The following is a 914811-nucleotide window of genomic DNA, read 5'->3' on the forward strand; positions in this document are numbered from 1 at the left end:
GATGCCGGCGACTTCGGCTACGAACTGCAGATGGCGCAGATGAACAAGAAGCTCTCCGGCGTGGACACCTTCTTCATCGCCACCAACCCGTCCTTCAGCTACCTGTCCAGCTCCCTGGTCAAGGAGGTCGCCGCATACGGCGGCGACGTCAGTGACATGCTGCCCCCCTCGGTGCACAAGCGCCTCCTGAACCGCCTGGCCGAGCGCAACAGCTGACCGACCGGTCCGTACGGCCTGAAGAGCAGGAGAGGCGGCTCAGAACACCAGGCCGCGCAGGGCCAGGAAGCGCATGCCACCGACCGCGGCGGTGATCGCCAGGATCGCGGCGGCCTGGGCGGTGTCCCCGAGTCCGGGCGCCCACAGGCCGAGCGCGGCCAGCCCCGCGGTGGTGATGCCGAGCCCGACCAGCGCGAGCCCGCCGCCTTCCCACTGTGCGGTGAACCAGCCGACCCGTTCCGCGGCGTGGAAGGTGAGCTGGCGGTGCAGCTCGTTGGCGATGACGGTGCTCACGACGGAGCCGACGACATTGGCGATCAGCGGCCCGACGCCGTGCATGGCGAAGAACAGCAGGACATAGGCGATATTGCTGGAGCCGCCGACCAGCGCGAAACGGATCAGCTGCGCGAAGGCGCGATCGCCGCGCAGATACCGGGTGAGCTGTCCGATCCTGGCCGCGCCGACTGCCTTCGGCAGTACCGGGTATGGGCTCACCCACGGCACAAAGAAGCTGGTGGCGCTCACTCCCGCCGGTCGCGGTAGTTCCAGAACAGTCATCGTCTTTCCGATCGAACGAGGCCTTGTTGGTCGACCTTCCAAAAGAATCTAACACGAAGCGGAGAGGGAGTCTCCACTTGATTTCTGTGGCGTGCAAGACACCCGCACGACACACCGGAAAGTGACTCGGCACGAGCGGTGACGAGGGGCACACTGGGCTTCGGCGGAGAGTTTCGCCGTGAGTCCGCAGGAGGGTAGTGAGCATGTATCGCGTATTCGAAGCGCTCGACGAACTGGTCGCCATTGTCGAAGAGGCCCGCGGCATCCCGCCGACCCGCAGCTGCATCGTGCCGCGTGGCGACGTGCTCGAACTACTCGACGACGTGAGAGACGCGCTGCCCGGCGAACTCGACGACGCGCAAGACGTGCTCGACCACCGGGACAAGATCGTCTCCGACGCCAGGAACGCCGCCGAGACCGCAGTGACAGGCGCGAACGAACAGGCCGAGCGCACCATCGGCTCGGCGCGCGAGGAAGCCGATCGCATCCTGGCCGATGCCAAGGCGCACGCCGACCGGATGGTCGCCGAGGCGAGCGCGCACGCCGATCACCTGGTCGCCCGCGCGCAGGAGGAGGCCGATCGCGTGGTGGCCGACGGCAACGCCGAATACGAGGCGGTGACCGGCCGGGCGCGGGTGGAGTCGGAGCGGATGATCGAGGCGGGCAAGGCGGCCTACGACCGCTCCGTCGCCGACGGCCTCGCCGAGCAGGAGCGGCTGGTCACCCAGACCGAAGTGGTGCGCGCCGCGCATGCCGAATCGGCCAGGGTGATCGATGCCGCGCACGCCGAATCGGATCGGCTGCGCGAGGAATGCGATCACTATGTCGACTCCAGGCTCGCCGATTTCGAGGAGACGCTGGCCAGCACGCTGCGCACGGTCGGGCGGGGGCGTCATCAGCTCCGCAGCGGAGCGGGCGCACCCGACTACGCCTCCGAATTCCGCAGGTAGCGGCGTCGAAGGCGGTCGGCCGGGTTTGGGTGCGCACCGCATGATCGCTTATTGTTGAGTGGTTGCCCATATCCCCTCGATCGTGAGTGAGTTCGTGATGTCCGCCGGTTCCGGTTCCACGTCGCGTCCCCAGTCGGCCAAGCGCCGGTCGCCGGACGCGGGTTTCGTGCTGGACGTCCGCAGCCTCGGCCGCAGGCCGGGGACGATGCGCGAGCTGCGCCGCACCGTGACCACCGAGGAGCGGATCGGCCTGGATCTGATCGCCGTTCCCGTGGGCGCGCAGGTGGAGCTCGACCTGCAATTGCAGGCGGTGTCGGAGGGCGTGCTGGTCACCGGAACGGTGTCCGCGCCGATCGAGGGGGAGTGCTCGCGCTGCCTGGAGCCGTTCACCGGTGAGGTCGCGCTGCGGGTGACCGAGCTGTTCGCCTACCCGGACAGCACGACCGAGCAGACCACCGAGGACGACGAGGTCTACCGCCTGGTCGACGACCTCATCGACCTGGAGCCCGTGGTGATCGACGCGGTCGGCCTCGAGCTGCCGCTGCAGCCGCTGTGCACGCCGGATTGCGCGGGACTGTGCCCGGAATGCGGCATACGGATGGCGATTGCGGAATCCGGCCACCGGCATGAGATACTTGACCCTCGCTGGGCCGGACTGGCTGAATTCGCCTCCGGATCGCCCGGCGCAGGCAGCCCCGACGAGGGTGCGGCCGACCGAGACCACTGAGCAAGACCGATCAGCCGAACCGGCAGAGCAATTAGGACAGAGGAGAAGTAGTCGTGGCCGTTCCCAAGCGCCGGATGTCCCGTTCCAACACCAGGTCGCGGCGCAGCCAGTGGAAGGCTGTCGCGCCGGCCCTGATCACCTGCCCGAACCGCGCCTGCGGCGAGAAGACCCTGCCGCACATCGCCTGCCCCTCCTGCGGCACCTACAAGGGCCGCCAGGTCACCGCCGCGGTCTGACCGTTCGACCTGTCGTAGCGACGTGACCGACGAACCCGACTCGTCCGGTGAACACGCGAGCCTGCTCGCAGCCTTGGGCGTCGACCTGCACCCGGATCTGCTGCGTCTCGCGCTGACCCATCGGTCGTATGCGTACGAGAACGGTGGCCTGCCGACGAACGAGCGTCTCGAGTTCCTCGGCGATTCCGTGCTCGGGCTGAGCATTACCGAGCGGCTGTATCACGAGCATCCCTCGAAGAGCGAGGGCGAGCTGGCCAAGCTGCGCGCGAGCGTGGTGAACATGCGCGCCCTCGCGGAGGTAGCCCGCGGGCTCGGCGAGGGCGGCCTCGGTGTGCACCTGCTGCTCGGCAAAGGTGAGGAACTCACCGGCGGCCGGGACAAGGAGAGCATCCTCGCCGACGGCATGGAGTCCTTGCTCGGCGCCGTGCATCTACAGCACGGCATCGAGGTGGCGCGCTCGGTGGTGCTGCGGCTGTTCGCCGAGCTGCTCGAGCGCGGCCCGCGGATGGGCGCCGGCCTGGACTGGAAGACCAGCCTGCAGGAACTCACCGCCGAGCGTGGTCTCGGCGTGCCCAGTTACGAGATCACCTCGACCGGGCCGGACCACGACAAGGAATTCACCGCCACCACGGTGGTCGGCGGCCGGGCCTACGGGCAGGGCGTCGGCCGGTCCAAGAAGGAAGCCGAGCAGAAGGCCGCGGGGGCCGCCTACGAGGCGCTGACCGCCGAAACCTGACGTGCCCGAACTACCCGAGGTCGAGGTCGTGCGCCGCGGGCTCGCCGAGCACGTGGTGGGCCGGGTCGTCGAATCGGTGGCGATCACCCATCCCCGTTCGGTGCGCCGCCATCTCGAAGGCGCCGCCGATCTCGCCGCGCGGTTGACCGGTCTGACGGTCGAGTCGGCCCAGCGGCGCGGCAAATTCCTCTGGCTGACCTTCGACGACCCGGAAGCCGCCCTGGTCGTGCATCTGGGCATGAGCGGTCAGATGCTGGTCCAGTCCGCCGACGCGCCGGTGGAGAAGCACGCGCACATCCGCGCCACCTTCGGCGACGGCACTCAGCTGCGGTTCGTCGACCAGCGCACCTTCGGCGGCTGGGCGCTCGCGCCGCTGGTCGAGGTGGACGGCACCCTGGTGCCGGAGCCGGTCGCGCACATCGCTCGCGACCCGCTGGATCCGCGTTTCGACGTCGAATCCGTGGTCGCGGTGATCCGGGGCAAGCAGAGCGAGATCAAGCGTGTCCTGCTCGACCAGGGCGTGGTCTCGGGGATCGGCAACATCTACGCCGACGAGGCTTTGTGGCGCGCGCGGATCCACGGTGGCCGGCTCGCGTCCGGGCTGTCCAGACCGGCCGTGCGCGGGTTGCTCGCCGAGGTGAGCGCCGTGATGGGCGAAGCGCTCGCCGCGGGCGGCACGTCCTTCGACGCACTGTATGTGAACGTCAACGGCCAGTCGGGTTACTTCGAACGGGCCCTCGCCGTATACGGTCGGGAGCACGAGCCGTGTCGCCGGTGTGGTGCGCCGATCATCCGGGAGCGGTTCATGAACCGCTCGTCCTACTCCTGCCCGCGCTGCCAGCCGAAGCCTCGCCGTCGCTAGCGCGCGCGAGCTACCGTTTCCTCAGGGCGGTTCGGAATGTCACCCGACCGTGAGGAAGGAAGCATGCGCAAGCTCACCTATTACGTCGCGTCGACCATCGATGGATTCATCGCCACCGAAGAGGGCTCGGTCGATTTCTTCCCCGTCGGCGGCGATCACGGTCCGTCGATCAATGCGCAGTACCCCGAGACGCTGCCCGCCAAGGTGCGCGAGGCGCTCGGCGTGGAGGAGCGCAATCGGTACTTCGACACGGTGCTGATGGGACGCAAGACCCACGACTTCGGCGTCCGCACCGGCACCTCGAGCCCCTACGCGCACCTGCGTCAGTTCGTGGTCTCGACCACGCTGCCCGAAAGCCCCGATCCGGCCGTGGAGCTGATCGCCGAGAACCCGATCGAGAAGGTGAAGGAACTCAAGCGGGAGAACGGTCTGGGCATCTGGCTGTGCGGCGGTGGTGAGCTGGCGCAGGTGCTGCTGCCGGAGATCGACCAGATCTTCCTCAAGCTCTACCCGCTCGTGCTCGGCAGCGGCCGCGCGCTGTTCGGCACCGGGTCGCGGCTGCCGGAGCCCGCCAAGTTCCGGGTGATCACCAGCACGGTGTTCGAAGACGGCGTGGCCTTCGTGAAGTACAGCCGGGTGCGATAGCGCGGTGCCGGACCAGGAGCCGACCGGGATGCCGGACCGCGCCACCCAGCCCGGTCCGGAGGCGGCGCTGCGCGAGATCGGCTTCTGGCTGGAGCGCTCCCGAGCCGAAACCCACCGGGTCAAGGCGTACCGGCGTGCGGCCGACGTCGTCGCGGGTTTGCCCGCCGACGAGCGCGAGGCGCGACGGAAGGCAGGCACCTGGACCGAACTCGCGGGGATCGGGCCCAAGACCGCGGCGATCATCGAGCAGGCTTCCGCGGGCGAGGTGCCGCGGTATCTGACCGAGTTGCGCGCTGCCGCGCAGCCGATCGGGGCGCCGGGCAAGCCGTTGCGGGAGCGGCTGCGCGGTGATCTGCACACCCACTCGAACTGGTCCGACGGCGGCAGCCCGATCGAGGAGATGATGCGGGTCGCGGCCGCGCTGGGGCACGAATACTGTGCCCTCACCGACCATTCGCCGCGCCTGACCGTGGCCAACGGCCTGTCCGCCGACCGGTTGCGCAAGCAGCTGGACGTGGTGGCCGAACTCAACGACCGGATGGCGCCGTTCCGGGTGCTCACCGGTATCGAGGTGGACATCCTCGACGACGGCTCCCTCGACCAGCAGGCGGATCTGCTCGCCCGGCTGGACATCGTCGTGGCCAGCGTGCATTCGCATCTGCGCGACGACAGCGCGACCATGACCAAGCGCATGGTGCGCGCGGTCGCCGATCCCCACGTCGACGTGCTCGGCCACTGCACCGGCCGCCTGGTCGCTGGCGGACGCGGCACCAGGCCGGAGTCGGCATTCGACGCCGAGGTGGTGTTCGAGGCGTGTCGCGTCTACGGCACCGCCGTGGAGATCAACAGCAGACCCGAAAGACTGGATCCCCCTTCCCGATTGCTGCGTCTGGCCGCCGAGATGGGGTGTCACTTCTCGATCGACACCGACGCGCACGCACCGGGACAGCTCGACTGGCAGGGGTACGGGTGTGAGCGCGCCGTCGCGAACGGTGTTGCGGCGCAACGGGTGATCAACACCTGGCCGCTGGCGGATCTGCTGGCCTGGACTCGCGCGGGAGCATGACCGACGGGTTAACTGTTGCCGAATAGTTCGGCTTCCCCTGTGTCGGAATGTGATTGCCGCCGAGAATGGGGTCCACACGGATTGCTGGGGGTGGGATCAACTGGTGGGCGATTTTCCGCTCGAAATCGTTCTGGCGCTCATCGGTATCGCCGTACCCATCTGCGCGTTCCTGTGGGAATTCGTCTTCGCCGGCCGCAGGCGGCTCGGCTACCGGGTACAGATGGACACGCCGGTCACCGGCGAGATCGAGTCGGTGTTTCCCGGGGTGCTTCCGCAACTGCGCCCCTCGCTCGACGGCGCGAGCCCTGACCTGAAGGACATCTCGGTCGTTCTGGTGCGCATCGAGAACAGTGGCGTCACCACGATCGACACCCATGACTACAAGGCTCCGGACGCCGCGCGAGTCGGTCTGCACCTGCGCTTCCCGCAGCGCCGCGTGATCGGCATGGCGGTGAACGAACTCAGCGATCCCGACCTGGCCGACAATCTCGACGCGAACTCCGGCATCGCGGTGCCCGAGGACACCGGGCACGTCGGCGTGATCGATCTGCCCAAGGTGCCGCTCGGCCCGGGTGATCACTACAAGATCCTGGCCATCCTGCAGCGTTCCGAGGGCGACGGCGAGTATCCACAGCCGGTGCTGCGCGGCGGCATCAAGGGCGGCCGGATCATCGAGACCCGCAGCAACACGGGTATTTCCGGGATGATGGCCGCGCTCACCGTATTCCTGGTGCTGGTGATCATCGTCCAGCTGGTGGTCTCCGCGCTCGAGCCGTCGCCGACGCCGCTGGAGTGCGCCTCGGGAAAGCTGACCGTGGTCGGGTCGTCGGCGTTCGGGCCGGTCGTCCGGGAAGCCGCCGAGCAGTATCGGAAACGCTGCACCGGCGCGAATTTCGCCTTCGCCTTCGAGGGAACCGAGCGCGGATTGGACCGGCTCGCCGAGGAGGGGGAAGGCAAGTCGGGGTTGCTCGCCATCACCGACGGCACGAAGGGCAACGGTTATCCGGCACTGGTGCACCGGCCGCTCGCGTTGTCGCTGTTCACCATGATGGTGCATCCCGGCGTCGGTATCGGCGGGCTCACCGTCGCCCAGATCCAGCAGCTGTACCGGGGCGGGATCGGCAACTGGCGCGAGGTGGGCGGCCCGGACCTGCCGGTCGTGCTGGTCAACCGCATACCGGGCTCGGGTACGCGCAACACCTTCGAGCGCAGGCTGCTCGACGGTACACAGCCGGATCGCCCGCACGTGAGCTGCACGGCGTTGAAGGGCACGGTCATCACCGCGACCGCGCACTGTGAGGTTCAGGTGACCGCGGACATGCGCAAGGCGGTCGCCGAGATTCCCGGCGCCATCGGCTATTCGGAGTTATCCGAGGCCATCGACGCCGGTCTGCCGACCATCGCGCTCGACGGCGTCGGCGCGAGCCGCGATGCCGCCGTGCAGCGCACCTACCCCTTCTGGGGAGTCGAGTACGCCTACAGCAACGGCGAATTGCCCGGTGACTCGCTCGCGGCGAGCTTCCTGCACTTCCTGACCGATCAGACCGGGAAAGAGGTGCTGCGCGCGCACGGCAACGCGCCGTGCGCCGACCTGCCCGACCCGGGGCGCTGCCTGCCCGAGCGGTGACCTGCCGGGACCGTCGGCACAGCGGGTCCGCGTCGCGGGGAACGCCGGGATGTCGGTGGTCTCGGCGAGGATGGACGCATGACGGAACTGTCGCTGCGCGAACTGAATCGGACGCTGCTGGTCCGCCAGAAACTGGTGGAACGAGTGGAGCTGACCCCGCTCGACCTCGTCCGGCATCTGGTCGCGGTGCAGGGCCAGGAGCCGAACTGGCCCTATGTGGGGCTGTGGTCGCGCCTGGCGGGGTTCCGGCACGACGACCTGGCGGCGCTGCTGCGTGATCGCAGCCTGGTGCGTTCCACCATGATCCGCCGGACCGTGCACCTGGCCGACGCCGCCGATTTCCGCTGGCTGCGGCCGACGGTGCAGCCGGTGGTCGCCGCCGCGCTGAAAGCGCCGTACTACCGCGACGAGATCGACGGTGTCGACCTGGACGAACTCGCGGCGGCGGGACGCGAACTGCTGGCCGGACAGCAGCTGCGCCGCCGCGAACTGGGCGAACTACTCGCCCCGCGCTTCCCGGACCGGCATACGCGCCGACTCGCCGAAACCGTCGAGTTGCTGGTCCCGTTGGCGCACGGCGCGGAGACCGGCGCGTGGGGGCGGTGGCGCAACCGGTACGTCACGGTCGGGTTGGCCGAGGAATGGACGGGCGTGCCCATGGCGGAGGCGGCCCAGCCCGAGACGCTGGTCCTGCGTTACCTGGCCGCGTTCGGTCCTGCGACGGTGGCCGACATGCAGGCGTGGGCGGGCATCACCCGGCTGGCCGAGGTCGTCGACGACCTGCGCACCCGGCTGCGGGTGTTCACCGACGACCAGCGCCGCGTGCTGTTCGACCTGCCGGACGCGCCGCTGGCCGAGCCGGATCTGCCCGTGCCCGTACGTTTTCTGCCCGCCTTCGACAACGCGCTGCTGGGTCACAAGGACCGCCGCAGGATCATCAGCGAGGAAGACCGCAAGCGCACCGCGTGGGAGGCCTCCGCGGGCGTGCCCATGTACCTGGTCGACGGCTTCGTGCACGGCCGCTGGTCGCTCGACGGCGTCACGCTGCGCATCGTGCCCTGGCACCCGCTGTCCGCGTCCGACGAGGCGGCGGTGCGCGCCGAGGCGGAGGCTCTGCTGTCGTTCATCGTGGCGGGCGGGAATGCCATGGCGGCCGACCACGATCCACGGGTCGTCATCGAGGGGTGAGGGGCCGCGTCCCGGCCCGGCGGACAAGGCGGGGCCTCCGGCTTACCCATCGGTAGCTGAACGAACGCTGGGCGGCGCGATTTTTCCCGAACTGTTTGGTTTGAACGATGCCGCCTGAGGTACCTCCCACTCGGCCCCCCTGATCATGCCGAAAGCGTGACCAGGCCAACCAAGCCCCATGGACGGCGGTGCAGCTAGGTCTTCACCCCCGCCGCGGCGGCCACTTAGTTCAGTTCGGCGCCCGGTACTCCGAGTGCTGGGTGAATGCGAGTGCTACTTGGTTGTCCCTGGAAGGAGGGTCATGAGCGCGCTTTCCGTGCCTATTTCCGCGCAGGCATCGTCCGATCTGGAAATGCCGTCGTCCGACTACTTGTCGACAGATCATGCCAGCGGCCCGTTTCGCATCGCGATGGTCGTGCCGCCGTACTTCGACGTCCCGCCCAAGGCGTACGGTGGTGTCGAGGCCGTGGTGGCCGATCTGGTCGACGCATTGGTGGCCCGCGGCCACGACGTCACCTTGTTGGGCGCGGGGGAGCCAGGGACCAAGGCCAAGTTCGTGCCGGTGTGGGACCGGGCGCTGCCCGAGCGCCTCGGAGAGCCGTTCCCCGAGGTCGTGCACGCGTTGCGGGTGCGCCGCGCCATCGAGAAGCTCGTGGCGACATCGGGTATCGACCTGGTGCACGACCACACCTTCGCGGGCCCGCTCAACGCGTCCGTCTTCCAGAGCATGGGCCTGCCGACGGTGCTGACCGTGCACGGGCCGGTGGAGGACGACATCTACCGCTACTACCAGGATCTGGGCGACGAGGTGGCGCTCGTGGCGATCAGCGACCGTCAGCGCGAACTCGCGCCGGGCCTCAATTGGTCCGGACGCGTGCACAATGCGCTGCACGTCGACGACTGGCCGTTCCGGGTCGAGAAGGACGACTACGCGCTGTTCCTCGGCCGGTTCAACGAGTGCAAGGCGCCGCACTTGGCGCTGGAGGCCGCGCACGCCGCGGGTATCCCGCTGGTGCTCGCCGGTAAGTGCAGCGAACGTCCTGAACAGGCATACTTCGAGGAGAAGGTGCGGCCGCTGTTGACGGACAACGATCACCTGTTCGGTCTCGCCGACGCGGCGGCCAAGCGTAAGCTGCTTGCGAATGCGCGTTGCCTGTTGTTCCCGATCCGCTGGGAGGAACCGTTCGGCATGGTGATGATCGAATCCATGGTCTGTGGCACGCCGGTGGTCGCGCTGCGCGGCGGGGCGGTGTCCGAGGTGATCGTCGACGGCGTGACCGGCCGCATCTGTTCCGATCCCGCCGAATTGCCCGCGGCCATCGAAGAGGTCAGGGCGATGGACCCGTACGCCTGCCGCTCCCACGTGCAGGCCAAGTTCGGCTCCGACACGCTCGGCTTCGGGTACGAGCAGGTCTATCGTCGGCTGTTGCGCTCCAAGAAGCGGTTCGGCGCCGCGCCGCTGGACACCGCGGCGCCCGCCGTGGCGCCGGTCGACAGCACGCCCGGCTCCGCGCCGGTCAGGATCGCGGCGAGCGGATTGGCGTGACCGGTTCCGCACCGTTGACCCCCGCCCCCCTGAATTCCGGTGAGCCCACCGGGTTCGGGGGGTGCGGCTCGGTCACCCTGGTCGAAGGCGGCACGTTCTGCCTGTCCAATCGGCTCGGCGATGTCGAGACGGGCAAGCCGCACGGCTTGTTCTTCCGGGACGCGCGTGTGCTGTCGCGCTGGGAGTTGCTGGTGAACGGCAAACCCGCCGAGCCGCTGTCGGTACTGAGTCCGGAGGCGTTCGCCGCCAGGTTCGTGTTGCGCAGGCCCCCGCAGGCGGGCCTGGCCGACAGCACGCTGCTGGTGGTGCGCGAACGGATCGTCGCCGACGGCATGCACGAGTTGATCACGCTGGAGAACATGGGCCGTGAGCCCACGGCGGTGCTGCTGGAGCTGCACGTGGACGCCGACTTCGTCGACCTGTTCGCGGTGAAGGAAGGCCGCGCCGGACACGCCCGGGCCGACGTGACGGTCGCCGACGGCGAACTGGTGTTGCACGACCACGCCGACCGCAGCCGGGGGATCTCGATCTCGGCGACCGTGGAGCCGGAGGTTATGCCAGGTTCGCTGGTGTGGCGGGTGATCGTGCCGGTCGGCGAATGCTGGCAGACCGAGATCATCGCCCAGCCGACGGTGGGCAACCAGCGATTCCAGGCGATCTCTCCCGGTGAGCACTACGGGATCAGTGCGCCCGGCCGCAAGATCGAGGCGTGGCGCGACACCGCCACCGACATCGCCGCGTCCGACCCGGCGCTCACCCGAGTACTGCGCCGCACCGAAAGTGACCTGGGCGCTTTGCAGATGCACGACGAATCCGGCGACGCCCGGCCGTTCGTCGCCGCGGGCGCGCCGTGGTTCATGACCCTGTTCGGCCGCGACAGCCTGCTCACCGCGTGGATGGCGCTGCCGCTGGAGGTCGACCTGGCGCTGGGCACGCTGCAGCAGCTGGCGGAACTGCAAGGGCAGGACGTGAATCCGCTCACCGAGGAGGAACCGGGCCGCATCATGCACGAGATGCGCCGCGGCCCGGCGGGCGGGCAGGTGTTCGGCGGCAATATCTACTACGGAACCGCCGACGCCACACCGCTGTTCGTGATGCTGCTGGCCGAATGCCATCGCTGGGGCGCGGACGCCGAGGCGATCCGGCACCTGCTGCCCGCCGCCGATGCCGCGCTGCACTGGATCACCGACTACGGCGACCGGGACGGCGACGGATTCGTCGAGTACCGTCGCGCCACCGACCGCGGCCTGACCAATCAGGGCTGGAAGGACAGCTTCGACGGAATCAACGACGCCACCGGCCATATCGCCGAGGCCCCGATCGCGCTGTGCGAGGTGCAGGGCTACGTGCACGCCGCGATGCTGGCCAGGGCCGAGCTGGCCGACGCCTTCGACGACCCGCGGCTGGCCGGACAGCTGCGCGAACGCGCCGCGGAGCTGCGGGTCAAGTTCGCCGAGCAGTTCTGGCTGCCCGACCGCGGCTGGTACGCCGTGGCGCTGGACGGCGGCAAACGCCAGGTCGACTCACTGACCAGCAATGTCGCGCACTGCCTCTGGTCGGGCATCGCCACGGACGAGCACGCCGCCGAACTCGTGTCGCGCATGGCGAGCCCGGAGATGGACTCCGGGTTCGGGTTGCGCACCCTGGCCTCGAACATGGGCGCCTACAACCCCATGAGCTATCACTGCGGCTCGGTCTGGCCGCACGACACGGCCATCGCGGTGGCGGGGCTGCTGCGCTACCGGCACATTCCCGGTGCGGTCGAGCTGGCGACACAGCTGGCCACCGGTCTGCTGGACGCGGCGGCGATGTTCGACGGGCGTCTGCCGGAGTTGTTCTGCGGCTTTCCCCGATCGCGCTTCGCCTCTCCCGTGCCGTATCCGACGTCCTGCTCGCCGCAGGCGTGGGCGAGCGCGGCGCCGCTGTTGCTGGTGCGCGCGTTCTTCGGACTCGACCCCGACGCGCCGACCCGGACGCTCACCGTCCGGCCGCAGCTGCCCGCGCGGTGGGGTAGGGTCTCGCTGCGCGCTCTTCGGCTCGGTGCGACCACCGTCGACCTGGAGGCCGAGGGCGCGCAGATCACCGCGGCGCGCCTGCCCGACGACTGGCGATTGGTGACCCGGTGACGCACACCGGTTGCCGAGGGCGCTAGCGGGTATGCCTCCGGCGTAGGGATCTTGGCAAGCCTTCTCGCACTGATACGTAGCACGGAAGGTGGTGCACGATGCAGACATCGCTGGATATGCAGGACCTGTGGCGGACACAGTATCGGGACTGTGCCGCGGAACCCTCGACGGATCTCGACCTGGATCGCGCCCTGTTCATCCGCAGCGTGCACGCCGGTCACGGCCCGGAATGCTGCCAGTACCTGGCGGCGGCGGCTTATTGCCTCGACCATCAAGACGCGCACTGACCGAGAGGTTCTCAGCCCGCGCGGCGACTGATCGGGCGGGGAGTACGAGCATCCCGCCCGATCACGGCCGTGAACCGGCGCGCGGGCTACAGAATCGCGAAGGCGACGACCAGCCCGAGCGCGAAATGCGCGGCCGCCACCACGAGCACCTCGGTGGTGTAGGTTTCGGCGTGCAGCGCGGCGCCGATATCGATGCCGATCGCCCGCTCGATGACGCGCACCGAGATGACCTGAGCGACAATGCCGACCAGGCCGAACACCAGGGCGGCGATCAGGCCCTCGGAGAGCTTGCCGCCGCTGCCCACGGCCAGGATGGCGAGTACCACGATGAACGCCATGCTGATCATGCCCGCGGCGGTGACGATGATGGCGTTCGGTTTGCCCGCCACCACCAGCTTGCGCAGCTTGCCCGGGGTGGTCAGGTCGATGGCGTAGAAGCCGACGAGCATGAGCACCAAGCCGACGAGGGCGTAGAGGACGATCGCCCCCACCCCCTCGCCCAGCGAGTTCCAGTACCCCGATTCCAGGGCGACTGCGGTCATCTTGATCCTTCCGAAGTGGGTTGGCCTGCGCCGAGAGGGATTCGTGCTTGTCAGTGACGATGCTCAGTCGGGGAGGATGCGGTGCGGGACGAAGGCGGAGCCGTCGTCGGTGATCAGCCCCGCGGTCTCGCGGATACCGAGCCCCGCCGCGGCGTCGCCGACGATCCACGCGCCCAGTACCGGGCGCATATCGTCGAATTCCGGCAGCGGGTCGAGCAACTGGTACACATAGCCTTCCTCGCCGTAGACACCGCCGGTCGCGGTCTCCAGGCCGGCGCCGACGATGGTCATGTTGGCGCCTTCGCGTCCCAGCTTCGGTTTGCGGATGTATTCGGTGAGTTCGTTGGGCTGGTCGAGGTAGGCGGGCAACAGATTCGGGTGGCCAGGGTACATCTCCCACAGCACCGCCAGGATCGCCTTGTTGCTCAGCAAGGTCTTCCACAGAGGTTCGATCCACATGGTCTCCGGCAGGCTGTCCACCACTCGCTTCCCGAAATCGTCATCGAGCACCCACTCCCACGGGTAGAGCTTGAAGACGGCTTCGATCGGAGCCTCCGCCAGGTCGACGAACCGCTCCAGCTCCGAGTCGAATCCGATCTCCTCGATCGGCAGCGCGATCGTGTCGAAACCGGCCTCGGCCGCGGTCTCCTGCATATAGGCGGTGGTGACGTTGTCCTCGCCGGTGGCGTCCGCGCCGGACCAGGTGAAGTGCAGTTGCGAGCCGGGCAGCACATCGCGCAGCTCGCCCCACCGCTCGACGAGCTTCTCGTGCAACGAGTTCCACTGGTCGCCGCCGGGGTAGCGGTCGGTCAGCCAGTGCCACTGCACGATCGCCGCTTCCAGCAGGGAGGTCGGCGTGTCCGCGTTGTACTCCAGCAGTTTCGCCGGACGCCGCGCGTCGTAGCGCAGGTCGAAGCGCCCGTACACGTGCGGGTCGGAGCGCCGCCAGGATTCGGCGATCGGGCCCCAGCACCACTCGGGCAGGCCGAAATCGGCGAACCGCTCGGTGAGCACGATGTGCTCCACCGCGTTCAGGCACATCGAGTGCAGCAGTTCGACGTCGGCCTCCAGCGCGAGGATCTCCGGCATGTCGAACTCGTAGTGCACCGACTCGTCCCAGTACGGCCGGGGTTGACCGCTCGCGTCCCGCCCCGGGGAACCGTAGACCAAGCCTTGGCTTTCGATGGTCCGCTGCCAGCCCGGCCGTGGCGTATCCCGTACGCGCCGCATCTACGACCCTCCGCCGGTGCTCTTGCTGCCCAGACCGCCGCGCTGGATGGTGGTGCCGCTCTTGGTCTTGATCTCGGCGTTCTTCGGCTTGATCGTGGTGCCGCCGGTCGGCGGTTTGCCGACGGTGCCGGTGCCGCCGTAGTAGTAGCGGTACTGCGGTCCGCCGCCGAGGATGATCAAACCCGGATTGACTCCGCCGTCGTTGACGAATCCGGGACGGCCGTCGCCGCAGTAGGCATCGTCGACCACGATCTCCTGACCGTTCTCCACTTTCACGCACTGAGCCGTGACCCGGTCCGGCGCGGTCAGGGCGCGATAGGCCAGATAGCCGCCGCCGACCAGAGCGGCGACGCCGACAATGGCGGCACCGCCGATCATGACGCGCTTGCGGGTGCGCTTCTTGGCCTCCTCGGCCGCCGCGGCGGCGCGCTGCGCTTCTTCGGTGCGCCTGCGCGCCTTGTCTCGTGCCCGTGCTTCGGCCACCGTCTGCGGGCGGGGTTGGGTCACGCCGGGTTGCTGCCGCTGGATGCTGCCGGGGCGCGGCGCGGACGCGGCGGGAGGTTCCCCGGCGCCCGGAGCGCTCGCGGTATCGGGCGCCGCGGAAGTGGGCGTCGACCAGTCGATCTCGGGCTGCTCGGTGGGGCCACTCGGTGCGGGCGTCGACCGGTCCGTTCCAGCGGAGACGGGCGTCGACCAGTCCTGTTCGTCGCCCGACCCGGGCGTGGCCGGGGTGGACGCCTGCTCGCCATCGGCCGGGGATCGCGGGCCGGACGGCCGCTCGGGCTCGTCCCGGCGCTCGTCGTCACCCGGATTACGTGTGCTCACCGCTGTGCCCCCTCGTCACCCGAACCACCACTACCGCTCCTCGAAACCGGTCAAATCACCCCGCGCGGGCTCCCAGCTTTCCACAACCAACCTCACCTGACCAGGTGTATCCCCGGAACGCAAGCGTGCGAGCAACCGCTCGCACGCCGCTGGCGGCCCCTCCGCGATCACGTGCACCCGGCCGTCCCTGGCGTTGGTCGCGTGCCCGACCAGTCCGAGTTCCAACGCCCGCGACCGGGTCCACCAGCGAAAACCCACGCCCTGGACCAGGCCGTGCACCCAGGCGCTCAACCGAACGGCCTCGGCCATCAGGCCTCGATGTCGAACGACAGCGTCACTTTCGATCCCGCCTTCAGCGTCCGTCCCACCGTGCAGACCTTGTCGATCGCACGCTGCACGGTGACCAGCAACCGTTCCCTGGCCGCGTCGTCGAGATCGCTGAGGTCGAGTTCGAACACCTCGTCCAGGTGCGGATAGACCTCGTTCTCCCGGTCGGCGTCGCCGGAGACGCGGATGGTCGCGTCGAAGTTGTCACCGAGTTTGCGCGACAGCGGGAAGTCCGCGCTCAGGCCCGAGCACGCGGCGAGCGCGATCTTCAGCAGCTCGCCGGGGGTGAACACACCGGGGACGCCCTGCGAACCGATCAGTACCTCGGCGCCGCGAGAGCTGCGGCCGGTGTAGGCCCTGGTCCCGGTGCGCTCGACCCACAGCGTGGTGGGTTCGGACGCGATCGGCGCAGCGCCGGCGGTGGTAACGGTCTGTTCAGCCATGAGTTCGATCCTGCCATTGTCGTCGCAATCAGCTCGCGCGGCTGGCAACACCGCGCCCCGCCGCGCCATTCCGCGCGCCGGGCGGTCGTGGCCGGAATTACTACTCCTGGAACCGGTAACCCATGCCCGCTTCGGTGAGCAGATGCTTGGGCCGGGACGGATCGTCTTCCAGCTTGCGGCGCAATTGCGCCAGGTAGACCCGCAGGTAGTGGGTCTCGGTGGCGTAGGAGGGGCCCCACACTTCGCGCAGCAGCTCGCGCCGCCCGACCAGCTTGCCGCGATTGCGCACCAGCATCTCGAGCATGCCCCACTCGGTGGGGGTCAGGTGCACGGTCACGCCGCCTTTGGTGACCTTCTTGGCGGCCAGGTCGACGGTGAACGATTCGGTCGTCACCACGGGCGCGGAGGCGTCGGGATCGGTGGCGCCGCGGCGTACCGCGGCGCGCAGCCGCGCCAGCAGCTCGTCCATGCCGAACGGCTTGGTGACGTAGTCGTCGGCGCCCGCGTCCAGCGCTTCGACCTTGTCGGCGGAATCGGTCCGCGCCGACAGCACGATCACCGGAGCCGAGGTCCAGCCGCGCAGTCCGCCGAGCACCTCGATGCCGTCCATGTCGGGCAGGCCGAGGTCGAGGATCACCACGTCCGGGTGCCGGTCGGCGGCCGCGCGCAGGCCCGCGCCACCGGTCGCGGCGGTGATCACCTCGTAGCCGCGGACCGACAGATTGATCCGCAGGGCGCGCACGATCTGCGGTTCGTCATCGACCACGAGCACCTTCGTCGCCACCGCCTCGGGCGTCTTCGCCACCGCCGCCTCCTGTGTCGTCACGGGCACCTCACTCACCTGCACTCGTTGTCTCGCGGGCCATGGCGCCGCCCGTGCCGTTGGCGTTCGGCGGCTCGCCGCCGGGCAGGTCGACCAGCATGGTCAATCCTCCGCCTGGCGTCGGCTCGGCGTGCACCGTGCCGCCCATCGCCTCGACGAACCCGCGCACCACCGACAGACCCAGCCCCACGCCGGTGGTGTTGTCCCGGTCACCGAGACGCTGGAACGGTTCGAACAGCTGCTCCTCCGTGCCGTGCGGCACGCCGGGCCCGGAGTCCACGACGGCGATCGAGACCCGCTCGCCGGTGCGTTCGGCCGTGACCCGGACCGTGCCCGCGCGTGGCGCGTGCCGCAGCGCGTTGTCGACCAGGTTGGACAGCACCCGTTCCAGCAGGCCGCTGTCCGCGCGCACCGAGACGTCGCCGACTTCCACCCGGACCCGGTCCATCGCCGCGCGCCGCAGCCCGCGCGCGCCCATACCGACGCTCACCAGCGCGCGGTGCACCGCCTCGTCCAGGTAGACCCGCCGCAACCGCGGCGTGACCACGCCGACCGCGAGTCGCGAGGAGTCGAGCAGGTTGCCGACCAGGGCGGTGAGCTGATCCACCGATTCCTCGATCGTCTCCAGCAGTTCGGTGGTGTCCTCCGGGGAGAACTCGATGTCGTCGCTGCGCAGGCTGGAAACCGCCGCCTTTGCTCCGGCCAGCGGGGTGCGCAAGTCGTGGCTGACCGCCGAGAGCAACGCCCGCCGCAGGCGATCCGCTTCCAGCAGAGCCGCGGCGGCGCTGGCCTCCTCGGCCAGGCGCGCCTGCCGCAGCAGCGCGACGGCCTGGTTGGTGACCGCGTTGAGCACCGGACGGTCGGCCGCCGCGAGCGGGCGGCCTGCGAGCAGCAGCCAGTGACCGGCGTCGCCCGCCTCGACCACGGTATCCGCGTCGGAAGGCCGCCGCGGCGGGTCGATCCCCACCTCGGCGAGCACCTGCTCACCCGACAGCAGGGCGACCGCGCGCTGCGCGAAGACCTCCCTGATCTGCTCCAGCAGCCGGGGGAGGTCCGCGCCGTGCAGAATCGCGCCGGAGAACATGGTCAGCAACTCGGCCTGCCGGGAGGCCTTGCGCGCCTGGCCGGTTCGCTTCGCGGCCAGATCGACCAGCGCCGCCACCGCGACGGCGACGATGAGCAGCACCACCACGGTGATGAAGCTGTTCGGCTCGGCGATGGTCAGGCTGTAGCGCGGCGGCGCGAAGAACCAGTTCAGCAGCAGGCCCGACAGCAGCGCCGAGAACGACGCGGGCACGACGCCGCCGAGCAGCGCGACCGCGACCACGCCGACCACGAACACGGCGCTGATGCCGCCGAGATCCAGGACCTCGTCGAGGTAGACGGCACTCAACGCGCAGACCAGCGCCGGTACGAGAACGGCTGCCAGCCAAGCGGCCACGGGGCGGCGCGGGTGCAGGGCCGAGTAGTGCAGCCCGCGGTGGGCCTGCTCGTGCGTCACCATGTGCACGTCGATCTTGCCGGACAGCTGCACCACCGTGGACCCGATGCCCTCGTCGAAAATGCGCGCCCAGCGCGAGCGCCGCGACGTGCCGAGCACGAGCTGGGTGGCGTTGGCCTCGCGGGCGAACTCGAGCAACGCGGTGGGGACGTCCTCGCCGGTGACGGTGTGCAGCGAGGCGTCCAGGCTGGCCGCCAGCTCACGCAGCCGCGCCATCCGCTCGGTGGAGACCCCGGCAAGGCCGTCGCCGCGCACCACGTGCACCACCACCAGGTCGGCGCTGGATTTGGTGGCGATCCGGCTGGCTCGGCGCACGATCGTCTCCGATTCCGGGCCGCCGGTCACCGCCACGACGACGCGTTCGCGCGCCTCCCACAGCTCGGTGATCTGATGGTCGGCCCGGTACTTGGCCAGCGCGGCGTCGACCTGGTCGGCCAGCCACAGCAGCGCCAACTCGCGCAGCGCGGTGAGGTTTCCCGCCCGGAAGTAGTTGCGCAGCGCGGCGTCGATCCGCTCGGCGGCATACACGTTGCCGTGGGACAGCCTGCGCCGCAGCGCTTCCGGCGTGATATCGACCAGCTCCACCTGATCGGCTTCGCGCACCACCGCGTCGGGCACCGTCTCGCGCTGCTGGATGCCGGTGATCTGCTCCACGACATCGTTGAGGCTCTCCAGATGCTGCACGTTGACCGTGGAGATCACGTCGATGCCCGCCTCGAGCAGGTCCGTCACGTCCTGCCAGCGCTTCTCGTGCTTGCTCCCCGGTGCGTTGGTGTGCGCCAGCTCGTCGACGAGCACCACCGCTGGAGCGCGCCGCAGCACCGCCTCGACGTCGAGTTCCGGGAAGGTGCTGCCGCGATACTCGATCAGTTTCGGTGGAATGCGCTCGATGCCGTCGAGCAATTGCGCGGTCTTCTTCCTGCCATGTGTTTCGACCACCGCCGCGACCACATCGCGGCCCCGCTCCAGCCGCCGGTGCGCCTCGCCGAGCATGGCGTAGGTCTTGCCGACTCCAGGAGCGGCGCCGAGGTAGATCCGCAGCTGACCGCGTTTCACGTGTCCATCATCGCGCGCCGCGCGTCCTCGGCCGTACCGCCCTCGGTCGTTCCGGCGCGCTGTGCCGGGTATCCGGACCGCGCCACTCGCACGTCACCGCCGCGCATGGTTCGCCTCGATCACTACGGCCTGGCGGGCGTGGGCCTGCTCGCGGGCTCCGAGCGCGCGGATGATCAGCGCGCAGCAGACGAACAAGACGACTACGGCTACTGCCGACATGACGATCCTCTCTTCCCGCCCGGCGGGTGACGCACCGGCCGCCCCGGCGTTCCCGGCCTGGCCGGCTCTCCACTTCTACCTTCGTCGCACCCGCGGACCTCGATTTTTACGGTGTGTTGACGGTTCACCCGGATACCTTGACGCGTTACTTGCGGACCCTGCCGGGGTGTCAACGAACCGCAAATGCCGTGGATCGGGGCGTCAAGAAGTCGTCAGGAAGCGACCGGAAAGGCCGGATGGGCGCTTCACTCGCTCTGTCGCGCCGAAGCATGGCGCGCGGATGGAGGTTGTCGAGTGATGTCGGTCGTGGTGTTCACCGCGCTCACCGTGGCGGCGTTCGCGCTGCTCGGGCTGGTCCAGCGCGGGGTGGAGAAGTTGTGACCGCGAATCTGATCGGTTTGGTTCTGGCCGTCGGCGTGGCCGTCTACCTGATCGCGGCGCTGCTGTTCCCCGAGAGGTTCTGAGTGAGCACGACAACCGCCGGGATGGCTTTCGTGGTGGCCTTGATCCTGGCGCTCGCGCTGGTGCACGTGCCGCTGGGCGACTACATGTACCGGGTGTACGAGGGACGCCGGCATTCTCGCGCCGAACGCCTCGTCTACCGCGCGATAGGGGCGCAACCCGACGTCGAGCAGCCGTGGCCGGTGTACGCACGCAGCGTCCTGGCCTTCTCCGCGGTCGGCATTCTCTTCCTGTTCTTCTTCCAACTCCTGCAAGACAGATTGCCGCTGCACCTGAACGATCCCGGCACCGAGATGACGCCCGCGCTGGCCTGGAACACCGCGGTCAGCTTCGTGACCAACACGAACTGGCAGAACTACTCCGGTGAGTCCACCCAGGGGCACCTGGTGCAGATGGCCGGGCTGGCGGTGCAGAACTTCGTCTCGGCGGCCGTCGGCATGGCGGTGGCGGTGGCGCTGGTGCGCGGGTTCGCCCGCAGGCACACCGGCGACCTCGGCAACTTCTGGGTGGACCTGGTGCGCGGCACGCTGCGCATCCTGCTACCGATCGCGTTCGTGTTCGCGCTGGTGCTGGTGGCGGGCGGTGTGATCCAGAATTTCCGACTGCACGATCAGGTGGCGCAGACCCTGAACGGCACCCAGCAGGCGATTACGGGCGGCCCGGTCGCCAGCCAAGAGGTGATCAAGGAGCTCGGCACCAACGGCGGTGGCTTCTACAACGCCAACTCCGCGCACCCCTTCGAAAATCCGAACGCGTGGACCAATTGGGTGGAGATCTTCCTGCTGTTGGTGATCAGTTTCTCGCTGCCCCGCACCTTCGGCCGGATGGTGGGCAGCCGCAAGCAGGGCTATGCGATCGTCGCGGTGATGGGGACGATCGCACTGATCAGCGTCACGCTGACCAACCTGTTCCAGCTGCAGCACCACGGCACCGTGCCGACCGCGATAGGCGCCTCGATGGAAGGAGTGGAACAGCGCTTCGGTGTCTCGAATTCGGCCACTTTCGCCGCCTCGACCACACTGACCTCCACCGGTGCGGTCGACTCGTTCCACGACTCCTACACCAGCCTCGGCGGCCTGATGGCGATGTTCGACATGCAGCTGGGCGAGGTCGCGCCGGGCGGCACCGGGTCGGGTCTGTACGGCATGCTGATCCTTGCGGTGATCACGGTGTTCGTCGCGGGCCTCATGGTCGGGCGCACACCGGAGTACCTGGGCAAGAAGATCACGCCGCGTGAGATCAAGCTCGCCGCGTCGTACTTCCTGATCAGCCCGCTGATCGTGCTGGTGGGCACGGCCGTGGCCATGGCGCTGCCCGGTCAGCGCGCGAGCATGCTGAACTCCGGCCCGCACGGTCTGTCGGAGGTGCTCTACGCCTTCACCTCGGCGGCCAACAACAACGGCTCGGCGTTCGCGGGCCTGACCGGCAACACCGAGTGGTACAACACCGCGCTGGGTCTGGCGATGCTTTTCGGCCGCTTCCTGCCGATCATCTTCGTGCTCGCCCTGGCCGGTTCGCTGGCGCGGCAAGGCACCACGCCCGAGTCGATCGGCACGCTGCCGACGCACCGGCCGCAGTTCGTCGGCATGGTCGTCGGCGTGACGGTGATCCTGGTCGCGCTCACCTTCCTGCCCGCGCTCGCGCTCGGGCCGCTCGCCGAAGGAATCCACTGATATGCCCAGTCCCGTCATTGATGAGAACGTCGCCGCGCGGCCCGTGCTCGCGCGGCCGCGGCGGGGCACGAGCGTCCCGAGTGGAGTGCTCGACCCGAAGCTGCTGCTGACCGCGCTGCCGGACGCGGTGCGCAAGCTCGATCCACGCACCCTGTGGCGCAACCCGGTGATGCTGATCGTCGAACTGGGCGCGGTGTGGTCGACCATTCTCGCGCTGGTGGACCCGACCTTTTTCGCCTGGGCGATCGTCGTGTGGCTCTGGCTCACCGTGATCTTCGCGAACCTGGCCGAGGCCGTCGCCGAAGGCCGGGGCAAAGCGCAAGCGGATACGCTGCGCAAAGCCAAGACCGACACCATCGCGCGGCGGCTGGTCGATTGGTCGCCGGGCGCGCGGGTGGTCGAGGAATCGGTTGCCGCGCCCCAGCTGCGGCGCGGCGATCACGTCGTGGTCGAAGCCGGGGAGGTGATCCCCGGTGACGGCGACGTGGTGGAAGGCATCGCCTCGGTGGACGAGTCGGCGATCACGGGTGAATCCGCCCCGGTGATCCGGGAATCCGGCGGAGACCGATCGGCGGTGACCGGCGGCACCACCGTGCTGTCGGACCGGATCGTCGTGCGGGTGACCCAGGAACCGGGCCAGAGTTTCATCGACAAGATGATCGCGCTGGTGGAAGGCGCGAGCAGGCAGAAGACGCCGAACGAGATCGCGCTGAACATCCTGCTCGCCGCGCTGACGATCATCTTCGTCTTCGCGGTCGTCACCCTGCAGCCGATGGCGATCTTCAGCAAGGCGAACAACCCGGGGGTGCCGGACACCTCGGCGCTGGACGGGCACGGCGTGACCGGCATCGTGCTGGTGTCGTTGCTGGTGTGCCTGATTCCCACGACCATCGGCGCGCTGCTGTCGGCCATCGGCATCGCGGGCATGGACCGGCTGGTGCAGCGCAACGTGCTCGCCATGTCCGGGCGCGCCGTCGAGGCCGCCGGGGACGTGAACACCCTGCTGCTGGACAAGACCGGCACCATCACCCTCGGCAATCGTCAGGCCGCGGACTTCGTCCCGGTACCGGGCGTGAGCGGAGACGAATTGGCCGACGCCGCACAGCTTTCCAGCTTGGCGGATGAGACTCCCGAGGGTCGCTCCATCGTGGTCTACGCCAAACAGGCGTACGGGCTGCGGGAGCGGACGCCGGGCGAACTGATCCACGCACACTGGGTCGAGTTCACCGCGCAGACCCGGATGTCGGGCGTCGACATCGATGGCCGCCTGCTGCGCAAGGGGGCGGCGAGCGCGGTCACCGAATGGGTGCGAGCCCACGGCGGTTCGGTGCCAGGTGAACTCGGCGCGACCGTGGACGGGATCGCCGCGGCGGGCGGCACTCCGCTGGTCGTCGGCCGGGTGGCGGACGGATCGGCGGACGTGCTCGGCGTGATCCACCTCAAAGACGTGGTCAAGCAGGGCATGCGGGAGCGGTTCGACGCGATGCGCCGGATGGGCATCCGGACGGTGATGATCACCGGCGACAACCCGTTGACCGCCAAGGCCATCGCCGACGAAGCCGGGGTCGACGACTTCCTGGCGGAGGCGACCCCGGAGGACAAGCTGGCCCTGATCAAGCGGGAGCAGGAGGGCGGACGCCTGGTCGCGATGACCGGTGACGGCACCAACGACGCACCCGCGCTGGCGCAGGCCGATGTGGGCGTCGCCATGAACACCGGTACCTCGGCCGCCAAAGAGGCGGGCAACATGGTCGATCTGGACTCGGATCCGACCAAGCTGATCGAGATCGTGGAGATCGGCAAACAGTTGCTCATCACCCGAGGCGCGCTGACCACGTTCTCCATCGCCAACGACATCGCCAAGTACTTCGCGATCATCCCGGCGCTGTTCGTGACGCTGTTCCCCGGTCTGGACCTGCTCAACGTCATGCGCCTGGCCAGTCCGCAGTCGGCGATCCTGTCGGCGGTGATCTTCAACGCCCTCGTCATCGTGGCGCTCATCCCGCTCGCGCTGCGCGGCGTGCGCTACCGGCCGTCGAACGCGTCGAAGTTGTTGAGCCGCAACCTGACCGTCTATGGGCTGGGCGGCATCATCGCGCCGTTCCTCGGTATCAAACTCATCGACCTCGTGGTCCAATTCCTCCCCGGGATGTCCTGACATGCGCTTTTCAACCTGGATCCGGCAGCATCTCGCCGCATTGCGCGCGTTGCTCGTGCTCACGGCGATCACCGGGATCGTCTATCCTCTCGCGGTTTTCGCGGTCGCCCAGTTGCCGGGGCTGCGCGAGAAGGCGGACGGATCACTGGTCGACGCCAACGGAACGACCGTGGGCTCCAGCCTCATCGGGCAATCGTTCGCCGACGCCGACGGCGCGGCCCTGGTGTGGTACTTCCAGAGCCGCCCGTCGGCCGCGGGCGACGGCTACGACCCGATGTCCACCGCGGCGAGCAATCTCGGACCGGAGGACATCGTGGACACCGCGGCACGCCCGAGCCTGCTCACCACCGTGTGCGCGCGGAGCAAGGAGATCGGCGACCGTGAGGGGGTCGACGGCACCCGTCCGTACTGCACGAAAGATGGTGTGGGCGCCGTGCTCTCGGTAATCGGTCCGCGCGAGGCCGACGGCGATGTCGCACATCCGGTGCAGGTCGTCAGCGTCAACGAGACGTGCCCCGCGCAGCCGTTCCTCGGCACCTATCGCGGGGTGCGGGTCGAATGCGCCGAGGCCGGGCAGGACTACTCCGTGGGCCGCGCCGTGCCGATTCGCGGTGACGCTCCCGCCGACCCGGTGGTGCCCGCGGATGCCGTCACCGCGAGCGGCAGTGGGCTCGATCCGCATATCTCTCCGGAGTACGCGGCCATCCAGGTGTCGCGCGTCGCGAAGGCGCGCGGCGTGACCGAGGAGCAGATGCGCGCCTTGGTCGACGAGCACACCCGCGGTCGAACCCTGGGATTCCTCGGCGAGCCGCGGGTCGATGTCCTGGGCTTGAACCTGGATCTGGACCGGCGCTACCCGTACCGCGGCTAGCCTTCGCGCGAACGACCGCGGGCGATCGAATCCGATCGCCCGCGGTGCTCAGTGGCCTCGAGCGATCCACTCGGCGAGGTGCGGTTTCTCCGCGCCGATGGTGGTGGAGTCACCGTGGCCGGTGTGCACGGTGGTTTCCTCGGGCAGCGTCAGCAGGCGCTCGCGGATCGACTCGATGATCGTGCCGAAATCGGAGAACGAGCGGCCCGTTGCGCCGGGTCCGCCCGCGAACAACGTGTCCCCCGTGAACACCGCCGTGGCCGCGGGCAGATGCAGTGCGACCGACCCGGGGGAGTGGCCGGGCGTGTGTAGGACACTGATTTCGGTGTCCGCCAATGGGATTCGCTCGCCTCCCGCGAGTGGTCGGTAGGCGGCTTCCGGGTGGGTCATGCGCCACAGCGGCTCGTCGGCGGGATGCAGGAGGACCGGCGCGTCGAGGCGCTCGGCGAGTTCGGGCGCGACCGTCACGTGATCGTTGTGTCCGTGGGTGCACACGATCGCGCGCACGGCGCGACCGGCGACCGCGGCGACGATCGGGTCGGCGTCGTGGGCGGCGTCGATCACGACCACCTCGTCGTCGTCGCCGACCAGCCAGATGTTGTTGTCCACGGCCCAGGTACCGCCGTCGAGGGCGAAGGTGCCGGAGGTGACGACGCGGTCGATGCGGATGGTCACCAGATCACCACCGAGCGCAGCACGTCGCCGGTGTGCATCTTGGCGAAGGCCTGCTCCACCTGGTTGAGCCCGATGCGTTCGGTGACGAACCGGTCCAGCGGCAGCCGTCCCTGGCGGAAGAGGTCGATCAGGGTCGGGAAGTCGCGTTCCGGCAGGCAGTCGCCGTACCAGGACGATTTCAGCGCGCCGCCGCGCGAGAACAGATCGAGCAGCGGCATGTCGATGGTCATCTCCGGAGTCGGCACGCCGACGAGAACCACCGTGCCCGCCAGATCGCGGCCGTAGAACGCCTGCTTCCACGTCTCCGGGCGCCCGACCGCGTCGATGACGACGTCGGCGCCCCAGCCGCCGGTGTATTCCTGGATCTTCTCGACCACGTCCTCGGTGGTCGCGTCGATCGTGTGCGTGGCGCCGAAGTCGGTGGCCCAGCGCAGTTTCCGGGCGTCTCGGTCCACGGCGATGACGGTCGCGGCCCCGGCCAGCCGTGCCCCGGCGATCGCCGCGTCGCCGACGCCGCCGCAGCCGATCACCGCGACGGTGTCGCCGGTGGAGACGTTGCCGGTGTGCATCGCCGCGCCGATGCCCGCCATCACGCCGCAGCCGAGCAGGCCGGCCACCGCGGGGTCGGCTTCCGGATCGACCTTGGTGCACTGGCCCTCGTGCACCAAGGTCTTGTCGACGAACGCCCCGATGCCCAGCGCGGGTGTCAGTTCGGTCCCGTCGGTGAGCGTCATCTTCTGGCTCGCGTTGCGACTGTCGAAGCAGTACCAGGGACGGCCCCGCTTGCACGCCCGGCACTCGCCGCAGACCGCGCGCCAGTTGAGGATCACGTAGTCGCCCTCCGCCACGTGGGTGACCGCGGCGCCCACGGTCTCCACCACGCCCGCTGCCTCGTGGCCGAGCAGGAACGGGAATTCGTCGTTGATCCCGCCCTCGCGATAGTGCAGGTCGGTGTGGCAGACCCCGCAGGCCTGCACCCGGACCACTACGTCGTGCGGTCCCGGATCGGGGATCACCACGTCGACGATCTCGACCGGTGCGCCCTTGCTGCGGGCCACGACCCCGCGGACGGTTTCCGACACCTCTGCCTCCTCGGCGCGTTCACTGATGCCGCGGCGTCGGCCGCACGGCCGATCCGCAATTCTGAACAGCTGTCCATACAGCTGTTCCTGACAATGTGAACATTACCGCCGCGGCGCGGCGAGTCGCGACTTTCGACCGCGAGTCGTTCCGGAGGTTGACATTCCACTTTGGAGGGTTATGCTGGGGTCATATTCCACTATGGAGGGTGGAACCGTCGATAGGACCAGGCATGGACATCTCCACCGGCACCCGCGCCTCGAACGCCGAACGCGACGCCGTGGTGCGCCTGCTCGGCAGGCACATGGCAGACGGGCGCATCGATCTGCCCGAGTACGACGAGCGCGTCGCCCAGGTGTACGCCACCACCGACCGCGACGACCTGCGCTCGGTGCTGTCCGATCTGCCCGAGCTCGACAAAGAGTCGGCCGCCCCCGCGTCCGCCCGCCCGCGCATGCCGATCTGGCAGCGCATCGAGGGCAGCACCTGGCTCGCCGTGAGCGTGCTGGTGCTCGTGATCTGGGCCGCGATCTCGCTCGGCGTCGGCGCCTTCACCTACTTCTGGCCGATGTGGGTGATCGGCCCGTGGGGCGCCGTCCTCGCGTTCCGTATGGTGGCCGGCTTCGAGAACGGCCGATTCACCCACCGCGCGAGCTGAGCCTCGTTCACCGGCGCTGTCACCCGGATTGCCGGGTGACAGCGCCTCTTTTGGTGCCCTACCACCCACGCCGGGAGGTGTGCTCCTGGGCGGACGGAGTATCGCGTCGTGGCCGTTCGTCCCCGCGATGGCGGCGGCCGGGTGGAGGTTGATCGTGGGTTCGTTCCGCGCCTCGGTCCGGCGGCGCCGGTCGGTCGCGGTACGGGGCATCGGGCCGCTCTCGTCGGCCGGTCCCGGGCTCGAAGTCCGGGGACGGCTGGGAGTTCCGCCCGGACTGCCGACTCGCTCGCGGCCGACGGGTGTCGTCGTACCCCTCCGGACCTCCGGCGTCGTGGCGCGTGTCGCGCTGGTCGTCGGCGATGTCCCGGTGCCTGCGTCTCGGCAGATCCGGACGGCCGGGTGTCGGGCGGGCGAACGGGGAGGAATCCTCCGTGCCGGAGCGGGGATACCGATCGCTGGGCGCGGGCTCGTTGTGCCGTCGGCGTGAAGGCGTCGGCGAACCGTAGTCGTCGGACGAACGGCTCCGTTGTCCGGTAGATCGGGACGTGTCGCCGCGCGTCCGTCGCCCGGGATCGGTGCGCCGGGACGACAGCTGCGGGTCGGCGGCTCCGCGCTCGGCGGAGCGGGTCTCGCGGCGGGCGGGCAGGGGCTCTGGGGATCGTGCGCCAGCCGCGGGTCGTTCCCGCCGGGCACGCTCGTCGCCAGTGGACGTCCGCGCGGTCCGGGTGCCGGGTGCGTCGTGAGAAGGCTTCCGCCGGGAGCCGCCTGCGCGGGGCGGTCCCGGCTGGAGCACCGGAAGTTCGCGGGTGACCTGTGTGGCGCTGACGCCCTTCTCCCGGTAGGTGGCCGGGATGTCGTGGGCGCGCAGCCACGCGCCCGGGTCGTGGCGCGCACCGGCGTCCAGCCACGGAATGGTGTCCTCGAGCAGATCGAGCAGGTCGCCGGGCCCGTCGCCGAGTGCGTTGCGGATGGCGGGGAAGGTCTCCGGCTGGAATGTCCACTTCCATTCCGACCGAGGATGTGGACCGCCGTGCGCGCGGCCGTGCACGACGAGGTCGCCGGAGCGGGCGATCTTGGCACGCACCGTTCGCGTGCTGGACTCGATGACGAGCTCGCCGGTCTCGGTATGGGTGATCTGCTCGACCTCGTCGTCGCCCTCGTCCGGATCGATGTCCTCGCCGGGCTCGACCCGGCGCATCCATTTCGTCATCGCGCTCAACGCGGGCAGCTGCGGTCGTTCACCCGTCACGCCGGGGCGGGTGATCCGCAATGTCCGCGCAATCCCCGCGACGAGGTCGGCGCGGCCCGAGAGCTCGGGGGATTCGGGCTGGTCGTCGTCTTCGAGGTGCGTCGTGGGCGCCGGTCGCGTGGCGGGTCGGGTGTGCCCGGCTCGGGCGTGTCCGGGGTAGGCCGCGTGAGCGGACCGCCGGGATCGATCGGGAAAATTCCCAGGACTGGGGGTTTCGTCCGGCTCGGCATCGTCCCATGACGGGTCGGCGTCCTCCTCCCGCGCCCGCAGCTTGATCTCGAACCACCCCGCGGCCAGAGCCGCCGCACCGAGAGCGGCCGCGATCGCCACCTCCACCCGGACATCGCCGAGCAGCGTGCTCTTGCTGCGCTCACAGGCGTGCAGGAACACCAGGCTGCCGAGTACCAGTCCCGTGATGCGGGCAAGGCGGAACCGCGTGCTTGTCCCTGGTGAGGGGGCAGACATCGTGGTGCGCTCCCGAACGTTCCGCTGGCGAATCAGAGGGATCGTATGTGCCGGGAGGGCCCGGCGTCAGTGCCAGTTCGAGACCGCCTCGATCGGCGGCGGCAGAAGGGAGTGCGGTCAGCCGGGTACGCGGGTTCGGCCGCGTGACGACGCGGCGATCCGCCGTGCTCGCTCCGATCCGCCGCCCTGGTGCGGCACACGGCGAGATCGGCGATGCGGGCAAACTTCGGGCACATCGAAATGCGCGCGAACCGGGGACGAGTAGATAACCTACGGATACCGCCGAACCGCTACCCGGCCGCGTGCATCGTCGGGCCCGGTCGGGTCCCCGCACGCGACGGATACCATGACTGGTCGCCGGACGCGCTGGCTCGACCACGCGGAACGCCGACCGGGCAGAACACGGAAAGGTCGTCGAACTTGCACCTGAAGAGTCTGACGCTGAAGGGCTTCAAGTCCTTCGCGTCCTCGACGACGCTGCGGCTGGAGCCCGGCATCACGTGTGTGGTCGGTCCGAACGGATCGGGCAAATCGAACGTCGTCGACGCGCTCACCTGGGTGATGGGCGAGCAGGGTGCGAAGGCGCTGCGGGGCGGCAAGATGCAGGACGTGATCTTCGCGGGCACGGCGGGCCGTGCCCCGCTCGGCCGCGCCGAGGTCACGCTGACCATCGACAACTCCGACGGCGCGCTGCCGATCGACTACGCCGAGGTGTCCATCACCCGGCGCATGTTCCGCGACGGCGCGGGCGAATACGAGATCAACGGCAGCTCCTGCCGCCTGATGGACGTGCAGGAATTGCTCAGCGACTCCGGCATCGGCCGCGAGATGCACGTCATCGTGGGGCAGGGGCAGCTGTCGGCCATTCTGGAGTCGCGCCCGGAGGACCGCCGCGCGTTCATCGAAGAGGCCGCCGGTGTGCTCAAGCACCGCAAGCGCAAGGAGAAGGCGGTCCGCAAGCTGGAGGCCATGCAGGCCAATCTGGCCCGCCTGACCGACCTCACCACCGAACTGCGCCGCCAGCTCAAACCGCTGGGCAGGCAGGCCGAGGTGGCCCGCAGGGCACAGACCGTACAGGCCGACCTGCGCGACGCCCGGCTGCGCTTGGCCGCCGACGACCTGGTCACACGCCGCGAGGAGCTGGCCAGTCAGCAGAGCAAGGAGGCATACGCGCGCGAGCAGCAGATCACCGTGCACTCCGAGCTGGACGCCGCCAACGCGGCGCTGGCACAGCAGGAATTCCAGCTGTCCAGGCTGACCCCGAGCGCCGAGGCCGCCGCGCAGATCTGGTTCCAGCTCTCCGCGCTGGCCGAGCGAGTGAACGCGACCATCCGCATCGCGGGTGACCGGGCGCGGCACCTGGACACCGCCGCCCCGGTCGGCACCGGCCGTGACCCCGAGCAGTTGGAGGCGGAGGCCGACCGGGTGGAGGCCGAGGAGGCCGAGCTGCGCGAGGCGGTCGAGATGGCCGCCGAGACGCTGGAAGCTGCCAGGGACCAGCTGGCCGAACGCGAGCACGCCGCCAAGGCCGCCGAGCAGGCGCACCTGGCCGCGGTGCGGGCGATCGCGGACCGGCGGGAAGGAGTGGCGCGGCTGTCCGGCAAGGTGGACACCCTGCGGGCCAAGGCGCAATCGGTGGACGCGGAGATCGCGCGCCTGTCCGTCGCCATCGCCGACGCCCGCCACCGCGGCGAGGCCGCGCAGGTCGAATTCGACACGGTGCAGGGCGAACTCGCGGAACTCGACGCGGGCGAGGCAGGACTGGACACCCAGCACGAACACGCGGTGCAGGCCCTCGAACTGGCCGATCAGCGCGTCACCGAACTGCGTGAGCAGGACCGCGACGCGAGCAAGCGGGTCGCGTCGCTGAGTGCGCGGATCGAGGCGCTCGGGATGAACCTGGCCCGCCGGGACGGTGTCGCCTGGTTGGTGGAGCACCGCGAACAGGGGTTGCTCGGTCCGCTGTCCGGCCTGCTGCGCGTGCACGGCGGCTATGAGGCGGCGGTCGCGGCCGCGCTCGGTCCGCTGGCCGATGCCGTCGCCGCCGACACCGGCGAGTCCGCGCACGCCGCGATCCAGGCGCTCAAGGACGCTGACGGTGGCCGCGCCGCCGTGGTGTTCGGCACCGCGAGCGCCGAGCGGCCGCAGCAGGGCGCGTTGCCCGGCGGGGCCCGCTGGCTGGTCGACGTGGTGGAGTGCCCCGACACGGTGCGCGGCGCGATCGCCGCGCTGACCGTGGGCATCGCCGTGGCCGACGATCTGCCCGCCGCCCGTGCGCTGGTCGCGGCGCGGCCCGACCTGCGCGTGGTCACCCGCGACGGCGACCTCGCCGGAAACGGCTGGCTGCTGGGCGGTTCCGATCGCGCGCCCAGCCAGCTGGAGATCCAAGCCGACATCGACGCCGCCGAGGCGGAGCTGGTCGCGGCGCAGCGGCGCGCCGAGGAACTCGAGGCCGCGCTGTCCGGCGCGCTGGAAGAGCAGGCCGATCGCAAGGACGCCGTCGACCAGGCGCTGCTCGCCCTGCACGAATCCGATCAGGCACTGGTGGCGATCTACGAGCGGCTCGCCAGGCTCGGCCAGACCGCACGCACCGCGCACGCGGAGAGCGAGCGGCTGCTGGGCCAGCGCGACGACGCCGAGGCGAGCCGGGAAGAGGCGCTCGCCTCGCTCGCCGAACTGGAGGATCGCCTGCGGCACGCGGAACTCGAACAGTCCGAGGACGACGCCGACGGCGCGGGGGCGGCGGGCACCGAGTCCGCGGGCCGCGCGCGGGAGGAGGCGGCGGCCGCGCTGGCCGAGGCGCGGGCGATGGAGGTCGAGGCCCGGCTCGCCGTACGCACGGCCGAGGAACGGGCTGAATCGGTGCGCGGCAAGGCGGACTCGCTGCGCCGTGCCGCGCGCGCCGAGCGGGAGACCCGGGCTCGCGCCGAGCGCGCCCAGGCCGCGCGCAAGAAGGCGGCGGAGGTGGCCGCCGCGGTCGCCGAATCCGGCGCGAAGGTCGCCGCCGAGCTGGAGCAGGTCGTCGCTGAGGCGGGCGGCCGCCGGGACGAGCTGGTGCGCAGGCGCTCGGAATGCGCCGCACAGGTCGAGCAGGTGAAGGAGCGGGTGCGCGCGCTCACCGCGCAGCTGTCCCAGCTCACCGACGCGGTGCACCGCGACGAGGTCGCCAAGGCGCAGGCGGCGCTGCGCATCGAACAGCTGGAGGCGAATATCGCCGAGCAGTTCGGCATCGCGCTGGACGACCTGATCGCCGAGTACGGCCCGGACGTGCCGCTGCCGCCCTCGGCGCTGGAGATGCAGGAGTACGAGCAGGCCAAGGAGCGAGGCGAACAGGTCAGCGAACCCGCCCCGATGCCCTACGACCGGCAGACCCAGGAGCGGCGGGCCAAGCGCGCGGAGAAGGACCTCGCCACCCTGGGCAAGGTGAATCCCCTCGCGCTGGAGGAGTTCGCGGCGCTGGAGGAACGCTACAACTTCCTGGCCACCCAGCTCGAGGACGTCAAGAGCGCGCGCAAGGACCTCCTGGAGGTGGTCGCCGAAGTCGACGCCCGCATCCTGCAGGTGTTCACCGAGGCTTACGCCGATGTCGAGCGCGAGTTCGTCGAGGTGTTCGCGAAACTGTTCCCCGGCGGCGAGGGCAGGTTGCTGCTCACCGACCCCTCGGACATGCTCACCACCGGCATCGAAGTGGAGGCCCGCCCCCCGGGCAAGAAGGTCAAGCGATTGTCGCTGCTGTCCGGCGGGGAGAAGTCGCTGACCGCGGTGGCGTTGCTGGTGGCCATCTTCCGTGCCCGCCCGTCACCGTTCTACGTGATGGACGAGGTCGAAGCGGCATTGGACGACACCAACCTGCGCCGCCTGATCGGCCTGTTCGAACAACTGCGGGAGAAGAGCCAGCTGATCGTCATCACGCACCAGAAGCCGACGATGGAGATCGCCGACGCGCTCTACGGCGTCAGCATGCGCGGCGACGGCATCACCCAGGTGATCTCCCAGCGGCTGCGCGGGGAGAACCTGGCCCCGGTCGGCGCGGCGGGCTGAGCGTCACCCGCGTCGAGCACGATCGGATCTTCTGCGCGGGCGTACCACCGTGTCGGCGGTACGCCCGGCCGCGGAATACCCCTGCGAGCAGCGCGAAGGTGTTGTCCGGTGCGCGCTGCCCGCTGTGTGCGACGGCGGCCGGTCACGCACGGATCAGCCGTGCGAGCAGGCCGCTCGAAGGTGAATTACCGGGTAGCAGTCGCTTTTTCGTTGTCCAGCAGCGCTTTGATCCGGGCCGCACCGGTTTCGGCGAGCCAAGTGTCGAACGTCCGCAGTCCGGGATGGATTTCGCGGATCTCCTCGACGTCCGCGCGCCAGCCGCCGGTATGGCGCATCAGGCGCCAGGTGTTGCCGATCTCCGGGCCGAGCGCGTCCGCGTCGGCTTCGCCGACCTCGTGATAGCGGACCGGGTGGCCGGTCGCCGCGCTGATCGCCGCGGCGGCCGCGGGCGGGACCAGCACGTCGCCCGCGAGTTCGAGGACGCGTCCGTGGAATCGCTCCGGGTCGGCGAAGATCGCAGCGGCGATATCGCCGATATCCGCGAGAGCGATGACCTTCATCGGCCCTTCGGCCGGGAACAGATGCCGGTGTACACCGTCGATGATGCCGTCGACCGGTGACGTGCGCAGCAGGTAGTTCTCCATGAAGCGCACCGGGCGCAGCAGGGTGTAGCGGGCGCCGCTGGCGATGACGGCGTCTTCGATGCGCTGCTTGCCCGTCGCGCCCCACGAGGCGTTGTCGCCCATCGAGGCGATGCCGGTGAACACGATCTGCCGCACGCCGGCCTCGCGCGCCGCGTCCACGACCGCTTGTCCGCGCGCGGCTTCCAAGTCGACATCCCAGCCCTGCGGGCTGTACGCGGCGGGCGGGACCAGGAACAGCCCGGTGACACCGGCCAGCGCCGCGGGCAAGGTCTCCGGGGCGTCGAAGTCGGCGACGACGAGTTCCGCACCCGCCGCGGCCAAGTCCTGTGCGGCGGGCGCCTGCGCGTCGCGAACCATCGCGCGCACCGCCCTGCCGTCCGCCAACAGGCTGCGGGCGGTCACGCCGCCCTGCTGTCCGGTGGCTCCGGTGACCAGGATGAGGTTGTGCTGAGGGGACATGCTCCGCCTTCTCTTGCTCGTTAGAATCGGGCCGGATAACCCGGATTCGGACGATACGGGTGGCTCGACCCGATTGACCAGGTCGCTCAGCGGAAGGCCGTAACGAAATGACCACATCGATCGCCCCGGCCGGGCTGTCGCGAGCCGATGCCCGGCGTAATCGCGCCCTCGTGCTGGCCGCCGCGCAACGCGCCTTCGCCGAGCAGGGCGCCTCGGTGTCGCTCGCCGAGGTCGCCCGCAGGGCGGGGGTCGGCGCGGGCACCGTCTATCGCCACTTCCCGACAAAGGCCGATCTGCTGGAAGCTGTGCTGCAGCAGCGGATCGACCGATTGGCGAAACTCGCCGCCGACCATCTCGGCGCAGCCGATCCCGGTGCCGCGTTCTTCGACTTCTGTACTGCGGTGATCGCCACGACACCGGGTAACAAGGCGATGTGCGACATGGTCCAGTCCGATGACGGCTGGCCGCGCGCGCTGTTGCGGAGCGCGGGCGTGCGTTTCCACCGCGCGCTGGAAGCCCTGCTGGTCGCGGCTCAGCGCGAGGGCGCGGTCCGCGCCGACATCGAGCTCGACGACGTGCTGGCGATCTTCACCGGATGCGTTGCGATTCAACAGCTCCGGAAATCCCAGGGGAGTGTGGACCGCAGCGCGGCGATCGTGCTGGACGCGCTGCGCGCGCGGGCGGGTGATCCGGGAGTGACGAAACAGGCTGCCGACGCCGAAAGTCGTAACGAATCGGCCGATCGTAACGAAACCTCGGACGACCGCTGCCCCGTCTGTCGCGCGGCGGTGCGCCGCTCGGAGACGGGACGCCGAGCCAAGTATTGCTCGGCGGCATGCCGCCAGAAGGCCCATCGTCGGCGGGTCGCGGCGGCTTCCTAATGGAACGGCGCATTTGCGCCATGTGGTTCTCTACTGCGCCACAGCCGATCGGACACTACGCGGCCTGATGGTGCGAGCCGGTGGTCCGGACGGCGCGCGCCGCGAGCCGGAGAGCGGGTCACAGGTTGCTCAGAGCAGGTCGCTGACATCGTCCGGCACGTCCACGGCGTACTTGCGCAGGATGTCCATCGAGATCACTTCCAGGGCGTTCTCGTGCGTGGCCGCGAGCACCACCGGCGCGGCGACGCCGTCCTCGTGCGCGTGCAGCCAGCGCACCGCCACCACGCACCAGCGATCGCCCGGCTGCAGGCCGGGGAAGTTGTTCTCCGGGCGCGGCGTGCTCAGATCGTTGCCGATGGACGCTTGATGCTCCAGGAACTCTGCCGTGACGACGGTGCACACAGTGTGGCTGCCCAGATCCTCCGGCCCCGTACTGCAGCAGCCGTCCCGGTAGAAGCCGGTGAGAGGATCGGTGCCGCACTCTTCCAGCGGCCCCCCAAGCACGTTTCGATCGGTCACGTCGCCGATCCTATTGTCCCTTCGCGAGAAGTTCCGCAGGACAAGAAATCTGGAGGGCTGTGTCGGTGCCCGCCCGGGCGCGTCCCTGGCGCCGCACGCGCGGTGTTCGCCGAGCTCCGGCCGTCGGCGCGGCTTGGCGACTCGCGCACCGGGTGCGGCTCGGGGCCCATCCCGTGACGGTCGGTCTGCAAGGATGGTTCGCGTGAGTCCCGAAGTCTGGATCCTGATCGCCGCGGTCGCCGCGCTGCTGCTCGTCGTGCTCGTCGCCGGTTTCGTCCGGTACAAGCGCGGCCGCGTGTCGCTGACTCCGCCTACGCAGGAGAAGGAGGTGACCGACCGTTCCGGCGGCTATACCGCCTCCGGCGGATTCAACTTCAGCCGGGGCGGCACGGCGACCGAACCGCGACCGGTCGAGCGCACCGACACCGAAGGACAGCCGCACGTCGGCGACGACGCCGCGATCCCGCGCGACGCGCCCAAGCGCGGCATCACCAACGTTCCGTTGCCGGAGGCGGACGTCGCCGAGGCGCCCCCCGCTTCCGGTGCCGCCGAGCCCACCACCGAGCCCACCGAACCCGAGACGGACTCCTCGACGGCCGAGGCAGCACCGCCCACCGCCGGCGAGACGGCGTCGCCGGAGAGCCGGGTCGCCGAGACAGCGCCGGTCACCGCCGAGGAGACCGACGTCACGGACGTGACCGCCGAGCCGGTCACCGCCGAGCCGGTCACCGCCGAGACCGGCGCCGGTGTGACCACCACCGAGGTCGTCGCTCCCGACACGCCCGCGGGCGTCGAGGCGCCCGCCGCGCTGGAGGAGATCGAGCCCACCGAGGGCCGCCTGGTCCGCCTGCGCGGACGGCTGTCGCGCTCGCAGAACGCGGTCGGCAAGAGCCTGCTCGGCCTGCTCGGCGGCGGTGACCTGGACGACGACTCGTGGGAAGAGGTGGAGGACACCCTCGTCCTCGCCGACCTCGGCACCGCGAGCACCACGGCCGTCGTCGCCCGGTTGCGCGCCGAAATGGCCGCGCGCAGCGTGCGCACCACCGACCAGGCTCGCGCCGTGCTGCGTGACGTGCTGATCGAGCAGTTGCGCCCGGAGCTGGACCGCTCGGTGCGCGCGCTGCCGCATCCGGATCACCCGTCGATCCTGCTGGTGGTCGGCGTGAACGGCACCGGGAAGACCACCACCACCGGCAAGCTCGCCCGGGTACTCGTCGCCGACGGACGCCGTGTGCTGCTGGGCGCGGCCGACACCTTCCGTGCCGCGGCCGCCGACCAGTTGCAGACCTGGGGCGAGCGGGTCGGCGCGGACACCGTCCGCGGCCGCGAGGGCGCCGACCCCGCCGCGGTCGCGTTCGACGCGGTGGCGGCGGGCGTCGAGCGCGGCGTCGACGTGGTGCTCATCGACACGGCCGGTCGCCTGCACACGAAGACGGGCCTGATGGACGAACTGGGCAAGGTCAAGCGCGTCGTGGAGAAGAAGGCGGCCGTCGACGAGGTCCTGCTGGTGCTGGACGCGACCGTCGGGCAGAACGGGCTGACCCAGGCCAGGGTGTTCGCCGAAGTGGTAGACATCACCGGCGTCGTGCTCACCAAGCTGGACGGGACGGCGAAGGGCGGCATCGTCTTCCAGGTCCAGCACGAACTGGGTGTGCCGGTGAAGCTGGTCGGGCTCGGGGAAGGCGCCGACGATCTGGCCCCGTTCGAGCCCGCCGCGTTCGTGGACGCGCTGCTGGGCTGAAGTCATGATCACTCGGCGGCGCTGTCGAAAGCGGTTGCCGCCCGTGGTGTTCGGGTACGTGGCGGGCGGGCCCGCGGTCGATGATCGCGGGCCCGCCGCGGTGCGAGGGGGATCACACCCCAGATGTTTGCCGACTCCGGCTCCTCGGTAACGAATGTCCGGTTTCCGGAATGTCGTGCTCACCGGGCCGGGAAACCTCCGGTGCACGTGACGAAACGTGGTGGCAACACAGCTGCGCCATCCGTTCACGTAGGTGAAACACGACAGCTCTACGGATGAAACACCGAGTGAGGACCCTTCTGTTCAGGTCCATTTGCCGGAATCGGCGGGGCCCGAGATGAGGAGGACATTAAGGTGGCTTTTCCACTTACCGGTGCACCGGATACCGGTGACACCGCATGGCTGCTGGTGAGTTCGGCGCTGGTGTTGCTGATGACGCCGGGCCTGGCTTTTTTCTACGGCGGCATGGTCCGGTCGAAGAACGTGCTCAACATGATCATGATGAGCGTCAGCGCCATGGGTCTGGTCGGCGTTTTGTGGTCGCTGTACGGATACTCGACGGCCTTCGGCGACAACAAATTCGGCGTGATCGGTGACCCGACGCAGTTCTTCGGCTTGAAGGGCCTGATCGGTGGCAACTCCGTCGCCGAGGTCAAGGACGCGGCAGGCGTCGTCACCACCGAAGCGGTGAACATCCCGCTCGCGGGCACGATTCCGGCGACCGTCTTCGTCGCCTTCCAGCTGATGTTCGCCATCATCACGGTTGCCCTCATCTCGGGCGCGGTCGCCGACCGCATGAAGTTCAGCGCGTGGCTGCTGTTCGCGGGCATCTGGGCCACGGTGGTCTACTTCCCGGTCGCGCACTGGGTGTTCGACTTCGACGTCAAGGACGCCGACGGCAACGTCGTGCACGAGGGTGGCTGGATCGCCAACAAGCTGCTCGCGGTCGACTTCGCCGGCGGCACGGCGGTGCACATCAACGCCGGTGCGGCCGGTCTGGCCCTGGTGCTGGTGCTGGGCAAGCGCAAGGGCTGGCCGACGACCCCGTTCCGTCCGCACAACCTGCCGTTCGTCATGCTCGGCGCCGGTCTGCTGTGGTTCGGCTGGTTCGGCTTCAACGCCGGTTCCGCGGTGACCTCCGGTGGCCTCGCGGGTTCGACCTTCATCGTCACCGCCATCGCGACCTGCGCCGCCATGCTGGCCTGGCTGCTGGTGGAGAAGATCCGTGACGGCAAGCCCACCTCGCTGGGCGCGGCCTCGGGCATCGTGGCCGGGCTGGTCGCCATCACCCCGTCGTGTTCCTCGGTGAACGTGCTCGGCGCGCTCGCCATCGGCGCCGTCGCGGGCGCGCTGTGCGCCCTCGCGGTCGGCCTGAAGTTCAAGTTCGGTTTCGACGACTCGCTCGACGTGGTCGGCGTGCACCTGGTCGGTGGCATCGTCGGCACTTTGATGGTCGGTTTCGTCGCGGCGCCCGAGGCGGGTGCGGCCAAGACCGGTCTGTTCTACGGCGGTGGATTCGATCAGCTGTGGCGGCAAGCGGTGGGTGCCGGTGTGGTACTTGTCTTCTCCTTCATCGCGACGCTGATCATTGCCTATATCGTGAAGTTCACCATTGGGCTGCGCGTGAGTGAGGAAGCCGAGTCGGTGGGCTTGGACGAGTCCGAGCACGCGGAAACCGCCTACGACTTCGCCGCTCTGGGTAGCACGGCACGTTCGGCCGTCAAGGAGGCATGACGAACATGAAACTGATCACCGCAATCGTCAAACCGTTCACGCTCGAGGATGTCAAGTCCGGTCTCGAGCAGGCGGGTGTGTTGGGCATGACCGTCAGCGAAGTCCAAGGGTACGGCAGGCAGAAGGGGCACACCGAGGTGTACCGCGGCGCCGAGTACTCGGTCGATTTCGTGCCGAAGGTCCGCGTCGAGGTCGTCGTGGACGACGCGTCCGTCGACAAGGTGGTGGAGGTGATCGTGGAGGCCTCCCGCACCGGCAAGATCGGCGACGGCAAGGTCTGGGTCACCCCGGTGGAGGCGATCATCCGGGTGCGAACCGGCGAACGCGGCACCGACGCGCTGTAGCGGAAATCGAGTCGAGCGGCGGCCCCGCTCCTACCGGAGCTCCCGGTTGGGGCGGGGCCGCGCGCATGAATGGGCGGTGGGTTGTGGCTAGTCAGTACGACGGTGACCCGAAGGGCACCGAAGAAGGCAACGGCAAGGTGTCCAACGGGGCGGCCGACCTGGTCCGGGCACGCACCCAACTGCTCGACGGAGGCCTGCCGCGCAATCCCCGGCTGGACGCCAGGTCGCTGCGCCAGGCCCTGGTGGACCTCTACGAACTCTGGCTGACGAGCAAGGGCGCCGAACTCGGCATCGCCCCCGACAGCGGTTTGGCCGTGGTGGCCGTCGGCGGTCTCGGCCGCGGCGAGATGCTGCCGTTCTCCGATCTGGACCTGGTGCTGCTGCACGACGACGTCGACCCGGCCCGGGTGGCCGAGGTCGCCGACCAGCTCTGGTATCCGCTGTGGGACGCGCACATCAAACTCGACCACAGTGTGCGGACCGTGCCGCAGGCGTTGCGGGTGGCCGCCGACGATCTCATCGCCGCGCTCGGCATGCTCGAGGCCAGGCACATCGTCGGCGACCAGGATCTGAGCAATCTGCTGATCGGCGGCGTGCGCCGGGAGTGGCGCACCGGCATCCGCTCCCGCTTCGACGAGCTCATCGCCCAGGCCCAGGCCAGGTGGGAGCGCAACGGCGAGATCGCGCACCGCGCCGAGCCGGATCTGAAGAACGGGCGCGGCGGCCTGCGCGACATCCAGCTGCTGGACGCGCTGGCCATCGCCCAGCTGACCGACGCCATGCCCGGACTCGGGCCGGACGTGCCGGGCGGCGGATTGAAGCAGGCCCACCGGCGCCTGCTGGACGTGCGCACCGAACTGCATCGCGTCGCGGGCCGGTCCCGCGACCAGTTGCGGGCGCAGGACGCCGACGAGATCGGCGCGGCGCTGCGCATCGGCGACCGGTTCGATCTGGCTCGCACCCTGAGCGATTCGGCGCGCACGGTCAGCTACTCCGTGGACGTCGGGCTGCGCACCGCGGCCAACGCGCTCCCGCGGCGGGGACTGGCCCGCCTGCGCCGCATGCCGGTGCGCAGGCCGCTGGACGAAGGGGTGGTCGAACATGCCGGCGAAGTGGTGCTGGCCAGGGACGCCCGTCCTCAGCGTGACCCCGGGCTGATCCTGCGCGTGGCGGCGGCGTCGGCGCAGACCGGCCTGCCGATGTCGGCCACCACGCTGAACCGGCTCTCCGAGGACGCGCCGGAGCTACGCGAGCCGTGGCCCAAGGACGCCCTCAACGACTTGCTGATCCTGCTGGGCGCGGGCCGCGGCACCATCGACGCGATCGAGGCGCTGGACCGCACGGGCCTGTGGGGCAGGCTGCTGCCGGAGTGGGGCGCCGTGCGCGACCTGCCGCCGCGCGACGTCCTGCACATCTGGACCGTCGATCGCCATCTCATGGAGACGGTCGCCTACGCCTCCGCGCTCAGCACCCGGGTGGCCCGCCCCGACCTGCTCGCCCTCGGCGCGCTGCTGCACGACATCGGCAAGGGCCGCGCGGGCGATCACAGCGTCGTCGGCGCCGAACTCGCCACCCACATCGGCCGCCGGCTCGGTCTGTGGCCCTCGGACGTGCGGACCCTCAGCGCGATCGTCCGCCATCACCTGCTGCTGCCGGAAACCGCCACCCGGCGCGACCTGTCCGATCCGGAGACGGTGCGCTACGTCGTCACCGCGCTCGACGCCGATCCGCAGCTGCTGGAACTGCTGCACACGCTGGCCGAGGCGGATTCGCTGGCCACCGGCCCCGGCGTGTGGGGCGACTGGAAGGCCTCGCTGATCGGGGAGCTGGTCCGGCGGTGCCGGATGGTGATGGCGGGTGACCAGCTGCCGACGCCGGAGCCGATCGCGCCGGAACTGGTCGAGAAGGCCAGGGCGGGCGGGGTGCACGTGGACCTGAAGCCGGGTGAGAGCAAACACACGTACACGGTGACCGTCATCGCGCCGGACAACCCGGGACTGCTCTCCGACGCAGCCGGTGTGCTCGCGCTGCATTCACTGCGGGTGCTGTCGGCCGCGCTCGGCGTCGAAGGCGCCGCCGCGGTGGACACCTTCGTCGTCGCGCCCAAGTTCGGCGACCCGCCGGACCCGGGTCTGTTGCGGCAGGAACTGATCCGCGCCACGGCAGGCGATCTGGACGTGTCCGCGGCGCTGGCCAAACGCGAGCGCGAGGCGAGCACCATCGGCCGGAGCCGGTACGCGCAGGCCGCGCCCAGGGTGCTCTGGTCGGACACCTCGGTGCCGGGACAGGTGATCCTGGAGTTGCGCGCCGAGGACCGGATCGGGATGCTCAGCCGCTTGGCCGCCGAATTGGCCGGCTGTGGAGCCGACGTGCGATGGGCGAAGGTGGTCACGATGGGGTCCGCGGTGGTCGACAGTTTCTGCCTGGAGCTGGGTACCGAGGACGGTCCCGCTCGCCGGGAAGCGATCGAGAAGGCGGTCCTCGCGGTGGTTCCCAGGACTGCGCCCAAAGCCCCTGATGAGGGCGGGACAGGGTCGGAAAATGCCAACTAGCTGCGGATTTCTCCGGTGACCAATCTGTTGCGAGATATTTGCTGCAACTGAACGCCGCCCCCGTGGCCTGCCCCTACGATCTAGAGCGTCCGGCTATCGCGAGCACGAGGGGAGCAGGTCGGTGGCGATTGAAGTCGTTTCGGCATCCACGATGACGAGTGACGAGACCAGTCACATGGCGCGCTGCGTCGGCGGCGACCGGTGGGTGGTCTCCTGGCTTCCGGGTCGCACCTTGACCGGGCGACAGGCGGTGACCGCGATGACGATCGCGTCCATCGTCGCCACCTCGCCCATCCCGAGCACGGCGGAGTGGGCGATGCTCGACGACCTGGCCCTCGTGCTGGGCCTGACCGCCAACGAGGCGGTCTTCATGGTGGCCGCGGAGAACCGCGACTACCGCAAAACGGTCAAACCGCGCCGTCGCGTACTCGACTAGCGAGCACCGCTCGCACCCGAAGGACGCACCGCCTGCGCGAACATGCGGGTGATCCCATTACCCTGGGAGAGAATGTGACGTCCCCCGAGATCAGGAGCGCGATCGGTGTTCGAATCCCTGTCCGACCGGCTTACCGGTGCCCTCAAGGATCTGCGCGGCAAGGGGCGTCTGTCACCGGCCGACATCGACGCCACCTGTCGGGAGATCCGCCTCGCCCTGCTCGAGGCCGACGTCGCGCTGCCCGTGGTCCGCGGTTTCATCGGGCGGATCAAGGAGCGCGCCAAGGGTGCGGAGGTCTCCGCGGCGCTGAACCCGGCCCAGCAGGTCGTGAAGATCGTCAACGAGGAGCTCGTCGGCATCCTCGGCGGCGAGACCAGGCGGCTGAACCTGGCCAAGAACCCGCCGACGGTGGTCATGCTGGCCGGTCTGCAGGGTTCCGGTAAGACCACGCTGGCGGGCAAGCTCGCCAAACTGCTCAAGACGCAGGGCCATCAGCCGCTGCTGGTGGCCTGCGACTTGCAGCGCCCTGGCGCCGTTACCCAGCTGCAAGTGGTCGGCGAGCGCGCGGGCGTGCCCGTCTACGCGCCGCACCCGGGCACCTCGGTCGGTGGCGGTGACAACCCGCTGGGCATCTCGGCCGCCGATCCGGTGAACGTGGCGCGCGGCGGTGTCGAGGAAGCGCGGCAGAAGCAGTACGACGTCGTCATCGTGGACACCGCGGGCCGCCTCGGCATCGACGAGGAGCTCATGCGGCAGGCCGCGGGCATCCGCGACGCCGTGCAGCCGGACGAGACCCTGTTCGTGCTGGACGCGATGATCGGCCAAGACGCGGTGAACACCGCCGAGGCGTTCCGCGACGGCGTCGGCTTCACCGGCGTGGCGCTCACCAAGCTGGACGGCGACGCCCGCGGTGGCGCGGCGCTGAGTGTCCGCGAGGTCACCGGCGTCCCGATCCTGTACGCCTCGACCGGTGAGAAGCTCGAGGACTTCGACGTCTTCCACCCCGACCGCATGGCCAGCCGCATTCTCGGCATGGGTGACGTGCTCACTCTGATCGAGCAGGCCGAGCAGGTCTACGACGCCAAGCAGGCCGAGGAGGCCGCCCGCAAGATCGGCAGCGGCGAACTCACCCTCGAGGACTTCCTCGACCAGATGCTGGCCATTCGCAAGATGGGCCCGATCGGCAACCTGCTCGGCATGCTGCCGGGCGCGGGCCAGATGAAGGACGTGCTCGCGCAGGTCGACGACAAGCAACTCGACCGCGTACAGGCGATCATTCGCGGCATGACTCCGGCCGAGCGGGAGAATCCCAAGATCATCAACGCGTCCCGCCGCCTGCGCATCTCCAACGGCTCCGGCGTCCAGGTCTCCGAGGTCAACCAGCTCGTCGACCGGTTCTTCGAGGCCAAGAAGATGATGGCGATGATGGGCCGCCAGATGGGCCTGCCCGGCTCGCGCCGCGGCAACGCGAAGAAAGGTAAGAAGGGCAAGAAGGGCCGCGGCCCGACGCCGCCGAAGGTGCGCGGCGGCTTCCCGGGGATGGGCGGCATGCCGGGGATGCCCGCCGGGATGCCCGACCTGTCGAACATGCCGGCCGGTCTCGACCAGCTGCCCCCCGGTCTGGACGGTTTCGACCTGTCCAAACTGAAGTTCCCGAAGAAGTAGACGCTCCGAGCGCCGCGCACACCATGCGTGCGCGGCGCTCGTCGTTTCCGGAGGTGCCCTGCTCCGCTCGTCGCGGTCCATAGTGCGCACGGACGACCGTTTCCGGACCGGGCCAGTAGGTTGGAGGCGACCGACGACGTCCAGGAGGTTGCTGCGGTGCATCTGCGAGGTGTGGTTCTTCCCGAAGACGAGATGCGCGATCTCTGGGTGCGGGATGGCCAGGTTTCCTTCGAGCCCGTGCCCGGAGCCGAAACGCTGTGCGAGGCGGGGTGGATCGTGCCGGGACTGGTGGACGCGCACTGCCACGTCGGCATCCGGTACGGGGGCGGTCACGAGGACCGTGCGGGCGCCATCGCGCAAGCCGAGACCGAGCGCGCCGCGGGGGCGCTGCTGCTGCGCGACGCCGGCTCGCCGATCGACACCCGCTTCATCGACGATCACGACGAACTTCCCCGCATCATCCGCGCCGGTCGCCACATCGCCCGGCCGAAGCGCTACATCCGCGAGCTGGGCATCGAGCTCGACGACGAACGCGACCTGCCGGAGATCGTGGCCGAGCAGGCCCGCCGCGGCGACGGCTGGGTCAAGATCGTCGGCGACTGGATCGATCGTTCCGTCGGCGACCTGCGGCCGCTGTGGAGCGACACGATCCTGAAGGAGGCCATCGACGCCGCGCACGCCAACGGCGCGCGGGTCACCGCCCACGTCTTCGGCGAGGACGCGCTACCCGGCCTGATCAACGCCGGGATCGACTGCCTGGAGCACGGCACCGGCCTCACCGACGAGACCATCGAGATGATGGTCGAGCACGGCACCGCCTTGGTGCCCACCCTGGTCAACATCGACACTTTCCCCGGTATCGCCGACAGCGCGGGCAAATTCCCGGTCTACGCCGCGCACATGCGTGATCTGCACCGGCGGGTGCGCGGCACGGTCGCCGCCGCGCACGAGGCGGGTGTGCCGATCTTCGCGGGCACCGACGCGGGCGGCTCCATCCGCCACGGGCGCATCGCCGACGAGATCGCCGCACTCGGCGCCGCGGGCCTGTCCCGGCACGACGCGCTCGGCGCGGCCTCCTGGAACGCTCGCGACTGGCTCGGGCGGCCCGGCATCGAACCCGGCGCGCCCGCTGATTTCGTTGTCTACCAGCAGGACCCGCGTACCCATCCGGAAACGCTCAGCACGCCGTACGCCGTGGTCCTGCGCGGCCGCGTCTACGGCGGGCGCGGTCCGGTGACCGGCCATCGATGACTCGTCATCGCGGCTGACGCGCGCGTTTCCGATCGCGGCGTAAGGTCGGATTCCGTGACAATTCGCCTCGGATATCAGATGCCCAACTTCAGCTACGGCAAGTCGGTGCGCGAGCTGTTCCCCACGGTGGTCGCGCAGGCCAGAGAGGCCGAAGCGGCCGGTTTCGACACGGCCTTCGTCATGGACCACTTCTATCAGCTGCCCGGCATCGGCACGCCGGACGAGCCGATGCTCGAGGCGTACACCGCGCTCGGCGGCCTGGCCGCCTCGACGGAGCGAATCCAGTTGTCCGCCTTGGTGACCGGTAACACCTACCGTAACCCGGCCCTGCTCGCCAAGACCGTCACGACGCTCGACGTGGTCAGCGGCGGCCGCGCGGTGCTCGGGATCGGCGCGGGCTGGTTCGAGCTCGAGCATCAGTCCTACGGCTTCGAGTTCGGCACCTTCACCGACCGGTTCGAGCGCCTGGAGGAGGCGCTGCAGATCGTGCGGCCGATGCTGCGCGGCGAGCGCCCCACCTTCCACGGCAAGCGGTACCAGGTGCAGAACGCCATGAACGAGCCGCGTCTGCGCGACGACCTGCCGATCCTGCTCGGCGGCAGCGGCGAGAAGAAGACCTTCGGCCTGGCCGCGCGCTTCGCCGACCACCTCAACATCATCTGCAACGCGTCCGAACTGCCGCGCAAGATCGATGCGCTGCGCGAACGCTGCGCCGAAGTCGGCCGCGATCCGCAGACGTTGGAGACCAGCTACCTGTGCTTCGTGATGATGGACGAGGACGGCGACCTGGTGCGCAAGCAGCAGCGGGATTATCTCGGCCGCATGGGGATCGACCTGTCGGCGCTGTCGGAGTCCGAGCGCGCGCAGAGCCCGGCCGACCGCCAATTCGTCGGCACGCCGGACGATGTTGCCGAACAGCTGCGGACCCGCGTTCTCGACCAGGGCGTCGACGGGCTCGTCATCAACATGGTCTTCAACGGGCACGAGCCGGGCGCGGTCGAGCTCGCCGGGCGCACCCTTGCTCCGCTGGTGGGCTGACGAGCGCGAACCGGGCGCGAATGCCATTGCCGCTGGATACAATCGGTCGATGATTGCCCCTCCGTGGCGAGCGTCGTACGGTGTCGACGCGCCGTCGGTGCTGCTGTTGCTCGGAGTTCTCGCGGTCGGCTACCTTGCCGCGGCCCTGGTGGTGGCACTGTTCCAGCAGTTGCGTCCGAGTCTGCTGCTCCTGCTGATCGGAGTCGTGCTGGCCGCGCAGTTCGGGGTGTTCCTGCACGCCACCCGCCGCGGCAAGTTCCGGGTCTGGGCGGGCCTGCTCGACGACCTCGAACTGCGCGGTGACGAACGACTACTCGACATGGGGTGCGGCCGCGGCGCGGTGCTGCTGGCCGCCGCGCGCCGGTTGCCCGCCGGGCGGGCGGTGGGCCTGGACGTGTGGTGCTCGGCCGACCACTGCGGCAACACCCCGGCCACCGCCGAGCAGAACGCGCTCGCCGAGAACGTGGCCGACCGGATCGAACTGCGCACCGGCGACATGACCCGCATGCCGTTTCCGGACGGCGCGTTCGACGTGGTCGTCTCCAGCTTGGCGATTCACAACATCAGATCCGCCGAGGGCCGTGCGGCGGCGGTCCACGAGGCATGCCGGGTGCTGCGTCCGGGCGGCAAACTGGTCATCGTCGACATCGGAAAGACCCGCGAATACCGCGCCGTCCTGGCCGCGAACGGCGCGACCGCGCTCACCTTCCGTCCCGTGGGGTGGCGGATGTGGTGGGGCGGGCCCTGGGTGCCCACCCACGCACTCACCGCGGTCGCCTCGGGATAGTCCCCGTCCCGGCGAATCGCCACAGCACGCGGTCGCGACGGGGGCGGGGCGGGTGGACGCCGTTTCGTGCACACGAGGACGCGATTTCTGGCGTGATCATCTCGTCTGGCACAATGGACCACCGTCCTTCCGGACAAGTGTCAGCCCGTCTCCGGTTCCGTACCGCGCGGCGGTCACACACTCGAAAGCGCAAAACCGGGCTCGCAGACCATGCGTGTCGCCGAATTGCGTCGTGACCAACCAACGAAAGGCAGATCAGCAGTGGCTGTTCGCATCAAGCTCACCCGCCTGGGCAAGATCCGCAACCCGCAGTACCGCGTCGTCGTCGCGGACGCGCGCACCCGCCGGGACGGCCGGGCCATCGAGTCCATCGGCAAGTACCACCCGAAGGAAGAGCCCTCGCTCATCGAGATCGACTCCGAGCGCGTGCAGTACTGGCTGGGTGTCGGCGCGCAGCCGACCGAGCCCGTCCTCCAGCTGCTGAAGATCACCGGCGACTGGCAGAAGTTCAAGGGCATCGAGGGCGCCGAAGGCACCCTGAAGGTCAAGCCGGCCAAGCCGTCGAAGCTGGATGTGTTCAACGCCGCGCTGGCCGCCGCCGACAACGAGCCGGTCGCCGAGGCGGTCACCCCCAAGAAGAAGTCCAAGAAGGACGCCGAAGAGGGCGCCGAGGCTGCTGAGGCCACCGAGTAATGAGCGGGCGTTACCCGTCCACCCCCAACCCGTCGCGAGCCGTCCACAGACCGGCCCCGACGACGGGTGAGTCGCGTCTCGAGGTGATGGAGCAGTGAGTGCCGTCGTCGCCGATGCCGTCGAGCACTTGGTGCGCGGCATCGTCGCCAATCCGGAGGACGTGCGCGTCGAGCTGATCACCGGCCGCCGCGGACGCACCGTCGAGGTGCACGTGCATCCCGATGACCTGGGCAAGGTGATCGGCCGCGGTGGACGGACCGCGACCGCGCTGCGCACCCTCGTCGCCGGTATCGGCGGCCGGGGGATCCGGGTCGACGTGGTCGACACCGACCAGTAGATGGAACTCGTCGTCGGGCGGGTCGCCAAGTCGCACGGCGTGCGTGGCGAACTCGTCGTCGAGATACGCACCGACGAGCCCGAGGCGCGTTTCGCGCCGGGCGTCACGTTGCGGGGCCGGCTGCCGCGAGCGGCGGAGGTCCGCGAGTTCACCGTGGAGTCGGCCCGGGAGCACTCGGGCCGGCTTCTGGTGTTCCTGACCGGGGTGGCCGACCGCGCCACCGCCGACGCGCTGCGCGGCATGCTGTTCCTGGTCGACAGTGCCGACCTCCCGCCGTCCGAGGACCCGGACGAGTTCTACGACCACGAGCTGGAGGGCCTGGAGGTCCGGCTCACCGACGGCACCGTGGTCGGAGCTGTGCGTGAGGTGCTGCATTCCGCGGCCGGTGAGCTGCTCGAGGTGCGCGCCGCCGACGACGGGCGGGAGATCCTGATCCCCTTCGTCACCGCCATCGTGCCCACGGTGTCGCTCGCCGAGGGCGTCATCGTGATCGATCCGCCCGAAGGTCTGCTCGACCCGGAATGAGGCGGTCGCTCACCCGATCGCGTGGCGCTCGCCCGGCCGACGAGGCGCGGCCCGGCGGCGACAGGAGACTGGCATGAAACTCGACGTCGTCACGATCTTCCCGGAGTACCTGGAGCCGCTGCGCACGGCGCTGCTCGGTAAGGCGATCGACAAGGGACTGATCTCGCTCACCGTGCACGACCTGCGCCGTTGGACGCACGACGTGCACAAATCCGTCGATGACGCCCCCTACGGCGGCGGGCCGGGCATGGTCATGAAGCCGACCGTCTGGGGTGACGCGCTCGACGAGGTCTGTCCCGACGACGCGCTGCTCGTGGTCCCGACCCCGGCGGGCGTGCCGTTCACCCAGGACACCGCGCACCGCTGGGCCGCCGAGGAGCATCTGGTCTTCGCCTGCGGCCGCTACGAGGGCATCGACCAGCGCGTCTTCGACGACGCCGCCCGCCGCGTGCGGGTGGAGGAGGTCAGCATCGGCGACTACGTGCTGATCGGCGGCGAGGCGGCCGTGCTGGTGATGACCGAGGCCGTGGTCCGGCTGCTGCCCGGCGTCCTCGGCAACCAGCAGTCCCATCAAGAGGATTCGTTCTCCGACGGATTGCTCGAAGGCCCCAGCTACACCCGCCCGGTCTCTTGGCGCGGCCTCGACGTCCCGCCGATCCTGCTTTCCGGCGACCACGCGAAGGTGGCCGCCTGGCGGCGCGAGCAATCCCTCGCCCGCACCCGCGAACGCCGCCCGGACCTGCTCCTGGATCGCAACGAGGGGACCGGGGCGCAGCAGTAGACGTCGTCGAACTTGCTCGCCTATCTGGCGTCCTGACGGGACATCAGAGACCGGATCGCGGTATCGGACACTGTCGAGCCGGGGACGCATCGGGTGCGCCGTGACGTGACCACCACGTCTCAGGGCAGCAAGCCGTGGCGGCGGGCCGCTACCACCGCCTCGTGCCGAGAGCGGGCGTCGAGTTTGACCATCGCGTTGCGCAGGTAGCTCTTCACAGTCTCCGGGCGGAGCGAGAGGCGTTGTGCCGCTTCCTGGTTGGTGCAACCCAAGGCGATCTGGGCGAGCACGTCGAGTTCGCGGCGGGACAGGCGGGGGCTGTCGGGGTGCGGTTCGCCTGCCATCACCCGGGTGAGTCGTTCGCACACCGCGTGCAGGCGGCCGCGCAACCGATCGTCCTCGGCCGAGCGCGCCATGCCGCGGAGTTCGGCGTGGATATCGCGCAGTTCCTCGGTGATGGCCGGGGCGGCCTCGGCCGACGGTGCGGCCAGCTCGAGCATGCGCACGCGACGGTCGACCTCGTCGCGAATGGCGATCTCGGTGGACAGGCGGCGCCCGGCCTGGACGACGAGATCCGCGGTGCGGTCGCCCAGCGGGCTGACGCCCCTGGTCGCGGCGTACAGCACCGCGCGTGAGCGCTGGTCCACCACGACGGGGACGGCGAGTACGGAGCGGATGCCCTCGCCGGAGACAGGCCCGTCGTAGTCGTGGGTGATCGAGGAGGCGCGGCGATAGTCGGAGACCGCGGCGGGCCGCCCGGATTCCATCACCCGGCCCCCCAGCCCCGAAGTCCGCACGACGGCCAGGCCGCGCAGGCCGTTGGTCAGCGTGCCGACGAATTCCGACAGCAGCAGCGCGTCGCCGTGGACTTCGCCACCGAAGGCCACCGGCACACCCGCGGCGCCGGCTACCCACCGGATCTCGGCACGCAGGGCGTCGCTGTCGCGCGGGCGCAGCAGAGCGGTGTGGGTCACGAGACTCACCCCTTTTCGGGGGTAGTGGCGGGGGCGATGTGACCCACATCCTATTGCACACCCGGGTTGCGCTGGATCACACGACGAGGAGAACCGAAGATGGGCACCGATCCGAATCAGCGGGTGCGCGAACTGCTGGACTGTTACGACCGCGGTGACGCCTCGGCCGCCGACCTGCTGTGCGATCGGCATCCGGCCGACGGGGTCGCCTTCACGATCGTCGAGGCCGACCTGTCCTCGACCGACCTCACGTACGGCGAACTGCGCGAACGCTCGGCTCGCTGCGCCGCGGCACTCGCCGAACTCGGCGTCGAACCCGGCGACCGGGTCGCGACGCTGATGGCGAAGTCGGCGGACCTGGTGGTCGCTCTGCTCGGCATCTGGCGCCGCGGCGCGGTGCACGTTCCGCTGTTCACCGCGTTCGCGCCGCCCGCCATCGCGCTGCGGTTGAATGCGAGCCGGGCTTCGGTCGTCATCGCCGACGCCGACCAAGCGGCGAAGCTGGCGCCCGGGCCGGATCTGCCCGCGGACCCACCCTGGCGCTTGATCGTCGCCGGCGCCGAGGTCCCCCAGGGGGCGCTGGGGATGGCCGCACTGCTCGACAGCCATTCGGCCACCCACCCGCACGCTCGCCCCGTCGCGGTGGGCGGCGACGGACCGCTCGTCCAACTGTTCACCAGCGGCACCACGGGCACGCCCAAGGGCGTCCCGATTCCACTGCGCGCGCTCGCGTCGTTCCACGCGTACCAGGAATTCGCGCTGGACGTCCGGCCCGACGACGTCTTCTGGAACGCCGCCGATCCGGGCTGGGCCTACGGCCTCTACTACGCCATCCTCGCCCCGCTGGCCACCGGCATGCGCAGCATCCTGCTGCACGCGGGTTTCTCCGCCCCGCTGACCTGGAAGGTGCTGGAGACCTTCGGCGTCACCAATTTCGCCGCCGCCCCGACGGTCTATCGCGCGCTGCGCGCCGACAGTGCCACGCCGCCCGTGCATTCCCGGTTACGCCGCGCCTCCTCGGCGGGGGAGCCGCTGACACCCGAGGTCGTCGCCTGGTCCGTCGAGTACCTGGGCGTCGCGGTGCGCGACCACTACGGCCAGACCGAGCACGGCATGGTCATCTGCAATGCCTGGCACGAAGACCTCGACTCGGAGACCCCCGCGGGATCGATGGGCCGCTCGCTGCCGGGCTGGACTTGCGCCGTGCTCGCCGACGACGCCGACGACGTCGCTCCCACCGGCGAATTGGGCCGGGTCGCGATCGACACCGAACGCAGCCCGCTGCTGTGGTTCCGCGGCTATCTCGACGCCCCGGACCGCACCGCTGCGCGTTACACCGCCGACGGCCGCTGGTACCTCACCGGTGACGCGGGCTCGCGGGACGCGGACGGCTTCTTCCGCTTCTCCTCCCGCGACGACGACGTGATCATCATGGCGGGCTACCGCATCGGCCCGTTCGAGGTGGAGAGCGTGCTGGTGCTGCACGAGCGGGTCGCGGAGGCGGCCGTGGTGGGCATGCCGGACGAACTGCGCGGCGAAGTGCTGGAGGCGTTCGTCGTGCTGCGCGAAGGCGCCTCGGGCGGCCCCGATCTGGAGGCCGAGCTGCAGAACTTGGTGAAGAAGAAGTTCGCCGCACACGCCTACCCGCGCAAGGTCCACTTCGTGCCGAGCCTGCCGAAGACGCCCAGCGGCAAGGTCCAGCGGTTCGTGCTGCGCCACGGCGGTGCCCGATGACGCCGCCCGTGCCCAGCTACGCCTCCGGCGTGTCCGAACTCCCGCTGCTCGGCGACACCATCGGCGTCGATCTCGACCGGGCGGTGGCGGCGTTCCCGGAGCGAGAAGCATTGGTCGACCGCCCGACCGGACGTCGCTGGACATATCGGGAACTCGGCGCCGCGGTCGACGCCCTGGCCTGCGGCCTCGCCGGACAGGGCATCGGCAAGGGAGACCGGGTCGGCATCTGGGCGCCGAACTGCGCGGAATGGTTCCACGTGCAATACGCCACGGCGAAGATCGGCGCGATCCTGGTCACCGTCAACCCGGCCTACCGCACCAGCGAACTGGAGTACGTGCTGCGCCAGGCGGGCGTGCGGATGCTCATCGCGGCCGAGCGGTTCAAGTCCTCGGACTACGTCGCGATGATCGAGCAGGTCCGCCCGAAATGCCCGGAATTGGCGCAGGTGCTGGTGCTGGGGACACCAGAGTGGGACGAGCTGTCGCGCACCGAGATCGACGCCGACCGGCTGAACGCGCTCGGCGCGCGTCTGTCGGCCGACGACCCGATCAACATCCAGTACACCTCCGGCACAACGGGCTTCCCGAAGGGCGCCACGCTCAGCCACCACAACATCCTGAACAACGGCTATTTCGTCGGCGAGCTGTGCGGATACACCGAACAGGACCGGATCTGCGTTCCGACGCCCTTCTATCATTGTTTCGGAATGGTCATGGGCAACCTCGCGAGTACGAGCCACGCCGCGGCCATCGTGATCCCGTCGCCGTCGTTCGACCCGAAAGCGGCCTTGGCGGCGGTCGAGGCGGAGCGCTGCACCTCCCTCTACGGCGTACCGACGATGTTCATCGACATGCTCGCCGAACTGGATTCGGCCCCCGTGCAGCTGTCCACGCTGCGCACCGGGATCATGGCGGGCTCGCCCTGCCCGGTGGAGGTGATGAAGCGGGTGATCGATCGGATGGGCATGCGCGAGGTGTGCATCTGCTACGGCATGACCGAGACGTCACCGGTCAGCACCCAGACCCGTCGCGACGACGGCGTCGACCGGCGCACCGCCACCGTCGGCCGGGTCGGGCCGCACCTGGAGGTCAAGATCGTCGACCCCGCAACGGGTCTCACGGTGCCGCGCGGCGAAGCGGGCGAACTGTGCACCCGCGGTTACTCGGTGATGCTCGGCTACTGGGACGATCCGGACAAGACCGCCGAGGTCATCGACGCCGCCCGCTGGATGCACACCGGCGATATCGGCGTGATGGACGACGAGGGGTACCTGGCCATCACCGGCCGGATCAAGGACATGGTCATCCGCGGCGGGGAGAACATCTACCCGCGCGAGATCGAGGAATTCCTCTACACCCACCCCGACATCCTGGACGCGCAGGTGATCGGGGTGCCCGATCCGAAATACGGCGAGGAGCTGATGGCCTGGGTCCGAATGCGCCCGGGGACAACGCCGTTGGACGCCACGGCGGTGCGCGAGTTCGCCACCGGCAAGCTGGCGCACTTCAAGATCCCCCGCTACGTGCACGTGGTCGAGGAGTTCCCGATGACGGTCACCGGCAAGATCCGCAAGGCCGAAATGCGGGAAATCGCCCGAGCGATCCTTGCGCCATCACAGGAAATCACCCTGGATTCGACCAGCGACTACTGATTTACGGAGAACATGGGTAACTCACCGGGTACGCCCAGAAGTCCGCCCCCTGCGCTACCGCCGGCCCGCAGCAGAACGGCCGGGCACCTGCGACCGGCAAAGACGCGGAGAGGCGGGGGAGCGGTAGTGTCTCGGGCGTGACGACAGCGCCCGAGACTGCCAGTGCAGAGTCAACACCCGCCGTGCCACGCTCCGACGCCGCGGGCCCAGCCAGCGTGAACCGTCGCATCGCCGAGGAACTCGCGGTGCGTGAGACACAGGTGCGCGCCGCCGTCGAGCTCCTCGACGGTGGCTCGACGGTGCCGTTCATCGCCCGGTACCGCAAGGAGGTCACCGGTGGGCTGGACGACGCGCAGCTGCGCCTGCTCGACGAGCGTCTGCACTACCTGCGCGAACTCGACGAGCGCCGCGCCGCGATCCTCGAATCGATTCGCGGCCAGGGCAAACTCGACGACGCCCTGCACCGGCAGATCCTGCTCGCCGAGACCAAGGCCCGGCTCGAGGACATCTACCTGCCGTTCAAGCCGAAGCGGCGCACGAAGGCGCAGATCGCGCGCGAGGCCGGGCACGAGCCGGTGGCCGACGCCCTGATCCAGGACCCGAGTACCGATCCCGCGCAGTACACGGCCGAGCAGCTCGACGGCGCGCGCGCCATTCTGGTCGAACGATTCGCCGAGGATGCCGACCTGGTCGGCGAACTGCGCGAGCTGATGTGGAACCGCGGACAGGTCACCTCGACCGTGCGCGCGGGCAAGGAGGAGGCGGGCGCGAAGTTCGCCGACTACTTCGACTTCAGCGAGCCGTTCGACAAGTTGCCCTCCCACCGTATTCTCGCGCTGCTGCGCGGGGAGAAGGAAGAGGTGCTCACGCTGCACCTCGAACCGCACACCGAGGAGCCGCAGCCGGGCGAGCGCACCATCTACGAGGGCCGCATCGCCGCCCGCTTCGGCATCGCCGACCGGGGCAGGCCCGCCGACTCCTGGCTGCTGGACACCGTGCGCTGGGCCTGGCGGACCAAGCTGCAGGTCAGCCTCGGCATCGACACCAGGATGCGGTTGCGGCAGGCGGCGGAGAAGGACGCGGTCGACGTCTTCGCCGCGAACCTGCGCGACCTGCTGCTCGCCGCGCCCGCGGGCACCCGCACGACGATGGGCCTGGACCCCGGCTACCGCACCGGTGTAAAAGTCGCGGTGGTCGACGCCACCGGCAAGGTGGTCGCCACCGAGGTGATCTACCCGCACAAACCGCAGGGCCAGACCGAGAAGTCGCTGGCCGTGCTCGGCGCGCTGGTCGCCAGGTTCGGCGTCGAACTCATCGCCATCGGCAACGGCACCGCCTCGCGCGAGACCGATGCCCTTGCCGCCGAGCTGATCTCCCGCATTCCGGAGAACAAGCCGACCAAGATCGTGGTGTCCGAGGCGGGCGCCTCGGTGTACTCCGCGTCGGCCTACGCCTCGCAGGAGCTGCCCGACCTGGACGTGTCGCTGCGCGGCGCGGTGTCGATCGCGCGGCGGCTGCAGGACCCGCTGGCCGAGCTGGTGAAGATCGACCCGAAATCCATCGGTGTCGGCCAGTACCAGCACGATGTGTCCGAATCGCTGTTGGCCCGCTCGCTGGGCGCGGTGGTCGAGGATGCGGTGAACGCGGTGGGCGTCGACGTGAACACGGCCTCGGTGCCGCTGCTGTCCCGGGTGTCCGGCATCGCGGGCTCGGTGGCGGAGAGCATTGTGGCGCATCGGGATCAGAACGGCCCGTTCCGCAGCAGGACCGCGTTGCTCGACGTCCCGCGCCTGGGCCCGAAGGCGTTCGAGCAGTGCGCGGGCTTCCTGCGCATCCGCGGCGGCGACGATCCGCTGGACACCTCCGCGGTGCACCCCGAGGCGTATCCGGTGGTGCGGCGCATCCTGGAAACGACCGGTCGTCCCGTCGCGGAGGTCATCGGCAACACCACGGTGCTGCGCTCGCTGCGCGCCGGGGATTTCACCGACGAGCGCTTCGGTGTCCCCACCGTCACCGACATCATCGCCGAGCTGGAGAAGCCGGGCCGTGACCCGCGCCCGGAGTTCAAGACCGCCGAGTTCGCCGCGGGCGTGGAGAAGGTCGCCGACCTGAAACCGGGCATGGTGCTCGAGGGCGTGGTGACGAACGTGGCGGCGTTCGGCGCGTTCGTCGACGTGGGTGTGCACCAGGACGGCTTGGTGCACGTCTCGGCCATGTCGCACAACTTCGTCAAGGACCCGCGCGAAGTGGTGAAGTCCGGCGACGTGGTCAAGGTGAAGGTGCTCGAGGTGGACGTGGCCCGCCAGCGCATCGGCCTGACCCTGCGCCTGGACGACGAGCCCGGCGCGCCCGCCAAGGGCGGCGACAACCGGCAGCGCGGCCAGGGCGGCCAGGGCGGCCGATCCGGCGGGGGCGAGCAGCGGCAGCGGCAGAATGGTCAGAACAAGCAGCAAGGCCAAGGCCGCAACCAAGCACAGAACCGCGGCGGCAATCAGCGCCGCAACGCGCCCGCACCGAGCGGCGCGATGGCGGACGCGTTGCGCAGGGCGGGCTTCGGCCAGTAGCGCGGCGCACGGGAGGGAGTAGCGGCCATGCGACGGTGGCTCCACGAGGACGTGATCGCCCAAGGGCGGCTGCCGTTGCTGTGCTTCCTCCTCGGGTTCATCGTCGGGTTCCTGTTCATCCGTGTGAGCGTGCGGATGATCCGCGCGCGGGTGCGCTGGTGGCCGGGCAACCTGCGGGCCGGTGACACGCACGTCCATCACATGGTGTTCGGGGTGATCCTGGTGCTCGCTTCGGGCATCGGCATGGTCACCCAGTACCAGAGCGCCGATACGACCACCGCCGGTATCCTCGCGGCCGTCTTCGGCGTGGGCGCCGCGCTGGTCCTCGACGAATTCGCGCTGATCTTCTATCTGCGGGACGTGTACTGGGAGGAGCAGGGCCGCACGTCGGTGGACGCGGTGTTCGTCGCGCTCGCGGTCACCGGGTTGCTGCTGCTGGGCTTCCACCCGCTGTGGCTGCTGGACATCAACGACTTCCGGCACGATCCGAGCATCGAGGCCCGCCTCTTCGTCGTCGTGTTCTCCGTGGTCAACCTGGGGCTGGCCGCGATCGTCATCGCCAAGGGCAAGATCTGGACGGGTCTGTTCGGCATGTTCTTCCTGCCGCTGCTGTTCGTGGGTGCGCTGCGACTGAGCCGTCCGGGCGCGCCCTGGGCGCGCTGGCGTTACGGCGACCGCAGGCGTCTGATGTACCGGTCCATCGTCCGGGAACGGCGCTATCGTCGCCCGGTCATCCGCGCGAAGATCTTCGTGCAGGACCTGGTCGCGGGAAAACCGGACGTCGAGCACGTCCGCACGGCGGCGGAGGCGGAACTCACCCGCAAGGTCGTGCCCGCACCGCCCGCGCCGCATCGGCACCATTCGCTGTGGCATTCCGACCACGGTCCGCTGAATACGCCCAGCCCACCGCCCGCCCAGGACGCCATCTCCGGCGAGCAGAACCACCACTGACCCTGCTCTGCGGACCTGCCGTACCCGGGCCGATTTCTTCCGCGGTGCGCCGATCTGGCACAATGCACAGGTTGCCCTGGGTGATTGTCGACCCGGCGCACCCCATTGATCGGAGCATGAACCGGCCGAGCACGCCCAGTGCCGCCAGGGTCCTCTGTTCGCGCGAAACCATAAGGATGGAAATGAACACCCTTGACTTCGTCGACGAGAAGTCGCTGCGCAGCGACGTCCCCGACTTCCGGCCGGGCGACACGCTGAACGTGCACGTGAAGGTCATCGAAGGCTCGAAGGAGCGCATCCAGGTCTTCAAGGGCGTCGTGATCCGCCGCCAGGGTGGTGGCATCCGCGAGACCTTCACGGTCCGCAAGGTGTCGTTCGGTGTCGGCGTAGAGCGCACCTTCCCGGTGCACAGCCCGAACATCGACCACATCGATGTCGTGACCCGCGGTGACGTCCGCCGCGCCAAGCTGTACTACCTGCGTGATCTGCGCGGCAAGGCCGCTAAGATCAAGGAAAAGCGCTGAGTTAGCTTTTCGGCACACAGATTTTCCCCAGCCCGGCATCGGACCTCGGTTTCGCTGCCGGGCTAATCTGTTCGGCGTGGCAGACGAAAGTGGGTCGGTGTCGGTGTCCGAATCGGGCGACGAGAATACGCGGGCTGGTCGCGCACAGCGGCGGGCGAAGAAGAAGCAGCGGCCGTTCTGGCAGGAATTGCCGATCCTCATCGTGATCGCCGCGGTGATCGCCGCACTGATGGTCACCTTCGTCGGTCGGCCGTACGTGATTCCGTCGGAGTCGATGGAAACCACCCTGCACGGCTGCGCCGGATGCACCGGCGACCGCATCTACGTGCAGAAACTGAGCTATTACTGGAGCGATCCACAGCCGGGCGACGTGGTCGTGTTCGTCGGCCCGCCCTCGTGGAACACCCACTACAAGTCGATCCGCTCGGACAATTCCGCCGTCCGTGGCGTGCAGAACTTCTTCTCCTTCTTCGGCCTGGTGCCGCCGGACGAGAACGACCTGGTGAAGCGCGTGATCGCGGTCGGCGGTCAGACCGTGGAGTGCTGCGACCCGCAGGGCCGGGTGATCGTGGACGGCAAGCCGCTGGACGAGCCCTACGCTCGCTACCTCGCCCCGTACGTGCCGGGTCAGCCCTACAACGCGACCGGCGGACGTGAGTTCAAGCCCGTCAAGGTGCCCGAGGGGCATCTGTGGGTCATGGGCGACAACCGCAACCAGTCCGCCGACTCCCGCGCGCACATCACCGACGAACTGCAGGGCACCGTGCCGGTGGACAACGTCCGGGGCAAGGCGGTGTTCAAGATCTGGCCGCCCAGCCGGATCGGCCCGGTGCACTCGGAGAATCCCCAGTCGAACTGATCGCTCGGGGCGCAGGATAATTGGACGGTGGGGCAAGGTCGAGTGCCGGTGGGTAACGGATGGCCGCCGCGCGTGGTGATGCGCAGGGCGGGAGGTCTGCGCACGCTCGAGGCGGCGTTGATCCGCAGTGGCCTCGGGCCGGTCGCCGGAGTCGATGAGGCGGGCCGGGGGCCGTGCGCGGGACCGCTGGTCGTGGCGGCGTGCCTGCTCGCCCCGAAGGCCTACGACAAGCTGGCCGGTCTCGACGACTCCAAGAAACTCACCGAGGCCACCCGCGAAGAGCTGTACCCGGTGATCATCCGGCTGGCGCTGGCCTATCAGGTCGTCGTCATCCCGGCCTGGGAGATCGACTCGATCGGCATCCACGTCGCCAATATCGAGGGAATGCGCCGCGCCGTCGCCGGGCTCGGCCAGGAGCCCGGCTACGTGCTGACCGACGGGTTCCGGGTCCCCGGCATTCCCGTGCCGTCGTTGCCCGTGATCGGCGGTGACGGGGCGGCGGCCTGCATCGCGGCGGCGAGCATCCTGGCCAAGGTCACCAGGGACCGCATCATGGTCGAGCTGGACCGGCGGTTCCCCGGCTATGGCTTCGCCGCCCACAAGGGTTACAACACGCCCGAGCACACCGCCGCGCTGCACCGCCTCGGACCGAGCAGTGAGCACCGCCGCTCCTGGCGTAATGTGCGCGAGGCCGCCGGGCTGCGGCCGGTCGCGGCGGCCGCCGACGCCGCGGACGAGGTGCTGGCCGAGGGCCTCGGCGAGGCGTTGTCCGAGCAGTTTCCGAACGAGCGTACGGCTGGCCGAGTGGCTACCGACGCAGCGCATGCGCGATGATGTCATCACACGACGCGATGCGGCGAGAAGGAGGACGTCCCACCCGATGAGTGCCGAGGACCTCGAGAAGTACGAAACCGAGATGGAGCTCTCGCTGTATCGCGAGTACAAGGACATCGTCGGCCAGTTTTCGTACGTGGTGGAGACCGAGCGCCGCTTCTACCTGGCCAATTCGGTGGAGCTGCGGCCGCAGAACGCGGATGGCGAGGTGTACTTCGAGGTGCGGATGAGCGACGCGTGGGTGTGGGACATGTATCGCCCGGCCCGCTTCGTCAAGCACGTCCGGGTGATCACCTTCAAGGACGTCAACATCGAAGAGCTGGAGAAGCCCGACCTGCGGCTGCCGGAGTGAGCCGCAGAGTTCTGCACAGCGGCTCGGGTATCCACAAGTTTTCTGTTCTCCCAGGTCGGCGGCGCTGACCTGAGTCGCGCCCGGCGCACGCTGGCCGGGTGACTGACAGACAGGCGCTCGGCGCGCACGGGGAGGAATTGGCGGCGGAATATCTGCGCGCCGCGGGGATGGAGATCGTCGCCAGGAACTGGCGTTGCCGATACGGCGAACTCGACCTGATCGCACGCGACGGGGACGTGACCGCGTTCGTAGAGGTCAAGACGCGTTCCGGCCTCGGTTTCGGCACGCCGGCCGAGTCGGTCACCTTCGCCAAGCGGCAGCGGATCCGGCGGCTGGCCCTGTTGTGGCTGGCCGAACAGGACGGACCGTGGCGGCGCATCCGGTTCGATGTGGTGTCCGTGCTGGCGGTGCGTGGTCGTGCACCGGTCATCGATCATCTCGAGGCGGTGTTCTGAATGGCCCTCGGACGGGCGCATTCCGTCGCGGTGACCGGCGTCGACGGTCTGCTCGTCGAGATCGAGGCCGATATCGGGCAGGGCCTGCCCTCCGTCCACCTGGTCGGGCTACCCGACACCGCGTTGCAGGAGTCGCGCGACCGGATCCGTTCGGCGGTGGCGAACTCGGGGGAGAAGTGGCCCGACGGCCGGGTGGTCCTCGCACTGTCCCCCGCGACCTTGCCGAAGCTGGGCAGCGTCTACGACTTGGCGCTGGCCGTCGCGGTACTGGACGCGTCCGGTTCGGTCCCCTCCGAGCGGCTGGCGAAGACGGTGCTGCTCGGGGAGCTCGCGCTGGACGGGCGGGTGCGGCGGGTGCGGGGCGTCCTGCCCGCCGTGCTCGCGGCGCGCAAGGCCGGCTGGTCGACCGTCGTGGTACCGGCGGTGACCTTGGCCGAGGCCGGACTGGTCGAGGGTATCGAGGTCTTCGGGGCCCGCAGCTTGCGCGGCGTCGTGGCCTGGCTGCGCGGGGAAGGCTCGCTCGACGAGCCGGACGGCGATCTGCCGGATGCCGTGCGGCAGGGCGGCGATCTCAGCGAGGTGGTCGGGCAGGACGAAGCGCGCTGGGCATTGGAGGTGGCCGCGGCGGGCGGCCACCATCTGCTGCTCACCGGCCCGCCCGGTATCGGGAAAACCATGCTGGCCCAACGACTTCCGGGACTGCTGCCCCCACTCACCGAGACCGAGGCGCTGGAGGTGACCGCGATCCACTCGATGGCGGGCACGCTCGCCGGTGACCACCCGCTGATCACGGCGCCGCCCTTCGTCGCCCCTCATCATTCGACCTCGGTGACCGCGATGATCGGCGGTGGCTCGGGGACCGCCCTGCCCGGGGCGGTCAGCCGGGCGCACCGAGGGGTGCTGTTCCTCGACGAATGTGCCGAACTCGGCACGAAGGTGCTGGAGGCGATGCGAACGCCATTGGAAGAAGGGGAAGTACGCATCGCGCGGCGTGACGGTGTGGCGCGCTACCCGGCCCGCTTCCAGCTCGTGCTGGCCGCCAATCCGTGCCCGTGCGCCCCGGCCCGCGATGTCGACTGCATCTGCGCACCGCTGGCTCGCCGCCGCTACCTCGGCAAGCTGTCCGGGCCACTGATCGACCGGATCGACATCTGGGTGCGGATGCACGGGCAGTCCGGCGCGGCGTTCAGCACCGATGCCGCTGAGAGCAGTGAGGTGGTCCGGGGGCGGGTCGCCGTCGCGCGGCGCGCTGCCGCCGAGCGCTGGCGCGAGTACGGGTGGCTCACCAACGCCGAAGTCCCCGGTCACATCTTGCGCCAGCGGTTCCGGCTGCCACGCGAATCGATCGCTCCCGTCGAGACCGCGTTGCGTCTCGGCCGCATGTCCGCGCGCGGCGCCGACCGCGCCATCCGGGTCGCCTGGACCATCTGCGACCTACGCGGCGGCGAATTGCCGTCGGCGCAGGACGTTCTGGCCGCGTTGAACTTCCGTCAAAGGGGTGCGCAATGAGTGCGACGGTCCCGGCCGAGGAGGAGACGGCCACCGTGTCCGCGGCCGCGAGCGTGCCCGGGGCGGACGTATCGGCGGTGATGGATGTGCCTGCGGCCGCGAGCATTCCTCCGGCGCTGGATGTGCCGTTGGTGGCGAGCGTGTCCGAGGCGGACGTGTTTGCGGTGGTGGATGTGTCCGCGGCTGGGGCCATGCCTGCGGCGGTAGACGTGCCTATGGCCCCGACTTTGCCTGTGGTGGACGTGTCCGCGATGGGGGACGAGCCGGTGGCCGCGAGCATTCCTCCGGCGCTGGATGCGCCGGTGGTGGCGAACGTCCCCGCGGCGGTCGACGCGCTCGCGTCCGGTTCCGGGTCGCCGTCCGGCGAAGCCGATGCCCGGCGGCTCGCATGGGTGTACCTCTCGCGGGTGGTGCAGGGGCCGTGCGCGCCACTGTCGGCGCTCATCGAGTCGGTCGGGGTGGTCGAGGCGGCGCGTGCCGTGCGGGAGTGCGCGCTGCCCGAACCGCTCCGGGGGCCGACGGCACAGCGGCGCGAGGTCGACGTCGCGGCGCGGGACTTGGAGGCCATCGAGCGGATCGGAGGGCGCGTGGTGACGCCGGACGACCCGGAATGGCCCGCTTGGCGCATGCTCGGTTTCGCGCAGCTCGAGCCGGGCCGGGATCGCGACGGCGCCGTTCCGCTCGTGCTGTGGGTGCGCGGCCCACGCTCGCTGCTGGAGTCCAGCGAACGCGCTGTGGCGGTGGTGGGTGCGCGGTGCAGCACCGGATACGGAAACCGGGTCACGGGGGAGATCGCGGGCGATCTCGCCGCCCAGGGGTGGACCATTGTGTCCGGTGCCGCGTTCGGGATCGACGGCATGGCGCATCGGGCGGCGTTGGCGGTGGAGGGACCGACGATCGCCGTGCTGGCCTGTGGGATCGACCGGCCGTACCCGGCGCAGCACGATCGACTGCTGGCCGACATCGCCGAATCCGGCCTGGTGGTCAGCGAATACCCACCCGGTGTCACCGCGCAGAAGCACCAGTTCCTCGCCCGGAACCGCTTGATCGCCGCCCTGGCCGACGGCGTGCTCGTCATCGAGGCAGGATTGCGCAGCGGCGCACGCAACACCGTCAAATGGGCCCGCCGCCTCGGCCGTCCCGCACTGGCCGTGCCCGGCCCGGTGACCTCGGCCGCGTCGGTAGGGTGCCACCGCATGATCCGCGACGGCGAAGCCCTTTTGGTGACCCGTGCCGAGGAAGTCGTCGACGAGGCGGGGCCGCTGCGTTTGTCGATTCCCGAAGCGGCGGCAGGCGGTGATCCGCAGGACCGGCTGACCGGCGACGAGGCGCTGGTCTTCGCCGCGCTACCGAAAGTGGGTTCGCGCCTACCTCTCGAGGTGTCCCGGCAGTGTGGATTGTCCCTTCCGGTGGTACGTGCGACATTGGCCGCTCTCGAATTGGCGGGGCTGGTGGCCAGTGACGAAAGTGGTTGGCACCGAACGGCCCGCCGCCCGTGAGCGCGGCCGGCGCGGGGGCTTGCCATCCGGGGCGCGGGTCGCGACGGTGGAGGGATGGAGGAACTGCCCGAAGATCTGGAAGCGCTGCTGATGGAGTACGGCAGGCATCTGCGGCTCGGGCGCAACCGCTCGGAGCACACGGTGCGGGCGTATCTGGGGGACGCTCGGTCGCTGCTGGAGCATCTGTACACACGGTCGGCGGATTCGGCCATTCGCGAGCTGGACCTGCTGCTACTGCGGTCGTGGCTGGCGCAGCAGGCGGCGGCGGGTGCGGCACGAACAACCGTGGCCCGACGGGCGTCCTCGGCGCGCACGTTCACCGCCTGGCTCACCCGGACGGGCCGGTTGCCCGCCGATCCGGGGCTGCGGTTGGGCTCGCCGAAAGCGCATCGCGTGCTTCCCGCCGTACTCGGGCGGCAACAGGCGCTGGATGCCATGGACGCGGCACAATCCGGTGCCGCCCAGCGCGATCCGATGGCACTGCGGGATCGGGCGATCGTGGAATTGCTGTATGCCACCGGCATCCGGGTCAGTGAGTTGTGCGGGCTCGACATCGAGGACGTGGACCGCGAGCGGCGTGTGGTGCGCGTGCTCGGCAAAGGCAACAAGGAGCGATCGGCGCCGTTCGGCACGCCCGCCGACGAGGCGGTCGGCAATTGGCTGCGCTACGGCCGCCCCGCCCTCGCCACCGTCGACTCCGGCCGAGCGCTGCTGCTCGGCCGCCGCGGCAGGCGGCTCGACCAGCGCCAGGCCAGAACCGTGGTGCACGAGGTCGTCTCGGCCATCCCGGGCGCACCCGACATGGGTCCGCACGGTTTGCGGCACACCGCCGCGACGCACCTCCTCGAGGGTGGAGCGGATCTGCGTGTGGTCCAGGAGCTCCTCGGCCACGCCAGCATGGCCACCACCCAGCTCTACACCCACGTCTCCATCGACCGCCTCAAGAAGGTGCACGACCAGGCCCACCCCCGCGCCTGACGGTCTTACCCGGCACAGCGTTCGATCGGCCGCACCGGACAACGGCCACGCGGATCGGCTCACGGACTCACGTAGTACCGCACCTGCGCCTCTCGTCCGTCCGCGGTACGCCAGCCGCCGGGCCGGTCGGCGACGTGACGCCAACCGCGCCGCTCGTACATCGCCACCGCCGCCGCGCTGTCGGAGGTCACCGTGAGCACCGCGCGCTGTCCCCGGTCCGTGGCCAGGCGCGCGGCCGCTGTCAGCAGTTGCGAACCCACCCCCGCCCGGCGCGCGGCCGGGAGGACATACAACCGGATCACCGAGACGAGAGCCTCCGTGCCGGCCGATTCGCGCACGACCTCCGGCGTCCCGCTGCTCGCGCCGAGCCCGACGTGACCGACCACGGCACCGTCGCATTCGGCGACGACCGCCGCGAGGAGCTTGGGCGGCGAGAGCCACCCGGCCGGGTCCGTCGGCCAGACTTCCGGATATCGGTCGATCTCGTGGACGTGCCGCAGGGCTGTGGCGCAGGCGTCGAGGTCGCGCTCGGTTCGCGGTCGGATGAGGACGCTCATCCGACCATCCTGAACCATCCATCGCCACCGGGCGCCTATTCCGACTGAACGGTCTGTTTAGTGCCGATGTCGTGCACTCGGGGTTCGGGAAACGCCCGGTCGCATCGCGAAGTAGGCGAATACCCATGTGGCCGGCGCTCAGAAAGCGCACGCTGAGAGAAGCGAATCGGTGCCCGCAGTTCACGACGTACTTCGAGTGGGAAAGACGAACGATGCCTACGTCCGGCGGACAGGCCCTGAATCGCGGACTGTACTCATCAGCGGGACAGTCCGCGTGGTGGCAATCGGCCGCAGCCGCGGTGTCCCGGCCCGCCGGAGCGGACATGGCGCGCGAGATTTCGCTCGACGGCGGCCCGGCCAGCCTGACTATCGGGCGGTCCCCCACGGCCGATATCCCCGTCACTTCCGACCCGACCGTCTCCCGGCTGCACGCCGTTATCGAGCGTGTGGGCCGATGCTGGGTCATCGTCGACGACGGACTGTCCAAAAATGGGACATTCGTCAATGGCGAACGCGTCGGTGGACGGCGGAAACTCGACTCCGGCGACACGATTCGCGTCGGTCGGTCGGTATTCGTCTTCCGGGCGGCCGAATCCGTCGACGAGGACATGACGCTCGCCCATGCGCCACTGCCCACGCGCAATTCACTGACCCCGGCCCAGTATCTGGTTCTCGAGGCGCTGTGCCGACCATGCGACGCGCACAACGCGTATTCGTATCCCGCGACCAACAGTCGGATAGCGCGCGATCTGTGCCTGAGTATCTCGACGGTCAAGACGCACATGCGTGCGCTCTTCCGGATATTCCAGGTGGAAGCCTTACCGCCGAATCAAAAACGGCTGTTCCTGGTCGAACGGGCTATCGAATTCGGCATTGTCACCGACTCGGATCGGTAAGGCTTCGGCTGGATCCGGCGGAGTTCGCCCCAGATCCCGCTAAATCGGCTGGAAACCCGCTCCGGCGCCACCGCGCGCGTTCACGTCGGCGACGATCGCGGTGATGTCCGTGCCGAGTTGGGGTCCGAGACACGGCACCGCCAAGTAGCCGTTGACCATGCCGACCAGCGTGGTTCCGACGACGAGCGGTGCTCCCGAATCACCTTCGACCACACACGTCTGCGTCCAGGTCAGGTTGCCGCTGGTGAACACGTCACCATAGGCCACCCCGCAGGTCCGGCCCGTTGTCCTGCCTTCCTTGCACACGGTGTCCGGGGGGCGGGCGGGCCCGCCCAAGCCGGTGATGGTCGTGCCGCCCACCTGGTTGACCGGCGCGACCATCCCCGGATCGAACACGATCACGGAATAGTCCATGGTGCTGTCGGCATAGTCGACAGTGCCGACCGCGCCGGCGCCACGATTGTTTTCGGCGGCGACGGTGGCGCTCGCGTCACCGCAGTGCCCCGCGGTGAACCCGACGAGCCGACCGCTGGAGTCGCGCCCGATCGTCGTGAGAGTACAGATGTTCTGACCGCCGACGACGATGCCGGAGCCCCCACCCAGAACGGTGGAAGGCTCGGCGTGCGCGGTCCCGGGTGCCCCGAACAGCGCCGTGGCCGCGGCGAGTGCCGCGGCAGCGCCCACGAGTTTCCTGAACTTGGTCATCCGGTAATTCAACCGCACTTATCGGCGCGTCACGATTGATTTCCACAGTTTCCCCGGCTGGGCGCCGGATGAGCCGGGATCAGAATTCCGTCTTTTGTCTTCGATCCCCGGTTGCGGATCGCAGACAGGACGAGGCGCCTCGGGTTCACACCTCCCGAGGCGCACTCGTCTTCGAGGCGCTGCCTACGAATGCGGTCAAGCGGCGCAGACGAACACGGCGACCGCGTTGACGACCGGCGGAAGCAGCAACAAAGGAGCGCAGAAAATGCCCAGCGGCCATAACAGGCCCAATGTCGCGGGCTCGACCTGAACCGGTACCGGTTGATCCGCTACGTGCACAGGTCCGGGGGATACGTCCGGTGCTGCCGAAGCAAAACCTGAACCCAGGGCGATGACCGGTGCGATCGCTACCGCCGCCGCCGTTACGCGCATTTTGTTCGTGATCATGATGTCTCCGTCGATTGATTGCTTCACGAGCCCTCTTTTGTTGAAGGCCCACAGTGTGAACACACCATCAACTCTTCTCGGAGCGCGCGCGGGAGACCATCAGCCCCAGGGTCGGAATAGTTCATACCTCGAGCCACTCGCCCGCTCGGAGCGGGCCGCCGGCACGATCAGCCGTTCGCGACCGGGACGGTTTCCGGCTGCTCGACGACCGGTCCCGGCCGCCGTGCGCGCAGCAGGACCGCGCCGAGCAGGGCGGCGGCGATGCTGAATCCCGCGCTGATCCACGCGCCGGTGGACATGGCGGTGGTGAAGGCGTCCTTGGCCGGCTCGAGGTAGCCGAGCTGGAAGGCGGCTCCGATGGACTCGCGGGCCGCGTCGGGGGCGTCGGCGGGCATGTTCGAAGTGAAGACCCCGGCCAGCACACTGCCGAGGACGGCGATGCTGATCGCCATGCCGACCTGCTGCAGCGTGTCGTTCATCGCGGAGCCGACACCGGCGTGCTGCAGCGGGATGGCGCTCATGATGGCCGCGTACGCGGCCGGACCCGCCAAACCGCCGCCCACCCCCATCACGAGCATGCTGACCAGAATCCACAGGTACCCGCTCCCGACGGCGAGGATGCCGAAGGCCACACCCATGACGAGCAAGCCGGACACGATGAGCGTCTTGTTGCTCAGGGTCTTGCCGAGCGTCGCGCCGAGCCCGTTGCAGACCGCCGCGGCCACGGCGTACGGCAACAGCGCCAGCCCCGCCTTCATCGGCCCGTAGCCGAGCACGAACTGCAGGTACTGCGTCAGCATCAGCATGACCGCGCCCATGCCGAAGACCATCAACAGCAGCGTGAAGCAGGTGCCGGTGAAATCGCGACTGCGGAACACCGCCAACGGCAGCATCGGATGGGCCGATCGGCTCTCCCACACGACGAACGCGGCCGCCGCGACGACGGCAAGCACGATCACGCCGACGTTCCATTCCCGCTCGATGATCACGTAGACCGTCGCGCTCAGCGCCACCACGGACAAGACGACCCCGACCAGATCGACCGGCCGTTGCTCGCCGGTGGTCTCGGGCATCAGCACGACCGCCGCCACGATCGCGAGCGCGGCCACGGGGATGTTGAGCAGGAACACCGACCCCCACCAGTAGTGCTGGAGCAGAAAGCCGCCCAGCGTCGGCCCGGCGACGATGCCGACCATGGAGACCGTCGACCACGCAGCCATCGCCGTGCGCCGTTCGTCCTCGGCGAAGGTGGTCATCAGGATCGACAGGGTCGAGGGCATCAGCAGCGAACCGCCGACGCCCATCGCCGCGCGCGCGGCCACGACCTGCCACGGCTCGGTCGCCAGCACCGCGGCCAGCGACGCCACGCCGAACACCGCCAGTCCGGTGATCAGCGCTCGCCGCCTGCCGAAGCGGTCGGACAGGCTTCCCGCCGTGAGCAGGAGCCCGGCGAAGACCAGCACGTAGGCGTCCAGAATCCACTGCACGTCCGACGGGGTGGCGCCGAGCTCCCGGATCAGCGACGGAATCGCGAGATTGAGCACGGTGCTGTCGAGCATCAGCACGAGCAAGGACAGACAGAGGACCCCCAGAACCCACCAGCGGCGAGGGTCTCGTACAACGTTCGATTCCACCCGCACAGCGTACGAGAAAATCGAACAGTGTGCGAGTGAATATAAGATCGTGTTATGACCAAGCAGTTCGCCTCGGTATGGACCAAGCAGTCGCGCCAGCCCAAGTCCGCCGGGCTGCATCGTGAGCAGATCATCGCCGCGGCCGTGGAACTGCTCGACGCCGAGGGGCTGGAGGCGCTGAGCATGCGCAAACTCGGCGCGAAGCTCGGTGCGGGCGCGACCAGCCTGTACTGGCACGTCTCCAACAAGGAGGAACTGCTGGAATTGGTGCTCGATGAGTTCTGGGGCCTGGTGCGCACTCCGGAGCCCGAGCAGGCCTCCTGGCGCGAACTGCTGACCACCTTCGCCTACAGTCTCCGCGCGAGCATCCGGGAGCACCCGTGGATGGCGACCCTCGTGGGGCGGTTGCCCAGCATCGGCCCGAACTCGCTGCGCCTGAGCGATCGGCTGCGCCGCGCGTTCGTCCAGGCGGGTTTTCAGGGCGTGGACATCTACCTGGCCAGCGGAACGGTGATGTGTTTCGTCCTCGGCCAGGTGCTGCCCGAGATCGCCTGGGACACGGCGTACAAGGGTGCCGAGATCGACACCGACGGCGTCCTGCGCGTGATGACCGAACTGGCCGGTGACTACCCCGAAATGCTCGCGGATTATCAGGCGATCGTTCCGACGGACCAGGAGGTCGGGCGCGCGATGGCCTTCGACTTCGGTCTGCTGTGCGTCCTCGACGGCTTGGCGGCCCGCCTCCGGGCCGCACGGCGATCCGAGGAGTCCTCCGGGAGTCGTGTTCCGGAGGGGTGAGGCGGGAAAAGTGAAACAGGTTCTCTATAGTAGAGGATGGGTCGAGAACGTATTGCGCCGATAAACTGATACGTGTTCTATGGACGTGGCCGGTGGGGTCGCTCCGCACGGCAACGCGGCGCGCGGGCGCCGATGCGCAGAAAGGCGTCGACGTGAGCACGCACACCGTTCTCGGCCGCGAGGTCCGCATGCCGGTCCGTATCCGGCTCGCGCACGCGTTCATGGCCACCTATCTGGTGCCCGCCGCGGCGGCGCAACGCCTCATCGATTACTCCGGCCTGCGGGTTCTCCGGCTGCCCGGCGGGCGGGCGATGTGCACACTGGTCTTCGTCGACTACGTCGACGGCGATCTGGGCCCCTACAACGAGTTCGGCGTCTCGTTCATGGTGCGCCACCACACCGCGGGCGTGGCCTCGGGATTCGGCGACCTGAAGGCGCTGCGGACCGGGCAGGCCGGCGTACTGATCCACCGGCTGCCCGTCGATGGCGATTTCACCCTGGCCGCCGGGCGTGGTATCTGGGGATTTCCCAAGGAACTCGCCGAATTCGTCGTCGATCACGGTGGCCGGACGCGCAGCGGTGCGCTGCACCAGAACGGGCGGCTCATCGCGGACCTCACGCTGCGGCCCGGATTCGCGACTCCGAACGGGCGCGCCACCGCGTCCTCGTTCGACGCCTACTCGCACATCGATGGCGTCACGCGCTGCACGCGCTGGGAGATGCAGCCGTCCGGCATGCGAGCGCGTCTCGGCGGGGCGGAGTTGAAGCTGGGGGATCACGAGATCGCCGCGGAACTCCGGTCGCTCGGTTTGCCGCGCCGGGCGCTGATGTCCTCGTCCGTCTCGCGGCTGTCCATGACTTTCGAGGACGCCATCGCCATCTGACCTCTCGCTCACCCGCGCATAACCACCCGGTCACGGGCGCGCGGGGCGCGTGGACGGCCCGGGTGACGGCGATTAATCTGACGTAGCGGATCGTTTGCCAATGCCAGCAGCGATGGAGTGGTGCCCGTGATCGTCGCCGACCGGATCTGTCCCGCCGCTGAGCGCTGCGAGCTGGTCCGATCGCGTAATGCAGGGTCGCGAACACGAGTCGGGCATCGTGCAGTCCGCAGCACCCGAACCCGGTTGCTGAGCGCTACAGGCGGCGTCTGGCTTCCAGTCGGCTATCCGAGCGACGTGACGGTGAGTGTCGCCCGCGCGAAGTGCCCGGTGCGCCTGCGAATACAGATCGGGTTCCCGCCGTCGGCGATGAGCCGCCGCGAGTTTCCTCGGTCCCCACTAGCGTGGTGTGTCGTGACCACCGTGCAGTCCGGCGGGAACCCGTGCGACGGAGCGTCGCCTCGGGTCAGGAGCCGCCACCCTCGGGCGCGGGTCGCTCGGCACTCGACGATCCGAGCCGAGGCGGCGTGACGCTGCCGAATCCCGAAGCCGAATCCGAAGACGGCGAAGAGGAACTCGACTATCGGTTCACGCTCGCGAACGAGCGCACCTTCCTCGCCTGGATGCGGACCGCGCTGGGACTGCTGGCGGGCGGCGTCGCGGTGCACACACTGGTCCAGTCGTTCCGGCTCGCGGGACTGCGGCGCGCGATCGCGCTCAGCTGCCTGGTCCTGGCGTCGGTCGTCGCCGTCGGCGCGTACGCGCACTGGCGGCGGGTCGGCGTGGCCATGCGGCGCGGCGACCCGCTGCCGGACACGGTGCTGGTGCCGGTCCTGTCGGCGGGCATCGCGATCGTCTCGGTGCTGGCGGCGGTGGCGGTGCTGCTGCGGTGAGCGCGCCCCATCTGTCCGCCGAACGCACCGCGCTGGCGTGGCGGCGCACCGCCGTGGCGGCGATGGTCGTCGGCACACTGTTCCTGCATCAGGCGCTCGGAAGCGGGTGGCGAGCGGCCGCGGCCGCGCCGATCGGCGCCGCGATCGCGATGGCGGCGCTGGCCGGGGCCTGCTATCTGCGCAACCGCGGTTTGCGCCGCGGCCACTACGCCCATGGTGGCCGCATCGTCGCCGCGACGGCCGCGGCGGTGTGCGTGGTCGCGCTGGCCGCCGCGGCCGCCGGCTCCCTCGAACCGCTGCCCTGAACCGGGCAGCGGCCCAGCAAGGTTGGTCGAGACGACAGGAGGACGACAATGAGCACAGCGAGCGAGCCGAGCGGCTTCATCGTCGCGGAACACCGGCGTGCGGCCGCCGCACTGCCATTCGCCGACACCACCGATCTGACCGACGCCGAGCGCGGATTCGTCGCCGCGCCGGTGCCGGGCGTGGTCACCTCCGAAGACGGAACCGTCGTGTGGGACAACGACTCCTATTCGTTCCTGCGGGAACCCTGCCCGGTCTCGGTCCATCCGAGCCTCTGGCGGCAGTCCGGCCTCGCGGTGCGACAGGGGTTGTTCGAGGTCAGCGAGGGCATCTATCAGATCCGCGGTTTCGACCTCTCCAATATGACGCTGGTCGAAGGCTCAACCGGCGTCCTCGTGATCGATCCGCTGATCTCGGCCGAGACGGCGGCGGCCGGTCTCGCGCTCTACCGCGCCCACCGCGGCGACCGTCCGGTGACCGGGCTGATCTACACGCACTCGCACATCGATCACTTCGGCGGGGCGTGCGGAGTCACCACCGCCGAGGCGGTCGCCGAGGGGCGCTGTCCGGTGCTGGCGCCGGCCGGATTCCTGGAACACGCGGTGGCCGAGAACATCTACGCGGGCACGGCGATGGCACGCCGCGCGGGGTACATGTACGGCGCGGTGCTGCCGCGCGGTCCGCTCGGGGCGGTGGGAGCCGGACTGGGGCAGACCACCTCGGTCGGCACGGTCACACTGATTCCCCCGACCGTCGACATCACCGCGACCGGCCAGGAGGAGACGATCGACGGGATACGGATGGTCTTCCAGCTCACGCCCGGTACCGAAGCGCCCGCGGAGATGAACTTCTACTTCCCGGATCGCCGCGCGCTGTGCATGGCGGAGAACGCCACCCATACCCTGCACAATGTGCTCACGTTGCGTGGCGCCCTGGTGCGCGACGCCCACGTCTGGGCGAAGTACCTCACCGAGGCGATCAATATGTTCGCCCGCGAATCCGACGTCGTCTTCGCGTCCCATCACTGGCCGACCTGGGGCACCGCCCGCCTGGTGGAATACCTCTCGCTGCAACGGGACCTGTACGGATACCTGCACGACCAGACCGTGCGCCTGCTGAACCAGGGATACGTGGGCGCGGAGATCGCCGAACTGGTGACGCTCCCACCCGCCATCGAGGAGGCCTGGCATGCGCGCGGATACTACGGTTCGGTCAATCACAACGTGAAGGCCATCTACCAGCGCTATATGGGCTGGTTCGACGGAAACCCGGCGCACCTGTGGGAACACCCGCCGGTCGAATCCGCGCGACGGCACGTGGAATTCATGGGTGGGGCCGACGAAGTGCTGCGCAAAGCGCAGGTCTCCTACAACGCCGGGGACTACCGCTGGGTGGCGCAGGTGCTCAACTACGTCGTCTTCGCCGACCCGGACAACGATGCCGCGAAAGCCTTGCAGGCCAGCACATTCGAGCAACTCGGTTACGGCGCGGAGAACGCGACCTGGCGCAACTTCTTTCTCAGCGGAGCCTACGAGCTGCGCTACGGATCGTTCGGCACGCCGACCAAGAGCGAATCGCCGAGCATGGTCGCCGCACTGGGCATCGATCAGATCTTCGACGCCCTGGCGTTGCGCGTGGACGGTCCCAAGGCGTGGAACCACCGGCTCGTGACCGACTGGATCCTCACCGACCTGGAGCGCACCCACCGGCTCGAACTGCGCAACGGCCGCCTCACCCACTTCGATGTCGCCCCCGGCATGCGCCTACCACAACCCGACGCCACGTTCACCCTGGCCAAGTCCACGCTGATCCGGGTCTTGCTGGCCGGTGACGACTTCGGCGTCGCGGCGGCCGCCGGCGATATCGTCATCGAGGGAGACGTCACCAAGCTCGCTGAACTGGTCGACATCTTCGACGCCCCGGACCCCGATTTCGCGATCGTCACCCCGTAGACCTTGCCGCTGGTGGTCGCGGCGGGCTGATCACGCCGCGATGCTGCGTGGCGCTATTTCGCGAGTGCGCGCCGCGTGCCGTCGGCGTTCAGGCAGATGTCGGCAAGGCCGCGATGTATCTGCCCGCCACGAAGCGCTGGATCAGCCGCACCACGGGGCCGCCCAGCCGGGTGTACCAGGTGGCGGGGCGGGAGAACGCGACGATCAGCCCGTACACCGTGTCGTCGGCGGGGTCGTACTCGACGGCGAACAGTTCCTCCCCGGACGCCGGATGTCCCGGCAAGGTTCCGTACGCGAAACCCCGTCGGTCGGGTTCGTCGAGGACGTACACCACGCGGCACGGTGCGGTGATTCCGAATGGACCGGCACCGAGCCGCACCGTGATGGTGGTGCCGGGTTCGGCCGTCGGAGTGTCGGCGGCTCGGAAGATCCCGGTGCCCTTCTGCACCCGGTAGGCCGAGATCTCCGCACCCGCGTGCTCGAACAGCGCGCGACCCCGCCCGATCGGACGCCGTAGCCGAAACCCGTGATACCCCTCCGGTAGCACGCCTCGTGTCGCGCCGATTTCGGAATACGTGAACGACCGCCCATCCTCCATGCCCCGATCTTCGCCCCGCCCCGCACGCTCCCGCCACCACGCGCTGCCGACACGCCGGGCCCGATCATCGCGGTCTGGACCAAGACCTGAACCGAGGCGCGGACAGCTACGGCGCTTCTCCTGGCCGGCTCAGGGGCGCACCGGTTTGAGGCGCAGGGGAGTGAGCTGAAGGAGCCCGAGCGGGTCGAGGTACTCGCGGATGCGTCGGCCTCCGCCCTCGGCGCGGGCTCCCCAGTGCAGGCATGTCGTCGCGCATCCGGGATGTCCGGCCTCCAGTGTGCCGATGCGGGTACCACGCCCGACCCGCCTGCCCACGGGCACGTCGGCTCGAACGGGTTCGTAGGTGGTGCGCACCCCGCCGGGGTGATCGATGGACACGACCGGCTTGTCGGCCACGGTTCCGGCGAACACGACGATCCCCTCGCCCGCGGCCAGTACAGCTTGCCCCGGCACCCCGGCCAGATCGACCCCCCGATGTCCCGGCAGCCAGTTCTGCGCGGGTTTGTCGAAGTGCCGGACCACCGCGGGGCGCGGTTGCAGCGGCCAGCCGAACCGCGCATCGGGTGCGGCGGTCGCCGTCGGCCCCATCGCGACGACCGCCGCCATGCCGAGACCCAGCATCGAAAAGAGACGCCGCCGCGTCCGCATGGGATGCGAACCGGTCGTTCGTGCGGAGCCGGGGAGTCCGACTACGAGCCGCACAGGGGCACGGGCGGTGTACACAGGTCGCCACCGGAGGGGGGACCCGTTTCATCTCGGTGATCACCGGCGTCGAGTCCGGATTGCCGCAGCGGCGCTCGCCGGAGCAGTTGGGAAAGCGACGGCAGGCATGCGGACCCTGTGCACGCCCCGGGCGCAGGTTTCGCGGCGGGCGTCTCGGCCCCGACCGGCGGTGCGGTGACGACCCCGAGCACGAACAACAGCGGAACCAGGAAGGTCATCGTCGTAGAGATCGGTTTCATGCCTCCACCCTCCTGCGTTTCCGGCGACGCCGACGGCTCGATTCACCGAATGTGGATAACCTCCTCGCCTGTGAAAAGTCGCCGTTCCGCCTGGTCAAAGGTCGCCGATCGAACCGATTTAGGTCTGCGTGCCCCGAGGCCGTAAACTGAGCGAGCGGTCTGTGCCTGCATGGACCGACTTCGCGCGCCACCCGTGCTTGTTCATAGCGGCGCTGTTCGCATCGGGCTCGAGATAACCGGGTTCGCGGCAGCGTGTTCGGAACAGGGAATCGTCGGCTGGTCCCCACCTTCGTGGTCGGGTCCGACGATTCGGCGGCGCCAGGGCAGCGGATCGCCGATTCGCTGCGTCAACCGGCAACGAAAGAGAGATACGGGAGCTATGGCTGTCGTAACCATGAAGCAGCTGCTCGACAGCGGCGCGCACTTCGGACACCAGACCCGGCGCTGGAACCCGAAGATGAAGCGGTTCATCTTCACCGACCGCAACGGCATCTACATCATCGACCTGCAGCAGACGCTGACCTACATCGACAAGGCCTACGAGTTCGTCAAGGAGACCGTCGCCCACGGTGGCACCGTTCTCTTCGTCGGCACCAAGAAGCAGGCCCAGGAGTCGATCGCGGCCGAGGCGACGCGCGTCGGGATGCCGTACGTCAACCAGCGCTGGCTGGGTGGCATGCTCACCAACTTCTCCACCGTGCACAAGCGCCTGCAGCGCCTCAAGGAGCTCGAGGCCATGGAGCAGACCGGTGGCTTCGAGGGTCGCACCAAGAAGGAAATCCTCATGCTGACGCGTGAGATGAACAAGCTGGAGCGCACCCTCGGCGGTATCCGCGACATGCAGAAGGTGCCCTCGGCCATCTGGGTCGTCGACACCAACAAGGAGCACATCGCCGTCGGCGAGGCGCGCAAGCTGAACATCCCGGTCATCGCGATCCTGGACACCAACTGCGACCCCGACCTGGTCGACTACCCGATCCCGGGCAATGACGACGCGATCCGCTCCGCCGCCCTGCTGACCAAGGTCGTCGCCTCCGCGGTGGCCGAGGGTGTGCAGGCGCGCGCCGGCGCGTCCGCGGGCGACGAGAAGCCGGAGGCGGGTGCGGGCGAGCCGCTGGCCGAGTGGGAGCAGGAGTTGCTCGCGCAGGCCGCTCCCGGCGCCGAGGCCGCCGAGACCTCGGCCGAGGCCTGAGACTCGTAACCTCGCGGCGTGAGCGACGGTCCCGGAGGCGGTAGCCTGCGTAACCACGTAGGGGCCCGCGAACGCCGCAGATCGGACACTGTTTCGGCGGCGATCACGAGCGAGTGCCATCGTGATCGCCGCTGCCAACACCCATACTTCTCCGAAGGAGGCTCGCCGAGAATGGCGAACTACACCGCTGCCGATGTGAAGCGGCTCCGGGAGCTGACCGGCTCCGGCATGATGGACTGCAAGAACGCGCTGGCCGAGACCGACGGTGACTTCGACAAGGCCGTCGAACTGCTGCGCATCAAGGGCGCGAAGGACGTCGGCAAGCGTGCCGAGCGGACCACCGCCGAAGGCCTCGTCGCCGCCAAGGACGGCGTCATGGTCGAGATCAACTCCGAGACCGACTTCGTCGCGAAGAACGCGGAGTTCCAGCAGCTCGCCGAGCAGGTCGTCGCCGCGGCGGCGACCGCCAAGCCCGGCGATCTGGAGACGCTGAAGGCGTTGGACCTGGGCGGCCAGACCGTCGACCAGGCCGTGCAGGCGCTCGCCGCGAAGATCGGCGAGAAGCTCGAGCTGCGTCGCGTCATCTCGCTGAACGGCCCGGTCGCCACCTACCTGCACAAGCGTGCCTCGGACCTGCCGCCCGCCGTCGGCGTGCTGGTCGAGTACACCGGTGAGGGCGACGCGGCGGCCGAGGCCGCCCGCGCCGCCGCCATGCAGGTCGCCGCGCTCAAGGCGAAGTACGTGACCCGCGACGAGGTTCCGGCCGACATCGTGGAGAACGAGCGCCGCATCGCCGAGCAGACCGCTCGCGAGGAGGGCAAGCCCGAGGCCGCGCTGCCGAAGATCACCGAGGGCCGCGTCAACGGCTTCTTCAAGGACGTCGTGCTGCTGGAGCAGTCGTCGGTCACCGATTCGAAGAAGACCGTCAAGGCACTGCTGGACGAGGCCGGTGTCACCGTCACCCGCTTCGCCCGCTTCGAGGTCGGCGCCAACTGAGTCGTCGCACTCCCCAGCGTGCAGGCCCCCCGCCGACCGAACGAACGCCGGTTGACGGGGGGCCTTCTGCTGCCGCTCGAACCGAATAAGGCAGGATAGATGCCGCTCTGCCTTGCTCTACGTCACGGGCGCCTGCCGTGCGCACCGAATCGCCGGAAGAACGACAATCCCTCGCCTAAGGAGACTGGAGACCCATGACGGACCCGGGGACCGATCGCCCAGGATATCGCCGGGTACTGCTGAAACTCGGCGGCGAAATGTTCGGCGGAGGCAAGGTCGGTCTCGATCCGGATGTCGTGCAGACGGTCGCCGAGCAGATCGCCGAGGTGGTCGCCACCGGCGTCCAGGTGGCCGTGGTGATCGGCGGCGGGAACTTCTTCCGCGGCGCCGAACTCGAGGAACGCGGCATGGAGCGCGCCCGCAGCGACTACATGGGCATGCTCGGCACGGTGATGAACAGCCTTGCGCTGCAAGACTTCCTGCAGCAGCAGGGCGTGGACACCCGGGTGCAGACCGCGATCACGATGGGCCAGGTGGCCGAGCCCTACCTCCCGCTGCGCGCCAAACGGCACCTGGAGAAGGGCCGCGTGGTCATCTTCGGAGCGGGCATGGGCATGCCCTACTTCTCCACCGACACCACCGCCGCGCAGCGCGCGCTGGAGATCGGCGCGGACGTGGTGTTGATGGCCAAGGCGGTCGACGGGGTGTTCACCGCCGATCCGCGCGTCGACGAGACCGCCACCATGTACTCCGAGATCACGCACAAAGAGGTCATCGAGCGCGACCTCAAGGTCGCCGACGCGACCGCCTTCAGCTTGTGCATGGACAACCAGATGCCGATTCTGGTGTTCAATTTGTTGACCAAGGGCAATATCGCCCGCGCGGTCGCCGGTGAGAAGATCGGCACACTGGTTCGGTCCTGATACCCGCAGACCGCGGATCATGACATGACGACGCTGTGGAGGAAACGGTCGTGATTGAAGAAGCGCTCTTCGACGCCGAGGAGAAGATGGAGAAGGCCGTCTCGGTAGCGAAGGACGATCTCGGAACCATTCGCACCGGTCGGGCGAATCCGGGTATGTTCTCCCGGGTCGTCGTGGACTACTACGGCTCGCCTACCCCGATCACGCAGATGTCCAGCATCACGGTGCCGGAGCCGCGCATGGTCGTGATCAAGCCTTACGAGGCGGGCCAGCTCGGGGCGATCGAAACCGCGATCCGCAACTCGGATCTCGGTGTGAACCCCACCAACAACGGTGACATCATCCGGATCTCGGTGCCCCAGCTGACCGAGGAGCGCCGCCGGGAACTCGCCAAGCAGGCGCGGGGCAAGGGCGAGGACGCCAAGGTGGCCATCCGCAATGTCCGTCGCAAGGCGATGGACGAACTGTCGCGTATCCAGAAGGATGGCGAGGCGGGGGAGGACGAGGTCGGGCGCGCCGAGAAGGAGCTCGACAAGACCACTGCCAGGTACGTCGGCCAGGTCGACGAACTGGTCAAGCACAAGGAAGCCGAACTGCTCGAGGTCTGACGCGGATCGGTCGGCAGGCGGGGCGGGCCCGGAGGAGGCCCAGCCCATCGCGAGTGCCGCCGGAGATTCAGCGGAGGGCCCGCCCGGGCGGGGGACGAACGGAACGACGAGTTGAGCGACGGGACAATCGTGGCCGAGAACGCCGCCGCGACCGGTGCGGCAGAGGAGCCGCCGGTGAACGGGACAGCCGATGCGAGGCAGGAGCGCGCGCACGATGCTGGTGCGTCCGGTCATGAACCGTTGAGCAGCCCCGCGCCGTCCGGACCCGATGCCGCGGCCGCTCACAGCGCTCCCGCGTCGAGCGGTTCGCGTGCGGGCCGCAATCTGCCCGCCGCGCTGACCGTCGGCTTCGGACTCGGCCTTTCGCTGATCGCGATCCTGCTGTTCGTGCCGAAAGTGTTCATCGGCGTCGCGGCGGCCGGTGTCGGTGTGGCCACCTGGGAGGTCGCCAAACGGCTGCGCGAAGCCGACGTGCTCGTCCCGCGCGTCCCGCTGATCGCGGGCGGTCAGGCGGTGTTCTGGCTCGGCTGGCCCTACGGCGCCAGCGGCGTCGCGGGCGCGTTCGCCGCCACCACGCTGATCTGCATGGTGTGGCGGCTGTTCGATCACGGCTTGCAGACCGCCCCGCGAAACTTCTTGCGCGACACCGCCATCACGGTGTTCACGCTGGCCTGGATCCCGCTGCTCGCTTCGTTCGCCACGCTGCTGCTGCTCGAGCCGGACGGCAACCTGCGGGTGCTCACCTTCATGATCCTGGTGGTCTGCTCCGACGTCGGCGGTTACGTGGCGGGCGTGCTGTTCGGCAAGCACCCGATGGTGCCCTCGATCAGCCCGAAGAAGTCGTGGGAGGGTTTCTGCGGCTCGCTGGTGTTCAGCGTGATCGGCGGTCTGCTCACGGTGACGCTGCTGCTGGAGGCCAACTCGATGATCGGCGTCGTGCTCGGCGTCGGCCTGGTGCTGGTGGCCACCTGCGGGGATCTGATCGAATCGCAGATCAAGCGGGAACTCGGGATCAAGGACATGGGTACGCTGCTGCCGGGCCACGGCGGCATCATGGACCGCCTCGACTCCATGCTTCCCTCGGCGTTCGTCTCCTGGCTGGTGCTCTCCACGCTGATCTGACTCGTACGCGTCAGACCTTCTTGGCGGCGCGGCGCAATTGCAGGATGCGGACGCCGCCCACCGAGGCCATGACGAGTGCGCCGCCGATCACCGACAGCAGCACGGTGACGCCGAGCGGCAGCGAGAAGTTCCAGAAGAAGAAGTCCACCTGGGTCTGTTCCAGGTTCTGCAGGATGAAGACCAGCAGCAGGACCAGGATGAGGACGCCGGTGACGAGCCCGCTCCAGGCGTAACCGGTGCGCGAAGACAGCGATTTGTTGGTCACAACGGCCGGAGGAGCACTCGGCCTCGGGGCCTGCTTGCGGTGTGACAGGTCCGGATCCGGTTCCGGCGGATGTTCGGCATGCGTGGACATACCTCGATCATGGCCGACCGCTATCACCGCCGCAGGCATTTGCCCTCCACGAACCGGGCATGTCGGGCCGCCCGCACGTGGTCGGGTGCGGGGGCGGTTGCCGCGAATGGGAGAATGGAGCAACTATGACCGTCTCCCTGCCCCTGGTTTTCGACGCTCCGCGTCGCGGCATGCCGCCGCGCCATCTCGCCGACCTCGATGCCGAGGGCAGGCGGACGGCCGTCGAGGAACTGGGTTTGCCGAAGTTCCGTGCCGATCAGATCGCCCGCCAGTACTACGCGCGTCTGCAGGCCGATCCCGCGCAGATGACGGATCTGCCCGCCGCCGTGCGGGAGAAGATCGGCGACGCGCTCTTCCCACCGCTGCTGAGCGTCGTCAAGCACGTGGCGTGTGACGCCGGGGAGACCCGCAAGACGCTGTGGCGAGCGGGCGACGGCACGCTGCTGGAAAGCGTTCTCATGCGCTACCCGGACCGCGCGACGCTGTGCATCTCCAGTCAGGCCGGTTGCGGCATGGCGTGCCCGTTCTGCGCGACCGGTCAGGGCGGGCTGAACCGCAACCTGTCCACCGCCGAGATCGTCGACCAGGTACGCGCCGCGGCCGCCGCGCTGCGGGACGGGGAAGTGGCCGGCGGGCCGGGCAGGCTGTCCAACATCGTCTTCATGGGTATGGGCGAGCCGCTGGCCAACTACAAGCGGGTGGTCGCCGCGGTCCGCCGGATCACCTCGCCCGCGCCGGACGGTCTCGGTATCTCCCAGCGCAATGTCGTCGTCTCCACCGTCGGATTGGCGCCGGCCATCCGCAAGCTGGCCGATGAGGGATTGTCGGTCACGCTCGCCGTCTCGCTGCACACGCCCGACGACGAACTGCGCGACACCTTGGTCCCGGTCAACAATCGCTGGCCGGTCGCGGAAGTGCTCGACGCGGCGCGCTACTACGCCGACAAGACCGGCCGCCGCGTCTCGGTGGAGTACGCGCTCATCCGTGACATCAACGACCACCCCTGGCGCGCCGACCTGCTCGGCGAGAAGCTGCACAAGGCGCTCGGCTCGCGCGTACACGTCAACGTCATCCCGCTGAACCCCACCCCCGGCTCCAAATGGGACGCCAGCCCCAAACCGGTCGAGCAGGAGTTCGTCCGCCGCGTCAACGCCCAGGGCGTGCCCTGCACGGTCCGCGACACCCGCGGTCAGGAGATCGCGGCCGCCTGCGGGCAACTGGCCGCGGAGAGCTGAGAAACGCTATCCGCGGTTCTTCGCCGGGCGGTTGGTGGCCGCGCGGCGTTCGGCTTCTTTCGCCTTGACGCGGGCGTTTTCCGCGCGCACCGCGGCGAGGTTCTCGCGTTCCCGGACGAGCCATTCCGGCGGGTCGGCCAGCAGCGTGCTGATCTCGTCGGCGGTCAGGGCGTCGGAGACCTCGGCGCGGGCCAAACCGGTGTTGGAGACACCGAGCTTGCGGGCCACCACATCGCGGGGGAACGGGCCGGTGCGGCGCAGTTCGGTGAGCCATTCGGGGGGATCGTTGCGCAGCGCGTCGAGCTGGGCGCGGGTGATCGGCGCGTTGCGGAACTCCTCGGGCGCGGCCGGAAGGTAGATGCCGAGCTTGTTCGCCGCGGTGAGCGGCTTCATCATCTGCGGTTTCTTGTCCGAGCTCACCGATACAGCGTACTGGGCGGCGCGGCGGGTCCTGACCACGCGGTGGCCTACGCTTCCACGAATGAGCCGGTTGGAGTCGATCGATGTCGTGCGCCTGCGCTGGTTCGTCGCGGTCGCGCAGGAGTTGCACTTCGCGCGCGCGGCGAAGTCGCTGCACATCTCACGGCAGAAGCTGAGCCACACCGTCATCGACTTGGAAAACGAGCTGGGTACCAAGCTTTTCCTACCCGGGGCACAACCTACCCAGCTCACCGACGACGGGCGTGTGTTGCTGGAGCAGGCGCGAGAGATCATCTCGCGGTCCGAATCGGCGGCCGGGCAGGAGCAGCCGGATGGTTCGGCCGGGTTGCGCGTGGGTTTCGTGCCGGGCGTGACCGTGTCCAAGTGGACCCGGATCTGGGGTGAGCGGTTTCCGGAAACCTCGCTCGAGGTGATCGCGCTGACGCAGGCGGACCAGGAAGCGGCGTTGCGTGAGGGACGTGTCGACATGTGCTTCGTGCGGCTGCCGATCGACCGCGAGGGCGTGAGCGCCATTCCGCTCTACCGGGAGGTGCCGGTCGTGGTGGTGCAGAAGGAACACCCTCTGTCGGTATTCGACGAGGTGCGCATGGGCGACCTGACCGACGAGCGCCTCCAGGACACCTCGGACGTCGACGCGATCGCCGCCGCGCTGGAACTCGTCGCGGCGGCCGGTGGCGCGGCGATCGTGCCACACTCGCTCGCTCGCCTGCACCACCGTCGCGACCTGGTCTACCGCCCGATGCTCGACGTCCCCGACACAGAGGTAGCGCTGGCCTGGCGCACCGGCCACACCACCGACCTGGTCGAGGATTTCATCGGCGTGGTGCGCGGGCGTTCCGAGCGCAGCTCACGCGCACCGGCCCGCGGCGCCGACGAGAACCAGCCGCGAAAGAAATCTCCGGCCAAAAAGACGAGTGGTCGTCCGGCTCCGGCCAAGAAGAAGCCCGCCCGGCGCCGCGGGCGCTAGCCGGTCCGGTGGCGGCGCGAACCGCGGCCGATCCGCGCCGCCCGTTCGTCAGCCCTGGCAGACCCGGTTCAGTTCGTCGGTCGCCGGGTCCATGCTCGCGACCTTCTCATCGGTGAGGGCGTGCGCGTAGGCGGCGATGGCGTCCTTCTCGGCGCCTTCGGCCTCGATGGCCGAGAGCTTCGCGGCCAGGGACTGCTGCACGGTGGGATCCAGATTGCCGCCGGACTCGTCGATGGCGGCGTTGATCGCGGCGATAGCCGCGCCGCACGCCGGTGACTGGGCGTGCGCCGGCGCCGCGGGCAGCAACAGCAGCGAGCCGAACGCGCTCGCGACGAGCAGGGCAGCCGAACAGGTCTTGATCATTGCGTCCTAAGGTTTTGTGCGAACAGAAACCGAGGTCCGCGACCCTGGTGGGACGCGGACCCCGGACGCACACGGTACCGGGCGACTGCTGCCGGTACAGGACGATTTGCGACTAGCGCGGCTTGCGCTGCAGCACCGAGTCGCGGATGAGGATGCCTGCGATCAGGGCGGCGAAGCCGACCAAGAAGATGTCCTCGACCTTGCCGCTGTGGTTGCCGATCAGCATGGCCAGCAAGATCAGCGCGACGATCCAGCCCGCGATCCGGAAGGTGCGACGCGACTCGCCGCTCCAACCCCAGGCGGCGGAGGGAACTTCGGCGGGGTCCACGCGAGTGACGACGCGCTCGGTGTCGGCGTGTTCGAGTTCCGTGGCGGCCACGATCGCTCCTTAGCTGTTACTTGTACCGCGATTCCGGTACGCACTCGATGAGCTACTGCCGCATATCGTGACATACGACGGTGTGTCGTTGTAAGTCGGCCCGCGCCCGTCGGACGCGTTCGGCCGGGTAGGACACAATGAAGTCGTGTCCGACATCGTGAGAGTCCTGCTGCTGGGCAGCACCGGATCCATTGGCACCCAAGCGCTCGAGGTGATCGCCGCCAATCCCGACCGCTTCGAGGTGGTCGGACTCGCCGCGCGCGGCGGCAATACCGAGCTGCTCGCCGCCCAGATGGCCGCCACGGGCACGCGCAATGTCGCCGTCGCCGATCCGGCCGCGGCCCAGCGGCTGGACCTGCCGCTGGGCGGCCCGGGGGCGGTGACCGAGCTGGTGCGCCGCACCGAGGCGGACGTCGTGCTCAACGCGCTGGTCGGCTCGCTGGGACTGGAGCCGACCCTGGCCACCCTCCAGTCGGGCACCCGGCTCGCCTTGGCCAACAAGGAATCGTTGGTCGCGGGCGGTTCCCTGGTCACTCGTGCCGCCGCTCCGGGGCAGATCGTCCCGGTCGACTCGGAGCATTCCGCGCTGGCGCAGTGCCTGCGCGGCGGTCGCGCCGAGGAGGTCGACCGGCTGGTGCTGACCGCCTCCGGTGGCCCGTTCCGCGGCTGGACCACCGAGATGCTCGATTCGGTCGAGCCCGCCGAGGCCAAGGCGCACCCCACCTGGTCGATGGGCCTGATGAACACGCTGAACTCGGCCTCGCTGGTGAACAAGGGGCTCGAGCTGATCGAGACGCACCTGCTGTTCGGCATTCCCTACGACCGCATCGACGTCACCGTGCATCCGCAATCGATCGTGCATTCGATGGTCACCTTCACCGACGGCTCCACGCTCGCTCAGGCCAGCCCGCCGGACATGAAGCTGCCCATCGCGCTGGCCCTCGGCTGGCCGGACCGGGTGCCCGGCGCCGCCGCCGCTTGCGATTTCGGCACCGCGTCCACCTGGACGTTCGAGCCGGTCGACAACGACGTCTTCCCGGCCGTCGAGCTCGCGCGCGCGGCCGGTCAGGCGGGTGGCAGCGTCACCGCGGTCTACAACGCCGCCAACGAGGTCGCGGTGCAGGCCTTCCTCGACGGCGCCATCCGCTTCCCGGAGATCGTTCGTACGGTGGCCGCCGCCGTCGAGGCGGCCGAGCGGTGGCGCGCCGAGCCGGATTCGCTCGACGAGGTCCTCGCCGCGGACCGCTGGGCGCGCGAGTTCGCCGTCGCTCGGGTACGCGGCTGAAGCCGTTCGGCGACGGATCGGACGCGCGATGCGACGGCGTCCTGGCACACTGAACACACAGGACAGATCACTGTCCGGTTAGGGTGATCAGAGTGCTCGCGGCCAGGAGCGGACGCGTGCGTGCGGGATAGACGAGCTGCGCAAACGCAGGAGGGTCGTAGAGCAAATGGTGTTCGCGTTGGGATTCGTGCTGTTCGCGCTGGGCATCACGGTGTCGATCGCGCTGCACGAATGTGGGCACATGTGGACCGCCCAGGCCACCGGCATGAAGGTGCGACGGTATTTCATCGGATTCGGACCGAAGATCTTCTCGTTCCGCCGCGGTGAGACCGAATACGGCCTCAAGGCTCTTCCGCTCGGCGGCTTCTGCGACATCGCGGGTATGACGGCGCTGGACGAATTGCGCCCGGAAGAACTCGATCGCGCCATGTACCGGCAAGCCACCTGGAAGCGGTTGCTCGTGATGTCCGGCGGCATCGCGATGAACTTCGTGCTCGGCTTCCTCCTGATCGTGCTGCTCGCCGTCGGGTGGGGCCTGCCGAACCTGAAAGAGCCGCCCGCCACCGCGCTGGGCGTCATGAGCTGCGTCGCCCAGCAGAATCCGGACGGTTCCACCCTGCCGTGCACGGGCACGGGCCCGGCGCAGCGCGCCGGATTACAGCGCGGTGACATCGTCAAGCAGGTGAACGGCGTCGAGGTGGACACTTGGCGGGAGTTCCAGGCCGAAACACAGAAGCAGACCGGCCCTTTCACCTACGTCGTCGAGCGGGACGGCCGCACCCTCAGCATCCCCGTCACACCGGAGCGGGTCGTCCGCTACCCCGAGGGCGGTGGCGCGGGTCGCGAGGTCGGCGCCATCGGTGTAGCGCAGGAGCGTTACGACCCCGTGCAGTACGACTTGCTGGGGGCCGTTCCCGCCGCGGCCACCTTCACCGGGGACATATTCGTGCGTACGGTCGACTCCCTGGCCCAGATGCCCGCGAAGGTGTCGTCGCTGTGGGACGCGGTCACCGGCGGTGAGCGCGACCCGGAGACCCCCGTCAGTGTGTACGGCGCCAGCAAGATCGGTGGCGAGACCGCCGAACGCGGCCTGTGGAACATTTTCATCCTCGTGCTGGCCAGCCTGAACTTCTTCCTCGGCGTCTTCAATCTGCTGCCGTTGCTGCCGTTGGACGGGGGCCATATCGCGGTGGTCGTCTACGAGAAGATCCGTAACACCATCCGCGGCTGGAAGGGGCTCGCTCCCGCGGCGCCGGTGAACTACTTGAAATTGCTGCCCGCGACCTATGTCGTCGTGGTGATCGGCGGCGCCTACATGCTGCTCACCCTGGCCGCCGACATCATCAACCCGATCAAACTGTTCTGACCCGGGCCGCTGACCGGGCGGTGTGACCGGCGACGTAGTCTGTCGCGGTCACACCGGGGAAGCCTTGTCGTTGCTGTCACAGGGTGGGCGTCGTGCGCCAAGGCTAGACTCGGCACCGAACCGGCAGGACACGATGAAAGTAGGCAGCCGAAGGTGACCAGCACAATCGGATTGGGGATGCCGGCCGCTCCCGCGGCAGTGCTCGCTCCACGGCGTAAGACCCGCCAGCTGATGGTGGGCAATGTCGGGGTGGGCAGCGCTCACCCGATCTCGGTGCAGTCCATGACCACGACCAAGACGCACGACGTGAACGCCACCTTGCAGCAGATCGCGGAGTTGACCGCGTCGGGGTGCGACATCGTGCGGGTGGCCTGCCCGCGTCAAGAGGACGCGGACGCGCTGGCCACGATCGCGCGGAAATCCCAGATTCCGGTGATCGCCGACATCCACTTCCAGCCCCGCTACATCTTCGCCGCGATCGACGCCGGGTGCGCCGCGGTGCGCGTCAACCCGGGCAACATCAAGGAGTTCGACGGCCGGGTCAAGGAGGTCGCCAAGGCCGCGGGCGCCGCGGGCATCCCGATCCGCATCGGCGTGAACGCCGGTTCGCTGGACAAGCGGATGATGGAGAAGTACGGCAAGGCCACGCCGGAGGCGCTGGTGGAGTCGGCGCTGTGGGAGGCGAGCCTGTTCGAGGAACACGGCTTCGGCGACATCAAGATCTCGGTCAAGCACAACGACCCGGTGATCATGGTGGAGGCCTACCGGCAGCTGGCTGCGCAGTGCGACTACCCGCTGCACCTCGGCGTCACCGAGGCGGGCCCGGCGTTCCAGGGCACGATCAAGTCGGCGGTCGCGTTCGGCGCGCTGCTGTCGGAAGGCATCGGCGACACGATCCGCGTTTCGCTGTCCGCGCCGCCCGCCGAGGAGGTCAAGGTCGGCGGGCAGATCCTGCAATCGCTGAACCTGCGCCCGCGCAAACTGGAGATCGTGTCCTGCCCCTCCTGCGGGCGTGCGCAGGTGGATGTGTACACCCTGGCCAATGAGGTGACCGCCGGTCTGGAGGGCATGGCGGTTCCGCTGCGGGTGGCCGTCATGGGCTGCGTGGTGAACGGGCCCGGCGAGGCACGCGAAGCCGACCTGGGAGTGGCCTCCGGCAACGGCAAGGGCCAGATCTTCGTCAAGGGCGAGGTCATCAAGACCGTCCCGGAGGCGAAGATCGTCGAGACGCTCATCGAAGAGGCGATGCGCATCGCCGAGGAGATGGGTGAGGACGCCGCCGCAGGCGAGCCGGTCGTCACCGTCGGCTGAGCCGCCGCCTACCAGGGCTTTGCGCGGAGACGTACCACATCGCGCCGGTTCGTGGCAGGCTGTGATCGTGCGGAGTCTGCTGGAGCCGGCGCGACGGGCCAAATACGCCCCTGCGCGGCAGCTCGCTAATCGGGACCTTGCCCAAGTGCTGCGTGTGCTGGATGCCGATCCGGTGGCCTCGTGCATGGTCGCGGCCCGGTTGCAGGAGTTCGGCCTGGACGCCCGGTGCGGGCAGGGCGAGCTCTGGTCAAGGGGCGGCCCCGCCGAGTCACTGTGTTTCTCCGGTGCGAATCTCGTTCCGTTGCTCGGCGACCGGGACGCACTGCGCGCGTTCGCCGACCGCGCGATCCGGTGGCCGCGGATCTGTTCCTCGGTGGTGGGCCGGAGGGAACTGGCGTTGCCGCTGTGGGAGATGCTGGCCGGTCATTGGGGTCCCGAGCGTGAGCTGCGCGGGGAACAGCCGCTACTGGCGCTGGCTCAGCCGCCGCTGGCCACACCCGATCAGGAGGTCCGCCGGGTGCGCCGCGACGAACTCGACCGCTACCTCTCGGCCGCGATCGCCATGTTCATCGAGGAGGTCGGCGTCGACCCGCGCGCGGGCGACGGCGGCCGCGGTTATCGCCGCCGGATCCAGAGCTTGATCGAATCCGGCCGTGCCTGGGCCCGTTTCGAGGACGGGGAAGTGGTGTTCAAGGCCGAGGTCGGCTCGCTGTCGCGGCGCACGGGCCAGATTCAAGGGGTCTGGGTGCATCCGGACCATCGGGGCAAGGGCCGCGGCACCGCGGGCACCTCGGCCGTCGCGAACGCCGTGGTCGCCTCCGGCCGTACCGCGAGCCTGTATGTGAACGACTACAACGCGATCGCCCGCCGTGCCTACAGCCGGGTCGGATTCCGGCAGATCGCGACCTTCGCCACCGTCCTGGTCGATTGAGCGCGCATCCGGGCACGTCGAATCCCGGAGTGCCGCAGGCATTTGCCGGTCTGTGACTACTACCATCGGTGCCGATGTCGACTCGCACGCTTCTCTCGCTCGCCGCCGTGGCCCTCACGGTGGCCGCGGCTGGTTGTGCGAGCGAGCCGCAGGGCCCCGTCCCCGCCGCGGACGCGTTCGTCAAAGCGTTCGCCGAGCACCGGGTGAGCGCGGCCGCGGAGTTCACCAATCTGCCGGAGAAAGCGGCCGGCGCATTGCGTTCCGCCTGGGACCAGCTCCAAGCCGAGCAGCTCACCGCCCGCACCGGCGCGGCGCGCGTGACCGGCGACACCGCGACCGTCGACTACACCTACGAGTGGCGGCTGCCGAAGAACCGGATCTGGAAGTACTCGGGCCAATTGCAGATGGGCCGCAGCACGGGTCGCTGGATGGTCCGCTGGACCTCCACCAATATCCATCCCAAACTCGGCGACACCCAGACCATGACGTTGCGGTCCAATCCGCCCCCGAGATCGCGGGTCAACGAGCAGTCCGGCAGCGACGTGATGGTGCCCGGCAAAGTGTCCCGGGTCGCGTTCGCCGTAGCGGACGCCGCCGAGCCCGCGACGGTGGCCACCGCGCTGGCCGCCGCGCTGCATCGTTTCGACCAGTCGCTGACGCCGCAGTCGATTCTCGACGCGGCGAAGGCGGCGCGGGGCACCTACACGGTCGCCCTGCTCAACGAAGTCGAATCCGGCCAGGTGATCACCGATCTGATCGGGTTGCCCGGCGTCACGTTGACCCAGCAGTGGGATCTGGTGTCCACCGATCGGGAATTCGCGCCCGATCTGCTCACCCAGGTGCGCAAGACGGTGATCGCGGAGGTGGACGGCAAGGCGGGGTGGAGCGTGGTCACCGTGAACGCCAACGGCGCCGACACCGACGTGCTGATGGAGGTGCCTTCGCAGCCCGCGCCATCGTTTTCGCTGAGCGTCGACCGCAACGTGCAGATCGCCGCCCAGCGCGCGGTGCGGCCGCGCGCCGAGCAGACCATGATGGTGGTGCTGCGGCCGTCCACCGGCGCGATTCTGGCGGTGGCGCAGAACAAAGCCGCCGACCGGGACGGGCCCATCGCGACGATCGGCCAGTATCCGCCCGGCTCGGTGTTCAAGACGGTGACCGCCGCCGCGGCCATGTCGAACGGTCTCGCGACACCCGACACGGTGTTGCCGTGCCCGAGCCGGATCGTCATCGGCGAGCGAACGATCCCCAATTACAACCTGTTCACGGTCGGCAACGTGCCGATGTCCACGGCCTACGAGCGGTCCTGCAACACCTCGTTCGCCAAACTCGCCAGTGCGCTGCCCGGGCGGGCGCTGCACGAGGCCGCCGCGAAGCTCGGTGTCGGGCCGGCCTATTCGGTGGTGGGGCTGCCCACGACCTCCGGCTCGGTGCCGCCCACCGACGACCTGATCCAGCGCACCGAGGACGGCATCGGTCAGGGCAAGGTGGTGGTCAGCGCGTTCGGTATGGCGCTCATGGCGGCAACCATCGCGAACGGCTCGGCGCCCGTGCCCTACCTCATCGCGGGACGGCCCACCCAGATCGACGGCGACCGTCCAGCTCTCGCGCCCGACGTCGTCGCAGGACTGCGCGTGATGATGCGGCAGGTGGTCGTCGGCGGCACGGCGGAGCGCATCGCCGATCAGGGCGAGGTGTACGGCAAGACCGGCGAGGCGGAAGTCGACGGCGGGTCGCACTCCTGGTTCGTCGGCTTCCGCGGCGACATGGCGTTCGCCACGCTGCTGGTCAAAGGCGGCAGTTCCGACAATGCCGTCGCGGTGACGCGGGATATGCTGGCGGCGTTGCCCGCCGGTTACTGACGCGCCTTCGCTCCCACACGGGGACGACCCAGAAAAGGAACTCGGAGTGCCGCGGCACGGGAAACAGCGCCGCCCGGATCATTGTCGACCGGTAGTTCAACGTGTCCTCCTTCGTCGTGCTCGGCCGCGTCACGAACCCGCCGCGGAGTCCGAGCCGATGCGTCCGCGTCGGCCCGGACAGTGGTGTCCCAACTGTCCGGGCCGACGGGTGTGTGCCTTTCCTCTCCTCTCGAGGGTTACGCGATCAGCAGATGCTCCAAACTCGTCGTCCGGTCGGAGTACTCGTCGACGCCGATGACCGCGACGAACTCGCGATCACCGACACGGTGCTGGAGGGAAAGCCACGAATCGGCGAGATGCCAGCCCGCTCCGGCCGTCCCGCGTGGCCGCAGGCCGCCGCAGAAGAACCAGTATCGATCGGGATGCTGATCCGGGCACGGTCGCACTCGCGCGATGACGCCGATATTGCGGTCGTCGCCCGAGTCGTACCGGCTGCCGTCGGCCAGCTCCAGGTACACCGGTGTGTAGTCGTCCTCGGCGCCGCTGTCGCGGATGGTGAACAGCGGGCGCTCGACGGTTCGCGGGTACAACCGGGTGCAATCGTTGCCGCTCAGCCCGAAGCTGATGAACGGGCGGTCGTAGTGAGCGACCATGTAACGGTCGCTGCGGACCTCGGCCCGAATGCTGGTGTGGCGTTGGAGCATGGAGAACATGTACAGCAGCCCGCGAAAATCGTTCTCCGCCACCACGGAGGGAACATCGACGGGACGATCCGGGAAGGCACCCTCTTGCTTCCCGAATATTCGCCGCCGGGAGATCCCCGCCGCCCGCAGTGCGTCCACGGACGACCTGGTCAACTCGAATGACGGGTACACCAGAGTCGTTCCCCGGGTGGTGGTCTCCACCCCGAGAAACGCCTCGAGCCGGACGTCGGTGCCGGACGGACCCGGCCCGAGCGATCCCGTGCCGTCCGGTGTCGAGTTGGCCATCTGGAACAATCCTTCAACAGTCCAGCCGGGGAACATCTTCTCGAGCACCCGGCGGTGATAGTCGCGTGGAAGTCCGATCATGCGGCCGGACAACCACTGGTAGTACTGCGCCTTCGCCGGCCCATGCCCTGGGGGAATGGGCGGGTCCAGCTGCGCCGCGCACCGGTCGTACGCGACAAGGAAATCGGGATGACTTTTGAGATGCCGCTCCGCTAGCAGCATCTTCAGTACGGTCGCCAACGAAAACCCCCTTACCCCTGCAGCCTCCGTCGACGGTGACGAAGACTCTGTTGTATCGGCTCAACCGCAACGAAACTGGGCCGCCGGCAAAAGCCTGCCGACGGCCCAGCCGCATCAGCCGTCAGATGTAGATGAATGGGAGACCATTACTGGTTCCTCCGGAGGTGGTTGCGGTGATTTGCACTGTTCCCGTTCCGGCGGGTGTGACGGCGGTGATCTGTGTTGCGGAGTCGACGGTGAACGAGGTCGCCGGTGTGCCGCCGAAGTCGACGGCGGTGGTGCCTGTCAGGTCGGTCCCGGTGAGGACCACTGTCGTTCCGCCGGCTGCCGGTCCTACATTCGGAAGTACAACCGTCAGTGTGGGTACTGCGATGTACGTGTAGGCGAGGCCGTTGCTGGTTCCGCCGGAGGTGGTGGCGGTGACTTGCACCGTACCGGTCCCGGCGGGCGCTACGGCGGTGATCTGAGTGGGTGAGTTGATCGTGAACGACGTCGCCGGTGTGGCACCGAAGTTCACCGCGGTCGTACCGGTCAGGTCCGTCCCGGTGAGGATGACGATCGTTCCGCCCGCTTCCAGGCCTACGTTCGGAAGCAAGGTGGTCAGGCTGGGCGCCGCGAGATAGGTGTAGGCGACGCCGTTGCTGGTTCCGCCGGAGGTGGTGGCGGTGACCTGCACGGTTCCGGTGCCGGCGGGTGCCACGGCGGTGATCTGCGTGGCGGAGTCGACGGTGAACGAGGCCGCCGGTGTGGCGCCGAAGTTCACCGCTGTCGTTCCGGTCAGGTCCGTTCCGGTGAGCACGACCGTCGTGCCTCCTGCGGCCGGTCCCACGCTCGGAACCGCCACGGCCAGGGTGGGAACCGCGATGTAGGTGTAGCCGACGCCGTTGCTGGTTCCGCCCGCGGTCGTGGCGGTGACCTGCACGGTCCCGGTCCCCGCCGGGGCGACGGCGGTGATCTGGGTGGCGGAGTCGACGGTGAACGAGGTCGCCGGTGTGCCACCGAAGTCGACCGCCGTGACGCCGGTCAGTCCGGTGCCGGTGAGGACAACCGTTGTTCCGCCCGATACCGTGCCCACGTTCGGAACCGCTGTGGCGAGGGTGGGAACCGCGACGTAGGTGTAGAGGAGGCCGTTGCTGGTTCCGCCCGGGCTGGTGGCGGTGATCTGCACGATTCCGGTTCCCGCCGGGGCGACGGCCGTGATCTGGGTGGCGGAGTCGACGGTGAACGAGGTCGCCGGTGTGGCGCCGAAGTTGACCGCTGTCGTACCGCTCAGGTTTGTTCCGGTGAGGACGACTGTCGTGCCACCGGAGACCGAACCGAGATTCGGAACCGCCGTCGTGAGGGTGGGAAGCGCGACGTAGGTGTAGGCCACGCCGTTACTGGTTCCACCCGCGGTGGTCGCCGTCACTTGCACGGTCCCGGTCCCCGCCGGGGCGACGGCCGTGATCTGCGTGTCGGAACCGACGATGAACGAGGTCGCCGGTGTGGCACCGAAGTTCACCGCGGAGGTAGTGGACAGGCCGGTCCCGGTGAGGACGACGATCGTCCCTCCCGCTACCGGGCCCACATTCGGAACGTCCGTGATGAGCGTGGGTACCGGAATGTAGGTGTAGGCGAGGCCGTTACTGGTTCCGCCCGCCGTGGTCGCCGTGACCAGCACTGTTCCCGTTCCGGCGGGGGCGACGGCGGTGATCTGGGTGGCGGAGTCGACGGTGAACGAGGTCGCCGGTGTGGCACCGAAGTTCACCGCTGTGGCGCCGGTCAGTCCCGTGCCGGTGAGGACGACGGTCGTCCCGCCCGATTCCGTCCCCACGTTCGGCACCACCACGGCCAGGGTGGGAACCGCGATGTAGGTGTAGGCGACGCCGTTGCTGGTTCCACCCGGGGTGGTGACGGTGAGCTGCACGGTCCCGGTCCCTGCGGGAACGATGGCCGTGATCTGGGTGGCGGAGTCGACGGTGAACGAGGTCGCCGGTGTGGCGCCGAAGTTCACCGCGGTCGCTCCGGTCAGCCCGGTTCCGGTGACGATCACCGTTGTGCCGCCGGTTGCCGGGCCCACATTCGGCACCACCGCGGTCACGGCGGGCACCGGAATGTAGGTGTAGGCGACGCCGCTGCTGGTTCCGCCCGGGGTGGTGACGGTGACCTGCACGGTCCCGGTCCCCGCTGGGGCGACGGCGGTGATCTGGGTGGCGGAGTTGACGGTGAACGAGGTTGCCGGTGTGGCGCCGAAGTTCACCGCGGTCGCTCCGGTCAGCCCGGTTCCGGTGACGACGACCGTCGTCCCGCCCGCTTCCACGCCGGCGTTCGGCACCACCGCGGTGACGGTGGGCACCGCGACGTAGGTGTAGGCGACGCCGTTGCTGGTTCCGCCCGCGGTGGTGACGGTGACCTGCACGGTCCCGGTCCCCGCCGGGGCGACGGCGGTGATCTGGGTGGCGGAGTCGACGGTGAACGAGGTCGCCGGTGTACCACCGAAGTTCACCGCGGTAGCCCCGGTGAGTCCGGTTCCGGTGATGACGACCGTTGTCCCGCCGGTGACCGGTCCCACGCTCGGCACCACCGTACTGATGGCGGGCACCGCGATGTAGGTGTAGGCGACGCCGTTGCTGGTTCCGCCCGCGGTGGTGACGGTGACCTGCACGGTCCCGGTCCCCGCTGGGGCGACGGCGGTGATCTGGGTGGCGGAGTCGACGGTGAACGAGGCTGCCGGTGTGGCACCGAAGTTCACCGCGGTAGCCCCGGTGAGTCCGGTTCCGGTGATGACGACCGTTGTCCCGCCGGTGACCGGACCGGCGTTCGGCGCCACCGTGGTGATGGCGGGCACCGGGATATAGGTGTACGGGAGGCCGTTGCTGGTTCCGCCCGAGGTGGTGACGGTGACCTGCACGGTCCCGGTCCCGGCGGGCGCGACCGCCGTGATCTGGGTAGCCGAGTCGACCGTGAACGAGCTCGCCGGTGTGGCGCCGAAGTTGACGGCTGTCGCTCCCGTCAGATTCGTTCCGGTGATGACGACTGTCGTCCCGCCGGTGACCGGACCGGCGTTCGGCACCAACGTGGTCAAGGCCGGCACCGCCACATAGGTGAAGGCGACGCCGTTACTGGTTCCGCCCGGAGTGGTGACGGTGACTTGCACGGTCCCCGTCCCGGCAGGAGTGACGGCGGTGATCTGGGTGTCGGAGTTGACGATGAACGAGGTCGCCGGTGTGGCGCCGAAGTTCACCGCGGTGGCCGTCGACAGGCCCGTTCCGGTGATGACGACCGTCGTGCCGCCGGTCGTCGGACCGGTATTGGGCGCGATGGCGGTCAGTGCGGGGACACCGGCATAGGTGTAGGTGACGCCGTTGCTGGTCCCACCCGAGCCGGTGACCGTGACTTGCACGCTGCCCGTTCCGGGAGGCGCGACGGCGGTGATCTGCGTGGGGGAGTTGACCGTGAAAATGGTTGCGGTGTTGCCGAACCGGACGGTGAGCGGGCCGGTGAACCCGGTACCGGTGATCGTGACGGTATTACCACCCGAGGCCGGACCGGCGGTCGGCGAAATGGCCGTGATGGTGGGTACGACTACGTAGATGAACGGCACCGCACCGCTGGTCCCACCCGGGCCGGTGACCGTGACCGGCACGATCCCTGTTCCGGCAGGCGTGACAGCCGTGATCTGGGTGTCGGAGTTGACGGTGAACGAAGTCGCCGGAGTGCTGCCGAAATTGACCGCGGTGGCGCCTGTGAAACCCGACCCGGTGAGGGTGACCGTCGTCCCGCCCCCGGTGGAGCCCTGGTTGGGGTTGATGCTGTTGAACGCGGGCACCGGAACATAGGTGTAGGGCAGGCCGTTGCTGGTTCCCGTCGAGTCGGTGACGGTGACCTGCACCGTACCGACCGAACCGGCCGGGGAGATGGCCGTGATCTGGGTGGGAGAGTCGAGCGTGAAAGTGGTCGCGGTACTGCCGAACCGCACCGTCGTGAAATTGCCGAATCCGGTACCGGTGATCGTGACGCTGGTTCCCCCCGTGGTCGGTCCTGAGGTGGGGGAGAGGGAAGTGATGGTAGGCATGACTGCCTCCTTGTCGCCGTGGTGATGATTTCTCTGCACCGGGGGGCGCCCGCCGCTCTTCAGCAGCCCGGCTATCTCCATTAACTCCCTTGAATCGGTGCCTGGCAACGTGTCTCGCGATCCGTTTTGGTCCGTTTTCGATTTGGTACCGGTGTGGCGGGTTGCGGCACGAACGTCCTGGCAGGCATTGCGGCAGCGGTGTTTTCGGCGGCGGCGCGCCGTCGCCTTCGAGGACCCGCAGAGCGGGAAGTCCGCCGAGAACTGTGGTGCCGGCGAACGATTGGCGACCAACCGGAACGTCCGTCAGCGTCCCGTCATCGAGCGGTCTACTCGCGTCACAGGAACAGTTCGGGTGGGTCGTCGAATTCGATGCCCGCCTGCCGTGCCCGGGACACCATCTTCCGATCCCATTCCCGATGCACCCGCAGCGCCATACGGAACTCGCCCATCTGCTCGGACATCTGTTGTGTCTGTGAAATGGCGAGGTCACTCAGCACTTTCGCGGCGTCGGCCTTCGTCTTCGTCATGCTGGCGTCGACGTCGCCGCGTTTGAACCACGCCGTCACCGCCGCCGAGAGAACCGACGAGCTGGCGATGAGCACGAGCGCCGCGAAGATCGGCGACTGCTGGATCACGTTCATGACGCCTCCCGAGCCTTCACCGCGTGCAGCGTCCGGACGTCCTGCAGCACCTGTCGGCGCTTCCACAGGAACGCGACACCCAACGCGATGGGGAGCGGACCTCCGAGAACAGTGGCCGGACCGAGGGTTCGGTGCTGGATCTGCAACAGCAGCAGCTGCGCACCGAAGGCCACCAGCGACCAGCCGAGCGCCCCCAAACCGACCTGCTCGACCAGATAACCCCAGACGCGTCGGGCGAACACCCCGATCAGCGTCGCGGCACAGCCGATCAGCATGAGGGCGAGCCACAACGTGCGGAATCCCGATGGCATGGCCGCGGTCGCCGAACCCGTCGGCGGGCCGTAGACCCACTGCAACAGCATCGAGACGCCGAAGACGGCGCACAGCACCACTTCGAAGGGGTCGTGGCGTGTCCTCCCCTTCGGGGCTTTCATGCCGGTTCACCACTGTCGGGTGGCGCGGGGCTCACCCGGTGGCGCGCCGACTCGATCGCAGGCAGGCCGAGCGCCGCCGCGAGCACGGCCAGCACGAATCCGGAGAGGTCGGAGGAGAGGACGCCCTTGGTGACGCCGTACCCGATCAGCGCTACGAGCAGCGGGTACAGCAAGGCGCGGACGGGCTCACTGCGCAGGATGGTGATTACTTTGTTCATCGGTTTTCCCTTTCTCAGTTGTGCGGATCGTGCAGGGGTTCGTCGATGCCGTCGGCGGTCACCGTGGCCAAGGTCTGGCGCGGTGTCCAATAGACGAGACCGTTCTCGAAGTTCTGGTAGGTGCCGGTGTCCCACGGGATCTCGTCGGAGATCGGCCAGCCGAGGCGGCCGTTCTCGGAGCCGCTGCGGTTCCAGCGGTCGCGGATGGCACCGCGCATCCAGTAGGCCTTCGTGCCGTCCCGGCGGTACAGTGCGCCGCCTTGGAAGCCCTGTACCTCGCCCCACTCCAGGCCGCCGGGTCCGGTGAGCACGGTGCAGTCGGTGACGGGATATCCGAGCGGGCCCGCTTCCCAGCCCAACTCGCCGAACTTCGACCACAACGTGTGGGGGATCGGGTGTGCGCCGGTCGTGGGATGCCAGTAGATACAGCCGTGCGCGAATCGGGCGTATCGACCCACTTTGTCCGGCGTCACGGATTCGCCGTCGGTGATGCGCTCGCCGAGCCAGGGATTCACGGCGTAGGTATCGTCGATCGCACTCGGCGGCGATGCGGTAGCTGCGCCGGAGGCGTATTCCTGGACGTAGCCCATGAACCGGGTCCACGGGAAGTTGAAGCCGACGTCGGTGTGGGTGCCGATGCCGAGGCATTCGGTTACGTAATTGTGGTCGCTCAGGCCCTCGCGCTGCTGGTAGGGCGGCGCGATGACATCGGCGGCGAAGCCGTACTTCTTCGCGTCCTGTACGGCCAGCCACGCGGCGATCCGGATGTCTCCGTCGACCTGCGCCCAGTCGTCCGGTCCCCATCCGGCGCGGCTTCCGGCGAAGCACAAATTGATCGTGTACGGATTCGCGTCCAGCACCGACCAACTCGCGAGGTCGGTGTCGACGACATCGCACACGATGCCATCGCGCACGGTGTAGTGGTAACTGACTGTGTGACCCGGATCGTTGAGATAGGCGGCCAGGCTCTCGGCCGTGCCGTCCCCCTCCTGGGTGTGCAGCAGGAAGTTGGTGATCCGCGCGCCGTGGCGCGAGGACCCCGAGGCGCCGGTGTGATCGAGTTCTGTGTATTCCGGTGGCATCATTTCGTGCCTCCCGATGAATCGGATCGGGTGCGGCGACCATCGGTCGCCGCGAATGGGTCGAACTGGGAAGGCGGGAAGCCGGACTGCGCTCGGTAGGAAGTCGGCCCCGCGAGTGGGAGCGCGTCGTGACGTCGGATTCGGTGACGAACCGCGGAATCTAATTGAACCCGTATGCGAAGGAAGAGGGTTCGTGGTGTCGCGCCTCCGCGCGTACCGGAGCGGTGTCGTCGGCCGGAGCGGCGGTCACGGTGACGCGGGGACCCCACCAATCGTGTCCCGAGGACGGGGAGAGGTAAGTAGGCATGTCGCTGCCTCTCTGTTTGCTGGTTCCGCGATACCGGGGGTTCCCGAAGTTGGTGGTAGCCCGGTTAACTCCGTTATCCTCCAAGATCAGCGCCTCGGCAACGCGTCAGGCGATCCGTTTTTGTCCGTTTTCCAGATTGTTGCCACGAATTGACCAGCGACGGGCGCTCCGGCGCGATGGCATCGTCCGGCCTTGGTGCAGCACAGTTCTGGGGGGCGTCGCCGACCGGAGCCCCTCGCGGTGACTTCGGCCGTCGACGCTGAGGAACGGAACCCGCTCGTGCACAGTGCCCGTCGCTGCACTGCGAGTCCGTCGGCTGGGCAGCGGCTTACGAGAGCGCATCCGCGCTTCCGGGGACGCGCGAACGACTGGGCCGCCGCCGGGATTCCGGCGACGGCCCGCGAGCTGCCTCGATCAGACGTAGGTGTAGGTGAGGCCGTTACTGGTACCGCCCGAACCTGTGACGGTGACCTGCACGGCTCCGGAACCGCCCGGCGCGACGGCCGTGATCTGCGTCGCGGAGTCGATGGTGAAGGTCGTCGTGGTGCTGCCGAAGCTCACGGTCAGCGGACCGGTGAACCCGGTGCCGGTGATGGTGACGCTGTTCCCTCCTGAGGTGGGGCCCGAGGCCGGGGCAATCGCCGAGAGGGTCGGGACCACGACATAGGTGAACGGGATGCCGTTGCTGGTGCCACCCGGACCGGTGACGGTGACCGACACGATTCCCGTGCCCGCCGGGGCGACGGCCGTGATCTGCGTATCCGAGTCGACGGTGAACGAAGTCGCCGGTGTCGTACCGAAAGTGACCGCGGTGGCTCCGGTCAGTCCCGTCCCGGTGAGGGTCACCGACGTCCCGCCGGAGGTGGGCCCTTGGTCGGGGGCGATGGAACCCAAGGCCGGAACGGCGAGATAGGTGTAGGTGACTTCGTTGCTGGTCCCATCCGAGTTGGTGACCGTCACCTGCACCGCACCGGCCGACCCCGCGGGAGCGATCGCGGTGATCTGCGTCGGGGAGTTGATGGTGAATGTCGTTGCGGTGCCACCGAAGCTCACGGTCGCGGGACCGGTGAACCCGGTCCCGGTGATCGTGACGCTGGTACCTCCCGTAGTGGGGCCCGAGGTCGGGGTAATGGAAGTGATTGTGGGCACGGCGATGCCTCCTGGTTCTGTGGAGAATTCTTCCTCTGCACCGGGAGGCGCCCCGACTCACTCTGTGGCCCGGCACTTTCCATTAGGTTCCCGTCAGCGATACTGCGGCAATGAATCCCGACTCCGGTTTTGTCCGTTTTGGGATCCGTGTGCGTAGGAAATTCTTCGGTGTGATCCTCGTGGCGGTGGTGGTGATGCGGTGGGTACCTCCATGGCCTCCGATCTCACCTACTCGGAAGCGGTACAGGTGAACTGGCGCGCGTCGGCGAATCGCAGGCATTGGCGCAGCGGTGCCGGATCGTGTTGGAGGGTGCCGAGGGAGGGGTGCCGATCGGACAAGTACTCCACGTGCCAAGCGGGAGCGGTCAGCCCTTCATCGTTCGGATCATGTTCACCAGTGCTTGCGCGCCTTCTCGTATCAGTTGGTCATCTCGCGTCGTTTGGTCTTCGGTTGCTCTGAAGTGGAGTTCGCCCTCCCAGCCATCGATCGTGGCGGTGAGGTCGACGTCGAGCAGCGTGCTGGCGTGATCGCCTCCCTTGGGCAGTGGCTCAGTAGCCACCTTGACGGTCACGCCGTCCGCGGTTACGACCTTGGTCGGGTAGTTCTTCGTCGTCGACGGAGATTCGGGCAGGGTGTTACCACTGGCGACGACGCGAAACAGCGATACATATCCGGGGGAAGACGGCCATGCGGACCCGTCAGCCTTCTCATAGAAGCAACCATTGCCGGTGTCAATCTTATCGGTCAGCGCTTTTCCGCCGGCGCCGGCGCTAACCTTCAGATTATCGGCACCAGCTCGGGTGACGAAAAACTGTTTCGTAGAGTCGCACAATTCCTGGATGGAGTGATCGCTCGTCGGTATCTGATATCTATCGGGATGAGTGGGCGAAAAAAGATCGCAGGCTGAAAGCAGCACCGTCACCGCCGAAATTGCCAGAAGATTTCGTGGGTTCATGTCGCCTGCCATTCGGGGCTGGGCGAGTTGATGTTGAAGTCGTCGGAAGCGCTACGCGGCCAACGATTGTTATGAAAGCCTTTCTGATGGTCTGTCGACTCCTTTATCTTGCTGATGCTTTGCCTTTGCAAAAAGAGGGCATCTATGAGATTTCGCATATGTTCGACGGCGCTGCTGATTACTTTCCCAAGGATATCAATCGCATCGGAGACTCCCATCGGAGCGAGGACGAAGGTGCCGATCTTGGCAAGAGCCTTCCCGAGCTCTATGAGCAGGTTCGCGATATCCGTGACGATCTTGGAATAGAAGTCCCAAGCGATGTCCGATATCTTGGCAATTGCTTCGGCCATCTTGTCGCAGGTCGATTTCGCGGAATCCATCGCGGTGTCCTGAAGTGTCCGCGACGCTGTGTACTTGAGGGCCGCCGCTCCCGCCCAGTAACCGGTGATATTCCCGTTGTTCACCTCGTTGTTCTGCGCGGCGCCGATCTTGCCCTTCAGCGTCGTCCATGCCTCACTCGTCTGCAGGAAGGCGATGGGCGCCTTCAAACTATCGACCGCACCCTGCAGTTTGTCCAAGAGTTCTTGGATCTTCTTCTTGATCGCTTCCTTGTGGTCCTGCATGTAGCCGGTGAAGTCATCTTCGGTCATCGCGCCGTAGAGGGCACCGGCCACCGCACCGGCCACTCCGAAGAAGGTCGCTGCCTCGGCCTCGGCAGCGGCGATCGCCGCCTTCCGGAACGCGTCATCCACCTTGGTGGGCTGGTCCCTGATCTCCGCGATCTGGTCCGAGAACCTATCGAGTACGGAGTTGATCTCGTCCAGAGATTTCGTGGCGCCCATGGCTAGTCGGCCTCCAGCTCGATCAGGACGGTCGCGAAGTTCTGATCCTGCTCCTGATAGACCTTGGCGACATGGTCCAGAGCCTTGGCGATGGCATCGGTTTCGTCTCTTCCCTCGACCAATCTGTCGTACATATACCGTGCAGCGGCCATCTGAGCGTCCCAAGTTTCTTGGAAAAGCCCCCAGGCCACGTCCTGGTGACTGAAATGGATGCCCTGCGCCTCGGTCGCGGCGACGGTGAGGGCGTCCGACGCGTGATCCCAGGCTCGGGCAGCCTTGACCAACTGGTTCAGATCCGTAGAGAAATTGACCATTACGAGTTCCTCATCAGGTAGCGCTTGTATTCCGCGGGTTCGTGTTCGAGCTCATCGTCGGTGCGGTCGGCCCAAGACCCGTCTTCGTGGAACCGTGGGCGCTGTTGCCGGATCTGATTCGCGCAGTCGAGGATGTCGTGCGCGATGTAGGACGGGCTGGCCGTGGCCGCCCACCGCGGATCGATCTCGATGCCGCCGATGCGGGAGATGCTCGCGACCATCGTGATCGAGGGGGCTCCGAAATCGGTCACCGGCCCTCGCCCGACGAATTCCTCACTCAGCCGTAATGAGCGTTCGACCATCTCGAATTCGGCGAGCGACCGGGTGTCGAGGAGCGTGATCAGTTCCGTGCGGCGAGACGGGGATACGGTCAATTCGGTCCATCTGCCCGATGCGATGACCGGCGCGTCATGCTGCCACAGCGCCACGTAGTAGCCGGTCATCGCCGCCGCGGAGAGGTCCGGGGGATCCAGGCGGTCGTGGATATTCCGGTTCACCTCGACATCTACCGGAAGGCGACCGTCGTCGAGATTCATGGTGAGCAGTCCCACTCCGATCAAACGAGTGAACTCGCTCATTGGATTCCTTCGTCTTTCGATAACGACCCGCTGTGCGGGAATGCCGTCTTCGGCACTGCGGCTCTCTTCCTCGGTCACTTCTGTCGGATTGCGGTAGTCGCCTACCTACTGAGTTGGACGTCGCGTGACCGGGTTCGGTTCCGCTGGGCTCGTTACCAACTTTCCGGGCGGGCGGCTGCCAAGCGTTGGAGGGCTTGGTCGATCCAGGTTGTGAAGTGGGTTGTCAGGTCGGTGGGGGTGGTGGGGCGGACGGTTATGTGGTCGGCGCGGTGTTCGGTGTAGCGGCCGTCGTCGGAGATGTCGTGCCACTGGAGGACTTTGGTGGGCTTTGTGCGGGTGTGCAGGGGAGCGGTGAGGAGGACGGCGGTGGCGCCGCCGTCGACGGGGCGGCCGAGGAGGCGTTGGTACTGCTCGCGGGGGGTGTTGCGGGCGTTGTCCTGGAGGTAGGTGTCGCGGCGTGGGCTCAGGTCGTGCGGGTGGAACATCGCGGGTTTCTCGGTTCCGGGTGCGCAGGGCGGGATCGCGTTCACGAGGCGTGCCGGGAGTTGGTCGGCGGGGAACATGCGCACGCGGATCGGACCGTGCTCGTGTCGGTTGCCTGCTTGGCTGAGGAGGACAGCGCGGTAAGTGTCGCGGGCGCCGAGGATCCGGTACTCGCGGACGTCGTGGGGGCCGGTGCTGTTCTTGTGCTTGCACGTGCCGCCGAGAATTTCGATGCGAAGGTCGGAGGCGCCCAAGGTGTGGAAGGCCGCGTTGATCTCGTCGAGCTCGTCCGCGGAATAGCGCTGCCACACGGCGGCGCGGTGTTTGTCGAAATCGTCGCGGAAGGCGAAACGACTCGTGTAGCGCAATGGGCCGGGGATGCGATCGTGTGCGTCGCCGTACCAGAGCGCTGCGAAGTCGTCCGGTTCCCAAGTCCATTCAGCCATGTGAGGTCCAATCCGGCCGCGTCGGGGCGGCCACTGTCCACCCGCCCGCACCGGTAGCGATGCGGGCGGGCGCCGAGTCGGGAAGTAGGCCGCCCGATCAGGTGGGCGTGCCGCCGATGACGCCGCCGGGCACCGTCCTCGGCGCCTCACCGAGCAATTCGTCGGTGTTCTCCTGGGTGATCAGGTAGTCCGGCGTCTTGTGCTCGGATTCGTCGTCCTTGCCGCCGCCGCGAGCGCCGGGCGCCATCATGCCCGGCATACCGCTGGTACCTCGCGCGGCGGTGGTCGCCGCGGTGGCAGCCGAAGGACTGATCGCCGGTGTGCCAGGTGTGCCCGCGATGCTGCGCCCAGGTTGCGGCTGGTTCGATGTGCTCGGAGAGCCAGGACTGCCCGGTGTGCCCGGGCTGTGCGGAGTCGGGGTGCCGGCCGGGGTGGTCTTGGTCGGGTCCGTGGTAGAGGCGGGGTTCGTCGACGTGGGGTCCGCACCGGCGGGTGTGGTGGAGGGATCGGTCGTCGTGTCGGAGGATTGCTGGTCCTGGGTCGACTCGTCGGTGGACTGTGGCTCCTCGGTAGCCGTCTCCTCGGGCGTGCCTTCGCTGTTCGTGTCGTCGGAGGTGCCCGTATCCGTGGCGGTCGGACCGGTGCCCGTGTCGTTCGCGCTGGGTCCGCCGCTGTCGCCGCTCTGGTATCCGCCCGGTGGGGGCGCTGGAATGTCCACCGATGCGGTCGGGCCGACCGGCGTGGGCAGCACCGGAATCTTGCCGTCCATCTCGCTGAACGGCTGTACGTAGTATTCCTTCATCGCGACCCGCGCGGCCTGTTCGGCTTCGGACCGGTCGTCCGACAGGATCCAGCGCGATGGGTGGAAGACGCGCTCGTCCCAGGAGTAGTCGACGGTGTCCGGGAGAGCCTTCTTCGTATTGGCAATCGCGGTCGCGGCATCGCGGACGCGGTAGTACAGCTCCTCCAGGGAGGTCGTCAGATTCTGCGCATCGCTGGTGTATTTGGCGATGGAATTCTTGGATTGTTCTGCGGCGGGGCCTGACCAGGCTTGGGCTATGGAGGTTTGGATGGAGCGCGCGAAAGTTTCAACGCCTCGCTCCCACTCGTTGCGAGCTTGCCAGTATGTGTCGGCTTGGGTGAACGCGGCGCTGGGATCGAGCGGCTTGAACGTGTCGTTGATCTGCGAGTGTTCCCAGCTGTCGGTGTGTTCGCCACCGTTCGGGATGCGCTTGTTCTCGTAGCCGCTCATTCGTTCGTTCCGATCGGAAGCCTGGGCGGTGCGAATTGGACCCCGGCGGGAGGACGCTCGGGTAGGGTAGTGTTCAGTCTGTTGAAATCTGCGGCGAAGTTGCTGTCTGCCTGCATAATTCGATCTCGGACGATCCGATGCACTTCTTGGATGTCCTCGATGATGCGATAGTGGTCTTCCATGATCTGATAGACGCTGTTGAGGTCTTTGGCTCCGCGAGCCTTCTCTCTGAATCGATCTACCAAGGTCGATGCCGAGACCATGTCACCGTTGCCTTCGCCTAATCCCCAGCGAGTCTGGCCGGACACGAAGTCCATGGACCTCTGGATCTTTTGAATGGCGTCTTTGAAATATTCGCAATCGCGGTCAATGTAGATGAAGTCCTCTGCGGACATCTTGATTCCTAGCTGCCCCTCCTGTGCCGCGTTCAGGATGTTCCTCATCGGCCGAGGCGGCTGCTCGCTGTCGTCACCCATGTGCTACTCCCTCCCAGTGGGTTCGATCGCTTCAGCGGGTTTCAAGCATTTGCAGGCATTGTTGGCACTACCTTCTCCGCTAAGGTCCGTGCCAGGGCGCATGTATCCAGGCTCCCGGTCTTCTTACGCGACGGCGGATTGCTGAGGAATATTTCTAGGCTTCCGCCCTTCATCTCCACATTGACTGTGCACACCCCTTCGGGGTGCTCTTCGACCTGTCGTGTAGAGATCGCGCGGCGACCGTTGACCATGTACTCACGGGTATCGGCGAACTTCTTGTCCCGCACCATGTCCACGGTGATGTTTGTCGTGGTGATCACTGGCGCGTAGCCGTCCGTCTGGATCCAGGCGCAACCACGCCACTTGACACCACCCGATGCGTTGGAATCCTGTTTGTCTTTGCTGCGCAGGTTCTCTGAATCCAGCACACTCGGGGGGATGTCGGTGCACGGGTCATAGCCGGTGGGCACGTCAGGGGCGATGCTCGGACTGGTGGAGGCAGCTCCGGTCGGCGCGGGATCCTCGGCCGAGGATTCGCAGCCTGTCAGAACGAGTGCGGCACCGATGGCGAGGACAGCTAGCCGCCGCGAATTCCGCCCTGATGTCATTGGCTCCCCTTGCGCACCGGTTCGTTGTCCGTGGCTAGTCGAGGCCGGACCGACTTCTCCGCCCCCCGCAGCGAATGTCGACGCTACCGGTGGGTTTCCTCCTGTGCAAGCGGCCCGACGAGCAGGCGGAGTCGCCCAGAGTTGTGCGTCAGGTGAGTGCCCCGGACCGCCACCGAAAGGGGTCCGGGACACCGGCGGACCTTGTCAGGCCTGCGCCGTGGGGAGATCACCTCTGGCTATCCAGTTTGTGAACGAATCCCACTCGGTCGGTGTGAACACAAGCGCTGGTCCGGCGGGGTTCTTCGAGTCGCGTACACCCACTGGGCCTTCGCCCAGGAAGGCGACCTCAACGCAGTCTTTCTCAGCGCTGCTGTAGCTGCTCTTGAACCAGGTGACGTCGGATAGGGTGGTGTTCACTCGGCGTACTCCTTCGCGATCCTGTAGATGAGAGCTCGGCTTCGCTCCTGGTTTAGTGCCGATCGCTGGATATCGGCGTACGTCTGGCGATATCGCCGGATCTCCTCAGGCTTCTCAAGATACAGGTCACCGGTGAGTTCCTGAATGTAAACGACCGGCGGCTCCGTGAGGTGGGCGGTGGGGTGCTTCGGGAAGTCGAGCATCACAAACGAGCCAGCGCCCAGCCCCGAGTAAGCGTCCGCTGCGAGCGGGACCACTCGGATCGAAACGTGCGATCGTTCACCGACTCTCATCAGGTGCCTGAGTTGTTGTTCCATGACTGACGGTCCGCCGATCGCCCGGCGCAGTGCGGACTCATCGATGACAGCCTCCACGAGTACGGGGTCGGAGTCGTCCAGGCGGGCCTTACGCTGCCTGAACATCTCGATCCTCCGTTCGACTTCCTGTCCGGGTATTGCGGGAAGGTCGACCCAGATCAGCGCGCGTCGGTACTCGTCGGTTTGCAGGAGTCCGGGCAGGAGCGTTGTTTGGTAGGAGACGAGACGCTTCGCCACCGCCTCCAGTTCCACGAAGAGGCTGAACTCCTCGGCGATGGTGTCCCCGTAGGCATGCCACCATCCGCTCCGCTTGGTCTCCTCGACCAGATTGAGCAGGACGGCGGTCCGTTCCTCCGACGCCCCGTACACCTTGCACAACCGCTCGATGAACAGCGGATTCAGCCGGACCGGCTGTCCGGTCTCGATCCGCCACAGGGTCTGTTTGCCCACATTGATCGCGTCGCGGGCGTACTCCGCGCTGACGCCTGACTTGATCCGCAGCTCGCGCAGCTGCCGCCCCAGCATGCGGCGGGGGAGGGTGGAACCGGTTGGACTCACGACGAATTCCCTTTCGTAGCCAAACTAGTGGTCGGGTAGCTAACTGGAACCTTTTGGCGGGGGGCCTTGGAACCTGGGCGGTTTCCGCCCGATTCCACCACTGAGATCGTTCCCGCCCAGCAATACCCGGTGCTCTACTGAACGCGACCGGTCCTAATCGAAGAAGTGCTGAAACCTTAACCGCGCCAACGGTTCCAGGTCCAGCGACCGGCATTCTCCGCTTACCGAACTATGTGAATCGAGGCTGGCGAATGAACAATGCGGCATTCGCGGACACCCCCGCGTCCCGCTGCGCGTTTTACCGCCGTACCTGTGGACTGCCCGCCGGGATACATCCGGAACTCGGCCGGATCGTCGTGAAGGCGGGCGTGGTCGGCGGCATCACGATGCCCGACAGGCTGGGGCAATGCGTGCGCGACGACCTGCTGTTCCGTGGACTGCCGATCGGTCCGGTGGTCGCGCATATTCGTTCCCGACGATGGACATTCTTGTGCCGGCCCGATCTACCCGACGATGTGCGGCTGTTCGCGGCGTTGTTCCGGATCGACGTTTCGATCGTGCCGTTCGGCGGCGAGATCGCGCTGCCTTCACCTGCCGACGCGCCCGCCGGCTTCCGCCGGTGGGTGGTGGCGCCGCGGGACACGTTCCGCCCGTCGGGCATGGTGATCGTGAATTGCGTGCTGGCCCGCGCGGATGCGAAAGGCGCGCCGTGAACGGGAGTCTGCCGACGCGAAGCGAGCTGCTGCAAGCCTGCCGGGAGGACGCTTCGCCGTCGGATCATCCGGTGCTGTTGCGGGCGCGCGCCCTGGCCGAACTGCATGTTCGTCGGCTTCGCGTGGGGCAGGCAGGTGTGTGCGACACAGACGGGCGCCGTGCCCGGCTGATTCGCGACGTCGACCGCTGGGTGGGCCCTCGGCTGCCCGCGGCGCGCGGCGGAGCCTATCTGCACACCGAATCGCTCGGATCGGTAGTCGATCGTCTGGCTCGGCTCAGTGCGTGCGCGTACGCGGCTATGGCCGACGACCAGGAATGGGACCTGTGGTTCGCGTGGGAGCGGCTGGCCGAGGTGGCCGTGGCCTACGAGGATCTGGTCACCGAACTGAGGAGTGGCCGTCGGCGGTTGCCGAGCGCTTTCTAGCGAGGCCGGTTCAGTCCCGCCGCAAGGTGGCCGCGAGGTGATGCTGTAAGGGTTCGCCGACCGCCGCCATCCGGAGCGTGTAGTCGATGGTGTCGCCGGACAGGCGCAGCGAACGGCCGAGGGCGGTCACGAGTTTCGCTGTGGTGCTGCGCCCGATGCCGGTGGAGTCCAATTCCATGCGCAGCGTGCCGTCCTCGACGGCGAGCGAGCCCTCGCAGATTTCGGTGATTCCGGTGGGATGGGCGAGGATCAATTCGACGCGGTCGGGACGTGGGCAACGCAGATAGCCGGTTTCGGCATGCAGCGGCCGGCCGTCGTCGGTGGCGCGAGTCTTCTGCCGGTAGGTGAGGAACGGGCGGCCGAGATGGCCGAACCGGATTTCCTCGACATAGCCGAACGGCTGAATGGTCGGGTATTCACCCTGCCCGTTGCCACGCCAAGTGCCGAGCAGTGGAGCGAGCGGGGCGATATCGGGATGCAGGGCAATAGCAGGCTGGGGTTCGACCACGGCGCACAGCCTAAACCCGGCCTTCGCCCGCCGTTCGCGTACTCCGGAAATTGGCTCACGCTAAGGTTAGCTTCGCCTTATCACCAATGTGGTGTGGTCGGAAAGGAAACGAGAAGTTGAACGGACGCTGGAATGAGTCGAGCCGTGGCGGTACGTCGCGGACCCGAGGTGGTCTGCTGCGCGCGTCTGCGCTCGGGGTCGCGCTGCTGCTGGCGGCGGGCTGCTCGGACTCGAAGTCGGACGAGGTGCCCGCGCTCGACGGCAACAAATACGTCCAGACCAACCTTGCGGCCAACAACGCGGAATACAAGGCGCAGTTCATTTTTCCCGACCTGGTGAATGCCTGGGGGCTCGCCGACCGCCCCAAGGGCGCGGGCGGGCACTTCTGGGTCGGGGCGGGCGGCAAGTCGTTCCAGTTCGTCGGCGACGTGACGAAGTCCGCGGACGAGAAGGTGCAGAAGCTCTTCCAGGACCAGCTGAAAATCGTCACGATTCCCGGCGCCGACGCCGACACCTCGGACAAGAGCGTGGGCAAGACCACCGGCGTGGTGTTCAACCCGGCGCCGATCACCTCCGATCTGTTCGTCGTCCACGACCAGCCGGTGGAAGCGGAAGGCGGACCCCTGAACGGCTCGGCGCGGTTCATCTTCGCCACCGACTCCGGCAAGATCTCCGCCTGGACCGAGCAGGGCTTGGAGGGCCGGATCGTGCGCCACGACGGCCCCGCCAACCTGGTCTTCGACGGCGAGCCGCAGGGGATGCAGTTCTTCGGGATCGCGCTGGCGCCGTCCGGTGACAAGCTGCTGGCCGCCGACTTCGGCGCAGACCCGCAGGTTCGGACGTTCGACCGGAACTGGCAGCCGATCCCGACCACCGGCTTCGCCAACCCGTTCGCCACCGGCGACGCGATCGACCCGGCCGCGCCGGACAAGGGCAAGAAGACAGTGCCCGGCGATCCCGCGCCGTTCAACGTCTCGACCATCGGCGACCGGGTGTTCGTCGCCTATGCCACCACGCGGCCGGACGAGAAGGACAAGACCGCGTTCGACGCCGGTGAAGAGGATTCGCTGGACAAGGACAAAGAGCAGGAGGCGGGCGGCAAGCCGGACAAGGGCAAAATCGCCGAGTTCGACGCCAACGGCAAGCTGGTGCGCATCATCGATGACGGCAAGCGCCTGAACGCGCCATGGGCGGTGACGATCGCGCCGGACGGTTTCGGTCCGCTCAGCGGCAAACTGCTGGTCGGCAACTTCGGCGGCGCCGGGCACGTGCTGGCCTACGACGACACCACCGGCAAGTTCGCCGACTACCTGCGCGATGCCAACGGCAAGCCGGTCGCCATCGAGGGACTGTGGGCGCTGATGTTCGGCAACGGCGAGAGCCTCGGCGACGCCGACTCGCTGTACTTCACCGCGGGACCCGACGACGAGAAGGACGGTCTGTTCGGCAAGCTCCGCTTGAAGTAGAACCCTTCGCGAGCGGCCCGCACCGGACCGGTGCGGGCCGCTCGCGCGTTATCGGCCACCGGTCGGCGCCGAGGCCCTTGTTTCGGTGCGCCGTTCGCGGATCGCCGACTCTACTTCGGTCAAAGCCGTCCGGATCATCGCTCCGTAGCCGTCGTCGGCGAGCGTGTGCGAACGCGCGCGGGCGGCTTCGATTTCGCGCTGGGCGGCGCTGAACGAGCTGAGCCTGCGATAGTCGTCGGCGAGGTTGAGGTGCAACGACGGGTAGAACGCGGCCACCCGCAGCGAACCGTCATAGCTTCGAGCGCGATCGTCCGAAAGACTGTCGGCTGCGTCGAGCGCCCGGATGTCCCAGGTCAGCGCTTCCGCCGGGTCCTCGTGCAGGTCGGCCAGATAGTGGGCGAGCGTGCAGCGGTGCAACGGATCCCCCTGCGGCCCGAGCGAGGCCCAGACGGCGAGCAGAGCATCTCGCGCGTCATCCGGGCGGCCCTCGCGTCCGAGCGCGACAGCGCTGGTGATGGTGTCCATGGTGTGGTCGGGGGATGGGTTCATCGGGGCTCCTTCATGGGTGCGTGGACGGAAAGGTTCGTGTGATTCCGCCCGGCTGACTCGAGTGCGGGGCCTCGGAGAAGTCGGGGCGGGTAGGGGCAATCGGCTCGTGAGCGGTCGGATCGGAGCCGCCAGCGAGAATGGGTGTGCGCAGTTGTGCGGGCCTCGACTGCGCGGAGTCGCCAGCGTCCGGCGACTATTTCGAGGCGGCGTGGTCGATACCTCGTCTGGGCATGGCCAGAGTGGTGAGGTCGCCGTCGGTGGCGGAGCGCAGGACCACCGGCTGGTCGGCGGCGCTGATGTCGAGCATGAGCTCCGGGCCCAGCGCGGTGTGGACGGCGGGCAGCAGTGTCGTGGGCTCGAACGAGAGTGTGATGGCGGAGCCGATGACCGTCGCGGGCAGACGGTGCTCTCCGCCGTGCGCGGTTATCGAGATCCCGGACGGTTGGATCGCGAAGAGAAAAGGCGCGTCGGTCTTTTCGAGCATGTTCAGCATCAGCTCCCGAGCGACGATCGCCCTGGTGCGTACCGGTGCCAGCCCGGAGAGCAGGGCGCGGTGATCCGGGAAGGATTCATCGATGACAGTCGCCCGGTGTTCGACGCCGTCGCCGGTCAGAATCAATCCGTCGTCGGCCGGTGTGGCCACGACCTCGTCCATGCCGCGCAACCGCTCGATGATCGACTCGAGTCCGTTCGGATCGAGCACTACGGACCAATCGCCGCCGTGCTGCCGGTTCGCCACCACGGTGCGGGTGGACAGACGATAGCGGTCGGTCGCGGTGAGGGTCACCGCGTTCGCGCCCGCCTCCAGCAGAACCCCCGCCAGTACCGGTATCTCGCGGGTGCGGGCCGCGGCCGCGCGGACCTGCTCGAGCGCCTCGGCCATCACCGCGGCATCGACCGCCACGTGCGTTCCGAGCGACCGTTTGACCACCGCGGCGACGCGCGCGGCCTCATGCGCCCGCCGGGTCAATTCCGCCACGTGACGATCGAGCAGGCGCCGCGCCCGTTCTCCGTCACCGGCGAGAACCTCCGCGATCGCCTCCAGCGGGAGATCGATCGCACGCAGTTGCCGGATGAGCGTCGCCCGCTCCCGCTGCGCCTCGGTGTAGTAGCGGTATCCGGTGAGTGGGTCGACCCGAGCCGGAACGAGCAGGCCGCAGTCGTCATAGAACCGCAGCGCGCTCGCCGTCAGTCCGCTGGCCCGCGCCAGCACACCGATCGTGATAAACCCTGTCGACTCCGAACTCGTCACCCGGGCATCATGGAGCCTCAACCAACTCGAAGGTCAATCCCTCGCCCGGGCGCCGTCAGTCGGTGCCGGATTCGGTGGGGGTCACGCGCCAGCGGCGCGACCAGTCCCAGACCGGCCCGAGTGCCGTGCTGAGTTCGCTGCCCGCGGTGGTCAGTTCATAGGACTTGTCGGGGTTCTTCGCGATCAAGCCCGCGGATTGCAAGTGTTGCAAGCGCACCGACAGCATGCTCGAGGAGCAGTTGCCCATGCGCCTGCGCAATTCGAGGAAGCCGAGACGGTCGGGTTCCAGCTCCCACAGGATGCGCAGGATCCAGCGTTGGCCGAGCAGATCCATCGTGGCCAGCAGTGGCACGTTCGACGGGTTGTCCTGGCCGCGCGGCGGCCTCGGTGAGTTTGCACTTCTCATTTAGAACCAGCATAGTGATTCTGAATCAGAAGCACTGGCCCGGGTCGCCGGGCGGGACCGAGAGGGTGACGGTGGACGACACGATCGGACGGCGCATCGTGCTGATCACGGGCGCCTCCCGCGGTATCGGCGCGGAGACCGCGCGGGTGCTCGCCGCGCGGGGTGACCACGTGGTGATCAACTACCGGGAGAAGGCCAAGCGAGCCGAGACGCTGGCGGAGTCGATCCGCCAGGCGGGCGGTAGCGCGTCCACCGCGGGTGCCGACATCGCCGCCGTGGACTCGGCCGGCGCCCTGATCGCGCAGATCGTCGCGGAGTTCGGCCGATTGGATGTGCTGGTGCTCAACGCGTCCGGCGGGCTGGAGCGCAACGCCCGGCCCGATTACGCGATGGCGCTCAATCGTGACGCGCAGGAGCGGCTCGTCCGGCTCGCCCTGCCGCACATGCCGTCGGGTTCGCGGATCGTCTTCGTGACCAGCCATCAGGCGCACTTCCACGGCCGCAAGCCGGTCCCCGCCGACTACGAACCCATCGCCGCGAGCAAGCGCGCGGGCGAGGACGCCCTGCGCGCCATGATCCCGGAACTCGCCGGCCGGGGGATCGCCCTGCACGTCGTCTCCGGCGACATGATCGACGGCACGATCATCGTCCAGCTGCTGGAGCGCCGAAACCCCGACGCCGTGGCCGCGCGCCGCGATCAGGGCACCCTGCCCACCGTCACCGAATTCGCCACCGCCGTCGCCCTGGCTACCACCGCCCCCGCGACTCCGGGCCACACCACATACATCGGCGGTCAGGATTACCTCGCCGCGCACGAGACGATTTCCTGAGTGCCGGCCAGGGACTGTGCACCTACCGGCAGCGGTATTCGTGCGCGGACCGAGGTCGGACGGCAACAGGTGCCGCTGTCCGCGCCCAGCTCGCCTCTGTGGCTGCTACGGACCGCCGTTCGACCGGTACGCGCTTCGAATTTCGCACTTCGATAGACCCGTTCGGGTAGTGCGGGCCGGTAATTGGGTGGTGGGTTACGGGTTGAACCTTGGAGCATGGGCCGATGGTGAATTACCTGGGCACTGCGTCGAGGATCAGGTGGGCCGAGGTGCCGCGGCCGGTGCGGGTGGGAATAGAGCGGATGCTCGGGGATGTCGTGTGCGCTGCTGCGGATCAGGGCGGCGGGTTCAGTCACGGCGTGGCGGTGCGGGTGCGAACGGTCGGTGGTGACGCTGCCTTCGTGAAGGCGATCGAGGCCGGAGACGGACTCGCGCCGGTGTATCGGCAGGAGGCGCGGATCGCGTCGCGCCTGCCCGAGACGGTGCCCGCCCCGCGAATCCGGTTCTCGGGCGAGATCGCGGGGTGGTTCGTCGCCGGGTTCGACGATGTCGAGGGGGCGTTTCCGCGTCTGGACGAGCCGGGGGAGTTGCGCGACACCCTCGAGCTGGTGACTCGCTTGGCGACGGAGCTGACACCGAGCCCGCCGGCGGACGTGCCGACGGCGACGGAAGCCTATGGACCGGAGCTGGTCGGCTGGCGCACGTTCGCGAGCGAGGGGCCTCCGGCGGACCTGGACGGTTGGCCCGCTCGGCATTTGACGGAATTGGCCGAGCTGGAAGCGACGTGGATGGCTGCTGCGGCCGGGAATACTCTGCTGCACACAGACCTTCGTCCGGACAATATGTTGCGGCGAGCGGACGGTACGGTGCTGGCGGTCGACTGGGCGTGGGCATGCCGGGGCGCGGCGTGGATGGATCTCGTCGCCCTCGCCCCGTCGATCGCGGCCGCCGGTGTCGACCCGGATCCGATCATCGCCACCCATCCGGTGACCCGCGACGTCGACCCGGCGGCGGTCGACGCTGTCGTGTGTGCGCTCGCCGGCTATTGGGCGGTTGCCTGCCGAAAGCCGGGGCCGCCCCGTTCGCCGCGATTGCGGAGACATCAATCGGCGTTTGCTCGAGTCGCCATCGGATGGCTGGCGTGTCGCCTCGGTTGGCAATAGTCGCAGGAAAGTTGGCTCTATCTTCGAATAATGCAAGGTCACTGGATGTTTGCCGTAGGCGTCGCGCCGGCTCGCGCACCGGAAATCCGATCGATGGGCGTGTCGCGTGGGCGGAAGTGATCGAATTCGACACGGGGGACTGCGTGCTCGGTCACGCTTGGATCATGTGGATGTTCGGGCAGTGCCGGGACACCGGCGAGGCAAGGCATCGAGGACGTGATCGAGACGCGTCCACCCTGGTAGGAATGGGGGCTCGGAAAGTGGCTCAGGCGTCGGAGGCCCGGGTGATTCCCGGCAAAGAACTTCTGCTGGCTGCCTTCCGGGGCTTGCCGCACATGGATCATCCGATGCTGGAGGCGGCCGGAGAATTGGCTCAGCTGCATCTGAGTCGCGAGCGCACCCCGGCGAGCCGATGCGACAAACTCGACCGGCGCCGGGCGCAACTCGTGCGCGGCATCGACCGCTGGGTCACCCTGGCCATGCCGATACCGCCGCCCGCCGCGCCCGAGCACACCGAGACCGTGGGTCGCATGGTGGACCGATTAGCCATGCTGGCCGCCCAGGCGCATGCGGCGCTGGCGCACGCGCCGGAATCGGTCTCCTACGACGCCTGGGTCCGGATCGATGAATTGGCCGACGGCTACCAGGATCTCATCGACGACTTGCGAGCCGGCGCGCGACGACTACCCGAGGGGCGCTACGACCGCTGGTAGCTATCTGCCTCGCCCGAACAGCCGGAACGACCGCTGGCGGCGGCGCGGCAAGGTCGCGTACACCATGGTCATATCGGCGAAGACCTCGGCTTCCCGCTCGCGATCGGCGCCGAATTCGGTACGGCCCAGCACATGTTCGATCGAATGCGGCGAGATCGAGGGCAGGATGACGGCCAGCGAGGGCGGCAGCGGTTCGCCGCGTTCGTGATCTTTGTGGTGACCCAGCAGCATGTGCCCGATCTCGTGCAGGATGACGTGATCGGCGTTGCGGCCGGTGGCCGCGGCGTCGTACACGATGATGTCGTCGTGCTTGCGTGCCACCCACAGGCCGCCTCCGCCGCAGCCTGTTTCGGCCAGCATCGCCTTGGGCACGGGGTGCAGGCTGATCGAGCGTCCGCGATGGGCGGCCACCGCGGCTAGATAGGCGGTCAGATTCCACGGGTTCGGGAGGGGCACGGTCCGGGTGGCATCCCCGAAACGGGCTTCCATGCTGGTCATCGGCGCCCACCTTACCTACCGGGCAGCGACTAGTCATCCGCAGAAATCCGACATACCGGCGGACACGCCCCGCCGGTGGGTCAGTCGGCGCCCGGCTTGTTGTCCAACGGCTGGGCCCGCATGGAGCGAATGGCCAGGTAGTTCACGCCCCACAGCGCGACTCCGATGGCCAGCAGCACGCCCGCGATGGCGTACTGCGCCGGATTGCGGTCGGTGAACGGCGTGACGAGAAAGCCGCAGGTGAGCGCGCCGAGGACGGGCAGCGGCGTCGGTGTCTTGAAGTGCTTGTGCGCCACCGGGTCTCGGCGCAGCACCAGCACGGCGACGTTGACCACGGTGAACACCGCGAGCAGCAGCAGCGCCGTGGTGCCGCCGAGTTCGGGCACTTCACCGACGAACAGGATGAGCCCCAGCGCCAGCAGCGTGGTGAAAACGATGGCGTTGTATGGCGTCCGGCGCCGCTCGTGCACGCGGCCGAACGGCCGGGGCAGTACTCCTTGCCGGGCCATGCCGTAGATCAGGCGGCTGGCCATCAGCATGTTGATCAGCGCCGAATTGGCGACGGCGAACATGGTGATGTACGCGAAGACGTGGGTCGGGAAGTTCGGCGCGCCCGCCTCGACCACCTTCAGCAACGGCGTATCGCCTTGGCCGAGTTGGTCGGTGGGCACGAGCGCCACCGCGCTGATGGACACGAGCACGTAGATGAGCCCGGTGATGAGCAGCCCGGCCAGCAGTACCTTCGGGAAGATCCGGCTCGGCTCCTTGCACTCCTCGGCCATGTTCACCGAGTCCTCGAAGCCCACCATCGCGTAGAACGCGAGGGTGGTGGCCACGATGACGCCGCCGACCGCGTTGCGCTCGCCGGTCTCGAATTCGACGATGCGGGAGAAGTCGCCGTCACCCACGCCCAGCGCCCAGCAGCCGATGGCGATGACGATCAGCAGACCGGTCAGCTCCACGCAGGTGAGCACCACGTTGAGCTTCACGCCCTCGCTCACGCCGCGCAGGTTGACCGCCGCCACCACCGCCATGAACACCAGCGCGATCGCCGTAACCGCGGTTCCGGTGCCCAGGTCCAGGTCGAAGGCCTCGGCGAAGTTGGCCGCGAACGCCCGCGAGGCCGTGGACGCGGAGGTGATGCCAGAGCTCATCACCGCGAACGCGACCATGAAGGTGAGGAAATGGATGCCGAACGCCTTGTGCGTGTAGAGGGCGGCGCCCGCGGCGTGCGGGTACTTGGTGACCAGTTCGAGGTAGCTGAAGCCGGTGACGAGCGCGACCAGGAACGCCACGAGGAACGGCACCCACACCGCCCCGCCGACCTCGTTGGCCACCTTTCCGGTGAGCGCGTAGATCCCGGTGCCGAGGATGTCGCCGACGATGAACAGCAGGAGCAGTCCCGGCCCCATCACCCGTTTCAGCTCGGGCCCGGATTCGGATGTCGGATTCGCAGTGACTTCGGACATGCGTCCTCCCCTCGGCAGTAAGGGCGAGGGTACCCACTCCGCGGCGGAATAGTCGTTCACCGGGCCGATTCCCGCTGGCGTTTTGCGCCTGCCGCTACTGCTCCATCCCGTCCATCCGGCGCGCGGCCTCCACGATCATGGCCGCGGAATCACGCGGGCTCAGCGCCATGGCGCGCAGCTGGTCGAAGATCACGCCGAAACGCCGGATCTCGGTGTGGCCCTCGATCAGCTCGTCACCCGCCATGCCCTCCACGTAGACCAGCTCGGGGTCGGCGGGATCGGGAAAGTCCAGCAAGGTGAAGGAGCCCGCCATGCCGGGATGCGCGCCCGCGTCGAACGGCAGGATCTGCAAGATCACGTTCTTACGCTTGATTTCCTGCAGCAGCCGGTCGAGCTGGCCCCGCATCACCGCGGGGCCGCCGACGATGCGACGGATCGCGGCTTCGTCCATGACCACCCACAGCTCGAGCGGCTCCTCTTTGGTGAGGTTGACCGCGCGATCCATCCTGGCCTTGGCCCTGCTCTCCATGACCGACGCCTCCAGCTTCGGCATCGAGGTGTCGATCACGGCGGTCGCGTACTCGTAGGTCTGCAATAGGCCTGGGATGAAGGAGGTTTGGTAGTGCCGGGCCGACAGCGCCTCGGACTCGAAGTTGATGTAGGCGGCGTACACCTCCGACACGCTGCCCTCGTAGGCGCGCGACATGCCGGGCTTCAGTGCGTCCGACAGCAGTTCCAGGGCGTCTTCGCGCTGTTCGTCGCCGATGCGGTACAGGTCGAGCATCGCCATGAGGGTGCGGCGCTGCGGACGGGCCTGGGCGGTCTCGATCCGATACAGCGTGGTCACGTTGATCCCGGTCTTCGCGCTGACCTCTTCTTTGCTGAGCTGGGCGTTCTCGCGCATCTCGTGCAGCATTGCCGCCAGCCGCCGCAACCGGACGGTCAGGACGGTGCGCTTGCCTGCCATCAGTACAACCCCTTCGGTCTGCGCACTAGCTGGAACGCGTTATGACGTTCGCCCTCGAATGCGGCCTATGTGCAGCGGATCTGTGCCGAGTGTGGGCACAGCAACAGAGACTACCTCCCGTGATCCACGTTATGGTCGGTGTTTTCGTGGGCGTTTACGCCCAGCGCGCAATCTTGCGGGGCAAACCGGACCGGCGACTCGGTTGCCTCGGCCTGCGAAGACCCGCGGACCCGCTCGGGGACGTATCGCGGACGGCGGGAATGCCGCGGGCGAAGCGCCACCGCTGGGTGCCCGCGGGGCCGTGCCCCACCCGGGCGAAGCGCGGGTGGTCGGCAGTAGTGCCGGGCTCGGCCGACGCGAGCCATTGCGGGATGATTGCTCAAAGATGTCTACGGTTGCTGCATCGTGATTTTTCCTACGTAAACAGCGCCTTAATGTGAATGCGGAGAGTTTGCCACAATTCGATTTCATTCCGTGTTCCGCGCCGTCGCCCTCGAATGCCGATGGATAATGACCGCGTGACGAGGATGGATCACCTCGCGCTGAGAAGCGCCTCCGCGATCGAGAGTGTCCTCGCGGGCACGCCGCAGAGCGTGGGTGGCTTCCGCTTCTGGTTCGAGGATCAGCGATGGGAATGGTCGGACGAAGTGGCCGCGATATACGGCTACCCGGCGGGGAGTGCGCGCCCCAGTACGGAGTTGCTGCTGGCGCACAAGCACCCCGACGACCGTGAACTGGTCGACCGGTCCATCGTCGCCGCCGTGCGAACCGGTGAGCCGTACTGCGGCCGTCACCGCGTCATCGACACCGCCGGGCGAACCCATCACGTCATCGTCGTGGCCGATCGCATGCTCGACGACCGTGAGTCGGTGGTCGGCGCCTGCGGCTATGTCATCGACGTGTCCGAGACTCTCGCGGAGAACCGGCAGGAGATCCTCGACGGCACGCTGCCCGAACTCGTCGAATCACGGGCGGTGATCGAGCAGGCCAAGGGCGTGCTCATGCTCGTCTACGGGATCAACGCCGAACAGGCGTTCCGCGTATTGCAGTGGCGCTCCCAGGAAACCAACATCAAGCTGCGGACGCTGGCCCGGCAACTGGTCGGCGAGATTCCCGCGATGGGCGGCGGTCCGGCCGCGCAACGGGCCCAATTCGACCATCTGCTGTTGACCATGCACGACGTCCTGGCGTCGAAGTGAGCGCGCTCTCGGCCGCAGCTCGCATGCCGTGACGATCCCCCGATAGCTCAACTGCGGGACGGTCGGCGACAGCGCGTGCGTCACGTGTCCCAGACGGGTCGCTTACCTCGATGCGCCACCGCGATTGCGCGCTGTGGCGCCCCGCTTCGGGGCGAGCTGGCCGTTTGCCGTGCTCCAGCGTCGGATCCCCCGCGCGCCAAAGCTATCGGGCGTTCGCAAGTTGCGTGATCTTCGCCCTTCGACCGATCCCACACCCGATAAGTCGGAGACAATTCATTAGAAGTCACCATAGTGGGAGGGAGTCGTTGTGGTCAGCGAGTACACATCGGCACTCGAGCAAGAAATCGTCACCATGCGGGGGCAGCATGAGATGTTGCTGAAGGCCGGGCGGCAGTGGTCGTTGCGCGCGATGTTCGGCACGCCAGACTGGGACATCGTCGATTACTGCCGCGACTTCCGGCCCAACCGGTTCGGGGAGCAAGCCTGTGCGGAGGTCGAGCGCTTCTGCCGCGAGCACGGCATCTGGCTCGAACCCGCGGGCCCGCACTACAACAGCATGACGCCCTATCTGCATCCCGGCGCCGTGAGCGCGGAGCGGATGACGATCATCGGGCTGTACAACGCGATCCTGTTCTGGCTCAACGACACCGTCGGCCGGGAGAAGTTCGGCCACCTCGGCGACGACGAGCAGCACCGAGCGCGCGTCGCGACCGACCGGCTGTGCGTGCTCCTGCGTACCCGCTCGGCGCCGGCGGACCCGACCCCGCTGGAGACCGCGACGTCGGCCTTTCTCACGATGCTGTCCGCCCTCGCGGATCCGGCGTGGCTCGACCGGTTCATCGAGTCCACCATCGAGCACCTGCGGCCAGCGATCCAGGACCAGAACGCCAGGGCGCGCGGCGGGTTGCTCAGCGTCGCGGAGTACATCGACCTGCGAGCCCAGGTGTCGGGCATGTATCCGGCGATCGCGCTGTGCGAATTCGGCCGGGACGATTACCTGCCCTGGGACCGGATCGGCCACACCGAGCTGGCCTGCGACCTGCGGCGGCTGCGGGTGCTGACCGTGGAGATCGGGGCGCTGATGAACGACGTGTTCTCCTTCGAGAAGGAATGCATCGTCGATCTCGCGGATTTCAATTTGATTCCGGCGGTCCTGCTGAACCACCCCGGATGGTCGCTGGAGGACGCCGTGCGGGGCTCCACCGAGATCGTGCGCGCGCGGCTCGCCGAATTCCGCGAGCTGGGCGCGGTGGCGGTCGAACGCTGCGAGCGCCTGGGCGCGGAAGACGCCGATCTGGCGGCGACCGTCTCGACGCACATCGCCGATCTGATCGCATGCGTGCAGGCGACTTGGGTGTGGCAAGTGGAGACGCTGCGGTACAAAGGTGCGTCGATATTCCGGGAGAACGGGCTGAAGTAGGCACGCACCCTCGCCACGTCTGGGAATGCTTCCAGGCGGCAGTACTCGACGGTCTCGAACTTGTGTGGATACGATGCGTCGGGGGCTATCTCCGGCCTGAATGGTGAGGGGGTTGCGGTGGAACAGATCGAACTCGCCTCGATGGCGAACTTGTGGTGGCGCGCGTTGCAGGCCGTCGCCGAGGGGTCGGTGTCCGTACCGGACCCCGAGCTGGTGCTGCGCGGCCTGGTCGAGGAGTTGGTCTGCGCCCTGGAAGCCGAACCGTTCGACGCGGGGGCCGGTCTGCGCGTCGGCGCGGCGCTGGCCTCCGCCGGGTTGGTCGGCACCGCCGTGCCGAGCGCGTCCGCGCAGGTCCTGTACGGATTGGCCGGGCAGGGAGCGGTCGCGGATCGCGGTCGGCGACTCGCGGCGCTGCTCGCGGCGGTCGGTCAGGGCCACGAAGCGCAATCCCGCTCGCACGAAGAGACCGCGAGCGACGCGGCCCGGGCCGCCGACGACCGGTTCCGGGTGGTCTTCGACAACGCGGCGATCGCGATCGCCATCGGTGACACCGACGGGACGCTGCTGGACGTCAACCGGGGCTTGGCCGAGATGATCGGCGTCCCGGTCGACACCTTGCGCGGGGTGTCGGTCTACGACTTCGCGCACCCCAACGACCGTGAGGGCATTCGCACGCTGGTGTACGACAAGCTGGTCCCGTCCGGGGAAGGCACGGTCAAGCTGGAGCAGCGGATCCGCCGCGCCGACGACAGCTACGGGTGGGCCTCGTTCGCCATCACCTTCGTCAAGGGTGTCGACGGGCAGAGCGACTATCTGCTGGCGGTCGGCGAAGACGTCACCGAGCAGCACCGGATGCGGGAGGAACTGCACCGGCAGGCCCGGCACGACCCGCTCACCGGACTGCCGAACCGGCGGCATCTCATCGAGCGGATCGACGCGATGATCGCGGACGCCCGCAACGGAGACCGCGCGGGGTTGTGTTTCGTCGATATCGACCGCTTCAAACACGTCAACGACCGCTACGGCCACGGGACCGGCGATCAGATCCTGACCGCGGTCGCCGAGCGTCTGCAGGACAGTGTGCGCGGATCGGGGTGCCTGGTCGCCCGCATCGGCGGCGACGAGTTCGTCGCGCTGATCCCGCCGCCTGCCAGCGACCACCGGGTGGCCACGGTGGCGAACAGCCTGCTCGAGGCGCTGGTCGACCCGATCACGGCCGGTGACCGGCGACTACGCATGTCGATCAGCATCGGCGCGGTCGTCACCGCGGTCGCGGGCGCGGACGCCGAATCGCTGCTCGATGCCGCCGACACCGGCCTCTACCGGGCGAAGGCCGACGGCAAGGGCCGGTGGGTGCTGCACATCCTCGACACCGACACCTCCCGCGGTCCGCAACCGGTGGTGTGAGTCGCGGGACCGCTTCAGCGGGCCAGCAACCGGTGCAGGAAGGCGGGCGGGACCATCGGCCATTCTTCGTGCCAGCGGCCTTCGTGCAGGTCGTAATTCACGCTGTGCAGCAGCGACATGATCCACGGGCCCTCGTCCAGCAGCGGCCGGATCAGACCGGCGTCGGCGTACCTGGCCACGATCGGGACCAACTCGTCCTTCGCCGCCTCGGTCTTTCCGGCCGCCGCAAGGCAGGTGGCGAGCAGCAGGGACGCTTGCGCCGCGGCCCGGGGGCGCCGGCCGGCATCGATGGAATCCCGCAACTGCTGGGCGCGTGCCACTGCGGCGGTGACCCGCTTGGCGGCTCCGGACCGCAGCAGCATCCGGATCGCGGAATCCTCCCGCAGTTCCGCCGCCATCACGGCGATACCGCCTTCTCCGGCGGGCGGTTCGGTGACGTAGGTGGCGGTCAGGCCGAGCCGGACCTGCTCGTTGGCGATCCGGGTGGCCAGCCGCGGCAACTTCAAGGCCCTGGCCACCTCGGCGCCTTCGTCCAGCCGTCGTGCGGCGGACCCCAGATCGCCGCGCAGGGCTTTGATCCGTGCGCCGGTGGCGTAGTTGGCCATCAGGAAGTCGACGGGCCCGCCCTCGATGCCGAGCCGTCCGGCTTCGTCCAGCAGGCGCTCGGCCGCCGCCACCTGGTCCCGTTTGTAGAGCAGCTCGCCGAGCAAGGCGCCGGCCAGGCGAGCGGCGTAGGACTGCGGACCCGACGAGGTGGTGGCCAGCTCGAACGCCGTGCGGAAGCTGCGTTCGGCCGCCGCGATATCGAGCTCTTCCCGTGCCGCGATACCCACCAGGCTGTGGCTGTACATCAGGATGAACGTGCTGCGGGTCTGCTGGTAGAAGGGGGTGGCCCAGTCGTGCCATTCCCGCGCCCGCTCGTAGTCGAACCGGCTGATCGCGGAGAAGGCGGCGAGGTTCGCGGCCGCGCACAGCGCCCACGGCCCCAGCGTGTCGGCTCGGCCCAGGCATTTGGCGACTACCGCGTCCACGCCCTCCGGATGGTCGGCGAACGCGCGTTCCACGCACTCGATGAGGTCGGCTTCGAGCGCGAGATCGGGGTCGGCGTCCGGAGCCTTGTCCAGCGACGCCCGCACCAGCCGTAGGGCGGCGTGCAGTTCGGTGGGCTGGCGCAGCAGCGCGTTCGTCCAGGCGACCCCGACCTGCAGCCGAGGGCGGGCGGCGGCGGCCGTGGGCGGAAGTTTGGCGACCAACCCGAGAAACGTCGCCAGCTGGGCGTCCTGCACCAGATCGCGGGAATTTCCCTCCACGATGTCGACGGCCTTTTCGCCGTCGTCAGCGGCCAGCGCGTGATCGATCGCCTCGCTGAGCATCTTGTGGTCGGCGAACCAGTCGGCTGCCGCGCGATGCAACTCGGGCACTTGCTCGGGCCGGTCGCGTTCGAGTCGCTTGCGCAGGAACTCCGCGAACAGATGGTGGTAGCGGAACCAGTCGCCGTCCTCGTCGACGCGGCGCAGGAACAGATTGCGGCGCTCCAGATTCTCCAGGACCGACTGCCCGTGCGGCCGTCCGGTCAACGCCGTGACCAGGCTGCCGGAGACCCGTTCGGGGAGGGAGGTCTCGAGCATGATGTCGAGCAGCTCGGGCTCGACGGTGTCGAGCACGTTCTCGGCCAGGTACTCGGCGATGGCGTGATGATGCCCGGACAGGTGGGCGATCAGCGAAGCCGGGTCGGGGTGCTCACGCAGCGACAGCGACGCGAGTTGCAATGCCGCCGCCCAGCCCTCGGTGTAATCGCGCAGCTCGGCGCTCTCGGCGTCGGCCAGGGTGAGACCGGTCTGCTCGGCCAGGAACGCCCGTGCCTCCTCGGCGTCGAAACGCAGTGCGGCGGCATCGATTTCGACGAGCTCGTGGCGCACGCGCATGGTGGCGAGCGGCAAACCCTCCAGCGATCGGCTGGTCAGGATGATCTGCAGATGGTGCGGGCCCTGCTCGATCAGGTAGTGCAGGGCGTCGACGGCGGCGCGGTCGGTGATCCGATCCCAGTCATCGATCACCAAGGCGAACCGTTCGTCGCGTTCGTGGATGGTGTTGATCAGCGTGGTGAGCACGTAGCGTGCGGCGGCGTCGTCACCCTCTTCGAGGATCGACGCCAGGTCGGGCGCCAGCGTGGGGACCACACGGTGGAACGCCTCGATCAGGTGCGTCAGCAGCCAGACCACGTTGTTGTCGTCGCGGTCGGCGTTCAACCAGGCCACCGCCACCTTGTCGGTCTCGGCGAGGCGCTTGGCCCACTGGGCCGCCAGCGTGCTCTTGCCGAACCCGGCCGGGGCGTGGATGACCACGAGCCGCGGCCGTGGCTCGGTTTGCAGCGCGTCGATCAGGCGGTCGCGCCGGACCAGCGGACGAGTCGACATGGAGGGGCGGAACTTGGTCTCGGGCGTCGGCGGCGTTCTGGGGTGGGGAGTGGGAAAACGCGCGGTGGCGGTCAAGGGCCGCGTGCTGAGATCTTCCGGCGCGGGGTGATCGGCGGTGGGCAGCGTCATGTGCTCGATCGGCATGTCGTTGCCGCGCTGGATGGCGCGCAGCATCTCACCGAAGGCGGCGGCCGAGGGCGGGCGGTCGGCGGGATCGTGCGCCATGCTGGCCTCGATGGCGGCGGCCACGTCGTCGGGAATGCCGTCGAGCCGCAGATCGGGGAGCGGGTCGGCCGCGATGCGCAGGAATTGCGCCACGACCTGCTCGCCGGAGCGACGCTCGTACGCCGCATGCCCGGTGATCATGGCGAACAGCGTGGCGCCGAGCCCGTAGACGTCCGAGGCCACCGACGGAGTGCCCGAGCGCAGCACCTCCGGCGCGGTGAACGCGGGGGAGCCGGTCACCACCCCCGTGGTGGTCTCGAAACCGCCTTCGACCCGGGCGATCCCGAAGTCGGTCAGTTGCGGTTCGCCGTAGTCGGTCAGCAGCACATTGCCCGGTTTGATGTCGCGATGCAGAATCCCGGCGCGGTGCGCGGTCTCCAGGGCGCCGGCCAGCTTGACGGTGATCCCGATCGCCTCGGGCAGCGGCAGGAAACCCTCGCGGCGGATCCGGTTCTCCAGCGAACCCTGCGAGTGAAACGGCATCACCAGGTAGGGGCGCCCACTGCGGGTGGTCCCCACCTGCAGGATCGGCACGATGTTCGGGTGCCCGGACAGGGCGCCCATCGCCTGCTGCTCGCGCAGGAACCGTTCGACGTTCTCCGGCTCGAGGTCGGGCCGGGCGGTGAGCACCTTGACCGCGACGCTGCGATTGAGCGCCCGCTGCCGACAGCGGTAGACCACGCCGAACCCGCCCTTGCCGATCACTTCGGGGTCGTCGAGACCCGCGCCCTCCAGTTCCTGCTCGATACCTGGAGGCCGATCGTGCTGTGTGGCGAACGGGTCCGAACCGGCCATGGTCCTGCTCTGCGTCGGTTGTCGGTAGTGCTGCGGTAGATACCCAGTTTATGCCCGGCGAACCTTCCGCTAGGTTATTACGGTTGATATAGATGGGGTGGTGAGGCGCGTGATAACTCGCCATTCGGGTTCCCATTCCGGGTGCCGACTGGGGTCGGCAACATTCATCGTGCACGATGAAAGTCGCTGTCGCTCAGCGGGAATCGCTGCGGGGACCGCTTCCCGCGCCCGGCAGCCGCGGGGTGCCGAGTGGCTATAACGTATGTCATAAAATCCCGGGATGACCATCGATGTCCGGGCGCGACATCCGACTCGGCGGTTCCTCGCCCACGACATGTTCGCGTCGCTGCGGCGGTGGACCGGTGCCGCGATTCCTGCCGACGAGATCCCGCTATCGGTCATCCTGGACGCGACGGACGCCGCGGGTCGAGGACCGCGCGCTCATCTCCGCGTGGCACGCGCCGGACGGCGTCCTCATCTCCCACGACGAGGTGGCGGCGTGGGCGGCCGCAGGCGCCGCAGCGCCTGCTTCCCATCGCGTCGGTGGACTCGCGCAAGCCGATGCCCGCCTCTTCCCCGGTGACGCACTGGACGCCCTCGGTCTGGACGAGCAGTCCCGCAAGCTGTATCTGGACGGCAACGCCCGCCGGGTTTTCGGACTGACCGGCTGGCCGCTCGGGGCGAATGCGCTCGCACGGCGGCGTGTCGCCGGTGTGTTGGGCGTCCTCCCACGGCTCGGGCCATAGGATGCCTCGGCGCACCGGAGTCGCTCGGGCCCGCATGGGATCCGTGGTCGGCGTCTTCCGGTCGGTGCGCTTCGTGAGGAGGTCGAATGCTCTGGGTGGTACAGGTGCTCGCCGTCGCGGCCGCTCTGCTCCATGTCGGCATCTTCGTCATGGAGTCCGTGCGGTTCGCCGACCCCGCGGTGCACAAGGGAGTCTTCCGAGTTTCCGAAGCCGAGCTGGCCGCGGCCCGGCCGTGGGCGTTCAATCAAGGCTTCTACAACCTGTTTCTCGCGGTGGCGACACTGGTCGGCGTGGCGATCCTGCGGTCGGTGCCGGAGGCGGGATGGGCGCTGGTGCTGTCTGGGTGCGGGTCGATGCTGGCCGCGGCTGTGGTTTTGGTGGCGCACGACCGCCGGTTCGTCAGAGGTGCGGTGGTGCAGGGCACGCTGCCCGCGCTCACGCTGCTCGCGTCCGCGACCCAGCTCTGACCGACGCCGGGTGGTTGCCTACGACCGGCAACCGAAGGTCCGTAACGGTGGGCGAATTCGTACGGGGAGTGCGGATGCGCGGTCGCGAAGATGTCCGGAAGTACGAACGCGCGGAGGTGATCGGCCTCGTTTCGGGGCCGCCGATCGGAGCGGACACCGCTCGCCGCCAGCGCCGAAAAGGGTTGCGGCCGGTCTGCTCTGGGCCTCCGCGTGCTGTCAGGAGTCCTTTACCGCAGAAATGCAGACGCAATCTTGCGTTCTTGCATCTGTACGTGCATGATCCAGCTAGCCTAGTTGTGACAACCGATCCGATGACCGGGATAACGGAATCGAGAGCCAATTATGTTGGTACAAAGCGCGTTGGTGTCGGGCGAACTCGGAGTACGGCGATGAGCGCGCCGACGGTCGGTGCCTTACCGACCGCGCCGCAATTGCTGTGTGCTTTCCAAGGACGTCGTTTCCAAGATCGGGAACTGCTGCGGTCCGCACACGCACTAGCCGAACTGCACCAGCGTCGTGCGCAAGTGCTGGACGCCGCACTGATCGCTGAAATCGACTGTCGCAGACGTGAACTCGTCGACGACATCAACGACTGGGTCACGCAGGAGATTCCCCAGCATCGCAATGGGGCCTCGCTGCACACCGAAACCCTCGGCGCCGTAGTGGATCGAATGGCGCGCAGCTGGGTGGACGCGAATCAGGTCATTCACACCGAGGGTGCGCGCAGCGACAATACCCATAAACATTGGTATCAACTGGCCGAACTGGTCGACGGGTACACTGATCTGGTAACCGACGTGGCCGGTGGCCGCCGCCGTTTGCCCGAACAATGAACTCGTCGCGACGGTGGTCTCGTCCGCGGTAGTGACACTGCCCCGCAGCGTCACACGTCCGAATGGCGACGTCCCGGCGCGGAGTCATCCGACCAGTGGCTTCAGCCGGGCGATCCCGTCGCCGGCACAGTGACGGCGGGCGCAACGGGGCGCCCCGCCCGGCGTGCCGCGTGGTCGACTGGCGCGGCACGCCCGTAACCGATCCCGCTGGCCGGCAATCACTCCGCGACTAATTCTCGGTTGCGCGTGCGCGCCGCCCGGCGATCGCGCCGCCGTCGGCGATAACGACGGATCCGGCTCGCGCAGAAGTACACCAGCGCCACGCCGAGGACGAGCAGGACGGCCGCGATCACCGCCGCGGCCACCGGGTGGAACACGGCGAGCGTGACCACGCCCGCGACGGTCACGTCCTCGGCGGTGCTGACCACGATGTTGCTCGCGGGCTCGGGAGAGGTGTTGACGGCCATCCGCGTTCCCGCCTTCACCAGATGGCTCACCAGCGCGGCCGTACCGCCCACCGCGCCCGCGGCGAGTTCGGAGAGCGATCCGTCCTGTCCGGCCAGCAGCGCCGCGACCACGGCGCCCGCGATCGGCCGCACCACGGTGTGCACCGCGTCCCAGAACGAGTCGAGATAGGGGATCTTGTCCGCCACGGCCTCGATCAGGAACAGCACCGCCGCCGCGACCAGGACATCGGTGCGCTGCAACGCTTCCGGCACCGAATCGGTGAATCCGAACCGGCCGAAGAGCCCGAGCAGCAGAACCACCGCGTAGGCGTTCACGCCGCTGGCCCAGCCTGCGGTGAAGATGAGAGGTAGTGCGGACACGCGCCCATGGTAGGGCGACCGGAGGCGCGGCGTCGGCGACCGTCTTCGCGGTGACTCGGTCAGCGACCGGGTCGCGTGAGTCCCCCGCTCGTTGGTCAGCACCTGCTGAACCGGATGGGCGATGGTCGTCCGGCCCGAGCCGCTCCTGCACGGCTCGTTCCGCACCCCGGCTCCACCTCGGGCAGGCGCAGCAAATGGCGGCCCACTTCGGACGCGGCGCTGGGTGGATGAGGAGGGGGCTCGCCCCGACGGTGGGGTAGGCCGCGCAGAGCGTGATCTTGTGCGGGGAGCGGGCAAGCGGCCATTCGTCGCCGTGCCCCTCGGTGACCCCGGACCAGGCCCGCATCCCGCAGGCTGCCGGGCATCCGCCGACGAGGACCAGTTGCTCGCCAGGCTGTGCGCGAGCTCCGCGGCGCCCGGTGCGGGGCCATCGCAGGAGGAGGGAACGGCGTCGGCGCGGTGGGCCGATTACGCTGTTCGCTATGTCTGTCCGCACCCGCAAGCCGCTCGTCCCGGGCACACTGTCGCCCACCCGTGAAGTTCCGCGCGCCATCGAGCGCCCGGAATACGCGTGGAAGAAGACCGCCAACGAGGGACGCGAGCCCTGGGTGCAGACCGCGGAGACGATCGAGAAGATGCGGATCGCGGGCAAGATCGCCGCGCAGGCGCTGGAAGAGGCGGGCAAGGCGGTCGCGCCCGGCGTCACCACCGACGAGCTGGATCGCATCGCGCACGAGTACATGTGCGACCACGGCGCCTACCCGTCGACGCTGGGCTACAAGGGCTTTCCGAAATCGTGCTGCACCTCGCTGAACGAGGTGATCTGCCACGGCATCCCGGACTCCACCGTGATCGAGGACGGTGACATCGTCAACATCGACGTCACCGCCTACATCAACGGCGTGCACGGCGACACCAACAAGACCTTCCTCGCCGGTGACGTGGACGAGGAGGTGCGCCTGCTGGTCGAGCGGACCGAGGAGGCCACCATGCGGGCGATCAAGGCGGTACGGCCGGGCCGGGCGCTGAATGTGATCGGCCGGGTCATCGAGTCCTACGCCAATCGTTTCGGCTACGGCGTGGTCCGCGACTTCACCGGCCACGGTGTCGGTCCGACCTTCCACAGCGGCCTGGTCGTGCTGCACTACGACCAGCCCGCCGTGGAGACCATCATCGAGCCGGGCATGACGTTCACCATCGAGCCGATGATCAACCTCGGCGGGATCGACTACGAGATCTGGGACGACGGCTGGACGGTGGTCACCAAGGACCGCAAGTGGACCGCGCAGTTCGAGCACACCCTGGTGGTCACCGAATCGGGGACCGAGATCCTGACCCTCCCGTGACCGGCGGCCTGACCGGACGCGATCCGGTCGGCCGGACGTCCCGGGCGGCCGCGCACCGGACGAGCCCGCGATGAAGGGCGCGCTGCTGGTCGCGGGCACCACCTCGGACGCGGGCAAGAGCGTCGTCGTGGCCGGGATCTGCCGGATGCTGGCTCGGCGCGGTGTGCGCGTCGCGCCGTTCAAGGCGCAGAACATGTCCAACAACTCCGTGGTCACGCTGGACGGCGGGGAGATCGGCCGGGCGCAGGCGCTGCAGGCCCAGGCGTGCGGGCTGGAGCCGAGCGTGCGGTTCAATCCCGTGCTGCTCAAGCCGGGCAGTGACCGGCGTTCCCAGCTGGTGGTGCGGGGCAAGGCGGTCGGCACCGTCGGCGCGGAGGACTACATCCGGCATCGCCAGGAGTTGCGGGGCGTGGTGGCCGCCGAACTCGCGGCGCTGCGGGACGAATTCGACGTGGTGGTCTGCGAGGGCGCCGGATCGCCCGCCGAGATCAACCTGCGCGCGACGGACCTGGCGAACATGGGTCTCGCGCGTGCCGCGGGCCTGCCGGTGCTGCTGGTCGGGGACATCGACCGCGGCGGCGTGCTCGCCCACCTGTTCGGCACGGTCGCCATCCTGGAACCCGAAGACCAGCGATTGATCTCGGGGTTCGTCGTCAACAAATTCCGCGGCGCGGTCGAGTTGCTGCGGCCCGGGCTGGAGCGCCTGGCCGAGCTCACCGGCCGTCCCACCCTCGGCGTGCTCCCGTACGCCGAGGACCTCTGGATCGACGCGGAGGACTCGCTGGGCACCCTCGCCGACGCGCCGGTCGGCCGTCCCCGCCCGCCGGTGGGGGCCGAATGGCTGACCGTCGCCGCGATCCGGCTGCCGCGCATCTCCAACTCCACCGACGTCGAGGCGCTCGCCTGTGAGCCCGGCGTCGCGGTGCGCTGGGTGAACGAGCCCTCCCGCCTGGCGGGCGCCGACTTGGTGGTTCTGCCGGGCAGCAAGGCGACGGTGTCGGATCTGCGATGGTTGCGCGGTAGCGGCATCGCCGACGCGCTGCGGGCACGCGCCGCCGTGGGCGGACCGATTCTGGGCGTCTGCGGCGGGTACCAGATGCTCGGCACCCGCATCGTCGACCCGGTCGAATCCGGGGCGGGCGCGGTCGACGGACTCGGGCTGCTGGACCTGACCGTCGAGTTCGCCGAGTCCAAAGTGCTGCGCCGCAGCGCAGGGCACGCGGCGGGCGTCGCGGTGCGCGGCTACGAGATCCACCACGGACGCGTCACGCACAACGGTGACCCGGCATGGCTCACCGTCGAGGGCGAGCCGGAAGGCAGTGTCCGCGGCGCGGTGTGGGGCACCCACCTGCACGGGCTGCTGGAATCCGACGAGTTGCGCCGCGATTGGCTCCGCGCGGTCGCCGCGGCCGCGGGCCGGTCGGGTTTCGTTGTCGCCGAGAATGTTTCGGTAACGCAGGTGCGTGCCGCCCAGCTCGATCTGCTGGCCGATCTGATCGAAGCCCACCTCGATCTGGCCGCGCTGGAGCGCCTGCTCGCCGAGGGTGCGCCCGCCGGATTGCCCATCCTGGCCACCGAGGCGATCGGCGCGAGCGGCCGTATCGGTTGACGCGGGCCACCCAGCGCCTTACCTTGCAGTAAGGAATTCGGCCCCGGGTAAGGCGCGGGCGGAACGAGCATGGTCGGGTGTGAGGAAGATGGCGGCGGAGAAGAGACCCAGCGGTCGAGGGGGGAACGTGGTGTCGGCGGCGGTCACCAGTAAGGGACAGATCACGATCCCGATCGACGTGCGCGTGGCGATGGGTTTACGCACGGGCGTGCGGGTCGCCTTCGTGCCCACTCCGAACGGCACCTATGAACTGGTGCCCGAAACGCGCACGATCAAATCGCTGAAGGGCATCGTGGGCTGGTCCGGCTCGCCGATCGGCCTGGCGGAGATGAACGAGGCGATCACGGGCAACGTCGTGGAAGGCAAGCCGCGATGATCGGCCTGGACGCGAATGTGCTGATCCGCTACCTGACCCAGGACGATCCGGAGCAATCCGCCCGGGCCAACCAGGTGATCGACGGGCTCAGCGAGAGCAAACCCGGCTACATCACGATGATCGTGCTCGCGGAGATCCACTGGGTGCTGCGGCGCGGCTACAAGCAGGACCCCGAGGCGGTCACCGATGTGCTGCTCGGACTGCTCGATTCCAGCGAGATCGTCGTCGAACGCGCCGACACCGTGCGCCAGGCGCTGCGCCGGGCCGCCGACGGCGCCGACTTCGCCGACGCGCTGATCCAGCAGCTCGGCCAGGAGGCCGGGTGTGACCTCACCGTCACCTTCGATCACAACGCAGGTGAGCAGGCCGGGATGCGCCTGCTCGCCTGAATCCGCCACCCCGACCCGCCGCCGCGGTGCCCTGATCCGTGTAGCGTGATTCGGCATGGAATCTCGGCAGATCACGGTCGGTGACCGGGCGTGGACCGTGCGGATCGACGGACCGGAATCCCGGCACAGCGTGCTCCTGCTGCCCGACGCCGGTGACGCGGCGGACGTCTTCGATCAGGTGTGCGCCCGTCTGCACAACTCGGATCTGCGCACCTTCGCGGTGGAATCGATCGAGGGTCTCGACCCGGCCGGTGTGACCGCGATCCTGGACGCGCTCGGGCTGCCGTGGGTGAACGTGGCCGGGCGCGGGACGGGCGCGGTGCTGGCCTGGCAGGCGTGCGCACGCGTATTCGGCCGTTTCCAGAGCCTGGTCGTGGCCGATCACGGCCACCCGGCCACGCCCGGCGCCGACGGCACGGTGGCGGACGCGACCACCGGCCCGGTCGAGGTGCCGACCACGCTGCTGGTCACCAAGAATCTGCCGCGCTCGGTGGCCGACACCTCGGGGCGGTTCGTCTACGGCGAGTTCCGGGTGGTCGAGGTCGACGTGACCAACGTGGCCACCGAAGCCGACCACGAGCTGGCCACCGAGATCGTGCTACGCACCAGCCTCTGGTGACTTCGCGCCCGCCGCTGACTGATAGCCCGCGAGCCAGTCGAGCCAGCTGTCGAGCTCGCGGAACGCCTGCGCCAGCGGTTCGGGGCCGGAGAGGAACACGTCGTGCTTGGCGCCGTCGATCGGCACCATGTTGGTGCGATCGCCCAGGCAGCCCGACCAGCGCTGGATCTGCTTGACGTCGAGCACCGCGTCGGCCACGTCCACGGCGGGGCCGTACTCCTTGGCGAACTTGGTCATCCGGGAACGCAGGATCAACGAGGGCACGCCGATGTCGAGGCCCTGGTGCAGCCGCGCGTGGCCGTTGCGGATGGCGCGCAGCCAGCCGAGCCGCACCGGGAAGCCCTGCAACGGCTTCCAGTCCAAGTTGTAATTCCACTCGCCGGACACCGAGTGGTGCAGGCTGTCGCCGTAGGTCCTGATCTTGCCGCCGCCGGGCAGCTGGACCATCTTCCGGAACCGCCCGACCGCCTTGATGATCGGCGTGCCGACGGTCCGGTAGTACGCGGGGCCCTGCAGGTCGAACCACGGGCTGTTGAGCACCACGCCGGTGATGCCCGCGGCGGCCGTCCCCCGGGCACGGTTGAGCCGATCCAGCCACAGCGACACGACCAGGCCGCCGGTGGAGTGCGCGTTGAGCACGACGGGAGCGTCGCCGGTCTCGGCCCGGATGATCCGCAGGGACTCCGCGAGCTCCCGGTCGTAGAAAGCGAGATCCGTCACATAGTGCGGTGTGTGCCCGTCGCGCAGCGACCGGCCGCATTTGCGCAGGTCGAGTGCGTAGAACTGGAACCCGCGCGCGGCGAAGTGCTCGGCGAGGTGCTCCTGGAAGAAGTAGTCGGTGAATCCGTGCACGTAGAGCACCGCGCCCGCGGTCTGCTCGACGGCGCCGGTGGGCGTGTAGCGCACCAGTGTGGCGACCACCTCGCCTTCGCCGTCGGGATCGGGGCCGAGGGGCAGCGTGCGCTGCTGATAGTGGGGGCCGAGGACGTCGGGGCGCCAGCCTCCGCCATCCGGAGAAGTGCTGACCGGCTCGGCAAGCGACTGTTCGTTCGTCACGCGACCAATCTATTGGACGGCGTCAAGTGCCGACAGACCACGGCCGTCGCCCGGCCGCCGAAGTGATGACCATCTCTGTCGCATTCCGCACATTCCGCAGGTTCGCTGCCGGGGCGCGGCGTGGTGAGGTGCACAATTGGGCTTAGGTGAACGGCGGGTAACCTGACTCCCGCCATGCCGTTCGGTGCCGGCGGACGCCGGGACCGAGCCACAACCACACCGTGCCCAGGCAGGTCCACCCGCCCGGTGGGCCCGCGCAGAAGGACAAGGAAGTCGATCTACCCGTGCCCAACGCTGCCATGACTGAAAAGACCGATGTAGTACTCATCGGTGCCGGCATCATGAGTGCCACTCTCGGCGCGCTGCTGCGGCAGCTGCAGCCGAACTGGTCGATCTCCCTGTTCGAGCGGCTGGACGCCGCCGCCGCGGAGAGCAGCGATCCGTGGAACAACGCGGGCACCGGGCACTCCGCGCTCTGCGAGCTGAACTACAGCCCGCAGAACGCCGACGGCTCGGTGGACATCACCAAGGCCGTCGACATCAACGAGCGCTTCCAGGTCTCGCGCCAGTTCTGGTCCTACGGCGTGGAGAACGGCATCCTGCGCGATCCGTCCGCCTTCATCAACCCGATTCCGCACGTCAGCTTCGTGCACGGCGCCGACAACGTGGAGTACCTGCGCAAGCGGTACGAAGCGCTGGCGCCGCACCCGCTGTTCGAGGGCATGGAGTACATCGACAGCCCCGACGAGTTCACCCGGCGGTTGCCGCTGATGGCGCGCGGGCGGGACTTCTCCGATCCGATCGCATTGAACTGGACCGACGGCGGCACCGACATCGACTTCGGCTCCCTCACCCAGGAGCTGCTCGCCTACCTCGGCGCCTCCGGCGTCGACCTGGCCTTCGGCAACGAGGTGCGCGACCTGTCCAAGCAGTCCGACGGGTCCTGGCTGGTCACGGTGCGCAACGTCCGCACCAGGGAAACCCGCAGGCTGATCAGCAGATTCGTGTTCGTCGGCGCGGGCGGCGGCGCGCTGCCGCTGCTGCAGAAGGCGAACATCAAGGAGGCCAAGGGATTCGGCGGCTTCCCGGTCAGCGGTCAGTTCTTCCGCTGCGTCAACCCGGCGCTCATCCATCAGCACGAGGCCAAGGTGTACGGCAAGGCCGCGGTCGGCGCTCCGCCGATGTCGGTGCCGCACTTGGACACCCGCGTGATCAAGGGCAAGCCGGGCCTGCTGTTCGGCCCGTACGCGGGCTGGACGCCGAAGTTCCTCAAGGACGGCAAGAACACCGACCTGTTCAAGTCGGTGCGCCCGAACAACATCTTCTCGCTGCTCGGTGTCGGCGTCACCGAGCTCGGTCTGACCAAGTACCTGGTCAGTGAGCTGCTGAAGTCCGAATCGGGCAAGGTGATCACGCTGTCGGAGTTCATCCCGCGCGCCGAGGGCAGGGACTGGGAGCTGATCACCGCGGGCCAGCGCGTGCAGGTGATCCGCCGCAAGGGCGTGGGCGGCGTGCTCGAGTTCGGCACCGCCGTGATCGCCGCGCAGGACGGCTCGATCGCCGGTCTGCTCGGCGCCTCCCCGGGCGCGTCCACCTGCGTCACCGCCATGCTGGACGTCCTGCAGCGCTGCTTCCCGCAGGAGTACGCCGAGTGGACGCCGAAGCTGAAGGAAATGGTGCCCTCGCTGGGCGTGAAGCTCTCCGAGGACCCGGCGCTGTTCCACGAAGTGTGGGATTGGACCTCCAAAGCGCTGAACCTCGTCGACGGCGGCGACAACACGCCGAGGCACGCGGGGGTCGCGGCGAACGCCTAGGTTGTGATAGCAAGGCTCGATGATGTCAACGGTTGCTCTCAAACGCTCATGGGCGCAGGATCTCGATACCGCGACGCTCTACCAGCTGTTGAAACTTCGCGTCGAAGTATTCGTCGTCGAACAGAAGTGCGCGTATCCCGAATTGGACGGGAAGGACCTGCTTCCCGAGACCCGGCACTTCTGGCTCGATGACGAGGGCGAGGTCATCGCCACGCTGCGCCTGTGCGAGGAGCACCACGACGGGGTGAAAAGTTTCCGCATCGGCAGGCTCTGTACCGCGGTGCCCGCCCGCGGGCACGGATACACCACGCGGCTGCTGCAGGCGGCGCTGGCCGAGGTCGGTTCGGCGACGGTGCGGCTGAGTGCGCAGAGCTACCTGATCGACCTGTACAGCAAGCACGGCTTCAAGGTCGACGGCGCGGAATTCGAGGAAGACGGCATCGCCCATGTGCCGATGCGCAGGGGCGGGGAGTAACCGTCCCGCCATTCGCACCCGCTCCGGGCGTCTCCGGGGCGGGTGCGGCATTTTCGGGGCCCGCCCGCATCGGTTGTGAATCGAAGGGCACTGTCGGGTAGATGTGGGCGCGCGCTTAGAGTTGGGGCGTGTCCGTGTCCCATGCCGAAACAGTGCCGACATCCGACCCGAGCAGTCGAACGCGTCCGGGCTCGGACGGTGACGCGGGATTCCCGTTCTCGGCGGTGGTCGGGCAGGAACGGCTGCAACTGGCGCTGATCCTCTGCGCGGTGCATCCCGGCATCGGCGGGGTCTTGGTGCGCGGCGAGAAGGGCACCGCCAAGTCGACCGTGGTGCGCGCGCTGGCCCAGCTGCTGCCGCCCGTGGTGGACGAGACCGGTGCGCGCCCGGCCCGCTTGGTAGAGCTGCCGGTGGGCGCGACCGAGGACCGCGTGGTCGGTTCGCTGGACTTGGAGCGCGTACTGCGGGACGGGGAGCAGGCGTTCCGCCCCGGCTTGCTGGCCGCCGCCCATCACGGCGTGCTCTACGTCGACGAAGTCAACCTGCTGCACGACCATCTGGTGGACGTGCTCCTGGACGCCGCGGCGATGGGCCGGGTGCACATCGAACGGGACGGCGTCTCGCACTCGCATCCAGCGCGCTTCGTGCTGGTCGGCACCATGAATCCGGAGGAAGGCGAGCTGCGTCCGCAGCTGCTGGACCGGTTCGGACTGACCGTGGACGTGGCGGCCTCCCGGGACGTGGACGTCCGTATGGCCGTGGTGCGCCGCAGGCTGGACTACGAGGCCGACCCGGCCGGTTTCGCAGCCCGGTACGCCCAGGCCGATCACGAGGTGGCCGAGCGGATCCTCGCCGCCCGCGACCGGGTGGCGCAGGTGGCCCTCGACGACGCGGAGCTGCGCCGGATCGCCGCGCTGTGCGCCGCGTTCGACGTCGACGGGATGCGCGCCGATCTGGTCGTCGCGCGCACCGCGACCGCGCACGCCGCCTGGCGCGGCGCCGGCGTGGTGACCGAGGACGACGTGCGGGTGGCCGCCGAACTGGCGCTGCCGCACCGGCGCAGGCGCGATCCGTTCGACGAACCCGGCATCAGCGAGCAGCAACTCGACGACGCCATGCGCGACGCAGCGGCGGAGGTGCGGCGCGAGGAGGAAACGACCGAGCCCAGCGGTGCGCCCGAGCCGGACGACGCACCCCGGGATGCCGGGGAGTCCGGCGGCGCTTCCGGCGACGACCCGGACGGTGGCCCCGAAGACCCCACGCCGCCCGACGGGCCGGGTAGCGGGAACTCGCGTGAAGGACGCAGTGGCGCACCGGTTTCCGCCGGTGCGCGGACACCGCGCTGGGAAGTGCCCGGCGTCGGCGAAGGCGCACCGGGGCGGCGTTCCCGCGCGGAATCGCGGCACGGGCGGGTGGTGCGTCCGAGCACCGACACCTCCTCGGGCCTGCATCTGCTCGGTACCGTGTTCGCGGCCGCGCCGCATCAGCGTTCCCGCGGCCGCGGCGACGGACCGCTGCGCCTGGCCGCCGACGACCTGCGCGGCGCGTATCGGGAAGGGCGGGAAGGGAACCTGGTCGTCTTCGTGGTCGACGCCTCCGGTTCCATGGCCGCGCGCGACCGGTTGTCCGCCGTCACCGGCGCGGTGGTCACCCTGCTGCGGGACGCCTATCAGCGTCGCGACAAGGTCGCCGTCGTCAGCGTGCGCGGCGCGGAGGCAGAACTCGTGCTGCCGCCCACTTCGTCGGTCGACATCGCCGTGCGCCGGTTGTCCGGGATGCGCACGGGCGGGAAGACGCCGTTGGCCGCGGGCCTGCTGAAGGCACGCGAGGTGGTGCTGCGCGAGCGGGTGCGCGATCCGCGCCGCAGGGCGATGCTGGTGCTGCTCACCGACGGTCGCGCCACCGGCGGCGTCGATCCGGTTCCGCGCGCCCGCATCGCCGCGGGCTTGCTCGCCAGAGACGCGGTCACCTCGATCGTGGTCGACTGCGAACGCGGCATGATCCGTCTCGGCCTCGCCGCGGACCTGGCCCGCGACCTGCGCGGCGGCTATCTGCGCCTGGCCGAGCTGACCGGCGATTCGGTCGCGGACGTCGTGCGCGCGAGTTCCGGGGGTACGAGCGGTATGTCGTTGCGGGCGGTTCGAGCGGCGTGAGCGCGACTTTCGAACGGAAGTGCCCGATGGAGGGCCCCGGCCGCTGGCGATGGCGGCGCTGGGGAGGCTCGGTGAGTCGGCGGCGTCCGTCCTACGGGATGCTCGGTCGTCGCCGGACGGGCGGGTTGCCCGAGGTCGAGGCGGTTTCTCGTGGCTCCAGGTCCGGCCGCGGTGCACAGGTTCGGAGTGATCCGAGGACGAGCAAGGAGATTCGATGCCCAAGGGTGTTCCGGAGACCGTTCCCGACGACGGGTTGACCACGCGGCAGCGGCGCAATCAGCCGGTGCTGGCGGTGCACACCGGACCGGGCAAGGGTAAGTCGACTGCCGCGTTCGGGATGGCTCTGCGGGCCTGGAACCAAGGCTTCGACGTCGCGGTGTTCCAATTCGTGAAGAGCGCCAAGTGGAAGGTGGGCGAGGAAGCCGCCTTCCGCGCCCTGGGTGCGGTGCACGAGCAGACCGGCGCGGGCGGGGCGGTCGAATGGCACAAGATGGGCGAGGGCTGGTCCTGGACCCGCAAACAGGGCACCGAGCAGGACCACGCCGCCGCCGCGCTGGCGGGCTGGCAGGAGATCGCGCGCCGCCTGAAGTCCGAACAGCACCGCTTCTACGTCCTCGACGAATTCACCTACCCCCTGAAATGGGGCTGGGTGGACGTCGCCGAAGTAGTCGACACCCTCCGAGCCCGCCCCGGCAACCAGCACGTCGTCATCACCGGCCGCGACGCACCCCAACCCCTCATCGAAGCCGCCGACCTCGTGACGGAGATGACCAAACTCAAACACCCCATGGACGCCGGCCGCAAAGGCCAGCGAGGCATCGAATGGTGACCGTCGCGAGTGGCACATGGCTGCGGCGAATAGCGAGAGGCCCGCACCGTGGTGTGCCACGCGCGGCACGGGGGCGGGGATGAGGGCGGTTGTGGTCGCGGCGCCCGCGTCGGGGAGTGGGAAGACGACCGTGGCTACGGGGTTGGTGGGGGCGTTGCGGAGGGTGGGGCATCGGGTGGCGCCGTTCAAGGTGGGGCCCGATTACATCGATCCGGGGTATCACGGGCTGGCGGCGGGGCGGCCGGGACGGAATCTGGATCCTGTGCTGGTGGGTGCGGAGCGTGTCGTGCCGCTGTATCGGCACGGGGCGCGGGGATGCGACCTCTCGGTGGTCGAGGGTGTGATGGGCCTGTTCGACGGCCGGATCGATGACCAGCACTCCGGGCCGGTGGCGGAGGGGTCGACGGCGCAGGTCGCGGCCCTGCTGGGTGCGCCGGTGGTGCTGGTGGTCGACGCGCGGGGGCACAGCCAGAGTCTGGCGGCGCTGCTGCACGGATTCGCCACCTTCGACAGCGGCGTCCGGCTGGGCGGTGTGATCTTGAACCGGGTCGGCAGCGAGCGCCACGACCAGGTATTGCGTGCCGCCTGCGATCGCGTCGGGCTGCCGGTGCTCGGGTCGCTGCCGCGCCTGGCCGAACTGGAGGTCCCGTCCCGGCATCTCGGCCTGATCCCCGCGGTGGAGCACGGCACGGCCGCGACGGCGGCGGTGACGGCGATGACTGATCTCGTCGCCGCGCACGTCGACCTGCACGCCATCGCGGCACTCGCTCGCTCGTCGGTCACCGGGCCCGCCTGGGATCCCGACGCCGCCGTGCGCGGTGTGGAAGGCGCAGGCGAGGAATCCAGGGTGGCGCCGCTCGGTGGGGCCGACTCGGGGGTGTCGACTGTGACGCCGCTCGGTGGGGCCGACTCGGGGGTGTCGACTGTGACGCCGCCCGGTGGGGCCGACTCGGGGGTGTCGACTGTGACGCCGCTCGGTGGGGCCGACTCGGGGGTGTCGACTGTGACGCCGCCCGGTGGGGCCGACTCGGGGGTGTCGACTGTGACGCCGCTCGGTGGGGCCGACTTGGGGGTGTCGACCGTGACGCCGCCCGGTGGGGCTGGCTTGGGGGTGCCCGCCGCGACGCTTCTCGGCGATGGCCGGGACTCGTGCGGCCCCGGTGTGGCGCTCGTCGAAGCCGGTGGTGACTCGCGGCCTGCCTACGAGCGTGTCGTCTCCTGCCGCACCGGCGGGGAGGGCCGGGTTGTCGCCGTCGCCGGTGGTCCGGCGTTCACCTTCGGCTACGCCGAGCACCGTGAGCTGCTGGTGGCCGCAGGCGCAGAGGTGGTGGTGTTCGATCCGCTCCATGACGAATTGCCCGACGGAACAGCGGGTTTGGTGCTGCCGGGTGGCTTCCCCGAGGAACATGCGGCGGAGCTGGCCGCCAATTCCGGTCTGTTGCGGGCGGTGGCCGAGGCCGTCCGGCACGGCATGCCGGTGCACGCCGAATGCGCCGGGCTGCTGTATCTCACTCGCTCGCTGGACGGGCACCCCATGGCCGGGGTGGTGGACGCCGACGCCGCGTTCGGGCCGCGCCTGACCCTCGGCTACCGCGATGCCGTCGCACTGGCCGACTCGCCCCTGTGGCGGGCGGGCGAACGGGTCCGAGGGCACGAATTCCACCGCACGGTCCTGGTGTCGGCGCCGCCGCGGAACCCGGCGTGGGGCTGGCTCGGCAGCGCGGGAGAGCGTGTGCGGGAGGGGGCGCTGACCGGCAACGTGCACGCGTCGTACCTGCACACCCACCCGGCGGGAAATCCCGAGGCGGTGCGGCGGTTCGTCACCGCCGCAGAGCGATTCGCGGGTTCCCGTGCTGTCGGCTGACGTGGTTGTAGGCATGGGACTGCGATCGCGGATATCGGCGGACGTGATTCGTGCCGCGCTGCGCGGGGCGGTATTCGGGGGTTCCCGTGCCGTCGGCTGACGTGGTTGTAGGTATCGGCCTGCGACCGGGCACATCGGCCGACGTGATCCGTGCCGCGCTGCGCAAGGCCGTGGGTGACCACCGGATCGCGTGCCTGGCCACCCTCGAGCAGCGCTGCGCCGACCCCGGACTGCGCGCTGTCGCGGCGGACCTGCAAGTTCCGCTGCGGTCCTACTCCGCGGCCGAACTGGCGGTCGTCGCAGTCCCGAATCCGGGGAGCCGGGCACGCTCGGCCGTCGGGACGCCGAGTGTCGCGGAGGCCGCGGCACTGCTCGCCGCCGGGGGCGGGCCGCTGATGCTGCCGAAGCGCGTCGTGCACGGCGTGGTGGTCGCGGCAGCGCGGTACGAGCGGTAGACGCGTCGATCGAATGCGAGCGGCCACTGAGTGCTGCCGGGTCGTCGCGGCTTGTCCGTGGTGACTACTCAGGAGCGGATTCACTCGCTCAGGCGTCGGCACCGGCGGGCTGCCGCACTGTGCCTCGACGACGGCTCAGGGGGCGACCGAGCCCCAGTCGGCGAAGCCGGTGGGGTCGTGGCGGCCGATGCTGGCGTGTTCGAACAGGCCCCAGCCCTCGGCGTCGCCGCAGCGGGCGTGGGCGACATGGTCGGTCACCCCGTAGGGGGTGCGGGCGAGGATCGCCGGGTCGGTGAGGTCGTAGCGGCTGGAGGAGGACCAGTCGCGGCCCTTCCACTGGCCGTGCTGCCAGTCCGGATCGCCGCCGTAGCCGCAGCCGACGTGCAGCGGGACGCCGGTGCGGGGCGTGATCTCGATCTCCAGCGGCTTGCCGTCGGGCGTGGTGAGCTCCAGTCGCGCCCCGACGGGATGCCTCGTGCCGGAACGGTAGTCGATCGAGATGCGTGGCCAGCCGAGTTGCTCGGTGCGGCCGTCCGGCCAGACTCGGGTCGCGTCGTTGAGGGTGCGCCTGCCGTCCGGCTCCTCCTGCACGATGACCACGACCGCGAATTCCTCGAACCGCAGCGGTACGTACAGCCACCAGAAACCGCCCGACGGTTCGGCGGCCGCGCGCCCGGGCGGCTCGGTTTCGCCGACCGGGCGGATGCCCCACGAGCGGTCCCTGGTTCCGGTCCACACCGCCGGGTCGATCGCGATGTCGTCGCCGTCCACGTGCAGCGCTCCGGCCCACGAGCCCACCTGCGCGAACCGGGACGCCTCGATGATCGGCCGGTTGCCCGCGAGAATCAGGTGCGGCTGTTCCTGCACGGCGGGGAAGGCGCCGGTCCAGGTGAGATCGAAGCCGAGATCGTCGTGTTCGCAGACCACCCGGATGCGTCGCAGCGGCTCCAGCACCTCGATGCGGTAACCGCCGACGCGCTGGTCGAGGCTCCGGTCGCCGAGCGCGTCGGAGAAGCGCACCGCTCGCACCGTGTCGCCGCGGCGTACCGCCGCGTAGGCGTCGGTCACCCCGAGGTTGGGGTACACGCCGAAACCGGTGATCAGCAGGGTGCCGCCGTCGCGGTCGTGGGCGTTGAAGTAGCTGCGGTCGTAGAAGTTCCGATCGCTGGAGGCCACCCGGGCCAGCGACAGCGGGGTCTGGTGGATCGGGTACTCGTCCAAAGGCACAGGCATGGTCAGTCCCATTCGTAGGTTCCGTCGAGCAGCGCTTCCAGGCTTGCCCGGTGCATCACGTAGTCGTCGCGATCCGGAGTGTCGGTGTCCTCGCCGAAGTGGATCATCCTGCGCTTGACCCGCGCCATCACGATCGCGTGCCGCAATGCGGCGTAGACGATGTAGAAATCGAGATCGCGCACCGAATGACCGGTCAGCGCTTCGTATTTCGCCACCACGTCGTCGCGGCGCAGGAAGTCGGGCAGCCCCGGCTGGCCGAAACGGGTGGCCAGATCCTGGAAGAACCGGTGGATGAAGATCATCCAGCCCAGGTCGAGCTCGCGCGGGCCCAGGGCCGCCATTTCCCAGTCCAGCACCGCCACGGGGTCGAACTCACGGTAGATGACGTTGCCGGGGCGCGCGTCGCCCCAGCTGAGCACGTCCGGGCCGAGGTCGGCGGGCCAGTGCTCGTCGAGCCAGGCGAAACTCCGCTCGATGAGCGGGATCTCGAAGCCGTCGTCGGCGAGCGCCCATCGGTACCAGGAGCGCTGCGCGGCGACGTGCCTGCGCAGCGACTCGCCCGGCCCGCTCAGCATCGGGAAGAGCGCCGCAGGATCGGGGATGCCGTGGATCTTCGCGATCACCTCGACGGTGTTGTGCGTGAGCCGGAGACGGTCGGCGGGGCTCGCGTCGAACAGCCAGCCGACGAACACGTACGGGGGGTTGTCCGTCGGCACCCGTCCGTCGATCCGGCGCATCACGAAGAACGGTGTGCCGAGCGGCTTCGGGTCGGTCTCCAGCCAGCACAGACCGGGCAGCGGCACGTCGGTGGCCGCGGCGACGCCCGCCATCACCTGGTACTGGGTGGCCAGGTCGTAGGTCTCGAACACCGGGAACGACCCGGCCTCGGGCGCCATCCGCGCGACGAAGGACCCGCGCTCCACGCGCCCTCCGGCGCTCCATTCGGCGTCGAACAGGATCGATGTGCTGGACATGCCGCCGGACTGCGGCCGCGACAACTCCGAGACCCGCGGCAGCTCGTCGGCGGAGACCTTCGTGCCGAGCCAGCGCGCCAGGTCCCCGGTGAGCACGTCGAGGTCGCGTTCGCTCACGGTCAGCTGCTGTCGCTGTGCCGGGTCCGGGTCGTCGGTCATATCTGTCCTCCTGACACGTGCCGCCCGGCTGCATCGCCCCGATGCCCCGGGATACGCGACTGTAACGCGTTCTAATTGTCGGCGGGCCGGAACCGGAAGACGAAGGCCGGGCCGGTATCGGCACCCCGGTGGGGCAGGCACGTAGGCCGAAAGATGTACGCGGAAATCGGGGGTTTTCCCGGAGGTCATCCCATGACCTGGTCGGATACGGTCGGCTCGCGGAAAGGTCGGGCGAGGGGAGCGGTGTGAGTACGGTCGGAACGGATGTCGTGCGGCGGAGCGGCGGCGAGGCGCCGATCGATGCCGAGCGGCGGCCCTGGAGCTCGCCGGCCCGGATCGCGTTCCGGTTCGTCTTCGTCTATCTCGGGCTGTTCTGCGTCTTGATGGCGCAAATCCTGTTCGTGTTCACGGGCATCGTGAGCAAGTGGCTGCCGGACGGCGCGGTCATCTGGCAGATGCGCGCGACGAGCCCGCTGGTCGGCTGGGTCGGCGAACACGTCTTCGGGGTCGACGCCGTGCTGCACGAGGATTCGGGCAGCGGGGACCAGACCGCCGTCTGGGTGCTGATCTTCTGCGAACTCGTCGCGGCCGCGGTGATCACGGTCGTCTGGTCGATGCTCGATCGCCGCCGCCCGGACTACCGGACGCTCCACAACTGGTTCGTGCTGTTCCTCCGGCTCTGCCTGGGCGGCCAGATGCTGTTCTACGGTCTCGCCAAAGCCATTCCGTCGCAGATGCCCGCGCCGTCGCTGACCACGCTGCTGCAGCCGTACGGGACGATGAGCCCCGCGTCGGTGCTCTGGAACCAGGTCGGCGCGGCGCCCGCGTACGAGATCCTGCTCGGTACGGCCGAGGTGCTCGGCGGTCTGCTGCTGTTCGTGCCGCGCACCGCGACGATCGGCGCGCTGCTCAGCCTGGTGAGCATGGCGCAGGTCTTCGTGCTGAACATGACCTACGACGTGCCGGTGAAGATCCTCTCGTTCCATTTGCTGCTGCTGTCGCTGGTCGTGCTCGCGCCGCAGGCCCGGCGGCTGGCGAATGTGCTCGTGCTGGAACGCCCAGCCGAGCCGGCTACGCAGCCCGTGCTGTTCGGTTCCCGCCGCGCGAACCGGATCGTGGCGGCGGTGCAGGTCGCGCTGGGACTGTGGGTGCTCATCGGCGGTGTGTACATCGGCTGGCAAAGCTGGCGCGAAGCAGGTGGCGGCGCACCGGAACCCGCGCTGTACGGCATCTGGACCGTCGGTGAGTTCACCAGGGACGGGCATCCGGCGCCACCGCTGATCACCGACGAGAAGCGCTGGCGGCGAATGATCTTCGACCGGCCCGGCGCCACGCTGCAGCAGATGGACGGCTCGTTCGTTCCCGTCGTGGCCGTGGTCGACGAGGCCGCGCACACCATGACGTTGTCGGCCACGCCGCGGTCGCCGGAAGCGCCGCCCGCCCGTTCGGGCGCCTTCACCTTCACCCAGCCGACCCCGGGCACACTGGTGCTGACGGGTGAGCTGGACGGAACGCCGGTCACGGTGTCGCTCGACCGCATGGACCTGAACTCCTTCACATTGCGCAGCCGGGGCTTCCACTTCGTTCAGGAATACCCGTACTTCCGCTGACCCGAGATCGGCGACCCGAGAACGGGGGCGATCCAGCCGAAACCTGATACGGGCACGGCACTTTTCGATACCTTCGGTCTGCATCGACTCGGACTGGAGGGACCGCCGTGACCGAAGCGATCCTCGATCGGACGGACACCGACACGAAGGCGGAGGATTCCGATACCCGCCTCTGGCGGGGCGGCACCCGGGTGGCGTTCCGTTTCGGTTTCCTGTACTTCGGGCTGTTCTGCCTGGTGTACCCGGCGATCGTCCCGGAATTCCTCGGACTGACGCGCGAATGGCTGCCGGAATGGGTGAACTCCGGTGTCGCCCGAGCGCTGCGCCCGGTGGTCGAGTGGACCGGAACCGAGGTGTTCGGCGCGTCCGTGGCGGCGAACACGGCGTCGATCAGCGGAGACCAGGCGTATTTCTGGGTGCTGGTGTTCGTCGTCGTGGTGGTCGCGCTGCTCGGCACGCTGATGTGGAGCGTGCTGGATCGCAACCGCCCGGACTATCGCGCCGTGCTGCCGTGGTTCCTGCTGTTCGTGCGCTTGTGCCTGGCGGGGCAGTTGGTGGCGTACGGCATGGCCAAGGCCATCCCGACCCAGATGCCGCCGACACCGCTGAGCCGATTGCTCGAGCCGTACGGGAATTTCAGTCCGATGGCGGTGCTCTGGAACCAGATCGGGGTGTCGACGCAGTACGAGATCCTGCTCGGCTGCGCGGAACTGCTCGGCGGCGTGCTGCTGTTCGTACCCCGCACCGCGTTGGTGGGCGCGATGCTGAGCCTGGTGTGCACCACGCAGGTGTTCGTGCTGGACATGACCTACGACGTGCCAGCGAAGATCCTGTCGTTCCACCTGATGCTGCTGTGCCTGGTGCTGCTCACGCCGGAGGCCGGGCGTCTGGTGAACGTGCTGCTGCTGAACCGGCCGGCCGCACCGTCGACCACACCGCCGCTGCTGCGTACCCCCCGAGCCAACCGGATCGCGGCCGCGGTGCAGATCACACTCGGGGTGTGGCTGCTGTTGTCGAACGCGTACACCGGCTGGGATCGGTGGAACGAACAAGGGGCGGGAAGGCCGGAACCTCCGCTGTACGGCATCTGGTCGGTCACCGAATTCAGCGCGCACGGCGCCCCGATTCCGCCGCTGACCACCGACGAACTGCGCTGGCAGCGCCTGGTCTTCGACCGCGACGGGGCCACGGTGCAGCGTATGGACGGCCAGTTGATCCCGGTGCTGGCCATGGTCGATGCCGACGCGCGCACCCTGGTCATGATCGCGCCGCCGAGAGCCCTCGGCGCGCAACCGGAACGCTTGGGCAGTTTCGGCTTCGACCGCCCCGCACCCGAGCGGCTGACCTTGACGGGTGAACTCGCCGGGCAGCAGGTCTCGATAGCGTTGACATCGGTGGCGCTCGACGACTTCCCGTTGCGCAGCCGCGGATTCCACTGGGTACAGGAATATCCGTACTTCCGCTGAGCACGCTGGGCCGCCCTGTCACGCCTCGAGATCGTCGGCGATCCCGATGTCCTCCTGCCACAACGCGGGATGCTCGGCGATGAATCGGCTCATCAGGTCGATGCAGCGCCGGTCTTCCAGAACGGTGACGGCGACGCCGTGCCCCGCTAGCCACTCGTGCCCGCCCGAGAACGTCTGCGACTCACCGACCACCACCGAGCCGATGCCGAACTGGCGGATCAGACCGCTGCAATACCAGCACGGGGAGAGGGTGGTGACCATGATGGTCCGGCGGTAGTCCCGCCGCCGTCCCGCCGCGCGGAAGGCGTCGGTCTCGGCGTGCATGCTGGGATCGCCGGACTGCACCCGGCGGTTGCGGCCGCGCCCGAGCAGCGTGCCCGCCGTGTCGAACAGGGCGGCGCCGATCGGGATACCGCCCTCGGCGAGCCCGCGCAGCGCCTGGTCGTAGGCCACGTCGAGCAGTCGTGCCGGTGTCACCCGTGTCATCGGTCCGCCTTTCCGAGCAGGACGCGTCGCTTCGCAACCTACCGTCCGGACGCGGTGAACCGCTTGTTACCGCTGGTCACAGTAGGTGGGCGGTGGGTGGGCTCCGGCCAGGGGGACATTCGGCATGCCCGGTCGATTGCCGGTGCCGGACGGTCACGCCGTAGGCTCGAAACTTGTGCCGAACACGTCAGACGCAACGCAAGACCAGCCCACCGGCGACCCGAACTACCTGGTCGGGCTCGATCTGCACGGCCGGCGCGTCGTCGTGGTCGGCGGCGGGACGGTGGCGCAGCGCAGATTGGGCCTGCTGATCGCTTCCGGCGCGGACGTCCACGTGGTGAGTCGTGCGGTCACGCCCGCCGTCGAGGGGATGGCGACCTCGGGGCAGATCACCGTCACGCTGCGCGACTACGCCGACGGCGACCTCGACGGCGCCTGGTACGCGATCGCGTGCACCGACGAGCCCGAGACCAACGCGGCAGTCGTCGCCGAAGCGACGCGGCGGCGGATCTTCTGCGTGCGGGCCGACACGGCACGGCTGGGCACCGCGGTCACTCCGGCCACCGCGCGCTACGACGGGCTGACCCTCGGTGTGCTGGCGAGCGGCCAGCACCGGCGGTCGGCGGCCGTGCGCAACGCGTTGCTGGAAGCTCTGCAATCGGGTGTCGTGAGCGACGACTCGACGCCGATCGCGCCCGGGGTGGCCCTCGTGGGCGGCGGTCCCGGCGATCCGGACCTGATCACCGTGCGCGGGCGGCGGCTGCTGGCCAGGGCGGACCTGGTGGTGGCCGACCGGCTCGCGCCGCCGGAACTGCTCGCCGAACTCGGGCCGGAGGTCGAGGTGGTCGACGCCGCGAAGATCCCGTACGGGCGGGCGATGGCACAGGAAGCGATCAACAACGCGCTGGTCGAGGGCGCGAAGGCGGGCAAGTTCGTGGTGCGGCTCAAGGGCGGCGACCCCTATGTGTTCGGGCGCGGGTACGAGGAGGTGGAGGCGTGCGTCGCCGCGGGTGTTCCGGTCACGGTGGTGCCCGGTGTCACCAGTCCCATCTCGGTGCCCGCCGCCGCGGGCATCCCGGTGACGCACCGCGGCGTCACCCACGAGTTCGTCGTGGTGAGCGGGCACGTCGCGCCGGATCACCCGGACTCGCTGGTGGACTGGCCCGCGCTGGCCCGCCTGCGCGGCACCCTGGTTCTGATGATGGCGGTGGAGCGGATCGAACAGTTCGCCGCCGCCCTGCTGGACGGCGGGCGCCCCGCGGGCACGCCCGCCACGGTCATCCAGGAGGGCACCCTGCGCACCCAGCGCGTGCTGCGCGCCGATCTCGGCACGGTGGCCGCCCGGGTGCGCGCCGAAGGCATTCGCCCACCCGCGATCGTGGTGATCGGCCCGACCGCCGGATTCTCGGCCGACAACGTCGTCCCGCACGCCGACTCCGCCACGGGATAGCGCGGCCACCGGGTGACGCCGGACGATCCGAGCCTCGCCGAGTCGCCGCCGGATCGGTGGGCGGGCAAGGCCGGGGACAGCATCAATTACAGTGACTCACTGTGCTTCGGAACCCCGCTGCGACGATGCAGTATCCAGTGACGCAGCGGGCCTTCGGGCTCGCCATCCTAGTCCTGAGCGGATTGCAGCTCATGGTCGTGCTCGACGGCACGGTGGTGATCTTCGCGCTGCCCCGGCTGCAGGAGGAGATGGGGCTGTCCAGCGCGGGTAGCGCGTGGACGGTGACGTCGTACGGGCTCACCTTCGCGGGTCTGATGCTGCTCGGCGGCCGCCTCGGCGACGCGTTCGGCCGCAAGCGCATGCTGGTGGTCGGCGTAGCGGTGTTCACCCTGGCCTCGCTGTTGTGCGGGCTCGCGCAGAACCAGGCGATGCTGCTCGCGGCGCGGGCCTTGCAGGGCGCGGGCGCGGCGGTCGCGGCGCCCACCGCGTTCGCCCTCGTGGCGACCACTTTCGCGCCGGGCAAGGCGCGCAACCAGGCGATCGCGATCGTCGGCTCGATGGTCGGCATCGGCTCGGTCGGCGGGCTCGTGGTCGGCGGTGCGCTGACCCAGCTGTCGTGGCGGTGGATCTTCCTGATCAACGTCCCGATCGGCGCGCTGATCATCCTCGGCGCGGCCTACAAACTCGCCGACACCGAACACCACCGCTCGGCGCTGGACATCCCCGGCGCGGTGCTCGGCACCATCGCCTGCGCGGCGATCGTCTTCGGGGCCACCGAGGGGCCGGAGATGGGATGGGGGCACCCGGCGATCATCGGTTCCCTGATCGCGGGCGTGGTGCTACTGATCGTCTTCATCGCGCTGGAACGACGGGTGGACGACCCGCTGCTGCCCTGGTCGCTGTTCGACAGCCGCGACCGCATCGCCACCTTCCTGCTGATCTTCCTGGCCGGTGGCGTGCTCGGCGCGATGACCTTCTTCGTCGCCCAATTCATGCAGAACGTCATCGGATACGGTCCGCTCAAGGCGGGTGTCGCGGCGATTCCGTTCACCGTCGGCATCGGCGTCGGCGGCGCGGTGGCCTCCAAGGCGGCGCTGTACATCGCGCCGCGCTGGCTGCTCGCCGGCGCGGCCGCGGTGCTCGGCGTCGGGCTGCTGTTCGGTTCGACGCTCGACGGCGAGGTGATGTACTTCGCGACGCTGCTGCCCCTGCTGGTGGTGATCGGCTTCGGCGTCGGCGTCGCCATGGTGCTCTCGCCGCTGTGCGTGCTGGTCGGTGTGCCGCCGGCCAATATCGGCCCGCTGGCCGCGGTCGGCCAGATGTTCATGAACCTGGCCACTCCGGTGGCCATCGGCCTGCTCACCCCGATCGCCGCTTCCCGCACCCTGTCACTCGGCGGCCGCACGGAGAAGGTGGCCGGGATGACACCCGCGGAGATCGCCGCGCTGGGCGACGGTTACACCCTCGTCCTGTTCGTCTGCGCCCTCATCGCGTTCGCGGCCGGACTGGTCGCCCTGACCTTGCGCTTCACCCCGCAGCAACTCGCCATGGCCCAGCACGCCCAGGATGAAGCCCAGCAGACATAGTTGAGCGGTCGACCGGGCCGCAGCTGCGTCTCGACCCTCTCACCACTGTGGTGGAGCGGGCGGTGCCGGCGGATGTGTTCGAGCCGCAGCCCGCACTGCACGCGTGCAGGGCCTGTTGCAGTCTCGCTGCTGTCCGGACGTCACCGCTGTATGAGTGCGGCCGGTTCGCGCTCCCTCGGTCATCGGCAAGACCCGCCCGAACCCCGGGTCATCAGGTGTCCGGCCGTCATGCCCAGCGCACCGCGACCACGTCGTTCGAGCGCAGCGAGACCGAGCATGCGGCGAACACCCAGCGCCGCAGGCGCTGGATATCAGAAACGCCCCGCTACTCGTCGGGGCGTCACCCGCACGATTACTCGTGGTCCGTCGTTGACGGAGGCCGGGTTGAAATCCGCGTACTTCTGTCCGGTGTACTTCGCCGACAGTTCGTCGGGCAGGGTCTTCTCCGGATCGGGGGTGATCGTCGCGCTGCCCCGGATCTCCGCGTAGACGTACGGGTTGTCCGGCGGGTTGATCAGCACGGTGATCCGCGGGTCGCGGGCGAGGTTCTTGCCCTGCTGGCGATCGGTCGTGGTGGAGAAGAGCAGGTCGTCGCCGTCACGCTTGAGCCAGATCACGGTCAGGTGCGGTTGCCCGTTCGGCCCGATCGTGGCGGCGGTGGCGAAGACCTTCTCTTCGTCGAGGTATTTCTTCAGGTCGTCGGAAAGCTCTGCGGTACTGGTCACGCTCTGAGCGAACAACCGGCCGCGGCGCGGCATTCCCGTAGGGCGGCCGCCGCGGCAGTCGTAAAGCGTTGCGGTTCAGAGGGGATGCCGGTCGGGCGAGGTCAACGCTCTCAACCCGGGTCACCGGCCGGTGCCTACTTGTTCTGTGGGAAGCCGAGGTTCAGCCCGCCGTGGCTGGGGTCGAGCCAGCTCGTGGTGACCGCCTTGGTGCGGGTGAAGAACCGCACGCCGTCGGCCCCGTGCGCGTGCGCGTCGCCGAACAGCGAGTTCTTCCAGCCGCCGAAGCTGTAGTAGGACATGGGGACCGGGATCGGGACATTGATGCCGACCATTCCCACTTCGACCTCGTTGTGGAAGCGGCGGGCGGCGCCGCCGTCGTTGGTGAAGAGGGCGGTGCCGTTGCCGTAGGGATTGGCGTTGATCAGCGCCAGCGCGTCGTCGTAGCCGTCGACGCGGACGACCGACAGCACGGGCCCGAAGATCTCGTCGGTGTAGACGCTCATATCGGTGCCCACATGGTCGAGGATTGTCGGTCCGAGCCAGAATCCGTCCGCCGGGCCGTCGGCTCGCGCGCCTCGTCCGTCGAGAACCACGGTGGCCCCTGCGGATTCACCCGCCGCGATGTAATCCGCGACCCGATCGCGGTGCGCGCGGGTGACCAGCGGGCCCATGTCGGCGCCGCGCGCGCCGTCGCCGATCCTGATGGTCCTGGCCCGCTCGGCGATCTTGCCGACCAGATCGTCGGCCGTCGCGCCCACCGCGACCACCACGCTGATCGCCATGCACCGCTCGCCCGCCGAACCGAACCCGGCGTTCACCGCGGCGTCGGCGGCCAGGTCCAGGTCCGCGTCCGGCAGCACCACCATGTGGTTCTTCGCGCCGCCGAGCGCCTGCACCCGTTTGCCCGCGGCGGTGCCACGCTGGTAGACGTACCGGGCGACGGGAGTCGAGCCGACGAACGAGACGGCCTTGACGGCCGGGTTGTCCAGCAGTTCGTCGACCGCGACCTTGTCGCCCTGCACCACCGTGAAGACGCCCGCGGGCAGCTCGGCTTCGGCCCACAGCCGCGCCAGCCACAGCGACGGCGACGGGTCCTTCTCGCTCGGTTTGAGCACCACGGTGTTGCCCGCGGCGATGGCGAGCGGGAAGAACCACATCGGCACCATCGCGGGAAAGTTGAACGGCGAGATGACCGCGACCGGTCCGAGCGGCTGGCGGACGGCGAAGACGTCGACCTTGGTGGAGGCGTTCTCGGTGTAGCCGCCCTGGAGCAGATGCGGTATGCCGCAGGCGAACTCGACCACTTCCAGACCACGGCTCACCTCGCCGGTCGCGTCGGCGACGACCTTGCCGTGCTCGGCGGTGATCAAGCGCGCCAGCTCGTCCTTCCGCTCGTTGAGCAGTTCGCGGAAGCGGAACAGGATCTGGGTGCGCCGGGCCAGGGAGGTGTCCCGCCAGGCGGGGAAGGCCGCGGCGGCGGAATCGATCGCCGCGCGGGTGTCGGCGACGTTCGCCAGCGTGACCCGTCCGGTCACCGTCCCGCTCGCCGGATCGGTCACCGGCGCGGTCGTCTCGCTGGTGCCCGCGAAAGCCTTGCCGTCGAGCCAGTGCGCGATGGTCTGCATGTCTCCTCGATTCGCTCGGTGAGCATCGGCGGTGCCGCGGGCTCTCGCCGGACCTCCGATCCCACGGAACGAGAGGCGAGAAGCGGCTCGACTACTACTGTCCAGCTCATAGCCTTCCCCGTGTGCCGACGGTCTGTACACCATTTCCGCGGCGGTCCTACGATTCGCCGGTGCGTCCCCTGTCGCCGATGTGCCGGTGATGCGCGCCGGTGATGCGCGCCGTGGATCGCGCCATTGTCGTGCGCAGGCGGTTGCGTGAGACTGTGCGCATGACGGTGGAGGAACGTGTGCTGGCGCGCTGGATCGAGCTGGCGGGGGAGCACTCCGGTGCGGTGGGTTCGGATCTGGTCGAGCGCTACGGCGAGCCACATCGGCGCTACCACACGGTCGAGCATCTGGCGGCCGTGCTGGCGGTCGTCGACGACCTGGCCGACGACGCCGACGACATCGCCGCGGTGCGCTATGCGGCCTTCTTCCACGACGCGATCTACGCGGTCGATCGCGCCGACAACGAGGAGCGCAGCGCCGAACTGGCGGAGTCGACGCTGCCTGCCTTGGGCGCGTCGCCGGAGCTGACCGGCGAAGTCGGCAGGCTGGTTCGCCTCACCGCGACCCACCACACCGCCGCCGATGACCGCAACGGCAACGTGCTCTGCGACGCCGACCTGGCGATACTCGCCGCCGACGCGTCCGGCTACGCCGCCTATACGCGGGCCGTGCGCGCGGAGTACCGGCACGTTCCGGACGACCTGTTCCGGGCGGGCCGCGCCGCGGTATTGCGAAAGCTGGCCGATCAGCCGTACCTGTTCCGGACATCCGCCGCCCGCCGCCGGTACGAGTCGGCGGCGCGGGCCAATCTCGCGGCCGAGCTGGTCGCGCTCGCCATGGAGCGGCCCGACGCGCTCAGGTGATGATCAGCAGCTCGGTGGGTGCGGCGATCTCGGCTCGCAACCCCGCTTTGGCCGCCACCCGCGCGACCCCTCGGACGTCGGCCGGTTCGGCCCTGCTGAGCACGAGGGCACGCGCGAGCAGGCCCTTGTGGTGCTTGTTGAAATGACTCACCACCGTGCGCGAGCCGTCCGGATGCTCGGTGAGCACGTTCGCGGTGATCGCGCCGGGCACCCGCCCCAGCTGCTGATAGGTGCCCGAGCGCAGGTCCACGACGAGTTCGCCCGCGGCCTCGGTGTGCAGCGCCGCGGCCAGCTCGTCGCGCCAGAGGGCCGAAAGGGTCGGGAGGCCGGGCAGTTTGGAGCCGCCGGAGAGCCGGTAGGCGGGGATGGGGTCAGCCGCGCGGACCGCGCCGAACAGGGCGGAGCCGATGCCGAGCCGGGCGTACGCCTTGGCTCGCTGGGCCTTGCTGAACGAGCGCGCGTCGAGCGCGTCGTAGAGAACGCCGGTGTAGCGCTCCAGCGCGGGACGAGTCGGCGAAACGCGCAGCGCGGCGTTGCGCGCGATCTCGCCGTCGGCCCCCTTGCCGAGGCCGAGCACGGTTCGCGAACGTTCCGGGTCGGCCGCCAATCGCACCACTTCATCGATCAGCCGCGCCCGCACCGCCGTGAGCTGCGGCATCGCCAGCGAGTCCAGCGCGAGCGGCGTCCCCGCGCCGCCATCGGACTTGGTTTCGGAAGGAGGCAGCAGCACCAGCACGAACGAATACGGTAATGCGCTGGGACCGGCGACCGGCCAGCGACTACCCTGTGCTTCCGTGATCACCCGCCTCTCCCGCCTGTTCCTGCGAACTCTCCGCGACGATCCCGCCGACGCCGAGGTGCCGAGCCACAAACTGTTGGTCCGTGCCGGCTACGTGCGCCGCGTCGCCCCGGGTGTCTACTCGTGGCTGCCGCTGGGCCTGCGCGTGCTGCGCAAGGTCGAGGACGTGGTGCGCGAGGAGATGGACGCGATCGGCGCCCAGGAGATCTCGCTACCGGCGCTGCTGCCGCGGGATCCGTACGAGACCACCAACCGGTGGACCGAGTACGGCGACGGCCTGTTCCGGCTGCGCGACCGCAAGGGTGCGGACTACCTGCTCGGCCCCACGCACGAGGAACTCTTCGCGCTCACCGTGAAGGGCGAGTACAGCTCCTACAAGGACCTGCCGGTCACGCTGTACCAGATCCAGACGAAGTACCGCGACGAGGAGCGTCCGCGCGCGGGCATCCTGCGCGGGCGCGAGTTCGTGATGAAGGACTCCTACTCCTTCGATCTGGACGAGGACGGCCTGAAGGCCAGCTACGACGCGCACCGTGAGGCCTATCAGCGCATCTTCGACCGGTTGCGGGTCAAGTACGTCATTGTGGCCGCCACCTCGGGCGCGATGGGCGGCAGCGCGTCGGAGGAGTTCCTGGCCGACAGCCCCGTCGGCGAGGACACCTACGTGCGCTGCCCGGAATCCGGTTACGCGGCCAATGTGGAGGCAGTGGTCACGCCCGCTCCCGAACCGCTGCCGATCGAAGGACAGCCGGCGGCCGAGGTGCACGACACCCCGGACACGCCGACCATCGCGACGCTGGTCGACTGGGCCAACAGCGCCGGTATCGCCGAGCGCTACGGTCGTCCGGTCACCGCGGCCGACACGTTGAAGAACGTCATGGTCAAGCTGCGGCACCCCGACGGGAAGACCGAGATCGTCGGCATCGGCGTCCCCGGCGACCGCGAGGTCGACGACAAGCGCCTCGGCGCCTCGGTCGAACCGGCCGAGGTGGAGCTGCTCACCGAGGCGGACTTCGCCGAGAATCCGTTCCTGGTCAAGGGCTACATCGGCCCGAAGGCGCTGCAGGCCAACGGTGTTCGGTACCTGGCCGATCCCCGCGTCGGCACCGGCACCAGCTGGATCACCGGCGCCGACGCACCGGGCAAGCACGTCGTCGGTCTGGTGGCGGGCCGCGACTTCACCCCGGACGGCACCATCGAGGCCGCCGAGGTCCGCGACGGCGATCCCTCGCCCGACGGCCGGGGCACGCTGGTGGCGGCCCGCGGTATCGAGATCGGCCACATCTTCCAGCTCGGCAACAAGTACACCGACGCGTTCGAGGTGGACGTGCTCGGCGAGAACGGCAAGCCGGTGCGGCTGACCATGGGGTCCTACGGCATCGGCGTCTCGCGCATGGTCGCGGTGATCGCCGAGCAGCAGCACGACGACAAGGGGCTGCGCTGGCCCGCGGCGGTCGCGCCCTACGACGTGCACGTCGTGGTCGCGAACAAGGACGAAGCGGCCCGTGCCGGCGCGGAGGACGTGGTGGCCGGCCTGCACACCCAAGGCTTGGACGTGCTCTTCGACGACCGGACCGCCTCGCCGGGCGTGAAGTTCAAGGACGCCGAGCTGCTCGGCATGCCGCTGGTGCTGGTGATCGGCCGCGGCTGGGCCGAGGGCAAGGTCGAACTGCGCGACCGCTTCACCGGCGAGGCCGAGGAACTTCCCGCCGCCTCTGCGGTGGACGCGGTGGTAGCCCGAGTCCGCGGCTGACCCGGTACTCGAACGGCCCCCGGCGGAATCCGCCGGGGGCCGCTCGCTGTCCGGACCAGGGCCATCGCCGCGCTGCCCGCTGACTGCTCCGACCGGGGGAACCAGGGGCCCGCCACCCTACGTGACCGTAACCTGTATTTGCTGGTCACAGATCCGTAGACCGCGCCGACGCTGCTATTACCCGCTGGTAAGTTAACCGGCATGACAAACACCGACGCGCGGCTGTTCAATCCCGCCACCTATGACCCGCAGCAGTTCGACGCCGAAACGCGGCGCCTGTTGCGCGCCACCATCGAGTGGTTCGAGGGCCGGGGTAAGCAGCGTCTGCTCGCCGACGACGCGAACGCGGTGTGGACTGCGGACTTCCTCGACTTCGTGAAGAAGGAGAAGCTGTTCGCCACCTTCCTGACCCCGGCGGCCTACGCCGACGGTGACCCGAACCGGCGTTGGGACGCCGCGCGCAACGCGGCGCTGTCGGAGATCTTCGGCTTCTACGGCCTGGCGTACTGGTACGCCGAGCAAGTAACCATCCTCGGCCTCGGACCGATCTGGCAGAGCGACAACGAGGCGGCCAAGAAGCGCGCGGCCGCCGATCTGGCCGACGGCGAGGTGATGGCGTTCGGTCTGTCCGAGCAGACCCACGGCGCCGATATCTACAACACCGACTTGGTCCTCACGCCTACCGAACCCGGCAGCGCGGACGCCGAAGCCGGCATCCTCTTCCGCGCGAACGGCGAGAAGTACTACATCGGCAACGGCAACGTGGCCAGCATGGTGTCGGTGTTCTCCCGGCGCTCCGACCTGGAGGGCGCGGACGCCTACGTCTGGTTCGCCGCCGACTCCCGGCACGAGAACTACCGACTGCTCGGCAACGTCGTGCATCAGCAGATGTACGTCAGCACCTTCCGCCTGGAGAACTACCCGGTGCGCGCGGAGGACATCCTGCACACCGGCCCCGAGGCGTTCTCCGCCGCGCTGAATACCGTGAACGTGGGCAAGTTCAACCTCTGCCACGGCGGGATCGGCATGGTCGAGCACTCCTTCTACGAGGCGATCACGCACGCGAACAACCGCATCCTCTACGGCAACCCGGTCACCGACTTCCCGCACGTGCGGGGGAACTTCGTCGACGCCTACGCGCGCATCGTCGCGATGAAGCTGTTCAGCGATCGCGCGGTCGACTACTTCCGCAGCGCGAGCCTGGAGGACCGCCGGTACCTGCTGTTCAACCCGATGACGAAGTCCAAGGTGACCTCCGAGGGCGAAACGGTCATGACGCTGCTGCTGGATGTGCTGGCCGCCAAGGGATTCGAGAAGAACACCTACTTCGCCGAGGTGCAGCGCCTGATCAACACGCTGCCCCGGCTGGAGGGCACGGTGCACGTGAACGTCGGGCAGATCCTGAAGTTCATGCCCAACTACCTGTTCGCCCCGCAGGACTACCCGGAGATCGGAACCCGGCAGGACGCCGCCGACGACGCGTTCTTCTGGCGTCAGGGCCCGGCCCGGGGTGCGGGCAAGGTGCGCTTCGCCGACTGGACGCCGGTCTACGACAAGCACGCCGACATTCCGAACGTGGGCCGGTTCTACGAGCAGGCGCAGGCGCTGCGCACGCTGCTGACCACAGCGGCGCCGGACGCGGACCAGCAGAAGGATCTGGACTTCATGCTGACCATCGGCCACCTGTTCTCCCTGGTGGTCTACGGCCAGCTGATCCTGGAGCAGGCCGCGATCACGGGCCTGGACCGTGACCTGATCGACCAGATCTTCGACTTCCAGATCCGCGATTTCAACGCCTACGCGACGGCGCTGTACGGCAAGTCGTCAGCTACTCCGGACCAGCAGGGCTGGGCCGCGTCCGCACTGCGGCCTCCGGTCGCCGATCGCCCGCGCTTCGACCGGGTGTGGGCAGAGGTGGCGTCCTACGACGGCGCGTACGAGATGCGCCCGTAGGAATCGTGCGCCGAGCGGCGGCCCGGGGCGATCCGTCGGCCGCCGCTGGCATCGATCGCTCGCCGCTGGCATCGATCGCGCGGTGCTCGCATAGATAGCGGTGCTCGCATTGGTCCCCGGTGCGGCGTCTTCGGCGGGCTGCCGACGGCCGCACTCGCCGCACCGGCGCACGGGCCGGTGCGGCGCAACGGATCGCTCGACGCCTCGGTGCCCGTCGCCGGGTCAGGCTTTGCCGGGAAACGCGACGGTGGGCGGATCGGCGCCGAGAATCGACTGCCAGGTGGCCAGCCGGACGGCGGCTTCGGTGAGCGCGTCGACCCCGCTGCGCCGGATGGCCATGGACGCGCCGCGCTCGACCACCGACCGCCAGGCGACGGCCGTATCGGACTCGACCGTGACGGCCAGCCGCGCGGCGGCGATCGGATCGGTGACCGGAAACGGCACCGTGTAGGCCGCGTCGGGCGGCGGCACCGTCGCACCGCCCAAGGTGAGGGCGTCCACGGTGGCGTCCCGCCGGGCCCGGTGCGCGGCGGTGTGCTCGGCGACCAGCCTGGTGCGCTCCGGCGAGGCGTAGGCGGCGATCACCCCGTAGGCGTACACCGCGCCGTACTCGGCGTTCAGCGCGTCCACCAGCGCTTCGCGTTCGGCCTCTGTCATGCCAGCAACACCCCAGCGTGCACCGCGCAGGCGGCGCTGATCGAAGCGAGCAGGCCGGCCCGGTGGCCGGACAGGGCGCGAGCCAGATCGGCGGCCGATTTCCGGGACTCGGTGAGCTGCGCCCGCAGCGCGTCGACGGTGGGCGGCGCGGTGAGCGGTGCGGCGCTGCCCGAAGCCACGGCCGACGGGCCGGAACCGTTGGCGCGGGTGCGGTGCACCGGCTTGGTGCCGTCGGCGTAGACGCCGATCACCCGGTCGATCTCGGTTCGCAACGCGTCCGCGTGGGCGGTGCGCTCGGCCGCGATCGCGGTCAACGCGGCGTGCCGCTCGGGTGCGGCGGCGACGGCCGCGGTCGCGGCGGCGGCGTCGGCGCGGGCCACAACCTCCTGCGCGGCAAGGGGATCCGGCTCGTGGACCACGTCGTCGCCGGTGCAGCCCGCCAGGGCCCCGAGGGCGAGGACGCCGACCGTTCCGCCGCCCGCGAGACGTAGCGCGCTGCGACGATCCAGCGCGGCGAGGCGGGGTTGGTGCCGGTCGGAAGGCATGCCGGAAGTGCGCCCGGCACGCGGCGGGGCGGGAAGGCGGATGGGCACGGCACCATCGTGCCAGATTCGCGGGGCGTCACCGGACGAGCGTCGGCCGTGGCGCGCAAAGTCCTCGACCACTGGTCCTTTACACTCTCGTGGCGCGTTACGCTAGACCTTCGGTAGAGAATTCTCCCGCCGCGTCACAACTGAACCAGGAGCCGCCCCACATGCCGATGCCGACCGAGGAAAGGGTGAGCCAGCTCGTAGCTGGCCTCGTGGAACGCCGAGGATTCGACCTCGAGGGCGTCGAGATCTCGACGGCGGGCAAGCGCGTGGACGCGCAGGCTCGGGTGCAGGTGACCGTGGATCGCGACACCTCCGATCTGGACGCGCTCGCGAACCTCAGCACCGAATTGTCGGCGCTGCTGGACGAGGCGGGGGAGTTCGGCGAGACGCCCTACCTGCTGGAAGTCACGACCCCGGGCATCGATCGACCGCTGACCGCCGACCGGCACTGGCGACGGGCGCGGGGGCGCAAGGTGCGCGTCACACTGCGCGAGGGCGCGCAGCCGCCGGAGGGATCGGCCCGCTTCGAGGCCAGGGTCGGCGCGCTCTCCGGTGATGCGGTGGCGCTGGTGCTCGGCGGCAAACGCGACCCGCACCGGGTGACGATCCCGCTCGCCGACATCGCCACAGCCGTCGTCCAGATCGAGTTCTCCCCGCCCGGCGCGCGGGAGCTGGAACTCGCGGGCGGAGTCGTTCCGGGGCGGCCCGCCCCGGGCCAGGAAGATGCGGTGGCGGTCGACGACGCCGCGGAGCTCCGAGGAACACCGAATGCACTCTCCGAATCCGTGACTGCGTCCGATTCGCTGACCGAAGGGACCGTGGAATGAACATCGAAATCGAAGCCCTGCGCGCGATCGTCGCCGACAAGGGGATCTCGATCGAGACCGTGATCTCCGCGATCGAGTCGGCGCTGCTGACCGCGTACCGCCACACCGAGGGCCACCAGCCCAACGCGCGCATCGACATCAACCAGAAGACCGGTGTGGTCCGGGTGATGGCGCGCGAAGTGGACGCCGACGGCAATCTGATCTCCGAATGGGACGACACCCCGGAGGGGTTCGGCCGGATCGCGGCGACCACCGCCAGGCAGGTGGTGCTGCAGCGGCTGCGCGACGCCGAGAACGAGAAGTCCTTCGGCGAGTTCTCCACCCATGAGGGCGACATCGTGGGCGGCGTGGTGCAACGCGACGCGCGCGCCAACGCCCGCGGCACGGTCGTGGTGCGCATCGGCAGTGAGCTGCACGGCGCGGAGGGGCTGATCCCGCCCGCCGAGCAGGTGCCGGGCGAGACCTACGAGCACGGTGACCGGATCAAGTGCTACGTCGTCGGCGTCTCCCGCGGTTCGCGCGGTCCGCAGATCACGCTGTCGCGCACCCACCCGAACCTGGTGCGGCGCTTGTTCGCGCTGGAGGTGCCGGAGATCGCCGACGGCTCGGTGGAGATCGTGGCCGTGGCGCGGGAGGCGGGCCACCGATCCAAGATCGCCGTCCGCACCACCGTGCCCGGCGTGAACGCCAAGGGCGCCTGTATCGGGCCCATGGGGCAGCGCGTGCGCAACGTGATGAGCGAGCTGGCCGGCGAGAAGATCGACATCATCGATCACGCCGACGATCCGGCGACCTTCGTCGGCAATGCGCTCTCGCCGTCGAAAGTGGTATCGGTCACTATCGTCGACGCCGAGGCCCGGGCGGCCCGCGTCGTGGTCCCGGATTTCCAGCTTTCGCTGGCGATCGGCAAGGAGGGCCAGAATGCCCGCCTGGCCGCGCGGCTGACCGGCTGGCGCATCGATATCCGCAGCGACGCCGCCCCCGACATGGGCGGATCCGTGCGAACGGAGGCGCATCGGAGTTGACCGGAGCCCGCCCGCGGAGTGCTCGGGATGACATGTTCGTAACTTCCGCGGGGGAGGGGTTCGGCGTTCCGAGCGTGGCAGCGGTAGAGTGGTCCAAGGTTCAGTCCGAGCCTTCGGTTCCAACGCCCGACCGCACCACCGAGCAGCCCCCGGCGCCCCAGCGCCGAGCAGCTCCGGTACGGACGTGTATCGGATGCCGGAAGCGAGTACTGGCCGTCGATCTGTTGCGGATCGTGGCTCGGGATCGTGAGACCGGAGACGGCTCCCACGTCCTCGAGATCGTTCCCGATCCGCGGCGCAGACTTCCTGGACGGGGTGCCTGGATGCACCCCCTTTCGGCTTGTCTGCGCGCGGCGGAGCGGCGCCGAGCGATCGGCAGAGCACTACGAGTGTCCGGACATCTGGATATCTCAGCCCTGGAGCATTACCTCGAGAACAGGCACGAGCACTCATGAGCACACCGTGAAGTACCAACGATGAACGTCCATCGGAGATAACCCGAGGTCGTGCGGGCCGCCGTCGCCAGAACGGTGGGGCTGCTCGACCTCTCAGTGAGGAGAGCAGTGGCAGGCAAGGCCCGCGTGCACGAGTTGGCCAAAGAACTCGGTGTCACGAGCAAGGAACTACTCGCAACGCTCAAGGAGCAGGGCGAGTTCGTGAAGTCGGCGTCCTCGACGGTGGAAGCACCCGTCGCGCGTCGGCTGCGTGAGTCGTTCGCGGCGAAATCTGCCCCGTCGAACGGCAACAAGCCGGGCGCACGCCCCGGACCGTCCGGCCGTCCGGCCGCCAAGCCCGCGGGCGGTGGCCCGCGTCCAGGTCCCCGTCCGCCGGCGCCCACCCCGGCGCCTGCCGTGCAGGAGACCGCCGTTCCCGCCGCGCGCACCGGCGAATCCCCGGCCGTGAAGCCGGGTCCCGCCGCGCGTCCGGCACCGTCCCCGTCGCCCAAGCCCCCCGCCCGGGAATCGATCACCCCGCAGGCCGCGTCGGCTTCGGGTGCGACGGCGAGTTCCGCGCCCGCTCCGGCGGGTCCGCGTCCGACGCCGGGTGGCCCGCGTCCCGGCCAGCAGCAGCGGCCCGGTGCGCCCGGCCCCGGTGGTCAGCGCCAGGGCGGCGCCGCTTCCGGCCCGCGCCCGGGGCCGAAGACCCCGCGCGTCGGTAACAACCCCTATTCGTCGGCTCCCGAGCGTCCCGCGCCGCGTCCGGCCCCCGGTCAGGGTGGTCCGCGTCCCGGTCCGGCTCAGGGCGGTCCCCGTCCGGGTCCGGCTCAGGGTGGTCCGCGGCCCGGTCCGGCTCAGGGCGGTCCGCGCCCGTCGGCCGGCCCCGGTGGTCCGCGTCCCGGTGGCCCGCGGCCGAGCCCCGGCTCGATGCCGCCTCGTCCGAACCCCGGTGCTATGCCGTCGCGTGCGGCGCGTCCGGGCGGCGCCGGAGGCCCCGGCGCAGGTCGTCCGGGTCGTCCCGGCGGCGGCGCCGGTGCAGGTCGTCCCGGCGGCGGCGGTGGCGGTGGCTACCGCGGCGGCGGCGGTGGCGCCCCCGGTGCGGGTACCGGTGCGCCCGGTGCCGGTGGCGGCGGTGCGGCCGGTGGCTTCCGTGGTCGTCCCGGCGGCGGTGGCGGCGGTCGTCCGGGTGGTCCCGGTGGCCGCGGTGGCGCGGCAGGCGCGTTCGGCCGTCCCGGTGGCGCGCCCCGTCGCGGCCGCAAGTCGAAGCGGCAGAAGCGGCAAGAGTACGACTCGATGCAGGCGCCCGCCGTCGGTGGCGTCCGGCTGCCGCGCGGCAACGGCGAGATCATCCGGCTCGCCCGCGGCGCGTCGCTGTCGGACTTCGCGGAGAAGATCGACGCGAACCCGGCCGCCCTGGTACAGGCCCTGTTCAACCTCGGCGAGATGGTCACCGCGACCCAGTCGGTGAACGACGAGACCCTCGAGCTGCTCGGCAGCGAGATGAACTACGTCGTCCACGTGGTCAGCCCCGAGGACGAGGACCGCGAGCTGCTGGAATCGTTCGACCTCACCTACGGCGAGGACGAAGGCGGCGAGGAAGACCTCGAACAGCGTCCGCCGGTGGTGACCGTCATGGGTCACGTCGACCACGGTAAGACCCGACTGCTGGACACCATCCGCAAGGCGAACGTCCGCGAGGGCGAGGCGGGCGGCATCACCCAGCACATCGGCGCCTACCAGGTGCTCACCCACCTGGGCGAGGAAGACCGGCTCATCACCTTCATCGACACCCCGGGTCACGAGGCGTTCACCGCTATGCGTGCCCGCGGTGCGAAGGCCACCGACATCGCGATCCTGGTGGTCGCCGCCGACGACGGCGTCATGCCGCAGACGGTGGAGGCGATCAACCACGCGCAGGCGGCCGACGTGCCGATCGTGGTGGCGGTCAACAAGATCGACAAGGAGGGCGCGAACCCGCAGAAGGTTCGTCAGCAGCTCACCGAGTACGGTCTGGTCGCCGAGGAATACGGTGGCGAAACGATGTTCGTGGACATCTCCGCCAGGCAGAACATCAACATCGACGCTCTGCTCGAGGCCGTCCTGCTGACCGCAGACGCGGCGCTGGACCTGCGGGCCAACCCGGACATGGACGCCCAGGGCGTGGCCATCGAGGCCCACCTCGACCGCGGTCGAGGCCCGGTGGCGACCGTGCTCATCCAGCGCGGCACGCTGCGGGTCGGCGACTCGATCGTGGCGGGAGACGCCTACGGCCGGGTGCGCCGGATGGTCGACGAGCACGGCGAGGACGTCGAGGCGGCGCTGCCGTCGCGGCCGGTCCAGGTCGTCGGCTTCACGTCGGTGCCGGGCGCGGGTGACAACCTGCTCGTGGTGGACGAGGACCGGATCGCCCGGCAGATCGCGGATCGGCGCAATGCGCGCAAGCGCAACGCGCTGGCCGCACGCAGCCGCAAGCGGATCAGCCTGGAAGATCTGGATGCCGCGCTGAAGGAAACCAGCGAGCTGAACCTGATCCTCAAGGGCGACAACTCGGGTACGGTCGAGGCCCTCGAAGAGGCGCTGCTGGGGATCCAGGTGGGCGACGAGGTGCGTCTGCGGGTGATCGACCGCGGTGTCGGTGGCGTCACCGAGACCAACGTCAACCTGGCGTCGGCGTCGAACGCGATCATCATCGGGTTCAACGTCCGCGCCGAGGGCAAGGCGACCGAGCTGGCCAACCGCGAGGGTGTCGACATCCGGTACTACTCGGTGATCTACCAGGCCATCGACGAGATCGAGAAGGCCCTCAAGGGCATGCTCAAGCCGATCTACGAAGAGGTCGAGCTGGGCCGGGCCGAGATCAGGGCGATCTTCCGTTCCTCGAAGATCGGCAATATCGCCGGTTGCATGGTCACGTCGGGTTCGGTCAAGCGCAACGCCAAGGCACGCCTGCTCCGGGACAACGTGGTGATCGCCGAGACGATGACGATCTCGTCGCTGCGCCGGGAGAAGGACGACGCCACCGAGGTCCGCGAGGGCTACGAGTGCGGTATGACGGTCACCTACTCCGATATCAAGGAGGGCGACATCATCGAGGCCTACGAGCTGCGCGAGAAGCCGCGCGACTGACCGACCGATACGAACCCGGACGCCGCGCGAAATGCGCGGCGTCCGGCTCGGTCGTCCCGACACTGGAGGGTGTGTGTACCTGGGTGCACTGGAGTTCGACCTGCTGCTCGGCGACGTGCACTCGCTGAAACAGAAGCGCTCGGTGATCCGGCCGATTCTGGCCGAATTGCAGCGATTCGGTGTGAGTGCGGCCGAAGGTGGGGAACACGATCTATACCGTCGCTCGCTCCTGGGCGTGGCCATGGTCAGCGCGGGCATGGATCACCTGACCGAGGTGCTGGACCGCTGTGAACGGCACGTCGCGTCCCGTCCGGAGTTACAGTTGCTGGCGGTGCGCCGCCGAATCTTCGGCCCCGAAGACTGACGCGGCCCAGCGACGGCGCGGAGGACGGAGCTCGGGTGGGCCACACCGGTCCACGCTCCGCCCGCCATCGACAGAGTTAGTAGTGAGGAGGAAACGGCCATGGTGGACCAAGCCAGGGCACGCCGACTCGCCAAGCGGATTTCCTCGATCGTCGCGACCGCGATCGAATACGAGGTCAAGGATCCGCGGCTGCGTTTCGTGACTGTCACCGACGCCAAGGTCACCGGCGATCTCCGGGAGGCGACGGTGTACTACACCGTGATGGGCGAAACCATCGACGCCGAACCGGATTACGAAGGCGCGGCGGCCGGCCTGGAGAAGGCCAAGGGTGTGCTGCGCTCCAAGGTGGGCGCTGGAACCGGGGTGAAGTTCACCCCGACGCTGGCATTCGTGCTGGACCGGGTGCCCGACGCGGCCCGGCAGATGGAGGAACTGCTGGCCAGGGCGCGGGCACTGGACGACGAGGTCGCCAAGGTGGCCGCGACGGCCAGGCACGCGGGCGAAGCCGACCCCTACAAGGCCGAACGCGACGCCGACGAGTGACATGCGGTAGTCGATGACGACGATGCGGGAAACGGCCGACTTGGACATGGCCGTTGCGGCGCTGGAGGCCGCGCGCTCGGTGACCGTCGTCTGCCATGTGCAGCCCGATGCGGACACGGTGGGAAGCGGTCTCGCGCTGGCGCTGGTTCTGCACCGGCGCGGGATCCCGGTGCAGGTGTCGTTCGCCGAACCGGCGGAGTTGCCCGCGTCGATGCGGTCGCTGCCCGGCGTGCGGTATCTGGTGGCGCCCGCCGCGGTGCGCGCCGAGGTCGACCTGCTCGTCGCGGTCGACTGCGGCAGTGCGGGCCGGCTGGGCGCGCTCGCGGACCGATTGTCCGGCGCGGCAACGACAATGGTGATCGATCACCATCGGTCCAACACGCGTTTCGGCGCGATCAACGTGATCGATCCCGCCGCGGAGTCCACCACGAGCCTGGTCGCCCGGCTGCTCGACGTGTGGGGCGTGCCGATCGACGCGGAGGTGGCGCATTGCCTCTACGCCGGTCTGGTCACCGACACGGGCTCGTTCCGGTGGGTGCGGCCGGGTACGCACGAACTGGCGGAACGCTTGCTGGCCACCGGGATCGACGGCGCGGAGATCGCCCGCACGCTGATGGACACCCACCCGTTCGGGTGGCTGCCCATGCTGGCGCGGGTGCTCGGGACGGCGCAGCTCGTCCCGGACGTGCGCGGCGGTGTGGGCCTGGTGTACGCGTTCGTGCGTCGCGACGACATCGATGACGTGCGGTCGGAGGAAGTCGAGAGCGTGATCGATATCGTGCGCACGACCGCCGAAGCGGGAGTCGCCGCGGTATTCAAGCAATCCCGTCTCGTACCCGACCGGTGGACGGTGTCACTCCGCTCGCGCGACAGCGGATCGTGCATCGGCGACGGGGTGGACGTCGCGGAGGTGGCGACAGCGTTGGGCGGTGGCGGCCACCGCTTCGCCGCCGGATACACCGGGTACGGCACGCCAGACGATCTGGTCGGTGCGCTGCTGGCCGCCCTCGGGTGACCGTGGTCTTCGACGAAAAATCGCTGGCCCGTGTCATTTTCGGGTCACTCCGCGAGATCCGCTCGGGTCCGGGGGTGTTCGCCGATCGACCGACCCTCGTGGCATCCGCAGGCTGGTGTACGGCTGCGGCGCACGCCTCGGCAGTCGTCGGCCGCGTCCCGGGGCGACTCGCGCCCGACCCCTGTGGCGGGAGCGTGCCTGCGTGCCATCTCGCACACGTAGCCGAGCCGAGACGCTTGCGCGGTCACCCAGAGGTTGGTCATCGGTGTCGCCCTGCCGATCCGCAACCGTCGGCTGCGACGCCCGCCGCACGCCGCCGCGTGGACATCGCCCGCTCACCGGAGCCGCACGCTGCCGTGGTTGTCGGTGAGCCGTGCGAAGGTGAGCGAACGATGGTGGTCCCGGAGGTGTGCGAGCGGGGGAGGTGTACGTGAACGGGCAGGGTTCCAGTGGCGCGGAAATCGGTGACCAGGTCCTACCCGCGGCCGGGCCGGAGCCGGGGCGCGCCGCCGCGGCCGGGCCGATGCGCATTCTCGGGCTCGCGTTGCCCACTCTCGGCGTGCTGGTCGCCGAGCCGATCTACCTGCTGTTCGACCTTGCCGTCGTCGGCAGGCTCGGCGCGCTCGCGCTGGCCGGTCTCGCCGTCGGCGGGTTGATCCTGGCGCAGACCAGTTCGCAGCTCACCTTCCTGTCCTATGGCACCACCGCACGCTCGGCGCGTCGCCACGGCGCGGGCGACCACCGGGGAGCCGTCGCAGAAGGCGTGCAGGCCACCTGGATCGCGACCGCCGTCGGCACCGCGATCCTGCTGCTGGTCCAGGCGTTCGCCGTGCCGGTGACCAACGCCATCGCCGGCGGCGGCGACATCGCGGTGGAAGCGCTGGCCTGGGTGCGGATCGCGCTGTTCGGCGTGCCGCTGATCCTGATCTCCATGGCGGGCAACGGCTGGATGCGGGGCGTGCAGGAGACGCGCAGGCCGCTGGTCTACGTGGTTGCCGGGCTCGGGGTGTCGGGCGTCCTGTGCCCGGTACTGGTGCACGGACTGCTCGGTGCGCCGCATCTGGGCCTGCCGGGCTCCGCCGTGGCGAACGTCGCGGGTCAGGTCGTCACCGCGATCCTGTTCCTGAACGCACTGGTCCGCGAACGCGTTCCGCTCGCCGCTCGGTGGCCGGTCATGCGGGCCCAGCTCGTGCTCGGGCGCGATCTCATCGCCCGCAGCTTTGCCTTCCAGGCTTGCTTCGTCTCGGCGGCGGCGGTCGCCGCGCGTTTCGGGGCCGCGTCCGTGGCGGCTCACCAGCTGGTGCTGCAACTGTGGAACTTCCTGGCACTGGCGCTGGACGCCCTGGCCATCGCCGCGCAGACCCTCACCGGCGCCGCTCTGGGCGCGGGCGACGCCACCGGCGCCCGCGCGATCGCGCGGCGGGTGACCCGCTGGTCGGAGATCTTCAGCCTCGGCCTCGCCGCCTGCTTCGCGGCCGGGGCGATGGCGATTCCGGCGCTGTTCACCGACGACCCGGCGGTGCTCGAGCGCACCCACGTGGTGTGGTGGTTCTTCGTCGCGCTCATCCCGGTGGCGGGCGTCGTCTTCGCCCTGGACGGCGTTCTGCTCGGCGCGGGCGACGCGGCGTATCTGCGCACCACCACCCTCGGCGCGGCGTTGCTCGGCTTCCTGCCCGCCATCTGGTTGTCGCTGGCCTTCGACTGGGGCGTCGCCGGAATCTGGTCCGGCCTCGCCGCGTTCATGATGTTGCGGCTGCTCGCCGTCGCGTGGCGGGCGCTGTCGGGCCGGTGGGCCCAGGTCGGCGCCGAGATACCGAGGTGACCGACACCCGGCTCGGCCGGTGCGTGCGAATCCGGACGGATGTGCCAAGGTAGGTGTGGTGATACCCAAGTTGATGGCGGTGAGCGACATTCACGTCGGGCACCAGGGGAATCGGCCGGTCGTCGAGCAGATCCGGGCGGACTCGCCGGAGGACTGGCTCATCGTGGCCGGCGACGTGGGGGAGAAGACCGAGGACATCCGGTGGGCGCTGGAACTGCTGCGCAGCCGGTTCGCCACGGTGATCTGGGTGCCGGGCAACCACGAGCTGTGGACCACGGCGAAGGATCCGGTGCAGATGCCGGGGGTGGCGCGCTACGACTACTTGGTGTCGATGTGCCGTGACCTGGACGTGCTCACCCCGGAGGACCCCTATCCGGTCTGGCAGGGCGCGGGCGCCGAGGAGTACGGCGGATCGGTCACGTTGGCGCCGATGTTCCTGCTGTACGACTACTCGTTCCTGCCGGAAGGCGCGACCACCAAGGCCGAGGGTCTCGCGATCGCCCGGGAGCGCAATGTGGTGGCGACCGACGAGTTCCTGCTCTCGCCGGAGCCGTACCTGACCAGGGACGCCTGGTGCCATGCCCGGGTGCAGGTGACCAAGCGCAAGCTCGACGCGCTCGCCCCCGGCACCCCCGTCGTCCTGATCAATCACTTTCCGCTGGTCCGGCAGCCGACCGACGTGCTGTTCTACCCGGAGTTCGCGCTGTGGTGCGGCACCGAGCTGACCGCGGACTGGCACACCCGCTACAACGTGGTGTGCTCGGTGTACGGGCACCTGCACATTCCGCGCACCTCGCACTACGACGGCGTCCGGTTCGAGGAGGTCTCGCTCGGCTACCCGCGCGAATGGCAGCGCCGCGGCCTGCCCGAGCGGCTGTTGCGCCAGATCCTGCCGACCCCGGAGTACCCGCCGGGCACGTTGAACAAGTGGGGCGGCCACTTCCAGGTGACCCCGGAGATGGAAGCCGCCGCGGCCGAGATGCGGAGCAAGGCGCAGCAGCGGCGCGGGCTGGGGTAGGCCCCGCCCGCTCGCCTCGTGGGCGCGAAGCAACCGCGCCCTCGATGGGCTCGGCTCATGCCGTGCGATGCGCCGGCTCCCGGCCGGCTCGGGCAACGCTGCACGTGCCTGGCGCTGCGCGTCCGCCCGGTGGGGCTCGACTACGCTCATCGGTGATGATCGAGAACATTCTGCCCGCGGGTGTGGCCTCGGCCGAGTTGCTGGCATACCCGGAGGACCTGCGGCCGCATCCGGCGGAGGAGCATCTCATCGCCAAGTCGGTGGAGAAGCGGCGCCGTGACTTCATCGGCGCGCGGCACTGTGCCCGGCTGGCGCTGACGCAGCTCGGCGAGCAGCCGGTCGCGATCGGCAAAGGGGAGCGCGGCGCTCCGGTGTGGCCGCGCGGGATCGTCGGCAGCATGACCCACTGCGACGGATATCGCGCGGCCGCGCTCGGCCACAAGCTGCGCTTCCGCTCCATCGGCATCGACGCCGAGCCGCACGCCACCCTGCCGGACGGCGTCCTGGATTCGGTCAGTCTGCCGGAGGAGCGGGAGTGGCTGAAGACCGCCGACTCCGACCTGCACCTGGACCGGTTGCTGTTCTGCGCCAAGGAGACCACCTACAAGGCGTGGTTTCCGCTGACCGTGCGCTGGCTGGGCTTCGAGGAGGCGCGCATCACGTTCGAGATCGAGGACAGCTCCGCTGATTCCGGGCGCGGCAGCTTCCACACCGAATTGCTGGTGCCGGGGCAGACCACCGACGGCGGGCCGCCGCTGCACTCGTTCGACGGTCGTTGGCTGATCACCGACGGCTACATCCTGACCGCGATCGCGCACGTCTGATGGACGCACTCGGCGGGCTGCTCGTCGTCGACAAGGACGGTGGCTGGACCAGCCACGACGTCGTCGCGCGATGCCGGAAACTGCTGCGCACCAAGAAGATCGGTCACGCGGGCACCCTGGACCCGATGGCCACCGGTGTGCTGGTGCTGGGCGTGGAACGCGCGACCAAACTGCTCGGCCTGCTCACCCTGACGACCAAGGCGTACACCGCGACCATCCGGCTCGGGCAGGCCACCAGCACCGACGACGCCGAGGGCGAGGTGCTGGTCACGACCCCGGCCGGGCACCTCGACGACGCGGACATCGCCACGCGCACAGCCGAACTGACCGGAGACATCGACCAGGTGCCCGCCACCGTGAGCGCGATCAAGGTGAACGGCGAGCGCGCCTATGCCCGCCACCGCGCGGGCGAAGAAGTGCAGTTGGCCGCCCGCCCGGTGACGGTGTCGCGCTTCGACGTGCTCGCCCGCCGCGACAACGGCGATTTCGTCGACTTGGACGTGGTGGTCGAGTGCTCCTCGGGCACCTACGTGCGGGCGCTGGCCCGAGACCTGGGTGCCGCGCTCGGCGTCGGCGGCCACCTGACCGCCTTGCGCCGCACCAGGGTCGGTCCCTTCACCCTCGAGCACGCGCGCACCCTGGACGAGCTGGCCGCCGCCGCGGAATCGGGCGCGCCACCCCTGAGCCTCGATATGGACCAGGCCGTGCGCACCGCCTTCCCGCACCGCGACATCGACGCCGAGCAGGCCGATGACCTGCGCAACGGACGCTGGCTCGACCCGGTGGGGATACCGGACGTCTACGCCGCCATCGACCCGGAGGGCCGCGCGATCGCGCTGTTGCGGGAAAGCGGCAAGCGAGCGGCATCGGTGATGGTCGTGCGCCCGGCGAATCTGTAGGGACTGTCGCCCTTGCAGGGCGCTGTACCGAGCGTTCCCTGGGTTCGGCCTGAGCATCTCACGCTCCCAACGGAATCCGTACAGTGTGGGGTGGTCGTCCGCGCGGTTCGCCGACGGCTGTGGTCGGTAGTGGCGGCGAAGGTAGCGGGCATGAGTGATGGACCGGTGGACACGTTCGGATTGTGGGACCGCGACGGGGACGGGCTCGTTTCGGTGGAGGACATCACGGCGGGCATCCGGGCGCTCGGTCTGGAGGTCGACGACGCGGCGGTGGAACGGCTCGTCGCGGCCGCCGACACCAACGGCGACTTCCTGGTCTCCCGGGCCGAATTCGACGCGGCGCTGGTCGGCGGGCGCCTCGAGGTGACCGACGCCGACGCCGCGTTCAAGGTTTTCGACGTCAACGGCGACGGCCGCATCTCGGTCGAGGAACTCGAATCGCTCATCCGACACTGCGGTGCGGGCCGGATCGATGAACCGGCCGACGCCTTGCTGGCCGCCGCCGATAGTGACGGCGACGGCTATCTCTCGCTGCCGGAATTCCGCGCGCTGCTGGAATTCCTCTCCCGGTAGCGTCGCGGCCGTTCGGTCAGGAGACGAGTTGGCGGCGGAGTCGTTCCACGGCGTCGTCCATGTGCTCGATGAGCAGGGCGCGGGCGCGCGCGGGCTCGGCGGTGGCGATCGCTTCGCGCAGGTCGACGTGTTCGTCGGCCTGCTCGCGCAGGTCCGGGTAGGTGGTCTGCAAGGCGCCCAAGCACATACGCGTCTCGATCAGCAGGGTGCGTGCCGCGCGGACCAGGCGCGGGCTGGCCGCGCTCTCCACCAGCGCCTCATGAAAGGCTTGGTCGGCGTCCGAGACACCCACCGCGTCACCGCGTGCGGCGCAGGCGACCATCTCGTCGACGCTGGGGCCGAGGGCCTCGTAAGCGATCGGGCGGCGACCGTCCAGGATCAGCTCCAGCGCGCCGCCCTCCAGCGCCGTCCTGGCCCGGTAGATGTCGACGACGTCGTCGAGGCTCAGTTCGATGACGAAGATGCCGCGGTGACGGATGCTGTGCAGCAGGCCTTCGGACACCAAGCGCTGCATCGCCTCACGAACCGGCCCGCGCGAGACCGCGAACCGCGCGGCGAGATCGGCTTCGCCCAGCTGCGACCCCGGCGCGAGACTGCCGCGCATGATCGCTTCGCGGAGCCGATCGGCGATCATCTCCGCGGTCGACTGCCGGTTCACCGGCTCGAAATCAACGACGGACATCGGTCTGCCTTTCCGCGAACAAGGTGCCGAGTCCGGGAACGACCGGCTCGGCGTCGGCCAGCCGCAAGCCCGCCCAGATCGTCACCTGATTGGCCGTCAGCACCGGTTTGCCCAGCGTAGCTTCCAGGTCCGGCAGCACCGCCAGGGTGTGCATCGCGGTGTCGGGGATGAGCAGCGCCTGCGCGGCGGGGTGGTCGTTGTCCGCGGCCAGCCGCAGCACCTGGCTCGCGGTGAGGGTGCCGACCTCCGCGGCGGTGTCGATGCCCGCGCTGGACATGGAGACGACCTCGATACCCGCGTCGGCGAGGAAGTCCACGAACAGCCGGGCGACCTCGTCGGGGTAGCTGGCGGCGACGGCGACGGTGCGCAGCCCCAGCGCGTGCACGGCATCGGCGAACGCGAGACTGGTGCTGGTCGCGGGCACGCCGGCGACCTCGGCCAGCGCGCGCACCTGGTCGCGGGCGCCCATGGGGCCGTAGACGAAACTGCCGGAGGTGCAAGCCCAGACGATCGCGTCGGGGCGGTGCCCGGCCAGCAGCGAGGCGCCGAGGCGCAATTTCTCCGGACTGCCCAGCTCGAGCAATTCGGGGACGGCGTGCAGATCGGTGCCGTAGATGTGGGCTACCGGAAGGTGCGCGCCGAGCGCCGCCGCCGCGAGCGGGTAGTCGTCCTCCGCCGCGTGGTCGGGGTAGATGAAGCCGACGGTGGGTGCGTGCATGCGATGTTCTTCCTTCAGAAAACGTTGAGTAGCCACTTGCCCGGGCCCATCATCGGCAGCTTCATCCGGCCGAGGCAGGCCCACATGGTGAGCTGGTTGGCGGTGAGCACCGGTTTGCCGAGTGCGTTCTCCAGCGGCTCGATCACGTCGTAGGTCGGCAGGTTGGTACAGCTGACGAAGACGGCCTGGGCTTCGGGATCGTCGGCGGCCAGGATGCGTTCGGCGATCGTGCGATAGCTGACCTTCCAGATGCCGCCGCCGAGCCCGAGGTGGTCGGAGCGCACCACCGAGCATCCGGCTTCGGCGAGGAACTCGTGCAGCCGGTGGGTGAGGATCTCGTCGTACGGGGTGAGTACCGAGACCCGCGTGAGGTTCAGGTGGCGGATCGCTTCCAGCAGCGCGCCGGAGGTGGTGACCGCGTCCTGCGCCCCGGCCTGGCAGATGGTGTCCCGCAGCGACTTCTCGTAGCTGAGACCTTTGATGAAGCTGCCCGACGTGCACAGGTAGGCCACCACTTCCGGCTCCACGTGCAGCACGTTGCGGGTGGCCGCGGTGAGGTGCGCGGCGTCCGAGACCAGCTCGGCCATCTCCAGCGACACCGGGACCGGCTCGTAGGGTGTGCGCGCCAGGTGCAGGCTCACCTCCAGCGGCGCCCAGCGCCACAGCTCGCGTTCGAGGGCGAGATCGAACGGTGCGATGATCCCGATACCTCGTTGGGCCACGGGCCCCTCGAGGTCGGGAAAGCTCAGATCCACTACGGCCCCTCTCGCGCTCAGCCGGGTCGACCTCCGAACACGATCGGATTGTTGACAATCATACGATGTCCTCTTAGTGTGTCAATGTGGAACAGGGCCCGATCGTCGCCGTCCTGCACAGCGATAGTGTGCCCGACGCCGAGCGCATGGACCGGATAGCAGACCGCGCCACCATTCGGTACACCGAGGAATCCGGTTTGGCCGACGCCCTGCACGGGGCGGAAATCTTGTTCGTCTACGACTTTCGTACCCGGGCGCTCCCCGGCGCGTGGCACGCCGCCGACCGTTTGCGGTGGGTGCACATGGGGTCGACGGGTGTCGACCCCGCGATGTTTCCCGAACTGCGGGCGAGTGACGTGGTTGTGACCAACACCCGGGGCGTCTTCGACGCCGCGATCGCCGAATACGTGCTCGGGCAGATTCTTGGTTTCGCCAAGGACCTGTCCGGCTCGCTGCTGCTGCAGCAGCGGCACGAGTGGCGGCACCGGGAATCCGAACGGGTCGCGGGGGCGACGGCGCTGATCGTCGGCACCGGCTCGATCGGCCGCCACATCGCCCGATTACTGCGCGCGGTCGGGATGAGCGTGCGCGCGGTGGGCAGGCGGGAGCGCGCGTCGGATCCGGATTTCGGCGAGGTGGCCACCGATCTGCACGCTGAACTGGCCGGTGCCGACTACGTCGTCGCGATCGCTCCGCTCACCGAGCGGACCAGGAACATGTTCGATGCCGCGGCCTTCGCCGCGATGAAGCCGCACGCGAGGTTTGTCAACGTCGGTCGCGGGGAACTCGTTGTGACCGACGATCTCGTTGCCGCGCTGCGCACCGGATCGATCGCCGCGGCGGCGCTCGATGTGGTGGACCCCGAGCCGCTCCCCGCCGATCACCCTCTGTGGGAACTGCCCAATGTCCGGATCACTCCGCACAACTCCGGTGACTTCATCGGATGGCGCACCGAGATCGTCAATGCGTTCACCGAGAATTTCGACAACTGGATCGCCGGACGTCCGCTGGACAACGTGGTCGACAAAAGGCTGGGTTACGTGCCCGGCTGAAGGAGCCCATCCATGAGCTACCCCGACAGCAACCATCCCACCGACCCGACCGCCATGACCGCGGTCGAGCTGGTCTCGGCCTACGCGGCGGGCACCTTGTCGCCCGTCGAGGCGACCGAGGCGATCCTGCGCGCGATCGCCGACCGCGACGGCGCGCTCAACGCCTTCTGTCTCGTCGACCCCGATCGCGCCCTGGTGCAGGCGAAGGATTCCGAGGCGCGCTGGCAATCCGGCCACGCCCGCGGCCTGCTCGACGGTGTGCCGATCTCGATCAAGGACGTCTTCCTGACCGAAGGCTGGCCCACCCGGCGTGGCTCCACCTCGATCGATCCGGCCGGGCCGTGGCCGGTGGACAGTCCCGTGGCGGCCCGGCTGCGCGAGGACGGCATGGTGTTCCTCGGCAAGACCACCACCCCGGAGATCGCGTGGAAGGCGGTCACCGACAGCCGGCTGGCCGGTGTCACCCGCAACCCGGCCGACCCGTCCACCACCGCGGGCGGATCGTCCGGCGGCAGCGCGGCGGCCGTGGCCGGTGGCATGGGCCCGGTGTCGGTGGGCACCGATGGCGGTGGCAGCGTGCGCATCCCGGCCGCTTTCTGCGGCATCGTGGGGTTCAAGCCCACCTATGGCCGGATTCCGCTGTTCCCGGCCAGTCCGTTCGGCCCGCTGGCGCACGCGGGGCCGATGACGCGCACCGTCGAGGACGCGGCGCTGCTGATGGACATCCTGTCGCTGCCGGATCCGCGCGATCCGACCTCGCTGGCGCCCACGCTCACCGTGTTCCGTGCCGAAATGCAGCGCGACGTCCGTGGATTGCGGGTGGCCTACTCGCCGACGCTGGGCTACGCCGCGGTCGACCCCGAAGTCGCCGCGATCGTGGAGGCGGCGGTGGCTCGCCTCGCCGAGGCCGAACTCCGGGTCGGTGTCGCGGATCCGGGCTTCGGCGATCCGCGCGAAGCGTTCGAACTGCTCTGGGCGGCCGGCGCGGCCACCATGCTGTCCGGCTTCCCGGAGGGCACGCGCGACCGGGTGGACCCCGGTCTGCGCACGGTATGGGAGCGCGGTGAAACCGTCACAGCGGTCGACTATCTCGCCGCGCGCAACGTGGCCGCGCAGATCGGCATCACCATGGGCGCCTTCCACACCGACTACGACGTGCTGATCACCCCGACGGTGCCGATTCCCGCGTTCGAGGCCGGCCACGACGTGCCACCGGGCAGCGGCCTGCGCAGCTGGCCGGAGTGGACCCCCTTCACCTACCCGTTCAATCTCACCCAGCAGCCCGCGATCAGCATCCCGGCCGGTACGACCCGGGCGGGCCTGCCGGTCGGACTGCAGATCGTCGGCCCGCGCCACTCGGACGAGCTGGTGCTGGCGGTGGCGCGCTACGCCGAATTCGTGCTGGCCTCCTGAACGCCGATGGCCCCGCGGGTTACCGCGGGGCCATCGTTCGCCGGGCGTCAGGCGCGGGCGAAGGCGAGTGTCTCACCCTGCACGCCGTGCAGCCACAGTGTGTTACACGCCGCGGCCATCTCGGCGAGTCCTTCTTCGATCGTGGCGAAAACATTGCCCGGCACCCAGCCGAGGTCGCCGTTGATCAGCAAATTGTTGCGGCCGTAGAACAGCGCCAGATCGGTGGCGCCGCGCTCGTGCTCGGCCGCGGAGCCGGGCTCGTAGCCGTAAGCCGGATTGCCGATCTCCCACGGCTCGAAATCGAACAGGCAGACGTCGCCGGGGATCGGGGTGACCGTCGGATTCTCCCGATGCGGGGCCGCGCCGATCCGGGGGAGCAGGGTGTAGACCTCGTTGCGGGCGTACTTGGCGTGGAAGGCGTCGCCTTCTTGGGGCAGGGCGTTCCACACCGCCGCGCAGGTGCGCGGAGCCTCCTCGTCCAGCAGACGGGCGCGGCAGGTCACGGCGGCTTTGGTGAGCGTGATGGTGATGTAGCGGGCCATGCGGTCCTGCTTCCTGATCGGTGCGCCGGGCGGGCCCGGCGGGTGGACGGACGGTGTTCGCGGGCGCTACAGCTCGGCGAGCACCTCGGACCAGATCGCCAGAGCATCCTCGATCTGAGTATCGGTCACGATCAGCGGTGGAATCATCCGGACCACGTTCATGTGCGCGCCGCAGGTCAGCAGCAGCAGTCCCTTGTCCACCGCGGCGCGCTGGGCGGCCGCGGCGGTGGCCGGATCGGGTTCGCCGGTGGCCGTGGTGAACTCGGCACCCGCGAGCAGACCGAGGCCGCGAACGTCACCGATCGCCTTGATGGCACTGTCGCGCAGACCGCGCAGCAGCTGTGCGCCGCGGGCGGCCGCGTTGTCCACCAGCCCTTCGGATTCGATGACGTCGAGCGTGGCGATGGCCGCCGCGCACGCCACCGCGTTGCCGCCGTAGGTGCCGCCTTGGGAGCCGGGCCACGCCCGCGACATCAGCTCGCGCGAGGCGGCGATGCCCGACAGCGGGAACCCGCTGGCCAGGCCCTTCGCGATGGTGATCACGTCGGGCCGCACGCCGAAGTGCTGATGGCCGAAGAACTTTCCGGTGCGCCCGAAGCCGGTCTGGATCTCGTCGAAGACCAGCAGGATGCCGTGCCGGTCCGCGCGTTCGCGCAGCCCGCGGAAGAACTCGGTGTTGCCCGGGACGTAGCCGCCCTCACCGAGTACCGGCTCCACGATGAACGCGGCGGTCTCGGCGGGCGAGGTGAGCGTGGCGAACAGGTAGTCGAGTTCGCGCAGCGCGAAGGCGGTGGCTTCCGATTCGCTCCATCCGTACCGGTACGCGGCGGGGAACGGTGCGACGTGCACCCCCGACATCAGCGGGCTGAACCCGGCGGAGAACCGGGTGCCGGAGGTCGTCATGGTGGCGGCGGCCACGGTGCGGCCGTGGAAGCCGCCGTGGAAGACGACGACGTTCGGCCGCCCGGTGGCCTGGCGGACCAGCCGAAGCGCGGCCTCGATCGCCTCGCTGCCGGAGTTGGCGAAGAACAGCGCGTCCAGCCCCTCGGGCAGCACCGCGCCGAGCCGTTCGGTCAGCTCCAGCAGCGGCCGGTGCAGCACGGTCGTGTATTGGCCGTGGATCAGCGTCGCGACCTGCGCCTGCGCCGCCGCCACCACGTGCGGGTGGCAGTGACCGGTGCTGGTGACGCCGATACCGGCGGTGAAGTCCAGATACCGGCGGCCGTCGGTGCCGTAGAGATAGCACCCCGCGCCGTGGTCGACGGTCACCGGAGTGGCCTGTTTCAGGATGGGCGAGAGCTCGGTCATGGTGGTTCGCCTCCCGGAGCGCGGGTGGATGCGGGGCTGTCTATTGTCGGATTGTTGACAATATGCATAACATGGCGGCACGGGTCGCAGCAATGGCCGAACGCTGCGCGGTGACGAAAGGAGCCACCGACCATGCTCACCGAAAGCGCCCTCAGCGCAGCCGAGCGCGCGGCGATCGATACGGTGCCGCGCGGGCTGTTCATCGAGGGGCAGTGGCGTGCGACCGCGCGGACGCTGCCGGTTCTCGATCCGGCGACCGGTGCACCGCTGTGCGCGGTCGCCGACGCGGACCCGGCCGACGGGCTCGCCGCGCTGGACGCGGCCTGCGCGGCGCAACCGAGCTGGGCGGCCACGCCGCCACGGGAACGCAGTGATCTGCTGATGCGCGTGCATCGCGTGCTGCTGGCCGAGACCGACCGGCTCGGGCTGATCGCGACGCTCGAGATGGGCAAGCCGCTGGCCGAGGCGCGCGGCGAGATCGCCTACGCCGCGGAGTTCTTCCGCTGGTTCGCCGAGGAAGCCGTGCGCCTGGACGGCGGATACATGCCCGCGCCGACCGGTGGCTCCCGCTTTCTGGTGGCCCGGCAGCCGGTCGGCCCGAGCTTGCTCATCACGCCCTGGAACTTCCCCGTGGCCATGGGGGCGCGCAAGATCGCGCCCGCGCTCGCCGCCGGCTGCACCTGCGTGGTGAAACCCGCCGAGCAGACGCCCCTTTCGATGCTGGCGCTGGCCGAGGTGATGGCGGGCGCCGGGCTGCCCGCCGGGGTGGTCAACGTCATCACGACGGCAGACCCCGCCGCGGTGATGACGCCGTTGATCCTGGACGCCCGTTCCCGCAAGCTGTCGTTCACGGGCTCGACGGCGGTCGGCAAGCAGTTGCTCGCGCAATGCGCGCAGACGGTGATGCGCACCTCGATGGAACTCGGCGGCAACGCGCCGCTGCTGGTCTTCGACGACGCCGACCTGGACGAGGCGATCGAGGGCGCGTTGGCGGCGAAGATGCGCAATATCGGTCAGGCGTGCACCGCCGCCAACCGCATCCTCGTGCAGCGCGGCGTCGCCGCGGAGTTCGCCCGCAGGCTCGCCGACCGGATGGCGGCCCTGCCGATGGGCCGGGGCACCGAACCGGACGTCGTGGTCGGGCCGCTGATCGACGGCGAGGCCGTCGCCAAGGTCCAGCGCCTGGTCGATGACGCTCGCGCCCGCGGCGCCACGGTGCTCACCGGCGGGACCGCGCAGGCCGGGCCCGGCACGTTCTATCCCGCGACCGTCCTGGCCGACGTCCCTGATGACGCCGAGCTGTGCCACACCGAGATCTTCGGACCGGTCGCCGCGATCGGCGTCTTCGACACCGAGGACGAAGCGGTGAGCCGGGCCAACGACACCCCCTACGGGCTGGTGAGCTACGTGTTCACCGAGAACCTCCGGCGCGGACTGCGGGTGTGCGAGGCGCTGGAGACCGGCATGGTGGGACTCAACCAGGGCGTGGTGTCGAACCCGGCCGCACCGTTCGGCGGTGTCAAGGAGTCGGGGCTCGGACGCGAGGGCGGGCTCACCGGGATCGACGAGTTCCTGGAGACCAAGTACATCGGAGTGCGACTGTGAAGGAGTGCCAGTGAGGGAGTACCGCATCGCCACCATCCCGGGTGACGGGATCGGAGTCGACGTCACCGCGGCGGCGGTGCGCGTGCTCGACGCCGTGCTGCCGGGCGTTGAATGGACCGAATTCGACTGGTCCTGCGAGAACTACCTGCGCACGGGAGCGATGATGCCGCCCGACGGCGCGGAACGCCTCGCGGACTTCGACGCGATCCTGCTCGGCGCCGTCGGGTTTCCCGGTGTGCCCGATCATGTCTCGCTGTGGGGGCTGCTGATCCCGCTGCGCCGGGCCTTCGGTCAGTACGTCAACCTGCGCCCGGTGCGCCTGCTCCCCGGCACGGAGTCGGCGCTGCGCGACCGGACCGCCGACGACTTGGACATCCTGATCGTGCGGGAGAACTCCGAGGGCGAGTACTCCAGGATCGGCGGCATCCACAACGAGGGCCGCCCCGACGAATTCGTGCTCCAGGAGTCGGTGTTCACCCGCACGGGGTGCGAGCGGATCATCCGCTACGGGTTCGAGCGGGCCGCCGAACGGTCCGGGCGGTTGTGCTCGGCGACCAAATCCAACGGGATCATCCACTCGATGCCGTACTGGGACAGTGTCTTCGAACACGTCGCGGCCGACTACCCGCAGGTGACGACGCGGCAGATGCACGTCGACGCGCTCGCCGCCGAACTCGTGCTGCACCCGGACCGGCTCGACGTGATCGTGGGTTCGAATCTGTTCGGCGACATCCTCTCCGATCTCGCCGCCGCCGTCACCGGCGGGCTCGGTCTGGCGCCGTCGGGCAATATCAATCCCGAGCGCACCGGCCCCTCGATGTTCGAGGCCGTGCACGGCAGCGCCCCCGATATCGCTGGTCAGGGCATCGCGAACCCGGTCGCGCAGATCCTGGCGGGTGCGATGATGCTCGACCATCTCGGCGAGTCCGCCGCGGCCGCCGCGATAGACCGAGCCGTCCGCGACGTGCTCGCCGCGGGTGAGGTCCGCACGCCGGATCTCGGCGGCACGGGCACCACCGATGAACTCGGCGACGCCATCGCCGCCCGGGCGGCCGAGTTGGCCCGCCCCGCCGCGGCGGAACTCGGCTGACCGATGAATTCGGCGACGCCATCGCCGCCCGCGTGGCCGAGTCGGCCGCTCCGCCGCGGAACTCGGCTGACCGATCGCCGAGATCCCGGTTGATGCTCCAGCGCCGTTTCCTCGGCCGCGACGCTGAGGGTGGCGCAGGTGCGGGCCGAGGTCAGGCCGACCTCGGCGCGGTCGACGGGTGTCGGACCGAGTGAACTCGGGCCGGTCGACTCGGGCCGAGGAGGCACCGGCATATCCGGTGGTTCTAAGCATTCCGATTCGGCTGCCCGGTCCGCTCGAACCGCCGAGCGGACCCGCGGCTCAGGCGGTGAGCCAGATGGCCTCGGCGGCGGGGCGGCCGAGGTCGGTGGCGGACTCGGTGGCGCCGATGCGGATGGCGATGGTGCCCGCGAAGTCGCGGCGTTCGACCACGGTGATGACGGTGTCCAAGGCGATGCCGACGGAGTCGAAATAGCGCAGCATGTCGGGATCGGCGTCCGAGATGCGGGCGACCCGGCCGTGCTCACCGGCGTGGAAATCGCTGAGCTGACGCGCGGGCGGGGTGGGCACCGCGCCGTCCACCGAGGGAATCGGGTCGCCGTGCGGGTCGCGATCGGGGTAGCCGAGTTTCGCGTCGATGCGCGCCATCAGCAACTCCGAGACCGCGTGCTCGAGCACCTCCGCCTCGTCGTGCACCTCGTCCCAGCCGTAACCGAGCTCGTTCACCAGGAACGTCTCGATGAGCCGGTGCCTGCGCACCATCGCGATGGCGGCGCGGCGGCCCTCGGGCGTGAGGGTGATCGCCCCGTAGCGAGCGTGCTCGACCAATCCCTGGTCGGCGAGCTTGCGCACCGCTTCGGAGACGGTAGAGGCCGACACGCCGATCCGCTCGGCGAGCAGTTTGGTGGTCACTTTCTCCTGCGACCACTCCTGCGCGGTCCAGATGACCTTCAGGTAGTCCTGGGCGACCGACGAGAGCACAGGCGCGATCGTCGCGGTACCGCCGTGCGGATCGCCCGGAACCGGGGCGTCGGCCAACTCACGTCGAGTGGCGATATCTCGTTTACCGGGCACACACCCGAGCTTAGGCACTGGCGTGCCGATACACACATCCTGCGACTCGCCGTTGGGGCATCGCAAACGAATCGCGATTCGGCGTTGATCCGCGAGCGGGCGGACCGGCGTCCGCTCCGGACGCGGAGCCGTTCGGGCCGTGACCTCGACGTCGTCAGGCGGTGGCGGAGCGGTTCAGCGCAGCGCGATGTGCGGCCGCGCCGTCGAACCGTCTACCGCTCAAGCGTGCTGTGGCCGGGGCGCGGACCGGTGCACCGGACAGCTCGTAGAAGGTCGCCGTAGCGGATCCGGTGAACCGGTCGCCGGTCACTTCCAGGTCGAAGGCGACGATCCCTTTGCGCACGACGGCGGGATCCGTTCGATCGACGGTGAACTCCAGGAACGCGCCGGTGACCCGGCCGCCGTCGGATCGCCAGCTGCCCATGCCGTTGCTGTCACTGGTGGCGCGGTTTCCGTGGTCCGGATTCGATTGCAGCATCGTGCCGCCCGGGTGGAACTGCATCACGTGGTAGCCGAACGGAGCGCCGTCGGCGATGACCTCCCAGGTGCCCAGTACGGGATGCCGCTCGCTCATGCCGCGCCCGCGCAGACCGACGCCAGCAGCGCGACGCCGCGGTCGATGTCCTCGCGCGGCACGTTCGCGAAGCTCAGCCGCATCGTGTTGCGGTGGTCGGCGACGTCCTCGGCGTAGCAGACGCTTCCCGGCAGGAAGGCGACGCCGCGGCGCAGCGCCTCCTCCAGCAGCGCGTCGGCGTCGAAACCGGGCGGGCCCTCGACCCACAGGAACATCCCGCCGTCGGGCACGACCCAGCGGAACCCGGTCGGGAGATGCCGTTGCACGGCGGCGGCCAAGATGTCCAGTTTGGCCGAGTACGCGTCCACGACGTGGGCCAGGTGCTCGGCTCCGGCCGAGCTGCCCAGGAACTCGGCGGCAATCGCCTGGCAGTAGGTCGAGGTCTGCATATCAATGCCTTGCTTCAAGGCGAGCACGGTTTTCAACAGATCCGCGGGCATGACGGTGATACCGACACGGATCGCCGGGGCGAGAGTTTTGGACAGGGAGGTGATGTAAATCGAGTTGTCCGGCGCGAAAGACGCCAGCGCGGGCGGTGGCACGCCGCGGTAGCGCAGGTCGGTGTAGACGTCGTCCTCGACAACCAGCGTGCGGTGGCGGAGGACGATCTCGGCAATTCGTTCGCGCCGCTCGGCGGGCATCGTCCGCCCGGTCGGATTCTGGAACGTCGGAAGCAGGTACACGAATGCGACGTCATATCGGACCAGTGCCTGCTCCAGTGCGTCGGGCAGCATGCCGAAATCGTCGGACGGCACCGCGACGACGGTCGCCGCGTGGCTGCGGAATTCTTTGACCGCGGGGCCGTAGGTCGGCGTTTCCACCAGAACCACGTCCTGTGGGTCGAGCAGCGCCAAACACACGTTGTGCAATGCGCCGGATCCACCCGTCGAGATGTGCAGGTTATCGAGCGAACACCGGATATCGCGATTGCGCAACAGATTCCGGGCCTCGCCCAGGAGCGGGGAGAATCCCTGGGTCATCCCGTACTGGAGCACGGCGCTGCCGTATCTGCCGATGACGGCCTGCGAGAGCGTCGCGACGAGTTCGGTGGGCAACAGGGCCGGATCGGGCGCTCCGACGGCGAACGAGACGACGTCGCGGCGGCCTGCCAGCGCCGCGAAGATGTCGTCGATCGGCCCGCTGGTCACTCCGGCCGCGCCGCGACTGCGCTTGGAAAGGGCCATCTCAGGAACCGACCGGCTGTTGGCCGCGCAGGCGGGCAACGATTTCGGCCACGTCGGCGTCGTATTCCGGAGTCAGCACCACGTCCTCGTTGAACAGGGGGTCGGTCCGCATTTCCACCGCGATCAAGTCCTCCGCCTCGTCCAGGTTCACCGCCACGTGCACGACGCCGTCGGGGATGTAGATGAACTCGCCGGGGCCGTGGAAATACGGAGTCAGTCGCGGGCCGACGAGCGTGACCGCCCGGCCGCGCAGGCAGACGACGACGATCTCGCTGTGCGCGTGATAATGCGCTTTCGACATGGCGCCAGGGGGCATGGTGACCATCCCGGCCGAAATGCCGGTCGCACCACAGGTTTCGGTGGTGACGCAGGGGGTGAGGCGTTGTCGTTGTCGTCCGAAAGTCTCCGCCGCGTCGGACGGTTTGATCACACGAACCTGCTTGACTGCACTTTTCATGGGTACTCCGGACACTTTTCTCGCCGATCGAACTGGACGGTAGACCATTCCCGCTGCTGGCGAGAGACGAGCTTGTGGGAGCGTGGAAAACCGGGGGTGTCTCGGCACTTTCACCAATCCGTCCGGCACGTTTCCGGTGCGCGAAGTTTCCGTCGGCGATGTCGTGAACCCCGACGCCCGCGCACGGAAGCGCACCGTCACGCGGGGGCTCGGCCACTCGGCGGTTAACTCTCGGCAGAGAAAATGCGGCAGCGCCCTGATCCCGCGTCGCTCGGTCGAATCGGCCCGGCGGGCGGACGCGGCGGGCGTTCGCTCCGGACGGGTCACGGGTCGCCCGTCCGGGCGGACGACGCCGTCGCGCCGATCCGGTCCCGGTCGAGGCCTCCCCGCGCGCGGAAGTGTTGTGTGAGATCAGCACGCCCGAATACTGTTCGCCACCTGATTTGCGTAGGCTGCGCACTGTGCAGAGATGGCGAAGTCTCGACGAGGTGCCCGCGGACTGGGGGCGCTGTGTCCTCACGATCGGTGTGTTCGACGGTGTGCACCGCGGCCACGCGCAGTTGATCAGCCGGGCCGTGAAGTCCGCCGCCGCGCGCGGCGTGCCCGCGGTGCTGATGACCTTCGACCCGCACCCGATGGAAGTGGTCCGCCCCGGCTCGCACCCCGCGCAGCTGACCACGCTGACCCGCCGTGCCGAACTGGCCGAGGAACTGGGCGTCGACGTGTTCTGCGTCATGCCCTTCACTCAGGAATTCATGAAGCTGACCCCGGCGCGGTACGTCCACGACCTGCTGGTGGAGCGGTTGCACGTGGTCGAAGTGGTGGTCGGCGACAACTTCACCTTCGGCAAGAAGGCCGCGGGCACGGTCGAGACCATGCGCGAACTCGGCAAGCGATTCGGATTCGAGGTCGACGGCGTGACACTGCTCGCCGAACACGCCGTGACCTTCTCCTCCACCTACATCCGCTCGTGCGTCGACGCGGGCGACATGGCCGCCGCGGCCGAGGCGCTGGGGCGGCCGCACCGGGTCGAAGGCGTCGTCGTGCACGGTGACGGCCGCGGCAAGCAGCTCGGTTTCCCGACCGCGAACGTGGCTCCGCCGATGCACGCCGCGATCCCGGCCGACGGCGTGTACGCGGGATGGTTCACCGTGCTCGGCCCCGGCCCCACCATCGGTACCGTCACCCCGGGTGAGCGGGCCATGGCCGCCATCTCGGTGGGCACCAACCCGACCTTCTCCGGCCGCGCCCGCACGGTCGAGGCGTACGTGCTCGACGGCGAGGCCGATCTGTACGGTCAGCACGTCGCGGTCGACTTCGTCGAGCACATCCGGGGGCAGCGCAAGTTCGAGTCCGTGGACGAGCTGATCGAGTGCATGGGCCGCGACGTGGAGACCGCGCGCAAGATTCTCATCGCCGTCGACGCCGGGTGAGCGTCAGGACTTCATGAAGTCGAGCAGGTCCTGGTTGAGCTGGTCGGCGTGCGTGATGTACAGCCCGTGCCCAGCGGTCGGGTACTCCTTGTAGACGCAGTCGGGAATGAGTTTCGCGGTGCGCCTGCTGCTGGCGTCGATCGGAATGGACTGATCCGGCACCCCGTGCACGACCAGCGCGGGAATCGGCAGATTCCGCAGTGTTTCGCGGTGGTCGGACGGGAAGGTCGACTCCCAGACCGCGATGGTGGACCACGGTGACGCGGACAGGCAGCGGCGGATCTCGTGCTCGATCAGCGCGGGGGACACGTCGTTGCCGAGGTGGGTGGCGAAATATCCCTGGGCGCGATCGGCGAACCACTTGGGCCGGTCGGTGCGCCACTGCGCGATCGACGCCAGGCTCAGCTCGTCCGGAAGCCCCTCGGGGTTGTCCTCGGTCTGCCGCAGGAACGGCAGAGTGGTGGCCAGCAGTGCGATACGCCCCACCCGCTCGGTGCCGTGCCCGGCCAGGTAACGGGCGACCTCCGCGCCGCCCGCCGAGTGAGCGACCAGGGTCAGCTCGCGCAGGTCCAGCCGTTCGATCAGCTCGGCAACGTCGTCGGCGCGAGTGTCCAGGTCGTATCCGGTGGACGGCCGGTCGGAACGGCCGTGTCCGCGCCGATCCAGCAGCACGCAGCGGTAGCCCCGCTCGACGAAGAACGGGACCTGGTACTCCCACATCTCCGCATCCAGCGCCCACCCGGCCAGGAACAGGATCGGCGCTCCGGTTCCGTAGTCTTCGTAGGCCAGGCGAGTGCCGTCGGTCGTCTCCAGGTAAGGCATTCGTTCTCTCCTCGTATTCGGCGGTACGAGAGAAAGATTCGCAGCCGACGTGTGGCGAGTCGATTACCCGGAAGGTAATGCGGGCGCTTCCGTGCGCCGCACGCCCGGTGCCGCAGGCCGTGCCGATCGACCTGCGATTTCGGCAGGAAGAGCCCGGTCCGGTAGGGTGGTCCCTCGGGTTTGCTGCGGTCCGCGGTGGCGCCCGCACCCGGGTAACCGGACATTCGAGCGCGGAACTGAGAAACAGGAGTGGATGCCCCATGGCGTTGACCACCGAGCAGAAGTCGGCGATTCTCGCCGAGTACGGCCTGCACGAGAAGGACACCGGCTCGCCGGAGGCGCAGATCGCGCTGCTGTCCAAGCGGATCGCCGACATCACCGAGCACCTGAAGAAGCACAAGCACGACCACCACACCCGCCACGGTCTGATGGCGCTGATCGGTCGTCGCAAGCGGCTGTCGAAGTACCTGCAGGACAACGACATCAACCGCTACCGTTCGCTGATCGAGCGGCTCGGGCTCAGGCGGTAGTTTTTCCAGCGCCTCCGGCGCTGGGTGTTCGCGGCCCCTTTATGGCTCGCGTCCGAGCGACCGCCGTTTGCGACTTCGTCGCGGACGCGGCGGCCGCTCGGACGCGAGCCGGGCCGCGAACGGACAATGCTCGGTCTCGCTTCGCTCGAAAGACGGGGTGGGGCCGATTCGGTTCCGATTCGGGGGTAGCTTGCGCGCCCGTCATCGGCCGCTGACCTGCGGCGGTCGCGTGGGCGATAGCTCGAGCGCTCGAGTCCGAGTTCCGAAGGCTGCCGGTGAGCCGACGAGGCGTACCGGCCATGGCCACCCGGAGTGCGGTCACGCTGATCGCCGGGTGGGGAAGTGCACGCAGATCAGCAGTAATTTTCACGCATCGTTGTCCCTGGCTTCCGTGCAGGCGGGGGTCTCGGCCGACTCGGCGGGGGTCGGTGTCCGGGGCGCCGGTGACTCGATGCGGGGTGGGGAAGTGGTAACCGGCTGCTCAACACGGGGGTGTCCGAGGCGGTCGCTGGTTCAGCCGATGGGGAGACGTACAATCGCCTCGTTGGCTATTTGTGTATAGGGGTGGATCGCCCCCCTGCGCACGACAACATTGCACAGCCGTATGCACCCGCCCGCGTGGCGTCGGTCTTCGGTAGTGGCCTATCGGCAGCGAGTTGGCGCCGTCGGGCTTCGATCGATGACCGCCTCCGCGTCGCCGTCTCCAAGGGGATTCGGCCGGGTGTGCGCGTCGCAGCCAGGAGGGTTGCCGCGCGTCCGTACCCGGTGCGGCTGACGACAGCCGGATCGCGCCCGACGAGCGCTCGAGCCGGCGAAGACGAGAGGTTGAGAGAGAAGAATGACCGAAACAACTGAACGCAAGAGCTCGGCCGTCGAGGTCGAACCGGGCGTATTCGAATCCGTCGCGCTGATCGACAACGGCAGCTACGGCACCCGCACCGTCCGGTTCGAGACCGGACGCCTCGCCCGGCAGGCCGCCGGTTCGGTCGTCGCCTACCTGGACGACGAGAACATGCTGCTGTCGGCCACCACCGCGGGCAAGCAGCCCAAGGACCAGTTCGACTTCTTCCCGCTGACGGTCGATGTCGAGGAGCGGATGTACGCCGCGGGCCGCATCCCCGGATCGTTCTTCCGCCGTGAGGGCCGTCCCTCCACCGACGCGATCCTGACCTGCCGCCTGATCGACCGGCCGCTGCGTCCGTCGTTCGTCGACGGCCTGCGCAACGAGATCCAGGTCGTGGTCACCGTGCTGAGCCTGGACCCGAACGACCTCTACGACGTGGTGGCGATCAACGCCGCGTCCGCGTCCACCCAGATCGCGGGCCTGCCGTTCTCCGGCCCGGTCGGCGGCGTGCGGGTCGCGCTGATCCCGGACGGGGCTGCGTCGCAATGGGTGGCCTTCCCGACCGTCGAGCAGCTCGAGGGCGCCGTGTTCGACATGGTGGTCGCGGGCCGCGTGGTCGAGTCCGGTGACGTCGCCATCATGATGGTCGAGGCCGAGGCCACCGACAAGGTGATCGAGCTGATCGAGGGTGGCGCGCAGGCGCCGACCGAGACCGTTGTCGCCGAGGGCCTCGAGGCCGCCAAGCCGTTCATCGCCCGCCTGTGCCGCGCGCAGCAGGATCTCGCCGAGCTGGCGTCGAAGCCGACCGAAGAGTTCCCGCTGTTCCCGCCGTACGGCCAGGACGTGTACGAAGCCGTCGAAGGCACCGCCAAGCGCGAGCTGAGCGAGGCGCTGGGCATCGCGGGCAAGCAGGAGCGCGAGGAGAAGATCGACGAGATCAAGCTCGCCGTGCTCGACCGGCTCGGCGACGACTTCGCCGGACGCGAGAAGGAACTGGGCGCCGCGTTCCGCTCGGTCACCAAGAAGCTGGTGCGCCAGCGCATCCTGTCCGACGGCTTCCGTATCGACGGCCGCGGGCTCGCCGATATCCGTGCGCTGTCGGCCGAGGTCGCGGTCGTACCGCGCGCCCACGGCTCGGCGCTGTTCGAGCGGGGCGAGACCCAGATCATGGGCGTCACCACCCTGGACATGGTGAAGATGGCCCAGCAGGTCGACTCGCTCGGCCCGGAGACCAGCAAGCGCTACATGCACCACTACAACTTCCCGCCGTTCTCCACCGGTGAGACGGGGCGAGTCGGTTCGCCCAAGCGCCGCGAGATCGGTCACGGCGCGCTGGCCGAGCGGGCGCTGATCCCGGTGCTGCCCAGCCAGGAGGAGTTCCCATACGCCATCCGGCAGGTCTCGGAGGCGCTGAGCTCCAATGGCTCCACCTCGATGGGCTCGGTGTGTGCCTCCACCCTGTCGCTGCTGAACGCCGGTGTGCCGCTGAAGGCGCCGGTCGCCGGTATCGCGATGGGCCTGGTGTCGGACACCATCACCAACGACAAGGGCGAGGACGAGGTCCGCTACGTCGCGCTGACCGACATCCTCGGCGCCGAGGACGCCTTCGGCGACATGGACTTCAAGGTCGCGGGTACCCGCGAGTTCGTCACCGCGCTGCAGCTGGACACCAAGCTGGACGGCATCCCCTCGCAGGTGCTGGCCGGTGCGCTGAGCCAGGCCCACGACGCGCGCACCACGATCCTGGACGTGATGGCCGAGGCCATCGCCACCCCGGACGAGATGAGCCCGTACGCGCCGCGCGTCACCGCGATCAAGATCCCGGTCGACAAGATCGGTGAGGTGATCGGCCCCAAGGGCAAGGTGATCAACCAGATCACCGAGGACACCGGCGCCAACATCTCCATCGAGGACGACGGCACCGTGTTCGTCGGTGCGACCGACGGCCCGTCCGCGCAGGCCGCGATCGACGCGATCAACGCCATCGCCAACCCGCAGCTGCCGAAGGTCGGCGAGCGCTTCCTGGGCACGGTCGTCAAGACCACCGCCTTCGGCGCGTTCGTCTCCCTGCTGCCGGGTCGCGACGGCTTGGTGCACATCTCCAAGCTGGGTAACGGCAAGCGCGTGGCCAAGGTCGAGGACGTCGTGAACGTCGGCGACAAGCTGCGGGTGGAGATCGCCGACATCGACAACCGCGGCAAGATCTCGCTCGTGCCGGTCGAGGACAACGCCGAGGAGTCCGGCGACGACTCGGCCGATGCGGGCTCGGCCGGGACCGAGTAGTACTTGTCCCTGTGACGAAGAAGAAGACGACAACCCCTTCGCTCAACACCGGGCGAGGGGGTTCGTCACTCGAGCTGCGGGCGGATACGGACAGCGGAGTGCGCCGCACCGTCCTGCCCGGCGGGTTGCGCGTGGTCACCGAGCATCTGCCCGGCGTCCGCTCGGCGTCCGTCGGCGTCTGGGTGGGGGTCGGTTCGCGCGACGAGGGCCCGACCGTCGCGGGCGCCGCGCATTTCCTGGAGCACCTGCTGTTCAAGGCGACGCCGACGCGCTCGGCCCTGGACATCGCCGAGGCGATGGACGCGGTCGGCGGCGAGCTCAACGCGTTCACCGCGAAGGAGCAGACCTGCTACTACGCGCACGTCCTGGACGAGGATCTGCCCCTGGCCGTCGACATGGTCTCCGACGTGGTGCTCAACGGGCTGTGCCGGTCGTCGGACGTGGACGTGGAGCGGCAGGTGGTGCTCGAGGAGATCGCCATGCGCGACGACGACCCCGAGGACCTGGTCGGTGACTCGTTCCTGGCCGCGCTGTTCGGTGACCACCCGATCGGGCGGCCGGTGATCGGCTCCATCGAATCCATCGAGGGAATGCGGGCCGCGCAGCTGCGGTCGTTCCACCTGCGCCGCTACCGGCCGGACCGGATGGTGGTCGCCGTCGCGGGCAACGTGGAGCACGAGCACACCGTGGAATTGGTGCATCGTGCCTTCGAGAACCGGCTCGATCCGGCGGCGGCGCCCGCGCGGCGGCGTGAGGGCCGGTTCCGGCCGAACGGTGCGCCGCAGCTGCAGTGGAGTCATCGCGACAGCGAGCAGGCGCACCTGGCTTTCGGCGTGCGCGCCTTCGGGCGGCACGAGGGGGAGCGGCGCTGGCCGTTGTCGGTGCTGAACACGGTGGTCGGCGGTGGGCTGAGTTCGCGGCTGTTCCAGCGCATCCGGGAAGAGCGCGGGCTGGCGTACTCGGTGTATTCCAGCGTCGACACCTTCGCCGACACTGGGGCGTTCTCGGTCTACATCGGCTGCCAGCCGGAGAACCTGGGCGAGGTGGCGACCTTGGCGCGCGGCGTGCTGGAGGAAGTGGCCGCCGACGGCATCACCGACGCGGAGTGCGCGCGAGCCAAGGGCTCGTTGCGCGGCGGGCTGGTGCTCGGCTTGGAGGACTCCGCCTCGCGCATGAACCGTCTGGGGCGCAGCGAACTCAGCTACGGCAATCATCGCAGCGTGTCGGAGACCCTGGCCCGCATCGACGCCGTCACCACCGACGAGGTGTCCGCCATCGCGCGCACGCTGCTGGCTCGGCCCTTCGCCGCGTCGGTCGCCGGACCCTACAAGCGCACCCGTGACCTGCCCGCCGCGGTACGGCGGCTGGTGCCGAGCTGATCCTCGCCGCGTGACCCGCCCGCGGCTTGGCGGGGAATCCGTCCGCGCGATATCGTTTCGGCCGCCCGGCCGTCGGTCCCGCCGGAGGGCGCTGAACTCGATTGTCCGGGTGTCGGATCCGGCGATCTCTGCCAAGGAGTCGAGATGAACCGAACGAATCGTGCCCTTCGCGTGCTGGGCGCGGTTTCGATGCCGATGCTCGTGCTGTCCGGGTGCGGCGGAACGGACGCGGAGGCGGGCAAGGCGGGGGAGCCGACCGCGGCCGCGCTGCGCGAGGAAGCCACGAAGATGACCGGCGCGCTGGCCGCCCACGACTACGCGGCCGCCTACCAGTTCCGTTCCGCGCGTTGCAGGCTCACGCTGAACCAGGACGACTACGTGGCGTCGATGGCGCAGCTCTACGACGGCAGGGACCTGAAGTCCAAGCCGTCGAAGGTCACCGTCACCACGTCGGGATCGACGGGGACGGTCACGGTCGAGAACTTCGACGCCCGTGCGGCCCAGGACGACCGAAAACCGGCGACCTGGACATTCATCGACGGGCAGTGGCGCTTCGACAACTGCTGAGCGCGCACCCCCGCTGCCGCGTCATTCCCGCCGCGCGCGGTTGGCGGCCGCGATGATCGTCGGCACCAGCCCGGGCAGGGCGGATTCGAGGTCGTCGATGCGCAGGCGCTGGCAGGTGTGCCCGTCGATGACCAGGCGCTCGATGACGCCTGCGTCGCGCAGGATCTTGAAATGGTGGGTGGCGGTCGATTTGTTGATCACTTCGTAGAGCGCGCCGCAGCGGACCGCCGTTCCCGCGTTGCCGAGCCGCCGCACCATCTCCAATCGCACCGGGTCCTGCAGCGCGTTGAGCACCGTGGGCAGCGCGGCCACGGGGGGCGCCTGCTGCTCCGCGCCACGGACATCGGTCATGATCTGGATCACTCCCAGGTTTGATGATCGTCGTACCGGATGTAGGGTCGACTCTAGTTCGATCATCATCAAACTTACCCGATCGGAGTTCCGATGGCAGCGACGATGGCGGTGGCCGTCGAGGAGCAGACCGCGCAGCGCTGGGCTTACGCCCTGGTGCTCGCGGCCACGGGCGTGGCGCTCGGGGTTTCCGGCGTGCCCGCCCCGCTCTACGGCATCTACGAGAAGCAGTGGCATCTCTCGCCGCTCACCACCACCATCGTGTTCGCCGTCTACGCGGTGGCCGCCCTGGGCGCGGTGCTGGTGTCCGGGCGGATTTCCGATGTGGTGGGCCGGAAGCCGGTGCTGCTCGGCGCCTTCGCCACGATGGTCGCCGGGTTGGGGGTATTCGTGCTCGCCGACAGTGTGCCCATGCTGCTGCTGGCGCGAGCGCTGCACGGGATCGCGGTCGGCTCGACCGTGGTCGCCGGGGCTGCCGCGCTGCTGGACCTGCGCCCGCACCGCGGCGCGCGGTCCGGGCAGCTCAGCGGCGTCGCGTTCAATGTGGGGATGGCCGTGGCCATCCTGGGCTCGGCGCTGCTGGCGCAGTACGCGCCGCATCCGCTGCGCACCCCCTACGTCGTGATCACCGTCGTCTGCCTGGCGATCGGTATCGGCGTGCTCGCGCTGCGCGAACCGCACTCCGCCCGGGTGGCCGGACGTATCCGGATCGCGAAACCCGCGGTGCCACAGGAAATCCGCGCCGACTTCTGGTTCTCGGCCATCGGCGTGATGGCGGCCTGGTCGGTGCTCGGCGTGCTGCTGTCGCTGTACCCGTCGCTGGCCGCGCAGCAGACCGGCATCCACAATCTGGTCTTCGGCGGCGCCGTCGTCGCCTCGACGGCGCTGTCGGGCGCCACCGCGCAACTGTTCGCGACCGGCGTACCCGCCCGGTGGGCCGCGATCCTCGGCGACATCGGCATGGCACTGTCGCTGCTGCTGACCGTGCCCGCACTGGCAACGCACCACTGGATCGCGGTGCTCGCAGCGGGTGTTGCCCTCGGGGCGACCTTCGGACTCGGTTTCGGCGGTTCGCTGCGGCACCTGTCGGAGGTTGTGCCGCAGCACAAGCGCGGCGAGACGATGTCCGCGTACTACCTGCTGGCCTACTCGGCGATGGCTCTGCCCACCATCCTGGCCGGCTGGGCCGCCACCACCTGGGGCCTGAGCACCGTGTTCCCCTGGTTCGTCGGCGTCGTCGCCCTTGCCTGCCTGGTCGCGGCCGGACTCGGCCTTCGCCGCAACCGGGCGGCATGAGCCGCGATTGGCTTTTTGCCGCGCGCGTCCGCTAATGTTCTGTGTCGCATCGCGGACGCCGCGATGCGAGTGCGGATGTAGCGCAGCTGGTAGCGCATCACCTTGCCAAGGTGAGGGTCGCGGGTTCGAATCCCGTCATCCGCTCCACGAAACTCCCCGGCCTTCTCTGCCGGAATCACCCTGAACGCGCCCGTCCATGCCGCGCGATGCCTACCAGTTCGGCAGCGCCGTGGTGAGCGCCGAACGCTCGGCGCGAGCGCCGGAGAGAATCCTCGTCCCATGGTCGGCGCCGCATGTCGATCGCAGATTACCCCGGTCAGGCACTTGCCTCATACTCTCTAGAGTGATATAAGAAATCTGTCTGGGTTGACATAGGTTATCTTGATTCAGTGGGCCAGAACGGTGTGAATCGGAGGTGACCACAACCGACTTGTGCCCCAGGGAGTAGCCGCGCTGTGACCTTCCGCGGAAGTGGCCCGCACGTGGCCGGATCCCGGCGGGCACCGCAGATCAATCGGAGATGCGAGGAATGAGAAAGGCAGGTGATGCTCGGACCGATCCAACCGTCACGTCACTCTCTTCCGACGCGGGCCCGGTACCGACGTCCGGGCCCGCGGCTCCCGTATCCGCGACGGCCCGAACCAGAAGGACCACCGTGAACAACTCGATGATTCCCGCCGGTAGCACCGCCGATCACCTCGAACAGCGCTCACCTGCCGACCGCCGCGAGCACACCGGAATCGGCGCCACGGCACTCACGCCGCTCGCCGAACGCATCCGGGAAGCGTTCGACCACGCCGACCGAGCCGACCGGTTCGAACAAGCCATCCTCACCCCGTTACCGGACGACGAGTACCCGCTCGCCTACTGACCCGAACTCGGCCCCACGCTCCCATGACGCCCACAACGCATTCCCCGGTCTGATCGCGGAGCCTTCGCGCGCACCGCGACACTCTCTTCCCCGCCAGGGGTCCGAATGGATCCAGATCGGATCCGTCGCGGATCAGACCATTACCGTCCACTCCTCGCTGCTGCGCGCGTCCCGGCCGCAAATCTGCGGCAGCGGCATGGCGGCACGGCACCGTCGCTTTCACCACTACCATCACCGACCGCGGCCCCGAAGCGGCGACCGTTCGCCCCTGCGCAGCGCGTCCCTACCCGCCCCGCCGGCAGTCCGCCGAGCGGCGGGCGGAGTTCCGGAGGTCCGGTCGCCGTCCGCTGTGATCGGCGGCCCGGCACCCCCGCGTTTTCGCGATCGATGTTTCGGCGCGGGCGGCCAGGGCATGTCCGCAGGTGGCGGGCTGTCGCGGTACGGCCCGATCGGCTACTGCGCTACTCGATCCAGTCGTCCGCGACGAAACGGAGCCGGCAGTGAAGATCGCCATGGTGTCCGACCATGCCAGCCCGCTGGCCCAGCTCGGTGGGGTCGACGCCGACGGCCGGAACGTGCGCGTGTCCGACCTGTCGGCGGCGATGGCGCGGCGTGGGCACGACGTGACGGTCTACTGCTGGGCCGGTAACCGGCCCGACCTGGTGTACGCCCACTTCTGGATGTCGACGCCCGGCGGTGGCTGTCGCGCCGCCCCAGGTCTCGCGCAGGACGGGGTCGGCGAGCAACGAGCGGACCGCCGCGGCCACCGCCTCCGGCGTGGCGGGCGCGACCGTGCCGCCGGTGATGCCGAAAGGAGCGACGTGAGCCGACGACCGGCAGCGGAACTCGGCGCTGTGCCGACCGTTGGAGAGCCGGTGGTCTGCCCGTCCACCGAAAGCTCTCGTCCGTGACCGACGCCCGCGCCCGGCGCGCGACGGGACGGCGGTTGAACGTGCTCGTCTGGCACGTGCACGGCTCCTGGACGACCTCGTTCGTCCAAGGCGGTCATCGCTATCTGATTCCGTTCGATGCCCGGCTGGGTGCGTGGGCCCGCGGGCGGTGCGGGCGCCCTTGGCCGGACACGGCCGTCGAGGTGGCGCCGGAAGCGCTCGCCGGCGAACCGATCGACGTGGTGGTGGCGCAGCGCCCGCGCGAATTGGATCTGATCGGGGAATGGTCGCGGCGCAGACCCGGCGTCGACCTGCCGGTGCTGTACGTCGAGCACAACACCCCCGACCAGCACGCGGCGCTGACCAGGCATCCGCTCGCGGACCGGCCCGACCTGACTCTGGTCCACGTGACGCACTTCAATCGGCTGATGTGGGACAGCGGCCGTACTCCGGTGACCGTGATTCCGTGCGGCGTGCCGGACCCCGGCTACTCCTACACCGGCGAACTCCCGCGCGCCGCGACGGTCGTCGACGAACCGGTGCTTCGCTGGCGTGTCAACGGCACCGATCTGCTCGTTCCGCTGTCGCGAGCCGCCCCGATCGACGTCTACGGCATCGGCACCGAGAACGTGCACGAAGCGTTGCGCTGCTCGCCCCGGCGGGTGCACGGTGCGGGCGAGCACACCCAGGATCGCCTGCACCGGCAACTGGCGCGGCGGCGCGTCTTCGTGCACACGCCGCGCTGGACTTCGCTCGGACTGCCGGTCCTCGAGGCGATGCATCTGGGCATGCCCGTCGTCGCCGTCGCGGCCGCCGAGGCGCACGCGTCGATCCCGCCCGAAGCCGGCGTGGTCTCGGCCGACCCTGATGTACTCACCCGGACTGTCCGGCACTTTCTGGGCGATCGGATGGCCGCCGAGGTAGCGGGAAAAGCCGCTCGGCAGTGGGCACTGACGCATTTCGGCCTCCACGACTTCGTGCGGCGATGGGACGACCTGCTGGTCGATGCCGTCGCGACGGGTCCGGGCGGGCCCGGATGAGCGGGCGGGTCTCGATCGCACGCCGGGAGGGGCAGTGATGGCAGCGGGCGATCCGCTCGTCGTGATCGGCGACGCGCTGCTCGACATAGACGTCGACGGCCGCGCCGACCGGTGCAGCCCGGAAGCGGCGGCCCCGGTCGTCGACGTCGGGAACCGGACGTTCCGGCCGGGTGGCGCCGCCTTGGCGGCCCGGCTCGCCGCGGCCGACCACCGGGAAGTGGTGCTGATCGCGGGTTTCGCCGCGGACGAGGCGGCCGCGCGACTGCGTTCGCTGCTGGATCGGCACGTGCGGGTCATCGCCCTGCCCCTGCGCGGTTCGACCGTCTGCAAGCAACGGGTGCGAGCGGTCGGGCCGTGGGCGAGCCCGAACGGGCACACCAAGGCCAGGCAGCTCGCGCGGCCCGTCCTGATCACCAGAATGGATTCCGGCACCGGACGAGTCGGCGCGGACCCGCTGCCCGAGGCGGCGCATGCCGTGCTCGCGGCGGCGCACGCCGTACTGGTCTCGGACTACGGCCGCGGTATCGCGGCCCACCCGCAGATCCGTACGCTGCTGCGCGCCCACGCCGCCCACGTCCCGGTCGTCTGGGACCCCCATCCGCGCGGGCCCGTCCCGATTCCCGGCGCGGCTCTGGTCACCCCCAATCGCGCGGAAGCGCTCGATCGGCTGTCCGGCCGGCTCGACGAGGGACCGGATCTGTGGAAGCTCGCCAAAGGGTGGGCGGTAGACGCGATCGCGGTGACCCTCGGATCGGAGGGCGCCCTGGTCTGCCTGCGTGCGTCCGGGAAACGCCTGCGCATCCCGCTCCCCGCCGCGGCGAAAGCAGCCTATGGCTGTGACACCTGCGGTGCGGGAGACAGTTTCGCCGCCGCCGCGGCAGCTCATCTCGGCGCGGGCCGCACACCGGAGAGCGCGGTGCGCCGTGCGGTGATCGCGGCGGCCGAGTTCGTCGGCTCCGGCGCCGCCGCCGCGTTCTCGGAATCCGAATCGGCCCTCGTATCCCGAGCGCCCATCACTTGGGACAGCCGATGGATGTGATCTCCGCGCTCGTGGCCTGCTGATCGGCGTGCCCGCGCTGCGTGCCGCAAACCCGGCAGAGCGGCGGGCGGTGGCCGCGCAAGCGTGGGCGCGACGCCGCCTGCGCGAGCGTCGAACAGTAGGGCAACTGACGGTCTTCTTGTCATCCGTCGCAGCGACATCACCTGTGGGGCAAGCGATCACGCGCGCGCCGGAAACATGAGTCGGCAATGCCGTTCGGCGCCGTCGCAGGGTCCGGCCTGCTCGATCCGAACGCGGATGACATACTGGGTCGGCAAATAACCGGCTGCCGACACGATGCGTGCGTGCGCCGGCCGTTGAGTCAACAGCGGATATTTCGGCCGAACGGGTCCACGGCCGTGCGCTTCCTCGCGAGGGATGGCGCCGGTTCGCGGGCGCACGCGGCCACCAGCCCCTTGTGTTTCGGAGAGGCATCGCATTCATGACTCAGCACACGCAGCCGTGCGCGTCACCCATGACCGCCACCGGCTCGTCGCCTACCGAGCAGCCCGCCGTCGGCAGTTTCCGGTTCTGGTTCGCCACGCGTCGCTGGGAGTGGTCCGCGGAGGTGTACCGCATGCACGGCTACCGGCCGGGCGAGATCGAACCGACGACCCAACTGCTGCTCGCGCACAAACATCCCGACGACCGCACGCACGTCGCCGAGACCATCACGCGCGCCATCGACCACGGCGAGCCTTTCTCCAGTCGGCATCGGTTCATCGACCTGTCCGGCCAGGAACATACCGTGCTCGTCGTCGCCGACCGCATCCTGGACGACACCGGCACCGCCGTCGGTACTTCCGGCTTCTACGTCGATCTCTCCGGCACCCTGGAGGAGGCCCACCGGGCCATGCTCGCCGCGACCCTGCCCGGTCTCTACGAGAACCGCGCGGTGATCGAGCAGGCGAAGGGGGTGCTCATGAACATCTACCAGATCAGCGCCGATCAAGCGTTCCAGGTGCTGCGCTGGCGCTCCCAGGAGACCAACACCAAGCTGCGCGCGCTGGCCCAGCAGTTGATCACCGAACTGCCCTTCGTGCCGCCGCCACCGCCGGACGTGGTCGCCTCGTTCGACCATATCCTGCTCACGGTCCATCTCCGGATACCCCGCGATTGACCACGAGGCGATTTCGTTTTTCGGACCGACGCCCCCCGGATGACTTCGCCTGCCGCGCTGACACCGGCCCGGAGCCCTGAGAGCCTGGGAGTTGCGCGGTCTCGTGCCCGAAACCCTGCCGCCGGAGGTGCGCATGTCAGGTCAGTACGGCGTGGAGACCATCCGGACCGACGACGGCCTTGTTCTGATCACGTATGGTGAATTGGACGCGGCGAACGCCGACGACTGGTTCACGGCGATGGCCGAGGCTGTCGAGAACCACTGTGGCACAACGTCGATCTCTTCGGTCATCGTCGACCTCTGCCGGGGTGAGTTTCCTGTCCTGCGCCGGCGTGCGCGCGGTGTTGCGCCTGGCGGAACGCGGTGCGCGAGGGGACGTCGCCGTCCACATCACCGTGCCGGACGACGGTCCGGTGCCGCGCATCGTGGACGTGCTGGCAGTGCGGCAGAACCTGCCGGTCGTCGTGTGCCGCGTGCCCGGGCCGCACGTCGCCGAGCCGCCCCGCGAGTGCCGCTCACCCGGGGCCGTGCGGCCGAACGACGCGCTCGGGCGGACCAAAGGTGGTCCGGGAAGCAATGCGCGGTCCCCGCGCACGCGGATCATCGACCGCACTGCTCCGGTGGCGGGCCGCAGCCGCGGCGACCTGGAGCCGAGATGAGCCGCGTCGCGAACGAACGTCCACGCCGTCGGCCGTCCACTATACGAACAAACCTGCCCGCCATCGCTTGACATCGTCGTCGGGCGGTACTCGGCGATCGTCGCATCGTTCACCATGTCGTGAGCGTGCCGACCGCAGGTGAAGGCGAATCGAGGAAGCTCATGGCACTGGCGACCACGAAGCACAGGACCGCCGTTCCGCGCCGGGCGCGCCGCGGAACCGACAGCTACGACGGCATCGAACCGTGGCTCGAGCAATTGTGCGGGATGACCGACGACGACCCCGAACGCCCACGGTTGCGGGAAGAGATCGTGCACCGGTGCTTGCCGCTGGCCGAGCACATCGCCCGCCGTTTCGTCGGTCGGGGCGAGAACTATGACGACCTGTACCAGATCGCCTCGGTGGGTTTGGTCCTCGCGGTCGATCGCTTCGACCCGGCTCGTGGGCCGTCGTTCCTGTCGTTCGCGGTCCCGACGATCATGGGCGAGGTGCGCCGCCACTTCCGCGACCACAGCTGGGCCGTGCGGGTGCCGCGCCGGATCAAGGAGATCCAGTTGACCATCGGTCCCGCCGTGGAGAGGCTCTGCCAGCGCCTGGAGCGGATGCCCACCGCCCTGGAGATCGCCGTGGAACTGAACATCGACCTGCTGGAGGTCACGCAGGCGCTGCTGGCGGGCAACGCCTACTCCACCAACTCGATCGACGCCGTCGTCGAGGACGAGGAAACCGGCGGCACGTCGGTCCGGGTCGCCGAGACCTTCGGCGAGGAGGACCCCTCCTACGAACTGACCGAGGAGGCGCTGGCGGTCGCGCCCTTGCTCGCCGAACTGCCCCAGCGGGAGCGGCGGGTGCTGCGCATGCGCTTCTTCGAAGGGCGCACGCAAGCGCAGATCGCCGAGGTGCTCGGGGTCTCCCAGATGCACGTCTCCCGGGTCCTCGCACGGACCATCGCCGACCTTCGGGAGCGCGCCATGCGGGACTGATCGCGGCACCGGACGTCCGGCGGTGTGCCTGGCCGATCGCAGTCCCGGCGCGCCGTACCGGCTCAGTCGTTGAGCGTGGTCAACGGGGTTCGGCCGTACGCCTCGCGGTAGGCGGTCGCGAATCGTCCGGGGTGGCCGAAGCCCCAAGCCGCCGCGATCGAGGTGACCGTGTGACCGTCCTCGGGCGAGCAGTCGCGCAGTTGTTCGTGCGCACCGCGCAGGCGCAGCCGCCGCAGATACGCCATGGGCGTGGTGCCGAGGTGGCGCCGGAACGCCAATTGCAGCGCACGAACGGTGACGTATGCGGCTGCGGCGATGTCGGTGACGGCGATGTCGTCGCGGACGTGGGACTCGAGATACGCCAGCGCGCGCCGCACCGTGTCGGGATGGGCGTCGTTGCGGTCGCTCGCCGTCGGATCGGTGTGGGCTGTGCTGGGCAGGGCGTGCAGCACGCTGGCGGCCAGGTACTGCGCGGCGGTGGAGGTGATCAGGGGTTGCTCGCGTGCGGTGCGATCGGCGGCAAGGTCGCGCATGTGCTCCAGTACCCGGGACAGGTGGCCGGCGGCTGCGGGGGAGACCGGCCGGTGCCCCGTCAGCCGGACCGATTCGAGGTCGTGATCGGGGCTTGTGGCCGCCACTCGGGTGAGCAGAGCCGGGTCGAACATCGTGATGCTGTAGCGGGCGTGGTGGATCACCCCGGAATACGGCAGGTCCGGCGGAGTGAGCAGTCCGACCTCCCCGGGATGGAAGTAGTCGGTGCCGACGTCGCGGTAGTGCTCTTCGATCGTGCCCGACTTCACTCGGCACAGGCATATCTTGCCCAACGGCTGCGCGTCATAGCTCATGTCGAAGTCCAGATCGAGATCGTCGAGGCTGACGGGACCGAGGACGTCCCGGGTGACGCTGGTGCGGACCGGTGTCCCGGTGCTGTTGCCGATCCGCATGGTGGTGTAGTTGCGATTGAGGAATTCTTCGGTGTCATTCAAGCTGTCGCTGCGAAAGGCGAACGATTCCATCGGCGCGGCACTTCTGCTCTTTCGGATACGGCATCCCGCCCAGCATGTCGTAGGTGGTGGCCGAGCGGCTGTGCTCAGCGTTCGGACTGGTCACAACCGTTCGGTGTGCAGGCAGGTGTCAGCACGGTTGGTACCAAACGAGGCAGCGGCGACCGAAATCCCCGACACATCGTGATCATGAGTACCCGGTTGCCTCGGGTTCAATCTCAGGACTCTGTTTCCGCACCGCGGTATCGATCGAGACGAGCAGGTTTTCCGGGTTCGCGACCGGCCGCCGGTGTTTCGTCCTCGCTCGAGCGGCCACCCTGATCAGGAGGGGCGGATCGCCGCCTCTCCCATCGAAGCCGTCCGAGAACGTGACGAGGAGGTCTCATGGCATTGCAGGACACGATCGCGCAACTGCGGCAGGACATCACCACCGCCGAGGACGCGGGCGACGAGACGACCGCCGAGCGTCTGCGCGGCGAACTCGCCGAAGCGATCCGCGCAGCCGACCAGAGCGCCGAAGCCGATCGCCGGTGACGAATCGGCGGCGCGAAGGTCGGCGATCCTAGATGGCGCCGACCTTCGCGCCCGTCCAACCGCGCTCGCCCGGGTTCGCGAGCCCGACGGCTTCGGCGAGTTCGCGGCGGTGGTCGTTCGTGCGCCCGGCTCCGCGCTGTTACCAGGATCGTTTGACGCTCTCGGTCATTCGTCGGGGTCGTCGCGCGGAGGCAGATAAGGTTCGGCATCTTCGGGGTGGCCGTGGGCGATGCTGCGTGCTCGCGCGAGTTCGGCATCCACCTCCGCGCCCAGCAGCACCGCGATATTCGAGATCCACAGCCACACGAGGAAGACGACGACGCCACCGAGGGAGCCGTACACCCGGTTGTAGGAGCCGAAGTGGCCCACGTAGAACGCGAAGCCCCAGGAAGCTGCCGCCCAGAGCAGGACGGCCAGCGCGCTACCCGGCGTCAACCAGCGGAACCCCGGCTGCCGCACGTTCGGCGCCGCCCAGTACAGCAGGGCGAAGACCAGGCTGATCAGCGCCATCATCACCGGCCACTTGACGATCCCCCAGACCGTGATCGCGACCTCCCCGAGCCCGAGCCACCGGCCGACGTGGTCGGCCAGCGAACCGCTGATCACCACGCCGACCGTGCAGACGCCCAGCAGGGTGACCACCGCGGCGGTCAGTGCCACCCGCACGGGCACGGTCTTCCAGGGCGGCCGCCCTTCCTCGATGTCGTAGATCGCGTTGCTCGCGCGCATGAACGCGCCGATGTAGGCCGACGCGGTCCACAAGGCCGAGGCCAACCCGAGCAGCGCCAGCGGGCCGGCCGGGGCTTGCGCTTCGTGTATGTCGTTCACCGCGTCGACGAGCAGGTCCGTTCCGCTGCCCGGCCCGATCGCGCGGATGGTGTCGACCAACGCGCCGGTATCGTCGCGCCCCAGCATGCCCAACCCGGCGGTGAGCACGATCAGCCCCGGAAACAGCGACAGCACACTGTAGTACGTCAGGGACGCGGCCCAGTCGCTGAGATTGTCCTGTTGGAATTCGCGGACCGATCGCTTCACCACGCCCCACCACGACCGGCCCGGCAGATCCGCCGGCCCGCGCAGCCGCCGTCGCGCCGCGAATTTCTGCTGTGCATTCTGCGCCACATCCACACCTCCCGCTCGCGCCGGATACCCGGCGTACCGGCCTCGAAACCGCCGTTACGTCAGGGGTGTTCGGTGATACGCCGAGGTGTCATGGCCAGTGAGCGCGGTCCGCGGAGCCGACGACCATATCCGCGATCCGGGCACCGGCCTGCGCCAGGCTGAACGAGCGGCCCAGTTGCATGCTGTTGATTTCCACGCCGAGCGTCTTGCTCACCAGCGCCCCGAACTCGACGGCCATCAGCGAGTCCATGCCGAGTTCGGGCAGCGGCGCCGCCGGATTGATGGCGTCGGCCGCCACGCCCAGCACGTCCGCGAGTTGCTCGGCGAGCAGACAGCCGACGACGGTGGCGCGCTGGGCCGGGGCGAGGGCGGTCACGTCCGCGCGCAGCCGGGCGAGGGCCGAATCGTCCTCGGCGGCGGCCGCGATCAGCTCGGCCACCCTGGGGGTGCGGGCCAGCTGGGGTGCGGCCAGCGCCACCCTGCCCCACTCGACGGAAACGATCGCCGCCTGACGCACCCCGAGCCGCAGAGCTTCGCCGAGGTATTCGGTGCCCTCGTCCATGTCGATCGCGTCGAATCCGGCGATGCGCAGGTAACGCCGCACGGTCTCGTCGGCGTCGACCATGCCGCCGCCCGACATCGCGCCCCAGCCGACGCACAGCACCCGCTGGCCGCGGCGGGCCAGCTGGTCGGCGAAGGATTGCAACGCCAGGTTGGCCGCGGTGTAGGAGTACTGGCCGATGCCGCCCATGATCGTGCCGCCGGAGGAGAACAGCACGATCATTTCCGGTCGCACCCCGGCGGCGGCCAGCGCGGCGGCCACCGCACGCGCCCCGTCCAGCTTCGGCCGGAACACCGCGGCGAGACCGGCGCGGTCCATGGCGGCGATGCGCTGATCGTCCAGCACGCCCGCGGCGTGGAAGACTCCGCGCAGCGGGGACCGCGCCGTGTGCACCCGCTCGATCACCGCGCGGACCGCGGCGGCATCGGTGATGTCGGTCCGCTCGACCAGCGCCTCGACCCCTTCGGTGCGCCACTGCTCCAGGTGGGCGCGGGCGGCCGCGGTGGTGGCGCCATGGCGGCCGACCAGCACCAGGTGCCGGGCGCCGCGCCGCACCAGCCAACGCGCGGTGGCCAGCCCGAAGGCGCCGAGGCCGCCGGTGATCAGATAGCGGCCGTCCGGATCGATGGATACCTCCGGAGGGCTTGGCCGCACCGGAGGCGCCGAGCCGGTCAGGTCGAGCGCGACGCGGCCGATTCGAGTGGAGCGCAGCACTTCCTCGAACGCGGTGGCCACCTCGTGCTCGCCGAACGAGTGATACGGCAGCGGGCGGTAGATGCCGTCGGCGAGCTTGTCGTCGACCGCCTGGACGCGGGCGAGTACCTCGGCGGGGCGCAGCTTCATCATCCGGTCCAGGTCGAAGGAGAAGTAGGCGACGTTCTTGTCGAAGTTGCGCAGGTCCAGCACGCCGCCGGTGTAGATGTCGGCCTTGCCGATCTCCACGATGCGGCCGAACTCCGCTACCGCGGCGAAGTTCTGGTGGACGATCTCGCCGGGGGCGGTACTGATGACGATGTCCGCGCCCCGGCCGTGGGTGCGGCGCAGCACGTCGTCGACGAAGTTCAGCGACCGCGAGTGCAGCACTTCGTCGGCGCCCTGGGCTCGCACGTAAGCGCGCCGCTCGTCGTCGCTCGCGGTGCCGATCACCCTGGCGCCGTGCAGTTTCGCCAGCTGGACGGCCGCCGCGCCGACGCCGCCCGCCGCGCCGTGCACCAGCACCGTGTCCCCGGAGCGCACCCGCGCCAGATCCAGCAGCGCGTACTCGGCGGTGACCATGGAGACGGTGGAGGTGCACACTTCCGGCCGCATGCCGTCCGCTGCCGGGCCGACGACCTCGGCGCGCGCCACGTGGTAGCGCTCGATCATGCCCGGCGAGGCCAGGCCGACGCGGTCACCGACGCGCAGCCGGGTGACATCGGGGCCGACCCGGACCACGGTGCCCGCGCCCGCCATGCCCGGCGCGGTGCCGAAATGCGTCCCGGCCAGCTCGTCCGCACCGAGGACGCCGAGCACTTTGAGCGGATCCTTGAAACCCAGACCGACGGCGGCCATCCGCACCTCGACCTCGCCGGGGCCCGGCGCGCGCCGTCCGGCGCGCCGCCAGCCGAGCTGGGACAGCGCCCGAGAGCGCGGGATGTCCAGCGTGAAGTTGGCCTCGGCGTCGAGCAACGGCGCGGGCCGGTCGAGTGCCGCGAGCCGATCCGGCAGCGCGCGCACCACGGTCGTCGACCAGCGCAAGCCGTCGCGGAGGAAGACCTCGTCGGTGCCGTCGGCCGAAAACGCCCCTGGCACAGCCAGTTCGGCGCGCAGGTCGGTCTCGGTGGTCTCCGGTTCGACATCGACCAGCCGCCAGCGCAGCCGCGGCTGCTCGTTCAGCAGGACGCGGCGGGCGCCGGCCAGCGCGGCGTGATCCGGGTCGGGCAGCGCCGTGTCCTCGGGATGCACGAAGGCCCGTTCGGTGACCAGGGTGACGTGGACGGAGCCGTCGCCGGTCGGTGGGCACGGCTGCGGGTGCGTCGCGTCGGCGAAGCGCTCGACGATCAGCGCCAGCCTGCTCAGCAGCCACAGCTCGCGCACCGGATCGGCGCTGGCACCCGCGAGCACGCACACGTGGATGCGCTCGACCCCCTCCGCCGTGTGCGCTGTGTGCAATCGCTCCCGCAGTACGTTCTCGAATTCGGCGCCGAGCCAACCGATGTCGATCACCTCCGCACGGGTGGAACTCCGCGTGATCTGCTCCACCCTGGTTCGCCGCGCGCCCTCCAGCGGCACCACCACGGTGTGGGCGGGGGCGGCCGGAGACAGAGCGGAGTGATCGATCGGATCGCGCGGCGTCCAGCGCTCCTCGTAGTACAGCTGTTCCAATCGGCGCAGCGGCCCGGTGCCGAACGGCACGGCCTGGAACTTCGCGCCGACTATCTGCAACACCACCTCGTGCGCGGCGTCGAGCACGGTGACGTCGGCGCGCAGCGGTGCGGTCAGCCGCGCGACCACGACCACGCGCCGCGGCAAAGGAGCGAACATGCGCACCGCGGCCGCGCCGACCGGAATCATTGCGCCGGCCTGCCGCGGCCAGCTCGAGTCGCCGAGCGAGACGACCTGCCAGGCGGCGTCCAGCACGCACGGATGCGCCAGATGGCCGGTGCCGCCGGCGATGGCCGCGTCCACGGACGCCACGACGGTGTCGCCGTCCACCCACGCCGCGCGGACCAGCCGGAAGGAAGGACCGTGCGCGACGCCGGTGGCGGTGAGACCGGCGTACAGCGTGGCGGGCTCGACCGATGTCATCGCCGCGGTGTCGGGCACGACGATCCGGGGCGCGTCGATCGCGCCTTCGACCAGCCGGCCGGTGGCATGCGTGGTCCACGTGTCGCCGGTCGCGCCGCGGGAGCGGATGGTGAACCGCCGTGTCGATTCCTCGACCCGCAGTCGCACGACCGGGACCTCACCTCGCTCGATCACCAGCGGCGCGACGAAGCGGACCTGCTCGACGGCGGCCACGCAGCCAGTATCCGGCGCGCCGAACTCTACGGCCGCGGCGCTCAGCGCCGCGTCCAGATAGGCCGTGCCGGGCAGGATCCGGGCGCCGTCGACTACGTGGTCATCGATCCAGGGCAGTAGCTCCGCGGCGATCTGGACCGTCCAGTGCCGCTCCTGGTCCGGGCTCGGGTCGCCGAGCATGGTGTATCCGCTGGGCGTGCCGTGCAGTCGATTGCCGAACTCCGGTAGGTCGGCGCGCAGACGCTCGCGCTGCCAGGGGTATCTCGGCAGCGGCAGATGGGGTGCGCGGGTTTCGCCGATCACCGCGCCGACGTCGAGCGCGCCCGCGGCGTACATGTCTGCGATCACCTGGCGCATGCTGTGGTCGTCGGGCTGCTTGCGGTCGAGTGTCGCCACGGTGGTGCCCTGTTTCCCGCTGTGCAGCAGCACCTCGCGGATGTTCCCGCCGAGCACCGGGTGCGGACCGATCTCCAGGAACACGCGTCCACCCGCGGTGATCGCCGCGCGGATCGCGTCGGCGAAGCGCACGGGTGCGCGGACGTTGGAACACCAGTAGCCCGCGTCCCAGTCCGCGCCGGTCACCGCCGCGCCGGTGACGGTCGAGAAAAGGGGAATCGTCGGCTTGCGCGGCGTGAGGGTGGCCAGGGTGGCGCGCAACTCGTCCAGCATCGGATCCATCAGCGCGCTGTGGTACGGCGCCTCCACCTGGAGCCGCTTCGCGAAAACGCCGCGTTCGCCGAGCAGGTCGGCGATCTCGGCCAGCCGGTGCGCGGCGCCGGAAAGGGCTACGGAAGCGGGGCCGTTGTAGGCCGCGATGTCCACACCGTTGCCGATCAGCCGCACGGCCTGGTCGGCGGACAGGCCGACCGCGAGCACGCCGCCGGTGCCGGCGGTGGTCGCCTGCAAACGAGCGCGGTGGTAGACCACCGCCACCGCGTCGTCGAGCGACAGCACACCGGTGACATACGCCGCCGACACTTCGCCGACGCTGTGGCCGACCGCGGCAGCGGGCCGGATGCCCTGTGCCACAAGGATTTCGAACAGCGCCACCTGGAGCAGGAAATTGGCGGACTGCGCGAGCTCGGTCGCGGTGACCCGGGATTGCTCCCGCGGCCGGGCCAGCTCGGCGCGAATCGACCACCCGGCCAGCGCGGTGAACGCGATGTCGACGCGCTCGGCCGCCGCGGCGCACACGGGGTCGGCGGCCAGCAGGTCGCGACCCATGCCCCACCATTGAGGGCCCATGCCGGTGAACACGAAAACCGGTCCCGCGCCGGGGTCTCCGGTCACGCGTACCGGCGCCCTGCCCTCGCCCGCGGCGAGACCGCGGAGGTCGGCGGCCAGCTCGGCGGCGTCGGTGAACGGCAGTCCCACCCGGAATGGGTGGTGCTTGCGCCTGGTCCACGCCGCCGCGGCGAGATGATCGAGGTCGACACCGCGATCCAGGAGCGCGGCGAGATCACGCGCCACCGCACGGACGGCCTGCTCGCTGTGTGCGGACAAGGCGAGCACGCCACGATGCGCGGGCAATGGTGCCGCCGCGGCCGGGCCGGGCCGGTGTTCCCGCAGGATGGCATGCGCGTTGCTGCCGCCGTAGCCGAATCCGTTGACCGCCACCGTCATCCGGCCGACATGCGATGCGGGGGCCGCGGCATCGAGCTGAATCGTCAGCCGCAACCTGTCCAAGTCGATGTCAGGGTTGAGCTCGTCGTCGAGCCAGCCCTGCGGAGGCAGCGTGCGGTGCGAGATCGCCAGCGCGGATTTGATGACGCTCGCGATACCCGCGGCGGCTTCGGTGTGCCCGAGGGTCGCCTTCACCGATCCCACCGGCAGGGGCGTCGAACGGCCTTCGACCGCACCGTAGGCGCGACCGATCGCGCGCAGTTCGAGCGGGTCGCCGACCGGTGTCCCGGTGCCGTGCGCCTCCACGTAGGTCACTTCGTGTGGCGCGATGCCCGCTCGCGCGCACACCGATTTCGCCAGCGCCTCCTGCGCGTCCGCGTTCGGAACCGTGATCGCGGTGGTGCGTCCGTCCTGATTGGCGCCGGTCGCCGCGAGCACCGCGTAGACCCGGTCGCCGTCGCGTTCGGCGTCGGCGAGCGGTTTCAGCATCACCATGCCCGCGCCCTCGCCGCGACCGTAGCCGTCCGCGCTCGCCCCGAAGGCCTTGCTGCGCCCGTCCTCGGCGAGGAAGCCGCCCTTGCACATCGAGACGAACGTGCCCGGTTGCAGCATCAGATTGACACCCCCGGCCAGCGCGGTCCCGCAGTCGCCGTTGGTCAGCGCCTGGCAGGCCAGATGCAGGGCGACCAACGAGGACGAGCAGGCGGTGTCCACAGTCAGGCTGGGACCGTCGAGGTCGAGTGCGTAGGAGATCCGGTTGGACAGCATCGTGTACGACGCCCCCGCGGCGGAGTGCATATCGATGTGCGGCAGCGCGGCGCCGGTGAACCCGACCGCGAGCTGGTCGAGGGTGAACGCGCCGACGTACACGCCCACGGAGGTCTCGGCGGTGCGGCCCGCCATGCCCGCGTCGTCGAGCGCCTCCCAGGCCACCTCCAGGAGGAGTCGCTGCTGGGGATCCATGGCCGCCGCCTCGCGCGGCGAGATACCGAAGAAATCGGGGTCGAACGCCCACGGGTCGGTGGTGAGAAATGCCGCTCGCTTGGTGTACATGCGACCCGGCGCGCGGTGGTCCGGATCGTAGTAGCGGCGGTTGTCCCAGCGGTCGGCCGGAATCTCGGTGACCGCGTCGCGCTTCCCGATGACGAAGTCCCAGAACGACTCCGGTGAGTCGATGCCACCCGCGTAGCGGCAGCCGATACCGACGATCGCGATGTCCGACACGGATCGTGCTCCTTCACACAGGTCGAATGGCCGGTTGCCCCCGAGCTCCGGATGCGGTCGGCCTCCGGCCGTGCGCAGGGTGTGCGGCGGCCGCGGGTCATCGGCGGCGAATGCCATCCGATCCCGAGACAAGCGAGGGCCCCTCCTGTTTACTCGCGGAACGGACGACAACATAATCGAACGTTGCGGGTGCCACCGACCTTGGCGACGTGCTGCACTCGCCTCGCCTGAGCAGCAAATCGTCATTTACAAACAGCAACGTACACCAATCGAATCCGACGTGCACCCGGTGACTTTCGGCCGATTCGTGGTCCCGCCACACCCGCCGCGGGTGTGCGTGAATTCGGGTCGCGACACCGAGAAAATCCGTTGTTCCGGCCCCGAGGGGACCGTAACGTCGCTCAGGTTTGCCCCCGATCGACGAAGGAGATCCGATCATGGAACCCGTCACCGAGCGCGACATCAGGTCGTCGTTCGTCAACTGTTCGAAAGGAGACGCCAAGCGGCTGCCCGTGCCGCGGGACCTGGCCGAGCGGCCCTGGGACGACCTGGACTTCCTGGGCTGGAGCGATCCGTCCTTGCCAGGGCGTGGCTACCTGATCGTTCCGCAGGAAGACCGCTTGGTCGGCGTCGCGCTGCGCTATCCCACCGGCGGCGCCGGCCGTGCGCAGATGTGCACGATCTGCCTGACCACCCACACCGGCGGCGGGGTCTCGCTGATGACCGCGCACAAAGCCGGCGAATCCGGGCGCCGGGGTAACTCGGTCGGCACCTACATGTGCACCGATCTCGCCTGCTCGCTGTACGCGCGCAACAAGAAGCGGCCCGCGCTCGGAAGCCGGTACCGAGAAGACCTCACGCCCGAGGAGAAGATCGAGCGGGTGCGCGAGAACATGACCACGTTCCTCGCGAAGCTCTACGCCTGATCACTCGCCCGACCATCAGGCAGCCGCCGCGCTGCCCGCCCGAACGGAGGTAGATGCCATGTGCCGATACTCGAGGACCGCACGGTCGAGTCACCCCGAGCCACCCGACTGCGCTCGGGGTGGCCGCAGTTCCTCGCCGGTCGAGTCGGCCCGGATGGGCCGGACCGTCCCGTCCGGCGAGGAACCACGGGGTTTCGGACGCGCTAGCCCGCCGCGTCCGGGCGCGGGAGTTCCCACACCTCCCGCAGACTCGGCGCGCCAGGAACCAGATCGGGCAGATCGGGTATCGCTTCCGCGTCGGCGGTGAGCGGGGCGATGATCGCCGTGTGCTGTTCGCGAGCCCGCCGCGCCGCCTCCCGGCCGGCTTCGGTGACCGAACGGCCCAGCTGTTCCGGTGTGCTGCGCAGGGCGTCCGGGGTGAACCGCACGTCGACGATGACGCCCGCGGCGTCCACCGTCACTTCCACCAGCTTGTCCGCCGACTCCGCCGTGCACCGCAACGCCGACAGCTTCTCGTGCACGTCCTTCAGGTGGGTGCGCTGCTCGGCGAGCGCATCCAGGATGTGGTCCACCTGGTTGCGCATTCCGCTGTTGGTCGCGCGCAGCCCATCGCGTTCCCACCGATCCACCGGCTCCCACCTCCTCGGGTCCGCGTCGTCCCGGACCGTCGATCGCACGTTCGGCGCGCAGCAGGCGTGCCCACCGCCGCGTCCGAGCATTCAGGCAGGAATTGTCCGGGACGTGGGCACCGCGCGCAGGTCCCCCGTGCTGGGAATGCTCAGGCCGGTGCCGCGTCGGTTTCGTGCACCGTCAGCCAGCGGACTCCCTCCATGTCGTCGGTGGTCAGCACGGCCGTCACGCGGCGTCGAGTGACGTTTCCGGCCGCTCGGTGCGTCTCCAGGAAGCGCACGACCGCGACGCCGCCGGACCGCAGCAGTTCCTCGACGTCCGAGACCTCGATGGACAACCCGGGCACGGCGTTACGCGCGCCGCGCAGCCTCGTGATCAGCGCACTGCGTCCCAGCACTTCGCCGCCGGTCGTCACCATGCTGAACCGCTCGTGCTGCGCCGCCGCGAATCGCTCGAACACCTCGGCCTGCGCCTGCGAGCCCAGCCATGTCGCGAGGTCGGCGTGCAACCGCTCGACCGCGTCGACCAGATCGCCACCCATTCGCGGCATCCTACGCCCGCGGCCTTCGTCATCGCCGGGGCCGGAAGCTCCTGCTCTCGAACGGCAGCCGGATCACCAGCCGCCGTACGGAACGGTGATCAACTCCAGGAAGTGACCGCTGGGGTCGAGGAAGTACACGCCGCGACCGCCGTCGTTGTGGTTGATCTCGCCGGGCCGCTGCTGCTGCGGATCGGCCCAGTGGTCGAGGCGCTCGCGCTGGATCTTGGCGTAGGCGGCGTCGAATTCGGCCTCGGAGACCAAGAACGCGTAGTGCTGGGGCTGGATCTCGGTGACCTGCGGCGGGACGTTCGCGAAGTCGAAGGTGCCGCCACCGGGCAGCGAGAGCGGAATGAACGGTCCCCATCCCGTTCCGACTTCCAGTCCCAGGATGTCCGCCCAGAATGCGGCGGATACTCGGTGGTCGTGGCAACCGACAATGGTGTGATCGAATCGTACGGACAGTGGAATTTCTCCTCTGGTGCGTGACGATCCCGACCCCGGGCTCGGTACAAGGCGGCCAACGGGAGCACCGTCACGGTCGGCCAACTTAACACCGGTCCGCGGCCCGCGCCAGTCCCGGAATGGATGTGCCCGAACCGGTGCGGACGGTAGCGTCGGCGGAATGAAGATTCGTGGAGCAGTCCTGGAGCGGATCGCGGCGCCGGCGCCGTTCGCCGAATCGGCGCCGATCACCGTATGCGATCTGGAGCTGCACGCGCCGGGGCCGGGCGAACTGCTGGTCCGGATCGAGGCGGCGGGGCTGTGCCACTCGGACCTGTCCGTGGTGGACGGCAACCGGGTGCGCCCGGTGCCCATGCTGCTGGGCCACGAAGCCGCGGGGCGGGTGGAGGCGGTCGGTCCCGGTGACGGCGACATCGCGGTCGGGCAGCGCGTGGTCATGACCTTCCTGCCCCGCTGCGGCGAATGCGCCGGTTGCGCGACCAACGGTCGCACACCGTGTGTGCCCGGCAGCGTCGCCAACAATGCGGGCGAATTGCTCAACGGCGGGCGGCGATTGTCCCGTGCGGGAGGCGAAGTGCACCATCATCTGGGCGTTTCCGCTTTCGCCACGCACGCGGTGGTGGATCGCAGGTCGGTAGTCCCCGTCGATGACGACGTGCCCCCGGAGGTCGCGGCCGTCCTCGGCTGCGCGGTGCTGACCGGCGGTGGCGCCCTGCTGAATTCGGCGCGACCGGGCACGGGGGACCGGATCATGGTCGTCGGTCTCGGCGGCGTCGGTATGGCGGCGGTGCTGGTCGCGGTGTCGCTCGCCTCGGAGGGACACGAGGTGATCGCGGTCGACACCGTGTCGGAAAAGCTCTCCCTCGCACGGGAATTGGGTGTTCACGCCGCATACACCCCGGCCGAGGTCGTCGAGCTGGGCGTGCAGGCGGAGGTGGTGGTCGAGGCAGCGGGCAACGTCCGTGCCTTCGAGACCGCCGTCGCCGCGACCGCGCCCGGTGGCACGACGGTGACCGTCGGATTGCCCGCTCCCGATGCCCGCGCCGCTATCTCGCCCTTGGCCTTGGTCGCCCAAGGGCGTTCCATCGTCGGCAGCTACCTCGGCTCGGCCGTGCCGTCCCGGGACATTCCCGAGTACGTCCGCATGTGGCGGGCGGGACGCCTGCCGGTGGAACGGCTCGTCTCGGCGCACATCGGTCTCGACGAAATCAACCGCGCCATGGACGAACTCGCCGCGGGCCACGCCTTGCGCCAGGTCATCGTCTTCGACTGATCCGGCCCGGCCGGTGGTAGCCGAGGGTTGCCGCGCCACCGGTGAGTCCCGGGATTGCGGACCGACTCACTCGGCGGGCCGGTCCATCTTCTCGACGAATCGTTCGAGCAGGCGAGCGAAGTCGGCGCGCTCGGCGGGAGTCCAGTCCGCCATCGCGGCGGCCATGGCGGTGCGCCTGCCTGCCGCGGCCTCGGCCACGGCTCGGCGCCCGGCGGCGGTCAGGCGCAGGACCGAACGCCGTCCGTCGCGCTGATCGGCGACGCGCTCCAGCAGGCCGGAGGAGACCGCCTGAGCCACCAGGCGACTCGCCCTCGGCTGATCGACGCCGAGTGCGGGAGCGAGTGCGCCGACCGTGTCCGCTGCGCCGTCGGCGACGGCGTCGAGCACACGGAACACCGCCACGGGAACCGCGCCGTCGCTCAGCGCACCGCGCGTCTGCCTGCGCCGGATCCGGACCATCGCCGCTTCCACGGCGACGGTGACGGCATCGTGCTCCTCCATCCGCTCACTCTGTCACAGCCGACATTTATATGTCATAGTACATGTACTTGTTTGGATGCATATATAGGAGTGGTGATGGCCATCCAACGCGGTATCGGGTACTGGCTCGTGGAACTCGACCGACTGATCAACCAGCGCTTCGACGAAGACCTCGCCGCGGGCGGGTTCAGCCGCCGGCGCTGGCAGGCCGTGCACTCGCTCGCGGAGGGCCCACAGCGCGCCGACGACGTCCGCGACGCGCTCGACACTTTCTGGACCGACGACTCCGAATGGCCCACCGAAGTGGCCGAACTCGTCGCCGCCGGGTTGGTCGCCGAGGAGGAAGGCGTGCTGTCGCTGACCGAGACGGGCCGCGTCGCCCACGACGAGGCCTTCGTCCGGATCGCCCGGCGCAGGCGGCAGATGGCGGAGGGAATCACCGGCGATCAGTTCGCCGAGACCATGCGGTTGCTGCAACGGATGGCCGCGAATCTCGCGGGCGCATCGAGTGCGGAGGTCGGCGCTGCACAGCCGGTGCGATAAGCGGCTGCCTCGCCCGCGCGGGCGGCGGAGGGAGTGGGGACGGCCGGGCCCATTAGGCTGATCCCCGACCGAAGCGGAACGAGGAGGTGCGGTGACCATTCGGGTCGGAGTGCTCGGAGCGCGTGGCAAGGTTGGACAGGCGATCTGCGCGGCGGTGACGGCCGCGGCGGACCTGGAACTGGTCGCCGCCGTCGACAAGGACGATTCGCTGGATTCGTTCACCGCCGCGAATACGCAGGTGGTCGTCGACTTCACCCACCCGGACGTGGTGATGGGGAATCTGAATTTCCTGGTGGAGCACGGCATTCACGCGGTGGTCGGCACCACGGGGTTCGACGAGTCCCGCTTGGCCGAGGTGCGCGGCTGGCTGGCCGGACGCCCGGAGGTCGGCGTGCTGATCGCGCCGAACTTCGCCATCGGCGCGGTGCTGTCCATGCGCTTCGCCGAGCAGGCCGCCCGGTTCTTCGAATCGGTGGAGGTCATCGAGCTGCACCACCCCAACAAGGCGGACGCGCCCTCCGGGACCGCCTACCGCACCGCGGGCCTGATCGCCGCGGCCAGGGACAAGGCGGGACTGCACCGCAGTCCCGACGCGACCACCACCGAACTCGAGGGCGCGCGCGGCGCCGACGTGGACGGGGTACGGGTGCATTCGGTGCGCCTGGCCGGTCTGGTCGCCCACCAGGAGGTGCTGTTCGGCACCCAGGGCGAGACCCTCACCATCCGGCACGACTCGATCGACCGCTCGTCGTTCGCCCCCGGCGTGCTGCTCGGCGTGCGGGAGATCGCGAACCGCCCCGGCCTCACCGTCGGACTCGACCCGTTCCTCGACCTGTGAGCGCGCGCCGGCTGTCGCACCCGGCGGCGCCGACCCGCGGCGGTGCACGATCGTGAGCGGCTCCGAGCCGTCCGATCGGAAGGGCGGCGGGGACGTCGTCAAGGTGGTCGCGCCGATCGCGGCGCTCGTCCTGGTTCTCGGCTTCTATTTCCTGGTTCTCGGCCGGATCGCGGTCAGCCTGATCGTTTCCGGCGACGTGGCGGCGATCGTCATCGGTGTGGGCGTGCTGATCCTGCCACTGCTGGGCGTGTGGATCGTCGTGGCCACCGTGCGCGCGGCCCTGGCGCATCAGCACCTGGCGCGGCGCATCCACGACGAGGGCCTCGAGCTCGACACCTCCGCGTTGCCGCGCCTCCCGTCCGGCCGCATCGAACGCGCGGCCGCCGACGAGCTGTTCGCGACGGTCAAGGCGGAGTGGGAGGCCGACCCGGACAATTGGCGCGTCTCCTACCGGCTCGCGCGCGCCTACGACTACGCGGGTGACCGCACCAGAGCCCGCGAGACCATGCGCCGCGCGGTCGCGCTGGAACGGCACGAGCGCGACACCCTCTGACGGCGCGGGGCCGATACCATCGCAGGGTGGCCCGGTTGCTGATCATCCATCACACGCCGTCCCCGCACATGCAGGCGATGTTCGAGGCCGTCGTCTCCGGGGCCACCGACCCCGACATCGAAGGTGTGGAGGTCGTCCGCCGCGCCGCGCTGGCCGTCACTGCTCCCGACGTGCTGGCCGCGGACGGATACCTGCTGGGCAGCCCGGCGAACCTGGGATACATGAGCGGTGCGCTCAAGCACGCGTTCGACACCTTCTACTACCCGTGCCTCGATTCCACGCGCGGTCGTCCGTACGGCTTGTACCTGCACGGCAACGAAGGCACCGAGGGCGCCGAACGCGGGGTGGCGGGCGTGACCACCGGACTGGGCTGGGAACAGGCCGCCGCCGTGGTGGTGGTCTCCGGCCCGCCCGCCAAGGAGGACCTGCAACGGTGCTGGGAGCTGGGCGCCACGCTGGCCGCGGGGCTGATGGCCTGAGGCCCCCCGAATTCTGGTGTCTGACCATCGCGCACCATCACCCGGCATACTGTCTGCGATTGTTGTCGCGGTGGGGATGTGTTCGAGTAGCTCGGGATGGGAGAGCCAGGTGACGTGGGCCGAAGGGGGCGAGAGCACGCCGCGCCGGATCGGATTGGTCGAGGACCATGAATCCGTCGCGATAGGTCTCGCCGCGATGCTTGCGCCGGAGACCGATCTCGATCTGGTGCTGACCGCGGGCACCGTGCCGGAACTGCTCGCCGCCGCCGACGGCGCGCCGAAGCTGGATCTGGTGGTGCTGGACCTGCGGCTGGCCGACGGTTCCTCGCCCGAGGACAACGTGCGGGCCCTGCGCGGCCGCGGCATCGAGGTGCTGGTCTTCACCGGTGCCGACAACGCCTTCCTGGTGCGCTCCGCCGCGCGCGCGGGCGTGCTGGGCGTGGTGCGCAAATCCGAGGACGTGCCGACCGTCGTCGCCGCCGTGCGCCGCGCGGCAGGCGGGCAGCAGGTGGTCACCACCGACTGGGCGGCCGCCATCGACGGCGACCCACAACTGTCCAGCGTGGGCCTGAGTCCGCGCCAGGAGGAAGTGCTCATGCTGTACGCCTCTGGCGAGAAGGCCTCCCGGGTCGCGCGGTTGACCGGCCTGTCGGAGCAGACGGTCAACGACTACCTCGGCCGGATCCGGCAGAAGTACGCCGATGCCGGTCGTCCGGCGCCGACCAAGACCGACCTGTACAAGCGGGCGGTGGAGGACGGCTGGCTGCCGGTTCCCGAGCGGCATCCCCGCGGATGATCGCGTCCAGCATGCTGGACGCTCCGTCGCACTCCCACTCCGTCCCGCGCGAGCGGCCCCATGTGAGCCGTTGGCGCCGCGGAGTCGTCGCGCTGTCCAAGGAAAAGGCCTCCGAAGGCGCCGCCGACCGCATCTTGCGCAGGCTCGCACTGGCCATCGGCATCGCCGGGGTGATCGCCGCGATTGTCGAGCTGCCCGAGATCGCCGATCAGAGCCGCTTCGTGCCCGTCCGGTGGACGGTCATCGAGGTGGTGCTGGCGTTCGGGCTGTTCCCGGTGCTCGCGGTCGTCTCGGTCGGCATGAGCCGGCGCGTGATCCAGCGGGTGGCCGGGGCGGCGGCGGTGAGTTTCCTCGGGGCGATGGCGGTGGTCCCGTTCGCGTACGCCGTGCCGGATTCCGAAGGCGCGGCCTCGGTCTGGCTGTACCGGGTGCTGGCATTGGGCGTCCTCGCGGCCGTGCTCGCGTGGCGTCCGCCGCTCGCCGTCGCGTACCTGGTGGTGGGCGCGGCGTTCAGCGCGCTGGCGAATCTGGTCGTGCTGCGCGACACCACAGCGCTCGCGCTGCTCGGTGACTTCGCCAGGGCGGCCGGGCTGAGCGCGCTGTTCCTGTGGTGCGTGATCTATGCCAGGGCCGCGGCCGCCCGCGTGGATCGTGAGTCGGCGATCGAGAGCAATCGGGCGGCGGCGGTCGCGGGTGCGGCGGCCCGGGAGCGAGAACGCGCGCGTTTCGCCGCGTTGATCCACGACGCGGTGCTGTCCACGCTGCTGGACGCCTCGCGGGCCGGGACCGAATCGCCGGTGCTGCGCCGCCAGGCCGAACGGACTCTGGAACAACTCGACGAGTGCCGGGTCGGGGAACCCGAACCCGACCGGCTGGACGCGCAGTCGGCGATCGGATTCCTCCGCTCGGCCGTGCACGAGGTGAACCCCGGCATCCGCTTCACCACCCGCCGCTGGGCCGGATTCGACGATCTGCAGTTGCCGGTGGACGCCGCGGGCACCATCGCGGCCGCGCTGGCCGAGGCCGTGCGCAACAGCCTGCGGCACGCCACCGTCGCCGGGCGCGAAGTGCGCCGCACCGTCACTGTGACAATCAGCGCGGGTGGTATTCGAGTCGTCTTCCGGGACGACGGAGCGGGTTTCGACCTGAGTGAGGTGCCCGTCGATCGGCTCGGCATCTCGGTGAGCATCCTGGGCCGCATGCGTCAGCTGGCGGGCGGCGCCGGGTTCGTGGAATCCGAGCCGGGGGAAGGGACGACCGTGACGCTGGTGTGGGGCGGACATGGCTGAGCGGGAGACCGAATTCGGACTGCGCGATCTGCTGGGGCTGCGCGACCGGGCGGCCTGGCTGTTCCTGGTCATCCTCGAAGCCACCATCGTGCTGTACATGATCCGGAACTTCTCGGAATCACCGGTGGCCGCCGCGGTCGCCGCGCTCGTCGTCCTGGCGCTGGCCGGCGTCGTGGTGCTGGTGGCGCCGAACGATCCGCTGCCCTGGCCCGCGACCGTGTTCGTCGCCGCCTCCGGGCCGCTCGCCACGACCCTGACCTCGTTCGACGTCGAGCACGGCTGGTCGAAGCAGGTGTGGACGGCGTTCGCCGCGTCGTATGTGCTCGCCGTTCTGGTGCTGCGCGGACGGCTCGCCGCGGCGTGGCTCGGTGTCGCGGGGATCGGTGTGGTGATCGCCGTGGTCGGCGTGGTCGCGGGCCTGCGGGTGGGGGTCGTCGTCGGTTCGATCGTCCCGGTGGCCACGGTCGCCGGAGTCTCCCTGTTCGCGGCGATCATGCGCCCGACCCAGCGGTCGCTGCGGCTGCTGCGCGAGGAAGCGGCCATGCGTGCCGCCGCCGAGGCCACGATGGCCGCGGAGAACGGGGAACGCACCCGTCAGCTGGCTCGGTTGGACGCGGTGGCGCGCCCGATCCTGGAACGCATCGCCGACGGCGAGGAACTCACCGCCGCCGAACGGGAACAGTGCAGACTGCTGGAAGCCGAACTGCGCGACGGTCTGCGGGCCCCACAGCTGGCCACCGAGCAGCTCAACAGCGCCGCCCGCGGAGCCCGCTCCCGCGGCGTGGAGGTGATCCTGCTCGACGACGGCGGTTTCACCGGCGTCCCGCATCGGGTACGCCAGCAGGTGATCGCCGCCGCCACCCGGGAACTGGACGCCGCGAACGAAGGCTCGGTCACCGTTCGCATCCTCCCGACCGGCCGCCGCATCCTGGCCACCGTCCTGGCCACCGCCGAGGACCGGGACCGCCGCACCGAGATCGACGCCACCGGCACGGTCACCGTCTCGACCTGAGGTCTGCGACGCGGCTCCGCCACGACGGAACGCCCCGATACTCGCGTGCGAACCGCAGTCCTGTCGGTGGCTCGTGGCATGGTTGCCCGCATGCGGAAGATGGGTGCGGCGGCGGCGCGGCGAACGGCGTTGGCGGCGCAAGGTTTCGGGGCGCGCAGGCCCGGTCGGGTCACGCGGCGGACGGTGCTCGGAGTAGTGGACCGAACTCAGTTGCTGCAGCTGGATTCGGTGTCGGCGGTAGTGCGGGCGCATTACGCTCCCGTGTTCAGCCGGATCGGCCCCTACGATCGCACGCTGTTGGATCAGGCGGCGTGGAGCAATGGCTCGCGGCGGCCGAGGGCGCTCGTCGAATACTGGGCGCACGAGGCCGCGCTCATCCCCGTCGAGGATTGGCCGCTGCTGCGCTGGCGCATGCGGCAGTACGAGCACGGGCGCTGGTCGGGCATGCGCAAGGTGGTCGAGCGCAATCCCACCCTGGGCAAGGACATTCTGGACGTGATCACCGCTGTCGGGGCGGCCACGGCGGGCGAGGTGGAGCGCCACCTCGAGCTGGACAAGCCGCGGCCGAAGGGCTCCTGGTGGAATCTCAGCGACACGAAGATGATCTGCGAGCAGCTTTTCGCGGCGGGCGCGCTGTCCGTGGCCACCCGCGTCGGGTTCACCAGGCACTACGACCTGACCGAACGGGTGCTGCCACCGGACGTGCTGGCGCGCGAGGTCTCCGAACAGGACGCCGTCCGGGAACTGGTGCTTCGCGCGGCCACCGCGCACGGCATCGGCACCGAAGCGGACCTGCGCGACTACTACCGCCTGCACCGCGCTCAAACCGAACCCGCCATCGCCGATCTGGTGGACGCGGGCGAGTTGATTCCGGTGGAGGTGGCGGGCTGGGGTAAACCGGCCTACTTGCGGGCGGGCGCACCCACACCGCGCCGTGTCGAAGGCGCCGCGCTGTTGTGCCCGTTCGACCCGCTCATCTTCTTCCGGGCCCGCACCGAGCGGATTTTCGACTTCCACTACCGCATCGAGATCTATACCCCCGAACACAAACGGGTGCACGGCTATTACGTCTTCCCGTTCCTGCTCGACGGTGAGCTCGTCGGCCGCGTCGACCTGCGCGCGGAGCGTGCGAACGGCCGGTTGTCGGTGCCTGCGGCGTTCGCCGAACCCGGGTACGACACCCCGGCCACCGCCCACGCTCTCGGTGGCGCGCTGCGCGAGCTGGCCGATTGGCTCGAGCTGGACGAGGTCGCGGTGGGCGATCGCGGCAATCTCGCCGCGTTGCTGTAGCGCGACTGGGTCAGCTGTCGCGTTTGGGCCCGTACCCGCGCATCTGGTCGCGCAAGGCCCCGTGGACGGCGCTCGACAGCCACGAGTTCAGGGACTGACCGCTCTGTGCGGCAGCCTCTTCCGCGCGCGCCTTCATCTGCTCGACCAGTCGTAACGTGACCCTGCTGATGTCTCCGGTCATCTCCTCGAAGGTGGGTGGCTCGTCGCCGGCCGTGCTCTTGCGCACATCGATGGCGGCGTCCGTGCCGTCCACCGACACGTGCACCGTTCGGTCGCCGAGCGCGGCGCTGACCTCGGCGGCGAGGTCGGACAGCGCGGCGAGCAGCATCAGGCGGGCCGGGCCCTCGGTCGCCGCGGCCAGTGACGCCGCCGTGGCCTGGGTCTTCTCGTCGCCGAGCGCCGCGGCGGCGATCAGGTCCTCGCGCAACCGGCTGGTGTACTTGTTCAGATCCATGATGTCAGTGTGGCGTCATTGTTGATGTCGATCAAGCGGCGATTTGACATCATCGCAGCGTCGCCGATATGGATTCGCGTCTTTGTTGCGGCCTGATCGCCGACGACGGTGTCGAGGGCGTGTCCCAGACCGGGTAGCCTTTCTGACCATGAAGAACGGTGAATCGACGCCAACGGAGCTGCGTGCCTCCGGCACGGTAGGTGTCGCGATGGTGACCCCCTTCAGCGCCGACGGCAAGCTCGACGTCGATGCCGGGGTCGCGCTCGCGGCCCGCCTGATCGACCGCGGCGTCGACCTGCTCGCGATCTCGGGTACCACCGGTGAATCGCCGACCACCACCGAATCGGAGAAAGCCGACCTGCTGCGCGCCGTCGTCGACGCCGTGGGCGAGCGCGCGACCGTGATCGCGGGCGCGGGTACCTACGACACCGCGCATTCGATCGAACTCGCGCGCAACGCGCAGCGGGCGGGTGCACACGGTTTGCTCGTGGTGACGCCGTACTACTCCCGGCCCTCCCAGGAGGGACTGCTCGCCCACTTCACCGCCGTCGCCGACGCCACCGACCTGCCGGTCACCCTCTACGACATCCCGGGACGGTCGGTGGTGCCGATCGCCAGTGACACCATCCGCAAGCTCGCCGAGCACCCGCGCATCGTCGCGGTCAAGGACGCCAAGGGCGACCTGAACATGGGCGCCGAACTCATCGCGAGCACCGGCCTCACCTTCTACTCCGGCGACGACGCGCTCAACCTGCCGTGGCTGTCGGTCGGCGCGGCCGGGTTCATCAGCGTCATCGGACATCTCGCGCCCGAACGGCTGCGCGCGCTGCTGGAGGCGTATACGGCGGGCGAGGTGGTGCGCGCCCGCGAGATCAACACCACCCTGCTGCCGCTGCACGCCGCGATGGCCAGGCTGGGCGGTGTCGCGATGAGCAAGGGCGGACTGCGGCTGCTCGGCATCGAAGTCGGTGAGCCGCGACTTCCCCAGCTGATGCCGAGCGGCGAGCAACTCGAGTTGCTCGCCGCGGACCTGCGAGCGGTCGGAGTGCTTTCGTGAGCGAGCCCCTATCCCGTCGCCGCCGCAGTTCCTCCCGCCCCGCGGGAGCGCCCGCGCCTTCCGCACCGGCGGAGCAGGTGACGCCGGCCGAGTCCGCGGAGACCATCGCGCTGCCCGAGCCCGCGGTGGACGAGACCACAGTGAACGCCGAGTCCGTCGTGCGGGCCGCGGATCCCGCGCCTGCCCAGGCACGCCGGGAGCCGAGGACGCAGAACGCGGCGTCGCGGCGAGCGGGCCGCGGACGTGCGCAGTCCGGGGCCCGGCGGGCCGAGGAGCCGCCGCCGCAGGCTGATCCGATCGCCGCGCACGACCGCCTCGGCACCCCGCCGGCCCTGCCCCAGAACGGCCTGCGCGTGTTCGCCCTCGGCGGCATCGGCGAAATCGGCCGCAACATGACCATTTTCGAGTACGGCGGCAAACTGCTGATCGTGGACTGCGGCGTGCTGTTCCCGGAGGACCAGCAGCCCGGTGTGGATCTGATCCTGCCGGACTTCCGTCCCATCGAGGACCGGATGGACGACGTGGTCGCCGTCGTGCTCACCCACGGCCACGAGGACCACATCGGCGCGGTGCCGTTCCTGCTGCGGCTGCGGCCCGACATCCCGGTCGTCGGCTCGAAGTTCACTCTCGCGCTGGTCGCCGCGAAATGCCGGGAACACCGCCTGCATCCGAAACTGGTCGAGGTGACCGAGGGGCAGCACACCACGCACGGCCCGTTCGGCTGTGAGTACTTCGCGGTCAATCACTCGATTCCCGACGCGCTCGCCGTCGCCATCCGCACTCCGGCCGGCGTCGCCCTGCACACCGGCGACATCAAGCTCGACCAGCTGCCGCTGGACGGGCGGCTCACCGACCTGGCCGGATTCTCCCGGCTCGGTGACGAGGGCGTCGACCTGTTCCTGGTGGACTCCACCAACGCCGAGGTCCCCGGCTTCGTCACGCCGGAGCGCGAGATCGGCGGCGTACTGGACTCGGTTATCGGCAAGGCGCGCGGCCGGGTGATCGTCGCGTCCTTCGCCAGTCACGTGCACCGCATCCAGCAGGTTGTCGACGTGGCCCAGAAGTACGGGCGACGGGTGTGCTTCGTCGGCCGCTCGATGGTCCGCAACATGCAGATCGCCCAGGACCTGGGCTATCTCACCGTGCCGGAGGGCGTGGTCGTCGACCTCGATGTCGCCGCGACCCTGCCCGGCCACCGCCTCGTGCTGATCTCCACGGGTTCGCAGGGCGAGCCGCTGTCGGCGCTGTCGCGGATGGCGCGCGGCGACCACCGGCAGATCAACATCCGCCCCGACGACCTGGTGGTGCTGGCGTCCTCACTCATCCCCGGCAACGAGAACTCGGTGTTCGCGGTGGTCAACGGCCTGGCTCGGCTCGGGGCCACGGTGATCACCCAGCAGAACGCGAAGGTGCACGTCTCCGGGCATGCCTCGGCGGGTGAACTGCTGTACCTGTACAACGCGGTGCGCCCGACCAATGCGATGCCGGTGCACGGCGAGTGGCGGCACCTGCGTGCGAACGCCGCGCTGGCGGTGGCCACCGGCGTGCCGCAGGAGCGGGTGGTGCTCGCCGAGGACGGCGTGGTGGTCGACCTGGTCGACGGCATCGCCTCGGTCGTCGGCCGGGTGCCGGTGGGCCACGTGTACGTCGACGGGCTGTCGGTCGGCGATGTCGGGGAGTCGACGCTGTCGGACCGGCTGGTGCTCGGCGAGGGGGGTTTCATCTCGATCACCGTCGCCATCGACGAGACCACCGGCAAGGCGGTGAGCACTCCGGAACTCAGCGGACGCGGCTTCTCCGACGATCCGGCCGCGCTGCTCGGCGCGGCGGAACTGGTGGAGGCCGAACTGCTGCGGCTGGCGGGCGAGGGTGTCACCGACACCCACCGGATCGCGCAGGGTGTGCGCCGTGTCGTCGGCCGCTGGGTGGCCGAGACCTATCGTCGTCGCCCGATGATCGTGCCGACCGTCATCGGCGTCTGACCTTTCGGACCACGAAAAAGCGCCGGACAGCTCAGCTGTCCGGCGCTTTTCACGCAAGTGGCGGGCTTACTCCTGGCAGGCCGCGGACTCGATCTTCGCACTCTTGACGATGTTGCAGGCGAAGGTGTGGTCGACCTTCCACTGGCCGCCCTCGGAGACGAACTGGATGAACGCGTCGTCCACCGGGGTGCTGTCGATGGTGACCTTGGCGTCGGCCTTGAGCTTGCCGTCCTTCGGGTCGCCGACGTTGGTGACCTCGACGGTGACCTTCTGCTTCTTGGCGGCGTCGACGAGGTTGGCGACCAGGTAGGGATCCTGCTCGGCGGCCTGGATCCAGCTGATCTTCTCCGCGTTCGGCACGTTCGGATCGAACGCCTTCTGCAGCCGCTCGTTCAGCTGCTGCACGGAGGGCTTGGCCAGGGCGGGCGAGGACGGGGTGGTCGGCGCGGAGCCGGTCTCCTTGTCGCCCTTGTCCGAGCCGCCCTCCAGCTCACCCGCCGCGTGGCTGGGATTTGCGCTGGTGCTCGGGGACGAGGAGTCCTCGCCCGAGGCGCAGGCGGTCAGCGAGCAGGCCGCCGCGGTGAGGACGACGGCCACGGCGGTCCGGAAAATACGATGCTTCACGATGTTTCCTTCGTCTCGAATTCCGGGCATCAGCCGTGGTTGGACGTGCAGTTCCAGTGCACGATGTAGGCATCGGAATCGTTGTGCCGCAGGGCTTGGCTCTGCGCGCTGCGCCGCGACGACGCATACCCCCAGCTCCAGCTGCCGCTGCCGCTGGAGTACGCCACTGCGCCGCAACCGTTGCGGAACCAGACCACCGATTGGCAGTCGGCGGCGCCGCAGGAGCTCACGGCGCGCTGCTGCGCGGCGGACGAGTTCGGGTAGTCGTAGGAGTACCCGATCAAACCGGTGGAGGTGGACAGCGCGATCGCGCCGTAGTTGTTGGTGTAGGCGTGCGCGGTGGGCGCGCTGACGGCCAGCGCGGAACCCACTGCCGCGAGCGCGGCAACACCGGTAGCAAACTTCTTCACGGAGGATTTGCCCCTTCTTGTCATGAGGTCCACGACCCGATGGACCGAGTGACAAAGTACAGAGCCGACTCTCATTACGCTAGCCGGAGATTTCCCGGCAGGGGGAGTCACGAACTCCGTGGTAAGGACGCGCGGCGGAACGCGCGGCGAGCATCGCCTCCAGTGTGGCCCACGGTGGCTCCTCCCGCAACCCGCACACCTGCGTCCCGGTGCTCGCACGGTGGGTGAAACTCCGTGAACGACAACACCATTGCGCTCGGCGCCGGACGAGGTCGTGCCGCGGCGGGGCGGCAGCCGATCGGCGCCACCGCGGAAGCCTGGCGAGGGACGACGGTATGCGCCGCGGCTGTCCGCCCCACCGGGCCTGCGCCGCGCGGCGGTGTGGCCGGGTGGTCGGTATGTTCGGGGTGTGACTATGGCACAGCGGGAACGCAGGGGGCTCGTCGAGGCGATGGCGGCCGCGGGCCCGGACGCGCGGACGCTCTGCGGCGCGTGGACGGTGCGGGACCTCGCCGCGCACTTGGTGGTCCGCGAACGACGCCCCGACGCCGCGCCCGGCATCATGTTGCGGCCACTGGCCGGGTATCTCGACCGGGTGCAGGCGAAGGCGGCGCGCAAGCCGTTCCCCGAGCTGCTGGACCAGGTGCGTACCGGTCCACCGTGGTGGTCGCCGTTGCGGCCGGTGGACGCGGTGGTCAATCTGTCGGAGATGTTCGTCCACCACGAGGACGTGCGCCGTGCGGAGCCCGGGTGGCAACCGCGCGAACTGGCCGCGGCCGACGAGGATCAGCTGTGGTCGACGCTGCGCAAGATGGCCAAGCTGGCCTACCGCAAGGCGCCGGTCACGGTCGAACTGGCGACGCCCGACGGCAGGAAAGTCGTGGTGCGGTCGGATGGCGACGATGTCGTCACATTGACCGGGAAGCCCTCCGAACTGCTGCTGCACGCCTTCGGCCGGAACGAAGTCCGGCTGGAGACCACCGGATCGCCCGAGTCGGTGCGGGCCGTGCTGGAGACAGACCGCTCGGTCTGATATATGCGCCGTACCGGCGGCGCGACGTTCCCCGCGTTCTCCGCTCCGGACGTCGACCGGATCCCGGCCCAGGCTTCCGGCGCTGAACGGAGCGTCACGCTGTCCGCACCTCGATCGCGGCCTGCCCGGACACCCGCAACCGCCCGCCGAAGCTGGGCCGTTGCATGGCGGGGGAAGGTCGCGACCGGCGCGAAAGCGCGCGGAGGCGCGGCAGTACCAGTGTTGCGGATGGTCCGGATGGGGCGATTGCGGCTAGCCTGGGGCCATGGCAGGTAAGTCCCGCAGCACCACGACGAGTCGGGCGCGGGCGGGATCGGCCCGGGGGAGGACCACCACGGCGCGGTCTCGCGCGGCCACGCCCCGCACCGCGACCCCGCGAGCGACCCCGGCGCCCCGCCGCCGCGGTTCCTCGGCGCGCCGTCCGGTGCGCCGCATCTCGAACACTTCGAACACCGCGCCGCTCGCGGTGATCACGCGCGGTATCAGCAGCGGCTGGAACATGCTGGCCCGCGGTCTCGGCGCGACCACGCGGACGCTGAGCCGGGCCGGGGAGATCGAAAACGGACATCGGCGCGACGGTGCCGCGCTGGCCCTGATCGCGCTGAGTGCCGTGATCGCGGCGGCGGTGTGGTTGTCGGCCGGTGGGCCGGTGGGTCACTGGGTCGAGGACGTCATCCGCGCGATCTCCGGATCGGCCTCCGCCGGACTACCGTTCGTCGCCGCCGGTATCGCTGTCGTCCTGATGCGCACCGAACCGCGCCCCGAGATCCGGCCGCGGCTGGTGCTCGGCGGCCTGCTGATCGGCTTGCCGATCCTCGGGCTGTGGCACATCGCCGCGGGCGCCCCCACCGACGCGCACGGGCGCTCCCGCGCAGCGGGTTTCGTCGGCTTCGTGACCGGCGGCCCGCTGACCAACGGCCTCACCGCCTGGCTGTCGGTCCCGATCCTGTTGCTGGCCATCGTCTTCGGCGCGCTGCTGGTGACCGGCACCACGGTCCGCGAGGTGCCCGACAAGCTGCGTCGATACCTCGGCACGGCGACCGGTGGCGACGAATACGGTGAATTCGACGGCGAGTACCGGGACTTCGATCCGGCCGACTACGACGCCGACGGCTTCCCGGTGCGCCGTACCGGCGCCAAGCGGCGCGGTCGTACGCCCGCGGAGAACTACCCGCCCGACGAGTTCGGTGACCCGGACGCGGTCACCGAGGCGATCGGCGAGCCCCCGCTGCGCGACGCCAAGCCGATCGCGGTCGAGGAGCCCGCGTCGAAACCGAAGCCGAAGAGGCAGCGTCCCGCCCCGGCGGTGCAGGACCAGACGCCACCACCGCCCCAGCAGTTGGAGTTCGTCACCGACCGCGAAGTCGAAGGCGACTACACCCTGCCGCCGTTGTCGCTGCTGACCGACGGGGATCCGCCCAAGAAGCGCAGCGCCGCCAACGAATCGATGATCGAGGCGATCACCGAGGTGCTGGTGCAGTTCAAGATCGACGCCGCGGTCACCGGTTTCGTCCGCGGCCCGACGGTCACGCGCTACGAGGTCGAACTCGGGCCCGGCGTGAAGGTCGAGAAGATCACCGCCCTGGCCCGCAACATCGCCTATGCCGTCGCGACGGAGAACGTCCGGCTGCTCGCGCCGATCCCCGGCAAGTCCGCGGTCGGCATCGAGGTGCCCAATGCCGACCGCGAGCTGGTCCGGCTGGCCGACGTGCTCAAGGCGCCCTCCACCCGCACCGACCACCATCCGCTGGTGATCGGTCTCGGCAAGAACATCGAAGGCGAGTTCGTCTCGGCGAATCTGGCCAAGATGCCGCACCTGCTGGTCGCGGGCTCCACCGGCTCGGGTAAGTCGAGCTTCGTCAACTCGATGCTGGTGTCGCTGTTGCAGCGGGCGACGCCGGACGAGGTCCGGATGATCCTGATCGACCCGAAGATGGTGGAACTGACGCCCTACGAGGGCATTCCGCATCTGATCACGCCCATCATCACCCAGCCGAAGAAGGCGGCGGCCGCGCTGGCCTGGCTGGTCGAGGAGATGGAGCAGCGCTATCAGGACATGCAGGCCAACAAGGTGCGCCATATCGACGATTTCAACAAGAAGGTGAAGTCGGGAGCGATCACCGCGCCGCTGGGCAGCGAACGCGTCTACCGGCCCTACCCGTACATCCTGGCCATCGTCGACGAGCTGGCCGATCTGATGATGACCGCTCCCCGGGACGTGGAAGACGCCATCGTCCGTATCACCCAGAAGGCCCGTGCCGCGGGCATCCACCTCGTACTCGCCACGCAGCGGCCCTCGGTGGACGTCGTGACCGGTCTGATCAAGACCAACGTGCCTTCCCGGCTGGCCTTCGCCACTTCGTCGCTGACCGACTCCCGCGTCATCCTCGACCAGCCCGGCGCGGAAAAACTGATCGGCATGGGCGACGGATTGTTCCTGCCGATGGGCGCGGGCAAGCCGACCCGCCTGCAGGGCGCGTTCATCAGCGACGAGGAGATCCATGCCGTCGTCGACTTCGCCAAGAACCAAGCCGAGCCGGATTACCAAGAGGGTGTCACCGCCGCGAAGGCCGGGGAGAAGAAGGACGTCGATCCCGATATCGGCGACGATCTCGACGTCTTCCTGCAGGCCGTGGAACTCGTGGTCACCTCGCAGTTCGGGTCCACCTCCATGCTGCAGCGCAAGCTGCGCGTCGGCTTCGCCAAGGCGGGGCGGCTGATGGACCTCATGGAGACCCGCGGCGTGGTCGGCCCGAGCGAGGGCTCCAAGGCGCGCGACGTACTCGTCAAACCCGATGAGCTGGACGGGTTGTTGTGGTCGATCCGCGGTGGCGGGCAGGACGGCGACTCGGAGTCGCAGGAGTGATCCGGCTGGTTCCCTCGGCGAGATTCGAACTCGCATCTCCCGGAATCTAGGTCCGGCGCCTCTACCGATTGGGCTACGAGGGATCGGTCGGCGTGCCCGACCACGAAAAGGGGTCACCCCCGGCGATTCGCCGCGGAGTGACCCCTTCGGTACGGGCCTGCGATAGACACGTTCAGGGGCGGCTCCGCGCGCTCATCCGCCCAGAGACGGACAACGCCGATAGCACGCGCGACTGCCGGACACCGCTCGGCAACCACTGCTGCCGCACTGTCTCGGTCATCGTCTCGCCTTCGGTGTGGGTCTGATCTTCGCCGCTCAGAAAGTAGCACCGGATGCCGGTGTTGTGAACCGCTTTCGCTTCGCCGACGACCCTACCCGGTTCAGTTCTTCCGAGCCTGAAGGGTATAGCTCAACGGCAGCCTTTCCGGGTGTCGTGTCAGCCGCCATTCGCCGTCCTGGCCCGCTGTCATCAGGCCGGGCAACGCGTTCCACGGGACACTGCGGTGTTCGACCAGGCCGGTCAGCGTCAGGCCCGCCGCCAGCAGCGCGGTCACGACCTCGCCGAGACCGTGGTTCCATTCGTGTGTTGTGATCTGGCTGAACCGGGCGTCGGTCTCGACGTAGGTGGTGCCGTCCTGGCAGACCATCGGTTCGGGCGTCTCGAAGTACGGATAGCCCACGACCAGCCGATCGTCGTAGTTGTCGTCCATCGACCACAGGGCGGGATGGCCTTCGCGCAGGAACAGCCGTCCGCCCGGTCGCAGCAGCCCGGCCACGACCGCTGCCCAGTCGGCGACGCTCGGCAGCCAGCACAGTGCGCCGATGCCGGTGAACACCAGGTCGAATCGCGCGCCGCCGAGGGCCTCGACGGCGTCGTATACGTCCGCCTCGACGAAATCGATGGGCGTGCCGGTCCGTTCGGCCAGCGAGCGCGCCTGCGCGAGCGAGGCGGGGGAGAAGTCGAGCCCGGTCATCGTCGCACCGAGCCGCGCCAAGGACAGCGTGTCGGTGCCGATATGGCACTGCAGGTGCGCGCCGCGCAGTCCGGCGACATCGTCGAGCAGGGGGAGATCGAAGCGTACGACATCGCTGAGGAAGTCGGGATCCGCCAGGAAGCGTTCCACCGCGTACTCGGTGGCGGCGGCGTGCGCGGGGGCGCGTTCGTCCCAGTTGGCGCGGTTCAGAATGCGGTAATCGTCGGCCACGGTCGATGACTGTGGCACGAACGGCCGGGTGAACGCATGTGGAATTATGGGCGGCAACCAACCCGCTACTGAAGAGCAATGGATAATTCGGGCATTATGGACATCATGAGCTTCGCTTCCGATCGGCACACCGCATGCACGTAACCGCACTCGAATGGGTGATCACCATCGTGGTGATCCTCGGCCTGTTCGTCTTCGACTTCTACGCCCACGTCCGCACGCCGCACGAGCCGACGTTCCGGGAATCCGGGTTCTGGTCCGCGATCTACATCGGGCTCGCGCTGCTGTTCGGCGGCGTGGTCGCCTGGCAGTGGGGCTCGACCTACGCGGGCGAGTACTACGCGGGCTTCGTCACCGAGAAGGCGCTCTCGGTGGACAACCTGTTCGTCTTCCTGATCATCATGTCCACCTTCGCGGTGCCCCGGATCTACCAGCAGAAGGTGCTGTTGATCGGCATCGTGCTCGCCTTGGTGATGCGCGGCGTGTTCATCGCCGTCGGCGCGGCCGCGATCAGCGCGTTCAGCTGGGTGTTCTACCTGTTCGGGTTCTTCCTCGTCTACACCGCGGTCAAGCTCATGCGCGAGAGCGGTCACGAGGTGGAGGTCGAGGAGAAACGCGACAGCCGCATCGTCGCACTGGCCAAGCGGGTGCTGCCGACCACCGACGAATACGACGGCGACAAGCTGGTGACCAGGATCGACGGGCGCCGCGCGGTCACGCCGCTGTTGCTGGCCCTGCTGGCGATCGGGTTCGCCGACCTGCTCTTCGCGCTGGACTCCATCCCGGCCATCTACGGCCTGACCGAGCAGCCCTACCTCGTCTTCACCGCGAACGCGTTCGCGCTCATGGGCCTGCGACAGCTGTTCTTCCTGATCGGCGGCCTGCTCGACCGGCTGGTCTACCTGTCCTACGGATTGGCGGCCATTCTCGCGTTCATCGGCGTGAAGCTGGTGCTGCACGCCCTGCACGAGAACACGCTGCCGTTCGTCAACGGCGGCGAGCATGTCACCGTCCCGGAGATCTCCACGCCGGTCTCGCTCGGCGTCATCCTGATCATCCTGGTCGTCGCCACGGTCGCGAGCCTGCTGCGCACCCGCGCCGAGGCGAAACGCTAGCCGCTCAGGACGCGAGGGCGCCGAAGATCGGAGCCCACTCCACGGCGCGGACGTCGTCGATCAGGTTCTCCCGGGCGAACGGGTCCCGCGCGAGCAGGTCCTTCAACTGCCCGGCGTCCGCCGAGCGGAAGATCAGCAGCGCCCCGGACCCGTCCGGGTACGGGCCGCTGCTGAGCAGGGCGCCGGATTCGAGCAGCCCGGCCAGCCAGGCCCGGTGCTCGGGACGATGGACGTCCCGGCCCGCGGTGGTGGCCTCGGAGTAGACGTAGTGGACGGCGAAGATCGGCACGGTATCGCTTCCTGTGGGGGACGGACTCAGAGCGTCAGCAGCATTCGAGTATTGCCGAGAGTGTTCGGCTTCACATAGCTCAGATCGAGGAACTCGGCCACACCGGTGTCGTAGGAGCGGCACATCTCGGCGTACACCTCGGCGGTCACCGGCGTGCCCTCGATCTCCACGAAGCCGTGCCTGCCGAAGAATTCCACCTCGAAGGTGAGCACGAACAGCCGCCGCAACTCGAGCTCCCGGGCCACCGTGACCAGCCGCTGCACGATGAGCTTGCCCACACCGGTGCCCTTGACGCCGGGGTCCACCGCGACCGTGCGCACCTCGCCGAGGTCGGCCCACAGCACGTGCAGCGCACCGCAGCCGACGACGCGGCCGTCGAGTTCGGCCACCCAGAACTCCTGCACCGCCTCGTAGAGGGTGACCAGGTTCTTCTCCAGCAGGATCCGGCCCGCGTAGACGTCGATCAGGCGCTTGATCTCGGGCACGTCGGAGGTTCGCGCGCGTCGGACGACCGGGAGGCAGCTCTGCGCGGCCGAAGCCGCGCCCGGATGAGCGTCGCTTGTCGAACCACCTAGTGGTCCCCGAGAGGTCATGGGGTGCACAGTAGTCGGCCCGGCTACCGATACTCTGAACGTGTGCCGCAGATCCTCTCGTTCACAACACCGCATCGCGCCGGGTCGCGCGACGGCGTGACGAGGCGGCAGTGACCGAGCGCGCGGCCGGTGAGGCGAGGGCATGAGCGTGCAACCCGACGAGACGGACCGCCCCTGGGGTCCGCCCGACCCGACCAGGCCCGGATTCGCGACCGCCCAGGCCGAGACCGGCGCGCCGCTGCTGAACATCGCGAACGTGCTCACCATGCTGCGCATCGCGATCGTGCCGCTGTTCGTCGCGGCGCTGTTCGCCGCGGACGGTCACCAGACGGGCTGGCGGATCGCCGCCGCCGCATTGTTCGGCCTCGCCGCGATCACCGACCGGTTCGACGGGCAACTGGCTCGCAAATACGGTCTCGTGACCGATTTCGGCAAGCTGGCCGATCCCATCGCGGACAAAGCGCTGATCGGGTCCGCCCTGATCGGTTTGTCCGCGCTCGGCGATCTGGCCTGGTGGATCACGCTGGTGATCTGCGGCAGGGAGATCGGCGTGACGCTGTTGCGGCTGGTGGTGGTGCGGCGCGGCGTGATTCCCGCCGGACGCGGCGGCAAGCTCAAGACACTGGTCCAATCGCTGGCGATCGCCATGCTGCTGTTGCCGCTGACCGGCTGGGTCGCCGAGGCCGGGATGGCGCTGATGTACCTGGCGGTGGCGCTGACCGTCGTCACCGGGCTGGACTACGTCGGCCAGGCAGCCCGGGTGTGGTTCGCGGGCGGACCGGGGCGGACGCGCGGCGTATGAGCGATCCGTTGATCGCGGGCGTGCCCGCCGGCGATCTGGTCCGCGCGCTGGTGACAGTGCGGCAAACCGTGGCGACCGCCGAATCGCTGACCGCGGGCCTGCTCGCCGCGACCATCGCCGGGGTGCCCGGCGCCAGCGCCGTGCTGCGCGGCGGTCTGGTGGTGTACGCCACCGACCTCAAGCACAGCCTCGCCGGCGTCGACGCGGAGGTGCTCGCGACCGAGGGCCCGGTGGCGGCGAGCACCGCCGAACAGCTGGCCGTCGGCGCGCGTACGCGCTGCGGCGCTGACTGGGGCGTGGGGTTGACCGGGGTCGCGGGGCCCGATTCACAGGACGGGCACCCGGTCGGCACGGTCTTCCTCGGACTGGCCGGGCCGGGCCATACCGAGGTGATGCGGTTGAAACTCTCCGGCGACCGGTGGACGATCAGAATCGGTGCGACGCACACGGCGGTGTCGGAATTGCTGCGGTGTGTGCGGGAGACGGGCACGGATGCGGCCGAGCGCGTCGGGCGAGGCGGCTGAGGTCGCCCGGGCGGGAACCACCGCCCCGGCTTCCGCGTTGTGCCAAAGAGAACGGCATGCGTGGGGTCGCGAATCGCGTCGGCCCGGCGACCGGGAGCGAAGGAGAACGAGATGACGCTGCTGCGAGAGGCGATCGGGGACAGTCTGCGGCGTGCGCGTCTCGCCCAGAATCGAACCCTGCGCGAAGTGTCGACGTCCGCACGGGTCAGCCTGGGCTACCTCTCCGAGGTCGAGCGCGGTCGCAAAGAGGCCTCCAGCGAATTGCTGGCCGCCATTTGCGAGGCGCTGGACGTGCCGCTGTCGCGAGTGCTGTGGGATGTGAGCACGATCATGGCGGGTGCCGACGGGCCGACCGCGGGCGCTCCCGCGGACGAGGCCGCGACCGCGTCCGCTCCGGCCGCGGCCGAATCGGAGCAGACCGCGGCCGAGCCTGCCGCGCAGGCCGAACCCGCCGCGGCTGCGGCGACGATGTCGGCGGCCGACGCGGCCACCCGGCCGCTGCCCTTGGCGGAGGACACCCGCATCGTCATCCCCGCACCGCGATCGGACATGTTGGTCCTGGTGAAGGGCGCGTGACGCGCGGCGAGACGTGGTCACGGTGGCAACGCTGCGGACCGGCGCGGAAAGCGGATAGATTCTCCCTAGGCGCCGGTTGGGTCGGGTTTGCCCGGCCCTGGTGCCACATGGTGGAGGATAGGCACATATCGAGTGCGTGACGGTCGCGCACTGGAGTCGCGCCGGAGCGCGGCATGTCAGATGGAGGCGGGATCAATCGATGGCTAATCCGTTCGTCAAGGCCTGGAAATACCTGATGGCCCTCTTCGACGCGAAGATCGAGGAGCACGCGGATCCGAAGGTCCAGATTCAGCAGGCTATCGAGGAAGCCCAGCGGCAGCATCAGGCCCTTTCGCAGCAGGCCGCGTCGGTCATCGGCAACCAGCGTCAGCTGGAGATGAAGCTGAACCGGCAGCTGGACGAGGTCGAGAAGCTCAACGCCAACGCACGCCAGGCCGTCACGCTGGCCGATCAGGCCACCGCCGCGGGCGACACCGAGAAGGCGATCCAGTACACCAACGCCGCCGAGGCGTTCGCCGCGCAGCTGGTCACCGCCGAGCAGTCCGTCGAGGACCTGAAGGTCCTGCACGACCAGTCGCTGCAGGCGGCTGCCCAGGCCAAGAAGGCCGTGGAGCAGAACGCGATGCTGTTGCAGCAGAAGGTCGCCGAGCGGACCAAGCTGCTCAGCCAGCTGGAGCAGGCCAAGATGCAGGAGCAGGTCTCCGCTTCGCTGCAGCAGATGGATTCGACGCTGTCGGCGCCGGGTAGCACGCCGAGCCTGGACGCGGTGCGGGAGAAGATCGAGCGCCGCTACGCCAACGCGCTCGGCGCCGCCGAGCTCGCGCAGAACACGGTGCAGGGCCGGATGCTCGAGGTGCAGCAGGCCAGCATCCAGATGGCCGGGCACAGCAAACTGGAGCAGATCCGCGCGTCCATGCGCGGGGACCAGCTGCCCGCCGGTGGCACCCAGCCCGCCATCAACCCGGCTCAGACGGAAGCGGCGCAGCCGCAGATGAACAAGGGGCAGGCGGCGCAGCAGTAGCCTCGGCCGCACGTTCGGACGGGCATGTGTCGGTGGGGACTGGTTCACTGGAAGACAAGGCGTGCAGACCCGACCGGCCGGCCGTCGGCCGAGTCGGGCCTCGGCCTGTCCGATGTGTGCAACCGGCGGGAGAGAAGGTATGAGCGGCAGTGCATTTCGCGAGCGGCAGCTCGACACGCGGCGACTGCGTGGGTCAGCGATGATCCGGGCCCAGGCCGCGCTGGCACCGCAGCCGGGCAGCCTGCCGGACAGCATTCGCGAAGTCGGGGAGAACGCGCTTGTCGCCGTGCGGCGCTGGGCCGATCCGCGCGAGCGGGAGCTGCGTCGCCGGCGCAGGGCCCGGCGCCGCAGCTATCAGCTGGGTACCGTGTCCGGTCTCACCACGGCGGGAACCCTTGGCCTCGTTGTTCTTTCGGCGCCGGTGTGGGCGGTGGTCGTGGTCGGCGGTGGCGCGGTCGCGCTGGTGACCGGTGCGGCGCTGAGCACCCGCCGCTACCTGCGGCTGCGTGGCGCGCCGCTGCCGCAGGCGGCGTTCATCCCGCGTAAGCAGCCGCCGCTGTGGTCCAACGCACGGCCGCCGATCGCCCGCCTGGTGCGCGCGGAGAAGGCATTGCACGGGATGGGCGCGCAGATCGCGCGCTCGCACCGGCTGCCTCCGGACGAGCTGGCCGACCTGCTCGAAACGGCCGCCTCGGGCGCCGCGGCGCTGCACGCGCTGGCCTCCGACATCATGGCGATGGAACAGGGCCTCGGCGCGATGGGGAGCGCGAGTTCGCCCGCGGCCGTGGCACTCACCGAGAACCTGCGACTGACGCTGGACAGGCTCGACGCGGGTGTGGCGGAGTACGAGCAGGTCGTGGCCGCGGCGGGCCGGATCCTGGCGGTTCCGGAGAACACAGTGCTGCGGCACAACTTCGACACCATCGTGGCGGATCTGCGGCACGCTTCCGACCGGCTGGACGGATGGGCACAGGCTCTCACCGAGGTGGCCGACAAGTCGGTGACCGCGTCGCCACGGCCACCGATCTGACCGGATGCGGTTCAGCTCGCCCGATCCCGGCGGCGCAGTTCTTCGGCTTTGACGCGAAACGCCGCGCCCACCAGTTCGCGGCTCTCCGCCATGAGGTCGAGCACCTCCCAGGACGCTTTGCGGGCGGCGGAGCCGACGATCCCCGCGATCGCTGAGCCGTGTCGTCGTGCCGCGGCCGCGAGTTCCTGGGCCAGCTCGTTCGTGTTTTCCATCAGGTTCCGGCCGTCACCTGAGATTCAGTGCATGAGTGTGTGCTGATTGGGGTGTCTGCATCGGTCGATCATCCCTTCCCGGTTGTCGCTCAACGCCACTGTGCGTTCGAGATCAGAGTACATCCGTACACTGAAAGGGTGCGCGATCCGGTCGCGACCGCGCCGGTGAACGCCTGAGCGCCTACGCCGGGCCCGCCGCCGGTCGCCAGGACCCCGCGTCCGATCGGTAGGCTGGCGGCGATGCGGTTTCTCTCGACTCAGCGGCGCGACGGTGGGGTGGCCGGAATAACGAGCAGCCTGGATCGCTGGCTGGTCGGCCGCAGTGCGCGCGTGCGGGCGACCTCGGCCGACCGGGTGCTGAAGGCGTTGAGTACCGCGGCCGACAAGAACCGCTTGTGGATCGCGCTCGGAGCGGTCCTGTTCGTCGCCGGAGACCGTTCGACCCGGCGCGGCGCGGCGCGCGCCCTGCTCGCGCTCGGCATCGCGAGCGGCGTGGCGAACGGCGTGGCCAAACCGCTGTTTCCGCGCCGCCGCCCGCCGGACGAGTCCGTTCCGTTCGTGCGCAGGCTGGTCGCCCCGCCGGTCTCGTCGTCGTTCCCCTCCGGGCACTCGGCCTCGGCGGCCGCGTTCGCGGCGGGCCTCGCGTTGGAGTCCCCCGCAGCGGCCGCCGCGGTGGCCCCGGTCGCCGCCGCGGTCGGGTATTCGCGCGTGCACATCGGCGTGCACTGGCCATCCGACGTGGTCGCGGGCGCACTGTTCGGGGGTGCGGTCGCGCTGCTCACCCGGCGATGGTGGGCGGTGCGCGACGACGAACCCGCCGCTCTGGGCCCGGTCGGCCACATCGACCCGCTGCCGGGTGGCGCCGGACTGCTGCTGATCGGCAATCCGCACGCGGGGTCGGGCAGCGGCGACGGCGCGCTCGCCGCCGTGGGTGACCGGCTGCCCGCCGCCGAGGTGCTCGAGCTCACCGGCGGCGACGATGTCGAAGCCCGGGTCGATGAACTGCTGCGGCGCGATGACATCGTCGCCCTCGGCGTCGTGGGTGGCGACGGAACCGTGTCCACCGTCGCGGAGTACGCGGTACGGCACCGGCTGTCCCTGGCGGTGTTCGCGGGCGGCACGCTGAACCACTTCGCCAGGGACGCCGGGGTGGAGGACTCCGCGGTGACCTTCGCCGCGCTGGAGTCGGGCGAAGTCGTCCGCGTCGACGTGGCCGAGGTGTCGTTCGACGGCGCCGAGCGGCGAATCTTCGTCAACACCGCCAGCCTCGGCGGTTATCCCGATTTCGTGCGCGTCCGCGAACGCTGGGAACGCCGGATCGGCAAATGGCCCGCCGCGGGCCTCGCCATGGTGCGCGTGCTGCTGCGCGCCAAGCCGCTGCACGTCACCATCGATGACGCCCGCATCGCGCTGTGGATGCTGTTCGTCGGCAACGGCGCCTACCGGCCCGCCGACCAGATCCCCATGTCGCGTCCTGAACTGCACGGCGGCACACTCGACGTGCGGTACCTGCGCGCCGACGTCCCCTTCTCGCGCCTGCGGTTGGTGTTCGCGACATTCACCGGCACGCTGGAGTATTCACCGACCTACCGGCACCGCCGAGTTTCCCGGGTGGACGTAGGCGTGGCCGAGGCGCCGGTCTCGCTGGCCACCGACGGCGAAGTCGACCATCGCGGCAAGAACTTCCGGTTCACCAGTAAGCCCTCCGCTCTCACGCTGCTCAAGGGCGGCCCCGGGACGCCGGATCGGCACAGTGAGCGGCCCGACAGAACCGATTGATGTAGCTATTCAATAGCTGAATGGCTTCAACTCTCGCTTAGAGTCGTCGAATCGTGCGGTAATCAGCGTTTGATCTGCGATGGTCCGGGTAGTTGCCACAATGTAGCTGATTTCTCCCGGTCGCGCTTGCGGCCCGGGAACATGCACTACTGGGCAGGAGCAGGTCATGCTCGATGTTTCCTACCGTCTATCGCTGCTCGACCAGGACACGCAGCGGCTGGATGTCAGCCGGTACCTGACGTGTGAATCCGCCGAGGACCCGGTGCGGCCGGCGCGGAGAACGCAGCGCCTCGCCGCCGGTCCCGGCACCACCGATCGACCCACAAGCGATTGAACCCCTTTCTCAACCCGCGCGGTGGACAGCCGCGTTTGTCGGACTGCGCATCGCACGGACGAACTGCGGAGGAACCCATGACTGAAATGCTGGAAACGCTCATAGGCAGCTCGGTGTACGGCCCCGAAGGCGAGAAGATCGGCAAGGTCAAACGGGTCTACGTCGACAACAACTCCGGGTCGCCGACCTGGATCGCGGTGTCCACCGGCCTGTTCAGCGCCGACGCCTTGGTCCCGCTGGCCGGAGCCGAGCATCGCGCCGAGTCGGCCACGTTGCAGGTGCGGGTCGGGAAGGAAGCGGTGAAGGCCTCGCCGCAGCTGGACCACAACGGGCAGATCAGCCCTCAGGCCGAGCAGGAACTGTTCGACCACTACCAGATCGATCCGGATCAGGCCGCCTGGGATGTCTACGGCAGGCAGCCGGTTCCACAGCCGCGGCGAGCCCGCCCCGAGATGACCCGCCCGCCGGAGGAAAGGTCCAGGGAGCAGGCCGACGTCGCCACGGCACGCATGCGGACCTATCTGGACAGCGCGGAAGAGACGCTGCGGATGCCGACCGGCGGCGACGGGACGAGCGTGGGGCGTGAGCCGATGATCGACCCCTACGCCGTCGACACGGCCGATCTCGGTATGCAGGAACCGGATGGCATTCCGCACGCCGACCCTCTGACCGAACAGGCAGGAGACCGCGACCCCGAGCGTCGCAGAGGCTGATCGGGGCGAGTGGACCCGGCGTGCGGAATGCGCGACCGGGCTCGTCGGCAGCGATGGTGTGCGAGTCCGCTGACGCGCACACCATCGCTGTTCGCGATTCGGTCGGCTGCCTCGTGCCGGTCAGGTGGGCAGTGCGACCGGGGAGAGCAACCGCCATGCGCGCGTGTCGAAGCCGGTGAGCTCGCGGATGCGCCCCAGCCGGTAGCGCAAGGTGCTGCGATGGATGTGCAGCGCGGCGGCCGAATCGTCGTAGTTGCCACCGCATTCGAGGTATCGGCTCGAGGTGTGCATCAGATCGGCACGGTGGTCGCGATCGTAGTCGAGCAGAGTGTCGAGCCATTGCCGCATGAACTGCTCGACTGTCGTCGCCGTGCACGAGTACCACGTTGTGCTCGCCGTGCAGGTCGTAACCCGTGGCCTCGGCGCAATCCCGTTCGCGCAGCGCGACGTTCGCCAGCGCGGCGCCCGCGAGCTGAGCGAGCGCGGTGAGCAGGAACATCTCCGCCTGCGGCGGTGGTCGGCCCCGACGACGATCGCGCCCACGGTCTGGAAATGGTCACGCAGGGGCAGCGCACAGCCCGATACTCGCTATCGACCACTCGATAGCAGCCCAGTGCGTGGCAGCCTCCGATGGATGCCATCGACTCCGCGGCGATCCGGAGAATGTCCGATTCGCCGCAGGCCGCGAAGAGCAGCACCGATGTCGAGACCAGAGCGTGCAGCGATGCCGCAGGCACGTCCGCCGGCGAGGCGTGGACATCCGAACTCACCGTGTGCTGGCTCATGCTCCGGTCCGTGGCCATCGAGTGCGTGCGCCGATATCGCGGACTCGGGCACCGAACGCCTGTCGTCGCCGCGTAGCCGGACATCCTGGCGTGCAGTAACCCCGATCGGCACCCCACCGGTGGCGGCCGAATGTCGGGGCAAACCCTGATCTTCACCCCGAAATACCGTTTCACCTGCTGATTCGGGCTCCTCAGACTGTCATGCTCGAAGCGGAAACGAACGTCTGGAGGCACCGAAATGTTGTGGAAGATCATCGGCATCGTCGCCGTCGTCTGGATCGCGCTGGCGGTCATCGGCGCGTTGCTCGAGGGCCTGTTCCCGATCCTGGTGATCAGCGCCATCGTGTTCGGTCTGTACCTGCTGTACAAGGCGGTGTCGGGCTCGGACAACTCGACGGTGAGCAAGCTGTAGCGGACGCGGCGGTGCGACGCCCAGCCGGGGCGGCGCACCGCCGTCGCGTACCGGCGGTGTTTGAATGACTCTTCGTGGAGCGAGTTCCCGAAGATTGGCAGCGCGGCCTGGTGATCGTCGCGCATCCCGACGACATCGAATACGGCGCCGCCGCGGCGGTCGCCCGGTGGACGCGGCAGGGCAAAGACATTCGTTACGTGCTGGTGACCAGCGGGGAGGCCGGTATCGCCGGATTGCGGCCCGCGCTCGCAGGCCCGCTGCGCGAGGCCGAGGAGATCGCGGCGGCCGAGGCGGTGGGCGTGCGGGAGGTGGAGTTCCTGGGTTATCCGGACGGCCGTGTCGAGGAGAGCCTCGGCCTGCGCCGTGACCTGGCCGCCGCCATTCGCAGGCACCGGCCGGAGATGGTGGTGCTGTTCAACTTCGGCGACGTCTGGGCGCCCGGCTACGTCAACAGCGCCGACCACCGTGCGGTCGGCCGGGCCGCGCTGGATGCGGTCTCCGATGCGGGCAACGAGTGGATCTTCCCGGAGATCGCCGAATGGGAACCGTGGTCGGCGCGGTGGGCGGCGGTCGTGGGACCGGCCGCCACCCACGCCGTCGACGTCACCGACACCGTGCAGCAGGCCGCCGCGTCGCTGGCCGCGCACCGGCGCTACCTCGAAGCGCTGAGCCCCGAGCCCGTCGCCGATCAGGTGCGCGCCGTGGTCGAGCAGGCGACCGCTCCCAAGGAGGGGTTTCCCGCCGAGCGCGCGGTCGGGTTCGAGTTGTTCTTCTTCGCCGGCTGAACCCTCGACTCGCGTCGGCACGGATGCGGGTGCCGCCCGCCCTCGAGGGAGTGTGGCAGGCTAGGCGAATGCGAATAGCCGTCGTCGCAGGGCCCGATCCCGGGCACGCGTTTCCCGCTATCGCGTTGTGCTTGCGGTTCCTGGCAGCCGGTGACGAGCCGGTCCTGTTCACCGGACCGCGCTGGTTCGACGCCGCGCTCGCCGCCGGCATCGGCGTGCGCAGGCTCAAAGGCCTGGCACCGCGGCCGGTCGATGACGACGCCGACGCGGGGCAGCGCATCCACGAGCGGGCCGCGCACATCTCCACCGAGATCCTGCCCGAGCTGAGCGCCATGCTGCCGGAACTGGTGATCTCCGACGTGCTGACCGCGGGCGGCGGGATGGCCGCCGAGCGGCTCGGCGTCCCGTGGGTGGAACTGTCGCCGCATCCGCTGTATCTGCCGTCGAAGGGGTTGCCGCCCATCGGAAGCGGACTCGCACCCGGCACCGGCGTGCGCGGGCGATTACGCGACGGTGTGCTGCGCGGAATGACCGCACGGGCCCTCCGGAACGGCCACAGGCAGCGGGAGCGGGCCCGCGAGAGTGTCGGTCTCCCGGCCGTCGACCCCGGTCCCGCCGCACGGTTGATCGCCACGCTGCCCGCGCTCGAGGTGCCGCGACCGGACTGGCCGGAATCCGCCCATGTGATCGGTCCGCTGCTGTGGGAACCGACCGACGCGATCCTGGATCTTCCGCCCGGTGACGGGCCGCTGGTCATGGTGGCCCCGTCGACCGCGCACACCGGCGTGGCGGGCATGACGGAGACCGTCCTGGAGGCGCTGGAGGGAACCGGTGTCCGCGTGGCGATTTCGATGCTGGACACTCCGCCCGCCGACCTTCCTCCGTGGGCGAGGGCGGGGCTCGGGCGGCAAGACCAACTGCTGACCCGCGCTGCCGTCGTCGTGGGCGGTGGCGGCCACGGCCTGCTCGCCAAGTCGCTGTCCGCGGGCGTCCCGATCGTGACCGTCCCCGGTGGCGGCGACCAGTGGGAGCTGGCCAATCGCGCTGCCAGACAGGGCAGTTCGATCGTCGTCCGGCCGCTGACACCCGAGGCCCTGCGCGCCGCCGTCCAGGAGATCCTCAGCGATCCCGGCTACACCGAGGCCGCCGGGCGAGCCGCCGCCGCGACCGAGTTCGCTGATCCCGTCGCCCTGTGCCACCAGATCCGCCACGCCGTGCATCCCTGACCGGGAGCGCGGGCCGGGTGTGGCACTGACGAGGGGACGCGCGGGATGGGAGTAAGTTCGGGACGGTGCGGTTGACCGAGTTTCAGGAACTGTTGCACACCGAGTTCGGTGTGGCCCGGGGCGACGCCCTGCTGGCCGACCACGTGATCCCCGGGCTGGGCGGGCGGACCGGAGCCGACGCCATCGAAGCCGGGATGGATCCCCGCGATGTCTGGCGCGCACTGTGTGCCGAGTTCGACGTCCCCAGGGCGCGCTGGTGAACGCCCCCGGGCAGGTGGATCGGGACGAGCCGCTGTACCGGTTCGACGAGCGGCAGCGAATGATTCCGCACGACCCGCAGCGCCTGGCCGCCCGCGTGGCGCAGGCCCGCCCCGACGATTTCGCCGGCTACCGGCAGACCGGCATCGAACTGATGCTGCTCGGTCGCTACGACGAGGCGCTGGATCACCTCGATCGCGCGCTCGAGCTGGTGGACACCGAGCGGCGCAGGATCAGCGTGTGGATCAACCTGGGCGACGTCTACCGTTATCGCGGCGACGCGGGCACCGCCGAAACGCTCTACCGCCGCGCGGTGGAACACGCGCGCGCGGCCGATCCGGAGGTGCTCTCCTTCGCCGTGCAGCACCTGGGCAAGGCGCTCGCCGAGCGAAATCAGCTGACCGAGGCGCACGCGCTGCTGACCGAGGCGATGCGGCTACGCGTCACGGACGGCGATCCCGAGGAGATCGAGGCCACCCGCGCCGCCCTGGACACGTTGGGCGAGCTGCCGATCCCGTTGCCGCCCACTGTCGCCGCGCTGCTCGGCGAGTCGCCCAGCTGGTCGGACGAGCACGAGGGCATGAGCGGCGGCGTGGTGTTCGTCGACGGGGCCTACTGGCTCAAACGCGGACCGAAGGCAGTCGCCGAGTACGAGCGGCTGACCTGGCTGCGCGGCAGAGGGATCGCGCTGCCGCAGGTCGCGGCCTTCGAAGACGACGTGCTGGTGCTCGCGGACGCGGGCGCCCCCAGTCTGGCCGCGCGAGCCGGTTCCGAGCGCGCGTATCCCGACTCCATCGGCGCCGTCATGGGCGCGGTGTTGCGGCGGCTGCACAGCATTCCGGTCCGCGAGTGCCCCTTCGACGGACGTCTCGACGTCGTGCTGGCACAGGCGCGTCGCCACGTGGTGGAAGGCCTCGTGGACGCGGACGACTTCGATGACGACAACGCCGGATCCACCCCGGCGGAGCTCTTCGCCCGGCTGCTGGCGCAGCGCCCGGACCAGGAGGATCTGGTGGTGGCGCACGGCGATTTCACTCCGCCGAACGTGCTGGAGAACGAGATCCTCCTCGATGTCGGCGCGCTCGGCGTGGCCGACCGCTATCGCGATCTGGCGCTGGCCGTGCGTGACCTGCGCGAGGACTTCGGAGAAGCGGAGGTGACGGCCTTCTACGCGGCCTACGGGCTGACCGAGCCGGACGAAAGCCGCTTGGCGTACTACCGGCTGCTCGACGAATTGTTCTGAGCCTCAAGCCTTTCGCGCGTAATGCCGCGCCGCTTTGGTGCGGTTGCCGCAGGTGGCCATGGAGTGCCAGCGGCGGGTTCCGTTCTTCGAGGTGTCGTAGAAGAACAGCACGCATTCCGGGTGCGCGCACTGCCGGATCCGATCGGGCGCGGTGCGCAACAGATCCAGCAGGTTGTCGGCGGCCAGCCAGGCGGGCAGCCACGGCCGCTGCGGCACCTCCACCAGGTCGGTGGGTCCGGACGCGGTGAGCGCGCGCCGGATGCGGCCGCGTTCCAGCACGTCGTCGAGTCCCGCGTGGGATGCGTGCACGACCACGTCGTAGATGGCCGTCCGAGCCGCCAGGACCGCGTTCAAGGTCGCCTCGTCGGCGCTCGCGCGATCGGCGAGGCCCGCCGACGTCAACCAGGTGCGCAGACCGGCGACATCGGTGAGCAGATCGCGGGGTCCGTGCTCGATCCATCGCGTGTTCAGCAGATCGAGCGCCAGCGGTTCACCGAGGTGGGGGCGTGGATCGGGCATGCCCGAGGGTATCGAGTGTGGGTCGTCGTCCACGGCGGCCACCTCCGCTCTAACTAGTCAAATCGATTTCAGTGGTTGACAGCGCCGGTCGCTGCTCAGTATGTTCTAACTATTCAAACCGTAATAGACGGTTAAACATTCCGAGGAGGAACACCATGACCGCCGTTGCCGCACCTCAGCTCGCCACCGGGCACATCGGCCTGAACGTCTCCGATCTGGATCGTTCCGTGGAGTTCTATCGCCGGGCACTCGGTTTCGAGCAGCTCGCCGCGAGCACCGACGCCCAGCGCCGCTGGGCGTTCCTCGGTGCCGACGGCAAGCTGGTCGTCACACTGTGGGAGCAGAGCGACGGCGCGTTCTCCACCGAGACGCCCGGCCTGCACCACCTCTCGTTCCAGGTCGACAGCATCGACCAGGTGCGCGCCGTGGAGCGGGTGTTGCGTGAGCTCTCGGTCGCCTTCGCCCACGACGGAGTGGTGGCGCACGGCGAGGGCGTCGCTTCCGGCGGGATCTTCTTCACCGATCCCGATGGCATTCGGCTCGAGGTCTACGCGCCCAGCGGCGCCGAAGCCGCTCCCGCGCCCAGCGGCGCGGCCCCGACCTGCGGTTTCTTCTGATCGGTCGGTCGCACAGTGAAGGGAGAATCGTGATGGGGCCGTTTCACGACGGGGAGGTCGCCGTCCAGCGCCGCATGGGCCAGGCGGAGATCGCCGAGCGGGTCGGCCGCATGATCCGTCCCGATATCCCGTCGGTGGCCGCCGGCTTCCTGGCCGAACAGCGCATGGTGGTGCTCGCCGCCGCCGACGCGGCGGGCAGGCTGTGGGCGAGTGAACTGGTCGGGCGGCCGGGATTCGTGCGGGCGATCGATGATCGGACGATCGCGGTCGATGCCCGTCCAGCGGCCGCCGATCCGCTGCACGAAACGCTGACCCACCGCTCCCGCATCGGCATGATCGCCCTCCAACCGCAGCGGCGCAGGCGGATGCGGGTCAACGGGAGATCGGCGCCGGAGGGCACCGGCCTGCGCATCGTCACCGATCAGGTGTACTCGAACTGCCCCAAGTACATCTCCCGGCGGGACGTCGAGAGCTACATACCCGACGCCTCCTCGGCGGCCGTTCGCCGCGGCGTCGAACTCGACGCGGATCAGCAAGCCGCCATCACGGCCGCCGACACGTTCTTCGTCGCGACCGCGGACAGGGACGGCAACGCCGACGCCTCGCACCGCGGCGGGAATCCCGGGTTCCTGCACGTGGTTTCGCCCACGCGGCTGCGCTGGCCGGACTACCGGGGCAATTCGATGTTCATGACGCTCGGCAACATCGAGGTCAACCCGCGCTGCGGAATCCTGATCCCCGATTGGGCCACCGGAGCGACCTTGCAACTCACCGGCACCGCCGAATTGGTCTGGGAACCGGAGACCTTCGCCGCGGGTGCGCAATGCTCTCTCGATTTCACCGTGGAGGAGGTCGTCGAGCGGCCCGGAGGAGCACTGCGGTGGGGGCCCGCCGAGCTTTCACCCGTCAATCCCTGACCCTCTGAACCCTCTGAGAAAGGAGCCGTCCCATGCGGCCTCCGTTACCCCCGTTCGACGCGGAATCCGCCCAGGTCAAAGTGCGGGCCGCCGAGAACGCCTGGAACACCCGCGATCCGCAGCGGGTCGCGGCCGCCTACACCGAGGATTCGGTGTGGCGCAATCGTGACGAGTTCTTCACCGGCCGCGACGCCATCGTCGAGTTCCTCACCAGGAAGTGGTCCATCGAGAACGGTTACGCGCTGCGCAAGGATCTGTGGGCCTTCGACGGCAACCGCATCGCCGTGCGCTTCCAGTACGAATGGCACGACGAGTCCGGCCGGTGGTTCCGCAGCTACGGCAACGAGCAGTGGGAGTTCGCGCCGGACGGACTGATGTCCCGGCGGGAGGCCAGCATCAACGATGTCCGGATCGAGGAATCCCAGCGGCGCATCTTCGGGCCGCGCGATCCGGGCGACGAATCGGTGCTGCCCCAGCGGTAGGGCGCGAACGGCCCGGTGACCGCGAGCGCGCAACGGCGGCGCCCCAGCCGGGCGCCGCCGTCTCGTCGTGCCGGATCACGGTCAGGCGGCGACGGCGTGCCGCTCGGCTTCCGACATTCCGGCGTCGGCGCGCTGCCGGTGGAACAGCCCGAACGCGACCAGTCCGAAAACGACGCCGACCGCGGCCGCGACGGCGAACGCCGATCATCTGCCGCGACACCGCGGACCTCTACCGGTACGTGACCGAGCGGCTCGGCGCGCTGGACGGGATCACCGGCCTCGAGGTGACGCCGTCGCTGCGCGTGCTCAAACAGGCGCAGACGCTGCTGGATGCCGACCGGATCGCGCTGGTGCGCTGATCGCGCGGCGGTTGCCGGGGACCACGGATGCGGTGCGCGTTCCGCCGGGCGCGTCACTTGACTCGAACACCTGTTCGTCTACTCTGGTCGCCAGAACTTGTCGGTGCCGGGCTCTACTGTAGGCGCCAACCACAGAACGAGACTCACCCGTCGAAAAGGGGATCAGGACATGGCACCACAGGCGTACGACCGGGACAAGGCGCTCGAGCTCGCGCTGGCCCAGGTGGAGAAGAGCTTCGGCAAGGGCGCCGTCATGCGCCTGGGCGAGGAGGCGCGCCAGCCCATCTCGGTGATCCCCACCGGCTCGATCGCGCTCGATGTGGCGTTGGGCATCGGCGGCCTGCCGCGCGGCCGCGTCGTCGAGATCTACGGCCCGGAATCCTCGGGTAAGACCACCGTCGCGCTGCACGCGGTGGCCAACGCGCAGGCCGCGGGCGGCGTAGCGGCGTTCATCGACGCCGAGCACGCGCTCGACCCGGACTACGCCCGCAAGCTGGGCGTCGACACCGACGCCCTGCTCGTCTCCCAGCCCGACACCGGTGAGCAGGCGCTGGAGATCGCCGACATGCTGGTGCGCTCCGGCGCCATCGACATCATCGTCATCGACTCGGTGGCCGCGCTGGTGCCGCGCGCCGAGATCGAGGGCGAGATGGGCGACAGCCACGTCGGTCTGCAGGCCCGCCTGATGAGCCAGGCGCTGCGCAAGATGACCAGCGCGCTGAACAACTCCGGCACCACCGCGATCTTCATCAACCAGCTGCGCGAGAAGATCGGCGTGATGTTCGGCTCGCCGGAGACCACCACCGGCGGTAAGGCGTTGAAGTTCTACGCGTCGGTGCGCCTGGACGTGCGCCGCATCGAGACGCTCAAGGACGGCAGCGACGCGGTGGGCAACCGCACCCGCGTGAAGGTCGTGAAGAACAAAGTCTCCCCGCCGTTCAAGCAGGCCGAGTTCGACATCCTCTACGGACACGGCATCTCCAAGGAGGGCTCGCTCATCGACATGGGCGTCGAGCACGGCTTCATCCGCAAGTCCGGCTCCTGGTACACCTACGAGGGCGATCAGCTCGGCCAGGGCAAGGAGAACGCCCGCAAGTTCCTGCTGGAGAACATCGACGTCCGCGACGAGATCGAGAAGAAGATCAAGGAGAAGCTCGGCATCGGCGCCGACGTGACGGCCGATGCGGCCGCGGAGGTGCCCGCCGATTTCTGAGCCGAGGAACGGCCGGCGCTCGCCCGGGACAGGTCCGGCCGCTCCCGGGCGGCCGGAGTCCGACGCGGTGCGGGATATGCGGCGTCGGCTGGAAGAACTTTTGTCCGCCTCCGGTTCGCCGGCTGCCATCCGGCCCCGCAGGCAGGAATCCGAGCTCGTCCGGAAAACCGAAGGTGATTCGGTTGCGCCGGACACCATGGGAACTCGGCCGGACGCGTCCGATCCGCAGCGGGCGCGTCCGGCTGGGTCCCGTCGCGGCCGTCGCGACGCGCGGGGGCACAGCGGCTCGTCCTCGACCGACTCCGATCGGCCCGAAGGCCGGTCGGCGGGTCCGGTGGCGGCCGGATCCGAGGGCGGGACGGTCGAGCAGGCGAAAGAGGCATGTCTGCGCTTGCTCGCCGTCCGCGCCCGCAGTCGTGCCGAGCTGGCCCAGCGTCTCGCGGCCAAAGGGTACTCGGCCGAGGTGAGCGAACGGGCGCTCGCCCGCCTCACCGACGTGGGGCTCATCGATGATGTCGCCTTCGCCGAGCAATGGGTGCACTCCCGCCACGCTTTCTCCGGCAAAGGCAAACAGGCGCTCGCGCAGGAGCTGCGACGCAAGGGCGTCGCGCCGTCGGATGCCGCGTCGGCCCTCGACGCGATCACCGCTGACGACGAGGAGGCGCGGGCCGGCGAACTGGTCCGCCGCAAACTACGCTCCCTACCGCGAGACCTGGACCGGGAGAAGGCGATTCGCCGCCTCGTCGGCATGCTCGCCCGCCGGGGCTACGGCCAGGCCACGGCCTATCGCGTGGTCAAAGCCGAATTGGCCGATCAGGGGGTCGAGGGCGCCCTCGACGAGCCCGTCGACTGAACTCTGTGGCCCTAGGTGGCTCCAACAACGGTGCGCCTACAGCACCTGCTCGAGACGCTGTCGGCGGCACTCGAACAGATCGAACGTGCGGGTTGCCGCCGATCGGGTCCGGTCGCGCGAAGCCGCATCCCGCTCACAACTGCGTCACACGCCGGTCGGATATGCGGGATACGGATGCCCGGTGCGGCTACCTGCTCCGGGTGCGGCCGGAACGGCCGCCTTGGTCAGCGGAATCGCGGGCGGCAGCGGCGTTTCCGGTCGATTTCCTGGTTATCGCTGCTCGGACAGCCGATCGGCGCCCGGCCCACAGCGGTCGAGGTCTGTACCCTTCGTACCGCCGCTGCGGAAGTGCAACGCTGCGCGGGTTTCGGGTGCGGCATTGTCGGTCTACACCTCTCCTGTGTCGGAGAGCGGACCCGAGGTCGTGGTTATGGTCATTTCCTGCTCCTGTGTCGAGGACTTCTCAGGTGTCGTGCAGCCGCTCGGGCACCGGCAGGGGGACGGTCGGCTCGGCCTCGTGCAACCGGTAGGCGAGCCGGACCTCGTCCACCTGGTACGTGCGGCCAAGCGACCGCGCGGCAGGTCGTACACGTCCGGTTCCCCGTCGGCGAAAGGCGCTGTGATAGAGCCGGACTCGTAGACGAGGTGGTCGGGGCACGGCTGATCATCGATCATCGACTCCCGCAGGCACGAAGCACTGACGACCGCCCCACCGGTCGGCTACCGGGGATCGGCATACGCCTACGAGATTGGCGGGACACCACCGAGGGCACGAGTGTTGTGCTCAGCTCGAGCACAACACGTGCTGATGGTCACGGCTTCGTACCGATGGCGACACCGGGCGCCGCGTCGGTGATGACCGAGTCCGCGGCGACGACGGTGCCGGCGCCCTTGCCGCGCTTGCGCGCCCGCAGCCGCCGCTCCAGCCTGGTCGCCACCAGCGTCAACGCGCTGTTGAGGGCGATCATGACGATCGCGATGACGATCAGCGCCGGGATCGTGTTCTGTTCGGCCGCGCCGAGTTGCTGTCCCGAGCGCACGATCTCGACGTAGGTGATCTGATAGCCCAGGGCCGAGTCCTTCAGCGCGACGACCATCTGCGAGATCAACGCGGGCAGCATCGCTGTGATCGCCTGCGGCAAGAGGATCAATCGCATCAACTGGTTCTTGCGCATGCCGAGTGCGACAGCCGCCTCGGTCTGCCCTTTCGGCAGCGAGCGGATCCCCGCACGGACGATTTCCGCGATCACCGAGCCGTTGTAGATGGTCAGTGCGGTGACGACCGCGGCGAGCGCGAGATCGTCGGACTTGAACAGGTCGTAGTCCGAGTACACCGCGAACAGGAAGATCATCAGGATCAGCACCGGGATGGCGCGCGCCACCTCGACGATCGCCCCCGCGACCCAGCGCACGATGCGATGGTCGGACAGCCGCAGGATTCCGAAGATCATGCCGAGTATCAGCGCGAACACGATGGACAGCAGCGCGGCGACGATCGTTCCGCGCAGACCGGGCAGCAGATAGGTCGACCAGACCTCCGCGTCCAGGAACGGCTGCCACTTCTCCGCGGTGAACTGGCCCTTCTCCGCGAAGCCGCGGTAGAGCGCCCAGCCTCCCGCGGCTACCACGAGCAGGACCAGGACCGAGTAGATATTGTTGCGCAGCTTCGCCTTCGGGCCCGGCGCGTCGAACAGGACCGAAGCGCCCGCGCTCATACCTGCGCCTCGTTGACGCTCATCGAGCCACCTCGTACTTCTTGGCCAGCCAGCCGAAGAACAGGCCGGTGGGCAGGGTCAGGATCACGAAGCCGAGCGCGAAGATGGCGCCGATCGCCAGGACCGCGGCTTCGGTCTCGGTCATCTCCGCCATCAGGGTCGCCGCTTCGGCGACGCCGATGGCCGAGGCGATGGTGGAGTTCTTGGTCAGCGCGATCAGCACGCTGCCCAGCGGGGCGATGACCGAGCGGAAGGCCTGCGGCAGCACGATCAGCCGCAGGTTCTGCAGGAAGCCGAAGCCGAGCGAGCGCCCCGCCTCGGACTGGCCCATCGGGACGGTGTTGATGCCCGCGCGCAGCGACTCGCAGACGAAGGCGGCGGTGTAGATGCTCAGGCCGATCACCGCGAAGCGAAAGTTGTTCTGTGCCAGAGAGTCCGGCCCCTCACCTGCGAGGCGCCAGCCCATCGTGGTGTAGAGACCGAGCGACATGAACACGATGATCAGCGTGAGCGGAGTGTTGCGGAAGATGGTGACGTAGGCGGTGCCGACCCAACGGGCGACCGGCACCGGAGACACGCGCAGCCCGGCGACGACGGTGCCCAGGATCAGCGCGCCGACCGCGGACAGCACGGACAGTTGGATGGTCACCCAGAAAGCTTCGAGGATTTGGCTGTCGTACCTCGAGATCAGGTCGAACACGGCGGGCGCGTCCCTCCGATCGGTCTCGATGGTCAGGGGAAGTGCGGGGGTGGCCCGGTCCGGGTCGGGACCGGGCCACCGTCCGGGGTGCGGGAGGTCAGTACCGGTTGACGGTCGGCGGCTGCGGGGCCTGGTAGCCGGAGGCGCCGACGGTCGAATCGAACGCCTTCTTCCAGGAGCCGTCGGCGATCATCGCCTCGATGGCGTCGTTGATCTTGTCCCGCAACTCCTTGTCGCCCTTCTTCGACCCGATGCCGTAGTTCTCCGTGGTGAACGGCTTGCCGACCACCTTGAACGCGCCGCTGCTCTGCGCGGCGTAACCGGCCAGGATGATGTCGTCGGTGGTCACCGCGTCCCAGGATCCGGCGCGCAGGCCCTCGAGGCAGAGCGAGTAGGTGTCGTTGGTCTGCAACTGGGTGTCGGGGAAGTTCTTCTCGATGTTCTGGGCCGGAGTGGAGCCCTTCACCGAGCAGACCTTCTTGCCCTTCAGATTGTCCGGGCCGTTGATGTCGGTGTTGTCGGCGCGTACCAGCAGCGACTGTCCTGCGACGTAGTACGGCCCGGCGAAGTCGATCTTCTCCTTGCGCTTGTCGTTGATCGAGTAGGTGGCGACGATGTAGTCGACCTGCCCGTTCTCGATCAGCGTTTCACGCTGCGGCGAAGGCGCCTCCTTGAAGGTGATCTGGTCCGGCTGCACACCCAGCTTCCCGGCGACGTACTTGGCCACCTCGACATCGAATCCGCTGTAGGACCCGTCCTTGTTCCGCAGGCCCAGACCAGGCTGGTCGAACTTGATGCCGACCGTGAGCTTGCCGTCCTTGGCGTGGTCCAAGGCGGATTTGTCGTCGCCGCCGCCACACGCGGTGGCGGTCGCGGCGGCGAGTGTCAGGGCGATCGCCCCGACACCGATGCGCAGAGCACGATTGATCCTCATCGAGTTCCTTCTCCCTATCCGTGGGTGTGCTGGCCGCTGTGTCCGGCAGGTCAGTGGCTCAAAATCTTGCCCAGGAAGTCCTTGGCGCGTTCGGACTTCGGGGCGGTGAAGAAGGCGTCCGGCGCCGCGTCCTCCACCACCTGGCCGTCGGCCATGAACAGCACACGGTTCCCGGCGCGGCGCGCGAAGCCCATCTCGTGGGTGACGACCAGCATCGTCATACCCTCTTTGGCCAGCGACACCATCACCTCGAGCACTTCGTTGACCATCTCCGGATCCAGCGCGGAGGTCGGCTCGTCGAACAGCATCACCTTCGGGCTCATCGCCAGCGCGCGGGCGATGGCGACGCGCTGCTGCTGTCCGCCTGACAGCTGCGCCGGGTACTTGTCGGCCTGATCGGCGATGCCGACCCGGTCGAGCAGTTGCATCGCGCGGGTCCGGGCGTCGTTCTTCTTGACCTTGCGTACCTTGACCGGCGCGAGCATGACGTTCTCCAGGATCGTCTTGTGCGCGAACAGGTTGAACGACTGGAACACCATGCCGACGTCGGCGCGCAGTGCGGCCAGTGCCCGCCCCTCGGCGGGCAGCGGGACACCGTCGATGGCGATGTCGCCGGAGTCGATCGGCTCCAGGCGGTTGATGGTGCGGCACAGCGTCGACTTACCGGAGCCCGAGGGGCCCAGAACGATCACGACCTGCCCCTGGGGGACCTCCAGGGTGATGTCCTTGAGTACGTGCAGGTCGCCGAAGTGCTTGTCCACATTGCGCATCGAGATCATCGGCGGCGCGCTGGTGGCGGCGCTGACGTCCCCGGCAGAGGCGTCCCCGGTGGTGCCGGGAGCGGCGGCGTCGTCGGTCATGGACATGACCTTAGGCAAAAATCGGAAATTTGCCCGACTTTCCGCGACACACCGTCTCGCCGCGCCGATTCGACATGTGCGCGTAACCTCGCGGTCCCTCCGCGTCGGCCGTGAGACCGCCCGGAGCCTGCGCCGATGCCCGCGAAAGCCGCCGGAGGCCGCCCCGTACCCTGGATGGGTGGATTCGATCGGACAGGCAGTGTTGGCTCCCGCGCCCGCCGAGGGCACAGCACGCAGTTACGAGGTCCGCACCTTCGGTTGCCAGATGAACGTGCACGATTCCGAACGCTTGTCGGGCTTGCTGGAGGACGCGGGCTACGTGAAGGCCGCGCCGGGCGCGACGGCCGACCTCGTCGTCTTCAACACCTGTGCGGTGCGCGAGAACGCCGACAACAAGCTCTACGGCACGCTCGGTCACCTGGCGCCGATCAAGGCGGGCCATCCGGGCATGCAGATCGCCGTCGGCGGCTGCCTGGCGCAGAAGGACCGCGACGTCGTGGTGCGCAAGGCGCCGTGGGTGGACGTGGTCTTCGGCACACACAACATCGGTTCGCTGCCGGTGCTGCTGGAGCGGGCGCGGCACAACCGGGAAGCCCAGGTGGAGATCCTGGAGTCGCTGGAGGCGTTCCCGTCCGCTCTGCCCGCCAAGCGCGAATCGGCGTACGCGGGCTGGGTTTCCATCTCGGTCGGCTGCAACAACACCTGCACCTTCTGCATCGTGCCCGCCCTGCGCGGCAAGGAGGTCGACCGCCGCCCCGGTGACGTGCTCGCCGAGGTGCAGGCGCTGGTGGACCAAGGCGTGCTCGAAGTGACGCTGCTCGGTCAGAACGTGAACTCCTACGGCGCGTCGTTCGCCGACCCGAGCGAGCCGCGCGACCGCGGCGCGTTCGCCAAGCTACTGCGTGCGTGCGGGCACATCGACGGCTTGGAGCGGGTCCGTTTCACCTCTCCGCATCCGGCGGAGTTCACCGACGACGTGATCGAGGCCATGGCCGAGACCCCGAACATCTGCCCGCAGCTGCACATGCCGCTGCAGTCGGGTTCGGACCGGGTGCTCAAGGCGATGCGGCGCTCGTATCGTCAGGCCCGCTATCTCGGCATCATCGACAAGGTGCGTGCGGCGATGCCGCACGCGGCGATCACCACCGACATCATCGTGGGCTTCCCGGGCGAGACCGAGGAGGACTTCCAGGAGACGCTGGAGGTGGTCCGCCGGGCGCGCTTCACCAGCGCCTACACCTTCCAGTACTCCAAGCGGCCCGGTACGCCCGCCGCCGACATGCCCGGCCAGTTGCCCAAGGCCGTCGTCCAGGAGCGCTACGACCGGCTCATCGCGCTGCAGGAGGAGATCTCCCTGGCCGCCAATCAGGAGCTGGTCGGCACCGAGGTGGAGCTGCTGGTTGCCGACGGCGCGGGCAAGAAGAACGCCGCGACCGCGCGGATGAGCGGCCGCGCCCGCGACGGCAGGCTGGTGCACTTCCGCCTGGGCGGCACGGCCGAGCCGATCCGCCCCGGCGATCTGGTCACCGTCGACATCACCGGTGCGGCGCCGCACCACCTGATCGCCGACGCCACGATCAAGACCCACCGCCGTACCGGCGCCGGTGACGCCCACGAACGCGGCGTCACGCCGAAGACCGCGCCGATCGGCGTGGGTCTCGGACTGCCCCGCATCGGCGTGCCGGCCCCCGAACCGGCGGGCGCGGCCTGCTCGACCGGCTGCGGCGCATGACCACCGGACCGGACGACGACGGCGACGCGGCCCGCGTCGACGGGTCTGTCCCCGCGTCCGGCGACGACGAGCGCGGTGCGTCCGCGGCGACCCCGCGGAACGAGCCCGCGCGCCCCGGCGGAGACCAACGAAACGAGGATTCAGTGAGCTCGGTCGAGAGCACCAACGATTTCGAACAGTTCCGCGACGACCTCGACGCCGTCGAGCGCAGAATCGCCGGCGAGATCGATCCCGGCATCCGCGCCATGGTCGTGGCGGGCGCGGTGTTCCTGCTGCTGGTGTCGCTGGTGCTGCCGCACGCGGGCGCGGCGCGCGGCTTCGACGTGCTGCTGAACACCGACGTGGCCCGCGTGGAGCACATCGGGCTGCCCTCGCGGGTCTTCGTCTGGTTCCTGGTGATCTTCGGCATCGGATTCTCGACGCTGGCCCTGATGACCCGTCGCTGGGTACTCGCCTGGATCGCCGTCGCAGGCAGCGCCGTGGCCGGCGTGTTCGGGGTGCTCTCGATCTGGCACCGCCAGACTCCCGGGGTGGGCAACTACATCGGCGCGGGCCCCGGCATCGGCCTGATCCTCGGCGCCATCGTGACCATCGTGCTCACCTTCCACTGGATCCGCGTGGTGTGGAGCCGTACCGCGCTGCACCTGGCCGCCGAGGAGCAGCGCCGCAACGCCGCCGCGGCCGCGGAGGAACGCGATCGCCGTCGTCTCACCGGCGAATCCTGACCCGATCTTCCGAGACGACCGCGGCCCCTCCCGATCGGGAGGGGCCGCGGTCGTCGCTCCGGTCGGAATAGCAGGTCTCAGCGGTTGCTGACGGCGCCTTCGGCCGCCTCGGCCCATTCCCGCCACTGCTTGGCCTGCTCCAGCGCCTTCTCCGCGTCGCGGGCGTTGCCCGCGGCCTGCGCCTTCGCGGCCTGCTCCTCGAACTGCGCGACGCGTTCGCGGAACTGGGCGGCGCGTGCCATGGCCTCCGGGTCGGTGCGCCGCCATTGCGCGTCGACGGCGTCGCGGACGCGCTTCTCGATCGCACGCAGCTTGCCTTCCAGCTCCTGCATGCGCTCGCGTGGCACCTTGCCGACGGCGTCCCACTTGTCCTGGAGCTCGCGCAGGCCGCTGCGGGCCGCTTCCAGGTCGGCGGACGGATCGATGTAGGCGTAGGCGCGCAGCAGCTCTTCCTTGTCGGCCGCGTTCTGCTCGAACTCGGCGTCGCGCTCGGAGACGGCGGCGTTGCGGGCGGCGAAGAAGACGTCCTGCGCGCTCTTGAAGCGCCGCCACAGCGCCTCGTCGGCCTCGCGCGGCGCGCGACCGGCGGCCTTCCACTCGGCGAGCAGGTCGCGGAAGATGCCCGCGGTGGCCACCCACTCGGTGGAGCCGGACAGCTCCTCGGCCTGCACGCACAGCTCTTCCTTGCGCGTCTTCGCGGCGGCGCGTTCACGATCCAGCTCGGCGAAGTGCGCGCCGCGGCGGCGGTTGAACGCCTCGCGCGCCTTGGAGTAGCGCTTCCACAGGGCGTCATCGACTTTGCGGTCCACGCCGCGAATGGACTTCCACTCGTCGAGGATCTCGCGCAACCGATCACCCGCGGCCTTCCACTGGGTGGATTCGGCGGCGATCTTCTCCGCCTCCGCGGCGAGCGCCTCTTTGCGTTCGGTGTGCTCGTGGCGGGCGCGTTCCTTCTCTTCCTTGGCGTGCGCTGCCGCCTCTTCGGAGTGCTCGGCGATGGCCTGCAGGCGTCGGGCCAGGCCCTCGATGTCGCCGATGACGGCGGCGGACGGCAGCGACTCGGCGAGCGCGACGGCGGCGGCTTTGGTCTTGCGCGCGTCCGCGCCCGCGGCCAACCGCGCCTCCAGCAGGGCGACCTCGGTGGCCAGGTCATCGAACCGGCGGCCGAAGTGGGCCAGGCCCTCGGCGGCGTCGCCGGCCTGCCAGGACCCGACCTGACGTTCGCCTTCGGCGGTCTTCACCCACGCGGTGCCGTCCTCGTCGACCCGGCCCCAGCGGCTCGGATCGGAGACGGCGGGAACGACGACGGGATGGGGATGCTGCTGGGCCGGGCCCGGCGCGGGTTTGACCGCGTGCGGCTTGGGCGGTTGAATCGAGCTGCCCGGTTTCGGAACACCGGAAGAACGCGGCATCTTGCCGGGTCCGGCTTTCGCGGTTCCGTTGCTGTCGGTCATGTTTCCTCGTCCCTGCCGCGCGTCACGGCTGCCTATGTACGCCCTAGCTCATCCCATTCAACCCGGTCCGAGCCCTCGAGACCATCGATCTACGCCTTCCCGCGGAGGAATCCCGGGGATTCCAACCCCTGATGACCTGGGTTGCAGCTCCTCGAACACTATCAATCCCGGCGGTGTTTCCGGCAGAGACACTCGAAGCCGGGCGGTACCGGCGGTCTCGGCAACGACTACGGTTACGACGTGTTCTCCGTCGCCGCCCTCGTTCCGTCGCCGCCCGTCCTGATCCCAGAGTTGTGCGGCGGCGTGGCGGATGCGGCGGGAGCAGCGGAAACCGATCCGCGCGCGGTGCTGCGGGCCGCCGTGCTCGAGGCCGTGCGGGCTTTCGCGGCCGGGACCGACCGGTGGACCGTGATCGGGGTCGGTCCCGGCGACCGCACGCTGGGTCCGCAGACCGTGGGCACGTTCCGGGGCTTCGGGGCGGACGTACGGGTCGGTTTGTCCGCCGCGGCGGTCGCCGCGGCGGAGCGAGCCGACGCCGACCTACCGCTGGCCGTGCTGATCGGCGGCTGGCTACGCGGGCAGGTAGCGCCGGACGCGGTTGCCGAGGCGCGCATCGTGCCCGCCGACGCGACGCCGGAGCACTGCCTCGAGATCGGGGCGAAACTGCGTGCCGAATTGGACGGCGACGTCGCGCCGCACGGTGTGCTGGTCGTCGCCGACGGCGCGGCCACACTGTCCGTCAAGGCGCCCGGCTACCTCGACGAACGTGCACGGCCGGCGCAGGACCGGCTGGACCAAGCCCTGACCACGGGTGACCGCGCCGCCCTACGTGCCCTGGACCCGGGGCTGTGCGCCGAACTCGCGGTCGCGGGCCGCCCGGCCTATCAGGTGCTGGCCGGACTGTTCCGCGCCGACCCGCTGGTGGACACGCGCTATTGCGACGCCCCGTTCGGCGTCGGCTACCACGTGAGCCTCTGGCGGCCCACCGGAGACGACGCGCCGTGACGGATTCGGGCATCACTCCGATCGCGGTCGTCGGTCCCACCGCCACCGGCAAATCCGATCTCGCGCTGGACCTGGCCGAACGGCTCGGCGGCGAGATCGTGAACATCGACGCCATGCAGCTCTACCGCGGCATGGACATCGGCACCGCGAAGCTGCCCGTCGCCCAGCGCCGTGGCATTCCACACCACCAGCTCGACGTGCTCGAGGTGACCGACACCGCGTCGGTGGCCGCCTATCAGGCGGCGGCGAGCGCGGATGTCCTCGCGATCATGGGCCGCGGCCGGGTACCGGTCATCGTGGGCGGCTCGATGATGTACGTCCAGGCGCTGCTGGACGAGTGGGAGTTCCCGGCCACCGATCCGGCCGTCCGGGCGCGCTGGGAAGCGGTGCTCGCCGAGGGCGGTGTCGCCGCCGTGCACGCGGCACTGCGCGAGGCCGACCCGGTGGCCGCCGCCACCATCCTGCCCACCGACGGGCGGCGCATGGTGCGAGCGCTCGAGGTCGTGGAACTGACCGGACGGCCGTTCGCCGCGTCGGCGCCGACCATCGGGCGGCCGCGCTGGGGCACAGTGATCATCGGCGTCGACCGGGACACCGCCGCACTGGACGCGCGCATCGAGCGGCGCACCGCCGCGATGTTCGAGGGCGGACTGGTCGAGGAGGTGCGGGGCCTGATCGAGCGCGGCCTGCGGGCGGGCGTCACGGCGCGGCGCGCCATCGGGTACGCACAAGTCCTGGCCTATCTGGACAACGAATACGACCTGAACCACGCTCAGGAACGCACTGTGATCGGCACCCGGCGCTACGTGCGCAGGCAGCGCTCCTGGTTCCGGCGCGACTCTCGGGTGCGGTGGGTGGACGGCGCCGCCCCCGATCCGGTCGCGACCGCGCTGGCCCTGCTCGACGAGAAAGAGAAAGAACGGACTACGCAGTGACCCGACGTGTCAGCACACGCAACGCCTCCGTCCAGGTGTGGCAGGCCTACCTCAACAATCGCACCAAGCGCCATCGTGACGGCCGTTTCCTGGTGCAAGGGGTCCGTCCGATCACGCAGGCCGTGGCCAACAACTGGCCGCTGGAGACGCTGCTGTACCGCCTCGGCGGCCCGGAACTGTCGAGCTGGGCACGTGAGGTGCTGGACACCAGCGGTGTGCCGCAGGTCGGTCTGGTGCCGGAGTTGATGGCCGAACTCGGCGAGAAATCCGCAGGGATACCGGAATTGGTGGCGGTCGCGGAGTCACGCCAAGCCGAGCTGGAGACCTTCGAGCCCGGTGAGCCGGGGGAGGACGCCCCGGTGGTCGTGGTGTTCGACCGGCCCAACTCGCCGGGCAACCTGGGCACGCTGATCCGCTCGGCCGACGCGTTCGGTGCCAGCGGTGTCATCGTCACCGGGCACGGCGCCGACCACTACGACCCGCAGGCCGTGCGCGCCTCGACCGGTTCGCTGTTCGCCGTGCCGGTGATCCGCGCCGCCGGGCCCGCGCAGGTGCTGGAGTTCCGCAACCGGCAGGTGCGCCGCGGCATTCCGACCCGCATCGTGGGGACCGACGAGCACGGCAGGCACGCCGCCTACGACTACGACTTCACCGAAGCGACCGTCCTCGTCGTCGGCAACGAGACCAGCGGGATGAGCACCGCCTGGCAGGCGGCCTGCGACGACTTGGTGCACATCCCGATGGGCGGCACGGCCAGCTCGCTGGGCGCGCCCTCGGCGGCCGCGGTGGCGCTCTACGAAATTTCCCGGCAGCGCCGGACGTTTGCCAAGTGACGACGAGACAGGGAGACATCGCACGTGCCGGACATCGAGTTCACCAAGGGCCACGGCACCCAGAACGATTTCGTGGTGCTGCCGGATCCGCAGGCCGGCTTGGCGCTGACCGCGGCGCAGGTCTCCGCGCTGTGTGATCGCAGGCGCGGGCTCGGTGCGGACGGCGTGCTGCGGGTCGCGCGGGCGGGCGCGCTGCGTGCGGCCGGCGTGCTCGCGGAGATCCCGGAGGGTGTCGGCGCCGAGGACTGGTTCATGGACTACCGCAACGCCGACGGCTCGATCGCGGAGATGTGCGGCAACGGCGTCCGCGTGTTCGCCCACTACCTGCACGCGGCGGGGCTGGAGACCCGCGACAGCTTCGTCGTCGGCAGCCGCGCCGGTGCCCGCCCGGTCACGGTGCATGCCGGGAACGCGGTCACCGGGGACGTCACCGTCGGCATGGGCCGGGTGCGCGAGCTCGGGGAGTCCACCGCGACCATCGCGGGCTGGGCGCTGTCCGGGATCGGGATCGATGTCGGCAATCCGCATCTGGCTTGCGTCGATCCCGGGATGTCCGTGGACGCGCTCGGCAAGCTCGACCTGACCGTGCCACCCGGCTTCGATCCGGACCTGTTCCCGCACGGGGTCAACGTCGAGATCGTCACCGCGCTGGACGCCGAGGGGACCGTCGACATGCGCGTCTACGAGCGCGGCGTGGGCGAAACCCGTTCTTGCGGAACGGGAACCGTCGCCGCGGCGGCCGCGGCGCTGGCCGCCGACGGCTTCCGCATCGCCGAGGACACCGGCCGGGTGACGGTCCGGGTGCCGGGTGGCGAACTGACCGTGGGGCTCGAGCGCGGCTCGGCGTGGCTGCGCGGTCCGTCGGTCCTGGTGGCCACCGGCCGCCTCGCAGGAGCCTGGTGGGAGGCTCCGTGAGCCGTACCGCCCTCGAATAACCGGGTGCTACTGCGGTGATGTCGTGGCAGCATGGATGATGTATGAGTAAAGCAAAGACGTATGAATTCACTCCGGCGGACGACGGCGACCGCGCCGACGAGCCGGTCGATGACGCCGTGTCCGGCGACGAGGTGACCGGCGACGTCGTCGCCGAACATGCCGCCCGGATGAAGCGATCGGGCTGGTCGCCCGATCCCACCGTGGGTGAGCTGCAGTTGGAGGACCGCAGCTCGCTGCGCCGCGTGGCGGGCCTGTCCACCGAGCTCACCGATATCACCGAGGTCGAGTACCGGCAGCTGCGCCTCGAGCGCGTCGTGCTGGTCGGTGTCTGGACCGCGGGGACCGCCGCGCAGGCCGAGGCGAGTATGGCCGAGCTGGCCGCGCTCGCCGAGACCGCGGGCTCCGAGGTGCTGGAGGCGCTGATCCAGCGCCGCGATCGGCCCGATCCGGCCACCTACATCGGCTCCGGCAAGGCCGACGAGTTGCGCACCGTGGTGCTGGAAACCGGCGCCGACACCGTCATCTGTGACGGTGAACTGACCCCCGCGCAGCTGACCGCCCTGGAGAAGGTGGTCAAGGTCAAGGTGATCGACCGGACCGCGCTGATCCTGGACATCTTCGCCCAGCACGCCACGTCCCGGGAGGGCAAGGCGCAGGTCTCGCTGGCCCAGATGGAATACATGCTGCCGCGGCTGCGTGGCTGGGGTGAGTCGATGTCCCGCCAGGCCGGTGGCCGCGCGGGCAGCAACGGCGGCGTGGGTCTGCGTGGTCCCGGTGAGACCAAGATCGAAACCGATCGTCGTCGCATCCGCGAGCGCATGGCCAAGCTGCGCCGGGAGATCCGGGAGATGAAGACCGCGCGCGACACCATGCGGGCGCGCCGAAACTCCAGCGGCATTCCGTCGGTCGCGATCGTCGGCTACACCAACGCGGGCAAGTCGAGCCTGATGAACACCCTCACCGGCTCCGGCCTGCTGGTGCAGGACGCGCTGTTCGCCACGCTCGACCCGACCACCCGCCGGGCCGACCTGGACGACGGGCGCGAGGTCGTCTTCACCGACACCGTCGGCTTCGTGCGGCACCTGCCGACCCAGCTGGTCGAGGCGTTCCGCTCCACCTTGGAAGAGGTCACCGGCGCCGACCTGCTGCTGCACGTGGTGGACGGCTCCGACGCGCTGCCGGTCGAGCAGATCAAGGCCGTCCGCGAGGTGGTCACCGACGTGATCAAGGAATCCGGCACGCCGGCCCCGCCCGAACTGCTGGTGGTGAACAAGACCGACGCGATGGGCCCGACGGAGCTGACCAACCTGCGCGCGCTGCTGCCGGACGCCTCGTTCGTCTCCGCGCACAACGGCGAGGGCATCGAAGCACTGCGCCGGCGGCTCGCCGAACTGCTCGGCGGTTTGGACGTGGAGATCAGCGTGCTGCTGCCGTACACGCGCGGCGACCTGCTCGCACGCATCCACGCGGACGGACGCATCCTGAGTTCGCACCACGAGGAGGGCGGAACGCGGGTCCACGCCCGCGTCCCGCACGCCCTCGCGGCCGCGCTGTCGGAGTACGCGCACGCGGGCACGGCGTCCGCCGAGGAGACCGGCGAGTAAGGCAGTCGGCCGGCGCTTCGGCCGGTGCCGGGATCGGTCGTCAGTCGTTGCGGGGTTTGCCGAACTCTTCGATCAGCACGGGGTACTGCTCCCCGCCGTGGCCGGCGGCGATCGAGCGATCGGCCATCGCCTTGAACAGCTTCGGCAGTTCGGCGTTGACCCCCACCGCCTCGCTCTCCTCGATCAGATGCGTCATCGCCCGTGCGTCGGTCTCCAGGGCCGACACCTCGGCCGGGAAGGAGCCGCGGTCGATCTGCTCGGCGTACCCGGGCAGCCATTCGGCCACACCGGCGGCCATCTGCCGGGCGAACGGCGCGTACGTCGCTGCGTCGACACCGGCCGTCCTGAGCAGGGCAGTGCCTTGAAGCCAGGCGTTCAGGACGCTCCACATCATGGTGAGGCCGGCCACGTCGTACAGGGACGCCAGGCCATGGTCGGAACCCAGATAGGTGACGGTGCCCAGGGCGTCGAGGGTCGGCTTGTGCGCCTCGAAGTCCGCCCGCGGCCCGCTGTGCAGGATCACCGCCTCGGCGGTCCCGATCGCGGGCGGGACGGCCATGATGGCACCGTCCAGGTAACGGGCGCCGCGCTGCCCGGCCCAGCGGGCGGCTTCCCGCGCCTGGGCCGAGTGGCCCGAGGTCAGGTTGATCAACGTCTTGCCGCCCAGGTCGATGTCGCTCGCGCCGAGCAGCTCGTGCATGGCCTGGTAGTCGGTGACGCAGATGATCGTCAGGGTTCCTGCTTCGAGTGCTTCGCCGACCGCCGGCGCCAGCCGCGCGCCCTCGGCCACCAACTGATCGGCCTTGGCGGTCGTACGGTTCCACACGGTGGTGGGATGCCCGGCTCGGAGAAACGCGCCGGCCAGTGCCCGGCCCATCAGTCCGAGTCCGATGACTGTCACGGAGGTAGTGGTTCTGTCGTTCATGGCAACATCGTCAACGTTGATACCGGTGTGAAGGTCAAGCGAGGTTTCGATGCGGATCGGGGAACTGGGTCGTCGGACGGGCGTCAATGCCCATCAGTTGCGCTACTACGAAGCCCAAGGATTGCTGGAGGCCGACCGCGGCGCGAACGGTTACCGCGAGTACGACGAGGGGGCGGTGCTGCGGGTGCAGCAGATCCGGCACCTGCTCGGTGCCGGTCTCTCCTCGGAGGACATCGCGTACCTGCTGCCCTGCGCGGTCGGGGAGGCCCCGGAGCTGCTCGGGTGTCCCGAGTTGCTGGCCGCGATGCGGTCGCGGCTGCGGCGCCTGGACGAGCAGATGGACAGGCTCGCCCGATCCCGGGACGCTCTCGCCGACTACATCGAGGCAGCCGAGCGAACGGGCAGGAAGAGCTATCCACCCTTCGGTGACGCCGACCTGGAGCCGGTCCCCGCCTGAACAGCCGGGCGCGACCTACGGCCCCGGGCATGTGTGCTCGCCGTCCTACAGGACGAGAACGGCGGCAAGGCCCCTTGAAGAGGCAGCGCGAATCGGGCTGGCGGGGCGCGTCGCTACCCGGTGCGGTGTGGGCGTGCTCACAGCGCATCCGCGTGCCACGGACGGTGTCGCTGCCCGAGCAGGGCGGTGACGTGCTGGTTCGCGGCAGGCTTGCCGAGGCGCCGAGCGATCCGGTCGAACGACCGGACCGGGCGTGTCGCGGTGTGCCGGGCACATCCGGTGCGACGCAGTCGATTTCGTTGCGCTATCGTCATCGAATCGACACCAGGAGGGTTCATGTCGGACGCCCGCTCCGATTCCCGCACTCGGCGCTCCGGCGCCGCGAACAGCGCCGATCCGGTGCTCACCGACGGTGCGCCGCTGTCGGTTTCGCTGACCGACACCGATCTGCGGCTGATCGACACCCTGCTCGCGCCGCTGCGCGCGTGGACCAGCCCGCGCTTCTACGGCTTGGAGAACATCCCGGCCGACGGCCCGGTGCTGCTGGTCGGTAACCACAACCTGCTGGGCGGCATCGACGCGCCGATGCTGCTGCCCGAGGTGCTGCGCCGCCGTGGCCGCCTGATCCGCGGTCTCGCCGAGAACGTGCTCATCAACGTTCCCGGCGTGCGTCACCTGCTGCACCACTACGGTGCGGTGCGCGGGACCAGGTCCAATTGCCTGGCGCTGCTGCGGCGCGGCGAGGCCGTGATGGTGTTCCCCGGCGGCGGCCGGGAGGCGGTCCGCCGCAAGAACGAGAAGTACCTGCTGAAGTGGGAAGGCCGCAGCGGCTTCGCGCGCATGGCCATCGAGGCGGGCGCGCCCATCGTCCCGGTCGCGATGATCGGCGTGGACGACGCGTACGACATCGTGGTGGACGGCGACCATCCGATCCTGCGACCGCTGCGCTGGACCGTGCAAGCGCTCGGGCTCAGCTCCGACCTCACCCCGCCGCTCATCCGCGGCGTCGGCCCCACCGTCATCCCGCGTCCGGAACGCTTCTATTTCTCCGCGGGCGCGCCCATCGACCCGGCGCCGTGGCGCAATGCCGATGACATGCACGCCGCCGCGACGGAGTTCCGCGATGTGGTGCGCAAGGCGCTCGAAGAGGAAATGAACTTCCTCTTCGCCGAACGGGCGCGCGACGAAGGGCGCACCTTGGTCGGCCGCGTGCGCGGCTGGCTGAAGCGCTGACTGTTCCGGCGCTTTCCGGCCGCCGGGAGGGCCGGGTCCTGGCCGACGCTCGTGGCTTCGACGATCAGCGATCCGATCCAGCGTCGTAGACGGAAGAGATCGGGCCGATGCGGCCCGCCGCGGCTGACCACGTTCGCGGCAGCGGTGACGACAGCCGGGTCGGCGGTGCGGGAATGGCATACCGTGATGCCATCACCGTCGTCGTGGAAGCGGCGATGGTTCGCATCCGGCGCGGCAGACGCGCGGTGCGCCGAGCGACAGCCCGGTCGCTGAGGCCGTGTTCCGCGCGCTCGATGGCGTGGTCGGCGCAGCCGGCGCACTCGGCGTCGATCAGCCGAGGGGCGAGTCGCCTGCTTACCGGCCGGATGCCATCGCCGCCGAATCGATGGACCCTGCCTCGGTGCTCGGTGCTCGGTGCTCGGTGCTCGGTGCTCGGTGCTCGGTGCTCGGTGCTCGGTGCTCGGTGCTCGGTGCTCGGTGGGCGGCCTGGTTCCCGCCCGCGATTCGGCGGGCTCCCGGCTCGGTGATCGCGTGCCGACCCTGGCCGGCCGGGAGTCTCGCCCGTTTGCCGGGAATCTCGCCCGCTGATCTCGACCCGATACGCCGCTCCTGGTGAGACCATGATTATGGCCCCAGAAGTGAACAGGGATTCTCCTTCCGGGTACGGTATGGGCAACGACTGGTCGGTGTGGATCGGCCGGTGTGGTCACTAGGAGGTTGGCGTGGAACGCACACTGTTCGAACCCGAACACGAACTGTTCCGGGAGTCGTTCCGCAAGTTTCTCGATCAGCACGTCGCGCCGAACCACGCGAAGTGGGAGGACCAGGGCATCGTCGACCGTGAGGTCTGGCTGGAGGCGGGCAAGCAGGGCTTCCTCGGCATGGCCATGCCGGAGCAGTACGGCGGCGGCGGGGTGCAGGATTTCCGCTACAACGCCATCGTCTCGGAGGAGTCGGTGCGCGGCCAGTACTCCGGCCTCGGCTTCACGCTGCACAACGATGTGATCGCGCCTTATCTGCTCGAGCTGGCCAACGAGGAGCAGAAACAGCGCTGGTTGCCCGGCTTCTGTTCCGGCGAGATCATCACCGCGATCGCCATGACCGAACCGGGCACCGGTTCGGATCTGCAGGGCATCAAGACGCGCGCGGTGCGCGACGGGGACGATTGGATCCTCAACGGCGCCAAGACCTTCATCACCAACGGCATCAACTCCGACATCGTGATCGTGGTGGCGCAGACCGACCCGGAGAAGGGCGCTATGGGCTTCAGCCTGTTCGTGGTCGAGCGCGGCATGCCCGGCTTCGAACGGGGCCGCAACCTGGACAAGATCGGTCTCAAAGCCCAGGACACCGCGGAGCTGAGCTTCAACGACGTGCGCGTGCCCGGCAAGAACCTGCTCGGCACGGAGGGGATGGGCTTCATCCATCTCATGCACAATCTGCCGCAGGAACGGCTCTCGATCGCGGTCATGGCCGCGGCGGCGATGGAGTCCTGCTTGGACATGACCATCCAGTACGTGCGCGATCGCAAGGCGTTCGGCAAGCCGATCGGCGCACTGCAGAACACCCGCTTCGTGCTCGCCGAACTGGCCACCAAGACCACCGCGGTGCGCCTGATGGTGGACAAGTTCATCGAGCTGCTCAACGAGGGCAAGCTCAGCGCCGAGGAAGCCGCCATGGCCAAGTGGTGGAGCACCGAGGAACAGCTCGACCTGATCAACCGCTGCCTGCAGCTGCACGGCGGATACGGGTACATGAAGGAGTATCCGATCGCCAAGGCCTACATGGACGCGCGCATCCAGACCATCTACGGCGGCACCACGGAGATCATGAAGGAGATCGTCGGGCGCAGCCTGAAACTCTCCTGACCGCAGGCGCTTTCCGCTCGGGCCGACAGCCGGTCGTGCCGCGTCGTCGGCCTGGGTGGTGAGCATCGCGTGTTGCCGAGTGCCGCGGTGGAGATTCGGCTGCCCGGTGCCGAGTCGCCGCGAGCACGTCCACGGGACCGGTCTCAGCGGCACCACTGCGCAGTGCGGCCGGTCGCCGGATAGGGCCGACATGCGGCAGCACTTGCGGTAACTTGCGACAGTATCGCCTCCTGAGGTGCGGGAGGACTCGACGGCCGTCGAGTGCCCGGAGCAGAGGAGACGGGGTGCCGAGCTTCGCCAACCAGTTCGTGCGTGGTTATCTGAGAGCGACGCGCGCCAATCGCGTGTTCGTCGACGCCGACGCCGCACGTGCACGCGTCCTCGAGGTGAGCGTTCGGCCCCGGAATTACGCTCCGCCGCGCCGACTGCGTGCGGATGTGGCGATCGCGGTGGATCGCCGCGGCGGCTGGCCGGTCTATACCCTCACTCCGCGCGGGCGCCGAGCCCAGGGAAACGTGGTGTACGCCCACGGCGGCGGTTGGGTGCACGAGATCGCGCCGCAGCACTGGGCACTGTGCGCGGCCATCGCCGCGGAAGCCGGTGCGGCCGTGACGGTGCCGATATACCCGCTGGTTCCGTTCGGGACGGCCGGGCAGGCGGTCCAGGGATTCGTGGACCTGGTGCTCGCCGACCGGGATACGTATGGAAACATCTGCCTGGCAGGGGATTCGGCGGGTGGGCAGATCGCGCTGTCGGCCGCGGTGGTCCTGCGCGACGACCATAGCGTGCGTCTGCCCGGTACCGTGCTGATTGCGCCCGCCCTGGACCTCTCGCTGAGCAATCCCGAGATAGCGGTCGTGCAGCCACGCGATCCGTGGCTGGGCGTGGCCGGGACCCGGGTGTTCATCGAGCACTGGCGAGGAGACCTCGAGATCGCCGATCCACGGGTCAGTCCGCTCACCGCGGACCTGCGCGGGCTGGGGCCGCTGACGATCTTCTGCGGCACCGACGACATCGTGCATCCGGATACCCGCCTGCTGGTCGACGCGGCGCGCGGCGCCGGAGTCGCGGTCGATTACCACGAGGGCGCCGGCCTGCCGCACGTCTATCCACTCACGCCCACTCCCGAAGGGCGGGCCGCGCGCCGGGTCGTCATCGACAGGCTGCGCAGTGCCCTCGCCGATCGAACGAGCGCTGAAACCGGTGAATAGCGGCTGCGGTCAGCCGTTCGGAACTCGACTTCGCCGGAACGGTCACCGGACTCCGGTTCACGCACCGGCCACGGGCAGGGATACCACGAAGCAGGCGCCGCCGGGCGCGCCATCGGTGACGCGGATGGTGCCCCCGTGCCGTTCGACGACGTCACGGACGATTGCCAAGCCGAGACCCGCACCGCCCTCGTCGCGGGTGCGCGCGTCGTCCAGTCGGACGAATCGCTGGAAGATGCGGTCGCGATCGGTGTGCGGCACCCCCGGGCCGTCGTCGGCGACCGACAGCACCACCCGCCCGTCGGCGCCGCGCTCCACGGCGACGCGCACGGTGCTCGCGGCATGCCGCTGCGCGTTGTCGACGAGGTTGCCCAGGACGCGGGCGAGTTGGGTCCGGCTTCCGGTGACCGCCGCGGTCTGCTCCGGAACCGCGACCTGCACGGCGACCCGGTCGCCGACGCGGTGCTCCAGTTCCTCGTGCACCAGGGCGGCCAGGTCCACGCGATCCGGCCGCGGTTGCTCGCCCGCGTCGAGCCGGGCCAGGAGCAACAGGTCGGCCGCGAGATGCTCCAGCCGGATGGTGTCGACGATCAGCCCGTCCAGTTCCAGCAGTTTCGGGTGCGCCTGGGCGACTTCGAGTTGCGTGCGCAGACTCGCGATGGGGCTGCGCAATTCGTGTGCGGCGTCGGCGACGAACCGGCGCTGGCGTTCCGCGGATTCCTCCAGCGCGGCGAGCGTGGCGTTCGTGGTGCTCGCCAGCCGGGCGATCTCGTCGCGTGAGCCCGGTTCGGGGACGCGCCGGGACAGATCGCCGTCCATGATCTCGGCGAGCTGCCTGCGGATCGCCTCCACCGGGCGCAGCGCGCGCCGGGTGACCAGCCAGGTCACCGCGGCCACCACGGCGAGCAGCGGCGTCAGGCCGATCAGCATCGCCTGCCGTGCGTCGGCCACCGCGCTGTCGGCGGTCTCCAGGGAGGAGCCCGCATAGACGGTGGCGGGCTGTCCGCCGGCGACGGTTACCGCGAGCGCGGCCACCCGGTAAGGGTGTGGTCCGTCTTCCTGCTCCACCGTCAGCCGTATGTCGCGGAATTCGACTTCGGCCGTCGCGGGCGTCGCGGCCGACGAAGGGGAGTTCTCGTCGTCCGCCTCGTCTTCGTCGTCTTCTTCCTCGTCGTCTTCGTCCTCTTCGTCATCGCGAGCTTTCGAGTGCGGCCCGAAGTCGGCCATCGGTGGTTTCCCCGCGAGGTCGTCGGCGGCTGCCAGGACCCGGCGGTCGGCCGAAACGATCTGCACCGGTTGGCTTTCGGCATCGGGAAACGTCAAACGCCCGAGTTCGGCGCCTGCCGCGAGTTGGGTCGCCACGTCGCGCGCTGTGGTCTCCGCCTGTAGTTCGGCGCTCTCCACCAGGTTGTGGCGCAGCACCGCCAGCACCGCCAGCCCGGCGGCCGTGAGCGCCACCGCGACCACCACGGTCGCCGCCACCGTGGTGCGCGCGCGTACCGAACGCCACCAGGCCTTCCGCTCGCGCTCAGCCACGGTCGGCTGCCAGCCGGTAGCCCGCGCCGCGGACGGTGGTGATCGATCGACGCCCGAACGGCGCGTCGATCTTGCGCCGCAACGTGCTGATGTAGACCTCGACGATGTTCGGATCACCGTCGTAGGCGAAGTCCCAGACATGGTGCAGGATATCGGCTTTGGACACCACTTCACCGGCACGGACGGCCAGGTGCTCGAGGACGGCGAACTCCTTGGCGGTCAACGTGACCTCCTGCGCGCCGCGGCGGCAGGTGCGGGTGCCCGGGTCCACGACCAGGTCGCCGACGCGCAGAACCCGTGCGCCGCCGCGGGTTCTGCGGCGTAGCAGGGCGCGAATGCGGGCCAGCAGCACCAAGTAGGAGAACGGCTTGCTGAGGTAGTCGTCGGCTCCGGTGTCCAGGCCCTCGGCCTCGTCGTATTCGCCGTCTTTCGCGGTCAGCATGAGCACGGGCGTTTCGTGGCCCGCGGCGCGCAGCGCGGCGCAGACCCGGTAGCCGTTCATCCCGGGCAGCATGATGTCGAGGATGATCAAGTCGTAGTCGGTGGTGGTCGCCAGATGCAGGCCCTCGGCGCCGTCGTGCACCACATCCACGGCAAATCCCTCGGCGGACAACCCTTTTGCCAGCGTGAGAGCCAGACGTTTCTCGTCCTCCACGATCAGCAGACGCATCCACCAAGAGTGGCAGAAGGATCCTGAAACCGTCTTCAGGTGGCTTCAGCTCGCCTTCAGCCGGTGTCCGCCACAGTGGACGCATTCGAGATCAGCACTCCCGCAGGAGGTTTCCCCATGAACACCGTCTTCCGCCGCGCCTACGCCGGTCTCCGCTGGCTCCTCGTCGGCACGGCCGTCGCGGCCGCGGTCGTCGGTTCGAGTGTTGTCCTGGCTGCCGTGGCCACCGGAGGCCCGGAGGATCACACCGTCGCCTTCCGCTCGCTCGCCGGGGACTGGTCGCTGGTGGCCGACACCGGGATCAGCAGGCAGCAGGCCATCGACAAGGCGGTGGCGTCCGTGCCCGGCGGGCGGGTCTTGTCCACCGAGTTCGATATCGATCATGGCACCCCGGTGTGGGAGGTCGAGCTGGGCACGCCAGAGGGGGCCGAGTACGACGTGACGATCGACGCGAACAGCGGCGAGGTACGCACCGTCGCCGACCACGACTGAGCGGTGCGCGCAGCCGCGGCCACGCACGTGTGACAAGTGGGCGAGCGGGTAAGCCACGAGATGTTTGCTGTCGGCCGGGCCGGGATCCGGAGGGAGATCTCGGTCGCGGGTTCGCCCGCACCGAGGCTCCGCCAGTCCCCTGGGAGTAACGGCCCGCTGTCGTGTTCACGGAGCACCGGAGATTTCCCCCGCGGCTGGTTTGCCCGGGAGTAGCCTCAAAGTTGTCCGCTCGACGGAATCGAGGTCGCGATGCACGAGATGGCCATCACGCAGAGTGTCGTCGACGCGGTCTGCGAGCACGCGGAGGGCCGGCGGGTGCACGCGGTCACCGTCGAGGTCGGCGCGCTGTGCGCGGTCGTGCCCGACGCCATGCGATTCTGTTTCGAAGTCGCGACCGAGACCACCGTCGCCGAAGGCGCGGAACTGATCCTGGTGGAGATTCCGGGCGTCGCGGCGTGCCGGACCTGCGGCGCCGAATTCCGGCTGCCGGACCCGATCCTGCTGTGTCCCTGCGGCAGCGCCGACGTCGAGATCCGCTCCGGGCGCGAGCTGCGTATCCGATCCATGGAGGTGAGTGAGGCATGTGCGCAACCTGCGGCTGCGGCGACGACGCCGCCGCGCTGATTCGCATCCCGCACGACCACCAGCACGCCGACGGGCACGACCACGCCCATCCGGCCGAGCATCAGCACGAGCACCACCACCCGCACGAGCACGCGCACGGCCCGGATGCCGACCACGTCCACCCGCCCGCCACCGAGACGGTCAGTCTGGAACTGAAGGTCCTGGCCAAGAACGACGATCTGGCGCAGCGCAACCGAGCCTGGCTGGCCGAGCGCGACATCCTCGCGCTGAACATGACCAGCTCGCCGGGGGCGGGCAAGACCACGCTGCTGGAACGCACCATCCGCGAATCCGGCCGCACCCCGATCGCGGTGATCGAGGGTGACCAGGCCACCTTGCTGGACGCCGAGCGGATCAAGGCCACCGGGTGCCGCGTCGTGCAGGTCAACACCGGCGCGGGATGTCATCTGGACGCCGAGATGACCTACCGCGCGCTGGAGGCGCTCGATCCAGCGCCGGGCACCCTGCTGTTCGTCGAGAACGTCGGAAACCTGGTCTGCCCGGCCCTGTTCGACCTGGGGGAGCGGCAGAAGGTGGTGGTCGTCTCGGTGACCGAGGGAACCGACAAACCGCTGAAGTATCCGCACATGTTCCAGGCGGCGGGACTGGTGCTGGTGAACAAGATCGATCTGCTGCCCTATGTCGATTTCGACATGGACCGATGCCGGGAATACATCCATTCGATACATCCCGGCGTCGAGGTCCTACCGCTGTCCGTCAGCAGCGGTGCAGGCCTGTCTACCTGGTACGACTGGCTGGCCGAGCAGCGTCGCGCGGCCGGTCCGGCGGCTCTTGAGGATGCTGCCGGGCGCGCTTAAAGTGAAGTGATCAGGATCACATTCACGGGGTGACCCCTTCTTCGAGAAAGGTGAGATCCGGCCCCCGGTGGTCCGCTGCGGAAGGTGGCGACATATGCCCACTCAGGAAGCAGTACGAGCCGAAGAGACGCTGATCCACGTTCTCTGGATCAACGCGGGACTCAGTTGTGACGGTGACTCGGTCGCCTTGACGGCGGCCACTCAGCCGAGCATCGAAGAAATCGCCCTCGGTTCCCTCCCTGGTCTGCCGAAGATCGCCGTGCACTGGCCGCTCATCGACTTCGAGTGCGGCCCGAACGGCGGCGCCGACGATTTCCTGGAGTGGTTCTTCAAGGCCGACCGCGGGGAGCTCGAACCGTTCGTGCTCGTGGTCGAGGGCTCGATCCCGAACGAACAACTCAAGGAAGAGGGCTACTGGTGCGGTTTCGGCAACAACCCCGCCACCGGTCAGCCCATGACGACCAGCGAATGGCTGGACCGGCTCGCGCCCAAGGCCACCGCCATCGTGGCGGCGGGCACCTGCGCGACCTACGGCGGCATCCATGCCATGGCGGGCAACCCGACCGGTGCGATGGGCGTACCGGACTATCTCGGTTGGACTTGGAAGAGCAAAGCGGGCATCCCGATCGTCTGCGTGCCCGGCTGCCCGATCCAGCCCGACAACCTGTCGGAGACGCTGACCTATCTGCTCTACATGGCCACCGGGCAGGCGCCGATGATCCCGCTCGACGAAGCGTTGCGGCCCAAGTGGCTGTTCGGCGCGACCGTGCACGAGGGTTGCGACCGTGCGGGCTACTACGAGCAGGGTGAGTTCGCCACCGAGTACGGCTCGCCGAAGTGCATTGTCAAACTCGGCTGCTGGGGTCCGGTCGTCAAATGCAACGTGCCCAAGCGTGGCTGGATCAACGGCTTGGGCGGCTGCCCGAACGTCGGCGGCATCTGCATCGGCTGCACCATGCCGGGATTCCCGGACAAGTTCATGCCGTTCATGGACGAACCGCCCGGCGGGAAGTTCTCGTCCACCGCATCGGGGCTCTACGGATCGGTGATCCGCAGTCTCCGTCACATCACCGGACGCACGGTCGACAAGGAGCCGCACTGGCGGCACCGGGGCCAGAAGCTGGAGACCGGCGCGACCCGCACCTGGTAGGAGGATCTCTGATGACACAGATCATCCCGGAGCCGTCGCACCGAACGATCGAGCCCGACCGTCTCGTCGAGATGGCGTGGGACCCGATCACTCGCATCGTCGGCAGCCTCGGCATCTACACCAAGATCGACTTCGAGAATCGCGAAGTGGTCGAGTGCCACAGCACCTCGTCCATCTTCCGCGGCTACTCGATCTTCATGAAGGGCAAGGATCCGCGCGACGCGCACTTCATCACCAGCCGCATCTGCGGCATCTGCGGCGACAACCACGCCACCTGTTCCTGCTACTGCCAGAACATGGCCTACGGCGTGCGGCCGCCGCACCTGGGCGAGTGGGTGGTCAACCTTGGCGAGGCCGCGGAGTACATGTTCGACCACAACATCTTCCAGGAGAACCTGGTCGGCGTGGACTACTGCGAGAAGATGGTCGCCGAGACCAACCCTGGCGTGCTGTCCAGGGCGGAGAACACCGAGGCGCCGCACGCCGGCGAGCACGGGTATCGCACCGTGGCCGACATCATGCGGGCGCTCAACCCGTTCACCGGTGAGTTCTACCGGGAGGCGCTGCAGGTCAGCCGGGTCACCCGGGAGATGTTCTGCCTGATGGAAGGCAGGCACGTCCACCCGTCCACGCTGTATCCCGGCGGCCCCGGCACGGTCGCGACGATCCAGTTGATGACCGACTACATGTCCCGGCTGATGCGCTACGTGGAGTTCATGAAGAAGGTCGTGCCGATGCACGACGACCTGTTCGACTTCTTCTACGAGGCGTTGCCGGGCTACGAGAAAGTCGGCCTGCGGCGCACGCTGCTCGGCTGCTGGGGCTCCTTCCAGGACCCCGAAGTCTGCAACTTCGAGTACAAGGACATGGAGGACTGGGGTCGCAAGATGTTCGTCACCCCGGGTGTCGTGGTCGACGGCAAGCTGCTGACCACCTCCCTGGTCGACATCAACCTGGGCCTGCGCATCCTGCTGGGCAGCTCGTACTACGAGGACTGGACCGATCAGGAGATGTTCGTCCAGACCGATCCGCTGGGCAACCCGGTGGACCGGCGCCACCCCTGGAACCAGCACACCAACCCGCGGCCGCAGAAGCGCGACCTGGACGAGAAGTACAGCTGGGTGATGTCGCCGCGCTGGTTCGACGGCACCGACCACCTCGCCCTGGACACCGGCGGCGGCCCGCTGGCCCGGCTGTGGACCACGGCACTGGCCAACCTGATCGACATCGGGTACGTGAAGGCCACCGGGAACAGCGTGCAGATCAACCTGCCCAAGACCGCCCTCAAAGGCCCGGTCACGCTGGAGTGGAAGATCCCGGCGCACGGCAGCAACACCCTAGAGCGCAACCGCGCGCGCACCTATTTTCAGGCGTACGCGGCGGCGTGCGCGCTGCACTTCGCGGAGAAGGCGATGGCGGAGATCCGGGCCGGCCACACCAAGACCTGGGAGAAATTCGAGGTCCCCGAAGAAGGCATCGGCTGCGGCTTCACCGAGGCGGTGCGCGGCGTGCTGTCGCATCACATGGTGATCCGGGACGGCAAGATCGCGAACTACCACCCGTATCCGCCGACGCCGTGGAACGCCAGCCCGCGCGACAGCTTCGGCACGCCGGGACCCTACGAGGACGCGGTGCAGGGCCAGCCGATCTTCGAGGAGAACGACCGCGAGCACTTCAAGGGCATCGACATCATGCGCACCGTGCGCAGTTTCGATCCGTGCCTGCCCTGTGGCGTGCACATGTACCTCGGCAAGGGAAAGACGCTGGAGAAACTGCACTCACCGACGCAGACGCTCACACCCGAGTGAGTCCGCGTCGGGCGAAACGACCGGAGGTGACGGTGGAGGATCGCCCGCACGACCAGGACGACGCAACGCTCGGTGAATCCCGGTGGCGCGAAGCCGGCGATCGCATCGAGACCTTGCTCGAGGCGAGTTCGGCGGGCGGTGCGCTCGCCCGCGAGCGCACCGAGCAACTGGTGCGCGAACTCGTCGAGCTCTACGGCGCGGGACTGACCCGTGTGGTCGGGCTGCTCGACGCCGAGGCGGTCGAGCAGCTGGCCCGTGACGATCTGGTCGCGAGTCTGCTGCTCGTGCACGGCTTGCACCCGCACGACGTGGACGCCCGGGTGCGGAACGCGCTGGACAGCGTGCGCCCGTACCTGGGCTCGCACGGCGGCGACGTGCACCTGGTCGACATCGTCGACGGCGTGGTCCGCTTGGAGCTGGCGGGCAGTTGCAAGAGCTGCCCGTCGTCGTCGGTGACGCTCGAGCTGGCCGTGGAGGACGCCGTGCGGGCCGCGGCGCCGGAGATCGAGTCCATCGAAGTCGTCGCCGCGCAGACGGAGTCGGCGGGGGTGATCTCCGCCGACTCGCTGTTCTCGCGCGTGCACGCGGAGGACCGCCGCCCCGGTAATTGGGTGGCGGTCCCCGAGCTGGCCGAGTTGAGCGCGGGTGAGGTCGGCGGGTTCGACGTCGCCGGGCTGACCGTGCTGGCCTGCCGGGTCGGTGAAGAGCTGTACGCCTACCGGGACCACTGCCCGGGATGCGACCGCTCCCTCGCGGGTGCGGTGCTGGAGCGCCGCGTGGGATTCCCGGTCGGTGACGCGGTACTGCGGTGCCCGACCTGCCGGGCGCACTACGACGTCGTGCACGCGGGCGCCCGGGTCGACGGCGAAGGGCACCTCGAGCCGCTTCCGGTGCTCGTGCGTTCCGGCGAACTGTCGGTGGCGGTGCCGGTGGGGGTGCACGGGTGAGCACGCCGTTCCGCGCGTTGCAACGGATCGCCGCCGATCGCGGGCCGCAGGCCCGCCCCGGCGAACGGTGTGAGATGTGCGCGGAGCCGATCGCCGACGAGCACCAGCACGTCGTGAACGTCGAAGGCAGGCAGCTGATGTGCGTGTGCCGCGGCTGCTATCTGCTGTTCGTCGACCAGAACGCCCAGCTGCGCTATCGAGCGGTGCCGGATCGGTATCTCGCGTTCCCCGATTTCACGATCAGCCAAGCGGAATGGGACGCCCTGGAGATCCCGGTGAGCCTGGCGTTCTTCTTCCGCAACTCCGCGTTGAACCGGACCGTGGCGTTCTATCCCGGGCCGGCGGGCGCGACGGAATCGGAACTGCCGCTGGAGCAGTGGAACGCGATCCTGCGGCGGCATCCGGAGCTGGACGTCCTCGCCCCCGACGTGGAGGCACTGCTGATCCGGGTGCCCGATCGCCGGACCGAGCGCGCGGGTTGCCTGCTGCTGCCGATCGACGCCTGTTACGAGTTCGTCGGCCGGATGCGGCTGCTGTGGCGCGGGTTCGACGGCGGTCAGGACGTGCGGCGATATCTCGAGCAGTTCTTCGCCGAGACGTCGGCGCGCGCGACCTCCGGTGGTGCGGCATGAGTCCGGTGTACTCGACGACGTTCGCGGTGCTCGAGATGAAACCCGAGCCGTACGCGGTCGCGCCGATCCTGTCCGCACGCGTCGGCATCGCCGCGCTCGCGGAGGAACCCGTGCACGCCATCGCCCTGCGCGCGCAGGTACGCATCGAGCCGTTCCGCCGGGGCTACTCCGACGAGGAGGGCGCGGGGCTGGCCGACCTGTTCGGCCCGCGCGAGCGGTGGCACGAGACCCAGCGTTCGTTCCTCTGGATGCATTGCGCCACCATGGTTCCGGGTTTCACCGGTGGCGCCGAAGTGGACCTGCCGATGCCGTGCACCTACGACTTCGAGGTGACCGGATCGAAGTACCTGCACGCGTTGCGCGAGGGCGTGGTTCCGCTGCTGTTCCTGTTCAGCGGGACGGTCTTCATCCGAGGCAGTTCGGGATTCGCCGTTCAGCAGATTCCGTGGGACCGCGAGGACAAGTTCGACATGCCGGTCTCGGTCTGGCAGGACCTGGTAGCCGCGCACTTCCCCAATTCCGGGTGGGTGCGCCTGCACAGCGACACTCTGCGGGCGCTCGCCGCCTACAAATCCGGCCACGGCCTGCTCGGCTTCGACGACGCGGTGACCCGGCTGCTGACCAGCTCCGAGGAGGCGTCGTGACCTCCGCCGAATCCCGCGCCCGCGCTCGTGCCGTAGCCGACGCGGTGCTCTACGAGGGCTACTTGCTCTACCCCTACCGAGCCGACGCACGGAAAAACCAGTCGCGATGGCAGTTCGGTGTGCTGGGGCCGGAGGGGGCCGCCGCGGCAGGACTCGGCGAGGAATCGATACTCTCCGCGCAGTGCCTGCTCGATCCGGGCGAGAACCCCCAGCTCACCCTGACCGTCCGGTTCCTCCAGTTGCAGCGCCGCCAAGTGGTGAACGCCGACGGTACGCCCGTCGCGGAACTGACCGATGGCGAGCGGTCGTGGCTGTCCTGGGACGAGGCGGTCGAACGGGAGGTCGTCGTCGGCCCGGTCACGCCCGGGCGTCACGTCCGGCCGCTGGACATCCCCGGCGGCGCGGACACCGAGGAGATCGCCACCGCGTCCGCCCCCGCCGACGGCGGCGCCTTCGTGCGGACCCGGCTCCCGCTGGCGGGCGAACTCGAACTCGCGTCCGACCGGGACGACGGCTTCCTACGGCTGACCGTCGTCCTGCGCAACGTGGGCAGGCCCGCGGCCGACGCGCGCGACGCCATCGCCCGCTCGCTGATCGGCGCGCACGTCATCGCGGAGGTCACCGGCGGTGAGTTCGTCTCGCTGCTGGAGCCGCCGCCCGGCGCGGTGGCCGCGGCCGCCCGCTGCGACCGGTACCGGTGCTTCCCGGTGCTCGCCGGTCCGCCCGGCGACTACAGCATGCTGCTGATCTCGCCGATCATCCTCTACGACCACCCGGAGATCGCCGAGCAGAGCGAAGGCGCGCTGTTCGACTCCACCGAGATCGACGAGATCCTCACGCTGCGGGTGCTGACGATGACCGACGCGGAGAAGGCGCAGGCGCGGGCCACCGATCCGCGCGCGGCGGAGATCATCGACCGCTGCGAGGCCATGACGCCCGACGCGATGCGGCAGTTGCACGGTGTCCTGCGCGACCCGCACGCCGATCGCCCCCGGGTGATTCCGGAGATCCCCGAGGGCATCGATTGGTGGGACCCGCTCGCCGACACCGCCGTCCGCCCGGACGCCGACGCGGTGCCGGTCGCGGGCGTACTGGTGCGCAAGGGCAGCCATGTCCTGCTGCATCCGGCGCGGCGGGCCGACGCCCAGGATCTGTTCTTCGACGGCCGCCGCGCCCGGGTCGTCTCGGTCCACGCCGACGTGGACGGGCATGCGCACGTCGGGGTCGTGCTCGACGACGACCCGGCGGCCGAACTGCACGAATGGTACGGCCGCTACCTGTATTTCGCACCCGACGAACTGGAGCCGCTCGACGGCCCCGAGAAGTGAAAGGAAGTCCGCTATGGAAACCGTAGGAGTGGTCTCGACGACTGTCGTCGCCGTGCTGGTGGCGGCGGGGCTGTATCTCGGGGTGCGGTCGATACCGGATCTCCGGCGATACCTGAAGATCCGGCACATGTAGCGGCCGACCGGAAAGGAACATCATGGCTGAGCATCGTGAAGAGCCGCAGTCGGCGCGGGGCGCGCCGGGTTCGCGCGACACCGGCGCCGGCGTAGCGGCCGGAGGACCGGCGGAACGCAAGCCCGGGGATATCGGTCACGAGGAAATGACCTCGGCGCACTCCGAAGACGCCAAGAAGGAGACCGACTTCACGTCGCAGGCCCCGCCCGGCACCGAATCGGCGGCGCCGCCCTACGGCGAGCGCAAGCAGACCGCCAACCCTCCCGGCGAGACGGCGACCGGAAAGGTCGACGACGCGCGGGTGGGCGGCGCGACGACGCCCACCGAGAAAGAGGGCTGAGCCCACGGCCGCGGTGCTGATCGCCGGGATCGGCAACATCTTCCTCGGCGACGACGGATTCGGACCCGAGGTGGTGTGGCGGTTGCCACGCCACCCCGGTCCCGGCGTGCGCGTCGAGGACTACGGCATCCGCGGCATGCACCTCGCCTACGACCTGCTCGACTCCTGGGACGCCTTGGTGCTGGTCGACGCGGTGCCCGGCCGCGGCGCGCCCGGCCGGGTCGAGGTGTTCCGCGCCGAGGTGGAGGACACCGGCGCCGCGCGACTCGACGCGCACGCGATGAGCCCGGACGCCGTCTTCGCCGGGGTGCGCGCACTGGGTGGCGTGCTGCCGCCCACCGTGGTGATCGGCTGTCAGGTCGCCTGCGTGGACGAAGGCATCGGCCTGTCCGAGCCGGTCGCCGCGGCAGTGGACGAGGCGGTCGCCGCTGTCGGCGGTGTGCTCGCCGACTTACTGCACGCCGCCGCCGCACCGGCTGCCGCGCCGCTTCCACCGACCACAGCGCGACAGGAGGACTGACCGATGTGTCTCGGCATCCCCGGACGGGTGGTGGAGATCCCCGACGGCTACCACGAGCAGATCGCGCTGGTCGACGTGTCCGGCGAGCAGCGGAAGGTGAACATCGGCCTGCTCGACGAGGATCCGGCGCGACCGGGGGACTGGGTGATCATCCACATGGGCTTCGCGGTGGAGAAGACCGATGAGGCGGGCGCCGCGGCGGCGCTGGACGGACTGCGGCTGCTGCAACGCGGAGACCTGCCGTGACCACCGAGCGGCTGCGGCGGCGGCTCCTGGTGCGCGGCGTGGTCCAAGGAGTCGGGTTCCGCCCGTTCGTCTACACCACCGCCGCGGAACTGGCCCTGTCCGGCTGCGTGAGCAACGACAGCAGCGGAGTCGTCATCGAAATAGAGGGCGCGCCAACGGGTCTGGACGAGTTCGCCGAGCGGCTGCGCCTGCGGCCGCCTCCGCTGGCGGTGGTCGAATCGGTCGAGCAGGCCGACATCCCGGTGCGGGGCGGCACCGGATTCCACATCGCGGACACTACGCGCGACGGCGGCGGCCGCACACTGGCCTCACCCGACGTCGCGATCTGTGCGGACTGCGAACGCGAGTTGCGCGATCCCGGCGATCGCCGCTATCGCCATCCGTTCGTGAACTGCACCAACTGCGGTCCGCGTTTCACCATCATCGCGAGCCTGCCCTACGACCGCGAGCGAACGTCGATGGCCGACTTCGCGATGTGCGACCGGTGCGCCAGGGAGTACGCCGATCCCGCCGACCGGCGCTTCCACGCCCAGCCGATCGCCTGCCCCGACTGCGGTCCCACGCTCGCGTATACCGGTCCGGACGCCGGTACGCCGCTGACGGCCGCGCGGCGACTGCTGCGCTCGGGCGGGATCCTGGCGGTCAAAGGCATCGGCGGATACCACCTCGCGTGTGACGCCACCAACGAGTCGGCCGTCGCGGAGCTGCGCAGGCGCAAACGCCGCGGCGACAAGCCGTTCGCCGTGATGGTCCCGGATCTCGCCGCGGCGCAGGCGATCGTCGCCGTCGACGCCGCCGCCGCGACGCTGCTGACCGGCCCGGCTCGGCCGATAGTGCTGCTCGCCCGCCGGGTCGCGCCGGGAGAGGCCCGGTCGGCCGTCGGCTCAGGCGGCGTCACCGCTGGACCGGGCGCAGGTGCGGCTTCACCGAACGCCTTGCCAGAAGGCGACACTGCCGAATCGCATCCGGTTCCGGCCCCATCGGTGGCGCCCGGCAACCCGGATCTGGGCGTGCTGATCGCCTACACCCCGCTGCACCTGCTGCTGTTCGGCCTGCCCGGCGATCCGCCCGGCCCGCAGGTACTGGTGATGACCTCGGGCAATCTCGGTGGCGAGCCGATCTGCTATCAGGACGACGACGCCCGGACCCGCCTGGCGGGGCTCGCCGACGGCTGGCTGTCGCACAACCGGCGCATCCTGGTGCCCTGCGACGACTCGGTGGTGCGCTCGCTCGACGGCCGCGAACTGCCCGTGCGGCGCTCGCGCGGTTACGCGCCGCTGCCGCTGCTGCTGCCGGTTCCGCTGCCACCGACCCTCGCCGTCGGCGCCGACCTCAAGAACACTTGCGCGATGGCCGAGGGCCGCTACGCCTGGCTGAGCCAGCACATCGGCGACATGGACGACCTGGCGACGCTGCACTCCTTCGACGCCGCCCAGCGGCACCTCGGAGAACTCACCGGCGTACGCCCGGAGCAGCTGGTCGCCGACGCACACCCCGGCTACCGCTCCACCGCATGGGCGCGCCGGAACGCGGGCCGACGCGCCGTGTACACCGTCCAGCACCACCACGCGCACATCGCCTCTGTCATGGGCGAGCACGGGCTCGGCGCCACCGAACAGGTGGTCGGGATCGCCTTCGACGGCACCGGGTTCGGGCCGGACGGCGCGGTGTGGGGCGGCGAGGTCCTGCTGGCGGGCTACAAGGGCTACCGGCGTCTGGCGCACCTGAAGTACGTGCCGCTTGCGGGCGGCGATCTCGCGGTGCGCAGGCCCTATCGCATGGCGCTGGCGCATCTGCAAGCGGCCGGGCTCGGCTGGGACGAGGACATTCCCGCGGTCGCCGCGTGCCCGCCCGCCGAGCGATCGGTGCTGGCCCACCAGTTCCGGACCGGACTGGGCTGCGCACCCACGTCGAGCATGGGCCGGCTGTTCGACGCGGTGTCGTCGCTGTGCGGCGTCCGCCACGTGGTCGATTACGAAGCGCAGGCGGCGATCGAATTGGAGGGACTTTCCCGCGCCGGCGCGGAAGGCGCCACCGCCTACCGGTTCCCACTGGCGGACGGCGATCCGGCCGTGATCGATCCCGCGCCGGTACTGGCGGCCGTGGTGGCCGACGTTCGCGCCGGCGCGCCCGCATCGGTGGTGGGCGCCCGGTTCCACGCGGCGCTCGCCCGGTTGGTGCTCGACCTCGCGGTCCGCTACGCCGCCCCGGCGACGGTCGTCGCGCTGTCCGGCGGGGTCTTCCAGAACGCCCTGCTGCTCGCGCGATCGTGTGCGCTGCTGCGCGACAACGGGTTCACCGTGATCACCCACCGCCGACTGCCGCCCAACGACGGCGGCCTCGCGTTCGGGCAACTCCTCGCGTGCAGCGAGGGATGAGCGAAGGAGAGCAACGATGTGTCTTGCGGTACCAGGCAAAGTGCTCAGCCTGCACGAGCGGGACGGCACGCTGATGTCGGTCGTCGACTTCGGCGGCGTGCACAAGGACGTGTGCCTGCAGTACATCCCGGACGCGGCGGTCGGTGACTACGTCGTGGTCCACGTCGGCTTCGCGATCCAGCGGCTGGACGAGGACTCCGCGCTGCGGACCCTGGCCGAGTTCGAGCACCTCGGCGTACTGAACGAGGAATTCGGCGACGGCTTCGAGATCGCCGCCAAGCAGGCGGGTGTCGACAACCCCGCCGCGCAGCCAGCACGTGAGCAACCGGAGGCGACGTCATGAAGTACCTGGACGAATTCAGCAACCCCGAGCTGGCCCAGCGCCTGCTCGATCGGATCCGCGCCACGACCAGCCGCCGCTGGTCGATCATGGAAGTCTGCGGCGGCCAAACCCATTCGATCATCCGCCACGGCATCGACCAGCTGCTGCCCGACCAGATCGAGATGATCCACGGCCCCGGCTGCCCGGTCTGCGTCACCCCGCTCGAGGTGATCGACAAGGCGCTGGAGATCGCCGCGCAGCCGGGCGTGATCTTCTGCTCCTTCGGCGACATGCTGCGCGTGCCCGGCAGCTCGAAGGACCTGTTCCGGGTCAAGAGCGAGGGCGGTGACGTGCGGGTCGTCTACTCTCCGCTGGACGCGCTCGAGTTGGCCAGGGCGAATCCCGATCGGGAAGTCGTGTTCTTCGGCATCGGTTTCGAGACCACCGCTCCGGCCAACGCCATGACGGTGTATCAGGCTCAGCGGCTCGGCATCCGGAACTTCTCGCTGCTGGTGTCGCACGTGCTGGTCCCGCCCGCGATCGCCGCGATCATGGAGTCGCCGACCTGCCGCGTGCAAGGTTTCCTCGCGGCCGGACATGTCTGCACCGTCATGGGCACCGAGGAGTATCCGCCGCTGGCCGAGCAGTACCGGGTGCCGATGGTGGTCACCGGGTTCGAGCCGCTGGACATTCTGGAGGGCATCCGCCGCACCGTGCTGCAACTGGAGTCGGGCAGGCACGAGCTGGAGAACGCGTACCCGCGCGCGGTGTCCGCGGCGGGCAATCCCGCGGCGAAAGCCATGCTGCAAGACGTCTTCGAGGTCACCGACCGGGCCTGGCGCGGCATCGGCGTGATCCCGCGCAGCGGCTGGCGGCTGTCGGATCGCTATCGCGAGTTCGACGCCGAACACCGTTTCGCCGTGGGCGACATGCACACCGCCGAGTCGACGATCTGCCGCTCCGGCGAGGTGCTGCAGGGGTTGATCAAACCGAACGAGTGCGCCGCCTTCGGCAAGCAGTGCACGCCGCGTAACCCGCTCGGCGCCACCATGGTGTCGTCCGAGGGCGCGTGCGCCGCCTATTACCTGTACCGGCGCCTCGACCTGCCCGCGGAGGTGGCTCATGCGTGAGGAAGGCGCCGCCCCCGCGACGATCGACGTGGAGGGCTGGGTCTGCCCGATGCCGCTGCGGGATTCGCCGAACATCGTGATGGGTCACGGCGGCGGCGGCGCGATGTCCGGCGAGCTGATCGAGCATTTGTTCCTGCCCGCGTTCGGCTCGGCCGCCACCGCGGATCTGACCGACTCCGCGGTCGTCACGCTCGACGGTGCGCGCTTGGCGTTCTCCACCGATTCGTTCGTGGTCAAGCCGATCGTGTTCCCCGGAGGCACGATCGGCGAACTCGCGGTCAACGGCACGGTGAACGACCTGGCCATGTCCGGTGCGCGCCCGATGGTGCTGTCCACCGCGTTCATTCTGGAGGAGGGCACCGCGCTGGCCGACATCGCGCGGATCGCGCAGGCGGTCGGCACCGCCGCTCTGGCGGCGGAGGTCCGGCTGGTCACCGGCGACACGAAGGTCGTCGACGCCGGGCACGGCGACGGGATCTATATCAACACGGCAGGAATCGGTGTGGTCGGCCCCGGCGTGGACATCCGGCCGCAGCGCGCCAGGCCGGGCGACGTCGTGCTGGTCAGCGGCGACATCGGCGTGCACGGTGTCGCGGTGCTCAGCTGCCGCGAGGGCCTGGAGTTCGGCACCACCGTGCTCAGCGACACCGCGCCGCTGCACGGTCTGGTCGCGGCGATGCTCGCGACCGGCGCCGACGTGCACGTGCTGCGCGATCCCACCCGCGGCGGCGTCGCGGCCTCGCTCAACGAGATCGCCCGCGCCGCGGATGTCGGGGTGGCGCTGGACGAGCGGCAGCTCCCGGTGCCCGACGGGGTGCGCGACGCGTGCGGACTGCTCGGCCTGGACCCGATGTACGTGGCCAACGAGGGAAAGTTGCTGGCGTTCGTCCCGCCCGAGGACGCCGACCGTGTGCTCGCGGCGATGCGGGAACACCCGCTGGGCGCGCAGGCCGCTGCGATCGGCCGGTGCGTCGCCGAGCATCCCGGGATGGTGGTGGCTCGCACGGCGCTCGGCGGCACGCGCGTGGTGGACCTGCCCGCGGGCGAGCAGCTGCCGCGAATCTGCTGACGGCGGACCCGAACCGGTCCGGAGCGAGAAGGCGAGGTGGGCGTCATCGTTCGGATCGCCGATACTCCCGCGGCGCCGCGCGGCCCGCTGGCCCGGTTGGACGGGCGGCAGCGGCGCGGCGTGGCGGGAATGGCGTCGGTCGTCGTCGCGCTGCACGTCCTGGGCTGGTCGGCGCTGCTGTTGCTGGTGGTCCCCGGCGGGTATGTGGTGGACGGCGCCGTGTTCGGTGTCGGTCTCGGCGTCACGGCCTACACCCTCGGGATGCGGCACGCGTTCGACGCCGATCACATCGCCGCGATCGACAACACCACCCGCAAGCTGGTCGCGGACGGACGCAAGCCGCTGTCGGTCGGGTTCTGGTTCTCCCTCGGGCACTCCACCATCGTCTTCGCCCTCGTCGCGCTGCTGGCGTTCGGTGTCAAGGCGCTCGCGGGGAGCCTGCGCGACGAGAACTCCGGGCTGCAACGGTGGACCGGCCTGTTCGGAACCGGAATCTCGGGGACCTTCCTGCTCGCCATCGGCTTGTTGAACCTGGCCTCGTTGATCGGGATCTGGCGGGTTTTCCGCGGGATGCGCCGCGGCACCTACGACGAAGCGGCGCTGCGGCAGAAGTTGAACGACCGCGGCGCCTTGCAGCGGGTGATCGGACCGCTGACCCGGGCTGTGCGCGCACCGTGGCAGATGTATCCGGTCGGGCTGCTGTTCGGCCTCGGCTTCGACACCGTCACCGAGGTGAGCCTGCTGGTGATCGCGGGCGGCGCGGCAGCGACCGATCTGCCGTGGTACGCGATTCTGGTGCTGCCCGTGCTGTTCTCGGCCGGGATGACCCTGTTCGACGCGCTGGACGGCGCGTTCATGAACTACGCGTACGGGTGGGCGTTCGCCGGGCCGCTGCGCACCGTCTACTACAACATCGTCGTCACGGCTCTATCGGTCGCCGTGGCCCTGCTGATCGGCGCACAGGAGATGATCTCGCTGCTGGCCGACGAACTCGGCATCGCCGATGGTCCCCTGGCCTGGGTCGGCGGACTCGACCTCGGGGCGATGGGCTTCCTCATCGTCGGGCTGTTCGTGCTCACCTGGGCGGTGGCCGTCGCGGTGTGGCGATTCGGCAGGCTCGAGCAGCGGTGGACTCCTGGGCGCGCCGGCGAGAGGCCCTGCTGATGGCGGGCAGCGGAGCGGAGATGTTCGCCCGGTACGCCTACGCCCCCAATCGGCTCGGCTACTGCGGGCCGCCCGACGCGGCCGCCCTGGCAGACGGCTCGGACGAGCAGGTGCGGGCGGTGGCGCGCCGGTTCACCGGGGCATGGCCCTACCTGCAGGTGATGGCACGGATGACCGGCATCGCCGACCCGCTGGACCACCGGCTCGTCGAGTCCTACTGGCTGGGCGGTGGAATCGGCGCGGACCTGGACCCCCGTGCGTTCACCGCGGAGCTGCTCGGCCTGCTCGGCCCGGTCGCGGGCGGATATTGGACGCACCTGACCCCGCAGCTGGCCGAGGAGGCCGCGGCCAACCACTGCTTCCACGTCTTCGGCGTGTACCCGTGGTCCCGGTTGCTCCGGCACGGCAACAGCCATCCCCTGCACGTGCTCGACAGCTGCCGGATCACCTGGGCAACGGTCCTCGACCGCACCGGCGGCGAGGTCGTGCTGCGCTGTCGCGGGCTCGGCTGGGACGGCGAGCGTCTCGCGCTGTCCACGGAGACGGTGCGGTCGGTGCCGATCCGGGTGGACGGGTATGCGGCGGTGCCGGACGTGGCGGCGGGTGAGCAGGTGGCGGTGCATTGGGGGCGGCTGTGCGGGCGGCTGGACGACGCTCAGGCGAACGCTCTGGAGGCGGGGACGGTACGTCAGCTGGAGGTCACCAATCGGCGACTGGCCGCACATCGGGGTGCGGCGACCAACTGACGGCACACGAATCCGAGCTTCGGAAATTGTCTCGAACCAGACGGTTCGGCGAAATTCCGAATGCTCGTCGGTGTGTTTCGGTAACGAGTGTGCGGAGTATGATGTATATGGCTGTCGAGCCCGACCTCGAGGAGCGACGCGAGATTCGCCGATGGTTGCCAGGGCGAAAAATTCATCGCACCCAAAAATTGTTCTCGGTGATTCTCACGGCGTGTCTCAGCGTTCCCTCGATTTCGTGTCCGATGAGCCGGTTTGTGTTGCAGATCCCGCTCGAAGGGAGGTGAACTACCGTGATGGACCAGATGATGGGGATGGCACGTGAATGGTGGAATCGCATGTTCCCTGGCATGCCGATGCCGATGTTGCCCATGATGTAGTAGCTGCCCACAGCCAGGGAAAACGAATTGATGATCCGGCGGTGAGGCGAGTCGGCAACACGCTCCGACCATTCCTGGCCGAAATTCGCCTCGCGGCATCGATATCCGCCCCCGATGTGCGTGTGATGTTCGGCGCGGTGGGTACGCATTTGTCGTAATCGACCGTAATTTTTCACCATCCGCTCGCACGGGAGTGGCCCGCTATCGGGTCCCTGGCTCGGTGTGTTATCGCGGGATCGAGCGGCTCGGCAGGCCGGGACGAAATGCGGCTCGGTCGTGGTCGGCGGATGGAGTAATCGACCTCGGCGGAGGTAGGCGATGAGCGGAGATCCGCAGCAGGGAAAGCGGCCGGTGAGTGCCGTGCTGGCCGGTCCGTACGGGCATCCGTTCCATCCGATACTGGTGACCGTCCCGATCGGCGCGTGGGTCGCCAGTCTCGTGTTCGACCTCGCGTCCCGATTCGCCGACGATCCGGAATTCCTGGTCAAGGGATCGGTGTGGCTGATCGCGATCGGCGTCCTCGGTGCATCGGCCGCGGCGACGATCGGATTCCTCGATCTGCTCGCGATCCCGACCGGCACCCCTGCCTTCCGCACCGGCTTGCTACACATGACCCTCAACCTGCTGGTGACTCTCGCCTATGCTGTCGGCTTCGTGTGGCGGCAAGGCGCCGATACCCGGGTCGCGGTCGCGGCCGGACCGCTAGCGCTGTCGGTGGTAGCCCTGGGGACGTTGGGGGTCTCGGGGTATCTCGGCGGCAAACTCGCCTATCGCTATGGCGTGCGCGTCGCCGACGAAGCCACCCAGGCCGGCGGCTTCACGCACTGAATCCCTTCTCATCCGTCAGGAGGCACACATGGGCATCGCCGCGTTGATTTTCTGGTTGCTCACCGCGGGCGGCGGTTTCTTCCTGCTCGGCACGTGGATCGCCCGGGGCGGTGCGCGGCAACCGAACTCGACTCAACTGCCCGCGCCGGTCGTCTTCGGTCACTTCGCGCTCGCCGTGACCGGATTGATCGTCTGGATCGTGTACCTCTTCGTCGACACCGAATCGCTGGCGTGGGTCGCGTTCGTACTGCTGATCCCGGTCGCGCTGCTCGGATTCGCGATGCTGTTGCGCTGGATCCCCACCTACCGCGCCCGGTCCGCCGGTACAGCCGGTCCTGCTGGCACCGCCGGTACTGCTGGTACGGGCGGACCGCCGGAAGGGCACTTTCCTGTCGCCGTCGTCGCTGGCCACGGCGTACTGGCCGTGGTGACCGTCGTGCTGGTGCTCTTGACCGCACTCGGCGTCGGCGGCAGCTGATCACCCGCACCGTGACGAGCGATGGCCGCGCGGACTGCCGCGCGGCCATCGAACCATGGTCTCGCCGGAGCGTCAGATCTTGCGGATGACCGTGACGACCTTGCCCAGGATCTGCGCGTCGTTGCCGGGGATCGGCTCGAAGACCGGGTTGTGCGGCATCAGCCAGACGTCCTTGCCGGTGCGCTTGAACGTCTTCACCGTGGCCTCGCCATCGATCATCGCCGCCACGATGTCGCCGTTGTCGGCGACGTTCTGCTGCCGCACCACCACCCAGTCGCCGTCACAGATCGCCGCGTCGATCATGGACTGGCCGACGACCTTCAGCAGGAACAGCGAACCGTCGCCGACCAGTTCGCGCGGCAGCGGGAAGACGTCCTCCACGGCCTGTTCGGCCAGAATCGGGCCACCGGCGGCGATCCGGCCGAGCACCGGGACGAACGTGGGGACGGGCCGGTCGACCTCGACGGTCACCTCGCCGTCGTCCACCGCGGCCACCGGCAGGCTGGTCACCGACCGCACCACCTCGTCCAAGCCTCGGACGTCCACGGCGCGCGGCCGATTCGGGTCCCGGCGCAGATAGCCTTTGCGCTCCAGAGCGCGGAGTTGATGGGCGACCGACGAGGTGGACGTGAGGCCCACGGCGTCGCCGATCTCCCGGATGCTCGGCGGGTAGCCGCGCTCGCTCACCGAGGTGCGGATCACCTCCAGCACTCTGCGCTGACGCACGGTGAGATCCGCCCCGCTACCCGCCGCGTCGGCGCCGCTGTCGGTCTCGTCGCCCGTGTCGTCCGTGTGCCTCACCGCAACCGCCCTTTCCTGCTGTGCCAGGCGGATCCGTGCCCGGCTTGTGCCTGCATGACCTGTCCTGTCTTCGGTTCTTCGAATCTAGTCCGGTCGCGTCGCTCGATCAAACATCTGTTCGACGCATGTCGGGCGTTTCTGCTGACTTTGTCACCGGGGCGTGGTAGAAATCGAACACCAGTTCTTCGAACACATGAGCGAATGGGAACTGCACATGTGTTCGAACACGGCGTCCGGTTCGAATGGCGACGGAGCACCCACACGGAGGTTTGTCCGATGCGCACTACGCTCAGCGATAGCACCCCATCCATCGGCGCGACGGCTGCGGAACTCGATCGCGGCGTCGCCGGTCTCGACCAGGCATCGGACGATCTCGGATACGAGACCGCCCAGCTGCTGTTGCGCGGCGGTGCGCGCGCACGGGCGCTGACGCCCGCGCACCGGTCCGCGATCGATCGGCGGCCGTTCGGCGCTCGCCCCAGTGGCGGCATGGTCGACTATGGCCGTGGCGCAAGGGCTTTCACACACCGGCGCGCCCTTGGCGAACACCCGATGCGCCGGGTCGAGCAGGCTCAGATCGGTTTCGCGGCGATCGCCGTCACCGCGTTGCTCACCGCCCTCGTGGTGGTGGGTCTGATCTCCCTGGCGCATGTGCGGGCGGGTGAGTGGGGCGGTGGGCCCGGCGGGTCGGTACCGGCGATGGTGCAGGACTCCGGTGCCCCTGGGGGCGGCGATCCGCGCTGACCGACAAGGAAATCGGCCACGACGGGCGGCCGAAAATGTTGATCGACAAACTAGAACGTGTTGCTACCGTGCTGAAAACGTGATCCGGGCAACACCGCCCGAACGATGTCGGGACCTTTCAGCACATGACACTCCTCACCGCAGGCCGCTCGGTTCGCGTCTTCACCCGCGCCGCCGCCCTCTCCTTCTGCCTGGTTTTCGGCATCGGCGCCTCGGCCACCGCCCACGCGGAACCGGCCTACGCCGCGTATCTCGATCTGCCCTCCGTCAACGGTGACGGTGCGGGGGCGGGCGGGCTCAATCCCCTGCTGCCGCTGGACGAAGCGGACCTCGCGGAGGCTTTGCGACAGGCGCGGGCCGACTCGGTGGCGCCGCGCCGGTACGCGACCTTGCTCCACCAGTACTGGCTGGTGATCGCCACCCGCCACGCCGACATCGACGTGGCGGCTTGGGATCCCGGGCGCGGGCCCCGTGCGAACGAACGCACCTTCAATCAGGTGTACGTCAACTATCTGCGGCTGGCCACCCAGCATCCGGAGTTCTACTGGGCCGGGCTGGCCGGGATCGCGGGCGGATCGTTCGCTTCCGGATTCTTCGACATGAGCGAGGTGGGTGTCGCCTTGGACGTACCGGGCATCCATCAGCTCGGCACCGCGGTCGCCGACCTCCTGCGCGCAACTCCGCCGGAATTGGTGGGTGCCCTGCCGGAGGACATCCGTCTGCTCGCCACCGAGGGTTCCCGCCTCACTGCCGCGGACGTCGCCTGGTACCAGACGCGCCTGATGATCATGCAGAAGCACATCTTCACCGATCTGGTACCGATGCACGAGGCCTACGTCGCGCTCGGTATGCGTGGAATCGAGGAGATGTACGAGGCGGGCGTGCTCGACGACGACATCCGCACCGCCTGGCGGTCGATCGCCGCGGGCACCCGGGACGGCTACGTCGACGCGCTGATCCGGATGACCGACCGGGAGCAGAACCACGTGGTCGCCGACCAGTGGGACGAGACATCAGCGGGCCGTGCGCCGATCGGCCGCGTGCTCACCTACGTCAGCACCGTCGCGGGCAAACCCGCTGTCCCCGGCGTCCGCGCGCCCGGTGTGTTCGCGCCGGTCGTGGTCAGTGCCGACGTAGGAGGCCGCAGCCTCGCGCTGCGCGTCCCACTACCCGGCTTCAACTGGGCCGATCGCGAGACGCGCTGGGCTTACATCACCGGTGACCTGGTACCCCGCCACATCGATCTGGAGACCGACCCCGTGCTGGCCGCCGCCGTCCTCGGCGAGGCGTTCTGGAGCAAGCTGGCCCGTGGCCGCCTCGCCGCCCGTCTGCCGGACATCCTCGCGGACCTGACCGCGCACTGGCAGATCGCCGGATGAGCAAGCCGGTCCGGTTGCCGGGGTGAGTGCGACGATCCGGGGACCCGGACGGGTATCCTCGAAGTGTTATGCAGGCATTCCGCGTGTCGCGCGAGGAATGTCTGGTGCCGGGGTATAGACCTCTGTACACGGGCTCGCCGGACCGATCGCCGCCATCGGCGCCCGGTCCGGACGCGAGCACGCGCATCGACGAAGGATTGCTCGGATGCATTGCCCGTTCTGCCGACACCCCGACTCCCGGGTGGTGGACTCGCGTGAGGCCGACGAAGGCGCGGCCATCCGCCGCCGCCGCGCGTGCCCGCAGTGTGGGCGGCGGTTCACCACGGTGGAGACCGCCATCCTGTCGGTGGTCAAGCGCAGCGGCGTCACCGAGCCGTTCAGTCGCGAGAAGGTCATCCGCGGCGTGCGCCGGGCCTGCCAAGGCCGGGAAGTCGACGACGACGCGCTGAACCTGCTCGCGCAGCAGGTGGAGGACGCGGTGCGCGCCAAGGGTTCTCCCGAGGTGCCCAGTCACGAGGTGGGGCTGGCCATCCTGGGCCCGCTGCGCGACCTGGACGAGGTGGCCTACCTGCGGTTCGCCTCGGTCTACCGGTCGTTCACCTCGGCCGAGGATTTCGAACGCGAGATCAGGGACATGCGCCGGGCGCGCGCCGAAGCGCTGTCGGCCGCGGACTGACTCAGCGCCGGACCGCGGCGATCGCCTTCTCGATTCGCTTGGCGGACACCGGGAACGGTGTGCCGAGCTTCTGCGCGAACAGGCTGACGCGCAATTCCTCGATCATCCACCAGATCTCGGTGACCGCGGGCGCGTGTCTGCGGTTCGCCGGTAGCGACTCCACGAAGCGGTCGTAAGCGGCGAGCACCCGATCGAGTTCGGCCATGCCCTGCCGATCGCGCACGGCCGAGCCGGGCAGCGCCTCCAGTCGCGCCACCGCCGCCTGGAGATAGCGGGGCAGTTCGCGCAGCCTGGCCGCGCCCGTTTCGGACACGAAGCCACGGAACACCAGGTTGTCGAGCTGATGGCGGACGTCATCGGCGATGTCGCGCTCGCTGGTTCGCGCGAGCGCGGCGGAAACCTGATGGGCGCCGGCGAGTACCGGCACGACCAGGCGTACGTAACGCGCGACGGCGGAGGCGAAGTCCGGACGGATCCGGGCGACGAGTGCGTCGAATGCCGCCGGATCACGCACCGGACCGCCCGCGGCGGCGAGCAACTCGTCGGCGGCGGCCGCACGGCAGTCGTCGAGCAGCGCCTCCAGCGAGCCGTACGGATTCTGGCTCAGGGCAAGGCGATCCGAGGGCGACAGGCCCGCGGTGGCGGAACGGGCCGACGCGGGCAGTGCGCGCAACAGCAGCGCTCTGGTGCCGAGGCGCATCGCGGCGGCCTGCTCCGCGGCGGAGCTGAGTACCCGGACCGCCACGCCGTCGCCCTCGGCGACGAGTGCGGGGTATCCGGTGACGGTCTGCCCGGCCACCTCGCGCCGCACCGTCGGCGCGATGGCGCCGAGCGATTCGGAGGTCCACACCGTGGCCGGCGGGCGTTCCGCCCCGGCGGCGGCCCGGGCGACCGCGGCGGAAACCTGCTCGGCGAGCTGAGTTTTCAGTGCGGCGAGGCTCTTCCCCCGTGCGAGCGTGGCGCCGTCCGCGCCGACGGCTGCGAAGGTCATGCGCAGGTGATCGGGCAGCGCGGAGAGGTCGAAGTCGGTGGGTGCGATCGACACCGAACCCAGCCGGGACAGCTCGCGTGCCAGTCCGGCGCGCAGCGGCTCCGCACGCGGGGTCAGCGCCGCCAGTGCCGCGGCCGCGAAGTCGGGCGCGGGAACGACGCTGCGGCGCAACGCCTTCGGCAAGGTCTTGATCAGCGCGGCGGCCAGCTCGTCGCGCATGCCGGGCACCAGCCAGTCGAAGCCGACGGCGCGCACGTGGGCGAGCTGTTCCACCGGAATGCGCACGGTGACGCCGTCCTCCTCGGTGCCGGGCTCGAACTGGTAGGAGAGCGGGAAACTGAGCTCGCCCTGGCGCCACGAGTCGGGGAAGGCCGCCGGGTCCAGCGCGGCCGCGCCTTCGTTGACCACGGTGGAGGTGGAGAAGTCCAGCAGCTCGGGCTCTTCGCGCCGCGCGGAACGCCACCAGCTGTCGAAGTGCCGCACCGAGACGATGTCGGCGGGCAGGCGCTTGTCGTAGAACTCGAACAGCACCTCGTCATCGACCAGGATGTCCCGGCGGCGGGCGCGGTGCTCCAGATCGGCGACGTCCTCGAGCAGGGCGCGATTGCGGTGGAAGAACTCGTGCCGGGTCTGCCACTCGCCCTGGACCAGGGCATGCCTGATGAACAACTCGCGCGACAATTCGGCATCGATCCGGCCGTAGTCCACGGCTCTTCCGGTGACCAGCGGGATCCCGTACAGGGTGACCCGTTCGTAGGCGCGCGCCGCACCTCGCTTGGCCGACCAGTGCGGTTCGGAGTAGGTGCGTTTGACGAGGTCACCGGCGAGTCGTTCGGCCCATTCGGGCTCGATCTTCGCGGCCATCCGGCCCCACAGCCGGGAGGTCTCGACCAGTTCGGCGGCCATCACCCACCGCGGCGGCTTCTTCGCCAGCGACGATCCGGGGAAGATCATGAACTTGGCGTTGCGGGCGCCGAGGAATTCGCGGGACTCCGCCTCCCTGACCCCGATGTGCGACAGCATGCCCGCCAGCAGCGCCTGGTGGATGGCGGTGGAATCCCAGGGCATCCCGTCGTCGTCCAGGGCTGCCGCCGCGGTGGCGGACCGGTCACGGTCGGCGCCGGATCGCCCGTCACCTCGGCGGCGCACCGGGCTGTTTCGGCGTGATCTGTCGCCGGACTTGCGATCCGGCGTTGCGTCGGCTGCGGCCGATCGCGCGCTGTCGGCCGGCTCGTCCACTCGGGTCGACCATCCGAGGCCTTTGGTGATCGTGCGCAGTTGCCCGTGCAGGTCCTGCCACTCCCGGATCCGCAGGTAGTGCAGGAACTCCTCCCGGCACAGCCGCCGGAATTGGTTGGACGACAACGACTTGCGCTGACCGCCGAGGTATGCCCATAGTCGCAGGTAGGCCAGGAAGTCGGAGCCATCGACCGTGAAGCGCGCATGTTTGGTGTCGGCTGCCTGCTGCTGCTCGGCGGGCCGCTCCCGGACGTCCTGGATCGACAGCGCCGCGACGATGACCAGCACGTCCGCCAGGCAGCCGTTGCGGTTGGCCTCCACCAGCATCCGCGCCATCCGGGGATCGACCGGCAGCTGGGCCATCTCCCGGCCGATCGGCGTCAGCGAGAGCGCGGCGTCGTGGTCGCCGCCGGTCCGGGCGGCGGAACCGCCGTCGCGCCGCGCGAGGGCGCCCAGCTCTTCGAGCAGGGCGACGCCGTCGCGGATGGCGCGGCGATCCGGCGCCTCCACGAACGGGAAGTTCTCGATGTCACCGAGCCCGAGCGCGGTCATCTGCAGGATGACCGCGGCGAGGTTGGTGCGCAGGATCTCGGGTTCGGTGAAGGTGGGCCGGGACTCGAAATCGTCCTCGGAGTACAGCCGGATGCAGATGCCGTCGGCGACGCGACCGCACCGGCCGGATCGCTGCCGCGCCGATGCCTGCGACACCGGTTCGATCGGCAACCGCTGCACCTTGGTTCGCATCGAATAGCGCGAGATCCGCGCTGTGCCCGGGTCGACGACGTACCGGATGCCGGGCACCGTGAGCGAGGTCTCCGCGACGTTCGTCGCCAGCACCACCCGGCGCCCGGTGTGCGGGGCGAAGACGCGGTGCTGCTCGGCGGTGGACAGCCGGGCATACAGCGGAAGGATCTCGGTGCGCGGCAGCTTCAGATCGCGCAGGGCCTCGGCGGTGTCGCGGATCTCGCGTTCGCCGGACAGGAACACCAGCACGTCGCCGTCGCCCGCGTCGAACAGCTCGGTCACGGCGTCACCGATCGCGTCCACCGGATCACGGTCGACGACGCGAGTGTCCTCGTCGTCCTCGTCTTCGGCGGCGCCCGGCAGCTCCAGCGGCCGGTAGCGGATCTCCACCGGGTACGAGCGGCCGGAGACTTCGACGATCGGTGCGGGGTTGCCCGCCTCGTCCGCGAAGTGCCGGGCGAACAGCTCGGGATCGATGGTCGCCGAGGTGATGATCACCTTGAGGTCGGGCCTGCGGGGGAGCAGCTGCTTCAGGTAGCCGAGCAGGAAGTCGATGTTGAGGCTGCGTTCGTGCGCCTCGTCGATGATGATCGTGTCGTAGCGGCGCAGCAGCCGGTCGCGCTGGATCTCGGCGAGCAGGATGCCGTCGGTCATCAGCTTGACCAGCGTGTGCTCGGAGGCCTGGTCGGTGAACCGCACCGTGTAGCCGACGACGTCGCCGAGTTCGGTGCCCAGCTCTTCGGCGATGCGCTCGGCCACGGTGCGCGCGGCCAGCCTGCGCGGCTGGGTGTGCCCGATGGTGCCGCGGATACCGCGGCCGATTTCCAGACAGATCTTCGGAATCTGGGTGGTCTTCCCCGAGCCGGTCTCGCCGGCGACGATCACCACCTGATGCTCGGCGATGGCCGCGGCGATGTCCGCGCGGCGGGCGGTGACCGGTAGCTGCTCCGGGTAGCGGATCTCCGGCACGGCGCCGCGCCGCGCCTCCACCCGCACCTCGGCCGCCGCGATCTCGGCTTCCACGCCGCTCAGGTCGCCGCCGCGCGCTTTCTCGAGCTTGCGCCGCAACCGGTGTTCGTCGCGAAGGGAGAGATTCGCCAGACGGGTGCGAAGTTCACGGGAGTCGGTGGCGGCTGTCCTGGTCATTGCATCGACCAGCCTAGCGAAAGCCGCCAGCGGATTTTTCGCGCCGGGCGCCAGGGCCGGTAGCGGGGTGGAAGCTGACCGTGCTGCGCTGCGGGAGCGGCGCGGATCGGTATCCGGTAAAGGTGGAGGTATGAATGCGCTATGGCACGGCTTCGCCGACATGGGCGCCGTCGAGCGCGACGGCGCGTTCGTGGTCGCTCGCGGCGACGGCGCCTACGTTTTCGACCGGGCGGGCAATCGCTACTTGGACGCCACCGCGGGTCTGTGGTTCGCCAATGTGGGCCACGGCCGCGGGGAGATCGCCGACGCGGTGGCCGCCCAGTTGCGCAGGATCGCGCACTACTCCAATTTCGGCGACATCACCGAACCCGCCACCCAGGAGCTCGCCGAGCGGCTCGCCGGCCTCGCTCCGGTGCCGGGCAGCAAGATCTTCTTCACCTCGGGTGGCTCCGACTCCGTCGACACCGCGGCCAAGCTCGCCCGCCGCTACTGGCACGAACTCGGCCGGCCGGGCAAAACGATCGTGGTGGGGCGGCGGATGGCCTATCACGGCATGCACGTGGCGGGCACGGCGTTGGCGGGCATACCCGGGAACCGCGAGGGTTACGGAGAGCTGATGCCCGCGGCGCGGACCGTCGAGTGGGACGACGCGAAGGCCCTGCTCGCTCTGATCGAGGAGGTCGGCGCCGAGCGGATCGCGGCGTTCTTCTGCGAACCCGTGATCGGCGCGGGCGGTGTGTATCCACCGCCGGAGGGCTACCTCGCCGAGGTGCGGCGCATCTGCCGCGACCACGACATCCTGTTCGTCGCCGACGAGGTCGTGACCGGCTTCGGCCGGATCGGCGGCGCCTGGTTCGCGTCGTCCCGTTTCGCGCTCGAACCCGACCTGATGACCACCGCGAAGGGACTGACCTCCGGCTACCTCCCGATGGGCGCGGTCTTCGCCGCACCGCACGTGGCGGAGCCGTTCTTCGCGGGCGGGGTGTGGTGGCGGCACGGCTACACCTATGGCGGCCACGCGGGCGCCGCGGCCGCCGCACTGGCGAACCTGGACATCGTCGAGCGGGAAGGCCTGCTCGATGCGGCCCTGCGCCTGGAGTCCAGCCTGCACGATCAGCTGTCGGTGCTCGCCACGCATCCCAGGGTCGCCGAGGTGCGCAGCGGGCTCGGTGCCGTCGCCGCGGTCCAGCTGGCCGATCCCGCCGAAGGGCCCGCACTGGTCAAGGCGCTGCGCGCGCACGGCATCTCCGGTCGCGCCGCGGGCCAAGGCGCCATGCAGGTCTCCCCGGCGTTCGTCATGACCGACGAACAGGTCGCCGAACTCGTCGACGGATTCACCCGCGCACTGAACGATGTGCGCTGAGCAGTGCCGAGGCGAGGCGAATCGCATCCGAAGAGCAAAGCTGCACTCGCACTGGCGAAGTCACGAGTCCGGCTCGGCCCGATCCGATCAGGATGCCGCGATGATTCGGTGGCCGGGACGAACAGCCAGGTGACCGAGGCGCCCGTCGCTCGCCAACGCTCGACGAGCGCTGGGCGATCGCTGTAGCCGGTTCGATCGACGATGTAGCGCAAGAGAAAAGGGCACCCTGACCGCTCCGGGATGCGAGCATGGAAGGGCGACGACGTGGTCGGCGTGCCGAGAGGTGGTGGGGTGTGGCGCAGTTCGTACAGGACTACGCGGTAGTGCGGTGGATGGTGGTGGCCGCGTTCGTGATCGCGGCGGGGATCGTGCTGACGCGGGTGACGGCGCCGGTGGCGTCGCCGGCCGATTCGGTCCCGGAAACGTCCGGGCCACCGGAGGTTTCGGGCGAGCATGCCGAATCCGATGCGGCGCACCTGGTGATGTGCCTGGTCATGCTCGGCATGCTGGTGTTTCCCTCAGCAGCGAGCCCGCACGCGCTGCGCGGCGTGCTCACGGCGATGGCCGTGGTCTTCGCCGGACTGCTGATGATCCGCGCGGCGGAGTACGCCACGCAGGGGCGGCCACTGCCGATCGACCGGCTGGTCCCGCTCGGCTACCACATCGCGGCCGTCGCGGCGATGCTCTACGCGATGTCCGGTCATACGGCCTCCGGGCACGGGGGAGGTCCGGCTCCCGGCCCCGCGCTCGGTCTCGCCGCCCTGTTCGTCCTCGACGCACTCCTGGTCGTCTTCGCCGCCCGTACCGGCTGGGCACATGCGCAGCTGCCGCGTCCGCTGCGGCTGCTGGCGCGTTCCGGGGGATGCGTCGCCGCACTCACCGGTCCCGTGAAACCGTGGGCGGCGGTGCCGCACGTGGTGATGGATGCCGGTACCGCCTACATGCTGGTGGCCGTGATCGCTCGCTGACCGGGGACCAATCCGGTTCCCGCTGCATACCGAACCCCTGTTCATGCAGGCACGGGATTCGGCCATGAGCAACGAACACGGTTCTGCTTCATCCCATCGATCCGGCGACCCGGCACGGGTGCGGGAGGAACCCGGCGACTCCGCGCTCGCGTGCCCGCCCGCCCGCTACGACCGCTCGCAGGCCACCCTTGCCAGCCGCGAACTCGCGGCGTTGCTCGCCGCCGCGGGAGCGGGCGATCGCGGCGCGTTCACCGAGTTCTATCAGCTGACCAGTTCGCGGGTGTTCGGGTTGACGGTGCGGATCCTGCGCAGTCACGCCGCCGCGGAGGAGGTGACCCAGGAGGTCTACCTCCAGGTGTGGTCGATGGCCGATCGCTACGATGCCACGCTGGCCAGTCCGGTCGGCTGGATCATGATGCTCGCGCACCGGCGGGCGGTGGACCGGGTGCGCTCGGAGAGTTCGGCCACCAGCCGAGATCTGGTCTACGCGCACGAGCATCTGGGGCGAGACCACGACGTGGTCGCCGAATCGGTCGCCCAGCGCATCGAAGAGCAACAGGTGGCGGGCTGCTTGGAGGCCCTGACCCCCACCCAGCGCGAAGCGATCGCGCTGGCGTATTACAGCGGGCGGACCTACCGAGAGGTCGCCGACCATCTGTCGGTTCCGCTGCCCACGATCAAGACTCGCATCCGGGACGGGCTGAAACGATTGGAGAAGTGTTTGTCCGGGGAGCGCACCGATGGTTGACACCTCGCCGCGGTCGGACGCGGATCTCATCGACCTCGCCTACCCGTGCGCGCTGAACGCGGTCGCCGACATCGAACGCAGGCATATCGATGCCCGTCTGGCGGCCGCGGACCCCGACGTGCGGCGGGCCTTCTCGGACGCCGTCTGGCAGGCGCGTGACGTCATGGGGCGACTGGCCGTGCTCGATGAGCTCGCGCCGCCGCCGGAACTGGAACGCCGCATTCTGGCGGCGCTGCCGGACTTGCGCGAGCGACGATCGGTCACGCGGATCTCGTCGTGGCGACGGCCGCTGCGCTGGGCGGTGCCGATCGCGGCAGCCGCGTGCCTGGTGGTCGGCGGAAGCCTGGTGGCCGCCCAGTTCACCGGCTCGTCGTCGGACCCGGTCGCCGCCAGCGAGGTACCTGGGCAGCCTGGGGTACGGACGGTCAACGGGGCGTTCGACAGCGGCGGTCTGCTGGTCGTCGACGCTTCCCCCGAACTCGGCCGCGCGATCGTCGTGTTCGACGGGGTGGCGCCACCACCGGCGGGGCGGGTCTATCAGGTGTGGCTGGTCGGCTCCGAAGGGCAGCCCCGCTCGGTCGGGGTGCTGAGCGACGTGCCCTCGGCCGAGCGGCCGTTCGTGACCGGATTCCGGTCGGGTGAGGTGCTGGCGGTGAGCGTCGAACCGGACGGCGGCTCGGCGGCGCCCAGCGGCGATCCGGTCGTCGGTGTGACGCTGCCGTGAGCCCGGCCTAGACCTCCACCGGCTGATCGGCGACGACGCGGCCGCCGAGGCGCACCCAGCCGTCGGAGTCCCACTGGGTGAACAATTGCGAGCCCTTGCCCTGGGTGATGACCAGGCCTTTGCGCAGCAACGCCGTCAAGGCCACGGCAGCGGCTCCGGTCGCCTCGTCCTCCGAAATGCCCATGGTCGGCGCGAACATCCGCGAACGCAGGGCGGCGCGATGCTCGTCGGTCCAGGCCCACAGGTAGTGCGGGCCGCCGGGGAACTCGTCCGGGTGCACGGTGGCCAGCTCCTCGGCGTCCTCGAGCTGATGAAAGATGAACGTGGGCGCCCACTCGCCGCGCGCGGTGATCCAGGTCAATCCCTCGGTGAGTTCCACCGTCACCGGGCCCGCTGGGACATCCAGCACCCGCACCGGGACGCCCTGGGCCGCGAACCACCAGGCGGTGCCCACGGACGGGTGCCCGGCGAAGGGGAGTTCCACCGTGGGGGTGTAGATCCGCACCGCGACGGTGCCGTCCACCGGTTCCTCGACCACTACGGTCTCGCTGTAACCGGCTTTCGCCGCCAGCGCCTGCCGATCCACCGCGGCCACGTCGGCCGCCCGCGCGATACCGAGCTCGTTGCCGAACCGGCCCGCCGCGTCGGTGAACACTCGCACCACATCAACCTGTGTGCTCATGCTCCCCGAGCCTACCCGGGTACGCCGGCGCCGAGCTGTCGTCCGGACCACATGGGAACGCGAAAGAGGCCCCTGTCGCAGGACAGGGGCCTCTTCGCGGAGAAATCAGATCGCGGCGGTGCTGAGGGCCTCGGTCGACTGCACCGCTTGGCCGACACCGGCCACGATGGCGGCGGCGCGCAGCGATTCGAAGATCACTTCGCGGGACACGCCCGCCTCGCGCAGCGTGTGCTCGTGCGCCTCGAGGCAGTGCGCGCAGCCGTTGATCGAGGACACCGCGAACGACCAGAGTTCGAAATCGGCCTTGTCGACCCCCGGCGTGCCGATGATCTGCATGCGCAGCCCGGCCCGCAGGTCGTCGTAGCGGCCGTCGAGGAACGCCTTGCCCCGGTAGAACACGTTGTTCATGCCCATGATCGAGGCGGCGCCGAGCGCGGCGTTGTACGCCTCCGCCGACAGCACGTCGGCGGCCGCCTCGGCGATCTCGCGCAGCGTGGTGGTCGACCGGGTCGCGGCCGCCGACGCCAGCAGGGTGCCCCACAGTTGCTGCTCGTTCAGCACTGTGCTGCGCGCGATGGATGACAGATTGAGCTTGAGGTCCTTGGCGTACTCGGGGAGGGAGTTCTTCAGGTTCTCAATGCTCATGCGGCGATTCCTCTGCTCGATGCGGTCCCATGCGAGGACCGGGTCGTTTCTCGGTGGGGGTGACGCACCCGGAAACCCGGGTGCGACGGCGGTTTTCAGACGCTGGCGGCCAGAAGCTCGCCGGCGTCGATGGTGGGGTCGCCCTTCTTCCAGTTGCAGGCGCACAGCTCGTCGGACTGCAGCGCGTCCAGTACGCGCAGCACCTCGTCGACGTTGCGGCCCACCGAACCCGCGGTGACCGAGACGAACTGGATCTCGTTGTTCGGGTCGACGATGAACGTGGCGCGGTCGGCGACACCGTCGGCGTTCAGCACGCCGGTGGCCGCGGCCAGTTCGCGCTTGAGGTCCGAGAGCATGGGGAAGGGGAGGGTCTTGAGGTCCTCGTGCTGTGCGCGCCACTGGAAGTGCACGAACTCGTTGTCCACCGACGCGCCGAGCACCTGCGCGTCCCGGTCCTCGAACTCGTCGTTCAGCTTGCCGAACGCGGCGATCTCCGTCGGGCACACGAAGGTGAAGTCCTTGGGCCAGAAGAAGATGATCCGCCACTTGCCCGCGTGGTCGTCGCTGGTGATCCGGGTGAAGTAGTCGTCAGGCTGCTGAGCGTCGACCTTCGACAGATCACCGCCGATGACCGCGGTGAGGTTGTATGCCGGGAATTGGTCGCCGATGGTCAGCAGGGCCATGCTCGTCTCCTCGTCAAGTTGGTTTGCTACCTGTGTTCTGCGGTATTGCGGGCCCGTCGCGGTCGCGCGAAACCACCGCCTCGGACCGGGCACTCACACCGCGGGTGAAAAGCTCACCGGCGATCTTGCCCAAGGGTGCGTAAAAGGTAAAGGTGATCAGTCGCACTACACTGATAGGCGTGACTGATCAGACTTATCAGCCCACCCTGTCACAGCTGCGTGCGTTCGTGGCGATCGCGGAATACCGCCATTTCGGCACCGCGGCCGCCCGCCTCGGTGTGAGTCAGCCCACGCTATCGCAGGCGCTCGCGGCTCTGGAACACGGGCTCGGGCTGCAGCTGATCGAGCGGAGCACCCGGCGGGTGCTGGTGACCGCGGCGGGGATGCGCTTGCTGCCCAAGGCTATGGCGACGCTGGAAGCCGCCGACCGCTTCGTCGCGTCGGCCACCGGCGACGGACTCGGCGGCACATTGCGGATGGGCATCATCCCGACGGTTGCCCCCTATGTGCTGCCCGGGTTGCTGCCCGAACTGCGCAAGCGGCTGCCCGAGTTGCGCCCGCAGATCATCGAGGACCAGACCGCCCGATTGCTGGACGGGCTGCGCACCGGCGTGCTCGACGTCGCGCTGCTCGCGGTGCCCACCGAGATGCCCGGCCTGGTCGAGATCCCGCTCTACGCGGAGGAATTCGTGCTGGTCACGCCACGCGGTCACGAGCTGGCCGGGCGCACCGACCTCGTGGCGTCGGTGCTGGACGCCCAGCCGCTGCTGTTGCTGGACGAGGGGCACTGCCTGCGCGACCAGACGCTCGAGGCGTGCCGCTCGGCCGATGTGCACCCGGCCGCCGTCGGCGACACCAGAGCCGCCTCCCTCTCGACGGTGGTGCAGTGCGTGGCGGGCGGGCTCGGCGTCACGCTGATCCCGCAGATGGCAGTCGCTTCGGAAACCGCCCGGGGCACATTGGATGTCGCGCACTTCTCGGCCCCCGCTCCCGGACGCACCATCGGCTTGGTCTTCCGTACCTCCAGCGCACGCGCCGACGATTACGAATACCTCGCCGCCATCGTTCGTGCTCAGCGCCCGATGTAGCTGCGCCGGGCGGGGCGGGCACAGTAAGGGCAGGGTGAGAGGAGTGGGGAAGTGGAATCCGCGGCGCTGGGATCAGGGCGGCTGGGCCGCCTGTTCGGCTTGGACCATGCGCTGTTCGTCTACGGCACGCTGCAGTTTCCCGAGGTGCTGCAGACGCTGCTCGGGCGCGTCCCGCCGCTCGAACCGGCCGAGCTGACCGGTTGGCGTGCCGCCGCGCTGCCGCGGCGGATCTACCCGGGACTGGTCGCCGCGCCGCACGGGCTGGCCCGTGGCGCCGTGCTGAGCGGTCTCACCGCGCCGGAGTGGGCGGTTCTCGACGCGTTCGAGGACGACGAATACGACCTGCGCCGGGTGCGGGTCGAGGCAGGCGGCGTTCCGGTGTGGACCTACGTCTGGACGGTGACGGCGGATCCGGCGGACTGGCAACGGGATCGGTTCGCCGCCGAGCACCTCGCGCGTTTCGCCGCTCGCTCCGCGCGGTGGCGCCGGGATCCCGCGACCTTCTCGGATTCCGCCGGGCCTGGATGGGCGGGTCCGGAGATGTGAGGCGGAGCGGCTCGCGCGCTTCGAGTTGCCATTCCAAGACGACCGGTCGTATATTCGGCGTATGGCGCGACCCCGACGCAGTGAAGACACCCGGCGGCTGCTGGTCGAAGCGGGCGCCTCGGGGTTCCTGACCAACGGCTACCACGGCACCGGGATCAAACAGATTCTGGACCAGGTCGGTGTGCCGAAGGGCTCGTTCTACAACTACTTCGACAGCAAGGAGAGTTTCGGGCGCGCGATCATCGAGTATCACTCCCGGTGCGTGCAGCGGAATCTGACCGAAGCGTTCGGCGCCGCCGCGGACCCGGTGAGCGGCCTGCGGGCGTTCTTCGCGCGACTGATGGACGATTTCGTCGCGGCCGACTTCACCGGCGGCTGCCTGATCGCGAACCTGGGCGGCGAACTCGAAGGCAGTGAACTGCTGCGGGAATCGCTGTCGGCGGCATGGGGCGCGTGGCGCGATCGCGTGGCCGATCAGCTCGCGCACGGACAGCGCCTCGGCATGATCCGCTCCGACATCGAGGCGGAGGAACTGGCCGATCTGCTGCTCGAATCCTGGGAGGGCGCGGTGATCCGAATGAAGATCGATCGCACCCTCGCGCCGCTGCGCAAGTGCCTGGATCGCCTGCTCGGCGACTATTTCCTGCCCTGAGTCGAGGGCATCACCTGTCCGGCGTCTTCGTGTGGCAATCAGAAGACGACCGGTCGTATCAAGGAAGGAAAGATATGACGAAGACGGTCATCGTGACCGGTTCCTCCAGTGGGATCGGACGCGATATCGCGAGGGCGTTCGTGGAGCGCGGCGACAACGTCGTGCTCAATGGGCGGGACGCGGAGAAGCTGACGCGGGTGGCCGGCGAACTCGGCGCGCCGGAACGGGTGGCCGCGGTGGCGGGCGATATCGGCGCCGCCGCTACCGGGACGACCCTGGTGGATCTCGCCGTCGAGCGGTTCGGCGGCGTGGACGTGCTGGTCAACAACGCGGGCATCTTCGCAGCCAAACCGTTCGTCGAGGTCACCGAGCAGGACCTCGACGGCTACCTGAACGGAAACCTGAAAGGCACCTACTTCACCACCCAGGCCGTGGTGCGGCGATTGCTGACGCAGGGGCGGGGCGGCAGCATCGTGAACATCGGCACGGTGCTGATCGACCACGCTCTCGCGGGGCTGCCCGCCTCGGCGCCCCTGGTCAGCAAGGGCGGGGTGCACGCGCTGACGATCAGCCTCGCCGCCGAACTCGCCGCCGACGGTATCCGGGTCAACGCGGTGGCCCCCGGCATCATCCGCACCCCGCTGTTCGGCGACGGCGACGAAGAGTCCTCCGGCAGGCTCGCCCTGCTGAACCGGGTAGGGGAGGTCGACGAGACCACGGCCGCCGTGCTGTATCTCGCCGACGCCGCCTTCACGACCGGACATATCTTGCCCGTCGACGGCGGGTTCATCTCGGGAAGGGCAGCCTGAAATGCCATACGTGAACATCAAAGTCACCGACGAAGGCGTCACCCGCGAGCAGAAGGCGCGGCTGATCGCGGGCGTCACGGATCTGCTGTACGACGTGCTCGGCAAGGCGCCCGCCAGCACGTACGTCGTGATCGACGAGGTCGCCCTGTCGAATTGGGGCGTCGGCGGAGTCGACGTCGAGCGGTGGCGCGAGCAGCAGCGCTCCTGAATCGCGAGATACTTTCGCGGACAAGGCGGTTCGGGCGTCGGCGCGTCTCCGTCGGGGCGTCCGCCCGAACTCGTCACGAAAAAGTCACGCGAAAGCGGTTACGTTTCCACGCGCAGCCGAGATCCTGGTAGGACGGAACAGCTCGACGGAGGGGAGCTGCGGTGCCAACACTGCTCGAAATATCCACCCACTTATTCCTGCAGATCGTGGTCATTCTCGTGACCTATCGTCTGCTCTGGCCGCTGTTCCGGCGGCTCGGCCAGGTACAGGTGGTGGTCATCATGATCGCCGGCTTCCTGCTCGGGCCGTCGGTGTTCGGCTGGGCGTGGCCGCAGGCCCAGGAATGGTTGTTCCCCACGAAGCTGATGGTGGGCGGGACGAGCATCGTTCACCCGAACCTCACCGCCATCTACGTGGTGGGCCAGCTCGGCCTGGTGTTGTACATGTTCCTGGTCGGCAGCTCGTTCCAGCTCGACATCTTCGGCAAGCACGTGCGCCAGGCGGGGGCCACCTCGATGACCGGCGTAGCGGTGCCCATGGTGCTGGGCGGCGTGGTCGGCTGGTGGCTGGTCGGTCAGGGGAAGTTCTTCACCGGCGGAGTGGTGAACTGGCAAGGTGCGCTCTTCCTGGCCGCGGCGGTCGCGGTCACCGCATTCCCGATCCTGGCCTGGATCGTCTACGACTCCGGGCTCATGAACACCCGCCTCGGCACGATGGCGATGGCCGTCGCCGCCGTGGACGACCTGTGCGCGTGGGTGCTGCTCGCGGTGGTCGTCGCCACGGCGAAGGACAGCCCGGGCGGTGTCTACCTCGCGGTGGGCGGCGGAGCGGCCTACCTGCTGTTCATGTTCTTCGTCGCGCGCCGCTGGCTGGCTCGGCTGCAGATCCGGACGCCGCGCCGCGGTGACTCCGAAACCGCGGGCGGATTGCCGGTCGGGCACCTCACCGTGGTCCTGCTGGTGGTGCTGCTGGCCGCCGCCGTCACCGACTTCGTCGGAATCCACTCCGTGCTCGGCGCGTTCGTCGCGGGCATCGTGATGCCGCGCGGCGAGCTGCTGGACCGGATCCGTGCGCGTTTCGAGCCGCTGGTCGGATATCTGTTGCTGCCGGTCTTCTTCATCTACACCGGTCTGAACACCAAGCTGAGCCTGATCTTCGATCCGACGGTGCTGCTGGTGACCGCGGTGGTGCTCGTGGTGTCGTTCGTGGGCAAGTTCGGCGCCGTCGGACTGGTCGCCCGCACACAGGGCATGGGCTGGCGCGAGGCGGGCGCGATGGGGGCGCTGGCCAACGCGCGGGGACTGATGGAGCTGGTCCTGCTGAACGTCGGGCTCTCGGCAGGATTGATCACCCCGGAGCTGTACACCGTGCTGGCCATCATGACGACGGTCACCACCTTCGTCGCGACCCCGCTGCAGCGGATGTTCGAGCGCAGCGCCTGGAAGAACGGCATGGTGTTCGGGCCCGGCGGCGAGGAGCCGAAAGGAAGGACAGCGCCGGAACAGCCACAGCAGTCGTCCGGTGCGGCGCTGACCGGGTGACGAACGCCGAATGCGCCGGTCCCGTTGGGACCGGCGCATTCGGCGCGTCGTCTAGACCCGCAGGGCGTGCGGTTCGATCGCGCCGCGCACCAGCGCTCGCGCGTCGATGGTTTCGGGCTTGTAGGGCAGTCGCGACAGGCGATCGGTCATGGCCTCGACCGGGTCGTCGATCGAGTCCACCAGACCGAACAGGAACGACCACTCGTGCTCGTCGCTGCCGTAGTGCACCACGGTGCCGAACTGATCGTGGAAACGGTCCCAGGACCGCTTCAGCGTCTCGTTGCGCCACATCGTCGCGCAGCCGGCCTGCGCGCTCAGCACGCCGCCGGGCGCGAGCAGCGCGCGACATCGGGACAGGAACTCCGCCTCGTAGAGCCGGTTGTGCTGCGCGTCCTCGACGCGCTCGTCCGGCAGGTCGATCACGATGACGTCGTAGCGGGTGCCGGACTTCGCGGCCGTGGCCAGGAAGTCCCAGCCGTCGGCGTAGTGCACCGTGATCGGCCCCTCGCCCGCGACCGCGGCGGCCAGCTCGTCGCTGGTGTAGCCGTAGGGCAGGTGCCGGGCGCACAGCTCGACCTCGAGCTGGTCGATGTCGACGTGATCGACGTGGGTGGCGCCCGCGGCGACCGACATCTGACTGGCCACGCCCTCGCCGGAGCCGATGATCAGCACCTTGTCCAGCTTCTCGGCCAGCGCGAAGGCGGGAACCATCATCGCCTCGTGGTAGGTCAGCTGGGAGAACTCGGTGGACTGGCGGTCGTCGTCGGAGAACAGGCTGATGCCCTGCTCGGTTCGCGCGATGACCATGTGCTGGAACGGGGTGTGCGTGTCGACGATCACCTCGTGCAGGTCCCAGATGCGGGTCAGGCCCGCGCCCACCGGTTCCTCGATCCGCTGGCTACCGTGTCCCCTGCGGATGACCTGCATGCGAACATCCTTGGGCGACAACGCGTCCCGCAGCAGCTCGACCGCTGTCGACGCGCCGGCGCCGATGCTGCCGCAGGTGAAGACGTCGACGAAGATGTCGCCGGACTCCGGATAGGTGTGAATCGAGGCGTGGGACTCCGACAACAGCGCGAGGACGGTCACCCCCTGCGGTTCGAACTTCTTGTGTACGACATCGCAGATGGTGACGCCCGCCGCGATCAGAGACTCACGCAACGCCGATTCGAGTCGTTCGAGATCGTCGCAAAGGGCTGCGTCGACACCACCGAACTCGGCCAGCACATGCCAACCGGTGAATTCCGCCGTCATGGGCAAACTCACTCTCGCTCAGCGCCCGAGACATGAACGGTCAAGGGCGGAAAACCATTGAAGGACACCGACGAATAGCTCGCGGTATAGGCACCGGTGTCGAGGATTCGAACGCGATCACCGGCTCGCAACGTGGTCGGTAGGAGGACTCGCGTGCGTTGATACAGTACATCGTCGCCGTCGCAGGTCGGACCGGCCACCACCGCCTCGTCGACGGGGTCGCCGTCCCGGTCGGTGACGAACCGGTAGGCGATGTACTCGTTCTCGGTCTCGGCCATTCCGTTGTAGCGGCCGATGTCGAGATACACCCAGCGCCGGCCGTCCGGCGCGATGCGGACGCCGACGACCTCGGCGTGGATCGTGCCCGCCGAACCGACCAGTGCCCGGCCCGGTTCGACGACCAATCCGGTGTTCCCGGAAAGGAATTCGGCTGCCGCGTGCTTGACCACCGCGGCGATCTCGCCCAGTGTGGGCGCCGGGTCGGCATAGGAGATCGGCAGCCCGCCGCCGATGTTCACCGAGCTGACCGGAATATCCTTGTCCGCCAAGGCTTCCACGATGCGGCCCGCCTGTTCGATGCCGATCCGCCATGAGGTGGGGTCCAGTTGCTGGGAGCCGACGTGGAAGTACGGTCCGGCGACGACGAGCCCGAGATCCCTGGCCCGGACCAGTAACCGGAACGCCTCGCCCGGGGCGCAGCCGAACTTCGTGCCGAACGGGGTGCGCGACTCCGGCGCCGAGGCGAGGAACCGGCACTCCACCTCGGAGCCGGGTGCGTGCTCGGCGATGCGCAGCAGGTCGTCCTCGGTGTCGAAGGCGAACCGGCGCACCCCCAGGGCGTGGGCCCGGGCGATATGGGCGGCCTTCTTGATCGGGTTGCCGTAGCACAACCGGTCCGGCGCCACGCCCAGCCCGAGGCACAGATCGATCTCGCCGATGCTGGCGACGTCGAATTCCGCGCCCTCCTCGTCGAGCAGGCGCACGATCTCCGGCACCGGGCTCGCCTTCACGGCGAAACGGATCCTCGTCGCGGCGCCGCTGCCGGCGGACAGCGCGGCGTCGAGCGCGCGGTAATTCCGGCGGACACGCTCGGGATGGATGACAAGGTACGGCGATTCGGGCATAGTTGATCTTTCGCTTGGGCAGCGGGGGAGAGAGTATCAGCGGCCCGTACCCAGAAACGAATCCGTCCAAACCTGGGTTCGCCACGAGGTCGCGCGACCCTGTGCTTCCTGCGCGGCGGAGCTGCTGACCTGCGTTGATGCGGGACCGTCAGGCGGTGCGGGCTCAGCCAGCGGACACCGTGACGTCGTCGAAGACGACCTCGCCCGCGGCGTCGGACTCGGCGAGATCGACCACCCCGACGATCGACCAGCCGTGGTCGCCTGCCGGGTCGTCCAGCACCTGCCGCACCTGCCAGAATCCGGGTCTTCGTTCCACCTGGAACAGCTGCGGACCCCTGGCGTCGGGGCCCGTGCCGATCCGCTCGTACTCCGCGTAATAGTCCGCCAGCGCCGCCGCCCAGTCGGGGCCGGGGCCGAGCGCGGCGAGATCGTCCCAGCGCCGCAGCGCGGCCAGCTCGACCCGGCGGAACATCGCGTTGCGGACCATCACCCGGAAGGCGCGCTCGTTGGCGGAGATCGGGCGTACCGTCTCCGCGCCGAAGGCGACCTGGTCGGCGTCGGTCTCCGCGCCCGGGTTGGTCAGTTGCTCCCACTCGTCGAGCAGGCTCGAATCCACTTGGCGGACAAGCTCGCCGAGCCATTCGGTGATGTCGTCGAGGTCCTCGGTGCGCGCCGACTCGGGCACCGTGCGCCGAAGCGCGCGGTAGGCGTCGGCGAGGTAGCGCAGCACCACACCCTCGGACCGGGCCAGCTCGTAGAAGGAGATCAGCTCCGCGAAGGTCATGGCGCGCTCGATCATGTCGCGCACCACGGACTTGGGCGCGGGCGCGAACTCCGACACCCACGGGTGCCCGGCGCGATAGGTCTCGTAGGCCGGTTCGATCAGTTCGGCCAGCGGCTTGGGCCAGGTCACCTCTTCGAGCAGCTCCATCCGCTCGTCGTAGTCGATGCCGTCGGCCTTCATCTCCGCGATCGCCGCGCCGCGCGCCTTGTGCTGCTGGGCCATCAGCAGCTGGCGTGGGTCCTCCAACGTGGATTCGATGAGCGACACCACGTCGAGGGTATAACTCGGGGACGTTTTGTCCAGCAGGTCCAGCGCGGCCAGCGCGAACGGCGACAGCGGCTGGTCGAGGGCGAAGTCGCGCTGCAGGTCGACGGTCAGGCGGGCACGTCGGCCCTGCTCGTCCGGTTCCGGCAGCTGCTGCACCACCCCGGCGTCGCGCAGCGCGCGATAGAGCCGGATGGCGCGCAGGATGTGCCTGCGCTGGGCCGGGCGCGGCTCGTGGTTGTCCTCGAGCAGGTGACGCATGGCGGTGAAGCAGTTGCCCGGCCGGGCGATCACGTTCAGCAGCATGGCGTTGGTGACCGTGAAGCGCGACACCATCGGCTCCGGCTGCGCGGTGACCAAGCGGTCGAAGGTCTCCTCACTCCAGGAGACGAAGCCTTCCGGCGGTTTGCGCCGCTGCACCTTGCGCTGCTTCTTGGGATCGTCGCCCGCCTTGGCCAGCAAACGGGTGTTCTCCACCTCGTGTTCGGGTGCCTGTACGACGACGGTGCCCATGGTGTCGTAACCCGCCCGCCCGGCTCGGCCCGCGATCTGGTGGAACTCCCTGGCCTTGAGCCTGCGGGTGCGCACGCCGTCGAACTTGGTCAGGCCGGTGAGCAGCACCGTGCGGATGGGCACGTTGATGCCGACACCGAGGGTGTCGGTGCCGCACACCACCTTCAGCAGGCCGTCCTGGGCCAGGCGCTCCACCAGGCGCCGGTACTTCGGCAGCATGCCCGCGTGGTGCACCCCGATGCCGTGCCGGATCAGCCGGGACAGCGTCTTGCCGAATCCGGCGGCGAACCGGAACCCGCCGAGTGCCTCGGCGATCGCGTCCTTCTCCGTGCGCGTGGCGAAGTTCACGCTGGTCAGCGCCTGCGCGCGCTCGAGGGCGGCGGCCTGGGTGAAGTGCACGACGTAGACCGGAGCCTGGTGGGTGGTGACGAGTTCTTCGAGGGTCTCGGTGATCGGGGTGCGGGCGTAGGAGAAGGTCAGCGGCACCGGGCGCTCGGTGCCCGCGACAACCGCGGTGGAGCGGCCGGTCCGGCGCTTCAGGTCACGTGCGAAGAAGTCGACCTCGCCGAGCGTGGCCGACATGAGCAGGAACTGCGCGCGGGACAGTTCCAGCAACGGGACCTGCCATGCCCAGCCGCGATCGGGGTCGGCGTAGAAGTGGAACTCGTCCATCACGACCTGGCCCACGTCGGCGTCCGCGCCCTCGCGCAGTGCCAGATTGGCCAGGATCTCCGCGGTCGCGCAGATGATCGGCGCGTCCGGGTTCACCGCGGCGTCGCCGGTGACCATACCGACGCGCTCGGCCCCGAACACCTCGCACAGAGCGAAGAACTTCTCACTCACCAGCGCCTTGATCGGGGCGGTGTAGTAGGTGCGCAGCCCCTGGCTGAGGGCGAACAGATGAGCGCCGACGGCGACCAGCGACTTTCCGGAACCGGTCGGCGTGGCGAGGATGACGTTGGAACCGGATGCCAGCTCGAGCAGCGCCTCGTCCTGCGCCGGGTAGAGCGGGGTGCCCTGCTCGGCGGCCCACATCCCGAACGACTCGTACAGCGCGTCGGCGTCGGTTCCCGGGATGTCGAGCAGTTCGGTCAGATCCACTCCGACCACCCTACGGCCTCAGGCGCAGGGGCGATCGGGGACCCGACCGCCGCCGAATCAGTCCTGCTCGCCCTCGTCGTCGCCGTTGTAGCGGCCCTGCTCGGCGAGGAATCGCTCGAACTCGGCGCCCAGCTCGTCACCACTGGGCAGCTCGCCGTCGCCGACCAGCAGGCTCGACTGCCGCTCCTGCGCGGTGACGAAACTGTCGTACTGCCGCTCCAGGGCATGCACCACGGTCTCCACCTCGGCGTTGCCCGCGATGTGCTCGTTGACCTGCTCGCGCACTCGTGCTGCGGCCTCGCCGAGCGCGGCCAGCGGGAACTCCAAGCCCGCGTTGTCGGCGACGTTCTCCAGCAGCGTTTGCGCGGCTTCCGGATAGGCGGTCTGCGCCAGGTAGTGCGGGACGTGCACCGAGAAGCCGACCGACTCGTGACCGTGCTGCGCCATGCGGAATTCCAGCAGCGACGACGCGCTGCCCGGCACCTGCAGCTCACCCGGCCACCGCTGATGGTCGGAGATCAGGTCGCGGTCGGAGGAATGCGCCGTCACGCCGAGCGGGCGGGTGTGCGGAATCGCCATCGGAATGGCGCTCAACCCGATGCTGCGGCGCACGCCGAGCTGTTCGGCGAGCAAGCGGACCGCGGTGGTGAACTTCTCCCAGCGTAGGTCGGGCTCCAGACCCGCGAGCAGCAGGAACGGGGTCCCCGCGGTGTCGCGCAACGCCCAGAGATTGAGCTCCGGTTCGGCGTAATCGGAGAAGTGATCGGTCTTGAACGTCATGAGCGGACGCCGCGATCGGTAGTCCAGCAGCTCGTCCACGTCGAACGAGGCGACAAGTTCGCTTTCGAGGCTCTCGCGCAGGTGCGTGGTCGCCAGGCGCACCGCGTGCCCGGCGTCGGTGAAACCTTCCAGTCCGTGTACCAGGACCGGGCCCGCGCCGTCGGCGGACGACAGCTGCGGAGCTGGGAACTCCAATTCGTACATTCGCGACTCGTAGTCCATCGCGTACTCCTTCCTGCGCGGTTCCTGCGGCCCGGACGCGCACCGCACGCGCCAGTGTGGTTGGCTGCCCGGTCGTTCGCCACCCCTGGTGGTGGCGTGCGACGAGCAGTCGTCCGAACCGGGGACCACCGTCCATTGTCCCCCATGTCGATGACGGTCATCGCGCACGGCCGGACACCGACCCATACTCCGAGCCAACAGTATCGGCGGCCTGTGCATTCCCGGCTCGGCGGCGTGGCATCGCGGGCTGGGCACGGGGAGTTTGGCACAGTAGGTGTGTGACCGTGGCGGATTCGACGCGTAGGCGGCTGGGCTGTGTGGTGCCCGTCGCCTGCGCGGTGCTGCTCGCCGGATGCGGGTCGACGGTGCCGGGGCGCCCGGCCACGCCGGCGCCGACCACGGTGACCCGGCACGTGAGCGCCGAACTACCGACGCTGCTGCCGGATCCGGCCCAGTTCCCCCCGCCCTACGCGGCGGTGACGCTGCCCCAGGAGGCCGTGGCCCAGGCGGCGGGCGATCTGGACGGGATGGGCCGCGGCGCCAACGTACAGCCGAGCCGGTGTGTGCCGCCGCACCAGGACTTCGGACCCGATCGCACGGCGATGGCGGTTGGCACGGACGATGCCACGCGCGCCACCCTGACCGTCGAATTGACCCGCACCGGCGAGCCGTTGACGTCGCTGCGCGCGAGGACGCAGCAGTGCGGGTCGGTGCGGGTGAGCCGGGCGGGCGCCACCACGACCGTGACGACCGAACTGGATTCGCCACCGCCGATCGACGCCGACGATGCCCTCTCGTTGCGCAGGATCGTGCGGCCCGAGTCCGGGGGCGCCGGATTGACCCAGTCCATGCGCACCCACGTCGGGCAGATCGGCGACGTGCGAATCACGGTGACGTACATGTCGTTCGCCGCGGGCGAACCGGATAGCGCGGCACTGGATGCGCTGTTCGCGACCGCCGTTCGCAAAGTGCGGGAGAGATAAGTGCGGGGGAGACGGCAGAGCCCGGCGGCACCGTAGCAGGGGCGACCGACACAGAGCGCCGAGCGAGAGACTTGCGGGGCGAGTCGTGCACAGCGCGAGACGAATTCCCCAGGCCGGACGAATCGCCAGGTCGGTGTCGGAGGGCGGAAACCGCCGAGCCGCATGGTCGAGGCATGACCACTTCCGCGACTCCGTTTTCCACCCCTGAACCGGTCGACGACGGGTATGCAGGCAAGAACGACGCATCCCGGCTGTGCCACCGCGGTCAGCGCGTATCCGGCCGCGCTACCGAGGCCGCGGGGCGAGTCCAGCCCGGCGTCGCTGCGCGAAGACCGGCTCCGTACTCGATCAAGGGCGAGCCGAGCACGGGAAATGCGCAAGGACCTGCTCGGCATGCCCGGTGCCGCGACGATCCTCCGCCGTTCCGGGGCGCGCCGGATCACGCGGTGCGCGTGGACGATCCGGGAGAGCTGATCGCCGCCGTGCCCGCGATGCTGGGCTTCACTCCGGAACGATCGGTGATCGTGCTCGTGCTGCGGCCCGGGACTGCCGACGGGGCGATCGTCGACGCGGTGGTGCGGTTCGATCTGGATTCGCCCGGCGGGAGGCGCGTGCGAGGCGCGACACTGGCCGCCGCGGTCGCGCGGATCTGCGCCCATGACGAGGCGGCCGAGGTGCTGGCGGTCGTCGTCGACGACCGCGCCGTGGAACCGGAAGCGGGCGCCGACAGGCACGGCTGCGCGGGCGGGCGGTTCGACGTGCTGGTCGGTTCGCTCGGCAAGCGGTTGGCCGCCGGGGACATCGCGCTCGGCGGGGTATGGGCGGTCCGTGCGATCACCGCTGGACAGCGCTGGTGGGCGTTGGCGGGACCGGAGCGACGCGGGGTGCTCCGGGATCCGGCCGCTTCACTGGTGGCGCTGACCCACGTGCTCGACGGCAGGCAGATCCGGGGTTCGCGTTCCGAGCTCACCGCCGTGGTCGCGATGGATCCCCTCGCTCGGGCCGAGGTGGCCGCGCACATGGAGGACGCGCTCGGCCAAGCCCGTGAGCGCGCCGCGCGGGCCGCGCGACGCGGTGATCCGATCGGATACAGCAGGCAAGCGCTCGACTACGTGCTGTGGCAGATCGCCAACACCGCGTCGGGCGCCGCGCCGATGGCGCCCGAGTTCGCGAAAATCGTTGTCGCTCTTCGTGATAGATCCGTGCGGGACACGATGTTCGCGCTGGCGGTCGGCGATCACGCCGATGCGGCCGAGGCGGTGTGGGGCGCGCTGACCCGCGCCGCGTCCGGTACCGATCGCGCCGAAGCCGCCGCCCTGCTCGGCTACAGCGCCTACGTCCGCGGCGACGGACCACTGGCGGGCATCGCGCTGGAGGCCGCGTTGGAGGCGGATCCGGGACATCCGATGGCGATGCTGCTAGACACCTCGCTGCGCCTGGGCATGCGTCCGGAACAGTTGCGTCGCCTCGCGCACAGCGGCTACCGCACCGCCGCGGGCCTCGGTGTCGACCTCGATTGGCCTGCGTCGTGAAACCGGAACGTCGGGCCGGTGACCGCCCCGGCGGTGCGCGGCCCGATGAACCTGTACTCGGCTCCGGCGATTCCGGGGCGCGCACTGCCTCGTCCGGCTACACCATCCGGCGGCGGTCGCCACGTCGGTGGGCTGGTGCGGGCGGGTCGGCCCGAGCCGGCGAGTGGCCGACCCGGGCACCGCGGGGCCGGTTATTTCGCGCTGTGCGCGCGCGGCCCGAGCGACTGGAGGAAATTCCAAGCGTCGGTGACGATTTCGTCGAGGTCGTTGTGCTCGGGACGCCAGCCCAGCTCGGCGATCGCGCGCGCACTGGACGCGATCAGGGTGGCCGGGTCGCCGGGGCGGCGCGGCGCGTCCTGCGCGGCGATCGGCAATCCGGTGACTCGCTCGCAGGCCGAGATCACTTCGCGCACGGAGAAGCCGGTGCCGCTGCCGAGGTTGTAGATCCGGTGGGTGCCGGCTTCCGCGGTCGCCAGGGCCAGCAGATGGGCCTGCGCGAGGTCGCGGATGTGGATGTAGTCACGGACCGCGGTGCCGTCGTGCGTGGGCCAATCGGTGCCGAAGACCGAGATCGCCTTGCGATGCCCGGCCGCGACCTGCAGCACCAGCGGAATGAGATGCGTTTCCACCACTCGGTTTTCGCCGAGACCACCGTAGGCGCCCGCGACGTTGAAGTACCGCAGACTGGTCGCCGCGAGCCCGTGGGCCACCGCGTACGAAGTGATGGCGTGGTCGATGGCCAGTTTCGACGCGCCGTAGGGATTGGTCGGACGGGTCGGGGCGTCCTCGGTGATCGGCACCTGCTCCGGCTCCCCGTACACCGCCGCGGTGGAGGAGAACACCAGTCGCGGCGTTCCCGTGCGCCGCAGGGCCTCCAGCAGTTCGAACGTCTTCACGACGTTGCCGTGCCAGTACTTCTCCGGCTGCTGCACCGACTCGCCCACCAGCGACTGCGCCGCGAAATGCAGGACCCCGTCGAAGGTTTCGGTGGCCAGCAGCTCGGGCGCGGCGACCGCGATGTCTCCCTCGACGAACCGGGCGGCGGAAGGGACGCCGTCGGCATTGCCGGTGGACAGATCATCGAGCACGACCACCTCGTGGCCGGCTTCCAGCAGAACCTGTGCGCACACGCCACCGACGTAGCCCGCGCCACCTGTGACCAGAAGTTTCACGTATCAAGCCAGCTTCACTTGGACGGCGTGCGCCATCTCGTCGGGCAATTCGAATCCGTCGTGGCCGGGCACGGTGATGACGACCGAACCCGCCTTCGTCTCCACGGTGACGCGGGCGTCGGGCACCACGCCCGCCTCCCGCAGGCGGCCGATCACCTCCGGATCGGTCTGGATGTGCTCGGCGAGCCTGCGCACCACGACAGCGTGCAGCTGGCCGTGTGGCAGATCCGACAGGCGCAGCAACTTTTCGTCGGCGGAGGCGGGCGGAATGATGCCCAGCTCGTCCAGGCCGGGAATGGGGTTGCCGTAGGGGGAGGTGGTGGGGTGGTTGAGCACTTCGACCAGACGGCGCTCGACGTCCTCGCTCATCACGTGCTCCCAGCGACAGGCCTCCGCGTGCACGTTCTGCCAGTCGAGACCGATGATGTCGACGAGCAGCCGTTCGGCCAGCCGGTGCTTGCGCATGACCGCGACGGCCATGCTGCGCCCCTTCTCGGTCAGCTCCAGATGACGGTCTCCGGCGACCAGCAGCAAACCGTCGCGTTCCATCCGCGCGACGGTCTGGCTGACGGTGGGGCCGCTCTGTTCGAGGCGCTCGGCGATCCGGGCGCGCAGGGGCACCACGCCCTCCTCCTCGAGGTCGTAGATGGTACGGAGATACATCTCCGTGGTGTCGACCAGATCCTTCACCTGTTACCCCTTCGTCGGCACGAATTCTACCCACGCGCGACGGCGCCCCCGTGTGCCGGATCGCGTCGCTCCACGTTGCGCACGACGTCTCCGGCGGCACGGCGGCAACCCGATCGGCGCACGGCAGGCGGCCGTGAGCGTCTTTCTTGTATTTGTACTGCATAGGAACGTTTCGCGGGGTTGCTTACTTCCCGCTAGCGTTGCGATCATGGCCACTGCACCGCGCGGCGAACCTCGGGCGCCGATCTCGCCCGGGACGAGCCGGTCCGGAACCGTCGTCTGGACCGAGCGGTTCCTGGATTACACATGGACTCCGGAGCATCCGATGAAGCCGGCGCGCCTGAAGTTCACCATGGCGCTGGCGGAAAGTCTCGGACTGCTCGAGGGTGTCGAGCTGCTCGAACCCGCCGCCGCGGGACGTCCGGACCTGCTGCGTATCCACACCCCCGACTACCTCGACGCGGTCGAACGCGCCGTGCCGCCGGTCGGTTCGCCCGCCGCACCGCCCTACGGCCTCGGTTCCCCGGACAATCCGGTGTTTCCACGGATGCACCAGGCCGCGTCCACGATCGTCGGCGGCACCCTGGCCGCGGCCAGGGAGATCGCGGAGGGGCGCACCAAGCGAGCGGTGAGCATCGGCGGTGGCATGCATCACGCGATGGCGGATTCGGCGTCCGGCTTCTGTGTGTACAACGACCCGGCGGTGGCCATCTCCTGGCTGCTGGATCACGGTTTCGACCGGATCGCCTACATCGACGTGGACGTGCACCACGGCGACGGCGTGCAGCGTGCTTTCTACGGCGATCCCCGGGTGCTGACCATTTCGCTGCATCAGCATCCGGCCACGCTGTGGCCGAACACGGGGTGGCCGGAGGAGACCGGCGCGGGCGCGGCGGAGGGCACGTCGATCAACCTGCCGCTGCTGCCCGGTACCCGGGATGCGCAATGGCTGCGCGGTTTCCACGCCGTGGTGCCGGGCGCGGTGGCGGCGTTCGGTCCGCAGATCGTGGTCAGCCAGTGCGGGGTGGACACGCATCGCGAAGACCCCTTGGCCGATTTGGAACTCACCGTGGACGGGCAGCGAGCCGCGTTCCGTGCCATGCGGGAGCTCGCCGACCGATATGCCGAAGGACGCTGGCTCGCCGTCGGCGGCGGCGGATACGGCCTGATCCGGGTGGTGCCGCGGGCCTGGACGCATCTGCTGGCCACCGCGCTGGATCGCACCGTCGACCCCGCGACGCCGATTCCGCAGGACTGGATCGAGACGATCCGCGCGGCGGCGCCGCAGGCGGACCCGCCGCACACCATGGGCGACGGCGGTGACGTGGCCTACCGTCCATGGGACGGCCCCGGCGGCACGGGTGAGACCGGTGACGCGCGGGTCGATCGTGCGCAACGTGCCGTAGACATGGCCGTGCTGGCCACTCGCCGAGCGACTTTCGGGTTGCTAGGTCTCGACCCGGAGGACCCTCGTGACTGACTTCCCCGACACCCCGGACGCTCCCGCCGCGCCGCCACCGCCACCGCAGCACTGGTTCGCCGATGTGCTGGCCTCCGACGGCGGCGTCGTACGATTGCGCCCGATCACCCCCGCCGACGCCGAGCCGCTGCAGGAGTTCCACGGCGCACTGTCCGATCGCACCAGGTACCTGCGGTATTTCGGGCCCTACCCGCGGATCTCGCCCAAAGACCTGTACCGCACCACGCACATGGACTATCACGACCGGGTCGGGCTGGTACTGGAACTGGGGGAGGCGATCGTCGCGGTGGGCCGCTACGAACTGCTGGAGCGGGACGGGCCGCGGGCGGCGGAGGTCGCGTTCGTGGTGGCCGACGGGCATCAGGGCCGCGGGCTCGGCTCGATCCTGCTGGAGCACCTGGCCGGCGCCGCCGCCGAGAACAAGATCGAGACCTTCGTCGCCGAGGTGCTCGCGGAGAACACCGTGATGGTGACGGTCTTCCGCGACGCGGGCTATCAGGTCGAGCGCAGCAGGGACGGGTCGGTCCTGCATCTCGAGTTCGCCATCGATCCCACCGAAGCGCTGCTGTCGGTGCGTGATTCGCGCGAGCGCGCCTCGGAGGCGCGCAGCGTGGGCAATCTGCTGGCCCCGCGGTCGGTCGCGGTGATCGGCGCCACCCCCGCGACGGGGCGCGTCGGCGGAGCGCTGCTGGCGAATCTGCTGTCGGGCCTGTTCCAAGGGCCGGTGTTCCCGGTGAACCCGAACCGCAAGTCGGTGCGCGGGGTCCGGGCATACGCGACGGTCCGGGAAATCCCCGACGAGGTCGACCTCGCCGTGGTCGCGGTGCCGCCCGCGGCGATCGGGTCGGTGCTCGACGACTGCATGGCCAAGGGCGTCAAAGGGCTCGTGGTGTTGACCGCGGGTTTCGGCGAGACCGGGGAGGGGGGTCTGGCAGCCGAACGTGAACTCGTGGCCGCCGCTCGTGGCCACGGCATGCGCGTGGTCGGACCGAGCGCACTCGGGATCGCGAACACCGACCCGGCGGTCGCCATGAACGCGACCTTGGCTCCTCTGCTGCCCGGTCGCGGGCGGATGGGATTCTTCTGCCAGTCCGGGCCCTTGGGCGCGGCGATCCTGGGCGAGGCGGCGGCGCGCAACCTCGGCTTGTCCACGTTCGTGTCCGCGGGTAATCGCGCCGACGTCTCCGGCAACGACCTGCTGCAGTACTGGGACAGCGACCCGGACACCGATGTGGTGCTGCTGTATCTGGAGAGCTTCGGCAATCCGCGCAAGTTCTCCCGGATCGCGCGCCGGGTGGCCCGGACCAAACCGATCGTCGCGGTGAGCAGCGGACGCTCCGCCGCCCAGCCCGCGGGGGACATGGACCGGTCGATCGTGCGGGATCTGTTCGCTCAGGCGGGCATCGTCCAGGTCGACTCGATTTCCGAACTCTTCGACTGCGCCGCTCTGCTGGGCTACCAGCCGTTGCCCCGGGGCCAGCGGCTGGCCGTGGTCGGCAACAGCACGGCGCTCAACTGGCTGGCCCTCGACGCGGCGCGCGGCGAGGGCCTCACGGTGGGCGAGCCGGTCAACCTCGGCCCGCAGGCGACGCCGGGTGCGTATCTGGACGCCCTGGTCGCGGCCCTGCGGTCGGACGAGACGGATGCGGTGATCGTCGTTTTCGCGCCGCCGGTGCCGCTGCCGACCGCAGGCTTCGCCGACGCGATCAGGGCGGCGGCGGCCGCCGTGCCGGAGTCGGGGAAGCCGATCCTCACCACCTTCGTCGCCGAGCAAGGGATCCCGAACCTGCTCGCGGTGCGCGGTCCGGGCGCCGCGGCGGTGCACGGGTCGATTCCGTCGTATCCCGATCCCGAACGCGCCGCACGGGCGTTGGCCCGGGTCCGGCGATACGCCGAATGGCGCACCAGGCCCGTGTCGCCGGTGGTGCGCCCGCAGGGCATCGACACCGACCGCGCGCGCCAATTGGTGGCGGACTGGATGGCCGGGTCGGGCGGCCGCCGGCTCACCGATCTCGAGACCGTGGAACTGCTTGCCTGCTACGGCATTTCGGTCGTGGAATTCCGCGAGGTGCGCAGTGCGGAGGAGGCGGTCGCGGCCGCGGAGGAACTCGGCTATCCGGTGGCGGCCAAGGCGACCGGCGAATTGTGGCGGCGCAGGCCGGATCTCACCGGTGTGCGGCTCGATCTGTGGCGGCCGGAAGCGGTGCGGCAGGGATACGCGGACCTGGCGGAGCTGTGTGGTGACCCTGTGTTGCACATCCAGAAGATGGCCACCAAGGGCGTCGGTTGCATCCTGCGCGTGCAGGACGACCCCTCGTTCGGCTCGGTGATCGAGTTCGGCCTGTCCGGGCTGATCATCGAGTTGCTCGGCGATCGTGCCTATCGGGCACTGCCGTTGACCGCCGACGAGGCCACGGCGCTGATCGACGCGCCGCGCGCCGCGCCTCTGCTGTCCGGTACCCCGGCGAGTCCGCGCGTGGACAAGGCGGCTCTCGCCGAACTCGCCCAGCGCATTTCGGCCCTGTTCGACGACCTGCCGGAGATGCGGGAACTGGCCTTCGATCCGGTGCTGGCCTCGCCGACATCGGCGGAAATCCTCTACGCGCGCGGCCGTATCGGCCCGGAGCCGAGCCGTTTCGATACCGGCCCGCGCCGGCTGGGTTGAGCACCACCGGGCTTGCCGGGCGCGTTGTCGGCCAGCGCCATGGCGCGGCTGCGACGTCGGCTCGCACACGTCACGCGCGGGGTGTCCGATAACGGACGATCGCTTCTGCCGCGATGTGGGGATGCCAGGTTCATCCGAAAGAAAGGCCCGCTCGCCATGAAGATCCGAAGTGTTGCTCTGCTGTCGCTGCTCGCCGCGGCACTCACCGCGTGTTCGGTCAGCGTCGGCACTCCGAAGGTCCAGGAGGCCGATTTGGAGAAATCGGTCAAGGACTCGCTCACCGAAAAAGTCGGCCAGGAACCCGATTCGATCGATTGCCCCGGCGATCTCACCGGCAAAGAGGGGACCACCATGCGCTGCACGCTGACCGCGGGCGCCGACACGCTGGGCGTGACGCTGACGGTGACGTCGGTGGAAGGCGACACCGTCAAATACGACATCGAGGTGGAACAGGGCTGAACCCGTTCGAAGAAGGGGGTACGACACCGCCGACCGGCTCGCGCGTCACCCGGAGGGGACGGGTACGCGCGGTCACCGGTCGGCGCGGGAAGGTGACCCCGGCGGGAGGGTCACCGAGCCGAACGCCGGAGCTGTCTCGGAGCAGCCGGCGGCCGGGGGATGATCAGCTGGCGTAGGCGCGGAGCCGGTCGGCCCGCTCGCCTTTGCGCAGCTTCGACATGACTTCACGCTCGATCTGACGCACCCGCTCGCGGGAGAGACCGAAGAGCTTGCCGATCTGGTCCAAGGTGCGCGGCTGGCCGTCGTCCAGGCCGAACCGCAGGCGGATGACCTGCTGTTCGCGCTCGTCCAGGGTGGCGAGCACGCTGCGCACGTCGTGGTGCAGCAGACCGGCGATGACCGCGGACTCGGCCGACGTGGCCTCGGAATCCTCGATGAAATCGCCCAGCGGGGCCTCTTCGTCGTTGCCGACCGGCATGTCCAGGCTCACCGGGTCACGGCTGTGGTCGAGCAGATCGGAGATCTTGTCGACCGGGATGCCGGATTCGGTGGCCAGTTCCTGGTCGGTGGCCTCCCGGCCCAGCTGCTGGTGCAGTTCGCGCTTGATCCTGGCGAGCTTGTTCACCTGCTCCACGAGGTGGACGGGCAGGCGGATGGTGCGGCTCTGGTCGGCCATGCCGCGGGTGATGGCCTGCCGGATCCACCAGGTGGCGTACGTGGAGAACTTGAAGCCCTTGGCGTAGTCGAACTTCTCCATGGCCCGGATCAAGCCGAGATTGCCCTCCTGGATGAGGTCGAGCAGCGGCATGCCGCGACCGGTGTAACGCTTGGCGAGCGAGACAACAAGGCGCAGGTTGGCTTCCAGCAGATGCGACCGGGCGGCCTGACCGTCACGCACGATGATCGCGAGATCACGCTTGCGGGTGGCCGACAGTCGCTTGCCGGTTTCCAGCAGGTGCTGCGCGTAGAGGCCCGCCTCGATGCGCTTGGCCAGCTCGACCTCGTCGGCAGCGGTGAGCAGCGCGGTGCGGCCGATTCCGTTCAGGTACACACGTACCAGGTCGGCGGCGGGGCTCTGAGCGTCGAGGTCCGAATCGCTGGTGCGCACACGAGTGGTGGCGGGGCTTGTCATGACTTGCCTCCTGTCGGTGGTGTCTCACTCCGATCAACGGACCCGACAGGAAGAAAGTTCCCCGTTACGGCCGGCATAAACCGCTCTGAACAGCGGTTTTCGCCCCTCTCGTCTGAGAAGTTCCTGAGAAGCACCGCAGTCGGGGACAATCCCCGGCCGGGACCTGCGCCGACCGGCGCACGGCTGCCGTGCGGTCACACGGGCCGGATGAGCCCGTGCCGTACCAACCCGGTGACCACGGACAACGCGTCGGCCGCGAACTGGGCACTCACCTCCTCGGATCCGTGCGCGAGCGCCAGCAGCTCGATCAGCTCGTACAACGGCAGGCCGTCGGCGTGCATTCCCGCCAGCAGCGAGACTGTGGCCTCATCCACTTCGTGCTGCCAGCGCGGTCCGTCGCCACGATGCAGCCGTGCCACTTCGGGAGCCCAGCCGTCGGGGCCGGGGAGATACACCCGTTCCAGCGCGGTCGCGGGGTCCACGACGAAACGTGAAGACCAGGCGAGACTTTCGTCACCGGCGACGGCACGCAGCCAAGCCGAACGCTCGAAATACCGGACGGCCTCGTCGCCGAGCGGATCGTCGAAGCCGTGGGTGAGATCCTCCGCGAGCAGTTCGGTCGGTCCGTCGATGGCGCGCAGATACACGAAACCGAACCCGATTCCCTCGACGCGCGCCGCCTCGAAGGCGTCCAGCCAGCGCTGCGCGCGGGCCTGGGCGGAGGGGTCACGCGGGTCGGCGCCCGCGTCACGCAACCAGGTGCCCACGTAGAGCGCGGGGTCGGCGACGTCGCGCTGGACCACCCAGGCGTCCACACCGTAGGACGGCAGCCAGGACGAGACGCGCCCGCGCCAGTCCTCGTCCTCGGCATGTACCCAGGCGGCGAGCATCGCGGCGGTGCCACCGGGTGCCAGCAGATCCGCGGCCTGCGCGATGACCAATTCGCTTGCGCCGTCGAGCGCGAGGCCGGAATCGCGGTAGGTGTGCTCGACCCGCGCCGGGCCCACCACGAACGGCGGATTGGCCACCACCTGGTCGAAGCGCCTGCCCCGGACCGGCTCGAACCAGGAGCCCTCCACCAGTTCGATGTCCAGGTCGTTGAGCGCCGCGGTCGCCTCGGCCAGCCACAACGCGCGGGGGTTGACATCTGTGCCGGTGACGCGCTGCGCATAGGAGCCGGCGTGCACCGCCTGTACGCCGCAGCCGGTGCCGAGATCGAGCACCGTGCCGACCGGGCGGGTGGGGGTGGCGCGCAGCAGCGAGAGGGAGGCGTGGCCCACGCCCAGGACGTGGTCTTCGGTCAGGGTGCGCCGCCGCATCGAATCATCGAGGTCGGACAGGATCCATCGGGTGCCCGCGCCCGAGTCGAGCGGACGCAGGTCCAGTGCCGCCCGCACCTGGTCACCGTCGCGGTCCAGCAGGCCCGCGGCGACCGCGCGGTCGATCGCCACGGGCGCGAGCGCGGCGGCCACCTCCCGCTGCGGCAGGGCGTCGCCGAGCAGCAGCAGGCGGATGAGCGTGCCCAGCTCGCCCGCCTCGCGCGCCGCTCGGCGCACGGGGACCGGCTCCGACCGGCTCAGCGCCGCGTGCGCGTCACCGAGTGCCTCGAGCAGGGTGTCGGCGTCGTAACCCACCCTGGTGAGCGCGGTCCGCAGGTCCGGGCACAACGCGGTCAGCAGCGATCCGGTGGTGGTCGAGTGGTTCGTAGGCACACCGGTACTCTGCCACCGCGGCTCCCGCGCCCAGATCAGGTGCCCGCTGTGTCACCGGACCCAGCGGCGCGACCGAACCACACGGACCCACTACGCGCTCATGTGCGGCCGCGAAGTGGCTGGAGTTCGGCGGAGAAGCGGCAGCTGCTGAGCAGGCCGATCGCCAGGGAGCTGGACGGCGGTCTGAGCGTGGTGCCGGGCGACCGGCTCGCCGCCGAGCGGGCCCTACCAGGGCGAGTGCGGGGCTGAGGCTCGCAGGGCCGTGGGGCCAGACGTACGGCGCCGCACGAAGGTCAGACCCCGTTCGGATCGCGAGCGGTGACGCAGTACAGCGCGTCGCTCGGATCGCTGAGGACGATCCAGTGCTCGTGCCGCTGCACCACGGTCGCGCCGAGCGACTCGTGCCAGGCGGCGGTGGCTTCGATGTCGCCGGCGGCCAGATCGACGTGCGCGCTGGTCGGGCGGTTCTCGCCGAGGCGCTGCAGCAGCAACTGCGTGGGGAGCTGGCGCTGCGCGGAGCGCAGCAGGGCGAATTCCGGCCGCCTGCCGGGCCGGTACGTCCAGCCGGTCAGCGAGGTCCAGAAACGGGTCTCCACCTCGTGGTCGTCGGGGCCGATGTCGAGGCACACCTGGTCCAGGCGCGACAACGTGCCGTCCGGCGCCCGGACGGCGGGTGCGGGCGTGCTCGTGGCGCGGCCGCTGGGGGTCAGGCAGAACGTCTGACCGCCGGGGGACCGCAGCACGGCGTAGTCCGGGTGGTTGGCGACCAATTCGGCGCCCAGATCGAGGGCGCTGCGAACGGCGGAGGGGATGTCGTCGACGTCCAAGTCGAGGTGCACACCGCCGAGACCGGTGACGGCCTGCATCTTCACACTCGCCGCGGCGAACAGCGCCGGGTCCGGCAGCAAGGTGAGGAATTCGTCGTTCGCGCCGCGCCGAGCGGAGAGCTGGGTGCCGGTGACCGTGGACCAGAATTTCGCGCAATCGTCGAAGCGTTGGGTCGGGCGGTCCAGGAAGACCCAGATCCACCGAATCATGTTCACTCCTGTCTTGTGGCCCGCAACGGTGATCATGGTGCCGCAGGCTCCCTGCGACCCTAGGGACGCGTGCCCGCCTTGTCGAGAAAATACCGGGGCGACCGCGAATGGCACGAATTTGATGGTATGTGGCATTCCAGCCACTCGTTGCGTGGGCATAGTTCCGGCACGCTCAGCCGGTGACCGAACTTCAGACGCCGACCCCGGTTCCGCTCCACTCCACGCCGCGGCGGCGCTTGCACCCGGCGTGGCTCGTCGCGGGTGTCGGCTTCGTCGCGCTGCTCGGCGCGGCCGCCTTCCGATCCGTGCCCGGCGTGCTGATGGACCCGCTACAGCAGGAGTTCGGGTGGTCGCACGGCACCATCGGAACGGCCGTATCGCTGAATCTGCTGCTCTACGGGCTGATCTCGCCGTTCGCCGCCGCACTGATGGATCGCTTCGGCATCCGCCGGGTGGTGGCCTGCGCACTGCTGCTGGTCGCCGGGGGCAGCGGACTGACGGTGTTCATGTCCCAGCCGTGGCACCTGGTGCTGACCTGGGGCCTGCTGGTCGGGATCGGCGTCGGGTCGATGTCGATGCCGTTCGTCGCCACGATCACCGGCCGCTGGTTCGTCCGGCAGCGCGGTCTGGTGACCGGCGTGCTCACCGCGGCGGGCGCGACCGGACAGCTGATCTTCCTACCGCTGGTATCGGCGCTGGCGAACGCACACGGCTGGCGGATGCCGTCGCTGATCGTCGCGGGCGCGGCGCTGGCTGTGGCGCCGCTGGTGCTGCTGTTCATCCGGGACTACCCGAGCGACCTCGGGGTGCGGGCCTATGGCGCGGCGCCGGACAGCGCGGTTGGGATGCGGGTGCCGGCCGCGGGTGGGGCATCGCGCGCGCTGACCGTGCTCGGCGCGATCGCGCGCCGACCCGGATTCTGGTTGCTCGCCGGTGGGTTCGCGGTCTGCGGCGCGTCGACCAACGGGCTGATCGGAACCCATTTCGTCAGCGCGGCGCACGATCACGGCATGCCGCCGACCGCCGCGGCGAGCCTGCTGGCCGTCGTCGGCGTCTTCGACGTGGCGGGCACCATCGCGTCGGGCTGGCTGACCGACCGGATCGACCCGCGCTACCTGCTGATCGGCTACTACACGCTGCGCGGACTGTCGCTGCTGATCCTTCCCGCGCTGCTCGGTCCGGACACGAAACCGAGCCTGTGGGTGTTCATCGTCTTCTACGGCCTGGACTGGGTGGCCACGGTGCCGCCGACGGTCGCGCTGTGCCGCGAACTGTTCGGCGCCGACGGCCCCGTCGCCTTCGGCTGGGTGTTCGCCTCCCACCAGATCGGCTCGGCGGTGGCGGCCACCGGCGCGGGCGTCATCCGTGATGTCCAAGGCAGCTACGACCTCGCCTGGTATGTGGCGGGCGGGTTGTGCGCCGCCGCTGCCGTGATGTCGGCCGTCATCCGCCGCGCACCGGCCTTCGTCGGGCCCGGTTCGCACTGAACGCACGCGGGAGTGCTCGTGGCAGGGCGATGGCCGCCGGACGGAGGCTCAGCCGTCGATGGCGTTGTGCGATCGGGACTCGATGGCCGTGCGCGGACGGTCCCAGCGGCTGGGCTCGTCCTTGCGGCGGGGCGGGCGGTCGTTGGCGATCAGCACCGCGATCCAGGGCAGCGGGACGGACGCGACGATGATCAGGATGGACACCAATGGATTGCCGAGCGCGCTGTAGGCGATCGCGGCGAGCACCAGGCACGGAATGCGGAACGCCATGATGATCGTGTACCGGCGCACACGAGCGCGGTGCTGGTCCTCCAGCGAGGGCGCGGCCTCGGTGATCAGCGCCGGGTGTCTGTCGTCATTGCCGGGAAAGTATCCGGGGGAACGGCGGGGCTGCGTCGGCATCGTCACGTCGGGGTGCTCTTCGCGGTCGCGGCCGTCGGCGGATGGGGAATCGCCGTTCTGCTGCATACCCCGAGTCTTCCACTCGTGGTCCCGCCGCGCACATGCCGTGGTCAGCTCTGTGCCGGAACGGTGGTCACCTCTGATGCGACACCGCGGTCGGCTTCGGCGCCGATACCGTGGTCACCTTTGGTCGGAGACCGTGGTCGGCTCCCGATCCGAGACCGTGGTCACCCTGGCCGCGACACCGTGGTGGCCCGTCTCTCCCGATGCGGCATCATGGAATGCGTGAGCACCGACACCATCGTTCGCCCGGATACGACGACCGACGAGACGACGGGCGACGACACCCCGAAGTTCTTCCACTACGTGAAGAAGGACAAGATCGCCGAGAGCGCCGTGATGGGCACCCACGTGGTCGCGCTGTGCGGAGAGGTCTTCCCGGTGACCCGTTCGCCCAAGCCCGGCTCTCCGGTGTGCCCGGAGTGCAAGAAGGTCTACGACGGCCTACGCAAGGGCGAGTGAGACGCGGATAGGTCGCCGGAGGACGACGCCTTTCGCAGGTCGAACCCGGCCTGTGCAGGCCCGGCCGCGGCGGCGTCCGCGGGCGGGGCGCCCTCGTCGCGGTCCGCCATGTCCTCCTCGGCGCCCCCTTCGCCGCGGACCTGATTGGCGATCCACTCCTTCACCTGCTCCATGCGCGTCGCGCGGGCGGGCCAGAATTCCTGGACCGCCGCGTTGAACTCCGCGCCCAGGATCACCGCGAAGCCCAGGAAGAACGTGAAGAGCAGGAACGCGATCGGCGTCGCCAGCGCACCATAGGTGACGCCGGTGCGGGTGACCCATGACAGGTAGCGGCGCAGCACGTCGCTGGCCGCCATGAAGAAGACGCCCGCCACCAGTGCCCCGCCGAAGAGCCGGTGCCAGGGCAGCGAGGTGTGCAGCGCCAGCTTGTACAGGGTGGTGAGCCCGACGATCAGCAGCAGGCCGACGCCCGGGTAGTAGAAGAAATCCAGCAGTTGCAGGCCGGTCGCCCGCCAGGCGGTGGGCAGTACCCGGCCGATCAGCGTCGGCCCCAGCGCCACCAGCGGCAGGATGAACACCGCCGCCACCAGGAACAGCACATACAGCAGCAGCGCAAAGATGCGCTGCCACACCGGGTGACGGGCGTCCTGCTGGTCGTGGGCCTCGACGATGGAGTCGACGAAGGTGGCCATCGCCGACGATCCGGCCCACAACGACAGCACGAAGCCCACCGAGACCACCGCGCCGCGACCGCGGCCGAGTACGTCGCGCACCGTCGGCTCGATGAGGTCGGTCACCACGCTCGCGCTGAACAGTTCCTGGCTGAACGCGATGATCTTCGACTCGACGATCTGCACCGTGTCCGGGCCGAACCAGCCGCCGACGTATCCGAGGCTGCCGAGCACCCCGAGCAGCAGCGGCGCCAGCGAGAGCGTCTGCCAGAACGCCGCCGCGGCCGACTTGGCGAAGATGGAATCCGCCCAGGCCTTCTCCGCCACCCGCACGATCAGCGTGCCTGCCCGCCTGCCCGCCTCCGCTGTCCGCGCGCCCGCCCGGGCCGCCCACGTCCCGGTACGCACGGCGGTGCCGCGGGGCGACGGTGCGTCGATCCGCGGCGGATCGCCCGGGCGGGTGCGGTGATCTGTCATCGTGCCTACAGCATCGCGCACTTCGGCGATCCGTATCGGCGTGCGGACACGACGTGTCGGTGGGCATCGAGTGAACTCCCATCGTCTCGGCCGGTGGCCTGTGATGCCCGTCGCGCGGCTCGCGTCGGTTTGGCGACACGCCGGGCCGGGCCGCTAGGGTCGTCTGCGTGACTGGGTCCGGTGGCGCCGCTGTGGCGGGAGAAGCGAAGACGCCGGGCGATTCGAAAGCAGTGGGCACCCCCGCCGGCGGCACTCTCCGCGCCTGGCAGCGACGTGCGCTCACGAAGTATCTGGCCACCGGACCGCGGGATTTCCTCGCCGTGGCCACCCCGGGTGCGGGAAAGACCACGTTCGCGCTGCGCGTGGCCGCCGAACTGCTGGCCGACCGCACCGTGGACCAGATCACCGTCGTCGCGCCCACCGAACACCTCAAGCACCAGTGGGCGCAGTCCGCGGCGCGCGCCGGCATCGCGCTCGACTCGCGGTTCTCCAATTCCACCGGCGGCACCTCTGGCGACTACCACGGTGTCGTCGTCACGTACGCGCAGGTCGCCGCGCATCCCTTCCGTCATCGGGTGCGTACGGAAAATCGCAGGACGCTCGTCGTTCTCGACGAGATCCACCACGCGGGAGACGCCAAGAGCTGGGGTGAGGCGACCGCCGAGGCGTTCGGCGACGCCACCCGCCGCCTCGCGCTGACCGGTACCCCGTTCCGCAGCGACGACAGCCAGATCCCGTTCGTCGTCTACGAACCCGACGAGTCCGGTTTCCCGAAGTCCCGCGCCGACCACACCTACGGCTACGCCGAGGCGCTCGCCGACGGTGTGGTGCGGCCGGTGGTCTTCCTGGCCTACTCCGGTGAGGCGCACTGGCGCGACAGCGCGGGCGAGGAGTATTCCGCGCGCCTCGGTGAGCCGCTGAACGCCGAGCAGACCGCCCGGGCCTGGCGGACCGCGCTGGACCCGGCGGGCGACTGGATCTCCGCCGTACTGCGTGCCGCCGACATCCGGCTGCGCCAGAAGCGCGCCTCCGGCATGCCCGACGCGGGCGGCCTCGTGATCGCCACCGACCAGGACCGCGCCCGCGATTACGCCGAACTGCTGGAGCACATCTCGGGCGAGAAACCCGCGCTGGTGCTCTCCGACGACCCGGCCTCCTCCAGTCGCATCGCCGAGTTCAGCAACAGCACGCAGCCCTGGATGGTCGCGGTGCGCATGGTGTCCGAAGGCGTCGACGTGCCACGCCTTGCCGTCGGGGTGTACGCGACCAGCGCTTCCACCCCGTTGTACTTCGCACAGGCGATCGGGCGGTTCGTGCGTGCCCGTAAGCCGGGCGAAACCGCGACGGTGTTCCTGCCCTCGGTGCCGGTGCTGCTCGATCTTGCCGCGCAGCTGGAGTTGCAGCGCGACCACGTCATCGGCAAGCCGCACCGCGAGAAGAACGGCCTCGACGACGAACTGCTGATCGAGGCGAACAAGCAGCAGGACGAGCCGGGCGAGCAGGAGAAGTCCTTCGTCGCGCTGGCCGCCGACGCAGAACTCGACCAGGTGATCTACGACGGATCCTCCTTCGGCACCGCGACTTTCGCCGGCAGCGACGAGGAAGCCGACTATCTGGGGATTCCGGGGCTACTGGATGCCGAGCAGATGCGCGCCCTGTTGCGTGAGCGGCAGGCCAAGCAGGTCTCCGATCGGAGCGTGCCCGCGCCCGCTCCCGATCCCGGTCCGCAGGTGGCGAACGCCGCGCAGCGGGTCGCCACGGCCGATCGGCTCGGCGAACTGCGGCGCGAGCTCAACAGCCTGGTGGCGATGCATCACCACCGCACCGGGAAACCCCACGGCGTGATCCACGGCGAGCTGCGCCGGGAATGCGGCGGGCCGCCGACCGCGCTGGCCTCGGCCGAGCAACTCGGTGAGCGCATCGCCGCGCTGCGCCGGAAATAGTCCGGGTCAACCGGTCGTGGCAGGCCAGGCGGCCATGGCACAGTCGATGGACGCGGTGAGCTCTGGCAGTGACGCGCCGTCCCGTGCCTGGATGGACAGGCCGTACAGGACCGTGGTGTAGAAAGCGGCCAGCGCGGCGGTGTCGGTGCCTTCCGGCAGATCGCCCTCGGCGACGCCGCGATCGAGCCGGCGCCGGATGTCCTCGGTCGTCTCGCGGCGCTTCTCGATCAGGAAGTCGCGGACGCTCGTGTTGCGCGTGGTGTAGGTGGAACCGGCGAGCACGACCATGCAGCCGTGCGGCTTGTTCTCCTCGGTGTAAGCGACCGCGTTGTCCCGCAGCATCGCCTCGATGCCCGCCCGCGCGGTCGGCTCTTCGCGCAGCGCGCGGTCGGTGTAACCGCCGTCGGTGCGGCCGTAGAGTTCGACGGCCGCGCGGAACAGCTCCTCTTTGCCGCCGAACGCGGCGTACAGGCTGGGGGAGTTGATGCCCATCGCGGTGGTCAGGTCGCTCATCGAGGCGCCCTCGTAGCCGTGCTCCCAGAAGACCTCCATCGCGCGCTGCAACGCCTCGGTCCGGTCGAAGGCGCGCGGTCGTCCCCGTCCAGCCATGCCACACCTTTCTGTGTCGATCGTTAAATATACCTCTTGACAGCGCCGTGGCCGATGCGCTTGGCTATTTATGTATTGATCGGCACAAAAATAGAGGAGAACCGATGTCGGACCTCACGGGCAAGATCGCGCTGGTGACCGGCGGCAGCCGCGGTATCGGAGCGGCGATCGCGCGCCGACTCGCCGCGGCGGGCGCGGATGTCGCGCTGACCTACCAGCACGCCGAGGGGCAGGCGAAGACGGTGGTCGACGCGGTCGAGGCGCTCGGACGCCGAGCCGTCGCGATCCAGGCCGACAGCGCCGACGCCGCGGCGGTGCGCGCGGCGGTGGACCGCACCGCGTCCGAACTCGGCGGACTGGACATCCTGGTCAACAACGCGGGGATCTTCCCGGCCAAGCCGTTCGAGGAGTTCACCGTCGCGGAGATCGACAACGCGCTCAACGTGCACGCGCGCGCCGCGTTCGTCGGTGCGCAGGCCGCGATCGCGTACATGACCGACGGCGGGCGGATCATCAGCATCGGCACCAACCTGACCGACCACGCGCCGTTCGCCGGTCTGGCGCTCTACAACCTCAGCAAGTCGGCTCTCAACGGCTTCACCAAGGCGCTGGCCCGTGAACTCGGCCCGCGCGCGATCACGGTGAACCTCGTGCAGCCGGGCTCCACCGACACCGACATGAACCCCGGCGACGGCGCTCACGCGCAGCAGCAGCGCGACCTGACCGCGCTCGGCCGTTTCGGCGCCGCCGACGATGTCGCGGCCACGGTGGCCTTCCTGGCCGGTCCGTCCGGCCGCAGCGTCACCGGCGCGTTCCTCACCGTGGACAGCGGCACCAACGCCTGATCAGCCGGTGAAATACCGTCCGGGCGGTACCCCGACCGTGCGGCGGAACGCCGCGACGTAGGCGCTCGGCGTCGCGTAGCCGACCCGGCCCGCGACCCGGGCGATCGGCAGCCCCGCGGCGAGCAACGGCAGGGAGGCCGCCAGCCGGATCTGCGTGCGCCACTGGCCGAAGCCGAGCCCGGTCTCGGCGACGAACAAGCGGGCCAGCGTGCGCGGGCTGACGGCGACGTGGGCGGCGAACTCGGCGAGCGTGCGCGGGTCGGCCGGATCGGCGGCGAGCGCGTCGGCCACCTGCCGCGCCCGCGGATCGGTGGGCGGATGCGCGCCGATCGGGATCACCTCGACGGGCTCGAGCAGATCGAACACCACCGCCTCGGCGCGCTCCCGTCGCTGCCGAGCGGTGTCCTGGGTGGTGAGCAGGTCGAACAGTTCGTGCAGAAGCCGGCTCACGCGCAACATGGTCGGCGCGCCGAAGGTGACCGGGCACCGGACCGGATCCAGGAAGATGCCACGCATCGCCGCCCCGTCGGAGGTGCCGGTGCGATGCCCGACCCCCGCGGGGATCCACAGCGCCCTGGTCGGCGGCAGTACCCACCGGTTGTCGCCCACCTCGACCGCGATGACTCCGCGGGAAGCCCAGGCGATCTGGTGTTGCGGATGCTCGTGCACACCGAACCAGTGCCCCGCGGGGAGCACTCCGGCTCCGAACACCATGGCGGTCGCGCCGGGTGGGTTGGGATGAACCACGGCATGGCCGTTCTGCGACACAGTTTGTCACCGTAGCCTGTCGTGCCGGGGGCGATCCGTTTCTAGCGTCACAGGCATGGCGATGAACACACTTCACCGATTGCTGTGCCGCTCCTCGATGTGGGAGCGGACCAGCGCGACCCGCATCGTGCCGTGGGCGCTGTCCGGCCTCGACCTCGGCGCCGAGACGCTGGAGATCGGCCCCGGCTACGGCGCCAACGTGTCCGCGCTGCTGGCCCGGACCTCGACGCTCACCGGCGTCGAAATCGATCCGGCGCTGGCCGCCCGGCTGCGTGACCGGCACGGCGCCGCGATGACGGTGCTCGACGGCGACGGCGCCGACATGCCTCTGCCGCCGGGAGGATTCGATTCCGTGGTGTGCTTCACCATGCTGCACCACGTGCCGACGCCCGGCAGACAGGACGCGTTGTTCGCCGAAGCCCTCCGGGTACTGCGCCCCGGCGGCGTGTTCGCGGGCAGTGACGGGCTCGACGGCCGGCTCTTCCGGCTCATGCACCTGGGCGATACCTGCGTGCCCGTGCCACCGGAGACCGCCGCCGACCGGCTGCTCCGGATCGGCTTCACCGACGTGGAGATCGATACCGGCGCTTCGAGTTTCCGCTTCCGGGCCCGGCGGCCGGAGTGAGGTCCCGCCCAGCGGCGGCTGGTGGGCGGGACGAGTGGGCCTCGACCCGACCGAGACGCGTCGGATCTCGTCCGGTGGTTCAGCTGGACGTCGTCGTGAAGAATCGCCGCGGGTCGAGCGCGCTGATCGGCGTCCACCGCGCCACCGGCGCCGACTCGTCGCAATCCTGCGGCGTGGCGGCGAAATAGCCCTGGATCGCCAAGGCGAGCCGCGGGTTCTCGTCGACCTGCCGCGCCATCTCGTAGTAGACGGCGAGGATGTGGACGCACCGCGGCGAGCGCGCCGTGCACGAGCAGTCGGTGCCGGCGAGCCGCGGCGCGAGCGAGACGCCCGCCGCGCCGAGCGCGCGGTGGGCGTCGTCGGTCAGCACGGCCGGGTCCGGCACGATCCCGGCGATCGCGGTGATCTTCTGTCGGGGTAGGGGCGCCACCTCCACGTGCGTCAGCGAGGCCTGGCCGCCGCGGTGGATGGTGGCGCGCACCACCTGTCCCTCGACGACGGCCTGCACGCCGTGGTTGCGGGCGATGCTGCGCGCACGAGGCAGCAGCGGGTCCGGCCGGGTCTGGCGCAGCGGCTCGGCCAGGCGCACCCAGTCCATGCCCCACGCGGTGTAACCGAATTCGTTGTCCGCCATCAGCTCTCCCTCTTGCGGCGCAGGACTTCGATCAGCTGGTCGTCGTCCAGCGCGGCCAGTGCCGCGATGCCCGCCGCGTCACCGAGGTCGCGCAGCGCCGCCTTGCGGTGGTGCATGGCCGCGATGTGCTCCTCCACGGTGGTGGTCGAGGTGAGCGTGGTGACGGTGACCGTGCGGGTCTGGCCGATCCGGTGGACCCGGTCGGAAGCCTGCGCCTCCACCGCGGGATTCCACCAGCGATCGAAGTGGACGACATCCGCGGCGCGGGTCAGCGTCAGCCCGGTGCCCGCCGCGCGCAGGCTGAGCACCAGCACCGGTGGTCCGTCCTGGGATTGGAACCGGGTGACGATCGCGGCGCGCTCGGTGTGGGTGAGCCCGCCGTGGAAGAACGGCGCGGACACCCCGAACTGTTCGGCGAAATGCCGGACCAGAAGCTCACCGGTCCGGCGGTACTGGGTGAAAACCAGGGTGGGACTCGCTGTTTCGAGGTTGGTGGCGACGATGTCGGTGCACAGGTCCAGTTTTCCGGAGCGGCCGGCCAACTCGTCGAGCTCGCCGGTGATCAGCCCGGGATGGTTGCACACCTGCCGCAGCGCGGTCAGCGCGGCCAGCACGCGGCCGTGGCGTTCGATGCCCGCGCCGAAGCCGTCGTCGATGGCACGGTCGAGCAACTGGTCGTAGAGCCGCTCCTGCTCGGCGGTGAGGTCGCAGAGCAGGTCGCTGTGGATCTTCGCGGGCAGTGCGGCGGCGACCTGTCTCTTCGTGCGGGCCAGCACGACCGGTTCGATGGCGTCGCGCAACCGCGCCGCGGCGGCCGCCGAACCCTCGTGGATCGGCCGCACGAAGCGCCGCCGGAACTGCGTCCGGTGCCCGAACAGCTGGGGCGCCACCAGGTGCAGCAGCGCCCACAGCTCATCGAGATGGTTCTCCACCGGCGTTCCGGTCAGGGCGACGGTCGCGGCCGCGTCGATCGCGCGCGCGGCCTTCGCGACCTGGGTGCGGGGGTTCTTCAGTGCCTGCGCCTCGTCGAAGACGGCCGTCGCCCAGCTCCGCCGCGCCACCCGCTGTCCGTGCAGCCGCAGGGTCGGGTAGCCCGTGACGACGACGGTCGCGGCGTCGGCGTGCACGTCGCCGCCCCGCCAGACAACCACCCGCAGGCCCGGAGCGAATCGGCCGATCTCGTGGGCCCAGTTGCCGACCAGTGAGGTCGGGCACACCACCAGCTGTGCTCCGGCCTCGGCGCGGTCGAGCAGGAAGCCGATGGTCTGTACGGTCTTGCCGAGCCCCATCTCGTCGGCGAGCACCGCGCCGCCGTGCGCGGCCACGGTTTCGCGCAGCCAGCCGATCCCACGTGCTTGGTAGGGCCGCAGCCGCGCGGTCAGCGTCGCATGCAACCCGGCGGTGACGGCCTCGGTGTCGCGCAGGACGTCCAGCGCGCGTCGCGCCGAGACGATCGCCGTGCCGGACGCGTCCGGCACGGCGTGGGCGGCGATGGGCAGGTCGACGGCGTCCGCCTCGGGCGGCTGCGCGGCGGGTTCGGCGAGGACGGCGCGCACGAGCCGTTGCCAGGCCACGATCGACTCGCCCGGGTGCTCGACCGTCGAGTCGGCGAAAGTGCGCGGGTCCACCAGGGTGGCGTCGACATCGGCGACTTCGAGCGCCCCGTCCATCGCGGCCGGGACGGCCAGCGCGAGGGTCTCGCGGTCACCCTGGCCATGCGGGGCGGGACCGGTGCCGTGGCCGTTCCAGCTCCAGAGTGCGAACATGTGCCGGTCCGGTAGATAAGTGGCGTGTGTGCTGGGCAGAACGGACCCCTAAATCAACGTCTGGCGTACGGAGTAGCCTGAACAACGTACACCGTACTGGATTTGTTCCGAGGAGCCAGTGAGCGACGAACTCAGCACCGACCAGGCCCGACGGCTGATGAGCCTGCTGTGGCGGCACGAACGTCCCCCGCGTCCCGGGGGACGCGGTCCGAAGCAGACGGTCAGCGTCGACGCGGTGGTCGCCGCCGCGGTGGCGCTGGCCGATCGGGACGGCTACGAGAAGGTGTCCATCCGGGCCGTCGCCGCCGAGCTGGGGTTGCGGCCGATGAGTCTCTACACGTACGTGCCGAGCAAGGACGCGCTGGCGGTCCTCATGGTCGACGCGGTGGCGGACGAGGACGCGCCCATTCCGGGCGATCTGCCGCCGCGCGAACGCCTCGCCGCCGTGGCTCGCCAGGTCCGAAACGAACTTCTCGCCCATCCCTGGCTGCTCGAGGTGTCGCCCTGGCGGCTCGTGCTCGGCCCGGGGCGGATGCGGCGCTACGAGCGGCAGCTCGCCGCGATCGACGGGCTCGGCTTGCCGGACGTGGAGATGGACCGGGTGATCGCCGTGCTGTCGGAGTTCGCCACCGGTAATGCGCGGATGGCGATCGCCGCGGCTCGCGAGACCGGCCGGACCAGCGACGCGCGCTGGTGGGAGGTGCACGGTCCGCTGCTGGCCGAGGTCATCGCGCCGAGCCGGTTCCCGCTGTCCTCGCGCGTGGGGGCCGCGGTCGGTGAGCTGTACCAGGCGCCCGCCGACCCGGACGGTGCGTTCGAATACGGCCTGGCCAGGCTGCTGGACGGGATCTCGGGCACGGCGTCCGGAGATTGACCGCCCCCTGGACACGCCGACAGCGGGCGACCTGTGGGTCGCCCGCTGCCGGTGGAAACGGTGTTCTGTTGTCCGATGCTGTTGTGTCAGGACGCGAGGAGCGGATCAGAGCGCGGGAGCGGACTCCGTGTCGATAACGGCGTCCAGCTCACGCAGGCGATCCATGTGTTCGTTCGCGTGGTGCTGGCAGAAGAGCAACTCTCCACCCGCGGGCAGTACGGCACGCACTCGGGCAGCCGCCCCGCAGCGGTCGCAACGATCGACCGCGGTCAGTGGGGTGCTTGTCAGGGTTCCTGGCATGACTCCTCCGTCCTGGCTCCCGGTCCCGACGACCGTTCACCTGGTGTGGGGCCCGTGGTCACTCACCACGAGCTCGCTACCGCTACTTCCCAGCAGGGGTATGACTACTCTGTCAGACGTTCGGGACGGGGGACTTTGTTCCCGCGCGTGAATCAGTGTGTTTTCGATAACACGACCTGGGATTTCGCTACGGGCGAACGCCACAGGTCATGCCGTCGATGTGTACTGCGTCACACCCTCGATCGACCGATCCAGTTGTCTACTGGGAGATTACCCGTGACCTATGACACTCACACGCTTGTTCACCTATGCACTTTGGGTGAATGGCTTTCCGCTCGGCAAACGGGGGAGTACCGTGCCCCCTCGCTCGCCGAGACGGGGTTCATCCATCTCTCGTCGCCGCGGCAGGTCCACCTGCCCGCGAACCGCTTGTTCGTGGGACGGCGTGATCTGGTGTTGTTGCGCATAGATCCGCGCCGGGTAGGGTCGCCGATCGAGTGGGAGCCGGGCGTTGCGACCGATCCGGAATCGATGCTCTTCCCGCACCTGTACGGCCCACTGCCGGTGGGCGCGGTCACAGGAGTCGAGCAGTACCTGCCCGGCGCGGACGGGATATTCGCCCCCCTCGCGGCGTGACTACCGGTCGCGGATCTCGCGCGCCAGGATGGCGGCTTGAACCCGCGACCGCACACCGAGTTTCGTGAGCACCCGGGAGACATGCGTCTTGACGGTCGTCTCGCCGATGAACAGCAGGCCCGCGATCTCCGCGTTGGACAGTCCGTCGCCGAGACAGTCGAGCACTTCTCGTTCCCGTTCGGTGAGTTCGCCGAGCCCGGGCGGAGCCGGTTGCGCGGCAGCCTGATTCGTCGCGGCGAACGCCGTGATCACCGCCCGCGTGACTTCCGGAGCGAGCACGCCGTCGCCCGCCGCGACCGTGCGCACCGCCTCGACCAGCGATTGTCCCGACGCGGATTTCAGGACGAACCCCGAGGCGCCCGCGCGCAGCGCGCGAAAAACGTACTCGTCCAAGTCGAATGTGGTCAGGATCAGCACCTTGGCCAGGCCGCCCGCGGTGATCCGCTCGGTGGCGGTGAGCCCGTCCACACCGGGCATCCGGATGTCCATCAGCACCACTTGCGGCCGCAGCGCTCTGGCCTGCGCCACCGCGACGTCGCCGTCGGCCGCCTCGCCCACCACCTCGATATCGTCCTCGACGTCCAGGATCATCCGCAGGCCCGCGCGGATCGCCGCGTGGTCGTCGGCGATCACCACTCGAATCGTCATGCGGCACCTGCGGAGCCGAGCGGCAGGCTGGCCAGGACTTCCCAGCAGCCGGAATCCGGTCCGGCGCGCAGATTTCCGCCGAGCGCGGCGGCCCGCTCGCGCATGTTCACCAGGCCGCGGCGCCCGGTTTCCGCCCCGGCGCCGGACGGCCGTGCGGGCACGGCCGGGTTGCGAACGGAAATGCTCAGCGTCTCCTCCTCGGCCCGCACGTCGATGCAGACCTCCTGGCCTGGGGCGTGTTTCATGGCGTTGGTCAAAGCCTCCTGGACGATGCGGTAGGCGGCTTGGTCGACCGCGCTGGGCAGCGCGGCGCCGTCCAGTGCCGTGCGCACCCGCACCGGGATCCCGGCCGCGCGCGCGGCATCCACCAGAATCGACAACTGGGCGAGCGTACGCGGCGCGGCGGTCTCCGTCGCCGCGTCGCCGTCGCTGCGCAGCAAGCCGATCATCGTGCGCATCTCGTGCAGCGCGCTGACACTGTCGGCGCGGATGGACCGCATGATCCCGGCCACGGCGGGATCGGCGCCGCCGCGGCCGAGCACCCCGAGCGCCGCCTCGGAGTGCAGGGCGATGGCCGACAGGTGCCCGGCGATCACGTCGTGCAGATCGCGGGCCATGGTGGTGCGCTCGTCGGCGATGGCCGCGCGGCGGTCGAGCTCGGCGACCAGCGTCAGTGCCTGCGCGCGGGTGCGCTCGGCGGCCGCCATCTCCTTGTGCGTGCGAACCGAGTTCGCCCCCCAGATCGGGGTCGCCACGAAGCTGAACACCGCCACCAGGGCCAGCGCGACCGCCCGCAGGTTGCCGGTCGACGCCAGTGTGAGCGCCACGGCGATGCCGGAGAACACCGACCAGGCCATAGCGGTGATCCGCGAGGCCCGTCGCCCGGCGTACAGCACGGCCGAGTAGATCAGGTCGGCGTAGATGATCCAGACCGGCACCGTGGCGCCGAGCCAGATGTCCACCGCCAGCGGAAGCAGGCCGTACAGCATGGCCGTGGTCGGATACCGGCGACGGAAGAACGTCGCCGCGCACAACGCGACCAGCACACCGAAGCGCGCCCACAGCGGCAGGTGCACGCCCCGATCGGTCATCGTGGACAGGCCGGTGAGGTACAGCGCGGCGCCGCCGGTGAACGCGAGGACCGCACCCAGCGCATCCCGCGTCCGCTCCGGCAATTCCGACCACCGCCGCACGCCTCCATCACAACACAGCGCCCGCGACGCGCCATCCGCCGAAGTGATGACCGATCCGTCGATCTCCGCCCGTATCCGGCTAATCTGGAGGGCGTGAACGTCGACGTCACCGCACTACCCGGAATCGGTGTCCGCAAGGATTTCGAAGTACGTTCCGGTCGCCGCATCGGCGTGGTCGCCCACCGCGACGGTGATATCGACCTGATCGTCTCCAAGCTCGACGATCCGGACGCCTGCGCCGCGCAGATCCCGCTGACCACCGACGAAGCGGCGGTCCTGGCGAACCTGCTCGGCGCGCCGCAACTGGTCGCGAAGCTCAACGACGACCATCGGGACCTGCCCGGGATCACCACCCGCCAGCTTCCGATCGGCGACGACTCTCCGTACGACGGTCGCACCCTCGGCGAGACCGAGATGCGCACCCGCACGAAGGTCTCCATCGTGGCGGTCATGCGGGCCGGCCAGCTGCATCCCTCGCCGGGCCCCGATTTCACCTTCACCGCGGGCGACCTGCTCGTGGTGGTCGGCACTCCGGAGGGCTTGGACGCCGCCGCGAAGATCATGACGCACGGCTGAGCACGTGACGGACACCGCGCTCGCCCTGATCGAGCTCGGAGCGGTTCTTTTCGTTCTCGGCATGCTGGGGCGTGTCGCCGGTCGTGTCGGAATGTCACCGATCCCGCTGTACCTGCTGGGCGGCGTCGCCTTCGGCCAAGGCGGTGTCATCGAGCTCAGGGCCGCCTACGACTTCGGCCACGTCGCCGGTGAGATCGGTGTCGTGCTGCTGCTCCTGCTGCTCGGCCTGGAGTACACCGCGGCGGAGTTGGTGACCGGGCTGCGCCGGTCGTGGCCGGCCGGCCTGGTGGACATCGTGGTCAACGCGTCACCGGGCGCGGTGGTGGCGCTGATGCTGGGCTGGGGCGTCAACGGCGCGATCACGCTGGCGGGCGTCACCTACATCTCCTCCTCCGGCATCGTGGCGAAGGTCCTCGACGACCTCGGCCGCCTGGGTAACCGGGAGACGCCGGTGATCCTGTCCATCCTCGTGTTCGAGGATCTGGCGATGGCGGTCTACCTGCCCATTCTCACCACGGTGCTGGCCGGGCTGAGCTGGGTCAGCGGGTTGCGCGCCTTGGCGCTGGCACTGATCACCATCACGCTGGTGCTTGTGGTGGCCCTGCGCTACGGGCGCTATGTGTCGTCGGTGGTGGACAGCGCCGACCGCGAGGTCTTCCTGCTCACGCTGCTCGGCGCTGCGCTGCTGGTGGCCGGTGTCTCCTCGGCGCTGAGCGTGTCCGCGGCGGTGGGCGCGTTCCTGCTCGGCATCGCCATCTCCGGCTCGACCGCGCACGCGGCGGCGAAGCTGCTCGAACCGCTGCGGGATCTGTTCGCGGCCATCTTCTTCGTGGCGTTCGGGCTGAGCACCGAGCCGCGAGCGATCCCGCCGGTGCTCGGCTGGGCGATCGCGCTGGCGGCGGTCACCCTCGTGACGAAGATGGCGACCGGATGGTGGGCGGCCGCGCGCGAGGGCATCCGTCCGATGGGGCGGGCCAGGGCGGGCGCGGCCCTGGTCGCCCGTGGCGAATTCTCCATCGTCATCGCGGGACTGGCGGTCAGCGCGGGTGCGATGGACGGGCAGCTCACCGCTCTCGCGTCGACCTACGTACTGCTGATGGCGGTGCTCGGTCCGATCGCGGCGCGTGTGGTGGAGCCGATGGTCGCGTTGCTGCAGCACCGCGGCCGTCCCGAGCCCGTGGTCTCCTGATCAGTTCCGCGCGGAGCCGGACTTGCGCGCGGCGGTCCGTTCCAGCCGGCGCCAGAACAGGCTCGCGGTCGCCCCGGCCGCCAGCCCGATCACGGCCGCGCACAGATGGCCGTAGTCGGTGAACGTCGGTTCGATCCACAGCGCCATGCCGAGCGCCACGATGATCGATCCGGCCCACATCAGGCGCACCGCGCCACGGAATCGGAACGCCAGGGCCGCCAGCACAGCCGAAAAGCCGTAGCTGGTACCCACGTCCGCGGCGACGGCCACCCGCAGTGGTATGAGGCCACGGTCGATGGCGTGTGAGACGGCGGTGACGGTCAGCAGGGTCGCGCCGATGTGCCCGGTCGCGAACAGCAGAATCCAGCGCGCGGTACCCAGCCAGCGCTCCGCGTAGGCCATCACGACCAGGAATCCGGCGATGGTCGTCCAGGGGAACCCGCCCTCGGTCCAGAACGCGGAGGCGACCAGCACCTGCACCGGGTTGTGCCGCATGTTGTAGAGGTTGGTCGACGCCGAGAAGATCAGTCTGCGCTCGACCGCGTCGCCGACGCCGCGCAGCGTCCACCAAGTGACGAACAGCGTGAACGCGTACGCGGTGCTCGCGGGCGCGGCGCCCAGATGCGCCCGGATCGCGGGCAGGATCCGCCGCGGCGAGCCGGGGCGGCGCAGCCGGGACCAGATCTCGCGCAATTCGGCGGTCTGCGTCCACGGCGACCGCGGCAGGCTCGGCATCGAAGTGGGGGCAACCACCCCCCGCAGTCTGCCCGGTTCGAACTCACACCCGCCGAAAGGGGGCCTGTGCGCTCCGTCACGGGACCGGCGCCGCGGCAGCGGCCTTCGGGGGCCTGCCGACAGTCTGATCGACTCTCAGCGTTAGCAGCGCACTCGAGGCGCGGGAACGAATCTCCCGAGGAGGTGGGCTACGCGGCGTGAGCTGACGCCGGAATGCGCGACGCCCGCATCCGCCGGCCGCCGGAAATATCGAGCGGCACGACGAATACGGGCGTCGAGGCGATGCGACCTAGTCGAGGTAGTCGCGCAAGACCTGGGAGCGGCTGGGGTGGCGCAGCTTGCTCATGGTCTTGGACTCGATCTGGCGGATGCGTTCCCGGGTGACCCCGTAGACCTGGCCGATCTCATCGAGGGTGCGGGGCTGGCCGTCGGTGAGACCGAAGCGCAGCCGGACCACGCCCGCCTCGCGCTCCGACAGCGTCTCCAGCACCGACTGCAACTGATCCTGCAGCAGGGTGAAGCTCACCGCGTCCACCGCGACCACGGCCTCGGAGTCCTCGATGAAGTCGCCGAGCTGGCTGTCGCCCTCGTCGCCGATGGTCTGGTCCAGCGAGATGGGCTCACGCGCGTACTGCTGGATCTCCAGCACCTTCTCCGGCGTGATGTCCATTTCCTTGGCCAGCTCCTCCGGCGTCGGCTCACGGCCGAGGTCCTGGAGCAGCTCGCGCTGGATGCGGCCGAGCTTGTTGATGACCTCCACCATGTGCACGGGGATGCGGATGGTGCGGGCCTGGTCGGCCATGGCGCGGGTGATGGCCTGCCGGATCCACCAGGTGGCGTACGTGGAGAACTTGTAGCCCTTGGTGTAGTCGAACTTCTCCACCGCGCGGATAAGACCCAGGTTGCCCTCCTGGATCAGGTCGAGGAAGGCCATTCCGCGGCCGGTGTAGCGCTTGGCGAGCGAGACGACCAGACGCAGGTTGGCCTCGAGCAGATGGTTCTTGGCCCGGTTGCCGTCGCGGACGATCCAGTTGTAGTCGCGGCGCATCGCGACCGGCAGCTTCTCGCCCTGCTCGGCGAACTCGCGCACCTTCTCCGCCGCGTAGAGGCCTGCCTCGATCCGCTTGGCGAGCTCGACCTCCTCCTCGGCGTTGAGCAGCGCGACCTTGCCGATCTGCTTGAGGTAGGCGCGGACCGAGTCGGCCGAGGCGGTGAGCTCGGCGTCCTTGCGGGCCTGGCGCAGCGCCTCGGACTCCTCTTCGTCCCAGACGAAATCGCCGGAGGCCTTGTCCGCCGCCGTGGGTTCGTCGGCCGCGGCCCCGGCTTCCTCGGTCTCGGGTTCTTCGGCGACGTCGACCAGTTCGTCGCCCTCGGTGAGGTCTTCTTCGGAGACTTCCAGATCGCCGAGATCGTCGAGGTCCAGCGACTCGTCCTCGATCGCCTCGTCGGCGCCGGGCTCACCGTCCGGTCCCGCCTTCTTGGTGCCGGCCTTCTTCGCAGGAGCCTTGGCCGCCTTCGCGGCCTTCTTGGCAGGCGCCTTCTTGGCGGCGGCCTTCTTCGCCGGAGCCTTCTTCGCGGCAGCCTTTCGGACCGGCCGTGCTTCGGTTACATCTGCGGAGTCGGCATCGGCCGATTCGGCGGTCTGACGGGTATTCGTGGCTACCACGTACGCCCTTTCGTGACGGTCTCGTGCGGCGTCACGCCAGAGTGGTTTCCGGCGGAGCGATCTGTCGGGTTTCACCGGCGGAGGGCCGGTCGGGGTTTCTCCGGCTCAGCCGGGCACGTTCCATTGTAACGATCTAACCAGGGTACCTACGGCACGATGCCGGGAACGGCATCCTCGCGGTATGCGCGCGCCTCACGGCGCGATGCCCCCGGCGATCGCCATGGCCGCGCCGACGATGCCCGCGGTGTTCCTCAGGCGTGCCGGGATGACGGGGGTTTGGTTGGTGAGCAGAGGGATCCACTGCTCGGCGTCCCGGCTGATGCCCCCGCCCGCGACGAAGACGACCGGGAAGAACAAGTTTTCCAGCGTGGTCAGCACGAGGCTGACCTGCGCTGCCCACTGCTCGTAGCTCAGCCCGTTGCGTTCCTTGATCGAGGCCGCCGCGCGGTGCTCGCTCTCCATTCCCTGGATCTCGAGGTGGCCGAGTTCGGTGTTGGGCACCAGCGTGCCGTGATAGAGCAACGCGGAGCCGATGCCGGTGCCGAAGGTCAGCAACATGACCAGGCCCGTGAAATTCCGCGCCGCGCCATAGCGGTCCTCGGCCATGCCCGCGGCGTCCGCGTCGTTGAGCACGGTGACCGGACGGCCGCCGAGCGCGGCGGAGAACAGCGCCCGCGCGTCGGTGCCGATCCAGGATTTGTCGATGTTGGCCGCGGTGCGCGCCACGCCGCCGATCACCACGGCGGGCAGCGTGAGGCCGACCGGACCGCTCCACCCGGCCTGGGCGACCAATTCGGCCACCGCCTCCGCCACGGCGAACGGTGTCGCGGGGTGCGGCGTCGCGATCTTGATCCGCTCGTGGACCAATTCGCCGGTGGCCAGATCGACCACGGCGCCCTTGACGCCGCTGCCGCCGATATCGATGCCGAATGCGTGCCCCCGAGCGGACATGACTAACCCCTCGTTCCCTGTGCTGGCCGGTGTGATGACAGCGCTGCACGGGGCCCACGACGCCCCGGCGGGCGCTGCGAGTGGGATGCCCGACGACGGCGCTGTGTCGTGCACGACAAGAGTAATCGGACTGCGAGGCTGGGCGTTCGGCGAGGATATGTGATGCGATGGAAGGCGTGCCGGAAACCTCATCGTCAGTGTCCGACTACACCTCCGACTCGTTCGTCTCGATCGTCGCGCGTGGCGACGAAGCCGACCTGCGCCGCGTCGCGGTCGACATCGCCGAGACGGCCGCCGCGCACGTCCGCGCCCGCCGCCCCGAGGTGTTCGGGCCCGGGGGCGCGCACGCCGAAGGCGCCGTGCAGTCCAAGGGCCACGCGACCGACCCGGTGACCATCGTGGACACCGAGACCGAAGAACTGATCCGAAGACTGCTCGCCGAACAGCGCCCCGGCGACCCGATCCTCGGCGAGGAGGGCGGCGGCAGCATCGATGACGCGAGCGCGGACACCGTGCACTGGGTGGTGGACCCGATCGACGGCACGGTCAACTTCCTCTACGGCATTCCCGGCTACGCCGTGTCGGTGGCGGCGCTGCGCGGCGGGCGACCGGTCGCGGGCGCCGTGGTGGACGTCGCGCGGGCGGCCACCTACAGCGCCGGGCTCGGGCTCGGTGCGCTGCGTGTGGACGCCGACGGCGTGGTGGAGCACCTCAGCTGCACGCCGGTCGAAACGGTCGCCATGTCGTTGGTCGCCACCGGATTCGCCTACGGCAGCCACCGCAGGAGCAGGCAGGCGGAACTGGCCGCGCAGGTGCTGCCGCACGTGCGCGACATCCGCCGCTTCGGCGCGGCGGCGCTGGATCTGTGCCACGTCGCGGCGGGCCGGGTGGACGCCTACTACGAGCACGGTTTGAACGCCTGGGACTGGGGCGCGGGCGCGCTGATCGCCGCGGAGGCCGGCGCGCGGCTGACGCTTCCGCCCGCCACGGCGCCGGGCGCCGACGGCGACCTGGTGGTGGCCGCCGCGCCCGGCATCGCCGACGAACTCGGGGAACTGCTGGCCCGGGTCGGCGCTACCGAGCCGATCCCGGACCGCTGATCAGCAGCGGGCTTGCCGCGCGGCGTCGAGCAATTTGATATCGATCGAGGTGGAGTTGCCCGGCGCCGGGTTCTTCAGCGACCGCAGCACCTCCTCGGCGTCGTTGCTGGGCCGGATGTCCCGGAACAACGAGCCGAGCACCAGATCGACCGTCTCGTCGCCGCGCTGATCCTCGATCAGCTCGGCGCACGGCGCGACCAGCTGCACGGCCGCGGCGGCCGGACGGCCGTGCACGCCGAAGCGGATCTGCCCGGTGCACTCCAGGTCGCCGTTGACGTATACCGAATCGTTGCCGTATTGCGTGCCGGGCGCGCTCGCGAAACCGAGGTCGCCGAGCTGGGCGGCGACGTGCGCGGCCTGACCACGCTGGTTGTTCGCGTTCAGCACGCGCACCCTGCTCGCGGCCAGCGGCGCGGGTTCCACGTCCTGCAACCGGCCCGAGCCGACTCGCTGGCCGAGCGGAGGCGGTTGCGGCGCACCGGGATCCGAGGCCGGGCTCGGCGAGTTGCAGGCCATCGCGGTGTAGTCGGTGTCGTGCGTCGTGAGGGCTTTGATCCAGACGATCCCGCAGATCAGAGCGAGAACGCCGAGCATGACGAGCCAGGGCTGGGGGCGGCGACGCAGGAACGGACGACCTTGCGGATCCGTCGAGGTACCTTCGGTGATCAGTGAAACCACCAGCACACTCTACGAAAATGTGGCGGGGTGGCGGCGCAAGGTCTCGGTGCGTTCCCCAGACGGTGTCGATTGCCCCTCATTTTCGACTCGGCTGTGTTTTGATTGCGACTTTTCCTCCGGGGTCCGCTATTGTCTGGCGGCCCAGATCGAATCGCCGGTGCGGAAATCAGTGGTCGGTCGCGGGAACAAGAAGGGCATGTCCTGCGTTTACCCAGCGCTATCGGGAGTGGATCGGCACGATCCGCCCTGATAGGCGACCGGTGTACGTGTGACGTGCACCACCGGCGGGGCGGTACCGGTCGCGGCGGTTCCGGCAGGAATCGGGTGTGAGCGGACCGGTCCGGGATATACGGAGTTAGGACGAGGGGAAGACGACATGGCAACCGACTATGACGCACCGAGGCGCACCGAATCCGACGATGTGTCGGAGGATTCGCTGGAGGAGCTGAAGGCTCGTCGTAACGAGGCACAGTCCGCCGTCGTGGATATCGACGAATCCGATACCGCGGAGTCGTTCGAGCTTCCCGGCGCCGACCTGTCCGAGGAAGTGCTGACGGTTCGGGTGATCCCGAAGCAGGCCGACGAGTTCACCTGTTCCAGCTGTTTCCTGGTACATCACCGGAGCAGGCTGGCCAGCGAGAAGGGCGGCCAGATGATCTGCATGGATTGCGCCGCCTGATCTCGACGAGATCGAGCACAGTGTCAGCCCGCGCTCGGAATACCGAGCGCGGCAAGGACCCGTTCGGGCCGCCGCGTACTGACCAGCCAGTACGGCGTCGGATCGTCGGGGTCGTCGAGCACGAGCAAGACCATCGGCCCGACCCAGGGGCGATGCTGGACATAGGCGGCGGGGTCGAGCTGGCGGCCCAGCGCCGCGCTTTTCGCGCTGGGGGCGACAGCGGCCGCGCGGGCCACGAAATTCACCGGCAGATGTGCGCGATCGGCGCGCAGCTCCGGTGTGCCGTTCGCGTCCGGCGCCACTTCGACGCGGTGGCGGCTCAGCCACAGCAACACCCAGACCGGCACCGGGAACAACAGCGCATAGGGCAGCCACGCGCGTAACCCGGGTGCGCCCATGTGGATCTCCGCCGCGAGCAACCCGGTGATGGCGAAGGCCACCGGCCACCACCACAGCGGCACCCACAGGCGCTCCCGGTACAGGTGCGCTGGCCGCTTTTTCGAGTCCGTGGTCATGGGATTGGGCTGGTCCGACACGAGTCAACACTAAGTCACGAGGGCAAACAGCCTACGCGTAGGCTCGTCCAACGTGAGCGCACTTTCACCCATATCCTTGCTGCGGCTGGACCCCGGCATCCCCGTGCCCACGCGCGCCCATGCGGGCGACGCGGGCGTGGACCTGTGCACCACGCAAGACGTCATCCTGGAGCCGGGGGAGCGGGCGGTGGTCGGCACCGGTGTCGCCGTGGCGTTGCCGGTCGGCACGGTCGGCCTGATCCATCCGCGCTCGGGTCTGGCGGCCAAGACCGGACTATCGGTGGTGAACACGCCGGGCACCGTCGACGCGGGATACCGGGGCGAGATCAAGGTGTGCCTGATCAACCACGACCCGCGCACGCCGATCGAGCTGCGTCGCGGTGACCGGATCGCGCAACTGCTGGTGCAGCGAGTGGAACTGGTGGATTTCGTGGAGGTCGACTCGCTCGACGAGACCACCCGGGGGGCGGGGGGCTACGGCTCCAGCGGCGGCCACGCGAGCCTGACCGAGCAGACGAACGGGGCGGGCCGGACGACCGGCAAGGAGGCATGACGGGAATGTTCGGAAAGAGAAACAAGTCCAGCCGGGCCGTGGACGACCGGTACGACTACGCCGACTACGAGCCCGCGTACGAGGCGGAGTACGACGACGAGTTCTACGACGACGCGCCCACCGACGAGCGCTCGTACGAGGGCGTCGACTTGACCGTCGACCGGCCGCAGGGCAAGCCGGGCCCGTACGACTACGACGAGGTCGCCGAACTGCTCGAGACGGTGTCCGAGCAGCGGCTCGACCTCGGATCGGTGCTGTTGCCGGTCCCGCCCGGCGGCCAGCTGCAGGTCGAGATGACCCCGGAGGGCCAGCCGCAGGCGGTGCACCTGGCCACCGAGCACGGCCGGATCACCGTGGCGGCCTACGCCGCGCCCAAGACTTCGGGCCAATGGCGTCTGGTCGCCGCGGACCTCGCCGACTCGCTGCGCAAGGACGGCGCCAGGGTCTCGATCGAGAACGGGCCGTGGGGCCGGGAGTTGCTGGCGCTGACCGAGGGCGCGGATCTGCGTTTCATCGGCGTGGACGGCTATCGCTGGATGGTGCGTCTGGTCGCCGCGGGCCCCTCGGGCGCGGCGAACGACGGTAGCCCGCTGGTCAAGGCGGCGCGCGCCATCCTGAGCGAGACGGTGGTACGGCGGGGCGAGGATCCGCTGCCGGTGCGGGAGCCGCTGCCCGTGGTGCTGCCGCAGCAGTTGTCCGAGCAGCTGGCCGCGGCGCATCAGCAGCAGGTGGAGGCTCAGCAGCAGGCGATGGCCGCGCAGGCCGCGGCGCAGACCGGTGCGCAGCCGGTGGTGCCGCGGATGCCGCAGGGACCGCGGCGCGGTGCGGATGGATCGGCCATGCAGCAGCTCGGCCTGAACTGAGCGATCGAACTCACCGGAAGGCGCCGAGCCCCGCGCGTCCCAGGATCGCGGGGTCGGCGCCGAGTTCGTCCAGGGTGACCCGATGCAGCTGTGAGCGCGGGGCCAGCGCTGCCCACTCTTCGGCCACCGCCACCGGATGGACCGGGTCATCGACCGCGGTCACGACCACGATCGGCAGTTCGAAGGTGGCCAGGCGCTCGGCGTCCGGCCACTTGTAGTCGGCGGCTTCCTCCAGCGCCCGCGGCAGGTCCGGCCACTGCGCGCGCCACGACTGGGTCAGCGCGTCCGCCAGCCACCGCGGGCTGCTCGCCCGCATCCGGTCGGTCACCGCCGCCAGGCCGTCGGCGCGCAGCTGCGCCGCGGTCGCCGCCGCGCTGAGCGCCGCCGGGCAGGAGGCGGTGTCGGATCCGGTCCACGCGGGCAGCGCCGCCACGACCCCCACGACGTCGTCCGGGTGCTCGGCCGCCCACTCCAGCGCGATCGCGGCGCCGAGCGAGATGCCCGCCGCCAGCACCGGGCCCGCCTGCGCCGCAGCCGCCAGCGCGGCCCGGCAGCTCGCGACCACGCGCCGCGGATCCGGTTCCACGGCGACGAAATCCAGGCCGCGCGCGGCGCTCGCGGGCCCGAAGGCGCGCCTGGCGAAATCGGCGTCGGATCCGGTGCCGGGCAGCGCCACGACGCGTGCGGGATGTGGGGAGTCGAACATCGGTCCGAGCGTAGCGGGGGTGGCCCGGCCCATCTACAGTGGCGGTGTACGGCCTCAGCAGGTCGTGCGGATCGGATCCCCCACGATGGTGTGCGACCCACGCCATCTGCTCTATGCAGGAGAGCGTGCACAATGTCATCCGCTGCCTCAGGATATTTCCGACGTCTGGGCCGCAAACTGACCGAAGACATCGATCAGCTCGACGCCGAAGAGCTGGCCGAGACATCCGAGGCCTCAGGAGCGTGTCGCGCGTCGGAGTGCCGGCGCGGTGAAGAGGCCACGATGCTCGGTAGGCTTCGGAGTGTCGAGGCGTGTCCCAAGTCGGCCGGTGCCAGCGTCCAGGCCGAGTTCTTCGACGGCACGGACGCGATTACGCTGGTCTGGATCGGGCGCAGGCGCATTCCCGGCATCGAGCCGGGGCGGCGCATCCTGGTCCGTGGCCGGGTGGGCGACCGTGACGGCCGCAAAGTGATCTTCAACCCCTACTACGAATTGCGCGGGAACAGCTGACGTATGCCATTGAGCGACGACAACGCAGGATCGGACGACCGCACCGGGCTGGACCGGCCCGACCGTGACGAGGACCGTGCCGAGCAGACCCTCCTCGAACAACTCGGCGGCTTCAGCGGCCTGATCTACTCGACTCTCCCCGTTGTCGTGTTCGTTCCCGTGAACAGCGTCGCCGGTCTGACCGTCGCGATCTGGTCGGCCCTCGGGGTGGCCGCCGCCATCCTGATCTGGCGTCTGGTGCGGCGCGATCCCATCCAGCCCGCCATCTCGGGCTTCTTCGGCGTGGGCATCTGCGCCTTCATCGCCTACCGGATGGGCGAGGCGAAGGGGTTCTTCCTCTTCGGCATCTACACCAGCCTCGTGTACGCCGCGGTGTTCCTCGGGTCCATCCTGGTGCGTCGGCCGTTGGTCGGCGTCATCTGGGGCGTGCTGAACGGCCATGGCTCGGACTGGCGATCCGATCCGCGCGCGGTGCGCCTCTACGATCTGGCCACCACCACGTGGATCGTGGTGTTCGGCGCCCGCTACCTGGTGCAGTCGCAGCTCTATGACACCGACCGGACCGGCTGGCTCGCGTTCGCCCGCATCGCGATGGGCTGGCCGCTGACCGCGGTGGCGCTGGGCGTCACCGTCTGGGCGGTGCGGCGGGCCGGTCACCTGCCCACCAAGTCGATGGCCGCGACCGGGCCGGCCTGAGCCGTTAACCCTCCGCCGTCGCCCGGCGAAAACCACAGGGGTGGGAGAAGTCCCACCGCCGAGGTGGGTGCTTCCCCACCCTGGGGTGCCTGGTTACCGCCCCGAGTTCATCAGACGATCTATGCGTACCGAAAACACGCACTGATCGGCAAGAAAGGACTCGGACGTGGCTACCGAGCACAAGACCGCGGCACTGCCCAAGACCCACAACCCCGCTCTCTCGGAGAGCCGGCGGATATCGGCCGAACTGGACAAGCTGATCGGTCCGGCGGCCGCGGGCGACCGCCGGGCGGTCACCGAGATCATCCGGATCGTGCACCCGCTGGTGCGGCGCTACTGCGGTGCGCGCCTGGGCAACACGGCCCATCTGCAGGTCACCGCCGACGACGTGGTGCAGGAAATCCTGCTGGCCACCGTCAACGCCATCCCGCGCTACCGCGACCAGGGCAAGTCGTTCCTGGCCTTCGTCTACGGCATCGCGGCCAACAAGGTCGCCGACGCGTTCCGCCGCTCGCAGCAGCACCCCGCCTACCCGATGGCCGACGTCCCGGACTACGCGTCCTCCGCCCCCGGGCCGGAGGAGTGGGCACTGGCCTCCGAACGGCGGGCCGCCACAAAGGAACTCATGAAGGTGCTGGCGCCGGCGCACCGTGAGGTGCTGGTGATGCGCATCGTGCTGGGCTGGTCGGCGGCACAGACCGCGGAAGCCATCGGCACCAGCCCGGGCGTGGTCCGCGTGATGCAGCATCGCGCGCTGAACAAGCTGCGCGCGGAGCTGAAACTGGCCGCGTAGTCCTCGGGTGGTGCCACGCCGAGGACGCGCGTCCGGCCGTGTACGGGGAGTTACGGTCTGATGCCGTGATTGGCGAGTTCCACCCGCAGGTCTTCCTCGGCCTCCACCGAGGTCACGAACAGCAGCTCGTCGTCGCCTTCCAGCGCATCGTCCGGCTGCGGGACGATCACCCGCCCGCCGCGCAGGATGGTCACCAAGGCGGCGTCGCGCGGCAGCGTCAGGGTGCGCACCGGCTTGCCCGCCAGCGCGGTGTCCGCGGGCAGCGTCATCTCCACCAGGTTCGCCTGGCCCTGACGCAGCGTCATCAGGCGCACCAGATCTCCGACGGAAACCGCCTCCTCGACCAGGGAGGCGAGCAGCCGGGGTGTGGACACCGCGACGTCCACGCCCCAGGAGCCGTCGAAGAGCCATTCGTTGCGCGGGTCGTTCACCCGCGCCACCACCCGGCGCACCCCGAACTCGGTCTTGGCCAGCAGGCTGTGCACCAGGTTCGCCTTGTCGTCACCGGTGGCCGCGATGACCACCTCGTAGGTCTCCAGCCCGGCCTGCTCCAGCAGCGCCAGTTCGCACGCGTCCGCGTGCACCCAGACCGCGTCCGGGATCGCGGCGGACTCGATGTGCTCGAGCTGACGCTCCAGCAGCATGACCCGGTGCCCGCCGCGCAGGAGTTCCCTGGCGATCGATCGGCCGACGGCGCCTGCTCCGGCGATGGCCACTTTCATGTTCAGTCCTCGCTCGCTGGGGGCTTCGCGGCCAGGGCGACGGTCTCGCCCACGGTGCCGGACGCGGCGGCCACATAGACGATGTCGTCGGCCTGGATGATGGTCTTGCGGTCGGGGAGCAGCGCCTGGCCGAACCGGATGATGAACGCCACCTTGGCCGCGACGGTTTGCTCCAAGTCGCGCACGGTGCGGCCATACCACTCTTCGTGCAACGTCAGCTGCGTCACAGCAACTGTTCCGGTCGGGTCGCGCCATGTGGTGGTGCCGGTGTCGCCGATGAGCGCGCGCAGGAAGCGGTCGGTGGTCCACGGAACCGTCGCGATGGTCGGGATGCCCAGCCGCTCGTAGACGGCCGCGCGCTTGGCGTCGTAGATGCGGGCGACTACCCGCTCCACTCCGAACATCTCCCGGGCGACCCGTGCGGAGATGATGTTCGAGTTGTCGCCGGAGGAGACCGCCGCGAACGCGTCCGCCCGCTCGATTCCCGCCTTTATCAGCACATCTCGATCGAATCCGACGCCTGTCACGCGCTCACCCGGGAAATCCGATCCCAGGCGGAGGAAGGAACTGGAGTCCCGATCGATGACGGTGACTTCGTGACCCACGCGGACCAGGGCGTGGGCCAGCGACGAGCCGACGCGCCCGCACCCCATGATCACTACGTACACCGTGCAACCTCGTTCCTGGAACCATGGTGTTCGGTCTGCTCTGCTGTTCGGTCGAACGCTACCCGTCGAATGATTCCACCGGCCACGTTCCCCCTCCAGCAGGCGAGCAAACCTGCGAGCCACGCGCGCGATCCACCGTGCGGGGGCCTATGCTCGCTCCAGTGTCCAAGTTGACGACGGCAGCGAAGCGAGTGCTGCTGGGCAGGCCTTTCCGTAGCGACTCGCTGGGCCATACGCTGCTGCCGAAGCGAATCGCGCTCCCGGTGTTCGCCTCCGATGCCATGTCGTCGGTCGCCTACGCCCCCGAAGAGATCTTCCTCGTGCTGTCGGCGGCCGGGGTCGGGGCGTATCTCTACGCGCCGTGGGTCGGATTGGCCGTCGCCTTCGTGATGGCCGTGGTGGTGGCCAGCTACCGGCAGAACGTGCACGCGTACCCGTCCGGTGGCGGCGACTACGAGGTCGCCACCACCAACCTCGGACCGAACGCGGGCCTCACCGTCGGCAGCGCGCTGCTGGTCGACTACGTGCTCACCGTCGCGGTGTCGATCTCGTCGGCCGCGTCCAACATCGGCTCGGCCATCCCGTTCGTCGCCACCCACAAAGTGTTGTTCGCGGTCGTGGCGATCGCGGTGCTCACCGCGATCAACCTGCGCGGCGTGCGGGAATCGGGCACCATGTTCGCCATTCCGACCTACGCGTTCATCTTCGGCATGTTCCTGATGCTCGGCTGGGGTCTGTTCCGGATCTTCGGGCTCGGCGAGGAACTGCGCGCCGAATCGGCCGGCTTCGGGTTGAACGCCGAGCACGAGCACCTCTACGGTCTGGCGTTCGCCTTCCTCATCGCGCGCGCGTTCTCCTCCGGCTGCGCAGCGCTGACCGGTGTGGAGGCGATCAGCAACGGTGTGCCCGCCTTCCGCAAACCCAAGTCGCGCAACGCCGCCACCACCTTGCTGATGCTGGGGACGATCGCGATCGTGCTGCTGATGGGCATCATCGTCCTCGCCCAGAAGATCGGCGTCGTGTACGCGCACAACATCGACGACCTGACCGGCGCGCCGCCGGACTATCAGCAGAAGACGCTGATCGCCCAGCTCGCCGAATCCGTGTTCTCCGGGTTCCCGCTCGGGTTCTTCTTCATCACGGCGGTGACCGCGCTGATCCTCGTGCTCGCCGCGAACACCGCCTTCAACGGGTTCCCCGTGCTCGGCTCGATCCTGGCGCAGGACCGCTACCTGCCGCGCCAGCTGCACACCAGAGGCGATCGGCTCGCGTTCAGCAACGGCATCCTGTTCCTTTCCGGCGCGGCCATCGCGTTCGTGGTGCTGTTCGGCGCCGAGGTGACCAAGCTGATCCAGCTCTACATCGTCGGTGTGTTCGTCTCGTTCGTGCTCAGCCAGACCGGCATGCTGCGGCACTGGACCCGTCTGTTGCGCACCGAGACCGACCCGGCGCAGCGCGCGCGGATGAAGCGGTCGCGGGTGATCAACGCGGTCGGTCTCACCGCGACCGGGGCGGTGCTGGTGATCGTGCTGATCACCAAGTTCTTCGCGGGCGCCTACATCGCCATCTTCACCATGGTCGCGATCTTCGTGGTCATGAAACTGATTCGCCGGCACTACGATTCGGTCGCGCGGGAGCTGGACGAGCACGAGTGGGACGGCGTGCTGCCCAGTCGTTCGCACTCCATCGTGCTGGTTTCCCGGCTGCACCTGCCGACCCGCCGCGCGCTGGCGTACGCGCGGGCCAGCCGCCCCGACACGCTGGAGGCGGTGACGGTGAACGTCGACGAGGCCGACACCAGGGCTCTGGTGCGGGAATGGGAGAACAGCGACATCACGGTGCCGCTCAAGGTGATCGAATCGCCCTACCGCGAGATCACCAAGCCGGTGCTCGATTACGTGAAGCGGGTGCGCAAGGACGCTCCGCGCGACGTGGTGACCGTGTTCATCCCCGAGTACGTGGTGGGCCACTGGTGGGAGCAGGTGCTGCACAACCAGAGCGCGCTGCGGTTGAAGGGCAGGCTGCTCTTCGAGCCCGGCGTGATGGTGACCAGCGTGCCGTGGCAGCTGAGCTCGTCCACGCGGGCGAAGACGCCCGGCGTGGTGAACGCTCCCGGCGCGGTGCGACGCGGGTACGGGGACCGGACATGACGCCGACGGAGCATCCGGGATGAGCGATTGGCGGACAAACACCTTCGAGGTGCGGCTCGGCCCGCCGGGGCACGGCGGCTTCTGCGTCGCACGGCACGAGGGACGGGTGGTGTTCGTCCGGCACGGGCTACCCGGCGAACTGGTGCGGGTGCGGGTCACCGAGGATCGCGGCGGCTCGTTCTGCCGGGCCGACGCGGTCGAGGTGCTCGAGGCGTCGCCGGACCGGGTGCCTGCCACCTGCCCGGTGTCCGGTCCCGGTGGCGCCGGGTGCTGTGATTTCTCGTTCGCCACGCCGGTGGCCCAGCGCGCGTTGAAGGCCACGGTGGTGGCCGAGCAGTTGCGGCGGCTGGCCGGCATCGAGCGGGAAGTGCTGGTGGAGCCGATCGTGCCGGGGGATGCGATCGGCGGGTGGCGCACTCGGGTGCGGCTCGCGGTCGACGCGCGCGGACGGGCCGGCGTGCACCGTTATCGCAGCACCGACGTGATCGCGGATCTCCGGTGCCCGCAACCGGTGGCGGGGGCGCTGGAGGGAGTCGCGGACCGGCAGTGGACGCCCGGGGCCGACCTGGTGATCGCCGTGGACGGCGACGGGATCCGGCACATCGTCGAGCTGGCGCCCGCCGTGGAGGCCGAGCCGGGCAGCCGCGGCGCGGACCGGCGCGGGCCCGGGGGGAGTGGGCGGCGATCCGATCCGGGTGGCCGGGACCGGCGTGCCGGAAGCGGCCGGCGCGAACGGCCGCACAGCCGTGATCACCGCGGCGCACGGCACGGCGGCGGCGATCGGCGCGGTGGGGAATGGACCGCGGGGGAGTTCGCCCGGCGTGACGAAAGGCGCGACGCCTCGGCACGCCGTGCCGCGGCGCACGCGGCGCGCGACGAGTGGGTGTTCGAGGGCACCGGGCGCGCGGCCGAGTACGTGGCGGGCCGCCGGTGGGAGGTCGCGGCGACGGGCTTCTGGCAGGCGCATCGCGGTGCGGCGCAACGCTATTCGGATCTGGTCGCGGAGTGGTCCGGCCTCGGGCCCGGCGGCCGGGCCTGGGACCTCTACAGCGGGGCGGGGGTCTTCGCGGCGCGCCTCGCCGAGCAGGCCGGGCGCACCGGTGCGGTGCTCGCGGTGGAATCCGCCCGGTCCGCGGTGGCCGACGGCGCCGCCGCGCTGCGCGATCTGCCGTGGGTCCAGCTGCGTACCCAGCGGGTGGAGCGCTGGGTGCTCGAGCACATCGGCGCGGCCGCCCCGGACGTCGTCGTGCTCGACCCGCCACGCGCGGGCGCGGGCAAGGAGGTGGTCGGTGCGGTCACCGCGGGCGGGCCGACCCGGATCATCCACGTGGGCTGCGATCCCGCCGCGTTCGCCCGCGACCTCGGCCTGTATCAGGCCGGGGGCTACCGGCTCGCCGATCTGCGCGCCTTCGACGCGTTCCCGGCGACGCACCACGTCGAATGCCTCGCTCTGCTGGAGCGATGAGCGATCAGTCCTCGTAGACCGGCGGCCGGTGGTCACGGCGAGCGCGGATCGCTTCGTCGAAATTGCCGGTGGTGAGGCGGACATAGAGCTGGGCCATGCCCTCGTGCTGCATGTGCGATTCGAATCCGCCCGCCTCGATGCCGCTCCACAGCATGCGCTTGGTGAGCTCGGTGCCCACCCGGCTGAAGCCGATGATGCGTTCGGCCAGGTCGTAGCAGGTGTCCAGCAGCTCGGCCGTCGCGACCGTGCGGGAGACCAGGCCGATGCGTTCGGCTTCGGCCGCGTCCACGTCGCGACCGGACAGCATGATCTCGAATGCCCTGGACGCGCCGACGGCCCGCGGTAGCAGATAGCTGATGCCGAGTTCGGCCGAGGTGAGCCCGTTGTTGATGCCCGCCGCGCGGAAATACGCGTCCGCGGCGGCGATCCGGATATCGGTGCCGACGGCCAGGCAGAACCCGCCGCCGATGGCCGCGCCGTTGACCGCGGCGATCACCGGCTGGTGCATCCGCCGCAGCGTGATCATCACGTCGTTGAGCAGATCCATCGAGCGTCGCGCGACGCTGGTGACGGTCAGCCCGTCGACGTTCGGCACTTGCCCAGCGCTGGTCAGGTCGGCGCCGGAGCAGAAGCCGGGGCCCGCGCCGGTGAGCACGACGACGCGGATGTCGTTGTCGGCGCGCACCTGCTCGAGCGCCTCGCGCAGCGGAATCATCACATCGAACGCCATCGCGTTCATCCGTTCGGGCCGGTTGAGCGTCACCAGGGCGACATGCGGCCGCGGTGTGTCGATGAGCACGAACGACATACGACCTCCGATCGGTTGCGACCTCAATATAGGCAGCCCGGCCCGCCGCGTCGGCGAATTCGCGTGGACGTCCAATTAGAGTCACTGGCATGACCGTGTACGTAATTGCGCAGCTGAAGTTCACCGATCGCAGCGCCTACGATCGCTATCAGGCACAATTCCTGGACATCTTTCTCCGGTACTCCGGCACGCTGCTGGCCGCCGACGAATCCCCGCAGACCATCGAGGGCGTCACCGACCGCGAGAAGGTGGTGCTGATGTCCTTCCCCGACGAGCCGTCCTTCCGGGCCTGGTCCGAATCGCCGGAGTATCAGGAGATCTCGAAGGATCGTCATGCCGGAGCGGACACGGTCAGCCTGCTGGTGCGCGGACTCGGCCACGGGTCGTGAGGCGTCCGGCATGATGGAACGGTGATCCATCACGTCCAATTATGTTGCCCCGCAGGCGCGGAGGGCCGGCAGCGCGGCTTCTACACCGGCGTGCTCGGGTGGCCCGAGCTGCCGAAGCCGCCGCTGCTGGCCGCCCGTGGCGGTTACTGGTTCCGCGTCCCGGGCCGCGGCGGTCCGGACGGCGAACTGCATATCGGCGTGGCGGCCGACTTCCGCCCGGCCACCAAGGCGCACCCGGCGTTCGTCGTGGACATCGACGCCGCCGCCGAAGCGGTGTCGGCCGCCGGGTACCCGGTCGTCTGGGCCGATCCGGCGGAGATTCCGGGGCGGCGACGATTCCACACGCACGACGCGGTGGGCAACCGGGTGGAGTTCCTGGCCGACTGATAGTCGGTGGACCGTCGTGCGGTCGCGGGGTGCCGTACCGGGATGACCGGTCGTCAGTCCAACTGCCAGGTGATGCGGATGCCCGCGGAGATCTCGCTCTCGCCCAGTTCGACCGGGATGGCGGCGGCGCGATAGGCCTCCATCGGGGCGGACATGGACTGCGCGCGCGGGACGGGCGGCGCGGAGGCGGTGTTCTCCGTGATCTCCAGGACCTTGCCGAGCGAGCGCTGCGCGCGCCGCGCGTACTGCTCGGCCTTGGCCATGGCGTTCTCCCACGCGGCGTCGCGGGCCCGGGTGAGCAACGATTCCTGGTCGGCGAAGGTGAGGACGAGACCGCCGAGACGGACGTCGTCGCCGCCCGCATCGACGCAGTTGGCGATGACGGTACCCGGGGCGGGATCGGCATCCTCGCCGATCTCGCGCAACGCGACCGTCAGCGACGTGGTGGCGAGGTATCCCGTGATGCGGTTGCCCTGGCCCTCGGTCCACACCGTCTCGGTCTGCACCGACAGTCCGCTGGTGGCGATGTCCGCGCCGTCGACGCCGTCGGATCGCAGCGACCGCGCGACCGCGGCGACGCGCGCACCGGCCTGGCTGTAGGCGAGCGCGACCTTGCTCGCTCGCGACTCGACGGAGATCGTCACCCGCATCAGGTCCGGAGTGGCGCGGGCGGTGCCGTGCCCGTAGGTCGTGACGCTGCCCGCACGCGACTCGTTCTTCTTGCTCACCGGACTCTCCTCGTCGGTCGCTGTCGATCCGTACCGCACCATCGTGCCTGTTCACCAGCCGCCGCGGCGTGCCGCGATCGCGCTGACCGCGTCGATCCCGCGTGGATCGAGCGCCGGGGGCTCCAGGCGCGGAGTATGCCGGGCGAGCGCGGCATGTCGCCGAGGGCGCGCTCGCGGTCGCCGGTGCGCGCCGCGGCGGCGTGGACCGCCGCACGCGGTCGGCTCGCCCCGGTGAGTCCGAGGAGCAGCACCGGAATTGCTCGGAACGGCGCAGAGGTGGTGGTCAGCGATCGGCGAGGCGGTGGTCGTCGCGCCCGAATTGATCTTCCGTAGCTCCGGCCCTCGGCGGAGTCCGGGCAATCGGCGAACGAATCGTGTTGCCTGGCAGCAAGTTCGAATAACGCGGTGGTCCGGCGTTCCGGGACGGCCGCCTCGGCGCCGCCGACCGGCATCGGCGGGCCTGCGCGCAACCCCACCGGGTTCGACGGTCCGCGAGACCAGTTGCTCGGGCTGCACCACCCTGTCACTCTAGGCCGGGTACCGTATGTCGAGGCTCACATTTCGACGCCTTGTCGGTCGGTGTGACCGTTCTCGTGCGGGAGCGTCGGCCGCCGCTCCGTAGACTGATCTGGATCAGATGCGCTATCCGGAGGGAGCTAGTTCAGGTGGGAGTGCTTTCCCGGGTCGACACACCCGATGATCTGCGCCGGCTGACCGTGCCGCAAGTGCGCGAGCTGGCGGAGGAGATCCGCGAGTTCCTGGTGCGCAAAGTCGCCGCGACCGGCGGGCACCTCGGCCCCAACCTCGGTGTGGTCGAGCTCACCATCGCGCTGCACCGGATCTTCGACTCACCGGCCGACCCGTTGATCTTCGACACCGGGCACCAGGCCTACGTGCACAAGATCCTGACCGGCCGCAAGGACCAGTTCGACTCGCTGCGCAAGCAGGGCGGCCTGTCCGGCTACCCGAGCCGCGCCGAGAGCGCCCACGACTGGGTGGAGTCCTCACATGCCTCGGCGGCGCTGTCCTACGCGGACGGTCTGGCGAAGGCGTTCGCGCTGAGCGGGCAGGACCGGCACGTGGTCGCCGTCGTCGGCGACGGCGCGCTCACCGGCGGCATGTGCTGGGAGGCGCTCAACAACATCGCCGCCGCCCCGGACCGCCCGGTGGTCATCGTGGTCAACGACAACGGCCGCTCCTACGCTCCCACCATCGGCGGCTTGGCCGAACGGCTCACGGCGCTGCGCACCCAGCCCGCCTACGAACACGCGCTGGACGCGGGCAAGCGCATCTTGAAGAGCATCCCCCGGGTGGGCGAGTCGGCGTACTCGATGGTGCACGCGGTGAAGGCGGGCATCAAGGACGCGGTCAGCCCGCAGGAGCTGTTCAGCGACCTGGGCCTCAAGTACGTCGGGCCGGTGGACGGCCACGACGTGGTCGCCTTGGAGGCGGCGCTGCGCCGGGCCAAGGACTTCGGCGGCCCCGTCGTGGTGCACGCGGTAACGCAGAAGGGCCGCGGTTACGCGCCGGCCGAGAATCACGTCGCCGACCAGATGCACGCCTGCGACCCCATCGATCCGCTGACCGGCGTCCCCGTCGGCGGTCCGAAGGCGCGCGGCTGGACGTCGGTGTTCTCCGAGGAGCTGATCGCGCAGGCCGAGCGTCGCGCCGACATCGTCGCCATCACCGCGGCGATGCCGGGCCCGACCGGGCTGGCCGCCTTCGGGGAGCGTTTCCCCGACCGGATGTTCGACGTCGGCATCGCCGAACAGCACGCCATGGCCTCCGCGGCGGGGCTCGCGCTCGGCGGCATGCATCCGGTGGTGGCGATCTACTCGACGTTCCTCAACCGCGCTTTCGACCAGTTGCTGATGGACGTGGCGCTGCTGAAACAACCGGTCACCGTGGTGCTGGACCGCGCGGGCATCACCGGCTCCGACGGCGCCAGCCACAACGGCATGTGGGATCTGTCGGTCCTCGGGATCATCCCCGGTATCCGGGTCGCGGCTCCGCGCGACGCCGCGACCCTGCGCGAGGAACTGGCCGAGGCGCTGGCCGTCAACGACGGGCCCACGGCGCTGCGTTTCCCGAAAGGCAGTGTGGCCGAGGACATCTCCGCGGTGGAACGGCTGGACGGCATCGATGTGCTGCGGATGGCCGAGCCGGAGGGCGGCTCGGTGCAGGCGGTGCACGGCGACGTCCTGCTCGTCGCGGTGGGATCATTCGCGGGCGCGGCCCTGGAAGCGGCGAACCTGCTGGATTCCGAAGGTATTTCGGTCACCGTTATCGACCCGCGCTGGGTCCTGCCGGTCTCGGACACCCTGCTGAAGCTCGCGGAGAACTACCGGCTCGTCGTCACGCTCGAAGACGGCGGGCTGCACGGCGGCATCGGCTCGACGGTGTCGGCTCGCCTGCGCAACTCCGGGCTGGATGTCCCCACCCGCGATCTCGGTGTGCCGCAACAGTTCCTGGACCATGCCTCGCGCGGCGAGGTGCACACCGAACTCGGCCTCACCGGCCCCGACATCGCCCGGCGGATCAGCGGATGGCTGGCCGCCCGCTGACGCCGCGGCCGAACCGCCGGGCCGGGTCCTAGTCCCCCGGCCGCAGCGCGACGGCCAGCAGCGGTACCGCGAGTTCCCGTTGCCAGGGCCGGGCGCCCCCCGACTTGAGGAACCCGTCGACCGCGGAGGGTTCGGCCACCTCGTAGTCGGGCAGCCCGTCCCAGCACAGGCGGCGGACCAGGTCCGGCGCGAGCAAATTCTCCACCGGGATCGAGTGCTCGGTCGACAGCTCGCCCATGGCGGCTCGTGCCCTGGTCAGGCGGGCCGCCGCGGCCGGGTCGCGACGCTCCCAGCGGTTGACCGGCGGCGGACCGTCGAACGGCTGGGTGAGCGGCGGCAGCTCGCTGTCCTCCAGCGTGCGGCCGCGCTCGATCGCCGCGAGCCATTCGCGGGAGTACCGGCGCTGCCGCGGACCGCCGAACACCGGCAGCGTGCGCAACTGCGCGATGGATTTCGGTTCCGCGACCGCCGCGGCGATGATCGCGGCGTCGGGAAGGATGCGAGCGGGCGCCACGTCACGGGCGCGGGCCAGCGCGTCCCGGGTGGTCCACAGCTCGCGCACCACCGCGAGCTGCCTGGTGCGGCGCAGCGTGTGGATGCCCGAAGTGCGCCGCCAGCGCTCGGCCTTCGGCGCGGGCGGATCCAAGGTGCGAATGTGCTCGAATTCCTGTGCGGCCCAATCCGACTTACCCTGCTCGTCGAGAGCGGCGGCCACCGAGTCGCGCAGTTCGAGCAACAATTCCACGTCCAGGGCTGCGTAATTCAGCCATTCGGCGGGCAGCGGCCGGGTGGACCAGTCGGCCGCCCCGTGCCCCTTGCGCAGCGCACGGCCCAGCAGCCGCTCCACCATCGCGGCCAGCCCGACGCGTTCGAAACCCGCCAGGCGCCCGCCCAATTCGGTGTCGAACAGCCGGGCCGGACGCAAGCCGAGTTCGGCCAGACCGGGCAGGTCCTGGTCCGCGGAGTGCAGCACCCATTCGAGTCCGTTGATCGCCTCGGCCAGCGGGGCGAGGGCGTCGGTGACCGGAATGGGATCGATGAGGAACGTGCCCGCGCCCGCGCGGCGCAATTGGATCAGGTACGCGCGCGCCGAGTAGCGGAACCCGGAGGCACGCTCGGCGTCCACGGCCAGCGGCCCGGTGCCCGCGATCAGCCGGGCGGCGGCCGCGCTGATCTCGGCGGCGGTGTCCAGTACCGGTGGCACGCCCTCCACCGGCGCGAGCAGGGGCGTCGCGGCCGAGGCTTCGGATTCGTCTGGTACGGACATGGTGATGAACTTTACGTGCCGACTCCAGGGCGCCGCCGTCCTATCACCGCATAAGTGTGTCGGCGGATCGGGCCCGGCATGCCGCCGGAGGGGGCAACTGCTGTTCCGGCGCAGGTCACGTCATGCCAGGGACGTACTCAGGGGTGATCGCCGGACAGCCCGGGTGGTACCTGCAGCTGGGTCACCCCGGCCGGTGGCAGCCCCGCCGCGTAGGCCAGCACCTCGCAGAACGCCTCGAGGTGCGGGCGCAGGTCGGTGGTGACGGGCGTCCACGAGGCGCGTAGTTCCAGTTGGTGGGCGCGCGGCGGACCGGCGATATCCCCGTAGCGCACCGAGCTGGTCGAGGTCACCGTGCCGCCGAGCGCGGTGAACGGTTCGGTCCGCGACTCCAGCGCGTCCACCAGCCAGCTCCACGCCACCTCGGGCAGCAAGGGGTCGGTGGCGAGCGCGGCGTCGATGTCGGCCTGGATATAGGCGACCAGACGTAGGGTGCCGTGCCAGGTGTCGTCGCCGTCCGGGTCGTGCAGCAGGATCAGCCTGCCGAACGCGTCGCCTTCGGAATCGGCCGGTACCACAGGGGTTTCCGGATGTGCGACCTCCGCGCCGATGGCGTAGGAGTACGGTGCGAGTCGTTGCGGCGGCCGGATGGGCGCGAGCTCGATCCGAGGGTGCACGGTAGCGGTGCCCATCGCCTCGACCGCGGCGCGAAATTGAGCTGGCTCGCCATGAGGTCCTTCGGTCGGTGCGGCGCCGTCGCGGAAGTCGAGCGGTGTCACGAATGCTGACGGTAGACCTTGTGCACCCGGCGCAGTCGGAGGCGCGCCGCTACAGGCGATGCGGCGACTGCGCGGTCATCTCCGCCGCCTCCGCGTCCGCCCCTGCGGGCGGGCCCGCATACGATAGCCGTGATGAGCACTCAAACCCGCCGCCGGTTGACCGATGCCCCGTTCCTGGCCGCCGCTACCGGCGCGACGCCCAGCAGGCGTCCGGTGTGGTTCATGCGCCAGGCCGGACGCTCGCTGCCCGAATACCGCGAGGTGCGGGCGGGCATCGGGATGCTCGAGTCCTGCTTCGATCCGGAGCTGGTGTGCGAGATCACCTTGCAGCCGATCCGCAGGCATCGGGTGGACGCCGCGATCTTGTTCTCCGACATCGTCGTTCCGCTCAAAGCGGCCGGAATCGATCTGGACATCGTGCCGGGCGTGGGGCCGGTGGTCGCTGCGCCCGTGCGCACCGTCGACGACGTGCGCGCGCTGCCCCGGTTGCGTCCCGAGGAGGTCGGGGCGGTCACCGACGGCGTGCGCCTGCTGCTGGACGCGCTGGGGGAGACGCCGCTGATCGGGTTCGCGGGCGCGCCGTTCACCCTCGCCTCCTACCTGGTTGAGGGCGGTCCGAGCAAGAACCACGAGCGCACCAAGGCGATGATGTACGCCGACCCGCAGACCTGGCACGCATTGCTCGGCGTGCTCACCGACATCACGATCGCGTTCCTGCAGGCTCAGTTGGCGGCGGGTGTCGACGCGGTACAGCTGTTCGACTCCTGGGCCGGCGCGCTCTCGCTGGCCGACTACCGCAGGTTCGTGCTCCCGCATTCGGAGCGGGTGTTCGCCGAGATCGCCGACGCGGGCGTGCCGCGGATCCACTTCGGTGTGGGCACCGGCGAGCTGCTCGGCGCCATGGGTGAGGCGGGCGCCGACGTGGTCGGCGTCGACTGGCGGGTGCCGCTGACCGATGCCGTCCGCCGCGTCGGGCCCGGAAAAGCGTTGCAGGGCAATCTCGATCCCGCCGTGCTGTTCGCCGGGCCCGAGGCGGTCGAGGCGCAGGCCAGGCGGATCGTGCGGGAAGCGGACGAGGCGATCACGCTCGGCGCGACCGGGCACATCTTCAACCTCGGCCACGGGGTGCTCCCGGACACCGATCCGGGCGTGCTGACCGCCTTGGTGGAGCTCGTCCACGAACTCTGAGTGCGAGGAACGCGGGACCAGGTTCGGGGCGGCGCCACAGCTGGCGCGCCGACTGCTCGACGTCGGCGCGCCGCTGCTCGGTAGGTCGCAGAGGTCGGACGGCGGGTGCGCTGACGTTGCGTCGGGCGTGGCCGGTGATCGGCGAGCACACAGCGTTGCCGAGGGGTGTCGACGCACTGAGCTGGGCAAGCGCGCGAGTCGCGCCCGACGGCAGATCGACAGGCCGAGCCAGTCCACGCCGGTCGTCGTGTGCCGCTGGTCATACGGCGCCGACCGTTCGATGTTCATGTCCGCGGCACGCGATACGGTCGAGGCATGCGTATCGCGGTGGTCGGCGGCGGGATCAGTGGGCTGGTGGCCGCGTATCGGTTGCGGACGGCGCTCGGATCGGAAGCCGACGTGCTCGTGCTCGATCGGGCCGAGCGGGTCGGCGGCATCCTCTACACCGGTGAATTGGCCGGGGAGCCACTGGATCTGGGGGCCGAAGCGTTCGTCGGACGGCGGCCGGAAGTGCCCGCGTTGCTGCGTGAACTCGGGCTCGAGTCGCAGCTGGTGACCCCCGCCGGGTTGCGGCCGCTGGTGTGGTCGTCCGGATCGGCGCATCCGATGCCGGAAGGCACACTGATGGGTGTCCCGGCGAATGCCGAGTCGATGCGCGGGCTGGTCGACGACGCCACGCTGGCCCGGATTGCCGCCGAGCCCGATCGGCCCCTGACCTGGGAGCCCGGTTCCGATGTCGACGTCTATAGCCTGGTCGCCGACCGGTTCGGCGCGCAGGTCGCCGAGCGCAGCGTGGATCCGCTGCTCGGCGGGGTGTACGCGGGCAGTTCCCGTTCCATCGGTGTCCGCGCGGCGCTGCCCACGCTGGCCGCCGCGCTGGACGATGGTGCGCCCAGCCTCACCGCCGCCGTCGGCGCCGCGTTGCCGCCGCCGTCGAACGCGCCGGTCTTCGGCGGAATCCGCGACGGCTACCGGGTGCTGCTCGAGGCACTCGCCGAGCGCTCCGGTGCGAGATTCGTCACCGCGACACCGGGGACGCGCCTGGCCAAGGGTCTGCGTGGCTGGGTGGTCGACCCGATCGGCGCCGTCGACGCGGTAGTGCTCGCCACCCCCGCGCCGGTGACCGCACGGCTGCTGAAGGCCATCGCCCCCGCCGCGGCGGCGGAACTGGCGGGCGTCGAACTGTCCTCGTCGGTCGTGGTCGCACTGGCGCTGCCACGCGAGACCGACTTGCCGCGCAACTCAGGCATCCTGGTGGCCACCGGAGAACCGCTGCGCGCCAAGGCGTTCACCCTCTCCAGCCGCAAATGGACGCATCTCGCGCAGCGCGCGACAGCCCTCGTCCGAGTCTCCTTCGGCAAGTTCGGGGACGACTCTGTGCTGTCGTGGCCCGATTCCGAACTCGTCACCGCAGCCGGCGAGGACCTGGCCACCGTCACCGGGGTCGCCATCGAGCCGGTCGCGGCGGTCGTCCAGCGCTGGCCGGGCGGTCTCGCTCAGTACGCGCCCGGCCACCCCGCCCGCATCGCGGCCGTCGAAGCCGAGGTCGCGACGCTCGACGGCCTGGCCGTGGCCGGTGCGTACCTGCACGGCGTCGGCGTACCCGCGTGCGTCGCCTCCGGTGCGGCCGCGGCGAGCCGTATCGTCGCGCGACTCGGCGCGAACTCCGCGCGCTGAGCTACTTCGGCCCCTGGCGAATCCGCACGGCCCGATGCGGCCACCGAGGGCGATCGCCGACCGGTCCACAGGCCGATGGTCGGCGCGGCCGCGAATTTCTTGTGCTCGCGCGCGCTCAGCCGAGTGCCGCGACGTTCGAGGAGAGCGGGCGGCGTTCCGGTGCCTGCCCGGCGGATCACGTGGCGCCGGGCGAGTGGCACGATGGTGCTATGGCGCGACTCGACTATGAGGCTCTCAACTCCACCATCCGCTACCTGATGTTCTCGGTCTTCCAGGTACAGCCCGGAGTGCTGGGCGAGGACCGGGCCGCCGCGACGAAGGAGGCCAAGGCGTTCTTCGACGGTCTCGCCGACCGCGACGTCGTGGTGCGCGGCATCTACGACGTGGCGGGGATGCGCGCCGACGCGGATTTCATGATCTGGACGCACGCCGAACGCGTCGAGGACCTGCAGGCGGCCTACGCCGATTTCCGCCGCACCACCGAACTGGGCCGGGCCAGTGCGCCGGTCTGGAGCAACGCGGCGCTGCACCGTCCGGCCGAGTTCAACAAGAGCCACATCCCGGCGTTCCTGGCCGGTGAGGACCCGGGGGCCTACATCTGCGTGTACCCGTTCGTCCGGTCCTACGAGTGGTACCTGCTGCCCGACGAGGAGCGCCGCCGGATGCTGGCCGAACACGGCAAGGCCGCGCGTGGGTATCCGGACGTGCGGGCCAACACCGTCAGCTCGTTCGCGCTCGGCGACTACGAATGGATCCTGGCCTTCGAGGCGCCCGAGCTGCACCGCATCGTCGACTTGATGCGCGATCTGCGGGCCACCGACGCCCGGAAGCACGTGCGCGAAGAGATCCCGTTCTTCACCGGCCCCCGCGTCGAGATCGAGAAACTGATCGCCGCCCTGCCCTGAGGCGCAGGCGGGGAATTCGCTTGTCGCGCTCGGTTGCCGGTCGGTAGGCCGACGGTAGCGGCCCCGCCGATGCCGGCGGGCATTCCGGCGCGGGAGATCGGCCTACCCAGCTCGGCTGCCCGGTCTGCCTGACGGCTCCGCCTGGTCGGCGGCCGACGCGGTGAGCGTCGCAGGCCGCCGCGGCAGGAGGGCCGGTCACCCCGAGGCCGCTTGCCCAGAGTTTTCGGGGCATGCGCCGCGCGCTGGAACTCCGTACGCTGCGGTGAGCGTCGGGCTGTTACTCCGCTGCGCTGTCCGAGGGGTGCAGCCGCAGGGCGATGGAGTTGATGCAGTAGCGCTTGTCGGTGGGCGTGTTGTACCCCTCGCCCTCGAACACGTGGCCGAGGTGGCTGTGGCAATTCGCGCACAGCACTTCGACCCGGCGCATACCGAGCGTGTCGTCCGGCCGGAGAATCACCGCGTCGGACGCCGCCGGATCGAAGAAGGAGGGCCAGCCGCAGTGCGAGTCGAATTTCTCGGCGCTGTGGAACAGTTCGGCGCCACACGCCCGGCACACGTAGACGCCTTCGGTTGTGGTGTCGGTGTATTCGCCGGTGAACGGCCGCTCGGTGGCAGCCTCGCGCAGCACCGCGTATTCCTCGGGGTCCAGCTTCGACCGCCATTCCTGCGGCGAGAGCTGGATGCGCGGCGCGGGGAGGGAGGTCTCGGCTTCGAAACTCATGGCTCCACGCTAATACGATTCTGCTCCAGGGGTGCCGAACCGTTGTGTGGCCGGGAAGTGTCCGCAGCGAAAGCGGGTTCGGTCGCCGGGGCGGGTGGTCGCGGCGCGCCGTCGCGGGAGTCCGGTGCGGACGCCATCCAGGCGGGGTCGAGCCCGAACGGCAGCCGGCCTTCCCGTCGCGCGGCCAGATAGCGCTCGCCGAGCACGCAGAACACGACGATCAGCAGCAGCCCCCAGCCGAAGGTGATGCGCAGGTACTCCACGTTGCGCCCGATGTGCTGCCAGCGGTCCGACAGCCACTTGTCGTAGCTCATGAACCCGAAGATCGCCAGCCAGGCGGGCCAGTTGCGCAGCACCGAATTGCGCAGCACCACCGTCATCAGGAACGGGAACAGCATCATCGAGTAGTACATCTGCCCGAGCGAGCTGAGCAGGAACGAGGCCGTCAGCAGCACGCCGGAGGCGGTGCAGACGAAGAACAGTTCGTCCTCGCGGTAGTAGCGGTACAGCAACCACAGCGAGATCAGTACGAGCACGCCGAGCACCACGCGCATGCCCCAGGTCAGCCACGGCGGCAGGCCGTAGTACTCGCCGTTGCCGACGATCGCGCTGTTGAAATAGTCGCGGGATTCGAAAATGTAGGGCGCGGTGCGCGTGAGGAACTTCTCCGGGTCCTTCGACAGCGGCCAGGCGATCGCCGTCAGCGCCAGCGGCACGCCGAGCGCGGTCACGAACACCTTCCATTGCCCGCGCACCAGCGCGATCAACAGCAAGGGGGCCAGCGTAGGTTTGACCGCGATACTCAATCCGAGCGCGGCCCCTGCCCAGAGGTCCCGCCGTTTCAGCAGGAGGTGGATGAAGATCAGCTCCGCCAGCAGCACGCAGCCGTTGACGTTGGTGAACACCAGCGTGTTGATCACGGTCTCGGACGTGAACATCGCCAGCAGCAGCGCGGGCGCGGCGACCGAGTTCAGCGTGTACCGGAACAGCCGCAGCAGCAGGTACCACGCGACGAGGATCGCGATCGCGTTCAGGCCGATGAACAGCCAGCGCGACTTCTCGTAGTCGATGGCCGCGATCGGCGCGATCAGCAGGGTGCCGCTGGGCGGGTACAGATAATGCGGGTCCACCGAGTCGAAGTTCGCGGTGTAGACCGGGCGCCCGTTCAGGAAGTCGAGGGACGCCTGGTAGACCGGCTTGTAATCATCGGTGATGAAGCCGTTGACAGCCTTGATGAACACCCGGTTCAGCACCGTCATGACCGCCAGCGGCCAGAGTGCGAACTTGATCACCTCGGCGGTGGTGCGAGCAGTGCGGGGCTCGAGCTGTCGAAGGAACACTGGGGCACGGTACACCGGATCGGTTACCGGTGGTTGCCGGGACCTGCCTGACGCGTCGCTCCAGCGGCTCCCGGCGCCGAGTTCAGGCGGGGCAGGCGGTGCCGTCCGCGGGAAGTTTGCCGTCCTTCAGATAGTCGAGCACCGCCCGCTGCGCGCACGCGGAGTGCGTGGCCACCGGATGGCCGAAGCCCTGCCAGGACAGCGCCGCGTAACGAGCGCCCGCCGCACCGAGCGCGCCGGTCACCGACGACTGACCGGCGTTGCCGACCACCGGATCGGCGACCCCGCCGAGCACGAGCACCGGAATACCGAGCTTCTCCGGCAGCGGGGGCGCGGTCGACACCGGCCAGGCCGCGCACTCCATCAAGGCGATGGCCGCCGCTTTGCCGAAGACGGGGTACTTGCCCGCCCAGGTGCTCGACAGTTCGGTGGCTTTGTCCGGCGTGGGCGGCTGCTGAATGTCGGTGCACCGGTTGACGAACTGGCCGTCGTTCTCGGTGGCCGCGGCTTCGCGCGTGATCAGGTTGCTCAGCGCCCCGCGATCGCCGCGTCCCGCCGCGGCGAGGGCATCGGACAGTTCGGCGACCCGGCTGACCTGGTCGGCCCGCGGGCTGCCGAGGAAGCCCGACAACGCGGTCAGCAACGCGTTCGCCGAAATGTCGCCGAGCCCGCCGCTCCCGGCCCGGTTCACCAGATCGGTGACCGCGGCGCGTGGGTCGGCGCCGAGCGAGCAGCCGAGGCCGACGCAGCGCTGGGCGAACGCCGTCAACGCCGCCTCGGCGCCCTGCACGGTCTGCTCCGCGCGGGTCACGGCGTCCGTTCCGACCGGCTCGGGGGAGTCGAGCACCAACCGGGCGAGGTGGTCGCCGTATTTGCGGGCGTAGCTCAGCGCGACCTTCGCGCCGTTGCCCGTGCCGAGCAGCGTGATGTGCTCGACCTGCCACTGCCTGCGCAACTGCTCGATGTCGTCGGCGGCGTGCGGTGCGTCGAAGGTGCCTTCGTAGGGCTGTAGGAAGTCGCGGCAGGCGATGGTGCCGTCCTGGCTCAGCTTGACCATCCGGGCCACCGGGTCGCCCTCGCCGGGACCGGACTGGGCATTGTCGGCCAAGCCGCGGCGGATCTCCGATGGCAGGCAATCGATCGGCTGCGAGGTGCCGATGCCGCGCCGGTCCACCGCGACGATCGGGCGTGCGGCCAGCAGCGCGGAGGCCGGGCCGGCGGCCAAACCGGCCAGGGTGGCCGACGAGGAACGATCCGAACCGGAGGTGAGCACCAGCGGCGGCACATCGGTCGGCGTCTGCGGCAGCCGGGCCCGCATCGCGCCGGCGCGGAAGTTGCCCAGCACGGCGCCGTTCGAGTCGATCGGGGTGGAGTACTCGGCGCAGTCGAGCACGAGCCCAGCCGGGGCGGGGCCGAGCCCGAGCTCGTCCAGGGTCGGCTGCGTGCACTCCCGCCAGCTGAGGTCGGTCCTGGGCAGTTCGGCGCTCGGCGGCGCGGCAGGCGCGGCGGAGGTCGTCGCGGTGCCCGCCACGGGCGGGCGCTGCACCGCGACGCCGGGACGATCCGACGGTCCCGCGCCGCAACCGGCGGTCACGATCGAGAGAGTGGCGGCAAGCACGGCGGCCCGAGTCCAGCGCATTGCTACAGCCTGCCAGGTTCGGGCGGTTCTTTCATCGACGGGCCCACCGGGTGAGCATCGTGCCGTCGTCGTCCAGCAGGACGTGCGCGCGGGTCATGCGGAGGCGGAACTCGTGCGCGGACAGCGAGATTCGCCGCGCGGCGCCACCGACCAGCAGCGGCGCGGTGGTCAGGCAGAGCTCGTCCATTACGTCGGCCTCCAGCAGTTCGCCGAACAGGTGCGGGCCGCCCTCGGTCAGCACGCGCAGCAGGCCGCGCTCGGCGAGCACGCGCAGCAAGCCGCTGGGTGTCACCACGATGTCACCCGCTTCGATCACCTCGGCGCCCGCGTCCGCCAGTCGCTGTTTGCGGTCGGCGGGCGCGGTGGCCGTCGTGATGATCAACGGCGGCACCTGGGTGTCGGTGAGCAGGCGCGCGCCGGGTTCGATCGCCGCGCTCGCCGTGACCACCGCGATCGGCGGCGGTGCGCCGTTGGGATGCCCGCCGATGCCGCGCTCGTGGTGCGCGCGCCTGCGCGCCGGATCGGTGCGCGCACCGCCGTAGTTCTCCGCGCGCGCCGTGCCCGCGCCGACCACGATCACCTCCGCCAGTTCCCGCAGCAGCATGAACACCGTGCGGTCGGCCGGCGTGCCCAACCCTTCGGTCAGGTTCCCGCTGGTGGCGGCGCCGTCGATACTGGAGACGAAATTGGCGCGCACCCAAGGCGCGTCGCGGTCGGTGGGAAACGCGTACAACTGCGCGAGGTCGTCCGGGCTGAGCCCTGTGAGCTGGATCGCATTGTGGCTACGCTGCATGAGACCAGATCACACCACGTCTCTAGGCTTCGTCCATGCAAGAACGCCTCGTCGATCGTCACCCGGAGGTCCCGGCCGATCAACTCGTCGCCCAAATGGTGCCCCCGCCGATGTTCGACGAGGTGAGTTTCGCCTCCTACATCCCCGATCCGAAGGAACCCAGCCAGGCGGCCGCGGTCGGCAAGGCCGAGGAGTTCGCCGGGCAGGTCGCCAAGATCAGCAAGGCCGTCCACAAGAAGAGCTTCTTCGGCAAGAGGAAGCAGATCAGTGGCGCCGGCCTGTATCTGGACGGCGGGTTCGGCGTCGGCAAGACCCACCTGCTGGCCTCGATCTTCCACAGCTCGCCCGCGCCCAAGTCGTTCGGTACGTTCGGCGAGCTGACCAACCTGGTGGGCGCGCTCGGTTTCGCCAACGCACTCGAGCGGCTCTCGGGCAACAGCGTGCTGTGCATCGACGAGTTCGAACTCGACGACCCGGGCGACACCATGCTGGTGTCCCGGCTGCTCACCGAACTGTCCGCGGCCGGTGTGTCCATCGCCGCCACGTCCAACACCTTGCCCGGTCAGCTCGGCGAAGGACGCTTCGCCGCACAGGATTTCCTGCGCGAGATCAAGAAGCTGGGCGCGATCTTCGAGGCGGTGCGCGTCGACGGGCCGGACTACCGTCACCGTGATCTGCCCCCGGCGCCGGAGCCCACCGCGCCGGAGCTGCTGGCCGAACGGGCGGCGGGCACACCGGGCTCCACCCTCGACGAGTTCGACGCGCTGCTCAAGCACCTGAGCACGCTGCACCCGTCGAAGTACGGCGCGCTGATCTCCGGGGTCTCGTCGGTGTTCGTCTCGAACGTGCACCCGGTCACCGATCAGGCCGTGGCGCTGCGCATCGTGGTGCTGGCCGACCGGCTCTACGACGCGAGCGTCCCGGTGACGGTATCGGGCGCGAAGCTCGACGAGATCTTCTCGGCCGAGATGCTCGAGGGCGGCTACCGCAAGAAGTATCTGCGCGCCATCTCGCGCCTGCTCGCGCTGTCGCGCTTCGAAGTCGCGGCCTAGCGCGGGTTCGCTCGTGGCGGTTCGGCAGCAGCGACGCATGGAAGCACCGCAGACCCGATGATCGGAAGACTGGTATGACCTCTCGTTTCCGCGCCCCGGTGGCCATGGCGGCCGGTCTGGCGATCGCCTTCGGGCCGGTCGCCGGTGCCGCACTCGCCGACCGGCCCGCGGCACCGGCCGTCGTCGCCGATCCCTCGCTGCACTTGCAGGGCGTGCAGAACGCCCGCGACATCGGCGGATACCGTACGGGTGACGGCAGGATCGTGCGCACCGGCCTGGTGTACCGGACCGGGCAGTTGAACAACGCGACCGCAGGCGATGTGGCCGCGCTGACCGACCGCCGCGTTCGCTCCGTGCACGACCTGCGCACGGTCTACGAGCGCGCGCTCGGACCGGACCGGATGCCCGAGGGCGCGACGGCGCACTGGTCGGACGTGATCGGCCAGGCTCCGCCGGAGGTCCTCGCCACCACACTCACCGGGGGTGACGGGCTCTACCGCGCGTTCCTCACCGCGCCCGGCGCGAACGAGGCGTTCGCCTCCGTGCTGCGCGACATCATCGGCGCCGACGGGGCGGTGCTGTTCCACTGCACCGCGGGAAAGGACCGCACCGGCTGGACGGCCGCCGTGCTGCTGACCCTGCTCGGTGTCGATCGCGCCACCGTCACCGAGGATTACCTGCTGTCCAACCGGTACCGCGACGCGCGTGCGGACGATCCGCTGAACGGCGTGCAGCGGTCCTGGCTGGACGCCGCCTTCGACCAGATGGATCGGACCTACGGCAGTTTCGGCGCCTATGTCCGGGACGGATTGCGACTCGACGACCGCGAGGTCGCCGCCCTGCGAGCGCGTTTGCTCGGCTGAGCGCGGCGTCTCGGGGGAGCGTCCACTTCGGCCGTCCGCCACCGTGACGTCCACTACGATCCCGGCATGACGAAGTTTGAGACATGGGACGGCCTGGAACTCAATTACCGGGTTTGGGAGGGCGCGGGCGTTCCGGTCGTTCTGCAGCACGGGGTGGTCGCGGACACCAACGCGAACTGGATGAGCACCGGCGTGGTCGGCGCCCTGCACTCGGCCGGGCACACCGTGGTGTCCCTGGACGCGCGCGGCCACGGCCGTTCCGGCAAGCCGCACGACGCGCACCGTTACTCGTGGGAAGCCATGGCGCGGGACGTGCGAGCGCTCTACGACGAGCTGGGTTTCGACGAAGTCGTGCAGGTCGGGTACTCGATGGGCGGGGTGATCTCGCTGATGGTGGCCGCCACCGACGCGCGCGTGCGGCGCCTGGCCGTCGGCGGCATCGGGTCGGGCGTGCTGGACTGTGGCGGCGTCGACCGGCGCGTGATCGACCTGCCCGATCTCCAGGCCGCGATGACCGGGGACGGCGCGGCCGCCTCCCCGACCGCGAAGATGTTCCGGGTGCTGGCCGACGCGGTGCGGGCCGACGTGGCGGCCATGCACGCGGTGGCGACCGGTCTCGACGCCCGTCCCATCGAGACCCTGGCGGACATCACCGTGCCCGCCCTGGTGCTGGCCGGCGATAGCGACCCGTTCGCCGCCGAGCCGCAGCGCCTGGCCGCGGCCTTGCCGAACGGCACTCTCGCGGTGGTGCCGGGTGATCATCTGATGGCGGTGGTGGCGCCCGCGTTCCACACCGCGCTGGTCGATTTCCTGCGGTGAGTCCGGCCTAGAAGACCAGACGCAGCACGTAGTCGTGATGCAGCTGGGCGCCGACGGTGAACGTCTTCGTGCCGACCTCGGTGAAACCATGTTTGGCGTAGAAACGCTGGGCCCGGACGTTCTGCTGGTTGACGCCCAGCCAGACACCCGGATACCCCTCCGCGCGCGCCCAGTCCAGCGCGGCCAGCATCAGTGCGGTGGACACGCCGGTGCCGTGCCGGCCGGGCAGCACGTACATCTTGCTGATCTCCAGCGCCGGGTGCAGCCCGACGGATTCGGCCACCGCCGGGTCGGCAGGGTCGCCCGCGACCAGCATCGCGTAACCGACGATCTCGTCTTCCGCGACTGCCTTGAGCACGATCCGGGCGGGATCACTCAGATACTCGCCGAAGCGTTCGCCGGACAACACGTCGCTGACGAAGACATCGATGTCGTCGGGCGTCGCCTCCGGAGGACACGCCAGCGGAAAAGTCGCCGCCGCGACGTCGCTGAGGGCCTCGGCGTCCCACAGTCCGGCCCGGTCGACGATGACTGGGAGGTGGCTCATGCCTCCATCAGAGCATATTCTCTTTGAAGGCACGGATTCTCGCCATCGCGCTCGTACCCAGCCTCGTTTCGATGGTCGTCGGCGTGGCCACCGCGGTCGCGCTCGTTCGCTCGGGAGAGCATGCCGGGGATTTCGCCGAGACCCTGGAGACGAAGCCGGGCCCCGCCGGGAAATTGGTGCTCGCCGTCGACCAGGAGCGGCTCCTTTCGCTCTGGCGGCCGGCAGGCGAGCAACCGAAGCCGGGAAGCCTGACCGCTGCCCGGGTGCGGGGGAAGCAAGGGCCCGCTTGCGCTGCCGATGAGCATCGCGGACTGGCGGTCGGCCGCGGATCAGGTCAACAGCGAGGTGGTAGCGATCTGGGGAGACCAGAACAAGCAGGCCCGGCGACAGGCGGCCGACACCGCGGCGCGCCAGCCCCGCGACTCCTGCTGACCGGCGCCGCGGTCTCCGAGGCTCGGCTTGTTCGTGGTCGCGCGGCTCGGTGCGCGGCACGGCATCTCGGTACGGCTGAGCGAATCCGACTACGGCGGAGTGCGGGCCATCGTCCTGCTTCCGTCCGCACTGATCGTCGCCGAATCCGAGGCGTTCGATCCTCAGGATGACTCGACGCCTCCGGGCGCGGTCGCCGTGACCTCTTCTTTCGTGATCTCGACCGATACCTCGACGATCTCGTCGAGCGCCCGACCGGGTGCGTTGCGCGCGATGGTGCACTCGACCGAAGCGATGCTGCTGGCGGGGGTCACGTCCATGGGCCGCCGGGCATTTCGGCGCCATGTCCGCCCGCCCGGTACGGATTCGGCTGTCTGTCCTGCCATGCCGGTACGGATTCGGCTGTCTGTCCACCCCGCAGCGACAGGGACTCGGGCGGCCGCCGGGCCGCCGCGGGCGTCGTCGACGTTTCCCGAGCCTGCTGAAAATCACGAAGCGGCACCGACTTCCACGTACCGGTGCAAACATGCTTCTCATGCTCAAGAATATTATTTTTCCGGCTGCCGAGCCCGTGCGGCGGGTCGGTCGCGCGCGCGGCGAACGGCGGCGGGTCAGCGTGCCGCTCCGCCTGGCCGTGATCGCCACGACCGTCGTCGCCATCGGAGCGGTCCTCACCCCGGGCCACGGCGCCGCGCGGGCCGACGAACAGACCTCGTCGCCTGATCCTGTCGCCTCCGCGGGTTGCGCCGCGCCCGCGCCCGCGCCGGGGCGATCGACGCTGCGTTTCGCCGCGGGCGAGAAGTCCGGCAGCTACATCCAGGACCTGCCGGGCGCCGCCCAGGGGCGCCCCGTGCCCGTCGTATTCGATCTGCACGGTTACCTCGAGCCCGCCGCGATCGAACACCTCAGCAGCGGGATCAGCGAGCTGGGCGCCGCGGAGGCATTCGTGACGATCACCCCGCAGCTGGAGCAACCGGGCCTGCCGCGCTGGGATTTCGGCGAGGCCAGTGGTGACGTCGCCTACCTGTCCGAACTGATGTCGCATGTCGAGTCGTCGCTGTGCGTCGACGAGCGCCGCATCTACGTCACCGGTCTGTCGATGGGTGCTTTCACCACGTCCTCGCTGGCATGTCAGCTCTCGGACCGGATCGCGGCGATCGCTCCGGTGGCCGGCCTGCAGGACTTCGCGTGGTGCCGTACCGAACGTCCCGTCCCCGTTGTCGCGTTCCACGGCACCGCGGACCCGATCGTCGCCTACACCGGCGGCACCGGCCCGAACGCCAGGTTCCTGCCGAAGCCCGACGGTTCCGGCTCGGTCGTGGCGCCGGACGCCGGGACGGGCCGTCCGGTGATCGAGGGACCGGGACCGGACACCATCCCGGCTCAGGCGGGGGCATGGGCACGCCGGAACGGGTGCGTAGCCGATCCAGCCGAGCGGCAGATCACTGCCGACGTGACGCTGGCGAGTTACCCGTGCCCGCCCGGAGGCGCCGTCGAGCTCTACTCGATCGTCGATGGCGGGCACACGTGGCCGGGCAACCCGTCCGTCGCCTCGCCCGTGCCGCTGGTCGGCACCACCACGACGTCGATCAGCGCCAACCGGATCATGTGGGACTTCTTCCGTGCCCATCCGCTGGAAGGCCCCCTGCGTCGCTGATGGCCGTCTCCGGACCGAGCACTGTGCCTGGACACCGGCCGAACGCCCGACGACGTGGGCCTACGCGCCCGCAGGACCTGTAGGCCTCGCTCTCGGCGGCCGGGCCCGGGTCGTAGAGCCGTCGATGCTCCAGCGGCCCGGCGGCACGTCCGACAGCCCGTCGCGGCTGTCGTCGAGCAGGCGCCACAGCGCGGACGCGTTCAACGCCCCGGGGCGAGGCGTGCGGGCGCGCTCGCCACCCGGTGGGAGCGGAAGACACGGGCGAGTGCGATCAGGAGGACGGCGAAGACCGAGGCCAGGACGAAGCCCATCCGGTGACCGAAGCTCGCCGCGACCGCGCCGATCACGCCGCCGCCGAGCAGGGTTCCCGCGTAATTGAACAGGTTGAGGCGCGCGATCAGCGCATCGAGCCGCCGCCCGGTGGCGAGTTGCCCGGCCGCGCTGAAACACAGCGGCGCGATCACGGGCAGGCCGACACCCGCCACGAGGAATCCGGCGATCGCGATCACCGGACTCGGCGCGGCCACCACGATCGCCAGCCCCAACGCCCCGGTGCTCGCGGCGACACGCACCACCCTCCGCGGACCGAAGCGGCGCACCAGCGAATCACCGGCCAGCCGGGCGAGCAGCGAGGTGCCCTGATACGCGGCCAAGGCGAGCGCGGCGGTCGCGGAAGTGGCGAGCAGGTCGTCGGTGAGGTACAGGGCCGACCAGTTGCCCACCGCCAGATCGACGGCGAACACGAGCGCCATGGCGACCCCGAACGCCAGATATGCGCGCAGCGCGACGGTCGCCCCGGGATCGGCAGTCACATGGGTGGCCTTGGGCGCGCCTCCTTCGGCGGTCGCCCGGGTCGCCGTGGCGGTGGTTTCGGTATTCGCCCTGGTCACGCCGGGTTCGGCGGTTGCCCGGGTTGTCTTGGTCGCGTCGGGTTCAGTGGTTCCCTCGGTCGCGGTGGACTCGGAAGTCGCCCCGGTTTCGGCGTGACTCGTCTCCGCGTCCCGGACGCCGAGCAGGTGCGGTCCGAGCGCCGAGCCGAGGACGAACACGATCGCCGCGGCCGCGAGCAGCGATACGCGCAGCGTCACCCCCAGCGCCTCGCATCCCGAGACGAACAGTGCCCCGGTGATCGATCCGGCGCTCCACGCCGCGTAGAACGACGACAGGATGAACGTCCCGTACCCGCGCTGGATGAACACCGCCTGCATATTGGTGCTCGCGTCGACGATGCCGACCGCGATCCCGTAGCAGCCGAGCGTGGCCACCAGCAGCGCGGCGTTCGGCGCGAACGCCGCGGCCGAGCCGGTGACGGCGACGAGCAACAGCCCGATCCGCACGGCGTCGCGGCTCGACCGGCGCAGCGCCAGTCGCTCCGCCACGACGCTGCCCGCGCCCGCCAGCAGCGACACGAACACCACCGAGACGACGATCACCTCGTCCGACAGGCCGAAACGCTCCTTCTGCTGCGGCAACTCGGTCAGCACCACGGCGAAGAAGAAGCCCTGCAAGCCGAACGCGAAGGAGTTCGCGATGCGGGCGCGCCGCAACAGGGGCGCGATCGGACTCATTGGCGCAGGGTAGCCGGAGCGTGACCACGGCGCGCGCCGAACCACGACGCCGCGATCGGCCACGTCGATCGGCCGGATGATCCGACCGCGCACCCTGGCCGTGATCCGTGTCCGATGTCAGTATCGAAGGGACGCAACAACAGTCGCCAACGTAGGGAGCCGGCCGGATGAGAGAGCTGCCAGCGGATTTCTTTCGCACGCCGTATGCCTTCTACCGGCAGTTGCGCGCGGAGGGGCCGGTGCATCAGATCCGCTTGCGCACCGGCGTTCGCGCCTGGCTGGTGGTGGACTACCAGGCCGCCAAGGACGTGCTGCGTCACCCGGACGTGCGCAAGGACCCGCACACCCCGGCGGGCGCTCACGCGCGGCAAGCGGCCGCGGGCAACAGCGGCGTCGCGTCGGCCAACCAGCGCTTGAGCCACCATCTGCTCAACGCCGACCCGCCGCAGCACTCGCGGCTGCGCAAACTCGTCACTCCGGCGTTCGCGCCCGCCCGCATGGAGGCCCTCGCACCGCGGGTCGTGGCGATCGCGGACGATCTGCTCGACGCGCTCGACCGCACCGCAGGCACCGGGCCGGTGGACCTGCTCGCGGAGTACGCGTTCCCGCTGCCCATCACGGTGATCTGCGAACTGCTCGGCGTGCCGGTCGAGGACCGCGCGCGATTCCGGGAATGGTCGGCGGCCGTCGTGGACACCGCCATGTCCACACCGGAGGCCATGCGCACCGCCACCGACGCCATCGTCGGCTATTTCGACGGACTGGTCGCCCGGCGACGGCAGGAAGGGCCGGGCGAAGATCTGATCTCGCAACTGCTGCTCGCCACCGAGGAAGGCGACCGCCTCAGTCACGACGAACTGATCTCGATGGTGTTCCTGATCCTGATCGCGGGCCATGAGACCACGGTGAACCTGATCGGCAACACCGTGCTCGAACTGCTGGCCGATCCGTCCCGCTACCGGGCTCTGCGCGACGACCCCACGAGCGCCACACCACTGGTGGAGGAGATGCTGCGCTACAACGGACCGGTCAATACGGTGACCCTGCGTTACACCACCGCGCCGGTCCCGCTGAGTGGCAGCGTCATCCCCGCGGGGGAACTGGTGCTGGTCTCGGTCGCGTCGGCCAATCGCGACGAACGGCAGTTCGCGGCGCCCGCCACGTTCGATCCGGACCGTGGCGCGAACGGCCATCTGGCCTTCGGTCATGGCATCCACTACTGCCTCGGCGCCGGGCTGGCCCGGCTCGAGGCCCGCGTGGCGCTCACCAGGCTGGCACGGCGCTATCCGTTGCTGCGGCCCGCCGTCGGCGACGTGGATCTGCGGTGGCGCGAGAGCATCCTGATCCGCGGTCTGCAGGAGCTTCCCGTCGTTGCGGTGCGTGCGCCCGCGGTGCGCTGACGAGCGGATTCGGTCGACCGACTTTGCTGCGCGCCGCTGGCGACGTAATCTCCTGCGCATGACAAGCGGAAGCCGCATCGGGATCGTCGGTGCGGGTATCGCAGGTCTCGCCTGCGCGAAAGTGCTGAAACAGGCGGGTTTTCCGGTCGAGGTGTTCGACCGCACACCCGATGTCGGTGGCGTGTGGAGTGTGACCCGGCGATACCCGGGACTGCAAGCGCAGAACTCCAAGGACACGTATCACTTCTCCGACTTCCCCATGCCCGCGGACTACCCGCGCGTCCTCGACGGACAGCACATGCAGGCCTATCTGGCCGCCTACGCCGAGCACTTCGGGCTGACCGAGCATTTGCGGTTGCGCACCGAGGTGGTCGCCGCCGATCCGGTCGACAGTGGCTGGTTGCTGGAAATTCGCGACGAAAGTGGAGTGCGCCGGGCCTCGTGCGATCACCTGGTGATCGCCAACGGTGTGTTCAGCGAACCGGCGATGCCGGACTACCGCGGCGCCGACTGGTTCCGCGCGGCCGGCGGGCGGCTGTGCCACTCGTCGGAGTTCACCGATCTGGAATCGGTGCGCGGCAAGTCCGTCGTCGTGGTGGGCTATGGCAAGTCCGCCTGCGATATCGCCACCGCGGTGAGCGAGGTCGCGGCGTCCACCTCGGTGGTGGCCCGGCGGCTGTTCTGGAAGATGCCGCGCAAGCTGGCGCGCGTGATCGACTACGAGCGGCTGATGCTGACCCGTTTCGGCGAGGCGCACTTCCACTACCTACGGCCGCGCTGGATGGATCGCTTCCTGGACGGCCCGGGCGAATCGGTGCGGATCAGCAACTTCGATCTGATCCAGGAACTCGCCACCAAGCACTCCCACCTGCGCGAACTCGGTCTGGTGCCCGGTGGCCGGTTCGAGGAGATCGCCGAGAGCACCGTCAGCCTCACCACCGAAGGCTTCTACGAGCAGGTGGCCAACGGGCACATCACGGTGCACCGGGACACCACGATCACCGAACTGGGCGGCGGGCCCAAGGCCGCGCCCGGGGTCCGGCTGTCCAGCGGGCAGGTACTGCAGGCCGACGTCGTGGTGTGCGCGACCGGCTTCCAGCAGCGCGTGCCCTTCCTCACGCCGTACGTCCAGCGCAGGCTGACCGACGAGCACGGCAACTTCCGCCTGCACCGCCAGATCCTGCCGTTGGAGGTCCCGAACCTGACCTTCGCCGGCTACAACTCGTCGGTGATCAGCACGCTGAACGCCGAAGTCGCGGCGCACTGGACCGCCGCGCTGCTCACCGGCAGGATCGACCTGCCACCGGCCGAGCAACTCGCCGAGCAGATCGACGCCCGCCTGCGCTGGATGGAGGAACGCACGCACGGTCGCCACGCGCGCGGCACCGCCGTCACCCCCTTCTCCATCCAGAACATCGATGAGATGCTCGCCGACCTGAAGTTCCGGCTGCCGCTGCGCACCCGTGCGGCGCAGGTCTTCCGGCGGGTGAAGCCGGAGTCCTACCGAGGGCTGGCCACCCGGCGCAAGCCCGGAGCCGGGCCGGTGGCGCCACCGGCCGCCCCGATCGAGGCGGAACTGCTTCCGTACGAGGGCGACAGCGGGCGGGTCAGCCACTAGGGCGCCGCGAGCCCGTCGTCCGGGCGTACGGAGCGATTGTTCGATCCGCAGCGTCGGCTCCGGCTCGAGCGGCTGATTCCGAGCGGCGCTGTGCACACTTGCATCGACTGCCGAATCCGCCCCGCGTCGCCCGGCGGTTCGGGAAGGCAGCCCGGTAGCGGAGCAGAGTACGGCGCCGCGTGCCGTCTCCATGGTTGTCCATGGGAAGGCCACGCGGGCCGTGATCACCCGGTCCAGCGCATATACGGAGGTCGAGGGGCTGCTGGGCACTGGGGGCGGTACGCGGCTCGAAGCGATATCGCGCTCAGTGGCGCTTTTCCTGCGACGCCTCTCCGGCGTTGCCGCTGCGATGGGACTCGCCCTGGGTTGTCACCCCCGCAATGCCGGGAGTAGCTGGTTACGTTGGCGATAATCCAAGGGTGGAAGCGCTGGACATGAATCTCCTCGTGGCCCTGGACGCACTGCTGGACACCAACAGCGTCACGCTGGCCGCGCAGCGCCTACACACCTCCCCGCCCGCGATGAGCCGGACGCTTGCCAAGCTGCGCAGCGTGCTCGGCGACCCCTTGCTGGTGCGCGCGGGGCGCAATTTGGTGCCGACGCCACGGGCACTGGAATTACGTTACGAAGTCAGCACGCTGGTCGAGCAGGGACGCGCGCTGCTGACGCCGCGCAACGAGCTCGACCCGGCGGCGCTGCGCCGGACGTTCGCGGTGCAGGCCGGCGACATGGTACTCACCGAACTGGCCGGGCCCCTGCTGTCCGCGGTGCGGGCGCAGGCGCCGGGCGTGACGCTGCGCTTCCTGCCCGACACCCTGGAGGGCACCGCCGCGCTGCGCGACGGACGCGTGGATCTCGAGGTGGGTGTGATCGACCACACCGACCCGGAGACCACCGTGCGCAGAGTGCTCACCGACCGCGTGATCGGTGTGGCCGCCGCCGATCATCCTCTGGTCACCGATCGCGTCACCGTCGCCGCGTACGCCGCGGCGCCGCATCTGAGCATCTCGCGCAACGGCCGGTCACACGGCCCGATCGACGACCGTCTCGCGCTGCACGGCCGCACCCGGCGGGTGGTGGCCACCGTGCCGACCCTGACCAGCGCGCTGTTCGCGGTGCGCGGCAGCGACCTGATCTGCCCCGCGCCCGCCATGCTGAGCGCCGCCACTCTGCCCGCGATCGGATTGAGCGCGTTCGAGATACCGCTGCCACTGCCCGAAGTCGCCATCGGTATGGCGTGGCATCCGCGCAACACCGCCGACGGAGGGCATCGCTGGCTGCGCGATCTCGTCCAGGAGATCCTGCTGCGTTCGGCTGCGGCGGCTCCGCCGAAACGGCGGCGCGTCAAAGTCGTTCAGGACACCGGCGGCGGGCTCGATAGCCGGTAGTCGGCCGGCCTGCGCTGCGCCTCGGTGCGCTCGGACGGATAACCGTTCGAAGCCGAGTCGCCCGGCGACTCGAAGAGGTCGGAGCGGCCCAGCGGGGCCGCCGCCGTGCGCTTGAGCTCGTCGAGCATGGCCTGCAGCTTGTCCACGTGCGTGTTCTCGACCGGCGTGCGGTCTTCCTCGCTGGCGCGGTGCGCTCCGGTGAGCCCCGTGCCGGGTGCGTCCGGCGCCGCCCCGTTCGCCGAGCCGCTGTGATTCGCGCTGGTGGCGGACGCGACGATACTTTCGTACGCGGCGTTCTCGCTGGGGGAGTACGAGGCGGGGGCGGGTTCGCGTGCCGCGGTGAACGTCTCGTGCTGCCCGGTGCTCGGATCACGTGACGGCGGAGAGGTGAAGGGCGACCGGGGTTCCCGCGGCGTCGGTGGGGTGAAGGTCTGGACGGGCTCACGCGACGGAGGGGAGGTGAAGTTCGACGCGGAGTCGCGGGGCGCGGTGAAGCTCTGTGCCGCGGTGACCTTCGGCTCCAGCGCGGGTTCGCGTGGCGGCGTGAAGCCGGTCTGTGCAGCGGAATTCGATTCGGGCGCCGCGTGCACGGGCTCCCGAGGGGTGCTCTGCGGTCGTGCGCCGTTGCGGGCACCCGCCGGTTCGCGGGAATCGCTCTTGCCCGCCGCGGGCTCGGTGCCGACGCGCTCCTGCCGGTGCGCGTTCGACCGTCCGGCGGCCCGAGGCAACGGGACGGCCGAACGCTCCGCGGTCGGCTGCCGGTCCTCCGGTGCCGGGCCGTCGCCGGACTCCAGGCGCTCCACCCGGGTATCCAGACCCGAAATATCCTGTCCGGCACGGAAAGCCCACGCCTCCAGCTTGGCCAACCGCCCCTCGACCGTCGGTTCGCTCCCCACGGCCTGGATGGCCTGTGCACCATCGATACGGGCCGCGACGGCGTCCAGCTTCTCGCTGACCTCTCGGAGAGCTGACGCGATACCAGACAACATCGCGCCGATCGACTCGCCGGTCTGCTGACCGTGCTCCATCCAGTACCCACTTCCCCGTATCGGCCCAGCTCGCACTCGGCCGGACGATTCTATCCGCCCAGTTGGACATCCGCGGCTCGCGAAGAATCGGCGGCGCCGCACCGATCCTTGACCTGATCGAAGCAGCCTAGGCCCCCGGAAATACCCCCACGCAGGCGGATTACGCGGCGACCCGGTTTGTCCGGAAATCACGCCGACGCATCTGATCGGTCATTATCCGGCCGAACGGCGTCGTCCGCGAGTCCGCGCTCGGATCGCCGACGCGCGCCAAGCCGCTGCCGCTGCTGGCCCGCTGCCGCCGCCGTTGCTGCCGTTGGCGCTGCTGCTGCCGTTGCTGCCGTTGGCGCTGCTGCCGCTGCCGCGGGTGTTCTGCCGCCGCTGGCGCGGGCGGTGGGCGGTGAACCGTGCGGACGCCGCGGCCGGGCGCGTCGCGGGATGGCGGCAACTGTCAATTCACTGATCTCGACGTGCCCTGTGCCGCCCCCGTGGCATGATGAAAGTCCTTGTGCCGCAGAGAACGACGCCGACATCGGTGATCGGCCTCGCGCGTGGCACACCCGAGCGCGGGGTGAGCCGGGCTGGCGAGGTAGCCGAGTCTGACGCACTCTTGATCTATGGCGTAGGTCGCCGGGCCTGCGGTGGTTGTGCAGGGGAGTGGTCGCGTGAGAACGAAGCAGCGGGCGGAAATCGCCTGCGGGCGCCGAGCGATGCTCGCCGAGCTGGGTATCGGGGAGGCTTCCGGCCGTACCCGTGGTTCGAGAACCGGATACGCCTGTGGGTGTCCGGAGTGTTCCGCCGCGCAGTGGGATACGCGGCGGCTGAAGTATTGGCTGTGTGGCAGGCTGCTCGCCTACGGCGCCGACGAAGCCGAAGTGGATCGGCGCATCGGCACGCTGCCGGTGGACGTGTACTGGCGCAAGGGTGACCGGGTGTACGCGATCGAGGTGCGCAGCGGCCCGCTGGAGCGCGGGCTCGCCCAGGAGCACACCGAGCGGCTGCGCGCCGCGGGCTGCACGGACGTCCTGTGGCTGTGCCCACCCGGTTATTGGGTGCCGTACCTGCACGCGCTCGGCATCGCGGACTTCGCGCCCGCCGCCTGTGACTACCGCGCGGTGACCGGCGTGCTGGACACCGCGCACGCCATGGCGGCGCCGCGGCGCGAGCCGGTCGAAGTACGCGAGTTCATCGCGGGCTGGGTACGCGGCGAGTACGTCTGGGGCTATCGGGATGAGAGGACAGGAGGCTGGGCCACCGTGACCGATTGGGAGTACCACACGAAGACGCAGGCCACGGTGATCGCCCGGCAGCGTCAGGAACTGGTCAATCAGCGTACCTCGCTGGCGGTGACCCGGAAGTCGTTGCGGGACAAGCAGAAACACCTGCTGAAGCTCACCACGCGCCTGGAACGCGCGGAGCTGGCCGCGCAGGAGAAGGCCGACGCCCTCGCCGCCGCTCAGCGCACGATCGCCGATCACGATCGGCTGGACAAGGCCTTGCGCAACACGATCGCCAATCTCGAGGTGACCATCGGCCGCTGGCAGCTGATCACCATCTGCGCGATGTTGTTGATCGTCACGTTCCTGGCGGCGGCGATGGTGGTGCGCTGAGCCGGAAGGGCGCTCGATCCCATCGCCATTCGTGGCGCAGCACCAGCGCGAGGAAGTCCAGCAGTTCCAGGCCGGTCCGCGCGCGCACCTCGCGGAGCGCGGCCCAGTGCACCGGGCCGCGCGCGAGGAGGTCGCGCAGCGTCTGCTCGCTCGTGGGGTCGACCGGGCGCGCCAGCAGGTCCGGGACGCCGATGCGGCTGCCGGTCCAGACCAGCCACCCCCAGCCGTTGGCGTGCGCGTGCGCTCGGCCCGCGGCCGCTTTCACCCGGTTGACGTGGAAGCCGACGTGGCCGAGCGGCGCGACGTCGATCAGCACCGTGCGGCCGTCGGCGAGCCGGGCGACGATGCTCGGATAGTGCAGCCGCCGCGCGCCGTCGAGATCGTAGGTGACCGCCGCGGGGTGCTCCTGAAAGGTCTCGACCCGGTCGCTGGCGTTGAGGATCCAGAGCAGTCGGGCCTCCAAACCGGAGTCGAACGGCACGTCTCGACCGACTTTATCCAGGTAGAAGCGGCCGCGGCCGTCGTCGTCGCTGTCCACGGTGCGCGCGGAGGCAGTGGGCACCGCTGCCGCGGCGCCGGTACCGGGCCAATCGACCTGATCCAACCAGGGATTCAGCTGACTTGCCGCACGCGGCTCGGCGTCGTGCAGCTTCGCCAGCCGCCGGTTGGTCTTCTTCTGCCAGGCCGCGATGCGCTGGGTGACGAACCCGGCGATCCGTTTCGCGTCCTCGGCCGGATGCCCGGCCAGCCGCAGCTTCAGGTACGACAGCTCGGTCGCGGCGATGTCGGTGTCGGTCGCGTAGGTCTCCACCAGCAGCGCGCGCACCAGCTGCCGGTCCATGGCGTCGAGCGGATAGCGCGCGGACAGTACCGCCGCGGCGCGATGCCCGGACAGCTGTGCCATGCGGATCATCTGCCCGACCGCCTTGGTGTGCAGCTGTCGCACCCGGTCGCGGGACAGGTCGTAACGCGCGCCGATCCGCGCCAGCGTTTCGGGTTTCTCACCGCTGACCCCGAGCCGAGCCGTCAGCAGGTCACCGTCCTTGGCCTTCTGGTCGGCGCGCAGCGCGATCAACTCGCCGAGCACCTCGTTGACCTCCTCGAGCTCGAACGAGATGTCGTCGCGCAGATCGAGCGATTCGGGATCGTCGTCATCCGGCGCCGCTCCCTGCGCGACCTCCGCACTGATCGTCACGCGACAACCCCCTGACTCGGCTCGGGCACTGTGCGGCACAGCGTATCCCCACCCACCGACACCCGCCCCGCTGTCCTGCGCGGATCTCTGCTGAGCCGTTCCAGCGGCTTCGGCTCGGTAGGGAACTGCGATCGCGCCGATACCTCGCGGGTGCGCAGACCGTGACCCTCGGCGACGACCGCGGGCGGCACATGACGTGGACGGGGGCATCACTCGCGCTGGGCGACGACGCCCGCTTCGCCGGTGCGATGGTGGTGAACGCGCCGCCGCCGATCGCGTCATCGGGTGTCCTCGGTGGCGGGGCAGGTCGAGTTGCTCACGTGGATGACCTGTCCAGCCCTTCAGGTACGGGAGTGAGCCGGCCAGTACTGGCGCGCCGCCCAGTCGCGCAGAGTGGTGGTGCCGGACGTGATCAATGACGGGTCGAGTTCCGGCGGCGTGGGTGTCCCCGGCGGCGGTGGTGTGTAGACCCCGGCGATGCCCGCGGCGGCCTCGGTTCCGAGATGCGGGGCCAGCATCCGCTGATACGCGGCAGGGGTTATCGCATTCCACCGCACCGGGTGTCCGAGGACGGCGGTGAGTTCGGCGGCGACCTGGTTCCCGGTCAGTGCCTGCGGGCCGGCCACGACCTGCAGCGCGGGAGGAGCCGTCGACGTGATCAGGACGGCGACAGCGGCGCCGAGATCGTCGAGCGCGACCCACGGAACGGGAAGGTCCGGCGGAAGCGGGTAGGCGACCTCCCCGGCGCCGACGAGCGGGGCCGACCACGGAGCGGCCAGATTCTCCAGGTACGTGCGCGCGGGCGCGACCACCGCAGCGGTTTCGGCAACCCTGGGCAGTTCGGCCGCCACGAGTACCCGCGCGTCCACGAACGGCACGCCGACCGGTTCGGCGGGCACCACGCTGCCCGGGTTGAAGACGGCTCGCCGCACACCCGCTTCCCGGAGCCCGGCCAGCACCGCCCGCGCCTGCCGGATGGCTGGGTCGGCCGCGAACACCAGCGGCAACTGGACGACCACGGCGTCGGCGCCGGCGTACCCGGCGGCCAGCGAACCGGCATCGAGCAGGTCGGCGCGGACCGGCTCGGCGTCCGGATGCAGCCGGGCGGCGGACGCGTCGCGGACGATACCGCGCACCCGGTGTCCTGCTGACAAGAGCCCGCGGACGATCGCGGCACCTTGGGCGCCCGTCGCGCCATGGACGATCACGGTGGAACTGTTCATGCCCGGCGACGTTAGTTTTCCGGGTGAAGCAATACCCAGAACGTGATATAGGTTCCTTATGGGAACTATCGGCGGCGACCAGCTCGAACGACTGAACGCGGCGGCGCCCCGAGGGTGCGGCATCGAGCGCACGCTGAAGGTCCTGGACGGGAAGTGGACGACGCTGATCGTCCGTGAACTGCTCTCCGGGCCCAAACGTTTCGGCGACCTGCGTACGGCACTCGGCGCTCCCAGCGCCAAGACCCTCACCGACCGCCTCAGAGCCCTGGAGCACCAGCGAATCCTCACCCGCACCGTGTACGCCGAAGTGCCGCCCCGCGTCGTCTACGAACTCACCGAAGACGGGCAAAGCCTCGTCGAGGTCCTGTACGCCATGCTGAAATGGGGCGATGAACATCCCCTCGCCCGGGACTGACCGTCCTCAGCAGCGCCGCCAGCGGATGTAGCGACTATCGGTAGTGTTCGACCAACTCCGAGCTACAGCGGAAACTCTGCGTGTGTGTTCACGCTGGCGCCGCGCTACCTGCTGCGCGCGCCTGCCGAGGTCGCCGGTGTGAGGTCGCGGCGTGTGGTGCGCGGCGGATGGACACACCCGTAGCCTGGGCACATGGACCTTGGAGAACGGCTCCCAACCGTTCGGAAGCGTCGCGGGCTGACACAGCGAGAGCTTGCGGAGTTCTCGCACGCCTAGGTTGCGCGGCTCGCCGCTGTCGCGGTCTACCTCGACGGCTTGCGGACGACCCCGAGCGGGTCGGGCGCGACCGTGCCGCTGAACTCGCCGTCGAACACGACAACGACGGGGCGCCGAGCATCCCGACTGTCGCGCCGTCGCCGGACAGGCTCGCGATTCGGTTCATGGCCTACACCGGTCTGCGCATAGGCGAGTTCTCCGCAGTTACTCATCCTGGTGTGTGCTGAGGGGGTGTTCGGAGACTGAAAAGCAGAAGAGGCACCTTCCGAGTTTCCTCAGAAAGTGCCTCTGACCTGGTGAGACGGTGGTGCGCGATACTGGGATTGAACCAGTGACCTCTTCCGTGTCAGGGAAGCGCTCTCCCGCTGAGCTAATCGCGCGAGGTGGAGACGGGAATCGAACCCGTGTGCACGGCTTTGCAGGCCGTTGCCTCACCACTCGGCCACTCCACCGTGCGAAGGGGGACGGCGTAATGTTGCCTGGCCCTACCTCTCGAGCGGATGACGGGATTCGAACCCGCGACCCTCACCTTGGCAAGGTGATGCGCTACCAGCTGCGCTACATCCGCATTCTGCCTCCTCGGAGCTCGTTTCCGACCTCCGTGGTGCGAGACAGAACATTAGCGGACGCCCGGTAAAAGGTACAAATCCGCTGGTAGGACGGTGGAAATCGACGAAGTGTCCTGCTGTGACGGTGGTGGCGGATGTGGTGCCTGGGGGAGTAGAGGCTTTTGTCGTCCATCGGCAGGCTCGGGCCCTCGATCGGCGACCCGTGCTCAGCGTGGTCCAGCGCCTATCCGGGGGCTCGCCTTGAACCCCCTGTGGGAGGCGTCGGAAGGCTGCCGGGCGCATGCTCGGCTCGTCGAACCGTCCCTGCCCGGAAGGCGATTTGGTGGACCGCCGGTGGCGCGTGCTAATGTTTCGTCTCGTCCGGAGGGCACCCCGAGCCGCCGGAACCAAGTCAGGTCTCATAGCTCAGCGGGAGAGCGTCCGCCTCACACGCGGAAGGTCGCTGGTTCGATCCCAGCTGGGACCACTCACACAGTGCGAGACCGGTGCAGATTCTGCCCGGTCTTCTTTTCTCTTCGAATAGATCGAAACCGTTGGGTTCATGGCGCCGCCCGGTCCACGGCCCTCTGGGTCATCTCTTTGTTGCACTGTGACCTGAGTCACATTATGGTAGCGGTTGTCTTCTTCTCGACCCGAACCCTTTCCACACGCTTTGCGAAGTCTTTACTATCATTGCGACCTTGTTGCACGGGTCGCGCTTCCGCCCACGGATGGGGGCCCGAGCTTCGCACGCCGCTCGACTTCGATGCCAAGAACATGTTTGACCGATGAACCGGGGCCAGTGTCCCGGCGAAGGAGAAAATATGTCCACCGACACCGATTCCGCACCACGGACGTCGCCGCGCGCGGACATGGCCGGTCGCCTGACCGGAATCGCCCGTGCCGATCTGCCCGCCTCGATCGTGGTTTTCCTTGTCGCCCTGCCGCTTTCGCTCGGCGTAGCGGTGGCATCCGGCGCTCCGGTGGCCGCGGGCCTGATCGCGGCCGTCGTCGGCGGCGTGGTGGCCGGACTGCTCGGCGGCTCCGCGATCCAGGTCAGCGGGCCCACGGCGAGCCTCACCGTGGTGGTCGCCGAGAGTGTGCAGCACTTCGGCTGGGCCGCAACCTGTTTCATCACCGTCGGCGCGGGGATGCTGCAGATCCTGTTCGGGCTCAGTCGCGTCGCGCGCGCGGCGCTGGCCATCGCCCCGGTGGTGGTGCACGGCATGCTCGCCGGGATCGGCGTGGTGATCGCTCTGCAGCAGGTGCACGTGCTGCTCGGCGGCACCTCGCTGAGTTCGTCGTTCGCCGCGCTGGTCGCCCTTCCGGAACAGCTGATGTCGGTGCACAAGGGCGATCTGTGCGTGGGGCTGTTCGTGATCGTCGTCCTGGTCGCCTGGCGTCGCGTGCCGCCGCCGGCGCGCGCGCTCCCCGGACCACTGGTCGCCGTGGTGACCGCCACCTTGCTGGCGCTGATCCTGCCGACGCACGTCGAGCGGATCGTGCTCGACGGCTCGTTGCTGGACGCTGTGGGTCTGCCCGCCGCCCCTTCCGCCGGCCTGGGGGCCGTCATCGCGGCCATGGTGACGATCGCGCTCATCGCCAGTGTGGAGAGCTTGCTCTCGGCTGTCGCGGTGGACAAGATGCGGCCGGGCCACCGCACCGACTTCGACCGCGAGCTGATCGGGCAGGGATCGGCGAACGTGGTCTCCGGCCTGCTCGGCGGCCTGCCGATCGCGGCCGTCATCGTGCGCAGTATCACCAACGCGAACGCCGGTGCTCGCAGCCGGGCCGCGACCGTGCTGCACGGAGTCTGGATCCTGCTGTTCGCGGTAGCGCTGGCCGGGCTGGTGCGGCAGATCCCGACCGCCGCGCTGGCCGGTCTGCTCATCTTCGTCGGCGTGCAACTGATCAAGCTGGCGCACATCCGGCTGGCCAGGCGGGCCGGCGAGGTGTACGTCTACCTGGCCACGGTGCTGGGCGTGGTATTCCTGAACTTGTTGCAGGGCATGCTGATCGGGCTGGTGCTCGCGTTCGCGCTGCTGCTGTGGCGGGTGGTGCGCGTGGCGATCGTCGCCGCGCCGGTGCCCGGCTCGCGCCGGTGGGTGGTCACCATCGACGGCACCTGCACCTTCCTCGCCTTGCCGAAACTGACCGCGGAACTGGCCGAGGTCCCCGCGGGCGCCGACGTGACCGTCGAGATGACCGTCGACTTCCTCGACCACGCCTCCTGCGAGTTCCTCACCGACTGGGCTCTCGAGCACGAATCCGGCGGCGCCACGGTGGAATTCGCCGAACTCGGCAGCGCGCGCATGGCCACCGCACTGGCCGGGCCGCCGCAGCGAGGGCACTTCCGGCAGGTCATCGATCAGGTCATCGGACCGTGGCGGCGCACAGGCAACCGGGAGCACCGCATCGCGGCGGGCATCGCCGCCTACCACCGCGGGCACGCGCACCTGCTTCGCCCGCATCTGAACCGGCTACGGCACCGGCACGACGCCGACTCGTTCTTCCTCACCTGCGCGGACGCGCGGATCTTGCCCAACGTGATCACCAACAGCGGGCCGGGCGACCTGTACACCGTCCGCAACGTGGGCAACCTGGTGCCGACCCGGGGCGGGGACCTCTCGGTGGAGGCGGGCCTGATCTACGCGCTGGAGAAGCTGGACGTGCGCGCGGTGGTGGTATGCGGGCATTCCGGCTGCGGCGCCATGGAGGCGCTGCACCGCGAGGTGGATCCCGGTGCGGGGCTGGGTGATTGGCTGGCACACGCGCGTCCCGGCCTGGAGCGGTACCGGCTCGGTCATCCGGTCGGCGAGGCGGCGGCCGTCGCCGGCTTCGGCCCGGTGGACCAGTTGGGCATGGTCAACGTCGCGGTGCAGCTGGAGACGCTGTACGCGCACCCGGCCGTGCGACGGGGAGTCGAGGAGCGGGGCGTGGCCGTGTCCGGATTGTTCTTCGACCTCGCTACGGCCCGTGTGATCGAGGTCATGGTCGACGGCATCGCGGAGTTCGACGACGAAGGACGCCGGATCGCGGCGGAGCCGGTCTGAGCAGGCGATGTGCGATGCGTCACGGTGATAACGACGAGAGGGCGGTGGGGCGCGACACACAATTCGCTCAGTTCTCAGGCTTTGCTAAGTCTTTACCAATACACTTGTGCTTGTTTACATCTCGACTCATCGCTGTGTCGGGACTGCTTCACCGCGAGATGCCGGTTCGCGGTCTTGTGCCCTGCTGGACATGTTGATCGTCAACCGACCTCGGCGAATCAGCCGAGTCGGCGAAGGAGAGTCATGGCTATCGATCAAGATTTAGCCCCGCCACCGTCACTGCCCGCGGAGGCGGGCTCGGGCCGCAGTTCCGGACCGTTGTCCGACCGCTTCACCGAAATCCTCCGCTACGATGTACCCGCTTCGATCGTGGTTTTCCTTGTCGCGCTACCGCTTTCGCTCGGTATCGCGATCGCTTCCGGAGCCCCCGTCGCCGCTGGGCTCATCGCCGCCGTGATCGGCGGTATCGTCGCCGGGACATTCGGCGGTTCACTCCTCCAGGTGAGCGGCCCTGCCGCCGGTCTCACCGTCGTCGTCGCCGAGACGATCAACCAATTCGGCTGGCGCACGACGTGTTTCATCGTCTTCGCGGCCGGAGTGCTGCAGATCCTGCTCGGGCTCAGCCGCGTGGCCCGAGCGGCGCTGGCCGTGGCGCCCGTGGTGGTGCACGCGATGCTCGCCGGTATCGGCATCACGATCGCCCTGCAGCAGATCCATGTGCTGCTCGGTGGTTCCTCGCACAGCTCGGCCTGGCGGAACATCACCGAACTGCCCGGGCAGCTGATGTCCCTGCACGGTGGCGGCACGTTGATCGGCGCGGTCGTGATCGCGATCATGCTCGGCTGGAAGTATCTGCCCGCCAGGTTGCGCGCGGTGCCCGGTCCGCTGGTCGCGGTGCTCGTCGGCACGGTGTTGTCGCTGGTGCTGCCGCTGGACGCCGAACGCATCGTGCTCAACGGTTCGCTGTTCGACGCCATCGGCCTGCCGGCGCTGCCCAGCGGCGATTGGTCGGGTCTGGTCCTTGCCATCATCACCATCGCCCTGATCGCCAGCGTGGAGAGCCTGTTGTCCGCGGTGGCCGTGGACAAGATGCACTCCGGCAAGCGCACCGACTTCGACCGCGAGCTGATCGGTCAGGGTTCGGCGAACGTACTGTCCGGCCTGCTCGGCGGCCTGCCGGTCACCGGCGTGATCGTGCGCAGCGCCACCAATGTGCAGGCGGGCGCGCGCAGCCGCGCCTCGGCGGTGCTGCACGGGGTCTGGCTGCTGGTGTTCTCGGTGGCTCTGGTGTCGGTGGTGGAGCAGATCCCGAAGGCCGCGCTGGCCGGCTTGCTCATCGTGATCGGTACCCAGCTGGTCAAGCTGGCCCACATCAAACTGGCCCGGCGCACCGGTGACCTGCTGGTCTACGCCGTGACCGTGCTCGGTGTGGTGTTCCTGAACCTGCTCGAGGGCGTGCTCATCGGCCTCGGCCTGGCCTTCGGCCTGCTGCTGTGGCGGGTGGTCCGGGTGGCGATCAAGGCCGAACAGGTCTCCGGCACGCAGCGCTGGCTGATCACCGTCGACGGTTCGGCCACCTTCCTCGCGCTGCCGAAGCTGTCGGCGCAGTTCGCGAAGATCCCCGCGGGAGCCGACGTCACGGTGGAGATGACGGTCGACTTCCTCGATCACGCGGCTTTCGAGGCCATCGAGGAGTTCGCCCGCCAGCAGGTGAACACCGGAGGAAGCGTCGATTTCGTGGAGATCGGCGGGGCCAGGATGGCCCACGCCACGGCGAAACCACCCGCGCGGAGCTTCGCCCGCGCGGTCTTCGACGACATCCTCGGCCCGTGGCGTCGCGACGAGGGACACGAGAACCCGGTCGCAGCGGGTGTCGCCGCCTACCACCGCAGTCACGCGCATGTCGTGCGGTCGCACCTGGACGAGCTGCGGGACAAGCAGGACCCGGATTCGTTCTTCCTGACCTGCTCGGACTCGCGGATCGTGCCGAACATCATCACCAACAGCGGACCGGGCGACCTGTTCACCGTGCGCAACGTGGGCAACCTCGCGCCCGCCGAGGGTGACGCATCGGTCGAAGCCGCGCTGGTGTTCGCACTGGAACAGCTGAACGTCCGCTCGATCGTGGTCTGCGGACACTCCTCCTGCGGGGCGATGAAGGCGTTGCACACGGGCGCCCCTGTCCCCGGCGTGGACGCCTGGCTGGCCCATGCGCAGCCGAGCCTGGCGAAATTCCGCGCCGGCCATCCGGTGGCGGGTGCGGCGCAGGAGGCGGGCTTCGGCGAGGTCGATCAGCTGGCCATGGTGAACGTCGCGGTGCAGCTCGAGCTGCTGCACCGGCACCCAGCGGTGCGCAAGGCGGTCGCCGAACGCGGCGTCACGGTGTCGGGCCTGTTCTTCGACATCGCCAGTGCGCGGGTCGTCGAGGTGACCGAGAACGGCATCGCGCACATCGATGACACGGGCCGTCAGCCCGCTGCCCAGCTCGTCTGACGAATGGGAACGGTGATCCCGCCCGGGCACGCGCCAGGGCGGGATCACCGCATCCGGTCGGCTGGGACCGGATGCGGCGCGCCGGACAGCTCGTACCCTGGGAACGTGACCGCAGACCTGGAAACGAGCTCGGGCGATCGACCGACCCGCTGGCGCGCCTTCCACGCCGGGATCGAACGCCGACCTACGCTGTATCGCGTCTACCGGATCGTGGTCGCGATGGTCGGTGTCGCTGTGCTCGCGGTCGGTGTCCTCGCGATCCCCTACCCCGGTCCCGGCTGGGCGATCGTGTTCGCGGGCCTCGGCATCCTCGCCACCGAATTCGCCTGGGCGCGTGCGGCATTGGCCTGGCTGCGGGACCGGTACCGGCAACTGATGGCCTGGTACTCCGCGCGGGGTCCGGTCACGCAGGCGGCCGCGGCGGTCGCCACCGCCGCGCTGGTCGTCGCGACGCTGTGGATTTTGGGGACTTTCGGGCTCGTCGGTAGTTGGATCGGAGTCGAATGGGAATGGCTGCGCAGCCCCCTGCAACGGTGATCACCGTCGCCGGGTGGACGCTCACCCACCCGGAATGGCTGTCCGCACGGATCGCGGAGATGGGCCACTCCTGGGGGACCACGTCGTTGCGCATCGCCGGCACCCTGTGGTGGTGCATGATCGCCTCCGCCCTGGTGGAGCAGATCGCGCGGGCGTACGCGCAAGACGGGGACGCCCCCGAAGTCACGCTGGACCGGCTGGACTGCGAGGTGCGCCCGGACGGTGGTGTCGAGCGGGTGCGCATCCGGCCCGGGGACGGTCCGCGGACCGGCAGCGCGGCGGCGCTGCGCGAGACGTTGGCGACCGTCATCCCGCCGGTCGCCGAGGTGTCCGGCGCCGGTGTCCCGGCGTTGTGGGCGATCGCGGCCGACGCCATCGGCAACCGTGCGCTGGACGCCGGATCGCCGGACGCTGGGGCGCGGCTGGCCGCCGAGATCGGCGGCAAGCTCCCGGCTCCGCGTTTCGTCGAGGTCGGCGGACGCACCTACGTCCGGCGCATCTCCTGCTGTCTGGTGTTCGAGGTGCCCGGCTGCCAGATGTGCACCAGCTGCCCGAAACGGCCGGCCGCCGAACGCACGGCGTTGCTCGCGGGCCTGGCCGCCGAGGGCTGAGGACCTGCCGGGACGCCACTGATTCGCACGCCCACGGGTGAGTTGCCGGGTACGCCCGAACTCGACCGCCGTCGCGGGCGAAGTGAACGCAAATCCCGCGGCACCGAACCGGTACGGCCCAAAGCCCGGAGGGGCGGGCCGAAGTGGCGGGACAGTAGCATGGTCGCGCCGGACGAACATGCGATCGGCCACCGTCCAGCGGGACCAAGCCCGCACACGAAACGCCAAGGAGAGCGCAGCCGTGACCACCTCAGCCCCTATCAGTCCTGTCGCCCTCGTCCGGGTGCCGGCCGGGACGACGGCGGGCGCCGCGGTGCGCGAGGCGGGACTGCCCACCAAGGGGCCGGAGACCGTGGTCGTCGTCCGGGTGGACGGTGAGCTCAAGGACCTGTCCTGGACTCCGGACGCCGACGTCGACGTCGAGCCGGTGGCGGCGAACACCGACGACGGCCGCAACGTCATCCGGCACTCGGCGGCGCATGTGCTCGCCCAGGCGGTGCAGCAGGAGTTCCCCGGGGCCAAGCTCGGCATCGGCCCGTACATCAAGGACGGGTTCTACTACGACTTCCGCGTCGAGCGGCCGTTCACCCCGGAGGATCTGGCCAAGCTGGAATCCCGGATGAAGAAGATCGTCAAGGGTGCGCAGCGGTTCTCCCGCCGGGTGGTCGAGGTCGAGGATGCCAGGGTCGAGCTGGCCGGGGAGCCGTTCAAGCTGGAACTGATCAGCGACAAGTCCGGGATCGACGATCCGGAGGTCATGGAGGTCGGCGGCAAGGAGCTGACCATCTACGACAACCTGGATCCGCGCACCGGCGAGAAGATCTGGGGCGACCTGTGCCGCGGCCCGCACATTCCGACCACCAAGTTCATCCCGGCCTTCAAACTGACCCGCAGCTCGGCCGCGTATTGGCGCGGTGACCAGAGCCGCGAGGACCTGCAGCGGGTCTACGGCACCGCGTGGGAATCGCAGGAGGCGCTCGACGAGCACCTGCACCTGCTCGCCGAGGCCGAGCGCCGCGACCATCGCAAGCTGGGCCTGGAGCTGGATCTGTTCAGCTTCCCAGACGAACTCGGCTCCGGCCTTCCGGTGTTCCACCCCAAGGGCGGCATCATCCGCAAGGAGCTGGAGGAGTACTCGCGCCGCAGGCATGTGGCGGCGGGCTACGAGTTCGTCAACACCCCGCACATCACCAAGGGGCACCTGTTCGAGGTCTCCGGCCACCTGGACTGGTACCGCGACGGCATGTTCCCCGCGATGCACCTGGACGCCGAGTTCAACGAGGACGGCACCGTCCGCAAGCCCGGCCAGGACTACTACGTCAAGCCGATGAACTGCCCGATGCACAATCTGATCTTCCGTGCCCGGGGCCGGTCGTATCGGGAACTGCCGCTGCGGCTGTTCGAGTTCGGCTCGGTCTACCGCTACGAGAAGTCCGGTGTGGTGCACGGGCTCACCCGGGTGCGCGGCATGACCCAGGACGACGCGCACATCTACTGCACCAAAGAGCAGATGCACAGCGAGCTGACCGACACGCTGCGGTTCGTGCTGGAACTGCTGAAGGATTACGGTCTCGACGACTTCTACCTCGAGCTGTCCACCAAGGACCCGAAGAAGTTCGTCGGTTCCGAGGAGATCTGGGAGGAGGCCACCGAGACCTTGTCCAAGGTCGCCTCGGCCTCCGGTCTGGAGCTGGTGCCCGATCCCGGCGGCGCCGCCTTCTACGGCCCGAAGATCTCCGTGCAGGCCAAGGACGCGCTGGGCCGCACCTGGCAGATGTCGACCATCCAGCTGGACTTCAACCTGCCCGAGCGCTTCGATCTGGAGTACACCGCGTCCGACGGCACCAAGCAGCGGCCGGTCATGATCCACCGCGCCCTGTTCGGCTCCATCGAGCGATTCTTCGGTGTGCTCACCGAGCACTACGCGGGCGCGTTCCCGGCATGGCTCTCGCCGGTGCAGGTCGTCGGCATCCCGGTCGCGGAAGCCTTTGCCCCGCACCTGGATCGGGTGATCGAGCGGTTGCAGGACGAGGGCGTCCGCGCGCAGGTGGACCGCAGCGACGACCGCATGCAGAAGAAGATCTTCAACAACACCGCGCAAAAGGTGCCGTTCATGCTGCTGGCCGGTGAGCGCGACGTGAACGCGAACGCCGTGAGCTTCCGCTTCCGCGACGGCACCCAGGTCAACGGTGTCCCGGTCGAGGACGCGGTGGCCACCATCGTCGCGTGGATCGCCCACCGGGAGAACGCGTCGCCGACGGCCGACGGTTTCGAGATCCGATCGAGCAAGGGTGGGGCATGACCGAGCGTACGGTGCCGGACGGGCTCGCGGATCTGGACCAGGCCGCGCCTTCGGCCGAGCCGGGCAGCATCGTGGACACCGGCGCCGGGGAACCGGATCGGCTGCTGCGGCTGTGGACGCCGTACCGCATGTCCTACATCGCGGAGGCGGCCACGGAGCCCAAGGATTCGACCGGCCATCCCTTCACCGACATCCCGAAGATGTCCGATGAGGACGGTCTGGTCGTCGCCCGCGGCGAGCTGGTGTACGCCGTGCTCAACCTGTACCCGTACAACCCGGGACACATGATGGTGGTGCCGTACCGCAAGGTGGCGAACCTGGAGGACCTCACCGAGGCGGAGAGCGCCGAATTGATGGCCTTCACCCAGCAGGCGATCCGGGTGATGAAGAAGGTGTCCCGGCCGCACGGGTTCAACGTCGGGCTGAATCTCGGCGGGGTGGCGGGCGGGTCGCTGGCCGACCACCTGCACCAGCACATCGTGCCGCGCTGGGGTGGCGACGCGAACTTCATCACCGTCATCGGCGGGGCGAAGGTGATGCCGCAACTGCTGCGGGAGACCAGGGCGCTGTTGTCAGCGGCCTGGAAGGAGGCGTAGATGAGCGACCGGGCGGATCTGCCGTGCTGAGCTTCTTCGGCCGCGAGACGTTCGCCAAAGCGACGGCTCCGCTGGGCCGGGCGCTGGTCGGCACGGGACTGACTCCCGACGCCATGACCTTGATCGGCACCACCGCCTCCATCGTCGCCGCGGTCACCCTCTTCCCCACCGGACACCTGTTCTGGGGAACCATGGTGATCTGGCTGTTCGTCATGTTCGACATGCTCGACGGCGCCATGGCCAGGGCGCGCGGCGGTGGCACGAAATACGGCGCGGTGCTCGACGCCACCTGCGACCGGCTGGCCGATGGCGCCATCTTCGGCGGCCTGGCCTGGTGGGCGGTCTTCCACGAGCAGCACGAGCCGCTGTTCGCCGCGACGCTCGTCGTCCTGGTTGCCTCGCAGGTGATCTCCTACGCCAAGGCGCGCGCCGAGGCCAGCGGGCTGTCCGCGGACGGCGGGCTCATCGAGCGGCCGGACCGGCTGATCATCGTGCTGGTGGGCGCCGGGTTCACCGGGATCGGCGGACACTGGGGGATCGAGTGGCTCACCTACGCCGTGCACGTGGCGATGTGGATCCTCGCCGTGCTCAGCATCGTCACCGTCGTCCAGCGGGTGCTGGCCGTGCGCAACTCGCCGGGAGCACGCACTGTGATCCCGGCCGGGCAGCCGCAACGCCCGAGCGCGGGAACCACCGACGCCACGGGACTTCCGTCGTGATCTCACCCGGTGCCGGACGCCGATCGATCGACGGTGGCGTCCGGGAATCCGTGATGAATTGCCGACCGGCGACGGGGGAGTGCGGATGAATATCGGCGAGCAGCTCGGTGCCGTCGGGTACACGGCAGGCTGGCGGCTGGTGCGCGCGCTGCCGGAGTCGACGGCCCGGCGATTGTTCGAGTGGGGCGGGGACCGCGTCGCCCGTCGCGCCAACCGGGAGTTCCACGCGGGCGGCGCGCCGAATCAGTTGCGGCGCAACCTGGCGCGGGTGCTCGGCGTCCTTCCCGCCGACGTGCCGGACGAGCTGATCGGCGCCAGCATGCGCTCCTACGCGCGGTACTGGCGGGAGGCGTTCCGGCTGCCGACGATGGACCATTCCACGATCGACTACTTCGTCGACGGGTTGCCGTACTTGGACGCGGCGCTGGCGGAGGGGCGAGGCGTGGTACTCGTGCTGCCGCACTCCGGCAACTGGGATATGGCAGGCGTCTGGCTGGTGCAGCACTACGGGGCGTTCTCCACCGTGGCCGAGCGACTGAAGCCGGAATCGCTGTTCGAGCGGTTCGTCGCCTACCGGGAGAGTCTCGGCTTCGAGGTGTTCCCGCTGACCGGTGGCGAGCAACCGCCGTTCGTCCAGTTGGCGGCGCGCCTGCGGCAGAACAGGATCGTGTGCCTGATGGGCGAACGCGACCTCACCGGCAAGGGTGTCCCCGTCCAGTTCTTCGGTGAGCGCACCTGGATGCCCGCGGGCGCGGCGAAACTGGCCGTCGAGACCGGAGCCGCGTTGATTCCGGTGCACGCGTGGTTCGAGGTCGATGCCGACGGCCGCGAGAACTGGGGCCTGAAAACCGAGGCGCCGCTGGATGTTTCCGGAGGGGTGGCCGCGGCCACCCAGGCATTGGCGGACCGCTTCGCGGCGAATATCGCCGAGCACCCCGCGGATTGGCACATGCTGCAACCATTGTGGGAGAGCGATCTCTCGCCCCGGCGGCGCGCCTCGATCGCCACCGCACAGGCGAGCCTCGCGGCCGAGCAGGGAGACGTATCGCCATGAAGATCGGCATGGTCTGCCCCTATTCGTTCGACGTCCCCGGCGGGGTGCAGGCGCATGTCGTCGAGCTGGCGCGCGTGTTCAACGAACGCGGGCACAAGGTGAGTGTGCTCGCGCCCGCGTCCGACGGCACCCCGCTGCCGGAGTTCGTGGTGTCGGCGGGCCGCGCGGTGGCCATCCCGTACAACGGGTCGGTGGCCCGCCTGTCCTTCGGACCCATGGCCTACACCAGGATTCGCCGCTGGATCGACGGCAACGATTTCGACGTGCTGCACATCCACGAGCCGAACGCGCCGAGCCTGTCCATGCTCGCGCTGAAGATCGCCGAGGGCCCGATCGTCGCGACTTTCCACACCTCGACGACGAAATCGTTGGTGCTGAGCACTTTTCAGGGGGTGCTGCGGCCGTATCACGAGAAGATCGCAGGCCGTATCGCCGTCTCCGAGCTGGCACGGCGCTGGCAGGTCGAGGCGCTGGGCTCGGACGCGGTGGAGATCCCCAACGGCGTGGACGTCCCGGCGTTCGCCCGCGCGCCCATGCTGCCCGGCTATCCGCGCCCCGGCGGGACCGTGCTGTTCCTCGGACGCTACGACGAGCCGCGCAAGGGCATGGAGGTGCTGCTGGGCGCGCTTCCCGATCTGGTGCGCAAGCATCCCGACGTCGAGATCCTGATCGTCGGCCGCGGCGACGAGGACCGCTTGCGCCGGGAAGCGGGCAAGCTGTCCGGTCACCTGCGCTTCCTCGGTCAGGTGTCCGACGAGGAGAAGGCTTCGGCGATGCGGAGCGCGGACGTGTACGTCGCGCCCAACCTGGGCGGGGAGAGTTTCGGCATCATCCTGATCGAGGCGATGGCGGCGGGCACCGCGGTGGTGGCCAGCGAACTGGACGCCTTCCGCCGAGTGCTGCGCGACGGTACGGCGGGCCTGCTGGTCCCGGTCGGCGACTCGGCGGCCCTGGCCGCCGCGCTGCACACCGTGCTCACCGACGAGGTGCGCAGGGAGGCTCTGGTGCACACCGCGACGCAGGTGGTCGGGGAGTACGACTGGCCGGTGGTGGCCGAACAGATCCTGCGCGTCTACGAGACGGTGACCATCGGCGACACGCGGGTGCGGGCCGCCGGATGATCACCTTCTCCGCGACGACCGTTCTCGTCCTCGCGCTGATCGCCGCGGTAGTCGTCGCGATCGGTCTGTGGGCGTACTCCACCGCGAACCGGCTCGACCGGCTGCACGTGCGCTCCGACCAGTCCTGGCAGGCGCTCGACGCGGCGCTGGCGCGGCGGGCGGTGGTGGCCAGGGCGGTCGCCATGGCCATCGCCGGGCCGGTCTCCGATCCGGCCCTGTCGGAGCAGGCCAGACAGCTCTCGTCCCTGGCGGACCGGGCCGAGCGCGCCGGTCGCGCCGAGCGGGAGACCGTGGAGAACCGGTTGTCCTCCGCGTTGTCGGCGGTCGACATCGGCACGCTTCGTCCGCAGTTGGTCGCCGAACTGGCCGACGCCGAGGCAAGGGTGCTGATCGCCCGCCGCTTCCACAACGACGCGGTGCGCGACACGCTGGCGCTGCGCACGCGGCGCCCGGTCCGGATCCTTCATCTGGGCGGTACCGCCCCGCTGCCGTCCTACTTCGAGATCACCGAGCGGGCCACCCCGGCGGCCTCCACCGGCCTCGCGGTCGACACCATCCGCACCACCGCGCGCATCGTGCTGTTCGACGAGAACGACCAGACGCTGCTGATGCGCGGCAACGACCCGAAGACGCCGGAAGTGTCGTTCTGGTTCACCGTCGGCGGCGGCGTCGAGCCGGGGGAGAGCCTGCGCGTGGCGGCGGTGCGCGAACTGTACGAGGAGACCGGGTACCGCGCGGATCCGGCTCACCTGCGCGGTCCGATCTGGCGCCGGGTCGCGGTGTTTCCGTTCAACGGTGACCTGATCCGGTCCGAAGAGCTGTTCTTCGCACTGCGGGTGCGTGGTTTCGAACCGCACGCGGCGAATCAGACCGTGATCGAGCGTCGCTCCATCACCGGCAACAAGTGGTGCACCGCGGCCGACATCGTCGCGCTGGACCGCTCGGGTGAAACCGTTTACCCATATAACCTGGACGAGCTACTCGCCGAAGCGGCCGAGGCGGCGTCGGGTAACGCTGACCCGGAGGTCCGCTCCATCCGCTGACCGGCCGCCGAACGGATGTGATGTGTTTCACGATCGTGATAGCGTCGCGATGATTCAGGGCGCCGGAGGGTAGAGCTGACAGGGACGCATGCGATTCGGCGTCGTGGTCCTGCTGACGGCGGGGCCGTTCCCGCTCGGTTGTGGAGGTAGTTGGTTCATGTCGTACCTGCTGTTCGATTTCCTGTTGCCGCTGATCGGTCCCGCGGCCGCGGAGTACTGGGCAACGTTGCTGGTGGTCGGCCCGCTGTGATCCGGCGCCCGGCGAGGGCCGGGCAGTCCAGTACCGCGCCGGGACGGCCCGATCGCCGCGCCCTCCCGGCCTAGCGCGCCATAACCGAGATCACACCAGGCCAGTGCACTCCAACTGGCTATCAAGTGGCCTTTTACGGCCGCCTAGAATCGTGGCGTTCGCATCCGAGCGACCGAATGGCGCACATGCTGGAGGAGTTTGCCGTGACCACCCCCGAGAACACCCAGACCGTCGGCACCGCCCGCGTGAAGCGCGGCATGGCCGAGATGCTCAAGGGTGGGGTGATCATGGACGTCGTCACGCCGGAGCAGGCCAAGATCGCCGAGGACGCGGGCGCGGTCGCGGTGATGGCGCTGGAGCGCGTGCCCGCGGACATCCGGGCTCAGGGCGGCGTGTCGCGGATGAGCGACCCGGACATGATCGACGGGATCATTTCCGCGGTCTCGATCCCGGTCATGGCCAAGGCCCGTATCGGCCACTTCGTGGAGGCGCAGATCCTGCAGAGCCTCGGCGTCGACTACATCGACGAGTCCGAGGTGCTCACCCCGGCCGACTACGCCAACCACATCGACAAGTGGAACTTCACCGTGCCGTTCGTCTGCGGCGCCACCAACCTGGGCGAGGCGCTGCGCCGGATCACCGAGGGCGCGGCCATGATTCGCTCCAAGGGCGAGGCGGGCACCGGCGACGTGTCCAACGCGACGACGCACATGCGCAAGATCCGCCAGGAGATCCGCAGGCTCTCGTCGCTGCCCGAGGACGAGCTGTTCGTCGCGGCCAAGGAGCTGCAGGCGCCCTACGAGCTGGTTCGCGAGATCGCCGAGACCGGCAAGCTGCCGGTCGTGCTGTTCACCGCGGGCGGCATCGCCACCCCCGCCGACGCGGCGATGATGATGCAACTCGGGGCCGAGGGCGTGTTCGTGGGGTCGGGCATCTTCAAGTCCGGCAACCCGGCCCAGCGCGCCGCCGCCATCGTCAAGGCCACCACCTTCTACGACGACCCGGACGTGCTGGCCAAGGTGTCGCGCGGTCTGGGCGAGGCCATGGTCGGCATCAACGTCGAGGAGATCGCCCAGCCGCATCGCCTGGCCGAGCGCGGGTGGTGAGCGCGGGCCGGTAGCGTCTGCCGCGTGGAGTTGCGGCAGTTGCGGTACTTCGTGGTCCTGGCGGAGGAGCTGCATTTCCGCCGGGCCGCGCAGCGATTGTTCATCTCGACGCCCACCCTCAGTCAGCAGATCAAAATGCTGGAGCGGGAACTGGGCGGCCCGCTGCTGGTCCGGGAGCCGCGGGTGGAGCTGACGGCGGCGGGTGCGGCGCTGCTGCGCTCCGGCAAGCACGTGCTGCGCGCGATGGACGAGGCGATCCGGGAGACCAGGCGCGCTGCCGCCGCCGACGCCCCGGTGCTGCGCCTCGGGCTGCTGAACGGCGTTCCGCCTTGGCTGCCCACGCGCATCGGCGGCCTGCTCACCGGCGAGCTGCCCGGCGCCAGGATGGTGCTCACCGGCGGGACCACCGCCGATCAGGTGCGCATGCTCGATGACGACGAAGTCGATCTCGCGCTGGTCCGCACGCCGGTGCACCTGCCCGACCGTTTCGCGCAACGTCCGGTCGCCCGCGAGGAGCTGGGGGTCGTGATGTCCGCGCGGCATCCGCTCGCGCGTGAGACGCTGCTCGACCCGGCCGCTCTCAGCGGTCTGGAGCTGATCTTGTTCGCCCGTGAATCCGCTGCGGGCCTGCACGACTGGCTGTTGCGCACGCTGACCGATCACGGCGGCCGGGTACGGCTCAGCGAGAGCGCGATGGGGCATGCGCAGATGCTCGCGGTGCTGCCCTCGCGGCCCGACGTGATCGGGCTCGGCTCCGCACGCGTGGACGGACTGCCCGGCCTGGTCTGGCGGCCGCTGCGCAGCGCACCACTGGTGGTCACCTACGCGATCGCCTGGCGGGCAGCAGTGCGCGATCCGGCCGTCGCGGCGCTGATCGCCGCCGTCACGCGCGGACTGTCGGCGGAATAGACCGCCCGGACCGGTTCCGGTGCTAGGTTCAACTCTTACAGCGGCCAGAAGGCCGTCTCATGGTTTCCACAATCATCTTCAGTAGCTTCGCCATTCGATGGCCGCCCCGGCCATTGCGCGCCCTCTTACCGTCGGAACGATCCGAGCGCAAAGGACGAACAGTTGAAGCTTCGCAGAACCGGACGCCTCGCAGTCGCCGGCCTGGCCATGGTGGCCGCCCTGAGCCTTGCCGCATGCGGCGGCGACGACTCGGGCGACTCGCCCAAGTCGACCCGCACTACGACCGGCGCCGCGGCCTCCGCGACCATGCCTGCCCCGCCCACCGTCGACGAGCTCAACGCCCTGTTGCAGAAGGCCCTCGATCCCACGGTGCCGAACGAGCAGAAGCTCGACTCCGTGCAGGGCATCGAAGCCGACCCCGGCTTGCCCAACCGCTTGGCCGAAGCCTTCCGGCAGGCCAACGCCACGGCAGTGGTCACCGGAGTGACCGCCTTCGGTGACAGTGTCACCGCGCAGGCCAAGTTCACTGTCAACGGGCAGGAGAGCCAGGTCGACGTTCCGTTCGTCCTGGAGGACGGCAAGTGGAAGGTCCAGAAGACGTGGGCCTGCCAGGCGCTGGCCAACCTGAACCAGCAATCCCCGGCCTGCGCCGCCTGAGTGCCGGAGCCTGCCCGGCGCGCCGGGCGATGAGGCGTGGCCGCGCCGAGCCCGCCATCGCCCGGTCGCCGGGCCGGATCGGTCCGCTGCCTGCGGCGTCAGTTCCTGGCTAACGCGTGTTCGGCAGCGCGACATGGACACTCGACCACCGCGATGGTCGGCTGGAGTCATGACAGCAACCAGCACGACACCCGAACGCGTCGTCATCGTGGGCGGCAGCTCCGGCATGGGACTGGCCCTGGCGGCCGCGCTGATCGCCGACGGCGCGGAGGTCACGATCGCGGGCAGATCCGCCGACCGGCTCGCCGCCGCCGAACGCACGCTGTCCGCACAGCCGGGCGTGCTGCGCTCGGTGGTCGCGGATATCACCCGCGAAGCCGACCTCGAGCGCCTGTTCGCGGGCCTCGAGCCGGTCGACCATGTGGTCACCACCGCGGCCGACGTCACCGGCGCGTATCGGCCGGTGGCCGAGTTCGACGCCGACGTGGCCCGAAACCTGATCTCGGCCAAGCTGATCGGCCCCACTCTGCTCGCCAAGCACGCCCGGATCGTGCCCGGCGGTTCGCTCACCTTCACCTCCGGCGTCGCGGCTTACCGGCCCGCGCCGGGTGGCGCCGTGGTGGCGGCCGTCAACGGCGCCCTGGCCTCGCTGGCCTACGCGTTGGCGCTGGAACTCGGTCCGGTTCGCGTCAACGTGGTCTCACCGGGATGGGTGGACACCCCGATCTGGGACACCATCGCGGGCGCCGCGAAGACCGAACGTCACCAGCAACTGGCCGCACGCCTGCCCGTCGGCCGCATCGGCCACCCCTCCGATATCGCGCAGGCGATGCTCGGCGTGATGCGCAATCGCTTCATCACCGGCACCGTCCTGCACGTGGACGGCGGGCATCGGCTCGTCTGACTGCTGGAAGCCTTATTCGCCGTCTCGGTGAATCACATATGGATACAGACTTATGCGCATCTACCTATGAAATGGGCGAGAACCAGCAAGGACGCGGAAGCCTAATTCCCCTGGACCTCGTCGACTCGAAGCGCCGGGCGATCAGGATGGTCCCAGCGCACGAAGAAATTCGGGGTGTAAGGGTTCTCGGCCTCGTGCCGCAGCAGGGCGGGGATGGTCCACTGCGCATCGGGTGGTGTCTTGCGGCGGAGCGCGGCTTCGGACAGCTCCAGGCGGACGATCAGATCCGCGTCGAGCCCGCGGCCGGCGAGCATCGGACCTGCGAGGACGATGGTGGTCGCGGGCGGTGCCGTGCGGATCGCGGCGCGCGCGGAGCGGTCGGCGGCTTCGTCCCACAGCGCGGGCAGCCACCAGCCGTGCCGCCGGAGCGCGTCGACCACTTCGCGGCGCAGCGCGGCGTAGTCGAACCACGCTGTGCGATAGGACGTCTCGTCGGTGCGGCCGAACTCCATGCGCAGCGAGGCGGGGCGCACGTAGTCGTGCAGGGAGACCACCCCGGCGGACCGCCCCGCCGCGCGCAGCGCCTCGGCGATCCGGTCGGCGAGCGCCACGGGCCGGGCGGCGTCCGCGCCGTCGACGGCGATCACCGTGTGCGAGCTCGCGGTCAGGACGGGGTGGATCACCAGCTCGACGAGGCCGTCGCGGGTGATCGGCGAAAAGCGTGGCACCCGTCCATCTCAGCAAATCGCGCCCACGGGCCGCCGGGGGAGCGCACGTGTTGCCGAGGGTTCACCGGCGGCCGAGCGGCGCCACCGGGAGCGGCCGGGATAATCTCAGCGCATGGCGACAATCGAAGAGGCGCTGGAGATAGAGCGGCTCGAGCGGGACATCTTCCGTGGCGCGTCCACCAAGACCCAGCTCCCGCGCACGTTCGGCGGCCAGGTTGCCGGCCAGGCGCTCGTGTCCGCGGTGCGGACGGTGGAACCGCGGTTCCAGGTGCATTCCCTGCACGGGTACTTCCTGCGTCCGGGCAATCCGCAGGAACCGACGGTCTACCAGGTCGAGCGCATCCGCGACGGCCGCTCGTTCTGCACCCGGCGGGTGACCGGTATCCAGGACGGCGCCGCGATCTTCACCATGTCGGCCTCGTTCCATGTCGGTGACCAGGGGCCGGAGCACCAGGACGTCATGCCGGACGTGGCGATGCCGGAGGATCTGCCCGACGCGAGCACCACGATGAGTCCCGAACGACTGTGGGAGATGCGCGAGTGGGAACACTGGGACATCCGCATGGTCCCGCCGGAGAGCGTGTCCCGCCGCGACGGCGTGGTCTCCCAGCAGCAGGTGTGGTTCCGCTACCGGCACCTGCTACCCGACGACCCGCTGGTGCACGTGTGCACCCTCGCCTACATGAGCGATATGACGCTGCTGGGTTCCTCGAAGGTCATCCACCCCGACGAGCCGACCCAGAACGCCTCGCTCGATCACGCGATGTGGTTCCTGCGCCCGTTCCGCGCCGACGAATGGCTGCTCTACGACCAGTCCTCGCCGTCGGCCGGCTTCGGCCGCGGGCTGACCGGCGGAAAGATCTTCACCCGGGAGGGCACGCTGGTGGCGGCGGTGGTCCAGGAAGGTCTCATCCGCACGCTGCGCGCGGACTGATCACAACGTGCGCCGGAGGGCGACCGTGAGCGGGCCCACATCGGTACGGCTCGTAAGCTTTCCGGCGTGAACGCTTCCTCGGTCGCCGCACCCGCCGCCGACGCAGGACCGGACCGGTCCCGTCCCACCATCGGCGTGCTCGCGTTGCAGGGCGACGTCCGGGAGCACGTCGCCGCGCTCGCGCGCTGTGGCGCCGAACCGGTGCTGGTCCGGCGCGAGCCGGAGCTCGCCGCGGTGGACGCGCTGGTGCTGCCCGGCGGCGAGTCGACCGCGATCAGCAAGCTGCTGACGGTGTTCGAGCTGCTGGAGCCGCTGCGGGCCCGGCTGCGCGACGGCATGCCCGCGTTCGGCTCCTGCGCGGGCATGATCCTGCTCGCCTCGGAGGTGCTCGACACCCGCCCGGACGCCGAGCACCTGTCGGGGATCGATATGACGGTGCGGCGCAACGCGTTCGGCCGTCAGGTCGACTCGTTCGAAACCGATCTGCCGTTCGCCGGGCTCACCGACGGTCCGGTGCGCGCGGTGTTCATCCGGGCGCCGTGGGTCGAGCGGGCAGGCGAGGGCGTCGATGTGCTGGCCACCGTGCCGCACGGTCCCGCCGCGGGCCGGATCGTCGCGGTGCGGCAGGGCAATGTCCTGGCCACGTCGTTCCATCCCGAAGTGACCGGTGATCTGCGGGTGCACCGGATGTTCGTGGAGATGGTCCGGGCGGCTTGAGGGGTGCGGGCGAAGGCCGTCCGCGGCTCGCGCCCCGCTGGTCGAAGGCTCGGCGGCCGCGTAGCCGGGGCCGCTTTGCGCGGACGTCGTGGCCGCCCGAGTAGGCTGGGGAAGTTGTCCGCCCGGCCGTGCCGGTACCGTACATACGACCAGACGTGCCATCGACCTGAAGGAAGTAGGGAATGAGCGGCCACTCCAAATGGGCCACCACCAAGCACAAGAAGGCTGCGATCGACGCGAAGCGCGGCAAGCTGTTCGCGAAGTTGATCAAGAACATCGAGGTGGCGGCCCGGACCGGTGGCGGTGACCCGGATGGCAACCCGACGTTGTACGACGCCATCCAGAAGGCGAAGAAGTCGTCGGTCCCCAACGACAACATCGAGCGCGCGCGCAAGCGCGGCGGCGGTGAAGAGGCGGGCGGCGCCGACTGGCAGACGATCATGTACGAGGGCTACGGGCCCAACGGCGTGGCCGTGCTGATCGAGTGCCTCACCGACAACCGCAACCGGGCCGCGGGCGAGGTCCGGGTCGCGATGACACGCAACGGCGGCAATATGGCCGACCCGGGCTCGGTGGCCTACCTGTTCCATCGCAAGGGTGTCGTCACCCTGGAGAAGAACGGCCTGTCCGAGGACGACGTGCTGCTCGCGGTACTCGACGCGGGCGCCGAGGAGGTCAACGACCTCGGTGAGTCGTTCGAGATTATCAGCGAGCCCAGCGATCTGATCGCGGTGCGCACCGCGCTGCAAACCGCCGGCATCGACTACGACTCCGCCGAGTCCGGCTTCCAGCCCTCGGTATCGGTCGCGGTGGACGCCGACGGCGCCCGCAAGGTGATCAAGCTCGTCGACGCCCTCGAGGACAGCGACGACGTGCAGAACGTCTACACCAACGTCGACATCTCGGACGAGGTGCTCGCTCAGCTCGACGACTAGTCGGTCAACCGCGCGTAGTAGTCCTGCATGGCGGGATAGTAATGCGCGAAATCGGGGCGGTCGGTGTCCGCACGGGCCGCCCCGAGCATGTCGAGGTAGTACTCCCAGCCGGGGCCGACGTGGGGAAGCTGGGCGAGCTCGGTATCGGTGCGCAGGTGGTGGGTGAAGCGCAGTTCGGTGGTCCCCGCCGTCTCGCGCAGCGCCAGGTCCAGCTGCCAGGAACCGTGGTCGTCGACAGCCGAGACGGCGAGACGGCGCGGCGGCTCGCAGGCGTCGATGCGCATCTGCATCCACGGCTGCTCGTCCTCGAAAACCATACGCACCTTGATCGTTCGTCCCGGTCCCGCTTCGCCCTCCCACGGTCCGAACCAGCGTGCGGTGCGATCGGGTTCGGTGACGCTGGCCCAGACGTCCTCGATCGGGGCGCGGTACGTGCGGGTGAGCACCAGATCCTGGCCCGCGTCGGCGGGAAACAGTCGTCCCGTAGGGGGCTTGGTCATGCGGCTTCCTTTCTGGCATGTGCGGGGCGCTGCGTGGTTACGCTGCGCTGCCGCCTTCGGGCCTGACCGCTCATGCGGTGTCTGCTGATGGCATGTGCGGGGCCCTGCGTGGTTACGCTGCGCTGCCGCCTCCGGGCCTGACCGCTCATGCGGTGTCTGCTGATGGCATGTGCGGGGCCCTGCGTGGTTACGCTGCGCTGCCGCCTCCGGGCCTGACCGCTCATGCCGTGTCCTCCCGTGGCGTGTGCTGGCCGCCGGAACGACGCTCGCGTCTGGTCCGGTAGACCTCGGTCTCGAGTGCGTCGAGGTGGTGCGCCCATGAGACGGGCTGCTGGAACCGCGCGAGCCACTCGGTGAGCGGCGACAGCGGGCCGGTGTCGAGCACGTAGAAGCGTTCTCTGCCGACGAGTTCATCGCGTACCAGGCCGCTTTCGCGCAGCACCCGCAGATGCCTGCTGACGGCGGGGCGGCTGATCGCGAAATGCCCGGCGATTTCCCCGGCGGTGCGCCGGGCGCCGACGAGCAGTTCCATGATCTCCCGGCGCACCGGATCGGCGATCGCGCCGGCCACCTTGTCCACGACAAAAGCGTAACCAGTTAGTTACGCTTTTGTCCATGGCCTCCCGCGCCGAATTCGGTCGGAACTTCGCGGACGGTCGGCTCGTCACCGCCGCCGGGAAAGGTGGATCGGGCTCATTCCGCGATCTTCGTGCGATCGCACCACTCGTATACGCGCAGTCGTCCTTCGGAGGTGTCCTGTTCGCGCTGGGTGACCTTGAAATGCTCGTATCCGCCCCGGAACGGCACCTTCAACTCGACCCCTGGCGGGGTGATCGGGACGATACGCGTGGGCAAGTCTTGCGGCCCGCCTTCGAGGACAGCTTTCGCACCAATACTCATCCTCGGATGGTAGAAGCGCTGATGCCCTGATCGTGGGAGATTTCAGGGCACGGTGAGGACTAATTTGCCGACGGTTCGCCCGGTGTCGCCCAAAGCATGCGCCTTCGCCGCCTCCGCCAGCGGGAACGTCCCCGCCAGTGTCGGGCGCAGGGCGCCGGAATCGGCGAGCGCGGCCAAGGCGCGCATGCCGGCGTGATCGTGTTCGACCAGCATCCGAACCGCGCGCACGCCGCGCGCCTGCGCCTCGGCCGCGAGGTCGACCGTGCCGAAGGCCCGCAGCGACACCAGCAGGCCGCCGGGGCGCAGGGTGCGCAGTGCGCGAATGCTGTTGCCGTCATCGATCGAGTCCAGGACCACGTCGATGTCGCGGACCGCCTCGGCGACATCGGTGTCGCGATAGTCGATCACCTCGTCGGCGCCGATTCCGCGCAGGAACGCGTGGTTGGGCGCGCCGGCCGTGCCGATGACGTAAGCCCCGTGCGCCTTCGCGATCTGCACCGCGAAGTGGCCGACGCCACCCGCGGCCGCGTGGATCAGCACGCGTTGCCCCGCTGCCAGGCCCGCCGTGTCGATCAGCGCCTGCCAGGCGGTGAGCGCGGCGAGCGGGATCGCCGCCGCCTGCGTGTGGTCGAGTGCGGCCGGTTTGCGCGCGAACGCGCGGGCCGGCCCGGTCACATATTCGGCGCAGGAGCCGTGACCGTGCGGATACGGGAGCATGCCGAAGACCTCGTCGCCGGGGCGGAACAGGGTGACGCCGATGCCGGTGGCCGCGATCTCACCCGAGACGTCCCAGCCCAGCACGAACGGCGGCGCGGGCAGGAACAGTCCCGCGGTGGCGCGGTGGCGCCAATCGGTCGGGTTCAGTCCGGCCGCGCGCACCCGGACCAGGATCTGGCCCGGTCCCGGAACCGGTTGCGGGAGTTGTACTTCAGTGAGCACCTCGGGTCCGCCGAGGGTGTGCTGGCTGATCGCGCGCATTGTCGCGGTGCTGTCGATTTCGGTCACGACTGTCAGCCTGCCGGGGGCGGACGGTGCGGGAAATGGCACGATTGCCATTCTTCGATATGATCGTGCCATGAGTGAGGTGGCCGCGCCCCATCGGGTGGTCGTGCTGGCGTTGGATGGGGTGTATCCGTTCGAACTGGGCATCCCCACGCGGGTGTTCGGCAGCGCCGCAGGCAGATACGAAGTGAGCACCTGCTCGGTCGACGGGCGTCCGGTGCGCAGCGCCGCCGATTTCGCCATCGCCGTCGCGCACGACAGCCGGGCGCTGCGCAACGCCGACACCGTCGTGCTGCCCGCCTGCGATATCACGACGTCCCTCGCGGGCACGCTGCCGCAGCCGGTGCTCGACGCGTTGGCGCAGATCCGGCCCGGGGCCAGAATCGTCGCGATCTGCACCGGCGCTTTCGTCGCCGCGGCCGCGGGACTGCTCGACGGGCGCCCGGCCACCACACACTGGCATCGAGCGGATCTGTTCCGGCGCACCTTTCCACGTGTCCGCCTCGATCCCGACGTGCTCTACGTGGACGACGGGGATGTCCTCACCTCGGCGGGTGCGGCTGCGGGGCTGGACGTGTGCCTGCACCTGGTCCGGCGCGATCACGGCAGTGCCGTCGCGAACGCGGTGGCCAGGCGGTGTGTCGTACCGCCATGGCGCGACGGCGGCCAAGCGCAGTACATCGAGCAGCCGGTGCCGCCCGCGACGTCGGCCGGGACCGCCGCGGCCCGGCAATGGGCGCTGGAGAACCTGGATTGCCCGCTGACGGTCGACGAATTGGCGATCCGGGCCCGGATGAGCAAGCGAACCTTCGCCCGGCGCTTCCGCGACGAGGTGGGTATGAGCCCGGGACGCTGGCTGATCCAGCAGCGCGTCTTCCGTGCCAGGCATCTGCTGGAGACCACCGATCTGACTGTCGATCGCATCGCGGGCGAGGTCGGCTTCGCCACCGGCACCTCGCTGCGTCAGCACCTGACCGAGGCGATCGGTGTGTCACCGCAGGCCTACCGGCGAACGTTTCGCGCGCGAGCCGCCGTGTCGGAGAGCGGGATCGTGGCGTGATTCGCGCCCGCGCCTCCGGTCACGGTCGGCGTCCGCGTCGGTGAGCGTGCCACTGCGGTGGCGGGTGTCGACCGCCCGTGGCGGAGGCAGAATGCGAAGCATGGTCGAACTGGTGCTGGTGCGCGGTGACATCACCGAACAGGAGGTCGACGCGGTGGTGAACGCGGCGAACTCGTCGCTGCTGGGTGGTGGGGGAGTCGACGGCGCGATCCACCGGCGCGGCGGGCCGGAGATCCTCGCGGAGTGCCGCCGGTTGCGCGCCTCCCGATACGGCGCGGGCCTGCCCACCGGTGCGGCCGTGGCCACCACGGCCGGTCGCCTGCCCGCGCGGTGGGTGATCCACACCGTCGGGCCCGTGTGGTCGGCCACCGAGGACCGTTCCGCCCTGCTGGCCTCGTGCTATCGGGAATCCTTGCGCGTGGCGGACGAATTGGGAGCGCGGACGGTCGCGTTCCCGTCGATCTCCACCGGCGTCTTCGGCTGGCCGATGGACGACGGCGCCCGGATCGCCGTCGACACGGTCCGCACGACCGAGACGGCGGTGGCGCAAGCCCGGTTCGTTCTCTTCGGCGAGCAGGCTCATGCCGTGTTCGCGCGGCACGTCACCGGAACGTAGGCCGCGCGAGCGCCCGCCTCGGCAGCCGATTCGAGTCGCGAGTGCGGCGCGCGGCGGCTGCGCAATGATCGACTATCGCTCGCGCCTTCGGTATGCGGACTGGGCGGTGGCCGTGTGATCGCATGCATCCCGTCGGTGCGGCGAACTTGTCGGTGCCCGCTGGCATAGTCGGCCCGTGTCGTTCAGTACCCGTATCGAAGTCCGGGTGTCCGACCTGGATCCGCAATTGCACGTCACCGGCGCGGCCTACCACCAATTCGCCGACCACGCGCGTTTCGCGTGCGTCCAGGCGGCGGGCGTCTCGGTCGACGAGCTGATCGCGTCGGGCCTCGGGCCGGTCAATGTGGAGACCGTGCTCCGCTTCCAGCGCGAACTACGCGGTGGCGACACCGTGGACGTGTCGTGCGCCTGGCAGTGGGGGCAGGGCAAGACCTATCGGGTCGAGCACGTCCTGACCCGGGCCGACGGGGTGGTCGCCGCGACGGTGACCAACGTCAGCGGCCTGCTCGATCTGGGTTCCCGCCGCCTGGTCGCCGATCCCGCGCGGCAGTGGGCGGCGCGCGCGACTCATCCGCAGTTGCTGGGATTACCGTGCCCAGCAGGGGAGGCGACGGCCCTCGGCGGATAGCCCTCGTGTCACGGAGGGCGAAAGAGCAAGCCTCCGCTAGACTCTCGAACAATTGTTCGTGTCCGGGAGAGGGGTTGTCGTGCGGGTGATGGGCGTCGACCCCGGGCTCACCCGATGTGGCCTCAGCATCGTCGACGGCGGGTCGGGGCGGAAGGTCACCGCGGTGGATGTCGACGTGGTCCGCACACCCGGGGATATGGATCTGGCCCACCGCCTGCTCGCGGTCGCCGACGCCGCCGAACGCTGGATGGACACCCACGAGCCGGGGGCCGTCGCCATCGAACGCGTCTTCGCCCAGCACAATGTCCGCACCGCCATGGGCACCGCGCAAGCGGGCGGAGTGATCGCGCTGGCCGCGGCGCGCCGGGGTATCCCGGTCGCCTTCCACACGCCCAGCGAGGTCAAGGCCGCGGTCACCGGCAACGGCGCCGCGGACAAGAAGCAGGTCACCGCGATGGTCACCCGTATCCTCGGCCTGCGGACCGCGCCCAAACCGGCGGACGCGGCGGATGCGCTGGCGCTGGCGATCTGCCATTGTTGGCGGGCGCCGCTGCTGGAGCGGATGGCGGCGGCGGAGGCCAAGGCGGCCGCGGCGCAGCGCCGGTACATCGAACGGCTGGCCGAACAACGGAAGGCGGTGCGCGGGTGATCGCGTCGGTACGCGGTGAAGTGCTGGAAATCGCCCTCGACCACGCGGTGATCGAGGCGGCCGGCGTCGGCTACCGGCTCAACGCCACTCCGTCCACCCTGGCCGGGCTGACCCGCGGCGAGGAGATCCGGCTCTACACCGCGATGATCGTCCGCGAGGACTCGATGACGCTCTACGGTTTCGCCGACACCGAAGCCCGCGACCTGTTCGGCCTGCTGCAAACCGTCTCCGGCGTCGGACCCCGCCTCGCCATGGCGGTGCTGGCCGTCCTCGAGCCCGAGGCGCTGCGCAAAGCGCTGGCCGAGAGCAACGTGGCGGCGCTGACCCGGGTGCCCGGCATCGGCAAGCGCGGCGCCGAGCGCATGGTGGTGGAACTGCGGGACAAGGTGAATCTCGTCCCGGTGCCCGCCGGTCCGCCCGGATCGGCGTCCGCGGCGGTGGGCACGCCGGTGCGCGAGCAGGTCACCGAGGCGCTCGTCGGCCTCGGTTTCGCCGCCAAGCAGGCCGAACAGGCGATCGATGCGGTGCTGGCCGACCAGCCCACCGCCGACACCTCCGCCGCCCTGCGCGCCGCGCTCGGCCTGCTCGGCAAGAACCGGTAAGGCGCGTCATGGACCACCGAGAGGAACCCGCCGAATCCCAGGTCAGCGCAAGCTATCTGAAGTCCGACGGCGAGATCGAAGCCAATCTGCGCCCGAAGTCGCTGGACGACTTCATCGGTCAGCCCAGGGTGCGCGAACAGCTGGCACTGGTGCTGCGCGGAGCCAAACAGCGCGGCGGCACGCCGGACCACGTCCTGCTCTCCGGCCCGCCTGGCCTCGGCAAGACGAGTATGGCGATGATCATCGCCACGGAGCTGGGCACCGCACTGCGGATCACGTCGGGCCCCGCGCTGGAGCGGGCGGGCGATCTCGCCGCCATGCTCAGCAACCTGGTCGAGGGCGACGTGCTGTTCATCGACGAGATCCACCGGATGGCCCGCCCCGCCGAGGAGATGCTCTATCTGGCGATGGAGGACTTCCGGGTGGACGTGGTCGTCGGCAAGGGGCCCGGCGCCACCTCCATTCCCCTGGACATCGCGCCGTTCACCCTGGTCGGCGCCACCACCCGGTCCGGAGCGCTGACCGGGCCGCTGCGCGACCGCTTCGGTTTCACCGGGCACATGGACTTCTACGAGCCGGGGGAGCTGCTGCGCATCCTGCAACGGTCGGCGCACATTCTCGGCGTCGTCATCGATGAGGAGGCGGCGGCCGAGATCGCGGGCCGCTCGCGCGGCACGCCCCGCATCGCCAACCGCCTGCTGCGGCGCGTCCGCGACTACGCGGAGGTCCGCGCCGACGGCCGGATCACCCGCCCTATCGCGCAGGCCGCGCTCGAGGTCTACGACGTGGACGTGCTCGGCCTCGACCGCCTCGACCGCGCGGTGCTCGGCGCGCTCGTCCGCAGTTTCGGCGGTGGCCCGGTCGGGGTGTCCACCCTGGCGGTGGCGGTCGGGGAGGAAGCCGCGACCGTCGAAGAGGTATGTGAACCGTTCTTGGTTCGCGCGGGTATGGTCGCGCGCACACCCCGCGGCCGGGTGGCTACCGCCGCCGCCTGGGAGCACCTCGGCCTCGTCCCGCCACCCGACCTGGTGTTCGGCTCCATCGAAGTGCGCGGCCGCGAGCCACATCCCACCCTCGACCTGTTCGAATGACCCGCCCCTGCGGGAACGAGGGCGCGGTGGCCGATCAGTGGCGATGGCGCAATGCGGCGGCGACCAAGTCGAGAAAGGCATCGACCTCGTCGCGTTGACAACCGCGAGTGCCGAGGCGGGCCTCGGTGAAGCGCACGGTCTGGACGTCATCGATGGTGAGGCTGCCCGGTCCGCCGTGTGCGAGGCTCGCGGCGACCAGATCGAGGAACGCGCCGACCTCTTCCTCGTTGTATCCGCGTCGGCCCAGCGGGGCCGGGGTGAATCGCATGCGGCGCACGTCGTCGGGGGTGAGCATGGGGTGGCCGTTGCCGTTCGCGGCCGGCACCGGCCGGACGCCGCGCTGACGGAACTCCAGCTCGGTGCGCAGCTGATCCAGATACTCGTCGACCTCATCGGCGCGATAGCCGCGCTGGCCGAGGCGCGGCGGGTCGAAGCTGACATGCCGCAGATCGTCGGCGGCGAGCACCCCCTGTCCGGCCAGGGTCGCGGCGACGAGTTCGAGGAACGCGTCCACCTCGTCCGCGTGGTAGCCGCGATGGCCGAGCGTCGAAGTCGCGAAACGGGTGCGGCGCACGTCCTCCGGGGTCACGGGCGCCATTCTGTCAGGCTCGGTGCGCCGGACCGCTCGGAAGGAAAGTTTCGGAATTCCCTGGCCTTTTGCGAACAAGGGCCGTCCCCCTGGCGAAGCGTCGGATCAGTGCGCCTCACCCTAGCGCCCGGTGGTGGTGTCAGGGGGATTGCCGCGTTGCTCAATCCTTGCGCACGCCGTCCACGAGCAGACGGCGGATCGCCTGGTTGAGTCCGGCGATCGCGGCCTCGTCCGGTTCGCGCAGCGAGTGCACGATGCCCGCGATGAGCATGCCGGTCACCGCCCGCGCGGTGTTGCGGGTGTCCAGGTCGGCGCGCAGGTAGCCCAGCTCGACACCGTGGTCGAGATAGCCCGCCGTGAGCGCGTCGGCGGTGTCGAGCAGTCCGTACAGCCGCTGGGTGAGTTCGTCATCGATGCCGGTGGCATGGAACAGCAGTAGCTGGGCCACCCTGCGGTCGGCCAGCAGGATCTCGGTGAGTGCCACGCCGATGCGGTCGATCTGGGCGCGGTATTCGTCGAGGGTGGCGGCGGCGTCCGGGGCGTTCTCGGTGCCTAGGGCGGCGATGATGCGCGCGGCCAGATCATCGATGACGTGGTCGATGATGTCGCGCTTGTTGCTGAAGTACCGGTAGAAGGTGCCGTGTCCGATACCTAGGTGGCCCGCGATGTCGGCGATGCCGGTCGCGTGATAGCCCTTCTCCGCGAAACAGACGAAGGCGGTGTCGATGATCTCCTGGCGCAGTTCGGCTTTCCGTCGCTCGGCACGCGTGGATGGCTTCGTCACCTAGCCGATGATACAGTCGTCACAAGCGGAATGATGTGTCATTCCGTGATATGTGGTTCAGCTAGCAGGAGGTTCGGCGTGGCGCCTCAATACGACGCGGTCGTGGTCGGTGCGGGGTTCGGGGGCATGGGGGCGGGCATTCAGCTCGATCGGCTCGGCCTGAGCAATTACGTCATCTTGGAGCGGGAGGACGATCTCGGGGGCACCTGGCACGTCAATCACTATCCGGGTCTGGCGGTGGACATCGCCTCGGTCACCTACTCCTACTCGTTCGAGCCGAATCCGCACTGGTCGCGCCTGTTCGCGCCGGGCGCGGAACTGAAGAAGTACGCCGAACACGTCGCCGGCAAGTACGGCCTGCGGCGCCGGATGCGCTTCGGCACCCTCGTCGACGGCGCGCGCTGGGACGACGAGCAGCAGCACTGGGTGGTCTCGATCGCGGGCGGGGAGACCATCACCGGCCGGTACCTCCTGACCGCGACGGGGTTCCTCTCCCAGCCCTACACTCCGCCGTTCCCCGGCATCGATTCTTTCCAGGGCAAGATCATCCACACCACCGCGTGGGAGGATGGCTTCGATCTCACCGGCCGCAGGGCCGCGATCATCGGCACCGGCGCCACCGCCGTGCAGCTGGTGCCCGAAGTGGCCAAAAGGGCGCAGGCGCTCACGGTGTTCCAGCGCACTCCCATCTGGGTGGTCCCGAAGATCGATACCGCGATCCCCGGCCCGGTGCGGAGGCTCTTCGAACGGGTTCCCGCCACGCAGAAGGCGGCGCGGCTGGTCAACACCAGCTTGCTGGAGGCCCTGATGGTGGTCGGGGTGCTGCACTTCAAGCAGGCCAAGCTGATGAACAAGGGCGCGGGAGCGCTGGCCAAGGCGCATCTGCGCGCATCCGTGCGCGACAAGGAAACGCGCAGGCAGCTGACGCCGCACTACGACTTCGGGTGCAAGCGGCCGACCTTCTCCAACCACTACTTCACGACGTTCAACCAGCCGCACGTGCGCTTGGAGACCCACGCGATCGAGCGCGTCGAGCCGGACGGCATCGTCACCGCCGATGGGCACAAGACCGAGATCGACACGCTCATCCTGGCCACCGGCTTCAACCTCTGGGACGTGAACTTCCCGGCCATCGAGATCATCGGCCGCGACGGAGTGAACCTCGGAAAGTTCTGGCGGGACAACCGTTTCCAAGCCTACGAGGGCATCACGGTGCCGAAGTTCCCGAACTTCCTCAGCCTCAACAGCCCCTACTCCTACAGCGGTCTGTCCTACTTCACGACCATCGAGGCGCAGATGAAGCACATGGGCCGCTTGTTCGGCGAACTGCGCAGGCGGGGCGAGCACACCTTCGAGGTCACCGAGCAGGCCAACGCTGCGTTCCTGGACCGGGTCACCGCCAAGCTCGGTTCGTCGGTCTTCTACGGCGGCGACTGCGCCACCGCGCGCAGCTACTACTTCAACCAGCACGGCGAGGCCGCCCTGTTGCGGCCGACCAGCACGCTCAACGCGCACCGCGAAGCCGTCAGCTTCCCGCTGGAGGACTACCGCTACGGCGAGATCGCCTGACTCCCGGGGCCGCGTCGCACGCGAGTTCGCCCGCCGGAGCGTGTTCCGGCGGGCGAGTCGGCGTGTGAAGGGGCGTTATGGCTGTCCAGCGGGCGTGCGGGTGTGGCATCCGCGCGGCGAACTGGCAGACTGTGTGGGTACTTGTCCATCCCACCCACAACACTAGGGACTGACTTCGACGATGGAACTGCTGTTTCCGCTGCTACTGGTAGCCCTGCTCGTGCCGATGTTCCTCGGTGTCCGCCGTCAGAAGCGGGAGGCCGAGAAGGTCGCGAGTATGCAGGACAACCTGAAGATCGGCGATCAGGTCATCACCACGTCGGGTCTGTACGGCACCGTGGTCGAACTCGACGACACGACGGTCGACCTCGAGATCGCCGAGGACGTGGTCACCACGTGGCTGCGTCAGGCCATCCGTGAGGTACGCGCCGAGGACGCGGTGACCACCGAGTCGACCGGCGCGGACGCCACGAGCTCGGACGACGCGGACGCGACCGCGACCGTCGAGGAATCCGCCGAGCAGACCGAGACCCGCCTGACCAAGGACTGATCGTTCCGGTTGTGCCCGCCTCGCCGGATGTCGCCGCGGCCCTCCGTCCGCGCACCCGGCGGCGCTGGTGCCTGCCTGCTCGTTTCATCCTCGACTTCCCGCCTAGGAGATGACGTACTGTGCCACCTTCCCAAGGATCGGCGCACCCGCTCCGGCTGCTCGGCGTCTATGCCGCGCTGCTGGCCGTGGTCTATGCGCTGGTGTTCTTCACCGGTGACAAGTCCCCGACGCCCAAGCTCGGCATCGACCTGCAGGGCGGCACCCGGGTCACACTGTCCGCGCGCACGCCGGACGGCAGCAAGCCGAGCCAGGACAGCCTGAAGAAGGCGCAGGACATCATCGAGAACCGGGTCAACGGGCTCGGTGTCGGCGGCTCCGAGGTCGTCATCGATGGCGACAACATCGTGATCACCGTGCCCGGCGACGACGGGCAGCAGGCGCGCGCGCTGGCGACGACCGCCAAGCTCTACATCCGCCCCGTGCTGCAGGCCGTGCCCGCCGCCGGTCGCGGCGCCACCCCGCAGACCGCGCCGGGCACGCAGCAGGCGCCGGAGGCCCAGCCCAGCACGCCGGAGACCGCGGAGCCGACACCCGCACCGCAGCAGCGGGTGTTCCCCGCCCAGCAGCCGACCCAGCCGCCGGCCGATCCCGCCCTGACGCCCACCGAAGAGGCCACCAGAGAGATCCAGGCGGCGAAGGCACTGCGGCAGAGCACCGATCAGTCCGTGCAGCAGACCGCGCTGGCCACCCTGGACTGCGGGAAGGCCGATCCGCTCGCGGGCAACGACGACCCGGCCCTTCCGCTGGTGACCTGCTCGACCGACGGCACCGAGGTGTTCCTGCTGGACAAGAGCCGCATCGACGGCCAGGAGATCAAGGACGCCACCTCCGGCCTGAACCAGCAGCAGGCCAGGCACGAGGTCTACTTGGACTTCAAGTCCGGCGGCAGTGACGCCTGGGCGGCGCTGACCGGCGAGTACGTCTACAAGCGGGTCGCCTTCGTACTCGACTCGAAGGTGGTCAGCGCACCGGTCGTGCAGCAGGGGCCGCAGCAGGGCGGCCGCACCCAGATCTCGGGCAACTTCACCGCGTCGTCGGCGAAGGAATTGGCGAACACGTTGAAGTACGGCTCGCTGCCGCTGTCGTTCCAGACCTCCGAGGCCGAGACGGTCTCCGCCACGCTCGGCCTGTCGTCGCTGAAGGCAGGCCTGCTCGCCGGTGCGATCGGCTTGGCGGTGGTGTTGCTCTACTGCCTCGCCTACTACCGGATGCTCGGTTTCGTCACCGGCTTGTCGCTGGTGGCCTCCGGGTTGGCCGTCTACGGCATCATGGTGCTGCTCGGACGCTGGATCGGCTTCACGCTCGACCTCGCCGGGATCGCCGGTCTGATCATCGGTATCGGTATGACCGCCGACTCGTTCGTGGTGTTCTTCGAACGGATCAAGGACGAGATGCGCGAGGGGCGCAGCTTCCGTTCCGCGGCGCCGCGCGGCTGGCAGCGCGCCCGCCGGACCATCCTGTCCGGCAACGCCGTCAGCTTCATCGCCGCGGCCGTGCTGTACATCCTGGCCGTCGGCCAGGTGAAGGGTTTCGCGTTCACCCTCGGTCTCACCACGATCCTCGACGTCGTGGTGGTTTTCCTGGTCACCTCGCCGCTGGTGCTGCTCGCCTCCCGGACGGCGTTCTGGTCCAAGCCGTCGGTGAACGGCCTCGGCGCGATCCAGCAGATCGCCCGCGAGCGGAAGGCGGCCGCGGCCGCCCTCGGGAAGGCGTGAGGACGCGATGACCAACAGCCACACCACCCATTCGCTCGACAAGCCGAGCGCCACCGAAGTCACCGACGTATTCGAGGCGGTCACCGAGCCGCAGCCGCCCAAGCACGGCTTCTTCAACCGCCTCTACACCGGCACGGGCGCGATCGACGTCATCGGCAAGCGCCGGATGTGGTATCTCATCACCGCCGTGATCGTGCTCATCTCGCTGGGCAGCATCCTCTTCCGCGGCTTCAACTTCGGCATCGACTTCGAGGGCGGTTCCCGCATCCAGTTCCCGGCCGGGAACGCGACCACCAGCGAAGTGGAGGATGTCTACCGGGGCGCCATCGGCACCGACCCGGTCTCGGTGCAGACCGTCGGCACCGGCGGGTCGGCCACGATGCTCATCCGGTCCGAGGCGTTGAACCAGGAGCAGGTGGAGGCGGTCAACAGCGCGCTGTTCGCCGAGTTCCAGCCGAAGGACAAGACCGGCAACCCGAGCCTGGCCGCGATCAGCACCTCCGACGTCAGCGAGACCTGGGGCAGCCAGATCACCCGCAAGGCGCTCATCGCGCTCGCGGTGTTCCTCGTGCTCGTCGCGGTCTACATCGCGGTCCGCTTCGAGACGCACATGGCCATCGCGGCGCTGGCGGCGCTGGTCTTCGACGTCACCGTCACCGCGGGCGTGTACTCGCTGGTCGGATTCGAGGTCACCCCGGCGACGGTGATCGGCATCCTGACCATCCTCGGCTTCTCGCTCTACGACTCGGTCGTCGTGTTCGACAAGGTCGAGGAGAACACCCACGGTATTCTCCATCTGACCAGACGCACCTACGGTGAGCAGGCCAACCTCGCGGTGAACCAGACGCTCATGCGCTCGATCAACACCGCTCTGATCGGCATATTGCCGATCGTCGGCTTGATGGTGATCGCGGTCTGGATGCTGGGCGTCGGGACCCTCAAGGACCTGGCGCTGGTGCAGCTGGTCGGTCTGCTGATCGGCACGTACTCCTCGATTTTCTTCGCGACTCCGCTGCTGGTCTCGATCAAGGAACGCTGGGGACCGGTGGCGGCGCACACCAGGAAGGTTCTGGCCAAGCGGGCGGGCGCGGCCAGCGCTCGCGCGGGGGTCGCGGCCGAGCGCCGGGCGAGCACGGCGGCGGGACGGGACCTGGACGAGACTCCGCGCCGGCAGCGCGCGGCCGGGCAGGCGCCGCGACCAGGCGCGCGCCCGAGCGGGAAACGGCACAAGAGGCGGAACTGACACCAGGCAGGGGGTTTCATGCGACAGCCACGCAGGGCGGTACGACTGATCGGAGCGCTCGTTGCGGGCACGGTGGCCGCCGGGCTGATGGTCGGATGCTCCAGCAAGAACCAGGTGCCCTCCATCGGTTACGCGACCGATGCCACCATCGCCACCTATAACGGCGGCAGCACACTCGGGGCGAGTTCCGGCTCGCCCGCGGTGTTCTCCCGGGTGCTCACCGGGTTCTTCTACACCGGTCCGGACGGCCAGCAGGTCGCCGACACCGACTTCGGCACCGCCAAGGAGGTGCCGGGCGAGTCGCAGACCATCCAGTACCGGCTCAATCCCGACGGCGTGTACTCCGACGGCGTACCGACCTCGTGTGACGACCTGGTGCTGGTCTGGGCCGCCCGCAGCGGGCGGTACACCAAACCGGGTGACCGGGGACCGGTTCCGCTCTTCGACGCCGCGAGCACCAGCGGCTACGCCGACATCGAGCGGGTCGAATGCCAGCCCGGCTCCCGTGACGCCACGGTGGTGTTCCGGCCCGGTCGCCGTTACCTGCCGTGGCGCAACCTGTTCACGGCGGGTGAGCTGATGCCCGCGCATGTCGCGGCACGGGTGGCGAACGTGCCCAACGTCGTGTCGGCCTTGCAGACCGGCGATCCGAACGCTCTCGGCCGGATCGCGGAGTTCTGGAACACCGGATGGACCATCCCTGCCGACGGCAAGCTGGACCTGTCGCGGTTCCCTTCCTCGGGGCCCTACCGCATCGAATCCTTCGGCAGCGCCGACGGTTTGGTGCTGGTGGCCAACGAGCGGTGGTGGGGAAACAAGCCGGCGACCGGGCGAATCGTGGTGTGGCCGAAGACCTTCGACTTGAAGCAGAAAGTCGGCGACAACGCCGTCGGCGTGCTCGACATCGGCGCGAACTCGGTGAAAGACCTGAACCTGGGCGGCTTCTCGGTGCAGACCGTGCCCGGCCGGGGCGCCGAGCAGCTGGTGCTGACGACCGGCGGAGTGTTCTCCTCGGTCGAGGCGCGCCGGGCGTTCGCGCTGTGCCTGCCGCGGCAGACGCTGTTCGACAAGCTCGGTAAGGTGCCGGACGCGCCGAAGACGGGGCTGGGCTCCGGCCCGCTCAACGCGCACGTCGTGCAGCAGGATTCCCTGTTCTACCCGGCGGTCATCGCCGCGTCGAACAAGTACTCCGGCGGCGACGTGGCCAACGCGACCAGGGCGGTGGCGGCCTCCGGCGCACCGAACCCAACTGTCCGCATCGGCTATACGGCTCCGGACGATCGCCGCGCGCAGACCGTCGCGATGATCGCCGAGGCCTGCAAACCGGCGGGGATCACCGTGGTGGACGCCGGTGCGCCCGACTTCACGCCTGCCCGGCTCGCCGAGGGCAAGGTGGACGCCGTGCTGGGCAGCACCGCGTCGGCGCCCGGTCCGGCGGGTTCGATCGCGGGAGTCACCGCGACCAGCGCGTTGCGCACCGGTAGCGGGCTGAATGTCGGTCGCTTCGGCAACGGCCGCTACGATGCGATCACCGATCAGCTCGGGGCCGAGGACAACTCGGGCGCACAGCTGAATCTGCTCATCGAGGCCGAGAACCTGCTGTGGGCGGAGCTGCCGAGCATTCCGTTGTTCGCCACCCCGCGCACGATCGCCTTCGGCAAGGGGTTGCGCAACGGGATCGCTGCCCCCAACCAGGCCGGATCCGGATGGAACATGGACCGGTGGGTGCTCGAGCGGTGACAGATGGTGTGGGTGATGTGATCATGGAGAGGTGTCGATGAGCAAGCACGCGGCAATCGAATCCGACGAGGTAGCCGCCGAACGGACCACCAAAGCCGCCGAGGTGGTCGACCGTTTGACCCGTTGGCACGACGATTTCCCCACTCCCGGTGTCCGTTTCGCGGATCTCACCCCGGTGTTCGCCGACGCGGAGGGCTTTCGCGCGGTGGTCGAGTGCCTGGCCTCGTGCGCGCCCGACGCCGATCTGGTGGCCGGCGTCGACGCCCGCGGCTTCCTGCTCGGGGCCGGTGTCGCTGCGTCTCTCGGCACCGGCGTGCTCGCGATCCGCAAGGCGGGCAAGCTGCCGCCGCCGGTGATCAGCCGGGAATACAGCCTCGAATACGGCACCGCCGCGCTGGAGATTCCCGGGGACGGCATCGACCTGTCCGGCCGCCGAATTCTGTTGCTGGACGACGTTCTGGCCACCGGGGGCACCCTCGCCGCCGCCGCTGAACTCTTCAAGCAGGCGGGCGCCGAGGTGGCCGCCGCCGCGGTCGTGCTGGAACTGGGCTTCCTCGGCGGGCGTGCGCGGCAAGGTGACTACCCGCTGACCTCGATCGTCAAGCTCTGAGCCGGTACGGATAGACCGTACGCGGAAGCCCGCCCGCCACTCGCGGCTGGCTCCGCGTAGCGGAAATCGTTGCCCCGCACCACGATTACTCTCAGGGCCGCGACGTGCGGTCTGACGAGCCGGGAGGCGCGGCAGCTGCGGCGGATGGTAGCCGCGGGGGAGCCGGGCGCGGCCGTGGCCGCCACCATCGGCGCGTCGTCCTGACCCGGAAGTGTGATCCGAATTGCACTGGCGCATTCGCCGGAGTTGTGTTTACCCTGGACAGGTCTTATCCCCGTTGATCGGAGTTCTGCCGTTGCTCATCTGAGGTAGCCACACGTGCGGCCCGCATTCGCGCGCCGTGTTTCGTCGCAACCTCTGGGAGCTGGTATGACCAATCTGTCTTTTTCCGATCTCACTTTCGGCTGGCCGGACGGCACCCCCGTTTTCGAGGGGCTCGACGCCGTCCTCGGTCCCGGTCACATCGGCCTGGTCGGCGGAAACGGCGCGGGCAAGTCCACGCTGCTGCGGTTGATCGCGGGGGAGCTGAAGCCCGTTCGCGGGTCCGTCACTGTCACCGGGCATCTGGGGTATCTGCGCCAAGACCTCGGTCTGGGCGCGGGTCAGCGCGTAGATGCGGTGCTCGGCATCGCTGAAGTACGAAAAGCGTTGCACCGCATAGAATCCGGGCACGGGAGCGAAGCCGATTTCGACCTGGTCGGCAATCACTGGGACGTCGAGGAGCGAGCCTTGGCCTTGCTGGCCCGGCTCGGCCTGCACTACGTCGCCGATTCGGTGGAACAGCTCGATCGCACCCTGGACACACTGTCCGGCGGCGAGACGGTGCTGCTCGGGCTGGTCGCCGAACTGCTCGCCGAACCCGACGTGCTGTTGCTGGACGAACCGACGAACAACTTGGATCAGGTGGCTCGCGCACGGCTCTACGAGGTGGTCGGACAGTTCTCCGGCACGGTGCTGACGGTCAGCCACGATCGTGAGCTGCTGGAGCGGATGACGTCCATCGCGGAGTTGCGGCACGGCGAAATGCGGCTGTTCGGCGGTAATTTCAGCGAGTACGAGCGGATCGTCGCCGCCGAGCAGGAAGCGGCTCGCGCGGCGATCCGTGATGCGCGCAGCGACGTTCGCAAGCAGGCGCGCGAGCTCGTCGAGGCGCGCATCAAGCTGGACCGCAGGCAGCGGTACGGACAGAAGATGTGGGACCAGAAGCGGGAGCCGAAGATCGTGATGGGCGAACGCAAACGGCAGGCGCAGGTATCGGCGGGCAAGCTGCGCAACAACCACATCGAGAAGCTCGACACCGCCAAGGAACAGCTCGAGCAGGCCAAGGAGCTGTTGCGCGACGATCGGGAGATCCGGGTGGAGCTGCCCGACACGCGGCTGTATCCCGGCCAGGAGGTGATCGAGCTGGACCGAGTCGAGCTGGCCTGCGGGCCGACGGTGACGCTGCGGGTGTCCGGTCCCGAGCGGATCGCGTTGACCGGTCGCAACGGCGTCGGCAAGACGACGTTGCTGCGGGCCATCGCGCAGGAGGGGCCGAAGGTGCCGTGGCGCATGCTGCCGCAGCGGCTGGACGTGTTCGACGAGCGGCGTTCGGTGTTCGACAACGTCGCTTCGACGGCGCCGCACGCGTCCGCGGAACGGATCCGGGCGCAGCTGGCCCGCTTCCTGTTCCGCGGCGCCGACGCCGATGTCGCGGCCGCGGCACTATCCGGCGGCGAGCGGTTGCGCGCGGCGCTGGCCATGCTGCTGCTGGCCGATCCGGCACCACGGCTGCTACTGCTGGACGAGCCGACCAACAACCTCGACCTGCCCAGCTTGGAGCACCTCACCCAGGCGCTGGCGAGCTTCGAGGGCGCGCTCATCGTGGTGAGCCACGATCCGCGTTTCCTCGACGACATCGGAGTCACCCGGCGTCTCGAGCTCACCGCCGACGGCTTGGCGGAGACGCTGGTGACCTGACGCGCTATCGGTCCAGCAGCGCCGACAACCGCTTCGGGGCGACGAGGCGGTAACCGTCCTGGACGATCTCGGCCACCTCGTCCCAGTCGAGTGCGATGTCGAGACGAACGCCGATCCAGCCGCGGTGCCCGACATAGGGCGGCACGAAGAACCGGGCGGCCTCGGCGGCGATCAGTTCGGCCTGCACGCCCACGGGAGCCGGGCACCAGATCGTCGCGCCCGGCTCCCGATGCCCGTTCTCGAGGTAGTAGGTGAACACGGTTTTCGTGCGAACGAAAAAGGTGGGAGAGCCATGGCTGGGCCGTTCGGTGCTCTCCGGTAGCTCCAGGCAGATCGCGCGAATGCGGGCGAGCGGGTCCACCGGTGAAGCTTACGCGGCGCGGGCAGCCCGCCGCAGGATGCCGGGATGTCTCAGCAGGCCGGGCGCCAGCCGCACCGCGAGGTAGGTGAGCGTGAGCCAGGGCCGCAAGTGGGGCTGCAACGTGCGGATGCGGCCCTGCTCATCGAGTCCGAGGACCAGTGCCTCGGTCAGCCGGAACGGTCCGATCGTGGCGGCGGCCAGCAGGACGCGCCGCGCGCCGTCGCCGATCTCCTCGGTCCAGCGCAAGCCGGTGAGGCTGCCGTAGGCCGCCGAGAGCAGCACGCGCAGGTCGTCTCGGCCGCGGAACACCAGCCGGCCCGACAGCGGCGAGATCAGCTCGGCGTCGGGCGCCAAGACCTGGGTCAACGCGTCGATGTCACCCGCCTCCGTGGCCCTGCGGAACTCGGCGATCGCTTCGGACATGTCCCTCACCCCTTGGCTCGTCGATGGATTCGAACCTAGTGGAGGTCACTTGCAAAAAGCAACGGACTAGACTGGGCGAATGCCCAAGGCCGCTTTCTCCGACATCGTCTGCTCCATCGCGCGCACGGTGGACGCGATCGGTGAGCGCTGGACGCCGCTGATCCTGCGCGACCTGTTCGTCGGGCTGCGCCGCTTCGAGGATCTCCGCCGCGATCTCGGCATCGCCTCCAACGTGCTCGCCGCTCGCCTGGATGCGCTGCAGGAGCACGGCATCGTCGAAAAGCGCGCGTACCAGTCGAATCCGCTCCGCTACGAGTACCTGCTCACCGAACGTGGCCGTGACCTGTATCCGGTGCTCACCATGTTGATCACCTGGGGTGACAAATGGCTGTCGGGCGCGGAAGGCCCGCCCGCCGTCGTGGTCCATCGCGAGTGCGGTCGGCCGACCTCCGGTGTAGTGGTGTGCCTGGAATGCGGCGAGCCGCTCACCGCGGACGATGTTCGGTGGCTGCCCGGCCCCGGGGGCCGGCAGGGGCCGGGAACGATGCTGATCGGCGACTTGCTCGAAGCGGGAGCCGCCGCCGACTGATCCGGGTGTTCCGCCCGGCCGGATGCCTTGCCGGGCCGGATAGTTGCGAGTTCGGGGTGTAGGCATGCGTGCGCCCATCGGCTGCGTGGCGGTCGGAACCCTTGACCGGCTTTGTTTTAGTCATCTAGACTAAAACAAAGAGAGGACGTGATCACATGGGATATGGACACTGGGACGACTCCGCCTACCACGCGGCCAAGACCTTCCGTGCCGCCCGCGGCATCGACGATTTCGGCTACACCGCCCAGATGCGGGCCGAGCCGCCCGCGGACTGGCGGGTGCATCCGATGCTGGATCCGCTGGGGGTCACCGCGCGCGAATGCCGGGATTCGGCCGAGCACGGCAACTCGTTGCCCATCGCGGTGCTGTTCGACGTCACCGGATCGATGGGCCGGGTACCGCGGATCATGCAGGACAAGCTGGGCACGCTGCACGGGCTGTTGCGGCGCAAGGGATACGCGGAGGATCCGCAGATCCTGTTCGGGGCCATCGGTGACGCGGATACCGACCGCGTGCCGCTGCAGATCGGTCAGTTCGAATCCGACAATCGGATGGACGAGCAGTTGCGCGCCGTCTTTCTGGAGGGCGGCGGTGGTGGGCAGAAGTCCGAAAGCTACGAACTGGCCGCCTATTTCCTGGCGACGCACATCGTGACCGACGCGTGGGAGAAGCGGCGCAAGAAGGGCTACCTGTTCTTGATCGGTGACGAACTGAACAAGCCGCGGCTGGCCTCCCGCCACATCCGCGCGGTCATCGGAGACAGTGTGCGCCGAGACATCTCGGTGGAATCCGTGTACCGCGAGCTCGCCGAACGCTGGCACGTGCACTACATCCTGCCCGACCAGTCGAGCTACTTCCATGATCCGGAGATCGCCGAGCACTGGCGCGCGCTGCTCGGCCAGAACTTCCTGCGTCTGGACGACCCGGCCGCGGTGTGCGAACTCATCGCGCTGACGATCGGATTGGCCGAGGGGCGCGTCGACCTCTCCGCCGGGCTGGCCGACCTGCGGGATGTCGGGTCCGTGGCCGAGGCCGCGTCGGTCGGTAAGGCGCTGGGAGTCGACGGCGGGCGACCGCGCGCACTGCCGCGTGGCCGCGGCTGAAACCGGGGCGGGCATGTACGGGCCGCACATCATCGTCGTGGATCTCGGTTTCGGGGACGCGGGCAAGGGCGCCACGGTCGACTGGCTCTGCGCACCCGAGGCGGGATTCGATGTCGCCGCCGTGGTCCGGTTCAACGGCGGGGCGCAGGCGGCGCACAACGTGATCGCCGACGGGCGGCATCACACGTTCGCTCAGTTCGGATCGGGGACGTTCGCGGGCGTGCCGACCTTGCTGTCGCGGCACATGCTGGTCGAGCCGATCGCGCTGGCCGCGGAGGCACGCAGGCTGGCCGCGCTGGGCGTCCGAGATCCGCTGTCGCTGTTGCGGATCGATGGGCGGGCGCTACTCACCACGCCCGTCCACATCGCCGCCAACCGTGCGCGCGAGGATGCGCGGGGTTCCGCGCGGCACGGTTCGTGCGGTCGCGGGATCGGCGAGACCGCGGGATACGCGCTCGCGCACGACGCTCCCACGGTGTCGGATTGCCTGCGCCCCATGGTGCTGCGGCGCAAATTGCGGACGCTGGCGGCGTTCTACGCGCCGCTGATCGCCTCGAGCGATCATCGCTACGAACCGATCGATGATCTGGTCGAGATGTATCGCGAGTTCGCCGGGGCGGTACCCGTGGTGGGCGACGATCAGCTGGCCCGGTTCGCGCGGCAGGGCCGGCTGGTGTTCGAAGGCGCCCAGGGCGTCCTGCTCGACGAGTGGCGCGGGTTCCATCCGCACACGACGTGGTCCACCGTCGAGCCGCGCAACGCGCGGGCGATGCTCGCCGAGATCGGCGCGTCCGGTTACGTGCTCGGCGTCACCCGGACCTATCAGACCCGCCACGGCGCCGGTCCGCTCCCCACCGAGGTTCCCGGCCTCGATCTGCCCGAGCCGCACAATGCGGCAGGCCGGTACCAAGGCGCGTTCCGTCTCGGGCACTTGGACACGGTCCTGCTGCGCTACGCCATCGAGGTATGCGGCGGCGTCGACGGGATCGCGGTCAACCATCTCGACGTGCCAGGGACGCGATACGCCGCCACGGGATACACCGTTGACGGTGTCGCCGTGGACGCGGTGCCCGCTGGGCGCTGGCAGGACCTGGACCACCAGCGGGAGCTGACCGGGTTGTTGTCCCGCGCCGAACCCGTCCTCGCCGAATTGCCTGCCGACCCCCTGCCCTGGCTGGCCGGGACGCTCGGCGTGCCGGTCGTCCTCACCGGCCACGGCCCCGGCCGCCGTCACCGCAGCCGCGCGGCATATACCGCCGCGGCGTGAATCGTCCGCGGTGGCGCACCGCGAGACGGTCCACCCGCGGTGCGGACGGTCGGGCAGGATGGGTGGCCGTGGAGCAGTCCGTTGTGTCGGTGGATGTGGTGGCGTTGCGGTTCTGGGACGAGGACGGTGAAGTGCGGTTCGGGATCGCACCCCGTGCGCTGGAGCCGTTCGCGGGGCAGCTGGCCCTGCCGGGTGTGCTGCTCGGACGGGGGGAGCGGCTGGCGATGGCGGCGCGGCGAGCGGTGCACACCAAGTTGGGTGTGCCGGAGGCCGCCATCGGACCGGTGGGGCAGCTGGTGACCTTCGACGAACCGAACCGCGACCCGCGCGGACCGACGCTGTCGATCGCGATGTGGGCGGTGGTGGGCCCGCACGAGGGACCGGCGCGGTGGACCGGGTTCGACGAGGTGCCCGAGCTGGCGTTCGACCACGATCGCATCGTCGCGGTGGCCCGCGGTGTCCTGACGCGGTTGCTGTGGAAGGACCTGACGTTCACCCGTGCCCTCCTCGGCGCGGAGTTTCCCGCGACGAGGGCGGTGGCGGCCGCCACCGCGCTGTCCGGAGCCCGTCCCGACCCCGCGAACCTGAACCGCACCCTGGCTGCCGTCCCCGGCCTGGCGCGCACCACCGAACGGCGTCGCGTCAAGGCGACCGGGCGGCCCGCCGCGGTGTGGGCCTTCGGCGCGGAGGAGGGAACGGCGTAGCCACCGCCGTCGTCGTTTCGTTCCGGGCGTGAACCGGTGCGTGTTCGCTGCCGACGTCGCCGCGGATCGGAGGCGACGACTCGGCGCCGCGGCGCGCACACGACTCGGCGCCATGGGGCAGACACGACTGCGCCGTGGGACGGACATGACTCAGCGCCGTGGCGCGTACATGATGACGCCGACGCCGACGAGGCAGATCGCCGCGCCGAGGTAGTCCCAGCGGTCGGGACGGAACTTGTCCACCAGCACGCCCCACGCCAGTGATCCCGCGACGAAGACACCGCCGTAGGCGGCGAGGATGCGCCCGAAGTTCGGATCCGGTTGGAACGTGGCGACGAAGCCGTAGGCGCCGAGCGCGAGGACGCCCGTGGCGATCCAGACGACGCCGCGCTGCTCCCGCCAGCCCTGCCAGACCAGCCAGGCGCCGCCGATCTCGGCGAGCGCGGCGAGGGCGAACAGGAGCAGTGAGCGAGCGACCGTCATGGCGGGGACGGTACTCAGCCGGTATCGGCCGGACGGCGTTGGCCCGGAGCCACCTCGTAGACGGCGTAGGTGCGCCCGAGCACCGGGTAGGAGACGTTCCGCACCGGCACACCGCCCTGGGTGCGACCGAATTCCGTTCCGCCGTGGGCATGCCCGTGGACGGCGAGCAGCGCCCCGCCCGCGTCGACCGCCGCGGCCAGATCATGACAGCCGAGTCCGGGGTAGATCTTGGGCGGTTCACCGGCCAATGTGTCGAGGACAGGCGCGAAATGCATGAGAGCGATGCGGGTTTCGCAGTCGATCAGGTCGAGCGCCTGGCGCAGCCGCAGGGCGTCGAGCGGACCGCGGCGCATGCGGGCGCGATGTTCGGCGGAACCTTCTTCCGGTGTGCCGGGATGGCCGGGGAAGCCGCCGCTGCCGCCCATGACTCCGGCGACGCCCAGCCGTATTCCCTGGACAGCGAGTGCGATCGCGGTGCCGTCCAGCACGTGGACGCCCAGCGCGGTGAGCCGCGCCGCGATCAGGTAGCCCGATTTCCGATCATGGTCGTGATTGCCCAGCACGGCGACCACCGGCACCGGAAGATCGGCGAGTTCGGCGCACAGCAGATCCGCCTCCGTTCGGCTGCCGCCGTCGGTGAGATCGCCTGCCAGCAAAAGGAGGTCGGCGTCCGCGGACAGGCGGAGGAAATCGGGACGAAAACGTCCGGACACGGCCGCGCGCATATGGAGGTCGCCGACGGCCGCGACGCGAAGGCATCGTGCGGTCACGACGGCCAGCCATCCATATCGGCGAAGGGCGTGTCAAGCGACGGTGCCGAGCCACGGGCGGTGAGTCACAGGCGCGCCGATCGCGTCGCACGGCGGAAACTCGGCGTTCACCTCGCCGCGACCCACCGTGAAGTTCGGATATAGCTTTCCGCTATGCCTTGTTCGAGGCGTGTTCAGTGAGGCGACGGGCAGTGTGGCTCCCGATGAAACGTCCATGAACACTGCGGCGACGGGCTATCGCACGTCCCGGTCGGTCCCGCATGGTTCGCGGTATGAGCCGAGCGCGACTGCTGCCCAAAGTTGTTGCCGTCGCGGCGGCCGTATTCCTCCCACTGTCCGGTGCGGCCGGAATCGCCGAGGGGGAGGCACAGGCGGCCAAAGTAGTCGTGATCGGCTTGGACGGCCTGATGTACAGCAAGATCGAGCAGGCTCAGGCGCCGAATCTGTTGCGGCTGAGCAGTGCGGGCTTGCTGAGCCGTTCATCGATCGCCCCGCACATCACCATCTCCGGCCCCTCCTGGGCCACCGTGCTGACCGGGGTGTGGGATCGCAAGCACGGCATCACGAACAACCAGTTCACCGCCGCGCCGTTCGCGCGGTACCCGACGGTCTTCACCCAGCTCGAACGGGCCCGGCCGGCGCTGAAGACGCAGTCCATCGCGACCTGGGACCAGATCGCCACCATGACCGGCAGCGGCAGCCCCCGCGCCGACGTGGTCGTCTCCACCGCGCCCGTGCCGGACGATCCCGACGAGGCGCGCACCGATGCCGCCACCACCGACGCCGTGGTGACCGCGATCGGCAAATTCGCGCCCGACCTGATCTTCACCCATCTGGACCAGGTGGACCGCGCCGGTCACGACGCCGGTGGCGCCTCGCGCGCCTATCTGGACGCCGTGACGCGCATCGATGCTCTGGTCGGCCGCCTCGTCGCCGCCGTCGACGCCCGCGCCGCCGCGCACCCCGCCGAGCGGTGGACCGTGCTGGTCACCGCCGATCACGGTCACACGCCGAAAGGCGGGCACGGCGGCCGATCGGCCGACGAGACGACCAATTTCGTCATCGCCCGCGGCCCCGACTTCCGGCCCGGCGCCACCAGTACGCGAGCAACCCTGGTCGACATCACCCCTACGGTGCTCGACCTCCTCGACGTCGCTTCCACTGCCGATCTCGACGGCCGCTCCCTGCTTCCCGAGCCCGTGCCCGCCCGGTCGCCGCTCTCCGAACCCCAGCCCGCCGCCATTCGCTGACCGAGCCGCGGGGACCGAGCCGAGGCTCGTCGGCTCCGGTGCCCTGGTTGTTCCTCGATCGACTGCCGGGGGCGATATCGGGCGCAGGTTCCGCCCTTCTCCCCTCATCGGGTGGAAAGCGCTGGTCGTGGTAGGTGCGGCCGTTGGTCTCGTTGCCGCGCCCCCAGGAAGGTGCTGCTCGTGACGGCTCGGGGGTGTCCGATATCTGACGGTTGCCAGGTGTGCCCGGAACCGCCCGGCTTCGGCGCCCGTTCCCTCTCCGAAGGCCCTGGTGCGCATCCGTCGCCCGCTGAGCGGACGTGGGTGCTCCGCCCGGACTAAAGTTGGTGGTCCGGGAGGTTGCACCGGTCGGATAGGGTGGTCCGATCGAGGCGCGGAGAGGTGGTGGCATGACGCAGCATCTGGGCGAGGCGAAAGTCGAGCAATCGACGTCGGGCCCGCAGTCGAACGGTGCGGGCGCCACCGACGCCGCGCAGGTCGCGAAACCGCAGACGCCGGCGAACGCGACGCCTCCGCGGCAGCCGGGCACCTCCGCCGCCGTCCCGACCTCGGCCTCGCGCCGGGTGCGTGCGCGCCTGGCTCGCCGCATGACGGGGCAGCGCGGTATCGCGGCGGTCAAGCCGGTGCTCGAACCGCTGGCCACGGTGCATCGCGAGTTGTACCCCAAGGCGAACCTGACCCTGCTGCAGCGCGCCTTCGACGTGGCCGACGACCGGCACAAGCATCAGTTCCGCAAATCCGGCGATCCCTACATCACCCATCCGCTCGCGGTGGCCAACATCCTCGCCGAACTCGGCATGGACACCACCACGCTGGTGGCCGCGCTGCTGCACGACACGGTGGAGGACACCGGCTACAGCCTCGAGCAGCTGACCCAGGACTTCGGCTCCGAGGTCGCCCACCTCGTCGACGGCGTCACCAAGCTGGACAAGGTCAACCTGGGCGCCGCCGCCGAGGCCGAGACCATCCGCAAGATGATCATCGCGATGGCCCGCGACCCGCGCGTGCTGGTGATCAAGGTGGCCGACCGGCTGCACAACATGCGCACCATGCGTTTCCTGCCGCCGGAGAAGCAGGCGAAGAAGGCCAAGGAGACGCTGGAAGTCATTGCGCCCCTGGCCCATCGCCTCGGCATGGCGACGGTGAAGTGGGAGCTGGAGGACCTCGCCTTCGCGATCCTGCACCCGAAGAAGTACGACGAGATCGTCCGGCTGGTCGCCGACCGCGCGCCCTCCCGCGACACCTACCTGGCGAGGGTGCGGGCCGAGATCGTCAACACGCTGGCCGCCTCCCGGATCAACGCGATCGTCGAGGGCCGTCCGAAGCATTACTGGTCGATCTACCAGAAGATGATCGTCAAGGGTAAGGACTTCGACGACATCCACGACCTGGTCGGTATCCGCATCCTGTGTGACGAGGTGCGTGACTGCTACGCGGCCGTCGGCGTGGTGCACTCGCTGTGGCAGCCCATGGCGGGCCGGTTCAAGGACTACATCGCCCAGCCGCGCTACGGCGTCTACCAGTCGCTGCACACCACCGTGGTCGGACCGGACGGCAAGCCCCTCGAGGTGCAGATCCGCACCCAGGACATGCATCGCACCGCGGAGTTCGGCATCGCCGCGCACTGGCGCTACAAGGAGACCCGCGGCAAGCACTCCAACGACACCGCCGAGGTCGATGACATGGCGTGGATGCGCCAGCTCCTGGACTGGCAGCGGGAGGCCGCCGACCCGGCCGAGTTCCTGGAGTCGCTGCGCTTCGACCTGAAGTCGCCGGAGATCTTCGTCTTCACGCCGAAGGGCGACGTCATCACGTTGCCGCAGAAGTCGACGCCGGTGGACTTCGCCTACGCCGTGCACACCGAGGTGGGCCACCGCTGCATCGGCGCCCGGGTGAACGGGCGCCTGGTCGCGCTGGAGCGTCAGCTGGAGAACGGCGAGGTCGTGGAGGTGTTCACCTCCAAGGCGCAGAACGCGGGACCCAGCCGCGACTGGCAGAACTTCGTGGTGTCGCCGCGTGCCAAGGCCAAGATTCGCCAGTGGTTCGCCAAAGAGCGGCGCGAGGAGGCCCTGGAGAGCGGCAAGGAGCAGATCTCGAAGGAGGTCCGCCGCGTCGGGCTGCCGCTGCAGCGGTTGATGAGCGTCGACGCGATGACCGCGGTCGCCCACGAGCTGCACTACACCGACATCTCCACGCTCTACACCGCCGTCGGTGAGCACCAGGTCTCCGCGCACCACGTGGTGCAGCGGCTGATGGCGCAGCTCGGCGGCATCGGTGACGTGGAGAACGAGCTGGCCGAGCGCTCCACCCCGTCGACGACGCCGAGCAGGCAGCGGGTCACCGGCGACGCGGGCGTGCTCATCCCCGGCGCCACGGGCACGGTCGCCAAGCTGGCGAAATGTTGCACCCCGGTGCCCGGTGACGAGATCATGGGCTTCGTGACCCGCGGCGGCGCGGTGAGCGTGCACCGCACCGACTGCACGAACGCCGGTTCGCTGCGTGAGCAGGCCGAACGGATCATCGAGGTGTCCTGGGCGCCGTCGCCGTCCTCGGTGTTCCTGGTCGCCATCCAGATCGAGGCGCTCGATCGCACGCGGCTGCTGTCCGACGTGACGAAGGTGCTGGCCGACGAGAAGGTCAACATTCTGTCCGCGTCGGTGGCCACGCACGGCGACCGGGTGGCGATCAGCAAGTTCACCTTCGAGATGGGCGATCCGAAGCACCTGGGGCACCTGTTGAACGTGGTGCGCAACGTGGAGGGCGTCTACGACGTCTACCGCGTCACCTCCGCGGCCTGATCGACGGCTCCGCCACCAATCGATAGCTATCAATTAACTGTCGACGCAACGAGTTTCGCGTGCGCGGCATCGGTTCCGGGGTTGCCATCCGCGGCGGGTTGTCGGAAACTTGTCGGACTGATTCCGGGAACGCGCCGCGGTGTGTCGCGTTCATGTCGGCGTGTCATGGAAGTTTTCCGTCGATGCGGCAGTAATAGCCGGAATCTGTTACCGTCTATTGCGTTTCATGGCGTTGAGGTAGCTGCGGCAGACGACTTGATTGCGGATCGCTATGACTGGATACACGGCAAGACTCTCGGGGATGCTGGTAGCACTCGCCGTGGTTGTGGCGACCGCAGGTGTCGCCGCGGCGGAGCCGTCGAGTCCCGCCGGTCCGTCCACGAACATTCGCCTCGCGACTTGTCCCGCGTTGTACGCCTTGGGAATTCAGGGCACCGGTGAATCCTCGCCGGACGCGGCGCCCAGCACCGATACCGGCATGCTCTCCACCGTCTTCCGCCCGATGATGGCGAAAGCTCCCGACACCGGTCTGGTCGACCGGGCCTATGTGCCATACGAATCCGGTTTCGGCGGTGTGACCGGCGGTGGCGCGGCACCCTACTCGGAATCGGTGACCGGCGGCCTCGACCGTTTGCGGAACATGGCCGAAACCGTCGCCGACACTTGCCCGAACACCCGTTTCGCGGTGGTCGGTTACTCGCAGGGCGCGCACGTCGCTTCGATGTTCGCCCAGGAGATCGGCCAGGGTCGTGGCGTGCTGCCCGCCGAGAAGGTCGCGGCCGTCGCGCTGTTCGGTGACCCCACCCGCAATCCGGGCGCGCCGCTGTTCCCCGGTTCGCCGGGCAAGGCGAGGCCGGATCCCGCGCCGGGAACCTCGGGTGACCGGCTCGGATCCCTCGCCGCCCTGCCGCAGACACCCGCCGCCGGCGGCGGCATCGGCCCGGAACGGGACAAGGCCGCCAACTTCGGGGCGCTCACGGGCCGGGTGGCGAGTTTCTGCACGGCGGGTGATCTGGCGTGCGACGCCCCGGACGGCGCGCCGATCCTGAAAGCGGTCGCCAACGTGGTCGGCCAGTCCAAGCTCAGCGGTGGCGACCCGATCGCCTCGCTGGTGTCCATCGCCCAGGCGCTGGCGTTCACCTCGATCAAGACCGCGACCCAAGTGGTGAACGAGGACGTCCAGGGCAATTCGCTGGCCACCCTGGCGATCTCGCCGCGGAAGTCGATCTCGCAGCGTCTGGCCGACGCCTCGGACCCGCGCACGTCGCTGAATCTGCCCGGTGCGTTGCAGGCACTGCTCAAGGTCGGCATGATCGGGTTGAACTCCGTGGTCACGGTGGTCCGGGCGGTCATCAACCCGGCGAACATCTCCGAGCTGGCTACCGCGGGCCTGGCGAATCCGCCCGCCGCGCTGCTGCTGCTCGGCGCCAGGTTGCTCGGCGCCATCCCCCAGCTGATTCCGCCGACCACCGGAGTCCGGCTGGTCACCCAGGCATTCGACGCGGTAGTGCAGAACATCACCGACAACAGTGAACTGCTGAACACGACCACCTGGGTGCGCTACTGGGACACCGTTCAGCGCCACACCGCCTACGGCAGCGCGACCGTCTCGGCGAACGGCGCCGCCCCCACCCAGTTCGTCGCCGACTGGTTCGCGGCCGTCGCCCGCGACGTCGCCGACGCCTTCGGTGGCAAGGCCGAGCCGCGGGGCGTGCTGGAGAAGCAGCCCACCGGATTCTTCGGGGACGGCTCCGGCGCGTCTCCCACGTCGAGTTCGTCCGGTACGGGACAATTTCCGTTCGGGACAGGAGCCGATGGCGCCTCATCCGGCGGCGTGACATCGATTCCGCCCACCGACCGACCCGGCATACCCAACGCCTACCCGTTCTCCACGAACTGATCGCCGAGAGGGTCCGACGATGCGATACTGCGTGCCCTGCTCTGCGGGAATGGGGGAATGTTGAAGTCGTACAAACAGCTTTCCCGCTGGTACGGCGCTTTGGAGCCGGAAACCGACGCGCCGGAGCCAGGCAAGCGTGACGAGCCGAACGTCATCGCCCCCGCGGACGATGACGGGCCATCGCGCTACCCGGACTACATTCGCGACGACGACCAGCCCTGGCAGCGCAGACCCGACGAGGTCCCGGCGGATCTGCCCGCCCAGCGCAGCGAATTCACCGGAGGGTGGTCGGATTGGGTGGTGACCGGCCACGCACCCGGTCCTGACGACGACTACGTCGCGCCCCGGCCGGTCGGTCCGGTCCCGTTCCCGTGGGCCGACGACGACGAACCCGAGCCCGAGGACCGGCCGCGTCCCGCGGAGTCGCGTGCGCTGCGGCAAGCCGCCCGTGACCACCCCGCCCTGCGCCGGGCCCGGCTGCTGATCCTCGTCATCGTGGCGGTGCTGGTCATCGCCGTGGCCGCGGTGGGTGTGCTGTTGCTGCTGCGCTCCGCGGCCGATCGCGCCGCTTTGACGAGGGACTCGCACATGTCCGAGTCGGTGCAACTCACCGTCGGCGGCGCGCAGGCGGGCACCGATCCGCGCGCGATCAGCGCGGGCGCCTGCCCGACCGAACGCAGCGACACGGTCGTGCGCAGCGCGGAGGCAGGCGGCACCGGATCCGGACCGGACGCGGTGCTGTCGTTCCAATACGCGTACTACGTCGAACGCTCCGGGGAACGGGCCCGCGCGGCCGTCGCGCCGGATGCCAACGTCCAGCCGGCCTGGGTCATTCAGCGGGGGATCGACTCGGTCCCGGTGGGCACGGCACATTGCGTGCGGATCGTGGGCGCCGGTGACAACAGGTATTCGGTGGAGGTGACCGAGTACCGGCCTGGCGGCGTGCCCGCCACGTACAACAGACAGACGGTCACCACCGCGGTGATCGACGGTCGCACCCTGATCACGGGTATCGCGGCCGGATAAAGGAGAGCAGAGGCGATGGGAGAGGACTGGAGCCGCTGGCTCGACGAGACGCCCGGCGAGGGCGCGGCGTCGGGCCGGCCGGTGCGCTCCAAGGCTCCGGTGGTGCGGTTGCGGCGCGGCAAGGGCAGCGGCTCCGAGGCCGATCACCCGGTGCAGCGGCCGATTCTGGTGGTCGGTGGGTGCGGTGGTGCGGGTACCACCACGACGACGTTGGGGTTGGCGGGTGAACTCGGCACGGGCGGGACGCCGACGGTCGCGGTGGACGCCACCTCGGCGGGCAGCGATCTCGCGCTGCGCGGCGCCGATGAGCATCTGCACCCGATCAGTTTGCAGTCCTGGCTGTACGGCCGCGGTGACGACGAGCCCGCGCCGTTGAAGGAGTGCCTGTCGCGCGCGACTTCGGGTATCGGTCTGCTCTGGCGAGATGCCGCGCCGCTGCGCAGGCGTGCGACCTATCTCACGGTCGCGCGCGCGGTGCACGACGCGGGATACACCGCCGTCTACGACGGCGGGCACCCGATTGCCGCCAGGCAACTGATTCCCCTGCTCGATGACGCGGATGTGGCTCTGGTGCTTGCCATTCCGGCCCGCACCGACGCGGCCAACCGGCTGCGGGTCGCCCTGGAATGGCTCGACGACCAGTTCGGCGACCCGGGGGAGGGGCACGGCGGCGGCGTCGTCGGCGACACCACGATCGTGGTCTCGCATCAATACCCGGGTGACGATTCCCGGGTAGCGGATCATTTGCGCGAGCATCTGTCCGGCTGGGTTCGCGACATTATGGAGATCCCCTACGATCCGCACCTGGCCCGTGGCGAACTCGTGCGGCACGCCTCGCTGGCCGCCGAGACGCGCCGGGCATATGGGCGCCTGCTCGCCGGGGTGGCATCATGACCGCCGCCATGATTTTTCCGCGCCAGCCCGACCCGACGCCCGCCGGTGTGATCGCCCCGCCGGAGTCCCGCCGTGCCGCCATCTGGGACCGTCCGGTACCGGGTGTCGGCCGTGCGCCGCTGGTCTGGCTGCTGGGTGTGCACGGCGGTGCCGGAGCCAGTACCCTCGCGCATGTGCTTGCGCCCGCGGCGGATTCGGGCCGCCGCTGGCCCGGCGTCTTCGACCGCGAAAGTCCGTTCGTCGTCCTGGTCGCCAGGGAGACGATCGCCGGTCTGTCCCGCGCGCACGATCTTCTGCGCCAACATCTTTCGGGTTTCGCCGGCCCCTCCGACGTGCTCGGCCTGATCACCGTAGCCGCGCGCCCCGGCCGGATGGCCCCCGAGATCCGGCGCTATCGCGACGTGGTCGGCTCTCTGGCCGGACAGGTGTGGCAGGTGCCGTGGTACGAGGAGTGGACGCTGGTCGAACCCGAGCAGCTGCCGGTGTGGTCGCCCGGTGATCCGCTGCCGCCCAGGAAGCGCAAGCTCGATCTGCTGGAGGAAGTCCCGCTCGATGTCCGGGAGCTCGGCGCCGACATCGTGGCGGCCGCTCGGACGGCACTGGAGGAGGCCGGCTACGACCGCCGGTCACCGGATCTCCGCAAGCCGCCCGACGAGTGATCGTCCGCCTCGAAACGGCGACAACCACCCACTATTCGAGAAAGGCACCCGATGAGCATGCTCCTCCTCGCCGTGCAGGACACGTACGGCACCGTACTCGCGCAAGTCGGTAATCCGACGCCGGAGGCGCCGCCGGGCTCGGAGAAGATCCTGCAGCTGGTGCGGTATCTCACGTGGTTCGTCCTGCTGTCCGGAATCTGCGGCATCGTCTACGCCGGCGGCAGGTTCGCCTGGGAGAAGTGGACCGGCGGTGGTCTGGAGTCGCCGAAGATGGTGGCGGGCGCGATGATCGGCGGCGTGGTCGCCACCAGCGCGGGCACCATCATGAACGCCGTCATCGGCACCTGAGGCCCGCGATGAGTACCGTGCGCATGCTCGCGGCCGAGCCGCTGGCCTACAAGCAGATGCCCGCCGACGTTCTCGCACCGCTGATGCAGCTGCTGAACTGGCTGCTGTGGTTCGTCCTCCTGGTGTGCCTGGCCTGGATGATCGTGTCCGCTGGAAAGCTGTGGTTGACCTTCCGCAGCGATCTGGCGATGAACGATGCCTCGCACGGCGTCCTGATGAGCCTGCTTGGTGCGGTGGTGGCGAGCACGGCGTCGGGGATCGCCCTGGCGTTCCTGCCCGCGTGAGCCGGAGTGGGACGGGGACGACGCGGGAATGAATTCGACAGGACTGCGGCCGGTGGACTCCACGGCGTGGCGGCGCGACATCCGCCGCCCCGCGGCGGGAGTCGTCGGCGCCGCGCTGCTGTTCGCGGCGGTGGGCTGCGGAGGTAGCGAGGACTCGACGGGGCCGGACCTCGCGGCCGCTCCCACCGACGTGCGGTGGCAGCCGTTCCAGGGTGTGCCGCTGCCGCACACCGACCAGGGACCGCGGTCGACGGCAGACGGCGCCGCCACCGGTTTCGAGCACTCCCCGCGCGGCGCGGGCATCGCCGCGCTGACCCATTCGGTACGGCTTGCGGTAGCCGCCGACACCCAGTGGGCGAAAGTGGCTGCGCGAGAGGTGGTTCCCGGCCCGGCCAAGGACGAGTGGGCGATCAACCGGGTGCAGCTGTCCATCACCGGTCCGGCGGGCCCCGAGTTCGCGCCCCGCCTGCTGGGCTACAAGATCACCGGATACACCGAGGGGCAGTCCACCGTCGACGTGTACACCGAATACTCCGACAGCTCGAAAGCGGTGCACCACACGACCGTCGAGTGGTTCGGCGAGGACTGGAGATTACGACTGCCCGATCCGGACTCGACCGCCCGGCCCATCGATTCGATCGACGCATTACCCACCGATATCGTCAAATTGGAGGCACCGACGTGAGCGACAGGGAGTCGTACGCGCGCGATCGTGTCTCCTTCGGCGTGGTCGCCTCCGCCGCCGTGCTGGCGCTCATCGTGGTGGTCGGCATCTTCGTCTTCGTCGGCCGGGACGACGAGGAGATCGGCGGCGCACCCGCCGTCACCGAGGGCTCCGGCGGCACCGGTTTCGCGACCCCCGAGGCGGACATCCTCGGCAGGCGCGTAGACATCCCGAACAGCGCTGCGGGACAACCGCTTCCGCAGGACCCCTCGCGGCAGCGCAAGCCCAGCGACCCCGACTGGCTGACCGCCGCGCCGGAGGGCACCACCGAACCGCACGGCTGGCAGCGGGTGTACGGCGCCTCCGTGCCGTTCTCCACCTCCGACGGGCCGACGCGGATCGAGGACGACCTGGCCGTCGGCTACGCGCACACCCCGCAGGGTGCGGTGCTGGCCGCCGCGCAGATCACCTACCGGCTCAACGCGCGTCCCGCCGACCGCGACCTGTACGTGCGCCAGGTGCGGGTCTCCGCTCAGCAGATCGCCGCCTACGACAAGGCGCTGGCCGACGACCGGCTGCCGGAGCAGCAGCCGGAGACGGTGACCCGCTACTTCGTCGCCTCCGATGCGTTCAAGGTGGACGACTACGCCGACGATCTCGCCATCATCCGCCTGGCCACCAGGGGCCCGGTGATGGACGGCAAGCAGCTGTGGGCGGCGACGCGCCTGGTCATGGTGTGGGACGCGGGGGACTGGCGCCTGAAGCCATCGATCACCAACAATGCCCAGGCCGAGTACATCGAGTCGTTGCAGGGGTGGACGAGGTGGTGAGCCGTAGGAGGTCTTCCGGTCGCATGCCGCTGACTGTGCTGGGCGCAGCTGCGGTACTCGCGGTGGCGGTGGCCGCAGTCGTCACCGTAGTCGCGACTCGGGATGACGACACGCCACACGCGCAGGTCTCGCAAACGACGACTGCGTCGGAAAATGCCCATGGCGGGCCAACTTTCGCCGGTTCTGGTAAGGATTCCTTCGGGCACCGTTTCGATATCCCGAACGAACCGGCCGGACAGGCGCTTTCACAGTCGGGCGCGCAACGGAGGCCGACCGATCCGGAGTGGCAGACCGGCGCGCCAGGCGGGACGAACCAGCCGGGCGGTTGGCAGCAGGTGTACGGCGGCCCGATCATTCCTTTCTCGACGACCGATGGACCGGCGCGCATCGACAACGGCGTGCCGTCGGGATTCGCCAAGACCCCGCAGGGCGCCGCGCTCGCCGCCGAGCAGATCTACTGGCGGACCGTGGCACGGCCTACCGACCGCACGCTGTGGCGGCAGTTGGTGATCCTTACTCCCGAGGAACTCGCCGATCGCGAGCGCAAGATCGCCGAGGGCAAAGTGCCCGACGTCTTGCCGGAGAATGCCAAACCGCTGTTGTACGCGTCCGACGCTTTCCGAATCGAAAGCTATGGTGACGATTTCGCTGTTGTTCGTGTCGCCCGCAAGACCCGTGAGTTCCTGCACGGAGGGCGAAGTTGGGTGGCAATGAGACTCAACGTGTTATGGCGTGATGGTGGCTGGAGACTGAAGTCGTCCGCGGGCGACGCGCAGCCGCTCGAGACGATCGGTTCGATCGATGGGTGGACACAATGGTGAGGCGGCTAGTCACAATCTTCGCGGTCATCTTCACGGTGATGATCGCGACTCCGACCGTGGCCTACGGCCAGTCGTACGGCTGGGACGAAACGTGCAACGAAATCCACGACACGCTCGACGGCCTGGGACTGCCCGGCTTCACCCTCGGTGACGCCGCGTCCGCCGCGTGCAAGGCGGGCAATGTCGGCGCGCATCCGGGCCAGGCTGCGGACGCGGTGAAGGACAAAGCCTGGGATTCGACCTTCGGCAAGGTGGTCGATTCGCTGATGAACGGTCTCGGCCAGGCCATCATCCTGGCGTTGACGTTCTGGATGAAGGTGCCGAACGAGGCGGTCAGCGATTCGGGTTCGCTGTTCACGAAGATCAACGACTACACCTATCAAGCGCAGATCCTTCTGTTGATAGCGTCGGTGATCCTCTCCGGCGCGCGATTGGCCGAGGCCAGACGCGGGGCCGCGATGAACGAGGCGGCCGAATCGTTCCGGATGTTCACCCGCGTCGTGTTCAGCTCCTGGATGCTCGGCGCGGTGATCGTCGCGGGCACGCAGGCCTCGGACCGCTTCGCGGAGTGGATCATCGAGGACTCGACCAACGGCAACGCCAAGGACCTCGCCGAGCTGATGGTGAAAACCAGTAAGCTGCAGGCGTTTTCCCCGGGTCTGGTGCTGATCATCGCGATCGTCGGTCTGCTCGGCGCGCTCGCGCAGATCGTGCTCGCCATCGTCCGGCAAGGTCTGCTGGTGATCGCGGCCGGTGTGCTTCCGCTGGCGGCGGCGGCCTCCGGCATGAACATCGGCAAGCAGTCCTATCAGAAGCTCATCGGCTGGATCATCGCCTTCATGCTCTGGAAACCGGTGGCGGCGATCGTCTACATGATCGCGTTCACCACGGCGGGTCACGTCGACGGCCTCACCCCGACGGGCGGTCTGCCCGACGGTGAGCAGGCCCAGCGCATGCTGGTCGCGATCGTGCTGCTGTGCAGCGTGGCGTTCGTGCTGCCCGCGCTGATGCGGCTGGTCACCCCGGCCGTCGCCATCGTCGGCAGCGGCGGTTCCGGTTTCACCGCGGCGGGCGGCACCCTGGTCGGTGTGGCGGCCTTGGGCGCCATGGGCACCAAGGCGGTCGGCGTCAAGGGCACGGCGGCCGCGGGTGCGCCCGGTTACGTGAGCGGCGGCGGAACCGGACCCCGGCCCGGCGGCGCGGGAGGACCGCGTGGCGGCGGCGTACCGCGGCCCACCCCGCCGCGCGGTGGCGGCGGTGGTCAGGGTGGTGCGGCACCGCGCGCCTCCGGACCCGCGGGCGCGGCCGGAGTACCGTCCGGAGCGGCCAGGGCGGCCGGCCGGATCGGAGCGGCGCGCGCCGCGAGCGGCGGGCTGAACCGGGCCGATCAAGCCATGGGTGACGTCGCGGGCGATCGCTGGACGAACCGGTCACCCGATCTCGGAAGGAGCACCATTCCGCGATGACAATCACCGACACCTACGAGCGGCGCTCGTACGGGCTCTGGCAGAAGCCACGCAGCGCGGGTCTTTTCGGCCTGCGCTGGGAGGAGACCGTGCTCGGCTTCGCGGTCGTGATCACCGCGCTGATCACCGCGATGGTCGGCGGCTTCCAGTGGGGGATGATCGTCGGCGGCGTCGGTGTCGTCGTGATGGTCCCGCTGGTGTGGCGGACCGGAGGTCGTTCGGGCTACGAGACGGGATTGATGATGTTCAACTGGATGCGCTCGCGCAATCGCGGCGAGCACGTGTACCGCGGTGGCCGCTTCTCCCGGATCCCGGGCGGTGTCACCCGCTTGCCCGGTCTGCTGGCGCCCTCCAAGTTGTACGAGGGCATCGACGCGGGCGGCTACAGCTTCGGCATGATCCACCTCCCGCAGTTCGCCCAGTACACGGTGGTGCTGCGCGCGTGGCCGCAGGGTCACGAAGCGGTGGACCAGCCCGTGATCGACCGCTGGGTGTCGGCGTGGGGCACCTTCCTGGCCTCGGTCGGCCAGACCAGCGACATCGTCGCCGTGGTGCCGGTGATCGACACGGTGCCCGAGACCGGGAACCGCTTGCTCACCGAGGTTTCCACGATCACCAGGCCGGAGGCGCCGGAGCTGGCCCAGCAGGTGATGTACGAGCTGGCCACCGAATTGCCGCAGGAACGGGTGCAATTGCTGCCGCGCGTGGCGATCACGTTCAAGGCCACCACCGCCGAGCGCCGCAAGAACCCGGCGGAGGAGGCCGTGGAGATCGGCCGCCGCCTGCCCGGCATCTGCGCCGCGCTGGCGGAAGCCGGTGTGCGCGCCCAGCCGATGTCGGCCGACGAGGTGATCTCGTTCATCCGCCGCAGCTACGATCCCGCCTCGCAGGCCGACCTCGAGGTGGCCGCGGGCGAACCCGAAGGGCACGGCCTGGATTGGGCGGACGCGGGCCCGGTGTCCCACGACGAGAAGTGGGATCACCTGGTGCACGACGGTGGCCGGTCGGTCACCTGGGAGATGGACGCCGCGCCGGAGGGCGCGGTGGACGAGCGGGTGCTGCAACGACTGCTCGCGCCGAATCCCGAAGTACCGCGCAAACGTATCGCGATCGTGTACCGTCCGCACTCAGCCGCCGACGCCGCCGAGATCGTCGACGACGATTTCAAGAACGCGTTGGTGGCCCAGCAGAGCGAACGAGGGGTCGTGTCCGCGGCGGCGACGCTGCGGGTGGGCGCGACTCAGCAGGCCCGCGAGGAGCAGGCCAGGGGTCACGGTGTGACCCGCTTCGGGGCGCTGGTGACCATCACCGAGCCCTTGCGCGGTGACCTGCCGCGCATCGAAGCCATCACGCGCGACCTGTCGACCCAGGCGCGCTTGAAGATTCGGCGGTGTTACCGCTACCAGGCGGCGGCCTTCGCGGCTTCGCTCGGTTGCGGGGTGATCCTGCCGGAGCATGCCACTATTCCGAAGGCACTGGCGGGGTGAGCGATTCATGGCACGCGACTACGAGCCACCCGTACGGGAACGCGACGAGGACGCACGCCGCAGGCGACTCGAGCAATCCGGCCGGGACGAGTGGGGACAGCGGCCGGAGCGGCGGCGTTCCGCACGGGATTCGGCGCGGGTGAACGGCGAGGACCGCCTGGGCGTCGACCCGTCCGACCGGCGGGCCGCCGAGCGGCGCGCGCGAGCAGCCGCGGGCCGGGCCGACGCCGTGCGGGCCGACCGGGCGCACGCCGACCGGGCGCACGCCGAGCGGTCCCGCGGCGAGCGGAGTTCCCGCATGCCCCGTGACGCGGCCACCGAGCGCATCGCCGCACGGCCGGATCGCAACGGCGGCAGGAACGGTCGTGTGGCGCGGCCCGCGAAGGTCGACTACACCGCCGACCGCGCCATGGGCACGCCGTACACGGACAAGGCGGCCCGCCGCGCGAAGGCGAAAGCCGATCGGCGCAAGCAGTCCGGCCCGCCGCTGCTCGACGACGCCACCCGCGCCAAACTGGAGATGATCGCCCGGGAGGGCAGTGGCCTGCGGGCGGCGTTCGCGCAGTTCCGGGTCCGCACCGACGACATCCGCCGCCGCAACTACGCGGCCCGTGCGGAGCAGACGATCGAGGACGGATTCGACCGCAGCACAGCGCAACTCACCGACCGCGGCTACGCGGGAGCGGGCGGCGGCCGGATGAACGTGGTCGGCCGCCCGGTCGAGTACCGTGCCACCACCGCCCAGGTCGCCGGTCTGTGGCCGTGGTCGGTCGGCGCGGGCGCGCCGCTGATCGGCACGCCGCTCGGTTCGCATCTGCACACCGGAGCGCCGGTCTGCTTCGATCCGATGAACTGGTTCATGCGCGGCAGTTTCATCACCGCCCCCAGCCTGTTCGTGCTCGGCCTCAACGGTTTCGGCAAGTCCTCGCTGGTCCGCCGGATCGTGCTGGGCGGCATCGCGCAAGGGATCACGCCGCTGATCCTGGCCGACGTCAAACCGGATTACCGGAAGATGGTCGAGCTCGTCGGCGGCCAGGTGATCGACCTGGGGTACGGGCACGGCAAGCTCAACCCGCTCGCGGCGGGCGTGCTCGGTGCGGTCGTTCCGCGCCTGGAAGAGTTCCCGGCCCTGCAACTGCAGGTGTTGCAGGACCTGCGGGCCAGGCAGGTGACGCTGATCGCGGGCTTGGTCGAACTGGTGCGCGGCGACCGGGTCCGCGACTACGAGGAGACCCTGATCTCCACCGCGCTGCGCATTCTCTACCGGCCGGGCAGCGGTTACACCCCGGACAAGCCGCCGATCATGGAGAACCTCCTCGAGGTGATCGTCGGCGGTGGTGAGGAATTGATGCTGGACGCGGGTTCGGACAACCCCGCGGAGTACCAGGACGCGATCAAGGGGCTGCGCCGCTCGCTGCGCGCGCTCACCCAGGGGCCGTTCGGCGCGGTCTTCAACGGCCAGACCACCGTGCCGATCGACACCAGCGCGGTCGCGGTGTGCATGGACGTCTCGCACATCCCGACCGGCGACAAAAAGCTCAAGGCCGCGGTCATGCTGGCCTGCTGGGCCGACGGGTTCGCCTCGGTCGAAGCCGCGCACGTGCTCGCCGACGCGAAGCTCGGCCCGCAGCGCTACTTCCAGGTGGTGATGGACGAGCTGTGGCAGGTGCTCGGCCTCGGTGACTTCATGGTCGACCGGGTCGACGAGCTCACCCGATTGCAGCGCGGCATCGCCACCGCGCTGATCATGATCAGCCACACCATCAAGGACTTGCAATCGCTCGGCTCGGAAGCCGCCATCGCGAAGGCGCTCGGTTTCCTCGAGCGGGCGCGCGCCAAGATCTTCGGCGCGCTTCCGGCCGAGGAGATCAAACGGCTGGACAGCACGGTTCCGTTCACATCGGCCGAGGAGGAGATGGTGACCGGATGGTCCGCACCGCAAGCGCTGACCGGCGAGGCGCTCAAGCCGGGTCAGCAGCGGCCGTCCCCGCCCGGCACCGGTAAATTCCTGCTGAAGATCGGTGAGGACCGCAGGCCCGGTATCCCGTTCCACATGGAATTCACGCTGTCGGAGAAGGAAAGCGGGATCCACGACACCAACCAGCGGTTCAGCGAGTTCACCGAATCCACCTCGCGCGGGACGGATTCACCGGGGAGTGCCGCATGATGCCGCACCGGTCCTACCGCCGCGTCTCCCCGGAGGTGCGCCAGGCGGCGGTCGAACAGGTCGTCGCACTGACCGGCAAGCTGCGCAGTGAATCGGAGGCCTGCCGTGTGGTCGCCGAACAGATCGGTGTGCACACGAACTCGGTGCGGAATTGGGTGCGCGCGGCCGAAGGCCCCAGTCTGGAGCGGATGGACGCGACCGCGCTGCGGCGCAAAGTGGCGCTGCTGCAACAGCAGTTGGCGGCCGCCGCCGAGATGAACCGCACGTTGGCCGACACCCTCAACGAAGCCCGGCGCCGGACGTGAACCACGGCTGCGCGCGGCACGATGCCGGAGTGCGGCGATGAGCGGCAAATCGGCGTTGTGGACGGCGCTGGGCGCGGTGCTCGGCCTGGTGACCATCGTGCTGGTCATCGTCATGCCCGCCGTGGACGACCCCTGTGAGGGCGGATCCGTCCTCGGCTCGCAGTCGGCGCTTCCGCCGCTGGGCGGTTATCCGCCGGGTGATCGGCGTGCCGCCGCGACGGCCACCTCCGGTGCGTCACAGGCCAATCCGGCCGCGACCGCCACCCCCTCGCTCGCCGCGGGAGTCGGTCGGCTGCGCCGCACGTTGCCGATGGCCACCGGAACCTTCACCGTGTCGGACACTTTCGGGTCGCGCGGCGGCGCGCACCGGGGCGTCGACTTGGCCGCGCCCGACGGTACGCCCATTTTCTCGGTGTCCGACGGCCGCGTGGTCGCCGCCGGTCCGGCGTCGGGATTCGGCAATTGGATCGTGGTCGACTCGGTGGACACCAACGGACGCTCGTATTCGGCGGTCTACGGCCACATGTGGGATTCGGGCGTGCTCGTCCGGCCGGGCGACACGGTGACCGCGGGGCAGCACATCGGCGCGGTCGGCTCGGCCGGTGAATCCAGCGGGCCGCACCTGCATTTCGAGATCGTCCCGGGCGGCCGGTTCACCGGCGGACGCCAGATCGACCCGTTGCCCTGGCTGGACGGCGCGCCGACTCCGGACGTCGGCGGTGCGCGCGCCTATTCCAGCGATCCGCGTTGCAGCCTCGGCTTCGGCACCGCGGGCGGCGCGCTCGCCGCGGGCAAGGTGCCGCAGGAGCTGGAGATCTGGTACCGCCGTGCGGGTTCGATCTGCCCGCAGGTCACGCCGTCGCTGCTGGCCGCGCAGGGCAGGCAGGAGTCCGGCTTCCGCCGCGGCGCGACGTCGCCCGCCGGTGCCCAGGGCCTGGCGCAATTCCTGCCGACCACCGCGGTGAGCATCAATCCCGACGACGGTCAGCCCTACGTGATCGACGCCGACGGCAACGGTGTGGCGAGTGTGTGGGACGACGGGGACGCGATCATCGGCCAGGGACGGTACATGTGCGCGATCGCGCACAAGATCCAGCGCTGGCAGGCCGAGGGCAGGGTGCAGGGCGACGTCGTCGCGCTGACGCTGGCGGCGTACAACGCGGGCGAAGGCGCCGTGCTGGCCTCCGGCGGCATGCCGAACCAGGTCGCGGCCCACTACGCCGAGACCCAGCCGTACGTGCGCAATATTCTCGCGATGGAGGCGCAATACCGAGCGCCGGGTTCACTCGGCCGGTTCACTCCCGGGCAGGGTTCCAGCGGTGACCAGATCGTCGAAGCGGCGCACGAGTGGCTCGGCACGCCCTATGTCTGGGGCGGTGGCGGGCCCCAAGGGCCGAGCGGCGGGGGACTGGACGGGCCGGGTCTGACCGCGGCGGCGGTGTTCGCGGCGTCCTCCGGCACGGTGACGCTGCCGCGTACGGCCGAACAGCAGTGGGAGGCAGGTGCCGAAGTGCCGATGAGCAGAGCGCGGCCGGGCGATCTGGTGTTCAGCTCGTTCGGTCCGCGCGGACCGGCGCAGGTCGGCGTCTACGCCGGGAACGGCCGGATGATCCAGTCGGTGCCGGGCGCGGATGCCCGATCGGGAGGCGGCGTTTCGGAAGTCGCGGTGCCAGGGGACGCACGGGCGAGGAGGGTGCTGTGAGCGTCGACGGGCCCGAACACGCGACGGCGGGACTGCCGCGACCACCCCGGGTGCGGCTAGCCTGGATGGACAGAGCAAGTGCACGCGCGAAACTGGTGGTGATTCTGGTGCTGAGCGCCGCGGTGCTGAGTGCGGCCTGTGGCCGCGCGGACCGCGCGGACGCGGGATCCGATGCGGCGCACCCCGCTACGTCGACCCCCCGGTTACTGGAGGGCGTGCCCGCCCCGGACCCGGTGACGCCCGACGGCGTGGCGGTCGCGGCGCTGCGGGAGATCTACAGCTGGCAACCCGCCACCGAGGCCCAAGGCGCTTCGCTGGCCCGGGCGCGGAAGTTTCTCGGCCCCAGCCTGATTCGTATGCTGGATGCGGCGCCGACCGCGGTGGAGACGCCGAAGCCGACGCTGCAATGGTCGGATTGGGCGAGGGAAGGGGCGCGGGTGGAGGCGTTCACTTTCGCGTCGGGTGAGAAGGCCCCGGCCCTGAGCGACCCGAACGTCCAGCAATTCAAGATCGGGATCGAGCAGACCGTCGTCTATCCGAACGGGCGCAAGGAGCCGTTGCCGCCCGCGACGGTGATCGCCACCGTCGTGCGCACACCCGACGGCTGGCGGCTCGACGCGTTCCGCTGACCACCCGCTTTCCGTACCGGACGGCCGACCCAGGAGGCACACATGGCGAAGAAGAAAAAGGTGACGGATCCGGCCGTTCCCGGGCCCGACGTCAGCCTGCTACTGACCTACGCCGGCTTCGCGATCTTCGGAACCCTCTGGCTCGCGCTGCATCTGGGCAACCTGCTCGCGGGCAGCCCGCAGAAGGTCCCGTTCAACCCGATCGCGATCGCGGCCGATCTGGCGCGGGGCAAGCTGCAGTGGCCGGGCGCGGCCACGGCGATCGTCCTGCTGGTGATCCTGAGCGTGGTCGCCTATCTGGTGATCCGCAAGGAATTGCAGAAGCGCCGGTCCAAGGGCAGGTTGCCGGTCGACGACAAGGCCGACGTGATGGGCAACGGCGGAGCGATTTCCATGCTCACCGAGGCGGGCGTCCGGGAGAAAGCCGAGCAGCTCGGCGTGAAACTCGGTTACAACGACGTCCCGGGCGTGCCGATCGGCGTCGGTGTGGCCGATGGTGTGATGCTCTACGGTTCGTACGAGGATCTGCACCTGGACATCTGGGGGCCGCGGCAAGGCAAGTCGACCTCCCGGGTGATCCCGGCGATTCTCACCGCGATCGGTCCGGTACTGGCCACCTCGAACAAGCGCGACGTGGTGGACGCGACCCGAGACGTCCGCGAGGCCAAGGGAAGTCCCACCTTCGTCTTCGATCCGCAGGGTGTCGCGGGCGAGGAGCCGACCTGGTTCTGGGATCCGCTGTCCTGGGTGGACGCCAAGCGTGAGGGCTGCGAAATGCGTGCGGCGCGGTTGGCGGGCCACTTCGCCGACGGCGACGACGGCCGCGACACCAAGACCGACGCGTTCTTCGATCCCGAGGCCGAGGACCTGCTGGCCGGGTTGTTCCTCGCCGCGGCGGTGGGCGATCGCAACGGCAGCAGGCCGATCGTGCAGGTGTGGGAGTGGGTGACCAACCCGCAGGACACCGAACCTATCGAACTTCTGCGCGCCGCCCGCCACCACTACACGGCCTCTGGTCTGTCCTCGCAGTACAACACCGACCCGCGGACGCGCAGCGGCATCTTCGGCACCGCCAAGAAGATGATCCGCTGCTTGAAGCTGTCGAACGTGCACCCGTGGATCAGCCGCGGCGGCGACCGCAGGGAGTTCGACGAGCTGGAGTTCCTGGAGAACAACGGAACGCTCTACAGCCTGTCGCTGGAGGGCCGCGGGTCGGCCGCGCCTTTGGTGAGCGCGCTCACCGAGGCCGTGGTGGACGTGGCGATGCGGAAGGCCTCGCAGTCGGCCGGTGGTCGTCTGGCGATTCCGCTGCTCGCCGTGCTCGACGAGGCCGCCAACGTGGTGCGCTGGAAGGATCTGCCCAAGCAGTACAGCCACTTCGGTTCGCGTGGCATCGTGGTGATGACCGTGCTGCAGTCCTGGGCGCAGGGCGCGCGCTGCTGGGGTGAGAGCGGCATGAACGCGTTGTGGTCGGCGGCGAACATCAAGGTGCTCGGCAGCGGCGTGGATGACACCAAGTTCCTGCAGGAGCGTTCGGACGTGCTCGGCGAGTACGACGCGATTTCGCAGTCGGTCTCCGAATCCAAAGGCGGCAAGAGCTATTCGCGCTCGCTGGGCTCGTCCAAGACCTTCTCGGTCAACGGCCTGGCGACGCTGCCGCGGGGCCGGGCCATCCTGTTCCCCTCCGGTGCGCCGCCGGTGCTCCTGCGCACCGTGCCGTGGTGGGAGGGTGAGTACGCTGCCGACGTGAAGAAGTCCATCTCGCGCCACGACCCGCAGCGCAAGACGGAGGTCACGGACCTGATCGGCGCGCCCTCGCTCAGCAAGTCGACGCCGCCGCCGGAATACGGACAAGTCGAGGAGGTTCGGCCGCTGTGACCGAACAGCAGCAACAACCGATGATCTACGCGAGCGTGGTGGAGTTCGTCGAGAACTACCTCAGCCTGGTCTATCGGCGGCAGGTCACCGATCTCAGTGACACGGTGTGGTGCCCGGAGTGGTGGCAGCACGCCGAGGCGGTCGCCCGGCTGGACGCGCTGTGGCGGGCCTGGGAGCACTATCGGCTGGACGGGCGCACCGGATTGAGCGTCTGGTTCCTCGATCACGCGGACCCGCACATGGCGAAGCTGTTCGATCCCAAAGGCCCGTTCAAGTACTGCAGTGTGCGCAACGGCCACAAGGACATGCTCAGCCCGCTGCCACTGAAATCGCCGCAGCACGGCATGTTCGGTGATCCCACGGTGGGCGACTTCCGCACGTAATCCGCTGTGCGACGGTCTTTCTCGCGATGACCCTCGGAAACACGAACGCCCGCCGGAATCCGGCGGGCGTTTGTTCGTTCGGCTACCTCGTGCGTTCCAGGCCGCGGGATTCCTGTTCCCTCGCCCGGGTGACCGACGGCGCCGCGTCGGGCCGGGTGCGTACTGCCTCATTGGGTGGTTGCGCCTGCCCCACTTCGATCAGCATCCGCACTGCCGCGAGTTCCGGTGCGACACCCATTTTGGCGAGATGGGCCGCGATCGCCATCCGGCGTTCCGCGGAGTCGTACTGCAAAGCCGGCTTGGCGGTGGCGGCGGCGTTGGCGGCCATCCGGGACGCCTCGGCCTGCGCGGAGAAGCGGTCCTTCTCCAGGGACACACCCTTTTCCGCGATCGGCTTCTCGATCAGCCGGGCCAGCTCGGTGTTGCGCGGGTCCTTGGCCTTCGCGTCGCGAGCTTCCCGGATCTGCAATTCCTTGGCCTCTTTGATGCGGGCCTCGGTGAGCTTGGCGCGCGCTTCGGCTTCCTTCTGACCACGCTCGCGGGTCCGCAAGGCGACGAGCGTCGCAAGCTGCAACATTGTCCTCATCATGGCCGCGGTTTCCCGGCCGATGTCGTCCAGTTCCTCGGACATGGCTGCTCCCCGATGCTGCAGTGATCACTATGGATGGTTGTGGTGCTTCGTTACGGACGCCGCCACGCGAACTGTAGTCCCGCGCAGCGGGTCCCGCCTGCAAACGTGGACACCCGGAGGGCTCGCGTCGCGCCACTCTCGGTTCGGGATCGCCCGGCCGAAGGGTGACTACGCTGCGGGAACTCCTTGTTTCGAGATTACCCGACAAAGGTCGGCACAATCGAACGAGCGTGCTGCTTTATCAGCATATATCGCACATTTCCGGCGTGTCTCCTGGCGCGCCGGATGATCTTCGGATTGAGGACAGCCTAACTGAAGAAAGGTTTGGTTAGCCTTGCTCCGGCCGGACGGCACCGGATATGACTCGGGCCCGCGGCCGTGGTCGGCGGCGGGCCCGAGGAATCGCGCTCAGCGGTCGATGCGCACCGACTGGATGGTGACCGGCTGCTTGGGCTTCCCGTCACCGGGGCCGTTGGAGTCGTCCTGACCCACCGCGGCGATCTTGTCGAGGGTGGCGAGGCTGTTGTCGTCCACCGTGCCGAAGATCGTGTACTGCGGCGGGAGCAGCGAATCGGAGTACACGACGAAGAACTGGCTGCCGTTGGTTCCAGGGCCCGCGTTGGCCATGGCGAGCACGCCGCGCTTGTAGGAGATCGGCTCGGTGGACGCCGCCGGATCATCCGGAGCGTACTGATCGGTCGGATATTCGTTGTCGAATTCGTAGCCGGGCCCGCCCATTCCGGAGCCGGTGGGGTCGCCGCACTGCAGGACCTTCAGACCCTCACCCGCGGTCATCCGGTGGCAGCTGGTGCCGTCGAAGTAGTTCTGCGCCGCCAGGCTGACGAAGCTGTTCACCGTGCACGGCGACTCGGCGTTGTTCAGCGTCAGCCCGATCGGGCCCTGGCTGGTCTCCACGCTGACGCTGACCTTGGCATCGACGCCCGTGGTGGGGATGCCGTCGCCCTTCGGCTTGTTCACCGGCTTGTCCGCGGGCTTGGCGCTGTCGCGGTAGGCGCAGTCGACCGTCGCGGCCTTGGCCTTCGCCGAGGGCGGCGCGGCCGCGCTGGGCGTGTTGGACAGCGAGGCGTCGGCTGCCTCGGAGCTACCGCTGTCGTCGCCGCGGGTCAAGAAGTACACCCCGGTCACGGCGGCGACCACGACGACGACACCGAGTACCGATCCGGCGATCGTGAGTTGCTTGCGCCTGCGCGCCCGCTCGGCCCGGTTGGCGAGCTGACGTTCCAGCTTGCGTTTCGCCGCTGCTCGTCGCTGTTCGTTGGTCGGCACTACCACGTTCCTCCCGTATCCGGTTACATCGGGATAAGAGTGTGCCATTTCTTCCTGAGACTGCTCGGCAACCTTCCTGAGAGGCGGTTGCGCGGAACCGGTTGGACTTGCGGGGGCGTAGTGGTGGAAACTGGAGCATCGTGACCAAGACCAGCAGCTTTTCCGCCCCGAAGGGGGTACCGGACTACGTGCCACCCGGCTCGGCCGAGTTCGTCGCGGTGCGCGACGGCCTGCTGCGTGCCGCCCGACTGGCCGGGTACGGGCATATCGAGCTGCCGGTCTTCGAGGACACGGGCCTGTTCGCCCGTGGTGTCGGCGAGTCCACCGACGTGGTCACCAAGGAGATGTACACCTTCCCCGACCGGGGCGACCGCAGCGTCACCTTGCGTCCCGAAGGGACCGCGGGCGTGATGCGCGCGGTCATCGAGCACGGCCTCGACCGCGGCCAGCTGCCGGTGAAGTTGTGCTACGCGGGCCCCTTCTTCCGCTACGAGCGGCCGCAAGCCGGCCGGTACCGGCAGTTGCAGCAGGTGGGCATCGAGGCGATCGGCGTCGACGACCCGGCGCTGGACGCCGAGGTGATCGCCATCGCCGACGCCGGGTTCCGTGGCCTCGGACTCGACGGGTTCCGGCTGGAGATCACCTCGCTGGGCGACGAGACGTGCCGTCCGCAGTACCGCGAACTGCTGCAGGATTTCCTGTTCGGCCTGCCGCTGGACGAGGAGACCAAGCGGCGCGCCCAGCTCAACCCGCTGCGCGTGCTGGACGACAAGCGACCCGAGGTACGCGCGATGACCGCGGACGCGCCGCTGATGATCGATCACCTGTCGGAGTCGGCCAAGGCCCACTTCGAACAGGTGCTCGGCCACCTGGAAACGCTGGGTGTGCCGTACGTGGTCAACCCCCGCATGGTGCGTGGGCTGGACTACTACACCAAGACCACGTTCGAGTTCGTGCACGACGGTCTCGGCGCGCAGTCCGGCATCGGTGGCGGCGGCCGCTACGACGGGCTCATGGCCGAGCTCGGCGGGCAGCCGCTGTCGGGTATCGGGTTCGGCCTCGGCGTCGACCGCACCATCCTGGCGCTGGCCGCCGAAGGCAAGTCGGCGGGCGACCAGGCGCGTTGCGAGGTCTTCGGCGTGCCGCTGGGCGATGCCGCCAAGCAGCGGCTGGTGGTGCTGGCCGCACAGCTGCGGGCGGCGGGCGTCCGAGTCGATCTGGCCTACGGCGGGCGTGGTGTGAAAGGCGCGATGAAAGCGGCCGACCGTTCGGGGGCGAAGTTCACCCTCGTGCTCGGCGATCGGGATCTCGCGGAGAACACCGTGGGTCTCAAGGACATGGCGACCGGCGACCAGCGGCAGATTCCGCTGCCCGAGGCGGTCGGCGTGATCCGGGACTCGCTGGCCGGATAGCGGGTGCGCGGCGCCGTCGGGTTTCCCGGCACGAGCGCCGCACGCACGGTACTGTGCGTCGAACCCGTCGCTGACCGGGCGATGGGCGCGGTAGCGTGACCGGCGCACGACCGGCGACGGAGTCGCGAGAGGGCGGAGGAGTGTCCACGAATTCTGATGACCAGCGGGCGGTCGCACCGGTGGGGCTCGACCTGGTCGCGCCCGAGCTGTACGCGCCGATGCTGCGCCGTCTCGCGCTGGCCGCGTCGGGCATCGGGCTCGGCGCGGCGCTGCTGGCCGCGACCGTGGTGAGCTGGCCGATCGCCGTGGCCATCGGCGTCGTCGTCGGCGCGCCCACCGTGCTGTACGCCGTCGCGCTGCGCAGGCGGCGAATGTGGGTGACCGGAACGAGGATCCACGCACGCAGGCTGTTCGGTGAACGCCAGGTGGAGATGTCGGCGGCGACCGGCGTCGAGGTCCTGGTATTCCCGGCCAGGTTGAGCCGCATCGCGTTGCGGGTCACCGCGGGAGAGGTCTCCCAGGTCGTCCCGCTGGCCATGTACACCGACGCGGGCAGCGGCCGGGAACTGCACCTGCTCGGCCTGCGCAGGCTCGCCGACGCGCTGTCGGCGAGCCAATTGGCCGCGGCCGTAGCGGTTTCCGAGATGCTGGTGCACCAGTTGCGAGCCGAGGCGCGGGACGCCGGGCTTGAGGAACGGCCCCTGTATCGCGCCGTGCGGCTGGCGCGGGCGAAGGACGCGGTATCGCCGATCGTGCTGACCGACACCGAGGTCGCCACACTCGGCTGACCGTCCGCTCCCGGAGGCGCTGTCGCGTAGCTCACCGTGCGCCTTCGGAAGCGGTGAGAGTGGCTAGGGTGGGCAGCAGAAGTCCGCCGACCGCAAGGAGTTCGTCGTGAGCACCGCCGCTGGGCCCGTGACCGTCACCGTGACCGGAGCCGCGGGGCAGATCGCCTACGGCATGCTGTTCCGGATCGCCTCGGGCGCGATGCTGGGCCCGGACACGCCCGTGCGGCTGCGGCTGCTCGAGGTCCCCGCGGCGGTGGCGTCGCTGGAGGGCGTCGCGATGGAACTGGCCGACGGCGCGTTCGAGCTGCTGGCGTCCGTCGACATCAGCGACGACCCGTGGATCGGCTTCGCCGGCGCCGACGTCGCCCTGCTGGTCGGCGCCCGGCCGCGCACGGCAGGCATGGAGCGCTCGGATCTGCTGGCCGCCAACGGCGCGATCTTCACCGAGCAGGGCGCCGCGATCAACGCCAGCGCCGCGGACGACGTGCGGGTGCTCGTGATCGGCAACCCGGCCAACACCAACGCCTTCATCGCCATGAGCAACGCCCCCGATGTGCCCGCCGAGCGTTTCACCGCCATGACCAGGCTGGACCACAATCGCGCCATCGCGCAACTGGCCAAGAAGACCGGCGCGCCCGCCGCCGACATCGCGCGCGTCGCGATCTGGGGCAACCACTCCGCGACGCAGTACCCGGACATCGCGCACGCCACCATCGCCGGACGTCCCGCCCTCGACGTCATCGGCGATCGGGCCTGGGTCACCGACGAATTCGTGCCCACCGTGCAGCAGCGCGGCACCGCCATCATCCAGGCCCGCGGCGCGTCCTCGGCCGCCAGTGCGGCCAGCGCCGCGATCGATCACATCCACGACTGGGTGCGCGGCACCAGGGACGGCGACTGGGTCTCCATGGCCGTGCCCTCGGACGGCTCCTACGGCGTGCCCGAAGGGCTGATCAGCTCGTTCCCGGTCACCTGCGCGGACGGCGAGTACCGGATCGTGCCCGATCTGGTCATCGACGATCTCGCCCGGCCCCGGATCGACGCCTCGGTCGCCGAGCTGGAGCAGGAACGCGACGCCGTCATCGACCTCGGCTTCGCCAAGCGCGCCTGACCTGCCGCGGGACGCCCGGCGATCAGCGGCTGGTTACCCGACCGTCCAGGTCTCGCGTCCGGTGAGCAGGGACTGGAGCGAGTCCGGACCGACGGGTTTCTTTTCGCGAGCCGTCTCCGTCTGGTAGCGCACCCCGTCGTCGTAGGTCGGTCGCGAGACCTGGCGGAAGACCCCGGTGACGACGTGGTCGAGTCCTTGATCGGACAGCCGCGACAGCGCGTAGGCGTATTCCGGGTCGTCGGCGTAGGCGTCGTGCACCACGATGTCGGACTCCGAGACACTGTCGGCGCGAGCCACCGCGAGCCCGAAACCACGGCGAACCACCGCGAATTCGCCCTCGGCGCCGAAACGGATCGGCTCGGCGTGCCGTAGCGGGATGAGATGGTCGGCGGCGTTCTCCCGGCGCAGCGCGTCGAACGAGCCGTCGTTGAAGATCGGGCAGTCCTGCAGGATCTCCACGAACGACGTGCCGCGATGCTCCGCGGCGGCGCGTAGCACCTCGGTGAGCCCGGCGCGATCGGAATCCAGCGCGCGGGCGGCGAAGGTCGCTTCCGCGCCCAGCGCTACCGACAGGGTGTTGAACGGGTGATCCACCGAGCCCATCGGGGTCGACTTGGTCACCTTGCCCTGCTCCGACGTCGGCGAGTACTGCCCCTTGGTCAAGCCGTAGATCCGGTTGTTGAACAGCAGGATCGTCATGTTCACGTTACGGCGCAACGCGTGGATGAGATGGTTGCCGCCGATGGACAGCGCGTCGCCGTCACCGGTCACCACCCAGACCGACAGGTCGGGCCTGCTGACCGCCAGACCGGTCGCGATCGCGGGCGCGCGACCGTGGATGGAGTGGATGCCGTAGGCCTCCAAGTAGTACGGGAAGCGGCTGGAGCAGCCGATCCCGGACACGAACATCAGATTCTCCCTGCGCAACCCGAGTTCGGCGAGGAAGCCCCGCACGGTAGCCAGGATCACGTAGTCGCCGCAGCCGGGGCACCAGCGCACCTCCTGATCGGAGGTGAAGTCCTTCACCTTCTGCGGTCCGTCCGCGGACGGCACACCGGACACTCCGGTCAATCCCAGATCGGTACCGACCAGTGAGGTCTCCACGATGGTCATGCGTCACCCCCAGCTGTGCGATCGGCGGCTGTCTCGCCCGCGCTCGGCCCGGCGCAGGGTCGGTAGGTGGCCCGCGCCCGTGCGGCGAAGACCTTGTTCTGTTCCATTTCCTCGATCGACCCGTCCAGCGCCGCGTCGATGACCCCGACCAGTTCCTGGGCGGAGAACGCCGTGCCCGCGATCTTCGTCCACGGCCGCACGTCGACCAGGTACTTCGCCCGCAACAGCGTGGCCAGCTGGCCGCCGTTCATCTCCGGCGCGACCACGACGCGATAGCGGCGCAGCACCTCACCGAGGTTGGCGGGCAACGGATGCAGATGTCGTAGATGCGCCTGCGCGACCGCGACACCACGCCGCCGCGCGCGCCTGCACGCCTCGCCGATCGGGCCGTAGGAACTGCCCCAGCCGATCAACAGCAGCTCGGCGGTGCCGTCCGGATCGTCGACCGTGAGGTCGGGCACGTCGATGCCGTCGATCTTGGCCTGACGCAGGCGAACCATGAGTTCGTGATTGGCCGGGTCGTAGGAGATGTTGCCGCTACCGTCGGCCTTCTCCAGCCCGCCGATCCGGTGGGCGCGGCCTTTCGTGCCAGGGACGGCGAGCGGGCGCGCGAGCGTGTCGGGATCGCGCGCGTACGGCTGGAACGGGTCGGAGTCGTCGCCTTCCGGTTCGAACGCCGGGTCGATCGGTTCCAGCTCGGTCACCCGTGGAATGGACCACGGCTCGGAACCGTTCGCGATCGCGCCGTCGGACAGCAGCAGCACCGGCGTGCGGTAGGTGAGTGCGATCCGCGCCGCCTCCACGGCGGTGGCGAAGCAATCGGCGGGGGAACGTGGCGCGAGCACCGCCACCGGCGATTCGCCGTTGCGGCCGTAGAGCGCCTGCAACAGGTCGGCCTGCTCGGTCTTGGTCGGCAGGCCGGTCGACGGCCCGCCGCGCTGCACATCGATCACGATCAGCGGCAGTTCCGTCATCACCGCGAGGCCGATGGTTTCGCTCTTGAGCGCGAGTCCGGGACCGGAGGTACTGGTGACCCCGAGCGAGCCGCCGAGCGAAGCGCCGAGTGCCGCACCGATTCCCGCGATCTCGTCCTCGGCCTGGAAGGTGGTGACGTCGAAGTTCTTGTGCTTGCTCAGTTCGTGCAGGATGTCCGAGGCGGGCGTGATGGGGTAGGTGCCGAGGAAGACCGGCAGCCCCGCGAGCTGACCGGCGGTGATCAGGCCGTAGGCGAGCGCGGTGTTCCCGGTGATCTGGCGGTAGGTGCCCGGCGGCAGCTTGGCGGGCGCGATCTCGTAGGTGGTGGCGAAGCTCTCGGTGGTCTCGCCGTAGTTCCAGCCCGCCCGGAACGCCAGCACGTTGGCCTCGGCGATGTCCGGCTTGGTGGCGAACTTCTCTCGCATGAACTGCTCGGTGCCGCCGATCGGCCGGCCGTACATCCAGGACAGCAGGCCGAGGGCGAACATGTTCTTCGCGCGCTGGGCCTCCTTCTTGCCGATGCCGGTCGATTCGGTGGCGCCGAGGGTGAGCGAGGTCATCGGTACGCGGTGCACCACGAAGTCCGACAGGGTGTCGTCGGCCAGCGGATCGGCCGGGTAGCCGACCTTGGTCACGGCCCGCTTGGTGAACTCGTCGGTGTTGACGATGACGGTGGCGCCGCGCGGGAGATCCTCCAGGTTCGCTTTGAGCGCGGCGGGGTTCATCGCGACCAGCACGTCGGGTTGGTCGCCCGCGGTGAGGATGTCGTAGTCGGCGATCTGGATCTGGAACGACGAGACGCCCGGCAGGGTGCCCTGCGGCGCTCTGATCTCGGCGGGGAAGTTGGGCTGGGTGGCCAGGTCGTTACCGAAGGCGGCGGCCTCGTGGGTGAAGCGATCGCCCGTCAGCTGCATTCCGTCGCCGGAATCCCCGGCGAACCGAATGACGACCTTTTCCAATTTCGCTGTGCCGACATCTTTTTGGTGTGAAACCATATGCCTGCTTCACTTCCTCGTCGCTGAGAGGTGCCATCGCCAAACTACTCCGTCGAATGCGGTGCGCGCCGCCGAAGCGCGGGACCGGCGAGATTCGCGATGCTGGCGTCAGGCGAACAATGCCAGTTGCGAGCCGGTCGTGTGCGCGGTTGGGCGTCGTGTCTCGGGTTCGGCTCGCGTGCGCGCCGTCAGGCCGTGCTCCGCCAGCAGCGGAGCCACCCGCGCGCGCAGCCAGGCGGAGTACTCCGGCGTGACGTAGGCCCCCCGGCGATACAGCTGGCGGTACCGGCGCAGCAACGCCGGATGGTGCTCGGCCAGCCAGGACAGGAACCAGCCCCGCGTGCTGCCGCGCAGATGCATCGGGAACGCGACGGCCGAATCCGCCCCGGCATCGGCGATCGCGCCGAAGATCGCGTCCAGGTGCGCCCGGCCGTCGGTGAGGCAGGGGATGACCGGGGCGACCAGGACGTCGACCGCGAAACCCGCGTCGGCGAGTGCGCGCACCAGGTCCAGCCGGGCCCGGGGCGACGGTGTGCCGGGCTCCAGACTCCGGTGCAGATCCTGGTCGAGGATCGCGATGGACACCGCCAGGCTCACCCGCACCTCGCGGGAGGCCGCGGTGAGCAACGGCAGGTCGCGGCGCAGCAGGGTGCCCTTGGTGAGGATGGAGAAGGGGGTGCCGGATTCGGTCAGTGCGCGAATGATGCCCGGCATCAACCGGTATCGCCCCTCGGCGCGCTGGTAGGGATCGGTGTTGGTGCCCAGCGCCACCGGTTCGCGGTGCCAGGAGCGCCTGCCGAGTTCCTTGCGCAGCACCGCGGCGACGTTCGTCTTCACCACGATCTGCGAATCGAAGTCCCGGCCGGCGTCCAGGTCGAGATATTCGTGCGTGCCGCGCGCGAAACAGTAGCGGCACGCGTGCGAACAACCCCGCATCGGATTGACCGTCCATTGGAACGGCACGCTCGCGCCCTCGGGCACCCGGTTCAGTGCGCTCTTGCAGAGCACTTCGTGAAACGTGATGCCCTCGAACTCCGGCGTCTGCACGGTGCGCACCAGACCGGCCCGGGACAGCCCGGGCAAGGCGCCGTCCTCGGCGTCCAAGGTCTGGCTCTGCCAACGCACCCCCTCAGTCGAACATGTGTTCTAGGAACTGTCAAGCGATCTGCCTGGTGTCGGGCGGGGTGAGCCGGGCCGGGTCGGCGAAGAAGGCGACCAGGTCGCGAACCGTGTCGTCGAGCGGGCGTGGCCGGTAGCCGAGCTCACGTTCGGCCTTCCCGTGGTCGACGACGGGCGCGGAGATGAGGGCGCCGAGCGCGGCCTTGGAGACGATGTCGGAGTTGAACAGCTTGCCGAGCGGGGCCAGGACCGGGATGACGCCGGACACGAGTTTGGGGGAGATGGCGAACCGCGGCCCCCGCTTGCCGCCGTGGGTCGCGGCGGCGCGGCACAGTTCGAGCATCGAGATCATCGAGCCGCCGAGCAGGTAGTTCTCGCCGGTGTGGCCGAGTTCCGCGGCCAGGACCAGGCCCTCGGCCACGTCGCGCACGTCCACCAGGTCGAATCCGCCGCCGATCATGGCGGGCACGCGTCCCAGCGCCGCGTCCTTGAGTGTCCGGTTGATGCGCGAGAGCGGCTTGCTGTAGTCCAGCGGGCCGAACACGCCGGTGGGGTTGCACAGCACGGCGTCGAGGCCCTGGTCGATCACTGTGCGCAGCGCCACCTCGCCCGCCCATTTGGACCGGTCGTAGACCGGCAGCGCCGGGTCGGTCGAGCGGGGCGCGTTCTCGTCGATCCGGCCGCCGCAGCTGTACTGGTCGAACGCGTGGATCGAGCTGGCGTGCACCATCCGGCGCGCGCCGACGGCCAGCGCCGCCTCGGCGACCACGCGCACGCCCTCGGTGTTCACCCGCCAGGCCAGATCGTTCTTCTCCGCCAGCGTGATCACCGCGACCAGGTGGTAGACCACCTCGGCGCCGTCCAGCGCGGCACGCATCGAGGCCGGGTCGAGCACATCGCCGCGCACCCAGGTGACGCCGGGCGCCGCGGGCTCGTCGGGAATCGCCCGATCGATGGCGGCGACCTGGTGGCCGCGCTCGGTGAGGATGCGGAGCAGATTCGTGCCAAGGTAGCCGGCTGCGCCGGTCACTGCGACCTTCATGGGACAGAGAATATAGAACTTGTTCTAATTTGCAACACGTTCCAATTTTGTCCGGCTCGCCCGGTCGCCCGGCGCGTTCGGGCTCGTGACATGCCGGTCCGGTCCGCTATATTGGGCGCAACCGTAGCGGCCCTTGCCGATTCGGCAGGGAGCCGGCGGATCACGACAAGTTCATGACGCAGATCTGTACGACGATGTGGGGGGCAACTCGATGAGTGATCTCTCGGTAGAGACCGAAGCGGTCCGGGCGTTCGCCGCCACGAACGCCGGAATCGCCGGTGATCTCGCGGGGGCGGGCAATTTCGACGCGGTGCGCAACGTTTCCGCGCTGGTCCCGGTGTTCGGCTTGATCGGGGCGGACTACCTGGCGATGTTCGCCGCGGCGCAGGTGTTGCAGGCCAAGGACATCAACGATCTGTCGGCCAAGTACAGCAAGCTCTCGGAGTCGGCGTTCAGCGCCGCCGCGGCCTACGACGCCGTCGACTGGTCCAACGCGGGCGCGCTCGGGTCGATCGCGGGCCGGATCGGAGACGCGGTATGAGGCCACTGGACAGCGGCGTCATCGCGCCGCAGGACGACGCCGTCGCGCACGCGGCCGAACAGAACGTCGCCATCGGCCAGCAGACCGTGCTGGAGGCACTACAGCAGGCACCGGCCCAGGCGATGCTCGACGTGCCGCTGCCGCAACTGCCCGAAGACCTGCCGCCCATCGAGCCGCCCGCATTCGTGCTGTCGCGCAAGATCTCCGAGGATCAGCAATCGGCCGCCGCTGTGCCCGCCGGTCTGCCCGGATTGAGCGGCGCGCCGGGCGCGGAGGACACGGCGGGGATGCCGCACGAGGTGTCCGCGCTGCTCGGCGACATGAACACCGCGGTCGAGCACGTCGCCGCGCCGGTAGCCGAGTCCGCACTCGGGCAGGCGCAGGGTGTGCTCGACGGCGCGCTCGCCGCCGCGCCGAGCGCGATCAGCACCGCGGTGAACCAGGCTTCGGCCGCGGCCGCGTCGTTGCCCGCGCTGCCCGCCGACCCGGTCGCCGCGCTGATGCAGGGCGTCGCGGTTCCCGCGCTGCCCGGCGTGGACCTGCTGATGAAGCCGATCTTGGACTTGCTCAGCAGCTTCGGCACCGGTGTCATCGGCGCGTTCGACCCGACCGCGATCCTCAGCCAGTCCTCCAAGGTCATCGAGATGGCGATGCAGGTGGGCAAGGGCAGCATCAGCACGGTCGAGCAGCTGTGGCAGAGCCAGGCCGCCCGCAATGCCCAGGCCGCGAGCCAGCAGGCGAACGTGGAGGGGCAGGAGACCAGCAAGCGCGGCATCGACATCTCCGAAATCACGCAGCGGGCCGCCGCGGTCGTGCAGCAGGGCAATGCCCAGTTGCTCGGGATCGCGTCCTCGTTCGCCACCCAGGCCACCGCGTTCGCGCCGGTGATCCTCACCCCGCCCGCGCAGGCGGCGCTGATCGCCTCGGCCACCGAGCATCTCGGTAGCGCCGTCGGCGTGGTCAACGCCACCCGGGGGGATCTGGCGGGCAAGACCGGCGAGCTCGGCAGCATGGTGCAGCAGCTGGTCGCGCCGGGCGGCGGGCCCGCGCCCCAGGAGGTCGCGCAGGCGCTGGCGCAGAACGTCGGCCAGCCGATCCTGGAGCAGGCGCAGTCGACCGCGTCCGAGACCGCGACGAAGGCGGCGGGCCTGGACTCCTACACGCCAGGAACGTCGAGCCCGACGACCACTCCGTCGTCGGTGCACAACACGCACAGTCCCAGTTCCAACCACGGGGTGCCGAGCGGACTGCTCGGCAGCAACCCCAGCCGGTCCGGAAGCCCGAGCACGTCCTCGGTGCCCAAGGCCACCGGCCTGCCCGGCACCACGGTCCCACCGATCCGCTCGGTCGCCGGTGTCCCCGGCGTTTCGCTCGGTACCGGCGCACCCGGTAGCACCACACCCGCGGGATCGAGCAGCTTCATGGGTGGTCCGGCGGGCGCCGCGGGGCAACGGAGCAACGAGGAGGAGCACTCGCGCACGGTGCAGCCGTACCAGAGCCCCACCGGCAACGAGGATCTCACCGGTCCGCTCGGCGAATCCACGCCGGACGTCATCGGCGCGACGCACTCGGACGAGATCATCAGTTCGGACTACGAGCAGGACCAGTTCTGACCCGATCCCCGGGTGCCCGGCGCGGCACTCGGCCCGAACGGACCGTGGCCGTTCGGGCCGAGTGACGAGCGAGTGTCAGTTGTCCTGGACGAACGCGTCGAGCAACTTCTTGTAGAGGTCGGCGAAACGCTTGCGTGCGGCCTGCTGCTCGCTGCCGAGCCCCTCGGTGGTTTCCGGCGAGTACACCACCAGATGCACATCCTGAGCCGGTGACTGCGGCATGTAGTCGATGATCCGGCTGCTCTGATCGATGGGCCTCGGCACGCCGAGGTCCGCCGCGGCCAGTGCGTTGGTCTCGGCCAGCGCGGCGCTGAGCACGTCGGGCGGAATGTGACCGTCGATCCGCTTCGGCGCGGTCTCGGGTCGGCGGTCGGCGGCCACGGCGTCGGGGCTGCTGACCGCACGGCCGTCGGCGAAGATCTCCAGCTGTGGGCGGAGATCGGTCCGGGCCTGCCAACCATCCGGGATGGTGGTCAGCGTGAACAGTGCCAGCGGTGCGGCGATCGGCGGTAGCGCACTGGGGCGATCCAGGGCCGGGTCGGCCGTTGCGGCGCCCGAGCCCGCCGCCACGATCAGCAGCACAACCAGCAGAACAGCTTTCGTTACTCGCATCGATCCCATCTTCCGGTGCCGTCCGTGTTCGCCTGCGGCGCAGGCGGACTGCCGTAGATCATGACAGCGCGCCGGCCCTTGCGGTACCGGCGCGCTGTATCGGATCCGATCCGGTTCTACCGCACGGTGGGCGGATTGTTGAGGTCCTGCGCCGAATACGTGTCACACGCACGCACCTGACCGGTCCGGTAACCGGTGAGGAACCACTTCTGGCGCTGCTCGGACGAACCGTGCGTCCAGGCTTCGGGATTCACCCGGCCCTGCGCCGCGCGCTGGATGCGGTCGTCGCCGACCGCCGCTGCCGCCGACAGCGCGTCGGCGACGTCCTTGTCCGACAGCGGCTTCAGGAACGGCTGGTCGCTGCCGGGCGCGGGCTGCTGGTCCGCGAAATGCGCCCAGATGCCCGCGTAGCAGTCGGCCTGCAGTTCGGTACGCACCGCGCCGGACTCCGGTCCGCGCGGATCGCGTTGTGCGCGGCCGAGGTCACCCAGCAGGTTCTGGATGTGATGGCCGATCTCGTGCGCCACCACGTATTCCTGGGCGAGCGGACCGCCGCTGGCGCCGAAGCGATCCACCAGATCCTGGAAGAAGCTGGTGTCGAAGTAGGCGGTCCGATCGGCCGGGCAGTAGAACGGGCCGACATCGCTGGTGGCGTTGCCGCAGCCGGTGGAGGTGGCGCCGGAGAAGAGCACGACCTTCGGCTCGGCATAGCGCTTGCCGGCCTGCTTCGGCAGCTCGGCCGACCACACCGCGTCCAGACTCTGCGCGGTGAGCGCCACCCGGCAGTCGACGTACTTGTTGGCGTCCGCGCCGGTCTTGCAGTGGCTCGGGGTGCCCTCCGTCCCGGGCTGGGTCTGGCTCTGCTCGGGCGCGCCGGTGAAATTGCCGAGGATGGAGCCGGGGTCGCCACCCATCAGCAGCGTCAGTACCAGCACGATGAGTCCGCCCGCGCCGCCGCCCAGCGCGAGTTTGCCGCCCATGCCGGGACCGCCGGAGGAAACCCGGTCCGGATCGATCTGCATGCCCTCGTTGAAGGTCATCGCCGTCGCTTTCTCGCTTGTCCGTCGGGGTCACACAGCCCTCGGTCGTACGAGCCCCGGTTCACACTCCGCGGGTACAGCTTGGCACGGGCGCGGTGATATCGGTTTCCACTCGGGGAATGTGTCTCACTACGATGGTCTCGCACCTGGTCACACCGAGCCCGGTGCCGAGTCGTCGAAAGGAACCCCGTGCTGCGCACCCACTTGGCTGGTTCGCTGCGAAGCGAGCATGCCGGTCAGACCGTCACTCTCACCGGCTGGGTGGCCCGGCGGCGTGACCACGGTGGGGTGATCTTCATCGATCTGCGCGACGCGTCGGGTGTCGCCCAGGCGGTCTTCCGCGAGGGCGAACCCGCCGAACAGGCGCACCGGCTGCGCGCCGAGTACTGCGTGCGCGTCACCGGCACCGTGGAGGCACGGCCGAGCGGCAACGAGAACCCCGAACTGCCCACCGGCGCCATCGAGGTGAACGTCAGCGAGCTCGAAGTGCTGAACGAGAGCGCTCCGTTGCCGTTCCAGCTGGACGAGCAGCCCGGTGAGGAAGCGCGCCTGAAGCACCGCTACCTGGACCTGCGCCGCGAAGGCCCGGCGCACGCCATCCGGCTGCGGTCCAGGGTGAACGCGGCCGCCCGTGAGGTGCTCGCCCGCCACGAGTTCATCGAGGTCGAGACCCCCACGCTGACCCGGTCCACGCCCGAGGGCGCGCGCGACTTCCTGGTGCCCGCCCGCCTGCAGCCGGGCAGCTTCTACGCCCTGCCGCAGAGTCCGCAGCTGTTCAAGCAGCTGCTGATGGTCGGCGGCATCGAACGCTACTACCAGATCGCGCGGTGCTACCGCGACGAGGACTTCCGCGCCGACCGCCAGCCGGAATTCACCCAGCTCGACATCGAGATGAGCTTTGTACGCCAGGAGGACGTGATCCTGCTGGCGGAGGAGATCCTGGTCGCGCTGTGGAAGCTGGTCGGTTACGAGATCCAGACCCCGATCCCGCACATGACCTACGCCGAGGCCATGCGCCGTTTCGGCACCGACAAGCCCGACCTGCGCTTCGGCGTGGAGATCACCGAGTGCACCGACTACTTCGCCGACACCCCGTTCCGGGTGTTCCAAGCGCCCTACGTGGGCGCGGTGGTCATGCCGGGCGGTGCGAGCCAGCCGCGGCGACAGCTCGACGCCTGGCAGGAGTGGGCCAAGCAGCGCGGCGCCAAGGGGCTGGCGTACGTCCTGGTGAACGAGGACGGCACGCTCGGCGGCCCGGTCGCCAAGAACCTCAGCGAAGCCGAGCGCGAGGGGCTGGCCAAGCACGTCGGCGCGGTCCCCGGTGACTGTGTGTTCTTCGCCGCGGGCGCACCGAAGGCGCAGCGTGCGTTGCTCGGCGCGGCCCGTGTGGAGATCGCCCGCAAGGTCGGGCTCATCGACGAGGACGCCTGGTCGTTCGTGTGGGTCGTGGACGCGCCCCTGTTCGAGCCGACCGTCGAGGCGACCGCGAGCGGCGACGTGGCGGTGGGCCACTCCGCGTGGACCGCGGTGCATCACGCTTTCACCTCGCCGAAGCCGGAGTCGCTGGACACTTTCGACGCCGACCCGGGCTCGGCGCTGGCCTACGCCTACGACATCGTCTGCAACGGCAACGAGATCGGTGGCGGATCGATTCGTATCCACCGCCGCGACGTGCAGGAACGCGTTTTCGAGGTCATGGGGATCAGTCAGGAGGAGGCGCAGGAGAAGTTCGGCTTCCTGCTGGACGCCTTCGCCTTCGGCGCTCCGCCGCACGGTGGGATCGCCTTCGGCTGGGACCGGGTCACCGCGCTGCTGGCGGGGGAGGACTCGATCCGTGAGGTCATCGCGTTCCCGAAGACTGGTGGCGGCGTCGACCCGCTGACCGACGCACCCGCGCCGATCACCGCGCAGCAGCGCAAAGAGGCGGGACTGGACGTCAAGCCGGAGCAGCAGAAGACTGCCGGCGCCGCGACCGCGTCGTAGCGGAGCAACCGCTCGAACGGTACTTTTGGTCAGCCGCGTCCCTGCTCGAGGACGCCGACCGCGAGGAAATCCGTTGCTGCACTTGCGCATGATCAGCCCGCCGGAGATCACCTAGGCGGCGCTCGAGGTGCTCGCCGCCGATCCCGGGGTCACGCACGTGACCCTGGCACGCGGCCTCGCGCTGGAGCCGGAAGGCGATCTCGTGCAGGCGGACGTGGCTCGTGAAGCCGCCAACGACGTACTCGATGACCTGACCGCGCTGGGTATCTGCCGGTCCGGCGGTATGACACTCACGCCGGTCGAGACGGTTCTGTCGGACGCGGGTGAGCGTGCGGTGCACGAGGCGCCCGGCGATCCGAGCGACGCGGTGGTGTGGGAGGAACTGCTCGCGCAGACCCACGAGGAGTCGAGCCTCAGCGCGGCGTTCCTGGCGTTCCTCACGATCGCCTGCCTGCTCGCCGCCGTCGGCGTCGCGACCGATTCGCCGGTGACCATCGTCGGCGCCATGGTCGTCGGCCCGGAGTTCGGGCCGCTGGCCGCCTTCGCGGTCGCGGTGGTGCGCAGGGACTTTCAGCTGGTCCGGCGGTCGGCGGCGGCGCTCGCGGTCGGCTTCCCGGTGGCGATGGTCGTCACGCTACTGGCGACAGTGGTGTGGCAGCAGATCGGCTGGATCGCCATCGATGGGGTGTCGAGCATCCACGAGGTCGACTTCATCTACCAGGTAGGGCCGTTCTCCCTGGTCGTCGCACTACTGGCGGGCGCGGCGGGCATGCTGTCGCTGGTGACCGCGAAATCGGCCGCGCTGGTCGGCGTGTTCATCTCGGTGACGACCGTGCCCGCGGCCGGATTCGCCGTCGTCGCCGCGACTTTGGGGGAGTGGCGGGTGGCGTTTTCTGTCCGCGGGGCAGCTGGCCGTGAACATGGCGGGCATCGTCGTGGCCGGGATCGTGGTACTCGCCCTCCGGCCTCGCGCGGGCAGCGAGGCCGGACCGGTGGGGCGATTCAAGCGGTGGATCGGGACACGCGTTCGGATCGGCGGATGACCGCGCTTCAGTATGCCGCGACGGTGCCGCCGGTGAGCGTGCGATAGGCGTAGGTCACCGCGATGGTGGCGACCGGGCCCGCGATCAGCAGGCCGAACCCGCACAGCAGCAGGCCGAGGAACGTCACCACCAGCACCGCCAGCGCGAGCAGCAGCACCTGCCCGGCGTTGGCGACCACCAGCGTGAAGCTGGACTTCAGCGCCTCGAACGGACCCTGGTCCTGGTCGACCACGAAATGCAGCGAGAACATGCACAGCCAGCCGGCGATCAGACCGGGGACGAGGCAGATCGCCGAGCCGATGAAAGTCAGTGTGAACGCCAGTAGCGCGGTGAGCAGCACGTTGCCCGCGTTCACGAAGCGGAAGTAGGCGCCGAAGGGCGGGGGCGTGCCGTCGGCCTCGTACAGCGCGCCGCGCACCATGGCCGCCTGCAGCAGCCAGATCGCGGCCATGACCGCCAGGAAGATGAGCAGCAGTGGCAGCATCGTCGTCGGGTCGGTGATCCGCACGACGAGCAGGAATGCCAGGTAGATGACCAGGCCGACCGCGGTCACCCCGGCCCACGGCCCCGGATTGGCCCGGAACCTCGCCCAGCCGTAACTGAGCGCCTGACCGACGTCCAGCGAACTCGGACCCACCTGGACCTGCTGGTAGCCGTAGACCGGCTCCTGCGCCTGCGCGGGGCCGGGCGGCGCCCATCCCGGCCCGGTGCCCTGCGGGCCGTAGCTGGGGTGCGGGCCGCCCACCGGCGGGGGCGGCTCCAGCGGTTCGCTGCCGTAGTGCGCCGCGCCGGGGCCCTCGAACTGCGGATATCCGGACGAACCCGCCATCTCGTGGCGGGGATGGCCGGTCCCGGGACCGGAAGCCTGCGGATGCGGGCTCTCGTGCTGGCCCGGCCGTGGCGCGAAGCGTTCGTCGTCGTTCGGGGAGGTAGCGCCGCCAGCTGATGGTTTGGGTGCGGGGGGCGGTGTTTCGGTCATGCGTAGACCTTTCCACTCAACTGGTTTGCGGTGTGGCGCATGGCAGTTGACGATGAGAAAACCCGACCGCTGTCGAGGTGTCAAGCGACCTGCGGTCGCGCTCCGGCCTCGCCGGAGACACGCCGAGCGACGCGGAAAGGTTGTGTAACCGCTCGCTAGAAGTGACCGGATGCGAGTAGCTTGAGAGTCGATGACCGCACTATTGGCCGAACGCGCCGCCGAAGTCGTGTCCGCAGCGCAACAGTTGCTCACAAAGCGAATGGGTGCTCCGGTAAAGCTGAGCGATCCGATCGAACTCAGCGGTAGTGGTAGGACGACGGTCCTACGCGTGCGTGTAGCGGAGAACGCATTCTCGTTACCGCGAACCCTGATCATCAAGCAGGTTCGCGGAGCCGCCCAAGATCGCCGCACCGGAGGGCTGGCGCCCGGGGTGGCCAGCATCGATTCCGCTTTCCTCCGCGAGGCGGTGTCCTACCAGTTCACCACCGCTCTGAGCCGGGAACACCGGCCGGGCGCCTACCTGATCGCGCACAGCCTCCCCGACCGCCTGCTGATCCTCAGCGACCTCGGCGAGAACTCGCTGCTGACCGCCGTGCTGCGGTCGGGCACCGAGACCGCGGCCCGCAACGCCCTGATGGCTTTCGCCCAGGCGCTGGGCCGGATGCACGCCGCCACTGTCGGGCGCGAGGCGGACTTCGTCGCGCTGCTGCGCCGGGTGGACGTGGTGCACCGGGTGGACGGCATCGCGCAGCAGGCCGAATCGGCGATCGCGGAGGTGCCCGGACTGCTGCAGCGCGAACTGGGCATCGAGGTGCCCGGCGAGATCGCCGAGCGGATCGTGCGGGGCAATCGGCTGTACTCCGCGGGCCGCTTCCGGGCGTTCAGCCCCTCGGACCTGTGCCCGGACAATGTGATCTTGAACGAGGAGGGCGCTCGCTTCCTCGACTACGAGTGGGGCGGATTCCGCGACGCCACCCTGGACATCGCCTACGCCCTGGTGTCGTTCCCCGGCTGCCTGTGCGATGTCGAGCTCTCCCGCGAACGCGCCAAGCAGATGGTGGAGGCGTGGCGCGCGGAGGTCGTCGGCGTTTGGCCCGCGCTGGCCGACGACGAGCAGCTCGACGAACGAATTCTGGAAGCCAGGCTGATCTGGGTCTGGCTGTCCACCTACTGGTTCCTGCCCGCCGACCACACGCGCATCGCGGCCGCCAGGGAGCACGGCCTGTCGGTGCCGCGCTCGGCGGCGCTGATCAACCGCTGGGCCGCGCTCGCCGAAGACGCGCGGTGCACGGGTGACGACATCGTGGGTGATTTCGCCGAGGACGTGTCGGCGATGCTGGAAGAGCGCTGGTCGGAGTAGGTCTCCGCCGGCGGGCGTCGGCCGGGCCCGCCGAGGACGCGAGCGGGCGCGGGGAAGGGGGAGTATCGGGTGGGTTACCTACTGCTCGTCGTGTTCGCGATCGGTCTCATCGCCGCCGCGCTCGGCGTCGTGATCGTGCGACGGAACAGGGCCCGCGGCCGGATCGGCGAAGACACGACGACTCGCGCCCGCGCGGCCGGGGCCCAGCTCAGCAAAGCAGCCCGCGGTCGGCAGTGGCGGAAGGGCAAACCGAACAACTACTCCGCAGGAGGCGGAGGATGCGGCGGCGGTGGTGGGGGATGCGCCGGCGGGGAGTGATCTTCCACGTCGGTCAGCCGAGCGGCACCTGCCGTGGCTCGATCCGTCCCCCGGAACGGACGGCGAACGAAGCGCCATGGCGTACACCGGAATTCGGGTCGGCCACGTTGAGTAGGTAGTACCAGTCCATCTGCGCGTGGTCCGCGGTGACCTCCAGGACGCCGTAGCCGTGCGAATCCAGTTCCACGTAGCGCAGATGACGGTTGACCGTCGCGAGCGATGCGGCCAGCGGCGCGGAGTTCATCCGGAGCAGATCGCCGATGCTGGTCGAGGTCACCGAGGGCACCACGAACTCCGCGCCCGCCGTCGCCCCGCCCGGGTAGTTCGCCGCGTCCACCGGCAGATCCGCTGCCCACGAGGAGTGGATGTCGCCGGTCAGGAACAGCACGTCGGAGATCTGCTGGTCGAGGATGGCGCGGAACAGGCGGGCGCGGTCGGCGGTGTAGCCGTCCCACTGGTCGCCGTTCAGCGCCGGGCCGGCCTGCGGGACGCCCACGGTGCTGGTGATCGCCGCCGTGGTGGCGGGCTCCAGCGGCGGCGGGAAGACCAGCGGAGCGATCATCACCGAGTTGCCGACCAGCTTCCACCGCACCGGCGCCGACGCCAGGCCCGCGGTCAGCCACTCCATCTGAGCCTTGCCGGTGAGGCTGCGCGCCGGATCGTCGGCGTCCCGCCAGTGCGCTCCGGGCTTCGCCTCCTGGTCTCGGTAGCTGCGCAGATCGAGCATGGCGAGTTCGGCCAGGGTGCCGAAGCGCAGCCTGCGGTAGATCCGCACGTCGGCGCCGGACCCGGACGCGCGGACCGGCATCCATTCCAGGTAGGCCCGGGCGGAGGCGGCGCGCCGGTCGGCCCAGTCGCCCTCGGTGGCGGCATCGTGGTTGTTCGCGCCGCCGGACCAGGAATTGTCCGCGGATTCGTGGTCGTCCCAGGTGCAGATGAACGGCAGCGTGGCGTGCAGGCCGAGCAGATCCGGGTCGGTCTTGTACTGCGCGTGGCGGACGCGGTAATCGGCCAGGCTCACGATCTCGTCGGCCGGTTCGTGCGGACGCACGGTGCCGTTGCGGCCGCCGTACTTGCCCCGGCCGTATTCGTAGATGTAGTCGCCCAGGTGCACGATCGCGTCCAGGTCGGTGCGGGCGGCCAGGTGGCGGTAGGCGCCGAAGTAGCCCGCCTCCCAGTTCGAGCAGGAGACCACGCCGAATCGGAGACGCTCCGGTGTGCCCGCGGTGGCGGGCGCGGTTTTGGTACGACCAACGGGGGAGGTCTCGCCGAGCGCGCTGAAGCGATAGAAGTACTCCACACTCGGCGCGAGGCCGGAAACGTCGACCTTGACGGTGTGGTCGGACTCCGCCGCGGCTGTCGCGGTTCCGGATGCGGCGATCGAGGCGAACCGGTCGTCCGCGGCGATCTCCCAGCGCACGGCCGCCGGGTCGCCCAGGCCCGAGCCGGGGACGGCGTCGTCGGAGACGGTGACGCGGGTCCAGAGGATCACGCCCTCGGGAAGCGGGTCGCCCGAGGCGACGCCGTGCCGGAAAACCTGGGTGGCGGCTGCCGCGCGTCCGGCGCCCCGGACCGCGGTGGCGGTGGCGGCGGCCGCGGTGCCCGCCAAGAGTGTGCGCCGAGCGAAGCGCGGAACGGACGAGGGATCTGAAACGGAAGCGTTTTCAGGCACGGGTCCCGATCCCAACCGAAGTAATGGCGCCTCGCAACTCGGCCCGCCTTCGCGCTGGTCCGGGCCGCGGGACCGCTGGGCGGGCACGGCATGTCGTGCTGTCGGTGCGGCTGGGTAACGTTTTCCGCGTGAGCGATGGTTTGTTCGACGTGCCCGGCGCCGCGGTGCCCCCGGAGCATTCGATCGACACGGTGGTGCGCAGGGACGCGGGTGCGCCACTGGCCGTGCGCATGCGTCCGGCTGCGCTGGAGGAAGTGGTCGGCCAGCAACATCTGCTCGGTCCCGGCTCGCCGCTGCGCAGGCTGATCGAGGGTTCGGGTGCCGCTTCGGTGCTGCTGTACGGCCCGCCCGGCACCGGCAAGACGACCTTGGCCGCGCTCATCTCGCAGGCCACCGGTCGCCGGTTCGAGGCGCTGTCGGCGCTGTCGGCGGGCGTCAAGGAGGTGCGCGCGGTCATCGACCTGGCCCGGCGCAGGGTCTCGGCGGGCGAGCAGACCGTGCTGTTCATCGACGAGGTGCACCGCTTCTCCAAGACGCAGCAGGACGCCCTGCTCGCCGCGGTGGAGAACCGGATCGTCCTGTTGGTCGGCGCGACCACGGAGAACCCGTCGTTCTCGGTGGTGTCACCGCTGCTGTCGCGCTCGCTGGTGCTGCAACTGCGGTCGCTGACCGAAGGCGACATCCGCCAGGTGCTCACTCGCGCGATCGCCGATCCGCGCGGCCTCGCCGGCGAGTACACGGTGACCGAGGCCGCGCTCGACCACATCGTCCGCATCGCGGGCGGCGATGCCCGCCGCGCGCTGACCGCCCTGGAAGCATCGGCCGAATCCTCGCTCGACGGCACCGTCGACGTGGACCTGGTCGAGGCCAGCGTGGACAAGGCCGCGGTCCGCTACGACCGCGCGGGCGACCAGCACTACGACGTGATCAGCGCGTTCATCAAGTCCATCCGCGGTTCGGACGTCGACGCCGCGCTGCACTACCTGGCGCGCATGCTGAGCGCGGGGGAGGACCCGCGCTTCATCGCCCGCAGGCTGATGATCCACGCGAGCGAGGACATCGGCATGGCCGACCCGACGGCGCTGCAGACGGCGACCGCCGCCGCGCAGGTGGTGCAGCTGGTCGGCCTGCCCGAAGGCCGCCTCGCGCTCGCGCAGGCCACGATCCACCTGGCGACCGCCCCGAAATCCGGCGCCGTCGTGGCCGCGATCGGCGCGGCCATGGCCGACGTCGCGGCGGGCAAGGCGGGCGCGGTCCCGCCGCACCTGCGCGACGGCCATTACCCGGGCGCGGCGGCACTCGGCAACGCCCAGGGCTACAGGTACCCGCACGACGACAAGGACGGCGTGCTCTCCCAGCAGTACCCGCCCGACGAACTGGTCGGTGTCGACTACTACCACCCCACCGATCACGGCCACGAACGCGAGATCGGCCCCAGAGTCGACAAGCTGCGCCGCATCGTCCGAGGCTGACCGCCACGAGACCGGTTCGCGGGCCGGTCGCCGGGACGCGCGGGCAGCCCCGGTCGATGAAAATTCGCGTGCGCGGCACCGGTAGGCTGGGTATTCGTGCAGACCCACGAGATTCGACGGCGTTTCCTGGACCATTTTCTCCGTGCCGGCCATACCGAGGTGCCGAGTGCCTCGCTGATCCTGGCCGACCCGAACCTGCTGTTCGTCAACGCAGGCATGGTCCAGTTCAAGCCGTACTTCCTGGGTCAGGAAGCGCCGCCCTACCCGCGCGCCACCAGCGTGCAGAAATGCGTGCGGACCGGCGACATCGAAGAGGTCGGCGTCACCACGCGGCACAACACGTTCTTCCAGATGGCGGGCAACTTCTCCTTCGGGGACTACTTCAAGGAGGGGGCGATCACCCTCGCTTGGGAGCTGATCTCCAAGCCACAGGACGAGGGCGGTTACGGGTTCGATCCCGAGCGGATCTGGGTGACCGTCTACCAGGACGACCCGGAGACCGCCGAGATCTGGAAGCGGGTCGCGGGCATGCCCGAGGAGCGCATCCAGTTCCGCGACGGCAAGGACAACTACTGGGATATGGGCGTGCCCGGTCCCGGCGGCCCCTGCTCGGAGATCTACTACGATCGCGGGCCCGAGCACGGCCGCGACGGTGGTCCGGTCGCCGACGAGGACCGCTACCTCGAGATCTGGAATCTCGTGTTCATGCAGGACGTTCGTGGCGAGCTGAGCCCGAAGCTGGGGCATCCGCCGGTCGGGTCGCTGCCGAAGAAGAACATCGACACCGGTATGGGCGTCGAGCGGATCGCGCTGCTGCTGCAAGGCGTGGACAACGTCTACGAGACCGACCTGCTGCGCCCGATCATCGACAAGGCCGAGGAGCTGACCGGGCGCTCCTACGGCGTCCAGCACGAGGACGATGTCCGCTTCCGGGTGATCGCCGACCACGCCCGTACCGCCGCCATGCTGATCGCCGACGGCGTGAACCCCGGCAACGACGGCCGCGGCTACGTGCTGCGCCGCCTGCTGCGCCGCATCGTGCGCTCGGCCCGCCTGCTCGGCGCGGAGAAGCCGGTGATGGGCGAGTTCATGAAGATCGTCAGCGACCTGATGGCCCCGTCCTACCCGGAGCTGGCCACCGACTTCCGCCGGATCGAGACCGTCGCGGTCGGTGAGGAGACGGCGTTCCTGAAGACGTTGAACACCGGCTCCACGCTGTTCGACAACACCGCCGCCGCGGTCAAGGCCGAGGGCGGCGGCACGATCGCCGGGTCGGACGCCTTCACTCTGCACGACACCTATGGCTTCCCGATCGATCTGACGCTGGAGATGGCCGCCGAGGCCGGGCTGTCGGTCGACGAGGAGGGCTTCCGCTCGCTCATGGCCGAGCAGCGCAAGCGCGCCAAGGAGGACGCCCAGGCCCGCAAGCACGCCCACGCCGACCTCACCATCTACAAGGAGCTGGTCGACCGGGGCGCCACCGAGTTCACCGGCTTCGACGAGCTGACCTCCGAGGCCACCGTGCTCGCCCTGATCGCCGACGGCGTCCGGGTGCCCACCGCGACCGTGGGCCAGGACGTCGAGGTCATCCTGGACCGCAGCCCGCTCTACGCCGAGTCCGGCGGCCAGATCGCCGACCGCGGCTCCATCACCGCCTCATCGGGCCTGAAGCTGCGGGTCAACGACGTGCAGAAGATCGCCAAGAAGCTGTGGGTGCACAAGACCACCGTGGAGCACGGCCAGGTCACCGAGGGCGATGTCGTGCTCGCCCAGGCCGACCCGGCGTGGCGGCGCGGCGCCACCCAGGGCCACTCCGGCACGCACATGGTGCACGCCGCCCTCCGGCGGGTGCTCGGACCGAACGCCGTGCAGGCCGGCTCGCTGAACAAGCCGGGCTACCTGCGCTTCGACTTCAACTGGCAGGGCCAGCTGTCCGAGCAGCAGAAGGCCGACATCGAGGCCGTGTCCAACGACGCGGTCGGCGCCGACTTCCCCGTGAACACCTTCGTCACCGACCTGCCGAAGGCCAAGCAGATGGGTGCGCTGGCCTTGTTCGGCGAGAACTACGGCAACGAGGTCCGCGTCGTGGAGATCGGCGGCCCGTTCTCGATGGAACTCTGCGGCGGCACCCATGTGCAGCATTCCTCGCAGATCGGCCCGATCACGGTGCTCGGTGAGTCGTCGGTCGGCTCGGGTGTACGCCGCGTGGAGGCGTTCGTCGGTCTGGACTCCTACAAGTACCTGGCCAAGGAACGTGCCCTGCTGGCCGGTGTCGCCTCCGCGCTGAAGGTGCCCTCCGAGGAGGTGCCCGGTCGCGTCGAGCAGCTGGTGGAGCGGCTCAAGGTGGCCGAGAAAGAGCTCGAGCGCACCAAGATGGCCGCCGTGCTGTCCTCGGCGGGCAAGTTCGTCGAGGAGGCCGAGCGGATCGGCCGCCTGCTGCTGGTCGCCGTGGCCGCGCCCGAGGGCGTGCCCGCGGGCGATCTGCGCACCCTGGCCACCGATATCCGCGGCCGGTTCGGCAGTGAGCCCGCCGTGGTGGTGCTGCTCGGCAACGCCGACGGCAAGGTGCCGTTCGTCGTCGCGGTGAACAAGCCCGCCCAGGAGCTCGGCATCAAGGCAGGCGATCTGGTCGGCAGCTTCGGCCCGAGTATCGCCGGACGCGGCGGCGGCAAGCCGGAAATGGCTCAGGGCGCGGGTTCGGACCCGTCCGGCATTCCGGCGGGCTTGGCCGCGGTCCGCGCGCGGGTGGCCGAACTGGCCGGGTGATGGGCGAGCCCGCGGAACCGGAGAGGTCGGCGCAGCGCGGCGCCGACCGGCCGCATCCCGCCACCGATCCGGGTCGGGGCAGGCGGATCGGCGTCGACGTCGGCAGTGTCCGGATCGGGGTCGCCGCGTGCGATCCCGACGGCATTCTCGCCACGCCGGTGGAGACGGTGCCACGCGCGAAACAGTCGCGGCGCTCGGCGCCCGCACCCGATATCGAAAGAATTGCCGAAATTGTGCGGGAGTACGAGGCAGTCGAGGTAATCGTCGGATTGCCGCGAACATTACGCGGGGAGAAGGGGACTGCGGCTACGCTGGCCAGCGCATTCGCTGAGCGATTGCGGGCTGCCGTCGGGTCGGTGCCGGTCCGGCTTTCCGACGAACGTTTGACTACGGTGTCAGCTGCACGTGCATTGCGGGACAGCGGAGTTCGCGCGCGTGGCCAGCGGCAGGTGATCGATCAGGCGGCGGCCGTGTCGATCCTGCAAGGATGGTTGGACGAACGGAGTGCGGTGTTGAGGTCGGTGGAAGCGGGACGTCCTGCGTCGCCCGGGGACGATGCATGACGGATCGGTGGGCGCGGGCCGAGGAACTGTTCCGACAGCGCGAAGCTGATCGGCGTTACCGGAGAGACGACCAGGCCTGGGGCGAACACGAGGTCGACGACTACTACGACGACGACACGACGGTCATCCCGCGCTACATCGATGACGAGGAGGAGGAGCCGGCGCCGCCTCCGCCCGCCCCGCGGCGTGGCGGGCAGCGTGCGAGCGCTACGCGCGAGCAGGCGCCGAGGGGCGCCAAGCGCGTCCGGTCCGAGCGTCCCGAGCGCTCCGGCCGCTCCCAGCGCGGCAAGCGATCCCGGGTCGCCTCGCGCAAAGCCGCCGAGCGCAAGCGGCGCCGCCGGACCCTGTGGATCTTCGGGGGCGTCTTCGCGCTGCTGTTCGCCGGCGCCGTGGTCTTCGCGGGCATGAAGCTGATCGCCAGTTTCGGCCCGCCGGAGGACTATGCGGGTCCGGCCGGTCCCTTGGTGATCGTGCAAGTGCACGACGGCGACACCTCCACGCAGATCGCGGCGACCATGCACGAGAAGGGCGTCGTCAAGAGCACGGGTGCGTTCATCGAAGCGGCCGTGCGGAATTCGAACATGAGCGCGGTGCAGCCGGGCTTCTACGCGATCCCGAGCCGCAGTCCCGCCGTGGAGGCGGTCGCCGCGCTGGTCGGCAAGCAGTCCAGGGTCGGCAACCTGGTCGTCTCCGAGGGGCGGCTGCTGCACGACCAGCACGACATGAGCACCGGCGGGCGGTATGACGGCATCTACCGCAAGATCGCGGAGGCCAGCTGCATCGGCACCGGCCCCAGCCAGAAGTGCGTGACCTACGAACAGCTCGACGCCGCGGGCGCGAGCCTGGACCTGTCCGCGCTCGGGGTGCCCGCGTGGGCGACGCAGGGTGTCAAGGACTGCCCGGACCGGACGAGGCAGCTGGAAGGGCTCATCGCCGCGGGCACCTGGGATTTCGATCCCAGCGGCACGCCGGAACAGATCCTGCGGCAATTGGTGACCGCCAGCGCCAAGAGCTATGAATCCACCGGACTGCTGCAGTCCGGCGCCGACACGAAACTGACCCCGTACGAGACGCTGGTCGCCGCCTCGCTGGTGGAGCGCGAGGCGAAACCCGAGGACATGGGCAAGGTGGCACGGGTGATCGTGAACCGGCTGCGGGTGGATCAGATGCTGCAATTCGACTCGACGGTGAACTACACCCTGGATCGCACCGAGGTGGCGACCACCGACGCCGACCGTGCCCAGGAAACCGCGTGGAACACCTATGCGATGCGCGGCCTGCCCAGGACCCCGATCGCCGCGCCGTCGTTGAACGCGTTGCGTGCCATGGAGAATCCCGAGGCGGGGCCGTGGTTGTACTTCGTCACCGTCGACAAGCAGGGCACCACCCTGTTCACCGACGACTATCAGGAGCACCTGCGCCTGATCGCACGGGCGCAGCGCAGCGGCATTCTGGACAGTTCCAAGGACAGTGGTGGCCGATAGTCGCAAGGCGGCGGTGCTCGGCAAGCCGATCGCGCACTCGCGATCGCCACAGCTGCACCTGGCCGCGTATCGCGCACTCGGGCTGAACTGGAGCTACGAGCGCATCGAATGCTCGGCCGAGCAGTTGCCCGGGTTGGTCGACGGGCTGGGGCCGGAATGGGTCGGGCTCTCGGTGACCATGCCCGGCAAGGAAGCGGCACTGGCCTACGCGGACGAGCGCACCGACCGGGCCGTGCTGGTGGGATCGGCCAACACCTTGGTCCGCACCGACGCAGGCTGGCTGGCTGACTGCACCGACGTGGACGGAGTGCTCGGCGCGCTGCGCGGCGGTGGCGTCACCGACCTGGCCGAGGGCGTGGTGCTGGGCGCGGGCGGAACGGCGCGGCCCGCCCTGCTGGCGTTGTCGGAACTCGGCGCGAAGTCGGTCACCGTGGTGGCGCGGGACGCCGGGCGGGCGGGCGGCGCACTCGACCTCGCCGAGCGGCTCGGGATGACCCCGGCACTGGCCGGATTCGATGCCAGAACCCTTCAGGGGATCTGTGCGGCGGCAGGCGCCGTGGTGAGCACCGTGCCCGCCACGGCGGCCGCGGTGGTCGCCCCCGCGGTGGCAGCTGCCCCGGTGGTCCTCGACGCGATCTACAACCCCTGGCCCACCCCGCTGGCCGAGGCGGTGGCGCGAGCCGGGCACACGGTGGTGAGCGGGCTGCAGATGTTGCTGAACCAGGCGTACGGGCAGGTCGAGCTGTTCACCGGGCGGCCGGCGCCGCGCGCGGAGATGGCGGCGGCGCTGGACGAGGGGCATCGACCCAAAAATTGATACAAGTTCTAGTTTGGTTCGGCGTGGCGCAGGGTTAGGGTGGTGCGCATGAATGCTTGGGTGTTGCGGGCCATCGTGCTCGGTGCGCTGGTCGTCTTCCTGCGCGCCGCGCTCGGGTTCGCGATGGTGTACTGGCCGACCCACGGGGCGTGGATGCGTGCGCTCGCACTGATCGTGCTCGTGGCGGCCATCCTGTCCTGGGGTTTCCTGGACGGTCGCAAGGACAGGACGGCCCACCCCGATCCCGAGCGCGGCACCGACCTGACAATGCTGTGGCTGAAGACCGCCGTGGCGGCCGGCGTCGGCAGCGGCCTCGGCGCCTGGTTGCTCGACTGGCTGCCCAGGTTCGACCTCGGGGACAACGGCCTGCTCTTCGAACTCACCGGGGCCGCATCGTTCATCGTCCTGCTGATCTTCATCCCCGCCCTCATCGGCGTCGGCATCGGCCGTACACTCGGCGACCGCGCCGCCACCAAACGGTCCGCCACCGCCCACACCCCCGCCTGACCCGAACTCGCGGCTCGCGCACTGACGGATGCCCGCCATGACCGGGCATATCCCGGTTCTCGGATCGTCCAGCACGCACGGTCTGCCGCAGAGTCGGCAGTGGCGACTCTGCCGACGTGTAGGTCCAGTCCGTCCATATGCTCTCCGTTACCGTGACCGCTGTATTATTCTGCTGTCCAATGGATTTCAAGGGAGGGGAGCGTTATGTTCATCAGGATCGGGGTTACCGCGGTAATGGCGATCGCCGCGTCCGCGTTCGTGTTCGGCGGACAGTCGGCGGCGAAAGCCGGTGGCTGCGCATCGGCGCAGCCGACTTGGGGGTTCCAATGCGTGGGTTCGGCGTCGAACGTCTCGCTGGCGAGCTGCCTGAAGGACGCGCCGCTGTGGAGCGATCGGGCGCAGTGCATTCCGCGAAACGACGGTAGTGGTAGGTACGACCTCTGGGTTCCGTCCAACTGAGACGTCTGGGCGAACCCGATGACCACCGGTCGGTTCGAGGTGGGTCGAGCAAGCCGCCACGCCGGCCTGCCGTAACAGCGAAACGGCGCACCCTCCGAGAGGGTGCGCCGTTGTCGTTCGCTGGGAATCCCGGCGCCGGACGGACGGTGGCGCTACAGCAGGACCGCGCCGCCGCTCGGGCTGTCCTCCCGGGCGATCGCCGAGTAGGCGGCGGCCAGCAGAGTGGGATCGGGTCCTTCCAGGCGGCCGGGCTTGGCCAGGCCGTCGAGCACGACGAAGCGCAGCACGCCGGAGCGGGTCTTCTTGTCCGTCTGCATGGCGTCCAGCAGTTGGGGCAGCGCGTCGGCGTCGTAGCTGGTCGGCAATCCGACAGCGGACAGGATGGCGCGGTGGCGGTCGGCGGTGGCGTCGTCGAGACGGCCCGCGAGACGGCCCAGTTCGGCGGCGAACACCAGTCCGACTGCCACCGCGGCGCCGTGCCGCCACCGGTAGCGCTCCCGACGCTCGATGGCGTGGCCGAGAGTGTGGCCGTAGTTGAGGATCTCGCGGAGGCTCGACTCCTTCAGATCAGCGGCGACGACGTCGGCTTTCACCTGGATCGCGCGGCGGATCAGTTCGGGCAGCACGTCGCCGGACGGGTCGAGGGCGGCCTGCGGGTCACGCTCCACCAGGTCCAGGATCACCGGGTCGGCGATGAAGCCGGCCTTGATGATCTCGGCCATGCCCGCGACGATCTCGTTGCGCGGCACGGTTTCCAGGGTGGCCAGGTCGACCAGCACGGCGGCGGGTTCGTGGAAGCAGCCGACCAGGTTCTTGCCCGCCTCGGTGTTGATGCCGGTCTTGCCGCCCACCGCCGCGTCGACCATGGCGAGCAGCGTGGTGGGCACGTGCACGATGCGCACGCCGCGCATCCAGGTGGCGGCGACGAACCCGGCCAGGTCGGTCGCCGCGCCGCCGCCGAGGCTGACCACGACGTCGTTGCGGGTCAGGCCGATGCGCCCGAGCACCTCCCAGCAGAAGCCCGCGACGGCCAGGTCCTTGCCCGCCTCGGCGTCCGGGATCTCGACGCGGTGCGCGTCGATACCGGTGTCGGCCAGCGCCTTGCGCACCACTTCGGCGGTCTCGGTGAGCGGCGGCTGGTGGAAGATGGCCACGGTGCGCACGCCTGTGGTCGCGCCGCTGACCGACTCGACGAGTTCACCGAGCAACCCGCGGCCGATGATCACCGGGTACGGGTCGGCGGTCCGGACTTCGAGACGACTCGGCTCTGTCACGTGGCTTGCTCCGATTCTGTTGGTGCTGTTGTCGACTGCTGACGTGCCCGGGAGCGGGCACGGCGGGAGCGGGCGCGCCTGGATCGGCTGCCCGCGGTCTCGCCGCTGCCCGCTCCGGTCGCGGCGTCGGGTTCGCTCGTGACGCCCCTGCGGGTGCGACGGGATCGAACGGCTGCGACCGCGGATTCCGGCGCGGGACCGGCGGCGGTGTCGTTGGGCTCGCCCTGATCGGCGTCCTTGCGCCGGGACGTGGCCTTGGCTCGGGCGCGCCGGCGGGCCCGGGACCGGCTGCTGCCCTGCGGGATTCCGCTGGGCGGTGGCCGCAGGTCCGCCTCGGCGCGCTCCGCGGGCTCCATTCCGAGCCTGGTCATGATCATCCGCACCACCCGGCCCGGGCTGCGGCCGTCGGTGCGGACCCGGACGGTGGCCACCTCCCGGTAGAGCGGGCGGCGGGCGCGCATCAGCTCCCGGTACTTCGCGCCCGGGTCCGCGGCGTTGAGCAGGGGCCGCTGGGTGCTCGCTCCGGTGCGCCGAAGGCCCTCGGCCACACTGATCTCCAGGTAGACGACGGTGCGGTTGCGCAGAAGGGCCCTGGTGTTCTCCGACAGCACGGCGCCGCCGCCGAGCGAGACGACGCCGCGCTCGGCGAGCACGGCGCGGCGCACCACCCGTTCCTCGATTCTGCGGAACTCGGGCTCACCGTCTTCGGCGAAGATCTCCGGGATCGTGCGACCGGTCTCCCGCTCGATGCCCGCATCGGTGTCGTACAGCTCGACACCGAGTTCCCTGGCGAGCTTGCGGCCGATCGTGGATTTCCCCGCCCCGGGCGGTCCGACCAGCACCACGCGCGGGGCGCGCGGATCGGTCTGCACGATCATTGCGACCGACTGTCCGCGGGCACGTGGGGACGGGTGCTGATGCGCTTGACGTAGCTGGTGATGTTCTCGACGGTCTCGGTGATCGAGTCGCCGCCGAACTTCTCCAGCGCGGCCTGCGCGACGACCAGCGCCACCATGGATTCGGCGACCACGCCCGCGGCGGGCACGGCGCACACGTCCGAGCGCTGATGGATGGCCACGGCCTCCCCGCCGGTGGTCATGTCGACGGTGGACAGCGCGCGCGGCACGGTGGAGATCGGCTTCATCGCCGCACGCACGCGCAGCGCCTCGCCGTTGGTCATGCCACCCTCCAGGCCGCCTGCGCGGTTGGTGGAGCGCAGCACGCCGTCGGGGCCGGGCCGCATCTCGTCATGCGCCTGGCTGCCGCGGCGTCGCGCGGTCTCGAAGCCGTCGCCGACCTCGACGCCCTTGATGGCCTGGATTCCCATGAGCGCGGCCGCGAGCCGGGAGTCCAGCCGGTTCTCGCCACTGGTGAACGAGCCGAGACCGACCGGAAGCCCATCGACGACCACTTCGACCACGCCACCGAGGGTGTCGCCGTCCTTCTTGGCCGCCTCGATCTCCGCGATCATCGCGGCTTCGGCGTCCTTGTCGAACGCCCGCACCGGGCTCTCGTCCACCACGGCGAGGTCGGCCGCGGTCGGCACGATGCCCGAGGTGTTCTGCGCCGTGCCGATCGAGACGACGTGCGAGACGACCTCCGCGCCGAACGCCTGGCGCAGGAAATTGCGCGCGACGGTGCCCGCCGCGACGCGGGCTGCGGTCTCCCTGGCACTGGCCCGCTCCAGCACGTTGCGGGCGTCATCGAAGTTGTACTTGAGCATGCCGGAGTAGTCCGCGTGCCCGGGCCGGGGCCGGGTCAGCGGGGCGTTGCGGGCCAGCTCGGCGAGTTCGGCCGGATCGACCGGGTCGGCGGACATCACGGTGGTCCATTTCGGCCACTCGGAGTTGGCCACCTCGATGGCGACCGGACCGCCCATGGTCCGTCCGTGCCGGACGCCGCCGACGACGGTGACCTTGTCGGCCTCGAACTTCATCCGCGCGCCGCGCCCGTAACCCAGCCTGCGGCGGGCCAGCTGCGTGGAGATCTCGTCCGACGTCACCTCGACGCCTGCCACCATCCCCTCGAGGATGGCGACGAGAGCGGGACCATGGGATTCTCCGGCAGTTATCCAACGCAGCACGTCGTTCATCTTCCCATGTCGACGCCGGTGCCCGGGAACGCGGCCCGCCGTGATCACGCGCACGCGGGGGGCGGACCGGATACCAGGGCCGAGGCGTTCAGCGTGCTATCACGATGGGGCGATCCACCGACCGCAGCAACGCGTCGCCGACCGACCCGAACAGCAGACGGCCCAAAGTACCTCGGCCGCGGTTGCCCACCACGAGCAGTTGCCCGTCGCGGGAGCGTTCGAGCAGCCGCCGCGCCGGACGGTCCCGGACCACCTCGCGCCGGATGGTCACCTCGGGGTACTGCTCCTGCCACCCGGCCAGGCTCGTGGCCAGCAGTGCCTCCTCGGTCCGGCGCAGCGCGGCCCGGTCGGTGCCGATCGCGGCCAGGGGCTCGACCTCGCCCCAGGTGTGCACGGCCACCAGCTCGACCCCGCGCAGCGACGCCTCGGTGGCCGCCACCTCGATGGCGGCTTGCTCGGCGGTGGAGCCGTCGACCCCGACGATCACCGGGCCGGTGCTCGTCCGGTCCCACAGCGGCGTCTCGGCGGGCACCACCGCGACGGGGCAGTCGGCCTCCCTGGCGACGGCGGCGCTGACCGATCCGAGCAGGACACGCTGGACGCGCCCGATGCCGCGGGTGCCCACCACGAGCATGGCCGCGCTGCGGGAGCGCTCGATCAGGGCGGTGGCGATGTGGGCGGTGCGGATCTCGGTGCCGATGGCGATGTCGCGCACCGCATGTGCGGCCGCTACGGCGGCCTCCGCGGCGCGCTCGATCGCCTCGTCCGCCTCGCGCACCCGCAGCAACGCCGCCGGACGCGGCGGATCGTCGTCGTCGGAGCCGAGCGAGGACTCGACGATCAGCGAGATGTGCAGGGGCGCGTCGTGCAGCGCGGCGGTCTGCGCCGCCCAGCGCACCGCGACCACCGACTGGGCGGAACCGTCGGTTCCCACGACGATCGGCTTCCGCGACGGTTGCCTCGAATTCACTCGGCGGCTCCTTCTCGACCTGCATCGCTGGCATGGCGCCCTCGAGGGGGCAACTCCCCGCGCGGCCTTATTCCCGGTACGGATCCGGCGACAGCTCGGAAAGTCGTTGCCCGCGGTAATGCTACCGATGGATTGCGACTTATTTGCTGGCTTCGCTATACGGTCCAGCCGCCCGCTGCGAGGTTCTTCGGCCCGGACCGTCGAACTCAGGTCGAGTCCAGGGCCGCCGGCCACAAGGCGAGCAGCGTCGCCGAGCACATCGCGGGCCCGTGCGGCACGGTGGCCGCGTTGTCGTCGCGGACGGCGGCGGTCGACGCGCGGCGGCAGGCCAGAACGCCGGCCGCGAGGCAGGCCGTGAGCGCCGGTGCCCCGATCGCCGCCCATACCCACGTCCGAGCGCCACCGAGTGCGGCCGCCGCCCCCAGCGCCACCGCGAGCTTGACATCACCCGCGCCCAGTGCGGCAGGCGTGAACAGGTGCACCAGGAGGTACGGCACCGACAGCAGCAGTGCGCCCAGGAGTGCGATAGTGAATTGCTTTGTGAACAGGGCATATCCGAGAACGGCCAGGGCGCCCGAACCGGTCGATACGTTCGGTAGGCGCCGTTCGCGCACGTCGGACACCGTGAGGAGCGCGCACCACACGGCGAGCGCACCGTAGGCGAGAGGAGTCATGTCCCAACCCTCGCCCGGCCGCGGCGCGAAAAGGCCGCGCATGCCCGGAATGTGCACAGCATGGGCGAATGTGAACAGGTGCATGGTCAGCCTTGGCGTCAAAGGCGACAAGCATTGGTCGACAGCGGTTTTCGACTGTCCGCGCGCGCTTCGGTCCCGGCCGACGGCATGCTGAACACGTGTTGCCCGACCGCTCGCGGTGCGTCGGCGGTAGTTTTGACACATGTGTGCTGATCACCAGGGTCATGTGCCGGACTACGCGGCGCGGCGTAGCGCGCTGCGCAGCCTGCTGGTGGAGAACAGGGTGGACGCCCTGCTGGTCACCGATCTGGTGAACATCAGATATCTGACCGGGTTCACCGGCTCCAACGCGGCGCTGCTGGTGCACTCCTGGGACACGCGCACCGCCGAGGACCGGACCGTGATCGGCACCGACGGCCGGTACCGGACCCAGATCGCCGAGCAGGCGCCCGACCTGCGGGCGGAGATCGCGCGGGCCACCACGCGGCGCATAGTGCAACTAGCCGGGGAATGGCAGCTCGGCCGGGTGGGCTTCGAGAGCCATGTCGTCACCGTCGACCAGCACCGCGGCTTCCTCGAACAGCGCACCGGCCTGGAGTTCGTCGCGTCTCCCGGGCTGGTCGAGCAGTTGCGCATGGTCAAGGACGCCTATGAAGTGGAACGGTTGCGCGCGGCGTGCGCGGCGGGCGACGCGGGCCTGGCCGCGCTGCTGGAGCGGGGCGGACTGCGTCCCGGCCGCACCGAGCGTCAGGTGGCCAGGGATCTGGAATGGGCCATGTTCGAACACGGCGCCGAAGCGGTGTCGTTCGAGACGATCGTGGCGACCGGCGCGAATTCGGCTGTCCCGCATCACCGCCCGACCGACGCCGTGCTGGCCGCCGGCGATTTCGTCAAGCTGGACTTCGGCGCGGTGGTCGGCGGCTACCACTCCGACATGACCCGCACCTTCGTGCTCGGCACGCCGACCGACTGGCAGCGCGAGGTGTACGAGCTGGTCGCCGCGGCGCAGCGAGCCGGGTGCGCGGCGCTGCGACCAGGGGTTCCGGTGGCCGACGTGGACGCCGCGTCGCGGGCGGTGATCGAGGCGGCCGGACATGGCAAATTGTTCGTGCACGGTCTCGGCCACGGGGTGGGTCTGCAGATCCACGAAGCGCCCGGAATCGCGAAAACCGGAACCGGTACACTTCTGACTGGCGTGGCGGTGACCGTCGAACCAGGTGTGTACTTTCCCGGCCGCGGCGGGGTCCGGATCGAGGACACGCTCGTGGTGCGCGAAGGGGGCCCGGAGCTGCTCACCCACACCAGCAAAGACCTGACCGTCGTCGACTGACGCCGGTCTACCCGAGACCAAGCGGTAGAACGAGGAGATCCGAAGACAGTGGCGGACACCAGCGACTTCAAGAACGGCCTTGTGCTGAAGATCGACGGTCAGCTCCAGCAGATCATCGAGTTCCAGCACGTCAAGCCGGGCAAGGGCCCCGCGTTCGTGCGGACCAAGCTGAAGAACGTCGTGTCCGGCAAGGTGGTCGACAAGACCTTCAACGCCGGTGTGAAGGTGGAGACCGCCACCGTCGACCGCCGCGACATGACCTACCTCTACCACGACGGCTCGGACTACGTCTTCATGGACGGCGAGACCTTCGACCAGATCTCCATCTCCGAGGCCACCATCGGCGACGGCGCCCGCTTCCTGCTGGAGAACATGACCGTGCAGGTCTCGATGCACGAGGGCGCGCCGCTGTACGTCGAGCTCCCGGTCTCGATCGAGCTGGTGGTCCAGCACACCGACATCGGCCTGCAGGGCGACCGCTCCACCGGTGGCACCAAGCCCGCCACCTTGGAGACCGGCGCCGAGGTGCAGGTCCCGCTGTTCATCAACACCGGCGACAAGCTGCGTATCGACTCGCGCGATGGCAGTTACCTCGGCCGGGTCAACGCCTGATCCGGCCGACCGGCCGATTCGGGATGATGTGACCGTGGCTGAACAGCCCGTGGACAAGAAGTCCACGTACAAGAAGCTCGGTGCGCGGCACAAGGCCCGCCGCCGTGCGGTCGACCTGCTGTTCGAGGCGGAGGCGAGGGACGTCGACGCCGCCGAACTGCTCGACGAGCGCGCCGAGCTGGCCACCCGCGACCAGTCGGTCGCGCCGGTGCACCCCTACACCCGCACCTTGGTCTCGGGCGTAGCCGACGACCTCGACCGGGTGGACGGCACCATCGAGTCCTATCTGCAGGACTGGACCCTCTCGCGTCTCCCCGCCGTGGATCGCGCGATCCTGCGCATCGCGGTCTGGGAGCTGTTCCACGCCGCCGACGTCCCCCCGGTCGTCGCCGTGGACGAGGCGGTGGAGCTGGCCAAGGAGCTGTCCACCGACGACTCGCCGTCCTTCCTCAACGGTGTACTCGGTCAGGTCGTCCTGGTGGCACCACAGGTGCGCGCCGCGGCGGCCGCGACGAGGGCTTCGCGTCCGGAAGCCGACTCGTGAACAAGTACCTCGTCCTGGTGATGCGTACCCCGCGCTTCGATTCCGCCGTGATCGAGCCGCACCGGCGGTTCCTGCGGTCCCTGCACGACCGCGGGCAGTTGCAGGAGAGCGGGCGTTTCACCGATGGCACGGGCGGTGCGTACGTCATCTACGCCGAAAGCCTCGATGCCGCACGGGAGATCGCGTTCACCGACCCCGTGCATACCACGGGCGCTTCGGAACTCACCGTCTACGAGTGGGAAATCACGGCGGTGAACTGAGTTCGTTTCGCTCCGAACTCCGGCCTCTGCTTCCGGTCTATGCGATAGCAGGGTCCGTCGAGGCGCGCCTGTTGCGCGGCATCGGCTGCAGGGCACCATGATTCGGCGCTCGGGACTCCCGCTGGTGGGTGTACGGATGACCAGCGGGAGCCCCGGGGAGCCGGGTGACTCCACACGTGAGATCGAATCGCCTCGATCCGGCCTCCGTGCGATCCTCCAACCTCGACCGCGCTCGAGGTCAAGGCAGCGGAGCCGCGGCACCCGGACTCGACCGCCTCTGCTCGACGTGCCCGCTCAGCGGTTGCGCCGACTAACCCATCACCAACAGCGCTGCCACCGCGCCCGCGGTGGCGATCATCGCGAGGACGAAACCGGTGAGGACGAAACGCGTCATGGGGACGCGTACATCGTGGCTGCGGCAGAATTCCAAGCACAGCAGTGTGGCGAGCGAGCCCCACGGGGTGACGATCGGGCCGACATTGGTGCCGATCAGCAGGGCGAGGAGCTGGTCGCCGTTCTGAGCGGGGATCACCGCCTCGCCCGCGGTGTAGGCCGGCAAGTTGTTCGCGACATTGGACAGTCCCGCGCCCGCAGCGGCGGCGCGAAACGCCCCGGACGCGCCTGGATCGGTGCCGATCACCGTGTGCAGCACATCGCCGAGGCCGAATCGGGTCAGGGTGGGCACCACCAGGAACAAGCCGACCACGAAGACGAGCAGCTGCCACGGGATGAGCGACAGCCGCAATGCCCTGCGGTCGAAGACCGCGAACGCCGCCGCCGCGATCAGCGCAGCCAACGTCGCCGCGACACCGATCCGGTCGCCGACGAGCGGGATCGCGACGATGAACAGCAGACAGGCCCCCGCCGTCGTGTAGAACAGCGAGCGCTCCCGGAAGTTCACGGGGCGGATCGGGTCGGGCGGCACATAGCGGTCGGTTTCGCGCAGTCCGCGCCGCCAGTACCACAACCACAGGCACACCGTCGTGGCGGCGATCGACACCAGTTGCGGCGCCCACATCCGCGCGGCGAATTCGGGGGCGGTCAGTGCGACCCGATCGGCGGCGAGCAGGTTCGTGAGATTGGAGACCGGGAGCAGCAGGCTCGCGGTGTTCGCCAGCCAGAGAGTGGTCATGGCCAGCGGCAGCGGCGGAATGCGGGCAGGCGCCGCCAGCGCCAGCATGACCGGGGCGATGAGCACGGCTGTGGTGTCGAGGTTCAGCAGGATCGTCGTCGCCGAGGCGAACAGGACGCAGAGGGCGAACAGCGCGGGGTAGTAGCCGCGACCGAGGATCGCGAGACGATGGGCGATGGCGTCGAAGACCTTGGCCTGCTTGGTGAGTTCGGCCAGCACGATCACGCTCGCGAGGAACAGCAGGAGCGGGCCGATGCGGCGCATGTTCTCGGCGGCCTCGTCGCGGGGCAGGAGCCCGGTGACCACGCACAGCAGACCGGCGCCCAGCATGGCGAACCGCACCCAGTCCAGGACGCCGAGCCGCGGTTTCGAGCCGGACGCAGGCACCGTGGCATGCGAGGGCGGTTTCCGCGGGGAGGAGTCGACCAGTTCGCGCACGAGGGCCATCATGGCAGCCTTTCCCTGACACAGCAGGCTTATGTGACCCGTTGATCGTGCCGTTGAACAATGGTACGTTATTCGCGTCACAGCGGTCGCACGTCGACTCGGACAGGGATCGGCCCATTTCCTCGGAGCCGAATCGGTTGCGTCCGAGGTGATCTCGGTGCTCGGCCGCCTCGAGCCAAGGATGTGGTGCCCATGACCATCGTCGTCGGATTGGTATTCCTGTTCATCCTCGTCGGCGGCGGCCTACGCTCCGCCGAAGCCGGCTGTCAGAACACCCTGATGAACTACATGAGGAACATGTGGCTCTGCGCGGTGATCTCGTACGCCGTCGCGCTGACCGGATTTCTGATCTTCCTAGCCCTGTCGTCGAAGACACCGTGGCCGACGCTCGACGACGTGCGGAACATGCCGTGGTGGGCGCCGTTCGGTGGCCTGCTCGGCGGGGCCGCGGTGATGGGCATGATCGCCGTCGCCCGCCATGTCGGGGTGGCGACGTTCAGTGCGCTCGTGATCATCGGCGAAATGGTGGTCGCGGTGATCATGGACAACTTCGGCCTCATGGGATTCGAAGAGCGGTCCGCCAGCCTTCCCCGTTTGGTGGCCTGCGGATTGATCACGCTCGCGATCTACCTGATGGCCGACGACTCCGAAACGGGTGCGCGCACGGCCAGCGTCACCTGACGACAAGTTCCACCCAGCTGCCGGTCAGCCATCCAACCTTCGCACCCTCCCGAGGATTCACGATGACGGTCAAGACCGCCGAAACCCGTGCCGCACTGCCTCGTGTCACGACGGCACTCATCTTCGCGTTCATCCTGGTCGGCGGCGCGCTGCGCTCCGTGGAAGCCGGTTGCCAGAACTCGCTGAAGCTCGCGTTGAAGAATGTCTGGCTGTGCGGCGTGATCTCTTACGCGGTGGCATTCACCGGATTCGCCATTTTTCTCACGGTCGCGCTGCTGGTTTCCGCCAACCGGCCGTGGCCGACGAGGGCCGACATCCGGAGCATGCCCCGGTGGGCGCCGTTCGGTGGACTGCTCGGCGGGGCCGCAATCCTGGCGATGATCTCGGTGGCTTCCGATGTGGGAGCGGGCACCTTCAATGCCCTGATCATCGCGGGTCAGATGTTCGGCGCCCTGGCGATCGACCACTTCGGACTGATGGGGTTCCCGCGGCGCGCGGTGAGCCCGAAGCGCGTCGCCGCCTGCGCGTTGATCATCATCGGCATCTATCTGATGGCCACCTACTGAACTGCGAAGCGGCCAGGGTAGCTGCCGATGAGCGCACCGTGCTGATAGACGGATAGGGTATCTGTCGCAACGTTGCGTCGCTGAGGAAGTAGGAGACATGGCCGCGAACGAGCTGACCGTGACGGACGTCCACAACGCGCAGGAGGCGTGGGCGCTGTTCGACCGCCTCCCGGCGGCGCGAGTCGAGGACATCACGACGGGGCGCTGGCAGGGCGAGGAACTCGAGACCGGTCATCCGATGGATGGCGTGCTGGTCGCTTCGGGCTGGTACGGCAAGCAGTTCGACGGCCCCGACCATGTGCATCCGCTGCTGTTCACCTCCGGCGGCACGGTGTTTCCGATCGATCCGCGCCGGGTCCCGCTCTCGCTCGCCGGGCGGGTGCCGCTCTCCGGTGTGCGCGCGGTGCGCAAGATGCTGCCGGTCCTGAGCCCCGCGCTGCGGACGAGCAAGCCCACCGCGCGTCTGCGCGAGGTGGAATACCGCGGCGTGACGAGTGCCGCGATGGTCTACGACCACCTGCCGATCATCGATCACTTCCGTGCCGCCGACGAGCACACCCTGTTCGGCGTGATGGATCTGCGCGGCATGGCGGAACCGTATTTCTTTGTCCTGCGCAGGGACATCGGCTGAAGCCGCCGCGGATCCGGTCGGCCGTCGCCGATCGGGTCCGGTGCCGCGCCCGCCGCACTAGGATTTTGCGCAAACAGGCGACACCTTGCGGCGATGCGGCGACCGAGGGAGGGATAGTCGATGGAACGCACGACATGCCTGGTGGTCGGAGGGGGGCCGGCCGGAATGTTCCTCGGGCTGCTGCTCGCGCGAGCCGGCGTCGCCGTCACGGTGCTGGAGAAACACAAGGACTTCCTGCGCGACTTCCGCGGCGACACCGTGCATCCCACCACCCTCGACCTGCTCGACGAACTGGGGCTCGGTGCGGAATTCGCGAAACTGCCCGCGCGCAAGGTGGATCAGGTACAACTGCCGGTCGCCGGCGGTCTGCAGACCCTCGCGACGCTGAAGAACTTGCCGGGCAAGCACAAATACGTCGCGATGGTGCCGCAGTGGGATCTGCTGGATCTGCTCGCGCGGGCCGCGGCCGAGGAGCCGACCTTCCGGCTGCGGATGAATACCGAGGCCACCGAGCTGGTCTGGACCGACGGCAGAGTCGGCGGCGTCGCCTACCGGACCGCCGACGGCGCGACCGGCGCGATCGAAGCCGACGTCACCGTGGCATGCGACGGGCGCGGTTCGCTGTTGCGGTCGGCCGCGGGGCTGTCGATCCGCACATGGCCGACGCCGATGGACGTCTGGTGGTTCCGCCTGCCGCGCACCGAGATCGACCCCGCGGGTGCGCTGCCGATCGTCACCGCCCGGCGGGTGGCGGTGCTGCTCGACCGCGGCGACTACTGGCAGTGCGCGACATTGATCGCCAAGGGCGCCGACGAGTCCGCCCGCCGCGAGCCGGTCCAGGACATCGTGCGCGGCCTGGCCGAGGCCGCGCCTTGGCTGCACGACCGGGTCGATGCCTTGACCAGCTGGGACGAGGTCAAGCTGCTGGAAGTAAAACTCGACCGGCTGACCAAGTGGTACACCAACGGCCTGCTCTGTCTCGGCGACGCCGCGCACGCCATGTCCCCGGCCGGCGGCGTCGGCATCAACTTGGCCGTCCAGGATGCCGTCGCCGCGGCGAGAATCCTTGCTTCGCCGCTGCTCTCGGGCACGCTGGGCACCCGCGACCTGGCCATGGTGCAGCGCCGACGAAGATTCCCGACCGTTGTCACGCAGGGAATCCAGCGAGTCCTGCACGCCACCGCGATCGCTCCCGCCCTCGACGGACGAATCGACATCGCGAGCGCCCCGCGCGCACCGCTGCCGATCCGGATCCTGCGCCGCATTCCCGTCCTCCGCAGCGTTCCCCCGTTCTTGCTCGCCCGCGGCGTCTTACCGGAACACGCTCCCTACTTCGCGCGGCGAGGTGTTTGATTCGCAGCGACTTCATGGTGGCGAACGGACAATGCTCGGTCTCGCGTCGCTCGAAACCTGTGGTCGAGCCGATGCCGGTTGCGTAGGGCGGTAGCCGCGCGCCCTGAATCGCTGAAGTGAGTGCTCGATTTCGCTCGACACTTGGTGTGAGGGTTGAACCCTCTCTGCCCAACAGTGCACGGTACCTCGCACGCACGCAGCGGGTGTCGGGCGAGGGACGGTTGGTGTGCGAGGACGGCCTGCTCGTGGGTGGTCAGGCGAGGGTGTCGGGGGAGGAGGTGGGTGGGGTGGCGATCCAGCCCGCTACCACCGCCAGGCTGGTCGGGCGGTGGACGGCGAGGAAGCCGAAGGGGCGGTCGAAGGTCACCGAGATCACGGGTGCGCTGTGGGGGCGCAGCGCCGCCGCGGCCGCGCGCAACGCGAAGGCCGTCACGGCGGCGGCCTCGAACCCCTCGTGACTGAAACGGGCGAGGACCTCCTGTGCTCCTTGTCCGACACACAGCGGAGCAGGGGAGATCGCGGGGAAATGGCCGCGCGTGCAATCGGTGGCGGCGGCCAGGCCGAACAAGTCGGACGCGGTGAGTAGATCGTGGGTGGAACGGACCTCGAAGGGTGGCAGTCGGACGCGCAGTTGGCCGGTGCTGGACAGCACCTGCTCGGTGCGCACGCTGAGCCCCGGGCCCTCGGTCCCGACCGGTAGGTCGGAGCGGATCGGCGTGGCGCCGGACAACGCCGTCAGGCCTGTTCCGAGCACGGCCGCGGGTGTTCCGGCGCCGAGCAGAAGGTGGACGTCGAGGTCGGCGACACCTTCGATGACGACGCGCGTGACCGGTTGCGGCGCTTCCAGAATCGCGGCGCTACCGACCTCGGTGCTCGTGCGCGACAATCCGGGCCCCCGATGTCCCCGCCACGGACCGTCGTTCGACGTCAGCGTCCCGACTTCGAAGGGAACCTGCCACCGCGTCTTCGCCACCAGCGCCGTCGCGAGCACCAGGAGGGTGTCGGGATCGACCGTGAGCGGGAACCGCTCGATGAGTCCGTCGGTGTGCCGGGCCGCCCAGCCGTCGAGCTCGGACTGCCCGGTCAACCGTGCGAGGACTCCCTCGGGAAGTGTCCGCGACCACGTCTCGTGCAGCGGAAGATCGCGGTGCACCCACACGCCCAGTGCCGCCGACACCGCCTCCGCGCGCTCGAGGTCGCGCAGCAACCGCAGCGCGCCGTCTCGCCCGTTCGCGGCGGGCACCCCTATCGCCGTCGTCAGTTCCTCCCGCGCCGGACCGTCCGCGGCGGAGGCGAGCAAGGCCAGCAGCGGCCACACTCCGGCACCGGACACCACGAAGTCTCGCTCGCCTGCCGTCGCACACCACCGTGCGGTGAGCGCGTTGGCGGCATCGACGTGAGATTCCAGAGAAGTCCGCACGACCCCCACCCTAGCCACGGTCGCGCCGGCCTCGCGCCGTTCGCGCTATGCGACGGACCCTGGACGCAGCACGATCTTGCCCAGCGGCGCTCTGTCCTCCAGCAGTCGGTGCGCGTGGCCGGCCTGATCCAGCGGCAGCACCGCCTCGACCAGCGGATCGAGTTGACCCGCCGCCGCACGGGCCAGCACGGTGGTGCGCGCGGCGGCGACTCGGTTCAACCATTCCGGCCCCGCGCAGCCGGTATAGGTGAGGCCGCGCATGATCAGGTCGGTCGCCGTTATCTGCGCGGGTGCGCCGGACAGCCACCCGTAGCCCAGCATCCGGCCGCGCAAAGGGGTCATGAGGTCGAGCAGACCGGAAGCGCTTTCGCCACCGATCGAATCGAACACCACATCCACCGTTGCGCCGCCGAGTGTTTCGCGTAGCCGGGTGGTCCACGCGGGGTCGTTGTGGTCGATCACCTCGTCGGCCCCGAGTTCGCGGGCGCGGGCCGCCTTCTCGGGACCACCGGCGGTGCCGATGACGCGAGCCGCCCCGAATTCCTTGGCGAGTTGGGTCAGGGCGCTTCCGATGCCCGTCGCGGCCGCTTCGATCAGTACGGTCTCGTCCCCGGTCAGCGCGGCGGTCTCCAGCAGTGGAACAGCCACCGTGCCGTTCATCAGCACCGCGGCCGCGTCCACCGTGGACAGGCCGTCCGGAACGGACGCCACGGAATCCGCGGGTGCGGCGACGAATTCGGCGTACGCGCCGAACCCTCTGGTCGACACGACGACCCGCTGCCCGATCAGCGCCGGATCGACCTGTGTGCCGACCTCGGTGACGATGCCCGCCGCCTGGAACCCGAAGACCAGCGGGAGCGGCGCACCGAGTGGGAACTCGCCGGAGCGCAGCTTGGTCTCCGGGAACAACACCGGGATCGCCTCGGCGCGGATCACCACCTCGTCCGCGGCCGCCCGCGGCGCCGGGACCTCACGCGGTACCAGCACGTCCGGGCTTCCCGGCGCCGTCATTACGATTGCCTGCATCGAGAACTCCATAAGTTGACTGACGGTCCAATTGACTCACTGATCATATGGACCGACGGTCAACTTGTCTAGAAAGCGGGTGCGATGGGCGACGAACGGCCCAGGGAACGGGCGGACGCGGCGCGCAACCGGCGTGCCATTCTGGACGCCACCTTCGCGCTGCTCGCCGAGCACGGCGCCGAAGCGATCACCATGGATCGCGTCGCGGCGGCCGCCGGGGTGGGCAAGGGCACGGTCTTCCATCGTTTCGGCAACCGCGCGGGGCTTCTGCACGAGATGGTCGCCGAGAGCGCGCTCACGCTCATGGAGGCGGTCACCAGCGGCCCGCCGCCCTTGGGGCCCGGCGCGCCCGCGGACGCCCGCCTGACCGCCTACTTCGACGCGATGACACGACTGGTGATCGACAATTCCGAACTGATGGTCGCCTACCGCACCGAACCGCCCCATCCACGCACCGCGGAATTCCACGCGTTCTGGGACAACCACATCACCACGTTGCTGCGCGAAGCGCGTCCCGACCTCGATGCCGAGGCGGTCGGGCGGCTGCTGCTCGGCGCACTGAGTACCGAGGTGGTGCCCGCCATGGTCCGGACAGGCCAAACGGATCGGTTGCTGGCGGCGGTGCGCGAGCTGGTGGAGTCGGTGCTGCGGGCGCCGTGACCGGTTACCGCGGGGTTGTCGGTGCCACGAAAGTCGCCGCGGCGGAGAGCGGCCGCAACCACCGCACTCGGGTGCCGACGCGATACGACTCGCGCCAGGATACGCGCCGGAACAGCAAGGGGATCGCAAGCAGCAGAAGTAGTTTCAGGCCGGCGAACCCCGGACTCTGTTGTGTAGCGAGTCCTCCGCTTCGGCGAACCGCTGTGATCAGTCCCGCGACAGAATCGCGTCGAAGCGCTCGTCCGCCCGATCGAGCTGATCGAGGATGTGCCTGCGGACATGCTCGGCCAGCGGCGTGTCCGGTCGGGTGACCAGGTCACGGTATACGGCGGTGAGTGGGCGGTACTTGGCGGCGAGTTTGGCCATCGTGGGACCGGTTGCGTAGAGGATGCCGACGCCGTTGTCGGTGAAGTCGGAGAGCTTGATGACCCGGGCCCACGGGTCTCGGTCCAGATTGGCCGCGACATGCTCGCGGTACTGTGCCTGCCGGTCGCGCGCCGGATCCGGTTCGGGATTGGTCACCGCGGCGACGAGATCGGCCACGCGCGCGCCGAACCGATCGCTGAGCGCGCCCAGCGCGGCGTCCACGGCCGGGCCGGAGCGGTCGGCGGCCAGTTCGGCGGCATGGTCCTCGACCGAGTCGTGCAACAGGCCGGCCGCGACCACGTCGGGATCCCGGACCTCGTAGTGGCTGATGATCCGAATCGTCACGCGCAGTAAGTGACTGAGGTAGGGTTCACGGCCGTACCGATCGTCGCGATGCAGGTCGGCCGCGAGATCGAGCGCCGCGGCCAGGCGCTGCGTGTCCGGCAGCTCGGCGATTTCCAGCAGTAGTCGTTCCCGCAGCCCGGCCTCGCCGTAGACCTCGCTGATCGTGTGCAGCGGCATCACGGCCAAGACCCCCGCCCCTGGATTGCTCATGATGCCAGGCTAACCGGAGCTGGTGACACGCGACGGACGACGATTACTCGGCCTTGGGTACCAGGGTGTTCTGCCTGGCCGCGATGTGCCAGCGATCGCCCTGCTTCACGAAGACGTAGAGCGCGATCATGGCGTGATCGCTGTCGAGGAGTTCGCCGTCGGCCGTGGTCGCCCACGCCCGCTTGTGACCGATCGCGACATCGGGGCGAAGGAACGTGAGGTCGGCGAGCTCGTAGCGGGCGTATTGATCCTTCAGGAATCCGGCCAGACCGCTGCGGTTCGCGTCGAGCAGTGCGTCGAATCCGGTGATCAACGTGCCCATCGCGTTGACGACGGCGGCGTTGGCGGTGAAATCCGCCGAGAGCAGCTGCGCGTCGTTGGTGTTGAAACCGGCCTGCGCGTCGGCCACGATCCGGCGGATCGCGACGATGTCGTCGGTGTGGTCCACCGTCGTGTCTCGGACCAGGGGCGGGGTGGATGCTGTCGTACTCATGCCGACGAGCTTCCGACCTCAATGGCGGTTCAGGTCAAGCTGGTCGCGGTGTTGCCCGGGGCACACGGCGCGGGTCAGCGGACGCCTCGCGGGCGGTACTGGATGCTGATCCGCGGACCGGCGGGCCTTCGCGTCTTCGGCACGGCGTGCTCCCACGTGCGTTGGCAGGAGCCGCCCATGACCAGTAGATCACCATGCCCCAGAAGGTATTTGACGCTCGCGCCGCCGCCGCGCGGCCGAAGCGACAATGCTCTCGGCGCCCCGATCGACACGATCGCGACCATGGTGTCGTGCGTGGCGCCGCGGCCGATGTTGTCACCGTGCCAGGCGACGCTGTCGCGCCCGTCGCGGTAGTAGCACAGGCCCGCGGTGCGAAACGGTTCGCCGAGTTCATGGTGGTAGTGCTCGCTGAGGGCCGTGCGGGCGTCGGCCAGTGCCGGGTCCGGCAGCGGTTCGTGCTCCGCGTAGAACCGCAGCAGCCGGGGCACGTCGACCACGCGGTCGTACATCGGCCTGCGCTCGGCTTTCCACGGCACACTGTCGACCAGCCGGTCGAACAGTGCGTCCGCACCCGAAAGCCAACCGGGCAGCAGATCCACCCAAGCCCCGTGGTCGAGCACCGTGCGGCGCGCATCGCGAAGCGGCGCGAATTCGGTGTCACCGAATCCGTCGAGCAGCGACCCTTGCAGCGGTGTGGACATGCGGCCGAGCGTACCGCTGATCGAACATATGTACTAGCGGTTTTCGGTCAGGGTTGTCGGATCTTCGGGAAAATGGTCGGAGACAATGAGCCGGTCGGCGCTGACCGGACAAGGGAGTTGACATGTCGGAAACACCTGCGCGGGCGCCCGAGGCCGGCGTCGCGATGACGGCCATCGGCGTGGCGGTGATTCGCGCGTGGGAATCGCGGCGGCCGGACCGCCTCTACGACGACCCCGCGGCGCAGCTGTTCGTGGACGCGGCGCGTCGCACCCTCGGCGCAGGGCCGGACGGTGCGGCGCGCTGGGCGCGGCTCGAGGCGCTGGCCGAGCAGTTCTACGCGGGCCGCAGCGTCTCCGTGCGGCTGGTGGACGACGACGTCGAGACGGCGGTCGCGGCGGGATGCCGTCAGCTCGTGATCCTCGGCGCGGGTCTCGACACCAGGGCTTACCGGTTGTCGCTGCCGGGGGAGGTCGACGTCTTCGAGATCGACCTGCCGGAACTGTTCGCGTTCAAGGAGCCGGTGCTGGCCGCCGCGAACGCGAGACCGGTCTGCGGGCGTTACGTGGTGGCCGCCGATCTGCGCGAGGACTGGGCGGGCGCGCTGCGCGCGAACAGATTTCGCGCCGATGTCCCGACGCATTGGGTCGACGAGGGTGTGCTCGGCTACCTGCTGCGCGAGGACGCGATGCGGGTGGTGCGCACGGTGACCGATCTTTCCGCGCCGGGAAGCCACTTCGGCCTCGCCGAGTTCGACACCACTCAGCACAGCGAGCGATACACCGAACTACGGCGGTTGGTGCGCGCGGGGGCCGACGGGCCGCGGGAACCCAGTGGGCTCGGACGCGACGCCGAACGGTGGCTCGCCGAGAACGGATGGCGGACCGCGTTCCGGGCCTGGGACGATCTGGTGGCGCCGCTCGATCGTCCGGCCGCCCTGGGCAGCCGGGATCTCGGACTGATTCTCGCGGTACGCGAGTAGCGGCGCGGACCGAAGCGGCAAGTGGCCCCGCTCACAGCGCGATATGCCTGGTGAAAGCGGGGGTCGGGGCGCTGCTACGCTGCTTGCCGTAAGACATCCTTTAACGGACCGTCCGGTGAGGCGGGGAAGGAGGTCGGCATGGCCGTGCCCGAAGAACGGGCCGCCAAGTCCGGCGCTGCCGAGACATCGCAGCGACATACCCCGGAGTGGGTGGCGGCGGGGCGAGAGCTGTTGTCGGCTTCGGATGTCGGGCGGACCGTCGCGCGCATCGCGCACCAGATCATCGAGAAGACCGCGCTGGACGCGGGCGAGCCGGACGCGCCGCGGGTGGTGCTGATCGGCATCCCCACCCGGGGCACCACCCTGGCCGCGCGGCTCACCGAGAAGATCGAGGAATTCTCCGGCGTCCGCCCGGCTCTGGGCTCGCTCGACATCACCCTCTACCGCGACGATCTGCGCAGCCGCCCGCACCGGCCGCTGGAACGCACCTCCGTACCGGAAGGCGGCATCGAGGACGCGCTGGTGGTCCTGATCGACGACGTCCTGTTCTCCGGCCGCACCGTCCGCTCCGCGCTCGACGGCCTGCGCGATCTGGGCCGCCCGCGCGCGGTGCAGCTGGCGGTGCTCGTCGACCGCGGCCATCGGGAACTGCCGATCCGGGCCGACTACGTGGGCAAGAACGTGCCGACCAGCCGGTCGGAGGACATTTCGGTCCTGCTCACCGAGCACGACGGCCGCGACGGCGTCTACCTGCACCAGGAGGAGGCGTGAGGTATCCGCACGCCGGCTCGCGGCAGGAGGCGGGCGTATGAGGCATCTGCTGTCGGTCGCCGCGCTCGATCGCCCCGCCGCCACCGAGCTGCTCGACGAGGCCGAACGGTTCGAGCAGGCCCTGCTCGGCCGCGAGGTGCACAAGCTGCCCACGCTGCGCGGCCGCACCGTGATGACGGTGTTCTACGAGAACTCCACCCGTACCAGGGTCTCGTTCGAGGTAGCGGGTAAGTGGATGAGCGCGGACGTGATCAACGTCAGCGCGAGCAGTTCCTCGGTCGCCAAGGGCGAGTCACTGCGCGATACCGCGCTGACCTTGCACGCCGCAGGCGCGGATGCGCTGATCGTGCGGCATCCGGCCTCCGGAGCCGCGCATCAGATCGCGCGCTGGATGGACGACTGGGCGGTCGCCGCGGGACGGGTATCCGGCCCGGCGGTCGTCAACGCGGGCGACGGAACCCACGAGCACCCGACCCAAGCCCTGCTGGACGCGCTGACCCTGCGGCAGCGCCTCGGCGACATCGAGGGCAAGCGGGTCGTCATCGTCGGCGACATCCTGCACAGCCGGGTCGCGCGGTCCAACGTCTTCCTGCTGGCCACCCTCGGTGCGGAGGTCGTACTGGTGGCGCCGCGCACGCTGCTGCCGATCGGCGTCGAGACCTGGCCCGCCCGCGTATCCCACCATCTGGACGCCGAGCTGATCGGCGCCGACGCGGTCCTGATGCTGCGCGTGCAGGCCGAGCGGATGAACGGCGGGTTCTTCCCGTCGGCGCGGGAGTACTCGATCACCTACGGACTGTCCGAGCGCAGGCTCGCCCTGCTGGAGGACCACGCCGTCGTGCTGCACCCCGGCCCGATGCTGCGCGGCATGGAGATCGCGTCCTCGGTCGCGGACTCCCCGAAGGCCGCGGTGCTGCAACAGGTCACCAACGGTGTGCACATGCGCATGGCGGTCCTGTTCCGCCTGCTCGTCGGGACACAGGAGGCAGTGGCATGAGCGCTCGGACGAGTGCGAACACCCCCGTACTGATCAAGGGCGCGTTGCTCTACGGCGAGGGCGAGCCGGTCGACGTGCTCGTCGCCGACGGTGAGATCCGCCGGATCGGCACCGATCCGGTCGTGGTCGACGCGGAGATCATCGACGCGCAGGGCCAGATCCTGCTGCCCGGCTTCGTCGACCTGCACACCCACCTGCGGGAGCCGGGCCGCGAGGACACCGAGACCATCGAGACCGGCTCCGCCGCGGCGGCGCTGGGCGGCTACACCGCGGTGTTCGCGATGGCCAACACCAACCCGGTCGCCGACTCGGTGGTCGTCACCGACCATGTGTGGCGGCGCGGCCGGGAGGTCGGCCTGGTCGACGTGTATCCGGTCGGCGCGGTCACCGTCGGCCTGGCGGGCAAGCAGCTCGCCGAGATGGGGACCATGGCCGCGGGCCTCGGTGCGGTGCGCATGTTCTCCGACGACGGACACTGCGTCTACGACCCGTTGATCATGCGCCGCGCACTGGAGTACGCGAATTCGCTCGGCGTGCTGATCGCCCAGCACGCCGAGGAGCCGAGACTGACCGAAGGCGCGATCGCGCACGAGGGACCGACCGCGGCCCGGCTGGGGCTGGCCGGCTGGCCGCGCGCGGCCGAGGAGTCCATCGTGGCGCGCGACGCTCTGCTGGCGCGCGACGCCGGTGCCCGGGTGCACATCTGCCACGCCTCCACCGCGGGCACCGTGGAGCTGGTGAAGTGGGCCAAGTCCCAAGGCATAGCGATCACCGCCGAGGTCACCCCGCACCACCTGCTGCTGGACGACTCCCGGCTGGAGACCTACGACGCGGTCAACAAGGTCAACCCGCCGCTGCGCGAGGCCTCCGACGCCGCCGCGCTGCGGCAGGCGCTCGCCGAGGGGATCATCGACTGCGTCGCCACCGATCACGCTCCGCACGCCGAGCAGGACAAATGCTGCGAGTTCGCCGCGGCCCGCCCCGGCATGCTCGGCCTGGAGACGGCGCTGTCGATCATCGTGCGGACCATGGTCGAGCCGGGGCTGCTGGACTGGCGCGGCGTCGCCCGCGTGATGAGCGAGCGCCCGGCCGCGATCGTCGGACTGGACGACCACGGCAGGCCGCTCGAGGTCGGTGAGCCGGCCAACCTGACGCTGGTGGACCCGAAGGCGAGCTGGACGGTGCGCGGGAGTGAACTGGCCAGCATCTCGAACAACACGCCGTTCGAGGCGATGACCTTCCCGGCACGGGTGACGGCGACGCTGCTGCGCGGCCGGGTCACCGCCCGGGACGGCAAAGCGCTGGGCAACCGTGCGGAGGCGTAGATGAGCGATCGAGGCGCAGCCGTTCAAGGAGGTCCGTAAGTGGAAAGAACACTCTGGGTTGTCGGGCTGCTGGTCCTGTTCGCGGTCTGCCTCTGGCTGATGTACCGGGGCTGGCGCAATCGCGCGGCTCGTCAGGCGGAGCGCATCGGCACGCTGCCCGCCGTGCCCGCCGAACTCGGCGCGCAGGTGCTGGAGCCGACCACCGGCCTGTACCTGGGCAGCACCATCGCGCCGAGCTGGCAGGACCGGATCACGGTGGGCGACCTGGGTTTCCGGGCCACCGCGGAACTGACCCGGTTCGAACGGGGGATTCTGCTCGAACGCGACGGCGCGACGGTGATCTGGATTCCGCAGGAATCCATCACCGCGGTGCGCACCGAACGCGGCCATGCGGGCAAAGTGATGACGGAAGATGGTGTGCTGGTCATTCGCTGGAAGCTGCCGACCGGAACCGAGATCGATACGGGTTTCCGCGGCGACGACAAGTCGGTCTACCCGGCTTGGCGCCTGCTTCCTGCGGCGGATCAGAGCGGGACGATGACGGGAGATGACGAGGGATGACAGGAGATACGGGCGGGAGCAGGGCGGGGACGGACGCAGCGCTCGTGCTGGAGGACGGCCGGGTGTTTCGCGGCCGGGCCTACGGCGCGGTGGGCCAGACGCTCGGTGAGGCGGTGTTCTGCACCGCGATGACCGGGTATCAGGAGACTCTCACCGATCCGTCCTATCACCGCCAGATCGTGGTGGCCGCCGCCCCGCAGATCGGCAACACCGGCTGGAACGACGAGGACGACGAGTCCGCGAAGATCTGGGTCGCCGGGTACGTGGTGCGCGATCCCGCGCGGCGCGCGTCCAACTGGCGCGCCACCACCACGCTGCCCGAGGAACTGCAGCGGCAGCGGATCGTCGGCATCGCGGGCATCGACACCCGCGCGCTGGTGCGCCACCTGCGCACCCGCGGTTCGATGAAGGCGGGCATCTTCTCCGGTGACGCGCTCGCCGGCCTCGACGAGCTGGTGGCCAGGGTGAACGGTCAGCCGTCCATGCTCGGCGCCGACCTCGCGGGCGAGGTGAGCACCGACGCGCTCTACACGATCGAGCCGGACGGCGAACACCGGTGCACCGTCGTCGCGGTCGACCTCGGCATCAAGACCAACACCCCGCGCATGTTCGCCCAGCGCGGCATGCGGGTGCACGTCGTATCGTCGGCCACGCCGCTGGAGCAGATCCTCGAACTGAAGCCGGACGGGGTCTTCCTGTCCAACGGCCCCGGCGACCCGGCCACCGCCGATACGGCGGTCGAGCTGACCCGTGGCGTGCTCGGCAAAGGCATGCCGCTGTTCGGCATCTGCTTCGGCAACCAGATCCTCGGCCGCGCGCTCGGCCGGGACACCTACAAGATGAAGTTCGGCCACCGCGGCATCAACATCCCGGTGGTGGAGCACGAGACCGGCCGGATCTCGATTACGGCGCAGAACCACGGGTTCGCGCTGGAAGGCGAGCGGGGCGAGCGGTTCGACACCCCCTTCGGCACGGCCGAGGTGAGTCACGTCTGCGCCAACGACGGCACGGTCGAAGGCGTCCGGCTGGTCGACGGCCGCGCCTTCTCGGTGCAGTACCACCCGGAGGCCGCCGCCGGACCGCACGACGCCGCATATCTGTTCGACCGTTTCGCCGGTCTCATGGAAGGAGCCTGATGCCTCGCCGCGAGGATCTCGAGCACATCCTGGTGATCGGTTCTGGCCCGATCGTCATCGGCCAGGCGTGCGAATTCGACTACTCCGGCACGCAGGCGTGCCGGGTGCTGCGGGCCGAGGGCCTGCGGGTGTCGCTGGTCAACTCGAACCCGGCGACGATCATGACCGACCCGGAATTCGCCGACTCCACCTATGTGGAGCCGATCACGCCGGAGTTCGTGGAAAAGGTCATCGAGAAGGAGCGTCCCGACGCCATCCTGGCCACACTCGGCGGCCAGACCGCGCTGAACACCGCGGTCGCGCTGCACGAGCGCGGAGTGCTGGCGAAGTACGGCGTGGAGCTGATCGGCGCCGACTTCGACGCCATCCAGCGTGGTGAGGACCGGCAGAAGTTCAAGGACATCGTCGCCAAGGTGGGCGGGGAGAGCGCCCGCTCGCGGGTCTGCTTCACCATGGACGAGGTGCGCGAGACGGTCGCCGAGCTCGGCTTCCCCGTGGTGGTGCGCCCGTCGTTCACCATGGGCGGGCTCGGTTCCGGCATGGCCTACAACGACCAGGACCTCGACCGCATCGCCGGTGGCGGCCTGGCCGCCTCGCCCACCGCGAACGTCCTCATCGAGGAGTCCATCCTCGGCTGGAAGGAATACGAGCTCGAGCTGATGCGCGACGGCCGCGACAACGTCGTGGTGGTCTGCTCGATCGAGAACGTCGACCCGATGGGGGTGCACACCGGTGACTCGATGACCGTCGCCCCCGCCATGACGCTCACCGACCGGGAGTACCAGAAGCTGCGCGACCTCGGCATCGCCATCCTGCGCGAGGTGGGCGTCGACACCGGCGGCTGCAACATCCAGTTCGCGGTGAACCCGCTCGACGGCCGCCTGATCGTCATCGAGATGAACCCGCGCGTCTCGCGCTCGTCCGCGCTGGCCTCCAAGGCGACCGGCTTCCCGATCGCGAAGATCGCCGCCAAGCTGGCCATCGGCTACACGCTCGACGAGATCGTCAACGACATCACCAAGGAAACCCCGGCCTGCTTCGAGCCGACCCTGGACTACGTGGTGGTCAAGGCGCCACGGTTCGCGTTCGAGAAGTTCCCCGGCGCCGACGGCACGCTGACCACCACCATGAAGTCGGTGGGCGAGGCGATGTCGCTCGGCCGCAACTTCGCCGAGGCGCTGGGCAAGGTGCTGCGTTCGCTGGAGACCAAGGCCGCGGGTTTCTGGACCCAGGAAGACGGCGCGTGGACCGACGCCGATGCGATCCTGGATGACCTGCGCACTCCCACCGAAGGGCGCATCTACCAGGTGGAGCGGGCGCTGCGCCTGGGCGCGAGCATCGAGGACGTGGCCGCCGCCTCCGGCATCGACCCGTGGTTCGTCGCGGAAGTGGCAGGCCTGGTCGAGTTGCGCCGGGAGATTCTCGACGCGCCCGTGCTGGACGAGCCGCTGCTGCGGCGGGCCAAGCACTACGGGCTGTCCGATCGTCAGCTGGCCGCGCTGCGGCCGGAGCTGGCGGGAGAGACCGGGGTGCGTGTGCTACGGCACCGGCTCGGTGTCCGGCCGGTCTTCAAGACCGTCGACACCTGCGCCGCCGAGTTCGAGGCCAAGACGCCGTACCACTACTCGGCCTACGAGCTCGATCCCGCCGCTGAGTCCGAGGTGGCGCCGCAGCGCGAGCGCGCGAAGGTGATCATCCTCGGGTCCGGGCCGAACCGGATCGGCCAGGGCATCGAGTTCGACTACTCGTGTGTGCACGCGGCGCAGACGCTGTCGCAGGCCGGGTACGAGACGGTGATGGTCAACTGCAACCCCGAGACCGTCTCCACCGACTACGACACCGCCGATCGTCTCTACTTCGAGCCGCTGACCTTCGAGGACGTGCTCGAGGTCTACCACGCCGAGTGCGAGTCCGGCACTGTCGAGGGCGTCATCGTGCAGCTGGGCGGGCAGACCCCGCTCGGTCTCGCGCAGCGCCTCACCGACGCGGGGGTGCCGGTGGTCGGCACCAGCGCGGCCGCCATCGACCTGGCCGAAGACCGCGGCGAATTCGGCGACGTGCTGGTCGCGGCCGGGCTGCCCGCGCCGAAGTACGGCACCGCGACCACGTTCGCGCAGGCGCGCAGGATCGCCGCCGAGATCGGCTACCCGGTGCTGGTGCGACCGTCCTACGTGCTCGGTGGCCGCGGCATGGAGATCGTGTACGACGAGCAGTCGCTGGAGGGCTACATCTCCCGCGCGACCGAGCTGAGCCCGGAGCATCCGGTGCTGGTCGACCGTTTCCTGGAGGATGCGATCGAGATCGACGTCGACGCGCTGTGCGACGGCGAGGAGGTCTACCTCGGCGGCGTGATGGAGCACATCGAGGAGGCGGGCATCCACTCCGGTGACTCCGCCTGCGCGCTGCCGCCGATCACGCTGGGCCGCAGCGACATCGAGGCGGTGCGCCGCTCCACCGTCGCGCTGGCCAAGGGCATCGGCGTGCGCGGCCTGCTCAACGTGCAGTACGCGCTCAAGGACGATGTGCTCTACGTGCTGGAGGCCAATCCGCGCGCGAGCCGGACGGTTCCGTTCGTGTCGAAGGCGACCGCGGTGCCGCTGGCCAAGGCCGCCGCGCGGATCATGCTCGGCGCCACCATCGCCGAGCTGCGCAAGGAGGGCATGCTGCCGAGCGAGGGTGACGGCGGGCACGTCGCGCTGGACGCTCCGGTCGCGGTCAAGGAGGCCGTGCTGCCGTTCCATCGCTTCCGGCGCGCCGACGGCAGCGGCGTGGATTCGCTGCTGTCGCCGGAGATGAAGTCCACCGGCGAAGTGATGGGCATCGACGCCGATTTCGGCACCGCCTTCGCCAAGAGCCAGACCGCCGCCTACGGCTCACTGCCCACCGAGGGCACCGTGTTCGTCTCGATCGCCAACCGGGACAAGCGCGCGATGGTCTTCCCGGTGAAGCGCCTGCACGACCTCGGCTTCCGTATCCTCGCCACCGAGGGCACGGCGGAAATGCTGCGCCGCAACGGGATTCCGTGTGAGCAGGTGCGCAAGCACTCCGAGGTGAGCCCGGGCGACGAGCCGACGATCGTGGAACAGATCCGCGACGGCGAGGTCGACATGGTGTTCAACACGCCCTACGGCAACTCCGGTCCACGGGTGGACGGTTACGAGATCCGCAGCGCGGCGGTCGGGGTCAACATCCCGTGCATCACCACCGTGCAGGGCGCCGCGGCCGCGGTGCAAGGCATCGAGGCCAGCATCAACGGCGGGATCGGTGTGCGGTCGCTGCAGGAACTGCACTCGGTGCTGCGTGGGTGAGCCGCGGCAGGACGGAGCGGGCGAGATGAAGACCTTCGGCGACCGGTTGCGCCACGCCATGGGGCAGTTCGGGCCGGTGTGCGTCGGCATCGACCCGCACCCGGCACTGCTGCGCTCCTGGGACCTGACCGAGGACGTCGAGGGGCTGGAGCGGTTCGCCGAGATCTGCGTGGAGGCTTTCGACGGCCTGGTCGCGCTGGTCAAGCCGCAGGTCGCGTTCTTCGAGGCCTACGGCTCCGGCGGTATCGCGGTCCTGGAGCGCACCATCGAGGTGTTGCGCGCCTCGGGGACCTTGGTGCTCGCCGACGCCAAGCGCGGCGATATCGGGTCCACCATGGACGCCTACGCCCGGACCTGGCTGGCCGACGGCCCGCTCGGGTCCGACGCGGTGACCGTCTCGCCGTATCTCGGATTCGGTTCGCTGGCGCCTGCGCTGACGCTGGCGCAGGCCAACCATCGCGGCGTCTTCGTGCTCGCTGCGACGTCGAATCCCGAAGGAGCGCAGGTGCAACGGGCGGTGGCCGTGGACGGTCGCGTCGTGGCGCAGACAATGGTCGACGAGGCCGCGGCCCGCAACGCGGGCGAAGCGTTCGGTTCGGTGGGCGTGGTGGTCGGGGCCACCTTGAGCGAGGCCCCGGACCTCGCCGCGCTGAACGGGCCGATCCTCATGCCAGGGGTCGGTGCGCAGGGCGGCGGCCCGGAAACGATCCGGAACCTGGTCCCCGAGCCGATGCTGGGGGCCGTCGTCCCGACTGTCTCGCGGGAGGTGCTCCGGGACGGGCCGACCGTCCCGGCACTGCGTGCCAGCGTGCAAGCCCTGCAGGACGCGTTCGCGTTTCTACGGAAATGACAACGAAGGCCGGCGCACCCGCGCCGGCCTTCGGTCGGTTTCGCCGCCTGTGCATGCAGGTGCACGTACACAGGCGGCCTTTAGCGGGGCCTGTGCGCGCTCCTGGATCGATTTCGGGTGCGGTTGGTGTACGGGGAGGCACTTCGCACCTGGACCGGCGTACAGGGCCAGGATCCGGCATCGAATGCCGCGAAAGACGGCCCGAATGACCCGGATGTGACGCCCGACACGCGGTAAGAACTCGCGACACGCGGAAATTTTCGAGAAAGTTCCTGGTAGGGCGGTCGAGGGGTTGCTGGAGCGATGCGCCGCGGTGTCGCAACCCTTCCGCAAACCACTCGGTCTGTCGAAAACTCCCTGCTGGCGGCACATTTCGCGAGTTCGCCAGGGTGAGCCGCGCGGTGGCGCGGGCGGACCGCCGCCGGAGCCGCCCCGGTGTACTCGGTATTCGGAATCATGCGCTGACCTGGGGGGTGGGTTCGCAATCGGCGGACGTCGTGGGTACGGTCGCTGAGACTGCCGGGTTACCGGTAGGAGTTGATGCAATGAACGATGAGACGGAGGAACCGTGGCCCTTCCCCAGCTGACTGACGAGCAGCGCGCCGCTGCTTTGGAGAAGGCGGCTGCCGCTCGCCGCGCTCGGGCGGAGCTCAAGGAGCGCTTGAAGCGTGGCGGCACCAACCTGAAGCAGGTCCTCACCGACGCCGAGACCGACGAGATCCTCGGCAAGATGAAGGTGTCGGCGCTGTTGGAGGCCCTGCCGAAGGTGGGCAAGGTCAAGGCGGCGGAAATCATGAGCGAGCTGGAGATCGCCCCCACCCGGCGGCTGCGCGGACTCGGCGACCGGCAGCGTAAGGCGCTGCTGGCCCGGTTCGACTTCGACGCCTGACGACGAGGGTGATCGAACACACGCGGAAGGGTCGGCTGGTAGTACTGGTCGGCCCCTCGGCCGTGGGCAAGTCCACCGTGGTCCGCTGTGTCCGCGAACGACTGCCCGACCTGGTCTTCAGCGTGTCGGCAACGACCCGGGCCCCGCGGCCCGGGGAGGTCGACGGCCTCGACTATCGCTTCGTCTCCCGCGCGGAGTTCGACGCGATGATCGAGGCGGATGAGCTGCTCGAATGGGCGGACATCCACGGCGGGCTGCAGCGTTCGGGCACGCCCGCCGGGCCGGTCCGCGCCGCTCTGGCGGAGGGCCTTCCGGTGCTGGTCGAAGTGGATCTGGAGGGCGCGCGGTCGGTGCGCCGGGCGATCCCGGAAGCGATCCTGGTGTTCCTGGCCCCGCCGAGCTGGGAGGAATTGGTGGCGCGGCTGACCTCGCGCGGCACCGAGTCGCCCGAGGTGATCGAGCGCCGCCTGGAAACCGCCAGGATCGAGCTGGCGGCCTGTGACGAGTTCGACATCGTTATCGTGAACGACGAGGTGACCAGCGCATGTGAGCAGTTGGTATCGTTGTTCGTTAGCACAAATTCGAGTTCGTGACCTCCCCAACACCAGGAGTCCCCCTAGTGAGCAGTACGGACACCAAGACCGCGCCCGCCTACGACACGCCGGTCGGCCTGACCAACCCGCCGATCGACGAGTTGCTCGAGCGCACGTCGTCCAAGTACGCCCTGGTCATCTACGCGGCCAAGCGGGCCCGCCAGATCAACGACTACTACAACCAGCTCGGCGACGGCATCCTCGAGTACGTCGGCCCGCTGGTCGAGCCGGGTCTGCAGGAGAAGCCGCTGTCGGTCGCCCTGCGCGAGATCCACTCCGACCTGCTCGAGCACTCCGAAGGCGAGTGAGGCGAACCGAGTTCGCCGTGACCACTACTAGGCCGGAGGCGTAGTGACCACAAGGATCGTCGTCGGCGTAGCCGGAGGAATCGCCGCCTACAAGGCGTGCTCTCTGGTCCGGCGGTTCACCGAGACCGGACACGACGTCCGGGTGATCCCCACCCACTCGGCGCTGGAGTTCGTCGGCAAGGCGACCTTCGAAGCACTGTCCGGGAACCCGGTGCACACGGGCGTGTTCTCCGACGTGCCGGAGGTCCCGCACGTTCGGCTGGGCCAGGAGGCGGACCTGGTGGTCATCGCCCCGGCGACCGCCGACCTCATGGCCCGCGCCGCGTCCGGCCGTGCCGACGACCTGCTCACCGCCACGCTGCTGACGGCCCGATGTCCGATCTTGTTCGCGCCCGCGATGCACACCGAGATGTGGGAGCATCCGGCGACCGTCGCCAACGTCGCGACGCTGCGTGCCCACGGTGCGATCGTCATGGAACCCGCGGCGGGACGCCTCACCGGCGCCGACACCGGCCCCGGACGGCTGCCCGAGCCCGAGGAGATCTTCGGTCTCGCGTCGCTGCTCATGGAGCGCGCCGACGCGATCCCGCGTGATCTGGAGGGCCGCCGGGTCGTCATCACCGCGGGCGGCACCAGGGAACCGCTGGATCCGGTGCGTTTCCTCGGTAACCGCAGCTCCGGCAAGCAGGGCTACGCGCTCGCCCGGGTCGCCGCCCAGCGCGGCGCCCACGTCACGCTCATCGCGGGCAACACGATCGAGATGGCGGCGCCGGCCGCCGTCGACCTGGTGCACATCACCACCGCCGAACAGCTGAAGACCGCCGTGGACAAGCACGCCGTCGGCGCCGACGCGGTGATCATGGCCGCCGCCGTCGCCGATTTCCGGCCGACCAACGTCGCCGCCGCCAAGATCAAGAAGGGCGCGGGGGAGCCGGACGTCATCGCGTTGACCAAGACCGACGACATCCTCGCCGGGCTGGTGCAGTCGCGGCGCGACGGGCAGTTGCCCGGCACCGCGATCGTCGGCTTCGCCGCCGAGACCGGTGACGAGCACGGCGACGTCCTCACTCACGCGCGGGCCAAGCTCGCGCGCAAGGGCTGCGACCTGCTCGTGGTCAACGCCGTCGGCGAGGGCAAGGCGTTCGAGGTGGACACCAACGACGGCTGGCTGCTCGGCGCGGACGGCACCGAGCAGGCGCTCGATCACGGGTCGAAGGCGTTGCTGGCCAGCCGGGTGCTCGACGCGCTGAGCGTATTGCTGCGCTGAGCCGGGCCGCGTGCCTGCCGGGATCGACGGCTGATCGGTCGTTCGTTCGCGCCGCCGTCATCATTTCGGCATCGCCGGGACACCGCCGGTTCAGCTGTTCGGAATGGCATCGGGGTAGCTCCCCGCCGTGTCGGTGATTTGGAATAGTCTGGGATATAAGGGTTGCGCGGTAGCGACATCGCGTTACTGTCGCAACCCGATACGAGTAACCCGTTGAGGGAGAGGGAAGAACTGTGCGCACGTCCGGGAGCCGGCTTTTCACCAGTGAGTCCGTGACCGAAGGTCATCCGGATAAAATCTGTGATGCCATCAGCGATTCCATTCTCGACGCATTGCTCGCGGAAGATCCGCGCAGCCGGGTCGCGGTGGAAACCCTCGTGACGACGGGCCAGGTCCATGTCGCCGGCGAGGTCACCACGTCGGCGTATGCCGATATTCCGCGAATTGTCCGGGAAAAGGTCCTGGAAATCGGATATGACTCTTCCGCAAAGGGATTCGACGGAAATTCGTGCGGTGTGAATATCGCGATCGGCGCGCAGTCGCCGGATATCGCGCAGGGTGTGGACACCTCGCACGAGGCACGCGTCGGCGGCTCCGACGACGAGATCGAGCGCCAGGGCGCGGGCGACCAGGGCTTGATGTTCGGCTACGCCACCAAGGACACCCCTGAACTGATGCCGCTGCCGATCGCGCTCGCGCACCGGTTGTCGCGCCGCTTGACCGAGGTGCGTAAGTCCGGTGTGCTGCCCTACCTGCGCCCGGACGGCAAGACCCAGGTCACCATCGAGTACGAGGGCGACCGCCCGGTGCGGCTCGACACGGTCGTCATCTCCACCCAGCACGCCGCCGACATCGACTTGGACAACCTGCTCGCGCCCGACATCCGCGAAAAGGTTCTCGACGCGGTGCTCGCCGACCTGGAGGTGCCCACGCTGGACACCTCGAACATCCGCCTGCTGGTCAACCCCACCGGCAAGTTCGTGCTCGGCGGCCCGATGGGCGACGCGGGCCTGACCGGCCGCAAGATCATCGTCGACACCTACGGCGGCATGGCCCGCCACGGTGGCGGCGCCTTCTCCGGCAAGGACCCGTCGAAGGTGGACCGTTCGGCCGCCTACGCCATGCGCTGGGTCGCGAAGAACGTGGTCGCGGCCGATCTGGCCGAGCGGGTGGAGGTCCAGGTGGCCTACGCGATCGGCAAGGCCGCGCCGGTCGGCTTGTTCGTCGAGACCTTCGGCACCGAGAAGGTCGACCCGGCGCGCATCTCCACCGCGATCGCCGAGGTCTTCGACCTGCGTCCCGGCGCGATCATCCGCGACCTGGACCTGCTGCGCCCGATCTACGCCCCGACCGCCGCGTACGGCCACTTCGGCCGCACCGACGTCGACCTGCCCTGGGAGCACACCGACCGCGCGGACAAGCTGCGCGCGGCCATCGGACTCTGACCGCGATCAGGTCCGAGTGAACGAACCCGCGGCGGACATCCCCGCCATCGAGGCGGACGGTCCGTCCGCGGGTCCCGCGGCTGTGCGGTTGCCGATTGCCCGGGTACTCCCGTTGCTGTCGCCGGCGCACCTCGACCGCGACTTCGACTACGTGGTGCCCCCCGAGCTGGACGACATCGCCCAGCCCGGGGTCCGGGTACGGGTCCGTTTCGCGGGCCGCCTGGTCGACGGTTATCTGCTCGCGCGATCGGCGCACACCGACCACGGGGGCAAGCTGGTCAAGCTCGAAAGGGTCGTCTCCGGCGAACGCGTGCTGACGCCCGAGATCCTCGAGCTGGCCGGCGCGGTGGCCGATCGGTACGCGGGCACCCGCGCCGATGTCCTGCGCCTGGCCATCCCCCCACGTCATGCCCGCACCGAAACCGGTGGCAAGAAACCCACTGCCGCCCAGACTGTTTCCGCCGAGCCCGTGGTTCCGGCTGCTGTTTCCTCGGTGCCGCCCGACGGGCGCACGGACGATATGCCGATCGCACGCGGCGGCGATCCAACGTCTTTCGGTTCGCGACTCTCGGATTCCGTTGCTATGGAAGGTGATTCGGCGGAAGGCGGTGGTGGACCGGTGCCGCCGGATGGCGGAGTAGCCGGAGCCGGGGAGCCAAGTGATAGCCCGGCGAGTGGGCAATCACACACGCCGAATGGTGGAGCCGCCGGAGCCGGGGAGTCAAGTGCTGGTCCGGCGAGTGGGAAGTCGCGCACGCCGGATGGCGGAGCCGCCGGAGCCGGGGAAGCAAGTGATGGCCCCGCGAGTCGGCAGCCGCACATGCCGGATGACGGAGTCATCGGAGCGAGGGAACCGAGTGCTACGAGCCCGGCGAACGGGCAGCCGCACCCTTCGGAATCGGTCAGCGACGAGCCCGATGCCGGGTCGCCCTCGGAGCCGGGGGAATCACGTCAGGTCGGCGAACGAATCGACACCGAGCAAGACGCGGACGCTGCCGCCGCGGACCGGGCCGCTGGGGGTGACTCGCCGTTTCCGCAGGCGCGCTCCGCCCTGGACATGGATTTCACTGCCTGGGAGCGCTATGTGCACGGCGCGGCCTTCGTCGCCGCTCTCGCACAGGGGAAAGGTGCTCGCGCGGCCTGGCAGGCGCTGCCCGGCGAGGACTGGCCCCGGCGGTTGGCCGAACTCGCCGCCGTGGTGGCCGGGCAAGGGCGTAGCGCGATCCTCATGGTGCCCGACCAACGCGATCTCGACCGGGTACTGGCGGAATGTGTACGGCTGGTAGGGGACTCGGCCGTCGGGCTCGCCGCCGGTCTGGGGCCCGCCGCCAGGTACCGCCGCTGGCTCGCGGTGCTGCGCGGATCGGCGCGGGTGGTGGTCGGCACGCGCAGCGCGGTGTTCGCCCCGGCGGTTGATCTCGGTCTGATCGCGCTCTGGGACGACGGCGACGACACGTACGCCGAACCACGCGCGCCGTATCCGCACACCCGTGAGGTCGCGATGTTGCGTGCCCACGAGACGGGCGCGGCGTTCGTCGCGGCCGGCTTCGCGCGCACCGCCGAGATCCAGGCCGTGGTGGATTCCGGCTGGGCGCACGACCTGGTGGCCGACCGCGCCGTGCTGCGCAAGGCCGCGCCCCGGATCAGTGCGCCCGGCGACAGCGACATCGCCCTGGAACGGGATCCGGTCGCGCGCGCCGTGCGGATTCCCGGCGTCGCCTTCGCCGCCGCTCGTGCCGCCCTGAAGGAGGGCGCGCCGGTGCTGGTGCAGGTGCCGCGCCGTGGCTACATTCCCGCGCTGGCTTGCGGGAAATGCCGCACTCCGGCCCGGTGCAGGCACTGCAACGGACCTCTCGCGCTGCCGGAAGCCCGCGGGTCGCGGGGATCGGCGACCGAATCCGGCGCCGCCGCGCAGAGTCCCGCTTGTCGTTGGTGCGGGATCACCGAGGCCGCGTTCCGCTGCACCACCTGCGGGTCGCGCGCGCTGCGTGCCGTGGTGATCGGTGCGGCGCGCACGGCGGAGGAGCTGGGGCGCGCCTTTCCCGGCGTGCCGATCCGTGGTTCCGGCGGCGGCGCGGTGCTCGACACCGTGGAGCCGGGCCCCCAAGTGGTCGTCTCGACGGTCGGCGCCGAACCGGTGGTTCCCGGCGGCTACGGCGTCGCGCTGTTGCTCGACGGCTGGGCGCTGCTCGGTCGTGCCGACCTGCGGGCCGCCGAGGACGCGCTGCGCCGCTGGATGGCGGCCGCGGCGCTGGTCCGTGCGCACGGCCAGGTCATCGTGGTGGCCGAGCCGTCGATTCCCACCGTGCAGGCGCTGGTCCGGTGGGATCCGGTGGGCGCGGCGCGTGCCGAGGTCGCGGCTCGCGCCGAGGTCGGGTTCCCGCCCGCGGTCCGCCTCGCCGCGATCGACGGCACCGCCGACACCATCGCCGAACTGCTCTCGGCGGCGGACCTGCCCGATACCGTCGACCGCCTCGGACCGGTGCCACTGCCGGACGGCGCCCGCAAGCCGTTCTCCTCCGGCGATTCGCCCGCCGAAGTCGAACGTCTGCTGCTGCGGGTCGAGCGTCGTTCCGGGGCAGCGCTCGCGCGTGCCCTGCGCGCCGCTCAAGCGGTCCGCAGCACACACCGCTCCGATGCCCCGCTTCGCGTCCAGATCGACCCGGTCGACATCGGCTGACGGGCCCGGCGCGCGCAAGCTTCGATGGCGCCTGCTCGCCAGGAGTTTCGGCCGCGGGTCGCCGACGAGCGGGTCGGCGGCCGCTCACGGGCAGAAAGCGTGCCACTGTCGGCCCCTGTCGATGCCATCGAGGGGAGGAGACGATGAAGTCGCCGACAACTCTCCACCCGCGGCCCGGCGCCTTTCGCGAGCGTCAGGCGAAGGCCGCTCGATTGCGGACGGCCCAATCGGCGTACTTCGTCGCGGGCCGCCCGAGCACGCGGGGCACATCGGGGCTGATCAGCTGTTCGGCGGGTGTCGGCTCGCCGAGGATCGTCAGCGTATGCTCGACCACCGGCTCGGGCATGAACTGGGTCATTGCCGAATGAGCTTGTGCCCGAGTCAGTTCCACGAATCGCAGCGGTTCGCCGAGTGCCGTGCCGAGTGCCTCGGCCTGCGCTCGTGGCGTGGCGAGTTCGGGACCGGTCAGGGTGTAGACCTGTGCGGCATGCCGGTCGTCGCGCAACGCGGTCGCCGCGACGGCGGCGATGTCGGCCGGATCGATCGAGGGGAGGCCGATGTCGCCGAACGGCGCGGCGACCATACGTTGCGTGCGCACCGACTCCGTCCACGCGTAGGTGTTGGAGAAGAACCCGGCAGGCCGAAGGAAGGTCCACTCCAGCCCGGAATCCCTGATCGCCAGTTCGTAGGCGATGAGCCGGGCGTAGCCCGCCGCGTCGGGCCGCGTCGCCACGCCTTGCGAGGACACGAAGACCACTCGGCGTATGCCCCCCGCGGCGGCGGTCTTCAGTACCTGCTCGGGTTCCGGGCCCGCCACCAACTGCTCGCCGGTGATCAAGAGGAACAGGGTGTCGGCGCCCGCGAAAGCGGGGGAGAGGCTCTCGGGCTCGCCCAGATCGGCACGGACCGATCGGACTCCCTCGGGCAATGAGAGGTCCGCATGCCGGGCGACGGCCGTCACCTCCTCGCCTGCGTCCGCCAGCAAGCGCACCAGCGGTGCGCCGATATTTCCGGTGGCTCCGGTGACCACGATCATTGTCGCTCCTCAGTTAGTTGACTGACTAAAAAGTAATCTAGCCGCTCGTGCGCCTGCTGTCTACAGTTAGTTGTGTGACTGACTCAGTGGGGACCAGGGCGGGCAAACGGGAGCGGTTGGTCGAAGCCGCCGTGCGGGTGTTCTACCAACAGGGCGTGGAGAAGACGACGATTGCCGACATCGCTCGTGCCGCAGACGTTCCGGTTGGCAACGTCTACTACTACTTCAAGACGAAAGACCAGATCATCGAGGCGGCGATCGGCTCGCACGCACGCATCCTGGAGGCGGTGATCGCGGCGAGCGACCGGCACGAGACGCCCGCGCGGCGACTGAAGGCGCTGATCGCGGGGTGGGTCGCCGACCGTGACCAGACGGTGCGTTACGGCTGCCCGTTCGGCACCTTGTCGTCGGAACTGGACAAGCGAGGCGACGGGTTGGATACCGCGGCTGCCGATGTGATGCGCGTTCTGGTGAACTGGGCCGAACGGCAGTTCGCTGCGATGGGACGCGCCGACGCCCGGGAGCTCGCGGTCGCCTACGTTGCTGCTTATCAAGGAATCTCGTTGCTCACCAATACTTTTCGCGATCCAGAGCTCATGGTCGCCGAGGGTGCGAGGCTGGCACGCTGGATCGACTCGCTGGCGAGCTGATCTCCCCGCGGGTTCGGGCCGCCGAATCGGGTCTTGCATTCGATGCATTGCCGATATATCGTCGATAACATGAAACGAGCACGAGAGCCTTGGGAGGCCGAGATGGAACACCGAGAACAACGAGAATTCGGACGGCGTGGTCGGGGACCGCAGCCTGATCACGAGGGCTTCGAACGGGGGCTGCGCTTCCGCCGGGGCGGACGTCATGGCTTCGGTCCAGAATTCGGGCCGGGCTTCGGTCCCGGTTTCGGGCCCGGCTTCGGCCCGCACTTCGGTCGCGGACGCGGTCGGGGCGGCCGTGGCAGGCGCGGCGACGTCCGGGCGGCCGTGCTGCTGCTGCTCACCGAGCGGCCCATGCACGGATACGAACTGATCCAGCAGATCCGGGAACGCAGCGACGACATCTGGCGGCCGAGCCCCGGATCGATCTACCCGGCCCTGGCGCAGCTGGAGGACGAGGGTCTGGTCCTCATCGAGAAGGTAGCCGGACGCAAAACCGCCAAGCTCACCGAGGCGGGCACCGAGTACGTCACGGCGCACCGGGACGAGCTGGGCGATCCGTGGGCGGACGTGCAGCAGGATGTCGGGGCGCAGGCGATGGATCTGCGCGGACTCGTCGGACAGTTGATGGGCGCGGTCGCCCAGGTCGCGGCGGCGGGCACCCCGCAGCAGGCGGCGCGTGCGGCGGAGTTGCTCACCGAGACCCGCAAGTCCCTTTACCGCATCCTCGCCGAGGATGAGACCCCCGAGAAGTAGGGGAGGCGAAACACCCCGATAGAGCGGGCATTTCGAGCCGATTGGAGCGATCATTGTGATATGCGACAGTCGACTGGGTCGGGAGCCTGGGGTATTTCACACTTGCGTGGCGCTGTGCTGGCCTTCGTGCTCGCCGGCGCCACCGCGCTGGGCTCGGGCGTGGTCTCGGCCGAGCCCGTCGAGTTCCGCCCGCCCGACGTGCCGATGTACGCGTCGCCGCCGCAACCCGATCACCTGGCCGCCGCGTGGTATCAGAAGAGCCACCCGAACGCGGTTCCGAGCGGGACCAATGATTTCACCTGCGTGCCGAGCGCCGCGCATCCCCATCCGGTCGTGCTCGCGCACGGGACCGATTCCTCGGCCTATTCCGACTGGTCGGGGATCGCGCCGCGGCTGACCGCGGCCGGATTCTGCGTTTTCGCGCTGAACTACGGCGGCAAGCCCGGCGCGGAGAGCTACGGCACCGAGGATCTGGTGCTCAGCGCCTACCAGGTCGGGGCGTTCGTCGATCAGGTGCTCGCGGCGACCCGGGCGGACAAGGTCGACCTGGTCGGTTTCTCGCAGGGCGCCAACGTCACCCGGTACTACGTCAACAAGCTGGGCGGTGCGCCCAAGGTCGACCAGTGGGTCGGCCTCGCTTCGCCCACTTACGGCGGTGTGATGTACGGGCTGGTGCCGGTCGCCCAGGCGATCCCCGGCGCCCTGCAGGCATTCGCCGCGGTGACCTCGCTCGCCGCGGTGCAGCAGGCGGAGGGGTCGCCGATCATGCTCGACCTCAACGCGGGCGGCGACACGGTGCCCGGTGTGCGGTACGTGACCATCGGCAGCCGGGTCGACGAGATGATCCAGCCGTTCGAGAACATCGCGCTGCGCGGGCCGGGCGCGCGGAACATCGCCCTGCAGGACCTGTGTCCCGTCGATCTCACCGGGCACTTCCACATGGTGTACGACCCGTTCGTGCAGGAGCTGCTGCTCACCGTGCTCGATCCGGGCAGTCCGGCTCCGGTGTGCCGGGAGGTCCCGTTGGGCACCGGCATCCCCGAAGTGATCATCGCGGGCAACTCCTGACGACCACCAATGCCTTCTCCGGCCGCCGCTGAGAGGTCTCGGCAGCGGTAGTCTTGGTCTACACCTATCAATGGTTCAATCACTGATTGAACCATTGATAGGGACGTGGTTGACTGAGCGCATGCCGAAACAGGTCTCCGACTCCACGAACACCCGTGATCGTCTGCTGACGGCTGCCGAACGGCTGCTGCTCGAAGGGCGGTACGACGAGGTGTCGGTGCGCGGCATCTGCGCCGAGGCCCACGCGAATCCGGCGGCGGTGCACTATCACTTCGGGTCGAAGGACGCCCTTGTCGCGGCACTGCTCGAGGAGCGGCTGGGGCCCGTGTGGGAGAGCCGGCTGTCCGCGGTGACCGGCGGGCACGGCTCGATCACCGAGGTGGTCGATGCGGTGATCGAGCCCTTCGTCGCGTTGTCGGCCGATCCGATGGGCCGGTTGCACCTGCGGTTGCTGGCGCAATTCGTCCTCGGCAGGCATGTGACCGAATGGCGTCAGCCCTGGTTCCTGATCGATTCGTGGGTGAGCCTTTTGCCCGGGGTGAGCGAGCGCGAGAGCCGGCGGCGGTGGATGTTGGCCTTCGACCTCGTCATCATGCGATTCGGTAGTGCGGAGCAACGAGAGATGTCGCAGGAGGCGGTGGCCACCCTCCGGGACTTCGTGGTGGCCGGCTTGACCGCGCCGACAGGAGAGAAACGATGAACGACGTATTCGCGCCGGCCCAGCTCGGACCGATCACCCTCCGCAACCGGGTGATCAAAGCCGCGACATTCGAAGGCCGCACGCCGGACGCTCTGGTGACCGACGAATTGATCGAGTTCCACCGCGAGGTCGCCGCCGGTGGCGTCGGGATGACGACCGTGGCGTACTGCGCGGTCGCTCCCGGCGGCCGGACCGACCGGCACCAGATCTGGATGCGCCCGGATGCCGTGCCGGGACTGCGGCGGCTCACCGACGCGGTCCACCGGGAGGGCGCCGCGGTGAGTGCGCAGATCGGTCATGCCGGCCCGGTGGCCAACGCGGCCTCCAACCGGGCTCCGGCGCTCGCGCCGAGCCGGATGTTCAGCCCCCTCTCGATGCGCATGACGCGAACTCCCGACGACAACGGGATCCGCGCACTCGTGGCCGCTCATGCCGACGCGGCGAAGCTGGCCGAACAGGCCGGCTTCGATGCGGTCGAGATCCACTTCGGGCACAACTACCTGGTCAGCTCCTTTCTGAGCGCCAAACTGAACCGCCGCAAAGACCGGTTCGGCGGCACCTTGGCCAACCGGGCACGGTTGGCGCGCGAGATCGCCGCGGCCGTGCGCCGAGCCGTGGGTGGCCGTCTGGCGGTGATCGCCAAGCTGAACATGGAAGACGGCGTGCGCGGCGGGCTCACGGTGCCCGAGTCGCTGCAGGTCGCCGCCTGGCTGGAAGCCGACGGAACGCTGGACGCGCTGGAGCTGACGGCGGGCAGTTCACTGCTCAACCCGATGCTGCTGTTCCACGGCGACGCACCGCGGAAGTCGTTCGCCGACGTTCTTCCGGTACCGGCGCGCTGGGGTTTTCGCGTGGTGGGCAAGGCGTTCCTGAAGGAGTATCCGTACCGGGAGGCGTATCTGCTCGAGCGCGCGCGCCACTTCCGGCGCGAACTGTCGATGCCGCTGATTCTGCTCGGCGGCATCACCAACCTGGACACCATGCGGCTCGCGATGGCGGAAGGCTTCGAGTTCGTCGCGATGGGTCGTGCGCTGCTGCGGGAGCCGAATCTCCTGCAGCGCATCCGATCCGACGCCTCCACCCGGTCGGCCTGTGTGCACTGCAACGAATGCATGCCCACGATCTACACCTGTACCCGCTGTGTGTTCCATCCCGGTCAGCCGCGCGAACCCGTGGAGCTCACATTGTCGGGTGTGGGCGGCGCCGACGAAAAGGCATGATCGGCCCGGCGATCGAGCCGGGGAACCTGTGAGCGGCTGCGGCTGCGATCAGTGGCGCACCGCGCGCAGGATGGCGCCGTCCCGGGCGAGGACGAGACGGATCGCCTCGTAGTCGTTCGGGGTCAGCGACGCCCGGCGCTGCTTCCAGGAGGACAGGCTCGCCGCCAGCCCGGGGTCGGCCGTGGCGTGCGCGCGGCAGTACTCGGCCAAGGTCACCCGCAGGCGCGGGGAGGTCGCGGGGTGCCCGGCGAGCTCGATCAGGCTGGTCAGCGTCTGGCAGGCGGACACGAACTCGCGCGCCGCGACGGTCGGGCTTATCGTGGGCCGGCTCATCTTCTCCTGGTCGTCCTCATGTGTCCGCGCATCATGTCGCTCGAAACCGCAAGCGGCAGAAGATATTCAGACACGCGCGGAGCTTCGATGCCAGAAGACGGGAGTCGGATCTCGCGCGCGATCGGACTTTTCTATCGGCGCCGCCCGAGGTTCAGCGTGAGGTCAGGCTTGCGACGAGCATCGCCGTCATCGCGACGTCCATGGCCAGATGCGGGAACACCGTGACAACGAGGCGGCGGCGGGTCGACTCGAGGCCGCCGGGCGGGCGGATCACGGCCGCGGCGGCGACCACCGCGTCGAGGAGGAACACGCCCGCGAGAAACCAGCCGAGCATCGGGTACGGCAGATCCGCCGTATGGTCGGTGGCCGCATGGTGGGCGTGCCCAGCGGGGGACCCGAGAGTCGTGTGTTTCCCTACAACAACTCCGAGGTCCTCGCCAAGCCGGTGTTCGAACCCGGCCAGACGATGACCATCGACATCAAGGGCGCGCCCGATCTGACGACCCACAACGGCACCGCGGGCTGGGGCGTCTCGAACCGCTCCATCGATCCACTAGGACTCGGGATCGCCTGGTTCATGTACCACGGCTCGCACGGATTCGTCGGCGACGCAAGCGAACTCACCCGGCCGATCGTCAACGTCCTCGGTCAGGATCTGCCCCGCGGCTTCTTCCTGATGGTCAAACGCGGCGGCGAGCTGGTCCCGCGGATCACGCCGCTGGACCCGGCACTGCTGTCGGACGATCACGCCTACGCCGTGCGTCTCACCGGGGAACGTGTCGAGTTCTTCATCGACGGCGCGCCGGTGGGAGCGTTCGGCAGCCCGCCGCACGGCAAGGGCGTCAACATCCTGCGGAAGCCGGTGCCGCTGCTCGGCCAGGCCTGGCTCGATGGCAGCTACTGGTTCCCGTTGCCGATTCCGGAGTACAACGACCGCGAGCAGCGGCTCACGATGACACGGTATCGGCAGGGTCCGAGCGAGAGCACCCCGCTGCGCTGAGCCCCGGATCCGAACTTTCTCGCCGGGGACGGTTCGAGGCCGGTCTCCCGGGTATGCGACGAGATGTCAGCTTGTTCCGATATTCCAGGAGGTTGTTATGGCTGAACATGGAAGCGGTGCCCGGGAAGGCGTCGAAGGCGTCGTCGAAGATGCCAAGGGCAAGGTGAAGGAAGCGGCCGGTACCCTCACCGGTAAAGAGGGCCTGAAGGACGAGGGTCGCGCGCAGCAGGACAAGGCGGAATCACAGCGCGAGGCGGCCAGCAAGGAAGCCGCGGCGGAGAAGGCCAGGGCCGAGGCGGACGTCGACGAGGCCCGCCAGTCCTCGCATCAGCACGGACGGTAATCCACCCGCCCGGTTCGCCGGGCTGCCGACACCGCCGCCGTCAGCTCCGCTGGCGGCGGCGGATCGTCATTGCCGGAGCCGCCGCCACGACCCGGCGGGGCTAGGAAGTGTCCTCAAAGCCATATGAGCAGGGTGGCCAGGTCGAGCATGCCGCGGTAAGAGGTTGCGGTTTTGTCGTATCGGGTGGCGATGGCCCGATATTGCTTGAGCCGGTTGAAGCAACGCTCGACCACGTTGCGGCGCCGGTAAGCGACCGGGTCGAAACTCGGCGGGCGACCACCAGCCGGGCCGCGACGACGGCGGTGGGCCTGCTGATCGGCACGTTCGGGAATCGTCGCAGCGATCCCGCGTCTGCGCAGATGCTCCCGGATCGCTCGTGAAGAGTAGCCCTTGTCGGCCAGCACCCGACGTGGCCGTGTCCACGGCCGGCCCCGCCCGGGGCGTGGCATACGGATACCGGCCAGCACTCGAGTGAACACGGTGCAGTCGTTGACATTGCCGCCGGTCAGCACGACCGACAACGGCCGCCCCAGCCCGTCACAGGCCAGGTGGATCTTCGTCGTCGGTCCACCACGGGAACGGCCGATCGCGTGGTCAGCGGGCTCGTCGCCTGCCTCGGGGTAGAACCCGGTCTCCGCCGGTATGGACCACCCGACCGCGGCAGGCACCGGCGGCGTGCTGATGCGCGCGCACGATCGTCGAGTCCACCGACACCTCCCGATCCAGCTCGGCGACCGCTTCGGCGACCACCCGAACCCGCGCCACCAGCAGCGCCAAGGTCCCGTTGCGCGACCACCGCCAGAACCGGTTGTAGACGGTCTTCCACGGCCCGTACCGCTGCGGCAGGTCCCGCCAAGCGATCCCGGTCTTGGCCTTGTACAACATGCCGTTGACAACCCGCCGATCATCCACCCTGGGGCGGCCCTTAGCCCCCGACACCGGCAGCAACCCCGCCACGACCTGCCACTGCTCATCAGTCAACTCATGCCTGCGCACCACAACGCGACATCAAAACAGAACACCACCGGCCACAAAGCAGATCCGCCGCAGCAACTTTGAGGACACCCCCTAGGCGTACGGCTCGACGGTGAGCACGTAGTCGAGGCCCGTGAGCCGTTCGGCGATCTCCGGCGCGGAAGTGATGACTACTCGATTGGCGCCGCCGTCTTGGACGACTCTGCCGCCGGTCGTCCGCAGCCAATCGAAGAACTCGGTCCGAACGGCGTCGCCGCCGAGCTTTCCCGGATCCAAAAGGATGAGGTATTGGCGATCATGCGCTGACATACGACTCTCCTTTCCCTCTCCACCATCGTGGACCCATCGGCAACGAAGGGGCTCGTTTGCCGAATACCGGCAATGGCGCGGCTGAGTTGGGGCGGGAAGGCTGAGGCCGATCAGTCCCGGGCTGCCCGGCGGGCGGCGCTCACCGCACGTTTGGCGATGGCCCAGCGGTGCACCTCGGAGGGGCCGTCGTAGATGCGGAACGGCCGCACTTCACGAGAAAGGCGTGCCAGCGGGAGGTCGTCGGAGACGCCGAGCCCGCCGCACAGCTGAATGCTGCGGTCGACGATGCGGAAGATCGCCTCGGCGGCGAATGTCTTCGCTATGGACGTGGCGTTGCCCGCATGCTCCCCGTTGTCCAGTTCCCAGCAGGCGCGCACCAGCAGCGCCCGCGTGGCGGCGATATCGATCTCGTTGTCGGCGATCATCTTCTGCGCCATGCCCAGATCACCGATGCGCGCACCGAAGCCTTCGCGCTCGGCGGCCCGCTCGACGGCGATGTCGTGCCCGCGCCGCGCCGCGCCCAGCCACCGCATGACGTGTGTCATCCGGGCCGGGCCCAGCCTGACCTGGGCGTATTCGAAACCGCGATCGACCGCGCCGAGCACCGCCTCGTCGGGGACGAACATGTCCTCGAAGAAGACCTCGCAATGGCCGCCGATCATGGCCCGGTCCAGCGTGCCGATGTGCCTGCCCACGCGCAGGCCGGGCGTGTCGGCGGGCGCCAGGAACATGGTCGCGCCGCCGCGCTGCCCCGGTTCGCCGGAGGTTCGGGCCATCACGATGAAGAAGCCCGCGCCCTCGGCGCCGGTGATGAAGTGCTTGTGGCCGTTGATCCGCCAGCCGCCGTCCACTCGGGCGGCGTGGGTGGCCAGCGCCGCCGGGTCGGAGCCGGCGCCGGGCGCGGGCTCGGTCATCGCGAAGGCCGAGCGCACATCGCCACGGGCGAGCGGCTCCAGATAGCGGGACTTTTGCTCCGGGTCGGCGATGTGGGCGAGCATGTGGACGTTGCCCTCGTCCGGCGCCGCGATATTGAGCGCCGTCGGCCCGAACAGTGAGTAACCCGCCTCCTCGAATACCGGCGCGCGATCCGACATCGACAGTCCGTGACCGCCGTACTCCACGGGAGCGTGCGGTGCGAAGACTCCGGCATCGCGCGCCTGCTTGTTCAGCGCGGCACGCAGTCCGTCGCCACCCGCGGCGGTGATGTCGCCGTGGTATTCGTCCTCGATCGGCAGCACCGTCTCCCGCACGAATGCGCGGGTGCGGTCGGTCAGCGCCCGGACTTCCTCGGAATAGGTCAGATCGATCGGCATCGCGTAGTCCTCCTCGATATCCGGAGCCTGTTCGCGTAACCGAACGATCGCTCCATCTGGACACTGTCCCACCGGGCTCGACGGCTGTCAAAAAGCATGCATGCAGCGGTACTTCTCGGACCGCTGCGGTCACGTGTTGTTCAGTTATTCTGAACGCTATGCGAAATGAGGCGGAGAACGCCGCACCACACGCGGCGATCCGCCGTGCGCGCCGGGCGACCGGCCTGTCGCTGCGCGAAGTGGCCCGGCGGCTCGAGGTGAGCCCCGCGACCCTCAGCGCCGTGGAGACCGGAAAGACCGGAATCTCGATCGCCCGGCTCACCCGTCTGTCCGATGTCCTCGGCGTGCCCGTCGCCCAGTTGCTCGGCGTCACTTCTGCCCCGGCCGGCCCGATCTCCCGCCCGGTCGGCACCGTTCCCGGCGCGCGGGGCGCTTGGCGCGAATTCGCGCCGTTGGATGTCGATCCGGTGCTGGCCGCCGCCCTCGCCTCTTTCGTCGAGATCGGCTATCACGGGACGACCGTGCGCGCCCTCGCCCGGCGGGCGGGCACCAGTGTGCCCGGCCTCTACCACCACTACCGCGACAAGCACGACCTACTGGTCCGCATCCTCGACCTGACCATGGACGAACTGCACTGGCGAGTGCGGGCTGCCCGCGCCGAGGGCCGCGACAGCATCCATCGGGTGCGCCTGATCGTCGAAGCCCTGGCCCTGTTCCATACCCACCGCCGCGAGCTCGGTTTCATCGGCGCCAGCGAGATGCGCAGCCTCTCCCCGGGCGAACGCGCGCGCATCGCCCGCTCGCGCCGCGATATCCAGGCCATCCTCGACGATGCGATCGCGGAGGCAAGCGCCGAGGGCCGCGTCGCCACCCGCGACACCGGCGCCGCGGGGCGCGCCATAGCCACGATGTGCACCGCCATTCCCCAGTGGTTCCGCGAATCCGGTCCGGCGACCCCGGAGGAAGTGGCGGCTCAGTACGGCGATTTCGCTCTCGGTGTGCTCGGGGTCGATCCGGCGCGTCAGCCCACGCTGCCACCCTAGGTGGGGATCGGCTCCACCTTGGGGAAGGGACCCGCACTCTCGGGGACCTGCTGCCGGTGGCGAACAAGGCGGAAGGTTGAACACATCACCGCCAGCGATCCGGAGCCGCTCATGTCGATCCTCACCACCATCCCCACCGTGGCGGAACGGCGTGCCACGGTCTCGACCGAAGACGGCGTCGCTCTCGCGGTACGCGAATACGGTCCGCGCGATGCCGACCTCACCGTCGTCCTTTTGCACGGCCACTGCCTGCGCACCGAGTCCTGGACCTACGTTCGTGACGCGCTGCTGCGCCGATACCCCGGCGCCCGGGTGGTCTGCTACGACCACCGCGGCCACGGCGACTCCGCCACGGCGTCCCGGCGAACCTACAACCTCGAGCAGTTGGGCCGCGACCTGCGCGACGTGCTCGACGCGGTCGCCCCGACCGGACCGGTCGTCCTCGCAGGCCACTCGATGGGCGGCATGACCGTGCTGACCTACGCCGCTCGGTATCCGCACGAGATCGGCACTCGTGTCGTCGGCGTCGCGCTCCTCGCCACCGCCGCGAGCGGGCTCGCCGACGCCGGCTTCGGCCGCCTCCTGCGCAACCCGGTCGTTTCCGCGTTCCAGGCGGCCGTCCGTCGTGCTCCGGGCCTGATGCACCACGCGAAGCTCGTGGCCTGCAGACTCTTCGCCCCGGTTATCCGTACGGCGGAATTCGGCGACCGCAAGGTCAGCGCGCGGGTGCTCGCGCTGGCCAACGCGATGCGCAACGAGACGCCGATCGTCACCATGGCGACCTTCCTGAGCGACTTCATGGTCTACGACCGGACCGACGCGCTCGCCGTTCTTTCGCGGATCCCCACGCTGGTGCTGTGCGGCTCCGCTGACTTGATGACGCCGCCGTCGCATTCCGTCACCATGGCCGCGGCCGTCGAGTACTCCGACTTCGTGATGGTCGACGGCGCCGGTCACTCGGTGATTCTCGAGCAGCCCGGCCAGGTGGCCGACGCCATCGCCCGCCTGACGACGCGAGCGGCCGATACCGGTCGGGTCGGAGCCGCACAGCTCACGCTCGTCGCGTAACCCGCTCGAACACAGTCGCCGCCGACCTCGCGGTCACACGTAACGTTGTCGGAGTTTGCCCTTCACCAGTTTGCCGGTGGGGGTTCGCGGCAGGTCGTCGGCGAAGTCGAAACTCCTGGGCACCTTGTAGTGCGCGATACGGTCGCGCAGATAGTCGCGCAGTTCGTCGGCGAGCGCGGGGCCGGGCGCGGCGCCCGGCGCGGGCTGGACGACGGCCTTGACGGATTCACCCATCTCCTCGTCGGGCACGCCGATCACGGCCACGTCCAGCACCTTCGGGTGCAGGGCGAGCGCGTCCTCGACCTCCTGCGGATAGATGTTCACGCCACCGGAGATGATCATGAAGGCTTTGCGGTCGGTGAGGAACAGGTAGCCTTCCTCGTCGGCATAGCCGATGTCGCCGGTGGTGGTCCAGGTCGGGTGGTCGGGGTGGACCGCGTCGGCCGTCTTCGCGGGATCGTTGTGATAGGCGAAGGGAACCTCGTCGCGTTCGAAGTAGATGGTGCCGATCTCGCCGGTGGGAAGTTCCGCGCCGTCGTCGCCGCACACGCGGATCGTTCCCAGACCGGCCTTGCCGACCGAGCCAGGCTTGCGCAACCACTGGTCGCTGTCGATGAAGGTCGCACCGTTGGCCTCGGTCGAGGCGTAGTACTCGTGCAGGATCGGGCCCCACCAGTCGATCATCGCCCGCTTCACGTCGACGGGGCACGGGGCGGCCGCGTGCACGGCGACCCGGAGGCTGGACACGTCGTAGCGGGCGCGGACGGCCCCGTCGAGTTTCAGCATCCGGACGAACATGGTCGGCACCCACTGGCTGTGCGTCACGCGGTAGCGCTCGATCGCGGCCAAGGCCTGTTCGGCGTCGAACTTCTCCATCACCACGAGCGTTCCGCCGAGCGCGTGGACCACGCCGCCGAAGCGCAGCGGCGCGGCGTGATAGAGCGGGGCGGGAGACAGGTAGACGGTCTCGGTGTCGAATCCGTAGAGCGGGCCGAAGATCGCGGTGTAGGTGTCGCCGGGTGCGTCGCCCACCTGCCGGTCCGGCAGCGGCTGCTCGATGCCCTTGGGACGGCCGGTGGTACCGGAGGAGTAGAGCATGTCCGCACCGCGCGGCTGGTCCGGCAGGGGTTCGGGAGACGCTGCCGCCTGGGCGTCCTCGTAGGACTTGTATCCCGGCACGTGGCCGCCGAAGGCCAGGCGGATGTCGACCGCCGGGGTTTGCGCGACGATCTGCTCTGCGGCGTCGGCGAGAGCGGCCGATACGATCAAGGCCCGCGCTCCGCAGTCGTTCACGATGTAGCTGATCTCGCTCGGCGACAGGTGCCGGTTGACCGCGGTGATGTAAAGCCCGGTTCGCAACGCCGCCCAATAGACCTCGTAGACCTTCGGGTCGTTTCCGGACAGCAGCGCGACGTGATCGCCCTTGCGCAGCCCCGCGTCGTGCAGGTGCCGGGCGAGCCGAACCGAATTCTCCTCCAGTTCCCGGTAGGTCAGCACTTCGCCGCTCTCGGCGAGAACAACCGCTGCTTTTTCGGGGAATCGGTCGATGTGTGCGCCGGGGTACATGCGGCTCCTCGGTGGAACTCCAGCGGTCGATGCTCGACCGCCCGTCGTGCGCGGGCTCCCGGACCCACGGCCGCGCCGGCATCCCTGGTCTCCCGTCGAGCGGTTGCTCTGCCACCGAACGATAGCTGAAAGTGAACGGCGGTTCTGGTCTATTCGGCAAAGCGTGGTCGCCCGGGATTGAAACGGGTCCACCCGGGTAGGCCGATCCGACAACCAAGGAGGGCTGCCATGCCACGCGGACAAGACCCCGACGAAGACGAAAAGGACACAGAGCGGCCGAAAGGCGTCGCACCGGGCCCGACCGATCAGGGCGGCCACGGTGGGATGGCGACCCGGGAAGTCGCGCCGGAACTCGCCTCCGCGGATGACGAGCCGCAAGAGCCGCCGGACTGATTCCGCGCTCACCCACTGGGCGGTCGGAGGTCCACGTTCGTCATCCGGCGAGGAAGTCGGTTACCTGGATGCGGCTTGGTGGTCCATCTCGTTCAGCACGCGCGCGGCGGCATCGGCCATCACGGAATACCCGGCGGGATTGGGATGCAGGTGGTCTCCGCTGTCGAACGGCGTGGCGAGGACGTCCGGGTCCGAGGGGTTCGCGAGTGCGCGCTCGAAGTCGATGACGGCGTCGAACTCGCCGGAGCTTCGTATCCAGGAGTTGACCGCGTCCCGGACCCGTTCGCCGCGTTCGCTGTAGTACGGGGCTCCGCGATAGGGAAGCAGGGTGCCGCCGATGACGCGCAGGCCCTCCGCATGCGCCATCCGGATGAGGAGCCGATATTCGGCGATCAGCTGGTCGGCGGAGACCTCTGGATTCGGTCGCAGCCACAGTTCGGAGAGTTCACTGGCCCCGATGTCGTTGATGCCCGAGAGCAGGATCACAGTGCCGATTCCGTCCTTGTCGAGCACATCTCGGCGGAATCGGGTGGCCGCGCGTTGGCCCAGGTAATCGGAGTCCGACACGATCCGGTTTCCACCGATTCCGGTGTTGAGCACGGCTCGGGGCGCGGCGTCGACGGCTAGTCGATCGGCCAGGGCATCGGGGTATCGGTTGTCCGCGTCGGTTCCGGCGCCCGCGCCGTCGGTGATGGAGTCGCCGAAGGCAACCACGCCGTCGCGGTTCGGTGCGCCCCGGACTTCGACGTCGGCCAAGTAGTACCACGAGTCGTCGGACTCGGTGAACGCCGCACCGAAGGTATCGGCGCTGTGATCGCCGCCCGCGCGGTATGTGGTGGCGTTGCCGAGGAAGTGGAAGGTGGCCGGCCCGGTTACCTCGCTCAGGTAGAGGGTCACGGTCATCGACTGCCGCGCGGAGAACGGGAAATCGGTGGCGTCGGAGGTGAGCTCGGCGCCTTGCGGAATCACCGCGCCCGGCGCACTGTCGAAAGAGAGTGGCCGCACAGTGCCCGGATGCACCGCCGCCCGTTCAGCGCTGCGCGCGATCGTGGCCGCCGCTATCCGCAACGGCCGATCGCCGAAGAGATTGGACAGCGTGATCCGCACGGATTCGCCTGCGAGGGTCGGACGCACGGTCTGGCGGATGGTCTGGTCGACAAAGCCCTTCGTCGACCAATTGGGCCCCGCCACATCGGCGGCGGCCATCTGCGCGGCGGACCAACTGCCGAGCCATATCTCGCGCTGCTGCGATCGGTCGCCGGCATACAGCGCTGTACCGGTGACGACCAGGAGCAACGCCGCCACTGCCGACACCACGGCGGCTCGCCTATTTCGCGGGCTCATCGACCGGAGACTCCGTAGTCGCCGAGCGTTGCGATCCCGATCTCCGAGCCGGTGCCCTCGGCGATCGACCTCGGTCGGTCGCCGTCCGGTCCGGCGAGAACCGGGCGGATACCCGGTCGAACCGATTCTGCAGTGCGGCGGCCGCCGGTGCGTCCGGCGGCGCCGCAGGGAGCGATCCCCATGTCGAACTCCGTTCGATAGTCGTTGCTCGGAAGCTGAATTTACGGACCATCTGTGAGTGCGGACATGGGTACGAGGCTCAGATCATTGTCCGAAACACTCATCTTCTGCATTGGCCGAAAGCGGCCGGATTGATCCGGGCGCGGTGGCCCGATGCGGTTGGGCCGCATGGTACTTCGCGGACAGCTCTGCCGCCGGTACGCTCATCGCGGCCGTCTGCCCCGGCCTGGTCGACACCGACGCCTCCCGGCCCTGGTTCGACAACATGAACCAGGCGCAGAGCCCTGCCCAGGCGGCGAAAGCGCTGCTCGACCTCGCCCTGAGCCCCGTGCGACCCGAAACATACGGCGAGCTGGTCCAATTCGGCGTCGTTCGCCCCTGGAAATAGCGGGCGACCGACCTTCGAGCCACGGACCACGGCGTGGCGGGGACCACGCACAGCGGTAACTCCAGGCAGGGGTGCCATCGGCGCTGCTGCGCCGCATCGCCGCCGACAGCGCCACGCTGAACGCCGCCGGGTACACCCCGGACCGTGCGACCACGCTGACCGCAGGCCTCAACGCCCAGCGAAGCGCGGCCGGCTGATGGCCGCTCCCCGATTCGGTGAGGTCCGACACGCCCCGTCGGGGTCGGTGCTGTACGGCGGCAGGAGCCAGCCCAAATGCTTCTGGGAGACAATGCTCCTATGGCGATCTCGCTCGACCAGGCCGACTCGGTGATTGCTGCGGCTCGTAAGGCGGCGACCGAACTCGGTGCGTCCGTCTGTCTTGCAGTCGTGGAAGCCGGCGGGAGTCTGGTGGCCAGTGCGCGTATGGACGGTGCACCCCCGCATGCGAACGAGGTCGCGAAACACAAGGCGGACGCGGCCGTTGCGCTGGGTTTCGACACCGTGCACATGACCCCAGCACCGCAAGGACAGTCGCTGTTCGGCGAGCCGTCGCGATCGGGTGCGCACGCGCTGGTGCCCAATGGCGGTGGTGTGGTCATCCGGGTCCGTGGAACGGTTGTCGGTGCGCTGGGGGTATCCGGCGCGGCCTCCTCGATCATCGATCACAAGGTCGGCGCAGCGGCCGTCGCCCAATTGAGCTGATCGCGTTCCCAGCGCCCGGAAACCAGACGAATTCTCCTCCCGGCGCATCGTCGGGCGATGCGCCGGGAGACGAGTTCACCGTTCGATCACGCCGCGGGCGCGGGGCTGAACACGCCGAAATGATTGCCGGAGGTGTCCAGCAGATCGGCCGATACCAGACCGTTCCCGCTTGTGACGGGCGCGGTCAGTACCTTGGCGCCCAGCGCCTCGGCTGCTGCCACGGTGGCCGCGACATCCTCGACGACCACCACGAAGGTGGCGTGATTGGCCGCACTGTCCGGGGTGTGCGCGACACCGCCGCTGGGTGCCTCGCTGCCGGGGTAGTGGACCAATTCGTATCCGTCGTCGGTCGGGTACGGGCTGAAAGACCAGCCGAACAGCTCGCCGTAGAACTTTTTGATCTGCTCGGGCTCGTCGCTGCCGACCTGGAACCAGGTCACCGTGTTGTACGGGGGAGTGCTCATTGATCGTCTCCGGAATCTCGGGGTCGTGGTCTTGCCGAACCACGATCTCCTGCCGCGGCGACAACCCCCTGTCGGTGTTTTCGAATCGGCTCTACAGCGCGACGACCCGAAGCCCGGCATCCGGAATGTCCCAGGCCGACCCGTCGAACGGGCGGTGCGGCGCGGACAGTTCGGTCGCCGCCACCGACGTGATCCGGTCCAGCCGGAAACAGCGCGGACTGTCGCGCAGCCGGCACCACGCCGCCAGGTACCAGCCGTTGGCCCCGTGCACCAGCGCGAACGGCTCGACCGAGCGTTCGCTGTGCGCGCCGGACCGGTCGAGGTAGCCGATCCGCAGCACTCTGCCGATTTCGATGGCTCGTTCGATCACCGCGGGGATCTCGCGGTCGGGCTGTGCGTCGACCGACAGCAATCGGATCCGGGCGGCGAGATCTCGGGCGGCGACCGCGTCGCGTTCCGGCAGCACCGCCACGATCTTGCGTAGCGCGCTGTGGCCCGCCCGCTCGAACGGGCCACCGCGATGGCGGGCCAGCGCGACCGCCAGCGCGACGGTCTCCGCGGGTGTGAGATTCAGCGGCGGCAAAGACATGCTTTTGTCCAGCGCGTACCCGCCGCGCCTGCCGACATCGGCATAGATCGGAATACCGGCCTGCTGCAGCGCGCAGATATCCCGTTCGATCGTCCGGACGCTCACCTCGTACCGCGCGGCCAACTCGCGCGCGCTGCGCAGCCGCGGCGAGATCGCCCGCAGCTCTTCGACTATCGCGTACAGCCGATCAGTCCGGTTCACGCGGTCACCGTAGCGCCGAACACCGACACATCCCGACCGCCGACCGAGCGGCCTCCACCCCGTGCGTCCATACGGGGCCGACGCCGTTGACGGGCGGATCGGCATCGGTGACGTCGCGCAGCCCGCACCTCGACCGCGCAAGCGTTTCGCTATTCGTGTGGCTCGACGGCCAGAACGTACGCGAGGTCTCTGATCCGGTCGGCTACGTCCGGTGCGGAGGAGATGACGACGCGATCGGCGCCGCACAGTTCGACGACCTCGGCGTCGGCGGTTTGTAGCCAGTCGAAGAACGCCCCTCGAACACCCTGACGAGTCGCACTTTCGTGGTGGAGATGAGGGTCGAGACGGACGAGATACGTGCGGTGTCGCGCCGACATGACGCTCTCCTTCGATCGTCCGGACCGTGGCCGTAGCGCAGCGGTCTGCTCGGAATCGGGTGCAATCGAGTGTGCGATGTTCGCCCTGCGAACGTGATACCCGGCGTAGGCGAGCGCACGCGATGTGCAGGGAATATTTGCGGCCGCGGCTCAGCGATCAGCTCGGAGGCGTAACCGGTACCCGGATCATTCGGGGTGAGTGGTATCGCTGCGCTGGTCGAGGGTGTGCTGGAGTTCGGTGTTGAGGCGTTGTGCTTCGGCGAGTTGGTCTTCGAGGATGACGATGCGGGCGGCTGCCTCGAGGGTGTTGCCGTCGTCGACGAGTTGGCGGACCCGTGCGGCCAGGCGCAGTTGGTAGCGGGAGTAGCGGCGATGCCCACCGTCGGAGCGCTGCGGTGTCAACAGCTCGGCCGCGTCGAGGCCGCGGAGGAAGGCAGGGGTGACGCCGAGGATTTCCGCGGCCCGGCCCATGCTGTAGGCGGGGTAGTCGTCGTCATCGAGCCGGTCCTCGGCACTGGAGCCGCTGGTGGGGTTCGTGTTCTGTGGGTCCACAACACCTCTCGTGGTCAACGCCATCGGGCCCCGGCGCACTGTGCGCCGGGGCCTCGGGACTTTCGAAGGGGTTTGACTTCAATTCCATCCGCCGACCATGAGGGTCGGCGTCGAACACCGCGCCCGCACTTCTTCCCGGGCGCGGAGGAATATCGGTAACTGTCTCAGCGACCACCTCCCGGATCGACGAACCTTGTCTGCGGTATTTCGTCATCCCCTCCGGCGGTCCGGCCGACTGCACCAGGTTCTCTTCTCCGCCGGAGGGGACGGAATCTTGCTTCCGGGCAGTTCACCTGCCCGGCCAACCAGACTTCTCATCTCCAACGACAGAGACTGTATACCGCGTCTCTCAGAATGTCTACATCCCTCGGTGTAGATTTTTTCCTTCAGGTGAGAGTGTTTACTTCACGGCGCATGACGGGTAGGCGTTGGGTGTGGATACCGAGCCCAGGCCGCCGGAGGATGTCGAACGGTTCGCGTTCGAGGCCACTCGTGCGGTGATCGAGCAGGCCAAAGGCATTGTGATGTTGCTGTACGGAATCGGCGACGAGCGAGCGTTCGCGTTGCTGCGGTCGTGTTCGCAGAACACCGACGTGCACGTGCACGCGCTGGCCCAGCGGATCGTCACCGAACTCCCGGGCTCGAGTGGACAGCACACGGTAGGTCAGCTGCGCGCTGAACTGGACCGGATCATGCTCGGACCGCCGCCACCGCGCGACAGCTCGGCCCCGCCGCTGGGGCCCACCCGTGACGCTCGATGAAGACGCGTGATGAGAGTCGGTGCAGGTGTTCGTCGTCCGCGTGCCGGTGCCCATCCGGCAGAACCGGGTGGGCGGCGTGCCCCCGGTCGCCTCTCGTCTACGTCTTGTCATGGCCGATTACGTGATGTTCGTGAGGACTGACCAGTAGCGCGCAGGCGGGTCGGTTCACGGCTGCTCGTGGATTCGGCCGGCGACGAGATGGCCAGGGTTGCCTGGGGCGACCGGGTGAAGCGCTGTGTCAGTGGGCGTGTCAGGTCGACGTCAGGCCGGTGACAGCCGGGTCGGCGACAGTTTCGGTGTCAACAGCACAGCGGTCCGTTCGATCGGATTGCCTCACTACGGATCCGAAGGAGACACCATCGTGTCCACCCTCACCCTGACCGACCGGGACGAGAACACCCTGCGCACGGCCGCCTACGGTGCGGTGTCGCTGATGGCCGCCACCGGCACGCCCCACCGGGCTGGCACGAGTGCCGCTATCGCCCTGACATCGGCGACCGGTCCGGTCGGGCACGTCCTCGCGGCGAAGTCCGCCGAGATCGAACTGAACGGGAAGACCGTCGCCGAACTCGCCGACCAGGTGCTGCCTGCCCTGACCGCGGCGATGACCCTGCTCACCGCACAGGATCCGGTCGAGGCCGACAACTTCCGCACCACCGTGCTGATCGCCGTCGACGCGGCCGGTCAGGCAGGCAAGGGTGATCCCAGCCCGGCCACGACCGCGATGGCCCGCAAGATCACTGCCGCGCTCGACGCCAACGGGGCGGTCACCGCGGACAGCATAGTGGAACCGAAAGGTGCTGCCGCACTGGATTTCCCGCTACTGCAGCAGGCCCTCGCCGATATCGTTGATTCCGGTATCACCGGAATCACGCTGCGTGTGCACGATGAGCGAGGCGAGTGGGTCGGCAGCGCCGGGGTGAGCAAGCTGGGCGGGACCGCGGAGCCGCCGATCGACGGGCACGTCCGCATCGGCAGCAACACCAAGACCTTCACCGCGACCCTGGTGCTGCAACTGGTGGCCGAGGGCAGGCTCGCCCTGGACGCCCCGGTGGCCGACTACCTGCCCGAGTTCGAGCTCGACGAGCGGATCACAGTGCGAATGCTCTTGCAGCACACCAGCGGGGTGTTCAACTTCACCGGCGAGTACTACCCCGACGGAACTGTGGTGCCGGGCATTCCCGCCACCTCTGCGGGCAAGCAGTGGGTGGACAACCGATTCCACAGCTACCGGCCGGAGGAACTGGTGCGGCTGGCGTTGTCCAAGCCGGCGCGGTTCGAGCCCGGCACGGACTGGAGCTACTCCAACACCAACTACGTGCTGGCCCGGCTGCTGATCGAGAAGGTCACCGGCCGCTCGGTCGCCGAGGAAATGCACCGGCTGATCCTGGGACCGCTCGGACTGTCGGGCACCGTGGCACCGACCACCCAGACCGAGATCGCCGAGCCGCACGCGCACGCCTACTACCGGTACGAGGACGATGGCGAGCAGAAGACGGTCGATGTCACCCGCCACAACCCCTCCTGGATCTCCAGCGGCGGCGACATGATCTCGACCACCCGCGACCTGCACACATTCATCTCCGCACTGATGAGCGGCAAGCTCCTGCCGGCCGAGCTGCTCGACCAGATGTGCACCCCGCACCCGACACCCATCCCGAACATGGGTTACGGCCTGGGGGTCTTCGTACAGGACACCGGCCTGGGTGGCACCGTGATCACGCACAACGGCGGCGCCGCGGGCCACGCGGCGATGATGTTCAGCACCCCCGACGGCAGCAAGACCCTGACCGCCGCGCTGAACTACGTGGACGATGCCGCGCTCTCACTGGCGGTGCCATTTCAGCAGGCGACGCAACGTCTGGTCAACGAGGTGTTCGGCGACGGCCGAACCGCGTCTTCCGACCCGGCCGCGCCGACGCGATAGACAGCGCCGCACACCGGCGACCCGGACATGTCACAGGCCCTATATGCGGTAGAGCACGAACTGGGACCGCCTATCCATGTTGTGCCGCTAGCGAATTCCAGGGGTCGCGGGGTGGGGGCCGACGCAGCCGAGGATGAAGCAGCCCGGTGGCCAATTCGCGAACGGCGCGGACATGGGCTTGCCCAGGCAGGACAGCGGGTTGCAGCCCGGGTAGGCCATCGGGCCGATTCCGAGTGCGGCGAGGGTCGCGTCCGGATTCGAGATCATCGGATCGGACAGTTGGACATCCGATTGCTGTTCGTAGGGCGCCGCGGCGGGTATGCGGGGTTCCCGGAACGCGGCGCCGACCGCACGCAGGACATCGTGCGGGAAGCTCAACGCGCTCCCCGGAACCGTGACGCCGGTCCAACTGACCATCAATCCAAGGCTCGGCACGACGAAGTTGTCCTGGCGCATCATTCCCGACATCTGCATCGCATCCGGCGGCAGACCAGGAAAGTAGTTGGCGCAGTCCGGCCCGTTCACGACGAACAGGAAGCCGTAGCACGGGTTCGTCGGGGCGGGCCGGCTTGCCTGCGCGAGATAATCCGCCGAAATGATCCGATGATCGCCCCACTGGCCGCGATTGGTGAGCAGGAGACCGAGCTTGGCGAAATCGTCTGGTGGCAGCAGCAGATGCGCGTATCCGTAAGTGTTTCCGCTGCGGTCACGCCCCCAGAAGTAGTCGGTCGGCGGAATTCCCAGCGGATCGAACAGCTTTCGCTGCGCGTAGGCCTGGAAGTCCTCGTCGACCGCACGCTGGATGACGTATGCGAGCAGATCGACAGCGCGCTGACTGTAGCGCCACTCGGCGCCCTGCTGTTGGTCGATCGGCATCGCCAACGCCTGCGCGACCACATTCGGGTCGATTTGCGCCAGCCCGGTGATGCCCTCGGAGGCCACCGCCACCTGCATGCCGCTGGATTCGATGAGCAGATTCCGCACCGTGATCGCGCGATGGCCGGCATCGCCGAGTCCGGGCGGCAGATAGGCGCCGATCGGGTCATCGAGCCGCAGCCGCTGCTCGTCCACCGCGATCCCGGCCACCATCGAAACCACACTCTTGGTGCTGCTCCAGAGATTCCACGGCACACCGGCGGCCCGCGCGTTGTTCGGGCCGGTCGCGATCAGGCAATTGTTCCGAAAGATCTGCAGCGTCGTGCGCGTCGAATCCGCCGCGAGCGCCACCGCCTGGCGCAGCGCCGCCGAATCGAGTCCGACCTCCTCCGGCGTCGCCGTTTCGGGTGCCCGTCCACTGCTGACCGCGCAATGCCTCAGCCCGTCCGGCCCGGCCTGCGCCATTACCGGTGCACCAATCCCCAGCATCGACGTGGTCACCGTAATGGCAGCCACCACAATGCTTCTCATACCTCGACCCACACCGGCCTCCGCTCTCGACGAACTCCACCTGGCTCATCGCCCCCACCTCACCCCCGGTTACCACCTTGGGTGCCCCTACTTGTAGGGGGCGGACCTGCGTGATCACCGCAGCCGCCTGGCGCAGGAGGAGTGGATGTCGACCAGGAATGTCGTCGATCGCCGCTACCGTCGGCGACGCCGCCGGAGATGTATCGCCGCCGGTGGAAGTCGTCAGCGCGAACCAGACATGCCCGGCGACGCCGTTCCTGCACACCTATCGGGGCGTGCGGGTCGAATGCGCCGAACCCGGCCGGAACTACTCGGCCGGCCGCATCGTGCCGATCCACGGCGATGCTCCCATCGCCCCAGCGGTGCCCGCCGTCACCGCCAGCGGCAGCGGGTTGGACCCGCACATCTCCCTGGAGTACGCGGCCATCCAGGTGGCTCGCATCGCCAAGCGGCTACGGCGAACTCTGCGGTCCGCCGTCACCTGAGGAGTTCTCGGCGACCAAGTCTGTCACCACGTGAATTCTTCAGATGTGGCGAACCGCAGACAGAGATGCCGTCGCAACAGTCCGAAGACCGACTTCTCCGATGATTCGGATCTCGCGAGCAATCGCTACGAGACCGACCACTTGCTGTCTACAGCATCCGACGAGGCGTGCTCATCGCTTTGGCACGCCGCACGGATACTCGCGACCACACCGCCTGCTGCACTGCCACCGTCGCCCACCCTGCCAGTGCCATTCCGGACAGGTTCACCACGAGTTGCAGGGCGCTGCCCCAGACCGCCGAACCGACACCGAAAGCGGCGCCGAGTGCGATATTGCCCGCGGCCGGCACGGTGGTGACAGAGATGAAAACGCCGGCCAGTCCTCCCGCCTTGGCGGAGGTCAGCGCCAGCACTCCGGCGGCGGCAGCGACGACGGCGACGATGAACGACCATTTGTCGGGTGTGTAGATGAAGGCTGTCCCGGGGCGTGGGCCGGTGACGTCTTCCACGGTGATCCAGCCCAGCCCGCGCCCGAGCAACGCGAGGGTGAAGGTGATCGCGATCGCGGTGGCGAAGCCGAGCAGCAGTGTGCGGACAGCGAGCCCGAACAAGGCGAATCGGCGACGTACCAGCGCGACTCCGAGTGCGGCGATGGCTCCGAACTCCGGCCCGAGGACCATCGCCCCGATTACCAGAATCTGACTGTCCAGCACGATCGCGATCGCGGCGATCACGGTGGCGAAGGTCATGAAACTGAGATAGGTCCAGTTCAGCTCGGTTTCCTCATACGAGCGCTGGGCCACATCAGCCCATACCACTGCGTCTGCGCTGCTACCGGGGGTGCGTACCTCGCAATCGAATCCGCTGCGAGACAGCCAGGTACGCACCGGTTCGATCTCGATAGTGCCCACCCGATGTAGGCCGATCGCGCGCAACCGCTGGATCAAGTCGTTGGCCGCCTCGCGCGCCACCTCGGCCACCAGCATGTCACCCTTGGGCCGCAGCGCCGCGCCGCGCATCACCGCCAGGCCGCTGACGGCATCGTCCTGTTCGAGAATTCGGATCACGTCATCGGTCATCTCGCTCGGAGCCAGCATTCGCAGTCGCAACACCCCGATAGTGTGCCGCGTCTTTCCGCTGGCATCGGCACCATCCGCCTCAAACAACGACTAAGCCTGGTCGACCGCATCAACTCCGGCCTCCAGTGGATCTCCCCGGTGAACCGGTGGCAGGCCCATCACATCCCGGCATTTGAACGCCCTCGGGGGCAAGAGAGGTGATTTGCAGGAGCACTAGATGACATTCAGCGCAACGGCGATGGTGCCGAACGTCGCCACGATCGAGGTGACGCCGACGTGCATCCCGATAGATAGCCGGATGTCTTTGTTCTGCCAGGCGAACCAGAACCCGGGGAACATGAAGATCACCCGCGACACGAACACCCACGGTGACCAGAAGTGGTAGAGCGAGAACAAGACTGTGCTGACCAGAGGCGCCCAACCGCCGAGGTGGGCGATGCGGGGCAGCAGGAAACCGCGGAAGTACAGCTCCTCGATGAGCGGGAGGGAGATTCCGGTCAGCGGCAGGCAGATCACCATCGTGGTGAGCATGATGGAGTACGAGTATCCGTCGAGGAATGCGGTGGCGCTTCCGGCGCCGTCCGTGTACGGAACCCATGTGAAGAAGTTTTCGAGGAAGAAGCGATTCATCGGCGTTGTCGCGAAGCTCAGCACCGTCATCCACACGATCAGCGGGATGACCATCACCACCAGCTTCCCGCGCGGAACGGGTTTGTCGGTGTAGTGCAGCACGCCGCGTAGCGAGATGTGGCCGTTGCGCTTGTGTCCCAGCCACAGCAGTCCCACCAGGATCGGAATGAGAACCAGACACAGGGCGATCGCCCAGCCCATGAGGACCGGATATCCGATGGCCTTGACGAATGGTTCACCGATGAGCAGGTAGGCGGCGACGATCAGGACGCCGGGGACGAGATGCAACGCGACCGACAGCGGCAGGCAATGGCGGTCGCTCAGCAACTGCTGGACTACTCGGTTCGGTCGAGTATCTTCAAGGGCGCGCATGTCGAGAATTCCTCTGACTGTTCGTGATTGCGGTACGTGGAATGAGTCGGAAAGTGCCCACCGAGCCGGGCAGAAAAGGCGGTCAGGACATGGCAGGTTCGGGCTGTCGTCATGTGCGCTGTACATCCGCGCCGCGTGTCATGTCCCATAGCAGCGCCGTTCAGTCGTGACACGCTGCCCTCCGATCCCCGACCGTCGACGGTTTGCGTGGCCTGTGCCCGGACGGGACCTACTCACCCGCCTGCGGCAGGACGGCGGGGCCGTCCAGGACGCCGACCAGGGGGCAGGTAACTTGCTTTTCGAAGCGCAAACTCACGTGCATTCTTGCCGTCTGCACAGGAAAGACTCGCCGACGGAAAAGGTGTTGGTCTGTGAGTGGCTGCGAGCGCAGCTACTCACAGCCGCAACTTTCGCTATGACCTGCCGTCGTGCGGCGAGCCGGTGGCATCGGTGGCAGACATCAGTGACACAGCGCCGTAGGCGGCGGTCTGCAGGGTGGCCTTGTCCTGGTCGGTCAAGGTGATAGGCATGGCGGGCGGCTTCCTCAAAGGTGTTGTGGCGAAAGTCGATTGATTGGTTCAAGTGGATCCGGCAGGGCCGGCGCCCGGGATGTCCGGATTGCTCAGCCCGGCCGGGGTGCGCCAGCCCGGCGGCTATCGGCTCGGCGAACCCTGCTGGTCTGCGGCGGCTACCGTCTCGCGGACAGCCGCGGCGACGGCGCGGAAGTCCTTGCGCAGGATCTTGTCGTGGTTGCTGGCGACCTTCGCGCTCACCTTCACGTTCGGGTTGTGGGCGAGCACCGGATCGAGTGAGGCCCGCACCTGTTCCATCTCCCCGCCGCCGGTGCCGAGGCCGTCACCCGTGGCCAGGACGAACCGCACCGGACAGGTCAGACGTTCGAGAACCGGCACGCTGGCCGCGGCGACCTCATTGGCATCGATGTTGACCTCGGCATGCTGGTCGGCGCTCATCCGCGCGGCCAACCCGAGCGGACGCGCCAGCGGCAGCACCAACCGCATCCGCCGGAACAGCTTGCGGATCCGCGCCCGTCCTTCGTCACCGGTCAACCCGTAGGGTGCCGCATCCACGGTCACCACCCCCGCGACACGGTCGGGATTGCGGTCGGCCCAATGCCACGCGAGAATCCCGCCGTAGGACCAACCCACCAACAGCGGCCGCTGCACATCCCGCGCCGCGAGAACGGCATCCACATCTCGCAACGACGCCTCGAAGGAATAGTCCGCCGACCGCTTCGATTTGCCGCGGGCCCGCTCGTCGTAGGTGATGTGCCGGAAATCGCTGCCGAGTTCATCGATCACCGGCCGCCAAGGCCGCTGGCTGGCGTAGGCGCCGTTCAGATAGACGACCGGTCGGCCGGGGCCACCGGTATCGGTCACGGCCAGCGCCGTGTCGTCGACCGACACCATGCCCGTCCAGGTCGAGGCATTCGAGGAGGTGCTGTTCTTCGTCATGGCAATAACCGTCAACGTCTGGCCTGACAGCGCCCTGACACGAGCCTGACACGTTGTGCCACCTGTTCACACCAGACCAGGACGCTGCACGGGCTTGCTGCCGGCTACGGCAACACCAGAGTTGTGCGGTGCAGGGCAGGCGGTCTCGGCTCCTGGTCGCAGGTCGACTGGTCGCCTGGGCACTGGTCGGCACCGACCCACAATTTTCCGGGTTCACCTGTGGTGCTTGTCCTCCGCCCGGCTGGGTTATGCGGGCAGGGCGGCGCTGAGACTTCAGCGGTCGGCATCCGGTGCGAAGGGCTGGTCCCGGTGTCTTGTCGACTTCGATCGCGTCTACGGCACGAAACGGTGCGGGCCCAAGTTGAGAAGGAGCACGGCATATGGTTACCGAGACGCAGGCCGGTTCACCGGCGCACACAGCGGGTCGTGGCCCGGTGCGTGCCGCGGTGGTGGTGGGCGCGTTGGGGGTGGTGTTCGGTGATATCGGCACCAGCTCGATCTACACCTTGCAGACGGTGTTCAATCCGGCGGATCCGCATCCGGTCCCGGTCAGTACCGCCAACGTCTACGGAGTGGCTCGCTGATCTTCTGGTCGGTGATGATCATCGTCACCCTCACCTATATCTCGCTGGTGATGCGCGCGGACAACGACGGTGAAGGGGGATCATGGCATTGATCACGCTGCTTCGGCGTCTCGGCGGAACGCATGGCCGCCGCGCCGCCGCTGTCCTGGCCGGCGTAGGAATATTCGGTGCCGCTTTGTTCTTCGGCGACAGCATGATCACGCCCGCCATCTCGGTGCTTTCGGCGGTGGAGGGGCTGAAGATCGTCGAACCCGACCTGGAGAACCTGATCATCCCGATCACGGTGGTCACCATCATTGACCTGTTCTCTGTTCAGCGGCGTGGCACCGCCGCTGTGGGGCGGTTGTTCGGGCCGGTGATGATCGTGTAGTTCCTGGCCATCGGCACCCTCGGCGTCGCGGGGATCCTCCGACATCCGGAAATCTTGAAGGCACTGTCGCCGACCTATGCGCCGAGTTTCGCTGTCGGGCATTTCCACATCGCGTTCTTCGCCTTGGCCGCGATCGTGCTCTCGGTCACCGGCGCCGAGGCTTTGTATGCCGATATGGGGCATTCCGGACGCAAGGCCATCACTTGGGGTGGTTGGGGCTGGTCCTGCCGGCCTGCACTCTGAGCTACATCGGGCAGGGCGCACTGATATTGAGTGACCAGGCCACCGTCAGTGGTCCGTTCTTCCTGCTCGCTCCCGGCTGGGCGCGGCTACCGCTGGTGCTGCTGGCCACCGCCGCGACAGTGATCGCCTCCCAAGCGGTGATCACCGGCGCCTTCTCGGTGGCCTCCCAAGCGGTGCAGCTGGGGTATCTGCCGAGGCTGCGCATCGCGCACACCTCGGAATCGACCATCGGGCAGATCTACGTTCCCTGGATCAACTGGCTGCTCATGGTGTCGGTGTTGACCCTGGTTTTCGCTTTTCAGTCTTCGGCGGCGCTGGCCTACGCCTTCGGTATGGCGGTGACCGCGACGATCACCATCACGACCCTGCTGTTCAGCACAACCGCGTACTCCACGAACACGTCGTGATCCTGTCGCTGGAGACCCAGCCCGTTCCCCGTGTCGCCGAAGCCGACCGTGTCGGCATCGATGCCGTCGGTTACACCGAGGACGGAATCATCCACGTCACCGCCTATCACGGCTACATGGAGCCTCCCAACGTGCCGCACATTTTGCGTCGGCTGGATCCGGCCCGCACCGAAGGCCCGATCTCGGTGGACGACGCCTCCTACTTCCTGTCCAAGATCGAACTGAAGACAGGCGACGCGCGCACCATGGCTGCCTGGCATAAACGCCTGTTCATCGCCACCTCCTTCATCACCTCCGACGCTGCCGACTACTTCGGGCTGCCCCGCGAACGGACCGTGATCATGGGCTCCCAGGTCGAGGTGTAACCCGGCGAAAACGACGACGTATTGATGCTGACCGTCGACCTCCAACCGCCTCGCCAACGCCTGAGCCAGATCGGACCGACGATCTCATCCGTTGCGGCGCACGAATACGCTTGTGGTCATGACCGATGCGGAGCTGACCGACCTGCGCAACCGAGCCGCTGCAGGAGATGCGGATGCGGTTGCGCAACTTATCGAGCCGGCCACCGAAAACGGCGACATGGCCGAACTTCGGCAGCTTGCCGCCGAGGGCAACAGCACTGCCACCGATGAACTCGTTCAGCTCGCGGCCGAGCGCGGTGACGCCACCGAACTACAACGCCTTGCCGCCGCCGGAAACCAGGATGCGACCGATGAACTCGTTCAACTCGCCTCTGAACGCAACCGCCGCCGACGGTGACAGCGACGCCGCCGACTTGCTCGACGAACTGACCGGGGAATAGCCAGCAGCCGATCGTCTCCACCCGAACACGCTCCGACACCTGGTCTGGTCGTGTTCGTTCATTGCACAGGATTGGTGCCTGAGCGCGGCTCGAGATGTCGAGATGGCAACGGAATCGCTCGCGGCCACGGGCTACCCCAACGCCGCTGACCCGCCTGCGCCACTGTCAGGAGATGGTGTTCCGCTGACGGTAGGCGCTCGCCCCCCGAGCCGGTGCCGGGCTGGGGTCGCCTAGCAGCCGGCTCCGGCGGTCATCTTCTTTTCTTGTCGAGGTCTGTGCTGATGGACTCCTGATAGACGTCGGCATAGGTTCGCGAGTCTTTCACCAGGTCATCGCAGAAAGCTGCGACGTCGTCACCGATGAGTTCCAGCACTCCTTTACCGGCCGCGACCCCTTCCTCGAAGAAGTCGAGCATGTTCGAGAGCAGGCTTCCATCGACCAGTTCGACCGGCCCGATCTTGAAGAAGTACTTCTGACTCTCCTCGTAGACGATCTTGTAGTCGGGAGGCAGCGCCTTGACGCGCGCCACGTGCGCCCGCCACTCCCGCTTGCCTTCGATGATGTCGCGAATACCCACGTCATGCTCCTAGCCGGCCGAGTTTTCGTGTCACGTTCTTGTTCAACTGTTCGCGCCACTTGTCGCGAAAGTTCTTCGCCCCTTCTTCGCCGGCGATCGCCGCGCAGAAGCCTTTGATGTCCTCGCCCAAGGCCTCGTGGACGCTCTGTCCCTCCGCTGCTGTTTCCTCGAGCAGGCCCAGGACGCCATCGAGGATCGGCATCAAGTTGCGACCTGTGAGGTCGGAGTAGGGCGAAAGGTGGGTCTTGATCTCTGCCCACGCCGCCCGATACTCGGCCGGGAGAGTCTCGGCTCGAGCTTCGAAGGCTTTGTATTCCCTGGTCAGATCGCTTCCCGTGATCGTCTCCCAGAATTTCATCGTTCGGTTCCCTTGAGTTGATTGATGCGCGAGGAGATGTACTCCCATTTCGACCAGAACGTCGCGAGCTCTTCACGCCCGGCGTCGTTGAGTGCGTAGAACTTGCGTGGCGGGCCGACTTCGGACGGTCGTTTCGAAACGTCGACCAGCCCGTTCTTCTCCAATCGCACCAGGATCGCGTAAACCGTTCCTTCTACGACGTCGGCGAAACCGAGTTCGTTCAGCCGGCGCGTGATGGCGTACCCGTATGTCTCCTCGGTGGCGATGATCTCGAGGACACAGCCTTCGAGCGTGCCTTTGAGCATCTCCGTCAAGTTGTCCGTGGCGGCCTCCTTCGATCATGACCACTATTCAGTGGCGCTGACTACCGCTAAACTGTAACACAGAGTAGTGGCCGAGAAGCAAGCCCTGACCAACCGCTACTTAGTGCTACTGTATAGTGGTAGTCAGTGTCAGTGAATAGTTGTTCGACGGTTGGTGAAGCATGGGCTCGACCGCAGAGATGCCCGAAGGTGAGTCGCAAGGCATCGTCCTGACGATCGAGCGGGCGTTCGTCGGGATCGCGGTAACGACGGTGCGGAGCTATCGCCGGCTCGGTCTACTCGACGAACCCGAGCTGGACAGTTCCGGCTGCCGGCGATACGGACCCGCGAAGCTACTGCGGCTCGTACAGGTCCGGGCGCTGACCGGGGCAGGCCTACCGCCGACCGAGGTCGGAGATCTGCTCGACTACTTCGCCCATGTCGAACGCGTCCTGGGCGGCTGACCCCAAGGGTTGGGCCGTCCGCGCTTCCAGCCATCCACCACCCGTCCCGTCAGCGCATACCTCGACCGATCCCCGTGCGTATACATCTGCGTATAAGCATTCTCGAAAGGCAAGCACATGAACAGTCGCCGCCAGACCACAGCAGACCCGACCGCTACCTGGACAGGCATGGTGACGGTCGCAGACACGGCCCTCGCTGTCACCGATACCGGCGGGCCCGGCATCCCCGTGCTCTACATCAATGGCCACGTCGCCACACAGCGGAACTGGCGACGCGTGATCGCCGAGCTCGGCCCGGACTGGCGTCACATCACCTACGACATGCGAGCCCGCGGCAAATCCGGGACGTCATCCGACTATTCGTTCGAAAGCAACGTCGCCGATATCGACGCCGTGCTCGCGGCCAGGGGCGTGCAGCGGGCGCTGGTGGTGGGCTGGTCCTACGGGGCTTTCGTCGCGGCGCACTGGGCCAGCCGCAACCCCGATCGGACCGTGGGCGCGGTCCTGGTCGAGGGCGCACAACCGAACGACTGGATCGATGAGATCGATATCGAGGCGATGCGCAAGTTGTGGCGGCGGTTGAGCTGGGTGATGCCGCTGCTACGCCCGATCGGCATGGCACCGCGGATGACCGCAGAACAGATGGCCGAGAGCAACATCGAGGTCGGCGAGATCGCCCGCGAACGTGTCCTGGGCCCGGTGATGGACAACCTCACCGTCCCGACCCGATATGTCAACGCCTCCGGATCCTCGCTCGGCAGCAAGGGCGATTCGCAGGAACGCATCCGCGCCAGCCTGCACAAGGTGGTCGAACGCAACCCGAACATCGAAATCCACGCCAAGGTCCCCAGCAACCACGGCAACATCCTGCGCAAGGACTTCCGCGCCATCGCCGAGGCCGTCCGCGTAGTCGGCGGGCCTGACCGCGAGCAGCCCCGATGACAAGGACCGACCCGCGTGGCCACCAGCCGAGAGGGTGCACGCCGGGGCGGTGTACGGCCGCACCTACGGCATCGTCTGCGCTGCCCCGCCGATCGGCCTGTGAATCCTCGCCCCTGCCGGCAAGTCAATCGCAAGGACGACAGACGGTTCACGAGTCACCCCCCCCGGGTCTCCTGCGGCACGCTACGGGGCAGCTGACCCAACCATGAAACCGCTGACACCCGATACCCACTGAAGCCTCGATCGTGGGGGCGATCTACACGTATCGCCTGCTGGGATGCGCATCGCTTGACCTGGCCCGTTGGTGGTGACGCCGTCACCACTTTCTCGTTACGTGCGGTAGTGAAATGCATCGACGTGTTGTGAACCTGCAGGTGAGAAGCAGGTCAGGTGTCACCGACAGGTCGCTGACCAGGGATTTTCCGGGCGGCCGGGCGGAGGGATCGACACCCCGCCCGGACCGCATAGGAGTTCTACCAGCTTCTGCCCGGTGAATCGGGGATTTGCGGTCGTCTCACTAGAATGGGGCGACCGTATTCGTCCGCTTCCGGGAGCCAGCCGTGACCATCCAGCCTGTTCGCCTGTTCGGCGATCCCATCCTGCGTGCCCGCGCCGCGGAGGTCACCGCGTTCGACCGCGATGTGCGGCAGCTGGTGACCGACCTGACCGAGACCATGCACGACGACGGCGGGGTCGGGATGGCCGCGCCGCAGATCGGGGTCGGGCTGCGGGTGTTCGTCTACGACACCGGCGACGCCGCCGGGCATCTGGTGAACCCGCAGTGGGAGGTCGTCGGCGACGAAGAGCAGGTCGGCCCGGAGGGATGCCTGTCCATTCCCGGAGTGCGCTACGACACGCGCCGGGCGCTGCGGGTGCGCGCCTCCGGTGTGGACGTCGACGGCGCGCCGGTCTCGTTCGAGGCGGAGGGCCTGCTGGCGCGGTGCGTGCAGCACGAGACCGATCACCTCGACGGTGTGCTGTTCATCGATCGTCTCGACCCTGCCCAGCGCAAGGAGGCGATGCGGGTGATTCGCGAATCCGATTGGTTCGCCGCGGGAACGACGGTGCGCCCGGCCCGCTCGATGAGCGGCGCGGGGCGGCCCAACCCGTTCGGGGTCGTCCGCTGATGCGCGTTGTCTTCGCGGGGACACCGGAGCCGGCGGTTCCGTCGCTGCGGCGTTTGCTGGAATCGGCGCGTCACGACGTGATCGCCGTCGTGACGCGGCCCGACGCGGTGGCGGGGCGCGGCCGGAAGGTGACCAGGTCGCCCGTCGGTCAACTGGCCGACGAGCACGGCATCCCGGTGCTCACCCCGCGGCGGCCGTCGGAGCCGGAATTCATCGCGCAACTCACCGAATTCGCGCCGGACTGCTGCCCCGTGGTCGCCTACGGCGCGCTGCTGCCCCAGCCGGTGCTCGACATCCCGCGTTTCGGCTGGATCAACCTGCACTTCTCGCTGCTGCCCGCGTGGCGTGGCGCGGCGCCGGTGCAGGCGGCGATCGATGCGGGCGACGAGATCACCGGCGCCTCGACCTTCCAGATCGAGGCAGGGCTGGACACGGGGCCGGTCTTCGGCATGGTGACCGAGAAGATCGCCGTCACCGACACCGCGGGCACCTTGCTGCAGCGGTTGGCCGACAGCGGCTCCCGTCTGCTGGAAGCGACGCTCGACGGAGTGGAGGACGGGACACTGCAGGCGGTCGCCCAGTCCACCGACGGCGTGTCGTACGCGCCCAAGGTCGGGGTCGAGGCCGGGCACGTGCGCTGGGATCAACCGGCGCTGGCCATCAGCAGGCGGATTCGCGCGGTCACCCCGGCTCCGGGGGCGTGGACGGAGGTCGGCGGCACGCGGCTGAAGCTGGGACCGGTCGAGCTGGTCGAGGACGAGTTGCCGGAGCGCGTGATCGAGGTACGCAAGTCCGGCGTCTTCGTCGGTACCGCCACCACCGCCGTCCGGCTCGACCAGGTGCAGCCGCAAGGCAAGCGCATGATGGCCGCGCTCGACTGGGCGCGCGGCGCCCGCCTGCAGCCCGGCGCGGTGGTCGAATGACGCCGCGGGACAATCGGGCCGGCGGCGACGACGCACGCGACCGGCGGCGCGACGAACGCGGCCCCGCGCCGAATCGTTCGGGCGAGTCCGGCCGGGCTCGCGCGCAGGGCGGCCCTCGGCGTGACCGCAACGGTGCAGGCCGGCCACGGGCAGCCGATCAGCGTTCCGGCAGCGGGCGAGCCGAGGCGGGCGGCCGCGACCGCGACGAACGGCGCGGCTCCACGGGACAACGCGCGGCGACGGGTCGAGCGGACCGTTCCTCCGCCGGGCGCCCGGCTTCCGGGTCCAAAACCCCCGCGCGTCAGGGGCCCAAGGTCGCCGGGCGACCGCGTCAGTCGCCCGCCGATCCGCCGCGGTCGGTCGCCAGGGATGTGCTGCGTGCGGTCCGGGAGCGCGACGCCTACGCCAACCTCGTGTTGCCCGCGCTGCTGCGCGAACAGGGATTGTCGGGGCGTGACGCCGCACTGGCCACCGAACTCGCCTACGGCGCGTGCCGCTCCCTCGGCCTGCTCGACGCGGTGATCGCCGAAGGCGCGGGCCGATCGATCGAGGAGATCGACGGCCCCCTGCTGGACGTGCTCCGGCTCGGCGTCTATCAGTTGCTGCGCACCAGGATCGGCGCGCACGCGGCCGTGGACACCTCGGTGGCGCTGGCGCGCGCCGAATCCGGCGCGGGCAAGGCCGGTTTCGTCAACGCCGTACTCCGGCGGGCGGCGGAGAGGACAACGGAAGAGTGGGTCGAGGCGCTCGCGCCCGCCGACCCGGTCGGCCGGTTGGCGTTCGAGTACGCGCATCCGGCATGGATCGCGCAGGCGTTCGCCGACGCGCTGGGGGCGCGAGCGGCGGAACTGGGCGAGGTGCTCGCCGCCGACGACGCGCGGCCGCTGGTGCATCTGGTGGCCCGTCCCGGCGACATCACCGCGGAGGAACTCGCGCTGGTCACCGGTGGTGCGGAGGGGCGCTGGTCGCCGTACGCGGTCTACCTGGACGGCGGGGATCCGGGAAAGCTCGAGCCGGTGCGCGCGGGCATGGCAGCCGTACAGGACGAAGGCAGCCAGTTGGTGGCCCTGGCGCTGACCAGGGCCGAGCTGGAAGGTCCGGACACCGGGCGCTGGCTCGATCTGTGCGCGGGACCGGGCGGCAAGGCCGCGCTGCTGGGGGCGATCGCCGCGATCGACGGCTTCCGGGTGGACGCGGTCGAGCCCGCCGCGCACCGCGCCGAACTGGTGCGCAAGGCGGTGCACGACCTGCCGGTCGACGTGCACGTCACCGACGGCCGGGCCAGTGGATTGACTCCCGGTTACGACCGCATCCTGGTGGACGCCCCGTGTACCGGACTCGGTGCGCTGCGCCGCAGGCCCGAGGCGCGCTGGCGGCGCACCCCGGCCGACGTGCGCGAATTGGTCGTATTGCAGCGCGAACTGCTCGCCGCGGCATGGGATCTGCTGCGCCCGGGTGGAGTCGTGTTGTACTCGACCTGCTCGCCACACCTGCCGGAGACCGTGTCGGTCGTCGCCGACGCCGTGCGCCGCCTGGGCGCCGAGCAACTCGACACCCGAGAGCTGCTACCCGGCGTCACCGATGTCGGTGACGGGCCGGGGGCGCAGCTGTGGCCGCACCGGCACGGCACCGACGCGATGTTCCTGGCCGCGCTGCGCAAGCCGCGCTGAGTCCGCTCATTCCCGGCTGGACTGTTCCCGCAGCCGGGCAAGGGTTTTCGCGAGGATGCGCGAGACGTGCATCTGCGAGATGCCCATCTGCTGCGCGATCTGGGTCTGGGTCATCGATTCGAAGAACCGCATGGTGAGGATGCGCCGTTCCCGCTCGGGCAACCCGGCCAACAGCGGCCGGATCGCGACGTACTCCTCGACGCGGTCGAACTGGGACTCCTCCTCGCCGAGGGTGTCCAGCAGCGAGGCGTCGGTGTCCCGGCCGAGCGTGGCCGCGTCGATCGAGCTCGGCTGGTAGGCGTTGCCCGCGATCACCGCCTGGGTGACCTCGTCCGGATCGACGTCGAGCTCCGCGGCGATCTCCTTCGCCGTCGGCGAGCGACCGAGGGTCTGCGACAGGCTGTCGATCGCCGCGCCGATGCGTAGGTGGGTCTCCTTGACCCGGCGTGGCACCCGCATCGCCCACGTGTGGTCGCGGAAATACCTGCGGACCTCGCCCATGATGGTCGGCACCGCGAACGACAGGAAGTTCGAGCCGCGCTCCACGTCGAAACGATCCACCGCGTGCACCAGACCGACCCGCGCCACCTGGGTCAGGTCATCGAACGGTTCACCGCGTCCGCTGAACTTGCGGGCGATGTGGTCGGCGAGCGGAATGCAGCGGCTGATCAGTTCCGCGCGCAAGGCGGTGTGCCGCGCCGTCCCGGGTTCGCTGCCCGCCATCTGCTCGAAGAGCAAGCCGACGTCGTCGTACCCGGGGACCGCACCGGCCGCTTCCAGGGTTTCGCTTTCGTCTTCCAGGGTTTCGCTGTCTTCGACGGCGTCCTCCGCGGTCAAGGTGTCGGAGTCGTCGTCGCGCTGTGCGTCGAACACGGTTTCTTCGTCCGCCACTACGCCTTCCCCCGGACCCGACGGAACTCGACCGTCGTCGGATATCCGGAGACCGTCGCATCGAACGAATCCTGTGTGGCCTCGACCGTGTCGGTGAGGGTGCGCAGCACGTGCCAGCCGAAGCTGCGCTGGTCGGGCAGTCCCGGCTTCTCCGCGATGCCCTCGACCCGGACGAGCAGTTCGGTGTCACCGACGGTGAACCGGCAGTTCAGGCTCGTTTCCGGGGCGGCGACCGCGATCAGCGTCGAGCAGACCTCATCGACGGCCAGCCGGATGTCGGCCACCTCGTCCAGCGTGAATTCGCTGAGTAGGACGAGGGTTTCGGCGAGCCCGCGCACGATGGGCAGCTGTGTCACCGACGCCGCCACCCTGATCTCCACCGGGGTGCTGTAGAGCCCCTGTTCCGCCGAAATATTGATCACCCTATGCAGGCTACCCACTCCCACCCAGGACAATCCTCGGTACCGTTAGACTCCGGCGTTGTGTCCAACCCGACTTACCCTCGTCCGGCCGCTCCGATGATCGCCCCGTCCATCCTTTCCGCCGACTTCGCGCACCTCGCGGACGAAGCGGGCGCCGTAGCGGGCGCGGACTGGCTGCACGTGGACGTGATGGACGCGCACTTCGTGCCGAATCTCACAATCGGACTTCCCGTGGTCGAAAGCCTGCTGAAGGCGACCGAGATCCCGCTGGACTGCCACCTGATGATCGAGGATCCGGGCCGCTGGGCGCCGCCGTACGCCGAGGCGGGCGCGCACAATGTGACCTTCCATGCCGAGGCGACGGACGATCCGATCGCGGTCGCGCGCGATATCCGCGCCGCGGGCAGCAAGGCGGGGCTCTCGGTGAAGCCGGGCACGCCGATCGAGCCGTACCTGGAGATCCTGCGCGAATTCGACACGCTGCTGGTGATGAGCGTGGAACCGGGTTTCGGCGGGCAGTCGTTCATCCCCGACGTGCTGGCGAAGGCGCGCATCGTGCGCAACCTGGTCGATGCCGGTGAGCTGCGGCTGCTGGTCGAGATCGACGGCGGCATCAACGCCGACACCATCGAGGCGGCCGCGGAGGCGGGCGTGGACTGCTTTGTCGCCGGGTCCGCGGTCTACAGCACGGCCGATCCCGGGGCCACCGTGGAGAAGTTGCGCAGGCAGGCGGCCTCGGCGTGGGCACGCTGAAAAGTTCTATCCGATTCGGGATTTGCGCGCCGCGACCGCGCGGATCGTCGCGATCACTGCGCTGAGCGGCGGGCGGCGTGCCCCGGTCTCCGGCGACCGTATCCAGACGCGGTATCCGGTGCGCTCGTCGTCCGGTGAGGGCAGCACCACTTGACTGCCCGCGCAGGCCACCGCCGCGTAGAGCCGGAACAATTCGGCCGAGACCGCCGGACTGAACGCGTCGGGTCCGGCGGGGCCGGTGAGGAAGGTCCAGTGCCTGGCTCGCGGGTGGTCGACGACCGGTCCGGCGATTCCGTCCTGGACGAGTCGTCGCAGCACTTGCTCGCCGAGTTCGGCGGGCATGGTGACCGCGCCGTAGTCGACGCCGATGTGCAGGAGAATACGGTGCGAACCGGGATCCATCGATGCGGGCAGCTGGAATTCGCGGCGATACCGCAGGCAGCGAACTTCCGGCGTCGAATCGAGAAAAGTGGTCACACCGCGCCCCCCACTGTGTCCGACCAGATTTGTCCCACTGTCGTCTCCGGCTTTCTCGAGTAGTGAAGTCGTGCGGCGGGCCGCGCGGATGTACGCCGTGGGCCCAGGTAGAGCGGCGCATCGAACTACTTGTGCGGAAAAGTTGAACACGAGAAGTCAGCCGCATAACGATATCGCTTTCGCGCTTCGCAGGCGCGCGGAAACTGCGTTATGACCGTGTTTCTTTCGGGTATCGACAATGAATCGGGCACCTCGGGAATAATTAATTCGCGCGGTACGCCGAAAGGTGCCGAACGAATACCCGATCCCGTATGGCCGGGCGAGTGCGGCGCGTGTGGAGATATTTTGTTCCACTTTCCATGGGACCGGCCGGTTCCGGCGGGCTCTCCCCGCCCGGCGGTTTGCTTGCTGCCCGGGAGGAGCGGAGCCGGCCGGTCTGCGCGCGAACCGGGGAACGGCGCTATCTCCTACGACCCGGCGTCGTTAGGCTGAGGGCGCGGGAATAGCGGCCGGGACTCGCACTGTTCCGGAACTCGAGGACAACGACGCGACAGGGAGTCGAAGCACATGTTCACAGGCATCGTCGAGGAGCTCGGCGAGATCGTCGCCAGCGAGCGGCTGACCGACGCCGCGCGGCTGACGATCAAGGGCAAGCTGGTGACCTCCGATGCCGGACACGGTGATTCGATCGCCGTGAACGGGGTGTGCCTGACCGTCGTGGACGTGGTCGGCGGAGACTCGTTCACTGTCGACGTCATGGCCGAGACGCTCAACCGCTCCAGCATCGGCAAGCTGGACGTCGGTTCGAAGGTGAACTTGGAGCGTGCCGCGGCGCTGAACAGCAGGCTCGGCGGCCACCTGGTCCAGGGACATGTGGACGGCACCGGCACCGTGCTCTCGCGCACCCCGTCGGAGAACTGGGACGTGGTCCGGATCTCGCTGCCGGAGAACATCGCCCGCTACGTCGTGGAGAAGGGTTCGATCACCGTCGACGGCATCTCGCTCACCGTCTCCGGGCTCGGCGTCTTCGACGAACCCGCCGAGACCGGCAGCCGGGACTGGTTCGAGGTCTCCCTCATCCCCACCACACTCTCGCTGACCAACCTCGGCTTCGCCACCGTCGGCACCACCGTCAACCTGGAAGTCGACGTGATCGCCAAGTACGTCGAACGCCTCCAGCAGCGCGGCTAGCCGTGACCCCGCTCGTCCCCGTCCGCGCCGGACGAGGGTGCGTGACGGGGGCGCGTGCGAAGCGCTCACGCCCTCGCGGAGTGCCGGGAATCGGCGAAGACAAAAGCCTTCACGCCCGCAATCCGGCAGCCGCGAGTGCTCGCCCACCCGCCGAACACCCCGGAGCGACGGGCATGCGGGGCACCTGCCCATCGTCTCTCGCGATCGGATCCATTTCGTTCAGTTCGGTGAGCGCGAAAAGTCTCCGCTTTGTGCGCGCGAAATGGCGCCGCCCCTGGCGTGGCTCGCGTCCGGGAGCCCGTCGTGTCCACCGGACAGCAGTACCGACCGCCGTCGCCCCCTCGCCGAGCACCGGGAAGCGCCGAACATGCGGGTCCGGCGCTCACCACTTCGCGCGCCAGACGAACCTCACTCCGTCTTCCGAGCGAAGCGAGACCGAGCATGCGCCGTTCGCGGCCCGGCTCGCGTCCGAGTGGCCGCCGCGTCCGCGACGAAGTCGCCAGCGGCGGTCGCTCGGACGCGAGCCACAAGGGGGCCGCGAACACGCAGCGCCGCAGGCGCTGCAAATCGAACACAGTACTGTGGTGAGGCACCTATTTCGAGATGGAGCACAGCAGACGTGACCAGGTTCGACAGCATCGAGCGCGCAGTCGCCGACATTGCCGCCGGTAAAGCGGTCGTCGTAGTCGACGACGAGGACCGCGAGAACGAGGGCGACCTCATCTTCGCGGCGGAGAAGGCCACCCCGGAGCTGGTCGCCTTCATGATCCGCTACACCTCCGGTTACATCTGCGTGCCGCTCACGGGTGACGATTGCGACCGGCTCGGCCTGCCGCCGATGTACGCGATGAACCAGGACAAGCACGGCACCGCCTACACCGTCTCGGTGGACGCGCGCGAGGGCGTGACGACCGGTATCTCCGGCGCCGACCGCGCCACCACCATGCGCCTGCTGGCCGACGCGGACGCCAAGGCCGACGATTTCACCCGGCCCGGCCACGTGGTGCCGTTGCGCGCCAAGGACGGTGGCGTGCTGCGTCGCCCCGGCCACACCGAGGCGGCCGTGGATCTGTCGCGGATGGCCGGGTTGCGTCCGGCGGGCGTGATCTGCGAGATCGTCAGCCAGAAGGACGAGGGCCACATGGCCCGCACCGAGGAGTTGCGCGTTTTCGCCGACGAACACGAGCTCGCGCTGATCTCGATCGCCGACATGATCGCGTGGCGGCGCAGGCACGAGAAGCACGTGGTGCGCGTCGCGGAGGCGCGCATCCCCACCGCGCACGGTGAGTTCATGGCCGTCGGCTATCAGAGCATCTACGACGAAGTGGAGCACGTCGCGCTGGTGCGCGGCGACATCAGCGACGGCGAGGACGTCCTGGTGCGCGTGCACTCGGAGTGCCTGACCGGAGATGTCTTCGGGTCGCTGCGCTGCGACTGCGGTCCGCAGCTGGACGCGGCGCTGGAGATGGTGGCGGCCGAGGGGCGCGGTGTGGTGCTGTACATGCGCGGTCACGAAGGGCGCGGCATCGGCCTGATGCACAAGCTGCAGGCCTACCAGCTGCAGGATTCCGGCCACGACACGGTCGACGCGAATCTGGAGCTCGGCTTGCCCGCGGATGCGCGCGATTACGGCACCGGCGCGCAGATCCTGGTGGATCTGGGTCTTCGGTCGATGCGGTTGCTCACCAACAACCCGGCCAAGCGGGTCGGCTTGGACGGCTACGGCCTGCGGATCACCGAGCGGGTGCCGATGCCGTTGCGGGCGAACGCGGAGAACCTGCACTACCTGCGCACCAAGCGGGACCGGATGGGGCACGACCTGATCGGGCTCGACGAACTCGATCTCGGCGAGACCGCGCACTGAACTGCGAGCGAACCGGAAAGGCGGACATCGATGAGCGGTACCGGGGTACCGACCTTCGCGCTGGCCGACGCCAAGGACCTCTCCTTGGGCATCGTCGCCTCGCGCTGGCACACCCAGATCTGCGACACCCTGCTGGCGAACGCCGAGCGGGTGGCCAAGGACGCGGGGGTCCAGCAGATCACCGTGGTGCGCTGCGCGGGAGCCATGGAGCTGCCGGTGGTGGCCCAGGAACTGGCCAGGTCGCACGACGCGGTGGTGGCGCTCGGCGTGGTGATCCGCGGTGACACGCCGCACTTCGAGTACGTCTGCGACGCGGTGACCGCGGGGCTCACCCGGGTTTCGCTGGACGAGGGCACGCCGGTCGCGAACGGGGTGCTGACCACGAACAACGAGCGGCAGGCCCTGGATCGGGCCGGGCTGCCGGAGTCGCACGAGAACAAGGGCGAGCAGGCGGCCGCCGCGGCGTTGGACGCCGCGCTGACGCTGCGCGCCCTGCGGCAGTCCGCGTAGCGATGCCGGTCGTCCGTATCTTCCGCAGGAACGTGGGATCACCCGCGACGGCAGGCGACGAGTCCGAGTGGGAGTTCGAGGTGCGGCCCCGGCGCGCGGTGCGGACGGCCTGGATCGTGGCCGTGCTGGTGGCGGCCACGTTCACCGCGGGCGGTATCTGGTTGCGCACCGGATCGACCGGCGTCAACTTCCGGGTGGCCGATCAGATCGCGATGATCGGGATCGGCGTCCTGGGCGCCGCCGCGGTGCTGCTGCTGACCAGGCCGCGGGTCCGGGCCGGTGCGCGTGGCGTGTCGGTGCGAAACATTCTGGGCGACAACGATTTCCCGTGGGCCTATATTCGGGGGGCGTCGTTTCCGGATCGAAAGTCCTGGGCGCGCCTGGAATTGGTCGACGACGACTACGTCCCGATGCTGGCGATCCGCTCCAACGACAAGGAGCACGCGGCGCAGGCGATGGCCCGGCTGCGTGAACTCGGCGCGAAGTATTCCACGAGCGAGTGAGCGGGCGGGGTATCCGCCCCGAACTGTCCGCCCTCGCGTGGGCCCTGATGCTGGTCCAGCCTCCCCGGTCCGCCTCGCGTTGGTGCGGACGCTGGACTAGCCTCGCCGGTATGGAGTCGGGTGCGTTCGTTCTCGCGGCGGCTTTCGCCGACGATCCACTGATGACCTACTTCTGGCCGGGTTCGCCGCGGCGGCGAAAAGCGTTGCCGCTGTTCTGGGATTCGCGCATCGCCTCGCGCCGGAGCAACGGGCTGGTCGATCTCGCGCACGACGCGGAGGGCAACCTCGCCTGCCTGGCGCTGTGGGAGCCCGCGAACGTGGTGTCGCCGATGGCGAAGCCGCTGACCTTGCTGCGCGCCTTGGGGCGGGGTGCGGCGCGTGCGCTGGCCGCGGGCAGGCAGATGGAGCACGCGCGACCGGCGACGCCACACCTGTACCTGGCCGCCATCGGGACATTGCCCGGCGCGCAAGGGCGCGGGCTGGCGACCGCGCTGCTCGAACGGCGGCTGTCGGCGGCCGACCAGCACTGCTTCTTGATCTCCAACACCCGCGCCACCGTGCCCTTCTACGAGCGGTTCGGCTTCGAGCCGCAGGGCGAGCTGAGGATCGGCAGTGGGCCGGTCGTGTATCCGATGATGCGGACGCCGTAACCGCGCCCCCTCGCCGAGTGCGCCGATTCGCGACGGCGCACTCGCGGGCGCGACATAGCTCGCCGCCGTGGGCCGCTCAGTGGGTGTCGCCGAGGACCGCGCCTTCGCGGCGGGGGTCGGCGCCGCCGATCCAGCCGTCCGTGCCGGTGCGTTTCAGGGCGCTGAGGCCGCTGACCTGTGGTGCCACGGAGACCTGATGGCCCAGCTGACGCAGCCGGAGCACCAGCGGGTCGTGGTCACCGTTGTCGGCGGCATTGATCGCGGGGTGCTCACCACCGATGCCGGTGGACGGACTGTTTCCGGCGCCGAACGCGACCGCGGAGACCGCCTGCTGCGGGTCCAGGCCCCAATCGAACATGTTGACCAGCGTTTTCACCACGAACTGGATGATCACCGAACCGCCGGGCGAGCCGGCGACATGGGTGAGCTCGCCGCGCGACCCGTCGGGTGCCTTGCCGAACACCAGCGTCGGGCTCATCGAACTGCGCGGGCGCTTACCCGGCTGGATCCGGTTGGCCATCGGCACGCCGTCGGCGCCCAGCGGTTCGGCGTTGAAGTCGGTGAGCTGGTTGTTCAGCACGAAGCCGTCGACCAGGTGGAACGAACCGAACGCCGACTCGACGGTGGTGGTCATCGCCGCGGCGTTGCCGTACTCGTCGACCACCGAGATGTGGCTGGTGCCGTGCTCGGGCGGCTGCGGGCCGACGCCCAGCGGCACGGGGCCGAAGTCACCCGGCTGCGCCGTGCCCATGCTGCGGTTGGGATCGATCAGCCCGGCGCGCTGCCGCAGATAATCCCGGTTCAGCAGGGTTTGCGCCGAATTGCCCGGCAATGGGACGAAATCCGTGTCGGCCACGTACTTGTTGCGGTCGGCGTAGGCCAGGCGTTCGGCCTCCGAGATGAGGTGCACGGCCTGGGCAGCGGGCTTGCCGCCGTTGCGGTCGATGTTGTCCGGCCGCATGGTGGCCAGGTCGAAGTTCTCCAGGATGCCCAAGGTCGCGGCGACGGCGATGCCGCCCGACGAGGGGCTGGGCATGCCGCAGATCTCGTGCTCCCGGTAGCCCGTGCACAAGGCGGTGCGCTTCTTCGCCTGGTAGCCGGCCAAGTCCTCGGTCGTGATCATGCCGGGGGTGCGCCCGCCGGAGGATCGGCCCGCCGCCGTGGCGATGTCCCGCGCGATGGCGCCGGTATAGAAGGCTTGGGCGCCCTCCGTGGCGACGGCGCCGAGCGTCTTGGCCATGGCGGGGTTGGTGAGCACGGTCTCGGCGGCCTTCGGGCTGCCGTCCGGGTTGAGGAAATACGCCTTGGCGTCCTCGTCTGCCGCGAGGTCCTTCGCCGACTCCGCGATCTGGCCCGCGAGGCGGGGACTGATCGGGAAGCCTTGATCGGCGAGTCCGATGGCGGGGTCGAACAGCTCGCGCCACGCGGTCTTGCCGTGGTCGCGGTGCGCCAGCTCGAGCATTCGCAGCACGCCGGGCACGCCGATGGAGCGGCCGCTGGCCCGCGTGTTCGGCTTGGGCTCGGTGCGGTCGGTGTCGCTGATCCAGCGCAGGTAGTTCTCGGTCGCGGCCGCCGGGGCCACCTCACGGCCGTCGTAGGCGTCCACGGTCTTGGTGTTCGCGTCGTAGTAGAGCAGGAACGCCCCGCCGCCGATACCGGAGGCCTGCGGTTCGACCAGTCCGAGCACCGTTTGCGCCGCGATCAACGCGTCCGCCGCGGTGCCGCCGTCGCGCAGGACCTCGCAGGCGGCCTTGGTCGACACCGGGTTGGCCGTCGACACCGCGAAGGTGTGCGTGCGCACCGGCGTCATGTTCGCGCGATAGCCGGTCGCTATTTCCGGGTTGGTGCTGAGATCCTTACTGCCGCCGCCCGCCGGGTCCGTCGCGCCGGCGGCGACCGGGGTGCCGTTCGGAACCGTCTCGCAGACACCGCCCGCCCCGGTCTCGCCGGACGAACAGGCGGTGGCCATTCCGACGGTGAGTGCGAACGCCGCCGCTGCGGCGACCCAACTTCCTCGCTTGCGCCCCATGCCCGGACTCTAACCTCCGGCACCGACAGCCGCGCCGGTTTCCTTCCCACCGGCGAAATCGCCCTGACCACAGCGTGTGTCGAGCCGATGACCGGTGCGATCGTCCCGCGCGCGGCGGAGGTGCCGGGCGGTCCGCCGGTAGGCTGGCCGGGTGGCGATCGAGGCGGTGCTGTTCGACTTCTCCGGGACCTTGTTCCGGCTGGAGGACGACGAATCGTGGTACGCGGATCTGACCTGGCCGGACGGCCGGGCGTTCGACGTGGGCGAGAAGGCCGAGATCATGCGGCGGATGACGGCGCCGGTCGGCCACACCGCCGAGTTCGACGCCGAGACGCAGTACGCGTGGGACCACCGCGACCTGGACCCGGCGCTGCACCGCAAGGTGATGATGCACGTGCTGCGCGATTCGGGCGTGCCCACCGACGAGGATGCCGAACGGCTGTATGCCCGTCTGCTCGACCCACTGGAGTGGACGCCGTATCCCGACAGCGAGGCCGTCCTGAATCATCTGGCGGCACAAGGCGTCCCGGTCGCGGTGGTGAGCAACATCCCGTTCGACATCCGTCCGTCGTTCGCGGCGCGCGGCTGGGATCGGCTGGTCGGTGCGTTCACCCTCTCCTATGAGGTCGGCGCGATGAAACCCGATCCGGAGATCTTCCACTCCGCTCTCGGCGAATTGGGCGTGCCCGCCGAGGCGGCGCTGATGATCGGCGACAGCGCCGAGGCCGACGGTGGCGCCGAGGCGGTGGGCAGCCGATTCGCTCTGGTGCAGGCACTGCCCACGGCCGAGCGTCCGGACGCGCTGATGGCCGCCCTGCGGCGGCACGGCCTCGTGGAGTAGTTCCACGGCCGCTCGGTGCGCTCCACGCACGCCGATGCCGTGCCCCATTTGCCGAAGTGCGAGTGGTGGGGTATGTCCTCGTGTTACGGTGCGATTTCGGCGTATTCGCAGGTTGCGCCGAAAGGTTCGGTACCAACGGGGGTACGGCTGTGAGCTTGGCGTTCTCCGGTGAGGAGCCGTCCATCGGCGTGGAAACGGTCATGCCGGAGTCGGTTCGGGACGTGCGGGAAGCCGTCGCCGGGATGGCGGGTTTCGGACTCGCCTATCCCGTGCTGATGAATCTGACGCGCGGTGGCGACGCGGCCGCCACGGCGTCCACCCAATTCTGCGTGGCCTGGGCGCTGGGCCTTCTCGTGCTCGGGTTCACCGAAGGAGCGCACAGCCTGCGCAGGCTGACGGTCACGCTGGCCGTCCTGCAGGCGGTCCTCGGGTGCTGGGCGATCAGGGATCTCGCGACCGTCCCGCCGGTCGTCGGCGTCGTCGCCGCGGGCTATTCGTTCGCTACCTCGGGCGCCGTCGTGTACCTACTGTGCCGCCCGGAAGCCAAGGCGTGGTTCGGCGTCCGCGCGCCCTGAGCCGTCCTGAGCGTCGCGGTGGCCGGGCCGCCGGGCGCGGTCGGCATTCGGCCGGGCCTCCGCCCGGCAAGGGCGCGGGCTGCGGACGAATCGTGTCCGACCGCGCCGATAGGCTGGATGGGTGGCAGATCCAGCGACGTACCGGCCCGCGCCGGGCACGATTCCCGTCGAACCCGGTGTCTACAAGTTCCGGGACGCCCATCGACAGGTGATCTACGTCGGCAAGGCCAAGAGCCTGCGCAGCAGACTGAACTCCTACTTCGCCGACGTCGCGAACCTGCATCCGCGGACGAGGCAGATGGTCACCACGGCCGCGAGCGTCGAGTGGACGGTCGTCTCCACCGAGGTGGAGGCGCTGCAGCTGGAATACAACTGGATCAAGGAATTCGATCCGCGCTTCAACGTCCGCTACCGCGACGACAAGTCCTACCCCGTGCTCGCGGTCACCCTGAACGAGGAGTACCCGCGGCTGTTCGTCTACCGCGGCGCGCGCCGCAAGGGTGTCCGCTACTTCGGTCCGTTCGCGCATGCCTGGGCCATCCGCGAGACGCTCGATCTGCTGCTGCGGGTGTTTCCCGCGCGCACCTGCTCCAACGGAGTCTTCCAGCGGCACCGCCAGATCGGGCGTCCCTGCCTGCTCGGCTATATCGACAAGTGCTCGGCGCCGTGCGTCGGGCGGGTCAGCGCCGAGGAGCACCGGGCGATCGTCCAGGACTTCTGCGACTTCCTGGCCGGGCGCACCGACCGGTTGGTGCGGGAACTGGAGCGCCGCATGCACCAGGCCGCCGACGACCTGGATTTCGAGGTCGCCGCCCGGCTGCGCGACGACGTCCAAGCGCTGCGCCGCGCCCTGGAGAAGCAGGCGGTGGTGCTCGGCACCGGCACCGACGCCGATGTGATCGCCTTCGCCACCGACGAGCTGGAGGTGGCGGTGCAGGTGTTCCACGTGCGCGACGGCCGGGTGCGCGGCCAGCGCGGGTGGGTGGTCGACAAATCGGGTGACGCGGTCGACGTCCCCGAGGCGGGCGGTGAGCTCGCCGCGCTGGTCGAGCAGTTCCTCACCCAGTTCTACGGCGAGCAGGTCGCGGTGGCCGAGCAGGCGGCGGACGAGCAGCCCGCCGCCGTGGTGCCGCGCGAGGTGCTGGTGCCCGAGCTGCCCGCCGACGTCGACCAGGTCCAGCACTGGCTGTCGGGCTTGCGCGGCTCGGCGGTGAAGGTGCGGGTGCCCCAGCGCGGCGACAAGAAGGCGCTCGCCGAGACCGTGCAGCGCAACGCGATGGAGGCGCTGGCCCAGCACAAGCTCAAGCGGGCGGGTGACCTGACCTCGAGATCGCAAGCGCTGCAGGAGATCCAGGACGCGCTGGAACTCGACACCGCGCCGCTGCGCATCGAGTGCGTGGACGTCAGCCATGTGCAGGGCACCGACGTGGTCGCCTCGCTGGTGGTCTTCGAGGACGGTTTGGCCCGCAAGTCCGATTACCGGCACTACACGATCAAGGAAGCGGCCGGCGAGGGCCGCTCCGACGACGTCGGCAGCATCGCCGAGGTGACCCGCCGCCGGTTCCTCAAACTGCGCCGCGAGCGCGACCAGATGGAGCACGACGATCTCGCCGCCTCGGGACCCGACGACGACGCGCTCGACCTGACCTCCCGTCCCGGTATCGATCCCCGCACCGGCCGCCCGCGCAAGTTCTCCTACCCGCCCAATCTCTATGTCGTCGACGGCGGCGCGCCCCAGGTGGCGGCGGCCGCCGAGGTGCTCGACGAGCTGGGCATCACCGATGTCGCGGTGATCGGCCTGGCCAAACGGCTGGAGGAGGTGTGGGTGCCGGGCGAGAGCGACCCGGTGATCCTGCCGCGCACCAGCGAGGCGCTGTATCTGCTGCAACGGGTCCGTGACGAGGCGCACCGCTTCGCCATCACCTTCCATCGCAGCAAACGCTCGCGCCGGATGACCGCCTCGGCGCTGGACTCGGTGCCGGGCCTCGGCGCGGCGCGCCGGACCGCGCTGGTCACCCATTTCGGGTCGGTGGCCAAGCTGAAGCAGGCCACGGTCGAGGAGATCACCGAAGTGCCCGGCATCGGAATGGCAACCGCAAAAGCGGTCCTTGCGGCCCTCGAGTCCGAATAGACAGTCGACAGTGCACCGGAAGTTTCGGTTTCGCGTACGTTGTGTGTCTGTGCCCGATACCGAAACCGGTGCGCGATGATCGGAAGGCACCCCAGAGACGGATCCGGTAGGACATGACACGCGTCGAATCGAACAGCAGTGCGGGCAGTCCGCCGACGAGTGCGGGACGAGTGGTCTCGTCCGCCGCGGTCGGCGGAGCGAATCCGCAGGTCGAGGTGGTGATCGTGACCGGGCTCTCGGGCGCGGGCCGCGGCACCGCCGCCCGCGTGCTCGAGGACCTCGGCTGGTACGTGGCCGACAACCTGCCGCCCGAGCTGTTCGAGCGGATGGTCGAACTCGGCGCGTCCGCCAAGCCGCCGATCCGGCGTCTCGCGCTGGTCATGGACGTGCGCAGCCGGTTCTTCACCGGTGATCTCTCGGCGGTCACCGAGCAGCTGCGGACCCGCGGCGTGCGCACCAGGGTGCTGTTCCTGGAGGCCTCCGACGATGTGCTGATCCGTCGCTTCGGCTTCGCGCGGCGCAGGCATCCGTTGCAGAGTGAGAGCAAGGACGGCACGCTGTCGGCCGGCATCGCCGCCGAACGGGTGCGGCTGTCGGCCGTGAAGGCCGCCGCGGACCTGGTGATCGACACCACCGAACTCTCCATTCATCAGTTGCACCGCAAGATGGAGGAGGCGTATGGCGGCGGCGCCCCCAGTGCGCTGCAGCTCACCGTGCAGTCGTTCGGTTTCAAGTACGGGGTTCCGCTGGACGCCGACATGGTGTTGGATGTGCGTTTTCTACCCAATCCGCATTGGATACCGGAGTTGCGGGAACACACCGGTCAGGAAGCGGTGGTCAGCGAGTACGTGTTGTCGCGTCCCGGCGCGGACGACTACCTGCGTACCTGCCACCACCTGGTCGAGCTGACCACGAACGGTTACCGCCAAGAGGGGAAGCGATACATGACGGTCGCAGTGGGCTGCACCGGAGGCAAGCACCGGAGCGTCGCGATCGCCCAGGCACTGGGCGAGTTGATGAGCGAGGTCACCGGCAAAACGGAGGAGTCCGCCGACGTGGTCCGCGTCGTGCATCGAGACCTGGGGCGCGAATGACCGGGTGGGAATCCGATCCCAGCATCGTCGCGCTGGGTGGCGGACACGGTTTGTACGCGACGCTGACCGCCGTTCGGCGGTTGACCAGGAAGATCTGCGCGGTGGTCACCGTCGCCGACGACGGTGGCTCCTCGGGCCGGCTGCGCGCCGAGCTGGGTGTGCTGCCGCCGGGGGATCTCCGGATGGCGCTGGCGGCCTTGGCCGCGGACGCCGACGGCGTGTGGACGCAGACCGTCCAGCATCGATTCGGCGGCACCGGCGCGCTGGCGGGGCACTCGGTGGGCAACCTGATCCTGGCCGGGCTCACCGAGGTGCTCGGCGACCCGGTCGCCGCGCTCGATGAGGTCGCCCGCATGTTGCGCATCACCGGCCGGGTGCTACCCATGTCGCCCATCGCGCTGGACATCGAGGCGGATGTATCTGGGTTGGAAGCGGATCCACGGGTGAGCCGTTGCATTCGCGGCCAAGTTGCCATCGCGACGACGCCGGGTAAGGTGCGGCGAGTGCGGCTGATTCCGTCCGATCCACCGGCCAGTCCGGAGGCCACCTCGGCGATCGAACACGCGGACGTCGTGGTGCTCGGCCCGGGATCGTGGTTCACCAGTGTGATCCCGCACGTCCTCGTCCCGGAACTACGCGAAGCCCTGGTCTACACCAGAGCGCGAAAAGTTCTCGTGCTCAATCTCGCCGCGGAGCCGGGGGAGACCGCCGGGTTCTCCGCGGAGCGGCATTTGCACGTACTGTCCCAGCACGCACCGGAATTCGTCGTCGACGAGGTGCTGGTCGATTCCGGCTCGGTGCCGGAGGGCCGCGAGCGGGAACACGTGGCCAGGGCTGCCGAGCAGTTGCGGGCACGGGTAACGTTCTCCGATGTCGCCGAAGCGGGAACGGACCGGCATCACCCCGGAAAGCTTGCCGCCGCACTGGATCAATTGATCCGGCAACCTCGGCCGCAAATGGCAGGGCTTCGAGTCGAGGGACGGCACATGGGTCAGGATGTGCGTTCCGGGTTGGGTGGAAAGGAGCGCGTCCCGTGGCGATGACAGCCGATGTGAAAGACGAGCTGAGCAGGCTCACGGTGTCGCAGGTGAGTTCCCGCAAAGCGGAACTGTCCGCACTGCTGCGTTTCGCGGGCGGCCTGCACATCGTCGGCGGCCGGGTGATCGTCGAGGCGGAGGTGGACATGGGTTCCATCGCGCGCCGGCTGCGCCGGGAGATCTTCGAGCTCTACGGTTACGGCTCCGACGTGCACGTCCTCGGGGCGGGGGGACTGCGCAAGACCTCCAGGTACGTGGTGCGCGTCTCCAAGGAGGGTGAGGCGCTGGCCCGGCAGACCGGCCTGCTCGACGTGCGCGGCCGTCCGGTGCGCGGCCTGCCCGCGCAGGTGGTCGGCGGCAGCATCGCCGACGCCGAAGCCGCTTGGCGCGGCGCGTTTCTCGCGCACGGCTCGCTGACCGAACCCGGCCGCTCCTCGGCGCTCGAGGTCAGCTGCCCCGGGCCCGAGGCGGCGCTGGCGCTGGTCGGCGCGGCCCGGCGGCTCGGCATCACGGCCAAGGCGCGCGAGGTGCGCGGCACCGACCGCGTGGTGGTCCGTGACGGTGAGGCCATCGGCGCGCTGCTGACCAGGATGGGCGCGCACGGCACCCGGATGGTCTGGGAGGAACGCAGGCTGCGCCGTGAGGTGCGCGCGACCGCGAACCGGCTGGCCAACTTCGACGACGCCAATCTGCGCCGGTCGGCGCGGGCCGCGGTCGCCGCGGCGGCCCGGGTGGAACGCGCGCTGGAGATCCTCAGCGACGACGTCCCCGACCATCTCGCCGCCGCGGGCCGGCTGCGCGTGCAGCACCGGCAGGCGTCGCTCGAGGAACTCGGCCAGCTCGCCGACCCGCCGATGACGAAAGACGCTGTCGCGGGCCGCATCCGCAGGCTGCTGTCGATGGCCGACCGGCGCGCCAAGGAGCTGGGCGTCCCGGACACCGAATCGGCCGTGACGGCCGAGCTGCTCGACGAAGCCTGAGCCGCGTTTTCCCTCGTGATCCCCGTGACGTCGTCTGTCGCGGGGATCACGGCGTTTCGACTGCGGAAACCGTATTGGTCGGGCGTTTGACCAGGCATGCCGCCCGCACGAATGCCAGGTGCGTGTCGGCGAGGTCACGGCAGGACGTTAGTGTGAATGGGCATCGGAACGATCCGCTGGAAAGTTGAGGAGCGATAACGTGACTGTCCGGGTAGGCATCAACGGCTTCGGTCGTATCGGACGTAACTTCTTCCGGGCGGTGGAGGCGCAGAAGGCGCTCGGCACCACCGACATCGAGATCGTCGCGGTCAACGACCTCACCGACAACGCGACCCTCGCGACCCTGCTCAAGTACGACTCGATCCTGGGCCGTTTGCCCCAGGATGTCTCGCTCGACGGCGACGACACCATCGTGGTGGGCGACCAGCGGATCAAGGCGCTGGCCATCAAGGAGGGCCCCGCCGCGCTGCCCTGGGGCGAGCTGGGCGTCGACGTGGTCGTCGAGTCCACCGGCATCTTCACCGATGCCACCAAGGCCAAGGGCCACCTCGCCGCGGGCGCCAAGAAGGTCATCATCTCCGCCCCGGCCAAGGGCGAGGACATCACCATCGTCATGGGCGTCAACGACGACAAGTACGACGGCAGCCAGAACATCATCTCGAACGCGTCGTGCACCACCAACTGCCTCGGCCCGCTGGCCAAGGTGCTCAACGACGAGTTCGGCATCGAGCACGGCCTGATGACCACCATCCACGCGTACACCCAGGACCAGAACCTGCAGGACGGCCCGCACAGCGACCTGCGCCGCGCCCGCGCCGCCGCGCTGAACATCGTGCCCACCGGCACCGGCGCCGCGAAGGCCATCGGCCTGGTGCTGCCCGAACTGCAGGGCAAGCTGGACGGTTACGCGCTGCGCGTGCCGGTCCCGACCGGTTCGGTCACCGACCTGACCGCCACGCTGCGCAAGTCGGCCACGCTCGAGGAGATCAACGCCGCCTACCAGGCCGCCGCGGAGGGCCCGCTGAAGGGCATCCTGAAGTACAACACCGATCCGATCGTCTCCAGCGACATCGTCACCGACCCCGCCTCGTCGATCTACGACGCTCCGCTGACCAAGGTGATCGACAACCAGGTCAAGGTCGTGTCCTGGTACGACAACGAGTGGGGCTACTCCAACCGTCTCGCCGATCTCATCGGCCTCGTCGGCAAGTCGCTCTGACGCGTATGACTGTCAAGACACTCGCGGATCTGCTCGGCGAGGGCGTCGAGGGCCGGGGCGTGCTGGTGCGCTCCGACCTGAACGTCCCCCTCGACGACCAGGGACAGATCACCGATCCCGGCCGCATCGTCGCCTCGGCGCCGACCATCAAGGCGCTCGCCGAGGCAGGCGCCAAGGTCGTCGTGACCGCGCATCTGGGCCGCCCGAAGGGCGAGCCGGACCCGAAGCTCTCGCTGGCGCCGGTGGCCGCCCGGCTCGCCGAGGAGCTGGGCCGCAACGTCCAGCTCGCCGGTGACGTCGTGGGCCAGGACGCGCTGGCGCGGTCGGAGGGCCTCACCGACGGCGACGTGCTGCTGCTGGAGAACATCCGCTTCGACGCGCGCGAGACCAGCAAGGACGACGCACAGCGGGCCAAGCTGGCCGCGGCGCTGGTCGAGCTGGTCGGCGACGACGGAGCATTCGTCTCCGACGGCTTCGGTGTGGTGCACCGCAAGCAGGCTTCGGTGTACGACGTGGCCGAGCTGCTGCCGCACTACGCGGGCACGCTGGTCGCGGCCGAGGTCGAGGTGCTGGCCAAGCTGAGCGAGAACCCGGACCGGCCGTACGCGGTCGTGCTCGGCGGTTCCAAGGTCTCCGACAAGCTGGCGGTCATCGAGGCGCTCGCGCCGAAGGTCGACACGCTGGTGATCGGCGGCGGCATGTGCTTCACCTTCCTTGCCGCACAGGGCTTTTCGGTGGGCGCCTCGCTGCTGCAGGAGGAGATGGTGGACACCTGCAAGCACCTGCTCGACCAGTACGCCGACGTCATCCACCTGCCCCGGGACATCGTGGTGGCCGATGGTTTCGCCGCGGACGCGGAGTCGAAAGTGGTTCCCGCGCACGAGATCCCGGACGGCTGGCTGGGCTTGGACGTGGGCCCGGAGTCGGTGGACCGCTTCGCGGTGCTGCTGACCGAGGCGCGGACCGTCTTCTGGAACGGGCCGATGGGCGTGTTCGAGTTCGAGAAGTTCGCCGCGGGCACCCGCGGGGTCGCCGAGGCGATCGTGACCGCCACCGGCAAGGGCGCGTTCACCGTGGTCGGCGGTGGCGATTCGGCCGCGGCCGTGCGCGCGCTCGGCCTGCCGGATGACGGCTTCTCGCACATCTCCACCGGCGGCGGTGCGTCGCTGGAGTACCTGGAGGGCAAAGAACTTCCCGGCATCGCGGTGTTGGAGGACTGAGCATGGCACGCAAACCGCTCATCGCGGGCAACTGGAAGATGAACCTCAATCACCTCGAGGCCATCGCTCTGGTGCAGAAGATCGCGTTCGCGCTGCCGGAGAAGTACTTCGACAAGGTCGACGTGGCGGTGATCCCGCCGTTCACCGATCTGCGCAGCGTGCAGACGCTGGTCGAAGGCGACAAGCTCCTGCTCACCTACGGCGGCCAGGACGTCTCGGTGCACGAGTCCGGCGCCTACACCGGCGAGATCAGCGCGAGCATGCTCGCCAAGCTGGGCTGCACGTTCGCCGTGGTCGGGCACTCGGAGCGGCGGCAGTACCACAACGAGGACGACGCCACCGTGCTGGCCAAGGCCAAGCAGGCACTGAAGCACGGGATCACCCCGATCGTGTGCATCGGCGAGGGCTTGAACGTCCGTGAGGCGCAGACGCACGTCGAGTACAACCTCGAGCAGCTGCGTGGATCGCTGAAAGGCCTGACGGCGGAGGAGATCTCGAAGATCGTCATCGCCTACGAGCCGGTGTGGGCGATCGGCACCGGCAAGGTCGCCACCCCCGCCGACGCGCAGGAGGTCTGCGGCGCGATCCGCGGGGAGCTGGAGAAGCTGGCCTCGCCGGAGGTCGCCGCCGGGGTCCGCGTGCTCTACGGCGGATCGGTCAACGCCAAGAACGTCGGAGAGCTGGTCGCCCAGACCGACATCGACGGCGCGCTGGTCGGCGGCGCTTCGCTCAAGGGTGACGAATTCGCCACCCTCTCGGCGATCGCCGCGGGCGGCCCGTTGCCCTGATCTCGGCACTACGCGCAACAGCCCGGTATCGCGGACAGCGATACCGGGCTGTTGCCGTTTTCGCCGAGAGTGATCACGGATGCTCGGCGGCCGGTACCCGTGCGATGATGGCCGAGCTCGAAACAACGGCCTGACAAGGATTTTCGTGACTCTTCGCAAGTTGTCCACCGCACTTCCGGTCGCGCTGGTCGCGCTGGTCGCGCTCGTCGGCTGTTCCGACGACTCGGCGCACGACCACGATCACGCCCACCACGGCACGGCGTCGACCACCGCCGCGGCGGCGGTGCGGCCGGAGCAGCAGGACGCGGGGCACCGCAGGATCGGCCAACTGGTCGGGGAGTGGAAGGGTGAGAAGTCGACCTTCGTCGCGGGCGGCACGGCCGACAATCCGACCAAGCGGGAAATCGTCTCGCGCTGGGAATGGATCGCCGAGACCGGCAACAACTTCGTGCGGGAGGAAGCCGAGGACATCCAGGGCAGCAGCGCGTACTACCGGCTCGGACTGCTCGGATTCTCACCGACCGACAACCGCTACGAATGGTCCACCGTCGACAGCGTCACGCCGATGACCATGAGCTACAAGGGCGCGAAGGGCAGCGGCGGCGACGCCGACATCGTCATGGCAGGCGAATTCACCGATCCCGGCGTGCTGGGCCCGCAGTTCGTGGGCAAGACGATCCCGATGCGCACGGTGATCCGGCTGGAGTCGGCCGACCGGGTCGTCATGGAGATCTCTTTCGCTCCGCCCGGCGAACCGGAGCGGATCGCCGATCGCGTCGTGCTCACCCGCAAGAAGTAGCCGCGCGCTTACTGCCCGTGCAGGACCAGGCCCGCGCCGTTGTCGTTGCGCAGGGTCAGCATGTCGGCGTCCACCGTGGCCGTCGTCTTGCCGTCCAAAGCTTCGAGCACGGACTGCTCGACCTCCATCGCCTCCGGTGAGCACAGCATCTTCGTGGTGGCGATCCGGAAGACGATCTGCGGGCCCGACACCTCGGCGCTGCCGGTCATGCGATTGCACCCGGTGGCCCCGGAGACGCTGCCGTCCTCGGCGATGGTGAGCGTGGGCCGCGCTTCGTCGAGGGCACGCGAGCGGATCTGGCTGTTGTCGGTGATGAACGCGGTCACCAGCCAAGGCGTGCCCTTGACTGGTTTGTCCGGCCGAGCGACCTTCTTGTCGAGCAGGGTCACCGTGCGGTCGGGGCTGTGCAAGATGAGCCGCGAGTCGTCGAGCCGCCAGCCGGGCTGGGAATTCAGCAGGCCGCTGAGCCACTCGTCGGCGTCGCGCCGATCGTCCTCGCAGGCCATCAGGGTGGTGGACAGGCCGGACACGTGCAGGACGTGGTCGTCCAGCTCGGCCGCGCCGGTGAATTTGTTGCACCCCGCGTCGGCGGCGACCCGGCCCTCGGAGAAGCTGATCGTCAGCGGCCCGCCGCCGGGAATCGGGGTGCCCTCGACGTTGGTCGAGAGAAAGGTGCGGCCCACCGGTGTCGGCTCGTCGGCGCCCCGATCCGGCTCCCCGCTCGAGCACGCTGCGATCGCGCAGAGGGCGAGCAGGACCAGCGTTCCTGATCGCGCGAAGTGTGCCGTCATGCGGCGATGCTACCGATGCCGAGCGGCGGCACCCCGGTTTTCGCCGGTCGAGACGGCCTGGCGGAGATCTCCCGCCGCCGCCTCCCGCCCGCGAGATGGAAGCTCATGGGATGACTTGTCTCGCGTCGTATTAGGATCCGTATCGTGCATCGATGCTTCCCCATCACACCGCCGCCCGCCTCCTGAGCGAGGTGTAGGTTTCCAGCGCGCCACCGAGCGGTGAGCGCGCGCTCTTCGGCATCATTGCGCACCTCGCTTCCGCGACCCCATCCCTCTTCGTCGCAGGAGCGCGATCCTTCATGTCCTCATCTGTGTCCACGACCGGCCGTTCGGGGCTGGTCTACCTCGTCGCGGCCGGAATCCTCTGGGGCACCGGCGGTCTGCTCGGCACGCTGGTGCACCGGGCCACCGGGCTGTCTCCGGTCTCCGTCGCCACCTGCCGCCTCGCCGTCGGTGGGCTCCTGCTGGTGGCGCTGCTCGCGGGCGCCCGGCGGCCGTGGCCGCGAGATCCGCTGGCCTGGCGCCGGATCGGCGCGGTGGCGGTGCTCGCGGCGGCCTTCCAGGCGGCCTATTTCGGCGCGGTCGCGATGTCCTCGGTCAGTCTCGCGACGTTGCTCACGATCGGTATGTCGCCGGTGGTCGTCGCAGTGTTGGAGCACGTCACCGGAAGGCATCCGGTGGATCGGCGCCGCGCGGCCACGATCGGCCTCGCGCTCGGCGGACTGGCGTTGCTGGCCGGTGTTCCGTCCGGCGCAGGCGGAGTCGGCGGGCTGCTGATCGGCGCGGCGCTGGCCGCACTGGCCGCGGCGGCGTTCGCGACGGTCACCGTGATCAACGCCGCGCCGGTGCCCGGGCTCGACGCGATGACCACGACCGGCCTCGGATTCACCGGCGGCGCCTTGCTGCTTGCTCCCGTCGCGGCGACGAGCGGCCTGACCTTCGACCCGGCCATCGGCAGCATCGCACTGGTCCTGATGCTCGGGCTGGCGCCCACCGCGGTCGCCTACACCTGCTACTTCCGGGGCCTCGCGGATGCCGGCCCCGGGATCGCCGCGGTGCTCGCACTGCTCGAACCCCTCACGGGCGCGGTGCTCGCGGCGGTCGTCCTGGGCGAACGCCTCACCGCGACGGGACTGACCGGCGCCGCGCTGCTCATCGGGGCGCTGTTGCTGGCGGCCGTCCCTTCGCGTGCCACGATCGAGCGGTCGGACACGGCGTCCGAGCCGCGCTTGCCCCGCGACTAAGCTTCGGCGAGTGACTTCTGCCGCGACGACCCCGGGTTCCACCTGGGCGCCGCTGCGTTCACCGGTGTACCGCGCGCTGTGGGTGGCGCAGATGGTGTCGAATCTCGGCACGTGGATGCAGACCGTCGGTGCCCAGTGGATCATGGTCGACCAGCCCAACGCGGCGGCGCTGGTGTCGTTCGTGCAGACCGCCATCACCCTTCCGGTGATGCTGCTGGCCATCCCGTCCGGGGTGATCGCCGACCTGGTGGATCGACGCTGGTTGCTGCTCGGCGCGCAGTCCACGATGGCGGTGCTGGCGATGATTCTCGCCGTCTCGACGGCAACCGGGCACACCACGCCCGCCGTGCTGCTCACGTTGCTGTTCCTGCTCGGCTGCGGGCAGGCGCTCACCGCGCCCGCGTGGCAGGCGATCCAGCCGGAACTGGTCGCGCGCGAGCAGATCCCGGCGGCGTCCGCGCTGGGCAGCATGAACATCAACATCGGCCGGGCGGTGGGGCCCGCCCTGGCCGGAGCGCTGGTCTCGCTGTCCGGGCCGACGCTGGTATTCGCGCTGAACGCGGTCTCGTTCGTCGGGATCGTCGTGGTCCTGACGCTGTGGCGCCGCCCTGCGATCGATCGGCGCCTGCCCACCGAGCGTCCGCTGGCGGCGTTGCAGGCGGGTACCCGGTTCATCCGCGCGGCTCCGGCGATCCGGCGGGTGCTGCTGCGCTCGATCCTGTTCATCGCGCCCGCGAGCGCGGTCTGGGCGCTGTTGCCGGTGATCGCGCGCGACCGGCTCGGGCTGTCGTCGTCGGGGTACGGGCTGATGCTCGGCGCGATGGGCATCGGTGCGGTGCTCGGCGCCGCGGCGCTGTCCCGCTTGCGGGCGTTGCTGACCCCGACACAGCGGCTCACCATCGCCGCCGTCCTGTTCGGCGCGGCGACGGCGGGGACCGCCCTGCTGCGCGTCGTGCCGGTGGTGCTGGTGCTGCTGGTGTTCGCGGGGCTGGCGTGGCTGCTGGCGATGTCCACGATGAACTCGACCATGCAGCTGCTGCTGCCCGCCTGGGTGCGCGCCCGCGGGTTGTCGGTGTACCTGCTGGTGTTCATGGGTGGCCAGGCGATCGGCTCACTGGTCTGGGGCCTGGTCGCGGACGCGATCGGTTCGGTGCCCGCGCTGCTGTGGGCCGCGGCGCTGCTCGCGTTCTGCGCGGTGAGCACGGTGTGGCTGCCCATCCGCAACGATCCCGAACTGCTCGACCTGACCCCCTCGGCGTTCTGGCCGGAACCCGAGCTGGCGGTCGAACCCGATCCCGACGACGGTCCGGTGCTCGTCCTGCGCAGCTACGACGTCCCGCCGGAGAGCGCCGAGGAGTTCCTGGCCGCCATGGCCTTCGTCGGTCGGTCCCGGCAGCGCACCGGCGCGATGGAATGGCGGCTGTATCGTGACGTCGGAATGATCGACCGCTACGTGGAGGCCTTCGTCGTGCGGTCCTGGGCCGAGCACATGCACCAGCATCAGATCCGGCTCACCGCGCAGGACCAGCTGCGCGAACAGGCCGTCGCGAAGTTCGGCACCGACGAGGGGGACCAGGTCACGCACTTGGTCGCGGTCGACCGGCGCTAGGGCGGACCCGCGGGCGCGGTGGCGCGAGTGCCTGATTCGGTGCGATCGCACCGACCGCATACACTGTCCGGCATGCGGATGTTCCTGGATATCCTCCTGATCATCACCAGCCTGCTGCTGGTGCTGCTGGTGCTGCTGCACCGCGCCAAGGGTGGAGGTCTGTCCAGCCTGTTCGGCGGCGGTGTGCAGTCCAGCCTGTCCGGGTCCACCGTCGTGGAGAAGAACCTCGACCGCGTCACCATCTTCACCGGCGTCATCTGGCTGATCGCTATCCTCGGCATCGGCCTGGAGATCAAGTTCGCCTGATCTCGGCGGTCACCGCGCCCGCCGTGAGCGCCGCCGCGCCGAGCGCTACCGCGGCGATGACGAACGCGGCGGGGTAACTCGTCCCGAGCACCGGGGCAACCACCAACGGACCGAGAATCTGCCCGGTGCCGTATCCGGCCGTCAGCGGCGCCGCCGCGGCCCCGTCGGTCAACTCGGCGCCGACTCGCATCGCGAGCATGACGATTCCGACGAACGTCCCCCCGAACAGCGCCGCCGCCGTCACCGCGGCCCAGATCGCATCGGACACGGCCGGGAGCACCGCCGAGACGCACTGCGCCCCCAACGCGACGGGCAGCAGGAGCGCCGGAGACCAGCGCCGCGCGGCCATGGCCCAGAGCGCGGTCGAGACCGTCGCCGCCGCGCCGACGACGATCCACATCGCCGAACCGGTCACCGGCCCGCGGTCTACGCTCACCGCCGCCACCAAGAAGGTGCCGATCACGATGTACCCGAAGCCTTCGAGGAAGTAGGCGACGAACAGGGAACGCCAAGCCCGCAGGGCGCGCGCCGCCCCGCGTGGGACGCGTTGCCCAGGACGGATGTCCAGACGCCACACCGGGATCAGCAGGGCGGCGGTGAGCGCCGCGGAGATCAGCCACAGAATCTGCCACGACACCACCGGCCGCAATGCCAGCACCAGCAGACCGGTCCACGCGATGCCGAAGCCGATGCCGCCGAAGACTATTCCCGCCGACTGCCCGCCGGCGCCGGGACGGCTCGCGAAGCTCGCGCAGGCAACGAAGATCACCGCACTGGCGATGCCCGCGACAAGGCGCAGGAAGGCGAGAAACAGGATCGGCCCCGGCGCCGCCATGAGCGCTTCACTCGCGATCAACAGTCCTGCCGACGCCAGGAAGATCGAGCGGTTGCCGAGCGCCGGACGCCAGGTGAGCAGTAGCGCGCCGAGCAGATACCCGGCGTAGTTGGCGGTCGCGATCAGGGCGCCGTCGTGTGCGGTGATGCGCTGCGCGTCGACCATGAGCGGCAGCAACGGGGTGTACACGAAGCGGCCGACGCCCATCGCGGCGGCCAGGCCGGATGCCGCGGCCACCGCGGGTGCGAGGCCGCGGCGCGGGGCGCGGGTACGGACAACGGTGCTCACCGCTCGACCGTACGAGGCCGTCGGCGCACTCGGGAAATGCTTTCTGCGCACGATGTATACGCTCGACGCATGGATATCGAGCTGCGCCACCTGCGGGCGTATCTCGCGTTGTGCGAGGAGGCGAACTACACCCGCGCCGCAGCCCGGCTGCACCTGAGCCAGCCCGCGCTGACCAGGACGATCCAGCAGTTGGAGCGGCTGGTCGACTGCCGGTTGGTGGAGCGGACCGCACGGCGGTTCGCGCTCACTCCCGAGGGAGCCGAACTGCTGGCCCACACCCGCCGCATCCTGGCCGACGTCGACGCGGTCGCCGCAGAGCTGCGCTCGCGTGCCACGCTGGAGATCGGATTCTCCTGGCTGCTGCCCGACGCGTGGTTCGCCGCGACCCGCCGCCGGTTCGAGGAACAGGGTGGCCGGATCACATTGCGGCGCGTGGACGACCCGCTGGCCGCGCTCGGCGAGCGGGCCGTGGACATCGCGATCTACCGCAAGGAGACCGGGCTGCCGCGCCATCTGGCGTCCCGGATCATCGCGACCGAACAGCGGGTGCTCGCCGTGGCCGCACACTCGCCCCTGGCAGGGGCGACCGACCTGTCCTGGTCCGATCTGGCCGATCGGCCGCTGGTGGTCAACACCGTGTCGGGCACCACCGACGAGGCGTCGTGGCACCCCGCCGCCCCGGACCGGGTCGTGATCACCTGCACGAACTTCGACGAATGGATCGAATTGGTCGCGGCCGATCGCGGCATCGGCGTCGTACCGGATCTGGCGCGTACCAGGGCTCCGCACCCCGGCGTCGTCTATCTGGACATCCCCGACGCGCCGCCCTCGCATGTGTATGTCGCGTGGCGGGCCAGGCCGGTCCCGCCCCGCTCGGTGCAGCGCTTTCTCGCTGCGCTCTGAACGTCAGTCGACGCGCGGAATGCGCCCGTCGAGATCGGTGAACCCGTAGTACTCGGCGAGATCGGCCACCCGCCAGGGCAGCCCGGTGCGGGAGCGCCGCCCCGCGTCGGTGGCGAGTGCGACGACGGCGCGGCCGGTGAAGCGCGGTGTCTGCGCGTCGCCCAGGTCGAAGGTGCCCTCACCGGGCAGCGTGACCAATCGCCGGCCGTCGGCGCCGGCCGGAACCAGTTGCAGCAGTTCGGTGTCCACGATGCCCGGCCAGAGCGAGACCGCGGTCACCTCGGTGCCCGCGAGGTTGTGCGCCATGTCGGCGGTGAGCCGGTCCACCGCCGCTTTGGCGACGCCGTACACCGCGTTGTGCATGTACCTGCGCGCCCCGGGCGAGGAGATGTTGACGATCAGCCCGCCGGATTCGATCAGCAGCGGCGCGGCGAACACGCTCGCCACGTAATGGGATCGGACACCCACGTCGAACGACTCGTCCCAGGCCGCCGGTGGCACCTCCCAGAACGGCTTGCCCAGCCAGCGGGCCGCGGCCGGGGAGTTGTAGACGTTGTTCACCAGCACGTCCAGCCTGCCGTGCTCGGTGCGGATCAGCTCGAACAGCCGCTCCACCGCGTCGTCGTCACGGTGATCGCACACGAACGGGATGCCCACTCCGCCCGCGGCATCGATGTCCGCGGCCGTAGCGTGTACCGTGCCGGGTAGCCGTCCCTGGGCCGTCGAGCGCCCGGTGACGAACACCGTGGCACCCGCCGCGCCCAGTTCCAGCGCGATTCCCTTGCCGATGCCGCGGCTGGCGCCGGTGACCACCGCGACCTTGCCTTCGAGCCTCTCGGGTATTCCGCTCACGGAATCGGAACATTACCTTGAAACGATAACGTGTTCTAGTACATCGTTCTGGAGGCCCGAGTGGAGCTGACGCATCGGTTCGTGACGACCAACGGGGTCCGCATGCACGTCGCCGAGCAGGGTGCGGGGCAGCCGGTGGTCTTCTGCCACGGCTTTCCGCACACCTGGTACATCTGGCACCGCCAGCTTCCCGCGCTCGCCGCGGCGGGCTACCGCGCCCTCGCGCCGGACCTGCGCGGCTGCGGGCAGACCGACGCCCCGGCCGACCTCGAGGCGTACACCAATCGCGCGGTCTGCGCCGACCTGCTGGCACTGCTCGACGACATCGGCGCCGAGCAGGCGGTGTTCGTCGGCCTGGACTTCGGCGCGGCACTGGTGTGGGAACTGGCGTTGCGCGCGCCGGAGCGGGTGCGCGGCGTCATCGTCCTGAACAATCCCTTCGCGCCGCGTCCGCCGCGCGCTCCGTCGCAATTGTGGGCCAAGGCCGCGGCCCGGCACTTCCTGCACTTGCACTACTTTCAGACCCCAGGGGTCGCGGACGCGGAACTTGCCGCGCGTCCCCGGGAGTTCTTGGCCCGCGTCTACTACGCGCTCAGCGCCGACTACCACTACCTGGACACCTGGCGCTTCCCCGCGGAGGGCACGGGCTACCTCGATGTGCTGCCCGAGGCGCCCGCGTTGCCGTGGCGCTGGCTCGGCGCGGACGAGTTGGACGTGCTGGCAGGGGATTTCGAGCGCACCGGGTTCACCGGCGGATTGAACTGGTACCGCAGCCTGGATCGCAACTGGGAACTCACCGCCGAGTACGCGGACGCGAAAGTCACCGTGCCCGCCTACTTCCTGTACGGCGACCGTGATCCCGACATGGAAGGCTTCAGTGGGCGTGACCCGCTGGCCACCTTGCGTGCGCACGTCGTCGACCTGCGTGCGGTGACCGAGATCAGCGGCGCGGGCCACCTCGTGCAGCTGGAGCGAACCGAGCAGGTGAACGCGGTGCTCACCGCACATCTCGCCCATCTGGCCGCCCACCCGGACCGGCTTCCGGCCTGAGACGAAACATCCTCGGGCCCACCGCCGTTCGTTGTCGGTGGGCACCGCTAATGTTCGGTGAATGAGTTATAGCCTGAGCATCTACGTCGTCGAACTGGACAGGGTCAAGGGCGCCATCGGGTCCCGGGACGACAAGCTCCGGCGCATGATCGGGGGCCGCTTCAAGGCCCAGCTGACCCACGACGACGACTGGTTCGCCGAGGAGATCGCGGACGGCGCACCCACCCGCTACGAGGCGGTGCGCGCCGTCATCGACGGCGGTCCGTTCGACCCGGCCTATGGTTTCCAATACGGCTACGCCTACCAGACGATCTGCCAGTTCTACGGCCGGTTCGTGGACAACCGCTACTTCTCGGCGTTCCGCGGTCGCTGGCTCGACCACATCGATGACGGGCTCGCCACGCTGGGCATCAAAGCGGTCAGCGTCCGTGCGTTCATGTACCACTCACTGCCGCCCGCGCTGCCGCAGCCCGACGAATTGCCCGGCTACGGGGAATGGACACCGGAACAGTGCGCGGAAGCGCTCGTCCAGTGGGAGTCGACCACGCCGCCGCAGCGCGAAGAGGTCGACCACGAGGTCCTCGCCGCCATCGAGTCCTGTGTCGAGTGGATCCGGGAGGCCCAGGCGCGTCCGGGCTGGGGGATCGCCGGGTTCTTCTACTGATCGGCCCGCCGGAGCGAGCCGTGCCGGGACAGGGGTAGCTACGGCCGCCGCCGTCCGGATCCGCTCAGCGGTATTCCTCCGCGAGCTTCGGGTAGTCCGACCACCGCGGCAGCGGTTGGAAGTCGAGGTAGGCGGTCAGGCGATCGAGCAGGTATTGCCATCGCGGGCCGATCGCTCCCGCGTCGGCGGGGCACACGTGGCGGCGGGTCAGCTCCACGGTGGTGACCACGCCGACCTGGGCCATCCGGATTTCGAGCAGGCAGCCGTCGATGTGCACGACGAGTTCGTGCGGCGCCTGGCAATCGTCGACGCGCACCGCGACCGGGCCGGGGACCGGACCGTCGAACAATTCGATGGTGAGGTTGCCGTTGCCGCCGGAGACGGTGCCGAGCCAGCGCGCGAGCTGGCCGCGCTCGGTGGCCGCCGACCACACGTCCAGCACCGGCTTGTGGAACGAACGCAGGTAGTGCAGGAGCACCAGATCGCCATCTGCTGTGTGCTCGTGCTCCGGCCGTACCTCGCCGAGCATGGACATCGTGGTCATCGCCGTGTCCTTTCCGCTGCTGGTCACCGTCACCCCCACTGTATTTCCACTATTCACCGGTCGAATCGAATTGCGGGGAATGCCGGGCCTCGGCGCGCCGCGGGTCCGCGCCGGTCGCCACGCCGAGCAGCCGGACGGCCGCGGCTTCGATCCGTTCCTCGTCCAGCAGCACCATCGCGGCGGCCGGGCCGAGCGGCACGAAACTGTCCTCGCTGGTCACCCGCGCGAGCCGCCCGGTGAAACCGGCGTCGAGCAGAGCCGCGCACACCGCTTCCGACACGCCACCGCCGCGGCGGGTCTCGTCCGCGACCAGGACCCGTCCGGTCGCGCAAGCGTGCCGCAGCAGATCGCCGGCCGGTAGCGGAGCGAGCCAGCGCAGGTCGAGCACCCGTGCGTGGATTCCGTGCCGGGCCAGCCGCCGCGCCGCGCGCAGGCTCATCGGCACGCCGTTGGCGAAGCTGACCAGGGTCAGGTCGGCACCGTCGCCGTAGACCCGGGCGCGGCCGATCTCGACATGCTCCGCCGGAGACGGGCGTGCCAGCCAGCCCTCGTCGCCCGGACGGTGCAGGTCGCGCGTGTGGTACAGCGCGATGGGCTCGAGGTACAGGCACACTCTGCCGTCCACCCGGGCGGCGGACACACACGTGCGCAGCATCGCCGCGGCGTCGTCGGCGCGCGACGGGGAGGCGAGCACGACGCCTGGGATGTCGCGCAGCGCCGCCACCGAGTTGTCGTTGTGGAAGTGGCCGCCGAAGCCCTTCTGGTAGCCGTATCCGGCGATCCGCACCACCATCGGGTTGCGGTAGCGGCCGTCGGAGAAGAACGACAGCGTGGCCGCTTCGCCACGGATCTGATCCGCGGCATTGTGCAGGTAGGCGAGGTACTGGATTTCCGGGATCGGCACGAATCCGGCCAGCGCCGCGCCGAGTGCGGTGCCCAGGACGCTCTGCTCGTCCAGCAGGGTGTCGAACACGCGCCGCGCGCCGAAGGTCTTCTGCAACCCCTTGGTCACCCCGTACACGCCGCCCTTGCGCCCGACGTCCTCGCCGAAGACGAGCAGGTCACGGTCGCGCGCGAGCAGGTCGGCGAGGGCGTCGTTGATCGCCTGCGCCAGGGTCATCGGATCACCCTGCGCGACAGCGCCGTTCACGCAGTGCGGTGCCCCGATACGCGTGCTCGCCCGGCCGGTGTCCGCCTGCTCCGGCTCGTCGCTCGGGAGCGGGCCGGTGCGGAGGGCGTCGGCGCGCACGAGTGCGGGACGGGAGGGGGCGAGCGGTGCGATCACCGCCGCCGCCGAGTCGAGTTTCGGTTCGGCGCAGACGAGTTCGGCGGTCGCGGCGACGCGGCGGCCCAGGTCGGTGTAGCGGTCGAGCAGCTCGGCGGGTGTGGCGACGCCGGACGCGATCAGCAGCCGTGCGGTCGCCGTCACCGGATCGCGCGCGAGGTCGGCGGCGATCTCGGCGGGGCGGCGGTAGGCGGTTTCGACGTCGGACCCGGCGTGACCGAGCAGCCGCACGGTCCGCAGGCGCAGGAACGCGGGCGCGCGGTGCTCCCTGACCCACTGGGTGGCGGCGTTCGCCGTGGTCAGCGCATCGAGTGCGGCGCAGCCGTCCGCGTCGAAGTACGCCAGGCCCGGCCGGTGGCCGTACGCCTGCTCGATCCAGCCGGGTGGGGTGGGCACGCTGATCCCGATGCCGTTGTCCTCGCACACGAACAGGATCGGCATCGCAATCCCTTGACCCGCAGTGTGGATCGCGGCATTGATCGCCCCGGTCGCGGTGGAGTGGTTGGCCGACGCGTCGCCGAAACTGCACACCACCACCGAGTCGGCGGGCCAGGGGCCGGGGACATCCAGCCGCGCCGCGCGATCGATCGCGAACGCCAACCCGACCGCGCGCGGAAGATGCGAGGCGATGGTGGAGGTCTGCGGGATGACGTTCGCGGCAGCGCTGCCGAACACCTTGTGCCGCCCACCGGAAATCGGGTCCGTCGCCGCCGCGACCACACCGAGCAGGACGTCCCGGATGGGGTCGAGTCCGGGCACACGCCGGGCCCGATGCACGAAGAACGCTCCCGACCGGTAGTGCAGCAGGGCAGGGTCGGTGCTGCGCAGAGCGGCCGCCACGGCGGCATTGCCCTCGTGACCGGACGAGCCGATGCTGTAGTAGCCGCGCCGGTCACTGCCGAGGCGGCGTGCCGCGAGATCGAGGTGCCTGCTCGTCGCCTGTGCGTCGAACAACTCCAGGCACGCCGTGCCGGTGATCGCGCCGCTCGGCACGATCGGCTGATCCGGCGGACGGCGCGGCCCCGGCACGAAGGCCGCGACGGCGGTGCGGAACCGCTCGTCCAGATCCACTGCCTGCTCGGTCACCGACCGATCATCTCGTAAACTCCACCGTCCGGCTGCGTTATCCGTCGGTATTCTTTCGGCAGCCCGGGATCAGAGCGGGCAAATTTACGAGTCGATCGGTCGCGGCCCGCTCAGCGCAGCGCGGACGCGGCCTCCTGATCCAGCAGCCAGGTCGTGGAGTCGATACCCGTCGCACCGGCCGCGGGCACGTCGGCCGGGTCCGCGCCGCCGATGGCCGCGGCGACCGCCTCGGCCTTGCCCGCGCCGCCGACCACCAGCACGACGTGCCGGGTCCGCCTGATCGCGGGCCGGGTGAGGGTCACCCGCACCGGCGGCGGCTTCGGTGAATTCGTGACCGCGACGACGAGTTCGTGCTCCTCGCGCACCGCGTCGGTGTGCGGGAACAGCGAGTTCACGTGGCCCTCGCCGCCCATGCCGAGCAGGTGCAGATCGAACGCGCCGTGTTCGGCGAGATAGGCGTGCACCGTCGTGGAGTATTCGGCGGCCGCCTCCACCGGGTCGGGATACTCGCCGTCGGAGGTGGCCACCGGATGCACCCGCGCCGGGTCCACCGGCACGTGATCGAGCAGCGCCTGCCTGGCTTGCAGGTCGTTGCGCTCCGGATCGTTCGCGGGCACGAAACGCTCGTCGCCCCAGAACACTTCGAGCCGGGACCAGTCGATGTCGCCGGGAGACTTGCGCACCTGTTCCAGCAGGGCGATGCCGGTTCCGCCGCCGGTCAGCACCACCGACGCGGAGCCGCGCTCGGCCTGGGCCGCGACCACGACCGAGACGAAGCGGGCCGCCGCGGCGGCGACCAGCGAGTCGGTGTCGAGGTGCACCTCGACGGTGTCGCTGGGGAACGGCGAATCGGTGTGCTCACTCATAGATCACCTTCTCGATTCCGGCCAGCGCCTGCGCGTAGGTTTCGTCGGCGTCCAGCCTGCGTAGGTCCTCGGCGAGGCAGTCACGGGTCTCCCGGCGCGCCAGTGCGATCCGCTGCACCGGTTCGCCGGTGCGGGTCAGTGTCGCGGTGCGGCCGGTCTGCGGGCGTTCGATCGCGATGGAGACGGTGGGTCGGTGCAGTTCCACCCGCAGCGGGCCGGTGCGGCGGCGGACGGGGCAGCCGAGCCGGGCGGCCAGCCAACCGGCCAGGATGTCCAGGGCGGGCTCGTCGCGCAGCCCGGACACGGTCGCGGAATCCACCGATTCGAACGGCGGCTCGTCCATGGCCGCCGCCAGTAGCGCGCGCCAGTACGTGATCCGGCTCCAGGCCAGATCGGTGTCACCGCTGGCGTAGGACTGCAGCCGTTTCTTGATCGCTGCCTGGGGATCGGGCGCGAACGTGGCGTCGGTGATACGGCGGCCCGCCAAGCGCCCCACCGAATCCTTGGACGGGAATTGCGGGGCGCCGCGCGGCCACCACGCGACCACCGGCGTATCCGGTAGGAGGAAAGGGGTGACGACGCTGCTCTCGTGGTTGACCAGTTCGCCTTGCAGCCGCAGCACGATCACCTCGGCCGCCCCCGCGTCGCCGCCCACCCGGATCTGCGCGTCCAGCCGGGTGGCGGCCTCCCGGTCGCCGCGCGCCAGCACCACGACACGACAGGGATGCTCGCGGCTGGCTTCGTTCGCCGCGTCGATCGCGTCCTCGGCCTCGGAGCTGTCCAGGGTGCACACCACCAGGGTGAGCACGCGGCCGACGGTGATCACGCCGTTGCTCTCGCGCAACTGCACGATGCGCTTGGTGACCTCGCCGGTCTTGGTCTCGGGCATGTCGACGATCACGGGCGCCGCCATTCCCGCCCGGTGCGGGCGATCATCTCGTCGGCCGAGGGCGGACCCCAGGTGCCCGCCTCGTACGGTTCCGGCCTGCCTTCGGCGGCCCAGTGCTCGAGCGCCGGATCCAGGATGCGCCAGGACAATTCGACCTCGGCGTTCACCGGAAACAGCGAGGGCACCCCGAGCAGCACGTCGAGGATCAGGCGTTCGTAAGCCTCGGGGGAGGACTCGGTGAACGCCTCGCCGTAGGTGAAGTCCATGTTGACGTCGCGCACCTCCATGCCGGAGCCCGGCACCTTCGAGCCGAACCGCGTGGTGATGCCCTCGTCCGGCTGTACCCGGATGACCAGTGCGTTCTGCCCCAGCTCCTCGGTCATGGTCTGGTCGAACGGCAGGTGCGGTGCCCGCTTGAAGATCACCGCGATCTCGGTCACCCTGCGGCCGAGCCGCTTTCCGGTACGCAGGAAGAACGGCACGCCCGCCCAGCGGCGGGTGTCGATCTCCAGGCTGATCGCGGCATAGGTCTCGGTCTTCGAATTCGGGTCGAAGCCGTCCTCCTGCAGCAGGCCGGCCACGTGCTCGCTGCCTTGCCAGCCCGCGGTGTACTGTCCGCGCGCGGTGGTCTCCTCCAGCGGTTCGATGAGCCTGGTCGCCGAGAGCACCTTGATCTTCTCGGTCTGCAATTGCTGGGGCTCGAAGCTGATCGGCTCCTCCATGGCGGTGAGCGCCAGCAGTTGCAGCAGGTGGTTCTGGATCACGTCGCGCGCGGCCCCGATGCCGTCGTAGTAGCCCGCGCGGCCGCCCAAGCCGATGTCCTCGGCCATCGTGATCTGTACGTGGTCGACGAAGTTGGCGTTCCAGATCGGCTCGTACAACTGGTTGGCGAAGCGCAGCGCCAGGAGATTCTGCACCGTCTCCTTGCCCAGATAGTGGTCGATGCGGAACACCCGCTCCTCCGGAAACACCCCGTTGACCAGCGCGTTGAGTTCCTGGGCGCTGTGCAGGTCGTGCCCGAAGGGCTTCTCGATCACCACCCTTCGCCAGGGTTTGCGGGCGGCGTCCGGCCCGGTCGTCTGCGCCAAGCCGTGCGAGCAGAGCTGATCGAGCACCACCGGGAACATGTCCGGCGGGATCGACAGGTAGAACGCGTGATTGCCGCCGGTGCCCCGCTCCTTGTCCAGCGTGGCGAGGGTGTCGGCCAGCCGGTCGAATGCCGCGTCGTCATCGAAGGTGCCCTGGACGAACCGGATGCCCTCGGAGAGCTGATCCCAGACCTCCTGGCGGAACGGAGTGCGCGCGTGCGCCTTGACGGCCTCCAGCACGACCGCGGCGAAGTCCTCGTCCGCGTAGTCGCGGCGGGCGAAGCCGACCAAGCCGAAGGCCGGGGGCAACAGCCCCCGGTTCGCCAGGTCGTAGATGGCCGGCATCAGCTTCTTCCGAGACAGATCACCCGTGACGCCGAAGATGACCATGCTGCACGGTCCGGCGATGCGGGGGAGTCGTTTGTCCCCCTTGTCACGCAGCGGGTTCTGCCATTCGACGGCGTCCGGTCGATCTGTGGGCGCTGGTCCGGCCATCGATCAGCCGTTCCCGGTCGACGCCGACTTCAGCTCGTCGGCGGTGGCGGAAAGCAGCTCCTCCCAGGATTTCTCGAACTTGTCCACGCCCTCGCGCTCGAGCACCACGAACACGTCGTCGAGGTCGACGCCGACCGCGGCGAGCCGGTCGAAGACGTCCTTGGCCGCGGCGGCCTGGCCGCTGACGGCGTCGCCGCGGATCGCGCCGTGATCGGCGACCGCCTGCAGCGTCTTCTCCGGCAGCGTGTTCACCGTGTTCGGGGCGACGAGTTCGGTGACGTACATCGTGTCGGAGTATTCCGGGTTCTTGACACCGGTCGACGCCCACAGCGGGCGCTGCCGATTCGCCCCGGACGCGGCCAGGTTCTGGAAGGTCGAGGTGTGCGTGCCGCCGTCGAACACGTCCTGGTACTCGGCGTAGGCCAGGTGGGCGTTCGCGATGCCGGCCTTGCCGCGCAGCGCGAGCGCCTCCTCGGTGCCCAGCGCCTCCAGCCGCTTGTCGATCTCGGTGTCCACCCGGGAGACGAAGAACGAAGCGACGGAATGGATCTTGGCCGGATCGTGGCCGGCGACCTTGGCCTTCTTCACGCCTTCCAGGTACGCGCCCATCACCGCGCGGTAGCGCTGGACCGAGAAGATCAGCGTGACGTTCACGCTGATGCCCTCCGCGATCACCGCGGTGATCGCGGACAGGCCCTCCTCGGTGGCCGGGATCTTGATGAACAGGTTGGGCCGGTCGACGATCTTCCACAGTTCGACCGCCTGCGCCACGGTCCGGTCGGCGTCGAACGCCAGGCGGGGGTCGACCTCGATGGAGACCCGGCCGTCCACGCCGTTGGTGGCCTCGAAGACCGGAGCGAACACGTCACAGGCCGCGCGGACGTCGTCGGTGGTGATGGTGCGGATCGCGGCGTCGGCGTCCGCGCCTTGCGCGGCAAGCTCTTTGAGCTGGCCGTCGTAGGCGTGGCCCTGGCTGAGCGCACCCTGGAAGATCGTCGGGTTGGTGGTGACACCGACGACGGACCGGGTCTCGATCAGCTCGAGCAGGTTGCCGGACCGGATCCGGTCCCTGGACAGATCATCGAGCCATACGGACACCCCCGCCGCCGAGAGGGCGGCGAGATTCTCGTTCTGAGCCATGGGCGCTTATCCCTTCACGTTCTCGAGCGTGCGCTGCGCGGCGGCAACGACGGCTTCCGGAGTGAAGCCGAATTCGCGGAACAGGGTCTTGTAGTCGGCGGAGGCGCCGAAGTGCTCGATCGACACGATCTCGCCCGCGTCACCGGCGAACCGGTGCCACGGCATCGCGATTCCGGCCTCGATGACGACGCGTGCGGTGATCGCGGGCGGAAGCACCTCGTCCCGGTAAGCCTTGTCCTGCGCGTCGAACCACTCCACACACGGCATCGACACCACGCGGGTGGCGATGCCCTGCTCCTCCAGGGTAGTGCGGGCGGCGACCGCGAGGTGGAGCTCCGAACCGGTGGCGATCAGGATCACCTGCGGGGTGCCCGTGGAGGCCTCGGCCAGCACGTAGCCGCCCTTGGACACGCCCTCGTAGCTGGTGCCCTCCAGAATCGGCAGATCCTGGCGGGTCAGCGCCAGGCCGGACGGGCCGTCCTGGTGCGGCGGCTCGGACACCGAGAAATGCGACCGGTGCTCGCTGCTGTCGCGTTCCAGGATGGTGCGCCAGGCGTAGGTGGTCTCGTTGGCGTCGCCCGGACGGACCACGTTCAGGCCCGGGATCGCGCGCAGCGCGGCGAGGTGCTCGATCGGCTGGTGCGTCGGGCCGTCCTCACCGAGGCCGATGGAGTCGTGGGTCCAGACGTAGATCGCGGGCACGCGCATCAGCGCCGCCAGGCGGACGGCGGGACGCATGTAGTCGCTGAACACCAGGAAGGTGCCGCCGTACGGGCGGGTCGGGCCGTGCAGCGCGATGCCGTTGAGGATCGCGCCCATGGCGTGTTCGCGGACGCCGAAGTGCAGGGTCCGGCCGTACGGGTTGGCCTTCCACATGCCGGTGGAGATCGACTCCGGCCCGAAGCTGGGCTGCTCGGGCATGGTGGTGTTGTTGGACTCGGCCAGGTCGGCCGAGCCGCCCCACAGCTCGGGCAGCACCGGCGCCAGCGCGGCGAGCACCTTGCCGGACGCCTTGCGGGTGGCCATGCCCTTCGGATCCGGTTCGTAGCTGGGCAGATTCGCGGTCCAGTTCTCCGGCAGCCGCCGCTGGATCAAGCGGTCGAACAGCGCTTTGTTCTCCGGGTTCGCCGCGGCCCACGCGTCGAAGGACTTCTGCCACTGCGCGTGCGCCGCGCGCCCGCGTTCGACGACCTTGCGGGTGTGCTCGATGACCGCGGGATCCACGTCGAAGCTCTTGTCCGGGTCGAAGCCGAGGATCTTCTTGGTGGCGGCCACCTCGTCGGCGCCCAGCGCCGCGCCGTGGGCCGAACCGGTGTTCATCTTGCCGGGGGCCGGGTAGCCGATGATGGTGCGCAGCACGATGATCGAGGGCTTGCCGGTCTCGGCCTTGGCGGCCTCCAGCGCGGCCTCGATGGCGACGACGTCCTCGCCGCCCTCGACCACCTGCACGTGCCAGCCGTAGGCCTCGTACCGCGCGGCGACGTCCTCGGTGAAGGCGATGGTGGTGTCGTCCTCGATGGAGATCTTGTTGTCGTCGTAGACCAGCACGAGGTTGCCCAGCTGCTGGGTGCCCGCCAGCGAGGACGACTCGGACGTGACGCCCTCCTCCAGGTCACCGTCGGAGGCGATGACGTAGACGAAGTGGTCGAACGGGCTCGTGCCGGGCGCGGCGTCCGGGTCGAACAGACCGCGCTCGCGCCGTGCCGCCATGGCCATGCCGACCGCCGAGGCGAGACCCTGGCCGAGCGGACCGGTGGTGATCTCCACGCCGTCGGTGTGCCGGAACTCCGGGTGACCCGGGGTGAGCGAGCCCCACTTGCGCAGGTTCTTCAGGTCGTCCAGTTCCAGGCCGTAACCCGCCAGGTACAGCTGGATGTACTGGGTGAGGCTGGAGTGACCGCAGGAGAGCACGAAACGGTCGCGCCCGACCCAGCTCGGATCGCTCGGGTCGATGCGCATGGTGCGCTGGTAGAGCGTGTAGGCCAGTGGCGCCAGGCTCATCGCGGTGCCGGGATGACCGTTTCCGGCGTTCTGCACCGCCTCGGCGGCCAGGACCCGGATGGTGTCGACGGCCTTGGTGTCCAGATCCGTCCAGTCGTCCGGGTGGTTCGGCTGAGTGAGGGCGCGGATGTCGTCTGTGATCGACACGACCGAGGTTCTCCTGACATTGGTTTCGTCGACGGCGGGTGGGGTTTCTGACGGCGATGATCGCGCGGCAGCTACGGCGTGCGTACCGGCTATACCCACCTACCCTAGATGTGCCCGCTGACCGGCACACCATTAACCCTGGGTTGGTTCGGCGGGCCCCGCTGCGCTGCGTGTTCGCAGGTGGTGTTTCCTCGCCCGCGCCCGCGGCGGCGGTGTGTTCGCGGCCTTGCACGGCGGACACGGAGCGGGACGAGATCCGTGCCATCGGTGCACGTGGTTCGGCCCTTTCGAATCTGCGGCGGGCCGCGAATGCGCTCGTCAGCTCGCGCTCGGCAGGACGGAACGTTTCGATCAAGCGACCGCTTCACCGAACGCGCCGCGACCGCGGCGAGAGTTGCTGCAACGGCCCGTGCGAAGGCGCGGTGTATTCGCGGGCTCAGGTCCCGGGGCAGGAAATTCTTCCGGCCGCGGGAACGAGATTCGGCCCGCGCGGCGGGAGCCCGGCTGCTCGGCCGTGCCGCGGCGAGCCGGCGGTCCGGCCCGTCGCCGACCGGCGCCCTTGCGCGGGGGCGAGGGGAGGGGGAGGGGCGGCAGGGGTCTACCATCCTCTGTAGTAGTAGTCGCGCCGCACCGGTCGGAAGGGGCGCCGGGGCGGACGCGGGTCCGGCGTCGGCACATCCGTACCACCGGGACGAGCGCACTGCTCGTCCATGCCGGATGCGATGCACAGCGTGCGAGGAGAGACAGTGCGGATTGGGCAACAGCCGGGTGGCGACGGTGCGCACGGCTCCTCCGCGACGGCGCTGGCCGACCGGTTCACGGGGCCCGGCCTACCGTCCCGGTTGATGCGACGGGCACTGGCCTACGTCGCCCTGACCAAGCCCAGGGTGATCGAGCTGCTGCTCGTCGCCACGATCCCGACCATGCTGCTCGCCGACCGCGGCACCATCGACATCCGGCTGATCCTGGCGACCCTCTTCGGCGGCTGGATGGGCGCGGCGAGTGCGAACACGCTCAACTGCGTCGCCGACGCCGATATCGACAAGGTCATGAAGCGCACCGCCAAGCGGCCGCTGGCCCGGGAGGCGGTGCCGACCCGCAACGCCTTCGTCTTCGGCGTCGTGCTGGGCGTCGGCTCCTTCGCCTGGCTGTGGTGGCAGGCCAACCTGCTCAGCGGCCTGCTGGTGGTCGCGACGATCCTGTTCTACGTCTTCGTCTACACCCTGGGCCTCAAGCGCCGGACCTCGCAGAACGTGGTGTGGGGCGGCGCTGCGGGCTGCATGCCCGTGCTGGTCGGCTGGTCGGCCGTGACCGGAGGCATCGGCTGGCCCGCCGTCGCGCTGTTCGCCGTCATCTTCTTCTGGACCCCGCCGCACACCTGGGCGCTGGCCATGCGCTACAAGGAGGACTATCGCGCGGCGGGCGTGCCGATGCTGCCGGTGGTGGCCACCGAGCGGGCCGTCACCAAGCAGATCGTCGTCTACACGTGGCTGACCGTGCTCGCCACGCTCGCCCTGGTGCCGGCCACCGGCGTGATCTACGCGGCCGTGGCGCTGGTGGCCGGAGCGTGGTTCCTGCTCATGGCCCACCAGCTGTACGCGGGCGTGCGGCGCGGCGAATCGGTGAAGCCGCTGCGGCTGTTCCTGCAGTCGAACAACTACCTGGCTGTGGTGTTCTGCGGCCTCGCCGTGGACTCGGTGCTCGGCTGGGACACCATCGGCAGCTTCTTCAGCTGATCGCGCCGACGTAGCCGTCCGGCCGCACGAGCACCCGGGTGCCCTCGACCGCGGCATAGGCCGCGTGGGCGTGGCCGTCGACATCCACCACGTGCCGCCCTGACACCTGCGTTCCGGGGCGTACCACCGCATACGCGTGCGGCCCTTCCTGCGCGGGCGCGCCGAACGACAGCACCGTCGCGTGGGGGCCGCGGAACAGGTCGAACAACCGGACGTGCCGCCCTCCCTCGTCTTTCACCGGCGCGTCCGGGGCCCGGTCGCCCGCGGCCAGCGGCTCGCGCACGGCCGGATCGCGGTAGCTGATGTCCAGCTGCTGGGTCTCCGGTCCGCGCCGCATCGCGTCCTCGTCGCCGTCGACCAGCTTGTCCAGCAGTTCGGAACTCAGGCCGAGCACCCTGGCGGCGACGGTCCTGCGCTCGGTTTCGTAGCTGTCCAGGAGCGTGTGGTCACCGGCGAGGGCGGCGGCCAGCTTCCAGCCGAGGTTGTAGGCGTCCTGGATGCCGGTATTCATGCCCTGGCCGCCGGTGGGCGGATGCGCGTGCGCGGCGTCCCCGGCGAGGAACACCCGGCCGTCGCGGAACCGCTGCGCCAAGCGGACATTGGGCCGCCACACCGTCACCCAGGTCAGGTCGGTGAGCGTGACGTCGTCGCGCCCGCAGTAGCGATCGGCGTAGGACTGCAGCAGTTCGAGGCTCGGTTGCGCGTCCGCGCTCAGGGGCGCGGCGAACTGGAAGTGACGTCCACCGGGCAGCGGAGACAGCGCGATGCCCTGCATCGGCTGGTCGGCGGCGGCGAACCAGTAGCCGAAGTCGTGGTCGAGCGCGTCGGCGCGCACGTCGCCGAGCAGCATCCGGATCGACTCGTCGGTCTCGCCCTCGAACGCGATGCCCAGCGTCTTGCGCACGGTGCTCTTGCCGCCGTCGGCGCCGACCAGGTACGCGGCGCGCACGGTCTCGCGGGCGCCGTCGCGTTCCAGCGTCGCCGTGACGCCGCCGTCGTCCTGGCCGAAGGTGACCAGGGCTGTGCCCAGCTCCACGGGTACGCCGAATTCGGCGAGCCGTTCGCGCAGGATGGCCTCGGTGCGGGACTGGCCGAGGACCCACACGTTGGGGTAGGGGACGGCGGGGGTGGGTTCGACCTGCTCGCTCATCCTGCGCTCGGCGACGAACTGGCCGTCGAGGTGCACGCGCAGCACCGGCCCCGGCATCCCCGCCGCGTGTACCGCGTCCAGAACTCCCAGGTCGTCGAAGACTTCCAGGGTGCGCGGCTGGATGCCGTCGCCGCGGGAGCCCGCGAAGAACGTGTCCGCCTTGTCGATGATCCGAACGGGAATGTCCCGGCGGGCGAGATCGAGGGCGAGGGTGAGCCCGGTGGGTCCGGCGCCTGCGATGAGAACGAGCTGTGACACGAGGTACTCCCGATGAAGATGAATTAAAGTTCAGTGAATGATGATTCAGTTTTGCGCTTGGTACCTTTCGTTGTCAAGGAGGTGAGCTGGGTGTCGTTGAGTCGCAAGGAGAAGTCGGCCGAAACCGAGCAGGCGTTGAAGGCCGCGGCGCTGCGGTTGTTCGCCGAGCGCGGCTACCTGAACACCAAGATCACCGACATCACGGCGGCGGCGGGCCGGGCCGCCGGGTCGTTCTACAACCATTTCGCGAGCAGGGAGGAACTGCTCCAGGCTTTGCTGAACGATCTGGCCGCGGCAGGCGACGAGCGGGCGGAGGGGCCCGGCCACAACCCGGACTTCGGCGACCCGGAGGCGGTCCGCTACCACGTCGCCGGGTATTGGACTTTCGCGCGGGAGCACGCCCCCGTGCTGCGCGCGGTGAATCAGGCGGCTCTGGTCAACGACGAGTTCGCGCGCATGGTCGCGCAGTTCGGCATGCAGCAGCGCGCGGACATCGCCGATCACGTGGCGGGCTTCGCCGACCAGGGGTTACGGCTGCCGAGCACGGTCGATGCGAGCCTCGCGATGATGTTCCTGCTCACGCAGAGCCTGCTGGCCGCGGTCGAGGAAGGCAACGTCGAACTGACCGACGAACAGGCCGTGGACGGGCTGACCCGCTTCATCTATCGCGGTCTCACCGGCCGCGACTACTGACCGGGCGGCGGGCGACCCGTCGGATCGCCCGCCGCGGGCTCATGGGAGCAGGACGATGGAACCGGTGGTCTTGCGGCCTTCCAGGTCGCGGTGGGCCCGTTCGGCGTCGGCGAGCGGGTAGGTCGCGCCGATCCGGATGTTCAGCGTGCCCTTGGCGATGGCGTCGAGCACGTCGCCCGCGCGCCAGGTGAGTTCGGCGCGGTCCCGGGTGTAATGCGCCAGGGTGGGACGGGTGACGAACAGCGACCCGGCCGTACTGAGCCGTTGCAGGTCGAACGGCGGCACCGGCCCGCTCGCGCCCCCGAACAGGGCGAGCGTCCCGCGGACGCGCAGTGCGGCCAGGCTCGACTCGAAGGTCGCCGCGCCGACGCCGTCGTAGGCCGCCGCCACGCCGACGCCGTCGGTGAGCTCGCGCACCTGGCCGGCGAGGTCGTCGCCGTAGCGCAGCACCTCGGCGGCCCCCGCCGCGCGCGACAGCGTCTCCTTCTCGTCGGAGGACACCGTCGTGATCACCCGGACGCCGCGCGCGGTGAGCAGCTGAGTGAGGATCAGCCCGACGCCGCCCGCACCGGCGTGCACGAGCACCGTTTCCCCGGGCTCGGGCCGATAGATCGACTCGATGAGATAGTGCGCGGTCATACCTTGCAGCAGCGCCGAGGCGGCCACCGGCGGCTCGACGCCGTCCGGTACCGCAATGGCGACGGCGGCCGCGATCGCGACCTTCTGGGCATAGCTGCCCGGCCCGGCGGCCCAGGCGACCCGGTCGCCGACCGCGAAGTCGCTGACGTTCGCGCCGACTTCGGCGACCACGCCGGTGCCCTCCGCGCCCGGGATGTACGGGACATCCTGGGGGTAGCGCCCGGTGCGGATGTAGGTGTCGATGAAGTTGACGCCGATCGCCTGGGTGTCGACCAGCAACTGGTCCGGCCCGACCTGCGGATCGGGCGCCTCCACGTACTTCAGGACCTCGGGACCACCGTGTTCGGAAACCTGAATGGCGCGCATGAGTTTCAGTTCTACACCCGAGCGGCGGGCCCGCTTTCTACCGGTCGGTAAACTGCCTGCCATGAGTACTGAAACCGCCACGGCGCCGGTGAAGCTGTCGGGCGCCCTCGTGGAGTCCGTCAAGGGATTCGTCGCCGACCACGGCAAATCCGCCACGGCCGTGCTCCAGCCGATCGGTCGCGCGGGCGTCCGCGTCACCCTGGTCGGCGCCGACGGCGTCCTCGGTGACCGGGTCGTCGCGGACCTGGATACCGCCAAGGCGTTGATCGACACCATCGACGGTCTCACCGAGGCGGACGAATGGGATCGCGAACTCACCTCGATCGTCACCCCGCGCAAAGGTCACTGGGCCAAGATGGCGGGCTGGGTCGCCAAGCAGGCCCGCTTCCCCAAGGCGCGCAACGAGAAGTGATCGGTGCGTAGCCGAGTGACGCTGCCCGGCCGCATCGGCGCGGTTCTGCTCACCGCGTGGACAGCGCTCGTCGCAGTGGCGGTTCCGGCGGCCGCGCGGCCCTCGCAGCCCTCGAACGTGCTGCGCGCGTGCACGCCCGGAGACTATCCGCCGTACTCGATCAGGGACGACGCGGGCGGCTACCGCGGCGTGGACGTCGACCTCGCGCGGGGGTTCGCCACACTGCTCGGCCGCCCGATCGAGTTCGTGCCCGTGACGTGGGCGACGCTGCGGACGGACTTCGCCGAGCGGAACTGCGATCTGGCGGTCGGGGGAATCTCCGATCTGCCGTCGCGCCGCGTGTTCGCGGACTTCTCGATCATCTACGGCACCGACGGCAAGGCGCCGATCACCCACCGCGCGAACGGCGCCGCCTACGCGACCATCGCGGAGATCAACCGTCCCGGTGTTCGCGTGATCGCCAATCGCGGTGGGACGAACGAGGAATTCGCGCGCAAGAACTTCCCCGACGCGCAGCTCACCTTGTGGCCGGACAATCTGACGATCTTCGGCGAGATCGAGCAGGGCCGCGCCGACGTGTTCGTCACCGACTCCGTCGAGGGCCGCTACCGCGTGCGCCAGCACCCGGACCTGCAAGTGCTGCATCCCGAAGCGCCGTTCGACTCGTTCGGGAAGGTGCTGCTGGTACGCAAGGACGATCCGGTTCTGGCGACCGCCCTGGACGCCTACCTGGCGACCCAGCTCGCGACCGGCGCGGTGGACCGGCTGTTCGACCAGTGGATCGGGCCCGCGGCTTCCTCAGGGTGACCGCCGGTCAACGATCGGTCGCCAGCCGTCGCAGCGATGCGTCCAGTTCCCGCCATAGCTCTCCCACGCGGCCGCGACCACTCGGGGCGTGCGGGTAACGCATCAGGACGCTCACCACGATGGGCCCGGCCAGCTCCGTAGCCTTGTGGATGTAGTCGCCGCCGACGTGACGGTCGTCGCCTGCCTCGAGTTCGAGCGCTCGGGCCGCGTGGGCGGCCGACATGAGGATGTGCCCGCCCTGGGTCGCCTTCGCCAGCGGGTGCAGGTACGCGGCCGCTCCCGCGTGACCGGCCGCGCGCGCCGCGTCGGATGCGGCTTCATGTCCCCTCTCGCGAGCCGCCCGTGCGGCCCGGTGCGCGTCCAGCGCGGTCACGCGCAGCGCCTTCGTCCGCTTGCCCCCGGAGGCGAACCCGCGCGCCTCGTCGAGCACGGCCCGGGGACGCGAATCATCGGGACAGTCGCGCTCGAAGATCGCCAGCACAGGCTCCGCGCAGGCCAGGGCATAGGCCGTGACGGCGCGCAGTTCGGTCATGCTGAGTTCGATCGGCGGATTCTCGTCGGCTGCACTCATGAGATTCGACGGTATCGTTGAGCCGCCGGTTGGAAGTTCCTGGCAATATTCGCAGGACAGTGCGGAAAAACCTTCAAACAAGGTGCGGATCGGGCAGTTCGAGATCAGGCCAGGCCGCACGACGACCGCCGCATCCTCCAGGCGTCGAAGCCGCGCTTCGTCCGCGGTGCCCGCGCTGTCGGCATGACCGAGCGGCCCGGGGGTGCGTCGGCGGCAGCCGTGCGGGTCAGTTCGGATGGTCGGCGCCGGTTCGGCGCGGATGCTCGAGGAGAGCTTTCCAAGCTGCCTGCCAGGGGAAGTGGGGGAGACGCGCTTCCCCGGTGCCCCGCTCGTGCGGCTCACCCTCGCCGATCACGATGGTGACCCCCCAGTCGGACAGTTTGCGCAGCCCCTCCTGAATCGCGGGGAAGCTGATCTGCGCGCGATTCGAGTAAGGCACGCCCACAATCGGCAAACCTTTGCCGAACCCTTCGACCAGCAGACCGAGCAGGAGCGTATCGGATATCCCCGCAGCCCATTTCGCGATCGAATTGCCGGTGAGCGGAGCGGCGATGAGGCCGTCGGCGGGCGGCAGCACATCCGGCGTGCCGGGTTCCTTGTATTCGCTGCGCACGCGATAACCGGTTTGCGCCGCAACCGCGTCGGCGTCGATGAACCGCGTGCCGGACGGCGAGGCGATCACGCATACGACCCAGCCGTCCGCCTGGGCCAGGGTGATCAACTTGCCGACATCACGCGCGGCGGGCGAGCCGGTCACCAGGGCGTACAGCACGGGATTTCCATTGGCGTCCACAGGATCATGGTGTCACGGCGGCGGTGCGCGCCGAGGTCGACCTGCGTCCGCTCGACTCTGCCGTGTGCCCCACCGATCGGCGCATTGCCGCCGCGAGGTCACCGGTGAAGTCGGCGAGGCGGCCGTCGTCGCTGATGATCGCGCCAGGCCAGCGGGGCGAAGGCTCGGAACAAATTGTCACCGTGCCGTTGCCAGCGGTTCTGCACGCTTCCTGACGGTGTCAGGCCAGGCCCGGGCTGGATCGCGGTTGGTGCCAACCGCCCGAGAAGGGGCCGTAATCGCTGGTGACGGCGGCAACGACCAGCTCGAGCGGTTGCCGCGCTGCTGGGACGCAGGGACGGACCTGCTGTCGGCGTCGCTCGAAGCATCTGTGCCGCAATATATTTGCGTGCCAATGTGGTGGTGACGAGCGTCAGGCGGGGACGGCGCCGATGCGTTTGGCGAGGCGGCCCAGATCCCCGGTGGTGAGGTCGCGGCGGGCGGTGCGCATCATGTGGCCCACGAGTTCGCGGACATGGGTCATGCTGCGAATCTGCTGGGGGGCGATGTGTTCGGCGCGCAGCAGGGCGTGCAGGGAGTTGCGGTAGTCGCGGCGCAGCGCGTGGGCGCGGCCGATTTCGACGAAGTATTGGGCCCGGCGTCCTTCGGCGGGGATTGTTTCGGGATCGAGGGTGGGGGCGAGTTCGAGGACTTGGCCCGGCTCGCGGCGTTCCATCGCCGCAGACATCCGCCACAAGGTCACGTTTGTCGCGTTGAAGGTCGGGTTGCGCAGGAGGGTGGGGTCGGGGGTGGCCTGCTGGAGCCGGGCGACTTGCTCGTCCGCTTCGTTCAAGTGGTCGGCTGGATCGCCGCCGAGTGCGGCGGTGACGAGTGCGGCTTGCAGGTGCAGCATGCCGTAAGTTTCGATTTCCCCCAGCGATCGCACGTCCGGCGCCAGCCGCTCGGCTGTTGCCTCGGCGTCATGGAGTGCGGCAGGCAGAGTTCCGGGCCGGGCAAGGAGTATCTGGCTTCGAGTGTAAGCGGCTGTCGCCGGACCTGATGTGCCACCGACGTTTTCGGTCGCGCGTTCGATTTCCAGCGATGCTGTCCACGCCAGCGCGGGATATCCCCGGCGTGACGCCGACTGTGCCGTGAGATACGCGACCGTGGCCAGCGCGTCCCAGGCTCGGTCCCGGCCCACCCCGGTCGCGTCGCGAGTATGGCGATAGCAGTCGGTCAGCAAGGGGGCGAGCATCGGGCCAAGCCTCGCGTAGTCACATGCACGTCGCAGTTCAGCCGCGTATTTCGTCGCAGCGGTGAGTTCGTCCAGACTTCGCGACGGTGCGGCGGTCGTGATGTCCCCGCGCGTCCAGAACACGGTTTCGATGTCGGATACCGCTGAGTGGAACCCGGCGGAGACCGGATCCAGCCGATCCTGCTGGTCGCCGGTCAGGTCACCGACCGCGACGCCGAGCGCCTGGGCGAGTGCGTGCAGAGTCCGCCGGGAATCGATGGGGCGCTCGCCGTTCTCGTATTTGGCGATGGCTCCCCGGCTGACGCCGACGCGGTCGGCCAAGACTTGCTGCGAGATGCCGCGGCGCGCGCGAATGGCGCGCACCCGACGGCCGATGTACCGGCCGTCGTCCTTCCCCAGATCTTCGCTCATCGGCTCTCCCTCGCCGGGTGCTGATCGAAAACCCCATGCTAGACGCGTCGCCAGGTGTCCCGCACCGGGACAGCGCGGGTTTCGGGGCCCGCCAAGCTTTCCCGAGCACTCGCCCGTGGCACGGGCACGACCATGCGCCGGCACGTCGGCGCGCGGCACATCGGTCGTGCGCGCCCCGGTGGGTGCTCACAACAAACGCGCAGGGGAAGGCGAAAGTTATGCGGGGAAGGGCATTCGGGTTCGTGTGGTACGCCACGGCCGTGGCACCGGACGGTGATGATGACGCGGGTGCGGTCGGGGCGGGCTCCCGCATGCCGACGCTGCCACCGAGCACGACCCCGGTGATCGTGGTGCGGCCGGTCGCCGACCGGTACGGGTACGAGGTCGGCGCGAGCTGCGCACCCGGCGCGGAGTTCGCGCCGGGTTCGACGCTATGGCTACTGGATCGCGTGCCCACGCCCCGTTCCGTGACGGTGATCGTTCACCGCGCCGCCTACTTCGCGGCGATGACGCGGCGGGTGTCGCACGAGTACGTGCGCACGGCGGAACCGGTGATCGCTTCCCGCATCGGACACCTCGGCGGCGCGGCGGAGAGCGCGCGGTGAGCGAACCATCCGATCCGGCGGCCGACACCCCGGCCAGCCGGTGCCGTTTCTACCGGCAGTGCGGGCTCGCGGCGGTCGTGCAACCGGACCTCGGACGCATCGTCGTGCCCGCGGGCCGCGTGGGCGCGATCACCATGCCCGCTCGTCTGGGTCAGGAGGTGAAGGCGCTGATGCAGGTCCGGCGGTCCGCGCTCGGGCCGATCATCTCGCATCCGCGCTCGAGACGCTGGACCTACCTGGTGCGGCCGGACCTGCCCGACGAGTCCGGCTTGTTCGCCGAACTGTTCCGCCTGGACGTGTCGGTCGCCCGCGGTGGTGCGCAGATCGCGCTGCCCTCGCCCGCCGACCACTCGCCGTGCTTCCGGGTGTGGGTCGAACCGCCTCGCGACACGTTCCGGCCGTCGGGCTCGGTCGTACTCGCGGCGATTCGTCAGCGCGTGGGACGCCGGTGGTGACCGCGCCGGAGCACCGGTCACCGCGGCCGGACGAGGACGACGTCCATCTCTCGGTCCAATTCCACGACGTGCGTTTGGATTTCGCGGCCTGCGCGACCGCTGCCGCGTTGTTCGTCCAGGAATGGCGGGCCCGTCACTACGAGGACGCGGTCACGGTGCTGCCGGACGACCCGACCGGTCTACCTCGCCTGCCCAACGAGCGGTTGTTCCTCGATCCGTAAGCGTCGGCGAGGTGTGGATGTGGCCGCGGCGTCGCGTCCGAGCGTCGAGGTGAACTCGACGGGAAGCGGCGTCGTGGTCGGCGTCCGGTCAGTCGATCTGTTTAAAGCGTCGGCGAAGGGCTCCCGGCGCGGGCGGGCGCGTGAGCCGGTGCGGTCATCGAGGACGGCAGTGCCGACGCGCTGCCCTGGGCGGCGGGCGTGCTGTGAGCGCGCATGCCGAGTTGGTGTCGGCCGGAATCCGCGATGACGTCGAAGACATGTCGTCATGGTCATTGCCGCGGAGTCCGGTGGCGCGGTGTCGGTGGTGCGCGGCGCGGCCACCGACCCGGAATTGACCGAGCGAGCGGACTGGCGAATTATCTGCAAAGCGACTAATCCGGCCGCTCTCGCGCAGATGCAGTACCTGCCCTTCCCGGAGCGATACCCTTGAACAGGGAAATTCAACGTCGAGGAGCTGATGTGGGACACCTGCGAGGCAAGGACGCATCGTGCGCAGCCGCCGTATGATCGATCACGGCTGATTCCGAGCTACCGATGCGTGAGCCGATCGATCTGGCCGATTCAGCCGAACGAACCCGCGCCGCGCTCGCCGCCGTCGTGGCGCAGTTCTCAGAGGCTTGGGCGTCCGGATCCCCACCCGATCTGGCCGCCTACCTACCCCGTGAGCAAGCCGAGCGGCGCACGATACTGATCGAATTGATCAAGGTCGACCTGGAGTATCGCTGGATTCGCTACGACTTTCCCAAGCGGCTGATCGACTACCGTGCGGAATTCGCCGAGCTGCGAAACGGGCCGTTTCCGGCCGATCTGGTCTACGAGGAATTCCACGCCATGCGCCGCGGCGGCCACGGAAGCGATGCCGCCGACCTGGCCGCTGCCGCCACCGCCACCGCGGCCGGTCCTGCGCTCGACCGGCTCACCAGCGACTACCGCAGCACGATGATCGCCCGCCCAGGTGCCCAAATCGCGCTCGACGCCATCGACGTCGGTGATCAGGTCGACGATTTCGACCTCCTGATGAGGATCGGGGCCGGTGCGTTCGCCCAGGTGTATCTCGCTCGTCAGCAATCGATGCAGCGACTGGTCGCGGTCAAGATCTCGCACAACCACGGCAACGAGCCGCAGACGCTCGCCCAGCTCGACCACGACTACATCGTGCGCATCTTCGACCAGCGACTCATCGCCGACGGCGAACTGAAGCTGCTGTACATGCAGTACCTCCCCGGCGGAACACTGCTCGACGTGCTGCGCTTGTCGCGCGCGACGCCCCGGGACCGGCGCGGTGGGCAACTGCTGCTCGACGCCATCGACAAGGTACTCGCCGACAAAGGCGAGGTGCGGCCGACGGAATCAGCCGTTCGCACCCGGATCGCCGCACTGACCTGGCCGGAGACCGTCGCCTGGCTCGGCCGCCGACTCGCGGACGCGTTGCAGCACGCGTCCGAACGCGGGGTGCTGCACCGGGACATCAAACCGGCGAATGTGCTGTTGAGCGCCGAGGGGATTCCGAAGCTGGCCGACTTCAACGTCAGTTTCAGCGAACGCGTCAAGGGCACCAGCCCCTTGGCGTACTTCGGCGGATCACTGGCGTATATGTCGCCCGAGCAGTTGCAAGCCTGTCATCCCGACCTGCCCAGCTCCGCCGCCGACCTCGATACTCGAAGCGATATCTTCGCGCTGGCGGTCATGCTGTGGGAATTGCTCACCGGCCGCCGCCCCTTCGTGGACGAAACCTCCGCGGGCGAGTCGGAGACATCGCTTGCCCGCATGATCGAACTGCGGCGCAGACCCGTCGAGCCGAAGTTCCTCTCGGAGCTTCCGCCGGATTGCCCTGTGGCGCTGCGGCGCGTGCTGTTGAAGTGCCTGTCAGCCGCCCGTGCGGACCGCTACTCGTCCGGTTCGGAATTGGCGCAGCAGTTCGACTTGTGCCTCGAGGAGAGGGCCCGCGATCTCGTCTATCCGCCGCCGGACAGCTGGCGGCTCCGGCTTTCACGCTGGCCCACCCCCGTTCTGTGGTTGTCGTCGCTGGTCGGCGTCGGCCTGGCCACGATCTATATGGCCGTGCACGTTCAAGAACTGCTCCGAGAGCGCCTGTCGGATGCCACCAATTTGCAGCTCAACATGGGTGTCTACATTTTCGTTCTCATCGCAGGCCCGCTGTCCATCGTCATCTACGCATTCATGTCCCGTGATCAGCTCACGGTTCTTCGCGGCTTGCGCGAGGGCAGACGCTATGACGAGGCACTGCTCGCGCGGGCGCGGGCGCGCACACTGTTCTGGGGCGATATGTGTGCGCTGAACACCTTCCAGACCGGGATAACGGCAACCGTGACCGGGGCGTTCCTGTGCCTCTGGCTCACCGACCTTCCGGCGCGGCTGGTGATCCATGCGGCGATGACGGTTTTCATGGCAGCCGTCATCTCCGTCGCCTACACGTTCTTCCTGTCGACCTTCTATATCGTCCGCTCCGTCTATCCGGTCTATCTGCGCTACAGCCGCCCCACGGCGCACGACTCCGGCCATATTCGCGCGCTGCGTCGAAGAACCACGATCTATCTCGCGGTCACGGCCTCCGTTCCGGTGGTCGGGGTGCTGGCCGGATTCAGCCTGCTCGAACCCGAGCAGGAGCTTCCGCTGGTGCGCGATTCGGTCCTGGGCTTGTGCGCGGTCGGCGGACTCGCGTTCGTCGCCGTCTATTGGCTGTACCGGACGCTCGACGCCGACCTGCGCGCGTTGCAGCGGGTGGTCAGGAGGCCAGTGGCGGGCGTGCGCTGATCGGCCGCGCCGGCGGAGCCTATGGGGCGAACCGGGCGATCGCGCGCCGGATGGCGGTACCCATCGCCGGGCTGCCCGTGTGCCCGGAATCATCGATGACCTGCAGTTCCGCCTCGGGCCAGGCTCGAGCCAACTGCCAGGCGGTGTACAGCGGGGCGCTCAGATCGAGTCTGCCGTGGATCAGCACGCCGGGAATGCCCGTCAACCGGTGCACGTCGCGCAACAACTGCCCGTCCTCCAGCCAGGCCGCGTGGGCGAAGTAGTGCGTGCAGATCCGCACGAACGCCAGTCGCGCGGCGTCCGGCTTGGCGCTGTACTGCCCTGGGCTGCCCAGATTCTCGTGCGCGATCACCGCGTCCTCCCAGGCGCACCACCGCCGCGCGGCCGACTCGCGGGTCGGCGCGTCGGGGCTTTCCATCAGCCGGCGATAGGCGTCGACCAGATCGCCGTGACGGTCGGCGAGCGGAACGCCCATGCGGAAGGTCTCCCACTGCTCGGGCAGCAGCCGCGCGACGTCGCGGTAGAGCCAGTCGATCTCCTCTTGCCGGGTCATGGTGACCCCGGCCAGCACGATTTCGCTGACCCGCTCGGGGTAGCGCTGCGCGTAGGCGAGGATCAGCGTCGCGCCCCAGGAACCGCCGTAGAGCAGCCAGCGGTCGATCCCGAGGTGTTCGCGCAGCCGTTCCATATCGGAGATCAGATGATGGGTGGTGTTCTCCGCGAGATCGACCGCCGGGTCGGAGGCGTGCGGCAGGCTCTCCCCGCAGCCCCGTTGATCGAACAGGACGATCCGGTAGACCGCCGGGTCGAAACTCTTCCGCGAGCCGCGCCGTCCGCCGCCGCCCGGCCCACCGTGCACCACCAGCGCCGCTTTGCCCTCCGGATTACCGCTGGTCTCCCAGTAGATCCGCTGACCGTTGCCGACGTCCAGCAGTCCGCGGGCATACGGCTCGATATCGGGAAAAGGCTGCGGCGCATCGGGTTGCGGGTGCGTGGACACGAGCGACCACACTACCGCCGAGCGCAACCCCCGGTCCGTTCTCACCCTCGGAGGCGTCTACCTCGCTCAGGCGGCCTGGGCGGCTGGGTCCGGTTTCGGGGCGGCGACGCGCTCCCGGGTGCGCAGCGATGCCCACAGCGCGGCGGTGGCGGCGGTGCACGCGGCGGCCCCGCCCACGTGCACGACGACCAGCGCGGCGGGGACATCGGTGAAGTACTGCACCACGCCGACCAGCCCCTGTGCGCACACCAACCCGAGCAGGACGAACAGCCGGGTGCGCACGGCGGGCGGGATACCGACCGCGAACAGGCCGAACGCCAACCCGACCAGCAGCGCGAGATACCCGACCAGCAACTGCGAGTGCAGATGCACCAGGGTGACGATCTCGACCTGCAACCGCTCCACCTGCCGCTCGATGCTCTTGTCGCCCGCGTGCGGACCCGCGGCGGTGACCAGGGTGCCCGCGATCAGGACCGCGCCGAGCGCCACCCCGGCGAGCGCGGTGAGCCAGCGCAGCGGTGCGGGCGCTCGCACAACGTCGATGCCTTCGTCGGGTTCGCCGATCTTCGCGTACAGCACCACCGCGAGCCACACCATCACCATGGACGCGAGCAGGTGCGTCGCGACGGTCCACCAGAGCAGTCCGGTGCGCACCGTGATGCCGCCGATGATCGCCTGCACGACCGTGCCGCCGGGCATCAGCCACGCGTACACCAGCACCTCGCGGCGGCGGCGGGCCCGGGTGACCGCCAGCACGATCGCCGCCGCGCACAGCGTCACCACGAAGGTGAGCAGCCGGTTGGAGAACTCGACCGCCTGATGGATCGCCGGAACCTCCGACACCGCGACCGGGGTGAAGCTGCCGGGGAAGCACTGCGGCCAGGTCGGGCAGCCCAGTCCGGACGCGGTGACCCGCACGACGGCGCCGGTCACCGAGATGCCCGCCTGGGACAGGATGACCGCCAGCGCGATCAGGCGCTGCGCCCGCAAGGAGGGCAGCGGCAGCTTGTCGACGAGTCGCAGGAACGCGCGATACAGCACGTCGAAAATCGTAGCCGGGCCGGATCCGGGCCCGGCACCCGGTCTACTACATTTCGTCGTTGAGTCTGCCGGTCGCCTTGCCTGCCGCGCTGGACGTGCCGCTCACGCGGACACCGAACCGCCGGCGCCGCGCCCGGAATTCAGTGGAAGCGGAACAGGCGGGTGGCCGCGATGCCCGAGACCACGCCCCAGACGGCGAGAACGGCGATCCCGAACCAGTCGACGCCGGTGTGCATCGCGCTTTCCAGCGCTTCGGCGAGCGCTCCGGACGGCACCAGCCGGGCGAGCACGCTCACCGCGGCGGGCAGGTCGTCGGCGGCGAAGACGATGCTGGCCACGCCCAGCATGACGAACCACAGGATGTTCGCCAGCGCGAGCACCACCTCGGCCTTGAGGGTGCCGCCCAGCAGCAGGCCCATCGCCGCGAAGGTGGCGGTGCCGAGCGCGATCACCGCCGCACCCAGCAGCAGCCCGGCCGCTTCCGGACGCCAGCCCAGCGCGAAGCCGATCAACCCGAGCAGGACGGCTTGCAGCACGACCACGATGAGCACGGCCGCGCTCTTGCCCGCGATCACGCCCCACCGGGGCAGCGCCGTCGCGCCGAGCCGCTTGAGCGCGCCGTAGCGCCGGTCGAAACCGACCGCGATGGCCTGACCGGTGAACGCGGTGGACATGACGGCCACCATCATCACCGCCGGGACGATCTTGTCCACCCGGTGCGTGCCGAGGTCGCCGAAGGGCAGCAGGCTCAGCCCCACCAGCAGGGTGATCGGGATGAACATGGTGAGCAGGAGTTGTTCGCCGTTGCGCAGCAACAGGATCAGTTCGAGTCTGGTCTGCGCGAGCAGCATCGCGGCGCGGCTGCTCGGCCGGGGGCCGGGGGCGAAGGTCCCCGGCGCGAACCGGTTGGCGGTCCGGTCGTGCTCGCTCATCCGCGCAGGTCCCGTCCGGTCAGTTCGAGGAAGACGTCTTCGAGGCGGCGCTGGTCGATACGGATGTCGGTGGCCAGCACGTCCATTCGCGCACACCACGCTGTGACGGTCGCGAGCACTTGCGGATTGATCTCGCCCTCCACCAGGTAGGTGCCCGGGGTGGTCTCCCGGGGCGCGAACCCTTCCGGCAGGGCGTTCGCCAGCAGTTCCAGGTTCAGTCTGGGCGGCGCGCAGAATCGCAGCTGCCCGGCCGCCCCGTGCGCGGTGACCTCGGCGGGGGTGCCGGAGGCGACGATACGGCCGTGGTCGATGATCATCAGCTGGTCGGCGAGCTGCTCGGCCTCGTCCATCATGTGCGTGGTCAGCACCACGGTGACCCCGTCGCGGCGCAGGGCGTCGATCAACTCCCAGACGATCAGCCGCGCCTGAGCGTCCAAGCCGGCGGTGGGTTCGTCCAGGAAAACGATCTCCGGCTTGCCCACCAGCGCGCAGGCCAGGGCCAGCCGCTGCTGCTGGCCGCCGGAGAGGCGGCGGTAGGGGGTGCGGCGGTTGTCCTGCAGGCCGAGGGTGCGCAGCAGCCAGTCGGGATCGAGCGGATCCGCGGAGTAGGCGGCCACCAAGTCGAGCATTTCGCCCGCCCGCGCACCGGGATACGCGCCGCCGCCCTGGAGCATGACGCCGATGCGGGGGCGCAGCCGTTCGGAATCGGCGATCGGGTCCAGGCCGAGCACGCGCACCGTGCCCGCGTCCGGCGCGGCGAATCCCTCGCACATCTCCACGGTGGTGGTCTTGCCCGCGCCGTTCGGGCCGAGCAGCGCGAGCACCCGCGCCGGTTCGACCTCGAACGTCAGGCCGTCCACGGCGGTGGTCGAGCCGTAACGCTTGACGATGCCGTCGACGCTGACCGCGGGTCCGGAAGCTGTGATCACGACTCCGCCTCGCCGGTGCTCGGCCGCGTCGCACCCGATGGTGCTGTGTAGATGGCTCCCTCGCCACGCTCGGTCACGATGTCACACCGTAAGAGGTGGGCACCTGTGACGGAGCCGACACCCCCGTCTGCCCGCGCCAGGGCAGCGAGTTGCGCGTGATCACGAGGAACAGCACCGCGACGATCACGGTGGCGATCGCGGCGCCCACGATCTGGAACACTTCCAGGTTGGCGCCGCGCGGCATCAGGATGACGCTCACGATCGCCGAGAACACCACCGCCGGAACGCGGAACACCGGCCGGGTCGCCCACGCCGCCATCGGCACGATGGCCCACAGCAGATACCAGGGCTGCACCACGGGGAACAGCAGCACGATCGCACCCAGTGCCACGCCGAGTGCGCCGACCGGGTGCAACCGCCCGGTGCCCGTGGCGACCAGCATGCGCACGGTGAAGAAGCCCGCGACGAGTGCCGCGATCGGGCGAGTGATGCTCAGCAGCGCGGTGGTGTGATCGCCGAGCCCGAGCAGCACACCGCCGAACCCGGTGATGATGCCGAGCGCCGTCGGCAGCGACATCCAGCTGCGCACCGCGTTCGCGGTGTTCAGCGTGTAGATCCACCCGAAGCCCAGACCGCTCACCGAACTGATGAAAAGCGTTGTGCCGATGGCAATGGCGCCGAGCATGGCCGCCGCGATGGCGACCGTGCGCAGCGAGGCGCCCCAGCGCCGCGCCAAGGCCATGCCGACGAACCCGAGCACGACGATCGAGGTGAACTTGATCGTCGACGACAAGGTGATGGTGACCGCCCCGCTGATCAGCCACGCGTAGGCGCGGCCGTCGAACGGGTGGGTGTCCTCGATGCCGCGCAGGCAGAACTCCAGCCCGGCCAGCATCAGGCCGAGCATCAGCGCGTCGTTGTGCACGCCGCCGACCAGGTGGAACAGCACCAGCGGATTGGCAGCGCCGAGCCACAGCGCGCTCACCGCCGCGACGCCGCAGCGCGCCGACAGCCGGGGCAGTGCCCACACGATCAGCGCGACGCCGCCCAGCGCGAGGATCCGGTGCACCCACACGCCCGCGATGATGTTGTCCCCGGTGAGTTCGGCGATGCCCCGGCCGATCCAGAGGAACAGCGGACCGTAGGGCGCGGGGGTGTCGCGCCAGATGGTCGGGACGTTGTTGGTCAGGACGTTGTCGATGCCGAGCCCGGCCACCGGACCCTCCTGGTACGGATCGATGCCGCGCGCGGCGATCTCGCTCTGTGCCAGATAGGAATAGACGTCGTTGCTGAACAGCGGCGGGGCGACGCTGAGCGGGATGATCCACAGCAGCAGCGTGCGATCCAGCTGCGAGCGGGTCAGCCGGTGCACGGGGGAGCCGCCGATGCCGCCGACCGCGAACCGGCCCAGCAGCAGCCAGGCCAGCACCACGACGACGGTGCCGGTCATGCACATCGCCAGCGAGCCGGTGTGGGCGCGGGCGAAGATGCCGAGCACGCGGACGCCGGAGACCGGGTTCTGGTGCACCGGCTGCGCGCCGATGCCGAGCGCGCTGATCGCCATCAGCACCGTGCCGGTCGCGCCCATCAGGCGGATGCGGTCGAGCTGCGCCAGCTCCTTGCGATCGAGACCGGGCACCTCCGACTCGTCGCGGTGCAGCACCGCGATCGTGTGATCGGCCGCGGGCACGTCGAGTCCGAGTGCCCGGCGCCCGAACGCCAGTGTCCTGCGCCGCGCGCCCTCCAGTACCGCCACGTCACGAAGCCTAGTTCGAGCGGCGATCTCGCACCGCGCACGGACCCCGCTCGTTCCGACCGGACCCGCCCCCGTCGCGGGGCACAATCGACGGATGGTTTCGGAGTCCAGGCGGCGGATCGAGGTGGCCGCGTCCGGGCTGCTGGCGCGGCACGGGTATCACGGGTTCGGTCTGAAGGCGTTGAGCGAAGCGGCCGAACTGCCGTACGGCTCGATCTACCACCACTTTCCGGGCGGCAAGGAGGAGATCGCCGTCGCGGCGATCACCGGGACCGGGACGCTGACCGGCCGGATGATCCGGCAGGCGCCGACCGACGTGTTCGCCACCATGGCCACGCTGTTCGAATTCATGGTCGGCAAGCTCGCGGACTCGCGGTGGACCGACGGGTGCCCGATCGGGACGCCCGCACTGGACGGCGGCAGCGACGTCGAGGCGGTGCGCTCGGCCTGCGTCAGCGCCTTCGACACGATGGAGCAGGCGTTCGCGGGGCTGCTCGCCGAACTCGGCCTCGGCGGGCAGGAGGCGGCCGAACTGGCTACCACGGTGGTCGCCGCCTACGAGGGCGCCACCATCCTGGCCCGGATCCGGCAGACGGACGCGCCGCTGCGCACGGTGGCGAAGTCGATGGAGCGGCTGATCCGGTCGACCTTCGCGGCGGCGGGGATCGGGGGCGACGGGTCCGCGCCGGGCGGCGGATCGGCGTCCGCGGCCGGTCCGGCCGGAAGAATTCCGGAAATGCCTGCCGAGCAGGGGAATTCCCCATGAGAGGCTTGACTGGAAAGAACGTTCTAGCGAGACTCGGACGATGAAGCGTCTGATGCTGACCGGTCCCGGTGCGATGCGCTGGGAGGAACACCCCGAACCCGTCCTGAGCGGGCCCGGCCAGGCGCTGGTGCGGCCGGTCGCGCTGGCTACCTGCGACATCGACCCGGCCGTCCTGCGCGGTGGGTTCCCGCTGCCCGGGCCGTATCCGTTCGGGCACGAGGGAGTCGCGGAGGTAGTCGCGACCGGCCCGGCGGTCCGCGGCGTCGCTGTCGGCGATCTGGTCGTGGTGCCGTTCCAGATCTCGTGCGGCAGCTGCCGGGCCTGCGCGCGGGGGCGGACCGGGAATTGCACCAGCCATCCGCGGTTGTCCACTTACGGCCTCGGCCCCATGGGCGGGCTGGACTGGGGCGGACTGTGGGCCGATCTGGCGCTGGTGCCGCACGCCGACGCCATGCTCGTGCCGTTGCCGTCCGGCGTCGACCCGGTCGTGGTGGCCAGCGCCAGCGACAACATCCCGGACGCCTACCGCGCGGTCGGACCGCGATTGGCCGACGATCCCGGCGCCGAGGTGCTGGTGCTCGGCGGCCCCGCCGCGCCGTCGATCGGGTTGTACGCCGCCGGGCTCGCGGTCGCCCTGGGCTCCGCCCGGGTGGTCTACCTCGACGACTCAATGGAGCGCCTCGACATCGCGAAGGCGTTCGGCGCGGAGGCGATCGAAGGACCGCCGGACGCGCGGGTCGGCCGGTTCCCGATCGTCGTGGAGGCGGCCGGTGGCGCGAAGGCGCTGCGCGCGGCGATCGACGCGACCACCTACGACGGCTGGTGCACCAGCGTCAGCGTGCAGTTGCAGGACGTCGCGCTGCCGATCCTCGACATGTACACCCGCTGCTGCACCCTGCACACCGGCCGCGCCCACGTTCGTCCGGTGATTCCGCAGGTCCTCGACCTCGTCGCGACCGGTCGCTTCGACCCGTCGCTGGTCACCACCGCGACGGCCACATGGGACGAAGCGGTGGACGCGCTGCTGGAGACGCCCATGAAGCTGGTGGCGGTACGTCGAGACGCCCCCTCCAGGTAGGCGCAACCCCGCGAGGCGGGTGCGCCGAGCGCTGGCTTGTGACGAATCGCACTCTTCGCCACCGCGCTCGTCCGGGTTCGCAGGCATGTGCGCACTGCCGATGTGGACGTGCGTGCGGCGTGCTCGCTCGGCGCGGTCCGGTCCGTGCAGGTCAGCCGCAGCTGGATGGGGAAATCGAGCGGCGGCTGCGGAATCGGCGCGCATCCATCGGGCCGCATCGGTGGGAGATGTGGTGTGTGACCGGAACCGATGGCGCGATTCCCGCAGGTCGATAGTGCGGGGAAGTCAGGGCACCCTTATTAGATTTCAGGAACTAATTCCGCCACACTGGTGTTGTGAAAACCGTGGGTTTGCGGAGAGGCGACGAAGGAGCTGGTCGCAGGACCGGCGCCGGGTCGGTCGCTGCGCCCGCGACGGTCGGCGGTGAAGGGCATACCCGAGCGGCCATCGTCCAGCTGCTGCTGGAGGAAGGGCCGATCACCGCGACCGCCATCGGGAACAAGCTCGGCCTGGCTCCGGCGGGCGTACGCAGGCATCTGGACGCCCTGATCGACTCCGGTCAGGCGCGAGCGGGCCGCTCGGCGCCCTGGCAGCAGAAGGGCCGCGGCCGCCCGGCCAAGCAGTACCAGCTCACCGCCGCGGGACGAGGCAAACTCGGCCACGCCTACGACGATCTGGCCGGCGCCGCCATGCGGCAGCTCGGAGAGATCGGCGGCGAACAGGCCCTCACCGAGTTCGCCCGGAAACGGGCACGCACTATCGTGGCCGGGATCGAACCGGTCGCGGAGCACACCCCGCAGCAGACCGAGGCCAAAGCCGAGGAGATCGCCGAGGCGTTCACCGACGCCGGGTTCGCCGCCACCACCCGCAAGGTGGGCGCGGGCGTGCAGATCTGCCAGCACCACTGCCCGGTGGCGCACGTCGCCGAGGAGTTCCCGCAGTTGTGCGCGGCCGAACTCGAGGCGTTCCGTGAGCTGCTCGGTACGCACGTGCAGCGGTTGGCCACGATCGCCAACGGCGACTGCGCGTGCACCACGCACGTGCCGCTGCTGGTACCACCCACCGCGCAGACCAGAACGTCAGCACAAACCGCTGCACAGCCCGCAGCGGTACGAACGAACGACTCCGGAAGGAGTGCCGAATGACGACGACCACCGACCAGGTGCAACCGCTCACCCAGGAAGAGACCATCGCCTCGCTGGGCAAATACGGTTACGGCTGGGCCGATTCGGATGTGGCCGGCGCCAGTGCGCAACGAGGTCTGTCCGAGGCGGTTGTCCGCGACATCTCGGCGAAGAAGAACGAGCCGGTATGGATGCTCGAGCAGCGGCTCAAGGCGCTGCGCATCTTCGATCGCAAGCCGATGCCGAACTGGGGCTCCAATCTCGACGGCATCGACTTCGACAACATCAAGTACTTCGTGCGCTCGACCGAGAAGCAGGCCGCGTCCTGGGATGAGCTGCCGGAGGACATCAAGAACACCTACGACAAGCTGGGCATCCCCGAGGCGGAGAAGCAGCGGCTGGTCTCCGGTGTCGCCGCGCAGTACGAGTCCGAGGTCGTCTACCACCAGATCCGTGAGGATCTGGAGCAGCAGGGCGTCATCTTCCTCGACACCGATACGGCGTTGAAGGAGCACCCGGAGATCTTCCGGCAGTACTTCGGCACGGTCATCCCCGCGGGTGACAACAAGTTCTCCGCGCTGAACACCGCCGTGTGGTCGGGTGGATCCTTCATCTACGTGCCGCCGGGCGTGCACGTCGACATCCCGCTGCAGGCCTACTTCCGGATCAACACCGAGAACATGGGTCAGTTCGAGCGGACCCTGATCATCGTCGACGAGGGCGCTTACGTGCACTACGTCGAGGGCTGCACCGCCCCGATCTACAAGTCCGACTCGCTGCACTCCGCGGTGGTGGAGATCATCGTGAAGAAGGGCGGCCGCTGCCGCTACACCACCATCCAGAACTGGTCGAACAACGTCTACAACCTGGTCACCAAGCGGGCCAAGGCCGAGGCGGGCGCGACCATGGAGTGGATCGACGGCAACATCGGTTCCAAGGTCACCATGAAGTACCCGGCGGTCTGGATGACCGGCGAGTACGCCAAGGGCGAGGTGCTCTCGGTGGCCTTCGCCGGCGAGGGCCAGCACCAGGACACCGGCGCCAAGATGCTGCACCTCGCGCCGCACACCTCCTCGACCATCGTGTCGAAGTCGGTGGCGCGCGGCGGCGGCCGGGCCTCCTACCGTGGCCTGGTCCAGGTGAACAAGGGCGCGCACGGCTCGAAGTCGACGGTGAAGTGCGATGCGCTGCTGGTCGACACGATCAGCCGCTCCGACACCTACCCCTACGTCGACATCCGCGAGGACGACGTGACCATGGGCCACGAGGCGACCGTCTCGAAGGTCTCCGAGGACCAGCTGTTCTACCTGATGAGCCGCGGCCTCACCGAAGACGAGGCGATGGCGATGGTGGTGCGCGGCTTCGTGGAGCCGATCGCCAAGGAACTGCCGATGGAATACGCACTGGAACTGAACCGGCTCATCGAGCTGCAGATGGAAGGGGCCGTTGGCTGATGGCGACTGGTGTGATTGGAGCGGTCGAGGGCGAGAACCCCACGGCCAAGCCGATTCAGAACCCGGGCGCAGGTGCCGCGACCAACAAGGGCGAGGTCTTCACCTCCTACGACGTGAACGCCTTCGAGGTGCCCTCTTCGCACGACGAGGCGTGGCGGTTCACCCCGCTGCGCCGCCTGCGCGGGTTGCACGACGGCACCGCGGTCCGGGACGGCCGGGCCACGGTCGAGGTCACCCCGGCCGCCGGAGTGAAGGTCGAGACCGTGACGCGCACCGACGCCCGCCTCGGCGAGGCCGGTGTGCCGTCGGATCGAGTGGCCGCCCAGGCCTATTCCGGTTTCGAGTCGGCCACCATCGTGACGGTCGGCGCGGAGACCGAGGTCGGCGAACCGATCGTCGTCACGGTCACCGGCCCCGGCGAGGGCGCGACCGCCTACGGCCACCTCCAGATCAGGCTGGACACCTTCGCGGTCGCGACCGTGGTGATGGACCAGCGCGGCAGCGGAACCTACGCCGAGAACGTGGAATTCGTGCTCGGTGACAGTGCGAAGCTGACCGTCGTCGCGGTCCAGGACTGGGCCGACGACGCTGTGCACACCACCGCGCATCACGGCAAGCTGGGTCGGGACGCCACGCTGCGGCACATCGCGGTCACCCTCGGCGGTGACCTGGTGCGCCTGACGGCCACGGTCCGCTACGACGGCCCCGGCGGCGACGCCGAACTGCTCGGCCTCTACTTCGCCGACGCGGGCCAGCATTTCGAACAGCGCTTGCTCGTCGATCACGCCGTGCCGAACTGCAAGTCGAACGTGCTGTACAAGGGTGCGCTGCAGGGCGATCCGCACTCGCCGAAGGGCGACGCCCGCACCGTATGGGTCGGCGACGTGCTGATCCGCGCCGCCGCCGAGGGCACCGACACCTTCGAGGTGAACCGCAACCTGGTGCTCACCGACGGCGCCCGCGCCGACTCGGTGCCCAACCTGGAGATCGAGACCGGCGAGATCGTCGGCGCCGGACACGCGTCCGCGACCGGCAGGTTCGACGACGAGCAGCTGTTCTACCTGCGCGCTCGCGGCATCCCGGAGGACGCCGCCCGCCGCCTGGTGGTGCGCGGGTTCTTCCACGAGATCCTCCAGAAGATCGCGGTGCCCGAGGTTCGGGAGCGGCTGGAGGCGGCCATCGAGGCCGAACTCGCCGCCGTCGGCGCCTGATCAACGACCCATACCTGACAAAGGAATTCGAATTCGATGACCACCCTGGAAATCAAGGACCTGCACGTCGAGGTCGCCAACCCCGACGAGTCCGGCGAGCCCATCAAGATCCTCAAGGGCGTGAACCTCACGGTGCGCTCCGGTGAGACGCACGCGATCATGGGCCCCAACGGCTCCGGCAAGTCGACGCTGTCCTACGCCATCGCCGGTCACCCGAAGTACACGGTGACCTCCGGCTCGATCACCCTCGACGGCGAGGACGTGCTGGAGATGTCGGTGGACGAGCGCGCGCGGGCCGGCCTGTTCCTGGCCATGCAGTACCCGGTCGAGGTTCCCGGCGTCTCGATGTCGAACTTCCTGCGCACCGCCGCCACCGCCGTGCGCGGCGAGGCCCCCAAGCTGCGGCACTGGATCAAGGAGGTGAAGGAGTCGATGAGCGAACTGGAGATCGACGCCGCCTTCGCCGACCGCAGCGTGAACGAGGGCTTCTCCGGCGGTGAGAAGAAGCGCCACGAGATCCTCCAGCTCGGCCTGCTCAAGCCGAAGATCGCCATCCTGGACGAGACCGACTCCGGCCTGGACGTCGACGCGCTGCGCATCGTCTCCGAGGGCGTCAACCGCTACAAGGAGCGCGAGAACGGCGGCGTCCTGCTGATCACGCACTACACCCGTATCCTGCGCTACATCCAGCCGGAGTTCGTGCACGTCTTCGTCGGCGGCCGCATCGTCGCCGAGGGCGGCGCGGAACTGGCCGAGGAACTCGACGCCAACGGCTACGTCCGCTTCACTCAGACCGCTATTGCTGGAGCCTGACATGACCGCTACGGTCCGCACCCTCGACGTCGCCCGCATCCGGGCCGACTTCCCGATCCTGAACCGCACGGTCCGGGACGGGAAACCGTTGGTGTACCTGGACTCCGGCGCGACCGCGCAGCGGCCGATCGGCGTGCTCGAAGCCGAACGCGACTTCTTGATCACCAGCAACGCGGCGGTGCATCGCGGCGCCCACCAGCTGTCGGAGGAGGCGACCGACGCCTACGAGGACGCTCGGGCCGACATCGCGCGGTTCGTCGGCGTCGACGCGGGCGAGATCGTGTTCACCAAGAACGCCACCGAATCGCTGAACCTGGTGACCTACGCGTTCGCCGACGACCGGTTCCCGCATCACGTGGGCCCGGGCGACGAGATCGTCATCACCGAGCTGGAACACCACGCGAATCTGGTGCCCTGGCAGGAGCTGGCCCGCCGCACCGGCGCCACGCTGAAGTGGTACGCCGTGACCGAGGACGGCCGGATCGACCTGGACTCGCTGGAACTGTCGCCCGCCACCAAGGTGGTCGCGTTCACCCACCAGTCCAACGTCACCGGCGCCGTGGCTCCGGTCGAGGAGCTGGTGCGCCGGGCGCACGCGGTGGGCGCGCTGGTCGTGCTCGACGCCTGCCAGTCGGTGCCGCACATGCCGGTGGACTTCCGCGCGCTCGGCGTGGATTTCGCCGCGTTCTCCGGGCACAAGATGCTCGGCCCCTCCGGCGTCGGCGTGCTCTTCGGCCGCCGCGCGCTGCTGGAGGAGATGCCGCCGTTCATCACCGGCGGGTCCATGATCGAGACGGTCTTCATGGACCACAGCACCTACGCCCCGCCGCCGCAGCGGTTCGAAGCCGGTGTACCGATGACCTCGCAGGTGATCGGATTGGGCGCGGCCGTGCGGTATCTGGAACAGATCGGCATGGACGCCATCGCGGCGCACGAGCACACGCTGGTCAGCGCGGCGCTGGAAGGGCTCGCCGGAATCGACGGCGTGCGCATCATCGGGCCTACCGAGAACATCGATCGCGGTGGCGCCGTGGCCTTCCTGGTGGACGGCATCCACGCCCACGACGTCGGGCAGATCCTGGACGACGAGGGCGTCGCCATCCGGGTCGGCCACCACTGCGCGTGGCCGCTGCACCGGCGCTTCGGCATCGCCGCCACCGCCCGCGCCTCCTTCGCGGTCTACAACACCGTCGCCGAAGTGGACGCGCTGGTCGCCGCGGTGCGGAAGGCTCAGAGCTTCTTCGGAGTTGCATAAGTCATGCGCATGGAGCAGATGTACCAGGAAGTGATCCTGGACCACTACAAGCACCCGCATCGCCGGGGGCTGCGCGAGCCGTTCGGGGCCGAGGTGCACCATGTGAACCCCACCTGCGGCGACGAGGTCACCTTGCGCGTGCGGCTCGACGACAACGGTGACGTCGCCGACGTCTCCTATGACGGCCAGGGCTGCTCGATCAGCCAGGCGGCCACCTCGATCCTCACCGACCAGGTCATCGGGCTGCCGGTGCAGCAGGCGCTGAAGGTGGTCGACTCCTACAGTGAGATGATCTCCAGCCGCGGCACCATCGAGGGCGACGAGGACGTGATCGGCGACGGCATCGCCCTCGCGGGCGTCTCGAAGTACCCCGCGCGGGTGAAGTGCGCGCTGCTCGGGTGGATGGCGTTCAAGGACGCCGTCCTCAGGATCGGCCCCGAGCAGCCCGCGAGCGCCGCCGAAGATCCGAACCGTCCGAAGGGAAACGGGGAAGCCTCATGAGTGACACACCGGCCACCGACACGACCGAGCAGGCCGCGCAGGGCGCCGATCTGTCTGAGCTGTCTGAGTTGTCTTCGGAGGACATCAAGCAGCTCGAGGACATCGAAGAGGCGATGCGCGACGTCGTCGACCCGGAACTGGGCATCAACGTCGTCGACCTCGGCCTGGTCTACGGGCTGCGCGTCGAGGAGGACAACATCGCGGTCCTCGACATGACGCTGACCTCGGCGGCCTGCCCGCTGACCGACGTCATCGAAGACCAGTCCCGCAACGCGCTGGTGCGCAGCGGGCTGGTAGAAGACCTGAAGATCAACTGGGTCTGGATTCCGCCGTGGGGTCCGGACAAGATCACCGAGGACGGCCGCGAGCAGCTGCGTGCGCTCGGGTTCACGGTGTAATCCGCCAGGCTGGCATCGGCCGCCGGACAGCCCCCAACGGGTGCCCCGGCGGCCGAGTCGTATCCGGTGTCCCCGTGGCAGTGCCGTCGCGCACCCGCCGAGGGTGGGAAGTCCGCTCTTTCGACAAAGCGCGCGAACCGGACAATGATCTGAGCCCGGAGTCGTTCGCCAGACGGGGAGGATCGCATGTCGGTGCCGCACAAGGCCGCCCTCGGGCTCGTGGCGGTGTCCGCCGCCACCTGCGCCGTGGTCGGCGGTCCCGCGGGTGAAGCGCGTGCCGCCGGGACCACCTATGGCGCGCTGGCGCTTTCGTCCAGCACCGGCGCCGTCGCTTCGGCCGTGGACCACACGAGCGCGGCTGCCGCCGACGCCGCCGCTCGCGCCCAATGCGGTGTCACCGACTGCCGGACGGTCGTGCAGTTCTGGAACGCGTGCGGATCGGTCGTCCGCGGCGCCGACGGCAAGCACGGATGGGCGTGGGGCCCCACCCGCGCCGAAGCCGAACGCCGGGCCATCGAAGTGCTCGGCCCCAGCGCTCCGCCGTTCCCGAGCCTCGGCAGCGCGATTCCCCGGCCCGCCGCGGTGCGATTGACGGCTTGCACGTCGACCGCCGGATAGCTCAGCGGCGCAGCACCTTCCGGGCCAGCCAGTTGCCGAAGAACTGGATGCCCTGCACGCCCGCGATGATGATCAGCGTCGCGACGAGCGTGACCTGCCAGTCGAAGCGCTGGTAGCCGTAGACCAGGGCGAAGTCGCCGAGACCACCGCCGCCGACGGTGCCCGCCATCGCGGACATGTCGACGATCGCGATCACCACGAACGTGTAGCCCAGGATCAGCGGACCGAGCGCCTCGGGGATCAGCAGCGTCAGGATGATGCGCAGCGGTCGCGCCGACCCCGAGCGTCCGGAGTTGAAGCAGTACATCAACGTCTTCGCCGCCCGCGCCGCCGACAAGGACAACCCGACCCTGCTGAAACTCGCGCAGCTCTATCACGATCCGGAGGTCGAAGCCGCGGTCCGCGCGGAAACCGGTTACCAGGGCATCTTCAAGACCAACACCCCGGCCGATCTGCAAGCGACGCTCACGGAACTGCAGGCCCGGGTCCGGCAGTAGGGGTGCCCGTCCTCCTGCTCAGGAGCACTTGCCGTCGCGGACGCAGGCGAGCAGCAACTGGGTGATGTCGGCCCGCGGGGGAGTCGTGGAGCGCGGTTGGGTGGCCAGCGGGATCGGCGCGAAATCGGCGGTGTGCGCCGCGCCGAGCTGGGTGGCGGAGCGGAAACCGTAGCGCTTCCAAGCGATCTGCTGGATCTTCGGATCCTGAAGCGCCGTGACCAGCCGATGAGCGGGGGCGGTGAGGGTGAGGATCGGATTGCTGTTGAAGATGGTCGGATCCGGGTACAGCAGTCGCGCGTTCGCCAGCAGCGCCTCGGTGGCGGGCCTGTTGTCGCGGTAGTCGACCAGTTGGCGCAGGATCTGGCTCTCGTATCCGGCGTACAGCGTGGCCGCTCCTTGGATGAGCCATTCCCGGAAACCGCCGTCGGAGCTGTCGGACTGCAGACCCTGCGCGTCGTAGAGGTCGCGCACGGCGGGCAACCCGGATCTGGCCTCGGCGACGGTGGGTGGCTGGAAGACGTCGTTGGAGGCGATGACCGTCAATTCCAGTTGCAGCAGGGTGAATCCGGAGTTCGAGGACTTCGGGTCGGTGCTGGTGATGCGAACGGGACCGGCCAGGTCGTGCGCTCCCAGCGACTCCCACTTCTGCTTGGGCAGCACGTACTCCAGCAGCAGGCGCTTGAAGTCGACGATGTAGTAGGAGTTGTCCCGCCGCGCCACGATGCCGGCGCGGACGAGCGCGTCGGTGGCGGCCGCACCGGCGTAGATCACCTCCGGTGTCTCCAGCGCCGACTCGGCGCGGTAGTCCGGGAAGTCGCCGGTGCGGTGCGACTCTTCGAAGACGCTGCGGGCACTCGCCGACGACGGCCACAAGCAGTCGATCTTCTGCTCGCGCAACTGGTCGGTGGGTATCTGCACCAGGTCGTAGGAGCCGCGTTTGTCGAAGCGCACCTCGAGCCCGTACTCGTCCCGCAGGATGGCGCGGACCTCGGCATCGGCCATGAGCGCGGATTTCTCGGAGCCGCCGAGGCAGGTGAGCTGCCGGGCCGCGACCGGGGCGTCGTTCGCCCCGCGGATCACCACGACGCCCACGGCGATGGCGATGACGGCGACCACGATCGCGAGGACGACGGGGAGGCGGGATCTGTTCATGGCTCCTCGGTCGGGGGAAGCTGCGGGGGACTCATGAGTTCCAGGTGTGCCAGGTCCCGGAAGAAGGACTCCAGGTTCGCGTCGCCGACCTGCTCGGCGCCGTGCGCGGCGAAGGTCTCGAATCCGGTGAGTACGCGGCGGCTGCGTGACAGCAGCGCCTCGGCGTCGCGGTAGGACGACCGGTGGTCCTGGATCTCCCCATACCGGCGCAGCGCCGACTCCACACTCGCCAGATAGTCGAGCAGCTTGCGCGCGGTCATGGGAACGCTTGCGGGATCGACGGTCTCGGTGCGATTCAGCAGGCGCGGAACGATGTCGCAGGCCCGCAGCAGCGAGGCGCGGGTCTCGGTGTCGCCGACCCGCGCGGCCAGTGTCGCCACCCGCTGGTTGGTCTCCGATACTCGGCGCACCAGTCGACGGCGCTGGGTGCGGACGAAGACCCACTGTCCGACAAGGGCGGTGAGCACGGCCGCGCCGATCGCCACCAGCGCCGCGCCGACCGGTGAGCCGATCACGGCATAGAGCCCGAGGAAGGTGGGGACGAGCACGATCAGCGCCGCGATCAGGGCGGCATTACCCGGCACCGGCGCCTCCTACCGGTAGCCGGTGGCCTGGCGCAGCGCCGCGACCATATCGTCCGTGGTGAGATACGACCCACCGGTGCGCTCGGCGATCGTCCGGAGGTTGTCTTCCTCTACGGCGGAGCCGAATCCGATGACCACCACCGGGATCCCGGTACGCGCGATGTCGTCGAGGCCGTTGCCGCCCTCGGTGTCCGCGCCGTCGGTCATGAGGACGACCAGTCGTTTGCGATCCGGGTCGGCCGGGCCGGTGAACTGCTTCGCCGCGCTGCTCAGGCAGCGATAGATGCCGGTATTGCCGCCCGGGTTCCGCGCGCGAATGCCGTCGCGCAGGGATCGCAGATCCGATGCCGCATTGCCGCTGGTCCACTGCGTGGAGGTGGCGGTGCCGTTGAACAGCAGCACCGCGGTGCGGTCCCGAGGACCGGTTTGCAGTAGGTATTTCTTGGACTGCGCCGGATCGAACAGCAGATCCGCGGCGCGCTGCACCCCGGTCCAGCCGCCGTTGTCGGCCATGCTGCCGGAGGAGTCGATGCAGTACACCAGGTCGGTGGGCGTGCGATAGACGGTCTGGTAGTTCTCCAGGGCGGCGTCGATCACCGGGGCGGCCGGATACGTGATCGGCTGCTCGGTGAGCGCCGTGCGAACTCCCCAGGCGGGATCGAAGACTTCCCGCGGTGCGTCGGGCAGGGACAGCCCGATACTGGTGATCGGTCTTCGCCCCAGCCGGACCAGCCGCTGCTGGGTATCGGCCGAGAGCAAGAAATCCTGCAGCTTGCGGAAGTTGCCGAGCTTCTCCGCATTGTCGCCGTGCGGTAGGAAGCCCAGCGGGGCGTCCGAAATCGCCAGTACGCCTTTGGGGTAGATGACGTGCAGTGGTTCCTTGCCCGCGCGTATCAGTTCCTGGTTGCGTTCGATCACCAGATTCTCGTAGGTGAACATGGTCTTGCACTGCTGCGGCGCGGCCAGGCACTCGTCCATGAGCAGTCCGGTGGACGGCGGCGTCCTGGCGAAGGACCTGGTGAAGCGGGTGATCCCGGTGCGCACCTGCTCGGAATCGAGCTGTGCGCGGGTGAGCGGCACACCGGGCCCGTTGCCCGCGAAGTAGTTGAGGAAGGCCAGCAGAACAGTGGCGCCGGAATTGGACTGGGTCGGATTGGTCATCCACACCGTGGTCTTCTTCGCCTCGGCGGCCGCGAGAATTTCCTCGATGCCGACGTCGCGCCCGGTGAATCCCAGGGCCTCCAGCTCGCTGCGTGGACCGGCGAACACCAGGGGCGTACTGAACATGGGCTGCGCCTGCTGCAGGTGGTGTCCGGTGTCGCCCAACTGCTGGAAGACGCTGCTGGCGAACCAGAATCCGTCGTAGGGCGCCTCGCCCGCGTCCAGCAGACGAGCCTGATCCACCGAGCCGAGTTCGGTCATGGTGCAGGTCAGCTTCTGCTCCCGGCACCACGGCTGCACCACCTGCCGGAATACCGCGGCGTGCTCGGAGCCCGCCACGATGTTCAGCACATTCGCGTCAGGGTTGTACTCGCGGACCGGGCCCGGCCCGCGATCCTCCCCGCAACCCGTCAGCAGTGCGCCCAGTGTGATGAGCGCTGCGACAAGCACTCTCGTGCGGCGATACGGCAATTCGCCACCTTCCCCTCGATGACGCGATCGTAAGCGGCGGTGGCGGGGAAGTGGTGAATGGCCGGTGACGTCCTGGCGAATCCTCGTCGATCCGGCTCAGTGGGCTTTGCGCAGCCAGTCCCGGTAGTGCGTGGACGCCAGGTGGGCGTCCGGACCCGCGATCAGCACATCGCCGGTGACCGCCGCGAACATGCCCGCGGTGTCGTCGGTGACCACGGTCCGGCTGTCCTGCCGCGCGGCCAGCGTGATCCTGCCGAGTTCGTCCAGCGCGAAGACGTCCGGGCCCGCGACGTTGCGGATCCCGCCCAGCGGTGTGCCGGTGGAGACCTCGACCACCGCGTCGACCACGTCCGCGGCGGCCATCGGCTGCAGCCGGGTGGCGGGCAGGCGCACGGTGTCGCCGTCGGCGGTCCAGGACAGGACCGCGTCCATGAACTCGAAGAACTGGGTGGCGCGCACGATGGAGTACGGCGTCGGGCCCTGCCGGAGCAGGTCTTCCTGGAGGGTCTTGGCCCGGTAGTAGTCCAGCTGGGGCACCTGGTCCACGCCCACGATCGAAAGGACGACCTGGTGCCGCACACCGGCAGCCTCACCTGCGGTGAGCAGGTTCTGCATGGAGGTGCGGAAGAACTCGAGCGACGCCTCGTCGAAGGTCGGCGAGTTCGCCAGGTCGATCACCACGTCCGCGCCGTCGAGCGCCTGGTCGAGGCCCGCGCCCGTGATGAGATCGACACCGGTGGACGGCGCCGCCGGGACGGCCGAGTGTCCGGCCGCGGTGAGCTTCCCGACCACCTGCGAGCCGATCCGTCCGGTACCGCCGATGACTGTGAGCTTCATGCTCTTCCCCTTTCGCGCGGTGCGTCGTACAGGGCGAATTTCGTGACCAGTAAACCAAGATCGTTACGGGACCGGAGCGAATTCCGAGCACCCACCGCTCGCCCGGGTCCCCGCCCGGGACGGCCCATTTCGCGGTTTCGAACCCGGCCGGGGCGGGAATCGCGTCGGGGAGTCGACGTGAAGGAGGCATTCGTGCCGGATGAGAACACTGCGGGCCCGCAGCGGGTCGTCATCATCGGTAGCGGGTTCGCCGGGTTCACCTGCGCCCAGAAGCTCTGCCGCATCGTGGCACGGGCGGATCGGGACGTCGAGGTCGTGCTCGTCACCCCCAACGACTACATGCTCTATACGCCGCTGCTGCCGGACGTCGCGGGCGGGCTGATCGACCCTCGGTTCGTCGCGATCTCGCTGGCCGATGCGCTGCCGCGGGTGCGGCTGGTGGTCGCGACCGTTCGATCGGTCGACCTGCGGAACAAGACCGTCACGGTGGCCGGTGAGCGCCACCCGCCGCGGCAGTTGTCGTGGGATCGGCTGGTGCTCACGCCGGGGTCGGTCACCCGGCTGTTCGACATACCGGGCTTGGCGGAGCACGCGCGGGGGCTCAAGACCGTCGCCGAGGCGCTGTACCTGCGCGAGCAGTTGCTGCGCCAGCTCGAACTCGCCGACGACGAAGAGGACCCCGAGGTGCGGCAGGCCCGCCGTACCGTGGTCGTCGTGGGCGCGTCCTACGCGGGTACCGAACTCGTGGCGCAGTTGCGCGCCCTCGCCGACGCCTACGCCGCCCGCCGCGGGTTCGACCCGGCCGAGGTGCGTTTCCTCCTGCTCGACACGGCTGCGAGGGTGATGCCCGAGGTCGGCGAGCGGCTCAGCGACAAAGTGTTGAAGGTCCTGCGGCAGCGCGGCATCGAGATCCGGCTGGAGACCTCGCTCACGAAACTGACCGACAACCAGGTCGAACTGACCGACGGCACGGTCGTGCCGACCCACACGGTCGCCTGGGTGACCGGGGTGACCGGAGCACCCGTCCTCGGCACGCTCGGCCTGCCGCTGGAAAAGGGCCGTCTGATCGTGGACGCTCAGCTGGGCGTGCCCGGTCATCCGGACGTCTTCGCGGGCGGTGACGCGGCAGCCGTGCCGGATCTCACCAAGCCGGGCCGGATCACCCCGCCCACGGCTCAGCATGCGTCCAGGCAGGGCAAGACGCTGGCCAGGAACGTCGCCGCCAGCCTCGGTATCGGCACGGCCACCCGGTACAAGCACCGCGACCTGGGTCTGGTGGTCGACCTCGGGCCCGGCTTCGCGGTCGCGAACCCGATGGGCATCCGCCTGTCCGGCCTGCCCGCCAAGGCGGTGACCCGCGCCTACCACACCTTCGCCGTGCCGCGAGCGGTCAACCGCTGGGCGATAACGGTCTCCTACCTGACCATCGCCGTCACGCCCAGGCCACTCGCCCTGCTCGGACTCGTCAGCCACGAGGAGGCGAGCTTCGGCGCCAGCGAGGGCATTCCCGCACCGGACTGAGTTCGCGTCCGGACGCCGAAGTGCTCCTCCCTGAACGTCCTCCGCGGAACTCCCGTGCCACGCGACCGCGCGCCGACTGTTTCCGGCACCGTCGGCTGTACCGCCGTCTTCTCCGGCGAAACGCGTGCGCGAGGCCGACGGCAACGGAGATGATGCGGGAGTGGACGAGGTGACGTACCGGCAATCGCGGGTGGGATTGCACGCGGTCGCGGAATTGTTGATCGCCGGGCCGCAGTACCGGGAGTTCGGCACCATCCGGCTCCGCGCCGTGCGCGGCGGTTTCGGGGGTGTGCGGTGGCCGGTGTCGGTGGTCGGGGAGGAATTGGTGTGGCCGGAGGGCCGGGCTCGGCTGGAGGGCACATATCGAGAGGTCGCCCGGGCCGCCGGTTTCGAGCCGGGGCCGCCCGAAGGGGCGTACCCGGACACCACGCGAGTCGACCTCGATGCGGTGATCGAGGTGGACCCCTCGGCGGCCGGGCTGATCGAGACCTGGTTCGCGATGGGGGACAAGGCATTGCGCTGTCTGGCACCCGGCGTGACGCCCGTGCTGTGGCCGGAGCATTTCGATCTGGCCGGCACGATCGACGAAGTGAACTACGGGGTTTCGCCGGGAGATGACACGCATCCCGGCCCGTACGCGTATGTGGGGCCGTGGACCCCGCGCACCGGCGAGTTCTGGAACGCGCCGTTCGGCGCGCTGCGGCCACGCGACGCGGTGAACACCGTCGCGGCGCTGCTGGAGTTCTTCGAGACGGGCAGGGAACGCGCCGCACACGGCTGACCCGCCCTCGAACACCCGGTCGTGTCCGGCAGGGACTCAGGCGCCCTTGCGGGCCGCGGTCTTCTTGGCCGCTTTCGCAGGCGCCTTCTTCGCCGCGCTCTTGGACGCGCTCTTGGAAGCGCTCTTCGACGCACCGCTCTTCGACGCCGTGGTCTTCGCGGCGCCGCTCTTGCTCGCGGTGCTCTTGGCCGCGGCTTTCTTCGCCGTCTTCTTCGGCTCGGCCGCGGCGCCGTCACCGCTCGCCGTCCGGCGTCCGCTGGCCTCCAGGCTGCGCTGCAGCGCGGCGACCAGGTCGACCACCTCGGCATCCATCCCGCTCGGTACGGGCTCCGGCTGCTCGGGCACCTTGCCGGTGCCGCTGGCGATCGCCTCGTCGAGCAGGCGTTTGAGCTCGATCTGGTACTCGTCGGTGAACTGGTCCGGATCGAAGTCGTCGGACATGGCCTCGACGAGCGTCTCCGCCATCTTGATCTCCTGCGACCGGGGTTCGGCGACACCGTCCAGGGACTCGAATTCGACGGAACGAACCTCGTCCGGCCACAGCAGCGTCTGCAGCACCAGAATGCCCTCGCGCACGCGCAGCGCCGCCAGCCTGGTCTTCTGGCGCAGCGTGAAATACACCAGGGCGGTGCGCTCGATCTCTTCCAGCGTTCGCGCCAGCAGGACGTAGGCCTTGGGCGTGCTGGAATCCGGTTCCAAGTAGTAGCTCTTCTCGAACAGCACCGGGTCGATCTGATCGGACGGCACGAACTGCAGAACCGGGATCTCGTGCTTCTCGGCCACGGGCAGTTTGGCGAAGTCCTCGTCATTGAGCACGACCTTGTCCCCGTCGGGGGACTCGTAGGCCTTGTCGATGTCGGTGTACTGGACGGATTGACCGCACACGGTGCAGACACGGTCGTATTTGATCCGGCCTCCATCCTTGGCGTGTACCTGATGGAACCGGATGTCATGGTCCTCGGTGGCGGTATACACCTTCACCGGGACGTTCACCAGCCCGAATGCGATCGAGCCCTTCCAGATCGATCTCATAGACCCATCATGGCCGAACCCCACCGACCTCGCGAGCGAACCGGGATCCCGAGTGTCGCGGCCGCGACGCGCCGACGCAGCCGCCCGGGCAGGGCCTCGAAGAGTGATCTCATCGCCGCGATGGTGCCGCCGAGGTCGGCGCGGCCCGACAGATACGCGCGCTGCGCCGCCGGGGACAGCGTGAAGAAGGTGTCGAAGAACAGTGGGATGTCCTCCGGCGGCAAGGCCAGCAGCGCCCGCAGCCCGGCGCCGCGCAAGTGGTGGACGACGCGCGCCCCGGCGGGCCACACGTCCTGCCCCGCGGCCACCGCGTCGGCCGCGGCCAGCGCGGCGCCGACGCTGTACCCGGTGGCCGGGTGCAGGAAGCCGCCCGCCGCGCCGAATCGGTGCGGCCCAGGACGGCCACCCTGCACGGGAAACCGGACGTGCTCGACGGGCTCGTCTCCGGTCAGATCGATGCCCCTGGCGCGGAGCCGGTGCCGCAAGCGCGTCCGCAATTGCGCCCCGGCCAGGGCGGGGCGACCGGCCAGGCAGGTCTCCTCGAGCAGCATCCGCTCGGCGTCGAGCGGGACGGCGTAGAGGAACGAGGGCGGCGCGTCGGAGGGGGCGCCGTTGTCGGAACGCCAGTCCATGAACAGCGGGTCGAGGCCCGCGCAACGGCTTGCCGCCACGATCACGCCGTAGGCGGTCTGCTCGGCCCGTGCCGGGGCGCGGGTGAGTCCGCGCGCGTCGACTACTCGCCCGCCGGTGATCGTCGCGCCGGACGCCAGTCGCACACGCCCGGGATCGACGTCGACCGCGCGATCCGGGACGACCTGCGCAGCGGGAAATCGCAGCGCGGTCTGCAGTCGCATGTTGTCGAGCACGACATAGGGACGGTCCACCCGGTGCGCGCGGGTTCCCCACGCCATCGGCCGGGGTACCGTCGCCGCGACGACCTCCGGAGGCAGCCAATCCGGCAGTTCGTCGGCCCACGACGCGTAGGTGGCCGTCCACCTGCGCTCCGGCGCCGGGTCCACCACGGTCACCGTGAGTCCGTGCACCGCCGCGCGGTGCGCGAGGGCGCGTCCGGCCGGGCCGAGACCGCAGACGACGAGGTCCGGCTTCACGCCGCGGCCGTCCGGATCCGGGGCGGTGCGATGCGGTGCATGGTCCGAGCCTCTCATTCGCCCGCCCGAGGGCAGCGCCCGCGCCGCGCCGACATGTCCGGCGGGGCCTCCGACATGGGTCCGGCCGACATGAACTCTTCGCGAATACCGGCGCGGCGATCCTTGCCGCGCGTGGGAGCGTGCGAGGCCCTGGCTGTGCCGCGAACCGGGTGGCGCCGCAGCACGCCAGCCGATGGCGGCGACTCGGCGCGGTGGACGGAATGTGTTCGCGCTCATCGGAGTTTCTCGCACGTTGTTAGGATGCCGGGGCGTCGGCGCGCGCATCCGGCCCCGGTGCCGAGTGTCAGGTGTCGGCGTACCGGCGTGCCGAGAATGGCGCGCCGGGCACGGTGCCGACCGGAGTCCGCGGGAACTGGACGAAAGCGGCGCGACCGGAACGAGTTAGGGGTAGACGCAGTGTTCGAACTGACCAGGCGGCGCAGCCGATGGATCCTGGCCGTGTTCGTGGTCCTCGCACTGGCGATGGGCACGCTGAGCGCGACGCTGTTCGACAAAGTGCAGGGCGGCGGGTACATCGACCCCGAGAGCGAATCGAGCCGGGCGACCGCCGTGCTGCGGGACACCTTCGGCCAGGCCACCCCGAATTTCGTGCTGCTGGTGCAGACCCGCCGGTCGGTGGACGACGACGCGGCGGCCACCGCGGCGGCGAACCTGGTCACCGAGTTGAAGTCGGTGTCCGGCGTCGCGGGCGTCACCTCGTACTGGACCGACAGATCGCCCGCGCTGCGCAGCACCGACGGCACCAAGGGACTGATCGTGGCCAGCATCCTCGGCGAGGAGGCCGAGGTCGACCAGCGGGTGGGGGATCTCGCCGACCGGTTCGGCGGCACCCACGGCCCGCTCGAGGTGCGGGTGGGCGGCTACGCGATGCTGCTGCACGAGACGGTGCAGCAGAGCGAAAAAGACGTCGTACTGGGCGAATCCATTGCTTTCCCGATCACGCTGATCGCGCTGCTGCTGGTGTTCGGCGGCCTGGTCGCGGCCAGCCTGCCGCTGGTGGTCGCGATGATCACGGTGATGATCACGATGGGTGCGCTGTGGCTGATCGCGAGCGTCACCGATCTCGCGGCGACCGCGACCAACGTCGCGACCTTGCTCGGCCTCGGCTTGGCTATCGACTACAGCCTGCTGATCATCAGCCGCTACCGCGACGAGCTGGTCGCCGGGCAGCAACCAGGGGCCGCGGTGGCCGCCACCATGCGCTCGGCGGGCCGGACCGTCGTGTTCTCCGCCGTCACCGTCGCCATCGCCCTGTCGGGACTGCTGTTCTTCCCACTGCTGGCCGTTCGGTCGATGGGATACGCCGGTCTGGCCGTCGCCGTGATCGCCGCGACGGTATCGCTGACGGTGCTGCCCGCGATCCTGTTCCTGCTCGGCACCAAGATCGACAGCGGACAGTTGTGGTGGTTCCTGCGCGCCGCCCGCCCCGCACCCGGCGAGGGAGCCTGGCATCGCCTGGCCCGGTTCGTGATGATGCGGCCGGTGCCGATCGGGCTCGCGGTCACCGCCCTGCTGCTCGTGCTGGGCACGCCGTTCCTCGGTGTGAAACTCGGCTTCCCCGACGAACGTTCGCTGCCGGAATCGATGAACAACCGGCAGGTCACCGAGACCATCCAGCGTGACTTCGCCGCCACCGAGCAGAACGGGCTGTTCGCGGTGCTGCCCGAAAGCGCCTACAGCGCAGCGGGTTTGGACGCCTACGCCCGCGAGCTGTCGGAGATCGAGAACGTCAGCCGGGTCGACACCGCCACCGGCAGTTACAGCCACGGTGGTCTGCTCGTCGCGCCCACCACGGCCAACGACCGCTTCCGCGCCGAGAGCGCCGCCTATCTCGCGGTGGTCCCGGACACCACCGATCCCGGCGTGCTGGACCGGATCGCGCGCGACGTGCGCGCGACGCCCGCCGCGTCACCGGTGCTGGTCGGCGGCGTCGCCGCGGCCAACGCGGACGCGATCGGCGCGGTGGTCGCGGCACTGCCGTACGCACTGGCCTTCGTCGTGCTGATCATGCTCGTGGTCCTGTTCCTGCTCACCGGGAGCGTCGTACTGCCGATACTGGCGGTCGTGCTCAGCTTCCTGAGCCTCACCGCGACCTTCGGCGCACTGGTCTGGATCTTCCAGGACGGGCACCTGTCCGGCCTGCTCGGCTTCACTGTCACCGGCGACCTGCCGCCGACGGTTCCGGTCATGCTGTTCGGGGTGGCGTTCGGTCTCGCCATGGACTACCAGGTGTTCCTGCTGGCAGGGATCCGGGAGGAGTACCAGCGCACCAGGTCCAACGCGCTGGCCGTCACCTCCGGGCTGGAACGGATCGGCCGGATCGTCACCGCGGCGGCGGTGCTGATCTCGCTGGTCTTCCTCGGTTTCCTCGCCTCCGACATCACCTTCATGAAGGCGTTCGGGATCGGGCTTCCGCTCGCCGTCCTGGTGGACGCCACCCTGGTGCGCGGATTCCTGCTGCCCGCCGCGATGGAACTGCTCGGCCATTGGAACTGGTACGCGCCCGGCCCGCTGCGCACACTGCACCGGCGGTTCGGCATCGAAGAGGAGCCCGCCGCCGCGGCGGTCGCAGGCCGCGAGGATTGGCTCCAGCCCGCGCGGCTGTGAGCCGGGTCCCGGCCGGCCCGGTCGGGTAGGGTCGACCGGGCAGTCCGGGGAGGCCCACGCGGGGTGGGACGGCTGTCGGGAGATGTGGAGGGCGACCGCGATGACCTATCCATCCGGTTCCGGATTCGGTGGCGGCCCAGAGGGTCACGGAGAATCGGACGAGGCGCGGTACCAGTCGGACTGGGGGCGCATGGGTCCGCCGAGCGCGTACCCGATGGCCGCGTGGGAGCCGCCGCCGCTGCCGCCGCCGCCCAAGTCGGGAACGGGTGTCCTCGTCGGACTGGTGGCCGGTGTCGTCGCCGTGCTCGTGGCGGTCGCCGTCGGCGTGGCGGTGTATCCGCGCGAGCACGGGCACGCGCAAGCCGCGGTCACCTCCGCCGACGCGACCACCCGCGCGAGCGGCGTCACCAGCACGCAACCCGTCCGTCCTTCGTCGGGCCGGCTGAGCTACACCGAATACGCGAAAAATTGGGATTTCCGGTTCGATCGCGTGCAACTGCACGCCGACTGGGTGGACGGGCGTGATCACCCCGCTTGCGGCCCCATCGAGGTGGCGGGCACGCTCACCGGTCTCGGGTGCGTCTACGCGGCGGAGCTGGTGTACCGCGCCGAAGGCGGCGCGCTGATGCTCACCCAGTTCGTCCTGGGCATGACCGACCCGGGCCGGGCGGACGCGGCGAAGGACCGGTTCACCGACGCGGACCTGAAACTGCGTCCCGGGACCTACATCAAGGGCCACGCGACCGGCAAGTGGAAGGACGGCAGCGAGAAGGAATTCGTGGTGATCACCTTCGCGACCGCCACCGCTGCCGTCGACGCGCCCACGGTCGAGAAATACCTGCGTTACCGGCACGCCGACACTCTCGGCGCGCTGGCGTTCCGCTAGCGCAGGTCGCTCGCCCCGGGCGCGGACGGCCGCCGGGCGCGGGTCAGATCCCGCCGGTGGACAACAATCCGCCGTCCACCCGCACTGTCTCGCCGGTGATCCACGCCGCCTCGTCGGAGACCAGAAAGCCGATCAGCCGCGCCACGTCCTCCGGCGTGCCCAGCCGCTTCATCGGGTACACGCTCGCGGCGCGCTCCTCGTCGGTCGAGTACAGCGCGTCGGCGAACTTCGTCTTGATCACGCCCGGCGCGACCGCGTTCACCCGGATGTTCGGCCCGAGCTGCCAGGCGAGCTCACCGGTGAGATGGATCAGCGCGGACTTGGACGCACCGTACGCGGCGATCACGCCGGTCGAGCGGATGCCGGCCACGCTGGCCACGTTGACCACGGCGCCGCCGTGGTCGCGCATCCACGCCCGGTAGGCCTCCTGGATGTAGCCGAGGGCCGCGACCACGTTCACGTCGAAGATCTTGCGCACCGCGTCCAGGTCGGCGTCCATCAGGGAGCCGAAGACCGGGTTGATGCCGGTGTTGTTGATCAGCACGTCCAGCGAACCGAACTCCGCCACCGCGCGCTCGACCGCGGCCGCCCGATCCTCGGCGACACCGGAGTTGCCCGCCAGGGCGACGACCTGGCCCTGATGCCCCAGCCCGCGCAGCTCGGCGGCGGCCTCCTCCAGCGGATCCTTCTTCCGCGCGGTGATCAGCACGTTCGCGCCGCGGCCGAGCAGCTCCGCCGCGACCGCCTTGCCGATGCCCCTGCTGGCCCCCGTGACCAGAGCGCTCTTGCCCAATAGATCGGTACTCATGGCATCGCACGGTAGCGCAGCTGAGCGCGCGGGCCGTTACCGCCGTCACATGCGGGGTGCTGGAATGGGGGAGGACCGTTCGTCCCGGTAAAATCGGTGGTTCTTGTGCGCGTCGGGTCGCACAATCGAGCACGCGTCCAGCACCACGATCCGCGAGGAGAAATTTGTGATCACCGCGACCGACCTGGAGGTCCGGGCCGGAGTCCGCACCCTGCTGTCCGCTCCCGGACCGGCGCTGCGGGTGCAGGCGGGCGACCGGATCGGGCTGGTCGGGCGCAACGGTGCGGGTAAGACCACCACGTTGCGGATCCTGGCCGGTGAGGGTGAGCCGTACGCCGGGAAGATTCTTCGCTCCAGCGACATCGGTTACCTGCCCCAGGACCCGCGCGAGGGCAATCTCGACGTGCTGGCCCGCGACCGGGTGCTGTCCGCGCGCGGCCTGGACACGCTGATCCGTGAGATGGAGAAGCAGCAGGCGCTGATGGCCGAGGTCGCCGACGACGCCGAGCGCGAGAAGGCGGTTCGCAAGTACGGCCGGCTCGAGGAACGGTTCTCGGCGCTCGGCGGCTACGTCGCCGAGAGCGAGGCGGCGCGCATCTGCCACAGCCTCGGTCTGCCCGACCGGGTGCTCGGCCAGGCGTTGCGCACCCTGTCCGGTGGTCAGCGCCGCCGAATCGAATTGGCGCGCATCCTGTTCGCGGCTTCCGACGGCAGCGGCGGGCGCTCGGACACGATCCTGCTGCTGGACGAGCCGACCAACCATCTCGACGCCGACTCGATCACCTGGCTGCGCGGTTTCCTGCAGAACCACGACGGTGGCCTGATCGTGATCAGTCACGACGTGGAACTGCTCGCCGACGTGGTGAACAAGGTGTGGTTCCTGGACGCCGTGCGCGGCGAGGCCGACGTCTACAACATGGGCTGGAAGAAGTACCTGGACGCGCGCGCCACCGACGAGCAGCGCAGGCGCCGCGAACGCGCCAACGCCGAGAAGAAGGCGAGTGCGCTGCGCGCCCAGGCGGCCAAGCTCGGCGCCAAGGCCACGAAAGCGACTGCGGCGCAGAACATGGCCAAGCGCGCCGATCGCCTGCTGGCCGAGCTGGACGACGTGCGCGTCGCCGACAAGGTCGCCCGGATCAAGTTCCCGGAGCCCGCGGCCTGCGGCAAGACGCCGCTGATGGCCGAGAACCTGACCAAGGTCTACGGCTCGCTGGAGATCTTCACCGGCGTCGACCTCGCGATCGACCGGGGCAGCCGGGTGGTGGTGCTCGGTCTCAACGGCGCGGGTAAGACGACGCTGCTGCGCCTGCTGGCGGGTGTCGAGCAGCCGACGGCGGGCGGGTTGGTGCCCGGGCACGGCCTGAAGGTCGGCTACTTCGCCCAGGAGCACGACACCCTGGACGACAACGCCAGCGTGTGGGAGAACATCCGCCATGCCGCGCCGGACGCGGGCGAGCAGGATCTGCGCGGGTTGCTCGGCGCGTTCATGTTCTCCGGTCCGCAGCTCGACCAGCCGGCGGGCACCCTGTCCGGCGGTGAGAAGACCCGTCTGGCGCTGGCCGGACTGGTCTCCTCGGCGGCGAACGTACTGCTGCTCGACGAGCCGACGAACAACCTCGACCCGGTGTCGCGGGAGCAGGTGCTCGACGCCCTGCGCACCTACGCAGGCGCCGTGGTGCTGGTGACCCACGATCCGGGCGCAGCGGAGGCGTTGTCTCCGGAACGCGTGATCCTGCTTCCGGACGGGACAGAAGACCATTGGTCGGCCGAATATCTGGAACTTATTCAGCTTGCGTGAGTTTCATCACAGGAACCCGTTGATCACGGCCAGCTGAGTGCTTAGCCTGGAAAGACGCTGCTCGGCGACTCGGAGGAAGCCATGAGCGACAGGCCACAGAGCAAGGCCCCATTGGGTAAGGGCACACGCGTCACCGGGAAGTCACGCGACCGCCTACAAACCCAGCTGAAGAAACAGTACGAGGCGGGTGCGAGCATCCGGTCCCTGGCGCGGTCCACCGGCCGCTCCTACGGTTTCATCCACAACGTCCTGGTGGAGTCGCATGTGCAGCTCCGCAGCCGGGGTGGAGCCAATCGCCGCAAGGTGCAATGACGCCGTGACGGCGCGATGACTTCGCGCCGCGAGGACCGTCGACACGATAAGGACACATTGTCGACGGAAGGAACCTCGCGGTGCGCAACGTGCTGTTGCAGATCATGGTGACACTGGACGGCTACGCGGCCGGCCCGGACGGAGCGCTCGACTGGATCGAAGTCGACGACCCCGAACTGGACGCCTACCTCGCCGAGCTGCTCGGCGGCGTCGATGCCCAGATCTTCGGGCGCACCTCCTACGAGCTGCTCGCGGGGTATTGGCCGGACGCGCAACGACATCCGGCGACGCCCGGGGACGCGATGCTCGCGCCGCTGGTCAACGCCCTGCCGAAACTCGTGCTGTCGCACCGGCCGGACCTGGAGCTGCCGTGGCAGCCCGCGCGCCGGATCGGCGCGGACCTGCCCGCCGAGATCGCGGAGCTGAAGAACGGCTCCGGCAAGCCGGTGGTGGTGTTCGCCGGTGTCCGCACCGCGCAGGAGTTCCTGGGTCTGGACGCGGTGGATGAGCTTCGGCTGCTGGTGTTTCCGGTGCTGCTCGGCGCGGGTAGCCCGCTTTTCGAGGGCGTCGCGCCGCGGCGGCTGCGGCTGGTGGACAGCGTGGCGTTCCGTGCCTCGGGCGTGCTGTTGCAGATCTATCGCCGGGCTCAGTAGCCCGCCACCGTGCCGTCACCGTCCACCAGCAGGTTGGCCAGGCTGCGAAAGATCGGCAGACCGGTCTTGACCTCGAGGTAGGCGAATTGGCCCTGCGGATTGACCTCGAGAAAGTAGTACTCCCCGTTGCGGCCCAACCGTATGTCGAGCACACCGAAGGACAACCCGAGCGCGCCCATCAAGGTGGCCAGGGACTTGCTCACCGCGGCGGGCAGGTGGTCGGGCGTGAAATCGACCGAGGTGTCCAGGCGCGAGTCGACCTTGCCCACGCCGGCCTGCGAGTCGATACGCACGGTCCACTCGACGCCGTCCACCCACACCACCCGCAGGTCGCAGACGGCGTCGACGTAGTCCTGGAAGGTCGTCGGCGCCGAACGGATCGCGGCCAGCCTGCCGAAATCGTCCCTGGAGATGATCCTGGTCTCGGCGAACTCCGCCCGGCTGGTGCCGGTGCGCTTGTAAACGACCGGGCCGGGCCGGGATTCGACGAAGCTGCGCGCCTCGTCCGGGTCGTTGGTGATCAACGTCTCCGGCACCGCGAACCCGGCCCGCAGCGCCGTCTCGAGTTGCACGATCTTGCGTCCCGCGGTGCGGTCCGCCCCGGGGTCGTTGACCCAGTGAGCGGGAATGGACCACAGCAGGCCCTGGATGAATCCATCGCACTCGGCCTGGCGAAAATCGTTGTCCGAGGCACGGACACCCGCGGGCACCCGCGCCGGATGCGGGCGCCGCCACCACACCGACCGGACATCGTCGAGGCCGATCAGGTGCGACAGCGAGCGTGCGGTGCCGAGCCGGTCCAATCGGAAGCTGCCGGACTCCCGGGGGAAATCGCGCAGGTCGAGCTGGATCGGGCCGATCCCGTGGTGTTCTCGTAACGTCGCCGCCATCGCGGTGGCGTGTAGATCATCGGATTCGGACACGATCAGAACCGAACTCCGCCGGCGTGCGGCCATCCGCCTGCCGCTCAGTCGAGGCTGTCGCAGTTGATGCCGTCGTCGCTGCCGTCGATCGACCTGGTCTGGCAGTAGGTGAAGGTCGCCCCGCTGACGCCGGGGATGTCGACGAGTTGCAGGCGGTCGGCCCAGATTTCGGTCAGCTGCCGCAACTGGTCGTCGCCGAGCGCCTCCGACGGCGACTCCGGAATGGTCATCGGCCGATCGATCAGGTCGATGCGCAGCCTGCGGGTGAAGTCGGCGGTGGCGCCCGCGCGGATGTCCACGAGCACCGGGCGGCCGTCCTGATCGGACTGCGGCACTGCGGAATCGACCACGCGCAAGACATCCGACCGACAGAACGTCCACGTTCCCTCGGCGACGCGTACGCTGATCTCGCGGTCCGATTCCGCGACCAGCAGACCCTGGAGCGGAGGAACGCGGTCACCTTTCGGCGTCGTCCCGGGAAGGTGGATTGCGTCGGTCATAGCCTTTTTCTCCGATCTGCTCACGATTTGCCACGACCCCCAAGCGTGTGAGCGATCATATCGCGGCAAGGGTCTTCGTCGGCTCGGATCGCGAGATTTCCCGGCCTGCGGCAAACCGAATTCCGATCGATAAGCGCCGAGGACCGAAAGATTTCCGGTAGTCTGGGAACGCGTACGGCGCAATCATCGAGCTATTCCGACGCGCTGCGTGAGGGTGCCCATAGCCCGATATTGGCGGCTGTGCATCTGTACTTTCGCGCCCCGCGGCGGAGGTGCGGACCGCCCGGAGACGACCGCTTCCGCGCGCGGCATCGTATTTCTTCCGCCCGTATGGGCGGCGCTTCGTCATCTCTCTGCTCGAATTCCATTGGCCCAACAAATCCGGGAGTCCCGCGAGCTCAACTGCGGTTCGCGTTGCGCTCCGCCCACCAGGCGGGGGCATCGATGAAGTGGTTGTCGAACTCGTCCTGCGCGGCGGCGAGATCGGCGATCGTGGCTTCGCCCGCGGCCATCCGTTCCAGCAGCCGGAAGTACTCGAACCGCTGCACGCCGGGAGTGAGCGCGATCAGAATCCGTGCCGTGCTGTCCGGCGCGGCGCCGAAGGCGTGCGGCATGAACTTCGGCACCACGATCGAACCGCCCGCGCCGACGGTGACGATCCGGTCACCGGCCAGCAGTTGCAATTCGCCCTCGGTGACATAGAACAGCTCGTCGGAACGCGTGTGATAGTGCGGCGCCGCGCCGTCCGCTCCGCGATCCATGGTGACCTCGAGCGTGCTGAGCCCGCCGCCTGCCTCTTCGGCGTCGATCAGCAGGCGCAGGGTGACCGCCGTCGTGCGCAGGATCTCCGCGTCCTGCGGCTGCCGGATCGCGACGTCCTTGCGCGGGGTGGGGATGGCCATCTCGATCTCCATTAGTTCGGTGATTGATAATTCGCTAGCGAACTATATCCCGGCGAATAGAATCCTGTCCATGACCGAGCGAAAAACGGACGCCGTCGACGCGATCGTGGCGCAGTGGGGGCGCGAACGTCCGGACCTCGACCTCGAGGCGATGGGCGTGATCGGGCGCCTGGGCAGGCTGTTGCTGGTGGCGCAGCGCGAGATCGAGGCGGTGTTCGGTAAGCACGGCCTGCAGCGCGGCGAGTTCGATGTGCTTGCCGCGCTGCGCCGTTCGGGCGAGCCGTGCGAGCTCAACCCGTCGGTGCTGGCCGACACGCTGATGCTCTCCCGGGCGGGCATGACCGGACGGCTGGACCGGCTGGAGTCGGCCGGGCTGGTGCGGCGGGTCGCGGACGCGCAGGACCGCAGAGCGGTACGCGTGGCCCTCACCGAGGCAGGGCGGGAACTGGTGGACCGGGTGGTCACCGAGCACGTCGCGAACGAGACCCGGATGCTGTCCGTGCTCACCGTAGCGGAACGGACAGAACTGGACCGGATCGCGCGAATTCTGCTGAGCAGCATGGAACCGGGCGCGTAGCGGCGGTAGCTCGCGCAGCCACCGACCCACCGAATCCCGCTCTACGTGGGAGAACTCGTGCCGCGATGAGGTAGCCCGATACTCGTGTCAGCGGGGTCGCCCGGGTCTACCTTGAGATTCCGTGCCGAAGGGGTCGGTGCGGTTGGGGCAAGGAGGACACGATGATCGACATCATCACTTTCCGCGGCACCGGCGAGCCGCGCAACTCCGACGGAACGCCCGCGGGCATGCTGCACGACGTCACGAAATTACTCGACACCGGCAAGTTCAGCTGCTTCGAACCGGATTGGCCCGCTTCGGTGGGCCCCGTGCCGGAGGCATGGGGGCCTTCGCTGGAGACCTCGGTGCGGCGCGGCATCGCCGCGGGCGTGCAGGCGATCCAGGACTCGCCGAACGTCTGCGGGCTGCTGAGCTATTCGCTCGGCGGCATCTGCGCCAGCCGGATCCTGGAGGGCGTCCAGTCGGGAAAGTACAAGAACGTCGACGGCACGCCGTTGGAGATCGCTTTTGTGGTCGGCATCGCCAACCCCTTGCGCCGGGCCGGGCAGTCGGTCGGAAATCTCTGCCCGGCGAACACCTTCGGCCTGCACGGGCAGCGGGGCGCGTGGCCGGCCTCGGTGGCGGTGCGCGAATACGCCAACCCCGGCGACATCATCACCGCGTCCCCGTCGAATTCCCCGCTGCGCATCATCGACGTGGGTATCTCGCCGTTCTCGTTCGTCGAAGGGGCTCGCATCGGCGACGTCGCGCCGCTGATCTTCGCCGAACTGCTCGAGATCCTGCTGCGCGACCCGATCGGCAACCTCGACCGCTACACCGCCGCGGTCCGCGGCGTCGTCGGCTATCTCACCCCCTGGCCCTACGGCCAGCACGTCCTCTACAACCACCAGCACATGCCGGGGACGAACGTCCCGTGGACAACGCATGCCGCGGAGTACATCAATACGACGTTCTGAGCATCCCCCTCCGCAAGCACTGACGCGCCCCCGCCGCCGCGAATCCTGCGCCATCCGACCGGCACGGCCCGAGACCCGCAGCGGCGGGGGAGCGCTCACTGCTTGCGACGAACCGAAGCTTCGACGAGATCCAAGACGGCGGAGAGGTTCTCGTTGGTGTGCCCGGAGGCGATCCGGGCGATCAGTCCGTCGAGGACGAGGTCGAGGTAGCCGAGCAGGACGTCGGTGGGCACGTCGTCACGCAGCGCGCCCGCGGCCTTGCGCCGTTCCAGCCGGGCCAGGGTGGCCGCGGTGAGCTCGGCCGAACGCTGGGTCCAGCCTGCCCGGAATTCGGGATCGGTACGCAGCCGCCGCGCGATCTCCAATCGCGTGCCGAGCCAGTTGAACTGCTCCGGGTGGGCGAGCATGTCGCGCATCACCTGCACGATGCCCTGGTTGGCCGCGACGTCGGCCATGCGTTCGGCGTCTTCCTGGGCGAGGGCGAGGAACAGCGCGTCCTTGTCCCGGAAGTGGTGGAAGATGGCGCCCCTGGATAGCCCGATCTCCTCCTCGAGGCGGCGCACGGTGGCGCCGTCGTAGCCGTATTCGGCGAAGCAACGGCGTGCGCCGTCCAGAATCTGGCTGCGCCGGGCGGCGAGGTGATCGTCACTGACCTTGGGCACGGAATCCTCCAGTGGGGAAACACGGACCCCCGCATCGACGGTCCACCGATGCGGGGGTTCTCACAGTACGAGCGAGACGAGCAGTGATCCGAGCGACCGCGATGACGGCGCGCCGGGGACTGACAACCCAGGTGCTCGCGGAGATGCGGCCGCTTGCGCGATCGCGACTCCGCCGGGAGCGAGTGTTACGAGCGACGTTCGCGCCCGTCTCGTGTTCGCGTGCCCGAAGCGCGTGCGCCGCAGGCGCGAGTCCTGGGCGCGCGAACACGAGACTTCAGAGGCGCGAACACGCGCCGCCGAAGGCGGCGCAATCAGGCCCTGATCATGTTGCGCAGCACGTACTGCAGAATGCCGCCGTTGCGGTAGTAGTCGGCCTCACCGGGGGTGTCGATCCGCACGACCGCGTCGAAGGTGATCTTGTCACCGTTCTCCTTGGTCGCGGTGACCTTCAGGGTCTTCGGGGTGACACCCTCGTTCAGCTGGGTGATGCCCTCGATGTCGAAGGTCTCGGTGCCGTCCAGCTTCAGCGACGCGGCCGACTCGCCCGCCGGGAACTGCAGCGGGATGACGCCCATGCCGATGAGGTTGGAGCGGTGGATGCGCTCGAACGACTCGGTGATGACGGCCCGCACGCCCAGCAGGCTGGTGCCCTTGGCGGCCCAGTCACGCGAGGATCCCGAGCCGTACTCCTTGCCGCCGAGCACGACCAGCGGGATGCCCGCGGCCTGGTAGTTCTGCGACGCGTCGTAGATGAACGCCTGGGGGCCGCCGTCCTGGGTGAAGTCGCGGGTGTAGCCACCGGAGACGTCGTCGAGCAGCTGGTTGCGCAGCCGGATGTTGGCGAAGGTGCCGCGGATCATCACCTCGTGGTTGCCGCGGCGCGAGCCGTAGGAGTTGTAGTCCTTGCGCTCGACGCCGTTGGCCTCCAGGTACTGGGCGGCCGGGGTGCCCGGCTTGATGTTGCCCGCCGGGGAGATGTGGTCGGTGGTGACCGAGTCGCCGAGCAGTGCGAGCACCCGGGCGCCCTTGATGTCGGTGACCGGCTCCGGCGTCTGCGGCATGCCCTCGAAGTACGGAGGCTTGCGCACGTAGGTGGACTGCGGATCCCACTCGAAGGTCTTGCCCTCCGGCGTGGGCAGGCCACGCCAGCGCTCGTCGCCCCGGAAGACGTCCTTGTAGTCCTCGAGGAACATGTCGCGGCTGATGACCCGGTCGATGGTGTCCTGGATCTCCTGCGGCGCGGGCCAGATGTCCTTCAGGAAGACATCGTTGCCCTCGGTGTCCTGGCCCAGCGGGTCGTTCTCGAAGTCGAAGTCCATGGTTCCCGCGAGCGCGTAGGCGATGACCAGCGGCGGGGAGGCCAGGTAGTTCATCTTCACGTCGGGGGAGATGCGGCCTTCGAAGTTGCGGTTGCCCGACAGTACCGCGGTGACGGTGAGGTCGTTGTCGTTGACCGCCTTCGAGATCTCCTCGGGCAGCGGGCCGGTGTTGCCGATGCAGGTGGCGCAACCGAACGCGACCAGGTTGAAGCCCAGCTTGTCCAGGTACGGCCACAGGCCGGCCTTCTCGTAGTAGCCGTTGACGACCTGTGAGCCCGGCGCCATGGAGGTCTTCACCCACGGCTTGCGGGCCAGGCCCTTCTCCACCGCGTTGCGGGCCAGCAGGGCCGCGCCGATCATGACCGACGGGTTGGAGGTGTTGGTGCAGGAGGTGATCGAGGCGACCACGACGGCGCCGTGGTCGAGCACGAAGTCGCCGTACTCCTCGGTGCGGACCGCCACCGGCTTGGACGGACGGCCCTCGGCGCCGTTGGCGGCCGACACCAGCGACTCGGTGCCGTCGTCGGCGAAGGACAGCACGGCCGGGTCGCTCGCCGGGAAGGATTCCTCCACGGCCTCGTCCAGCTTGCTGTGCGGGGTGTCGGCGGCGGGGCCGCTCTCCGCGTCGCTGGTGTAGTTGTGGATGTCCTTGCGGAACGCGACCTTGGACTCCGACAACAGGATCCGGTCCTGCGGCCGCTTCGGGCCCGCGATGGACGGCACCACGGTGCTCAGATCCAGTTCGAGGTACTCGGAGTAGGCGGGTTCGGTGTCGGCGTCGTGCCAGAGGCCCTGCTCCTTGGCGTACGCCTCGACCAGCGCGACCTGCTCGTCGGAGCGGCCGGTCAGGCGCAGGTACTCGACGGTCACCTCATCGATCGGGAAGATCGCGGCCGTGGAACCGAATTCGGGGCTCATGTTGCCGAGGGTGGCGCGGTTGGCCAGCGGCACCTCGGCCACGCCCTTGCCGTAGAACTCGACGAACTTGCCGACCACGCCGTGCTTGCGCAGCATGTCGGTGACAGTGAGCACCACGTCGGTCGCGGTCACGCCCGGGTTGATCTCGCCGGTCAGCTTGAAGCCGACCACGCGCGGGATCAGCATCGAGACGGGCTGGCCGAGCATGGCCGCCTCGGCCTCGATGCCGCCGACGCCCCAGCCGAGGACGCCGAGGCCGTTGACCATGGTGGTGTGCGAGTCGGTGCCGACGCAGGTGTCGGGGTAGGCCTGGCCGTTGCGGACCATGACGACGCGGGCCAAGTGCTCGATGTTGACCTGGTGCACGATGCCGGTGCTGGGCGGGACGACCTTGAAGTCGTCGAACGCGGTCTGGCCCCAGCGCAGGAACTGGTAGCGCTCACCGTTGCGCTGGTACTCGATGTCGACGTTGCGCTCGAAGGCGTCGGCGCGGCCGAAGACGTCGATGATGACGGAGTGGTCGATGACCATCTCGGCGGGGGCGAGCGGGTTCACCTTGTCCGGGTCGCCGCCCAGGGTGGCCACGGCCTCGCGCATGGTGGCGAGGTCGACGATGCACGGCACGCCGGTGAAGTCCTGCATGATCACGCGGGCGGGGGTGAACTGGATCTCGGTGTTCGGCTGCGCCGACGGATCCCATTTCGCGATGGCGCGAATATGATCTGCGGTGATGTTGGCGCCGTCCTCGGTGCGGAGGAGATTCTCCGCGAGGACCTTCAGTGCGTAGGGGAGTTTCTCGGTGCCGGGCACGGCGGAGAGGCGGAAGATCTCGTAGGAGTTGCTTCCCACCTCGAGGGTGCCCTTGGCGCCGAAAGTATCGATACTTGTCGTCACGTCAGCTCCACTCGTCTGTGAGGGCGGCCGCCGGCGGGGCTGTGCCGGCGACCGAGTCTTCGGAGGTGCTCCGGCGCCGCTGGGGCGCAGGTTCCTCGCGCCTACGACCTTAACAGTACGCTTGTCCTGTGAAATACCAGGGGGCGGTTCGGCGTGCCGCGCTCGCGTGATGCGACACTCCGTCGCGTACTGTGCTTTCGAGCCAGCAAGGGGGACCTCGCTCGACCCTGCAGTGTTGGATGCCCGTCGCTTCGGTTGCCGATGCGGCTCGACAGACCGGATGGAAGATGACCGCCCCGCACAACTCGGTTTTCGCCCCTATGGCCGCCGAACTGCCGCCCAATGTGACCGCCGACACCGTTCGCTCGCTCACCGCCGACCTGGCCGATGATCACGTCGCGACGCTGACCGGCAAGGACGAGCCCGAGTTGGCCGCCATCGCCGCGGAGGCGCGATCGCAGGGAATCCCGCTGAGCATCGTGGTCGTCCCCGGCAATCCAGGACACGACTCGAGCCTACGGGACCTGGCCACCGAGGTGGGCAAGACGCAGCACGGCACCGTCGTCGTCTTCAGTGACGACTGGATCGGCACCTACAGCGATTCGATCAGCCGGGTACGGCTGGAATGGGCCGAGGACGCCGCGAAGGGCACGCAGGGCAAGAGCGGGGAGGCCGCGAGCATCTTCGCGGCCCGCCTGGAGGCGCCGGAGTCGGTGTCGTGGACCGCGATCACCAGCGCGCTGCTGGCCGGGACGGTGGTGGCCATCGCGGGACTGTATTGGGTCAAGGCCCGGCGAGCGGCCGGCGAGGCGGCGCCGGTGCGAGTCGCGAGCGATCGGCGGGCGGCGGAGGGCGAGTCGCCCGACGCGCGTACCAGCTGAGTTCGGCACAGCGCGCCTCGGCGCGCTCGGCTGAGGCCGACTCGATCCTCGCCGGATTGTCCTTCGCCCCGATCGACCACGGCTGTCGGGAATTGCCGAGGCGGATACCTCTGTCGCACCAGTGTGAGTCCGCCGTGACCTTCGCTCGATGTGAAGGTCACCCCTGCCCGCTTCTGGGAGCCAACCGGGCTATCGGTTTCTGGGCAGTTGATTTTCCGAACGGTTGGTCTGCTGTGGCTCGCTGAATCAGCTGCGGTGATTAGCAAACTTCTAGCAATCAAGAATCCTGGGCGCATAGTTGCGTGAATGTTGTTTCGTCGGTGACGGAAGTGTCTTACGGTTCGAATGGTCCCTGATGGGGAATAAGTGTTTTCAGAGGCCATCTGTCGACCACAGTGCGTCATGGTTCGCCTGATGCCCTCGAGGATTACCGGAATCCGGTCCTTGGAGGTGTGATGCGCAACAATGGCGCGCCGACCTACCGGCGCCGACTATCGGTCGCTGTGGGATTGCTGATCTCGGTCGCTGTAGTGGTCACGACCGGGCCGGTCGCTGCCGTGCCGCCTGCTCCGCCAAATCCCAGCGACGGCCAGATCGCCCAGGCGGGCGCACAGGTCGACGCCGGTGTGGCCGAGGTCGGCACCCTGATCAACCAGGTCGCCGCGGTCGACCACCAGCTGCGGCAGCTCGACGAGGTGGTCGCGCAGCGCCGCGAAGACGTCAACAAGGCGCTGGTCGACCTGCAGAACGCGCGCGACGCCGCGGACGCGGCCGCCGCCGTGGTGGTCGACACCCAGCTCGCCTTGGCCGACGCCGCGGAACAGGTCGGCCAGGCGCGGCGCAACTTCGACCAGTTCGCCACCCAGGTCTATACCCGGCCCGGCTCCGACTCGATGGTCACCTACCTCGCGGCGGCCACCCCGGCGGTCGCGCTGGACCGGGCGCAGCTGCTGGACCTGGTCTCCAAGAATCGCCAGCAGGTGCTGGACGGCCTGCGGCGCGCGCAGATCGACCATGGCAACAAGAACTCCAGCGCCCGGCGGGCGAAGTCGGACGCCGACGCGGCCGCCGCCACCGCCGCCGCGCGCAAGACCGACGCCGAGAACGCGGTCGCCGCGGCCAAGACCGAACTCGACCAGCAGACCGCGCAGCGCGACGGCCTGCTGCGCCTGCGCCACGACGCCCAAGGCCGGCTGGATCAGGCGCGGCGGAACGTGGCAGGGCTACAGGACCAGCGCGACGCCTACCTGGCCTGGGACGCGCTGCGCAAAGCGGAGGAGGCCGCGGTCCGCGCCGCCGCCGCGGCGGCCGCCGACCGCGCGGCCGCCGACCGGGCCGCCCGCGACCGCGCCGCCGAGCTCAGCGCCGGCAAGCGCCCGCACACCCAGTTGGAGGACGCCCCACCGCCGCGGCGCAGCGCGCCCCGGCCGAACCCGCCGTCGGTGGGAGGCTCGTCGGCGATCGAGATCGTGGTCGATCGCGCCATGTCGCAACTGGGCGTCACCTACGCGTGGGGCGGCGGCGACGAGGACGGGCCGACCCTCGGCATCCGCGACGGCGGCGTCGCCGACCGGCACGGCGACTACGACAAGGTGGGCTTCGACTGCTCCGGGTTGATGGTCTACGCGTTCGCCGGCATCGGCGTCTCGCTGCCGCACTACAGCGGCTACCAGTACAACGCGGGCACCCGGGTGCCGGTCGGCGATCGCGAACGCGGCGACATGCTGTTCTGGGGGCCGAACGGCAGTCAGCACGTGGCGCTGTATCTCGGCGACGGGAAGATGGTGGAGGCGCCGGAGTCCGGCGACGTGGTCAAAGTGTCCCCGGTCCGGGAGGGCGGCATCATGCCGTTCGCGGTGCGCATCGTCTCCTGATATCGGACATTCCGGGTATCGCGCTGGGCCGCGGGACCGCCGAATTCCCATTCTGTCGGGTCCGGTTGCGGCACAGGCGGTGATTACCTGGAATAGTTGTGGCAGCACGCACAGGACCAAGGCGAAAGCGGGGATGTTGGTGACTTCGACGGACGGTGTGAGCGGAGCGAACTCGGCGAAGGATGTGCCGGTTTCCACGCCCAGCACCCTCGAGCGTGACGTCCAGACCCTGGAGAAGGCGATCTACGAGGTCAAGCGGGTGATCGTGGGCCAGGACCGCCTGGTCGAGCGACTGCTCGTCGGCGTGCTCGCGCGTGGTCACGTCCTGCTGGAAGGTGTTCCCGGCATCGCGAAGACGCTCGCGGTGGAGACCTTCGCCAAGGTGGTCGGCGGCTCGTTCTCCCGCGTCCAGTTCACGCCCGACCTGGTGCCCACCGACCTCATCGGTACCCGCATCTACCGGCAGGGCCGCGAGCAGTTCGACACCGAACTCGGCCCGGTCGTCGCGAACTTCGTGCTCGCCGACGAGATCAACCGCGCGCCAGCCAAGGTGCAGTCGGCGCTGCTCGAGGTGATGGCCGAGCGGCACGTGTCGATCGGCGGCAAGACCTACCCGATGCCCGACCCGTTCCTGGTCATGGCGACGCAGAACCCGATCGAGAGCGAGGGCGTGTACCCGCTGCCCGAGGCGCAGCGCGACCGCTTCCTGTTCAAGGTCGTCGTCGACTACCCGTCGGTGGAGGAGGAGCGCGAGATCATCTACCGGATGGGCGTCACCCCGCCGGAGGCGGGCCGGATCCTGGAGCCGGAGGAACTGATCCGCCTGCAGAAGGTCGCGGCCAACACCTTCGTGCACCATGCCCTGGTCGACTACGTGGTCCGGGTGATCGCGGCGACCCGCAAGCCGGCCGATTTCGGCATGCAGGATGTGGCCAGCTGGATCTCCTACGGCGCCTCGCCGCGCGCCAGCCTCGGCATCATCGCCGCGGCTCGTGCGGTCGCGCTGATCCGCGGCCGCGACTACGTGGTGCCGCAGGACGTCGTCGAAGTGATTCCGGACGTGTTGCGTCATCGTCTGGTGCTGTCCTACGACGCGCTCGCCGACGAGATCAGCCCGGAAGACGTGATCAAGCGTGTTCTGCAGACCGTCGGCATGCCGCAGGTCGCCCCGCAGGCCGTCGCGCCGGGCGCGCCCGCCGCCCCGGCGCAGGGCGCCGGGCAGCAACAGCAGATTCCGCAGCCGCCCTCGCCGCAGCAGGCGGTGCCCCAGCCGCCCAACGGGCAGCAGTCGCAGCCCGCGGGCACCCTCCCGCCGAAGTGACCTCCGCATCGGATTCGGTTGCGCCAGTGCCGATGTCATCGTCCCACGCACCGCCGTCCTTCCACGCGGGGGAGCTGACCGACCCCAGGCTCACGGTCGCGCTCAAGACCCTCGAACTCACCGTGCGCCGCAGGCTCGACGGCGTGCTGCACGGTGATCATCTCGGTCTCATTCCCGGGCCCGGCTCCGAGCCGGGGGAGGCGCGCGCCTACCAGCCGGGTGACGACGTCCGCCAGATGGATTGGTCGGTCACCGCCCGGACCACCCATCCGCACGTGCGGCAGATGATCGCCGATCGGGAGCTGGAGACCTGGATGGTCGTCGATCTGTCGGCCAGCCTCGACTTCGGCACCGCCGCCTGTCAGAAGCGCGATCTCGCGATCGCCGCCGCGGCCGCGATCACCCATCTGACCAGCGGCGGCGGCAACCGGATCGGCGCGGTCGTCGCCACCGGCGAACGGTTGACCCGTATCCCGGCGCGCGGCGGGCGGGTGCACGCCCAGTCGCTGCTGCGCAGCATCGCGACCACGCCGCACGCGCGCGACGGTGTGCGCGGCGACCTGCGTGGCGGCATCGAATCGCTGCGCCGTCCCCAGCGCAAACGCGGACTCGCGGTGATCATCAGCGACTTTCTGGGTGACATCGACTGGCAGCGGTCGTTACGCGCGATCTCGGCCAGGCACGATCTGCTGGCGGTCGAAGTGCTCGACCCGCGCGACCTGTCGCTGCCCGACATCGGCGACGTCGTGCTGCACGACCCGGAGACCGGGCGCACCCGCGAGTTCAGCGTGACCTCCAGTTTGCGCGCCGATTTCGCGGCCGCCGCCCAGCGCCACCGTGAGCAGGTCGAACAGGCCCTGCGCAGCTGCGGCGCTCCGGTGCTGACCCTGCGAACCGATCGGGACTGGATCGCCGACGTGGTCCGGTTCGTGTCCACCCGGCGCCACAGCTTCGGCGCCCCGACCGGGCGGGTGCCACGTCAGTGAGTATTTCGCATTTCACCGCACAGATCTGGCTCGGATTCCTCGCCGTCATCGCGCTGATTGCGCTCGGCTACGTCCTGGTGCAGCGCAACCGGCGCAAGCACATGTTGAAGTTCACCAACATGGAGCTGCTGGAGAAGGTCGCTCCGTCGCGGCCGAGCCCGTTCCGCCACGTGGCCGTCGCGCTGCTGCTGGTCGGCCTGGTGTTCCTCACCGTCGCCGCCGCGGGGCCCACCGCGGTCAAGAAGGTGCCGCGCAATCGGGCGACCGTCATGCTGGTGATGGACGTGTCGCTGTCGATGGAGGCGACCGACGTGGCCCCGAGCCGCATCCAGGTCGCCAAGCAGGCGGGCAAGGACTTCGTCGACGGGCTGCCCGAGGGCGTGAACATCGGGTTCGTCACCTTCGCAGGCACCGCCTCGGTGATGGTCTCGCCCACGACCAACCACGAATCGGTCAAAGCCGCGATAGACAACGTCCGGCTTGCCGAGCGCACCGCCACCGGCGAAGGGATCCACACCGCGCTACAGGCGATACAGACTCTCGCTTCGGTACTCGGCGGCGGCCAGGAGCCCCCGCCTGCCCGGATCGTGCTCATGTCGGACGGTAAACAGACCGTTCCGGATTTCAAGGACTACGACAATCCTCGGCACGAGTACGTCGCGGCCCGGCTGGCGAAGACCAAGAATATTCCGATCTCGACCATTTCCTTCGGCACTGCCTGGGGAGTCGTCGAGATTCCGCGCGAGGACGGGACGCGCGATCGCGTGGAAGTCAAGGTCGATGACGACGCGATGCGGGAAATCGCGCGTCTGAGTGGCGGAGAGTTCTACACGGCGGCTTCCTTCGACGAGTTGACGAAGGTGTACAACACGCTCGAGGAACAGATCGGATTCGAGCTGACCCGGGGTGACGCGAGCCGACCGTGGCTGTTGCTAGGCCTGCTGCTCGTCGCGACGGGAATCGTCACAGGTCTGCTCTATCGGCAACGGCTGCCGTAGTCGAAGCGGCGGAAAGATGTTGTCCGCCAAGAGGAGTCCCGGTACGCTCGGCCCGTATCGTCAGGGAGGGAGTATCGATGCGTACCATAATCGCGTCCGCAGCAGCCATTTTCACTGCGATGTTTCTCGTCGGAGCACCGGAAGCGGCCGCCGCGCCGTCATGCCCGAACGGGAGCGTCTGTATGTGGACGGGAGCGAACTACACCGGCAAGATGCTGGAGTGGCGTCCGGTGGTCAACGCGACCTCGTGTGTGGTGGCCTATCCGGAGGGAGGAGCCGCTCGTTCGGTAGTGAACAGGAGTGGTCAGTCGCTGACCTTCTGGGAGAGCTCGGACTGCAACGGTCGCCACACGAACGGCCGCACGTCGTATTCGGACCTCGGATTCGACGCTTACTCGATTCATTGGTGCAGGCAGTGCTGATTCGGTGATCGACCGAGCTCGCGATCGGGCCGTGTGCGTGGCATTCTGCGCGCATGCGGCCTGATTTTCGTTCGCTCGCCGTCGCGGAACTCGCGGCGACGAGCCGGCGGCATCGCGTGAGCGGATCGTGGTTATGACCGGTGCTCGGTGATGATCCCGGGTGCGTCGGCGGATCGGCTGGGTGATATCGCTCGAGCAGCGACGCCGGATCATGTGTCATCACCTCGACCATCGGTGCCCGCTCCGCTGTGATCACCTCGACCAGGTAGGTTTAGCCCATGTCGAACACAACGTCACGCTCGGTCCTGGTGACCGGCGGTAACCGCGGCATCGGACTCGCGGTCGCGCAGCGTCTGCTTGCCGACGGTCACAAGGTGGCCGTCACGCATCGTGGGTCGGGGGTGCCGGACGGTCTGTTCGGTGTGAAATGCGATGTGACCGACAGCGAATCGGTGGACCGCGCGTTCGCCGAGGTGGAGGCGCATCAGGGTGCGGTCGAAGTGCTCGTGGCCAACGCGGGCATCACCGACGACACGCTGCTCATGCGGATGACCGAGGAGCAGTTCACCAAGGTGCTCGACGCCAACCTGACCGGCGCGTTCCGGTGCGCCAAGCGGGCCAACCGCGCGATGCTGCGCGCGCGCTGGGGCCGGATGATCTTTCTCGGGTCGGTGGTCGGCATGAGCGGCCAAGCCGGCCAGATCAACTACGCCTCCTCCAAGGCCGGTGTGATCGGTCTGGCCCGCTCGATCACCCGTGAGCTCGGCTCGCGCTCGATCACCGCCAATGTCGTCGCCCCTGGCTTCATCGAGACCGACATGACCGCTGACCTGCCCGAGGACATGCGCGACATGGCGAAGAAGTTCATTCCCCTGCAGCGGCTCGGCCAGCCGGAAGACATCGCGGCCGTGGTCAGCTTCCTGGCTTCCGAGGATTCCGCCTACGTCTCCGGCGCGGTGATCCCCGTCGACGGCGGCATGGGCATGGGCCACTGACCACCCCGTACGCCTAGTGCGGGCGGTCACGGCCGCCCGTAGCCAACCCCCACATTCGAATTTCAGGAGAACCGAGAACTCATGGGCGGACTGCTCGAAGGCAAGACCATCCTGGTCACGGGCATCATCACCGATTCGTCGATCGCGTTCCACGCGGCGGCCGTCGCGCAGGAGCAGGGCGCGAAGGTGATCATCACCGGCATCCCGGAGCGGCTGCGGCTGATCGACCGGATCGCCAAGCGCCTGCCCCAGGAGGTGCCACCGGCCATCGGGCTCGATGTCACCAGCGAAGAGGATCTCGCCGGCCTGGCAGACAAGCTGCGGGAACTGGCTCCGCAGGGGATCGACGGAGTGCTGCACTCGATCGCCTTCGCACCCCGCACCCTGATGGGGCCGGAGGCTCGGCCGTTCCTGGACGGTCCGGGCCCGGACGCCGCCAAGGCGTTCGAGATCTCGGCGTGGAGCTACGCTTCGCTCTCGCGCGCGGTGCTTCCGGTGATGAACGAGGGCGGCTCGATCGTCGGCATGGACTTCGATCCGCGCACCGCGATGCCGTACTACAACTGGATGGGCGTAGCCAAGGCGGCCCTGGAGTCGGTGAACCGGTACGTCGCGCGGGAGGTGGGCGCGGCCAAGAAGGTCCGCTCCAACCTCATCGCCGCCGGTCCGATCAAGACGCTGGCCGCCAAGGCGATCGCGGGCACCGCGACCGACGACGCGGCCAAGCTCAACCAGCTCAACACCTACTGGGACGGCGCCTCGCCGATCGGCTGGGATGTCGACGACCCCACCGTGGTGGCGAAGTCGATCGTGGCGCTGCTGTCGGACTGGCTGCCGGGCACCACCGGCTCGATCATCTACGTCGACGGCGGAGCCAGCCACAACACCTGGTTCCCGGAGGACATGGCGATCAACTGAGCGATTCGAGGGGAGACACCGTGATTCGTACCGCCGATGCGCTGCTGCTGCTGTCCTTCGGCGGTCCGGAGCGTCCCGAAGACGTGATGCCGTTCCTGGAGAACGTCACTCGGGGCAGGGGTGTGCCGCGCGAGCGTCTCGAAGCGGTCGCCGAGCACTACCTGCATTTCGGCGGTGTCTCGCCGATCAACGCGCTCAATCGCGACATCATCGCCGCGGTGGAGGCGGAATTGGCCGCCGCGGGTCTGGAGTTGCCGGTCTATTTCGGTAACCGGAACTGGCATCCCATGGTGGAGGACACCGTCGCGCGGATGACCGCCGACGGTGTCGGTTCCGCACTGGTCTTCCCGACCTCGGCGTGGGGCGGCTACTCCGGCTGCCTGCAGTACCACGAGGACATCGCCAGGGCGCGCGCTGCGTCCGGCGCGGGCGCGCCGGAACTGCTCAAGCTGCGCCAGTACTTCGACCACCCGCTGCTGATCGAGGCGTTCGCCGACGCCATCCGCGCGGCGCGCGATCAGCTCGCGGCCGAGCGGCGCGCCGCGCCGCGCCTGGTGTTCACCGCGCACTCCATTCCGGTGTCGGCCGATGCCGCCGCCGGTCCGCCCGCCGACGGTGGGCGGCTCTACAGCCGGCAGGTCGCCGATGCGGCCCGATTGTGTGCCGCGGCAACGGGTTTCACGGATTACGACGTCGTCTGGCAGTCTCGTTCCGGTCCGCCGCAGGTGCCGTGGCTGGAACCGGACATCGTCGACCACTTGGACGACCTCGCCGCCAAAGGGGTCGAGGCCGTAGTCGTCTGCCCCGTGGGGTTCGTCTCGGATCACCTGGAAGTCATCTGGGATCTGGACAACGAGGCCGCGCAGAAAGCCGCCGAACTCGGTATGGGCTTCGCCCGGGCCGCGACACCGGGAACCGATCCGCGCTTCGCGAAGCTGGTCGTCGAACTGGTCCGCGAGCAGGTGCGCGGCATCGAACCCCGTCGGCTCGGCGAGGTCGCGGGCTACGGCTGCACCCGGGACGGCGCACCATGTGCCGTCGGCTGCTGCGCGGTGCCGCGCCGTCCCACTGCTGGGAACTGAGGCGGCCCAGGCGATAGCATCGCCTGCGACCGATCGCCGAATCCGACTTTCTGGGGGGTAACTCTCGATGACCTATGCCGACGTTTTGACCAACGCCGCACTGCTCGATCCGCACGCTTGGTCCGACGCGCAGGTGTGGACCGTGGCTCTCGACGCCACCGAGGCCAGGCGCCGCAGCCGCAGCAGTGGCCGTGGCGGGTTCTCGATCGGCGGCTTGCTGCTGTGCATCGGGGTCGTCGTCGTAGTCATCGGACTCGTGATCTGGCTGCGCAAGCGAGGGAGTTCGAACCAGTCCCAGCAGCAGTATCCGCAGCAGCCCTACCAGCAGCAGTTCCCGCAGGCGCAGCAGTACCCGCAACCGTATCCGCCGCAGCAGGACTTCTCGGGGCAATCGCAGTACCCGGCGCCTCCGCAGTATCAGCAGCCCTACCAGCAGCAGCCGCAGCAGCAGTACCAGCAGTACCCGCAGCAGCAGCCGTATCCTCCGCAGCAGCCGTATCAGCCGCCGCAGCAGTGATCGCCACCCGCCGGAGCGTCAGAACTCGATGCCGGTGAGGCGGGTGTAGACATCAGGGAAGCCGGGGCGGGCCGTGCCCTCCCCCCAGGAGATGAGGCCGGTGAGCCGGCCGTCGACGAGAAGCGGTCCGCCACTGTCGTATTGGGTGGCGCCCGCGGTCGGACTACCGGCGCAGAGCATGGTGTAGGGGTCGAAGGCGGAACCATAGGCGGCGGTGCACTCGGCGTCGGTGACCAGGGAGACACTCGCCGTGTGCAGCCGGGCGTTGCCTTCGCCGGCTTCCGAGGTCGCTCCCCAGCCCAAGATGGTTCCGGCGCCCGGCCCGGGCGCCGCGATACCGACGGTCGGACCGGGCTGTGGCTGGTCGAGGGTCAGGATCGCCACATCGTTCCGATAGACCGCAGTCGCGTCCAGACCGCTCACCCGGAAATCGGGATGAATGCGAATGTCCTTGACCTGCGCGGTGTTTCCGTTGTTCCCGCGCAGGTCATCGCGGCCGAAGGTGACCGTGAGCGTCTGCGCCAGCGGCGGCGTCAGGGCCACGCAGTGCGCCGCGGTGATCACCTGGTCCGGCGCGATGAGCGCGCCGCCGCAGAACTGGCCGGTGGCACGGTTGAGGAACAACGGCGTGCCGATGGCCGCCAGCCACGGATACTCCGCGGTCGTGGCGTCGGTGCCACCCACGATCGCCGAGGCGGGGGCGTGCAGGCCGAGACCGATGAGCACGGCGAGGGCGGCTGTGCGGCCACGACGGAGAATTCGCATGTCACACCGCCCGCGATCCCGGTCAGCGGCTTCCGCGCGCCGAGGCGTGTACGGCGACCAGACGAGCGGCGCGGATCGCGTCCCACAGCGGGCGCAGCAGCGATTCCTGCGCTCCGATCGCGGTAGCCGAGGTGGGTGCCGAAGCGGGCTCCCGCTGCGCCACGGTGAGGATGGCCGCCACGTGATCGGCCGTATCGAGAATGCGCCTGGCGCGCAACGGAATCGACTCGGGATAGTCGTGCCGCGAGTAATCGGCGAGCTCGGCTTCGATGAGTTCGCGCGGATCGGAGTCGGCCGCGCCCAGCGAGGTGGTGTGCAGTTTCATCAGCGCGTCGGCGGCATCGCGGACCGCTTCGCGCATCGCGTATTCGGCCTCGCCGAGCGACATGTCCGGGCCCGGCGCCGCCGGGATGGGCGTGCTGTACACGGTCCACTGCAGAGTGTCGTCGTCGGGCCACTGCGGGATGAGGCCGGTGCCGTCGGTACCCGGCAGACCGATCAGAATGCCTTCCTCGGCCTCGATCGCGTCGGCGGCGAATGCCGTGCCCGTGGGGACTCCGCGCACGTCTCCGGGGACGGGGAGCACCAACCGCAGCTGCGAACCGGGCTGAGCCATCGTTTCGCGAATCACCTTCAACAGCGCCATGACTCCGCTTCCCGGCAGATTGCCGTGCGCGGACCACGGTAGGTCGGTGCGGCCGCCGGTGAACGGGTCACCCGCCGCGATCGTGTGCTTCGGCGCCCAGGCGTGCAAGGCGGCCAAAACGTCGTCGGGCGCACTGCGGCCGGCCAGCCAGGAGCTCGCCCACACCGTCAGTGTCGCGCTTGGAGAGCACATAATTATCGAGCATAAAGGGTGGGCGCTACCGGTGGGCATCCATGCGCAAGGGCATTCGTGAGCAGCACGGGAACCGCGGGCACCGCGCTCCCGGCTACCACGGGGTTCGCGCGGACACCGTCCGGCATCTGACCGCCGCGACCGATCCGGAACCCGTTAGTGGGCGCGCCGGACGTCGTCCGTCGATAGGCCCCCGCATGGCCGGAGCTACACCTGAGTGGGCGCGGCCGGACGTTGTCCGTCGATTGCCTCGTGCGTGGCCGGAGCGAGGGTGGAGGTTCGCATTGTTGGGCGCAGCCGGACGTTGTCCGTCGACAGCCTCGTGCATGGCCGGAGCGAAGGCGGAGGTACGCATTGTTGGGCGCAGCCGGACGTTGTCCGTCGACAGCCTCGTGCATGGCCGGAGCGAAGGCGGAGGTACGCATTGTTGGGCGCGGCCGGACGTTGTCCGTCCGTTGCCCCGCGTATGGCCGGAGCGAAGGCGGAGGTACGCATTGTTGGGCGCGGCCGGACGTAGTCCGTCGACAGCCTCGCGCATGGCCGGAGCGAAGGCGGAGGTACGCACTGTTGGGCGCGGCCGGACGTAGTCCGTCGACAGCCCCGCGCATGGCCGGAGCGCAGGCGGAGGTACGCCTAATCCGGTTCGGTGACGAAGTCGATCAGGCGCTCGACGGCGCCGATGAGCGGAGCCTCCAGATCGCGGAAGGAGGTCACCGCGCCGTACACCCGCCGCCAGCCGTCCTGGGGCGTACCCCAGCGCAGGCGTGCGCAGACGCCGGTCTTCCAGTCCTCCTCGCGCGGCACCTGCGGCCACTGCGCGATGCCGACCGTCGCCGGGCGCACCGCCTGCCACACGTCGACGAAGGGATGTCCGGTCACCAGGACGTGCGGCCCGAGTCCGGTGGTCAGCTGGGTCTCCTTCGATCCGGTCACCAGATGGTCGACCAGCACGCCGACCCGCCTGCCCGGGCCCGGCTCGAAGTCGCGCAGCCGTGCGGCCAGATTGTCCAAGCCTTCGAGCTGCTCCACCACCACGCCTTCGACCCGCAGATCGTGGCCCCACACCCGCTCGACCAAGGCGGCGTCGTGGACGCCCTCCACCCAGATCCGGCTGCCGCGGGCGACCCGGGCGCGCAGCCCCTCGACCCGGGTGGAGCCGGAGGCGGAGCGGTGCGGCGGCTTCGGCGGGGCGGCCGACGGCCGCACCAGCGTCACCGGCTCACCGTCGATGAGGAACGCGGCCTCGCGCAGTGCGAACAGGCGCACCGTGCCGCGGGCGTCCTCCAATTTCACGAACTCGCCGTCGTAGCTGCGATCGAATCCGACCACCGCGCCGCAAAATCCGGTGGCGGCGTCCTCGACGACCAGATCGCGTTCCGCGATGACCGTCGGCACCGTCCTGTTCTTCGATCGAGGATGTCCGGAGAAGATGTCATCATACCTGTCACGCCCGCTCACCTGCCTGAAGCTAGCACCGCCGCTGCGGCTTTCGGCGCACCCGGGGCACCGCGCGCCCGCGTCCGGAATTCATCCGGAGTACTCCCGAAGGTCGCGCCCCAGATCATGACCGGAGCACTACAGTGGTCGTGTGGCCGCAATTTTTTGGCTGGTCGCGGGCATTCTGCTCGCGGCGGCGGAGATGCTCACCGGCGACTTCACCCTGCTGATGCTGGGTGTCGCTGCGCTGGGCACGGCAGGTGTCAGCGCGGCGGCGGGTACGTCGCTGGTGGTGGACGCCATCGTCTTCGCGGTGATGTCGGCGGTGTTGTTCCTCGGCGTACGCCCGATCATCCGGCGCCGCTTCGGAACTCCGCCGCCCACGCCGACGAACGTGGACGCCTTGCCGGGGAAGACCGCTCTGGTGCTCGAACAGGTCGCGGCGCATTCCGGCCAGGTGAAGCTGGGCGGGGAGGTGTGGACGGCGCGGCCGATGGACACGACCGAAGTGTATGAACCGGGTACGACCGTGTATGTCATGAAGATCGACGGCGCGACCGCCGTCGTCTGGAAGGGGCCTTGATGGCTGTACTGATCGTTGCCGCCGTCCTCGTCTTGCTGGTCGTGGTGGTGGTCTTCAAGTCGATCGCGCTGGTGCCGCAGGCCGAGGCCGCGGTGATCGAGCGCCTGGGCCGGTATTCGCGTACCGTGTCCGGCCAGCTCACGTTCCTGGTGCCGTTCGCCGACCGGGTCCGGGCCAAGGTGGATCTGCGGGAGCGGGTGGTGTCGTTCCCGCCGCAGCCGGTGATCACCGAGGACAATCTGACCCTGCACATCGACACCGTGGTGTATTTCCAGGTGACCAGCCCGCAGGCGGCGGTGTACGAGATCAGCAACTACATCGCCGCCGTAGAGCAGCTGACCGTGACCACGCTGCGCAATGTGGTCGGCGGCATGACGCTCGAGCAGACCCTCACCTCCCGCGACGCGATCAACGGCCAGCTGCGCGGCGTGCTGGACGAGGCGACCGGGCGCTGGGGTCTGCGCGTCGCGCGGGTCGAGCTGAAGAGCATCGATCCGCCGCCATCGATCCAGGAGTCGATGGAGAAGCAGATGAAGGCCGACCGCGAGAAGCGCGCCATGATCCTCACCGCGGAGGGCCAGCGCGAGTCGGCGATCAAGACGGCCGAGGGTTCGAAACAGGCGCAGATCCTGTCCGCCGAGGGCGCCAAGCAGTCGGCGATCCTGGCCGCCGAAGGTGAACGGCAGAGCCGCATTCTGCGGGCGCAGGGTGAGCGCGCTGCCTCCTATCTGCAGGCGCAGGGCCAGGCCAAGGCCATCGAGAAGGTCTTCGCCGCCATCAAATCCGGTAAGCCCACGCCGGAATTGCTTGCCTATCAATACATGCAGACATTGCCCATGGTCGCGCGCGGGGACGCCAACAAGGTGTGGTTGGTGCCCAGCGATTTCGGCAAAGCGCTGGAAGGGTTCGCCAAGAGTTTCGGCAGCCAGGGCGAGGACGGCGTGTTCCGGTATGAACCGCCCGCCTCCGACGGCGCGGAAGTCAAGCCCGAGGACGACTCCGATGTCGCGGACTGGTTCGACACCGCGCCCGACCCGACCATCGAGCGGGCCGTGCGCGCCGCCGAGGCGACGGCGCGGACTCCGGTCGAGGGGCTGACTCCGACACCGCCTCCACAGGGCTTCGAGCCCTCGCCGCACCAGCCGGTCATCCCTCCGCAGGAGGCTTTCCCGGCGCAGCAGCCGCCGCAGCAACCCCCCGCCCAGCAACCGGACGACCCGCACGGCCGTCCTTGGCAGCCGCCGGAGAACTTCTCGAAGTAAACCCACGCCCACCCGCCCCGGACTCCGCCCGAGCCCGGGGCGGGTGCGTCGGAGCAGGCGAACGGCTCAGCCGGGCAGGCCGGCGGCGCGGATCGCCGGGAGGACGACGTCGGCGACGCCACGCATGCCCTGCGGGGTGAGGTGGTAGGGGATGAGTGTCTCGGTGGCGATGACCGGGTCGATCCAGCGGATGCCGACGGGCGCGCACGCGTCTCGGCCCTGCGAGGCCGCGCGGGTGTCGACGTAGACCGCGCCCTGCGCCGTGGCGACGCGGGATACCACGGTATTGAGACGATCGAAGGCGGCTTGGATGCGCGCGGCATCGGGCGGGCGAAGACCGACCAGCTCGGGACAGCCGCCGTCGCGCACATAGAGCGGCCAGCCGTCGACCACGATCTTCGCCCGCGGTGCCCGCACGGAGATCTGTTGCAGCGCGGTCGCATACGACGCAGCGATCGCGTCGATGGCGGTGTCCCAGTCCGGACCGGCGCACACACCGACTCCGACCAGGCCCGATACGTGGCAGCCGACCACGTGCTCGGCCATCAAGGCGTCGTTGGCGCCGATGTGCACCGTAACCAGTCTGGTGCCGGGGCCGAGAGCGTCGAACTGGGGTGGGATGCCCGGTCCCTGGGCAGCGGTGAGGTCCGGAATGCGCGCCGAGTTGCAGGTGCGGTCGTCGATCCGCAGGCCGAGGTCTTGGGCGATCAGCTTCGGTGTGTTGGCAGTCGAGCGCAGGCACCGCGGTGGGGACGAAGTGTCGAAATTGCGCACGCCCGTAGTGGCCGCGCCGGAATCGCCGAGAGCGACGTATTCGGTCCCGCCGTCCGTCGGGGCCGCGTACGCAGGCGCGGTGAAACCCGAGGCGACCAGGCAGGCGGCGACGGCCACGGTTCGCGCAAGATTCGTCATGTCGGGTCCTGTCCGTCCGTTTCTCGGCGCGATCGTGGGACATGCACGTCTCTTTGTGCCGCACGCTACTCGCCGAAGCCCGTTCCGCGCGTGGAATCGGGTGGCAGACTTCCATGTATGACGACACCTGGATGGGCCGACGTAGACCGCTACCTCGTGGAAACGCTGGTGGTGGATCCGGCTTCCGAAGCCGCGCTGGAGGCGAACAAGGCGGCGGGCCTGCCCCCGATCGACGTGTCGGCGCCGCAGGGGAAGTTTCTCCATCTGCTGGCCAGGACGGTGGGAGCACGGCGGGTGCTGGAGATCGGCACACTCGGCGGGTACAGCACGATCTGGCTCGCCCGTGCGGTCGGGGAGAAGGGACGCGTGGTGACGCTCGAGTTCGCCGCTGAGCACGCCGATGTGGCGCGGGCGAACCTGGAACGGGCGGGTGTCGGCGACCGGGTGGAGATCCGGGTGGGCGCCGCGCTGGACAGCCTGCCCGTGCTCGCCGAGGAGGATCCCGACCCGTTCGACCTGGTGTTCATCGACGCGGACAAGGTCAACAACTCGAACTACGTGCTGTGGGCACTGCGGCTGACCCGGCCGGGCTCGGTGATCATCGTCGACAACGTGGTGCGCGGCGGTGCGATCGCCGAGGAGGCTTCCGAGGATCCGAACGCACAGGCCAGCCGCGAGCTGGTCGAGTTGCTCACCGCCGAACCGAGTCTGGACGCGACGGTGGTCCAGACCGTCGGCAGCAAAGGGTGGGACGGCTTCGCCTATGCGGTGGTGAACGGCGAGATCGACGAGTGAGCCGCTTCGGCTAGGGCGTCAGCACCACCTTGCCGGTCGTCGCGCGGGTTTCCAGCGCCCGGTGCGCGGCGGCCGCCTCGGCGAGCGTGAAGCGATGGACCTCGGGGCGCAGCCGGCCCGCGGCCGCCTCGGCCATGGCGCGGTCCTCGAGGACGCGCAGATCGCCGCCGACGCGCGCGAGCATCGGTGGGCCGATCACCATCTCGGAGGTGATACCGCGGGCGGCCAGATCGTCGGCCGACAGCCGCAACCGCCCTTCCTGCTCCGACTTGCCGGACCAGCCGTAGACCAGGTGCTGCCCGCCCGGTGCGAGCAGATCGATGCCGGTGCGGGCGACCGCACCGCCCACGGAATCGAACAGCACGTTCGCCCCGTGCTCGCCGATGCGGGCGCGAACCCGGTCCGGCCAGTCCGGTGCCAGATAGTCCACCGCCAGGTCGGCGCCGTTGCGCCGCACCTGATCCACTTTCGCGGGGCCACCGGCCAAGCCGATCACCGTCGCTCCGGCGTTCTTCGCGTATTGCACCACCAGGGTGCCGATGCCGCCCGCCGCGGCCGTCACCAGGACGACGCTGCCGGGCTGCAACTCGGTGAACTGAAGGATTCCCATCGTCGTGCGCCCGGTGCCGATCATCGCCACCGCCTCCGCCGCGTCCAGGTTCGCCGGGATCTCGTGCAGCCGGGCCGCGTCCGTCACGGCCAGTTCGGCGTAACCGCCGGGCATCGCGCCGAGGTGGGCCACCACGCGGGCGCCGAGCAGGCTCGGCGCCACGCCGGCGCCGACGCGGTCGACGGTGCCCGCGACCTCGCGGCCGGGGATGGTCGGCAGTTCCGGCACCGGAAACGGCCCGGCCTCGCCCTTGCGCAGCGCCGTATCGATCAGATGCACACCGGCCGCCGCCACCGCGATACGCACCTGGCCGGGACCGGGCACGGGATCGGGAACGGATTCGTAGCGCAGGTTCTCGGCCGGGCCGAAGGCATGGAGGCGAATGGCGTGCACGGAAACTCCTGTTCGTGGGTGGTCGCCGACCAGCCTGCAACCTCGAGTCAGGTCGAGGTCAACCGATCACGCCGCAGGGCCCGCGCCGCGAATCCGTCGCACAGCGCGTCGAGCCCGTCGTAGAGCAATTCCTGCTGGGTCAGATCGCTCACCCCGCTGCCCGCGAGATCGGCCAGCGCGGGCGGGACCGGTCCCGCTGCCGCGCCGTTCAGCAGCGTCCGCAGCGCGTTGTCGCCGCCGGGATCCATGCCTTTGCGCGCCATCAGTTCGGCGCTGATCTCCGGCAGTGTGGCGCCGGAGATGTAGTTCCACACGGTGAAGGCCATGCCGGTCGCCTCGCGCGTGGACACGCCGAGTTCCAGGAAACCGTCCACCAACCAGGCGAGGCAGGCCAGGCTCTGCGGCCCGAAACTGTAGCGGGGCGTGGCGAAAGTGAGCAGCACCCACGGATGTTGCCGGTACAGGGCCCAGTCGACCTCGGCGGCGATGCGAACCCGCTCGCGCCACGTCCACTGCTGTCCCTCGGGGGAGGGATACGGGTTGCGCCCGGCCACTTCGTCGGTCATCAGCGCGAGCAGTTCGTCCTTGTTCGCGACGTGGCGATACAGCGACATCGCGCCCACCCCGAGCCGGTCGGCGATGCGCCGCATGGACAGCGCGTCCAAGCCCTCGGTATCGGCGAGTTCGATCGCGGCGTCGACGATGGCGGCGCGGTGCAGCTTGATCTCGGTCATCCCATGTCCTGCTTTCCGTCCTCGGCCCGGCTGCGTACACTGTACCCGGACTCATGCGTACGACGTACGCGCCAGCGAGAGGACTTTCGGAGATGACAGACGTGCAGCCGGTGCGGACCGCGCCGTCCACGACGGGCTCGCGCCGCGCTTGGCTTGGCCTCGCGGTCTTGCTGTTGCCGGTGCTGCTGGTGTCGATGGACATCTCGGTGCTGTTCCTCGCGCTGCCGACGCTGACGCTCGATCTGGACCCGTCGGCCGACCAGCAGCTGTGGATCCTGGACATCTACGGCTTCCTGATCGCGGGCCTGCTGATCACCATGGGCAATCTCGGCGACCGGATCGGGCGGCGCAATATCCTGCTGGCGGGCGCCGCGGTCTTCGGCATCGCGTCGGTGATCGCCGCGTTCGCGCCCAGCGCGGGCGTGCTGATCGCGGCGCGGGCGCTGATGGGCATCGGCGGCGCGACGCTGCTGCCGTCCAGTCTGGCGCTGATTTCGAGCCTGTTCCCCGACGCGCGGGAGCGCGCCGCCGCGATCGGCGTCTGGACGGCGTTCTTCGCCGGTGGTTCGGCCGTCGGGCCGATCATCGGGGGAATACTGTTGCATCACTTCTGGTGGGGCTCGGTGTTCCTGATCAACATTCCGGTGCTGCTGATCCTGCTCGCGTTCGGCCCGTTCGTCCTGCCGGAACACCGGGCCGGGGCCCTCGGGCCACTGGACCTGCCGAGCGTCGCCCTGTCGATCGGCGGCATCCTGCCGGTGGTGTACGGCATCAAGCACGCCGCCACCGAGGGCGTCGACGGGCAGGCGGTGGTCATCGCGCTGATCGGCGCGGTGATCCTGACCGCGTTCGTGCGCAGGCAGCGACACCTCGACGAACCCCTGCTCGACCTGCGGTTGTTCGCCCGTCCCCAGTTCTCCGTGGCGATCGGCGCCAGTCTTGCCGGGATGATGTCGCTGGCCGGGATGAGCTATCTGACGAGCATCTATTTGCAGTCGGTGACCGGGCGCACGCCGTTGGCGGCCGCGCTGCTCGGCATTCCGATGGCGATCGCGGTCTTCGTCTGCTCGATGGGCGGCGCACGGGTCGGACATCGTTTCGGCGCCCGCGCCACGTTCGTGTTCGCCTTGCTCGCCTCCGCGGCGGGCAACCTGATGCTGCTCGGCGTCGGCGCGCACGACGGACTGTGGTGGTATCTGACCGGGTCGACGATCGCGGGTATCGGCTACGGTCTCGCGTTCACCCTGGTGTCCGAGGTCTCGGTGGCCTCGGTGCCGCCGGAGCGGGCCGGATCGGCGGTGGGCATCTCGGAGACCAGCTTCGAACTGGGCAACGCGCTGGGCCTGGCGCTGCTCGGTTCGCTCGCGGCGCTGATCTTCCGGTCCGGCGGCGACTACGCGGCCACGCTCGGCGAGACCATCCAGCGGTCCGGCGGCGACGCGGCACTGGTCGAGGCGGCGCGCGGATCCTTCGTCGACGGCATGCACGTCGCGGTGGCCGTCGGCGCGACGGTGCTCGCCGCTATGGCGCTGATCGCGCGCTTCGCCTCGCCCGGCCCGCGCTGAACCGCGGGGCCGGGCTCAGCGGCCGAACACCGCCGCCACGACCTCGGCCGCCCAGCGGTTCGTCGGCCGGACGATCGTGCGGTGCACCCAGCGCACCGGGCGCGCCACCAGCGTGTTCCAGACGACCGCGACGGCGGCGAACACCGGGCGCAGCACGTAGCGGTACAGCGCCCGGCACGGCGCCACGACCAGCACACCCACGATGACGGTGGCCACCCGCCACCCGTACCGCGCGGTCGCACGCACCACACGCCACAGCGGATGGAGCACCCAGCGCCACAACTGCGCCAGCGGCCAGACGATCAGCCACTTGACGATGCGGTGGCACACCCAGGCGATCGCGTACCCGACGGGGTACACGACCCAGCGCAGCAACCAAGCTCCCACCGGACGAATCACTCTGCGCCACAGAAAAACCTCCACCGCGCGCCGCAGCGGTCGCAGCAGGTACTCCAGCAAGAGGGACAGCAGCGGCGTGAGCACCAAGCCCCACAGCAGATGCTGCACCACCCAGCCCCAGAGGAAATCCTTCGCGAAGATCCACACCGGCCGCACCACCCAGTGCCAGATCAGTTCCACTGCCGGAACCAGCAGGCGCCGCGCGACGAACACGAGAACCGCTCCGGTGACGCGGCCCAGCAGGACGATCCCCTCCCACAGCAGCCGGATCGGGACGAGCACCACGATCGCGATCCCGCGCGCGATCCACTGCGCGACCGAGACCTGCGTGCCCGGCGTCGACATGGCGTTCCCCCTCGGCTGGCGCTGGGGGACTACCCCTGGCGAAAAAGTCTGTGTACTACCCACATTCGAACACATGACCGCTGGCGGCGCGTGAGTAGAAATGCTCGAGCCCGTGCCCGCGGTCTCACCGCCCCACACGCGACGCGGGCCACCCTGTTCACCATCGAGCTCGGCGGCTCACTTCGGCGCACCGGAGGTTTCCCTCGGCGACGCCTACAGCGACTTCCTGACTCGGCGCGTCGGCATCGCCGGCTATCCACCCGCGACCTGCCGCGGTTCGTGCGTGCGATGTCGCGCTCGGAGTGATCGCGCGAACCGCGAGTGGCTGCCCTGTTCTGCGCCTACAGTCGAATTCGTGAACCGCACCCGGGCCTCGGACAACGGGCGACCTCTCGCCGAACGTATGGCGACGCGCCTGCTGTATCCCACGTCGCGCCCGCGCGAGCACGCGTTGCGCGCCGCGGTCGGCGGCGAGATCGTGCTCGTCACCGGTGCGTCGCACGGCATAGGCAAGGCCGGCGCGCGCAAGCTGGCCGCGGCGGGCGCGACCGTGCTGCTCGTCGCCCGCTCCGGCGCCGAACTCGAGCGGCTGGCCGCGGAGATCACCGCCGCGGGCGGCGTCGCGCACGCCTATCCCACCGACCTCACCGATATGGACGCGGTCGAACGCCTCGGCCGTCAGCTCCTCGATGAGCACGACCACCTGGACGTGGTGATCAACAACGCGGGCAAGTCGATTCGCCGCCCGATCGACGAGTCCTACGACCGTTTCCACGATTTCACCCGCACCATCGACGTCAACTACCTGGGTCCGGTGCGCCTGCTGCTCACCCTGCTGCCCGCCATGCGCGCTCGTGGGCGCGGCCACATCGTGAACATGTCCACCTGGGGTGTGCGGATGCCGCCCGCGCCGCGCTGGGCGGCCTACGGCGCGTCCAAGTCCGCCTTCGACGTCTGGTTGCGCAGTGTCGCGGCGGAGGTGGCCCGCGACGGCGTCACCACCACTTCGATCTACCTGCCGCTCGTGCACACCAGAATGAGTGCTCCCACCGACTTCAGCCGTGTTCCCGGGCTCACCGTGGACGAGGCCGCCGACCTGGTCTGCCACGCGGTGACCGCCCGGCCGCGGGAAATCGCCCCGTGGTGGTCGGCGCCGGTGCAGGCGTGGACCGATCTGACCCGCACCCATGCCCAGCGATTCATGGAGCGCGCCTTCCGCCGCTGAGCGGCAACGTCCGGGACACGCGGACGACGCGCCGGACATAGGATCGGCGGATGCGTGAATCCGTTGCGACCGGTCCGGCTGTGTCCGGTCTCACGACGGTGCTCGCGCTCGCCGACTCGCGGCTGCCGATCGGCGGGCACGTGCACTCCGGCGGCGTGGAAGAAGCCGTCGCCTCCGGCTTGGTCCGCGACGTCGCGACCGTGGAGCTGTACCTGCGTCGCCGGGTCCGCACCTCGGGGCTGGTGGCCGCGTCGCTCGCCGCGGCGGTGTGCGCGGGCGAACTGGATCCGGCGCGGGCGGAGGCGGAAGCCGACGCGCGCACGCCCGCGCCCGCGGCACGTGCCGCATCCCGCGCGCAGGGCCGCGGACTGTTGCGCCTGGCCGGACAGCTGTGGCCGCGGCACGACTGGTCACCGCTCGGCCGCACACCGCATCTGTCCTCGGTCTTCGGAATGGTCGGCGCGGCCGCCGCGGTATCGCCCCGGGAGACCGCGGGCGTGGTCGTCTACACGACACTCACCGGCGCCGCCACCGCGGCCCAGCGTCTGCTGGCCTTGGACCCCGCCGCTGTCGCCGCGTGCACGATCTGGCTGGCGGAGCTGTGCGACCGCGTCGCCGCGGAAGCGGCGACCGGTCTCGCCGCGATGTCCGATCCGCTGCAGGACGTGCTCGCCGAGCGTCATCGGCAGCGTGACATGCCCCTGTTCGCGAGCTGAAGCCCCGGAAGAAGGAGACCGCGCCATGCCCCCGCACCTGCTCGACGGTGAGCCGCACGACCACGGTCACGATCGGCCGAAACGGACCCGCACGCCCGGGGAGGCGCTGCGCATCGGCATCGGCGGACCGGTCGGCTCGGGAAAGACCGCCCTGGTGGCCGCGCTGTGCCGGCAACTGCGCGATGAGCTGTCGCTGGCGGTGCTGACCAACGACATCTACACCACCGAGGACGCCGATTTCCTGCGCAGGCACGCGGTCCTGCCGGACGAGCGGATCACCGCCGTGCAGACCGGAGGCTGCCCGCACACCGCCATCCGCGACGACATCACCGCCAACCTCGACGCCATCGACGATCTGGTGGCGGCCAACCCGCCGCTGGATCTGATCCTGGTCGAATCCGGCGGCGACAATCTGACCGCGACCTTCTCCTCCGGCCTGATCGATGTCCAGATCTTCGTGGTCGACGTGGCGGGCGGCGACAAGGTGCCGCGCAAAGGCGGACCCGGGGTGACCTTCTCCGATCTGCTGGTGATCAACAAAACCGATCTGGCGCCGCTGGTCGGCGCGGACCTCGGCGTGATGGAGCGGGACGCGGCGCGGGTGCGTGCGAACCGCCCGACCGTGCTCGTCTCGCTCACCGAGGACCCGGCGGCGACGCCGGTGCTGGCCTGGGTGCGCGAGCAATTGCGCACGGTCGCCGAGCAGGACCGGGCGAACGCCGACGAATCCGCCGCCGCGCGCTGAGATCGCCTGTTGCGCACGCAGTTACGTATAGCCGCGACCACGGCGGCGCTTCCGGAGATCCATGCGAGCGGCGGCTTGTCGGCCCGTCGCACCGGTCCGAACACGGTGCATCTGATCGGTACCGCGGCGACGCCGTTGGGCGGTGACGAGCTCGACATCGTGATCGCCGTCGCACCGGGCGCCGAACTGGTGGTGCGCTCGGTCGCGGCGTCGATCGCCCTGCCGGGCGCGGCGACGCCCTTGTCGTTCGGGCGCTGGCACCTCGAGGTCGGGAGCGGGGCCACCCTGGATTTCGATCCCGAACCGATGGTCGTAGCAGGCGGCGCGCGACATCACACGGTCACCACGATCCGGCTGGCTTCCGGTGCCCGGCTGCGCATGCGCGAGCGCGTCCAGGTCGGTCGCGCGGGTGAGAACAGCGGCGAGTGGCGGGGCGACCTGATCGCCGACGTCGACGACATGCCCCTGCTGCGCCATCGGCTGGCCCTGGGCGCGGGCACCCCGGCCGATGACGCGCTGGCCGCCCCTCGTGCCCTGGAGAGCGAACTCGTCTATCCGGAAGAACGCGCCGCGACGACAATCGGATTGACGCAGTCCCGGCTGCCCCTGGCGGGGGGTGGCAGTTTGTTCACCCGCACGGGGGCGCTGCTGAGCATTCCGGGGTGAGATGAATCGAGTTTCGGCGCGAAGGGCGCCACCTACTGGTATCGGTGACGAAAGGTCCTGTGCCGCATGCCGACATCGTCCAGTACAGGTGTAATCAGGCCGAGACCTGGAGATAGAAAGGGTGGGAGCCCGACAGCGTCGTCGAGCTCCCACCTTCCGGCTCGCTCCTGGACAGTGACATCCGATCAGCCGTCGGCCGCCTCGGAAGCCTCCGGAGCTGTGTCCGCGCCCTCCGGCGCCGGTTCGGTGGCCTCCTGGCCAGGGGCGACCGACTCCGGCGCGCTGAGCGCCCGCGGAGGCGCGCTGAGGGCGTGCACCGCACCGAGTCCCGCTCCGATGCCCGCACCGATGGCCGACAGCGGGGCGGCCATCAGGGCCGCGCCATAGGCGGCCCCGATCGGGCCTGCGGCGAGGCCGATCGGCGCGAACGGCAGACCGATCGCCAGGCCGAGACCTCCGCCGACGGCCGCCCCGAACAACGCGAACGGGCTCGCGAACACGAAGCCCGCCGCCGCGCCGATCGCGGCGGCGCCCATGGTCTGACTCGCGACGCGGTCGGACCTGGTGCGCTCCATCCCGACCGAGTCCAGGAAGGTCGCCATATCGGCCTCGGCCATCGCGGCGCTGTCGTTGATCTGGATCGCTTGCTCCCGGTAGAGCCACTCCGGTGCGTCGACCTGCACGTCACCGAAGCGCAATTTGCCCGGGGGCGGTGCGATCGGCGGCACCGGGGCGACCCGGGCGGGTGCGTGCAGCCCCATCAATGGGGCCAGGTACTCGTGGGCCGGCAACGGACGTGCCCACTGCAACGAACTCAGCGTGTCGTCCGGGATCCGCACACCCTCGTACGGACGCACGTTCGGCGCCTCGGCGCCGGGCCACTGGGCAGCCGCGTCGCTCAGGGCGCCGAAATCGAACCGGTTCACCGGCACGGACCGATCGGGCTCGGCGTTCGCGGTACCGGTTCCCACCATCGCGAGGATCAGCGGAACCGTCCCCGCCGCGACGATCGAACCCACCTTCGGCCGGTTCGGTTTGGGTGCTCGGTGCTTGCCTGTGCCCATAGATCACCTCTCATCCGGAAGGAGACGTCGACGCCCCACATTCGGATCTGCTGGCGACCTGGATTGGTCGGGCCCGCTATGACACCCGGTCAGCCGGCCTTGGCGTCGGTGTGCGCCTTGTCCACGGCGGCCCGGCTGTTGGTCGAGGCGCCGAGGGCGGCGGCCAGCTGTTCGGCGTCTTCGTCGTCGCCGTTGCTGATGGCCTCCAGGGCTAGTCGGGCGAACACCCACTGTTCGGTGGCCGCCATCTGCCCCCGGCTGCGGCCGAGGAAGGTGACGAACCACTGGATGACGGTGACGATCCGGCTGCGGTAACCGACCAGGTAGTACAGGTGCAGCGCGAGCCAGGCCAGCCACGCGATGAACCCGCCGAATTCCAGCTTGCCCACCTGGCACACGGCGCTGAACCGCGAGATCGTGGCCATGCTGCCCTTGTTGAAGTACTTGAACGGCTTGCGCTCTTGCGGCGCCTGGCCTTCGAGTCCGGCCTTGATCTGCCGGGCGGCGTAGGTCGCGCCCTGGATGGCGCCCTGGGCCTGGCCGGGCACGTTCGGCACCGACATCAGGTCGCCGACCACGAAGACGTTCGGGTGGCCCTTCACGGTCAGGTCCGGTTCGACCACGACCCGGCCCGCGCGGTCGACCTCGGTGCCGTCGGACTGGTCGGCGATCATCTTGCCCAGCGGGCTGGCCTGCACGCCTGCCGACCAGACCTTGCACGCCGACTCGATGCGGCGGATCGTGCCGTCGGAGTCCTTCACCGTCACGCCGAACGCGTCGACGTCGATCACCATGGCGTTGAGCTGGATCTCCACGCCCATCTTCGCGAGGCGGCGTTCGGCCTTGCCGCCGAGGTTCGGCCCCATCGGCCCGAGCACCGCGCCCGCGCCCTCGATCAGCACCACCCGCGCGTCGCGCGGATCGATGTTGTGGAAGGTGCCCTCCAGGGTGCGGTCGGACAGTTCGGCGATCTGCCCGGCCAGCTCGACGCCGGTGGGCCCCGCGCCGACCACGACGAAGGTGAGCAGCCGGTCGCGCTCCTCCTGGGTGGTCGCCAGCTCGGCTTGCTCGAACGCGCCGAGGATGCGGCCGCGCAACTCGAGCGCGTCATCGATCGTCTTCATGCCGGGCGCGTAGGTGGCGAAGCGGTCGTTGCCGAAGTAGGACTGCTGCGCACCGGTCGCGACGATGAGGCTGTCGAAACCGGTGACGGTGTCCTGGTCGAGCAGGCGTGAGGTCACCGTCTTGGCGGCCAGGTCGATGTCGGTGACCTCGCCCATCAGCACTTGCGCGTTCTTCTGCTTGCGCAGCACCAGCCGGGTGGCCGGCGCGATCTCGCCGACCGACAGGATGCCGGTCGCGACCTGGTAGAGCAGCGGCTGGAACAGGTGGGTCGAGGTCTTCGAGATCAGCGTGACGTCGACATCGGCGCGCTTGAGGTGCTTGGTGCCGAACAGGCCGCCGAAGCCCGAACCGATCACCACCACCCGGTGCCGGCCGTTCTCGACAGTCTGAGTACTCATCGTCCTGCTCCTCGATGGACCTTGGGGGTCGTCCCCGGCAACGATTCCTGACACGCTAAACCGTAGCCGCCGAGCCGAGCACCGTCACGACGAGATCCCCGTTCCTGGCGTGTTGCGGTGCGATGTCTCACCGCCGACGGGCCGAGGCGGGGAGGATCGCGGCGACCGAACCGGCCGAGCGAACGCGGCCGAGAGCCTACGATGGTTACTGTCGCTCAGGGAGGATTGCCATGGTCGCCGGTGATCGTGCGGTCGGCCGGAAGCCCAGCGTGCAGGCCGAATCGGAGAACGTCGCGCTGATCGAGGTACCGCACGGCCATTTGATCGACCGGGCGCTGGGACTGCTGCCGGAACGGCGCCAAGTGCTGGCCACCCCGCCGCGGGGCAGCACCACGGTCCCGGTGCGCGGCGATGCCGGCCTGCCCTATCTGGGCCGGGCGTTGCACTACATGCGCTGGGGTCCGGCCGAGATGATGGAGCGCTACCGCAGGTACGGACCGGTCTCGCTGAACACCTCGCTCGGTGTCGACCGGGTGCTGGTCTCGGGACCGGACGCGCTCGACGAAGTGCTCGGACACCGGCGCCGCGACTTCGGCCAGGGCTGGGACTACTTCATCGGCCCGTTCTTCCGGCGCGGTCTGCTGCTGCTGGAGTTCGACGAGCACAAATTCCACCGCAGGATCATGCAGCAGGCGTTCACCAGGGACCGGCTGGAAGCCCACCTGGCCGCGCTGACTCCGGTGGTGCGGGCGAGCATCGCGCACTGGGTGCCGCCCGAGCGCGACGCCGAACGCACGGTGCGGCTGTATCCGACGATCAAAGAGCTGACCCTCGACATCGCGGCGGAGAGTTTCATGGCCGCGGACGTCGGCCCGCAGCGCAGGAAACTGATCGACGCGTTCGTCGACTGCACCCACGCGGGGCTGGCGATCATCCGGCACTCGGTGCCGGGCGGGCACTGGCGGGCCGGGCTGCGCGGCCGGAAGGTGCTCGAGGACTACTTCACCGCGATGCTGCCGCAGAAGCGCCGCTCCGAATCGCCGGACTTCTTCTCCGGGCTGTGTCACGCCCGCAGCGAAGACGGCGGCGTCTTCGGTGACGCGGACGTGGTGAACCACATGATCTTCCTGATCATGGCCGCGCACGACACCACGACGACGACCGCCACTGCCGTCGCCTATTACCTGGGCAAGCACCCGGACTGGCAGCAGCGGGTGCGCGCCGAGGTGCTCGACATGGACGCACGGCTCGGCGACGCGTCCCCGGCCATCGCGGACCTGGAAGCGCTGCGCGACCTGGATCTGGTGGTCCGGGAGAGCCTGCGGCTGATGCCGCCGGTTCCCGGACTGTCGCGCCGCGCGGTGCGCGATACCGAGGTGGCGGGCCATTACATTCCGGCGGGCGCGCCCGTGGACCTCGCCTACCAGGTGAATCACCTGTTACCGGAACTGTGGACCCATCCCGAGCGCTTCGATCCGGAGAGATTCGGCGAGCAGCGGCACGAGGACAAGTCGCACCGCCTGGCCTGGATGCCGTTCGGGGCCGGCGCGCACAAGTGCATCGGGATGCACTTCGGCACGTTCGAGGTGAAGACGGTGACCGCCGCCCTGGTGCGCGAATACGAGTGGCGGATCCCCGAGGAATACCGGATGCCCTGGGGATTCACCACGATTCCATTCCCCAGGGACGGTGCGCCGATGACGTTGCGCAGGCGGGCGGGCGCCTGAGGCGGCGCGTCAGCGCCCGGCGAGCAGGATCTCCGCAAGCTTGGTGTCGGTGTCGGCGCCCTCGGTGTAGCCGCCCGCGTCACCCAGCGAACTCATGATGGCCAAGGTGTAGCGCTCGCCCGGTCCCGCGAAACCGACCGAGTTGACCACCCAGCCGCCCTGTTCGGCCGACCAGCCGTTCTTCAGTCCGGGACGCATGCTCGCGCCCGCGCCCCACACGCCCCAGTGCTGGTTGGAGTCCACCGCGCGCATCCGGTCGACCAGGTAGTTGCGGTCGTCGGGATGCATGTGGTTGAGGATGTGGTCCATCAGCCGGTCGAGGTCGGCGGCGGTGCACTTCTGGAACGACCAGTCCGGGAACAGCGCGGTGTTGGTGGGCTGCGGAACCAGCGAGGACATCCCGTTGGCGCGGAAGGCGTTGTTGAACGCCATCCGGTCGATGCCCGCGTATTTGGTCCACAGCAGGTCGGCGGCGCCGTCGTTCGAGGTCGCGAGCATTCCCTCCAGCAGTCCGCGGTCCTCCGGCGACAGCGAGATGGCGCCGACCCGGGCCCGGTTGAGCAGGTCGGCGGCGATCGCGAGCTTGATCGTGGACGCGGTCCAGACCGCGTTCTCGGCGTTGGCGTTGGCGTAGACCCCGCCCGAGACCCGGTCGCGCAGGACGTAGCCGGTGACTCCGGGACGGCTGTTGAGATAGGCGTCGGCCTTCGCGATGCGGCTGCTCATATCGCAGTCGAAACCGGACAGGCACCCCTGAGTGTGCGCGAGCGGCGCGGCGCCCGCGATCGGTAGCGCGGCGGGCAGGCTGGGAGCGATGATCGCCACGGCGGCGAGGACACAGGCGGAGGCGGCCACACGGGGAACGGTTCGGGTGGCGGCGGACGGATAACGCACGAGGGACCACGATCGCACATCGCGGGTCCGGACGCACGTCTTGAGCTCGGCCGCAAGGTGTGCTAACGCCCATTTCGGGCACTTGCGGCGCAAAAGTTTTCGCTCGACGCCGCAGGCCGGGGAACGTCAGCGGAAGGCGGCGCGCAGTTCCTCGACGGTGCGTCCGTTGAGCCGGTAGCAGTGCTCGAAGGCCTCGGTGTGCCGATCGCGGGGCCAGGAATGCAGAACGACGGTGCGACCGTAGTTGCGCGAGTTGACGAGCTCCCAGCGGTCACCGACCCGGCGGACCGTGAATCCGCCTTTCGGGACCAGGGGAATCACCATCGCATCCATGAACGCGAACCAGCCTTTCGGTGCAGCTCTCTCGTTCCGCCCCGGTGCAAACTCTTACCTCCCCGGTGCAGCACTGTCGCACACGGCCGCCGCGGTCCCCGCGTGACACGGCGAAGTAATCCGTTCTCGTGTGGTCTATTTCACTGGCGTCCGGGTGGGGCGGTGCAGTTGCGCGTCGGTCGCTGGGCGTATAAACGTGCACGAAGTCCGAGGCCAGCGCAGCCGGACACCATCGATCGAGAGGGCGCAGATGCCGCTGCACATCCACCGTGCCGAGCGCGCCGGCGTTCTCGCCCGGGCGCTGGCGGGGGTGCTGGCCCAGCCGCAGGAAGACCCGTTCGCGGCCGAGGTGGTGGCGGTACCGGCGAAAGGCGTGGAGCGCTGGCTGACGCAGACGCTCTCCGGTGTGCTCGGCGCGGACGGCTCGGCCGACGGCGTGTGCGCCAATGTCGCTTTTCCCTCGCCTGCCGCGCTGGTCGCCGAGGTCCTGGCCGCGGCGAGCGGCGTGACACCCGCGCAGGATCCGTGGGCGCAGGAGCGGGCGGTGTGGACGCTGCTGCGGGTGATCGATGCGTCGCTGGACGAGCCGTGGTGCGCGGTGCTGGCCAGGCACCTCGGCGCGCGGGCCACCGCGGCCACCGCGCACCGCGTCGGCCGGCGCTACGGGACCGCTGCCCAGATCGCCGCGCTGTTCGACAGCTACGCGTCCCAACGGCCCGCGCTGATCACCGAGTGGACGGCGGGTTCGGACACCGACGGTGCGGGCGCCGCGATGCCCGAGGACCTGCTCTGGCAGCCGATGCTATGGCGCGGGCTGCGCGCCGAGATCGGGGAGCCGAGCCCGGCCGAACGGCTCGACGCCGCCTGCGCGCGGCTGCGCGCGCGGCCGGATCTGGTCACGCTGCCGCCGCGGTTGTCGCTGTTCGGCGTGACCAGATTGCCCAGCGACCAACTCGCCGTGCTGTCGGCGCTGGCCGCCGCCCGCGACGTGCATCTGTGGCTCGTCCATCCGAGCCCGGTGCTCTGGTCGGCCCTGCGGGAGCTGCCCGTGGCCCGTACGCGCGCCGAGGACGTGAGCGCCACGGCGGTCGCGCACCCGCTGCTGGCGGGACTGGCCCGCGACGTCCGGGAACTCCAGCAGCGGCTCGCCGCACCCGCCGCCGACGGCTCCGATACCTATCATCCGATTGCCGCGGCTCGATCCGAAGACCCTGCGCCGCAGAACGATTCACCTCCGACGTTGCTGACGGCGCTGCAGGCGGGTATTCGGGACGATCGGTGGCCGCCCGCGCCGGGGGCGGTCGGCGCCGACGGCACCGTGCAGGTGCACGCGTGTCACGGCCCGGCGCGACAGGTCGAGGTGCTGCGGGAATGCCTGCTCGGGCTGTTCGCGGCCGACCCGACGCTGGAACCGCGTGACGTGCTGATCATGTGCCCTGAGGTGGAGGCGTACGCGCCGCTGGTGCGCGCGGCGTTCGGGCAGCGCACCTCGGGATCGCCCGAGCCGCAGGCCGACGCGGAGCATCCGGCGCACCGGTTGCGGGTGCGCCTGGCCGACCGGGGGCGCGGGGTGACCAATCCGCTGCTCGCGGTGATCGCGGTACTGCTCGAGCTGGCCGACGGCCGGGTGACGGTCACTCAGGTGCTCGATCTCGCCGCCGCCGAAACCGTCCGGCGGCGTGGCGGATTCGACGACGACGACATCGAGAGGCTGCGTGAATGGGCCGCCGAGTCCGGCGCGCGGTGGGGGATCGGGCAGCGTCAGCGCCAGGCGTTCGGGCTCGCCGATTTCGCGCAGAACACGCTCAACAGCGCGGTGGACCGGATCCTGCTCGGCGTCACCGCGGGCGAGACCTCCGACGACTGGCTGGATCTCGCGCTGCCCTTGGACGACGTGGACAGCAACGACGTCGACCTGGCCGGACGCTTCGCGGAGTTCATCGATCGGCTCGCGGTCTGCCTGCGCGACCTGCGCGGGCCCCGGCCCGCGCACGAGTGGGCGGCGGCGCTGGGCCGCGCGCTCGATCTGCTGACCGACGTACCCGACGCGCAGGCCTGGGTGCGCACCGAGGCCAGGCAGGAACTGGCCGCCGCCACCGGGCACGCGGGCGAGGTGCCGTTGCGGCTGACCGATGTGGGCGTCCTGCTGCGTGCACGGCTGGCGGCGCGCCCCACCAGGGCCAACTTCCGCACCGGTGAGCTGACCGTCTGCACGATGGTGCCGATGCGGTCGGTGCCGCACCGGGTGGTCGTGTTGCTCGGACTGGACGACGAGGTGTTTCCGCGCGCGAGCGCCGCGGACGGCGACGACGTGTTGGCTCGCGAACCCCTGCTGGGCGAACGGGATCCGCGCAGCGAGGACCGGCAACTGCTGCTGGATGCGATTCTCGCGGCCCGGGATACGCTGCTGATGTTCCACACCGGCGCCGATCCGGTGAGCGGGGCGCACCGGCCTCCCGCCATTCCGGTCGCCGAGGTGCTGGACGCGCTGCGGGCGCACGTCGGCGCCGCGGCGATGCGCGCGGTGGTGACGCGGCATCCGCTGCAGTCGTTCGACCGCCGGAACTTCCGCGCCGAGCAGCCGTTCAGCTTCGACACGGTGGCCTTGGCCGGCGCGTACGCGGCCGACGGGCCCGCGCGGCCGCGTCCCGATTTCCTGGCCGCGCCGCTGCCCGCCGCGGAAGCGGCGGATGTCGCGCTGGCCGACCTGATCGCGTTCGCGGAGCATCCGGTGCGCGCGTTCCTGTGGCAGCGTCTGGGTCTGCGGGTCCCCGAGCACGACGAGGACATCGCCGACCGGCTGCCCATCGAGCTCGACGGCCTGGCCAAGTGGGAGCTGGGCGAACGCCTGCTCACCGCCCGCCTGACCAGCGCGGACCCGGCCGGGCTGCGGGCGGCGGAATGGCGGCGCGGCACGTTGCCGCCGTTCGGGTTCGGCGCCGCCGTGCTCGACGAGGTCGAGCACACCGTGGACCGGTTGGTGCGCGCGGCGCAGGCGGACTACGCGGGCCAGGCCCGCGCGGTGGACATCGCGGTAGATCTCGGCAACGGGCGCAGGCTCAGCGGCACCGTGCCCGAGGTGCGTGGCGAAACCCTGGTTCGCACCACCTTTTCCCGGCTGGCTCCCAAACACCGTATCGGAGCATGGGTCTCGCTGCTGGCGCTGACCGTCACCGAGGACCGCTCCTGGCGGGCGGTGAGCACCGGTCGCGGCCAATTCGGCCGCCCCACCTGGCGTTGCGAACTCACCGCGCCCGACGTGCCGGTCGCCAGGCAGATCCTGCGTGAACTCGTCGTGTTGCGCGACGCGGGCCTGACCGAACCGCTGCCCGTGGCGCCCACCGCCAGCGCGATCTACGCCGAGCGCCGTTTCCGCGGCGCGGGCACCGACGACGCGATCGCCGCGGCGGAGCGCGAATTCAACGGCGGACCCAACGGCCCGGGACCCTTCGGCGATCACACCGACCGCCACCTGCGCTACGTCTGGGGTCCGGCGCCCCGGCTCGAGAACCTCATGGCCGCGCCCGCTCCGGCGGGCGAGCCCGGTGAGAGCACCCGCTTCGGCGCGCTGGCCCGGCGGATGTGGGCTCCGCTGCTGGCCGCGGAAAGCCAGGGCCAGCCGTGACCGATCAGGAGCGGACCGGTCGCCCGCGGCGGTTCGGCGTGATCCGGTGCGGAAGGCCGGGATACACCGCCACGGCGCGTGTCGGTCGCCGGTGGGCGGCCGGGCGCGCGGCAGAATGTCAGCTCGGACAGTCGCTTCGGGAGCAGGTCCGTGCGGCGTGGCCGGCCACCGGGTCGATCGCGACGTCCGCGGACCGCGTGACCACCGGCCGCGCAGGAAGGAGGCACGGATGACCGTGCAGGAAACCTCCTTCCCGGCAAGCGGCTTCGACGCCGCCGCGTTCGAGCCGAACGGGCCCTTGCCCACCGGCACGACCGTGCTGGAGGCCAGCGCGGGCACCGGCAAGACGCACGCGATCGTCGGTCTCGCCGTGCGCTACGTCGCGGAGGCCGGCATCGATGTCTCCGAGCTGCTGCTGGTGACGTTCAGCCGGGCGGCGACCCAAGAGCTACGGGAACGCACCCGCGACCGATTCGTCGCCGTCGCCGCCGGATTGGCCGATCCGGCAGCGGCGCGTGCGCATGCCGACGAACTGGTGCGGTATCTCGCGCAGGCCGACGAGGACGAGGTAAGGCTGCGGCAGCGGCGGCTGCTGACGGCACTGTCGGATTTCGACGCGGGCACCATCGCCACCACGCACAGCTTCTGTCAGCGCATGCTCGACGAACTCGGGCTCGCCGGTGAACACGATCCCGGCGCCCGGCTGGTGGAGACCGTCGACGACCTCGTCGGCACCGTCGTCGACGACCTGTATCTGCATCGCTATGCCCGCGCCGAACCGCCGTTCTCGCTGAAAGAGGCCCGCACGCTCGCGCTGGCCGCCGTGCGGGACCGGCACGCGGCGCTCGTGCCCGACGGCGAATCCGGCGCGGGGGAGCGGGTGGCGTTCGCGCATGCGGTGCGCGCGGAGACCGAGCGCCGCAAACGGCTGGCCGGGCTGCGCGACTTCGACGACCTGCTGGTGCTGCTGCACGACGTGCTCGCCGATCCGGAGCACGGCCCGCGCGCCTGCCTGCGCATCCGCGCGCGCTACCGGGTAGCCCTGGTCGACGAGTTCCAGGACACCGACCCCTTGCAATGGGACATCCTGCGCAGGTCCTTCCACGGACACGCCACCCTGGTGCTGGTCGGTGATCCCAAGCAGGCGATCTACGCCTTCCGCGGCGCGGAAGTGCTCAGCTACCTCGACGCCGTCGCGCACGCCGACACCCGCAGGGAGCTCACCACGAATTGGCGCAGCGACGCGGGACTGCTCGCGGCGCTGGACCACCTGCACGGCGGCGCGGCGTTGGGCCACGAGGAGATCCGCGTCTACCCGGTCGCCCCGACCAGGCCGTGGTCGCGGCTGTCCGGCCCCGGCGAACTCACCACTCCGATGCGTGTCCGATGCCTGCCGCGCACCGGCGCCGGGCCGCTGAACAAATCCGGTTTCCCGGCCGTCGGCCGGATGCGGGCCAAGGTCGCCGACGATCTCGCCGCCGACATCGTCCACTTGCTCGAATCCGGGGTGCTGCTGGACGGCAAGGCCGAAATCACTGCCGCCGAAGGCGATTCGGCTCCGGACCGGCCGGTGGACGCGGCACGCAGACCGATCGGCCCCGGCGACATCGCGGTGCTGGTGCGAACCCGCTCGCAGATCGACGTGGTCCGCGCGGCGCTGGATCGCGTCGGCGTCGCTTCCGTGCTCGCCGGCGGCGTCAGCGTCTTCGCGACCAGCAGCGCCACCGATTGGCTGTGGGTGCTGCGGGCGCTGGAACAGCCACACCGCGGCGACCGCGTGCGGCTGGCCGCGTGCACACCGCTGCTTGGCGTCACCGCGGCCGAGATCGACAGCGGGGGCGCCGATCTGGTCGGCCGGATCAGCGCCCAATTGCGCGAGGCGGCGCGGCTGTTCACCCGCGCGGGATTCGCGGCCGTCTTCGAGAAGCTCTCGGCCGAAACGGGACTGGCGCAGCGGCTGCTCGCCGTGGAGAACGGGGAACGGCAGCTCACCGACCTACGGCACATCGCGCAGCTGCTCGACCAGGTCGCGCTCGCCGAGGGCCTCGGGCTGACCGCGCTGACCCGGTGGCTGGCCGACCGGGTACGCGACCCCGCCTCCGGCGCCGTCGCCGATCGCAGCCGCAGGCTCGACCGGGACGCCGCGGCCGTGCAGATCGCCACCGTGCATGCCAGCAAGGGACTCGAATTCCCGGTCGTCTACCTGCCCTTCGCCTGGGACAGCGCGAAGAACCCCTATCCGGCGACGTTGCTGTTCCACGCCGACGACGGGGCGCGCGTGCTGGACGTCGGTGGACCGGATGCACCGGGATACGCCGAACGCAAGGCACGCAGCGAAGCCGAGGAGGCGGGGGAGGAGCTGCGCCTGCTGTACGTGGCGCTGACCCGGGCGATGTGCCAGATCGTCGCCTGGTGGGCGCCCGCGATCACCACCGCGGCGTCGCCGCTGCACCGGATGGTCTTCGGGCGGGCCGATGGTGGCTCCGTCGTCGCCACGCGTGCGCCGGTCGCCGCGGACACCGTTGCCGCCCAGTCGCTTTCGGCGTGGGCGCAGGACGCGGCCGCGGCGATCTCGGTGACGGCGGTGGCCGGAACCGACGATGTAGCCGTCCGGCGGGTGCGCACCGCGGCGGCGCAGGGCGCACTGGCCGCCGCCCGATTCGACCGGGTGCTGGATCAGCAGTGGCGGCGCACGTCGTACTCGGCCCTGACCGCGTCGGCGCACGAAGCGGTCGTACCCGAATCCGGCAGCGAACCTGAGGATCCCGGAGAGCTGGGCGACGAGCCCGCCGGTACTTCCCTGATCGGCGCGGCGGAACCGCAGGAGACGAGCGCGGCCTCGCTGATGAACGCGCTACCTTACGGCGCGGAGTTCGGCACGCTGGTGCACGGCGTCCTGGAGCGGATCGACACCGGCCGTGTGGATCTGGCGGCCGAGGTACACGACCGGTGCCGCGAGGCGGTGGACGAGCTGATGGCCGACATGGACCCGGACGTGCTGGCCACCGCGCTGCTCGCGGTGCTGCGTACCCCACTCGAGGGCGGCTGCCTGGCCGACATCTCGCCCCGCGACCGGCTCAGCGAGCTCGAGTTCGAACTGCCACTGGCGGGCGGGGAACACGCCGGCGCCACCGCGGCGACCTTGCGCCGCATCGCTGACCTGCTGCGTGCGCACCTCCCGGCGGACGACGATCTGTCCATGTACGCCGACCAGCTGGCGGCGTTGGAGGACATACCGCTGCGCGGGTACCTGACCGGCAGCATCGACGCGGTGCTGCGCGTCGACGGCGGCGCGGGCCCGCGATTCGTGGTCGTCGACTACAAGACCAATCGGCTGGGCGCCGGCGATCTCACCGTCGCGCACTACACCCGCGACCGCATGGCCGCCGAGATGCTGCGTTCGCACTATCCGCTGCAAGCGCTGCTGTATTCGGTTGCGCTGCACCGGTATCTGCGCTGGCGGCTGCCCGGTTACGACCCCGCCCAGCATCTCGGCGGAGTTCGGTACCTGTTCGTGCGCGGCATGATCGGACCGCAGACACCGGCGGGGTGCGGCGTCTTCGACTGGTATCCGCCCGCCGATCTGGTCGTCGCGCTCTCCGCGCTGCTGGCCGGGGAGGCCGCGCGGTGACCTCGATCCAGGTGGCGCAGCGGGGAACCGGCCTGCTGCGCATATTCAACGAGGCGGGTGTGCTGTCGGCCGCTGACGTGCACGTGGCGTTGCGGCTGGGCAGGCTGGGCCGGGAATCGTCGGAGCCGGTGCTGTTCGCCGCGGCGCTTGCCGTGCGAGCGGTGCGCTCCGGCTCGGTGTGCCTGGAACTGCACCGGATGCGGGAGATCGGCGTCGACGCCGACGAAACCTGGGACGCGGGCGTCGATCCGGCGACGCTGCCGTGGCCGGACATCCCGGCGGTGGTCGCCGCGCTGCGGGTGAGCCCGCTGGTGCTCGGCGGACCCGCGGGGCCGCTGCGGCCGTTGCGGCTGGTCGAATCCCAGGGGCCGGGCGATTCGGGTCCGCTGCTCTACCTCGATCGGTACTACCGGCAGGAACAGACGATCCGGCGGGTGCTCACCGAGCGATCCGCGCACCACCCGGTGGTCGATCCGAGGATCGTGCGCCGCGAACTGGACCGGTTGTTCGACGCGTCGACCGGCCCGGCGCCGGATCGCCAGCGCCTGGCCGCGGCGCTGGCCGCGACCCACTGGACCACCGTGGTCGCGGGTGGGCCGGGCACCGGCAAGACGCACACCATCGCACGGATCATCGCCCTGCTGGCCGCGCACCGCGAGACCGAGCCGAAGCTGCCCGCGCTGCGCATCGCGCTGGCCGCGCCGACCGGGAAAGCGGCGGCCCGCCTGCAAGAAGCCGTTCGCGAACAGGCCGTTTCGCTCGGACTGCCCGAACTCAGCGCCGCCACTCTGCACCGGCTGCTCGGCTGGCAGCGTGGTCGCAGCACTCGATTCAAGCACCACGAATTCAACCGGCTGCCCTACGACGTGATCGTGGTCGACGAGACTTCGATGGTCTCCTTGACCATGATGAGCAGGCTGCTCGCCGCCCTGCGCCCGGACACTCGCCTCGTCCTGGTCGGCGACCCGGACCAGCTGGCCTCGGTCGACGCGGGCGCGGTGCTCGCCGACCTGGTCGCCGGACCGGTCGCCGCCACGCCCAACCCCGTTCTGGACGACATCCTCGGCCCGGAGACCACCGCGGATCACGCCGAAGCCCTGACCGCGCTGGAGCGGACGCGCCTGCGCGGCGGCATCGTGCGGCTGACCCGGGGCCGCAGGTTCGGCGGCCGGATCGCCGACCTGGCCGTCGCGGTGCGGGCCGGAGACGCGGATGCCGCGCTCGAGTTGCTGCGCGGGGGCGGCGGCGAACTGTCCCTGTGCGCGCCCGACGAGCTGATCGCGGTGCGTGCCGACGTGGTGCGGGCCGCGAGCGCGGTGAGCGCCGCCGCGCTCGACGGCGACGCGGCGGGCGCACTGAGCGCGCTCGAATCGCACCGCCTGCTGTGCGCGCACCGGCAGGGCCCGTTCGGCGTCGAGCGCTGGGACCGGATGGCCGCCGAATGGGCCGCCGCGGGCGGCGCGGGCCCCGATTCCCACCAGGCGCCGTGGTATCCGGGGCAACCCCTGCTGGTCACCGCGAACGATCACGAGGCGCGGATCTACAACGGCGACACCGGCGTCGTGGTGCGCATGCCCGACGGTTCGCTGCGCGCGGCGCTGCAACGCGGCAGCGAACCCTACCTGGTGCATCCCACGCAGTTCCCCGCGGTAACCACCGTTTTCGCCATGACCATTCACCGCAGCCAGGGCAGCCAGTACGACACCGTCTCCGTGGTGCTGCCCGAGCCCGAATCGACCCTGCTCACCAGGGAATTGCTGTACACCGCGATCACCAGGGCGCGCCGCCACGTCCGAATCATCGGAACCGATGAATCGATCCGCGCGGGTATCGCACGGCGGGTGCTGCGCGCCAGCGGGTTGTCCCGCCGCGAAGGGGAACCGGAGCTTCGATGACGGAATCTCACGTTCCCGGCGCCCGCGGCGTCTACCCGGTGTGAGCCTGCCCCCGTTCGAGGAAGTAGTGGCCGAGTACGGCCCGATGGTGTTGCGCGTCTGCCGTGCGGTGCTCGGCCCGTCCGACGCGGCCGACGCCTGGTCGGAGACGTTTCTCTCGGCGCTGCGCGCGTTTCCCGGCCTTTCCGAGGACACGAACCTCGAGGCGTGGTTGGTGACCGTCGCGCATCGCCGCGCGATCGACGTCGGCCGGGCGCTGACGCGCGCGCCCGTCCCGGCGGAGACACTGCCGGAGCGTCCGACCGCGGCCCCCGGCCCCGCCGACTACGACCCCGATCTCTGGGCCGCCCTGCGCGCGCTGCCGACCAAGCAGCGCCAGGCGGTCGCCTACCACTACCTCGCCGGGCTTCCCCACGCGGAGATCGCCGAACTGCTCGGCAACTCTCCGGACGCCGCTCGTCGCGCCGCCGCGGACGGCCTGAAGACCCTGCGCAAGCTCTACCCGAAGGAGGACGCATGATGGCCAGCCTCGACCGCGACGACCTGAACGCGTTGTCGCACGCACTGACACCCGGCGCCGACCTGCTCGCCGACCTGCACGCGCGCCTGGCGCTCGAGGCCGAAGCCGCGGGCCTGCTCGACGTCGCCTACCGCACCGTCGACACCCCGGTAGGAACGCTGCTGTTGGCGGCGACCCCGGCCGGATTGGTCCGGGTCGCCTACCCGGCCGAGGACCACGCCGCGGTGCTCGCCACGCTGGCGGCGCGGATCAGCCCTCGGATACTCGCCGCCCCGGGTCGGCTGGACGCGGCGGCCCGGCAGCTCGACGAGTACTTCGCCGGCAGCCGGACGCATTTCGATCTGCCGCTGGATCTGCGGCTGGCCGAGGGGTTCCGCCGCCAGGTGATCGAGCACCTACCCGCCATCGGCTACGGGCAGCGCGCGAGCTACGGCGCGGTGGCCGCCGCCGTAGGAAACCCGCGTGCGGTGCGCGCGGTCGGCTCCGCGTGCGCGCGCAACCCGCTGCCGGTGGTGATCCCGTGTCACCGGGTGGTCCGCGGTGACGGGGCGATCGGACAATACATCGGCGGCGTCGCCGCGAAGCAGTCGCTGTTGAGCTTGGAGGCGGCGGCGTGAGCGCGCGAAGCGCAGGCGCGGACGCGCCCGCACCGGCCCCGGGGCGATCGAAAGCCGCTGTCGCCCTGACGGATCGCGTCGACGCCCAACCGTGGCCCGCGCTGCTCGATGAGGTCGATGCCCACGGCTGCGCGGCGACCGGGCCGATCCTCACCTCACCGGAGTGCGCCGCCGTCACCGCCTTCTGGGATGACATCCCGCGCTTCCGGTCCACCGTCGACATGGCGCGCTACCGCTTCGGCGAAGGCACCTATCGGTACTTCGCCGAACCGGTGCCGGAGCCGATCACCCAGCTGCGGGCGGCGTTCTATCGAAAGCTGCTGCCGTTGGCCCGATCCTGGGCCGAGCGGCTCGGTGACCCGGCCCCGTGGCCGGACGAGTTCGCGGACTGGCTCGACGCCTGCCACGCCGCGGGGCAGACCGAGCCGACGCCGATCCTGTTGCGCTACAGAACGGGTGACTGGAACGCCTTGCACCGGGATCTGTACGGTGAGCTGGTCTTCCCGCTTCAGGTCGTCATCGGCTTGGACCGGCCCGGGACCGACCACACCGGCGGCGAATTCCTGATCGTGGAGCAACGGCCGCGCGCCCAATCGAAAGCGACTGTGTCCGTTCTGGAGCAAGGACACGCGTTGATCTTCAACACCCGCGATCGGCCGACGCCGTCCAGCCGAGGTTGGTCCCGTGCCCCGGTTCGCCATGGCGTCAGCCGCGTGCGCAGCGGCCTGCGCCACACACTGGGCCTCGTGCTGCACGACGCGCGGTAACCGCCGGTGTACACCTTGCTCGGCGGTGATGGCCGACCGTATGTCAGCGCCGTGGCCGGCCGCTACGGCGGCCATCGCCGCAGCCGGATCTACGGTCGCCTCGATTGCCCCTCCGCCGTGCGCGCGCTGGCGCGCGGCGCCTATCGCGCACATCGCGTCTTCTTCGCGACCGAGATCGACGCGGAGACCGCGGGTTATCGTCCGTGCGCGGTCTGCCTGCCCGGGCCTTACGCGGCGTGGAAAGAGCATCGGTGACCGCACGGGGCCGCCCTGCTCGCAGGCTGCGCGAGCAGGGGCGGCTCGAGGGTGTCAGCTGATCTGGGTGCCCGACCAGCCGAAGCTGAAGCTGTGGCCCTTCGAGGTGCAGACCAGGGCGCCCCGGCCACCTCCGGTGCAGCTGGCGCCGCCGTTGGTGAGGGTGCCCGCGATCGGCGGGCTGTCCGCGCGGCCGTGCGGGCCGGTGAGGCCGAAGGTGGGGTGGGCAGGCAAGAACGGCAGATCGATGACCAGGTCGTAGATCGTGAATCCGAACAGGTTGGTGCCGTAGGGGATGTCGCAGCCGACGTCACCGTTCGAATGGATCGCACAGTTCGAGCTGGCGTAGCGGAAGTACACGGTGCCGTCGTCCACGGTCTGCGCCGGGGCCGCGCTCGCGACCGCGGTGCCTGCCAACGTGAGCGCCGCTGCGAAAACCGCGGGTACGGCGAAGTTACGGATATTCATACCATGAATCTAGCCAAAGGGTCGACGCGGCAAACAGTTTCGGCGCCGATCGAGTCGCCGGGTGTTGCTGGACCCGGCCTGAGCGGTGCGGATCGGCCGGGCGGCTCGGTAGTACATCGGCACGGCAACCGCAGGGCCGCACGCTCGACTTTGGGGATTCCGGCAACGGTCGCCGCGACGAATTGGTACCGAACACAGCATCGCTCGAGAATATGGCGAATCGGCCACAGGATGTTATTGACTGCGAATTCGAGCCCTCCTACCCAGGGCCAGGAGTCGACATGCCCGAGTATCTGCAACGAACAGGCACGGCACCCGCCGCGATCCGCACCACGGCCTCCGCGATGATCGGCGTTCGGCCGGTCCATGCCGAACCGCCGCAACAGGATTCGCCCGATTCACGGCCGACGACCGAAACGGCGATGCGATGACCCGCAAAGAGGCAGCAGTGGCGCTCGGATCGTTCGGGGCGTGCCTGATCTCGGTTTTCATGCAAATGATCGATGTGACGATCGTCAACACCGCTCTCCCGGCCGTGACCGCGGAGCTGCGGGCCTCGCGCTCCGAGCAGTTGTGGGTGGTGGCCGGCTACTCGCTCGCGTTCGCCTGCGTCCTGCTCACCGCGGCTCGCGTCGGCGCGATCGTGGGGCGCCGCCGGATGTTCCTGTGGTCGGCGGCGGCCTTCACGGCGGCCTCGGTGTGGTGCGGAATCTCCTCCACCGCGACGGAACTGGTGATCGCCCGGATCGCCCAGGGCGTGGCGGGGGCGGGAATGGCGGCACAGACCATCGCCATCATCACCGCGAGCTTCCGGCGCGAGCACCATCAGTACGCTTTCGCGGTGTACGGCGCGACAGCCGGTTTCGCCGGAATGCTCGGTCCGATCCTGGGCGGCGGCCTGATCACCCTGGACCCGTTCGGGCTCGGCTGGCACGCGATCTTCCTGATGAACCTGCCGCTGGGCGTGGTGGCGATCGCGCTGGCCGCGATGTACCTGCGGTTGAGTCCGGCGACGGATCGGGGGCCGCTGGATCTGCGCGGGACGGTGGTGGTCACCGCGGCGCTGTTCCTGCTGCTGTTCGCGCTGTCGGACAGCCAACAGGCGGGCTGGCGTCCGTTGCACGGGGTGTACGTCGCGGCCGCGGTGGCGTTGGCTGCGGTGTTCGTGGCCCACGAGCGCGCGACGCGTCGCCGCGGCGGCCGGGCGCTGGTGCGGCTGGATCTGTTCTCCGACCGGGGGTTCGCGGTCGGGTCGGCGCTGGTGACGATCTTCTTCGGCCTGTTCACCGCGTTCGTGTTCACCGTCTCGATCCTGCTGCAGGACGTGCTGCGGTTCTCCGCGCTGCGCACCGGTGTCGCGATGACACCGTTCGCCATCGGAGCGGGCACGGGCGCGGTGCTGTCACCGATATTGCTGGGCCGCTGGGGAATTCGGGCGCCGGCCGCCGGAATCGGCGTCTTCGGCGGGTGCGTCGTGGTGGGGGTGGGATACCTGTGCGTGGGATCCGGCGCGGTGAACCTGCCGCTGGTGGCCGGGCCGGTGTTCCTCGCGGGCTTCGGGGTCGGGGTGTTCGGGGTGCCGCTGCAGCCGCTGATGCTGGCGGAACTGGATGATCGGGCCATGGGCGAGGCCTCCGGCTTGCTCCCCACCATCGAGCAGATCGGCAATTCGGTCGGCCTGGCGGTGCTCAGCGCGCTGTTCTTCCGCGCGCACACGCTGCCGGGCAGCATGATCATGCTCTCGGCCATCGCCGCCGCGGCCTTCGGCCTCGCCGCACTCACGCTGGCGCTGCCGGACCGCGTGCGAGCGACCGCGAGTGCATGGAGCTGGTCGGCCTAGTGGCGTCCGGAGCCGTGGACCGCTTCGGCGCGGGGCACCTCGGGATCGGTGCGGTCACGCCCGCCGCGCCACAGCCGAGACGGAGCCCACCAGCAGGCGTCGCCGAGCAGGCGCATGGTCGCGGGCACCAGCAGCATCCGCAGGATCGTCGCGTCGATGAACAGCGCGGCGGCCATGCCGAAGGCGATGTATTTCATCATGACCAGATCCGACAGGGCGAAGGCCCCGGTCACCACCAGCAGGATGAGGGCGGCGGCGGTGATGATCCAGCCCGTGCGGGCGATGCCGACGCGGACCGCCTCGGTGGTCGTCGCGCCCGCCGCCCGCGCCTCCGCGATGCGGGCGAGCAGGAATATCTCGTAGTCGGTCGACAAGCCGTAGATCACGGCGATGATCAGCACCAACACCAGCGCCATGATCGGCTGCGGGGTGAAATCCAGCAGACCCGCGCCGTGACCCTCGACGAAGATCCAGGTGAGGATGCCGAGCGTGGAGCCGAGGCCGAGCAGATTCAGCACCGCGGCCTTGAGCGGCAGCACCAGTGAGCCGAAGGCCAGCGCCATCAGCACGGTGGTGACGAGAAAGACCAGCGCGATCATCAGCGGCATCCGCTCCAGCAGCGCGTCGACGCTGTCGCGCTGGATCGCGGGCTGCCCGCCGACCAGCACGGTCGTGCCCTTCGGCACGGGCATGGCGCGCAGATAGTCGATCGTCGCGTTCGCGTCGTGCGCGTCGCGCAGCACGGTCGAGGTGGTGAAGACGTTCGGATTCGCCGGTCCCTGCACCGCGCGCGGGAACGGCGCGATGAGTCCGGGGGCCCGGCTTGCCTGCGCGACCACCCCGTCGACGTCGGCGGTGTCAAGGGTGATCAGCACCAGATCGACCGGATTGATCTGACGCAGCGGGAAGACCTGATCGAAGTGCTGCTGCGCCGTGCGGGCCGGATGCTGCGGCGGCAGGAAGCGCTCGGTGATGCCGCCGAAGGCCACGTCGCGCACCGGGGCGATGAGCACCGCCAGGACGGCCACCACCGGAACCGCCACAGCCAGCGGCCTGCGCATGACCCACCCGGCGACGCGGCCCCACGGATTGTCCGGCTCGCGGTCGCTCGCCCGGCGCGCGTGGAAGCGGTTGAATCCCAGCCGGTCCACGCGCCGGCCGAGCACGGCCAGCATGGCGGGCAGCAACGTGATCGAGATCAGTGCCGCCAGCGTGACCGTCACCATCGCGCCGAAGGCGAACGAGCGCAAGAAGCCCTGCGGGAACAGCAGAATGGCGCCCGCGGCGACGACCACGATGGTCGCGGAGAACACGACGGTCCGTCCGGCGGTCGCGATCGCGCGCCGGACCGCCTCGGGCACCTCCTGGCCGTCGGCCAGTTCCTCGCGGAACCGGCTCACGATGAACAGGCCGTAGTCGATGGCCAGGCCGAGGCCGATCATCGACACCACCGGCGAGACGAAGGAATTCACCTCGGTGACGGTGGTCAGGGCGCGAATGATCCCCCACGCTCCCAGCACGGTCAACCCGCCGACGATGAGCGGCAGCGCGGCCGCCACGACGCCGCCGAACAGGAAGAACAACAGCACCGCCACAGCGGGAACGGCGAACAGCTCCATGCGCCGCTGATCGTGGGCCATGGTGTCGTTGAGGGCTGCCGCGACCGGCTGCCCGCCGGCGACTTCCATCTCGACGCCCGGTATCCGGAACTCGTCGGCGACGGTTCGGTAGTTGCGCATCACCTCCGTGTCGTCGTTGCCGCGAATGGCGATGGAGGCGAAGGCGTAGTCGCGGTCCTGGGAGCCGAAGATGTCCGGTAGCTCGAGCCCGGTCTCGGTGGGCCAGTAGGTAGCGTTGATCTTGGTGATCTGATCCGGAAAGCGTTGCGGCAGGCTGTTCAGGTGGCCGGCGACCGTGGCGGCGAAAGCGGGATCATCGATCGTCTTCCCAGCCGGGGCGTGCACCAGCAAGAGCACATCGGCGATGTGGTCGTGGCCGAACGTCTCGTCTGTGAGCCGAGCCGCCCGCGCCGATTCCGAGGTCGGGTCGTCCCATCCGCTGACGCTGAGGTGATCGCCCAACCCGAGGCCGTACACACCGAGCGCGAGCAGTCCGGCGACGGTGAGCCCGATGACGGTGAATCGCCGCCGGACGAGCGTATCGATCCAGCGCGTGAACTCGGCGAACAATGCCGCCTCCCAATCGATGACATCGTATTTCGGCGAGGGCCGCGAACAGGTGAAAACGTAGCAATGTCAACGGGTTTCGCGGCTGCCGGATCCAGATCTTCGAGATGTTACAAATCGGCGGGGAGTGAAATTGTGAACTCTCCCTGAGCTGGCGACGGCCGGTGTGGCGGTCGTTACGCTGGGGCCGTCGCCACCTGTGCACAAGCAAATTCGTGAATCGCCGGAAAAGAATGGTGATCACCTAGATCCGACCCGGAGGATGTGCATGTCGGATATCGCAATTGTCGGCATCGGCTGCAGATTTGCAGGCGGAATCGACTCGCCCGACACCTTTTGGGAATTCGTCGTGGACAAACGCGACGGTGTCGTCGAGATGCCGGCCGATCGCTGGGATCATCGCCGCTACTACGATCCGGAACCGCGCACGCCAGGACGCAGCTACACCAAGCGCGCGGCCTTCATGACGATCGACCCGTGGGAGTTCGACCCGGACTTCTTCGGCATCTCCGCCCGCGAGGCGACCGTGCTGGATCCGCAGCAGCGCCTGATGCTCGAGGTGACCTGGGAGGCGCTCGACGACGCCGGGATCGCGCGGCACGCGGCGGGCGAGTCGATCGGCGTCTACGTGGGCGGGTTCGTGGTGGACCAGTCGGTGATCGGCGTGGTCGGCCCCGCCCTGTTCCACACCGACATGCACACCCCGGCCAGTGCGTCCTACACCATGCTGTCCAACCGGATCGCCTACGCGCTCAACCTGGTCGGTCCCGCGCTCACGGTCGACACCGCGTGCTCGTCGTCGCTGGTCGCCTTCCATCTGGCCTGTCAGGCGCTGGAGAACGACGACTGCAAGGTGGCGCTCGCGGGCGGCGTGAACGTGATGCTGCAACCGGAGACCTTCGTCCTGATGTGCAAGGGCGGATTCCTGGCCGCGGACGGCCGCTGCAAGTCCTTCGACGCCTCGGCCGACGGCTACGGGCGCGGCGAGGGCGCGGGCATGGTGGCGCTGAAGAAGCTCGACGACGCGGTCCGCGACGGCGACCGGATCTACGCGGTGGTCAAGGCGACCGGCGCCAATCAGGACGGCCGCACCACGGCGATCACCGTGCCCAGCGCCGAATCCCAGGAAGCTCTGGCCCGTTCGGTATGCAGGCGCTCGGGGCTCGCGCCGGAGGCGATCACCTACGTCGAGGCGCACGGCACCGGCACGCTGGTCGGCGATCCCGTCGAGTTGCGCGCGCTCGGCCGGGTGTTCGGCGCGCCCGCGGGGCGCACGCGCTCGCTCGGCGTCGGCTCGGTGAAGTCGACACTCGGTCATACCGAGGCCGCGGCCGGCATCGCGAGCGTGATCAAGTCGGCGCTGGCGATCCACCATCGCACCATCCCGCCGCAGGGCTGGCTCGACAAACCCAATCCCGACATTCCGTTCGACGAGTTGGGATTGCACGTGCAGCTCGAGGCGGAGGCGCTGCCCGAGGACGCCGAGCCGATGACGATCGCGGTCAACGGCTTCGGCTACGGCGGCACCAACGCCCACACCATCCTGCAGGAGTTCCGGCGGGTCACCGCCCGGACCGATGCGCCGCCGCGGCATTTCGGCGTCCTGCCGATCTCGGCGCGCAGCACCGCGGCGGCACGCGCGCTGGCCGCCCGGTTCGGCGATCTGATCACCGCGGGCGCCGACCCGGACCGGCTGGCCGAGGCCGCCTGGACCCGCATGGCGCACCATCAGTACCGCACGGGCATGCTCGTCGGCGATACCGCCGACCTGGTCCGGGATCTGCGTCTGTTCGCCGCCGGAGAGGGCCGCGACGCGGCACGGACGATCGTGGCGCGGACCGCGGAACCGGTGTTCGTGTTCTCCGGCATGGGTCCGCAGTGGTGGGGGATGGCCCGCGAATCACTGAACGGCGAAGGCGTCTTCGCGCAGACGGCCGCGGAAGTCGACGCGGAGTTCCGCGCGATCGCGGGGTGGTCGATCATCGAGGAGCTGTCGCGGCCCGAGGAGGAGTCACGGGTCACCAGCACGGAGGTGGCGCAGCCGGCCAACTTCCTCGTACAGGTGGCGCTGGTGCGGGAACTCGCCGAGTACGGCATCCGGCCCGCGGCCGTGCTGGGGCACAGCGTCGGTGAGGTGTCGGCGGCCTACGTGAGCGGCACGCTGTCGCTGCGCGACGCGGTGCTCGTGGCCTATCACCGGGCCCGATTGCAGGCGAGCACCGCCGGTTCGGGTGGCATGCTCGCGGTCGGGATGTCGCTCGAGCAAGCCCGCGAACTCGTCGGCGACGACCCGCGGGTGGATGTCGCCGCGATCAACAGCGCCGGCTCGCTGACCCTGTCCGGTGACGTCGACCGGCTGGACGAGATCGCCGAAAAGCTCACCGAGGACGGTATATTCGCGCGTCGGCTGCGCGTCGAGGTGCCGTACCACAGCCGATTGATGGACCCCATCCTGGACGAGCTGCGCGAGGCGCTGGCCGGGCTGAAGCCGACGGCGCCGACCGTACCGCTGTACTCCTCGGTCACCGGCGAGCCGGTGCACGGCCCCGACTGGGACGCCGGATACTGGTGCGCGAACGTACGAGAGCCGGTCCGGTTCGCCGACGCGGTCACGAAGCTGATCGGCGCGGACAGCCGGGTCTTCCTGGAGGTCGGTCCGCACCCGGTGCTGTCGGGCAACATCCGCGAAGCTCTGCTGGGCGCGGACGTCAGCGGCACGACGGTGGCGACGCTGGATCGTAAGCAGCGGGATTCGGAGAGCATCCGCCGCACCCTCCTCGGCCTCTACGCCGCGGGCGTGCTCGACCTCGACGAGCTGTTCCCGGCGCAGCACCCCGCCACCCCGCACGTGCCGCTGCCGCGTTATCCGTGGCAGCGGACCCGGCTGCATTCGGCGTTGCCGCTGTTCGAGCAGGCACGGTTGGGTACCCCCGGCGGCTACGCCATGCTCGGCGATCCCGACGTCGAGGGCAGGCCGGACTGGTTGCTGCAGGTCGGCACCGAGCTGCTGCCGTGGCTGGCCGACCATGTCGTCAACGGGATCAAGATCATGCCGGGCGCGGCGTACCTGGATGCCGCGCTGAGCGCCACGGCCGCCCGTCTGGGAGTCGAACGCGTCGCGCTGGAGCAGGTTCGGTTCGTGGCGCCGTTGATCATGGGCGCACCGGATGTGCCGCTGGTGGCGCTGACCATCGAGGAGGCCAGCGGCCGCTTCATGATCCGATCACGCTCGGCGACCGGGACGGCCTGGACGGTGCACGCGTTCGGCCGCACGCTGACCGGCAGCCACAAGCCCACGAAGGTCGCGGTTCCCAGCCTCGACGTCGGTCTCGACGTCGACCCGCAGATGTTCTACACCGGCCTGGCCGCAGCGGGGCTGCAGTACGGTCCGGCCTTCCGCCGCGTCACCTCCGTGCGCGTCGGCGCGGACGCGGTGGTCGCCACCGTCGACGGCGCCATCGCCGCGGGCTCCGGACACCTCGCCCATCCCGCGGTGGTCGATGCCGCGATGCAGTCCGCGGCCCTGCTGTTCGCCGACGCCCGGATCGACGAGGGCACGCTGGTGCCGGTCGGCGTCGCGGCGGTGCGGCTGGTCGCACCGCTGCCCGAGCGGATCACCGTGGTCGCGCGCCGCGATCCCCGGGCCCGGCTGCGCGCCGACGTGGACCTGCTCGACGACGAACGAAACCTCGTGATGCGGTTGAGCGGCCTGCAGATCGGTGCGCTCGCGCCGGGCCAGGACCCGCTGCATCGGATGGTCGAGTTCTACTACACCGAGACCTTGGCGCAACGCGACCCCATCGATCCCGCGGCGCTGCCGCAGGATTCGGTGACCACCGTGATCGTCGCGCTGGGCGCCGACTGCCGCCGCGCGCGGCAACTGGCCGCCGCCATCCCGGGCTCCCGGCTCCACCTGGCCGCGGTGGCGGACCGCGAACTCGCCTCCGGCCTGGGCGCGACACTGGCTGCCGCCAAGGCGGAGGGTACCGACCGGCTGCACGTCTGCGTGGTCGCGGGGACCGTCGAGGACGACGTCGCCGATCTGTGGACACTGGAGCGGATCGCGGTCGCGCTCGACGAGTTCGTCCACCCCGAGACCACCGAACAGGGGCCCAAGAGCGTCTTCGGTGACGGCTGGTGTCATGCCACCCTGGTGACCGAGCGGGCGTTCGCGCTGCCGGACAGCCCGATCCCGCCGAACTCGAAGCACGCCGCGCTGGCCGGTGCGCGCCGGGTGCTGCTCAACGAGCAGTCGGCGCTGCGCTGGCGGCTGATCGACGTGGAACCCGACACCGAGATCACCGGTCTGCTCGAGGAGCTGGCCGTGCCGGGCGCGTTCTGGAACGACAACCTCGACGAGGTCGTGCTGCGCGCGGGCCTGCGCTGGGTCCCGCTGGTGACCAAGCCGCTGCAGGAGCGCCTCGACGCCCTGGACACCGCCGAACCGCTGACCGACCCGGAGGCCAACTTCAGGGTGGAGCTGCCTCGCACCCGGATGCTGTCGGCGCTGGCGTGGCGGCAGTGCCCGCGGCCGGAGCCGGGCCCTGGCCAGGTCGAAGTGCGGATGAAGATCATCGGCCTCAATTACAAGGATCCGCTCAAGGTCATCGGCCTGCTCGGTGAGCGAGAACTCGCGCCGACCTATTTCGGCACCGTGCCCGGGATGGAGGGCGTCGGCGAAGTGGTGCGGGTGGGCGAGGGGATCACCGACCTCGCGGCGGGCGAGCTGGTCGCGGTCGCGGCCAAGGGCATGATGCAGCGCTACGTCGTCGTCGACCGCCAGCTGACCATCCCGCTGCCGGCCGACGCCGATCCCGGATACTGCACCAGCACCATCGCCTTCGGCACGGCCGAGTACGCGCTGCTGGATCTGGCCCGGCTGGAACCGGGCGAGACAGTGCTGATCCACGGCGCCGCGGGCGGCGTCGGCACGGCCGCGATCCAGGTGGCCAAGGATCGCGGGGCACGCATCATCGGCACGGCGAGCACCGACGAGCGCCGTGCCCATGTGCTCGCCCTCGGCGCCGATCACGCGATCGACTCGCGCTCGCTCAACTTCGTCGACGACGTCCTGGAGCTCACCGGCGGCCAAGGCGTCGAGGTCGTGCTCAGCAGCGCGCCGGGGGAGATCCTGCGCCAGAACTTCAACGCCGTCGCGGAATTCGGGCGCATCGTCGAGGTCGGCAAGGCCGACATCTACACCGGCGGCCTGCTCGAAATGGCCAACTTCGACAAGAACCTGGCGTACTTCTCGATGGACCTGGACCGACTGGTCGCCGTCGACGCGCAACGGCTGGCCAAGCTGCTGCAGCGGGTCTACGAGAAGGTGCTCGCGGGTACCTACCAGCCGCTGCCCTACCAGCTGTTCGAGACCGGCGAGGTGGGCAAGGCTTTCGAGGAGACCATCCGCTCGACCGGGCTCGCCCGGATCGCGCTGCGCATGGATTCGCCCACACTCGCGGTGCGGCCCTACCTGCCCGAGATCGAGATCGACAGCACCGCGACCTATCTCGTCACCGGCGGGTTCGGTGGTTTCGGGATGGCCATCGGGCGCTGGCTGGTGCTGCGCGGGGCGCGGCGGCTGGTCCTGCTGGGCCGTGGCGGCGCGAGCACCCCGGAGGCGCGCAGGCAGCTCGAGGCGTGGCGCACGGTCGGCGTCGAGGTGGCCGAGGAGCGTGCCGACGTGACCGACCCGGAGGCGGTCGCCGCGATCGTCGCGCGGTCCCACAGCACCGAGCATCCGCTGCGCGGGGTGTTCCACGCGGCGGGTTCGGTTGCCGACAACCGTTTGGCGGCAATGCGATTCGAGGAGCTGGACAAGGTGTACCGCCCGAAGGTGCACGGCGCCCGGGTGCTGCATCGAGCCGTGGCCGACGCCGGAATCCGGCTGGACATGTTCGTGCTGTGTTCCTCGGGCGGTTCGATGTACGGCATCTACGGTCAGTACAACTACTGCGCGGCCAACGTGGCGGTGGAGTCGCTGGCCGAGGAATGGTCCCGGGCGGGCGAGCGGGCGCTGTGCGTCGGCTGGGGTCACCTGTCGGGTGCGACCGGCGGCATGGCCGCCGACGAGACGGCCCTCAAGTACCTCGATCTGGTGGGCTTCGACCCGATCGACATGGCCGACGCCACCGCCTATCTGGAGCAGACGCTGCGCCTCGGCGTCGCTCGCGCGGCGATCATCCCGACCGACTGGGCCAAGCTGACCGGTACCTTCCCGCAGCTGACCCGCACGGGCCGCACGATCGCGCTCGCGCAGGCCTCCGCCAAGGACACCTCCGAACTGGCCCGGCTGCGGGCCGAGGTGGCCGCGATCGAGGAGAGCAAGCGCGGGGCCTTCGTCGCCCGCAAGATGGCCGAGGAACTCGCCGTGGTCATGGGTGTGCCCGTCGAGTCCATCGACATGACCGTTCCGGTGCCCGAACTCGGGCTGGATTCGCTGATGGCGGTGGAGCTCGGTGCGCGGGTCACCAAGACCCTCGGTATCGACCTGATGTCGCTGCAGATGGGCCGGTCGTTCAGCCTGGAGCAGGCCGGCCCGAAGGTGGCGGAGCTGATCCTGGCCGCGGATTCCGGTCAGACGCAGTCGGTTCCGGACCCGGTCGAGCTGGCGGCCTCGAACGGTGCGGCGGCCGAACCGGTCCTGGCGCTGGCGGGGGCCCAGGCCAGACCGTGACCGACCACCGTCATCGAAACGAGGTAACGCCGTGGTCAGTTTCGGGCTGATCGATGAATGGGAGCCGGGACCCGGCCGACTGGTCAGTTGGACGGCGTCACCGGAGTCGGTGGCGCGCGCCCGGCGGGCCCCGGGTCACCCGGCCCCGCCCTCCCACCAGCAGGAGCAGTATCTTCGGCTCGCCGATCGGCACGCCCGGGCGGATTTCCGGTACTCCGGCCTGTGCCTGGTCACGGCGGAGATCCCGACCGGCGACCTCGACCTGGCCGCGATGACGCGTGCGGTCAACGCGTTCCTGCTGCGCCACGACACGTTTCGGACCTGGTTCCGGGTCGACTCCACCGGCACGATCGAGCGGCACCTCGTGCCCATGCAGGACGTCGAGTTCGTGCCGATCGATTACGGCCGCGTCGACGAGGCCAGGGCAATCCGCGACCATGTCCAGAAGACGACGCCGGGACCCTTCGACTGGGACTGTTTCACTTTCGGGGCGATCGAACGCGAGGATTCGACCACGGTCTACCTGGCGGTCGATCATCTGCACACCGACGGATTCGGCCAGTACCTGTCCGGATTCGACCTCGCGCTGCTGTATCTGCGCGAAGTGTGGGAAGACGTCGGCATGCTGGCCCCCGCGGCCAGCTACCTCGACTACTGCACCGCCGAGCGGGAGTACACGGGCCGGATGACCCTCGCCTCGCCCGGCGTGCGGAAGTGGCTGGAGCTGATCCGCGGGAACGACGGCGAACTGCCCTCCTTCCCGCTGGATCTGGGCAGGCGCACCGATGTGTACAACCGCAGCGCGCACCGCACGGTCACCTTGTTCGACGAGCACACCGCGCAGCGGTTCGAGCGGATCTGCCGCGCCGACGGCGCCGAATTCGTCGGGGGCATCTTCGCCGCGGCGGCACTGACGGAGCGCGAGCTCGTCGATAGCGACTACTACTTCGGCATGACGCCCGTCAGCACCCGCAGCTCCGCGGCGGAACGCGCGTCGGTCGGCTGGTATGCGACGTTGTTGCCGGTGGCCTTCCCGATCGGCGCCACCACCACCTTCGCGCGAGCCGCGGCCATCGCGCAGCGCGCCTACGAGAACGGCCTGCGCCTGGCCCCCACCTCGTTCCAGCGCGTGGTGGAACTGGTGCCCGCCGACTCCGATCTCGACCTGGAACCGGGCTGGTCCACGCCGATGATCTCGTACGTGGATACCCGAGAACTGCTCGGCAACGAGCTCTTCGACCTGGGGTCGTGCGGGCTGTACGCCAATCGCGCCGCGTCCGAACAGGTGCTGATCTGGATCAACCGGTTCGCGTCGGAAACCACGCTGAGCGTCATCTACCCGGACACACCGGTGGCGCACGACTCCGTCGAACGTTACGTGGCCACGCTCCGAGCGGTGTTCGCGGCGGCGGCCGAGGCCACACTGTGAGGAGGACATGTGCCCACCGCATTTCGTGATCCGGGAATCCCCGACGGGGAGAAGTCCGTCTACACCGTCACCATCGCCGATCGGCCGCAGAAACTCGACCTGATCAGCGTGGTCGCCCACGACGGCGACGGCTACCGCTCGATCCTCGAGGCCGGCCTGGGACACGGGAATTTCGCGATGACCATCGAGCAGCGGTTCCAGCGCTCCGGCGACCGGCTGCTGGCCGAGCGCTACCGCGCCGAAACCCGCTCGGGCACAACGGTGGTCAGCCGCGAGGAAGCGAACTTCATCGGCACCGCCCATCTTCGGTTCGGTGGCGGGATCGCGCCCTTCCCGGCGAACGTGATGCCGCTCGCCGGTGGCCTGACGCTGCTGCGCGGCCTGGACTTCGCCGAGGGCGCCGAGGAGTGCGTGGATCTGTGGCTGGCCTTCTCGGTGCACCTCCCGCTCGGCGCGAAAGTGGAGCAGCGCACCGTCGTCGAGGTACCGGCCGGGCGTATCACCAGCTGGCAGGTCCGGCTGCGGCCGCGCTTGTCCGGACTGAACACGATGCTGGAGAAGGTGCTCGGCGGATTCCTCCCACCCGCGGTGGCACACTTCGACGCGACCCCGCCCCACCGCCTGGTCCGCCTCAGCTTCCCAACCGGCCCGATGCCCTGGGACCCCCGCGGCCTCCTGGAACTGGTCGCTTAGCTCCCGACCGGCGAGTGGCACATGGTCGAGGCCGAGTCCGAGCGGACCTCTCGACCATGCGCCACTCGGATGAGTCAGGTCGGGGTGGGCGTGCGTTCCTGGACGGTGGTGGGGATGATGCGGGGGCGGCGGGGGGACCACCAGTTGGCGGGGCCCATGAGTTGGACCAGGGCGGGGACCAGGAGCATGCGGACGAGGGTCGCGTCCACGACGAGGGCGATGATCATGCCGAGGCCGAGGAAGCGCATGGGGTTGAGCGGGGACAGGGTGAACGCTCCGGTGACGATCACCAGCAGGGTTGCCGCGGCGGTGATCACGCGGGCGGTCTTGACCGTGCCTGCCCGCACCGACGCGGCGGTGTCGGCGCCCGCGTCGTGCGCCTCGACCATGCGGGACAGCAGGAAGACCTCGTAGTCGGTGGAGAGCCCGAAGACGACCGCGATGATCAGCACCAGCATGCCCGCGGTGATCGGTCCGGTGCTCACGCCGAGCAGGCCGGACAGATGCCCGCCGCAGAAGATCCAGGTCAGCACCCCGAACGTCGCTGCCAAACTCAGGAACGCCATGGCGACGGCCTTGAGCGGCAACACGATCGAGTGGAACGCCGCGAACAGCAGCACTATCGTCGCCGCGACCATGACGAGGATCATCAACGGCATCCGCGCGACGATCGAGCGCACGCTGTCGACGGTGGCCGCCGTATCGCCGCCGATCCACAGCGCGGTGCCGTCCGGTGGAGTCAGTTCGCGGATGCCACGAACGGTGTCGCCCGCTGCTTCGGTGCGGTCGGTGCTGCTCAGGAATGCGTGGAAGACCACGAAGTCCTCCGCACGACCCACTTGCACCACTTGCCGTACCCCCTCGACCTTGCCGAGTGCGGACACGGTCGCCTCGACGGCGCCCGACTGCGGTGGGCCGTTCACTCCGTGCAGCACGGCGGTGACCCCGCTACCCGCGGCGGGGAACTGCGCGGTGAGTTCCTCCACGACGGTGCGCATCTCATTGCCTTCGGGCAGCGCGCGATGGTCGATGTCGCCGAGCCGCAGACCGGTCAGCGGAGCCGCCAGCACCAGCAGGACGGCGCCGACGACCACGGTCACCAGACCCGGGCGCCGCAGCACGCGGTCGACCAGGCGTCCCCAGAACCGCTCGGCGCGATCGGTGGCCCGCGCCGTGCCGATGCGCGCGCCGAACAGCGCGAGCAAGGCGGGCAGCACGGTGAGCGAGAGCGCGGCCGCCAGCGCCACCGCGGTGATCGCGCCGATGCCCAGTGACCGCAGCACCGCCTGCGGAAAGACGAACGTGCCCGCGAACGCGCAGATCAGCAGGAGTGCCGAGAACGCGACGGTGCGGCCGGCCGTGGCGTAGGTGCGAGTGATCGCGCTGTTCACGTCGTGCCCGTCGGCGATCTCCTCCCGGAACCGGGTGACCAGGAACAGCCCGTAGTCGATGGCCATGCCCAGCCCGAGCAGCGAGGCGACGTTCACCGCGAAGGTGCTCACCTCGGTGAACTCGGCGAGCACGCGGATCGCGCCCATGGCGCCGAGCACCGTCAGGCCGCCGACCACCACCGGAAAGGACGCGGCGATGAATCCGCCGAACACCGCCACCAGGATCACCAAGGTCAGCGGCAGCGAGAGGGATTCGGCCCGGAGTAGATCGTGCCGGGACTGCTCGTTGATCTCGGTGGAGATCGCGCTGTAGCCGGACAGATCGGTGGCGATACCCGGAACCCGGAGCTGGGGTTCGAGGTCCGGATACGCGCTGACACGCCGGTTGGCGTCACCGGCGAGGTACACCACCGCCAGAGCGTGCCGATTGTCCGCCGACCGTAGGAACTGCCTGCGCGCGAAACCGGCGTTCCAATAGGTTTCGATGGGTCGTTGCAGCATGGCCGGGTCGATCCGGGCCAGCGTCTCTTGGACGCGGGGGCCGATGTCGTCGACCGTCTGTCCCTCCGGTGCGGCGTACCGCACGACCACGTCGGGGTTCTGCGGGCCGAAGTGCTCGGATACCAACTCGTCCACTCGCGCCGACTCGCTTCCGGGATCGACGAACCCGGCCGCGGTGACTTTGTCGGATGCTCCGAGTCCGAGCGAACCGGCCAGCAGCATCACTCCGGCCACGACCGCGAGGACGATGCGGGGCCGGGCGAGGACGACGCGAACCGGGCCGGTCATCGCGCGACCGCCTCGGGCGCCGCGAGCTCGGATTCCAGCCGCGCGGCGATCTTGTCCAGCAGCGCCTCCAACCGGGGTTCGATACCGGCGCCATTGCGGCAGGAGACGGTCAGCTCCAGCTTCCCGCCCGCTTCGGCCATGGCGAACAGCAGTGGCATCGCGCCGCTGTGCTGAGGTAGCAGCCGCACGTCGGTGGGTGTCCAGCCGGGCACCGCCATCTCGTCCAGATCGAACGCGCCCATATGGGACACGGTGGCCGACACCATGTTCCGGTTCAGTCGTGCACCCAGCCAGTTGCTCACGCGCAGCACCCCCCGGATCACGCCGGGCGGGAATTTCGACAGCCGGCCATTGTCGAGCTCGTTGAGCTCCCGCCGTTCCCGCAGCCCGCTGCGCATCCGGCCGCTGATCGTCTCCCAGTTCTCGCCGGGGGTGACGTCGAGGAACAGCGGCAGCGCCAGGTTGGCGGTGGAGCGCAGGGCGGGGTCGTGCCTGCGCAGGTCGACCGGAATCATGAAGCGCGACTTCGCTCCCGACTCCGCGGCCAGGATCGCCGCTACCCGAGCGACGATGCCCTTACCGGTCGCGTCGATCGTCCGGTGGCGCAGCAGCCAGCGCGCGGCATCCCGGTTCTGGCGTCCGCGCCCGGTCGCCGCCTTGAAGGTGGGCAGCACCAGGGTCGCTTTACCCGGCGTGCCGATCCGGGCCACGAGTTCGGCATCGGCGATCGGATCGGGTGCGCCGAGCGGGGGGCATCCGCGCAGCGCGCGGAATACGTCGTCCACCCACAGGCGCAGGCCCATCCCGTCCATCACGCCGTGGAAGGCGCGGAACACGATGGTGGTCTGTTCGCCGGTGAGCAGCAGCACTTCGGTGGTGCGGTCCGGCGTCGGACCGATAGGTGTGTTCAGCACCGCGTCGTTCTCCAGCCCGGCGTAGTTCAGCGACCAGCCGGGCACGTGGCGAACGGTGGCGGCCAGACCACAGTCCACCCAGTCGTCGCCGTCGCGGACCAGGCGTGCACCGGGGTTGGCGGCCGATGCCACGTCGACGGCCCGCTGCACCGCGGCCGGATCCAGGCTGCCGTCGCCGTGGACGGCCAAGTGCATGACGAACGGCGGAGTCACCGCGCGCGTGAAGAAGTACAGGCGTTCGGTCGGGGTGATCTTCCTGCGGAAGACGGTGGCGTTGCTCATGCTGGCCTCCGGTACCGGTGGGGTGTTCAGCGCAGATTCCGGGTGAGTTCGACCGCTCCACCCTGGGTTTCCAGCCACGCCAGCAGGTCGGTCAGGCCGCGGTCGCGGTCGATGACCGGCTGGTAGCCGAAATCTCGTGCGGCGGCGGTGGTGTCGTAGGTGGCGCTGCGGGACAGCAGCGCGACGGCGTAGCGCGACAGCGGAGGCGACCAGCGGGTCGCGACGGCCGGGATGCGCCAGATCGTCTCGACGACCCGGACCGCCGCGTTGATCACCGTGGGGTTGGGTTTGCGCGTCGGCGGCTGGTACCCGAGCCGGGTGGCGACCTCGCCGAGAAAGCCCCAGACATCCGTCTTCTCGGCATCGGCGACAAAATACGCTTTGCCGCCCACCGCGTCCGAGCCCGCCGCCTTCACACAGGCGTCGACGATGTTGTCGACGTGGCAGAGCGAGGCGTAGACGGTGCGGCCGAAGGACAGGTCCGGCAGTTTCCCCATACCGGCGCGGCCGAGCATCCGCACGATCGGACCGGACCGGTCGCCGGCGCCCCAGATCGCGCGTGGGCGCAGGGCGCAGGTACGGAATCCCGGGCTGTCGGCGGCCAGCACGGCTCGTTCGGCCGCGGCTTTGGTCTCCGAGTACAGGTTCAGGTAGCGCCGCGGATACGGCAGCGATTCATCGACGTCGACCTGGTCACCGCCGTAGTAGTCCATCATCGCGCTCGGGCTGGAGATGAATACGAACCGTCCCGTTCCGCCTCGACGGGCTGCCTCGAGCAGCCGTTCGGTGGCCCGGACGTTCTCGTTCCAGAACTGTTCCCTGGTGCCGCGCTCGTCCACCCGCGCCGCGCTGTGGAACACGATGTCGACGCCGCGGGTCGCCTCGTCGAGCGAGGCGGGGTCGGTCAGATCGCCGTAGATCAGCTCGATCTTGTCGATGTCGTCGCGCAGGTCGGCCAGGTTGCTGGTGCGGCGCACCAGGATCGACACGTCGTGCTCGCCGTCCCGTACCAGCCTGCGCACCAGCGCACCGCCCAGAAAGCCGGACGCGCCGGTTACCAGTATCTTGCTCATTGCACTCTCTCCTCGCCGGGCTGGGTTCGCCACCAGGTCAAGCCGAAGATCTGCGTCAACACCGCGGTCTCCCACCGGCCGCGGCCCGAGCCCTCGGCGGCACGCAGGGCCGCCGGAATCTGAGCCGCGTGCACCACGATGCTGAGGAACGCGTCGATCCACCACACCGTGCGCAGAAGCCGGCTGTCCGGGACACGGTCGGTTGCCGCGGCCAGCGCGCCGCCGGCCAAATACAGCCACCCGATGACGGGAATTGCCCGAAATACAGTCGTTTTCATTTGTTATTCGTCCGTTCCGAGCCGTTCGGCGGCCCACACCGCGAGTCGTTCGCGTCCGATCTTGGCGTTGTGCCGGATATCGACCGGGAAGGACGGATGGACCAGGAAGTCGGCGATCGTCCTGGTGAGGTCGAACTGTGCGCCGCGAGTCCGCAGCGCGGGTTCGACGAAGTCCGGGTCGGCGCCCGGCTTCACTTCGACGCAGAGCACCGGCCGCTGTGACCCACGTGGGCCGATCCCGACCAGAGCGGTACGGGCCACGCCCGCGACGTTGTTGAACACCTGCTCGACCTGAACGGTGAACATCGGTCCCTGCGCGGTGATCACCCGCTGGCTCTTGCGTCCGCAGAACCAGATCCGGCCTTGCTCATCGATCCATCCGAGATCGCCGGTGCGGTGCCAGATCCGATCGCCGTCGATGATCTTGCCCTGCGCGTTCGCCTGCTCCGGCCAGTAGTACCCGGTGCTGACGTTCGGCCCGGCGACGACGAGTTCGCCGATGCCGCGGGTGGTCTCCAGCTCACCGGCCAGTTCCTCGGCCCGGCCCATGGTCGGAATCGGCTCGTCGGTGATCGCCACGATCCGCGCCTGCACTTGGTAGGCCGGTCTGCCGACGCAGGTGCCCTCGCCGTGCTGTGCCCGCTCGACCAGTCCGTTCAGCAGTTCGCGGGATTCGATGGTGGACATCGGCAGCGCTTCGGTGGATCCGTACCCGGCGACGACCTCGGCGTCCTCGTGCAGCACCTCGCGCAACCCCGCGACGCACCAGTCCGGTACCGGAGCACCGCCGGAATAGATACTGTCCAGCGAAGGCAAGGTAACCGGGTGAGTACGCAGGTACTCGAGCAGCGGGATCAGCACGGCGGGGGAGGCGAACATGGTTCGCACGCCGAATTTCCGGATCGCGTCGACCACGTGCGCGGGATCGGTCGCGCCGACCTTGCTCGGGATCAGCGGCGGCAGCACACAGCGCGAGCCCAGCAGCAGGTCGAGCACGCCGACCAGCGGAAGGGTGATCAGCGAAGCCTCCGGCGTGATCTCGCCGCGCGCCATGTGCACCTGGTCGACCATCGCGGCCAAGTTGCCGTAGGTCATTCGCACGGCTTTGGCCGGTCCGGTGCTACCGGTGGTGAACGCGATCAGCAGCAGGTCGTCGTCGGTGGCCGGGCTGCCGGGTGGCACCGGAATCGTCGGTGTCCGGCCCCATGCCCGCAGCGATGCGCCCCGCCAGAACCAGCGTCTGCCGACCGTGACCGCGGTACGGACGGTGCGGAAGCTGCGCCGGAACAGCACGCGCAGCGCGTGCGCCTGCGGGATGCCGATGAACACCTCGGCATCCACGGCGCGCAGGCAGCGCAACATCTTCCGCACGCCCATGCCCGGGTCGATCACCACCGGCACCGCCCCGAGCTCGAGCAGCGCGAACATGATCGCGTACAGCTCCGGGCTCGGTAGTACCAGCACGATCGTGCGCGTTCCGGTGCCGACACCCGCCGCGGACAGCCGTCCCGCGATCGCTTTCGACCACAGGTCCAGCTCGCGATACGTCAGATGCCGGTAGGCCGGCAGGCCATCGGGGTCGACCCCGTGCGCGTAGCGAACCGCCACCCGGTTGGGATCGGTGCGGACGACCGCACGAAACCGATCGATGGCCTGCCAGTATGTTCCCGTTGTCACGCAGGCGCCCCGGCGAATACGGGCAACCGGTACAGCACCGCCGCGGCCGCCGGGCCCGCGCCCGCTGCGACGAACAGCACCTGGCGGTACTCGGCGAGGCCATCGTCCACGATCGCCGAGTCGTACGCCGCGGTGAGCGCGGCCGTGTGCGGGTCGCCGTCACGCAGATCCGGGAGGCGGACCGAGCGCTGGTCGATGCCGAGGGCGGCGGCCAGCTTCTTCGGGAACTCCGGGCTCGGCGTCGACGCGATCAGCGCGATCTCGCTCAGCGAGGCGTGGTCGGACCCGGCGAGCGCTCGGCGCGCGGCGTCGAGGGCCACCTCGAGCAGGCGGTCCTCGAAGCCGGGCTCCCGCTCCACGGTGATCAGGTTGCGGCCGCGGTCACCCATCGTCGAAATGTCGAGATAGCCCTCGACTGCCGGCGTGCCCTCGCCCTTCACGGTATGCACCGTGCCGAAGCCGTCCGGTTCGTCGGTGCGCTCCAGCAGCAGCGCCGCGCCGCAGGTGGAGTACGGGAACTCGTCGTCGGCGACCGAGCGGGTCATCGACGGATGGGTGTCGCCGGACACGATCAGCACGTGCTCGGCGCTACCGGTCTCCAGGACCGAGGTGGCCACCTGGATCGCGTTGACGACGCTGACCGCCCCGTTCATCAGATCGAACGAGAAGGTCCTCGGGTCGTCTTTGGCGTATTCCAGGCCGATCCCGGCCGCCTTCTGGATCAGCGCCGACACCGCGGGTTCGACGGTATTCGAATCGCGGAAGATGCCCGCGTTGATCAGCAGGCCGACCTGATCGGAACGGATTCCGGCGCGCTCCAGGCTCTGCCTGGCGGCCCGGGCGGTGTGCTCGACGATGCTGTAGGTGTCGTCGGACCGGCTGATGCCGGTGGACTTGATGCGCACGCTCATGACTGACCTCAGACCTTCAGCGACGAGATGGTGGTGGACACGAACCCGGTGACGATGCCGGAGGCCGCGGGCACCAGCAGCAACTTCGATCCCGCGGGGAGGTTCTGCTCGCTGAGCTGATCGTGCAGGACGATGAAATGCGATGTGGTGGAAGTGTTTCCGTACTTCTCGATGACCCGCAGATCCGGCGGCATCGGGCTGCCGAACTCCCGTTCGGCGATGGCGTTCATCCACGGAATGGCGGCGGCGCCGAACTGGTGGTGGATGACGTAGTCGAACTTCTCGTCGGCGAAGGTCTTGCCCCGCGCCTCGAGGAATTTGCGCTGGGTATTGGTGCCGAGCAGGAAGCGGTCTTCGTTGTGCATCCGGCGGTTGTCGGTGTACATCGCGACACCCTGGGATTTGTCGCTCGGCATGCCGAGGCACAGGTGCGCGTACTCCGCGGCGGTCATCATCTCGATGTAGTGGATAACATCTTTTTCATCGACGGCCTGGTCCAGCACGATCGCGCATCCGGAATCGCCGACGGTCAGCGCAGCGAACTGCGGATCGTATTTCTCGGAAATCTCCCGGACCGCGGTGTCGGCAATTTCGGTAATCGCCTCGCCGCTGACCACGAGTCCGTTGCGGACGGCGCCGGATCGGATCATCCGGTCCAGGATGTAAGTGCCGGTGAGCATTCCTGCGCAGGCGTTGGAAATGTCGAAGACAATGGCGTTCTTTGCACCGATAAGACGGCTTATCGACATGGCGAACGAGGGCTCCATATACATGCGGGTGGCATGCTTGCCTCGCGAGATCGAGGTGGAGATGATCACGTCGATGTCCTCTGGGCCGTACTGTGACCTGGACAGACAGTCCTCGACAGCCTTCATCGCCAGAGTGAAGGAGTCTTCGTAGCTTTGCGGTCGAGTGTCGCGTACCCGGCGTTCACGGACGCCGGTGATTTTCTCAAGATCGAACGAAGGGGGTTCCTTCATTCGGGACAGCAGCTCCTCGGTGGTAACGACAGTCGAGGGCAGATAGGCGCCGATGGATTCGAAACGAGAATGGGGAGACACGAGCGCTCCTGAAATCGTTGACATATACGGTTCCGGATCGACTCTGATCGTCGGTGCATTGAACACTACCCGACAGTAACAACAAATGGCTATATCCCGTGGAGGCCGGGCGTCTGAGACGGGAATCACTCGCACAGGTATCTGTTTCGTGAGGTATCACCAACTGGTGACCGGCTGGCTATGGCGTTCGCAGTATTGCGATGTGACCGCCCGTTTCGGTTTGTCGCGGCTTTTCGAGTGCCGGGCGCGGTGGGCCGCCATGCGCGGGTTCATGCGACGCTTTCGGAACGGCAAGCGATCGGCTATTGCCGGATGGTGGCAATTCGTGAGTGGTCCTCGGGACGGCTCCCTCGGCGGATGTGAGTGACTTCACTACGATCGCGGCGGGTGCGAGCCGCTCGGTATCGCGCATGTGTCCCTCCGGTATACGCGGCGAACCCTGTTGCGGCGTAAGGGAACACGCAACCCGGATGACTTTGCTCCGATGCGTGTCTCGAACCCGTCACCTGGCCCGATAGGCTCAGGGCAGGCGGGTGCAGCGGTGTGCCCGGACGTACGTCGGCGATCGAAGGAAGAGGTTATGGCCACCGGTGTGGAGCATGTCGACGTCCTCATCGTCGGCGCCGGTCTCTCCGGCATCGGCGCGGCCTGTCATCTGAGCCGGGCGTTGCCGCAGCGGACCTACCTGCTCCTGGAGAGCCGGCCCGCTCTGGGTGGAACGTGGGACCTGTTCCGCTACCCCGGCATTCGCTCCGACTCCGACATGTACACCCTCGGCTACCGGTTCAAGCCGTGGCTGGGCGAGGAATCGATCGCCGAAGGGGGTGACATCCTCGCCTACCTGCGCGAGACCGCGGCCGAACACGGCGTCGAGCGCCGGATCCGCTTCCACCATCGCGTGCTGGGCGCGGAGTGGTCGAGCGCCGAGAACCTCTGGACGGTGCGGGCGGAGCGCACCGACACCGGCGAAACCGTCACGATTACCACAGGATTCCTGTTCTCGTGCGCAGGGTACTACCGCTACGACACGGGATACTCGCCCGGCTTCGCCGGCTGCGAGCGCTTCGCCGGCCCCATCGTGCATCCGCAGTTCTGGCCGGAGCACCTCGACTGCGCGGGTAAGCGGGTGGTCGTCATCGGCAGCGGCGCCACCGCCGTCACGCTCGCTCCCGCGCTCACCGCGGGAGGCGCGCGGGTGACCATGCTGCAGCGCAGCCCGAGCTACATCATCTCCGCGCCCGCACGCGATCGCTTGGCGCTCACGGCGCGCCGCTTTCTGCCCCCGCGTGCCGCGTACGCGCTCGCCCGCGCCGAGAACATCGCGATCGCCACCGCGCTCTACCAGCTCAGCAGGCGCGATCCCGCGGGCACGCGCAAGCGCATCCGCGGCTGGCAACAGCGCTGGCTGCCCGCGGGCTACGACATCGACACCCATTTCACGCCCCGGTACAACCCGTGGGACCAGCGGCTGTGCCTCGCACCCGACGGTGACTTCTTCCGCGCCATCCGCCACGGCCTGCTCGACGTGGTCACCGACCGGATCGAGACCTTCACCGAGCACGGTCTGCGCTTGGCTTCCGGCGCGAACTTGGACGCCGACATCGTCGTCACCGCAACGGGTTTGAACCTGCAGGCCTTCGGCGGCGTAGAGCTGGTCGTGGACGGCTCGCCGGTGGCGCCGCGGGAGCGCATGGCCTACAAGGCGATGATGCTGTCCGACGTACCGAACTTCGCCTTCGTGGTCGGCTATCCGAACGCCTCCTGGACGCTGAAGGCGGACCTGGTCTCGGAGTACGTCGTCCGGCTGCTGAAATATATGGACGAACACGGATATGTGCGGTGCGTACCCGTCCGCGACCCGTCGGTGGGCGCCGAGTCGCTGTTCGGCGGCTTCACCCCCGGTTATGTCCGGCGCGCCGCGAACCTGTTTCCGGTGCAAGGTGATCGGGCGCCGTGGCGGCTGCGCATGAACTATCTGCGCGATCTGATCACCTTGCGTTATGGCCGGATCGCGGACCGGGTCATGCGGTTCGAGCGGGCGCAGGGCGCCCGCGACTAGGCCTCGGTGCTCAGCGACGAGCGTGCCGTGGCGATCCGCTCGATGACGTCGGCGGCGTGCGCGTCGAAACGTGCCCGCGAAACGGGGATCTCGCCGTCGAGCCAGGGGCGATAGAGGTAGGCCAGCGCGCCGAAGATGGCGCTGGCGTTCAGCGCGTAGTCGTGCTCGTCGGGGACCGGTTGGGTGTAGTCGCCCGCGCTGATGGTCAGCGCGATCGGCGCGGTGAACAAGCCGATGAGTTCGTTGGCGCGTGGCATCAGCACCGGAGTGGCCTGCGATTCGATGAACATGATCCGCCCGCGGCGGCGGTCCTCCAGCAGATAGTCGGTGAAGACGGCGACCATGTGGCGGAACATCGCGTCCCGTTCGATGGGCGCGTTGGGCAACTCGTCGAGCAGGCGGTCGCGCGCGCCGAGGACCACCGTGTCCAGCACTGTCGTCAGCAGCGTGTCCAGGTTCTGGAAGCTCTCGTAGAAGTAGCGCTCGGTCAGTCCGGCCTGGCGGCAGACTCCGCGCATGGACGTCTCGGCGGCGCCGACGCTCGACATCAGCTCCGTGCACGCCTCGAGCAGCAGTTCCCGGCGTGCGGCGACGCGATCGGCGGGCGACTGCCCGCGCCAGCGGCGCATGCCCGGAATCGACCCGTCGGCTTCGTCCATTGCGTCATCCTCTCATAGCGGCCGAATTGACATCATGTGATGTTGACAGCATGTGATGTCACTAATACATTGCGGAGAACGCCGATCGACTACGAGGGGTGCGGGATGGGCTCTGCCGTGTACGCCGACCAGACTCACGCCATCAACGCGCGAGCCGTGGAGTTCGACTTCGCCACGGTGCCGATGCATTACATCCCCGGCGAGGCGATGGCCACCCACATCATCAACGTGATGCACCTGGTGCTGCCCGAAGGCGAGCGCGCGATGGCGCAGGCGCTGGCCGAAGCGCTACCGCTGATCGAGGACGAGCGGCTACGCGAGGAGGTCCGCGGCTTCATCGGCCAGGAATCCATGCACGCCAGTTCGCACGAGAAGGCGCGCGAGCAACTGGAGCGGCTCGGCCTCGACGTCGGGCCGATGGTGGACCGGGTGACCTGGCTGGTCGACCGGGTCCTCGGCGATCACGGACTGAGCGGGCGGGCCAAGCGGGAGTGGCTGTGCGAGCGGCTGGCGCTGTTCGCGGGCATGGAGCACTACACCGCGGTGATCGGCGAGTGGCTGCTGACCAACGACAAGCTCGAAGCCAAGGGCATGCATCCGGCGATGCTCGACCTGATCCGCTGGCACGGCGCCGAGGAGGTCGAGCACCGCAGCGTCGTCTACGACGCGTACATGCACGTCGACGGCGGATACGCCCGCAAGGCGAGGCAGGCGCTCATCGCGAGCGCCGGTTTGCTCGTCCTGTTCGTCCTCTCCGGAGGCTACCTGTTCCACAAGGACCCGTCGAAGCACAAGGGGCGATTCTGGCCGCTCCAGCTGGCCAGCGCGTCGGTGCGCGGGGTGGTGCCGAGCTTCACCACGTTCCTCACCGAGATCCCGCGCTATCTGCGGCCGGGCTTCCACCCCTCGCAGCTCGGCCCGATGGACAACGCGCTGCGCTACCTCGCGCAGTCGCCCGCGGCGCGGGCGGCGAACGCGTGACCGCCGTCGGGGAGCGGTTCGAGCCCGGCGCCGCGCTGCGGTTGATCGGCTCGGCGGCCGACGCCTACAAGCGCCTGTTCGTCGAAGGCGATGCCGCCCGGCTGCTTTCGCGGCCCCGTCCGGTACGGCGCAGCGGCTACGACTTCGAGGTGATCGTCGACCGGATCGGGCACGAGGCCGACGGGGTGGTCAGCTTGTGGCTGCGCCACCCGGAGGGCGGTCCGCTGCCCGCGTGGACGCCCGGCGCGCACTTGGACGTCTTCTTGCCCTCGGGTCGTCAGCGTCAGTATTCGCTCACCAACGATCCCGCCGACCGGGGGTTCTATCGCATCGCCGTGCGCCTCATCGCCGACGGCGAGGGCGGCTCCGCGGAGATCCATCGGGAGCTGCGGGCGGGAGACCGGCTGGGCGTACGCGGTCCGCGCAACGCGTTCCCCTTCGTCGCGGGGGCGCCCAGCTACCTGTTCGTCGCGGGCGGCATCGGGATCACCCCGATCCTGCCCATGGTCGCCGCGGCCGAGCGCGCCGGAGTGCCCTGGCGGCTGATGTACCTGGGCCGGGCCCGCTCGCGCATGCCGTTCCTGTACGACTTGGCCCGCTACACCGGCGGTGACGTGGTGGTGCGGCCGGACGACGAGTTCGGCGTACCCGACGCGCGGATGATCTTCGAGCAGACGCCGCCCGGCGCGGCGGTGTACGTCTGCGGGCCGCCGCCGCTGGCCGAGGCCGCGCGCGCGGTGCTCGCCCTGCACGAGCCGACGGCCTCGCTGCACACCGAGCGGTTCTCGCCGCTGCCCGTGCGGGACGGCGAGCCGTTCCGGATCAGGTTGCATCGCAGTGGGTTCGACGTGGAGGTCGCCGCCGACGAGTCCGCGCTCAGCGCGATCCGGCGAGTGCTGCCCGGTGTGGCCTATTCCTGTCAGCAGGGATTCTGCGGCACCTGCAAGACACGGGTGCTCGCGGGCGCGGTGGACCACCGGGACCGGTCGCTGCTCGAATCCGAGCGCTCGGCGGCAATGCTGACCTGCGTCTCCCGGGCGCGGGGCGGCGAACTCGAATTGGATCTGTGAGCTCGGCGGGCAACGGCGCTCGCGGGTGGGAGGAAGACATGACCGAAGGCGCGGATCCGGAGCACGTGCCGATCGCTGTGATCGGTGCGGGTATAGCCGGTATCGGTCTGGCGGTATCGCTGCGCGAGGCGGGGATCGAGGATTTCCTGCTGCTCGAGCGCGCGGGCGAGCTCGGTGGCACCTGGCGGGCGAACACCTATCCGGGCTGCGCCTGCGATGTGCCCTCGCATCTGTACTCGTATTCCTTCGCACCCAATCCGGATTGGTCGCGCACCTACGGCACGCAGCGGGAGATTCTCGACTATCTCCGGTCGGTCGCGGCGCGCAAAGACGTGGTGCGGCACATGCGGTTCGGGGCAGAGTTGCTCGAAGCGCGCTGGGACGACACGGCAACGCTGTGGCGGCTTCGCACCGGTCGCGGTGATCTGACCGCGGACGTGCTCGTTTCCGCCGTCGGGCCGTTCAGCGAGGCACAGATCCCGCGGGTGCCGGGCGCGGAAACCTTCGCAGGGACGCAATTCCATTCGCTGCACTGGGATCACGAGCACGATCTCACCGGGGAGCGCGTCGCGGTGATCGGAACGGGCGCCTCCGCCGTGCAGTTCATTCCCGAGATCCAGCCGGTGGTCGGCACGTTGACGGTGTTCCAGCGTTCGGCGCCCTGGATCGTGTCGCGGCTGGATCGCCGCACGCTGTCCGCCGAACGCGCGCTGCTGCGCCGGATGCCCGTGCTCGGCAAGGCGATCCGTGGTCTGTACTACACCGGAATCGAAGGATTCGGCCTGGTCGGCTTCGTGGACAAGCGTTTCCGGCATCCGTACGAGGCGCTCGGGAGGCTGCAGCTGCTACGCCAAGTGCGCGATCCGGCGCTGCGCCGCAAACTCACCCCCGGCTACGTGATCGGGTGCAAGCGAGCGATCTTCTCCGACGCCTACTATCCGGCTCTGACCCGGCCGAACGTCGAGGTCGTGACCGAAGGCATCCAGGAGATCCGCCCGCGGTCCATCGTCACCGCCGACGGCGCCGAACATGCGGTGGACACGATCATCTGGGGCACCGGATTCGGTGTGCCGCCCGCGGTTTTCGACCGGGTGCACGGACTCGGCGGGCAGTCGATCGGCGACCGGTACCGCGAGCGGCCGAGCAGCTACCTCGGCACGACCATAGCGGGCTTCCCGAACTTCTTCTGCACCCTCGGACCGTTCGGTGCGGCGGGCAATCAGTCCGCGATCTATATGATCGAGGCGCAGGTGCGCTATATCGTCGATGCCGTGACCACCATGCGTGCGCAGAACATCCAGCGGATCGATGTGCGCGAGGAGGTGCAGCGCGCCTTTCTCGACGAGGTGACCGAGCGCAGCCGCGACACCGCCTGGCTGACCGGCGGTTGCCGCAGCTACTACCAGACCGCCGATGGCGGCAACGCGGGCCTGTACCCGAACTGGAGTTTCGAATACCGGCGGCGCACAAGCCGATTCGATCCGGAGTCCTACCGGCTGCGGGCGGGGTGAGCGCCGTGGTCGTCGACCTGCTGCGTCAGCTGCTGTCCCCGCCCGCCGAGAACCGGCTGGACGTCCGCGATCGGGTGGTGGTGATCACCGGCGCGGGCACCGGCATCGGCCGGGCGCTCGCCGAAAAACTCTACGCCTCGGGCGCTTCGGTGGCGCTCATCGATATCGATGAAGCCGCCGCCGCTGCGGTCGGGCGTTCCATGGGGGACCGCGCGCTGGTTGTGCGCGCGGACGTCTCCGATCGGATAGGGATGCGTGAAGCCGTCTCCCGGGTACGCCAGCGGTTCGGCCGGATCGATGTCGTCGTAGCCAATGCGGGAGTGGTGCCCGAGCCGGCGACGATCCGGAGGATGAACCCGGGTGACTTCGATCGGGTCATCGGGATCAACGTGACCGGGGTGTTCAACACCGTGCACCCCGCGCTGGACGACATCGTCGCCGCCAAGGGGCACGTCGTGGTGGTTTCCTCCGCCGCGGCGTTCGCGCCCGGCATGGGCGGTTCGCCCTACATGGTGAGCAAAGCCGCGGTCGAGCAGTTCGGGCGGGCGCTGCGGGTCGAGCTGGCCGCGGTCGGGGCCACCGCGGGTGTGGCCTACTTCGGCATCGTCGACACCGCGATGACCCACGGCACCCTCGACGAGGACGAGCTGGGCGCCGACCTGGGCGCGTTGCTGCCGTGGCCGCTCAACGTGCGCATCACCGTGCGCGACGCGGCGGAATCCATCGCCGACGGCATCGCCCGCCGCGCGCCGCGCACCATCGCGCCGCCGCAGTGGGAGCCCTACGCACTGTTGCGCGGCGTGATCAACGTGGTGCTGGACAGCAGGCTGGCGCGCGACCCGCGCGTGCACGACCTGATCCATCGGGTGGAGCAGCGCGTCATCGACAGCAACCCCATCACCCCGATACCGCGCTGAGGCACGCGGGCCGGTCTACGGCTCGGCGGGGAAGATGGTGGGCAGCGTCAGCGCGTACTCCAGATCCGCCCGCGTGCCGAGCGTGGTGAGCAGCACCCGGATCATCGTCAGGCGAGCCGCCGCGACGGTTTCCGCCTCCGGTTCGGCGCCGGGCGCGGTGCCGGCGGAGATCCGGTAGACCACGTACTCGCACAGGTGCAGCGCGGCGTCCAGATCGAGCGGGCTCGGCACCGGGCGGCCCAGCTCGGTGAACGTCTCGCGCACCAGGCCGCGGATGTCGTCGAGCGCGCGCTCGCGGTACGCCGACACCGGCGAGCCGGGATCGTGCAGTTCGGCGAACAGCGGCCGCAGCATGGGGCCGTGCCCGCTCGCCCAGTCCAGGTAGGCGTCGATCAGCCGGATGCCCAGCTCGACCGGCTCGTCGGTGCCGGTCAGCGCCGTGCGGATGCCGCCGACCAACCCCTCGTTGGAGGCGTCGAGCACCGCCAGCAGCGGTTCGTGCGCGTTGCCGAAGTAGCGGTAGAAGGTCGGCCGGGCCAAGCCCGCCTGCTCGATGATCTGCGCGACGCTCAGACCCCGGGATCCGGTGCGGGTGAACACGTCCGCGGTCGCGAGCACGATCCGGGCGCGGACCTCTTCGGCCTGCTCCTGGGTCTGCGGCGGCCTTCCGCGCCGCGCGGTCGTGGACTCAGCCGACATCGTGCCGCCTCACAACGCGGCCCCCGGAGTTTCTGTGCGCCACGACGAACAGCTTGACACGAGGTGTGACATGAACATTAATCTAACACCACTGTTCATTAAATGAGGCGCGCCTGCGGCGTAGCCCATGTCCTCGAGAGGACCGCCCATGACGACCACCTCGCAGCCGGTTACCGCCGACGCGCTGCCCTCGTCGCTGGTGCAGCCGTTGCTCGCGCACGCCGTCGCCGGCGGCGCCCCCGCTGTCGAGGTGTTCGCTCCCGCGACCGGCGCGAAGATCGCCGACCTGCCGCAGTCCTCCACCGAGGACATCGAGACCGCGTTCGCCACCGCGCGGCAGGCACAGCGCGAGTGGGCGCGCCGTCCGGTCCGGGAGCGGGTGGCGGTGCTGCGCAGGTTCCACGACATCGTGCTCGCCGAGCAGGACGCCATCCTCGACATCGTGCAGACCGAGACGGGCAAGGCGCGGGCGCACGCCTTCGACGAGGTCGGCGACGTGGCCGTGAACGCAAGGTATTACGCCTCGGTGGCCGCCCGGCTGCTGGCCACGCGCAAACCGCGCGGCGTGCTTCCCGTGCTCACTCAGGTCGACGTGCGGCACCGGGCCAAGGGCGTGGTCGCGGTGATCTCGCCATGGAACTACCCGCTGGCCCTGGCCGCCTCCGATGCGCTGCCCGCCCTGGTCGCGGGCAACGCCGTGGTGGCACGCCCGGACAACCAGACCGCGCTGACCGCGTTGTGGGCCATCGACGCCGCCGTGCGCGCCGGATTGCCGCGCGGCCTCTGGCAGGCGGTGCTGGGCCGGGGTTCGGTGATCGGTGGCGAACTGATCGCCCGCGCCGACTACGTCGACTACACCGGCTCCAGCGCGACCGGACGGACCATCGCCCAGCAGGCGGGTGAGCGGCTGATCGGATACTCGCTCGAACTCGGCGGCAAGAATCCGCTGCTGGTACTCGCCGACGCGGACGTGTCGCGCGCGGCCAAGATCGCCATCCGGGCCTGCTTCGCCTCGGCCGGGCAGCTGTGCGAGTCGATGGAGCGGATCTACGTGCACGACAGCGTCTACGACCGCTTCGTCGCCGAGTTCGTCGGGCACGTCGAAGCCATCCGGCTGGGCGGCGGTCTGGACTACGGCAGCGACATGGGATCGCTGACCTTCCAGCGCCAGCTCGACACGGTGATAGCGCATGTGAACGACGCGGTGGCCAAGGGCGCCACGGTCCTGGCGGGCGGCCGCGCGCGCCCGGATCTCGGACCGTACTTCTACGAGCCGACCGTGCTGGCCGGAGTGCGGCCGGGGATGACGGTCCACCGGGAGGAGACCTTCGGCCCCGTGGTCTCGATCTACCGCGTGAGCAGTGACGACGAAGCCGTCGAACAGGCCAACGACACCGCCTACGGACTCAACGCCAGCGTCTGGACCAAGGACACCAGCCGCGGCCGCGCGGTGGCGGCGCGGATCGACGCGGGCTCGGTGAACGTCAACGAGGGCTTCATCGCCGCGTGGGGCAGCGCGGACGCGCCGTCGGGCGGGCTCGGCATCTCCGGCACCGGACGCAGGCACGGTCCCGAGGGCCTGCTCAAGTACATCGATACCCAGACCATCGCGGTGCAGCGGATGCTGCCGATCGCGCCGCTGCCCGGCATGTCCGAAGCGGTATGGGCCAAGACGATGACGCTGTACTTCGGCGTCATGAAAACGCTTCGGCAGAAGTAACTCCCACGACTCACGGATCAGGAAGCAGTACGGATGAAACTGGACACGGTTGCGGGCAAGAGGGTTCTGGTCACGGGAGCCGCGATGGGCCTGGGCAAACTGTTCGCCGAGCGCGCGGTACAAGAAGGCGCCGCCGCGGTGGTGCTGTGGGACATCAACGAGGCCGCGCTGAAGGACACCGCCGCCGAGCTGACCGGCCGCGGCAGCGCCGTTGCTCACCATGTGGTCGACGTGGCCTCGCCCGAGGCGATCACGGAGGCGGCGGCCTCCGTTCGCGAGCAGGTCGGCGGCATCGACGTCCTGGTCAACAACGCGGGCATCGTGCGCGGCAACAGCTACTTCTGGGAGACCGGCGACCGCGCCGACATCGACAAGACGATGGCGATCAACTCACTCGCCCCGATGTACGTCACGCTGGAGTTCCTGCCCGCCATGGTCGCAGGCACGACCGAGGCGCGGGTGCTGACCATCGCGTCCTCGGCGGGTCTGGTGTCCAACCCGCGCATGAGCGTGTACGCCGCGTCCAAGTGGGCGGCGCTGGGCTGGTCGGACTCGGTACGCATCGAACTGGAACAGGCCGGCCACGACCACGTCAAGGTCACCACGGTCTGCCCGACCTACATCAACACCGGCATGTTCGAGGGCGCCAAGGGATTCCTGTTCACCCCGATCCTGGAACAGCACAAGGTGGTCGACACCTCGTGGCGCGAGATGAAGAACGGCACGCCACTGGTCGTGCTGCCGTGGACCTCGCGCCTGAACAAGGCGCTGTCGGGCCTGCTGCCGATCAAGCTGCGCGACCTGTTTCTCGACACGGTCGGCGTCTACCACTCGATGGACCAGTTCACCGGCCGCAAGAAGTAGCAGGGCTCGATCCGGCGGGGTCGCGGCCGCCGCAGGATGAGGCCGAGCAGGGCGGCGCCGTCGTCAACGGGGGCGGCTGCCGATGACCACCGTGGCGTAGTGCTCGTCCGATTCCGCGACCAGTCCGTCGAGGCCGTGCTCGGCCAAGACGGCCAGGGCGAGCGGCGCCTGACTTTCGCTGGACTCCACGAGCAGATGCCCGCCCGGGGACAGCCAGTCGGCGGCTTCCGCCGCGACCCGGCGCAAGACGTTCAGCCCGTCCGGGCCGCCGTCGAGGGCGGTGCGCGGTTCGTGGTCGCGAGCCTCCGGCGGCATCCGCGCGATCATCTCCGAGGGGACGTACGGGGTGTTGCAGAGCAGGATATCGATGCAGCCGCGCAACTCCTCCGGCAGAGCCTCGAAGAGATCCCCTTCGTAGACCGGTGCGCCCAGCGGCGTGAGGTTCTTGCGGGCGCATTCGACCGCGACCGGATCGATGTCGGAGGCCGCCAGCGTGACCGGACGGCCCGCGGCGGCCGCGCTCGTCGCCGCCGCGAGGCCGAGCGCTCCGGAGCCGCAGCACAGATCGACCACCACCGGATGCCCGGCCTTGGCGTGGATCAGCTCGACCGCTCGGTCCACGAGGAACGCGGTGCGCTGCCTCGGCACGAAAACGCCGGGCGACACCGCGACCCGCACCCCGCGGAACTCCGCCCAGCCGAGCAGGTGCTCGAGCGGGCTGCCGGTGACGCGCTGGGCGACGAGCGATTCGAGCGCCACACCGGTCTCCGCGGCAGCCGCCGTGAGCAGCCGCGCCTCGTCCTCGGCGAACACGCAGCCCGCCGCCCGGAGTCGGGCGACCAAATCGCTACCACCGGCTGAGGTCACCCGGCCATCCTGCCGCGCGCACAGCCGATCCCGCCAACGGTTTTTCCCAGGGCGATCGGGACCGGCGGCCGTGGATGCGCGTCCCGATCGCCCGGCAGGTCAGCGTGCCGTGCTGAGCTGGAATGTGCGGGTGGCGTCGAGATAGATGCCGCGCTGCGCCGGCCTACCGGGCGGCGGTAGCTGCGAGACCAGTTGTTCGAGCGAGGTCGTGGCGCCGACGACCCTGGTGCCCGCGACGATGAAATCCGCCACGGCACGGCGGATGTGGTTGGGTGAGGTGACCACGATCGCGCTCGTCGCACCGACATCGCGCAGCAGCCTGGTGCTGAACAGGGCGTTCTGCACCGTCGAGCCCGCGCGGCTCTCCACGTGGATGCGTGTCGGCGGCACGCCGTGGCCGACCAGCCAGTCGCGCATCGCCTCGGCCTCGGTGATGCCGTTCTGCGGATTCCCGCCGGTGACGACGATCGGCGAGAGCGGCGCGGCGATCGACTGCAACCACGCCGCGGTGAGCCGGCTCACCAGTTCCGGACGCAGCGCCCCGTCCGGCAGCAGGCCGTAGCCGAGCACGACGATGCCGGTCTGCGGTCCCGCCAGCGCGGGCAGGGGATTCGGCAGGGTGCCCACCGCGGCGCGGATGGCGCCGAGCACGTTGTCGGTGCCCTGCGCGAGGTCCGGATCCACCACGTGCAGCCGTGTCATGGCGTCCAGGAACGCGGGCAGGTCACCGGCGTAGTCGGACCAGATCGCCTGCAGAGCGAGCGCTTCGGCGTCCCCGGGATCGGAACCGATCAGATTGCGCAGGTCGGCGCGGCCCGCGGCGTCGTCGCCGTTGGCGAAATGGTGCTGGGCGGAGTTGTACAGGGCATTCGTGTCCGGTATGGCGTGCGCGGGGACTCCGGCCAGGCCGGTGAGCGAGAACGCGGCGAACGACGCCGCGACGAGAAGTTTCCAATGCCTCGAGATCATCACTACAGTCGTCACCTTTCCGCTGATGAACGGGTTGGCACGTGCTAGCAGTTAGCTGTGGGCAAGCACGGATCACGATACGGGCGAATTCGCCCGCTATCCCGCAATTTGCGCGCCGGGTGGTTCGATGTCGTCGCCGAAGGCTGCCCACCCTTCGATCGGTCAGAAGACGGCTTCGTCCGGACGGTCCACCGGGTGGTTGCTATATATTTGCGTGACCCGATGCGGGCGGCGGAGGGATTCGTCCGGCCGCGCCCGATAGGCTGTGTCAACGTGGATACCGTTTCGCTGTCCGGCAAGGAACTCGCCGCCGCCGTCAACGCCGATACCAAGGCCCGCGCCGCCGCGCTCACCGACCGCGGCACCACCCCGCGCCTCGCCCTGATCGTGGCCAACGACGACCCGGCGAGCGCCTGGTATGTCAACTCGCTGCGCAAGGCCGCCGAACGCCTCGGAATCGCTTGCGACACGGTCGATCTCGGGCCGGAAGCCGGTGTGGCGCAGATCCGCGCCGAGCTGACCGCGCGCGGTGCGGACGCCGCCACCGACGCGATCATGCTGCAGACCCCCCTTCCTGCGGGTGTCACGCTCGACGACGTGAGTTCGGCGATCGTTGCGTCCAAGGACGTCGACGGCGTGAGCCCGCTGTCGCTGGGCCTGCTCGCGGCCGGGCTGGACGGTTTCGTGCCGGCCACCTCCGAGGCCGTGGTCGAACTGCTCGAACATCACGAGATCCCGCTCGCCGGCCGCCACGTGGCGGTCGTCGGCCGCTCGAACGTCGTCGGGAAGCCGCTGGCTCAGCTACTGCTGGCGAAGGACGCGACCGTCACGGTGTGCCATTCCCGCACCGCCGACCTGGCTGCCGTCACCGCCGCGGCCGACGTGGTCGTCGCCGCGGCGGGCCGCATCGGCCTGATCTCCGGCAAGCACGTCCGCGAGGGCGCGGTGGTCATCGACGTCGGCACCAACGAGGCCCTCGACGGCAAGATAGTCGGCGATGTGGACGCGGACTCGGTGCGCGGCAAGGCCGCCGGACTCAGCCCCGTCCCCGGCGGCGTGGGGCCGGTCACCACCGCCCTGCTCATGCGCCACGTCGTCATCGCGGCCGAATCTCGCTGAGCGAGCGCTCTTCGCGCGCGGAGTCCTACGCGCGCGCGATGGCGCTGATCAGGGTGCGATCGCCGTCTTTGGTGGTGGTGACGAGCTGCGGGTTGTAGGTGACCGGTTGCTGCCCGGGGCGATGTTCGGTGACGACCACGATGTATTGGCCGGCGAACGCTCCGGGCGTGATCGCCACGCAGTGGGTGGTGCCCTCCGGGATGGTGTCGATGCCGCGCTGGATGGCGTCGGCCGTCTGGACGGCGGCATCGGCGGTGGTGGTGGCGCGCACCTGCTCGCCGGAGCGGGTCACGTAATAGGCGTGCTGGAAGGCGAAGATCACCGCGGGCCCGGAATCGAAACCGCCTACGCCGCTGCCCTGGATCCGGTTGCCGACCCGCTCGGCGGGGCACTGGGCGCCCGCTGCCGCGGGGACGCTGACCTGAACGGACGGTGCCGGTGCGGCGGCCTGCGGGTCGGAGCCGCCGGTTCCGAATTGCATAAATGCCGCGAAGCCCAGCGCGGCGACACCGAGAGTGCCGAGCGCCGGTACCGCCCACCGCCGCGTCGCACGAGGCGCGGGGGAGCGGTCGATCAGGCCGGCGAATTCATCCTCGTACCGGTCCGGATCGGGCTCCGATGTCGGCACGGGAGCCGGTGGCGGCGCACCGGCGGGCGCTTGATCCATCCACGCGGACCACTCGCCGCGATACTCCTCGCCCGCCGCGGGCGCTTGTCCCGGCCCCCCGGCACCGTACGGATTTCCGCGGTCATAGCCGGGTCGCGCGCTCATCTCCGGTCGATCCATTGCCCCGCCCTTCATCAGGTCCCCGTCAGGTTATCCGCATCGCCACGATGCGGGAACGCCCTGCCACCTTCACAATTGAGCCGTCACGCTCCCCGGAGGATACTGCGCGGTAAGTCGATCGGGCACACCCACGGACGACGCACCACCCGCCGGATTCGTCTCGGGCGGCCCCGCGCCGGTCTGCCGCGTGGACCCGTAGGAGTGCCTGGTCGTGCCCGAAAGGAATGCCGCCGCACTAGGGTGACCTGGTGCCTCTTGCCGCAGCACGCCGATCGAAAACCACTTCGGCGCCGTTGTCCGCGGATTTCCGTCGTTTATGGGGTTCGCTGACGGTCGATCAGTTCGGTAGCGCGCTCGGCATGGGCGCGATGCCGTTGGTGGCGATACTCGTCGTGCAGGCGTCGGATCTGCAAGTGGCGTCGATGGCTGCTCTCTCGGGTATCGCCGCGGCGGCGATCGCGCTGCCCTGCGGATCGTTCATCGAATTCCGTCGCAAACGCCCGGTGATGATCTCCACGTGCCTGGCCTCGTTCACCGCGTTAGCGAGTGTTCCCATCGCAACCTGGTCGGATGTGCTGACCTACACCCAGCTGTGTGTGGTGGTCATGGTCCAGACATCCTGTGGGATCGTGTTCAACGCGGCCAACGGCGCTTACCTGAAATCGATTGTGCCCGAGTCCCTCCTGATTCGCGCCAACGCGCGCGTCGAGACGACGTTCTGGACGGCTTCCATGGTCGGCGTGCCGGTCGGCGGCGCGCTGATCTCGATGTTCGGCGCCACGATCACCATCGCGCTCGACGCCGCGAGCTATGTGCTCGCCGCGATAGGGTTGCGCGGCATACGAACCGAGGAAACCACCGGTCCGCCGGAATTGGCTCGCGCGCGCAGGCGCTGGTTCGACGAACTCCGCGTCGGATGGTCCTACATCTTCGGCGACCCGACACTGAACCGGCTGTTCTGGAATGCCATGTTCTTCGGCGGCGCCCTCATGCTCACCAGCCCGCTGCTCGCGCTACTCATGCTGCGCGAACTCGGCTTCCCACCCTGGCAGTACGGGCTGGCCCTCGGCATCCCCACGGTCGGCGGCTTGCTGGGATCTCTCTGCGCACCGGGACTGGTGAACCGGCTCGGTCCCCGGGCGGTCCTGCTCGGCTCCGGCACCTTGCGCACCTGCTGGCTGGGTCTGCTGCTGCTTGCGGGCCCCGGCGTCCCCGGATTGCTCATGATCATCGCTGCGGAAACTCTTCTGTTGCTGTGCGCCGGAGTGTTCAACCCGGTCTTCGCCACCTACCGCATGAGCCACACCGCCGACACCCATATGGCTCGCGTCGGTACCGCATGGTCCGTCAGCGCCAAATGCTTCCAACCCGCTTTCATCGCCTTCGGCGGGGTCATCGCTGCGGTGACGAGTGTTCGCGTCGCCATCGCACTCGCCGCTGTAGGACTGCTGACCAGTTCGCTGCTGTTGCCGTGGCGGCAGCAGCCAGCGTCTCAGGGCGCATGAGTGGCTTCCGTGGGTAGTGCGGCGGCTTCGAGGTTGGCGTTACCGCAACAGAGTCAGCCATTCGTGCTGCGGATAGTGGTCGGCGACGTACGTCCGGATCGTGGTGCGCTGGGCGGCGTCGAGCTTCGGCCAGGTCCGCTCGAGATCCGCGCGGTCCTTCGGTCTGGCCTGCTTGACCTTGAAGATCAGAACGAACTCGGCGTTGAGGTACCGGACGCCGTCGCCGGCGATCCAGGTCACCTCGTCGAGCGGTGCGACCATGGAACGATCGCGCCGGTTGACCCACGCGCCGTCCTGGCCGGGATTGAGCAAGAGGTCGATCAGCCACGGTGACCGTGCGTCGGCCCGCAGCCAGACCTGGTCGGCGCTGTCGGCCACGTCGGGGAAGCGGTCGTCGACGGGGCGGATGCCGTCCGGTCCCGCCGACCAGATGTGCAGGCGGCCTCGCGCCGCGGTGCGCAGGGCGGGCAGATCGGCGCGGAACATCGCGACGTCGATATCGCTGTGTTCGCGCCGGGTTCCGGTGAACGCGTCGATCGCCCAACCCCCGGCGACCCACCATGGGGCGGCGATGTCGCCGAGGATCTCGCCGACATCGGTCGGCGTGACCGATGCCCAAGAACCCCAAAGGTTTCGGAACTCCGCCTCTGCCGCATCAGGCGGCGGTGAAATCGGAAACTCGCGCACGCAGTGCCCTCCCCTCGGTTACGTCTTCCGACGCTACCCGGAGGAGGGCGGCACTCACCAATGCGTGACAACCGGGTCGCCGATGCCGATCGTGTGATAGACCCATTCGGCGTCATCGGGGGCGAGGTTGATGCAGCCGTGGCTGACGTTCGCGTAACCTTGCTGGTCCACCGACCATGGGGCCGAGTGGATGAAAACGCCGCCCCACGTGAGGCGTTCGGCGAACTCGCCGTTGATGATGTAGCCCTCCGGCGAGCTCAGCGGAATGCCGATGGTGCGGGAGTCGAACACGATCGAACGGAATTTCTCCAGAACCGGCCAGGTGCCGGTCGGCGTTCGGTACCCCGGCTTGCCCATGGAGGCGGGCATGGTCCGGACGACCGTGCCGCCCACGGTGACCGTGAACGTATGCGCCGACATGTCAGCGTCGCCGAAAACGCCCGCGTTGGTTCGGAATTCCGTGCGCGTTCCGCCGACCGAGACGAGGATGGCGGCGTCGGCGGGCAGGAACCCGGTCGGCGTCCATACCACTTCGCGATCGTCGGTCCACGCGAAAGTGCCCGGCAGTGGTCGGGTAGTTCTGATGTCGATGGACTGTTCCGTCTGTGCGCGATCCGTGACAGGCGCGGCGAAACGAATGGTCACGGGATGAGCCACGCCCACCACCTGGCCGTTCGCGGGTCCGATCGCCGCCACCGGAGATGTCGATGGCTTTCCGATCATCGTCGCTGCCGCCGCGCCCGACCAGAACGCGGCCAGTGCCACGATCACGGTCGCGAGGAACAGGTACCGAATGGCGCTCCTCATGGCGTCCACCCCTTCGAGATGGTGTGGTAGGCAAGGAACATCTTAGGCCCACATGATCAACTCGGCCACGGATAGAACTGGTCCGCGGTCCGGTTGTGATCGGGCACGCCCACCACAGACCGCGTACCCGGTCGGGAGCGGTCGAAACGGGGCTGCGCCACGGAGTGCGATGATCCGTCAGAGGGAGGGGCCGGCGGGCAGCGGTTCCGGTTCGGTCGCCGCTCGCGCGTCGAACTCCGCTCGCGCGGTGAGGATTCGGTCCTGATGCTCGACAGCCCACACGCCCATCGCGTGACTGAGCGCGCCGATGCTCTTGCCGAGTTCGGTGAGCGAATACTCCACTCTCGGCGGCACCGTGGGGTAGACCGCGCGGCGCACCAAACCCTCGCGCTCCAGGTTGCGCAGCGTTCGAGTGAGCATCTTCTGGGTGATGCCGTCCAGGCGGCGGCGTAACTCGTTGAAGCGGATCGGCCTGTCGTGGTCACGCAGGACGCTCAGGACCAGCATCACCCACTTGTCGGCGAGGACGGCCAAGACCTCCCGCGCGGGGCAGTGGTGCAAATAGCTCTCGACCAGGCCGGCAGTTCCGGACCGGTCACAGACAGTATCCATCGGGTACCTCGATATCAGAAAGGTGCCTTCTATCGAAAAGGTACCAGGTGCCCGCAGAATCGGTGCATGCTCGCAATCAGGCAGTACACGTTCGGTGGTCCGGAAGTGCTCGAAGTGGCCGAAGTCGATCGGCCGCGCCCCGGCCCAGGAGAGGTGCTGGTGCGGGTCGCCGCGACCAGCGTCAACGCGGCCGACTGGAAAGTGCGCGCCGGACTGGTCGGAAAGCTCGGCGACCCACCGCTGACCCTGGGGCTCGACGTGTCGGGTGTCGTCGACGAACTCGGTCCCGGCGTGGACCGGTTCGCGGTCGGAGATCCGGTGTACGGCATGGTGTTCGGCGGCGCCAACGCGGAATACGTAGTGGCGCAGGCCCACACGCTGGCGCCGAAGCCGAGGAACGTCGACCTTGTCCAGGCCGCCGCACTGCCGACGGCAGCGCTGACCGCATGGCAGGCCCTTGCCGCGCTCGGCGCCGGGCAGCGTGTGCTGGTGCACGCGGCCGCGGGAGGCGTCGGGCATCTGGCGGTGCAGATCGCGAAGCATCGCGGGGCGTTCGTGATCGGCACCGCGCGTGCGGTCAACCACGGATACCTGCGCGGGCTCGGCGCCGACGAGGTGATCGATTACACTGCAGTCGATTTCGGGTCCGTGGCGCGCGACGTCGACCTCGTATTGGATCTGGTGGGCGGCGAGTACGGATCTCGCTCGCTCCCGGTGCTCGGTCCGCACGGCAGGCTGATCGACACCCAGGGCTCGGACGCGGAAGCCGACCCGCGCTACGAGCGTTTCTATGTCGAACCCGCCGGGGTGTCACTGCGGGAGATCACCACGATGGTCGAGCGTGGTCATCTCCAGGCGACGATCGACCGGGTACTGCCGCTCTCGGAAGCGGCGCAGGCGCACCGGCTCAGCGAAGCCGGGCGAGTGCGCGGCAAGATCGTGCTGGTCGCGTGGAATCCGCCCGCCTGAGCACCCGAGTCCACCGGCGAGGCGGCGATCGCGGAACTATTTGCGAACGGCATGCACGACGTCGGCGTGCAGGGCGTCCGCCCGCGCGGTGAGCTCGTCGACCCGCATCAGGACCGGGGCGAACCGGTCGCCCTCGGCGGCGGGCAGCGACGCCACGTTGATCTCGATGTTGAGCTGCGAGGTGGTCGCGGCGGCGCGGCACGCGGCGGCGGCCGCGCCGATGTCGGTGACGACGTTCGGGTTCCCGATCGGGAACAGCTCCGCGGCCAGCGACAACACCTCGTCGGCCTCGTCGATGACCGCGGCGGGCACGCGGGCGGCCTCGATCAGCGCCGCATTGATCGCGGCGGTGCGGGCGGCGAGGTCCTCCGGTGTTTCCTTCGGCAGCTTGTAGGCGGCGCCGACGGCCGTGAACGCGGCGGCGTCGGCGTCGGCCAGCGCGAGAGCGCGCCCGCGGGCCTCGTCGGCGGCCTCGATGATCCGGTCGACCACCGGGCGGTTCTCGGCATCCTTGGCGCGCGTGGTGTAGCGCGCGACCATCGCCACCAGCGCGGCCGCCTGCGCGGCGTGTAATGCGGCCACCGCGCCGCCGCCCGGTGCGGGAAGCTTGGCGGCCAGATCGCTCAGATACTGCGCGAGGGTGACCTCGCCGAAGGACGGCGCAGTTTCCGTGGACGACGTGCTGGTCTGCGACACGGGGATATTGCCTTTCGTTCTGCGGCGAGGACCGGACTACCAGAAGAACGCTACCCCGTGGCGCGGATCGCTCGGTCGCGACCACGCCTTGCGCGGCCTTCGCATGTGGCCGGTGCGCGCCCGAACCCTGCTCGCCGTTATGTTGAGTGCCATGCGGATCGGATTGAGCATCAACTACTCGGGGGGCTTCAAAGAGGCGGCCGCCGAAGTCGCCGACCTCGAGCGGGCGGGCCTGGATGTCGTGTTCGTGCCCGAGGCGTACTCGTTCGACGCCGTGAGCGCGCTCGGCTACCTGGCCGCAAAGACCACCCGCTTGCAGCTGGCGTCGGGCATCTTGCAGATCTACACCCGCACCCCCAGCCTGACCGCGATGACCGCGGCGGGTCTGGACTTCGTCTCCGACGGGCGCTTCGTGCTCGGGCTGGGCGCCTCGGGCCCGCAGGTGATCGAGGGCTTCCACGGCGTGCCCTACGACGCGCCGATCGGCCGCACCCGGGAACTGGTGGAGATCTGCCGGAAGGTGTGGCGGCGCGAGCGCCTGGAATACCAGGGCAAGCACTACCAGATTCCGCTGCCCGCCGGGCAGGGCACGGGACTCGGCAAGCCGCTCAAGCTGATCAACCACCCGGTGCGCGAGCGCGTCCCGGTGCTGCTGGCCGCGCTCGGCCCGAAGAACGTGGAGCTGGCCGCCGAGATCGCCGAGGGCTGGCAGCCGATCTTCTTCCTGCCGGAGAAGGCGCAGCAGGTGTGGGGCGACTCGTTGGCCGCGGGTCTGGCGAAGCGTGACCCGGTCCTGGGCGAGCTGGACGTGTACGCGGGTCCGGCGCTGGCCATCGGCGACAACGTCGAGCCGCTGCTGGAGTTCGTGAAGCCGCATCTGGCGCTGTACATCGGCGGCATGGGCGCCAAGGGTAAGAATTTCTACCACGCCCTCGCGACGAAGTACGGCTACGGCGCCGAGGCGGACCGCATCCAGGAGCTGTACCTGGCAGGGGAGAAGGAGGCCGCCACCAAGGCGGTCCCCGATCAGCTGGTCCGGGACATCTCGCTGGTCGGCTCGGCGGGCTACGTCAAGGAGCGGGTCGCGGCGTTCAAAGAGGCGGGTGTCACGGTTTTGAACGTGGTCCCGATGGCGGCGACCGCCGCCGAGCGCGTGAAGCTGATCGAGCAGTTGCGCGAACTGGTGTGAGACATGCCGCTGCCGCCGTCGCTCGATGCGACGGCGGCAGCGGCTCGGGTCATCTCTGCCGGAGCGCCGCCAACGCGGCGTCCAGCGTCGAATGCAGCGCGAACACCTGGTCCAGGCTGGTCATCTTCAGCTGTCGGCTGGTCGCCGGGCCCTCGGCGACGACCGCGATCGCGGTGGTCGCGCCCGCGCGCTGGTGGGCTGCCACGAGCGTCGCCATGCCCGCCGAGGCGAGGAAGCTGACCGCGGTGAGGTCGATGATCAAGGCCGCGGGTTTGCCGCTGAGAATGGCATCGATCGCGTTCTCCAGCGCGGGGGCTGTCGCCAGATCGACCTCGCCGGCCACCGTCAGCACTGTCGCGCCGTCGTGCGCCGCGACCGTGGTGGTCATCGTGTCCGCGAGGGGATACGCGTCTCCGGAAGTGTTGGTCACCCCACCACCACACACAAATAGCAGCGAATCCGCAACCTCGGAGTGTTCATAGACTCCAACGATACGTTGATGTCGCGATGCACGCGGAGGTCGCGGCGATGGCGGATGACGATGCTCACGCACGACAGGGGCGGCTCCACCGGTCAGGGCGGACATCGCCTCCGCCACCTCCATCAGCGACGCGCGCACGTAGCAAACAGAGCCGACTCGCCGGTCGAGGTGCGGCCGTCAGGAAGCGCCAGCGCCAGCGCCTGCGCGGGCGGCGGTGGCGGCCAGGGTGGTGTAGTCCATCGTGAAGGACCCGCCCAGAGAGTCGATGGCGTTGCCGACCGCGTCCAGTATCTCGGTCAGCTGATCAGGACGGAGTCGGGTGAGGCCACCTGTGGTGGGGAGAAACTTCAGCCATTGGTCGCGTGTATAGGACTGCTGCCAGTCGAATCGCCACTGTTCAGGATCTCCGAATTGTCCGGTCTCGCGGATCTGGTCGGCGATTTTCGTGTATCCCGCTCGGTAGAGCTCGAGGGGACGTCGAGCCGGTTGGCCGCTGAGCGGGGAGTCCGGCGCCACCCGCCGGTAGGCGGCGGCGAACGGTTCTGCCACCTCGGCGGGTGGCTCGTACACGTGACCGAAGATCGCCAGCCGTCCCCCCGGACGCAGCACGGCTGCCGCCTTCGCGGTGCCGGCGACCGGGTCCACCCAATGCCACGACTGAGCGGCGATGACCGCATCGAACATCCGGTCGCCGGGCTGCCACGCCTCGAAGGTCGCCGCCTCGACCCGCAGGCCGCGGGCTCGCGCGAAGTCGGCCATCCGCACATCGGGTTCCACGCCGAGCACCGTGCACCCCGCGGCCTGGAACTGACCGGCCGCGATGCCGGTACCGCAGCCGACGTCGAGCACGTCCGTCCCGGGAGTCTCGGCGAGGATTCGCGCCACCAATGCGTCGGGGTAACCGGGCCGGGCCTGGTCGTAGCGCTGTGCGTCCACGCCGAACGACACGGCCATCCGCTGGAACTGCCCCGGCTGCGCTGGGGAGGGTTCTGGTTGCTCCGGCGATATTATGGGCATGCGCCCACTTTAGTGGGCGCATGCCCACTGAGCAATAATGCCGGTGACTCGACGCCGGAGAGGATCTGTGAGTGCCGACTGGGGTGCACCTTCGCGATGCGCGGCAGCAATTGTTCGACGCTGCCGAGCGTGTGCTGCTGCGTGCGGGGCCGAACGGGCTGACCAGCCGGGCGGTGACCGGGGAGGCGGGGTGTGCCAAAGGCGTTCTGCATCGGCATTTCACCGACTTCGACGCTTTTCTCGCCGATCTTGTGCTCGACCGGGCTGCGCGGCTCGAGGCGCGGGGGAGTGCGTTGCGCGCGTGCGCGGGCGCCGGTACGGTGGCCGCCAATCTGAGCAGTGCGTTGATCGATCTGTTGGGGCCGGTGGCGATGGCGATCATTCCGTTGATCACCTTCCGTGACGAGTTGCGGGCACGACTGCGTCAGGCCAGGCCGGGTGGCGGGATGGCGATTCTCGCCGAGGTGACGTCCGCGATCTGCGCGTATTTGACCGATGAGCGGGAATTGGGCCGTATCGCCGCTGATGCCGACCTGGAGTCACTCACTTTGTCCTTGGTCGGTGGGGGGCATCTGTTGTTCACCGATCGTGACTGCGGCCTGCCGGCTGCGTCGGCGGTGGAAAAGTTCGTGGCGGCGGTCATCTCCGACGCTGTGCGACGACGACCGGCCTGAGCATCTTCCAGCAACAGCTGCCACTGGGCTTCCCGACCACACCGCCGGTCGAACCCGATCGAGCTGACCGTGGTGCACGAACCCTTGCGCGCCGCGATCGCGGCGCGCTGCGACAAATTGACCGCGCGGTGAGACCCCCTGCTGCTCTGGGTTACGGGCTCGGCTGGGGCACGTTGCAATCGGTGATCTTGGGATTGAGGCCCAGGTAATTCAGTGGACCGGCGAGTACCGTCAGGGCAATCGACCCGAAGCCGGCGCAGTTGATCGGACCTCTGTCGAAATAATCGCGTTGACCTGCCGCGATCAGGCCGATGATCAACCAGGCCAAGATCAACAGGCTCCCGAGGCTCATGTTCTTCACGTGCATCGCTGCGGTCCTTCTCGCGTCGGTGAGCCGATTATGCGGCCTCGCGGGCGACGCGCCCGCAACTTCGAAGCCGATCGCGTGCCGCGAACGCGATCGGTTTCGAGGCTCTTGCTAACGATTCGATAAACGACCGCTATGAGTTTGCTGCGCAATAGGTGCTGATTCGCTTCGCCGAGGATGGCCACCGTTCCCGCTCAGCGGACGCATTGCCGAGAAAGGTCACGGTCCGGTATCGGCGGCGGGAAGGAGATCGGTGTGATGCGGGCAACGTATTCCAGCCGTAGCGTACGAAGCAGACTGATTCGCAGTTGGTCGCCAGCCGACTCCGATTCGATACCGATCGCGGTGCCGGGCGGAGGAATCGTTCCCCGGCATCGTGGCCCGAAGACCCCGAAGAAGGCGATCGTTGACCGAGGCTCCCGCCGCGGGATCGCAAACCCGGTCGACACCAACGGCCGCCTGGAGGACACCATGGTCACCAGAGTTTCCGCCGATGTATCGAACAACGACAGGTCAGGGCTCGGCCTCGGCTGGAGCCCCGCGCACCGCGCCTCGACGCGGCAGCAGCAGACCGGTGCCGACGACGACCTCGCGCCACTGGGTGTGCCGGCCGTCGTCGTGGGCGCCGTGCTGCTGCTCGTCGGGCTTACCGCATCGGGATTGTTGAGCGGATGGGTTCGCGAGTACGGCCTGCTCCTTGTCGCCGTCTACGCGGGGTACATGGTGCTCGCCGCCGCACTGAGCGGCTGGGGCACGCACATGATCTACAAACGCCGCACCGGCGTGCAGGGCCGCGAGTGACGCGCTGGTCTCGGCTCGAAGTGCCCGGCTCCGGTCGCCCGCACTGCCGCCCTAGACCGTGCTGACCACCTCGTCGTAGTCCAGTCGCGGTGAACGCGGGAACCACGCGCTCGGTCCCGGCTTGCCGATATTGACCACGACGAGGCCGGTGTGGTTTCCGTCCGGGAAGAAGTCCTTGTCCAGGCCGGGGCCGTCGAAACCGTTCATCGGGCCCGCCGCCAAGCCAGCTGCTCGGATGCCGAGGATGAAGTAGCCGATCTGGATCAAGGTGTTGGCGCGCGCGGACTCGGCGCGTTGATCCGGATCGGCGAAGTAGTCCTTGGCCTCGGGGGCGTGCGGGAACACCTTGGGCAGGTTCTCGTGGAAGTTCAGGTCGGCCGCCAGGATCGCCGACAGCGGCGCGGCGGCGGTTTTCGGCTTGTTGTTGTCGATCATGTGGGTGACCAGCCTGGCGCGAGCCTCGGCGCTGCGCACCAGAACGATCCGCAGCGGTTGCTGATTCATCGATGTGGGGCCGTATTTGACCAGTTCGTAGATCTCGCGGATCTGTTCGTCGGTGACCGGCTCATCGGTGAAGGTGTTCGCCGTGCGAGCATCCCGGAACAACAGGTCCTGGGCGTCGGCGGCGAGCGTGAGCAGGGCTGGCTGAACGGGGTTCACGTGGGTTCTCCTCGAATAGTGTTCGGGAACAATCGAAATCAGTCGTGGACGACGCGCCGCGACCGGGTCAGTAACGCGCCGTCGACGTGGACCAGCACGTCGTGCACGACGCAGCTCGGCGCGATCTCCGGCTTGCAGTTCGGGCGGATCTTGACCACCAGGCAGTAGGCGGTGGACACGATGGTTCCGTCGTCCTGCGGCTGTAGGTTGATCATGTTGAACCAATGCCTGCGCTGCATCGGGTCGGTCTCGAAGCGCTTGTGGAACTCGACCAGGTCCGCGATGATGCCCGCTCTGGTGCGGGCGGGCGGGATGCCCGGCGTGTGCTCGAACTCGGCGTCCTCGGTGAAGGTCGCGGCGTAGCCGGGGATATCGCGGCTGTCCAGCCGCTGCATCTGCTCGGCGTAGAACTGCTGGACCTGGGCGTACAACTCGGTGCGGCTTGCGACGGTGGTCATGGTTGCTCCTGTGGGTGCGGCGGGGCTCGGCTGCACGCCACAGTGGCCGACGCCGCTAGAGCCTCGGTTGAGCCGTGACTGGCCACCGGCGGTTGACCGGATCTATAGGACGCCGGTCGACCCTGGTGATCGAAGAGCCCGGCGAGTTCGGAAGATCTACCGATGGAGGAGTCATGGCGGAAAATCGGCGCGTCGCGCTGGTCACCGGAGCGACCAGCGGAATGGGCCTGGAGATCACCAAAAGCCTGGCGGCCCAGGGCATCGCGGTGTTCCTCTGCGCCCGCGATCAGCAGCGGGTGACCGACACGGTGAAAAGCCTGCAGGACGAGGGGCACGAGGTGGACGGCACAATCTGCGATGTCGCCGACGCCGCGCAGGTACGCGAGTACGTCGACGCGGGTGTGCGGCGCTACGGCCCGATCGACATCCTGATCAACAACGCGGGCCGCAGCGGCGGCGGCGTCACCGCCAGCGTGAGCGACGAACTGTGGTTCGACGTGATCAACACCAATCTCAACAGCGTGTTCCTGATGACCAAGGCGGTGCTGAACGCGGGCGGCATGCTCGAACGCGGCAGCGGACGGATCGTCAACATCGCTTCCACGGGAGGCAAACAGGGCGTCGTGCACGGCGCTCCGTACTCCGCGTCCAAGCATGGGGTGGTCGGGTTCACCAAGGCGCTCGGGCTCGAACTGGCCAAGACCGGCATCACGGTCAACGCCGTATGCCCCGGTTTCGTGGAGACGCCGATGGCCGAGCGCGTGCGCGAGGTCTACTCCGGGCTGTGGGGTGTCGACACCGACGAGGTGCACGCCCGGGTCAGCGCGCGGGTACCGATCGGTCGCTACGTGCAACCGTTCGAGGTGGCGGCGATGGTCGACTACCTGATCGGTCCGGGCGCGGGCGCGGTCACCGCGCAGGCGCTGAACGTCTGTGGCGGTCTCGGTAATTACTGACAAGGAGCGACGGCAATGACCGCAGTGGACGAAAACACCGCCGATGCCCCGGCCACGGGGCACGAGGACTATCTCCGGGTGCTGGAGGCGATCCAGACCGGCGCGTTGCGATTGCTCGCGGGTTTCCCGCAGCAGCCGAGCGCGCTGCGATTCCAGGTGGGGGAGGTGACGGTCGAGGCCGAATGGCAGGCCGCCGTCCCGGCACTCCCCGCGGCGGCTGCGGTGGAAGCCGTTGCCGTCCCGGATGGTCCGGCGCTCGGCGCGGTCGTGCGCGCGCCCAGTGTCGGCGTGTTCTATCGGTGCCCTGAGCCGGGCGCGGATCCGTTCGTCGAGGTCGGTGACCGGGTGAGCGCCGGGCAGCAGATCGCCATCGTCGAGGCGATGAAGCTGATGATCCCGGTGACCGCCCAGACGGGCGGGGAGATCACCGGGATACTCAAGGAAGACAACGAACCGGTTCAATTCGATGAGCCTTTGTTTTCGTACTCTCCGGAATGACCACATGGTCAGGCGGGCGGACCGCTGCGGCGCCAGGTGAGCACCCGCCGCTGGGTCCGCCCGCCGACCTGGGCGGAGCCGATGAGCGTGAGCACATCGCCGTTCAGCGACATCTGCCGCACCTGCTCGGTCTGCGCCCACGCGGGGTTGGAGCAGACGCTGATCGCGTGCACCACCTCGGTGCCGGACCGCCACCACGTGCCGGCGTAGCCCATGAACGGGTTCGCGCCCGGGGCTCCGTCCGTGCGCATCATGCTCACCGACATGTAGCCGTGCGCGCTGTAGATCAACAGTCCGCGCGGCGAGTCGCCGAGTGGCCCCCGGCTGGTCGTGTTCTGCTCGTCGATGTCGTAGTAGGACAACAGTTCCCAGGTGCCCACAAGATCGGTTGCGTTCATGGCACCGACGATGGCGGCAGCCGCTCTAATCACGCTGTAGCCGCGTGGCGGGCGAAACCGTGACTGATCCGCACCAGCTGCCAGACGACGTCCAGCTCCGTACGGTCGCGCGGCCCGTAGACCATCACTACCGTCCCGGGCAGGTAGCCCTGCCGGGTCATCGGATGCGGTTCGGCCCAGCCCTGCCGGATCGCCTGTGCCACGACGTCTTCCGGCAGGCACGTGTGCAGACTGCCGTCGCCGCGCCCGTGCAGGTGGGCGAATTCGGTGCCCGCGAGGTACGCCTCGGCGGGCCCCTTGGACATCGTGGGCCGCAGGTGCAGGGCGCGGGTGTCGGGCAGGGATACTCCGCTGTGGCCGAGCAGAACGCCGTCGAGCGTGCTCATCCGCGACCACAGTTCCTCTTGCAGTTCGGCGGGTGCGATCTGGCTGAGCTGCTGGTGCGGATTGTGCTCGCGGGTGCTGGGCCGATCGCCGGAGCGGCGCGGTAGGTCCAGGCGTCCGGCCACCGTTGTCGTCGTCATGACAATGCTCCCTTCGGATTTCGCGTGTGCGCGAATCTGGGAACAGACTACTTTCCAAAGTATAGTAGTAACCAAGGGGAAAGTGACTTACCGGGAGGACGTATGACTACCGCGCCTGAAACGCCCATCGACCCCTGTCCGATCACGCCGGTCATCGACCTGGTGTTCGGCCGCTGGTCCACCCAGGTCCTCTGGGTTCTCATCCACGACGGCAGGCTGCGCTTCACCGAACTGCAACAGCGAATTCCCGGCCTGACCCCCAAAGTCCTCACCCAGCGCCTCCGTCAGCTCGAACGCGACGGCCTGGTCGCGCGCACCTATCACCCCGAGGTTCCGCCGCGCGTCGAGTACGAGGCGACCCCGCTCGCCGCGACGCTGACTCCGGTGTTCGGCAGCATCGTGGCCTGGTCCGGCGAACACCTCGGCGAGGTGCTCGCCGCGCGCGCCGCCTATGACGCCGCCGGGTCTGCGGGCTGATCCCTCGGCTTCCGGCCGGCACGGAGGGACGCCGAGCGCAGTTGCGCTACGGCGTCACCGTCCGATCGGTATCGAAACCCCCGTTGTGCACAGCAGCCGGACGTTCACGGCGCCGGTGCTGGTCGAGCGGAGAGCTCGAGCAGGCATCCGGCCAATTCACGCGGCATTGTGATCATGCAGTCGTGCCCGGTGGGGAGCACGTGGAGCCGGTCGGGGGGCAGGTCGGCGGGCGGCAAGGTGCGGGGCATGGCCGCGCGCATCGCTTTGAAGTCCTCGCCGCCTTCACCGCAGTGGACGTGGGTCACCGGAATCGCGGCCAGCGCCGCAGGATCGGTCAAGGTCATCGGCTGCTGGAAGGTCTTCAGCGATTGCGGTGTCTGCATGGACGCCACCCAGCCGAGGTCGGGTTCCTCCGTGACCCCGTACAGCCCGCCGTCGCCCGACGGTTCGGTTTGCGGCGGCACCCTCCAGCCGTCGCCGGTGGCGGCCGCCGCGGCGGCGAACGCCTCGACCATGCCGGGCATGATGTCGGCCACCGCTTCGCCGTCGCGGGGCACGAAGGTATCGATGTAGACGAGTTCGGCGATGCGGTCCGGCACGGCGTCGGCCAGGGCGGTGACGACGATGCCGCCGTAACTGTGCCCGACCAGGACGACACCGGTCAGGTCCTCGGAGGTGACCAGATCGATCAGATCCCGCACGTGGGTGTCGAGGCCGACGTCCGCGGTGAGCAGGTCCGCGCGGTCGCCGAGACCGACCAGCGAAGGGGCCAGGACGCGATGGCCCGCGCCTTCGAGCAGAGGGGTCACCCGCTGCCAGACCCATCCGCCATGGAAGGCGCCGTGGATGAGCAAGTAGGTCGACATGTTCAGTTCTCCCTGAGTTTCGTGCGGGCCGAGGTGGTTTCGGTCGAAGTGACCGCGGGCGGCACCGGCTCGGGGCGGACACCGAGGCCGATCACCCGGGCCACCAGCCGGGGCAGGCGCGGGAAACGGCGGAGCAGCCGGACCAGCAGCGGGCTGTCGGTTCCCGCCCGTCCCGCGCTGGGGTAGAGGTCGGCCAGCAGACGCAATTGCGCGAATTGCACCACGCGCATGGGGAATTCGCGGCGGCGCTGGATGGCGCGCAGCTGGGCTGTGGTCACAGTCGCGCCCGTGGTGAGAATCGGCGCCAGCAGCCGGGCGGCCGCGATGGCATCCTGCACGGCCAGATTGATCCCGACTCCGCCGGCCGGGGACATCGCGTGCGCCGCGTCCCCGATCGCCACCAGCCCCGGCCGGTACCAGCGGCGCAGCCGGTCCACCCGCACGTCGAGCGGCTTCACGTCGCTCCAATCCGAGATCTCCGCGTCCAGATACGGCGCGAGCGCAGGATAGATGGCGGCCAGATCCGCGCGGAACCGCGCCAGCCCCGCGGTCCGGATGGTCGCGAAGCCGCCCTTCGGAATCATGTAGGCGACCTGAAGATAATCTCCGCGATCGATACAGACGATGAAGAACCCTTTCCCGCTGCGCACGGTGGGCAGGCGTTCGCCCTCGGGTTTGCTCACCCGGAACCACAGCACGTCCATCGGCGCCGCGCTGGCGGCGACCTCGAGCAGGCCCGACCTGCGCACGATCGAGTGCCGTCCGTCAGCCGCGATCACCAGGTCGGCGGTGATCCGCAGGGGTCCGTCCGGGGTCCGGGCGCGTGCGCCGACCACCGTGCCGTCGCGCTCGACCAGCTCGGTGACCTCCGCCTCCTGGACGAGGCGGAAGCCGGGGTAGCGGCGGGCGGCCTCGGCGAGGAAATTCAGCACGTCCCACTGCGGCATGAACGCCACGAACGGAAAGGGCCCTGGCAGAGCGCTGAAGTCCGCGAACACCACCGGACCGGTGGCGGTCGCCATCGGCAGCTGAGGTAGCTCGACATGCGGCAGCGCCAGGAACTCCTCGGCCAAGCCGAGTTCGTTCATCGCCAGCAGCGTCGAGGTGTGCACCGTGTCGCCGCGGAAATCCCGCAGGAAATCCGGATGCTTCTCCAGTACGAGCACGTCCACGCCGGAGCGCGCCAGCAGCAGTCCCGTCATCAGTCCGGCGGGGCCACCGCCGATCACGCAGACCCGCACCGATACGGTGCTCAGGCCAGGCACGCCGGCACCTGCCCGCCGTTGTAGAGCACCATCTCGTCGAAGATCGCCAGCACGTCCAATGGCTCGCCGAGCCGGCCGCCGCTCAGTTCCGCGTCCGCGCGATACAGGTTGCCGACCAACCGCTCCTGATCGACCAGTTCGGCGAACTCGCCGTGGTCGGCCTCCAGCGCGATGGCCAGCGGCGTCAGACCGAGCGCGCGTCCCTCCTCCGCCAGATCCTGTACCCAGCGCAGGTACCGCAGCGTCTGGTCGAAGATCTCCGGCCCGGTGACCGGGCCGTGCCCGGCGACGACCGTCTCCGCGCCCAGCGCGGCCAGCCGCCGGACCGCCGTGATCGAACCGCTGATCGACCCCATCAGGCAGAACGGCGCCGCGCCCGCCATCACCAGATCCCCGGCGAACAGCACGCGCTGCTCGGGCAGCCACGCCACCACGTCATTGGTGGTGTGCGCGGCGGTCCCGAAGTGGATGAGCTCCACCCGGCGCTCGCCCTGGTGCAAGGTGAGGTGATAGCTGAACGTGATGCTCGGCAACGTGACCCGCGCATCGCCCCATTCGACGTCGGGCCACAGCTTGGTCAGCGCCAGCCCGGTCTCGATCATCTCGGGCCGGATCCGGTCGTGGCCGATAACGACGGCGGTCGGCCCGAACAGGTGGTTGCCGAAGTTGTGGTCGCCGTGGTGGTGGGTGTTCACGACGGTGCGTGCCGGGCCGGTACCCAACCCGTCGACGAACTCGACAAGGGCCCGGGTGCGTGCCTCCGTCGCCAGCGTGTCGATCACCACCGCGCCGTCCGGCCCGGTCAGCACCCCGGCGTTGCTGACACACCAGCCGCCACGGCTGTGTGTGTAGGCGTAGACGCCGTCGGCGACCTCGTGCACGCGCGGTGTGGCCGCCGTGTCGGTGGCTGTCATGTCGGCGACTTCGTCGTCGCGGCGTAGCGCTCCGCGCACCGCAGCGTATTGCGGCTGTTGCTCGACAGCGCCTCGGTGAGATATGCGCGGGCGTCGGCGAGATCGGTGGTCGCACCGAGTATCTCGCGCGCGGCCGCCGGATTGATCGCCACGGTGTGCCGTGCGGTCACCATGGCGCCGTCCGGCCCGTCGGCGAATTCCCAAGCGCCGCTGTGGCCGAACAGTATCGCGGGCGGAACCAGCTGCTTGTAATCGATCCGATCGCCGGGGAAGCACACCCGGATCGACCTGGTGGTGTGCGCAATCCCGCCCGCGGTCACCGTATCCATCTCCATCAGCTGCACGCCCTCGGCCTCCTCGGTGAGCTCGATGCGGCCGACGTGCGGCACCTGCTCGGGCCAGCGTTCACTGTGGTAGACGAAGTCGTACGCCTCGGCGGCCGAGCACTCCAGCGGCACCGTGTCCTGGAAGGTGTGGATCACCTCTTGTACCGGGTGGCCGAGTTCGGCGATGCGGGCCAGCGCCGCGAGCTCGGTCTCGCTGTTGCGGTCCACCGACGCGGCGACCTGCTCGGGTTCGACACCGTCCACCACCGTGAAGTGGTGATCCAGCGTCACTTTCGTCGTGCCAGGACCGATCTCGCGGAACGACCAGCCGCCGCCCATCGAGGCGATCGGCGCCTGGCTGCGTTCCTGCTCGAAGGCGATGCGGCGCTGCCCGGCGTCCAGCACCCGCCGCGACGTCCAGTTCTTCACCGCGCCACCCACGGTCGCCCACAGCCGGAAGCGCTCCTCGTCCGGCCCGCGGTGCAGGTGGCGCACCAGCACACTCGGCTCGAAGATCACCGGCCATCTGGTCACGTCGGCGACCAGGTCGTAGACGACCTGGGGCGCGGCGTGCACCACCTTGGTGTGGCTCATCACGCTGGTGTTCATGCTCTGTCCTCCTCGGCGGGTGCGGGCCTCGCGTGGTCACACGCGCTGCCGCCCTCGGGCCTGACGCTCACGCCGCGCCCCGCAGCTGGGCGTTCACGATGTCGACCAGCTCTTGTGGCGTCTTGACCTCGATGAGCTGCTCCTCCGGGATCGTGACGCCGAAGTCGCGCTGAATCCGCGCCGCGGTCTCGATGAGCGCGAGCGAGTCGTAGCCCAGCTCCTCGAATTCCGCGGCGGCGATGTCGCCGTCGAGTTCGGCGAGGTCCTCGCCGCCCGCGCAGTCCACGAGAATCCGGCGTAGTTCGGTGATGGTCATGGTCATGATTCGCTCCCTGGGAGTACTCGGTCGGATACGGCGCGCACGACGACCGCGGAGTTGAAGCCCCAGCGCCCGCGGGCCAGGACGAGCGCACCGCCGACCGTGGCGGTGCGCGGGGCGCCGAGGACCAGATCGATCCGGTAGTTCTCGGCGAGCGTGGTGGTGTGAGCGGTCGGCGGGATGACCGAGTCGCGCATCGCCAGTAGCGCGGTCACGATGTCGAGCGGGCCCGCGCCGGAGAACAGGCGCCCGGTCAGCGGTTTCGACGCGGTGACCGGAACGCCGCCGGGCCCGAACATCGCCTCGATGGTGGCGGCCTCGTCGCCGTCGCGGTCGGGTATGCCGGAGGCGTCGGCGAACACCACATCGATGTCACCGGGCGTCATCCCGGCGTCGGCCAGCGCGAGTTCGGCGGCGCGGCGCAGACCCGACGGGCGCGCCGAACCTGGCGGCGGATCGAATGTCGAGGCGTATCCGGCGATTTCGCCGTACACCTTCGGAACACCACGGGCCCGCGCCGCGGCGGCGTCCTCGACCACCAGCATCGCGCCGCCCTCACCGGGCACATACCCGGCGGCGGCGGCGTCGAACGGCAGGTAGGCGCGTTCGGGGTCGGTCGCGGTGCTCACCGCACCGCTGGACACGTGCGAGGCCCAGCCCCACGGATCCAGCGCCGAATCGACGCCACCGGTGACCACCAGCGGCGTCCCGCGTCGCACGGTGCGGCGCGCGTGGCCGATCGCGTCCAGCCCGCCGGCCTGCTCGGCGACCAAGGCGCTGCTCGGCCCGCGCATGCCGTGCCGGATGGAGATCTGGCCGGTGTTCACCGCGTAGAACCACGCGAAGGACTCGTACACGCTGACGTGCCCGGAGCCCAGCGACCACAGCTTGTTGAACTCCCGGTGCGTGAATTCGAAGCCGCCGGAGGCGTTTCCGGTCACCACGCCCATGTCGTAGTCGGTCATCGTCGCGGTGTCGACCTTCGCGTCGTCCAGCGCCCACTGCGCGGTGACCAGCGCCATCCGGGTGGAGATGTCGGTCTGCGGCAGCAGTCGGCTCGGCAGGTGCTCGCCGGCGTCGAAATCGGTCACCTGGCCGGCGAGGCGCGCCGCCGAGCGGCTGCTGTCGAACCGGGTGAGCGGCGCGATGCCGCCGCGACCGGCCAGCACGGCATCCCAGAAACGCTCCACGCCGACGCCGTTCGGCGCGAGCACACCGATTCCGGTCACCAGCATCATGCCGCCACCGCCTCGGCCTTGCGCAGCACCATCGCGCTCTGGAATCCGCCGAAGCCGCTGCCCACGCTGAGCACCGTGTTCATCCGGTGGTCCCGGGCGACCAGCGGAACGTAGTCCAGATCGCACTCCGGGTCGGGCTCGTGCAGGTTCGCCGTCGGCGGCACCACCTGGTATTCCAGCGCCAGCAGCGAGGCGGCGATCTCGACCGATCCGATCGCGCCGAGCGAGTGCCCGACCATGGACTTGATCGAGCTCATCGGCGTGGCGTAGGCGTGCGCGCCGAGACTGCGCTTCACCGCGGCGGTCTCGTGCCGGTCGTTCTGCCTGGTGCCCGAACCGTGCGCGTTGATGTAGTCCACCCCGGTGGGGTCGATCCTGGATTCGTCGAGCGCGACCCGGATCGCCTCGGCCATCTCGCGACCGTCCGCCTTGAGGCCCGTCATGTGATAGGCGTTGCAGCGAGTCGCGTAGCCGGAGATCTCGGCGTAGATGTGCGCGCCGCGCTTGCGGGCGCTCTCGTATTCCTCCAGCACGAACATCGCGGCGCCCTCGGCGAGGACGAACCCGTTACGCGAGTTGTCGAACGGCCGCGAGGCCACTTCCGCCTCGTCGTTGCGCGGTGTGGTCGCCTTGATCGCGTCGAAGCAGGCCACCACGATCGGGGTGATGGGGGTGTCCGATGCGCCGGCCACCATGACATCGGCCGAGCCCTCACGGATCAGCTGCACCGCGTGCCCGACCGAGTCCAGTCCCGACGTGCACCCGTTGGAGACCATCGCCACGGGTCCCTCCGCCCCCACGCTCCAGGCCACCTCCGCGGGCATCACGCTGGGGATCATGTAGTCGAACATGTGCGGGGAGAGATACGTCTCGTCGACCAGCCAGTTCTTGCCGGAGTCCGACAGCACCAGGTATTCACGCTCCAGGCTGGTGGCCGCAGCGACCGCACTGCCGAGGCTCACGCCGAGCCGGTGCGGATCGACCGCCGCGAAGTCGAGCCCGCTGTCGGCCACCGCCTCCCGCGCGCAGACCACGGCGAACTGCACCGCACGGTCCATGCGCCGAATCTCCCTGGGCGACAAACCTTCCCGCACCGGATCGAAGTCCGCTTCGCCGGCCACCTGGGACCGGTACGGCGAGGCGTCGAAGAACGAGATCCGGCGCGTCGCGGTACGGCCTTCCGACAAAAGCTTCCAGAACTCGTCCTTGCCCGACCCGCCGGGCGCGCGGACCCCGAGCCCGGTGACGACAACGCGGCGGCTCATCGCGTACCACCGGATGCTGTGGTGTTCATGGCGATTCTCCCTTCGATGGTGTGATCGAGCATCGAGGACGTCCCTCGAACATCGCTCGAGCGAACGAATCGAGTTGTTCTCGAGCGGCGGGGTGCACGCTGTCGTTGTGATCGCCCGGCCGGCGCTGCCCGGATCGATCACCCGTTCCCCGAGCAAGGAGACACGCGTGATGAAGTCAGCACACGGCCGAGATGACGCCGCCGCGGACTGGGTGCTCTGCCCGGCATGCCTGATCCCGCTGTACGGCAAACGGTTCGCCCGCGACCTCGGCGTCTGCGGCGAATGCGGCAGGCACACGCCGATCACCGCCGAACAGCGCGCCGGGCAGCTCGCCGATGAGGGACGCTTCGAGCCGCTGCCGGTCGCTGCCACCGACGATGACCCGCTGACCTTCACCGACACCAAGTCCTACCGGGATCGGCTGGCCGCCGCGCGCGCTCGCACCGGGATGCACGACGCGGTGCTGTGCGCGCTGGCCGCGATCGAAGGCAGGCCGGTGGTGATCGCCGCCATGGACTTCCGCTTCCTGGGCGGCAGTCTCGGCATCGCGGTGGGCGAGATGATCACCGCTGCCGCCGAAACCGCGCTGGTCCGGCGTATCCCGCTGATCATCGTCACCGCCTCGGGCGGCGCCCGGATGCAGGAGGGGCCGCTGTCGCTGATGCAGATGGCCAAGACCAGCGCGGCGCTGGAGCAGCTGGACCGGGCGGGCATTCTCACCGTCAGTGTGATCACCGATCCCACCTACGGCGGCGTCGCGGCCTCCTTCGCCACGCTCTCCGACGTGCTGATCGCCGAGCCGGGTGCGCGTCTCGGGTTCGCCGGGCGCCGGGTGATCGAGCAGACTATCCGGCAGGATTTGCCGCCGAAGTTCCAGACCGCCGAATTCCTGCTGGAACGCGGGCTGATCGATATGATCGTGCCGCGTGCCGGCCTGCGGCAGGCGCTCGGCGCGCTGCTGCGGGCCGCGGGCCCGGTCGATCCGGCCGAGCCCCTCGTGCCCGCGGACGCGGGAGTGATCACCGATCCGGCCCGCGTTCCCGCGACCGATCCCTGGACGCAGGTCCGCCGCGCACGGGCCCCGCAGCGACCGACCGCGCTCGATTACTTCGCACTCGCTTTCGACGAGTTCCGCGAGTTGTGCGGCGACCGGATCTCGGGCGACTGCGCCGCGGTGGTGGGCGGAACGGCGTGGCTGGGCGGGCGACCGGTGATGGTGATCGGCCACCAGAAGGGACACGATCCGAAGGAGCTGATGGAACGCAACTTCGGCATGCCGACCCCGGCCGGCTATCGCAAGGCGGCGCGGCTCATGCGGCTCGCCGAGAAGCTCGGGCTGCCCGTCATCACCTTGATCGACACGCCCGGCGCGTACCCGGGCGCGACCGCCGAGGAGCAGGGGCAGGCGATCGTCATCGCGGAGAACATTCGTTTGATGTCCGCACTACGGGTGCCGGTGATCAGTGTGGTGATCGGCGAAGGCGGCAGCGGCGGGGCTTTGGCGCTCGGTGTGGCCAACCGGGTGCTGATGTTCGCGAACGGGACGTACTCGGTGATCAGCTCGGAGGGTTGCGCGGCGATCGTATGGAACGACCCTGCGGCCGCGCCCCTGGCCGCGGCCGCGCTGGCGCTCACCGCGCGTGACCTCCTGCGTCTCGGGGTGGTCGACGCGGTACTGCCCGAGCCGGGTGACGACGTGGGCGCGGCTCCTGTGGCCGCGGCCGAGCAGTTGCACCGCGCTCTGGTCGCGACCCTCGGCGAGCTGGCAGGGCGCAGCGGTGCGGAGCTGGCCGACGAGCGGCGCGCCCGCTTCCGGCGGTTCGGTGCGCGGCAGCAGGTCCTGGTCCGGTCGGTCGCGTAGGAGTAGCGCCATGTTCGAGAAGATCCTGATCGCCAATCGCGGTGAGATCGCGCTGCGTGTCGCGCGCACCTGCCGTGAGCTCGGCCTGCGCACGGTGGCGGTGCACTCGGTCGCCGATGCCGACTCGGCGGTGGTGCGTTTCGCCGACGAGGCGGTGCAGATCGGCCCGTCCACGGCCAAGCGCAGTTATCTGAACGCCGCGGCGATTCTCGCCGCCGCCGAGCTCTCCGGCGCCGACGCGATCCATCCGGGGTACGGATTCCTGTCGGAGTCACCGGATTTCGCCGACGCCTGCCGCGCGGCGGGCGTCACGCTGATCGGGCCGCCCGCCGACGTGATGGCCCAGCTCGGTGACAAGCAGTCGGCGCGCACGCTGATGGCGAAGGCGGGATTGCCGCTACTGCCGGGCAGCCTCGATCCGCTCGAACTCGACGAGGCACACGCACTCGCGGATTCGATCGGCTTCCCGGTGATCATCAAGGCGGCGGCGGGCGGAGGTGGGCGCGGCATGCAGGTGGTGCACGAGAGTGCGGCGTTCCCGCGCGCCTATCAGGAGACCAGGGCGACGGCGCGGATGTTGTTCGGCGACAGCCGGGTGTATCTGGAGAAGTATCTCGCCGCGGCGAGGCACGTCGAGATCCAGGTGCTGTGCGACGGCCACGGCAACGGCGTGCACCTGGGTGAACGCGACTGCTCGGTGCAGCGCAGACATCAGAAATTGATCGAGGAATCGCCGGCTCCGCTGCTGCCGGAAGGTCTTGCCGACCGAATGGGCAGATCCGCCGTGAACGGTGTGTTGGAGGCAGGCTATACCGGTGCCGGAACCGTGGAATTCTTGGTCGATCAGGAGGGCAATCACTATTTCATGGAGGTGAACTGCCGGATTCAGGTCGAACATCCGGTCACCGAAATGGTAACAGGCATCGATTTGATCGCCGAACAGATTCGTGTTGCCGCAGGGCAATCTCTCGGCATCGTGCAGGAAGATATCGTCCTGCGCGGTGCGGCGATCGAATGCCGGATCAACGCCGAAGACCCTGCGGCCGAATTCGCGCCCGCCCCGGGAGTCCTGGCGGAATTCACGCCGCCGGGAGGTCCTTTCGTCCGCGTGGACACCCATGCGCACGTGGGTTATTCCATACCCCCGCACTACGATTCGCTGCTGGCCAAGCTGGTGGTGTGGGCGCCGGACCGCGACCGGGCGCTCGCCCGGATGCGGCGGGCGCTGGAGGAATTCCGGATCTCCGGCACCCGCGTCGCGACCACCCGGGACTTCCTGCGCGAGGTGCTCGACCACCCGGCGATGCGTGCCGCGACGCATACCACCGGATTGGTGGACGAGCTCCTCGGGCGGGGATGAGCGCGCCGGAGGTTCGCCCGGGGCTCGGCTCGCGGCCGAGCTCCGCGCACGGCGTCAGGCGGTCTCGGCGGCGGCGGTGCGGTACTCGGGGGAGTGCCACCCGATCAGATAGCCGGCGTGGCGGCTGTTGAGCATCGCGCTCACCGAGACGTCGGAGGCGGCCAGGATGTCCTGGTGCAGCTTCTGCAACTTCTGGCACGGATCCAGCCCCAGCTCACCCTGCATGAACCTGCTGAACTGCTGATAGGCGGCCAAGGCGCGGGCACGCTGCCCCGAGCGGCACAGGGCGAACATGTAGTACGCCTGGAGCCGCTCGTGGAGCGGATGCTGCATGGCCAGCCGCGCCAGATCGGGGCACACCTCGCGATGCCTGCCCAGACGCAACTCTGCCTCGACGCGCAGCTCGATGTTGGTCAGCCGCAGATGATCCAGATGCGATATCTCGGCGGCGAGCGGGATGCCGGCCTCCACGTCCACCAGCGCGGGACCGCTCCACAGCGCCTCCGCCGCGCCGAACAGATCCACCGCCCGCTGGTCGTCGCCGGTCTTGGCGGCGCATCGGGCGGCTTCGGACATGGACTGGTAGTCACGCAGATCGAACACGCAGTCCTTGACGTCGAAGGAATAGCCCTTACTGCGGGTCCGGAGAAAACGTTCGGCCACCTCTGCCTGTCCCACCCCGAGCTGCGCCGCTATCTTTTTACGGATTCCGAGGACATAGGTCTGCACGACTGTCACGGCGCTGCGCGGCGGATCGTCGTTCCACAATTCTTCGATCAAAGACGTCACCGGAACCACGGTGTCGTGCCGGACCAAGAGTAATGCCAGCAACTGCCGCTGCTTCTGGGCAGTCGGTGTCGCGTTGTGATTATTGACAGCAAGCGTCAATGGACCGAGCACGCGGGCGCAAACTGGATACTTCACTGGGAACTCTCCTACGGGCGACTGTTTTCCCCCGGCCGATGTGAGATCTCGATTCCCACCGCTTTGTAGGCTCCGTCAACAGTAGCGAGAAATCCGTATCGACGCCATGAATCCTGAGTAATATCGGAGTTAACACGTGGCGCGGCTGTGGCGAATTCTCCTTTGTCGCAAGGAGATTCGCCCGTTATTTGCGCCCGGCTCGGTTGCGGCGAGTTCGCGCGTGCTCGCCCGGTTTACCGGGCAGGGTGAGCTCGGTGGGTAGCCGCGGTCGACGCCTGCTGCCGGTGAGCCGCCCGCGTCACCCGCGATGTTGCCGGGTGCGTCGCCACTGCTCGATCGCACGCCCCATATCGGTTGTGGGCGGCTCGTCGTAGAGCCACTCTCGTGCGAGGCGATGCCAATTGTTGGTGACGTGGAGCTGGCCGAGCGCGGCGAAGGTGAACAGGTCCGCGCGGCGGGAGAAGACGTGCTCGGCCGGGAGCAGTTGGCGGCGCATACCTTTGAACTCGGCGGCTCGCGGGTCCATGGCGAGGATGACCGCGCCGGTGGCGATCTCGGGGGTGACGGTGATCCGCTCGTCGTGCAGGTGCCAGCCCGCCGCCGCAGCGACGCACGAGGTGCGAACCGCTGCCGGGTCCTCGGCCACCGCTACTCAGGCCGGGCGGCGGGTGCCGGCCGGTATCTCGCTCGGGTCGCTGTGAGCGGATGCGGCGATGAGCGCGGAGCGCAGGTACCAGACTCCTCTGCCGTCGGCGGGGTCGAGGCTGGTGAGCTGCGCGATTCGCCGCAGCCGGTAATCGACGGTGTTCGGATGGACATGCAGTCGCCGAGCCGTGCGCAGGCGGTGCATGCCCGTGTCGAGATGGGTTCGCAGTGTCTCCAACAGCTCCGGGTGGTCCATCAGCGGGGCCAGGTGTGTGCGGAGCCGGTCTCGCCCGGCTCCCGGGCGGGTGAGTTGATAGTGCAGCGCCAGCTCGGCGAATCGGTACAGCCCTGGTCCGCGCCCCAGCTGTTGCACGGTGTCCAGCAGTTCGTGGGCTTGAACAGCGGCGGTGGAGACCTCATCGGGGCCTGCCGACACGACGGTGGCGGTGACCGGCACTTGCGCTGCGGCGGACAGTGTCTGGACGACCTCGTCGAGGCCGGGGGCAGTGGGACGTGTGCGGGGAATGAGGATGGTTCCCCCGTCAACCGACAGCAGTGACAGCGTTCGATCACCGAACAGCACCGCGAGGGCGGCCTGGAGGCGGCGGAGCTTGCGCCGCGCGACGACCTGGCTGTCGAGGCCGGGACGGCTTTCGTCGGGATGCGCGGGCACGGCGAGCGCGAGCACGAAATATTCGTCGGCTATAGGTATTCCGCATTCGCGGGCCATCGCGGATGTCGCGTGCCCGCCCAGCAGTGCCGAGGTCAGGGTGTGCACCGCGGTGTGATGTTCGGCGGCGATGGCCTTGTATTCGCGGACGTAGGTTTTGCCGACGGTCCCGGTCAGCAGATTCGACAGCTCCACTACCGTGGCGGCGCCGGTGGCAATGTCGACGCGATGCCGGGGTCCTCGGTCGCCGAAGAGCAGGTCCAGCCCGAACTTGAATCCGGCGTGAACTGCGTGCAGGACGGTGTCGATCGGGATCCCCTCACGGGCCCAGCCCGCGGCCGCGGCCGGCAAACAGTCGATGCGGTCCGGCACGGCCTGCCCGTCCAATCGCTGGATCGCCCACTGCAGGCACGCCCGCACCACCTCGGTGACGTCGGCACCGACCGCGCCATTCGGCAGCGTCCGGCAGGGCACCGCCGAATCGATGACGTGCGTGACCACCTCGCGCGCCAGCCGGTGCACATCGGGCAGAGGCCGGATGATCGGCTGCCCTTTCGGATCGACAGCAGGATGAGCGATACCTTCGATCATCACCTGTGACCTCCTCGTCACCGCGCAGCCGCGGCCACGTCCCAGCTCAACCCTTCCGGGGTGGAGCAACTACGCGGCGCCTCGGCGTTACCGGTTGTGCACTCCGTCATCAACGGTAATCCGAGCTCACGATCAACTACTACTCCGCTTTCGGCAGGTGGCGGATGACTTCGAAATATGCTCCTGAAAAGGAGAAACAGGACATGCGCAGTCGGAGTGAAGGAGTGATTCGCCGCCGAAACCTGGGGAGGTGCTCACTTTTCGAGCATCTCTCAGACGGCGGTGGCCTTGGCTTCGGCCTCGATCCAGGCGCCGATCATCCGTCCGGTCATATCGATCGCCTCCGCGCGGGCGCGGCTGTCCACATCCAGAGCCGACGCGCGCAGGACCGCCGCGAAGCCGGTATTGATCATGACGAACGTCATCACGTCGTACTCGTGATCGTCACCCGGGCCGAGGATCTGGATCAACATCACCTTGACCAGCAGGCGCAGCCGCGGCTCGAACTCCGGGATACCACTGCTGTAGAACTGCACCCCGCCGACCAGCGCACGGACCAACTGCGCGTTCGCGACCAGTTCCGCGGTGATCACCTGCAGGATGTCGATGACGATCTGCTGGACGGACTTCTCCGACAAATGGAAAACCTGCTGGGTGAAGCGCCGCTCGATGGTCTCGAGCAACCGCTCGAGCAACTCCTCGACCAGGACGGCGCGATCAGCGAAGTACCGGTAGACCGTGCCTATGCTGACCCCGGCCTCCACCGCGATCCGGTTGGTCGAGGTATCGGCGATACCGCGCTCCCCGAACAACCGCGCCGCCGTATCCAGGATGTGCTCCCTGGTCGCCTTCGCACGCTCCTGCGTCGGACGACGGCGCTGACCGACAGTCTTCGGCGGCATCACGCCCTCCTGCTGATCATTCAAAATGAGCGACGCTCATCTTACCGACCGCCAGGTGCGCCGCCGACGCAAACATCGAGGTCGAGCCACGATCACTGCGGCGGCGCGGATTCGTGGACGCGGCAGCCGGATTCGCGCGAGCGCGGTGCAGGCCGGGTGAAGTCGGAGCAGGCCCATTGACGACCTCGTCGCGGTTATTCCAGCCGAACTGGGCAATACGGGTTCATGAGAGGTGAGAATCATGAGCTTGTTTCGAAGTGCTCCTAGGTATCGACGGCGCCGTACCGGCGGAATGGGACGCCGCCGGTGGCGCGGCGGTTACGGCAGTCGGTGGCGCGGCCGGTGGCGTCGGCGCGACAGCCGGGTGCCGCGCAGGTCCGCGGGGTCCGGAGGGCTGGCGGGCGCAGCGCGATTCGGCTTCATCGCACGCGGGATCGCCTACATCGTGATCGGCATTCTCGCGTTCATGCTGGCTGTCGGCACCGCGCAGCACGAGCCGAACGCGGGCGGGGCGCTCGCCGCACTCGCCGGTAAGCCGCTGGGCTATCTACTGCTGTGGATCCTGGCCCTCGGATTCGCCGCCCTGGCGGCTTGGCGGCTGGCGCAGGCCGCTACCGTGCCCGCGGGAAGTCCGAACGGACTTCGGCTGCGCGCCTCGGCTCTCGGGCTCTTCTACGCCGTGGCGTTCTTCGTGGTCCTCCGGTTCGTCGTCGACGGCCGGTCGCCGCAGCCCAGCGACGCCGTCGCACGCGACGTGACCGCCCGCATACTCGGTTGGGACGGGGGACAGGTGGTGGTGCTCCTGATCGGCCTGGTCATTCTCGCCCTGGGCGTACTGATCACTCTGCGCGGACTTCGTCTCGCCTTCGTCGATGACCTGCGGATGGGCTGGATGACCCAGGCATCGCGCGAGAGCGTGATCTGGTTGGGCCGGTTCGGTTATCTGGCGCGGGGCGTGATCGTGGTGGGCATCGGACTCGCCACAGTGGTTGCGGCCGCCGACTACGAGCCGGCGAATGCCAAGGGGGTCGACGCCGTACTGCACGATTTCGCCGACAGCGCCTTGGGCCCTTGGCTGCTCATCGTGGTATCGCTGGGCCTGATGGCCTTCGGGGTCCTGTCGTTCCTCCAAGCGAGATACCGGCGGACCTATGGCGGTGTCCCGGTGTGATTCGGGTGGCGCCGACCTGCTCCGCTATGCCAGGTCGGGCGCGCGCACCTGCTCGACCCGGCTCGTGGTGCGCTGACGATGCCCTACCAGCACGACACCCACCGCAGCGGTCGTGAAGGCGGTGCTGCACAACAGCGCCGTGGCCGGGTGACCGGTGCGGTCCACGACGAGACCGGCGACGCCGGGACCTAGCACGGCACCGATATTGAAGGCGGTAGTCGCCACAGCGCCGGCGATACGTGGTGCCGTTGACGTGGCGGTCTGCACGACCGTCGCGATCAGCGTCGACCCGACGCCGAACGCGACCGCACCCGTCACCGCCGCCATGAGCAGCACCCCGATCAGCGAGTGCGTGGTCAGAGCAGCGAGCAACCACACTCCGACGAGTACCACCGTTCCGGCGGTGATGATCCGCCGGCGGTGACGGTCGCTGTAGCGGCCGGTGAGCATCGACCCGGCGAATGAGCCGACACCGAACAGGGCCAGCGCCATCGGAACCCACCGGGTGCCCGCCCCTGGAACACCGGCAGTGATCGTGCCGAGGTAGGTGAACCCGGCGAATGTCGCGGCATTGACGAGGATCCCGGCCACAACGGCGGCCAGGACCGGTCGCAGGCCCACTACAGCCCATTCGCTTCGTATCGACAGTTGCTGCGCGCCGGGCCGATCACCCTCGCTCACGTCGCGGCCGACAAGCACCCACACCGGTATGAGCGCAGCGACGCTGATGACGGCCACAGCCCAGAACGCGGAACGCCATCCCCAGAGCTGCCCCAGCAGTGTGCCTGCGGGAACACCGGCGATGCAGGCCACCGTAACCCCGGACACCACCACGGAGGTCGCGCGTCCGATCGCGGCCGAGCCGACCAACCGTGGCAGCGCGGCCAGCGCGATCGCCAAGAACCCGGCGTTGGCGAGCGCCGCGACGACCCGAGTCACCAGCAAGAGCGCGAATTCGGTGGCGACAGCGCCGATGACATGAGCGGCACAGAACAACGCCAAGAACGCCGTGACCGAATCCCTGACCGGCAACCGGCCCGCCGCCACCGCCAGCACCGGCGCACCGAACACCATGCCGACCGCGAATAGCGAGGTCAGCAATCCAGCAGTACCGAGCGAGAGTCCGAAATCGGCCGCGATCTGCTCCAGCAATCCCGACACCATGAATTCGGACGTGCCCTGTGCGAAAACAGCAACAGCCAGCACGAACACCACAACGGGCATAAGAAGACAACTTCCCGGAGACAGGGCGCCACGGTCACATCACGGCGCCCGAGATGGTTGCGGAATCGGGTGATCCACCACCCGACAGCAAGAAATCGACATCGTCCGGCGTTGCGAGATATCGAGCATCACCAGCCGCTCGGCGAGCAGCGGGAACCACGCTCACAACGCCGCCCGGCGCACAGGCCGGGCGGCTACCGTCTGGACGCCTCCGGAGAACTCACGCCGACACCGTAACAACCCGGGCACACCGAGCCAACACAATTACGACGGCGTGCCCCGCGACCTCTAGTCCCGGGACTCATCGATGTCGAGTGCCCCGGACGGGCACGCAGCCAAGGCCTCCCGCACTGCCGAATGACCGCGCTGCGGTCCTGGGTCGAGCAACCGCACCCTGCCGTCGTTCTCGTCCTGATCGAAGACCTCCGGCGCGAGAAGGGCGCACATGCCCGCGCCGATACAGCGCTCCCGATCCGCAGAGATTCGCACTTCGTTCTCTCCTTTCATGAGCAACGGATAGGGCATGTCCCGAGGAAATGTGTCGGGGCTTCGCCGCTCACCGGGGCGATCCACAAGACAGGCCCTGCAGGTGCGTTCCCTCGCGGGTGACGCGCTCGGCAGACGGTCTTACCGGGCCGTATCGGTCCAGGTCACCGGCAGTTCGTGGACGCCGTAGATATTCATGTCGGTCCTGAGCTTCACCGCAGCGGCGGGGATGGCGAGCTCGAGGGCCGGGAAGCGACGCAGCAGTCCGGCGAAACCGGCGCGCATCTCGATGCGGGCCAGCTGCTGGCCGAGGCATTGATGGATGCCATGGCCGAAGGACAGGTGACCGCGGGCCTTGCGGTGGATGTCCAGGGTGTCGGGGTTGTCGAAGCGCTGGGGGTCGTGGTTGGCGGCCAGCAGTGAGACCACGACGGTCGATCCCTTGCCGATCGTTTCGCCGCCGAGTTCGATGTCCTCCGTGGCGTAGCGATAGAAGATATCGGCAACCGACAGGTAGCGCATGAGTTCCTCGACGGCATCCGGCAGCAGATCCGGGTCGGCGCGCAGTTCGGCCAGCTGCTCGGGGTGCTCCAGGAGCGCGAAGGTGCCCAGCGCCAGCATGTTCGCGGTGGTCTCGTGGCCCGCGAGCAGCAGCAGGAAGGCCACGCCGGTCAGCTCCTCGATGGTGAGGTCGTCATGGCGGGCCAGGTCGGACAGTATGTCGTCGCCGGGTTCGGCGCGCTTGCGCGTGACCAGTTCGGCCAGATACGTCGTCATCGCGCCGTACGCGGCCATCTTCTCCTCGAGCGGCTGGTCCTTGACCAAGAACTTGGCGGAGTTGATCTGGAAGGTCTCCCGGTCCGCGTAGGGGACACCGAGCAGTTCGCAGATCACCAGCGAGGGCACCGGCAGCGCGAACTCCTTGACCAGGTCGACCGGCGGGGCCAGGCGCGCCATCTCGTCCAGTTGCCGCTCGGTGATCTCGATGATGTGCTCTTCGAGCATCCTCATGCGTCTGACGGTGAAGGCGCCGGTGAGCATGCGCCGCAGCCGGGTGTGGTCCGGCGGGTCCATGGCGATGAACAGGCCCGGGATCTGCGGCGATGGTTCGGTGGCGGCGGGCATGCCGGGGGTCTCGTACGGCACGTGGAGGACGCCGATGTCCTGGCGGGAGCTGAACCGGGTGTCGGCCATGAGCCGACGCACCGCGTCGTAACCGGTGACGAGCCAGCCCTCGTGACCATCGGGGAAGGTCATCGGACTGACCGGGCGAGCTTCGCGCAGCCGGGTGATTTCGCGGGGCGGGTCGAAGGGGCCCGCGTCGCGTTCCATGGGGAGACCGTGCGGAATGGGAACCGTTCGAGTCATCGAATTGCCTTTCGTGGCGGTTGTTTCGACCACAGTCGCCGACAGTCCTGACACACGACTGACACGGCTCTGACACCGATCACGGCGCAGTCATGGCAGGCCCTGCGTGGCGCCTCGGCGACTTCCGTGCCCCGTCAGCAGCCGAAAACCCGCTCATGGCTCATGGCAAGATCAGCCGGGTGCAGATCGGGATTCTTGGACCATTCGAGCTCCGCGCGGACGACGGCGTTTTCGCCGAGGTGCCGGGCGCGCGGTTGCGCGGGCTGTTGGCCGCCCTCGCGCTCGAACCGGGTCACGCGGTCCCGAAGGGGACTCTCATCGACTGGATCTGGGGTGAACAACCGCCCTCCGATGCGGCGAATGCTCTGCAACGCTTGGTTTCCCGGCTGCGGAAGGCCCTGCCGGAAGGGGTGGTCGAGGGGCAGGCGGACGGCTACCGGTTGAAGGTGGAACCCGACGCTGTCGACGCCGTTCGGTTCGAACGCCTCGTCGCCCGCGCTCGCAACGACGAGGATCCACGGGGGGTACGGCTGCTGCGCGAGGCCCTCGCATTGTGGCGCGGCGCGGCCATGCAGGACATCGGCCTGCAGGACAGTGCGGCGTTCGACGCGGCGGTCACCCGGCTGGAGGGGCTACGCCTGACCGCCATGGAGGACCGGTTCGATGCCGAGATCAGCCTCGGCCACGGTGCGGAGCTGGTGACGGAACTGACCGACCTGGTGGCCGCGCATCCGGTGCGGGAACGGCTTGTCGCCGCGCTGATGCGAGCCCTCGTCGCGACCGGTCGCGACACCGAGGCGATGCTCGTGTACGAGCGCACGAGAGAAACCCTGGCCGACGAACTGGGCGTCGACCCGTCAGCGGAGCTGTCCGCGTTGCACCTCGCGCTGCTGCGCGGCGAGCTGGGACGGCGGGAGGAGAACCGGAAGACCAACTTGCGTGCCGAGCTGACCAGCTTCGTCGGCAAGGACGCCGATATCGCCGCGGTCGGCGAACTCAACGCCGAACATCGGCTCACCACCCTGATCGGCCCGGGCGGCTCGGGAAAGACCAGACTGGCCACGGAAACCGCGCGCACGTTGCTCGGCGACCTGCCGGACGGAGTCTGGATGGTGGAACTCGCGGCCATCGGCGCCGACGGTGACGTCGCGCAAGCGACGCTCGCCGCGCTCAAACTGCGCGACGCGCTGCTCGGCGAGGCGCCGGACGCGGAGCCGACGGATCGGGTCGTCGCCGCGATCCGCGAGCGCGCCATGTTGCTGATTCTGGACAACTGCGAGCACGTGATCGAGTCCGCGGCGACCTTCGCCCATCGAGTGCTCGGAGAATGCCGACGGCTGCGGATCCTCGCGACGAGCCGGGAACCCCTCGGCATCACCGGCGAGGCACTGTGGCCGGTTGTGCCGCTGGCCTTGCCGAAGGGGGACGCCGCCCCCGGTGAGATCGAGTCCTCACCGGCAATCCAGCTGCTGCGCGACCGGGCGGGCGCGGTGCGCAAGGATCTCGTGGTCGACGCCCACGCGTTGGCGACGATGGCGCGCGTCTGCCGGGCGCTGGACGGTATGCCGCTGGCGATCGAACTGGCCGCGGCCAGGTTGCGCACCATGTCCCTCGATCAGCTCGCCCACCGTCTCGACGATCGATTCCGCCTGCTGACCGGCGGCAGCCGAACCGCGCTGCCGCGGCACCGGACCCTGCGCGCGGTGGTCGACTGGAGCTGGGAATTGCTGACCGACGCCGAACGGACGGTCCTGCGCAGGCTCTCGGTGTTCTCGGGCGGGGCGAGCCTGGAAGCGGCCGAGCGGGTCTGCGCGGGCGATGCGGTCGAGACGGATCAGGTGCTCGAGTTGCTGACCGCGCTCAGTGAGAAATCGCTGGTGGTCACCGAGGGTGATCGGGCGCCGCGCTACCGGATGCTCGGCACGATCAAGGAGTACGCCGAGCAGCGTCTCGCGGAGGCGGGTGAATCGGATCCGGCGCGCCGGGCGCATCTCGCGCATTTCACCGCACTCGCCGAAACCGCGGACCCGCATCTTCGCCGCGCGGAGCAACTGGAATGGCTGGCCACGCTCGAGGCCGAGCACGACAACATCGCTGCCGCGATGCGCGGTGCGCTCGCGGCCCGCGAGGCAGACGCGGCGATGCGCCTGGCCGCGGCCGCCGGCTGGTACTGGTGGCTCGGTGGTCACAAGGCCGAGGGCAACGAGCTGATCATGGCGGCCGCTACCCTGCCGGGCGAGGTAGCCGACGAGATCCGGGCCATGGTGTACGCGTTCGTCGTACAGTTCGTGACCTCCGGACGGCAGGGTGACGAGTACCAGGCGCAGGAGTGGATCCACAAGGCTTACGACATCAGCCGGGATGTTCCGAAGCGTCACCCGGTGCTGAGGTTCATCGCCCCACTGGAACGCCTGCTGCACGGCCCGGACGCGTTGTTGCCCGCGTGGGAATCACTGCTGGACGACGACGATCCTTGGGTACGCGCACTGGCTTTGCTGCATCTCGGCAAGACGCGGATTCAGCTCGGTCACGACGGCCGGGAGGCGGACACCTACCTCGAGACGGCGCTCATCGAGTTTCGCGCGCTCGGCGAACGGTGGGGAATGTCGTTCGCCCAGATCGAGCTGGCGAACCGAATCGCCATGCGCGGCGAGTTCGCCGGTGCCTGCGAGCATTACGAACAGGCGATCGCGGTCGTCACCGAGGTCGGTGCCATCGAGGACGTCGTGCCGATGCGGTCGCGGCAGGCCCAGTTGTACTGGCTGGCGGGCGATGCGGAGTCGAGCGAGGCCGCGATGGCCGAGGCGCAACGGTGCGCGCTGCGCGTCGCCTGGCCGAACGCACTGGCCGAGCTGGCGCTGACGAAGGCGGAGCTCGCGCGCTGGCGCGGCGACGCCGAGCAGGCACACCGGCAACTCGACGTCGCGAAAGCCATCCTGGGCGAAGACGCCGAGCGGGCGAACGTCCGCGCGGCGATCCGAGACCAGCTCGGCTACCTCGCCGAGAATCTCGATGTGGCCCGCGAACACCGCATCGCGGCCTTCGAGGCGGCCTTCGAGGCGGGGCATGCACCCCTGATCGCCCAGATGCTCGTCGGGATCGCGGACCTGGCGCTGCGTGACCGGCAGTACGAGCAAGCGGCGCGGCTGCTCGCGGCGAGCGCCGGCCTGCGCGGTCTGCCGGATCGTTCCCAGCCGGATGTGGGCCGGATCGAGCAGGCAACGCGAAACCGCCTCGGCGACGCGGGGTTCGCCGAGGCGGCTCGGGAAGGGTCACAGACGAGCTGGAGTCAGCTGGTCGCGGTCACGCTCGCTTCTTGAACGTGGAACCCGCCCACAGATACCCGACGAGAGCGATCCCGGCGCACCAGGCGACGGCGGCGATCGCGTCGCCGGAGGACGGTGCGCCGTTGAGCAATCCGCGCATCGTTTCGATGATCGGCGTGAAGGGCTGGTATTCCGCGAACTGCCGCAGGCCCGGCCCCATCTTCTCCGCCGGGACGATCGCGCTGCTGAAGAACGGCAGCATGACCAGCGGCACCGACGCCAGACCCGCCGTTTCCGGAGACTTCGCCGCCAATCCCAAGGCGACCGTGAGCCAGGCGGCCGCGAAACCGAGCAGCACGACGATGCCGGCCACGCCCAGCCACTCGAGGAAACTCGCCGCCGGACTGAATCCCAGCAGGAAGGCCACCCCGATGAGGGCCGCGATGGCGACCAGATTGGTCAGCACGGTGGCGATCACATGACCGGTCAGCACCGCACCACGGGAGACGTCCATGACCTTGAACCGGTTGATGATGCCCGTCGTCATGTCGGAGTTCACCGATGTCGCGGTGGCACCCAGCCCGTAACAGACGGCCAGCAGGATCAGACCCGGTGTCGCGTAGTCGATGTAGTCGACACCGACGTCGAAAGCGTCGCCGAACATGTACACGAACATCAGCATGATGATGATCGGCATCAGGACCGCGTTGAACACCGAGGTCGGGTTCCGGGCGATGTGCTTGAAGTTGCGGCGCAACATCACCATCGAGTGGGATCTGGTGCTCATTTCGCAGCCTCCGTGGTGTGGCCCGTCAGGGCGAGGAAAACGTCGTCGAGGTCGGGTGTGTGCACGGAGAACTCTTCGGCGGCGAGTGCGTACTCGTCGAGCCGGTCCAGCAGCGCGCGAAGCGATTTCGTCCCGCCATCGCTGGGCACCTTCAGGGTCAGTGCCTCGTCGTCCTGTGTGGAGTCGGTGAAGAGCCGAGCAGCCGCGCCGAGTTGGGCGACGGTGGTGAAGCGCAGCCGCACGTGCGTCCCGGGGACCTGGCGTTTGAGGTCGTCGGGGGTGCCCTGGGCGACCAGGCGGCCCTGGTGGAGTACCGCGATGCGATCGGCGAGCTGATCGGCTTCCTCGAGGTACTGGGTGGTGAGGAAGATGGTCACCCCGTCGGCCACCAGATCGCGGATGATCGTCCACATCGTGCGACGGCTGCGCGGGTCCAGTCCGGTCGTCGGCTCGTCCAGGAAGATGATCCGCGGGTTGCCGACGAGCGTCATCGCCAGGTCGAGCTTCCGGCGCATGCCGCCGGAATAGGTCGACGCGGGCCGCTGCGCCGACTCCAGCAGATCGAAGCGTTCCAGCAGCTCTGTGACGGTCCGCTTGCCGTCGCCGGACGGTACCCCGTTCAGATCCACCATCAGCTGCAGGTTCTCCTGCCCCGTCAGCAGCTCGTCCACCGCCGCGAACTGACCGGTGACCCCGATCGCCGCACGCACCGCCTTCGCCTCGGTCGCGACGTCATGGCCGGCCACGTGTACCGACCCGCCGTCTGCCTTCGCCAATGTGGTGAGCACGTTCACCGTCGTCGTCTTACCCGCCCCGTTCGGGCCGAGCAGGGAAAAGACCGTGCCCGCACGAACATCCAGATCGATGCCGTCGAGCACGATCTTGTCCCCGTACGCTTTCCGCAGCCCGGAAACCGTGATCGCTGAATTTCTCATGCGACCACCATCGGCACCCGCCCTGACACCCACCTGTCACGTCCCTGTCACGACCACTGACACGGTGTTCCAGCTCGTCGCTCGGACGTGGAGCCGGAACATCGACCGGCCCGATCGTCGCCCGGCACTTCCGCCGGGCCGTCATGTCACCCATCTGACGCGACAGGTACCGGCGATCGGCCACCCCGGTCGTCGGTACGCGGCGGTATTCGGTCATCCACCCTCGTCCACGGCCGGGCCGACCTACGGTCAGTGGTCGGGAGAGTGACCGGTTGCCATGAAGATGGTGCGCCGGCCGACTTCGACGGCGTGGTCGGCGAATCGCTCGTAGTAGCGACCGACCAGGGCGAGGTCGACCGCGGCGGCGGTTCCGCCGGTCCAGTCGTCGGCGAGTATCGCCGCCAGGAGTTGCTGATGCAGGTGGTCCATGGTGTCGTCCTGGCCGTCGAGCTGGGCGGCATCGTGGGGGTCGCCCGAGACCAGCACCTCGGCGGCGCTGGTGGCCATGTCGGTGGCGGCCGCACCCATGCCGGCCACGATCGGGCGCACCGTTTCCGGCACCGCGTGCTGCGGATGGCGGCGGCGCGCGACGTTGGCGATGTGCTCTGCCAGCGCGGCCATGCGGACCAGATCGCCGACGAGCTGGATGGCGGCGACCACCCGCCGTAGCTCACCGGCGACCGGCGCCTCCAAGGCCAGCAGGCTCACCGCCGTGTGCTCACAGTCCTCGCGCATGGCGTCGATCTCGTGGCAGATATCGATCGCTCGTTCGGACAACTCCAGATCGGCGCCCAGCAGAGCGCTCGTGGCGGTGGCGATGGCGTCGTGGTTACGCAGGCACATCGCTTGTAACCGATCAGCGAGTTGATCGAGGTTCTCGTGGAAGCGAGTCCGCATCCTCCCATCCTCCACCAGCGCGTCAAGGCCCGCGGGCCCGGCTGCTGTCGTCGAGCCGGGTTTCGTCAACGGCTGGTCACGACGTTTCCGGGCGCAGGACCGGCGCGCCGTACCAATGACAGACGAGCAGGGCCAGTTCGATGTCGAGTCGGTCTTCGGCGATGGGCCTGCCGCGTCGCGAGACCGCTCGTCCGACGCGGTACTTGACGGAGTTGGCGTGGAGATCGAGTTCCGCGGCGGCTGCTTTGTAGCTCGATCCGCTTCGCAGGAATACCTGAAGCGTCTCGCGCAGCCGTGCGTCGTTGTCGTTGTCGGTGGACAGGGCACCGAGCACCTCGCCCACCCATTCCCGGACTTCCGCGATGCTCCTGCCGAGCAGGGCCGCCACCGCCAATCCGGGATCTTCGGCCGCGATGACGCACTGTTCGGCGTCTCCCCGCGCCAGGGCGACCGAGCGCGCGTCTTGGGCCGAGCGGTGAGACCGGCGGAACCCGGGCACTCCGGGAGCCATCGTGCCGATCGCGACCCGCGGGGCGCTACGCTGCGCGGCAGCGAAACCACGGACGGCGGCGACGGCATCGGGTTGCGCCGATCGGTACGGCAGCCAGGCCCAGCCGCTCAGCTGATCGTCGGCGACGAACAGCGGGCTCGCGCCGGCTCCCCCGGTCTCGGCCGCCGCACGGACGAACTGTTGCAGCTGGGCCAATTCGTCATCGCCGGCACCGGTATCGGGGTACCAGACGATGAGCGCCAGGTGGTGCCAAAGCACTGGATAGCGGATCAGCTCGGTAGTGCCATCGATATCGACGGTTTTGCCCGCCAGTAATTCGCGCACACGGAGCGCGCGGACACTGTTGCGGGTTTCCAGCCATTGCTCGCGCTCGCCTTCGTAGACGGCGACGACCTGCTGGATGATTCGGTCGAGATAACGGAACATCCTCGTGGTCATCACCTGACCGACAAGGAAGGGGTCCACCGGCATCCGCTCTGTCGCCCGCAGTTCGGCGAAGACCAGTTCGGTTACTCGCCGCTGGCCGAGGTGATAAGCGCGAACCAGGACATTGAGCGGGACGCCGCGCTGCGCCAAGCGTCTCGCGTACGCGATCGCCGCCGAAGGCAGGTAGAGGCGCGTCGCCGGGAAATCGTGGCGCAGTGCGTGCAGCAAGGTGTCGATATTGCCTTGCACGCTGGCGCCGAGCAGTTCGACGGTGTGGACATCCGCGGGCAGCTCCGGTACCTCGTCCTCAAGTGCGCGGCAGACAGTCGCGCTGATCTCCGTCACCCGCTCGTTCATGCGGGCGGCGATCGTCGCGACATAACGGTCGACCTCGATATCGCCGTTGCGACGAGAACTCGTCACCACCTGATCGTAATGACATCGCCGCGACCGCGAGGACGATATTGTCTTCCGGCGACAAAGCACGCGGCGAATTTGAGCGCGGCACGACGGTGCCGAGGCGCGCCGCGATTCCTACCGTGGTCGTTGAGCCCTACGCCGTTGCTCCCTACGCTCTTGCCGAGGAGACCGTATGACGCTTTCGATTCTCCCGGACTGTCGCGCCGTAGCGGCCCCGAACGCACCCGCCCTTGCCGACGACAGCATCGAACTGGACAACAGTGGGTTTCTGGCCGCTGTGCGGCGCGTCGCGGCGTCCCTGAACGGCATGGGTGTCGCCACCGGCGACGTCGTCGCGATCATGCTGCCCGGCTCCGTCGACCTGGTGGTATCGCTGTTCGCGACCTGGCGTCTGGGCGCCACACCCGCACTGATCGATCCGATGGCGACTCACACGGAAGCGAGCCATCAGATCGCCGATTCCGATTCCAAGGTCCTGATCGGCGTCGCGGGCCCTGCGGCGATCGCCGCGACGGTCCGGGTGATCACGCCCACCGCGGCGCCCACGGCGGCGGAACAAGACACTATCGAAGCGGTGCGGCCCAGCGGGGAAGCGCCTGCGCTGATCAGCTACGGCGACGGCAATCCAGCGATGTTCGACCACCGGAACCTCGAGGCAATGTGCGGGCTGGCGATCAAAGTATTCGCGCTCACCGATGCCGATCACAGTTTGTCGACGCTGCCGATGCGGAAGTTGTGCAGCATCTTGTTGGGCGCCTTGTCACCGTTGGCAGCCGGGGGTTGCGCCACTGTGGCGGGCCCGGTCAGCGCGCAGTCGTTCTTGGACCGGATCGAGCGAATCCGGCCCACCTACTATTCGGCGTTACCGAGCCTGTACGCGGCGCTGTCCGAGCTGCCTCGCCAGATACGGACCGACACTTCGTCGGTGCGCTTCGCCATCTGCTGCGCGGCGCCGGCCGGAACCGAACTGCGCACCGAGTTCGAACACCACTTCGGGATACCCATCATCAACAGCTACGGGATGCGCAAGGTCATTGCGCGAGCGCATTCGACCTATTCACCGGCGTCCAGCGGACGGGGGCCGAGCAGCGCATCCGCCACGCCGCGCTACCGGTCGGCGACCGGGTGAAGCGGGAACCCCCGTCAGGGCCGGAAGACCGAGCGGACGCAGCCTTCTTCTTTGTTCTTGAAGATGTCGTAGCCGTACACCGCGTCCTCGAGCGGCATGTCGTGGGTGATCAGGTAGGAGGGGTCGAGGTCGCCTTGCTGGATGTAATCGAACATCCGGGGCACGTACCGCTGACCATATTGCTGGGCGGTGCGAATAGTGAGGCCTTTGTTGGTCACGACGACCATGGGGAACTTGTCGGTCAACCCGTAGATACCGAGCACTGCGACGACGCCACCTTTCCGGCACGCGAGAATTGCTTCCCGCAGCGGTGTCGCTCGGTCGGATTCGAGCCGGAGCAGCTGTTTGGCGCGATCGTAGAGCTGCTGCAGTCCGGTGCCATGCCCTTCGATGCCGACAGCGTCGATGCAGGCATCCGGGCCGCGGCCGCCGGTGCTCTCACGCAGGGCCTCCTGGACGCTGTCGACGGCGGTGTAGTCGATGGTCTCGGCGCCGAACTGCTCGCTTGCCATGGCCAATCGCTCGGGAAAACGGTCGATGACGATGACCCGGTCGGCGCCGAGAAGCCGGGCGGAATGCCCCGCCATCAATCCGACGCCGCCGCTGCCCCACACCGCGACGGTGTCACCGGGGTGGATGTCGCAGAATTCGGCGCCCATCAGCCCGGTCGGGACGGCATCGGAGACGAACAGGGCCTGTTCGTCGGTGATGCCTTCCGGTATCCGAAAGCAGTTGACGTCGCCGAAGGGGACACGAATATATTGCGCGTGCGATCCCTGATAGCCGCCGAAGGGGTGGGTGTAGCCGTAGATGCCACCGGTCGGGTAGCCGAAAAGAGGTTGTTGCAGCGCGCTGTTCGGATTGGTGGTGTCGCACAGGGAATACAATTCGCGGTCGCAGTACCAGCACGACGCGCACCCGATGAAAGACGGGACGACCACGCGGTCGCCCACCTCGGTCGAGGTGACCTCGGCTCCGATTTCGACCACCTCACCCATGAACTCGTGTCCGAAGACGTCGCCTTCCCGCATTCCCGGCAGATACCCGTCGATGAAATGCAGGTCGGACCCGCAGGTAGTGGTCAGGCGGACCTGCACGATGACATCGTGCGGATTGACCAGGATCGGGTCGGGGACGGTCTCCACGGCGAGGTCGTCGACGCCGTTCCAGCAGAGCGCATGCATGTCTCCTGCTGTTCACCGAGCGGAAGAGCGAGCGCTCGGGTTGTGGGCCAGGGTGGGTATCTCGCCGGTCTGCAGCCGGGCTCGGGCCCGGTAGAGGGCGGTGAAGGTCGCCGCGCCGGTCAGCAGGTCCGGTAGCGGAGTCCGCGCCCGCATCGTCACTTCGGTACCGAGGTCGCGCGGCGCGTCCGCGAAGCCGAGCTCGAGTTCCAGGCCCGGCGCGGCAGAGGTGTCGTCGTCCGTTGAGCCGACGAACCGGAAGCGCCCGTCCTCCTCATGCAGCGTGGTCGTCCAGGTCGTGCGTCCATCGGCGCCCGAAGGGAACGTCCACTCGTAGCTGGACGGCCCGCTCGAACGGACCTCGGCGACATCGCCCAGGACCTCGGACAGGTTCGCCGGATCGCGCCAGAATCGCTCGACCTCGGCGCGTGGGCGTGCGATGGCGCTGGACGTCGAACACCGGGTCGGTCGGCATACCTGCGGGCTGGGCACGGACGGCTCGCTGATCGAGACCAGCGCGCCACGCACGGACTATCGTCACCGTCGCGTGCGCGGCGCGCTGATCAGCGCTCGGCAGCCCGATCAGCCCGGCAGGTCGTCCACCACTGCGGATTCGTTGCGGGACAACGTGATGCCCAGGTTGGCCGCGGTGCGATCGAGATCGTCATCGCTCTGGTGCAATTCGATGGCGGAGCCGGCGGAGAGCACTTCGACGTTGAGGCACAGTGACTGGAGTTCTTTGAGCAGGACTTTGAACGATTCCGGGATGCCCGGTTCCGGGATGTTCTCGCCCTTGACGATCGCTTCGTAGACCTTCACCCGACCGACCACGTCGTCGGACTTGATGGTCAACAACTCCTGCAGCGTGTACGCCGCGCCGTAGGCCTGCATGGCCCAGCACTCCATCTCACCGAAGCGCTGACCACCGAACTGCGCCTTACCACCCAGCGGCTGCTGGGTGATCATCGAGTACGGACCGGTCGAACGGGCATGGATCTTGTCGTCGACCAGGTGATGCAGCTTCAGGATGTACATGTAACCGACCGCGACCGGATACGGGAACGGCTCACCGGAACGCCCGTCGAACAGCACCGCCTTACCGTCGTCATCGACCATCCGCTCCCCGTCACGGTTGGGCAGCGTCGAGGCCAGCAAACCGGTCAGCTCCTCCTCCCGCGCACCGTCGAACACCGGCGTGGCGATATTCGAATCCGCCGGCGCGCCCAGCATCTCCTCCGGCAGCGCCGCCGCCCAGTCCGGGCGGGAGCCATCGGCAGCGACATCGACCCGCCACCCGGCCTTACCGATCCACCCCAAATGGGTTTCCAGGATCTGACCGATGTTCATACGACGCGGCACACCGTGCGTGTTCAAAATGATGTCCACCGGCGTGCCATCGGGCAGGAACGGCATGTCCTCGGTCGCGAGGATCTTGCCGATCACACCCTTGTTCCCGTGGCGACCGGCCAGCTTGTCACCGTCCTGGATCTTGCGTTTCTGCGCCACATACACCCGCACCAGCTCGTTCACCCCCGGCGGCAGGTCATCGTCGTCCTCCCGGGAGAACACCCGGATACCGATCACCTTGCCCGACTCACCGTGCGGCACCTTCAACGACGTATCGCGCACCTCGCGGGCCTTCTCACCGAAGATCGCCCGCAGCAACCGCTCCTCCGGGGTCAGCTCGGTCTCACCCTTCGGCGTGACCTTACCGACCAGGATGTCCCCATCCCGCACCTCCGCACCGATCCGCACGATGCCCCGCTCGTCCAGATCGGCCAAAACCTCATCGGAAACGTTCGGGATATCCCGCGTGATCTCCTCAGCACCCAGCTTGGTGTCGCGAGCATCGATCTCGTGCTCCTCGATATGGATCGAGGTCAACACATCCTGCTCCACCAACCGCTGCGACAGGATGATCGCGTCCTCGTAGTTGTGACCCTCCCACGGCATGATCGCCACCAACAGGTTCTTACCCAGGGCCATCTCACCGTTCTCGGTGCACGGCCCATCAGCCAGAACCTGACCACGCTCCACCCGCTGACCCTCGTCCACAATCGGACGCTGATTCGAACACGTGCCCTGATTCGACCGGTTGAACTTCCGCATCCGGTAGCTGCGGCGGGTGCCGTCGTCGTGCATGACGGTCAGGTAGTCGGCGGAAACTTCTTCGACCACACCGGCCTGTTCGTTCACCACCACATCCCCGGCATCGATCGCGGCGCGCGACTCCATGCCGGTGCCGACCAGCGGGGCCTCCGAGCGGATCAGCGGCACGGCCTGCTTCTGCATGTTCGCACCCATCAGGGCGCGGTTGGCGTCGTCGTGCTCGAGGAACGGGATCATCGCGGTCGCCACCGACACCATCTGACGCGGCGAGACGTCCATGTAGTCGACCTCGTCGGCCGTGACGAGCTCGACCTCGGAATTCTTGCGACGCACCGCGATTCGCGCGCCGATGAAGCGCCCCTCGGCATCGAGCGGCTCATTCGCCTGCGCCACGACGTGCAGGTCTTCCTGATCGGCGGACAGGTACTCGACCTCGTCGGTCACCCGGCCGTCGACCACTTTCCGGTACGGCGTCTCGATGAATCCGAACGGATTCACCCGCGCATATACCGACAGATAACCGATCAGGCCGATGTTCGGGCCTTCCGGGGTCTCGATCGGGCACATCCGGCCGTAATGGCTGTAGTGCACATCGCGCACTTCCAGACCGGCGCGTTCCCTGGTCAGACCACCCGGGCCCAGCGCGGAGAGACGACGTTTCTGGGTGAGACTGGCGAGCGGGTTGCGTTCATCCAGGAACACCGACATCTGCGAGGTCCCGAAGAACTCCTTGATCCCCGCGACGACCGGCCGGATGTTCATCAGGGTCTGCGGCGTGATCGCCTCGACGTCCTGAGTGGTCATCCGCTCGCGGACCACGCGCTCCATCCGGGACAGACCGACCCGCATCTGGTTCTGGATCAGCTCGCCGACGGTGCGCAGGCGACGGTTGCCGAAGTGGTCGATGTCGTCCACTTCCACCGGGACCTCGACGCCACCGGGGGCGGTCATGGTCTTCTCGCCCGCGTGCAGACGGAGCAGGTATTCGATGATCGTGACGATGTCTTCCTCGGTGAGCGCCGGTGAGCCGATGACCTCGTCGGTGTGGATGCCGAGTTTCTTGTTGACTTTGTACCGGCCGACGCGCGCCAGGTCGTAGCGCTTCTCCTTGAAGAACAGATTCTCCAGCAGGGTCTGCGCGGTCTCTTTCGTCGGCGGTTCACCCGGGCGCAGCTTGCGATGGATATCGAGCAGCGCCTCATCGGTTCCCGCGGTGGTGTCCTTCTCCAGGGACGTCATCATGACCTCGGAGAAGCCGAACCGCTCGGTGATCTGCGCACTGCTCCAGCCGAGCGCCTTGAGCAGGACCGTCACGGGTTGGCGGCGCTTGCGGTCGATGCGAACGCCGACGGTGTCGCGCTTGTCGATGTCGAACTCCAGCCACGCGCCGCGCGACGGGATGACGCGCACGCTGTGCAGCGTCTTCTCGGTGGCCTTGTCGACGGACTCGTCGAAGTAGACACCCGGCGAACGGACCAGCTGCGAGACGACCACGCGTTCGGTGCCGTTGATGATGAACGTGCCCTTGTCGGTCATCATCGGGAAATCACCCATGAAGACCGTCTGGCTCTTGATCTCACCGGTGTTGTTGTTGATGAACTCCGCCGTGACGAACAGCGGAGCCGCGTACGTCATGTCCTTGTCTTTGCACTCATCGATCGAGGCTTTGATTTCCTCGAAACGAGGGTCGGAGAGCGTCAACGACATCGTCGCGGTGAAGTCCTCGATGGGGCTGAGTTCAGCGAGCACCTCGTCCAGACCACCCGCGAGCGACTCGCCGCGGGCGGCTGCCCGTTCGCGCCACGCAGGTGCGCCGATCAGCCATTCGAACGACTCGGTCTGGATCTCCAACAACCCTGGAACATCCAGGGGCTCACGGAGTTTGGCGAACGAGACCCGTTTCGGCGCCCCGGGAACTCCGGTATCGACGGGACTTCCTGCATTGACCTCGGTTTGACTCGAGACTGCCAAGATGCGTCCTTCCAGCACCTCGCGCCGCCCACGCGTTCGCGCGGTCGTCACGGTGTCTACTTTTCCTGTGGGGTATCGATGGCACACCGTGCTGGACGCTGCCCGAACAGGACTCGACAACGACGGGTCGACAGTGACGCGCAGGAAGCGCCACTTTCTCCAGTCGATTCGTATTTCGAGAGTTGGACAGCGCGCGGCCCGGCGCGACGTCCCAAATTACACCCAAACTCGATCAATGTCGAGGGCATGAAAAAATAGACACCTGATTTCTTGTGTCTTCCCGTAATAATAATGACATCTCGGTCTGCCGCTCGTCAAGTCTATTAGCGGTAATTCGCCAGAACGCAATCACGGGAGCAGGAAAGTTGGTGCTGACGACCACGGCGCTGCCTGCGACACGCTGGTCGACACCAGCACGGACCTCCGCCGAACCGGCCAGATCTCACTGTTCGGACCGTGACGCGCATGATTCCTCGCGCGACCTGGTCGCCGGGCGTACCGAGCATGATGCGAACTCGACGCCGACGTGGATGGGCAGGGGCAGGCCCCTCGATTATCGGGCTCGCCGGGCTTTCCCCGGCAATCGATACTGGGATCGGCCGAATCGTGACGGTTCGATGGGACCCCGGGATGCGTGGATATGGGGGACCTCGCCGAACCGCGATTCGGCGCGAGAGCGAGAGAATTTCGCCTGCTCTCCGAGAGCGGACGCGAGCGTACACAATGGTGCGCGCGTCGACCACGTCGAACCGTACGCGCGGTTACGCGGTGCCGCCCTTCGCCGGGTGGCGCGAGGGCACCGGCTGATCGAGAGGTGAAACGAAGCCAGGCCGGCCCCGAAGGGCCGGCCTGGAACTCGCGGATACAGCTCAGGCGAGATCGAACCGGTCGTTGTCGACCACCTTGACCCACGCGGCGACGAAGTCGTCGACGAACTTCGCCCCGGCATCGTCCTGGGCGTACACCTCGGCCAGCGCGCGCAGCACCGAGTGCGACCCGAAGACGAGGTCGTTGGCGGTGGCGGTCCACTTGGCCTGGCCGGAGGACCGGTCGAAACCTTCGTAGACGTTCTCCGCCGACTCCGACGCCTTCCACTCGGTGTTCTGGTCGAGGAGGTTGACGAAGAAGTCGTTCGTCAACACGCCCGGCCGGTCGGTGAACACACCGTGGTCGGTGCCGCCGTAGTTGGCGCCCAAGGCACGCAGGCCGCCGACGAGCACCGTCAACTCCGGAGCGGTCACGTCGAGCATGTACGCCCGGTCGAGCAGCAGGCGCTCCAGCGGCGCCTTCTCGCCGGTCCGCACATAGTTACGGAATCCGTCGGCCCGCGGTTCGAGCACCGCGAACGACTCCACATCGGTGTTCTCCTGGGTGGCGTCCGTCCGTCCGGGCGTGAAGGGCACCGTGACCGCGTGCCCCGCGTCCTCGGCCGCCTTCTCGATCGCCGCGGACCCGGCCAGGATGATGAGGTCGGCGAGCGAGACCTTCTTGCCTCCGGAGGCCGAGCTGTTGAAGTCCTGCTGGATCTGCTCGAGCACCGGCAGTACCTTTGCCAGCTCGTCCGGCTCGTTGACTTCCCAGTTCCGCTGCGGCTCCAGCCGGATCCGGGCGCCGTTGGCGCCGCCGCGCTTGTCGGTGCTGCGGAAGCTGGCCGCCGACGACCAGGCGGTCTTGACCAGCTGCGCGACCGACAGGCCGGACTCGAGGACCTTGCTCTTCAGTGCCGCGATGTCCTGCTCGTCGATCAACTCGTGGTCGACCGCGGGAACGGGATCCTGCCACAGCTGCGGCTCGGGAACCCACGGGCCGAGGTAGCGGCTGATCGGTCCCATGTCGCGGTGCAGCAGCTTGTACCACGCCTTGGCGAACGCCTCGGACAGCTCCTCGGGGTGATCCAGCCAGCGGCGGGTGATCTCGCCGTAGATCGGGTCTTCCCGCAGCGCCAAGTCCGTGGTCAGCATGGTCGGGGTACGCGCGGGCCCACCGAACGGATCCGGGATGGCGCCTTCGCCCGCGCCGTCCTTCGGCTTCCACTGCCATGCCCCCGCGGGACTCTTGGTCAGCTCCCACTCGTAGCCGTACAGGTTCTGCAGGAAGCCGTTGCCCCACTTGGTCGGGGTGGCGGTCCAGACGACCTCCAGGCCGCTGGTGATGGCGTCCTTGCCCTTGCCCGTGCCGTAGGCGCTCTTCCAGCCCAGGCCCTGCTGCTCGATCGGGGCGGCTTCCGGTTCGGCGCCGACCAGGCCGGCGTCGCCCGCACCGTGGGTCTTGCCGAAGCTGTGGCCGCCGACGATCAGCGCGGCCGTCTCCTCATCGTTCATCGCCATGCGGCCGAACGTCTCGCGGATGTCCCGCGCCGCGGCGACCGGATCCGGCTGACCGTTGGGGCCTTCCGGATTCACGTAGATCAGGCCCATCTGGACGGCGCCGAGCGGACCCGCCAGTTGCCGGTCACCGCTGTAGCGCTCGTCGCCGAGCCAGGTGTCCTCCGGACCCCAGAAGACTTCTTCCGGCTCCCAGATATCCGGACGGCCGAAGCCGAAGCCGAAGGTCTGGAAGCCCATCGACTCCAAGGCCACGTTGCCAGCGAAGACGAGCAGGTCGGCCCAGGAGATCTTGTTGCCGTACTTCTGCTTGACCGGCCACAGCAGCCTGCGAGCCTTGTCCAGATTGGCGTTGTCCGGCCAGCTGTTCAGCGGCGCGAAGCGCTGGGCGCCCTGGCCGCCGCCGCCGCGGCCGTCGGCGATGCGGTAGGTGCCCGCCGCGTGCCAGCTCAGCCGGATGAACAGGCCGCCGTAGTGGCCGTAGTCGGCGGGCCACCAGTCCTGCGAATTGGTCAGGACTGCCGCGACGTCCGCCTTGAGGGCATCGACGTCGAGCTTCTTGAACTCTTCGGGGTAGTCGAAGTCCTCGCCCAGCGGGTTGGACTTGGACGAATGGGCGTGCAGCACCGAGACATCGATCTGCTCCGGCCACCAGTCCTTGTTGCTGCGCGGACGATGGTCCGTCTTCGCAGTGGGGGACGGGATCGCCGGATTCTCACTCTCGCTTGCGCTCTGAGTTTCGGTGTCAGGATTGGGTGGGCGGCTATCGGATGACACGGCATTCCTTCCTGAATGAGTGATGTGGGCTGGGATCACGGCTGTGATCGGGAAGCCTGTGACTTCGCACAGTCGGGACACATGCCCCAGTAGATGACCTCGGCCTCATCGATCGAGAACCCGCTGTCATCGGACGCGCTCAAACACGGGGCCTCGCCGACGACGCAATCGACATCGGCGATGACTCCGCATGCGCGGCATACGACGTGGTGGTGGTTGTCGCCGACCCGCGTTTCGTAACGGGCCACGGAGCCGGACGGCTGAATACGCCGGACCAGGCCTACCGCGGTGAGCGCGTTCAACGAGTCGTACACCGTTTGATGGGACACCTCGGGTAGATCGGATCGCACGGCACGGATGATCGAATCCGTGTCGGCGTGCGGGTGCTTGTGCACGGCGCTCAGCACCGCGACCCGGGGGCGAGTCACGCGTAGCGAGACTCCCCGCAGCATCTGCTGGAACTCCGAAGCGGTTGGCACGCACGGAAGTCTCGTCTGCTTTCTGGAACGAGTCAAGAGTCTGCGGCAAAGTCGCGCTGATCGAATTCGATCGAGTAGTTCGGCTTCCGCACCGCATCCCCGGTCGGCGGAATTCGGGAAGTGGCTCTGTTCGCCAAGCGATTGCCGTGCGTGTCACCGGTGTGGTCGTCGGTCGCGGCGGCGGTTCCGGGAGGTGTGCCGGAGCCCGGGCGCCGCCGATCTGCCTGTGGCTGTGCTGGCCCGGATATGTGACTCGTAATTACGATTCCTTAGATCTGGTCACGATGCGGTGGGGCGGGTTCGGGCGGGGATGTGGCCCACTTGTAGTCCCTGCCGAACGTGCGGCTAACGCGCTGGTGTAGCGAGTATCTGCGTCAACTCCGCTGGATCCGGCGAACGAGTCGAGGAAGCCGGGATCGATTTCCGGAAAGCTGGGACAGCCTGCCACGCGACTTGTTAAGTTAATGACTGTTCTGATCCGCAGAACGATGCGGGCGGGCGCGACCGGCTTCATGGATCAACCCGGTGGCGCTCGGGCTCAATGAGGAGTGGCGAAGACATGGATGGACTCAGCAGGCGCAACGCGTTGAAGGCCGGTGGAGTATTGGGTGCGTTCGGCGCACTGGCCATGGCGACCCCGGCGCGGGCGGAGCCGTGGACGTGGTCTCCCGAAGGTTCGGTGGCGGGCAGCGGGGACGGGGCTGATCCGCTCACCGTCTGGGACCCCGAGTCCGACCAGCTGGTCGCCTCACTACTGGACCGGGGCGAGGTGCCCAGGGTCAACGAATTGTTACGGACCTGGACCAGGAATGGTCAGCCGTTGCCGGCTGGTCTGCCGTCTGACCTGCGGGACTTCATGGAATACGCCCGTCGGCTGCCGCAGTGGGCCGATCAGGGCAAACTCGCGACCGCGGTCGAGTTCAACAAGAAGCGGGGACTCTATCTCGGCGTGCTGTACGGGCTGGCCAGCGGCATGATGAGCACGGTCATCCCGAAGGAGGCGCGCGCGGTCTACTACTCCAAGGGCGGTCACGATCTGAAGGATCGAATCCTGAAGACCGCCAAACTGGGTTACGACATCGGGACCGCGAATGCCTACGGCCCCAACGGTGAAATGGTCGTGACCTGTCTCAAAACCCGGCTGGTTCATTCCGCGGTGCGTCACCTGCTGCCGCAGTCGCCGCACTGGGTGCACTCGGCCGAAGAGGACATCCCGATCAGTCAGAACGACATGATGGTCACCTGGCACAGCCTGCCGACCACCGTCATGAAGCACCTGACCGCGTGGCGGGTCCCGATCCCCGCGGCCGAGTCCGAGGCGTTCCTGCACTCGTGGCAGGTCTGCGCGCACATGCTCGGCATCCGCGACGAATACATTCCGAACTCATGGGCCGAGGCCGACTCGCAGGCCGCGCAGGTTCTGGATCCGATCCTGGCGCCGACCCCGGAAGGCGCGAAGCTCGCCGACCGATTGCTGCGACTCGGGGTCAACCTCGATTTCGCCGTCCTGAGCAAGCCGGTGCTCGGCGCGTTCACCCGCTTCCTGCTCGGCGACAAGATCGCCGACGGGCTGGCCATCCCCAGGGAACCGGTCTGGGACCCACTGCTGCGGGTGAGCTGGGGCCCGTTCATCGCGGTTCGCGAAGGTTTGCTCCCGGTCGTGCCCCTGGCGCCGGACGCCTACTGGCTCTTCGACGAGTTCCTCCGGCAGGCCGCGCTGATCTACCTGGCCGAACTGCGGATGCCGATCAGCATCGAACTCCCGGTGATGAATCGGGATATGAGCAAACCACCGCGCTGATCTCGCGACGCCTGGCCTTCCGGCATCCGGAAATCGACGTGGTGCGATTCTCCGGGCGACGGGTATCCGCGCACCGTGGTGGATTCTCTGCGACGGGTTGCCGGTACGCCCCTGCTGTTCTTCTTCATCCTCGGCGACATCCTGGGCGCGGGTGTCTACGTGCTGGTGGGGGCCATCGCGCGGCAATCCGGCGGCGCGGTCTGGCTGCCGCTGCTGGTGGCGCTCGGTCTCGCCTGCCTCACCGCCGGTTGCTATGCCGAGTTGGCGACCGGATATCCGAAGGCGGGCGGCTCGGCCCACTACACCAGCCGAGCGTTCGGCCCGGCCGCCGGATCGCTCGTCGGCTTCTGCATGCTCGCGGCCGGTGTGGTCTCGGTCGCGGCGCTGAGCAGGGCGTTCGCCGCGGACTACCTGCACTCTCTGGTGGCGTTGCCGACGGTCGCGGTCGTGGTGGTGTTCCTCACCGCCTTGGCGTTGCTCAACGTCTACGGCGTCAGAGAGTCCCTGGGCGCCAACGCGGCGGCGACGCTGGTCGAGCTCGGCGGCTTGGTCGTGGTCATCGGGCTCGGCGCGTGGGTGATCATCCGCGGCGACGCCGATCCGGGCCGGCTCACCGAGGTGGGGACAGCCGAGCGCGGAGTCGTGGGCGCAACGCTCGCGGGCGCCGTCTTGGCCTTCTACTCGTTCGTGGGATTCGAGACCTCCGTGAATTTGGCGGAGGAGGTCGCCGACCCACGCAGGTCCTACCCGCGAGCCCTCTTCGGGGCGCTGCTCGCCGCCGGTGGCGTGTACTTGCTGATCGGGGTGGTGGCCGGTGCGGTCGTACCCACCGATCGGCTGGCGAACTCGAGCGCTCCGCTTCTGGAGGTGGTGCGCCTGGCCGGAGGTGTCCCGGAAAGGTTGTTCGCGGTGGTCGCCTTGGTTGCGGTGGCGAACGGCGCGCTGCTGACCGGCATCATGTCCTCGCGGTTGGCCTATGGCATGGCCCGCGAGGGGCTGCTTCCCGGTGCGCTGGGCCGGATCCTGCCCGGCCGTCGCACGCCGTGGGTGGCGATCGTGACGACGGCGACGGTGTCGCTGCTGCTCGCCCTGACCGGTGAGGTGGCCGAGCTTGCCGAGACACTGGTGTTGTTGCTGCTGATCGTGTTCGCGGCGGTCAATGGGTCGGTGCTGATCCTGCGGCGCGAAGCCGACGGGCCGGAGCACTTTCGCGTGCCCGCGGTCGTGCCCTGGGCGGGTCTGGCTTCCTGCCTGTTCCTGTTCACCCGGATCGCCGGGGAGGTGTGGCTGCGCGGCAGCGTCCTCATCGCCATCGGAGTCCTGCTCGCGGTCGTGAACGCCGTCCGTGCGCACCGGTCCGAGCCGCACGGTCGCAGCGCCTTCCTGGCGAAGCGCGGAACCTGACCGTTCGCCCGAGACCGGGAACCGGACGACACGAAGCTGCCTGACCTGGTGGGACGCAAATCTATGAGTAAATGGTAGCTCTTCTCAGAGCCGCGCACTGGTGCCCGGGCGTCGTGCCGGACACCCGGCAACGGCGCCGCGGCGGCGATCGCAGTACGGAGATCGGATCGGCATTCACCGCATACGCACCTGTCCCCGGAGGTTCCTACGCAATGACATCTTCAGCGCACGGCAGCTTCTTGCTCGGCAGCGGAGTCCAGGGCTACACCCGGCAGAGAGGTAGACCGGGTTCGGAGCGCCTCGGTGCCGTACCGGACCGTCCCAGCGAATGGCACCCGGGAATGCTCTGGTGGGATGCGAGCACAGTGCTGGTGACCTACCCTCGGCCGGACTCGACCGGGCACTGGAATACGGTTGCGCACCTCGTGTTGCCGATCGACCACGGCCGCTTGGCTTTCCAGATCTCGTCGCATTCGGACGAGGCTCGTTTCCTGGCCCGCGAACATCGGGTCATCGTGCAAGCCGCCGACTGGCGCGGCGAGCCGGCCCTCGGGTCACGGCAGCACCACGGCTCGGCCGAATCGGTGCGAACGGGGCCGCTGTTCGATCAGGTGCGCGACGGCATGCGCGCGAAATACGGAAGACGCGTCGGCCTGGCGCGCCTGGTGCACCGGCTGGCCATGGGGGCGGCGCCCTACGGTGACGTCGTGGTCGTCGTGAACGTGCGCGAACACCGCCGCTCCGGCGCCTGACGTTCGCCCTGCTGTGACACCTTCCGCGCCCGCGGATGCTTTCTCGCCGGACTGGACACATGCACGGAGTACTGTCCATACGATGGGTGCGTCGTGTCGCGGAAGGCGTGGCGCATCGATGGCCGGCGGAGGTCGCTGTGAAGGTTCATCTACAGGTCACCGGAGCGCCCCGGCAGGTCGCGACCGACGCGCGGAAGCTGGCCGAGACCGGGGCCGACGGCCTGTTCACCTTCGAGGGCCCGCACGATGTGTTCTTCCCGCTCGTCGTCGCGGCCGGTGCCACGGGGCTGGAACTGATGACGAATGTGGCGATCGCCGGGCCGCGTAGCCCGATGCATCTGGCGCACTCGGCCTACGACCTGCAGATGTACAGCGAGGGGCGGTTCCGGCTCGGACTGGGCTCGCAGATCCGCGCGCACATCGAGAAGCGCTACGGCAGCAGCTGGGGCGCGCCCGCCGAGCGCACCGCGGAGAGCGTGGCGGCGGTGAAGTCGATCTTCGCCGCGTGGGAAGGACTGGCGCCGTTGAAATTTCGCGGCAAGTACTTCACACACACGCTGATGCCGCCCACGTTCGATCCCGGCCCGAACCCGTTCGGGCCCCCGCCGGTGCTGATGGGCGCGCTCGGGCCCGTGATGACCCGCAAGGCAGCCGAAGTCGCCGACGGGCTGCTGGTGATGCCGTTCAACAGCGAGCGGCACTTCACCGAGCGCACTCTGCCCGCCCTCGCCGAGGGCCTGCGCCTGTCCGGCCGGACCCCGGCGGACTTTCCGGTGATCGGTCAGGTCATGGTCGCGCTGGGGCGCACCGAGGACGCTCTGGCCGACGCGGTGGGCGGGGTGGGCTCGCTCATCGCGTTCTACGGGTCCACCCCCGCCTATCGTCCGGTCCTCGAGGTCGAGGGATGGGCGCAGCTGCACGATCGGCTCCACGCGTTGTCCAAGACGGGTGCTTTCGCCGAGATGCGGACGCTGGTGACCGAGGAGATGGTGCGCACGATCGCGGTGGTCGGCACGCCGGAGGAGTGCGCGGCGCAGATCCGAAGCCGCTTCGGCGCGGGCATCGGCGAGGTGTGCTGCTATTTCCCGGGCTACCAACCGGACGCGGCGGACGTAGCCGACCTGGTGGACGCGTTGCACGCATGACGCGCACCGGCAGCAACAGACCACCCGGTCACCTGTTCGGCGCACGGTGCGCGAAAGAGTGGTGAGCCGGGGATCGGGTGGCTTTGAATGCACAGATGCCTGTTCCACCCCATGCTCGCGGCTACCAGGATTTCGGCGGCTCGGTCGGTCGCACCACCGCCGATTCCACTCCCGAATGGAGCTATCCGCCCACCGCCCCCGAGGGTGCTCCGAACATCGTCGTGGTGCTGGTCGACGACATGGGGTACAGCGACATCGGCCCGTTCGGCTCCGAAATCGAGACGCCGACGCTGGACCGGCTGGCCGCCAACGGTCTGCGGCTGACCAACTATCACACCACTCCGCTGTGCTCGCCCTCGCGTGCGTCGCTGCTCACCGGCATCAACGCCCACCGTGCCGGCTTCGGATTCGTCGCCAACGCCGATCCCGGATATCCAGGTCTGCGCTTGGAACTCGCGGACGACGTACTGACGCTGCCGGAGATCCTGCGGGGCAACGGATACGCCACCTACGCCGTCGGCAAATGGCACCTGGTGCGCGACGCCACGATGAACCCCGCCGCACACCGGGGTCGATACGCCGAGGGGTGGGACGAACTGCGGCGCAGCCGGTTCGCCGCGCAACTCGCCCAGGGCCTGTTCCCCGCGGGCACGCAGCAGAAACCGCGCAACACCGAGCCGGGATACGAAGCGGCGGAGTGGGACTCGCTGACTCCCGCCGAACAGCGCCGTTTCGCCTGGTACATGGAGGTGTACGCGGGCATGGTCGACAGCATCGACCAGAGCCTGGGGCGCATCCTCGACACGCTCGAGCAGCTCGGCGAACTCGACAACACCATCGTGGTGTTCACCTCGGACAACGGCGGCACCGCCGAGGGCGGACCGGAGGGCACCCGCACCTACTTCGCGGAGTTCGCGCACATCACCGATCCCGACTGGGTGGGCGACGTTCCGCACGACGAGGAGTCGATCGGCACCGCGAAGCTCGGCGTGCACTATCCGCGCGGGTGGGGCCAGGCGTCCGATACTCCGTTCCGCTTCTACAAGGGGGCGACGTTCGCGGGCGGCGTGCGCGTACCGTTCCTGCTGTCCTGGCCTGCGGGGCTGCCGCGCGGCGAGGGCGACAACGGCATCCGGCACGAGTACACCTACGTCACCGATCTCGCGCCGACACTGCTGGAGCTGGCCGGATTGCGGCGGCCGACCGTGCGTAACGGTCGGCGGGCCGAAGAGTTCGACGGCGTCTCCGCGGTCGAGACGCTGCGCGATCGGCGAGCGCTGTCCGCACACACCGAGCAGTACTCGGAGATGGTGGGCCACCGGGGCTTCTACCGGGACGGATGGAAGCTGTTGTCGTTGTACGAGCCCGGGACCGCCGTCGATGAGCCGCGGTGGCAGCTGTTCGACGTCCGCACCGACCCCACCGAACTGCACGATCTTTCCGAGCGGTTCCCGGAGAAGGTCGCGGAGCTGGCCGCCGCCTGGGACGAATCCGCCTGGGCGAATACGGTATTCCCCTTGGTCACACGGCAGGACCTGGCACGGCGGCGGCCCGAGGAGGAGGGATTCTCGGCACCCGTCCGGCTGCTGCCCGGCACGCCGACCCTGGAGCGGTACCGCTCGCAGCGGCTGATCACCTATCGGGACTTCGTCATCGACGCCGAACTCGACGGCTACCGGGCCGGTGACGAAGGGGTTCTCCTCGCGCACGGCGATCCGCTGGGCGGCTATCTGCTCTACGTGGAGCACGGCCGCGTGACGTTCGGGCACAACAGCTACGGACGCTACGACACCGTGACGACGGAACCACTCGCGGCGGGCGTGCGTCGCATCACCGTGCGCGCCACGGTGCGGCCCCGGCTGCGGTCGGACTTCGCCGTCGAGATCGACGGCGTCCAGGTCGCGCGGCTGCTCGATCAGGTCCAGTTGGTCGGCATGTCGCCGTGGACCGGAATCTCCGTCGGCGTCGACGCCCGCGGCCCCGTGGCGTGGGACCTGCGGGAACGCCGCGGAACCTTCCGTTACAGCGGCGCTCTGCGCTCGATCACCTACATCCCCGGCCCGATCCGGGTGCCGCTCGGAACCATCGAGGCGGTGGAACGCGAGGCGGAGTTCGTCGCCGAATGAATGCCTCCGGACCGGGTTCTCGCTGGTTCGCCCGCCGCCGGATCAGACGGCGTTGCCGAACAAATGTCCGGCCATGCGCAGCGAATCGTCCACGGCGGCGAATCCCCGGGGGAGCATGACGCGTTCGTAGGCGGCGACCGCCTCGCTGAACGGCTTGTCGCCTCGTGCGGCGCCGAGGAGCTCCCCGGCGAGCGTCGCGGCGTCTTGGAGCGCGGTGTTCGCCCCGGCGCCGCCGGTCGGCGGCATGGCGTGGGCGGCGTCGCCGAGCAGCGTGACGGGGCCGGACGGTATCGCGTCGAGGCGCTCGGCGGCGCGGATCGTGATCGGGAAGAACGTGCCGGAGTCGGCGTGCGCGTACAGCTCACGGATCGCCGAGTGCCACGAGGCGGTGGTATCGACGGCCAGCTTCCACAACTGCTCGGAGGAGGAGGCGAACAGGTCGGCATCCGCGACGCCGAGACGTTGCGGCGTGGCGACGAGCGTGGTCATCAGATAGTCCGCCGTCCCGTCGGGCCGTGCGCGGAATCGCACCGGTGCGAACCCGGCGCCGCACCCGTCGCCGTCGCCGACCCCACGAGAAGCCGCGGTGCAAGTCTTGGGGGATGAGCGGCTCGGTGGTCTCGGTGATCGTCATCCGGCCGTAGAGGCAGCGCAAACCGAGGTCCCGCACCGTCGCGTCCGGAAGCAGCTGTCGCCGGACCGCCGATCCGACGCCGTCCGCGCCGACGAGCACGTCGCCCTCGTCGCCGCCGCCGTCGGCGAACTCCACCCGTACCCGGCCGGAATCGGTGAGCTGGTAACCGGACAGCCTTTTCCCGAAGTGAACGTCATCGGCCATCCCGGTGAGCAGCGCATGGCGGAAAGCGTTCCGGTCCACACACGTGATGTCGTCGTCGGCGATCTCGGGAAAAGTTTGCACCATCACCTGGTCCAGGTGGTGCGTATACGCGGCGAACAGGTCACCGTTGTGTCCGCTGCTTCGGCGGACCAGGTCGAGCGCCTCGGCCGAGAGACAGGTCCGTAGCGCCGCGTTGCCGTTCGAGTCGATGTGGATGCGGTAGCCCTGATTACGGATGGTGGGTGTGGGGTCCTGCTCGTAGACGGTGACGTCGATCCCGCCCCGGCGCAGCGCCTGCGCGAGAGCCAGCCCGCCGACACCGGCGCCGACGATGAGAATCCTTGCATCACTTGACATCTTGTCGCCCTGCCTTGCTGTGAGTGGTGCCGTCGACTACGGCACCACGCCATCGTCAAACGATCGAGTGTTTTTGTCAAGTATTCATTTGATTAGACTAGGTGATCATTTGAAATTGCTGGTGGGCGGTATGATCCAGGGATGCCGTCGAAACCCCGAAGGTCACCCAAGCCGCAGGAGCGTCAGCGTGACCCGGAGCGCACCCGCAAGCTGATCTTGGATGCGGCGGTGGCGGAGTTCGGCGCGCACGGGTACGCGGGCGCCAGGATCAGCGCGATCGCGGCCAGGGCAGGCGTCAACGTGCAGCTGATCTCGTACTACTTCGACGGCAAAGAGGGCCTGTACCAGGCCATATCGCAGCAGTGGCAGGAGCGGCAGCGCGAGCTGGTGCCCGCGGGCACGCCGCTGCCCGAGCAGCTGCGCCGATACGCCATGGAGGCGTGGCACAACCCGTCCGGACCGCGCTTGCTGGCATGGAGCGGCCTGGGATACTCCGGCCCCGGCGACGACCCCGACCGCGCCGCCCGCACGCACAACCTCAGCGCAGGGGTCGAAGAGCTGCGCGCGCTGCAAGCCGCCGGGCGGCTACCGTCCGAGCTGGACCCCCGCTGCCTGCTCATCATGCTCATGGCCGCCGCCATGGCGCCCACCACACTGCCGCACATCATCGAGGGCCTCTGCGACACCGATCCCACTTCCCGGGAGTTCATCGAGCACTTCGCCGACCAACTCGCCGTCCTCGCCCGGCACATCGGCCTCGACGCCGGGTGAGCGGCGGGCGGCCACCGCTGTTCGGCCAGTGCGATCCGGCGTCGAGCGGGTGCGCGATCGGCGAACTGCCCGCGACATCGCCAGAGGTGATCAGGGAGGGCGGGCGCACTCGGAGGGGATCGAGCGCACCCACCCCCGCGCCTCGGCGGCGGCCGAGCAGCGGGCACGGCTGCCGCGGGCAGCATCGGGACTGACCGACGGAGACAAATGCGAGAACCCCCGGAAACCCCGACCCTGAACCGACTTTAACGCCGCGAACCCGGCAATGGCATAGGAACGCGAAGGATATTCCGCGGCAATCCTGAAACGGATTTCAGGTGACTTCAGGCTGCCTTAAGCCACACCCTGCGAATGTGATCGACATCTTCGAGACGACCACTCCCGCAGGAGGTTTCACTATGAAAGCCACAATCCGCCGTGCACTGCCGGGTCGGCGCAGGCTGCTGGCTGGCGCCGCCGTCGCCGCTGTCCTCGTCGGTGGCCCCGTGGCGCTGTATGCCGCCACCAATCCTCAGGCGCCCGGTCGGCATGCCATCGCCGCGGCTTTGCCGGACCATGACTGGGCGCTCACCGCGGCTCCCACGATCGGCAGGCAGCAGGCCATCGACAAGGCGCTGCAAGCCGTGCCCGGTAGCACCGCGGTTTCCGCCGAACTCGACGCCGAGGGGGCAACCACGGTGTGGGAGATCGAAGTCCGGACGCCCGACGGCATCGAGCACGAGGTGACCGTCGACGCGAACAGCGGCGCCGTGCTGGGCACGGTGAAACAGGACTGACGGCAGAGCGTTCGAAGCCGACGAATCACACCCTTCACAACAAAGGTCAAGGTTTCCGAGAACATGGGTTTGCGTAAGATCGCCACCGTATCGACGCTCGCCGTCGCGATTGCCGGCGTCCCGGCCGCACAGGCCGGGGCCGCACCTCAGGATGCCGGTGGCGAAGTCGTCAACTACACCGCCACCACCTCCGAGCGGAGCGTGGTCGTCCACATCGACTCGGGCTCGATGCAGGTCGAGAACGGAGTCTTCGCCATCGAGGCGGCCGACGGCACCGTACTCGCGGGCACGCCGCTGCAGTTCCGCGTCGACGATTTCGTCTTCCCGATCACGGCCGACATCAGCGGCCGCAGCGCCACGCTCACACCGCGATTCGATGTCGAGCACGCGGAGTACCGCCCGGTCGCGCTTCCCTTCGAGGACACCGCGCACTGGCGAACGCCGTACGAGCGGGAAGTCGCCGCCTTCACCCGGCTGAAGGACACCATCGCGACGGGCGCGGCGATCGGAACCACCGTAGGCGGTCTGGGCGGCGGTCTCGTCGGCTGTGTGCTCGGCGGCATCGCCGGCGCCACCGTCGCCGCCGCGACGATCGTCGGTATGTTCGGTCCGTTCATCCCGGCCGCCGCCGTGGGCTGTCTCGGTGGCATTCTGGCCGTGGGCGCACTGGGCACCCTCGCCGGTCAGCTCTTCATCACCGCACCCGTTGCCGTTGCCGCCCTCGTCCAATACTTCACCACGGTCAATCAGCCCTTCGTTCCGCCGAACAAGTAGAACTCCGGCGGGAAGCTCCTCGTGCCGCGCCAGGTCGTACTGCCGGGTCCTGGCGCCGCGGGCGCCCACCGCATCCGATCCCGCCGGATAAGGCGTGCCGGAAGCAGACAGGGCAGGGGCCGGTCCGCCTGGAAAACACAATCTGCACAGTCGGTTTCCGCATTGTCGCGCAAATTCATCGGCTCGAACGAGCTACATCGCAGCCATCGACACCTGATACTGATGGAGTAGGCCGTTTCGATGCCCTACGAGCTGATCTGGCAGCGATGCACGAAAATCGACAGGATCCGGCGATGCCCAAGATCAAGAATTTGAATCCGCTTCCGATGGCCGACATCGGCGGCTCGGATCTGTTCATTCCCTTCCGCATGCCCAGTGGAGAGATCGGATACGTTCTCGGAGACACGTTCTCCGGCACCGAACCGAGAGTGGGCGGCCCGAATTGGCGTTCGCCGATGCTGTTGCGCAGCGACACCCACGATATGGCCGCGCCGATCGTGTTCCGATCGGCGGCGCGGGACGCACGACAACTCTGGGACTACGTGCACAACAACCCGGAGTATTCCACGATCCTGCCCTGTGACGCGATAACGATCGGCGGCCGAATCTATCTGTGGGTGATGGTCACCCAGGGGCTGGCGAACGAGCGCTGGTGTGAAATCCGCTATTCCGACGACAACGGAGAAAGCTGGATCAATACCGCTGTCCGGTGGTCCACAAGCGCCTACGGCGGGAAACGCACCATGATCTCCTGGGAACGTGGCGGCGACGGCTATGTCTATGTCATCTCCACCGGTGGGCTCGCCCGGAACAAGAACATGCTGTTGTGGCGAGTACGCGAGAACCATGCCGCGCTCACCGACCCGGCGGCTTGGCAGGGCTGGGGCTGGAACGGCTACGACTGGGGCTGGGGCCGGGATCCGGGCAGCGACCCGCGCTTCGGCATCCTGGCCGACAATACGAAGCTCGGCGAGATCGGATTGCGGCGAATACAGGGCAATTGGGTGATGTCGGGTTTCGACGCGGGGGCCTACGGTGCGTTCGTCAAGGTTGCCGCCAGGATTACCGACAACTGGCGCGCGGCCTTGACCTATCGACCGGTGAAAGGGTCTTTCTGGGCGCCGGGCGGTCCGGATATCGTGCCGCGTCTGTACGGTTGCTATGCCCATCCGGACAGCAGGTTCGACGGCGCGTTCTGCTTGATCGTGAGCGAGTGGGCCGAATCCGGAATGCCATATCGCGGTATGCAATTCCGAATATACGGAGTCCGGTCCGCGGCCCCGATCGGCTAGCGGGCGCGAGCGGCGAGGGCCGTCTATTCTCCGGTTCGATCATCGTGCGGTCGGGCACGCGGTCGTTTGCGACCGAGCGCCCCTCGGTCCGTGACTGTTTCGTCAGCCGGCAATACGGCGGTTCGTCCCCCGCAACGGATTGGCCACCGGAAAAGTGATGGCAGGCAGCGTCACCGACATCCGGACCGTCGTGCCCGGCCCGGAGTGGTCGATGTCCAGCTCCTCGGTCAGCGCGCGCATCATATCGATGCCGCGGCCGCGATAGCCGGGATCGGAAGCCCGTGGTTTCCAGTCACCGGTGTCGGTGACCACGATGACGACGGTGTCGATATCGCAGGTGGCCGACAGCCGCACCCGGCCGTTGGCGTCGTTGCGGTAGGCGTGCTCGATGCTGTTGCTGCACGCCTCGTTGGCCGCGGCGACCAGGTCGGCGGCAAGGTCGTGCGGCACCGCCGCGGCGGCCATCCACCCCTTCAGCGTGCGGCGCAGCAGCGCGAGTTCGTCGGCCCGCGCGGGCACGTCCAGCCGCAGGGGCGCGGGCGGCTGGCGGTAGACCACCATGGCCACGTCGTCGTCGTAACCGGCGGCCGGCCGCAGGCGCGACAGCACCGCGTCGGCCACCTCGCGCGGCAGCCGTCCCGAAGTGTCGGCGAGTACCTCGGCGATCTTGGCGAACCCGTCGTCGATGTCGACGCCACGATGTTCGACCAAGCCGTCGGTGAACAGCACCAGCGTCGAACCGGGCGCCACCGCCGTGGTGGCCTCCGGGCGCCGTGGCGGATCGAACGTCGCCAGCGGCACCGACCGTCCGCCCTCGAGCAGCCGGCCGGTCTTGGCCACGTCGGCGAGAATCGGCGGCATGTGGCCGGCGCTGCTGTAGCGGACCAGCCCGCGCACCGGGTCCAGTACGGCGGCGCACACCGTGGTGCACATGGCGCCGGGAATGCGCGCGGCCACGGTATCGAGTTCGGCCAGCAGTTGCGCCGGGCCCGCACCGCGCAGCAGCAGGGCACGGGCGGCGGTCCGCAACTGGCCCATCACGACCGCGGCGGACAGGCCACGACCGACGCAGTCGCCGACCACGACGCCGATGGTGCCGTCGCGCAGCGGCACCACGTCGTACCAGTCGCCACCGATTTCCAGCGGCGGCAGAGCGGGCTCGTAGTGCACCGAGAAACGCGGCGGCAGGTCGATCGGGCCGAGCATGGCGCGTTGCAGGGTCAGCGAGGTGGCGCGGGCCTGGTCGAAGTTGCGCGCCCGCTGCACGGCGAGGCTCAGGTGGCCGATCAACAGGGAGAACAGCGTCCAGTCCGCGGCGCTGATCGCGCGGGGCGCGGCGAAGCGCAACCACATGGCCGCGTCGCCGACCTCGCCGAGCGGCGCGACGATGCCCTCGGAACTCTCCGCCCCGTCCGGAATGGCCAGCAGGCTGCGCGGCGGCCTGCGCCTGGCCCGATCCAGCAGTGCGCGCGACGGGTCGTCGAGGGAGGCGATGCCGTCGTGCGACGCGCCGTCGGCGCCCGCGCCGGAGACGTACACCTCCGGTGCGGCGTTGCGGCTGGGCCACACCGCCACCACCGCGGTCTGGGCGCCCACCGTGCGGCGCAGCTCGTCGAGCCCGACGGCGAGCACCTCGACCACGCTGGTGGCCGCGCCGACCGCGGTGGCGAGCCGGGACGCGGCCTGGTCGCGTGCCTGCGCGTCGTGTTCGGCGGTGACGTCGCGGATGGTGCCGACGAAGATCCGTTCGTTGCCCTCCGGTCTGATCAGCGCGCTGGTGCTCACCGCGAGCCACACGTTGCGTCCGTCGCGGTGGCGGATCGGAATCACGAAGCGCTGCGCCTCGGTTCCCAGATCGGGATAGCGCGGACCCTCCGGGCTCGACCACGGATGCGGCAGCGGGTAGGGGACGCCCGCGGCCCCGTAGCCGGTGAGGGCTCCGAAGGCGGTGTTGACCTCGATGATGGTGCCCTGCGCGTCGGCGATGAAGAAGCCGTCCTGTAGCGATTCCACCAGCGCGGTGCGGAAGGCGTCGCGTCCGGCGAGATCGTCGGCGCGGGAACGCTGCTGTTCGTAGCGGCGGGTGCCGTCGAGGTAGCCGCGGGTGGCGATGTCGAGCGGGACGAGCGTCTGCAACAGGAATTCCAGCGCGGTTTCCGGCAGGCGAGCGCCGCCGGATTCGCCGCTCTCGGCGGAGATCGCGTGCTGTCGCTGCTCCACCTCCTGGACTACCCGGAAGTGGTTCTCGGTGAGATCGAGCAGGCTGATGCCCTCGACCAGAGCGCGCCTGCCCAGCTCGTAGCCCTCCGCGAGGCCGGCCTGGGTGGGCGAATCCATGTGCCGCCGTAGCGCGTCGGCGTAGGCGTCCAGGAAGTCGGCCAGCAGGGCGCTCATTCGGCCGTCCCTCGCGCGCCGCGGTGCCGCGCCGCCAGCACCAGCGCGTCGTCGGTGTCCTTGGCGTGCCGGGCGAGCATGTCGGCGGTGATATCGGCGGTGGACTTGGAGAGGTCGATCAGCGTGGCGGATTCGGTGACGATGCCGTCTGTGGACATCAGCAGCAGGTCGCCGGGACGGACCGAGACCGACTGCGGTTGAAGGTTCGCCGGCAGGCGGTAGCCGACGATGCCCGCGGTGAGCAGGACGGTCGCGTGCACGGTCAGGCCCGCCGGACCCGCGGTGAGCACCTGGGATTCGACATTGCCGACGCCGAGCCAGCGCACCCGGTCGCCCTCGTCGAACAGGGCCAGCGAAATCGCCGCTCCCCGTGTGTCGGCGATCGCCCGGTGGCACAGCACCATCAGCACGTCCAGCGGTTCCGCGCGGTTCTCCGACAGCACACGCGCGGCGCGGTCGGCCGCGTCGGCCGCGGCGGCGCCGTGCCCGAGGCCGTCGAGGACCGCGAAGAGGACTGTGCCGCCGCCGGTGTCGAGGACGACGCCGCGGTCACCGGAGACCTGTTGACCGGGCAGTGCGCGACCGGCCACCGCCCACTCGATCCGGCCGATGAACCCGTCCTCATGCACCGTTCGGTACCCACTTCCACATCTCCACCAGCGTCCCGCGTCCCGGCGCCGAGTCGACGGTGAGCCGGTCCATCAACCGCCGGGCGCCGGGAAGCCCGAGCCCGAGACCGCGTCCGGTGGAGTAACCGTCCTCCAGCGCACGGGCGATGTCGTTGATGCCGGGACCTTGATCCTCGGCCTGCACGACCAGGGCTTGACGGCCCTCGCGGTCATCGACCAGCAAGCGGATCTCTCCGCTGCCCGCGTAACTGGTGATGTTGCGGGCGATTTCGGAGATCGCGGTGGAGATCATCGTTCGGTCGGTCAGGGTGAATCCGAGCTTTGCTGCCAGTTCGCGTCCGGCCTGACGTGCGGTCACGATGTCCCCGGACACCCTGACCGCGATCACCACGTTCTCAGCGGCCACTGTCACGACCGTCTCGCTGGCGACGGGCTGGGGTCTTTCGGTCCAACCAGGCGAGGCCCTCTTCCAGATCGAGGGCGGTGTGCATGTCCTCGAAGGTGAGACCGAGCTGCACCATGGCGAACGCGACTTCTGGTTGCAGACCGACGATCACCGTTTCGGCGCCGCGCAGCTGCGTCATGTGCGCGATGGTACGCAACGATCTCGCGGCGAACGAATCCATCACGTCGATGGCGGTGACATCGACGATGATGCCGTGTGCCCGATATTTGCTGACCTGTTTCATCAGGTCGTCCTGCAGGCGTTCGGTATCGGCGTCGGTCAGCGCGGACTGCACCGACGCGATGAGATACGTGCCCTGTTTGAGAATCGGTACCGGCATGTGCCCGCCTGATCAGCGGCCGTCGCGTTCGGTGACCCGTTCGGTGGCGCGGGAAACCTCGTAGCCCAGCAGGCGTTCGGCTTCCTCGATACCTCCCTGCAGGTCGCCGACGGCATTCATCTTCGACAGATCCAGGCCGATGGTCACCAGGGTGAGCGCGATCTCCGAGGACAGGCCGGTGATGATCACGTTCGCGCCCATCAGCCCGGACGCGTCGACGGTCTGCACCAGGTGGTTGGCCACCGTGGAGTCGATCTGGGGGACACCGGTGATGTCGATGACGACGACCTTGGCGCGGTTGGCCCGGATCGCGCGCAGCAGCTGCTCGGTGAGCTGGCGGGCGCGCTGGCTGTCCAGCACGCCGATGATGGGCAGGATCAGGAGCTGCTCGCGCACCTGCAGCACCGGCGTGGACAGCTCGCGGATGGCTTCCTGCTGCTGCCGGATGACGCGCTCGCGCTCCTGGACGAAGGACACGCCCACGGTGTTGGCGATGCGGTTGGCGGCCGGTTCGTAGGCGTCGAGCACCGCGTTGAGCAGCTCGAAGTCCGCCTGGTACTTCTCGAACAGCGACCGGGCGAGCACGTCGCGCAGCAGCAGCACGATGCCGAGCACCTCGTCGGTCTCGACGCCCCGCGGGATGATGCGCTCGGACAGGTCGCGCGCGTAGGCCTGCAGCGCCTCGACGCTACCGGTCTCGAGCACCTCGACGTAGTTGTCGTAGACCGAGGTGGCTTCGGAGAAGATCTCCTCGGGGGTCATCGCGGTGAGCAGCTGGGCATCGGTGATGCGCCGGGCCCATTCCTCACGCAGCGCGGTGCGGTTCTGACGCAGGTGCTCGACCAGCTGCGGGAGCAGATTGTCGACCGGTCCCGCGGTCAGGGAATCCGCCGAAAGGCTCATGGACACCTCGGACATGGAAACTCCTGCCCCTTTCGACGGTTGAGTCGGGAACTTCGTGCGTTCGGCGCTAGCCGATCCGAGCCTAGTCATACCCCACCCGAGTCGCCGACGAAACCTGCCGGTTGTTCGCCTGATGTTCGAGTGCGACGGATCTCACGGCACCGTAGCGAACCCACGTTCCAGCGCTGCGAGCGCCTCGTCCAAATAGACGGTGAGATCCGCGTCGGCACGGGCCAGCCAGGCGTCGAACGCCGCCCGCGCCGCCGCCAGCGTGGTCCGCCCGACCGCGAGGGGGATGAGCGCGTCGGCTGGTTCGCCCATGCGCCCGGCCGCGAAGGCGCTCACGGCGCGCTCCCAGGCGTCGTAGTGCGCGCCCGCGGTGGCCGAGAGCGCGGGGACGGTGGCGACCAGCTGCATGCGGGTGCGCAGTTCGGGCACATCCTCGGCGCGATATTGGTTGGCGCTCACCACGACTCGGCGCACGGCGGTCATCAACGGGACGTCGTCCGGCACGGTCGCGAACGCGGCGCGTAAGGCGGCGACCTCGTCGTCGAACTGCCACCAGAGCACCTCCGCTTTGGTGGGGAAGTAGCGGAAGAAGGTGCGTCCGCTGATGCCGGCGGCGGCGGCGATCTGCTCGACGGTGGTCTCGTCGAAGCCCTGTTCGGTGAACAGGCGCATGGCGATCAGTTCGAGGTCGCGCTTGGTCGTGCCCCGGGGGCGGCCGCGCGTGGTCCGGTTCTCCAGCATCGTCTGATTGTGCTCGGCCGACCAGCGCCCTTGATTATGTCAGTGACTGACGATAATGTCGCGGCATGTTGGCGGATCTCACCTGGCCCGAGGCGGGCGCGCGCGCCACCGCGGGTGCGATCCTGGCCGTCGCGGTCGGGGCCACCGAGCAGCACGGCCCCCATCTGCCGCTGTCCACCGACACCGACGTCGCCACGGCGTTGTGCGCCCGCCTGGCCGCGGCGCGGCGGGAGGTGCTCGTCGGCCCGGCGATCCCGTACGGCGCCAGCGGCGAGCACGCGGGCTTTCCGGGCACGCTGTCGATCGGGCAGGCGGCGCTGGAACTGCTGGTGGTCGAGCTGTGCCGGTCGGCGACCGACACCTTCGACCGCGTCCTGCTGGTCAACTGGCACGGCGGCAACATCGAACCGCTGCGCCGGGCGCGGGATCTGCTGCGCTCCGAGTCACGTGACGTGCGCCTGTACCTGCCGCGCTTCGACGGCGACCCGCACGCGGGCCGGTCGGAGACGGCACTGCAACTGGCGCTGGCGCCCGAGCGCGTGCGGGGCGACCGCGCCGCGGCGGGGGACACCCGCCCGCTGGCCGAACTGCTGCCGTTGCTGCGGGCGGGCGGAGTGCGCGCGGTGAGCGCCAACGGCGTACTGGGTGACCCGTCGGGCGCGACCGCCGCCGAGGGCGCGGCCCTGCTCGATCACCTGAGCACCGACCTGATCGACCGAACCCGGCTCTGGTGGCCGGAGAACTCCCCGGAAAGGACCGGAACATGAACCCGTGGTTCGAGACCGTCGCCGAAGCGCAGCGGCGGGCGAAGAAGCGGCTGCCGAAATCGGTGTACGGCGCGTTGATCGCCGGCTCCGAGCGCGGGCAGACCATCGAGGACAATCAGAAGGCATTCACCGAACTGGGTTTCGCGCCGCACGTGGCGGGCCCGATCGGCGAGCGAGACCAGTCGACGACCGTACTCGGACAGCAGCTTTCGATGCCGGTGCTGATCTCGCCGACCGGTGTGCAGGCGGTGCACCCCGACGGTGAGGTCGCCGTCGCCAGGGCCGCCGCCGCGCGCGGCATCGCGATGGGCCTGAGTTCGTTCGCCAGCAAGCCGATCGAAGAGGTGATCGCGGCCAACCCCGCGACGTTCTTCCAGCTGTACTGGTGCGGCGGCAAGGACGAGATCGCGCAGCGGATGCGCCGTGCCAAGGAGGCGGGCGCGGTCGGGTTGATCCTGACGCTCGACTGGTCGTTCTCGCACGGGCGCGACTGGGGGAGTCCGGTCATCCCGGAGAAGCTCGATCTGCGCACGATGCTGAAGTTCGCGCCGCAGACCCTGGCGCGCCCGAAGTGGCTGGCGACCTATGCGCGGTCGGGCAGCATTCCCGACCTGACCGCGCCGAACATGGCTGTCGGCGATGGGCAGGCGCCCGGGTTCTTCGGCGCATACGGCGAGTGGATGGGCACGCCCGCGCCGGACTGGGCGGACGTGCGGTGGATCTGCGAGCAATGGGACGGTCCGGTCATGCTCAAAGGCGTGATGCGGGTCGACGACGCGCACCGTGCGGTCGACGCGGGCGTCGCCGCGATCTCGGTGTCCAACCACGGCGGCAACAACCTCGACGGCACCCCGGCCGCGATCCGCGCGCTGCCGGTGATCGCCGACGCGGTGGGTTCGCAGATCGAGGTGGTGCTCGACGGCGGCATCCGGCGCGGCAGCGACGTGGTGAAAGCGGTGGCCCTGGGTGCCCGGGCGGTCATGATCGGGCGCGCCTACCTGTGGGGACTCGCCGCGAACGGGCAGGCCGGGGTCGAGAACGTGCTGGACATCCTGCGCGGCGGCATCGACTCGGCGCTGCTGGGCTTGCGCAAGACGCGCGTCACCGAGCTGGACCGTTCGGACTTGGTGGTGCCCGCCGGGTTCGAGCGAGCGCTCGGCGTGCCCGAAGCGTCCGGTGCCGCAAGCGCTCCCGCCGATCACGCGGCCACGCCCGCCTGAGCGATCAGCTCTCCGCCGCCGGTCGCCGGTGGTGCGCGAGCAGGGTGTCGTAGATATCGGCCAGGGCGGCCAGCTGCTGGCGATCGAGGATGTCGATCATGTGCCTGCGCACGCTCTCCACGTGCGCGGGCGCGGCGCCGGTCAGCACGTCGGCGCCGCGCGGGGTGAGCTTGGCGGCGGTGCGGCGCGCGTCGTCGGGGATCGGCTCGCGCACGACGAGGTCCCGTTTCTCCATCCGGGTGATCTGGTGGGAGAGCCGGCTCTGCGACCACTCCAGCTTGGCCGCGAGTTCGGCGAAAGTGAGCCGGTGGTCCGGCGTCTCGGCCAGATAGGCCAGCACCGAGTATTCGACGTAGGTGAGGTCGGACTCCCTGGTGGAATCCCGCCCGACCGCCGCGGCGATGATGTCGCGGGTGCGCACGAACCCCAACCAGGCGCGCATCTCGACGTCATCGAGCCAATGGGGATCGGTCACGATAGCGCTCCAAACTCTGACGTGTCCCGAACGTTCCGCGTCCCGCCGTGCGGCGCGCGAACAGTGTGCGCGCGGAGGGACCCGGACACGGGCGTTTTCTCAGAGATGAGAGGTAGCATCACCGGGGTTGAACGTGCAACCTTTCGGACCGACTGTCCGAGATAGGGTTGCCTAACCAGTAGTGGCGCGTACGGCGGTGGCTAGGCTCGCTGTGCTCGTGACCAGCCCGGCCGTCCTGTGTTCGGGCCCATCCAAAGGAGTGCGACTGGTGACCGCGCCGGACTTCCGCTATTCAGATCTGCTGCCGACCGGCGCGGACGACACCCCATACCGGCTGCTCACCACCGAGGGCGTCAGCACTTTCGAGCACAACGGGCGCAGGTTCCTGCAGGTCGAGCCCGAGGCGCTGCGGTTGCTGACGGAAACGGCGATGCACGACATCAGCCACTTTCTGCGCCCGGCGCATCTGGGTCAGTTGCGCAAGATCATCGACGACCCGGAGTCCAGCGGCAACGATCGCTTCGTCGCGCTCGATCTGCTCAAGAACGTCAACATCTCCGCGGGTGGCGTCCTGCCGATGTGCCAGGACACCGGCACCGCGATCGTCATGGGCAAGAAGTCCGAAGGTGTGCTCACCGGAGCCGACGACGCGGAGTGGATCAGCCGGGGCGTGTTCGACGCCTACACCAAGCTGAACCTGCGCTACTCGCAGCTGGCGCCCATCACCATGTGGGAGGAGAAGAACACCGGTTCCAACCTGCCCGCACAGGTCGAGCTGTACTCCACCGCGGGCGATCCGGCGAACCCGTCCTACAAGTTCCTGTTCATGGCCAAGGGCGGCGGTTCGGCGAACAAGTCGTTCCTGTACCAGGAGACCAAGGCCATCCTGAATCCCACGCGGATGCTGGAATTCCTGGACGAGAAGATCCGCTCGCTCGGCACCGCCGCGTGCCCGCCGTACCACCTCGCGGTGGTCATCGGCGGCACCAGCGCCGAGTTCGCCTTGAAGACCGCGAAATACGCCTCCGCGCACTACCTGGACAATTTGCCCACCGAGGGATCGTTGTCCGCGCACGCCTTCCGCGACCTGGAACTGGAGGAGGAGGTCTTCAAGCTGACCCAGTCCTTCGGCATCGGCGCGCAGTTCGGCGGCAAGTACTTCTGCCATGACGTGCGGGTCGTGCGCCTGCCCCGGCACGGCGCCAGCTGCCCGGTCGCCATCGCGGTCTCCTGCTCGGCGGACCGGCAGGCGCTGGCCAAGATCACCGCCGAGGGCGTGTTCCTGGAGCAGCTCGAGCGCGAGCCCGCCCAATACCTGCCCGAGCAGACCGACGCCATTCTCGGTGGCGACGTGGTGCGGGTCGACCTGAACCGGCCGATGGACGAGATCCGCGCCGAGCTGTCCAAATACCCGGTGAAGACCAGGCTTTCGCTGACCGGTCCGCTGGTGGTCGCGCGCGACATCGCGCACGCCAAGATCAAGGAGCGGCTCGACGCCGGTGAGCCGATGCCGGACTATCTGCGCGAGATGGCCGTCTACTACGCGGGCCCGGCCAAGACGCCGGAGGGCTACGCGTCCGGTTCCTTCGGCCCGACCACCGCGGGCCGGATGGACTCCTACGTCGACCAGTTCCAGGCCGCGGGCGGCTCGTTCGTCATGCTCGCCAAGGGCAACCGGTCCGCGCAGGTCACCAAGGCGTGCAAGGAACACGGCGGCTTCTACCTCGGTTCGATCGGCGGACCGGCCGCCCGGCTGGCGCTGGACTGCATCAAGTCGGTCGAGGTGCTCGAATACCCCGAGCTGGGCATGGAAGCGGTGTGGAAGATCGAGGTCGAAGATTTTCCCGCGTTCATCGTCGTGGACGACAAGGGCAACGACTTCTTCGCCGAAACGCAGAAGCCGATCGCGCTGCGCGTGCGTACCCGCTCCACGGAGCGCGTCTGAGCCTTCCTCGACCGGCATGCGGCAGGCCGCGGACACGTCGATGTCCTGCCGATCACCGGGGCTTCGATGTCGTCGCAGCGGGCACGCTTAGCGGAGTACACCGTTGATTCCGGCACCGATGCAGGTCGAGGGGAGCTATGAGCATGTCCAGACCAGTACCGACGGCGTTGTGTATCACCGAGTCGGCCGCCATCCGGTTGGCCGGTCGCGCTGCCCGGGAGGGAACCAGCTGTACCGCACTGCTCGATCGGCTGATCCACGAGGGCGTCGACCAGCTCGACCACCCGGGGATCGTCTTCCGCGGTCCGCTCGACGACCGCCGCGCCGCGCTGGCCGCGGGGCCGGAGGTCTGGGAAGTCGTTGCGCGCCTGCGCGAATTGGGCGGCCCGGTGGACAGCCGGATCGCCGTGCTCAGCGCGAAGTCGGACCTGAACGCGAGCAAGATCAGGGTGGCGCTCGCCTACGCCCGGGCGCACGGTGACGAGATCCTGGAGCGGATCGCGCGCAATAGGCAAGCGGCGGAGTCGATTCACCGCAGCGGCGTTCGGGTGGCTGCCGCGCGGCTGGGTCCGAGCGCACTGGACGGTCCGCCGTCCGCGTGATTCAGTCGGAATGTCCGATGCGGCCGGTCTTCACATAGCTGGGGAGGGAATGTGAAATTCCCTACACCTGTGGATAGCCCACTCGACTCGCGGGCGGCTGTCGGCACGAGCCGATAGCCGCCCGCAGTGCGTGTGCGGCTCGATACCGCTCGCTGCCCTTGGCTCGCAGTGCAATTCGGCCGGGTGCGCCCTCGCGTCGTGACCGGTCTCCCGGCGTTGCGACATACCGGCCGAAATGGACGAATCTGGCCCGTAGCAACGTCGATTCGATCGCGAATCGCCCAAATTCCCCGTCGATCCGGGCAATCCGGGAGTGGTAGCCACCAAGGCCGCACTGTGATCCACAGCACTGGAATAGATTGTGGACAGGCGGTTTTCCATGTGGCGCGAAATATTTGCTGCATCAGGACAATTGGGTGCATATCGGGCATGCGATGTCAGTATTATCCCAAGCTGTGGAGTTCTCTGTGGAATTCGCTGAATGTTGTCCACACGCTGGGGGCTGCCTGTGGAGCCGGGGCGTGACGGGTCGTAGAGCTGGCGGACCGTAGACCGGGGAGCAGGCGACCATGTGTCTATCGCGATGTCACGCCCTGACCCCGGAGGCCGGGAGGGGTGCGGTGACGTGGTGGCGTTGCCTGGTGGCGCAGCGGGAGCGGCCGTCGTCGGCGCCGAGCGCGGGCTCCGATCGGGGCATACCCGGCATAGGTGACCGCAGGCGATAGCATCGCCGCATGGTGCTCGAGAATGCTGGGCGGAGTCGGATGGTGGCGGCGCTATCGGTGGCGGTGCTTCCCGCGCTGGTCGCGACCGGTGTGCTGGCAGGGGAGGCGCAGGCGGACGTCGTGGTCGTCGATCAACGGGAATCGGTGGGCTCGGCGACGGGCACGGAGGGGCTCGATCCCGCGCTGGCCTTGGCGTACACCCTCGCCGAACGCGAGGCGCGCGCCCAAGGGGTGCCACTGTCCATCACGTCCGGATACCGCACGCCCGCCGAGCAGCAGGCGCTGTGGGAGGACGGTGTGGCGACCTACGGTCCGGATGACGCGCGTCGCTGGGTGCTGCCGCCGGAGGAGTCCACCCATGTGTCCGGGCAGGCGATCGACGTCGGCCCGCAGCAGGGTGCGCGCTGGCTCGAGGTGAACGGCAACCGTTGGGGGCTGTGCCGGACATTCGAAAACGAATGGTGGCATTTCGAGTTGGCCACCGTCCCGGGTACGAACTGCCCGCCGATGAAGCCGGACGCGAGTGTGCGCTGACCGCACCGGCAGGCCGGGCGCTAGACCATGGGGTCCGGAATGGCGGTGATCAGCCCGCCGTCGACGAGCAGGTCCTGCCCGTTGACATAGGACGCCTCGCCGGATGCGAGAAAGGCGACGGCGTCGGCCACGTTCTCGGCGGTGCCGACGCGCCCCGCCGCCACCGTGGCGCTGATCGCGGCCTGCGCTTCGGCCGAGACGTTCGCGCGGAACGACGGTGTCGCGATGTAGCCCGGGCTGACGGAATTGACCCGGATGCGCCGGGGCGCCAGCTCGGCGGCGAGGCTGCGCGCCAAGTTGTGCACCGCCGCCTTGGTCGCCGAGTACAGCGATGCGCCGGGCACCCCGCGATGCAGTGCCCAGGAGGCGTTGACGACGATCGCCCCGTGATCCGCCACGAGGGGGAGGGTCTTCTGGATGGTGAAGAACACGCCTTTGAAGTTGGTATCCACCACACGGTCGAACTCGGCTTCGGTGATGGTCTCGGTCGGTTGGAACGCCGCGATGCCCGCATTCGCGAAGACGACATCCAGCCTGCCGTGCCGCTGCGTCACGGCGGCGACGAGAGCGTCGAGGTCGCCGAGATCGGCCGCGTCGCCGGCCACCGCGAGCACGCGGTCGGCGTCGCCCAGTTCTTCGGCCGCGGCCTCGAGGCGGCTCTTGTCGCGCCCGGTGATGACGACGTGCGCGCCCTCGGTGAGCAGCCGTCGTGCGGTGGCCGAGCCCATGCCGCTGGACCCACCGGTGATCAGTGCGATCTTGCCGTCGAAGCGGTCGCTGCCGACGCCCACGAGAACCTCCCGAACGATTCGATTGTACGAATAAATACGTACAGTTCGACTATACGCCGACCCTGGCGCTAGCCTGGTCGGTGTGATCGCGGCACATCCCGAGCGAGCGCAGATCCGGTTGACCAATGTGCTCACCGCACTGGGCAACCCGCTGCGCCTGCGGGTGGTGCGGATACTGGCCGACGGCGGCGAGCACACCTGCGGCTCGGTGTTGCCGGAGGTGGCCAAGTCGAATCTGACCCACCACTGGCGGGTGCTGCGCGACGCCGGGGTCATCTGGCAGCGCCCCTCCGGACGAGAACTGCTGCTGTCGTTGCGCCGCGACGACCTCGAAGCCCGCTTCCCCGGCCTGCTGGACACCTTGCTCGACGCCGCCCGCCGGGAACCCGCGGACTGAACCGTCGCGCGACCCGGTGCCGTCTTCCGCGCGGCGATGCCGGACGGCTACGTCACCGGCGTGAGTTCCAGCCCGCCCTCGATCGTGCTGGGCACCCGTCGGCGATCGGGGGAGCCGAGTGCGGTGGTCAGATCGGTTCCCTCGTGTTCGGCGAGCAGGTCGCCGCTGTCCCAGACCAGCAGGGTCGCGCTGACGGTGTTCTCCGCCGCCGCGTGCGCCAGGTCGTAGTGCGCGCACGCCGGGACGTGCGGATAGGTGATCCACAGGTCGTAGCCGGTCATGAACAGGTCGAGGTCGAACTGCACGCTCAGCCCGAGCAATTCGCTGCGGCCGTTGTCGTCCACGCCCGCGAACGCCTCGTCCAGCGCCAGCAGGCGCGGGGCCTGCGGATCGGCCGAATCGAGCATGACGTGGGCCGCGGCGAACAGCGGCAGGTGCAGCGACACCGACTGCTCGCCGCCCGACAGCGCGCTGTGCCTGGCGACGGTGAGCTTGTCCTCGCTGCCGTCGGCGGAGATCAAGGTGAACGAGAACACCCGCCAGGTGCGGTAGTCCAGGGTCGCCGCGAGAATCTCGGGGTAGGAGCGTTCCGGATGCGCGGCGCGGGCCGCCCGGATCTCGGCGGCGAAGTGCGCCCGGATCGCGGCCAGATCCTCCGCGGTCAGCGCCGAGGCATCCCGGTCGAGCAGCTTGCACATCGCGCGCGCCGCGTCGGACAGACTGTCGGCGAGCACCCAGTGCACGCCGATCGTGTTGCCCGAGGACATGCGCCGCTGCTTCATCTCCGCGCCCATTCTGGCGATGAGATCGCGGGCGTCGCTGGTGCGTTCGTGGATCTGCTGGGCCAGGCCGGTCAGCAGGGCGTCCTCCAGGATGCGCCGCTCGGCGTCGGTGAGGAGCAGTTCCTGGTCACGGCGTGCGGCGTCGATGCGGGCGGCGAAGTCGGCAAGCGCGGACACGCCGTGCTCGTCGTGCACCTGCACGACGGTGAGACCGTCGGCGGCGTCCCACTGCAGCCGGTAATCGCGGCCGGACCGGGACAGCGCGGCGTCGAATTCCTGCAGCGCACCGGTCACCGCGGTGCGGGTGGTCTTGCGCGTCGCCTCGCTCGCGCGCACCGATGCCGTGGCCGTGGCGAGACTGTCGAACAGCGCGGCGACTTCGTCGGGTAGCACCCGCGGTGGCGCATCCGGTCCCGCCGTCGAGATCCGGTACAGCAGTTGCTCGGGCGTCGACCACGCGGCGTCGCTGGTGGGCCAGCGTCCGTCGGCGGGCGCGCCGAGCAGCGTGAGCAGATCCGGCCGGGCATACGGGGCAAGGGCTTTCACCTCGGCCAGCACCTCGGTGAGCGCGGTGGCGAGGGACTCGTGCGCGGTGCGGTAGGCGGCTTCGGCGTCACCGACCGCCTCGATGGCCTCGTTGGCGGCCTTGCGCGCGGCTTTCTGCTCGGCCTTGGTCGCCTCGATCCGCTGCCGGGCCTGCTCCAATTCCCGATCGATGTCCGCCGCGCCCGCACCGAGCGCCTCGCGCAGGGTTTCGAGCTTGCGCACCTGTTCCTGGTAACCGGATCGCGCGGCCTCGGCCTCTTCGGCGAACGCCTCGGCCAGGTCGGCCGCCTCGGTCGAACGGTCCTCGGCTTCGCGTTCGCGCTCCCGTTCTCGTTCGTGATCGCCGCGCAGCCGCAGCAGTGTCGCGCCGGTGTTCTCGAAGTGCCGGATGGCCGCGGCGAGGGCGTCGATCTCGCGCGCGCTGCGCGGCATGCGGTGCGCCGTGGCGGCCGCGCGCAGCTTCTTCTCCGCGACGGACATCTCCGCGACCGCCTGGTCGAGATCGCGTTCGGCCTGGGCTGCGGCCTCCGCGCGCGACCGCAGCACGCCCGCGGCCTCGGCGACGGCGCGCAACGCGGTGGTCACCGCGGCGGGGCGCGGAAGCGCTTTGGCGGCGGCGGTGATTCGCGCGAGTGCGGCGGTGGCATCGGCTTCCTGCTGTTCGGCGGCGCGCAGCTCCTCCTCCGCTGAGCTCAGGGCGGCGGTCAGTTCGGCCGCGCGGATCTCGCGGCGCCTGGCCCGCGCGGTGGCGCCGATGAACTCGGCTTCGGCCTTGCGGTGCCTGCCCACCTGCACGCCTTGCCGGAACGCCCCGTCCGCCGCGATGGCCACCGCGCCGCTCGATTCGCCCGGGTGCTCGTGCAGGGCGATGGAGGCGAGTACGTCGGCGACGACCTGCCTGGGCACGGCCAGGGTGTCCGAATCGTCCTCGACGACAAGCACGTCGGCGAGGGTACGACCGGCCGGTCGGTCCGGCGCGGGCAGCGGCACCAGGAATTGGTCGGATCGGTAGTCCGGCGGCAGTTCGCCGACCGGGCAGACCCAGCCGTCGAGCAGATTCGCGGCGTGCAAAGCGGCCTCGATGCCTGCCGCGGCCTCGGGGGTCACGTCGTCGGCGAAGCGCACCAGCCGCCACAGTGCGGCGCCGGGCAGGTCCCCGGTCCGGCCGTCGCGGCCGGCGAATACCGGTGGCGCGTCGTCTCGCCGAGTGGTGACCCGTTCGCGTTCGGTGGTCAGTTCACCGATGCGCGCGGCGGTGGCAGCCGCACGGGCGCGCGCCTCTTGGCGCCGCGTGCGGATCTCCTCGAGCAAGGGGTCGGCGCGCTCACTCAGCACCTCGGCGACCGTCGGCGCATCCGAACCGGCTTCGGCGAGAGCCGCGTTCAGCGTCTCGAACAGGCCGCCGCGCACGGGAGCGTAGACCTCGCGGTACTCGTCCCACCAGGCGCGCAGCGCGGCCGCGACCTCGGAGCGGGTCAGCGCGACCGCCGCCTCGGCGTGCGCGACCTCCGCCGCGGCCGCGTCGCGCAGTTCACCGGCGCGCTCGGCGAGCCGCTCGGCCCTGGCGCGTTCTGCGGCTGCGCTGTCCACCGACGCCAGCGCCGCGCGGACCGCGCGCACGTCGGCGTCGCGCTCCTCGGCGTGCCCGCGCACCGCCGCGGTGAGCTGATCGGCTCGCGCCCCGGCAGGCAGCGGCGTCCACGCGATCCCCGCCTCCTCGGCCGCGTCGCGCAGGTCGTCCTCGCCGCGGGCGAGTGCGGCGGCGGCGGTGCGCACCGCGGTTCGCGCCCGCTCGGCCTCCTCGGTGCGCTGGTCCAGGGTCTGGCGGGCCTTGAGCGCCTTGTCGGCGTGCACGCCCGCCGAGGTCTCCAGGCGCCGCACCGCGTCGGCCAGGTCGTCGAGCTGCTGTTTGCCCTCGTAGGCGCTGGAACGCTGGAGATTCTCCCGATCGGCGAGGGCCTGCTCGTAGGCGCGGTCGGCGTCCTCGGCCCTGGCCTCGGCGGCGGCGCGCTCGGTCTCCCTGCGCTCGCGCAGCGCGGTGGCGGCGAACAACGCGGTACCGGCGTGGGTCACCGCGTCGAGCCGCGCACGCACCTGGTCGACGTCCGTCTTGGCCTGCACCGCAAGGTATCTGCGGTACACGTCGACGAAAGCCCTGGTCGCGGTGTCGGCATGCACCAAACCCTCCAGGGTGCGGCCCACCTCCTCCATATCGCTGAACGACCGCGCGGCGTCCAGGAGCAGCTGCTCGTCGAGCGGGCGCAGGCCGTCGGTGAGCGCCTGCGACAGGCCGCGCGGGTCGAGGTTCTTGGCCAGCTGCGGGCGGCGCAGCGTGAGGATGAGGTTGATCAACTGGTCGTAGCGCTGCGCGCCGAGACCGAACATGCGCGCGTCGATGGCGTTGCGGTAGTCCACCGGCCGGTCGACGATCGAATCGGTGCCGATCTGCTCGGCGAGCTGTTTGCGGGTCAACGGCCGGTCGTCCGGACCGATCAGGGAGAAGTCGACACCGACCCGCCCGTCGGCGACGAAATACCAGCGGGTCACCTTGTCCGAGGACCGGGTGGCGCGCATGCCGATGCCGACGGTGACCGCCTCGGGGTCGTCCCAGCGACCGCGGGCGAACTCCATCCAGACATAGGAGTAGGCCGAGTCCTGCTTGCGATAGAGCAGGTTCGACTTCATCGTGCGTTCCTCACCGGCGAACGGGTTGAGCCTGCGCGGCTCGATCCGTCCGTCCAGCACGAAGGGGAACAGCACCTCGAGCGCTTTGGTCTTGCCCGAGCCGTTCGGGCCGCGCAGGACCAATCTGCCGTCGGCGAAACAGAACTCCTGGTCGCGGTAGTCCCACAGGTTGACGATCCCCGCGCGGGTCGGGGTGAACCGCACTCCGCCGTGAATGAGCGACATGCCTCAGTTCCCTTCCGTCCCGGTGCCGTAGGTGTCGGCCGCGATGACGAACAATTCCGCGGCCCGCTTGGTGCGGACCGTGACGACCGCGCCACGGTAGCGAGCCAGTGCGGGCAGCACGAGCAGTCCGTCGTCGACCATCCGCACCAGCCGCAGCCGCTCCAGCAGTGCCACCACCTCGGTGGTCAGGCGCGCGACGTCGGCCTGCCACTGCGCGGCGAAAGTGGCGCCGTAGCGATCGGCCAGCGCCTGCACCGTTTCACGCAGCCAAGCACGATCGATCAGCGGGTAGCCGGACGGAGCCGGTGGGTGCGCCGATTCCCGGCTGTCGTCCGGCGGATCGAACTCGTCCGCGGAGTAATCCAGCGCACGCAGCTCGGCCAGCGGTGCGAACACGGTGGACTCGGGAATGGCCTCGTCGAGCCGGTCGGCGAGGGCCTCGCCCGCGTCCGGGCCTGCGGGGCGCCGCGGCAGTGGATGGTCGATATCCAGCACGCGGTCGGCGATCTCGCCCGCCAGCAGCAACGCGACCTGCGCGAGGGTGCCGGTCCCGGGGAACCGCACGTCCGACAACCGCCCCGAGGTGTCGATCAGCGCTACTCCCTCGGCACGGCGCTCGGCGCGCAGCCCCGTGAACAGCTCGACATCCGCGACGACCCGGTCCTGGGCCAGCACGGGGCGCTCTTCGGGTGCGAGATCCTCGACGTACACCACCGGCTGTTCGACCAGTGCCCTGCGCACCCGGCGCGCCCTCTCGGCGGTGCTCGTCGCGTGCGCGGAAACCCCGGTGACCGTGGGCTCTTCGGCGAGCAGCCCGCGGACCGTGTGCAGATGCTGCAATGCCCGCGGCGGCCGGAACAGCGCGAAGACCACCGGCCGGTCTATGTCGTAGAGCGCTTCACCGGCTTCCGGATCGCTGGCCCAGCCGCCGGCGTCGCCGTCGGCCAAGGTGAGCGCGCCGCGCACGGTCAGCCAGCCCACCGCGTCGACGAACGCGTCGCGGTCGGCGGCCCGGTCGGTGGCGAGTTCGAGGCCGTCCACCCGGCCCGCGTAGGCGGCGACCTGATCGGCGAGCTCGGACAGCGTGATCTGGTCCCCAGCGCGCCCCAGCGCGGCGAGCGCCAGGGCGAGATAGGCGTAGCGGCGGCGGTCGAAGACGCGCTCGGCGGGCGTGCGCGCGGGCCTGCCCGCGTCGAGGCGGTCGGGCACCGGGAATACTCGCGCGGTGGTCTCGGTGACTTCGAGCCGATAACCGAACAATTCGGCGAGGTCCTCGCGCAGCTCGGTGGCCCAGCGGCGGATCAGCGGCAGCGCGATCCGGTCCGGGTAGGTGCGGGTCACCAGATGATTGGCCAGGATGACGCGTGCGGCACGCTGGTAGTTGTCCAGTGCGAGCGGGTCGATCGTGCGTGCGTGCATCAGCCGCGCTCCCCGCGCGGTTGCGGCCGTGTCCTGCTCGTCGTCTCGATCTTCAGCGACCGGTTGTTCAGGCGCAACAGACCGCGCGTGGTGCGCACGACGGTCGGGCCCTCGTGCTCGGACACCGTCAGGGTGACGCCGCTGTCGGTGCCGGTGGTGCCCGCCACCCGGCCGCGCACCGGAACCCACGCGGTGGACGCGGCGTCCAGCAGCCGCAGCAGTACTTCGGTTTCCCGCTCGTCCAGGACCCGTTCGTGCAGGTCGCCCGAAGCCAGCGACCTGGCGGCCTCGGCGCGCGCCCGCTGCGCGTCCAACTGCGCTTCGCGCAGGCGGCGGATGCCCGCGTCGTTGCGATGGATGCGCGCGGGCGCTCCCGCCGAGGGCGGGCGGCCGGTCTCGGCGAGCGTGCGGGAGATCTCCAACGGCGGTGCGTCCCACCAAGATCGAATTGCCGGAATCACGTCGGCGTCCGGGTGCTCCATCGCCAGATGCCGCGGCTTGCCCAGCCCGAACACCACGTCGAACAGCGCGTGGGCGCTGTCCACCGTCGGCGCCGCGGTGAACCAGCCGGCCAGATGCCGCAGCGCCGATTCGCGGCTGACCCCGCCGCGCCGCGTCTCGGTGACCCGCCGCAGCAGCGAGAGGACCGCGGCGATGGCGCTCATGGTGGCCTCGCGCAGCCGCTCGGCTTCCGTCGCCTGCGCCGACTCACCGCTGCCTGCCATGACGAACCAGGTCCGCAGTCCGTCCCACCTGGCCTGCCAATCCGACCGGCGTTCCTCGATGCTCAGCAGGACCCGTTCGTCGCTGCGCGCCGCCCTGGCGATCAGGTCGTCGGCTCCGGTCTCCTCGATCTCGGCGATCGCGGCTGCCAGCCGCGGCGTGAACCGGGCCAGATCGAGGCTGAATTCCCGCATGTGCGCCAGCAGCGCGTCCTTGTGCGCGAGAAACGATTCGGGAGTGATCTCGGTGGTGCGGACCAGATCGCCGAGTCCCAGATAGAAGTGCGCGGCACGGGCGGCCAGGTCGGACAACGCGGTGTCGAGGCGGCGCAGGGTGCGGTAGACGCGTTCGGCGTCGCCGGCCCGGTTGGCCTCGGCCAGGGTGTGCAGATCGGCCAGCAGTTCCGGCAACACCAGTCGTGACAGCGAGGCATCATCGAGGCGGGCGTTCAGCACACCGGCAACCGCCCGGTATGCCTGAAATCCCGCCTGGGAGAACTGGTACACGTAGTGCCGGTTACGATACTCGGCCAGCGTGGCCGCGCGGGTTCCGTCGTAACTGCGCTCCAGCACACCCCACTGGTGGAGCTGGTCGAGCAACGGACCGATCTCGGCGGCGGTCAGCCGTGGCGCCGTGACACCGGTGATCGTGTCCGGAGAGCGTTCCGGCACATCGGTTTCCGGGTGCCGTCCGTCGCCTTCGTGCGGATTCGGAGAGGGTGTGCGCGATTCGGTCGTGTGCGCTACGCCTGCCTGGGTCGCGACCGGTTGGTTTGTGCCGAGCAGATCGGGCGTACGCAGCGTGGCTCCGTTGCGTTCGATCCACTCCGCGACGTCGTCCGCGTGCAGCAACACCACGTACGCCGCCCGCGCGCTGTCGAACGCGCGCAGCACCCAGAGGTAGTCGGCGCGCCGCTCGGCGGTGGCGAAGGAGAACAGCCGCAGCCGGTCGTCCCAGCGGGTATCGGCACAGCCGTCATCGGAGTCGGTCACCGGGAACAGGGTAGTAGCGGGCCGGTCGCCGCCTGCACGACGTTCCGGTGTTCGGCGTGGCCGCGTCCGGTTCGTCACCGTTCGCCGTGGCTGCGGCGCGGAGCGGCTCACTCGACGGACAGCGAACGCAACTGCTCCAGGTACGCGCGGGTGCGCGGGTCGCCGGGGTAGAGCTCGATGATCTCCCGCGCGACTTCGCCCGCGATCCACATCAGCGACGGCAGCGAGCGCCTGCTGCCCGCGAACGCGCGCTTGCCCTCGGCCAACGCCAGTTCCAGATCGTGATCGCGCACCGCGACGACGGCCAGCGTCAGGTGCGCCTCGGAGACGCGCATCGGGTTGCGCAGCGTGCCGTCCGGACGGGTCGCGTTGCGGATCACCTCGCGCGCGTAGCTTTCGGCGAGCCGATCCTCGCCCGCGACCCGGCAGCAGTCCATCGCGTAGAAGTCGAACTTGTTCGCGTCGATCACGAAATGGTTGTCCAAATTCGCGGGGTGTTCGAGTCGCTCCAAGATAGCTCGCCCGTCATCGAGCGCGGCTTCCACCTCGCGCGGGTTGCCCAGCCTGGCCCAGGCTTTGGCACGCTGGGCGGCGAGCTGAACACCGACGCGCAGGTTCTGGCTTACTTCCAGCGTCGGCTGCACGGTCTCGATGACGCCGCGGTAGTTGCCCTGGGTGAGCGCGAACCACGCGGTCATTTCCGCTGCCCACGCCGCGATCTCGGTGTTCTCCGCCTCCTGGCCGAGCGATTCGGCGGCCCGGCGGGTCGCCTCGGCGGCGGTGCGCCGGCCCAGGTCGTAGTCGACGCAGCCGACCAGGAGTGCGACCCATCCGGCGAGAACGAGGATTTCGCGGTGCTGCGCCAGAGTCAGGCGACCGTCCAGCAACGAGGTGATCCTGCGCAGCCACGCGGTGCCCTCGGTGTGGAGGTCGTGGGGGTCGGCGTAGGAGTATTCGCAGCACAGGCGTTCGGCGGTGATCCGGATCGCCTCCAGTGTCACCGAGGACACATCGGACATGCGCAGTCTGCCGATGAACTCGAGCGTGTCCATGCCCGTCGCCGAGAGCAATTCGTCGTCCCGGTTCGGTCTCACCTTGGGAAAGAACGCCGCGGTCACCGTGTCGAAGGTGGCGGCGATGATGGGCGCGTAGAAGTCGTCGGGGCGTGATTCGCCCGATTCCCAACGGCGCCAGTTGCGTAGAAGAGTACTGTCGGTCGGCAGGTTGTGCGAAGACTTTCCACGCATCACGCGAACAGCGTCGGCTTGCGACCACCCCCTCGCGTCACGCTCGGAACGCATTCGGACAGCCCAGACGGGTCGATCGTCGGTAGCGGCCACGTCTGTAGTATCGCACCAGTTAACGTTCGGTGGCCCCAAGAGGGCAGGCAGATGTCCGTGTGTTGACAGCTACTTTCGCCGCACCGCGTTGTGCATGATCGAACTGGCGCCAAAAGTTAGCCAGGCCCTCCTGCAAGAGCAACTGCAAGTACATCTGCTCTTGCACGAAGCGCAATTACCCCGTAAAACGGGTGGATCCACATAAGAGAACAGCGATCCCAATCCAACGGAGGTTCGGGTGGAAGCGTTGATCTATGGATACTTGCGTGACGATCTGGCCGATGGCCACAGCAAGGAGCTCGAGGCCGCGATGAGCAGCCTCGCCCGGGAGGAAGGGCTGTGCTTCGCCGCAACGTTCCATGAATCGACCGGCGGCGACGGGACGGCTTTCGCCGAGCTCACGGCGGAACTCAAGCGCGCGGACGCGCATCACGTGGTGGTCCCGTCACTCGATCACTTTGCCGGTCAGACGATTCCGCGCGACATCCTGATCGCGAAGCTGGCTCAGGAGGCGGCGGCCCGGGTGTGGACCGTGGAGAGCTGAGCGCCGCGACCGAATTGCCCGGTACCGCACCGTTCCCCGATTTCGCAAACCGGTCGCCGTCGCCGTCGCGACCACACCCGCTGCCAGGGAAGCGAGCAGCCCCGCGAGCCGGTGCTGTTCGAACAGCGGGTACACCTGCCAGTGCAGCAGATAGGCGAACAGCGAGCTGTCGGCCAGCACTGCCGCGCAGGCGGCGACCACGGCGGGAACCCGGACCGCGGCGAACCACACCAGGACCAGCAAGCCCGCCATGACCAGCCGTTCCCGGTCGGGAACGCCGAAATACCCGGGCACCGTGACGAGTACGACGGCGCTGACCGTCATCCGCTGCCACAACGACGTCGCCTTCGCCGCCGCCCAGCCGAGCGCGAAGAGCCACACCGCCAGCGGGGAGAACGGAATATCCTTCGCCGTATACAGACCGAACGCCTGGTATCGGAAGACGAGGGTCAGCGCGACCAGCGCCAACGCGAACCAGAACGGCCCGGCGCGTTGCCACCGGTCCACCGAGGGGATCCGGATCAGCAGCGCGGCGGCCAGCATGAAGTACACGAGTACTTCGAGGAACCACAGGTGCCCGGCGCTGGCGCTGTCGTGCGGGCCGAGAATCTTGTTCAGTAACAGGACATTCTGCCAGCCGTAGTAGTCGGTGAACGTCAGCGTCAGGGCCACCCACAGCGCCGTCGGCGCCGCAATGTATGCCACGGCGCGCAGCGTGTGGCGCAAACGCTCGGCAGGTGGCGCCGCGGTCACCGCGAAGCGCGCGAAATTGAAGCCCGCTACGCCGAGCAGGACGTGCGCCGCGCCCCACAGCTGGAACACCCCGCCGTGCGAGCCCACGATCAGCACGATGCCGATGGCGCGCAGCAGCGTGCCGGTGTCGAGCGTCCGTCCGAAACGCCGGTGCTCCTCCGGGATCCGTTCGAGATCGGCCACCGGCGTGGTCGGCCAGTCGGTGGGGAGGCGGCCGAGCACCCGCTCCAGCCGTGCCGCGGTGGTCACGTAGGTGAGCGAATTGCCGCCGAGATCGATGAACGTGCTGTCCGGGCGGATCCGCGCGGGGTCGATGCCCAGAGCCCCGGCGTAGAGGGCGCGGATGTCCCGCGTTTGCGGGGCGGATCCGGCCAGACGGCGGATAGCCGGATAGTCGGGTTTGCCGTTGGGTAGCCGGGGCAGCCGCTCGACCGGGTGGACACGCACGGCGGCGGCGGGCAGACCGGACAGGCGCGCGACGATCCCGGTGGGATCGGATCGCGGACTCTGCACCGCGACGACCAGATGCGCGTCGGCGTCGGCGCAGCACGCGGTGAAACCGGCTTTCGCCAGGCCGGATTCGAGACGCTCCAGATCGATGCGCAGGCCGAAGATCTTGGCGAACCGGCTGCGCCTGCCGACCACCTGATAGAGGCCCTCCGGTGTGCGCCGGGCCAGATCGCCGGTACGCAGGGCCTCGACCGTGGCACCGAGCGCGAGATCCGCGGCGGAGGTCGCGTACCCCATCATCACGTTGGCCCCGCGATAGACCAGCTCGCGCGGCCCGTCCTCGTCGTCGACCGGTTCGAGGGTGAATTCGCCGCCGGGAATCGGGATTCCGATGCAGTCCGGATGCGCGCTCGCCAGATGGGCGGGCAGATACGCCATCCTGGCGGTCGCCTCGGTCTGGCCGTACATGACGACGAAGTCCCAGCCGGCTTCCCGGCCGAGCTCGGCGTACTCGCGCACGCGCTCCGGAGCGAGCTTTCCACCGGCCTGGGTGACGTAACGCAGGTGGGGCAGCGTCATGCGGGCGAAACCGATGCGGTCGAGCAGCTCGATGGTGTATGGAACGGCGGCGAAAGACGTTGCGCGACATTCCCGGAACGCCCGCCAGAATTCCGTATCCAATACCGACCGGTCGGTGAGCATGAGGCCCGCTCCGCACAGCAGGTGGCTGTGCACCACCGACAGCCCGTAGCAGTAGAACATGGGCAAGGTGGTGGCCGCGCAGTCCTGCGGGCCGATGGCCAGGTACTCGGCGATGGCCGCGGCGTTGGCGCGCAGGTTCGTGGCCGAGAGCCGGACCAGCTTCGGCGACCCGGTGGACCCCGACGTGCTCAGCAGCAGGGCGAGATCCGGATGCAGGCGATGCGCCGAGTTCTCCCGGATCACGCGGGCGCGGCCGGCGATGACGACGACATCCGGATCGTAGGCCTCCCGCAACTCCGCAGTGATCTCCTCGGTCAGCAACACGACGCATCCGGCGCTGAGCGCGCCGAGATACGCGACGAGTGAAGCGAGGTCGTTGCGGGCGGCGAGCGCGACGAGGCGGCGGGCCGGGCCCAACTCGGTCGCGTAGTCCTCGACCAGCGCGGCAAGCCGAGCGTAAGTCAACTGTCGGGCGGGCACGGCGCCGCCGTCCGCCTGGACAGAGGCGGGGCAATGGACGGCGATCCGGTCGTCGAAGCCGCGCAGACACTCGACGATCGGATGGACGGTCACCGGCGAAAGTGTAGGAGGCGGTCGTTTCCCGGCCCGAAGGTGGCCCCCTGGCGAACTTCCGGTGAACCCGGTGGCGCAGGCCCCCGGCATCGAAGGCGTCGCCGTGCTACTAGGTCAGAGACCGAAGCTGCCCGGACCTCGTCTGCGCAGGTATTTCTCGAATTCGGCCGCGATGGCGTCGCCATCGATCTTGGCCATCGCCTCGTTCACGTCCGCCGCGGCGTCGCCGCGCTCCTCCAGCGAGCGCACGTACTCGCTGATCTCCTCGTCGCCCACGGTCATCTCGTTGACCGCGGTCTCCCAGTCCTCGGCCTGCTTGGGCAGCTCACCGAGGGGCACCTCGATGTCGAGCACGTCCTCGACCCGGTGCAGCAGCGCGATGGTCGCCTTCGGGTTCGGCGGCTGGGAGACATAGTGCGGAACGGCGGCCCAGAACGACACCGCCGGGACGCCCGCCTTCACGCACTGGTCCTGCAGCACGCCGGTGATCCCGGTGGGGCCCTCGTAGCGGGTCTGTTCCAGGTTGAACCGCTCGGCCGCCTCCTTGCTGTAGGCCGAGCCGGTCACCGGCACCGGCCTGGTGTGCGGAGTGTCGGCGAGCAACGCGCCCAGGATGACCACGGTCTGGACCCCGAGCTGCTCGATGAACTCGAGCAGGTCGCCGCAGAAGCTGCGCCAGCGCATATTCGGTTCGATACCGCGCAGCAGCACCACGTCGCGGTCGCTGCCGGGCGGCGAGCAGACCGACAACATCGTCGACGGCCACTGGATTTCCCTGGTCACACCGTCCACCTGGCGCACGGTCGGCCGGTTGACCTGATAGTCGTAGTAGTCCTCGGAGTCGAGTTCGGCCAACGGTTCGGCGTCCCAGATCAGTTCCAGATGCTCGACGGCGCCGCTGGCCGCGTCACCGGCGTCGTTCCACCCCTCGAAGGCGGCGACCAGTACCGGATCCCGCAACGTCGGCAGTTCCGGATCGGGAGTTTCACTGGCGTTCACCCGGTCAGCCTACGGCGTACGGCGATATGGCGTGTCGTATGGCGGCCGGACGGGATGGCGTGTTTCCGCCGACGCGGTGGTCGCACGGGGTGTGGTCCAGGACACCGAGCCGCTACGTGGTGGGCCGGAACGTCGGCCCCGCCCACTACGCTGGAACGCATGTCTGCGTCCGTCCCCGCCGAGTTCGACACCACGCTACTCGACACGCTCCGCCGCCGTGTCGTCATCGGCGACGGTGCGATGGGCACCATGCTGCAAGCGGCCGAGCTGACCCTCGACGATTTCCGCGGGTTGGAGGGCTGTAACGAGATCCTCAACGACACCCGCCCCGACGTCCTGCGCGACATCCACCGGGCCTATTTCGAGGCGGGCGCCGACGCGGTCGAGACCAACACCTTCGGCTGCAACCTGCCCAACCTCGCCGACTACGACATCGCCGACCGGATTCGCGATCTCTCCGAGCGCGGCACCCGGCTGGCCCGCGAGGTCGCCGACGAGATGGGCCCGTCCTCCGACGGTACGCCGCGGTACGTGCTCGGTTCGATGGGGCCGGGCACGAAGCTGCCCACGCTGGGGCATGCCGGGTACGCCGCGCTGCGCGACGCCTACACCGAGGCCGCGCTCGGCATGCTCGACGGCGGCGCCGACGCCGTCCTCATCGAGACCTGCCAAGACCTGTTGCAGGTGAAGGCGGCGGTGACCGGCAGCCGGCGCGCGATGGCGAAGCTGGGCCGGCGGATTCCGATCATCACGCACGTCACGGTGGAGACCACCGGCACGATGCTGGTCGGCAGCGAGATCGGCGCGGCGCTCACCGCGCTGGAGCCGCTCGGCATCGACATGATCGGCCTGAACTGCGCGACCGGACCGGACGAGATGAGCGAGCATCTGCGGCACCTGTCCCGGCACGCGCGGGTGCCGGTCTCGGTGATGCCGAACGCGGGGCTGCCGGTGCTCGGCGCCCACGGGGCGGTGTACCCGCTCAGCCCCGAGGATCTGGCGGTCGCGCTGCGCGGGTTCGTCAGCGAGTTCGGACTGGCCCTGGTCGGCGGCTGCTGCGGGACCACGCCCGAGCACATCCGGCAGGTCACCGCCGCGGTGCGCGAGGTGGAGCCCACCTTGGCGCCGATCGCCGAGCGGCGCGCGCCGGTGCACGAGCCGAGCGTGTCCAGTATGTACACCGCGGTGCCGTTCGAGCAGGACGCTTCGGTCCTGATGATCGGCGAGCGCACGAACGCCAACGGTTCCAAGGCCTTCCGGGACGCCATGCTGGCGGAGGACTGGCAGAAATGCCTGGACATCGCGAAGGACCAGATTCGCGACGGCGCGCACATGCTGGACCTGTGCGTCGACTACGTCGGCCGCGACGGGACCCGCGATATGACGGAACTGGCCGGCCGGCTGGCCACCGCCTCGACGCTGCCGATCATGCTCGACTCCACCGAGACCCCGGTGCTACAGGCCGGGCTGGAGCACCTCGGCGGGCGTTGCGCGGTGAACTCGGTGAACTACGAGGACGGCGACGGTCCCGATTCGCGTTTCCAGCAGACCATGCGGCTGGTCGCCGAGCACGGCGCCGCGGTGGTCGCGCTGACCATCGACGAGGAGGGCCAGGCCCGCACCGCGGCGAAGAAGGTGGAGATCGCCGAACGGCTGATCGCCGACATCACCGGCAACTGGGGGCTGTCGGAGAGCGACATCATCATCGACACGCTCACCTTCACCCTGGGCACCGGCCAGGAGGAGTCGCGCCGCGACGGCGCGGAGACCATCGAGGCCATTCGCGAGCTCAAGCGCCGCCACCCGCGGGTGCAGACCACCTTGGGTCTGTCCAACATCTCCTTCGGTCTCAACCCCGCGGCCCGGCAGGTGCTCAATTCGGTCTTCATGCACGAATGCGTGGAGGCCGGTCTGGATTCCGCGATCGTGCACGCCTCCAAGATCCTTCCGATCAGCCGGATTCCGGACGACCAGCGCGAGGCCGCGCTGGATCTGGTGTACGACCGCCGCGCCGAGGGCTACGACCCGCTGCAGAAGCTGATGGCGCTGTTCGAAGGGGTGTCCACCTCGTCGTCGAAGGCGTCGCGGGCGGAGGAACTGGCCGCGCTGCCGCTGTTCGAGCGGCTGGAGCGGCGAATCGTCGACGGTGAACGCGCGGGGATGGAGGCCGACCTGGACGCGGCCATGACCGAGGTGCCGCCGCTGCGGATCATCAACGAGACCCTGCTGGCGGGGATGAAGACGGTCGGTGAGCTGTTCGGGTCCGGCCAGATGCAGCTGCCGTTCGTGTTGCAGTCCGCCGAGGTGATGAAGGCCGCCGTCGCGTACCTCGAGCCGCACATGGAGGCCACCGACGACAGTGGCAAGGGCCGCATCGTGCTGGCCACGGTCAAGGGCGACGTGCACGACATCGGCAAGAACCTGGTGGACATCATCCTGTCCAACAACGGCTACGAGGTGGTCAACCTCGGCATCAAGCAGCCGATCTCGACCATCCTCGACGCGGCGGTGGACAAGAAAGCGGACGTCATCGGCATGTCCGGCCTGCTGGTGAAGTCGACCGTGGTGATGAAGGAGAACCTCCAGGAACTCAACGCCAAGGGTGTGGCCGAGCAGTTCCCCGTCCTGCTCGGCGGCGCGGCCCTCACCCGCTCGTACGTGGAGAACGACCTCACCACCGTCTACGAAGGCGATGTGCACTACGCGCGCGACGCGTTCGAGGGACTGCGGCTGATGGACGACATCATGACCCGCAAGCGTGGCGGCGGGCTCGACCCGGACAGCCCGGAGGCCATCGCCGAGCGGGAGCGGGCCGCCGAGCGCAAAGCGCGCCACGAGCGCTCCAAGCGGATCGCCGCCGAGCGCCGGGCGGCCGAGGTGCCCGTCGTGGTGCCCGAACGCTCCGATGTCGCGGCCGACCTGCCGGTGCCGGTGCCGCCGTTCTGGGGCACGCGGGTGGTGAAAGGCCTCGCCCTGCAGGAGTACTCGGGCCTGCTCGACGAAAGGGCCTTGTTCCTGGGGCAGTGGGGGCTGCGTGGGCAGCGGGCCGGCGACGGCCCCAGCTACGAGGAACTGGTGGAGACCGAGGGCAGGCCGCGCCTGCGCGCCTGGCTGGACCGGCTGAGCACGGAAGGCGTGTTGCAGCATGCCGCGGTGGTCTACGGGTACTTCCCGGCGGTGTCCGAAGGCGACGAGGTCGTCGTGCTCACCGAACCGGATCCCGATGCGCCGCAACGGTATCGGTTCACATTCCCGCGCCAGCAGCGCGACCGGTTCCTGTGCATCGCCGACTTCCTCCGTTCGCGGGAATACGCCAGGACGACCGGTCAGGTCGACGTCTTGCCGTTCCAGCTGGTCACCATGGGTCAGCCGATCGCCGACTTCGCCAACGAGCTGTTCGCAGGCGACAGCTACCGCGATTACCTGGAGGTGCACGGCATCGGCGTCCAGCTCACCGAGGCGCTCGCCGAGTACTGGCATCGCCGCATCCGGGAGGAACTCGTCCTCGACGGCCACGCGGTCGCCGACTCCGACCCGGACGACGTGCAGGAGTACTTCAAGCTCGGCTATCGCGGCGCGCGCTACTCCTTCGGCTACGGCGCCTGCCCCGAGTTGGAGGACCGCGCCAAGCTGGTCGATCTGCTCGAGGCCGATCGCATCGGTGTCGTGCTGTCCGAAGAGTTGCAGCTGCATCCGGAACAGTCCACCGACGCGTTCGTCCTGCTGCATCCGGAGGCGAAGTACTTCAACGCGTAAGCGTTCGCGGATGCGGTGCGGCGCCGACGGCCGGAGGGCCTCGGTATCGCGCTGTCAGCGCGAACGCGGCTGCCCGGACGTCGGCCAGGGATCGCTTCTGGGCCGTTTCGGCGCGTCTGCTTCGGCGCGGGTCGGTGCCCCTGATTCCTGACGCTCACCCTTGACAGACCGCTTGGTCTGTCGAGGTGTCCGAAGTGGTTCGCCACGCGCGTGGTGTGGTGTCGCGGCCGAGGGGCGCCCGGCGAGTCATAGTGAAATGCTCTCGTCCCAAGGGCCTTTGCTACCTGCCCCGATGTCCTGTCTCGCGGGAATCGGAGCGATCTTCGGCGCGTCACGGTGCCCGGGCGCGCGGTGTTTACCTGGGCGATCGCCCATCCCCGCGCCGGGAGGTGGATGTCTGTCGGGTGGATGTGCCATTGTCGAAGGCGTTGTAACTGCATCCGGGGCAGTCGGCGGATGCGTTCGCTTCCCTGCTCAGCGGTGCAAAGCAGCTCGGCGCGTACGCTTTCGGAGTCTTTCCGGACGTGCGCGTGGAATGCGAAACGGCTAGGCGCGCACGTAGGAGAGGCACACCACCATGACGGCGGATCGATTGATCGCGGGACGGTACCGGCTCACGGATCCGATCGGCACCGGCGCCATGGGGGTGGTCTGGCGGGCCACCGATGTCCGGTTGCAGCGCACCGTGGCGGTCAAACAGGTGCTGCTCGGTCCCGGGTTGTCCGGTTCGGCGGCGCTGGAAGCGAAACGACGGGCCATGCGGGAAGGCCGGATCGCGGCGCGGCTGCACCATCCGAATGCCATCACCGTGTTCGACGTGGCCGAGGAGGACGGCCAGCCCTGGCTGGTCATGGAGTACATGGATGCGCCGAGCCTGGCGACCAAACTGTCGGGCAATCGCACGCTGCCCCCGATCGAGGTCGCCGAGATCGGTGCGCAGGCGGCCGGCGCCCTGGCCGCCGCGCACGACGCGGGGATCATGCACCGGGACGTGAAACCGGCGAACCTGCTGGTCGCCGACGACGGCACCGTCAAGATCACCGATTTCGGCATTTCCCGCGCGGTCGGCGACGTGACGGTCACGGCCACCGGCTTCCTCGCCGGGACGCCGGCCTATCTGTCGCCCGAGGTGGCGCGCGGCGAGGATCCGGAACCGGCTTCCGACGTCTTCGCGCTCGGTTCGACGCTGTACGCGGCGGTGCAGGGCGCCCCGCCGTTCGGCGAAGGTGACAACCCGCTCGCCCTGCTGCACGCGGTCGCGGGGGCCGACATCCCGCCACCCGAGTCCGCGGGTCCGCTGGGGCCGGTGCTGATGTACCTGCTCGCACCGGCCGTCGCGGACCGCCCGACCATGCGGGAGGCGAAAGCGGCCCTCGAAGCCGTTGCGGCGGGCCGGAATCCCGAGCTGCCCGCGTCGGTTACCACAGTGATCCCCGCGCCCGTCACAGCGACCGCGGCGACGACCGTCCTCCCGAACCGAGCCACTGCCGTATCGCCGGAGCAGACGAGTGACGACGTCACCGCGGTCGTGCCCTTCGCCGCGTCGGGTCTCTCCGCGCCGCAATCGGTTACGTCACCACCGGTACCGGGGCGGGCTCGGGTGGCGGCGACGTTGCCGGGCGTTCTGAGTACCCGGCGGCGCGGCCGACTGGTGGCCGTGGAAGTCGCCGCCGTGGTCGTGGTGCTGATCCTGGTCGGCATCGTCGCGACGCTGGCGACAGTAGACGGCGAAGGCGACGCCGCTCCGACGTCGTCGGCCGTGCCGCCGGCCGCAGTGGCGCCGGAGAATGCGCCGTCACCGGCCGACGCGTCCGGATCGGAGCCGCCCCGAGCCCCGGCCCAGGCGCCCGCGCAAGCCCCGGCGCAGGCGCCCGCCTCGGCGGGGCAAGTGCCGACTGCCGGACCGGTGCCGGGGCCCGCTACCACCTCCGCGGCTGCCGTGCCGCCCCCGCCCGCCCCGGGAGTCACCCCACCGGCACAGACGACGGTCCCCGCGCCGAGCACCACCGCGCCGCCGCCGAGCAGCACGCCCCAGCCCGCCACGTCGACCCCTGCTCCGACCACCTCCGGCCCGAGCGCCACCGCGACGACCACCCCGTCCGGCCCGCCGACGCCGGAGGGCATCGCCTCGTTCATCCAGGGCTACTACGGCATGCTGCCCGCCAACGTGTCCGGCGCCTGGGCGCAGCTGGCGCCCGGATACCAGGCGCAGACCGGCTACAACTCCTACGTGAACTTCTGGGGCACGATTCGCTCGGTGAGCGTGGGTTCGGTCACGCAGAAAGGTGCGAACAGGGCAGTGGTCGCCCTGACCTATACCCTGAAGAACGGCACGACGACCTCCGAGAACCGCTGGATCGAGGTTGTCGGCGACAGTGCCAAGCTGCAGATCGCCGGATCGGGCACCTAGTCGTGTCCGCGCGGCTCGGCGCTGACCGTGTGCCGACTTCGGCGTGACTGCCCAGCTCGTCCAGCTCTCTCGGCCTTGCTCCGGCTCGGTGGGCTGCGCAGGCACGCCGAGTGGTGTCGTTCGTGTGGCTGTCTCGGCCTCGCGCGGCGCGGCACGATGGACGGGACGCGGGGCGGTGCCCGGTCCATCCGGTTGCACGGGCGGGCCCGGTGGTGCGGTTCGGGGCCGACTTGCCGGGTGGCCTGCGAATGGCACCGAGCAGTGCTCATGACATGGACGAGATAGAGGAGACGTACCGAACGTGACAGCGCGACTGGCCGGGGTGCTCTGGGACATGGACGGCACGCTGCTCGACTCGGAGAAACTCTGGGACGTCGCGGTGCGCGAACTCGCACGTGAGCACGGACACGAGATGACCGACGAGATCCGGCACGCGCTGATCGGGGCCTCGGGCCCGAACGCCCTGCGGATCATGTTCACCGGCCTGGGTATCGAGCCGAACCCGGACTCGCTGCGGGCGGCGGGGGAGTTCCTGGAACGGCGGGTGACCGAGTTGATGACCGGCCCCATTCCTTGGCGTCCGGGCGCGAAGGACGCGCTGGCCCTGGTTCGCGCCGCGGGTCTGTCCAGCGCGCTCGTCACCAATACCAAGCGGTCGCTCACGGAGTTCGGGCTCGACACTTTGGGGCGCGACTTCTTCGATGTCTCGGTTTGCGGCGACGAGGTGGCGCAGGGCAAGCCGGAGCCGGATGTCTATTTACGCGCCGCCGAGATGCTCGGTCTCGATCCGGAACACTGTGTGGCGGTGGAGGACTCGCCCACCGGCGCCCGTGCGGCCCAGGCGGCGGGCTGCGCACTGGTGGTGGTCCCGTGTGAGATCCCGGTGCCGCACGTGCCGGGGCGGACGTTCCGTGATTCGCTGATCGGTCTCACCATCGAAGACCTCGAACACGCTCTGCGCGTGCGTGGTTGAGCCGTTCGAGCGCGTGCGGTACGGCGACATGACCGGTCCCGTAGGCCGAGAGTTACTGTGCCGCAACGGGTGTGCGCGCAGATAGTAGGTGTGACCGTGATCACCGGCAATCTCGCCGAATCCCGGGCGTGTCGGCGAACGCTCCACCAAAATGACGCCATGGCAGCGTTGGGCGTACTCGACGAGATCGTAGATTCCACACGGTATCCCCTGGCGGATCCGGAAGGGCCGGCGCTGCGGGAGGCGGTGCGGCGCGCCCGTGCGGAACTGGCCGACACCGGGTGCACCGTCCTGCGCGGTTTCATCCGCCCTGAGCTGGCCGAGACCCTGCGAGCGCAGGGGGAGTCGATGGCCCCGCACGCGCACTACGAGGTCGAACAGGTCAACGCCTACAACATTCCGCTGGACGCCGAACTCCCGGAGGATCATCCGGGCCGGATCGTGCTGCAGCGGGGCAACGCCTTCGTACCCCGCGACCGCATCCCCGTGGACGCGCTGATCCACCGCCTCTACACCGACGAGCTGTTCCAGCGCTTCGTCGCCGACTGCTTCGGGCTGTCCGAGCTGCACGAGTTCGCCGATCCGCTTGCCGGACTGTGCCTCAATGTCGTCGCGCCCGGTATGTCGCATCCCTGGCATTTCGACACCAACGAATTCACCGTCTCCATGCTGACCCAGCCCGCCGAGGACGGTGGCGTCTTCGAGTACTGCCCCAACATCCGCACACCCGAGGCGGAACACCTCGACGACGTCCGCGACGTGCTGACCGGCACCGGCGAGCGTTTCGTCCAGCGGCTCGAATTGCGTCCGGGCGACCTGCAGCTGTTCCAGGGTCGCTTCTCGTTGCACCGCGTCTCACCCGTCGCCGGTGCGCGTCAGCGCCATTCGGCCATCTTCGCCTACACCGATCGTCCCGGGATGGTCGGCACGGTGGAACGCACCCGGCAGTTGTTCGGCCGCGTGCTCCCCGACCATCTAGCCGCCGCGGCCGACGCTGTCCGGGGCGATCGACTGCTCGACTGAGCCGAACGGCTCGACTGACCGAGCTCGACCCGAGAGGACCGACAGTGCCAGTGCCGTTACACACGACCGGGAAAGCGTCTTTCGACGATATCTACGACCGCCCCGATCCGCGCGCGTACTACGCGCGCATGTCCGATCTGGACTACCGCATTCCGGAACTGGCCAAACCGTTCTTCCAGCAGCAGATTCGAGAATTCCGCGCTTCCGCCCGGGTCGCCGTGCCGACCGTGCTCGACATCGGCTGCTCCTACGGCGTGAACGCCGCGCTGCTGCGTCTGGACACCACGATCGGCGACCTGGCCGAGCACTATGCCGTCACCGACATCGATCGAGCCGGTTTGATCCGGCGCGACCGAGCCCGCGTCGCGGCGCGGGCCGGAGCCGACGACGTCCGCTTCCTCGGCATGGACGCCGCCCGCCCGGCCCTCGACTACGCGCACGAGGCCGGGCTCCTGCACGACGTGGTACACGCCGACCTGGAGTCCGGCGAACCGAACGACGAGCAGCGAGCCCTGCTCGCGACCGCCGATCTGGTCGTCTCCACCGGCTGCATCGGCTACGTCACCGAGAAGACCTTGACGCGCGTGGCCACCGCGCACCCGCGCAGGCGGCCGTGGATGGCACACTTCGTATTGCGCATGTTCGACTTCGCGCCGATCGAGGCGGAACTCGCCTCGCTCGGCTACCGGACCGAGCAGGCGCCGGGGTTGTACGAGCAGCGCAGGTTCGCCTCCACGGCCGAGCAGGCGCAGGTGCTGAACACCCTGTCCGCCAATGGGATCGACACCACCGGCCGGGAAGATCAGGGGTGGCTGTATGCCAACCTGTACCTGTCCAGGCCGCTGCCGAAACATCACGCCGACACCGAGGATCCGCATTGACCGAACGCACCTTCGCCGCCGACGACCACCTACCCCGGGTGCCCCTGCCGACGCTGGAGGACAGCTGTGGCCGATTCCTGCAGTGGTGCGAGCCGCTGCTGACGGCCGACGAGCTCGCCGCCACCCGGGCGGCGGTCGACGACCTGCTGCGACCCGACGGGCCGGGCCGAACGCTGCACGCGGCGCTCGCGGAGTACGACGCGACGCCCGGTGTGGGCAGCTGGCTGGACCTGTTCTGGCCGTCGCGGTATCTGGGCAGGCGGGACCGGATCGCCCTGAACGCGAATTTCTTCTTCTTGTTCCGGGACGACACGCCCCTGGCGGTCTCCACCGCCGCCACCCAGGTGGACCGCGCCGCGGGCATCATCTCCGCCGCCGTCGACTACAAGCTGGCCCTCGACCAGGAGGCCGTCCCGGCGGTGACCCAGCGCGGGCAGAAGCTGTCCATGTGGCAGAACAAGTACCTGTTCTCCGAGACCAGGATTCCCGGCGTGGAGCAGGACACCGTGCGCGTCCCCTACAGCGCGGAATGGCCGGGCCCCTCGCAGGCCCGGCACATCGTGGTGTTCTTCCGCGGCAGCACGTTCCGGATGGACGTTCTCGGGCCGGACGGGGCGCCGTACTCGCCGGAGGATCTCGCCGACGGGCTGCGCGCCGTGCTGAAGGCGGGCGCCCGCCCCACCCCCACCGACTCCGCCGTGGGGCACCTCACCACCAAGGCCCGCGCGGAGTGGGCGCAGAGCAGGCAGCGGCTGCTCGCCGAGCCGGTGAACGCCGCGGCGCTGGACGCGATCGAGACCGCGCTGTTCGCCATCTGCCTCGAGGACTTCGCTCCCCGCGACGAACTGCACGCCTGCGATCAGCTGCTGCACGGTGACAGCGCCAACCGGTGGTTCGACAAGTCGGTGTCGTTCATCGTCTTCGCCGACGGACAGGCGGGCATCAACGTCGAACACTGCGGACTCGACGGCACCACCATCCTGTCGTTCGTGGACAGCCTGCTGGAAACCCCGGTGCCCGAACACGCCGCGCGTTCCGGCGCGCAGGCGCAGGGGCTGCCCGCGGTCGAGCCGATCGAGTTCGTGCTGGACGCGGCGCAGCGCAGCGATATCGCCGCGGCGGGCGCCGCCTTCGCCGACTATGCCGCCCAGAACGCCACCCAGACGGTGTCGTTCCCGGACTTCGGCACCGCCAGGGCCAAGCAGCTGGGCATCTCGCCGGACGCGTTCGCCCAGCTGAGCTATCAGCTGGCCCACCGGCGCAGCAAGGGGCTCACCGGCGCCACCTATGAGTCCATCGCGACCAGGCAGTATCGCAACGGTCGCACCGAGGCCATGCGGGTGGTCACCCCGGAGATGATCGCCTTCGTGGACACCATGCAGGACCCGGACGCGGGCGCGGAGGCTCAGCTCGCCGCGGCGCGGACGGCCGCGGCCGCGCACGTGGAACGGGCCAAGCAGTGCCAGGCCGGAGACGCGCCCGAGCAGCACCTGTGGGAGCTGCAGTGGATCCAGCGCCGTCGCGGTGCGGAGCTGGGCGTCACCGACCCTATCCCGCTCTACGACAGCCCCGGCTGGACGATCATGCGCGACGACTACTTGAGCACCAGCTCGGCGCCGTCGGTGAACATCCGCTACTTCGGTTTCGGTTCCACCAGCTCCCGGTGCATCGGCGTCGCCTACGTCCTGCTCCCGGACCGCTGGAACCTCTACCTCGCCACGCCGAAGCCGGTGGCCGACCAGATGCACGCCTTCGCCGACCACCTCCGCACGGCGGTCGCCGACCTGCAGGCATTGCTCGCCGGGAACTAGGCCGTCGCCGCCCGGTTCTTCCGCCCCGCCGGGGGCGGGGGAGCCGGGCGGGCGCCGTTTCCGGCCATCGTGGGCCGGAGCAACGGACCCGCATCCGGGTCTGAAACAATGGCTCATCGTGAAGAACTTCGAATCCCTGTTCGCCGAGCTGCAGGATCGTGCGGTCAACCGCCCCGAGGGGTCCGGAACCGTTGCCGCGCTGGACGCGGGCGTGCATACCCAGGGTAAGAAGGTGCTCGAGGAGGCGGGCGAGGTGTGGCTGGCCGCCGAACACGAGAGCGACGAGTCGCTCGCCGAGGAGATCTCCCAGCTGCTGTATTGGGTGCAGGTGCTGATGGTGGGTCGCGGGCTGAAGCTCGAAGACGTGTACCGACATCTGTGACGGCCGTCCGACACCCCGTTTCTCCTCCCGAAAGGACTTCCTCCCATGCTGCGCGTCGCAGTCCCCAACAAAGGCGCCCTGTCCGAATCCGCCGTATCGATCCTCTCCGAAGCGGGCTACCGCAAGCGCACCGATTCGCGTGACCTGACCGTGCTCGACCCGGCCAACCAGGTCGAGTTCTTCTTCCTGCGGCCCAAGGACATCGCGATCTACGTCGGTTCCGGTGAACTCGACCTGGGTATCACCGGACGCGATCTCGCGCTGGATTCCGGCGCGCCGGTCCAGGAACGCCTCGCCCTCGGTTTCGGCCGCTCCACCTTCCGCTACGCCGCCCCGGCCGGGCGGGAGTGGAAGGTCGAGGACCTCTACGACAAGCGCATCGCCACCTCCTACCCGAACCTGGTGCTGAGCGATCTGCGCCGCCGCGGCATCGAGGCCGAGGTGATCCGCCTGGACGGTGCGGTGGAGATCTCCATCCAGCTCGGCGTGGCCGACGCCATCGCCGACGTCGTCGGCTCGGGGCGCACGCTGCGTCAGCACAATCTGGTGGCGTTCGGTGAATCGCTGTGCGACTCCGAGGGCGTGCTCGTCGAACGCAAGGACGCCGACCAGGACGACCGGGCGCGCAACCAGCTCGTCGCCCGGGTGCAAGGCGTGGTCTTCGCCCAGCAGTACGTCATGCTGGACTACGACTGCCCCAAGGACCTGCTCGACGAGGCCTTCGTCATCACCCCGGGACTGGAGTCGCCCACCGTGGCGCCGCTGGCCGACACCGGCTGGATGGCGGTGCGCGCGTTGGTTCCGCGCAAGCAGAGCAACGAGCTGATGGACAAGCTGGCCGATCTGGGCGCGAAAGCGATCCTGGCCACCGACATTCGCTCCTGCCGCGCATTCTGAACGCCGGATTCGTCCGATCCGCCTGGATCCGTTCAGGCTGAGCGCAATCGGTGTGCACTGTGACCGGGTGTTGCTACCGTGCGGCCTCTCGATGAGGAAACGCAAGGAGCCCCCTGTCACAGTCACCGCCCGAGGAACAGTCGGGCAGCACATTCACCTGGAACGAGGACTGGCTGGCGGCGATCGCCGGGCTGATCCTGATCGCGCTGGTCCTGCTCGGCGTGATTCCGGACTGGCTGGTGCCGTGATGGCCGGGACCGGCGCCGGAGCGGCGAACGAACCGAAAGCGCTGACGGACAACGAATCCGGCGCGAAGGCAGCGCCCGGCGAACTTCCGTCCTCGGAGACCGAAGCGGTGCGGGCGGCGTCCCGGCCGACCGCGGGGGCCATCGTGGCCGGTGTCGCGGTCGTCCTCGTGCTCGGCGCCCTCACCCGCTACTTCGAGACGCACGTCCCGCGGTGGGCGGCGGACACGCCGTTCAAACGGGTCGCCAAGTCGATCGAATACCCGGTGTACGCCATCGCGCTCGGCTTGATCGGCAACCTCGTGCTCACCAGACTGGCCTTGCGTGAACGGCTTTCGGCGGGCTTCCGCACCGAGTTCTTCATCAAGACCGGCGTGGTGCTGCTCGGCGCGTCGATCAATCTGAAGATCCTGGTCACCGCGGCGGGCCCGTCGATCCTGCAAGCGCTACTGCTGATCACGGCCGTGTTCGGCTTCACCTGGTGGCTGGGTGGACGGCTCGGGCTGGACGACAAGCTGCGCGCGATGCTGTCCTCGGCGGTGTCGATCTGCGGTGTCAGCGCGGCCATCGCCGCGGCGGGGGCGGTCCAGGCGCGGCGCGAGCAGATCGCCTACGCGGCCTCGCTGGTGATCGTCTTCGCGCTGCCCTCGATCTTCCTGCTGCCCTGGCTGGCGGAGGCGCTCGGGTTGCCGGACGCGGTAGCGGGTGCCTGGATCGGCGGCAATATCGACACCACGGCGGCGGTCGCGGCCGCGGGCGCCATTGCGGGGGAGCAGGCGCTACAGATCGCCACCATCGTCAAGACCACGCAGAACGCCCTGATCGGCGTCGTCGCGATCGCGCTGACCGCGTACTTCACGCTGCGCGTCGAGCGGACGCCGGGGGCGGTGCGGCCGTCGGCACGCCAGTTCTGGGGGCGGTTTCCGAAGTTCGTGCTCGGCTTCATCGCCGCGTCCGTCATCGGCACGCTGTACCTGCAGGCGGTGGACAAGAAGTCGGGCGCGGCGCACATCGCGATCGTCAACGATCTGCGCACCTGGTTCCTGATCTTCGCCTTCGTCTCCATCGGCCTGGAGTTCTCGCTGCGCGGGCTCCGCGAAGCGGGGTGGCGACCGGTGGTGGTGTTCGGATCCGCGGCGGTCGTGAACCTCGCTGTGGGCCTCGGACTTTCGGTGTTGCTGTTCCACGACTTCACCGTCTGAGGAGTCGGCTCGTGCTGCCCCGGGGCGCGGCGGGTGATGCGGCCCGCCCGGTCCGCATCACGATCGTGGGTGCCGGACGGCCCGGGAGCTACACCATCGACGCATTGATGAAGTCCGGCGCCGAGGTGGGCGTCGACCGTCCGGCCCAGCCGGCCCGCCGTCCGATTGCTCGTCTATTCGGACACCGCTTCGGCCAGGGTCTCGTCCGGTGACTCGATCACGCCGCCGCTGGGCCAGCCAGGGTAGGGCGGCGGCGTGCCGCCGAACGCCGGGCACAGCGGCTTGTAGTCGCAGTACGAGCACATCCGGCTGGTGTTCGGCTGGAACTCTCCGGTGCGGCCGGCCTCCAGGATGGCCGTCCACAGTGCCGAGAGCGTGCGCTCGAAACGCAGGAGCTCCTGCTCGTCGGGGGCGTAGGTGAGGATCTGCTCGTCGGCCAGGTAGAGCAGCCGTAGCTGGGCAGGGACGAGGCCACGGGTGCGCAGCACCACCAGGGCGTAGAACTTCAGCTGGAACAGCGCCTTGGTCTCCTGCGTCGGCCCCGGCGCGCGGCCGGTCTTGTAGTCGACCACCCGCAAAGCCCCGGTCGGCGCGACATCGATCCGGTCGACGAAGCCGCGCAGCAGCGCGCCGTCGGCGAGTTCGACCTCCACCCGCGCCTCGCGCGACTCCGGATCGAACCGAGTCGGATCCTCCAGCCGGTAGTAGCGGCGCACCAGCGCGCGCACCTCGCCGAGAAAACCGTCGAGCAGCTCCTCGTTGATCAGCTGCGCGACCTCCGGCTGCTCGGCGTGCACCCGCGCCCACGCCGACGGCACCAGCGCCTCGGCGCGCTCGGGCACCCGCTCGGCCGCGGGCAGCCCGTAGAGGTCCTCCAGCACCGCGTGCACCACCGTGCCGCGCACCGCGTGCACCGAGGGCTGCTCGGGTATCCGATCGATCGCCCGGAGCCGGTATTTCAGTGGACACTGCTTGAAATCCGTTGCCCGGGAAGGCGACAGCGCGGGCCGGGCGCGGCTCGGCGTCGCATCGGGCTCGGACGTCCGCGCGTCGTCGGCAGGGGGCGTGGACACGGGCGAGCACATACCTGGCAGGCTATCCCGCGGCACCGACACGCCGGTGCCCGACAGTGCGGATTCCAACCAGCGGAACGGAGATTCATGACGGCCAGACGGACCGGGCCATTCACCATCGGTGACCGGGTGCAGCTGACCGATGCCAAAGGGCGTCTGTACACGGTGGTCTTGGAGCCGGGTAAGGAGTTCCACACCCATCGCGGCGGGATCAAGCACGACAGCCTGATCGGCGCGGACGAGGGCAGTGTGGTGCACTCCACCAACAACACGCCGTATCTCGCGTTGCGTCCGCTACTGGTCGACTACGTGCTGTCGATGCCGCGCGGCGCGGCGGTGATCTACCCGAAGGACGCCGCGCAGATCGTGCACGAGGGCGACATGTTCCCCGGCGCGCGCGTGCTCGAGGCGGGCGCGGGGTCCGGAGCCCTCACCTGCTCGCTGCTGCGGGCGGTGGGGCCGCAGGGGCAGGTGGTGTCCTACGAGATCCGCGCCGATCACGCCGAGCACGCGGTCCGCAACGTGGAGACGTTCTTCGGTGAACGGCCGGCCAACTGGTCGCTGACCGTCGGCGATGTGGCCGACTACACCGGAGAGCCGGTCGACCGCGCGGTGCTGGACATGCTCGCGCCGTGGGACGCGTTACCGGCGGTGTCCCAGGCGCTCGTGCCGGGCGGCGTGCTCATCGTCTATGTGGCGACCGTCACACAACTGTCGAAGGTGGTCGAAGCGCTGCGCGAGCAGGAGTGCTGGACCGAGCCGCGCTCCTGGGAGTCGCTGGTGCGCCCGTGGCATGTAGTCGGCTTGGCCGTGCGGCCGGAGCATCGGATGCAGGGCCACACCGCCTTCCTGGTCAGCGCCCGCAGGCTCGCCGAGGGCACCGTCACGCCCAAGCCGCAGCGCAGGCCCTCGAAGGGCTGAGCTCGGCCCGGGCGTGCGGCGGGCCGGGTGCGGGACGCGCCGGAATCAGGCCGGCACGCAGGGCGCCTGCGCGAAGCCGAGCAGCAGGCAGCCGCTCGCGTCCGACAGCTTCCAGGTGCCGTCCACGTTTTCCCAGCTCAGCGGTACAGCGGGGCTGGCGCCGTGCGGGGAGGCGATGGTCACCTGCGCGTTCGCGGTGGTGCTCTGGGTGGTGATGTCGGCGACCGTGAAGGTGAGCGCGTAGCCCTGCAGGCCCTTGTTCATCTGGTCGATGTTGGCGGTGCGCTGCTCACCGTTGACGATCAGCTTGGACTTCTCCGGGGTGGGTACATTCGGATCGGCGAGCTTGACCAGCACCGCCTGCAAGGTCTCCGTGGTCGGCGCCCCGGTCGCATGGTCGCCGTGGCTGTGGGTACCCGATGCCGCGGCGCTGCTGGTGGCCGAGGTCGCCGCGCTGGTGGTGGAGTCGTCGTCGGAGCCGCATGCCGCCAATGCGCCGGACAAGGCCAGCGCCGCCGCGGCGGTGGCAAGGGAGATGCGCAGGGTTCTGGCGGGAAGGAGCATGGTTCGGCAACCTTTCGGCTCGGGCGGCGAGCGGGCTCGCCAGGGTCGGGTTAGGGCAGGCTAACATGGATGCCCGGCCGCCGATCGCGGCCCAGATGTGATCACCAAGAAACCATGTCGGAAAGCGAGAACGGGTCGCGCCCGGTAGCGTTGATAGACCGGGACTGGGAGGAGCAGCACATGAGCCCCATCGAGAATTCGGATTCGGCGGCCTGGAGAGAGCTCGAGGCAGTGCGCGCCGAGGCGGCTGCACTCCGAAGGCAACTCGCCGACTCGCCAGATCGCACACGGGAATTGGAAGCCCGCATCGATTCGCTGACCATTCGCAACACGAAGCTGATGGACACCCTCAAAGAAGCGCGCCAGCAGCTGGTGGCGCTGCGCGAGGAGGTCGATCGGCTGGGTCAGCCGCCGAGCGGATACGGCATTCTGATCGGTGTGTACGACGATCAGACGGTCGACGTGTTCACTTCGGGTCGCAAGATGCGGTTGACGTGTTCACCGAACATCGAGACCTCGACGCTCGAATACGGTCAGACCGTCCGCCTGAACGAGGCGCTCACGGTCGTCGAGGCCGGGCACTACGACGCGGTCGGCGAGATCGGTACCCTCCGGGAGATCCTCGACGACGGGCGTCGCGCCCTGGTCGTCGGCCATGCCGACGAGGAGCGCGTGGTGTGGCTGGCCGGTCCGCTGGCCAAGGTCGCCGAAATGGACGACCTGGACGATCCCGATTCCCCGATCCGCAAGCTGCGGCCGGGCGACTCGCTCCTGGTGGACTCGAAGGCGGGTTTCGCCTTCGAGCGCATCCCCAAGGCCGAGGTCGAGGATCTCGTGCTGGAAGAGGTGCCCGACGTCGACTACGGCGACATCGGCGGTCTCGGCAGGCAGATCGAGCAGATCCGCGACGCGGTGGAGCTGCCGTTCCTGCACAAGGATCTCTTCCGCGAGTACGCGCTGCGTCCGCCGAAGGGTGTGCTGCTCTACGGTCCGCCCGGCTGCGGCAAGACGCTCATCGCCAAAGCGGTGGCCAACTCCCTGGCCAAGAAGATCGCCGAGGCACGCGGTGAGGATGCCAAGGAAGCCAAGTCGTACTTCCTGAACATCAAGGGCCCCGAACTGCTGAACAAGTTCGTGGGCGAGACCGAGCGCCACATCCGGATCATCTTCCAGCGGGCCCGCGAGAAGGCGTCCGAGGGCACGCCGGTGATCGTGTTCTTCGACGAGATGGACTCGATCTTCCGCACCCGCGGCTCGGGCGTCTCCTCGGACGTGGAGACCACGGTGGTGCCGCAGCTGCTGTCGGAGATCGATGGTGTCGAGGGCTTGGAGAACGTCATCGTGATCGGCGCCTCCAACCGTGAGGACATGATCGATCCGGCGATCCTGCGGCCGGGCCGCTTGGACGTGAAGATCAAGATCGAGCGTCCGGACGCGGAGTCGGCGCAGGACATCTTCTCGAAGTACCTCACCGAGCACCTGCCGCTGCACGACGACGATCTGGCGGAGTTCGGTGGCGACAAGAGCCTGTGCATCAACGCCATGATCGAACGGGTCGTCGACCGGATGTACGCCGAGAGCGAGGACAACCGCTTCCTGGAGGTCACCTACGCCAACGGTGACAAGGAGGTCCTGTACTTCAAGGACTTCAACTCCGGCGCCATGATCCAGAACATCGTGGACCGCTCCAAGAAGTACGCGATCAAGGCGGTGCTCGACACCGGCAACCCGGGCCTGCGCATCCAGCATCTCTACGATTCGATCGTGGACGAGTTCTCCGAGAACGAGGACCTGCCCAACACCACGAATCCGGACGACTGGGCACGCATCTCGGGTAAGAAGGGCGAGCGGATCGTCTACATCCGCACGCTGGTCACCGGCAAGAACGCCAGCGCCAGCCGCGCCATCGACACCGAGTCGAACACCGGCCAGTACCTGTAGGGTTCCGCCGGACCACGAGGGCCGCGTCTCCACGGAGACGCGGCCCTTCGTCGTTCGGGAGAAGCCCGGCGGCGCCGCTCGCGCACAGCAGCTCCGAATGCTCTGTCCAACCGTGCTAAAATTTGGCCGTGCGGCCAGAAAATGAGACACGCGGTCAGCGGAGGTCGTTCATCGAGGAGGCGCGGCGGCGGCAGATCATCGCCGCGGCGGTGGAGGTGATCTCCGAAGGCGGGTACGCCAGTGCCTCGCTGGCGCGGATCGCAGAGCACGCGGGTATCTCGAAAGGGGTCATCTCCTACCACTTCGATGGCAAGGACGACCTGATGACGCAGCTGGTGGTCCAGTTGTACGTCTCCGCCGCGGAGTACATCGCGCCGCGGGTCGCGGCCGCGGCCGGCGCGCGCGAGCGCCTGCTGGCCTACCTGGAATCGAACCTGGGCTTCATCGAAGCGAACACCACCTACGTGGCCGCGCTGGTCGAGGTGGTGACGAATCTGCGTGACGCGCAAGGCAACCCGAAGTTCGCCTCGGCCGACGGAGAGCGCGACATCATCGCGCCACTGGTCGACATCATGACCGACGGGCAGCGCACGGGGGAGTTCGCCGATTTCGACGCGCTGCTGATGGCCAAGTCGATCCGTGACGCCATCGACGGCGCCGCCGGGCGCGCGGTACGGGAACCGGGTTTCGCGATGGACGCCTATTCGGCGCATCTGTGCGCGTTGTTCGACACGGCGACCTGTAAAGCGGGCAAGGATGACTGAAGTGCTGGATGGCCGAGGGCAGCGGACGAATTCGGTACAACCGCTGCCGCCGTTCGCCCTCGGCGGTGTCGGCGCGGTGGCGGCGCTCGCCGCGCTGGCGCTGCTGGCCTCGATCGGGCGGTACGGATTCTTCGGCGACGAGTTGTATTTCATCGCGGCCGGGCGCAGGCCGGCGGTCGGCTACGCCGATCAGGGGCCGTTGCTGCCACTGATCGCACGGACGATGGATCTGCTCGCCCCGGATTCGCTGGTGGCGCTACGGCTTCCGGCGGTGCTGGTCACCGTGGCCGCCGTGGTGGTGGCCGCGCAGATCGCCAGGGAGTTCGGCGGCGGCCGCGCGGCGCAGGCGCTGACCGCGGCCGCCTACGCCACCTCGCCGTTCCTGCTGGTGCAGGGCGGTCAGCTGGCCACCAACACGATCGACACGGCGCTGTGGGTGGTGGTGAGCTGGCTGCTGGTCCGCTGGGTGCGCACCCGCCGCGACGGCCTGCTGCTGGCCTCGGGTCTGGTCACCGCGCTGGACATGCAGGTCAAGTGGTTGATTCCGTTCTTCTGGATCGCGATCGCGATCGGGGCGGCGGTCTACGGGCCGCGTGAGCTGCTGCGCCGCCCGGCGCTGTGGTGGGGTGGTGCGATCGTCGCGCTCACCACCGTGCCGAGCCTGGTGTGGCAGGCGGCGCACGGTTGGCCCCAGCTGCGTCTGGGCGGTGTGGTCGCCGCCGAGCAGGCCACGATCGGCGGTCGCGCTGTGTGGTTGCCGCTGGCGCTGGCCTCCGCCGGTTTGATCGGCGGCATGTTACTGGTCTACGGGGTGTGGACGTTGTTCCGGGCGGAGAGTTGGCGGCCCTACCGGTTTCTCGGACTGCTGCCGCTGGTGCTGATCGTGGTCTTCCTCGCGACCAACGGACGGCCGTACTACGCGGCGGGCTGCTATGGGGTGCTGATCGCGGTGGGTGCGGTGCGCTGGACGCAGAACCGGCGGCGCTCGCGCGTGATCCTCACCGTCCCGGTGCTCGCGATGTCCGCCGCCTTGCTGGTCTTCTCGCTGCCGCTGCGTCCTGAGGCGGACATCGAGCCGGTGGACACCCAGGCCCAGGCGGGGCTGGAGATCTCGGTCTACGGGCGATTCGGCTGGTCGGAACTTTCCGCGGGCACGGCGGCCGCCTACCGGGCGTTACCGGAGCCGGAACGGGCCTCTGCCGTGGTGATCGCCGATTCCTACTGGCAGGCAAGCGCCCTGGATGTCGACCGCGCGGTGTACGGCTTGCCCGCCGTGTACAGCCCGAATCGCGGCTTCGGTTACTTCGGCACCCCGCCGGACACGGCCACAACCGTGCTGTGGGTGGGCGGGACCGAGGCCGACGTGCGCGCACGCTGTGCCGAGGTGACCGCGATCGGGCACGTCGATGCCCGGCTCGGATTCCCCGGTGTCACCCGCGGCGTCACCGTCTGGCGGTGCGCACAACCGCATGCGCCCTGGTCGCAAGCCTGGCCGGTTATGCTGCGGCTGAACTGATCCGCCTCACCACCAGCCGAGGATCGGCGACAGGCGCCTGCCGAGTTCCGGCGCCAGCGAGCGCGAATAGCTGGCGGTGAGGTGGTGCTCGTCGTGATAGATCAGGATGTTGCCCTCGGTCACCGCGCACACGTCGCGTGCACACAGCGCGTCCGACAGGTCCACCGGGAACACGTTGGGGAACGAGGCGGCGAATTCCAATGCCGGATTGACCTCGTCCAGCGCGGCCGAGCGCGGCATCCCGCAGCTGATCCGGTCGCCCTGCTGTGCGAGGCAATCTATGGCCCGGTATCGGACGCCGTCGCGGCGCAACCAGGGGGTGTCGCGGATAGCGAGCACGTTGAGTCCACGGTCGGCCAGGTGGGACCAGACGTCGAGATAGTCGGCCGGGGTCTCGTCACCGGCGCCGTCACGCGGACGGGTCGCGGTGGTGAAGACCCACTCCGGACGTTCGGCACCCAGGCGGTCGATCACCTCCACCGACCAGTCCCGGCAATCCGGGTTCGCCTCACCCTTGTACATCGGTTCGGCCGCCACGGTCAGCGGGCAACCCATCTTCAGATACACCTCGACCCGGAAGGCGTGTTCGCGGGCGAGCAGGTCGAGGGCGGGCACCCAGTGCTCGGCATGCGAGCTGCCCACCACGGCCACGGTGCGCTCCGCGGTGGCATCCCCATAGGTGCAGGTGATGACGTCGCGGGTGTCCCAGTCCGCGATGCAGCCGTCGCGTGAGGGGTAGGCGGCGTCGGCGGGCGCTTCGTACACGGTCGGACGCATCGGCGCCTCGGGCGTGACCGCACCGTTGACCAGCGCCTCCGCCCCGGGGTAGGGCGCCGGGGCCAGGAAGGCCACCGCCCGCGGCGGATAAACCCTGGTCGCCACTTGCTCGCCGACCGACACCACGAGCACCGCGATGCCGAGCGCCGCGACCGAGCGGCCGGTGCGGACGCTGCGGGCCGGGGTCTCTTGCGCCGACGGGTCCGACCGCATCCGCAGCGGCTCCTCCACGAACCTGTTCGTCAGGGAGGCGAGCAGCAGCGACGCCCCGACGACTCCGAGACCACCGACGAGCCCCGCGGTCGGGGCTCCGGTTCGCGCCAGCACGAAGATCAGGATGGGCCAGTGCCACAGGTACAGCCCATAGGACAATTCGCCGAGCCGCACCATGGCCGCCGCGCTCAGCAGCCGGTTGGGCAGCGGTCGCTCGGCGGCGGTCAGGTTGCCGCCCGCGACGGTCAGCGCCAGCGCCGCGCCCACCGGCACCAGCGCCGCCGGGCCGGGGAACCGGTCGGCGCCGTCGATCAGCCAACCGCAGGTGAGCACGGCGGCCGAGCCGAGGACTGCCGCCGCGACCCGCACCAGGCGGGGCGGTGATATCAAAGGCGCGACGATCGCCAGCACTGCCCCGGCCAAGAGTTCCCAGGCGCGGGCGAAGCTGTCGTAGTAGTTCCAGCCCTGGTGCACCGCGGTGCCGTGCGCCGCATAGACGAACGAGGCCACCGCGCCGAGGGCGAGGACGATCGCCAGGGCGGGGCGCAGCGCTCCGGGACCCGCGAAACGCCTGCACAGGCGGGCCACCGCCGCCACACCGAGTAGTGCGAGCAGATAGAACTGCGACTGCACCGCCATGGACCACAGGTGCTGCAGCGGGCTCACCGACGGATCGGCGGCGAGGTAGTCCGACCAGGACAACGCCAGATACCAGTTCTGGTAATACAGCAGCGAGGCCAGTGTCTGCGCGGCCATCTCGCCCCACTGGGTGAACGGGCGCAGCAGCACGGTGGCCGTGACCACGGCGGCCAGAACCGTCACAAGCGCGGGCAGCAACCTGCGGGCGAGCCTGGGAGCGGTGTGCGCGACGCGGACCGTGCCGGTGGATTCCACGCTCCGCAGCAGCGAGCCGGTGAAGAAGAACCCGGACAGCACCAGGAATACGTCCACTCCGCCCGAAACCCGGCCGAACCAGATGTGGAACGCCACGACCAGCGCGATCGCCACGCCGCGCAGCCCGTCCAGATCGTGCCGGTACCCGTCTCCGGCCGCCCGCGGCTCAGCCGCCGGGGTCGCGACCGCACCCGGCCGGAGGAACCGATTCACCGCTCGGGCGACCGTCACCGGACTCGCACGGCGCGGCACCGGAAAGCGACGGCTCGGCCACACGGCGATGTACGGGACACGTCATTTCTCTTACCACGGGGTGTGAAGCGCGGTCCAACTCACGGGGTCGGGATGTTGGGCGGCGCAGTCGAGAGATCCGGACAATTCGGTCATCTGTCCATTGGTCACGGGGCCGGGGTCGATAGGGTGGTGTCGTGAACGTTGAGGTGACACCCCTGCCGGGTATCGGTGTGCGCAAAGATTTTCCGCTGACCAATACACGACGCCGGATAGGAGTGATCGATCATCGCGACGGCACGATGGACCTCATCGTGAGCAAACCCGACAACCCCGACGAGACCGAACAGGTACCGCTGTCGGGGAAGGAGGCCGCCGTGCTGGCCAGCCTGCTGGGCGCGCCTCAGCTGGTGGAACAGCTGCGCGAGGAGCATCGCGCGTTCACCGGCCTGACCACTCGGCAGCTGTCCATCCCGGACCGGTCGCGCTTCGACGGACGCAGGCTGGGCGAGACCCAGATACGCACCCGGACGAAGGCGTCCATCGTCGCGGTGGTGCGCAGCGGGCAGCCCATTCCCTCGCCGGGCCCGGACTTCACCTTCACCGCTGGTGACGTGCTCGTCGTCGTCGGCACCGTGGAGGGCCTGGAGGCCGCCGCCAAGATCCTGTTAGACGGCTGAGCGGCATGGTGGCACACGAGACCGCGCTCGCGCTGATCCAGCTGGGCGCGGTATTTTTCGGCCTCGGCCTGCTCGGGCGCATCGCGGCGCGCATCGGCATGTCGCCCATCCCGCTGTACCTGATCGGCGGCCTGGTGTTCGGCACCGGTGGCCTGGTCGAATTGCGACAGGTCGACGACTTCATCCATCTCGCCAGCGAAATCGGCGTCGTCCTGCTGCTGTTGCTGCTCGGCCTGGAATACAGTGCCGCGGAACTAGTCACGGGTATGCGCAGGTCATGGGCGGCGGGTGTCGTGGACATCGTGCTCAACGCGACTCCGGGCGTACTGGTCGCGTTCGCGCTCGGCTGGGGTTTCACCGGCGCCATCACGATGGCCGGGGTCACTTACATCTCGTCCTCCGGCATCGTCGCGAAGGTGCTCAACGACCTGGGCAGGCTCGGCAACCGCGAGACGCCGGTGGTGCTGTCCATCCTGGTGTTCGAAGACTTGGTGATGGCCGGATACCTGCCGGTGCTGACGGCGGTGCTGGCCGGGGTCGGCTTCCTCGCCGGGCTGAAGACACTGTCGATCGCGCTGGCCGCGGTGACCGTCGTGCTGGTCGTCGCGCTGCGCTACGGCCGCTACGTCTCCGCGATCGTCGACAGTGAGGACCGGGAGATCTTCCTGTTGAAGCTGCTCGGCTCCGCGCTGCTGGTGGCGGGCGTGGCTTCGGCGGTGCAGGTGTCGGCGGCGGTCGGCGCGTTCCTGCTCGGCATCGCGATCTCGGACTCGACTGCGCACAACGCCACCAAGATCCTGGAGCCGCTGCGCGACTTGTTCGCCGCGCTGTTCTTCGTGCTGTTCGGCCTGAGCACCGACCCGGCGAGCATTCCGCCGGTGCTCGGCTGGGCGTGCCTGCTCGCGCTGGTCACCACGGCCAGCAAGATCGCCACCGGATGGTGGGCGGCCAAGCGGGCCGGTGCGGGCCGCCTCGGCCGGGCGCGGGCGGGTACCGCACTGGTCGCGCACGGCGAGTTCTCGATCGTCATCGCGGGGCTCGCCGTCGCCGCGGGCGCGGTCCCGGCCGAATTCGCCGCGCTGGCCACCACCTACGTGCTGCTGATGGCGGTCCTCGGTCCGATCGCGAGCCGGTTCGTCGAGCCGGTCATGGCGCTGGTCCTGCGGTGGCGCGCCGGGGTGTCCTGACCGAGCCGGCTGGCGCCCACGGTGGCGGCGACCGATCGCCGTCACCGTGGCCGACCGGAATCAGTTGCGCACGGCGGCGACGGAATCGAGCACGACCTCGACGGCAGGCGCACCGTCGCCCGAGCCGTCCTGCACGCCCGCGGCGGCGATGGAGGAGAGAACCTCCATGCCCGCGGTGACCCGCCCGAACGGGGTGTAGCTCGGCGGCAGCGGCGCGTCGCGGTAGACCAGGAAGAACTGGCTGCCGTTGGTGCCGGGCCCGGCGTTCGCCATGGCGACCGTTCCGGCCGGGTAGGTGGCGCCCGCCAGGTTCTCGTCGGGGAAGAAGTAGCCGGGGCCGCCCATACCGGTCGCGGTCGGGTCGCCGCACTGCAGCACGAAGATGCCCTCGGTGGTCATCCGGTGGCACTTCGTGTGGTCGAAGAACCGCTCACCGGCCAGGAAAACGAACGAGTTGACCGTGCGCGGCGCGCGGGCCGCGTCCAAGGCGATGGTCACGGTGCCACAAGTGGTGGCCAGCGTCGCGGTGTATCCGGCGTTGGTGTCGATGGTCATGCCGGGCTCGGCGGGCCATTGCTTGCCGTTCGGCTGTCCCGCGGCCGGCGCGCCGCAACCGGTCGGCCCCTGCTCCCGAGCCGGGGCCGGGGTCGCCGAGACGATACCCGCCGTGGACGCCACCAGCGTCACACCGACGGCGAGGACCCCGAGGATCCGCAGCGATCGCCACGGTAAACCCCGGCGCACCGCGCGCCGACCGTTGACGAGTTCTCGCGCTTGCACTTCGCTGCTCACCGCTGAAAAGCTCCTTCACTCGGGGTTGCGCACCGGACGATGCAGCGCGAATCATTCCATCTCCCCCGTCCTGGTGGGGGAGTACGGCTCGATTGACCGTGCGCGCGGTCCGCCGGCGTGGGGCCGCGATGGCCGCAGATCGGCCACAAAATGTTTCCGGCAACTTGTTGGACAACAGAATTAGTTCCCGGTGACGTATAACGAAGCATGGGAATCGTCCGAGCGGCGCTGGTCCAAACGAACTGGACCGGTGACAAAGAGTCGATGATCAAGGCGCACGAGGACTACGCGCGCCGGGCCGCCGCGCAGGGGGCGGGGGTGATCTGCTTCCAAGAGCTGTTCTACGGGCCGTATTTCTGCCAGCAGCAGGACACGAAGTTCTACGACTACGCCGAATCCGTCCCTGGTCCGACGACCGAGCGGTTCGCCGAGTTGGCGAAGGAATTGGGCGTGGTTCTGATCCTGCCCGTGTACGAGCAGCAGCAGCCCGGCCTGCTGTACAACACGGCGGCGGTGATCGACGCCGACGGCAGCTACCTCGGCAAGTACCGCAAGCACCACCTCCCGCACGTCCACGGATTCTGGGAGAAGTTCTACTTCCGGCCGGGCAACCTGGGCTGGCCGGTGTTCGACACCGCGGTCGGCAAGGTGGGCGTCTATATCTGCTACGACCGCCATTTCCCGGAAGGTTGGCGCGCGCTCGGCCTCGCGGGCGCCGAGATCGTGTTCAACCCGTCCGCGACCTCGCGTGGCCTGTCCGGCTACCTCTGGAAACTGGAACAACCGGCAGCCGCGGTGGCCAACGAATATTTCATCGGCGCCATCAACCGGGTCGGCGTCGAAGAGTACGGCGACGACGACTTCTACGGCACCAGCTACTTCGCCGATCCCGAAGGCAAGTTCGTCGGCGACGTCGCCTCCGACAGCGACCCGGAACTGATCGTTCGCGATCTGGACATGGACCTGATCAAGGTGGTGCGCGACCGCTGGGCTTTCTACCGCGATCGCCGCCCCGACGCCTACGGGCCGCTGATGGCCCCCTGAGACCGGGGAGAACGAGATGGCGCGCACTTTCATCCACGGCGGCACGGTGGTCTGCGCCACCGGTTCGCAACCGCTCGACGTGCTCGTCGAGGGCGAGACCGTCGTCGCCGTGCTGCAGCCCGGCTCCACCGCACTGGGCGCGGACCTCGCCGCCTCCGCCGATCGGGTGCTCGACGCGACCGGCAGATACGTGATCCCCGGCGGTGTGGACGGCCACACCCACATGCAGATGCCCTTCGGCGGGACGGAAGCCTCCGACACCTTCGAGACCGGCACCCGCGCCGCCGCATGGGGCGGCACCACCACGATCATCGACTTCGCGGTCCAGAAGCCGGGAGAGCGAGTCCAGGACACCCTCGCCGCCTGGCATCGGAAGGCGTCCGGGCAGTGCGCGATCGACTACGGCTTCCATCAGATCATCGGCGAGGTGAACGACGAATCCCTGAAGGGGATGAGCGAATTGGTGGCCGAGGGCGTCACCAGCTTCAAACTGTTCATGGCCTATCCGGGCGTCTTCTACTCCACCGACGGCCAGATCCTGCGCGCCATGCAGTCCGCGGCGGAGCTGGGCGCGCTGCTGATGATGCACGCGGAGAACGGGATCGCCATCGACGTCCTGGTCGAGCAGGCGCTCGCGCGGGGGGACACCGCACCGTACTTCCACGGCACGACGAGGCCGTGGCAACTGGAGGAGGAGGCCACCCACCGCGCGATCATGCTGGCCGAGCTGACCGGCGTGCCGCTGTACGTGGTGCACGTGTCGGCCGAGCAGGCGCTGGCGCAGATCGCCGCGGCCCGCGACGCCGGACGCAACGTCTTCGGCGAGACCTGCCCGCAGTATCTGTACCTCTCACTCGAGGACCAGCTGGGCGCACCGGGTTTCGAGGGCGCCAAATGGGTCTGCTCCACCCCGCTGCGGTCGAAGGCCGAAGGGCATCAGGAGCAGCTGTGGCGTTACCTGCGCACCGGCGACGTCACGGCTGTCAGCACCGACCACTGTCCGTTCTGCATGAAGGACCAGAAAGAGCGGGGTCTCGGTGACTTCAGCAAGATCCCCAACGGCATCGGCGGCGTCGAGCACCGGATGGACCTGATCTTCCAGGGCGTCCGGACCGGCCGGATCTCGCTGGAACGCTGGGTCGAGGTGTGCTGCACCACGCCGGCCCGGATGTTCGGGATGTATCCGCGCAAGGGTGTGATCAGCCCGGGCGCGGACGCCGACATCGTGATCTACGACCCGCGGGGCCACACCAGCATCGGTCTCGGCAAGACCCACCACATGAACATGGACTACTCGGCCTATGAGGGGTTCGAGATCGACGGACACGTGGACACGGTGCTCTCCCGCGGCCGAGTGATCGTCGACGGCGGTGAGTATCTCGGTGACGCCGGGCATGGCCGGTTCGTCAAACGAGAACTGTCGCAGAACCTCATCTGACGCCACCTTCCGATCATCGAAACGGAGAGCGCCGCATGGACATCGGTCTGGTGCTGCAATGCACGCCCCCGGCCTCGCGGGTGATCGAACTGGCGAGGCTGGCGGAGACGTACGGGTTCTCCCACGTCTGGACGTTCGACTCGCATCTGCTCTGGCAGGAGCCCTACGTCATCTACAGCCAGATCCTGGCCGCCACCCGCAAGGTCATGGTCGGTCCGATGGTGACCAATCCGGCCACCCGGGACTGGACGGTGACCGCGTCGACCTTCGCGACGCTCAACGAGATGTTCGGCAACCGCACGTTGTGCGGAATCGGCCGCGGCGACTCGGCCGTGCGCACGCAGGGCCGCAAGCCCGCCACCCTGGCCACCTTGCGGCAATCGGTCGAGGTGATCCGGGAGCTGGGCAACGGCCGCAGCGCGCGGGTTGGCGACACCGTGGTGCGGTTGCCGTGGGCGGAAAGCTCGCGGCTGGAGGTCTGGGTGGCGGGCTACGGACCGCGCGCTCTGGACCTGACCGGTGAAGTCGCGGACGGATTCATCCTGCAACTCGCCGACCCGGATATCACGGCCTGGACCATCGCGCGGGTGCGCGCGGCGGCCGAACGCGCGGGCCGGGACCCGGCCGCGGTCCGGATGTGCGTCGCCGCGCCCGCCTACATCACCGACGGGACGGCCGCTGGGCTGGCGCACGCGCGGCAACAGTGCCGGTGGTTCGGCGGGATGGTCGGCAACCACGTGGCGGAGATCGTGGCGAAATACGGTACGGGAAGCGATATTCCGGCCGCGCTCACCGACTACGTCGAAGGCAGGCGGGACTACGACTACAACCAGCACGGACGCGCGGGCAACGTGCACGCCGAGTTCGTGCCGGATGCCATCATCGACCGCTTCTGCCTGCTGGGCACCGCCGACGACCAGCTGTCCCGGTTGCGCGAACTGGCCGACCTCGGCGTGGACCAATTCGCCGTCTACCTCCAGCACGACGCGAAAACCGCGACCCTGCAGGCGTACGGTGAATCGGTGCTGCCAAGTCTCGACCCCCTCCTGACCGTTACCCAGCCCACCGAAGGGGGTGCCTAGCGTGGCCGACCACGTCTTCTATCCCTGGAGCGCACAGGCCGAATTGCACCCCGCGCCGATCACCGGGGCGTTCGGCTCGTACTTCTGGGACGACACCGGCAAGCGCTACCTCGACTTCTCCTCCCAGCTGGTCAACGTGAACATCGGCCACCAGCATCCGGACATCGTCGCCGCGATCGTCGCCCAAGCGCAGCGGCTGGCGACCATCTCGCCGACGGTCGCCAACGACGTGCGCAGCGAGCTGGCGCGGCTGATCGTCGAGCGGGCCCCCGGGGAGCTGAACCGGATCCTGTTCACCACCGGCGGCGCGGAAGCCGTCGAGCACGCGGTGCGCCTGGCGCGCAGCTACACCGGGCGCACGAAGATGCTCGCGGCCTACCGCTCCTACCACGGCGGCACGGGAGTCGCGATCGGCCTGACGGGCGAACCGCGCCGCTGGGGCGCGGAGCCGACCAACGTCGACGTGGTCCGCTTCTTCGGGCCCTACCCGTACCGATCCCCCTGGGGGACGGACGCTCCCGAGGAAGAGACGGCCGCCGCGCTGGCGCATCTGCGGCAGGTGATCGAGCTGGAGGGTCCGCAGCACATCGCGGGGTTGATCCTGGAGACGGTGGTCGGCACCAACGGCGTGCTCGTCCCGCCGCCCGGCTACCTCGCCGGCGTGCGTGCGCTGTGCGACGAGTTCGGCATCGTCTACATCGCCGACGAGGTGATGGTCGGATTCGGCCGGGTGGGCGAATGGTTCGCGGTGCAGGCCTTCGGCGTGGAGCCGGACATCATCACCTTCGCCAAGGGGGTGAACTCCGGCTACGTTCCGCTCGGTGGCGTCCTCATGGCGGAGCGGATCGCGCAGCGCTACGACCACGTGGTGTATCCGGGCGGGCTCACCTACGCGGGGCACCCCCTGGCGTGCGCGGCGGGCGTCGCCTCGATCGCGGTGTTCGAGCGCGAGGGGATCCTGGAGCACGTGCGCTCGGTGGGCGCCGATGTGCTCGGAAAAGGCCTGCGCGAGCTGGCCGATCGGCATCCGAGCGTCGGCGAGGTCAGGGGACTCGGCTTCTTCTGGGCGCTGGAGCTGGTTCGCGATCCGCGCAGCAGGCAGCCGCTGATCCCGTTCGCGGCGGCGGGCGCGGAGGCCGAGCCGATGGCCGCGGTCACCGCGGCGGCCAAAGCACGCGGGCTATGGCCGTTCAACGCGGGCAACCGCTTCCAGATCGCGCCGCCGCTGACCACGACGGCCGACGAACTGCGCGTCGGCCTGGAGATCATCGACGAGGTGCTCGAGGTCGCCGACGGCTACGTCCGAGCGGGCTGACCCGGCCGCTCAGTGCGGCGTCAGTTCCACCACGACGCCGCCCTGCTGCCAGGTCTGGTAGATGTCGGCCTTCGAGGGGGAACCGTCCGTGGTGTAGCCGATGCCGTTGAACTTCGCGTTCTGCTTGTTGTCCCGCGCGATGATCTCGTAGAGGCGCAGCACGTCGGCCTCGGAGGTGTGGACGACCGGGTCGAACGTGCGCGCCGCGCCGCCGAACGAGGCCCGAACCGGACCGCCCGCCCGCAGGTTCTTCACCCACGGCCGCAGGGCCGTGCCGATCAGCAGGACGTCGCCGTGCCGGGTATAGGCCAGCGGCACGTCGTACACCGCGCCCGATTTACGCCCGACGACGTGCAGGATCATCAGCCGCTTCCCGACGACACCGGAGAGTCCGGGGACGCGCAGCAGTGTCCGCACGAATCGATTCATCAGGGCCTGGTAGGACGGGATGGGGACGGGGCCGGAGGTAGTCGGTGTGCCGTAAGGGTTTTCGGACGACGCTTGCTCGCTCATGCCCCCAGTATCCGAGCACGCGCCGCGCTGTGCGGTGTGACGTCCGAGATCCGCCAGCCCGTCGCGGTGAGCGCTCTCGGTACCCTGCGTGCATGACTTCCGGGCAAGCAGAGATCTGGCACAACCCACGGTGCACCAAGAGCCGCAACGCCACGGCCTTCCTGGACGAGGCCGGTGTCGACTACACCGTGCGGAAGTATCTGGATCAGCCGCCCACCGCCGCCGAGCTGCGCGAGGTGCTGCGGCGGCTGGGCGCCGAACCGTGGGACATCACCCGCACCGGCGAGCAGATCGCCGTCGACCTCGGCATGGCGAGCTGGGGGCGGACCGCCGCGGACCGGGACCGCTGGATCGAAGCGCTGGTCGAACACCCGAGACTGATCCAGCGGCCGATCGTGCTGACCGCCGAGGGCGGAGCAGTCGTGGCCCGCGACGACGCCACGCTGCGCGACCTGCTCTGACGGCGGTACCCGCAGGCGTGGACGCCCGACCGGCCCGGCGTGTACCGGTCCGGTCGGAGACCGGCGGTCGGACGGGCCGTGCTCCGACCGGGCCCGCGCTCCGAGACGCGGCGGTAGGGTCGGCGGACATGAAGGTACAACTGCGCCACAGTCCCGCGTCCGCGATCGCGCGGTGCTTCCTCGCCGGCGGCGAGCCGATGCGGGTCGAGAGCGGCGCGATGGTGGCCCATTCGGCGGGAGTCACGTTGCAGGCCAGGGCGGAAGGCGGCATCCTGGCCGGGTTGAAGCGGTCGGTGCTCGCCGGGGAATCGTTCTTCGTCTCGACTTTCACCGCACCGCCGCAGGGCGGATGGGTCGACGTGGCGCCCGCGCTCCCCGGCGACATGCTCAACCTGCAGATCACCACGGACCGGCCGTTCTTCATCAGCCGCGGGGGCTGGATCGCGAATTCGCACGGCGTGCAGGTGGAGAGCAAATGGGGTGGTTTCGCGAATCTCTTCGGCGGCGAAGGCGGATTCGGTCTGCGTGCGCACGGTGAGGGCGACGTCGTGGTGGGCGTGTTCGGCGCGATCGATGTGATCGATCTGCAGCCCGGCGAGCCGATCACGATCGACACCGGTCACGTGGTCGCCTACGACCTGGCGATGAATTTCACCATCCGCCGGGCGGTTTCGGGCCGCTCGATCCAGTCGTTGAAGTCCGGTGAGGGCTTCGTCTTCGACTTCACCGGCCCCGGCCGGGTGCTGCTGCAGACCCGCAATCCCGGTGCGTTCGCCGCCTGGGCGGGATCGGCTGCCTCGTCCAGCTGATCACGTCTCGTCCTGCTCGGGGGATCCGGCGCTCGCCAGCAGGCCGGGGATCAGCAGCCGCGTGTCGGGGACGAAGGGCCAGTCCGGATCGGCCAAGTGCGCGCGCAACTCCGCGTCGGTCCACCACCATCCCTCGGCGATCTCGTCGGGTTGGTGGCGGACGGGCCCGTCGTAACGCAGTTCGTACGCGAAGAGGTGGCAGCGCATCGGCCGACCGTCCCATTCGCCGTCCCAGGAGATCGCGGCCAGCGGTTCCGAGGACAGATCGGCGGGGTCCGGCGTGATACTCAGTTCCTCGGCCAATTCGCGCAGGGCGGTCTCGCGCGGCGCTTCGCCGGGTGCGACCACACCGCCGGCCAGACAGTCGTGCATGCCCGCGAAAACCAGCTTGGTATCGGTGCGACGGTGCACGTAAACGCGTTCGCCGTTCCCGGATCGCACGAGCACACCGGCGCTGGCATGCCACAATCCGTCGCGGTAGACCGTGGCCCGCTCGGCGGCGCCGACCGGGTTGCCCGCCCGGTCGTAGACCGCGATCGGTTCGGTGCTCGGATCCCCGGCGTGCTGCTCGTGGTGCGGCGGAGCGGACATCGGTCGAGAGTAACGTGAACACCGCACGCCACAGGAAGAGAGGATCGCCGCCCATGGTGCTTCCGCACGCACTGGCGAATTTCAACCGGCATGTCACCAACCCGACCGCGGGCCTGGTCGCGGGACGCGCGCCGGGCTTCGGCATCGTGCTGCACAGGGGCCGGAAGTCGGGGCGGTCCTACCGCACCCCGGTCATGGTCTTCGAGCGCGACGGCGCTTACCGGATCGCGCTGACGTACGGCCGGAATGTCGACTGGGTCAAGAACATTTGCGCGGCAGGGGATTTCGCGCTGGAGACCCGCGGACATGTCATCGAGCTGACCGATCCGGTCGTGCGGCACGACCCGTCCGCGGCGTGGGCGCCACCGGGTGTCCGGCAGATGCTGAAGACGATCTCGGCGGAGTATTACGTCGAGTCCCGTCCGGCGGCGTGATTCGCCGTCGGCCTGCGAAACCGCGCGCACCTCGCTGCGGCGCTCGGTGGCTTGGTGGAGTGGCGACGGAGTGCGGCCTCGGCCGGTTCACCGTCGAAGACGCAGAGCGGTTCGCCGCAGCCACCGCGGCGACCGCCGAGGGCGCACCGAGCACGATGGCGCGAGGCTGAGTCGACCGACGCTGAACTCGATCGTTGCGGTCTGGACATGCCCGAATGTCGGTCCGGCGAGGGTAGTCCGGGGCGCCGAGCGCCATTGACGGAGAAGGCCACAGCGGCGGCAGGACGCCGGACCCCAGGGGTCGAACGGCGAGATAGGCCTGGAACAGGATTCGCGACCGATGCGGCTGCCGCGTCCCGGGCCTTCTGTTGTTGCACGAGCAATCCTGATGAGAATGGGCATAAGCGTGAGCGTGAGCGTGATTCTGCTGGCGGTAGCCGCGACCGGCGGCCACGAACCCGGCATCGAGGTCGCCGCGGTCGCCGCCGCCGCAGTGCCAGCCATTTGTCCAACCATCCGGCGTGCCTACGCGGCTGCGGGAACACTATCGGTGCGATACGGACACCATCGAGTTCTACACCGGAAGTTCTACTGCGGCCTGTTGATTCGTATACGCGCAGCACACCGAATGTCGCCCCGATGACAGTAGCGCGGACCGCCCCCGACAACCACATGCGCTGGACCTACGCCGCGGAGGCGAGCGGGTTGGTGCCGGACTCGAGCGCAGGAAGATTCTCTTGGATCAACGCACGATTCTCGGTAGCGTCCATTCGGTCGAACAGGTCCGATATCGCACTGATCCTGGCGGGGGGCTCCTGGATAGTCCGAATCTGGACGAGGCGTACGACTGTTACGCGCGCGACACCATGCAGACGTGCACACATTTGGCCGATCCACTCATCAACTTCGGCAAATGCTCGCTACGCAGAATGCACACAGGGTTATCTCCCGCGGACCTCGTGTCGATCGGTCCGGGCGCTATGGGCGGTGCGCGCGCTCGAATACTGCGACTATCGCGGGTCGGTTCCGGTCGCAGATGTCGTTTCCCAGGCTTGATGGTTGTGCGGTCAGGGACGTATCGGACGGGACGATATTGACTCCGATGTTGCCGTTGGCGTTTTCGGTGAAAGCCGTGCAGGCCTTGCCCTCCCAGGAATTCAGGGTGACGCGGCGGCGGAGGGCGTCGGTGAACGCGCGTGATTGTGCGTTTTCGCCCCACGCCGGGATCGGTTCGCGCATCCAGCTCACCGAGATCAGCCCCTCTGTTTGCGAACCCCAGGTGCAGGATTCCGCGATTACCTGACCGTGTTTCTCGTCGATCTTTCGTTGCGGAGCCAGTCCTTGCTTGCCGATGGCGTTGACGACTTCGTCCGGGGTCAGCAGGGTGCACACGTCCAGGCCTGATGTCGGGCTCACGCTCGGTGCGGCGGGCGTCATGGAGCGTGGCACGCTGGCTGTGGTGGTCGCCGGTGCGGGCGTGTCTGTGGCATCGTGATCCGCGCTGGAGCATCCCGCGATGGCCAGGACGGCCGCGGCGGGTGCGATCAGGGCGAGGTGTGTGCGGGCAAATCTAGACAAGCCAGCTCCTTTGCGTGCTGGGGTGGTCATCGAAGTCGTCCGGCCAATCGCTGGGCCCGACCGTATCGGGTTCCCTCATCCGGCGCCGGCGCGGGCTCTGCATTGTTTGGTCCGGGCGGGGCGGCCGCGGGCTGCCCGTAGGCGCGCTCGGGGTCGTGGTCGCTGGGGGATCGGGCTCGCTCACGGCCCAAGGCCACATGTAGTGCGGCGATGATTTCAACGCCACCACCTCGGGCGGCAGGCCCGGCCCCAGATGCTTTTCGATTTCTGGCCACGTGCAGTATCCGGCGATGACCTGGCCGGCATACTGGCGTAGCTGCGGTGAGGCATCGGGCGCCGAGGCCAGCCAGGTCATGAAGTTTTCCTCGACCTGGATCGGCTGCACGATGTCGTCAAGGGACGCATTGTCCAGCTGGATGGTCGCGGTGGACAGGTCCGCGGCCGAAGCCATGAACGCTCGCAACTGTGTTTCGACCTCGGGGTCGAGATCGGGCTCGATCATCCGTTCTCCCAGGGGTTGGCGCCGACGTCGTAGCCCTGCTGAGGCGCCGTCTGTTGTGTTTCGGCGCCAGCGGCGGTTCGCGCGACATCGGAGCTGACGATCGCCGCCTGTTGCGCGTTGACAGCGGTCTGGGTGAGCGGGGACAGGGTTTCGTTGAGCCGAGCGAACTTGCCAGGTTCGCCGCTCTTGCTGCCGGTGATGCTGGACAGCAGGTTTTTGGCGGAGGTGACCAGATTCTTGATCTTCTCCAGGAGCGGTTTGATGGTGTTCCAGACGCTGAGCACGATGTTGGCCAAGCTGGCAACCTGATAGGCAGTTCCGACGACGGGCACCTTCTTCAGCGCCACCTTGACCACACTCTTGCCGTCGGAGATGTCGACCTCGGCCTCCAGCATCTCTTTCAGCTTGTTGGCGATGGCCAGGCACGCGTCGGTGACCTGCTGGACCAGCGTGGTCATCACGAAGTCGACAGTTCGGCCGACCGGGCCCCACCATTCCAGGGCTGCGCTGAGGTCTCGGCTGTGGTCCTCGAACGAGATCGCCGCCTTGCCGTCCCAGTGGGCGCTGAGTTTGTTGACGCCCCACGACAGGTTCTTGGAGCTGTCCTCGAGCGCAGCTCCAGCGATCCGGTACGTGGCTCCAATCCGTTTGAGTTCGTTCCAGTTGCCGCTCAAAGGCTCGAAAAGCTGGTTGAGGGGGCTCCACTCGTTGTTGGTGGCCTGCCGGATGCCTTGGTTGAAGTCGCCCAGCCAACCACTCTTCTCTTCGATCTTGCGAACCAGGTCCTCTTCGATGGTGTCCGGAGGCCCGAGCGAGATCATCGTCGGAGCGGTGTAGGCCGCCGGGTTCGCATACGCGGCGGTCACGCCCTGCTCCGGCGCGGTTGTACCGGCCGGGGCAGTCGTGGGGTATTCGAGGGTCGCCCGGTTCAGTGCCTCGTAGCTCTTCTGATCCTGCTCGTGGTACATCCAGGCCGCGCGGTTGAGGTTCGTGCCCGAAACCGTGGTGATCGAGGCGAACTCGGCGAACCGCTGCACAGTGAAATCGACCAGTTCACCGCAGGCGGGCACGATCTCGGAGATGATCTGCCCCATAGGCTTGGCGGATGGGCTGGCGTGGGTGTTGACGTAGGCGGAGGCATTGCGCAGGTCGGTTCCGACCGTCCCCATGAGGGTCGACATGCCCGCGATTTCGGCCGGTGCCGCTTTGAATACTTCGGTCAATGTCACCTCTCTTTACTCGGTGTACAGACCGCGCACAGCGGCCGTTGGAGCGGAATCAGTTGTCTTGGAGACAAGCTGGCGAGGCGGCCCCCTCAGTCGACCGGATGTATGAAGAGCTGAACCTAACACATTGCGGCCCAGAGGATTTGGGGTCGAAGTTATCGCCGAAAGCCGTTCGGGCAGGTCAACCGAGAAGCTGCAAGGCTGCTCCGATCGTGGCCAGGACACCGTTGAACCACTGCTTGACCAGTCGCCACAGGCTCGGGTACGCACCGTCGGCCTGCCTAAGTCGCAGCCCGAACACCGCCTTGCCCGCTGTAGTCCGGAACAGCCGCTGGAGCAGCGTGCGGTGGACGAACGAGGCGGCGATACCGGCTGCCACGCCGGCCACGATGGGCGAGATGGCAGCGTCCGGCGATCGCCCCATCACGTACCAGACCGCCGCGCCCACGGAGATGTGCAGCAGCATGTCGAGAACGAACGCAGCGGCGAGCACAGCGAAGCCGACCCGCGTCGACTCACGACCGGGTGGCCGTCGGCCCGTCATCAACTCGGTGTCGGCGCCAGCCGTAGCAGAATGCTCCGAGGAGCTCCGAACTGGCGGGGAGTCCTCGAGCGGCAAATTGCGGCGAGCTGTCATCGCTTCTGTCAGGGTCTCCGGAGTACTCGTGTCGTCGTTCATTCGATCGTGAGATAGGACCAGAGGACCGAAGTCGGCTTCTTTCGGCCCAAACCTTCGGGAGTCACGTTCATCCCTTGGCTGTGACGGTCCATATCGCCAGCTCGGCTTCGCGAGACGGCGTCCCGTTCCACGGATGGTTCCGAAAACCATTGTCCGTGAGATACTCCATGTATTTCGCTCCGGCATACCCCCAATTGGTGATATTCAGCTCGGCGGTCCTCTGTCCGAGTTCGCCTTCCTTCCATACATGTGCGATGTCGGTGGCGATCGGGCGTAGGTCATCCGGTGTTGCCGCCGTGGGTACGTCGAGGGTGATGAGGAATACCATTTCATCCAGTCGGCTGGGATCGCCCACCACGTCCACAGAATTGAGACACGCTCCCACCGGTAGGTGCGTCGCTGCCAAGGCGGTCTTCAATTCCTTGGTAACCAGGGGATCGGCAGATAGGGCGGGGCAGCTTGCTGATTTGGCTGTCGTCGAGGTCGCCGCCGAGGTCGTCGCCCCGCTCGGCTCCGCCGCCGAATCCACCGAGCTCCCCCCACCGCAACCCGCCAGCACTGCGACACCGGCGACGACGGCCAACAGACTCGATCCGGTACGAACCATCGACCCCACCATGTTCCCTCCGCTCAGGTTCGACTCAGCCATGGACAACACGTCACCCCACGATGCATCTCTCGCGAGAAACAGCAGACACTCCCGATATGACTGAGTTTCTATCCTATCCGTCGCAACCCGAGAGGCCCTGTGCCAGAGTCGCTCGCTACGCGGCGACCGGGTTCGAGGTACTGCCGCGTCGCAGGGTCGTGCAGCGGTCGTTCGGCCGGCCGACTGAACACCGCCGCCCGGCCCGCGACTACGAAACCCGATCCGGCCACCACGAAGCCATGGTCTCTATCGTCGCGGCCATGCACTGAGCAGGTGACTGCCCCCAAACGGCGACCCGGCAACCCGAGTTCTCGGATGCGCTCTCAGATCACCGCGACCTCCGTCCTCGGATCGAAGTCACTCGGGGTGTGGGCGCTTCACCTGTTCTCCGGGCGGATGCCACCGGGTCAGCTCCCGGCGGCACACCGCGAACTCCTCGGCGTCGCGCAGCGCGCGGCCCGAGGCGAGGTCGAGGTCGAACGAGTGGTCACTGTGGCCGGCGGTCGCCGCGATCATCCGGCGGGCGGTGGACCGGATCGCCGACTTGTCGCCGGTCACCGTCCAGCGGTTCACCGCGGGCACGTGGATGAGCCAGCGCGGGCCGCAGCAGTGCACTTCGACGTAGTACCGGCGCACGGTCACGGCCTCCGCGCTCTGCCCGGACGCCGCCGAGTCACTCGGTCCATGTCAGGACTTCGGTGAGGGTCACCGGAGGCGGGGGAGGGGTCGGCACCCCGCCTCCGGGACGTTCGGGGGCGGCGGCCCACTGCCGCAGCGCGTCCGCGTAGCGCTCGAGCACGGGCAGCGGCACGCCTTTGTAGGGAGCGCGATGCCGGGGAAACGGAACGCGTTGCGGTAGTGCGTTGGTCATGGGTCCTCCGCTGGTCGAATGGCGGCGAACGAAGAGTCTCGCCGCGCCGATCACGCGGTCAGTGGAGCACCGGACGCGGGCCGTGTGGTTATTCCCGTGGAAATTCGCTATGGAAAGTGGCAAAAGTCCTGGACACCTTCCAGCGACCCTGCACAATGTCCTCCATAAGGTCGAAATATGGCCTTCCGCAATAAATTTCGGAACATTCCAATTGGCGGGTGCGGATATTCCACAGAAGGGAGCAAACAGTATGGGGGAACGGGAAGCGGGCGGCGAGGATCGGCAGGTCGAGGCCGGCATTCGCGGGACCGGGGGCGTTCCACACCGCAGCCTCGGCCGCTGCCTGCGGGGGATGCGGCAAGAGGCCGGGCTGTCCATCGAGGTGGCGTCGCGCGCGATCGGGCGCGGGGCGGGGACGCTGCATCGGTTGGAGACCGGTGCGCCGAACGTGATCGTGCGCGATGAGGACCTGCGGCGGCTGTGCAGGCTGTATCAGCGGGTGGACATGCTGCCGGTGTTGAAATCGCTGGCGGCGCAGGGGCGGACGCCGTCCTGGTTGGACGAGTTTCCCGATCAGGTGAATCCGACGTTCAACGCCTACATCCAGATGGAGGCGGCGGCCTCCCATCTCACGTTCTATCGCCCCGACATGGTGCCCGGACTATTTCAAATCCCGGACTACGCACGGGCGCTGGATCGTGCCTACTTCCCGATGGACACCGCCGAGGAGATCGAACGGCGGGTGCGGGTGCGGCGCAACCGGCAGGCGTTGATAACCCGTGATTTCGCACCGCTGGCGGCGATGCTCATCCTGGATGAGGCAGCCATCAGACGGGTCGTCGGAAGTCCACGGATCATGTCGACGCAGCTGCGACACCTGGCGGACCTGCCGCCGAACGTTCGGGTGTACGTTATGCCGTTCGGAGCTGGATTCCCGCTGGGCACATCGACCGGTCCATTCACGGTCTTGGACTTCGCGGCTGATGGCGACGGTCGGCCCTTGGAGCCGCCAGTAGTCCATGTCCAGAGCTACACCGGCGATATCTACCTGGAACGTGCCAACACGGTGCGCAGGTACAAAGCTGGAGTCGAGGTCATGCGGCGGGTAGCGTTGGACACGCCCAACAGCAAGCGGCTGCTACGGCAGGTAGCGAAGGAGTTCGACTGTGTCCGTTGACCTATCCGGAGCGCACTGGTTCAAGAGCACTCACAGCTCCGCTGGGAGCGAGTGCGTCGAGATCGCGCATCTGGACGGCGGGCGTGTGGGGGTTCGTGACTCGAAGAATCCGCACGGTGGGGTGCTGGTGTTCACTCCCTTGGAGTGGGACGCGTTCGTGTCGGGGGCGCGGGACGGGGCGTTCGACGGGCTCTGAGCTGCGCCTGCTCGATCGCCGGTGTTCACCGAGGACGACAGTAGGCACCCGGGCGGCGGCAGCGAAAGTTCTGAGATCGGGGGCTTCAATGAAATTCGTGCGCAACACCGGCTGCGCCGACGGGTCGGGGGACCTGCCGACGTTCCGGCAGCGGTTCTAGCGGTGTGAGACCCGGCGGGTGGATGCGGTGTTCGATCTAGTCGATGCGGCGTTGTGCGCGAATGGCCTTTCCGCTCACTACCGGAGTCATCGCTGGGCGGTAGGCATCAATGGGGCGACGGCAGTGTGTATGCCGCACTCGACCGAGGTCGGATCGAGATCAGATCGGCGTCAGCGAAGACCGGGCGGCCCGAGGGTGTCGCGTACACCCTTCACCGAGGGAAGCGGAAACAATGTGCGCCGCTCAGGGAACCGAACGAAGCTAACCCGCGTCCAATCTATCGATCCACACCGACGTTCCCGGATTGCTGCATGACTGGCCAGCCCGACTCGACCACCAACGTCTTCGCACTGGTGCCTGATGAAGTCACCGACGCCGGTCGGTACGTTCAGCAGGTCGCCGAGTCCCTGATCAACGGCCTGACTTCGCTCGACACGGATATCACGGCGCTGCTCTCCAATTGGCGAGGCACTTCCGCCGACTCGTTCAGCGCCGGGTGGACCGAAACCAAGCAGGGTGCGGACACCATTCTCGATGCTCTGGCCGACATGGCCGAACTGCTCGGTGTCACGAGCAAGATCCTCGACGATCAGGACCGAGCGCGGGCCGGTACCACCGTCACGCTCACCGGGGCGCTGGACCTTCCGGAGTTGTGATGGTCGACAACGCTCAGCCTTTTCGCGTCGACCTCGATGAGCTCGAACAGATCGTCGCCCGGGTCTCGGGTTTCATCGGATTCCTCGAGGACAGCCTCGACGGACTACAGCAACGCATCTCCGCCGTTCAGCAGAACTGGAACGGTGCCGCCGCGGATGCCCAGGCCGATGCTTTCCGGGAATGGCACACCGGGGCAACCGATGTCGTCGAAGGCATCGACACCATGCGCCAGGCCGTCCGGGACGCCCACGATCGATACACGGCGGCGATCTCCGCGAATCTTTCGATGCTGGGCAGGTCGTAACACCGGATGACGACCTTGGTAGTCGATCCCGCGGTGTATTCCTCGGCGGGCGCGTCACTGTATTCGTACGCAACCGCGTACCAGCGGGTATTCGCCGCGCAGATCGCCGCGCAGATCGCCGCGCTGAGCGAAACCGCCAATATGGGCGGGAATGTGGGCGAATCCAAGGTATGGGCCACGTCCTACGATTCGACCGTCACCACGGCGATGAGTATGACCGAGCTGCTGGTCACCGCCATGGGCAACTACGCCGGAATCCTGAACCAGCTCGGCTACAATCACGCGCTCGCGGATTACGTTGCCGGCACCGGCCGACCGGAACCGGGACAACCAGCCCAGTTGTCACCGGCCTGGTCGGTCTGTCTCGTGCCGCCGCACTCGGCGGGCGGGCCGGGCAGTGGCCTGTTCGACGATGTCGGCTTCGCGGTGTCGGCGCTCGAGGATTTCGGCGTTTCGATGCCCGACGGGGAACCCGACGACCTACAGATCGCCGCTGAAGCGTGGGACAAGCTCGCGTCCGAATCGGGTGTGGGCAACCTGCCGTCATTGCTGGACCAGCTGGCGAAGACATTCGAGAACGAGACCGCTCCCGACGCCGCGTATGTCGACGAGGACATCCGGGAACTGAAGAGGTCCGCCGAGGGTGTGCTCACCCTCTACAAAGACCTCGCGCAATCCTGTCGCGCCCATCGATTCGCGATCCTGGAGTTCCGGACGCAACTGGGCCAGCTGCTGGTCGATCTCGCCGAGGATCTCGCTCAGGAAGTCGCCGAGACCGTTGTCATCGGTGTGGTCGCCGGTGCATTGACAGCGGGATTCGGCGCGGCCGCAGTCGCCGCGGCTAAAGCGGGCAAGCTCGCGGTGAAGATGAAGAAGTATGTCGACCGCGTGCTGGCCGCCAAGCGCGCAGCCGAATTCGTCGACAAAGTCACCGAAACCGGCGACGACCTCGCAGCCAGACGTGCCGAGTTGCAGCGCATCGCCGACCTCCTTGCGCAGCGCACCGCCGAGATCGCCAGGATTGCGCGCGACAGGCTGAAGAGTTCGCTGGATTACGCGCTGGACAAAGAGGCGATGGAGCATGTCTTCGTGCCGAAGCATAAATTGGATGGACTGGTGAAGTCACTGGGTGGCGAAGAAGCGACGATGACGAAGATCATCGAGAGCGTTCAAGGCGTTCCGGACGGTGTGTATAACGGCTCGAATCCGTTGGTGCGCACAATCAATGGCCATGCCGTCCATATTCGCGGTGCCATGATCGACGGTGTCTTCAAAATAGGCACCGCATACATTCCATGATGTAGCGCGAGAACCGAGGAGATTGATGAGTAGTACACCGATTCCGCCGCGAGCGTTGACCGACCTCGAAACCAGCGTCGTCACCAAGCTGCTGTCGTCGGGCGCCTCCGGCGCCTCCGAGTATCTGACGCAGGTGCCGTATGCGCAGGTCGTCGCCACCTGGGGTATCGGTTCACCCAGTGTCGATCTGGCGGTGCGGCCCGGTGCCGTGCAAGCATCCGGTTCGCCGGGCGGTATCTTCGCCAGCGGAGCGGTGACCGACCGCAACGGAGCGCCGATCGGCGAGGTCATGCTATGGGTCGAGAACGGCTGGCTCAGTGGAATCGAGTACGCCTGGTATACGAACGAACGCCCACACGCACTGCCCGAGCCTGATCAAATCGAGCTGCTGTAGCGAGCGATCATCGGCGAAGTGCCCACGAGAACAGCAGCGAACTGGCCGGCACATCGTCGGAAGAGCTGGCCGAGTTGCTGCCCAGGCTTCTCGGTGATCGAGAGTTGGCCGGCCGTGGCTCATAAACATTGGCGCAGTACGAGAATCGTGGCCGTCGAGTGCAGCACGTGCCCGACGAGGCCGGTCGCCGAGGACAATGCGATGTAACCGTGCGTGGCGGCCTTGTGGGGCTTGCCGGTGGCGTCAGCGGCGGCCATCAGCGACACGGCACCGTAGGCGGTGGTCCGCAGAGTGCTCTTGTCCTGGTCGGTGAGGTTGAAAACGGTAGGCAAGTAGGCGTGCCGAACGGCGGGCCGTGCTCGCCCGGGAACGACTATGCGCCCGGAACGGGCTCGCCGATGTGACTCAGCGCCGAGGGAGGAAGTCCGAAAGCCCGGCGGCAGGTGCGAGTGAGGTCCGCGCCGTCGGAGAAGCCCGCCGCCTGCGCGGCGACCGTGAGATCGTCCCCGGCCAGTGCGCGAGTCCGCGCGATGTGCAGCCGCAGCCAGAGAATGTAGCGGCGCAACGGAATTCCCATCTGCTCGGAGAACAGGTGGGACAGCCGGGGAGCCGGAATACCCAGTTGCCGTGCGACATCCGAGCCGCGCACCGACCCCTTGCGCACCAGAGCGGGCAGCAGGTGCAGGGCCGCGGTGACCACCGCATGCCGCTCGCCCCCGCCGGACGTGCCGTCCTGCGGCAGCAGATCGTCGACCACCGCCGTGACCTGCGCGGTCAGGTCGCTGCCACCGGCGGTGAGGCCGAAGGTGTCGGCGCTGCCCGCCCAGCCGTTGACGTGGGCCCTGCGGTCGGCCGCGGCACCGGCGGCGGTCTCGGGGTCGAGGTAGACCGCCGTGCCGTGCGCGGAGCCGACATCGATCCGGTGCGGGGCGTCGGTGGGCACGATGACGTGGGTGCCCTGCCTGCGGACACCGCTGCCGTCCACCACCACGATCGGAGTGCTCGCGGCCACGATCTGCACGGCGTGGTGCGCGTGCAATTCCGTCGGACCGATCGATCCGGCGAAGGCCAGAACCCCTGGGCGCAGCAGCGCGACACCCGCGGGCGGTGGTTCGTCCGCTGCGCCGGTGGGCGACATGGAGAAGCCGTTGGTGACCAGAGCCTTCATCATGGGATGCTCCCGGCTGAGACACACGCGCTGAATCCTGGGATGAGCGTATCGGTTTCGCGCGCGCGGCATTCGGAAATCTTGGATTACCGCTCGCCCGGCATCGGGTGGGACATGCCGCCGACCGGTGGCCGAGCCGGGCAGGCGGTCACCTCACCGCCGTGTCTCGACCGGATTCCGGGATCGATCATGAGTCCCGCGCTCGATTTCCGGCCCCGCAAGGACGGCCGGTCAACTGTCGGTCACGTCGACGCCGCGCCAGAACGCGACATAGTCCTTGATCTGCGCCGCCTTCGTCTTCGGCTCGGGGTAGTACCAGGCGGCGTCGGGGTTGCTGTCGCCGTCGACCACGACGGTGTAGTAGCTGGCTTTGCCCTTCCACGGGCAGTAGGTGTGCGTGTCGGATGGCTGGAGGAATTCCGGCCGGATCGAGTCCGGCGGGAAGTAGTGGTTGCCCTCGATGATGATGGTGTCGTCGCTGGTCGCGAGGACGCGGCCGTGCCAAGTTGCCGTTGCCATCCTTCGATTCTGCCCCAGTTCCCGGCGTCGGCGGCGGTCGAGCGGGCCGCGGCCGCCCGGTCACCCGGTCACCCGGTCACCCGGGATGATCGGGCCGCGCCGCGGGCCGGTGGAGTTCGACGGCCAGGGCCACGAGTTCGCTCAGGTGCTCGCCGTCGGTTCCGGCGCGCCGCATCGCCTCGGCGACGGGAAAGGTACGCACCTCGAGGATCTGCTCGGCATCGTCGGGATTGGTCGGCGCGGAGTCCAGCACGACATCCGCGGTGCACCAGAGCCACGCCTTGTGCGGATGCGGCTGCCACTCGCGATGCGGCGCGGGACGGTGGCTCGTCGCGTGGTGCGCGCCGAACCATCGAATCGGCCCGACCAGGCGTGCTCCCGCCTCCTCGCGCAGCTCCCGGCGCACGCACGCGTCGATGGACTCGCCGCGTTCCCTGGTGCCGCCGGGGAGCAGCCAGATGTCGCGATCGTCGCGGCAGAGCACGATTTCGTCGCCGACGAAGCACACGAGGTGGATATTGGTGACCAGTTCGTCGGACGGGAGCGTGGTGGAGAAACGCACGTCCATGTCGCCCCACTCCCAGTGCGCCGGAGCGTGCAGCATGGGGTAGCGGTCGGCGAGCGTCACAGCTCGACGGTAGCGGTCGCCGACCGCCGTGCGCTCCGGTTTCGTCTGAGCCGTGACGTGTGCGGGCGCGACAAGTGCTGGGACGCAGCACAGTTCGGCGCCGCGGTAGTGGATACGGGTACGATGCACCCTCCGTCGCGGGGACGAAGGGTGCGGGCCGTCGCGGCGGCTTCAGCGTTCCCGGGCCAGCGTCCGGTAGCTCACGATCCAGAACCACTCCACCGGCCCCCGCTCGAAGCGGCGTAACCACAGGTGTGCCCCGCTTGCGATGATCAGCGCCACCAGCAGATAGACCCCGATGGTGAACGGAACCCGGTCGTCCGCCGAGACCCGCGCGGCGAGACCGAAACCCCAGCCGTAGCACAGCATCGAAGCCACCAGGTTCTGCAGGATGTAGCAGCTGAGCGCGGTGCGGCCGATCTCGGTGAGACGGCGACCGGCGAACCCGGCCCCGGGACGCCGCAGGTACCACTCGGCGACCGCCGCGAGGATGCCGAGTCCGACGAACGGGGCGCTGCCGTAGCGAGTGAACAGGATGAGGTCGCCGCCGCCCGCGATGCCGCCCGCCAGATCGATCGGCGCGGCGACGCCGAAGCCGAGGATCATGAGCCGCTTGCGGATCGTCGCGCCTTCCGGGCCGAACACCCCCGCCCGGAACAGCCGCGCGCCGGCCAGGAACAGCGCGACCGACATCGCGAAGACGAAGATCGCCTCCACCCGGAACAGCCCGGCGTTGCCCAGCCGGAACATCGCGAGATCCCAGAACGAACCCTCCGCATAGGGATTCGGGTCCAGCGCACGACGCGCCGCGGAGTCCTGCGGCGGTGCGAACGCCATGGCGAGCGCGATCAGCGTCAGCAGGCTCACGTGCACGGCCGCGGCGCCGAGCAGCCAGCGCCGCTGGGCACGCTCCCCGGTGGCCAGCACGAACGCGACGACGAGTCCGGTCACCGCGTACCCCATCAGGACGTCGAACTCGGCGACGAACACGAAATTCAGCAGACCGTCCGACAACAGCAATCCCGCGCGCCACGGGTACTTGCCGGGCCAGCGCCGCCCGGCCTTGGCGGCGGAGCGCTGCTGGATGGCCAGGCCGATGCCGAACATGACGGTGAGCAGCCCGAGGAACTTGCCCTGCGCCAGCTGTTGCAGCACCCGCTCGGTCCACGCCCATCCGCCTGCCTGCCGGCCCAGGTCTCGCAGGTACCCGACCAGCCCCTCCGGGTTGGTCATGATCCAGATGTTGGTGCCGAGGGTGCCCAGGATCGCGATTCCGCGTAGCACGTCCAACGCGACGAGACGGGTGGGCCCCGGCGCAGCGCGGTACTGTTCGGTGGTCTCCGCGCGGGGGTCGGCGATCGAATCGGTCATGTCCCGACTATCGCGCCGACCTGCGCCGAAACGGGTCCTCCGGAAGTACCACCTGCGGTATGACATTGGACTCCGCCGGTCGCGACCGGTTCGGACGGGTGCGTCGCATAGGCTCGACAGCATGCAGCGCATCATCGGAATCGAGGTCGAATACGGCATCTCGACCCCAACCGAGCCGTCGGCCAACCCGATCCTCACCTCGACCCAGGCGGTTCTGGCCTACGCCGCGGCCGAGGGCGTGCCGCGCGCGAAGCGCACCCGCTGGGACTACGAGGTGGAGTCGCCGCTGCGCGACGCGCGTGGATTCGACCTGAGCCGGATGAACGGGCCCGCGCCCGTGATCGACGCCGACGAAGTCGGGGCGGCCAACATGATCCTCACCAACGGCGCCCGGCTCTACGTCGACCACGCGCACCCCGAATACTCCGCGCCGGAAGTCACCGACCCATTGGACGCGGTGATCTGGGACAAGGCGGGCGAGCGTGTGATGGAGGCCGCCGCGCGGCACGCCTCGAGCGTGCCGGGGGCACCGCGGCTGCAGCTGTACAAGAACAACGTCGACGGCAAGGGCGCCTCGTACGGCACCCACGAGAACTACCTGATGAGCCGGGACACCCCGTTCAACCAGATCATCGTGGGGCTCACGCCGTTCTTCGTGTCCCGCCAGGTGGTGTGCGGATCCGGCCGGGTCGGCATCGGCCAGTCCGGCGACACCGCGGGCTTCCAGCTGTCGCAGCGCTCGGACTACATCGAGGTCGAGGTCGGCCTGGAGACCACGCTCAAGCGGGGCATCATCAACACCCGCGACGAACCGCACGCCGACGCCGACAAGTACCGCAGGCTGCACGTCATCATCGGCGACGCCAACCTGGCCGAGATGTCGACCTACCTCAAGGTCGGCACCACCGCCCTGGTCCTGGACCTGATCGAAGCGGGCGAGGACCTGTCGGACCTGCAGCTGGCCCGCCCGGTCACCGCGGTGCACACAATCAGCCACGACCCGACGCTGCGGGCGACCGTCGTGCTCGCCGACGGCCGCGAGCTCACCGGCCTGGCACTGCAGCGCGTCTACCTGGACCGCGTGGTCAAGTTCGTCGACCGCACCGGCAACGACGACAAGCGCGTCCAGGACATCATCGAGAACTGGGCGATGGTGCTCGACCTGCTCGAGCGGGATCCGATGGAGTGCGCGAACCTGCTCGACTGGCCCGCCAAGCTGCGTCTGCTCGAGGGCATGCGCAGCCGCGAGGGGCTCGGCTGGGCCGCCCCCAAATTGCACCTGATGGACCTGCAGTACTCCGACGTGCGCCTGGACAAGGGCCTCTACAACCGCCTGGTCGCCCGCGGTTCGATGAAGCGGCTGATCAACGAACAGCAGGTCCTCGACGCGATGACCAACCCGCCCACCGACACCCGCGCCTACTTCCGCGGCGAATGCCTGCGCCGCTTCGGCGCCGACATCGCGGCGGCCAGCTGGGACTCGGTGATCTTCGACCTGGGCGGCGACTCCCTGGTCCGCATCCCCACCCTGGAACCCCGTCGCGGCACCAAGGCCCACGTCGGCAAGCTGCTGGACGGCGTGACCACCGCCGCCGACCTGGTGGAACAGCTGACCACGTAGTCTTCGGCAGCGCCTGCGTGCTCCCGGCCGCCGCACGGCTCGTGCCGAGCGACCTCCGCTGGCAACCGCGTCACGGCCGCGTCCGCCGCTCACCTACGAGGCGGGGCCTCGAACAACGACGATCTGCCGCGCGTACCCCGGCGACGTTGTGGTCCCGGTCGTCATCAGGCTTGTGGACGCTTTGCGGGAGATCGGTGTATGGGCGGATCCGGCTGGATCTCGAACACGCCCGTGTTGCGGCAGTTCGGGCCGTGCACTCCGCTCGGGACGCGAGGGTTCGATCCGTCGCTCCGGCGGCACGGTGCGATCCATCCCCAAGCGGCCGGACCGAAATAGCTGAGGTGAGCCATTGGGCGTGAGGTCCATACCCTGCGCGCCCACACCGGCTCGACCACGGGTTTCGAGCGAAGCGAGACCGGGCATTGTCCGTTCGCGGCCCGGCTCGTGGCCGAGTGGCCGCCGCGTAGGCGACGTAGGAGCAAGCGGCGGTCGCTCGGGCACGAGCCATGAAGGGGCCGCGAACACGCAGCGCCGGGGGCGCTGCAGAACAGACACCGACGGAGCAAAATAAGCACACTGTCGGTGCTGGTAGGTAGTGTTGAAGAACGAGCACGGACAATGCTCATGATCGGGATCGTGCTCACGATGGGTTCCGGTCATGGTGAGGACAGAGGAGGTCGGCTGCCATGGCACAAGAGCAGACCAAGCGCGCCGGGGGTGGCGACGAGGACGAGGGCCCGGACGGTGTAGACGCCGCCGGTCAGGAGCGCCGCGAGAAGCTGGCGGAGGAAACCGACGACCTGCTCGACGAGATCGATGACGTGCTCGAGGAGAACGCCGAGGACTTCGTCCGCGCGTACGTGCAGAAAGGTGGCCAGTGACAGTCGGTGACCCCTCGCGTCTCCAACTGGGGTACGCCCTCTCTTCATTCTCCGACTACCTTCGTATGCATGCTCCGGACCTGTTGCCTGCCACCAGGTTCGGACAGGGTGCCGCCGGAATCTCCGGCGGCACTTCCGCGAAGGAGATCGCTCCACACGGCACCACCATCGTCGCGGTGAGCTACCGCGGCGGTGTGCTGATCGCCGGTGACCGGCGCGCCACCCAGGGGAATCTGCTGGCCAGCCGGGATATCGAAAAGGTCTTCATCACCGACAGCTATTCCGCCGCCGGTATCGCGGGTACCGCGGGCATGGCGGTGGAGATGGTGCGGATCTTCGCGGTGGAGCTGGAGCACTACGAGAAACTCGAGGGCGTGTCGCTGACCTTCGACGGCAAGGCCAACAAGCTGTCGAAGATGGTGCGCGAGAATTTGCCCGCGGCCATGCAGGGTCTGGCGGTGGTGCCGATGCTGGTCGGCTACGACCTGGACGCCACCGATCCGGACAAAGCGGGTCGCATCGTGTCGTTCGATGTGGTGGGTGGACGCAGCGAGGAGCGTTTCGGGTACGCCGCGGTCGGTTCCGGCTCGGTGTTCGCGAAGTCCTCGCTGAAGAAGTTGTACGCCAAGGGAATCGATCAGGAGCGCGCGTTGCGCGTCGCCGTCGAGTCGCTGTTCGACGCGGCCGACGACGACACCGCGACGGGCGGCCCGGATCTGGTGCGTGGCATCTTCCCGACGGCGATCGTGATCGATGAGGAGGGTGCGGTGGAGGTGACCGAATCGCGGCTGGCGGAGATCGCCCGCGGGATCGTCGCCGACCGTGAGGCCGCCGAAGAAGGGATCGCCTGATCATGACGTTGCCGTACTACGCGTCGGCCGAGCAGATCATGCGCGACAAGACCGAGCTTGCGCGCAAGGGCATCGGTCGGGGGCGCAGCGTCGTGGTGCTGACCTACGACAAGGGTGTGCTGTTCGTCGCGGAGAATCCGTCCACGACGCTGCACAAGGTGAGTGAGCTCTACGACCGGGTGGGGTTCGCCGCGGTCGGCAAGTACAACGAGTTCGAGAATCTGCGCAGGGCCGGCATCCTGCAGGCCGACATCCGCGGCTATCAGTACGACCGCCGCGATGTCACCGGCCGTGCGCTGGCCAACGCCTACGCGCAGGCCCTCGGCTCGATCTTCACCGATCAGCTCAAGCCGTACGAGGTGGAGATCTGTGTGGCGGAGGTGGGGTATCCGGAGCAGACGCCGCAGTCGGTGCTGTACCGGATCACCTTCGACGGGTCGATCGTGGACGAGCGGGAGTTCGTGGTGATGGGCGGCACGACCGAGCCGATCGTCACCGCCTTGAAGTCGTCCTATCAGCCCGGTCTCGACCTGTCCTCCGCGATCGGCGTCGCGGTGCGCGCGCTACAGGCGGGCGTGCCGGAAGGCGCGGAGAAGGAGAAGCGGGCGCTGGGCGTGAGCTCGCTCGAGGTCGCTACGCTGGAGCAGGCGCGTCCGCGCCGGGCGTTCCGGCGGGTGGCCAGTGCCGCGCTGGAGCGTCTGCTGAATCCGGCACAGGAGGCCGGCGCCTCCGCGGCGGAGGAGGGGCCGAAGGACGAGGAGCCCCCGGCGAAGGAGGCTCCGCCGGCGGAGTGATCCGCCGGGGCCGACGAGTTCGGCGGCCCGCGAACGGCGCTTTGTTCGCGGGCCGCATCGGCATGTCCCGAGGTGTGCTTCCTCCGGCGGAAGTGGGGTTTCACCCGGGCAAATTCCGACAAAGCGGGCCAAATCGTTGTGAAGACGTATGCATACGGGTTGTTCGGTGCACCCCGCAAGTACCTGACATGGCTGTAATGTCGATGGTGTGCAGCGACGAATTATGGGGATCGAGACCGAGTTCGGTGTGACATGCACCTTCCACGGTCACCGTCGACTGTCCCCCGACGAGGTGGCCCGGTATCTGTTCCGCCGGGTGGTGTCCTGGGGCCGTAGCTCGAACGTGTTCCTCCGCAACGGTGCTCGGCTCTACCTCGATGTCGGGTCCCATCCGGAGTACGCGACAGCGGAGTGCGACAACCTGGCGCAGTTGGTGACCCACGACCGTGCGGGCGAGCGGGTCCTGGAAGAGTTGCTGATCGACGCCGAGCAGCGTCTGGCCGAAGAAGGCATCGGCGGCGACATCTACCTGTTCAAGAACAACACCGACTCCGCGGGCAACTCCTACGGCTGCCACGAGAACTTCCTCGTGGTCCGTGCGGGGGAGTTCTCCCGGATCTCCGACGTGCTGTTGCCGTTCCTGGTCACCCGCCAGCTGATCTGCGGTGCGGGCAAGGTGCTGCAGACGCCGAAGGCGGCCACGTTCTGCCTGTCGCAGCGCGCGGAGCACATCTGGGAGGGCGTCTCCTCGGCGACCACCCGCTCGCGGCCGATCATCAACACCCGCGACGAGCCGCACGCCGACGCGGAGAAGTACCGCCGCCTGCACGTGATCGTGGGCGACTCCAACATGTCGGAGACCACCACCATGCTCAAGGTCGGCACGGCCGCCCTGGTGCTGGAGATGATCGAGGCCGGTGTCTCGTTCCGCGACTTCGCGCTGGACAATCCGATCCGTGCGATCCGCGAGGTCTCGCACGACCTGACCGGTCGCCGTCCGGTGCGCCTGGCCGGAGGACGGCAGGCGAGCGCCCTGGACATTCAGCGGGAGTACTACGCCCGTGCCGTGGAGCATCTGCGCAACCGGGACCGCGATCCGCAGATCGATCAGGTGGTCGACCTGTGGGGCCGCACCCTGGACGCGGTGGAGGCGCAGGACTTCGCGAAGGTCGACACGGAGATCGACTGGGTGATCAAGCGCAAGCTGTTCCAGCGCTACCAGGATCGGTACGGCATGGAGCTGTCCGATCCGAAGATCGCCCAGCTGGATCTGGCGTATCACGACATCAAGCGCGGCCGCGGTGTCTTCGACCTGCTGCAGCGCAAGGGCCTGGCCAAGCGCGTCACCGAGGACGAGGCCGTGGACGCCGCGGTGGACACCCCGCCGCAGACCACCAGGGCCAAGTTGCGCGGTGACTTCATCACCGCCGCGCAGGAGGCCGGCCGCGACTTCACCGTCGACTGGGTGCACTTGAAGCTGAACGACCAGGCGCAGCGCACCGTGCTGTGCAAGGACCCGTTCCGCTCGGTCGACGAGCGTGTCGATCGCCTGATCGCGTCCATGTGAGTGGGGCGGGCATGATCGTGGCATGATCATCGCCTTCTCCGTCACACCGCTCGGAACCGGCGTCGACGTCGGGCGCGCGGTCGCCGAGGCGGTCCGCGTGGTGCGCGCCAGCGGACTGCCCAACCACACCGATGCCATGTTCACCACCGTCGAGGGCGAATGGGACGAGGTGATGGCCGTGGTGAAACAGGCGACCGATGCCATTCTCGCCGTCGCGCCGCGGTGCAGCCTGGTGTTGAAGGCCGACATCCGGCCCGGTGTGACCGATGCGATCACCGCCAAGGTGGAGAAGGTCGAGCGCTACCTCACCGAGGGTTGACCGCCCGCGCGTTCCTGCCCCGAAGCGGATGCACCGTGGCCGAAGCAGTACCGAATCGCGCGCCGCCGCGCGGTGGCGCGGGTGCGCAGATTACCCTCTATCGGGTGGCGATATCCAAGGTCGAGCGGCTGATGAATCTGGTCATCGCGCTGCTGTCGACCCGGCAGTTCCTGACCGCGGAGCGGATCCGGGAGAGCGTCGCCGGTTACGAGGACTCCGCCAGCGACGAAGCGTTCAGCCGGATGTTCGAGCGGGACAAGAACGAACTGCGCGATCTCGGCATTCCCCTCGAAGTCGGTCCGGTGAGCCGGTACACGACGATCGAGGGCTACCGGATCAACCGCGACGCCTACGAGCTACCCGACATCGACCTGACCGATCAGGAGGCGGCCGCCGTCGCCGTGGCCGTGCAGATGTGGGAATCGCCCGAGCTGGCCGCCGCGGCGGAGGGCGCGCTGCTCAAACTGCGCGCGGCGGGCATCCATGTGGAGACCGACGCCGCCGTGGCCTCGGTGCCGGCCGTCCCGGCCCGCACCCGTGGCTCGGAACCGGTGCTCGGCAAACTCCTGGCCGCGATCGACGCGGGCCAGGCGGTGCGGTTCGAGCATCGCACGGCGATCAACGCCCCCTATCTGATGCGCGACGTCGAGCCGTGGGGCGTGGTCACCCATCACGGCCGCTGGTATCTGGTCGGGCACGACCGGGACCGGGACGCGGTGCGCAGTTTCCGTCTGTCCCGGATCGGCGACGACGTGACCGCCTACGGCCCGCGCAACGTCGTGCGAAAGCCGGACGGCGTCGACCTGCGCACCATCGTCGACCAGGTCACCAGCACCGCGCCGGTCAGCGGCTCGGCGACGGTGTGGGTGGCCGAGGGGCGGGGACGGGAGATCCGCAGGCTGGGCCAGGTGACCGGTGCGCGCACGGTAGGCGGCCGCGACGGTGCGGTCGTCGAGCTTCCGGTGCGATCGCGGGACTGGCTGGCCCGGCTCATCACCGGGCTGGGGCCGGATGCCATGGTGCTGGCCCCGGAGTCGCTACGCACCGATGTCATCGCGCGGTTGCGCTCGGTGTTCGACCGCACGGAGGTGCGGGCATGAGCTCGCGGCTGTCGGTACGTCTTTCCCGGCTGCTGAACATGATCCCGTACTTCATCGCCCATCCCGGTATCAGCGCCGCCGAGGCCGCCGCCGACTTGGGCGTCACCACAAAGCAGCTGATGAGCGATCTGAATCAGCTGTGGATGTGCGGGCTACCCGGGTACGGCCCGGGCGATCTGATCGACCTGTCGTTCTCCGAGGAGAGCATCGAGGTCACCTTCTCCGCGGGCATCGATCGGCCGTTGCGGCTGACCTCCACGGAAGCGACCGCGCTGCTGGTCGCGCTGCGCTCGATCGTGGAGATGCCCGGCATGGTGGACCCGACCGCGGCCCACGCGGCCATCGCGAAGATCGAATCGGCGATCGCGGGTAGCGCGGCTCCCGCCGAGGACGGACGATCGCGAACGCCGCCGCAGGAGGCGCCCGCGGTGGCCGCGGTGCGCTCGGCGCTGGCGCTGGGCCGGGCGCTGCGGCTGGTGTACTACTCCGCCAGCCGGGACGTGGTGTCCGAACGGATCGTCGACCCGATCCGCATCGTCCTCGTGGACGACAACAGCTATCTGCAAGCCTGGTGCAGGCAGGCCGAGGGCGTGCGGCTGTTCCGCTTCGACCGGATCGAGGCCGCGGCCGAACTGGGCGAGCCGGCCCGGCCGCCCGAGCATGCCACCCAGGCGACAGCGGGCCTGGACCTGTTCCAGGACGACCCCGCGGTTCCCTTGGCGCACTTGCGGATCCACGCCGACTACGCTTGGGTTCTCGATCAGTACCCGATGCACCGGCTCGCGGTGCACCCCGACGGCAGCCTGGAGGCGACCATGCGGTTCGCCACGCTGGACTGGATGGCGCGCCTGCTGCTCGGTTTCGGATCGGGCGTCACCGTCCTGGGGCCGCCGGAGCTGGTCGCGGCGGTGCGCGAGCGGTCGAACGCCGCGCTGGCCGCCTACGAGGAAGCCGGATACCTGGAGGCCCGATGAAGGACGACGAGGCCCTACCGGCATGAACAGTCGCGTGCTGGTGGTCGGTGCGGGCAGCATCGGCAATTTCGTCGGAGGCAAGCTCGGGGTGGCGGGCGCGGAGGTCACCCTGGTCGGCCGTAGACGGGTGCTCGACGAGCTCAGCGCGTCCGGGCTGCGGCTCACCGATCTCGACGGCGGGGACGACGCGCTGCCCGCGGACCGGTTCCACGTCGCCACCGAACCCGATGACGTCGGATCGGCCGATCTGGTGCTGGTGACGGTGAAATCGGCGGCGACCGCGGCGGCGGTGCGCGAGCTGGGCGGGAAGATTCGCCCTGGCACGGTGGTGCTGAGCCTGCAGAACGGTATCGGCAACGACTCGGTGATCCGGGAGATCCTGCCGCACTGCGTGGTCTTGGCGGGCATGGTGATGTTCAACGTCGTGCACCATCCCGGCGGACGCTTCCATCGCGGCACCGAGGGCGGTCTCGCGGTGCAGGACGATCCGGCGCTCGCGCCGTTCTCGGAGGTGTTCGAGCGGGCGGGACTCGGCTTGCGCCGGTATCCCGACCTGCGCCCGGTGCAGTGGGCGAAGCTGCTGCTCAACCTCAACAACCCGATCAACGCCCTGTCGGGGCGCCCGCTGCGGGAAGAGCTCGCCGACCGCGACTACCGCCGCTGCTTGGCTCTGACCCAGCGCGAAGCGCTCGCGGTGATGAACAAGGCGCGAATTCGCCCGGCCCGGCTGACACCGTTGCCGCCCCGCGTGATGGCCACCCTGCTGACCGTCCCCGACGGCCTGTTCCAGCGGGTGGCCGGGCAGGTGCTGGCCATTGATCCGATGGCGCGTTCGTCCATGGCCGACGATCTGGAGCTGGGCCGCACGACCGAAATCTCCTGGCTGTGCGGGGAAATCGTCGGACTGGGCGCGATGGTCGGGATGCCGACGCCGGTGAATCAACGGCTGATCGAATTGATCGTCGCCGCCGAGCAGGGCGACCGGCGCGCGTGGACCGGTCGCGAACTGCTCGGTCAGTTGCGGGCCGCCGCGGCGGGCAGCGGGCCCGAACGCCGGGCGAACGAGTGGTGACGGCGGCGTTCGCGCACGTCACGGTCCGGTAGCATCGGAATATCACAGTCTTGGGAGGTAGATCATGGGCAGTCTGAGCATCTGGCACTGGCTGATCATTGCGGTGGTTTTCGTGATGTTCTTCGGCGCGAAGCGGATGCCCGACGCGGCCCGCAGCCTGGGCCGATCGTTGCGCATCTTCAAGAGCGAGGTGAGCCAGATGCACAACGAGAGCAACGCGTCCGATTCCGGCGCGTCCGCTCAGCAGCCCGCGCCGCAGTTGCCCGCCGCGCAGCAGCCGACGCCGTCGGTCACCGAGCCCCGCACCGAGCAGAAGTCGGTCTGAGCGGATTCCGCTCGCGCCGGAGTGAGGAAGAACTCACTCCGGACCTAGTGCTGTTGCCGAGCTGAGCGAGGCACTCAACCCAGGGGCGATCACCAACCATGCGAATCCCGTTCGATCCGCGGCGTAGCAAGCGCAGGACGAATCCCGACGGCACGATGTCGTTGGTCGAGCATCTGCAGGAGTTGCGGTACCGGTTACTGGTGTCGATCGCCGCGGTGATCGCGACGACGGTGCTGGGATTCCTGTGGTACGCGCACGGGTTCCTCGGGGTCGACAGCCTCGGTGAGATCCTGCGGGGGCCGTATTGCTCGCTGCCCGCTTCGGCGCGTGCGACGTTGAGCCCGGACGGCGAGTGCCGTCTGTTGGCGACCGCGCCGTTCGAGCAGTTCACGTTGCGGTTGAAGGTCGGTATGACCGCGGGCGTGGTGCTGGCGGCGCCGATCTGGCTGTATCAGCTGTGGGCGTTCATCACCCCGGGCTTGTACGCCAAGGAACGCAAGTACGCGATCGGGTTCGTGTCCTCGGGCACGGTGCTGTTCGCCGCGGGCGCGGTGCTGGCGTATGTGGTGATCGCGCACGCGTTGAGCTTCTTGCTGACCATCGGCGACAACGTGCAGATCACGGCGTTGAGCGGATCGCAGTACTTCAGCTTCATCCTGCAGTTGCTGATCATCTTCGGCGTCAGTTTCGAGACCCCGTTGCTGATCATCGGGTTGAACCTGGTGGGGGTGCTGACCTATCAGCGGTTGAAGGCGTGGCGGCGGGGGATCACGTTCGGGTTGTTCGTGTTCGCGGCGATCGTGACGCCGCAGGATCCGTTCTCGATGCTGGCGCTGGCGTTGGCGCTGACGGTGCTGTTCGAAGTCGCGATCCAGTTCTCCCGGATCAACGACCTGCGCCGGGCGCGTAAGGAGCGCGAGGGCTTGGGTGCGCTGCCGGACGAGGAGGCCTCCGAGCTGGATGGGCCGGAGCCGATCGATGCGGCCGAATCGGTCTCGACGCCAGCGGAGAAATCCACACGACCGGTGTCGGACTACTCCGATACGCTCTGACGAGTGACAGATGACCGGTCGCGGACGGGCGAGTTGGACGTATTTTCCGCCGAACTGAAGTTCCGGCTGGATCCGTTTCAGCGCGATGCCTGCGCGGCGCTCGAAGAAGGCCATAGCGTCCTGGTCTGCGCCCCGACGGGCGCGGGAAAGACGGTCGTCGGCGAATTCGCCGTCCACCTGGCGCTGGCCGCGGGCGGCAAGTGCTTCTACACCACACCCATCAAGGCGCTGTCGAACCAGAAGTTCGCCGACCTGACCGAGCGTCACGGTCGTGCGAGCGTCGGATTGCTGACCGGCGACCAGTCGATCAATCCGGACGCGCCGGTGGTCGTGATGACCACCGAGGTGCTGCGCAACATGCTCTACGCGTCCTCGGACGCGCTGCGCGGATTGTCCTACGTCGTGATGGACGAGGTGCACTACCTGGCCGACCGCTTCCGCGGCGCCGTGTGGGAGGAGGTCATCCTGCATCTGCCGCCGGACGTGCGGTTGGTCAGCCTGTCGGCCACCGTCAGCAACGCCGAGGAGTTCGGCGCCTGGATGGAAACCGTGCGCGGCGACACCGCGGTGGTGGTCGACGAGACCAGACCGGTGCCGCTGTGGCAGCACGTCATGGTGGGCCGGCGCATGTTCGACCTGTTCGACACCAGGTCGACCGAGCAGAAGGTGCTCGTCGACGAAGATCTGGTGCGGTTCATCCGTCAGCGGGAGGCCACCGACCGGATGAACAGCTGGAGCGCCCCGCGCAACGGCCGTGGCGGACCGCGCCGGGATTTCCGTCCGCTGCCGCGGCCGGAGGTGCTCGCGAAACTGGACGAAGAGGGCCTGCTGCCGGCGATCACGTTCATCTTCAGCCGGGCGGGCTGCGACGGTGCGCTCGCGCAGTGCCTGCGGTCACGGCTGGATCTGAGCCGTCCGGAGGAGCGCGACGAGGTCGACGCGATCATCGACAAGCACACCGGCGATCTGCCGAAGTCCGATCTGGAGGTGCTCGGCTACTGGGAGTGGCGCGAGGCGCTGCACCGCGGCCTGGCCGCGCATCACGCCGGAATGCTGCCCGCGTTCCGGCACACCGTCGAGGAACTGTTCGTCAACGGTCTGGTGCGGGCTGTCTTCGCCACCGAGACGCTGGCCCTGGGCATCAACATGCCCGCGCGCACGGTCGTGCTGGAACGGCTGGTCAAGTTCAACGGCGAGTCGCATGCCGAGCTCACGCCGGGGGAGTACACCCAGCTGACCGGGCGTGCCGGTCGGCGTGGCATCGACGTCGAAGGCCACGCGGTGGTGCTGTGGCAGCCCGAGGTGGACACCAGCGCGGTCGCCGGTCTGGCATCGACCCGCACCTATCCACTGCGCAGCTCGTTCCGGCCGGGCTACAACATGTCGATCAACCTGATCGACCGGATGGGCGCCGACGAATCGCGCGCCCTGCTGGAGCGATCGTTCGCCCAGTTCCAGGCGGACCGGTCGGTGGTCGGGTTGGTGCGCGGCATCGAACGCAACGACGCCGCGCTGCGCAAACTGCGTGATCAGCTCGGCGGCGCGGAAGGCGGGTTCCTGGAGTACCTGGCGCTGCGTGAGCGGATCAAGCAGAGGGAGCGGCAGCTCACCCAGCAGAGCCGCGCCGACCGGCGGGGCGCCGCGGTGGACGCGCTCGGCGCGCTGCGGCGCGGTGACGTGGTGGCGATTCCCTCCGGCCGCCGCGCCGGGCTCGCGGTGATCCTGGAGCCGGACGCGACGCCGGGGGATCCGCGGCCGCTGGTGCTCACCGAGGACAAGTGGGCCGGGCGGGTGTCGGTCGCCGACTTCCCGGTGCCCGCCGAGGCGCTCGGGCACATGCGGTTGCCGCGCCGGGTGGACCATCGGACGGCGCGCACTCGCCGCGATCTGGCCTCGGCGCTGCGCAGCACCGGCATTTCGGTGCCCGGCCGGCCCCGGCGCGGCAGGCAGTCCGCCGCGGCCGACGACCGGGAACTGGCCACGCTGCGCCGTACCCTGCGCGCGCATCCGGCGCACGCGCGGCCCGATCGCGAGCAACTGTCCCGGGTGGGCGAGCGCTACAACCGGTTGCAGCGCGAAACGGAGGCAATGCGCCAGAAGGTTGCCGCGACCACCAATTCGCTGGCGCGCACGTTCGATCGGATCCTCGGCCTGCTGGAGGAACGCGGATTCGTGCACGAGAGCGAGGTGACCCCGGACGGACGCAGGCTGGCCCGCATCTACGCCGAAAGCGACCTGCTGGTCGCCGAATGCCTCCGGAAGGGGCTCTGGCGCGGCCTCGGCGCGGCCGAACTGGCCGGCGTGGTGTCGATCCTGGTGTACGAATCCCGCCAAGAGGGCGGATATCTCGGTGCGAGCGGACCGACGGCGCCGATCCGGCGAGCGGTCGGCGCGACCATCGGGGTCTGGTCCGAGCTGCGGTCCGACGAAGCCCGGCACAAGCTGCCGCCGACCAGGGAGCCCGATCTGGGCTTCGTCGACGGTGTCTACAAATGGGCGCGCGGGGACGGGTTGGCCGTGTCGTTGCTCGCCAGTGGCGACCAGGGAGCGCCGCTGTCGGCCGGTGACTTCGTGCGCTGGTGCAGACAGGTGATCGATCTGCTCGACCAGATCCACAACACCGCCGACGACCCGGAGATCGCCGCCACCGCGGCCAAGGCCGTGCGGGCGATCCGGCGCGGTGTCGTGGCGGTGGACGCCGCCTGACCGGTGTCGCGACCGGCCCGGCGGCGGCAATAGCAACACGGCGGATTCGATTGTGATTTGATTTCTTTCGCGTACCGACCGTGGCGGAGTAGTCGTGTCATGCGACGAGGCCCACGCGGGGGGCTACCGTGTGTACAACGATGCGAGTGGAGGCAAGCAGATGAGCGGCCCGTACGGACCGAACGACCCCGGGGAGGGACGCAACGATCCCACCCAGCAGTGGGGTGGACAGCAGGCGCCGGGCGGGGCCGGTCCCACCCAGCAGTGGAGTGGTCAGCCGCAGACCCCGGCCTCGGCCCAGCCCACCCAGCACTGGGGTGACCAGCAACCGCAGCAGCAGTGGGGTCAGCAGCAGCCGCCCCAGCAGCCGTGGGGTGGTCAGCAACCGCAGCAGCCGCAGCAGCCGCAGTGGGGCCAGCAACCGCAGCAGCAGTGGGGTCAGCAACCGCAGCAGGACTGGGGTCAGCAGGGCCAGCAGCCGCAGTGGGGACAGCAGCCACAGCCGCAGTGGGGCGCTCCCGGCCAGCAACCGCCGCAACAGGGTGGCAAGGGCAAGGGCCTGATCATCGGCCTGTCCGTACTCGGCGTCGCGGTGGTCGGCGCGATCGTCGCGCTCGTGCTCGTGCTGACCGCCAAGGACCAACTCGACCAGGCCGCGGTGCAGGACGGCGTGAAGAAGGTGCTGTCGGACTCCTACGGCATCCAGGACATCAGCGATGTCTCCTGCCCGTCGGGCCAAGAGGTCAAGGTCGACGCCACCTTCGAATGCAGCGTGAAGGTCAGCGGCGAGGCCAAGAAAGTGTCCATCAAGATCACCAAGGACGACGGCACCTACGAGGTCGGTCGCCCGAGCTAGGCTGCTGTGCTGGTTTTTCCAGCGCCTGCGGCGCGGGGTGTTCGCGGCCTCTTGATGGCTCGCGTCCGAGCGACCGCCGCTTGCTCCTACGTCGCCTACGCGACGGCCACTCGGACGCGAGCCGGGCTGTGCTGGTTTTTCCAGCGCCTGCGGCACCGGGTGTTCGCGGCCCCCTGATGGCTCGCGTCCGAGCGACCGCCGCTTGCTCCTACGTCGCCTACGCGGCGGCCACTCGGACGCGAGCCGGGCCGCGAACGGCGCATGCTGGGTCTCGCTTCGCTCGAAACCGGGAGCTGAGCCGGTGTGGTTGCGTGTGGCGGATAGTTGCGCTGCCAGGGGTTTCGCTGTAGAGACCGAGGTGGGAGGGCGCTGATGACCGGCGCGTGCTCGGTCTCGCTTCGCCGCTGAATCGGCTTCCGGCGACGCGAGCGGTGGGCCTGGGTGTTCCCGCGTCAGGCGGTGCGTGCGGCGAGTGCCGTGATCAACCGGGTGACCGGGCTCTCGGCGTTGTAGGCGGTGGCGAGGGCGCGCAGCCGGTCCGCGTCGGCCGGTTCGGTGGGGAGGACGTCGCTTCGGGACAAGGTCACTTCGGCGTCGCAGACGACCCGGACGACCGGGGCGGCGGCCTTCAAGTAGTCCTCGGCGGCGCGCAACCGGGCGCGCACGCTTTGCGCCAGGTCGGCGTCGGGATCCTCGACGGCCGCGACCAGGGCGTCCAGCGAGCCGAAGCGGGAGATCAGCGTGGAGGCGGATTTCTCGCCGATGCCGGCCACCCCGGGCAGGCCGTCGGAGGCGTCACCACGCAGTGTGGCCATGTCGGCGTAGGCCGGGCCCGCGTTGCGCAGCGGCACACCGTATTTCGCCGAGACCTCGGCCGGGCCGAACAGTTCTGCCTTCGCCAGGCCGCGTCCGGCGTAGAGCACCCGCACCTGGGGGGTGGGCTCGTCCCGGACGAGCTGTAGCAAGTCGCGGTCACCACTGACCACGACGACCTCGTCGGTGCGCTCGCGAGTGGCCAGGGTGCCCAGCACGTCGTCGGCCTCCAGCCCGTCCGCGCCGCCGGTCGCGATGCCCGCCGCGTCGAGCACCTCGAGGATCATCTCGACCTGGGGGGTAAGGGCGTCGGGAACGCTTTCGGCGCCGGGAGCGGCCTCCGCTGACGTATCCAACCGGTGGGCCTTGTAGGACGGCACCAGATCGACCCGATAGGCCGGGCGCCAGTCCAGATCCAGGCAGACCACCAGCCTGCTCGGTGCGAATTTGGTGATCAGCGACGCGACCATGTCGGTGAAACCACGCAGCGCGTTCACCGAGCGGCCATCGGGCGCGGTGATCTTGTCGGGGATGGCGTGGAAGGCGCGGAACCACAGACTGGCTCCGTCCAACAGCAACAGGGGCCCACCGGCAGCAGAGGTCACGCGCTGAGGCTACTCGCTCGCACCGACACCGCTCCGGCGAAGTTCGGCGTTCATCCCTCCCGCGTGCCGGGTAACGTCGGACGAATGAGCTCGCATACGGATTCCAGGTTCGCGGCGGACGTCTACGGTGCACGGCTGGAGCGTGCGGTGGAACTGATGCGGGCCGCCCACCTCGACGCGTTGCTGATCACTCCCGGGCCGGACCTGCGCTATCTGATCGGCTCGGCGGCCGAATCGTTCGAGCGGCTGACCTGCTTGGTGATCCCCGCGGACGGCGCGCCCGCGTCGGTGGTGATCCCGAAACTGGAGCTGGCGTCGCTGGACGCCTCCGCGGCGGGTGAACTGGGTCTGCAAGTGCTGGACTGGGTGGACGGCACCAACCCGTACGCCCTGGTGAAGTCCACACTGCATGTCGGTTCCCGGGTGGCCGTGGCCGATGCCATGCCCGCACTGCATCTGCTGCCGCTGGCCGAGTCGTTCACCGGTCTGCCGGTGTCCGCCACCCCCGTCCTGCGCGAGCTGCGCATGATCAAGGACGCCGCCGAGGTGGACGCGCTGCGCCGGGCGGGCGCCGCGATCGACCGGGTGCACGCGCGGATGGGCGAGTTCTTGCGGGTGGGGCGCACCGAGGCGGAGGTCGGGCGCGACATCGAGGCCGCGATCGTGGCGGAGGGGCACACCGAGGCGGCGTTCGTCATCGTCGGCAGCGGCCCGCACGGCGCGGACCCGCATCACGGGGTGTCCGAGCGCCGTCTCGAGGCCGGGGACGTGGTGGTCGTCGACATCGGCGGCCCCGTCGAACCCGGGTACTACTCCGACTCCACCCGCACCTACGTCCTGGGCGAGCCCGCCCCCGAGGTGGCCGCGCGGTATGCCGAACTGGAGAGCGCGCAGGCGGCGGCGGTCGCGGCCGTCCGCCCGGGCGTCACCGCGGCCGCGGTCGACGCGGCGGCGCGAAATCCCCTGACGGAAGCGGGTTTCGGGCACGCCTTCGTGCACCGCACCGGCCACGGGATCGGGCTGTCGGTGCACGAGGAGCCCTACATCGTCGCGGGCAACGACCTCGTCCTGCAGCCCGGCATGGCCTTCAGCGTCGAGCCCGGCATCTACTTCCGTGGCGAGTGGGGCGCGCGCATCGAGGACATCGTGGTCGTCACCGACGACGGCGGCGAGGCCCTGAACAAGCGGCCGCACGGTCTCGCGGTCTTGTGATCGACGGTTGACGACCGAGGACGTCACGCCCGGGCGATGCGGCGCGCGGCGGGGACCCTACGCGCCCGCGCCGTTGCCGCGGGCCTCGCCGTCCGCGGTCGGCGCGACGAGCGTGCTGCTGGACAGGACGCGCCGGACCTGGATGGCGATCACCACACGCGTCGGGTTCTCCCGCGGCACGCGGTAACGACCGGCGTACCGCTCGACCGCCTCGGCGACGTCGTCCGGGGCGTCGAGGACGGTCGCCGGGCCCTCCAAGGTGATCCACCGGATGCCATCGACCTGGCTGACCGCCGCATAGCCGGAGCGGCGCACATTGCGTACCTTCACCGACCCGTCGTTGGTGATCACGCGCGCGATCCCGGCTTCCCGGTCCCAGGTGAACCCCACCGCCACCACGTGCGGCGTTCCGTCCGCCCGCAACGTCGTCAGCGTGGCGAGGTGCCGTTCGGCGACGAACTCCAGGGCGGCGGGCGACAACTCAGCAGTACTCGTCGGCATCTTCCGACCGTAGCCTCCGGCACCGCCGCACGTTTCACCAGCCCGACCGTGACGAGGACCCGCGCGCGGGTGAGTGCTGACGGGCCACACCAGTGGCAATGACAGACTGAGGCGCATGGGAACGCGTGGATTGGCCGACGGGACCGTACTGCTGCTCGGCGGGCGCAGCGAGATCGGCCTCGAAGTAGCGCGGCGGCTGGCGCCCGGACGAGTGGTGGTCCTCGCGGCCCGGCGCAGCGACGAGTTGGCCGCGCAGTGTGCGCAGATCACGGCCGCGGGCGCGAGCGGCGTGCACACCGTCGAGTTCGACGCCGACGACACCGCGAGTCATCCGGCGCTGCTGGAGAAGATCGACGCCGAGCACGGGCCGATCGGCATCGCGGTGCTGGCCTTCGGCGTGCTCGGCGATCAGCAGCGCGCCGAGCGGGATCCCGCCCACGCGGCGGCGATCCTGCACACCGACTTCGTCGCCCAGGCCGGTGTCCTCACCACCTTGGCGAATCTGCTGCGCACGCGCGGCGCGGGACAGATCGTGGTGTTCAGCTCGGTCGCGGGGGTGCGGGTCCGCCGCGCCAACTACGTCTACGGATCGGCCAAAGCGGGACTCGACGGCTTCGCCTCGGGTCTCGCGGACGCGTTGCACGGCAGCGGGGTTCGGTTGCTGCTGGTGCGACCCGGGTTCGTCATCGGGCGGATGACCGAGGGAATGTCGCCCGCTCCCTTCTCCAGCACGCCGGAACAGGTCGCCGATGCCGTGACCCGAGGTCTGCGCCGCGGCGCCGGCCGAGTCTGGGTGCCGCGCATCCTGCGACCGGTGTTCTTCGCGCTGCGCCTGCTGCCGCAAGCGATCTGGCGTCGGATGCCCCGGTGAGCACCGCATCCGTGCCGTGGACCGGCGCGCCGATCGCGGTGGTCGGTATCGGCGCCGACGGCTGGGACGGTCTCGGGCGCGCGGCGCGCGACGCCGTCGGCGACGCCGAGATCCTCTTCGGTTCCGCGCGCCAGCTCGCTCTGGTGCCGCCCGGTGTCGCGGCGCGGCGGGTGCGGTGGCCGTCGCCCTTGGTGCCCGCCCTGCCCGGGCTGCTCGAAGAGCACGCCGGCGCGCGGGTGTGCGTCCTGGCCAGCGGCGATCCGATGTTCTACGGAATCGGGGTCACCTTGGCCCGGCTGCTCGGCGCACCCGCGCTGCGAGTGCTGCCGCAGCCGTCGTCGGCCTCGCTGGCCTGCGCCCGGCTGGGGTGGTCGCTGCCCGAGACACCGGTGGTCAGCGTGGTGGGGCGTCCGCTGGTGACGGTGCTGCCGGAACTGGCCGACCGCAGGCGGCTACTGGTGCTCAGCGCCGACGAGCACACCCCCCGGGAGCTGGCGGCCTTGCTCGGTGAACACGGTTTCGGCGGGTCCGAACTGACGGTTCTCGAGCAACTCGGTGGTCGCGCCGAACGTCACCGCGCCGGAATCGCGAAGCAGTGGGAACACCCGCCGGGCGACCCGCTGAACATCGTGGCGGTCACCTGCGCGGCCGACCCGGGATTTCCGCGTGCCACCCGCCTGCCCGGCTTACCGGACGAATTGTTCGGCGGCGACGGCCAGCTCACCAAACACGAGATCCGCGCGCTGACGCTGGCGGCGCTGGCCCCGGCTCCCGGCGAGCTGCTGTGGGACGTCGGCGGCGGGTCGGGCAGCATCGCCATCGAATGGTGCCGGGCGCATCCGGGCAATCGGGCCGTCGCGTTCGAGCGGCTCGAGCGCAGGCGGCGGCAGATCGCCGACAACGCCACCGCTCTGGGCGTGCCGCACATCCTGGTGCGCGGCGAGGTGCGCGCCGAACTCGCCGCCGACGCCGGAATCGCCATGCCCGACGCGATTTTCGTCGGCGGGGGGCTGACCCAGGATGGCGTGCTCGAGACATGCTGGGCGCAGCTGCGTCAGGGTGGCAGGCTCGTCGCGAACGCGGTGACCGCCGAATCCGAATCGCTGCTGCTCAGCTGGTCGAGCGCCCAGGGCGGCGTTTTGCGTAAGTTCCAGATCTATCGCGGGGAACCCTTGGGCTCCTTCACCGCGTGGCGTCCCCAGCTTCCGGTCGCGCAGTGGTCGGTGGTGAAACCGGCTACGGGGTTCCCCGCTGAGGGGTGAACACGTTACCGGTCACGCGGTAGGGTCGGGGCCGAGTTCCGATCATGGTCGGAAATCCGATTCCTATTGGGGAGATAGATGAGATACAAGAAGTTCGCCGCTACCGCGTTGCTGGCGGTTGCCGCCACCGGGATCACCGCCGGTACCTCCTATGCCGCTCCCACGCCGCCCGCGGCGCAGGACCAGTCCGCCGCCGCGCCCGCGGTCACGGGCACGGACCAGGGCGTCGGCTACGCGCTGCAGCTCGCCGACGCGGGTAAGTCGGTCGTCACCAGCGTGACCGGCGGCGCGTTCAGCGTCGACACCGACAACCGCGCGGTCACCCTGAAGAACTCCGCGGGCGAGACCGTCACCAGCATTCCGCTCACCGCGACCGCCAAGGGCCAGGAGGTCCGGATCGCCGCGGCGGTCGCCGACGAGGGCAGGCAGCTGACGCTGACGCCGCAGGTCGCGCCGACCGCGAACGCACCGGTCGCCGCCGAGTTCATCGGGGCGCAGGAATGGTTTTTCGCCGAGTTGCAGCGTGCCTCGCTGGGCGCGCTGGTCGGCGGTCTGATCGGTGCCGCGATCGGCATCGTCTTCTTCGGTGTCGGCATCCTGCCGGGCGCGGTGCTCGGCGCGCTGATCGGTCTCGCCGTCGCGGGCGGGCCGTCGCTGCTGAACGCGGGCATCGCCTACTTCAGCGGCCAGCCCTGAGAGTTCTGATCCTGGGCGGCACCCGCGAAGCGCGGGAGCTGGCCCACATCGCTTCCGGCGAGCGAGGATTCGAGATCGTGTCCTCGCTCGCCGGTCGTGTGCGCGCGCCCCTGCTGCCCGAGGGGGCGGTCCGCGTCGGCGGCTTCGGTGGCGCCGAGGGACTGCGGGCCTGGCTCGAGGCCAACGACGTGACCACGATGGTGGACGCCACTCACCCGTTCGCGGCGGGCATCAGCGCCAACGCGGCGGCGGCCGCGCGCGCTTCGGGTGTGCCGCTGGTGCACCTGCGGCGGCCGAGTTGGGTGCAACACCCGGGTGACCGGTGGGTACGCGTATCCGATCTCCCCGCCGCCGCGAGGGAAGCGGCCGCCCTCGGCGAGCGAGTCTTCCTGACCATCGGCAGGCAAGGCGTCGACGCGTTCGCGGGACTCGACCGGCAGTGGTTCCTGATCCGCGCCATCGACCCGCCGGAGGGCGCGCTGCCGCCGCGGCACGAACTGCTCCTCGCCCGTGGACCTTTCGCGCTCGAAGACGAATCGCGGTTGCTCGCCGAGCATCGGATCGACGTACTCGTCACCAAGGACAGCGGCGGCGATCAGACCGAAGCCAAACTCGCCGCCGCCCGTACGGCGGGAATTCCGGTCGTCGTCGTGGACCGTCCGCCGCTGCCGGAGGGCGCGCAGATCGTGGAATCCGCTGCGCAGGCAATGGATTGGCTGCGCGAGACGCGAATCCGGCACGAGTGAGCCTCTCCGGGCTCACCAGCGGCGAGCCGCGGTGTGGGCCGGGCGATCAGCGGCCGAGCAGTTCCGGCAAATGGTCGAACCACTCCAGCACCGCTCGCTCGTAGCGAATCCCGAAATCCAGTGTGGCGCGGGCGAATGCCGGCATCTCCTCGGGGTCTTCGGCGAGATACCGGGTGAGCCGCGCCTGGTGGATCTCCCGGTTGGCCGCGACGATGCCGTCGAGCCGGTCGCGATCGAGATGCGCACCGAAGGAGAGCGTGAGCAGCAACGGCACCCGGATGGTCTCCCCGCCGGGATCGCGGGCGACCCATTCCAGGAAGGCTTCGCGGCCCGCGTCGGTGAGGTGGTACGGCGTCCGTTCCCTGGCTCCGGTCTCGCCCTTCTCGACCAGTCCCGCCGCGTCCATCGTGGCGAGTTCCCGGTAGACCTGGCTCTGCGTGATCGTCCAGAAGTCGCCGATGCGCTCTTGGGCCTCGGTGACCAGATCCCACCCCGACATCGGGCCTTCGTGCAGAAATCCGAGCAACGACGCCGCCGTCGAGTTCAGCGGCTTGCGTGTGGTCGCGGTGTTGGTCAACGACTGCTCCCTTCGCTCTCAACATTCCATAGTGGAATGTTACCTGAACGGGGTGGGTCAGGCGTCGCCGGCCAGTTTGTCGAGCCGGGCGAGTACCTGCGCCATGCCCTGCTCCAGCCGTGCCTGGCCCTGTTCGAGCTGCGCCTGGCCGCGCGCCAACGCCGCCTGACCCTGTTCCAAACGGACCTGTCCCTGTTCGAGCACCGTGACCCTGCGGTTGAGTTCGCCCACGTTCTCGCGCAGAGCGCCGACGTCCCGGTGCAGTTCGCCGACGGCTTCCCCGATGGTCTCCGCGCGCCGATCGATGCGGCCGATGCTGTCGAGCGTTTTCCTGGTCAGCGCCGCGAGTTCGTTGAGGACCTCGCCCTGCTCGTCGAGTGCCCGTTCGCCGGCGGTGGCCCCGGCCTCCAGGGCTCGGGCGCGCAGCGTCAGCTCCGACAGTGTCGCGGCCAAGGTCCCTCCGATCTTCGGTGCGTCAGGCGATCTTACGCGCCGTCGGCCGCAGCGTCGCGCGCGCGACCGTAGCGCCGGGAGGTGTAGACCCGGGTGCCCGCGTCGGTCTCCAGCGCCGTGGTGGTGGACGCGCCGATGATCAGCAGCGTGCGCATGTCCACCTGCTCGGGGTCCAGGTCACCGAGCGGCACCACCCGGACCGATTCGGCCGGACCTCCGACGTCACGCCCGACGACGACGGGCGTGTCGGGTTTGCGGTGCTCCAGCAGCAGGTCGCGCATCGCGCCCACCTGCCAGGTGCGTTGTGAGGAGGCCGGGTTGTAGATCGCGATCGCCATGTCCGCGGCCGCGACGGCGGAAAGGCGTTGCGCCACCACCTCCCACGGCTTAAGCCGATCGGAGAGCGAGATCATGGCGTAGTCGTGCCCCAGTGGCGCGCCCGCTCGGCTGGCCACGGCGTTGGCCGCGGTGAGACCGGGCAGCACCCGCACCGGCACCGCGCGCCACTGCGGGTCCGCGGATTCCTCGAGCACCGCCGCCGCCATCGCGAAGACGCCTGGATCTCCCGAGGAGACGACCGCGACGCGCCCGCCCCGCTTGGCCAGATCCAAGGCCATGGCCGCGCGCTCGGATTCCACCCGGTTGTCGCTGGCATGACGACGCTGGCCGGGACGTTCGGGCACCCGGTTCAAATACGTGGTGTAGCCGACCAGGTCGGTGGCCTCCGCCAAGGCCGCGCGCACCTCGTCGGTGGTCCACTCCGGCGCGCCGGGGCCGAGGCCCACCACCACGACCTCACCGACGCTGGTGGTCTCCTCCGCGTCGGTGATTCGTTGCTCCACAACCGTCGGCGCTTCGGGGCGGGGCAGCGGCGTGGTGGGCTCGGGGCCCGGCACCAGGGTGATGGCGAAGTAGGGCACCTCCGCGTCGTCCACCGCGGTGGCGTGCAGAACGCGCTGTTCGGTGGTGCTCGCGCGCTCCACGTAGTACGCGCCGGAGAGCCGGCCGGAATCCGACAGCGCCTGGCGCACACCGGGGTAGGTGCGTCCCAGCTTCATGATCGCGGCCGCGTCGGTCGTGCGCAGCCGCTGGGTGAGCTCGTCGACCGGCATGGTGCCCGGCAGCACGGTGAGCACCTGCTCGCCCTCGACCAGCGGCGTGCCCAGCGCGGCCGACGCCGCGCTCACGGAGGTGATGCCAGGGATGATCTCGGCTTCGAACCGGTCGGCCAGCCGGCGGTGCATGTGCATGTACGAGCTGTAGAACAGCGGGTCGCCCGCGGCGAGCAGCGCGACCGAGCGCCCTGCCGTGAGGTGCCCGGCCAGCCGCTCGGCGGCCTGTTCGTAGAACTCGTCGATCGCGCCCTGGTAGCCACCGGGATGGTCGGTGGTCTCGGTGGTCACCGGATAGACGAGATGTTCCTCCAGTTGGCCGGGGCGCATGTACGGCGCGGCGATGCGGCGGGAGATGCTGCGGCCGTGGCGCGCGCTGTGGAAGGCGATGACGTCCGCCGCGCCGATCACGTTGGCCGCCTTGACCGTCACCAGTTCGGGATCGCCGGGACCGAGTCCGACGCCCCACAGCTTGCCCGGAGTGCTCATTCCCGCTCACTCGCGATCGCGTTCACCGCGGAGGCGGTGATGGCGCTGCCGCCTCGCCTGCCGCGCACCGTGAGGTATTCGACGCCGCCGAAATCGATCAGCGCGTCCTTCGATTCGGCCGCCCCGATGAACCCGACCGGGATGCCCAGCACGGCGGCGGGCCGGGGCGCGCCCGCGTCCAGCAGATCGAGAAGGTGGAACAGCGCCGTCGGCGCGTTGCCGATCGCCACGACGGCGCCGTCGAGCCGGTCCCGCCACAGTTCGAGCGCGGCCGCGGAGCGGGTCGTGCCCTTGGCCGCGGCCAACTCCGGCACGCGCGGATCGGCGAGGGTACACACCACCTCGTTGTCCGCGGGCAGCCGCTTCCTGGTCACGCCCGAGCCGACCATGGTGGCGTCACAGAGAATCGGAGCGCCCGCGCGCAGCGCCGCCCGCGCCGAGGCGACCACACCGGGGGAGAAGGCGATGTCCGCGGCGAGATCCACCTGACCGCAGCCGTGGATCATCCGCACCACGACCTGCGCCACGTCCGGCGGGAATCCGCTCAGATCGGCCTCGGCGCGGATCGTCGCGAACGATCGACGGTAGATCTCGGCCCCGTCGGTCAGGTAGCTGGCACGTACGTCGGACATGCGGTCCACCATATGGGTGCGGGTCCGGACAGGTCGGTCCGGGTCGGGCGCTTCGCATCCCGGCCGAGCCGCTCCGGAGGCCGGGCGCGGACGTCGCGCGATCAGGTTCGCGGACGCTCGAGAATCCGCGACATGACAATGGCGCTGCGGGTGCGCCCGACCCGGGCATTCTCCCGGATCCGTTCCACGGTCACCTCGATCTCGGCCATGTCGGTGGCCATCACGTGCACCAGTGCGTCGGCCTCGCCCGCGATCGTCCACACCCCGACCACCTGCGGAATCGGTTCCAGGCTGCGTTTGAGTTCGGCGGGGGAGATGTTGTCGCGGTAGTACACCTCGACGTACGCCTCCGTCTTCCAGCCCAGTGCCACGGGATTGACCAGCGCGGTGAACCCGGTGATCTGTTTGCCCGCCACCAGCCGGTCGACCCGGCGCTTCACCGCGGGCGCGGACAGCCCGACCACGCCGCCGATCTCCTGGAACGAGGCGCGGGCGTTCTTCAGCAGTTGCTCCAGGATCCGCCGGTCGAGGTCGTCCACGTCACACCTTCTCTCCGCAAACACAATGATTCGCCGATTTTTCCGACGTATGCGCAATGAATCGTTATTTCTGGCGCAATGCTAGGCGACTTACCTTCATCTCAGCTGAAAGTCCACGCTGACCTCAGGGAGTTCCGTTGACGTCCGTAGCCACCCTCCCCGTCGAGTCCGTCGCACGCCGTTGGTCGCCGCGCCGGTTCGTGATGTGCCGTCCCGATCACTTCGACGTCACCTACTCCATCAATCCCTGGATGAATCCCGCCGAGCCCGTCGACCGTGCGCTGGCCCTGCGGCAGTGGGAGACGTTGCGCGCCACGTACACCGCATACGGGCACACCGTGGACGTGGTGCCCGGTGTGGCGGGCCTGCCCGACATGGTGTTCGCCGCGAACGGCGGGCTGATCGTCGGTGACCGCGCCATGTCGGCCCGATTCACCCATGCGGAGCGCGCCGCGGAAGGCCCCGCGTACCACGCCTGGTTCGCCGGATGCGGCGTATCGAACCTGGTGGCCGCCGCGGAATGCAACGAAGGCGAAGGCGATTTCCTCGTGGTCGGCGACCGCCTCCTGGCCGGTATGGGCTTCCGCAGCTCGTTCGCCGCGCACGAGGAGGTGGCGCGGCACTTCGGTCTGCCCGTGGTGTCGCTGGAGCTGATCGATCCGCGGTTCTACCACCTGGACACGGTGTTGCTTCCCCTGGACGGCGCAACCATCGCCTACTACCCGCCGGCTTTCAGCCCGGCGGCCCGCGCGATGCTCGCCGAGCTCTATCCCGACGCGATCGTGGCCACCGACGCGGACGCGGCGGTGCTCGGGCTGAACGGAGTCTGCGACGGTTTCAACGTCTTCCTCAGCAGCGCGGCCACCGACCTGAGCGAAGCCCTGCGCGCCCGTGGCTACCATCCGGTCGGGATCGAGATGTCCGAGCTGCTCAAAGCGGGTGGCTCTGTCAAATGCTGCACCCTCGAGATCCATGCCAGGTGACCGGCCGAATGGTCCGGTGGCGTGGGAGGGTCAGTCGATGCGATAACCCTCGTCGGTAGCGACGACATCGGTGACGTCGCCCTGTGGGCGGCCGCAGCGGCGATCACACCCGGACCAGTGCTGACGTCCGGCGACCGCGACGTCTGCCGCGGGCATCGTCCGCGGAACGCCGGCCGGATCGGCCGCGCCGGGCAGCACCCGGCCCGTGCCGACCGCGTCGGTGGCGTCGGCCCGGACGTCGGTGCGCGACTTCGCGCAGCCCGGCTGCCCGGCGCAGGCGCTGACCAGCAACCACGGCGAGTCGGCGTCGAAGATCAAGCCCATCGGGGCCAGCACGCGCACCACCTGTTCGGCGGCCCTCTCGGCCAGGTCGGTGACCACCATGCTGCGCCACGGCGTGACGAGGATCGGTCGCTCGACCGCGGCGAGGAACTCGGCGGTGCGCGCGGGCAGGGAACCGAGGCGCACGCCCGCGCCGAGGGCGACCGAGCCGTTGTCCTGTTCGAGCCAGCCGATCGGGATGCGGCGGGCCGCGGAGAATTCGAGCTTTTCCGCACCGGGGGACAGGCCGAGGCCGTCGATGACGCGTTCCGCGCCGTGTTCGATGTCGTGCAGCCGCCAGCGGCCCGCGTCGTCGCCGCGCAGTCGCAAGAACTCGTGCGCGGCGGCGAGCATGACATCGACCGCGTCGGCGGTGCAGAGCCGCAGGCCGCTGTCGTCGCCCGCCAGCAGTAGGGCGAACTCGTCGGGCCCGACAGCGTGCACACCGATGTCGGCGCCGAGTCCGCTGACGTCGCCGCGTCCGTCGTCGAGGGTGAACAGCACCCGGCCGGGCAGATCGGCCAGCCGCGGCGCTGCGAGCAGACCCGCGTCCAACACCGAAACCAGCGGGTGCACGTCCGCCGAGCCGCCGATCCGGCCGGACAGTGGCGAGGCGATGATATTGCGCACCCGATCGTGCGTAGTGCTCGGCAGGAGACCCGCGGCCGCGAGCCGCTCGGTCAGTGCCCCTGCGTCACGCACCTGGCGCAATTGGACATTGCCGCGCGAGGTGAGCTCGATATTGCCGTCCGCCACGTCGTGCGCGGCCTCCGCCAGCGCCTGCACCTGTGCGGGCTCCAAGCGCCCGCCGGGCACGCGGATCCGCGCCAGCGGTCCATCGGCCGCGTCGTGCAGCCGCAGCACGCCCGGGCAGGAATCAGCAGTACGTCGCGCCATAACGACCCCAGCCTACGGACGCGCGGACCCGCCGCGATGACCGGCCGCTCACCCGCTGATCGAATGCACCCAGTCGATGACGGCGTCCCGGTACTCGGCGGTGTTGCGCGCGAGATTCACCGAATGCCCGCTGCCGGGCAACACGTAGGTGCGCAGCCGCGCGGCCGGGCCGAAGAACGGCGCTTCGGCGGCGTGCAGCGTCTCGGCAGTCGCGCAGACCGCGTACCCCGGACCGCAGGACAACCGGTCCAGGCTGCCGTTGACCACCAGGACCGGGACGTCGATGAAGTTGGTCATCGGCGGGAGGGTGGAGGTCAGGCCATCGGGATACTCGGCCGGCGAGAAGACTTCCTTGGTCGCTTCGTCGACCGCGAGGACTTCCGGGTCGGCCGTCTCGGGGGCGAAGAAATCGGCGGCGCGGGTACCGGGCCGTGTCGTCAGATAGCCCGGATCGTAGCCGCGCCCGGCGAATTGCGGATCCGCGGCGGCTTGGTGGTAGGTGGAGATGACGCCGAGGACCTCGGACACGTTGAGCGCGTGGGAGAAACCGGTGAGCAGCACACCGTCGACATCCTGGTACGTGGTCGCCTCCAGGACGTCGATGCCCGAGCTGAGCGAATGCCCTCCGGTGACGACCTTGCCGAACGGGGGCGCCCCCGCCAGGCCTCGGCGCAGGGCCTGGACGATGTCGTGCAGGGCACGGGCCGAGACGGTGGCCGTGACCTGCGTGCTCGGCGGCCTGGTGCTCGCGCCGTTGCCGAGCCGATCGACCACCAGCGTCGCGATCCCCGCGGCGTTCATCGCGCGCCGGAAGTTGTAGGTCTCCGGGGCGAAGGGGAAATCCCAGTACGTGTGGTTGTAGTTGGAGCCCGCGATCAGCACCATGACGGTGTCGGTCGCCTGCGCCGTGGGAGTGCACAGATCACCGGCCATCACCCCGAGCGGAACCGAAAGGGAAACCGAGGTGCAGTGACCCGGCGCAGTGTCCCCGGCGTGGGCCACACACGGGGTCAGGCAGAGCAGTGTCGCCGCCGCCGATGCGACTAGGGACCGTAGCGAGGTTCGCACGCGAGGCAGGCTATGCCCGACCGTCGCGCCGCGCAACACCTGGCGGCTGTAACACATGGTCCGTCAAGCGATTTCGGACCGGGGTCCGTCAATCGTCCATCGGTGCGATGCCGGTGGCGAACTCGATCGCGGCGGCGTCGCCGTCGACCGCTCCGGCGACGACCTCGAAGGCGCGGGCGTCGAGGGCGGTGCAGCCCGGCTCGGCCAGGCTGGCGAACCGGTAGTCGCTGCCCGCCTCGCGCATCGCGTTGTCGAGGTCTTCGCGAGTGTCGTAGATCGTGATCGAGAAGACGGTGTTGTCCAGCGAACGACGCTACCGCACATAATGTTGCGTGGCTATCGCATTGTCGATGCCGCACGGGTGCACCCGGCCGCCCCCGGGATATCGCATCGGGCGGGCGGATGTAGGGGCGACGCGGGTGAACGAGGAGCGCGGAAACGTGGGTTCGAGACAAGGGGCCGGTATGCGGGCGGTGCATTTCGTCGGAAGTTTTCCGGCCGAGCGCCCGGACATCGCGATGCGGGCCATGCTGGACGGTGCGGGTGCGCGACTGCGTACCTTGCCGACGGGGGAGACCGGGCGGTACGAGTTCTATATCCAGCCGATCGTCGAAGACCTGGTCGCCCAGGGTGTTCTGGCGGTGAAGAAGCCTGGCACGTGGCACTCGAGCCGGAATCGGACGATCCATCGTGTCGCGCCTGGCATCGAATTGTCCGGTGCCGCGATGGATCTCGGATATCTCCGGGAGGCCGAGGAGGCGCTGCCGATCTTCCGCGAGCTGCGCGGGGACCGCGAGCTGCCCGGGCTCGCGCTCCAGATCGGGATGCCGACCGACTTCACGTTGACGTTCATCGCCATGGGAGCGTCCGGGGTGCGTCGGCATCGCCGAGCGTTCATCGACGCCACCGTGCGTGACATCACGGCCATTCGCGAGCTGGCCGGCGACGATGTCGTCGTGCAGCTCGAGGCTACGGCGGAACTGGTGCTCATGGCGAAGACGCAACCGCTGCACCGGTTGGTCGATCGAGCGCTGGGACTGGGCGCGGGGATCGCTGCCCTGGCCGCGGCGGCGCCGGAGGGAACGCGTTTCGGGGTGCACCTGTGCCTCGGCAGTCTGCGCAACAAAGCCCGGGGCCGGTTGCGCGATGCCCGGCCGCTGGTCGATCTGGCGAATTCCGTCGTCCGGCATTGGCCGCGTGGACGCATTTTGGAATACGTGCACGGTCCCGTCGCGGCGGGCGATAGACCCCCGTCGCCGAAGGCCGAGTTCTATGCGCCACTGGCGGGGCTGACGCTCGGGGCGGGCACGGATTTCTATGCCGGGTTGGTGCACGACGTTCCCACCGAGGCACAGCAGTTGGAGACGTTGCGGATGATCGAGAACGCGCTGGGCCGTCCGGTCGACGGAGTCGCCTGTGCGTGCGGCTTGGGTCGCCGTTCCCGCTCGGTGGCCGATGAGCTCATGGCCCGAGCCGAGGTGCTCGCGGCGGGCGGGGCACCCGGCCGGTGAGTGTCCGCCGCCGCGCCCACCGAGGGCATCGAAAGAATTGTTCCGGCACCATCATCCGATGCTCTGCGACTTCCCACGGAGAGGAAATCGCGGCAAACGGAAGTGACAAATTGTCAGGATCCTGATCGGCGGGATCGGGAAGGTACGGTGTCCGACATGGAGCGAGCACCGCGGGGCGTCGATCCGAACGTGCCGAATTCCGCCCGGGTATACGACTATCTGCTGGGCGGCAAAGACAACTACGAGGTGGACCGGGCGGTCGCGCATCGAATGTTGTCCATCGCCCCGGATACCCGGACCCTGGCCTGGTTCAGTCGCAAGTTCCTGGTGAACGCGGTCCAGCTCGCCGCGGAGGCCGGGGTCCGGCAGTTCATCGATCTCGGTGCGGGAATTCCGACTTCGCCCAACGTGCACGAGATCGCGCACAAGATCGATCCGTCGGCGCGGGTGGTGTACCTCGATTTCGACCCGGTCGTCTACGCGCACTGCAATGCCCTGCTGGCGCACGCGGACGGTGTGACGGCGATGCTGGGCGACGTCCGCCGTCCGGACGACATCCTCGACCGGCTGAAGGGCGGGGGGTTGATCGACTTCGACGAACCGGTCGCGATCACGCTCGTCGGGGTGCTGCACTTCGTGATGGACGACGAACACCCGGCCGAGATCGTCGCCCGATTGGGTGCGGCCATGGCGCCGGGGAGCTATCTGGCGTTCACGCACGGCTCCGACAGCAGCGATCCGGACTTCATCTCCCAGTCGTCGTCGGACACGGCCAAATCCTCGGCACAGGTCGTCTACCGATCCGCGGCCGCGGTCGAGTCGTTCTTCGAGGGCTTCGATCTGCTGGATCCGGGCGTGATTCCCCTGCAACGGTGGCTCGGCGACGACCTTCCGGACACCGGGTTGGTGCTGCTGGGCGGGGTGGCCCGCAAGCTCCCGGAGGCACCTGCCGACTAAGGTCGGCATATGTCCGAAATCTCCACTCTCGCCGACCGGCTCGCCATAGCCGACGTGATCACCAAGATGTTCGTGTACACCGATCAGAAGCGCTGGGAAGGGCTGTCGTCCGAGGTCTTCACGCCGACCGTGGATTTCGACGGCGGGTTCGGCGGCCCGGTGGGGGAGCGGGCCGCGGCCGACATCATCGCGGATTGGCGCACCGGGCTCGCCGACCTCGACGGGGTGCACCACCAGTCCGGCAACCACCTGATCGATCTGGACGGCGACACGGCGCGCGTGCACGCGGACGCGATCGCGGTGCACGTCAAGAACGCCGCGGTCGAGGGCAGGACCCGCACCTTCGTCGGCAGCTACTCCCTCGGCGTCGTACGCACCGTCGAGGGGTGGCGGGTCGACCGGTTCCACTACCACCTCAAGGTGATCGACGGCAACGCCGACTTGAACTGAGGCCGGTGCGGGGCGGGCGGGGATCGGCACGCGCGCAATCGGTTTCGCGTGCCGCCATGTCGTCGTCGGCGGCGGTGTCGTGCTGACCGTTCGCGCCGAGACGTCACGGCGAGCGATCGTCACGGCGTCGTCGTCGGTTGTGTTTCCGGCTGCGGCGCCGCGGGTTCGGCGTCCGCGCGTGCGCGTCCCGGCGCCCATACGCCGATGAGGATCGCGGCGACGAAGGTGAGAATGCCCAGCGCGAGCGCGGCCTGCTGGACGCCGTAGACGAAGGCCGACTCGGCCAACTCGGCCAGGGGTGCGGCCTGCGGGCCCACCCGGTCGGTGACCTGCAGCGTCGCGGCCAGCGAGTCGCCGACCGGTTCGCGGATCTGTTCGGGCACCTGTGGCAGGACGGGCGCGATGCGGGCGCTGTACCCGGCGGCCAGGATGCTGCCCGCGACGGCGATGCCGACCGCCGCGCCCACTTCGCGTGCCGCGTCGTTCACCGCGGCGGCGACGCTGTGCTTCTCCACCGGGGTGCCCGCGATGATCGCGGCCGTCGCGGGTGCGGTGCACAGGCCGGTGCCGCTGCTCATGATCAGAAACGGCCAGAGTAGATCGAGGTAGGTGCTGTCGACTTCGAGGCCGGACAGCGCGACGAGCGCCACGCCGATGAGCACCAGTCCGCCGGTGATCGGCAACCGCAGGCCGACCCGTTCGGCCAGCCGGGGCGCCACCGCGGAGATCGCCACCATCGGCACGACCATCGGCGCCATCGCCAGCGCAGACGTCAGCGGCCGGTACCCGAGGATCAGCTGTAGGAACTGGACCATCAGCAGGAAGGTCCCGAAGCACACGAGGAACTGCACGGTCACCGATGCGGTGCCGGAGCCGAAGCCGCGATGGGCGAACAGGCGCACATCCAGCAGGGGGTGCGCCACCCGCGTCTCGACCACCAGGAACGCCACCGCCGCCAGCACCGCCGCGACCGTCGTGCCGATCACCACCGGGTCCAGCCAGCCGCGCTCGGGTGCCGCGATCGCGGCCACCACCAGCGATCCGACAGCCGCGGCCGAGAAGACCGAGCCCCACAGGTCGATTCCGGGACGGGCCCGGTCGACCGACTCCGGCAGGGTGCAACCCGCGATCGTCAGGAGCAGGCCCGCGACGGACATGGCGAGGAAGATCGACACCCACGACCACTGCTCCAGCAGCAGGCCCGATCCGAGGATGCCGAGCACCGCGCCCGCGCCCGCGACGCCCGCCCACAGCCCGACGGCATTGCCCCGGCGCGACTCGGGAAACCCGGCGGTGATCAGTGACAGCGTCGAGGGCATGACGAGGGCCGCGCCCACTCCGGCCACCGTCCGGCCCGCGATCAACCAGCCGGGTGTGTCGAGCAGTACGGGCGTCGCCGAGGCCACCGCGAAGGCCAGCAGTCCGATGATCAGCACGGCGCGCCGCCCGAACCGGTCGCCGAGCGCGCCCGCCGGGAGAACCAGGCAGGCCAGCGCCAGGGTGTACCCGTCGACAACCCAGGTGAGCTGCTGCTGACTGGCGCCGGTCGCGGCGGCGATGTCCGGCAGTGCGGTGTACAAGGCCGCCATCGACGCGACGACCAGGGCAACGGTGGCACAGGAGATCGCCAGCATCCACCGCTGAGCGGCTGACAAACGGGTCGTGGTGGACTCCATGGCGCCTCCCGGCAGAACAGAACTGTCAGTATCGCTACGCTACTATCAGTAGCATAAGTCGACAGGGTGGCGATAGACGTCCCGGAGGAGGAACGTTCGATTCATGACCGGAGCTGTCCAACCGACCCCGCGCCACCTCGCTCCCGGCGAGGATGTCGACCCGCGCAAACTGCGCTCCCGCGCCAGACTGCTCGAGGCCGCGACGGCTCTGCTCAGAACCGGTGGGCTGGAAGCGGTTACCGTCGAGGCGGTCACCGCCATGTCGAAGGTCGCGCGCACCACGCTGTACCGGCATTTCGACAACGCCATGCAGTTGCGCGCCGCGACGCTGGAGCACCTGCTTCCTCCGGTCATCGAGGCGCCGCCCGCAGGCCCACTGCGCGAGCGGCTGACCGAATTGCTCAGCAGGCAGGCAGCGGTGGTCAACGAGGCTCCGCTGCAGATCTCCACGCTGGCGTGGCTGGCCACCGGCGAACGTGGCGAATCCGGCGCGGGCCCCGCCTTCACCTCGCTGCGGCAGCGGTTGATCGAGCAGTACCGCGAGCCGTTCGACCAGCTGTTCGGTGATCCGGAAGTGCGGGCGCAGCTCGGCGACTTCGACGTGACGCTCGCGCTGATCCAGCTCGTCGGCCCGATCGTGTTCGCCAGGCTGGTCGGCTTCCCAGCCGCCACGGCGGCCGACTGCGCGCGGCTCGTCGACGACTTCTTGGCCGCCCGGGCCAGCGACCGTGACCGCCGTACCGGACACATGATCGAGGGCGATCACAGCGGCAGGTAGGCTCGGCGTGCTCGGCGGACGACGAGGAAACCGGTGGAAGTCCGGTGCGGTCGCGCCACTGTAGAAAGCCAGACCCTCCCCGGCGAGCAGCGAACCCCCCGATGGGCGCGTCACCCGAGGAAGGCTGCCACCCGTGATTGTGCTGTTGTCCACGTCCGACACCGATCTGCTCAGTGCCCGCGCCAGCGGCGCCGACTACCGCTGGGGCAACCCGGCTCGCCTGCTGGTCGAGGACCTGCCCGGCCTGCTCGACGGCGCCGACCTGGTGATCGTGCGCATCCTCGGGGGCAAGCGGGCCTGGGAGGACGGGCTCGAGGCGCTGCGCGCGAGCGGTATTCCGCTGGTCGCGCTCGGCGGCGAGATCGCCCCGGACGCCGAACTGATGGAATGCTCCACCGTTCCGGGCGGAGTCGCGGCCGACGCGCACAACTACCTCGCCGCCGGTGGCCCGGAGAACCTGCGCCAGTTGCACAATTTCCTGTCCGACACCGTGCTGCTGACCGGTCACGGGTTCGAGCCGCCGATTCAGCTGCCCAGCTGGGGCGAGCTGGACCGGGCCGCCGCGACGCGGGCCGAGGGGCCGACCGTAGCGGTGATCTACTACCGCGCACAGCATCTAGCCGGCAACACCGCCTACGTCGACGCCCTGTGCACGGCCATCGAACAGGCGGGCGCGCGGGCGCTGCCGCTGTACTGCGCCTCGCTGCGCACCGCCGACCCCGAGCTGATCGCCACCCTGCGCCGAGCCGACGCCTTGGTGGTGACGGTGCTGGCCGCGGGCGGCACCAAGCCCGCCACCGCCTCCGCGGGTGGCGAGGACGAGGCCTGGGATGTCGGCGCGCTGGCCGACCTGGACGTGCCGATCCTGCAAGGGCTGTGCCTGACGACCGGCCGCGCCCAATGGGAGGCCAACGACGACGGGCTGTCCCCGCTGGATGTCGCGACCCAGGTCGCGGTGCCGGAATTCGACGGACGGATCATCACGGTCCCGTTCTCGTTCAAGGAATTCGACGCCGACGGCCTGTCCACCTACGTCCCCGATCCCGAGCGCGCCGCCCGCGTCGCCGGCATCGCGACGCGCTATGCGCGGCTGCGCCACATTCCCGCCGCACGCAAGCGGGTCGCCGTCATGCTGTCGGCCTACCCGACCAAGCACGCCCGCATCGGCAACGCCGTCGGCCTGGACACCCCGGCCAGCGCCATTCGCCTGCTCACCGAAATGCGCTCCGCCGGTTATGATCTCGGCGGCCCCGGCGAGGTGCCCGGCCTGGACGAACAGGACGGTGACGCCCTCATCCACGCTCTGATCGCGGCGGGCGGCCAAGACCCCGACTGGCTGACCTCCGAACAGCTGGAGGGCAACCCGATCCGCATCGGCGCGGCGACCTACGCGGCCTGGTTCGACACCCTGCCCGACGATCTGCGTGCCGCCGTGGTCGAAGCGTGGGGTCCGCCGCCGGGCGAACTCTACGTCGACCGCTCGTCCGATCCGGACGGTGAGATCGTCATCGCCGCGCTGCGTTTCGGCAACGTCGTGCTCATGGTCCAGCCGCCACGCGGTTTCGGCGAGAACCCGGTCGCGATCTACCACGACCCCGACCTGCCGCCCAGCCACCACTACCTCGCGGCCTACCGATGGCTCAGCGCGCCCGAGGGTTTCGGAGCCGACGCGATGGTGCACCTGGGCAAGCACGGGAACCTGGAATGGCTGCCCGGCAAGACGCTCGGCATGTCGGCCTCCTGCGGCACCGACGCCGCCCTCGGCGACCTGCCGCTGATCTACCCGTTCCTGGTCAACGACCCGGGCGAGGGTACGCAGGCCAAGCGTCGCGCGCACGCCACCCTCGTCGATCACCTGATCCCGCCGATGGCCCGCGCCGAGAGCTACGGCGACATCTCGCGTCTGGAGCAGCTGCTCGACGAGCACGCCAACATCTCCGCGCTCGACCCGGCCAAGCTTCCCGCCATCCGCCAGCAGATCTGGACGCTGATGCGCGCCGCGAAGATGGACCACGACCTCGGCCTCGCCGAGCGCCCGGACGAGGACTCCTTCGACGACATGCTGCTGCACGTCGACGGCTGGCTGTGCGAGATCAAGGACGTGCAGATCCGCGACGGCCTGCACGTTCTCGGCCAGGCGCCGGTAGGGGGGAGCGAACTGGACCTGGTGCTGGCCATGCTCCGCGCGCGCCAGCTGTGGGGCGGTGAGCGCAGTGTGCCCGGCCTGCGCGAAGCCCTGGGCCTGGACGAGTCGGGCGGCGAGGCGCGCGAGCGCGTCGACGCGGTGGAAGACCGCGCCCGCGGGCTGGTCGCGGCATTGCAGGCGGCGGACTGGTCGGCGGACGCGGTCGACGGCCTCACCGACAACGCGGAGGTCCGGCAGGTGCTGCGGTTCGCCGCGCGCGAGGTGGTGCCGCGCCTGCGGCAGACCGGTGTCGAGATCGACCGGGTGCTGCACGCACTCGACGGCGGGTTCATCCCGGCCGGACCGAGCGGCTCGCCGTTGCGCGGCCTGATCAACGTCCTGCCGACCGGGCGCAACTTCTATTCGGTCGACCCGAAGGCGGTGCCGTCCCGGCTGGCCTGGGAGACCGGCCAGGCCATGGCGGAATCCCTGCTCGACCGCTACCGCGCCGACCATGACGAGTACCCGCGGTCGGTGGGTCTGTCGATCTGGGGCACTTCCGCCATGCGCACCTCGGGCGACGACATCGCCGAAGTCCTCGCGCTGCTCGGCGTCCGGCCGGTCTGGGACGAGGCGAGCCGCCGGGTCAGCACGCTCGAAGTGCTCTCGCTCGAGGAGCTGGGCCGCCCCCGCATCGATGTCACGGTGCGCATCAGCGGCTTCTTCCGCGACGCCTTCCCGCATGTCCTCGCCCTGCTGGACGACGCGGTTCGCCTGGTCGCCGGCCTGGACGAGCCGGCCGAGGCCAACTATGTACGCGCGCACGCCCTCGCGGATCTCGCCGAGCACGGCGACCAGCGGCGCGCCACCACCCGCATCTTCGGCTCGAAGCCGGGCACCTACGGGGCAGGGCTGTTGCAGCTGATCGATGCGAAGAGCTGGCGCACCGACGACGATCTCGCCCAGGTGTACACCACCTGGGGCGGCTACGCCTACGGGCGTGATCTCGACGGTGCGCCCGCCGCCGAGGACATGCGCGGCGCGTATCGCCGAATCGCGGTGGCCGCCAAGAACACCGACACTCGCGAGCACGACATCGCCGACTCCGACGACTATTTCCAGTTCCACGGCGGCATGGTGGCCACGGTGCGTGCGCTGACCGGCAAGAATCCGGAGGCCTACATCGGCGACAGCACCCGTCCGGACGCGGTGCGCACCCGGACGCTGTCGGAGGAGACGGCGCGGGTGTTCCGTGCTCGCGTGGTGAACCCCCGCTGGCTCGAGGCCATGCGCAGGCACGGCTACAAAGGTGCGTTCGAGATGGCGGCGACCGTCGACTACTTGTTCGGCTACGACGCCACCACCAACGTGGTAGCCGACTGGATGTACGAGAAGCTCACCGAGAGCTATGTTTTCGACGACGTGAACCGGAAGTTCATGGAGCAGTCCAATCCCTGGGCGCTGCACGGCATTGCCGAGCGGCTGCTGGAGGCGGCCGAGCGGAAACTGTGGGAACATCCCGAACCGGACACACTCGACGGGCTGCGTCAGGTCTATTTGGCGGCCGAAGGCGAGCTGGAGTAGCCGGAGCTGCCTTTTCATCTCTCCCGGTCGTCGCCGGAACATACTGGCGGGCAAGACATTTCGGGCATTCACTGTTGCCGGAAATGGTGATGCGTAGCATCTATAATCGCTAGTGATTCACGGCTGTACCCAGGTAACGACAGATCGAATCTGCTGAGGATGGGAAGGCTCATGAAGTTCACGAAATTGGTTGCGACCACGCTGCTGACCATTGCCGCCACCGGCGTGACCGCGGCGACCGCGTACGGGCAGACCGAGTTCGACGGCCCCGCGAACAGTGCGAACGACAGCGGTGTCGGCTACACCGCCACCGTCGCGCCGGACCGGTCGAGCGCCGCGGTCACGCTGGCTTCCGGTACCTTCGCCTACTTGCCGGACGGGGGAATCGCGGTGCTGGGGCCCGACGGTGCGGTGCTGACGACGGTGCCGACGACCGTACAGTCCGCATTCGGCCAGCAGGTCGGTGTGGCTCCGGATATCGATGCGGCCGGGACGACTTTGACCTTGACGCCGGTCGGCGCCGCCATGCCGGAGCCGGGCGCGCCGCGGTTCATCGGTGACCCGACGACCACCCTGGGCGGGTTGGCGATCGGCTGTGCCGTCGGTGCGCTGATCGGGCTCGTCTTCTTCGTCGTCGGGGTCTTCCCCGGCTGCGTGGTCGGCGGCCTCATCGGTGCCGCCGCGGGCGCAAGCCGCTAGGAACCGACCGGCCCGGAGTGTCGGGCATCGGCCGCGCTCGGTGCACCAGCGCCGAGCGCGGCCGTTCGTTTCCAGCCCGGCCGCACGCCGCAAGCGCGCGGCGGTGGCGAGAAATGGACGGTCAGCCGGCCTGTGTCATGCACGGCTCGACGGTGAAGTCGAGGCCGAAGTTGTTCAGTGTCACCGGCAACGGGGCGTCCGGGTTCGGGCGCGGGGTGGAGCGCAGCCGGAAGTCGGCCGAGGTCAGCAGGTGCGCGAGCAGCGTGCTGGTGACGAACAGAACCAGATTGCGGCCGGGGCAGTCGGCCGGGCCCGCGCTGAACGGCACGAGCTGCGGGTACTGCTCCGCGCGGCCGTCGAGCCAGATGTCCGGGACGAACTGGTCGGCGAACGGCAGCAGATCGGGGTCGCGGTGGAACGCGGGGACCGCGATCATCAGGGCGGCACCGGCCGCGATGGTGAAGCGCTCGTCGCCGTCGCGCCACTGGGTGTCGGCGGTGATATCGCGCAGCAGCATGGGCGTGGTGGGCCACAGCCGCACCGACTCGAGCACGCAGGCGCGCAGATAGCCGCGCAGGTCTACGCGGTCCGGATCGACGGCGTCGGCGAGCGCGCGGGCGTGGTGCTCGGGATGGGTGCTCAGCACCGCCAGCGCACGGCTGAGCGCGATGCCCGCCGCGTCGAAGGCGAACAACCAGTGCGGGATCTGCCCGACCGGATCGGTGGCCCCTCCCGCGGGCACCGCGGCCAGCGCCCCGGCGAGGCTGTCCGGCGGAGCGGACTCCACGTGGCGGTACAGCCGATTGGTGAACTGGTCGCGCTGCCTGCGATGGGCCGGTGCCAGGAACGACCAGTTACCCGCCGAGCGCAACCGGGAAAGCTCGTCGGTGAGTACGGTGTCGTCGCGGCCCCGCTCGCCGAGCACGATCCGCCGCACCAGCCGCCACCACCGTGTGGTGAACTGCCGCGCGTCCAGGTGACCGCGGTGCAGAGCCGACACGACCAGCTCGCGCGCCTCCTCCGCGACGGCCTCGGAGAACGGCCCGGCCAGGCGATGCAGCGGCTCGGCCGAGTCCAGCGCGGCCTCGTTCACCGCGCGGCGCTGATCCCGGATCGGGCCCTGCGACAGCAGCACACCGTGCGGCTGGAACTGGCGCAGCGCGGCCCGCTTCTCCCGATTGGCCGGGTGGAACGGCGTCGGCGCGTCGGCCAGCACCCGCCCGACGTCCTGCGGATCGAGAACGACCACGATCCGGCGACCGGGTACCACGAGCTCGACCGGACCCGCACCGAATTCACGCCGTAACTGCCGGACACGTTCGATCGCCCGGGTATCGGCCCCGGTGCGTTCGAGCAGGCCCAGCACCGGCCGACGCCGCGCGATGACGCCCGAAGCGACCGAAGCGAATCCGAGATCCGCCAATGCCGCCACTGCGGGCACCCCCACCAGTCGGTGTTCGCGGTTGTCTGCCATACGGCCTCCTCCCGGTGCGCTCAGGTCGACACGGTGCCGACGACCGGGCAATTACCCGGCGACGCTGGGTCGAAACCGCGGCGGGGCCTGCGCTGCAGCGATAGGGGCCGTGGAGCTCAGCTCGGTGACTGGGTCTCGTCCACCGCGAGTGCTTCCTCGAGGGAGTCGAACACCGTGAGCAGCCGGTCCAGCGCGGTCACCTCGATCGGCCTGCGCGCGGCGTCGCTCGGGACGACGCGCAAGCCACCGGAGCCGGTGGCCTCCGAGGCCGCCAGCAGGACGCTGAGACCGGCGGAGCCGAGGAACCCGACGTTCGACATGTCCACCACGACCGCGGCGGGCGCGTTGCGCAGCGCCTCATCCAGCGCCGACTGCAAGTGTGGCGCGGATGCCATGTCTATCTCGCCGTGCACGGTGACGACCACCGCGTCCGCCGCCGACCGCACCTGGACCTCCAGCGCCCTGGGCGCGCTTTCGGAACTCACCATCCACCTCCCGTGCCGGCGAGGCGTCCTCGGCAGTTCGCCACGTCGACCTCCGCTCCGGTTCGCGTCTCGTGCGCACTCGGGCAGGGCGCAGAGAGCAAGCATTCCGCGGCCAACTTACCCCATCGAGCCGTCCTCCGATCACACTGTGTGCTGCCTCGGTCTCGGGCCGGGGGCATATCGCTCGCCCGGAGCGTGGGTCGTACGCGCTGGTTAGTAACTCTCCGCCCCGGGTAGTCGCTGAGCAGGAGGTGTGACATGCCCAAGGAATGGAGTTCCAAGGAAGAGCGGCAATACGAGCACGTCAAGGATTCGGCGAAGAGCCGGGGCGCGAGCACCGGACGTGCGAAGGAGATCGCCGCGCGCACGGTGAACAAGAACCGTGCCCAAGAGGGAAAGACCAAGACCGCGAGCCGCAGCTCGACCCGGGACAAGTCGCCCCAACAGCGTGGCGGCCAGCGCTCCGGTAGCAGCGGCCCGAAGGGGCCGACCCGCGATCAGCTGTACAACGAGGCGAAGCGCCGCAACATCAAAGGTCGCTCCACCATGTCGAAGAGCGAGCTGGCGAAGGCGCTGGGCCGCGACTGAACCGTCGAGTCGGCGCCCGTACCGACGAAGTCGCCTCTCTAGACAAGAGGCCCCGTCCCGCGATTCGACGCTGAGCGGGGGCCACTCGGTCACCGGGGCTCGGTCTGCGGGAACACGTCCTGCTGCCCCGACCATGGCGCGCGACCGCCGCCGTGATTCCGGGAGAGTATCCGAAATCTGCGGCGGCGGTCGCGAATCCGAACGGCGGCGAGGCACGCCCACGCATGGTGGCGCTAGTCGGGCCAAGTGCCGGTGAGCGATTGGTAGCCGGTTGCGCCCGCACGATCGATCGCGGCCTTGACCAGACCGAAAACGGCGCCCTGCAATGCCGCGGCGAACAGCACCTCGCGCCAGGAATGATCCCGCGCGGTCGACGCGGGGGCCTGCTCCGCACCTGTGATCTGCGTCCACACCTTGGTGAACACGGCGTTCGCCGCGAGGCCGCCGAGCACGCTGATCACCAAGCCGAGCGGTTTGTAGAGCGTCTTCATCGCCGCCTCCGTACGATCTGCCACACCAGCGCCGCCAGCACCGCCGCGCCGAGCGCCGCCGGGATCGGGTGGGCGCGCAGCGCGCCACCGGCCTGCCTGCCGCGCACGGCGACCGGCTCCGGTGTCGCCGCCGCCACCCGGTGGGCGAGGTCCGCGGCGCCCGTCCGGGCCTGCTGAGCTTTGCCCGCGACAGCCAGCGCCGCATCGGACGCCGCGTGCTGCGTCGCCTCGACGGCGTCGTGCGCCTTCTCCTTGCTGCGCGCGGGTACGTCGAGCTTGTGGCCGAGCTGTTCGACCGTCCTGCCGAGTTCCGCTCTGGCCTGATCGCGATCGCGCCGCAGAGCCGCGACGTCGTCGGTGGGCTGCCCGGCCTCCGGTCGGCTGTCACTCATCCCCGCCTCCTGTCCTTGATCACCTCGATGTCCTCGCGCACGCCCTCGACCGCCTCCTGCGGTATCGGTGGGTTCGCCTGCTCCACGCTCTTCTTCCCGGACAGTCCGAGGATCGCCGCGACCACCAGCAGCGCGCCCGCGACGATCAGCGCGGCCGCCCAGCCGGGCAGGACCTCGGCGAGGCCGAGCACCGCCGCGGCGATCAACGCCGCCCCGCCGTAGAACGCCAGCAGCGCCGCGACACCCGCCAGGCCCGCTCCACGGCCGAACCGTTTGCTCTTCTGCCGCATCTCGATGCGGGCGAGCTGAAGTTCGTCGCGGATGAGCCGGGACAGCTGGGCTGTGGCGTCCTCGACCAGCTCGGTGACCGACCGTGAGTTCGCCGGCGGGCGAGTCTGTGTCGTCTCGGTCATGAGACCTCCTTCGGCATGTCACACCTCCTGCACCGCGACTACCCGCGCGTCCGGATTCCAATCGGACGCCGCCGGTCGGCGTCGTATCCGAGGCGGGGGACGGGGCCGCCGCACGACCGGCAATCGCGATCCGCCCCGAAGCCGATGGGGTGCAACCGAAGTCGTGTCAGGACCGGTCGAGGTAGTCGCCGAGCTGCGGAATCGCCTCGACCGGGTGACGCGCCCGCAGGCCCGCGCCGACGCCGTCGAAGCGCCAGGAACCGTCGGCGCGGCGCACGCGGCCGAGTACCAGGCCGGTGTGCGAACCGCCGCCGGTAAGGTCGTACCGAGCGAGCTGGGTACGGCCCACCGTGTCGATCACCCGGCAGTAGGCGTTCGCGATCCGATCGAAGCTCCGGCCGGTGTAGGAGGTGACGAGGAACAGGACCGTCGTGACCTCCGTGGCGAGCCGGGACAGATCGACGCTGATGATCTCGTCGTCGCCCGCGCCCTCTCCGGTGACGCTGTCCCCGTGCAGGCGCACGGACCCGTCCGTCGAATTGAGCTGCTCGTGATAGACGACGTCCACCAGCCGGTCCGCGGCGAAGAGCAGGGCAGCGACGTTGAGGTCGGTCTCTTCGCGGCGGCCGAACAGGCGCGGGCGGGCGGCCGGATCCCAGCCGAGGGCCACGGTGACATGCGCGAGCGGGGTACCGCCCGGATCGCGAAGTTCGGTGAACACGGTGTTCTCCTCTGCGCTGGAGAGCGGACAGAGCAAACGGGCGGGTCCGCCGATGGGGCGGAGCACGGCGCTTGCGGGTACGTTCGGCCGAGACGATCGGGACGATCCGGCGGACGAGCAGCGTACCCGCGCGGTGGCGAAATATCGCGAGAATCCAATCCGCGGGGCGCTGCGCCGCGAAGTCAAGGCATGCGGGTTGGCATGCGCGCGCGACCGGTCGGTGGCGTGCACTCAGGGCTTCCGGTCCGTCCGGCCGAAGGCGATCGGTCATGACCGACTCCGAGCCTTGCCGTGCGGATCTGCTCGACCTGGCATACCCCTACGCGATGGACGCGATGGCCGAGATCGAGCGCAGGCGCATCGAAAACCGCCTCGCCAGGGCCGATTCCGGAACCGCGGCGGCGTTCGCGGGCGCCGTGCGCGGGATCCGGGAGACGCTGGCGGCGCTGAGCGCGGCCGGAGCGGTCGAGCCACCGCGCACGCTGGAGTCGAAGATTCTTCGGGCGATCGAGGACTCGTGTCCGCCGCCACGCCGTGGCCGTGATCTCCGGCAGATCGTCCAGCGGCGTCGCGTGATGTCGTCGCCCTCACGATCGAACCCGCCAACAGATCGCCCCGGCCGACCTCACCGCAACTAGCCTCGGTCGGGCTCAGCTGAGCGGCGCCCCGGCTACTCGCAGCCTTCGAGGGTCGCGCGCGCCACTTCCTCCACGACATCGTCGATCGAGTCGCGCACCCGCAGCGCCGCCACCTGCCGGTACGCGCCGTTCCCGCGCGCGAGCAGGCGAGCGAACGCCTCGTCGACGAAACGGCGGTCACCGGCCTCGTCGAGCGCGGGCGCGACATATTCGATCAGCCGGTTCAGCAGAGTCCGCACCGGCGCCACGTTGCCGTCGAGGGGGTCGACGCCGTCTCCGGACAGTCCCGAACGCGCCGCCTTCCAGTACGCCGCCCGCAGCACTTCGGCGGGCACCGGCGGCGCGACCTGCCCGGCCGCCACCGCCTTGCGCGCCATGACCACGATGGCGCGCACCAGCGCCGCCAGGAGGGCGGTTTCCTCGACTGTCGCCGGGATGTCGCTCACCCGCACCTCCACGGTCGGGAACGAGACCGAGGGCCGGACGTCCCAATAGACCATCTGCTTGTCCAAGATGCTGCCGCTGTTGAGCATCATCGCGACCATGGCCTCATAGTCCCGCGCTGACTCGAAGTACGGCGGCGGCCCGGCGCTGGGCCAGCGCCGCCAGAGGATGCTGCGCCAACTGGCGAATCCGGTCTCGGTGCCGCGGTAGATCGCCGAATTCGCGGTCATGGCGAGCAGTTGCGGCAGCCAGCGCCGCAGGTGGTTGCTGACCTGGATCGCGGTCTCGGTGTCGGGGATGCCGACGTGCACGTGGCACCCCGACAGCCCCTGCTCGTGGGCGAGCATGCCGAAGTTCTCGGCGATGCGCTGGTAGCGCGGGGTATCGGTGACCGGGAAGTCATGCGGGACGGTCGGCGGGATACCGACGGCGAGCAGGCGGGCGTCGTTGCGCTGGGCGCAGATGGCGATGCCGCGGCGCGATTCGCGCAATTGCCGGTGCAACGCGGCGATGTCGGTGTGGATTGCGGTGTTGGCCTCCACTTGGCAGCGAGTGAGTTCGAGTTGCAGGTCGATGCCGAATTCCTCGGCTGTGCGCGCCACCTCGACATTGCGCGCCAGCGGTTCGCCGGTACCTGGGTCGACGAGCAGGAACTCCTCTTCCACGCCCACGGTCAGGCGGCCATCGTCCATGCTGGTCGCAATACCCAGGAGCGGGTCGGCTAGTCAGCTGCCGGGGGTCGGATCCCGTCCGCGTTCCGCCGCCGGTTTGAACCGTAGGGAGACGGCAACGCGAACGACAAGGGGGCCGCACGGAGAGGAGTTGTCGCATGTTCCGGATCGCTCTACGTCTCGCCGTGACCGGGTGCTGCGCCGTGCTTGTGGCCGCTGCCGGTGCGGGACTCGCCGCCGCGGGACCGACGTTGTCCGCGGACACCCAAGAGGAGGGCACCATCGCGCTGAGCAGCCAGCCGCCGTCGGAGAGTTGGAACTGCGCCCTGATCGGCTCGGCCGAGCAGGCCGGTCCACGGGTGGACCTGGCCCGCACCGGGGAGAGCCGCGGTGGTTTCGCGGCGGGCAGCACCGTCGCCGCGACCTGCGTCGGGCCGCAGTGGCCGGTGGTGGCCATGACCACCGGCGTCACGTCGCTCGACGACGCGGACTGACGTCTCCGCCCCGAGTGCGCCTCCCACGGGCGGTGCTGCGGAAACCGCCAGAAGCGTACCGGCTCGATAGGCTCAGCCCATGCGGATCGTCGTCCTGGGCTCGGGCATCTCGGGTCTGTCCACCGCGGCCGAACTGCTGCGTGGACGGCACGAGGTGATCGTCGTCAGCGCCGAGCCGATCACGGCGACGACGTCCTTCCTGGCCGCGGCGGTCTGGTTCCCGACCGCCGCAGGCCCGGCCGATCGGGTCCGGGCCTGGAGCGAGACGACTTTCGAGCATTTGGCCGGGTTGGCCGCCGCCGATGCGCCGGGCGTGCGCATGTGTGCCTCTATGGCGCTGTATCGCGAGGAGCCCGCGATGCCCGCGTGGGCGCGGTCGGTGCGCTCGTTCCGGGCGGCCGACCGGAACGAACTGCCCCCCGGTTACCGGTTCGGGTTCCGTTTCGAAGTCCCCCTCGTGGAGATGCCCACCTACTTGCCGTTCCTCAGCGCCCAAGTGGACGCCGCGGGCGCGCGCCGCGTGCTGCGCACCGTGGCGCGCCTCGGCGATCTCGCCGACCTCGCACCGGACGTCGTGGTCAACTGCGCCGGTCTGCGGGCCGCCGAACTCGTCGGCGACCCGGAGGTGTATCCGATCCGCGGCCAGATCGTGCGCGTGGCGAATCCGGGACTGTCGGTGTCGGTCCGCGACGAGGCACATCCGCTCGGCCGCGCCTATGTCCATCCCCGCGCGAACGACTGTGTGCTAGGCGGCTCCCTGGATACCGGAGAGTGGGACACGACGCCGAATCCCGACCTCACCCGGTCGATTCTGCGGCGCTGCCGTGAGCTGGCGCCCGCGCTCGCCGACAGCGAAGTCCTGGGAACCGTGGTCGGGCTGCGCCCTGGTCGCCGTGAAGTCCGGGTGGAACTCGACACCACCGTGCTGCCCGGGATACCCGTCGTCCACAACTACGGTCACGGCGGCTCCGGGATCACCATCGGTCACGGATGCGCGCTGGAGAGCGCGGCTCTGGTCGCAACGCTCTGAGCGGCCGATCCGGATCAGCCGGCGTAGCTGCGCGCCACCACGGAGTTCAGCGTCTCCAGGAATTCGCTGAGGACGCCGGGCTCGACCCGGTCACGCGGTGCGCGGCGTTCCGGCGAATCGGTCCCGGGCGCCGCCAAGCCCGCGTCGACACTGTCGCGCAGGACGGCGTGCACGGCTTCGATCGGGATGCCCGCCTGGGCGCACCTGGCGGCCGCGTGCTCGAAACGGCCCAGTGCCAGACTTCCCGCGGCCTCCGCCGCGTCGACCAGGACGAGCGCCAACTCCAAACCCATTCGGATCAACGCGTCGGGACCCTTGCGATCGGTGCCACGATCGAATCTCGCGGACATCTCGGCGATGCTGCGATCATCTTCGTGCGGGCCGATATTCATGGCCCTCCCTCCGCCCGGCGACCCTGCTGCCACCGACGTTACGACGGGGATCGAAAGTTTTCGACCGCGCGCATACGACTTGTGAGGCTTCACAGCCGGGAGCCGTCCGCTTCGGGCGGTGTCCCCAACCCCGGGCTCGCCCCTCGGCACGTCGATCCGGTCAAGTTACCGTTGAGTACTTTCCGCGATCGGGGAGGGAAGGAGTCACATGTCCATCACCGATTCGGCAGGTCCGGATCTGACCCTGTCGGGCCGCCCGGCCAGTTCTTCACTGCGGGACGTGCGGAATCTGTCGCGCAAAATGGTCGGCCATTTCATCGAGACCGTCGCGCACTGCCGGACGCTACCCGGCGAGGCGCTCAACGGTGACATCACCAACATCACCCGCCTGTGTCTGGAACTGGCCGTCAGCATGCTCGACGGCAGTGACATCCCCGAGAAGACTCTGCTGCTGCGCAACGCCGCGGCGGGCTGGGCGCGGGAGGGCATCCCCATCGACACCATCCACCACGCCGTGCACGAGGGCTTCAAGCTCGGCTTCGACCTGATCGTCGCGAACGCGACCGCCGCGGACTTCGACAGTCTCAAGGACATCAGCCGCCGCCTGCTGGAGATCCTGGACACCATCACCTCGACCGTCTCGCGGGCGTACGTCACCGAGCTGCGTGCCGTGGTCGGCGAGCATCACACGGCTGCGCACACCCTTGCCTCGGCCCTGCTCGGCGGGCATCCCACCTTCACCATGGCGCGCGAATGCGGCATCCAGATCGCCGACTCGTACTCCGTTCTGGCGCTGGCGATCCCGCCCCACCCGGACGAGCGCAATCCGCAACTCGACGGTGCGGTGGTAGCGCGGCGAAAGTTGCGCCGGGTGCAATCCGAACTGGCGACCCGCTGTGGTGATGCGGTGCTGTCGCTGCTCAGCGTCGACGGCGGCACCGTCTTGCTGCCGTCGGCGTTGCCCGAGGACAAGGCACTCGACGAACTGGTCGAGGGTCTCGGCCGCGCGGCGCAGGTGCCGATCGCCGCGACGGTGATCGCCGCGACGCCGGTCGAGGTGCCGACGGCGGCCGATCGCGCGCACGAGTTGCTCGACATGGTGCAGCGGCTGCGCTGGACCCGTGGACTGTTCCGATTCGACGACCTGGCGCTGGAATACCAGCTCACCCGGCCGGGCCCCGGCCTGGAAACGCTTCGCACCCTGCTCGACCCGCTCGACGAGCACCCCGAACTCCTCGAAACGCTCAAACGTCACATCAGTACCAATCTGAACCGCCAGCGCACCGCGCGATCGCTGCACATCCACACCAACACCGTGGACTACCGGCTCAAGCGCATCGGACAGCTCACCGGATTCGACCCCGCCCAGGCGTCCGGGGTGTGGTATCTGCGCGCCGCGCTGGTGGCACGCAGCTACCGCGACTCCGAGGACGAAACGCCGGTCGGCAGGTGGGCCGGGGCGGGCGCGGTGTCCCCGTAGGTTCGCCGCGGCTGGCCGGCGCCGAGCAATGCGTGGACCGTCTCGGGGGTCCATCGACGGTCGGCGCCGGGACGGGTGGCGAGGTAGCCCGCGGTCGCCCGCAACGACCAGTCGTGTGCCGTGCGCAGGCCCGCCGCCAGATGCCGCAGGTAGGCGGCGGCGGGCGGATTACCGGGCACGTCGCGGTAGCGCCAGGGCGCGGTGAAGGTGAGCACGGGGTGCCCCTCGTGGGCGCCCGCGCAGACCAAGGTTTCGTACCGTCCCGGACCGAGCGTTGTCGCGCCTGTCTCGGTCACCTCGGTCAGATTCACCTCGGTGCCCGGGGCGCGGTACATCTCCTGCGCCACGATGTCGGAGAACTGCGCGGTCGTGAGCAGATGGGCGTGCACGGCGATCTCGCCCGGACAGCCCGGGTCGTAGAACGCCCGGCCGCCGGTCCAGGTCAGCGATTCGGTCGCGAAATACAGCACGCCGGACAGCCGGAGCGGGATCGAGCGGATCGGGTCGGCGGGGTCGCGGCAGCCGGGGAAGGTGAGCGTTCCGCCTTCCGGCCTGCCGCCACGAAGGTAGGTGCGCAGCCGGTCCAGGCTCATGTTCGAGCCGTACGCGGCGTACCAGACCAGGTCCGTGCGCCCGCGCAACTCGTGCCGGTCCGCGGCCGGATCAGCTCGGGGTGCCGCCGCAGCGACTGTGCCGTCGGGGTGCCACGCCGTCATGGCACCCATTGTCGGCCTTTTGAAGCCGCGCACACAGGCAGCGGTGAGCGAGGATCGGGCCGACAGAAATCGGCTCATGCGGGGCCCATTGCCCGAGTACGCCGAGGGTGGGCACTTCGCCGCGGCGGAGCAACCGGACCTGTTCCTGGCGGACGTGCGCAAGTTCTTCCGTGACTATCGCGGGTAGCGGCGGCGCGGGCGCGTCGCCGCTCGCGCGGCGCCCAGCTACGTTCGGAGGCGTAACAGCGAACCGTTCCCCAGTCGGATGTCCTCGCCGGTGCGCGGGCCTACCGTTCTCGAATGACGTGGAACGAGATGAGCCAGAGCAAGTTCGTCCTGCTGACCACCTTCAAGAAGGACGGGACGCCGGTGGGCACACCTGTGTGGGTGGCTCCCGACGGTGACCGGATCGTCGTCTGGACCAATCCGAAGAGCTGGAAGGTCAAGCGGATCCGCCGCAATCCGGAGGTCACGCTGCAGGTGTGCGACGGGCGCGGTCGCCCGGCCTCGGAGGAGGTCCTGCCGGGTAGTGCGCGCATCCTCGACGCGGACGGCACGCAGCGCGTGCGCGACGTGGTCGCGGACAAATACGGCGTCATCGGCAAACTCGCCATTCGCGGGCACAAGCTGTTGCGTGGCGCCGACGCGTCCGTCGGTATCGCGATCGCTCCGAAGTCGGCGCTCTAGGCCGATTCGGCCAATCCCGCGGACCGCCAGATATCCGCGAGATCATCGAGCGGGACCGAGAGCGCCTGGCCCAACGCGACCACGGTGCCGAAGGCGGGGGAGGGCAACCGGCCGGTCTCGATCTTGCGCAGCGTTTCCGGTGAGATCCCGGCCGCCAGGGCGACGTCGGCGAGTTCGCGGTCGGCGCGGGCGGCGCGCAGGGCGGCGCCGAGGCGGCGCCCTGCCTCGATCTGCGCGGGAGTCAACGGGAGGCGGACCATGCGCCCAGGCTACGGCCGGTATTTAAATACCGCAACCGACTCGATTGGTATTAAAATACCAACGCGGCTAACGTGGTATAAAAATACCGGCGCACTGGAGGATCGATGGTCGAGTTGAAGAGCCCCGCGGAGATCGCGCGGATGCGAGTGGCGGGGCGCTTCGTCGCCGGCGTGCTCGCCGAATTGCGCGAGCGCGCCCATGTGGGGGTGAACCTGCTCGAGCTGGAAGCTCACGTCCGGGAGCGCATCCGTGCGCGCGGCGCGCAGTCCTGCTACTGGGACTACGCGCCCTCGTTCGGGCGCGGGCCCTTCCGCAACACGGTCTGCCTCTCGGTGAACGACGCTGTACTGCACGGACTTCCGTTCGATTACGCGCTGTGTGACGGTGACGTGCTGAGTATGGACCTCGCGGTCGGAATCGACGGCTGGGTCGCGGATTCGGCGACCACGGTCGTGGTCGGCTCCGCCGCCGCCGAGGACGTACGGCTGGTGCGAGCCACCGAGGAGGCGCTGGCCGCGGCGATCGCGGTCGCGGTGCCGGGCAACCACATCGGCGACATCTCCGCCGCCATCGCCGCGGTGGCGCGCGCGTACGGCTACCCGGTGAACACCGAATTCGGCGGTCACGGCCTCGGCCGCACCATGCACGAGGACCCGCACGTGCCCAACAAGGGCCGCCCGGGGCGCGGCTATCGGCTGCGGCCCGGACTCACCATCGCGATCGAACCCTGGTTCGCGCGCAGCACCGACCGTATCGTCACCGATCCCGACGGCTGGACCATCCGCTCGGCGGACGGTTCACGCACGGCCCACTCCGAACACACCGTCGCGATCACGCCGGACGGGCCGCAGGTGCTGACCGCGGCGTGAAGTCCGCGCCGGGCGGCTCTATTCGGACAGCCAGGCGGTCAGGTCGTCGGAGGCGCGCAGCTCGTCGGCGACCGCCGCGCGTTCCCCGGCCGACAGCCGCATCGCGCGCAACTCGGCCCGGAACTGCTCGGCGCGGCCGGGGTTCTCGCTCGCGACGGCCAATTCGGCCAGCGCCGCGAGTGCCCTGGCCACGTCCAGTCGCGGCGCCTCGGCCCGGAACCGGCCCAGGCCGACCTCGAGCACGCGGAACGCGGCCTTGTCGTCGGTCTTGAAGTCGCGCAGGATGCGGGCGTTGTCCAGCACCTTGGCCAGACCGTCGAGCTCCTTGGATCCGCCGTATTCCACTTTCGGGGGTTCGTCGCGCTGGATGTAGATCACCTGGTTGCCCGCCGGATCGACGACGGTGAACCGGGACTGCCCCGGCCGGAAGCGGGTGATCCGGGGCAGGCCTTTCGCGGGGATCTTGCCGTAGCGGGCGCGCAGCGCCGCGGTGAAAGCCTGATGCCTGCTCGCGACGTCGTCGACCATGACCAGGCAGCCGGTGCGTTCGGCGGGTACGTCGCCATCCTTCGGCGCGGGCACGAAATGCAGGGCGCAGCCGTGGTCCTCCACGGCGCCGTAGACGTAGGGACGGATCTGTTCGTGGGTCACCGAGTAGCCCAGCGTCTTGTAGAAATCCAGCGTGCCGGCCAGATCTTCGGTCCAGAGCTGCGGCACCGCCGTGTCTGCCATGAAACCTCCAATTACCTGCGGTAGTCAATTTTGACTAGTCAAGGTTAGGGCGGTTCTTTCCCGGAAGTCAAACTTGACTACCATGCCATCCGGAGCGAAAGGAGTTCGCCATGTCCGTCGTGCGCCTGCTGGTGCTCGGGGTGATGCGCCTGCGCCAGCCCGTGCACGGCTATGCCGTGCGACAGGAGCTGTTGTCCTGGCGCGCGGAGACCTGGACCAACGTCAAACCCGGCTCGATCTACCACGCCCTGAAGCAACTGACGCGGGAAGGAAAGCTGAGCGCGTTCGGTACGCAGCACAGCGACCAGGGGCCGGGGCGCACCCTGTTCGAGCTGACCGAGGCCGGCGAGGCCGAGTTCCGCAGGCTCATGGACGAGGCCCTGGTCAGCATCGATATGGCGGAACTGGGCGCGGGCATCGCCTTCATGGACGCGTTGCCCCGCTCGCACGTCATCGCGAAGCTGCGCGAACAGCGCCGCCGCAGCGAGGAAATACGCACCGATCTGCTGGCGATGATCCCGAACTTCCCAGGGCGGTACGAGGCGCCGCACGCGACCGATCTGCTGGAGTTGTGGAGCGGCGTGTTCGAGAACCTGTCCACATGGACCGAGGGCGTGCTGGCGCGCCTGGAAGCGGGGGAATACCGCATGCCGGAGTAGGTCGGCGGCGAGCCGCCGTCGGCCTCGGTCGGCGAGCCGGCTCGCTTCGCCCCGCCGGGACCCGGGATACGCTGCCCGCATGACCAATTCGCTGGACGCCGTCTCAAAGGCCGACTATGTGCTGCTGACCACCTTCCGCAAGGATGGAACACCCGTCGGCACCGCGGTGTGGGCGGTCGCCGAGAACGGCAAACTGTACGTCTGGACTGTGACCGACAGCTGGAAGGTCAAGCGCCTGCGGCGCAATCCGGCGGTCACACTGCAGCCGTGCAGTGCGAGCGGTAAACCGCACGGTACGGCGATCGAGGGGACCGGACGGATTCTCGACGCCGAGGGCACGGAACGGGTGCGCAAGCTGCTGCGGCGCAAGTACTGGCTCACCGGTCCGCTGGTCATCCTCGGCAGCAACCTGCGGCGCGGCAAGGCCGGGACCATCGGCATCGAGATCACCCCGGCCGCCTGACTCCCGGCGTCAGGTCGCCTGGCTGACCGACGACATGTGGAAGTCGGGAATCCGCAGGGGCGGCATGGCGGTCCGGGTGAACCAGTCCTTCCATTCGCGCGGCAGCGTGAGCTCGGTCGCGCCGGCCTCGCTCACCCGGCGCAGCAGGTCCAGCGGGCTCTCGTTGAACCGGAAGTTGTTCACCGCGGCGGTGACCTCGCCGTTCTCCACGAGATACACCCCGTCCCTGGTGAGGCCGGTCAGCAGCAGCGTCGCCGGATCGACCTCCCGGATGTACCACAGCGTGGTCAGCAGCAAGCCGCGTTCGGTGCGGGCGATCATGTCGTCGATCGTGGCCTCCGAACCGCCGGTGAGCAGCAGGTTCTCCCCGGGAACCGTGGCGGGCGCGTCGAACTCCGCGGCCGTGGCGCGCGGATAGATCAGCGAGGAGATCACGCCCTCGCACAGCCAGTCGACGCGCTCGGCGGGCAGTCCGTTGTCGAACACCGACATCGATTCCGACGACGCGGTGGCCGCCACGAACGGGCGGTACTCCAGCCCGGGGGCATGCGGATCCGAGTAGAGCGTGAGCGGGATGTCGCTGAGGCGCTCACCGACCCTGGTCCCGCCCGCCCGTGCGAACGCCGTGTGGCCCTCCTGCGCGCCCCGGCCCTCCATCGACCAGGCCAGATAGATCATCAGGTCGGCGACGGTCGAGGGCGGCAGCAACGTTTCGTAGCGGCCCGCGGGCAGTTCGATCTTGCGCTTGGCCCAGTCCAGGCGCCGCGACAGGTCCGCGAGCAGGCCGGACACGTCGACGTCGGAGAAGTCGGCGGTGCCGACCCCGACCCACGCGCTGGCCAGATCGGTGCCCTCGCCGCGCTTGCCGTTGATCTCCACCGATCCGGTGGGTTGCACGAAGCGGCGGCGGATGCCGGTCGACGTGCCCAGCCACGTGGTGTGCATCTGATGGTGGGCGAAACCGTAGAGGCGGTCGGCGCTGTCGAACCCGGCGGCCAAGCCGTCGGCGAGATCGGTGAACACCTCGATACCGGTGCCGACCGCGGGAGCGGCCCAGTCGTCATCGATCGCGTCCGGCTCGAGCAGCGGCATCGCGTCTCGTGCGGGCTCGGCGCCGCGTGCCGCCGCTTCGCTCGCGCGCACGACCGCCTCGATGTCGTCTGGGTCGACGCTGGTCGAGGCGATCGTGCCGACGCGGGCGAGGGCGGGTCCCTCGCGGAACACCGAGATCACCGCCCAATTCCGCGACACCGACGAGCCGTTGGTGGTCATGGAGTTCCCGGCCCAGCGCAGCGACGCCTCGTGCTCGTCGCGGACGATCACCATCGCCTCGTCGGCGCGGGACAGCGCCAGCGCCCGCTCCACGGTCGCGCTCGCGGGAAACAGATCGTCGCTCACTGGCCGGCCTCCGTCCGGGTGTTCAGAATGTTGACGCCGCGCACCAAGATCGACGGGCAGCCGTGGCTGACCGCCGCCACTTGGCCGGGCTGCGCCTTGCCGCAGTTGAACGCGCCCCCGAGCTGCCAGGTCGACGGCCCGCCGACCGCTTCCATCGCACCCCAGAAGTCGGTGGTGGTGGCCTGGTAGGCGACATCGCGCAACTGGCCGTCCAGCTTGCCGCCGCGGATGCGGAAGAACCGCTGGCCGGTGAACTGGAAGTTGTAGCGCTGCATGTCGATCGACCACGACTTGTCGCCGACGATGTAGATCCCGTCGTCCACTCGCGAGATCAGCTCCTCGGTGCTGGTGTCGCGGTCCGGATCGGGTTGCAGCGAGACGTTGGCCATCCGCTGGATCGGCACGTGATGCGCCGAGTCCGCGTACGAGCAACCGTTGGACCGCTGCAGACCCAGGCGCGGCGCGAAGACCCGGTCCAGCTGATAGCCGACCAGGACGCCGTCGCGAACCAGGTCCCAGCGCTGCCCGGCCACGCCCTCGTCGTCGTAACCGACGCTGGCCAGCCCGTGCGCTTCGGTGCGGTCGCCGGTCACGTGCATGATCGGGGTGCCGTAGCGCAACGTGCCGAGCTTGTCCGGCGTCGCGAAAGATGTGCCCGCGTAAGCGGATTCGTAACCGATGGCCCGGTCGTACTCGGTGGCGTGACCGATCGATTCGTGGATGGTCAGCCACAGGTTGCTCGGGTCGATGACGAGGTCGGTCGGCCCGGCCTGCACGCTGGGGGCTTTCACCTTCTCGGCCAGCCACTCCGGGATCCGCGCGAGTTCGCCGTTCCAGTCCCATACGCCGTCGGCGCCGGTCACGTACTCCCAGCCGCGGCCGACGGGCGGGGCCAGCGTGCGCATGGTCTCGAACACCCCCGCCGAGGTGTCCACCGTGACCGCCTCGAGGCTCGGGTGCAGCCGCACCCGCTGCTGGGTGATCGAGGACCCCGCGGTGTCGGCGTAGAAAGTCTGCTCTTTGACTTGCAGCACGCTCGCGGTGACGTGGTCGACTCCGTCGGCGTGCGACAGCCGCTCCGAATAGTCCTGCAGCAGCGCGACCTTCTCACCGGTCGGCACGGTGAACGGGTCGAGGTCGTAGGCCGAGACCCAGCGCGCGTCGGCGTAGCGCGGCTCGTCGGCCAGTTCGACGCGTTCCCGGTTGAGCGCGCGCAGCGTGGTCGCGACGGTGACCGCGGTGCGCGCCACCTCGGCGGCGGTATCGGGGGTGAGCGCGGCGTGTGACGCGAAACCCCAGGTGCCGTCCACGATCACGCGCACGGCGAAGCCCAGTTCGGTGCTGTCGGTGACGGCCTCGACCCGGCCGTCGCGCAACCGGATCGATTGGGTGACCAGGCGGTGCACTCGCAGGTCGGCGTGCTCGGCGCCGGCCGCCGTGGCCGCGGCGAGGGCGGCGTCGGCGAGCGCGGCCAGTGGCAGACCGAGGAACTCGGCGTCCACGTCTCTGGATGTCGCGATGCTCACCCGCACCAACCTAGTCGGTGCCGCCGCGCGCGCGTGCCCGCGCGGTGATCCCACGCCCTGGAAAAGTGCGTCGCGTGCGGGTTTGCGCGGAATGTGCCGGTGGCGTAGAGCGAACGGCGCGCGCGACACTCGGGCTTCCGGCGTGTTGCTCGCCGGATGCCGTACTGTGCCCGCGTGCCGCCATCCCCCCTTCGTGACCGCAAACGCGAACGTACCCGCCGGGCCATCCTCGAGGCCGCAGCCGAGCTGTTCGAGACCAGAGGCTACGAGGAGACCACGGTGGCCGACATCGCCGCCGCGGCGGACGTCGGCACACGCACGTTCTTCAACTATTTCGCCAGCAAGGAAGAGCTGCTCTTCCCGGAGTCCGACGAGCGGGTGCGCGCCGCGGTGGCGGCGATCGCCAGCAGGCGCCCCGGGGAACGCCCAGTGGAGGTCCTGCTGCGGGCCTTGCGCGCGGCGGGCGACAACCCCGGTGAGCACCTCGTGGACGATCTCCATGCCCGGATCGGTGCGCTGCGCGCCCAGGTGTCGCGCACTGTGCCCGCGGTGAGCGGGCGCGCCGCGCATGCCCAGCTGGTCACCCAGCGCGAGATCGCCAGGCAGTTGCACAAGGCGTTCCCGGCCGAACTCGACGAGGTCGGCGCCGCCGCACTGGTCGGTGCGGTCGTCGGTGCGGTGTCGGGTGCGTTGACGGTGCTGTTCCAGCAACCGGTGGCCTGCGTCGAGGACGGCGAGCGGCTGCACCGCAAGATTCACGAGACCACCTCGCGGGTGCTCGAACCCTGGCTGGCCATCCATCACGCCGAACCGGTGGGCTGATCAGCCGAACTGCTGCCAGCCCAACCGGATCACCATCCCGATCACCACCACCAGCAGCACGATGCGCACGAACTCGGCGCCCTTCCGCAATGCCATGCGCGCGCCGATCACGGCGCCGAGCACGTTCGCCACGGCCATCCCCGCACCGAGCGCCCAGAGGATGTGCCCGGTCGCGCCGAAGAAGAGCAGAGCGCCGAGATTCGAGCCGCAGTTGATCACCTTGGCCATGGCGGCGGCCCGCACGAACTCGGTGCCGAGCAGGGTCGCGAAGGTGATGATCAGGAACGTTCCGGTGCCGGGCCCGAGCAGGCCGTCGTAGAAGCCGATCAGCCCCGCCGCCAGCGCCACCGTGAGGACGACCTTGCGCCTGGTGGGCGGATGGGTGGCCAAGGTGACGCCGATCGACGGCCGCAGCGTGACGACCACCGCCACGCCGACCAGCACCACCATCACGATCGGAACGAACAACTCGCGGTCGATCAGCGAGACCGCGGCGGCGCCCACCGCGGCCGCCGTCGCGGCGATCGCCGCCGCGGGCAGCAGGACCCGCCAGCGCATCGGCACCTTGCGCGCGAACGTCAGCACCGAGGCGCTCGTCCCGGCGACCGCGGCGAGCTTGTTGGTGCCCAGCGCGGTCTGCGGCGCGATGCCGGGGGCCACCACGAACAGCGTCGGCAGGACGATCAGCCCGCCGCCGCCCACCACCGCGTCCACCCACCCGGCGGCCATCGCCGCCGTCAACAGAACCGCCCAGTCTCCGATCTCCACCCCGCCAGACAACCAGACCCCGGATCCGGAGCTCGCCGGGCGCCCGCGCGGCGGTCGGCGGCGGACGGACTCCGCCGGGTCGGCGTGCCCGCGTGCCGGGCGCACCTAGGCTGATCCGGTGCGTCGTTTCAGTCTGTGGCTCCGGGGCAAGCCCGTCGTGGCCGATTCGGTGCTGGCGGCGATTCTCCTGCTGCTGGAGATCGTCGGGGTGGCCAACGCGCACAACAAGCTCGCCTACCTGGCCATCGGAGTGCTGCTTCCGCTGCCGGTCGTGCTGCGACGGGTGTACCCGCGAGCCATGGCGGCCGCCACCTTGGCCCTGTCGCTGACGACGTCGCTGGTGGGCTTCCTGGCCGAGGACGACGCCGAGCACATCGCGCTGCTGTCCCACGGCATCATGCTGTACACGCTGGTCGCCTACGTGGGGCGGCGGGAGGGGCTGTGGTACGGCCTGGGCCTGGCGGTGGATCTCGCGCTCGCGATCGTGGCGATCGGCAAACCCTCCGGCCCCGACATCGTGTTCACCGCCATGTTCTACGCCCTGTGCTGGACGCTCGCGGAGTTCATCGGCGCGCGGCATGCCTATGACGCCGAGGTCGCGGCCCGTCTCGCGGTCGCCGACTACGACAAGGACCGCCGCGCGCACGACGCCGTCGCGGCTGAACGCACCCGCATCGCGCGCGAACTGCACGATGTGGTCGCGCACGCGGTGAGCGTGATCATCGTGCAGGCCGACGGCGCGAAGTACGCGTTGCGCCGCGACCCGGACGCGGCCGAACAGGCGCTCACCACGATCGCGAGCACCGGCCGTGAAGCGCTGCGTGAACTGCGCAGAACCGTGGCCCTGCTGCGCACCGAGCACGCTCCGGACCAGTTGCCCCAGCACGGCACCGCGGGTATCGCCAAGCTCGTGGAGATGATGCGCGGCACCGGTCTGGCGGTGGAACTCGAGCTGACCGGTGAACTCGACGACATCGCGCCCGAGGTGAGTCTCGGTGTGCATCGCATCGTGCAGGAATCGCTGACCAACACGTTGCGGCATGCCGGACCGCACCCCAAGGCGTGGGTCCGGGTGCGCCGCACCGAAGCCGACGTGCTGATCGACGTCACGGATACCGGCGGGGTACCGCTGCCCGAACCGGAAACGCGGATCCAGGGCAGCGGGCTCGGCTTGGTCGGGATGCGCGAACGGGTCGCTGTGCTGGGCGGCAGTCTCGACGCGGGCCGCGCCGCCGACGGAGCCTGGCGGGTGCACGCGAGCATTCCGCTGCAACCCGGTCCGGCGGAGTGAGCCGGGTCACCGGCCGCTCGAATGGTGCGAAGAACCCTGCACCACAGCAGGATTCGGCCCGAATGGGCCACGGAGACCGGGCCCGTCGCACCGCGGGTCACCCGGCGGGCGGGAGGGGTCACGTTACATTGGAATCGTGCCGATCACCGTTCTCGTCGTTGATGACCAAGAACTCATGCGTATGGGGTTGAAGATGGTGCTCGGCGCGCACCCCGACATCGAAGTGATCGGCGAGGCGGCCAACGGCGCCGCCGCGGTCGCCCGAGCGGCGGAACTGCGACCGGACGTCGTGCTGATGGACGTGCGGATGCCCGTCGTGGACGGAGTCGTCGCCACCACCCGCATCGTGGAGGCCGGACACGGCAGCCGCGTCCTCGTCATGACGACCTTCGATCTCGACGAGCACGCACTCGGCGCGCTGCGCGCGGGGGCCAGCGGATTCCTGTTGAAGGACACCCCGCCGGAAGATCTCGTCTCGGCCATTCGCAGCGTCGCCGCCGGTGACGCCGTGGTGTCGCCGAAGGTCACCAAACGTCTGCTGGACCGGCTCATCGCGGAGAATCCGGCGCGTACCCGCGACCCGCGTGCGCTCGACGTGCTCACCGCCCGCGAGCGTGAAGTGCTCGAGCAGATCGCGGCCGGGCGTTCCAACGCCGAGATCGCCGAGCAGTTGTACCTGTCCGAGGCCACGGTCAAGACGCACGTGGGCCGGGTGCTCACCAAACTCGGTCTGCGCGACCGGGTTCAGGCCGTGGTACTGGCCTACGAGACCGGGCTGGTGCGGCCCGGCGGCTGACACCGGCGGATCTCAGCGACTTATCAGACGGGCCGGGGAGCAAAACGTCTGTCCGGGACGTTGAACGGGTAGATCGTCCGAAAGGATCGCCATGCCCGCCCTGTTGTTCGTGCTGTACGTCGTCGTCGAAGTCGCCGCACTGGTCGCGGTCGGTCAACTGATCGGCGTGCTGCCGACCGTTCTGGTGCTGATCGCCGGGTCGGCCGCGGGCATGCTGCTGGTCGGCGCGCAGGGACGGCGGGTGTTCGAGCAGTTCCGCCGGGCCGCCCGCGGCGAAGTGGCGCCCGGCACCGCCGTGGCCGACGGCGCCCTGGTCGCGGCGGGTGGGGTGCTGATGTTCGTGCCCGGCCTGGTCACCTCGCTGTTCGGCCTGCTTCTGCTGCTGCCTCCGACGCGCTCGCTGCTGCGTCCGCTGGTCACGGCGTTCGCGGCGCGGCGCTTCCGCAGGCTCGCCGCCGCCGCGCCCTACCGCGGCGTGGTCGTCGACGCGGGTTCGGTGGTGGACGGCGTCGTCGTGGGGCAATGGTACGACGACGGTCAAGGCACCGCGCGCCGCGCGATCACTCCGTCCTGAGCGTGAACTCGGCGGTACCCGGTTCCGCGCGGCGGCGCGAAGGGCTATCGTGACGCGATGGCCACCGAGCAACTCACCGTCACGGTGAGCGAGGAGCTGGCTGCCGCGGTGAAACGCGCGGCGGCCAGTGCGGGACAGTCGATTTCCGGATTCACCGCCGCGGCGCTGCGGCTGGAGCTGATCGCCGTGGAGGCGGGCTGCCTGCCCGCGGCGTCCGGCGGCACCGGTGGCGCGCCACCGGAGTACGCGGAGGTGATGGCGGTGCTGGCGCAGCCGGAGGATCTGGCGCGCCACCGGAGTCTGCACGGCTGACCGAAACCGCCGCACCGGGCATACGGCAGACTGATGCCCCGTGAGTACCCAGTTGCTGATCGGCGGTCGTTTCTACAGTGCCAGTTCACCCGACGCCACGGCGATGGCGGTGAGCGACGGGACCATCGTCTGGCTGGGCGCCGAGCAACCCGGTCGTGCGCTGCACCCGGACGCCGAGGTCATCGACCTCGACGGCGCCTTCGTCGCGCCCGCGTTCGTCGACCCGCACGTGCACGTCACGGCGCTGGGCCTGAAGCTGACCGGGCTCGACCTGTCGGCCGCGCGGTCGCTCGCGCACTGCCTGCGGCTGCTGCTCGAGTTCGCCGAGGCGCACCCGGACGGCGCCGTTCTGGGCGACGGCTGGGACGAGACCACCTGGCCGGAGGGGCGGCCACCCACCGTCGCGGAGATCGACGCGGCGGCGGGTGCCGGTCGGCGCGTCTACCTGTCGCGGGTGGACGCGCACTCCGCGGTGGTGTC

General features: G+C 69.2%; 888 protein-coding genes, 6 tRNA genes and 5 pseudogenes (2 of these 899 only partly in view). 547 read left to right on the top strand and 352 right to left on the bottom strand.

Translation table 11 applies throughout. The features are described from left to right. Window positions 1–216: the end of a pantetheine-phosphate adenylyltransferase gene (gene coaD / locus LTT66_RS23030; RefSeq protein WP_043695432.1), read on the top strand. The gene continues 270 nt to the left of window position 1, outside the view; only the last 216 of its 486 coding nucleotides appear in the window; its start codon lies beyond the left edge, outside the window; the stop codon is at window positions 214–216. A gap of 39 nt (window positions 217–255) precedes the next feature. Here coaD and LTT66_RS23035 read toward each other — a convergent pair whose 3' ends face one another. Continuing rightward, window positions 256–774: a GtrA family protein gene (locus LTT66_RS23035; protein ID WP_233060608.1), complete on the bottom strand. Its 519-nt coding sequence runs from the start codon at window positions 772–774 to the stop codon at window positions 256–258. A gap of 203 nt (window positions 775–977) precedes the next feature. Here LTT66_RS23035 and LTT66_RS23040 point away from each other — a divergent pair, with 203 nt between their 5' ends. The 12 genes from LTT66_RS23040 to LTT66_RS23095 all read left to right on the top strand — a co-directional run bounded on the left by LTT66_RS23040 (window position 978) and on the right by LTT66_RS23095 (window position 12770). Further along, entirely contained in the window at window positions 978–1724 is a 747-nt protein-coding gene (locus LTT66_RS23040; protein WP_195096219.1) for a DivIVA domain-containing protein, read from the top strand. A 97-nt stretch (window positions 1725–1821) separates the two neighbouring features. Next, complete coding sequence (locus tag LTT66_RS23045; protein ID WP_233069357.1) at window positions 1822–2451, top strand: YceD family protein; 630 nt, start codon at window positions 1822–1824, stop codon at window positions 2449–2451. A gap of 53 nt (window positions 2452–2504) precedes the next feature. Further along, on the top strand, window positions 2505–2687 hold the full coding sequence (gene rpmF, locus LTT66_RS23050) for a 50S ribosomal protein L32 (RefSeq protein WP_043695426.1): 183 nt from the start codon (window positions 2505–2507) through the stop codon (window positions 2685–2687). A 22-nt stretch (window positions 2688–2709) separates the two neighbouring features. Then, window positions 2710–3423, top strand: coding sequence for a ribonuclease III (rnc, locus tag LTT66_RS23055; RefSeq protein ID WP_181718693.1), 714 nt, complete (start codon window positions 2710–2712; stop codon window positions 3421–3423). A 1-nt stretch (window position 3424) separates the two neighbouring features. Continuing rightward, on the top strand, window positions 3425–4285 hold the full coding sequence (gene mutM / locus LTT66_RS23060; RefSeq protein WP_233060610.1) for a bifunctional DNA-formamidopyrimidine glycosylase/DNA-(apurinic or apyrimidinic site) lyase: 861 nt from the start codon (window positions 3425–3427) through the stop codon (window positions 4283–4285). Window positions 4286–4348: 63 nt separating this feature from the next. Continuing rightward, window positions 4349–4930 (top strand): dihydrofolate reductase family protein, encoded by a 582-nt coding sequence (locus tag LTT66_RS23065; protein ID WP_043695418.1) that lies wholly within the window; start codon window positions 4349–4351, stop codon window positions 4928–4930. Window positions 4931–4958: 28 nt separating this feature from the next. Continuing rightward, entirely contained in the window at window positions 4959–5996 is a 1038-nt protein-coding gene (locus LTT66_RS23070) for a PHP domain-containing protein (protein WP_233069358.1), read from the top strand. A gap of 103 nt (window positions 5997–6099) precedes the next feature. Continuing rightward, entirely contained in the window at window positions 6100–7623 is a 1524-nt protein-coding gene (locus LTT66_RS23075) for a PstS family phosphate ABC transporter substrate-binding protein (protein WP_233060611.1), read from the top strand. A gap of 78 nt (window positions 7624–7701) precedes the next feature. Continuing rightward, window positions 7702–8811: a winged helix DNA-binding domain-containing protein gene (locus tag LTT66_RS23080; RefSeq protein ID WP_233060613.1), complete on the top strand. Its 1110-nt coding sequence runs from the start codon at window positions 7702–7704 to the stop codon at window positions 8809–8811. A 352-nt stretch (window positions 8812–9163) separates the two neighbouring features. Then, window positions 9164–10357, top strand: coding sequence for a glycosyltransferase family 4 protein (locus tag LTT66_RS23085; protein ID WP_233069359.1), 1194 nt, complete (start codon window positions 9164–9166; stop codon window positions 10355–10357). After that, window positions 10354–12483, top strand: a complete 2130-nt coding sequence (locus LTT66_RS23090; RefSeq protein WP_408638664.1) for an amylo-alpha-1,6-glucosidase — start codon at window positions 10354–10356, stop codon at window positions 12481–12483. Before LTT66_RS23085 ends, LTT66_RS23090 begins: the two co-directional genes overlap by 4 nt. Window positions 12484–12581: 98 nt before the next feature. After that, window positions 12582–12770, top strand: coding sequence for a hypothetical protein (locus tag LTT66_RS23095; RefSeq protein WP_233060615.1), 189 nt, complete (start codon window positions 12582–12584; stop codon window positions 12768–12770). Between the two features lie 86 nt (window positions 12771–12856). On the opposite strand, the gene LTT66_RS23100 is transcribed toward LTT66_RS23095, so the two are convergent. The 8 genes from LTT66_RS23100 to LTT66_RS37120 all read right to left on the bottom strand — a co-directional run bounded on the left by LTT66_RS23100 (window position 12857) and on the right by LTT66_RS37120 (window position 19736). Beyond that, window positions 12857–13312: a DUF350 domain-containing protein gene (locus LTT66_RS23100; protein WP_043695410.1), complete on the bottom strand. Its 456-nt coding sequence runs from the start codon at window positions 13310–13312 to the stop codon at window positions 12857–12859. Between the two features lie 63 nt (window positions 13313–13375). Beyond that, window positions 13376–14542 (bottom strand): glutathionylspermidine synthase family protein, encoded by a 1167-nt coding sequence (locus LTT66_RS23105; RefSeq protein WP_233060616.1) that lies wholly within the window; start codon window positions 14540–14542, stop codon window positions 13376–13378. After that, window positions 14543–15367 (bottom strand): hypothetical protein, encoded by an 825-nt coding sequence (locus LTT66_RS23110; protein ID WP_233060618.1) that lies wholly within the window; start codon window positions 15365–15367, stop codon window positions 14543–14545. A 30-nt stretch (window positions 15368–15397) separates the two neighbouring features. Then, the gene (locus tag LTT66_RS23115) at window positions 15398–15676 is read right to left on the bottom strand and encodes an acylphosphatase (RefSeq protein ID WP_181718687.1); all 279 of its coding nucleotides are present in this window, start codon (window positions 15674–15676) and stop codon (window positions 15398–15400) included. Then, on the bottom strand, window positions 15676–16137 hold the full coding sequence (locus tag LTT66_RS23120; protein ID WP_233060620.1) for an OsmC family protein: 462 nt from the start codon (window positions 16135–16137) through the stop codon (window positions 15676–15678). The genes LTT66_RS23115 and LTT66_RS23120 overlap by 1 nt, the downstream gene beginning before the upstream one ends. Before the next feature lie 100 nt (window positions 16138–16237). Next, the gene (locus LTT66_RS23125) at window positions 16238–16969 is read right to left on the bottom strand and encodes a response regulator (protein ID WP_269822025.1); all 732 of its coding nucleotides are present in this window, start codon (window positions 16967–16969) and stop codon (window positions 16238–16240) included. Window position 16970: 1 nt separating this feature from the next. Continuing rightward, the gene (locus LTT66_RS23130) at window positions 16971–19517 is read right to left on the bottom strand and encodes a sensor histidine kinase (RefSeq protein ID WP_233060622.1); all 2547 of its coding nucleotides are present in this window, start codon (window positions 19515–19517) and stop codon (window positions 16971–16973) included. 93 nt (window positions 19518–19610) lie between these two features. Next, window positions 19611–19736, bottom strand: coding sequence for a hypothetical protein (locus LTT66_RS37120; protein ID WP_269821966.1), 126 nt, complete (start codon window positions 19734–19736; stop codon window positions 19611–19613). Window positions 19737–19919: 183 nt separating this feature from the next. Between LTT66_RS37120 and LTT66_RS23135 the strand changes: the two genes are divergently transcribed. The 5 genes from LTT66_RS23135 to LTT66_RS23150 are packed head-to-tail and all read left to right on the top strand — an operon-like array spanning window position 19920 to window position 24900. Then, window positions 19920–20117 carry a hypothetical protein gene (locus LTT66_RS23135; protein WP_233060624.1) on the top strand — a complete coding sequence of 66 codons (198 nt, stop codon included), beginning with the start codon at window positions 19920–19922 and terminating at the stop codon, window positions 20115–20117. A 35-nt stretch (window positions 20118–20152) separates the two neighbouring features. After that, the gene (locus tag LTT66_RS37475; protein WP_408638866.1) at window positions 20153–20200 is read left to right on the top strand and encodes a potassium-transporting ATPase subunit F; all 48 of its coding nucleotides are present in this window, start codon (window positions 20153–20155) and stop codon (window positions 20198–20200) included. After that, window positions 20201–21871: a potassium-transporting ATPase subunit KdpA gene (gene kdpA / locus LTT66_RS23140; protein ID WP_233060625.1), complete on the top strand. Its 1671-nt coding sequence runs from the start codon at window positions 20201–20203 to the stop codon at window positions 21869–21871. A gap of 1 nt (window position 21872) precedes the next feature. Next, complete coding sequence (kdpB, locus tag LTT66_RS23145) at window positions 21873–24029, top strand: potassium-transporting ATPase subunit KdpB (RefSeq protein ID WP_233060628.1); 2157 nt, start codon at window positions 21873–21875, stop codon at window positions 24027–24029. 1 nt (window position 24030) lies between these two features. Next, a complete protein-coding gene (locus LTT66_RS23150; RefSeq protein WP_233060630.1) occupies window positions 24031–24900 on the top strand; it encodes a potassium-transporting ATPase subunit C in 870 nt (289 codons plus the stop codon). A gap of 48 nt (window positions 24901–24948) precedes the next feature. Here the strand turns inward: LTT66_RS23150 and LTT66_RS23155 are convergent, their stop codons facing one another. Together LTT66_RS23155 and LTT66_RS23160 are read right to left on the bottom strand one after the other, a co-directional pair. Continuing rightward, complete coding sequence (locus tag LTT66_RS23155; protein WP_233069361.1) at window positions 24949–25578, bottom strand: MBL fold metallo-hydrolase; 630 nt, start codon at window positions 25576–25578, stop codon at window positions 24949–24951. Next, window positions 25572–26657: an S-(hydroxymethyl)mycothiol dehydrogenase gene (locus LTT66_RS23160; RefSeq protein ID WP_233060632.1), complete on the bottom strand. Its 1086-nt coding sequence runs from the start codon at window positions 26655–26657 to the stop codon at window positions 25572–25574. The genes LTT66_RS23155 and LTT66_RS23160 overlap by 7 nt, the downstream gene beginning before the upstream one ends. A 230-nt stretch (window positions 26658–26887) precedes the next feature. Between LTT66_RS23160 and LTT66_RS23165 the strand changes: the two genes are divergently transcribed. After that, window positions 26888–27313: a DUF1707 SHOCT-like domain-containing protein gene (locus LTT66_RS23165; RefSeq protein WP_233060634.1), complete on the top strand. Its 426-nt coding sequence runs from the start codon at window positions 26888–26890 to the stop codon at window positions 27311–27313. Window positions 27314–27371: 58 nt separating this feature from the next. Here LTT66_RS23165 and LTT66_RS23170 read toward each other — a convergent pair whose 3' ends face one another. Then, the gene (locus LTT66_RS23170; RefSeq protein WP_233060635.1) at window positions 27372–29027 is read right to left on the bottom strand and encodes a hypothetical protein; all 1656 of its coding nucleotides are present in this window, start codon (window positions 29025–29027) and stop codon (window positions 27372–27374) included. Between the two features lie 420 nt (window positions 29028–29447). On the opposite strand from LTT66_RS23170, the gene smc reads away from it, so the two are divergent. Further along, complete coding sequence (smc, locus tag LTT66_RS23175; RefSeq protein WP_233060637.1) at window positions 29448–33068, top strand: chromosome segregation protein SMC; 3621 nt, start codon at window positions 29448–29450, stop codon at window positions 33066–33068. A 185-nt stretch (window positions 33069–33253) separates the two neighbouring features. Here the strand turns inward: smc and LTT66_RS23180 are convergent, their stop codons facing one another. Then, a complete protein-coding gene (locus tag LTT66_RS23180) occupies window positions 33254–34171 on the bottom strand; it encodes an NmrA family NAD(P)-binding protein (protein ID WP_233060639.1) in 918 nt (305 codons plus the stop codon). Between the two features lie 107 nt (window positions 34172–34278). Between LTT66_RS23180 and LTT66_RS23185 the strand changes: the two genes are divergently transcribed. Next, window positions 34279–35052, top strand: coding sequence for a TetR/AcrR family transcriptional regulator (locus LTT66_RS23185; RefSeq protein ID WP_233060641.1), 774 nt, complete (start codon window positions 34279–34281; stop codon window positions 35050–35052). A gap of 129 nt (window positions 35053–35181) precedes the next feature. On the opposite strand, the gene LTT66_RS23190 is transcribed toward LTT66_RS23185, so the two are convergent. Beyond that, entirely contained in the window at window positions 35182–35571 is a 390-nt protein-coding gene (locus LTT66_RS23190; protein ID WP_019048221.1) for a DUF2237 family protein, read from the bottom strand. Window positions 35572–35764: 193 nt separating this feature from the next. Here LTT66_RS23190 and ftsY point away from each other — a divergent pair, with 193 nt between their 5' ends. From ftsY to trmD, 13 genes are all read left to right on the top strand, one after another. After that, window positions 35765–37312, top strand: a complete 1548-nt coding sequence (gene ftsY, locus LTT66_RS23195; protein WP_233060643.1) for a signal recognition particle-docking protein FtsY — start codon at window positions 35765–35767, stop codon at window positions 37310–37312. Window positions 37313–37666: 354 nt separating this feature from the next. After that, window positions 37667–39046 (top strand): ammonium transporter, encoded by a 1380-nt coding sequence (locus LTT66_RS23200; protein WP_233060645.1) that lies wholly within the window; start codon window positions 37667–37669, stop codon window positions 39044–39046. 5 nt (window positions 39047–39051) lie between these two features. Next, window positions 39052–39390: a P-II family nitrogen regulator gene (locus LTT66_RS23205; RefSeq protein WP_039799550.1), complete on the top strand. Its 339-nt coding sequence runs from the start codon at window positions 39052–39054 to the stop codon at window positions 39388–39390. A gap of 65 nt (window positions 39391–39455) precedes the next feature. Then, window positions 39456–41942 (top strand): [protein-PII] uridylyltransferase, encoded by a 2487-nt coding sequence (locus LTT66_RS23210; protein WP_408638665.1) that lies wholly within the window; start codon window positions 39456–39458, stop codon window positions 41940–41942. 121 nt (window positions 41943–42063) lie between these two features. Continuing rightward, window positions 42064–42378, top strand: coding sequence for a hypothetical protein (locus tag LTT66_RS23215; protein WP_233060647.1), 315 nt, complete (start codon window positions 42064–42066; stop codon window positions 42376–42378). Between the two features lie 105 nt (window positions 42379–42483). Continuing rightward, entirely contained in the window at window positions 42484–44043 is a 1560-nt protein-coding gene (gene ffh / locus LTT66_RS23220; RefSeq protein WP_233060649.1) for a signal recognition particle protein, read from the top strand. A 192-nt stretch (window positions 44044–44235) separates the two neighbouring features. Further along, on the top strand, window positions 44236–45294 hold the full coding sequence (locus tag LTT66_RS23225) for an amidohydrolase family protein (protein WP_233069363.1): 1059 nt from the start codon (window positions 44236–44238) through the stop codon (window positions 45292–45294). 54 nt (window positions 45295–45348) lie between these two features. Next, on the top strand, window positions 45349–46332 hold the full coding sequence (locus LTT66_RS23230; RefSeq protein ID WP_195064537.1) for an LLM class F420-dependent oxidoreductase: 984 nt from the start codon (window positions 45349–45351) through the stop codon (window positions 46330–46332). Window positions 46333–46381: 49 nt separating this feature from the next. Then, entirely contained in the window at window positions 46382–47119 is a 738-nt protein-coding gene (locus tag LTT66_RS23235; protein ID WP_233060650.1) for a class I SAM-dependent methyltransferase, read from the top strand. 261 nt (window positions 47120–47380) lie between these two features. Then, the gene (gene rpsP / locus LTT66_RS23240) at window positions 47381–47812 is read left to right on the top strand and encodes a 30S ribosomal protein S16 (RefSeq protein ID WP_195064536.1); all 432 of its coding nucleotides are present in this window, start codon (window positions 47381–47383) and stop codon (window positions 47810–47812) included. A 94-nt stretch (window positions 47813–47906) separates the two neighbouring features. Next, entirely contained in the window at window positions 47907–48149 is a 243-nt protein-coding gene (locus tag LTT66_RS23245; RefSeq protein WP_040708791.1) for an RNA-binding protein, read from the top strand. Further along, complete coding sequence (rimM, locus tag LTT66_RS23250; RefSeq protein WP_233060652.1) at window positions 48150–48674, top strand: ribosome maturation factor RimM; 525 nt, start codon at window positions 48150–48152, stop codon at window positions 48672–48674. A gap of 73 nt (window positions 48675–48747) precedes the next feature. Continuing rightward, the gene (gene trmD / locus LTT66_RS23255; protein WP_195064535.1) at window positions 48748–49455 is read left to right on the top strand and encodes a tRNA (guanosine(37)-N1)-methyltransferase TrmD; all 708 of its coding nucleotides are present in this window, start codon (window positions 48748–48750) and stop codon (window positions 49453–49455) included. Window positions 49456–49574: 119 nt separating this feature from the next. On the opposite strand, the gene LTT66_RS23260 is transcribed toward trmD, so the two are convergent. Beyond that, on the bottom strand, window positions 49575–50426 hold the full coding sequence (locus LTT66_RS23260; RefSeq protein ID WP_233060653.1) for a helix-turn-helix transcriptional regulator: 852 nt from the start codon (window positions 50424–50426) through the stop codon (window positions 49575–49577). Window positions 50427–50525: 99 nt separating this feature from the next. On the opposite strand from LTT66_RS23260, the gene LTT66_RS23265 reads away from it, so the two are divergent. The 12 genes from LTT66_RS23265 to LTT66_RS23320 all read left to right on the top strand — a co-directional run bounded on the left by LTT66_RS23265 (window position 50526) and on the right by LTT66_RS23320 (window position 64337). Further along, window positions 50526–52160 (top strand): AMP-binding protein, encoded by a 1635-nt coding sequence (locus LTT66_RS23265; protein WP_233060655.1) that lies wholly within the window; start codon window positions 50526–50528, stop codon window positions 52158–52160. Then, window positions 52157–53812 carry an AMP-binding protein gene (locus LTT66_RS23270; RefSeq protein WP_233060657.1) on the top strand — a complete coding sequence of 552 codons (1656 nt, stop codon included), beginning with the start codon at window positions 52157–52159 and terminating at the stop codon, window positions 53810–53812. The genes LTT66_RS23265 and LTT66_RS23270 overlap by 4 nt, the downstream gene beginning before the upstream one ends. Window positions 53813–53994: 182 nt before the next feature. Next, window positions 53995–56376 (top strand): Tex family protein, encoded by a 2382-nt coding sequence (locus tag LTT66_RS23275; RefSeq protein WP_233060660.1) that lies wholly within the window; start codon window positions 53995–53997, stop codon window positions 56374–56376. Window positions 56377–56403: 27 nt separating this feature from the next. Further along, entirely contained in the window at window positions 56404–57327 is a 924-nt protein-coding gene (locus tag LTT66_RS23280) for a hypothetical protein (RefSeq protein ID WP_228819493.1), read from the top strand. Window positions 57328–57509: 182 nt separating this feature from the next. After that, window positions 57510–57851: a 50S ribosomal protein L19 gene (rplS, locus tag LTT66_RS23285; RefSeq protein WP_011210681.1), complete on the top strand. Its 342-nt coding sequence runs from the start codon at window positions 57510–57512 to the stop codon at window positions 57849–57851. Between the two features lie 76 nt (window positions 57852–57927). Further along, window positions 57928–58710, top strand: coding sequence for a signal peptidase I (lepB, locus tag LTT66_RS23290; RefSeq protein ID WP_233060661.1), 783 nt, complete (start codon window positions 57928–57930; stop codon window positions 58708–58710). Between the two features lie 78 nt (window positions 58711–58788). Further along, complete coding sequence (locus tag LTT66_RS23295) at window positions 58789–59544, top strand: ribonuclease HII (RefSeq protein ID WP_408638867.1); 756 nt, start codon at window positions 58789–58791, stop codon at window positions 59542–59544. Window positions 59545–59590: 46 nt separating this feature from the next. After that, window positions 59591–59896 carry a DUF2469 domain-containing protein gene (locus LTT66_RS23300; protein WP_011210678.1) on the top strand — a complete coding sequence of 102 codons (306 nt, stop codon included), beginning with the start codon at window positions 59591–59593 and terminating at the stop codon, window positions 59894–59896. Between the two features lie 98 nt (window positions 59897–59994). After that, window positions 59995–60351, top strand: a complete 357-nt coding sequence (locus tag LTT66_RS23305; RefSeq protein ID WP_233060663.1) for a YraN family protein — start codon at window positions 59995–59997, stop codon at window positions 60349–60351. Beyond that, window positions 60352–61860 carry a YifB family Mg chelatase-like AAA ATPase gene (locus LTT66_RS23310; protein WP_233060665.1) on the top strand — a complete coding sequence of 503 codons (1509 nt, stop codon included), beginning with the start codon at window positions 60352–60354 and terminating at the stop codon, window positions 61858–61860. Between the two features lie 392 nt (window positions 61861–62252). Then, a complete protein-coding gene (gene dprA / locus LTT66_RS23315) occupies window positions 62253–63359 on the top strand; it encodes a DNA-processing protein DprA (RefSeq protein ID WP_233069365.1) in 1107 nt (368 codons plus the stop codon). A 54-nt stretch (window positions 63360–63413) separates the two neighbouring features. Next, complete coding sequence (locus LTT66_RS23320) at window positions 63414–64337, top strand: tyrosine-type recombinase/integrase (RefSeq protein ID WP_233060667.1); 924 nt, start codon at window positions 63414–63416, stop codon at window positions 64335–64337. Window positions 64338–64396: 59 nt separating this feature from the next. On the opposite strand, the gene LTT66_RS23325 is transcribed toward LTT66_RS23320, so the two are convergent. Further along, the gene (locus LTT66_RS23325) at window positions 64397–64894 is read right to left on the bottom strand and encodes a GNAT family N-acetyltransferase (RefSeq protein ID WP_233060669.1); all 498 of its coding nucleotides are present in this window, start codon (window positions 64892–64894) and stop codon (window positions 64397–64399) included. Window positions 64895–65019: 125 nt separating this feature from the next. Between LTT66_RS23325 and LTT66_RS23330 the strand changes: the two genes are divergently transcribed. Next, window positions 65020–65790 (top strand): FHA domain-containing protein, encoded by a 771-nt coding sequence (locus LTT66_RS23330; protein WP_233060671.1) that lies wholly within the window; start codon window positions 65020–65022, stop codon window positions 65788–65790. Window positions 65791–65829: 39 nt separating this feature from the next. Here the strand turns inward: LTT66_RS23330 and LTT66_RS23335 are convergent, their stop codons facing one another. The 3 genes from LTT66_RS23335 to LTT66_RS23345 form a co-directional block, all read right to left on the bottom strand. Beyond that, window positions 65830–66495, bottom strand: coding sequence for a S1 family peptidase (locus tag LTT66_RS23335; protein ID WP_233060673.1), 666 nt, complete (start codon window positions 66493–66495; stop codon window positions 65830–65832). A gap of 195 nt (window positions 66496–66690) precedes the next feature. Beyond that, complete coding sequence (locus tag LTT66_RS23340) at window positions 66691–67005, bottom strand: hypothetical protein (RefSeq protein WP_233060675.1); 315 nt, start codon at window positions 67003–67005, stop codon at window positions 66691–66693. Window positions 67006–67109: 104 nt separating this feature from the next. Continuing rightward, window positions 67110–68576, bottom strand: coding sequence for an MFS transporter (locus tag LTT66_RS23345; RefSeq protein ID WP_233060676.1), 1467 nt, complete (start codon window positions 68574–68576; stop codon window positions 67110–67112). 54 nt (window positions 68577–68630) lie between these two features. On the opposite strand from LTT66_RS23345, the gene LTT66_RS23350 reads away from it, so the two are divergent. From LTT66_RS23350 to LTT66_RS23370, 5 genes are all read left to right on the top strand, one after another. Further along, entirely contained in the window at window positions 68631–69374 is a 744-nt protein-coding gene (locus LTT66_RS23350; RefSeq protein WP_233060677.1) for a TetR/AcrR family transcriptional regulator, read from the top strand. A gap of 152 nt (window positions 69375–69526) precedes the next feature. Then, complete coding sequence (locus tag LTT66_RS23355; protein ID WP_233060678.1) at window positions 69527–70258, top strand: acetoacetate decarboxylase family protein; 732 nt, start codon at window positions 69527–69529, stop codon at window positions 70256–70258. A gap of 524 nt (window positions 70259–70782) precedes the next feature. Continuing rightward, complete coding sequence (locus tag LTT66_RS23360) at window positions 70783–71148, top strand: YidH family protein (protein WP_181722015.1); 366 nt, start codon at window positions 70783–70785, stop codon at window positions 71146–71148. Continuing rightward, complete coding sequence (locus LTT66_RS23365; protein WP_233060679.1) at window positions 71145–71453, top strand: DUF202 domain-containing protein; 309 nt, start codon at window positions 71145–71147, stop codon at window positions 71451–71453. The genes LTT66_RS23360 and LTT66_RS23365 overlap by 4 nt, the downstream gene beginning before the upstream one ends. Window positions 71454–71501: 48 nt before the next feature. Beyond that, window positions 71502–73403, top strand: a complete 1902-nt coding sequence (locus LTT66_RS23370; protein WP_233060680.1) for an alkyl/aryl-sulfatase — start codon at window positions 71502–71504, stop codon at window positions 73401–73403. A gap of 88 nt (window positions 73404–73491) precedes the next feature. Here the strand turns inward: LTT66_RS23370 and LTT66_RS23375 are convergent, their stop codons facing one another. Next, window positions 73492–74001 carry a DUF1990 family protein gene (locus LTT66_RS23375; protein WP_181722012.1) on the bottom strand — a complete coding sequence of 170 codons (510 nt, stop codon included), beginning with the start codon at window positions 73999–74001 and terminating at the stop codon, window positions 73492–73494. Between the two features lie 129 nt (window positions 74002–74130). Continuing rightward, window positions 74131–74622, bottom strand: coding sequence for a M23 family metallopeptidase (locus LTT66_RS23380; protein ID WP_408638666.1), 492 nt, complete (start codon window positions 74620–74622; stop codon window positions 74131–74133). A 720-nt stretch (window positions 74623–75342) separates the two neighbouring features. Between LTT66_RS23380 and rpsB the strand changes: the two genes are divergently transcribed. The 5 genes from rpsB to LTT66_RS23405 all read left to right on the top strand — a co-directional run bounded on the left by rpsB (window position 75343) and on the right by LTT66_RS23405 (window position 79804). Continuing rightward, window positions 75343–76155, top strand: a complete 813-nt coding sequence (gene rpsB / locus LTT66_RS23385) for a 30S ribosomal protein S2 (protein WP_043695197.1) — start codon at window positions 75343–75345, stop codon at window positions 76153–76155. A 171-nt stretch (window positions 76156–76326) separates the two neighbouring features. Continuing rightward, entirely contained in the window at window positions 76327–77151 is an 825-nt protein-coding gene (gene tsf / locus LTT66_RS23390) for a translation elongation factor Ts (protein WP_181722010.1), read from the top strand. 194 nt (window positions 77152–77345) lie between these two features. Beyond that, window positions 77346–78074 (top strand): UMP kinase, encoded by a 729-nt coding sequence (pyrH, locus tag LTT66_RS23395; protein ID WP_040780648.1) that lies wholly within the window; start codon window positions 77346–77348, stop codon window positions 78072–78074. Between the two features lie 50 nt (window positions 78075–78124). Beyond that, the gene (gene frr / locus LTT66_RS23400) at window positions 78125–78682 is read left to right on the top strand and encodes a ribosome recycling factor (RefSeq protein ID WP_043695332.1); all 558 of its coding nucleotides are present in this window, start codon (window positions 78125–78127) and stop codon (window positions 78680–78682) included. 111 nt (window positions 78683–78793) lie between these two features. Further along, window positions 78794–79804, top strand: a complete 1011-nt coding sequence (locus tag LTT66_RS23405; RefSeq protein ID WP_408638667.1) for a phosphatidate cytidylyltransferase — start codon at window positions 78794–78796, stop codon at window positions 79802–79804. A gap of 10 nt (window positions 79805–79814) precedes the next feature. Here the strand turns inward: LTT66_RS23405 and LTT66_RS23410 are convergent, their stop codons facing one another. Further along, a complete protein-coding gene (locus LTT66_RS23410; RefSeq protein ID WP_233060681.1) occupies window positions 79815–80159 on the bottom strand; it encodes a LapA family protein in 345 nt (114 codons plus the stop codon). Between the two features lie 125 nt (window positions 80160–80284). Between LTT66_RS23410 and rlmN the strand changes: the two genes are divergently transcribed. Next, window positions 80285–81394 carry a 23S rRNA (adenine(2503)-C(2))-methyltransferase RlmN gene (gene rlmN / locus LTT66_RS23415; RefSeq protein ID WP_233060682.1) on the top strand — a complete coding sequence of 370 codons (1110 nt, stop codon included), beginning with the start codon at window positions 80285–80287 and terminating at the stop codon, window positions 81392–81394. A 6-nt stretch (window positions 81395–81400) separates the two neighbouring features. Here the strand turns inward: rlmN and LTT66_RS23420 are convergent, their stop codons facing one another. Beyond that, window positions 81401–81814 carry a DUF5997 family protein gene (locus LTT66_RS23420; protein ID WP_233060683.1) on the bottom strand — a complete coding sequence of 138 codons (414 nt, stop codon included), beginning with the start codon at window positions 81812–81814 and terminating at the stop codon, window positions 81401–81403. 61 nt (window positions 81815–81875) lie between these two features. Between LTT66_RS23420 and LTT66_RS23425 the strand changes: the two genes are divergently transcribed. After that, a complete protein-coding gene (locus tag LTT66_RS23425) occupies window positions 81876–82802 on the top strand; it encodes a LysR family transcriptional regulator (RefSeq protein ID WP_233060684.1) in 927 nt (308 codons plus the stop codon). Window positions 82803–82850: 48 nt separating this feature from the next. On the opposite strand, the gene LTT66_RS23430 is transcribed toward LTT66_RS23425, so the two are convergent. Next, on the bottom strand, window positions 82851–83165 hold the full coding sequence (locus LTT66_RS23430; protein ID WP_233060685.1) for a hypothetical protein: 315 nt from the start codon (window positions 83163–83165) through the stop codon (window positions 82851–82853). Between the two features lie 112 nt (window positions 83166–83277). Beyond that, window positions 83278–83544 carry a DUF2631 domain-containing protein gene (locus LTT66_RS23435; protein ID WP_043728783.1) on the bottom strand — a complete coding sequence of 89 codons (267 nt, stop codon included), beginning with the start codon at window positions 83542–83544 and terminating at the stop codon, window positions 83278–83280. Between the two features lie 145 nt (window positions 83545–83689). Between LTT66_RS23435 and dxr the strand changes: the two genes are divergently transcribed. The 5 genes from dxr (at window position 83690) to LTT66_RS23460 (ending at window position 90299) form a co-directional block, all read left to right on the top strand. Beyond that, entirely contained in the window at window positions 83690–84829 is a 1140-nt protein-coding gene (gene dxr, locus LTT66_RS23440; protein WP_233060686.1) for a 1-deoxy-D-xylulose-5-phosphate reductoisomerase, read from the top strand. Between the two features lie 166 nt (window positions 84830–84995). Continuing rightward, the gene (locus LTT66_RS23445) at window positions 84996–86195 is read left to right on the top strand and encodes a M50 family metallopeptidase (RefSeq protein ID WP_233060687.1); all 1200 of its coding nucleotides are present in this window, start codon (window positions 84996–84998) and stop codon (window positions 86193–86195) included. A 153-nt stretch (window positions 86196–86348) separates the two neighbouring features. Further along, a complete protein-coding gene (gene ispG / locus LTT66_RS23450; protein WP_195149252.1) occupies window positions 86349–87506 on the top strand; it encodes a flavodoxin-dependent (E)-4-hydroxy-3-methylbut-2-enyl-diphosphate synthase in 1158 nt (385 codons plus the stop codon). 67 nt (window positions 87507–87573) lie between these two features. Further along, entirely contained in the window at window positions 87574–88437 is an 864-nt protein-coding gene (locus LTT66_RS23455) for a GNAT family N-acetyltransferase (protein ID WP_181722001.1), read from the top strand. Window positions 88438–88511: 74 nt separating this feature from the next. Beyond that, entirely contained in the window at window positions 88512–90299 is a 1788-nt protein-coding gene (locus LTT66_RS23460; RefSeq protein WP_233060688.1) for a penicillin-binding transpeptidase domain-containing protein, read from the top strand. Between the two features lie 236 nt (window positions 90300–90535). On the opposite strand, the gene LTT66_RS23465 is transcribed toward LTT66_RS23460, so the two are convergent. From LTT66_RS23465 to LTT66_RS23545, 17 genes are all read right to left on the bottom strand, one after another. Continuing rightward, the gene (locus tag LTT66_RS23465) at window positions 90536–91528 is read right to left on the bottom strand and encodes a hypothetical protein (protein ID WP_233060689.1); all 993 of its coding nucleotides are present in this window, start codon (window positions 91526–91528) and stop codon (window positions 90536–90538) included. A gap of 121 nt (window positions 91529–91649) precedes the next feature. Then, entirely contained in the window at window positions 91650–95582 is a 3933-nt protein-coding gene (locus LTT66_RS23470) for a beta strand repeat-containing protein (protein ID WP_233060690.1), read from the bottom strand. 335 nt (window positions 95583–95917) lie between these two features. Beyond that, window positions 95918–96223: a hypothetical protein gene (locus LTT66_RS23475; RefSeq protein WP_195033858.1), complete on the bottom strand. Its 306-nt coding sequence runs from the start codon at window positions 96221–96223 to the stop codon at window positions 95918–95920. Continuing rightward, window positions 96220–96657 (bottom strand): hypothetical protein, encoded by a 438-nt coding sequence (locus LTT66_RS23480; RefSeq protein WP_233060691.1) that lies wholly within the window; start codon window positions 96655–96657, stop codon window positions 96220–96222. Before LTT66_RS23480 ends, LTT66_RS23475 begins: the two co-directional genes overlap by 4 nt. Further along, window positions 96654–96875, bottom strand: a complete 222-nt coding sequence (locus LTT66_RS23485) for a hypothetical protein (RefSeq protein ID WP_233060692.1) — start codon at window positions 96873–96875, stop codon at window positions 96654–96656. Before LTT66_RS23485 ends, LTT66_RS23480 begins: the two co-directional genes overlap by 4 nt. A 14-nt stretch (window positions 96876–96889) precedes the next feature. Further along, on the bottom strand, window positions 96890–97960 hold the full coding sequence (locus LTT66_RS23490; RefSeq protein WP_233060693.1) for an N-acetylmuramoyl-L-alanine amidase: 1071 nt from the start codon (window positions 97958–97960) through the stop codon (window positions 96890–96892). Between the two features lie 718 nt (window positions 97961–98678). Continuing rightward, window positions 98679–99413, bottom strand: a complete 735-nt coding sequence (locus LTT66_RS23495; protein ID WP_233060694.1) for an IPT/TIG domain-containing protein — start codon at window positions 99411–99413, stop codon at window positions 98679–98681. Window positions 99414–99778: 365 nt separating this feature from the next. Further along, a complete protein-coding gene (locus LTT66_RS23500) occupies window positions 99779–100381 on the bottom strand; it encodes a hypothetical protein (protein WP_233060695.1) in 603 nt (200 codons plus the stop codon). Continuing rightward, entirely contained in the window at window positions 100366–101211 is an 846-nt protein-coding gene (locus LTT66_RS23505; protein ID WP_233060696.1) for a hypothetical protein, read from the bottom strand. The genes LTT66_RS23500 and LTT66_RS23505 overlap by 16 nt, the downstream gene beginning before the upstream one ends. Before the next feature lie 2 nt (window positions 101212–101213). After that, complete coding sequence (locus LTT66_RS23510; protein ID WP_233060697.1) at window positions 101214–101525, bottom strand: hypothetical protein; 312 nt, start codon at window positions 101523–101525, stop codon at window positions 101214–101216. Beyond that, complete coding sequence (locus tag LTT66_RS23515) at window positions 101525–102103, bottom strand: hypothetical protein (RefSeq protein ID WP_233060698.1); 579 nt, start codon at window positions 102101–102103, stop codon at window positions 101525–101527. The genes LTT66_RS23510 and LTT66_RS23515 overlap by 1 nt, the downstream gene beginning before the upstream one ends. A gap of 152 nt (window positions 102104–102255) precedes the next feature. Beyond that, on the bottom strand, window positions 102256–103032 hold the full coding sequence (locus tag LTT66_RS23520; protein ID WP_233060699.1) for an ESX secretion-associated protein EspG: 777 nt from the start codon (window positions 103030–103032) through the stop codon (window positions 102256–102258). Window positions 103033–103129: 97 nt separating this feature from the next. Further along, window positions 103130–104284 carry a hypothetical protein gene (locus LTT66_RS23525; protein ID WP_233060700.1) on the bottom strand — a complete coding sequence of 385 codons (1155 nt, stop codon included), beginning with the start codon at window positions 104282–104284 and terminating at the stop codon, window positions 103130–103132. Beyond that, the gene (locus LTT66_RS23530) at window positions 104281–104760 is read right to left on the bottom strand and encodes a hypothetical protein (protein WP_233060701.1); all 480 of its coding nucleotides are present in this window, start codon (window positions 104758–104760) and stop codon (window positions 104281–104283) included. Before LTT66_RS23530 ends, LTT66_RS23525 begins: the two co-directional genes overlap by 4 nt. A 41-nt stretch (window positions 104761–104801) precedes the next feature. After that, window positions 104802–105368 (bottom strand): DUF3558 domain-containing protein, encoded by a 567-nt coding sequence (locus tag LTT66_RS23535; RefSeq protein WP_233060702.1) that lies wholly within the window; start codon window positions 105366–105368, stop codon window positions 104802–104804. A gap of 204 nt (window positions 105369–105572) precedes the next feature. Next, the gene (locus LTT66_RS23540) at window positions 105573–105785 is read right to left on the bottom strand and encodes a DUF397 domain-containing protein (protein WP_233060703.1); all 213 of its coding nucleotides are present in this window, start codon (window positions 105783–105785) and stop codon (window positions 105573–105575) included. Continuing rightward, complete coding sequence (locus LTT66_RS23545) at window positions 105782–106660, bottom strand: helix-turn-helix domain-containing protein (protein ID WP_233060704.1); 879 nt, start codon at window positions 106658–106660, stop codon at window positions 105782–105784. The genes LTT66_RS23540 and LTT66_RS23545 overlap by 4 nt, the downstream gene beginning before the upstream one ends. A 356-nt stretch (window positions 106661–107016) precedes the next feature. Here LTT66_RS23545 and LTT66_RS23550 point away from each other — a divergent pair, with 356 nt between their 5' ends. Together LTT66_RS23550 and LTT66_RS23555 are read left to right on the top strand one after the other, a co-directional pair. Beyond that, window positions 107017–107373 (top strand): DNA-directed RNA polymerase subunit beta, encoded by a 357-nt coding sequence (locus tag LTT66_RS23550; RefSeq protein ID WP_233060705.1) that lies wholly within the window; start codon window positions 107017–107019, stop codon window positions 107371–107373. After that, the gene (locus LTT66_RS23555) at window positions 107370–107798 is read left to right on the top strand and encodes a DUF4254 domain-containing protein (RefSeq protein WP_233060706.1); all 429 of its coding nucleotides are present in this window, start codon (window positions 107370–107372) and stop codon (window positions 107796–107798) included. Before LTT66_RS23550 ends, LTT66_RS23555 begins: the two co-directional genes overlap by 4 nt. A gap of 10 nt (window positions 107799–107808) precedes the next feature. On the opposite strand, the gene LTT66_RS23560 is transcribed toward LTT66_RS23555, so the two are convergent. Beyond that, entirely contained in the window at window positions 107809–108306 is a 498-nt protein-coding gene (locus LTT66_RS23560; RefSeq protein ID WP_086006673.1) for a peroxynitrite isomerase, read from the bottom strand. 116 nt (window positions 108307–108422) lie between these two features. Here LTT66_RS23560 and LTT66_RS23565 point away from each other — a divergent pair, with 116 nt between their 5' ends. Next, window positions 108423–109772 carry a TIGR03118 family protein gene (locus LTT66_RS23565; RefSeq protein ID WP_233060707.1) on the top strand — a complete coding sequence of 450 codons (1350 nt, stop codon included), beginning with the start codon at window positions 108423–108425 and terminating at the stop codon, window positions 109770–109772. A 48-nt stretch (window positions 109773–109820) separates the two neighbouring features. Here LTT66_RS23565 and LTT66_RS23570 read toward each other — a convergent pair whose 3' ends face one another. The 3 genes from LTT66_RS23570 to LTT66_RS23580 all read right to left on the bottom strand — a co-directional run bounded on the left by LTT66_RS23570 (window position 109821) and on the right by LTT66_RS23580 (window position 111979). Continuing rightward, window positions 109821–110321, bottom strand: coding sequence for a hypothetical protein (locus LTT66_RS23570; protein WP_233060708.1), 501 nt, complete (start codon window positions 110319–110321; stop codon window positions 109821–109823). 193 nt (window positions 110322–110514) lie between these two features. After that, on the bottom strand, window positions 110515–111573 hold the full coding sequence (locus LTT66_RS23575) for a DNA polymerase III subunit beta family protein (protein WP_233060709.1): 1059 nt from the start codon (window positions 111571–111573) through the stop codon (window positions 110515–110517). Between the two features lie 55 nt (window positions 111574–111628). After that, entirely contained in the window at window positions 111629–111979 is a 351-nt protein-coding gene (locus LTT66_RS23580; protein ID WP_233060710.1) for a winged helix-turn-helix transcriptional regulator, read from the bottom strand. Between the two features lie 104 nt (window positions 111980–112083). On the opposite strand from LTT66_RS23580, the gene LTT66_RS23585 reads away from it, so the two are divergent. The 3 genes from LTT66_RS23585 (at window position 112084) to LTT66_RS23595 (ending at window position 114685) form a co-directional block, all read left to right on the top strand. Further along, on the top strand, window positions 112084–112809 hold the full coding sequence (locus LTT66_RS23585; RefSeq protein WP_233069368.1) for an SDR family oxidoreductase: 726 nt from the start codon (window positions 112084–112086) through the stop codon (window positions 112807–112809). 224 nt (window positions 112810–113033) lie between these two features. Continuing rightward, on the top strand, window positions 113034–113972 hold the full coding sequence (locus LTT66_RS23590) for a phosphotransferase (protein ID WP_233060711.1): 939 nt from the start codon (window positions 113034–113036) through the stop codon (window positions 113970–113972). Between the two features lie 245 nt (window positions 113973–114217). After that, on the top strand, window positions 114218–114685 hold the full coding sequence (locus LTT66_RS23595; RefSeq protein ID WP_233060712.1) for a DUF4254 domain-containing protein: 468 nt from the start codon (window positions 114218–114220) through the stop codon (window positions 114683–114685). Here the strand turns inward: LTT66_RS23595 and LTT66_RS23600 are convergent, their stop codons facing one another. From LTT66_RS23600 to LTT66_RS23610, 3 genes are all read right to left on the bottom strand, one after another. Then, on the bottom strand, window positions 114686–115183 hold the full coding sequence (locus tag LTT66_RS23600) for a hypothetical protein (RefSeq protein WP_043695103.1): 498 nt from the start codon (window positions 115181–115183) through the stop codon (window positions 114686–114688). A gap of 80 nt (window positions 115184–115263) precedes the next feature. Further along, complete coding sequence (locus LTT66_RS23605) at window positions 115264–116652, bottom strand: APC family permease (protein WP_233060713.1); 1389 nt, start codon at window positions 116650–116652, stop codon at window positions 115264–115266. 94 nt (window positions 116653–116746) lie between these two features. Then, on the bottom strand, window positions 116747–117619 hold the full coding sequence (locus LTT66_RS23610) for a helix-turn-helix domain-containing protein (RefSeq protein WP_195064489.1): 873 nt from the start codon (window positions 117617–117619) through the stop codon (window positions 116747–116749). Between the two features lie 527 nt (window positions 117620–118146). On the opposite strand from LTT66_RS23610, the gene LTT66_RS23615 reads away from it, so the two are divergent. The 3 genes from LTT66_RS23615 (at window position 118147) to LTT66_RS23625 (ending at window position 121645) form a co-directional block, all read left to right on the top strand. Then, a complete protein-coding gene (locus LTT66_RS23615) occupies window positions 118147–118818 on the top strand; it encodes a PAS and ANTAR domain-containing protein (protein ID WP_233069369.1) in 672 nt (223 codons plus the stop codon). A 307-nt stretch (window positions 118819–119125) separates the two neighbouring features. Continuing rightward, complete coding sequence (locus tag LTT66_RS23620) at window positions 119126–120238, top strand: terpene synthase family protein (RefSeq protein WP_181721973.1); 1113 nt, start codon at window positions 119126–119128, stop codon at window positions 120236–120238. 117 nt (window positions 120239–120355) lie between these two features. After that, the gene (locus tag LTT66_RS23625; protein ID WP_233060714.1) at window positions 120356–121645 is read left to right on the top strand and encodes a GGDEF domain-containing protein; all 1290 of its coding nucleotides are present in this window, start codon (window positions 120356–120358) and stop codon (window positions 121643–121645) included. 14 nt (window positions 121646–121659) lie between these two features. On the opposite strand, the gene LTT66_RS23630 is transcribed toward LTT66_RS23625, so the two are convergent. After that, window positions 121660–125082: a serine/threonine-protein kinase gene (locus LTT66_RS23630; protein ID WP_233060715.1), complete on the bottom strand. Its 3423-nt coding sequence runs from the start codon at window positions 125080–125082 to the stop codon at window positions 121660–121662. Window positions 125083–125444: 362 nt separating this feature from the next. Between LTT66_RS23630 and LTT66_RS23635 the strand changes: the two genes are divergently transcribed. From LTT66_RS23635 to LTT66_RS23645, 3 genes are all read left to right on the top strand, one after another. Next, a complete protein-coding gene (locus LTT66_RS23635; protein WP_233060716.1) occupies window positions 125445–125828 on the top strand; it encodes a hypothetical protein in 384 nt (127 codons plus the stop codon). A gap of 86 nt (window positions 125829–125914) precedes the next feature. After that, window positions 125915–126295 (top strand): DUF1304 domain-containing protein, encoded by a 381-nt coding sequence (locus LTT66_RS23640; protein ID WP_195064485.1) that lies wholly within the window; start codon window positions 125915–125917, stop codon window positions 126293–126295. Window positions 126296–126768: 473 nt separating this feature from the next. After that, window positions 126769–127128: a DUF4254 domain-containing protein gene (locus LTT66_RS23645; RefSeq protein WP_181722039.1), complete on the top strand. Its 360-nt coding sequence runs from the start codon at window positions 126769–126771 to the stop codon at window positions 127126–127128. Between the two features lie 218 nt (window positions 127129–127346). On the opposite strand, the gene LTT66_RS23650 is transcribed toward LTT66_RS23645, so the two are convergent. Continuing rightward, window positions 127347–127955: a DUF4126 domain-containing protein gene (locus LTT66_RS23650; RefSeq protein ID WP_181721969.1), complete on the bottom strand. Its 609-nt coding sequence runs from the start codon at window positions 127953–127955 to the stop codon at window positions 127347–127349. A 482-nt stretch (window positions 127956–128437) separates the two neighbouring features. Between LTT66_RS23650 and map (LTT66_RS23655) the strand changes: the two genes are divergently transcribed. The 5 genes from map (LTT66_RS23655) (at window position 128438) to LTT66_RS23675 (ending at window position 132294) form a co-directional block, all read left to right on the top strand. After that, window positions 128438–129301, top strand: coding sequence for a type I methionyl aminopeptidase (map, locus tag LTT66_RS23655; protein WP_043695076.1), 864 nt, complete (start codon window positions 128438–128440; stop codon window positions 129299–129301). Between the two features lie 70 nt (window positions 129302–129371). Next, complete coding sequence (locus tag LTT66_RS23660; protein WP_233060717.1) at window positions 129372–130910, top strand: cobyric acid synthase; 1539 nt, start codon at window positions 129372–129374, stop codon at window positions 130908–130910. Window positions 130911–131037: 127 nt separating this feature from the next. Beyond that, on the top strand, window positions 131038–131286 hold the full coding sequence (locus LTT66_RS23665) for an AbrB/MazE/SpoVT family DNA-binding domain-containing protein (protein WP_043695070.1): 249 nt from the start codon (window positions 131038–131040) through the stop codon (window positions 131284–131286). Next, window positions 131283–131675 (top strand): PIN domain-containing protein, encoded by a 393-nt coding sequence (locus LTT66_RS23670; RefSeq protein ID WP_043695067.1) that lies wholly within the window; start codon window positions 131283–131285, stop codon window positions 131673–131675. The genes LTT66_RS23665 and LTT66_RS23670 overlap by 4 nt, the downstream gene beginning before the upstream one ends. A 55-nt stretch (window positions 131676–131730) precedes the next feature. Continuing rightward, window positions 131731–132294 carry an alpha/beta hydrolase gene (locus LTT66_RS23675; RefSeq protein WP_233060718.1) on the top strand — a complete coding sequence of 188 codons (564 nt, stop codon included), beginning with the start codon at window positions 131731–131733 and terminating at the stop codon, window positions 132292–132294. Here LTT66_RS23675 and LTT66_RS23680 read toward each other — a convergent pair. Continuing rightward, a complete protein-coding gene (locus LTT66_RS23680) occupies window positions 132274–133350 on the bottom strand; it encodes an alpha/beta hydrolase (protein WP_233060719.1) in 1077 nt (358 codons plus the stop codon). The two genes, LTT66_RS23675 and LTT66_RS23680, sit on opposite strands and share 21 nt — an antisense overlap. Before the next feature lie 299 nt (window positions 133351–133649). On the opposite strand from LTT66_RS23680, the gene mqo reads away from it, so the two are divergent. From mqo to LTT66_RS23710, 6 genes are all read left to right on the top strand, one after another. Continuing rightward, window positions 133650–135164 (top strand): malate dehydrogenase (quinone), encoded by a 1515-nt coding sequence (mqo, locus tag LTT66_RS23685; protein WP_181721964.1) that lies wholly within the window; start codon window positions 133650–133652, stop codon window positions 135162–135164. A 19-nt stretch (window positions 135165–135183) separates the two neighbouring features. Beyond that, complete coding sequence (locus LTT66_RS23690; RefSeq protein ID WP_043695058.1) at window positions 135184–135639, top strand: GNAT family N-acetyltransferase; 456 nt, start codon at window positions 135184–135186, stop codon at window positions 135637–135639. A 152-nt stretch (window positions 135640–135791) separates the two neighbouring features. After that, on the top strand, window positions 135792–137792 hold the full coding sequence (locus LTT66_RS23695) for a magnesium chelatase subunit D family protein (protein ID WP_233069370.1): 2001 nt from the start codon (window positions 135792–135794) through the stop codon (window positions 137790–137792). A gap of 214 nt (window positions 137793–138006) precedes the next feature. Continuing rightward, window positions 138007–138621, top strand: coding sequence for a cob(I)yrinic acid a,c-diamide adenosyltransferase (gene cobO / locus LTT66_RS23700; RefSeq protein WP_233060720.1), 615 nt, complete (start codon window positions 138007–138009; stop codon window positions 138619–138621). Between the two features lie 130 nt (window positions 138622–138751). Further along, the gene (locus LTT66_RS23705) at window positions 138752–140485 is read left to right on the top strand and encodes a cobyrinate a,c-diamide synthase (RefSeq protein ID WP_408638668.1); all 1734 of its coding nucleotides are present in this window, start codon (window positions 138752–138754) and stop codon (window positions 140483–140485) included. Window positions 140486–140586: 101 nt separating this feature from the next. Continuing rightward, a complete protein-coding gene (locus LTT66_RS23710; protein ID WP_233060722.1) occupies window positions 140587–140940 on the top strand; it encodes a cobalamin biosynthesis protein in 354 nt (117 codons plus the stop codon). 135 nt (window positions 140941–141075) lie between these two features. On the opposite strand, the gene LTT66_RS23715 is transcribed toward LTT66_RS23710, so the two are convergent. Next, the gene (locus LTT66_RS23715; protein WP_233060723.1) at window positions 141076–142173 is read right to left on the bottom strand and encodes a hypothetical protein; all 1098 of its coding nucleotides are present in this window, start codon (window positions 142171–142173) and stop codon (window positions 141076–141078) included. A 2-nt stretch (window positions 142174–142175) separates the two neighbouring features. After that, window positions 142176–143306 carry a phosphotransferase family protein gene (locus LTT66_RS23720; protein ID WP_233060724.1) on the bottom strand — a complete coding sequence of 377 codons (1131 nt, stop codon included), beginning with the start codon at window positions 143304–143306 and terminating at the stop codon, window positions 142176–142178. A gap of 245 nt (window positions 143307–143551) precedes the next feature. On the opposite strand from LTT66_RS23720, the gene LTT66_RS23725 reads away from it, so the two are divergent. Continuing rightward, complete coding sequence (locus LTT66_RS23725) at window positions 143552–144916, top strand: DoxX family protein (RefSeq protein ID WP_233060725.1); 1365 nt, start codon at window positions 143552–143554, stop codon at window positions 144914–144916. A gap of 107 nt (window positions 144917–145023) precedes the next feature. After that, window positions 145024–146382, top strand: coding sequence for a DoxX family protein (locus tag LTT66_RS23730; protein WP_233060726.1), 1359 nt, complete (start codon window positions 145024–145026; stop codon window positions 146380–146382). A gap of 18 nt (window positions 146383–146400) precedes the next feature. On the opposite strand, the gene LTT66_RS23735 is transcribed toward LTT66_RS23730, so the two are convergent. Then, window positions 146401–146844, bottom strand: a complete 444-nt coding sequence (locus LTT66_RS23735; protein ID WP_043695280.1) for a nucleoside deaminase — start codon at window positions 146842–146844, stop codon at window positions 146401–146403. Between the two features lie 199 nt (window positions 146845–147043). On the opposite strand from LTT66_RS23735, the gene cobA reads away from it, so the two are divergent. Then, window positions 147044–148318: a uroporphyrinogen-III C-methyltransferase gene (gene cobA, locus LTT66_RS23740; RefSeq protein ID WP_233060727.1), complete on the top strand. Its 1275-nt coding sequence runs from the start codon at window positions 147044–147046 to the stop codon at window positions 148316–148318. Between the two features lie 125 nt (window positions 148319–148443). Further along, entirely contained in the window at window positions 148444–149904 is a 1461-nt protein-coding gene (locus tag LTT66_RS23745; RefSeq protein ID WP_233060728.1) for an MFS transporter, read from the top strand. Between the two features lie 311 nt (window positions 149905–150215). Here the strand turns inward: LTT66_RS23745 and LTT66_RS23750 are convergent, their stop codons facing one another. Continuing rightward, window positions 150216–150629 (bottom strand): PPOX class F420-dependent oxidoreductase, encoded by a 414-nt coding sequence (locus tag LTT66_RS23750; RefSeq protein ID WP_233060729.1) that lies wholly within the window; start codon window positions 150627–150629, stop codon window positions 150216–150218. Window positions 150630–150763: 134 nt separating this feature from the next. Further along, on the bottom strand, window positions 150764–152254 hold the full coding sequence (locus LTT66_RS23755; protein ID WP_233060730.1) for a CoA-acylating methylmalonate-semialdehyde dehydrogenase: 1491 nt from the start codon (window positions 152252–152254) through the stop codon (window positions 150764–150766). Window positions 152255–152523: 269 nt separating this feature from the next. On the opposite strand from LTT66_RS23755, the gene LTT66_RS23760 reads away from it, so the two are divergent. After that, window positions 152524–153165, top strand: coding sequence for an HD domain-containing protein (locus tag LTT66_RS23760; RefSeq protein ID WP_233060731.1), 642 nt, complete (start codon window positions 152524–152526; stop codon window positions 153163–153165). Here LTT66_RS23760 and yaaA read toward each other — a convergent pair. Continuing rightward, window positions 153158–153901: a peroxide stress protein YaaA gene (gene yaaA, locus LTT66_RS23765; RefSeq protein WP_233069371.1), complete on the bottom strand. Its 744-nt coding sequence runs from the start codon at window positions 153899–153901 to the stop codon at window positions 153158–153160. The genes LTT66_RS23760 and yaaA overlap by 8 nt on opposite strands. Before the next feature lie 58 nt (window positions 153902–153959). Here yaaA and LTT66_RS23770 point away from each other — a divergent pair, with 58 nt between their 5' ends. Together LTT66_RS23770 and LTT66_RS23775 are read left to right on the top strand one after the other, a co-directional pair. Continuing rightward, window positions 153960–155717, top strand: coding sequence for a proline--tRNA ligase (locus LTT66_RS23770; protein ID WP_233060732.1), 1758 nt, complete (start codon window positions 153960–153962; stop codon window positions 155715–155717). Window positions 155718–155918: 201 nt separating this feature from the next. Then, on the top strand, window positions 155919–157670 hold the full coding sequence (locus tag LTT66_RS23775; RefSeq protein WP_233060733.1) for an acyl-CoA dehydrogenase family protein: 1752 nt from the start codon (window positions 155919–155921) through the stop codon (window positions 157668–157670). 222 nt (window positions 157671–157892) lie between these two features. Here LTT66_RS23775 and LTT66_RS23780 read toward each other — a convergent pair whose 3' ends face one another. Together LTT66_RS23780 and LTT66_RS23785 are read right to left on the bottom strand one after the other, a co-directional pair. Continuing rightward, window positions 157893–158327 (bottom strand): ferritin-like domain-containing protein, encoded by a 435-nt coding sequence (locus LTT66_RS23780; RefSeq protein WP_195064467.1) that lies wholly within the window; start codon window positions 158325–158327, stop codon window positions 157893–157895. Then, the gene (locus tag LTT66_RS23785; RefSeq protein WP_233060734.1) at window positions 158324–158920 is read right to left on the bottom strand and encodes a hypothetical protein; all 597 of its coding nucleotides are present in this window, start codon (window positions 158918–158920) and stop codon (window positions 158324–158326) included. The genes LTT66_RS23780 and LTT66_RS23785 overlap by 4 nt, the downstream gene beginning before the upstream one ends. A gap of 161 nt (window positions 158921–159081) precedes the next feature. Here LTT66_RS23785 and rimP point away from each other — a divergent pair, with 161 nt between their 5' ends. The 12 genes from rimP to LTT66_RS23845 all read left to right on the top strand — a co-directional run bounded on the left by rimP (window position 159082) and on the right by LTT66_RS23845 (window position 171393). Beyond that, window positions 159082–159747 carry a ribosome maturation factor RimP gene (gene rimP / locus LTT66_RS23790; protein ID WP_233060735.1) on the top strand — a complete coding sequence of 222 codons (666 nt, stop codon included), beginning with the start codon at window positions 159082–159084 and terminating at the stop codon, window positions 159745–159747. Then, complete coding sequence (gene nusA, locus LTT66_RS23795; RefSeq protein ID WP_195095758.1) at window positions 159744–160772, top strand: transcription termination factor NusA; 1029 nt, start codon at window positions 159744–159746, stop codon at window positions 160770–160772. The genes rimP and nusA overlap by 4 nt, the downstream gene beginning before the upstream one ends. Before the next feature lie 188 nt (window positions 160773–160960). Beyond that, on the top strand, window positions 160961–161227 hold the full coding sequence (locus LTT66_RS23800; RefSeq protein ID WP_233069372.1) for a YlxR family protein: 267 nt from the start codon (window positions 160961–160963) through the stop codon (window positions 161225–161227). 108 nt (window positions 161228–161335) lie between these two features. Beyond that, complete coding sequence (gene infB / locus LTT66_RS23805; RefSeq protein ID WP_233060736.1) at window positions 161336–164335, top strand: translation initiation factor IF-2; 3000 nt, start codon at window positions 161336–161338, stop codon at window positions 164333–164335. 73 nt (window positions 164336–164408) lie between these two features. Next, window positions 164409–164699, top strand: a complete 291-nt coding sequence (locus tag LTT66_RS23810) for a DUF503 domain-containing protein (protein ID WP_181720520.1) — start codon at window positions 164409–164411, stop codon at window positions 164697–164699. Window positions 164700–164798: 99 nt separating this feature from the next. Further along, window positions 164799–165242, top strand: coding sequence for a 30S ribosome-binding factor RbfA (gene rbfA / locus LTT66_RS23815; RefSeq protein ID WP_181720519.1), 444 nt, complete (start codon window positions 164799–164801; stop codon window positions 165240–165242). Window positions 165243–165255: 13 nt separating this feature from the next. After that, window positions 165256–166257, top strand: a complete 1002-nt coding sequence (locus LTT66_RS23820) for a DHH family phosphoesterase (RefSeq protein WP_233060737.1) — start codon at window positions 165256–165258, stop codon at window positions 166255–166257. Between the two features lie 523 nt (window positions 166258–166780). Then, window positions 166781–168079, top strand: coding sequence for an MATE family efflux transporter (locus LTT66_RS23825; RefSeq protein ID WP_233069373.1), 1299 nt, complete (start codon window positions 166781–166783; stop codon window positions 168077–168079). Window positions 168080–168137: 58 nt separating this feature from the next. Continuing rightward, window positions 168138–169097: a metallophosphoesterase family protein gene (locus LTT66_RS23830; RefSeq protein ID WP_233060738.1), complete on the top strand. Its 960-nt coding sequence runs from the start codon at window positions 168138–168140 to the stop codon at window positions 169095–169097. A 155-nt stretch (window positions 169098–169252) separates the two neighbouring features. Continuing rightward, a complete protein-coding gene (npt, locus tag LTT66_RS23835; protein WP_195064462.1) occupies window positions 169253–169921 on the top strand; it encodes a 4'-phosphopantetheinyl transferase Npt in 669 nt (222 codons plus the stop codon). Further along, a complete protein-coding gene (gene truB / locus LTT66_RS23840) occupies window positions 169921–170820 on the top strand; it encodes a tRNA pseudouridine(55) synthase TruB (protein WP_233060739.1) in 900 nt (299 codons plus the stop codon). Before npt ends, truB begins: the two co-directional genes overlap by 1 nt. A gap of 150 nt (window positions 170821–170970) precedes the next feature. Continuing rightward, entirely contained in the window at window positions 170971–171393 is a 423-nt protein-coding gene (locus tag LTT66_RS23845; protein ID WP_233060740.1) for an EF-hand domain-containing protein, read from the top strand. Between the two features lie 16 nt (window positions 171394–171409). Here LTT66_RS23845 and LTT66_RS23850 read toward each other — a convergent pair whose 3' ends face one another. Genes LTT66_RS23850 through LTT66_RS23860 form a run of 3 tightly spaced genes read right to left on the bottom strand, consistent with a single transcriptional unit; the run spans window position 171410 to window position 173548 of the window. Further along, window positions 171410–172075 (bottom strand): GntR family transcriptional regulator, encoded by a 666-nt coding sequence (locus LTT66_RS23850; protein ID WP_233060741.1) that lies wholly within the window; start codon window positions 172073–172075, stop codon window positions 171410–171412. Further along, window positions 172062–172793 carry a maleate cis-trans isomerase family protein gene (locus tag LTT66_RS23855; RefSeq protein WP_233060742.1) on the bottom strand — a complete coding sequence of 244 codons (732 nt, stop codon included), beginning with the start codon at window positions 172791–172793 and terminating at the stop codon, window positions 172062–172064. Before LTT66_RS23855 ends, LTT66_RS23850 begins: the two co-directional genes overlap by 14 nt. A gap of 14 nt (window positions 172794–172807) precedes the next feature. Continuing rightward, the gene (locus tag LTT66_RS23860) at window positions 172808–173548 is read right to left on the bottom strand and encodes a maleate cis-trans isomerase family protein (protein WP_195064458.1); all 741 of its coding nucleotides are present in this window, start codon (window positions 173546–173548) and stop codon (window positions 172808–172810) included. A gap of 86 nt (window positions 173549–173634) precedes the next feature. Between LTT66_RS23860 and LTT66_RS23865 the strand changes: the two genes are divergently transcribed. Both LTT66_RS23865 and LTT66_RS23870 read left to right on the top strand, forming a co-directional pair. Next, the gene (locus tag LTT66_RS23865) at window positions 173635–174600 is read left to right on the top strand and encodes a D-2-hydroxyacid dehydrogenase (protein ID WP_233060743.1); all 966 of its coding nucleotides are present in this window, start codon (window positions 173635–173637) and stop codon (window positions 174598–174600) included. A 12-nt stretch (window positions 174601–174612) separates the two neighbouring features. After that, window positions 174613–176013 carry an amidase gene (locus tag LTT66_RS23870; RefSeq protein WP_233060744.1) on the top strand — a complete coding sequence of 467 codons (1401 nt, stop codon included), beginning with the start codon at window positions 174613–174615 and terminating at the stop codon, window positions 176011–176013. Between the two features lie 47 nt (window positions 176014–176060). Here the strand turns inward: LTT66_RS23870 and LTT66_RS23875 are convergent, their stop codons facing one another. Both LTT66_RS23875 and LTT66_RS23880 read right to left on the bottom strand, forming a co-directional pair. Further along, window positions 176061–176555 carry a DUF3830 family protein gene (locus tag LTT66_RS23875; protein WP_043694952.1) on the bottom strand — a complete coding sequence of 165 codons (495 nt, stop codon included), beginning with the start codon at window positions 176553–176555 and terminating at the stop codon, window positions 176061–176063. A 66-nt stretch (window positions 176556–176621) separates the two neighbouring features. Continuing rightward, window positions 176622–177863 carry an aspartate aminotransferase family protein gene (locus LTT66_RS23880; RefSeq protein WP_233060745.1) on the bottom strand — a complete coding sequence of 414 codons (1242 nt, stop codon included), beginning with the start codon at window positions 177861–177863 and terminating at the stop codon, window positions 176622–176624. A gap of 132 nt (window positions 177864–177995) precedes the next feature. On the opposite strand from LTT66_RS23880, the gene LTT66_RS23885 reads away from it, so the two are divergent. Continuing rightward, on the top strand, window positions 177996–179468 hold the full coding sequence (locus LTT66_RS23885) for an NAD-dependent succinate-semialdehyde dehydrogenase (protein WP_233060746.1): 1473 nt from the start codon (window positions 177996–177998) through the stop codon (window positions 179466–179468). Window positions 179469–179478: 10 nt separating this feature from the next. Then, window positions 179479–180558, top strand: coding sequence for a tartrate dehydrogenase (locus LTT66_RS23890; RefSeq protein ID WP_233060747.1), 1080 nt, complete (start codon window positions 179479–179481; stop codon window positions 180556–180558). A 300-nt stretch (window positions 180559–180858) separates the two neighbouring features. On the opposite strand, the gene LTT66_RS23895 is transcribed toward LTT66_RS23890, so the two are convergent. From LTT66_RS23895 to LTT66_RS23910, 4 genes are all read right to left on the bottom strand, one after another. Continuing rightward, the gene (locus tag LTT66_RS23895) at window positions 180859–181527 is read right to left on the bottom strand and encodes a metal-dependent transcriptional regulator (protein WP_181720556.1); all 669 of its coding nucleotides are present in this window, start codon (window positions 181525–181527) and stop codon (window positions 180859–180861) included. A 238-nt stretch (window positions 181528–181765) separates the two neighbouring features. Then, on the bottom strand, window positions 181766–182185 hold the full coding sequence (locus tag LTT66_RS23900; protein ID WP_233060748.1) for a hypothetical protein: 420 nt from the start codon (window positions 182183–182185) through the stop codon (window positions 181766–181768). Further along, a complete protein-coding gene (locus LTT66_RS23905; protein ID WP_233060749.1) occupies window positions 182182–183369 on the bottom strand; it encodes an aminotransferase-like domain-containing protein in 1188 nt (395 codons plus the stop codon). Before LTT66_RS23905 ends, LTT66_RS23900 begins: the two co-directional genes overlap by 4 nt. 1 nt (window position 183370) lies before the next feature. Continuing rightward, window positions 183371–183826: a cupin domain-containing protein gene (locus tag LTT66_RS23910; protein WP_233060750.1), complete on the bottom strand. Its 456-nt coding sequence runs from the start codon at window positions 183824–183826 to the stop codon at window positions 183371–183373. Window positions 183827–184287: 461 nt separating this feature from the next. On the opposite strand from LTT66_RS23910, the gene LTT66_RS23915 reads away from it, so the two are divergent. Beyond that, the gene (locus LTT66_RS23915) at window positions 184288–185259 is read left to right on the top strand and encodes a bifunctional riboflavin kinase/FAD synthetase (RefSeq protein ID WP_233060751.1); all 972 of its coding nucleotides are present in this window, start codon (window positions 184288–184290) and stop codon (window positions 185257–185259) included. A 3-nt stretch (window positions 185260–185262) separates the two neighbouring features. Here LTT66_RS23915 and LTT66_RS23920 read toward each other — a convergent pair whose 3' ends face one another. Next, window positions 185263–186081, bottom strand: coding sequence for an alpha/beta fold hydrolase (locus LTT66_RS23920; protein WP_233060752.1), 819 nt, complete (start codon window positions 186079–186081; stop codon window positions 185263–185265). 260 nt (window positions 186082–186341) lie between these two features. Between LTT66_RS23920 and rpsO the strand changes: the two genes are divergently transcribed. From rpsO to LTT66_RS23940, 4 genes are all read left to right on the top strand, one after another. Then, window positions 186342–186611 carry a 30S ribosomal protein S15 gene (gene rpsO, locus LTT66_RS23925; RefSeq protein ID WP_039799352.1) on the top strand — a complete coding sequence of 90 codons (270 nt, stop codon included), beginning with the start codon at window positions 186342–186344 and terminating at the stop codon, window positions 186609–186611. 838 nt (window positions 186612–187449) lie between these two features. Next, the gene (locus LTT66_RS23930) at window positions 187450–189738 is read left to right on the top strand and encodes a polyribonucleotide nucleotidyltransferase (RefSeq protein ID WP_233060753.1); all 2289 of its coding nucleotides are present in this window, start codon (window positions 187450–187452) and stop codon (window positions 189736–189738) included. A gap of 74 nt (window positions 189739–189812) precedes the next feature. After that, window positions 189813–191117 carry a M16 family metallopeptidase gene (locus LTT66_RS23935; protein WP_233069374.1) on the top strand — a complete coding sequence of 435 codons (1305 nt, stop codon included), beginning with the start codon at window positions 189813–189815 and terminating at the stop codon, window positions 191115–191117. A gap of 144 nt (window positions 191118–191261) precedes the next feature. Then, entirely contained in the window at window positions 191262–191684 is a 423-nt protein-coding gene (locus LTT66_RS23940; RefSeq protein ID WP_233060754.1) for a hypothetical protein, read from the top strand. Between the two features lie 21 nt (window positions 191685–191705). On the opposite strand, the gene LTT66_RS23945 is transcribed toward LTT66_RS23940, so the two are convergent. Continuing rightward, window positions 191706–192035, bottom strand: a complete 330-nt coding sequence (locus LTT66_RS23945; protein ID WP_181720498.1) for an ArsR/SmtB family transcription factor — start codon at window positions 192033–192035, stop codon at window positions 191706–191708. Between the two features lie 93 nt (window positions 192036–192128). Between LTT66_RS23945 and LTT66_RS23950 the strand changes: the two genes are divergently transcribed. The 9 genes and pseudogenes from LTT66_RS23950 to LTT66_RS23990 all read left to right on the top strand — a co-directional run bounded on the left by LTT66_RS23950 (window position 192129) and on the right by LTT66_RS23990 (window position 199933). Then, a complete protein-coding gene (locus LTT66_RS23950) occupies window positions 192129–193331 on the top strand; it encodes an MFS transporter (RefSeq protein WP_228819487.1) in 1203 nt (400 codons plus the stop codon). 71 nt (window positions 193332–193402) lie between these two features. Next, a tRNA-Gly gene (locus tag LTT66_RS23955) sits at window positions 193403–193478 on the top strand. 508 nt (window positions 193479–193986) lie between these two features. After that, complete coding sequence (locus LTT66_RS23960) at window positions 193987–194202, top strand: hypothetical protein (protein ID WP_233060755.1); 216 nt, start codon at window positions 193987–193989, stop codon at window positions 194200–194202. 500 nt (window positions 194203–194702) lie between these two features. Beyond that, window positions 194703–194888: pseudogene (locus tag LTT66_RS23965) on the top strand (glycosyltransferase family 1 protein); the annotation flags it as partial. 221 nt (window positions 194889–195109) lie between these two features. After that, a complete protein-coding gene (locus tag LTT66_RS23970) occupies window positions 195110–196132 on the top strand; it encodes a glycosyltransferase (protein WP_233060756.1) in 1023 nt (340 codons plus the stop codon). Window positions 196133–196169: 37 nt separating this feature from the next. Continuing rightward, complete coding sequence (locus LTT66_RS23975) at window positions 196170–197171, top strand: PfkB family carbohydrate kinase (protein ID WP_233060757.1); 1002 nt, start codon at window positions 196170–196172, stop codon at window positions 197169–197171. A 442-nt stretch (window positions 197172–197613) separates the two neighbouring features. Next, window positions 197614–198291, top strand: coding sequence for a PAS and ANTAR domain-containing protein (locus LTT66_RS23980; protein WP_408638669.1), 678 nt, complete (start codon window positions 197614–197616; stop codon window positions 198289–198291). A 308-nt stretch (window positions 198292–198599) separates the two neighbouring features. Continuing rightward, window positions 198600–198950, top strand: coding sequence for a hypothetical protein (locus LTT66_RS23985; protein WP_233060758.1), 351 nt, complete (start codon window positions 198600–198602; stop codon window positions 198948–198950). Between the two features lie 161 nt (window positions 198951–199111). After that, window positions 199112–199933: an RNA polymerase sigma factor SigF gene (locus LTT66_RS23990; protein ID WP_233060759.1), complete on the top strand. Its 822-nt coding sequence runs from the start codon at window positions 199112–199114 to the stop codon at window positions 199931–199933. Window positions 199934–199995: 62 nt separating this feature from the next. Here the strand turns inward: LTT66_RS23990 and LTT66_RS23995 are convergent, their stop codons facing one another. Next, entirely contained in the window at window positions 199996–200919 is a 924-nt protein-coding gene (locus LTT66_RS23995) for a helix-turn-helix transcriptional regulator (RefSeq protein ID WP_332909634.1), read from the bottom strand. A 402-nt stretch (window positions 200920–201321) separates the two neighbouring features. Here LTT66_RS23995 and LTT66_RS24000 point away from each other — a divergent pair, with 402 nt between their 5' ends. Then, a complete protein-coding gene (locus LTT66_RS24000; protein WP_157229763.1) occupies window positions 201322–201471 on the top strand; it encodes a hypothetical protein in 150 nt (49 codons plus the stop codon). A 165-nt stretch (window positions 201472–201636) separates the two neighbouring features. Here the strand turns inward: LTT66_RS24000 and LTT66_RS24005 are convergent, their stop codons facing one another. Both LTT66_RS24005 and LTT66_RS24010 read right to left on the bottom strand, forming a co-directional pair. After that, window positions 201637–202593, bottom strand: coding sequence for a YihY/virulence factor BrkB family protein (locus tag LTT66_RS24005; protein ID WP_233060761.1), 957 nt, complete (start codon window positions 202591–202593; stop codon window positions 201637–201639). An 88-nt stretch (window positions 202594–202681) separates the two neighbouring features. Further along, a complete protein-coding gene (locus LTT66_RS24010) occupies window positions 202682–209002 on the bottom strand; it encodes a type I polyketide synthase (protein ID WP_233060762.1) in 6321 nt (2106 codons plus the stop codon). 437 nt (window positions 209003–209439) lie between these two features. On the opposite strand from LTT66_RS24010, the gene LTT66_RS24015 reads away from it, so the two are divergent. Then, entirely contained in the window at window positions 209440–209928 is a 489-nt protein-coding gene (locus tag LTT66_RS24015; protein ID WP_233060763.1) for an FBP domain-containing protein, read from the top strand. A 203-nt stretch (window positions 209929–210131) separates the two neighbouring features. Here the strand turns inward: LTT66_RS24015 and LTT66_RS24020 are convergent, their stop codons facing one another. The 3 genes from LTT66_RS24020 to LTT66_RS24030 form a co-directional block, all read right to left on the bottom strand. Beyond that, entirely contained in the window at window positions 210132–210557 is a 426-nt protein-coding gene (locus tag LTT66_RS24020; RefSeq protein WP_181720489.1) for a YbaB/EbfC family nucleoid-associated protein, read from the bottom strand. A 149-nt stretch (window positions 210558–210706) separates the two neighbouring features. Continuing rightward, window positions 210707–211099 carry a DUF4440 domain-containing protein gene (locus tag LTT66_RS24025; protein ID WP_233060764.1) on the bottom strand — a complete coding sequence of 131 codons (393 nt, stop codon included), beginning with the start codon at window positions 211097–211099 and terminating at the stop codon, window positions 210707–210709. 72 nt (window positions 211100–211171) lie between these two features. Next, the gene (locus LTT66_RS24030) at window positions 211172–211561 is read right to left on the bottom strand and encodes a VOC family protein (RefSeq protein WP_233069376.1); all 390 of its coding nucleotides are present in this window, start codon (window positions 211559–211561) and stop codon (window positions 211172–211174) included. A gap of 160 nt (window positions 211562–211721) precedes the next feature. Between LTT66_RS24030 and LTT66_RS24035 the strand changes: the two genes are divergently transcribed. After that, window positions 211722–212834, top strand: coding sequence for an alcohol dehydrogenase catalytic domain-containing protein (locus LTT66_RS24035; RefSeq protein ID WP_233060765.1), 1113 nt, complete (start codon window positions 211722–211724; stop codon window positions 212832–212834). Between the two features lie 66 nt (window positions 212835–212900). Here the strand turns inward: LTT66_RS24035 and LTT66_RS24040 are convergent, their stop codons facing one another. Beyond that, the gene (locus LTT66_RS24040; RefSeq protein ID WP_233060766.1) at window positions 212901–213335 is read right to left on the bottom strand and encodes a MarR family winged helix-turn-helix transcriptional regulator; all 435 of its coding nucleotides are present in this window, start codon (window positions 213333–213335) and stop codon (window positions 212901–212903) included. A 75-nt stretch (window positions 213336–213410) separates the two neighbouring features. Here LTT66_RS24040 and LTT66_RS24045 point away from each other — a divergent pair, with 75 nt between their 5' ends. The 8 genes from LTT66_RS24045 to LTT66_RS24080 all read left to right on the top strand — a co-directional run bounded on the left by LTT66_RS24045 (window position 213411) and on the right by LTT66_RS24080 (window position 220114). After that, complete coding sequence (locus tag LTT66_RS24045; protein ID WP_233060767.1) at window positions 213411–213857, top strand: hypothetical protein; 447 nt, start codon at window positions 213411–213413, stop codon at window positions 213855–213857. A 91-nt stretch (window positions 213858–213948) separates the two neighbouring features. Then, window positions 213949–214695: a 4-hydroxy-tetrahydrodipicolinate reductase gene (gene dapB / locus LTT66_RS24050; RefSeq protein WP_233060768.1), complete on the top strand. Its 747-nt coding sequence runs from the start codon at window positions 213949–213951 to the stop codon at window positions 214693–214695. A gap of 52 nt (window positions 214696–214747) precedes the next feature. Continuing rightward, on the top strand, window positions 214748–215248 hold the full coding sequence (locus tag LTT66_RS24055; protein ID WP_233060769.1) for a hypothetical protein: 501 nt from the start codon (window positions 214748–214750) through the stop codon (window positions 215246–215248). Between the two features lie 26 nt (window positions 215249–215274). After that, window positions 215275–215727: a flavodoxin family protein gene (locus tag LTT66_RS24060; RefSeq protein ID WP_043694783.1), complete on the top strand. Its 453-nt coding sequence runs from the start codon at window positions 215275–215277 to the stop codon at window positions 215725–215727. A gap of 76 nt (window positions 215728–215803) precedes the next feature. After that, a complete protein-coding gene (locus tag LTT66_RS24065; protein ID WP_408638670.1) occupies window positions 215804–216523 on the top strand; it encodes a DNA-binding response regulator in 720 nt (239 codons plus the stop codon). A 62-nt stretch (window positions 216524–216585) separates the two neighbouring features. Continuing rightward, window positions 216586–217812, top strand: a complete 1227-nt coding sequence (locus LTT66_RS24070; RefSeq protein ID WP_233060770.1) for an ATP-binding protein — start codon at window positions 216586–216588, stop codon at window positions 217810–217812. Continuing rightward, complete coding sequence (locus LTT66_RS24075; protein WP_233060771.1) at window positions 217805–218824, top strand: hypothetical protein; 1020 nt, start codon at window positions 217805–217807, stop codon at window positions 218822–218824. Before LTT66_RS24070 ends, LTT66_RS24075 begins: the two co-directional genes overlap by 8 nt. A 90-nt stretch (window positions 218825–218914) precedes the next feature. Beyond that, window positions 218915–220114, top strand: coding sequence for a winged helix-turn-helix domain-containing protein (locus LTT66_RS24080; protein WP_233060772.1), 1200 nt, complete (start codon window positions 218915–218917; stop codon window positions 220112–220114). 10 nt (window positions 220115–220124) lie between these two features. Here the strand turns inward: LTT66_RS24080 and LTT66_RS24085 are convergent, their stop codons facing one another. Beyond that, window positions 220125–220568: a hypothetical protein gene (locus LTT66_RS24085; protein ID WP_233060773.1), complete on the bottom strand. Its 444-nt coding sequence runs from the start codon at window positions 220566–220568 to the stop codon at window positions 220125–220127. Between the two features lie 148 nt (window positions 220569–220716). On the opposite strand from LTT66_RS24085, the gene dapA reads away from it, so the two are divergent. Next, window positions 220717–221625 carry a 4-hydroxy-tetrahydrodipicolinate synthase gene (dapA, locus tag LTT66_RS24090; RefSeq protein WP_181720478.1) on the top strand — a complete coding sequence of 303 codons (909 nt, stop codon included), beginning with the start codon at window positions 220717–220719 and terminating at the stop codon, window positions 221623–221625. Further along, the gene (locus LTT66_RS24095; RefSeq protein WP_269821967.1) at window positions 221622–223607 is read left to right on the top strand and encodes a ribonuclease J; all 1986 of its coding nucleotides are present in this window, start codon (window positions 221622–221624) and stop codon (window positions 223605–223607) included. The genes dapA and LTT66_RS24095 overlap by 4 nt, the downstream gene beginning before the upstream one ends. A gap of 66 nt (window positions 223608–223673) precedes the next feature. Here the strand turns inward: LTT66_RS24095 and LTT66_RS24100 are convergent, their stop codons facing one another. Together LTT66_RS24100 and LTT66_RS24105 are read right to left on the bottom strand one after the other, a co-directional pair. After that, window positions 223674–224231, bottom strand: a complete 558-nt coding sequence (locus LTT66_RS24100) for a hypothetical protein (RefSeq protein ID WP_181720477.1) — start codon at window positions 224229–224231, stop codon at window positions 223674–223676. A gap of 29 nt (window positions 224232–224260) precedes the next feature. Further along, on the bottom strand, window positions 224261–224641 hold the full coding sequence (locus LTT66_RS24105) for a DUF4189 domain-containing protein (protein WP_043694762.1): 381 nt from the start codon (window positions 224639–224641) through the stop codon (window positions 224261–224263). Window positions 224642–225050: 409 nt separating this feature from the next. Here LTT66_RS24105 and LTT66_RS24110 point away from each other — a divergent pair, with 409 nt between their 5' ends. Then, window positions 225051–225674: a TIGR03085 family metal-binding protein gene (locus tag LTT66_RS24110; RefSeq protein ID WP_233060774.1), complete on the top strand. Its 624-nt coding sequence runs from the start codon at window positions 225051–225053 to the stop codon at window positions 225672–225674. A 252-nt stretch (window positions 225675–225926) separates the two neighbouring features. Here LTT66_RS24110 and LTT66_RS37480 read toward each other — a convergent pair whose 3' ends face one another. Further along, window positions 225927–226148, bottom strand: coding sequence for a hypothetical protein (locus LTT66_RS37480; protein WP_233060775.1), 222 nt, complete (start codon window positions 226146–226148; stop codon window positions 225927–225929). Between LTT66_RS37480 and LTT66_RS24120 the strand changes: the two genes are divergently transcribed. Continuing rightward, entirely contained in the window at window positions 226141–228540 is a 2400-nt protein-coding gene (locus tag LTT66_RS24120) for a DNA translocase FtsK (RefSeq protein ID WP_233060776.1), read from the top strand. The two genes, LTT66_RS37480 and LTT66_RS24120, sit on opposite strands and share 8 nt — an antisense overlap. A 6-nt stretch (window positions 228541–228546) precedes the next feature. Here the strand turns inward: LTT66_RS24120 and LTT66_RS24125 are convergent. Beyond that, window positions 228547–228623: transfer RNA gene (locus LTT66_RS24125), tRNA-Leu, on the bottom strand. A 297-nt stretch (window positions 228624–228920) separates the two neighbouring features. After that, a complete protein-coding gene (locus tag LTT66_RS24130) occupies window positions 228921–229745 on the bottom strand; it encodes a class I SAM-dependent methyltransferase (protein WP_233060777.1) in 825 nt (274 codons plus the stop codon). Window positions 229746–229879: 134 nt separating this feature from the next. On the opposite strand from LTT66_RS24130, the gene LTT66_RS24135 reads away from it, so the two are divergent. Then, on the top strand, window positions 229880–230860 hold the full coding sequence (locus tag LTT66_RS24135) for a TerC family protein (protein WP_233060778.1): 981 nt from the start codon (window positions 229880–229882) through the stop codon (window positions 230858–230860). Between the two features lie 4 nt (window positions 230861–230864). Here the strand turns inward: LTT66_RS24135 and LTT66_RS24140 are convergent, their stop codons facing one another. Both LTT66_RS24140 and LTT66_RS24145 read right to left on the bottom strand, forming a co-directional pair. Beyond that, window positions 230865–231149, bottom strand: a complete 285-nt coding sequence (locus tag LTT66_RS24140; protein ID WP_233060779.1) for a YciI family protein — start codon at window positions 231147–231149, stop codon at window positions 230865–230867. Window positions 231150–231175: 26 nt separating this feature from the next. Beyond that, window positions 231176–231742, bottom strand: coding sequence for an amino-acid N-acetyltransferase (locus LTT66_RS24145; RefSeq protein ID WP_233060780.1), 567 nt, complete (start codon window positions 231740–231742; stop codon window positions 231176–231178). A 142-nt stretch (window positions 231743–231884) separates the two neighbouring features. On the opposite strand from LTT66_RS24145, the gene pgsA (LTT66_RS24150) reads away from it, so the two are divergent. The 5 genes from pgsA (LTT66_RS24150) (at window position 231885) to pspM (ending at window position 235695) form a co-directional block, all read left to right on the top strand. Then, window positions 231885–232544, top strand: coding sequence for a CDP-diacylglycerol--glycerol-3-phosphate 3-phosphatidyltransferase (pgsA, locus tag LTT66_RS24150; protein ID WP_195064428.1), 660 nt, complete (start codon window positions 231885–231887; stop codon window positions 232542–232544). Then, window positions 232541–233068, top strand: coding sequence for a CinA family protein (locus LTT66_RS24155; protein ID WP_233060781.1), 528 nt, complete (start codon window positions 232541–232543; stop codon window positions 233066–233068). The genes pgsA (LTT66_RS24150) and LTT66_RS24155 overlap by 4 nt, the downstream gene beginning before the upstream one ends. Before the next feature lie 111 nt (window positions 233069–233179). Continuing rightward, a complete protein-coding gene (locus LTT66_RS24160) occupies window positions 233180–233644 on the top strand; it encodes a helix-turn-helix domain-containing protein (RefSeq protein ID WP_181720467.1) in 465 nt (154 codons plus the stop codon). Between the two features lie 199 nt (window positions 233645–233843). Next, a complete protein-coding gene (gene pspA / locus LTT66_RS24165; RefSeq protein WP_233060782.1) occupies window positions 233844–234665 on the top strand; it encodes a phage shock protein PspA in 822 nt (273 codons plus the stop codon). A gap of 139 nt (window positions 234666–234804) precedes the next feature. Beyond that, complete coding sequence (gene pspM, locus LTT66_RS24170) at window positions 234805–235695, top strand: phage shock envelope stress response protein PspM (protein ID WP_233060783.1); 891 nt, start codon at window positions 234805–234807, stop codon at window positions 235693–235695. Window positions 235696–235706: 11 nt separating this feature from the next. Here the strand turns inward: pspM and LTT66_RS24175 are convergent, their stop codons facing one another. Further along, window positions 235707–235907: a hypothetical protein gene (locus LTT66_RS24175; protein ID WP_043694735.1), complete on the bottom strand. Its 201-nt coding sequence runs from the start codon at window positions 235905–235907 to the stop codon at window positions 235707–235709. Between the two features lie 240 nt (window positions 235908–236147). Between LTT66_RS24175 and LTT66_RS24180 the strand changes: the two genes are divergently transcribed. The 3 genes from LTT66_RS24180 (at window position 236148) to LTT66_RS24190 (ending at window position 238733) form a co-directional block, all read left to right on the top strand. Continuing rightward, window positions 236148–237686, top strand: coding sequence for a bifunctional phosphatase PAP2/diacylglycerol kinase family protein (locus LTT66_RS24180; RefSeq protein WP_233060784.1), 1539 nt, complete (start codon window positions 236148–236150; stop codon window positions 237684–237686). A 166-nt stretch (window positions 237687–237852) separates the two neighbouring features. Further along, window positions 237853–238020 carry a hypothetical protein gene (locus tag LTT66_RS24185; protein WP_233060785.1) on the top strand — a complete coding sequence of 56 codons (168 nt, stop codon included), beginning with the start codon at window positions 237853–237855 and terminating at the stop codon, window positions 238018–238020. A gap of 77 nt (window positions 238021–238097) precedes the next feature. Then, the gene (locus tag LTT66_RS24190; protein ID WP_233060786.1) at window positions 238098–238733 is read left to right on the top strand and encodes a PRC-barrel domain-containing protein; all 636 of its coding nucleotides are present in this window, start codon (window positions 238098–238100) and stop codon (window positions 238731–238733) included. 120 nt (window positions 238734–238853) lie between these two features. Here the strand turns inward: LTT66_RS24190 and LTT66_RS24195 are convergent, their stop codons facing one another. Then, window positions 238854–239081, bottom strand: coding sequence for a helix-turn-helix domain-containing protein (locus tag LTT66_RS24195; protein ID WP_332909636.1), 228 nt, complete (start codon window positions 239079–239081; stop codon window positions 238854–238856). Window positions 239082–239756: 675 nt separating this feature from the next. On the opposite strand from LTT66_RS24195, the gene LTT66_RS24200 reads away from it, so the two are divergent. From LTT66_RS24200 to LTT66_RS24220, 5 genes are all read left to right on the top strand, one after another. Next, on the top strand, window positions 239757–239930 hold the full coding sequence (locus LTT66_RS24200) for a hypothetical protein (protein ID WP_233060787.1): 174 nt from the start codon (window positions 239757–239759) through the stop codon (window positions 239928–239930). Between the two features lie 74 nt (window positions 239931–240004). Then, window positions 240005–240715 carry a PIG-L deacetylase family protein gene (locus LTT66_RS24205; RefSeq protein WP_233060788.1) on the top strand — a complete coding sequence of 237 codons (711 nt, stop codon included), beginning with the start codon at window positions 240005–240007 and terminating at the stop codon, window positions 240713–240715. A 68-nt stretch (window positions 240716–240783) separates the two neighbouring features. After that, the gene (locus tag LTT66_RS24210) at window positions 240784–241941 is read left to right on the top strand and encodes a glycosyltransferase (RefSeq protein WP_233060789.1); all 1158 of its coding nucleotides are present in this window, start codon (window positions 240784–240786) and stop codon (window positions 241939–241941) included. A gap of 65 nt (window positions 241942–242006) precedes the next feature. Then, complete coding sequence (locus tag LTT66_RS24215; protein WP_181720460.1) at window positions 242007–242201, top strand: DUF3046 domain-containing protein; 195 nt, start codon at window positions 242007–242009, stop codon at window positions 242199–242201. Then, window positions 242198–243442, top strand: coding sequence for an APH(3') family aminoglycoside O-phosphotransferase (locus LTT66_RS24220; protein ID WP_233060790.1), 1245 nt, complete (start codon window positions 242198–242200; stop codon window positions 243440–243442). The genes LTT66_RS24215 and LTT66_RS24220 overlap by 4 nt, the downstream gene beginning before the upstream one ends. Before the next feature lie 3 nt (window positions 243443–243445). Here the strand turns inward: LTT66_RS24220 and LTT66_RS24225 are convergent, their stop codons facing one another. After that, window positions 243446–243961 (bottom strand): CGNR zinc finger domain-containing protein, encoded by a 516-nt coding sequence (locus tag LTT66_RS24225; RefSeq protein WP_233069377.1) that lies wholly within the window; start codon window positions 243959–243961, stop codon window positions 243446–243448. A 155-nt stretch (window positions 243962–244116) separates the two neighbouring features. Between LTT66_RS24225 and LTT66_RS24230 the strand changes: the two genes are divergently transcribed. The 5 genes from LTT66_RS24230 to recX all read left to right on the top strand — a co-directional run bounded on the left by LTT66_RS24230 (window position 244117) and on the right by recX (window position 248402). Continuing rightward, window positions 244117–244578 (top strand): VOC family protein, encoded by a 462-nt coding sequence (locus LTT66_RS24230; RefSeq protein ID WP_195064419.1) that lies wholly within the window; start codon window positions 244117–244119, stop codon window positions 244576–244578. Window positions 244579–244610: 32 nt separating this feature from the next. After that, on the top strand, window positions 244611–245495 hold the full coding sequence (locus tag LTT66_RS24235) for a pyridoxamine 5'-phosphate oxidase family protein (protein WP_233060791.1): 885 nt from the start codon (window positions 244611–244613) through the stop codon (window positions 245493–245495). Window positions 245496–245527: 32 nt separating this feature from the next. Continuing rightward, window positions 245528–245977 (top strand): nuclear transport factor 2 family protein, encoded by a 450-nt coding sequence (locus tag LTT66_RS24240; RefSeq protein WP_181720456.1) that lies wholly within the window; start codon window positions 245528–245530, stop codon window positions 245975–245977. Between the two features lie 528 nt (window positions 245978–246505). Then, window positions 246506–247549: a recombinase RecA gene (recA, locus tag LTT66_RS24245; RefSeq protein ID WP_043694706.1), complete on the top strand. Its 1044-nt coding sequence runs from the start codon at window positions 246506–246508 to the stop codon at window positions 247547–247549. A gap of 334 nt (window positions 247550–247883) precedes the next feature. Further along, window positions 247884–248402: a recombination regulator RecX gene (recX, locus tag LTT66_RS24250; RefSeq protein WP_233060792.1), complete on the top strand. Its 519-nt coding sequence runs from the start codon at window positions 247884–247886 to the stop codon at window positions 248400–248402. Window positions 248403–249214: 812 nt separating this feature from the next. Here the strand turns inward: recX and LTT66_RS24255 are convergent. The 4 genes from LTT66_RS24255 to LTT66_RS24270 all read right to left on the bottom strand — a co-directional run bounded on the left by LTT66_RS24255 (window position 249215) and on the right by LTT66_RS24270 (window position 252530). After that, entirely contained in the window at window positions 249215–250117 is a 903-nt protein-coding gene (locus LTT66_RS24255) for an amino acid ABC transporter permease (protein WP_233060793.1), read from the bottom strand. A gap of 19 nt (window positions 250118–250136) precedes the next feature. Then, complete coding sequence (locus LTT66_RS24260) at window positions 250137–250817, bottom strand: amino acid ABC transporter permease (RefSeq protein ID WP_043694701.1); 681 nt, start codon at window positions 250815–250817, stop codon at window positions 250137–250139. 97 nt (window positions 250818–250914) lie between these two features. Then, a complete protein-coding gene (locus tag LTT66_RS24265) occupies window positions 250915–251751 on the bottom strand; it encodes a glutamate ABC transporter substrate-binding protein (RefSeq protein WP_043694698.1) in 837 nt (278 codons plus the stop codon). A gap of 50 nt (window positions 251752–251801) precedes the next feature. After that, entirely contained in the window at window positions 251802–252530 is a 729-nt protein-coding gene (locus tag LTT66_RS24270; RefSeq protein WP_233069378.1) for an amino acid ABC transporter ATP-binding protein, read from the bottom strand. Between the two features lie 346 nt (window positions 252531–252876). Here LTT66_RS24270 and miaB point away from each other — a divergent pair, with 346 nt between their 5' ends. Both miaB and LTT66_RS24280 read left to right on the top strand, forming a co-directional pair. After that, window positions 252877–254343, top strand: a complete 1467-nt coding sequence (gene miaB, locus LTT66_RS24275; RefSeq protein ID WP_233069379.1) for a tRNA (N6-isopentenyl adenosine(37)-C2)-methylthiotransferase MiaB — start codon at window positions 252877–252879, stop codon at window positions 254341–254343. After that, window positions 254340–255068 (top strand): Rv2732c family membrane protein, encoded by a 729-nt coding sequence (locus tag LTT66_RS24280; RefSeq protein WP_332909637.1) that lies wholly within the window; start codon window positions 254340–254342, stop codon window positions 255066–255068. Before miaB ends, LTT66_RS24280 begins: the two co-directional genes overlap by 4 nt. A 77-nt stretch (window positions 255069–255145) precedes the next feature. On the opposite strand, the gene LTT66_RS24285 is transcribed toward LTT66_RS24280, so the two are convergent. Next, entirely contained in the window at window positions 255146–256522 is a 1377-nt protein-coding gene (locus tag LTT66_RS24285) for a DUF349 domain-containing protein (RefSeq protein WP_233060794.1), read from the bottom strand. Between the two features lie 240 nt (window positions 256523–256762). Between LTT66_RS24285 and LTT66_RS24290 the strand changes: the two genes are divergently transcribed. From LTT66_RS24290 to hflX, 5 genes are all read left to right on the top strand, one after another. Next, window positions 256763–257527 carry a class III extradiol ring-cleavage dioxygenase family protein gene (locus tag LTT66_RS24290; protein WP_233060795.1) on the top strand — a complete coding sequence of 255 codons (765 nt, stop codon included), beginning with the start codon at window positions 256763–256765 and terminating at the stop codon, window positions 257525–257527. After that, complete coding sequence (gene miaA, locus LTT66_RS24295; RefSeq protein WP_233060796.1) at window positions 257524–258462, top strand: tRNA (adenosine(37)-N6)-dimethylallyltransferase MiaA; 939 nt, start codon at window positions 257524–257526, stop codon at window positions 258460–258462. The genes LTT66_RS24290 and miaA overlap by 4 nt, the downstream gene beginning before the upstream one ends. Next, window positions 258459–259295 (top strand): TrmH family RNA methyltransferase, encoded by an 837-nt coding sequence (locus LTT66_RS24300; RefSeq protein ID WP_181720448.1) that lies wholly within the window; start codon window positions 258459–258461, stop codon window positions 259293–259295. Before miaA ends, LTT66_RS24300 begins: the two co-directional genes overlap by 4 nt. A 33-nt stretch (window positions 259296–259328) precedes the next feature. Continuing rightward, window positions 259329–260210, top strand: a complete 882-nt coding sequence (gene dapF, locus LTT66_RS24305; RefSeq protein WP_195032827.1) for a diaminopimelate epimerase — start codon at window positions 259329–259331, stop codon at window positions 260208–260210. Between the two features lie 188 nt (window positions 260211–260398). Next, window positions 260399–261835, top strand: a complete 1437-nt coding sequence (hflX, locus tag LTT66_RS24310) for a GTPase HflX (RefSeq protein ID WP_233069381.1) — start codon at window positions 260399–260401, stop codon at window positions 261833–261835. A 40-nt stretch (window positions 261836–261875) separates the two neighbouring features. On the opposite strand, the gene LTT66_RS24315 is transcribed toward hflX, so the two are convergent. Beyond that, window positions 261876–262760, bottom strand: a complete 885-nt coding sequence (locus tag LTT66_RS24315; protein WP_233060797.1) for an NAD(P)-dependent oxidoreductase — start codon at window positions 262758–262760, stop codon at window positions 261876–261878. A 49-nt stretch (window positions 262761–262809) separates the two neighbouring features. On the opposite strand from LTT66_RS24315, the gene LTT66_RS24320 reads away from it, so the two are divergent. The 4 genes from LTT66_RS24320 (at window position 262810) to LTT66_RS24335 (ending at window position 267529) form a co-directional block, all read left to right on the top strand. Next, window positions 262810–263217, top strand: coding sequence for a MerR family transcriptional regulator (locus tag LTT66_RS24320; RefSeq protein WP_181720446.1), 408 nt, complete (start codon window positions 262810–262812; stop codon window positions 263215–263217). A 336-nt stretch (window positions 263218–263553) separates the two neighbouring features. Beyond that, window positions 263554–264450, top strand: coding sequence for a lysophospholipid acyltransferase family protein (locus LTT66_RS24325; protein WP_233060798.1), 897 nt, complete (start codon window positions 263554–263556; stop codon window positions 264448–264450). A gap of 722 nt (window positions 264451–265172) precedes the next feature. Continuing rightward, window positions 265173–266318 (top strand): acyl-CoA dehydrogenase family protein, encoded by a 1146-nt coding sequence (locus LTT66_RS24330; protein ID WP_233060799.1) that lies wholly within the window; start codon window positions 265173–265175, stop codon window positions 266316–266318. Window positions 266319–266602: 284 nt separating this feature from the next. Beyond that, window positions 266603–267529 (top strand): alpha/beta hydrolase fold domain-containing protein, encoded by a 927-nt coding sequence (locus tag LTT66_RS24335; protein ID WP_233060800.1) that lies wholly within the window; start codon window positions 266603–266605, stop codon window positions 267527–267529. 57 nt (window positions 267530–267586) lie between these two features. On the opposite strand, the gene LTT66_RS24340 is transcribed toward LTT66_RS24335, so the two are convergent. Both LTT66_RS24340 and LTT66_RS24345 read right to left on the bottom strand, forming a co-directional pair. Next, window positions 267587–269062, bottom strand: a complete 1476-nt coding sequence (locus LTT66_RS24340; protein WP_233060801.1) for a sensor histidine kinase — start codon at window positions 269060–269062, stop codon at window positions 267587–267589. Further along, a complete protein-coding gene (locus LTT66_RS24345; RefSeq protein ID WP_233060802.1) occupies window positions 269055–269732 on the bottom strand; it encodes a response regulator in 678 nt (225 codons plus the stop codon). Before LTT66_RS24345 ends, LTT66_RS24340 begins: the two co-directional genes overlap by 8 nt. 117 nt (window positions 269733–269849) lie before the next feature. Between LTT66_RS24345 and LTT66_RS24350 the strand changes: the two genes are divergently transcribed. From LTT66_RS24350 to LTT66_RS24435, 19 genes are all read left to right on the top strand, one after another. After that, entirely contained in the window at window positions 269850–270224 is a 375-nt protein-coding gene (locus LTT66_RS24350) for a PepSY domain-containing protein (RefSeq protein WP_233060803.1), read from the top strand. A gap of 249 nt (window positions 270225–270473) precedes the next feature. After that, the gene (hypA, locus tag LTT66_RS24355; protein WP_181720439.1) at window positions 270474–270848 is read left to right on the top strand and encodes a hydrogenase maturation nickel metallochaperone HypA; all 375 of its coding nucleotides are present in this window, start codon (window positions 270474–270476) and stop codon (window positions 270846–270848) included. After that, window positions 270806–271666: a hydrogenase nickel incorporation protein HypB gene (hypB, locus tag LTT66_RS24360; RefSeq protein ID WP_233060804.1), complete on the top strand. Its 861-nt coding sequence runs from the start codon at window positions 270806–270808 to the stop codon at window positions 271664–271666. Before hypA ends, hypB begins: the two co-directional genes overlap by 43 nt. A 94-nt stretch (window positions 271667–271760) precedes the next feature. Next, window positions 271761–272816 (top strand): NADH-quinone oxidoreductase subunit B family protein, encoded by a 1056-nt coding sequence (locus tag LTT66_RS24365; protein ID WP_195064403.1) that lies wholly within the window; start codon window positions 271761–271763, stop codon window positions 272814–272816. An 11-nt stretch (window positions 272817–272827) separates the two neighbouring features. Further along, window positions 272828–274624: a nickel-dependent hydrogenase large subunit gene (locus LTT66_RS24370; protein WP_233060805.1), complete on the top strand. Its 1797-nt coding sequence runs from the start codon at window positions 272828–272830 to the stop codon at window positions 274622–274624. A 32-nt stretch (window positions 274625–274656) separates the two neighbouring features. Then, window positions 274657–275571 (top strand): NifU family protein, encoded by a 915-nt coding sequence (locus tag LTT66_RS24375; protein WP_408638868.1) that lies wholly within the window; start codon window positions 274657–274659, stop codon window positions 275569–275571. Then, window positions 275568–276203: a DUF5947 family protein gene (locus LTT66_RS24380; RefSeq protein WP_233060807.1), complete on the top strand. Its 636-nt coding sequence runs from the start codon at window positions 275568–275570 to the stop codon at window positions 276201–276203. Before LTT66_RS24375 ends, LTT66_RS24380 begins: the two co-directional genes overlap by 4 nt. Beyond that, on the top strand, window positions 276200–276847 hold the full coding sequence (locus tag LTT66_RS24385) for a DUF6084 family protein (protein ID WP_233060808.1): 648 nt from the start codon (window positions 276200–276202) through the stop codon (window positions 276845–276847). The genes LTT66_RS24380 and LTT66_RS24385 overlap by 4 nt, the downstream gene beginning before the upstream one ends. Beyond that, window positions 276844–278175 carry a hypothetical protein gene (locus tag LTT66_RS24390; RefSeq protein ID WP_233060809.1) on the top strand — a complete coding sequence of 444 codons (1332 nt, stop codon included), beginning with the start codon at window positions 276844–276846 and terminating at the stop codon, window positions 278173–278175. Before LTT66_RS24385 ends, LTT66_RS24390 begins: the two co-directional genes overlap by 4 nt. Before the next feature lie 13 nt (window positions 278176–278188). Then, entirely contained in the window at window positions 278189–278308 is a 120-nt protein-coding gene (locus LTT66_RS37485; RefSeq protein WP_086006670.1) for a DUF6893 family small protein, read from the top strand. A 22-nt stretch (window positions 278309–278330) separates the two neighbouring features. Further along, entirely contained in the window at window positions 278331–278648 is a 318-nt protein-coding gene (locus tag LTT66_RS24395; RefSeq protein WP_181720432.1) for a hypothetical protein, read from the top strand. 13 nt (window positions 278649–278661) lie between these two features. Continuing rightward, window positions 278662–279168, top strand: coding sequence for a hydrogenase maturation protease (locus LTT66_RS24400; protein WP_233060810.1), 507 nt, complete (start codon window positions 278662–278664; stop codon window positions 279166–279168). A gap of 3 nt (window positions 279169–279171) precedes the next feature. Next, window positions 279172–279414: a HypC/HybG/HupF family hydrogenase formation chaperone gene (locus tag LTT66_RS24405; RefSeq protein ID WP_043694640.1), complete on the top strand. Its 243-nt coding sequence runs from the start codon at window positions 279172–279174 to the stop codon at window positions 279412–279414. Continuing rightward, complete coding sequence (locus LTT66_RS24410; RefSeq protein ID WP_233060811.1) at window positions 279411–281792, top strand: carbamoyltransferase HypF; 2382 nt, start codon at window positions 279411–279413, stop codon at window positions 281790–281792. Before LTT66_RS24405 ends, LTT66_RS24410 begins: the two co-directional genes overlap by 4 nt. 16 nt (window positions 281793–281808) lie before the next feature. Beyond that, the gene (locus LTT66_RS24415; RefSeq protein WP_043694637.1) at window positions 281809–282135 is read left to right on the top strand and encodes a HypC/HybG/HupF family hydrogenase formation chaperone; all 327 of its coding nucleotides are present in this window, start codon (window positions 281809–281811) and stop codon (window positions 282133–282135) included. Continuing rightward, window positions 282132–283244, top strand: a complete 1113-nt coding sequence (gene hypD / locus LTT66_RS24420) for a hydrogenase formation protein HypD (protein WP_233060812.1) — start codon at window positions 282132–282134, stop codon at window positions 283242–283244. The genes LTT66_RS24415 and hypD overlap by 4 nt, the downstream gene beginning before the upstream one ends. Next, window positions 283237–284313, top strand: coding sequence for a hydrogenase expression/formation protein HypE (gene hypE / locus LTT66_RS24425; RefSeq protein ID WP_233060813.1), 1077 nt, complete (start codon window positions 283237–283239; stop codon window positions 284311–284313). The genes hypD and hypE overlap by 8 nt, the downstream gene beginning before the upstream one ends. A 96-nt stretch (window positions 284314–284409) precedes the next feature. Then, entirely contained in the window at window positions 284410–285477 is a 1068-nt protein-coding gene (gene nicT / locus LTT66_RS24430) for a Nickel transporter NicT (protein WP_233069382.1), read from the top strand. After that, window positions 285477–286223, top strand: coding sequence for a DUF6390 family protein (locus tag LTT66_RS24435; protein WP_233060814.1), 747 nt, complete (start codon window positions 285477–285479; stop codon window positions 286221–286223). Before nicT ends, LTT66_RS24435 begins: the two co-directional genes overlap by 1 nt. A gap of 172 nt (window positions 286224–286395) precedes the next feature. Here LTT66_RS24435 and LTT66_RS24440 read toward each other — a convergent pair whose 3' ends face one another. Further along, entirely contained in the window at window positions 286396–286749 is a 354-nt protein-coding gene (locus LTT66_RS24440; protein ID WP_233060815.1) for a hypothetical protein, read from the bottom strand. Window positions 286750–286918: 169 nt separating this feature from the next. Between LTT66_RS24440 and LTT66_RS24445 the strand changes: the two genes are divergently transcribed. Both LTT66_RS24445 and LTT66_RS24450 read left to right on the top strand, forming a co-directional pair. Next, on the top strand, window positions 286919–287428 hold the full coding sequence (locus LTT66_RS24445; protein WP_233060816.1) for a DUF2231 domain-containing protein: 510 nt from the start codon (window positions 286919–286921) through the stop codon (window positions 287426–287428). A gap of 28 nt (window positions 287429–287456) precedes the next feature. Further along, window positions 287457–287906: a hypothetical protein gene (locus LTT66_RS24450; protein ID WP_233060817.1), complete on the top strand. Its 450-nt coding sequence runs from the start codon at window positions 287457–287459 to the stop codon at window positions 287904–287906. 72 nt (window positions 287907–287978) lie between these two features. Here LTT66_RS24450 and lexA read toward each other — a convergent pair whose 3' ends face one another. Then, window positions 287979–288707, bottom strand: a complete 729-nt coding sequence (gene lexA / locus LTT66_RS24455; protein ID WP_408638671.1) for a transcriptional repressor LexA — start codon at window positions 288705–288707, stop codon at window positions 287979–287981. A 276-nt stretch (window positions 288708–288983) separates the two neighbouring features. Here lexA and LTT66_RS24460 point away from each other — a divergent pair, with 276 nt between their 5' ends. The 3 genes from LTT66_RS24460 (at window position 288984) to nrdR (ending at window position 291506) form a co-directional block, all read left to right on the top strand. Continuing rightward, window positions 288984–289451, top strand: a complete 468-nt coding sequence (locus tag LTT66_RS24460; RefSeq protein WP_233060818.1) for a hypothetical protein — start codon at window positions 288984–288986, stop codon at window positions 289449–289451. A gap of 125 nt (window positions 289452–289576) precedes the next feature. Then, window positions 289577–290830, top strand: coding sequence for a hypothetical protein (locus LTT66_RS24465; protein ID WP_233060819.1), 1254 nt, complete (start codon window positions 289577–289579; stop codon window positions 290828–290830). 205 nt (window positions 290831–291035) lie between these two features. Further along, entirely contained in the window at window positions 291036–291506 is a 471-nt protein-coding gene (gene nrdR / locus LTT66_RS24470) for a transcriptional regulator NrdR (RefSeq protein ID WP_181725428.1), read from the top strand. Window position 291507: 1 nt separating this feature from the next. On the opposite strand, the gene hrpA is transcribed toward nrdR, so the two are convergent. After that, window positions 291508–295626, bottom strand: coding sequence for an ATP-dependent RNA helicase HrpA (gene hrpA / locus LTT66_RS24475; protein ID WP_233060820.1), 4119 nt, complete (start codon window positions 295624–295626; stop codon window positions 291508–291510). A 130-nt stretch (window positions 295627–295756) separates the two neighbouring features. Between hrpA and LTT66_RS24480 the strand changes: the two genes are divergently transcribed. From LTT66_RS24480 to LTT66_RS24495, 4 genes are all read left to right on the top strand, one after another. Then, window positions 295757–296989 carry an aminotransferase family protein gene (locus tag LTT66_RS24480; protein WP_233060821.1) on the top strand — a complete coding sequence of 411 codons (1233 nt, stop codon included), beginning with the start codon at window positions 295757–295759 and terminating at the stop codon, window positions 296987–296989. A 293-nt stretch (window positions 296990–297282) separates the two neighbouring features. After that, window positions 297283–297957, top strand: coding sequence for a DUF5134 domain-containing protein (locus LTT66_RS24485; RefSeq protein WP_233060822.1), 675 nt, complete (start codon window positions 297283–297285; stop codon window positions 297955–297957). 64 nt (window positions 297958–298021) lie between these two features. Beyond that, a complete protein-coding gene (gene sigK, locus LTT66_RS24490; RefSeq protein ID WP_233060823.1) occupies window positions 298022–298705 on the top strand; it encodes an ECF RNA polymerase sigma factor SigK in 684 nt (227 codons plus the stop codon). Beyond that, window positions 298698–299429 carry an anti-sigma factor gene (locus tag LTT66_RS24495; RefSeq protein ID WP_233060824.1) on the top strand — a complete coding sequence of 244 codons (732 nt, stop codon included), beginning with the start codon at window positions 298698–298700 and terminating at the stop codon, window positions 299427–299429. The genes sigK and LTT66_RS24495 overlap by 8 nt, the downstream gene beginning before the upstream one ends. A gap of 7 nt (window positions 299430–299436) precedes the next feature. On the opposite strand, the gene LTT66_RS24500 is transcribed toward LTT66_RS24495, so the two are convergent. The 3 genes from LTT66_RS24500 to LTT66_RS24510 all read right to left on the bottom strand — a co-directional run bounded on the left by LTT66_RS24500 (window position 299437) and on the right by LTT66_RS24510 (window position 301439). Next, window positions 299437–300111 carry a PhzF family phenazine biosynthesis protein gene (locus LTT66_RS24500; RefSeq protein ID WP_233060825.1) on the bottom strand — a complete coding sequence of 225 codons (675 nt, stop codon included), beginning with the start codon at window positions 300109–300111 and terminating at the stop codon, window positions 299437–299439. A 105-nt stretch (window positions 300112–300216) separates the two neighbouring features. Then, the gene (locus LTT66_RS24505; protein WP_043694592.1) at window positions 300217–300756 is read right to left on the bottom strand and encodes a carboxymuconolactone decarboxylase family protein; all 540 of its coding nucleotides are present in this window, start codon (window positions 300754–300756) and stop codon (window positions 300217–300219) included. A 95-nt stretch (window positions 300757–300851) separates the two neighbouring features. Next, complete coding sequence (locus LTT66_RS24510) at window positions 300852–301439, bottom strand: peroxiredoxin (RefSeq protein WP_043694830.1); 588 nt, start codon at window positions 301437–301439, stop codon at window positions 300852–300854. A 179-nt stretch (window positions 301440–301618) separates the two neighbouring features. Between LTT66_RS24510 and LTT66_RS24515 the strand changes: the two genes are divergently transcribed. From LTT66_RS24515 to LTT66_RS24540, 6 genes are all read left to right on the top strand, one after another. Further along, window positions 301619–302527: a hydrogen peroxide-inducible genes activator gene (locus LTT66_RS24515; protein ID WP_233060826.1), complete on the top strand. Its 909-nt coding sequence runs from the start codon at window positions 301619–301621 to the stop codon at window positions 302525–302527. Window positions 302528–302578: 51 nt separating this feature from the next. Then, entirely contained in the window at window positions 302579–303073 is a 495-nt protein-coding gene (locus tag LTT66_RS24520) for a gamma-glutamylcyclotransferase family protein (RefSeq protein WP_233060827.1), read from the top strand. A gap of 61 nt (window positions 303074–303134) precedes the next feature. Then, entirely contained in the window at window positions 303135–303725 is a 591-nt protein-coding gene (locus LTT66_RS24525) for a TetR/AcrR family transcriptional regulator (protein WP_233060828.1), read from the top strand. A gap of 74 nt (window positions 303726–303799) precedes the next feature. Then, complete coding sequence (locus LTT66_RS24530; protein ID WP_233060829.1) at window positions 303800–304534, top strand: SDR family NAD(P)-dependent oxidoreductase; 735 nt, start codon at window positions 303800–303802, stop codon at window positions 304532–304534. A gap of 1 nt (window position 304535) precedes the next feature. Continuing rightward, on the top strand, window positions 304536–304742 hold the full coding sequence (locus LTT66_RS24535; RefSeq protein WP_233060830.1) for a tautomerase family protein: 207 nt from the start codon (window positions 304536–304538) through the stop codon (window positions 304740–304742). Between the two features lie 161 nt (window positions 304743–304903). Beyond that, a complete protein-coding gene (locus LTT66_RS24540; RefSeq protein WP_233060831.1) occupies window positions 304904–306283 on the top strand; it encodes a cation:proton antiporter in 1380 nt (459 codons plus the stop codon). Between the two features lie 51 nt (window positions 306284–306334). On the opposite strand, the gene speD is transcribed toward LTT66_RS24540, so the two are convergent. From speD to LTT66_RS24560, 4 genes are all read right to left on the bottom strand, one after another. Then, the gene (gene speD / locus LTT66_RS24545) at window positions 306335–307537 is read right to left on the bottom strand and encodes an adenosylmethionine decarboxylase (RefSeq protein WP_233060832.1); all 1203 of its coding nucleotides are present in this window, start codon (window positions 307535–307537) and stop codon (window positions 306335–306337) included. A gap of 8 nt (window positions 307538–307545) precedes the next feature. Further along, window positions 307546–308661, bottom strand: coding sequence for a type III PLP-dependent enzyme (locus LTT66_RS24550; protein ID WP_233060833.1), 1116 nt, complete (start codon window positions 308659–308661; stop codon window positions 307546–307548). Between the two features lie 163 nt (window positions 308662–308824). Then, window positions 308825–311323 carry a DEAD/DEAH box helicase gene (locus LTT66_RS24555; protein ID WP_233060834.1) on the bottom strand — a complete coding sequence of 833 codons (2499 nt, stop codon included), beginning with the start codon at window positions 311321–311323 and terminating at the stop codon, window positions 308825–308827. A 57-nt stretch (window positions 311324–311380) separates the two neighbouring features. Next, the gene (locus LTT66_RS24560; protein ID WP_181722137.1) at window positions 311381–312325 is read right to left on the bottom strand and encodes a proteasome assembly chaperone family protein; all 945 of its coding nucleotides are present in this window, start codon (window positions 312323–312325) and stop codon (window positions 311381–311383) included. Between the two features lie 278 nt (window positions 312326–312603). Between LTT66_RS24560 and LTT66_RS24565 the strand changes: the two genes are divergently transcribed. Together LTT66_RS24565 and LTT66_RS24570 are read left to right on the top strand one after the other, a co-directional pair. Next, complete coding sequence (locus LTT66_RS24565; protein WP_233060835.1) at window positions 312604–313308, top strand: sensor domain-containing protein; 705 nt, start codon at window positions 312604–312606, stop codon at window positions 313306–313308. Between the two features lie 173 nt (window positions 313309–313481). Then, on the top strand, window positions 313482–314840 hold the full coding sequence (locus tag LTT66_RS24570) for a DUF4192 domain-containing protein (protein ID WP_233060836.1): 1359 nt from the start codon (window positions 313482–313484) through the stop codon (window positions 314838–314840). Window positions 314841–315031: 191 nt separating this feature from the next. Here LTT66_RS24570 and galE read toward each other — a convergent pair whose 3' ends face one another. Together galE and LTT66_RS24580 are read right to left on the bottom strand one after the other, a co-directional pair. After that, entirely contained in the window at window positions 315032–316012 is a 981-nt protein-coding gene (galE, locus tag LTT66_RS24575) for a UDP-glucose 4-epimerase GalE (protein ID WP_233060837.1), read from the bottom strand. 3 nt (window positions 316013–316015) lie between these two features. Next, window positions 316016–316702, bottom strand: coding sequence for a metal-dependent transcriptional regulator (locus LTT66_RS24580; RefSeq protein ID WP_181722134.1), 687 nt, complete (start codon window positions 316700–316702; stop codon window positions 316016–316018). A 208-nt stretch (window positions 316703–316910) separates the two neighbouring features. On the opposite strand from LTT66_RS24580, the gene LTT66_RS24585 reads away from it, so the two are divergent. The 3 genes from LTT66_RS24585 (at window position 316911) to LTT66_RS24595 (ending at window position 321306) form a co-directional block, all read left to right on the top strand. Continuing rightward, window positions 316911–318182 (top strand): acetoin utilization protein AcuC, encoded by a 1272-nt coding sequence (locus tag LTT66_RS24585; protein ID WP_233060838.1) that lies wholly within the window; start codon window positions 316911–316913, stop codon window positions 318180–318182. Next, on the top strand, window positions 318175–320847 hold the full coding sequence (locus tag LTT66_RS24590; protein WP_233060839.1) for a bifunctional acetate--CoA ligase family protein/GNAT family N-acetyltransferase: 2673 nt from the start codon (window positions 318175–318177) through the stop codon (window positions 320845–320847). Before LTT66_RS24585 ends, LTT66_RS24590 begins: the two co-directional genes overlap by 8 nt. A gap of 156 nt (window positions 320848–321003) precedes the next feature. Continuing rightward, complete coding sequence (locus LTT66_RS24595; protein WP_043694548.1) at window positions 321004–321306, top strand: DUF4333 domain-containing protein; 303 nt, start codon at window positions 321004–321006, stop codon at window positions 321304–321306. A gap of 163 nt (window positions 321307–321469) precedes the next feature. Here the strand turns inward: LTT66_RS24595 and LTT66_RS24600 are convergent, their stop codons facing one another. Further along, the gene (locus LTT66_RS24600) at window positions 321470–322438 is read right to left on the bottom strand and encodes a sigma-70 family RNA polymerase sigma factor (protein WP_195032704.1); all 969 of its coding nucleotides are present in this window, start codon (window positions 322436–322438) and stop codon (window positions 321470–321472) included. A gap of 194 nt (window positions 322439–322632) precedes the next feature. Then, window positions 322633–324150 (bottom strand): DUF7782 domain-containing protein, encoded by a 1518-nt coding sequence (locus LTT66_RS24605; RefSeq protein WP_233060840.1) that lies wholly within the window; start codon window positions 324148–324150, stop codon window positions 322633–322635. Between the two features lie 102 nt (window positions 324151–324252). Between LTT66_RS24605 and LTT66_RS24610 the strand changes: the two genes are divergently transcribed. Then, window positions 324253–324399, top strand: a complete 147-nt coding sequence (locus LTT66_RS24610; protein ID WP_233060841.1) for a hypothetical protein — start codon at window positions 324253–324255, stop codon at window positions 324397–324399. Between the two features lie 44 nt (window positions 324400–324443). On the opposite strand, the gene LTT66_RS24615 is transcribed toward LTT66_RS24610, so the two are convergent. After that, window positions 324444–325187 carry a VOC family protein gene (locus LTT66_RS24615; RefSeq protein ID WP_233060842.1) on the bottom strand — a complete coding sequence of 248 codons (744 nt, stop codon included), beginning with the start codon at window positions 325185–325187 and terminating at the stop codon, window positions 324444–324446. Window positions 325188–325366: 179 nt separating this feature from the next. Here LTT66_RS24615 and LTT66_RS24620 point away from each other — a divergent pair, with 179 nt between their 5' ends. Further along, window positions 325367–326674 carry an MFS transporter gene (locus LTT66_RS24620; protein ID WP_233060843.1) on the top strand — a complete coding sequence of 436 codons (1308 nt, stop codon included), beginning with the start codon at window positions 325367–325369 and terminating at the stop codon, window positions 326672–326674. Between the two features lie 48 nt (window positions 326675–326722). Here the strand turns inward: LTT66_RS24620 and LTT66_RS24625 are convergent, their stop codons facing one another. Beyond that, complete coding sequence (locus LTT66_RS24625) at window positions 326723–327076, bottom strand: DUF3099 domain-containing protein (protein WP_233069384.1); 354 nt, start codon at window positions 327074–327076, stop codon at window positions 326723–326725. Between the two features lie 276 nt (window positions 327077–327352). On the opposite strand from LTT66_RS24625, the gene LTT66_RS24630 reads away from it, so the two are divergent. Next, window positions 327353–327598, top strand: coding sequence for a DUF3039 domain-containing protein (locus tag LTT66_RS24630; protein WP_086006669.1), 246 nt, complete (start codon window positions 327353–327355; stop codon window positions 327596–327598). Here the strand turns inward: LTT66_RS24630 and LTT66_RS24635 are convergent. After that, window positions 327571–328746: a YihY/virulence factor BrkB family protein gene (locus LTT66_RS24635; RefSeq protein WP_233060844.1), complete on the bottom strand. Its 1176-nt coding sequence runs from the start codon at window positions 328744–328746 to the stop codon at window positions 327571–327573. The genes LTT66_RS24630 and LTT66_RS24635 overlap by 28 nt on opposite strands. 191 nt (window positions 328747–328937) lie before the next feature. Between LTT66_RS24635 and LTT66_RS24640 the strand changes: the two genes are divergently transcribed. Continuing rightward, a complete protein-coding gene (locus tag LTT66_RS24640) occupies window positions 328938–330689 on the top strand; it encodes a DEAD/DEAH box helicase (RefSeq protein WP_408638869.1) in 1752 nt (583 codons plus the stop codon). A 6-nt stretch (window positions 330690–330695) separates the two neighbouring features. On the opposite strand, the gene LTT66_RS24645 is transcribed toward LTT66_RS24640, so the two are convergent. Then, window positions 330696–331298, bottom strand: coding sequence for a TetR/AcrR family transcriptional regulator (locus LTT66_RS24645; RefSeq protein WP_233060845.1), 603 nt, complete (start codon window positions 331296–331298; stop codon window positions 330696–330698). A gap of 104 nt (window positions 331299–331402) precedes the next feature. On the opposite strand from LTT66_RS24645, the gene LTT66_RS24650 reads away from it, so the two are divergent. After that, the gene (locus LTT66_RS24650) at window positions 331403–332143 is read left to right on the top strand and encodes an SDR family NAD(P)-dependent oxidoreductase (RefSeq protein WP_233060846.1); all 741 of its coding nucleotides are present in this window, start codon (window positions 331403–331405) and stop codon (window positions 332141–332143) included. On the opposite strand, the gene LTT66_RS24655 is transcribed toward LTT66_RS24650, so the two are convergent. Further along, entirely contained in the window at window positions 332144–332911 is a 768-nt protein-coding gene (locus tag LTT66_RS24655; RefSeq protein ID WP_233060847.1) for an AraC family transcriptional regulator, read from the bottom strand. 55 nt (window positions 332912–332966) lie between these two features. Between LTT66_RS24655 and LTT66_RS24660 the strand changes: the two genes are divergently transcribed. After that, window positions 332967–333536 (top strand): class I SAM-dependent methyltransferase, encoded by a 570-nt coding sequence (locus tag LTT66_RS24660; RefSeq protein ID WP_195095581.1) that lies wholly within the window; start codon window positions 332967–332969, stop codon window positions 333534–333536. Between the two features lie 79 nt (window positions 333537–333615). Here LTT66_RS24660 and LTT66_RS24665 read toward each other — a convergent pair whose 3' ends face one another. Both LTT66_RS24665 and LTT66_RS24670 read right to left on the bottom strand, forming a co-directional pair. Then, complete coding sequence (locus tag LTT66_RS24665) at window positions 333616–334170, bottom strand: SWIM zinc finger family protein (RefSeq protein ID WP_233060848.1); 555 nt, start codon at window positions 334168–334170, stop codon at window positions 333616–333618. Continuing rightward, window positions 334170–335936 (bottom strand): DEAD/DEAH box helicase, encoded by a 1767-nt coding sequence (locus LTT66_RS24670; protein ID WP_233060849.1) that lies wholly within the window; start codon window positions 335934–335936, stop codon window positions 334170–334172. The genes LTT66_RS24665 and LTT66_RS24670 overlap by 1 nt, the downstream gene beginning before the upstream one ends. 157 nt (window positions 335937–336093) lie before the next feature. On the opposite strand from LTT66_RS24670, the gene LTT66_RS24675 reads away from it, so the two are divergent. Further along, window positions 336094–336810, top strand: coding sequence for a TetR/AcrR family transcriptional regulator (locus LTT66_RS24675; protein ID WP_195065038.1), 717 nt, complete (start codon window positions 336094–336096; stop codon window positions 336808–336810). A 105-nt stretch (window positions 336811–336915) separates the two neighbouring features. Here LTT66_RS24675 and LTT66_RS24680 read toward each other — a convergent pair whose 3' ends face one another. After that, window positions 336916–337110 carry a DUF7455 domain-containing protein gene (locus LTT66_RS24680; protein ID WP_036538000.1) on the bottom strand — a complete coding sequence of 65 codons (195 nt, stop codon included), beginning with the start codon at window positions 337108–337110 and terminating at the stop codon, window positions 336916–336918. 276 nt (window positions 337111–337386) lie between these two features. Here LTT66_RS24680 and LTT66_RS24685 point away from each other — a divergent pair, with 276 nt between their 5' ends. After that, the gene (locus LTT66_RS24685; RefSeq protein WP_233060850.1) at window positions 337387–337746 is read left to right on the top strand and encodes a DUF952 domain-containing protein; all 360 of its coding nucleotides are present in this window, start codon (window positions 337387–337389) and stop codon (window positions 337744–337746) included. Here LTT66_RS24685 and LTT66_RS24690 read toward each other — a convergent pair whose 3' ends face one another. Beyond that, on the bottom strand, window positions 337747–338394 hold the full coding sequence (locus tag LTT66_RS24690; RefSeq protein WP_233060851.1) for a response regulator transcription factor: 648 nt from the start codon (window positions 338392–338394) through the stop codon (window positions 337747–337749). It abuts the gene before it with no gap. Then, window positions 338391–339587: a sensor histidine kinase gene (locus LTT66_RS24695; RefSeq protein WP_233060852.1), complete on the bottom strand. Its 1197-nt coding sequence runs from the start codon at window positions 339585–339587 to the stop codon at window positions 338391–338393. The genes LTT66_RS24690 and LTT66_RS24695 overlap by 4 nt, the downstream gene beginning before the upstream one ends. Window positions 339588–339680: 93 nt before the next feature. Between LTT66_RS24695 and LTT66_RS24700 the strand changes: the two genes are divergently transcribed. Beyond that, complete coding sequence (locus LTT66_RS24700) at window positions 339681–340163, top strand: cation:proton antiporter regulatory subunit (RefSeq protein ID WP_043694470.1); 483 nt, start codon at window positions 339681–339683, stop codon at window positions 340161–340163. A 4-nt stretch (window positions 340164–340167) separates the two neighbouring features. Beyond that, entirely contained in the window at window positions 340168–341352 is a 1185-nt protein-coding gene (locus LTT66_RS24705; protein WP_195095571.1) for a cation:proton antiporter, read from the top strand. On the opposite strand, the gene LTT66_RS24710 is transcribed toward LTT66_RS24705, so the two are convergent. The 3 genes from LTT66_RS24710 to ppgK all read right to left on the bottom strand — a co-directional run bounded on the left by LTT66_RS24710 (window position 341353) and on the right by ppgK (window position 344704). Beyond that, window positions 341353–342105, bottom strand: a complete 753-nt coding sequence (locus LTT66_RS24710; RefSeq protein ID WP_233060853.1) for a rhomboid-like protein — start codon at window positions 342103–342105, stop codon at window positions 341353–341355. Between the two features lie 271 nt (window positions 342106–342376). Beyond that, window positions 342377–343753 carry an RNA polymerase sigma factor gene (locus tag LTT66_RS24715; RefSeq protein WP_181722116.1) on the bottom strand — a complete coding sequence of 459 codons (1377 nt, stop codon included), beginning with the start codon at window positions 343751–343753 and terminating at the stop codon, window positions 342377–342379. Window positions 343754–343945: 192 nt separating this feature from the next. After that, window positions 343946–344704: a polyphosphate--glucose phosphotransferase gene (gene ppgK, locus LTT66_RS24720; RefSeq protein WP_181722115.1), complete on the bottom strand. Its 759-nt coding sequence runs from the start codon at window positions 344702–344704 to the stop codon at window positions 343946–343948. A 197-nt stretch (window positions 344705–344901) separates the two neighbouring features. Between ppgK and LTT66_RS24725 the strand changes: the two genes are divergently transcribed. Then, window positions 344902–345804 carry an inositol monophosphatase family protein gene (locus tag LTT66_RS24725; protein ID WP_233060854.1) on the top strand — a complete coding sequence of 301 codons (903 nt, stop codon included), beginning with the start codon at window positions 344902–344904 and terminating at the stop codon, window positions 345802–345804. Here LTT66_RS24725 and cei read toward each other — a convergent pair whose 3' ends face one another. Next, entirely contained in the window at window positions 345805–346482 is a 678-nt protein-coding gene (gene cei / locus LTT66_RS24730; protein WP_233060855.1) for an envelope integrity protein Cei, read from the bottom strand. It abuts the gene before it with no gap. Between the two features lie 376 nt (window positions 346483–346858). Here cei and LTT66_RS24735 point away from each other — a divergent pair, with 376 nt between their 5' ends. Continuing rightward, a complete protein-coding gene (locus LTT66_RS24735) occupies window positions 346859–347161 on the top strand; it encodes a DUF4193 domain-containing protein (protein WP_039799153.1) in 303 nt (100 codons plus the stop codon). A 23-nt stretch (window positions 347162–347184) separates the two neighbouring features. Here LTT66_RS24735 and LTT66_RS24740 read toward each other — a convergent pair whose 3' ends face one another. Then, the gene (locus LTT66_RS24740; protein ID WP_233069386.1) at window positions 347185–347676 is read right to left on the bottom strand and encodes a DUF3093 domain-containing protein; all 492 of its coding nucleotides are present in this window, start codon (window positions 347674–347676) and stop codon (window positions 347185–347187) included. A gap of 73 nt (window positions 347677–347749) precedes the next feature. On the opposite strand from LTT66_RS24740, the gene dut reads away from it, so the two are divergent. Then, window positions 347750–348250, top strand: a complete 501-nt coding sequence (dut, locus tag LTT66_RS24745) for a dUTP diphosphatase (protein ID WP_181722112.1) — start codon at window positions 347750–347752, stop codon at window positions 348248–348250. Window positions 348251–348255: 5 nt separating this feature from the next. After that, window positions 348256–349113, top strand: coding sequence for a DUF3710 domain-containing protein (locus tag LTT66_RS24750; RefSeq protein WP_233060856.1), 858 nt, complete (start codon window positions 348256–348258; stop codon window positions 349111–349113). Window positions 349114–349123: 10 nt separating this feature from the next. Here the strand turns inward: LTT66_RS24750 and LTT66_RS24755 are convergent, their stop codons facing one another. After that, window positions 349124–349819, bottom strand: coding sequence for an alpha/beta fold hydrolase (locus tag LTT66_RS24755; RefSeq protein ID WP_233060857.1), 696 nt, complete (start codon window positions 349817–349819; stop codon window positions 349124–349126). Between the two features lie 132 nt (window positions 349820–349951). Between LTT66_RS24755 and LTT66_RS24760 the strand changes: the two genes are divergently transcribed. From LTT66_RS24760 to LTT66_RS24770, 3 genes are all read left to right on the top strand, one after another. Then, on the top strand, window positions 349952–350329 hold the full coding sequence (locus LTT66_RS24760) for an OB-fold nucleic acid binding domain-containing protein (protein ID WP_233060858.1): 378 nt from the start codon (window positions 349952–349954) through the stop codon (window positions 350327–350329). Window positions 350330–350332: 3 nt separating this feature from the next. Further along, on the top strand, window positions 350333–351025 hold the full coding sequence (locus LTT66_RS24765; protein WP_233060859.1) for a DUF3159 domain-containing protein: 693 nt from the start codon (window positions 350333–350335) through the stop codon (window positions 351023–351025). Between the two features lie 166 nt (window positions 351026–351191). Then, window positions 351192–351818, top strand: a complete 627-nt coding sequence (locus LTT66_RS24770) for a sigma-70 family RNA polymerase sigma factor (protein ID WP_233060860.1) — start codon at window positions 351192–351194, stop codon at window positions 351816–351818. A 50-nt stretch (window positions 351819–351868) separates the two neighbouring features. Here LTT66_RS24770 and LTT66_RS24775 read toward each other — a convergent pair whose 3' ends face one another. After that, window positions 351869–352540: a potassium channel family protein gene (locus tag LTT66_RS24775; protein WP_043694450.1), complete on the bottom strand. Its 672-nt coding sequence runs from the start codon at window positions 352538–352540 to the stop codon at window positions 351869–351871. Between the two features lie 2 nt (window positions 352541–352542). Further along, window positions 352543–353208: a potassium channel family protein gene (locus LTT66_RS24780; RefSeq protein WP_181722107.1), complete on the bottom strand. Its 666-nt coding sequence runs from the start codon at window positions 353206–353208 to the stop codon at window positions 352543–352545. 161 nt (window positions 353209–353369) lie between these two features. Between LTT66_RS24780 and LTT66_RS24785 the strand changes: the two genes are divergently transcribed. Both LTT66_RS24785 and LTT66_RS24790 read left to right on the top strand, forming a co-directional pair. Next, window positions 353370–355358: an APC family permease gene (locus LTT66_RS24785; protein WP_233060861.1), complete on the top strand. Its 1989-nt coding sequence runs from the start codon at window positions 353370–353372 to the stop codon at window positions 355356–355358. Window positions 355359–355377: 19 nt separating this feature from the next. Beyond that, window positions 355378–356823: a class I SAM-dependent RNA methyltransferase gene (locus LTT66_RS24790; protein WP_233060862.1), complete on the top strand. Its 1446-nt coding sequence runs from the start codon at window positions 355378–355380 to the stop codon at window positions 356821–356823. Between the two features lie 4 nt (window positions 356824–356827). Here LTT66_RS24790 and LTT66_RS24795 read toward each other — a convergent pair whose 3' ends face one another. Further along, complete coding sequence (locus LTT66_RS24795; RefSeq protein WP_233060863.1) at window positions 356828–357631, bottom strand: enoyl-CoA hydratase; 804 nt, start codon at window positions 357629–357631, stop codon at window positions 356828–356830. Window positions 357632–357720: 89 nt separating this feature from the next. On the opposite strand from LTT66_RS24795, the gene LTT66_RS24800 reads away from it, so the two are divergent. Together LTT66_RS24800 and LTT66_RS24805 are read left to right on the top strand one after the other, a co-directional pair. Further along, entirely contained in the window at window positions 357721–358020 is a 300-nt protein-coding gene (locus LTT66_RS24800; RefSeq protein WP_233060864.1) for a DUF1330 domain-containing protein, read from the top strand. A gap of 21 nt (window positions 358021–358041) precedes the next feature. Then, window positions 358042–358407: a VOC family protein gene (locus LTT66_RS24805; RefSeq protein ID WP_233060865.1), complete on the top strand. Its 366-nt coding sequence runs from the start codon at window positions 358042–358044 to the stop codon at window positions 358405–358407. A gap of 53 nt (window positions 358408–358460) precedes the next feature. Here LTT66_RS24805 and LTT66_RS24810 read toward each other — a convergent pair whose 3' ends face one another. Then, a complete protein-coding gene (locus LTT66_RS24810) occupies window positions 358461–359135 on the bottom strand; it encodes an SIMPL domain-containing protein (RefSeq protein ID WP_233060866.1) in 675 nt (224 codons plus the stop codon). 665 nt (window positions 359136–359800) lie between these two features. Here LTT66_RS24810 and dxs point away from each other — a divergent pair. After that, entirely contained in the window at window positions 359801–361699 is a 1899-nt protein-coding gene (dxs, locus tag LTT66_RS24815; protein ID WP_181722101.1) for a 1-deoxy-D-xylulose-5-phosphate synthase, read from the top strand. A 28-nt stretch (window positions 361700–361727) separates the two neighbouring features. Here dxs and LTT66_RS24820 read toward each other — a convergent pair whose 3' ends face one another. Together LTT66_RS24820 and LTT66_RS24825 are read right to left on the bottom strand one after the other, a co-directional pair. Further along, the gene (locus LTT66_RS24820) at window positions 361728–362966 is read right to left on the bottom strand and encodes an HRDC domain-containing protein (protein WP_233060867.1); all 1239 of its coding nucleotides are present in this window, start codon (window positions 362964–362966) and stop codon (window positions 361728–361730) included. Window positions 362967–363103: 137 nt separating this feature from the next. Continuing rightward, window positions 363104–363655: a DUF3000 domain-containing protein gene (locus LTT66_RS24825; protein ID WP_228782027.1), complete on the bottom strand. Its 552-nt coding sequence runs from the start codon at window positions 363653–363655 to the stop codon at window positions 363104–363106. Window positions 363656–363874: 219 nt separating this feature from the next. On the opposite strand from LTT66_RS24825, the gene hemE reads away from it, so the two are divergent. From hemE to hemQ, 3 genes are all read left to right on the top strand, one after another. Further along, complete coding sequence (gene hemE, locus LTT66_RS24830; protein WP_181722098.1) at window positions 363875–364930, top strand: uroporphyrinogen decarboxylase; 1056 nt, start codon at window positions 363875–363877, stop codon at window positions 364928–364930. A 315-nt stretch (window positions 364931–365245) separates the two neighbouring features. Further along, window positions 365246–366607: a protoporphyrinogen oxidase gene (locus LTT66_RS24835; protein WP_233060868.1), complete on the top strand. Its 1362-nt coding sequence runs from the start codon at window positions 365246–365248 to the stop codon at window positions 366605–366607. 209 nt (window positions 366608–366816) lie between these two features. After that, window positions 366817–367512: a hydrogen peroxide-dependent heme synthase gene (gene hemQ, locus LTT66_RS24840; protein WP_233060869.1), complete on the top strand. Its 696-nt coding sequence runs from the start codon at window positions 366817–366819 to the stop codon at window positions 367510–367512. A 277-nt stretch (window positions 367513–367789) separates the two neighbouring features. Here the strand turns inward: hemQ and msrB are convergent, their stop codons facing one another. The 4 genes from msrB to LTT66_RS24860 form a co-directional block, all read right to left on the bottom strand. Then, the gene (gene msrB, locus LTT66_RS24845; protein WP_233060870.1) at window positions 367790–368233 is read right to left on the bottom strand and encodes a peptide-methionine (R)-S-oxide reductase MsrB; all 444 of its coding nucleotides are present in this window, start codon (window positions 368231–368233) and stop codon (window positions 367790–367792) included. Next, window positions 368230–369573 carry a glycosyltransferase family 87 protein gene (locus LTT66_RS24850; protein ID WP_269821968.1) on the bottom strand — a complete coding sequence of 448 codons (1344 nt, stop codon included), beginning with the start codon at window positions 369571–369573 and terminating at the stop codon, window positions 368230–368232. The genes msrB and LTT66_RS24850 overlap by 4 nt, the downstream gene beginning before the upstream one ends. A gap of 82 nt (window positions 369574–369655) precedes the next feature. Beyond that, the gene (locus LTT66_RS24855; protein WP_233060872.1) at window positions 369656–371212 is read right to left on the bottom strand and encodes an alpha/beta hydrolase; all 1557 of its coding nucleotides are present in this window, start codon (window positions 371210–371212) and stop codon (window positions 369656–369658) included. Between the two features lie 31 nt (window positions 371213–371243). Continuing rightward, the gene (locus tag LTT66_RS24860; RefSeq protein WP_233060873.1) at window positions 371244–372005 is read right to left on the bottom strand and encodes a pyrimidine reductase family protein; all 762 of its coding nucleotides are present in this window, start codon (window positions 372003–372005) and stop codon (window positions 371244–371246) included. A gap of 35 nt (window positions 372006–372040) precedes the next feature. Here LTT66_RS24860 and zapE point away from each other — a divergent pair, with 35 nt between their 5' ends. The 3 genes from zapE to LTT66_RS24875 all read left to right on the top strand — a co-directional run bounded on the left by zapE (window position 372041) and on the right by LTT66_RS24875 (window position 374739). After that, entirely contained in the window at window positions 372041–373057 is a 1017-nt protein-coding gene (gene zapE / locus LTT66_RS24865) for a cell division protein ZapE (RefSeq protein ID WP_233060874.1), read from the top strand. Window positions 373058–373131: 74 nt separating this feature from the next. Continuing rightward, on the top strand, window positions 373132–373920 hold the full coding sequence (locus LTT66_RS24870; RefSeq protein ID WP_233060875.1) for a tyrosine-protein phosphatase: 789 nt from the start codon (window positions 373132–373134) through the stop codon (window positions 373918–373920). A 66-nt stretch (window positions 373921–373986) separates the two neighbouring features. Next, complete coding sequence (locus tag LTT66_RS24875) at window positions 373987–374739, top strand: alpha/beta fold hydrolase (RefSeq protein ID WP_233060876.1); 753 nt, start codon at window positions 373987–373989, stop codon at window positions 374737–374739. A 7-nt stretch (window positions 374740–374746) separates the two neighbouring features. Here LTT66_RS24875 and LTT66_RS24880 read toward each other — a convergent pair whose 3' ends face one another. After that, the gene (locus tag LTT66_RS24880; protein ID WP_233060877.1) at window positions 374747–375286 is read right to left on the bottom strand and encodes a GNAT family N-acetyltransferase; all 540 of its coding nucleotides are present in this window, start codon (window positions 375284–375286) and stop codon (window positions 374747–374749) included. A gap of 297 nt (window positions 375287–375583) precedes the next feature. On the opposite strand from LTT66_RS24880, the gene LTT66_RS37125 reads away from it, so the two are divergent. Next, window positions 375584–375718: a hypothetical protein gene (locus LTT66_RS37125; RefSeq protein ID WP_269821969.1), complete on the top strand. Its 135-nt coding sequence runs from the start codon at window positions 375584–375586 to the stop codon at window positions 375716–375718. A 161-nt stretch (window positions 375719–375879) separates the two neighbouring features. On the opposite strand, the gene LTT66_RS24885 is transcribed toward LTT66_RS37125, so the two are convergent. After that, on the bottom strand, window positions 375880–376035 hold the full coding sequence (locus tag LTT66_RS24885; protein WP_233060878.1) for a hypothetical protein: 156 nt from the start codon (window positions 376033–376035) through the stop codon (window positions 375880–375882). Window positions 376036–376250: 215 nt separating this feature from the next. On the opposite strand from LTT66_RS24885, the gene LTT66_RS24890 reads away from it, so the two are divergent. Then, the gene (locus tag LTT66_RS24890) at window positions 376251–377372 is read left to right on the top strand and encodes an alpha/beta hydrolase family esterase (RefSeq protein ID WP_233060879.1); all 1122 of its coding nucleotides are present in this window, start codon (window positions 376251–376253) and stop codon (window positions 377370–377372) included. A 200-nt stretch (window positions 377373–377572) separates the two neighbouring features. Here the strand turns inward: LTT66_RS24890 and LTT66_RS24895 are convergent, their stop codons facing one another. Beyond that, window positions 377573–378940 (bottom strand): MFS transporter, encoded by a 1368-nt coding sequence (locus tag LTT66_RS24895; RefSeq protein ID WP_233060880.1) that lies wholly within the window; start codon window positions 378938–378940, stop codon window positions 377573–377575. A 167-nt stretch (window positions 378941–379107) separates the two neighbouring features. On the opposite strand from LTT66_RS24895, the gene LTT66_RS24900 reads away from it, so the two are divergent. From LTT66_RS24900 to LTT66_RS24910, 3 genes are all read left to right on the top strand, one after another. Next, window positions 379108–380340 carry a cytochrome P450 family protein gene (locus tag LTT66_RS24900; RefSeq protein WP_233060881.1) on the top strand — a complete coding sequence of 411 codons (1233 nt, stop codon included), beginning with the start codon at window positions 379108–379110 and terminating at the stop codon, window positions 380338–380340. Window positions 380341–380398: 58 nt separating this feature from the next. Beyond that, window positions 380399–381958: a flavin-containing monooxygenase gene (locus LTT66_RS24905; protein ID WP_233060882.1), complete on the top strand. Its 1560-nt coding sequence runs from the start codon at window positions 380399–380401 to the stop codon at window positions 381956–381958. Window positions 381959–382386: 428 nt separating this feature from the next. Beyond that, window positions 382387–383346, top strand: coding sequence for a LysR family transcriptional regulator (locus tag LTT66_RS24910; protein ID WP_220135534.1), 960 nt, complete (start codon window positions 382387–382389; stop codon window positions 383344–383346). Here the strand turns inward: LTT66_RS24910 and LTT66_RS24915 are convergent. Then, window positions 383313–384374 carry a hypothetical protein gene (locus tag LTT66_RS24915; RefSeq protein ID WP_233060883.1) on the bottom strand — a complete coding sequence of 354 codons (1062 nt, stop codon included), beginning with the start codon at window positions 384372–384374 and terminating at the stop codon, window positions 383313–383315. The two genes, LTT66_RS24910 and LTT66_RS24915, sit on opposite strands and share 34 nt — an antisense overlap. 313 nt (window positions 384375–384687) lie before the next feature. Between LTT66_RS24915 and LTT66_RS24920 the strand changes: the two genes are divergently transcribed. Continuing rightward, window positions 384688–384834: a hypothetical protein gene (locus LTT66_RS24920; protein ID WP_233060884.1), complete on the top strand. Its 147-nt coding sequence runs from the start codon at window positions 384688–384690 to the stop codon at window positions 384832–384834. Window positions 384835–385036: 202 nt separating this feature from the next. Beyond that, window positions 385037–385981, top strand: coding sequence for a hypothetical protein (locus tag LTT66_RS24925; RefSeq protein WP_233060885.1), 945 nt, complete (start codon window positions 385037–385039; stop codon window positions 385979–385981). Here LTT66_RS24925 and LTT66_RS24930 read toward each other — a convergent pair. Both LTT66_RS24930 and LTT66_RS24935 read right to left on the bottom strand, forming a co-directional pair. After that, window positions 385947–387176 (bottom strand): sigma factor-like helix-turn-helix DNA-binding protein, encoded by a 1230-nt coding sequence (locus tag LTT66_RS24930; RefSeq protein WP_233060886.1) that lies wholly within the window; start codon window positions 387174–387176, stop codon window positions 385947–385949. The two genes, LTT66_RS24925 and LTT66_RS24930, sit on opposite strands and share 35 nt — an antisense overlap. 341 nt (window positions 387177–387517) lie before the next feature. After that, window positions 387518–388399: an NmrA family NAD(P)-binding protein gene (locus tag LTT66_RS24935; RefSeq protein ID WP_233060887.1), complete on the bottom strand. Its 882-nt coding sequence runs from the start codon at window positions 388397–388399 to the stop codon at window positions 387518–387520. A gap of 58 nt (window positions 388400–388457) precedes the next feature. Here LTT66_RS24935 and LTT66_RS24940 point away from each other — a divergent pair, with 58 nt between their 5' ends. Then, window positions 388458–388814: a winged helix-turn-helix transcriptional regulator gene (locus LTT66_RS24940; protein WP_233060888.1), complete on the top strand. Its 357-nt coding sequence runs from the start codon at window positions 388458–388460 to the stop codon at window positions 388812–388814. Window positions 388815–389395: 581 nt separating this feature from the next. Here the strand turns inward: LTT66_RS24940 and LTT66_RS24945 are convergent. The 3 genes from LTT66_RS24945 to LTT66_RS24955 all read right to left on the bottom strand — a co-directional run bounded on the left by LTT66_RS24945 (window position 389396) and on the right by LTT66_RS24955 (window position 389658). Then, a tRNA-Val gene (locus tag LTT66_RS24945) sits at window positions 389396–389470 on the bottom strand. A gap of 1 nt (window position 389471) precedes the next feature. Beyond that, a tRNA-Cys gene (locus tag LTT66_RS24950) sits at window positions 389472–389542 on the bottom strand. A gap of 43 nt (window positions 389543–389585) precedes the next feature. Further along, window positions 389586–389658, bottom strand: a tRNA-Gly gene (locus LTT66_RS24955). 395 nt (window positions 389659–390053) lie between these two features. Between LTT66_RS24955 and LTT66_RS24960 the strand changes: the two genes are divergently transcribed. From LTT66_RS24960 to LTT66_RS25030, 15 genes are all read left to right on the top strand, one after another. Continuing rightward, window positions 390054–390125 (top strand) — tRNA-Val (locus LTT66_RS24960). A 337-nt stretch (window positions 390126–390462) separates the two neighbouring features. Beyond that, window positions 390463–392691: a SulP family inorganic anion transporter gene (locus tag LTT66_RS24965; protein WP_233060889.1), complete on the top strand. Its 2229-nt coding sequence runs from the start codon at window positions 390463–390465 to the stop codon at window positions 392689–392691. A 243-nt stretch (window positions 392692–392934) separates the two neighbouring features. After that, window positions 392935–395184, top strand: coding sequence for a solute carrier family 23 protein (locus LTT66_RS24970; RefSeq protein WP_233060890.1), 2250 nt, complete (start codon window positions 392935–392937; stop codon window positions 395182–395184). Window positions 395185–395289: 105 nt separating this feature from the next. Then, a complete protein-coding gene (locus LTT66_RS24975; protein WP_233060891.1) occupies window positions 395290–395721 on the top strand; it encodes a TIGR02611 family protein in 432 nt (143 codons plus the stop codon). Next, the gene (locus LTT66_RS24980) at window positions 395694–396332 is read left to right on the top strand and encodes a (2Fe-2S)-binding protein (RefSeq protein WP_233060892.1); all 639 of its coding nucleotides are present in this window, start codon (window positions 395694–395696) and stop codon (window positions 396330–396332) included. Before LTT66_RS24975 ends, LTT66_RS24980 begins: the two co-directional genes overlap by 28 nt. A 241-nt stretch (window positions 396333–396573) precedes the next feature. Further along, window positions 396574–398634 carry a threonine--tRNA ligase gene (thrS, locus tag LTT66_RS24985; RefSeq protein ID WP_195095505.1) on the top strand — a complete coding sequence of 687 codons (2061 nt, stop codon included), beginning with the start codon at window positions 396574–396576 and terminating at the stop codon, window positions 398632–398634. Beyond that, window positions 398631–399230: an HIT family protein gene (locus tag LTT66_RS24990; protein ID WP_181722073.1), complete on the top strand. Its 600-nt coding sequence runs from the start codon at window positions 398631–398633 to the stop codon at window positions 399228–399230. Before thrS ends, LTT66_RS24990 begins: the two co-directional genes overlap by 4 nt. Before the next feature lie 23 nt (window positions 399231–399253). Beyond that, entirely contained in the window at window positions 399254–399949 is a 696-nt protein-coding gene (gene pgsA, locus LTT66_RS24995; RefSeq protein ID WP_233060893.1) for a phosphatidylinositol phosphate synthase, read from the top strand. A gap of 85 nt (window positions 399950–400034) precedes the next feature. Beyond that, window positions 400035–401003: a phosphatidylinositol mannoside acyltransferase gene (locus LTT66_RS25000; RefSeq protein WP_233060894.1), complete on the top strand. Its 969-nt coding sequence runs from the start codon at window positions 400035–400037 to the stop codon at window positions 401001–401003. Further along, window positions 401000–402124: a glycosyltransferase family 4 protein gene (locus LTT66_RS25005; RefSeq protein ID WP_233060895.1), complete on the top strand. Its 1125-nt coding sequence runs from the start codon at window positions 401000–401002 to the stop codon at window positions 402122–402124. The genes LTT66_RS25000 and LTT66_RS25005 overlap by 4 nt, the downstream gene beginning before the upstream one ends. After that, complete coding sequence (locus LTT66_RS25010) at window positions 402124–403167, top strand: NUDIX hydrolase (RefSeq protein WP_233069387.1); 1044 nt, start codon at window positions 402124–402126, stop codon at window positions 403165–403167. The genes LTT66_RS25005 and LTT66_RS25010 overlap by 1 nt, the downstream gene beginning before the upstream one ends. A gap of 435 nt (window positions 403168–403602) precedes the next feature. Continuing rightward, window positions 403603–404523: a pyridoxal 5'-phosphate synthase lyase subunit PdxS gene (gene pdxS, locus LTT66_RS25015; RefSeq protein WP_233060896.1), complete on the top strand. Its 921-nt coding sequence runs from the start codon at window positions 403603–403605 to the stop codon at window positions 404521–404523. 24 nt (window positions 404524–404547) lie between these two features. After that, complete coding sequence (locus LTT66_RS25020; RefSeq protein ID WP_233060897.1) at window positions 404548–405432, top strand: LysR family transcriptional regulator; 885 nt, start codon at window positions 404548–404550, stop codon at window positions 405430–405432. Between the two features lie 162 nt (window positions 405433–405594). Continuing rightward, window positions 405595–406089, top strand: a complete 495-nt coding sequence (locus LTT66_RS25025) for a hypothetical protein (protein WP_233060898.1) — start codon at window positions 405595–405597, stop codon at window positions 406087–406089. A 169-nt stretch (window positions 406090–406258) separates the two neighbouring features. Then, complete coding sequence (locus LTT66_RS25030; RefSeq protein ID WP_233060899.1) at window positions 406259–406993, top strand: SDR family oxidoreductase; 735 nt, start codon at window positions 406259–406261, stop codon at window positions 406991–406993. 101 nt (window positions 406994–407094) lie between these two features. Here the strand turns inward: LTT66_RS25030 and LTT66_RS25035 are convergent, their stop codons facing one another. Continuing rightward, window positions 407095–407721, bottom strand: coding sequence for a nucleoside/nucleotide kinase family protein (locus LTT66_RS25035; protein WP_233060900.1), 627 nt, complete (start codon window positions 407719–407721; stop codon window positions 407095–407097). A 112-nt stretch (window positions 407722–407833) separates the two neighbouring features. Between LTT66_RS25035 and LTT66_RS25040 the strand changes: the two genes are divergently transcribed. The 3 genes from LTT66_RS25040 (at window position 407834) to LTT66_RS25050 (ending at window position 410307) form a co-directional block, all read left to right on the top strand. Further along, window positions 407834–408655 (top strand): acyl-CoA thioesterase, encoded by an 822-nt coding sequence (locus LTT66_RS25040; protein WP_233060901.1) that lies wholly within the window; start codon window positions 407834–407836, stop codon window positions 408653–408655. A 66-nt stretch (window positions 408656–408721) separates the two neighbouring features. Continuing rightward, window positions 408722–409372 carry a pyridoxal 5'-phosphate synthase glutaminase subunit PdxT gene (pdxT, locus tag LTT66_RS25045; protein ID WP_269821970.1) on the top strand — a complete coding sequence of 217 codons (651 nt, stop codon included), beginning with the start codon at window positions 408722–408724 and terminating at the stop codon, window positions 409370–409372. Between the two features lie 182 nt (window positions 409373–409554). Next, the gene (locus LTT66_RS25050; RefSeq protein WP_233060902.1) at window positions 409555–410307 is read left to right on the top strand and encodes a YebC/PmpR family DNA-binding transcriptional regulator; all 753 of its coding nucleotides are present in this window, start codon (window positions 409555–409557) and stop codon (window positions 410305–410307) included. Here LTT66_RS25050 and LTT66_RS25055 read toward each other — a convergent pair. From LTT66_RS25055 to LTT66_RS25070, 4 genes are all read right to left on the bottom strand, one after another. Next, window positions 410304–410807: an SRPBCC family protein gene (locus tag LTT66_RS25055; protein WP_233060903.1), complete on the bottom strand. Its 504-nt coding sequence runs from the start codon at window positions 410805–410807 to the stop codon at window positions 410304–410306. The genes LTT66_RS25050 and LTT66_RS25055 overlap by 4 nt on opposite strands. Window positions 410808–411027: 220 nt before the next feature. Further along, window positions 411028–411387: a metalloregulator ArsR/SmtB family transcription factor gene (locus LTT66_RS25060; protein WP_233060904.1), complete on the bottom strand. Its 360-nt coding sequence runs from the start codon at window positions 411385–411387 to the stop codon at window positions 411028–411030. Window positions 411388–411500: 113 nt separating this feature from the next. After that, on the bottom strand, window positions 411501–411707 hold the full coding sequence (locus LTT66_RS25065; protein ID WP_043694250.1) for a DUF5988 family protein: 207 nt from the start codon (window positions 411705–411707) through the stop codon (window positions 411501–411503). 42 nt (window positions 411708–411749) lie between these two features. Further along, on the bottom strand, window positions 411750–412685 hold the full coding sequence (locus LTT66_RS25070) for an NADP-dependent oxidoreductase (RefSeq protein ID WP_233069389.1): 936 nt from the start codon (window positions 412683–412685) through the stop codon (window positions 411750–411752). A gap of 106 nt (window positions 412686–412791) precedes the next feature. On the opposite strand from LTT66_RS25070, the gene LTT66_RS25075 reads away from it, so the two are divergent. From LTT66_RS25075 to ruvB, 6 genes are all read left to right on the top strand, one after another. Beyond that, on the top strand, window positions 412792–413769 hold the full coding sequence (locus LTT66_RS25075) for a GlxA family transcriptional regulator (RefSeq protein ID WP_233069390.1): 978 nt from the start codon (window positions 412792–412794) through the stop codon (window positions 413767–413769). Window positions 413770–413869: 100 nt separating this feature from the next. Then, window positions 413870–414385, top strand: coding sequence for an O-acetyl-ADP-ribose deacetylase (locus LTT66_RS25080; RefSeq protein WP_233060905.1), 516 nt, complete (start codon window positions 413870–413872; stop codon window positions 414383–414385). 175 nt (window positions 414386–414560) lie between these two features. Continuing rightward, window positions 414561–415013: an acyl-CoA thioesterase gene (locus LTT66_RS25085; protein ID WP_233060906.1), complete on the top strand. Its 453-nt coding sequence runs from the start codon at window positions 414561–414563 to the stop codon at window positions 415011–415013. Between the two features lie 79 nt (window positions 415014–415092). Further along, window positions 415093–415662: a crossover junction endodeoxyribonuclease RuvC gene (ruvC, locus tag LTT66_RS25090; protein WP_233069391.1), complete on the top strand. Its 570-nt coding sequence runs from the start codon at window positions 415093–415095 to the stop codon at window positions 415660–415662. Further along, a complete protein-coding gene (gene ruvA / locus LTT66_RS25095; protein WP_233060907.1) occupies window positions 415659–416264 on the top strand; it encodes a Holliday junction branch migration protein RuvA in 606 nt (201 codons plus the stop codon). The genes ruvC and ruvA overlap by 4 nt, the downstream gene beginning before the upstream one ends. A gap of 8 nt (window positions 416265–416272) precedes the next feature. Next, window positions 416273–417355 (top strand): Holliday junction branch migration DNA helicase RuvB, encoded by a 1083-nt coding sequence (gene ruvB, locus LTT66_RS25100; RefSeq protein WP_181722057.1) that lies wholly within the window; start codon window positions 416273–416275, stop codon window positions 417353–417355. 34 nt (window positions 417356–417389) lie between these two features. Here the strand turns inward: ruvB and LTT66_RS37130 are convergent, their stop codons facing one another. Beyond that, window positions 417390–417953 (bottom strand): DivIVA domain-containing protein, encoded by a 564-nt coding sequence (locus LTT66_RS37130; protein ID WP_269821971.1) that lies wholly within the window; start codon window positions 417951–417953, stop codon window positions 417390–417392. A 151-nt stretch (window positions 417954–418104) separates the two neighbouring features. After that, a complete protein-coding gene (locus tag LTT66_RS25120; protein ID WP_195148994.1) occupies window positions 418105–418728 on the bottom strand; it encodes a TetR/AcrR family transcriptional regulator in 624 nt (207 codons plus the stop codon). Between the two features lie 78 nt (window positions 418729–418806). Between LTT66_RS25120 and LTT66_RS25125 the strand changes: the two genes are divergently transcribed. The 7 genes from LTT66_RS25125 to LTT66_RS25155 all read left to right on the top strand — a co-directional run bounded on the left by LTT66_RS25125 (window position 418807) and on the right by LTT66_RS25155 (window position 428174). Next, window positions 418807–420297 (top strand): flavin-containing monooxygenase, encoded by a 1491-nt coding sequence (locus LTT66_RS25125; protein ID WP_233060908.1) that lies wholly within the window; start codon window positions 418807–418809, stop codon window positions 420295–420297. Between the two features lie 181 nt (window positions 420298–420478). Continuing rightward, complete coding sequence (yajC, locus tag LTT66_RS25130) at window positions 420479–420847, top strand: preprotein translocase subunit YajC (RefSeq protein WP_233060909.1); 369 nt, start codon at window positions 420479–420481, stop codon at window positions 420845–420847. A 119-nt stretch (window positions 420848–420966) separates the two neighbouring features. Then, window positions 420967–422622, top strand: coding sequence for a protein translocase subunit SecD (secD, locus tag LTT66_RS25135; protein WP_233060910.1), 1656 nt, complete (start codon window positions 420967–420969; stop codon window positions 422620–422622). 7 nt (window positions 422623–422629) lie between these two features. Further along, window positions 422630–423865 (top strand): protein translocase subunit SecF, encoded by a 1236-nt coding sequence (gene secF / locus LTT66_RS25140; RefSeq protein WP_181724820.1) that lies wholly within the window; start codon window positions 422630–422632, stop codon window positions 423863–423865. 18 nt (window positions 423866–423883) lie between these two features. Further along, on the top strand, window positions 423884–425605 hold the full coding sequence (locus tag LTT66_RS25145; RefSeq protein WP_233060911.1) for an ABC transporter substrate-binding protein: 1722 nt from the start codon (window positions 423884–423886) through the stop codon (window positions 425603–425605). 37 nt (window positions 425606–425642) lie between these two features. Beyond that, window positions 425643–426215, top strand: a complete 573-nt coding sequence (locus LTT66_RS25150) for an adenine phosphoribosyltransferase (protein ID WP_233060912.1) — start codon at window positions 425643–425645, stop codon at window positions 426213–426215. 369 nt (window positions 426216–426584) lie between these two features. Next, window positions 426585–428174, top strand: coding sequence for an ABC-F family ATP-binding cassette domain-containing protein (locus LTT66_RS25155; protein WP_233060913.1), 1590 nt, complete (start codon window positions 426585–426587; stop codon window positions 428172–428174). 4 nt (window positions 428175–428178) lie between these two features. On the opposite strand, the gene LTT66_RS25160 is transcribed toward LTT66_RS25155, so the two are convergent. Both LTT66_RS25160 and LTT66_RS25165 read right to left on the bottom strand, forming a co-directional pair. After that, on the bottom strand, window positions 428179–428535 hold the full coding sequence (locus LTT66_RS25160; RefSeq protein WP_233060914.1) for an MmcQ/YjbR family DNA-binding protein: 357 nt from the start codon (window positions 428533–428535) through the stop codon (window positions 428179–428181). A gap of 9 nt (window positions 428536–428544) precedes the next feature. Then, window positions 428545–428958, bottom strand: a complete 414-nt coding sequence (locus LTT66_RS25165; RefSeq protein WP_233060915.1) for a nuclear transport factor 2 family protein — start codon at window positions 428956–428958, stop codon at window positions 428545–428547. Window positions 428959–429037: 79 nt separating this feature from the next. On the opposite strand from LTT66_RS25165, the gene LTT66_RS25170 reads away from it, so the two are divergent. The 4 genes from LTT66_RS25170 to LTT66_RS25185 all read left to right on the top strand — a co-directional run bounded on the left by LTT66_RS25170 (window position 429038) and on the right by LTT66_RS25185 (window position 432621). Further along, window positions 429038–429547: a winged helix-turn-helix transcriptional regulator gene (locus tag LTT66_RS25170; protein WP_233060916.1), complete on the top strand. Its 510-nt coding sequence runs from the start codon at window positions 429038–429040 to the stop codon at window positions 429545–429547. A gap of 155 nt (window positions 429548–429702) precedes the next feature. Then, window positions 429703–430650 (top strand): hypothetical protein, encoded by a 948-nt coding sequence (locus tag LTT66_RS25175; protein WP_233060917.1) that lies wholly within the window; start codon window positions 429703–429705, stop codon window positions 430648–430650. A gap of 13 nt (window positions 430651–430663) precedes the next feature. Beyond that, the gene (locus LTT66_RS25180; protein WP_233069393.1) at window positions 430664–431917 is read left to right on the top strand and encodes an adenylosuccinate synthetase; all 1254 of its coding nucleotides are present in this window, start codon (window positions 430664–430666) and stop codon (window positions 431915–431917) included. 68 nt (window positions 431918–431985) lie between these two features. Beyond that, complete coding sequence (locus LTT66_RS25185; protein ID WP_233060918.1) at window positions 431986–432621, top strand: NUDIX hydrolase; 636 nt, start codon at window positions 431986–431988, stop codon at window positions 432619–432621. 150 nt (window positions 432622–432771) lie between these two features. On the opposite strand, the gene LTT66_RS25190 is transcribed toward LTT66_RS25185, so the two are convergent. Next, window positions 432772–433104: a YnfA family protein gene (locus tag LTT66_RS25190; RefSeq protein ID WP_233060919.1), complete on the bottom strand. Its 333-nt coding sequence runs from the start codon at window positions 433102–433104 to the stop codon at window positions 432772–432774. Between the two features lie 14 nt (window positions 433105–433118). Next, a complete protein-coding gene (locus tag LTT66_RS25195) occupies window positions 433119–433874 on the bottom strand; it encodes a metallophosphoesterase family protein (RefSeq protein ID WP_233060920.1) in 756 nt (251 codons plus the stop codon). Between the two features lie 272 nt (window positions 433875–434146). On the opposite strand from LTT66_RS25195, the gene LTT66_RS25200 reads away from it, so the two are divergent. The 19 genes from LTT66_RS25200 to LTT66_RS25290 all read left to right on the top strand — a co-directional run bounded on the left by LTT66_RS25200 (window position 434147) and on the right by LTT66_RS25290 (window position 455365). Continuing rightward, entirely contained in the window at window positions 434147–435124 is a 978-nt protein-coding gene (locus tag LTT66_RS25200) for an alkaline phosphatase family protein (protein ID WP_233060921.1), read from the top strand. A gap of 389 nt (window positions 435125–435513) precedes the next feature. Then, the gene (locus tag LTT66_RS25205) at window positions 435514–437922 is read left to right on the top strand and encodes a RelA/SpoT family protein (protein WP_233060922.1); all 2409 of its coding nucleotides are present in this window, start codon (window positions 435514–435516) and stop codon (window positions 437920–437922) included. A gap of 301 nt (window positions 437923–438223) precedes the next feature. Continuing rightward, window positions 438224–439822, top strand: coding sequence for a cutinase family protein (locus LTT66_RS25210; RefSeq protein WP_233060923.1), 1599 nt, complete (start codon window positions 438224–438226; stop codon window positions 439820–439822). 57 nt (window positions 439823–439879) lie between these two features. Continuing rightward, on the top strand, window positions 439880–440848 hold the full coding sequence (locus LTT66_RS25215; protein ID WP_233060924.1) for a hypothetical protein: 969 nt from the start codon (window positions 439880–439882) through the stop codon (window positions 440846–440848). Between the two features lie 15 nt (window positions 440849–440863). Continuing rightward, window positions 440864–441742, top strand: coding sequence for a MinD/ParA family ATP-binding protein (locus tag LTT66_RS25220; RefSeq protein ID WP_181724848.1), 879 nt, complete (start codon window positions 440864–440866; stop codon window positions 441740–441742). Further along, window positions 441739–442401, top strand: a complete 663-nt coding sequence (locus LTT66_RS25225; protein ID WP_181724850.1) for a DUF6668 family protein — start codon at window positions 441739–441741, stop codon at window positions 442399–442401. The genes LTT66_RS25220 and LTT66_RS25225 overlap by 4 nt, the downstream gene beginning before the upstream one ends. 51 nt (window positions 442402–442452) lie before the next feature. Next, the gene (locus LTT66_RS25230) at window positions 442453–442749 is read left to right on the top strand and encodes a hypothetical protein (RefSeq protein WP_043694168.1); all 297 of its coding nucleotides are present in this window, start codon (window positions 442453–442455) and stop codon (window positions 442747–442749) included. Between the two features lie 8 nt (window positions 442750–442757). After that, window positions 442758–443033 (top strand): hypothetical protein, encoded by a 276-nt coding sequence (locus LTT66_RS25235; RefSeq protein WP_181724852.1) that lies wholly within the window; start codon window positions 442758–442760, stop codon window positions 443031–443033. Window positions 443034–443061: 28 nt separating this feature from the next. Beyond that, a complete protein-coding gene (locus LTT66_RS25240; protein ID WP_233060925.1) occupies window positions 443062–443718 on the top strand; it encodes a hypothetical protein in 657 nt (218 codons plus the stop codon). Further along, window positions 443715–444527 carry a hypothetical protein gene (locus tag LTT66_RS25245; RefSeq protein ID WP_233060926.1) on the top strand — a complete coding sequence of 271 codons (813 nt, stop codon included), beginning with the start codon at window positions 443715–443717 and terminating at the stop codon, window positions 444525–444527. Before LTT66_RS25240 ends, LTT66_RS25245 begins: the two co-directional genes overlap by 4 nt. Window positions 444528–444550: 23 nt before the next feature. Continuing rightward, window positions 444551–445348, top strand: a complete 798-nt coding sequence (locus LTT66_RS25250; protein WP_233060927.1) for a hypothetical protein — start codon at window positions 444551–444553, stop codon at window positions 445346–445348. Further along, window positions 445342–446814 carry a conjugal transfer protein TraG N-terminal domain-containing protein gene (locus tag LTT66_RS25255; protein ID WP_233060928.1) on the top strand — a complete coding sequence of 491 codons (1473 nt, stop codon included), beginning with the start codon at window positions 445342–445344 and terminating at the stop codon, window positions 446812–446814. Before LTT66_RS25250 ends, LTT66_RS25255 begins: the two co-directional genes overlap by 7 nt. Further along, entirely contained in the window at window positions 446811–448301 is a 1491-nt protein-coding gene (locus LTT66_RS25260) for an SCO6880 family protein (RefSeq protein WP_043694150.1), read from the top strand. Before LTT66_RS25255 ends, LTT66_RS25260 begins: the two co-directional genes overlap by 4 nt. Before the next feature lie 7 nt (window positions 448302–448308). Continuing rightward, window positions 448309–450468, top strand: coding sequence for a hypothetical protein (locus LTT66_RS25265; protein ID WP_233060929.1), 2160 nt, complete (start codon window positions 448309–448311; stop codon window positions 450466–450468). Then, window positions 450465–450773 carry a transposase gene (locus tag LTT66_RS25270; RefSeq protein ID WP_233060930.1) on the top strand — a complete coding sequence of 103 codons (309 nt, stop codon included), beginning with the start codon at window positions 450465–450467 and terminating at the stop codon, window positions 450771–450773. The genes LTT66_RS25265 and LTT66_RS25270 overlap by 4 nt, the downstream gene beginning before the upstream one ends. Before the next feature lie 37 nt (window positions 450774–450810). Beyond that, a complete protein-coding gene (locus LTT66_RS25275) occupies window positions 450811–452475 on the top strand; it encodes a M23 family metallopeptidase (protein ID WP_233060931.1) in 1665 nt (554 codons plus the stop codon). Further along, a complete protein-coding gene (locus LTT66_RS25280; protein WP_233060932.1) occupies window positions 452472–453104 on the top strand; it encodes a hypothetical protein in 633 nt (210 codons plus the stop codon). Before LTT66_RS25275 ends, LTT66_RS25280 begins: the two co-directional genes overlap by 4 nt. 42 nt (window positions 453105–453146) lie before the next feature. Further along, window positions 453147–454982: a type IV secretory system conjugative DNA transfer family protein gene (locus LTT66_RS25285; RefSeq protein ID WP_233060933.1), complete on the top strand. Its 1836-nt coding sequence runs from the start codon at window positions 453147–453149 to the stop codon at window positions 454980–454982. Beyond that, window positions 454979–455365, top strand: a complete 387-nt coding sequence (locus LTT66_RS25290) for a DUF4913 domain-containing protein (RefSeq protein ID WP_233060934.1) — start codon at window positions 454979–454981, stop codon at window positions 455363–455365. Before LTT66_RS25285 ends, LTT66_RS25290 begins: the two co-directional genes overlap by 4 nt. Window positions 455366–455447: 82 nt before the next feature. On the opposite strand, the gene LTT66_RS25295 is transcribed toward LTT66_RS25290, so the two are convergent. Together LTT66_RS25295 and LTT66_RS25300 are read right to left on the bottom strand one after the other, a co-directional pair. Further along, the gene (locus tag LTT66_RS25295; protein ID WP_195064287.1) at window positions 455448–455996 is read right to left on the bottom strand and encodes a hypothetical protein; all 549 of its coding nucleotides are present in this window, start codon (window positions 455994–455996) and stop codon (window positions 455448–455450) included. Between the two features lie 408 nt (window positions 455997–456404). Further along, window positions 456405–457283 carry a peptidylprolyl isomerase gene (locus tag LTT66_RS25300; protein WP_233060935.1) on the bottom strand — a complete coding sequence of 293 codons (879 nt, stop codon included), beginning with the start codon at window positions 457281–457283 and terminating at the stop codon, window positions 456405–456407. 140 nt (window positions 457284–457423) lie between these two features. Between LTT66_RS25300 and hisS the strand changes: the two genes are divergently transcribed. The 3 genes from hisS to LTT66_RS25315 all read left to right on the top strand — a co-directional run bounded on the left by hisS (window position 457424) and on the right by LTT66_RS25315 (window position 460594). Then, a complete protein-coding gene (hisS, locus tag LTT66_RS25305; protein WP_233060936.1) occupies window positions 457424–458695 on the top strand; it encodes a histidine--tRNA ligase in 1272 nt (423 codons plus the stop codon). A 140-nt stretch (window positions 458696–458835) separates the two neighbouring features. After that, on the top strand, window positions 458836–459483 hold the full coding sequence (locus LTT66_RS25310) for a hypothetical protein (RefSeq protein WP_181720819.1): 648 nt from the start codon (window positions 458836–458838) through the stop codon (window positions 459481–459483). Window positions 459484–459655: 172 nt separating this feature from the next. Further along, entirely contained in the window at window positions 459656–460594 is a 939-nt protein-coding gene (locus LTT66_RS25315; RefSeq protein WP_233069394.1) for a malate dehydrogenase, read from the top strand. A 33-nt stretch (window positions 460595–460627) separates the two neighbouring features. Here LTT66_RS25315 and LTT66_RS25320 read toward each other — a convergent pair whose 3' ends face one another. The 4 genes from LTT66_RS25320 to LTT66_RS25335 all read right to left on the bottom strand — a co-directional run bounded on the left by LTT66_RS25320 (window position 460628) and on the right by LTT66_RS25335 (window position 465838). Continuing rightward, complete coding sequence (locus LTT66_RS25320) at window positions 460628–461707, bottom strand: 2-oxoacid:ferredoxin oxidoreductase subunit beta (RefSeq protein WP_181720821.1); 1080 nt, start codon at window positions 461705–461707, stop codon at window positions 460628–460630. Further along, complete coding sequence (locus LTT66_RS25325) at window positions 461704–463677, bottom strand: 2-oxoacid:acceptor oxidoreductase subunit alpha (protein ID WP_233060937.1); 1974 nt, start codon at window positions 463675–463677, stop codon at window positions 461704–461706. The genes LTT66_RS25320 and LTT66_RS25325 overlap by 4 nt, the downstream gene beginning before the upstream one ends. Before the next feature lie 108 nt (window positions 463678–463785). Beyond that, window positions 463786–464802 (bottom strand): Rv2578c family radical SAM protein, encoded by a 1017-nt coding sequence (locus tag LTT66_RS25330; RefSeq protein ID WP_195064282.1) that lies wholly within the window; start codon window positions 464800–464802, stop codon window positions 463786–463788. 31 nt (window positions 464803–464833) lie between these two features. Then, entirely contained in the window at window positions 464834–465838 is a 1005-nt protein-coding gene (locus LTT66_RS25335; protein ID WP_233060938.1) for an NAD-dependent epimerase/dehydratase family protein, read from the bottom strand. A gap of 211 nt (window positions 465839–466049) precedes the next feature. Here LTT66_RS25335 and LTT66_RS25340 point away from each other — a divergent pair, with 211 nt between their 5' ends. Both LTT66_RS25340 and LTT66_RS25345 read left to right on the top strand, forming a co-directional pair. Beyond that, on the top strand, window positions 466050–466379 hold the full coding sequence (locus tag LTT66_RS25340; RefSeq protein WP_233060939.1) for a type VII secretion target: 330 nt from the start codon (window positions 466050–466052) through the stop codon (window positions 466377–466379). Then, the gene (locus LTT66_RS25345; protein ID WP_233060940.1) at window positions 466376–467992 is read left to right on the top strand and encodes a hypothetical protein; all 1617 of its coding nucleotides are present in this window, start codon (window positions 466376–466378) and stop codon (window positions 467990–467992) included. The genes LTT66_RS25340 and LTT66_RS25345 overlap by 4 nt, the downstream gene beginning before the upstream one ends. Window positions 467993–468067: 75 nt before the next feature. Here LTT66_RS25345 and LTT66_RS25350 read toward each other — a convergent pair whose 3' ends face one another. Together LTT66_RS25350 and ypfJ are read right to left on the bottom strand one after the other, a co-directional pair. Continuing rightward, a complete protein-coding gene (locus LTT66_RS25350; protein WP_181720826.1) occupies window positions 468068–468604 on the bottom strand; it encodes a hypothetical protein in 537 nt (178 codons plus the stop codon). Between the two features lie 116 nt (window positions 468605–468720). Continuing rightward, window positions 468721–469644 (bottom strand): KPN_02809 family neutral zinc metallopeptidase, encoded by a 924-nt coding sequence (gene ypfJ / locus LTT66_RS25355; RefSeq protein WP_181720827.1) that lies wholly within the window; start codon window positions 469642–469644, stop codon window positions 468721–468723. A gap of 189 nt (window positions 469645–469833) precedes the next feature. Between ypfJ and aspS the strand changes: the two genes are divergently transcribed. Next, on the top strand, window positions 469834–471627 hold the full coding sequence (gene aspS / locus LTT66_RS25360) for an aspartate--tRNA ligase (RefSeq protein ID WP_233060941.1): 1794 nt from the start codon (window positions 469834–469836) through the stop codon (window positions 471625–471627). A gap of 127 nt (window positions 471628–471754) precedes the next feature. After that, window positions 471755–472670 (top strand): annotated as a pseudogene (locus tag LTT66_RS25365) (DUF389 domain-containing protein). A gap of 7 nt (window positions 472671–472677) precedes the next feature. Here the strand turns inward: LTT66_RS25365 and LTT66_RS25370 are convergent. After that, window positions 472678–473649, bottom strand: coding sequence for a hypothetical protein (locus LTT66_RS25370; RefSeq protein ID WP_233069536.1), 972 nt, complete (start codon window positions 473647–473649; stop codon window positions 472678–472680). A 190-nt stretch (window positions 473650–473839) separates the two neighbouring features. Here LTT66_RS25370 and LTT66_RS25375 point away from each other — a divergent pair, with 190 nt between their 5' ends. Next, on the top strand, window positions 473840–475009 hold the full coding sequence (locus LTT66_RS25375) for a phosphotransferase family protein (protein ID WP_043694066.1): 1170 nt from the start codon (window positions 473840–473842) through the stop codon (window positions 475007–475009). A gap of 69 nt (window positions 475010–475078) precedes the next feature. Further along, window positions 475079–475327 carry a hypothetical protein gene (locus LTT66_RS25380; protein WP_233060942.1) on the top strand — a complete coding sequence of 83 codons (249 nt, stop codon included), beginning with the start codon at window positions 475079–475081 and terminating at the stop codon, window positions 475325–475327. Window positions 475328–475340: 13 nt separating this feature from the next. Here the strand turns inward: LTT66_RS25380 and LTT66_RS25385 are convergent, their stop codons facing one another. Further along, window positions 475341–476936, bottom strand: coding sequence for an alkaline phosphatase D family protein (locus tag LTT66_RS25385; protein ID WP_233060943.1), 1596 nt, complete (start codon window positions 476934–476936; stop codon window positions 475341–475343). Window positions 476937–477127: 191 nt separating this feature from the next. Here LTT66_RS25385 and LTT66_RS25390 point away from each other — a divergent pair, with 191 nt between their 5' ends. From LTT66_RS25390 to LTT66_RS25415, 6 genes are all read left to right on the top strand, one after another. Continuing rightward, the gene (locus LTT66_RS25390) at window positions 477128–478471 is read left to right on the top strand and encodes a replication-associated recombination protein A (protein ID WP_181720832.1); all 1344 of its coding nucleotides are present in this window, start codon (window positions 477128–477130) and stop codon (window positions 478469–478471) included. 96 nt (window positions 478472–478567) lie between these two features. Next, window positions 478568–481237, top strand: a complete 2670-nt coding sequence (gene alaS, locus LTT66_RS25395; RefSeq protein ID WP_233060944.1) for an alanine--tRNA ligase — start codon at window positions 478568–478570, stop codon at window positions 481235–481237. Next, on the top strand, window positions 481237–481800 hold the full coding sequence (gene ruvX, locus LTT66_RS25400) for a Holliday junction resolvase RuvX (RefSeq protein WP_233060945.1): 564 nt from the start codon (window positions 481237–481239) through the stop codon (window positions 481798–481800). The genes alaS and ruvX overlap by 1 nt, the downstream gene beginning before the upstream one ends. Further along, entirely contained in the window at window positions 481797–483284 is a 1488-nt protein-coding gene (locus LTT66_RS25405) for an endolytic transglycosylase MltG (protein WP_233060946.1), read from the top strand. The genes ruvX and LTT66_RS25405 overlap by 4 nt, the downstream gene beginning before the upstream one ends. After that, window positions 483274–484101 carry a shikimate dehydrogenase gene (locus tag LTT66_RS25410; RefSeq protein ID WP_233060947.1) on the top strand — a complete coding sequence of 276 codons (828 nt, stop codon included), beginning with the start codon at window positions 483274–483276 and terminating at the stop codon, window positions 484099–484101. The genes LTT66_RS25405 and LTT66_RS25410 overlap by 11 nt, the downstream gene beginning before the upstream one ends. A gap of 48 nt (window positions 484102–484149) precedes the next feature. Further along, the gene (locus tag LTT66_RS25415; protein ID WP_233060948.1) at window positions 484150–484608 is read left to right on the top strand and encodes a B-4DMT family transporter; all 459 of its coding nucleotides are present in this window, start codon (window positions 484150–484152) and stop codon (window positions 484606–484608) included. A 611-nt stretch (window positions 484609–485219) separates the two neighbouring features. Here LTT66_RS25415 and aroB read toward each other — a convergent pair. The 5 genes from aroB to LTT66_RS25440 form a co-directional block, all read right to left on the bottom strand. Further along, window positions 485220–486341, bottom strand: a complete 1122-nt coding sequence (gene aroB, locus LTT66_RS25420) for a 3-dehydroquinate synthase (RefSeq protein ID WP_181720838.1) — start codon at window positions 486339–486341, stop codon at window positions 485220–485222. Further along, a complete protein-coding gene (locus tag LTT66_RS37490; protein ID WP_181720839.1) occupies window positions 486338–487219 on the bottom strand; it encodes a shikimate kinase in 882 nt (293 codons plus the stop codon). The genes aroB and LTT66_RS37490 overlap by 4 nt, the downstream gene beginning before the upstream one ends. Then, window positions 487216–488424, bottom strand: a complete 1209-nt coding sequence (gene aroC / locus LTT66_RS25430; RefSeq protein ID WP_195149559.1) for a chorismate synthase — start codon at window positions 488422–488424, stop codon at window positions 487216–487218. Before aroC ends, LTT66_RS37490 begins: the two co-directional genes overlap by 4 nt. Window positions 488425–488521: 97 nt before the next feature. Continuing rightward, the gene (locus tag LTT66_RS25435) at window positions 488522–489403 is read right to left on the bottom strand and encodes a universal stress protein (protein WP_233060949.1); all 882 of its coding nucleotides are present in this window, start codon (window positions 489401–489403) and stop codon (window positions 488522–488524) included. A 206-nt stretch (window positions 489404–489609) separates the two neighbouring features. Further along, complete coding sequence (locus LTT66_RS25440; RefSeq protein WP_233060950.1) at window positions 489610–490077, bottom strand: prepilin peptidase; 468 nt, start codon at window positions 490075–490077, stop codon at window positions 489610–489612. A gap of 223 nt (window positions 490078–490300) precedes the next feature. On the opposite strand from LTT66_RS25440, the gene LTT66_RS25445 reads away from it, so the two are divergent. The 4 genes from LTT66_RS25445 to LTT66_RS25460 are packed head-to-tail and all read left to right on the top strand — an operon-like array spanning window position 490301 to window position 492844. After that, window positions 490301–491428 (top strand): M24 family metallopeptidase, encoded by a 1128-nt coding sequence (locus tag LTT66_RS25445; RefSeq protein ID WP_233060951.1) that lies wholly within the window; start codon window positions 490301–490303, stop codon window positions 491426–491428. Between the two features lie 48 nt (window positions 491429–491476). Beyond that, window positions 491477–492040, top strand: coding sequence for an elongation factor P (gene efp / locus LTT66_RS25450; protein WP_039798939.1), 564 nt, complete (start codon window positions 491477–491479; stop codon window positions 492038–492040). 34 nt (window positions 492041–492074) lie between these two features. Further along, window positions 492075–492584, top strand: coding sequence for a transcription antitermination factor NusB (gene nusB, locus LTT66_RS25455; protein ID WP_233060952.1), 510 nt, complete (start codon window positions 492075–492077; stop codon window positions 492582–492584). Further along, window positions 492581–492844, top strand: coding sequence for a YciI family protein (locus LTT66_RS25460; protein WP_181720843.1), 264 nt, complete (start codon window positions 492581–492583; stop codon window positions 492842–492844). Before nusB ends, LTT66_RS25460 begins: the two co-directional genes overlap by 4 nt. Before the next feature lie 310 nt (window positions 492845–493154). Here LTT66_RS25460 and LTT66_RS25465 read toward each other — a convergent pair whose 3' ends face one another. Continuing rightward, window positions 493155–494426: an SLC13 family permease gene (locus tag LTT66_RS25465; RefSeq protein ID WP_233060953.1), complete on the bottom strand. Its 1272-nt coding sequence runs from the start codon at window positions 494424–494426 to the stop codon at window positions 493155–493157. A gap of 189 nt (window positions 494427–494615) precedes the next feature. Between LTT66_RS25465 and LTT66_RS25470 the strand changes: the two genes are divergently transcribed. From LTT66_RS25470 to LTT66_RS25485, 4 genes are all read left to right on the top strand, one after another. Next, complete coding sequence (locus LTT66_RS25470) at window positions 494616–495104, top strand: DMT family transporter (protein WP_233060954.1); 489 nt, start codon at window positions 494616–494618, stop codon at window positions 495102–495104. A gap of 62 nt (window positions 495105–495166) precedes the next feature. Then, window positions 495167–495670, top strand: a complete 504-nt coding sequence (locus LTT66_RS25475) for a DMT family transporter (RefSeq protein ID WP_195064267.1) — start codon at window positions 495167–495169, stop codon at window positions 495668–495670. Between the two features lie 97 nt (window positions 495671–495767). Further along, a complete protein-coding gene (locus LTT66_RS25480; RefSeq protein WP_233060955.1) occupies window positions 495768–496301 on the top strand; it encodes a DUF4334 domain-containing protein in 534 nt (177 codons plus the stop codon). A 120-nt stretch (window positions 496302–496421) separates the two neighbouring features. Beyond that, window positions 496422–497654 (top strand): FAD-dependent oxidoreductase, encoded by a 1233-nt coding sequence (locus tag LTT66_RS25485; protein ID WP_233060956.1) that lies wholly within the window; start codon window positions 496422–496424, stop codon window positions 497652–497654. A 253-nt stretch (window positions 497655–497907) separates the two neighbouring features. On the opposite strand, the gene LTT66_RS25490 is transcribed toward LTT66_RS25485, so the two are convergent. Together LTT66_RS25490 and LTT66_RS25495 are read right to left on the bottom strand one after the other, a co-directional pair. Then, window positions 497908–499074 (bottom strand): serpin family protein, encoded by a 1167-nt coding sequence (locus LTT66_RS25490; RefSeq protein WP_233060957.1) that lies wholly within the window; start codon window positions 499072–499074, stop codon window positions 497908–497910. Between the two features lie 45 nt (window positions 499075–499119). Further along, the gene (locus LTT66_RS25495; protein WP_233060958.1) at window positions 499120–500100 is read right to left on the bottom strand and encodes a quinone oxidoreductase family protein; all 981 of its coding nucleotides are present in this window, start codon (window positions 500098–500100) and stop codon (window positions 499120–499122) included. Between the two features lie 84 nt (window positions 500101–500184). On the opposite strand from LTT66_RS25495, the gene LTT66_RS25500 reads away from it, so the two are divergent. After that, window positions 500185–500760: a TetR/AcrR family transcriptional regulator gene (locus LTT66_RS25500; RefSeq protein WP_233060959.1), complete on the top strand. Its 576-nt coding sequence runs from the start codon at window positions 500185–500187 to the stop codon at window positions 500758–500760. A 207-nt stretch (window positions 500761–500967) separates the two neighbouring features. On the opposite strand, the gene LTT66_RS25505 is transcribed toward LTT66_RS25500, so the two are convergent. From LTT66_RS25505 to LTT66_RS25515, 3 genes are all read right to left on the bottom strand, one after another. Then, window positions 500968–501681 carry an HD domain-containing protein gene (locus tag LTT66_RS25505; RefSeq protein WP_181720850.1) on the bottom strand — a complete coding sequence of 238 codons (714 nt, stop codon included), beginning with the start codon at window positions 501679–501681 and terminating at the stop codon, window positions 500968–500970. A gap of 43 nt (window positions 501682–501724) precedes the next feature. Then, window positions 501725–502174 (bottom strand): SgcJ/EcaC family oxidoreductase, encoded by a 450-nt coding sequence (locus LTT66_RS25510; protein WP_233060960.1) that lies wholly within the window; start codon window positions 502172–502174, stop codon window positions 501725–501727. 74 nt (window positions 502175–502248) lie between these two features. Next, complete coding sequence (locus tag LTT66_RS25515; RefSeq protein ID WP_233060961.1) at window positions 502249–502875, bottom strand: alpha-ketoglutarate-dependent dioxygenase AlkB; 627 nt, start codon at window positions 502873–502875, stop codon at window positions 502249–502251. Between the two features lie 122 nt (window positions 502876–502997). Between LTT66_RS25515 and LTT66_RS25520 the strand changes: the two genes are divergently transcribed. From LTT66_RS25520 to LTT66_RS25585, 14 genes are all read left to right on the top strand, one after another. Continuing rightward, the gene (locus LTT66_RS25520; protein WP_233060962.1) at window positions 502998–503855 is read left to right on the top strand and encodes an SAM-dependent methyltransferase; all 858 of its coding nucleotides are present in this window, start codon (window positions 502998–503000) and stop codon (window positions 503853–503855) included. 138 nt (window positions 503856–503993) lie between these two features. Further along, on the top strand, window positions 503994–504626 hold the full coding sequence (pyrR, locus tag LTT66_RS25525; RefSeq protein ID WP_233060963.1) for a bifunctional pyr operon transcriptional regulator/uracil phosphoribosyltransferase PyrR: 633 nt from the start codon (window positions 503994–503996) through the stop codon (window positions 504624–504626). A gap of 37 nt (window positions 504627–504663) precedes the next feature. Next, window positions 504664–505623, top strand: a complete 960-nt coding sequence (locus LTT66_RS25530; protein ID WP_233060964.1) for an aspartate carbamoyltransferase catalytic subunit — start codon at window positions 504664–504666, stop codon at window positions 505621–505623. Continuing rightward, window positions 505620–506948: a dihydroorotase gene (locus LTT66_RS25535; protein ID WP_233060965.1), complete on the top strand. Its 1329-nt coding sequence runs from the start codon at window positions 505620–505622 to the stop codon at window positions 506946–506948. Before LTT66_RS25530 ends, LTT66_RS25535 begins: the two co-directional genes overlap by 4 nt. Before the next feature lie 39 nt (window positions 506949–506987). Further along, on the top strand, window positions 506988–507509 hold the full coding sequence (locus LTT66_RS25540) for a PH-like domain-containing protein (protein ID WP_181720856.1): 522 nt from the start codon (window positions 506988–506990) through the stop codon (window positions 507507–507509). Further along, a complete protein-coding gene (gene carA / locus LTT66_RS25545; protein WP_233060966.1) occupies window positions 507506–508645 on the top strand; it encodes a glutamine-hydrolyzing carbamoyl-phosphate synthase small subunit in 1140 nt (379 codons plus the stop codon). The genes LTT66_RS25540 and carA overlap by 4 nt, the downstream gene beginning before the upstream one ends. After that, window positions 508645–511953 carry a carbamoyl-phosphate synthase large subunit gene (gene carB, locus LTT66_RS25550; RefSeq protein ID WP_233060967.1) on the top strand — a complete coding sequence of 1103 codons (3309 nt, stop codon included), beginning with the start codon at window positions 508645–508647 and terminating at the stop codon, window positions 511951–511953. Before carA ends, carB begins: the two co-directional genes overlap by 1 nt. Window positions 511954–511978: 25 nt before the next feature. Continuing rightward, the gene (pyrF, locus tag LTT66_RS25555) at window positions 511979–512803 is read left to right on the top strand and encodes an orotidine-5'-phosphate decarboxylase (protein WP_233060968.1); all 825 of its coding nucleotides are present in this window, start codon (window positions 511979–511981) and stop codon (window positions 512801–512803) included. A 568-nt stretch (window positions 512804–513371) separates the two neighbouring features. Further along, on the top strand, window positions 513372–513692 hold the full coding sequence (mihF, locus tag LTT66_RS25560; RefSeq protein WP_028476708.1) for an integration host factor, actinobacterial type: 321 nt from the start codon (window positions 513372–513374) through the stop codon (window positions 513690–513692). Window positions 513693–513700: 8 nt separating this feature from the next. After that, window positions 513701–514285 (top strand): guanylate kinase, encoded by a 585-nt coding sequence (gmk, locus tag LTT66_RS25565; RefSeq protein WP_181720859.1) that lies wholly within the window; start codon window positions 513701–513703, stop codon window positions 514283–514285. Window positions 514286–514311: 26 nt separating this feature from the next. After that, window positions 514312–514593: a DNA-directed RNA polymerase subunit omega gene (gene rpoZ, locus LTT66_RS25570; RefSeq protein WP_039798918.1), complete on the top strand. Its 282-nt coding sequence runs from the start codon at window positions 514312–514314 to the stop codon at window positions 514591–514593. 43 nt (window positions 514594–514636) lie between these two features. Further along, window positions 514637–515860, top strand: coding sequence for a bifunctional phosphopantothenoylcysteine decarboxylase/phosphopantothenate--cysteine ligase CoaBC (gene coaBC, locus LTT66_RS25575; RefSeq protein ID WP_233060969.1), 1224 nt, complete (start codon window positions 514637–514639; stop codon window positions 515858–515860). Between the two features lie 233 nt (window positions 515861–516093). Beyond that, the gene (gene metK, locus LTT66_RS25580; RefSeq protein WP_233060970.1) at window positions 516094–517305 is read left to right on the top strand and encodes a methionine adenosyltransferase; all 1212 of its coding nucleotides are present in this window, start codon (window positions 516094–516096) and stop codon (window positions 517303–517305) included. Between the two features lie 82 nt (window positions 517306–517387). After that, the gene (locus LTT66_RS25585) at window positions 517388–519985 is read left to right on the top strand and encodes a primosomal protein N' (RefSeq protein WP_233069396.1); all 2598 of its coding nucleotides are present in this window, start codon (window positions 517388–517390) and stop codon (window positions 519983–519985) included. Window positions 519986–520178: 193 nt separating this feature from the next. On the opposite strand, the gene LTT66_RS25590 is transcribed toward LTT66_RS25585, so the two are convergent. Then, window positions 520179–521021, bottom strand: a complete 843-nt coding sequence (locus LTT66_RS25590) for an NAD(P)H-binding protein (RefSeq protein WP_233060971.1) — start codon at window positions 521019–521021, stop codon at window positions 520179–520181. Between the two features lie 74 nt (window positions 521022–521095). Between LTT66_RS25590 and LTT66_RS25595 the strand changes: the two genes are divergently transcribed. From LTT66_RS25595 to LTT66_RS25615, 5 genes are all read left to right on the top strand, one after another. Continuing rightward, a complete protein-coding gene (locus LTT66_RS25595; RefSeq protein WP_233060972.1) occupies window positions 521096–521671 on the top strand; it encodes a TetR/AcrR family transcriptional regulator in 576 nt (191 codons plus the stop codon). A gap of 102 nt (window positions 521672–521773) precedes the next feature. Then, window positions 521774–522427: a PadR family transcriptional regulator gene (locus LTT66_RS25600; protein WP_233069397.1), complete on the top strand. Its 654-nt coding sequence runs from the start codon at window positions 521774–521776 to the stop codon at window positions 522425–522427. A 60-nt stretch (window positions 522428–522487) separates the two neighbouring features. Then, window positions 522488–523495, top strand: coding sequence for an esterase/lipase family protein (locus LTT66_RS25605; protein WP_233060973.1), 1008 nt, complete (start codon window positions 522488–522490; stop codon window positions 523493–523495). 121 nt (window positions 523496–523616) lie between these two features. Beyond that, a complete protein-coding gene (locus tag LTT66_RS25610; RefSeq protein ID WP_233060974.1) occupies window positions 523617–524195 on the top strand; it encodes a TetR/AcrR family transcriptional regulator in 579 nt (192 codons plus the stop codon). Then, the gene (locus LTT66_RS25615) at window positions 524192–525415 is read left to right on the top strand and encodes an NADH:flavin oxidoreductase (protein WP_233060975.1); all 1224 of its coding nucleotides are present in this window, start codon (window positions 524192–524194) and stop codon (window positions 525413–525415) included. Before LTT66_RS25610 ends, LTT66_RS25615 begins: the two co-directional genes overlap by 4 nt. A 48-nt stretch (window positions 525416–525463) precedes the next feature. On the opposite strand, the gene LTT66_RS25620 is transcribed toward LTT66_RS25615, so the two are convergent. Both LTT66_RS25620 and LTT66_RS25625 read right to left on the bottom strand, forming a co-directional pair. Further along, entirely contained in the window at window positions 525464–525748 is a 285-nt protein-coding gene (locus LTT66_RS25620) for a hypothetical protein (RefSeq protein ID WP_233060976.1), read from the bottom strand. A 151-nt stretch (window positions 525749–525899) separates the two neighbouring features. After that, window positions 525900–526211 (bottom strand): DUF5134 domain-containing protein, encoded by a 312-nt coding sequence (locus LTT66_RS25625; RefSeq protein ID WP_233069398.1) that lies wholly within the window; start codon window positions 526209–526211, stop codon window positions 525900–525902. On the opposite strand from LTT66_RS25625, the gene LTT66_RS25630 reads away from it, so the two are divergent. Together LTT66_RS25630 and mbp1 are read left to right on the top strand one after the other, a co-directional pair. After that, on the top strand, window positions 526119–526748 hold the full coding sequence (locus LTT66_RS25630; protein ID WP_233069537.1) for a hypothetical protein: 630 nt from the start codon (window positions 526119–526121) through the stop codon (window positions 526746–526748). The genes LTT66_RS25625 and LTT66_RS25630 overlap by 93 nt on opposite strands. A 97-nt stretch (window positions 526749–526845) precedes the next feature. After that, a complete protein-coding gene (gene mbp1, locus LTT66_RS25635) occupies window positions 526846–527091 on the top strand; it encodes a microaggregate-binding protein 1 (protein WP_181720867.1) in 246 nt (81 codons plus the stop codon). Between the two features lie 113 nt (window positions 527092–527204). On the opposite strand, the gene LTT66_RS25640 is transcribed toward mbp1, so the two are convergent. The 3 genes from LTT66_RS25640 to LTT66_RS25650 form a co-directional block, all read right to left on the bottom strand. Further along, a protein-coding gene (locus tag LTT66_RS25640) for an IS5 family transposase (RefSeq protein ID WP_408638672.1) occupies window positions 527205–528090 on the bottom strand; the annotation gives its coding sequence in 2 pieces (ribosomal slippage) (window positions 527205–527747 and window positions 527749–528090; 885 coding nt in all). 69 nt (window positions 528091–528159) lie between these two features. Then, window positions 528160–528375 carry a hypothetical protein gene (locus LTT66_RS25645; RefSeq protein ID WP_233060977.1) on the bottom strand — a complete coding sequence of 72 codons (216 nt, stop codon included), beginning with the start codon at window positions 528373–528375 and terminating at the stop codon, window positions 528160–528162. A gap of 110 nt (window positions 528376–528485) precedes the next feature. Next, window positions 528486–529688, bottom strand: a complete 1203-nt coding sequence (locus LTT66_RS25650) for an acyl-CoA dehydrogenase family protein (RefSeq protein ID WP_233060978.1) — start codon at window positions 529686–529688, stop codon at window positions 528486–528488. Between the two features lie 158 nt (window positions 529689–529846). Here LTT66_RS25650 and LTT66_RS25655 point away from each other — a divergent pair, with 158 nt between their 5' ends. Together LTT66_RS25655 and LTT66_RS25660 are read left to right on the top strand one after the other, a co-directional pair. Beyond that, complete coding sequence (locus LTT66_RS25655; RefSeq protein WP_233060979.1) at window positions 529847–530731, top strand: TetR family transcriptional regulator; 885 nt, start codon at window positions 529847–529849, stop codon at window positions 530729–530731. 111 nt (window positions 530732–530842) lie between these two features. Beyond that, window positions 530843–531799, top strand: coding sequence for an alpha/beta fold hydrolase (locus LTT66_RS25660; RefSeq protein WP_233060980.1), 957 nt, complete (start codon window positions 530843–530845; stop codon window positions 531797–531799). Between the two features lie 33 nt (window positions 531800–531832). Here the strand turns inward: LTT66_RS25660 and LTT66_RS25665 are convergent, their stop codons facing one another. Continuing rightward, a complete protein-coding gene (locus LTT66_RS25665) occupies window positions 531833–533365 on the bottom strand; it encodes an acyl-CoA synthetase (RefSeq protein WP_233060981.1) in 1533 nt (510 codons plus the stop codon). A gap of 228 nt (window positions 533366–533593) precedes the next feature. On the opposite strand from LTT66_RS25665, the gene LTT66_RS25670 reads away from it, so the two are divergent. Next, window positions 533594–533758: a hypothetical protein gene (locus LTT66_RS25670; RefSeq protein ID WP_195064241.1), complete on the top strand. Its 165-nt coding sequence runs from the start codon at window positions 533594–533596 to the stop codon at window positions 533756–533758. A 60-nt stretch (window positions 533759–533818) separates the two neighbouring features. Here the strand turns inward: LTT66_RS25670 and LTT66_RS25675 are convergent, their stop codons facing one another. Continuing rightward, the gene (locus tag LTT66_RS25675) at window positions 533819–535102 is read right to left on the bottom strand and encodes an SGNH/GDSL hydrolase family protein (RefSeq protein WP_233060982.1); all 1284 of its coding nucleotides are present in this window, start codon (window positions 535100–535102) and stop codon (window positions 533819–533821) included. Between the two features lie 292 nt (window positions 535103–535394). Here LTT66_RS25675 and LTT66_RS25680 point away from each other — a divergent pair, with 292 nt between their 5' ends. The 3 genes from LTT66_RS25680 (at window position 535395) to LTT66_RS25685 (ending at window position 536372) form a co-directional block, all read left to right on the top strand. After that, window positions 535395–535670: a hypothetical protein gene (locus LTT66_RS25680; RefSeq protein ID WP_233060983.1), complete on the top strand. Its 276-nt coding sequence runs from the start codon at window positions 535395–535397 to the stop codon at window positions 535668–535670. A gap of 71 nt (window positions 535671–535741) precedes the next feature. Beyond that, window positions 535742–535867 (top strand): hypothetical protein, encoded by a 126-nt coding sequence (locus LTT66_RS37135; protein ID WP_269821972.1) that lies wholly within the window; start codon window positions 535742–535744, stop codon window positions 535865–535867. A gap of 100 nt (window positions 535868–535967) precedes the next feature. After that, window positions 535968–536372 (top strand): GlcG/HbpS family heme-binding protein, encoded by a 405-nt coding sequence (locus LTT66_RS25685; RefSeq protein WP_233060984.1) that lies wholly within the window; start codon window positions 535968–535970, stop codon window positions 536370–536372. 86 nt (window positions 536373–536458) lie between these two features. On the opposite strand, the gene LTT66_RS25690 is transcribed toward LTT66_RS25685, so the two are convergent. The 4 genes from LTT66_RS25690 to LTT66_RS25705 form a co-directional block, all read right to left on the bottom strand. Next, window positions 536459–536836 carry a VOC family protein gene (locus LTT66_RS25690; protein WP_195095332.1) on the bottom strand — a complete coding sequence of 126 codons (378 nt, stop codon included), beginning with the start codon at window positions 536834–536836 and terminating at the stop codon, window positions 536459–536461. Window positions 536837–536927: 91 nt separating this feature from the next. After that, the gene (locus LTT66_RS25695) at window positions 536928–537626 is read right to left on the bottom strand and encodes a helix-turn-helix transcriptional regulator (RefSeq protein WP_220135264.1); all 699 of its coding nucleotides are present in this window, start codon (window positions 537624–537626) and stop codon (window positions 536928–536930) included. 149 nt (window positions 537627–537775) lie between these two features. Further along, complete coding sequence (locus tag LTT66_RS25700) at window positions 537776–538003, bottom strand: hypothetical protein (RefSeq protein WP_233060985.1); 228 nt, start codon at window positions 538001–538003, stop codon at window positions 537776–537778. Window positions 538004–538189: 186 nt separating this feature from the next. Next, window positions 538190–538555: a MerR family transcriptional regulator gene (locus LTT66_RS25705; RefSeq protein ID WP_233060986.1), complete on the bottom strand. Its 366-nt coding sequence runs from the start codon at window positions 538553–538555 to the stop codon at window positions 538190–538192. A gap of 434 nt (window positions 538556–538989) precedes the next feature. Between LTT66_RS25705 and LTT66_RS25710 the strand changes: the two genes are divergently transcribed. Then, window positions 538990–539316, top strand: a complete 327-nt coding sequence (locus tag LTT66_RS25710) for an ANTAR domain-containing protein (protein WP_233060987.1) — start codon at window positions 538990–538992, stop codon at window positions 539314–539316. Between the two features lie 361 nt (window positions 539317–539677). After that, on the top strand, window positions 539678–541243 hold the full coding sequence (locus LTT66_RS25715; RefSeq protein ID WP_233060988.1) for a serine hydrolase domain-containing protein: 1566 nt from the start codon (window positions 539678–539680) through the stop codon (window positions 541241–541243). A gap of 87 nt (window positions 541244–541330) precedes the next feature. Here LTT66_RS25715 and LTT66_RS25720 read toward each other — a convergent pair whose 3' ends face one another. Continuing rightward, entirely contained in the window at window positions 541331–542635 is a 1305-nt protein-coding gene (locus tag LTT66_RS25720; RefSeq protein ID WP_233060989.1) for a serine hydrolase domain-containing protein, read from the bottom strand. 173 nt (window positions 542636–542808) lie between these two features. Here LTT66_RS25720 and LTT66_RS25725 point away from each other — a divergent pair, with 173 nt between their 5' ends. Next, a complete protein-coding gene (locus tag LTT66_RS25725) occupies window positions 542809–543135 on the top strand; it encodes a potassium-transporting ATPase subunit C (RefSeq protein WP_408638673.1) in 327 nt (108 codons plus the stop codon). A gap of 148 nt (window positions 543136–543283) precedes the next feature. On the opposite strand, the gene LTT66_RS25730 is transcribed toward LTT66_RS25725, so the two are convergent. The 3 genes from LTT66_RS25730 to LTT66_RS25740 all read right to left on the bottom strand — a co-directional run bounded on the left by LTT66_RS25730 (window position 543284) and on the right by LTT66_RS25740 (window position 546687). Continuing rightward, complete coding sequence (locus LTT66_RS25730; RefSeq protein WP_233060990.1) at window positions 543284–544246, bottom strand: DUF389 domain-containing protein; 963 nt, start codon at window positions 544244–544246, stop codon at window positions 543284–543286. Window positions 544247–544426: 180 nt separating this feature from the next. Beyond that, window positions 544427–545215, bottom strand: coding sequence for a CPBP family intramembrane glutamic endopeptidase (locus LTT66_RS25735; RefSeq protein WP_233060991.1), 789 nt, complete (start codon window positions 545213–545215; stop codon window positions 544427–544429). A gap of 653 nt (window positions 545216–545868) precedes the next feature. Then, window positions 545869–546687 carry an alpha/beta fold hydrolase gene (locus LTT66_RS25740; RefSeq protein WP_233060992.1) on the bottom strand — a complete coding sequence of 273 codons (819 nt, stop codon included), beginning with the start codon at window positions 546685–546687 and terminating at the stop codon, window positions 545869–545871. 380 nt (window positions 546688–547067) lie between these two features. Between LTT66_RS25740 and LTT66_RS37140 the strand changes: the two genes are divergently transcribed. From LTT66_RS37140 to LTT66_RS25755, 4 genes and pseudogenes are all read left to right on the top strand, one after another. Next, the gene (locus tag LTT66_RS37140) at window positions 547068–547271 is read left to right on the top strand and encodes a KUP/HAK/KT family potassium transporter (RefSeq protein ID WP_269821973.1); all 204 of its coding nucleotides are present in this window, start codon (window positions 547068–547070) and stop codon (window positions 547269–547271) included. 50 nt (window positions 547272–547321) lie between these two features. Beyond that, a pseudogene (locus LTT66_RS25745) lies at window positions 547322–548291 on the top strand (KUP/HAK/KT family potassium transporter). Next, window positions 548288–548656, top strand: coding sequence for a KUP/HAK/KT family potassium transporter (locus LTT66_RS25750; RefSeq protein WP_233060993.1), 369 nt, complete (start codon window positions 548288–548290; stop codon window positions 548654–548656). The pseudogene LTT66_RS25745 and the gene LTT66_RS25750 overlap by 4 nt, the downstream one beginning before the upstream one ends. Before the next feature lie 118 nt (window positions 548657–548774). After that, complete coding sequence (locus LTT66_RS25755) at window positions 548775–549053, top strand: hypothetical protein (protein WP_233060994.1); 279 nt, start codon at window positions 548775–548777, stop codon at window positions 549051–549053. A 293-nt stretch (window positions 549054–549346) separates the two neighbouring features. Here the strand turns inward: LTT66_RS25755 and LTT66_RS25760 are convergent, their stop codons facing one another. From LTT66_RS25760 to LTT66_RS25770, 3 genes are read right to left on the bottom strand one after another with little or no spacing between them, the layout of a single operon-like run. Next, the gene (locus tag LTT66_RS25760) at window positions 549347–549673 is read right to left on the bottom strand and encodes a DUF1048 domain-containing protein (RefSeq protein ID WP_233060995.1); all 327 of its coding nucleotides are present in this window, start codon (window positions 549671–549673) and stop codon (window positions 549347–549349) included. A 1-nt stretch (window position 549674) separates the two neighbouring features. After that, complete coding sequence (locus tag LTT66_RS25765) at window positions 549675–550031, bottom strand: DUF1048 domain-containing protein (RefSeq protein WP_233060996.1); 357 nt, start codon at window positions 550029–550031, stop codon at window positions 549675–549677. Next, complete coding sequence (locus LTT66_RS25770; RefSeq protein ID WP_233060997.1) at window positions 550028–550336, bottom strand: PadR family transcriptional regulator; 309 nt, start codon at window positions 550334–550336, stop codon at window positions 550028–550030. Before LTT66_RS25770 ends, LTT66_RS25765 begins: the two co-directional genes overlap by 4 nt. A 179-nt stretch (window positions 550337–550515) precedes the next feature. Here LTT66_RS25770 and LTT66_RS25775 point away from each other — a divergent pair, with 179 nt between their 5' ends. The 5 genes from LTT66_RS25775 (at window position 550516) to LTT66_RS25795 (ending at window position 555459) form a co-directional block, all read left to right on the top strand. Then, window positions 550516–550797 (top strand): MerR family transcriptional regulator, encoded by a 282-nt coding sequence (locus LTT66_RS25775; protein ID WP_233060998.1) that lies wholly within the window; start codon window positions 550516–550518, stop codon window positions 550795–550797. A 168-nt stretch (window positions 550798–550965) separates the two neighbouring features. Then, a complete protein-coding gene (locus LTT66_RS25780; protein ID WP_233060999.1) occupies window positions 550966–551739 on the top strand; it encodes an alpha/beta fold hydrolase in 774 nt (257 codons plus the stop codon). Between the two features lie 560 nt (window positions 551740–552299). Next, the gene (gene def, locus LTT66_RS25785) at window positions 552300–552866 is read left to right on the top strand and encodes a peptide deformylase (RefSeq protein WP_043693757.1); all 567 of its coding nucleotides are present in this window, start codon (window positions 552300–552302) and stop codon (window positions 552864–552866) included. After that, on the top strand, window positions 552866–553789 hold the full coding sequence (gene fmt, locus LTT66_RS25790) for a methionyl-tRNA formyltransferase (protein WP_233061000.1): 924 nt from the start codon (window positions 552866–552868) through the stop codon (window positions 553787–553789). The genes def and fmt overlap by 1 nt, the downstream gene beginning before the upstream one ends. Then, window positions 553786–555459, top strand: coding sequence for a transcription antitermination factor NusB (locus LTT66_RS25795; RefSeq protein ID WP_233061001.1), 1674 nt, complete (start codon window positions 553786–553788; stop codon window positions 555457–555459). The genes fmt and LTT66_RS25795 overlap by 4 nt, the downstream gene beginning before the upstream one ends. A gap of 6 nt (window positions 555460–555465) precedes the next feature. On the opposite strand, the gene LTT66_RS25800 is transcribed toward LTT66_RS25795, so the two are convergent. Together LTT66_RS25800 and LTT66_RS25805 are read right to left on the bottom strand one after the other, a co-directional pair. Further along, window positions 555466–556350, bottom strand: coding sequence for an RNA polymerase sigma factor SigF (locus tag LTT66_RS25800; protein WP_195064223.1), 885 nt, complete (start codon window positions 556348–556350; stop codon window positions 555466–555468). Further along, entirely contained in the window at window positions 556350–556772 is a 423-nt protein-coding gene (locus LTT66_RS25805; protein ID WP_181720894.1) for an ATP-binding protein, read from the bottom strand. The genes LTT66_RS25800 and LTT66_RS25805 overlap by 1 nt, the downstream gene beginning before the upstream one ends. A gap of 96 nt (window positions 556773–556868) precedes the next feature. Here LTT66_RS25805 and rpe point away from each other — a divergent pair, with 96 nt between their 5' ends. Then, window positions 556869–557525, top strand: coding sequence for a ribulose-phosphate 3-epimerase (rpe, locus tag LTT66_RS25810; protein ID WP_181720931.1), 657 nt, complete (start codon window positions 556869–556871; stop codon window positions 557523–557525). 6 nt (window positions 557526–557531) lie between these two features. Here the strand turns inward: rpe and LTT66_RS25815 are convergent, their stop codons facing one another. Further along, window positions 557532–558002 carry a hypothetical protein gene (locus LTT66_RS25815; protein ID WP_233061002.1) on the bottom strand — a complete coding sequence of 157 codons (471 nt, stop codon included), beginning with the start codon at window positions 558000–558002 and terminating at the stop codon, window positions 557532–557534. A 567-nt stretch (window positions 558003–558569) separates the two neighbouring features. Here LTT66_RS25815 and LTT66_RS25820 point away from each other — a divergent pair. From LTT66_RS25820 to LTT66_RS25840, 5 genes are all read left to right on the top strand, one after another. Continuing rightward, the gene (locus tag LTT66_RS25820; RefSeq protein ID WP_233061003.1) at window positions 558570–559193 is read left to right on the top strand and encodes a riboflavin synthase; all 624 of its coding nucleotides are present in this window, start codon (window positions 558570–558572) and stop codon (window positions 559191–559193) included. Between the two features lie 619 nt (window positions 559194–559812). Continuing rightward, window positions 559813–561057 carry a bifunctional 3,4-dihydroxy-2-butanone-4-phosphate synthase/GTP cyclohydrolase II gene (locus LTT66_RS25825; RefSeq protein WP_181720897.1) on the top strand — a complete coding sequence of 415 codons (1245 nt, stop codon included), beginning with the start codon at window positions 559813–559815 and terminating at the stop codon, window positions 561055–561057. Window positions 561058–561087: 30 nt separating this feature from the next. Continuing rightward, window positions 561088–561567: a 6,7-dimethyl-8-ribityllumazine synthase gene (ribH, locus tag LTT66_RS25830; RefSeq protein ID WP_043693733.1), complete on the top strand. Its 480-nt coding sequence runs from the start codon at window positions 561088–561090 to the stop codon at window positions 561565–561567. 32 nt (window positions 561568–561599) lie between these two features. Beyond that, complete coding sequence (locus LTT66_RS25835) at window positions 561600–562070, top strand: PH domain-containing protein (protein ID WP_456299731.1); 471 nt, start codon at window positions 561600–561602, stop codon at window positions 562068–562070. Window positions 562071–562180: 110 nt separating this feature from the next. Further along, entirely contained in the window at window positions 562181–562720 is a 540-nt protein-coding gene (locus LTT66_RS25840) for a GNAT family N-acetyltransferase (RefSeq protein WP_233061005.1), read from the top strand. Between the two features lie 76 nt (window positions 562721–562796). Here LTT66_RS25840 and LTT66_RS25845 read toward each other — a convergent pair whose 3' ends face one another. Beyond that, window positions 562797–564749: a gamma-glutamyltransferase family protein gene (locus LTT66_RS25845; RefSeq protein WP_233061006.1), complete on the bottom strand. Its 1953-nt coding sequence runs from the start codon at window positions 564747–564749 to the stop codon at window positions 562797–562799. A 151-nt stretch (window positions 564750–564900) separates the two neighbouring features. On the opposite strand from LTT66_RS25845, the gene LTT66_RS25850 reads away from it, so the two are divergent. The 10 genes from LTT66_RS25850 (at window position 564901) to LTT66_RS25895 (ending at window position 575433) form a co-directional block, all read left to right on the top strand. Beyond that, window positions 564901–565590 (top strand): HAD family hydrolase, encoded by a 690-nt coding sequence (locus tag LTT66_RS25850; RefSeq protein ID WP_233061007.1) that lies wholly within the window; start codon window positions 564901–564903, stop codon window positions 565588–565590. A gap of 149 nt (window positions 565591–565739) precedes the next feature. After that, complete coding sequence (locus LTT66_RS25855) at window positions 565740–566165, top strand: hypothetical protein (RefSeq protein WP_233061008.1); 426 nt, start codon at window positions 565740–565742, stop codon at window positions 566163–566165. Window positions 566166–566286: 121 nt separating this feature from the next. Then, window positions 566287–568296: an excinuclease ABC subunit UvrC gene (gene uvrC, locus LTT66_RS25860; RefSeq protein WP_233061009.1), complete on the top strand. Its 2010-nt coding sequence runs from the start codon at window positions 566287–566289 to the stop codon at window positions 568294–568296. 113 nt (window positions 568297–568409) lie between these two features. After that, window positions 568410–569390, top strand: a complete 981-nt coding sequence (gene rapZ, locus LTT66_RS25865; protein WP_233061010.1) for an RNase adapter RapZ — start codon at window positions 568410–568412, stop codon at window positions 569388–569390. Then, window positions 569387–570433, top strand: coding sequence for a gluconeogenesis factor YvcK family protein (locus tag LTT66_RS25870; RefSeq protein ID WP_233061011.1), 1047 nt, complete (start codon window positions 569387–569389; stop codon window positions 570431–570433). The genes rapZ and LTT66_RS25870 overlap by 4 nt, the downstream gene beginning before the upstream one ends. After that, window positions 570424–571407 carry a DNA-binding protein WhiA gene (whiA, locus tag LTT66_RS25875; protein ID WP_043693711.1) on the top strand — a complete coding sequence of 328 codons (984 nt, stop codon included), beginning with the start codon at window positions 570424–570426 and terminating at the stop codon, window positions 571405–571407. The genes LTT66_RS25870 and whiA overlap by 10 nt, the downstream gene beginning before the upstream one ends. A gap of 199 nt (window positions 571408–571606) precedes the next feature. Continuing rightward, window positions 571607–572626 carry a type I glyceraldehyde-3-phosphate dehydrogenase gene (gene gap, locus LTT66_RS25880; protein WP_233061012.1) on the top strand — a complete coding sequence of 340 codons (1020 nt, stop codon included), beginning with the start codon at window positions 571607–571609 and terminating at the stop codon, window positions 572624–572626. 5 nt (window positions 572627–572631) lie between these two features. Then, window positions 572632–573846, top strand: coding sequence for a phosphoglycerate kinase (locus tag LTT66_RS25885; RefSeq protein ID WP_233061013.1), 1215 nt, complete (start codon window positions 572632–572634; stop codon window positions 573844–573846). 2 nt (window positions 573847–573848) lie between these two features. Beyond that, window positions 573849–574634: a triose-phosphate isomerase gene (gene tpiA / locus LTT66_RS25890; RefSeq protein WP_043727102.1), complete on the top strand. Its 786-nt coding sequence runs from the start codon at window positions 573849–573851 to the stop codon at window positions 574632–574634. Window positions 574635–574779: 145 nt separating this feature from the next. After that, window positions 574780–575433, top strand: coding sequence for a DUF1579 family protein (locus LTT66_RS25895; protein WP_233061014.1), 654 nt, complete (start codon window positions 574780–574782; stop codon window positions 575431–575433). An 8-nt stretch (window positions 575434–575441) separates the two neighbouring features. Here LTT66_RS25895 and LTT66_RS25900 read toward each other — a convergent pair whose 3' ends face one another. Beyond that, the gene (locus LTT66_RS25900; RefSeq protein ID WP_233061015.1) at window positions 575442–576224 is read right to left on the bottom strand and encodes an META domain-containing protein; all 783 of its coding nucleotides are present in this window, start codon (window positions 576222–576224) and stop codon (window positions 575442–575444) included. Window positions 576225–576523: 299 nt separating this feature from the next. Between LTT66_RS25900 and LTT66_RS25905 the strand changes: the two genes are divergently transcribed. From LTT66_RS25905 to secG, 3 genes are all read left to right on the top strand, one after another. After that, window positions 576524–577468 carry a DMT family transporter gene (locus LTT66_RS25905; protein WP_233061016.1) on the top strand — a complete coding sequence of 315 codons (945 nt, stop codon included), beginning with the start codon at window positions 576524–576526 and terminating at the stop codon, window positions 577466–577468. A gap of 10 nt (window positions 577469–577478) precedes the next feature. Next, window positions 577479–579077: an MFS transporter gene (locus LTT66_RS25910; protein ID WP_408638674.1), complete on the top strand. Its 1599-nt coding sequence runs from the start codon at window positions 577479–577481 to the stop codon at window positions 579075–579077. Window positions 579078–579149: 72 nt separating this feature from the next. Then, window positions 579150–579383: a preprotein translocase subunit SecG gene (secG, locus tag LTT66_RS25915; RefSeq protein ID WP_043693695.1), complete on the top strand. Its 234-nt coding sequence runs from the start codon at window positions 579150–579152 to the stop codon at window positions 579381–579383. Here the strand turns inward: secG and LTT66_RS25920 are convergent. Next, the gene (locus LTT66_RS25920) at window positions 579370–580506 is read right to left on the bottom strand and encodes a YbfB/YjiJ family MFS transporter (RefSeq protein ID WP_233061017.1); all 1137 of its coding nucleotides are present in this window, start codon (window positions 580504–580506) and stop codon (window positions 579370–579372) included. The two genes, secG and LTT66_RS25920, sit on opposite strands and share 14 nt — an antisense overlap. A gap of 69 nt (window positions 580507–580575) precedes the next feature. On the opposite strand from LTT66_RS25920, the gene LTT66_RS25925 reads away from it, so the two are divergent. Continuing rightward, on the top strand, window positions 580576–581409 hold the full coding sequence (locus tag LTT66_RS25925; RefSeq protein WP_233061018.1) for a LysR family transcriptional regulator: 834 nt from the start codon (window positions 580576–580578) through the stop codon (window positions 581407–581409). 3 nt (window positions 581410–581412) lie between these two features. Here the strand turns inward: LTT66_RS25925 and LTT66_RS25930 are convergent, their stop codons facing one another. Further along, window positions 581413–582261: an SDR family NAD(P)-dependent oxidoreductase gene (locus LTT66_RS25930; RefSeq protein ID WP_233061019.1), complete on the bottom strand. Its 849-nt coding sequence runs from the start codon at window positions 582259–582261 to the stop codon at window positions 581413–581415. Window positions 582262–582363: 102 nt separating this feature from the next. Between LTT66_RS25930 and LTT66_RS25935 the strand changes: the two genes are divergently transcribed. Together LTT66_RS25935 and LTT66_RS25940 are read left to right on the top strand one after the other, a co-directional pair. Beyond that, window positions 582364–583311, top strand: a complete 948-nt coding sequence (locus LTT66_RS25935; RefSeq protein WP_456299740.1) for an alpha/beta fold hydrolase — start codon at window positions 582364–582366, stop codon at window positions 583309–583311. 61 nt (window positions 583312–583372) lie between these two features. Continuing rightward, a complete protein-coding gene (locus LTT66_RS25940; RefSeq protein ID WP_181720914.1) occupies window positions 583373–583975 on the top strand; it encodes a DUF7691 family protein in 603 nt (200 codons plus the stop codon). 64 nt (window positions 583976–584039) lie between these two features. On the opposite strand, the gene LTT66_RS25945 is transcribed toward LTT66_RS25940, so the two are convergent. The 7 genes from LTT66_RS25945 to tkt form a co-directional block, all read right to left on the bottom strand. Further along, window positions 584040–584519 (bottom strand): SRPBCC family protein, encoded by a 480-nt coding sequence (locus tag LTT66_RS25945; RefSeq protein ID WP_181720934.1) that lies wholly within the window; start codon window positions 584517–584519, stop codon window positions 584040–584042. 49 nt (window positions 584520–584568) lie between these two features. Beyond that, window positions 584569–586890, bottom strand: a complete 2322-nt coding sequence (locus LTT66_RS25950; protein ID WP_233061021.1) for a thiamine pyrophosphate-dependent enzyme — start codon at window positions 586888–586890, stop codon at window positions 584569–584571. Between the two features lie 110 nt (window positions 586891–587000). Continuing rightward, window positions 587001–587756, bottom strand: coding sequence for a 6-phosphogluconolactonase (gene pgl / locus LTT66_RS25955; RefSeq protein ID WP_195095271.1), 756 nt, complete (start codon window positions 587754–587756; stop codon window positions 587001–587003). Further along, complete coding sequence (gene opcA / locus LTT66_RS25960; RefSeq protein ID WP_195065017.1) at window positions 587749–588657, bottom strand: glucose-6-phosphate dehydrogenase assembly protein OpcA; 909 nt, start codon at window positions 588655–588657, stop codon at window positions 587749–587751. Before opcA ends, pgl begins: the two co-directional genes overlap by 8 nt. Next, entirely contained in the window at window positions 588654–590228 is a 1575-nt protein-coding gene (zwf, locus tag LTT66_RS25965) for a glucose-6-phosphate dehydrogenase (RefSeq protein ID WP_233061022.1), read from the bottom strand. The genes opcA and zwf overlap by 4 nt, the downstream gene beginning before the upstream one ends. A 3-nt stretch (window positions 590229–590231) precedes the next feature. Beyond that, window positions 590232–591368: a transaldolase gene (tal, locus tag LTT66_RS25970; protein WP_233061023.1), complete on the bottom strand. Its 1137-nt coding sequence runs from the start codon at window positions 591366–591368 to the stop codon at window positions 590232–590234. Window positions 591369–591374: 6 nt separating this feature from the next. Then, the gene (gene tkt, locus LTT66_RS25975) at window positions 591375–593516 is read right to left on the bottom strand and encodes a transketolase (protein WP_233061024.1); all 2142 of its coding nucleotides are present in this window, start codon (window positions 593514–593516) and stop codon (window positions 591375–591377) included. Window positions 593517–594361: 845 nt separating this feature from the next. Here tkt and LTT66_RS25980 point away from each other — a divergent pair. Continuing rightward, window positions 594362–595252 (top strand): heme o synthase, encoded by an 891-nt coding sequence (locus tag LTT66_RS25980; protein ID WP_228819550.1) that lies wholly within the window; start codon window positions 594362–594364, stop codon window positions 595250–595252. On the opposite strand, the gene LTT66_RS25985 is transcribed toward LTT66_RS25980, so the two are convergent. Next, window positions 595245–596660 (bottom strand): FAD-dependent monooxygenase, encoded by a 1416-nt coding sequence (locus LTT66_RS25985; RefSeq protein WP_233061025.1) that lies wholly within the window; start codon window positions 596658–596660, stop codon window positions 595245–595247. The genes LTT66_RS25980 and LTT66_RS25985 overlap by 8 nt on opposite strands. Before the next feature lie 90 nt (window positions 596661–596750). Between LTT66_RS25985 and LTT66_RS25990 the strand changes: the two genes are divergently transcribed. Further along, on the top strand, window positions 596751–597353 hold the full coding sequence (locus LTT66_RS25990; RefSeq protein ID WP_233061026.1) for a TetR/AcrR family transcriptional regulator: 603 nt from the start codon (window positions 596751–596753) through the stop codon (window positions 597351–597353). Between the two features lie 39 nt (window positions 597354–597392). On the opposite strand, the gene LTT66_RS25995 is transcribed toward LTT66_RS25990, so the two are convergent. Continuing rightward, window positions 597393–598358 (bottom strand): quinone oxidoreductase family protein, encoded by a 966-nt coding sequence (locus LTT66_RS25995; protein WP_233061027.1) that lies wholly within the window; start codon window positions 598356–598358, stop codon window positions 597393–597395. 61 nt (window positions 598359–598419) lie between these two features. Between LTT66_RS25995 and LTT66_RS26000 the strand changes: the two genes are divergently transcribed. Continuing rightward, window positions 598420–598770 (top strand): hypothetical protein, encoded by a 351-nt coding sequence (locus LTT66_RS26000; protein ID WP_181725657.1) that lies wholly within the window; start codon window positions 598420–598422, stop codon window positions 598768–598770. A 3-nt stretch (window positions 598771–598773) separates the two neighbouring features. Next, window positions 598774–599577, top strand: coding sequence for a transporter substrate-binding domain-containing protein (locus tag LTT66_RS26005; protein ID WP_233061028.1), 804 nt, complete (start codon window positions 598774–598776; stop codon window positions 599575–599577). 7 nt (window positions 599578–599584) lie between these two features. On the opposite strand, the gene LTT66_RS26010 is transcribed toward LTT66_RS26005, so the two are convergent. From LTT66_RS26010 to LTT66_RS26020, 3 genes are all read right to left on the bottom strand, one after another. Beyond that, window positions 599585–600148 (bottom strand): putative immunity protein, encoded by a 564-nt coding sequence (locus tag LTT66_RS26010; protein ID WP_233061029.1) that lies wholly within the window; start codon window positions 600146–600148, stop codon window positions 599585–599587. Between the two features lie 226 nt (window positions 600149–600374). Next, entirely contained in the window at window positions 600375–600941 is a 567-nt protein-coding gene (locus tag LTT66_RS26015) for a flavoprotein (protein WP_233061030.1), read from the bottom strand. A gap of 412 nt (window positions 600942–601353) precedes the next feature. Beyond that, on the bottom strand, window positions 601354–602586 hold the full coding sequence (locus LTT66_RS26020; protein ID WP_233061031.1) for a helix-turn-helix domain-containing protein: 1233 nt from the start codon (window positions 602584–602586) through the stop codon (window positions 601354–601356). A 218-nt stretch (window positions 602587–602804) separates the two neighbouring features. Here LTT66_RS26020 and LTT66_RS26025 point away from each other — a divergent pair, with 218 nt between their 5' ends. The 5 genes from LTT66_RS26025 to LTT66_RS26045 all read left to right on the top strand — a co-directional run bounded on the left by LTT66_RS26025 (window position 602805) and on the right by LTT66_RS26045 (window position 606642). Continuing rightward, window positions 602805–603191, top strand: a complete 387-nt coding sequence (locus LTT66_RS26025; RefSeq protein WP_233061032.1) for a hypothetical protein — start codon at window positions 602805–602807, stop codon at window positions 603189–603191. Further along, window positions 603188–603646 (top strand): DNA-directed RNA polymerase subunit beta, encoded by a 459-nt coding sequence (locus LTT66_RS26030; RefSeq protein ID WP_233061033.1) that lies wholly within the window; start codon window positions 603188–603190, stop codon window positions 603644–603646. The genes LTT66_RS26025 and LTT66_RS26030 overlap by 4 nt, the downstream gene beginning before the upstream one ends. Continuing rightward, the gene (locus tag LTT66_RS26035) at window positions 603643–603867 is read left to right on the top strand and encodes a hypothetical protein (protein WP_195095250.1); all 225 of its coding nucleotides are present in this window, start codon (window positions 603643–603645) and stop codon (window positions 603865–603867) included. Before LTT66_RS26030 ends, LTT66_RS26035 begins: the two co-directional genes overlap by 4 nt. Before the next feature lie 265 nt (window positions 603868–604132). After that, window positions 604133–604297 (top strand): hypothetical protein, encoded by a 165-nt coding sequence (locus LTT66_RS26040; protein WP_233061034.1) that lies wholly within the window; start codon window positions 604133–604135, stop codon window positions 604295–604297. Window positions 604298–604401: 104 nt separating this feature from the next. Beyond that, window positions 604402–606642 carry a serine/threonine-protein kinase gene (locus LTT66_RS26045; protein WP_233061035.1) on the top strand — a complete coding sequence of 747 codons (2241 nt, stop codon included), beginning with the start codon at window positions 604402–604404 and terminating at the stop codon, window positions 606640–606642. A gap of 19 nt (window positions 606643–606661) precedes the next feature. Here the strand turns inward: LTT66_RS26045 and pip are convergent, their stop codons facing one another. From pip to mptB, 5 genes are all read right to left on the bottom strand, one after another. After that, a complete protein-coding gene (gene pip / locus LTT66_RS26050) occupies window positions 606662–607642 on the bottom strand; it encodes a prolyl aminopeptidase (protein ID WP_233061036.1) in 981 nt (326 codons plus the stop codon). Window positions 607643–607708: 66 nt separating this feature from the next. Further along, window positions 607709–608683 (bottom strand): COX15/CtaA family protein, encoded by a 975-nt coding sequence (locus LTT66_RS26055; RefSeq protein ID WP_233061037.1) that lies wholly within the window; start codon window positions 608681–608683, stop codon window positions 607709–607711. 140 nt (window positions 608684–608823) lie between these two features. Further along, window positions 608824–609615, bottom strand: coding sequence for an ABC transporter permease (locus tag LTT66_RS26060; protein WP_195064190.1), 792 nt, complete (start codon window positions 609613–609615; stop codon window positions 608824–608826). Beyond that, window positions 609612–610544, bottom strand: coding sequence for an ABC transporter ATP-binding protein (locus LTT66_RS26065; protein ID WP_233061038.1), 933 nt, complete (start codon window positions 610542–610544; stop codon window positions 609612–609614). Before LTT66_RS26065 ends, LTT66_RS26060 begins: the two co-directional genes overlap by 4 nt. A 73-nt stretch (window positions 610545–610617) precedes the next feature. Next, window positions 610618–612300, bottom strand: coding sequence for a polyprenol phosphomannose-dependent alpha 1,6 mannosyltransferase MptB (gene mptB, locus LTT66_RS26070; protein WP_233061039.1), 1683 nt, complete (start codon window positions 612298–612300; stop codon window positions 610618–610620). Between the two features lie 94 nt (window positions 612301–612394). Here mptB and LTT66_RS26075 point away from each other — a divergent pair, with 94 nt between their 5' ends. The 10 genes from LTT66_RS26075 to LTT66_RS26120 all read left to right on the top strand — a co-directional run bounded on the left by LTT66_RS26075 (window position 612395) and on the right by LTT66_RS26120 (window position 621518). Then, the gene (locus tag LTT66_RS26075; protein ID WP_233061040.1) at window positions 612395–613066 is read left to right on the top strand and encodes a TetR/AcrR family transcriptional regulator; all 672 of its coding nucleotides are present in this window, start codon (window positions 612395–612397) and stop codon (window positions 613064–613066) included. 40 nt (window positions 613067–613106) lie between these two features. Further along, window positions 613107–614144, top strand: a complete 1038-nt coding sequence (locus LTT66_RS26080; RefSeq protein WP_233061041.1) for a zinc-dependent alcohol dehydrogenase — start codon at window positions 613107–613109, stop codon at window positions 614142–614144. 335 nt (window positions 614145–614479) lie between these two features. Further along, entirely contained in the window at window positions 614480–615289 is an 810-nt protein-coding gene (locus LTT66_RS26085; protein ID WP_181722458.1) for a helix-turn-helix transcriptional regulator, read from the top strand. Then, on the top strand, window positions 615286–616722 hold the full coding sequence (sufB, locus tag LTT66_RS26090; protein WP_181722456.1) for a Fe-S cluster assembly protein SufB: 1437 nt from the start codon (window positions 615286–615288) through the stop codon (window positions 616720–616722). The genes LTT66_RS26085 and sufB overlap by 4 nt, the downstream gene beginning before the upstream one ends. Beyond that, window positions 616722–617933: a Fe-S cluster assembly protein SufD gene (gene sufD / locus LTT66_RS26095; protein ID WP_233061042.1), complete on the top strand. Its 1212-nt coding sequence runs from the start codon at window positions 616722–616724 to the stop codon at window positions 617931–617933. Before sufB ends, sufD begins: the two co-directional genes overlap by 1 nt. A gap of 36 nt (window positions 617934–617969) precedes the next feature. Continuing rightward, complete coding sequence (gene sufC, locus LTT66_RS26100) at window positions 617970–618746, top strand: Fe-S cluster assembly ATPase SufC (RefSeq protein WP_233061043.1); 777 nt, start codon at window positions 617970–617972, stop codon at window positions 618744–618746. A 1-nt stretch (window position 618747) separates the two neighbouring features. After that, a complete protein-coding gene (locus LTT66_RS26105) occupies window positions 618748–620001 on the top strand; it encodes a cysteine desulfurase (RefSeq protein ID WP_233061044.1) in 1254 nt (417 codons plus the stop codon). Window positions 620002–620004: 3 nt separating this feature from the next. Then, on the top strand, window positions 620005–620502 hold the full coding sequence (gene sufU, locus LTT66_RS26110) for a Fe-S cluster assembly sulfur transfer protein SufU (protein ID WP_233061045.1): 498 nt from the start codon (window positions 620005–620007) through the stop codon (window positions 620500–620502). A gap of 59 nt (window positions 620503–620561) precedes the next feature. Next, window positions 620562–620900: a metal-sulfur cluster assembly factor gene (locus tag LTT66_RS26115; RefSeq protein ID WP_195065015.1), complete on the top strand. Its 339-nt coding sequence runs from the start codon at window positions 620562–620564 to the stop codon at window positions 620898–620900. Between the two features lie 186 nt (window positions 620901–621086). Then, a complete protein-coding gene (locus tag LTT66_RS26120) occupies window positions 621087–621518 on the top strand; it encodes a DUF4189 domain-containing protein (RefSeq protein ID WP_181722446.1) in 432 nt (143 codons plus the stop codon). Between the two features lies 1 nt (window position 621519). On the opposite strand, the pseudogene LTT66_RS26125 reads toward LTT66_RS26120, so the two are convergent. Continuing rightward, a pseudogene (locus LTT66_RS26125) lies at window positions 621520–621795 on the bottom strand (ABC transporter permease); the annotation flags it as partial. Between the two features lie 16 nt (window positions 621796–621811). On the opposite strand from LTT66_RS26125, the gene LTT66_RS26130 reads away from it, so the two are divergent. Further along, window positions 621812–622015, top strand: a complete 204-nt coding sequence (locus tag LTT66_RS26130) for a MetQ/NlpA family ABC transporter substrate-binding protein (RefSeq protein WP_233061046.1) — start codon at window positions 621812–621814, stop codon at window positions 622013–622015. Window positions 622016–622033: 18 nt separating this feature from the next. Here LTT66_RS26130 and LTT66_RS26135 read toward each other — a convergent pair whose 3' ends face one another. The 4 genes from LTT66_RS26135 to LTT66_RS26150 form a co-directional block, all read right to left on the bottom strand. After that, window positions 622034–623167 carry a hypothetical protein gene (locus LTT66_RS26135; RefSeq protein WP_233061047.1) on the bottom strand — a complete coding sequence of 378 codons (1134 nt, stop codon included), beginning with the start codon at window positions 623165–623167 and terminating at the stop codon, window positions 622034–622036. Further along, the gene (locus LTT66_RS26140; RefSeq protein WP_233061048.1) at window positions 623164–623751 is read right to left on the bottom strand and encodes a hypothetical protein; all 588 of its coding nucleotides are present in this window, start codon (window positions 623749–623751) and stop codon (window positions 623164–623166) included. The genes LTT66_RS26135 and LTT66_RS26140 overlap by 4 nt, the downstream gene beginning before the upstream one ends. A 9-nt stretch (window positions 623752–623760) precedes the next feature. Continuing rightward, window positions 623761–625383, bottom strand: a complete 1623-nt coding sequence (locus LTT66_RS26145) for a vWA domain-containing protein (protein WP_233061049.1) — start codon at window positions 625381–625383, stop codon at window positions 623761–623763. Between the two features lie 96 nt (window positions 625384–625479). Continuing rightward, window positions 625480–626220: an SDR family oxidoreductase gene (locus LTT66_RS26150; RefSeq protein ID WP_233061050.1), complete on the bottom strand. Its 741-nt coding sequence runs from the start codon at window positions 626218–626220 to the stop codon at window positions 625480–625482. Between the two features lie 192 nt (window positions 626221–626412). Between LTT66_RS26150 and LTT66_RS26155 the strand changes: the two genes are divergently transcribed. Together LTT66_RS26155 and LTT66_RS26160 are read left to right on the top strand one after the other, a co-directional pair. Further along, a complete protein-coding gene (locus tag LTT66_RS26155) occupies window positions 626413–627741 on the top strand; it encodes an NAD(P)/FAD-dependent oxidoreductase (protein ID WP_233061051.1) in 1329 nt (442 codons plus the stop codon). Between the two features lie 160 nt (window positions 627742–627901). Continuing rightward, window positions 627902–628522, top strand: a complete 621-nt coding sequence (locus LTT66_RS26160; RefSeq protein ID WP_233061052.1) for a hypothetical protein — start codon at window positions 627902–627904, stop codon at window positions 628520–628522. Window positions 628523–628558: 36 nt separating this feature from the next. On the opposite strand, the gene ku is transcribed toward LTT66_RS26160, so the two are convergent. Together ku and LTT66_RS26170 are read right to left on the bottom strand one after the other, a co-directional pair. Beyond that, window positions 628559–629554 carry a non-homologous end joining protein Ku gene (gene ku / locus LTT66_RS26165; RefSeq protein WP_233061053.1) on the bottom strand — a complete coding sequence of 332 codons (996 nt, stop codon included), beginning with the start codon at window positions 629552–629554 and terminating at the stop codon, window positions 628559–628561. Then, window positions 629551–630720, bottom strand: coding sequence for a lycopene cyclase family protein (locus LTT66_RS26170; RefSeq protein ID WP_233061054.1), 1170 nt, complete (start codon window positions 630718–630720; stop codon window positions 629551–629553). The genes ku and LTT66_RS26170 overlap by 4 nt, the downstream gene beginning before the upstream one ends. Window positions 630721–631119: 399 nt before the next feature. Here LTT66_RS26170 and LTT66_RS26175 point away from each other — a divergent pair, with 399 nt between their 5' ends. Then, window positions 631120–633330, top strand: a complete 2211-nt coding sequence (locus LTT66_RS26175) for an MMPL family transporter (protein ID WP_233061055.1) — start codon at window positions 631120–631122, stop codon at window positions 633328–633330. A 100-nt stretch (window positions 633331–633430) separates the two neighbouring features. Then, window positions 633431–634216: a hypothetical protein gene (locus LTT66_RS26180; RefSeq protein WP_233061056.1), complete on the top strand. Its 786-nt coding sequence runs from the start codon at window positions 633431–633433 to the stop codon at window positions 634214–634216. 43 nt (window positions 634217–634259) lie between these two features. Here LTT66_RS26180 and LTT66_RS26185 read toward each other — a convergent pair whose 3' ends face one another. Further along, on the bottom strand, window positions 634260–635024 hold the full coding sequence (locus tag LTT66_RS26185) for an SDR family oxidoreductase (RefSeq protein WP_195148817.1): 765 nt from the start codon (window positions 635022–635024) through the stop codon (window positions 634260–634262). Window positions 635025–635190: 166 nt separating this feature from the next. Here LTT66_RS26185 and LTT66_RS26190 point away from each other — a divergent pair, with 166 nt between their 5' ends. The 3 genes from LTT66_RS26190 (at window position 635191) to LTT66_RS26200 (ending at window position 637787) form a co-directional block, all read left to right on the top strand. After that, window positions 635191–636822 (top strand): ABC-F family ATP-binding cassette domain-containing protein, encoded by a 1632-nt coding sequence (locus LTT66_RS26190; protein WP_195064171.1) that lies wholly within the window; start codon window positions 635191–635193, stop codon window positions 636820–636822. 81 nt (window positions 636823–636903) lie between these two features. Then, entirely contained in the window at window positions 636904–637134 is a 231-nt protein-coding gene (locus tag LTT66_RS26195; RefSeq protein ID WP_043693584.1) for a helix-turn-helix domain-containing protein, read from the top strand. Window positions 637135–637214: 80 nt separating this feature from the next. Further along, complete coding sequence (locus LTT66_RS26200; protein ID WP_233061057.1) at window positions 637215–637787, top strand: dihydrofolate reductase family protein; 573 nt, start codon at window positions 637215–637217, stop codon at window positions 637785–637787. Here LTT66_RS26200 and LTT66_RS26205 read toward each other — a convergent pair. From LTT66_RS26205 to LTT66_RS26215, 3 genes are all read right to left on the bottom strand, one after another. Then, window positions 637781–638710, bottom strand: a complete 930-nt coding sequence (locus LTT66_RS26205) for a hypothetical protein (protein WP_233061058.1) — start codon at window positions 638708–638710, stop codon at window positions 637781–637783. The genes LTT66_RS26200 and LTT66_RS26205 overlap by 7 nt on opposite strands. Before the next feature lie 44 nt (window positions 638711–638754). Continuing rightward, window positions 638755–639210 carry a hypothetical protein gene (locus tag LTT66_RS26210; RefSeq protein ID WP_181722420.1) on the bottom strand — a complete coding sequence of 152 codons (456 nt, stop codon included), beginning with the start codon at window positions 639208–639210 and terminating at the stop codon, window positions 638755–638757. 398 nt (window positions 639211–639608) lie between these two features. Continuing rightward, window positions 639609–640112, bottom strand: coding sequence for a cupin domain-containing protein (locus LTT66_RS26215; RefSeq protein ID WP_233061059.1), 504 nt, complete (start codon window positions 640110–640112; stop codon window positions 639609–639611). 70 nt (window positions 640113–640182) lie between these two features. Between LTT66_RS26215 and LTT66_RS26220 the strand changes: the two genes are divergently transcribed. Together LTT66_RS26220 and LTT66_RS26225 are read left to right on the top strand one after the other, a co-directional pair. Next, a complete protein-coding gene (locus LTT66_RS26220; protein ID WP_181722418.1) occupies window positions 640183–640689 on the top strand; it encodes a MarR family winged helix-turn-helix transcriptional regulator in 507 nt (168 codons plus the stop codon). A gap of 161 nt (window positions 640690–640850) precedes the next feature. Beyond that, entirely contained in the window at window positions 640851–641645 is a 795-nt protein-coding gene (locus LTT66_RS26225; protein WP_233061060.1) for a hypothetical protein, read from the top strand. A gap of 95 nt (window positions 641646–641740) precedes the next feature. On the opposite strand, the gene LTT66_RS26230 is transcribed toward LTT66_RS26225, so the two are convergent. Together LTT66_RS26230 and acnA are read right to left on the bottom strand one after the other, a co-directional pair. After that, window positions 641741–642307, bottom strand: a complete 567-nt coding sequence (locus LTT66_RS26230) for a TetR/AcrR family transcriptional regulator (protein WP_039798681.1) — start codon at window positions 642305–642307, stop codon at window positions 641741–641743. Window positions 642308–642618: 311 nt separating this feature from the next. After that, window positions 642619–645438, bottom strand: coding sequence for an aconitate hydratase AcnA (acnA, locus tag LTT66_RS26235; RefSeq protein ID WP_233061061.1), 2820 nt, complete (start codon window positions 645436–645438; stop codon window positions 642619–642621). Between the two features lie 287 nt (window positions 645439–645725). On the opposite strand from acnA, the gene LTT66_RS26240 reads away from it, so the two are divergent. The 10 genes from LTT66_RS26240 to LTT66_RS26280 all read left to right on the top strand — a co-directional run bounded on the left by LTT66_RS26240 (window position 645726) and on the right by LTT66_RS26280 (window position 655432). Continuing rightward, a complete protein-coding gene (locus tag LTT66_RS26240; protein WP_233061062.1) occupies window positions 645726–646319 on the top strand; it encodes an Rv1476 family membrane protein in 594 nt (197 codons plus the stop codon). Window positions 646320–646774: 455 nt separating this feature from the next. Then, window positions 646775–648193 (top strand): NlpC/P60 family protein, encoded by a 1419-nt coding sequence (locus tag LTT66_RS26245; RefSeq protein WP_233061063.1) that lies wholly within the window; start codon window positions 646775–646777, stop codon window positions 648191–648193. Between the two features lie 133 nt (window positions 648194–648326). Further along, a complete protein-coding gene (locus LTT66_RS26250) occupies window positions 648327–649514 on the top strand; it encodes an AAA family ATPase (protein ID WP_233061064.1) in 1188 nt (395 codons plus the stop codon). 32 nt (window positions 649515–649546) lie between these two features. Continuing rightward, entirely contained in the window at window positions 649547–650500 is a 954-nt protein-coding gene (locus LTT66_RS26255; protein WP_043693557.1) for a DUF58 domain-containing protein, read from the top strand. Continuing rightward, entirely contained in the window at window positions 650497–651498 is a 1002-nt protein-coding gene (locus LTT66_RS26260) for a VWA domain-containing protein (protein WP_181722412.1), read from the top strand. Before LTT66_RS26255 ends, LTT66_RS26260 begins: the two co-directional genes overlap by 4 nt. A 182-nt stretch (window positions 651499–651680) precedes the next feature. Continuing rightward, a complete protein-coding gene (locus LTT66_RS37495; RefSeq protein WP_408638675.1) occupies window positions 651681–651920 on the top strand; it encodes a peptidase inhibitor family I36 protein in 240 nt (79 codons plus the stop codon). A gap of 278 nt (window positions 651921–652198) precedes the next feature. Next, window positions 652199–652915 carry a 3-oxoacyl-ACP reductase FabG1 gene (gene fabG1, locus LTT66_RS26265; protein WP_181722410.1) on the top strand — a complete coding sequence of 239 codons (717 nt, stop codon included), beginning with the start codon at window positions 652199–652201 and terminating at the stop codon, window positions 652913–652915. An 81-nt stretch (window positions 652916–652996) separates the two neighbouring features. Beyond that, window positions 652997–653833 carry an NADH-dependent enoyl-ACP reductase InhA gene (gene inhA, locus LTT66_RS26270; RefSeq protein WP_043693545.1) on the top strand — a complete coding sequence of 279 codons (837 nt, stop codon included), beginning with the start codon at window positions 652997–652999 and terminating at the stop codon, window positions 653831–653833. An 86-nt stretch (window positions 653834–653919) separates the two neighbouring features. After that, the gene (locus LTT66_RS26275; protein ID WP_233069400.1) at window positions 653920–654915 is read left to right on the top strand and encodes a ferrochelatase; all 996 of its coding nucleotides are present in this window, start codon (window positions 653920–653922) and stop codon (window positions 654913–654915) included. A gap of 67 nt (window positions 654916–654982) precedes the next feature. Further along, window positions 654983–655432 carry a hypothetical protein gene (locus tag LTT66_RS26280; protein WP_233061065.1) on the top strand — a complete coding sequence of 150 codons (450 nt, stop codon included), beginning with the start codon at window positions 654983–654985 and terminating at the stop codon, window positions 655430–655432. Window positions 655433–655450: 18 nt separating this feature from the next. Here LTT66_RS26280 and LTT66_RS26285 read toward each other — a convergent pair whose 3' ends face one another. The 3 genes from LTT66_RS26285 to LTT66_RS26295 all read right to left on the bottom strand — a co-directional run bounded on the left by LTT66_RS26285 (window position 655451) and on the right by LTT66_RS26295 (window position 658493). Beyond that, window positions 655451–656197: a S1 family peptidase gene (locus LTT66_RS26285; protein ID WP_233061066.1), complete on the bottom strand. Its 747-nt coding sequence runs from the start codon at window positions 656195–656197 to the stop codon at window positions 655451–655453. A 22-nt stretch (window positions 656198–656219) separates the two neighbouring features. After that, window positions 656220–657035, bottom strand: a complete 816-nt coding sequence (locus tag LTT66_RS26290; RefSeq protein WP_233061067.1) for a hypothetical protein — start codon at window positions 657033–657035, stop codon at window positions 656220–656222. A 633-nt stretch (window positions 657036–657668) separates the two neighbouring features. Continuing rightward, window positions 657669–658493, bottom strand: coding sequence for a DUF3097 domain-containing protein (locus LTT66_RS26295; protein ID WP_233061068.1), 825 nt, complete (start codon window positions 658491–658493; stop codon window positions 657669–657671). 130 nt (window positions 658494–658623) lie between these two features. Here LTT66_RS26295 and LTT66_RS26300 point away from each other — a divergent pair, with 130 nt between their 5' ends. Both LTT66_RS26300 and LTT66_RS26305 read left to right on the top strand, forming a co-directional pair. Beyond that, window positions 658624–659055 (top strand): NfeD family protein, encoded by a 432-nt coding sequence (locus tag LTT66_RS26300; RefSeq protein WP_043693442.1) that lies wholly within the window; start codon window positions 658624–658626, stop codon window positions 659053–659055. Further along, window positions 659055–660317 (top strand): SPFH domain-containing protein, encoded by a 1263-nt coding sequence (locus tag LTT66_RS26305; RefSeq protein ID WP_233061069.1) that lies wholly within the window; start codon window positions 659055–659057, stop codon window positions 660315–660317. Before LTT66_RS26300 ends, LTT66_RS26305 begins: the two co-directional genes overlap by 1 nt. Window positions 660318–660383: 66 nt before the next feature. Here the strand turns inward: LTT66_RS26305 and LTT66_RS26310 are convergent, their stop codons facing one another. Continuing rightward, the gene (locus LTT66_RS26310) at window positions 660384–661229 is read right to left on the bottom strand and encodes an SGNH/GDSL hydrolase family protein (protein ID WP_233061070.1); all 846 of its coding nucleotides are present in this window, start codon (window positions 661227–661229) and stop codon (window positions 660384–660386) included. A 117-nt stretch (window positions 661230–661346) separates the two neighbouring features. On the opposite strand from LTT66_RS26310, the gene LTT66_RS26315 reads away from it, so the two are divergent. Next, entirely contained in the window at window positions 661347–662024 is a 678-nt protein-coding gene (locus tag LTT66_RS26315) for an O-methyltransferase (RefSeq protein WP_233061071.1), read from the top strand. A 10-nt stretch (window positions 662025–662034) separates the two neighbouring features. On the opposite strand, the gene LTT66_RS26320 is transcribed toward LTT66_RS26315, so the two are convergent. Further along, the gene (locus LTT66_RS26320; RefSeq protein ID WP_233061072.1) at window positions 662035–663027 is read right to left on the bottom strand and encodes a zinc-binding dehydrogenase; all 993 of its coding nucleotides are present in this window, start codon (window positions 663025–663027) and stop codon (window positions 662035–662037) included. 47 nt (window positions 663028–663074) lie between these two features. Continuing rightward, window positions 663075–663761: a TetR/AcrR family transcriptional regulator gene (locus LTT66_RS26325; RefSeq protein WP_233061073.1), complete on the bottom strand. Its 687-nt coding sequence runs from the start codon at window positions 663759–663761 to the stop codon at window positions 663075–663077. A 92-nt stretch (window positions 663762–663853) separates the two neighbouring features. Here LTT66_RS26325 and LTT66_RS26330 point away from each other — a divergent pair, with 92 nt between their 5' ends. Then, window positions 663854–665326 (top strand): MFS transporter, encoded by a 1473-nt coding sequence (locus LTT66_RS26330; protein WP_233061074.1) that lies wholly within the window; start codon window positions 663854–663856, stop codon window positions 665324–665326. Between the two features lie 15 nt (window positions 665327–665341). Here LTT66_RS26330 and LTT66_RS26335 read toward each other — a convergent pair whose 3' ends face one another. Next, a complete protein-coding gene (locus tag LTT66_RS26335; protein ID WP_233061075.1) occupies window positions 665342–666070 on the bottom strand; it encodes a hypothetical protein in 729 nt (242 codons plus the stop codon). Window positions 666071–666425: 355 nt separating this feature from the next. Between LTT66_RS26335 and LTT66_RS26340 the strand changes: the two genes are divergently transcribed. From LTT66_RS26340 to LTT66_RS26355, 4 genes are all read left to right on the top strand, one after another. Further along, complete coding sequence (locus tag LTT66_RS26340; RefSeq protein ID WP_408638676.1) at window positions 666426–667295, top strand: SDR family NAD(P)-dependent oxidoreductase; 870 nt, start codon at window positions 666426–666428, stop codon at window positions 667293–667295. Between the two features lie 80 nt (window positions 667296–667375). Then, window positions 667376–668011, top strand: coding sequence for an urease accessory protein UreF (locus LTT66_RS26345; protein WP_233069402.1), 636 nt, complete (start codon window positions 667376–667378; stop codon window positions 668009–668011). 25 nt (window positions 668012–668036) lie between these two features. Then, complete coding sequence (ureG, locus tag LTT66_RS26350) at window positions 668037–668756, top strand: urease accessory protein UreG (RefSeq protein WP_233061076.1); 720 nt, start codon at window positions 668037–668039, stop codon at window positions 668754–668756. Between the two features lie 9 nt (window positions 668757–668765). Then, the gene (locus LTT66_RS26355; RefSeq protein ID WP_233061077.1) at window positions 668766–669422 is read left to right on the top strand and encodes an urease accessory protein UreD; all 657 of its coding nucleotides are present in this window, start codon (window positions 668766–668768) and stop codon (window positions 669420–669422) included. Window positions 669423–669607: 185 nt separating this feature from the next. Here LTT66_RS26355 and LTT66_RS26360 read toward each other — a convergent pair whose 3' ends face one another. Further along, the gene (locus LTT66_RS26360) at window positions 669608–670486 is read right to left on the bottom strand and encodes a hypothetical protein (protein ID WP_233061078.1); all 879 of its coding nucleotides are present in this window, start codon (window positions 670484–670486) and stop codon (window positions 669608–669610) included. 89 nt (window positions 670487–670575) lie between these two features. Further along, window positions 670576–672009: an NAD(P)/FAD-dependent oxidoreductase gene (locus tag LTT66_RS26365; RefSeq protein WP_233061079.1), complete on the bottom strand. Its 1434-nt coding sequence runs from the start codon at window positions 672007–672009 to the stop codon at window positions 670576–670578. A gap of 230 nt (window positions 672010–672239) precedes the next feature. On the opposite strand from LTT66_RS26365, the gene LTT66_RS26370 reads away from it, so the two are divergent. Next, entirely contained in the window at window positions 672240–673736 is a 1497-nt protein-coding gene (locus LTT66_RS26370) for a cytochrome P450 (RefSeq protein WP_233061080.1), read from the top strand. Window positions 673737–673745: 9 nt separating this feature from the next. Here the strand turns inward: LTT66_RS26370 and LTT66_RS26375 are convergent, their stop codons facing one another. Beyond that, a complete protein-coding gene (locus LTT66_RS26375; protein ID WP_181722391.1) occupies window positions 673746–674591 on the bottom strand; it encodes a serine hydrolase in 846 nt (281 codons plus the stop codon). Window positions 674592–674756: 165 nt separating this feature from the next. Further along, on the bottom strand, window positions 674757–674954 hold the full coding sequence (locus LTT66_RS26380; protein WP_227954703.1) for a hypothetical protein: 198 nt from the start codon (window positions 674952–674954) through the stop codon (window positions 674757–674759). Between the two features lie 259 nt (window positions 674955–675213). On the opposite strand from LTT66_RS26380, the gene recC reads away from it, so the two are divergent. The 7 genes from recC to LTT66_RS26415 all read left to right on the top strand — a co-directional run bounded on the left by recC (window position 675214) and on the right by LTT66_RS26415 (window position 686273). After that, window positions 675214–678588: an exodeoxyribonuclease V subunit gamma gene (gene recC / locus LTT66_RS26385; RefSeq protein ID WP_233061081.1), complete on the top strand. Its 3375-nt coding sequence runs from the start codon at window positions 675214–675216 to the stop codon at window positions 678586–678588. Window positions 678589–678817: 229 nt separating this feature from the next. Further along, on the top strand, window positions 678818–682219 hold the full coding sequence (locus LTT66_RS26390; protein ID WP_233061082.1) for a UvrD-helicase domain-containing protein: 3402 nt from the start codon (window positions 678818–678820) through the stop codon (window positions 682217–682219). Further along, window positions 682216–684114: an exodeoxyribonuclease V subunit alpha gene (recD, locus tag LTT66_RS26395; protein WP_233061083.1), complete on the top strand. Its 1899-nt coding sequence runs from the start codon at window positions 682216–682218 to the stop codon at window positions 684112–684114. Before LTT66_RS26390 ends, recD begins: the two co-directional genes overlap by 4 nt. 46 nt (window positions 684115–684160) lie before the next feature. Further along, window positions 684161–684634, top strand: coding sequence for an RNA polymerase sigma factor (locus tag LTT66_RS26400; protein WP_233069403.1), 474 nt, complete (start codon window positions 684161–684163; stop codon window positions 684632–684634). Continuing rightward, complete coding sequence (locus tag LTT66_RS26405) at window positions 684634–685251, top strand: methylated-DNA--[protein]-cysteine S-methyltransferase (RefSeq protein WP_233069404.1); 618 nt, start codon at window positions 684634–684636, stop codon at window positions 685249–685251. Before LTT66_RS26400 ends, LTT66_RS26405 begins: the two co-directional genes overlap by 1 nt. A gap of 65 nt (window positions 685252–685316) precedes the next feature. Beyond that, entirely contained in the window at window positions 685317–686018 is a 702-nt protein-coding gene (locus LTT66_RS26410) for a 2OG-Fe(II) oxygenase (protein WP_233069405.1), read from the top strand. A 6-nt stretch (window positions 686019–686024) separates the two neighbouring features. Next, window positions 686025–686273 (top strand): Ada metal-binding domain-containing protein, encoded by a 249-nt coding sequence (locus tag LTT66_RS26415; RefSeq protein WP_233061085.1) that lies wholly within the window; start codon window positions 686025–686027, stop codon window positions 686271–686273. 54 nt (window positions 686274–686327) lie between these two features. Here the strand turns inward: LTT66_RS26415 and LTT66_RS26420 are convergent, their stop codons facing one another. After that, window positions 686328–686741, bottom strand: a complete 414-nt coding sequence (locus LTT66_RS26420; protein ID WP_233061087.1) for a hypothetical protein — start codon at window positions 686739–686741, stop codon at window positions 686328–686330. A 427-nt stretch (window positions 686742–687168) separates the two neighbouring features. On the opposite strand from LTT66_RS26420, the gene LTT66_RS26425 reads away from it, so the two are divergent. Beyond that, a complete protein-coding gene (locus LTT66_RS26425) occupies window positions 687169–688581 on the top strand; it encodes an MFS transporter (RefSeq protein WP_233061089.1) in 1413 nt (470 codons plus the stop codon). Here the strand turns inward: LTT66_RS26425 and LTT66_RS26430 are convergent. Then, on the bottom strand, window positions 688578–690770 hold the full coding sequence (locus LTT66_RS26430; RefSeq protein ID WP_233061091.1) for an MMPL family transporter: 2193 nt from the start codon (window positions 690768–690770) through the stop codon (window positions 688578–688580). The two genes, LTT66_RS26425 and LTT66_RS26430, sit on opposite strands and share 4 nt — an antisense overlap. A 265-nt stretch (window positions 690771–691035) precedes the next feature. Between LTT66_RS26430 and LTT66_RS26435 the strand changes: the two genes are divergently transcribed. The 3 genes from LTT66_RS26435 to LTT66_RS26445 are packed head-to-tail and all read left to right on the top strand — an operon-like array spanning window position 691036 to window position 699565. Further along, the gene (locus LTT66_RS26435) at window positions 691036–697443 is read left to right on the top strand and encodes a type I polyketide synthase (protein ID WP_233061093.1); all 6408 of its coding nucleotides are present in this window, start codon (window positions 691036–691038) and stop codon (window positions 697441–697443) included. 31 nt (window positions 697444–697474) lie between these two features. Further along, a complete protein-coding gene (locus LTT66_RS26440) occupies window positions 697475–698872 on the top strand; it encodes a condensation domain-containing protein (protein ID WP_233061095.1) in 1398 nt (465 codons plus the stop codon). A 9-nt stretch (window positions 698873–698881) separates the two neighbouring features. Then, window positions 698882–699565 (top strand): hypothetical protein, encoded by a 684-nt coding sequence (locus tag LTT66_RS26445; RefSeq protein ID WP_233061096.1) that lies wholly within the window; start codon window positions 698882–698884, stop codon window positions 699563–699565. A gap of 74 nt (window positions 699566–699639) precedes the next feature. On the opposite strand, the gene LTT66_RS26450 is transcribed toward LTT66_RS26445, so the two are convergent. Genes LTT66_RS26450 through LTT66_RS26480 form a run of 7 tightly spaced genes read right to left on the bottom strand, consistent with a single transcriptional unit; the run spans window position 699640 to window position 707965 of the window. Beyond that, entirely contained in the window at window positions 699640–701745 is a 2106-nt protein-coding gene (locus LTT66_RS26450; protein ID WP_233061098.1) for an MMPL family transporter, read from the bottom strand. Continuing rightward, window positions 701742–702941, bottom strand: a complete 1200-nt coding sequence (locus LTT66_RS26455; protein ID WP_233061099.1) for a peptide synthetase — start codon at window positions 702939–702941, stop codon at window positions 701742–701744. The genes LTT66_RS26450 and LTT66_RS26455 overlap by 4 nt, the downstream gene beginning before the upstream one ends. 26 nt (window positions 702942–702967) lie before the next feature. Then, window positions 702968–704014: an NAD-dependent epimerase/dehydratase family protein gene (locus tag LTT66_RS26460; RefSeq protein ID WP_233061100.1), complete on the bottom strand. Its 1047-nt coding sequence runs from the start codon at window positions 704012–704014 to the stop codon at window positions 702968–702970. Then, window positions 704011–704292, bottom strand: coding sequence for a hypothetical protein (locus tag LTT66_RS26465; protein ID WP_195033626.1), 282 nt, complete (start codon window positions 704290–704292; stop codon window positions 704011–704013). Before LTT66_RS26465 ends, LTT66_RS26460 begins: the two co-directional genes overlap by 4 nt. 3 nt (window positions 704293–704295) lie before the next feature. Continuing rightward, window positions 704296–705969, bottom strand: coding sequence for a fatty acid CoA ligase family protein (locus LTT66_RS26470; protein WP_233061102.1), 1674 nt, complete (start codon window positions 705967–705969; stop codon window positions 704296–704298). Next, on the bottom strand, window positions 705966–706880 hold the full coding sequence (locus LTT66_RS26475) for a beta-ketoacyl-[acyl-carrier-protein] synthase family protein (RefSeq protein ID WP_233061104.1): 915 nt from the start codon (window positions 706878–706880) through the stop codon (window positions 705966–705968). Before LTT66_RS26475 ends, LTT66_RS26470 begins: the two co-directional genes overlap by 4 nt. An 8-nt stretch (window positions 706881–706888) precedes the next feature. After that, window positions 706889–707965 (bottom strand): 3-oxoacyl-ACP synthase III family protein, encoded by a 1077-nt coding sequence (locus LTT66_RS26480; protein WP_233069406.1) that lies wholly within the window; start codon window positions 707963–707965, stop codon window positions 706889–706891. A 556-nt stretch (window positions 707966–708521) separates the two neighbouring features. On the opposite strand from LTT66_RS26480, the gene LTT66_RS26485 reads away from it, so the two are divergent. Beyond that, complete coding sequence (locus LTT66_RS26485; RefSeq protein ID WP_233061106.1) at window positions 708522–710000, top strand: flavin-containing monooxygenase; 1479 nt, start codon at window positions 708522–708524, stop codon at window positions 709998–710000. Here LTT66_RS26485 and LTT66_RS26490 read toward each other — a convergent pair. Further along, window positions 709997–710659, bottom strand: coding sequence for a TetR/AcrR family transcriptional regulator (locus tag LTT66_RS26490; RefSeq protein WP_233061107.1), 663 nt, complete (start codon window positions 710657–710659; stop codon window positions 709997–709999). The two genes, LTT66_RS26485 and LTT66_RS26490, sit on opposite strands and share 4 nt — an antisense overlap. A 105-nt stretch (window positions 710660–710764) precedes the next feature. Between LTT66_RS26490 and LTT66_RS26495 the strand changes: the two genes are divergently transcribed. The 4 genes from LTT66_RS26495 to LTT66_RS26510 are packed head-to-tail and all read left to right on the top strand — an operon-like array spanning window position 710765 to window position 715138. Next, window positions 710765–711640, top strand: coding sequence for a metal-dependent hydrolase (locus tag LTT66_RS26495; protein ID WP_233061109.1), 876 nt, complete (start codon window positions 710765–710767; stop codon window positions 711638–711640). Next, window positions 711637–712710, top strand: coding sequence for a PDR/VanB family oxidoreductase (locus LTT66_RS26500; RefSeq protein ID WP_408638677.1), 1074 nt, complete (start codon window positions 711637–711639; stop codon window positions 712708–712710). The genes LTT66_RS26495 and LTT66_RS26500 overlap by 4 nt, the downstream gene beginning before the upstream one ends. A 38-nt stretch (window positions 712711–712748) precedes the next feature. Next, complete coding sequence (locus tag LTT66_RS26505; RefSeq protein ID WP_233061111.1) at window positions 712749–714221, top strand: flavin-containing monooxygenase; 1473 nt, start codon at window positions 712749–712751, stop codon at window positions 714219–714221. A 5-nt stretch (window positions 714222–714226) separates the two neighbouring features. Beyond that, the gene (locus LTT66_RS26510) at window positions 714227–715138 is read left to right on the top strand and encodes an SDR family oxidoreductase (RefSeq protein ID WP_233061112.1); all 912 of its coding nucleotides are present in this window, start codon (window positions 714227–714229) and stop codon (window positions 715136–715138) included. 15 nt (window positions 715139–715153) lie between these two features. On the opposite strand, the gene LTT66_RS26515 is transcribed toward LTT66_RS26510, so the two are convergent. After that, window positions 715154–715837: a TetR/AcrR family transcriptional regulator gene (locus LTT66_RS26515; protein ID WP_233061114.1), complete on the bottom strand. Its 684-nt coding sequence runs from the start codon at window positions 715835–715837 to the stop codon at window positions 715154–715156. 148 nt (window positions 715838–715985) lie between these two features. Here LTT66_RS26515 and LTT66_RS26520 point away from each other — a divergent pair, with 148 nt between their 5' ends. Together LTT66_RS26520 and LTT66_RS26525 are read left to right on the top strand one after the other, a co-directional pair. Next, window positions 715986–717557 (top strand): succinic semialdehyde dehydrogenase, encoded by a 1572-nt coding sequence (locus LTT66_RS26520; protein ID WP_233061116.1) that lies wholly within the window; start codon window positions 715986–715988, stop codon window positions 717555–717557. A gap of 33 nt (window positions 717558–717590) precedes the next feature. Further along, window positions 717591–718421, top strand: coding sequence for an SDR family NAD(P)-dependent oxidoreductase (locus LTT66_RS26525; RefSeq protein WP_233061118.1), 831 nt, complete (start codon window positions 717591–717593; stop codon window positions 718419–718421). Window positions 718422–718484: 63 nt separating this feature from the next. Here LTT66_RS26525 and LTT66_RS26530 read toward each other — a convergent pair whose 3' ends face one another. Further along, window positions 718485–719288: a putative protein N(5)-glutamine methyltransferase gene (locus tag LTT66_RS26530; protein WP_233061120.1), complete on the bottom strand. Its 804-nt coding sequence runs from the start codon at window positions 719286–719288 to the stop codon at window positions 718485–718487. Between the two features lie 99 nt (window positions 719289–719387). Continuing rightward, on the bottom strand, window positions 719388–720257 hold the full coding sequence (locus LTT66_RS26535) for a YdcF family protein (protein ID WP_233061121.1): 870 nt from the start codon (window positions 720255–720257) through the stop codon (window positions 719388–719390). Between the two features lie 57 nt (window positions 720258–720314). On the opposite strand from LTT66_RS26535, the gene LTT66_RS26540 reads away from it, so the two are divergent. Continuing rightward, window positions 720315–721376, top strand: a complete 1062-nt coding sequence (locus tag LTT66_RS26540; RefSeq protein ID WP_233061123.1) for a bifunctional 5,10-methylenetetrahydrofolate dehydrogenase/5,10-methenyltetrahydrofolate cyclohydrolase — start codon at window positions 720315–720317, stop codon at window positions 721374–721376. A gap of 25 nt (window positions 721377–721401) precedes the next feature. Here LTT66_RS26540 and LTT66_RS26545 read toward each other — a convergent pair whose 3' ends face one another. Next, window positions 721402–722148, bottom strand: coding sequence for a hypothetical protein (locus LTT66_RS26545; RefSeq protein WP_233061125.1), 747 nt, complete (start codon window positions 722146–722148; stop codon window positions 721402–721404). A gap of 263 nt (window positions 722149–722411) precedes the next feature. On the opposite strand from LTT66_RS26545, the gene LTT66_RS26550 reads away from it, so the two are divergent. After that, window positions 722412–723668 (top strand): MFS transporter, encoded by a 1257-nt coding sequence (locus LTT66_RS26550; protein ID WP_233061127.1) that lies wholly within the window; start codon window positions 722412–722414, stop codon window positions 723666–723668. A gap of 39 nt (window positions 723669–723707) precedes the next feature. On the opposite strand, the gene LTT66_RS26555 is transcribed toward LTT66_RS26550, so the two are convergent. The 3 genes from LTT66_RS26555 to LTT66_RS26565 all read right to left on the bottom strand — a co-directional run bounded on the left by LTT66_RS26555 (window position 723708) and on the right by LTT66_RS26565 (window position 725774). Continuing rightward, window positions 723708–724355, bottom strand: coding sequence for a nucleotidyltransferase domain-containing protein (locus LTT66_RS26555; RefSeq protein WP_233061128.1), 648 nt, complete (start codon window positions 724353–724355; stop codon window positions 723708–723710). Window positions 724356–724409: 54 nt separating this feature from the next. After that, window positions 724410–725162 carry a L,D-transpeptidase gene (locus tag LTT66_RS26560; RefSeq protein WP_233061130.1) on the bottom strand — a complete coding sequence of 251 codons (753 nt, stop codon included), beginning with the start codon at window positions 725160–725162 and terminating at the stop codon, window positions 724410–724412. A gap of 177 nt (window positions 725163–725339) precedes the next feature. Beyond that, on the bottom strand, window positions 725340–725774 hold the full coding sequence (locus LTT66_RS26565) for a winged helix-turn-helix transcriptional regulator (RefSeq protein ID WP_269821974.1): 435 nt from the start codon (window positions 725772–725774) through the stop codon (window positions 725340–725342). 66 nt (window positions 725775–725840) lie between these two features. Between LTT66_RS26565 and LTT66_RS26570 the strand changes: the two genes are divergently transcribed. Further along, window positions 725841–726743 carry an NADP-dependent oxidoreductase gene (locus LTT66_RS26570; protein ID WP_233061132.1) on the top strand — a complete coding sequence of 301 codons (903 nt, stop codon included), beginning with the start codon at window positions 725841–725843 and terminating at the stop codon, window positions 726741–726743. Window positions 726744–726779: 36 nt separating this feature from the next. Here the strand turns inward: LTT66_RS26570 and LTT66_RS26575 are convergent, their stop codons facing one another. Beyond that, on the bottom strand, window positions 726780–727439 hold the full coding sequence (locus tag LTT66_RS26575; protein ID WP_195064117.1) for a cyclodeaminase/cyclohydrolase family protein: 660 nt from the start codon (window positions 727437–727439) through the stop codon (window positions 726780–726782). Between the two features lie 151 nt (window positions 727440–727590). Between LTT66_RS26575 and LTT66_RS26580 the strand changes: the two genes are divergently transcribed. After that, complete coding sequence (locus LTT66_RS26580; RefSeq protein WP_195064116.1) at window positions 727591–728628, top strand: LLM class F420-dependent oxidoreductase; 1038 nt, start codon at window positions 727591–727593, stop codon at window positions 728626–728628. Between the two features lie 49 nt (window positions 728629–728677). Here LTT66_RS26580 and LTT66_RS26585 read toward each other — a convergent pair whose 3' ends face one another. Both LTT66_RS26585 and LTT66_RS26590 read right to left on the bottom strand, forming a co-directional pair. Beyond that, window positions 728678–729016, bottom strand: a complete 339-nt coding sequence (locus LTT66_RS26585; RefSeq protein ID WP_181723876.1) for an STAS domain-containing protein — start codon at window positions 729014–729016, stop codon at window positions 728678–728680. Between the two features lie 270 nt (window positions 729017–729286). Then, complete coding sequence (locus tag LTT66_RS26590; RefSeq protein ID WP_233061134.1) at window positions 729287–730126, bottom strand: class I SAM-dependent methyltransferase; 840 nt, start codon at window positions 730124–730126, stop codon at window positions 729287–729289. 71 nt (window positions 730127–730197) lie between these two features. Here LTT66_RS26590 and LTT66_RS26595 point away from each other — a divergent pair, with 71 nt between their 5' ends. Beyond that, a complete protein-coding gene (locus LTT66_RS26595) occupies window positions 730198–730800 on the top strand; it encodes a TetR/AcrR family transcriptional regulator (RefSeq protein WP_233061135.1) in 603 nt (200 codons plus the stop codon). Between the two features lie 151 nt (window positions 730801–730951). Here the strand turns inward: LTT66_RS26595 and LTT66_RS26600 are convergent, their stop codons facing one another. Further along, complete coding sequence (locus LTT66_RS26600) at window positions 730952–731167, bottom strand: hypothetical protein (protein ID WP_228826866.1); 216 nt, start codon at window positions 731165–731167, stop codon at window positions 730952–730954. A 471-nt stretch (window positions 731168–731638) separates the two neighbouring features. Between LTT66_RS26600 and LTT66_RS26605 the strand changes: the two genes are divergently transcribed. Beyond that, window positions 731639–731968: a hypothetical protein gene (locus LTT66_RS26605; RefSeq protein ID WP_233061137.1), complete on the top strand. Its 330-nt coding sequence runs from the start codon at window positions 731639–731641 to the stop codon at window positions 731966–731968. Between the two features lie 51 nt (window positions 731969–732019). On the opposite strand, the gene LTT66_RS26610 is transcribed toward LTT66_RS26605, so the two are convergent. Both LTT66_RS26610 and LTT66_RS26615 read right to left on the bottom strand, forming a co-directional pair. Further along, complete coding sequence (locus LTT66_RS26610; RefSeq protein WP_233061139.1) at window positions 732020–732628, bottom strand: malonic semialdehyde reductase; 609 nt, start codon at window positions 732626–732628, stop codon at window positions 732020–732022. Between the two features lie 38 nt (window positions 732629–732666). Continuing rightward, on the bottom strand, window positions 732667–733086 hold the full coding sequence (locus tag LTT66_RS26615; RefSeq protein WP_233061141.1) for a nuclear transport factor 2 family protein: 420 nt from the start codon (window positions 733084–733086) through the stop codon (window positions 732667–732669). Between the two features lie 173 nt (window positions 733087–733259). On the opposite strand from LTT66_RS26615, the gene LTT66_RS26620 reads away from it, so the two are divergent. Together LTT66_RS26620 and LTT66_RS26625 are read left to right on the top strand one after the other, a co-directional pair. Further along, complete coding sequence (locus tag LTT66_RS26620; protein ID WP_195105056.1) at window positions 733260–734042, top strand: SDR family NAD(P)-dependent oxidoreductase; 783 nt, start codon at window positions 733260–733262, stop codon at window positions 734040–734042. A 78-nt stretch (window positions 734043–734120) separates the two neighbouring features. Next, window positions 734121–734540 (top strand): acetyl-CoA carboxylase biotin carboxyl carrier protein, encoded by a 420-nt coding sequence (locus LTT66_RS26625; RefSeq protein WP_233061143.1) that lies wholly within the window; start codon window positions 734121–734123, stop codon window positions 734538–734540. 8 nt (window positions 734541–734548) lie between these two features. Here LTT66_RS26625 and LTT66_RS26630 read toward each other — a convergent pair whose 3' ends face one another. Together LTT66_RS26630 and LTT66_RS26635 are read right to left on the bottom strand one after the other, a co-directional pair. Further along, window positions 734549–734938, bottom strand: coding sequence for a lipocalin-like domain-containing protein (locus LTT66_RS26630; protein WP_233061144.1), 390 nt, complete (start codon window positions 734936–734938; stop codon window positions 734549–734551). A gap of 29 nt (window positions 734939–734967) precedes the next feature. Then, window positions 734968–735462: a luciferase domain-containing protein gene (locus LTT66_RS26635; protein ID WP_233061146.1), complete on the bottom strand. Its 495-nt coding sequence runs from the start codon at window positions 735460–735462 to the stop codon at window positions 734968–734970. Window positions 735463–735564: 102 nt separating this feature from the next. Between LTT66_RS26635 and LTT66_RS26640 the strand changes: the two genes are divergently transcribed. Continuing rightward, complete coding sequence (locus LTT66_RS26640) at window positions 735565–735939, top strand: winged helix-turn-helix transcriptional regulator (RefSeq protein ID WP_233061148.1); 375 nt, start codon at window positions 735565–735567, stop codon at window positions 735937–735939. A 104-nt stretch (window positions 735940–736043) separates the two neighbouring features. Here LTT66_RS26640 and LTT66_RS26645 read toward each other — a convergent pair whose 3' ends face one another. From LTT66_RS26645 to LTT66_RS26675, 7 genes are all read right to left on the bottom strand, one after another. Further along, window positions 736044–736805 (bottom strand): alpha/beta fold hydrolase, encoded by a 762-nt coding sequence (locus LTT66_RS26645; protein WP_195105074.1) that lies wholly within the window; start codon window positions 736803–736805, stop codon window positions 736044–736046. Between the two features lie 2 nt (window positions 736806–736807). Further along, window positions 736808–738070, bottom strand: coding sequence for an FAD-dependent oxidoreductase (locus LTT66_RS26650; RefSeq protein ID WP_233061149.1), 1263 nt, complete (start codon window positions 738068–738070; stop codon window positions 736808–736810). Next, window positions 738058–738984 carry an MBL fold metallo-hydrolase gene (locus LTT66_RS26655; protein ID WP_233061151.1) on the bottom strand — a complete coding sequence of 309 codons (927 nt, stop codon included), beginning with the start codon at window positions 738982–738984 and terminating at the stop codon, window positions 738058–738060. Before LTT66_RS26655 ends, LTT66_RS26650 begins: the two co-directional genes overlap by 13 nt. After that, entirely contained in the window at window positions 738981–739919 is a 939-nt protein-coding gene (locus LTT66_RS26660; RefSeq protein ID WP_233061153.1) for an aromatase/cyclase, read from the bottom strand. Before LTT66_RS26660 ends, LTT66_RS26655 begins: the two co-directional genes overlap by 4 nt. Window positions 739920–739986: 67 nt before the next feature. Continuing rightward, window positions 739987–740241, bottom strand: a complete 255-nt coding sequence (locus LTT66_RS26665) for an acyl carrier protein (protein ID WP_220135886.1) — start codon at window positions 740239–740241, stop codon at window positions 739987–739989. After that, window positions 740238–741476 (bottom strand): ketosynthase chain-length factor, encoded by a 1239-nt coding sequence (locus tag LTT66_RS26670; RefSeq protein WP_233061155.1) that lies wholly within the window; start codon window positions 741474–741476, stop codon window positions 740238–740240. The genes LTT66_RS26665 and LTT66_RS26670 overlap by 4 nt, the downstream gene beginning before the upstream one ends. Then, entirely contained in the window at window positions 741473–742741 is a 1269-nt protein-coding gene (locus LTT66_RS26675) for a beta-ketoacyl-[acyl-carrier-protein] synthase family protein (protein WP_233061157.1), read from the bottom strand. The genes LTT66_RS26670 and LTT66_RS26675 overlap by 4 nt, the downstream gene beginning before the upstream one ends. Before the next feature lie 199 nt (window positions 742742–742940). Here LTT66_RS26675 and accA point away from each other — a divergent pair, with 199 nt between their 5' ends. Together accA and LTT66_RS26685 are read left to right on the top strand one after the other, a co-directional pair. Then, a complete protein-coding gene (gene accA / locus LTT66_RS26680; RefSeq protein WP_233069409.1) occupies window positions 742941–744632 on the top strand; it encodes an acetyl-CoA carboxylase carboxyl transferase subunit alpha in 1692 nt (563 codons plus the stop codon). 10 nt (window positions 744633–744642) lie between these two features. Beyond that, window positions 744643–745992: an acetyl-CoA carboxylase biotin carboxylase subunit gene (locus LTT66_RS26685; RefSeq protein ID WP_233061159.1), complete on the top strand. Its 1350-nt coding sequence runs from the start codon at window positions 744643–744645 to the stop codon at window positions 745990–745992. Between the two features lie 54 nt (window positions 745993–746046). Here the strand turns inward: LTT66_RS26685 and LTT66_RS26690 are convergent, their stop codons facing one another. From LTT66_RS26690 to LTT66_RS26705, 4 genes and pseudogenes are all read right to left on the bottom strand, one after another. Beyond that, window positions 746047–746916, bottom strand: a complete 870-nt coding sequence (locus LTT66_RS26690) for an AfsR/SARP family transcriptional regulator (RefSeq protein ID WP_233061160.1) — start codon at window positions 746914–746916, stop codon at window positions 746047–746049. Window positions 746917–747214: 298 nt separating this feature from the next. After that, window positions 747215–747520 (bottom strand): annotated as a pseudogene (locus tag LTT66_RS26695) (AarF/ABC1/UbiB kinase family protein); the annotation flags it as partial. A 48-nt stretch (window positions 747521–747568) separates the two neighbouring features. Continuing rightward, window positions 747569–748822 carry a PucR family transcriptional regulator gene (locus LTT66_RS26700; protein ID WP_233061162.1) on the bottom strand — a complete coding sequence of 418 codons (1254 nt, stop codon included), beginning with the start codon at window positions 748820–748822 and terminating at the stop codon, window positions 747569–747571. A 272-nt stretch (window positions 748823–749094) separates the two neighbouring features. Then, the gene (locus LTT66_RS26705) at window positions 749095–749724 is read right to left on the bottom strand and encodes a TetR family transcriptional regulator (protein WP_195105086.1); all 630 of its coding nucleotides are present in this window, start codon (window positions 749722–749724) and stop codon (window positions 749095–749097) included. Between the two features lie 241 nt (window positions 749725–749965). On the opposite strand from LTT66_RS26705, the gene LTT66_RS26710 reads away from it, so the two are divergent. After that, window positions 749966–750895 carry a DUF1206 domain-containing protein gene (locus LTT66_RS26710; protein WP_233061164.1) on the top strand — a complete coding sequence of 310 codons (930 nt, stop codon included), beginning with the start codon at window positions 749966–749968 and terminating at the stop codon, window positions 750893–750895. 24 nt (window positions 750896–750919) lie between these two features. Here the strand turns inward: LTT66_RS26710 and LTT66_RS26715 are convergent, their stop codons facing one another. The 3 genes from LTT66_RS26715 to LTT66_RS26725 all read right to left on the bottom strand — a co-directional run bounded on the left by LTT66_RS26715 (window position 750920) and on the right by LTT66_RS26725 (window position 753973). Continuing rightward, the gene (locus LTT66_RS26715; protein ID WP_233061166.1) at window positions 750920–752119 is read right to left on the bottom strand and encodes a Cmx/CmrA family chloramphenicol efflux MFS transporter; all 1200 of its coding nucleotides are present in this window, start codon (window positions 752117–752119) and stop codon (window positions 750920–750922) included. 288 nt (window positions 752120–752407) lie between these two features. Next, window positions 752408–752608: a ferredoxin gene (locus LTT66_RS26720; protein ID WP_233061167.1), complete on the bottom strand. Its 201-nt coding sequence runs from the start codon at window positions 752606–752608 to the stop codon at window positions 752408–752410. Between the two features lie 138 nt (window positions 752609–752746). Then, window positions 752747–753973, bottom strand: coding sequence for a cytochrome P450 (locus LTT66_RS26725; RefSeq protein ID WP_233061169.1), 1227 nt, complete (start codon window positions 753971–753973; stop codon window positions 752747–752749). 155 nt (window positions 753974–754128) lie between these two features. Between LTT66_RS26725 and LTT66_RS26730 the strand changes: the two genes are divergently transcribed. Next, entirely contained in the window at window positions 754129–757293 is a 3165-nt protein-coding gene (locus LTT66_RS26730) for a BTAD domain-containing putative transcriptional regulator (RefSeq protein ID WP_233061171.1), read from the top strand. On the opposite strand, the gene LTT66_RS26735 is transcribed toward LTT66_RS26730, so the two are convergent. The 4 genes from LTT66_RS26735 to LTT66_RS26750 all read right to left on the bottom strand — a co-directional run bounded on the left by LTT66_RS26735 (window position 757277) and on the right by LTT66_RS26750 (window position 761218). Next, the gene (locus tag LTT66_RS26735) at window positions 757277–758026 is read right to left on the bottom strand and encodes an ABC transporter permease (RefSeq protein WP_233061173.1); all 750 of its coding nucleotides are present in this window, start codon (window positions 758024–758026) and stop codon (window positions 757277–757279) included. The genes LTT66_RS26730 and LTT66_RS26735 overlap by 17 nt on opposite strands. Then, window positions 758023–758961: an ATP-binding cassette domain-containing protein gene (locus LTT66_RS26740; RefSeq protein WP_233061175.1), complete on the bottom strand. Its 939-nt coding sequence runs from the start codon at window positions 758959–758961 to the stop codon at window positions 758023–758025. The genes LTT66_RS26735 and LTT66_RS26740 overlap by 4 nt, the downstream gene beginning before the upstream one ends. Window positions 758962–759210: 249 nt before the next feature. Beyond that, the gene (gene phoU / locus LTT66_RS26745) at window positions 759211–759858 is read right to left on the bottom strand and encodes a phosphate signaling complex protein PhoU (protein WP_233061177.1); all 648 of its coding nucleotides are present in this window, start codon (window positions 759856–759858) and stop codon (window positions 759211–759213) included. A gap of 76 nt (window positions 759859–759934) precedes the next feature. Continuing rightward, entirely contained in the window at window positions 759935–761218 is a 1284-nt protein-coding gene (locus LTT66_RS26750; RefSeq protein WP_233061179.1) for a PucR family transcriptional regulator, read from the bottom strand. A gap of 169 nt (window positions 761219–761387) precedes the next feature. Here LTT66_RS26750 and LTT66_RS26755 point away from each other — a divergent pair, with 169 nt between their 5' ends. Continuing rightward, the gene (locus tag LTT66_RS26755; RefSeq protein WP_233061181.1) at window positions 761388–762344 is read left to right on the top strand and encodes a class I adenylate-forming enzyme family protein; all 957 of its coding nucleotides are present in this window, start codon (window positions 761388–761390) and stop codon (window positions 762342–762344) included. 14 nt (window positions 762345–762358) lie between these two features. Here LTT66_RS26755 and LTT66_RS26760 read toward each other — a convergent pair whose 3' ends face one another. From LTT66_RS26760 to LTT66_RS26780, 5 genes are all read right to left on the bottom strand, one after another. Then, window positions 762359–763528, bottom strand: coding sequence for a zinc-dependent alcohol dehydrogenase (locus LTT66_RS26760; protein ID WP_233061182.1), 1170 nt, complete (start codon window positions 763526–763528; stop codon window positions 762359–762361). 12 nt (window positions 763529–763540) lie between these two features. Beyond that, the gene (locus tag LTT66_RS26765; protein WP_233061184.1) at window positions 763541–764053 is read right to left on the bottom strand and encodes an SRPBCC family protein; all 513 of its coding nucleotides are present in this window, start codon (window positions 764051–764053) and stop codon (window positions 763541–763543) included. 54 nt (window positions 764054–764107) lie between these two features. Then, on the bottom strand, window positions 764108–767623 hold the full coding sequence (rpoB, locus tag LTT66_RS26770) for a DNA-directed RNA polymerase subunit beta (protein ID WP_233069410.1): 3516 nt from the start codon (window positions 767621–767623) through the stop codon (window positions 764108–764110). Between the two features lie 851 nt (window positions 767624–768474). Then, window positions 768475–770706: a catalase/peroxidase HPI gene (gene katG, locus LTT66_RS26775; RefSeq protein ID WP_233061186.1), complete on the bottom strand. Its 2232-nt coding sequence runs from the start codon at window positions 770704–770706 to the stop codon at window positions 768475–768477. Between the two features lie 35 nt (window positions 770707–770741). Continuing rightward, window positions 770742–771158, bottom strand: a complete 417-nt coding sequence (locus LTT66_RS26780) for a Fur family transcriptional regulator (RefSeq protein WP_220136140.1) — start codon at window positions 771156–771158, stop codon at window positions 770742–770744. A 586-nt stretch (window positions 771159–771744) separates the two neighbouring features. On the opposite strand from LTT66_RS26780, the gene LTT66_RS26785 reads away from it, so the two are divergent. The 5 genes from LTT66_RS26785 to LTT66_RS26805 all read left to right on the top strand — a co-directional run bounded on the left by LTT66_RS26785 (window position 771745) and on the right by LTT66_RS26805 (window position 778413). Further along, window positions 771745–772986 (top strand): oxygenase MpaB family protein, encoded by a 1242-nt coding sequence (locus LTT66_RS26785; RefSeq protein ID WP_195099991.1) that lies wholly within the window; start codon window positions 771745–771747, stop codon window positions 772984–772986. A gap of 75 nt (window positions 772987–773061) precedes the next feature. Then, a complete protein-coding gene (locus LTT66_RS26790) occupies window positions 773062–774390 on the top strand; it encodes an APC family permease (protein ID WP_233061188.1) in 1329 nt (442 codons plus the stop codon). Window positions 774391–774602: 212 nt separating this feature from the next. Beyond that, window positions 774603–775142, top strand: coding sequence for a hypothetical protein (locus tag LTT66_RS26795; protein ID WP_233061190.1), 540 nt, complete (start codon window positions 774603–774605; stop codon window positions 775140–775142). Between the two features lie 137 nt (window positions 775143–775279). Beyond that, the gene (locus tag LTT66_RS26800; protein WP_233061192.1) at window positions 775280–776287 is read left to right on the top strand and encodes a TIGR03617 family F420-dependent LLM class oxidoreductase; all 1008 of its coding nucleotides are present in this window, start codon (window positions 775280–775282) and stop codon (window positions 776285–776287) included. A gap of 95 nt (window positions 776288–776382) precedes the next feature. Next, window positions 776383–778413: an arylsulfatase gene (locus LTT66_RS26805; protein ID WP_233061194.1), complete on the top strand. Its 2031-nt coding sequence runs from the start codon at window positions 776383–776385 to the stop codon at window positions 778411–778413. 42 nt (window positions 778414–778455) lie between these two features. Here LTT66_RS26805 and LTT66_RS26810 read toward each other — a convergent pair whose 3' ends face one another. After that, complete coding sequence (locus LTT66_RS26810; RefSeq protein WP_233061196.1) at window positions 778456–778827, bottom strand: FAD-dependent oxidoreductase; 372 nt, start codon at window positions 778825–778827, stop codon at window positions 778456–778458. Continuing rightward, window positions 778775–779608, bottom strand: coding sequence for an FAD-dependent oxidoreductase (locus LTT66_RS26815; protein ID WP_233061197.1), 834 nt, complete (start codon window positions 779606–779608; stop codon window positions 778775–778777). Before LTT66_RS26815 ends, LTT66_RS26810 begins: the two co-directional genes overlap by 53 nt. A gap of 141 nt (window positions 779609–779749) precedes the next feature. Here LTT66_RS26815 and LTT66_RS26820 point away from each other — a divergent pair, with 141 nt between their 5' ends. The 4 genes from LTT66_RS26820 (at window position 779750) to LTT66_RS26835 (ending at window position 783221) form a co-directional block, all read left to right on the top strand. Next, window positions 779750–780379 carry a TetR/AcrR family transcriptional regulator gene (locus tag LTT66_RS26820; RefSeq protein WP_233061199.1) on the top strand — a complete coding sequence of 210 codons (630 nt, stop codon included), beginning with the start codon at window positions 779750–779752 and terminating at the stop codon, window positions 780377–780379. 398 nt (window positions 780380–780777) lie between these two features. Continuing rightward, the gene (locus LTT66_RS26825) at window positions 780778–781155 is read left to right on the top strand and encodes a PepSY domain-containing protein (protein ID WP_233061201.1); all 378 of its coding nucleotides are present in this window, start codon (window positions 780778–780780) and stop codon (window positions 781153–781155) included. A gap of 63 nt (window positions 781156–781218) precedes the next feature. Next, window positions 781219–781929 carry a hypothetical protein gene (locus LTT66_RS26830; RefSeq protein ID WP_195099983.1) on the top strand — a complete coding sequence of 237 codons (711 nt, stop codon included), beginning with the start codon at window positions 781219–781221 and terminating at the stop codon, window positions 781927–781929. A 293-nt stretch (window positions 781930–782222) separates the two neighbouring features. Continuing rightward, the gene (locus LTT66_RS26835; protein ID WP_233061203.1) at window positions 782223–783221 is read left to right on the top strand and encodes a DUF4185 domain-containing protein; all 999 of its coding nucleotides are present in this window, start codon (window positions 782223–782225) and stop codon (window positions 783219–783221) included. A gap of 102 nt (window positions 783222–783323) precedes the next feature. On the opposite strand, the gene LTT66_RS26840 is transcribed toward LTT66_RS26835, so the two are convergent. From LTT66_RS26840 to mftR, 6 genes are all read right to left on the bottom strand, one after another. Then, window positions 783324–785615, bottom strand: a complete 2292-nt coding sequence (locus LTT66_RS26840; RefSeq protein WP_233061205.1) for a SpoIIE family protein phosphatase — start codon at window positions 785613–785615, stop codon at window positions 783324–783326. Then, window positions 785612–786244 (bottom strand): SpoIIE family protein phosphatase, encoded by a 633-nt coding sequence (locus tag LTT66_RS26845; protein ID WP_181724800.1) that lies wholly within the window; start codon window positions 786242–786244, stop codon window positions 785612–785614. The genes LTT66_RS26840 and LTT66_RS26845 overlap by 4 nt, the downstream gene beginning before the upstream one ends. Next, on the bottom strand, window positions 786237–786650 hold the full coding sequence (locus LTT66_RS26850) for an ATP-binding protein (RefSeq protein WP_051046624.1): 414 nt from the start codon (window positions 786648–786650) through the stop codon (window positions 786237–786239). Before LTT66_RS26850 ends, LTT66_RS26845 begins: the two co-directional genes overlap by 8 nt. Next, window positions 786640–787029, bottom strand: coding sequence for an STAS domain-containing protein (locus LTT66_RS26855; RefSeq protein WP_040779629.1), 390 nt, complete (start codon window positions 787027–787029; stop codon window positions 786640–786642). Before LTT66_RS26855 ends, LTT66_RS26850 begins: the two co-directional genes overlap by 11 nt. A 12-nt stretch (window positions 787030–787041) precedes the next feature. Then, complete coding sequence (locus tag LTT66_RS26860) at window positions 787042–787947, bottom strand: STAS domain-containing protein (protein WP_043726559.1); 906 nt, start codon at window positions 787945–787947, stop codon at window positions 787042–787044. Between the two features lie 138 nt (window positions 787948–788085). Then, complete coding sequence (gene mftR, locus LTT66_RS26865) at window positions 788086–788682, bottom strand: mycofactocin system transcriptional regulator (protein ID WP_043693147.1); 597 nt, start codon at window positions 788680–788682, stop codon at window positions 788086–788088. A gap of 65 nt (window positions 788683–788747) precedes the next feature. Here mftR and mftE point away from each other — a divergent pair, with 65 nt between their 5' ends. Continuing rightward, the gene (mftE, locus tag LTT66_RS26870; RefSeq protein WP_195067430.1) at window positions 788748–789449 is read left to right on the top strand and encodes a mycofactocin biosynthesis peptidyl-dipeptidase MftE; all 702 of its coding nucleotides are present in this window, start codon (window positions 788748–788750) and stop codon (window positions 789447–789449) included. After that, window positions 789446–790669 carry a pre-mycofactocin synthase MftD gene (gene mftD, locus LTT66_RS26875; protein ID WP_233061207.1) on the top strand — a complete coding sequence of 408 codons (1224 nt, stop codon included), beginning with the start codon at window positions 789446–789448 and terminating at the stop codon, window positions 790667–790669. Before mftE ends, mftD begins: the two co-directional genes overlap by 4 nt. Before the next feature lie 4 nt (window positions 790670–790673). Here mftD and LTT66_RS26880 read toward each other — a convergent pair whose 3' ends face one another. Continuing rightward, entirely contained in the window at window positions 790674–791144 is a 471-nt protein-coding gene (locus LTT66_RS26880; protein WP_233061209.1) for a MarR family winged helix-turn-helix transcriptional regulator, read from the bottom strand. Window positions 791145–791412: 268 nt separating this feature from the next. Here LTT66_RS26880 and LTT66_RS26885 point away from each other — a divergent pair, with 268 nt between their 5' ends. The 3 genes from LTT66_RS26885 (at window position 791413) to LTT66_RS26895 (ending at window position 794950) form a co-directional block, all read left to right on the top strand. Continuing rightward, window positions 791413–793089 (top strand): fumarate hydratase, encoded by a 1677-nt coding sequence (locus LTT66_RS26885; protein ID WP_233061211.1) that lies wholly within the window; start codon window positions 791413–791415, stop codon window positions 793087–793089. A 143-nt stretch (window positions 793090–793232) separates the two neighbouring features. Beyond that, on the top strand, window positions 793233–793691 hold the full coding sequence (locus tag LTT66_RS26890; RefSeq protein WP_233061214.1) for a hypothetical protein: 459 nt from the start codon (window positions 793233–793235) through the stop codon (window positions 793689–793691). Window positions 793692–794455: 764 nt separating this feature from the next. Beyond that, complete coding sequence (locus tag LTT66_RS26895; protein ID WP_408638870.1) at window positions 794456–794950, top strand: M15 family metallopeptidase; 495 nt, start codon at window positions 794456–794458, stop codon at window positions 794948–794950. 20 nt (window positions 794951–794970) lie between these two features. On the opposite strand, the gene LTT66_RS26900 is transcribed toward LTT66_RS26895, so the two are convergent. Further along, window positions 794971–795741, bottom strand: a complete 771-nt coding sequence (locus tag LTT66_RS26900; RefSeq protein ID WP_233061218.1) for an SDR family NAD(P)-dependent oxidoreductase — start codon at window positions 795739–795741, stop codon at window positions 794971–794973. 82 nt (window positions 795742–795823) lie between these two features. Here LTT66_RS26900 and LTT66_RS26905 point away from each other — a divergent pair, with 82 nt between their 5' ends. Continuing rightward, window positions 795824–796138 carry an ArsR/SmtB family transcription factor gene (locus LTT66_RS26905; protein WP_233061220.1) on the top strand — a complete coding sequence of 105 codons (315 nt, stop codon included), beginning with the start codon at window positions 795824–795826 and terminating at the stop codon, window positions 796136–796138. Between the two features lie 47 nt (window positions 796139–796185). Here LTT66_RS26905 and LTT66_RS26910 read toward each other — a convergent pair whose 3' ends face one another. The 4 genes from LTT66_RS26910 to LTT66_RS26925 form a co-directional block, all read right to left on the bottom strand. After that, window positions 796186–800376, bottom strand: coding sequence for a TIGR02680 family protein (locus LTT66_RS26910; protein WP_233061221.1), 4191 nt, complete (start codon window positions 800374–800376; stop codon window positions 796186–796188). Window positions 800377–800379: 3 nt separating this feature from the next. Continuing rightward, window positions 800380–801795 carry a TIGR02678 family protein gene (locus LTT66_RS26915; RefSeq protein ID WP_233061223.1) on the bottom strand — a complete coding sequence of 472 codons (1416 nt, stop codon included), beginning with the start codon at window positions 801793–801795 and terminating at the stop codon, window positions 800380–800382. Continuing rightward, window positions 801795–803462: a TIGR02677 family protein gene (locus tag LTT66_RS26920; protein WP_408638871.1), complete on the bottom strand. Its 1668-nt coding sequence runs from the start codon at window positions 803460–803462 to the stop codon at window positions 801795–801797. Before LTT66_RS26920 ends, LTT66_RS26915 begins: the two co-directional genes overlap by 1 nt. 155 nt (window positions 803463–803617) lie before the next feature. Next, window positions 803618–804757 carry an XRE family transcriptional regulator gene (locus tag LTT66_RS26925; RefSeq protein WP_233069411.1) on the bottom strand — a complete coding sequence of 380 codons (1140 nt, stop codon included), beginning with the start codon at window positions 804755–804757 and terminating at the stop codon, window positions 803618–803620. 331 nt (window positions 804758–805088) lie between these two features. On the opposite strand from LTT66_RS26925, the gene LTT66_RS26930 reads away from it, so the two are divergent. Beyond that, on the top strand, window positions 805089–805394 hold the full coding sequence (locus LTT66_RS26930) for a hypothetical protein (RefSeq protein WP_083887588.1): 306 nt from the start codon (window positions 805089–805091) through the stop codon (window positions 805392–805394). Here the strand turns inward: LTT66_RS26930 and LTT66_RS26935 are convergent. Together LTT66_RS26935 and LTT66_RS26940 are read right to left on the bottom strand one after the other, a co-directional pair. Beyond that, on the bottom strand, window positions 805296–807872 hold the full coding sequence (locus tag LTT66_RS26935) for an AMP-binding protein (RefSeq protein WP_233061227.1): 2577 nt from the start codon (window positions 807870–807872) through the stop codon (window positions 805296–805298). The two genes, LTT66_RS26930 and LTT66_RS26935, sit on opposite strands and share 99 nt — an antisense overlap. A gap of 114 nt (window positions 807873–807986) precedes the next feature. After that, window positions 807987–808871 (bottom strand): PAC2 family protein, encoded by an 885-nt coding sequence (locus LTT66_RS26940; protein WP_043693102.1) that lies wholly within the window; start codon window positions 808869–808871, stop codon window positions 807987–807989. A 159-nt stretch (window positions 808872–809030) separates the two neighbouring features. On the opposite strand from LTT66_RS26940, the gene metH reads away from it, so the two are divergent. From metH to LTT66_RS26985, 9 genes are all read left to right on the top strand, one after another. Then, on the top strand, window positions 809031–812627 hold the full coding sequence (gene metH, locus LTT66_RS26945) for a methionine synthase (protein ID WP_233061229.1): 3597 nt from the start codon (window positions 809031–809033) through the stop codon (window positions 812625–812627). A gap of 577 nt (window positions 812628–813204) precedes the next feature. Further along, the gene (locus tag LTT66_RS26950) at window positions 813205–815037 is read left to right on the top strand and encodes a serine/threonine-protein kinase (RefSeq protein WP_233061232.1); all 1833 of its coding nucleotides are present in this window, start codon (window positions 813205–813207) and stop codon (window positions 815035–815037) included. Between the two features lie 334 nt (window positions 815038–815371). Beyond that, a complete protein-coding gene (locus LTT66_RS26955) occupies window positions 815372–816010 on the top strand; it encodes an HAD family hydrolase (protein ID WP_233069412.1) in 639 nt (212 codons plus the stop codon). Between the two features lie 159 nt (window positions 816011–816169). Then, window positions 816170–817033, top strand: a complete 864-nt coding sequence (locus LTT66_RS26960) for a HalD/BesD family halogenase (RefSeq protein WP_233061234.1) — start codon at window positions 816170–816172, stop codon at window positions 817031–817033. Between the two features lie 44 nt (window positions 817034–817077). Continuing rightward, window positions 817078–817914 (top strand): class I SAM-dependent methyltransferase, encoded by an 837-nt coding sequence (locus tag LTT66_RS26965; protein ID WP_233061236.1) that lies wholly within the window; start codon window positions 817078–817080, stop codon window positions 817912–817914. Further along, window positions 817911–819725 (top strand): choline/carnitine O-acyltransferase, encoded by a 1815-nt coding sequence (locus LTT66_RS26970; protein ID WP_233061238.1) that lies wholly within the window; start codon window positions 817911–817913, stop codon window positions 819723–819725. Before LTT66_RS26965 ends, LTT66_RS26970 begins: the two co-directional genes overlap by 4 nt. A 100-nt stretch (window positions 819726–819825) precedes the next feature. Continuing rightward, window positions 819826–820107, top strand: coding sequence for a phosphoribosyl-ATP diphosphatase (locus tag LTT66_RS26975; protein WP_174315390.1), 282 nt, complete (start codon window positions 819826–819828; stop codon window positions 820105–820107). Window positions 820108–820152: 45 nt separating this feature from the next. Beyond that, the gene (gene hisG, locus LTT66_RS26980) at window positions 820153–821004 is read left to right on the top strand and encodes an ATP phosphoribosyltransferase (RefSeq protein WP_181723374.1); all 852 of its coding nucleotides are present in this window, start codon (window positions 820153–820155) and stop codon (window positions 821002–821004) included. Between the two features lie 247 nt (window positions 821005–821251). Then, entirely contained in the window at window positions 821252–822451 is a 1200-nt protein-coding gene (locus tag LTT66_RS26985; RefSeq protein ID WP_233061240.1) for a YeiH family protein, read from the top strand. 173 nt (window positions 822452–822624) lie between these two features. Here the strand turns inward: LTT66_RS26985 and LTT66_RS26990 are convergent, their stop codons facing one another. Beyond that, on the bottom strand, window positions 822625–823536 hold the full coding sequence (locus tag LTT66_RS26990; RefSeq protein ID WP_233061242.1) for a RecB family exonuclease: 912 nt from the start codon (window positions 823534–823536) through the stop codon (window positions 822625–822627). Between the two features lie 75 nt (window positions 823537–823611). On the opposite strand from LTT66_RS26990, the gene LTT66_RS26995 reads away from it, so the two are divergent. Next, window positions 823612–824445, top strand: a complete 834-nt coding sequence (locus LTT66_RS26995; protein ID WP_181723371.1) for a tRNA (adenine-N1)-methyltransferase — start codon at window positions 823612–823614, stop codon at window positions 824443–824445. Between the two features lie 45 nt (window positions 824446–824490). Here the strand turns inward: LTT66_RS26995 and LTT66_RS27000 are convergent, their stop codons facing one another. Next, window positions 824491–825009, bottom strand: coding sequence for a hypothetical protein (locus LTT66_RS27000; RefSeq protein ID WP_233061244.1), 519 nt, complete (start codon window positions 825007–825009; stop codon window positions 824491–824493). A gap of 180 nt (window positions 825010–825189) precedes the next feature. Between LTT66_RS27000 and arc the strand changes: the two genes are divergently transcribed. The 3 genes from arc (at window position 825190) to LTT66_RS27015 (ending at window position 829230) form a co-directional block, all read left to right on the top strand. Further along, a complete protein-coding gene (gene arc, locus LTT66_RS27005; protein ID WP_181723369.1) occupies window positions 825190–826950 on the top strand; it encodes a proteasome ATPase in 1761 nt (586 codons plus the stop codon). Window positions 826951–827078: 128 nt separating this feature from the next. Next, entirely contained in the window at window positions 827079–827714 is a 636-nt protein-coding gene (locus tag LTT66_RS27010) for a TetR/AcrR family transcriptional regulator (protein ID WP_233061246.1), read from the top strand. Next, window positions 827707–829230, top strand: coding sequence for a glycosyltransferase family 39 protein (locus LTT66_RS27015; protein WP_233061248.1), 1524 nt, complete (start codon window positions 827707–827709; stop codon window positions 829228–829230). The genes LTT66_RS27010 and LTT66_RS27015 overlap by 8 nt, the downstream gene beginning before the upstream one ends. Before the next feature lie 6 nt (window positions 829231–829236). Here LTT66_RS27015 and LTT66_RS27020 read toward each other — a convergent pair whose 3' ends face one another. Further along, entirely contained in the window at window positions 829237–831327 is a 2091-nt protein-coding gene (locus LTT66_RS27020; RefSeq protein WP_233061250.1) for an acyltransferase family protein, read from the bottom strand. A gap of 215 nt (window positions 831328–831542) precedes the next feature. On the opposite strand from LTT66_RS27020, the gene LTT66_RS27025 reads away from it, so the two are divergent. Both LTT66_RS27025 and LTT66_RS27030 read left to right on the top strand, forming a co-directional pair. Beyond that, a complete protein-coding gene (locus tag LTT66_RS27025; protein WP_067807755.1) occupies window positions 831543–832025 on the top strand; it encodes a cation:proton antiporter regulatory subunit in 483 nt (160 codons plus the stop codon). A 5-nt stretch (window positions 832026–832030) separates the two neighbouring features. Further along, the gene (locus LTT66_RS27030) at window positions 832031–833212 is read left to right on the top strand and encodes a cation:proton antiporter (RefSeq protein ID WP_233061252.1); all 1182 of its coding nucleotides are present in this window, start codon (window positions 832031–832033) and stop codon (window positions 833210–833212) included. A gap of 60 nt (window positions 833213–833272) precedes the next feature. Here the strand turns inward: LTT66_RS27030 and LTT66_RS27035 are convergent, their stop codons facing one another. After that, entirely contained in the window at window positions 833273–834004 is a 732-nt protein-coding gene (locus LTT66_RS27035; protein ID WP_233061254.1) for a peptidylprolyl isomerase, read from the bottom strand. 207 nt (window positions 834005–834211) lie between these two features. Between LTT66_RS27035 and LTT66_RS27040 the strand changes: the two genes are divergently transcribed. The 4 genes from LTT66_RS27040 to LTT66_RS27055 are packed head-to-tail and all read left to right on the top strand — an operon-like array spanning window position 834212 to window position 838883. Next, window positions 834212–835048: a nitrilase-related carbon-nitrogen hydrolase gene (locus tag LTT66_RS27040; protein WP_043693040.1), complete on the top strand. Its 837-nt coding sequence runs from the start codon at window positions 834212–834214 to the stop codon at window positions 835046–835048. A gap of 16 nt (window positions 835049–835064) precedes the next feature. Further along, window positions 835065–836486 (top strand): dihydropyrimidinase, encoded by a 1422-nt coding sequence (hydA, locus tag LTT66_RS27045; protein WP_195067450.1) that lies wholly within the window; start codon window positions 835065–835067, stop codon window positions 836484–836486. Between the two features lie 35 nt (window positions 836487–836521). After that, window positions 836522–837568 (top strand): TIGR03842 family LLM class F420-dependent oxidoreductase, encoded by a 1047-nt coding sequence (locus LTT66_RS27050; protein WP_233061256.1) that lies wholly within the window; start codon window positions 836522–836524, stop codon window positions 837566–837568. Between the two features lies 1 nt (window position 837569). Further along, window positions 837570–838883, top strand: coding sequence for an aspartate aminotransferase family protein (locus LTT66_RS27055; protein WP_233061259.1), 1314 nt, complete (start codon window positions 837570–837572; stop codon window positions 838881–838883). Window positions 838884–838892: 9 nt separating this feature from the next. Here the strand turns inward: LTT66_RS27055 and LTT66_RS27060 are convergent, their stop codons facing one another. After that, entirely contained in the window at window positions 838893–839396 is a 504-nt protein-coding gene (locus LTT66_RS27060; protein WP_233061261.1) for a nitroreductase/quinone reductase family protein, read from the bottom strand. 92 nt (window positions 839397–839488) lie between these two features. On the opposite strand from LTT66_RS27060, the gene LTT66_RS27065 reads away from it, so the two are divergent. After that, window positions 839489–839857: an arsenate reductase family protein gene (locus LTT66_RS27065; RefSeq protein WP_233061263.1), complete on the top strand. Its 369-nt coding sequence runs from the start codon at window positions 839489–839491 to the stop codon at window positions 839855–839857. A 128-nt stretch (window positions 839858–839985) separates the two neighbouring features. Next, window positions 839986–840666, top strand: coding sequence for a TIGR00266 family protein (locus tag LTT66_RS27070; RefSeq protein WP_233061264.1), 681 nt, complete (start codon window positions 839986–839988; stop codon window positions 840664–840666). Here LTT66_RS27070 and LTT66_RS27075 read toward each other — a convergent pair whose 3' ends face one another. Continuing rightward, entirely contained in the window at window positions 840667–841257 is a 591-nt protein-coding gene (locus LTT66_RS27075; protein WP_233061266.1) for an NUDIX hydrolase, read from the bottom strand. A gap of 53 nt (window positions 841258–841310) precedes the next feature. On the opposite strand from LTT66_RS27075, the gene LTT66_RS27080 reads away from it, so the two are divergent. Next, complete coding sequence (locus LTT66_RS27080; RefSeq protein WP_233061269.1) at window positions 841311–841691, top strand: nitroreductase family deazaflavin-dependent oxidoreductase; 381 nt, start codon at window positions 841311–841313, stop codon at window positions 841689–841691. A gap of 978 nt (window positions 841692–842669) precedes the next feature. On the opposite strand, the gene LTT66_RS27085 is transcribed toward LTT66_RS27080, so the two are convergent. The 7 genes from LTT66_RS27085 to LTT66_RS27120 form a co-directional block, all read right to left on the bottom strand. Further along, window positions 842670–843299, bottom strand: a complete 630-nt coding sequence (locus tag LTT66_RS27085; protein ID WP_233061271.1) for a DUF3558 family protein — start codon at window positions 843297–843299, stop codon at window positions 842670–842672. Then, window positions 843262–843771, bottom strand: a complete 510-nt coding sequence (locus LTT66_RS27090) for a hypothetical protein (protein ID WP_233061273.1) — start codon at window positions 843769–843771, stop codon at window positions 843262–843264. Before LTT66_RS27090 ends, LTT66_RS27085 begins: the two co-directional genes overlap by 38 nt. Then, window positions 843768–844994, bottom strand: coding sequence for a hypothetical protein (locus tag LTT66_RS27095; RefSeq protein WP_233061275.1), 1227 nt, complete (start codon window positions 844992–844994; stop codon window positions 843768–843770). The genes LTT66_RS27090 and LTT66_RS27095 overlap by 4 nt, the downstream gene beginning before the upstream one ends. A 184-nt stretch (window positions 844995–845178) precedes the next feature. Next, window positions 845179–845541, bottom strand: coding sequence for an RDD family protein (locus tag LTT66_RS27100; RefSeq protein WP_233061277.1), 363 nt, complete (start codon window positions 845539–845541; stop codon window positions 845179–845181). A gap of 202 nt (window positions 845542–845743) precedes the next feature. Next, window positions 845744–846325 carry a hypothetical protein gene (locus tag LTT66_RS27105; RefSeq protein WP_233061279.1) on the bottom strand — a complete coding sequence of 194 codons (582 nt, stop codon included), beginning with the start codon at window positions 846323–846325 and terminating at the stop codon, window positions 845744–845746. A 357-nt stretch (window positions 846326–846682) separates the two neighbouring features. After that, entirely contained in the window at window positions 846683–846967 is a 285-nt protein-coding gene (locus tag LTT66_RS27115; protein ID WP_233061281.1) for a hypothetical protein, read from the bottom strand. Between the two features lie 31 nt (window positions 846968–846998). Next, entirely contained in the window at window positions 846999–847196 is a 198-nt protein-coding gene (locus LTT66_RS27120) for a hypothetical protein (RefSeq protein WP_233061283.1), read from the bottom strand. Between the two features lie 250 nt (window positions 847197–847446). On the opposite strand from LTT66_RS27120, the gene LTT66_RS27125 reads away from it, so the two are divergent. The 6 genes from LTT66_RS27125 to LTT66_RS27150 all read left to right on the top strand — a co-directional run bounded on the left by LTT66_RS27125 (window position 847447) and on the right by LTT66_RS27150 (window position 851383). Further along, window positions 847447–848373, top strand: a complete 927-nt coding sequence (locus LTT66_RS27125; RefSeq protein ID WP_233061284.1) for a helix-turn-helix domain-containing protein — start codon at window positions 847447–847449, stop codon at window positions 848371–848373. Beyond that, window positions 848363–848569, top strand: coding sequence for a DUF397 domain-containing protein (locus LTT66_RS27130; protein WP_233061286.1), 207 nt, complete (start codon window positions 848363–848365; stop codon window positions 848567–848569). The genes LTT66_RS27125 and LTT66_RS27130 overlap by 11 nt, the downstream gene beginning before the upstream one ends. Window positions 848570–849040: 471 nt before the next feature. Further along, window positions 849041–849385, top strand: a complete 345-nt coding sequence (locus LTT66_RS27135) for a WXG100 family type VII secretion target (RefSeq protein ID WP_233061288.1) — start codon at window positions 849041–849043, stop codon at window positions 849383–849385. Next, complete coding sequence (locus LTT66_RS27140) at window positions 849385–849690, top strand: WXG100 family type VII secretion target (protein WP_233061290.1); 306 nt, start codon at window positions 849385–849387, stop codon at window positions 849688–849690. Before LTT66_RS27135 ends, LTT66_RS27140 begins: the two co-directional genes overlap by 1 nt. 6 nt (window positions 849691–849696) lie before the next feature. Next, on the top strand, window positions 849697–850989 hold the full coding sequence (locus LTT66_RS27145) for a hypothetical protein (RefSeq protein WP_233061292.1): 1293 nt from the start codon (window positions 849697–849699) through the stop codon (window positions 850987–850989). Between the two features lie 25 nt (window positions 850990–851014). Continuing rightward, window positions 851015–851383, top strand: a complete 369-nt coding sequence (locus LTT66_RS27150; RefSeq protein ID WP_233061294.1) for a hypothetical protein — start codon at window positions 851015–851017, stop codon at window positions 851381–851383. A 119-nt stretch (window positions 851384–851502) separates the two neighbouring features. On the opposite strand, the gene LTT66_RS27155 is transcribed toward LTT66_RS27150, so the two are convergent. The 5 genes from LTT66_RS27155 to LTT66_RS27175 form a co-directional block, all read right to left on the bottom strand. Further along, window positions 851503–851715 carry a hypothetical protein gene (locus tag LTT66_RS27155; protein WP_233061296.1) on the bottom strand — a complete coding sequence of 71 codons (213 nt, stop codon included), beginning with the start codon at window positions 851713–851715 and terminating at the stop codon, window positions 851503–851505. Between the two features lie 41 nt (window positions 851716–851756). Further along, a complete protein-coding gene (locus LTT66_RS27160; RefSeq protein WP_332909640.1) occupies window positions 851757–852554 on the bottom strand; it encodes an AraC family transcriptional regulator in 798 nt (265 codons plus the stop codon). 228 nt (window positions 852555–852782) lie between these two features. Next, window positions 852783–853070: a DUF427 domain-containing protein gene (locus tag LTT66_RS27165; protein WP_233061298.1), complete on the bottom strand. Its 288-nt coding sequence runs from the start codon at window positions 853068–853070 to the stop codon at window positions 852783–852785. A 76-nt stretch (window positions 853071–853146) separates the two neighbouring features. Then, the gene (locus LTT66_RS27170) at window positions 853147–853698 is read right to left on the bottom strand and encodes an NUDIX domain-containing protein (RefSeq protein WP_233061300.1); all 552 of its coding nucleotides are present in this window, start codon (window positions 853696–853698) and stop codon (window positions 853147–853149) included. A 171-nt stretch (window positions 853699–853869) separates the two neighbouring features. Beyond that, window positions 853870–855069, bottom strand: a complete 1200-nt coding sequence (locus LTT66_RS27175; RefSeq protein WP_233061302.1) for a DUF418 domain-containing protein — start codon at window positions 855067–855069, stop codon at window positions 853870–853872. A 121-nt stretch (window positions 855070–855190) separates the two neighbouring features. On the opposite strand from LTT66_RS27175, the gene dop reads away from it, so the two are divergent. From dop to LTT66_RS27240, 13 genes are all read left to right on the top strand, one after another. Further along, on the top strand, window positions 855191–856690 hold the full coding sequence (gene dop, locus LTT66_RS27180; protein ID WP_233061303.1) for a depupylase/deamidase Dop: 1500 nt from the start codon (window positions 855191–855193) through the stop codon (window positions 856688–856690). A 686-nt stretch (window positions 856691–857376) separates the two neighbouring features. Then, complete coding sequence (locus LTT66_RS27185; RefSeq protein ID WP_014986166.1) at window positions 857377–857571, top strand: ubiquitin-like protein Pup; 195 nt, start codon at window positions 857377–857379, stop codon at window positions 857569–857571. Further along, window positions 857568–858422, top strand: coding sequence for a proteasome subunit beta (gene prcB / locus LTT66_RS27190; RefSeq protein WP_233061305.1), 855 nt, complete (start codon window positions 857568–857570; stop codon window positions 858420–858422). Before LTT66_RS27185 ends, prcB begins: the two co-directional genes overlap by 4 nt. Window positions 858423–858424: 2 nt before the next feature. Beyond that, the gene (gene prcA, locus LTT66_RS27195; RefSeq protein WP_181723351.1) at window positions 858425–859216 is read left to right on the top strand and encodes a proteasome subunit alpha; all 792 of its coding nucleotides are present in this window, start codon (window positions 858425–858427) and stop codon (window positions 859214–859216) included. 208 nt (window positions 859217–859424) lie between these two features. After that, entirely contained in the window at window positions 859425–860783 is a 1359-nt protein-coding gene (pafA, locus tag LTT66_RS27200; RefSeq protein ID WP_174186519.1) for a Pup--protein ligase, read from the top strand. A gap of 22 nt (window positions 860784–860805) precedes the next feature. Then, on the top strand, window positions 860806–861102 hold the full coding sequence (locus tag LTT66_RS27205) for a thiamine-binding protein (protein WP_043692955.1): 297 nt from the start codon (window positions 860806–860808) through the stop codon (window positions 861100–861102). Between the two features lie 104 nt (window positions 861103–861206). After that, entirely contained in the window at window positions 861207–862202 is a 996-nt protein-coding gene (locus LTT66_RS27210; protein WP_233061307.1) for a helix-turn-helix transcriptional regulator, read from the top strand. Beyond that, entirely contained in the window at window positions 862199–863176 is a 978-nt protein-coding gene (locus tag LTT66_RS27215) for a helix-turn-helix transcriptional regulator (RefSeq protein ID WP_233061309.1), read from the top strand. Before LTT66_RS27210 ends, LTT66_RS27215 begins: the two co-directional genes overlap by 4 nt. A gap of 22 nt (window positions 863177–863198) precedes the next feature. Next, complete coding sequence (locus tag LTT66_RS27220) at window positions 863199–864248, top strand: 2-dehydropantoate 2-reductase (protein ID WP_233061311.1); 1050 nt, start codon at window positions 863199–863201, stop codon at window positions 864246–864248. 64 nt (window positions 864249–864312) lie between these two features. Beyond that, window positions 864313–864573 carry a Sec-independent protein translocase subunit TatA gene (gene tatA, locus LTT66_RS27225; RefSeq protein WP_043692941.1) on the top strand — a complete coding sequence of 87 codons (261 nt, stop codon included), beginning with the start codon at window positions 864313–864315 and terminating at the stop codon, window positions 864571–864573. 98 nt (window positions 864574–864671) lie between these two features. Next, a complete protein-coding gene (gene tatC, locus LTT66_RS27230) occupies window positions 864672–865625 on the top strand; it encodes a twin-arginine translocase subunit TatC (protein ID WP_233061313.1) in 954 nt (317 codons plus the stop codon). Between the two features lie 3 nt (window positions 865626–865628). Then, window positions 865629–868331, top strand: a complete 2703-nt coding sequence (locus LTT66_RS27235; RefSeq protein ID WP_233061315.1) for a DEAD/DEAH box helicase — start codon at window positions 865629–865631, stop codon at window positions 868329–868331. 160 nt (window positions 868332–868491) lie between these two features. After that, entirely contained in the window at window positions 868492–869187 is a 696-nt protein-coding gene (locus LTT66_RS27240; RefSeq protein WP_195067466.1) for a DUF4333 domain-containing protein, read from the top strand. Between the two features lie 452 nt (window positions 869188–869639). On the opposite strand, the gene LTT66_RS27245 is transcribed toward LTT66_RS27240, so the two are convergent. Continuing rightward, the gene (locus tag LTT66_RS27245; RefSeq protein WP_233061317.1) at window positions 869640–870605 is read right to left on the bottom strand and encodes a 5'-3' exonuclease; all 966 of its coding nucleotides are present in this window, start codon (window positions 870603–870605) and stop codon (window positions 869640–869642) included. 84 nt (window positions 870606–870689) lie between these two features. On the opposite strand from LTT66_RS27245, the gene LTT66_RS27250 reads away from it, so the two are divergent. Then, window positions 870690–871817 carry a M24 family metallopeptidase gene (locus tag LTT66_RS27250; RefSeq protein WP_195099887.1) on the top strand — a complete coding sequence of 376 codons (1128 nt, stop codon included), beginning with the start codon at window positions 870690–870692 and terminating at the stop codon, window positions 871815–871817. Window positions 871818–871874: 57 nt separating this feature from the next. On the opposite strand, the gene LTT66_RS27255 is transcribed toward LTT66_RS27250, so the two are convergent. Next, complete coding sequence (locus tag LTT66_RS27255) at window positions 871875–872318, bottom strand: PPOX class F420-dependent oxidoreductase (RefSeq protein ID WP_195033086.1); 444 nt, start codon at window positions 872316–872318, stop codon at window positions 871875–871877. 115 nt (window positions 872319–872433) lie between these two features. Here LTT66_RS27255 and LTT66_RS27260 point away from each other — a divergent pair, with 115 nt between their 5' ends. From LTT66_RS27260 to LTT66_RS27275, 4 genes are all read left to right on the top strand, one after another. After that, window positions 872434–873189 carry an SDR family NAD(P)-dependent oxidoreductase gene (locus tag LTT66_RS27260; RefSeq protein WP_233061319.1) on the top strand — a complete coding sequence of 252 codons (756 nt, stop codon included), beginning with the start codon at window positions 872434–872436 and terminating at the stop codon, window positions 873187–873189. Beyond that, a complete protein-coding gene (cbiE, locus tag LTT66_RS27265) occupies window positions 873186–874451 on the top strand; it encodes a precorrin-6y C5,15-methyltransferase (decarboxylating) subunit CbiE (RefSeq protein WP_233061321.1) in 1266 nt (421 codons plus the stop codon). Before LTT66_RS27260 ends, cbiE begins: the two co-directional genes overlap by 4 nt. Before the next feature lie 78 nt (window positions 874452–874529). Beyond that, entirely contained in the window at window positions 874530–875147 is a 618-nt protein-coding gene (locus LTT66_RS27270) for a hypothetical protein (RefSeq protein ID WP_228820493.1), read from the top strand. Further along, window positions 875144–875893 (top strand): cobalt-precorrin-6A reductase, encoded by a 750-nt coding sequence (locus tag LTT66_RS27275; protein ID WP_233069414.1) that lies wholly within the window; start codon window positions 875144–875146, stop codon window positions 875891–875893. Before LTT66_RS27270 ends, LTT66_RS27275 begins: the two co-directional genes overlap by 4 nt. A gap of 46 nt (window positions 875894–875939) precedes the next feature. Here LTT66_RS27275 and LTT66_RS27280 read toward each other — a convergent pair whose 3' ends face one another. The 5 genes from LTT66_RS27280 to LTT66_RS27300 all read right to left on the bottom strand — a co-directional run bounded on the left by LTT66_RS27280 (window position 875940) and on the right by LTT66_RS27300 (window position 879695). Next, a complete protein-coding gene (locus LTT66_RS27280) occupies window positions 875940–876470 on the bottom strand; it encodes a PadR family transcriptional regulator (protein ID WP_043692919.1) in 531 nt (176 codons plus the stop codon). 57 nt (window positions 876471–876527) lie between these two features. Continuing rightward, complete coding sequence (locus LTT66_RS27285) at window positions 876528–876923, bottom strand: hypothetical protein (protein WP_233061323.1); 396 nt, start codon at window positions 876921–876923, stop codon at window positions 876528–876530. A 32-nt stretch (window positions 876924–876955) separates the two neighbouring features. After that, window positions 876956–878524, bottom strand: coding sequence for a precorrin-3B C(17)-methyltransferase (cobJ, locus tag LTT66_RS27290; protein WP_233061325.1), 1569 nt, complete (start codon window positions 878522–878524; stop codon window positions 876956–876958). Continuing rightward, complete coding sequence (locus tag LTT66_RS27295) at window positions 878521–879156, bottom strand: precorrin-8X methylmutase (RefSeq protein WP_233061327.1); 636 nt, start codon at window positions 879154–879156, stop codon at window positions 878521–878523. Before LTT66_RS27295 ends, cobJ begins: the two co-directional genes overlap by 4 nt. 101 nt (window positions 879157–879257) lie before the next feature. After that, window positions 879258–879695 (bottom strand): Lrp/AsnC family transcriptional regulator, encoded by a 438-nt coding sequence (locus tag LTT66_RS27300; RefSeq protein ID WP_181723335.1) that lies wholly within the window; start codon window positions 879693–879695, stop codon window positions 879258–879260. Window positions 879696–879832: 137 nt separating this feature from the next. Here LTT66_RS27300 and ddaH point away from each other — a divergent pair, with 137 nt between their 5' ends. Then, the gene (gene ddaH, locus LTT66_RS27305; RefSeq protein WP_233061329.1) at window positions 879833–880678 is read left to right on the top strand and encodes a dimethylargininase; all 846 of its coding nucleotides are present in this window, start codon (window positions 879833–879835) and stop codon (window positions 880676–880678) included. Window positions 880679–880708: 30 nt separating this feature from the next. Here ddaH and cobG read toward each other — a convergent pair whose 3' ends face one another. The 3 genes from cobG to LTT66_RS27320 form a co-directional block, all read right to left on the bottom strand. Next, a complete protein-coding gene (gene cobG, locus LTT66_RS27310) occupies window positions 880709–881896 on the bottom strand; it encodes a precorrin-3B synthase (protein ID WP_233061331.1) in 1188 nt (395 codons plus the stop codon). A gap of 48 nt (window positions 881897–881944) precedes the next feature. Then, complete coding sequence (locus LTT66_RS27315; protein WP_233061333.1) at window positions 881945–882829, bottom strand: alpha/beta hydrolase; 885 nt, start codon at window positions 882827–882829, stop codon at window positions 881945–881947. A 223-nt stretch (window positions 882830–883052) separates the two neighbouring features. Beyond that, window positions 883053–883208, bottom strand: a complete 156-nt coding sequence (locus tag LTT66_RS27320) for a hypothetical protein (RefSeq protein WP_233061335.1) — start codon at window positions 883206–883208, stop codon at window positions 883053–883055. A 196-nt stretch (window positions 883209–883404) separates the two neighbouring features. Here LTT66_RS27320 and LTT66_RS27325 point away from each other — a divergent pair, with 196 nt between their 5' ends. From LTT66_RS27325 to LTT66_RS27335, 3 genes are all read left to right on the top strand, one after another. Beyond that, window positions 883405–884475, top strand: coding sequence for a hypothetical protein (locus LTT66_RS27325; RefSeq protein WP_233061337.1), 1071 nt, complete (start codon window positions 883405–883407; stop codon window positions 884473–884475). A gap of 156 nt (window positions 884476–884631) precedes the next feature. Continuing rightward, window positions 884632–885432 carry an SAM-dependent methyltransferase gene (locus LTT66_RS27330; protein ID WP_233061339.1) on the top strand — a complete coding sequence of 267 codons (801 nt, stop codon included), beginning with the start codon at window positions 884632–884634 and terminating at the stop codon, window positions 885430–885432. A gap of 9 nt (window positions 885433–885441) precedes the next feature. Next, window positions 885442–885882, top strand: coding sequence for a nuclear transport factor 2 family protein (locus LTT66_RS27335; protein WP_233061341.1), 441 nt, complete (start codon window positions 885442–885444; stop codon window positions 885880–885882). A gap of 119 nt (window positions 885883–886001) precedes the next feature. Here LTT66_RS27335 and LTT66_RS27340 read toward each other — a convergent pair whose 3' ends face one another. Next, on the bottom strand, window positions 886002–887558 hold the full coding sequence (locus LTT66_RS27340; RefSeq protein ID WP_233061343.1) for an MFS transporter: 1557 nt from the start codon (window positions 887556–887558) through the stop codon (window positions 886002–886004). 103 nt (window positions 887559–887661) lie between these two features. Here LTT66_RS27340 and LTT66_RS27345 point away from each other — a divergent pair, with 103 nt between their 5' ends. From LTT66_RS27345 to LTT66_RS27355, 3 genes are all read left to right on the top strand, one after another. After that, window positions 887662–888336 carry a TetR/AcrR family transcriptional regulator gene (locus LTT66_RS27345; RefSeq protein ID WP_233061345.1) on the top strand — a complete coding sequence of 225 codons (675 nt, stop codon included), beginning with the start codon at window positions 887662–887664 and terminating at the stop codon, window positions 888334–888336. Between the two features lie 133 nt (window positions 888337–888469). After that, complete coding sequence (gene cobN / locus LTT66_RS27350; RefSeq protein WP_233061347.1) at window positions 888470–892045, top strand: cobaltochelatase subunit CobN; 3576 nt, start codon at window positions 888470–888472, stop codon at window positions 892043–892045. A 171-nt stretch (window positions 892046–892216) separates the two neighbouring features. Further along, a complete protein-coding gene (locus LTT66_RS27355) occupies window positions 892217–892744 on the top strand; it encodes a hypothetical protein (RefSeq protein WP_181723326.1) in 528 nt (175 codons plus the stop codon). 121 nt (window positions 892745–892865) lie between these two features. Here LTT66_RS27355 and LTT66_RS27360 read toward each other — a convergent pair whose 3' ends face one another. Continuing rightward, on the bottom strand, window positions 892866–894218 hold the full coding sequence (locus LTT66_RS27360; protein WP_233061349.1) for a cytochrome P450: 1353 nt from the start codon (window positions 894216–894218) through the stop codon (window positions 892866–892868). A gap of 116 nt (window positions 894219–894334) precedes the next feature. After that, on the bottom strand, window positions 894335–894706 hold the full coding sequence (locus tag LTT66_RS27365) for an STAS domain-containing protein (protein ID WP_233061351.1): 372 nt from the start codon (window positions 894704–894706) through the stop codon (window positions 894335–894337). Between the two features lie 255 nt (window positions 894707–894961). Here LTT66_RS27365 and LTT66_RS27370 point away from each other — a divergent pair, with 255 nt between their 5' ends. Further along, the gene (locus LTT66_RS27370; protein WP_043692884.1) at window positions 894962–895291 is read left to right on the top strand and encodes a hypothetical protein; all 330 of its coding nucleotides are present in this window, start codon (window positions 894962–894964) and stop codon (window positions 895289–895291) included. Window positions 895292–895524: 233 nt separating this feature from the next. Here LTT66_RS27370 and LTT66_RS27375 read toward each other — a convergent pair whose 3' ends face one another. From LTT66_RS27375 to LTT66_RS27390, 4 genes are all read right to left on the bottom strand, one after another. Beyond that, on the bottom strand, window positions 895525–895782 hold the full coding sequence (locus LTT66_RS27375) for a DUF4235 domain-containing protein (RefSeq protein ID WP_233061353.1): 258 nt from the start codon (window positions 895780–895782) through the stop codon (window positions 895525–895527). After that, complete coding sequence (locus LTT66_RS27380; RefSeq protein WP_233061355.1) at window positions 895779–896174, bottom strand: DUF3618 domain-containing protein; 396 nt, start codon at window positions 896172–896174, stop codon at window positions 895779–895781. The genes LTT66_RS27375 and LTT66_RS27380 overlap by 4 nt, the downstream gene beginning before the upstream one ends. Then, a complete protein-coding gene (locus LTT66_RS27385; protein WP_233061357.1) occupies window positions 896171–896587 on the bottom strand; it encodes a phage holin family protein in 417 nt (138 codons plus the stop codon). The genes LTT66_RS27380 and LTT66_RS27385 overlap by 4 nt, the downstream gene beginning before the upstream one ends. Window positions 896588–896753: 166 nt before the next feature. After that, on the bottom strand, window positions 896754–897308 hold the full coding sequence (locus tag LTT66_RS27390; RefSeq protein WP_233061359.1) for a TerD family protein: 555 nt from the start codon (window positions 897306–897308) through the stop codon (window positions 896754–896756). A gap of 269 nt (window positions 897309–897577) precedes the next feature. Here LTT66_RS27390 and LTT66_RS27395 point away from each other — a divergent pair, with 269 nt between their 5' ends. Further along, entirely contained in the window at window positions 897578–897946 is a 369-nt protein-coding gene (locus tag LTT66_RS27395; protein ID WP_233061360.1) for an RskA family anti-sigma factor, read from the top strand. Window positions 897947–897978: 32 nt separating this feature from the next. On the opposite strand, the gene LTT66_RS27400 is transcribed toward LTT66_RS27395, so the two are convergent. Next, window positions 897979–899082 carry a glutamate--cysteine ligase 2 gene (locus LTT66_RS27400; RefSeq protein ID WP_233061362.1) on the bottom strand — a complete coding sequence of 368 codons (1104 nt, stop codon included), beginning with the start codon at window positions 899080–899082 and terminating at the stop codon, window positions 897979–897981. 137 nt (window positions 899083–899219) lie between these two features. On the opposite strand from LTT66_RS27400, the gene LTT66_RS27405 reads away from it, so the two are divergent. Together LTT66_RS27405 and LTT66_RS27410 are read left to right on the top strand one after the other, a co-directional pair. Further along, window positions 899220–899555 carry a hypothetical protein gene (locus LTT66_RS27405; protein ID WP_233061364.1) on the top strand — a complete coding sequence of 112 codons (336 nt, stop codon included), beginning with the start codon at window positions 899220–899222 and terminating at the stop codon, window positions 899553–899555. Between the two features lie 79 nt (window positions 899556–899634). Then, window positions 899635–900585, top strand: coding sequence for an FAD-dependent oxidoreductase (locus LTT66_RS27410; protein WP_233061366.1), 951 nt, complete (start codon window positions 899635–899637; stop codon window positions 900583–900585). Between the two features lie 14 nt (window positions 900586–900599). Here the strand turns inward: LTT66_RS27410 and LTT66_RS27415 are convergent, their stop codons facing one another. Next, the gene (locus LTT66_RS27415; RefSeq protein WP_181723315.1) at window positions 900600–900935 is read right to left on the bottom strand and encodes a hypothetical protein; all 336 of its coding nucleotides are present in this window, start codon (window positions 900933–900935) and stop codon (window positions 900600–900602) included. A gap of 250 nt (window positions 900936–901185) precedes the next feature. Between LTT66_RS27415 and LTT66_RS27420 the strand changes: the two genes are divergently transcribed. Next, window positions 901186–902457: a PucR family transcriptional regulator gene (locus LTT66_RS27420; protein WP_233061368.1), complete on the top strand. Its 1272-nt coding sequence runs from the start codon at window positions 901186–901188 to the stop codon at window positions 902455–902457. Here LTT66_RS27420 and LTT66_RS27425 read toward each other — a convergent pair. After that, window positions 902391–903173: a histone deacetylase gene (locus LTT66_RS27425; RefSeq protein WP_233061371.1), complete on the bottom strand. Its 783-nt coding sequence runs from the start codon at window positions 903171–903173 to the stop codon at window positions 902391–902393. The two genes, LTT66_RS27420 and LTT66_RS27425, sit on opposite strands and share 67 nt — an antisense overlap. A 300-nt stretch (window positions 903174–903473) precedes the next feature. Between LTT66_RS27425 and LTT66_RS27430 the strand changes: the two genes are divergently transcribed. Next, window positions 903474–903860, top strand: a complete 387-nt coding sequence (locus LTT66_RS27430; protein ID WP_233061373.1) for a PPOX class F420-dependent oxidoreductase — start codon at window positions 903474–903476, stop codon at window positions 903858–903860. Here LTT66_RS27430 and LTT66_RS27435 read toward each other — a convergent pair. Further along, complete coding sequence (locus tag LTT66_RS27435; protein WP_043698765.1) at window positions 903857–904120, bottom strand: helix-turn-helix domain-containing protein; 264 nt, start codon at window positions 904118–904120, stop codon at window positions 903857–903859. The two genes, LTT66_RS27430 and LTT66_RS27435, sit on opposite strands and share 4 nt — an antisense overlap. A gap of 105 nt (window positions 904121–904225) precedes the next feature. Between LTT66_RS27435 and map (LTT66_RS27440) the strand changes: the two genes are divergently transcribed. Further along, the gene (map, locus tag LTT66_RS27440; protein WP_233061375.1) at window positions 904226–904990 is read left to right on the top strand and encodes a type I methionyl aminopeptidase; all 765 of its coding nucleotides are present in this window, start codon (window positions 904226–904228) and stop codon (window positions 904988–904990) included. An 18-nt stretch (window positions 904991–905008) separates the two neighbouring features. Here the strand turns inward: map (LTT66_RS27440) and LTT66_RS27445 are convergent, their stop codons facing one another. Continuing rightward, entirely contained in the window at window positions 905009–905722 is a 714-nt protein-coding gene (locus LTT66_RS27445; protein ID WP_195099831.1) for a VOC family protein, read from the bottom strand. Window positions 905723–905832: 110 nt separating this feature from the next. Between LTT66_RS27445 and LTT66_RS27450 the strand changes: the two genes are divergently transcribed. Both LTT66_RS27450 and LTT66_RS27455 read left to right on the top strand, forming a co-directional pair. Further along, window positions 905833–906381: a PadR family transcriptional regulator gene (locus LTT66_RS27450; protein WP_181723309.1), complete on the top strand. Its 549-nt coding sequence runs from the start codon at window positions 905833–905835 to the stop codon at window positions 906379–906381. A 79-nt stretch (window positions 906382–906460) separates the two neighbouring features. Beyond that, on the top strand, window positions 906461–906844 hold the full coding sequence (locus tag LTT66_RS27455; RefSeq protein ID WP_181723308.1) for a PPOX class F420-dependent oxidoreductase: 384 nt from the start codon (window positions 906461–906463) through the stop codon (window positions 906842–906844). Window positions 906845–906853: 9 nt separating this feature from the next. On the opposite strand, the gene LTT66_RS27460 is transcribed toward LTT66_RS27455, so the two are convergent. Then, entirely contained in the window at window positions 906854–908170 is a 1317-nt protein-coding gene (locus LTT66_RS27460) for a metallopeptidase TldD-related protein (protein ID WP_233069415.1), read from the bottom strand. A gap of 68 nt (window positions 908171–908238) precedes the next feature. Next, complete coding sequence (locus tag LTT66_RS27465) at window positions 908239–909768, bottom strand: TldD/PmbA family protein (RefSeq protein ID WP_408638678.1); 1530 nt, start codon at window positions 909766–909768, stop codon at window positions 908239–908241. Window positions 909769–909942: 174 nt separating this feature from the next. Here LTT66_RS27465 and LTT66_RS27470 point away from each other — a divergent pair, with 174 nt between their 5' ends. Beyond that, complete coding sequence (locus LTT66_RS27470) at window positions 909943–910590, top strand: TetR/AcrR family transcriptional regulator (protein WP_233061377.1); 648 nt, start codon at window positions 909943–909945, stop codon at window positions 910588–910590. Here the strand turns inward: LTT66_RS27470 and LTT66_RS27475 are convergent, their stop codons facing one another. Beyond that, window positions 910591–911358, bottom strand: coding sequence for a TSUP family transporter (locus LTT66_RS27475; RefSeq protein WP_233061379.1), 768 nt, complete (start codon window positions 911356–911358; stop codon window positions 910591–910593). It abuts the gene before it with no gap. A gap of 118 nt (window positions 911359–911476) precedes the next feature. On the opposite strand from LTT66_RS27475, the gene LTT66_RS27480 reads away from it, so the two are divergent. From LTT66_RS27480 to LTT66_RS27500, 5 genes are all read left to right on the top strand, one after another. Continuing rightward, entirely contained in the window at window positions 911477–912649 is a 1173-nt protein-coding gene (locus tag LTT66_RS27480; RefSeq protein ID WP_233061381.1) for a sensor histidine kinase, read from the top strand. Window positions 912650–912785: 136 nt separating this feature from the next. Then, window positions 912786–913445: a response regulator gene (locus tag LTT66_RS27485; RefSeq protein ID WP_233061382.1), complete on the top strand. Its 660-nt coding sequence runs from the start codon at window positions 912786–912788 to the stop codon at window positions 913443–913445. 91 nt (window positions 913446–913536) lie between these two features. Next, window positions 913537–914019: an FxsA family protein gene (locus tag LTT66_RS27490; protein WP_233061385.1), complete on the top strand. Its 483-nt coding sequence runs from the start codon at window positions 913537–913539 to the stop codon at window positions 914017–914019. Window positions 914020–914076: 57 nt separating this feature from the next. Continuing rightward, a complete protein-coding gene (locus tag LTT66_RS27495) occupies window positions 914077–914331 on the top strand; it encodes a hypothetical protein (protein ID WP_181723665.1) in 255 nt (84 codons plus the stop codon). A gap of 40 nt (window positions 914332–914371) precedes the next feature. After that, window positions 914372–914811, top strand: the beginning of a protein-coding gene (locus LTT66_RS27500; RefSeq protein WP_233061387.1) for an amidohydrolase. 1159 nt of this gene lie beyond the right edge of the window; the window shows 440 of its 1599 coding nt (coding positions 1–440); it begins with the start codon at window positions 914372–914374; its stop codon lies off the right edge, out of view.

The organism is Nocardia gipuzkoensis (assembly GCF_021183645.1).
GTDB lineage: Bacteria > Actinomycetota > Actinomycetes > Mycobacteriales > Mycobacteriaceae > Nocardia > Nocardia abscessus.

Coding starts and splice junctions, on each gene's coding strand:
- LTT66_RS37130 (WP_269821971.1), bottom strand. CDS start 417,953: ATGGCGCCCGTGACCCCGGAGGACGTGCGCCGCACCCGTTTCGCGACT.
- LTT66_RS25520 (WP_233060962.1), top strand. CDS start 502,998: ATGTCGGAAACACCTGCGCGGGCGCCCGAGGCCGGCGTCGCGATGACG.
- LTT66_RS27400 (WP_233061362.1), bottom strand. CDS start 899,082: ATGGACGATGGCCGCCTGACCGTGGGCGTGGAAGAGGAGTTCCTGCTC.
- LTT66_RS26045 (WP_233061035.1), top strand. CDS start 604,402: ATGCGTGAGCCGATCGATCTGGCCGATTCAGCCGAACGAACCCGCGCC.
- LTT66_RS25350 (WP_181720826.1), bottom strand. CDS start 468,604: ATGCGAGTAACGAAAGCTGTTCTGCTGGTTGTGCTGCTGATCGTGGCG.
- LTT66_RS25775 (WP_233060998.1), top strand. CDS start 550,516: ATGGGCTCGACCGCAGAGATGCCCGAAGGTGAGTCGCAAGGCATCGTC.
- LTT66_RS37490 (WP_181720839.1), bottom strand. CDS start 487,219: ATGATCGTGCAGACCGATCCGCGCGCCCCGCGCGTGGTGCTGGTCGGA.
- LTT66_RS23580 (WP_233060710.1), bottom strand. CDS start 111,979: ATGAGAAGTGCAAACTCACCGAGGCCGCCGCGCGGCCAGGACAACCCG.
- LTT66_RS24885 (WP_233060878.1), bottom strand. CDS start 376,035: ATGGACGTGACCCCCGCCAGCAGCATCGCTTCGGTCGAGTGCACCATC.
- LTT66_RS23885 (WP_233060746.1), top strand. CDS start 177,996: ATGCTCACCGAAAGCGCCCTCAGCGCAGCCGAGCGCGCGGCGATCGAT.
- LTT66_RS23610 (WP_195064489.1), bottom strand. CDS start 117,619: ATGGCAGGCAAGCGCACCGTCCTGACCGTCCGGTTGCGGCGGCTGGCG.
- LTT66_RS27430 (WP_233061373.1), top strand. CDS start 903,474: ATGACGTGGAACGAGATGAGCCAGAGCAAGTTCGTCCTGCTGACCACC.
- LTT66_RS25655 (WP_233060979.1), top strand. CDS start 529,847: ATGCGAAATGAGGCGGAGAACGCCGCACCACACGCGGCGATCCGCCGT.
- LTT66_RS26890 (WP_233061214.1), top strand. CDS start 793,233: ATGTCCAGACCAGTACCGACGGCGTTGTGTATCACCGAGTCGGCCGCC.
- LTT66_RS24635 (WP_233060844.1), bottom strand. CDS start 328,746: ATGACAGATCACCGCACCCGCCCGGGCGATCCGCCGCGGATCGACGCA.
- tpiA (WP_043727102.1), top strand. CDS start 573,849: ATGGCACGCAAACCGCTCATCGCGGGCAACTGGAAGATGAACCTCAAT.
- LTT66_RS26210 (WP_181722420.1), bottom strand. CDS start 639,210: ATGACCGACGCAATCCACCTTCCCGGGACGACGCCGAAAGGTGACCGC.
- LTT66_RS25070 (WP_233069389.1), bottom strand. CDS start 412,685: ATGCGCGCGATCAGCCAGCACACCCTCGGCGGACCCGAGGTGCTCACT.
- LTT66_RS23910 (WP_233060750.1), bottom strand. CDS start 183,826: ATGAAAAGTGCAGTCAAGCAGGTTCGTGTGATCAAACCGTCCGACGCG.
- LTT66_RS27125 (WP_233061284.1), top strand. CDS start 847,447: ATGGGGGAACGGGAAGCGGGCGGCGAGGATCGGCAGGTCGAGGCCGGC.
- LTT66_RS25440 (WP_233060950.1), bottom strand. CDS start 490,077: ATGACTCCTCTCGCCTACGGTGCGCTCGCCGTGTGGTGCGCGCTCCTC.
- LTT66_RS26505 (WP_233061111.1), top strand. CDS start 712,749: ATGACCGAAGGCGCGGATCCGGAGCACGTGCCGATCGCTGTGATCGGT.
- LTT66_RS24765 (WP_233060859.1), top strand. CDS start 350,333: ATGCCATTGAGCGACGACAACGCAGGATCGGACGACCGCACCGGGCTG.
- LTT66_RS26330 (WP_233061074.1), top strand. CDS start 663,854: ATGACAGACGTGCAGCCGGTGCGGACCGCGCCGTCCACGACGGGCTCG.
- LTT66_RS23715 (WP_233060723.1), bottom strand. CDS start 142,173: ATGCCTGTGCCTTTGGACGAGTACCCGATCCACCAGACCCCGCTGTCG.
- LTT66_RS25665 (WP_233060981.1), bottom strand. CDS start 533,365: ATGTACCCCGGCGCACACATCGACCGATTCCCCGAAAAAGCAGCGGTT.
- rlmN (WP_233060682.1), top strand. CDS start 80,285: ATGACCGTCTCCCTGCCCCTGGTTTTCGACGCTCCGCGTCGCGGCATG.
- LTT66_RS26425 (WP_233061089.1), top strand. CDS start 687,169: ATGACCCGCAAAGAGGCAGCAGTGGCGCTCGGATCGTTCGGGGCGTGC.
- pyrH (WP_040780648.1), top strand. CDS start 77,346: ATGACGGACCCGGGGACCGATCGCCCAGGATATCGCCGGGTACTGCTG.
- LTT66_RS26590 (WP_233061134.1), bottom strand. CDS start 730,126: ATGCCCATAATATCGCCGGAGCAACCAGAACCCTCCCCAGCGCAGCCG.
- LTT66_RS23410 (WP_233060681.1), bottom strand. CDS start 80,159: ATGTCCACGCATGCCGAACATCCGCCGGAACCGGATCCGGACCTGTCA.
- LTT66_RS26605 (WP_233061137.1), top strand. CDS start 731,639: ATGGTCACCAGAGTTTCCGCCGATGTATCGAACAACGACAGGTCAGGG.
- LTT66_RS23720 (WP_233060724.1), bottom strand. CDS start 143,306: ATGACCGACGACCCGGACCCGGCACAGCGACAGCAGCTGACCGTGAGC.
- LTT66_RS26215 (WP_233061059.1), bottom strand. CDS start 640,112: ATGGCCATCCCCACCCCGCGCAAGGACGTCGCGATCCGGCAGCCGCAG.
- recC (WP_233061081.1), top strand. CDS start 675,214: ATGCCGCTGCACATCCACCGTGCCGAGCGCGCCGGCGTTCTCGCCCGG.
- LTT66_RS27340 (WP_233061343.1), bottom strand. CDS start 887,558: ATGGAGTCCACCACGACCCGTTTGTCAGCCGCTCAGCGGTGGATGCTG.
- LTT66_RS24370 (WP_233060805.1), top strand. CDS start 272,828: ATGACACAGATCATCCCGGAGCCGTCGCACCGAACGATCGAGCCCGAC.
- LTT66_RS26325 (WP_233061073.1), bottom strand. CDS start 663,761: ATGACCGAGATCAAGCTGCACCGCGCCGCCATCGTCGACGCCGCGATC.
- LTT66_RS26525 (WP_233061118.1), top strand. CDS start 717,591: ATGAAACTGGACACGGTTGCGGGCAAGAGGGTTCTGGTCACGGGAGCC.
- LTT66_RS25660 (WP_233060980.1), top strand. CDS start 530,843: ATGTCGATCCTCACCACCATCCCCACCGTGGCGGAACGGCGTGCCACG.
- LTT66_RS25485 (WP_233060956.1), top strand. CDS start 496,422: ATGGAACGCACGACATGCCTGGTGGTCGGAGGGGGGCCGGCCGGAATG.
- LTT66_RS26275 (WP_233069400.1), top strand. CDS start 653,920: ATGCCGTTCCTGGAGAACGTCACTCGGGGCAGGGGTGTGCCGCGCGAG.
- LTT66_RS25375 (WP_043694066.1), top strand. CDS start 473,840: ATGACCGCACTATTGGCCGAACGCGCCGCCGAAGTCGTGTCCGCAGCG.
- LTT66_RS27255 (WP_195033086.1), bottom strand. CDS start 872,318: ATGCCGACGAGTACTGCTGAGTTGTCGCCCGCCGCCCTGGAGTTCGTC.
- LTT66_RS26685 (WP_233061159.1), top strand. CDS start 744,643: ATGTTCGAGAAGATCCTGATCGCCAATCGCGGTGAGATCGCGCTGCGT.
- carB (WP_233060967.1), top strand. CDS start 508,645: ATGCCTCGCCGCGAGGATCTCGAGCACATCCTGGTGATCGGTTCTGGC.
- LTT66_RS23270 (WP_233060657.1), top strand. CDS start 52,157: ATGACGCCGCCCGTGCCCAGCTACGCCTCCGGCGTGTCCGAACTCCCG.
- LTT66_RS27270 (WP_228820493.1), top strand. CDS start 874,530: ATGAGATACAAGAAGTTCGCCGCTACCGCGTTGCTGGCGGTTGCCGCC.
- sufB (WP_181722456.1), top strand. CDS start 615,286: ATGACGACGACCACCGACCAGGTGCAACCGCTCACCCAGGAAGAGACC.
- pdxS (WP_233060896.1), top strand. CDS start 403,603: ATGCTGGAGGAGTTTGCCGTGACCACCCCCGAGAACACCCAGACCGTC.
- LTT66_RS24585 (WP_233060838.1), top strand. CDS start 316,911: ATGGCCACTGCACCGCGCGGCGAACCTCGGGCGCCGATCTCGCCCGGG.
- LTT66_RS26535 (WP_233061121.1), bottom strand. CDS start 720,257: ATGATCTCGAGGCATTGGAAACTTCTCGTCGCGGCGTCGTTCGCCGCG.
- tsf (WP_181722010.1), top strand. CDS start 76,327: ATGGCGAACTACACCGCTGCCGATGTGAAGCGGCTCCGGGAGCTGACC.
- LTT66_RS27490 (WP_233061385.1), top strand. CDS start 913,537: ATGCCCGCCCTGTTGTTCGTGCTGTACGTCGTCGTCGAAGTCGCCGCA.
- LTT66_RS27420 (WP_233061368.1), top strand. CDS start 901,186: ATGTCCATCACCGATTCGGCAGGTCCGGATCTGACCCTGTCGGGCCGC.
- LTT66_RS23850 (WP_233060741.1), bottom strand. CDS start 172,075: ATGTCCGTCGTTGATTTCGAGCCGGTGAACCGGCAGTCGACCGCGGAG.
- LTT66_RS24155 (WP_233060781.1), top strand. CDS start 232,541: ATGAGCGATCCGTTGATCGCGGGCGTGCCCGCCGGCGATCTGGTCCGC.
- LTT66_RS25905 (WP_233061016.1), top strand. CDS start 576,524: ATGTCCTCATCTGTGTCCACGACCGGCCGTTCGGGGCTGGTCTACCTC.
- LTT66_RS27370 (WP_043692884.1), top strand. CDS start 894,962: ATGCCCAAGGAATGGAGTTCCAAGGAAGAGCGGCAATACGAGCACGTC.
- LTT66_RS26020 (WP_233061031.1), bottom strand. CDS start 602,586: ATGAGCGAAGATCTGGGGAAGGACGACGGCCGGTACATCGGCCGTCGG.
- LTT66_RS24880 (WP_233060877.1), bottom strand. CDS start 375,286: ATGAGCCACCTCCCAGTCATCGTCGACCGGGCCGGACTGTGGGACGCC.
- LTT66_RS24435 (WP_233060814.1), top strand. CDS start 285,477: ATGGCGGGCAGCGGAGCGGAGATGTTCGCCCGGTACGCCTACGCCCCC.
- LTT66_RS37125 (WP_269821969.1), top strand. CDS start 375,584: ATGAGCATCGCGGACTGGCGGTCGGCCGCGGATCAGGTCAACAGCGAG.
- LTT66_RS23675 (WP_233060718.1), top strand. CDS start 131,731: ATGGAATCTCGGCAGATCACGGTCGGTGACCGGGCGTGGACCGTGCGG.
- LTT66_RS23480 (WP_233060691.1), bottom strand. CDS start 96,657: ATGAAAGCCCCGAAGGGGAGGACACGCCACGACCCCTTCGAAGTGGTG.
- LTT66_RS24415 (WP_043694637.1), top strand. CDS start 281,809: ATGTGTCTTGCGGTACCAGGCAAAGTGCTCAGCCTGCACGAGCGGGAC.
- LTT66_RS25510 (WP_233060960.1), bottom strand. CDS start 502,174: ATGAGTACGACAGCATCCACCCCGCCCCTGGTCCGAGACACGACGGTG.
- LTT66_RS23310 (WP_233060665.1), top strand. CDS start 60,352: ATGGCCCTCGGACGGGCGCATTCCGTCGCGGTGACCGGCGTCGACGGT.
- LTT66_RS23780 (WP_195064467.1), bottom strand. CDS start 158,327: ATGACAGAGGCCGAACGCGAAGCGCTGGTGGACGCGCTGAACGCCGAG.
- LTT66_RS26060 (WP_195064190.1), bottom strand. CDS start 609,615: ATGAGCGAGCACGACCGGACCGCCAACCGGTTCGCGCCGGGGACCTTC.
- trmD (WP_195064535.1), top strand. CDS start 48,748: ATGAAACTCGACGTCGTCACGATCTTCCCGGAGTACCTGGAGCCGCTG.
- LTT66_RS24900 (WP_233060881.1), top strand. CDS start 379,108: ATGAGAGAGCTGCCAGCGGATTTCTTTCGCACGCCGTATGCCTTCTAC.
- LTT66_RS23040 (WP_195096219.1), top strand. CDS start 978: ATGTATCGCGTATTCGAAGCGCTCGACGAACTGGTCGCCATTGTCGAA.
- LTT66_RS24670 (WP_233060849.1), bottom strand. CDS start 335,936: ATGTTCGCACTCTGGAGCTGGAACGGCCACGGCACCGGTCCCGCCCCG.
- rplS (WP_011210681.1), top strand. CDS start 57,510: ATGAACACCCTTGACTTCGTCGACGAGAAGTCGCTGCGCAGCGACGTC.
- LTT66_RS25065 (WP_043694250.1), bottom strand. CDS start 411,707: ATGAGTATTGGTGCGAAAGCTGTCCTCGAAGGCGGGCCGCAAGACTTG.
- LTT66_RS26600 (WP_228826866.1), bottom strand. CDS start 731,167: ATGCACGTGAAGAACATGAGCCTCGGGAGCCTGTTGATCTTGGCCTGG.
- LTT66_RS24230 (WP_195064419.1), top strand. CDS start 244,117: ATGACCGCCGTTGCCGCACCTCAGCTCGCCACCGGGCACATCGGCCTG.
- LTT66_RS24570 (WP_233060836.1), top strand. CDS start 313,482: ATGACCACTTCCGCGACTCCGTTTTCCACCCCTGAACCGGTCGACGAC.
- LTT66_RS27080 (WP_233061269.1), top strand. CDS start 841,311: ATGGTGCTTCCGCACGCACTGGCGAATTTCAACCGGCATGTCACCAAC.
- ppgK (WP_181722115.1), bottom strand. CDS start 344,704: ATGTCCGCTCGGGGGCACGCATTCGGCATCGATATCGGCGGCAGCGGC.
- ku (WP_233061053.1), bottom strand. CDS start 629,554: ATGAGATCGATCTGGAAGGGCTCGATCGCATTCGGGCTGGTGAACGTC.
- LTT66_RS23990 (WP_233060759.1), top strand. CDS start 199,112: ATGGCACTGGCGACCACGAAGCACAGGACCGCCGTTCCGCGCCGGGCG.
- LTT66_RS25000 (WP_233060894.1), top strand. CDS start 400,035: ATGAATATCGGCGAGCAGCTCGGTGCCGTCGGGTACACGGCAGGCTGG.
- LTT66_RS25270 (WP_233060930.1), top strand. CDS start 450,465: ATGATGCCGCACCGGTCCTACCGCCGCGTCTCCCCGGAGGTGCGCCAG.
- LTT66_RS24755 (WP_233060857.1), bottom strand. CDS start 349,819: ATGTTCGACTCCCCACATCCCGCACGCGTCGTGGCGCTGCCCGGCACC.
- LTT66_RS24895 (WP_233060880.1), bottom strand. CDS start 378,940: ATGAGTCCGATCGCGCCCCTGTTGCGGCGCGCCCGCATCGCGAACTCC.
- LTT66_RS26570 (WP_233061132.1), top strand. CDS start 725,841: ATGCTCGCAATCAGGCAGTACACGTTCGGTGGTCCGGAAGTGCTCGAA.
- LTT66_RS26895 (WP_408638870.1), top strand. CDS start 794,456: ATGGTGGCGGCGCTATCGGTGGCGGTGCTTCCCGCGCTGGTCGCGACC.
- mftD (WP_233061207.1), top strand. CDS start 789,446: ATGAACCCGTGGTTCGAGACCGTCGCCGAAGCGCAGCGGCGGGCGAAG.
- LTT66_RS26080 (WP_233061041.1), top strand. CDS start 613,107: ATGAAGCGTCTGATGCTGACCGGTCCCGGTGCGATGCGCTGGGAGGAA.
- LTT66_RS26780 (WP_220136140.1), bottom strand. CDS start 771,158: ATGCTGCGGGGAGTCTCGCTACGCGTGACTCGCCCCCGGGTCGCGGTG.
- LTT66_RS27425 (WP_233061371.1), bottom strand. CDS start 903,173: ATGACGGCGTGGCACCCCGACGGCACAGTCGCTGCGGCGGCACCCCGA.
- LTT66_RS24500 (WP_233060825.1), bottom strand. CDS start 300,111: ATGAGCACACAGGTTGATGTGGTGCGAGTGTTCACCGACGCGGCGGGC.
- LTT66_RS25820 (WP_233061003.1), top strand. CDS start 558,570: ATGTTCACAGGCATCGTCGAGGAGCTCGGCGAGATCGTCGCCAGCGAG.
- tatC (WP_233061313.1), top strand. CDS start 864,672: ATGCGAATCCCGTTCGATCCGCGGCGTAGCAAGCGCAGGACGAATCCC.
- sufC (WP_233061043.1), top strand. CDS start 617,970: ATGACCACCCTGGAAATCAAGGACCTGCACGTCGAGGTCGCCAACCCC.
- pgl (WP_195095271.1), bottom strand. CDS start 587,756: ATGAGTGAGCACACCGATTCGCCGTTCCCCAGCGACACCGTCGAGGTG.
- LTT66_RS26225 (WP_233061060.1), top strand. CDS start 640,851: ATGATCGACATCATCACTTTCCGCGGCACCGGCGAGCCGCGCAACTCC.
- LTT66_RS23690 (WP_043695058.1), top strand. CDS start 135,184: ATGATGTCAACGGTTGCTCTCAAACGCTCATGGGCGCAGGATCTCGAT.
- inhA (WP_043693545.1), top strand. CDS start 652,997: ATGGGCGGACTGCTCGAAGGCAAGACCATCCTGGTCACGGGCATCATC.
- hemE (WP_181722098.1), top strand. CDS start 363,875: ATGAGCACTCAAACCCGCCGCCGGTTGACCGATGCCCCGTTCCTGGCC.
- LTT66_RS27165 (WP_233061298.1), bottom strand. CDS start 853,070: ATGGCAACGGCAACTTGGCACGGCCGCGTCCTCGCGACCAGCGACGAC.
- LTT66_RS24915 (WP_233060883.1), bottom strand. CDS start 384,374: ATGGAGCACGGTCAGCAGACCGGCGAGTCGATCGGCGCGATGTTGTCT.
- accA (WP_233069409.1), top strand. CDS start 742,941: ATGAAGTCAGCACACGGCCGAGATGACGCCGCCGCGGACTGGGTGCTC.
- LTT66_RS23320 (WP_233060667.1), top strand. CDS start 63,414: ATGGAGGAACTGCCCGAAGATCTGGAAGCGCTGCTGATGGAGTACGGC.
- ftsY (WP_233060643.1), top strand. CDS start 35,765: ATGGTTCGCGTGAGTCCCGAAGTCTGGATCCTGATCGCCGCGGTCGCC.
- LTT66_RS24825 (WP_228782027.1), bottom strand. CDS start 363,655: ATGGGCACCGCTACCGTGCACCCTCGGATCGAGCTCGCGCCCATCCGG.
- LTT66_RS26995 (WP_181723371.1), top strand. CDS start 823,612: ATGACGGCCAGACGGACCGGGCCATTCACCATCGGTGACCGGGTGCAG.
- LTT66_RS23670 (WP_043695067.1), top strand. CDS start 131,283: ATGATCGGCCTGGACGCGAATGTGCTGATCCGCTACCTGACCCAGGAC.
- LTT66_RS24160 (WP_181720467.1), top strand. CDS start 233,180: ATGACGCTGCTGCGAGAGGCGATCGGGGACAGTCTGCGGCGTGCGCGT.
- cobO (WP_233060720.1), top strand. CDS start 138,007: ATGCCCAAGGGTGTTCCGGAGACCGTTCCCGACGACGGGTTGACCACG.
- LTT66_RS23035 (WP_233060608.1), bottom strand. CDS start 774: ATGACTGTTCTGGAACTACCGCGACCGGCGGGAGTGAGCGCCACCAGC.
- LTT66_RS24065 (WP_408638670.1), top strand. CDS start 215,804: ATGTGTTCGAGTAGCTCGGGATGGGAGAGCCAGGTGACGTGGGCCGAA.
- LTT66_RS24775 (WP_043694450.1), bottom strand. CDS start 352,540: ATGAAAGTGGCCATCGCCGGAGCAGGCGCCGTCGGCCGATCGATCGCC.
- LTT66_RS23940 (WP_233060754.1), top strand. CDS start 191,262: ATGAACCGAACGAATCGTGCCCTTCGCGTGCTGGGCGCGGTTTCGATG.
- LTT66_RS27260 (WP_233061319.1), top strand. CDS start 872,434: ATGGGAACGCGTGGATTGGCCGACGGGACCGTACTGCTGCTCGGCGGG.
- LTT66_RS23660 (WP_233060717.1), top strand. CDS start 129,372: ATGAAGGGCGCGCTGCTGGTCGCGGGCACCACCTCGGACGCGGGCAAG.
- LTT66_RS26925 (WP_233069411.1), bottom strand. CDS start 804,757: ATGCGTGGAAAGTCTTCGCACAACCTGCCGACCGACAGTACTCTTCTA.
- yajC (WP_233060909.1), top strand. CDS start 420,479: ATGGAACTGCTGTTTCCGCTGCTACTGGTAGCCCTGCTCGTGCCGATG.
- LTT66_RS26285 (WP_233061066.1), bottom strand. CDS start 656,197: ATGCGAATTCTCCGTCGTGGCCGCACAGCCGCCCTCGCCGTGCTCATC.
- msrB (WP_233060870.1), bottom strand. CDS start 368,233: ATGAGTTTCGAAGCCGAGACCTCCCTCCCCGCGCCGCGCATCCAGCTC.
- LTT66_RS23820 (WP_233060737.1), top strand. CDS start 165,256: ATGACGACGATGCGGGAAACGGCCGACTTGGACATGGCCGTTGCGGCG.
- LTT66_RS23120 (WP_233060620.1), bottom strand. CDS start 16,137: ATGGCTGAACAGACCGTTACCACCGCCGGCGCTGCGCCGATCGCGTCC.
- LTT66_RS26565 (WP_269821974.1), bottom strand. CDS start 725,774: ATGGATACTGTCTGTGACCGGTCCGGAACTGCCGGCCTGGTCGAGAGC.
- LTT66_RS25030 (WP_233060899.1), top strand. CDS start 406,259: ATGACAGCAACCAGCACGACACCCGAACGCGTCGTCATCGTGGGCGGC.
- LTT66_RS26820 (WP_233061199.1), top strand. CDS start 779,750: ATGCCGTCGAAACCCCGAAGGTCACCCAAGCCGCAGGAGCGTCAGCGT.
- LTT66_RS27240 (WP_195067466.1), top strand. CDS start 868,492: ATGAGCGGCCCGTACGGACCGAACGACCCCGGGGAGGGACGCAACGAT.
- LTT66_RS25345 (WP_233060940.1), top strand. CDS start 466,376: ATGAGGCCACTGGACAGCGGCGTCATCGCGCCGCAGGACGACGCCGTC.
- LTT66_RS26370 (WP_233061080.1), top strand. CDS start 672,240: ATGGTCGCCGGTGATCGTGCGGTCGGCCGGAAGCCCAGCGTGCAGGCC.
- LTT66_RS25740 (WP_233060992.1), bottom strand. CDS start 546,687: ATGACGAAGAACAGCACCTCCTCGAATGCCTCGACCTGGACGGGCATG.
- LTT66_RS24940 (WP_233060888.1), top strand. CDS start 388,458: ATGGGAACTATCGGCGGCGACCAGCTCGAACGACTGAACGCGGCGGCG.
- LTT66_RS23900 (WP_233060748.1), bottom strand. CDS start 182,185: ATGAGCGAGCGGCATCCCGTACTGGGCACCTGGGAGGTCATCGCCGAC.
- LTT66_RS23845 (WP_233060740.1), top strand. CDS start 170,971: ATGAGTGATGGACCGGTGGACACGTTCGGATTGTGGGACCGCGACGGG.
- LTT66_RS24045 (WP_233060767.1), top strand. CDS start 213,411: ATGGCCATCCAACGCGGTATCGGGTACTGGCTCGTGGAACTCGACCGA.
- LTT66_RS25325 (WP_233060937.1), bottom strand. CDS start 463,677: ATGGTTTCACACCAAAAAGATGTCGGCACAGCGAAATTGGAAAAGGTC.
- LTT66_RS23375 (WP_181722012.1), bottom strand. CDS start 74,001: ATGGAGGATGGGCGGTCGTTCACGTATTCCGAAATCGGCGCGACACGA.
- LTT66_RS25845 (WP_233061006.1), bottom strand. CDS start 564,749: ATGGGGCGCAAGCGAGGAAGTTGGGTCGCCGCAGCGGCGGCGTTCGCA.
- prcA (WP_181723351.1), top strand. CDS start 858,425: ATGACGTTGCCGTACTACGCGTCGGCCGAGCAGATCATGCGCGACAAG.
- hflX (WP_233069381.1), top strand. CDS start 260,399: ATGAAGCGATCGGGCTGGTCGCCCGATCCCACCGTGGGTGAGCTGCAG.
- LTT66_RS26670 (WP_233061155.1), bottom strand. CDS start 741,476: ATGATGCTGGTGACCGGAATCGGTGTGCTCGCGCCGAACGGCGTCGGC.
- LTT66_RS23165 (WP_233060634.1), top strand. CDS start 26,888: ATGGACATCTCCACCGGCACCCGCGCCTCGAACGCCGAACGCGACGCC.
- LTT66_RS23265 (WP_233060655.1), top strand. CDS start 50,526: ATGGGCACCGATCCGAATCAGCGGGTGCGCGAACTGCTGGACTGTTAC.
- LTT66_RS27140 (WP_233061290.1), top strand. CDS start 849,385: ATGGTCGACAACGCTCAGCCTTTTCGCGTCGACCTCGATGAGCTCGAA.
- LTT66_RS26715 (WP_233061166.1), bottom strand. CDS start 752,119: ATGCCCGTTGTGGTGTTCGTGCTGGCTGTTGCTGTTTTCGCACAGGGC.
- zapE (WP_233060874.1), top strand. CDS start 372,041: ATGCAAGAACGCCTCGTCGATCGTCACCCGGAGGTCCCGGCCGATCAA.
- LTT66_RS27205 (WP_043692955.1), top strand. CDS start 860,806: ATGATCATCGCCTTCTCCGTCACACCGCTCGGAACCGGCGTCGACGTC.
- LTT66_RS24235 (WP_233060791.1), top strand. CDS start 244,611: ATGGGGCCGTTTCACGACGGGGAGGTCGCCGTCCAGCGCCGCATGGGC.
- LTT66_RS24280 (WP_332909637.1), top strand. CDS start 254,340: ATGACCACCGGACCGGACGACGACGGCGACGCGGCCCGCGTCGACGGG.
- LTT66_RS24970 (WP_233060890.1), top strand. CDS start 392,935: ATGGCTATCGATCAAGATTTAGCCCCGCCACCGTCACTGCCCGCGGAG.
- LTT66_RS25480 (WP_233060955.1), top strand. CDS start 495,768: ATGGCCGCGAACGAGCTGACCGTGACGGACGTCCACAACGCGCAGGAG.
- LTT66_RS25700 (WP_233060985.1), bottom strand. CDS start 538,003: ATGTCGGCGCGACACCGCACGTATCTCGTCCGTCTCGACCCTCATCTC.
- LTT66_RS26365 (WP_233061079.1), bottom strand. CDS start 672,009: ATGAGTACTCAGACTGTCGAGAACGGCCGGCACCGGGTGGTGGTGATC.
- LTT66_RS27295 (WP_233061327.1), bottom strand. CDS start 879,156: ATGTCCGACGTACGTGCCAGCTACCTGACCGACGGGGCCGAGATCTAC.
- LTT66_RS24615 (WP_233060842.1), bottom strand. CDS start 325,187: ATGATTCGGTGGATCTGGGTCTTCCTGGACCGCCCGACCCAACGCTTC.
- LTT66_RS25170 (WP_233060916.1), top strand. CDS start 429,038: ATGCCCAAGGCCGCTTTCTCCGACATCGTCTGCTCCATCGCGCGCACG.
- LTT66_RS27495 (WP_181723665.1), top strand. CDS start 914,077: ATGGCCACCGAGCAACTCACCGTCACGGTGAGCGAGGAGCTGGCTGCC.
- LTT66_RS27380 (WP_233061355.1), bottom strand. CDS start 896,174: ATGAGTGACAGCCGACCGGAGGCCGGGCAGCCCACCGACGACGTCGCG.
- LTT66_RS24600 (WP_195032704.1), bottom strand. CDS start 322,438: ATGACAAGCCCCGCCACCACTCGTGTGCGCACCAGCGATTCGGACCTC.
- LTT66_RS26645 (WP_195105074.1), bottom strand. CDS start 736,805: ATGTCGACCTACTTGCTCATCCACGGCGCCTTCCATGGCGGATGGGTC.
- LTT66_RS25945 (WP_181720934.1), bottom strand. CDS start 584,519: ATGACCACGATGTCCATGCTCGGCGAGGTACGGCCGGAGCACGAGCAC.
- ureG (WP_233061076.1), top strand. CDS start 668,037: ATGCCCCCGCACCTGCTCGACGGTGAGCCGCACGACCACGGTCACGAT.
- rimP (WP_233060735.1), top strand. CDS start 159,082: ATGCCGATGCCGACCGAGGAAAGGGTGAGCCAGCTCGTAGCTGGCCTC.
- LTT66_RS25155 (WP_233060913.1), top strand. CDS start 426,585: ATGACCAATCTGTCTTTTTCCGATCTCACTTTCGGCTGGCCGGACGGC.
- LTT66_RS25230 (WP_043694168.1), top strand. CDS start 442,453: ATGAGCATGCTCCTCCTCGCCGTGCAGGACACGTACGGCACCGTACTC.
- hypB (WP_233060804.1), top strand. CDS start 270,806: ATGTGCGCAACCTGCGGCTGCGGCGACGACGCCGCCGCGCTGATTCGC.
- LTT66_RS23070 (WP_233069358.1), top strand. CDS start 4,959: ATGCCGGACCGCGCCACCCAGCCCGGTCCGGAGGCGGCGCTGCGCGAG.
- LTT66_RS23335 (WP_233060673.1), bottom strand. CDS start 66,495: ATGACCAAGTTCAGGAAACTCGTGGGCGCTGCCGCGGCACTCGCCGCG.
- rbfA (WP_181720519.1), top strand. CDS start 164,799: ATGGTGGACCAAGCCAGGGCACGCCGACTCGCCAAGCGGATTTCCTCG.
- LTT66_RS24750 (WP_233060856.1), top strand. CDS start 348,256: ATGTTCGGAAAGAGAAACAAGTCCAGCCGGGCCGTGGACGACCGGTAC.
- LTT66_RS26390 (WP_233061082.1), top strand. CDS start 678,818: ATGACCGTGCAGGAAACCTCCTTCCCGGCAAGCGGCTTCGACGCCGCC.
- LTT66_RS25500 (WP_233060959.1), top strand. CDS start 500,185: ATGGGCGACGAACGGCCCAGGGAACGGGCGGACGCGGCGCGCAACCGG.
- LTT66_RS26560 (WP_233061130.1), bottom strand. CDS start 725,162: ATGAGGAGCGCCATTCGGTACCTGTTCCTCGCGACCGTGATCGTGGCA.
- cobG (WP_233061331.1), bottom strand. CDS start 881,896: ATGGCGCGACGTACTGCTGATTCCTGCCCGGGCGTGCTGCGGCTGCAC.
- LTT66_RS26405 (WP_233069404.1), top strand. CDS start 684,634: ATGGCCAGCCTCGACCGCGACGACCTGAACGCGTTGTCGCACGCACTG.
- rpe (WP_181720931.1), top strand. CDS start 556,869: ATGATCGCCCCGTCCATCCTTTCCGCCGACTTCGCGCACCTCGCGGAC.
- carA (WP_233060966.1), top strand. CDS start 507,506: ATGACAGGAGATACGGGCGGGAGCAGGGCGGGGACGGACGCAGCGCTC.
- truB (WP_233060739.1), top strand. CDS start 169,921: ATGGACGCACTCGGCGGGCTGCTCGTCGTCGACAAGGACGGTGGCTGG.
- LTT66_RS23470 (WP_233060690.1), bottom strand. CDS start 95,582: ATGCCTACCATCACTTCCCTCTCCCCCACCTCAGGACCGACCACGGGG.
- LTT66_RS24395 (WP_181720432.1), top strand. CDS start 278,331: ATGGCTGAGCATCGTGAAGAGCCGCAGTCGGCGCGGGGCGCGCCGGGT.
- LTT66_RS26455 (WP_233061099.1), bottom strand. CDS start 702,941: ATGAGCAACGCCACCGTCTTCCGCAGGAAGATCACCCCGACCGAACGC.
- LTT66_RS26710 (WP_233061164.1), top strand. CDS start 749,966: ATGAGCTTGTTTCGAAGTGCTCCTAGGTATCGACGGCGCCGTACCGGC.
- LTT66_RS23475 (WP_195033858.1), bottom strand. CDS start 96,223: ATGAACGTGATCCAGCAGTCGCCGATCTTCGCGGCGCTCGTGCTCATC.
- tatA (WP_043692941.1), top strand. CDS start 864,313: ATGGGCAGTCTGAGCATCTGGCACTGGCTGATCATTGCGGTGGTTTTC.
- LTT66_RS27410 (WP_233061366.1), top strand. CDS start 899,635: ATGCGGATCGTCGTCCTGGGCTCGGGCATCTCGGGTCTGTCCACCGCG.
- LTT66_RS23045 (WP_233069357.1), top strand. CDS start 1,822: ATGTCCGCCGGTTCCGGTTCCACGTCGCGTCCCCAGTCGGCCAAGCGC.
- LTT66_RS25445 (WP_233060951.1), top strand. CDS start 490,301: ATGTGTGCTGATCACCAGGGTCATGTGCCGGACTACGCGGCGCGGCGT.
- LTT66_RS23330 (WP_233060671.1), top strand. CDS start 65,020: ATGTGGCCGGCGCTCAGAAAGCGCACGCTGAGAGAAGCGAATCGGTGC.
- LTT66_RS37495 (WP_408638675.1), top strand. CDS start 651,681: ATGTGGACGGGAGCGAACTACACCGGCAAGATGCTGGAGTGGCGTCCG.
- LTT66_RS23775 (WP_233060733.1), top strand. CDS start 155,919: ATGACAAACACCGACGCGCGGCTGTTCAATCCCGCCACCTATGACCCG.
- LTT66_RS24595 (WP_043694548.1), top strand. CDS start 321,004: ATGAAGATCCGAAGTGTTGCTCTGCTGTCGCTGCTCGCCGCGGCACTC.
- LTT66_RS27120 (WP_233061283.1), bottom strand. CDS start 847,196: ATGACCAACGCACTACCGCAACGCGTTCCGTTTCCCCGGCATCGCGCT.
- LTT66_RS24080 (WP_233060772.1), top strand. CDS start 218,915: ATGCGGAAGATGGGTGCGGCGGCGGCGCGGCGAACGGCGTTGGCGGCG.
- LTT66_RS25165 (WP_233060915.1), bottom strand. CDS start 428,958: ATGTCCGAAGCGATCGCCGAGTTCCGCAGGGCCACGGAGGCGGGTGAC.
- LTT66_RS25495 (WP_233060958.1), bottom strand. CDS start 500,100: ATGCAGGCAATCGTAATGACGGCGCCGGGAAGCCCGGACGTGCTGGTA.
- mftR (WP_043693147.1), bottom strand. CDS start 788,682: ATGCTGGAGAACCGGACCACGCGCGGCCGCCCCCGGGGCACGACCAAG.
- LTT66_RS26860 (WP_043726559.1), bottom strand. CDS start 787,947: ATGTCCGAGGTGTCCATGAGCCTTTCGGCGGATTCCCTGACCGCGGGA.
- LTT66_RS27330 (WP_233061339.1), top strand. CDS start 884,632: ATGGAGCGAGCACCGCGGGGCGTCGATCCGAACGTGCCGAATTCCGCC.
- LTT66_RS24465 (WP_233060819.1), top strand. CDS start 289,577: ATGACACTCCTCACCGCAGGCCGCTCGGTTCGCGTCTTCACCCGCGCC.
- metH (WP_233061229.1), top strand. CDS start 809,031: ATGTCTGCGTCCGTCCCCGCCGAGTTCGACACCACGCTACTCGACACG.
- LTT66_RS27015 (WP_233061248.1), top strand. CDS start 827,707: ATGACTGAAGTGCTGGATGGCCGAGGGCAGCGGACGAATTCGGTACAA.
- LTT66_RS26955 (WP_233069412.1), top strand. CDS start 815,372: ATGGACGGCACGCTGCTCGACTCGGAGAAACTCTGGGACGTCGCGGTG.
- LTT66_RS25505 (WP_181720850.1), bottom strand. CDS start 501,681: ATGAGCAATCCAGGGGCGGGGGTCTTGGCCGTGATGCCGCTGCACACG.
- pspM (WP_233060783.1), top strand. CDS start 234,805: ATGAGCGGCAGTGCATTTCGCGAGCGGCAGCTCGACACGCGGCGACTG.
- LTT66_RS27335 (WP_233061341.1), top strand. CDS start 885,442: ATGTCCGAAATCTCCACTCTCGCCGACCGGCTCGCCATAGCCGACGTG.
- LTT66_RS26515 (WP_233061114.1), bottom strand. CDS start 715,837: ATGTCGGCTGAGTCCACGACCGCGCGGCGCGGAAGGCCGCCGCAGACC.
- LTT66_RS27105 (WP_233061279.1), bottom strand. CDS start 846,325: ATGGCTGAGTCGAACCTGAGCGGAGGGAACATGGTGGGGTCGATGGTT.
- LTT66_RS27150 (WP_233061294.1), top strand. CDS start 851,015: ATGAGTAGTACACCGATTCCGCCGCGAGCGTTGACCGACCTCGAAACC.
- LTT66_RS23185 (WP_233060641.1), top strand. CDS start 34,279: ATGACCACATCGATCGCCCCGGCCGGGCTGTCGCGAGCCGATGCCCGG.
- LTT66_RS23825 (WP_233069373.1), top strand. CDS start 166,781: ATGCGCATTCTCGGGCTCGCGTTGCCCACTCTCGGCGTGCTGGTCGCC.
- LTT66_RS26480 (WP_233069406.1), bottom strand. CDS start 707,965: ATGTCAACGATTTCAGGAGCGCTCGTGTCTCCCCATTCTCGTTTCGAA.
- LTT66_RS23115 (WP_181718687.1), bottom strand. CDS start 15,676: ATGGCCGAGGCCGTTCGGTTGAGCGCCTGGGTGCACGGCCTGGTCCAG.
- LTT66_RS25765 (WP_233060996.1), bottom strand. CDS start 550,031: ATGAAATTCTGGGAGACGATCACGGGAAGCGATCTGACCAGGGAATAC.
- LTT66_RS23295 (WP_408638867.1), top strand. CDS start 58,789: ATGCGCAGGGCGGGAGGTCTGCGCACGCTCGAGGCGGCGTTGATCCGC.
- LTT66_RS25925 (WP_233061018.1), top strand. CDS start 580,576: ATGGATATCGAGCTGCGCCACCTGCGGGCGTATCTCGCGTTGTGCGAG.
- LTT66_RS24200 (WP_233060787.1), top strand. CDS start 239,757: ATGTTGTGGAAGATCATCGGCATCGTCGCCGTCGTCTGGATCGCGCTG.
- LTT66_RS27100 (WP_233061277.1), bottom strand. CDS start 845,541: ATGACGGGCCGACGGCCACCCGGTCGTGAGTCGACGCGGGTCGGCTTC.
- LTT66_RS27345 (WP_233061345.1), top strand. CDS start 887,662: ATGACCGGAGCTGTCCAACCGACCCCGCGCCACCTCGCTCCCGGCGAG.
- LTT66_RS25900 (WP_233061015.1), bottom strand. CDS start 576,224: ATGACGGCACACTTCGCGCGATCAGGAACGCTGGTCCTGCTCGCCCTC.
- LTT66_RS24660 (WP_195095581.1), top strand. CDS start 332,967: ATGGCGATGAACACACTTCACCGATTGCTGTGCCGCTCCTCGATGTGG.
- LTT66_RS26485 (WP_233061106.1), top strand. CDS start 708,522: ATGGCCACCGGTGTGGAGCATGTCGACGTCCTCATCGTCGGCGCCGGT.
- LTT66_RS27445 (WP_195099831.1), bottom strand. CDS start 905,722: ATGGCAGACACGGCGGTGCCGCAGCTCTGGACCGAAGATCTGGCCGGC.
- LTT66_RS26805 (WP_233061194.1), top strand. CDS start 776,383: ATGCCTGTTCCACCCCATGCTCGCGGCTACCAGGATTTCGGCGGCTCG.
- LTT66_RS24690 (WP_233060851.1), bottom strand. CDS start 338,394: ATGACGATTCGAGTGGTGATCGCCGACGACCACGCGGCGATCCGCGCG.
- LTT66_RS26725 (WP_233061169.1), bottom strand. CDS start 753,973: ATGACTCGAACGGTTCCCATTCCGCACGGTCTCCCCATGGAACGCGAC.
- LTT66_RS26490 (WP_233061107.1), bottom strand. CDS start 710,659: ATGGACGAAGCCGACGGGTCGATTCCGGGCATGCGCCGCTGGCGCGGG.
- LTT66_RS24905 (WP_233060882.1), top strand. CDS start 380,399: ATGACAAGCGGAAGCCGCATCGGGATCGTCGGTGCGGGTATCGCAGGT.
- hypE (WP_233060813.1), top strand. CDS start 283,237: ATGCGTGAGGAAGGCGCCGCCCCCGCGACGATCGACGTGGAGGGCTGG.
- LTT66_RS25340 (WP_233060939.1), top strand. CDS start 466,050: ATGAGTGATCTCTCGGTAGAGACCGAAGCGGTCCGGGCGTTCGCCGCC.
- LTT66_RS37485 (WP_086006670.1), top strand. CDS start 278,189: ATGGAAACCGTAGGAGTGGTCTCGACGACTGTCGTCGCCGTGCTGGTG.
- LTT66_RS27065 (WP_233061263.1), top strand. CDS start 839,489: ATGACTTCCGGGCAAGCAGAGATCTGGCACAACCCACGGTGCACCAAG.
- LTT66_RS25275 (WP_233060931.1), top strand. CDS start 450,811: ATGAGCGGCAAATCGGCGTTGTGGACGGCGCTGGGCGCGGTGCTCGGC.
- LTT66_RS25190 (WP_233060919.1), bottom strand. CDS start 433,104: ATGACGGTCGCTCGCTCACTGCTCCTGTTCGCCCTCGCCGCGCTCGCC.
- LTT66_RS24190 (WP_233060786.1), top strand. CDS start 238,098: ATGACTGAAATGCTGGAAACGCTCATAGGCAGCTCGGTGTACGGCCCC.
- LTT66_RS24000 (WP_157229763.1), top strand. CDS start 201,322: ATGGCATTGCAGGACACGATCGCGCAACTGCGGCAGGACATCACCACC.
- LTT66_RS25840 (WP_233061005.1), top strand. CDS start 562,181: ATGGAGTCGGGTGCGTTCGTTCTCGCGGCGGCTTTCGCCGACGATCCA.
- LTT66_RS25235 (WP_181724852.1), top strand. CDS start 442,758: ATGAGTACCGTGCGCATGCTCGCGGCCGAGCCGCTGGCCTACAAGCAG.
- LTT66_RS25630 (WP_233069537.1), top strand. CDS start 526,119: ATGGTGGGCGTGCCCAGCGGGGGACCCGAGAGTCGTGTGTTTCCCTAC.
- LTT66_RS26335 (WP_233061075.1), bottom strand. CDS start 666,070: ATGTCGACGCCGGGCACGCAGGTCTCGGTCGCGCAGTGGATCGCGCGC.
- LTT66_RS24630 (WP_086006669.1), top strand. CDS start 327,353: ATGGAATGCGTGAGCACCGACACCATCGTTCGCCCGGATACGACGACC.
- LTT66_RS26120 (WP_181722446.1), top strand. CDS start 621,087: ATGTCGGTGCCGCACAAGGCCGCCCTCGGGCTCGTGGCGGTGTCCGCC.
- LTT66_RS26520 (WP_233061116.1), top strand. CDS start 715,986: ATGACGACCACCTCGCAGCCGGTTACCGCCGACGCGCTGCCCTCGTCG.
- rpsO (WP_039799352.1), top strand. CDS start 186,342: ATGGCGTTGACCACCGAGCAGAAGTCGGCGATTCTCGCCGAGTACGGC.
- pyrF (WP_233060968.1), top strand. CDS start 511,979: ATGAAGACCTTCGGCGACCGGTTGCGCCACGCCATGGGGCAGTTCGGG.
- LTT66_RS26460 (WP_233061100.1), bottom strand. CDS start 704,014: ATGAGCAAGATACTGGTAACCGGCGCGTCCGGCTTTCTGGGCGGTGCG.
- LTT66_RS25610 (WP_233060974.1), top strand. CDS start 523,617: ATGCCGAAACAGGTCTCCGACTCCACGAACACCCGTGATCGTCTGCTG.
- LTT66_RS25995 (WP_233061027.1), bottom strand. CDS start 598,358: ATGCGCGCCATTCAGGTTTCCGAACACGGTGGTCCCGAGGTCCTGAAG.
- LTT66_RS23460 (WP_233060688.1), top strand. CDS start 88,512: ATGTCGACTCGCACGCTTCTCTCGCTCGCCGCCGTGGCCCTCACGGTG.
- LTT66_RS23225 (WP_233069363.1), top strand. CDS start 44,236: ATGCGCGATCTCTGGGTGCGGGATGGCCAGGTTTCCTTCGAGCCCGTG.
- LTT66_RS25240 (WP_233060925.1), top strand. CDS start 443,062: ATGAATTCGACAGGACTGCGGCCGGTGGACTCCACGGCGTGGCGGCGC.
- LTT66_RS27315 (WP_233061333.1), bottom strand. CDS start 882,829: ATGGCCGGTGATCTGTGCACTCCCACGGCGCAGGCGACCGACACCGTC.
- LTT66_RS24680 (WP_036538000.1), bottom strand. CDS start 337,110: ATGCCAGGAACCCTGACAAGCACCCCACTGACCGCGGTCGATCGTTGC.
- LTT66_RS25475 (WP_195064267.1), top strand. CDS start 495,167: ATGACGGTCAAGACCGCCGAAACCCGTGCCGCACTGCCTCGTGTCACG.
- LTT66_RS24530 (WP_233060829.1), top strand. CDS start 303,800: ATGACGAAGACGGTCATCGTGACCGGTTCCTCCAGTGGGATCGGACGC.
- LTT66_RS25210 (WP_233060923.1), top strand. CDS start 438,224: ATGCTGGTAGCACTCGCCGTGGTTGTGGCGACCGCAGGTGTCGCCGCG.
- LTT66_RS23150 (WP_233060630.1), top strand. CDS start 24,031: ATGCGCTTTTCAACCTGGATCCGGCAGCATCTCGCCGCATTGCGCGCG.
- speD (WP_233060832.1), bottom strand. CDS start 307,537: ATGACGGCGGAATTCACCGGTTGGCATGTGCTGGCCGAGTTCGGTGGT.
- LTT66_RS25645 (WP_233060977.1), bottom strand. CDS start 528,375: ATGTCAGCGCATGATCGCCAATACCTCATCCTTTTGGATCCGGGAAAG.
- LTT66_RS26835 (WP_233061203.1), top strand. CDS start 782,223: ATGCCCAAGATCAAGAATTTGAATCCGCTTCCGATGGCCGACATCGGC.
- LTT66_RS26240 (WP_233061062.1), top strand. CDS start 645,726: ATGACCGCCCCGCACAACTCGGTTTTCGCCCCTATGGCCGCCGAACTG.
- LTT66_RS23430 (WP_233060685.1), bottom strand. CDS start 83,165: ATGATCAAGACCTGTTCGGCTGCCCTGCTCGTCGCGAGCGCGTTCGGC.
- LTT66_RS24180 (WP_233060784.1), top strand. CDS start 236,148: ATGCGGTTTCTCTCGACTCAGCGGCGCGACGGTGGGGTGGCCGGAATA.
- LTT66_RS26245 (WP_233061063.1), top strand. CDS start 646,775: ATGCGCAACAATGGCGCGCCGACCTACCGGCGCCGACTATCGGTCGCT.
- dapA (WP_181720478.1), top strand. CDS start 220,717: ATGAAGAACGGTGAATCGACGCCAACGGAGCTGCGTGCCTCCGGCACG.
- LTT66_RS27450 (WP_181723309.1), top strand. CDS start 905,833: ATGTCCGTCGTGCGCCTGCTGGTGCTCGGGGTGATGCGCCTGCGCCAG.
- LTT66_RS24195 (WP_332909636.1), bottom strand. CDS start 239,081: ATGCGGCAATGGCTCGACACTCTGCTCGACTACGATCGCGACCACCGT.
- LTT66_RS27355 (WP_181723326.1), top strand. CDS start 892,217: ATGAAGTTCACGAAATTGGTTGCGACCACGCTGCTGACCATTGCCGCC.
- LTT66_RS25605 (WP_233060973.1), top strand. CDS start 522,488: ATGCGACAGTCGACTGGGTCGGGAGCCTGGGGTATTTCACACTTGCGT.
- LTT66_RS25260 (WP_043694150.1), top strand. CDS start 446,811: ATGACAATCACCGACACCTACGAGCGGCGCTCGTACGGGCTCTGGCAG.
- LTT66_RS25050 (WP_233060902.1), top strand. CDS start 409,555: ATGAGCGGCCACTCCAAATGGGCCACCACCAAGCACAAGAAGGCTGCG.
- LTT66_RS27460 (WP_233069415.1), bottom strand. CDS start 908,170: ATGGTGATCGTCCGCGACGAGCACGAGGCGTCGCTGCGCTGGGCCGGG.
- cobJ (WP_233061325.1), bottom strand. CDS start 878,524: ATGAGCACTCCGGGCAAGCTGTGGGGCGTCGGACTCGGTCCCGGCGAT.
- LTT66_RS25515 (WP_233060961.1), bottom strand. CDS start 502,875: ATGTCCACACCGCTGCAAGGGTCGCTGCTCGACGGATTCGGTGACACC.
- LTT66_RS27220 (WP_233061311.1), top strand. CDS start 863,199: ATGAACAGTCGCGTGCTGGTGGTCGGTGCGGGCAGCATCGGCAATTTC.
- LTT66_RS27435 (WP_043698765.1), bottom strand. CDS start 904,120: ATGGTCCGCCTCCCGTTGACTCCCGCGCAGATCGAGGCAGGGCGCCGC.
- LTT66_RS25650 (WP_233060978.1), bottom strand. CDS start 529,688: ATGCCGATCGATCTGACCTATTCCGAGGAAGTCCGGGCGCTGACCGAC.
- LTT66_RS23605 (WP_233060713.1), bottom strand. CDS start 116,652: ATGTCCGAAGTCACTGCGAATCCGACATCCGAATCCGGGCCCGAGCTG.
- mbp1 (WP_181720867.1), top strand. CDS start 526,846: ATGGCTGAACATGGAAGCGGTGCCCGGGAAGGCGTCGAAGGCGTCGTC.
- LTT66_RS23520 (WP_233060699.1), bottom strand. CDS start 103,032: ATGGCTGAATGGACTTGGGAACCGGACGACTTCGCAGCGCTCTGGTAC.
- LTT66_RS25335 (WP_233060938.1), bottom strand. CDS start 465,838: ATGAAGGTCGCAGTGACCGGCGCAGCCGGCTACCTTGGCACGAATCTG.
- LTT66_RS26620 (WP_195105056.1), top strand. CDS start 733,260: ATGGCGGAAAATCGGCGCGTCGCGCTGGTCACCGGAGCGACCAGCGGA.
- LTT66_RS25040 (WP_233060901.1), top strand. CDS start 407,834: ATGGCGACAATCGAAGAGGCGCTGGAGATAGAGCGGCTCGAGCGGGAC.
- LTT66_RS23325 (WP_233060669.1), bottom strand. CDS start 64,894: ATGAGCGTCCTCATCCGACCGCGAACCGAGCGCGACCTCGACGCCTGC.
- LTT66_RS24385 (WP_233060808.1), top strand. CDS start 276,200: ATGAGTCCGGTGTACTCGACGACGTTCGCGGTGCTCGAGATGAAACCC.
- LTT66_RS26495 (WP_233061109.1), top strand. CDS start 710,765: ATGGGCTCTGCCGTGTACGCCGACCAGACTCACGCCATCAACGCGCGA.
- LTT66_RS26825 (WP_233061201.1), top strand. CDS start 780,778: ATGAAAGCCACAATCCGCCGTGCACTGCCGGGTCGGCGCAGGCTGCTG.
- LTT66_RS24870 (WP_233060875.1), top strand. CDS start 373,132: ATGACCTCTCGTTTCCGCGCCCCGGTGGCCATGGCGGCCGGTCTGGCG.
- miaB (WP_233069379.1), top strand. CDS start 252,877: ATGAACGTGCACGATTCCGAACGCTTGTCGGGCTTGCTGGAGGACGCG.
- LTT66_RS25590 (WP_233060971.1), bottom strand. CDS start 521,021: ATGATCGTGGTCACCGGAGCCACCGGAAATATCGGCGCACCGCTGGTG.
- LTT66_RS24035 (WP_233060765.1), top strand. CDS start 211,722: ATGAAGATTCGTGGAGCAGTCCTGGAGCGGATCGCGGCGCCGGCGCCG.
- LTT66_RS25795 (WP_233061001.1), top strand. CDS start 553,786: ATGACGCCGCGGGACAATCGGGCCGGCGGCGACGACGCACGCGACCGG.
- LTT66_RS23505 (WP_233060696.1), bottom strand. CDS start 101,211: ATGGGCGCCACGAAATCTCTGGACGAGATCAACTCCGTACTCGATAGG.
- LTT66_RS27175 (WP_233061302.1), bottom strand. CDS start 855,069: ATGACCGATTCGATCGCCGACCCCCGCGCGGAGACCACCGAACAGTAC.
- LTT66_RS25770 (WP_233060997.1), bottom strand. CDS start 550,336: ATGCTCAAAGGCACGCTCGAAGGCTGTGTCCTCGAGATCATCGCCACC.
- LTT66_RS24320 (WP_181720446.1), top strand. CDS start 262,810: ATGCGGATCGGGGAACTGGGTCGTCGGACGGGCGTCAATGCCCATCAG.
- LTT66_RS23855 (WP_233060742.1), bottom strand. CDS start 172,793: ATGCACGCACCCACCGTCGGCTTCATCTACCCCGACCACGCGGCGGAG.
- LTT66_RS24820 (WP_233060867.1), bottom strand. CDS start 362,966: ATGTCCGTACCAGACGAATCCGAAGCCTCGGCCGCGACGCCCCTGCTC.
- LTT66_RS24735 (WP_039799153.1), top strand. CDS start 346,859: ATGGCAACCGACTATGACGCACCGAGGCGCACCGAATCCGACGATGTG.
- LTT66_RS25535 (WP_233060965.1), top strand. CDS start 505,620: ATGAGCGCTCGGACGAGTGCGAACACCCCCGTACTGATCAAGGGCGCG.
- LTT66_RS26985 (WP_233061240.1), top strand. CDS start 821,252: ATGGCCGGGACCGGCGCCGGAGCGGCGAACGAACCGAAAGCGCTGACG.
- LTT66_RS27320 (WP_233061335.1), bottom strand. CDS start 883,208: ATGCGCGAGGCGGGCAGCGACTACCGGTTCGCCAGCCTGGCCGAGCCG.
- LTT66_RS24460 (WP_233060818.1), top strand. CDS start 288,984: ATGCGCACTACGCTCAGCGATAGCACCCCATCCATCGGCGCGACGGCT.
- LTT66_RS25220 (WP_181724848.1), top strand. CDS start 440,864: ATGGGAGAGGACTGGAGCCGCTGGCTCGACGAGACGCCCGGCGAGGGC.
- LTT66_RS25315 (WP_233069394.1), top strand. CDS start 459,656: ATGCTGTTCCGGATCGCCTCGGGCGCGATGCTGGGCCCGGACACGCCC.
- LTT66_RS27030 (WP_233061252.1), top strand. CDS start 832,031: ATGGTGGCACACGAGACCGCGCTCGCGCTGATCCAGCTGGGCGCGGTA.
- LTT66_RS23595 (WP_233060712.1), top strand. CDS start 114,218: ATGGGGGCTCGGAAAGTGGCTCAGGCGTCGGAGGCCCGGGTGATTCCC.
- LTT66_RS25725 (WP_408638673.1), top strand. CDS start 542,809: ATGTCGTCGATCGCCGCTACCGTCGGCGACGCCGCCGGAGATGTATCG.
- hisG (WP_181723374.1), top strand. CDS start 820,153: ATGCTGCGCGTCGCAGTCCCCAACAAAGGCGCCCTGTCCGAATCCGCC.
- LTT66_RS24645 (WP_233060845.1), bottom strand. CDS start 331,298: ATGGCTGGACGGGGACGACCGCGCGCCTTCGACCGGACCGAGGCGTTG.
- LTT66_RS24445 (WP_233060816.1), top strand. CDS start 286,919: ATGAGCGGAGATCCGCAGCAGGGAAAGCGGCCGGTGAGTGCCGTGCTG.
- LTT66_RS23870 (WP_233060744.1), top strand. CDS start 174,613: ATGAGCTACCCCGACAGCAACCATCCCACCGACCCGACCGCCATGACC.
- LTT66_RS24440 (WP_233060815.1), bottom strand. CDS start 286,749: ATGCGTACCCACCGCGCCGAACATCACACGCACATCGGGGGCGGATAT.
- ribH (WP_043693733.1), top strand. CDS start 561,088: ATGAGCGGTACCGGGGTACCGACCTTCGCGCTGGCCGACGCCAAGGAC.
- LTT66_RS23500 (WP_233060695.1), bottom strand. CDS start 100,381: ATGGCAGGCGACATGAACCCACGAAATCTTCTGGCAATTTCGGCGGTG.
- LTT66_RS23980 (WP_408638669.1), top strand. CDS start 197,614: ATGACTCAGCACACGCAGCCGTGCGCGTCACCCATGACCGCCACCGGC.
- hypA (WP_181720439.1), top strand. CDS start 270,474: ATGCACGAGATGGCCATCACGCAGAGTGTCGTCGACGCGGTCTGCGAG.
- LTT66_RS23210 (WP_408638665.1), top strand. CDS start 39,456: ATGAATGGGCGGTGGGTTGTGGCTAGTCAGTACGACGGTGACCCGAAG.
- LTT66_RS26795 (WP_233061190.1), top strand. CDS start 774,603: ATGACATCTTCAGCGCACGGCAGCTTCTTGCTCGGCAGCGGAGTCCAG.
- LTT66_RS27215 (WP_233061309.1), top strand. CDS start 862,199: ATGAGCTCGCGGCTGTCGGTACGTCTTTCCCGGCTGCTGAACATGATC.
- LTT66_RS23920 (WP_233060752.1), bottom strand. CDS start 186,081: ATGCCTTACCTGGAGACGACCGACGGCACTCGCCTGGCCTACGAAGAC.
- LTT66_RS27385 (WP_233061357.1), bottom strand. CDS start 896,587: ATGACCGAGACGACACAGACTCGCCCGCCGGCGAACTCACGGTCGGTC.
- LTT66_RS23930 (WP_233060753.1), top strand. CDS start 187,450: ATGACCGAAACAACTGAACGCAAGAGCTCGGCCGTCGAGGTCGAACCG.
- LTT66_RS26755 (WP_233061181.1), top strand. CDS start 761,388: ATGACGCTTTCGATTCTCCCGGACTGTCGCGCCGTAGCGGCCCCGAAC.
- LTT66_RS25175 (WP_233060917.1), top strand. CDS start 429,703: ATGGGATATGGACACTGGGACGACTCCGCCTACCACGCGGCCAAGACC.
- LTT66_RS24890 (WP_233060879.1), top strand. CDS start 376,251: ATGCTCAAGAATATTATTTTTCCGGCTGCCGAGCCCGTGCGGCGGGTC.
- LTT66_RS26250 (WP_233061064.1), top strand. CDS start 648,327: ATGTTGGTGACTTCGACGGACGGTGTGAGCGGAGCGAACTCGGCGAAG.
- LTT66_RS26740 (WP_233061175.1), bottom strand. CDS start 758,961: ATGAGAAATTCAGCGATCACGGTTTCCGGGCTGCGGAAAGCGTACGGG.
- LTT66_RS23170 (WP_233060635.1), bottom strand. CDS start 29,027: ATGTCTGCCCCCTCACCAGGGACAAGCACGCGGTTCCGCCTTGCCCGC.
- LTT66_RS26315 (WP_233061071.1), top strand. CDS start 661,347: ATGACGACACCTGGATGGGCCGACGTAGACCGCTACCTCGTGGAAACG.
- LTT66_RS26735 (WP_233061173.1), bottom strand. CDS start 758,026: ATGAGCACCAGATCCCACTCGATGGTGATGTTGCGCCGCAACTTCAAG.
- fabG1 (WP_181722410.1), top strand. CDS start 652,199: ATGTCGAACACAACGTCACGCTCGGTCCTGGTGACCGGCGGTAACCGC.
- LTT66_RS25735 (WP_233060991.1), bottom strand. CDS start 545,215: ATGCGCGCCCTTGAAGATACTCGACCGAACCGAGTAGTCCAGCAGTTG.
- pspA (WP_233060782.1), top strand. CDS start 233,844: ATGGCTAATCCGTTCGTCAAGGCCTGGAAATACCTGATGGCCCTCTTC.
- LTT66_RS26290 (WP_233061067.1), bottom strand. CDS start 657,035: ATGTGCTCTCCAAGCGCGACACTGACGGTGTGGGCGAGCTCCTGGCTG.
- LTT66_RS26310 (WP_233061070.1), bottom strand. CDS start 661,229: ATGACGAATCTTGCGCGAACCGTGGCCGTCGCCGCCTGCCTGGTCGCC.
- LTT66_RS25205 (WP_233060922.1), top strand. CDS start 435,514: ATGACGCAGCATCTGGGCGAGGCGAAAGTCGAGCAATCGACGTCGGGC.
- LTT66_RS26830 (WP_195099983.1), top strand. CDS start 781,219: ATGGGTTTGCGTAAGATCGCCACCGTATCGACGCTCGCCGTCGCGATT.
- LTT66_RS24315 (WP_233060797.1), bottom strand. CDS start 262,760: ATGAACGACAGAACCACTACCTCCGTGACAGTCATCGGACTCGGACTG.
- LTT66_RS23630 (WP_233060715.1), bottom strand. CDS start 125,082: ATGGCCGGTTCGGACCCGTTCGCCACACAGCACGATCGGCCTCCAGGT.
- LTT66_RS26255 (WP_043693557.1), top strand. CDS start 649,547: ATGTCATCGTCCCACGCACCGCCGTCCTTCCACGCGGGGGAGCTGACC.
- ypfJ (WP_181720827.1), bottom strand. CDS start 469,644: ATGACCTTCAACGAGGGCATGCAGATCGATCCGGACCGGGTTTCCTCC.
- LTT66_RS23065 (WP_043695418.1), top strand. CDS start 4,349: ATGCGCAAGCTCACCTATTACGTCGCGTCGACCATCGATGGATTCATC.
- LTT66_RS25320 (WP_181720821.1), bottom strand. CDS start 461,707: ATGACCATCGTGGAGACCTCACTGGTCGGTACCGATCTGGGATTGACC.
- rimM (WP_233060652.1), top strand. CDS start 48,150: ATGGAACTCGTCGTCGGGCGGGTCGCCAAGTCGCACGGCGTGCGTGGC.
- LTT66_RS24015 (WP_233060763.1), top strand. CDS start 209,440: ATGGAACCCGTCACCGAGCGCGACATCAGGTCGTCGTTCGTCAACTGT.
- LTT66_RS26475 (WP_233061104.1), bottom strand. CDS start 706,880: ATGAGCGTGCGCATCAAGTCCACCGGCATCAGCCGGTCCGACGACACC.
- hemQ (WP_233060869.1), top strand. CDS start 366,817: ATGGCGCGACTCGACTATGAGGCTCTCAACTCCACCATCCGCTACCTG.
- LTT66_RS24790 (WP_233060862.1), top strand. CDS start 355,378: ATGAGCGATTGGCGGACAAACACCTTCGAGGTGCGGCTCGGCCCGCCG.
- LTT66_RS26615 (WP_233061141.1), bottom strand. CDS start 733,086: ATGACCACCGTCGCAAGCCGCACCGAGTTGTACGCCCAGGTCCAGCAG.
- LTT66_RS26840 (WP_233061205.1), bottom strand. CDS start 785,615: ATGAGCGCCCTGCTGGCCGACTTCCTGGACGCCTACGCCGACGCGCTA.
- LTT66_RS26360 (WP_233061078.1), bottom strand. CDS start 670,486: ATGGGCACAGGCAAGCACCGAGCACCCAAACCGAACCGGCCGAAGGTG.
- LTT66_RS24175 (WP_043694735.1), bottom strand. CDS start 235,907: ATGGAAAACACGAACGAGCTGGCCCAGGAACTCGCGGCCGCGGCACGA.
- LTT66_RS23525 (WP_233060700.1), bottom strand. CDS start 104,284: ATGAGCGGCTACGAGAACAAGCGCATCCCGAACGGTGGCGAACACACC.
- LTT66_RS26915 (WP_233061223.1), bottom strand. CDS start 801,795: ATGCACGCACGCACGATCGACCCGCTCGCACTGGACAACTACCAGCGT.
- LTT66_RS24740 (WP_233069386.1), bottom strand. CDS start 347,676: ATGACCACGGACTCGAAAAAGCGGCCAGCGCACCTGTACCGGGAGCGC.
- LTT66_RS23535 (WP_233060702.1), bottom strand. CDS start 105,368: ATGACATCAGGGCGGAATTCGCGGCGGCTAGCTGTCCTCGCCATCGGT.
- LTT66_RS23745 (WP_233060728.1), top strand. CDS start 148,444: ATGCAGTATCCAGTGACGCAGCGGGCCTTCGGGCTCGCCATCCTAGTC.
- LTT66_RS24560 (WP_181722137.1), bottom strand. CDS start 312,325: ATGGACTACGAGTCGCGAATGTACGAATTGGAGTTCCCAGCTCCGCAG.
- npt (WP_195064462.1), top strand. CDS start 169,253: ATGATCGAGAACATTCTGCCCGCGGGTGTGGCCTCGGCCGAGTTGCTG.
- LTT66_RS23755 (WP_233060730.1), bottom strand. CDS start 152,254: ATGCAGACCATCGCGCACTGGCTCGACGGCAAGGCTTTCGCGGGCACC.
- sufU (WP_233061045.1), top strand. CDS start 620,005: ATGCGCATGGAGCAGATGTACCAGGAAGTGATCCTGGACCACTACAAG.
- pyrR (WP_233060963.1), top strand. CDS start 503,994: ATGGCCGTGCCCGAAGAACGGGCCGCCAAGTCCGGCGCTGCCGAGACA.
- LTT66_RS26185 (WP_195148817.1), bottom strand. CDS start 635,024: ATGAGTACCGATCTATTGGGCAAGAGCGCTCTGGTCACGGGGGCCAGC.
- LTT66_RS27050 (WP_233061256.1), top strand. CDS start 836,522: ATGGACATCGGTCTGGTGCTGCAATGCACGCCCCCGGCCTCGCGGGTG.
- LTT66_RS24535 (WP_233060830.1), top strand. CDS start 304,536: ATGCCATACGTGAACATCAAAGTCACCGACGAAGGCGTCACCCGCGAG.
- LTT66_RS26105 (WP_233061044.1), top strand. CDS start 618,748: ATGACCGCTACGGTCCGCACCCTCGACGTCGCCCGCATCCGGGCCGAC.
- LTT66_RS26660 (WP_233061153.1), bottom strand. CDS start 739,919: ATGAACACCAGCGTGATGAGCCACACCAAGGTGGTGCACGCCGCGCCC.
- LTT66_RS24835 (WP_233060868.1), top strand. CDS start 365,246: ATGCGTATCGCGGTGGTCGGCGGCGGGATCAGTGGGCTGGTGGCCGCG.
- map (WP_233061375.1), top strand. CDS start 904,226: ATGGTCGAGTTGAAGAGCCCCGCGGAGATCGCGCGGATGCGAGTGGCG.
- LTT66_RS26135 (WP_233061047.1), bottom strand. CDS start 623,167: ATGAACAGATCCCGCCTCCCCGTCGTCCTCGCGATCGTGGTCGCCGTC.
- LTT66_RS25685 (WP_233060984.1), top strand. CDS start 535,968: ATGGCGATCTCGCTCGACCAGGCCGACTCGGTGATTGCTGCGGCTCGT.
- LTT66_RS24650 (WP_233060846.1), top strand. CDS start 331,403: ATGTCGGACCTCACGGGCAAGATCGCGCTGGTGACCGGCGGCAGCCGC.
- LTT66_RS25620 (WP_233060976.1), bottom strand. CDS start 525,748: ATGAGCCGGCCCACGATAAGCCCGACCGTCGCGGCGCGCGAGTTCGTG.
- LTT66_RS24990 (WP_181722073.1), top strand. CDS start 398,631: ATGACCGAGCGTACGGTGCCGGACGGGCTCGCGGATCTGGACCAGGCC.
- LTT66_RS25265 (WP_233060929.1), top strand. CDS start 448,309: ATGGCACGCGACTACGAGCCACCCGTACGGGAACGCGACGAGGACGCA.
- LTT66_RS23950 (WP_228819487.1), top strand. CDS start 192,129: ATGGCAGCGACGATGGCGGTGGCCGTCGAGGAGCAGACCGCGCAGCGC.
- LTT66_RS23600 (WP_043695103.1), bottom strand. CDS start 115,183: ATGACCAGCATGGAAGCCCGTTTCGGGGATGCCACCCGGACCGTGCCC.
- LTT66_RS23590 (WP_233060711.1), top strand. CDS start 113,034: ATGGTGAATTACCTGGGCACTGCGTCGAGGATCAGGTGGGCCGAGGTG.
- LTT66_RS24285 (WP_233060794.1), bottom strand. CDS start 256,522: ATGACCGACAGCAACGGAACCGCGAAAGCCGGACCCGGCAAGATGCCG.
- LTT66_RS23105 (WP_233060616.1), bottom strand. CDS start 14,542: ATGCGGCGCGTACGGGATACGCCACGGCCGGGCTGGCAGCGGACCATC.
- LTT66_RS24145 (WP_233060780.1), bottom strand. CDS start 231,742: ATGACCTCTCGGGGACCACTAGGTGGTTCGACAAGCGACGCTCATCCG.
- arc (WP_181723369.1), top strand. CDS start 825,190: ATGAGCCCCATCGAGAATTCGGATTCGGCGGCCTGGAGAGAGCTCGAG.
- LTT66_RS27135 (WP_233061288.1), top strand. CDS start 849,041: ATGACTGGCCAGCCCGACTCGACCACCAACGTCTTCGCACTGGTGCCT.
- LTT66_RS26910 (WP_233061221.1), bottom strand. CDS start 800,376: ATGTCGCTCATTCACGGCGGAGTGCGGTTCACCCCGACCCGCGCGGGG.
- LTT66_RS24040 (WP_233060766.1), bottom strand. CDS start 213,335: ATGGAGGAGCACGATGCCGTCACCGTCGCCGTGGAAGCGGCGATGGTC.
- LTT66_RS27075 (WP_233061266.1), bottom strand. CDS start 841,257: ATGTCCGCTCCGCCGCACCACGAGCAGCACGCCGGGGATCCGAGCACC.
- LTT66_RS26305 (WP_233061069.1), top strand. CDS start 659,055: ATGGCTGTACTGATCGTTGCCGCCGTCCTCGTCTTGCTGGTCGTGGTG.
- LTT66_RS27085 (WP_233061271.1), bottom strand. CDS start 843,299: ATGACCACCCCAGCACGCAAAGGAGCTGGCTTGTCTAGATTTGCCCGC.
- LTT66_RS24365 (WP_195064403.1), top strand. CDS start 271,761: ATGCCCACTCAGGAAGCAGTACGAGCCGAAGAGACGCTGATCCACGTT.
- LTT66_RS26700 (WP_233061162.1), bottom strand. CDS start 748,822: ATGATCGAAGGTATCGCTCATCCTGCTGTCGATCCGAAAGGGCAGCCG.
- LTT66_RS23485 (WP_233060692.1), bottom strand. CDS start 96,875: ATGAACAAAGTAATCACCATCCTGCGCAGTGAGCCCGTCCGCGCCTTG.
- LTT66_RS27000 (WP_233061244.1), bottom strand. CDS start 825,009: ATGCTCCTTCCCGCCAGAACCCTGCGCATCTCCCTTGCCACCGCCGCG.
- LTT66_RS25145 (WP_233060911.1), top strand. CDS start 423,884: ATGCGACAGCCACGCAGGGCGGTACGACTGATCGGAGCGCTCGTTGCG.
- LTT66_RS24625 (WP_233069384.1), bottom strand. CDS start 327,076: ATGCCGACGCAGCCCCGCCGTTCCCCCGGATACTTTCCCGGCAATGAC.
- LTT66_RS24965 (WP_233060889.1), top strand. CDS start 390,463: ATGTCCACCGACACCGATTCCGCACCACGGACGTCGCCGCGCGCGGAC.
- LTT66_RS26435 (WP_233061093.1), top strand. CDS start 691,036: ATGTCGGATATCGCAATTGTCGGCATCGGCTGCAGATTTGCAGGCGGA.
- LTT66_RS26150 (WP_233061050.1), bottom strand. CDS start 626,220: ATGAAGCTCACAGTCATCGGCGGTACCGGACGGATCGGCTCGCAGGTG.
- rapZ (WP_233061010.1), top strand. CDS start 568,410: ATGACACGCGTCGAATCGAACAGCAGTGCGGGCAGTCCGCCGACGAGT.
- LTT66_RS24760 (WP_233060858.1), top strand. CDS start 349,952: ATGTCATCCGCTGCCTCAGGATATTTCCGACGTCTGGGCCGCAAACTG.
- LTT66_RS26380 (WP_227954703.1), bottom strand. CDS start 674,954: ATGGTGATTCCCCTGGTCCCGAAAGGCGGATTCACGGTCCGCCGGGTC.
- LTT66_RS25670 (WP_195064241.1), top strand. CDS start 533,594: ATGCCACGCGGACAAGACCCCGACGAAGACGAAAAGGACACAGAGCGG.
- LTT66_RS25285 (WP_233060933.1), top strand. CDS start 453,147: ATGGCGAAGAAGAAAAAGGTGACGGATCCGGCCGTTCCCGGGCCCGAC.
- LTT66_RS27185 (WP_014986166.1), top strand. CDS start 857,377: ATGGCACAAGAGCAGACCAAGCGCGCCGGGGGTGGCGACGAGGACGAG.
- LTT66_RS26195 (WP_043693584.1), top strand. CDS start 636,904: ATGAGCGACAGGCCACAGAGCAAGGCCCCATTGGGTAAGGGCACACGC.
- LTT66_RS26655 (WP_233061151.1), bottom strand. CDS start 738,984: ATGACAGCCACCGACACGGCGGCCACACCGCGCGTGCACGAGGTCGCC.
- LTT66_RS24980 (WP_233060892.1), top strand. CDS start 395,694: ATGGCTGCGCAGCCCCCTGCAACGGTGATCACCGTCGCCGGGTGGACG.
- LTT66_RS27365 (WP_233061351.1), bottom strand. CDS start 894,706: ATGGTGAGTTCCGAAAGCGCGCCCAGGGCGCTGGAGGTCCAGGTGCGG.
- LTT66_RS23975 (WP_233060757.1), top strand. CDS start 196,170: ATGGCAGCGGGCGATCCGCTCGTCGTGATCGGCGACGCGCTGCTCGAC.
- hrpA (WP_233060820.1), bottom strand. CDS start 295,626: ATGACCAGGACAGCCGCCACCGACTCCCGTGAACTTCGCACCCGTCTG.
- LTT66_RS23095 (WP_233060615.1), top strand. CDS start 12,582: ATGCAGACATCGCTGGATATGCAGGACCTGTGGCGGACACAGTATCGG.
- LTT66_RS25080 (WP_233060905.1), top strand. CDS start 413,870: ATGGTCGAACTGGTGCTGGTGCGCGGTGACATCACCGAACAGGAGGTC.
- LTT66_RS25150 (WP_233060912.1), top strand. CDS start 425,643: ATGAGCAAGCACGCGGCAATCGAATCCGACGAGGTAGCCGCCGAACGG.
- LTT66_RS26705 (WP_195105086.1), bottom strand. CDS start 749,724: ATGCCGCCGAAGACTGTCGGTCAGCGCCGTCGTCCGACGCAGGAGCGT.
- LTT66_RS23905 (WP_233060749.1), bottom strand. CDS start 183,369: ATGGCCCTTTCCAAGCGCAGTCGCGGCGCGGCCGGAGTGACCAGCGGG.
- mftE (WP_195067430.1), top strand. CDS start 788,748: ATGTTGGCGGATCTCACCTGGCCCGAGGCGGGCGCGCGCGCCACCGCG.
- LTT66_RS25690 (WP_195095332.1), bottom strand. CDS start 536,836: ATGAGCACTCCCCCGTACAACACGGTGACCTGGTTCCAGGTCGGCAGC.
- LTT66_RS26640 (WP_233061148.1), top strand. CDS start 735,565: ATGACTACCGCGCCTGAAACGCCCATCGACCCCTGTCCGATCACGCCG.
- LTT66_RS24875 (WP_233060876.1), top strand. CDS start 373,987: ATGACGAAGTTTGAGACATGGGACGGCCTGGAACTCAATTACCGGGTT.
- LTT66_RS23530 (WP_233060701.1), bottom strand. CDS start 104,760: ATGGGTGACGACAGCGAGCAGCCGCCTCGGCCGATGAGGAACATCCTG.
- LTT66_RS24795 (WP_233060863.1), bottom strand. CDS start 357,631: ATGTCGTTCGTGCTCATCGACACACCGCGGCCGCATGTCGCCCTGGTG.
- LTT66_RS24450 (WP_233060817.1), top strand. CDS start 287,457: ATGGGCATCGCCGCGTTGATTTTCTGGTTGCTCACCGCGGGCGGCGGT.
- LTT66_RS24255 (WP_233060793.1), bottom strand. CDS start 250,117: ATGAGCGCGGGCGCTTCGGTCCTGTTCGACGCGCCGGGCCCGAAGGCG.
- LTT66_RS27455 (WP_181723308.1), top strand. CDS start 906,461: ATGACCAATTCGCTGGACGCCGTCTCAAAGGCCGACTATGTGCTGCTG.
- LTT66_RS25200 (WP_233060921.1), top strand. CDS start 434,147: ATGAGCCGAGCGCGACTGCTGCCCAAAGTTGTTGCCGTCGCGGCGGCC.
- LTT66_RS23380 (WP_408638666.1), bottom strand. CDS start 74,622: ATGCTGGGTCTCGGCATGGCGGCGGTCGTCGCGATGGGGCCGACGGCG.
- LTT66_RS24350 (WP_233060803.1), top strand. CDS start 269,850: ATGAACACCGTCTTCCGCCGCGCCTACGCCGGTCTCCGCTGGCTCCTC.
- LTT66_RS27415 (WP_181723315.1), bottom strand. CDS start 900,935: ATGTCCGCGAGATTCGATCGTGGCACCGATCGCAAGGGTCCCGACGCG.
- LTT66_RS26950 (WP_233061232.1), top strand. CDS start 813,205: ATGACGGCGGATCGATTGATCGCGGGACGGTACCGGCTCACGGATCCG.
- phoU (WP_233061177.1), bottom strand. CDS start 759,858: ATGCGGACTCGCTTCCACGAGAACCTCGATCAACTCGCTGATCGGTTA.
- ruvB (WP_181722057.1), top strand. CDS start 416,273: ATGGACCACCGAGAGGAACCCGCCGAATCCCAGGTCAGCGCAAGCTAT.
- LTT66_RS25755 (WP_233060994.1), top strand. CDS start 548,775: ATGACCGATGCGGAGCTGACCGACCTGCGCAACCGAGCCGCTGCAGGA.
- LTT66_RS23350 (WP_233060677.1), top strand. CDS start 68,631: ATGACCAAGCAGTTCGCCTCGGTATGGACCAAGCAGTCGCGCCAGCCC.
- LTT66_RS25615 (WP_233060975.1), top strand. CDS start 524,192: ATGAACGACGTATTCGCGCCGGCCCAGCTCGGACCGATCACCCTCCGC.
- secF (WP_181724820.1), top strand. CDS start 422,630: ATGACCAACAGCCACACCACCCATTCGCTCGACAAGCCGAGCGCCACC.
- dop (WP_233061303.1), top strand. CDS start 855,191: ATGCAGCGCATCATCGGAATCGAGGTCGAATACGGCATCTCGACCCCA.
- LTT66_RS23280 (WP_228819493.1), top strand. CDS start 56,404: ATGCGACGGTGGCTCCACGAGGACGTGATCGCCCAAGGGCGGCTGCCG.
- LTT66_RS24480 (WP_233060821.1), top strand. CDS start 295,757: ATGAATGCGCTATGGCACGGCTTCGCCGACATGGGCGCCGTCGAGCGC.
- LTT66_RS26630 (WP_233061144.1), bottom strand. CDS start 734,938: ATGAACGCAACCGATCTTGTGGGCACCTGGGAACTGTTGTCCTACTAC.
- LTT66_RS25370 (WP_233069536.1), bottom strand. CDS start 473,649: ATGACCGAAACACCGCCCCCCGCACCCAAACCATCAGCTGGCGGCGCT.
- LTT66_RS23760 (WP_233060731.1), top strand. CDS start 152,524: ATGACGGTGGAGGAACGTGTGCTGGCGCGCTGGATCGAGCTGGCGGGG.
- LTT66_RS25415 (WP_233060948.1), top strand. CDS start 484,150: ATGAATGCTTGGGTGTTGCGGGCCATCGTGCTCGGTGCGCTGGTCGTC.
- LTT66_RS24210 (WP_233060789.1), top strand. CDS start 240,784: ATGCGAATAGCCGTCGTCGCAGGGCCCGATCCCGGGCACGCGTTTCCC.
- fmt (WP_233061000.1), top strand. CDS start 552,866: ATGCGCGTTGTCTTCGCGGGGACACCGGAGCCGGCGGTTCCGTCGCTG.
- LTT66_RS23880 (WP_233060745.1), bottom strand. CDS start 177,863: ATGACCGAGCTCTCGCCCATCCTGAAACAGGCCACTCCGGTGACCGTC.
- LTT66_RS37120 (WP_269821966.1), bottom strand. CDS start 19,736: ATGTCGGCAGTAGCCGTAGTCGTCTTGTTCGTCTGCTGCGCGCTGATC.
- LTT66_RS26450 (WP_233061098.1), bottom strand. CDS start 701,745: ATGACCGGCCCGGTTCGCGTCGTCCTCGCCCGGCCCCGCATCGTCCTC.
- LTT66_RS23615 (WP_233069369.1), top strand. CDS start 118,147: ATGGATCACCTCGCGCTGAGAAGCGCCTCCGCGATCGAGAGTGTCCTC.
- LTT66_RS24525 (WP_233060828.1), top strand. CDS start 303,135: ATGGCGCGACCCCGACGCAGTGAAGACACCCGGCGGCTGCTGGTCGAA.
- LTT66_RS25470 (WP_233060954.1), top strand. CDS start 494,616: ATGACCATCGTCGTCGGATTGGTATTCCTGTTCATCCTCGTCGGCGGC.
- LTT66_RS27360 (WP_233061349.1), bottom strand. CDS start 894,218: ATGGCAGACAACCGCGAACACCGACTGGTGGGGGTGCCCGCAGTGGCG.
- LTT66_RS25250 (WP_233060927.1), top strand. CDS start 444,551: ATGCCGCTGACTGTGCTGGGCGCAGCTGCGGTACTCGCGGTGGCGGTG.
- LTT66_RS27395 (WP_233061360.1), top strand. CDS start 897,578: ATGACCGACTCCGAGCCTTGCCGTGCGGATCTGCTCGACCTGGCATAC.
- sufD (WP_233061042.1), top strand. CDS start 616,722: ATGGCGACTGGTGTGATTGGAGCGGTCGAGGGCGAGAACCCCACGGCC.
- LTT66_RS25675 (WP_233060982.1), bottom strand. CDS start 535,102: ATGAGCCCGCGAAATAGGCGAGCCGCCGTGGTGTCGGCAGTGGCGGCG.
- LTT66_RS25885 (WP_233061013.1), top strand. CDS start 572,632: ATGACTGTCAAGACACTCGCGGATCTGCTCGGCGAGGGCGTCGAGGGC.
- LTT66_RS24270 (WP_233069378.1), bottom strand. CDS start 252,530: ATGATCTCGATGCGCAATGTGGACAAGCACTTCGGCGACCTGCACGTA.
- LTT66_RS25780 (WP_233060999.1), top strand. CDS start 550,966: ATGGTGACGGTCGCAGACACGGCCCTCGCTGTCACCGATACCGGCGGG.
- LTT66_RS27160 (WP_332909640.1), bottom strand. CDS start 852,554: ATGATGAAGGCTCTGGTCACCAACGGCTTCTCCATGTCGCCCACCGGC.
- LTT66_RS24265 (WP_043694698.1), bottom strand. CDS start 251,751: ATGAGGATCAATCGTGCTCTGCGCATCGGTGTCGGGGCGATCGCCCTG.
- LTT66_RS24405 (WP_043694640.1), top strand. CDS start 279,172: ATGTGTCTCGGCATCCCCGGACGGGTGGTGGAGATCCCCGACGGCTAC.
- LTT66_RS24935 (WP_233060887.1), bottom strand. CDS start 388,399: ATGAACAGTTCCACCGTGATCGTCCATGGCGCGACGGGCGCCCAAGGT.
- LTT66_RS26675 (WP_233061157.1), bottom strand. CDS start 742,741: ATGAGCCGCCGCGTTGTCGTCACCGGGCTCGGGGTCCGCGCGCCCGGC.
- LTT66_RS27250 (WP_195099887.1), top strand. CDS start 870,690: ATGAGCTCGCATACGGATTCCAGGTTCGCGGCGGACGTCTACGGTGCA.
- ruvX (WP_233060945.1), top strand. CDS start 481,237: ATGGGCGAGCCCGCGGAACCGGAGAGGTCGGCGCAGCGCGGCGCCGAC.
- LTT66_RS23945 (WP_181720498.1), bottom strand. CDS start 192,035: ATGACCGATGTCCGTGGCGCGGAGCAGCAGGCGCCCCCCGTGGCCGCG.
- LTT66_RS23370 (WP_233060680.1), top strand. CDS start 71,502: ATGAGCACAGCGAGCGAGCCGAGCGGCTTCATCGTCGCGGAACACCGG.
- hydA (WP_195067450.1), top strand. CDS start 835,065: ATGGCGCGCACTTTCATCCACGGCGGCACGGTGGTCTGCGCCACCGGT.
- LTT66_RS25405 (WP_233060946.1), top strand. CDS start 481,797: ATGACGGATCGGTGGGCGCGGGCCGAGGAACTGTTCCGACAGCGCGAA.
- LTT66_RS25055 (WP_233060903.1), bottom strand. CDS start 410,807: ATGACCAAGCCCCCTACGGGACGACTGTTTCCCGCCGACGCGGGCCAG.
- LTT66_RS27060 (WP_233061261.1), bottom strand. CDS start 839,396: ATGAGCGAGCAAGCGTCGTCCGAAAACCCTTACGGCACACCGACTACC.
- nusA (WP_195095758.1), top strand. CDS start 159,744: ATGAACATCGAAATCGAAGCCCTGCGCGCGATCGTCGCCGACAAGGGG.
- secG (WP_043693695.1), top strand. CDS start 579,150: ATGCGGATGTTCCTGGATATCCTCCTGATCATCACCAGCCTGCTGCTG.
- LTT66_RS23570 (WP_233060708.1), bottom strand. CDS start 110,321: ATGAACCCATCCCCCGACCACACCATGGACACCATCACCAGCGCTGTC.
- LTT66_RS23510 (WP_233060697.1), bottom strand. CDS start 101,525: ATGGTCAATTTCTCTACGGATCTGAACCAGTTGGTCAAGGCTGCCCGA.
- LTT66_RS23085 (WP_233069359.1), top strand. CDS start 9,164: ATGCCGTCGTCCGACTACTTGTCGACAGATCATGCCAGCGGCCCGTTT.
- LTT66_RS23875 (WP_043694952.1), bottom strand. CDS start 176,555: ATGGCCCGCTACATCACCATCACGCTCACCAAAGCCGCCGTGACCTGC.
- nrdR (WP_181725428.1), top strand. CDS start 291,036: ATGCATTGCCCGTTCTGCCGACACCCCGACTCCCGGGTGGTGGACTCG.
- LTT66_RS23080 (WP_233060613.1), top strand. CDS start 7,702: ATGACGGAACTGTCGCTGCGCGAACTGAATCGGACGCTGCTGGTCCGC.
- LTT66_RS26075 (WP_233061040.1), top strand. CDS start 612,395: ATGGTTTCGGAGTCCAGGCGGCGGATCGAGGTGGCCGCGTCCGGGCTG.
- LTT66_RS24860 (WP_233060873.1), bottom strand. CDS start 372,005: ATGCAGCGTAGCCACAATGCGATCCAGCTCACAGGGCTCAGCCCGGAC.
- pgsA (WP_195064428.1), top strand. CDS start 231,885: ATGAGCGTGCAACCCGACGAGACGGACCGCCCCTGGGGTCCGCCCGAC.
- LTT66_RS26760 (WP_233061182.1), bottom strand. CDS start 763,528: ATGCATGCGCTCTGCTGGAACGGCGTCGACGACCTCGCCGTGGAGACC.
- LTT66_RS25600 (WP_233069397.1), top strand. CDS start 521,774: ATGGAACACCGAGAACAACGAGAATTCGGACGGCGTGGTCGGGGACCG.
- LTT66_RS23205 (WP_039799550.1), top strand. CDS start 39,052: ATGAAACTGATCACCGCAATCGTCAAACCGTTCACGCTCGAGGATGTC.
- LTT66_RS24800 (WP_233060864.1), top strand. CDS start 357,721: ATGACCGTGTACGTAATTGCGCAGCTGAAGTTCACCGATCGCAGCGCC.
- LTT66_RS27070 (WP_233061264.1), top strand. CDS start 839,986: ATGAAGGTACAACTGCGCCACAGTCCCGCGTCCGCGATCGCGCGGTGC.
- zwf (WP_233061022.1), bottom strand. CDS start 590,228: ATGGCCGGACCAGCGCCCACAGATCGACCGGACGCCGTCGAATGGCAG.
- LTT66_RS24505 (WP_043694592.1), bottom strand. CDS start 300,756: ATGAGCATTGAGAACCTGAAGAACTCCCTCCCCGAGTACGCCAAGGAC.
- LTT66_RS27405 (WP_233061364.1), top strand. CDS start 899,220: ATGTTCCGGATCGCTCTACGTCTCGCCGTGACCGGGTGCTGCGCCGTG.
- LTT66_RS25465 (WP_233060953.1), bottom strand. CDS start 494,426: ATGATGGCCCTCGTGCGCGAACTGGTCGACTCCTCCCCGCGGAAACCG.
- LTT66_RS26785 (WP_195099991.1), top strand. CDS start 771,745: ATGGATGGACTCAGCAGGCGCAACGCGTTGAAGGCCGGTGGAGTATTG.
- mqo (WP_181721964.1), top strand. CDS start 133,650: ATGACTGAAAAGACCGATGTAGTACTCATCGGTGCCGGCATCATGAGT.
- LTT66_RS26465 (WP_195033626.1), bottom strand. CDS start 704,292: ATGAAAACGACTGTATTTCGGGCAATTCCCGTCATCGGGTGGCTGTAT.
- LTT66_RS24665 (WP_233060848.1), bottom strand. CDS start 334,170: ATGGCGGACAACGAATTCGGTTACACCGCGTGGGGCATGGACTGGGTG.
- LTT66_RS23515 (WP_233060698.1), bottom strand. CDS start 102,103: ATGAGCGAGTTCACTCGTTTGATCGGAGTGGGACTGCTCACCATGAAT.
- LTT66_RS25870 (WP_233061011.1), top strand. CDS start 569,387: ATGACCGGGTGGGAATCCGATCCCAGCATCGTCGCGCTGGGTGGCGGA.
- LTT66_RS26025 (WP_233061032.1), top strand. CDS start 602,805: ATGCGGGGAAGGGCATTCGGGTTCGTGTGGTACGCCACGGCCGTGGCA.
- LTT66_RS26815 (WP_233061197.1), bottom strand. CDS start 779,608: ATGTCAAGTGATGCAAGGATTCTCATCGTCGGCGCCGGTGTCGGCGGG.
- LTT66_RS26420 (WP_233061087.1), bottom strand. CDS start 686,741: ATGAATATCCGTAACTTCGCCGTACCCGCGGTTTTCGCAGCGGCGCTC.
- LTT66_RS26170 (WP_233061054.1), bottom strand. CDS start 630,720: ATGAGAGGCTCGGACCATGCACCGCATCGCACCGCCCCGGATCCGGAC.
- sigK (WP_233060823.1), top strand. CDS start 298,022: ATGAGCAACGAACACGGTTCTGCTTCATCCCATCGATCCGGCGACCCG.
- LTT66_RS26580 (WP_195064116.1), top strand. CDS start 727,591: ATGCGGATCGGATTGAGCATCAACTACTCGGGGGGCTTCAAAGAGGCG.
- LTT66_RS23135 (WP_233060624.1), top strand. CDS start 19,920: ATGCCGTGGATCGGGGCGTCAAGAAGTCGTCAGGAAGCGACCGGAAAG.
- LTT66_RS24240 (WP_181720456.1), top strand. CDS start 245,528: ATGCGGCCTCCGTTACCCCCGTTCGACGCGGAATCCGCCCAGGTCAAA.
- LTT66_RS24325 (WP_233060798.1), top strand. CDS start 263,554: ATGTCGGACGCCCGCTCCGATTCCCGCACTCGGCGCTCCGGCGCCGCG.
- LTT66_RS24225 (WP_233069377.1), bottom strand. CDS start 243,961: ATGCCCGATCCACGCCCCCACCTCGGTGAACCGCTGGCGCTCGATCTG.
- tal (WP_233061023.1), bottom strand. CDS start 591,368: ATGGCTCAGAACGAGAATCTCGCCGCCCTCTCGGCGGCGGGGGTGTCC.
- LTT66_RS26585 (WP_181723876.1), bottom strand. CDS start 729,016: ATGACCACCACGGTCGCGGCGCACGACGGCGCGACAGTGCTGACGGTG.
- LTT66_RS26545 (WP_233061125.1), bottom strand. CDS start 722,148: ATGAGCGCGCGACCCGGCTATGACCGCGGAAATCCGTACGGTGCCGGG.
- LTT66_RS24855 (WP_233060872.1), bottom strand. CDS start 371,212: ATGCGCTGGACTCGGGCCGCCGTGCTTGCCGCCACTCTCTCGATCGTG.
- kdpB (WP_233060628.1), top strand. CDS start 21,873: ATGCCCAGTCCCGTCATTGATGAGAACGTCGCCGCGCGGCCCGTGCTC.
- LTT66_RS26960 (WP_233061234.1), top strand. CDS start 816,170: ATGGCAGCGTTGGGCGTACTCGACGAGATCGTAGATTCCACACGGTAT.
- LTT66_RS27145 (WP_233061292.1), top strand. CDS start 849,697: ATGACGACCTTGGTAGTCGATCCCGCGGTGTATTCCTCGGCGGGCGCG.
- LTT66_RS25255 (WP_233060928.1), top strand. CDS start 445,342: ATGGTGAGGCGGCTAGTCACAATCTTCGCGGTCATCTTCACGGTGATG.
- LTT66_RS23640 (WP_195064485.1), top strand. CDS start 125,915: ATGCTCTGGGTGGTACAGGTGCTCGCCGTCGCGGCCGCTCTGCTCCAT.
- LTT66_RS25215 (WP_233060924.1), top strand. CDS start 439,880: ATGTTGAAGTCGTACAAACAGCTTTCCCGCTGGTACGGCGCTTTGGAG.
- LTT66_RS24185 (WP_233060785.1), top strand. CDS start 237,853: ATGCTCGATGTTTCCTACCGTCTATCGCTGCTCGACCAGGACACGCAG.
- LTT66_RS26000 (WP_181725657.1), top strand. CDS start 598,420: ATGAGTACTGAAACCGCCACGGCGCCGGTGAAGCTGTCGGGCGCCCTC.
- LTT66_RS23235 (WP_233060650.1), top strand. CDS start 46,382: ATGATTGCCCCTCCGTGGCGAGCGTCGTACGGTGTCGACGCGCCGTCG.
- LTT66_RS26220 (WP_181722418.1), top strand. CDS start 640,183: ATGACCGAGCGAAAAACGGACGCCGTCGACGCGATCGTGGCGCAGTGG.
- LTT66_RS24675 (WP_195065038.1), top strand. CDS start 336,094: ATGAGCCTGCTGTGGCGGCACGAACGTCCCCCGCGTCCCGGGGGACGC.
- LTT66_RS26280 (WP_233061065.1), top strand. CDS start 654,983: ATGACCTATGCCGACGTTTTGACCAACGCCGCACTGCTCGATCCGCAC.
- LTT66_RS27090 (WP_233061273.1), bottom strand. CDS start 843,771: ATGATCGAGCCCGATCTCGACCCCGAGGTCGAAACACAGTTGCGAGCG.
- LTT66_RS26635 (WP_233061146.1), bottom strand. CDS start 735,462: ATGACGACGACAACGGTGGCCGGACGCCTGGACCTACCGCGCCGCTCC.
- LTT66_RS23100 (WP_043695410.1), bottom strand. CDS start 13,312: ATGACCGCAGTCGCCCTGGAATCGGGGTACTGGAACTCGCTGGGCGAG.
- LTT66_RS25530 (WP_233060964.1), top strand. CDS start 504,664: ATGAGGCATCTGCTGTCGGTCGCCGCGCTCGATCGCCCCGCCGCCACC.
- LTT66_RS25980 (WP_228819550.1), top strand. CDS start 594,362: ATGCGACGGGCACTGGCCTACGTCGCCCTGACCAAGCCCAGGGTGATC.
- LTT66_RS24075 (WP_233060771.1), top strand. CDS start 217,805: ATGGCTGAGCGGGAGACCGAATTCGGACTGCGCGATCTGCTGGGGCTG.
- LTT66_RS25225 (WP_181724850.1), top strand. CDS start 441,739: ATGACCGCCGCCATGATTTTTCCGCGCCAGCCCGACCCGACGCCCGCC.
- map (WP_043695076.1), top strand. CDS start 128,438: ATGTCTGTCCGCACCCGCAAGCCGCTCGTCCCGGGCACACTGTCGCCC.
- hypD (WP_233060812.1), top strand. CDS start 282,132: ATGAAGTACCTGGACGAATTCAGCAACCCCGAGCTGGCCCAGCGCCTG.
- LTT66_RS26665 (WP_220135886.1), bottom strand. CDS start 740,241: ATGACCATGACCATCACCGAACTACGCCGGATTCTCGTGGACTGCGCG.
- LTT66_RS23180 (WP_233060639.1), bottom strand. CDS start 34,171: ATGTCCCCTCAGCACAACCTCATCCTGGTCACCGGAGCCACCGGACAG.
- LTT66_RS27040 (WP_043693040.1), top strand. CDS start 834,212: ATGGGAATCGTCCGAGCGGCGCTGGTCCAAACGAACTGGACCGGTGAC.
- LTT66_RS26990 (WP_233061242.1), bottom strand. CDS start 823,536: ATGTGCTCGCCCGTGTCCACGCCCCCTGCCGACGACGCGCGGACGTCC.
- LTT66_RS23425 (WP_233060684.1), top strand. CDS start 81,876: ATGAGCCGGTTGGAGTCGATCGATGTCGTGCGCCTGCGCTGGTTCGTC.
- LTT66_RS24510 (WP_043694830.1), bottom strand. CDS start 301,439: ATGGCCCTGCTGACCATCGGCGACCAATTCCCGGCATACAACCTCACC.
- LTT66_RS26180 (WP_233061056.1), top strand. CDS start 633,431: ATGACCTATCCATCCGGTTCCGGATTCGGTGGCGGCCCAGAGGGTCAC.
- LTT66_RS25005 (WP_233060895.1), top strand. CDS start 401,000: ATGAAGATCGGCATGGTCTGCCCCTATTCGTTCGACGTCCCCGGCGGG.
- LTT66_RS26730 (WP_233061171.1), top strand. CDS start 754,129: ATGGCTCATGGCAAGATCAGCCGGGTGCAGATCGGGATTCTTGGACCA.
- LTT66_RS25940 (WP_181720914.1), top strand. CDS start 583,373: ATGAGTTATAGCCTGAGCATCTACGTCGTCGAACTGGACAGGGTCAAG.
- LTT66_RS23445 (WP_233060687.1), top strand. CDS start 84,996: ATGGTGTTCGCGTTGGGATTCGTGCTGTTCGCGCTGGGCATCACGGTG.
- LTT66_RS37140 (WP_269821973.1), top strand. CDS start 547,068: ATGGTTACCGAGACGCAGGCCGGTTCACCGGCGCACACAGCGGGTCGT.
- LTT66_RS24085 (WP_233060773.1), bottom strand. CDS start 220,568: ATGGATCTGAACAAGTACACCAGCCGGTTGCGCGAGGACCTGATCGCC.
- LTT66_RS25180 (WP_233069393.1), top strand. CDS start 430,664: ATGTACGGGCCGCACATCATCGTCGTGGATCTCGGTTTCGGGGACGCG.
- LTT66_RS25935 (WP_456299740.1), top strand. CDS start 582,364: ATGCACGTCGCCGAGCAGGGTGCGGGGCAGCCGGTGGTCTTCTGCCAC.
- LTT66_RS26010 (WP_233061029.1), bottom strand. CDS start 600,148: ATGAGTGCAGCCGACGAGAATCCGCCGATCGAACTCAGCATGACCGAA.
- LTT66_RS26040 (WP_233061034.1), top strand. CDS start 604,133: ATGGTCATTGCCGCGGAGTCCGGTGGCGCGGTGTCGGTGGTGCGCGGC.
- LTT66_RS23490 (WP_233060693.1), bottom strand. CDS start 97,960: ATGATGCCACCGGAATACACAGAACTCGATCACACCGGCGCCTCGGGG.
- rpsB (WP_043695197.1), top strand. CDS start 75,343: ATGGCTGTCGTAACCATGAAGCAGCTGCTCGACAGCGGCGCGCACTTC.
- LTT66_RS24495 (WP_233060824.1), top strand. CDS start 298,698: ATGGTTGACACCTCGCCGCGGTCGGACGCGGATCTCATCGACCTCGCC.
- LTT66_RS27375 (WP_233061353.1), bottom strand. CDS start 895,782: ATGAAGACGCTCTACAAACCGCTCGGCTTGGTGATCAGCGTGCTCGGC.
- LTT66_RS24550 (WP_233060833.1), bottom strand. CDS start 308,661: ATGCCCGAATCGCCGTACCTTGTCATCCATCCCGAGCGTGTCCGCCGG.
- LTT66_RS25295 (WP_195064287.1), bottom strand. CDS start 455,996: ATGTCCGAGGAACTGGACGACATCGGCCGGGAAACCGCGGCCATGATG.
- recA (WP_043694706.1), top strand. CDS start 246,506: ATGGCACCACAGGCGTACGACCGGGACAAGGCGCTCGAGCTCGCGCTG.
- LTT66_RS24025 (WP_233060764.1), bottom strand. CDS start 211,099: ATGGGTGGCGATCTGGTCGACGCGGTCGAGCGGTTGCACGCCGACCTC.
- LTT66_RS26855 (WP_040779629.1), bottom strand. CDS start 787,029: ATGCCGGTACCGATTCTCAAACAGGGCACGTATCTCATCGCGTCGGTG.
- LTT66_RS24345 (WP_233060802.1), bottom strand. CDS start 269,732: ATGCGTCTGCTGATCGTGGAGGACGAGAAACGTCTGGCTCTCACGCTG.
- LTT66_RS24135 (WP_233060778.1), top strand. CDS start 229,880: ATGCACGTAACCGCACTCGAATGGGTGATCACCATCGTGGTGATCCTC.
- LTT66_RS23300 (WP_011210678.1), top strand. CDS start 59,591: ATGAGTGCCGAGGACCTCGAGAAGTACGAAACCGAGATGGAGCTCTCG.